The 922746-nt window shown below is 65.9% G+C and carries 640 protein-coding genes, 13 tRNA genes, 3 rRNA genes, 209 pseudogenes and 3 riboswitches (1 of these 868 running past the window's edge); of the genes and pseudogenes, 484 read left to right on the top strand and 381 right to left on the bottom strand.

From position 1 onward, the window contains the following. Positions 1-186: 186 nt before the first annotated feature. The 7 genes and pseudogenes from ACPEE0_RS12585 to ACPEE0_RS12555 all read left to right on the top strand — a co-directional run bounded on the left by ACPEE0_RS12585 (position 187) and on the right by ACPEE0_RS12555 (position 5843). Positions 187-1695 (top strand): annotated as a pseudogene (locus tag ACPEE0_RS12585) (molybdopterin-dependent oxidoreductase). 23 nt (positions 1696-1718) lie between these two features. After that, entirely contained in the window at positions 1719-2960 is a 1242-nt protein-coding gene (glp, locus tag ACPEE0_RS12580) for a gephyrin-like molybdotransferase Glp (protein ID WP_009359498.1), read from the top strand. Beyond that, positions 2948-3442 (top strand): cyclic pyranopterin monophosphate synthase MoaC, encoded by a 495-nt coding sequence (gene moaC / locus ACPEE0_RS12575; RefSeq protein ID WP_035753881.1) that lies wholly within the window; start codon positions 2948-2950, stop codon positions 3440-3442. The genes glp and moaC overlap by 13 nt, the downstream gene beginning before the upstream one ends. Next, positions 3439-3969 carry a MogA/MoaB family molybdenum cofactor biosynthesis protein gene (locus ACPEE0_RS12570; protein WP_009359496.1) on the top strand — a complete coding sequence of 177 codons (531 nt, stop codon included), beginning with the start codon at positions 3439-3441 and terminating at the stop codon, positions 3967-3969. The genes moaC and ACPEE0_RS12570 overlap by 4 nt, the downstream gene beginning before the upstream one ends. Further along, positions 3959-4446 (top strand): annotated as a pseudogene (locus ACPEE0_RS12565) (molybdenum cofactor biosynthesis protein MoaE). Before ACPEE0_RS12570 ends, ACPEE0_RS12565 begins: the two are co-directional and overlap by 11 nt. A 141-nt stretch (positions 4447-4587) precedes the next feature. Further along, positions 4588-5358 (top strand): 4-hydroxy-tetrahydrodipicolinate reductase, encoded by a 771-nt coding sequence (dapB, locus tag ACPEE0_RS12560; RefSeq protein ID WP_354175558.1) that lies wholly within the window; start codon positions 4588-4590, stop codon positions 5356-5358. Positions 5359-5360: 2 nt separating this feature from the next. Further along, positions 5361-5843, top strand: a complete 483-nt coding sequence (locus ACPEE0_RS12555; protein ID WP_424574577.1) for a hypothetical protein — start codon at positions 5361-5363, stop codon at positions 5841-5843. A gap of 40 nt (positions 5844-5883) precedes the next feature. Here the strand turns inward: ACPEE0_RS12555 and ACPEE0_RS12550 are convergent, their stop codons facing one another. Beyond that, positions 5884-7119, bottom strand: coding sequence for a heparan-alpha-glucosaminide N-acetyltransferase domain-containing protein (locus ACPEE0_RS12550; RefSeq protein ID WP_009359492.1), 1236 nt, complete (start codon positions 7117-7119; stop codon positions 5884-5886). Positions 7120-7267: 148 nt separating this feature from the next. On the opposite strand from ACPEE0_RS12550, the gene ACPEE0_RS12545 reads away from it, so the two are divergent. The 8 genes and pseudogenes from ACPEE0_RS12545 (at position 7268) to ACPEE0_RS12510 (ending at position 16025) form a co-directional block, all read left to right on the top strand. Then, on the top strand, positions 7268-7612 hold the full coding sequence (locus ACPEE0_RS12545; RefSeq protein WP_235047095.1) for a hypothetical protein: 345 nt from the start codon (positions 7268-7270) through the stop codon (positions 7610-7612). A gap of 39 nt (positions 7613-7651) precedes the next feature. Further along, complete coding sequence (locus tag ACPEE0_RS12540) at positions 7652-8464, top strand: carbon-nitrogen hydrolase family protein (protein WP_009359490.1); 813 nt, start codon at positions 7652-7654, stop codon at positions 8462-8464. A 58-nt stretch (positions 8465-8522) separates the two neighbouring features. Next, positions 8523-9430, top strand: a pseudogene (dapA, locus tag ACPEE0_RS12535) (4-hydroxy-tetrahydrodipicolinate synthase). A 41-nt stretch (positions 9431-9471) separates the two neighbouring features. Beyond that, complete coding sequence (locus ACPEE0_RS12530; protein ID WP_354175560.1) at positions 9472-11163, top strand: ribonuclease J; 1692 nt, start codon at positions 9472-9474, stop codon at positions 11161-11163. Positions 11164-11331: 168 nt separating this feature from the next. Next, positions 11332-14229 (top strand): annotated as a pseudogene (locus ACPEE0_RS12525) (DNA translocase FtsK). Positions 14230-14251: 22 nt separating this feature from the next. Continuing rightward, positions 14252-14895 (top strand): annotated as a pseudogene (gene pgsA / locus ACPEE0_RS12520) (CDP-diacylglycerol--glycerol-3-phosphate 3-phosphatidyltransferase). Next, entirely contained in the window at positions 14892-15371 is a 480-nt protein-coding gene (locus ACPEE0_RS12515; protein WP_407709352.1) for a CinA family protein, read from the top strand. Before pgsA (ACPEE0_RS12520) ends, ACPEE0_RS12515 begins: the two are co-directional and overlap by 4 nt. 201 nt (positions 15372-15572) lie before the next feature. Further along, positions 15573-16025: a helix-turn-helix domain-containing protein gene (locus ACPEE0_RS12510; RefSeq protein WP_035753213.1), complete on the top strand. Its 453-nt coding sequence runs from the start codon at positions 15573-15575 to the stop codon at positions 16023-16025. Positions 16026-16121: 96 nt separating this feature from the next. Here ACPEE0_RS12510 and ACPEE0_RS12505 read toward each other — a convergent pair whose 3' ends face one another. After that, positions 16122-16652, bottom strand: a complete 531-nt coding sequence (locus ACPEE0_RS12505; RefSeq protein WP_407709353.1) for a MarR family winged helix-turn-helix transcriptional regulator — start codon at positions 16650-16652, stop codon at positions 16122-16124. Positions 16653-16694: 42 nt separating this feature from the next. Between ACPEE0_RS12505 and ACPEE0_RS12500 the strand changes: the two genes are divergently transcribed. From ACPEE0_RS12500 to dapF, 6 genes are all read left to right on the top strand, one after another. Next, positions 16695-16919, top strand: coding sequence for a DUF3046 domain-containing protein (locus ACPEE0_RS12500; protein ID WP_407709354.1), 225 nt, complete (start codon positions 16695-16697; stop codon positions 16917-16919). A gap of 210 nt (positions 16920-17129) precedes the next feature. Next, positions 17130-18185, top strand: a complete 1056-nt coding sequence (gene recA, locus ACPEE0_RS12495; RefSeq protein WP_133349882.1) for a recombinase RecA — start codon at positions 17130-17132, stop codon at positions 18183-18185. A gap of 3 nt (positions 18186-18188) precedes the next feature. After that, positions 18189-18836: a regulatory protein RecX gene (locus ACPEE0_RS12490; protein WP_424574576.1), complete on the top strand. Its 648-nt coding sequence runs from the start codon at positions 18189-18191 to the stop codon at positions 18834-18836. 19 nt (positions 18837-18855) lie between these two features. Continuing rightward, entirely contained in the window at positions 18856-20415 is a 1560-nt protein-coding gene (gene miaB / locus ACPEE0_RS12485) for a tRNA (N6-isopentenyl adenosine(37)-C2)-methylthiotransferase MiaB (RefSeq protein ID WP_235046928.1), read from the top strand. A gap of 3 nt (positions 20416-20418) precedes the next feature. After that, positions 20419-21315 (top strand): tRNA (adenosine(37)-N6)-dimethylallyltransferase MiaA, encoded by an 897-nt coding sequence (gene miaA / locus ACPEE0_RS12480; protein ID WP_407709355.1) that lies wholly within the window; start codon positions 20419-20421, stop codon positions 21313-21315. 74 nt (positions 21316-21389) lie between these two features. After that, positions 21390-22334 carry a diaminopimelate epimerase gene (gene dapF, locus ACPEE0_RS12475; protein ID WP_009358649.1) on the top strand — a complete coding sequence of 315 codons (945 nt, stop codon included), beginning with the start codon at positions 21390-21392 and terminating at the stop codon, positions 22332-22334. Here dapF and ACPEE0_RS12470 read toward each other — a convergent pair. Then, positions 22315-22929, bottom strand: a complete 615-nt coding sequence (locus ACPEE0_RS12470) for a class I SAM-dependent methyltransferase (protein WP_407709356.1) — start codon at positions 22927-22929, stop codon at positions 22315-22317. The two genes, dapF and ACPEE0_RS12470, sit on opposite strands and share 20 nt — an antisense overlap. Before the next feature lie 449 nt (positions 22930-23378). Between ACPEE0_RS12470 and hflX the strand changes: the two genes are divergently transcribed. Continuing rightward, complete coding sequence (gene hflX / locus ACPEE0_RS12465) at positions 23379-24959, top strand: GTPase HflX (protein ID WP_424574575.1); 1581 nt, start codon at positions 23379-23381, stop codon at positions 24957-24959. After that, a pseudogene (locus tag ACPEE0_RS12460) lies at positions 24952-27008 on the top strand (ATP-dependent DNA helicase). Before hflX ends, ACPEE0_RS12460 begins: the two are co-directional and overlap by 8 nt. A 72-nt stretch (positions 27009-27080) precedes the next feature. Here ACPEE0_RS12460 and lexA read toward each other — a convergent pair. Then, positions 27081-27815: a transcriptional repressor LexA gene (gene lexA, locus ACPEE0_RS12455; protein WP_407709358.1), complete on the bottom strand. Its 735-nt coding sequence runs from the start codon at positions 27813-27815 to the stop codon at positions 27081-27083. A 441-nt stretch (positions 27816-28256) separates the two neighbouring features. On the opposite strand from lexA, the gene ACPEE0_RS12450 reads away from it, so the two are divergent. The 8 genes and pseudogenes from ACPEE0_RS12450 (at position 28257) to ACPEE0_RS12415 (ending at position 34558) form a co-directional block, all read left to right on the top strand. Then, positions 28257-28670: a LysM peptidoglycan-binding domain-containing protein gene (locus ACPEE0_RS12450; RefSeq protein ID WP_407709359.1), complete on the top strand. Its 414-nt coding sequence runs from the start codon at positions 28257-28259 to the stop codon at positions 28668-28670. Between the two features lie 113 nt (positions 28671-28783). After that, positions 28784-29902: a histidinol-phosphate transaminase gene (locus ACPEE0_RS12445; RefSeq protein ID WP_407709360.1), complete on the top strand. Its 1119-nt coding sequence runs from the start codon at positions 28784-28786 to the stop codon at positions 29900-29902. 63 nt (positions 29903-29965) lie between these two features. Next, complete coding sequence (gene hisB / locus ACPEE0_RS12440; RefSeq protein ID WP_407709361.1) at positions 29966-30592, top strand: imidazoleglycerol-phosphate dehydratase HisB; 627 nt, start codon at positions 29966-29968, stop codon at positions 30590-30592. Continuing rightward, a pseudogene (gene hisH, locus ACPEE0_RS12435) lies at positions 30589-31352 on the top strand (imidazole glycerol phosphate synthase subunit HisH). Before hisB ends, hisH begins: the two are co-directional and overlap by 4 nt. Continuing rightward, positions 31353-31511 carry a hypothetical protein gene (locus ACPEE0_RS12430; protein WP_407709363.1) on the top strand — a complete coding sequence of 53 codons (159 nt, stop codon included), beginning with the start codon at positions 31353-31355 and terminating at the stop codon, positions 31509-31511. A 41-nt stretch (positions 31512-31552) separates the two neighbouring features. Continuing rightward, positions 31553-32299: a bifunctional 1-(5-phosphoribosyl)-5-((5-phosphoribosylamino)methylideneamino)imidazole-4-carboxamide isomerase/phosphoribosylanthranilate isomerase PriA gene (priA, locus tag ACPEE0_RS12425; protein ID WP_133349862.1), complete on the top strand. Its 747-nt coding sequence runs from the start codon at positions 31553-31555 to the stop codon at positions 32297-32299. Between the two features lie 26 nt (positions 32300-32325). Next, positions 32326-33203, top strand: a pseudogene (locus tag ACPEE0_RS12420) (SseB family protein). A gap of 56 nt (positions 33204-33259) precedes the next feature. Further along, positions 33260-34558 (top strand): MFS transporter, encoded by a 1299-nt coding sequence (locus tag ACPEE0_RS12415; RefSeq protein ID WP_407709365.1) that lies wholly within the window; start codon positions 33260-33262, stop codon positions 34556-34558. Positions 34559-34735: 177 nt separating this feature from the next. Here ACPEE0_RS12415 and ACPEE0_RS12410 read toward each other — a convergent pair whose 3' ends face one another. Further along, positions 34736-35122 (bottom strand): DUF1844 domain-containing protein, encoded by a 387-nt coding sequence (locus ACPEE0_RS12410; RefSeq protein WP_009358637.1) that lies wholly within the window; start codon positions 35120-35122, stop codon positions 34736-34738. A 385-nt stretch (positions 35123-35507) separates the two neighbouring features. Here ACPEE0_RS12410 and infC point away from each other — a divergent pair, with 385 nt between their 5' ends. From infC to ACPEE0_RS12390, 4 genes are all read left to right on the top strand, one after another. After that, a complete protein-coding gene (gene infC, locus ACPEE0_RS12405; RefSeq protein WP_009358636.1) occupies positions 35508-36446 on the top strand; it encodes a translation initiation factor IF-3 in 939 nt (312 codons plus the stop codon). 120 nt (positions 36447-36566) lie between these two features. Then, on the top strand, positions 36567-36761 hold the full coding sequence (rpmI, locus tag ACPEE0_RS12400) for a 50S ribosomal protein L35 (RefSeq protein ID WP_009358635.1): 195 nt from the start codon (positions 36567-36569) through the stop codon (positions 36759-36761). Positions 36762-36877: 116 nt separating this feature from the next. Beyond that, entirely contained in the window at positions 36878-37270 is a 393-nt protein-coding gene (rplT, locus tag ACPEE0_RS12395) for a 50S ribosomal protein L20 (RefSeq protein WP_009358634.1), read from the top strand. 60 nt (positions 37271-37330) lie between these two features. Then, on the top strand, positions 37331-38239 hold the full coding sequence (locus tag ACPEE0_RS12390) for a TrmH family RNA methyltransferase (protein WP_407709366.1): 909 nt from the start codon (positions 37331-37333) through the stop codon (positions 38237-38239). 80 nt (positions 38240-38319) lie between these two features. On the opposite strand, the gene ACPEE0_RS12385 is transcribed toward ACPEE0_RS12390, so the two are convergent. Then, a complete protein-coding gene (locus tag ACPEE0_RS12385; RefSeq protein WP_407709367.1) occupies positions 38320-38595 on the bottom strand; it encodes a GlsB/YeaQ/YmgE family stress response membrane protein in 276 nt (91 codons plus the stop codon). Between the two features lie 226 nt (positions 38596-38821). Next, a pseudogene (locus tag ACPEE0_RS12380) lies at positions 38822-40028 on the bottom strand (MFS transporter). Positions 40029-40191: 163 nt separating this feature from the next. Here ACPEE0_RS12380 and ACPEE0_RS12375 point away from each other — a divergent pair. Then, complete coding sequence (locus tag ACPEE0_RS12375) at positions 40192-40641, top strand: (deoxy)nucleoside triphosphate pyrophosphohydrolase (RefSeq protein WP_424574574.1); 450 nt, start codon at positions 40192-40194, stop codon at positions 40639-40641. 10 nt (positions 40642-40651) lie between these two features. Here the strand turns inward: ACPEE0_RS12375 and ACPEE0_RS12370 are convergent. From ACPEE0_RS12370 to ACPEE0_RS12360, 3 genes and pseudogenes are all read right to left on the bottom strand, one after another. Then, positions 40652-41756, bottom strand: a pseudogene (locus tag ACPEE0_RS12370) (Rv2578c family radical SAM protein). 46 nt (positions 41757-41802) lie between these two features. Next, positions 41803-42483: an SIMPL domain-containing protein gene (locus ACPEE0_RS12365; RefSeq protein WP_424575276.1), complete on the bottom strand. Its 681-nt coding sequence runs from the start codon at positions 42481-42483 to the stop codon at positions 41803-41805. Positions 42484-42488: 5 nt separating this feature from the next. Beyond that, on the bottom strand, positions 42489-43067 hold the full coding sequence (locus ACPEE0_RS12360; RefSeq protein WP_424574573.1) for a hypothetical protein: 579 nt from the start codon (positions 43065-43067) through the stop codon (positions 42489-42491). 90 nt (positions 43068-43157) lie between these two features. Here ACPEE0_RS12360 and pheS point away from each other — a divergent pair, with 90 nt between their 5' ends. Genes pheS through ACPEE0_RS12345 form a run of 3 tightly spaced genes read left to right on the top strand, consistent with a single transcriptional unit; the run spans position 43158 to position 47483 of the window. Further along, the gene (pheS, locus tag ACPEE0_RS12355) at positions 43158-44219 is read left to right on the top strand and encodes a phenylalanine--tRNA ligase subunit alpha (RefSeq protein WP_009358627.1); all 1062 of its coding nucleotides are present in this window, start codon (positions 43158-43160) and stop codon (positions 44217-44219) included. A 2-nt stretch (positions 44220-44221) separates the two neighbouring features. Beyond that, the gene (pheT, locus tag ACPEE0_RS12350) at positions 44222-46765 is read left to right on the top strand and encodes a phenylalanine--tRNA ligase subunit beta (protein ID WP_407709372.1); all 2544 of its coding nucleotides are present in this window, start codon (positions 44222-44224) and stop codon (positions 46763-46765) included. A gap of 49 nt (positions 46766-46814) precedes the next feature. After that, on the top strand, positions 46815-47483 hold the full coding sequence (locus ACPEE0_RS12345) for a 4'-phosphopantetheinyl transferase family protein (RefSeq protein ID WP_009358626.1): 669 nt from the start codon (positions 46815-46817) through the stop codon (positions 47481-47483). On the opposite strand, the gene ACPEE0_RS12340 is transcribed toward ACPEE0_RS12345, so the two are convergent. From ACPEE0_RS12340 to ACPEE0_RS12330, 3 genes and pseudogenes are all read right to left on the bottom strand, one after another. Beyond that, positions 47480-48853, bottom strand: coding sequence for a M1 family metallopeptidase (locus ACPEE0_RS12340; RefSeq protein ID WP_354175582.1), 1374 nt, complete (start codon positions 48851-48853; stop codon positions 47480-47482). The two genes, ACPEE0_RS12345 and ACPEE0_RS12340, sit on opposite strands and share 4 nt — an antisense overlap. 16 nt (positions 48854-48869) lie before the next feature. After that, a pseudogene (locus ACPEE0_RS12335) lies at positions 48870-52780 on the bottom strand (Pls/PosA family non-ribosomal peptide synthetase). Between the two features lie 141 nt (positions 52781-52921). After that, positions 52922-53962 carry a quinone oxidoreductase family protein gene (locus tag ACPEE0_RS12330; RefSeq protein WP_424574572.1) on the bottom strand — a complete coding sequence of 347 codons (1041 nt, stop codon included), beginning with the start codon at positions 53960-53962 and terminating at the stop codon, positions 52922-52924. Between the two features lie 134 nt (positions 53963-54096). Here ACPEE0_RS12330 and argC point away from each other — a divergent pair. From argC to ACPEE0_RS12280, 10 genes and pseudogenes are all read left to right on the top strand, one after another. Further along, positions 54097-55127, top strand: a pseudogene (gene argC, locus ACPEE0_RS12325) (N-acetyl-gamma-glutamyl-phosphate reductase). Further along, complete coding sequence (gene argJ, locus ACPEE0_RS12320) at positions 55124-56290, top strand: bifunctional glutamate N-acetyltransferase/amino-acid acetyltransferase ArgJ (RefSeq protein ID WP_354177383.1); 1167 nt, start codon at positions 55124-55126, stop codon at positions 56288-56290. Before argC ends, argJ begins: the two are co-directional and overlap by 4 nt. Before the next feature lie 37 nt (positions 56291-56327). After that, entirely contained in the window at positions 56328-57287 is a 960-nt protein-coding gene (gene argB / locus ACPEE0_RS12315; RefSeq protein WP_009359385.1) for an acetylglutamate kinase, read from the top strand. Continuing rightward, entirely contained in the window at positions 57284-58537 is a 1254-nt protein-coding gene (locus ACPEE0_RS12310) for an acetylornithine transaminase (protein ID WP_009359386.1), read from the top strand. The genes argB and ACPEE0_RS12310 overlap by 4 nt, the downstream gene beginning before the upstream one ends. Continuing rightward, positions 58534-59534: pseudogene (argF, locus tag ACPEE0_RS12305) on the top strand (ornithine carbamoyltransferase). Before ACPEE0_RS12310 ends, argF begins: the two are co-directional and overlap by 4 nt. Then, complete coding sequence (locus ACPEE0_RS12300; protein WP_009359387.1) at positions 59534-60064, top strand: arginine repressor; 531 nt, start codon at positions 59534-59536, stop codon at positions 60062-60064. The pseudogene argF and the gene ACPEE0_RS12300 overlap by 1 nt, the downstream one beginning before the upstream one ends. Before the next feature lie 44 nt (positions 60065-60108). Then, the gene (locus ACPEE0_RS12295; RefSeq protein ID WP_009359388.1) at positions 60109-61314 is read left to right on the top strand and encodes an argininosuccinate synthase; all 1206 of its coding nucleotides are present in this window, start codon (positions 60109-60111) and stop codon (positions 61312-61314) included. A gap of 42 nt (positions 61315-61356) precedes the next feature. Next, a complete protein-coding gene (argH, locus tag ACPEE0_RS12290) occupies positions 61357-62811 on the top strand; it encodes an argininosuccinate lyase (protein ID WP_035753814.1) in 1455 nt (484 codons plus the stop codon). A gap of 77 nt (positions 62812-62888) precedes the next feature. Then, complete coding sequence (locus tag ACPEE0_RS12285; protein ID WP_424574571.1) at positions 62889-63425, top strand: pyridoxine/pyridoxamine 5'-phosphate oxidase; 537 nt, start codon at positions 62889-62891, stop codon at positions 63423-63425. A gap of 10 nt (positions 63426-63435) precedes the next feature. Continuing rightward, positions 63436-64197, top strand: coding sequence for a maleylpyruvate isomerase family mycothiol-dependent enzyme (locus tag ACPEE0_RS12280; RefSeq protein WP_424574570.1), 762 nt, complete (start codon positions 63436-63438; stop codon positions 64195-64197). A 90-nt stretch (positions 64198-64287) separates the two neighbouring features. Here the strand turns inward: ACPEE0_RS12280 and ACPEE0_RS12275 are convergent, their stop codons facing one another. Continuing rightward, positions 64288-64782 carry a methylated-DNA--[protein]-cysteine S-methyltransferase gene (locus ACPEE0_RS12275; protein WP_407709383.1) on the bottom strand — a complete coding sequence of 165 codons (495 nt, stop codon included), beginning with the start codon at positions 64780-64782 and terminating at the stop codon, positions 64288-64290. Beyond that, positions 64779-66263, bottom strand: a complete 1485-nt coding sequence (locus ACPEE0_RS12270; protein ID WP_424574569.1) for a DNA-3-methyladenine glycosylase 2 family protein — start codon at positions 66261-66263, stop codon at positions 64779-64781. The genes ACPEE0_RS12275 and ACPEE0_RS12270 overlap by 4 nt, the downstream gene beginning before the upstream one ends. 112 nt (positions 66264-66375) lie before the next feature. Here ACPEE0_RS12270 and ACPEE0_RS12265 point away from each other — a divergent pair, with 112 nt between their 5' ends. The 16 genes and pseudogenes from ACPEE0_RS12265 (at position 66376) to ACPEE0_RS12190 (ending at position 87876) form a co-directional block, all read left to right on the top strand. After that, on the top strand, positions 66376-67083 hold the full coding sequence (locus ACPEE0_RS12265) for a DNA-3-methyladenine glycosylase (RefSeq protein WP_424574568.1): 708 nt from the start codon (positions 66376-66378) through the stop codon (positions 67081-67083). 52 nt (positions 67084-67135) lie between these two features. Beyond that, positions 67136-69362 (top strand): annotated as a pseudogene (locus ACPEE0_RS12260) (HelD family protein). A 34-nt stretch (positions 69363-69396) separates the two neighbouring features. Continuing rightward, positions 69397-70710, top strand: coding sequence for a tyrosine--tRNA ligase (gene tyrS / locus ACPEE0_RS12255; protein WP_424574567.1), 1314 nt, complete (start codon positions 69397-69399; stop codon positions 70708-70710). Positions 70711-71207: 497 nt separating this feature from the next. Next, positions 71208-72733, top strand: a 16S ribosomal RNA gene (locus ACPEE0_RS12250). Between the two features lie 531 nt (positions 72734-73264). After that, positions 73265-76404 (top strand): 23S ribosomal RNA (locus ACPEE0_RS12245). A gap of 181 nt (positions 76405-76585) precedes the next feature. Beyond that, positions 76586-76702 (top strand): 5S ribosomal RNA (gene rrf, locus ACPEE0_RS12240). Together the 16S, 23S and 5S rRNA genes form the textbook arrangement of a ribosomal RNA operon. A gap of 1332 nt (positions 76703-78034) precedes the next feature. Further along, on the top strand, positions 78035-78928 hold the full coding sequence (locus tag ACPEE0_RS12235) for a hypothetical protein (RefSeq protein WP_424574566.1): 894 nt from the start codon (positions 78035-78037) through the stop codon (positions 78926-78928). 5 nt (positions 78929-78933) lie between these two features. Beyond that, the gene (locus ACPEE0_RS12230; protein WP_424574565.1) at positions 78934-79923 is read left to right on the top strand and encodes an HAD-IIA family hydrolase; all 990 of its coding nucleotides are present in this window, start codon (positions 78934-78936) and stop codon (positions 79921-79923) included. A 9-nt stretch (positions 79924-79932) separates the two neighbouring features. After that, positions 79933-80181 (top strand): hypothetical protein, encoded by a 249-nt coding sequence (locus ACPEE0_RS12225; protein ID WP_424574564.1) that lies wholly within the window; start codon positions 79933-79935, stop codon positions 80179-80181. Next, entirely contained in the window at positions 80181-80996 is an 816-nt protein-coding gene (locus tag ACPEE0_RS12220) for a TlyA family RNA methyltransferase (protein WP_424574563.1), read from the top strand. Before ACPEE0_RS12225 ends, ACPEE0_RS12220 begins: the two co-directional genes overlap by 1 nt. Before the next feature lie 13 nt (positions 80997-81009). Further along, entirely contained in the window at positions 81010-82035 is a 1026-nt protein-coding gene (locus ACPEE0_RS12215) for an NAD kinase (protein ID WP_009358971.1), read from the top strand. Positions 82036-82039: 4 nt separating this feature from the next. Continuing rightward, positions 82040-83778, top strand: a pseudogene (recN, locus tag ACPEE0_RS12210) (DNA repair protein RecN). 125 nt (positions 83779-83903) lie between these two features. Further along, the gene (locus tag ACPEE0_RS12205; protein ID WP_424574562.1) at positions 83904-85682 is read left to right on the top strand and encodes a CTP synthase; all 1779 of its coding nucleotides are present in this window, start codon (positions 83904-83906) and stop codon (positions 85680-85682) included. Positions 85683-85709: 27 nt separating this feature from the next. Next, positions 85710-86370 (top strand): annotated as a pseudogene (locus tag ACPEE0_RS12200) (NUDIX domain-containing protein). Continuing rightward, the gene (gene xerD, locus ACPEE0_RS12195) at positions 86370-87392 is read left to right on the top strand and encodes a site-specific tyrosine recombinase XerD (protein WP_424574561.1); all 1023 of its coding nucleotides are present in this window, start codon (positions 86370-86372) and stop codon (positions 87390-87392) included. Before ACPEE0_RS12200 ends, xerD begins: the two are co-directional and overlap by 1 nt. Then, positions 87389-87876, top strand: a pseudogene (locus ACPEE0_RS12190) (8-oxo-dGTP diphosphatase). Before xerD ends, ACPEE0_RS12190 begins: the two are co-directional and overlap by 4 nt. A gap of 85 nt (positions 87877-87961) precedes the next feature. Here ACPEE0_RS12190 and ACPEE0_RS12185 read toward each other — a convergent pair. From ACPEE0_RS12185 to ACPEE0_RS12160, 6 genes and pseudogenes are all read right to left on the bottom strand, one after another. Then, complete coding sequence (locus ACPEE0_RS12185; RefSeq protein ID WP_424574560.1) at positions 87962-89101, bottom strand: bifunctional 2-methylcitrate synthase/citrate synthase; 1140 nt, start codon at positions 89099-89101, stop codon at positions 87962-87964. Between the two features lie 62 nt (positions 89102-89163). Beyond that, the gene (gene prpB, locus ACPEE0_RS12180) at positions 89164-90069 is read right to left on the bottom strand and encodes a methylisocitrate lyase (RefSeq protein WP_009358977.1); all 906 of its coding nucleotides are present in this window, start codon (positions 90067-90069) and stop codon (positions 89164-89166) included. Further along, a pseudogene (locus ACPEE0_RS12175) lies at positions 90069-91586 on the bottom strand (MmgE/PrpD family protein). Before ACPEE0_RS12175 ends, prpB begins: the two are co-directional and overlap by 1 nt. 10 nt (positions 91587-91596) lie before the next feature. Beyond that, positions 91597-92235, bottom strand: coding sequence for a GntR family transcriptional regulator (locus tag ACPEE0_RS12170; RefSeq protein WP_424574559.1), 639 nt, complete (start codon positions 92233-92235; stop codon positions 91597-91599). 112 nt (positions 92236-92347) lie between these two features. Then, on the bottom strand, positions 92348-93061 hold the full coding sequence (locus tag ACPEE0_RS12165) for a response regulator (RefSeq protein WP_424574558.1): 714 nt from the start codon (positions 93059-93061) through the stop codon (positions 92348-92350). Continuing rightward, complete coding sequence (locus tag ACPEE0_RS12160) at positions 93058-94692, bottom strand: sensor histidine kinase (RefSeq protein WP_424574557.1); 1635 nt, start codon at positions 94690-94692, stop codon at positions 93058-93060. Before ACPEE0_RS12160 ends, ACPEE0_RS12165 begins: the two co-directional genes overlap by 4 nt. A gap of 156 nt (positions 94693-94848) precedes the next feature. Here ACPEE0_RS12160 and ACPEE0_RS12155 point away from each other — a divergent pair, with 156 nt between their 5' ends. The 10 genes and pseudogenes from ACPEE0_RS12155 (at position 94849) to ACPEE0_RS12110 (ending at position 104404) form a co-directional block, all read left to right on the top strand. Continuing rightward, entirely contained in the window at positions 94849-96198 is a 1350-nt protein-coding gene (locus ACPEE0_RS12155; protein ID WP_035753495.1) for a cation:dicarboxylate symporter family transporter, read from the top strand. Between the two features lie 229 nt (positions 96199-96427). After that, positions 96428-97326, top strand: a pseudogene (locus ACPEE0_RS12150) (ParA family protein). A gap of 8 nt (positions 97327-97334) precedes the next feature. Continuing rightward, positions 97335-98147 (top strand): segregation and condensation protein A, encoded by an 813-nt coding sequence (locus tag ACPEE0_RS12145; RefSeq protein WP_424574556.1) that lies wholly within the window; start codon positions 97335-97337, stop codon positions 98145-98147. Further along, the gene (scpB, locus tag ACPEE0_RS12140) at positions 98144-98803 is read left to right on the top strand and encodes an SMC-Scp complex subunit ScpB (protein WP_240685147.1); all 660 of its coding nucleotides are present in this window, start codon (positions 98144-98146) and stop codon (positions 98801-98803) included. Before ACPEE0_RS12145 ends, scpB begins: the two co-directional genes overlap by 4 nt. A 106-nt stretch (positions 98804-98909) precedes the next feature. Further along, positions 98910-100097, top strand: a complete 1188-nt coding sequence (locus ACPEE0_RS12135; protein ID WP_424574555.1) for a pseudouridine synthase — start codon at positions 98910-98912, stop codon at positions 100095-100097. A 3-nt stretch (positions 100098-100100) separates the two neighbouring features. Then, positions 100101-101213, top strand: coding sequence for a prephenate dehydrogenase (locus tag ACPEE0_RS12130; protein ID WP_009358986.1), 1113 nt, complete (start codon positions 100101-100103; stop codon positions 101211-101213). Beyond that, on the top strand, positions 101210-101923 hold the full coding sequence (gene cmk / locus ACPEE0_RS12125) for a (d)CMP kinase (protein WP_009358987.1): 714 nt from the start codon (positions 101210-101212) through the stop codon (positions 101921-101923). The genes ACPEE0_RS12130 and cmk overlap by 4 nt, the downstream gene beginning before the upstream one ends. Positions 101924-101954: 31 nt before the next feature. Then, positions 101955-102635 (top strand): lysophospholipid acyltransferase family protein, encoded by a 681-nt coding sequence (locus tag ACPEE0_RS12120; RefSeq protein WP_424575275.1) that lies wholly within the window; start codon positions 101955-101957, stop codon positions 102633-102635. A gap of 10 nt (positions 102636-102645) precedes the next feature. Continuing rightward, positions 102646-104195, top strand: a pseudogene (gene der / locus ACPEE0_RS12115) (ribosome biogenesis GTPase Der). Between the two features lie 132 nt (positions 104196-104327). After that, positions 104328-104404 (top strand) — tRNA-Pro (locus ACPEE0_RS12110). Between the two features lie 63 nt (positions 104405-104467). On the opposite strand, the gene ACPEE0_RS12105 is transcribed toward ACPEE0_RS12110, so the two are convergent. Next, complete coding sequence (locus ACPEE0_RS12105) at positions 104468-106573, bottom strand: polysaccharide deacetylase family protein (RefSeq protein ID WP_424574554.1); 2106 nt, start codon at positions 106571-106573, stop codon at positions 104468-104470. A 190-nt stretch (positions 106574-106763) separates the two neighbouring features. Next, positions 106764-107632: pseudogene (locus ACPEE0_RS12100) on the bottom strand (Fpg/Nei family DNA glycosylase). A 166-nt stretch (positions 107633-107798) separates the two neighbouring features. Here ACPEE0_RS12100 and gcvH point away from each other — a divergent pair. The 5 genes and pseudogenes from gcvH to ACPEE0_RS12075 all read left to right on the top strand — a co-directional run bounded on the left by gcvH (position 107799) and on the right by ACPEE0_RS12075 (position 110883). Next, positions 107799-108185 carry a glycine cleavage system protein GcvH gene (gene gcvH / locus ACPEE0_RS12095; RefSeq protein ID WP_009358597.1) on the top strand — a complete coding sequence of 129 codons (387 nt, stop codon included), beginning with the start codon at positions 107799-107801 and terminating at the stop codon, positions 108183-108185. A 156-nt stretch (positions 108186-108341) separates the two neighbouring features. Then, a complete protein-coding gene (locus tag ACPEE0_RS12090) occupies positions 108342-108818 on the top strand; it encodes an FHA domain-containing protein (RefSeq protein ID WP_009358598.1) in 477 nt (158 codons plus the stop codon). 23 nt (positions 108819-108841) lie between these two features. Beyond that, positions 108842-109557, top strand: a pseudogene (locus ACPEE0_RS12085) (MerR family transcriptional regulator). Continuing rightward, a pseudogene (locus ACPEE0_RS12080) lies at positions 109557-110059 on the top strand (bifunctional nuclease family protein). The pseudogenes ACPEE0_RS12085 and ACPEE0_RS12080 overlap by 1 nt, the downstream one beginning before the upstream one ends. A gap of 230 nt (positions 110060-110289) precedes the next feature. Beyond that, positions 110290-110883, top strand: a complete 594-nt coding sequence (locus tag ACPEE0_RS12075) for a MerR family transcriptional regulator (RefSeq protein WP_009358601.1) — start codon at positions 110290-110292, stop codon at positions 110881-110883. Positions 110884-110971: 88 nt separating this feature from the next. Here ACPEE0_RS12075 and ACPEE0_RS12070 read toward each other — a convergent pair. Continuing rightward, a pseudogene (locus ACPEE0_RS12070) lies at positions 110972-111789 on the bottom strand (ParA family protein). 301 nt (positions 111790-112090) lie between these two features. Between ACPEE0_RS12070 and ACPEE0_RS12065 the strand changes: the two are divergent. Then, positions 112091-115489 (top strand): pyruvate carboxylase, encoded by a 3399-nt coding sequence (locus ACPEE0_RS12065; RefSeq protein ID WP_424574553.1) that lies wholly within the window; start codon positions 112091-112093, stop codon positions 115487-115489. A gap of 60 nt (positions 115490-115549) precedes the next feature. Here ACPEE0_RS12065 and ACPEE0_RS12060 read toward each other — a convergent pair whose 3' ends face one another. Next, entirely contained in the window at positions 115550-117358 is a 1809-nt protein-coding gene (locus tag ACPEE0_RS12060) for an AMP-dependent synthetase/ligase (protein ID WP_424574552.1), read from the bottom strand. Between the two features lie 295 nt (positions 117359-117653). Here ACPEE0_RS12060 and ACPEE0_RS12055 point away from each other — a divergent pair. Further along, positions 117654-118627, top strand: a pseudogene (locus ACPEE0_RS12055) (ROK family glucokinase). A 19-nt stretch (positions 118628-118646) separates the two neighbouring features. Here ACPEE0_RS12055 and ACPEE0_RS12050 read toward each other — a convergent pair. Genes ACPEE0_RS12050 through ACPEE0_RS12040 form a run of 3 tightly spaced genes read right to left on the bottom strand, consistent with a single transcriptional unit; the run spans position 118647 to position 120782 of the window. After that, positions 118647-119207 (bottom strand): hypothetical protein, encoded by a 561-nt coding sequence (locus ACPEE0_RS12050; RefSeq protein ID WP_424574551.1) that lies wholly within the window; start codon positions 119205-119207, stop codon positions 118647-118649. After that, on the bottom strand, positions 119194-119997 hold the full coding sequence (locus ACPEE0_RS12045; protein ID WP_009358605.1) for an alpha/beta hydrolase: 804 nt from the start codon (positions 119995-119997) through the stop codon (positions 119194-119196). The genes ACPEE0_RS12050 and ACPEE0_RS12045 overlap by 14 nt, the downstream gene beginning before the upstream one ends. Next, positions 119994-120782, bottom strand: coding sequence for an alpha/beta hydrolase (locus ACPEE0_RS12040; RefSeq protein WP_424574550.1), 789 nt, complete (start codon positions 120780-120782; stop codon positions 119994-119996). The genes ACPEE0_RS12045 and ACPEE0_RS12040 overlap by 4 nt, the downstream gene beginning before the upstream one ends. Before the next feature lie 111 nt (positions 120783-120893). Here ACPEE0_RS12040 and ACPEE0_RS12035 point away from each other — a divergent pair, with 111 nt between their 5' ends. Both ACPEE0_RS12035 and ACPEE0_RS12030 read left to right on the top strand, forming a co-directional pair. Next, a complete protein-coding gene (locus tag ACPEE0_RS12035) occupies positions 120894-121709 on the top strand; it encodes a lysophospholipid acyltransferase family protein (protein ID WP_424574549.1) in 816 nt (271 codons plus the stop codon). A 91-nt stretch (positions 121710-121800) separates the two neighbouring features. Beyond that, positions 121801-123195 carry a class II 3-deoxy-7-phosphoheptulonate synthase gene (locus ACPEE0_RS12030; RefSeq protein ID WP_009358608.1) on the top strand — a complete coding sequence of 465 codons (1395 nt, stop codon included), beginning with the start codon at positions 121801-121803 and terminating at the stop codon, positions 123193-123195. Here ACPEE0_RS12030 and ACPEE0_RS12025 read toward each other — a convergent pair. Together ACPEE0_RS12025 and ACPEE0_RS12020 are read right to left on the bottom strand one after the other, a co-directional pair. Beyond that, the gene (locus ACPEE0_RS12025) at positions 123108-125348 is read right to left on the bottom strand and encodes a protein kinase domain-containing protein (protein ID WP_424574548.1); all 2241 of its coding nucleotides are present in this window, start codon (positions 125346-125348) and stop codon (positions 123108-123110) included. The two genes, ACPEE0_RS12030 and ACPEE0_RS12025, sit on opposite strands and share 88 nt — an antisense overlap. A 101-nt stretch (positions 125349-125449) precedes the next feature. Further along, the gene (locus tag ACPEE0_RS12020) at positions 125450-126823 is read right to left on the bottom strand and encodes a LysM peptidoglycan-binding domain-containing protein (RefSeq protein ID WP_424574547.1); all 1374 of its coding nucleotides are present in this window, start codon (positions 126821-126823) and stop codon (positions 125450-125452) included. 243 nt (positions 126824-127066) lie between these two features. Between ACPEE0_RS12020 and ACPEE0_RS12015 the strand changes: the two genes are divergently transcribed. Then, positions 127067-127420, top strand: coding sequence for an Rv2175c family DNA-binding protein (locus tag ACPEE0_RS12015; RefSeq protein WP_165976991.1), 354 nt, complete (start codon positions 127067-127069; stop codon positions 127418-127420). A gap of 9 nt (positions 127421-127429) precedes the next feature. Here the strand turns inward: ACPEE0_RS12015 and ACPEE0_RS12010 are convergent, their stop codons facing one another. Together ACPEE0_RS12010 and ACPEE0_RS12005 are read right to left on the bottom strand one after the other, a co-directional pair. Continuing rightward, on the bottom strand, positions 127430-128524 hold the full coding sequence (locus ACPEE0_RS12010) for a polyprenyl synthetase family protein (RefSeq protein WP_354176249.1): 1095 nt from the start codon (positions 128522-128524) through the stop codon (positions 127430-127432). Continuing rightward, a complete protein-coding gene (locus ACPEE0_RS12005) occupies positions 128521-129048 on the bottom strand; it encodes a hypothetical protein (protein WP_009358611.1) in 528 nt (175 codons plus the stop codon). Before ACPEE0_RS12005 ends, ACPEE0_RS12010 begins: the two co-directional genes overlap by 4 nt. 140 nt (positions 129049-129188) lie before the next feature. Between ACPEE0_RS12005 and dinB the strand changes: the two are divergent. The 23 genes and pseudogenes from dinB (at position 129189) to dnaE (ending at position 156097) form a co-directional block, all read left to right on the top strand. Further along, a pseudogene (gene dinB, locus ACPEE0_RS12000) lies at positions 129189-130344 on the top strand (DNA polymerase IV). 276 nt (positions 130345-130620) lie between these two features. After that, positions 130621-130994 (top strand): annotated as a pseudogene (locus ACPEE0_RS11995) (DUF3040 domain-containing protein). 377 nt (positions 130995-131371) lie between these two features. Further along, positions 131372-131799 (top strand): annotated as a pseudogene (gene mraZ / locus ACPEE0_RS11990) (division/cell wall cluster transcriptional repressor MraZ). Positions 131800-131965: 166 nt separating this feature from the next. Then, a pseudogene (gene rsmH, locus ACPEE0_RS11985) lies at positions 131966-132957 on the top strand (16S rRNA (cytosine(1402)-N(4))-methyltransferase RsmH). Further along, positions 132954-133656, top strand: a pseudogene (locus ACPEE0_RS11980) (hypothetical protein). Before rsmH ends, ACPEE0_RS11980 begins: the two co-directional pseudogenes overlap by 4 nt. 47 nt (positions 133657-133703) lie before the next feature. Beyond that, positions 133704-135495, top strand: a pseudogene (locus ACPEE0_RS11975) (peptidoglycan D,D-transpeptidase FtsI family protein). Positions 135496-135581: 86 nt separating this feature from the next. Next, positions 135582-137210, top strand: a complete 1629-nt coding sequence (locus tag ACPEE0_RS11970) for a UDP-N-acetylmuramoyl-L-alanyl-D-glutamate--2,6-diaminopimelate ligase (protein WP_424574546.1) — start codon at positions 135582-135584, stop codon at positions 137208-137210. A 6-nt stretch (positions 137211-137216) separates the two neighbouring features. Continuing rightward, positions 137217-138679, top strand: a pseudogene (locus tag ACPEE0_RS11965) (UDP-N-acetylmuramoyl-tripeptide--D-alanyl-D-alanine ligase). Further along, positions 138676-139785, top strand: a complete 1110-nt coding sequence (gene mraY, locus ACPEE0_RS11960) for a phospho-N-acetylmuramoyl-pentapeptide-transferase (protein ID WP_133352199.1) — start codon at positions 138676-138678, stop codon at positions 139783-139785. The pseudogene ACPEE0_RS11965 and the gene mraY overlap by 4 nt, the downstream one beginning before the upstream one ends. Next, positions 139767-141342 (top strand): annotated as a pseudogene (gene murD / locus ACPEE0_RS11955) (UDP-N-acetylmuramoyl-L-alanine--D-glutamate ligase). Before mraY ends, murD begins: the two are co-directional and overlap by 19 nt. 2 nt (positions 141343-141344) lie before the next feature. Next, a complete protein-coding gene (gene ftsW, locus ACPEE0_RS11950; RefSeq protein WP_009358618.1) occupies positions 141345-142682 on the top strand; it encodes a putative lipid II flippase FtsW in 1338 nt (445 codons plus the stop codon). A 6-nt stretch (positions 142683-142688) separates the two neighbouring features. Continuing rightward, a complete protein-coding gene (gene murG, locus ACPEE0_RS11945) occupies positions 142689-143789 on the top strand; it encodes an undecaprenyldiphospho-muramoylpentapeptide beta-N-acetylglucosaminyltransferase (RefSeq protein ID WP_424574545.1) in 1101 nt (366 codons plus the stop codon). Beyond that, positions 143786-145176, top strand: a pseudogene (gene murC / locus ACPEE0_RS11940) (UDP-N-acetylmuramate--L-alanine ligase). The gene murG and the pseudogene murC overlap by 4 nt, the downstream one beginning before the upstream one ends. After that, positions 145169-146161 carry a cell division protein FtsQ/DivIB gene (locus ACPEE0_RS11935; RefSeq protein ID WP_424574544.1) on the top strand — a complete coding sequence of 331 codons (993 nt, stop codon included), beginning with the start codon at positions 145169-145171 and terminating at the stop codon, positions 146159-146161. The pseudogene murC and the gene ACPEE0_RS11935 overlap by 8 nt, the downstream one beginning before the upstream one ends. 183 nt (positions 146162-146344) lie before the next feature. Continuing rightward, positions 146345-147583: a cell division protein FtsZ gene (gene ftsZ / locus ACPEE0_RS11930; RefSeq protein WP_424574543.1), complete on the top strand. Its 1239-nt coding sequence runs from the start codon at positions 146345-146347 to the stop codon at positions 147581-147583. Between the two features lie 8 nt (positions 147584-147591). Continuing rightward, positions 147592-148282, top strand: a pseudogene (locus ACPEE0_RS11925) (polyphenol oxidase family protein). After that, positions 148275-149012, top strand: a complete 738-nt coding sequence (locus ACPEE0_RS11920) for a YggS family pyridoxal phosphate-dependent enzyme (RefSeq protein ID WP_424574542.1) — start codon at positions 148275-148277, stop codon at positions 149010-149012. Before ACPEE0_RS11925 ends, ACPEE0_RS11920 begins: the two are co-directional and overlap by 8 nt. A 90-nt stretch (positions 149013-149102) precedes the next feature. Beyond that, complete coding sequence (locus ACPEE0_RS11915; RefSeq protein WP_009359118.1) at positions 149103-149633, top strand: cell division protein SepF; 531 nt, start codon at positions 149103-149105, stop codon at positions 149631-149633. Between the two features lie 121 nt (positions 149634-149754). Next, entirely contained in the window at positions 149755-150042 is a 288-nt protein-coding gene (locus ACPEE0_RS11910; RefSeq protein WP_009359117.1) for a YggT family protein, read from the top strand. A gap of 172 nt (positions 150043-150214) precedes the next feature. Continuing rightward, complete coding sequence (locus tag ACPEE0_RS11905) at positions 150215-150907, top strand: DivIVA domain-containing protein (protein WP_009359116.1); 693 nt, start codon at positions 150215-150217, stop codon at positions 150905-150907. Between the two features lie 91 nt (positions 150908-150998). Next, a complete protein-coding gene (gene lspA, locus ACPEE0_RS11900; RefSeq protein ID WP_009359115.1) occupies positions 150999-151571 on the top strand; it encodes a signal peptidase II in 573 nt (190 codons plus the stop codon). After that, positions 151564-152490, top strand: a complete 927-nt coding sequence (locus ACPEE0_RS11895; RefSeq protein WP_354176255.1) for an RluA family pseudouridine synthase — start codon at positions 151564-151566, stop codon at positions 152488-152490. Before lspA ends, ACPEE0_RS11895 begins: the two co-directional genes overlap by 8 nt. Positions 152491-152541: 51 nt before the next feature. Next, positions 152542-156097 (top strand): annotated as a pseudogene (gene dnaE / locus ACPEE0_RS11890) (DNA polymerase III subunit alpha). A gap of 63 nt (positions 156098-156160) precedes the next feature. On the opposite strand, the gene ACPEE0_RS11885 reads toward dnaE, so the two are convergent. Beyond that, positions 156161-156661, bottom strand: coding sequence for a flavin reductase family protein (locus ACPEE0_RS11885; protein WP_009359113.1), 501 nt, complete (start codon positions 156659-156661; stop codon positions 156161-156163). Between the two features lie 120 nt (positions 156662-156781). Between ACPEE0_RS11885 and ACPEE0_RS11880 the strand changes: the two genes are divergently transcribed. The 3 genes and pseudogenes from ACPEE0_RS11880 to nrdR all read left to right on the top strand — a co-directional run bounded on the left by ACPEE0_RS11880 (position 156782) and on the right by nrdR (position 159407). Then, on the top strand, positions 156782-157402 hold the full coding sequence (locus tag ACPEE0_RS11880; RefSeq protein ID WP_424574541.1) for a hypothetical protein: 621 nt from the start codon (positions 156782-156784) through the stop codon (positions 157400-157402). Beyond that, positions 157399-158768: pseudogene (gene hisD / locus ACPEE0_RS11875) on the top strand (histidinol dehydrogenase). The gene ACPEE0_RS11880 and the pseudogene hisD overlap by 4 nt, the downstream one beginning before the upstream one ends. Before the next feature lie 132 nt (positions 158769-158900). Continuing rightward, positions 158901-159407, top strand: a complete 507-nt coding sequence (nrdR, locus tag ACPEE0_RS11870) for a transcriptional regulator NrdR (RefSeq protein ID WP_009359110.1) — start codon at positions 158901-158903, stop codon at positions 159405-159407. A gap of 98 nt (positions 159408-159505) precedes the next feature. On the opposite strand, the gene ppgK is transcribed toward nrdR, so the two are convergent. Together ppgK and map are read right to left on the bottom strand one after the other, a co-directional pair. Next, complete coding sequence (gene ppgK, locus ACPEE0_RS11865; RefSeq protein WP_009359109.1) at positions 159506-160309, bottom strand: polyphosphate--glucose phosphotransferase; 804 nt, start codon at positions 160307-160309, stop codon at positions 159506-159508. 132 nt (positions 160310-160441) lie between these two features. Beyond that, positions 160442-161319 (bottom strand): annotated as a pseudogene (gene map, locus ACPEE0_RS11860) (type I methionyl aminopeptidase). A gap of 121 nt (positions 161320-161440) precedes the next feature. On the opposite strand from map, the gene ACPEE0_RS11855 reads away from it, so the two are divergent. Then, positions 161441-161605: a hypothetical protein gene (locus tag ACPEE0_RS11855; RefSeq protein WP_009359107.1), complete on the top strand. Its 165-nt coding sequence runs from the start codon at positions 161441-161443 to the stop codon at positions 161603-161605. 48 nt (positions 161606-161653) lie between these two features. Here ACPEE0_RS11855 and panB read toward each other — a convergent pair whose 3' ends face one another. After that, positions 161654-162538 (bottom strand): 3-methyl-2-oxobutanoate hydroxymethyltransferase, encoded by an 885-nt coding sequence (panB, locus tag ACPEE0_RS11850; protein ID WP_424574540.1) that lies wholly within the window; start codon positions 162536-162538, stop codon positions 161654-161656. Positions 162539-162818: 280 nt separating this feature from the next. Here panB and glnA (ACPEE0_RS11845) point away from each other — a divergent pair. The 5 genes and pseudogenes from glnA (ACPEE0_RS11845) to ACPEE0_RS11825 all read left to right on the top strand — a co-directional run bounded on the left by glnA (ACPEE0_RS11845) (position 162819) and on the right by ACPEE0_RS11825 (position 168707). Then, positions 162819-164158, top strand: a pseudogene (gene glnA, locus ACPEE0_RS11845) (type I glutamate--ammonia ligase). A gap of 9 nt (positions 164159-164167) precedes the next feature. Further along, positions 164168-167179, top strand: a complete 3012-nt coding sequence (locus tag ACPEE0_RS11840; protein ID WP_424574539.1) for a bifunctional [glutamine synthetase] adenylyltransferase/[glutamine synthetase]-adenylyl-L-tyrosine phosphorylase — start codon at positions 164168-164170, stop codon at positions 167177-167179. 51 nt (positions 167180-167230) lie between these two features. Continuing rightward, complete coding sequence (locus ACPEE0_RS11835; protein WP_424574538.1) at positions 167231-167671, top strand: VOC family protein; 441 nt, start codon at positions 167231-167233, stop codon at positions 167669-167671. Positions 167672-167703: 32 nt separating this feature from the next. Next, on the top strand, positions 167704-168240 hold the full coding sequence (locus ACPEE0_RS11830; RefSeq protein ID WP_152419614.1) for a GNAT family N-acetyltransferase: 537 nt from the start codon (positions 167704-167706) through the stop codon (positions 168238-168240). Between the two features lie 230 nt (positions 168241-168470). Then, positions 168471-168707 carry a hypothetical protein gene (locus tag ACPEE0_RS11825; RefSeq protein WP_009359102.1) on the top strand — a complete coding sequence of 79 codons (237 nt, stop codon included), beginning with the start codon at positions 168471-168473 and terminating at the stop codon, positions 168705-168707. 170 nt (positions 168708-168877) lie between these two features. Here the strand turns inward: ACPEE0_RS11825 and glnA (ACPEE0_RS11820) are convergent. Then, positions 168878-170300, bottom strand: a pseudogene (gene glnA, locus ACPEE0_RS11820) (type I glutamate--ammonia ligase). A gap of 283 nt (positions 170301-170583) precedes the next feature. Between glnA (ACPEE0_RS11820) and ACPEE0_RS11815 the strand changes: the two are divergent. Beyond that, positions 170584-171021, top strand: coding sequence for an RDD family protein (locus tag ACPEE0_RS11815; protein ID WP_009359101.1), 438 nt, complete (start codon positions 170584-170586; stop codon positions 171019-171021). A gap of 33 nt (positions 171022-171054) precedes the next feature. On the opposite strand, the gene ACPEE0_RS11810 is transcribed toward ACPEE0_RS11815, so the two are convergent. The 4 genes and pseudogenes from ACPEE0_RS11810 to lipB all read right to left on the bottom strand — a co-directional run bounded on the left by ACPEE0_RS11810 (position 171055) and on the right by lipB (position 174048). Further along, on the bottom strand, positions 171055-171411 hold the full coding sequence (locus tag ACPEE0_RS11810) for a DUF3817 domain-containing protein (RefSeq protein WP_035753608.1): 357 nt from the start codon (positions 171409-171411) through the stop codon (positions 171055-171057). Between the two features lie 100 nt (positions 171412-171511). Next, a complete protein-coding gene (locus ACPEE0_RS11805; protein ID WP_009359099.1) occupies positions 171512-172264 on the bottom strand; it encodes a DUF4191 domain-containing protein in 753 nt (250 codons plus the stop codon). Between the two features lie 99 nt (positions 172265-172363). Beyond that, positions 172364-173383 (bottom strand): annotated as a pseudogene (gene lipA, locus ACPEE0_RS11800) (lipoyl synthase). Further along, positions 173380-174048 carry a lipoyl(octanoyl) transferase LipB gene (lipB, locus tag ACPEE0_RS11795; RefSeq protein ID WP_354176265.1) on the bottom strand — a complete coding sequence of 223 codons (669 nt, stop codon included), beginning with the start codon at positions 174046-174048 and terminating at the stop codon, positions 173380-173382. Before lipB ends, lipA begins: the two are co-directional and overlap by 4 nt. 137 nt (positions 174049-174185) lie before the next feature. On the opposite strand from lipB, the gene ACPEE0_RS11790 reads away from it, so the two are divergent. Beyond that, the gene (locus ACPEE0_RS11790) at positions 174186-175913 is read left to right on the top strand and encodes a serine/threonine-protein kinase (RefSeq protein WP_009358965.1); all 1728 of its coding nucleotides are present in this window, start codon (positions 174186-174188) and stop codon (positions 175911-175913) included. Positions 175914-175935: 22 nt separating this feature from the next. Here the strand turns inward: ACPEE0_RS11790 and ACPEE0_RS11785 are convergent, their stop codons facing one another. After that, positions 175936-176847, bottom strand: coding sequence for a TIGR01777 family oxidoreductase (locus tag ACPEE0_RS11785; RefSeq protein ID WP_035753485.1), 912 nt, complete (start codon positions 176845-176847; stop codon positions 175936-175938). Positions 176848-176919: 72 nt separating this feature from the next. Between ACPEE0_RS11785 and ACPEE0_RS11780 the strand changes: the two are divergent. Next, positions 176920-180444 (top strand): annotated as a pseudogene (locus ACPEE0_RS11780) (S41 family peptidase). 74 nt (positions 180445-180518) lie between these two features. Here ACPEE0_RS11780 and ACPEE0_RS11775 read toward each other — a convergent pair. The 5 genes and pseudogenes from ACPEE0_RS11775 to ACPEE0_RS11755 form a co-directional block, all read right to left on the bottom strand. After that, positions 180519-180947 carry an OsmC family protein gene (locus tag ACPEE0_RS11775; RefSeq protein ID WP_009358962.1) on the bottom strand — a complete coding sequence of 143 codons (429 nt, stop codon included), beginning with the start codon at positions 180945-180947 and terminating at the stop codon, positions 180519-180521. Positions 180948-181089: 142 nt separating this feature from the next. Continuing rightward, on the bottom strand, positions 181090-181440 hold the full coding sequence (locus ACPEE0_RS11770) for a hypothetical protein (RefSeq protein ID WP_354176267.1): 351 nt from the start codon (positions 181438-181440) through the stop codon (positions 181090-181092). A gap of 150 nt (positions 181441-181590) precedes the next feature. Then, positions 181591-183357 (bottom strand): annotated as a pseudogene (sucB, locus tag ACPEE0_RS11765) (2-oxoglutarate dehydrogenase, E2 component, dihydrolipoamide succinyltransferase). A gap of 113 nt (positions 183358-183470) precedes the next feature. Beyond that, positions 183471-184853 (bottom strand): dihydrolipoyl dehydrogenase, encoded by a 1383-nt coding sequence (gene lpdA, locus ACPEE0_RS11760; protein ID WP_407709424.1) that lies wholly within the window; start codon positions 184851-184853, stop codon positions 183471-183473. A 252-nt stretch (positions 184854-185105) separates the two neighbouring features. Then, a pseudogene (locus tag ACPEE0_RS11755) lies at positions 185106-186631 on the bottom strand (leucyl aminopeptidase). 260 nt (positions 186632-186891) lie between these two features. On the opposite strand from ACPEE0_RS11755, the gene ACPEE0_RS11750 reads away from it, so the two are divergent. The 4 genes and pseudogenes from ACPEE0_RS11750 (at position 186892) to ACPEE0_RS11735 (ending at position 192306) form a co-directional block, all read left to right on the top strand. Next, positions 186892-187830, top strand: a complete 939-nt coding sequence (locus tag ACPEE0_RS11750) for a proteasome assembly chaperone family protein (protein WP_009358959.1) — start codon at positions 186892-186894, stop codon at positions 187828-187830. Positions 187831-187896: 66 nt separating this feature from the next. Beyond that, positions 187897-189248: pseudogene (locus tag ACPEE0_RS11745) on the top strand (MFS transporter). A 76-nt stretch (positions 189249-189324) separates the two neighbouring features. Further along, positions 189325-190761 carry a DUF4192 family protein gene (locus ACPEE0_RS11740; protein ID WP_424574537.1) on the top strand — a complete coding sequence of 479 codons (1437 nt, stop codon included), beginning with the start codon at positions 189325-189327 and terminating at the stop codon, positions 190759-190761. Positions 190762-191001: 240 nt separating this feature from the next. Then, complete coding sequence (locus ACPEE0_RS11735) at positions 191002-192306, top strand: RNA polymerase sigma factor (protein WP_407709428.1); 1305 nt, start codon at positions 191002-191004, stop codon at positions 192304-192306. A 218-nt stretch (positions 192307-192524) separates the two neighbouring features. On the opposite strand, the gene ACPEE0_RS11730 is transcribed toward ACPEE0_RS11735, so the two are convergent. Beyond that, positions 192525-192746, bottom strand: a complete 222-nt coding sequence (locus tag ACPEE0_RS11730; RefSeq protein ID WP_009358954.1) for a DUF7455 domain-containing protein — start codon at positions 192744-192746, stop codon at positions 192525-192527. A gap of 251 nt (positions 192747-192997) precedes the next feature. Between ACPEE0_RS11730 and ACPEE0_RS11725 the strand changes: the two are divergent. Beyond that, positions 192998-195105, top strand: a pseudogene (locus tag ACPEE0_RS11725) (DNA gyrase/topoisomerase IV subunit B). Between the two features lie 42 nt (positions 195106-195147). On the opposite strand, the gene ACPEE0_RS11720 reads toward ACPEE0_RS11725, so the two are convergent. Then, positions 195148-196137 (bottom strand): M56 family metallopeptidase, encoded by a 990-nt coding sequence (locus tag ACPEE0_RS11720; protein WP_407709429.1) that lies wholly within the window; start codon positions 196135-196137, stop codon positions 195148-195150. Positions 196138-196143: 6 nt separating this feature from the next. After that, positions 196144-196530, bottom strand: coding sequence for a BlaI/MecI/CopY family transcriptional regulator (locus tag ACPEE0_RS11715; protein ID WP_009358951.1), 387 nt, complete (start codon positions 196528-196530; stop codon positions 196144-196146). A gap of 260 nt (positions 196531-196790) precedes the next feature. Between ACPEE0_RS11715 and ACPEE0_RS11710 the strand changes: the two genes are divergently transcribed. The 3 genes and pseudogenes from ACPEE0_RS11710 (at position 196791) to cydD (ending at position 202929) form a co-directional block, all read left to right on the top strand. After that, on the top strand, positions 196791-198395 hold the full coding sequence (locus ACPEE0_RS11710; RefSeq protein WP_407709430.1) for a cytochrome ubiquinol oxidase subunit I: 1605 nt from the start codon (positions 196791-196793) through the stop codon (positions 198393-198395). Between the two features lie 33 nt (positions 198396-198428). Beyond that, positions 198429-199478, top strand: a complete 1050-nt coding sequence (gene cydB, locus ACPEE0_RS11705) for a cytochrome d ubiquinol oxidase subunit II (RefSeq protein WP_407709431.1) — start codon at positions 198429-198431, stop codon at positions 199476-199478. A gap of 1 nt (position 199479) precedes the next feature. Next, a pseudogene (gene cydD / locus ACPEE0_RS11700) lies at positions 199480-202929 on the top strand (thiol reductant ABC exporter subunit CydD). Here the strand turns inward: cydD and ACPEE0_RS11695 are convergent. Then, positions 202926-203443 (bottom strand): annotated as a pseudogene (locus tag ACPEE0_RS11695) (DinB family protein). The pseudogenes cydD and ACPEE0_RS11695 overlap by 4 nt on opposite strands. Before the next feature lie 9 nt (positions 203444-203452). Continuing rightward, positions 203453-205959: pseudogene (locus ACPEE0_RS11690) on the bottom strand (DNA gyrase/topoisomerase IV subunit A). A 91-nt stretch (positions 205960-206050) separates the two neighbouring features. Here ACPEE0_RS11690 and ACPEE0_RS11685 point away from each other — a divergent pair. The 5 genes and pseudogenes from ACPEE0_RS11685 to ACPEE0_RS11665 all read left to right on the top strand — a co-directional run bounded on the left by ACPEE0_RS11685 (position 206051) and on the right by ACPEE0_RS11665 (position 213271). Beyond that, a complete protein-coding gene (locus ACPEE0_RS11685) occupies positions 206051-208735 on the top strand; it encodes a GNAT family N-acetyltransferase (protein WP_009357955.1) in 2685 nt (894 codons plus the stop codon). Positions 208736-208797: 62 nt separating this feature from the next. Then, positions 208798-209540 (top strand): annotated as a pseudogene (locus tag ACPEE0_RS11680) (DUF5998 family protein). After that, a pseudogene (locus tag ACPEE0_RS11675) lies at positions 209540-210762 on the top strand (alkaline phosphatase family protein). Before ACPEE0_RS11680 ends, ACPEE0_RS11675 begins: the two co-directional pseudogenes overlap by 1 nt. Then, positions 210755-211500 (top strand): annotated as a pseudogene (locus tag ACPEE0_RS11670) (thymidine kinase). Before ACPEE0_RS11675 ends, ACPEE0_RS11670 begins: the two co-directional pseudogenes overlap by 8 nt. A gap of 117 nt (positions 211501-211617) precedes the next feature. Then, positions 211618-213271 (top strand): annotated as a pseudogene (locus ACPEE0_RS11665) (DUF222 domain-containing protein). Positions 213272-213297: 26 nt separating this feature from the next. On the opposite strand, the pseudogene sepH reads toward ACPEE0_RS11665, so the two are convergent. Further along, positions 213298-214673, bottom strand: a pseudogene (gene sepH, locus ACPEE0_RS11660) (septation protein SepH). Between the two features lie 177 nt (positions 214674-214850). Further along, complete coding sequence (locus ACPEE0_RS11655; RefSeq protein WP_035752751.1) at positions 214851-215339, bottom strand: DUF3093 domain-containing protein; 489 nt, start codon at positions 215337-215339, stop codon at positions 214851-214853. A gap of 165 nt (positions 215340-215504) precedes the next feature. Here ACPEE0_RS11655 and dut point away from each other — a divergent pair. The 4 genes and pseudogenes from dut to ACPEE0_RS11635 all read left to right on the top strand — a co-directional run bounded on the left by dut (position 215505) and on the right by ACPEE0_RS11635 (position 217984). Then, positions 215505-216028, top strand: a pseudogene (gene dut / locus ACPEE0_RS11650) (dUTP diphosphatase). Between the two features lie 100 nt (positions 216029-216128). Further along, on the top strand, positions 216129-216842 hold the full coding sequence (locus ACPEE0_RS11645; protein WP_009357963.1) for a DUF3710 domain-containing protein: 714 nt from the start codon (positions 216129-216131) through the stop codon (positions 216840-216842). Positions 216843-216846: 4 nt separating this feature from the next. After that, a complete protein-coding gene (locus ACPEE0_RS11640; protein WP_133350966.1) occupies positions 216847-217191 on the top strand; it encodes an OB-fold nucleic acid binding domain-containing protein in 345 nt (114 codons plus the stop codon). Next, positions 217188-217984, top strand: a pseudogene (locus ACPEE0_RS11635) (DUF3159 domain-containing protein). Before ACPEE0_RS11640 ends, ACPEE0_RS11635 begins: the two are co-directional and overlap by 4 nt. Before the next feature lie 15 nt (positions 217985-217999). On the opposite strand, the gene ACPEE0_RS11630 reads toward ACPEE0_RS11635, so the two are convergent. Beyond that, on the bottom strand, positions 218000-218761 hold the full coding sequence (locus tag ACPEE0_RS11630; protein WP_009357966.1) for a potassium channel family protein: 762 nt from the start codon (positions 218759-218761) through the stop codon (positions 218000-218002). After that, entirely contained in the window at positions 218758-219432 is a 675-nt protein-coding gene (locus ACPEE0_RS11625) for a potassium channel family protein (protein WP_009357967.1), read from the bottom strand. Before ACPEE0_RS11625 ends, ACPEE0_RS11630 begins: the two co-directional genes overlap by 4 nt. A 119-nt stretch (positions 219433-219551) precedes the next feature. On the opposite strand from ACPEE0_RS11625, the gene ACPEE0_RS11620 reads away from it, so the two are divergent. The 8 genes and pseudogenes from ACPEE0_RS11620 (at position 219552) to ACPEE0_RS11585 (ending at position 231228) form a co-directional block, all read left to right on the top strand. Beyond that, positions 219552-221528 carry an APC family permease gene (locus tag ACPEE0_RS11620; protein WP_354176282.1) on the top strand — a complete coding sequence of 659 codons (1977 nt, stop codon included), beginning with the start codon at positions 219552-219554 and terminating at the stop codon, positions 221526-221528. Next, positions 221525-222918: pseudogene (locus ACPEE0_RS11615) on the top strand (class I SAM-dependent RNA methyltransferase). Before ACPEE0_RS11620 ends, ACPEE0_RS11615 begins: the two are co-directional and overlap by 4 nt. 165 nt (positions 222919-223083) lie before the next feature. Continuing rightward, a pseudogene (locus ACPEE0_RS11610) lies at positions 223084-225910 on the top strand (aconitate hydratase). Positions 225911-226064: 154 nt separating this feature from the next. Further along, the gene (dxs, locus tag ACPEE0_RS11605) at positions 226065-228038 is read left to right on the top strand and encodes a 1-deoxy-D-xylulose-5-phosphate synthase (protein ID WP_009357969.1); all 1974 of its coding nucleotides are present in this window, start codon (positions 226065-226067) and stop codon (positions 228036-228038) included. Further along, positions 228035-228652, top strand: coding sequence for a DUF402 domain-containing protein (locus tag ACPEE0_RS11600; RefSeq protein ID WP_009357970.1), 618 nt, complete (start codon positions 228035-228037; stop codon positions 228650-228652). Before dxs ends, ACPEE0_RS11600 begins: the two co-directional genes overlap by 4 nt. After that, entirely contained in the window at positions 228649-229209 is a 561-nt protein-coding gene (locus ACPEE0_RS11595; RefSeq protein WP_009357971.1) for a hypothetical protein, read from the top strand. The genes ACPEE0_RS11600 and ACPEE0_RS11595 overlap by 4 nt, the downstream gene beginning before the upstream one ends. An 8-nt stretch (positions 229210-229217) precedes the next feature. Next, the gene (locus ACPEE0_RS11590) at positions 229218-230195 is read left to right on the top strand and encodes an aldo/keto reductase (protein WP_009357972.1); all 978 of its coding nucleotides are present in this window, start codon (positions 229218-229220) and stop codon (positions 230193-230195) included. A gap of 7 nt (positions 230196-230202) precedes the next feature. Beyond that, entirely contained in the window at positions 230203-231228 is a 1026-nt protein-coding gene (locus ACPEE0_RS11585) for a nucleoside hydrolase (protein ID WP_009357973.1), read from the top strand. A gap of 23 nt (positions 231229-231251) precedes the next feature. Here the strand turns inward: ACPEE0_RS11585 and ACPEE0_RS11580 are convergent, their stop codons facing one another. Further along, positions 231252-232676: a mycothione reductase gene (locus ACPEE0_RS11580; RefSeq protein WP_424574536.1), complete on the bottom strand. Its 1425-nt coding sequence runs from the start codon at positions 232674-232676 to the stop codon at positions 231252-231254. A 154-nt stretch (positions 232677-232830) separates the two neighbouring features. On the opposite strand from ACPEE0_RS11580, the pseudogene ACPEE0_RS11575 reads away from it, so the two are divergent. Further along, a pseudogene (locus ACPEE0_RS11575) lies at positions 232831-233701 on the top strand (ECF transporter S component). An 8-nt stretch (positions 233702-233709) separates the two neighbouring features. Beyond that, complete coding sequence (locus ACPEE0_RS11570; RefSeq protein WP_424574535.1) at positions 233710-236013, top strand: ATP-binding cassette domain-containing protein; 2304 nt, start codon at positions 233710-233712, stop codon at positions 236011-236013. An 8-nt stretch (positions 236014-236021) separates the two neighbouring features. Here ACPEE0_RS11570 and ACPEE0_RS11565 read toward each other — a convergent pair. From ACPEE0_RS11565 to ACPEE0_RS11530, 8 genes and pseudogenes are all read right to left on the bottom strand, one after another. Further along, positions 236022-238169: pseudogene (locus tag ACPEE0_RS11565) on the bottom strand (3-hydroxyacyl-CoA dehydrogenase NAD-binding domain-containing protein). A 78-nt stretch (positions 238170-238247) separates the two neighbouring features. Then, positions 238248-239581: pseudogene (locus ACPEE0_RS11560) on the bottom strand (HRDC domain-containing protein). 69 nt (positions 239582-239650) lie between these two features. Next, a pseudogene (locus tag ACPEE0_RS11555) lies at positions 239651-240300 on the bottom strand (DUF3000 domain-containing protein). A gap of 58 nt (positions 240301-240358) precedes the next feature. After that, positions 240359-241459: a threonine aldolase family protein gene (locus tag ACPEE0_RS11550; RefSeq protein ID WP_407710517.1), complete on the bottom strand. Its 1101-nt coding sequence runs from the start codon at positions 241457-241459 to the stop codon at positions 240359-240361. A gap of 31 nt (positions 241460-241490) precedes the next feature. Beyond that, positions 241491-242225: an SDR family NAD(P)-dependent oxidoreductase gene (locus tag ACPEE0_RS11545; RefSeq protein WP_407709438.1), complete on the bottom strand. Its 735-nt coding sequence runs from the start codon at positions 242223-242225 to the stop codon at positions 241491-241493. Next, positions 242222-243588: pseudogene (locus ACPEE0_RS11540) on the bottom strand (DUF6421 family protein). The gene ACPEE0_RS11545 and the pseudogene ACPEE0_RS11540 overlap by 4 nt, the downstream one beginning before the upstream one ends. 143 nt (positions 243589-243731) lie before the next feature. After that, complete coding sequence (msrB, locus tag ACPEE0_RS11535) at positions 243732-244280, bottom strand: peptide-methionine (R)-S-oxide reductase MsrB (RefSeq protein ID WP_009357982.1); 549 nt, start codon at positions 244278-244280, stop codon at positions 243732-243734. 14 nt (positions 244281-244294) lie between these two features. Beyond that, complete coding sequence (locus tag ACPEE0_RS11530) at positions 244295-244786, bottom strand: hypothetical protein (RefSeq protein WP_354176294.1); 492 nt, start codon at positions 244784-244786, stop codon at positions 244295-244297. Positions 244787-244888: 102 nt separating this feature from the next. Here ACPEE0_RS11530 and ACPEE0_RS11525 point away from each other — a divergent pair, with 102 nt between their 5' ends. The 7 genes and pseudogenes from ACPEE0_RS11525 (at position 244889) to ACPEE0_RS11495 (ending at position 250518) form a co-directional block, all read left to right on the top strand. Then, positions 244889-246190 carry an alpha/beta hydrolase family protein gene (locus ACPEE0_RS11525; RefSeq protein WP_009357984.1) on the top strand — a complete coding sequence of 434 codons (1302 nt, stop codon included), beginning with the start codon at positions 244889-244891 and terminating at the stop codon, positions 246188-246190. 69 nt (positions 246191-246259) lie between these two features. After that, positions 246260-247758: pseudogene (locus ACPEE0_RS11520) on the top strand (succinic semialdehyde dehydrogenase). A 38-nt stretch (positions 247759-247796) separates the two neighbouring features. Next, the gene (locus ACPEE0_RS11515; RefSeq protein WP_009357986.1) at positions 247797-248606 is read left to right on the top strand and encodes an SDR family oxidoreductase; all 810 of its coding nucleotides are present in this window, start codon (positions 247797-247799) and stop codon (positions 248604-248606) included. 133 nt (positions 248607-248739) lie between these two features. Then, entirely contained in the window at positions 248740-249027 is a 288-nt protein-coding gene (locus ACPEE0_RS11510; RefSeq protein ID WP_424574534.1) for a twin-arginine translocation signal domain-containing protein, read from the top strand. Next, positions 249024-249296 (top strand): annotated as a pseudogene (locus tag ACPEE0_RS11505) (multicopper oxidase domain-containing protein); the annotation flags it as partial. The gene ACPEE0_RS11510 and the pseudogene ACPEE0_RS11505, both read left to right, overlap by 4 nt. Before the next feature lie 149 nt (positions 249297-249445). Next, positions 249446-250003 (top strand): hypothetical protein, encoded by a 558-nt coding sequence (locus ACPEE0_RS11500; protein ID WP_424575336.1) that lies wholly within the window; start codon positions 249446-249448, stop codon positions 250001-250003. After that, on the top strand, positions 250000-250518 hold the full coding sequence (locus ACPEE0_RS11495) for a multicopper oxidase domain-containing protein (RefSeq protein WP_424574533.1): 519 nt from the start codon (positions 250000-250002) through the stop codon (positions 250516-250518). The genes ACPEE0_RS11500 and ACPEE0_RS11495 overlap by 4 nt, the downstream gene beginning before the upstream one ends. 14 nt (positions 250519-250532) lie before the next feature. On the opposite strand, the pseudogene ybaK reads toward ACPEE0_RS11495, so the two are convergent. The 3 genes and pseudogenes from ybaK to ACPEE0_RS11480 form a co-directional block, all read right to left on the bottom strand. Beyond that, a pseudogene (gene ybaK, locus ACPEE0_RS11490) lies at positions 250533-251026 on the bottom strand (Cys-tRNA(Pro) deacylase). A gap of 13 nt (positions 251027-251039) precedes the next feature. Beyond that, a pseudogene (locus tag ACPEE0_RS11485) lies at positions 251040-251502 on the bottom strand (SufE family protein). Positions 251503-251533: 31 nt separating this feature from the next. Then, positions 251534-252460 (bottom strand): sulfurtransferase, encoded by a 927-nt coding sequence (locus tag ACPEE0_RS11480; protein WP_424574532.1) that lies wholly within the window; start codon positions 252458-252460, stop codon positions 251534-251536. A gap of 229 nt (positions 252461-252689) precedes the next feature. On the opposite strand from ACPEE0_RS11480, the pseudogene zapE reads away from it, so the two are divergent. Continuing rightward, positions 252690-253728, top strand: a pseudogene (gene zapE, locus ACPEE0_RS11475) (cell division protein ZapE). 3 nt (positions 253729-253731) lie between these two features. Here zapE and ACPEE0_RS11470 read toward each other — a convergent pair. The 7 genes from ACPEE0_RS11470 to ACPEE0_RS11440 all read right to left on the bottom strand — a co-directional run bounded on the left by ACPEE0_RS11470 (position 253732) and on the right by ACPEE0_RS11440 (position 256094). Next, positions 253732-254955: a benzoate/H(+) symporter BenE family transporter gene (locus ACPEE0_RS11470; RefSeq protein ID WP_424574531.1), complete on the bottom strand. Its 1224-nt coding sequence runs from the start codon at positions 254953-254955 to the stop codon at positions 253732-253734. A gap of 161 nt (positions 254956-255116) precedes the next feature. Continuing rightward, positions 255117-255380: an antitoxin gene (locus tag ACPEE0_RS11465; RefSeq protein ID WP_424574530.1), complete on the bottom strand. Its 264-nt coding sequence runs from the start codon at positions 255378-255380 to the stop codon at positions 255117-255119. 173 nt (positions 255381-255553) lie between these two features. Further along, positions 255554-255625: transfer RNA gene (locus tag ACPEE0_RS11460), tRNA-Val, on the bottom strand. A 42-nt stretch (positions 255626-255667) separates the two neighbouring features. Next, positions 255668-255740 (bottom strand) — tRNA-Gly (locus tag ACPEE0_RS11455). 52 nt (positions 255741-255792) lie between these two features. Next, positions 255793-255864, bottom strand: a tRNA-Val gene (locus ACPEE0_RS11450). 39 nt (positions 255865-255903) lie between these two features. Beyond that, positions 255904-255974, bottom strand: a tRNA-Cys gene (locus tag ACPEE0_RS11445). Between the two features lie 47 nt (positions 255975-256021). Beyond that, positions 256022-256094, bottom strand: a tRNA-Gly gene (locus ACPEE0_RS11440). 306 nt (positions 256095-256400) lie between these two features. Between ACPEE0_RS11440 and ACPEE0_RS11435 the strand changes: the two genes are divergently transcribed. The 14 genes and pseudogenes from ACPEE0_RS11435 (at position 256401) to hisF (ending at position 267749) form a co-directional block, all read left to right on the top strand. Further along, positions 256401-256475, top strand: a tRNA-Val gene (locus ACPEE0_RS11435). Positions 256476-256577: 102 nt separating this feature from the next. Continuing rightward, positions 256578-257438, top strand: a complete 861-nt coding sequence (locus ACPEE0_RS11430; RefSeq protein WP_424574529.1) for a cytochrome — start codon at positions 256578-256580, stop codon at positions 257436-257438. A 63-nt stretch (positions 257439-257501) separates the two neighbouring features. Further along, positions 257502-258104, top strand: a complete 603-nt coding sequence (gene def, locus ACPEE0_RS11425) for a peptide deformylase (protein ID WP_009357997.1) — start codon at positions 257502-257504, stop codon at positions 258102-258104. Beyond that, positions 258101-259021 carry a methionyl-tRNA formyltransferase gene (gene fmt / locus ACPEE0_RS11420; protein ID WP_424574528.1) on the top strand — a complete coding sequence of 307 codons (921 nt, stop codon included), beginning with the start codon at positions 258101-258103 and terminating at the stop codon, positions 259019-259021. Before def ends, fmt begins: the two co-directional genes overlap by 4 nt. Next, positions 259018-260619, top strand: coding sequence for an RsmB/NOP family class I SAM-dependent RNA methyltransferase (locus ACPEE0_RS11415; RefSeq protein WP_424574527.1), 1602 nt, complete (start codon positions 259018-259020; stop codon positions 260617-260619). The genes fmt and ACPEE0_RS11415 overlap by 4 nt, the downstream gene beginning before the upstream one ends. Before the next feature lie 102 nt (positions 260620-260721). Then, positions 260722-261399, top strand: a complete 678-nt coding sequence (gene rpe / locus ACPEE0_RS11410) for a ribulose-phosphate 3-epimerase (protein ID WP_035752874.1) — start codon at positions 260722-260724, stop codon at positions 261397-261399. Positions 261400-261438: 39 nt separating this feature from the next. Next, positions 261439-261589: riboswitch (FMN riboswitch) on the top strand. Positions 261590-261828: 239 nt separating this feature from the next. Next, positions 261829-262967: pseudogene (gene ribD / locus ACPEE0_RS11405) on the top strand (bifunctional diaminohydroxyphosphoribosylaminopyrimidine deaminase/5-amino-6-(5-phosphoribosylamino)uracil reductase RibD). Beyond that, a complete protein-coding gene (locus ACPEE0_RS11400; protein WP_424574526.1) occupies positions 262967-263605 on the top strand; it encodes a riboflavin synthase in 639 nt (212 codons plus the stop codon). Before ribD ends, ACPEE0_RS11400 begins: the two are co-directional and overlap by 1 nt. Positions 263606-263649: 44 nt before the next feature. Beyond that, positions 263650-264359: pseudogene (gene ribB, locus ACPEE0_RS11395) on the top strand (3,4-dihydroxy-2-butanone-4-phosphate synthase). Continuing rightward, positions 264356-265098, top strand: a pseudogene (gene ribA / locus ACPEE0_RS11390) (GTP cyclohydrolase II). Before ribB ends, ribA begins: the two co-directional pseudogenes overlap by 4 nt. Positions 265099-265115: 17 nt before the next feature. Beyond that, positions 265116-265604, top strand: a complete 489-nt coding sequence (ribH, locus tag ACPEE0_RS11385; protein WP_009358175.1) for a 6,7-dimethyl-8-ribityllumazine synthase — start codon at positions 265116-265118, stop codon at positions 265602-265604. 103 nt (positions 265605-265707) lie between these two features. Next, the gene (locus ACPEE0_RS11380; protein WP_009358176.1) at positions 265708-265971 is read left to right on the top strand and encodes a phosphoribosyl-ATP diphosphatase; all 264 of its coding nucleotides are present in this window, start codon (positions 265708-265710) and stop codon (positions 265969-265971) included. Between the two features lie 91 nt (positions 265972-266062). After that, positions 266063-266923 (top strand): ATP phosphoribosyltransferase, encoded by an 861-nt coding sequence (gene hisG / locus ACPEE0_RS11375; protein WP_133350834.1) that lies wholly within the window; start codon positions 266063-266065, stop codon positions 266921-266923. A gap of 49 nt (positions 266924-266972) precedes the next feature. Beyond that, complete coding sequence (gene hisF / locus ACPEE0_RS11370) at positions 266973-267749, top strand: imidazole glycerol phosphate synthase subunit HisF (RefSeq protein ID WP_009358177.1); 777 nt, start codon at positions 266973-266975, stop codon at positions 267747-267749. 103 nt (positions 267750-267852) lie between these two features. Here hisF and ACPEE0_RS11365 read toward each other — a convergent pair whose 3' ends face one another. Then, a complete protein-coding gene (locus tag ACPEE0_RS11365) occupies positions 267853-268497 on the bottom strand; it encodes a TIGR03085 family metal-binding protein (RefSeq protein WP_354176310.1) in 645 nt (214 codons plus the stop codon). A 111-nt stretch (positions 268498-268608) separates the two neighbouring features. Between ACPEE0_RS11365 and hisI the strand changes: the two genes are divergently transcribed. The 11 genes and pseudogenes from hisI (at position 268609) to pyk (ending at position 283920) form a co-directional block, all read left to right on the top strand. Continuing rightward, positions 268609-269061 carry a phosphoribosyl-AMP cyclohydrolase gene (hisI, locus tag ACPEE0_RS11360; protein ID WP_424574525.1) on the top strand — a complete coding sequence of 151 codons (453 nt, stop codon included), beginning with the start codon at positions 268609-268611 and terminating at the stop codon, positions 269059-269061. 114 nt (positions 269062-269175) lie between these two features. Then, complete coding sequence (locus tag ACPEE0_RS11355; RefSeq protein ID WP_424574524.1) at positions 269176-270738, top strand: anthranilate synthase component I; 1563 nt, start codon at positions 269176-269178, stop codon at positions 270736-270738. Between the two features lie 43 nt (positions 270739-270781). Then, positions 270782-271374: pseudogene (locus tag ACPEE0_RS11350) on the top strand (Trp biosynthesis-associated membrane protein); the annotation flags it as partial. Positions 271375-271480: 106 nt separating this feature from the next. Beyond that, the gene (locus ACPEE0_RS11345) at positions 271481-271768 is read left to right on the top strand and encodes an HGxxPAAW family protein (RefSeq protein WP_009358182.1); all 288 of its coding nucleotides are present in this window, start codon (positions 271481-271483) and stop codon (positions 271766-271768) included. Next, positions 271768-272589: an indole-3-glycerol phosphate synthase TrpC gene (trpC, locus tag ACPEE0_RS11340; RefSeq protein ID WP_424574523.1), complete on the top strand. Its 822-nt coding sequence runs from the start codon at positions 271768-271770 to the stop codon at positions 272587-272589. The genes ACPEE0_RS11345 and trpC overlap by 1 nt, the downstream gene beginning before the upstream one ends. 122 nt (positions 272590-272711) lie before the next feature. Beyond that, positions 272712-274031 (top strand): tryptophan synthase subunit beta, encoded by a 1320-nt coding sequence (trpB, locus tag ACPEE0_RS11335; RefSeq protein ID WP_424574522.1) that lies wholly within the window; start codon positions 272712-272714, stop codon positions 274029-274031. A 47-nt stretch (positions 274032-274078) separates the two neighbouring features. Then, the gene (gene trpA / locus ACPEE0_RS11330) at positions 274079-274873 is read left to right on the top strand and encodes a tryptophan synthase subunit alpha (RefSeq protein ID WP_424575274.1); all 795 of its coding nucleotides are present in this window, start codon (positions 274079-274081) and stop codon (positions 274871-274873) included. 3 nt (positions 274874-274876) lie between these two features. Continuing rightward, a pseudogene (gene lgt / locus ACPEE0_RS11325) lies at positions 274877-276030 on the top strand (prolipoprotein diacylglyceryl transferase). A 263-nt stretch (positions 276031-276293) separates the two neighbouring features. Further along, the gene (gene gltB, locus ACPEE0_RS11320; protein WP_424574521.1) at positions 276294-280907 is read left to right on the top strand and encodes a glutamate synthase large subunit; all 4614 of its coding nucleotides are present in this window, start codon (positions 276294-276296) and stop codon (positions 280905-280907) included. Then, positions 280900-282356: pseudogene (locus ACPEE0_RS11315) on the top strand (glutamate synthase subunit beta). Before gltB ends, ACPEE0_RS11315 begins: the two are co-directional and overlap by 8 nt. Before the next feature lie 73 nt (positions 282357-282429). Next, positions 282430-283920 (top strand): pyruvate kinase, encoded by a 1491-nt coding sequence (gene pyk, locus ACPEE0_RS11310; RefSeq protein WP_424574520.1) that lies wholly within the window; start codon positions 282430-282432, stop codon positions 283918-283920. Positions 283921-284028: 108 nt separating this feature from the next. On the opposite strand, the gene ACPEE0_RS11305 is transcribed toward pyk, so the two are convergent. Beyond that, the gene (locus ACPEE0_RS11305) at positions 284029-284634 is read right to left on the bottom strand and encodes an ANTAR domain-containing response regulator (protein WP_009358190.1); all 606 of its coding nucleotides are present in this window, start codon (positions 284632-284634) and stop codon (positions 284029-284031) included. 202 nt (positions 284635-284836) lie between these two features. Here ACPEE0_RS11305 and ACPEE0_RS11300 point away from each other — a divergent pair. The 4 genes and pseudogenes from ACPEE0_RS11300 to ACPEE0_RS11285 all read left to right on the top strand — a co-directional run bounded on the left by ACPEE0_RS11300 (position 284837) and on the right by ACPEE0_RS11285 (position 288209). Continuing rightward, positions 284837-284918, top strand: a tRNA-Leu gene (locus tag ACPEE0_RS11300). Between the two features lie 1112 nt (positions 284919-286030). Continuing rightward, positions 286031-286471 carry an LLM class flavin-dependent oxidoreductase gene (locus ACPEE0_RS11295; RefSeq protein WP_424574519.1) on the top strand — a complete coding sequence of 147 codons (441 nt, stop codon included), beginning with the start codon at positions 286031-286033 and terminating at the stop codon, positions 286469-286471. Then, positions 286356-286988, top strand: coding sequence for an LLM class flavin-dependent oxidoreductase (locus ACPEE0_RS11290; RefSeq protein WP_424575273.1), 633 nt, complete (start codon positions 286356-286358; stop codon positions 286986-286988). Before ACPEE0_RS11295 ends, ACPEE0_RS11290 begins: the two co-directional genes overlap by 116 nt. 492 nt (positions 286989-287480) lie before the next feature. Then, positions 287481-288209: pseudogene (locus ACPEE0_RS11285) on the top strand (IS481 family transposase). Positions 288210-288219: 10 nt separating this feature from the next. Here the strand turns inward: ACPEE0_RS11285 and cofD are convergent. Further along, the gene (gene cofD, locus ACPEE0_RS11280) at positions 288220-289233 is read right to left on the bottom strand and encodes a 2-phospho-L-lactate transferase (protein WP_354176317.1); all 1014 of its coding nucleotides are present in this window, start codon (positions 289231-289233) and stop codon (positions 288220-288222) included. Positions 289234-289236: 3 nt separating this feature from the next. After that, on the bottom strand, positions 289237-290088 hold the full coding sequence (cofE, locus tag ACPEE0_RS11275; RefSeq protein ID WP_009358193.1) for a coenzyme F420-0:L-glutamate ligase: 852 nt from the start codon (positions 290086-290088) through the stop codon (positions 289237-289239). Positions 290089-291295: 1207 nt separating this feature from the next. Here cofE and fgd point away from each other — a divergent pair. The 4 genes and pseudogenes from fgd (at position 291296) to ACPEE0_RS11255 (ending at position 296793) form a co-directional block, all read left to right on the top strand. Continuing rightward, positions 291296-292316: pseudogene (fgd, locus tag ACPEE0_RS11270) on the top strand (glucose-6-phosphate dehydrogenase (coenzyme-F420)). Between the two features lie 168 nt (positions 292317-292484). Next, the gene (gene cofG / locus ACPEE0_RS11265) at positions 292485-294770 is read left to right on the top strand and encodes a 7,8-didemethyl-8-hydroxy-5-deazariboflavin synthase CofG (RefSeq protein WP_354176321.1); all 2286 of its coding nucleotides are present in this window, start codon (positions 292485-292487) and stop codon (positions 294768-294770) included. Next, the gene (locus ACPEE0_RS11260) at positions 294767-295252 is read left to right on the top strand and encodes a hypothetical protein (protein WP_009358195.1); all 486 of its coding nucleotides are present in this window, start codon (positions 294767-294769) and stop codon (positions 295250-295252) included. The genes cofG and ACPEE0_RS11260 overlap by 4 nt, the downstream gene beginning before the upstream one ends. Continuing rightward, entirely contained in the window at positions 295252-296793 is a 1542-nt protein-coding gene (locus ACPEE0_RS11255; protein WP_424575272.1) for a flavin-containing monooxygenase, read from the top strand. The genes ACPEE0_RS11260 and ACPEE0_RS11255 overlap by 1 nt, the downstream gene beginning before the upstream one ends. Here the strand turns inward: ACPEE0_RS11255 and ACPEE0_RS11250 are convergent. The 4 genes from ACPEE0_RS11250 to ACPEE0_RS11235 form a co-directional block, all read right to left on the bottom strand. Continuing rightward, the gene (locus ACPEE0_RS11250) at positions 296774-297370 is read right to left on the bottom strand and encodes a 2-phospho-L-lactate guanylyltransferase CofC (protein ID WP_009358197.1); all 597 of its coding nucleotides are present in this window, start codon (positions 297368-297370) and stop codon (positions 296774-296776) included. The two genes, ACPEE0_RS11255 and ACPEE0_RS11250, sit on opposite strands and share 20 nt — an antisense overlap. 912 nt (positions 297371-298282) lie before the next feature. Then, entirely contained in the window at positions 298283-298630 is a 348-nt protein-coding gene (locus ACPEE0_RS11245; RefSeq protein WP_424574518.1) for a hypothetical protein, read from the bottom strand. Beyond that, entirely contained in the window at positions 298627-299217 is a 591-nt protein-coding gene (locus ACPEE0_RS11240; RefSeq protein ID WP_424574517.1) for an NAD-dependent epimerase/dehydratase family protein, read from the bottom strand. The genes ACPEE0_RS11245 and ACPEE0_RS11240 overlap by 4 nt, the downstream gene beginning before the upstream one ends. 250 nt (positions 299218-299467) lie before the next feature. Next, on the bottom strand, positions 299468-299893 hold the full coding sequence (locus ACPEE0_RS11235) for an EthD domain-containing protein (RefSeq protein ID WP_009358199.1): 426 nt from the start codon (positions 299891-299893) through the stop codon (positions 299468-299470). Between the two features lie 814 nt (positions 299894-300707). Here ACPEE0_RS11235 and ACPEE0_RS11230 point away from each other — a divergent pair. The 5 genes from ACPEE0_RS11230 (at position 300708) to ACPEE0_RS11210 (ending at position 305634) form a co-directional block, all read left to right on the top strand. Further along, positions 300708-301400, top strand: a complete 693-nt coding sequence (locus ACPEE0_RS11230; protein WP_424574516.1) for an ABC transporter substrate-binding protein — start codon at positions 300708-300710, stop codon at positions 301398-301400. Positions 301401-301599: 199 nt separating this feature from the next. Further along, positions 301600-302007, top strand: coding sequence for a hypothetical protein (locus ACPEE0_RS11225; protein ID WP_424574515.1), 408 nt, complete (start codon positions 301600-301602; stop codon positions 302005-302007). Positions 302008-302141: 134 nt separating this feature from the next. Beyond that, positions 302142-303236, top strand: coding sequence for a branched-chain amino acid ABC transporter permease (locus tag ACPEE0_RS11220; RefSeq protein WP_424574514.1), 1095 nt, complete (start codon positions 302142-302144; stop codon positions 303234-303236). Beyond that, positions 303233-304933 (top strand): ATP-binding cassette domain-containing protein, encoded by a 1701-nt coding sequence (locus ACPEE0_RS11215; RefSeq protein ID WP_424574513.1) that lies wholly within the window; start codon positions 303233-303235, stop codon positions 304931-304933. The genes ACPEE0_RS11220 and ACPEE0_RS11215 overlap by 4 nt, the downstream gene beginning before the upstream one ends. Further along, positions 304930-305634: an ABC transporter ATP-binding protein gene (locus ACPEE0_RS11210; protein ID WP_009358201.1), complete on the top strand. Its 705-nt coding sequence runs from the start codon at positions 304930-304932 to the stop codon at positions 305632-305634. The genes ACPEE0_RS11215 and ACPEE0_RS11210 overlap by 4 nt, the downstream gene beginning before the upstream one ends. Positions 305635-305882: 248 nt before the next feature. Here ACPEE0_RS11210 and ACPEE0_RS11205 read toward each other — a convergent pair whose 3' ends face one another. The 6 genes from ACPEE0_RS11205 to ACPEE0_RS11180 form a co-directional block, all read right to left on the bottom strand. After that, complete coding sequence (locus ACPEE0_RS11205) at positions 305883-306242, bottom strand: hypothetical protein (RefSeq protein ID WP_424574512.1); 360 nt, start codon at positions 306240-306242, stop codon at positions 305883-305885. Positions 306243-306313: 71 nt separating this feature from the next. Continuing rightward, positions 306314-307216 carry an LLM class flavin-dependent oxidoreductase gene (locus tag ACPEE0_RS11200; protein WP_424574511.1) on the bottom strand — a complete coding sequence of 301 codons (903 nt, stop codon included), beginning with the start codon at positions 307214-307216 and terminating at the stop codon, positions 306314-306316. A gap of 157 nt (positions 307217-307373) precedes the next feature. Then, positions 307374-307622, bottom strand: coding sequence for a hypothetical protein (locus ACPEE0_RS11195; RefSeq protein WP_424574510.1), 249 nt, complete (start codon positions 307620-307622; stop codon positions 307374-307376). Then, positions 307616-308707, bottom strand: coding sequence for an LLM class flavin-dependent oxidoreductase (locus ACPEE0_RS11190; protein WP_424574509.1), 1092 nt, complete (start codon positions 308705-308707; stop codon positions 307616-307618). The genes ACPEE0_RS11195 and ACPEE0_RS11190 overlap by 7 nt, the downstream gene beginning before the upstream one ends. 28 nt (positions 308708-308735) lie before the next feature. After that, a complete protein-coding gene (locus ACPEE0_RS11185) occupies positions 308736-309002 on the bottom strand; it encodes a flavin reductase family protein (RefSeq protein ID WP_009358203.1) in 267 nt (88 codons plus the stop codon). Further along, positions 308999-309187 carry a flavin reductase family protein gene (locus ACPEE0_RS11180; RefSeq protein ID WP_083875062.1) on the bottom strand — a complete coding sequence of 63 codons (189 nt, stop codon included), beginning with the start codon at positions 309185-309187 and terminating at the stop codon, positions 308999-309001. The genes ACPEE0_RS11185 and ACPEE0_RS11180 overlap by 4 nt, the downstream gene beginning before the upstream one ends. 98 nt (positions 309188-309285) lie before the next feature. Between ACPEE0_RS11180 and ACPEE0_RS11175 the strand changes: the two genes are divergently transcribed. Next, positions 309286-309660, top strand: a complete 375-nt coding sequence (locus tag ACPEE0_RS11175) for a MerR family DNA-binding transcriptional regulator (RefSeq protein WP_009358204.1) — start codon at positions 309286-309288, stop codon at positions 309658-309660. 607 nt (positions 309661-310267) lie between these two features. Here the strand turns inward: ACPEE0_RS11175 and ACPEE0_RS11170 are convergent. Further along, complete coding sequence (locus ACPEE0_RS11170; RefSeq protein ID WP_424575271.1) at positions 310268-310996, bottom strand: SDR family NAD(P)-dependent oxidoreductase; 729 nt, start codon at positions 310994-310996, stop codon at positions 310268-310270. A gap of 647 nt (positions 310997-311643) precedes the next feature. Here ACPEE0_RS11170 and ACPEE0_RS11165 point away from each other — a divergent pair. The 4 genes from ACPEE0_RS11165 (at position 311644) to ACPEE0_RS11150 (ending at position 315723) form a co-directional block, all read left to right on the top strand. Then, positions 311644-312486, top strand: a complete 843-nt coding sequence (locus ACPEE0_RS11165) for an isocitrate lyase/PEP mutase family protein (RefSeq protein ID WP_009359672.1) — start codon at positions 311644-311646, stop codon at positions 312484-312486. 125 nt (positions 312487-312611) lie between these two features. Next, entirely contained in the window at positions 312612-313922 is a 1311-nt protein-coding gene (locus ACPEE0_RS11160; RefSeq protein ID WP_083875138.1) for an NtaA/DmoA family FMN-dependent monooxygenase, read from the top strand. Between the two features lie 355 nt (positions 313923-314277). After that, positions 314278-315078, top strand: a complete 801-nt coding sequence (locus tag ACPEE0_RS11155; RefSeq protein WP_424574508.1) for an NAD(P)-dependent oxidoreductase — start codon at positions 314278-314280, stop codon at positions 315076-315078. Positions 315079-315261: 183 nt separating this feature from the next. Then, complete coding sequence (locus ACPEE0_RS11150) at positions 315262-315723, top strand: hypothetical protein (protein WP_009359635.1); 462 nt, start codon at positions 315262-315264, stop codon at positions 315721-315723. Positions 315724-316293: 570 nt separating this feature from the next. Here the strand turns inward: ACPEE0_RS11150 and ACPEE0_RS11145 are convergent. Together ACPEE0_RS11145 and ACPEE0_RS11140 are read right to left on the bottom strand one after the other, a co-directional pair. Further along, positions 316294-316782, bottom strand: a complete 489-nt coding sequence (locus ACPEE0_RS11145; protein ID WP_009359634.1) for a nuclear transport factor 2 family protein — start codon at positions 316780-316782, stop codon at positions 316294-316296. Positions 316783-317602: 820 nt separating this feature from the next. After that, complete coding sequence (locus tag ACPEE0_RS11140; RefSeq protein ID WP_160166622.1) at positions 317603-318097, bottom strand: nuclear transport factor 2 family protein; 495 nt, start codon at positions 318095-318097, stop codon at positions 317603-317605. A gap of 245 nt (positions 318098-318342) precedes the next feature. Here ACPEE0_RS11140 and ACPEE0_RS11135 point away from each other — a divergent pair, with 245 nt between their 5' ends. After that, the gene (locus ACPEE0_RS11135; protein WP_083875134.1) at positions 318343-318846 is read left to right on the top strand and encodes a transposase; all 504 of its coding nucleotides are present in this window, start codon (positions 318343-318345) and stop codon (positions 318844-318846) included. Here the strand turns inward: ACPEE0_RS11135 and ACPEE0_RS11130 are convergent. From ACPEE0_RS11130 to ACPEE0_RS11115, 4 genes are all read right to left on the bottom strand, one after another. Beyond that, the gene (locus ACPEE0_RS11130) at positions 318742-319011 is read right to left on the bottom strand and encodes a hypothetical protein (RefSeq protein WP_009359631.1); all 270 of its coding nucleotides are present in this window, start codon (positions 319009-319011) and stop codon (positions 318742-318744) included. The two genes, ACPEE0_RS11135 and ACPEE0_RS11130, sit on opposite strands and share 105 nt — an antisense overlap. A 326-nt stretch (positions 319012-319337) precedes the next feature. Further along, the gene (locus tag ACPEE0_RS11125) at positions 319338-319877 is read right to left on the bottom strand and encodes a flavin reductase family protein (protein ID WP_009359630.1); all 540 of its coding nucleotides are present in this window, start codon (positions 319875-319877) and stop codon (positions 319338-319340) included. Between the two features lie 1049 nt (positions 319878-320926). Then, positions 320927-321490 (bottom strand): NUDIX domain-containing protein, encoded by a 564-nt coding sequence (locus ACPEE0_RS11120; protein ID WP_009359629.1) that lies wholly within the window; start codon positions 321488-321490, stop codon positions 320927-320929. A gap of 150 nt (positions 321491-321640) precedes the next feature. Then, the gene (locus tag ACPEE0_RS11115; protein ID WP_424574507.1) at positions 321641-322237 is read right to left on the bottom strand and encodes a hypothetical protein; all 597 of its coding nucleotides are present in this window, start codon (positions 322235-322237) and stop codon (positions 321641-321643) included. A gap of 535 nt (positions 322238-322772) precedes the next feature. On the opposite strand from ACPEE0_RS11115, the gene ACPEE0_RS11110 reads away from it, so the two are divergent. Then, positions 322773-323426 (top strand): TetR/AcrR family transcriptional regulator, encoded by a 654-nt coding sequence (locus ACPEE0_RS11110; protein WP_354177369.1) that lies wholly within the window; start codon positions 322773-322775, stop codon positions 323424-323426. Between the two features lie 178 nt (positions 323427-323604). Here ACPEE0_RS11110 and ACPEE0_RS11105 read toward each other — a convergent pair whose 3' ends face one another. From ACPEE0_RS11105 to ACPEE0_RS11095, 3 genes are read right to left on the bottom strand one after another with little or no spacing between them, the layout of a single operon-like run. Beyond that, positions 323605-324150: a TetR/AcrR family transcriptional regulator gene (locus ACPEE0_RS11105; protein ID WP_354177368.1), complete on the bottom strand. Its 546-nt coding sequence runs from the start codon at positions 324148-324150 to the stop codon at positions 323605-323607. Continuing rightward, positions 324147-325004, bottom strand: a complete 858-nt coding sequence (locus tag ACPEE0_RS11100; RefSeq protein WP_424574506.1) for an MFS transporter — start codon at positions 325002-325004, stop codon at positions 324147-324149. Before ACPEE0_RS11100 ends, ACPEE0_RS11105 begins: the two co-directional genes overlap by 4 nt. Positions 325005-325018: 14 nt before the next feature. Then, a complete protein-coding gene (locus ACPEE0_RS11095) occupies positions 325019-326119 on the bottom strand; it encodes an MFS transporter (protein WP_424574505.1) in 1101 nt (366 codons plus the stop codon). Positions 326120-326843: 724 nt separating this feature from the next. On the opposite strand from ACPEE0_RS11095, the gene ACPEE0_RS11090 reads away from it, so the two are divergent. After that, complete coding sequence (locus ACPEE0_RS11090; protein WP_009359598.1) at positions 326844-327476, top strand: TetR/AcrR family transcriptional regulator; 633 nt, start codon at positions 326844-326846, stop codon at positions 327474-327476. 474 nt (positions 327477-327950) lie between these two features. On the opposite strand, the gene ACPEE0_RS11085 is transcribed toward ACPEE0_RS11090, so the two are convergent. Beyond that, complete coding sequence (locus ACPEE0_RS11085) at positions 327951-328700, bottom strand: SDR family NAD(P)-dependent oxidoreductase (protein WP_424575270.1); 750 nt, start codon at positions 328698-328700, stop codon at positions 327951-327953. Between the two features lie 572 nt (positions 328701-329272). Between ACPEE0_RS11085 and ACPEE0_RS11080 the strand changes: the two genes are divergently transcribed. Beyond that, a complete protein-coding gene (locus ACPEE0_RS11080) occupies positions 329273-330019 on the top strand; it encodes an enoyl-CoA hydratase/isomerase family protein (RefSeq protein WP_009359601.1) in 747 nt (248 codons plus the stop codon). 74 nt (positions 330020-330093) lie between these two features. Next, positions 330094-330657 (top strand): nuclear transport factor 2 family protein, encoded by a 564-nt coding sequence (locus ACPEE0_RS11075; RefSeq protein ID WP_009359602.1) that lies wholly within the window; start codon positions 330094-330096, stop codon positions 330655-330657. Positions 330658-331296: 639 nt separating this feature from the next. Here the strand turns inward: ACPEE0_RS11075 and ACPEE0_RS11070 are convergent. Further along, positions 331297-332076 carry an SDR family NAD(P)-dependent oxidoreductase gene (locus tag ACPEE0_RS11070; protein WP_035753951.1) on the bottom strand — a complete coding sequence of 260 codons (780 nt, stop codon included), beginning with the start codon at positions 332074-332076 and terminating at the stop codon, positions 331297-331299. A 410-nt stretch (positions 332077-332486) separates the two neighbouring features. Here ACPEE0_RS11070 and ACPEE0_RS11065 point away from each other — a divergent pair, with 410 nt between their 5' ends. The 3 genes from ACPEE0_RS11065 (at position 332487) to ACPEE0_RS11055 (ending at position 335665) form a co-directional block, all read left to right on the top strand. Next, entirely contained in the window at positions 332487-333329 is an 843-nt protein-coding gene (locus ACPEE0_RS11065) for an isocitrate lyase/PEP mutase family protein (protein WP_009359672.1), read from the top strand. Positions 333330-333454: 125 nt separating this feature from the next. Continuing rightward, positions 333455-334765, top strand: a complete 1311-nt coding sequence (locus ACPEE0_RS11060; protein ID WP_083875138.1) for an NtaA/DmoA family FMN-dependent monooxygenase — start codon at positions 333455-333457, stop codon at positions 334763-334765. Between the two features lie 171 nt (positions 334766-334936). After that, positions 334937-335665, top strand: coding sequence for an alpha/beta fold hydrolase (locus tag ACPEE0_RS11055; RefSeq protein WP_424574504.1), 729 nt, complete (start codon positions 334937-334939; stop codon positions 335663-335665). Positions 335666-335936: 271 nt separating this feature from the next. On the opposite strand, the gene ACPEE0_RS11050 is transcribed toward ACPEE0_RS11055, so the two are convergent. Continuing rightward, on the bottom strand, positions 335937-336497 hold the full coding sequence (locus tag ACPEE0_RS11050) for a TetR/AcrR family transcriptional regulator (protein ID WP_268743688.1): 561 nt from the start codon (positions 336495-336497) through the stop codon (positions 335937-335939). A gap of 486 nt (positions 336498-336983) precedes the next feature. Between ACPEE0_RS11050 and ACPEE0_RS11045 the strand changes: the two genes are divergently transcribed. The 26 genes and pseudogenes from ACPEE0_RS11045 (at position 336984) to ACPEE0_RS10920 (ending at position 366359) form a co-directional block, all read left to right on the top strand. Further along, positions 336984-337337, top strand: coding sequence for a 2Fe-2S iron-sulfur cluster-binding protein (locus ACPEE0_RS11045; protein WP_009359522.1), 354 nt, complete (start codon positions 336984-336986; stop codon positions 337335-337337). Continuing rightward, entirely contained in the window at positions 337334-338734 is a 1401-nt protein-coding gene (locus tag ACPEE0_RS11040) for an aromatic ring-hydroxylating oxygenase subunit alpha (RefSeq protein WP_009359523.1), read from the top strand. The genes ACPEE0_RS11045 and ACPEE0_RS11040 overlap by 4 nt, the downstream gene beginning before the upstream one ends. Positions 338735-338825: 91 nt before the next feature. Further along, positions 338826-339770 carry a thiamine pyrophosphate-dependent dehydrogenase E1 component subunit alpha gene (locus tag ACPEE0_RS11035; protein WP_424574503.1) on the top strand — a complete coding sequence of 315 codons (945 nt, stop codon included), beginning with the start codon at positions 338826-338828 and terminating at the stop codon, positions 339768-339770. Beyond that, positions 339767-340834, top strand: coding sequence for an alpha-ketoacid dehydrogenase subunit beta (locus ACPEE0_RS11030; RefSeq protein WP_424574502.1), 1068 nt, complete (start codon positions 339767-339769; stop codon positions 340832-340834). The genes ACPEE0_RS11035 and ACPEE0_RS11030 overlap by 4 nt, the downstream gene beginning before the upstream one ends. 269 nt (positions 340835-341103) lie before the next feature. Next, the gene (locus ACPEE0_RS11025) at positions 341104-341712 is read left to right on the top strand and encodes a TetR/AcrR family transcriptional regulator (protein ID WP_354177404.1); all 609 of its coding nucleotides are present in this window, start codon (positions 341104-341106) and stop codon (positions 341710-341712) included. Between the two features lie 305 nt (positions 341713-342017). Further along, on the top strand, positions 342018-342713 hold the full coding sequence (locus ACPEE0_RS11020) for a TetR/AcrR family transcriptional regulator (RefSeq protein WP_152419643.1): 696 nt from the start codon (positions 342018-342020) through the stop codon (positions 342711-342713). Positions 342714-342746: 33 nt separating this feature from the next. Further along, positions 342747-343592, top strand: coding sequence for an alpha/beta fold hydrolase (locus ACPEE0_RS11015; protein WP_009359529.1), 846 nt, complete (start codon positions 342747-342749; stop codon positions 343590-343592). Positions 343593-343616: 24 nt separating this feature from the next. Then, positions 343617-345143, top strand: a complete 1527-nt coding sequence (locus tag ACPEE0_RS11010) for a flavin-containing monooxygenase (protein WP_009359530.1) — start codon at positions 343617-343619, stop codon at positions 345141-345143. An 80-nt stretch (positions 345144-345223) separates the two neighbouring features. Then, a complete protein-coding gene (locus ACPEE0_RS11005; RefSeq protein WP_152419644.1) occupies positions 345224-346156 on the top strand; it encodes an alpha/beta hydrolase in 933 nt (310 codons plus the stop codon). A gap of 60 nt (positions 346157-346216) precedes the next feature. Next, positions 346217-346969 carry an SDR family NAD(P)-dependent oxidoreductase gene (locus ACPEE0_RS11000; RefSeq protein WP_009359532.1) on the top strand — a complete coding sequence of 251 codons (753 nt, stop codon included), beginning with the start codon at positions 346217-346219 and terminating at the stop codon, positions 346967-346969. 73 nt (positions 346970-347042) lie between these two features. Further along, positions 347043-348171, top strand: a pseudogene (locus ACPEE0_RS10995) (zinc-binding dehydrogenase). A 3-nt stretch (positions 348172-348174) separates the two neighbouring features. Continuing rightward, complete coding sequence (locus ACPEE0_RS10990) at positions 348175-348420, top strand: NAD(P)-binding protein (protein WP_424574501.1); 246 nt, start codon at positions 348175-348177, stop codon at positions 348418-348420. Continuing rightward, positions 348404-348844: a flavin-containing monooxygenase gene (locus ACPEE0_RS10985; RefSeq protein ID WP_424574500.1), complete on the top strand. Its 441-nt coding sequence runs from the start codon at positions 348404-348406 to the stop codon at positions 348842-348844. The genes ACPEE0_RS10990 and ACPEE0_RS10985 overlap by 17 nt, the downstream gene beginning before the upstream one ends. Further along, a complete protein-coding gene (locus ACPEE0_RS10980; RefSeq protein WP_424574499.1) occupies positions 348819-349676 on the top strand; it encodes a flavin-containing monooxygenase in 858 nt (285 codons plus the stop codon). Before ACPEE0_RS10985 ends, ACPEE0_RS10980 begins: the two co-directional genes overlap by 26 nt. Continuing rightward, positions 349673-350683 (top strand): alpha/beta hydrolase fold domain-containing protein, encoded by a 1011-nt coding sequence (locus tag ACPEE0_RS10975; RefSeq protein WP_424574498.1) that lies wholly within the window; start codon positions 349673-349675, stop codon positions 350681-350683. Before ACPEE0_RS10980 ends, ACPEE0_RS10975 begins: the two co-directional genes overlap by 4 nt. 157 nt (positions 350684-350840) lie before the next feature. After that, positions 350841-352360: pseudogene (locus ACPEE0_RS10970) on the top strand (NAD-dependent succinate-semialdehyde dehydrogenase). A 43-nt stretch (positions 352361-352403) separates the two neighbouring features. Further along, a complete protein-coding gene (locus ACPEE0_RS10965; protein WP_354177317.1) occupies positions 352404-353963 on the top strand; it encodes a Re/Si-specific NAD(P)(+) transhydrogenase subunit alpha in 1560 nt (519 codons plus the stop codon). Next, positions 353960-355435 (top strand): Re/Si-specific NAD(P)(+) transhydrogenase subunit beta, encoded by a 1476-nt coding sequence (pntB, locus tag ACPEE0_RS10960; RefSeq protein WP_354177315.1) that lies wholly within the window; start codon positions 353960-353962, stop codon positions 355433-355435. The genes ACPEE0_RS10965 and pntB (ACPEE0_RS10960) overlap by 4 nt, the downstream gene beginning before the upstream one ends. A gap of 775 nt (positions 355436-356210) precedes the next feature. Then, complete coding sequence (locus tag ACPEE0_RS10955; RefSeq protein ID WP_424574497.1) at positions 356211-357455, top strand: ABC transporter substrate-binding protein; 1245 nt, start codon at positions 356211-356213, stop codon at positions 357453-357455. Next, positions 357434-358330 carry a branched-chain amino acid ABC transporter permease gene (locus ACPEE0_RS10950; protein WP_424574496.1) on the top strand — a complete coding sequence of 299 codons (897 nt, stop codon included), beginning with the start codon at positions 357434-357436 and terminating at the stop codon, positions 358328-358330. Before ACPEE0_RS10955 ends, ACPEE0_RS10950 begins: the two co-directional genes overlap by 22 nt. Then, positions 358327-359274, top strand: a complete 948-nt coding sequence (locus tag ACPEE0_RS10945; protein WP_424574495.1) for a branched-chain amino acid ABC transporter permease — start codon at positions 358327-358329, stop codon at positions 359272-359274. Before ACPEE0_RS10950 ends, ACPEE0_RS10945 begins: the two co-directional genes overlap by 4 nt. Further along, positions 359271-360017 (top strand): annotated as a pseudogene (locus ACPEE0_RS10940) (ABC transporter ATP-binding protein); the annotation flags it as partial. The gene ACPEE0_RS10945 and the pseudogene ACPEE0_RS10940, both read left to right, overlap by 4 nt. Before the next feature lie 23 nt (positions 360018-360040). Continuing rightward, on the top strand, positions 360041-360772 hold the full coding sequence (locus tag ACPEE0_RS10935; RefSeq protein WP_354177310.1) for an ABC transporter ATP-binding protein: 732 nt from the start codon (positions 360041-360043) through the stop codon (positions 360770-360772). A gap of 1080 nt (positions 360773-361852) precedes the next feature. Beyond that, on the top strand, positions 361853-362461 hold the full coding sequence (locus ACPEE0_RS10930; protein ID WP_052014196.1) for a TetR/AcrR family transcriptional regulator: 609 nt from the start codon (positions 361853-361855) through the stop codon (positions 362459-362461). Positions 362462-364610: 2149 nt separating this feature from the next. After that, entirely contained in the window at positions 364611-365135 is a 525-nt protein-coding gene (locus ACPEE0_RS10925; protein WP_052014195.1) for a nuclear transport factor 2 family protein, read from the top strand. 969 nt (positions 365136-366104) lie between these two features. Next, complete coding sequence (locus ACPEE0_RS10920; RefSeq protein WP_009359359.1) at positions 366105-366359, top strand: hypothetical protein; 255 nt, start codon at positions 366105-366107, stop codon at positions 366357-366359. A 131-nt stretch (positions 366360-366490) separates the two neighbouring features. Here ACPEE0_RS10920 and ACPEE0_RS10915 read toward each other — a convergent pair whose 3' ends face one another. After that, positions 366491-367570 (bottom strand): IS110 family transposase, encoded by a 1080-nt coding sequence (locus ACPEE0_RS10915; RefSeq protein WP_052014194.1) that lies wholly within the window; start codon positions 367568-367570, stop codon positions 366491-366493. A 527-nt stretch (positions 367571-368097) separates the two neighbouring features. Between ACPEE0_RS10915 and istA the strand changes: the two are divergent. Both istA and ACPEE0_RS10905 read left to right on the top strand, forming a co-directional pair. Beyond that, positions 368098-369659, top strand: a pseudogene (istA, locus tag ACPEE0_RS10910) (IS21 family transposase). Continuing rightward, the gene (locus ACPEE0_RS10905; RefSeq protein WP_141002472.1) at positions 369656-370402 is read left to right on the top strand and encodes an ATP-binding protein; all 747 of its coding nucleotides are present in this window, start codon (positions 369656-369658) and stop codon (positions 370400-370402) included. Before istA ends, ACPEE0_RS10905 begins: the two are co-directional and overlap by 4 nt. Positions 370403-371479: 1077 nt before the next feature. Here ACPEE0_RS10905 and ACPEE0_RS10900 read toward each other — a convergent pair. Then, positions 371480-372693 (bottom strand): annotated as a pseudogene (locus ACPEE0_RS10900) (IS3 family transposase). Between the two features lie 12 nt (positions 372694-372705). Beyond that, the gene (locus tag ACPEE0_RS10895; protein ID WP_424574494.1) at positions 372706-373320 is read right to left on the bottom strand and encodes a hypothetical protein; all 615 of its coding nucleotides are present in this window, start codon (positions 373318-373320) and stop codon (positions 372706-372708) included. A gap of 610 nt (positions 373321-373930) precedes the next feature. On the opposite strand from ACPEE0_RS10895, the gene ACPEE0_RS10890 reads away from it, so the two are divergent. The 5 genes from ACPEE0_RS10890 (at position 373931) to ACPEE0_RS10870 (ending at position 381587) form a co-directional block, all read left to right on the top strand. After that, positions 373931-374542: a TetR/AcrR family transcriptional regulator gene (locus tag ACPEE0_RS10890; protein ID WP_424574493.1), complete on the top strand. Its 612-nt coding sequence runs from the start codon at positions 373931-373933 to the stop codon at positions 374540-374542. A 685-nt stretch (positions 374543-375227) separates the two neighbouring features. Continuing rightward, a complete protein-coding gene (locus ACPEE0_RS10885) occupies positions 375228-376826 on the top strand; it encodes an MFS transporter (RefSeq protein ID WP_424574492.1) in 1599 nt (532 codons plus the stop codon). Positions 376827-377463: 637 nt separating this feature from the next. Next, entirely contained in the window at positions 377464-378270 is an 807-nt protein-coding gene (locus ACPEE0_RS10880; protein ID WP_424574491.1) for an SDR family NAD(P)-dependent oxidoreductase, read from the top strand. Positions 378271-378471: 201 nt separating this feature from the next. Then, the gene (locus ACPEE0_RS10875; RefSeq protein ID WP_354177301.1) at positions 378472-379986 is read left to right on the top strand and encodes an MFS transporter; all 1515 of its coding nucleotides are present in this window, start codon (positions 378472-378474) and stop codon (positions 379984-379986) included. Positions 379987-381047: 1061 nt separating this feature from the next. Beyond that, positions 381048-381587, top strand: coding sequence for a flavin reductase family protein (locus ACPEE0_RS10870; RefSeq protein ID WP_009359261.1), 540 nt, complete (start codon positions 381048-381050; stop codon positions 381585-381587). A 380-nt stretch (positions 381588-381967) separates the two neighbouring features. On the opposite strand, the gene ACPEE0_RS10865 is transcribed toward ACPEE0_RS10870, so the two are convergent. Then, complete coding sequence (locus tag ACPEE0_RS10865) at positions 381968-382999, bottom strand: helix-turn-helix domain-containing protein (RefSeq protein ID WP_354177299.1); 1032 nt, start codon at positions 382997-382999, stop codon at positions 381968-381970. 1022 nt (positions 383000-384021) lie between these two features. Between ACPEE0_RS10865 and ACPEE0_RS10860 the strand changes: the two genes are divergently transcribed. Beyond that, positions 384022-384237 (top strand): hypothetical protein, encoded by a 216-nt coding sequence (locus ACPEE0_RS10860; protein WP_009359264.1) that lies wholly within the window; start codon positions 384022-384024, stop codon positions 384235-384237. A 136-nt stretch (positions 384238-384373) separates the two neighbouring features. Here the strand turns inward: ACPEE0_RS10860 and ACPEE0_RS10855 are convergent, their stop codons facing one another. The 5 genes and pseudogenes from ACPEE0_RS10855 to ACPEE0_RS10835 form a co-directional block, all read right to left on the bottom strand. Beyond that, positions 384374-386188 (bottom strand): glycoside hydrolase family 15 protein, encoded by a 1815-nt coding sequence (locus ACPEE0_RS10855; RefSeq protein WP_424574490.1) that lies wholly within the window; start codon positions 386186-386188, stop codon positions 384374-384376. A 169-nt stretch (positions 386189-386357) separates the two neighbouring features. Then, entirely contained in the window at positions 386358-387329 is a 972-nt protein-coding gene (locus ACPEE0_RS10850) for an MFS transporter (protein ID WP_424574489.1), read from the bottom strand. 64 nt (positions 387330-387393) lie between these two features. Next, positions 387394-387591 (bottom strand): annotated as a pseudogene (locus ACPEE0_RS10845) (MFS transporter); the annotation flags it as partial. Between the two features lie 480 nt (positions 387592-388071). Beyond that, positions 388072-390222, bottom strand: coding sequence for an acetate--CoA ligase family protein (locus ACPEE0_RS10840; protein WP_424574488.1), 2151 nt, complete (start codon positions 390220-390222; stop codon positions 388072-388074). A gap of 269 nt (positions 390223-390491) precedes the next feature. Further along, entirely contained in the window at positions 390492-391127 is a 636-nt protein-coding gene (locus ACPEE0_RS10835; protein WP_009359268.1) for a TetR/AcrR family transcriptional regulator, read from the bottom strand. Positions 391128-391538: 411 nt separating this feature from the next. On the opposite strand from ACPEE0_RS10835, the gene ACPEE0_RS10830 reads away from it, so the two are divergent. The 9 genes and pseudogenes from ACPEE0_RS10830 to ACPEE0_RS10790 all read left to right on the top strand — a co-directional run. Further along, positions 391539-392480, top strand: a complete 942-nt coding sequence (locus ACPEE0_RS10830) for a VOC family protein (RefSeq protein ID WP_052014190.1) — start codon at positions 391539-391541, stop codon at positions 392478-392480. Positions 392481-392541: 61 nt separating this feature from the next. Then, positions 392542-395274: an SMP-30/gluconolactonase/LRE family protein gene (locus ACPEE0_RS10825; protein ID WP_424574487.1), complete on the top strand. Its 2733-nt coding sequence runs from the start codon at positions 392542-392544 to the stop codon at positions 395272-395274. A gap of 265 nt (positions 395275-395539) precedes the next feature. Then, positions 395540-396668, top strand: a pseudogene (locus ACPEE0_RS10820) (zinc-binding dehydrogenase). Positions 396669-396671: 3 nt separating this feature from the next. Next, entirely contained in the window at positions 396672-396983 is a 312-nt protein-coding gene (locus ACPEE0_RS10815) for an NAD(P)-binding protein (RefSeq protein ID WP_424574486.1), read from the top strand. Further along, positions 396943-398172, top strand: coding sequence for a flavin-containing monooxygenase (locus tag ACPEE0_RS10810; protein WP_424574485.1), 1230 nt, complete (start codon positions 396943-396945; stop codon positions 398170-398172). Before ACPEE0_RS10815 ends, ACPEE0_RS10810 begins: the two co-directional genes overlap by 41 nt. Beyond that, entirely contained in the window at positions 398169-398741 is a 573-nt protein-coding gene (locus ACPEE0_RS10805) for an alpha/beta hydrolase (protein ID WP_424574484.1), read from the top strand. The genes ACPEE0_RS10810 and ACPEE0_RS10805 overlap by 4 nt, the downstream gene beginning before the upstream one ends. Beyond that, positions 398738-399184 carry an alpha/beta hydrolase fold domain-containing protein gene (locus tag ACPEE0_RS10800; protein WP_424574483.1) on the top strand — a complete coding sequence of 149 codons (447 nt, stop codon included), beginning with the start codon at positions 398738-398740 and terminating at the stop codon, positions 399182-399184. The genes ACPEE0_RS10805 and ACPEE0_RS10800 overlap by 4 nt, the downstream gene beginning before the upstream one ends. 156 nt (positions 399185-399340) lie before the next feature. Beyond that, positions 399341-400857 (top strand): annotated as a pseudogene (locus tag ACPEE0_RS10795) (NAD-dependent succinate-semialdehyde dehydrogenase). Between the two features lie 103 nt (positions 400858-400960). Continuing rightward, positions 400961-401664, top strand: a pseudogene (locus ACPEE0_RS10790) (IS481 family transposase); the annotation flags it as partial. 274 nt (positions 401665-401938) lie between these two features. Here the strand turns inward: ACPEE0_RS10790 and ACPEE0_RS10785 are convergent. Together ACPEE0_RS10785 and ACPEE0_RS10780 are read right to left on the bottom strand one after the other, a co-directional pair. After that, complete coding sequence (locus ACPEE0_RS10785; protein WP_424574482.1) at positions 401939-403189, bottom strand: FAD-binding protein; 1251 nt, start codon at positions 403187-403189, stop codon at positions 401939-401941. Continuing rightward, positions 403161-403595 carry an FAD-dependent oxidoreductase gene (locus ACPEE0_RS10780; protein WP_424574481.1) on the bottom strand — a complete coding sequence of 145 codons (435 nt, stop codon included), beginning with the start codon at positions 403593-403595 and terminating at the stop codon, positions 403161-403163. Before ACPEE0_RS10780 ends, ACPEE0_RS10785 begins: the two co-directional genes overlap by 29 nt. 497 nt (positions 403596-404092) lie before the next feature. Here ACPEE0_RS10780 and ACPEE0_RS10775 point away from each other — a divergent pair, with 497 nt between their 5' ends. From ACPEE0_RS10775 to ACPEE0_RS10755, 5 genes are all read left to right on the top strand, one after another. Beyond that, complete coding sequence (locus ACPEE0_RS10775) at positions 404093-404872, top strand: SDR family NAD(P)-dependent oxidoreductase (protein WP_009359450.1); 780 nt, start codon at positions 404093-404095, stop codon at positions 404870-404872. An 849-nt stretch (positions 404873-405721) separates the two neighbouring features. Beyond that, on the top strand, positions 405722-406876 hold the full coding sequence (locus ACPEE0_RS10770) for a sugar ABC transporter substrate-binding protein (RefSeq protein WP_009359449.1): 1155 nt from the start codon (positions 405722-405724) through the stop codon (positions 406874-406876). A gap of 38 nt (positions 406877-406914) precedes the next feature. Then, positions 406915-408477 (top strand): sugar ABC transporter ATP-binding protein, encoded by a 1563-nt coding sequence (locus ACPEE0_RS10765; RefSeq protein WP_200859201.1) that lies wholly within the window; start codon positions 406915-406917, stop codon positions 408475-408477. 10 nt (positions 408478-408487) lie between these two features. Further along, entirely contained in the window at positions 408488-409558 is a 1071-nt protein-coding gene (locus ACPEE0_RS10760) for an ABC transporter permease (RefSeq protein WP_009359447.1), read from the top strand. A 112-nt stretch (positions 409559-409670) separates the two neighbouring features. Next, complete coding sequence (locus ACPEE0_RS10755; protein ID WP_354177411.1) at positions 409671-410849, top strand: flavin reductase; 1179 nt, start codon at positions 409671-409673, stop codon at positions 410847-410849. 227 nt (positions 410850-411076) lie between these two features. On the opposite strand, the gene ACPEE0_RS10750 is transcribed toward ACPEE0_RS10755, so the two are convergent. From ACPEE0_RS10750 to ACPEE0_RS10735, 4 genes and pseudogenes are all read right to left on the bottom strand, one after another. Continuing rightward, positions 411077-412120 (bottom strand): IS3 family transposase, encoded by a 1044-nt coding sequence (locus tag ACPEE0_RS10750; RefSeq protein WP_407709889.1) that lies wholly within the window; start codon positions 412118-412120, stop codon positions 411077-411079. Beyond that, positions 412084-412272, bottom strand: coding sequence for a hypothetical protein (locus ACPEE0_RS10745; RefSeq protein ID WP_424574480.1), 189 nt, complete (start codon positions 412270-412272; stop codon positions 412084-412086). Before ACPEE0_RS10745 ends, ACPEE0_RS10750 begins: the two co-directional genes overlap by 37 nt. Positions 412273-412344: 72 nt before the next feature. Continuing rightward, positions 412345-413196 carry a DUF4192 family protein gene (locus ACPEE0_RS10740; RefSeq protein WP_424575269.1) on the bottom strand — a complete coding sequence of 284 codons (852 nt, stop codon included), beginning with the start codon at positions 413194-413196 and terminating at the stop codon, positions 412345-412347. An 81-nt stretch (positions 413197-413277) separates the two neighbouring features. Continuing rightward, positions 413278-413633: pseudogene (locus tag ACPEE0_RS10735) on the bottom strand (DUF4192 family protein); the annotation flags it as partial. 613 nt (positions 413634-414246) lie between these two features. On the opposite strand from ACPEE0_RS10735, the gene ACPEE0_RS10730 reads away from it, so the two are divergent. Continuing rightward, on the top strand, positions 414247-414999 hold the full coding sequence (locus tag ACPEE0_RS10730) for a hypothetical protein (protein ID WP_424574479.1): 753 nt from the start codon (positions 414247-414249) through the stop codon (positions 414997-414999). Positions 415000-415798: 799 nt separating this feature from the next. Here ACPEE0_RS10730 and ACPEE0_RS10725 read toward each other — a convergent pair. Next, positions 415799-416095, bottom strand: coding sequence for a universal stress protein (locus ACPEE0_RS10725; RefSeq protein ID WP_338058426.1), 297 nt, complete (start codon positions 416093-416095; stop codon positions 415799-415801). Here ACPEE0_RS10725 and ACPEE0_RS10720 point away from each other — a divergent pair. Continuing rightward, complete coding sequence (locus ACPEE0_RS10720) at positions 415977-416423, top strand: three-helix bundle dimerization domain-containing protein (RefSeq protein ID WP_420874314.1); 447 nt, start codon at positions 415977-415979, stop codon at positions 416421-416423. The two genes, ACPEE0_RS10725 and ACPEE0_RS10720, sit on opposite strands and share 119 nt — an antisense overlap. A 79-nt stretch (positions 416424-416502) precedes the next feature. Here the strand turns inward: ACPEE0_RS10720 and ACPEE0_RS10715 are convergent, their stop codons facing one another. The 6 genes and pseudogenes from ACPEE0_RS10715 to ACPEE0_RS10690 all read right to left on the bottom strand — a co-directional run. After that, complete coding sequence (locus ACPEE0_RS10715) at positions 416503-417597, bottom strand: glycerophosphodiester phosphodiesterase (RefSeq protein ID WP_424575268.1); 1095 nt, start codon at positions 417595-417597, stop codon at positions 416503-416505. 240 nt (positions 417598-417837) lie between these two features. Next, positions 417838-418638, bottom strand: coding sequence for a DUF6454 family protein (locus ACPEE0_RS10710; protein WP_424574478.1), 801 nt, complete (start codon positions 418636-418638; stop codon positions 417838-417840). Positions 418639-418998: 360 nt separating this feature from the next. Beyond that, complete coding sequence (locus ACPEE0_RS10705; protein WP_009358917.1) at positions 418999-419373, bottom strand: response regulator transcription factor; 375 nt, start codon at positions 419371-419373, stop codon at positions 418999-419001. Positions 419374-419502: 129 nt separating this feature from the next. Next, on the bottom strand, positions 419503-420771 hold the full coding sequence (locus ACPEE0_RS10700; RefSeq protein ID WP_424574477.1) for an alkaline phosphatase family protein: 1269 nt from the start codon (positions 420769-420771) through the stop codon (positions 419503-419505). Next, positions 420768-422300, bottom strand: coding sequence for an alkaline phosphatase D family protein (locus ACPEE0_RS10695; RefSeq protein ID WP_424574476.1), 1533 nt, complete (start codon positions 422298-422300; stop codon positions 420768-420770). The genes ACPEE0_RS10700 and ACPEE0_RS10695 overlap by 4 nt, the downstream gene beginning before the upstream one ends. A gap of 281 nt (positions 422301-422581) precedes the next feature. Then, positions 422582-422897: pseudogene (locus tag ACPEE0_RS10690) on the bottom strand (dihydroxyacetone kinase subunit DhaK); the annotation flags it as partial. A 2-nt stretch (positions 422898-422899) separates the two neighbouring features. Here ACPEE0_RS10690 and ACPEE0_RS10685 point away from each other — a divergent pair. Then, positions 422900-423603, top strand: a pseudogene (locus ACPEE0_RS10685) (FadR/GntR family transcriptional regulator). A gap of 385 nt (positions 423604-423988) precedes the next feature. Here the strand turns inward: ACPEE0_RS10685 and ACPEE0_RS10680 are convergent. Both ACPEE0_RS10680 and ACPEE0_RS10675 read right to left on the bottom strand, forming a co-directional pair. Then, entirely contained in the window at positions 423989-424360 is a 372-nt protein-coding gene (locus ACPEE0_RS10680; RefSeq protein ID WP_009358912.1) for a hypothetical protein, read from the bottom strand. Next, positions 424360-425013, bottom strand: a complete 654-nt coding sequence (locus ACPEE0_RS10675) for a hypothetical protein (protein WP_354177342.1) — start codon at positions 425011-425013, stop codon at positions 424360-424362. Before ACPEE0_RS10675 ends, ACPEE0_RS10680 begins: the two co-directional genes overlap by 1 nt. A 792-nt stretch (positions 425014-425805) precedes the next feature. On the opposite strand from ACPEE0_RS10675, the gene ACPEE0_RS10670 reads away from it, so the two are divergent. Together ACPEE0_RS10670 and ACPEE0_RS10665 are read left to right on the top strand one after the other, a co-directional pair. After that, positions 425806-425937: a hypothetical protein gene (locus tag ACPEE0_RS10670; RefSeq protein WP_268743680.1), complete on the top strand. Its 132-nt coding sequence runs from the start codon at positions 425806-425808 to the stop codon at positions 425935-425937. Between the two features lie 9 nt (positions 425938-425946). Beyond that, a complete protein-coding gene (locus ACPEE0_RS10665) occupies positions 425947-427569 on the top strand; it encodes an MGDG synthase family glycosyltransferase (RefSeq protein WP_424574475.1) in 1623 nt (540 codons plus the stop codon). Positions 427570-427916: 347 nt separating this feature from the next. Here the strand turns inward: ACPEE0_RS10665 and ACPEE0_RS10660 are convergent, their stop codons facing one another. After that, positions 427917-428249 carry a CBU_0592 family membrane protein gene (locus ACPEE0_RS10660; protein WP_083875083.1) on the bottom strand — a complete coding sequence of 111 codons (333 nt, stop codon included), beginning with the start codon at positions 428247-428249 and terminating at the stop codon, positions 427917-427919. Between the two features lie 129 nt (positions 428250-428378). On the opposite strand from ACPEE0_RS10660, the gene ACPEE0_RS10655 reads away from it, so the two are divergent. The 6 genes and pseudogenes from ACPEE0_RS10655 (at position 428379) to ACPEE0_RS10630 (ending at position 432028) form a co-directional block, all read left to right on the top strand. Further along, positions 428379-429311, top strand: coding sequence for a LysR family transcriptional regulator (locus ACPEE0_RS10655; protein ID WP_009358911.1), 933 nt, complete (start codon positions 428379-428381; stop codon positions 429309-429311). A 270-nt stretch (positions 429312-429581) separates the two neighbouring features. Next, complete coding sequence (locus ACPEE0_RS10650) at positions 429582-429899, top strand: BatC protein (RefSeq protein ID WP_424574474.1); 318 nt, start codon at positions 429582-429584, stop codon at positions 429897-429899. A gap of 3 nt (positions 429900-429902) precedes the next feature. Continuing rightward, positions 429903-431108 (top strand): cupin domain-containing protein, encoded by a 1206-nt coding sequence (locus tag ACPEE0_RS10645; RefSeq protein ID WP_424574473.1) that lies wholly within the window; start codon positions 429903-429905, stop codon positions 431106-431108. Between the two features lie 64 nt (positions 431109-431172). After that, entirely contained in the window at positions 431173-431541 is a 369-nt protein-coding gene (locus tag ACPEE0_RS10640) for a hypothetical protein (RefSeq protein ID WP_424574472.1), read from the top strand. Further along, positions 431447-431701 (top strand): annotated as a pseudogene (locus ACPEE0_RS10635) (sucrase ferredoxin); the annotation flags it as partial. The gene ACPEE0_RS10640 and the pseudogene ACPEE0_RS10635, both read left to right, overlap by 95 nt. A gap of 3 nt (positions 431702-431704) precedes the next feature. Next, complete coding sequence (locus ACPEE0_RS10630) at positions 431705-432028, top strand: hypothetical protein (protein WP_424575335.1); 324 nt, start codon at positions 431705-431707, stop codon at positions 432026-432028. Positions 432029-432415: 387 nt separating this feature from the next. Here the strand turns inward: ACPEE0_RS10630 and pntB (ACPEE0_RS10625) are convergent. The 9 genes and pseudogenes from pntB (ACPEE0_RS10625) to ACPEE0_RS10585 all read right to left on the bottom strand — a co-directional run bounded on the left by pntB (ACPEE0_RS10625) (position 432416) and on the right by ACPEE0_RS10585 (position 445338). Then, positions 432416-433890, bottom strand: a pseudogene (gene pntB / locus ACPEE0_RS10625) (Re/Si-specific NAD(P)(+) transhydrogenase subunit beta). Further along, on the bottom strand, positions 433887-435452 hold the full coding sequence (locus tag ACPEE0_RS10620) for a Re/Si-specific NAD(P)(+) transhydrogenase subunit alpha (RefSeq protein WP_424574471.1): 1566 nt from the start codon (positions 435450-435452) through the stop codon (positions 433887-433889). Before ACPEE0_RS10620 ends, pntB (ACPEE0_RS10625) begins: the two are co-directional and overlap by 4 nt. 587 nt (positions 435453-436039) lie before the next feature. After that, positions 436040-436474: a hypothetical protein gene (locus ACPEE0_RS10615; RefSeq protein WP_009358907.1), complete on the bottom strand. Its 435-nt coding sequence runs from the start codon at positions 436472-436474 to the stop codon at positions 436040-436042. Positions 436475-436778: 304 nt separating this feature from the next. Next, positions 436779-436949, bottom strand: a complete 171-nt coding sequence (locus tag ACPEE0_RS10610) for a hypothetical protein (RefSeq protein ID WP_200859176.1) — start codon at positions 436947-436949, stop codon at positions 436779-436781. A gap of 129 nt (positions 436950-437078) precedes the next feature. Continuing rightward, complete coding sequence (gene fdhA, locus ACPEE0_RS10605; protein ID WP_133346830.1) at positions 437079-438296, bottom strand: formaldehyde dehydrogenase, glutathione-independent; 1218 nt, start codon at positions 438294-438296, stop codon at positions 437079-437081. A gap of 50 nt (positions 438297-438346) precedes the next feature. After that, positions 438347-440665 (bottom strand): annotated as a pseudogene (locus tag ACPEE0_RS10600) (FdhF/YdeP family oxidoreductase). Positions 440666-440811: 146 nt separating this feature from the next. Continuing rightward, on the bottom strand, positions 440812-443304 hold the full coding sequence (locus tag ACPEE0_RS10595; RefSeq protein WP_424574470.1) for a GcvT family protein: 2493 nt from the start codon (positions 443302-443304) through the stop codon (positions 440812-440814). A gap of 76 nt (positions 443305-443380) precedes the next feature. After that, the gene (purU, locus tag ACPEE0_RS10590; RefSeq protein ID WP_424574469.1) at positions 443381-444286 is read right to left on the bottom strand and encodes a formyltetrahydrofolate deformylase; all 906 of its coding nucleotides are present in this window, start codon (positions 444284-444286) and stop codon (positions 443381-443383) included. A 119-nt stretch (positions 444287-444405) separates the two neighbouring features. After that, a complete protein-coding gene (locus ACPEE0_RS10585) occupies positions 444406-445338 on the bottom strand; it encodes a LysR family transcriptional regulator (protein WP_424574468.1) in 933 nt (310 codons plus the stop codon). 156 nt (positions 445339-445494) lie between these two features. Here ACPEE0_RS10585 and ACPEE0_RS10580 point away from each other — a divergent pair. Both ACPEE0_RS10580 and ACPEE0_RS10575 read left to right on the top strand, forming a co-directional pair. After that, positions 445495-446798, top strand: a pseudogene (locus ACPEE0_RS10580) (aromatic ring-hydroxylating oxygenase subunit alpha). Further along, on the top strand, positions 446795-448201 hold the full coding sequence (locus ACPEE0_RS10575; protein WP_424574467.1) for a ferredoxin reductase: 1407 nt from the start codon (positions 446795-446797) through the stop codon (positions 448199-448201). The pseudogene ACPEE0_RS10580 and the gene ACPEE0_RS10575 overlap by 4 nt, the downstream one beginning before the upstream one ends. A 124-nt stretch (positions 448202-448325) precedes the next feature. Here ACPEE0_RS10575 and ACPEE0_RS10570 read toward each other — a convergent pair whose 3' ends face one another. From ACPEE0_RS10570 to ACPEE0_RS10560, 3 genes are all read right to left on the bottom strand, one after another. Further along, positions 448326-448928, bottom strand: a complete 603-nt coding sequence (locus tag ACPEE0_RS10570) for a TetR/AcrR family transcriptional regulator (protein WP_009359139.1) — start codon at positions 448926-448928, stop codon at positions 448326-448328. 72 nt (positions 448929-449000) lie between these two features. Further along, positions 449001-449858 carry an alpha/beta fold hydrolase gene (locus ACPEE0_RS10565; protein WP_424574466.1) on the bottom strand — a complete coding sequence of 286 codons (858 nt, stop codon included), beginning with the start codon at positions 449856-449858 and terminating at the stop codon, positions 449001-449003. Continuing rightward, positions 449855-450916, bottom strand: coding sequence for an NADP-dependent oxidoreductase (locus tag ACPEE0_RS10560; protein WP_009359138.1), 1062 nt, complete (start codon positions 450914-450916; stop codon positions 449855-449857). The genes ACPEE0_RS10565 and ACPEE0_RS10560 overlap by 4 nt, the downstream gene beginning before the upstream one ends. A gap of 153 nt (positions 450917-451069) precedes the next feature. Between ACPEE0_RS10560 and ACPEE0_RS10555 the strand changes: the two genes are divergently transcribed. From ACPEE0_RS10555 to ACPEE0_RS10540, 4 genes are all read left to right on the top strand, one after another. After that, on the top strand, positions 451070-451633 hold the full coding sequence (locus tag ACPEE0_RS10555) for a hypothetical protein (RefSeq protein ID WP_424575334.1): 564 nt from the start codon (positions 451070-451072) through the stop codon (positions 451631-451633). After that, positions 451540-451791 (top strand): lytic transglycosylase domain-containing protein, encoded by a 252-nt coding sequence (locus tag ACPEE0_RS10550; protein WP_424574465.1) that lies wholly within the window; start codon positions 451540-451542, stop codon positions 451789-451791. The genes ACPEE0_RS10555 and ACPEE0_RS10550 overlap by 94 nt, the downstream gene beginning before the upstream one ends. Positions 451792-451913: 122 nt before the next feature. Beyond that, a complete protein-coding gene (locus ACPEE0_RS10545) occupies positions 451914-452633 on the top strand; it encodes an HNH endonuclease family protein (protein ID WP_354176962.1) in 720 nt (239 codons plus the stop codon). 46 nt (positions 452634-452679) lie between these two features. Then, positions 452680-453039, top strand: a complete 360-nt coding sequence (locus tag ACPEE0_RS10540; RefSeq protein WP_354176960.1) for a hypothetical protein — start codon at positions 452680-452682, stop codon at positions 453037-453039. Positions 453040-453088: 49 nt separating this feature from the next. On the opposite strand, the gene ACPEE0_RS10535 is transcribed toward ACPEE0_RS10540, so the two are convergent. From ACPEE0_RS10535 to ACPEE0_RS10525, 3 genes are read right to left on the bottom strand one after another with little or no spacing between them, the layout of a single operon-like run. Further along, positions 453089-453976: a carbohydrate ABC transporter permease gene (locus ACPEE0_RS10535; protein WP_009359134.1), complete on the bottom strand. Its 888-nt coding sequence runs from the start codon at positions 453974-453976 to the stop codon at positions 453089-453091. Further along, positions 453973-454911 carry a carbohydrate ABC transporter permease gene (locus ACPEE0_RS10530; RefSeq protein ID WP_354176958.1) on the bottom strand — a complete coding sequence of 313 codons (939 nt, stop codon included), beginning with the start codon at positions 454909-454911 and terminating at the stop codon, positions 453973-453975. The genes ACPEE0_RS10535 and ACPEE0_RS10530 overlap by 4 nt, the downstream gene beginning before the upstream one ends. A 38-nt stretch (positions 454912-454949) precedes the next feature. After that, entirely contained in the window at positions 454950-456227 is a 1278-nt protein-coding gene (locus tag ACPEE0_RS10525) for an ABC transporter substrate-binding protein (protein ID WP_200859192.1), read from the bottom strand. An 88-nt stretch (positions 456228-456315) separates the two neighbouring features. On the opposite strand from ACPEE0_RS10525, the gene ACPEE0_RS10520 reads away from it, so the two are divergent. Further along, a complete protein-coding gene (locus ACPEE0_RS10520) occupies positions 456316-457524 on the top strand; it encodes an ROK family transcriptional regulator (protein ID WP_354176956.1) in 1209 nt (402 codons plus the stop codon). A 183-nt stretch (positions 457525-457707) separates the two neighbouring features. Then, entirely contained in the window at positions 457708-458496 is a 789-nt protein-coding gene (locus ACPEE0_RS10515) for an AfsR/SARP family transcriptional regulator (protein WP_009359130.1), read from the top strand. Between the two features lie 441 nt (positions 458497-458937). On the opposite strand, the gene ACPEE0_RS10510 is transcribed toward ACPEE0_RS10515, so the two are convergent. Next, the gene (locus ACPEE0_RS10510) at positions 458938-459966 is read right to left on the bottom strand and encodes a M12 family metallopeptidase (RefSeq protein WP_009359129.1); all 1029 of its coding nucleotides are present in this window, start codon (positions 459964-459966) and stop codon (positions 458938-458940) included. Between the two features lie 245 nt (positions 459967-460211). On the opposite strand from ACPEE0_RS10510, the gene ACPEE0_RS10505 reads away from it, so the two are divergent. Together ACPEE0_RS10505 and ACPEE0_RS10500 are read left to right on the top strand one after the other, a co-directional pair. Continuing rightward, entirely contained in the window at positions 460212-461462 is a 1251-nt protein-coding gene (locus ACPEE0_RS10505; protein WP_424574464.1) for an esterase/lipase family protein, read from the top strand. Next, positions 461435-461794 carry a hypothetical protein gene (locus ACPEE0_RS10500; protein ID WP_424574463.1) on the top strand — a complete coding sequence of 120 codons (360 nt, stop codon included), beginning with the start codon at positions 461435-461437 and terminating at the stop codon, positions 461792-461794. Before ACPEE0_RS10505 ends, ACPEE0_RS10500 begins: the two co-directional genes overlap by 28 nt. Positions 461795-461804: 10 nt before the next feature. Here ACPEE0_RS10500 and ACPEE0_RS10495 read toward each other — a convergent pair whose 3' ends face one another. The 3 genes from ACPEE0_RS10495 to ACPEE0_RS10485 all read right to left on the bottom strand — a co-directional run bounded on the left by ACPEE0_RS10495 (position 461805) and on the right by ACPEE0_RS10485 (position 464036). Next, positions 461805-462632 (bottom strand): DNA/RNA non-specific endonuclease, encoded by an 828-nt coding sequence (locus tag ACPEE0_RS10495; protein ID WP_009359127.1) that lies wholly within the window; start codon positions 462630-462632, stop codon positions 461805-461807. 161 nt (positions 462633-462793) lie between these two features. Continuing rightward, positions 462794-463591 (bottom strand): MBL fold metallo-hydrolase, encoded by a 798-nt coding sequence (locus ACPEE0_RS10490; RefSeq protein WP_052014171.1) that lies wholly within the window; start codon positions 463589-463591, stop codon positions 462794-462796. Positions 463592-463634: 43 nt separating this feature from the next. Then, on the bottom strand, positions 463635-464036 hold the full coding sequence (locus ACPEE0_RS10485; protein WP_009359125.1) for a RidA family protein: 402 nt from the start codon (positions 464034-464036) through the stop codon (positions 463635-463637). Positions 464037-464157: 121 nt separating this feature from the next. Here ACPEE0_RS10485 and ACPEE0_RS10480 point away from each other — a divergent pair. Next, positions 464158-465545 (top strand): annotated as a pseudogene (locus ACPEE0_RS10480) (sigma 54-interacting transcriptional regulator). A gap of 14 nt (positions 465546-465559) precedes the next feature. Continuing rightward, positions 465560-467550: pseudogene (locus ACPEE0_RS10475) on the top strand (vWA domain-containing protein); the annotation flags it as partial. 6 nt (positions 467551-467556) lie between these two features. Here ACPEE0_RS10475 and ACPEE0_RS10470 read toward each other — a convergent pair. Continuing rightward, positions 467557-469717 (bottom strand): annotated as a pseudogene (locus ACPEE0_RS10470) (glycogen debranching N-terminal domain-containing protein). A 116-nt stretch (positions 469718-469833) separates the two neighbouring features. On the opposite strand from ACPEE0_RS10470, the gene ACPEE0_RS10465 reads away from it, so the two are divergent. After that, on the top strand, positions 469834-470469 hold the full coding sequence (locus ACPEE0_RS10465; RefSeq protein ID WP_009357616.1) for a dihydrofolate reductase family protein: 636 nt from the start codon (positions 469834-469836) through the stop codon (positions 470467-470469). A gap of 275 nt (positions 470470-470744) precedes the next feature. After that, complete coding sequence (locus ACPEE0_RS10460; RefSeq protein ID WP_133346879.1) at positions 470745-471119, top strand: cupin domain-containing protein; 375 nt, start codon at positions 470745-470747, stop codon at positions 471117-471119. A 3-nt stretch (positions 471120-471122) separates the two neighbouring features. On the opposite strand, the gene ACPEE0_RS10455 is transcribed toward ACPEE0_RS10460, so the two are convergent. Next, positions 471123-472436, bottom strand: a complete 1314-nt coding sequence (locus tag ACPEE0_RS10455; RefSeq protein WP_009357617.1) for an aspartate aminotransferase family protein — start codon at positions 472434-472436, stop codon at positions 471123-471125. A 120-nt stretch (positions 472437-472556) separates the two neighbouring features. Between ACPEE0_RS10455 and ACPEE0_RS10450 the strand changes: the two are divergent. The 6 genes and pseudogenes from ACPEE0_RS10450 (at position 472557) to ACPEE0_RS10425 (ending at position 478219) form a co-directional block, all read left to right on the top strand. Beyond that, positions 472557-473494 (top strand): annotated as a pseudogene (locus ACPEE0_RS10450) (5'-3' exonuclease). A 169-nt stretch (positions 473495-473663) separates the two neighbouring features. After that, entirely contained in the window at positions 473664-474179 is a 516-nt protein-coding gene (locus ACPEE0_RS10445; protein WP_009357619.1) for a flavin reductase family protein, read from the top strand. 116 nt (positions 474180-474295) lie between these two features. Next, a complete protein-coding gene (locus ACPEE0_RS10440) occupies positions 474296-474643 on the top strand; it encodes a hypothetical protein (RefSeq protein ID WP_424574462.1) in 348 nt (115 codons plus the stop codon). Positions 474644-474749: 106 nt separating this feature from the next. After that, on the top strand, positions 474750-475268 hold the full coding sequence (locus tag ACPEE0_RS10435) for a hypothetical protein (RefSeq protein WP_424574461.1): 519 nt from the start codon (positions 474750-474752) through the stop codon (positions 475266-475268). After that, positions 475219-477912 (top strand): ATP-dependent helicase HrpB, encoded by a 2694-nt coding sequence (hrpB, locus tag ACPEE0_RS10430; RefSeq protein ID WP_424574460.1) that lies wholly within the window; start codon positions 475219-475221, stop codon positions 477910-477912. The genes ACPEE0_RS10435 and hrpB overlap by 50 nt, the downstream gene beginning before the upstream one ends. 154 nt (positions 477913-478066) lie before the next feature. Further along, a complete protein-coding gene (locus tag ACPEE0_RS10425) occupies positions 478067-478219 on the top strand; it encodes a hypothetical protein (RefSeq protein WP_009357623.1) in 153 nt (50 codons plus the stop codon). On the opposite strand, the gene ACPEE0_RS10420 is transcribed toward ACPEE0_RS10425, so the two are convergent. Continuing rightward, the gene (locus ACPEE0_RS10420; RefSeq protein WP_009357624.1) at positions 478216-478914 is read right to left on the bottom strand and encodes an alpha/beta family hydrolase; all 699 of its coding nucleotides are present in this window, start codon (positions 478912-478914) and stop codon (positions 478216-478218) included. The two genes, ACPEE0_RS10425 and ACPEE0_RS10420, sit on opposite strands and share 4 nt — an antisense overlap. A gap of 70 nt (positions 478915-478984) precedes the next feature. Between ACPEE0_RS10420 and ligD the strand changes: the two genes are divergently transcribed. Continuing rightward, positions 478985-480007: a non-homologous end-joining DNA ligase gene (gene ligD, locus ACPEE0_RS10415; protein ID WP_133346893.1), complete on the top strand. Its 1023-nt coding sequence runs from the start codon at positions 478985-478987 to the stop codon at positions 480005-480007. A gap of 50 nt (positions 480008-480057) precedes the next feature. Here ligD and ACPEE0_RS10410 read toward each other — a convergent pair. Both ACPEE0_RS10410 and ACPEE0_RS10405 read right to left on the bottom strand, forming a co-directional pair. Beyond that, positions 480058-481526: pseudogene (locus ACPEE0_RS10410) on the bottom strand (HNH endonuclease). A 546-nt stretch (positions 481527-482072) separates the two neighbouring features. Next, complete coding sequence (locus tag ACPEE0_RS10405) at positions 482073-482693, bottom strand: L-threonylcarbamoyladenylate synthase (RefSeq protein ID WP_424574459.1); 621 nt, start codon at positions 482691-482693, stop codon at positions 482073-482075. A gap of 127 nt (positions 482694-482820) precedes the next feature. Here ACPEE0_RS10405 and ACPEE0_RS10400 point away from each other — a divergent pair, with 127 nt between their 5' ends. The 6 genes and pseudogenes from ACPEE0_RS10400 to ACPEE0_RS10375 all read left to right on the top strand — a co-directional run bounded on the left by ACPEE0_RS10400 (position 482821) and on the right by ACPEE0_RS10375 (position 486805). Then, positions 482821-483255 (top strand): VOC family protein, encoded by a 435-nt coding sequence (locus ACPEE0_RS10400; protein WP_009357628.1) that lies wholly within the window; start codon positions 482821-482823, stop codon positions 483253-483255. Between the two features lie 99 nt (positions 483256-483354). Further along, positions 483355-484041: a hypothetical protein gene (locus ACPEE0_RS10395; RefSeq protein WP_424574458.1), complete on the top strand. Its 687-nt coding sequence runs from the start codon at positions 483355-483357 to the stop codon at positions 484039-484041. A gap of 13 nt (positions 484042-484054) precedes the next feature. Then, entirely contained in the window at positions 484055-484561 is a 507-nt protein-coding gene (locus ACPEE0_RS10390; protein ID WP_424574457.1) for an HAD domain-containing protein, read from the top strand. Between the two features lie 155 nt (positions 484562-484716). Beyond that, positions 484717-485978 (top strand): annotated as a pseudogene (locus ACPEE0_RS10385) (anion permease). After that, positions 485975-486196, top strand: coding sequence for a hypothetical protein (locus ACPEE0_RS10380; RefSeq protein ID WP_009357630.1), 222 nt, complete (start codon positions 485975-485977; stop codon positions 486194-486196). Before ACPEE0_RS10385 ends, ACPEE0_RS10380 begins: the two are co-directional and overlap by 4 nt. Positions 486197-486253: 57 nt before the next feature. Continuing rightward, positions 486254-486805 (top strand): dihydrofolate reductase family protein, encoded by a 552-nt coding sequence (locus ACPEE0_RS10375; RefSeq protein WP_424574456.1) that lies wholly within the window; start codon positions 486254-486256, stop codon positions 486803-486805. A gap of 34 nt (positions 486806-486839) precedes the next feature. On the opposite strand, the gene ACPEE0_RS10370 is transcribed toward ACPEE0_RS10375, so the two are convergent. Then, complete coding sequence (locus ACPEE0_RS10370) at positions 486840-487313, bottom strand: hotdog fold thioesterase (RefSeq protein WP_354176939.1); 474 nt, start codon at positions 487311-487313, stop codon at positions 486840-486842. Positions 487314-487533: 220 nt separating this feature from the next. On the opposite strand from ACPEE0_RS10370, the pseudogene polA reads away from it, so the two are divergent. The 4 genes and pseudogenes from polA (at position 487534) to rpsA (ending at position 493863) form a co-directional block, all read left to right on the top strand. Further along, a pseudogene (polA, locus tag ACPEE0_RS10365) lies at positions 487534-490177 on the top strand (DNA polymerase I). Between the two features lie 31 nt (positions 490178-490208). Then, positions 490209-490820, top strand: a complete 612-nt coding sequence (locus ACPEE0_RS10360; RefSeq protein ID WP_424574455.1) for a GyrI-like domain-containing protein — start codon at positions 490209-490211, stop codon at positions 490818-490820. A 61-nt stretch (positions 490821-490881) separates the two neighbouring features. Next, a complete protein-coding gene (locus ACPEE0_RS10355; protein WP_424574454.1) occupies positions 490882-492180 on the top strand; it encodes a GNAT family N-acetyltransferase in 1299 nt (432 codons plus the stop codon). A gap of 208 nt (positions 492181-492388) precedes the next feature. Further along, positions 492389-493863: pseudogene (gene rpsA, locus ACPEE0_RS10350) on the top strand (30S ribosomal protein S1). Between the two features lie 79 nt (positions 493864-493942). Here rpsA and ACPEE0_RS10345 read toward each other — a convergent pair. Further along, a complete protein-coding gene (locus ACPEE0_RS10345; protein ID WP_424574453.1) occupies positions 493943-494464 on the bottom strand; it encodes a GNAT family N-acetyltransferase in 522 nt (173 codons plus the stop codon). Then, positions 494448-495134, bottom strand: coding sequence for an IMPACT family protein (locus ACPEE0_RS10340; protein ID WP_424574452.1), 687 nt, complete (start codon positions 495132-495134; stop codon positions 494448-494450). Before ACPEE0_RS10340 ends, ACPEE0_RS10345 begins: the two co-directional genes overlap by 17 nt. A gap of 102 nt (positions 495135-495236) precedes the next feature. On the opposite strand from ACPEE0_RS10340, the gene coaE reads away from it, so the two are divergent. The 4 genes and pseudogenes from coaE to ACPEE0_RS10320 all read left to right on the top strand — a co-directional run bounded on the left by coaE (position 495237) and on the right by ACPEE0_RS10320 (position 501372). Beyond that, positions 495237-496466 (top strand): dephospho-CoA kinase, encoded by a 1230-nt coding sequence (gene coaE, locus ACPEE0_RS10335; RefSeq protein WP_424574451.1) that lies wholly within the window; start codon positions 495237-495239, stop codon positions 496464-496466. Positions 496467-496553: 87 nt separating this feature from the next. Continuing rightward, positions 496554-498652: pseudogene (uvrB, locus tag ACPEE0_RS10330) on the top strand (excinuclease ABC subunit UvrB). Positions 498653-498871: 219 nt separating this feature from the next. Further along, positions 498872-499900, top strand: coding sequence for a TerC family protein (locus ACPEE0_RS10325; protein ID WP_035752533.1), 1029 nt, complete (start codon positions 498872-498874; stop codon positions 499898-499900). A gap of 107 nt (positions 499901-500007) precedes the next feature. Then, positions 500008-501372: an MFS transporter gene (locus ACPEE0_RS10320; protein WP_424574450.1), complete on the top strand. Its 1365-nt coding sequence runs from the start codon at positions 500008-500010 to the stop codon at positions 501370-501372. Here ACPEE0_RS10320 and ACPEE0_RS10315 read toward each other — a convergent pair. The 3 genes and pseudogenes from ACPEE0_RS10315 to ACPEE0_RS10305 form a co-directional block, all read right to left on the bottom strand. Beyond that, positions 501358-502667 (bottom strand): annotated as a pseudogene (locus ACPEE0_RS10315) (alpha/beta fold hydrolase). The gene ACPEE0_RS10320 and the pseudogene ACPEE0_RS10315 overlap by 15 nt on opposite strands. After that, positions 502660-503175 carry an N-acetyltransferase family protein gene (locus tag ACPEE0_RS10310; protein ID WP_424574449.1) on the bottom strand — a complete coding sequence of 172 codons (516 nt, stop codon included), beginning with the start codon at positions 503173-503175 and terminating at the stop codon, positions 502660-502662. The pseudogene ACPEE0_RS10315 and the gene ACPEE0_RS10310 overlap by 8 nt, the downstream one beginning before the upstream one ends. Before the next feature lie 51 nt (positions 503176-503226). Then, positions 503227-505767 carry a DEAD/DEAH box helicase gene (locus ACPEE0_RS10305; RefSeq protein WP_424574448.1) on the bottom strand — a complete coding sequence of 847 codons (2541 nt, stop codon included), beginning with the start codon at positions 505765-505767 and terminating at the stop codon, positions 503227-503229. A gap of 97 nt (positions 505768-505864) precedes the next feature. On the opposite strand from ACPEE0_RS10305, the pseudogene ACPEE0_RS10300 reads away from it, so the two are divergent. The 18 genes and pseudogenes from ACPEE0_RS10300 to ACPEE0_RS10215 all read left to right on the top strand — a co-directional run. Then, a pseudogene (locus tag ACPEE0_RS10300) lies at positions 505865-506634 on the top strand (trans-aconitate 2-methyltransferase); the annotation flags it as partial. A gap of 147 nt (positions 506635-506781) precedes the next feature. Continuing rightward, complete coding sequence (locus ACPEE0_RS10295; protein ID WP_424575267.1) at positions 506782-507954, top strand: ABC transporter transmembrane domain-containing protein; 1173 nt, start codon at positions 506782-506784, stop codon at positions 507952-507954. Beyond that, complete coding sequence (locus ACPEE0_RS10290; RefSeq protein ID WP_424575266.1) at positions 507918-508553, top strand: ABC transporter ATP-binding protein; 636 nt, start codon at positions 507918-507920, stop codon at positions 508551-508553. The genes ACPEE0_RS10295 and ACPEE0_RS10290 overlap by 37 nt, the downstream gene beginning before the upstream one ends. A gap of 88 nt (positions 508554-508641) precedes the next feature. After that, positions 508642-510306, top strand: a complete 1665-nt coding sequence (locus tag ACPEE0_RS10285; protein ID WP_424574447.1) for an ABC transporter ATP-binding protein — start codon at positions 508642-508644, stop codon at positions 510304-510306. 54 nt (positions 510307-510360) lie between these two features. Then, positions 510361-510741: a GntR family transcriptional regulator gene (locus ACPEE0_RS10280; RefSeq protein ID WP_009357648.1), complete on the top strand. Its 381-nt coding sequence runs from the start codon at positions 510361-510363 to the stop codon at positions 510739-510741. Between the two features lie 49 nt (positions 510742-510790). After that, positions 510791-513715: an excinuclease ABC subunit UvrA gene (gene uvrA / locus ACPEE0_RS10275; RefSeq protein WP_424574446.1), complete on the top strand. Its 2925-nt coding sequence runs from the start codon at positions 510791-510793 to the stop codon at positions 513713-513715. 69 nt (positions 513716-513784) lie between these two features. Further along, positions 513785-514501 (top strand): HAD hydrolase-like protein, encoded by a 717-nt coding sequence (locus ACPEE0_RS10270; RefSeq protein WP_424574445.1) that lies wholly within the window; start codon positions 513785-513787, stop codon positions 514499-514501. Next, a complete protein-coding gene (locus ACPEE0_RS10265) occupies positions 514488-515156 on the top strand; it encodes a lysophospholipid acyltransferase family protein (RefSeq protein ID WP_009357651.1) in 669 nt (222 codons plus the stop codon). Before ACPEE0_RS10270 ends, ACPEE0_RS10265 begins: the two co-directional genes overlap by 14 nt. 69 nt (positions 515157-515225) lie before the next feature. After that, positions 515226-517285: pseudogene (gene uvrC, locus ACPEE0_RS10260) on the top strand (excinuclease ABC subunit UvrC). A gap of 69 nt (positions 517286-517354) precedes the next feature. Then, entirely contained in the window at positions 517355-518278 is a 924-nt protein-coding gene (gene rapZ / locus ACPEE0_RS10255; protein WP_133346942.1) for an RNase adapter RapZ, read from the top strand. Continuing rightward, positions 518278-519297, top strand: a complete 1020-nt coding sequence (locus ACPEE0_RS10250; protein WP_424574444.1) for a gluconeogenesis factor YvcK family protein — start codon at positions 518278-518280, stop codon at positions 519295-519297. The genes rapZ and ACPEE0_RS10250 overlap by 1 nt, the downstream gene beginning before the upstream one ends. A 9-nt stretch (positions 519298-519306) precedes the next feature. Beyond that, complete coding sequence (whiA, locus tag ACPEE0_RS10245; protein ID WP_009357654.1) at positions 519307-520287, top strand: DNA-binding protein WhiA; 981 nt, start codon at positions 519307-519309, stop codon at positions 520285-520287. Positions 520288-520386: 99 nt separating this feature from the next. Next, positions 520387-521013, top strand: a complete 627-nt coding sequence (locus ACPEE0_RS10240) for a superoxide dismutase (RefSeq protein ID WP_009357655.1) — start codon at positions 520387-520389, stop codon at positions 521011-521013. A 261-nt stretch (positions 521014-521274) separates the two neighbouring features. Beyond that, entirely contained in the window at positions 521275-522285 is a 1011-nt protein-coding gene (gap, locus tag ACPEE0_RS10235) for a type I glyceraldehyde-3-phosphate dehydrogenase (protein ID WP_009357656.1), read from the top strand. Positions 522286-522295: 10 nt separating this feature from the next. After that, complete coding sequence (locus ACPEE0_RS10230; RefSeq protein WP_424574443.1) at positions 522296-523522, top strand: phosphoglycerate kinase; 1227 nt, start codon at positions 522296-522298, stop codon at positions 523520-523522. A gap of 90 nt (positions 523523-523612) precedes the next feature. After that, positions 523613-524428: a triose-phosphate isomerase gene (tpiA, locus tag ACPEE0_RS10225; RefSeq protein ID WP_354176927.1), complete on the top strand. Its 816-nt coding sequence runs from the start codon at positions 523613-523615 to the stop codon at positions 524426-524428. 50 nt (positions 524429-524478) lie between these two features. Further along, positions 524479-524732 (top strand): annotated as a pseudogene (gene secG, locus ACPEE0_RS10220) (preprotein translocase subunit SecG). Positions 524733-524857: 125 nt separating this feature from the next. Beyond that, positions 524858-525271 (top strand): RNA polymerase-binding protein RbpA, encoded by a 414-nt coding sequence (locus tag ACPEE0_RS10215; protein WP_424574442.1) that lies wholly within the window; start codon positions 524858-524860, stop codon positions 525269-525271. Here the strand turns inward: ACPEE0_RS10215 and pgl are convergent. The 6 genes and pseudogenes from pgl to tkt all read right to left on the bottom strand — a co-directional run bounded on the left by pgl (position 525204) and on the right by tkt (position 533425). Next, complete coding sequence (gene pgl / locus ACPEE0_RS10210; RefSeq protein WP_424574441.1) at positions 525204-526022, bottom strand: 6-phosphogluconolactonase; 819 nt, start codon at positions 526020-526022, stop codon at positions 525204-525206. The genes ACPEE0_RS10215 and pgl overlap by 68 nt on opposite strands. Then, positions 526012-526953 carry a glucose-6-phosphate dehydrogenase assembly protein OpcA gene (locus tag ACPEE0_RS10205; protein WP_424574440.1) on the bottom strand — a complete coding sequence of 314 codons (942 nt, stop codon included), beginning with the start codon at positions 526951-526953 and terminating at the stop codon, positions 526012-526014. The genes pgl and ACPEE0_RS10205 overlap by 11 nt, the downstream gene beginning before the upstream one ends. Next, positions 526950-528508, bottom strand: a pseudogene (gene zwf / locus ACPEE0_RS10200) (glucose-6-phosphate dehydrogenase). The gene ACPEE0_RS10205 and the pseudogene zwf overlap by 4 nt, the downstream one beginning before the upstream one ends. A gap of 15 nt (positions 528509-528523) precedes the next feature. Next, positions 528524-530155, bottom strand: a complete 1632-nt coding sequence (locus ACPEE0_RS10195) for a glucose-6-phosphate isomerase (RefSeq protein ID WP_424574439.1) — start codon at positions 530153-530155, stop codon at positions 528524-528526. Between the two features lie 6 nt (positions 530156-530161). Beyond that, positions 530162-531278: pseudogene (gene tal, locus ACPEE0_RS10190) on the bottom strand (transaldolase). Positions 531279-531307: 29 nt separating this feature from the next. Next, positions 531308-533425 (bottom strand): transketolase, encoded by a 2118-nt coding sequence (gene tkt, locus ACPEE0_RS10185; RefSeq protein WP_424575265.1) that lies wholly within the window; start codon positions 533423-533425, stop codon positions 531308-531310. A 445-nt stretch (positions 533426-533870) separates the two neighbouring features. Between tkt and ACPEE0_RS10180 the strand changes: the two genes are divergently transcribed. Together ACPEE0_RS10180 and ACPEE0_RS10175 are read left to right on the top strand one after the other, a co-directional pair. Continuing rightward, positions 533871-534833 (top strand): heme o synthase, encoded by a 963-nt coding sequence (locus tag ACPEE0_RS10180; protein WP_424574438.1) that lies wholly within the window; start codon positions 533871-533873, stop codon positions 534831-534833. 308 nt (positions 534834-535141) lie between these two features. Then, positions 535142-537446 (top strand): annotated as a pseudogene (locus tag ACPEE0_RS10175) (SulP family inorganic anion transporter). Positions 537447-537528: 82 nt separating this feature from the next. Here ACPEE0_RS10175 and ACPEE0_RS10170 read toward each other — a convergent pair. The 3 genes and pseudogenes from ACPEE0_RS10170 to ACPEE0_RS10160 form a co-directional block, all read right to left on the bottom strand. Continuing rightward, a complete protein-coding gene (locus tag ACPEE0_RS10170) occupies positions 537529-538473 on the bottom strand; it encodes a COX15/CtaA family protein (protein WP_133346962.1) in 945 nt (314 codons plus the stop codon). Between the two features lie 7 nt (positions 538474-538480). Continuing rightward, entirely contained in the window at positions 538481-539206 is a 726-nt protein-coding gene (locus tag ACPEE0_RS10165; RefSeq protein ID WP_424575264.1) for an ABC transporter permease, read from the bottom strand. Positions 539207-539264: 58 nt separating this feature from the next. Beyond that, positions 539265-540232 (bottom strand): annotated as a pseudogene (locus ACPEE0_RS10160) (ABC transporter ATP-binding protein). A gap of 116 nt (positions 540233-540348) precedes the next feature. Here ACPEE0_RS10160 and ACPEE0_RS10155 point away from each other — a divergent pair. The 6 genes and pseudogenes from ACPEE0_RS10155 (at position 540349) to ACPEE0_RS10130 (ending at position 545444) form a co-directional block, all read left to right on the top strand. Next, a complete protein-coding gene (locus tag ACPEE0_RS10155; RefSeq protein WP_133346968.1) occupies positions 540349-541182 on the top strand; it encodes a helix-turn-helix transcriptional regulator in 834 nt (277 codons plus the stop codon). Continuing rightward, a complete protein-coding gene (gene sufB, locus ACPEE0_RS10150; protein ID WP_424574437.1) occupies positions 541182-542645 on the top strand; it encodes a Fe-S cluster assembly protein SufB in 1464 nt (487 codons plus the stop codon). Before ACPEE0_RS10155 ends, sufB begins: the two co-directional genes overlap by 1 nt. Continuing rightward, positions 542645-543885, top strand: a pseudogene (sufD, locus tag ACPEE0_RS10145) (Fe-S cluster assembly protein SufD). The gene sufB and the pseudogene sufD overlap by 1 nt, the downstream one beginning before the upstream one ends. Positions 543886-543905: 20 nt before the next feature. After that, positions 543906-544262, top strand: a complete 357-nt coding sequence (locus tag ACPEE0_RS10140) for a non-heme iron oxygenase ferredoxin subunit (RefSeq protein WP_009357672.1) — start codon at positions 543906-543908, stop codon at positions 544260-544262. Positions 544263-544306: 44 nt separating this feature from the next. Beyond that, on the top strand, positions 544307-545098 hold the full coding sequence (gene sufC, locus ACPEE0_RS10135) for a Fe-S cluster assembly ATPase SufC (RefSeq protein WP_407709460.1): 792 nt from the start codon (positions 544307-544309) through the stop codon (positions 545096-545098). 13 nt (positions 545099-545111) lie between these two features. Next, entirely contained in the window at positions 545112-545444 is a 333-nt protein-coding gene (locus ACPEE0_RS10130; RefSeq protein ID WP_009357674.1) for a metal-sulfur cluster assembly factor, read from the top strand. 125 nt (positions 545445-545569) lie between these two features. On the opposite strand, the gene ypfJ is transcribed toward ACPEE0_RS10130, so the two are convergent. Then, the gene (gene ypfJ, locus ACPEE0_RS10125) at positions 545570-546451 is read right to left on the bottom strand and encodes a KPN_02809 family neutral zinc metallopeptidase (protein ID WP_424574436.1); all 882 of its coding nucleotides are present in this window, start codon (positions 546449-546451) and stop codon (positions 545570-545572) included. 58 nt (positions 546452-546509) lie between these two features. Here ypfJ and ACPEE0_RS10120 point away from each other — a divergent pair. Continuing rightward, positions 546510-547916: pseudogene (locus ACPEE0_RS10120) on the top strand (class I adenylate-forming enzyme family protein). Next, positions 547885-549093, top strand: a complete 1209-nt coding sequence (locus tag ACPEE0_RS10115) for a thiolase family protein (protein WP_424574435.1) — start codon at positions 547885-547887, stop codon at positions 549091-549093. The pseudogene ACPEE0_RS10120 and the gene ACPEE0_RS10115 overlap by 32 nt, the downstream one beginning before the upstream one ends. A gap of 24 nt (positions 549094-549117) precedes the next feature. Here the strand turns inward: ACPEE0_RS10115 and ACPEE0_RS10110 are convergent, their stop codons facing one another. The 3 genes and pseudogenes from ACPEE0_RS10110 to ACPEE0_RS10100 form a co-directional block, all read right to left on the bottom strand. Continuing rightward, positions 549118-549753 carry an energy-coupling factor transporter transmembrane component T family protein gene (locus ACPEE0_RS10110; protein ID WP_424574434.1) on the bottom strand — a complete coding sequence of 212 codons (636 nt, stop codon included), beginning with the start codon at positions 549751-549753 and terminating at the stop codon, positions 549118-549120. Next, positions 549750-550478 (bottom strand): energy-coupling factor ABC transporter ATP-binding protein, encoded by a 729-nt coding sequence (locus ACPEE0_RS10105; RefSeq protein ID WP_424574433.1) that lies wholly within the window; start codon positions 550476-550478, stop codon positions 549750-549752. The genes ACPEE0_RS10110 and ACPEE0_RS10105 overlap by 4 nt, the downstream gene beginning before the upstream one ends. A gap of 10 nt (positions 550479-550488) precedes the next feature. After that, positions 550489-551132, bottom strand: a pseudogene (locus ACPEE0_RS10100) (biotin transporter BioY). Positions 551133-551477: 345 nt separating this feature from the next. On the opposite strand from ACPEE0_RS10100, the gene ACPEE0_RS10095 reads away from it, so the two are divergent. The 3 genes from ACPEE0_RS10095 to ACPEE0_RS10085 are packed head-to-tail and all read left to right on the top strand — an operon-like array spanning position 551478 to position 553952. Continuing rightward, positions 551478-551957: an LmeA family phospholipid-binding protein gene (locus ACPEE0_RS10095; protein WP_424574432.1), complete on the top strand. Its 480-nt coding sequence runs from the start codon at positions 551478-551480 to the stop codon at positions 551955-551957. 60 nt (positions 551958-552017) lie between these two features. Then, positions 552018-553082: a spore photoproduct lyase family protein gene (locus ACPEE0_RS10090; protein WP_424574431.1), complete on the top strand. Its 1065-nt coding sequence runs from the start codon at positions 552018-552020 to the stop codon at positions 553080-553082. Between the two features lie 39 nt (positions 553083-553121). Beyond that, entirely contained in the window at positions 553122-553952 is an 831-nt protein-coding gene (locus tag ACPEE0_RS10085) for a hypothetical protein (protein WP_424574430.1), read from the top strand. 104 nt (positions 553953-554056) lie between these two features. Here ACPEE0_RS10085 and ACPEE0_RS10080 read toward each other — a convergent pair. Beyond that, positions 554057-554622 (bottom strand): annotated as a pseudogene (locus ACPEE0_RS10080) (recombinase family protein); the annotation flags it as partial. A gap of 314 nt (positions 554623-554936) precedes the next feature. Between ACPEE0_RS10080 and ACPEE0_RS10075 the strand changes: the two are divergent. Continuing rightward, on the top strand, positions 554937-555302 hold the full coding sequence (locus tag ACPEE0_RS10075; RefSeq protein ID WP_424574429.1) for a hypothetical protein: 366 nt from the start codon (positions 554937-554939) through the stop codon (positions 555300-555302). Between the two features lie 283 nt (positions 555303-555585). Beyond that, positions 555586-556578 (top strand): hypothetical protein, encoded by a 993-nt coding sequence (locus tag ACPEE0_RS10070; RefSeq protein ID WP_424574428.1) that lies wholly within the window; start codon positions 555586-555588, stop codon positions 556576-556578. Positions 556579-556921: 343 nt separating this feature from the next. Here the strand turns inward: ACPEE0_RS10070 and ACPEE0_RS10065 are convergent, their stop codons facing one another. Beyond that, the gene (locus ACPEE0_RS10065) at positions 556922-557167 is read right to left on the bottom strand and encodes a hypothetical protein (RefSeq protein ID WP_424574427.1); all 246 of its coding nucleotides are present in this window, start codon (positions 557165-557167) and stop codon (positions 556922-556924) included. Positions 557168-557470: 303 nt separating this feature from the next. Between ACPEE0_RS10065 and ACPEE0_RS10060 the strand changes: the two genes are divergently transcribed. Both ACPEE0_RS10060 and ACPEE0_RS10055 read left to right on the top strand, forming a co-directional pair. Beyond that, a complete protein-coding gene (locus ACPEE0_RS10060; protein ID WP_424574426.1) occupies positions 557471-558211 on the top strand; it encodes a hypothetical protein in 741 nt (246 codons plus the stop codon). An 82-nt stretch (positions 558212-558293) separates the two neighbouring features. Beyond that, complete coding sequence (locus ACPEE0_RS10055) at positions 558294-558407, top strand: immunity protein Imm33 domain-containing protein (RefSeq protein ID WP_424574425.1); 114 nt, start codon at positions 558294-558296, stop codon at positions 558405-558407. Between the two features lie 61 nt (positions 558408-558468). Here ACPEE0_RS10055 and ACPEE0_RS10050 read toward each other — a convergent pair whose 3' ends face one another. After that, positions 558469-559122 carry a DUF4304 domain-containing protein gene (locus ACPEE0_RS10050; protein WP_424574424.1) on the bottom strand — a complete coding sequence of 218 codons (654 nt, stop codon included), beginning with the start codon at positions 559120-559122 and terminating at the stop codon, positions 558469-558471. A gap of 669 nt (positions 559123-559791) precedes the next feature. After that, positions 559792-560088: a hypothetical protein gene (locus ACPEE0_RS10045; protein WP_424574423.1), complete on the bottom strand. Its 297-nt coding sequence runs from the start codon at positions 560086-560088 to the stop codon at positions 559792-559794. Positions 560089-560245: 157 nt separating this feature from the next. Between ACPEE0_RS10045 and ACPEE0_RS10040 the strand changes: the two genes are divergently transcribed. Next, a complete protein-coding gene (locus ACPEE0_RS10040) occupies positions 560246-560893 on the top strand; it encodes an RNA polymerase sigma factor (protein ID WP_424574422.1) in 648 nt (215 codons plus the stop codon). A gap of 1002 nt (positions 560894-561895) precedes the next feature. Here ACPEE0_RS10040 and comJ read toward each other — a convergent pair. The 5 genes from comJ to ACPEE0_RS10015 all read right to left on the bottom strand — a co-directional run bounded on the left by comJ (position 561896) and on the right by ACPEE0_RS10015 (position 565898). Continuing rightward, positions 561896-562321, bottom strand: a complete 426-nt coding sequence (gene comJ, locus ACPEE0_RS10035) for a competence protein ComJ (RefSeq protein ID WP_424575263.1) — start codon at positions 562319-562321, stop codon at positions 561896-561898. A gap of 1504 nt (positions 562322-563825) precedes the next feature. Next, positions 563826-564026, bottom strand: coding sequence for a hypothetical protein (locus ACPEE0_RS10030; RefSeq protein WP_424574421.1), 201 nt, complete (start codon positions 564024-564026; stop codon positions 563826-563828). Positions 564027-564036: 10 nt separating this feature from the next. Beyond that, a complete protein-coding gene (locus tag ACPEE0_RS10025) occupies positions 564037-564729 on the bottom strand; it encodes a DUF4166 domain-containing protein (protein ID WP_424574420.1) in 693 nt (230 codons plus the stop codon). 2 nt (positions 564730-564731) lie between these two features. Continuing rightward, on the bottom strand, positions 564732-565262 hold the full coding sequence (locus ACPEE0_RS10020) for a hypothetical protein (RefSeq protein WP_424574419.1): 531 nt from the start codon (positions 565260-565262) through the stop codon (positions 564732-564734). A 324-nt stretch (positions 565263-565586) separates the two neighbouring features. Further along, positions 565587-565898, bottom strand: a complete 312-nt coding sequence (locus ACPEE0_RS10015; RefSeq protein ID WP_424574418.1) for a hypothetical protein — start codon at positions 565896-565898, stop codon at positions 565587-565589. 225 nt (positions 565899-566123) lie between these two features. On the opposite strand from ACPEE0_RS10015, the gene ACPEE0_RS10010 reads away from it, so the two are divergent. Both ACPEE0_RS10010 and ACPEE0_RS10005 read left to right on the top strand, forming a co-directional pair. Beyond that, positions 566124-567116, top strand: a complete 993-nt coding sequence (locus ACPEE0_RS10010; RefSeq protein ID WP_424574417.1) for an alpha/beta fold hydrolase — start codon at positions 566124-566126, stop codon at positions 567114-567116. 105 nt (positions 567117-567221) lie between these two features. Beyond that, a pseudogene (locus tag ACPEE0_RS10005) lies at positions 567222-568819 on the top strand (ABC-F family ATP-binding cassette domain-containing protein). 327 nt (positions 568820-569146) lie between these two features. Here ACPEE0_RS10005 and ACPEE0_RS10000 read toward each other — a convergent pair. The 3 genes and pseudogenes from ACPEE0_RS10000 to ACPEE0_RS09990 all read right to left on the bottom strand — a co-directional run bounded on the left by ACPEE0_RS10000 (position 569147) and on the right by ACPEE0_RS09990 (position 570713). Next, positions 569147-570016 (bottom strand): SURF1 family protein, encoded by an 870-nt coding sequence (locus tag ACPEE0_RS10000; RefSeq protein ID WP_009358274.1) that lies wholly within the window; start codon positions 570014-570016, stop codon positions 569147-569149. Then, complete coding sequence (locus ACPEE0_RS09995; RefSeq protein WP_009358275.1) at positions 570017-570286, bottom strand: hypothetical protein; 270 nt, start codon at positions 570284-570286, stop codon at positions 570017-570019. Next, positions 570283-570713 (bottom strand): annotated as a pseudogene (locus ACPEE0_RS09990) (DUF3099 domain-containing protein). Before ACPEE0_RS09990 ends, ACPEE0_RS09995 begins: the two are co-directional and overlap by 4 nt. A 151-nt stretch (positions 570714-570864) precedes the next feature. Here ACPEE0_RS09990 and fabG point away from each other — a divergent pair. Together fabG and ACPEE0_RS09980 are read left to right on the top strand one after the other, a co-directional pair. Then, positions 570865-571589, top strand: a pseudogene (gene fabG, locus ACPEE0_RS09985) (3-oxoacyl-ACP reductase FabG). Between the two features lie 127 nt (positions 571590-571716). Next, positions 571717-572472, top strand: a complete 756-nt coding sequence (locus ACPEE0_RS09980) for an SDR family oxidoreductase (RefSeq protein ID WP_133347006.1) — start codon at positions 571717-571719, stop codon at positions 572470-572472. A gap of 70 nt (positions 572473-572542) precedes the next feature. On the opposite strand, the gene serB is transcribed toward ACPEE0_RS09980, so the two are convergent. Continuing rightward, positions 572543-573436 carry a phosphoserine phosphatase SerB gene (gene serB, locus ACPEE0_RS09975; protein WP_354176897.1) on the bottom strand — a complete coding sequence of 298 codons (894 nt, stop codon included), beginning with the start codon at positions 573434-573436 and terminating at the stop codon, positions 572543-572545. A gap of 147 nt (positions 573437-573583) precedes the next feature. On the opposite strand from serB, the pseudogene ACPEE0_RS09970 reads away from it, so the two are divergent. The 5 genes and pseudogenes from ACPEE0_RS09970 (at position 573584) to ACPEE0_RS09950 (ending at position 577570) form a co-directional block, all read left to right on the top strand. Next, a pseudogene (locus tag ACPEE0_RS09970) lies at positions 573584-574369 on the top strand (ABC transporter ATP-binding protein). 15 nt (positions 574370-574384) lie between these two features. Then, on the top strand, positions 574385-575170 hold the full coding sequence (locus tag ACPEE0_RS09965) for a sulfite exporter TauE/SafE family protein (RefSeq protein ID WP_354176895.1): 786 nt from the start codon (positions 574385-574387) through the stop codon (positions 575168-575170). A 7-nt stretch (positions 575171-575177) separates the two neighbouring features. Continuing rightward, a complete protein-coding gene (locus tag ACPEE0_RS09960) occupies positions 575178-575987 on the top strand; it encodes a TrmH family RNA methyltransferase (protein ID WP_354176893.1) in 810 nt (269 codons plus the stop codon). A gap of 139 nt (positions 575988-576126) precedes the next feature. Next, positions 576127-576384, top strand: coding sequence for a type B 50S ribosomal protein L31 (locus ACPEE0_RS09955; protein WP_009358283.1), 258 nt, complete (start codon positions 576127-576129; stop codon positions 576382-576384). A 94-nt stretch (positions 576385-576478) separates the two neighbouring features. Then, complete coding sequence (locus ACPEE0_RS09950; RefSeq protein ID WP_009358284.1) at positions 576479-577570, top strand: lipoate--protein ligase family protein; 1092 nt, start codon at positions 576479-576481, stop codon at positions 577568-577570. A 90-nt stretch (positions 577571-577660) separates the two neighbouring features. Here the strand turns inward: ACPEE0_RS09950 and pepN are convergent. Further along, positions 577661-580293: pseudogene (pepN, locus tag ACPEE0_RS09945) on the bottom strand (aminopeptidase N). Positions 580294-580324: 31 nt separating this feature from the next. After that, on the bottom strand, positions 580325-581374 hold the full coding sequence (locus ACPEE0_RS09940) for a YeiH family protein (protein ID WP_424574416.1): 1050 nt from the start codon (positions 581372-581374) through the stop codon (positions 580325-580327). A 112-nt stretch (positions 581375-581486) separates the two neighbouring features. Between ACPEE0_RS09940 and ACPEE0_RS09935 the strand changes: the two genes are divergently transcribed. From ACPEE0_RS09935 to ACPEE0_RS09925, 3 genes and pseudogenes are all read left to right on the top strand, one after another. Next, on the top strand, positions 581487-583043 hold the full coding sequence (locus tag ACPEE0_RS09935; protein ID WP_424574415.1) for a circularly permuted type 2 ATP-grasp protein: 1557 nt from the start codon (positions 581487-581489) through the stop codon (positions 583041-583043). A 59-nt stretch (positions 583044-583102) separates the two neighbouring features. Next, positions 583103-584027 (top strand): annotated as a pseudogene (locus ACPEE0_RS09930) (alpha-E domain-containing protein). Continuing rightward, entirely contained in the window at positions 584024-584875 is an 852-nt protein-coding gene (locus ACPEE0_RS09925) for a transglutaminase family protein (RefSeq protein ID WP_133347023.1), read from the top strand. Before ACPEE0_RS09930 ends, ACPEE0_RS09925 begins: the two are co-directional and overlap by 4 nt. A gap of 49 nt (positions 584876-584924) precedes the next feature. Here the strand turns inward: ACPEE0_RS09925 and ACPEE0_RS09920 are convergent, their stop codons facing one another. The 3 genes from ACPEE0_RS09920 to glgC all read right to left on the bottom strand — a co-directional run bounded on the left by ACPEE0_RS09920 (position 584925) and on the right by glgC (position 588372). Beyond that, the gene (locus ACPEE0_RS09920; protein WP_424574414.1) at positions 584925-585410 is read right to left on the bottom strand and encodes a pyridoxamine 5'-phosphate oxidase family protein; all 486 of its coding nucleotides are present in this window, start codon (positions 585408-585410) and stop codon (positions 584925-584927) included. Positions 585411-585425: 15 nt separating this feature from the next. Continuing rightward, on the bottom strand, positions 585426-586877 hold the full coding sequence (locus tag ACPEE0_RS09915) for an SDR family NAD(P)-dependent oxidoreductase (RefSeq protein WP_009358290.1): 1452 nt from the start codon (positions 586875-586877) through the stop codon (positions 585426-585428). 85 nt (positions 586878-586962) lie between these two features. After that, positions 586963-588372 carry a glucose-1-phosphate adenylyltransferase gene (gene glgC, locus ACPEE0_RS09910; RefSeq protein WP_424574413.1) on the bottom strand — a complete coding sequence of 470 codons (1410 nt, stop codon included), beginning with the start codon at positions 588370-588372 and terminating at the stop codon, positions 586963-586965. Positions 588373-588473: 101 nt separating this feature from the next. Between glgC and glgA the strand changes: the two genes are divergently transcribed. Further along, on the top strand, positions 588474-589679 hold the full coding sequence (gene glgA / locus ACPEE0_RS09905) for a glycogen synthase (protein ID WP_133347029.1): 1206 nt from the start codon (positions 588474-588476) through the stop codon (positions 589677-589679). 89 nt (positions 589680-589768) lie between these two features. On the opposite strand, the pseudogene ACPEE0_RS09900 reads toward glgA, so the two are convergent. Next, positions 589769-591876, bottom strand: a pseudogene (locus ACPEE0_RS09900) (acyl-CoA dehydrogenase). Position 591877: 1 nt separating this feature from the next. Beyond that, positions 591878-592601: pseudogene (locus ACPEE0_RS09895) on the bottom strand (TetR/AcrR family transcriptional regulator). 61 nt (positions 592602-592662) lie between these two features. Here ACPEE0_RS09895 and ACPEE0_RS09890 point away from each other — a divergent pair. From ACPEE0_RS09890 to ACPEE0_RS09880, 3 genes and pseudogenes are all read left to right on the top strand, one after another. Next, positions 592663-594022: pseudogene (locus tag ACPEE0_RS09890) on the top strand (acetyl-CoA C-acetyltransferase). Between the two features lie 9 nt (positions 594023-594031). After that, positions 594032-595372 (top strand): 3-oxoacyl-ACP reductase, encoded by a 1341-nt coding sequence (locus ACPEE0_RS09885; RefSeq protein ID WP_009358560.1) that lies wholly within the window; start codon positions 594032-594034, stop codon positions 595370-595372. Continuing rightward, a pseudogene (locus tag ACPEE0_RS09880) lies at positions 595369-596281 on the top strand (MaoC family dehydratase). Before ACPEE0_RS09885 ends, ACPEE0_RS09880 begins: the two are co-directional and overlap by 4 nt. Here ACPEE0_RS09880 and ACPEE0_RS09875 read toward each other — a convergent pair. The 5 genes and pseudogenes from ACPEE0_RS09875 to ACPEE0_RS09855 form a co-directional block, all read right to left on the bottom strand. Then, positions 596278-597356, bottom strand: a pseudogene (locus tag ACPEE0_RS09875) (FUSC family protein). The pseudogenes ACPEE0_RS09880 and ACPEE0_RS09875 overlap by 4 nt on opposite strands. 125 nt (positions 597357-597481) lie before the next feature. Next, positions 597482-598594 (bottom strand): serine hydrolase domain-containing protein, encoded by a 1113-nt coding sequence (locus ACPEE0_RS09870; RefSeq protein WP_354176884.1) that lies wholly within the window; start codon positions 598592-598594, stop codon positions 597482-597484. 31 nt (positions 598595-598625) lie between these two features. After that, the gene (locus tag ACPEE0_RS09865; RefSeq protein WP_354176882.1) at positions 598626-599717 is read right to left on the bottom strand and encodes a glutathione S-transferase family protein; all 1092 of its coding nucleotides are present in this window, start codon (positions 599715-599717) and stop codon (positions 598626-598628) included. 9 nt (positions 599718-599726) lie between these two features. Next, positions 599727-600455, bottom strand: coding sequence for a M50 family metallopeptidase (locus ACPEE0_RS09860; protein ID WP_009358563.1), 729 nt, complete (start codon positions 600453-600455; stop codon positions 599727-599729). Between the two features lie 137 nt (positions 600456-600592). Beyond that, complete coding sequence (locus ACPEE0_RS09855) at positions 600593-600895, bottom strand: DUF4193 domain-containing protein (protein ID WP_009358564.1); 303 nt, start codon at positions 600893-600895, stop codon at positions 600593-600595. Positions 600896-601105: 210 nt separating this feature from the next. Here ACPEE0_RS09855 and ACPEE0_RS09850 point away from each other — a divergent pair. From ACPEE0_RS09850 to ACPEE0_RS09840, 3 genes and pseudogenes are all read left to right on the top strand, one after another. Then, positions 601106-602252, top strand: a pseudogene (locus ACPEE0_RS09850) (glycosyltransferase family 9 protein). Continuing rightward, positions 602249-603212: pseudogene (locus ACPEE0_RS09845) on the top strand (glycosyltransferase family 9 protein). The pseudogenes ACPEE0_RS09850 and ACPEE0_RS09845 overlap by 4 nt, the downstream one beginning before the upstream one ends. A 531-nt stretch (positions 603213-603743) precedes the next feature. Beyond that, positions 603744-604241 carry a DUF805 domain-containing protein gene (locus tag ACPEE0_RS09840; RefSeq protein ID WP_009358568.1) on the top strand — a complete coding sequence of 166 codons (498 nt, stop codon included), beginning with the start codon at positions 603744-603746 and terminating at the stop codon, positions 604239-604241. Positions 604242-605391: 1150 nt separating this feature from the next. Here ACPEE0_RS09840 and ACPEE0_RS09835 read toward each other — a convergent pair. After that, a complete protein-coding gene (locus ACPEE0_RS09835) occupies positions 605392-606030 on the bottom strand; it encodes a hypothetical protein (RefSeq protein ID WP_354176879.1) in 639 nt (212 codons plus the stop codon). Positions 606031-606176: 146 nt separating this feature from the next. Between ACPEE0_RS09835 and ACPEE0_RS09830 the strand changes: the two genes are divergently transcribed. Beyond that, a complete protein-coding gene (locus tag ACPEE0_RS09830) occupies positions 606177-607064 on the top strand; it encodes a phosphotransferase family protein (protein WP_009358571.1) in 888 nt (295 codons plus the stop codon). A gap of 10 nt (positions 607065-607074) precedes the next feature. On the opposite strand, the gene ACPEE0_RS09825 is transcribed toward ACPEE0_RS09830, so the two are convergent. The 3 genes from ACPEE0_RS09825 to ACPEE0_RS09815 form a co-directional block, all read right to left on the bottom strand. After that, on the bottom strand, positions 607075-607308 hold the full coding sequence (locus ACPEE0_RS09825; protein WP_009358572.1) for a hypothetical protein: 234 nt from the start codon (positions 607306-607308) through the stop codon (positions 607075-607077). Next, a complete protein-coding gene (locus ACPEE0_RS09820) occupies positions 607305-607790 on the bottom strand; it encodes a hypothetical protein (protein ID WP_354176876.1) in 486 nt (161 codons plus the stop codon). Before ACPEE0_RS09820 ends, ACPEE0_RS09825 begins: the two co-directional genes overlap by 4 nt. A gap of 216 nt (positions 607791-608006) precedes the next feature. Continuing rightward, positions 608007-608090, bottom strand: a tRNA-Leu gene (locus tag ACPEE0_RS09815). 169 nt (positions 608091-608259) lie between these two features. Between ACPEE0_RS09815 and ACPEE0_RS09810 the strand changes: the two are divergent. Together ACPEE0_RS09810 and ACPEE0_RS09805 are read left to right on the top strand one after the other, a co-directional pair. Next, positions 608260-609563 (top strand): annotated as a pseudogene (locus tag ACPEE0_RS09810) (M20/M25/M40 family metallo-hydrolase). 12 nt (positions 609564-609575) lie between these two features. Next, positions 609576-610735: pseudogene (locus tag ACPEE0_RS09805) on the top strand (acyl-CoA dehydrogenase family protein). On the opposite strand, the gene ACPEE0_RS09800 reads toward ACPEE0_RS09805, so the two are convergent. Then, complete coding sequence (locus ACPEE0_RS09800) at positions 610732-610965, bottom strand: DUF5703 family protein (protein WP_009358575.1); 234 nt, start codon at positions 610963-610965, stop codon at positions 610732-610734. The pseudogene ACPEE0_RS09805 and the gene ACPEE0_RS09800 overlap by 4 nt on opposite strands. 39 nt (positions 610966-611004) lie before the next feature. On the opposite strand from ACPEE0_RS09800, the gene ACPEE0_RS09795 reads away from it, so the two are divergent. Then, positions 611005-611268 (top strand): hypothetical protein, encoded by a 264-nt coding sequence (locus tag ACPEE0_RS09795; RefSeq protein WP_009358576.1) that lies wholly within the window; start codon positions 611005-611007, stop codon positions 611266-611268. 27 nt (positions 611269-611295) lie between these two features. Here ACPEE0_RS09795 and ACPEE0_RS09790 read toward each other — a convergent pair whose 3' ends face one another. Further along, complete coding sequence (locus ACPEE0_RS09790; protein WP_009358577.1) at positions 611296-612231, bottom strand: aldo/keto reductase; 936 nt, start codon at positions 612229-612231, stop codon at positions 611296-611298. Between the two features lie 52 nt (positions 612232-612283). Between ACPEE0_RS09790 and ACPEE0_RS09785 the strand changes: the two are divergent. Further along, positions 612284-613116: pseudogene (locus ACPEE0_RS09785) on the top strand (undecaprenyl-diphosphate phosphatase). A gap of 59 nt (positions 613117-613175) precedes the next feature. Next, positions 613176-614408: a cysteine--1-D-myo-inosityl 2-amino-2-deoxy-alpha-D-glucopyranoside ligase gene (gene mshC / locus ACPEE0_RS09780; protein WP_424575262.1), complete on the top strand. Its 1233-nt coding sequence runs from the start codon at positions 613176-613178 to the stop codon at positions 614406-614408. A gap of 87 nt (positions 614409-614495) precedes the next feature. Here the strand turns inward: mshC and ACPEE0_RS09775 are convergent, their stop codons facing one another. Next, positions 614496-615401 (bottom strand): PAC2 family protein, encoded by a 906-nt coding sequence (locus tag ACPEE0_RS09775; RefSeq protein WP_009358579.1) that lies wholly within the window; start codon positions 615399-615401, stop codon positions 614496-614498. Positions 615402-615599: 198 nt separating this feature from the next. On the opposite strand from ACPEE0_RS09775, the pseudogene ACPEE0_RS09770 reads away from it, so the two are divergent. The 18 genes and pseudogenes from ACPEE0_RS09770 to ACPEE0_RS09685 all read left to right on the top strand — a co-directional run bounded on the left by ACPEE0_RS09770 (position 615600) and on the right by ACPEE0_RS09685 (position 636018). Further along, positions 615600-616297: pseudogene (locus tag ACPEE0_RS09770) on the top strand (HAD family hydrolase). Further along, complete coding sequence (locus ACPEE0_RS09765) at positions 616284-617456, top strand: site-2 protease family protein (protein WP_407709465.1); 1173 nt, start codon at positions 616284-616286, stop codon at positions 617454-617456. Before ACPEE0_RS09770 ends, ACPEE0_RS09765 begins: the two are co-directional and overlap by 14 nt. Before the next feature lie 96 nt (positions 617457-617552). After that, entirely contained in the window at positions 617553-618617 is a 1065-nt protein-coding gene (locus tag ACPEE0_RS09760) for a tRNA (adenine-N1)-methyltransferase (RefSeq protein WP_009358582.1), read from the top strand. A 168-nt stretch (positions 618618-618785) separates the two neighbouring features. Beyond that, positions 618786-620449, top strand: a pseudogene (arc, locus tag ACPEE0_RS09755) (proteasome ATPase). Beyond that, positions 620446-622119, top strand: a pseudogene (gene dop / locus ACPEE0_RS09750) (depupylase/deamidase Dop). Before arc ends, dop begins: the two co-directional pseudogenes overlap by 4 nt. 85 nt (positions 622120-622204) lie before the next feature. Continuing rightward, on the top strand, positions 622205-622408 hold the full coding sequence (locus ACPEE0_RS09745; protein WP_009358585.1) for a ubiquitin-like protein Pup: 204 nt from the start codon (positions 622205-622207) through the stop codon (positions 622406-622408). Continuing rightward, a pseudogene (locus ACPEE0_RS09740) lies at positions 622344-623309 on the top strand (proteasome subunit beta). Before ACPEE0_RS09745 ends, ACPEE0_RS09740 begins: the two are co-directional and overlap by 65 nt. 1 nt (position 623310) lies before the next feature. Beyond that, positions 623311-624021 carry a proteasome subunit alpha gene (gene prcA, locus ACPEE0_RS09735; protein WP_009358587.1) on the top strand — a complete coding sequence of 237 codons (711 nt, stop codon included), beginning with the start codon at positions 623311-623313 and terminating at the stop codon, positions 624019-624021. A gap of 8 nt (positions 624022-624029) precedes the next feature. Further along, positions 624030-625394 carry a Pup--protein ligase gene (gene pafA, locus ACPEE0_RS09730; RefSeq protein ID WP_407709467.1) on the top strand — a complete coding sequence of 455 codons (1365 nt, stop codon included), beginning with the start codon at positions 624030-624032 and terminating at the stop codon, positions 625392-625394. A 113-nt stretch (positions 625395-625507) separates the two neighbouring features. Beyond that, positions 625508-626437 (top strand): FKBP-type peptidyl-prolyl cis-trans isomerase, encoded by a 930-nt coding sequence (locus ACPEE0_RS09725; RefSeq protein WP_407709468.1) that lies wholly within the window; start codon positions 625508-625510, stop codon positions 626435-626437. A gap of 70 nt (positions 626438-626507) precedes the next feature. Then, positions 626508-626902, top strand: a pseudogene (locus tag ACPEE0_RS09720) (FKBP-type peptidyl-prolyl cis-trans isomerase). Positions 626903-627017: 115 nt separating this feature from the next. Then, a pseudogene (locus ACPEE0_RS09715) lies at positions 627018-629004 on the top strand (helix-turn-helix transcriptional regulator). Positions 629005-629014: 10 nt separating this feature from the next. After that, positions 629015-629361 (top strand): annotated as a pseudogene (locus ACPEE0_RS09710) (hypothetical protein). Between the two features lie 32 nt (positions 629362-629393). After that, on the top strand, positions 629394-629666 hold the full coding sequence (tatA, locus tag ACPEE0_RS09705; RefSeq protein ID WP_009358592.1) for a Sec-independent protein translocase subunit TatA: 273 nt from the start codon (positions 629394-629396) through the stop codon (positions 629664-629666). A 48-nt stretch (positions 629667-629714) separates the two neighbouring features. Then, positions 629715-630508: pseudogene (tatC, locus tag ACPEE0_RS09700) on the top strand (twin-arginine translocase subunit TatC). A 20-nt stretch (positions 630509-630528) separates the two neighbouring features. After that, a pseudogene (locus tag ACPEE0_RS09695) lies at positions 630529-633471 on the top strand (DEAD/DEAH box helicase). 51 nt (positions 633472-633522) lie between these two features. Beyond that, positions 633523-635176 (top strand): annotated as a pseudogene (locus ACPEE0_RS09690) (amidohydrolase). 98 nt (positions 635177-635274) lie between these two features. Further along, positions 635275-636018, top strand: a complete 744-nt coding sequence (locus ACPEE0_RS09685; RefSeq protein WP_009359433.1) for a polyprenol monophosphomannose synthase — start codon at positions 635275-635277, stop codon at positions 636016-636018. A gap of 72 nt (positions 636019-636090) precedes the next feature. Here the strand turns inward: ACPEE0_RS09685 and ACPEE0_RS09680 are convergent, their stop codons facing one another. The 5 genes and pseudogenes from ACPEE0_RS09680 to ACPEE0_RS09660 all read right to left on the bottom strand — a co-directional run bounded on the left by ACPEE0_RS09680 (position 636091) and on the right by ACPEE0_RS09660 (position 639847). Further along, positions 636091-636438: an RNA polymerase-binding protein RbpA gene (locus ACPEE0_RS09680; protein WP_013600997.1), complete on the bottom strand. Its 348-nt coding sequence runs from the start codon at positions 636436-636438 to the stop codon at positions 636091-636093. A gap of 239 nt (positions 636439-636677) precedes the next feature. Beyond that, positions 636678-637625: an SPFH domain-containing protein gene (locus ACPEE0_RS09675; RefSeq protein WP_035753854.1), complete on the bottom strand. Its 948-nt coding sequence runs from the start codon at positions 637623-637625 to the stop codon at positions 636678-636680. A 34-nt stretch (positions 637626-637659) separates the two neighbouring features. Beyond that, positions 637660-638120: pseudogene (locus ACPEE0_RS09670) on the bottom strand (NfeD family protein). Positions 638121-638243: 123 nt separating this feature from the next. Beyond that, positions 638244-639128 carry a putative RNA methyltransferase gene (locus ACPEE0_RS09665; RefSeq protein WP_009359437.1) on the bottom strand — a complete coding sequence of 295 codons (885 nt, stop codon included), beginning with the start codon at positions 639126-639128 and terminating at the stop codon, positions 638244-638246. 38 nt (positions 639129-639166) lie between these two features. After that, a complete protein-coding gene (locus tag ACPEE0_RS09660; protein ID WP_424574412.1) occupies positions 639167-639847 on the bottom strand; it encodes a peptide deformylase in 681 nt (226 codons plus the stop codon). Positions 639848-639891: 44 nt separating this feature from the next. Between ACPEE0_RS09660 and ACPEE0_RS09655 the strand changes: the two genes are divergently transcribed. Next, positions 639892-640305, top strand: coding sequence for a nuclear transport factor 2 family protein (locus ACPEE0_RS09655; protein ID WP_009359438.1), 414 nt, complete (start codon positions 639892-639894; stop codon positions 640303-640305). A gap of 66 nt (positions 640306-640371) precedes the next feature. Here the strand turns inward: ACPEE0_RS09655 and ACPEE0_RS09650 are convergent, their stop codons facing one another. From ACPEE0_RS09650 to ACPEE0_RS09620, 7 genes are all read right to left on the bottom strand, one after another. Next, positions 640372-641490, bottom strand: a complete 1119-nt coding sequence (locus ACPEE0_RS09650; protein WP_424574411.1) for an FAD-dependent oxidoreductase — start codon at positions 641488-641490, stop codon at positions 640372-640374. A 2-nt stretch (positions 641491-641492) separates the two neighbouring features. Beyond that, positions 641493-642170, bottom strand: a complete 678-nt coding sequence (locus tag ACPEE0_RS09645) for a class I SAM-dependent methyltransferase (RefSeq protein ID WP_009359441.1) — start codon at positions 642168-642170, stop codon at positions 641493-641495. Positions 642171-642187: 17 nt separating this feature from the next. Then, on the bottom strand, positions 642188-643411 hold the full coding sequence (locus tag ACPEE0_RS09640; protein ID WP_009359442.1) for a type III polyketide synthase: 1224 nt from the start codon (positions 643409-643411) through the stop codon (positions 642188-642190). Between the two features lie 203 nt (positions 643412-643614). Beyond that, positions 643615-643875 carry a hypothetical protein gene (locus ACPEE0_RS09635; RefSeq protein ID WP_035753857.1) on the bottom strand — a complete coding sequence of 87 codons (261 nt, stop codon included), beginning with the start codon at positions 643873-643875 and terminating at the stop codon, positions 643615-643617. Beyond that, on the bottom strand, positions 643872-644876 hold the full coding sequence (locus tag ACPEE0_RS09630; RefSeq protein ID WP_354176861.1) for a hypothetical protein: 1005 nt from the start codon (positions 644874-644876) through the stop codon (positions 643872-643874). The genes ACPEE0_RS09635 and ACPEE0_RS09630 overlap by 4 nt, the downstream gene beginning before the upstream one ends. 460 nt (positions 644877-645336) lie before the next feature. Then, on the bottom strand, positions 645337-645690 hold the full coding sequence (locus tag ACPEE0_RS09625; RefSeq protein ID WP_009359444.1) for a helix-turn-helix domain-containing protein: 354 nt from the start codon (positions 645688-645690) through the stop codon (positions 645337-645339). Then, positions 645683-646816, bottom strand: a complete 1134-nt coding sequence (locus tag ACPEE0_RS09620; RefSeq protein ID WP_009359445.1) for a tyrosine-type recombinase/integrase — start codon at positions 646814-646816, stop codon at positions 645683-645685. Before ACPEE0_RS09620 ends, ACPEE0_RS09625 begins: the two co-directional genes overlap by 8 nt. 475 nt (positions 646817-647291) lie before the next feature. On the opposite strand from ACPEE0_RS09620, the gene ACPEE0_RS09615 reads away from it, so the two are divergent. The 3 genes from ACPEE0_RS09615 (at position 647292) to ACPEE0_RS09605 (ending at position 650237) form a co-directional block, all read left to right on the top strand. Then, a complete protein-coding gene (locus tag ACPEE0_RS09615; protein WP_009359043.1) occupies positions 647292-648398 on the top strand; it encodes a tyrosine-type recombinase/integrase in 1107 nt (368 codons plus the stop codon). Then, positions 648392-648730, top strand: a complete 339-nt coding sequence (locus ACPEE0_RS09610) for a helix-turn-helix domain-containing protein (RefSeq protein WP_235047031.1) — start codon at positions 648392-648394, stop codon at positions 648728-648730. The genes ACPEE0_RS09615 and ACPEE0_RS09610 overlap by 7 nt, the downstream gene beginning before the upstream one ends. 244 nt (positions 648731-648974) lie before the next feature. Continuing rightward, on the top strand, positions 648975-650237 hold the full coding sequence (locus ACPEE0_RS09605) for a recombinase XerD (protein ID WP_424574410.1): 1263 nt from the start codon (positions 648975-648977) through the stop codon (positions 650235-650237). Between the two features lie 33 nt (positions 650238-650270). Here ACPEE0_RS09605 and ACPEE0_RS09600 read toward each other — a convergent pair whose 3' ends face one another. The 3 genes from ACPEE0_RS09600 to ACPEE0_RS09590 all read right to left on the bottom strand — a co-directional run bounded on the left by ACPEE0_RS09600 (position 650271) and on the right by ACPEE0_RS09590 (position 651662). Further along, entirely contained in the window at positions 650271-650465 is a 195-nt protein-coding gene (locus ACPEE0_RS09600) for a hypothetical protein (protein ID WP_009359040.1), read from the bottom strand. A gap of 468 nt (positions 650466-650933) precedes the next feature. Further along, the gene (locus ACPEE0_RS09595; RefSeq protein WP_009359039.1) at positions 650934-651086 is read right to left on the bottom strand and encodes a hypothetical protein; all 153 of its coding nucleotides are present in this window, start codon (positions 651084-651086) and stop codon (positions 650934-650936) included. A gap of 102 nt (positions 651087-651188) precedes the next feature. Beyond that, positions 651189-651662, bottom strand: a complete 474-nt coding sequence (locus ACPEE0_RS09590; RefSeq protein WP_009359038.1) for a VOC family protein — start codon at positions 651660-651662, stop codon at positions 651189-651191. Positions 651663-651733: 71 nt separating this feature from the next. On the opposite strand from ACPEE0_RS09590, the gene ACPEE0_RS09585 reads away from it, so the two are divergent. Both ACPEE0_RS09585 and ACPEE0_RS09580 read left to right on the top strand, forming a co-directional pair. After that, a complete protein-coding gene (locus tag ACPEE0_RS09585) occupies positions 651734-652132 on the top strand; it encodes a DUF3054 domain-containing protein (protein ID WP_009359037.1) in 399 nt (132 codons plus the stop codon). A 109-nt stretch (positions 652133-652241) separates the two neighbouring features. Further along, positions 652242-652523 carry an Lrp/AsnC family transcriptional regulator gene (locus ACPEE0_RS09580; protein ID WP_009359036.1) on the top strand — a complete coding sequence of 94 codons (282 nt, stop codon included), beginning with the start codon at positions 652242-652244 and terminating at the stop codon, positions 652521-652523. A gap of 4 nt (positions 652524-652527) precedes the next feature. Here the strand turns inward: ACPEE0_RS09580 and trpD are convergent, their stop codons facing one another. Beyond that, positions 652528-653583 carry an anthranilate phosphoribosyltransferase gene (trpD, locus tag ACPEE0_RS09575; RefSeq protein WP_424574409.1) on the bottom strand — a complete coding sequence of 352 codons (1056 nt, stop codon included), beginning with the start codon at positions 653581-653583 and terminating at the stop codon, positions 652528-652530. A 112-nt stretch (positions 653584-653695) separates the two neighbouring features. Between trpD and ACPEE0_RS09570 the strand changes: the two genes are divergently transcribed. The 4 genes and pseudogenes from ACPEE0_RS09570 to ACPEE0_RS09555 all read left to right on the top strand — a co-directional run bounded on the left by ACPEE0_RS09570 (position 653696) and on the right by ACPEE0_RS09555 (position 658063). After that, positions 653696-654370 (top strand): cytochrome c oxidase subunit 3, encoded by a 675-nt coding sequence (locus ACPEE0_RS09570; RefSeq protein WP_268743683.1) that lies wholly within the window; start codon positions 653696-653698, stop codon positions 654368-654370. A gap of 87 nt (positions 654371-654457) precedes the next feature. Next, a pseudogene (locus ACPEE0_RS09565) lies at positions 654458-655245 on the top strand (c-type cytochrome). Between the two features lie 99 nt (positions 655246-655344). After that, a pseudogene (locus ACPEE0_RS09560) lies at positions 655345-656415 on the top strand (Rieske 2Fe-2S domain-containing protein). Beyond that, the gene (locus tag ACPEE0_RS09555) at positions 656393-658063 is read left to right on the top strand and encodes a cytochrome b (RefSeq protein WP_354175946.1); all 1671 of its coding nucleotides are present in this window, start codon (positions 656393-656395) and stop codon (positions 658061-658063) included. The pseudogene ACPEE0_RS09560 and the gene ACPEE0_RS09555 overlap by 23 nt, the downstream one beginning before the upstream one ends. Positions 658064-658163: 100 nt before the next feature. Here ACPEE0_RS09555 and ACPEE0_RS09550 read toward each other — a convergent pair. Further along, positions 658164-658933 (bottom strand): annotated as a pseudogene (locus ACPEE0_RS09550) (GntR family transcriptional regulator). 163 nt (positions 658934-659096) lie between these two features. On the opposite strand from ACPEE0_RS09550, the gene ACPEE0_RS09545 reads away from it, so the two are divergent. Further along, positions 659097-659390, top strand: coding sequence for an HPr family phosphocarrier protein (locus tag ACPEE0_RS09545; RefSeq protein WP_009359030.1), 294 nt, complete (start codon positions 659097-659099; stop codon positions 659388-659390). Between the two features lie 109 nt (positions 659391-659499). Here ACPEE0_RS09545 and ACPEE0_RS09540 read toward each other — a convergent pair whose 3' ends face one another. The 5 genes and pseudogenes from ACPEE0_RS09540 to ACPEE0_RS09520 all read right to left on the bottom strand — a co-directional run bounded on the left by ACPEE0_RS09540 (position 659500) and on the right by ACPEE0_RS09520 (position 664698). Next, positions 659500-659901: a cytochrome c oxidase subunit 4 gene (locus ACPEE0_RS09540; protein ID WP_009359029.1), complete on the bottom strand. Its 402-nt coding sequence runs from the start codon at positions 659899-659901 to the stop codon at positions 659500-659502. Next, a complete protein-coding gene (gene ctaD / locus ACPEE0_RS09535; RefSeq protein ID WP_035753543.1) occupies positions 659898-661625 on the bottom strand; it encodes a cytochrome c oxidase subunit I in 1728 nt (575 codons plus the stop codon). The genes ACPEE0_RS09540 and ctaD overlap by 4 nt, the downstream gene beginning before the upstream one ends. A gap of 10 nt (positions 661626-661635) precedes the next feature. Then, positions 661636-662507: pseudogene (gene coxB / locus ACPEE0_RS09530) on the bottom strand (cytochrome c oxidase subunit II). Positions 662508-662691: 184 nt separating this feature from the next. After that, complete coding sequence (locus ACPEE0_RS09525; RefSeq protein WP_009359026.1) at positions 662692-663078, bottom strand: HesB/IscA family protein; 387 nt, start codon at positions 663076-663078, stop codon at positions 662692-662694. Between the two features lie 180 nt (positions 663079-663258). Beyond that, positions 663259-664698, bottom strand: coding sequence for a dipeptidase (locus ACPEE0_RS09520; RefSeq protein ID WP_424574408.1), 1440 nt, complete (start codon positions 664696-664698; stop codon positions 663259-663261). Between the two features lie 90 nt (positions 664699-664788). Between ACPEE0_RS09520 and ACPEE0_RS09515 the strand changes: the two genes are divergently transcribed. Beyond that, entirely contained in the window at positions 664789-665391 is a 603-nt protein-coding gene (locus tag ACPEE0_RS09515) for a DUF3043 domain-containing protein (RefSeq protein ID WP_035753534.1), read from the top strand. A 75-nt stretch (positions 665392-665466) separates the two neighbouring features. Here ACPEE0_RS09515 and ACPEE0_RS09510 read toward each other — a convergent pair. Then, positions 665467-666538: pseudogene (locus ACPEE0_RS09510) on the bottom strand (quinone-dependent dihydroorotate dehydrogenase). A gap of 75 nt (positions 666539-666613) precedes the next feature. Between ACPEE0_RS09510 and ACPEE0_RS09505 the strand changes: the two are divergent. Together ACPEE0_RS09505 and ACPEE0_RS09500 are read left to right on the top strand one after the other, a co-directional pair. Then, positions 666614-667615: an alpha/beta hydrolase gene (locus ACPEE0_RS09505; protein WP_354175951.1), complete on the top strand. Its 1002-nt coding sequence runs from the start codon at positions 666614-666616 to the stop codon at positions 667613-667615. Next, a complete protein-coding gene (locus ACPEE0_RS09500; protein ID WP_009359022.1) occupies positions 667612-668658 on the top strand; it encodes an alpha/beta hydrolase in 1047 nt (348 codons plus the stop codon). Before ACPEE0_RS09505 ends, ACPEE0_RS09500 begins: the two co-directional genes overlap by 4 nt. 4 nt (positions 668659-668662) lie before the next feature. Here the strand turns inward: ACPEE0_RS09500 and ACPEE0_RS09495 are convergent. The 3 genes and pseudogenes from ACPEE0_RS09495 to leuA form a co-directional block, all read right to left on the bottom strand. Continuing rightward, a pseudogene (locus ACPEE0_RS09495) lies at positions 668663-669525 on the bottom strand (isoprenyl transferase). Continuing rightward, the gene (gene recO / locus ACPEE0_RS09490) at positions 669509-670261 is read right to left on the bottom strand and encodes a DNA repair protein RecO (protein WP_407709474.1); all 753 of its coding nucleotides are present in this window, start codon (positions 670259-670261) and stop codon (positions 669509-669511) included. Before recO ends, ACPEE0_RS09495 begins: the two are co-directional and overlap by 17 nt. Before the next feature lie 88 nt (positions 670262-670349). Then, positions 670350-672090: pseudogene (leuA, locus tag ACPEE0_RS09485) on the bottom strand (2-isopropylmalate synthase). 252 nt (positions 672091-672342) lie between these two features. Here leuA and ACPEE0_RS09480 point away from each other — a divergent pair. Beyond that, a complete protein-coding gene (locus tag ACPEE0_RS09480) occupies positions 672343-674295 on the top strand; it encodes a M13 family metallopeptidase (protein ID WP_407709476.1) in 1953 nt (650 codons plus the stop codon). Positions 674296-674374: 79 nt separating this feature from the next. Here the strand turns inward: ACPEE0_RS09480 and ACPEE0_RS09475 are convergent. From ACPEE0_RS09475 to ACPEE0_RS09455, 5 genes and pseudogenes are all read right to left on the bottom strand, one after another. Beyond that, positions 674375-675953: pseudogene (locus ACPEE0_RS09475) on the bottom strand (LCP family protein). Positions 675954-676050: 97 nt separating this feature from the next. Further along, on the bottom strand, positions 676051-677010 hold the full coding sequence (gene era, locus ACPEE0_RS09470) for a GTPase Era (protein WP_407709478.1): 960 nt from the start codon (positions 677008-677010) through the stop codon (positions 676051-676053). Next, a pseudogene (locus tag ACPEE0_RS09465) lies at positions 676994-678324 on the bottom strand (hemolysin family protein). Before ACPEE0_RS09465 ends, era begins: the two are co-directional and overlap by 17 nt. Continuing rightward, positions 678321-678794 (bottom strand): rRNA maturation RNase YbeY, encoded by a 474-nt coding sequence (gene ybeY, locus ACPEE0_RS09460; RefSeq protein ID WP_009358798.1) that lies wholly within the window; start codon positions 678792-678794, stop codon positions 678321-678323. The pseudogene ACPEE0_RS09465 and the gene ybeY overlap by 4 nt, the downstream one beginning before the upstream one ends. Continuing rightward, a pseudogene (locus ACPEE0_RS09455) lies at positions 678715-679874 on the bottom strand (PhoH family protein). The gene ybeY and the pseudogene ACPEE0_RS09455 overlap by 80 nt, the downstream one beginning before the upstream one ends. 338 nt (positions 679875-680212) lie before the next feature. Between ACPEE0_RS09455 and ACPEE0_RS09450 the strand changes: the two are divergent. Continuing rightward, positions 680213-681126, top strand: a pseudogene (locus tag ACPEE0_RS09450) (GerMN domain-containing protein). On the opposite strand, the gene ACPEE0_RS09445 reads toward ACPEE0_RS09450, so the two are convergent. The 3 genes and pseudogenes from ACPEE0_RS09445 to hrcA all read right to left on the bottom strand — a co-directional run bounded on the left by ACPEE0_RS09445 (position 681113) and on the right by hrcA (position 684120). After that, a complete protein-coding gene (locus tag ACPEE0_RS09445; protein WP_133347147.1) occupies positions 681113-681895 on the bottom strand; it encodes a 16S rRNA (uracil(1498)-N(3))-methyltransferase in 783 nt (260 codons plus the stop codon). The pseudogene ACPEE0_RS09450 and the gene ACPEE0_RS09445 overlap by 14 nt on opposite strands. Before the next feature lie 2 nt (positions 681896-681897). Next, positions 681898-683025 (bottom strand): annotated as a pseudogene (gene dnaJ / locus ACPEE0_RS09440) (molecular chaperone DnaJ). An 81-nt stretch (positions 683026-683106) separates the two neighbouring features. Beyond that, the gene (hrcA, locus tag ACPEE0_RS09435; RefSeq protein ID WP_133347149.1) at positions 683107-684120 is read right to left on the bottom strand and encodes a heat-inducible transcriptional repressor HrcA; all 1014 of its coding nucleotides are present in this window, start codon (positions 684118-684120) and stop codon (positions 683107-683109) included. Positions 684121-684308: 188 nt separating this feature from the next. On the opposite strand from hrcA, the gene ACPEE0_RS09430 reads away from it, so the two are divergent. Then, entirely contained in the window at positions 684309-685157 is an 849-nt protein-coding gene (locus ACPEE0_RS09430) for a DUF3097 domain-containing protein (protein ID WP_407709480.1), read from the top strand. Between the two features lie 122 nt (positions 685158-685279). Then, positions 685280-685699, top strand: a complete 420-nt coding sequence (locus tag ACPEE0_RS09425) for a DUF4870 domain-containing protein (protein ID WP_009358804.1) — start codon at positions 685280-685282, stop codon at positions 685697-685699. Positions 685700-685750: 51 nt separating this feature from the next. On the opposite strand, the pseudogene hemW reads toward ACPEE0_RS09425, so the two are convergent. Continuing rightward, positions 685751-686979: pseudogene (gene hemW, locus ACPEE0_RS09420) on the bottom strand (radical SAM family heme chaperone HemW). Positions 686980-687015: 36 nt separating this feature from the next. After that, positions 687016-688869, bottom strand: a complete 1854-nt coding sequence (lepA, locus tag ACPEE0_RS09415) for a translation elongation factor 4 (protein WP_009358806.1) — start codon at positions 688867-688869, stop codon at positions 687016-687018. 177 nt (positions 688870-689046) lie between these two features. Here lepA and ACPEE0_RS09410 point away from each other — a divergent pair. Further along, positions 689047-689585: pseudogene (locus ACPEE0_RS09410) on the top strand (type II toxin-antitoxin system PemK/MazF family toxin). A 168-nt stretch (positions 689586-689753) separates the two neighbouring features. Further along, positions 689754-690014: a 30S ribosomal protein S20 gene (gene rpsT / locus ACPEE0_RS09405; RefSeq protein ID WP_009358808.1), complete on the top strand. Its 261-nt coding sequence runs from the start codon at positions 689754-689756 to the stop codon at positions 690012-690014. 84 nt (positions 690015-690098) lie between these two features. Here the strand turns inward: rpsT and holA are convergent. The 5 genes and pseudogenes from holA to leuS all read right to left on the bottom strand — a co-directional run bounded on the left by holA (position 690099) and on the right by leuS (position 697542). After that, a pseudogene (gene holA, locus ACPEE0_RS09400) lies at positions 690099-691114 on the bottom strand (DNA polymerase III subunit delta). 60 nt (positions 691115-691174) lie between these two features. Then, complete coding sequence (locus tag ACPEE0_RS09395; RefSeq protein WP_424574407.1) at positions 691175-692866, bottom strand: ComEC/Rec2 family competence protein; 1692 nt, start codon at positions 692864-692866, stop codon at positions 691175-691177. Between the two features lie 170 nt (positions 692867-693036). Continuing rightward, the gene (locus ACPEE0_RS09390) at positions 693037-693921 is read right to left on the bottom strand and encodes a ComEA family DNA-binding protein (RefSeq protein WP_424574406.1); all 885 of its coding nucleotides are present in this window, start codon (positions 693919-693921) and stop codon (positions 693037-693039) included. 49 nt (positions 693922-693970) lie between these two features. Then, a pseudogene (locus ACPEE0_RS09385) lies at positions 693971-694961 on the bottom strand (DegV family protein). A 59-nt stretch (positions 694962-695020) separates the two neighbouring features. Then, a pseudogene (leuS, locus tag ACPEE0_RS09380) lies at positions 695021-697542 on the bottom strand (leucine--tRNA ligase). A gap of 291 nt (positions 697543-697833) precedes the next feature. On the opposite strand from leuS, the gene ACPEE0_RS09375 reads away from it, so the two are divergent. Then, a complete protein-coding gene (locus ACPEE0_RS09375) occupies positions 697834-699726 on the top strand; it encodes a PEP/pyruvate-binding domain-containing protein (protein ID WP_424574405.1) in 1893 nt (630 codons plus the stop codon). After that, positions 699627-700085 carry a PEP-utilizing enzyme gene (locus tag ACPEE0_RS09370; protein WP_424574404.1) on the top strand — a complete coding sequence of 153 codons (459 nt, stop codon included), beginning with the start codon at positions 699627-699629 and terminating at the stop codon, positions 700083-700085. The genes ACPEE0_RS09375 and ACPEE0_RS09370 overlap by 100 nt, the downstream gene beginning before the upstream one ends. A 28-nt stretch (positions 700086-700113) precedes the next feature. Here ACPEE0_RS09370 and glpK read toward each other — a convergent pair whose 3' ends face one another. Continuing rightward, a complete protein-coding gene (gene glpK, locus ACPEE0_RS09365; RefSeq protein WP_407709485.1) occupies positions 700114-701628 on the bottom strand; it encodes a glycerol kinase GlpK in 1515 nt (504 codons plus the stop codon). 49 nt (positions 701629-701677) lie between these two features. After that, positions 701678-703434: pseudogene (locus ACPEE0_RS09360) on the bottom strand (glycerol-3-phosphate dehydrogenase/oxidase). 190 nt (positions 703435-703624) lie between these two features. On the opposite strand from ACPEE0_RS09360, the gene ACPEE0_RS09355 reads away from it, so the two are divergent. The 4 genes and pseudogenes from ACPEE0_RS09355 to ACPEE0_RS09340 all read left to right on the top strand — a co-directional run bounded on the left by ACPEE0_RS09355 (position 703625) and on the right by ACPEE0_RS09340 (position 707501). Beyond that, positions 703625-704599 (top strand): sugar-binding transcriptional regulator, encoded by a 975-nt coding sequence (locus tag ACPEE0_RS09355; protein WP_407709487.1) that lies wholly within the window; start codon positions 703625-703627, stop codon positions 704597-704599. 10 nt (positions 704600-704609) lie between these two features. Beyond that, positions 704610-705479: an aldo/keto reductase gene (locus ACPEE0_RS09350; RefSeq protein ID WP_354175966.1), complete on the top strand. Its 870-nt coding sequence runs from the start codon at positions 704610-704612 to the stop codon at positions 705477-705479. Between the two features lie 12 nt (positions 705480-705491). Continuing rightward, entirely contained in the window at positions 705492-706421 is a 930-nt protein-coding gene (locus ACPEE0_RS09345; protein WP_009358818.1) for an alpha/beta fold hydrolase, read from the top strand. Beyond that, positions 706418-707501, top strand: a pseudogene (locus ACPEE0_RS09340) (glycosyltransferase family 4 protein). Before ACPEE0_RS09345 ends, ACPEE0_RS09340 begins: the two are co-directional and overlap by 4 nt. Here ACPEE0_RS09340 and ACPEE0_RS09335 read toward each other — a convergent pair. From ACPEE0_RS09335 to pyrR, 13 genes and pseudogenes are all read right to left on the bottom strand, one after another. Then, a complete protein-coding gene (locus ACPEE0_RS09335; protein ID WP_424574403.1) occupies positions 707498-709678 on the bottom strand; it encodes a primosomal protein N' in 2181 nt (726 codons plus the stop codon). The pseudogene ACPEE0_RS09340 and the gene ACPEE0_RS09335 sit on opposite strands and share 4 nt — an antisense overlap. Positions 709679-709743: 65 nt before the next feature. Then, positions 709744-710978, bottom strand: a pseudogene (gene metK, locus ACPEE0_RS09330) (methionine adenosyltransferase). Positions 710979-711054: 76 nt separating this feature from the next. Next, positions 711055-712295: pseudogene (gene coaBC, locus ACPEE0_RS09325) on the bottom strand (bifunctional phosphopantothenoylcysteine decarboxylase/phosphopantothenate--cysteine ligase CoaBC). Positions 712296-712332: 37 nt separating this feature from the next. Then, a complete protein-coding gene (gene rpoZ, locus ACPEE0_RS09320; protein WP_003800778.1) occupies positions 712333-712593 on the bottom strand; it encodes a DNA-directed RNA polymerase subunit omega in 261 nt (86 codons plus the stop codon). Between the two features lie 15 nt (positions 712594-712608). Beyond that, complete coding sequence (gene gmk / locus ACPEE0_RS09315) at positions 712609-713202, bottom strand: guanylate kinase (protein WP_009357413.1); 594 nt, start codon at positions 713200-713202, stop codon at positions 712609-712611. 44 nt (positions 713203-713246) lie between these two features. Beyond that, positions 713247-713564, bottom strand: a complete 318-nt coding sequence (mihF, locus tag ACPEE0_RS09310; RefSeq protein ID WP_200859145.1) for an integration host factor, actinobacterial type — start codon at positions 713562-713564, stop codon at positions 713247-713249. Positions 713565-713675: 111 nt separating this feature from the next. Next, positions 713676-714554 carry an orotidine-5'-phosphate decarboxylase gene (gene pyrF / locus ACPEE0_RS09305; RefSeq protein ID WP_424574402.1) on the bottom strand — a complete coding sequence of 293 codons (879 nt, stop codon included), beginning with the start codon at positions 714552-714554 and terminating at the stop codon, positions 713676-713678. Further along, a complete protein-coding gene (carB, locus tag ACPEE0_RS09300; protein WP_354175975.1) occupies positions 714547-717861 on the bottom strand; it encodes a carbamoyl-phosphate synthase large subunit in 3315 nt (1104 codons plus the stop codon). Before carB ends, pyrF begins: the two co-directional genes overlap by 8 nt. Next, entirely contained in the window at positions 717861-719174 is a 1314-nt protein-coding gene (gene carA, locus ACPEE0_RS09295; RefSeq protein ID WP_424575261.1) for a glutamine-hydrolyzing carbamoyl-phosphate synthase small subunit, read from the bottom strand. Before carA ends, carB begins: the two co-directional genes overlap by 1 nt. 13 nt (positions 719175-719187) lie before the next feature. Next, positions 719188-719706: a hypothetical protein gene (locus ACPEE0_RS09290; RefSeq protein ID WP_424574401.1), complete on the bottom strand. Its 519-nt coding sequence runs from the start codon at positions 719704-719706 to the stop codon at positions 719188-719190. Further along, complete coding sequence (locus ACPEE0_RS09285; RefSeq protein WP_133347194.1) at positions 719706-721043, bottom strand: dihydroorotase; 1338 nt, start codon at positions 721041-721043, stop codon at positions 719706-719708. The genes ACPEE0_RS09290 and ACPEE0_RS09285 overlap by 1 nt, the downstream gene beginning before the upstream one ends. Then, positions 721043-722065 carry an aspartate carbamoyltransferase catalytic subunit gene (locus ACPEE0_RS09280; protein WP_424574400.1) on the bottom strand — a complete coding sequence of 341 codons (1023 nt, stop codon included), beginning with the start codon at positions 722063-722065 and terminating at the stop codon, positions 721043-721045. The genes ACPEE0_RS09285 and ACPEE0_RS09280 overlap by 1 nt, the downstream gene beginning before the upstream one ends. Further along, a pseudogene (gene pyrR, locus ACPEE0_RS09275) lies at positions 722062-722650 on the bottom strand (bifunctional pyr operon transcriptional regulator/uracil phosphoribosyltransferase PyrR). Before pyrR ends, ACPEE0_RS09280 begins: the two are co-directional and overlap by 4 nt. A 181-nt stretch (positions 722651-722831) precedes the next feature. Here pyrR and ACPEE0_RS09270 point away from each other — a divergent pair. Further along, entirely contained in the window at positions 722832-724109 is a 1278-nt protein-coding gene (locus tag ACPEE0_RS09270; RefSeq protein WP_424574399.1) for a PrsW family intramembrane metalloprotease, read from the top strand. A 42-nt stretch (positions 724110-724151) separates the two neighbouring features. Here ACPEE0_RS09270 and ACPEE0_RS09265 read toward each other — a convergent pair. From ACPEE0_RS09265 to ACPEE0_RS09195, 15 genes and pseudogenes are all read right to left on the bottom strand, one after another. Beyond that, positions 724152-725185 (bottom strand): annotated as a pseudogene (locus ACPEE0_RS09265) (AAA family ATPase). 182 nt (positions 725186-725367) lie between these two features. Next, positions 725368-725784, bottom strand: a complete 417-nt coding sequence (gene nusB, locus ACPEE0_RS09260; protein ID WP_424575260.1) for a transcription antitermination factor NusB — start codon at positions 725782-725784, stop codon at positions 725368-725370. Next, positions 725777-726340 carry an elongation factor P gene (gene efp / locus ACPEE0_RS09255; RefSeq protein ID WP_009357422.1) on the bottom strand — a complete coding sequence of 188 codons (564 nt, stop codon included), beginning with the start codon at positions 726338-726340 and terminating at the stop codon, positions 725777-725779. The genes nusB and efp overlap by 8 nt, the downstream gene beginning before the upstream one ends. Before the next feature lie 174 nt (positions 726341-726514). Further along, positions 726515-727033, bottom strand: coding sequence for a tetratricopeptide repeat protein (locus tag ACPEE0_RS09250; RefSeq protein WP_009357423.1), 519 nt, complete (start codon positions 727031-727033; stop codon positions 726515-726517). Next, positions 727033-728124, bottom strand: a complete 1092-nt coding sequence (gene aroB / locus ACPEE0_RS09245) for a 3-dehydroquinate synthase (RefSeq protein ID WP_424574398.1) — start codon at positions 728122-728124, stop codon at positions 727033-727035. The genes ACPEE0_RS09250 and aroB overlap by 1 nt, the downstream gene beginning before the upstream one ends. Then, entirely contained in the window at positions 728121-728690 is a 570-nt protein-coding gene (locus ACPEE0_RS09240; RefSeq protein WP_009357425.1) for a shikimate kinase, read from the bottom strand. Before ACPEE0_RS09240 ends, aroB begins: the two co-directional genes overlap by 4 nt. Continuing rightward, entirely contained in the window at positions 728690-729889 is a 1200-nt protein-coding gene (gene aroC / locus ACPEE0_RS09235; protein WP_035752338.1) for a chorismate synthase, read from the bottom strand. The genes ACPEE0_RS09240 and aroC overlap by 1 nt, the downstream gene beginning before the upstream one ends. A 26-nt stretch (positions 729890-729915) precedes the next feature. Continuing rightward, positions 729916-730775: pseudogene (locus ACPEE0_RS09230) on the bottom strand (shikimate dehydrogenase). Next, positions 730772-732241: an endolytic transglycosylase MltG gene (gene mltG, locus ACPEE0_RS09225; protein WP_424574397.1), complete on the bottom strand. Its 1470-nt coding sequence runs from the start codon at positions 732239-732241 to the stop codon at positions 730772-730774. Before mltG ends, ACPEE0_RS09230 begins: the two are co-directional and overlap by 4 nt. 273 nt (positions 732242-732514) lie before the next feature. Continuing rightward, on the bottom strand, positions 732515-733114 hold the full coding sequence (gene ruvX / locus ACPEE0_RS09220; protein WP_035752341.1) for a Holliday junction resolvase RuvX: 600 nt from the start codon (positions 733112-733114) through the stop codon (positions 732515-732517). Positions 733115-733121: 7 nt separating this feature from the next. Then, positions 733122-735798: pseudogene (gene alaS, locus ACPEE0_RS09215) on the bottom strand (alanine--tRNA ligase). A 121-nt stretch (positions 735799-735919) separates the two neighbouring features. After that, positions 735920-736128: pseudogene (locus ACPEE0_RS09210) on the bottom strand (hypothetical protein). 36 nt (positions 736129-736164) lie between these two features. Beyond that, complete coding sequence (locus ACPEE0_RS09205) at positions 736165-736539, bottom strand: DUF948 domain-containing protein (protein ID WP_009357430.1); 375 nt, start codon at positions 736537-736539, stop codon at positions 736165-736167. 144 nt (positions 736540-736683) lie between these two features. After that, positions 736684-737310 carry a 30S ribosomal protein S4 gene (gene rpsD / locus ACPEE0_RS09200; RefSeq protein ID WP_009357431.1) on the bottom strand — a complete coding sequence of 209 codons (627 nt, stop codon included), beginning with the start codon at positions 737308-737310 and terminating at the stop codon, positions 736684-736686. Positions 737311-737425: 115 nt separating this feature from the next. Next, entirely contained in the window at positions 737426-738904 is a 1479-nt protein-coding gene (locus tag ACPEE0_RS09195) for a replication-associated recombination protein A (RefSeq protein ID WP_424574396.1), read from the bottom strand. Positions 738905-738968: 64 nt separating this feature from the next. Here ACPEE0_RS09195 and ACPEE0_RS09190 point away from each other — a divergent pair, with 64 nt between their 5' ends. Next, a complete protein-coding gene (locus ACPEE0_RS09190; protein ID WP_424574395.1) occupies positions 738969-739640 on the top strand; it encodes an acVLRF1 family peptidyl-tRNA hydrolase in 672 nt (223 codons plus the stop codon). Positions 739641-739727: 87 nt separating this feature from the next. Here the strand turns inward: ACPEE0_RS09190 and ACPEE0_RS09185 are convergent, their stop codons facing one another. The 3 genes and pseudogenes from ACPEE0_RS09185 to hisS all read right to left on the bottom strand — a co-directional run bounded on the left by ACPEE0_RS09185 (position 739728) and on the right by hisS (position 743945). Continuing rightward, positions 739728-740570 carry a GNAT family N-acetyltransferase gene (locus ACPEE0_RS09185; protein ID WP_424574394.1) on the bottom strand — a complete coding sequence of 281 codons (843 nt, stop codon included), beginning with the start codon at positions 740568-740570 and terminating at the stop codon, positions 739728-739730. Between the two features lie 74 nt (positions 740571-740644). Next, positions 740645-742446: pseudogene (gene aspS, locus ACPEE0_RS09180) on the bottom strand (aspartate--tRNA ligase). 134 nt (positions 742447-742580) lie between these two features. Beyond that, a complete protein-coding gene (gene hisS / locus ACPEE0_RS09175; protein WP_354175989.1) occupies positions 742581-743945 on the bottom strand; it encodes a histidine--tRNA ligase in 1365 nt (454 codons plus the stop codon). A gap of 224 nt (positions 743946-744169) precedes the next feature. Between hisS and ACPEE0_RS09170 the strand changes: the two are divergent. From ACPEE0_RS09170 to ACPEE0_RS09160, 3 genes and pseudogenes are all read left to right on the top strand, one after another. Beyond that, positions 744170-744975, top strand: a pseudogene (locus ACPEE0_RS09170) (peptidylprolyl isomerase). 63 nt (positions 744976-745038) lie between these two features. Then, on the top strand, positions 745039-746640 hold the full coding sequence (locus ACPEE0_RS09165) for a DUF349 domain-containing protein (protein ID WP_407709493.1): 1602 nt from the start codon (positions 745039-745041) through the stop codon (positions 746638-746640). Between the two features lie 91 nt (positions 746641-746731). Next, positions 746732-747466 carry a hypothetical protein gene (locus tag ACPEE0_RS09160; protein ID WP_424574393.1) on the top strand — a complete coding sequence of 245 codons (735 nt, stop codon included), beginning with the start codon at positions 746732-746734 and terminating at the stop codon, positions 747464-747466. Here ACPEE0_RS09160 and ACPEE0_RS09155 read toward each other — a convergent pair. From ACPEE0_RS09155 to pdxT, 9 genes and pseudogenes are all read right to left on the bottom strand, one after another. Beyond that, positions 747347-749737 carry a RelA/SpoT family protein gene (locus ACPEE0_RS09155; protein ID WP_133347226.1) on the bottom strand — a complete coding sequence of 797 codons (2391 nt, stop codon included), beginning with the start codon at positions 749735-749737 and terminating at the stop codon, positions 747347-747349. The two genes, ACPEE0_RS09160 and ACPEE0_RS09155, sit on opposite strands and share 120 nt — an antisense overlap. A gap of 156 nt (positions 749738-749893) precedes the next feature. Further along, positions 749894-750910 carry a protein translocase subunit SecF gene (gene secF / locus ACPEE0_RS09150; protein ID WP_009357438.1) on the bottom strand — a complete coding sequence of 339 codons (1017 nt, stop codon included), beginning with the start codon at positions 750908-750910 and terminating at the stop codon, positions 749894-749896. Beyond that, positions 750910-752666, bottom strand: a pseudogene (secD, locus tag ACPEE0_RS09145) (protein translocase subunit SecD). The gene secF and the pseudogene secD overlap by 1 nt, the downstream one beginning before the upstream one ends. A 98-nt stretch (positions 752667-752764) precedes the next feature. After that, the gene (yajC, locus tag ACPEE0_RS09140) at positions 752765-753181 is read right to left on the bottom strand and encodes a preprotein translocase subunit YajC (protein WP_009357441.1); all 417 of its coding nucleotides are present in this window, start codon (positions 753179-753181) and stop codon (positions 752765-752767) included. 207 nt (positions 753182-753388) lie between these two features. Then, positions 753389-754478 (bottom strand): annotated as a pseudogene (gene ruvB / locus ACPEE0_RS09135) (Holliday junction branch migration DNA helicase RuvB). Beyond that, a complete protein-coding gene (ruvA, locus tag ACPEE0_RS09130; RefSeq protein WP_009357443.1) occupies positions 754471-755115 on the bottom strand; it encodes a Holliday junction branch migration protein RuvA in 645 nt (214 codons plus the stop codon). The pseudogene ruvB and the gene ruvA overlap by 8 nt, the downstream one beginning before the upstream one ends. Before the next feature lie 88 nt (positions 755116-755203). After that, on the bottom strand, positions 755204-755782 hold the full coding sequence (gene ruvC / locus ACPEE0_RS09125; protein ID WP_009357444.1) for a crossover junction endodeoxyribonuclease RuvC: 579 nt from the start codon (positions 755780-755782) through the stop codon (positions 755204-755206). 50 nt (positions 755783-755832) lie between these two features. Then, a complete protein-coding gene (locus ACPEE0_RS09120; protein ID WP_133347236.1) occupies positions 755833-756588 on the bottom strand; it encodes a YebC/PmpR family DNA-binding transcriptional regulator in 756 nt (251 codons plus the stop codon). Positions 756589-756591: 3 nt separating this feature from the next. Beyond that, positions 756592-757302 (bottom strand): pyridoxal 5'-phosphate synthase glutaminase subunit PdxT, encoded by a 711-nt coding sequence (gene pdxT / locus ACPEE0_RS09115; protein WP_424574392.1) that lies wholly within the window; start codon positions 757300-757302, stop codon positions 756592-756594. A 90-nt stretch (positions 757303-757392) separates the two neighbouring features. On the opposite strand from pdxT, the pseudogene ACPEE0_RS09110 reads away from it, so the two are divergent. Both ACPEE0_RS09110 and ACPEE0_RS09105 read left to right on the top strand, forming a co-directional pair. Continuing rightward, a pseudogene (locus ACPEE0_RS09110) lies at positions 757393-758683 on the top strand (MurT ligase domain-containing protein). After that, positions 758680-759441, top strand: coding sequence for a type 1 glutamine amidotransferase (locus ACPEE0_RS09105; protein WP_424574391.1), 762 nt, complete (start codon positions 758680-758682; stop codon positions 759439-759441). The pseudogene ACPEE0_RS09110 and the gene ACPEE0_RS09105 overlap by 4 nt, the downstream one beginning before the upstream one ends. Before the next feature lie 6 nt (positions 759442-759447). Here the strand turns inward: ACPEE0_RS09105 and ACPEE0_RS09100 are convergent, their stop codons facing one another. Beyond that, the gene (locus tag ACPEE0_RS09100; RefSeq protein ID WP_424574390.1) at positions 759448-760740 is read right to left on the bottom strand and encodes a CapA family protein; all 1293 of its coding nucleotides are present in this window, start codon (positions 760738-760740) and stop codon (positions 759448-759450) included. Between the two features lie 84 nt (positions 760741-760824). On the opposite strand from ACPEE0_RS09100, the pseudogene ACPEE0_RS09095 reads away from it, so the two are divergent. Continuing rightward, positions 760825-762836: pseudogene (locus ACPEE0_RS09095) on the top strand (M3 family metallopeptidase). 220 nt (positions 762837-763056) lie between these two features. On the opposite strand, the pseudogene pdxS reads toward ACPEE0_RS09095, so the two are convergent. From pdxS to ACPEE0_RS09065, 6 genes and pseudogenes are all read right to left on the bottom strand, one after another. After that, positions 763057-763982: pseudogene (pdxS, locus tag ACPEE0_RS09090) on the bottom strand (pyridoxal 5'-phosphate synthase lyase subunit PdxS). A 142-nt stretch (positions 763983-764124) separates the two neighbouring features. Next, entirely contained in the window at positions 764125-764748 is a 624-nt protein-coding gene (gene pgsA / locus ACPEE0_RS09085; RefSeq protein ID WP_009357451.1) for a phosphatidylinositol phosphate synthase, read from the bottom strand. After that, positions 764738-765324: pseudogene (locus ACPEE0_RS09080) on the bottom strand (HIT family protein). The gene pgsA (ACPEE0_RS09085) and the pseudogene ACPEE0_RS09080 overlap by 11 nt, the downstream one beginning before the upstream one ends. Before the next feature lie 18 nt (positions 765325-765342). Continuing rightward, positions 765343-767352, bottom strand: a complete 2010-nt coding sequence (gene thrS, locus ACPEE0_RS09075) for a threonine--tRNA ligase (protein ID WP_424574389.1) — start codon at positions 767350-767352, stop codon at positions 765343-765345. Between the two features lie 116 nt (positions 767353-767468). Further along, a pseudogene (locus ACPEE0_RS09070) lies at positions 767469-770955 on the bottom strand (DNA polymerase III subunit alpha). After that, positions 770952-771289 (bottom strand): annotated as a pseudogene (locus tag ACPEE0_RS09065) (DUF6504 family protein). Before ACPEE0_RS09065 ends, ACPEE0_RS09070 begins: the two co-directional pseudogenes overlap by 4 nt. Positions 771290-771448: 159 nt before the next feature. On the opposite strand from ACPEE0_RS09065, the gene ACPEE0_RS09060 reads away from it, so the two are divergent. Next, positions 771449-771838, top strand: a complete 390-nt coding sequence (locus ACPEE0_RS09060; RefSeq protein WP_354176001.1) for a hypothetical protein — start codon at positions 771449-771451, stop codon at positions 771836-771838. A 63-nt stretch (positions 771839-771901) separates the two neighbouring features. Here the strand turns inward: ACPEE0_RS09060 and ACPEE0_RS09055 are convergent, their stop codons facing one another. Beyond that, positions 771902-772222: a chorismate mutase gene (locus tag ACPEE0_RS09055; RefSeq protein WP_133347260.1), complete on the bottom strand. Its 321-nt coding sequence runs from the start codon at positions 772220-772222 to the stop codon at positions 771902-771904. Positions 772223-772241: 19 nt separating this feature from the next. Between ACPEE0_RS09055 and ACPEE0_RS09050 the strand changes: the two genes are divergently transcribed. Further along, the gene (locus tag ACPEE0_RS09050; RefSeq protein ID WP_424574388.1) at positions 772242-772664 is read left to right on the top strand and encodes a VOC family protein; all 423 of its coding nucleotides are present in this window, start codon (positions 772242-772244) and stop codon (positions 772662-772664) included. A gap of 25 nt (positions 772665-772689) precedes the next feature. Here ACPEE0_RS09050 and ACPEE0_RS09045 read toward each other — a convergent pair. After that, positions 772690-773133: pseudogene (locus ACPEE0_RS09045) on the bottom strand (SOS response-associated peptidase); the annotation flags it as partial. Between the two features lie 180 nt (positions 773134-773313). On the opposite strand from ACPEE0_RS09045, the gene ACPEE0_RS09040 reads away from it, so the two are divergent. From ACPEE0_RS09040 to ACPEE0_RS09025, 4 genes are all read left to right on the top strand, one after another. Beyond that, complete coding sequence (locus ACPEE0_RS09040) at positions 773314-774492, top strand: tyrosine-type recombinase/integrase (protein ID WP_424574387.1); 1179 nt, start codon at positions 773314-773316, stop codon at positions 774490-774492. Next, positions 774479-776611, top strand: coding sequence for a tyrosine-type recombinase/integrase (locus tag ACPEE0_RS09035; RefSeq protein WP_424574386.1), 2133 nt, complete (start codon positions 774479-774481; stop codon positions 776609-776611). Before ACPEE0_RS09040 ends, ACPEE0_RS09035 begins: the two co-directional genes overlap by 14 nt. Beyond that, positions 776608-777024, top strand: a complete 417-nt coding sequence (locus ACPEE0_RS09030; protein ID WP_139029345.1) for a DUF6262 family protein — start codon at positions 776608-776610, stop codon at positions 777022-777024. Before ACPEE0_RS09035 ends, ACPEE0_RS09030 begins: the two co-directional genes overlap by 4 nt. An 88-nt stretch (positions 777025-777112) precedes the next feature. Then, entirely contained in the window at positions 777113-777832 is a 720-nt protein-coding gene (locus ACPEE0_RS09025) for an SOS response-associated peptidase (protein WP_424574385.1), read from the top strand. A gap of 181 nt (positions 777833-778013) precedes the next feature. On the opposite strand, the gene ACPEE0_RS09020 is transcribed toward ACPEE0_RS09025, so the two are convergent. The 3 genes and pseudogenes from ACPEE0_RS09020 to ACPEE0_RS09010 all read right to left on the bottom strand — a co-directional run. Next, a complete protein-coding gene (locus ACPEE0_RS09020; protein ID WP_139029343.1) occupies positions 778014-778433 on the bottom strand; it encodes a HEAT repeat domain-containing protein in 420 nt (139 codons plus the stop codon). 81 nt (positions 778434-778514) lie between these two features. Next, the gene (locus ACPEE0_RS09015; protein ID WP_424574384.1) at positions 778515-778850 is read right to left on the bottom strand and encodes a hypothetical protein; all 336 of its coding nucleotides are present in this window, start codon (positions 778848-778850) and stop codon (positions 778515-778517) included. Between the two features lie 774 nt (positions 778851-779624). Then, positions 779625-779929, bottom strand: a pseudogene (locus ACPEE0_RS09010) (SOS response-associated peptidase family protein); the annotation flags it as partial. A 148-nt stretch (positions 779930-780077) separates the two neighbouring features. Here ACPEE0_RS09010 and ACPEE0_RS09005 point away from each other — a divergent pair. After that, positions 780078-780335: a mycoredoxin gene (locus ACPEE0_RS09005; RefSeq protein WP_009357459.1), complete on the top strand. Its 258-nt coding sequence runs from the start codon at positions 780078-780080 to the stop codon at positions 780333-780335. Positions 780336-780369: 34 nt separating this feature from the next. On the opposite strand, the pseudogene ACPEE0_RS09000 reads toward ACPEE0_RS09005, so the two are convergent. The 4 genes and pseudogenes from ACPEE0_RS09000 to ACPEE0_RS08985 form a co-directional block, all read right to left on the bottom strand. Beyond that, positions 780370-781140, bottom strand: a pseudogene (locus ACPEE0_RS09000) (lipoate--protein ligase family protein). Positions 781141-781208: 68 nt separating this feature from the next. Continuing rightward, positions 781209-782921 carry an ABC1 kinase family protein gene (locus tag ACPEE0_RS08995; RefSeq protein WP_424574383.1) on the bottom strand — a complete coding sequence of 571 codons (1713 nt, stop codon included), beginning with the start codon at positions 782919-782921 and terminating at the stop codon, positions 781209-781211. A gap of 5 nt (positions 782922-782926) precedes the next feature. Further along, the gene (locus tag ACPEE0_RS08990; protein ID WP_009357461.1) at positions 782927-783472 is read right to left on the bottom strand and encodes a PadR family transcriptional regulator; all 546 of its coding nucleotides are present in this window, start codon (positions 783470-783472) and stop codon (positions 782927-782929) included. 85 nt (positions 783473-783557) lie between these two features. Next, positions 783558-784360, bottom strand: a pseudogene (locus tag ACPEE0_RS08985) (thioesterase family protein). 175 nt (positions 784361-784535) lie between these two features. Here ACPEE0_RS08985 and ACPEE0_RS08980 point away from each other — a divergent pair. Then, positions 784536-785212 (top strand): annotated as a pseudogene (locus tag ACPEE0_RS08980) (endonuclease/exonuclease/phosphatase family protein). Here the strand turns inward: ACPEE0_RS08980 and ACPEE0_RS08975 are convergent. After that, positions 785209-785739, bottom strand: a complete 531-nt coding sequence (locus ACPEE0_RS08975; RefSeq protein WP_424574382.1) for an NUDIX domain-containing protein — start codon at positions 785737-785739, stop codon at positions 785209-785211. The pseudogene ACPEE0_RS08980 and the gene ACPEE0_RS08975 overlap by 4 nt on opposite strands. A 49-nt stretch (positions 785740-785788) precedes the next feature. Next, positions 785789-785980 (bottom strand): DUF1918 domain-containing protein, encoded by a 192-nt coding sequence (locus ACPEE0_RS08970; protein WP_009357464.1) that lies wholly within the window; start codon positions 785978-785980, stop codon positions 785789-785791. A gap of 73 nt (positions 785981-786053) precedes the next feature. Here ACPEE0_RS08970 and ACPEE0_RS08965 point away from each other — a divergent pair. Both ACPEE0_RS08965 and ACPEE0_RS08960 read left to right on the top strand, forming a co-directional pair. Next, positions 786054-786559: pseudogene (locus ACPEE0_RS08965) on the top strand (metallophosphoesterase family protein). A 92-nt stretch (positions 786560-786651) separates the two neighbouring features. Continuing rightward, entirely contained in the window at positions 786652-787545 is an 894-nt protein-coding gene (locus ACPEE0_RS08960; RefSeq protein WP_009357466.1) for a glucose 1-dehydrogenase, read from the top strand. A 3-nt stretch (positions 787546-787548) separates the two neighbouring features. On the opposite strand, the gene ACPEE0_RS08955 is transcribed toward ACPEE0_RS08960, so the two are convergent. From ACPEE0_RS08955 to ACPEE0_RS08940, 4 genes are read right to left on the bottom strand one after another with little or no spacing between them, the layout of a single operon-like run. After that, positions 787549-787992 (bottom strand): DUF1810 domain-containing protein, encoded by a 444-nt coding sequence (locus tag ACPEE0_RS08955; protein WP_009357467.1) that lies wholly within the window; start codon positions 787990-787992, stop codon positions 787549-787551. Beyond that, positions 787976-788563 carry a DNA alkylation repair protein gene (locus ACPEE0_RS08950; protein ID WP_009357468.1) on the bottom strand — a complete coding sequence of 196 codons (588 nt, stop codon included), beginning with the start codon at positions 788561-788563 and terminating at the stop codon, positions 787976-787978. The genes ACPEE0_RS08955 and ACPEE0_RS08950 overlap by 17 nt, the downstream gene beginning before the upstream one ends. Then, complete coding sequence (locus ACPEE0_RS08945; RefSeq protein WP_035752362.1) at positions 788560-788916, bottom strand: TraR/DksA family transcriptional regulator; 357 nt, start codon at positions 788914-788916, stop codon at positions 788560-788562. The genes ACPEE0_RS08950 and ACPEE0_RS08945 overlap by 4 nt, the downstream gene beginning before the upstream one ends. A 21-nt stretch (positions 788917-788937) precedes the next feature. Beyond that, positions 788938-790281 (bottom strand): coiled-coil domain-containing protein, encoded by a 1344-nt coding sequence (locus tag ACPEE0_RS08940; RefSeq protein WP_424574381.1) that lies wholly within the window; start codon positions 790279-790281, stop codon positions 788938-788940. Between the two features lie 280 nt (positions 790282-790561). Beyond that, positions 790562-790736, top strand: a riboswitch (cyclic di-AMP (ydaO/yuaA leader). Positions 790737-790806: 70 nt separating this feature from the next. On the opposite strand from ACPEE0_RS08940, the gene ACPEE0_RS08935 reads away from it, so the two are divergent. Together ACPEE0_RS08935 and ACPEE0_RS08930 are read left to right on the top strand one after the other, a co-directional pair. Further along, positions 790807-791457, top strand: coding sequence for a LysM peptidoglycan-binding domain-containing protein (locus ACPEE0_RS08935; RefSeq protein ID WP_424574380.1), 651 nt, complete (start codon positions 790807-790809; stop codon positions 791455-791457). Beyond that, positions 791427-791675 (top strand): hypothetical protein, encoded by a 249-nt coding sequence (locus ACPEE0_RS08930; protein WP_424574379.1) that lies wholly within the window; start codon positions 791427-791429, stop codon positions 791673-791675. Before ACPEE0_RS08935 ends, ACPEE0_RS08930 begins: the two co-directional genes overlap by 31 nt. Before the next feature lie 30 nt (positions 791676-791705). Here ACPEE0_RS08930 and ACPEE0_RS08925 read toward each other — a convergent pair whose 3' ends face one another. From ACPEE0_RS08925 to ACPEE0_RS08915, 3 genes and pseudogenes are all read right to left on the bottom strand, one after another. Next, positions 791706-793181, bottom strand: coding sequence for a protein adenylyltransferase SelO (locus ACPEE0_RS08925; protein ID WP_424574378.1), 1476 nt, complete (start codon positions 793179-793181; stop codon positions 791706-791708). Beyond that, a pseudogene (locus ACPEE0_RS08920) lies at positions 793178-794615 on the bottom strand (APC family permease). Before ACPEE0_RS08920 ends, ACPEE0_RS08925 begins: the two are co-directional and overlap by 4 nt. Further along, positions 794612-795559 carry a ribonuclease Z gene (locus ACPEE0_RS08915; RefSeq protein WP_424574377.1) on the bottom strand — a complete coding sequence of 316 codons (948 nt, stop codon included), beginning with the start codon at positions 795557-795559 and terminating at the stop codon, positions 794612-794614. The pseudogene ACPEE0_RS08920 and the gene ACPEE0_RS08915 overlap by 4 nt, the downstream one beginning before the upstream one ends. An 85-nt stretch (positions 795560-795644) precedes the next feature. Here ACPEE0_RS08915 and ACPEE0_RS08910 point away from each other — a divergent pair, with 85 nt between their 5' ends. Further along, positions 795645-795800 (top strand): hypothetical protein, encoded by a 156-nt coding sequence (locus tag ACPEE0_RS08910; RefSeq protein ID WP_235046816.1) that lies wholly within the window; start codon positions 795645-795647, stop codon positions 795798-795800. Positions 795801-795901: 101 nt separating this feature from the next. On the opposite strand, the gene ACPEE0_RS08905 is transcribed toward ACPEE0_RS08910, so the two are convergent. The 3 genes from ACPEE0_RS08905 to ACPEE0_RS08895 form a co-directional block, all read right to left on the bottom strand. Then, positions 795902-796333, bottom strand: coding sequence for a hypothetical protein (locus ACPEE0_RS08905; RefSeq protein ID WP_009357472.1), 432 nt, complete (start codon positions 796331-796333; stop codon positions 795902-795904). An 88-nt stretch (positions 796334-796421) separates the two neighbouring features. Beyond that, the gene (locus ACPEE0_RS08900; protein ID WP_009357473.1) at positions 796422-796634 is read right to left on the bottom strand and encodes a hypothetical protein; all 213 of its coding nucleotides are present in this window, start codon (positions 796632-796634) and stop codon (positions 796422-796424) included. Between the two features lie 183 nt (positions 796635-796817). Beyond that, positions 796818-797624, bottom strand: coding sequence for a hypothetical protein (locus ACPEE0_RS08895; protein WP_424574376.1), 807 nt, complete (start codon positions 797622-797624; stop codon positions 796818-796820). Between the two features lie 250 nt (positions 797625-797874). Here ACPEE0_RS08895 and ACPEE0_RS08890 point away from each other — a divergent pair. The 6 genes and pseudogenes from ACPEE0_RS08890 to ACPEE0_RS08865 all read left to right on the top strand — a co-directional run bounded on the left by ACPEE0_RS08890 (position 797875) and on the right by ACPEE0_RS08865 (position 805059). Further along, a pseudogene (locus ACPEE0_RS08890) lies at positions 797875-798740 on the top strand (universal stress protein). A 15-nt stretch (positions 798741-798755) separates the two neighbouring features. Next, positions 798756-800244, top strand: a pseudogene (locus ACPEE0_RS08885) (DUF4389 domain-containing protein). Next, positions 800241-800699: a universal stress protein gene (locus ACPEE0_RS08880; protein ID WP_009357476.1), complete on the top strand. Its 459-nt coding sequence runs from the start codon at positions 800241-800243 to the stop codon at positions 800697-800699. Before ACPEE0_RS08885 ends, ACPEE0_RS08880 begins: the two are co-directional and overlap by 4 nt. Before the next feature lie 11 nt (positions 800700-800710). Then, positions 800711-801853, top strand: a complete 1143-nt coding sequence (locus ACPEE0_RS08875; protein ID WP_424574375.1) for a polysaccharide deacetylase family protein — start codon at positions 800711-800713, stop codon at positions 801851-801853. Continuing rightward, positions 801756-804514, top strand: a pseudogene (locus ACPEE0_RS08870) (HAD-IC family P-type ATPase). Before ACPEE0_RS08875 ends, ACPEE0_RS08870 begins: the two are co-directional and overlap by 98 nt. Before the next feature lie 75 nt (positions 804515-804589). Further along, positions 804590-805059: pseudogene (locus ACPEE0_RS08865) on the top strand (pyridoxamine 5'-phosphate oxidase family protein). 45 nt (positions 805060-805104) lie between these two features. Here the strand turns inward: ACPEE0_RS08865 and ACPEE0_RS08860 are convergent. Next, positions 805105-805719 carry a hypothetical protein gene (locus ACPEE0_RS08860; RefSeq protein ID WP_424574374.1) on the bottom strand — a complete coding sequence of 205 codons (615 nt, stop codon included), beginning with the start codon at positions 805717-805719 and terminating at the stop codon, positions 805105-805107. A 239-nt stretch (positions 805720-805958) separates the two neighbouring features. Between ACPEE0_RS08860 and ACPEE0_RS08855 the strand changes: the two genes are divergently transcribed. Further along, complete coding sequence (locus ACPEE0_RS08855) at positions 805959-806279, top strand: DUF3040 domain-containing protein (protein WP_009359253.1); 321 nt, start codon at positions 805959-805961, stop codon at positions 806277-806279. Continuing rightward, positions 806276-806809, top strand: a complete 534-nt coding sequence (locus ACPEE0_RS08850; protein ID WP_424574373.1) for a hemerythrin domain-containing protein — start codon at positions 806276-806278, stop codon at positions 806807-806809. The genes ACPEE0_RS08855 and ACPEE0_RS08850 overlap by 4 nt, the downstream gene beginning before the upstream one ends. On the opposite strand, the gene ACPEE0_RS08845 is transcribed toward ACPEE0_RS08850, so the two are convergent. After that, positions 806803-807279, bottom strand: a complete 477-nt coding sequence (locus tag ACPEE0_RS08845; protein WP_424574372.1) for a universal stress protein — start codon at positions 807277-807279, stop codon at positions 806803-806805. The genes ACPEE0_RS08850 and ACPEE0_RS08845 overlap by 7 nt on opposite strands. A gap of 715 nt (positions 807280-807994) precedes the next feature. Here ACPEE0_RS08845 and ACPEE0_RS08840 point away from each other — a divergent pair. Then, on the top strand, positions 807995-808726 hold the full coding sequence (locus ACPEE0_RS08840) for a hypothetical protein (RefSeq protein ID WP_424574371.1): 732 nt from the start codon (positions 807995-807997) through the stop codon (positions 808724-808726). A 179-nt stretch (positions 808727-808905) separates the two neighbouring features. Further along, positions 808906-809528 (top strand): annotated as a pseudogene (locus ACPEE0_RS08835) (response regulator). Positions 809529-809553: 25 nt separating this feature from the next. On the opposite strand, the pseudogene ACPEE0_RS08830 reads toward ACPEE0_RS08835, so the two are convergent. After that, positions 809554-811238 (bottom strand): annotated as a pseudogene (locus ACPEE0_RS08830) (GAF domain-containing protein). Between the two features lie 253 nt (positions 811239-811491). Here ACPEE0_RS08830 and ACPEE0_RS08825 point away from each other — a divergent pair. Then, a complete protein-coding gene (locus ACPEE0_RS08825) occupies positions 811492-811959 on the top strand; it encodes a pyridoxamine 5'-phosphate oxidase family protein (protein WP_009359248.1) in 468 nt (155 codons plus the stop codon). 21 nt (positions 811960-811980) lie between these two features. On the opposite strand, the gene ACPEE0_RS08820 is transcribed toward ACPEE0_RS08825, so the two are convergent. After that, the gene (locus ACPEE0_RS08820; protein WP_424574370.1) at positions 811981-812223 is read right to left on the bottom strand and encodes a hypothetical protein; all 243 of its coding nucleotides are present in this window, start codon (positions 812221-812223) and stop codon (positions 811981-811983) included. Positions 812224-812226: 3 nt separating this feature from the next. On the opposite strand from ACPEE0_RS08820, the gene ACPEE0_RS08815 reads away from it, so the two are divergent. The 7 genes from ACPEE0_RS08815 to ACPEE0_RS08785 all read left to right on the top strand — a co-directional run bounded on the left by ACPEE0_RS08815 (position 812227) and on the right by ACPEE0_RS08785 (position 816945). Next, positions 812227-812871 carry a universal stress protein gene (locus ACPEE0_RS08815; protein WP_424575259.1) on the top strand — a complete coding sequence of 215 codons (645 nt, stop codon included), beginning with the start codon at positions 812227-812229 and terminating at the stop codon, positions 812869-812871. A 139-nt stretch (positions 812872-813010) separates the two neighbouring features. Next, positions 813011-813349, top strand: coding sequence for a hypothetical protein (locus ACPEE0_RS08810; RefSeq protein WP_424574369.1), 339 nt, complete (start codon positions 813011-813013; stop codon positions 813347-813349). Between the two features lie 16 nt (positions 813350-813365). Then, positions 813366-814226: a hypothetical protein gene (locus tag ACPEE0_RS08805; RefSeq protein WP_424574368.1), complete on the top strand. Its 861-nt coding sequence runs from the start codon at positions 813366-813368 to the stop codon at positions 814224-814226. Positions 814227-814266: 40 nt separating this feature from the next. After that, positions 814267-815343 carry an HAD-IC family P-type ATPase gene (locus ACPEE0_RS08800; protein ID WP_424574367.1) on the top strand — a complete coding sequence of 359 codons (1077 nt, stop codon included), beginning with the start codon at positions 814267-814269 and terminating at the stop codon, positions 815341-815343. 66 nt (positions 815344-815409) lie between these two features. Next, on the top strand, positions 815410-816246 hold the full coding sequence (locus ACPEE0_RS08795) for an alcohol dehydrogenase catalytic domain-containing protein (protein ID WP_424574366.1): 837 nt from the start codon (positions 815410-815412) through the stop codon (positions 816244-816246). After that, entirely contained in the window at positions 816243-816413 is a 171-nt protein-coding gene (locus tag ACPEE0_RS08790) for a hypothetical protein (RefSeq protein WP_424574365.1), read from the top strand. The genes ACPEE0_RS08795 and ACPEE0_RS08790 overlap by 4 nt, the downstream gene beginning before the upstream one ends. Positions 816414-816630: 217 nt before the next feature. Beyond that, the gene (locus ACPEE0_RS08785) at positions 816631-816945 is read left to right on the top strand and encodes an Hsp20/alpha crystallin family protein (protein ID WP_424574364.1); all 315 of its coding nucleotides are present in this window, start codon (positions 816631-816633) and stop codon (positions 816943-816945) included. Between the two features lie 75 nt (positions 816946-817020). On the opposite strand, the gene ACPEE0_RS08780 is transcribed toward ACPEE0_RS08785, so the two are convergent. Further along, positions 817021-817338 (bottom strand): hypothetical protein, encoded by a 318-nt coding sequence (locus ACPEE0_RS08780; RefSeq protein WP_240684963.1) that lies wholly within the window; start codon positions 817336-817338, stop codon positions 817021-817023. A gap of 150 nt (positions 817339-817488) precedes the next feature. On the opposite strand from ACPEE0_RS08780, the gene ACPEE0_RS08775 reads away from it, so the two are divergent. The 10 genes and pseudogenes from ACPEE0_RS08775 (at position 817489) to ACPEE0_RS08730 (ending at position 824084) form a co-directional block, all read left to right on the top strand. Next, on the top strand, positions 817489-818235 hold the full coding sequence (locus ACPEE0_RS08775; protein ID WP_424574363.1) for a glucose 1-dehydrogenase: 747 nt from the start codon (positions 817489-817491) through the stop codon (positions 818233-818235). Positions 818236-818290: 55 nt separating this feature from the next. Beyond that, a complete protein-coding gene (locus ACPEE0_RS08770; RefSeq protein WP_009359241.1) occupies positions 818291-818482 on the top strand; it encodes a VOC family protein in 192 nt (63 codons plus the stop codon). Between the two features lie 294 nt (positions 818483-818776). Then, on the top strand, positions 818777-820165 hold the full coding sequence (locus tag ACPEE0_RS08765) for an AMP-binding protein (RefSeq protein WP_424574362.1): 1389 nt from the start codon (positions 818777-818779) through the stop codon (positions 820163-820165). Beyond that, positions 820119-820427 (top strand): AMP-binding enzyme, encoded by a 309-nt coding sequence (locus tag ACPEE0_RS08760; protein WP_424574361.1) that lies wholly within the window; start codon positions 820119-820121, stop codon positions 820425-820427. The genes ACPEE0_RS08765 and ACPEE0_RS08760 overlap by 47 nt, the downstream gene beginning before the upstream one ends. Next, positions 820424-821449 (top strand): pyruvate dehydrogenase (acetyl-transferring) E1 component subunit alpha, encoded by a 1026-nt coding sequence (gene pdhA, locus ACPEE0_RS08755; protein WP_424574360.1) that lies wholly within the window; start codon positions 820424-820426, stop codon positions 821447-821449. The genes ACPEE0_RS08760 and pdhA overlap by 4 nt, the downstream gene beginning before the upstream one ends. After that, positions 821446-822426 (top strand): alpha-ketoacid dehydrogenase subunit beta, encoded by a 981-nt coding sequence (locus ACPEE0_RS08750; protein ID WP_133347334.1) that lies wholly within the window; start codon positions 821446-821448, stop codon positions 822424-822426. The genes pdhA and ACPEE0_RS08750 overlap by 4 nt, the downstream gene beginning before the upstream one ends. After that, positions 822419-822997 carry a biotin/lipoyl-containing protein gene (locus ACPEE0_RS08745; protein WP_424574359.1) on the top strand — a complete coding sequence of 193 codons (579 nt, stop codon included), beginning with the start codon at positions 822419-822421 and terminating at the stop codon, positions 822995-822997. Before ACPEE0_RS08750 ends, ACPEE0_RS08745 begins: the two co-directional genes overlap by 8 nt. Continuing rightward, positions 822994-823392, top strand: a complete 399-nt coding sequence (locus ACPEE0_RS08740) for a hypothetical protein (protein WP_424574358.1) — start codon at positions 822994-822996, stop codon at positions 823390-823392. Before ACPEE0_RS08745 ends, ACPEE0_RS08740 begins: the two co-directional genes overlap by 4 nt. Further along, a pseudogene (locus ACPEE0_RS08735) lies at positions 823287-823580 on the top strand (2-oxo acid dehydrogenase subunit E2); the annotation flags it as partial. The gene ACPEE0_RS08740 and the pseudogene ACPEE0_RS08735, both read left to right, overlap by 106 nt. Before the next feature lie 261 nt (positions 823581-823841). Next, positions 823842-824084 (top strand): acyl carrier protein, encoded by a 243-nt coding sequence (locus ACPEE0_RS08730; RefSeq protein WP_009356302.1) that lies wholly within the window; start codon positions 823842-823844, stop codon positions 824082-824084. A gap of 38 nt (positions 824085-824122) precedes the next feature. On the opposite strand, the gene ACPEE0_RS08725 is transcribed toward ACPEE0_RS08730, so the two are convergent. The 7 genes and pseudogenes from ACPEE0_RS08725 to ACPEE0_RS08695 form a co-directional block, all read right to left on the bottom strand. Beyond that, a complete protein-coding gene (locus ACPEE0_RS08725) occupies positions 824123-825157 on the bottom strand; it encodes an ATP-dependent 6-phosphofructokinase (protein WP_424574357.1) in 1035 nt (344 codons plus the stop codon). Further along, on the bottom strand, positions 825154-825387 hold the full coding sequence (locus ACPEE0_RS08720) for a glycosyl hydrolase family 65 protein (RefSeq protein ID WP_424575258.1): 234 nt from the start codon (positions 825385-825387) through the stop codon (positions 825154-825156). Before ACPEE0_RS08720 ends, ACPEE0_RS08725 begins: the two co-directional genes overlap by 4 nt. A gap of 108 nt (positions 825388-825495) precedes the next feature. Further along, positions 825496-828245: pseudogene (locus ACPEE0_RS08715) on the bottom strand (HAD-IA family hydrolase); the annotation flags it as partial. Between the two features lie 133 nt (positions 828246-828378). Further along, positions 828379-830794 (bottom strand): annotated as a pseudogene (ppsA, locus tag ACPEE0_RS08710) (phosphoenolpyruvate synthase). A gap of 83 nt (positions 830795-830877) precedes the next feature. Continuing rightward, a pseudogene (locus ACPEE0_RS08705) lies at positions 830878-833448 on the bottom strand (cation-translocating P-type ATPase). Then, positions 833445-835377: pseudogene (locus ACPEE0_RS08700) on the bottom strand (heavy metal translocating P-type ATPase). The pseudogenes ACPEE0_RS08705 and ACPEE0_RS08700 overlap by 4 nt, the downstream one beginning before the upstream one ends. Before the next feature lie 53 nt (positions 835378-835430). Continuing rightward, positions 835431-835901, bottom strand: coding sequence for a pyridoxamine 5'-phosphate oxidase family protein (locus tag ACPEE0_RS08695; RefSeq protein ID WP_424574356.1), 471 nt, complete (start codon positions 835899-835901; stop codon positions 835431-835433). Positions 835902-836074: 173 nt separating this feature from the next. Here ACPEE0_RS08695 and ACPEE0_RS08690 point away from each other — a divergent pair, with 173 nt between their 5' ends. The 3 genes from ACPEE0_RS08690 (at position 836075) to ACPEE0_RS08680 (ending at position 837437) form a co-directional block, all read left to right on the top strand. Then, complete coding sequence (locus ACPEE0_RS08690; RefSeq protein ID WP_424574355.1) at positions 836075-836515, top strand: flavodoxin family protein; 441 nt, start codon at positions 836075-836077, stop codon at positions 836513-836515. A 126-nt stretch (positions 836516-836641) separates the two neighbouring features. Further along, positions 836642-836908, top strand: coding sequence for a DUF5655 domain-containing protein (locus ACPEE0_RS08685; RefSeq protein ID WP_424574354.1), 267 nt, complete (start codon positions 836642-836644; stop codon positions 836906-836908). Between the two features lie 64 nt (positions 836909-836972). Continuing rightward, positions 836973-837437 carry a GyrI-like domain-containing protein gene (locus ACPEE0_RS08680; RefSeq protein ID WP_424574353.1) on the top strand — a complete coding sequence of 155 codons (465 nt, stop codon included), beginning with the start codon at positions 836973-836975 and terminating at the stop codon, positions 837435-837437. Between the two features lie 33 nt (positions 837438-837470). On the opposite strand, the gene ACPEE0_RS08675 is transcribed toward ACPEE0_RS08680, so the two are convergent. Then, the gene (locus ACPEE0_RS08675; protein WP_424574352.1) at positions 837471-837890 is read right to left on the bottom strand and encodes a DUF1003 domain-containing protein; all 420 of its coding nucleotides are present in this window, start codon (positions 837888-837890) and stop codon (positions 837471-837473) included. Positions 837891-838157: 267 nt separating this feature from the next. On the opposite strand from ACPEE0_RS08675, the gene ACPEE0_RS08670 reads away from it, so the two are divergent. The 4 genes and pseudogenes from ACPEE0_RS08670 to ACPEE0_RS08655 all read left to right on the top strand — a co-directional run bounded on the left by ACPEE0_RS08670 (position 838158) and on the right by ACPEE0_RS08655 (position 841749). Beyond that, the gene (locus tag ACPEE0_RS08670; protein ID WP_424574351.1) at positions 838158-838427 is read left to right on the top strand and encodes a YegP family protein; all 270 of its coding nucleotides are present in this window, start codon (positions 838158-838160) and stop codon (positions 838425-838427) included. Between the two features lie 24 nt (positions 838428-838451). Further along, positions 838452-838891: pseudogene (locus tag ACPEE0_RS08665) on the top strand (ATP-binding cassette domain-containing protein); the annotation flags it as partial. Positions 838892-838962: 71 nt separating this feature from the next. After that, positions 838963-839412: a hypothetical protein gene (locus ACPEE0_RS08660; protein ID WP_424575333.1), complete on the top strand. Its 450-nt coding sequence runs from the start codon at positions 838963-838965 to the stop codon at positions 839410-839412. A gap of 96 nt (positions 839413-839508) precedes the next feature. Further along, on the top strand, positions 839509-841749 hold the full coding sequence (locus ACPEE0_RS08655; protein ID WP_424574350.1) for an ABC transporter permease: 2241 nt from the start codon (positions 839509-839511) through the stop codon (positions 841747-841749). A 26-nt stretch (positions 841750-841775) separates the two neighbouring features. Here the strand turns inward: ACPEE0_RS08655 and ACPEE0_RS08650 are convergent, their stop codons facing one another. The 3 genes and pseudogenes from ACPEE0_RS08650 to ACPEE0_RS08640 all read right to left on the bottom strand — a co-directional run bounded on the left by ACPEE0_RS08650 (position 841776) and on the right by ACPEE0_RS08640 (position 844042). Next, the gene (locus ACPEE0_RS08650) at positions 841776-842015 is read right to left on the bottom strand and encodes a hypothetical protein (RefSeq protein ID WP_235046727.1); all 240 of its coding nucleotides are present in this window, start codon (positions 842013-842015) and stop codon (positions 841776-841778) included. Then, positions 842015-843201: pseudogene (locus tag ACPEE0_RS08645) on the bottom strand (DUF5129 domain-containing protein). The gene ACPEE0_RS08650 and the pseudogene ACPEE0_RS08645 overlap by 1 nt, the downstream one beginning before the upstream one ends. 70 nt (positions 843202-843271) lie before the next feature. After that, the gene (locus ACPEE0_RS08640; protein WP_354176041.1) at positions 843272-844042 is read right to left on the bottom strand and encodes an SDR family NAD(P)-dependent oxidoreductase; all 771 of its coding nucleotides are present in this window, start codon (positions 844040-844042) and stop codon (positions 843272-843274) included. A gap of 153 nt (positions 844043-844195) precedes the next feature. Between ACPEE0_RS08640 and ACPEE0_RS08635 the strand changes: the two genes are divergently transcribed. The 4 genes and pseudogenes from ACPEE0_RS08635 to ACPEE0_RS08620 all read left to right on the top strand — a co-directional run bounded on the left by ACPEE0_RS08635 (position 844196) and on the right by ACPEE0_RS08620 (position 848059). Further along, positions 844196-845059: a universal stress protein gene (locus ACPEE0_RS08635; protein WP_424574349.1), complete on the top strand. Its 864-nt coding sequence runs from the start codon at positions 844196-844198 to the stop codon at positions 845057-845059. Between the two features lie 6 nt (positions 845060-845065). Beyond that, the gene (locus tag ACPEE0_RS08630; RefSeq protein ID WP_009356318.1) at positions 845066-845965 is read left to right on the top strand and encodes an HNH endonuclease; all 900 of its coding nucleotides are present in this window, start codon (positions 845066-845068) and stop codon (positions 845963-845965) included. Between the two features lie 166 nt (positions 845966-846131). Then, the gene (locus ACPEE0_RS08625) at positions 846132-847139 is read left to right on the top strand and encodes an alpha/beta hydrolase (RefSeq protein WP_424574348.1); all 1008 of its coding nucleotides are present in this window, start codon (positions 846132-846134) and stop codon (positions 847137-847139) included. After that, positions 847105-848059 (top strand): annotated as a pseudogene (locus ACPEE0_RS08620) (alpha/beta fold hydrolase). The gene ACPEE0_RS08625 and the pseudogene ACPEE0_RS08620 overlap by 35 nt, the downstream one beginning before the upstream one ends. On the opposite strand, the gene ACPEE0_RS08615 reads toward ACPEE0_RS08620, so the two are convergent. Continuing rightward, entirely contained in the window at positions 848022-848810 is a 789-nt protein-coding gene (locus tag ACPEE0_RS08615; RefSeq protein ID WP_424574347.1) for a glycosyltransferase family A protein, read from the bottom strand. The pseudogene ACPEE0_RS08620 and the gene ACPEE0_RS08615 overlap by 38 nt on opposite strands. Positions 848811-848919: 109 nt before the next feature. Here ACPEE0_RS08615 and ACPEE0_RS08610 point away from each other — a divergent pair, with 109 nt between their 5' ends. The 7 genes and pseudogenes from ACPEE0_RS08610 to ACPEE0_RS08580 all read left to right on the top strand — a co-directional run bounded on the left by ACPEE0_RS08610 (position 848920) and on the right by ACPEE0_RS08580 (position 856880). Then, positions 848920-849942 (top strand): LacI family DNA-binding transcriptional regulator, encoded by a 1023-nt coding sequence (locus ACPEE0_RS08610; RefSeq protein ID WP_354176046.1) that lies wholly within the window; start codon positions 848920-848922, stop codon positions 849940-849942. Positions 849943-850074: 132 nt separating this feature from the next. Beyond that, positions 850075-851367 carry an ABC transporter substrate-binding protein gene (locus tag ACPEE0_RS08605; protein WP_354176048.1) on the top strand — a complete coding sequence of 431 codons (1293 nt, stop codon included), beginning with the start codon at positions 850075-850077 and terminating at the stop codon, positions 851365-851367. 75 nt (positions 851368-851442) lie between these two features. Next, positions 851443-851580, top strand: a complete 138-nt coding sequence (locus ACPEE0_RS08600) for a hypothetical protein (RefSeq protein WP_424574346.1) — start codon at positions 851443-851445, stop codon at positions 851578-851580. Then, positions 851577-852416 carry a carbohydrate ABC transporter permease gene (locus ACPEE0_RS08595; protein ID WP_424574345.1) on the top strand — a complete coding sequence of 280 codons (840 nt, stop codon included), beginning with the start codon at positions 851577-851579 and terminating at the stop codon, positions 852414-852416. Before ACPEE0_RS08600 ends, ACPEE0_RS08595 begins: the two co-directional genes overlap by 4 nt. A gap of 1 nt (position 852417) precedes the next feature. After that, positions 852418-853071 (top strand): carbohydrate ABC transporter permease, encoded by a 654-nt coding sequence (locus ACPEE0_RS08590; RefSeq protein ID WP_424574344.1) that lies wholly within the window; start codon positions 852418-852420, stop codon positions 853069-853071. Between the two features lie 225 nt (positions 853072-853296). Further along, a pseudogene (locus ACPEE0_RS08585) lies at positions 853297-854816 on the top strand (glycoside hydrolase family 32 protein). A gap of 204 nt (positions 854817-855020) precedes the next feature. Continuing rightward, positions 855021-856880 (top strand): VWA domain-containing protein, encoded by a 1860-nt coding sequence (locus tag ACPEE0_RS08580; RefSeq protein WP_424574343.1) that lies wholly within the window; start codon positions 855021-855023, stop codon positions 856878-856880. A gap of 10 nt (positions 856881-856890) precedes the next feature. Here the strand turns inward: ACPEE0_RS08580 and ACPEE0_RS08575 are convergent, their stop codons facing one another. Beyond that, positions 856891-857760 carry a hypothetical protein gene (locus ACPEE0_RS08575; RefSeq protein ID WP_407709527.1) on the bottom strand — a complete coding sequence of 290 codons (870 nt, stop codon included), beginning with the start codon at positions 857758-857760 and terminating at the stop codon, positions 856891-856893. Continuing rightward, complete coding sequence (locus ACPEE0_RS08570) at positions 857741-859507, bottom strand: FAD-dependent oxidoreductase (RefSeq protein ID WP_424574342.1); 1767 nt, start codon at positions 859505-859507, stop codon at positions 857741-857743. The genes ACPEE0_RS08575 and ACPEE0_RS08570 overlap by 20 nt, the downstream gene beginning before the upstream one ends. A gap of 100 nt (positions 859508-859607) precedes the next feature. On the opposite strand from ACPEE0_RS08570, the gene ACPEE0_RS08565 reads away from it, so the two are divergent. The 4 genes from ACPEE0_RS08565 to ACPEE0_RS08550 all read left to right on the top strand — a co-directional run bounded on the left by ACPEE0_RS08565 (position 859608) and on the right by ACPEE0_RS08550 (position 862088). Next, positions 859608-859970, top strand: a complete 363-nt coding sequence (locus ACPEE0_RS08565; RefSeq protein WP_424574341.1) for a UBP-type zinc finger domain-containing protein — start codon at positions 859608-859610, stop codon at positions 859968-859970. A 76-nt stretch (positions 859971-860046) separates the two neighbouring features. Further along, positions 860047-860739, top strand: a complete 693-nt coding sequence (locus ACPEE0_RS08560) for an MSMEG_4193 family putative phosphomutase (protein ID WP_424574340.1) — start codon at positions 860047-860049, stop codon at positions 860737-860739. Between the two features lie 24 nt (positions 860740-860763). Next, positions 860764-861318: a DUF3090 domain-containing protein gene (locus tag ACPEE0_RS08555; protein ID WP_424574339.1), complete on the top strand. Its 555-nt coding sequence runs from the start codon at positions 860764-860766 to the stop codon at positions 861316-861318. Continuing rightward, positions 861318-862088: an SCO1664 family protein gene (locus tag ACPEE0_RS08550; protein ID WP_424574338.1), complete on the top strand. Its 771-nt coding sequence runs from the start codon at positions 861318-861320 to the stop codon at positions 862086-862088. The genes ACPEE0_RS08555 and ACPEE0_RS08550 overlap by 1 nt, the downstream gene beginning before the upstream one ends. A 657-nt stretch (positions 862089-862745) precedes the next feature. Here ACPEE0_RS08550 and nrdF read toward each other — a convergent pair. The 9 genes and pseudogenes from nrdF to ACPEE0_RS08505 all read right to left on the bottom strand — a co-directional run bounded on the left by nrdF (position 862746) and on the right by ACPEE0_RS08505 (position 871399). After that, positions 862746-863720 (bottom strand): class 1b ribonucleoside-diphosphate reductase subunit beta, encoded by a 975-nt coding sequence (gene nrdF / locus ACPEE0_RS08545; RefSeq protein WP_424574337.1) that lies wholly within the window; start codon positions 863718-863720, stop codon positions 862746-862748. Next, positions 863717-863971 carry an NUMOD3 domain-containing DNA-binding protein gene (locus ACPEE0_RS08540; protein WP_424574336.1) on the bottom strand — a complete coding sequence of 85 codons (255 nt, stop codon included), beginning with the start codon at positions 863969-863971 and terminating at the stop codon, positions 863717-863719. The genes nrdF and ACPEE0_RS08540 overlap by 4 nt, the downstream gene beginning before the upstream one ends. Next, a complete protein-coding gene (locus ACPEE0_RS08535; protein ID WP_424574335.1) occupies positions 863968-864507 on the bottom strand; it encodes a hypothetical protein in 540 nt (179 codons plus the stop codon). The genes ACPEE0_RS08540 and ACPEE0_RS08535 overlap by 4 nt, the downstream gene beginning before the upstream one ends. Positions 864508-864539: 32 nt before the next feature. Then, complete coding sequence (nrdE, locus tag ACPEE0_RS08530) at positions 864540-866660, bottom strand: class 1b ribonucleoside-diphosphate reductase subunit alpha (protein ID WP_424574334.1); 2121 nt, start codon at positions 866658-866660, stop codon at positions 864540-864542. A gap of 20 nt (positions 866661-866680) precedes the next feature. After that, positions 866681-867150, bottom strand: a pseudogene (gene nrdI / locus ACPEE0_RS08525) (class Ib ribonucleoside-diphosphate reductase assembly flavoprotein NrdI). Between the two features lie 109 nt (positions 867151-867259). Further along, positions 867260-867505 (bottom strand): glutaredoxin-like protein NrdH, encoded by a 246-nt coding sequence (gene nrdH, locus ACPEE0_RS08520; protein ID WP_009356333.1) that lies wholly within the window; start codon positions 867503-867505, stop codon positions 867260-867262. Positions 867506-867908: 403 nt separating this feature from the next. Beyond that, positions 867909-869275 (bottom strand): annotated as a pseudogene (locus ACPEE0_RS08515) (class I SAM-dependent methyltransferase). Continuing rightward, positions 869272-870002 (bottom strand): annotated as a pseudogene (locus tag ACPEE0_RS08510) (DUF1365 domain-containing protein). Before ACPEE0_RS08510 ends, ACPEE0_RS08515 begins: the two co-directional pseudogenes overlap by 4 nt. After that, the gene (locus tag ACPEE0_RS08505; RefSeq protein ID WP_424574333.1) at positions 869999-871399 is read right to left on the bottom strand and encodes an NAD(P)/FAD-dependent oxidoreductase; all 1401 of its coding nucleotides are present in this window, start codon (positions 871397-871399) and stop codon (positions 869999-870001) included. The pseudogene ACPEE0_RS08510 and the gene ACPEE0_RS08505 overlap by 4 nt, the downstream one beginning before the upstream one ends. Positions 871400-871533: 134 nt before the next feature. Here ACPEE0_RS08505 and ACPEE0_RS08500 point away from each other — a divergent pair, with 134 nt between their 5' ends. Then, positions 871534-872451, top strand: a complete 918-nt coding sequence (locus tag ACPEE0_RS08500; RefSeq protein ID WP_035751665.1) for a LysR family transcriptional regulator — start codon at positions 871534-871536, stop codon at positions 872449-872451. Positions 872452-872496: 45 nt separating this feature from the next. Further along, the gene (locus ACPEE0_RS08495; RefSeq protein ID WP_009356338.1) at positions 872497-873003 is read left to right on the top strand and encodes a DUF2004 domain-containing protein; all 507 of its coding nucleotides are present in this window, start codon (positions 872497-872499) and stop codon (positions 873001-873003) included. A 113-nt stretch (positions 873004-873116) separates the two neighbouring features. On the opposite strand, the pseudogene metE reads toward ACPEE0_RS08495, so the two are convergent. The 9 genes and pseudogenes from metE to ACPEE0_RS08450 all read right to left on the bottom strand — a co-directional run bounded on the left by metE (position 873117) and on the right by ACPEE0_RS08450 (position 882010). After that, positions 873117-875446: pseudogene (gene metE, locus ACPEE0_RS08490) on the bottom strand (5-methyltetrahydropteroyltriglutamate--homocysteine S-methyltransferase). A gap of 131 nt (positions 875447-875577) precedes the next feature. Beyond that, a complete protein-coding gene (locus ACPEE0_RS08485; RefSeq protein WP_354176062.1) occupies positions 875578-876540 on the bottom strand; it encodes a methylenetetrahydrofolate reductase in 963 nt (320 codons plus the stop codon). A gap of 348 nt (positions 876541-876888) precedes the next feature. Beyond that, positions 876889-877182 carry a hypothetical protein gene (locus ACPEE0_RS08480; RefSeq protein WP_424574332.1) on the bottom strand — a complete coding sequence of 98 codons (294 nt, stop codon included), beginning with the start codon at positions 877180-877182 and terminating at the stop codon, positions 876889-876891. Beyond that, a complete protein-coding gene (locus ACPEE0_RS08475; RefSeq protein WP_424574331.1) occupies positions 877122-877595 on the bottom strand; it encodes a hypothetical protein in 474 nt (157 codons plus the stop codon). The genes ACPEE0_RS08480 and ACPEE0_RS08475 overlap by 61 nt, the downstream gene beginning before the upstream one ends. A gap of 47 nt (positions 877596-877642) precedes the next feature. Continuing rightward, complete coding sequence (locus tag ACPEE0_RS08470) at positions 877643-878614, bottom strand: vWA domain-containing protein (protein ID WP_009356342.1); 972 nt, start codon at positions 878612-878614, stop codon at positions 877643-877645. 23 nt (positions 878615-878637) lie between these two features. Next, positions 878638-879648, bottom strand: a complete 1011-nt coding sequence (locus tag ACPEE0_RS08465) for a vWA domain-containing protein (protein ID WP_009356343.1) — start codon at positions 879646-879648, stop codon at positions 878638-878640. Further along, positions 879639-880109, bottom strand: coding sequence for a hypothetical protein (locus tag ACPEE0_RS08460; protein ID WP_009356344.1), 471 nt, complete (start codon positions 880107-880109; stop codon positions 879639-879641). Before ACPEE0_RS08460 ends, ACPEE0_RS08465 begins: the two co-directional genes overlap by 10 nt. After that, positions 880099-880995, bottom strand: a complete 897-nt coding sequence (locus tag ACPEE0_RS08455; RefSeq protein ID WP_424574330.1) for a DUF58 domain-containing protein — start codon at positions 880993-880995, stop codon at positions 880099-880101. Before ACPEE0_RS08455 ends, ACPEE0_RS08460 begins: the two co-directional genes overlap by 11 nt. Before the next feature lie 7 nt (positions 880996-881002). Beyond that, positions 881003-882010, bottom strand: a complete 1008-nt coding sequence (locus tag ACPEE0_RS08450) for an AAA family ATPase (RefSeq protein ID WP_009356346.1) — start codon at positions 882008-882010, stop codon at positions 881003-881005. A gap of 150 nt (positions 882011-882160) precedes the next feature. Here ACPEE0_RS08450 and ACPEE0_RS08445 point away from each other — a divergent pair, with 150 nt between their 5' ends. Then, entirely contained in the window at positions 882161-882364 is a 204-nt protein-coding gene (locus ACPEE0_RS08445; RefSeq protein WP_235046732.1) for a hypothetical protein, read from the top strand. 7 nt (positions 882365-882371) lie between these two features. On the opposite strand, the gene ACPEE0_RS08440 is transcribed toward ACPEE0_RS08445, so the two are convergent. The 6 genes and pseudogenes from ACPEE0_RS08440 to ACPEE0_RS08415 all read right to left on the bottom strand — a co-directional run bounded on the left by ACPEE0_RS08440 (position 882372) and on the right by ACPEE0_RS08415 (position 889296). Continuing rightward, positions 882372-883244, bottom strand: a complete 873-nt coding sequence (locus ACPEE0_RS08440; protein WP_424574329.1) for a carbohydrate ABC transporter permease — start codon at positions 883242-883244, stop codon at positions 882372-882374. Then, the gene (locus ACPEE0_RS08435; RefSeq protein ID WP_424574328.1) at positions 883241-884122 is read right to left on the bottom strand and encodes a carbohydrate ABC transporter permease; all 882 of its coding nucleotides are present in this window, start codon (positions 884120-884122) and stop codon (positions 883241-883243) included. The genes ACPEE0_RS08440 and ACPEE0_RS08435 overlap by 4 nt, the downstream gene beginning before the upstream one ends. Before the next feature lie 3 nt (positions 884123-884125). Beyond that, a complete protein-coding gene (locus ACPEE0_RS08430) occupies positions 884126-885478 on the bottom strand; it encodes an extracellular solute-binding protein (protein WP_424574327.1) in 1353 nt (450 codons plus the stop codon). Between the two features lie 116 nt (positions 885479-885594). Beyond that, positions 885595-886797 (bottom strand): ROK family transcriptional regulator, encoded by a 1203-nt coding sequence (locus ACPEE0_RS08425; RefSeq protein WP_133351880.1) that lies wholly within the window; start codon positions 886795-886797, stop codon positions 885595-885597. Between the two features lie 185 nt (positions 886798-886982). Continuing rightward, positions 886983-888150, bottom strand: a pseudogene (locus tag ACPEE0_RS08420) (class I SAM-dependent methyltransferase). A gap of 63 nt (positions 888151-888213) precedes the next feature. Further along, positions 888214-889296 carry an FAD-dependent oxidoreductase gene (locus ACPEE0_RS08415; protein WP_424574326.1) on the bottom strand — a complete coding sequence of 361 codons (1083 nt, stop codon included), beginning with the start codon at positions 889294-889296 and terminating at the stop codon, positions 888214-888216. A gap of 115 nt (positions 889297-889411) precedes the next feature. Here ACPEE0_RS08415 and ACPEE0_RS08410 point away from each other — a divergent pair. Then, positions 889412-890733: pseudogene (locus ACPEE0_RS08410) on the top strand (class I SAM-dependent methyltransferase). Between the two features lie 82 nt (positions 890734-890815). Here ACPEE0_RS08410 and ACPEE0_RS08405 read toward each other — a convergent pair. The 13 genes and pseudogenes from ACPEE0_RS08405 to ACPEE0_RS08345 form a co-directional block, all read right to left on the bottom strand. After that, positions 890816-890888, bottom strand: a tRNA-Ala gene (locus tag ACPEE0_RS08405). 208 nt (positions 890889-891096) lie between these two features. Further along, positions 891097-891169 (bottom strand) — tRNA-Ala (locus ACPEE0_RS08400). Positions 891170-891285: 116 nt separating this feature from the next. Further along, positions 891286-891687: a ribosome silencing factor gene (gene rsfS, locus ACPEE0_RS08395; RefSeq protein WP_009356354.1), complete on the bottom strand. Its 402-nt coding sequence runs from the start codon at positions 891685-891687 to the stop codon at positions 891286-891288. 39 nt (positions 891688-891726) lie between these two features. Beyond that, a complete protein-coding gene (locus ACPEE0_RS08390) occupies positions 891727-893040 on the bottom strand; it encodes a hypothetical protein (RefSeq protein WP_407709546.1) in 1314 nt (437 codons plus the stop codon). A 7-nt stretch (positions 893041-893047) separates the two neighbouring features. Beyond that, positions 893048-893662 carry a nicotinate-nucleotide adenylyltransferase gene (gene nadD, locus ACPEE0_RS08385; protein WP_009356356.1) on the bottom strand — a complete coding sequence of 205 codons (615 nt, stop codon included), beginning with the start codon at positions 893660-893662 and terminating at the stop codon, positions 893048-893050. A gap of 55 nt (positions 893663-893717) precedes the next feature. Next, positions 893718-893948 (bottom strand): hypothetical protein, encoded by a 231-nt coding sequence (locus ACPEE0_RS08380; RefSeq protein ID WP_009372865.1) that lies wholly within the window; start codon positions 893946-893948, stop codon positions 893718-893720. Positions 893949-894028: 80 nt separating this feature from the next. Continuing rightward, positions 894029-895405 (bottom strand): glutamate-5-semialdehyde dehydrogenase, encoded by a 1377-nt coding sequence (locus ACPEE0_RS08375; RefSeq protein ID WP_407709547.1) that lies wholly within the window; start codon positions 895403-895405, stop codon positions 894029-894031. Between the two features lie 26 nt (positions 895406-895431). After that, a complete protein-coding gene (proB, locus tag ACPEE0_RS08370; RefSeq protein WP_424574325.1) occupies positions 895432-896583 on the bottom strand; it encodes a glutamate 5-kinase in 1152 nt (383 codons plus the stop codon). Continuing rightward, entirely contained in the window at positions 896573-898159 is a 1587-nt protein-coding gene (gene obgE, locus ACPEE0_RS08365) for a GTPase ObgE (protein ID WP_133351821.1), read from the bottom strand. The genes proB and obgE overlap by 11 nt, the downstream gene beginning before the upstream one ends. 114 nt (positions 898160-898273) lie before the next feature. Next, positions 898274-898537 carry a 50S ribosomal protein L27 gene (gene rpmA / locus ACPEE0_RS08360; protein ID WP_009372867.1) on the bottom strand — a complete coding sequence of 88 codons (264 nt, stop codon included), beginning with the start codon at positions 898535-898537 and terminating at the stop codon, positions 898274-898276. A gap of 60 nt (positions 898538-898597) precedes the next feature. Next, a complete protein-coding gene (gene rplU / locus ACPEE0_RS08355) occupies positions 898598-898906 on the bottom strand; it encodes a 50S ribosomal protein L21 (RefSeq protein ID WP_035751639.1) in 309 nt (102 codons plus the stop codon). 262 nt (positions 898907-899168) lie between these two features. Continuing rightward, a pseudogene (thiD, locus tag ACPEE0_RS08350) lies at positions 899169-900635 on the bottom strand (bifunctional hydroxymethylpyrimidine kinase/phosphomethylpyrimidine kinase). Positions 900636-900726: 91 nt separating this feature from the next. After that, positions 900727-900824, bottom strand: a riboswitch (TPP riboswitch). Between the two features lie 144 nt (positions 900825-900968). Next, entirely contained in the window at positions 900969-904322 is a 3354-nt protein-coding gene (locus ACPEE0_RS08345; RefSeq protein WP_424574324.1) for an Rne/Rng family ribonuclease, read from the bottom strand. Between the two features lie 435 nt (positions 904323-904757). On the opposite strand from ACPEE0_RS08345, the gene ACPEE0_RS08340 reads away from it, so the two are divergent. Further along, the gene (locus tag ACPEE0_RS08340) at positions 904758-905426 is read left to right on the top strand and encodes a vitamin K epoxide reductase family protein (RefSeq protein ID WP_354176074.1); all 669 of its coding nucleotides are present in this window, start codon (positions 904758-904760) and stop codon (positions 905424-905426) included. A 72-nt stretch (positions 905427-905498) separates the two neighbouring features. Here the strand turns inward: ACPEE0_RS08340 and ndk are convergent, their stop codons facing one another. From ndk to ileS, 4 genes and pseudogenes are all read right to left on the bottom strand, one after another. Then, positions 905499-905912: a nucleoside-diphosphate kinase gene (gene ndk / locus ACPEE0_RS08335; RefSeq protein WP_009372870.1), complete on the bottom strand. Its 414-nt coding sequence runs from the start codon at positions 905910-905912 to the stop codon at positions 905499-905501. Between the two features lie 69 nt (positions 905913-905981). Continuing rightward, positions 905982-906446 (bottom strand): DUF4233 domain-containing protein, encoded by a 465-nt coding sequence (locus ACPEE0_RS08330; protein ID WP_009372871.1) that lies wholly within the window; start codon positions 906444-906446, stop codon positions 905982-905984. A gap of 2 nt (positions 906447-906448) precedes the next feature. Next, complete coding sequence (locus ACPEE0_RS08325) at positions 906449-907807, bottom strand: bifunctional folylpolyglutamate synthase/dihydrofolate synthase (protein WP_407709551.1); 1359 nt, start codon at positions 907805-907807, stop codon at positions 906449-906451. 3 nt (positions 907808-907810) lie between these two features. Then, positions 907811-911136 (bottom strand): annotated as a pseudogene (ileS, locus tag ACPEE0_RS08320) (isoleucine--tRNA ligase). A gap of 366 nt (positions 911137-911502) precedes the next feature. Here ileS and ACPEE0_RS08315 point away from each other — a divergent pair. Continuing rightward, entirely contained in the window at positions 911503-912402 is a 900-nt protein-coding gene (locus tag ACPEE0_RS08315; RefSeq protein WP_424574323.1) for an endonuclease/exonuclease/phosphatase family protein, read from the top strand. Positions 912403-912540: 138 nt separating this feature from the next. Here the strand turns inward: ACPEE0_RS08315 and ACPEE0_RS08310 are convergent, their stop codons facing one another. Next, a complete protein-coding gene (locus tag ACPEE0_RS08310) occupies positions 912541-913299 on the bottom strand; it encodes an SDR family oxidoreductase (protein WP_424574322.1) in 759 nt (252 codons plus the stop codon). 225 nt (positions 913300-913524) lie between these two features. Here ACPEE0_RS08310 and valS point away from each other — a divergent pair. Next, positions 913525-916145, top strand: a pseudogene (valS, locus tag ACPEE0_RS08305) (valine--tRNA ligase). Positions 916146-916490: 345 nt separating this feature from the next. Here valS and ACPEE0_RS08300 read toward each other — a convergent pair. The 6 genes and pseudogenes from ACPEE0_RS08300 to ACPEE0_RS08275 all read right to left on the bottom strand — a co-directional run bounded on the left by ACPEE0_RS08300 (position 916491) and on the right by ACPEE0_RS08275 (position 921736). Continuing rightward, positions 916491-917105 carry a DsbA family protein gene (locus tag ACPEE0_RS08300; RefSeq protein ID WP_424574321.1) on the bottom strand — a complete coding sequence of 205 codons (615 nt, stop codon included), beginning with the start codon at positions 917103-917105 and terminating at the stop codon, positions 916491-916493. 74 nt (positions 917106-917179) lie between these two features. Further along, entirely contained in the window at positions 917180-918460 is a 1281-nt protein-coding gene (gene clpX / locus ACPEE0_RS08295) for an ATP-dependent Clp protease ATP-binding subunit ClpX (protein WP_009372875.1), read from the bottom strand. Positions 918461-918637: 177 nt separating this feature from the next. Next, positions 918638-919296, bottom strand: a pseudogene (locus tag ACPEE0_RS08290) (ATP-dependent Clp protease proteolytic subunit). 38 nt (positions 919297-919334) lie between these two features. Then, positions 919335-919958, bottom strand: coding sequence for an ATP-dependent Clp protease proteolytic subunit (locus ACPEE0_RS08285; protein ID WP_009372877.1), 624 nt, complete (start codon positions 919956-919958; stop codon positions 919335-919337). 230 nt (positions 919959-920188) lie between these two features. Next, a pseudogene (tig, locus tag ACPEE0_RS08280) lies at positions 920189-921579 on the bottom strand (trigger factor). A gap of 82 nt (positions 921580-921661) precedes the next feature. Beyond that, positions 921662-921736: transfer RNA gene (locus ACPEE0_RS08275), tRNA-Pro, on the bottom strand. 141 nt (positions 921737-921877) lie between these two features. Between ACPEE0_RS08275 and ACPEE0_RS08270 the strand changes: the two genes are divergently transcribed. After that, a tRNA-Gly gene (locus tag ACPEE0_RS08270) sits at positions 921878-921951 on the top strand. A 153-nt stretch (positions 921952-922104) separates the two neighbouring features. Here ACPEE0_RS08270 and ACPEE0_RS08265 read toward each other — a convergent pair. Then, on the bottom strand, positions 922105-922746 hold the 3' portion of the coding sequence (locus ACPEE0_RS08265; protein ID WP_424574320.1) for an Fpg/Nei family DNA glycosylase. Its footprint extends 312 nt past the window's final position; 642 of the gene's 954 nt are visible here — the last part of the coding sequence; its start codon lies beyond the right edge, outside the window — the gene reads right to left on this strand; its stop codon occupies positions 922105-922107.

The raw sequence follows: 922746 nt of genomic DNA, 5'->3' as shown, positions 1-922746 counted from the left end.
GTGTCCACCCCCGGTGCCGAGCCGACCAATCCGGAACGCACCGGCGCTTCCAGCCACGCGCAAACCTATGCTGGACGTGTGGACAGTTCCCGGCAGCAGCAGGCAGCGCACGACGGCGGCACGGGCCGTGGCGGTCCCGCGGCTGCGGACGTGGAGCAGCCGTCCAACGAACGCCAGCGCCGCCGCTTGGCCGCCGCCGCCGGCGTGGTTGCTGTCGGGGCAGCTGTGGTGCTGGGGAACTCCTGGCGGGACTGCTGAGCCCCTCGCTCTCGCCGATGACTGCTGTTGGCGGCGCCGTCATCGATGCTGTCCCGCCCGGCGTCAAGGACTGGGCGGTCGCCTTGTTCGGCACAGCGGACAAGGCCGCACTCCTTGTTGGCATGGGCCTGGTGATCGCCGTCCTCGCCGGGATGGCAGGGGACCTCGAGGTCCGGCGGCGCTTTGCCGGCGTGGCAATTGTCGCGGTCTTCGGCCTGGTGGGAGTGGCCGCGGTTTTGACGAGGGCGCAGGTGACGCCCGCAGCATTTGCCTTGCCGGTGGTGACCGCTGTCCTCGCAGCCGTACTGCTGCGGTTCCTGATCCGCAGGCTTGAGGCGGCGGCCGAAACTGGAACAACGGATGGCAGCGCGCGCCGCAGGTTCCTGCGGACCCTTGCAGGCGGTGCGCTTGCCACGGCGGCGGGCGGAATCCTTGCCGGGGCCTGGCGCGGCGCTACGGCGGGAGTGAATGACGCCCGGGAGCGGCTGAGGCTGCCGGGAGCGGCATCGCATGCCCCGGCCATACCCGCCGGAGCCGAAGCCGGAGTGGAAGGGATGCAGCCCCTGGTGACTCCCAACCGGGACTTTTACCGCATCGATACGGCGTTGTCCGTGCCGGCGGTTAATCCGGACACATGGGTCCTGAGGGTCACCGGAATGGTCGAGCGCGAGGTGGAGCTGGACTTCGCGTCACTTCTGGCCAAGCCCCTCATCGAGCGGCACGTGACCATCGCCTGCGTCTCCAACCCGGTGGGCGGTGATCTGATCGGCAACGCGCGCTGGTTGGGCTGGCCCGTCCGCGAGCTGCTCGGCCAGGCCGGACCCCGCGCCGAAGCGGATATGGTGCTTTCCCGCAGCGCGGACGGCTGGACCGCCGGCACCCCGCTGGAAGTCCTGACGGACAACCGGGACGCGCTGCTGGCCGTCGGCATGAACGGCGAGCCCCTGCCACTGGAACACGGATTTCCTGTCCGGCTGGTGGTGCCGGGGCTCTACGGATACGTCTCGGCCACCAAATGGGTCACCGAACTCAAAGTCACCAGGTTTGCCGACGACGCCGCCTACTGGACCCCGCGCGGCTGGTCAGAGCGGGGACCCGATCAAGACCTCGTCCCGGATCGACGTGCCGCGCGGTGGTCGGTCTGTGCCGGCCGGGACCATCACGTTCGGTGGCGTCGCCTGGGCCCAGCACACCGGCATTGGGAAAGTGGAGCTCCGCGTCAACCGTGGCCCATGGCGGGAAGCCCGGCTCGCACCGGGCATCTCGGTGGACACCTGGTACCAGTGGACGCTGGACGTTGACCTGACTCCAGGGCAGTACGAGGTGCAGGTGCGTGCAACGGATCTGCGCGGCGCAAGCCAGGACGAGGAGCAGCGGCCTGTGGCGCCGGACGGGGCCACCGGTTTCCACACGGTTAGAGTGGACGTGAAATCCTGACGGCCACAACCGAAGGCACCTCCATGACCAGCACGAACCCGCACGGCCACCAGAAGGGCCGGGCCCGGTCCACCGCCAGCCACCTGGCAGCCGTCACGGAACTCCTTCGCCCCTTACGCGGCTCCGCCCGTACTGAACTCCTCCCTCTGTCCAGCGCCCTCGGGCGCGGCCTCGTGGAGGACGTCACGGCACCCGTCAGCCTCCCGCCGTTCGCCAACTCCCAGATGGACGGTTACGCCATCCGCTCCAGCGACGTGCCCGACGGCGGCACGGACCTGCGCGTCGCGGCTCCCGTTCCGGCGGGCGCCGGCGCGGCAACCCTGGAAGCCGGAACCGCGGCGCCCATCATGACAGGGGCGATGATCCCTGAAGGCGCCGACGCCGTCGTACCCATCGAACGGGCCAGCCCGGACCACTTCCTTCCGGCGGGCGATGCGGCGCGGGTGAAGCTGCCTGCCGCCGCCCCCGGCACCTACGTTCGCGTGGCAGGAAGCGATATCGCAGCGGGGGAGCAGGCACTGGCCGCCGGCACCTTCCTCGGCCCTGCCCAGCTGGGACTGCTGGCCGCCCTCGGCCTCCCCGAGGTCACCGTGTACCAGGCGCCCGCCGTCCTGCTGGTCACCACCGGGGACGAGGTTGTGGAGCCGGGCCGCGATCTTCCGGCCGGCAAGATCTACGACTCCAACGGCACCCTCCTGGAAGCCGCCATGACCCAGGCGGGGCTGCGGGTCCTGCGGGCAGGTATCTCAACGGACAACCCCGAAGAACTGCGCACCCTGCTGCGGAGCCAGGGTGCCGGGGCAGACCTGATCGTCACCACCGGCGGGGTGAGCCAGGGCGCTTATGAGGTGGTCCGGCAGGCAATGGCGGACCAGCCGGTGGAATTCCTGCACGTGGCGATGCAGCCCGGCGGCCCGCAGGGGATCGGCACCTTCGAAGGCACCCCGTTCCTCGGCTTTCCCGGCAACCCCGTGAGCTGCCTGGTCTCCTTCGAGATGTTCCTCCGCCCCGCCCTCTCGCAGCTGCTCGGCGCCCCGGCCGCCCGGCTGCCGGTCCGGGCCCGCCTGGGGCACCCGCTCACGTCCCCCGAACACAAACACCAGGTGCGGCGCGGCAGGCTCCGGCCGGATGGAACGGTGCAGCTCGAAGGCGGCGAAAGCTCGCACCTGATGCACGCCCTGGCCGGATCGAATGTGCTGGTGCATGTGCCCGAAGGCGTAGCCGCCCTCGGCACCGGGGATGAGGTGGAAGTATGGATGCTGTGAATGCAGAACAGACCCCCGGCGCCCTGACGCATCTGCGCCAGGACGGCAGCGCCCAGATGGTGGACGTCTCCACCAAAGCAGAGACCACCCGAGAGGCCACGGCCACCGCAACCGTCAACACCACGGCGGAGGTGATGGGCCTCCTCGGCTCCGGCGGACTTCCCAAGGGTGATGCCCTGGCCGTGGCGAGGGTTGCCGGGATCATGGCCGCCAAAAAGACGCCGGAACTGGTTCCGCTGTGCCATCCGCTGCCGTTGTCCAAGGTGACGGTGGACTTTGAACTGGCCGCCGAGTCCGTCATCATCGTGGCCACCGTGAAGACACGCGGGGTCACCGGCGTCGAGATGGAGGCGCTCACGGCAGCTTCCGTGGCCGCCCTGAGCGTGTACGACATGATCAAGGCCGTGGACAAGCACGCCGTCCTCACTGACATCAAGGTGCTCGCCAAGAGCGGCGGCAAGAGCGGAGACTGGGCCCTGTGACCATCCATGCCACGCACAGTGCCCCTGAACCGCACCGGCACGGCGAGGTCCAGGGCCGGAAAGCCGGTGTGGTCATCGCGTCCACGCGGGCTGCCGCCGGGATCTACGACGACGAAACCGGCCCCGTGATCACCGACTGGCTGACCGAACACGGCTTCGAGGTGTTCCCCGCCATGGTGGTCCCGGACGGCGAGCCCGTGGGCGCCGCCATCCGCGCCCTCCTGACCCAGCGCCCCGCCGTCGTCATCACCAGCGGCGGAACGGGCCTGAGCCCGGACGACCGGACCCCCGAAGTCACGCTTCCCCTGCTGGACCGCGAAATCCCCGGAATCATGGAAGCGATCAGGCGCGCCGGCGCCGCGAAGACTCCACTGGCGGCCCTGGGCCGCGGATATGCCGGCGCGGCCAAGAGTACGTTTATTGTTAATCTCCCCGGCTCACCAAAAGGGGTCATGGACGGACTCGCCGTCCTGGACCCGGTGATCGGACACCTCTGCGACCAGCTGGAAGGCGGACATGGGCACTGAAGCATTCGAGGTGGTTTCCGCTGTCCTGAGCGCGGAACCCATCTCCGTAGACCAGGCGATTGCTGCCGTGGAGAGCGATACCGCGGGCGCCGTGGTGAGCTTCAGCGGCGTCGTGCGCAACCACGACGGCGGGAAGCAGGTCAACCGCCTCAGCTACAGTGCGCACCCCACGGCACACCAGGTGATGTCCGACGTCGTTGCGCGCCTGTTGCCGAGCAGAACGCGGCGTCCGGCACAACCGGGAACGCCGCCACCGGAGACGCGGCGGCTCAGCCCGTCCGCATCTGGGCCGCCCACCGGATCGGCATGCTCGAAATCGGCGACCCCGCCTTGGTCTGTGCAGTCTCCGCCGCCCACCGCGGCCAGGCCTTCGCCGTGTGTTCGGAACTGGTGGACCGCATCAAGGAGCAGGTGCCCATCTGGAAGGAACAGTTCTTCTCCGACGGTACGGTGGAATGGGTCGGCGCCGGCGCCTGACGCCGGGAGGGTCCTGAAAAAAAAGCAATCGATTAAGTCACGGACACCGTGACTTGGCGTGACCGTTGGTGCCCGCTTCCTGCGAGGTAACGCACACCCTCCGGTTCCTTGCCCCGGCAGGCCCACCGGTAGGGTTAAGGCATGACCCAACAACACTCCGATCCCAAGCTGGTGGCCGTCCTCGGCGCCAACGGACGCATGGGCGCCGAAGCCGTGAAAGCCGTTGAAGCCGCACCCGACATGAAGCTCGTCGCAGCCTTGGGGCGGGGCGATTCCCTGGACCAGGTCACCGCCGCCGGAGCGCAGTACCTGGTGGACCTGACAGTGCCGGAAAGCACCGAGGCAAACGTCCGGTTCGCCGTCGAACACGGGATCCACGCCGTGGTGGGCACCACGGGCTGGGACGCCGGCCGCCTCTCCGCGCTGGAGGCGCTGCTGGCCGAGCACCCGGACACCGGTGTGCTCATCGCCCCCAACTTTGCCGTGGGCTCGGTACTCGCCTCGGCGTTCGCCGCGAAGGCCTCAAAGTACTTCGAATCCGTGGAGATCATCGAACTGCACCACCCGGACAAGGTGGATGCGCCCTCCGGTACTGCCGTCCGCACTGCGCAACTGATCGCCGCGGAACGCAGCGCCGCCGAGGTTCCGCCCAGCCCGGACGCCACTACCAGCGAATTGGCCGGCGCCAGGGGCTGCGAGGTGGATGGCGTGCGGGTGCACAGCGTGCGGCTGCGCGGGCTGGTGGCGCACCAGGAAGTCCTGCTGGGCGGTCCCGGTGAGCAGCTGACCTTCAGGCACGATTCCTACGACCGCGCCTCCTTCATGCCCGGCGTCCTCCTGGGCGTGCGGAACGTGGCATCCCACCCCGGCCTCACCGTGGGCCTGGACGGCTACCTGGATCTGGGAATCTAGCCATGGGCGGGTTCCTGGCGGCCTTCCGGAAGAACCGCACCAAGATCTGGGTGGGTGCGGTGACCCTGCTGCTGGTCTTTTATCTGGTGGTGTCCTTCCAGCGTTCCATCCTGCTCCTGACGGACAGCAACCTGGCGGCCCAGGCGATCGGCGCCGCGTACCTGGTGCTGCCCGTGATCGGCGCCTGGGCCCTGATCCGGGAACTGCTGTTTGGCGCCCGCACGGAGCAGATGGCAAAGGTGCTGGAGGCTGAGGGGGGCCTCCCCGTGGACGAACTGCCCCGCACGCCCGGCGGCCGGATCGTCCGGGCGGCAGCCGACGCCGAGTTTGAAAAGTACCGGGCCGAGGCTGAAGCCGCACCTGATGACTGGCGCTCCTGCTTCCGGCTGAGCTGCGCCTACGACGCCGCCGGTGACCGCAAGCGAGCCCGGGCATCCATGCGCGACGCCGTCCGGCTGTTCCGCGGCAAGGTCCCGGCTTCCTGAGCAGCCTGGGTAGCGGCGGGGGCGGCCGGGGAAGCCTGGGTCAGCGGAGGGCCTTGAGCTCGCCCCGGCCGGCCTGGCTCGCCGTGTGGCCCAGCCATTCCAGTGGACCGCGCCATTTCAACACCGCAAACACCACGCCGACAATGATGGCCACGGCCGCGTGCGCAAAGTACATGCCGTCCTCCGTCCAGCCGGCCGGCAGCGGCTTGAGGTAGAACCCGGACACCACCCAGACGTGCACCGTGTACAGCGTCAGTGTCATGGCGCCTGGCCCGCGCAGCGGAAGCAGCAGGTCCAGGTCAACCCATTCGGCCAGCCGCCCCAGCAGCAGGCAGGCGCCGATGACGGCCACCGCTACGGCTGACGTGTGCAGCAGGTCCAGCGTGGTTCCCGAGTGCGGCGCAGCGGACGCCAGCCACCACCACGATCCTTCCTGCGGAATGCCGGTCAGGTTCACCTGGAGGACGCTGTCCAGCGGGTAGCCGGGCGAGTTGAGGACCTGCTCAAGTGCGGCACGCCCGCCCCAGCTTTCCATCGCGGTCACGCCCAGGGCCTTGGCTGCCACGGCCACTGCCGACCCCAGCACCAGGAGCACTACCGGAACCAGGGCCTTGTGGAGCATGAGCCGGCCGACCACCAGTCCCACCAGCAGGTAGGAAAGCCACTGGAACACCGGGTAGTAGCCGGTGAAGAACAGGTCCGCCAGCAGCCGGCCTGGCGTGCCGAGGTCTTCCCATTTCGGGTTGTGGCCCAGGCTCAGCGGCGGTTCTGCGGCGAGCAGCCAGGGCCGCAGGAGGTAGGCCAACACGGGGGACGCCAGGATCCAGCCCGCGGCCCAGGCGCAAAGGTGTTTCAGCCGGAGGCCCAGGAACGGCAGGACACAAAGGAACAGCACGGCGTAGTGGACCAGGATGATCGCCAGGTTTACTTCCACTCCGCCGAGCGTGAGTCCGACGGCGGCAATCACCAGGGCGCGCAGGGCAATGCCGCGGCGGGCGGCAGAGAGCCCGCTGCCGTCCAGGGGCTGGTGCTTTCCGGTGGACAGGGCGAGCCCCACCCCGGCCAGCACCGCGAACAACGCGGCGGCCCGGCCCGAAAATGTCAGGCCGATCCACGTGGGCGTGAGGTCAGCGTTCGACTCGAAAGTGGGCAGCAGGTGCGTGGCCATCATTCCCAGCAGTGCCAGCCCGCGGGCCGCGTCAATGCCGTAGAGCCGTGCGGGAACGGAGGCGCCCCGGGTCTTCCGGGAGGCTTTGGCCGGGCTGCGGGACGTCATGAGCCGATCGTCTCACACCTGCCTTTGAACGGCCTGTCAAGTGTCAGCGCACATCGGTTGCCGCGGTACGCACTGGTCTGCCGGGGTTTCAAGGACCGGCTGGTACGGATCCTTGTATTCGAATATATGTTCGAATAAGATAGGCGGCATGCAAACCCCAGCACGCGGTATCCCAGGAGACGGGCGGAATGGCGTCGGGCCCGGTTCTGCCGGCGTCCTCAAGGCCATGAGCCCGGGAGTGGTGGATTTCCTCTTCCGGCAACTGGTCGCCGGCCGGCCGGCCGAAGATGTCCAGTGGGAACAGGAAGGCATCAGCCTTTCCAGCCAGCCGGAGGGGGCCGAACTGGCCCGCCGCCTCGCCGAGACTGACATCGACGCACTCACGCCCCTGGAATTGTTCCACTACGTCCGGGCAGCCCAGCGGCTTGCCTCCTGGGCGGAGGGCCTTCGGCAGGCTGCCGTGGGACGCTATTGCGGGTCCCCTGCGGATTAAGCCCGGGCGCAGGTCCCGGCCCGCGCCTAGGATGGAAAAGTGACCGGGCTGCCATCTGTCTCCAGTGAACCTGCCGGGACCCTGACTGTGGCCACCGTCCAGTACGAGGCCGTCGAGGGCGTGGCAGACAATGCGGTCCAGCATGTGCGGCTCATTGAGGATGCCGACGCGCACGGTGCCCGGTTGGTCCTGTTTCCGGAACTGTCGCTGACCGGCTACCGCCTGGACCTGCTCTCCCTGGACGAATCGTGGATTGATCCCGCCGACGCGCGGCTCCGCCCCCTCCGGGAAATCTGCAGGCGGACCGGAATCACGGCCGTGGTCGGTGCCCCGTGCCGGGATGCGGACGGTTCGCCCCGCCTTGCCTCGCTGGTACTGCATCCGGACGGCAGTACGGAGCGTGCCTTCAAGTCCCACCTGCATGGCCACGAAAAGGAGCTGTTCGAGCCCGGGGTCGGGCCGCACGTCATGGTCCTCGACGGCTGGCGGATTGCCCTCGCGCTGTGCTTTGACGCCGCGGTTCCGGAGCATGCAGGTGCTGCCGCCGCCGGGGGAGCGGACGCCTACTGCGTCTCCGGACTGTACACCCGCGGCGAGGAGCGCCGGCTCGACCTCCACCTCGGGGCGCGCGCGATGGATCACCGGATGTTCACGCTGCTGGCCAACCTCGGCGGCAGAACGCCAATCGGTGAGTCGTGCGGGCTGAGCGGAATCTGGAGCCCGGACGGGATGCCGCTGAAGCGTGCTGCAGGAAACCGGACGGAGGTGGTCGCCGGCCTCCTGCAGCGCAGCACCCTCCTGCGCTACCGGCACGGTGGACCGGTATCCGGCGGCGGGCGGCGCGACATTTGACGTGCATCACGCCCGTGGCATTGTCCTAACCAGCGGGGGACAGGGTAACGTTTTTTCCATGGCTGACTCTTCCGCGCACATCCCTGCCCTCGGTACCCTCCTGACCGCGATGGTCACGCCGTTCACCAAGGACGGCGCAGTGGACTACGAGCAGGCGGCTAAGCTGGCCACAAAACTGGTGGACGACGGCTGCGACGGCCTGGTGGTCACCGGAACCACCGGCGAGACGTCCACCCTCACGGACGAAGAGAACCTCGGCATGTTCCGCGCCGTCAAGGAAGCCGTGGGCGGACGTGCGGCCATCATTGCCGGCACCGGAACCAACGACACCGCGCACTCGGTGCACCTTTCCCAGCAGGCCGCAGCCCTCGGCGTCGACGGCCTCCTGCTGGTCACCCCGTACTACAACAAGCCCAGCCAGGCAGGCGTGCGCGCCCACTTCGAAACCATCGCCTCCGCCGTCGACGTGCCCGTGATGCTGTACGACATCCCGGGCCGCTCCTCCATCGCGATCGAGCCGGACACCATGATCCGCCTGGCGCAGCACCCCAACATCGTGGCCGTGAAGGACGCCAAGGCCGACCTCGTCGCCGCCACCCGCGTCATGGCCGAAACGGACCTCCTCTTCTACTCCGGCGACGACGGACTGACCCTGCCCTGGATGGCGCTGGGCGCCGTCGGCCTGGTGGGCGTCACCACGCACGTGGCAACCCGCCGGTTCCGCGAACTCATCGACGCCGTCAACGCCAACGACCTCGGCACCGCCCGGAAGATCAACTTCGAGCTCCAGCCGGTAGTCCGTGCCACCATGACCCGGGTCCAGGGTGCCGTGGCGGCCAAACAGATTCTTAATGGCAGGGAGTCCTGCCCAACTCGATTGTCCGTTTGCCCCTCGTGGAGCCGGACGAAGCCGAGATCGAAATCATCCGCGGGGATTTGGCGGAAGCCGGGCTGGTCTACTCCTGAAGGTGAAGACCGGCACCCTTCCACCTGGAAAGTAGTGCAATATGACCCAAACCGCCCTAACCGGCCTTGTCACCCCTCCCCGCCTGCCTGCGGGTACGCTGCGGATTGTTCCGCTCGGCGGCCTGGGGGAGATCGGCCGGAACATGGCCGTGTTCGAAATCGACGGCAAGCTGCTGGTCGTGGACTGCGGAGTCCTCTTCCCGGAGGAAACCCAGCCTGGCGTTGACCTCATCCTGCCCGACTTCTCGTATATCGAGGACCGGCTGGACGATATTGTGGCCGTTGTCCTCACCCACGGCCACGAGGACCACATCGGCGCTGTCCCGTACCTGCTGAAGCGGCGGAGCGACATTCCGCTGGTGGGTTCGCAGCTGACCCTCGCCCTGATCGAGGCGAAGCTCCAGGAGCACCGCATCCGGCCTTACACCCTCACGGTGGAGGAAGGCCAGGTGGAGAAATTCGGGCCGTTCGAGTGCGAATTCGTTGCCGTCAACCACTCCATCCCGGATGCCCTGGCCGTGTTCATCCGCACCGCCGGCGGCACCGTCCTGCACACCGGCGACTTCAAGATGGACCAGCTCCCGCTGGACGGCCGCATCACCGACCTCCGCCACTTCGCCAAGCTCGGCGAAGAGGGTGTGGACCTGTTCATGTCCGACTCCACCAATGCGGACATCCCCGGCTTCACCACCGCGGAAAAGGAAATCGGCCCCACGCTGGAACGGCTCTTCGCCCAGGCCAGCAAGCGGATCATCGTGGCATCCTTCTCCTCCCACGTCCACCGGGTCCAGCAGGTCCTGGACGCGGCGGCAAAGCACAACCGCAAGGTCGCCTTCGTGGGCAGGTCCATGGTGCGCAACATGGCCATCGCCGAGAAGCTCGGGTACCTGGATGTGCCGGCCGGCCTGATCGTGGACATCAAGAACATCGACAACCTCCCGGACAACCGCGTGGTGCTCATGTCCACCGGCTCCCAGGGCGAGCCCATGGCTGCCCTGTCCCGGATGGCCAACGGCGACCACCGCGTTGTGGTGGGGGACGGCGACACCGTCATCCTGGCCTCCAGCCTGATCCCGGGCAACGAGAACGCCGTGTTCCGGATCATCAACGGCCTCCTCAAGCTGGGCGCCGACGTGATCCACAAGGGCAATGCCAAAGTCCACGTCTCCGGGCATGCCGCGGCCGGTGAGCTGCTCTACTGCTACAACATCCTTGAGCCGCTCAACGCCATGCCCGTGCACGGCGAGACCCGGCACCTGCTGGCCAACGGCAAGATCGCGATCGAGTCCGGCGTCCCGGAAGCCAGCGTCATCCTCGCGGACAACGGCACCGTGGTGGACCTCAAGGACCACCGGGCGGATGTCGTGGGCCAGGTGGAAGTCGGCTTCGTCTACGTGGACGGTTCCAGCGTTGGCGAAATTACGGACGCCGACCTCAAGGACCGGCGGATTCTGGGCGACGAAGGCTTCATCTCGATCATCACCGTGATCCACCGGGCCACGGGCAAGGTGGTGTCCGGGCCGGAAATCCACGCCCGCGGCGTTGCCGAGGACGACTCCGTGTTCGACGACATCATCCCCAAGATCAACAGTGCCTTGGAGGAAGCGGTCCTCAACCACGCCGACCACACCACTCACCAGCTCCAGCAGGTGGTCCGCCGGGTCGTGGGCACGTGGGTCAACCGCAAGCTCCGCCGCCGTCCCATGATCATCCCGGTGGTGCTCGAGGCCTGATCGGCCCGGGCATGGCGGCAGCCCGCCGCGCCACCGGACATGTCCGTCCACGTCATTGCCCACAGGGCCCGGTTCAACGAACCGGGCCCTGTGGCGTCCCCGGCAGGCATGGCCTGCCGGGCCCTGATATCCCCGGAAAACCGGCCTTGTTCCGGTAGCGTGGCTACTATGGCCACACGTACTACTTCCGCGCGCAGTGGAACAGCCAGGGCAGCTCCAGCAGTAAATCCGGCAGTTCCACCGGCCGCGGTTCCGGCTCGGCCGCTTCCAAGTCCGGCCGGGGCGGAGGCTCCACCAGCACGGCCCGCACCCGGCAACTCCCCGCCGTCGAACACCACCAGCCATGGCTGCTGCGGGTGGTGGGGGGCGCCTGGCTGGCCTGGGCCACCTGGTAGGCGGGGGAGTGCGCCGGATCGGCCACGACGTCAGCGACCTCCCCGCCGAGGAGCGGCGTGACGGCGCAGCCCTGTTCAACCTCGCCCTCGGCATCTTCATCGCCACGTTTGCCTGGTGGGGCCTGACCGGCTGGTTCCCGGACGCCGTGTATGCCGTGGTCAACGGCACCTTCGGCTGGATGTCCCTGCTGCTCCCGCTGATGCTGTTCGTGTGTGCGTTCAGGCTCTTCCGCCAGCCCACCGACGGCCGCGGCAACAACAGGGTGGGCATCGGCTTCCTCATCATGACCTTCGCCGGCTGCGGGCTTGCGCACATCCTGGGCGGCCAGCCGACAGTGGCGCAGGGCTTCGACGGCCTGCGCCAGGCAGGCGGCATGCTGGGTTTCCTGGCGGCCACCCCGCTGGCAGCCATCCACCCCGCCGTGCCGCTGGTCCTTTACGGCCTCCTGGCATTCGTCTCTCTGCTGATCATCACCGCCACGCCTTTCACCGCCATCCCGCGGCGGCTGCGCGGTGCCTATGAGCACCTCATGGGCATCGACCTGATGGACCAGGACCAGCAGGACAAGCACGACCGCAGCTACCTGGAGCGCACGGCGCCGGCCGCGCCCAAGAAGAAGAAACGGCGGCTCTTCGGCAAGGACGAGGAGCCCGACGCCGGCCTGGACGGCTATGTGGGCGACGAAGCGTTCGAGCATGCCGTGATCGACGACGACGAGGGCGATTCCCCGGCTCCGCGTCCCGCCCCCGGCGTCCGCCGGCCCACCCAGGCCGAGATGGCCGTCGAGAAGATCAAGGCCGCCCAGGGACTGGGCGCCGCCGGTGCCGCGGCACCGGCAGACGCCACCGAAGCCATCCCGATGATCACCCCCGGCATGGCCGCCGGCGCCGGGCCGGCGCCGGCGAACCCGCCCAGGTTCCCTCCACCCCGGTGGCACCTGCGCCGCCACCCACCCCGATTCCGCAGCGCACGGAACAGCTGTCCCTGGCCGGCGACGTGACGTACACGCTGCCGGCGTCGGACTTCCTCACGCCCGGCTCCATTCCCAAGGAGCGCACGGAAGCCAATGACGCCGTCGTCGCAGCCCTCACCGACACCCTCCAGCAGTTCAACGTGGACGCCACCGTTACCGGCTTCAGCCGCGGCCCCACCGTCACCCGCTACGAGATCGAGCTGGCGCCCGGCACCAAGGTGGAGCGGGTCACCGCCCTGTCCAAGAACATCTCCTACGCAGTCGCCTCCAGCGACGTGCGGATCCTGAGCCCCATTCCAGGCAAGTCCGCCATCGGCATCGAGATTCCCAACACGGACCGTGAAACCGTGTCCCTCGGCGATGTCCTGCGCAGCCAGAACGCCCGGCGCACCGACCACCCCATGGTGATGGGCGTGGGCAAGGACGTGGAGGGCGGCTACGTGGTGGCCAACCTTGCGAAAATGCCCCACCTGCTGGTGGCAGGCGCCACCGGTGCCGGTAAGTCGTCCTTCGTGAACTCCATGATCACGTCCATCCTCATGCGGGCCACCCCGGACGAGGTCCGCATGGTGATGGTGGACCCCAAGCGCGTGGAACTGACCGCCTACGAAGGCGTACCCCACCTCATCACCCCCATCATCACCAACCCGAAGAAGGCCGCCGAGGCGCTCCAATGGGTGGTACGTGAAATGGACGCCCGCTACGACGACCTCGCCAACTACGGGTTCAAGCACATCGACGACTTCAACAAGGCCGTCCGGGCGGGCAAGGTCCAGCCGCCGCCCGACTCCAAGCGCGTCATCCGGCCCTACCCCTATCTGCTGGTGATCGTCGACGAACTCGCGGACCTCATGATGGTGGCACCGCGGGACGTGGAAGACTCGATCGTCCGCATCACCCAGCTGGCCCGCGCCGCCGGCATCCACCTGGTGCTGGCCACCCAGCGCCCGTCGGTGGACGTGGTGACCGGCCTGATCAAGGCCAACGTGCCCTCCCGCATGGCCTTCGCAACCTCGTCCGTCACGGACTCCCGCGTGGTCCTGGACCAGCCGGGCGCGGAGAAGCTCATCGGCCAGGGCGACGCGCTCTTCCTGCCCATGGGCGCCTCCAAGGCCATGCGCGTCCAGGGCGCCTGGGTCACCGAGTCCGAGATCCACAAGGTGGTGGAGCATGTCAAGACACAGCTCCAGGCCGTGTACCGCGACGACGTTGCCCCCGAAGCGGAAAAGAAGCAGATCGACGACGACATCGGGGACGACCTCGAGGTCCTGCTGCAGGCTACCGAACTCGTGGTCACCACGCAGTTCGGCTCCACGTCCATGCTGCAGCGCAAGCTGCGCGTCGGGTTCGCGAAGGCGGGCCGGCTCATGGACCTGCTGGAATCCAGGGGAGTGGTGGGCCCGTCCGAAGGCTCCAAGGCCCGAGACGTCCTGGTGAAGCCGGACGACCTCGCTGCCGTCCTCGCTGCCCTGAAGGGCCAGGAGACCCCCGCCGCGGCAGACTCCCAGACGGCTGCCCTCAGTGACAACGCCAACGCGAACATCGCGCAGGGCGGCTACGCCGAGGACCTCGTGGCCGCGGACCTGGACCAGCGGAAGCAGAACGTTGAATATTACGACGGCTCAGATACCGCGCCGGGCGGCTACGGCGATGACGAGGACGGGTCCGAAGACGCCTGGTCCCTCACCGGGCGCTAGCCGGGGACTGTAGCCTAGACAAGTGACTAGCACCGATGCAACCGCCGCCGGCCCAGGCCGTGCCGGGGTCTGGAACCTTCCCAACGTCCTGACCATGATCCGCATCGCGCTGGTGCCGTTCTTCGTCTGGTTCCTGTTGCCGACGCCCCGGGACTTCGCAGCGAGTCCGGGCTCTGGCGATGGGCCGCGGTGCTGGCCTTCGCCGTCGCGATCTACACAGACAAGCTCGACGGCGACATCGCCAGGAGCCGGAACCTCGTCACCGATTTCGGCAAGATTGCCGATCCCATCGCCGACAAACTCCTCACCGGCTCGGCGCTGGTCATGCTGTCCCTCCTCGGCGAGCTGCCCTGGTGGGCAACGATCGTAATCCTGGTCCGGGAGTGGGGAATCACGGGGCTTCGCTTCTTCGTGATCCGCTACGGCGTCATCCCGGCCTCGCGCGGCGGCAAGCTGAAGACCGTGGTGCAGACCGCCGCCATCTTCCTCTACCTCCTTCCGCTGGGAGCCTTCGCGCCCTGGCTGGCCTGGGTGGCGTTCGCCGTGATGATGGCAGCCGTGGCCATCACGGTCTGGACCGGCGTCGAGTATGTCGTTCAAGCCCTCCGCCTCCGGGCCCGGGGCAAGAAGCAGGCCCGCGCCAACCTTGGACAGGAGCAGCCATGACCAACCTCCACCACCTCGCCGCGCAGGCAGTCCGGCAGGCGCTCGAAGCGGGGCGGACGGTAGCCACCGCGGAGTCCCTGACGGCGGGTATGGTGACGGCAGTGCTTGCGGACACCCCGGGCGCCTCCGGGATGCTCCAAGGGGGAGTGGTCGCCTACCAGAACTCGGTCAAGGAGTCCGTCCTCAAGGTCCCGTCCGACCTGCTGGCCCGCGCCGGTTCAGTGGACGGGGACGTGGCCCGCGCCATGGCCGACGGTGCACGGACCGTACTGGACGCCCATGTGGGCCTTGCCACAACCGGGGTTGCCGGGCCGGAAGGACATGACGGCAAGCCGGTGGGCACCGTGTACGTGGGCGTTGCTACTGCCGCCGGAACATCCGCCTTTGAGTATTCGTTCGAGGGGAACCGGGCGGAAATCCGCGGACTGGCGTGCGGGGCGGCCCTCGAACGGCTCCTGGAAGCCCTGTCCGGCTGAGCCGGCAGGCCGACCTCCCGGCTCCTGCCCCTGGCCCCGGAACGGAGCAAGTTACCGGACGTAAAGTTACGGGGAACAAAAGCCGGTACCGATTAGTTATTACATTGTGTCGCTTCCGAAGAGCGGAGGCGCCTAGGATGAAATGACCACAACGGTTCGCTTCAGGGCGGACCGGACCAATGAGGGAGCAAGGCGATACAGATGGTAAAGCAGCCCGTATCCGTAAACGGCGTTGTCCGCTGGAAGGATGTGGGCCTCGCCGATCAGGCTAAGAGCGAACAGAAGGAGCGCAAGATGGTTGTACTTCGTCACGAAATCGGTGATGTCCTGCGCGATGTCCGCCAGCGTCAGGGGCGTACGCTCCGTGAAGTTTCGCACAGCGCCCGTGTCTCCCTTGGGTACCTCAGCGAAGTGGAGCGCGGCCAGAAGGAAGCGTCGTCGGAACTGTTGTCCTCGATCTGCTCGGCACTGGATGTTCCGTTGTCCAGCATGCTCCGGGAGGTCAGCGACCGCGTTGCAGTAGCCGAGGGCGTCACCGTTCCGGACACCGTTCCGCAGGAATTCTCGCAGCGTTACGGCCGCGACCTTGAGCGCGACCTCGACACTGAACTCAACGGCGAACTTTCCGACGGCCTGCTCTCCGGCGCCCGCTAAGGGCAGCCCCCACCCGTTGGCGGGTCCTGGAACGTTGCGAAGCCCCCGGCCACCGGCCGGGGGCTTCCGTCGTTCAACCCGGATTACTCACAGCGGTCAGTCTTCCCGGCCTGCTGCCGCCGCGCCGGGAGAGTCCTTGGGGAATCCGTCCCGCTCGTACGATGCGTTCAGCTTGGCCATGTACCGGGCCAGTTCCTCCAGGTCCCGGACCGGCCACTCGCCGAGCCGCTCGCGGAAGACCTGCCGCCGGGCATCCTGCACCTGGTGCATCTTTTCCTCGCCCTTCGGCGTCAGCCGGATTGACTGGGCGCGCCCGTCAAGCGGATCGGCCTCCTTGCACACCAGGCCGATGCTCTCCAGGAACGCGATCTGCCGGCTCACCGACGGCTTTCCCACTCCGATACTCATGGCCAGGTCAGTCAGGCGGATAGGCCCCTCCCGGCGGATCACGGCCAGCAGGCCGTAGGCGGCCGGCTCCATGTCCGGGTGCACCTGCCGGGACAACTGGTTGGTGATGGCCCGGCCCCGCCGCCAAAAGAGCGTGAGCTGGTGTTCAACCTTCTTCAGCGCGGCATCTGTGGTGGCGTCGGCGCCGTGGTCCGGCAGGGCGTCGGGGGAGTTGCTCATGGCAACAATTCTCAGGGTCCGCAGGCGTGAGAGAATTTTCTGATGCGACTCAGTGACTACTGGCGGCTCATGGACGACGAGTTCGGCGTGGGATACTCCCGCGTGCTGAGCAGCACCCTGGTCCTGGCGGGCGTCGGCGGCAGGACCGCGGACCAGGCACTCGCCGCCGGCATCGAACCGCGCAAGGTATGGCTGGCCGTCTGCGACGTCCAGGACGTTCCCGCCGAACGACGGTTGGGCCGCGACATCAAGCCGCTGCGGGACTGACTGTCCCGGCCCCGGTAACTGCCGGTATTTTCCCTGACACGCCGCCCAGCTGTTCGAATACCTGTTCGGATAAAGCTATGCTTTTTCGTAACGGGTTATCCACATAGCCGCCATTACCCGGCCGGAATGTCAGTGGGTCCCCTTAGCGTCAGAGATGACCAATAAACGGCCGCGAAGGCCACCATCGAGAAAGCATTAGAGGTGTCAACCATGGCGGCAGCCCCGGATCGTGCAAAAGCGCTGGAAGCAGCGCTTGCCCAGATTGACAAGCAGTTCGGCAAGGGCTCGGTCATGCGCCTGGGCGATGAAGTCCGTGCGCCCATTGAAGTGATCCCCACCGGCTCCATCGCCCTGGACGTAGCACTGGGAATCGGTGGCCTGCCGCGCGGCCGCGTGATCGAGATTTACGGGCCGGAATCCTCGGGTAAGACCACCGTGGCGCTGCACGCCGTGGCCAACGCCCAGCGCGCCGGCGGCATCGCAGCCTTCATCGACGCCGAGCACGCACTCGACCCCGACTACGCCGCCAAGCTCGGCGTGGACACCGATGCCCTCCTGGTCTCCCAGCCGGACACCGGTGAGCAGGCCCTGGAGATCATGGACATGCTGGTCGGATCCGGCTCGCTGGACGTCATCGTCATCGACTCCGTGGCCGCCCTGGTGCCGCGCGCTGAAATTGAAGGCGACATGGGCGACAGCCACGTCGGCCTGCAGGCCCGGCTCATGAGCCAGGCCCTGCGTAAGATCACCGGCCGGTTGAGCCAGACCAAGACCACCGCAATCTTCATCAACCAGCTGCGCGAAAAGATTGGTGTCTTCTTCGGTTCGCCGGAAACCACCACCGGTGGTAAGGCCCTGAAGTTCTATGCGTCCGTCCGCATCGACGTCCGCCGGATCCAGACCCTCAAGGAAGGCGCCGATTCGGTGGGCAACCGGACCAAGGCCAAGATCGTCAAGAACAAGATGGCCCCGCCCTTCAAGGTTGCCGAGTTCGACATCATCTACGGCCAGGGCATCTCCCGCGAGGGCGGCATCATCGACATGGGCGTGGAGCACGGCATCATCAAGAAGTCCGGCTCCTGGTTCACCTACGACGGCGACCAGCTCGGCCAGGGTATGGAGAACTCCCGCCGGTTCCTCCGGGACAACCCGGAGCTGGCAGCCGAGCTCGAGCGGCTCATCAAGGAAAAGCTCGGCGTTGGCGTGAAGCCGGCGGAGGAGGAGTCCAAGGACTCCCCGAAGCTGAAGGCAGTCGACGGGTTCTAGCAGTTGGCTGGATCTGACCAGGAGCGGCCCCGCAGCAGCGGTGGCCGCGCACGGCGGGCCCGCCAGGCACCCCCTTCAGCAGGGGAGCAGGGCGGGCCCGGCGACCCGAACGCCCCGAATTTTGGCGATCCCGAACCCGATCCCGTGTCCGTCGCACAGGCCATCGTCTACCGCCAGCTGACGGCCTCGGCCAAGAGCAGGCTCCAACTGGCGCGGAAACTGGCCGAACGGAACATCCCCGAAGACGTCGCAGAGGCAGTCCTGGACCGGTTCCAGGAAGTCCGGCTGATCGACGACGCCGAATTCGCCGACATGTGGGTCCGCAGCCGGTCCCAGTCCCGGAAGCTGGCCAAAGGCGCACTCCGCCGCGAGCTCGCCGAGAAGGGCATCGACCAGGACACGGCCACCGCCGCCCTGGAGCAGCTGTCGGACGCTGACGAGGAGGCCGCCGCACGCTCCCTGGTGGAGCGGAAGATCCGGCCGGGAACGGACCTTGCGGACCGCGCGGAACGCGACAAGGCGGTCCGGCGCCTGGCGTCCATGCTTGCCCGCAAGGGCTACCAGCCCTCCCAGGCATTCCGGATCGTCAACGAGGTCCTCGAAGCCCGCGGAGCCCCGGACCCGACTAGGCCCACAAATCCCTACTTGTAACAGCCGGTACCCTTAACAGGTGAGTTTGACCATTCCTTCCTCCTTTTCCGGTGCCCAGCCCTCCGAAGAGGCCGGGTCCCTGCCGCACGAGGCCGCGCCCAGGCCACGCACCTACCAGGTGCGCACTTTTGGCTGCCAGATGAACGTGCACGACTCCGAACGCATGGCCGGCATGCTCGAGGATGCGGGCTACGTTGCTGCTGACGGCGAGCAGGCGGACGTGGTGGTTTTCAATACCTGTGCGGTCCGGGAGAATGCCGACAACAAGCTCTACGGCAACCTCGGGATCCTCGCGCCGGTCAAGGCGGCGAATCCCGGCATGCAGATCGCCGTGGGGGGATGCCTGGCCCAGAAGGACCGGGAAACCATCCTGAAGAAGGCGCCCTGGGTGGACGCCGTCTTCGGCACCCACAACGTCGGCGCCCTGCCCGCGCTGCTGGACCGCGCCCGGCACAACAACGAGGCGCAGCTGGAGATCCTGGAATCCCTGGACGTCTTCCCGTCCACCCTGCCCACCAAGCGCGACTCGGTCTACTCCGGGTGGGTCTCCATCTCCGTGGGCTGCAACAACACGTGCACCTTCTGCATCGTCCCGGCCCTACGCGGCAAGGAAAAAGACCGGCGCCCGGGGGACATCCTCGCGGAGATCCAGGCCCTTGTGGACGACGGTGCCATCGAGGTGACACTGCTGGGCCAGAACGTCAATTCCTACGGCGTGGAGTTCGGCGACCGGCAGGCATTCTCCAAGCTCCTGCGCGCCTGCGGCGACATCGAGGGCCTGGAACGCGTCCGCTTCACCAGCCCGCACCCCGCAGCCTTCACCGACGACGTGATCGACGCGATGGCGGAAACACCGAACGTCATGCCGCAGCTGCACATGCCGCTGCAGTCCGGCTCGGACAGCATCCTCCGGGCCATGAAGCGCTCGTACCGGTCCACGAAGTTCCTGGGCATCCTGGACAAGGTCCGGGAGAAGATCCCGCATGCGGCCATCTCGACCGACATCATCGTCGGATTCCCCGGAGAGACTGAGGAGGACTTCCAGGCCACCCTGGACGTCGTAGAGCAATCAAGGTTCGCCACGGCCTTCACCTTCCAGTACTCCAAACGCCCGGGGACACCGGCCGCCGACCTGCCCGACCAGCTGCCGAAGGCCGTTGTGCAGGAGCGGTTCGAACGGCTCACCGCACTTCAGGACCGGATCGCCGCCGAGGAGAACCGCAAGCAGCTGGGCCGCCGGGTGGAAGTCATGGTCACCGCCCAGTCCGGCCGCAAGGCGGAGGAAACCCACCGGCTGTCCGGCCGGTCCCAGGACCAGCGCCTGGTGCATTTCTCAGTTCCGGAGGGTGCGCCCGCACCGCGCCCGGGAGACCTCGTCACGGTCACCATCACCGAGGCCGCCGCCTTCCACCTGGTGGCCGACCCCACACCGGGGGATTACAGCCTGCGGCGCTCACGGGCGGGTGACGCCTGGGACAGGTCGCAGGCAGACTCCTGCGGCGCCCCGGCACCCGGTGCAGGCGCCGGCCGCAAGGGCGTTTCCCTGGGCATGCCCTCACTGCCCCTGCGCACTCCCTGACAGGTGGGCACCCCGCCAGTCATCGCCGTCGTCGGTCCCACCGGTTCCGGCAAGTCTGACCTCGCCGTCAACCTTGCCCTGGAGCTGGACGGCGAGGTCATCAACGCTGACGCCATGCAGTTCTACCGCGGCATGGACATCGGAACGGCAAAAATCACCATGCCGGAGCGCCGGGGAGTACCGCACCATCTCCTGGACATCCTGGACGTCACGCAGGAAGCCAGCGTCTCCGACTTCCAGCAGCAGGCCCGGCAGCTCATCGACGAAATCCACGCCCGCGGGAAACGGGCCATCCTTGCCGGCGGCTCGGGGCTCTACGTGCGCGCCGCGCTGGACGTCCTCGACTTCCCGGGCACCGACCCCCAGCTGAGGCAGCAGCTCGAAGCGGACCTTGCCGCCTCGGGCACCGCGGCCATGCTGGCCAGGCTGCAGGCCGTGGACCCCGCCTCGGCAGCCCGGCTCTCCGATGACCGGCGCATCATCCGGGCACTGGAAGTCCACCAGCTCACCGGCCGCCCCTTCAGTTCCTTCATGCCCCGGCGCGAGTACGTACAGCCCGCCGTGCAGGTAGGCCTCGCCGTGGACCGGGACGTCCTCCGGGAACGGCTGGCCCAACGGGTGCACGCCATGGTGGACAAGGGGCTGCTGGCCGAAGTCGCGCGCCTTGATGGGCAGGGCCTGCGCCGCGGCAAGACAGCGTCCCGCGCCCTCGGCTACTCCCAGTTCCTGCAGGTTCTCGACGGTGAATCCACTGTTGCGGAGGCGGCGGAAAGCACCATCGTGGCCACCCGCCAGTTCGCCCGCCGCCAGCTCACCTGGTTCCGGGCGGACCCCCGGATCAGCTGGCTGGACTGGCAGGATCCGCAACTGGTGGACCGCGCCGTGGACCTCTGCCGATGACGGGTTCCGGCCCGTGCGTCAGTACGGAGCAGCCGGTTTCGGGCCTGCCGCACCCGGCCGGTAACCTTGGACGCATGGACGCAACCCTCGCAGAGACCACCGGCCCCGCCTTCCGCACGCTGGGCGGGCTGCGCTTTTCGAAGGGGCACGGCACGGGCAACGATTTTGTCCTGGTGGCCGATCCCGGGGGTGAGCACACCATCACCGCAGAGCAGGTGGCAGGCCTTTGCGACCGGCACCGCGGCATCGGGGGAGACGGCCTGATCCGTGCGGTTCCTTCCCGCCTGCTCCCCGAAGGCCGCGACCTGCTGGCCACGGTCCCCGAGGCTGAATGGTTCATGGACTACCGGAACGCGGATGGCTCCCTGTCCGAGATGTGCGGCAACGGTGTCCGCGTCTTCGTGCATTTCCTCCGGGCCGAAGGCCTGATCGATCTTCCCGACGGCGGTGCGCTGATCATCGGTACCCGCGGCGGGGCCAAGACCGTGGTCCGGACGGGCGATGAGTATGCGGTGGACATGGGTCCCTGGGAATTCATCTTCCCCGGCGAAGCCACGGCCAAAGCCATGGATTCGCTGGTCACCGCGGACGGTCTGGAGGTCCCGCGGCCCGCGCTGTCCGTCAGCATGGGCAACCCGCACACCGTCGTGGCCCTCGCTGAACTCTCCGAACTGGCCGGGACCCGGCTCTTCACGGCACCCACGGTGGAACCCGTTCCCGCCAACGGCACCAACGTGGAGTTCGTCGTCCCGGCTGAACCGCTCGTCCACGACGGCGTGGGTTCAGTCACCATGCGCGTCCACGAGCGGGGCGTCGGCGAGACCCAGTCCTGCGGGACGGGAGCCTGCGCGGCCGCCGTCGCCATCCGCCACTGGGCCGGTGCAGAAGCTCCGGACAGCTGGCGGGTCCACGTTCCCGGCGGAGTGGTGGGCGTGAAATTCTTCGCCGGACCGGCCGGCCACGAGCACGTGGAACTGAGCGGTCCGGCCGTCATCGTGGCTACCGGGACGCTTTCCTGACCTTCAGGATGCGGAAGGACTTGGACGTGGACTCGCGGGTCACGCTGAAGGAGTCGTCCAGCTCCCCGGCCAGCCAGCGCTGCAGGGAATCCGAGCCCAGGTTCTTCTGAACCACCAGCCACGCCGCTCCGCCGGGCGCGAGCCGGGGCAGCCACAGTTTCAGCAGCGAGTGAAGCTCGTCCTTGCCGATCCTGATGGGCGGATTCGACCAGATCGTGTCGAACCTCAGGCCCGGGTCCACCGCCTCGGGTGTGCTGGCCGCAACGTTGGCCAGCCCCAGGGCGGCAGCATTTTCATTGGTCAGCGTGATGCAGCGCTCGTTCACGTCCACGGCGTACACCTGGGCGTGCGGGGCGCGCAGCGCCATGGTGAGCGCGATGGGTCCCCAGCCGCAGCCGATGTCCAGCAGATTGCCGGTGGGCGCGGGCGCCGGAACCTCAGCCAGGAGGACCGCCGTCCCCTTGTCGATGCCGTCAGGGCTGAAGATGCCGCTGGAAGTCTGCAGCCTGCGTGTTTCGCCGGCAAGTTCTACTGTGAGGGGCTTTCTGGTGAAGGGGCCGGCGGGGGATGCGCTGAAATAGTGTGCTGACTCCATAACTGGCCAGAGTAGTTCCCCTTGCAGCGTAAAGGGAAACTGCGGACCCGCGGCCTCTGCTAGGGTGGAGGGCATGTTCCTGATCTTCGAGTAGCCGGCACGGGCAACGCCCGTCCCGCAGCCGTCTTCCAGTGGCGGCCAGTCCCACGGCGACGCAGGTATCCAACACCTTCCGCCTGTGCACCGGACCAGACCCATCCTGTCTGTTCCGGCAGCCGGACAATACTCGAAAGTCAGCATCCCGCTGGTCTTTTCGCCGATTCTCCGGCACGTTCCCGTTCCGCCGCTTCCCGTGACGCGGCATTTGCGCCCGCGCCCGCCTTCGGGCCCGCCCGCGCCCAACATCCCAGGAGAACTGCATGACCGCAGGCCGTCAGCCCAGCGCGAATACTTCCCCACAGACCAGCAATCGGCACTATTCTGGAACTGCCGAAACTTCAAAGGAGACCATGACCAGCCAGCCCAACACCGGATCCGAACCAGCCGCCCAGGACATGAGCCCTGCGGAAATCCAGGCTGTGATCGACCGGATTCTCTCCAAGGACGTACCGGCCAGGAATCTCAGCACGCCCCGCGGAGAAGAACGCGGCAACGGCAAGCCCGTGCTCGGCACGGCCCAGGCTATCTCCCGCCTTGACGAAGAGCACACCACGTACGACGGCGACCAGCAGGACCTCGAGGAACGCCGCGCCCTGCGGCGCACCGCGGGCCTTTCCACCGAACTGGAAGACGTCACCGAGGTCGAGTACCGCCAGCTGCGCCTGGAGCGCGTGGTCCTGGCCGGGCTGTGGTCCGAGGGAACCCTTGCCGACGCCGAAAACTCGCTCCGCGAGCTCGCGGCACTTGCCGAAACCGCCGGATCAGAGGTGCTCGACGGTCTGGTGCAGCGCCGGGACAAGCCGGACCCCGGCACCTTCCTGGGCTCCGGAAAGGCCCAGGAACTCAAGGACATCGTGATGTCCACCGGCGCGGATACCGTGATTGTCGACGCCGAACTTGCCCCGTCCCAGCGGCGCGGGCTTGAAGACATCGTCAAGGTCAAGGTCATCGACCGCACTGCCCTGATCCTGGACATCTTCGCCCAGCACGCCAAGAGCCGGGAAGGCAAGGCGCAGGTTGAGCTCGCGCAGCTCGAATACCTTCTTCCCCGCCTCCGCGGCTGGGCGAGTCGATGTCCCCGCCAGGCCGGTGGCCAGGTGGGCGGCGCGGCCGCCGGCATGGGCTCCCGCGGACCCGGTGAGACGAAGATCGAACTGGACCGCCGGCGCATCCGTACCCGCATGGCCAAGCTGCGGCGCGAAATCGCCGCGATGAAGCCGGCCCGCGAAACCAAGCGCGCCAACCGCCGTCGTAATGCCGTTCCCTCCGTGGCTATCGCCGGGTACACCAACGCCGGGAAGTCCTCCCTGCTGAACCGCCTGACGGATGCGGGCGTGCTGGTCGAAAACGCCCTGTTCGCCACGCTGGATCCCACGGTGCGCAAGGCCGAAACGGCGGACGGGCTGGGGTACACCCTGGCCGATACGGTCGGTTTTGTCCGGTCCCTGCCCACCCAGCTGGTGGAGGCCTTCCGCTCCACGCTGGAGGAAGTGGCTGATGCCGACCTGATCCTGCACGTGGTGGACGCCTCGCACCCGGATCCCGAAGGCCAGATCGCTGCCGTCCGCAAGGTCTTCAGCGAGGTGGACGCGCGCAAGATCCCGGAGATCATCGTGCTGAACAAGGCCGATGCCGCGGACCCCTTCGTGGTGGAACGGCTCAAGCAGCGCGAGCCGCGGCACGTGGTGGTCTCGGCGCGTACCGGTCAGGGGATTGCAGAGCTGCTCAGGGTGATCAGCGAATCCATTCCGCGGCCCAGCGTCAAGATGGAACTGCTTATCCCGTACAACCGCGGCGACCTGATCAGCAAGCTGCACGACTCCGACGCCGAAATCATCAGCCTTGACCACGTCGAGGCAGGGACCCGGGCCGTCGTGATGGTGCGGGAAGGCCTCGCGGCCGAACTGGAACCCTTCGCCGCGAATGACTGACCTCGTGGCCGGCGAAGCCACGGACGCGGCCGGCGGGCAGTTCGTCATCGAGCTGCTCGACCGGGCCGTCGCCGCGATGGGCGGGCAGAGCCGCACCGGGCAGCACGAAATGGCCAGGCAGGTGGCGCGCGCCATCGAAACGGGCAACCACCTGCTGGTCCAGGCCGGAACCGGAACCGGCAAGTCCCTCGCCTACCTGGTGCCGCTGATCGCCCACGCCCTCGAAAGCAACAAGCCTGCCCTGGTTTCCACCGCCACGCTGGCGCTGCAGACGCAGATCGTGGGCAGGGACCTGCCCCGCCTCCTCAAGGCCATCACTCCTGCCCTGGACCGGCCGGTGAAGGTGGCGCTGGTCAAGGGCCGTTCCAACTACGTCTGCCGGCACAAGCTCGAAGGCGGATTCCCGTCTGAGGAGCCCGCCGAGGGGCAGCTGTTTTCGCTGGGGGAGGACACCAGCGTTCCCCACTTCGCCGCCACGGTCGGCGGGCCATCGTCGCAGCTTGGCAAGGAGGTGGTGCGGCTGCGTGAGTGGGCAGAGAAGACCGCCACCGGCGACCGCGACGAACTCCTTCCCGGTGTGACCGACCGCGCCTGGCGGCAGGTCTCGGTGACCTCGATGGAATGCCTGGGTTCACAGAAGTGCCCCATGGCCACCGAATGCTTCAGTGAGCTGGCACGCCAGGACGCGGCGGAGGCCGACGTCGTGGTCACCAACCATGCCATGCTGGCCGTCAGCGCCTTCGAAGGGCTGGCCGTCCTGCCCGAGTATGACGTTGTGGTGGTGGACGAGGCCCACGAGCTGCAGGACCGGGTTACGGGAGCCGTCACCGGCCAGCTCTCCGTGGCCATGGTACATGCCGCTGCCTCCAGCGCGCGCAAGCACACGGCCATCACCGTGGACGCCCTCAACGCCGCCGCCGCCAACCTCGAACTGGCCTTGGCGGGCGCGCCGAACGGGTTGCTGCCCAACGGCCTGAACGACGAACAGCTGGACTGCATCGACCAGTTGCGTGAGGCGTGCCGCGCGGCGCTGTCCGATTCCAAGGGCGACAGCAACACAACGCCCGACGGCGGGAGGCAGCTTGCGCGGTCCCGCCTGATGCTGATCCTGGAATTGTGCGAACGGCTGATCGCGGCCCGGGACGATCGGGAGGTGGTGTGGTTTTCCCGCGCCAGCTCCTTCGATCCCGGCCAGGGGTACTCGCAGCCTGACGAGTCCGCGCCCGTACTGGTCAACATTGCGCCGCTGTCCGTGGCAGGCCGGCTGCGGGAGGGCCTCTTTGCCGATCACACCGTGATCCTGACATCCGCCACCCTGGCCATCGGATCGGCCTTCGAGCCCGCCGCAGGCGGCCTTGGGCTGGTAGGTGAGGGCGCCCCCTCCTGGACCGGCGTGGACGTGGGCTCGCCCTTCGACTACCCGAAGCAGGGCATCCTGTACGTTGCCGGCCACCTGCCCAAGCCGGGCCGGGGCGCATCGCCCGAGTCGCTGGCCGAGCTGGAGGCGCTCATCCGGGCATCCGGCGGCGGGGCGCTCTGCCTGTTCTCCTCGCGGCGTGCCGCCGAGGAAGCGGCTGAGGCGCTGCGTCCCAAGCTCGGCGTGACAGTCCTTTGCCAGGGCGATTCCACCATGACGGCCCTGGTCAAGCAGTTTGCCGACGAACCGGACACCTGCCTGTTCGGCACCATGTCCCTGTGGCAGGGAGTAGACGTCCCGGGCGGATCGTGCCGGCTGGTGGTCATCGACCGCATCCCGTTCCCGCGGCCTGATGATCCCCTGATGACGGCGCGGTCCCGGGCGGTGGCGCAGGCAGGCGGCAACGGGTTCATGTCGGTGTCCGCCACCCATGCCGCCATCCGGTTGGCCCAGGGGCAGGCCGGCTGATCCGGTCCACCGGCGACAGGGGAGTGGTGGCCGTGCTGGATTCGCGCCTGGCAACCGAACGCTACGCCGGGTTCCTGCGGGCGGCACTGCCCCCGTTCTGGGCCACGACGGACCGGAAGACAGCGATATCAGCCCTTGAACGACTGGCCTCGGAGGCCCACTGAAAGACGGCACCCTCCCGTGACCCGGGAAGGTGCCGTCTTTTTCGAACCCTGGAGTTGTTGGTTCCGCTCTCCCTAGAGGGAGCGCAGGACCGAGACCACTTTGCCCATGATGGTGGCATGGTCGCCCAGAATCGGTTCGTACTGGGTGTTCTGCGGGAGCAGCCAGGTGTGGCCGTCACGCTGGCGGAACGTCTTCACCGTGGCCTCGTCGTCCAGGAGGGCTGCGACAATATCGCCATTGGCGGCATCCGCCTGGCGCCGCACCACCACCCAGTCACCGTCGCAGATGGCGGCGTCCACCATGGAATCGCCCGCCACCCGCAGCATGAACAGCTCACCCTGTCCCACCAGTTGGCGGGGGAGCGGCATGACATCCTCCACCAGCTGGTCGGCCAGGATGGGCCCGCCGGCGGCAATCCGGCCCACCAGGGGAACCATGGCGGTGTCCACGGCGGTGGGAAGCTCCGTCACTCTGGCACCCGCGTCCGGGGGCAGTGAAGCCGAAGGACCGGCAGCCTTTGCCGGTCCGCCATCAAGCGTGAGGGGCGTGAGCACCTCCATGGCCCGGGGCCGCTTCGGATCCCGGCGGAGATAGCCCAGCTTCTCCAGCTGGGAGAGCTGGTGGGTGACGCTGGACAGGCTGGCCAGGCCCACGGTGTCGCCAATTTCGCGCATCGAGGGCGGGTAGCCGTTCTCGTTGACCGAGCGCTGGATGGTTTCCAGGATTTTCTTCTGCCGCGGCGTGAGCCCCTTTGCGGCCCTTTTCGGCTGCGAGGCTGCCCTGCCCCCGGTGGCTGCTGCTGCCATATTCGCCAATGCCTTTCGGTTGCCACCGGGCTTTCCAACGCTCCGGACTGGGTGACTTGCCCTTTTGTCAGACCCTGCTGATCAACTTCAAGGGTGGTTGTTTCCTGTTTCAAAGCTAGGCCAGCCACATGGCTTTTTCAAACATTTGTTCTAGCGAGTCTCGACATTATTCGTTAATAGGTGCTAAAACTGGAGAGGCAAAGTTCGAATATGTGTTCTAGTCAAGTTGCCAGTGTTCGAAAGCCGTTCGAATGCGGAAGCCGGAATGTCAGTGGTGCCGGGCAGGCTGTACCCGCATGGCAACGCAGTACAGGCAGTACAGGCAGTACCGGCACCACGGCACAGGCACTACAGGCAACACAGCACAGGCAGCACAGGCAGTACAGGCAACACAGCACGGTTGTTCCCAGGCAGCACAGTATGGTCCAGGAGGGCTCAGACATGTCAGCTATATCCGCTTCGCAGGCCAACGCTCCGCGGGTCCCTGCCCGGCAGGCTTTGCAGCACGCCCGGCCTGGAACCCCGGACGGCCCGGCGCCCCTGCCTCCCCTTCGGCTGACCCGGCGGGGAAAGATCGTCCTGATCGGTATCCCGCTCGTGCTGCTGGCGGCCCTGCTGCTGTCCCTGGCAGGGTTCTTCAACTCGCCGGCCAAGGCCTCCGATACTGCTGAAGACCTCACGGTGACCCCCACGGTGACCGTGACAGTCCAGTCCGGACAGTCGTTGTGGTCCATCGCCGGAACTGTCGCCCCTGGCCGTGACGCCCGCGATGTGGTTGCTGACATCGTCCAGCTGAACAACCTCCCAGCAGGGGCGGTCCTGCCCGGCCAGCAGTTGTACGTCCCCACCAGCTGAGGCAGCGGCCGCGCCAGTGTGCGCCCAGGCGTGGGTTGCCGCTGGCCGCACGCCCAGCGCGAACACGGGCTGTCACATTTTCCGGTCGCCGGGACGGCCACTAAACTGTTCAGGTGAATGACCAGCTAGAACGTCTGAACCGGCTTCCCCTCCGCAGCAACCTTCGCGGGCTGACCCCCTACGGGGCGCCCCAGCTGGATGTTCCCATCCTCTTGAACGTGAACGAAAACTCGCACGGCGTTCCGGCCGACGTGAGGACCGCCATCACCGAAGCCGTGGCAGAGGCCGCCACCAGCCTCAACCGCTATCCGGACCGGGAGTTCACCGACCTCCGCCGGGCGTTGGCGGAGTACCTGGGCCACGGACTGGACGAGTCCAACCTGTGGGCCGCCAACGGCTCCAATGAAGTGCTTCAGCAGATCCTCCAGGCGTTCGGTGGTCCCGGCCGTACAGCCCTTGGCTTCCCGCCCACGTATTCCATGTATCCGCTGCTGGCCAGCGGAACGGACACCGAATACATCAAGGGTGAACGCGCCGCTGATTATGGACTCAGCGCCGAATCCGCGGCCCGCCAGGTGAAGGAACTCCGGCCCAACATCGTCTTCCTCTGCTCACCCAACAACCCCACCGGCACCGGCTTGGGTCTGGATGTCGTGGAGGCCGTTTACGAGGCCGGAGCAGAAAGCCAGACCATCGTCATTGTTGACGAGGCCTACCACGAGTTCGCGCACGACGGCACCCCCAGCGCACTGACCCTCCTGCCCGGGCGGGAGCGGCTCATCGTTTCCCGCACCATGAGCAAGGCCTTTGCCCTCGCGGGGGCACGGCTTGGCTACATGGCGGCTGCCCCCGAAGTCACGGACGCCCTGCGCCTGGTCCGCCTGCCCTACCACCTGTCCGCCGTCACGCAGGCAACAGCCCTGGCGGCCCTGCAGCACCGCGAAGCCCTGATGGCCGACGTCGAGGACATCAAAAAGCAGCGCGACCGCATTGTCACCGAACTGACGCGGATGGGCCTCAAGCCCGCAGCCTCGGACTCCAACTTCGTCTTCTTCGGCGGCCTGGAGAACCCCCGCGAGGTCTGGAAGGAACTGCTGGATGCCGGCGTGCTGATCCGCGACGTCGGAATCCCCGGCCATCTCCGCGTCACGGCAGGAACTGAGACCGAAACCACAGCATTCCTCACCGCCCTGGAAAGCATCCTTGCCAGCCAGGCCGCGCTTCCCGCCTAGACTTGAAGTACCGGCGCTGGACGCCGTGCCACACTCCTTCTCCCGCAAAAAGGACACCTGACCATGAGTTCCACCGGATCGAACACGGCCGCGGCCCGGACCGCGCGCATGGAGCGCGCCACCAGTGAGTCGTCCGTGCTCGTGGAGATCAACCTCGACGGTACCGGCGTCTCGGACATCGACACGTCCGTGCCCTTCTATGACCACATGCTGACGGCGCTCTGCAAGCATTCGCTCATCGACATGACGGTCAAGGCCACCGGCGACATCCACATCGACGTCCACCACACCGTGGAGGACGTCGCCATCACGTTCGGTGAGGTGCTGCGCACCGCTCTGGGGAACAAGGCGGGCATCCGCCGGTTCGGCGAAGCCACCGTTCCCCTGGACGAGGCACTGGCCCACGCCGTCGTGGACGTGTCAGGCCGGCCCTACCTTGTGCACGGCGGCGAGCCTGCGGGTCAGGAGTACCACCTGATCGGCGGCCACTTCACCGGCTCGCTGACCCGCCACGTCTTCGAGGCCATCACCCTGCACGCCGGCATCTGCCTGCACATGAACGTCCTCGCCGGCCGCGACCCCCACCACATCGTGGAGGCCCAGTTCAAGGCGTTCGCGCGCGCCCTGCGCGCAGCCGTGGAGCCGGACCCCCGGGTGGAAGGCATCCCCTCCACCAAGGGTGCCCTGTGAGCGGCCAGGTCCTGAAGGACGGCGCAATCATCGATCCGTCCGCCAGCCGGAAACTGCCTTCCCCCGAAGGTAAGCCCACCGTCACGGTGCTGGACTACGGTTCGGGGAACGTCCGCTCGGCGGTGCGTGCTTTGGAACGGGCCGGCGCCGAGGTAGTGCTCAGCGCCAAGCCCGAGGACGTCCTGAACGCCGATGGCCTGGTGGTCCCGGGCGTCGGCGCCTTCGAAACCGTCATGCGGGAACTGAAGGCCGTCGACGGCATCCGCCTCATCGGACGGCGGGTTGCCGGGGCAGGCCAGTCCTCGGGATCTGCGTCGGCCTCCAGGTGCTCTTCGAAGCAGGCGTGGAACACGGCACGGAGGCAGAAGGCATCGGCGAATGGCCCGGCAAGGTGGAACTCCTGCCCGCCGATGTGGTGCCGCACATGGGCTGGAACACGGTCAAGGTCCCCGAAGGCTCGAAGCTTTTCGCCGGCGTCGAGAACGAACGCTTCTACTTCGTGCATTCCTACGGCGTGCAGGAATGGAACTTCGACGTCATCCAGCCCCGCATGGCCCCGCCCCTGGTCACCTGGTCCGAGCACGGCGCCCCCTTCATCGCCGCCGTCGAAAACGGCCCGCTCTGCGCCACGCAGTTCCACCCCGAAAAGTCCGGGGACGCAGGCGCGCGCCTGCTGCGGAACTGGGTCGAGGCCCTGCACCGGCCCGCAGCCCAGCCTGCCGGCGGCAGCCAGGCGGACGCAGCCGGCGGTCCCGCCTAGATGTGGTCCATTGTCCTGATGGGGCTGGCCGGCCTGCTGGTGGGCGGGGCCCTGTCCTTCCGGCAGCAGCACAAGCCGCTCTGGACACAGATTTCGTTCTACGTCCTGGCGGGAATGTCCCTGCTGGCCGCCTACCTGCTGACGCTCCCGGCCGACTGACCGCTGCCAGCCATCCCCTGCACCCAACCCTGAGGAAGAACATGACCACCGCAACTGATCTGCCGGTCCTTGAACTGCTGCCCGCCGTCGACGTCGTGAACGGGCAGGCCGTCCGGCTGGTCCAGGGGGAAGCGGGCAGCGAGACGAGTTACGGCACACCGCTGGAGGCCGCCACCAACTGGCAGCAGCAGGGTGCCGAATGGGTGCACCTGGTGGACCTGGACGCTGCCTTCGGCCGCGGGTCCAACGCCGAGCTGCTGCGGGAAGTGGTTGGCCGGCTGGACATCAAGGTGGAGCTCTCCGGCGGCCTGCGCGACGACGAAACCCTTGAGGCCGCCCTTGGCCTCGGCGTGGCCCGCGTCAACCTCGGCACCGCTGCGCTGGAAAATCCTGACTGGACCCGGCGGGTCATCGAGCGCTTCGGCGACAAGATCGCCGTCGGCCTTGACGTCCGCGGAACCACCCTCGCAGGGCGTGGCTGGACCAAGGAAGGCGGGGACCTCTGGGAGGTCCTGGACCGGCTCGAGGATGCCGGCTGCGCACGGTACGTCGTCACGGACGTCACCAAGGACGGAACGCTGCAGGGCCCGAACGTGGAATTGCTGCGCCAGATGGTGGAGAAGACGGGCAAACCGGTGGTGGCCTCCGGCGGCATCTCCAGCCTGGACGACCTGAAGGTACTGCGCTCCCTGGTTCCCCTCGGCGTCGAAGGCGCCATTGTGGGCAAGGCACTTTATGCGGGCGCGTTCACGCTGCCCGAAGCCCTCGACGTCGCCGGCCGCCGCTAGGCCGCGGACGGCACGGAAGCAGACGCATGGCCAGCGAAGCAGGCACACCCCCATCACGGCAACTGCCGGGGCACATTGCGGCCGCGCTGGCCGGCGCCGGGGGAGCAACGGATTCGGCCGGCAGGCCGTGGGCCGGCCGCAGCCTCGCCGGTGACGACGCCAAAATCCACAACTTCGACGACGACGACGGAACAGCCGACGCCGGCTACCTCGCCGCGGTGGCCGGCCTCCGGGCAGGCACAGGCAGCGAATCGTCCGTCGTCGCCTCCCTCGCCACGGCACGCGTCTTCATTCCCATCGTGGCCCAGCTGGCCGAAGAGGAAGAGTCGGCCCATGGCCTGCAGGCCGACAAACAGGCGGACATGGCCCTGGTCACGCTGAAAGCCGCGGACGGCAGGACCGCCATGCCGGCCTTTACGTCGGCCGCGGCGCTGTCCGCCTGGCATCCCGAGGCCCGCCCGGTTGCCGTCTACGCCGCCCGCGCGGCCCTGTCCGCAGTGGCCGAGGGCGCGGAACTCCTGGTCCTGGACCCGGCGCCGACGTGACGTTCGTGGTCCGCCGGCCCGCAGTTTGGGCCCTTGCGCAGCAGCAGGACTGGGTTCCCTCGTACCTGGACGCAGACCTTGCGGCGGAAATGGGGCGGGCGGCAGGCAGCTTCCCCGCGGTCCGCCGGATCGAACTGATGCCGGGCAGGGGAGTGGCGTCACGGGCCGCGGACGGGACAGCCATTCCGGGCGGCGGAGCCGGACCCGAACTGCAGGTGGTCCTCTACCTCGAAGACGGGCTGGACGCTGGCGGCGTCCAGCAGCTGGTGGCCGGACTCCAGGCGGAGTGGTCGCGGAATGTATTGTTTGGGGAGCGCGTCGACTCAATCGAGATCAAGCTGCGGCGCGCGGCAGAGTAGCCGGCAGCCCGTCGGGATGATCCCCGGTCCGCTGCGGCAGACGTAAGGACCACCTCGTGAATTTCGCCCTCTACCGGGAGCTGCTGTCCGTCCGGCCCATCCGGAGCCTGCTCCTCGTGGGCATGATCGCCCGGATACCCCACTCGGCCGCCGGCGTGCTGCTGACCCTCCATATCGTCCTCACGCTCGGGCAGGGCTATGCCGCCGCCGGTGCCGCGGCGGCCGTCATGACCATTGGTATCGCCCTGGGCGCCCCGTGGCGCGGTCGCCGGGTGGATACCGCCGGGCTGCGCAAGGCTTTGATCCCTTCTGTCATTTCCGAGGCGCTGATCTGGTCCATCGTCCCGCACGTGTCCTACCAGTGGCTCCTCCCGCTGGTCTTCGTCGGTGGCCTGTTGACCCTTCCCATCTTCAGCGTGGTGCGCCAGTCCCTCGGCGTGCTGGCCGACGGCGACCAGCGGCGGACCGCCTACGCCCTTGACGCGATCACCACCGAGATGGTGTTCATGATCGGACCGGCCGCCGGTGCGGTGGTAGCCACCAGCGGGTTTACGACGGCGGGCCTGACGGCCGTGGGCCTGGCCACGTCGCTGGCGGGGCTTTTCCTGATCTGGTTCAACCCGCCCACCCGAAGCCCGGAACAGGCGCCCGGGGAGGGGCAGAGCGAGGCTGACCAGCGCCATGCAGCGGAGGCCGCCATGGTGGCAGCCGCACCGGCCCACCTGCAGGAAGCGGCCGCCGAACTTGGTCCCGCCGCATCCCGAGCGCCGTCCGGCCTGCGCGGCAAGGTCACCCGCAACTTCGCCTGGTTCACGGCAACCGTGGCTGCCCTTTTCGCTGTTGCCGCAGGCGCGGGAATGGTCCTCAGCGGCACCGACGTCGGCATCGTGGCAGCCCTGGAAACAGGCGGCCGCCAGAGCGAAATCGGCATCGTCTTCCTGTTCTGGTGCGCGGCCTCGGTGGTGGGAGGGCTGCTCTACGGTGCCATGCACCGGCCGGTCCCTCCGATCCTCCTGCTGCTCGGCATGGCCGCCCTCACGATCCCCATGGGTTTCGCCTCGGACACCTGGACGCTGGCGCTGCTGTCCATCCTGCCCGGGCTGCTGTGCGCTCCGGTGCTGTCCGCGGCCTCGGAGAAGGTGGCGGACCTCGTCTCCGAGGAACGCCGCGGTGAGGCCATGGGCTGGTACGGCTCAGCCCTCACCGCGGGCGTCGCGCTCGGCTCGCCGCTCGCCGGGGTATTCATCGACGTCATGGGTTCCTCCGGCGGCTTCGTGTCCGTGGGAGTCGCCGGCGTGCTCCTCTGCCTGGTGGGCCTGGTTCTCCAGTTGCGCCGCCGGACAGTTTCGGCCTGACCCGCGTTCGTCGCATCCCGGAGTTTTGTCCAGGTACGGCGACTTCCAGGCCGTCCAAGCCGCCATATCTGGACAAAAACTCCTGCTGGAACGAAGACAACTCCGGTGGGAACGACGACGGCGGGCCGGCCCCGGGAGGGTCGGCCCGCCGTCGCGGTGTGCGGAGGGGATGCAGTCTTAGTTGACGGCTCCGGTGTACTTCTCGCCCGGGCCCTTGCCCGGGGCGTCCGGGATCAGGGACTCTTCGCGGAACGCAAGCTGGAGCGAGCGCAGCCCGTCGCGCAACGGTCCTGCGTGCTGTGAACCGATTTCAGGTGCAGCGGCAGTCACCAGGCCCGCCAGGGCAGTGATCAGCTTGCGCGCCTCGTCCAGGTCCTTCAGCTCCGCGGCGTTTTCCTCGGCGGCAAGGCCAAGCTTGACCGCGGCGGCGCTCATCAGGTGGACAGCGGCGGTAGTGATGACCTCGATGGCCGGCACCTCGGAAATATCCCGGATCTGTTGGGAGACATCGGCGCCGGAGCCGGCGGAGTCGAAAACGTATGAATTACTGTCTGGCGTGCTCATACTGGTAAGCTTGACACAGACCAACTGGATGTCGTTATTTCAGAGACCAGGTTCCCACCGGTGCTTTCGGCGCTGACGGGAATTTTTTCTGTAGGATGGCATGCAGTTTGCAAGCGGAGTTCTCTCCACCCGCGTCAGCCGCTGTTCCGAATGTTCGCTCGAGCATTGTCGGAACTCAAGGTTGCCGGGTACTGGTTGGGCATGGCCCCGGTGTACGCCGGAACCATGCATGTGGTCCCGTTACGGGCCCGCATGTACCAGCCGCCAAGAGGCCTTCGATTGCTCCGGCAATTGGGGGCCTTCTCTATTTGCCGGATTCCACAACAAAAACAGGAGCTTTAACATTAGCGAGCCAAGAATCAATGAGCGTATCCGCGTCCCCGAGGTGCGGCTGGTCGGCCCTGCAGGTGAACAGGTAGGCATCGTCCGTATCGAGGATGCCCTGCGTCTGGCTGCCGAGTCCGACCTTGATCTCGTTGAAGTTGCACCTCAGGCGAAGCCTCCGGTGTGCAAGCTGATGGACTTCGGCAAGTACAAGTACGAGGCCGCGGTCAAGGCACGTGAAGCCCGGAAGAACCAGACGAACACCGTTCTGAAGGAAATCCGTTTCCGCCTGAAGATCGACACCCACGACTACGAGACCAAGCGCGGACACGCACTGCGCTTCCTCGGCGCCGGGGACAAGGTCAAGGCCATGATCCAGTTCCGTGGCCGTGAGCAGCAGCGCCCTGAAATGGGCATCCGCCTGCTCCAGCGCTTCGCCGACGACGTCGCCGAGGTGGGCGTGGTCGAGTCCAGCCCCCGCATCGACGGCCGGAACATGGTCATGGTGGTCGGCCCGCTGAAGAACAAGGCTGAAGCCAAGGCCGAGGCCCGCCGCGCAACGCAGCGTGCTGAAGCAAAGGCGCAGAACGAAGCCAAGGCAGCCGGCCGGATTGACGTTTCCGGCAAGGACCAGGCACCCATGACGCAGTCACTGGCCGACCTGCTGCCTGAAGGTTTCACGACGTCGACTGAAGCGGAAGCACCCGCCGAAGCTCCGGAGCAGACGCCGGCTCCCGCCGTCGAGCCTGCAGCCGCAGCCGAAGCACCCGCGGAAGCACCCCAGGAGGAGGCTCCGAAGCAGGAAGCCCCCAAGGCTGCCGCGCCGGCTCCCAAGCCGGCAGCAACGGAAAAGCCCGAGGCCGCCCCGGCGGCTGCGGCTCCCAAGCCGGCAGCTGTTCCTGCGCCGCCGAAGCCGGTGGCCAGGCCTGCCGCGCCGAAGCCTGCTGCACGCCCTGCCCCCAAGGCAGTGCCGAAGCCGGCTGGCAAGAAGACCACTTAGTTCACAGCTGCCGTAGGTTCCGCCCGACGGCAGACGGCGACCAGCATGCCGCCCTTCGCGGGGCGGCTGCGTGATAGAGCTGCAGGCATAGCCTGCGGAAACGTAAGGAGATCGGTTCCCATGCCGAAGATGAAGACCCACAGTGGTGCTAAGAAGCGCTTCAAGCTGACCGGCAGCGGCAAGCTGCGCCGCCAGCAGGCCAACCGCCGCCACTACCTGGAGCACAAGTCCAGCCGTCTGACCCGCCGCCTTGCCGGCGACAAGATCGTCTTCAAGGGTGACGCCAAGGTCATCCGGAAGATGCTCGGCATCTAATTTCCAAGTTCTTTGGCTGGCACTGACTGGTGCCTGCCACCTGTAAAAAAAGCCTTCTCAGGCCGCCGGGACTCCGGCAGTAGATGCTTGGGATCAGATTTTGAAGGAGTACGCACGTGGCACGTGTGAAGAGGGCGGTCAACGCCCACAAGAAGCGCCGGGTTGTCCTTGAACGGGCGAAGGGCTACCGCGGACAGCGGTCGCGCCTCTACCGCAAGGCAAAAGAGCAGCTGCTGCACTCGTTTGTGTACAGCTACGGCGACCGCAAGAAGAAGAAGGGCGACTTCCGCCGCCTCTGGATCCAGCGCATCAACGCTGCTTCCCGCGCGAACGGCCTGACCTACAACCGCCTCATCCAGGGCCTGAAGGCTGCTGAAGTTGAGGTTGACCGCCGCATGCTTGCAGAGCTGGCCGTCTCCGACGCCAACGCTTTCGCTGCGCTGGTCCAGGTTGCCAAGGACTCGCTGCCGGCCGACACCTCCGCCAAGAAGGTTGTTGCTGCCAAGTAGCAACTGGCCCTTCCCAGGGGCAGTTCAGGAACCGGTGGCAGCAGCCACTAGAGTTCTTCTATGAACAAAACCGGGCGCCCGCAAGACTTTCCACTGTCCAACCCCCGAGCTGATCGGGTCAGGGACGTGGCAAAGCTTGCAGGGCGCCCGGCACGTTTAAAGCGCGGACACTTCCTGGCCGAGGGGCCGCAGGCCGTGCGCGAGGCATTGAAACTGCACCAGGCACGCCTGGCCGCAGGAGCCCCCGGCGTGGTCTCCGAGGTGTTCGCCAGCGAGGCATGCCTGGACCGCTTTCCGGAATTCGAGGAGCTGGCTACGGGAACCAACGCCCGGCTCGCCACGGACGAGGTCCTTGCCGCAATGGCGGACACCGTCAACCCGCAGGGCATCATCGCCGTGTGCCGCTTCCTGGACGTGGCGCTGGAAGAAGTGCTCGACGCCGGGCCCCGCCTGATCGCAGTGCTCTGCCAGGTCCGGGACCCGGGGAACGCCGGAACAGTACTGCGGGCGGCCGACTCGGCCGGTGCCGACGCGGTTGTCCTCACCGCGTCCAGCGTGGACATCTACAACCCCAAGGCCGTCCGCTCGACGGCCGGTTCCCTGTTCCACCTGCCGGTGGTGCTGGGGGCTGATGCTGCAGCAGTTGCTGCCGCCTGCAAGGCCAGGGGAATCGGGATCCTGGCTGCGGACGGCTACGGCACCCTGAACCTGGACGCGCTGCAGGACGAGAATGCCAGGCGGAGGCTGACGGGTGCCGGTCCGGAATCCGCGTACGACCTTGCCGCGCCCACAGCCTGGTTGTTCGGCAACGAAGCACAGGGGCTCTCCCCGGACGAGCTGGAACTCGCCGACCACCGCGTTGCCGTTCCCGTCTACGGTGCCGCCGAGAGCCTCAACCTTGGCACCGCCGCCACGGTCTGCCTCTATGCCAGTGCGCGTTCGCAGCAGCCGGCCTCAGTCGCTACCTGATCCGCTGTTGGGGGATAACGGGCACAGATGAAGGCCCCGGGTTGTCCGGGGCCTTGGTGAATGAATCCCAGCTGGGAGCATCAGGGTGCGCGGGTGGCCTTTCCGCGTCCGGTGATGGCTCCGTAGATGCCGGCAACAACAAGGCCGCCAACGATTGCGAGAATCCAGGTGCCGAGGTCAAAGAAGGCGAGCTCGCCCCGGTTGAACAGGAGGCTGCCGATCCAGCCGCCAACGATGGCTCCCACCACGCCCAGTACCAGGCTGGTGACCCAACCGCCGCCGACCCGTCCGGGCATGACCGCCTTGACGATGGCCCCTACGATGAGGCCGAGAATAATCCAAGCAAGAAAACCCATGTCTCCTCCTTATGTTTACCGGGATTTAATAGCCCCGATGAGCCTCAAGCTAACATAACGGCCCCTTGATGTCAGCAGGCTTTTGACCCGCTTCCGGGGAACGCCTTAGCCCGGGCGGCAGGCGTTGGAGGGCCCCGGAGCCCGTAGGGGGTGCCGGGGCGTAGGCTGTTCCGTGACCCTCGATGCGGGGCAGGCTGGTGGGGTTTCCTTCGGGTTACGGCACGGCTTAGGCAGCCAGCGGCTTCTGGCGTTCCAGCATGCCGCTGAGAAGGGCGACGCCGAGTCCCAGGATTGCGAGGACGGCGCCAAGCAGGGCAGGTGCCACGTAGCCCCAGCCCAGTGCGATGACCAGTCCGCCCAGGAAGGCGCCCAGGGCATTGGCGACGTTCAGGGCGGCGTGGTTCAGCGACGACGCCAGCGAGGGGGCATCCGGGGAGGCGTCCAGCAGGCGGGTCTGCAGGGCGGGGATCAGCATGGACCCGGAGGCGCCCACCACGAACACCATGGCAAAAGCCGACCATGGCCAGTGTGCGGCCACCGCGTAGACCACCAGGGCCACGGAGATGGCGGGCAGCACCTTGTAGAGGGTGCCCATGACCGACTTGTCAGCGATCCGCCCGCCCACGATGTTTCCGGCCACCATGCCCAGCCCGTAGAGCGCCACCACCAGGGGAATCAAGGAGGACGGGATCCGGCCACCTGGGTCATGGTGTGCGCGATGTAGGTGTAGGTGGCGAAGAAACCGCCGAATCCCACCACGCCGATCAGGATTGCCAGCCACACCTGGAGCCGCTTGAGCGCACCGAGTTCCCGGATGATGCTCGCGTCGGGATGGGCTGCCTGGAACGGGACGAACCGCCATACCAGGGCCAGGGTCAGCAGGCCGATGAGACCCACCAGGACAAAGAGCAGCCGCCAGCCGTAGGTCTGGCCCAGCCAGGTGGCGAACGGCACGCCAACCACGTTGGAGATGCTGAGCCCCGCCATCACCATTGAGATGGCCCAGCCCCGCCTGGTGGGCGGAACAGGGAAGCGGCGATCACCGCAGCGACGCCGAAAAAGGCGCCGTGGGGCAGGCCGGCAGCGAAGCGGGACACCAGCATGGTCCCGTAGTCCGGCGCCAGGAAGGACGTCAGGTTCGCCACGGTGAAGAACAGCATCAGGCCGAGGGCAAGATGCTTGCGCGGAAGCCTGGCGCCCACGGCGGCGAGCAGTGGCGCCCCCACCACCACGCCCAGGGCATAGGCGGAGATGAGGTGCCCGGCTTCGGGGGTGCTGATGCCCAGGCCTTGTTCCACTTCCTTCAGCAGGCCCATCATGGTGAATTCGGTGACGCCGATGCCCACGCCGCCCATGGCAAGGGCAATGATGGCCATGGCCAGGTTGTGGGAGGTGGCGGGGGCTGCCGTGGACGTGGAAAGGGCGCTGCTCATGTGCCTGCTTTTCAAAAAGGGTTGCTGACGGAACTGGTGCTGCCACGGCGATGGGGCGGGAAGGACGGGGTCCGGAGGCGGAAACCCCGGAGGGGATAGCTGTATTCCCCGGCCCGGCGGGAGGAACTCCGGGTGCTCCCATTGTCCCCCATAGAATGGGGCGGTGACTGAACTGATACGGGTGGTGGGCGGAGCCATCGTGGACAGCCTGGCTGAACCGGCCATGCTGCTGGTGGCCCGGCGCAGCGCGCCGGAAAGCCTTGCAGGCATGTGGGAATTCCCGGGCGGCAAGGTGGAGCCGGGCGAGGACGCCGAGACGGCACTCGTGCGGGAACTGCTCGAGGAGCTGGGCGTGGGGGTCCGGCTGGGTAACGAGTTGCCCGCCCCGGATGCCAACGGCTGGCCACTGAATGAGCGCTCCGCCATGCGGGTGTGGTTCGCCGAGGTTACCCGTGGAGAGCCGCGGCCCCTGGAAGACCACGATCAACTTCGGTGGCTGCCGCTTGCCGATCCCGCGGCGGTGCTTGGCCTGCCTTGGATCCCCGCGGACTTCCCGATTGTCCGCGCGCTGCTCGAGAAGGTGTCAGTGCCTGCCGGCGGCGCCCGAACCTAGAAACCCGGACCTAGAAAAGGGTTGGCTGCCCGGCCTGTCCGCCGGACCGGACCGGTCCCGGCGCCTGGCTTCCTGGCGCTTCCGGAATGATCCCTGCCGGATACTCGGCTTCTTCGCCGCGGGGATCGTCGAGGTCCCGGTGGCTGAATCCCGAGGAATGCGTGAACCCGTGCCTGGCCTTGAAGTAGCGGACCTTCCCGGCAAGCCAGCCCCGGTACTCCTTGGACGCATAGGATCCGGTGCCGTACAGCTGCCGGTAGCGGCCCACCAGCCCGGGGTGGTTTGCGGCCAGCCATGTCAGGAACCATTCGCGGGTGCCCGGCTTCAGGTACAGGGCTCCGGCGGTCACGCCCGTGGCGCCCGCTGCAGCCAGCGAGGCGAAGAGCGCGTCCAGCGCCTCATCGCTGTCCGAAAGCCAGGGAAGGATGGGCATGGCCATCACTCCGCAGGGGAGCCCGGCCTCACGAAGCCGGCTCACCAGCTTGAGCCGTGCCCGCGGGCCCGGCGTCCCCGGCTCGATTGCTTCGGACAACGCCTCGTTGGTCATGGCCAGCGATATTCCGAGGCCCACCGGAACCTGGGTGGCAGCGACTTTAAGCAGCGGGATATCCCGCGCCAGTAGCGTGCCCTTGGTAAGGATGGACAGGGGAGTGCCTGAATCGGCAAGTGCCGAAATGATGCCTGGCAGGAGCTTGTACCGTCCCTCGGCCCGCTGGTAGGGTCCGTGTTGGTGCCGAGCGCCACTTGTTGCCGTGTCCACGAGGGTTTGGCCAGTTCCTTGCGGAGGACTTCAGCCGCATTCACCTTGACTACCACCTGGCTGTCAAAGTCCAGGCCGGCGTCGAAATCCAGGTATGTGTGGCTCTTGCGGGCGAAGCAGTAGACGCACGCGTGGCTGCAGCCGCGGTAAGGGTTCACCGTCCATTCAAAGGGCATGCGCGAACCTGCCGGAACCTTGTTGAGCACCGATTTTGCGGTGACCTCATGGAAGGTGATGCCGGCGAATTCCGGAGTGGTCACCGAGCGGACCAGCCCCGCCAGCGGGAGGAGGGCGGACCGGGCCCCGCGGCCTCCGCGGCCGGAGCCGGAACCAGTGCTTGGGCGTCCCATCTCATGCCCCCATTCGAAAACATGTTCGAATGAATGTCAAGGCCGGCAGGCTCAGGCGGGCGCCAGGCTGGCCAGTTCCCACATCACTGTGACCGCCGTTTCCACCCGGCTTGTTCCGGGCTCCACCGCGATGGCCTCGGCCGCGCTGGCGCGCTGGAACCCAGCCAGGGGAACAGGCACTTGTCCGGGGGCGTGCTCGGTCACGGACAGTACACGTCCCAGCCCGGCCGAGGCCAGGGCGGCGAACTGTCGTGCGGCCTGCAGGGCGTCTTCCCAGGCGGCCGCCCGGGCGCGCTCCCTAACCGCCGAGTCATCGGCAAGGGTGAGTTGAAGACTGTTGAGGCGAACGGCGTTGCCGCCTGCCCGGACAGCTTCCCCGATCAGGCCGGACACGGCGGCGGCATCCCGCAGTCGGACGCCAAGCGAGCTGGAGGCAACATAGCCTGCCACCTGCTGTCCTTCGCCCTCGCGCCACACGTAGTCCGCCCGCACGTTCAGGCCCGTCGACTGGACATCGGCGGCGGCCACGCCCCCGGCGCGCAGGGCCTCCGTAACCGACGCCAGGGCTGCGCCGGCAGCGGAATAAGCGGCATCGACGGAAGCGGCCCGGGTCTCCACCCCCAGGGTAACGAGCGTCAGGTCAGGGGCCGTTTCCGCGCGCCCGGTTCCCGTCACCGTGACAGTTCCGGCAGGCCCGCTCGGTTGAGCGCTGCCCACCGTGATTGTGCCCATGGTGCTCACGCCCGTGCTTCCGGCAGCCGGCGGGACTGGCCGCGCGACGGGTAGCCGCCGGCGGCCAGCCCCGCGTGCCGCTCGAAAGGATTCGCGGTCCCCGGATTCCCGGTCCGCAGGACGGACCAGCCCGCGGCCAGGAGATACAGGGGAAGGAAAGGAATGCCACCGCACCAGGCGTACTGCGTGCAGTGCCGCTCCTCGTGGCCAAGCAGCCCGGGCACGGTCAGGAGGTCCTCTGCCGGTCCGCGGAACAGGACCACGTTTCCAAGGGTGAAGGCCCGGGCGAAGGGCAGGCGCCAGCGGTATCCGCCGGCCAGTACCAGTCCGCGGGGCCCGGGGGCAGGCTGTGTGCGCGCAGCCGCGGCCACCGCGAGTCCCAGCACCGTGCTGCCGTTGGCCAGGTTGACTGCCTTCCGCAGCCGCTGGGCAGCGGTCAGCGGCGGTAGGGATCCCGGGCGCCGCCGCAGTGTCATGAGGCCATGGTAGCCGGAGGGTTCAACTAGACTGGAGGGCAGTGCCCGCAGGTTTTGCCGGCGGGCCCTGACCTGGTCATTGAATGTACTGAATTTGAGGACATTCATCCATGACCTGCCAGTGACGGACGCGCCGCCGGGAAACCGTGCAGGACGCTCTGCTCACCGGCAGCCACGACTCGTAGCTAAGAACAGTAGATGACTGAAACTTTGCCGGGCGCCGCTGCACCGAACCCCACGGATGAAGCCGCCATCAATGCCGCTGTAGACCAGGCCATCACCGCCATTGCCGGTGCGGCCACCCTTGACGAGCTGAAGGCGGTGAGGCTCGCGCACACGGGGGAGAAGTCCCCGCTCAGCCTCGCAAACCGCGAAATTGGCAAGCTGCCGAAAGACCAGAAGGCGCTCGCCGGTAAATTGATGGGCGCGTCCCGCGGACGGGTCAACAAGGCGCTCGCCGACCGCACGGCCGTGCTGGAAGCGGAAAACGACGCGCGGATCCTCCTCGAGGAGACGGTGGACGTCACGGCGGCCCCGCGCCGCCGTCGCGCCGGTGCCCGGCACCCGCTGTCCACGCTCCAGGACCGCGTGGCGGACATCTTCGTGGGCATGGGCTGGGAAATCGCCGAGGGCCCGGAAGTCGAGTCCGAATGGTTCAACTTCGATGCCCTGAACTTCAAGCCGGACCACCCGGCGCGCGAAATGCAGGACACCTTCTTCGTGGAACCCCCCGAAGCGCACCTCCTCATGCGCACGCACACCTCCCCGGTACAGGTGCGCTCCATGCTGGAGCGCGAGGTGCCCATCTATGTGCTCTGCCCGGGCAAGGTGTTCCGGACCGACGAACTGGATGCCACCCACACCCCGGTGTTCCACCAGTTCGAGGGCCTGGCGATCGACAGGAACCTCAGCATGGCCGACCTCCGCGGCACGCTGGAGCACTTCGCCCGGCAGATGTTCGGTGACGAGGCCCAGATCCGGCTGCGTCCCAACTACTTCCCGTTCACCGAGCCGTCCGCCGAGCTGGACATCTTCCACCCCGGCGCCAAGGGCGGTCCGCGCTGGATCGAATGGGGCGGCTGCGGCATGGTCAACCCCAACGTGCTCCGCGCCGCGGGCATCGACCCGGACGTCTATTCAGGTTTTGCCTTCGGCATGGGCATCGAACGCACCCTCATGTTCCGCAACGAGGTGGGGGACATGCGCGACATGATCGAAGGCGATGTACGTTTTAGCGAGCACTTCGGGATGGAGATCTAACAGTGCGTATCCCACTTTCCTGGCTGCGTGAATTCGCAGAGGTACCGGCCGGAGCAACGGCCGAAGACGTCATGGCCGAACTGGTCAAGGTCGGGTTCGAAGAAGAGGACGTGCACCGTCCCACCGATGCCCTGCAGGGCCCCATCGTGGTGGGCCAGGTCCTCAGCCTGGTCAAGGAACCGCAGAGCAACGGCAAGACCATCAACTGGTGCCAGGTCCGGGTTGTCCCCGAAGGGCAGGAACAGAAGCTCACCGGCAAGGGCATCGACCCGTCCGGCGTGCAGGGCATCATCTGCGGCGCCCACAACTTCGTTGAAGGCGACAAGGTGGTGGTCACCCTTCCGGGTGCCGTGCTGCCCGGCAACTTCCAGATCTCCGCCCGGAAGACGTACGGCCACCTGTCCGCGGGCATGATCGCCTCGGTGCGGGAACTGGGCATCGGCGAGGACCACGACGGCATCCTGGTGCTGTCCCGCATCGGCCTGGATCCCGAGGTCGGCACAGACGCCATGGAGCTCTTGGGCCTCTATGACCAGGCCGCCGAAATCAACGTCACCCCGGACCGCGGCTACGCCTTCTCCATCCGGGGCGTCGCCCGCGAGTACGCACACGCCACCGGCACCACCTTCACCGATCCCGCGGCAAAGGTCCAGGTCCCGGCGGAGCTGTCCGGCGGCTACGGCGTCAAGCTGAACGACGACGCGCCCATTTACGGCAAGCCCGGCTGCGACCGCTTCGTGGCACGCACCGTCCGCGGCGTGGACGCTACCCGCCCCACCCCGCCGTGGATGGTGTCCCGGCTGCGGCTGGCCGGTATCCGCTCCATCTCGCTTCCGGTGGACATCTCCAACTACGTCATGCTCGAACTGGGCCAGCCCACGCACTGCTACGACCTGGACAAACTGTCCGGGGACATCGTGGTGCGGCGCGCCGCCGCCGGTGAGAAGATCACCACCCTCGATGACAAGGAACGCACCCTCGACGCCGAGGACCTGCTCATCACCGACGATTCCGGTGCCATTGGCATCGCCGGCGTGATGGGCGGGGCGGCAACCGAGGTGGGCGATTCGACGTCGAACATCCTGGTGGAGGCAGCGCACTTCGACGAGGTGTCCATTTCCCGGTCCCGGCGCCGGCACAAGCTGCCGTCCGAAGCGTCCAAGCGGTTCGAACGCGGCGTCGACTGGCAGGTGGCCGGCGTGGCCGCCCAGCGTGTGGTGGACCTGCTGGTGGAGCTGGCCGGCGGCACGGCGGACACGACCGGCACGGATGTGGGCACCGCCCCGGACACCGTGACCATCGAGCTGCCTGCAGGGTTTGCCGCGGCCCGGATCGGCATCGACTTCACCGAGGAACAGATCGTTACGTCCCTGGAGGACCTGGGCGCGGCCGTCGTGAAGAACGACGGCGGCTGGACGGTGACTGCCCCGAGCTGGCGCCACGACCTGGAGACCAAGGAAGACCTTTCCGAGGAGATCGCCCGGCTGGTGGGCTACGACAAGATCCCCGCCACCCTGCCCGTGGCACCTCCCGGCCGCGGCCTGACCCGCGTGCAGCAGCAGCGCCGCCGCCTGATCCAGGCGCTGGCGGACGCCGGGCTCACCGAGGTGCTGTCCTACCCGTTCGTCTCCAAGGCAGCCAACGACACCTTCGGTGTGGCCGAGGAGGGTGCTGCCCGCAGCGCCGTGAAGCTGGCCAACCCCATCAGCGAGGAGCAGGGCTACCTGCGCACCTCCATCCTGCCGGGACTGATCGAGGTGGCCAAGCGCAACCACTCGCGTGGCTTCCGGGACCTGGCGCTGTTCGAGTCCGGCCTGGTCTTCCTGCCGGACGGGACGGTGGGCACCGCCTCCATCCCGCCGCTGGGCGCCAAACCCGCCGACGATGTGCTGGACGCGCTGTACGACGGCGTTCCGGCCCAGCCGTTCCACGTCGCCGCCGTCCTCACCGGGCACGATTCGCCGGCGGCAGCGGCCCACACCCCCCGGGTCTGGGACTGGGCGGACGCACTGGACGTCGCACGCCTGGCCGGTGACGTGCTCGGCGTCGAGCTGGTGGTGACGCAGGACAGCCACCAGGCCTTCCACCCGGGCCGTGCTGCCCGGCTGTCGCTGCGCAGCGGTGAAGTGGTGGGCTACGCGGGCGAGCTGCACCCCAAGCTGCTTGCCGCCGCGGACATGCCCGCGCGGTCCGTGGCCCTGGAACTCAACGCCGACGCTCTGTTCGAGGCCGCGCCGGATGTCATCGTCGCCCGCCACATCTCCCCGTTCCCGGTAGCCACCCAGGACGTGGCGCTCGTGGTGCCCGCTGATGTCCCTGCGGACGATGTGCTGGCCGCGCTCCGCGAGGGCGCCGGCGAACTGCTGGAGGACGTTGCATTGTTCGACGTCTATGCCGGCAAGGGGATCGAGGACGGGAAGAAATCGCTGGCTTTCGGGCTGCGCTTCCGCGCCGCGGACCGGACGCTGACGGCTGACGAAGCATCGGCCGCACGCGAAAGTGCAGTGGCCCTCGCCGCAGAACGGTTCGGGGCAGTCCAGCGCTAGCCGCGGCCACGGAACATTTGCCCATGAGGCATCCAAGGGGCGGGGCGGCATGGCACCGGAGCTAGTGGTGCATGCCGTCCCGCCCTTTGCTGTGCCCGGGGAAGCCGAACGGGTCCGGCGGGACGCCGAAACGGTTCTTGACGGGCCTGAACTGGCCCGGGCCCGGGCCATGGAACCGGAAGCGCGGGACCGGTTCCTGGCCGGGCGGCTTGGGCAGCGGCTGTTCGTGGCTGGCCTCCTCGCGGTGCACCCCGGACGCCTGGCCGCCAGTTACAGCTGCCCTTCCTGCGGCAGCGGACCGGCTGTCAGCCACGGACGGCCGCGCTACCTGCTCGACGGCGTGCCGGCGCCGGTGGCGTTCAGCGCTTCCCGGGCAGCCGGCTGGACCCTGCTCGCCGCCATGGTCGGGGCGGCGCCTGGATTCCGGCTGGGGGTGGACCTTGAGGATCCCGCCCGGACGGGCTTTGCCGGGTTTACGGCGCTGGCACTCACACCCGCCGAGCAGCGGGCTGTGGGCCACCTTTCGGGGACTGCCCTGCTGGCGGAGCGGGCCCGGCTGTGGGCCCGGAAAGAAGCCTGGCTGAAAATGACCGGGGAGGGCCTGCGTACCGCGCCGTCCGCGGTGGATGTCCTGGCGCGCGCCGGGATCCGGGACCTGGTGCCCGCGGAAACGGGCCTGCCTCCCGGCCTGGCGGCCGCCGTCGCACTGTCCGGCTAGGAAACCCTGGCCAGCGGCAGCGGCGGCAGTGATTCCTCATAAAGCCACGGGTGCAGCAGGGCCTCGGCGTCGACGGCGGTGGCCCGGTTGATGGCGAGGATGAAGTCATGAGTGCCGACCGACCCGTGCCGGTGGGCAGCGGTCCATTCCTGCAGCAGGGCAAAGAATGCCAGGTCCCCGCATGCCATCCGGACGGCATGCAGCGCCAGCGCACCCCGCTTGTACACCCGGTCATCGAACATGTGCTCCGGGCCCGGATCGCCCACCAGGATGTCCTGCGCGTCCGCCTCCAGCCGGTGCCAGGCGGCCCCGGCGCGGCCGGCCACCGTCATGACGCCGGCTTCCTCGGACCAGATCCACTCGGCGTAGCAGGCAAAGCCTTCGTGCAGCCAGATGTCCTGCCAGGTTGCTGCCGTCAGCGAGTTTCCGAACCACTGGTGCGAGAGTTCGTGCGCGATGAGCCGCTGCGACTCCCAGTCCGGGTCCAGGTGGTTCGGTCCCAGGATGGACAGGCCCTGGGCCTCCAGCGGGATTTCCAGCTCGTCCTCCGTCACCACCACTGTGTACCCGGGGAACGGGTACGGGCCGAAGCAACTGGTGAACGTCCGCATCATGGCCGGTTGCAGGGCAAGGCCTGTCCGCGCGCGCCCCGCAAGGGCCGGGGTAACGGCAACATGCTGCGGGACTGCGGGGGCGTGCCGGCCCGCGTCCAGCTCCAGCAGCCCGTACCGGCCGATCTGCACGGTGGCAAGGTAGGTGGCCATGGGCTCCGCCTGCTCGTAGACCCAGGTCTCGCGGCTGGAGCGGGTGGTCCGCGACTGGAAGACCCCGTTGCAGACCGCCCGGTAATTCGCGTCCGTGGTGACCGTGAACCCGTAGCTGGCCTTGTTCCGGGGGTGGTCGTTGCAGGGGAACCAGGAGGGAGCGCCATTGGGCTGGCCCGCCACCAGGACGCCGTCGGACAGCTCTTCCCAGCCCACCTCGCCCCAGAGTCCGCGCCGGGGTGCCGGGTTGCCCTCGTACCGGATGTCCAGCGTGAACCGCTGCCCGGGCTGGAAGCCTGCCTGCCCGGCCACCACCAGCTGGCCGGCGCGCTGGCTGAAGCGCCCCGCCTTCCGCCCGTCCAGCTGCACCTTGGTGGCACGCAGGTTTCCGGCCAGGTCCAGGACAATGGCCGACGCCGGCACCTGGGCAACGCCGTACAGCACCGCCCTGCCGCTGAGCCGGTTGCTGCTGACTTTGTAGTCAAGCTCCAGTTCGTAGCGTTCAACCCGATATGCGTTGCTTCCCGCCCCGGGCAGGTAGGGGTCGGGAGCCGCGGGAAGGGTTGCTGCCGGGACGCTTCCGCCGGCCTCTGCTGGAAAACTCATCAATACCTTTGGTCGATCAAAGCTGTGCGGGACCACTCCAGGGACTGACCGGGTTGCCCATCCAGTACGTCGCCGCCGGCACAGTTTCGCCGCGCATCACCAGCGATGCCGGGCCCACCGTGCCGCCGGCCCCAATCGCGGCCTGCGGAAGGATCACCCCGTGCGGGCCCATGGTCGCCCCGTCCTCGAGCGTAACAGCGTCCATGCTCATCACGCGGTCGTGGAAGAGGTGGGTCTGCACCACGCAGCCGCGGTTGACGGTGGCGTTCCGGCCCAGGGACACCAGGTCGGCCTCCGGCAGCCAGTAGCTTTCGCACCAGGTGCCCGCGCCGATTTTGGCGCCAAGGGCACGCAGCCACCAGACCAGTGCGGGCGTGCCCGTGGCCGCGCGTGCAAACCACGGCGCACTGACCATCTCGATGAAGGTGTCCACCACCTCGTTGCGCCAGATAAAGGAACTCCACAGCGGGTGTTCGCCCGCCCGGATCCGGCCCACCAGCACCCACTTGGCGAGGACGGACGCCCCGGCCGCCACCGCGCCGGCCAGGAGCATGACCACCCCGCTGAGGAGGGCAGCCACCCCGTAGTTGAACGCCGTGGCCAGCTGGTCAAAAGCCAGCATGATGCCCGCGGCAATGGCCACCGAGAGCGCCACCGGGACAAACCTGCAGAGCTCCCACAGGGCGCGGGCCACCTTCAGCCGGAGCGGCGGTTGGTACGTGCGGGTGTCGTCCGAGGCGATGGCGGTGCGCCGCAGCCGGACCGGGGGGCTGCCCAGCCATGACGTGCCGGACTTTGCCTTGGCCGGGGTGGCGGAGAGGACCGCCACCAGCGAGTTCTTGGGCACGCTCCGCCCGGCCGCGGTCATGCCTGAGTTGCCGAGGAAGGAGCGCTTGCCGATCTTGGCCGGCGCCACCCGCAGCCAGCCGCCGTCGAGCTCGTACGAGGCCACCATCGTGTCATCCGCCAGGAAAGCCCCCTCGCCCACGGTGGTCATCGAGGGGATCAGCAGCACCGTGGACGCTTCCACGTTCCTGCCGATCTTCGCGCCCAGCAGCCGCAGCCATACAGGGGTGAAGAGGCTGGCGTAGAGGGGGAACAGCAGGTCCCGTGCCAGGTCCAGCACCCGTTCCGTGGCCCAGACCTGCCAGCCCACACGGCTGCGGACCCGGTGGTAGCCCTCGGTGAGCCCGATGCTCAGGAGCCGGGTGGTGGCCAGGACGAGCAGGGCGTTGGTGAGGAACCAGGCCAGGGCGGCCGGCGGCAGCGCCAGGGCCAGCTGGGGGAGCGCCGCCGAGAGTGACGTGCTGCCCTGGATGAACAGGTACGCCACACCCGCGGCGGCGGCCGCAGATAGATACGGAAGGACAGCCAGGCAGGCGGAGGCGCCGGCAAATCCGGCGAACCACAGCCTGGCCTGCAGCGGTGTCCGGGCAGGGGCGTCAGGCAGGGACCGTTTGGCCTTGCCGCGCCGCTGCGCGGGGGACCCGGCCACCAGATGGCCCGCCTTCACCTTGCCGAGCACGGCGGAACCGGCCTCCACCTGGGCGCCCGCTCCAATGGATGCGCCGGGCATCAGGGTGCTGCGGGCTCCCACCGTGGCGCCGGCACCGATCCGGATGGCGCCGATGTGCACTGTGTCGCCGTCGATCCACCAGCCGGACAGGTCAACCTCGGGTTCCACGTTGGCGCCGCTGCCCAGGGACAGCAGGCCCGTGACGGGCGGCAGCGAGTGGAGCTGGACGTCCTTGCCGATCCGGGCTCCGAGTGCCCGGGCGTAGGAGGGGACCCAGGGTGCGCTGGCCAGGCTGATGGCACCGGACAGGTCCTGGATCTGCTCTGCCAGCCAGAGGCGCAGGTGGACGCGGCCGGAGCGCGGATAGGTTCCCGGGGTGACACCCCGGAGCAGGAACCTGGCAGCCGCCACCGAGATCAGCATCCGGCCGGGAGGGCTGACGAAGACCAGCCAGGATGCTGCCACCCACCACCAGGAAACGGTGGGTGCCGCGGTGAACCCGGCCAGCGCGGCAAGGATGTTGTTCCCGGCCATGAGGTACGTCAGCCAGCGCATCCCCACCAGGACGTGCAGCGGCACACCCATCAGGGTCTGGAAAACCTGGGACTTCCGTGCGGTCGGCCGCACCTGGCGGTCGGGTGCGGGGCCGGTGGCGCCGTCGGGAAGGGAGAGCCGTGCGGCCTCCACCAGGGCGCCGACGCGGGGGGTGGCGTAAATGTCCGCCACAGTGATGGTGGGGTAGCGCACGCGCAGCGCGGATACCAGCTGGGCCGCGGAGAGCGAGCCGCCGCCGTAGGCGAAGAAGTCCGCGTCGAGGGAGCTTACTGGACTGCCCAGGACGGCGCTCCACTGGTCCACGATCCAGGCCCGCGTCTTCGGGAAGGTTCAGCGGCGCGGCGTCAGCCTCGGCGGCACCGGCACCGGCACCGGCACCGGCGCCGGCACCGGGAAGGGGCCAGGGCAGGGCATGGCGGTCCACTTTGCCGCTGGTTTTGGTGGGCAGCGAGTCCACCACCGTGAGCATCGGCACCAGTGCCGCGGGCAGGCTGGCGGCCAGCTGCTCCCGGGCAGCGGCCAGGTCAAGGTCCTGCCCGGAGGTTGGGCCAGGTAACCCACCAGGATCTGGTTGCCGGCTGCGGTGGTCTGCACGGCGGCAGCAGCGCCGGCAACGTCCGGGAGGGCCTGCAGCGCCGCATCCACCTCGCCCAGCTCAATCCGGCGGCCGCCCAGCTTCACCTGCTCGTCGGCCCGCCCCTGGAAGACCAGTCCGGCCTGTTCAAACCGGACCAGGTCCCCGGAACGGTAGGCCCGCTCCCAGCCCAGGGCCGGCATCGGCGCATATTTCTCCGCGTCCCTGGCCGGGTCCAGGTAGCGGGCGAGCCCCACGCCGCCAATGATCAGTTCGCCCACCTCACCCTCGGCCACCGGTACTGCATCCGCATCGACGACGGCCAGGTCCAGCCGTCGAGCGGCAGGCCGATCCGGACAGGTCCCGGACCGCCCAGCCGCGCGGCGCACGCTACCACCGTTGCTTCCGTGGGGCCGTACGTGTTCCAGACCTCCCGGCCCTCCACGGCAAGGCGGCCGGCAAGCTCCGGCGGGCAGGCCTCCCCGCCGAAAATCAGCAGGCGGACGTTCTCAAGGGATTCTGCGGGCCAGAGCGCCGCAAGGGTGGGCACGGTGGAGACGGCGGTGATCCCGTGGTTGATCAGCCACGGTCCGAGGTCCATGCCGGTGCGCACCAGGGCACGTGGAGCGGGGACCAGGCAGGCCCCGTGGCGCCAGGCAAGCCACATCTCCTCGCAGGATGCGTCGAAGGCCACCGAGAGTCCGGCCAGGACCCGGTCCTGGGGGCCCAGGGGTTCGTCCCGGAGGAAGATCCTTGCCTCGGCATCCACGAACGCTGCTGCCGAGCGGTGGCTGACGGCAACGCCCTTCGGCGTCCCCGTGGATCCGGAGGTGAAGATGACCCAGGCGTCGTCGCCGGGGACCGGCGGCCGGGCGCCGGTGAAGGGTGCCGTCCGGCCGGAAGCGGCAAGGTCCACGCCGCGGAGCACGCCACCGGCTTCCAGGACGCCGGCCACCCTGGCTTCCCCGAAGACCAGCCTGGCGCGCTCCTCCGGGTCGTCCGCATCCACGGGGACGTAGGCCGCGCCCACGAGGAGCACAGCGAGGATGGCAACGTACAGCTCGTTGGTGCCGGACGGGATCCGCACCCCTATCCTGTCGCCGGCGCCAAGGCCGGCCTGGTGCAGCCGCCGTGCCGCCGCCCGGACTTCGGCCATCAGCTGGGCGTAACTGAGCGGGCGGCGGCCGTCATCCAGGGCGGATGCCTCCGGGAAGCGGGCCGCGGTGTCCTGCAGGATGTCGATCAGCGTCCGGGCCGGGGGAGCCGCCAGGGATCCCGGCATCTGGGGCTGATGGGTGGAAGGGGCATCCTCGAGGGGGACCTGCTGCTGAGTCACTGGGGCATTCTGCCCGTGCCAGATGAACAGAAGATGTACCGGCCGGCCAAACTCCGGGTTTCCGCGGTCCGGGCATTCGCCTGTTGTTCATTTCCGGCCTGCCGCCGGCCGCTGCGGAGCCGCCCCCGTCCCGGCAGGAGTTTGGCCCGCGGTCCGTGGCGCTTTACGGAACAGGAGCACCTTGCCGGTGGTGCGCCGGCCCTCCAGGTCCCGGTGGGCCTGTGCCGCCTGCGACAGCGGATAGCGGGCGCCGATCCGGACCTTCAGGCTGCCGTCAGCGGCCGCTGTAAAGATCTCATTGGAGCGCCAGCGCCGCTCGGCGGCGTCCCGCAAATGATGGGCGATGGTGGGCCTGGTGAGGAACAGGGATCCGCCGGAATTGAGCCGCTGCGGGTCCACGGGCGGGACGGGGCCGGAGGCGGCCCCGAAGAGCACCAGCGTCCCGCGCACCCGCAGGGCGTCGAGGGAGCCGTCAAAGGTATCCTTCCCCACGCCGTCGTACACGACGTCCGCGCCGGTGCCGCCGGTGATTTCCCTGACGTGCTGCGCGAACCGGTCGTACCTCACCACGTGGTCAGCGCCTGCGGCATGCGCAAGCTGCTCCTTTTCATCGGTGGAGACAGTGGTGATGACCTCCGCCCCGCGCGACTTCAGCATCTGGATCAGGAGCAATCCCACGCCGCCGGCGCCGGCATGCAGCAGGACGGTGTGCCCGGGCTCCACCTTGAAGGTGGAGTTCATCAGGAAGTGTGCCGTCATTCCCTGCAGGGGAAGGGCTGCCGCCGTAAAGTCGTCAAGTCCGCGGGGAACAGGCAACGCGGCGTCCTCGGACACCAGCATGTAGTCCGCGTAGGAGTTAACGCCTTCGGCAGTGGCCACCCGGTCGCCAACGGAGAAGGCGGTGACCCCTTCTCCCACAGCCTCCACGGTGCCGGCCGCTTCCGACCCCGGGGTGAACGGGAACGGGACCTTGTAGGTGCCGCTGCGCTTGTACGTGTCGATGAAGTTGACGCCGGCCGCCCGCACCTTCACCAGCAGCTGCCGGGGACCCGGCGCCGGGGGTTCGGACTCCTCGTACACAAGGACTTCCGGTCCGCCTGCCTGCCGTGCGACGATTGCGTGCGTCATTGCTCCCCTTTCCAGGACCCGGCGCTTCCGGTTCCCGATGCTGTCACCCATCCTAGGGATACCCGGAAGCGGGGAGGCAAGGTCATGCATAAATATCGGACATGATGCATAACTATTGCTGTATAGTCGGAGGCATGACTATTTCTGTTGCAGTGTCGGGCGCCAGCGGTTACGCCGGGGGAGAGGTCCTCCGCCTCCTGGCCGGACACCCGGACGTCACCATCGGCGCCATCACGGCGCACAGCAACGCGGGCTCGCGCCTCGGCGAACTGCAGCCGCACCTGCACGGCCTCGCCAGCCGCATCCTGGAAGACACCACCGTGGAGAACCTGTCCGGCCACGACGTCGTCTTCCTCGCCCTGCCGCACGGCGCCTCCGCCGAAATCGCCGCCCAGCTGCCGGAAGGGACGGTGGTGATCGACGCCGGCGCCGACCACCGCCTCCAGGACCCGGCCGCATGGAGAAGTTCTACGGCTCCGCCCACGCCGGCACCTGGCCGTACGGCCTGCCCGAGCTCCCCGGCCAGCGCGAGGCGCTCAAGGGCGCCACCCGGATCGCCGTGCCCGGCTGCTACCCGACGTCGGCCCTGCTGGCGCTGACACCCGGGTTCGCCGCCGGGCTGCTGCAGCCCGACGACGTCGTCATCGTGTCCGCGTCCGGCACCTCCGGCGCGGGCAAGGCCGCGAAGGTCAACCTCATCGGCGCGGAAGTGATGGGCTCGATGAGCCCTTACGGTGTAGGTGGCGGGCACCGCCACACCCCCGAGATAGAGCAAGGACTGTCCAACGCGGCCCGTGAACAGGTCAGCGTGTCCTTCACGCCCACGCTGGCACCCATGAGCCGGGGCATCCTCACCACCGCAACGGCCAAGGTCAAGCCCGGTATAACGGCAGAGCAGCTCCGCCAGGCCTGGGCCGACGCCTACGACGATGAGCCCTTTGTGCACCTGCTGCCCGAGGGCCAGTGGCCCGGCACCAAGAGCGTGCAGGGATCGAACCACGCCGCCATGCAGCTGGCCTTCGACGCCCATGCCGGCCGCGTCATCGTCACCTGCGCCATCGACAACCTCACCAAGGGCACCGCCGGCGGCGCCGTCCAGTCCATGAACATCGCACTCGGCCTGCAGGAAACCGCCGGCCTCGACCTGCAGGGAGTAGCCCCGTGACCGTCACCACCCCCCAGGGATTCCGCGCCGCCGGCGTCACCGCCGGACTCAAGGCGTCCGGCAAGCCGGACCTCGCGCTGGTGGTCAATGACGGCCCGTCCAAGGCCGCGGCAGCCGTGTTCACCAGCAACCGGGTGGCCGCGGCTCCCGTCCACTGGTCCCGCCAGGTGGTCTCCGACGGCCGGGTGGATGCCGTGGTGCTGAACTCCGGCGGCGCCAACGCGTGCACCGGCCCCACCGGTTTCCAGAACACCCACAGCACCGCCGAGAAGGTAGCCGAGGTCCTGGGAATCTCGGCCACCGACGTCTTTGTCTGCTCCACGGGCCTGATCGGCGAACAGCTCCCGATGGACAAGATCCTGCCCGGTGTAGAGGCCGCTGCCGCTGCCCTCAGCACTGATGGCGGGCCGGAGGCCGGCACCGCCATCATGACAACGGATTCCGTCCCCAAGTCAGCGCTGTTCATCGGCACTGACGCGGACGGCCAGGAATTCAGCATCGGCGGCATCGCCAAGGGTGCCGGCATGCTGGCGCCCGGCCTGGCCACCATGCTGGTGGTCCTGACCACCGACGCCGCGGTGGAACCGGAGCTGCTCGACGTCGCCCTCCGGGACGCCACCCGCATCACCTTCGACCGCGCCGATTCCGACGGCTGCATGTCCACCAATGACACCGTGGTCCTGCTGTCCTCCGGAGCTTCCGGCGCGGTGCCCGCCACCGATGTCTTCACCGACGGACTGACCAAGGTCTGCGCCGAGCTGGCACGCAAACTCATCGCAGACGCCGAAGGCGCCAGCCACGACATCGCCATCCGGACCTTCAACGCCGCCAGTGAAGCCGACGCCGAAGCCGTCAGCCGCTCGGTGGCCCGGTCCAACCTCTTCAAGGCCGCCATCTTCGGCAAGGATCCCAACTGGGGGCGCGTGCTCTCAGCAGTGGGTACCACCGACGCAGCATTCGAGCCGGACCAGCTCAATGTGGCCATGAACGGCATCCAGATCTGCCGCAACGGCAGCATCGGCGACGACCGGAGCCTGGTCAACCTGGAACCGCGCGAGGTTTTGGTGGAGATCGACCTGCAGGCCGGTGACGCGGAAGCGACCATCTGGACCAACGACCTCACCCACGACTACGTGCACGAGAACAGCGCCTACTCCAGCTAGCACCGTTTCAGCCATTGCCGACCGCGGAAGAGACAGCATGAACACCCAGACGCGCGAGACCACCAGCATGTCCGACGCCCAGGCCAAAGCCGCCACCCTGATCGAGGCGCTGCCCTGGATTCAGCGCTTTGCCGGCACCACCATGGTGATCAAATACGGCGGCAACGCCATGGTCAACGACGAACTCCGCCGCGCCTTCGCCGAGGACATCGTGTTCCTTCACCATGTGGGCATCCATCCCGTGGTGGTGCACGGCGGCGGTCCCCAGATCAACTCGATGCTGGGCCGGCTGGGCATCGAATCCGAGTTCAAGGGCGGCCTGCGCGTCACCACGCCGGAGGCCATGGACGTGGTCCGGATGGTCCTCACCGGACAGGTGGGCCGCGAACTGGTGGGCCTCATCAACTCCCACGGCCCCTACGCCGTGGGCATGTCCGGTGAAGACGGCGGCCTGCTGCGCGCCGTCCGCACCGGGACAGTGGTTGACGGCGAAGAGGTGGACCTGGGCCTGGTGGGCGAGGTGGTGGGCGTCGACCCCGCCGGCGTCATGGACATCCTCGGTGCGGGCCGCATCCCCGTGATCTCCACCGTTGCCCCGGAAATCGTCGACGGCGGCGACGGCGTCGCGGGTGCGGCGAGGTTCCAGCCCACCGGCCAGGTGCTGAACGTCAACGCGGACACCGCCGCGGCGGCCGTTGCCTCCGCCCTGGGCGCGTCGAAGCTGGTCATCCTGACCGACGTCGAAGGCCTGTACGCCAACTGGCCGGACAAGTCGTCGCTGATCTCCTCCCTCACGGCGTCGGAGCTGCGGGACATGCTGCCGAAGCTCGAATCGGGCATGATCCCCAAGATGGCGGCCTGCCTTAAGGCCATCGACGAGGGCGTGGAGCGTGCGCACATCGTGGACGGGCGCCTGCCCCATTCCATGCTGCTGGAAACATTTACGACGGCGGGCATTGGCACCCAGGTGGTCCCGGACGAGGAGATCAACGCATGAACACGGTGGAAAAGTCCCCGGTAACCGAGTTGGTGGAAACCACCGGCCACGCCGGCTCCGAATGGCTCTCCCGCTATTCGTCGTCGCTGATGGGCGTGTTCGGCACCCCGCAGCGCGTCCTGGTCCGCGGCTCCGGCTGCCTGGTGTGGGACGCCGACGGCAAGGAGTACCTTGACCTGCTGGGCGGCATCGCCGTCAATGCGCTGGGCCATGCGCACCCGTTCGTGACGTCAGTCATCGCCAGCCAGCTGTCCACCCTGGGCCACGTCTCCAACTTCTTCACCAGCCCCACCCAGATCGCGCTGGCCGAGAAGCTCCTGGCACTGGCCGACGCGCCTGCCGGGTCCAAAGTGTTCTTCACCAACTCCGGCACCGAGGCGAACGAGGCGGCGTTCAAGCTCGCCCGCCGCAACACCGGTGGCAGCAACACGAAGCGGACCAAAATCATCGCCCTCGAGGGAGCCTTCCACGGCCGGACCATGGGGGCCCTTGCCCTGACATCCAAAGAGGCCTACCGGACGCCCTTCGAGCCGCTGCCCGGCGGCGTGGAGCACATTCCGTTCGGGGACATCGAGGCCCTCAAGGACGCCGTGGACGAAACTGTGGCGGCGGTCTTCCTGGAGCCTATCCAGGGTGAGGCGGGAGTGCGCCCCCTTTCGCCGGAGTACCTCCGGGCGGCGCGGGAGCTGACCGCCCGCGTCGGCGCGCTGCTGATCCTGGATGAGGTCCAGACCGGCATCGGCCGGACCGGCAAGTGGTTCGCCAGCGAAGAGGCAGGAATAGTCCCCGACGCCATCACCCTGGCCAAGGGCCTGGGCGGCGGGTTCCCCATTGGTGCCCTGGTGACGATGGGTGAGCAAACGTCGTCGCTGCTCTCCGCCGGCCAGCACGGCACCACCTTCGGCGGCAACCCGGTGGCAACGGCGGCCGCCCTCGCCACGCTGCACGCAATCGAAAGCCAGAACGTCCTGGCCAACGCCACCGCAGTGGGGGAGCACCTCCGTTCCGCGCTGGCAGCCCTGCCGGGCGTCACCGAAGTCCGGGGCGCCGGACTGCTGATCGGCTTCGACCTGGACGCCGACGTCGCGCCCGCCGTGGTGCAGGCGGCCCTGGACGCCGGCTTCATCATCAACAGCCCCGGCCCGCGCACCATCCGCCTGGCCCCGCCGCTGGTCCTCACCACGGCGCAGGCCGACTCGTTCCTCGCCGCTTTCCCGGCAATCCTCCAGACAGCTAAGGACGCCCAGTGACTCCCGCAACCCGGCACTTCCTCAAGGACACGGACCTGACCCCCGCCGAACAGGCGGAGGTCCTGAAGCTTGCCGCGCGCATGAAGGCCGCGCCCTACAGCGTCCAGCCCTTCGCGGCAGAGGGCAGCGGCCGAAAGACCGTTGCCGTCATCTTCGACAAGACCTCCACCCGCACCCGGGTCTCCTTCGCCACCGGCATTGCGGACATGGGCGGCAATGCCCTGGTCATCAATCCCGGCGAGGCCCAGATCGGCCACAAGGAATCCGTGGAGGACACCGCGAAGGTCCTGGAGCGCATGGTCTCCACCATCGTGTGGCGCACCGGCGCCCATGCCGGCCTGGTGGCCATGGCCGAGAACTCCAGCGTCCCCGTCATCAACGCGCTCTGCGACGACTACCACCCCTGCCAGCTCCTGGCCGACCTGCTGGCGGTCAAGGAGCACAAGGGCGAGCTCAGGGGCCTCACCATGAGCTACCTGGGCGACGCCGCCAACAACATGGCCAACTCCTACCTGCTCGCCGGGGTCACCGCCGGCATGCATGTCCGTATTGCAGGGCCCGAAGGGTACCTGCCCGCGGCGGACATTGTGGCTGCCGCCGAGGAACGGGCCGCGGAGACGGGCGGTTCGGTGCTGATTACCACTGACGCTGCCAAAGCGCTCCAGGGCGCAGACGTCGTGGCCACCGACACCTGGGTGTCCATGGGCCAGGAGGCGGAAAAGAGGCGCGGCTGCAGCTGTTCCGGGAGTACTCCGTGGATGAGGAGGCCATGAAGCTCGCCGCGGAGGACGCCGTCGTGCTTCACTGCCTGCCCGCCTACCGGGGCTACGAGATCTCCGCGGGTGTTATCGACGGCCCGCAGTCGATCGTCTGGGACGAGGCGGAAAACCGGCTGCACGCCCAGAAAGCCCTGATGGCGTGGCTGATGCACCGCTCCGGCCTTGCCTTCGTCGACGGCCTGTCGCCGGTCGAAGGCACCGGGGAGAGCACGTTCTAGTGTCCGCCCAGCCCGTATCCCCGGGCTCCAGCCCGGCCACCAAGACTGCGCGGCAGGCCCGGATCACCGCCATCCTGACCAACCAGTCAGTGCGTTCACAGGCGGAGCTCGCCGCCCTGCTCGCGGACGACGGCGTGCAGGTCACCCAGGCCACGCTGTCCCGGGACCTCGTGGAACTCGGGGCCGTGCGGGTCCGCGGCAAAGAGGGCGCCCTGGTCTACGCCGTCCCCGGCGAAGGGGGCGAGCGTGCCGCCAAGACCGGCGTGAGCCAGGAAATCCTGGACGCCCGGCTCGCCCGGCTGTGCAGCGAACTGCTGGTGACGGCGGAAGCGTCGGCCAACATCGTGGTGCTCCGGACCCCGCCGGGTGCCGCGAACTTCCTGGCACTGGCCATCGACCATTCGGTCATGCCCGCCATCCTGGGGACCATCGCCGGCGACGACACCGTGCTGCTGGTGTCCCGGGACCCGCTGGGCGGCCCCGACCTCGCAGCCCGCTTCCTGCAACTGGCCGAGGAAGCCGGGCAATAAGCTTGAAGACAACATCAAACACCCCCCACTAAGGAGCATCTGAAGTGACTGAACGCATTGTGCTCGCCTACTCAGGCGGCCTGGACACATCCGTAGCCATCGGCTGGATCGGCGAAGCCACCGGCGCCGAGGTCATCGCCGTGGCAGTCGACGTCGGACAGGGCGGCGAGTCGCTGGAAACCATCCGCCAGCGCGCCCTGGGCTGCGGCGCCGTCGAAGCCTACGTCGCCGACGCATCCGATGAGTTCGCCAACGAATACTGCGTCCCCACCCTGAAGGCCAACGCCCTGTACCAGGGCCACTACCCGCTGGTCTCCGCCATCTCCCGCCCGGTCATCGTCAAGCACCTGGTGAAGGCAGCCCGCGAATTCGGCGCCACCACCGTTGCCCACGGCTGCACCGGCAAGGGCAACGACCAGGTCCGCTTCGAAGTGGGCATCCAGACCCTCGGCCCGGACCTGAAGTGCATCGCACCGGTCCGCGACCTCGCCCTCACCCGCGACAAGGCCATCGCCTTCGCCGAGGAAAAGGGACTGCCGATCGAGACCACCAAGAAGAACCCCTACTCCATCGACCAGAACGTCTGGGGCCGCGCGGTGGAAACCGGCTACCTCGAGGACATCTGGAACGCCCCCACCAAGGACATCTACGACTACACCGCCACCCCGGAATTCCCGCCGGCACCCGATGAGGTCACCATCTCCTTCGAAGCCGGCGTGCCGGTGGCGATCGACGGCGTCAAGGTCACCCCGCTGCAGGCCATCAAGGAACTCAACCGCCGCGCCGGCGCCCAGGGCGTGGGCCGCATCGACGTCGTCGAGGACCGCCTGGTGGGCATCAAGTCCCGCGAAATCTACGAGGCCCCCGGTGCCATGGCGCTGATCACCGCGCACAAGCACCTCGAGGACATCACGATCGAGCGCGAGCAGGCCCGCTTCAAGGCCACCGTTGGCCAGCGCTGGGCCGAGCTGGTCTACGACGGCCAGTGGTTCTCCCCGCTGAAGCGCTCCCTGGACGCCTTCATCGAGGACACCCAGAAGTACGTCTCCGGCGACATCCGCATGACCCTGCACGGCGGCCAGGCCATCGTGAACGGCCGCCGCTCGGACACCTCCCTGTACGACTTCAACCTGGCCACCTACGACACCGGCGACACCTTCGACCAGTCCATGGCCCGCGGCTTCATCGAGCTGTGGGGCATGTCCGCCAAGGTGGCTTCCGGCCGCGACATCCGGGTCGCAGGGAAGTAATTCCCGGTGGCCGAGCAGAATTCGAATCCGGGAACAAGCCCGGTGGTTGAGCCTGTCGAAACCCGGGTTTCGACGGGCTCAACCACCGGCTCGACAAACACCGGCGCACTGTGGGGCGGCCGGTTCGCCGGCGGACCCGCGGACGCCCTCGCTGCCCTGAGCAAGTCCACGCACTTCGACTGGCGCCTGGCGCGCTACGACATCGCCGGTTCCAAGGCGCACGCCCGCGTGCTGCACAAGGCCGGCCTGCTGGACGACGGCGAGCTGGAGGGAATGCTCGCCGCCCTGACGCAGCTGGACGACGATGTGGCCTCCGGCGCCTACCTGCCGGCGGAGTCCGACGAGGACGTCCACGGTTCCCTCGAACGCGGCCTGATCGAGCGGGCGGGCCCGCAGCTGGGCGGCAAGCTCCGCGCCGGCCGGTCCCGCAACGACCAGGTGGCAACCCTGGGCCGCATGTTCCTGCGCGACCACGCCCGGATCATTGCCCGCGGCGTGCTGGACACCGTTGACGCGCTGGTAGACCAGGCCAAAGCGCACCAGGGCGTGGCCATGCCGGGCCGCACCCACCTGCAGCACGCCCAGCCCGTCCTGCTCAGCCACCACCTGCTGGCCCATGCCTGGGCCCTGCTGCGCGATGTGCAGCGGCTGCAGGACTGGGACAAGCGGGCCGGTGTTTCGCCGTACGGTTCAGGCGCCCTGGCAGGCTCCTCGCTGGGGCTGGACCCGGAAGCGGTGGCCGCGGACCTGGGCTTCTACTCCGCGGTCCACAACTCCATCGACGGCACGGCATCCCGCGACGTCTTCGCCGAGTTCGCCTGGGTGTGCTCCATGATCGGGGTGGACCTGTCCCGGATCTCGGAGGAAGTGATCTTCTGGGCCACCAAGGAGTTCTCGTTCGTCACGCTGCATGACTCCTACTCCACGGGGTCCTCGATCATGCCGCAGAAGAAGAACCCGGACGTGGCCGAGCTGGCCCGCGGCAAGGCGGGACGCCTGATCGGCAACCTGACCGGGCTGCTCGCCACCCTCAAGGGCCTGCCGCTCGCGTACAACCGCGACCTGCAGGAGGACAAGGAACCGGTGTTCGACGCCGCCGACACGCTGGAGCTCCTGCTTCCGGCCGTCTCCGGCATGATCGCCACCCTGACCTTCAACCGGGAGCGGATGGAGTCGCTGGCACCGCAGGGCTTCGCGCTGGCCACGGACATCGCCGAGTGGCTGGTCCGGCAGGGCGTCCCGTTCCGGGAGGCACACGAGCTGTCCGGCGCGGCCGTCAAGCAGGCCGAGTCCCGCGGCGTCGAGCTGTGGGACCTGACCGACGACGAGTACGCGGCCATCTCGGCGCACCTGACCCCCGAGGTCCGCACCGTCCTCTCCACGGAGGGCTCGCTGAACAGCCGCAACTCCCAGGGCGGAACGGCGCCGGCCGCCGTCGAACGCCAGCTGGCCGCCCTTGAAGGCGAGCTTGCGGGCGTCCGGGAATACGCAGGCTAGTTGGCTTCGGTTTCGGCAGGCTCAACCACCGCCGGTGGTTGAGCCTGCCGAAACCCGTCTGTGGCTAGGCTGGGTCCATGAGCGAAACCTTCCGGAAGTTCCTCCGCACCCTGCCCGACTTTCCGGCCGACCTTCCCCGCTTTGATCCGGCCACCGCCGCACGGAACCCCGTGGAGCTGTTCAAGCAGTGGCTGGACGAGGCGCTTGACGCGGGGGAGCAGCAGCCCCACGCCTTCAGCCTGGCCACGGTGAGCGCCGGGCAGCAGCCGTCGTCACGGATGCTGATCCTGAAGAACATCGACGGCGACGGCTGGCATTTCGCCACGTCCCGCACCTCCCGCAAGGGGCAGGAACTGGACGTCGTTCCGCAGGCCGCCATGAACTTCTACTGGGCCTCCCTGGGACGGCAGGTCCGCGTGGCCGGGCCGGTGGTCCAGCTGTCCGCCGAGGCCTCCGCCCGTGACTGGGCGGAACGTCCCCGCGCCGACGGCAGCACCAACCCCAACTGGCAGCTGTACGCAGTCCAGCCGACGGAGTTCGAGTTCTGGCAGGGGAGCGACGACGGCGGGCATGTCCGGCACCGCCTCGGTCCGGACGGAGCTCCTGAGGGCTAGGATGAGCGCCATGGCCCCTCCCACACCCGATGACCTGCTCGCAGACCTCCACAAGGCCGCGGAAGACGTTGCCGCAGACGCCGCAAAATTCAGCGACGCCGACGTACGCTCGCCGTCCGCACTGCCGGGCTGGACGCGGGGGCATGTCCTCGCCCATCTCACCGGGATCTCCAACGCCATGGCCCGGCAACTCGAGTATGCGGCCCGCGGCGAAACCATCGAGCTGTACGACGGCGGCATGGACGGCCGGAACAAAGCCATCGACATGGCGGCAGGGCACGACGCCGCCACCCACCGCGCAGACCTGAGCGCGGCACTGGAGCGGGTCCTCAAGGCTTTCGATGCGCTGCCGGGTGTCAAGGATTCATCGGCCAACCGCACCGGCTGGTGGGCTCCGATCGCCTACCGCGGGGGAGTGGTGCTGGACGGCGGCCTGGCACTCTGGCGCGAACTCGTCATCCACGCGTCCGACCTGCAAACGGGCAGGGGACCGGAAACCTGGAGCCGGCCGTTCTGCCAGCACCTGTTCGACTTCCTCGCGGCCCGGGTGCGGCCGGAGGACAAACTGGTGCTGCAGCCGCTGGGCCTGCCGCCCGTCAGCATCGGCAGCGGCAACCGGTCCACCGTCATCAGCGGGATGCTGACGGACATCGCCGCCTGGCTGGCAGGCCGCGAGCCTTCACTCGGCAGCCTGCGTGCGTCCGCCGCAGCGGACGGGACAGACCTGCCCGGGCTGCTGCCCTGGCCGGCGGGAACCCCGGCGCCGAAGTAGCCCTCCGGCATTTCGTTGCTCTATCATTTCTGGTTCCTGAAAACCCTGTTTAGGAGCCACGACTGATAGAGCAACGGGGAAACGGGCCGATCAGGCCGCTTCGCGGGCCAGCAGGCTCTCCTTCACCCGCAGGCCCCAGCGGAACCCGCCCAGGGAGCCGTCGGTCCGGATCACCCGGTGGCACGGCACAAACAGGGCGGCTGCATTGAAGGCGCACGCGCTGGCGGCCGCCCGGACCGCCCTGGCATTGCCTGCCAGCGCCGCGTACTCCGTGTACGTCACCGGGTGGCCGGGCTTGACCTCCCGAAGGACATCCCAGGCATGGGCACGGAACGGACCCGAGCGCTGCAGGACCGGCACGGCCATGGCCGGGGCGGGGTCGCCATCGTAAAAGGCCTCCACGGCCTCCGAGATGCCGCCGAGCCCGGCGACGGCCTGGACGGCGTCGGGCCGCAGTGCCGGATGGACCTGGCCGGTCAGGTCGCCGGGGTCGGCAGTCCAGCCGGACGCCAGGACCAGTCCGTCCCGCGCGATGATGGTGAAGGGGCCGTCCGGGGTGGACATTGTCAGCAGTTGGGCGGTCATGGCATCGCTTTCCTGGAAGTGCCGCTGGCGGCAGGGGCTTTGGGTGCGGCGGCGGCGCGCCACAGGTGCATGGTGGCGTAGGAACGCCAGGGGCTGGCTTCCCGGAAGTCCGGGGCCAGGCCGGCGCCGCCCGCCGAAAGGGCCCGGATTCCGTTCCGGACGGCGGCATCGTTGGCGAGGAAGACGTCGGGGGCGCCCAGGATCCGCATGGCCGCGTAGCCCACAGTCCAGGGCCCCACGCCGGGCAGCGGCAGCAGTTTGGCGGTGAGGCCGGCCAGGTCATCGCCGTAACCGGGATCGATGCGACCTTCCGCCATGGCTGCGGCTGCAAAAAGCAGCGATTCCGTCCGGCGCCGGGGCCCGCGCAGCAAATGACCGGACTCCGCGATCTGGGCGGACGTGGGGAAGAGCCGGTCAAGCCCGTCGCCCGGAACACTGCTGGGGCTGCCGGCCGCTGAGAGCTGCGTGAGCGCGGTGCGGGCTGCGGCCACGGTGATCTGCTGGCCCACCATGGCCCGCACCAGGAGCTCCTGGGGATCCAGGGCACCGGGCATCCGGATGCCCGGGGCTTCCGCCACGGAGGCGGCCAGCCGGCTGTCCGCTGCCAGGGCGCTGTCGATGGCTTCCGGGTCGGCGTCAAGGTCGAAGAGCCGCCGGACGCGGCTCAGCAGCGCCGGCAGGTCGCGCAGGTCCGCCGCACCGACGGTGAGGGTCAGCGGCCGCTCCCGTGTGCCGGCGTCGTAATCAACCCTGAAGCGGGCGTCACCGTGGGGCAGCCGCATGGTCCGGGCGTAGGAGGTTGCCGTGCCCGCCTCGATGCCCGGGATGGCGCGGACCGCCAGGAACGTGAAGATGCCGGGATCGAAGGGTTTGCGGTAGGGGAGGCTGAGGGTCAGCGCCGTGGCAGCTCCCGCCGCCTGTGCATGCCGGCCGGTCTGCCGAAGGGCAGTGGGGGTCATGGCGAACACGTCGAGGATGGTCTCGTTGAACTGCCGGACGCTGCTGAAGCCGGCGGCGAAGGCAACGTCGGCAAGCTTCATTGGTGTGGAGACCAGCAAAGTGCGGGCGGTCTGGGCCCGTCCGGCCCTGGCCAGGGACAGCGGCCCGGCGCCCAGTTCATGGGTGAGGATCCGGTTGAGCTGGCGCGACGAGTAGCCCAGCCGGGCAGCGAGGCCCTCCACGCCATCCCTGTTGATCACGCCGTCATTGATCAGCCGCATGGCCCGGCCGGCGACGTCCTGGCGGAGGTTCCAGGCCGGGGTGCCGGGCACGGCCTCGGGAAGGCACCGCTTGCAGGCCCGGTAGCCGGCGTCGTGTGCCGCAGCCGAGGTTTCGTAGAAGGTGACGTTGGCGGCCTTGGGGGTGCGCGCCGGGCAGGAGGGGCGGCAGTAGATCCCGGTGGTCCGGACCGCAGTGTAGAACTGCCCGTCGAAACGGGTGTCCCGGGCGTCGATCGCCCGGTAGCGCTGCCAGAAGTCCATGACTCCATCCTGCCAGCCGCCGGAAGCGTCTACTAGCGGAAATCGGACATGGCCGTGGCAGTTCCGCCGCCGTGCCTCGGGTGAAGCGGCCGGATGCGGGTAAGGTCTGGCCATGAGTGAAAACCCTGTGCCGGCCGGTCCGCCGCTGCGGGAGATCCTCGCGGGCGATGCCCGCGAGCTGGCCCCGCTGCTGCTGGGCGCCGTCCTCACGCACGAGTCGCGCGAAGGTCCGGTGTCCGTCCGCCTGACGGAGGTGGAGGCCTACCTGGGGCCGGAGGATTCGCTGCACCCGGACCCGGGCTCCCACACGTACCGCGGCCCAACGCCACGCAACGCGCCCATGTTCGGCCCCGCCGGCCACCTGTACGTCTACTTCACCTACGGAATGCACCACTGCACCAATATCGTCTGCGGGCCGGAGGGCGTTGCCTCCGCGCTGCTGCTGCGGGCGGGCGAAATCGTTGACGGCCTTGACCTTGCACGGCGGCGGCGGACCACGTCCAGGAGTCCCGCCGACCTCGCCAGCGGCCCGGCCCGGCTGGCCAAGGCACTGGGACTGACGACGGCGGACAGCGGCCGTGACGCGCTTGCCCCGCCTTTCGGGCTGGTCCTTCCGCCGGGGCCGCCCCCGCAGGTCAGTTCCGGTCCGCGAGTGGGTGTGGCCGGGGCGGGCGGCTCGGACGAGTACGCGTGGCGCTTCTGGATCACGGGGGACCCCACTGTCTCCAGGTACAAGGCCGCCAAAGCGCGGGTCCGGAAACCAGCGGAGGCCGCACCGCAGGCGGCGCAACCCGGCCGGTCCACGTTTCATCAGCGCTAAGGGAAATGGTTGTAGAATGGTAGGTCTGTCTTTTGCGATAGGGGAACGTTAAATGCTTGACGCCGATTTGGCCCACGAACGGGAGTATGTAGCCGGCCTGTATGCCCGGCTGGAAGAGCTCCGCGAGGAAAAGCGCCGGCAGCTGGCGCAGGTCCGGCGGGCCGGGGCAGTGGGCACCATGCAGAACGTTTCCGAACGCGACGCCTTCGCCGCACTGTATGAGGACCGACTGGCGCAGCTGGACGCCGTTGATGACCGGCTGGTCTTCGGACGCCTGGACCTGGACTCCGGCGAAGCGCAGTACATCGGCCGCATCGGCCTCACCACCGAGGACCTGCAGCGCCTGATGGTTGACTGGCGCGCGCCCGAGGCCGGTCACTTTTACCAGGCCACCGCTTTCGACCGGCAGGGCGTGCGCCGCCGCCGGCACCTGATCCTGCAGGGCCGCGAAGTGAAGGCCATCGAGGACGATGTCCTGGACGCCGGGATGCTTGCGGACAATGAGTCGCTGCAGGGTGAAGGCGCCCTGCTCGCCGCCCTGAATTCCAAGCGCACCGGCCGGATGTCGGACATCGTCAGCACCATCCAGTCCGAGCAGGACCGCATCATCCGGTCCTCCATCTCCGGCGCGCTGGTGGTCCAGGGCGGCCCCGGCACCGGCAAGACCGCCGTCGCGCTGCATCGTGCCGCCTACCTGCTGTACACCCACCGCGACCGGCTCAAGAGTGCAGGCGTGCTCCTGGTGGGCCCGTCGTCGTCGTTCATGAAGTACATCGAACGGGTGCTGCCCTCACTGGGTGAGACCGGCGTGGTCATGGCCAGCCTTGGCCGCCTCATGCCAGGCATCCATGCCGTGCCGGAGCAGGACGCTGCTGTTGCCGCGCTGAAGGGCCGCCTGGACATGGCCGAAATCGTGGCCAACGCCGTCTCCAACCGCCAGCGTGTTCCGGCCCATAACAGGACGCTGGAAGTGGACGGCCGCAAGCTGGTGCTGACGCCCCGGCAGGTCCGACGCGCCCGGGAGAAAGCGCGCGCCACCGCCAAGCCGTACAACGAGGCACGCGTGACGTTCGTCAAGATCCTGCTGCGTGAACTGACGGAGCAGATGACCGAGCTGGTCGAGGCCGGGAACATCGGCAACAACGCGGACCGCTCCTACCTTGCAGAGGATGTCCGAACGGCCCGGGACGTCCGCATCGCCCTGAACCTGTGCTGGATGCCCATGACGCCGGAAAAGCTGATCTCCGACCTGTTCAGCAAGCCGGCCATCCTGGAATCTGCACCCCCCACCTTTCGCCCGCGGAGCGCGCGCTGCTCCTGCGGCCGGCCGACGCCCCCTGGACCGAGTCCGATATCCCGCTGCTGGATGAGGCCGCCGAACTGCTGGGCGAACTCGACGCCGCCGCCGGCCGCGGACTGGCCCAGCAGGAGCACGACCGTGCCCGCGACCTCGCCAACGCCAAGCAGACGCTCGTCAACATGGAAACCGCCGGCGTTGACGCCCTGATGACCGCCGAAGACCTGATGGAGCAGAACCAGGAACGCGAGGCACGGCTCACCGCTGCCGAGCGTGCCACCAGCGACCGCACGTGGGCGTTCGGGCACATCGTGGTTGACGAGGCGCAGGAGCTTTCCCCATGCAGTGGCGGCTCCTGGTCCGCCGCTGCCCCCTGAAGTCCTTCACCATTGTGGGCGACATCGCGCAGACCAGTTCCGTCGCCGGCGCCAATTCATGGCAGGGCGCCCTGGCACCGATGTTCGGCGACCGGTGGCAGCTGGAGGAGTTGACGGTCAACTACCGGACGCCCTCCCAGATCGCCGAAGCCGCCGTCCGGATGGCGAACGCCGCGGGCCTGGTGGTGTCCGCCCCCAAGGCAGTGCGGGAGGGGCGCTGGTCGCCCATCATCGACGAGGTTGCCCCCGGCAGCCTGGTGGACCGGCTTGTGGAAGTCCTCCCGGAGGAGCTGGAAGCGCTCGACGGCGGCCTGCTCGCCGTGATTGCCGACGGACCGCTCCTGCCCCAGGCCACCGCAGCCCTGCGCGCCGCCTACGGGCGCCGCATCGGCACCGGCGCGGGCAGCTACGAGCAGGACATCGTGGTCATCAGCCCCCGCGAGGCCAAAGGCCTTGAGTTCGACGGCGTTGTGGTCCTGGAACCCGCGAAGATGCTCAACCATGAGCACGGCAAGGTGGGTGACCTCTACGTGGCCATGACCCGCGCCACGCAGCGGCTGCGGCTGATCGCCGCCGAACCCGTTCCGGCCGGTATCGTCCGCTGATCCGGCGTCCTCCGATACTGCTACCTTAGAAGGCGTGCCAGACATCAACAGCCTCGAATCGCAACACAACGACCCCTCTTTTGCCAACATCTGGCAGGAGCTGAAGTGGCGTGGCCTGGTCCACGTCTCCACCGACGAAGCCGAGCTTGAAAAGCTCCTCGCCGGCGCCCCGGTCACGTACTATTGCGGCTTCGATCCGACTGCACCGAGCCTGCACCTGGGCAACCTGGTCCAGCTGCTCCTCATGCGCCGGCTGCAGCTGGCGGGGCACAAGCCGTTGGGACTCGTTGGCGGCTCCACGGGCCTGATCGGTGATCCCCGCCCCACTGCCGAGCGCACCCTGAACACCAAGGAAACAGTGACGGAGTGGGTGGGCTACCTGCAGGCGCAGGTGCGCCGGTTCCTGAGTTTCGAGGGTGACAACGCAGCCCGGATGGTCAACAACCTCGACTGGACGGCTCCGCTGAGCGCCATTGATTTCCTGCGGGACGTAGGCAAGCACTTCCGGGTGGGCACCATGCTCCGCAAGGATGCCGTCGCTTCGCGGCTCAACTCCGATGAGGGCATCAGCTACACCGAGTTCAGCTACCAGATCCTGCAGGGAATGGACTACCTGGAGCTCTACCGCGCCTACGGCTGCGTCCTGCAGACGGGCGGCTCCGACCAGTGGGGAAACCTGACCAGCGGCACCGAACTGATCCGCAAGGTGGAGGGCAAGAGCGTCCACGCCCTGGGCACGCCGCTGATCACCAACTCCGACGGCAGCAAGTTCGGCAAGAGCGAAGGCAACGCCATCTGGCTCGACGCCGGCATGTGCAGCCCGTACGCGTTCTACCAGTTCTGGCTCAACACTGCCGATGCAGACGTTGTGGACCGGCTGAAGGTCTTCACCTTCCTGACCCGCTCCGAGATTGAAGAGATCGCTACTGCAGTGGCCGAGCGTCCGTTCGCCCGTGAGGGGCAGCGGAAACTCGCCCACGAAGTGACTTCGCTGGTGCATGGCGTGGAAGCCACCGAAAAGGTCATCGCCGCTTCGGCCGCACTGTTCGGCAACGGCGATCTCACTGCCCTGGACAAGTCCACGCTTCAGGCGGCCACGTCTGAGCTTCCCTCCGCCACCGTCCAGGTGGATGCACTCGGGATCGTGGACTTGCTGGTGGCCTCCGGGCTGTCGGAGAGCAAGTCGGCTGCCCGCCGTACGGTGGGTGAGGGTGGCGCCTACGTCAACAACGAAAAGGTCCTGGATCCCGAAGCTGTCATTTCCGAGGACGAACTTCTCCACGGCCAGTACCTGCTGCTCCGCCGGGGCAAGAAGAACCTGGCTACGGTTGAGGTCCTGGTCCCGTAACTGCGGCATCTGACCCCTTTTACACGCCCCTTCACAGCCGATTTGCACGGCCGCGGAGGGGCGTGTATTGTTTTCTGAGTCGCCGCCGCTGAGTGGTGACAAACCCCCAACTATTGAGAAGCAATTCCTCCCGGAGCAGCGCTCTGATCGCAGGAATGCTTCGCTTTTTGCTGGGTGGATTCACTTCGCCGAGTGAATTCCGGTAAAACAGCCGGATTTGCAAAAGCGAATATGTATGAAATAAGATTGAAACATCGCAGCGAAGAAATACGAAATAGAAGTTCTTATTGAATTTGTTTCGGAAATATTCGAATGTGTCTGTTGTTTGAGAACTCAATAGTGTGCCAAGTTTGTTGATACCGATTATGTAATGTGATTGGTTGAATTGCCGGATCGTGCCGCCCCTGTGGCATTGGTTTGGTTTTACAGCTGGTTTCAAATTTTGTGCAGCCTTTGCTGGTGTTATTTCCACTGGTTTTGGTTGTGTCTGTTTGTTTTCAACGGAGAGTTTGATCCTGGCTCAGGATGAACGCTGGCGGCGTGCTTAACACATGCAAGTCGAACGATGATCCGGTGCTTGCACCGGTGATTAGTGGCGAACGGGTGAGTAACACGTGAGTAACCTGCCCTTGACTCTGGGATAAGCCTGGGAAACTGGGTCTAATACCGGATATGACCTTCCATCGCATGGTGGTTGGTGGAAAGCTTTTGTGGTTTTGGATGGACTCGCGGCCTATCAGCTTGTTGGTGAGGTAATGGCTTACCAAGGCGACGACGGGTAGCCGGCCTGAGAGGGTGACCGGCCACACTGGGACTGAGACACGGCCCAGACTCCTACGGGAGGCAGCAGTGGGGAATATTGCACAATGGGCGCAAGCCTGATGCAGCGACGCCGCGTGAGGGATGACGGCCTTCGGGTTGTAAACCTCTTTCAGTAGGGAAGAAGCGAAAGTGACGGTACCTGCAGAAGAAGCGCCGGCTAACTACGTGCCAGCAGCCGCGGTAATACGTAGGGCGCAAGCGTTATCCGGAATTATTGGGCGTAAAGAGCTCGTAGGCGGTTTGTCGCGTCTGCCGTGAAAGTCCGGGGCTCAACTCCGGATCTGCGGTGGGTACGGGCAGACTAGAGTGATGTAGGGGAGACTGGAATTCGCCGGTGTAGCGGTGAAATGCGCAGATATCAGGAGGAACACCGATGGCGAAGGCAGGTCTCTGGGCATTAACTGACGCTGAGGAGCGAAAGCATGGGGAGCGAACAGGATTAGATACCCTGGTAGTCCATGCCGTAAACGTTGGGCACTAGGTGTGGGGGACATTCCACGTTTTCCGCGCCGTAGCTAACGCATTAAGTGCCCCGCCTGGGGAGTACGGCCGCAAGGCTAAAACTCAAAGGAATTGACGGGGGCCCGCACAAGCGGCGGAGCATGCGGATTAATTCGATGCAACGCGAAGAACCTTACCAAGGCTTGACATGGACCGGACCGCCGCAGAAATGTGGTTTCCCCTTTGGGGCTGGTTTACAGGTGGTGCATGGTTGTCGTCAGCTCGTGTCGTGAGATGTTGGGTTAAGTCCCGCAACGAGCGCAACCCTCGTTCTATGTTGCCAGCACGTGATGGTGGGGACTCATAGGAGACTGCCGGGGTCAACTCGGAGGAAGGTGGGGACGACGTCAAATCATCATGCCCCTTATGTCTTGGGCTTCACGCATGCTACAATGGCCGGTACAAAGGGTTGCGATACTGTGAGGTGGAGCTGATCCCAAAAAGCCGGTCTCAGTTCGGATTGGGGTCTGCAACTCGACCCCATGAAGTCGGAGTCGCTAGTAATCGCAGATCAGCAACGCTGCGGTGAATACGTTCCCGGGCCTTGTACACACCGCCCGTCAAGTCACGAAAGTTGGTAACACCCGAAGCCGGTGGCCTAACCCCTTGTGGGAGGGAGCCGTCGAAGGTGGGACTGGCGATTGGGACTAAGTCGTAACAAGGTAGCCGTACCGGAAGGTGCGGCTGGATCACCTCCTTTCTAAGGAGCGCCTCACAACATTCATTCTCTGCTGTATGGCGGGGTGTGGTGTTGTCAGGAGTACGCCCGTTGCGCAGACGCTAGTTCTGCGGCGGGTGCTCATGGGTGGAATATCAACAAATAGCGGCTGCCTGGTTCTGGTTCTTGTCTAGTACGGATGCGTCCCCCTTTTTGGGGTGTGTGTCCTGGAACGGCGGGGCCGGGGGTTGGGTGGTTTCGTGTTTGGCACACTGTTGGGTCCTGAGGCAACAGGGCCGGGGGGCTTTGGTTCCCTGGGTTTGTTTGTTTCTGGTTTCCCTGCCATGTCGTTTCATGCGCTGTTGGCCCCTTGTGGGGGCTGGTGTGTGGGGTGTGTGGTGTGGGGTTGTTGTTTGAGAACTACATAGTGGACGCGAGCATCTTCCATGAGGAGCCTTTTGGGGTTTTTCATGGAGTAGCAATTTCCAAGAATTGGAACCTGGATCTGGCCGCATCGTTTGGTGTGGTTGGTTTCTGTGGTTCTCTCGAGTGTTTTTGTTGTTGATCTTTTGTGGTCAAGTTTTTAAGAGCACACGGTGGATGCCTTGGCATTAGGAGCCGAAGAAGGACGTAGGAATCTGCGATAAGCCTGGGGGAGTCGATAACCGGACTGTGATCCCAGGGTGTCCGAATGGGGAAACCCCGCCAAGCGCGCGAGTGACTTGGTGACCCGTACCTGAACACATAGGGTGCGTGGAGGGAACGCGGGGAAGTGAAACATCTCAGTACCCGCAGGAAGAGAAAACAATAGTGATTCCGTTAGTAGTGGCGAGCGAACGCGGATCAGGCTAAACCGTTCCATGTGTGATAGCCGGCGGGCGTTGCATGGTCGGGGTTGTGGGACTTTCCATACCAGTTCTGCCGGGCTGGTGGGGTGTGATGTGCGCGCATAGGTGAACGGTTTTGAAAGGCCGGCCAGAGAGGGTGTTAGTCCCGTAACCGTAATGCGTTTGTGCCACCTGTGAGAGTATCCCAAGTAGTACGGGGCCCGAGAAATCCCGTGCGAATCTGTCAGGACCACCTGATAAGCCTAAATACTCCCTAATGACCGATAGCGGACCAGTACCGTGAGGGAAAGGTGAAAAGTACCCCGGGAGGGGAGTGAAACAGTACCTGAAACCGTGTGCTTACAATCCGTCGGAGCAGTCGCGAGTAATCGCATAGTAACTGTGACGGCGTGCCTTTTGAAGAATGAGCCTGCGAGTTAGTGTTACGTCGCGAGGTTAACCCGTGTGGGGCAGCCGTAGCGAAAGCGAGTCTGAATAGGGCGTGTGAGTGGCGTGATCTAGACCCGAAGCGAAGTGATCTACCCATGGCCAGGTTGAAGCGACGGTAAGACGTCGTGGAGGACCGAACCCACTTCAGTTGAAAATGGAGGGGATGAGCTGTGGGTAGGGGTGAAAGGCCAATCAAACTTCGTGATAGCTGGTTCTCCCCGAAATGCATTTAGGTGCAGCGTTGCGTGTTTCTTGCTGGAGGTAGAGCTACTGGATGGCTAATGGGCCCTACAAGGTTACTGACGTCAGCCAAACTCCGAATGCCGGTAAGTGAGAGCGCAGCAGTGAGACTGTGGGGGATAAGCTTCATAGTCGAGAGGGAAACAGCCCAGACCACCAACTAAGGCCCCTAAGCGTGTGCTAAGTGGGAAAGGATGTGGAGTTGCTCAGACAACCAGGAGGTTGGCTTAGAAGCAGCCATCCTTAAAGAGTGCGTAATAGCTCACTGGTCAAGTGATTCCGCGCCGACAATGTAGCGGGGCTCAAGTACACCGCCGAAGTTGTGGCATTCACACATGTTCTAAGCCTTTGTGGTTCAGGAGTGTGGATGGGTAGGGGAGCGTCGTGTGGGCAGTGAAGTCGCGGTGGAAACCAGCGGTGGAGCCTACACGAGTGAGAATGCAGGCATGAGTAGCGAAAGACGGGTGGGAAACCCGTCCGCCGGATGATCAAGGGTTCCAGGGTCAAGCTAATCTGCCCTGGGTAAGTCGGGACCTAAGGCGAGGCCGACAGGCGTAGTCGATGGACAACGGGTTGATATTCCCGTACCGGCGAAAAACCGCCCATGTTGAACAGGGGATACTAACTGCCCGAAACCTGCCCGACACCCCTTGTGGGTGAAGGGTTTTGGTGGAGCGCAGGACCTGATCCTGGGAGGCAAGCGTATTAACAGGTGTGACGCAGGAAGGTAGCCGAGCCGGGCGATGGTTGTCCCGGTCTAAGGATGTAGGGCGAGTGGTAGGCAAATCCGCCACTCATAATGCCTGAGATCTGATGGGACCCCCGTTTGGGGGGATTTGGTGATCCTATGCTGCCGAGAAAAGCATCGACGCGAGGTTTTAGCCGCCCGTACCCCAAACCGACACAGGTGATCAGGTAGAGAATACTAAGGCGATCGAGAGAATTATGGTTAAGGAACTCGGCAAAATGCCCCCGTAACTTCGGGAGAAGGGGGGCCCAACCTTGAACGGACCATGCGTCCGGGAGGGGGATCGGGGCCGCAGAGACCAGGGGGAAGCGACTGTTTACTAAAAACACAGGTCCGTGCGAAGTCGCAAGACGATGTATACGGACTGACTCCTGCCCGGTGCTGGAAGGTTAACAGGACCGGTTAGCCGCAAGGCGAAGCTGAGAATTTAAGCCCCAGTAAACGGCGGTGGTAACTATAACCATCCTAAGGTAGCGAAATTCCTTGTCGGGTAAGTTCCGACCTGCACGAATGGAGTAACGACTTCCCCGCTGTCTCAACCATAAACTCGGCGAAATTGCAGTACGAGTAAAGATGCTCGTTACGCGCAGCAGGACGGAAAGACCCCGAGACCTTTACTATAGTTTGGTATTGGTGTTCGGAGTGGCTTGTGTAGGATAGGTGGGAGACGTTGAAGCCCGGACGCCAGTTCGGGTGGAGTCATCGTTGAAATACCACTCTGGTCACTTTGGACATCTAACTTCGGCCCGTAATCCGGGTCAGGGACAGTGCCTGATGGGTAGTTTAACTGGGGCGGTTGCCTCCTAAAAAGTAACGGAGGCGCCCAAAGGTTCCCTCAGCCTGGTTGGCAATCAGGTGTCGAGTGTAAGTGCACAAGGGAGCTTGACTGTGAGAGAGACATCTCGAGCAGGGACGAAAGTCGGGACTAGTGATCCGGCGGTACATTGTGGAATGGCCGTCGCTCAACGGATAAAAGGTACCTCGGGGATAACAGGCTGATCTTGCCCAAGAGTCCATATCGACGGCATGGTTTGGCACCTCGATGTCGGCTCGTCGCATCCTGGGGCTGGAGTAGGTCCCAAGGGTTGGGCTGTTCGCCCATTAAAGCGGTACGCGAGCTGGGTTTAGAACGTCGTGAGACAGTTCGGTCCCTATCCGCTGCGCGCGCAGGAAATTTGAGAAGGGCTGTCCTTAGTACGAGAGGACCGGGACGGACGAACCTCTGGTGTGTCAGTTGTACTGCCAAGTGCACCGCTGATTAGCTACGTTCGGATGGGATAACCGCTGAAAGCATCTAAGCGGGAAGCTCGCTTCAAGATGAGATTTCCATACACCCTCGGGTGTGAGAGGCCCCCAGCCAGACCACTGGGTTGATAGGCCGGATGTGGAAGCGAGGACTAACGACTCGTGAAGCTGACCGGTACTAATAGGCCAACAACTTACACCACAAACAAAACACAACTGCTTGCGTCCACTATGTGGTTCCCAACCAACAACCCAACACAACGGGAAACGGTTGAAGGAACCAACCAATAATTGAATACAACACCACAGCTCCCTAACCGGAGCACGTTGTAACCACAAAAGATTTCCCACACCACCGTCACCGGTGGTGACGGGTCGAAGGGTTACGGCGGTCATAGCGTGGGGGAAACGCCCGGTCCCATTCCGAACCCGGAAGCTAAGACCCACAGCGCCGATGGTACTGCACCCGGGAGGGTGTGGGAGAGTAGGACACCGCCGGACATAACATTAGTAGGGCCCTGACAGCGAATGTCAGGGCCCTACGACTTAACCACCACACACCCTCCAAGCTCATCCCCGGGCGCCCCAGGGAACAACCACGCACGCGTCGGTTCCGGGAACCCCCGGAAGTAGGCGCCCCGGGGTGTGAAGATTGCCACGATGCGCTACTTCCGGGCCGGACTGTCCCGACGGTTTATGGGGCTCGCCTAGAATTGATGAAGATGTACGGACTTCGAAGCGCTTGATTTCGGGTTGCGTAGGAAACGAAACACGGATACGAGCGGCTGCAGTTGCGCCAGTGGTCGGCTCACAACAGGAGGAATCCATCATGGCCGAGCATAACGGCGGCAACCGCGGAAACGACCGCGGCGCCTTCAGGGGAAACAACAACTCCGGCGGCGATCCGCGCGGGTTCCGATCCCGCGGTAACCGCGACAGCAATGACCGGGGCGCGGCCGGCGGCGGAGAGCGGAAGCCTTTCGGAGAGCGGAAGCCTTTCGGGGAGCGGAAGCCCTTTGGCGATCGTGACCGGAAGCCCTTTGGCGATCGTGACCGGAAGCCTTTCGGTGACCGTCCGCGCCGTGAGGGCGATGACCGCCGCGGGTTCGGCGGGGGAGAGCGGAAGCCGTATGGGGACCGGGAGAACCGGCCTTATGGTGACCGTCCGCGCCGTGAGGGCGATGACCGCCGCGGGTTCGGGGGCGGGAGCGGAAGCCGTATGGGGACCGGGAGAACCGGCCTTATGGTGACCGTCCGCGCCGTGAGGGCGATGACCGCCGCGGATTTGGCGGCGGAGAGCGGAAGCCTTTTGGCGACCGTGACCGCAAGCCCTTCGGCGACCGGAAGCCTTTTGGCGACCGTGACCGGAAGCCCTTCGGTGACCGTCCGCGCCGCGACGACGGCGACCGCCGCGGGTTCGGCGGGGGAGAGCGCAAGCCCTACGGGGACCGGGAGAACCGGCCCTACGGTGACCGCCCGCGCCGTGACGACGCTGAGCCCCGCAGCTTCGGGGGCGGCGACAACCGCAGGCCTTTCGGCGACCGGCAGGAGCGGCAGGACCGCGACTCCCGCAGCTTCGACCGTGGTGACTCACCCCGCGGTGGTGCACCCCGCAGCGACTCCGGCCCCCGCGGATTTGGCCGCGACCGCCAGGAAGACCGTCCGGCACGCGTTCCCAACGCCAGGGACATCCGCAGCGCCAACCGCCCCGACCGCGAACGCTCTCCGGAAATCGATGAGGACGTTACGGGTAAAGAGCTGGACCGCGCCACCCAGCACCAGATCAAGACCCTCGAATCGCGAAGCGCGGAGTGGGTTGCCCGCCACCTGGTCATGGCTGGGCGCCTGATTGATGACGAGCCGGAACTCGCGTTCCAGCACGCTTTGGCGGCAAGCCGCCGCGGCGGCAGGCTTGCTGCGGTGCGTGAAGCCGTGGGCCTCACTGCCTACGCTGCCGGCCACTACGGCGAGGCCCTCCGGGAATTCCGCACCTACCGGCGCATCAGCGGCTCCAATGTCCACCTGCCGGTCATGGCCGACTGCGAACGTGGCCTGGGCCGGCCTGACCGGGCACTTGATGTAGCCCGCTCCGAGGAAGCCCAGGACCTGGACGCCCCCGGCAAGGTGGAACTGGCAATCGTGGCTGCAGGTGCCCGCAGGGACCTCGGCCAGCTGGACGCCGCCGTCGCCGAACTTGAAATCCCGCAGCTCGACATGAACCGGGCCTTCTCCTACAGCCCCCGGCTGTTCCGTGCCTACGCTGACGCCCTCACCGCCGTCGGCCGCGAAGCCGAGGCGGACAAATGGCAGAAGCAGGCCGTTGTGGCCGAGAATGCGCTGGGCCAGGGAGTCGACGAGGAGCCTGACATCATCGACCTCGGCTGGGACGAGGAAGAAGAAGCCCGCGAGGAAGCCGAGCGGCGCCGCAACCTGGAGCGCGCCTCCGTAGCCAGCCAGGCAGCCGCCGCCGGCCCCGAAGCAACGGCCGGCGCCGGCAGCGCGGCAGGAACCGATGAGGTCCAGGCAGCCGACGTCGACGACGCTGCCATCGATGACCAGGAAGCGGACTACTTCATGTCCGATGACGCCGAGTCCGACGAAGACTCCGTGGAGCACGACGAACTGGGCGATGCCTCAAACAACAGCGGTGCCTCGGACCACAGCGATGCCTCGGACTCCAGCGGCAGCCAGGACACCGAAGACAACCAGGACAGCCGGGAAGACTGACGCGAATGACAGACGTTCCCCTGATCTCCCTGTTCGATGCGCTCCTGGCCGACCTGGACGGAGTGGTCTACGCGGGTCCCCACGCCATCCCCGGCGCGGTGGAGTCGCTGCAGCGGTTGTCCGCCCACGGGGTGGGGCTGGGCTACGTGACCAACAACGCGTCCCGGTCACCGGCCCAGGTTGCGGCACACCTGCGTGAACTGGGTGCTCCCGCCGAGGACAACCAGGTGGTCAGCTCGTCGCAGGCCGCGGCCGAGCTCCTGGCGTCCAGGCTGGCACCGGGGTCCCGGATCCTGATCACCGGAAGCCCGGCGCTGGCCCGCGAGATCGAACTGGTGGGCCTGGTCCCGGTTTACAGCCAGGACGAAAATCCGGTGGCAGTGGTCCAGGGCTTCAACCCGGACATCGGTTGGAAGGACCTGGCGGAAGCCACGTACGTGGTCAACGCCGGCGCGCTCTGGGTGGCCACCAACACGGACATGTCCATACCCCAGGCACGGGGAATCGCCCCCGGCAACGGAACGCTGGTGGCTGCGGTGGCCGCGGCAACCAAACAGCAGCCGCTGGTCGCCGGAAAGCCGGAGGCGCCGCTTTTCCACTCGGCCGCCAAGAGGCTGGGCGCCGAGCGTCCGCTGGTGGTGGGCGACCGGCTGGACACCGACATCCTGGGCGGCAACAACGCCGGCTTCGCCACCGTGGCGGTGCTGACCGGCGTCGACACCCGGCAGACCATCCTGGCGGCCCGCGCCGCCGAGCGTCCGGACTACATCATCGGGACGCTGCCGGACCTGTACCGGCCCTACCCGGAGGTAACGCACGACGACGGCACCTACACGTGCGGGCAGGCCTCCGCGCGCGTGGCCAACGGCGCGGTGGGCATCATCGGCCGCCAGGACAGCCTCGATGCCTGGCGGGCGGCCTGCGCTGCATGGTGGGCCGCGACCCCGGATGCCGTGGCCCCCAAGGCGCCAAAACTTGCCTGGCTGGATCATTAGGCTGGTTGCATGACTGAGCTGACCGGACCCGACGCAGCAACAGCCGAGCCGTCCCCGGACTGGCCGGAGGCACCCGGCGCCGGCATCACGGATCCTGCTGTGGCGCGGGCCCTCGCCCGGCTGGCGGACCTGCCCCAAGCGCCCGTCGCAGAGCACGAAGCAGCCTACACCGCCCTGCATGACGAGCTCCTCGAAGCACTGAACGATGAGCACCCGGACGCAGATGCGGACGCCGGCGCTCCGGGCGGCGGAGCCTGATGCCCGTCCGACTCGACCAGGCCCTGGTGGCCCGCGGCCTGGCCCGGTCGCGCACGCACGCCGCCGCCCTGATCGCCGAAGGCAAAGTCACGTCCGCCGGCAAGGTCCTGGCAAAGGCCTCCCTGCAGGTGGACGACGACAGGGACCTCGCCGTCGAACACGACGAACAGGACACCTACGCCAGCCGCGCCGGGCACAAGCTCGCCGGGGCCCTGAACGCCTTCCCTGAAGTAACCGTGGAAGGCAAACGCTGCCTGGACGCCGGCGCCTCCACGGGTGGCTTCACTGACGTCCTGCTGCGGCGGGGCGCCGCTTCCGTGGTGGCTGTCGACGTCGGCCACGGCCAGCTGGTGCCGCACCTTCGCGACGATCCGCGCGTCACAGTCCACGAGGGCATGAACGTCCGGTACATGGAACCGGCGGACATCGGCGGACCCGCTGCCTTGACCGTCGCGGACCTGTCCTTCATCTCGCTCACCCTGGTGGTCCAGCCGCTGGCGCAGTGCACGGAGCCCGGCGGCGACCTGGTGCTGATGGTCAAGCCGCAGTTCGAGATCGGCAAGGACCGGCTGGGCCGCACAGGCGTGGTCACCTCAGGACGCGAACGCCGGCTGGCGGTGGAGAAAGTGGCGCTGGCAGCATTCGATGCCGGCCTGGACCTGTGCGGCCTGGCGGCCAGTCCACTGCCCGGCCAGGACGGAAACGTCGAGTACTTCCTGTGGATAAGACGCAGGATCGGCACAGACTTGCCTAAGATCGAAGAGCGCGGGGCAGCAGTTGCTGCCTTGCTCGGACGTATCTGGCCGAACCACTAGAGAGCGGAACCTGATGAGCAGGCGTGTACTGGTCCTTGCCCACACCGGCCGCGAGGAATCCTTGAAGGCCGCCTGGGAGGCCTGCGCCCTGCTGCACGCCTCCGGCATAGTGCCGGTGATGCAGGAGTCCGAGCTGGGGGACATGGAACGGTTCTTCGGGCACCTCGCCCAGCCCGTGGAGGTCCTCCACGACCACGTCCAGCTGCCGGACGTCGAGCTGGTGATGGTCCTGGGCGGCGACGGCACCATCCTGCGCGCCGCGGAACTGGTCCGCGAGGTGGACGTGCCGCTGCTGGGCGTCAACCTGGGCCATGTGGGCTTCCTGGCCGAAAGCGAACGGGCGGACCTCGCCCAGACCGTCGAATGGATCGCCAGCCGCGAGTACACGGTGGAAGAACGGATGACCATCGACGTGCAGGTGTGGGTCCGCGGCCAAAAGATCTGGCACACCTGGGCGCTGAACGAGGCCGCGATCGAAAAAGCCAACCGGGAACGCATGCTGGAGGTGGTCACCGAAGTGGACGAGCGTCCGCTGACCTCCTTCGGCTCCGACGGCATCGTGCTCGCCACCCCCACCGGCTCCACCGCCTACGCCTTTTCGGCCGGCGGCCCCGTGGTCTGGCCCGAGGTGGAGGCCCTGGTGATCGTCCCCATCAGCGCCCATGCCCTCTTCGCCAAGCCCCTCGTGGTCTCTCCCCGCTCGAAGCTGGCGGTGGAGGTCCTAAGCCGCACTGACGCACTCGGGGTCCTCTGGTGCGACGGCCGGCGCTCGGTGGACCTCCCGCCCGGCTCACGCGTGGAAGTCACCAAGTCGGCCACCCCCGTCCGGCTGGCACGGACCCACCAGACACCGTTCTCCGCCCGGCTGGTCCGGAAGTTCGAGCTGCCCATCCACGGCTGGCGCGGCCCGGTCCCCAAGGCCGAGGCCATCCACACCGGGCCCATCCCGATCGTCCGGACGCCGCGGCCCATGCCGCCGCTCCAGGTGCCGGAGCACGGCCGGCCCGATGCTGACCCCGATCCGTCGACCGCAAAGTGAAGCGATGCTTGAAGAACTGAGAATCCGCGATCTCGGCGTCATCACCGACGCAACCCTTCCGCTCGGCCCGGGCCTGAGCGTGGTGACCGGTGAAACCGGTGCCGGCAAGACCATGGTGGTGACCGCCGTCGGCCTGCTGCTCGGCGCACGTTCCGACGCCGGCGCCGTCCGGAGCGGGGCGAAGAGCGCCACGGCGGAAGCGGTGCTGAAACTCGACGCCGGCCACCCGGCTGTGGCCCGGGCCCTCGACGCGGGTGCGGACGCGGAAGAGTTCGACGGCGGCGCCGAGCTGATCCTGGCCCGGCGCCTGGGTGCGGACGGCCGCAGCCGCGCCTTCCTGGGCGGCCGCGCCGCCCCCGTGGGGGTCCTGGCCGAGATCGGCGAAACCCTTGTGGTGGTGCATGGCCAGTCGGACCAGATCCGGCTCAAAGGGGCAGCCGCGCAGCGCGGCGCCCTGGACAAGTTCGCCGGGGAAGCCCTGGCCGGTCCGCTGGCCGCCTACCAGGACCTCTACAACCACTGGAAAGCCAGCCAGTCCGAGCTGGACACGCTGCGCAGCGCCGCACGCGACCGGCTGCGCGAGGCCGAATCGCTGCAGACTGCCCTGGCCGAAATCGACGAGGTGGATCCGCAGCCGGGCGAGGACGAGCTGCTGAAGGCCGAGGCGGTCAAGCTCGCCAACGTGGAAGAGCTGCGCATCGCCGCCAGCACGGCCCATCAGGCACTGATCGCCGAGGACTTCGGTGAGGAAGGCGACGCCACCACCCTGGTGGACACGGCCAAGCGGACCCTGGAACACGTGGCCGAACACGACGCCGAACTGGGATCGGCCGCCGCCCGCCTGGCCGAGGTGGGCTTCCTGCTCAACGACATCGCCACTGAACTGGCCAGCTACCAGGCCGGGCTTGATTCCGAGGGCCCGGAACGGCTGGCGGAAATCGAGGACCGGCGGGCCTCGCTGGCCAAACTCGTCCGGAAATACGCGCCCACCATCGACGAGGTGCTGGAGTGGGCCGAAAAAGCCCGGGTCCGGTTCGACGAACTGCAGGACGATTCCTCAAGGATCGAGGCCCTGGACGCGGAGGTGGTACGGGCAGAGGCCGAGCTGAAGAAGCAGGCCGCCGCCATCAGCAAGATCAGGGCCAAGGCGGCCAAGGACCTTTCGGCCCGCGTCAGCGCCGAGCTGAAGGCGCTGGCCATGGCTGATGCAACCCTGGTGATCACCCTGGAGCCGGCCGCCCAGCTCGGCCCGCACGGGGCGGACGAGATCGGTTTCCTGCTGCAGCCGCATTCCGGTGCGCCGGCCCGCCCGCTCGGCAAGGGCGCGTCCGGCGGTGAACTTTCCCGCGTCATGCTCGCCATCGAGGTGGTGCTCGCCGCTGTCGACCCGTGCCGACCTTTGTCTTCGACGAGGTGGACGCCGGCGTGGGCGGGCGCGCCGCCGTCGAGATCGGCCGCCGGCTGGCCATGCTGGCCCGGCACGTGCAGGTCCTGGTGGTGACCCACCTGCCCCAGGTCGCCGCCTTCGCGGACCAGCACATCACCGTCACCAAAACCTCGGTCCGGGGCGCCGACGGCGGCACGGCCACCGGGTTCACGTCCAGTGATGTGCGCCTCCTTGACGGCCCCGAACGGGTCCGCGAACTGGCCCGGATGCTGGCCGGGCAGGAGGACTCGGAATCCGCCCAGGCCCACGCGCAGGAACTGCTGGATGACGCCAAACTCCTGCCACAGCGGGCCTGACGGCGCCGGGGCGCCGGAACCCGGCCACCAGCTGCCGGTCCGAAACCCTTGATCCGCGGGCGGCCGGACCTGCAGACTTGGAGGTTTGGGGGACAGTTCCACCCGACCCGTGGAAGGCTCAATTGATGATAGGCTCGAATTCCGTGGTGCAGCGATCAAATTCCCGTGTAAATTCCCGGTTCCCGGGCTCGTCCAAGACGACCAAACACATCTTCGTCACCGGTGGTGTGGCGTCCTCGCTCGGTAAGGGACTGACGGCTTCGAGCCTCGGCCACCTGCTGCGGGCACGCGGCCTGTCTGTAACTATGCAGAAGCTCGATCCCTACCTGAATGTGGATCCGGGCACGATGAACCCCTTCCAGCACGGTGAAGTCTTCGTCACGGACGACGGCGCCGAGACCGACCTGGATATCGGGCACTACGAGCGCTTCCTCGACGAAAACCTTGAAGGTTCGGCGAACGTGACCACCGGCCAGGTCTATTCCACGGTTATTGCCAAGGAACGCCGCGGCGAATACCTCGGCGACACCGTCCAGGTCATCCCGCACATCACGGACGAGATCAAGCGCCGCATGCGCCTGCCGGCCGAGGGTACAGACGCCCCGGACGTCATCATCACCGAAATCGGCGGCACCGTTGGTGACATCGAATCCCAGCCCTTCCTCGAATCCGCCCGCCAGGTGCGCCAGGACATCGGCCGCACCAACGTCTTCTTCCTCCACGTCTCGCTGGTGCCCTACATCGGGCCCTCGCAGGAGCTGAAGACGAAGCCCACCCAGCACTCCGTCGCCGCCCTGCGCTCCATCGGCATCCAGCCCGAGGCCATTGTGATCCGCTCGGACCGCGAAGTGCCCGAGGCGATGCGCGAGAAGATCGGCCGCATGTGCGACGTCGACATCGACGCCGTGGTCAACGCCGCCGATGCCCCCAGCATCTACGACATCCCCAAGACCCTGCACACCCAGGGCCTGGACTCCTACATCGTGCGTGCCCTGGACCTGCCGTTCAAGGACGTGGACTGGACCAGCTGGGACAAGCTGCTCGAGGCCGTGCACAACCCCAAGCACCACGTCGAGATCGCCCTCGTGGGCAAGTACATCGACCTGCCGGACGCCTACCTGTCCGTGACGGAGGCACTGCGTGCCGGCGGCTTCGCCAACGACACCAAGGTGAAGATCCGCTGGGTTCCGTCCGACGAATGCGAAACGCGCGAGGGTGCCATCAAGGCGCTCGACGGCGTCAACGCCATCTGCGTTCCCGGCGGCTTCGGCATCCGCGGGCTGGAAGGCAAGCTCGGGGCGCTGAAGTTCGCCCGCGAAACCAAGCTGCCCGTCCTTGGCCTCTGCCTCGGCCTGCAGTGCATGGTCATCGAATACGCCCGCAACGTGGTGGGGCTGGAAGGCGCGTCCTCCAGCGAATTCGAACCGGACTCCAAGTACCCGGTGATCGCCACCATGGAGGAGCAGCTCGAGTTCGTCGAGGGCCGCGGCGACCTGGGCGGCACCATGCGCCTGGGCCTCTACGAAGCGAAGCTTGACGAAGGCTCGGTCATCGCCGGAACATACGGCAAGACCACCGTCAGCGAGCGGCACCGCCACCGCTACGAGGTCAACAACAAGTACCGCGACCAGATCGCCGCCCAAGGCCTCGTCTTCTCCGGCACGTCGCCGGACGGGAAGCTCGTGGAGTTCGTGGAGCTGCCCGCCGACGTCCACCCGTACTACGTGGCCACGCAGGCGCACCCGGAGCTGAGCTCGCGCCCCACCCGTCCGCATCCGCTGTTCGCCGGACTGGTCAAGGCTGCCCTGGACCACCAGCGCGGCGGCACCGCGGCGGAGCCTGCCGACACGGCCGCCGCCGGGGCTGCCGAGGCCCAGCCGTCCGGTACGGTAGCCGCTAAGTAGTTCATACAACAGAAAAAGGACGGCGCGATGCCCGGTACACACGAAGCCACCCACGTAGTCCAGGTTTCGGATGCACCGAGCCCGCGCCGTCTTTTTGTCCACCGAGAAGGTCTATGAAGGCCGGATCTGGGACGTGGTCAGCGACACCTTCCAGCTGCAGGAGTCCGGCGACGCCCTGACCCGCGACTACATCGACCATCCCGGCGCCGTGGCTGTCCTGCCCATGAACGACGACGGCGAAATCCTGCTGCTCAAGCAGTACCGGCACCCCGTGGGGATGGACCTCTGGGAGATCCCGGCCGGCCTGCTGGACGTCGAGGGTGAGGACTTCCTGGCGGGCGCCGCCCGCGAGTTGGCTGAGGAGGCCGACCTCGCTGCAAGCACCTGGAACGTCCTGGCGGATGTCTTCAATTCCCCTGGATCGTCCAGCGAGGCCATCCGCATCTACCTGGCCCGCGGGCTGACGTTCGTTCCCCATCACGAGCGCCACGAGCGGACGGATGAGGAAGCCGAAATCGAATTCCACTGGATCAAACTGGACGATGCCGTGGCGTCCGTCCTGGCCGGCCGGCTCCACAACCCGTCCGCCGTCGTCGGGATCCTGGCGGCCGCGGCCGCCCGCGCCGACGGCTACGCGGGCCTGCGTCCCGCCGACGCCCCGTGGCCGGAACACCCCAGCCAGCGGTAATGGCTCCCAACCCCTCCGTCGACGCTGCCCCGCCGTCCGGTTCCGCCCCGGCGCAGGAGGTACCCCAGGCTCCGGCGCCCGCCGTACCCACGGCGATCAGCCGCGCCATCACCGACTACCTCCAGCACATGGGCGTGGAGCGCGGACTGGCAGCCAATACCCTGGCCGCCTACCGGCGCGACCTCGCCCGTTACGCCCGTTTCCTGGAAGCCGCCGGCTGCCGGGCCCCGGCGGACATCACCCGCCAGCACGTCACCGGCTACGTCCGTGCGCTCTCGGACGGCTCTGACGGCGGTTCGGCACTGGGGGTCAGGTCAGCGGCGCGGACCGTGGTGGCGGTCCGGGGGCTGCACAAGTTCTGGGCGCTGGAAGGCTACACACCGGCCGACCCCGCCAGCGACGTCCATCCGCCCATGGCAGGCAAGCGGCTGCCCAAGGCCATCAGCGTCGATGAGGTCACCCGGATCCTCGAATCGGCCGGGACAGACACGGCCACAGGACTGCGGGACCGCGCCCTGCTGGAGTTCCTGTATTCCACCGGCGCCCGGATCAGCGAGGCGGTGGGCCTGGACGTCGACGATATCTCCCTCGCCGGGGTCGAAGCAGGCCCGGCCGTCGTGCGGCTTTTCGGCAAGGGGTCCAAGGAACGGCTTGTGCCCTTGGGCTCGTATGGAGCCAGGGCGCTGGACGCCTACCTGGTGCGCGGCCGCCCGCTGCTCGCCGCGAAGGGGAAGGGCACGCCCGCACTGTTCCTGAACGCCCGCGGCGGCAGGATCAGCCGCCAGAGTGCCTGGACCATCCTGAAGGCCGCCGCCGACAAAGCCAACATCACCAAGGACGTGTCGCCCCACACCCTGCGGCACTCGTTCGCCACCCACCTGCTCGAGGGCGGGGCGGACGTGCGCGTGGTGCAGGAACTCCTGGGCCACGCCTCGGTGACCACCACCCAGGTCTACACGCTCGTCACCGCGGACACGCTGCGGGAAATCTACGCCGCCGCGCACCCCCGGGCACTCGGATGAGCCGGCGCGGTGCAGCCGTGACCCTGTGCTTCCTCCTCCGGGACACGCCCGCGGGCACGGAGGTGCTGCTCGGAATGAAGCGGACCGGATTCGGCAAGGGAAAAATCGTTGGGATCGGCGGGCACGTGGAGCCGGGGGAGACTGACCAGGAAGCGGTCATCCGGGAGGTGTTCGAGGAAACCGGTGTTTCGGTGCTGCCGGAGGATCTGGTTGATGCCGGGGCAGTCCGCTTCGTGTTCCCGGCGCGTCCGGAGTGGAACATGGAAACCAGCCTCTTCACCGCCTGGACCTGGCAGGGCGAACCTGCTGAAAGCGACGAGATTGTCCCCAGTGGTTCCCCGCGCGCAGGCTCCCGACGGACCGGATGTGGCAGGACGCCGACCATTGGCTCCCGGTGGTGCTGGAAGGCGGCCAAGTGAATGTCGTGGTCACCATGCATACAGACAATGAGTCGGTCGCCTCGTCGGAGAGCCTGCTTCCCTAGCTTTCCAGCCAACGGGTTTCCAGCCGACGACGGCGGCGCGGCAGGGACGTGCCGGACCGCCGTCGTCGGCCTCGCGGCGGTGCCGTTACGCCAGGTGCCGCTCCTCAGGACCGACGTATTCGCTGAGCGGCCGGATCAGTGAATTGGATGCTGCCTGTTCCATGATGTGGGCGGTCCAGCCGGTGATGCGGCTGGCGACGAACAGGGGCGTGAAGGCTGCCGTGTCGAAGCCCATCAGGTGGTAGGTGGGGCCCGCGGGATAGTCGAGGTTGGGCTTGATGCCTTTGGCCTCGTCCATGGCGTGTTCCAGGCCCTGGTACAGGCCCAGGATCTCGGGCCGGCCGTAGTGGGCAATCATCTTGTCCAGGGCCGCCTTCATGGTGGGAACGCGGGAATCGCCGTGTTTGTAGACCCGGTGCCCGAAGCCCATGACTTTCTTCTTCTGGGCCAGCGCATCCTCCATCCATGCCTTGGCCCGGGCAGCAGCCTCTTCAAGGGACTCCTGCGGGCGGATGCCGATCTCGTCGAAGGTGTGCATGACGGCCTCGTTGGCGCCGCCGTGCAACGGACCCTTGAGTGCGCCGATGGCCCCCGTGACGGCGGAGTGCAGGTCCGAGAGCGTGGACGTGATGACGCGCGCGGTGAAGGTGGAGGCGTTGAAGGAGTGCTCGGCGTAGAGGATCATCGAGACGTTGAAGGCCTCCACCACCTCGGGGACCTGTTCCTCGCCGAACGTCATCCAGAGGAAGTTGGCGGAGTACCCGAGGTCGTCGCGGGGCTCCACGGGATCCTGTCCACGCCGGCGGCGCTGGTCGTACGCCACCACGGCGGGCATCGCGGCCCACAGGTCGATCGCCTTCTTCATGTTCGCCTCGGGCGAGGAGTCCTCCGCGAGCGGATGCCGGCCGCCCATGACGGAGGCCGCGGTCCTGCAAACGTCCATGGGATGGGCGGTGTCCGGGAGCACGTCGACCACCTGTTTCACCACCGGGTCCAGGGCGCGTCCCGCGCGTTCCCTGGCAGTGAACTCCGCCAGTTGGTCCTGCGTGGGCAGTTCCCCGTTCCACAGCAGGTACGCCACTTCCTCAAAGCTGCAGCGCGCCGCGAGTTCCTGGACCGGGTAGCCCCGATAGAGCAGCGAGTTCGTGTCCGGGTTGACCTTGGAGACGGAGGTGTAGTCCACCACGACGCCGGCGAGACCTTTTTTGATGTCCTGTTCAGCCATGCTGAAAACTCCTTTGTTCCTGTCGCCTGTAGGATGCCGGCCGGAGCCGGCGGGTGGCCGGGTCAGTGTTCCCCGGGAATATGGAAGTTGAAGACCCCCGTGTCGAATTGGTTGTACCCCTCGTAGTCAACCAGTTCGTAGAGCCGGGCACGGGTCAACATGCTGCTGACCTGTGCTTCCTGCGTTCCGTCTGCCTTGATCGAGTCCAGCGTACGCTCAGCGGCGCCCATGGCACTACGGAGGAGGGTGACGGGGTAGATGACCATGTTGACGCCGACTGCCTGGAGCTCCCTTGTCGAGAAGAGGTCGCTTTTGCCGAATTCGGTCATGTTGGCCAGGATCGGCACGTCGACGGCGTCGCGGATGGCCTGGAATTCGGCGAGGTCGCGCATGGCTTCGGGGAAGATGGCGTCCGCGCCGGCGTCCACCAATGCCTTGGCCCGGTCTTTGGCGGCCTGGAGACCGTCCACGGCGCGGATGTCGGTGCGGGCCATGATGAGGAAGTTCGGGTCGCGGCGGGCGTCGGCGGCGGCACGGATACGTTTGGTGGCGGTATCCAGGTCCACGACGTTCTTGCCGTCCAGGTGGCCGCAGCGCTTGGGGTTGAACTGGTCCTCGATGTGCAGCCCGGCCAGGCCCGCGTTCTCGATCTCCTGCACGGTGCGGGCCACGTTCATGGGTTCACCGAAGCCGGTGTCCGCGTCCACGATGGCGGGCAGGTCCGTCATCCTCGCGATCTGCCCCGCCCGGGTCGCTACCTCCGTCAGCGTGGTCAGGCCGATGTCGGGCAGGCCGAGGTCGTTGGCCAGCACGGCGCCGGAGATGTAGACCCCTTCGAAGCCCTTCTCCTCGATCAGCCGGGCCGAGAGGGGATTGAACGCGCCGGGGAACTGCGCGATGGTCCCGGAGTTGAGGAGTTCGCGGAACCGGATGCGCTTCTGTTCCGGGGTGGTGGTGGAGTACAGCATCAGAACAGTCCCTTCGGCGCTGCACCGAGGTCGATGACACCGGGGGCGGCGGTGATGTTCAGCTGGTCCAGTTCCCCGGGACCCAGTTCGGGGAGGCGTTCGACGGCGGCGAGGAACCGTTCGATTTCGGTGTCCTCGACGAGGCCGGCGGCCAGGGTGCGGAACTTGGTGATGTACTGCTCCCGTGCGAACGGCCGGGCGCCGAGCGGGTGGGCGTCGGCGACGGCGATCTCATCGGTGATAATGGTGCCGTCGGTGAGGGTGATTTCCACGGAGCCGCCGAAGGCTTTTTCGTTGATGTCCAGGGAGTGGTAGCGCCGGGTCCATTCCGGGTCTTCCTCCGTGGTGACCTTTTGCCAGAGATCCACGGTGTCCGGCCGGGCCGCGCGGTCGGGGCGTAGGAGTCCACGTGGTGCCAGGCCCCGTCCTGCAACGCGACGGTGAAGATGTAGGGGATGGAGTGGTCCAGGGTTTCCCGGGACGCGGTGGGGAGTATTTCTGGGGGTCGTTGGCGCCGGAGCCGATGACGTAGTGGGTGTGGTGGCTGGTTTTGATCAGCACGGATTTCACGTTGGCCGGGTCGGTGGCTTCGGGGTGCTCTTTGTGGAGTTTCCGGGCGAGGTCGATCCAGGCCTGGCCTGGTATTCGGCGGAGTGTTCCTTGGTGTAGGTGTCCAGGATGGCCCGCTTGGCTTCACCCGGGGTGGGGAGGGGGACCATGTAGGAGGCGTCGGGTCCGTCGAGGAGCCAGGCGATGACGCCGTCCTCGCCTTCATAGATCGGTACGGGGGAGGTCTGCCCGCGCATGGCGCGGTCGGCGGCCTCGACCGCCATTTTCCCGGCGAAGGCGGGGGCGTGGGCCTTCCAGGTGGAGATTTCGCCCTTGCGGGACTGGCGGGTGGCGGTGGTGGTGTGCAGTGCCTGGCCGACAGACTGGAAGATGGTCTCGACGTCGAGGCCCAGGAGGGTGCCGATCCCGGCGGCGGCGGACGGGCCGAGGTGGGCGACGTGGTCGATCTTGTGCTTGTGCAGGCAGATCGCCTTCACCAGGTTCACCTGGATCTCGTACCCGGTGGTGATGCCACGGATGAGGTCCTTGCCGCTGGCGCCGGTGTGCTGGGCGACGGCCAGGATCGGGGGGATGTTGTCGCCGGGGTGGGAGTAGTCCGCGGCGAGGAAGGTGTCGTGGTAGTCCAGTTCACGGACGGCCACGCCATTGGCCCAGGCCGCCCACTCGGGGGAGACCCGTTCGCCGATGCCGAAGACCTTCCCGCCCTTGCCGCCGGTGCTCGGGGCGTGGGCCAGGGCCTGGGCACGGGCGGCGACGATCGGGGCCCGGTTCAGCGAGGCGATCGCCACCGAGGCGTTGTCGATGATCCGGTTGATGACCATCTCCGTCACCTCAGGCGTCACCTCGACGGGGTCGGCGGCGACCACGGCGATCTTGTGCGCCAGCTGCTCCTCGCGGGGCAGGTTCTCTTCACTCTTGTACACGCGGACGTGGTGTTCCTGGACCATGGGGCTCCTTTTACAGGGATGGGGAGGCGGTTTTGATGTGGGCAAGGCTTCGGTGCAGGTGCATGATGGTGGCGGCTTCGGCAAGCCGTGGGTTCCGGTCCGCGATGGCCCCGGCGATCGCAGCGTGCTCGGCGGCTGCAGCGGACAGGCGGTCGGCATTGTCGGCTGCCATCCTCCGGATACGCACCAGGTGTACACGCAGGCTCCGCATGGCCTGCACCAGGTAGGAATTGGCAATGGCCGCATCGATGGCTTCATCCAGCCTGCCCGCCAGCCCGTAGTAGTCATGGATGCCGGATGCGGAGCCGGTGAGGAGTGCCGGGGCTTCCAGCAGTTCATCCTGGAGCAGGCGGAAGGTGGCGGGATCGCCGCGCTCGGCGGCAAGTGCGGCGGCGCGGCTTTCAAGGGTTCCGCGGAGCTCGAAGAGTTCGTCGATATCGGCAAGCGAAATCCCGGTGACTACCACGCCCCGGCCGCCCGGTGCCGTCAGGCCTTCCGCCGTAAGGCGGCCCAGCGCTTCCCGAAGCGGAGTGCGGGAGACACCCAGGCGTTCAGCCTGCTCCACTTCGGCCAGCAGCGTACCGGGGGGCAGCCGCCACTCCACGATGTCCTCACGCAGGGCGGCATACGCACGTTCGCTGGCCCGCATCGCTGCTCCTTTCGCTGTTCCGATTCCCCAGTGTATACAGACGGAAGGGAATAGGAACTAATAATCTCGAAGTGAGCCAATAAAGGAAGTTTTTGTATACAGCCGTGCGGCGCTACCTGCCGCTCCAGCGGTACTCATTCTCGGGCCTCCCGGGCGTGCCGTACCGCGCAGTGCGGGAGACGGTGCCTGCATCGGCGAGGTACTCCAGGTAGCGGCGGGCAGTCACGCGGGACATCCCGAGCGCGTCCATCACCTCGGTGGCGGAGACCGCATCCTGGTGCTGCTTCAGGTACTCCTGGACGGACTCCAGCGTGGACACGGACAGGCCCTTCGGCAGCGGCAGTTCCGACGGCGCCCGCAGGCTGGCGAAGGCCTGGTCCACTTCGCTTTGGGATGCCGCGGATTTACCGGCCCCCGGGCCGGGGCCTGCCAACTGCTGCCGGAACTGCCGGTAGCTCTCCAGCTTGTCAGCGAAGGTGGCGAACGTGAACGGCTTGATCAGGTACTGCACCACGCCGATGGCCACCGCACTGCGGACGATGGCCAGTTCCCTGACGGCCGTGATCGCGATGATGTCGGCAAGAATGCCGGCAGCGCGCATCCTGCGGGCAATGTCCAGGCCGTGGAGGTCCGGCAGGTTCATGTCGAGCAGGACCAGTTCCACGGGCTTGCCAGCGGCCGAGAATTCGTTCAGCAGCCGGAGCGCGGACTGCCCGTCCGGAGCGGTTCCGGCGAGCTCGAATCCAGGCAGCCTCCCCACATACGCCGCATGGGCGGCGGAGGCAATGGCCTCGTCCTCGACCACAAGGACCCGGATGTCGCTCACGCGTCGCGCTCCTTCCCCGGGGATACTGCCGCGGGCAGGAACACTTCGAATTTGGCACCGCGCCGTCCGTTGATGGCCAGCGTACCTCCCAGCCGCTGCACAGCCTGGCGGACGAGGGCGAGGCCGATGCCCCGGCCGCCGGGGCCCGCCGGCTTGGTGCTGTAACCGTGCCGGAAGATGTTCCCTGCTGCGGCGGCCTCAAGGGGTGCTCCTGTGTCATGCACGGCGATGTCCAGTCCTTCCTCATCGGACTCCACCGTAAGTTCCACCCGTCGGGGCAGCGCCCCCTCTGCGGCAGCATCGATGGCATTGTCCAAAAGGTTTCCCAGAATGGTCACCAGGTCCTGCACGGCTATGCCTGCTGCTGTTCCGGACCCAAGCGTGGCCACATCCAACTGGACGCCCCGCTCATGGGCTTCGGCCACCTTGCCCATGACCAGGGCGCTGAGGACCGGCTCGCCCACGGAGCCCACCATCTCGTCCGTCAATTGCTGGCTGAGTTCCAGGTCCTTCGTGGCGAAGTCCAGGGCCTCCCGGGTGCGGCCCAGCTCCAGGAGCGAGACCATCGTGTGCAGCCGGTTCGCATGCTCGTGCGTCTGCGCCCGCAGCGCGTCCGACAGAGTCCGCATGGTTTCCAGTTCGTTGCCCAGTGACTCGATTTCCGTCCTGTCGCGGAGCGTGGCCACAGTGCCGTACACAGGGTTCCTTCCGTGCCGGTCAGGTGTCTCCGGGCCTATGGCCGGACCCTGGTTGACGACCAGCACGCGCGAGCCCGTGAGGACGATCTCGTCCTTGGTGGTGCGGCCCGATTCGAACAGGTCCCGAAGGCCCTCGTCGAGGGGAAGGTCGGCCATTGCCGGCGGGCGGGTAGGGTCCTTGCTGCCGGCCTCGTCCAGGCCCAGGAGCTCGGCGGCCTGGTCGTTGTACATCACCACCCTGCCCTTGGTGTCGATCAGGACGAGTCCTTCGCGGACCGAGTGAAGCACGGACTCGTAGTAGGCGAACAGCTGCGCCAGCTGTTCCGGCCCCCAGCCGCGGGTGACCCGGCGGAGGTACCGGCCAAGCAGCCAGGACGCCCAGGACCCGCCCAGCAGCAGTGCCAGCCCTATGGCCAGAAGGGCAGGCAGGCGGGCTGCGAAGGCCACATCCACAGTGCCCACCGTGACGCCGGCCGCAACCAGGGCCCTGACCTTGCCCGCATCATCCTTCACCGGGACGATCGTCCGCACCGACGGCCCCAGGGTTCCGGCCGTGACCTCGGTGAGTTCCCCGCCCTGCAATGCAGCATCGATGGAACCGATGTACGGCCGCCCCAGTTCCTCCGGCCGCGGGTGGGTCCACCGGGTGCGGTCGGTCGCCATGATGGTGATGAAGTCGACGTCGGCCGCCGCCATGACGTCCATGGCGTACGGCTGCAGCAGGGCTGAGGGATCCGGTGAGGCGGCGGCCTCGAGCACCAGCGGGCTTGCGGCTATTGAATTGGCAATGCCCGCCATCCGCAAGCCGGCCTCGTCATACGTCCGGTCGCGGGCGTCGACGTAGGCGGCGGTCCCCACGATGGCGATGAACACCACCACGATGAGGAGGTTCGCCACGAAAAGCCGCCGGGCGATGCTCCAGCGCTGGATCATGTCTACCTCCGGCCAAGTCGGTGTGCCGCGACCAATATGAACGCAACGGTGAGCTGGGTCACGGCGTGGCCAATGATGGATGTCACACCGCAAGGACGTGTAGAGCCCAGAGACTGTGCCGCAGCGTCTATCAGATTATCCATAAGGAGACACATCATGGCTTCTCAACGAGGAGAGTCGCTCGACACCGTGAAATCGCGGCGCAAGGGCATCGACAAATCGCACTACCTCTACATTGCCGTCATCGCCGCCGTGATCCTCGGCGCCGTCGTCGGCCTGATGTTCCCCGAGGTGGGCAAGTCGCTCAAGCCCCTGGGTGACGGTTTCATCAAGCTCATCAAGATGATGATCGCTCCGGTGATCTTCTGCACCATCGTCCTGGGCATCGGCTCCATCGCCAAGGCGGCCACGGTGGGTAAGGTGGGCGGCCTGGCGCTCGGCTACTTCGTCGCAATGTCGACGTTCGCGCTCGCCATCGGCCTCGTAGTGGGCAACCTGATCCACCCGGGCGAGGGTTTGAAGCTTGCCCCCTACGACCCCAACAAGAAGGCTGAAGTCGACAGCACCGTAGCCTTCCTGCTCAACATCATCCCGGGTGACATCCCGGTTCTGCCCACCCTCTTCGCTGCCATCCTCGTGGGCTTCGCGCTGCAGAAGATGGGCCCGCAGGGCGCCCCGATCCTCAAGGCCATCGGCCACGGCCAGGTCCTGGTGTTCCGCATCCTGATCATGATCATGTGGCTCGCCCCCGTCGGTGCCTTCGGTGCCATCGCCGCCGTTGTGGGAGCCACCGGCTTCCAGGCCATTGTCAGCATGTTCACGCTGATGGCCGCCTTCTACATCACCTGCGCACTGTTCATCGTCATCATCCTCGGCGGCCTGCTGAAGGTAGTTACCGGCGTCAACATTTTCAAGCTCATGAAGTACCTGGGCCGCGAATACCTCCTGATCTTTTCCACCTCGTCCTCCGAAGCCGCACTGCCCCGCCTCATCGCCAAGATGGAACACCTCGGTGTCTCCAAGCCGGTCGTCGGCGTGACCGTTCCCACCGGCTACTCCTTCAACCTGGACGGCACGGCCATCTACCTGACCATGGCATCGCTCTTCGTCGCCAACGCCATGGGAACGCCGCTGGACCTCGGCGCACAGATCTCCCTGCTGGTCTTCATGATCATCGCCTCCAAGGGCGCCGCCGGCGTCACCGGCGCGGGCCTGGCAACGCTTGCGGCCGGCCTGCAGGCCCACAAGCCCGAACTGCTCGGCGGCGTGGGGATGATCGTGGGCATCGACCGCTTCATGTCCGAAGCCCGGGCCCTGACCAACTTCACCGGCAACGCCGTGGCCACCATCCTGATCGGCACGTGGGTCAAGGAGATCGACGGCGTACAGGTCAACAGCGTCCTCTCCGGCGAGGAGCCTTTCGACGAAGCAACGATGCTGGCCCATCACCACGGTGATCCGGCCCCGGCGCAGACCGAAGCCCGGCCGGTTCCGGCCAACGCCTGACCTCCCGGCCCGCCACCCGGAAACCGCCCCCGCAGCAAATGCTGCGGGGGCGGTTTTCTTTACCCGGACGTTCAACCTTCGACCTCTACTAGAGGGTCAGGCTCACCATTCGCGAAAAGTCAAGTTCCGTCGAATACCATGTCGGCCCCTGTAGCCTTGGGGAGAAGAAGGAACGGCGCTGGCCATCCAGCGGCAGGACAACCCCGTCATCGAAAGTGTGGACAGATACGTGAGCAGCGAACAGGGTTCAGCAACTCTGGAAGGCACCGCATTCGACCTGGACAACGCGGTGATGGGCCCCACGGGGCGCCCATACCGCGAGTTCCCGGAACCCGCGCCGCTTTCCTCCCACGGTCCCGCCCGCGTCATCGCCATGGTGAACCAAAAGGGCGGCGTCGGAAAGACCACCTCGACCATCAACCTGGCCGCGGCCCTGGCCGATACGGCCGCCGCGTCCTCCTGGTCGACTTCGACCCCCAGGGCGCGCTGTCAGCCGGCCTCGGCGTCAATCCGCACGAGCTTGACCTCACTGTCTACAACGTCCTCATGGACCGCAAGGTGGACATCCGCCAGGCAATCCACCAGACGGCCGTGGACAACGTGGACCTGCTGCCTGCCAACATCGACCTCTCCGCAGCGGAAGTCCAGCTGGTCAACGAGGTTGCCCGCGAGCAGGTCCTGGACCGGGCGCTGAAGAAGGTCGAAGACGACTACGACGTCGTCCTCATCGACTGCCAGCCGTCCCTTGGGCTCCTGACCGTCAACGCCCTTACCGCGGCCCACGGGGTCATCATTCCGCTGATCTGCGAGTTCTTCGCCCTGCGCGCCGTGGCCCTGCTGGTGGAAACCATCGATAAAGTCCAGGACCGGCTCGACCCCCGCCTGCAGGTGGACGGGGTCCTCGCCACCATGTACGACGCCCGCACCCTGCACAGCCGTGAAGTCATCACCCGGCTGGTGGAGGCCTTCGGGGACAAGGTCTTTGAGACCGTGATCAAGCGGTCCATCAAGTTCGCCGACGCCACCGTTGCCGCGGAACCCATCACCAGCTACGCCGCCACCCACGTGGGCGCGGACGCGTACCGCCGGCTCGCCAAGGAACTGATCTCGCGCGGCGGAGCGCCGTAGCCATAACCGTGGCCGACTCCAAGCCCGGCTTCGAGGTGCGGCTCGCCAACTTCACGGGTCCTTTCGACCTCCTGCTGGGCCTCATCGCCAAGCATCAGCTGGACATCACCGAGGTGGCGCTCGCCACGGTGACCGACGAATTCATCAAGTACATCCGCAAACTGCAGGAACTCGGCGAGGAATGGGCCCTTGACGAGGCCAGCGAATTCCTCGTGATCGCGGCAACGCTGCTGGACCTCAAGGCCGCCCGGCTGCTGCCCGCCGGTGAGGTGGAGGATGACGAGGACATTGCCCTGCTCGAAGCCCGCGACCTGCTTTTCGCCAGGCTCCTGCAGTACAAGGCTTTCAAGCATGTGGCAGGCCTGCTGGGCGAGACCCTCCACCGGGAAGGGCAGCGCTTCCCCCGGCAGGTTGCCCTGGAAGAACACTTCGCGCGGATGCTGCCCGAACTGGTGTGGAAACACACCCCGGAACAGTTCGCCGCCCTGGCTGCGGCGGCCCTCCGGCCCAAAGCCCCCCAACCCACCGAGGTGGGGACCGCCCACCTCCACGGCAGCCAGGTCAGCGTGAAGGAGCAGGCGGAAATCCTGGGACTGCGGCTGCAGCAGGATTCGCCGCAGACTTTCCGGGCACTGATTTCCGACGCCGACTCCACCCTGGTGGTGGTGGCCCGCTTCCTGGCGCTCCTGGAGCTCTACCGGGACAAGGCCGTAGCCTTCGACCAGCTTTCGCCCCTGGCAGACCTGGCTGTCCACTGGACCGCCGGGCTGGGGGATTGGTCAGCAGAAAACCTGAGCGAGGAATACGAGGTGCAAGCGTGAACGAGCAGCTGCCGGACGGCTCCCTGCCCGGACAAACGGTCCATGACCTTCCCGGCGGGGCCAAGGCCGCCCTGGAGGCGGTACTCATGGTCCTCGACCAGCCGGCCACCGAGGAAGAACTCGCCGCCGGGCTCGACCTCACTGTCGACGACGTCAAAACCCTGCTGGCAGAACTCGCGGTCGACTATAACGGCTATACTGGTAAGGCCCCGGATACGGAAACGGCCAGCACGCCTGGTTTTGGTTCCAGCCCCCGGGGTTTTGAATTGCGGAACATCGCCGGTGGCTGGCGTATCTACTCGCGGGCGGAATTTGCTGACATCGTTGGCAAATACGTGCTCGAAGGGCAGACTGCCAGACTCACCCAGGCGGCATTGGAAACACTCGCGGTCATTGCCTACCGCCAGCCGGTTTCCCGGGCACGGGTGTCTGCGATTCGCGGCGTCAACGTTGACTCTGTTGTACGGACACTGGCCCAGCGCGGGCTGATTGAGGACGCGGGAACGGATCCCGAGTCCGGGGCAATCCTTTACCGGACCACCTCCTACTTCCTGGAGCGTCTGGGAATCAGCTCAGTGGCGGACCTGCCGCAGCTGTCCCCGCATCTGCCGGGGCTGGAAGGCATCGCGGAGTTCTACGACGCCGAAAGAATGTAGGCCGCGGCCTGCGCAGTAATTTTTTATCAGGGCAGAGCAAATCTGCAGGGCTGGCTAGGGTTGTTGTTGGACACCTTTGACAGCCAGGAACATTGAAGGACGGGTCATGACACAGGCGGGACGCCAGGGTTCACCACGCAGCGGTTCGGGACGCAACCTCCCACAACGCAACACCTCGGGAGGCAACGCCGGGGGCGGCTCCCGGGGAGGAGCGGCAAAGCGCTCCACAGGTTTCGGCGGCGATCGCCCGCACCGGGCACCCAAGCCGCGCGAGGAACGCTTCGTCGATCCCGACGAAGCCGGCGCCCGGCAGGGGCGCGGCGCCACTGACAAGCCCGCCGAGCCGTCGTCGCGGAAGCCCTCAGCGCGCAAGCCCGGCGCGAAGAAGGCGCCCGGAACCCCGGGTGCGCCCAAGGCCAAGCCCCGTACTGCCGTTCCAGGTGCAGCAGCTTCGCGCGCTTTCGGCAGCGAACGCTTTGGCCAGAACCTCGGCCCGCTCCGCAAGCCCTCGCGCAGGAAGGGTCCCGGCCGCGACGTGCCGCAGTCAAAACTCCACGACGCCGACGGCATCCGCCTGCAAAAGGTCATGGCGTCCGCCGGCGTGGCCTCGCGCCGCGTCTGCGAGGAAATGATCGCCGAAGGGCGCGTGGAGGTGGACGGCCAGGTGGTCACCGAACTCGGTGTCCGTGTGGATCCCAAGACCGCCGTCATCCACGTGGACGGCCTGCGGATCCAGCTGGACGAAAACCTGGTCTACATGGTGTTCAACAAGCCCAAGGGCGTTGTCTCCACCATGGAGGATCCCGAGGGCCGTCCGTGCATCAGCGATTTCCTCAAGAACACCAAGAACAAGGGCGAGCGGCTCTTCCACGTGGGCCGCCTGGACGTTGCCACCGAGGGTCTGCTGCTGCTGACCAACGACGGCGAACTTGCCAACCGGCTGACCCACCCCTCCTACGAAGTCCCCAAGACCTACCTGGTCCAGGTGCGCGGGCCCTTCCCGCACGGCATCGGCGCGCAGCTGAAGGCCGGTGTTGAACTGGAGGACGGCCTCGCCTCGGTGGACTCCTTCCGCCTGGTCGACTCCACGCCGGGCCACGTCCTGATCGAGGTTGTGCTGCACTCGGGCAAGAACCGCATTGTCCGCCGCATGTTCGACGCCGTCGGCTTCCCGGTCCAGCGGCTGGTCCGGGTCAAGGTCGGCCCCATCGGACTGGGCGACCAGCGCCAGGGCAGCATCCGGAACCTCGGCAAGCAGGAGATCGGCCACCTGCTGGCATCCGTAGGGCTCTGAGCCGTGTCCGCTTTCAAGAGCCAGGGCCGCGGGCACCTGGACGGTCCGGTTGTGGTGCTCGGCACCGGCCTGCTCGGAGCGAGCATCGGCCTGGGGCTGCGGGGCCGCGGAGTGCCGGTCTTCCTGTCCGACCCCTCGCCAACCAACCAGGCCGTGGCAGTGGATATCGGGGCCGGCCGTCCGCTGTCCGAACTGGGCAGCAGCCGGCCCCAGCTGGTGGTGGTTGCCGCGCCGCCTGACGTCACGGCGGACGTGGTGCGGCAGGCCCTCGCGGACTACCCGGATTCCGTGGTGGTGGACATCGCCAGCGTGAAGGCGGACATCCTCGCCCGGCTGCGGAGCAGTGGCGTGGACCTTTCCCGCTACGTGGGAACCCACCCCATGGCAGGACGGGAAAAGTCAGGGCCGGTTGCCGCGCGCGGCGAGCTGTTCACCTCCATGCCCTGGGTGGTGTGCCCTTCCGGGGAAACCTCCGGAGCCGCCCTGCAGACTGCCCGGTCACTCGCCACCGACCTTGGCGCGGTTGTTTCGCAGTTCACGGCCGACGAACACGACGAGGCCGTGGCACTGGTGTCCCACCTGCCGCAGGTCATGTCCTCACTGCTGGCCAGCAGGCTGCAGGGAACCCCGCTGCACGCCCTGTCCCTGGCCGGCAACGGCCTGCGGGACGTCACCCGGATCGCTGCCAGCGATCCCACGCTGTGGGTCCAGATCCTGGGCGGCAATGCGGCGAAGGTGGTGGAGATCCTGTACGGCGTGAGGGAGGACCTGAACCGCCTGATCAACACGCTGGAACAGCCCACGGCTCCTGGTGCGCGGCTGGACCTCGCGCAGCTGATGAGCGAAGGCAACGCAGGCCAGGCACGGATTCCCGGCAAGCACGGCGGGCCGCCGCAGGCCTATTCCTGGCTGACAGTCCTGGTGGACGACAAGCCCGGCCAGATCGCCCGGCTGCTGACCGAGATCGGTGAAATCGGCGTTAACGTTGAAGACCTGCGGCTGGACCATTCATCCGGACAGAACGTGGGCATGGTGGAATTGTCAGTGTTGCCGAACAAGCACGACCACCTGATCGAAGCATTAAACGACCGCGGATGGCGGGTACTTCAGTCATGACACAGGAACTTCTCGACACCATGCCCGCGCTGCGCATCGGCAGGCCGCTGGTCGTTGCCATCGATGGCCCCTCAGGGTCCGGCAAGTCCAGCGTCAGCAAGGAAGTGGCCCGCAGGCTCCGTCTTGCCTACCTCGATACCGGGGCAATGTACCGGGCGCTGACCTGGTACTGCGTCACCAACGGCATCGACCTGGACGATGCCGCCTCCGTGGAGCAGGCTTCACGCGACCTCGTGCTGGAGCTGAGCACCAGCCCGCAGCAGGAATTCGTGCGGGTGGGCGGGGTCGACGTCACCGACGCGATCCGGGAACCGGCCATCTCCTCGGCCGTCAGCGCCGTCGCCACAACCCTGGGTGCCAGGACCGAACTCATCCGCCGGCAGCGGGAACTGATCGAAAAGCATCACCGCCGCATGGTGGTGGAAGGCAGGGACATCACCACCGTCGTCGCGCCCGGAGCCGAAGTCCGCATGCTGCTGACGGCCAGCGAGGAAGCCCGGCTGCGCCGCCGCGGCATCCAGCTGGGCGGAACGCAAAACGCGGAGCAGCTGGCCGCGCAGGTGACCCACCGGGACGCCAAGGACTCCACCGTCGTGAACTTTACGCAGGCAGCCGACGGAGTAGTCACGCTGGACTCCTCGGACCTTGACTTCGAGCAGACCGTTGACGCTGCCCTGGTCATAGTCACCAAGGTCCTCAACCGTGACTGATGCCAGGCCGGCGGTCCCGTCCGGGTGGACCATGTCCTGGAGCAGGCCGGTGGGCTGGGCCCTGGACCACCTCGTCTACCGGACCACCGTCACCGGCAAGGCAAACGTCCCCACCGGGGGGCCGGTGATTTTCGCCGGAAACCACATCAGCTTCCTGGATGGACCGGTGATGTTCGGTGCCTCGCCGCGGCCCATGCACATCCTGGTCAAGCAGGAGATGTTCAAAGGATTCCTGGGCCGGGTGCTGACCGCCTCCGGGCAGTTGCCCGTTGACCGGCGCGGCGACAGGGCGGCGCTGCAACGCAGCAGGGAACTGCTCGACGCCGGCCGCTGCGTGGGGATCCTCCCCGAAGGAACGCGGGGGAGCGGCAAAGCCGCCGGCATCAACGGCGGGGTTGCATGGCTGGCCCTGCACACCGGCGCCCCGGTGGTGCCTGTGGCCATCCTTGGCACCCGGACGGGGAACGAGCACCTGGACTTTGTGCCGCCGCCCGGCCGGCGGTTCCACGTCAGCTTCGGCACGGCCCTCACCCTCGGCCGCCGGGCCGGCGAAAGCGGCCGTGCTTCAATGGACAGGGCAGCGCAGGAGATCCGCGCGGCACTGGCAGGGCACGTCCGGGACGCCGTCCAACTCAGCGGCCAGCCCCTGCCATTCGCCGAAACCTCCAAAGACTTAACAGCAGTAGCCGGGACGCCGGCAGATGACCACTAAGGACAGTGCAATGAGCGACACCACGCAGACCCCCGGCCTCTCGGGCCCCGGCGAAGACGAATACACGCCCACGGGCACCGACCAGGTGGCCGAACGGCTGGCAGCCATTGACGACGACGAGGCCGAGCTTCGCGCCGCCTCCCTCCGGGCCGGCCTGGAGGACTACGACCTGGATGAGGAAGACGCCGCCCTGCTCAGCGGGGAGTACGGCGACGAGGACTTCGAAGGCCCGGTCAAGCTTGACCCGGTCCTGGCCATCATCGGGCGCCCGAACGTGGGCAAGTCCACCCTGGTGAACCGCATCCTGGGCCGGCGCGAAGCCGTGGTGGAGGATACACCCGGCGTGACCCGCGACCGTGTCATGTATTCCGCGAACTGGAACGGCCGCAACTTCACGCTGGTGGACACCGGCGGCTGGGAACACGACGCCCGCGGCATCCACGCCCGCGTTGCGGAGCAGGCCGAGATGGCCGTGGAACTCGCCGACGCCGTCCTGTTCGTCGTCGACTCGGCCGTCGGGGCCACCGCCACCGACGAGGCCGTGATGAAGATGCTGCGCCGCAGCAAGAAGCCGGTCATCCTGGTGGCCAACAAGGTGGACGACTTTGCCCAGGAAGCCGATTCCGCCGTCCTGTGGGGCCTTGGTTTCGGCGAGCCGTACCCCGTCTCCGCCCTTCACGGCCGCGGAGTAGCCGACCTGCTCGACCACGTGATGGACGTGCTGCCGGAATTTTCCACCATCGAGGGCCTGGAGCGTTCCGGCGGGCCTCGCCGGATCGCCTTGATCGGCCGTCCCAACGTGGGCAAGTCGTCCCTGCTGAACAAGCTGGCCGGGTCCGAGCGCGTGGTGGTGGACAACACTGCCGGCACCACCCGCGACCCCGTGGATGAATTCATCGAGCTCGGCGGACGCACCTGGCGCTTCGTGGACACCGCCGGCATCCGCCGCCGCCAGCACATGGCGCAGGGCGCGGACTACTACGCCTCGCTCCGGACCCAGGCCGCGCTCGAAAAGGCGGAGGTCGCCGTCGTGCTCCTCGCCGTGGACGAAGTCCTCAGCGAGCAGGATGTGCGCATCCTGCAGCTGGCCATCGAGTCCGGCCGCGCCCTGGTCCTGGCCTTCAACAAGTGGGACCTGCTGGACGACGAGCGCCGCCGCTACCTGGAGCGCGAGATCGAGCAGGACCTGGCTCATGTGGACTGGGCGCCCCGGGTGAACATCTCCGCCAAGACCGGCTGGCACAAGGACCGCCTGGTGCCCGCCCTGGACCTGGCGCTGGAAAACTGGGACCGGCGCATCCCCACCGGGCGGCTGAATGCCTTCCTGGGCGAGCTGGTGGCAGCACATCCGCACCCGGTCCGCGGCGGCAAGCAGCCCCGCATCCTCTTTGGAACGCAGGCATCCAGCCGGCCGCCCAAGTTCGTGCTGTTCACCACCGGATTCCTGGATCCGGGATACCGCCGCTTCATCACCCGCCGGCTGCGGGAAACCTTCGGCTTCGAGGGCACCCCCATCGAGGTCAGCATGCGCGTGCGGGAAAGCGGGGCCGGAAGCGTTGATCCGGATGTTGTCTTCGACACGTTGGGGCTGAAATCCCGAAAGTGTCACAGGCACCCTTCCGGATCGTGTAAGCTCTTCTAGGTGGTTCGGCCGGACTGCTGATGGAAATCAGCGGAGAACGGCGGAACCAGCGGGCTGTAGCGCAGCTTGGTAGCGCACTTGACTGGGGGTCAAGGGGTCGCAGGTTCAAATCCTGTCAGCCCGACCACAAAGCCGCGGAAACCTCAAGGTTTCCGCGGCTTTTGCGTTGGTGGAACTTTAAAGACGCTGGCTAGCCGAGGGCGGCATCGAGGGTAACGAAGCCGTAGCCTGCCGCCCGGAGTTGGGACATCACCTCCGGGAGGGCCGCGGCGTCGAGCGTTGAACCGTCGTCCGGGTTGGAGCCGAGGTGCATGAGGACGATCTGCCCGGGCTGCGCGGAAGCCATGACGCGCTGGACGACGAAGCCCGGGCCGCGCGTTCCGTTCATCGTGCCTTGCCAGCCCAAGGTGTCAACGGTCCAGCGGACCGCGGTGTAGCCGGCGGCGTTGACGTCTGCGATCGTGCGGGAATCGCGGGCGCCGAACGGGAAGCGGAAGAACGGGCGCGGGTCTCCTCCAGCGGCCTCGATGGTCCTCTGGGCGCTGCCGATCTCGGCCGCGATCTGTGCACTGGTCAGGGTTGTGAAATCCGGATGGGTCATGGAGTGATTGCCGATCCGATGCCCCGCGTTGTAAATCAGCGCCGGGTCTGAGGGGAACTGGTTGACCCAGTCTCCGGTGAGGAAGAACGTGCCCGGGACGCCGTTGGCTGCGAGGGTGGCGAGGATCGATCGGAGGCCGGCGTCGTTGGCACCGGCGTCGAATGTGAGTGCGACAACCTTCTGCGTGGTCGGAATGCGCTCAAGATCGACGCCCAGGAGCGCCGGCGGGACGCTGGTGTAGGTGACCTCGATCCTGCCACTGGCCGTGTGCACCAGGATGGAACCGTGCTGGAAGTCGCTGCGGCGGCCGTCCTTGATGCCGTACTCGCCGCTGGTCGGGTAGCCGAGCCGGCTGCGCTCCCACCCGAGGGCCACCCACTGGGCCCGGATGGCTCCGTACACCTCGTGGGCTCCTGTCGCGGGTGAAAAGTAGATCGAAGAGGCCATGTTGGTGCCGCTGAAGTGGTTGTACCGGCCGATCCCGTCGGGGGTGCCTGTCTCGTCCGACACGGGGAATCCGAGCACGCCGGCCGGTCCGCCGAGTTCGAGGTAGCGTCCGCGGATTGCGCCGTGGACTTCGTGTGCCCCGGTGCCGGTGCTGAAGTAGATCGCCCCGCCGGTGAAGTTGTTGTATCGGCCGGCGGCGCCGGGTGTGGCGGTTTCGTCGGTGAGCGGGAAGCCCAGGAAGCCGGCCGGTCCGCCGAGTTCGAGGTAGCGTCCGCGGATTGCGCCGTGGACTTCGTGTGCCCCGGTGCCGGTGCTGAAGTAGATCGCCCCGCCGGTGAAGTTGTTGTATCGGCCGGCGGTGCCGGGTGTGGCGGTTTCGTCGGTGAGCGGGAAGCCCAGGAAGCCGGCCGGTCCGCCGAGTTCGAGGTAGCGTCCGCGGATTGCGCCGTGGACTTCGTGTGCCCCGGTGCCGGTGCTGAAGTAGATCGCCCCGCCGGTGAAGTTGTTGTATCGGCCGGCGGTGCCGGGTGTGGCGGTTTCGTCGGTGAGCGGGAAGCCCAGGAAGCCGGCCGGTCCGCCGAGTTCGAGGTAGCGTCCGCGGATTGCGCCGTGGACTTCGTGTGCCCCGGTGCCGGCGCTGAAGTAGATCGCCCCGCCGGTGAAGTTGTTGTATCGGCCGGCGGTGCCGGGTGTGGCGGTTTCGTCGGTGAGCGGGAAGCCCAGGAAGCCGGCCGGTCCGCCGAGTTCGAGGTAGCGTCCGCGGATTGCGCCGTGGACTTCGTGTGCCCCGGTGCCGGTGCTGAAGTAGATCGCCCCGCCGGTGAAGTTGTTGTATCGGCCGGCGGTGCCGGGTGTGGCGGTTTCGTCGGTGAGCGGGAAGCCCAGGAAGCCGGCCGGTCCGCCGAGTTCGAGGTAGCGTCCGCGGATTGCGCCGTGGACTTCGTGTGCCCCGGTGCCGGCGCTGAAGTAGATCGTGCCGCCGGTGTAGTCCTGGGCGCGTCCGCCAGCGATGTCGTACGCGCTGCCGACTGGCGTGCCGAGGAACGATGCGCTGCCGCCGAGCTGCTCGTAGTGCTGGACGATCGCGTCGTCGCCGGCCTGCACCGCCACCATCGACGCCGGATCGCTGTGTTGCGCAGCAATCGCTGATGCGGAAGACGCGGGCGGCCCCAGGGCCGTGCCCCCGAGGCCCCCGCTGAAGGCGAGGGCCAAGGCGATTCCAAGGACGGCGGATCGAGACCGGCGCATTGTGACCCCTTCGTGTTGACCGAGACATGCGGGCCTTGGTCCAGACGCTACGCCCCAGGGGGAAGCCCGGGCAGGGCCAGAGGTCCCGAATTGCAATGGGGATCCGCGCGGCACCGCCCGCGGCGCTGCCGCAGGACCAAGGCCTCAATTACGCAGCCAAGTCGTCAACAATGGTGGCTGCCGGAGGTTCCTACTTCAGGAACTTCGATGTCCTGCGGTCCGCGAGGATCTTGCCCTTCGTCTGGCAGGTGGGGCAGTACTGCAGGGCTGTATCTGCGAAAGACACCTCCCGGACGGTGTCCCCGCACACCGGGCATGGCAGGCCCGTCCTGGCGTGGACACGCATGTGGCTCCGCTTGACGTCCTTGAGTTCCTTGGGTGGCTTGCCGCCGGCCTCCGCCAGGGCTGCGCCCAGGACGTCGTGGATGGCGTCATAGAGGACCTGCACCGTCTCCCGGTCCAAGGACTTGGCCGTGGCGAACGGGGAGATCCGGGCCGCGTGCAGGATCTCGTCACTGTAGGCGTTGCCGATGCCCGCTATGACGCTCTGGCTCCGCAGCAGCCCCTTGATCTGCTGGGAACTGCCTGTAAGGATCTCAGCCAGCGTGCCGGCGTCGAACGCCTCCGCGAAGGGATCCGGACCCAGTGTGGCGATTCCGGGCACATCCTGGGGGTCCCGCACCACGTAGACGGCCAGGCTCTTCTTCGTCCCGGCCTCGGTGAGGTCGAACCCCCTCGGCCCGTCCGGGCCGGTGAAGGTACAGCGGACGGCGATGAGGCCCTTGCCCATCTTCAGCTGGCCGGCGGCGGGGGAGTCCGTGTAGCGCAGCCAGCCGGCGCGGGCCAGGTGGAACACCAAGGAGATCCCGTCCGTGTCAATGCTGATGAACTTCCCGAACCGCCGGACCCGGACACGGTCCGGCCCTCCAGCGCCGAGTAGGGCGGGTCGGCCGTCTTCAGCACGGCAAAGGAGACAATCTGCAGCTTGTCGAGGACGCAGCCCCGCAGCTGCTCGTCGAGGAACCGGGCCAGTCCGGCCACTTCGGGAAGTTCCGGCATGGCCTACCTGCCGGGTCCCGGACGTCCTGCACCATGGCGCACGCTCATGGTTCCCATCTTGTCAGAAACCCCGGTGGACGCTCCGGCAGATGTGCCTATACTTTCAGCGGCGGTCTGTTTCCCGGGCCCCGTGACCTTCGAGTTTTGACCCGATGAAAGGCCCCCCATGAGCAACATTCCCGAAGACCTGTCCTACACCGCCGAACACGAGTGGGTTTCCGCTCCCAATGCCGACGGCGTGGTCCGCGTGGGCATTACCGACTTCGCGCAGGACGCGCTTGGAGATGTTGTCTACGCCCAGATGCCCGAGATCGGCACCAAAATTACGGCCAACGAAGTTGTGGGCGAGGTGGAGTCCACGAAGAGCGTCAGCGACATCTACGCCCCGGTCAGCGGTGAAGTGGTAGCCCGCAACGAGTCCCTGGACACCGACTCGGCGCTGATCAACACGGATCCTTACGGTGACGGCTGGCTGATCGAGGTCAAACTGGCCGAGGCCGACGCCGTTGATTCATTGCTCAGTGCATCGGAGTACGAACAGCAGGTAGGCTAAAGCTAACCGGTATATCCGGTCCGGCCCCGCGTCGCAGGCAGGACGTCGTCGCACGTCAAGAGCCGGATGGGGAGCCGGTGCCGGACCTGCCGGGCAGGTCCGGAGGGCAAACGTTGGTTGCACGCCGGAGGGCTGCAGCGGGAAGAGGAGGAATCCATGGCTGGCCACACATCGAACCCTGCCGATGGGGAATACGGCACGGGTGCGGCTAAGGCGTCGGAGACCACCTCCATCAACCTGACCCCGGTCAGGGACGAGCCCACCATCGCCCCCAAGCTGTCCTCCGAAGAGCGGAGCTCCGTCGAGGCACTGCCCGCCGGTTCCGCGCTGCTGGTGGCACACAGCGGTCCCAACGCCGGCGCCCGCTTCCTGCTGGATTCGGACGTCACCACCGCCGGCCGGCACCCGGACGCTGACATCTTCCTTGATGACGTCACCGTCTCCCGCCGGCACGTGGAGTTCCGCCGCACCGCCCGCAGCTTTGAGGTGGTGGACAAGAACAGCCTCAACGGCACCTACGTCAACCATGACCGCGTGGACGCCGTGGAGCTTAAATCCGGCAGCGAAGTCCAAATCGGCAAGTTCCGCCTTACCTTCTACCTGAGCCCTGCCACCGCTGCAGGCCGCGGCTGATCCGGGGACCGCTGCCTGTGGCAATGGCACAACCGGAACGCCGGGGACCGCAGGTCCTGAACATTGGGGAAGTCCTCGCGCAGCTGAGCGCCGACTTCCCGGGCATGACAGCGTCCAAAATCCGGTTCCTTGAGGAAAAGGGACTTATCAACCCGCGGCGGACCCAGCGGGCTACCGCCAGTATTCCGACGGCGACGTGGAACGGCTGCGCTTCGTCCTGGCGCTGCAGCGGGACCAGTACCTCCCCCTGAAAGTCATCAAGGACTACCTTGACGCCATCGACAGGGGAGAGCGGCCGGAGAACCTTCCGCCCGGCGTCGTGGTTTCGCCGCGCATCGTCTCCGACGAGCTGGCCGCCGAGCTGCAGAACCGCGGCCGGAAGCTGACAGAGGAACAGCTGCGCACGGAATCAGGTGCCAGCGTCCCCCTGCTCCAGGCACTCCTGGATTTCGGGCTCATCAGCCACAGCAACGGCATGTTCGACGAACATGCCCTCCAGGTGGCGCGCGCCTGCGTACAGCTGGAAAGCCACGGGCTGGAACCCCGGCACCTGCGTCCCTTCCAGGCGGCGGCGGAACGCGAGTTCGGCCTGGTGGAACGGGCGGTGGCACCACTTGCCTCACGGAAGGACTCCGCGTCCCAGGCACGGGCTGCCGAGGCCGCCCGTGAGATCAGCGACCTTTGCCTCACCCTGCACCGCGCCCTGGTGCAGGACCACATCTCACGCATGGACATCTGATGATTGAAGTCGAGATTGTTGGCGTTCGGATTGAACTGCCTTCCAACCAGCCCCTGGTCCTGCTGCGGGAGATGCACGGGGAACGGCATGTTCCGATTTGGATCGGCACCCCCGAGGCCAGCGCCATTGCCCTTGCCCAGCAGGGTGTGGTCCCGCCGCGCCCCATGACACACGACCTGCTTGTGGATGTGGTGGAGGCACTCGGCCACAGCGTGGTCAGCGTCAACATCGTGGCCGTTGAGGACAACATCTTCTACGGACAACTGCAGTTTGAGAACGGCACCACGGTCAGCTCCCGGGCCTCGGACGCCCTCGCCGTCGCCCTCCGCGCGAAGTGCCGGATCTGGTGCGCCGATTCGGTGATGGACGAGGCCGGGTCCGCATCACCGAGCATGACGAGGGCGAGGATACCGAGCCCGGTCCGACAGTTGATGAGGAGCGCGAGCTCCGGCGGTTCCGTGAATTCCTCGATGACGTGGAGCCCGAAGACTTCGACGGCTGAGGTCACGTTAAGGTTAAAGTTGAGGCTGAAAGTTTCGACACGCCTGCCCAAAGCCTCCAAGGTCTTTGACCTTGGGCCCTGCCGGGCCTAACGTCGAAGTATCAAGTTCCCATTGCCTACGGCAGCCGCGCAAGTCACACTGGAAAGTGCGCCCCGCGAAAATTACATGCATGCTTTTCATGCCAGTTGCTGCAGGTGTTCCCCGGGAGCGCAGGACAAGGAGGATCCAGGTGAGTCCCAAAGGCGAAGCAGGCGGGCTGAAACAGCCCACGGCTGGTGTTGCTGTGCCCGCGAGCGGTGCCCAGGGCCTCCTGTTCACCGAGGACCTTCCCGTGCTGGACGAGGACGCCGGATACCGGGGACCCACTGCATGCAAAGCGGCAGGCATTACTTACCGGCAGCTGGACTACTGGGCCCGCACCGGGCTGGTGGAACCCGCTGTCCGCGGCGCTGCAGGCTCCGGATCCCAGCGGCTGTATGGCTTCCGCGACATCCTGGTCCTCAAAGTCGTTAAGCGGCTCCTGGACACCGGTGTATCCCTGCAGCAGATCCGCACCGCGGTGGAGCACCTGCGTGAACGCGGCGTCGAGGACCTGGCGCAGATTACCCTGATGAGCGACGGCGCGAGCGTGTACGAATGCACTTCGGCTGACGAGGTCATCGATCTCGTGCAGGGCGGGCAGGGCGTGTTCGGCATTGCCGTGGGCCGGGTCTGGCGCGAGGTGGAAGGCAGCCTTGCTTCGCTGCCCAGCGAACACGCGGCCGAGCAGTCCTTTCCCGACGACGAGCTGAGCAAGCGCCGCGCAGCACGCAAGATCAGCTGAGGTTTCCTTAAAGGAAGAGGGCCGCTCCCACGGGAGCGGCCCTCTTCCTGTCTCCCGGCGCGGCCGGGCATCGGCCCGGACGCCATGCCTACCTCGCGCGTGCGCGCAGCCCGCTGCCCACTTCCATCAGGTTGGCCAGCAGGTCGTCGAAGAGGGCGGCTGCAGACTTGGCCGACTCGCCCGGCCAGTGGTGTACCGGGTGGGCGGCGCCCTGGATCTGCTGCCAGTTCGCCTGCTCGGGGATGCGCGGGCTCAGCAGGAGATCGCCGAACATGGACTCCATTTCCGCGAGCCGGTAGCTGTGCTCGGAGGAGCCGGTCCGGACCCGGTTGGCCACAATGCCGGCAGGGGAGAGGTTTGGGCGAATTCCTGCCGGAACAGCTGGATGGCCCGCATGGTGCGTTCCGTACCGGCCACGGAGAACAGTCCAGGCTCGGCCACGAGGGCAACCTTGTCGCTGGCGGACCAGGCCATCCGGGTGAGGCCGTTGAGTGACGGCGGGCAGTCGACCAGGACCAGCTGGTAGTTGTCGGCTCCGGCCAGGACCGTTGAGAGCCGGCGGAGGTCGCGGCGCCCAAGGTCCGGCCGGTCGTAGATACCCGTGTAGGCGGAGCCGACGGCGACGTCAAGTACCGCGGGGCCGGAGCCGTTGGAGGCGGCCCGGGCTGTCCAGCTGCTGCCGACCACGTTCTCCGCCAGTTTCGCGCGGCGCGGGCTCTTGAGCATCCTGCCGATATCCAGCTGGTCCCCGGGCTGCACGCCCAGTGCCGTGGTTGCGTCGGCGTGCGGATCCAGGTCCACCACCAGCGTGCTGACGCCCGCGGCCAGCGCCGCAGACGCCAATCCTGTGGTGACGGAAGTCTTGCCGACTCCACCCTTAAGGCTGCTGATGCTGACTACTTGCACTTGAGAGACCAAAACCTAACGCCGGATGCCGTGTTGGGAGTAATGTTTGCTCCGGCAGCGCCGAAGCCGGACGGTCCTGCCGCCCTACTCATCATATGTGGATGCGTTGGCGAATCCCGCCTTATCGGGGGTCGGCATGGCATCCACTGTGCTGCCGGGGCCCTTTCCGCCGCGACAGGCGGAAGCGATCGGGACATGACGGGGAAATCTGTGATGGTCGACACAAAGATTTGTGTTTGTCCTTGTAGGTCCTAGACACTGTGACCACTCACCGATCCACCCGCAATGATGCAGGAGAAGTATGTTTTCCAAAGTTCTGGTGGCCAACCGCGGCGAAATCGCGATCAGGGCCTTCCGCGCCGGCTACGAGCTGGGCGCCAAGACCGTTGCCGTTTTTCCTCAAGAGGACAGGAACTCCATCCACCGCCAGAAAGCGGACGAGGCGTACCTGATCGGCGAGGAAGGACACCCCGTCCGGGCCTACCTTGACGTCAAAGAGGTCGTCCGGGTGGCCAAGGAGTCCGGTGCGGACGCCATCTACCCTGGCTACGGTTTCCTGTCCGAGAATCCGGACCTGGCCCGTGCAGCCAAGGAAGCCGGCATCACCTTCGTTGGGCCGCCGGCGGAAGTGCTGGAACTGGCAGGCAACAAGGTGGCGGCGCTCAAGGCCGCCCGCGAAGCCGGCGTTCCCGTCCTTAAGTCCAGTGAACCCTCCAAGGACCTGGACGAACTCCTTGCGGCTGCGGACGAGATCGGCTTCCCCATCTTTGCAAAGGCAGTCGCGGGCGGCGGTGGCCGCGGCATGCGCCGCGTGGACACCCGTGAGGCGCTGCCCGAAGCGCTGAAGTCCGCCATGCGTGAAGCCGATGCCGCTTTCGGCGATCCCACCATGTTCCTGGAGCAGGCCGTCCTGCGCCCCCGCCACATCGAGGTGCAGATCCTGGCAGACGCAGAGGGCAACGTCATGCACCTGTTCGAGCGCGACTGCTCCATCCAGCGCCGCCACCAGAAGGTCATCGAGATCGCCCCGGCGCCCAACCTGGACGAGGGCATCCGCCAGGCCCTCTACCGCGACGCCGTCAAGTTCGCCAAGGCACTCAACTACGTCAACGCCGGCACGGTGGAGTTCCTCGTGGACACCGCCGGTGAGCGCGCCGGCCAGCACGTGTTCATTGAAATGAACCCGCGCATCCAGGTGGAGCACACCGTCACCGAAGAGGTCACCGACGTCGACCTGGTGCAGGCACAGATGCGGATCGCCTCGGGTGAGACGCTGGCAGACCTCGGCCTTTCCCAGGAAACCGTCCACCTCAAGGGCGCGGCCCTGCAGAGCCGCATCACCACCGAGGACCCCGCCAACGGCTTCCGGCCCGACGTCGGAAAGATCACCGGCTACCGGTCCGCGGGCGGCGCAGGCGTCCGGCTCGACGGCGGCACCGTCTACTCGGGTGCCGAAATCAGCCCCCACTTCGACTCCATGCTGGTCAAGCTCACCTGCCGCGGCCGGGATTACCCCGCAGCCGTGGCACGCGCGCGCCGTGCCCTCGCCGAATTCCGCATCCGCGGCGTTTCAACCAACATCTCCTTCCTGCAGGCCGTGCTCGACGATCCGGACTTCATCGCCGGCGACGTCGCCACGAGCTTCATTGACGAACGCCCCCAGCTGCTCAAGGCCCGGGTGTCCGCCGACCGCGGCACCAAGCTCCTCACCTGGCTGGCCGACGTCACCGTGAACAAGCCCAACGGCGAGCTGAAGGTCCACTCCAACCCGGCTGACAAGCTTCCGTCCGTCAAGGACCGTCCGGCCGCCGCCGGCTCACGGCAGAAGCTCCTTGAACTGGGACCGGACGGGTTCGCCAAAGCGCTCCGGGAGCAGCAGGCAGTGGCGGTGACGGACACAACGTTCCGCGACGCGCACCAGTCCCTGCTCGCAACCCGTGTCCGCACCCGGGACCTTGTTGCCGCCGGTCCTGCCGTGACCGCGCTCATGCCGGAACTGCTGTCGGTCGAGTGCTGGGGCGGCGCCACCTACGACGTCGCACTCCGCTTCCTCGGCGAAGACCCCTGGGACCGGCTGGCGGCGCTGCGCAAGGCGCTGCCGAACGTCTGCCTGCAGATGCTGCTCCGCGGCCGTAACACGGTGGGCTACACGCCGTACCCGGAAGAAGTCACCGAAGCGTTCGTCAACGAGGCCGCAGCAACGGGCATCGACATCTTCCGCATCTTTGATGCACTGAACGACGTCAGCCAGATGGCACCCGCGATCCGCGCCGTCCGGGCTACGGGCACCGCCGTCGCGGAAGTGGCGCTGTGCTACACGGGCGACATGCTGGATCCGAAGGAAACGCTGTACACGCTGGACTACTACCTCGGTCTGGCCCAGAAAATCGTCGACGCCGGTGCGCACATCCTGGCCATCAAGGACATGGCAGGCCTGCTGCGTCCCGCGGCCGCCGCCAAGCTTGTCGCGGCCCTGCGCGAACGCTTCGACCTGCCGGTGCACCTGCACACCCACGACACCGCGGGCGGCCAGCTGGCCACCCTCCTGGCGGCCGTCGACGCAGGCGTGGACGCCGTCGACGTCGCCTCCGCATCCCTGGCCGGCACCACCAGCCAGGTGTCGGCGTCGGCCCTGGTCGCGGCCCTGGCGCACACGCCGCGCGATACCGGCCTTGACCTGGACGCCGTCAGTTCCCTGGAGCCCTACTGGGAAGCGGTCCGCCGGGTTTACGCCCCCTTCGAGTCGGGCCTTCCGGGCCCCGCCGGCCGGGTTTACAAGCACGAGATTCCGGGCGGGCAGCTGTCCAACCTGCGCCAGCAGGCAATGGCGCTGGGCCTGGGGGAGCGGTTTGAAGCCATCGAGGACATGTACACCGCCGCCGACCGCATCCTGGGCCACCTGGTCAAGGTAACGCCGTCCTCCAAGGTGGTGGGCGACCTCGCCCTGCACCTGGTGGGCCTCAACGCGGACCCTGCCGACTTCAACGAGAACCCGCAGAACTACGACATTCCGGATTCCGTCATCGGCTTCCTGTCCGGCGAGCTCGGTGATCCCCCCGGCGGCTGGCCGGAGCCCTTCCGCACCAAGGCCCTGCAGGGCCGGAGCGTGAAGGTCCGCGACGCCGAGCTCAGCGCCGAGGACAGTGCCGCCCTCAAGTCCGACTCCAAGACCCGCCAGCACACGCTGAACCGGCTGCTCTTCGACGGCCCCACCAAGGACTACCTCAAGAGCGTCGAAACCTACGGCAACATCTCGGTCCTGGATACGCGCGATTACCTGTACGGGCTCCAGCGCGGCCAGGAGCACGAGATCCAGCTGGAGAAGGGCGTGCGGCTGATCGCCTCCCTGGAGGCGGTCTCGGAGCCCGACGAAAAAGGCATGCGCACCGTGATGTGTACCCTCAACGGCCAGTCACGGCCCGTGGTGGTGCGCGACCGTTCGGTGGTGAGCAATGTTAAGTCCGCCGAGAAGGCAGACCCGGCGCAGCCGGGCCACGTTGCCGCCCCGTTCGCCGGTGCCGTCACCGTTACGGTCAAGGCCGGCGAGAGCGTCAACGCCGGAGACACCGTGGCCACCATCGAGGCGATGAAGATGGAGGCTTCCATCACGACGCCGGTGGGCGGCAAGGTTTCCCGCCTGGCCATCTCCTCCGTGGAGCAGGTGCAGGGCGGAGACCTGCTCCTGGTGGTCGAGCAGTAACACCAGCCACAACAACGAAGGGTCCTTCACGGTGTGAAGGACCCTTCGTTGTTGCCTGTGTCAGGAACGCGGCGCCGCGTACATTTCCTCGATGACCGTCTCGAAGTCCTTCATGACCTGCGCCCGCTTGACCTTCATCGAAGGGGTCAGGTGGCCGGAGGCTTCGGTGAAATCGGCGGGCACGATCCGGAACGACTTGATGGCCTCCGCCTGCGACACGGAGGCGTTGGCAGCCGTGATCAGGTCCTGGACCGCGGCCTTGACCACAGGGTTGGCGGCGGCCTGGTCCAGGGTGGTGTCCGCCGGCAGCCCATGGCGCTGCAGCCAGCCCGGCAGGGCTTCCTGGTCCAGGGTCACCAACGCGCCGATGAACGGCCGGTTGTCACCCACCACCAGCACCTGGGACACCAGGGCATCGGCACGGATCTGGTCCTCAAGCAGGGCGGGAATGACGTTCTTGCCGCCGGCCGTGACGATGATTTCCTTCTTGCGCCCGGTGATCCAGACGAAGCCGTCCTCATCGAGGCGGCCGATATCGCCCGTGCGGAACCAGCCGTCGGTGAACGTCTCCGCCGACAGGTCCTCGCGCTTGTAATAGCCGCGCATGACGCAGACGCCCTTGGCCAGGATCTCCCCATCCTCGGCGATCCGCACGGCGTTCCCGGGCAGCGGCTTGCCCACCGAACCGATCTTGATCCGGGACGGTGTGTTCACCGTGACGGGAGCCGTGGTCTCGGTCAGGCCGTAGCCCTCCAGGACCTGGAGGCCGATGCCCTGGAAGAAGTGGCCAAGCCGTTCGCCGAGGGGTCCGCCGCCGGACACCGCGTGGGCGACATGGCCACCCATGGCAGCCCGGAGCTTGCCGTAGACCAGCTTGTCGAACAAGGCGTGGCGCAGCCTCAGTCCCAGTCCCACCTTGCCGGCCTGCCGCGCCTTGGAGAAGGCGATGGCCGTATCTGCCGCCTTGTGGAAGATGGCGCCCTTGCCGCCGTCCTCCGCCTTGGTCATGGCCGAGTTGTAGACCTTCTCGAAAACCCGCGGGACCGCGAGGATGAACGTGGGCTCGTAGCTCTGCAGGTCCGACAGCAGGTTCTTGATGTCCGGTGTGTGGGCAACGGTGGTGCCGGCGGCCATGGCCAGCACCGAGATGAACCGTGCAAAGACGTGGGCCAGCGGCAGGAACATGATGGTCTTGGCGTTCTCGTGGACGATCTCGCCGATGATTGCCAAGGCATTGTCGGAGAGTTCGACGAAGTTGCCGTGGGTCAGTTCGCAGCCCTTGGGCCGTCCGGTGGTGCCCGAGGTGTAGATGATCGTGGCAAGGTCGGACAGCTTGGCGGCCGTCCGGCGGGACTCAAGCTCGTCGTCGCTGACCCCTGACCCGGCCGCACGGAGCGCATCCAGGCCTGCACCTTCCAGCTGCCAGACATGCTGAAGGGCGGTAAGGCCTTCAGCCGCGACGGCCTGCCGGATGACGTTCTCGTGGTGGGCGGCTTCGCCAAAAGCGGCCACGGCACCCGAGTCGCCGAGGTTCCAGGCAACCTGGGACGGCGAGGAGGTTTCGTAAATGGGGACGGAGACGCCGCCGGCGAACCAGATGGCAAAATCCACCAGGGCCGATTCGTACCGGGTACGGGACATGATGCCGACGCGGTCACCCGCACCGACGCCACTGGCAATCAACCCCTTGGCCAGCGCCTTGACGTCGGCGAGGAAATCGGTGGCGGAAACATCCTGCCAGGAACCCGCTGAATCCAGGCGCGAGAACAGTGCCGGGTTGCTGGCTTTGTTCGCCTGCCGCAGCACCAGATCGGTGATATTGGTTTCCGGTGGAACAACAACAAGAGGCGGAACACTGAATTCGCGCACTATAGCTCCTTTGATATCCGAACTCCCGCTTCAGGGGTATGCCTAAAGAGTAGTACGCCGGTGCGGGAGCAGTGCAGCACCTAAACCTACTGGTGAGTAACTTATCCGTCAACACATGCGGACGGCGGCGCGGCGGGCCAGTTCCGCTACCCGGAGATGCAAAACCTAGAATGGGAAACTATGTACGCACAATCTTCCGGCGAACAGGCCGGTCCCCTCGGCAGGCCCGTCCCTGGCGGCGCCGCTCCGCCCCTACCGGGCAGGCAGAAGAGGGGGCGGCGGCTTCCACGGACAGGTGCGGCTTGGCCGCAGGGGCCTGGCTATCGGCATCGATATTGGCGGCACCAAGGTGGCGGCCGGCGTGGTGGATGCCGAAGGCAGGATCCTGAGTGAGGCGCGCCGTTCCACGCCCGGCACTGATCCTCGCGCCGTTGAGCAGGTCATCGTGGAGCTCGTGGAAGAGCTGGGCAGGGGGCAGCGCATCCGCTCGGTTGGGATAGGCGCCGCCGGGTGGATGGACCTCGACGGCGGCACCGTCCTGTTCAGTCCGCACCTGGCGTGGCGCAATGAGCCCCTCCGGGCCAACCTGCAGCGGCTCCTGCGAAGGCCCGTGCTGCTCGCCAACGACGCCGACGCCGCGGCCTGGGCTGAATGGCGCTTCGGTGCCGGCCAGGGTGAAGACCGGCTGGTCTGCATCACCCTCGGCACCGGCATAGGCGGTGCCATGGTCATGGACGGCAGGGTGGAGCGCGGCCGGTTCGGAGTGGCCGGCGAGTTCGGACACCAGATCATCATGCCGGGCGGGCACCGGTGTGAGTGCGGCAACCGCGGGTGCTGGGAGCAGTATGCCTCCGGCAACGCCCTGGGCGGGAGGCCAGGATCCTGGCCCGCAGCAATTCCCCGATGGCGCAGGACCTGCTGGCAGCAGTCGGCGGCCGCGTGGAGACCATCACCGGCGCCGTGGTGACGGAGCTCGCGCTGGCCGGGGACACTGCCTCCCGTGAGCTGATCGAGGAGGTGGGCGAATGGCTCGGCCTGGGCCTCGCGAACCTGGCAGCAGCGCTCGATCCCGGCCTTTTCGTGATTGGCGGCGGACTCTGCTCGGCCGGAAACCTGCTGGTGGAACCTGCACGGAAGGCGTTCGCGCGGAACCTGACCGGGCGCGGCTTCCGTCCCGCCGCCGGGATCGAGCTTGCCGCCCTGGGGCCCGATGCAGGACTGATCGGTGCGGCGGATCTGTCACGCGTCAGCAGCAGGGCCCGCCACTGAACACCCGGGCCGGGGGCAGCTAGACCCGCGCGCCGTCGTCGTCCTCGTTTTTGTCCTGCGGCAGCTTCATGATCAGGTACACGGTGCCCAGCACGAACGCGGCCACAATGCCCACGATCGCCAGCAGCGGCGCGGAACGCCAGAACATCGCTGAGAGCAGCAGCGCAATCGGCCCGCCCACGGCCGCCAGCCAGGCCAGCATGGTCAGCGGGTCGGTGCCGGCCAGGCTCGGGGGTTCCTCGGGGATGAAGTCGCCACCGTCGTCGTCCACGGCGTAGTCACGGGGGCCGTCCGGCGCATCCGCGTTCCGGTCCTGGCCGGCCGAGGCCTGGCGTTGTGCCGCGGACGGTTCGGCCGGGGCCGCGCCCGCCAGGCCCAGGGGGTCGAAATCGCGGAAGGACGCGGTGCGGGCAGCCGGATCTTCCGGCTCGGCCGGTGACGCCGGTTCCGGCGTATGGGGATCCGTTGCCCCGGAAGGAGTGCCGGCTTCCAGCCGTGCTACCAGGTCCAGCCAGACGGCGTCGTCCTGGTTCGCTCCCTGGTCCGCGGAATCGGGGGAGCCGGAGTCATGCCTGTTCATGCTGCACCTCCTGGCTTCCGGCCGCAGGGGCTGCGCCGGCGGCCAGCACCCGGCGGATAAATTGGACGGACCCCTCGAAGATGCGTTCGGCGTCGTGGTCCATGGTGGCCACGTGGTAGCTGTTGTCGAGCCGGACCACGTCCACGGGCACCGAGGCCAGGCGGCGGCGCAGCACGGCGATGCTTGCGTCCGAGACCACATGGTCCACGGTGGACTTGTAGACCTGGACAGGGGCGGTGATCCGGGGGAGGAGCCGGATGGTGTCCCGGAACATCTTGTTCATCTCATGGGCCGCCGCAACCGGAGTACGGGCATAGGCGCCCTCGTCCATGCCTTCCTTCAGGATGTCGTTGGCAATGGCCGGGGTGCTTTTCAGCACGAGTTTGAGGATGCCTGCGAGCGGTGCCCGCGGATCGTCGATCACCAGCGCCGGGTTGACCAGCACCACTCCCGCCACGGGACGCGTGGCGGCAACCCGCAGGGCCAGGGCGCCGCCCATGCTGAGCCCCGCCGCGAACACATGGTCGCATTCCGCTTCGAGTTCGAGGTAGGCATCGTCCAGTGCACCGTGCCACTGCTGCCAGCGGGTCCGGGCGAGCTCCTGCCAGTTGGTGCCGTGCCCCGGCAGCAAGGGCATCCGCACAGCGAAACCGGCGGCGGCGAAGGCCTGTGCCCACGCCCGAAGCCCATGCGGGCTGCCGGTGAAGCCATGGGAGAGGACCACGCCGGTCCTGGGCCCGTCCCCGCTGGGCGCGCTCGTGAAGGGACTGTGGTCCGGGCTGGACGTCATGGGGTCTCCGAAGTGCTGGTCAATCGGGCATGGGCGCGGATGAAGGCGCTGGACCTGGCGAAGATTTCCGGCGCGTCCACGTCCAGCGTAGCCACATGCCCGCTGCTGGCAAGGTCCACCACCTCGCTGAGGCGGGGGCCGAGCCGTTGCCGGAGCAATGCGAGGGAGGTTGGCGGAACCACAATGTCCGTCCTCGACTTAAAGACCTGGACCGGTGCCGTGATGCGGGGCAGGCCCCGGATTGCGGCGCCAAAGAGCTTCTTGAGCTCGTGCACGGCTGCCAGCGGCGTGCGGGAGTAGTCGCCGTCTTCGGTGTGGGGCGCCGTCGGCTGGTCCTCCTGGATGGGGATCGTGGTCCGCTGGAAGTATTTGAGCACCCCGATGATGTGGATGCGGCGGTCGTAGAAACTCAACCCCGGATTCACCACCGACACCCCTGCCACCGGATGGCGGGAGGCAGCCAGCAGGGCCACCGCCCCGCCCATGGACAGCCCCGCCACAAAGCACGTTTCGGTCCGTGCCTGGAGGTCCAGGAAAGCGGCTTCGTAGCTGCGGTACCAGTCGCCCCACCCTGTCCTGGCCAGCTGCCGCCAGTCCGTACCGTGCCCGGGCAGCAGCGGGACGGAGACGGCGTACCCCTGCCCGGCCAGGTGCTCCGCCCACGGCAGCACGCTCAGCGGGCTGCCGGTGAATCCATGGCAGATTGCCACGCCCACCTGCGCGTTTGCTCCATGGCCGGGATAGCTGAAAGCGGCAGGACGGGGCGGGATGCTGCTTTCAGTCATGAGTCCATCGTGTCACTGTTCCGGTCAAATCTCACTAGAGTAGGGTTGCATTGAACTGCTGACCAGGCCCAATGCGGAGCCTGGGGGCCGCCTTCCGGAGAGGTTCACCACGTGTTCTATTGGGTCATGAAGAGGATCTTCCTCGGTCCGGTCCTGAAGCTGCTTTTCCGCCCCTGGGTCAAGGGCCTGGACAACATCCCCGCCGAGGGTGCGGCGATTCTCGCGTCCAACCACCTGTCGTTCTCCGATTCCATCTTCCTGCCGCTGATGGTCCGCCGCCCCGTGGTCTTCCTGGCCAAGATGGAATACTTCACCGGCACCGGCATTAAAGGCCGGCTGACAGCCCTGTTCTTCCGGTTGACCAACCAACTGCCCATGGACCGCTCCGGCGGTGCCGCATCCGCGGCGTCCCTCAGCGCGGGAATGGGCGTCCTCAACCATGGCGGGCTGCTCGGCATCTATCCCGAGGGCACCCGCAGCCCGGATGCCAGGCTCTACCGCGGCAAGGTGGGCGTCGCCCGGCTGGCCTTGCAGGCCGGCGTTCCCGTCATCCCGGTGGCCATGATCGGCACAGACAAGGTGCAGCCGATCGGCAAGCGGCTTCCGAACATCCGCAGGATAGGGATGATCTTCGGTGAGCCGCTGGACTTCACGGCCTACGGTGACCGGGCCGAGGACCGCGATGTCCAGCGGAAAGTCACGGACCAGATCATGTTCGAACTGCAGCGGCTTTCCGGGCAGGAATATGTTGACGAGTACGCGGCGGTGGTGAAGCTCCGGCTGGCGGGCAAACCGGTGGAACCGGAAGCGGGTTCCATAATCCCTGATCCCTCCGCGGGCGGGGCCGGCGCCGGGGACCCAAGGCCCGGCTCCGCCCCGGTGGAGCGGGCGGGGGATGACGACGGCGGTGCTGCCGCCACCGGCTGAGGGGCGGCTTTGGCAACCGGGGGTTGTGACGCGGACGCCGGCCAGCGTGACGGTGCGGTGTCCAGGTGTCCTGCGCTGCCGTTAGTCTTAGATGGTGACTGAGCTATCTGCAAAACCCGCCTTTTCGCTGTCCAGCACCGCCCAGAGCGGAGCCGCCAACTATCCCGGACTGGACGACTGGCGGGACCTTCCCATTTCCCAGCAACCCAGCTGGCAGGACAAGGAAGTCTTCGACGCCTCCGTCAAGGAACTTTCGGTGCTTCCCCCGCTGGTGTTTGCCGGTGAAGTGGACATCCTGCGTGAGCGGCTCGCCGCTGCTGCCCAGGGGAAGGCGTTCCTCCTGCAGGGCGGCGACTGCGCGGAGACCTTCGAGGCCGCCACGGCGGACAAGATCAGTGCCAGGGTCAAGACCATCCTGCAGATGGCTGTCGTGCTGACGTACGGCGCTGCGATGCCCGTCATCAAGATGGGCCGGATGGCCGGCCAGTTCGCCAAGCCCCGCTCCTCCAATGACGAGACCCGGAACGGTGTCACCCTGCCGGCGTACCGCGGCGACATCGTCAACGGCTACGAATTCACGCCTGAATCGCGCGGGCACGACGCCTCACGCATGCTCCGCGCCTACCACACCTCCGCTTCCACGCTGAACCTCATCCGGGCATTCACCCAGGGAGGCTTCGCCGACCTCCGCTCGGTGCACCAGTGGAACAAGGGCTTCACCGAAAACCCTGCCCACGCCCGCTACGAGTCGCTGGCCAGGGACATCGACCGGGCCATCAAGTTCATGGACTCCTGCGGTGCGGATTTTGAGGCGCTCAAGCGCGTCGAGTTCTTCGCCAGCCACGAGGCCCTGCTGCTGGACTATGAGCGGGCGCTGACCCGGATCGACTCCCGGACCGGCTTCCCGTACGACACCTCGGCCCACTTCCTCTGGATCGGGGAGCGGACCCGCGAACTGGACCACGCGCATGTGGACTTCCTGTCCCGCGTCCGGAACCCGATCGGCGTCAAGCTTGGCCCCTCCACCACCGGCGATGACGCCCTGCGCCTGATCGACAAGCTCGACCCGGAACGCGAACCGGGGCGCCTGACCTTCATCACGCGGATGGGGGCCGGAAACATCCGGGAAAAGCTGCCCGCCGTCGTCGAAAAGGTCACTGCCTCCGGCGCCCAGGTGCTCTGGGTCACCGACCCCATGCACGGCAACACCGTCACGTCACCCAACGGGTACAAGACGAGGAACTTCGACGACGTCATTGACGAGGTGCGCGGCTTCTTCGAGGTGCACCATGCCCTGGGAACGGTGCCCGGCGGCCTGCATGTGGAAATGACCGGTGACGACGTGGCTGAGTGCCTTGGCGGCGCCGATCCCATCGACCAGGACGCTTTCCTGGACCGCTACGAGTCGGTCTGCGACCCGCGGCTGAACCACATGCAGTCGCTGGAAATGGCGTTCCTGGTGGCCGGCGCACTCGCCAAGCACTGACACTGCCGGGTGGTGTGGGCGGTCCGGCCGCCTACACCACCGTCAGTGTGATAACGGCACCCCTCTGGGACCTCCGTGTCCACGGGGTCCTGGTCCCGGACGGTTCCAAAGAAGCCACCCAGCACATTGTTGACGCGGACCTGGAAGCCCAGCGCCTCGAGCGCACGCCTGGCTTCGTTGGCCTGCCGCCCGATAAAACTCGGAACCTCCACCATGCGCGGGCCCTTGGAGATGGTCAGGGTCACGGTGCCGCCGCGGGTGAGCGTCCCGCTGGCCGGCGACTGGCTGACAACCGCGCCCTCCGGCACGTTCCGGTCAAACACTTCTTCCCGGGCCACCTCAGCCTTCAGCCCGGCCGCCTCGATGGCGTCCATGGCATCGTCCTCGTCCTGGCCGACCACAGAGGGAACGGGGATGGGTTCGGGTCCCTTGGAAACCACCATTGCTACCGGCGTGCCATGCCTGGCGGGCGTCCCGGCAACCGGATCCTGGGACAGGACAATGCCCGCCGGCACGTCCTCGTTGAATTCCTCGGTCACTGGACCCAGCGCCATCCCGGCGCCATTCAGCGCGCCCTTGGCCTCATCCAGCGTTCCTCCGGAGAGCTGCGGCAGGGGGAACAGCTGCGGGCCCTTGGACACGTAAAGCGAAACAGGCTGGAATTTCCGGATTTCCGTCCCGGCCTCCGGCTCGCTTCCCACCACCAGCCCGCTGGGAACATCGTCGTCGAAAACGTCCCTCGTTGTGGACCTGAAGCCGGCTTCAGTGAGGAGCTGCTGGGCTTCCGCCACCGTCCTGTTTGCCACGGCCGGGATGGTGGCCGCAGCCCCCGGGCCCATGCCGAAAAACCAGCCGGCTCCCGTGGCGAGCAGGGCCGCGAGGACCAGGACCACCACCCACAGGACGCCCCGCCGTCGGGCACTGCCTTCGCGGAGTGAACGCACGGGGGTCGCGGCCGCGCGCGCCCTTGCCTTCTCGTCTTCCTTCCCGGCCTTGCGCTGTGCCCGCTTGCTCAGCTGCGGTGCCGGGGGCGCCCAGGGCTCCTCAACGTCCTCGCCGGGAGGGGTGAGGATATGGCTGCCCGGGGCGGCGCCGCGGTCCGGCTGCAGGAACTCCTGGCCCAGCGCCGGACCGTGGGCGGGCGGTGCCGGCCTGCCCGAGGGCATGACCGTGGTGGGGTTGCTGGTCCGCGTGATGAACTCCGTGTGGTTCCGGAAACCAGCTTCCTGGACCGGGGCGGTCTCCCGGGCATCGGGGGCGGCGGAGACTGCGGTCCCGGCGGCGGCCGGAGGATGCAGGTCCAGCTCGGAATCGGTCAGGTTTGTCCGGATGTGCCGCAGTTCCTGCAGAAGTGCATTCGCGTCCACCGGCCGGTTTTCGGGGTCGTTGGCCGTACACCATTGCACGAGTTCGTCCAGTTCGCCCGCCAGCCCGGGCACCAGCGCCGACGGCGGTCCCACTGTCCCGTTGACGTGCTGGTAGGCCACCTGGATGGGGACGTCGCCTTTGAACGGCTGTTGTCCGGTCAGCATTTCAAACAGCATGATGCCTACGGAGTAGACGTCGCTCCGCGCGTCTGCCGTCCGGCCCAGGACAATCTCCGGCGGGACATAGGCCACGGTTCCCATCAGCGTACCGGAGCTCGTGGACGTGGTCACCGCCCGGGCCAGGCCGAAGTCGCCGATCTTGATCCTGCCGTCGTCGGCGATCAGGACATTTTCCGGTTTCACGTCGCGGTGGATGAACCCGGCCGTGTGCGCAGCGGCCAGTCCTTCCACCACGGGATCAACCAGGGCAAGTGCCAGCCGCGGCGGCAGTGCGCCTTTGCTGTTGATGACGTCGCGAAGGGTGTGTCCCTTGATGTATTCCATGACCAGGTAGGCGGTGTGCCCGTCATGGCCCTGGTCCAGGACTCCCACAACATGGGGGTGGGAGAGCCGGGCCGCTGCCTTCGCCTCGCGCCCCAGCCTGCCGAGGAAGCTCTCATCCGCGGCCAGGTGCGGGTGCAGGACCTTCAGTGCGACATCGCGCTCCAGTCTCTGGTCCACGGCGAGGTAGACCGTGGACATTCCGCCGCGGGCAAGCCGGGACTGCACGGTGTAGCGGTTGTCCACCAGCGTTCCCACAAACGGGTCAGAGACGTGTTCCTGCACCCTTCGATCCTAGTCCCGCAATGAAAAGGGTCCGAACCCGTCATCGGTCCGGACCCTCCCCACAGCTGTCCCCGTATCCCCGCAGTAGGTGCCCAAAGGGGCTATGCGAAGTTCTTCCGGTGGGCCTTGATGGCAGCCACGTACGCCTTCGTGTCGTCGTACATGCCGTACTTGCTGACGGAGTACTGGCCCTGGTAGTACCCCGCAATGGCGTTGTCTTCGTCCTTGCTGGTTGCCAGGAGCTGCCGGATGATCGCGACGCCGGCAGTTGCGTTGTCGTACGGGTCCAGGAGGTTCAGCTTCCGCCCCACGAGGTCCGAGGCCCACTGGCCAGAGCTGGGGATCACCTGCATGGTGCCGATTGCGTTGGCGGGGGAGACGGCGCGCTGGTCGAAGCCAGACTCCTGGTGGGCGAACGCGAGGGCCAGTGCAGGATCGACGCCCATGCGCCGCGCAGTGTCGGCCACGATGTTGCGCATCTCGGCGCGGGACGGAACCGGAGCCGCGTTTAGGAGCGCTTTGTTCTCGTTGGCCGAGCTGACCACGGCGGGCGGATAGCTGAATCCCAGGAAGGAACTCGGTACCAGCGGTGTGACTGCCGCCGCAGGCTGGGGGGCGGGTGCCTGGCCGGGAGCGCCGGGAATGACCAGCTTGTTGCCCGGGTAGATGACGGTGCCCATGTTCATCTGGTTGGCGGACAGGAGCTCGGAGAGCTTGACGTTGTGCCGTGCCGCGATGGCATAGAGGCTGTCACCGGCCTTGACGGTGTAGGAGCCGGTAGCCGGAGCAGGGGTGGCTGCTGAATTTGCCAGCACCGCGGCGGGTGCCGGCGCTGCGGCGGGGGCAGCCGGTGCGGGCTGCCCGCCGCCCACCTTGATCTTCTGCCCGGGGTGGATGATCGAGCGCATGTTGAGGTTGTTCCAGCTGAAGACTTCGGAGAGGCGCACGTTGTGACGGGCGGCGATCGCCCCCAGCGTGTCCCCGGGCTTCACCGTGTAGGTGGCACCCTCACCGGTTGCAGGTGCTGCCGGTGCGGGCGCAGCGGCGGGCGCGGCCGGTGCTGCCGGTTCCCCGGAAAGCTTGATCTTCTGTCCCGGGTAGATCAGGGTGTTCGCCTGGAGGTTGTTGAGCCGCAGGACTTCCCCGGTGTTCAGGCCGTAGCGCCCGGCAATGCTGCTGATGGTGTCGCCCCGGGCAATGGTGTATTCAGCGGGTGCCGACGGCTGTGCCGGCTTGAAAGTGGGAATGGTAGTGGAGACAGCAGCGGCTGGAATGTGTGCCGCCTTCGCCTGTGCAGCCTGTGCTTCCATGGCCGCAGCCAGGGTTGCAGGAACGGCGCGGGCAGGCTTTTCCGCAGCAGCAGGCTCGGCCACAGCCAGGGAGGACAATACGACCGCGGGCAGTGCCGCTGTGGTGGCGGCAATCATTGGCAGGCTCGGCTTGGGTGGCCGCTTGGGCGAGCGGGACATTGTCATGGAAAAAATCCTCTTCTCAACTGCGGGCGCGGACGGGGATGCCGCTGACATTCTTGATACTAGTGTTACTCAAGTTATTACTGTTACTAGCGTTAACACTGTGAATCTCTCATGAATCCGGAAATAGCACAAGAATTCCGGGAATCCCGGCAAGGAAAGATTTTCGGGAGTGTCCGCAGGTCAGGAGGCGGGTCTCGGTCTATTGACTAGGCGCCCGGGGGCCCACCGTGGCAACCTTGATCCGTGAGTAATGTAGAAGACCTTGTGGGCGAATGGTTGCCCCTTCCCGACGTAGCCCGCCTTTTGGATGTTTCCATCACCAAGGTGCACAGCCTTATTGATGAGCGGGCACTGGCCGCATTAAGGGTGGGGGAACGCAATATCCGTTCCGTGCCCGCGGAATTCATCCAGGATGGGCAGGTAGTCGACAGCCTTAAAGGGACAATTGTGGTCCTCTCCGATGCCGGGTATTCGGACGAGGACCTGATCATCTGGCTGTTCACCCAAGACGAATCACTGCGTGGCCGTCCTATCGACGCGCTGCGGGAGGGCCGCAAGACCGAGATCAGGCGCCGGGCCCAGACCCTCGCCTGGTGACAAGCAGCCCTAGGAGGCGCGGCTGACGGTAGCCTCAGCCAGCCTCCGCAGGGCTGTCTTGGGCAGTTCCTCAAGCGGAAGGGCCTCCAGCGCCTCAAACGCCGCCGAGCCGAACTCGTTGATCAAAACCTCCGTGGCCTGCAGTGCACCGGATTCCTCGATGATCCTGCGGATCTCCGCCACGTCGTCATCCGAAAGATCCGGGCTGCCCAGCCTGGCGTCGATGAATGCGGACTCCGCAGGTGTTGCCTGGTCGAGTGCGAGGGCCACCAGGACGGTCCGCTTGCCTTCGCGCAGGTCGTCCCCGGCAGGCTTTCCGGTAGTGAGCGGGTCACCGAAGACACCCAGGACGTCGTCCCGCAACTGGAAGGCCTCGCCCAGGGGCAGCGCAAAAGCTGAATATCCACGCAGCAGGTCATTGGAGGCACCCGCCAGGGCACCGCCGAGGGCAAGGGGGTGCTCAGTGGAGTACTTGGCGCTTTTGAAGCGGATGATTGACTGGGCCCGGCTGACGGCGCCGGCCCGGTCCCGGACAGGGCCTGCCACTTCCTCCAGGATGTCCAGGTACTGGCCGGCCATGACTTCTGCGCGCATGAGGTTGAAGATCAGCCTCGCCCTGCTTCCCGAGGCTGCCCGCTCGCCGATGTCCGTGAAGGCTTCCTCGCTGAAGGACAGGCACAGGTCGCCGGCGAGGATGGCGGCCGCCTGGCCGAACCGTTCGCTGTCCAGCGCCCAGCCCTGGTCACCGTGCAGTTGGCTGAACCGGCGGTGCACGCTCGGTCCTCCCCGCCGGGTGTCCGACCGGTCGATGATGTCGTCATGGATGAGGGCGGCGGCCTGGAACAGCTCCAGGGCGGCACCTGCAGTCACTACTTCCACGGCATTGGCTTCGCCGCCTGCGCCGCGCCAGCCCCAGTAGCACATCAGGGCCCGCAGGCGCTTGCCGCCTGTGACCAGGTTGGATATGGAGCCCATGATCGGGTCGATATCCGGGGAGATGGCAGACATGACAGACTGCCGCGATGTCAGGAATCCGGTGAGTTCACCGGCCACCGCCGCGACGTAGTCTGCCTGTTCGTGCCGCAGTTGCTCCGCGGCCGTCACTTGGCTGACTCAGCTGCCACGTTGGCGCCGATGGTGAAGGTGGATACACCAGCGGCTTCCACCACCGCGACGTTCACAGTTTCGTTGTCGCCCCGGACAAAGTCCTTGGATGCCACTGCCCCCACCGCGTCGCCGGGGACCGCCTTGAAGCCCTGCCCCTCGAGGGTCTTGGTGTAAAAATCGAGTACGGCGGCTGGAGGTGCTCCCACCGTTGCCACCAGGGCGGCGGTGGCGGGGGTTGATGCCTTGTCGAAGCTGCTGGACACCACAGTGGCACCAGGCATGAGGGGCAGCAGTTGCTGGGGGAAGCCCTCCACCACGGCGCCGACGGTGGCGGAGGTATTGGGCGAAGCGGACGGGCTGGGCGAAGCCGTCAGGGTGGACTGCGTGGCGGCCGGCGCGGACGTGGCGGAAGTGGATCCCGGTGCCTCTGACGGAGTGGGGCTGCAGGCTGCCAGCGCCAGGGCTGCACCGGCAGCGAAGGCGGCCAAGCCCGCAGGCTTGAGGTTTCCAAAGACCGTCACAGGGATTTTCCTCCTGGAGTTGATGCCGGATGCAGCCTCCAGTTTAGTCAGTACCGGCAGCTAGGATTGCAGTCGTGGGGCCAGACCGTACCAATCAGCCAGCCGCTGCCCGCGTTCCGGGCCGCAGGCGCAAGTGCATCATGCACGTGGATATGGATGCCTTTTTCGTCTCGGTGGAACTGCGGACGCGTCCGGAACTGCGCGGTAAACCTGTGATCGTCGGTTTTCCGGGAGAGCGCTCGGTAGTCCTCTCCGCGTCCTACGAGGCCCGGGCCTTCGGTGTGAAATCCGCCATGCCCATGGCTGTTGCTGCCAGGATGTGTCCGCAGGCGGTGATCATCGAGCCGCGCCACAAGCTGTACTACGACGTCTCCGCACAGCTGATGGCCATCTTCGGGTCCATCACCGAACTCGTTGAGCCGTTGAGTGTCGACGAAGCCTTCCTCGATGTCAGCGGAGCCCTCCGCCGGCTCGGTCCGCCGAGGGGTATCGGAGAATTGGTCCGCCGGCAGGTTGCCTCGGAGCTGGGCATTACCGCTTCCGTGGGGATAGCCGAGACCAAGTTCGTGGCCAAGATTGCCTCCACCCGGTGCAAGCCTGACGGCCTGCTGCTCATCGGGCCCGATGAAACAGTGCCGTACCTGCACAGCCTGCCGGTCGGCGCGCTGTGGGGCGTGGGGGCGAAGACGGCCGAGGTCCTGGCCAAAATGGGGATCCGGACGGTTGCGGACGTGGCGGCAACGCCCGTGTCAGCACTCCGGAAGACACTGGGTGCCACCGGTGAACACGTCCATCAGCTCTCCTGGGGCATCGACCCCGCCCGGTGACCCCGGTGCGGCTGGAAAAAGTATCGGGGCAGAAGAGACGTTCGCCACGGACACCGCTGACCAGGCGGTCCTGCACCGAGAACTGCTCCGGCTGTCGCACCGTACCGCCGCGCGGTTGCGCGCTTCGGGAATGGTGGCGCGGACTGTTGCCTTGAAACTCCGCTTCGCGGATTTCTCCACTATCACCCGCAGCCGGACAGTACCCACGCCGGTGGACAGCGCCCAGCTCATCTACGCGGTGGTCCTCCAGCTGCTGGAGGCGGCGGGAAACAGGGGCATGGCTGTGCGCCTCGTGGGAGTAAGGGCGGAGCAGCTGGAGGATGCCTCCCGGACATCCCTCCAGCTCAGCATTGACCGCCGGGATGACAACTGGCGTGCGGCGGAACAGGCGCTCGATGAGGTAGCCAGAAGATTCGGCAACAAGTCGGTATTGCCGGCCCGTTTGATGGAGCCGGGAACGGGCGCCTGACCAGGGCCAGGTCCCTGTCCGCAGGCCGTCCACGAAGCCGATTGCCGTCTTTCAGAACAGCCCTCAACAAACTATCCTTAGAGATACATAGTTTTTGAGTGACTGGACTTACTGCCGGACCCTCTTGGACATGCTCCCGCTCCCGCGGCTGTATGCCTGGTTTCCGTTTTTGCCAATGCCGGCAAAGCGGGAACCACTAAGGAACAACAGTCGTTAATGGTGCAGAAGTAGTGGCTGGGAACCAGCCCGGACGTTGGCCTACAAAAGGAGGTCGTGATGCCGCTGTCGGAGCACGAACAGAAGCTGCTTGAGCAGCTTGAGAAGCAGCTTCACGAGGATGACCCGAAGTTCGCGAATTCCATGGGGTCCGACCCCGGACGGTCCTGGTCCACGCGGCATGTGGTGATCGGCGTCCTCTGCGCACTGGCTGGCGTCTTCCTGCTGTTGGTGGGTGTCACGCTGCAGAACATCTTCGTCGGCGTCCTGGGCTTCATCGTGATGGGCGGCGGCGTTTACTTTGCCACGATGCGAAGTTCGGCCGCGGCAAAACCTGTTCCAAATCCGGCAGCGGAAAGTCCGGCAAACAGAGGAGCTCCTTCATGAGCAGCCTTGAAGAGCGCTGGGATGAAAGGCGCAGGGGCGAGCAATAACCGCCCGGGCCCTGGCCCCTCCACTTTCCACCCCTGCTGGGGTGGGCAATTCAAAAAAAGATCCCCGAAAGGGGATCTTTTTTTGCTTTAAGCCTTCTTTCCAGCCCTCGGCTCCCACTGTCCCTTCGTGGCTCCTGCGGGCATGTCAACAGGCGCGCCGGGCCGTGCTTCGGAAGGTGGGGACTGGGTAAAAGCCCTCCACTTTCCACCACCAGCCCAAAATCCGCGCCGTTTCGGGGTCAAGTTCCCATTACTTCCCTCGGCCTGGGCGCGTTTTGCGTTGACTGTGGGGGAAAGTGGAGTAATGTGGAGGACATAAGAGGGTGGTTGCAACATTGGGGATGTGCAGTTCCTGACAGCGGACAGGCGGTGGGCCAGTGTTTCTGGGCACGCACTCGCCACGTCTGGATGAAAAGGGACGGATCATTCTCCCCGCTAAGTTCCGCGAGGAACTTGCCAGCGGGCTGGTGCTCACGAGGGGCCAGGAACGATGCATCTACGTCTTCAGTGAGAAGGAATTTGCACGGGTCCATGAGCAGATGCGGGAGGCACCAATCTCCTCCAAGCAGGCCCGTGACTACATCCGCGTTTTCTCTCTGGAGCCTCTGACGAGGTACCTGACAAGCAGGGGCGCGTGACTATTCCACCCGCGCTCCGGGAGTACGCAGGACTCGGCAGGGAGCTTGCCGTTATCGGGGCGGGTTCGCGGGCCGAGATCTGGGACGCCCAGGCTTGGAATGAATACCTCGCTGAGAAGGAAACTGCCTTCTCGGAAACTGATGATCCCATTCCGGGCATTCTCTGAAATCCCGGATAAGCAACAGGAGTTTCTTGGACGAGATCTCCAGCCGCCCATCGGCTGGCCAACCTGACTCACTTCCCCGGAGCCAGGCGGGCGGGTTGATAGGCGCGGATGGGGATCTCGCCCAAGAAGCGGGTACGGCGACCACCACGGCGAGAAAGGACGAGGCATGAACGAACAACCGAAGCCCACGTCCGAACGCCATGTGCCGGTCCTGCGGGACCGGTGCATCAATTTGCTGGCCCCGGGATTCGAGGCGGCCAGGCTGCGCGGCGAAACGCCCGTGGCAATAGATGCCACCCTTGGCATGGGCGGCCACTCCGAGGCGATGCTCCAGCGTTTCCCGGACCTCCACCTCATCGGCATCGACCGGGATGAGGAAGCCCTGGCCCTCGCCGGGGAGCGCCTGGCGCCGTTCGAAGCCCGCACGGACCTGGTCCACGCCGTCTACGACGAGATCCAGGACGTCCTCGAGGACCTGGGCGTGCCGGAAGTCCACGGGATCCTGATGGACCTGGGCGTTTCCTCACTGCAGCTCGACGAGCGGGAGCGCGGCTTCGCCTACTCCTTCGACGCCCCCCTTGACATGCGCATGGACACGAGCCGTGGCCAGACCGCGGCAGACGTGGTCAACAATTACAGCGAAGAAGAGCTGGTCAGGATCATCCGGAAGTGGGGCGAGGAGAAGTTCGCCGGCCGGATAGCCAACCGCATCGTCACCGCCCGGGCGGAGACACCCTTCACCACCACCGGGCAACTGGTGGACCAGATCCGTGCGGTTGTGCCGGCGGGGGCCGCGAAGTCCGGGGACACCCGGCCAAGAGGACGTTCCAGGCCCTGCGCATCGAGGTTAACGAAGAACTCGATGTGCTGGAGCGGGCCGTCCCGGCAGCAGTCGACTCCACCGCATTGGGCGGGCGCATCGTCGTGATGTCCTACCACTCGCTGGAGGACAAGATCGTGAAGAGCGTCTTCCAGTCCCGCTCCAAATCCTCGGCGCCCCTCGGCTTTCCCGTGGAGCTCGAGGAGCACAAACCGGAACTGAAAACCCTGACCAAAGGCACCGAGGTACCTACCGCCGCCGAAATCGCCGAAAATCCGCGGGCAGCCTCAGCAAGGCTGCGTGCGGCTGAACGAATCAGAGCCAGGAGAGCTGTATGAGCACCGCTGCCGTCAAGAACTTTCCCGTCGTCTCCGGCAGTTCGGCAGCCAGCAGCAGCCTGCCTGCAGGATCACCAGGTGCCGGCCGGAAGGGCCGCACGCCGCTCTCCGTGGTCCGCAGCATGCCCCGGAAGCGCCGCGCCCCCTTCGTGGTGCTGTGCTTTGCCTTGCTTGCCGTGGCGCTGATCGCTGTCCTGGTCCTGAACATCTCGGTCTCCACCGCGCAGTACCAGCTCGTGGAACTGCGCGCCAGGCAGAGCACCCTGACCAAGCAGAACCAGGACCTCACCCAGCAGGTGCAGAACTTCGAGGCTCCGCAGAACCTGGCCGCCAAGGCCAAGGACCTGGGCATGGTGGCGTCCACCGTCAAGGGCCAGATCGATCTGTCCACCCTTTCCGTGACGGGCAAGGCGACACCGGCAGTTAAGGGCGGCTCCGAGGGTGCAGTCATCCCTGCCCCGGCCGTCGCCGGCCAGCTCCTGGTGGTCCCGCCGGCAACAAAGGGGGAGCCGCTGGAGAGCCGCAAACCGGTGGAAGCGGCAGCGCCCGCAGCCCAAACCCCCGCCGCGGACGCTCCCGCCGGCCAGGCCAAGGAACAGACCCAGCCGCCGGCAGCTCCGCCCGCCCCGTCGGCACCCCCCGGTTGAGCTTCATGGCGGCACGGTACCCGTGCCGCAGCAGAAGGTCCCGGGGCAGTAGCCAGGACATCCGGCAGGTAACAGGGACTAACAGCAAGGAATTCCACGGTGGCGCAGAGGACCGGCAAACCGGCAGACAAGGTACCCAACGCCACCCGGCGGCTGCGCCTGGGGCTCGGCATCATGCTGACCCTCCTGCTGGTGGTGGGCGGCAAGCTCTTCCTGGTCCAGGGACTGGATGTTGGCGGCATGGCAGCGGCCGCCCTCGACAAGCGGATGACCGAGACAGTCCTGCCGGCCGAGCGGGGAAGCATCCTGGACTCGAACGGCACCGTCCTGGCCAACAGTGTCATCCGCTACAACGTGGTGGTGGACCAGCGGGTCAACACCAAGACCGAAACCTTCAAGCGGCTCGACGAAGCCAACGAAAAGCTGGTGGACGTGTCCCGGGACCAGGGGCTCACCGAATTAGCTGCCGCCCTGGGGATGGACAAGGACGCCATCCGTGAAGCCGTGACCGGTGAGCGGCCGTACTACATCGTGGCCAAGGACGTGAAGCCGGACGTTGAAGACCGCATCTCGAAACTGCAGATCCCGGGCATCGTCACGGAAGGCGTCAGCAAGCGCGTTTATCCCAACGGTTCCGTGGCCGGCGGCATTATCGGCTTCCTGAAGGACGGCAGCACCGGCCAGGCAGGCATCGAGCAGACCCAGGATGAACTTCTTCGGGGCAAGGACGGCAAGCGGCTCTTCGAGATCGGGGCGGACGGCCTGCGGATCCCGGTCGGCATGGACGAACTGACGCCGCCGCAGGACGGCAAGGACATCAAGCTCACCATCAACTCGGATCTTCAGTACTTCGCCCAGCAGGCCATCCAAAGCCAATCGGACAAGCTCGGCGCCGAGTGGGGCAGCATCATCGTGATGGATGCCAAGACGGGGGACCTGGTGGCCATGGCGGACACCAATGCCCCGGACCCCGAATGATCCCGGCAGGGTGGCCGCCAAGGACCGCGGAGTGCGGGCCGTCACGGCCGCCTACGAGCCCGGATCCGTACAGAAGATGATGACGGTTGCCGCCCTGATCGAGGAGGGAAAAGCCAGTCCGCTGGACACGTTCACCCTGGGTCCCTCCTACACCGTGGACGGCCAGACGTTCAGCGACTCCTTCGCCCACGGCACTGAGGAACGGACCCTGGCCGGCATCCTCGGCTATTCGATGAACACCGGCACGGTGATGGCCGGGCAGCGGCTCAGCAAGCAACAGCGTTACGAATGGCTGCAGAAGTTCGGTATCGGCGAGGCGCCGGACATCGGGCTTCCCGCCGAAGCGTCCGGCATCCTGACCCACTGGGAGCAATGGGACGGCCGGCAGGAATACACGGTCCTGTTCGGGCAGGGGGTGTCCCAGTCCACCCTGCAGACGGTGCGGGCGTTCCAGTCCATTGCCAACAACGGGGTCATGCTCCAGCCGCGCCTGATCGACTCCTATGTTTCGCCCGACGGCGCGGAGGAGAAGGTGCCCGCAGCGCCCTCGCGGCGGATCGTCTCGGAGGACACGGCCGAGCAGGTCCAGGACATCCTGGAGAGCGCCGTCACCGAAGGCCAGATCAAGGATGCCGGCATTGACGGCTACCGCGTGGGGGCGAAGACGGGCACCTCGGAGTCACCGTGCGATGACGGCGCCGGCTACTGCGGCTACACAGCTTCCCTGGTGGGCATGGCCCCCATGGATGATCCGCGGTTTATTGTTGAGGTGGTACTCCAGCGGCCCAAGGGCAGCATCTACGGGATTACCAACGGGCCGGTCTTCCGGTCGGTGATGAGCCAGGCACTGCGGACGTATAACGTCCAGCCGTCCACCGGCGAGCCGACCAGGCTGCCCCAGTTCGCCAAGTAGCATCCCGGCCTGGAGCCCGGACCAGCAGCCCGCTGATCCGGTCCCCTCTGCGCCGGCCACTTTCCACTAGCACCATCGGAGATCCCTTGTCTGAGTTCACCCCGCCCCAGGACAGCGCCGCTCCTGCCACCAATGCCCGGTTCCGGCCTTCGGCCGTGGAGGCGCTGCCGCTCGGCAGCATTGGTGACGCTGTGGGCGTCAGCGTTCCCGGACCCGATGCGGAAACATCAGTGACCGGCATCTCCCTTGACTCCCGGGCAGTGGAACCTGGCGATCTCTACGTTGCGCTTCCCGGTGCTGCCCGCCATGGCGCCGATTTCGCCGCCCAGGCGATTGAGGCGGGGGCGGTGGCGGTGCTGACGGACGAGGCCGGCGCGCGGATGCTGGCATTGTCCGCAGAAACGCCGGTGCCCGTGCTGGTCGTGGACGCCCCGCGCAATGTGGTGGGGCCGTTGTCGGCCCTGATCTACCGCAGCCAGTCAGGTGCCGACCGGTCCCTGCAGCTGTTCGGTGTCACCGGCACGAACGGCAAGACCACCACGACGTACTTCATCGCCTCCCTGCTGGCCGCCCTTGGCAAGCGGGCCGGGCTGATCGGCACCATCGAGATCCTTGCCGGCGGCGACCCCATTCCAAGCCTGCTCACCACGCCGGAGTCGACCGACGTGCACGGGCTGCTGGCGCTGATGCGCGAACGGGGACTGGCCGCCGCTGCCATGGAGGTTTCCTCCCACGCCATCTCCTACCAGCGGGTGGACGGGCTGATGTTCGACGTCGCCGGCTTCACCAACCTCACGCAGGACCACCTCGACCTGCACCACACCATGGACGACTACTTCGCCACCAAGGCTGAGCTGTTCACGCCCGGCAGGGCACGCAAGGCTGTTGTGACGGTCGACGACGAGTGGGGCCGGCGCCTTGCCGGCGCCACGGCGGTGCCGGTCACCACCCTCGGCACCGTGCCGGGGACTGCGGCGGACTGGACAGTCGCCTCGGCGTCCCCGCGCGGACTGGGCACGGAGTTCACGCTTCACGGTCCACAGGGCACCGAACTGCGCCTCCACACCGGCCTTCCCGGAAGCTTCAACGTGGCCAACGCCGCCCTCGCGGCACTCATGGTGCTCCAGTCCGGCGTTGAACCCGCGGACCTGCAGGCAGCCCTGGACGCCGCGGATCCCTTCACCGTGGCGGTCCCCGGCCGCATGCAGCTGATCTCCGAGGAACCGGCTGCGGTGGTGGACTTCGCGCACAACACCGATGCGCTGGCAAGGGCCCTGGACGCGGTCCGTTCGCCGCAGCCGGATTCCCGGCTCATCGTGGTCTTCGGCGCCACCGGGCAGCGGGACCAGGGCAAGCGGCCGGCCATGGGTGCCATCGCGGCGCGGCTTGCGGACACCGTCATCGTCACCGACGACGACCCCCACGACGAGGACGCGGCCGCCATCCGCCGGGACGTCCTGGCCGGGGCGCAGGAGGAGAAGGCCAGCGAGGGCCTGACGTGCGAACTGCTGGAGGTGTTTCCCCGTGACGAGGCGATCCGCCGGGCAGTGGAGCTTGCGCGGCCGCAGGACACCATTCTTGTTGCAGGACGCGGCCACGAGGTCTGGCAGGAAGTGAAGGGCGTCAACCTTGCCCTCGATGACCGGGTGGAACTGCGGAGCGCCTTGACAGCCAGGGGATTCAACGTTCTCCAAGACGACCGGATAGAGTCCTAGACCGAGATGATTGCATTTACTGCGGCGGAGATCGCCGAAATCACCAGCGGGCGCCTGGACGCCGATCCCGGAATCACGCCCCTTACGGTGGTTACGGATTCACGCGAAGCCACAACAGGTTCGCTTTACGTCGCAAAGCCGGGCGAGTTCGCGGACGGCCACGACTTCCTCCCGGCCGCTTTTGAAGCCGGGGCTGTCCTGGCCCTTGCCGAGCGGCCCGTGGCCGGGCCGGATGGGCTTCCATACCCCTCCATCCTGGTTCCCGACGCCGTCCTGGCCATGGGTGCGCTGGCGGCAGAGGCCGTCCGCAGGATCCGTGCGGCGAGGGCTGCAGCAGGCGGGGAACTGACAGTGGTGGGCATCACCGGCTCCGCCGGAAAGACCACCACCAAGGACCTGCTGGCCGGAATTTTCTCTGCCCACGGCAACACCGTGGCGCCGCAGGGGTCCTACAACGGCGAGGTCGGAGTGCCGCTCACCGTGTTCCGTGCGGACACCGACACCCGCTACCTGGTGATCGAGATGGGTGCCACCGGCATCGGGCACATCCGCTACCTGGCTGAGATGGTCAAGCCTGATATCGGGGTTGTCCTCGGCGTCGGGACTGCGCATGCCGGTGAGTTCGGGGAGTGGAGAACATTGCCCTGGCCAAGGGCGAGATGGTAGAGGGCCTTTCCGCCGCCGGAACGGCCATCATCAACCTCGACGACGACAGGGTGGCCGCGATGCGCAGCCGCACCACGGCTACGGTGCTCGGCTTCTCCGCGGAAGGTCGCGGCGACGCCGCCGTCCAGGCCCTCAAGGCCGACACCAACGCCGGCGGCAATCCGGAGTTCGACCTCCTGCTGCCGGACGGCGACGGGCCGCACCACGTCTCCAGCCGCCTCATCGGCGCCCACCACACGGCCAACCTCCTTGCAGCGGCGGCCGCGGCCTTTGCCGCAGGCATCCCCGGCGCGGACATCGCCTCCGGGCTGAGCAGCCAGACGGCTGCCAGCCGCTGGCGGATGGAACGGACCGACCGGGCCGACGGCGTCACCGTCATCAACGACGCCTACAACGCAAACCCGGAGTCCATGCGGGCCGCCCTCCGGACCCTCGCCGACCTGGGGCGCGGACGGCGCACCTGGGCCGTCCTCGGCGCCATGCTTGAACTCGGGGACGACTCCATCCGGGAACACACCGCCGTGGGCACCCAGGTGGTCCGGCTCAACATCTCCCGGCTGGTAGTGGTGGGCCGCGAAGCGCGTCCCCTCTACGTTTCTGCCGTGCAGGAAGGGTCCTGGGGGGACGAATGCATCTTCGCGGAGACTGCCGAGGAAGCCTTCGAACTCCTGAACGCGGAACTCCAGCCCGGGGACCTGGTGCTGTTCAAGTCCTCCAACAGCGTGGGACTGCGCCATTTAGGCGATCGGATAGCATTACCCCCAACCCGCCAACCCGCCGATGAAAGGAGCACTCTGCTGTGATTGCACTTTTGATCGGCGCCGGGCTCGCCCTGCTGTGCGCCCTGGTGGGAACACCGCTCTTCATCCGGCTCCTGGTCCGCCGCGGCTACGGCCAGTTCATCCGCGACGACGGTCCTACCTCGCACCACACCAAGCGCGGAACGCCCACCATGGGCGGAACAGTTGTGGTGGCCGCAGTCCTGCTGGCCTACGGACTCACCCACCTCATCATGTTCATGATGAATCCGGACTCACCCGGTCCGTCCGCGTCAGCCCTCATCCTGCTCTTCCTGATGGTGGGAATGGGGCTCGTCGGCTTCCTTGACGACTTCATCAAGATTTCGCGGCAACGCAGCCTGGGCCTCAACGCCAAGGCTAAGCTCATCCTGCAGGCCGCGGTGGGCATCATCTTTGCCGTGCTGGCCCTCAACTTTCCGAACGAGGACGGACTGGCGCCGGCGTCCACCAAGATCTCGCTGGTCCGGGACTTGCCCTGGCTGGACCTGGCTTTCGGCGGAACCGTCCTGGGCGCCATCCTTTTCGTGATCTGGTCCAACCTGATCGTCACGGCCGCCACCAATGGCGTCAACCTCACGGACGGCCTCGATGGGCTGGCGGCCGGTGCTTCCGTCATGGTCTTCGGCGCCTACACCCTGATGGGCATCTGGCAAAGCAACCAGGCCTGTGGTTCCCCGAGGGAAGCCGGCAGCGGCTGCTACTCCGTGCGGGATCCCCTTGACCTCGCGCTGCTGGCGGCCATCATGAGCGCGGCCCTGGTGGGCTTCCTCTGGTGGAACACCTCACCGGCCAAGATCTTCATGGGCGACACCGGATCGCTTGCCATCGGCGGCGCCATCGCCGGCTTCGCCATCCTGTCCCGGACCGAACTGCTGCTTGGAATCATCGGCGGCCTCTTCGTCCTGATCACCCTGTCCGTCATCATCCAGGTGGGCTACTTCAAGGCCACCGGAGGCAAACGCGTCTTCAAAATGGCACCGCTGCAGCACCATTTCGAACTCAAGGGCTGGGCGGAAGTGACGGTGGTGGTCCGTTTCTGGATCCTGGGCGGACTGTTCGTGGCCGTGGGCCTTGGCATCTTCTACGCTGAATGGGTTGTATTGCTGTGACCGTTTCCCCCCGCCTGCAGAACCTCGTTTCCTGGGACTCCGACTGGAGCGGCCTGCGCGTGGCCGTCACCGGCATCGGCGTTTCCGGTTTCGCCGCGGCCGACACCCTGATCGAACTGGGTGCCCGCGTGGTGGTGGTGGACGCCGCCACCACCGAGAAAGCCAAAGCCCATGCCGAGACCCTGAAGATCGTCGGCGCAGCCGACGTCCTGCTGGGGGAGGACGCAGTCTCCCGGATCCCCCGGATCGACGGCGAACTTCCGGAGCTTATTGTCACCTCGCCGGGCTGGCGGCCCGACCAGGCGCTCCTCGCTGCCGCGGCCCGTGCCCACATCCCCGTCTGGGGCGACGTGGAGCTTGCCTGGCGGGTACGGACCAGGGAAGGCCGGAAGACCGCCGACTGGCTCGCCATCACCGGCACCAACGGGAAGACCACCACGGTGGGCCTCACCGAGTCGATGCTCCGCGCGGCCGGACTCAAAGCCGTCGCCGTGGGAAACGTGGGCACGCCCATCCTCGATGCCATCCGGGACCCCGTAGAGTACGACGTCTTCGCTGTCGAACTGTCCAGCTTCCAGCTGCACTGGGCCGAATCGCTCTCCCCGGTGGCAAGCGTCTGCCTCAACGTCGCCGAAGACCATGTGGACTGGCACGGCTCGTACGACTCATACCTGGCGGACAAGGCAAAGGTCTACGAGCAGACCCAAAAAGCCTGCCTGTACAACGCTGAACAGTTTGAGACCGAGCGCATGGTGGAGAACGCCGACGTCGTGGAAGGATGCCGGGCCATCGGGTTCACCACGGTCACGCCCGCCATCAGCATGCTCGGCGTGGTTGAAGGGCTCTTGGTGGACCGGGCCTTCATCGAGGAACGCAAGGACAGCGCGGCCGAGCTCGCGTCGATGAAGGACCTCGGCGCCTTCGCGCCCCGCCACATGGTGGCCAACGCCCTCGCTGCCGCCGGACTGGTCCGTGCCTACGGGGTGGATGCAGCCGCCGTGCGGCAGGGCATCCGGGACTACATCCCCGGGGACCACCGCATCCAGCCCGTGGCCCGCCACAACGGCGTACTCTGGGTCAACGATTCCAAGGCCACCAACCCACACGCGGCCTCGGCCTCCCTTGCCGCCTTCACCAATGTGGTCTGGATAGCGGGGGGGCCTGTCGAAGGGCGTCTCCTATGACGACCTGGTGCGTGAGCACGCCTCCCGGCTGAAAGCCGTGGTGCTGATCGGCAAGGACACCTCGGTCCTCACCGCCGCCCTCCAGCGACACGCGCCGGATGTCCCGGTGATCGAGGCCGTACCGGGCGACACTGAAGAAGTGCAGACTGCCGCAGCGGGTGCCGACGAATCAGGTTCCCCCTTGTCCGGGGAACAGGTAATGTCGCTGGCCGTTGCGTCCGCCGCCCGGCAGGCCGCCTCCGGCGACACCGTGCTGATGGCTCCGGCAGCTGCTTCCATGGATCAGTTCTCTTCCTATGCTCACCGTGGTGACACATTCATCGCAGCTGTCCGCGGGCTGGTGGAAGGGCAGGGACAGACCGGCGAGGAGTAAGAATGGCCAGCACGCCCACCCGGCCGCCAGCCAAACGACAGGTCCGCACGCCCGGCCCCGGCTCCTCCGCAACGTCCGCAAGCCGGCAGGCAACCCTGCCCCGCAAACTGCGGAATGCGTACCGCAGGTTCTGGTCCGCCCTCGAGGGCAACGGAACCTCCCGGAACGGCTCCACGTACTACCTCATCCTGGGCTCCACCCTTGCCCTGACGGCAATCGGGATCATGATGGTCCTTTCCGCTTCCAGCGTCGAGTCCATCGCAGCGGGCAAGTCGCCTTACGGCGATGCCCTGAAGCAGGGCATGTTTGCTGCCATCGGCATCTTCACCATGTTCGTGCTTTCACGCATCAATGTGGTCTGGCTGAAGCGGCTCGCCTGGCCGGCGATCGGCATTGCCCTGGCGCTGCTGGTCCTGGTCCAGCTGGTGGGCGCCGAGGTCAACGGCAACAAGAACTGGATCGACCTGGGCGGCATCACCTTCCAGCCGTCCGAGGCGTCAAAGCTTGCTCTCGCCCTCTGGATGGCAACGGTACTGGCCATCAAGGGCCGGCTTCTGAGCCGCTGGCAGCACGTTGCCATTCCCGCCGTCCCCATGGCGGCCGCGGTTATTGTCCTGGTCCTGGTGGGCAACGACCTCGGCACCGCCATGATCATCATGATGATCACCGCTGCAGCGCTGTTCTTCGCCGGGGCGCCCCTCTACCTCTTCGGCATCGCCGGCCTGGCGGCGGCCGCCGGAACGGCCGTCATGGCCGTGACCAGCTCCAACCGGGTCTGCCGCATCACATCCTGGTGGACCGGTGAATCCTGTGCCGACGGCATCGACGCCAACTACCAGGCAACAAACGGCCTCTACGGACTGGCCTCCGGCGGCTGGTTCGGCGTGGGACTCGGCCAGAGCCGGCAAAAGTACAGCTGGATCCCGGAAGCCCACAACGACTTCATCTTCGCCATCATCGGCGAGGAACTCGGCCTGGTGGGCACCGTCGTCGTCCTGATCCTGTTTGCGATCCTCGGCGCGGCCATCTACCGCGTGGTGGTGGCCCAGGAGGACATGTTCCACCGGGTCCTTGCCGGAACCATCATGGTGTGGCTGCTGGGCCAGGCGACCGTCAACATGGCCGTCGTCACCGGGCTGATGCCCGTCATTGGCGTGCCCTTGCCTTTCATCTCCTATGGCGGTTCGGCCCTGCTGATGTCGCTCTGCGCCGTCGGCGTGGTGCTGTCGCTGGCCCGGGAGCAGATGGCGCCCGCCATCCGCCCCAAGAAGATGCTGAAGTTCAAGGGCAGGAGCCGCGGGGCTGCTGCGAAGAAGAAGACTGCAAGAAAGCGTGCCTGATCCGAGATGACTCCGAAAACCCCCTCGATCGTCCTGGCGGGCGGCGGAACAGCCGGCCACATCAGCCCACTCCTGGCCATCGCAGCAGCGGTGCGGAGTGCCTCCCCGCATGCTGCCCTGCTCGCCGTCGGAACACCCTCCGGGATGGAAACCCGGCTTGTCCCGGCCGCAGGGGTGGAACTCGCCACCATTGACCGCGTGCCGTTCCCCCGGAGACCCTCCGTGGACCTGGTCCGGCTGCCGGGACGCCTGGCCGGGGCCGTGCGCCAGGCGGGCGCCATCCTCGACAAGGCGCAGGCGGACGTCCTGGTGGGCGTCGGCGGATACGTCTGCACCCCGATGTACCTCGCTGCCCGGAAGCGGCGCATCCCCATCGTGATCCACGAGGCGAACGCACGGCCCGGCCTGGCAAACAGGGTTGGGGCGATGCTGACAAAGCGGGTCGCGGTCGCCTTCGACGGCACGCCGCTCCCGCATGCGGTGCACGTCGGTATGCCCATGCGCACCGGGATTTCCTCCCTCGACAGGTCTGCAGCACGGCCCGCCGCCAGGGCGGCACTGGGACTTGACCCGGACAAACCCACCCTGATCGTGACCGGAGGTTCCTCAGGCGCCCAGAGCATCAACCGGACCATCGGCGGCGCAGTCGGGCAACTGGCAGCCGCCGGCATCCAGACCCTGCACATCACCGGGCGCGGCAAGTCGGTCGTGGACGACGCCGGCAAGCCGATCACGACCGACGGCTACCGTCAGGTGGAATACGTCGACGGCATGGAGCTTGTCTACGCCGCCGCCGACGTGCTGCTGGCCCGGTCGGGAGCCGCAACTGTCTGCGAAGCAGCTGCGGTAGGAGTCCCTGCCGTCCTGGTGCCGCTGCCCATCGGCAACGGGGAACAGGCACTGAATGCCGCGGGCCTCGTGGCGGCCGGCGGCGCGCTGCTGGTTCCGGACCGGGACTTCAACGCCGGCTACGTCGCCCGGGAGCTGATACCGCTGGTCACCGACAAGGAACGGCTCGCCACCATGGCGGCCAATTCCTACCGGCTCGGCATTCGAAACGCCGACCAGCGCATGGCTGGTCTCATCCTGGAAGCGGTAACTGCATGAACCCCCACAACGCCGGCCTCGAATCCCCGGGCAGCCTGGAATCCCTCGGCAAGGTCCACTTCATTGGCGTCGGCGGCGTCGGAATGTCCGCCGTGGCGCGGATCATGGTGGCCCGCGGTGTCCCCGTCAGCGGCTCGGACGCCAAGGACCTTCCGGTCATGGCGGACCTGGCCGCGGCGGGTGCCCGCATCGCCGTCGGCTACGACGCTGCCAACCTGGGCGACGCGCAGACGGTGGTGGCCGGCTCGGCGATCCGCGCAGACAACCCGGAGCTTGCTGCCGCCAGGCAGGCAGGCCTGCCCGTGCTGCACCGCTCCGAGGCGCTTGCCGCCACCATGGGGGAGGACCTCGTGGTTACGGTGGCCGGAACCCATGGCAAGTCCACCACCACGTCCATGGTCACCGTCCTGCTGCAGGGTGCAGGGCTGGATCCCTCGTTCGCGATCGGTGCCAACGTGCCTGCCCTCGGTGTCAATGCCGCGCACGGGAACTCCGGAATCTTCGTCGCCGAGGCCGACGAGTCCGACGGTTCATTCCTGAACTACCGGCCCTGGATCGCGGTGGTCACCAACGTTGAGCCTGACCACCTGGACCACTACGGTACGGCGGAGGCGGTCTATGAATCCTTTGACCGTTTCACCGCACTGCTGCCCGCGGACGGCGTGCTGGTTGCCTGCGCCGACGACGCCGGGGCGCTGGCCCTTGCCGAAAGGACCAGGGAGCGCGGCAACACCCGCGTGGTCCTGTACGGCACCCGTGCCGGTTCGGACCTGGTACTGCACGACGACGGTCCCGGCAAGGTGTGGGTGTCCGGACCCGCGGGCCGCCTCGGACTTTCGCTGCAGGTGCCGGGGCGGCACAATGCGCTGAACGCCGCCGCCGCGTTCGCCGTGGCCCTCGAACTGGGCGTTGAACCCGCCGCCGCGGCCGCTGCACTGGCTGACTTCTCCGGGGCTGCCCGGCGCTTTGAACTGAAGGGATCCGCCAGGGGCGTCCGGGTCTTCGATGACTACGCGCACCACCCCACCGAAGTCCGCGCCGCCCTGACGGCAGCGCGGTCGGTGGCAGGGGAGCACAAAGTCCATGTGCTCTTCCAGCCGCACCTGTTTTCACGGACCCGGGAATTCGCCGGGAGTTCGCCGAGGCCCTCAACCTCGCCGATACCGCCCTGGTACTGGATATCTACCCCGCCCGCGAAGACCCGATTCCCGGCGTTTCCAGCCAGCTCATCGCCGATCATCTGGGCGCAGGCGGGAGGCTGGTTCCGGCGTCCGACGCTGTGGCAGCCCTCGCCGACGCGGCGAAGGAAGGCGACATCGTCCTGACGGCGGGCGCCGGTGACGTCACCGCGTACGGCCCGCTGATCGTCGAGGCCCTGCGTGCCTAGCTCGCGCCGGCCCACCTACCGGCCAGCCGGAAGGACGGGGAGCACAGCCACCGGCCCCGGCGGGAAAAACACGCCGGCTTCCGGGCGGCTGGACATGGGCGGCGATGACGTTATCTCCGCATCCCGCAGCCTTCCGGAAACAGCGCCGGACAAGCCTGCCGCAGCCAAAAAACCCGCGAGGGCCGCAAAACCGGCCGGTGAGGGCAAGCTCCGTTTCCCCGGGCTCCGGAAGGACAAGCCCGCAGAGCCGGCCGGCGGGGCCCCGAACGTCCTGGCATTTCCTGAACCAAAGGGAAAGCGGCGCAAGAGGAACCTGCTCATGGTGGCAGCTGCCGTGGTGGCGCTCGTTGCCGGGCTGCTGGCGGGAGCCGTCTACTCGCCTGTGCTGGCACTGGAATCCATCTCGGTCTCCGGCACGCGGCTGCTGACCCCTGAGCAGGTTCAGGGCGCGCTGGAGCCGCTGCGGGGCAAGCCCCTGCCGCAAATCACAGACGAGGAAGTGGGGCGGCTGCTTGAGCCGCTGGTCCAGGTGAAGTCCGTCTCGGCCGAAGCGCGGCCCCCGTCGGGACTGGCCGTTGCCGTGCGGGAGCGCGTGCCCGTGGCGCTGGTCAAGCAGGGGGAGCAGTACCAATTGGTGGACGTGGAAGGCGTGCAACTGGCCGCCACTGCGGATCCCGCCTCGGTCTCCCTGCCGGTGATTGACGGTGGTGCCGGGACGATCGGCCAGGACCTGTTCCGCGCCACGGCGGCCGTCCTGGGTGCGCTGCCGGCCGATGTCCTGGCCAAGCTCAGCAATGCCTCGGCACAGTCCGTGGACGCGGTTGAGCTCAAGCTCGTGGACGGCCAGACCATCATCTGGGGGAACGCATCGGAGAAGGAACTCAAGGCTAAAGTCCTGGAGGCGCTCCTCAAGGTTCCAGCCGACCCCAAAAACCCGGTCAAGGTGTACGACGTCAGCGTGCCCCGGCACCCGGTGACGCGGTGACCGGCATTCTTTCCGGTATTAATCCGACACGCGGACCCGGTTATTGAATGTGGGAACCAGAGGAAATACCGTCACAGACATGAGTTACTTGACATAACTATAACCTTCAAGTCGAAGGTTAAGGTTTCAGGCTTCAAGCTCTCCATCAGTTTTCGCAATAAACACGAACAAGGGACACGTAACGTGGCAGCTCCGCAGAATTACTTGGCCGTCATCAAAGTCGTCGGCATCGGCGGCGGTGGCGTGAACGCAGTCAACCGCATGATCGAGGTCGGCCTCCGGGGCGTTGAATTTATCGCCATCAATACGGACGCCCAGGCCCTGCTCATGAGCGATGCCGACGTCAAGCTGGACGTTGGCCGCGAGCTGACCCGTGGCCTGGGTGCGGGAGCCGATCCCGAGGTCGGCAAGCAGGCGGCCGAGGACCACGCTGACGAGATCGAGGAAGTGCTCCGCGGCGCGGACATGGTCTTCGTCACCGCCGGCGAAGGCGGCGGCACCGGCACGGGCGGCGCACCCGTCGTCGCCCGCATCGCACGTTCACTTGGCGCGCTGACCATCGGTGTTGTCACCCGTCCCTTCACCTTCGAGGGCCGCCGCCGGGCCGGATCCGCAGAAGCGGGCATCGACGCCCTCCGCGACGAAGTGGACACGCTGATCGTGATCCCGAACGACCGCCTGCTGTCCATCAGCGACCGCAACGTCTCGGTCCTGGACGCCTTCCGCTCGGCGGACCAGGTGCTGCTCTCCGGTGTCCAGGGCATTACGGACCTCATCACCACCCCCGGGCTGATCAACCTCGACTTCGCGGACGTCAAGTCCGTCATGCAGGGCGCCGGTTCCGCCCTCATGGGCATCGGTTCCGCCCGCGGCGAGGACCGTGCCGTCAAGGCCGCGGAACTCGCCATCGCCTCCCCGCTGCTCGAAGCTTCCATCGACGGCGCCCACGGCGTGCTGCTCTCCATCCAGGGCGGCTCGGACCTCGGCCTGTTCGAAATCAACGAAGCCGCCCGCCTGGTCCAGGAAGTTGCCCACCCCGAGGCAAACATCATCTTCGGCGCCGTCATCGACGACGCCCTGGGTGACGAGGCGCGCGTCACCGTTATCGCCGCCGGGTTCGACGACGTCAAGGCGACCTCGCCGTCGATGGACCAGTCCCAGCCGCAGGCGGCTCCGCAGCGCCCGGCCGCGCCTTCCGCAGCGCCGGCACCCGCGCAGGCGCCGTCGGCCGGGAACCACCAGCCCAGCGCCCAGCCCGTCCATGCCGGTGTTGGTGCCGCAGGCCTCAGCAGCTGGGGCCAGCAGCGTCCGTCCGCCGTCCCCGCAGACTCCGGGTTCGACGTCGACCTTCCTTCCGTGGTGGAGCCGGACCTCACCGGCAACCACCCGGATGACCTGGATGTCCCCGACTTCCTGAAGTAGGCCCCGGCTTGTTCCATTGGCGCGCCGACATCCTGCCCGGGGTGTCGGCCGCATTCACGAATACGGACGCGGGCAACCTGGCGCTGCATGTCGGGGACGATCCTGCCCTGGTGCAGCAGCGCCGTGCCGGGCTTGAACGGTCCATGGGCGTGGCGCCGACCGGACTCCGCTTCATGAACCAGGTCCACGGCACGGCCGTGGCCCTCATGGAGCCGGGTACGGCAACGCCTGAGGCGGACGCCATGGTCTCCCGCGGAGTCCCGCTGGCTGTGATGGTGGCGGACTGCATCCCCGTGCTGCTTGCGGCCGAATCCGCGGACGGTCCCGTCCTCGCGGCCGTCCACGCGGGCCGGCCGGGAATCGCCAACGGGGTCATCCCGGCAGCGGTGGAGAGCATGAAGTCCCTGGGCGCGGGCGCTGTCCGGGCCTGGCTGGGTCCCTCCATCTGCGGACGCTGCTACGAGGTTCCCGCCGCACTCCAGGATGAGGTGGCGGCAGAAGTGCCCGCCACCCGCAGCACCACGTCCTGGGGCACCCCCCGGACTGGACCTGCCGGCCGGGGCGCGCAGCCAGCTGGAGCAGGCAGGCGTGGAGGTGGCGTACACCGGAGCATGCACGTTGGAGACAGAGTCGCTCTTCTCCTACCGTCGCAACCGGAACACCGGCAGGTTCGCGGGACTGGTGTGGTGCCATGACTGACGCGCCGGAGGCTGGGGATTCCCGCACTGCCGAGCTGGCCGGGCGGCTGGTCGTGGTCCGGCGGCGCATCGAGGCAGCCGCAGCGGCCGCAGGCCGGGAGGACCGCCTGCCCACGCTGATCGTGGTCACCAAATTCCACCCGGCGGCGGACATCCGCCGGCTTGCAGCGCTGGGCGTAACCGATGTCGGCGAGAACAGGGACCAGGAGGCGGCCGCCAAGGCCGCGGAACTGGCAGACTGCGGGCTCACCTGGCACTTTGTGGGCCAGCTGCAGACCAAGAAAGCCAAATCGGTGGCACGCTATGCCGCCGCGGTCCACTCCGTGGACCGGCCCCAGTTGGCGGAGGCCCTCGCTAAAGCCGTTTCCGCGGCACGGGCAAGCACAGGCCGGGCTCCGCTGGATTGCTTCATCCAGGTCAGCCTCGAGGACGACGCCGGTGCGCACCGCGGCGGTGCCGTACCCGCCGACGTTCCCCGGCTGGCAGAACAGATCGCGGCGGCCGACAGCCTGCGCCTCGCGGGCGTGATGGCGGTGGCCCCGCTCGGCGCCGCGCCAGAGCCTGCCTTCGAGAAGCTCGCCGGCGTTTCGGCGCAGCTGGTGGCGGAGCACCCGGCGGCCACGGGCATCTCGGCAGGCATGAGCCAGGACCTGGAGGCAGCCATCAAGTTCGGGGCGACACACCTGCGGATCGGTTCCGATATTCTCGGATCACGTCCCGCGGTGGGGTAGCGTCGGTCCTGTTGGAAGTGATGGGCGGGGGACCCCAATGCTGTCGAGTCATTGGACGGCCCGCGTACGGGACACGAATAGGAGTCGACCATGGCCGGCGCTCTGCGCAAGACAATGATCTATCTTGGGCTCGCCGACGGCGATGAGCATTACGAGTCCGAGCAACAGACCGCACGTAAGGATGAGGACGAAACGATGGAAGTTGACCGCGAGGAGCGCCGTGCACCCGCACCCGTCCGCGAGGTCAGCCGCGAAGCGTCCTACACCCCTGAAGAGGAATACCGCGCCCCAGTGACTCCCATCAAGCGAGCGGCTTCGAGCCGCGAAGAGACCGGCGGCCTGCGCCAGATCACCACCATCCACCCGCGCTCCTACAATGACGCCAAACTCATCGGCGAGAGCTTCCGGGACGGCATTCCGGTGATCATGAACGTCACCGATATGGGTGAAGCGGATGCGAAGCGGCTGGTGGACTTCTCCGCAGGACTCGTGTTCGGGCTGCGGGGGAGCATCGAACGGGTGACCAACAAGGTATTCCTCCTGTCGCCGTCGTACGTCGAAGTCATCGGCGACGACAAGAAGGCCAGCGACAACACCGCCAGCTTTTTCAACCAGAGCTGACCATCAGGCAGGATCCGGATGCCAGGCAGGGACACCTGTCTGGCATCTGTGCTGAAATAGACGGGAAGCATCGGCAGCAAACTGCCGTACCCACAATGGACATGGAGATATGAATTAAGTCATGGGAATTGTTTTCGGACTTGTCTATCTCGCGCTCCTGCTGTTTTTTGTGGCCCTCATCATCCGCCTGGTCTACGACTGGGTCCAGATGTTCGCCCGGGAGTGGCGGCCGCGCGGGGCTGCCCTGGTGGCCGCGCACGCCGTGTACACCATCACCGATCCGCCCCTGAAAGTCCTGCGCCGGCTGATTCCGCCCCTCCGCCTGGGCGGCATCTCACTGGACCTGGGTTTCCTGATCCTCTTCATTGCCGTAAGCATCGCCATGGGAATCACGCGGGGACTCGCCTGATTTACCAAAAGAACCAGCAGCGCAGCCTGGACCCGCGGGAACAGTTACTGTGAAGCGTAGAAACTCGCGTTTGACACTGCAGTGTTGAATTAGAGTAAGCAGACCAAATTTAGGTACCGTAGTTTCGACGGCCGGAAGGCCTACTGACTAACCAGACCAGTGAGGTGACCAGATGGCTTTGACGCCAGAAGACGTTGTCAATAAGCGCTTTCAGCCGACCAAGTTCCGTGAGGGCTACGACCAGGATGAAGTTGACGACTTCCTGGACGAGATCGTCGTGGAGCTCCGCCGCCTGAACCAGGAGAACGACGAGCTCCGGAAGAAGCTCGCCGAAGCCGGGTCCAGCGTTCCTGCCAGCGCCGCAGCCGCCCCCGTGGTGGAGAAGGTCCCCGCGCCCGTCAAGTCCGACAAGGACGAGGCACGCGAAAAGGCCGAGGCTGAAGCCAAGGCCGCCGAAGCTGCCAAGAAGAAGGAAGCCCAGGCTCCCGCTCCGGTTGCTGCCGCCCCCGCTCCCGCCGGCCAGGCCGCCGTCGCCACGCCGTCCGCCGAATCTGCCGCAGGCCTGCTGGCCATGGCACAGCAGATGCACGACCGCCACGTTGCCGACGGCCAGGCGCAGAAGGACAAGATCATCGCCGAGGCGCAGATCGAAGCCAGCAGCCTCGTCAACGACGCCCAGGAAAAGTCCCGCAAGATCCTCGGCGCCCTCGAGCAGCAGCGGTCCGTCCTGGAGCGCAAGGTGGAGCAGCTCCGCGGCTTCGAGCGGGATTACCGCTCGCGCCTGAAGGCCTACATCGAAGGCCAGCTCCGCGACCTCGACGCCCGCGGTTCAGTGGCTACGCCGGAAGTAAGCGAAGCCAACTAGTCCGTCAAGCACGTATTCTGAAAGCCGGTGGCTGAGGATTCCTCGGCCGCCGGCTTTCGGCATTGACACCTGTTTTACGAATGAAAGCACCATGACTGACGAACTCGCTGCAGACGCTGCACGCCCTGTCCCGCCCTCACCGCGCCCCCGCCGGGCCGTGCTGCTGTCCCTCTTCGCCGGGTTCGCGGTCTTTGCCTACGTTTTGGACCAGCTGACCAAGCTGTGGGTCACCTCCACCATGGTGGAAGGGGAACGGATCCCGGTCTTCCCGCCGCTGCTCCACTGGTACTTCATCCGCAACTCCGGCGCGGCGTTCTCCATCGGCGAGAACGTCACCTGGGTGTTCTCCATCATCATGGCCGTGGTGGCCGTCGCCATCGTCTTCCAGATCCGGAAGCTGGGCTCAAAATGGTGGGCCCTGGCCCTGGGCCTGCTCCTGGGCGGGGCGCTGGGCAACCTTACCGACCGGCTGTTCCGGGAGCCGTCCTTCGGCATGGGGCACGTGGTCGACTTCATCCAGCTTCCCAACTTCGCCATCTTCAACATCGCCGACTCCGCCGTTGTATCCGCCGTCGCCATCATCTGCATCCTGACCCTGCGCGGGGTGGCACTGGACGGCACCCGCGTAGCCGCGGAGCGCAAGGAGAAGTCCGGCGATGCCTGAGCGGTACGTCGTTGCCGAGGAATACGCCGGCTCCCGGGCCGACGCCGGGCTGGCAGGAATCCTGGGCGTCTCCCGCTCCGTCGCGGCGACCCTGATAGCGGAAGGCCATGTGGTGAGCCGGGGCAAGGCCCTGGGCAAATCGGCAAAGCTGGCAGCGGGGGACGTCCTGGACGTCAGCATCCCGGAACGGCGGGACCCGCTTGAAGTCGTGGAGGAAGTTGTGGAAGGCCTGAAGATCCTGCTTGACGACGAGGATTTCGTCGTCGTGGACAAACCCGTGGGCGTTGCCGCCCACCCGTCCCCGGGCTGGGTGGGACCCACCGTGGTGGGCGGCCTCGCAGGCGCCGGATACCGCATCTCCACCTCCGGCTCGCCTGAACGCGCCGGCATCGTGCACCGCCTCGACGTCGGAACATCCGGGGTGATGGTGGTGGCCAAGACCGAACGGGCCTACACGGCCTTGAAGCGTGCCTTCAAGGAACGGACCGTGGACAAGGTGTACCACGCCGTGGTGCAGGGCCTGCCCGACCCCCTGACCGGCACCATCGACGCCCCCATCGGCCGGCACCCCGGCCACGACTGGCGGTTCGCCGTGATCGAGGACGGCCGGGAGTCCGTGACGCACTACGAGGTGATCGAGGCATTCGGCAAGGCCAGCCTGGTGGAAATCCACCTCGAAACGGGCCGGACCCACCAGATCCGCGTGCACTTTTCCGCGCTGCGGCACCCCTGTGCCGGGGACCTGACGTACGGCGCCGATCCCAGGCTCGCCGCCACCCTGGGCCTGACCAGGCAGTGGCTGCACGCCCGCGAACTTGCCTTCGACCACCCGGGCACGGGGGAGCGGATCAGGGTCACCAGCGACTATCCGCAGGACCTCGCATACGCCCTTGAGGTCCTGGGCTCCGGACGGGCCTGACACTGGCGGGCATGACACGGGCGGCCGGAGGCCAGCGCTTAGAATAGTGCGGTGACTTCCAGCAATGATTCGTTTGTCCACCTGCACACCCACACCGAATATTCAATGCTGGATGGAGCGGCCCGCCTGGGGGAGCTGTTCGATGAAACCGAACGCCTGGGCATGCCCGCGCTGGCCACCACCGACCACGGCTACCTGTTTGGCGCCTTCGACTTCTGGCAGAAGGCCCAGGCCAAGGGCATCAAGCCCATCATCGGCGTTGAAGCCTATGTGACTCCCGGTACGGCCCGCACGGACAAGGAGCGCGTCCGCTGGGGGGACGAGTCGCAGCGCAAGGACGACGTCTCCGGCGGTGGTTCCTACACCCACATGACCCTGCTCAGCTATAACAACGTGGGCATGCGGAACCTTTTCCGGGCCTCGTCCATCGCGTCGCTGGACTCGGTCTTCGGCAAGTGGCCGCGCCTGGACCGCGAGCTGCTCAACACCTACTCCGAGGGCCTCATCGCCACCACCGGCTGCCCGTCCGGGGAAGTGCAGACCAGGCTGCGGCTGGGCCAGTACCGCGAAGCGCTGGAGGCGGCCGCCGAGTTCCGGGACATCTTCGGCGCCGAAAACTACTTCTGCGAACTGATGGACCACGGCCTGGATATCGAACGCCGGGTCACCGGGGACCTGCTGCGGCTCGCCAAGGAACTCAACCTTCCCTGGTGGCCACCAACGACCTCCACTACACCCACGAGCACGACGCCAAAGCCCACGAGGCGCTGCTGGCCATCCAGTCCGGTTCCACCCTGCTGGAACCGACCTATGACAACGGCGGTTCGCGCTTCGCCTTCTCCGGCAGCGGCTACTACCTGAAGTCCCCGCAGGAGATGCGCGAACTCTTCCGCGACCACCCGGACGCCTGCGACAACACACTCCTGATCGCCGAACGCTGCGAGGTGTCCTTCAACACGGACGCCAACTACATGCCCCGGTTCCCCTGCCCGCCCGGCGAGGACGAGACCTCCTGGCTGGTCAAGGAAGTCGACAAGGGCCTGCAGTACCGCTACCCGAAAGGCGTGCCGGATGAGGTCCGCAAGCAGGCCGACTACGAGCTGGGCGTCATCACCTCCATGGGCTTCCCGGGCTACTTCCTGGTGGTGGCCGACTTCATCAACTGGGCCAAGAACAACGGCATCCGGGTAGGTCCGGGCCGTGGTTCCGGCGCCGGTTCCATGGTGGCCTACGCCATGCGCATCACCGACCTCGACCCCCTGCGTCACGGCCTGATCTTCGAACGCTTCCTCAACCCCGACCGTGTCTCCATGCCCGACTTCGACGTCGACTTCGATGACCGGCGGCGGCCCGAGGTCATCGACTACGTGACCAAGAAGTACGGCGACGAGCGCGTGGCGATGATCGTCACGTACGGCACCATCAAGACAAAGCAGGCGCTCAAGGACTCCTCCCGCGTCCTGGGTTACCCCTTCAGCATGGGCGAACAGCTCACCAAGGCGCTGCCGCCCGCCGTCATGGCCAAGGACATTCCGCTCGCCGACATCCAGAACCCGGAAGCGAAGCGCTACAGCGAGGCAGGCGACTTCCGCCAGCTGATCGCCACGGATCCCGAAGCCGCGAAGGTGTTTGAAACCGCGCTCGGCATCGAAGGGCTGAAGCGCCAGTGGGGCGTCCATGCCGCCGGCGTGATCATGTCCTCCGACCCGATCATCGACGTCATCCCGATCATGCGCCGGTTCCAGGACGGACAGGTGATCACCCAGTTCGACTACCCCACGTCCGAGGGACTGGGCCTGATCAAGATGGACTTCCTGGGCCTGCGGAACCTGACGATCATTTCCGACGCCCTCGAGAACATCAAGATGAACCGCGGCATCGACCTGGACCTCGAAAACCTCGAGCTGGACGACGCCGCCTCCTACGAGCTGCTGGCCCGCGGCGACACCCTGGGCGTGTTCCAGCTCGACGGCGGCCCCATGCGGTCCCTGCTCAAGCTCATGAAGCCTGACAACTTCGAGGACATCTCCGCCGTGCTGGCCCTGTACCGGCCCGGTCCCATGGGCGCCAACGCCCACACCGACTACGCGCTGCGCAAGAACGGCATCCAGGAAGTCATCCCGATCCACCCGGAACTCGAGGAACCGCTGGCCGAGATTCTGGGCGGAACCTACGGCCTGATCGTGTACCAGGAGCAGGTTATGGCGGTGGCGCAGAAGCTGGCCGGCTACACCCTGGGCCAGGCCGACATCCTGCGCCGTGCCATGGGCAAGAAGAAGAAGTCCGAACTGGACAAGCAGTTCGCCGGCTTCTCCCAGGGCATGCAGGACAACGGCTACTCGATGGAGGCCGTCAAGACCCTGTGGGACATCCTGCTGCCATTCTCCGACTACGCCTTCAACAAGGCCCACTCGGCCGCTTACGGCGTGATCTCGTACTGGACCGCGTACCTCAAGGCGCACTATGCGCCCGAGTACATGGCCGCGCTGCTCACCTCTGTGGGTGACGACAAGGACAAGTCCGCCATCTACCTCAACGAGTGCCGGCGCATGGGCATCACGGTGCTTCCGCCGGACGTCAACGAATCCGCCCTGAACTTCACCCCGGTGGGGAACGACATCCGCTTCGGCATGGGGGCCATCCGGAACGTCGGCGTCAACGCGGTGGAGGCTATGGTGGCGGCCCGCGAAAGCGAGGGCGCCTACACGTCCTTCAAGGACTACCTGATGAAGGTTCCGGCGGTGGTCTGCAACAAGCGCACCATCGAATCGCTGATCAAGTCAGGCGCCTTCGATTCACTGGGGCACACCCGACGCGCCCTGGCCATGGTCCACGAAGAGGCCATCGATTCGGTCATCACCCTGAAGCGGAACGAGGCGATCGGCCAGTTCGACCTCTTTGCCGGGATCGGGGAGGCCGAGTCGGAGTCGTCCCTCAGCATCGAAATCCCGGACCTGCCGGAGTGGGAGAAGAAGGACAAGCTGTCCTTCGAACGGGACATGCTGGGCCTGTACGTCTCGGACCACCCGCTGCAGGGCCTCGAAGGGCTCCTCAGCCAGCACGCGGAGATGAGCATCACCTCGGTGCTGGGGGAGGACGGGCCGCAGGACGGCGCCATCATCACCATCGCCGGGATGATCACGTCCCTGAGCCGCCGGATCGCCAAGGCCAGCGGCAACGCCTACGCCCGGGCCGAGGTTGAGGACCTGGGCGGTTCCATGGAAGTGATGTTCTTCGGCCAGGTCTACGGTCCCATCGCATCGGTGCTGGCCGAGGACCTGATCGTGGTGGTCAAGGGCCGGCTGCAGAAGCGCGACGACGGCGCCGTCACGCTGAACTGCATGGAGCTTTCGGTCCCTGACCTGAGCGAGGGCATGAACGGTCCCTGGTGATCACCATGCCCACGCACAAGGCCACGGAGGCAGTGGTCACCGAACTGGGCGACGTGCTGCGCACCCACCGGGGCAACTCCGAAGTCCGCCTGCACCTGCAGGGCGATACCCGCACGGAGGTCATGGCCCTGCCCGTGCACCTGCGGGTGAACCCCAGCCCGTCCCTGTTCGGCGACCTGAAAGTCCTGCTCGGCCCGGCCTGCCTGGACGCCTGACGAAACCGCGGACGACGGCGGGCCGCACGTCCCGCCGTCGTCCGCGGTCCGCGGCGGGAAGCGTCAGATCTCGTAGTCAAGGGGCATCGGCTGCCCGTAAGCGCCGCCGTGGTACAGCAAAGGCGACCCTTCGCCGCCCACCTGGCCATCAACCACCTGGACCACCACCACGGCGTTGTTCTCGAAGGAGAGCCGCATCTGTACCTCGCCGATCAGCCAGCCGGCAACGTCCTTCAGGATGGGCACGCCGTGCGGCCCGATCTCCCAGTGGTTGCCTTCGAAGCGGTTGCCAGGGCTGGCAAAGCGGGCGGCCAGCTCCTGGTTCTCCAGCCCCAGCATGTGGACACCCAGGTACTGCGTGTTGGCCACCGCCGGCCAGGACCTGGAGCTGCGGGCCATGTTGAATGTGAACCGGGGCGGCCTGGCTGACAGCGACGCCACCGACGTCGCAGTGAACCCGTAGGGCTCGTCCTGGTAGTTCACCGTGATGATGGCAACCCCGGCGGCATGGCGCCGGAACATTTCCCGGAACGTCTGCTCGAAGGGCGCGCTGTTGTCGGCCACCGAAAACTCCTGACATGGATGGGTGCTTCCCTCCAAGCGTATTGTCCGCAGGCTCCACGGGGGAATCGCCGGACCGGTTCTGCGCGCCGCGCCGCCGGAACGTTTGTTAAGGTTTGTTGCATGGTCAAACTTTCCCGCCGGACGTCGTCGCGGCTGCCCTTGACCCTGCTGGCGGTCCCGGCGGCGGCGGGCGTCCCCGCGGGCATCCTGTGGTGGCTGCTCGCTCCCGGCGGCCTGAACCTGATCACCAGGGATCCCGGCCTCGCGGCCGGGACCAACCCGGCGGTCTGGCTGCCACGCGACCTGACCCTTGCCGCCATCATGGTTGTTGCCGGCTGCGTGCTGGGCGTCTTCCTCGCAGACAAGAAGCGCGCCAACCCGCAGGCGGCACTGCTGCTGGGGCTCGGCGGCGCCCTTGCCGGCAGCCTCCTGCGCCTGGCAGGCCGGCATGTTGTCCGCCATGCTGTGGGGTCCGGCAGTGGACGCCTCCGCCAACGCCAGCATCGCCTTCTCGCTCCGGGCGCTGCCGGTGCTGCTGCTGTGGCCGGCGGCCGCGGCAATATCCGTCTTCGTGCTGGAACTGCAGGATCTGCTGGGAAAGAAACCTGGCAGTGGCGCCGACGCGGCCGCTCCCGCCCCGGGCCGTACAGCACCGTAACGGTCGCACGAAAGCGCCCGCCGGCAGCGGCGCCCGTCCGCCCGGCCCGTAAAATGAACGGGTCCCGTAAAATGGTCCGGTGACCATTTCTTCGGAGTTTCCCGCCCCCGCCACTGCCGCTGTGAACTTTCGCACCATTGACGTCCGCGGACAAAACCTGGCCCTGGCGGGCCTGCGCGCGGCCGTGCCCCGGGCCAAGGGCCAGACTGTTGCCGATGCCGAAGAAAAGGTCCTGCAGATCATTGCCGCTGTCCGGGAGCGCGGCTTCGACGCCCTCGGCGAGCTGGCGCTCCGCTTCGATGGCGTCCGCCAGGAGCACCCCCTGGTTCCGCAGGAAGCCCTCGCCGCAGCACTGGAACAGCTGGACCCGGCGGTGCGCGCAGCCCTCGAGGAATCCATCAGCCGAGCACGCAGGTTCGCGGACGGGCAGCACCCGCGCAACGTTGACGTGGAACTCGGTGACGGCGCCGTGGTCAGCCAGAACTGGGTACCCGTGGCGCGGGTTGGGCTGTACGTGCCCGGCGGCCTGGCCGTATACCCGTCCTCGGTGATCATGAACGTGGTTCCGGCGCTTGCCGCCGGGGTGGAGTCCATTGCCCTCGCGTCACCCCCGCAGAAGGAATTCGGCGGCCTGCCCCACCCCACGATCCTTGCTGCGGCAGCGCTGCTCGGCATCACCGAGGTTTACGCGATCGGCGGGGCCCAGGCCATCGCGGCCTTCGCCTACGGCATCGCGGAAACGCCCGCCGGTCCCGCACTGGAACCGGTGGATGTGGTGACGGGACCGGGCAATATTTTCGTCGCCACCGCCAAACGCCTGGTCAAAGGCGTGGTCGGAATCGACTCCGAGGCCGGCACCACGGAGATTGCCATCCTGGCTGATTCCTCCGCCCAGCCCGCCCTCGTTGCCGCGGACCTGATCAGCCAGGCCGAACACGACCCCCAGGCCGCCTCTGTGCTCATCACCGATTCGGAGGACCTCGCCTCCGCAGTGCGCGCCGAACTGGACCGGCAGGCGGCGGCCACCAAGCACTCGGACCGGGTGCGCGAGGCCCTCTCCGGCCCCCAGTCCGGCGTCGTCCTGGTGGACGGCCTCGACCAGGGCATTGCCGCCTGCGACGCCTACGCCGCCGAACACCTGGAGATCATGACCCGCGACGCGTCCGCTGTCGCCGCCCGGATCCGCAACGCCGGTGCCATCTTCGTGGGGACTACAGCCCGGTCAGCCTGGGAGACTACTGCGCCGGCTCCAACCACGTGCTTCCCACCAGCGGCACCGCTGCGTTCTCGTCCGGCCTCAACGTGACCACGTTCCTGCGCGCCATCCAGGTGGTCAACTACAGCCGGGATGCGCTCAAGGAAGTCAGCAGCCACATCGTGAATCTCTCCCGCGCGGAGGATCTTCCGGCTCACGGAGACGCCGTCACTGCCCGTTTCGCGGAGGACTGAGCACTACATCTAGTAATTACAGGCTTGTTATTACGCTACATGTGCCCGTAAACTGGAAGACGCTACAGCGCGGATCTTCCGCGCGCTCATTGGGAAAATCCCGGCAGCGGGACAATGCGAGGGAGGGACACCGTGTACTGTCCGTTCTGCCGCAATCCCGACTCCCGCGTGGTGGACAGCCGCATGGCGGACGACGGCTCGGCCATCCGGCGGCGCCGGCAGTGCCCCGAGTGCGGCCGCCGGTTCACCACCGTGGAAACCACCAGCCTCTCCGTCATCAAGCGTTCCGGCGTCGGCGAGCCCTTCAGCCGCAGCAAGGTGATCAACGGCGTGCGCAAGGCCTGCCAGGGCCGGCCAGTCAGCGAGGACGACCTCGCACTGCTTGCCCAGGAAGTCGAGGAGCAGATCCGCGCCTCCGGCGCAGCGGAGATCGACGCGCACGAGGTCGGCCTCGTCATCCTTGGCCCGCTGCAGAAGCTGGACAAGGTGGCATACCTGCGCTTTGCCAGCGTCTACCAGGCCTTCGAATCCCTCGAGGATTTCGAGACTGCCATCTCCCTGCTGCGCCACGAGGCCGAGCAGGATGCCAAGGGCACGCCGGCGAAGAACGCCAAGGGTACTGAGAAAAGCCCCCTCTAATCTCCGGTGGCCGCAGCGGAGGGGAAGCCGCAGCCGCCACCGGCACATAAGACAGGACGCCCCTTCCGGTACCGGAAGGGGCGTCCTGTCTTAACCGTCTACTTTGCCAGCTTGTGCTTCAGGGCGATCTCGATGGCGGCGCCCACGATGCCTGCCTCGTTCCGAAGGACTGCGGGAACAATCGGGGTGCGCAGCTTCAGCTTGGGCAGGTACTCGTCGGCGCGTTTCGAGATGCCGCCGCCCACGATGAACAGTTCGGGGGAGAAGAGGAACTCCACGTGGGAGAAGTAGCGCTGCAGGAGCACGCTGTACTCGTCCCAGGACAGGCCGTCCCGCTCACGTGCCACCGCGGAGGCCTTGGTCTCGGCGTCGAAGCCGTCGATTTCCAGGTGGCCCAGTTCGGCATTGGGGACGAGCTTGCCGTCGAAGATGAAGGCTGAGCCGATGCCCGTGCCGAGGGTGATCACCAGGACGGTGCCGCCGACGCCAGCGCCGGCCCCGTAGCGGGCCTCTGCCAGGCCGGCGGCGTCGGCGTCGTTAATGACCTCGACCGGCCGGTTCAGGCGTGCGGTGAGCATGGCGTCGATGTCGGTGTCCAGCCAGCTCTTGTCGACGTTGGCCGCGGAGTGCACCACGCCGTGCTGGATGATGCCCGGAAAGGTGACGCCAACCGGGGAACCGGCGGCGGGCGCCTCGGGGCGGGCCGACAGTTCGGCAACCACCAGGGCGACGGCCTCCGTCACGGCCTCGGGGGTGGCGGGCTGCGGCGTGGGCACCCGGAACCGTTCACCCACCAGCTTGCCCTTCTTGAGGTCGACAATGCCGCCCTTGATTCCCGTGCCTCCGATGTCGATGCCGATCAGCGGGGCGTTCTTGTGCGACTTCTCGTCCTTCTTGGCCAAAATGGGTTTCCGTTCGTGGCAGGTGCGGGCAGGAAAGGGGCGGCCGGTGGCCGGCCCCGGAATTGATGTCCGGCCAGGGGCCGGTGGTTCAGTTCATCAGGGGTGTGGGCGCGCCAGACATAAGCGCGGCACTCAGGGCAGGGTGAGGATCTCGGCGCCGGATTCGGTGACCAGCAGCGTGTGCTCGAACTGGGCCGTGCGCTTGCGGTCCTTGGTGACAACCGTCCAGTCGTCCGCCCACATGTCCCACTCCACGGTGCCCAGCGTGAGCATCGGCTCGATGGTGAACACCATGCCGGCCTCGATCACGGTGCTGTAGGCCGGGGCTGCGTCGTAGTGGGGAATGATCAGTCCGGTGTGGAACGCTTCGCCCACGCCGTGGCCGGTGAAATCGCGGACCACGCCGTAGCCGAACCGCTTGGCATAGGACTGGATGGCCCTGCCGATGACGTTGATCTCGCGGCCGGGGGCTACTGCCTTGATGGCCCGGTTCAGCGATTCCTGCGTGCGTTCCACCAGCAGGCGGGACTCCTCGTCCACATCGCCCACCAGGAAGGTGTGGTTGGTGTCGCCGTGGACGCCGTTGATGTAGGCAGTGATGTCGATGTTGAGGATATCGCCGTCCTGGACCACCGTGCTGTCCGGGATGCCATGGCAGATGACCTCATTCAGCGAGGAGCACAGCGACTTCGGAAATCCGCGGTAGCCAAGGGTGGAGGGGTAGGCCTGGTGGTCCAGGAGGAACTCGTGGCCCACCCTGTCCAGCTGGTCCGTGGTCACGCCGGGCTGGATGTGCTTGCCCACCTCAACGATGGCCTGCGCCGCGATTTTTCCGGCGATCCGGATCTTCTCGATTGTCTCGGCCGACTTCACCTCGGACCCGTGAATTTGGCGGGGGCGGGCCTGCCGACATACTCCGGACGGGGGATGGACGCCGGGACGGGACGCTGCGGGCCTACGGTACCGGGGGTGAGGGTGCCGATGGGTGCAGTGGAGGCAAGGGAAGGCATAGATTGATCATATAAGGCACCACAGAACGCCTAACAACCGGGAGCCGTGGCGGGCGCGCGTATGCATTTGTGTTACGCGGGTCACGCCGCAGCTTCCCTGCCTGCCGGAACGGGAGCAACGATGACTGAGTACTGGTACAACATCAAAACCCACGAGGTGGAAGAGGACCGGCTCTCTGACTGGAGCCAGCTGATCGGGCCCTACCGGACGCGGGAAGAGGCCGAACACGCCCTTGAGAAGGTCCGGGCCCGCAACGAGGCATGGGAAAAGGACGACGACGACTGACAGCAGGCCCGCCCTGCCCGCCTGTCGCGCGGGCTGGGTGGGTCCGGGTCAGAAAGTGTGCTCCGGGCCGGGGAACTGCCCGGACCGAACGTCCTCGCCATAGGCCGTCGCGGCGTCGAGGAGGGTGCTGCGAAGGTCGGCGTACTGCTTGACGAACTTGGCCATCCTGCCGCCCCGCAGGCCGGCCATGTCCTGCCAGACGAGGACCTGGCCCGTGGTTTCCTTGCCTGCTCCGATGCCCACGGTGGGGACGCTGACAGCTGCATCCACGGCAGCCGCCGTCTGGGCCGGCACCATTTCCATGAGCACGCAGAACGCACCGGCGTCGGCGAGTGCGACGGCGTCGTCGATCAGGCGCTGGGCGTCGTCGCCCCGGCCCTGCACCCGGTACCCGCCCAGGGCGTGCTCGCTCTGCGGGGTGAAGCCGATGTGGGCCATGACGGGAATGCCCGCCTGCACCATGGCCCGGACGCTGGGGGCGTAGTACTTGCCGCCCTCGATCTTGACTGCGTGGGCCAGGCCTTCCTTGAGGAACCGGACCCCGGCGGCCACGGCCTGCTCCGCGGAAACCTCGTAGCTGCCGAACGGCAGGTCTGCCACCACCAGTGCGCGCTTCGCGGACCTGGCCACGGCACGGCACAGCGGAAGCAGTTCGTCCACTGTGACAGGCAGGCTGGTCTCGTTGCCGAACACGTTATTGGACGCCGAATCGCCCACCAGGAGGACCTCGATGCCGGCTGCGTCGAAGATTTCGGCCGTGTATTGCTCATAGGCGGTCAGCATGGCGAATTTGGTACCGTCGCGCTTGGCCTGCTGCAGGTGGTGGATGCGTACCTTGCCCGGCTTGGATGCCGGCGACGGCGCAGGCCCGTTGCCGTAAGGTGCGGGGACTTCGGCGGACGCGCTGGAATTCGGGCTGTTGCTTGAGGCCATGGCATGAGCGTAGTGCGGTACCTGCCGTCCTAGCTACACTGCCGGTCCCCGCGCGGGGTGATAAGGGTCATATACGGCAGGCGCGCACGTGCCGTCCGGGGCGCGCAAAGCCCGACGGCGGCACTCTCCCGGGGGCCGCCGGGTGTTAACGCTGTGTTACGCGCGGCGCAGGCGCCAGCATTGGCGCCGAATGCTTAGTACAGTGTTTGTGAACCGCTGCCGGCTTCCCCCAATCACCGCGGACCCCGGAGCATGGACGTTGACCGGAGAAGAGGCCATCATGGACCGCCAGCAAGAGTTTGTCCTGCGCACAATCGAAGAGCGCGACGTACGTTTCGTGCGCCTGTGGTTCACCGACGTCGTGGGTTCGCTCAAGTCTGTTGCCCTGGCGCCGGCCGAGGTCGAAGGCGCCTTCGAGGAGGGGCTGGGCTTCGACGGCTCGGCCATTGAGGGCCTTGCCCGTGTCTTCGAATCGGACATGCTGGCACAGCCTGACCCGTCCACGTTCCAGATCCTGCCGTGGCGCGGCGAGACGGAGCAGACGTCCCGCATGTTCTGCGACATCCTCACCCCCGACGGCGAGCCCTCCGCCGCTGATCCGCGCAACGTCCTGAAGCGGACCCTCGCCAAGGCCGCCGACATGGGCTTCACCTGCTACACCCACCCGGAGATTGAGTTCTACCTGCTCAAGTCCCAGGAACTCGGCCCGGACGGAGCGCCGGTGCCGGTGGACGAGGGCGGCTACTTGACCACGTCCCGGGCGGCGTCGCCCAGGACTTCCGCCGCACCGCCGTCACCATGCTGGAATCGGTCGGCATCTCCGTGGAGTTCAGCCACCACGAGGGCGGGCCCGGCCAGAACGAGATCGACCTCCGCTACGCGGATGCGCTGCAGACAGCGGACAACATCATGACCTTCCGCACGGTCATCAAGGAAGTGGCCCTGCAGCAGGGCACCTATGCCACCTTCATGCCCAAGCCGTTCACCGCTCACCCGGGCTCCGGCATGCACACGCACTTCTCCTTGTTCGAAGGGGACACCAACGCATTCTACGAGGCCGGCGCGGAATTCCAGCTGTCCAAGACCGCCCGCCAGTTCATCGCCGGCATCCTCAAGCACGCCCCGGAATTCACCGCCGTCACCAACCAGTTCGTGAACTCCTACAAGCGCCTCTGGGGCGGCGGCGAGGCTCCCAGCTACCTGAGCTGGGGCCACAACAACCGCTCGGCCCTGGTCCGCGTGCCGCTGTACAAGCCGGGCAAGGGCCAGTCCGCCCGGATCGAATACCGCGGCATCGACTCGGCCGCGAACCCGTACCTGGCCTATGCGGTGCTGCTCGGTGCCGGCTTGAAGGGCATTGAGGAAGGCTACGACCTTCCGGCCGCCGCCGAGGACGATGTCTGGTCGCTGAGCTCGGCCGAACGCCGCGCCATGGGGCACGACCCCCTGCCGGCCAGCCTGCACGACGCCATCCGCTCGATGGAGGATTCCGAGCTGATGCCGCAGATCCTGGGCGAGCAGGTGTTCGAGCACTTCCTGCGCAACAAGCGCGCCGAGTGGCAGGACTACCGGCTGCAGGTCACGCCCTACGAGCTGCAGCGCAACCTCGGCATCCTCTAGGCGGCGGGCGTGAGCCTGGCACGCCGCCTGATCGCGGCCGGTTTCAGCGACCTGGACAAAGGCGAACGGTTCCTGGCTGCCCCGGAGTTGGAGGGCCTGGACCAGGACACGCTATTCGCCGGGCTGCAGATGGCGGCCAGCCCGGACACCGCCCTGCAGTCCCTGGTCCGGCTGATCGAGAAGCATCCGGACCTCCGGGAACTGGCCAGTGCAGAGCCTGACACCAGCGAGCCGCTGTACCGGGTGCTGGGAGCATCCGAGGCGCTGGGCGAGTTCCTCATCCGGCATCCCGAGCATCTCGACGCCTTCCACGTCAGGGCCAGTCCCGAACCGTTGCCGGGAGATCCGGCGAAACTGCGCGCCACGCTCCTGCAGTCCGTAGGCGCTGATCCGCGCGCCGCCCGACCGGTCGCGGCGGCCACCGGGCCGGATGCCTATGCGGCCCTGCGCACCGCGTACCGCAGGGGAGTAGTGGACCTTGCCGTCAAGGACCTGTGCGCGGCGGACCCGCTCGACTTCCTGCCCTCGGTGGGCGGGGAACTCGCAGACCTTGCCGGTGCCGCCATTGAGGCCGCACTGGCCGTATCGCGCGCAGAAGCCGCCGGACAGTACGGCGCACCGGACGTGGCGGAGGTCGGGCTGGCCGTCATCGGGATGGGCAAGTGCGGGGCACGCGAGCTGAACTACATCTCCGACGTCGACGTCATCTATGTGGTGGACGGCGGCGGCCTGGAGGACGCCCGCGCCAACACCATCGGCACGGCGCTGGCCAGCGGCATCTCCCGCGCCATCTCCTCGGTGGCGCGGGAACCCGGCCTGTGGGAGGTGGACGCCAACCTGCGCCCCGAAGGCAAGTCGGGGCCCCTGGTGCGCACCCTGGCCTCCCATGAGACCTACTACGCCCGCTGGGCGGAGAGCTGGGAGTTCCAGGCGCTCCTGAAGGCCCGGACCATCGCCGGGGATGCCGAACTGGGGCGGCGGTACGAGGACGCCGTGGCACCGCTGATCTGGAGTTCGGCGGGCAGAGACGGGTTCGTGGAATCTGTCCAGGCCATGCGGCGGCGGGTCACCGAGCATATTCCTGCCGCGGAGGAACAGCGGCAGATCAAACTGGGCCGCGGCGGACTGCGGGACGTCGAGTTCACCGTCCAGCTGCTGCAGCTCGTCCACGGCAAGGCGGACGAGACCCTCCGACGGCGGGACACCACCTCCGCGATCGCGGCCCTGTCCGCAGGCGGCTACATCGGCAGGTCAGACGCCGCCGCGTTCGACAACGCCTACCGGTACCTGAGGCTGCTGGAACACCGGATCCAGCTGTTCCAGCTGCGCAGGACCCATCTCATGCCCGTCGCCGAACCGGCGCTGCGGGCCCTGGCCAAGGCAGTCCTGGGGCCGTTCTCGAACGAGCGGCCGCATCCCGACGCGCTGCTGGCCGCCTGGCAGAAGACCAAGCGCTCCGTGCGGGAACTGCATGAGCGGATCTTCTACCGGCCCCTGCTGAATACCGCCGCCAGGCTCAGCAGCGAAGATGCAAGGCTCACTCCGGAAGCTGCCCAGGGCCGGCTGGCGGCCCTCGGCTACCGGGATCCGCAGGGCGCCATGCGCCACATCGAGGCCCTGACGGCTGGAGTCAGCCGGCGGGCGGCACTGCAGAAACAGCTGCTTCCGATCCTCCTCGACTGGCTCGCGGAAGGAGTGGACCCCGACGCCGGCCTGCTCGCCTTCCGGCGCGTCAGCGAGGCCCTGGGCACCACGCACTGGTACCTGGGCATGCTCCGGGACTCCAATGCCGCTGCCGAGCGTCTCTGCCACATGCTCTCGAACTCGCGGCTGATCGCCGACCTGCTGGAAGTTTCGCCTGAATCGGTCGCCTGGCTCGGCCACGACAAGGACCTGGTGCCGGTGCCGTTCGAGGCGCAGTGGCAGGAAATCACCTCCAAAATGTCACGGCACGCCGATCCCGAAAGTGCCATGCGCCTCATCAGGCTGATCCGGCGGCGGGAAATCCTGCGGATCGCCATCGCCGATTCCGCGGGGCTGCTGGACCAGGACCAGGTGGGAGCCGCGCTGGCCGACACTGACAGGGCGGCAGTCCTGGGCGCCCTGCGGGTGGCCGAGGGCATCGTCTCCGCCGGCGGGCCGCTGAAGACGGCCGTGCTGGTCGTGGCGATGGGCCGCCAGGGCGGCCGTGAAATCGGGTACGGTTCGGACGCCGACGTGATGTACGTGCACCGGGCGCTCCCGGGCTACACGGAGGCGGAGGCCCAGGAACAGGCTGCCCGGATCGTCACCAAGGTCTCAAGCCTGCTGACCCAGCCCGTGAAGCCGGCCATTATGGCAGAGCGGGTGCTCCAGATGGACGCCGACCTCCGGCCGGAGGGGAAGAACGGGGCCATGGTGCGGTCCCTGGACTCCTTCGCCGAGTACTACCGCCGCTGGTCGCTCATCTGGGAGGCCCAGGCGCTGCTGCGGGCACGCCCCATGGCGGGCGACGACGAACTGGCAGCGGACTTCCTGGCCCTGATCGACCCCATCCGCTATCCCGAAGCGGTGTCCGACCAGGACGTGCGGGAAATCCGCAGGATCAAGGCGCGGGTGGAATCCGAACGCCTGCCCCGCGGGGCTGATCCCGCCCGCCACCTCAAGCTTGGCCGCGGCGGCCTCAGCGACGTCGAATGGCTGGTCCAGCTGCTCCAGCTGCAGCACGCAGGCAAGCACCCGGAGCTGCGCACCACCTCCACGGTGCAGGTTATGGAGGCCGCTGCCCGGCTGGGACTCCTCGCACGGGAGGATGCGGACCTCCTGGCGCAGGCGTGGCGGCTGGCCAGCCGGATCAGGTCCGCCAACGTCATCTGGAGCGGCAAGGCATCGGACCTCCTGCCGTCGTCGCGCCGCGACCTGGAAGCCGTGGCACGGTGGTGCGGCTACGAACCCGGCCGCGCGGCCGCACTGGAGGAGGACTACCTGCGGGTCAGCCGCCGTGCCCGGGCCGTGTTTGAACGCGTGTTTTACGGGCAATAGCCGGCTTCCGGCTGCTGTCCCTTTGTCCGGGCCCGGTGCTACCTTTGGCCCATGGCTACCCAACTCTTCCTGAACCTGCCCGTCAAGGACCTCCAGCGCTCCGTCGAATTCTTCTCCTCCCTCGGCTTTTCCTTCAATCCGGACTACACGGATGAGAATGCCACGTGCATGATCGTCAATGACAACGCCTGCGTGATGCTCCTGGTGGAGGACTACTTCCGGACCTTTACCTCCAAGGACGTCGCCGGGACCGCGGGGGCGGCGGAAGCCATCATGTCCTACAGCGTGGACAGCAGGGAGGCCGTTGACGAGGCAGTCCGGTCCGCCCTTGCCGCCGGGGGCAGCTTGTCGGAGGATCCCCGCGACCTGGGCTTCATGTACAACCACAGCTTCCAGGATCCCGACGGTCACCTCTGGGAGGTCTTTTGGATGGATCCTGCCGGCATGGCCGACCCAGCTGCCGGCAGCACCTCCGGCACTGTGCCGTCCTGACCGCCCGTGCAGTCCTGAACGGCGGGTCAGTCCTGAACGGGGAACGGGTCTGGCTCATCCCGCTGCGGGACCTCGACGCCGACGCCCAAGCCATCCAGCTCAACGAGGTAGCACAGCTGCAGCTCAGCCCGGGCCAGGAACGCTTTGTGGGGGACCCCCTGCGGATGGCCCTGGCCGGCCTGGCCGAGGAATCGCGGCGCCCCTACGTCATTGAGTCGGACGGGCGTGCTGCCGGAGTGCTCACTTTGCAGCGCGGGGCGGCACGCCTTGCCGGCTGGCCGGACGATGACAGTGCCTGGCTCCTCAGGGGATTCCTTGTTGACCGGCGGCTGCAGGGACGTGGGATCGGCCGCCACGCAGCCGCCGCTGCCGTGCTGGCCGCCGCCCGTTTGACGGCGCGGCACCGCACTGGGGAGTCCGGCGTCGTGCTGTCTGTCAACGAAGCCAACCCTGCAGGGCTGGCCGCCTACCGCGTCGCCGGATTCACTGACCACGGCCGGTACGACGGCGGCCCCTCCGGGCCGCAACGGACCATGTTCCGGCGCTTTCCGGATGCCACGATGAGGTAACAGCGGCAGGCCGGCATTGCACTCCCTGGCGGATTGGCCGATTATGTGGATTGGCGGTGTTCTTCAACCTTGTTGGGGGAAGGCTTGATCAGTCTTCGTCTCGGGGGGCATTCGTCAGGGGGTCCGGCTCCCGGTCTCAGCACGTCAGGGGCCGGGCTCCCACCTTCAGCGAATACAGCGGCGCCAGCGCGCAGGCTCCCGTTCTCTTCGGCGCGGCTAATGCTTGGCCAATGGCTGCTGATGAAGAGAAAGACCCTCCCGTACCTGCTGACGTGGAGGGCAAGATCCCGCGAAAGGTCCATGAACCCGACCCGGACGATCATGGGGTGACGGCCGGCGAACAACACAGCGGCAGCCAGTCCTCCGGCGCAAGCCAGGAACTTTCCCTGAACAGCGAAAGGCCCCGCGGCTTGGGGGAATCGCGGGACCTCTCGGGCTACTTCACTGTTTGGGGGATTGCGAAGTAACCGACACAAAGTTACTGGGCAGTAGGGTGGCCCCGCAAATCGGGGCCAGCTGAAACGCGGGCGGATAGACGAAAGGCGGCTACAGGTTTAGGAAAACCCGTAGCCGCCTTTATTCGTACTGGAATCTGCGGACTGTCTGCGGACTATCGCAGCATCACCCGCAGGTCCGGCTAGACGCCGTAGTAGAGCTCGAACTCGTAGGGGTTCGGCGCAGGGACAGCGGGCGGATCTCGTTTTCGTACTTGTACTCGATCCAGGTGTCGATCAGGTCCTGGGTGAACACGCCACCGGCCTGCAGGAACTCGTTGTCCTCGCGGAGGGCCTCCAGGGCCTCCTCGAGGGTGCCCGGTGCCTTGGGGATGTCCTTGGCTTCTTCGGCGGGGAGCTCGTAGAGGTCCTTGTCGATCGGAGCCGGCGGTTCGATGCGGTTGCGGATGCCGTCAATGCCGGCCATCAGCTGGGCAGCGAAGGCCAGGTACGGGTTGGAGGAGGGGTCCGGTGCGCGGAATTCGATGCGCTTGGCCTTGGGGTTGCTGCCCGTGATGGGGATGCGGATACCGGCGGAGCGGTTGCCCTGCGAGTAGACCATGTTGACCGGGGCCTCGAAGCCCTTGACCAGGCGGCGGTCAGAGTTAACCGTCGGGTTGGTGAAGGCCAGGACGGCGGAGGCGTGCTTCAGCAGGCCGCCAATGTACCAGCGGGCGGTGTCGGACAGGCCTGCGTATCCCTTCTCGTCGTAGAACAGGGGCTGGCCACCGTTCCACAGCGACTGGTGGCAGTGCATGCCGGAGCCGTTGTCACCGAAAACGGGCTTCGGCATGAAGGTCACTGACTTGCCCAGGCGTCTGCGGTGTTCTTGATGACGTACTTGAACTTCTGCAGGTCATCGGCAGCGTGGGTCAGGGTGGTGAACTTGTAGTTGATTTCAGCCTGGCCGGCGGAGCCGACCTCGTGGTGGCTGCGCTCAACTTCGAGGCCTGCTTCGTCCAGGGCAACGCACATGGCGTCGCGCAGGTCAGCCTGCTTGTCCGTGGGGGAGACCGGGAAGTAACCGCCCTTGACGGGGGTCTTGTAGCCCAGGTTGCCGCCCTCTTCCTCGCGGCCCGTGTTCCAGTGGGCTTCCTCGGAGTCGATCTTGTAGAAGCTGCCCTGCGGGGAGGACTGGTACTGGACGTTGTCGAACACGAAGAACTCAGCTTCGGGAGCGAAGAACGCGGTGTCGGCGATGCCGGTGGATGCGAGGTAGGCTTCAGCCTTCTCTGCTACGCCGCGGGGGTCGCGGTGGTACGGGTCACCGGTGCGGGGGTTGACGATGGAGAAGTTCAGGGCGAGGGTCTTCTCCATGCGGAAGGTGTCCAGGAACGCGGTGGTCACGTCCGGGATCAGCTGCATGTCGGACTCTGCGATGCCTTGGAAGCCGCGGATGGAGGAACCGTCGAAGAGCTGGCCGTTGATGAAGAAGTCGGCGTCAACACTCTTGGCGGGGACGTTGAAGTGCTGCTGGACGCCCGGAAGATCGGTGAAGCGGATATCGACGAATTTAATATCTTCGTCCTTGATGAACTTGAGGACTTCGTCCGCAGTCTTGAACATCTATGCTCCTAACGCATATGTAATATCTGGCGTGCAAGCCATCTGATCCAGCGCAATCCGAAAGCAGGGATAACCGAGGGTTTCCCTGCTGTGAGTTCCCTGCCGGGGGATTGCTTGAAACTTCCAACAGCCTATGGACGAGGCATTTCCCGTCCGTGTCCGCATTGTTTCGGGCAGGTTACAGAATGCCCTGATATGGCAACGCTACAGCCCGTCCACACTGTGGTCTAACCCCATCCGCGATGTGGGCGCACGCAGGCCCGCCGGTCGGTAAGCTTGGACAGTGGTAGATCGCAAAGACATTGGTTCCTGGCTCAGCGGACCGGACACGTCAGGTATCTCCAGGTATCCCGGGGAACGGCTGGGACTTCCGGAATCAGGCCCGGGCTCGATTGCGCGGGCAGGGCGGCGCATCCTGGCGATCATGATCGACTGGGGCATCGCGCTGCTGATCAGCAACTTTGCCTTTGGTGGGAATTCCTGGGCCACTTTGGCGGTGTTCGCCGTCGAGCAAACGCTCCTGGTGGGCACCCTCGGCTACAGCATCGGGCACCGCGCCATGGGCCTTGCCGTGGTGAAGCCGGGCGGAGGAGTCCCGGGCCCGCTGGCTGCCCTGGTGCGGGCGGTGCTGCTCTGCCTGGTGATCCCCGCCGTCATCTTCGACCCTGACCAGCGCGGACTGCACGACAAGGCAATGAACACCCTGCTGATCCGCCGGTAAGGCCCACTATGCAGGGCCGCCCGCAGGCGTCTCCTAGACGCGTGCGGACTCCTTCGTAACATCGGGGCTGGCCTCCGCAGGAACACCGCCGAGGTATCCCCGCTTACCCGCCCACCGCTCGAACAGGATGGTGGCGAACGGGAAAACTGCGGAAATACCGGCGAAAAAGGCCACCATGAACGGCCAGCGCTGCAGCCTCCACAAGGCAAGCGCCGCAGCACCGTAGGCCACAAACAGCGCGCCGTGGATCGGCCCGGCCACCTGCACTCCAACCTCGGTGGTACCGGCAATCCACTTGAAATACATGCCGGCCAGCAGGGCGGCCCAACTGATGGCTTCGGCGACGGCGAGGATCCGGAAAGCGCGGATGACCGGGTTCTTCAATGGCATGGTGACGTCCTGTCCGTGGGGGGCAGTGGAAAAGGGATTTGCAGGTGCAAGAAAACGCCCCGGTGGCCGGCCGGAACCGGTAACCGGGGCGTTTCCAGACCTAGCGTCCGCGGTTGGGACGCGCCTTGTAGGGGTCGATGCCCTTGGGGATGGGGAGCCTGTTGCCCAGCGACGCGATGCGCTTGGCCACGGCGTTGACTTCGACCTTCGTCAGTTCCTTCTTCAGCTTGCCCATCTTCTTGGCAACCTGGCTGAGCGGCACCTGGCCCTCGCCGCGGCCGCTCTCGATCACGTGCACGGTGACGTTGGGCAGGATCCGCGCAAGGCGCTTCCGCTCTGCATCCAGCAGCGGCTTAACGCGGTGGCTGGGGCCTTCGCTGACCAGGACGACGCCGGGGCGGCCGATGGCGCGGAACACGGCGTCCTGGGTGCGCGGGTTAACGGCAACGGGCTGTTCTTCGGTGATCCAGCCGCGGCGCAGGGTTCCGAGCGCTGCGCCGGAGGCGCCGGGCTGGTTCTCGATCTGGGCGAAGGCGGCGCGCTCTGCACGGCGCGAGAGGATCAGGGTTGCGCCCAGCAAACCAAGCGGGATACCGATGATCAGGCCCGTAATCCAGTTGTCCAGCCAGAAACCCACCAGGAAGCTCACGGCCACGACACCAAGGAACACCAGCAGCATCAGCCACGGCACCATGGGATCGTGCCTGCGGGTCATGGTGAAGACTTCGCGGATCTGCTTGAGCCTGCTGGGCTTCTTGGCCTTGGCTTCTTTCGGCTTGCGCGAGAAGAGGCCGCGCTTCACCGCGCTGGAGCCCGCCGGAGTGGAGTTGCTGGAATCAGGGGATTTCGCCATAGTGCCTCAATTCTACGTGACTTAAGGCCAAGGGCCGGACGCCGAATCATCGGCGTCCGGCCCCTGGGGCACGCTCTGCGATATGAAGTTGCTGTTTCCTCAGGAGTGGGCGGCAAGGACGCTGGCGGCTTCCTGGCGGGTGGTGCCGGAGTCCTGGATGCCGTCGGCGATGTGGGCCAGTTCGGCGGGGATGTCGCGTCCTTTTTTTGCGCATGGCGGTGGCCCAGAGCCGGCCGGCGCGGTAGGAGGAACGGACCAGGGGGCCGGACATGACGCCGAGGAAGCCGATTTCCTCGGCTTCGTGCTGGAGGTCCAGGATCCTGGGGCTTGACCCAGCGGTCCACAGGCAGGTGCCGTTCGGAGGGGCGAAGGTACTGGGTGATGGTGATCAGGTCGCAGCCGGCCTGGTGGAGGTCGCGGAGGGCTTCGCTGATTTCTTCGCGGGTTTCGCCCATGCCCAGGATGAGGTTGGATTTGGTGACCATGCCCTGGTTCCGGCCCTGGGTGATGACGTCCAGGGAGCGTTCGTAGCGGAACGCGGGGCGGATGCGCTTGAAGATCCTGGGCACGGTTTCTACGTTGTGGGCGAAGACTTCGGGTTTGGAGTCGCAGATCGCGGTGATGTGCCCGGGGTTGCCGGAGAAGTCGGGGATGAGCAGTTCGACGCCGGTGCCGGGGTTCAGTTCGTGGATTTTGCGGACGGTTTCGGCGTAGAGCCAGACGCCTTCGTCTTCGAGGTCGTCGCGGGCGACGCCGGTGACGGTGGCGTAGCGGAGCTGCATGGACTGGACGGAGCGGGCCACCTTGGTGGGTTCGAACCGGTCCAGGGGTGAGGGTTTGCCGGTGTCGATCTGGCAGAAGTCGCAGCGGCGGGTGCATTCGGAGCCGCCGATGAGGAAGGTGGCTTCCTTGTCTTCCCAGCATTCGAAGATGTTGGGGCAGCCGGCTTCCTCGCAGACGGTGTGCAGGCCTTCTTTTTTTGACGAGGTTCTTCAGTCCGACGAACTCCGGGCCCATCTGGACCTTGGCCTTGATCCACTCGGGCTTGCGCTCCACCGGGACGGCCGCGTTGCGCTGCTCGATCCGCAGCATCTTCCGGCCTTCGGGTGCCAGTGTCACAGTAGAGCTCCTTCAGGGCTTGATACGAGTGCTTCTTCGTGCTTGCGGAATTCTTCCACAATGCGTTCAACGATGTGGGCCGGGCGGATGTCCTGCCCCGTCTCCAGGGACATGGTGGTCACTCCCGCGTCCGTGATGCCGCAGGCGATGATCTGCCCGTACGGCGCCAGGTCATTGCTGCAGTTGATGGCGATGCCGTGCATCGTCACACCGTTCAGGACCCGGATGCCAATGGCGGCGATTTTGCGGTCGGGACCCTTTTCGTCCGCCCTGATCCAGACGCCGGCCCGGCCTTTGATGCGTTCGGCCGGAATGCCGTAGTCGGCCATGACGGCAATCATGATCGCTTCCAGCCGCTCAACGTAGTCCCGGATCCCCGCGCGGTTCTTCAGCTTGAGGATGGGGTAGGCAATGAGCTGGCCGGGTCCGTGCCAGGTGAGCTTTCCACCGCGGTCCACGGCCACAACAGGCGTGCCGTCGAAGGGCCGCTCGTGGTCTTCCGTGAGCTTGCCCGCGGTGTAGACAGCAGCGTGTTCCAGCAGGAGCACAGTGCTTGGTGCCTGGCCGGCGACTACTTTGTCATGGAGTTCGCGCTGGATGTCCCACGCCTGCTGGTAATCCACGAGTTCGGGGGCCAGACCCAGCTGTGAAAACTCAAGAGTCATGGCATCCAGCTTAGACCCCGCAGCGCCGCGTACCCGGTTTAGTGGCCAACCTCACCACCTGCCCGCACCACCTCGCAGTATGGCACTGCCTGTGGATAACTTCTGCAGGGAGCGGCGGATTCGGCTAGACATGAGGGATGGACGAGACAACGGCTCCGCTGGTTCCCGGCTACACCACCGGTCGCCTGCTCGGCTGCGGCGGAAGCGCCACGGTCTGGCTCGGTACTGACCATCAGACGGGCCGGGAGTTCGCCCTGAAGTGCTTCCGCCCGGCGCGTGGAAGCCGGCGCGGCAGTGGTTGCCGGTCCGAAGAGGCTGGACAGGGAGACGCTGCACAGGAAGGCGCTGTACAGGAAGACAACGCCGCACAGGAAGCTGCTGTGCAGCGGGAGATCCGCATCCTCTCCGTCCTGGATCATCAGCACCTCACCACCGCGCACCACGCCGTCCGTTTCGATTCCAGCTCCGGCGGCGGCACGGCGCTGGTCCTGGACTACGCACCGGGTGGTTCCCTCGCCCAGCTCGTTGCCGCCCGGGGCAGGCTGGGCGTGGGGGAGACAGTCACCGTTGTGACGCCGATTGCCCAGGCGCTTTCGTACCTGCACGGCAAAGGGTTCACACATTCTGACGTTTCGCCCGGGAACGTGCTGTTCACCAGCCAGGGCAAGCCGCTGCTCTCCGACGTCGGGATCGCACGGATCCTGGGTGATCCCGGCCATGGGCAAGCCTTCGGCACGCCCGGTTTCCTCGATCCTGCACCGGTGGATGCGGTCCGTGCCGGTCTCCAGCCGGAACGGGATGTCTATTCGCTGGCCGCCGTCGGCTGGTACTGCCTCACCGGCGCCGCCCCGCCGGCGACGGCCGAGCGCCCACCGCTCTCCCTGCTCGTTCCGGACGTTCCGGAGGAACTTGCCGCCGTCCTGGAAGCCGGGCTCAACGAGGACAGGCGGCTCCGGCCGACGGCCGCGGCCCTGGCTGCTGCCGTCTATCGGAGCGCCCCGCCCCGCCCTGTCGACCTGGCGGCCTCAGTCCATCCCACCGTCCTTCCGGAACTGGTGACGCGCAGGCATGTCCCGCCGTCGTCCGGGTGGCACAGGATCATCCGGCCCTCCAGGCTTAAGGAGAAGCTGGATGGCTGGAATCGCCGGCATCTGGCGGCACGGTGGGTCAAGGGGCGGGCCGCCGGTCCGCGGCTGCCGTTCCCGGCCACTGCCACCGCACCCGCTGTGCACGATAAACACGCTGTGCACGGAAAGCACGCCGCTCCCAGGGGCATGCCGGGCCGGCGGCTGCGGCGGTTGGTCATGCCTGCCGCGGGTGCCGCGGCCCTGGCTGTTGCCTGGTGGATGGCGGCGGCGCCGGCAGGCCCGCTGACACCCGAACCCGGCAGTACAACCGGAGCGCCAGCCGAAACTGTGGCTGGTGCCGGGAAGGCAGCTGCAGGCGCCGACGCGGTCCGGGAGGCAAGGCAGCATGCCGCTGCACCAGACCCGGCCGTGGCCGTGGCCGGCCTTGCGGCACTCCGCGACCATGCGTTCGCCAGTGGCAGGCTGGAACTGCTGGATGAAGTCAACGCGAAAGGATCACCGGCGGCTGCCGCAGACGCCAGGACCGCCGGGAGGCTCCGCGGCCCAGGCCATGTGCTGGCCGGGTTCGCCAGCCTCCTGTCCGATGTCGTCACGGAAGGTGCCTCGGGCGGGCGGGCCGTGGTCGGGGCAACTTCGGCCACATCCGCGTACGAGGAGAAGGACCGTGCAGGAACGGTGCTTGCATCAGGTGCCGCGAGCGCCGGCCAGCGCCTGCGCCTGGTCCTGGTGTCTGTTGACGGCAGGTGGCGGATCAGTGAGATCCTGCCCGGGTCCTGAACTTCAGCCGGGGCCGGCGGAACTAGTCCAGGGCCTCGGCGCCTTCGGTTCCGGCCACCCACTGCGCTGCCTGCGCCAGCGCCGGATGCTGCCACCGGAATCCGGCGCCCGCGAGGACGGCAGGTTCCATCCGCTGGCTGGACAGCAGCAGTTCTTCGGCCAGGTTCCGCATGACGAGCCGCAGCACCGGCGCCGGAACCCGGAAGATGGCCGGCCGGTGCAGGGCACGTGCGAGTTCTTCAACGATGGTGTTGACATCGGCATCTTCGGGAGCACACAGGTTGACCGGTCCGCTGACCGGCGACTCCAGCAGGAAGAGGAAGGCGGCGGACACGTCCGGAAGGGTGATCCACGGCCAGAACTGCCTGCCGTCGCCGAAAGGCCCGCCAACGCCGAGCCGCAGGAGCGGCAGCAGCCTGCCCATGGCCCCGCCCGAGCGGCTGAGGACCACACCGGTGCGGGGCGTGACAACCCGGACTCCCGCGGGCGCAGTTGCAGCTGCCGCTTCCCATTCCACGCAAATCCGGGACAGGATGCCCGAGCCGGCCGGCGCGTCTTCCCGGAGGACTGTGTTCCCCGTGTCGCCGTAGTAGTTGGCACCTGACTGGCTGATGAACGTCGCGGGCGGGACATCCAGCTGCCGCATTGCCTGCGTCAGTGTGCGGGTTGGCTCAATGCGCGAACTCAACAGCTCATCAACCCGCTTCCGCGTCCATGGCCTGTCGCCGATGCCGGCACCTGACAGATTCACGACGGCGTCGGCCCCCGCCAGCACGGAGGGGTCGAGCAGGCCGTTCGCCGGATCCCAGCGGATTTCCCCGCTCGAGGCTGGTTCGCGCCTGACCAGGGCGGTCACCTCGTGGCCGGCGTCGCGGAAAGTTTCGGACATGTGGGTTCCGAGCAGCCCGGAGGCTCCTGCCATAACGATGCGCATGCTCCATCACACCACGGGTGCGGCCGGCGGCACCTCCGGCAGGGCCGCGGAAGGGTTGACTATGATCAAACGATGACTTCTTCGAGCTACTTCCGTTACCCGCATGTGCATGGTGACCTCGTCACTTTCGTGGCCGAGGACGACGTGTGGATCGCCCCGCTGGAGGGTGGCCGGGCCTGGCGGGTCTCCTCCCTGCAGCTGCCCGCGCGCAACCCCCGTTTCACCCCCGACGGGAAGCGCCTGGTGTGGACCGTGGTCCAGGGGACGGCACCGGAAGTCGTGTCCGCGGACGTTGACGGCGGGAACTACCGGCAGCTGACCTACTTCGGCCACAGCACCACCCGGGTCAAGGGCTTCACGGCCAGCGGGTCCGTGCTGGTGACCAGCGCCTTCCGCCAGGCCGAAAGCCGGCATACCTACGCCTACAGCGTCCCGGTGGACGGCGGCTGGGCGGAAGAGCTGCCCTTCGGCCCCGTGGAGTCCGTGGCGTTCGGACCCGAGGTGGGGGATGAGCGTCCTGTGGTGGTGGGCAGCGTCCTGTCCCGCGAACCGGCCTGGTGGAAGCGCTACCGTGGCGGCACAGCAGGAAAGCTGTGGATCGACGCGGACGGCAACGGGGAGTTCGAGCGCCTTCTGCCGGACCTTGACGGCAACCTCGCCGACCCCATGTGGGTGGATGGCCGAATCGCCTTCCTGTCCGACCACGAGGGCTACGGCAACCTTTATTCGGTCCTTCCCGGCGGGAAGGACCTGCGCCGCCACACGGACCACGAGGATTTCTACGTCCGGCATGCCGCCAGCGACGGGAAGCGGGTCGTCTTCGAATCGGCCGGCGAACTGTGGATCCTGGACAGCCTGGACTCCGAGGCCGTCCGGCTGGATATTGCGCTGGGCTCCGCATCCCAGTCCCGGCGCCCGGCACTGCTGAAGACCTCAAAGCACCTGGGCGCAGTGGTGCCCGACGCTACAGGAACAGCAAGCGCGGTTGAATCGCACGGCACCATCCACTGGCTCCGCCACAAGGACGGGCCCTCCCGGATCGTTGAGGCGACGCCGGGGGTGCGCGGGCGCCTGCCACGGCCGCTCGGCGACGGCCGGATCGCCTACGTTGCCGACCACGGCGGCGTGGAGGCGCTGCACATCAGGGACATTGTGGCAACGGTGCCGCACGCCGCCCTGCCCGTCGGCAAGGAACACGCCGGCAAGGGACACGGGACAGCGGCAGCCCCGGCAGGCGCCGTACAGCTTCCCGGTGAGGCCGGGGACGGGGCGACGGCGTTGCCGCAGCCCGTCCCCGCGGCCGGCGCCGCGGTGCTGGCCGGCGCAGGCACCTTCGTCCCCGCTGACGACCAGCAGGCGGATACCCAGCAGGCCGACGTCGCCCCGGAGGACACCGTCTCCGCAGCGGACGCCCAGTCCGGGCGGACGCCCCGGGGATCAGCATCCCCCTGCCGTCCCGGGCCAGTGCCCTGGAGTCCAGCCCCGACGGGCGCCGGGTAGCCGTTGGCACTTCCTTCGGCGAGGTGTACGTGGCAGACACCCGAACAGGTGACTTTGTCCTGGTGGCGAGCATCGGGGAAGGCACCATAGGGGAGCTGGCATGGTCACCGGATTCCCGGTGGCTGGTCTGGTCCGAGCCGGTCACGTCCTTTGGTTCGCGCAGCCGGCTCCGGCTGGCTGACATGGCAAACCCCGGCACGTCCCCCGTGGACGTGACGGACGGCCGTTTCGGCGACAAGTCACCAGCTTTCACCCCGGACGGCAAATACCTGGCGTTCCTGTCCAACCGCAGCTTTGACCCGGTGTATGACGGCCACTCTTTCGATCTCTCGTTCCCGAGCCCCATCAAGCCGTACCTGGTGGCACTTGCCGCCGGGACGCCGTCGCCCTTTGGCCCGGCGGTGGCACCCGACGGCGGCGAAGGCTCCGGGACGGATACCTCCGGCGGGCAGGAATCCGGCGAAACTCCGGAAGTCGCCGTCGACCCGGAGGGCCTTGCCCACCGCGTCATCACCGTCCCCGTGCCGCAAGGCAACTACACCTCCCTGGGAACCGCGGACGGCGCGCTTCTGTGGCTTGACTGGGCCCTGGCGGGCGTCACCGGCGACGGAAAAGCGAGCCAGGACGACAAGGAAGCCCGCCCCAGCCTTGTCCGGTTCGATATCGCCCGGCGCAAAAAGGCCACGCTCGTCGAGTCGCTGGACAGCTACCGGCTTTCCGGCGACCGCAGCACCATTGTGCTGATCTCCGACAAGCAGGTCACGGCGGTTCCGGCGGATGCGAAAGCGGACGAGGAATCGGGGAAGCTGGTCAAGGTGGACCTGGGCCGGATCCGCGTGATGATGGATCCCCTCAGTGTCTGGGGCCAGGCCTTCGACGAGGCCTGGCGGCTGCAGCGGGACTTCTTCTGGGCAGAGGACATGGCGGGGCAGGACTGGGAATCCATCCATAAGCGCTACCGGCCGCTGGTGGAGCGCCTGGGATCGCACGATGACCTGGTGGACCTCCTGTGGGAGATGCACGGCGAATTGGGCACCTCCCACGCCTATGTCCGTCCGGCGCCGGTCACCGAAAACGGCAGCCAGGGGCAGGGCCGGCTGGGCGCCGATATTGCCCACACCCCGGCGGGGTGGGAAATAACCCGGATCCTGGCCGGCGAGTCCTCGGACCCGTTGGCAACGTCTCCTTTGACGCGGCCCGGCGTGGACGCGAAGGCCGGAGACATCCTGCTGGCCATCGACGGTGTCCCGCTCTCGGCGTCCGTCACCCCGGCCATGCAGCTGGTGGGCGCGGCGGGCCGGGCCGTGGAGCTGACCCTCCTCAACGGTCCGGCACACGCAGGTGCGGCCGGCACCCAGCGGCGGGTCGCCGTCGTTCCGGTCAAGGACGAGGAGCGCCTGCGGTACCCAGGAATGGGTGGCCGGGAACCGCCGCACTGTGCGGGAAGCATCCGCCGGAACCTTCGGCTACCTGCATATCCCGGACATGATGGCCAACGGCTGGGCACAGCTGCACCGCGACCTGGACACCGAAACCGCACTGGACGGGCTCATCGTGGACGTCAGGAGGAACCGTGGCGGCCACACGTCCCAGCTGGTGGCGGAGCTGATCGGCCGGAAGGTCACCGGCTGGAGCATGCCGCGCGGCGAGAAGCCGCGGACCTATCCGCACCACGCACCGCGTGGACCAGTCATCGTGCTGGCGGACGAGTTCGCCGGTTCGGACGGGGACATCATCACCCAGGTTTCCAAGCTGCGTGGTATCGGTCCCGTCATCGGAACCCGTACCTGGGGCGGCGTGGTCGGCATCGATAACAGGTTCGCCCTGGCGGACGGCACCGGCGTCACCCAGCCGCGCTACGCCAACTGGTTCAGCGGGGGCGTGGGGTGGAGCGTCGAAAACTACGGCGTGGACCCCGACATCGAAGTGGCCTACCCGCCGCACGCGTACGCCGCCGGCCGGGATCCGCAGCTGGAGTTCGGAATCGGTGCGTTGAAGGAAATGATCCAGGAGCTTCCTACCGACCGCCCGCCGGCCCGCGAGGGGTACCGGCGGCTCCGTCCCGCCCCGCTGCCGGCCCGCAGCCAGGCCAGGTAAGTCCGGGAACAAGAAAAGGCCCTGCACCTCCGGAATCCTCCGGGCGTGCAGGGCCTTTGCCGTTTACCTGGGGATCAGGACTTCAGGGTGGCGTCCATCGTGATGTCGATGCTTGCCAGGGCGCCTGAAACCGGGCAGCCCACCTTGGCTTCGCCGGCAATCTTCTGGAACTCGTCCTCCGAGATTCCCGGGACCCTGGCTTCGACCGTCAGGTGGCTGCCGGTGATGCCGGTACCCGGAACGAAGGTCACGTCGGCCTTGGCACGGACTTCTTCGGGAGTGTGTCCGGCCTTTGCAAGTTCATTGCTGAAGGCCATGGAGAAGCAGGCCGCGTGGGCTGCGGCAATCAGTTCCTCAGGGCTGGTCTTGCCGTTCGCCGCCTCGGTGCGGGCTTTCCAGGTGACATCGAACGTGCCCAGGCCCGAGGTGGCCAGGCTGGTGGTGCCGGCACCTTCCGTCAGGTTGCCGTTCCATACTGCATTAGCTGAACGTGTTGCTGCCATGTTCACTCCTCAAGTCGATGTGTACCGGGGCAGGCCGCTGCCTGGACCCCGCCGTTTTCCATCCTAGGGACTTCACCCGGCGGGTGCATCCGTGTCCGCTCCCGGTGGATTGTGACTCCGGGGGACGGGAAACGGATGGGGGTCAGTTCCAGATGGTGGCGATGGCGATGTTCAGCAGGGCCAGGCCGCCCACGGCATGGGCCAGGCCGGGGCTGACGTCCTGGCCCGCCTTGTACTTCCGGCGGCCGATGAAGGCGAGGACGCCGACAACCACGGCGATGACGAGCTTGATGCCCAGCTTTGCGTAGTTGGCATCCATGTCGAGGGCCGGGATGAGGCCCATCAGGGCGACGCCGGTGAGGAGTTGCAGCATGGCGCCGTCGAACTGGCGGGGGTGGACGGTGGGCTTCTTCATCTGCCCGATCCAGATGCCCACGATCATGGCCGCGCCGACGATGTGCAGGAAAACCACAATGTTGTAGAGGATGTTCATGGGACCAGTGTAGCCAGTTGTTCTACGTCCGGTAGTAGACGCGCTGACCCGCCGGCGCAATGCCTGCAGCGCCTTAAACGACGACGGCGGCGCCGGCCGCAGGTGGTTGTCCCACCGTTGGCCCGCACCGCCGTCGTCCGTGGCTGGCTGCTACAGTCCCAGGTCCGCTTCGAAGGCGCCCTCTTCAAGGCGGGCCTTCAGGGTCTGGAGGAAGCGGCCGGCGTCTGCGCCGTCCACCAGGCGGTGGTCGTACGTCAGCGACAGGTACATCATGGAGCGGATGGCGATCGAGTCGTCACCGTTTTCGTCGGCAACCACCACGGCGCGCTTGACGATCGCGCCGGTGCCGAGGATGCCCACCTGCGGCTGGTTGATGATCGGGGTGTCGAACAGGGCGCCCACGGAGCCGATGTTGGTGATGCTGAACGTGCCGCCGGACAGCTCGTCCGGGCCGATCTTGCCGTCGCGGGTACGGGCTGCTACGTCGGCGATCTTGCCGGCCAGGCCGGCGAGGTTCAGGTTGCCGGCGTCGGAGATGACCGGTACCAGCAGGCCCTTGTCCGTGTCCACGGCGATCGCCAGGTGCTCGGCGTTGTGGTACGTGATCTCCTGCTTGTCCTCATCGTAGGCAGCGTTGAGCTTGGGGTGCTGCTTGAGGGCCTCGGCAACAGCCTTGGCGATGAAGGGCAGGAAGGTCAGCTTGGTGCCGTTCTGGGCCTGGAACGAGTTCTTGGCCCGGGCACGCAGCTTGGCGATCTTGGTCATGTCCACTTCGTGGACCTGCGTCAGCTGGGTGGAGATTTCCAGGGACTCGCGCATGCGGCGGGCGATGACCTGGCGGATGCGCGGAGCCTTCTGCGTGGTGCCACGCAGGGAGGAAACCGGAGCGGAAGAAGCGGCCGGGGCTGCTGCCGCCGGTGCTGCGGCCGGAGCGGCGGCAGGTGCTGCCTTGGCCTCGGCAGCGGCAATGACGTCCTGCTTGCGGATGCGGCCGCCGACGCCGGTGCCGGAGAGGGAGGCGATGTCGACGCCGTGCTGGTTGGCCAGCTTGCGGACCAGGGGAGTGACGTAGCCGGACTCGCCTCCTGCGGACGGGGCTTCGGCTGCTGCCGGTGCGGCCGCGGGGGCGGGTGCTGCCTGCTGCGGAGCCTCTTCCTTCGGGGCCTCCGGTGCAGGTGCGGGCTTGGGGGCCTCTTCCTTCGGGGCCTCCTGGGCGGGAGCCTCCTGGGCCGGGGCGGCCGGAGCAGCCTGCGGAGCCTCCGCGGGAGCAGCGGCGGCGCCGGATCCGATGACGGCCAGGACAGAACCAACCTCAGCGGTCTCATCCTCGTTGACGCGGATTTCCTGGAGGGTACCGGCCACCGGGGACGGAATTTCGGTGTCCACCTTGTCGGTGGAGACCTCCAGCAGTGGCTCGTCAACCTCGACGCTGTCGCCCACGGCCTTGAGCCAGCGGGTGACGGTGCCTTCGGTAACGCTCTCGCCCAGGGCGGGGAGGGTGACTTCGTGGCCTTCGCCGCCGCCGGCGGGTGCAGCTGCTGCCGGTGCTGCAGCAGGAGCTTCCTGTGCCGGAGCTTCCGGTGCAGCAGCTTCCTGTGCGGGGGCTTCCTGTGCCGGTGCCTCTTCGGCCGGGGCAGCGGCGGAGCTTCTTCTGCCGGGGCAGCCGAACCGCCGCCGGAGCCGTCGCCGATACGCACCAGGGGTGCACCTACCTCGGCGGTCTCGTCTTCGGCCACCAGGATTTCCTCAATCACGCCAGCTACAGGAGAGGGGATTTCAGTGTCTACTTTGTCGGTGGAAACCTCGAGCAGCGGCTCGTCCACCTCTACCCGGTCACCTACCTGCTTAAGCCAGCGGGTGACGGTTCCTTCGGTGACGCTCTCACCGAGGGCGGGCAAGTTTAACGGATTCAGACATGTCGTCCCCGTTCTCCTTATTGATCTTTAGTGCGATTGAATGCTGCCTGATTTTGAGCCTGGTGCCCGGGTTTTCCGTGCCGGGCGCACCAGGCTCGATGGTGCTGCGGAAAATCAGCCGTGGAGCGGCTTGCCCGCGAGTGCCAGGTGGGCTTCGCCCAGGGACTCGTTCTGGGTGGGGTGTGCGTGCAGCAGCTGGGCCACATCCTCCGGGTAGGCTTCCCAGTTCACGATCAGCTGGGCCTCGCCCACCTGCTCGCCCATGCGGGCACCGATCATGTGGACGCCCACCACGGGGCCGTCCTTCTGCCGGACCAGCTTGACCAGGCCGGACGTGCCCAGGATGGAGCTCTTGCCGTTGCCGGCCAGGTTGTATTCCTGGGTCTGCACCTGGTCCTCGCCGAACTTCTCCTTGGCGGCCTTTTCGGTGTAGCCCACGGTGGCGATTTCAGGCTCGGAGTAGGTGACCTTGGGGATGTTGATGTCCTCGACGATCACGGGCTTCAGGCCGGCGATCTCCTCGGCCACGAAGATGCCCTGCTGGTAGCCGCGGTGCGCGAGCTGGACGCCGGGAACGATGTCGCCGACGGCGTAGATGTTGCCCACGCCGGTGTGCAGGCGCTCGTTGGTGATGACGAAGCCGCGGTCGATGGTGATGCCGGCTTCCTCGTATCCGAGGTTGGCGGTGACGGGGCCGCGGCCGACGGCGACCAGGAGGAGGTCTGCTTCGAACGTCTTGCCGTCAACCAGAGTGACCTTGACGCCGTTTTCGTTCTGCTCGACGCCCTGGAAGAACACGCCGGTGGAGAACTTGATGCCGCGCTTCTTGAATGCACGCTCGAAGTTCTTGATGATCGTGGCGTCCTCGTTGGGGACCAGGGAGGGCAGGCCTTCAACGATCGTGACGTCAACGCCGAACGACTTCCACACCGAGGCGAATTCAACGCCAATGACGCCGCCGCCCAGGATGATGGCGCTCTTCGGGATGGAGTCCATGGTGAGGGCCTGGTCGGAGGTGATGACCTTGCCGCCGATTTCGAGGCCGGGCAGCGTGCGGGAGTACGAACCGGTGGCCAGGACGATGTTCTTGGCCTTGTAGGCCGTGCCGTTGACCACGACGGTGTCCGTGCCCTGGAGCTTGCCTTCACCCTCGATGACGGTGATGCCCTTGGACTTGATGAGGCCCTGGAGTCCCTTGTACTTGCCGGCGATGATGCCGTCCTTGTACGCGTTGACGGCGGTGATGTCGATGCCGTCGAGGGTGACGTTCACGCCGTACTTGGCGGAGTCACGCGCGTGGTCCGCCAGTTCGGCGGAGTGGAGCAGGGCCTTGGTGGGGATGCAGCCGTTGTGCAGGCAGGTGCCGCCCAGCTTTGCCTTTTCCACGAGGCCGACGGTGAGGCCAAGCTGTACTGCCCGCAGCGCCGCAGCGTATCCGCCGCTGCCGCCACCGAGTACCAGGATGTCGAATTCTTGCGCAGTTGCCTGATCGGCCACTTAAACGCTCCCTCGCGTGAACGATGACGCGTTTCTGCGCGCATCATCTGGTCTTGGAACTTGCACTGCCGTGATTATGTCAGCAGGGCAACTCTCTTGCATTTGTGACTACCGTGGTTCACCTTAGCGAACCACTTATCCATGCTCCACCTTGGCACAGTGTTTGGGGAGCGCTTTGTGTCGAGTGTCACGCGGCATTGTGGCAGAGGGATCACCCCGCGCCACAACGCAGCGCGGCACTGGCCGGGTGCGTCAGGCGGCCGCCAGGATGTCCTCAACGTAGGCCACCAGGGTCCGGACCGTGCAGCCGGTGCCCTGCTTGTGCGTGTAGCCGTACGGGCTGCCGTTGTTAAAGGACGGGCCGGCGATGTCGATGTGTGCCCAGGGAATCTGCACGCCGTCCTTGTCCTTGCCCACGAATTCCTGCAGGAAGACGGCTGCGGTCATCATGCCGCCGTGGCGTTCGCCGATGTTGGCCAGGTCCGCCACCTGGGAGTCGAGGCTGGGGCGCAGTTCCTCCGGCAGCGGCATCGGCCAGACAAGTTCCCCCGCGCGGTCGGCCGCCGCCTTGAGGGCCGTGGTGACGACCTCGGAGCCCATGATGCCGGCGGTGCGGTTGCCCAGGGCGATCAGCTGGGCGCCCGTCAGGGTGGCGACGTCGATAATGGCGTCCGGGTACTCGCGGCTCGCCGCTACGATACCGTCCGCCATGACCAGGCGGCCTTCGGCGTCGGTGTTCAGGACCTCCACGGTCTTCCCGCCGAACATGGTCAGCACGTCGGCGGGCCGGGACGCGGCACCCGAGGGCATGTTCTCGGCGATGCACAGCCAAGCGGTCGCCTTGACCGGCAGGCCCAGTCCGGCGAGGGCCAGGACAGTGTTACAGGACGACGGCGGCGCCCGCCATGTCGCTCTTCATGTCGCCCATGCCGAGGGCCGGCTTGATGGAGATCCCACCGGTGTCGAAGGTGATGCCCTTACCCACCAGGGCGATCTTCGCCGTCGCCCGGGCGGGGGAGTACTCCACCTTGACCAGGCGGGGCTGGCGGGAGGAACCCTTGCCGACGCCCATGATGCCGCCGAAGCCTTCCTTCTCCAGCCGCTTCTCGTCCCAGACCGTCACCTTAACGGGAAGGCCCTTGGCCAGGTCCTTGGCAGCCTCGGCGAATGTTTCGGGGTACAGGTGGCTGGGCGGTGTGTTGACCAGGGAGCGGGTGGCATTGACGGCCCGGCCGATCAGGGCGGCGCGCTTCAGGGCAGTATCGAGTTCCTTCTGGTCGGCCACATCGGTGAAGACGATTGCCTTCGAGACCGGATCCTTCAGGCCGTCCTTCGCGGACCGGAACTCCGTAAAGGAATAGGCGCCCAGCGCGGCGCCCTCGGCGACGGCCGCGACGTCGGCCACCGACGCCGTCGGGAAGGCCAGGGCAACCGTGCCCAGCCCGGCCAGCTGGCGGACAGCGGAACCGGCGGCGCGCCGGAGGGCCTCGCCGGTGGGTGCCGTGCCGGCCGGAACCTTGCCGACACCGGCGAGGACGAGGATGCCGGCGCCTGTCTCGGGGAGGCCGGGCAGGCGGACGATCTGGTCTGCGGCACCGGTCACCCCGAGCGACTTGAGGGAATCGGTGAGCGCTTCGGCGGACTTCGCGGCCAGCGGGTTGTCCAGGAGGACCGGCCCGTCCGTACCCTGCCCCACGCCGATGACCACTGCGTCGCTGGGGCTCTTTTTTCAGGTCCCGGGAGAGGGTACTAAGGTTGATTTCCGTATTCTTGACCACAGGGATGAGTCCTCAATTCTCGAAGATCGGTACGGGCAGGGGTGCATGTTCGGCGCTCTGCCATGGAAAGCCGGATGACGGCCCTTCCGGATGCCATCCGGGGAGGTGCAAGGCCGCCTGGCAGGCCAGTTCCGATCGTAGCCCTTGGGTGCGCCGGCCGAAGAATCTTCTGAGATGTGCGCCACAGCGCCGCCCGGAATGCCCGGCCGCCCGCCCGCGTTGTAATTGATGTCCACCCGCATCCATGAAAGGAACATGCCGTGCTTGAACGGATCTCCGGCTCCCTGCTGGACCCTGACGCGCTCTATGCGAGCAACATCGAGCTGTTCCACAGCCCGGAGCTCCGCGGGCTGAACCTGGTGATGGGCTTTACCGGATTCGCCGACGCCGGACACGTGGTGAAGCAGGTCAACGCCGAGCTGCTCGACTCCCTCGATGCCCAGCCCGTTGCCGTTTTCGACGCGGACCAGCTGATCGACTACCGGTCCCGCAGGCCGCACCTGACCTTCGTCGAAGACCACCTCCAGGACTACCAGGAGCCGCGGCTGGCGCTGTACCGGCTGGTTGACGGCCTGGGCAAGCCCTTCCTGCTCCTGGCCGGGTTCGAGCCGGACCTGCAGTGGGAGCGGTTTGCCCGTGCCGTCGTCGGGATCGTGGAGAAGCTGGACGTCAACCTGGTGACCTGGATCCACTCCATTCCAATGCCGGTCCCGCACACACGGCCCATCGGCGTCACCGTGCACGGCAACAGGCCCGAGCTGATCGAGGGCATCTCCGTCTGGAAGCCCACCGTGGAAGTTCCGGCCGCCGTGGGCCACATCCTGGAGCTCCGGCTGGTGGAAGCCGGGCGGAACGTCGCCGGCTACGTCATCCACGTCCCGCACTACCTCGCCGAAGCGGAGTACCCGGCCGCGGCGGTGGCCGGCCTCGAGTACCTCGGCGCCGCAACGTCCCTCATGCTGCCCACGGACCGGCTGCGCGAGGCGGGCCGCGAAGTGACACGCCAGATCGCCGAGCAGATCGACGCGTCGGACGAGGTCCAGCAGGTGGTGTCACGGCTGGAGACCCGCTACGACGAAAAGGCTGACGGCATCGTGCGCCGCTCGCTGCTCGCCGACGAAAATGACGAACTGCCCGACGCCGATGTGCTGGGCGCCGCCGTCGAGGCCTACCTTGCCCGGGAGAACCCGGGGCAGTAGGCGTCCCGGGCGGCAGCCGGCGCGCAGCTGCGGGGGTGCCGCCGGGCATGCGGGCATAATGAAGACGTGACTGCACCCCGCGCTTGGCTGATCTGGACCGTTGGAATCTTCGGGTACCTGGTGGCCGTGTCACAGCGCACCTCCTTTGGCGTCGTGGGGCTTGAGGCCACGGAACGGTTCAATGCCACGGCCTCCGCCATCTCCTTCTTTACCGTCCTGCAGCTCCTGGTCTACGCGGCGCTGCAGATTCCCGTGGGACTCCTGGTTGACAGGTTCGGCTCGCGGGCAATGATCGCCGGCGGCGCCGTCCTCATGGGGATGGGCCAGCTGCAGCTTGCCTTCGCCGACAGCATCCCGGCGGAATCCTGGGCAGGGTCCTGGTGGGGGCCGGCGATGCCATGACATTCATCTCGGTGATCCGCCTGATCCCGCTCTGGTTTGCCCCGGCGCGGGTACCCCTGGTCACCCAGCTGACGGGCATGACCGGCCAGCTGGGCCAGCTGGTGAGCGTCATCCCGTTCGCCTTCGTCCTGCATGCGGCCGGCTGGACCCCGGCCTTCCTGATGCTGGCGGGGCTGTCCGCCCTGGCAGTATTCCTGGTGGTGGTGCTCCTGAAGGACGTCCCGCCGGGGACGGAGCGGCCGCAGGCGCAGCAGGGGCTCAAGGCCACTGGCATCTCCCTGGCCAGGGCATGGCGCCAGCCCGGAACACGGCTGGGCATGTGGAGCCATTTCACCATCCAGTTCAGCGGCACGGTGTTCGCCATGACCTGGGGCTACCCGTTCCTGATTTCCGGCCAGGGCCTGGAAGCCGGCACGGTGGCCGGGCTGATGGGTCTTTACGTGGCTGCCGGAATGGCCGTGGGTCCGTTCATCGGCCGCTTCGTGTCGCGGCATCCCCTCCGCCGCTCCACCCTGGTCCTGCTGATCGCAGGCACCACCGCAACCGCGTGGGCCGCGGTCCTGCTGACTCCCGGGCGTGCCCCCCTGTGGCTGCTGGCCGGCCTGGTGGTGGCGCTCGCCATCGGCGGCCCGGGCTCCATGATCGGCTTCGACTTCGCCCGCACCTTCAACCCGGCCCACCGGATTGGAACCGCCACCGGCATCGTGAACGTGGGCGGATTCATCGCTGCGCTGGTTGCCATCTACCTGATCGGGCTTGTCCTGGACGTCCTGTACGCCAGCGGCTTCTCCAACGGCGTCCTGTACGGGCTTGACCCGTTCCGCATCGCCCTGAGCGTGCAGTTCCTGCTGCTGGGATTCGGGGCCACAGCCATGCTGGTGTGCCGGCGCAAGGTGCGCCGGCAGATGGCGGCCCAGGGCGTGGTGGTTCCACCGCTGCGGACGGCCCTGGCCCGGCAGCGCCGCGAGAACCTCGCCCGCCGCCGGCAGACGTCTCCTCCCGACAGCGGCGACTAGTCCTCCACCGGCGGGACTACCCACATAGGGAAAATTCCTGCTGAAGCGCCTGCGCCATCGGGCCAATGCTGGAGCCATGACAGCTCCTGAACAACTCAGAATCACCGGACCCGAGGATGTCCTCGGGTACATACCCCATTCGCTGGGTTACTGGCCCAAGGGCAGCCTGGTGGTCATCACCATGCAGGGTAAAAGGCTCGGCGCCACGCTCCGGCTGGACCTGCCTGCAGGCCCGGTCCTGGCCAACCCGGGCAGATACCTTTCGACGGTCCGCGGCTATTTGGAGGCTGACACGGAGGCGGACGGCACCCTGGTGGCAATCTTTACCGGCGGCGCCGCTGCATCGGCGTCCGCCACCTACGGCCGCTTTCTTGCAGAACTGGACTCCATACTGTCCGCGGCGATGCCCGTCAGGGAGGCATGGTACGTCGGCACCGACTACTGGCGGGAGGCGTATTGCATTGATGCCACGTGCTGTCCCTTCCCGGGCAGGCCGCTCCAGGAGATCCTGGACAGCCCGCTGAATGCGGAAATGGTGTACCGCGGCAGCAGCGTGGGCCCGGCCCCCGAACCGCAATCCGCCCCTGCACACTCCAAATCTGCACAATCCACCTCTGCAGAATCCACCTCTGCACAATCCCCTCCGCTGCACGGCGCCACCGCCCGCACCGTTCCGAGCCTGCATCGGGAGGCCGTCCTTGAAGCCGAGGCCGGGTGGGCTGGAGAACTCGACCTCCGCAGGGGGAGCAGGGCGCAGCTGCTCGCAGTCCTCGACCTCTGGGAGGCTGTGCTCGCCAGGCCGCAAGGGGAACCATGGCTTCCGGAGGTGGAACGCGACGCGTTCCTGCGGGCATCCCTGCTGATCCCGGGCTGGCGGGACGCGGTCCTGGTGATGGCAGCTGCAGGGAAGAACGCAGCCGAAGCGGGGGCCGCCGTGTTCGGCATCGTCAAGGACGGCACGGATCTCCGCCCGGTGACTCCGCCAGTCCCGTTTCCGGCTGCGGATCCTCCGTCAGTGCTGCAGCGGCCGTTCCCGGCTCCGGTGCATGCCGTGGCGGACCATGGAGTCGCGGGCGTGAAGGCGAACAGCCCTGCCGGCGCGAACCCGGGCTACGCCGACGTGCTGATGGGCGTGCAGCCTGATGTGCCGGACTGGGCTGCCCTCGATGCCCTGGACGCGGTCCTCGATCACCTTGCAGCGGTGGGCGGGCCTGCCGCCGCGGCGGCGCTGACGGTTCGCGGCTGGATCTCCTGGTGCCGCGGGCGGGGTCCTACGCCGCCGCGCATTTTGCCTCTGCCCTGGAAGTCCAGCCGGGGTACCGCTTTGCCGAGCTCCTGCTGGAACTGGTGGGCCGTGGAGCAATCTGCGGCTGGGCCGGACGGAAAGAAGCGGCCTGGCAAAAATTCTGAACGGATGCCCCACGCCTGGCCTGGAGCAGCTGGCAACGACTGTATACGCGGACAGAGGGCATCGGGCGGTGCACGGGATGCGGGGTGGGCCCCGCGGCGGTGATTCGGTCACGGAGAGGCCCGATCCGGGGAAAACATGAGACAATGGATGCCGAGACCCGGTTGGGTCCGTGTATCGAGTGCCTGTGGATGTGCCCTCCGGGGAACATTGCAGCGGCTTCGGCAGTTGTCTTAAGTGACTCTGCCGGCCGTGGTGGCGCTTGGTTTTCACCACGGACTTGACAGGGTCATAGTGGTGTTGCCCGTATGGCGATTCCACAGACCACCGCTAGAAAGGTTTTCTGTGACCCCGTCTTCCACGAAGAAGGACCCCGCCGCCCAGGACGATGTGTCCCCCGAGGACAAGCAGGCTGCGACCGGCGCCAAGCGGGCAGCCACCAAGGCATCTGCCGGCGCGGACGGCAAGCGCGAGCCGAAGAAGCGCGGGCCCAAGCCTGGCGCCAAGGCGGCGGCCGAGGCCGCGAACAAGGCATCCGCCGGTGACGTTGACCCCAACGAGGCAGAGGACGTCGAGGATCTCGACGACATCATCCTCGAGGGACCGGAAGCGGTTGAGGAGGCCGACGCCGACGCTGACGCCGATCCCGCCAAGGCCGTTGCCGGCAGCGGCAAGGGCTTCGTCTACTCCGATGCCGATGACGACGACGCCCCGGTGCAGCAGGTCATGTCGGCGGGTGCCACCGCTGACCCCGTCAAGGACTACCTCAAGCAGATCGGTAAGGTCGCACTGCTCAACGCCGAGCAGGAAGTGGACCTTGCGCTCCGCATCGAGGCCGGGCTGTTTGCCGAAGAGAAGATTGCCGCCGATGACGGCTCCATGGACCCGAAGTACAAGCGGGAACTGGAATTCATCATCCATGACGGCAAGCGCGCCAAGAACCACCTGCTGGAGGCCAACCTCCGCCTCGTGGTGTCGCTGGCAAAGCGCTACACCGGCCGCGGCATGCTCTTCCTGGACCTCATCCAGGAAGGCAACCTGGGCCTGATCCGTGCAGTCGAGAAGTTCGACTACACCAAGGGCTTCAAGTTCTCCACCTACGCCACCTGGTGGATCCGTCAGGCCATTACCCGCGCCATGGCGGACCAGGCCCGCACCATCCGCATCCCGGTCCACATGGTTGAGGTCATCAACAAGCTCGCCCGCGTGCAGCGCCAGATGCTCCAGGACCTCGGCCGCGAACCCACGCCCGAAGAGCTGGCACTCGAACTGGACATGACCCCCGAGAAGGTCGTGGAGGTCCAGAAGTACGGCCGCGAGCCCATCTCCCTCCACACCCCGCTGGGCGAGGACGGCGACTCCGAGTTCGGTGACTTGATCGAGGACTCGGAAGCCGTGGTGCCGGCCGACGCCGTGAGCTTCACGCTCCTGCAGGAGCAGCTGCACTCCGTGCTGGACACCCTGTCCGAGCGCGAAGCCGGCGTGGTGGCCATGCGCTTCGGCCTGACCGACGGACAGCCGAAGACTTTAGACGAAATCGGCAAGGTCTACGGCGTCACGCGTGAGCGCATCCGCCAGATCGAATCGAAGACTATGTCCAAGCTCCGCCACCCCTCGCGGTCGCAGGTGCTCCGGGACTACCTGGACTAGGACGCAGCACGGCAACGCGGGCCATTCCGCGCCAGGGAACGAAAGTTTCCTGGCGCGGAATGGCCCGCGTTCGCTGCTTAATGTGGAGCTGCCGGTGGGCCTGCAGGGCACCACGAGAATTCATCGCGGGTCCGGACGCAGGTGAAAGACGAGGTTTAAAGAGGAATGGGACCCCTCCGAAAGGAGGAATCCCATTCCCTGGATAAGTCTCGGTGCGCCTAGTCGACTTCTACGGCAGCCTTCTCATGAAGCTTGGCCGTCTCATCGTGCCAGTCGGAGCTCAATGGTTTGAGGGTAGCCTCGACCGCACGCGCGTGGTGGGCGCAGAACAGCAGCTCACCGCCGGAGGACTCGAGTACAACCCGCACATATGCCTGGGCTCCGCAACGATCGCACCGGTCGAGGGCGTTGAGTGTGCGGTCCGCCACTGCTGTTGTCATATCGGCCTCCTTAGTAGATCAGTACGTCTATATAACCAGTATTCGTAACAAAACCATCGCAAGGATGGGGCAAGTTCGCTGTGCGCGTATCCCCAAGGTTCGGTCAAGATTCACCCAGCAGCCCGGAAAAGTGCCCAAGTGGCGCGGTGCACAGGCCCTGCACAGTGTGGCAGCCAGCCGACCGGGCCGCGGCCGACTACCCTAGAGGGAGCGCTTTGAGCGCCCGCTTTACCTGAAGGAGTTCAACACCAGTGGCACCAAGTTCTGACTACACTGCCCGGCACCTGTCTGTGCTGGAGGGCCTGGAAGCCGTCCGCAAGCGCCCGGGCATGTACATCGGTTCCACCGACTCCCGCGGCCTCATGCACTGCCTCTGGGAAATCATCGACAACTCCGTGGATGAAGCACTGGCCGGGTTCGGCCACGACATCAGGATCATCCTGCACGCGGACAACTCAGTGGAAATCCACGACGACGGCCGCGGCATCCCCATCGACAAGGAACCGAAGACCGGACTCACCGGCGTCGAAGTGGTGTTCACCAAGCTCCACGCGGGCGGCAAGTTCGGCGGCGGCTCCTACACTGCCTCAGGCGGCCTGCACGGTGTGGGCGCATCGGTGGTCAACGCCCTCTCCTCACGGCTGGATGTTGAGGTGGACCGCGGAGGCAAGACCTACAAGATGTCCTTCCGCCGCGGCGAACCGGGCCGGTTCCAGGACACCGGCTCCCGGGTGGATCCGGCCGCGCCCTTCACCCCGTTCGTGGAGGACTCTGTCCTTGACGTTGTGGGGAAAGCCAAGCGCGGCGTCACCGGCACCAGGATCCGGTACTGGGCGGACCGGCAAATCTTCACCCCGGACGCAAAGTTTTCGTACGACGAGCTGGTGGCCCGCGCCCGGCAGACGTCCTTCCTGGTTCCCGGGCTCAAGCTCACTGTCCGCGACGAGCGCAGGATTTCCGGAACCCCGGGTGAAGGCGGACCCCACGAGGAAGTGTTCCACCACGACGGCGGCATTTCCGAGTTCGTCGACTTCCTGGCGGCCGACCCCGCCGTCACCGACGTGTGGCGGCTGCACGGCGCCGGCAAGTTCAAGGAAACCGTCCCGGTGCTGGACGAGCGCGGGCACAGCCAGCTGGCTGAGGTGGAGCGCGACTGTGAAGTGGACGTTGCCCTGCGCTGGGGCATCGGCTACGACAGCACCGTCCGCAGCTTCGTGAACATCATCTCCACTCCCAAGGGCGGCACGCACCAGTCCGGCTTTGAGCAGGCCCTGGTGAAGACCTTCCGCAAGGCAGTGGAAAGCAACGCCCGCAAGCTCAAGGCCGGCAACGACAAAATCGAAAAGGACGACATCTTCGCCGGCCTCACGGCAGTGCTCACGGTCCGGCTCGCGGAACCGCAGTTCGAGGGTCAGACCAAGGAAATCCTTGGCACCTCCGCAGTCCGTGCCATCGTTTCCAAGGTGGTGGAGCGCGAAATCAACGCCAAGCTCACCTCCTCGAACCGGAACGACAAGGCGCAGACGGCACTGCTGCTTGAGAAGATCGTCAACGAAATGAAGTCGCGCATCTCGGCGCGCGTGCACAAGGAGACCCAGCGGCGCAAGAACGCGCTGGAAACCTCCTCGATGCCCACCAAGCTTGCCGATTGCCGGACGGACGACGTCGAACGTTCCGAACTCTTCATCGTGGAAGGCGACTCGGCGCTGGGAACCGCCAAGCTCGCCCGGTCCTCCGACTTCCAGGCCCTGCTGCCCATCCGCGGCAAGATCCTGAACGTCCAGAAGGCTTCGGTGGGGACATGCTCTCCAACGCCGAGTGCGCCGCGCTGATCCAGGTGGTGGGCGCCGGTTCCGGCCGCAGCTTCGATATCAGCGCCGCACGCTACGGCAAGGTCATCCTGATGACGGACGCCGACGTCGATGGCGCGCACATCCGCACCCTCCTGCTGACCCTGTTCTTCCGCTACATGCGCCCCATGATCGACGAGGGCAGGGTGTTCGCCGCCGTGCCGCCGCTGCACCGGGTGGAGGTGATCAACGCCGGCCAGAAGGCCAACGAGATGATCTACACCTATTCCGAGGCTGAACTGCATGTGCTGCTGGCGCGGCTGGCCAAGGAAGGCAAGCGGTACAAGGAGCCCATCCAGCGGTACAAGGGCCTGGGCGAGATGGATGCCGAGCAGCTGGCCGAGACCACCATGGACCCGCGGCACCGGACCCTGCGCAAGGTGGGCATCGAGAACGCCAAGCAGGCGGAGGAAATTTTCGACCTCCTGATGGGCTCGGACGTCTCCCCGCGCAAGGACTTCATCATCGCGGGCGCCGCCAGCCTGGACCGGGAGCGCATCGACGCCTGACGGAACGGTTGAGCCTGTCGAAACCCAGGGGTTTCGGAAGGCTCAGCCGAGCAGGCCCGGAACCACCAGCAGGGCCGTGGGAAGGGCCAGCAGGAGAACGCAGCCGGTCAGGACCAGGCTGCGCACCGCTCCCGGCAGCTGGGGCTGGGGCGACAGCAGCCGGCTGACCCGCGAAGCGGTGGTCCGCGCTGAATCGGACGCCAGGACGCCGCTGCCCGGGTCCAGGCCGGCGAGGGCAGCGGTGGAGGCAGTGGGGGCGAGCTCCGAACCGGTACCCTGCGCCGAACCGCTCGCAACAATGGCGATGGCCTTGATCAGGGTGGCTTTGCTCTCGCTCTTGAGGGCGACGTCGTCCGCCAGCATCTCAATGAGTGAGTTAACGGACTCCTGCGCCAGCCGGGTGGTGGGGAGCCAGGGCAGGGCCTGCCGCCAGGCCGCAAAGGCCCACAGGAGCAGGTGGTGCCGCTGGCTGAGATGGGCGTTCTCGTGGATCAGGACCGCGCGCAGCTCCGCCGGCTCCAGGGCGGCCATCAGTCCGTCCGACAATACGGTCACCGAACGGGCGCCGCCGGGAAGGCAGTAGGCCACGGGGGAGTCGTGACTGATCACCAGGGTTGCGGCGTCCTGTCCGGAGGGGGAGGCAAGCAGGGCCAGCAGCTCCCGGTGGCGCCGCCGCTGCCGCTCGATCTTGTAGTACGTCAGCAGCAGGGTGAAGACCAGGTGGGCCGTGAGCAGCGCGGCCGCCGACAAAGCGAAAATGTGCCAGAACCCCAGGGCTGTGGTGGGTGCGTTGAACAGCACCATAGCGGCCAGCGCGCGGAGCCCGGCGATCAGGTTGTCGCCGATCGGTTCCAGCCCGTACACCAGCATGGCCCCGATCATGGAGAGCCCGCCGGCGAGGGCGATCGCCTGCCACAGGAGCATGGCCGTGAAGGGGGAGCGCGCGGGCCACTGTGCGCGCGACAGGAGGATGGGTACCGGCCAGGCCAGTACTATCGCCAGGACCGCCAGCAGGTATGAGGCCCAGAACATGGGTGGCTAGAGGTGGCCAAGCAGTTTGCGCAGTGTCTCGGCTTCACCTTCGGATACGGAGCCAATGAAGCGTGCCAGCACGGCTTCGCGGTCCGGAGCCGAGCCCAGGACTTCGTGCATGAGCTCCGCGGTGTGTTCTTCACGGCTGGAAACGGCCTGGTAGCGGTGCGGCCGGGTCCCGCGTTCACGCTCCACCAGCCCCTTCTTCTCCAGCCGGGACAGCACCGTAAGTACGGTGGTAACGGCAAGTTCCTTGCCTTCGTGCGCGGCCGCGCCACCCTGCCCTGACGAAGTCTGCGCAAGCCGGTCACGCAGGGTATTGGCCGTGGCTGCTTCCTGGCCCGCCCAGAGCAGATCCATCACTGCCCGTTCCAGTTCACCAAGACTTGCCATTGCACTTTTCCTTTGTTCCCCGCACCGTTCGCCCTGCTGGCGCCGGTGACTGCACGCGGTTACTTCAACTACACCTATAAATCTACCCCGAATCGACGTTACTTTCTACGTTGGGTAGAACACGTGGCGCGACGGCCGATCCCGCGTCATCCTTGTGGAGGGGGCCGGTTTCCACTCCGCGGACCCCTTGTTCTACACTTTGTAGAAGTTAGAGTTCTACGAAACGTAGAAAACTGCATCTGCTCACAGTAGGGACTGCCTTGGACGCCTTGGAAATCGCACGCTGGCAATTCGGTATCACCACGGTCTACCACTTCATGATGGTCCCGCTGACCATTGGCCTGGGCCTGGTGGTGGCCATCATCCAGACCGTCTGGCACCGCACCGGCAAGCCGGAGTACCTGCGCATGACCAAGTTCTGGGGAAAGCTGTTCCTCATCAACTTCATCATGGGCGTGGCCACCGGCATTGTGCAGGAATTCCAGTTCGGCATGGCCTGGAGCGAATACAGCCGCTTCGTGGGCGACGTCTTTGGCGCCCCGCTGGCCCTCGAAGCACTGCTTGCCTTCTTCGTCGAGTCCACCTTCCTGGGACTGTGGATCTTCGGCTGGAAGCAGCTCAAGCCCGCCATCCACCTGGCCTGCCTGTGGGTGGCCGTGATCGGCTCGATGTTCTCCGCCTACTTCATCATCGTGGCCAACAGCTGGATGCAGCACCCGGTGGGCGTGGAAATGGTGGACGGCCGGCCGGTCATGACCGACGCCTGGGCCGTTTTCACCAACAACACCGCGCTGGTGGCCGTGCCGCACACCCTCTTCGGTGCGCTGGCCGTGGCCGGCGGCTTCCTCCTCGGCATCGCCTGGTACCACCTCTGGCGGAGGCGGCGCGACGGCGTCGACACCGTGGGTGCCGACGGCAAGGTCATCCCGGGGGAGTCCGCTGCCATCCCCGGCCGCGACCGCGCGGACCACACGGTCTGGATCCGGTCCCTGCGGATCGGCGCCGTGGTGGCCATGATCTCCTTCGCAGGCACCGCCCTCACCGGCGACCTCCAGGGCAAGCTCATGTTCGAACAGCAGCCCATGAAGATGGCCGCAGCGGAGGCGGCCTGCCACGACGGCACCGGATTCTCCGTCCTCAGCATCGGCAACCTGGGCTCCCAGGACTGTGACGACATCGTGGCCCTGATCGAAGTTCCCGGTATCCTGTCCTACCTTGCCAAGGGCGACTTCACCACCGAGGTCAAGGGCGTCAACACCCTGCTCCCCGAGTACCAGGCCAATTACGGCACCCACCTTCCGGACAACCCCATCTACGGCGAACGTGCCGGCCAGGAAATCGACTACCTGCCGGTCATGGAAGTCACCTACTGGGGCTTCCGCATGATGATCGGCTTCGGCGGGCTCGCGGCCCTGGCAGCCCTCGTGGCACTGTGGCTCACCCGCAGCGGCACCGTTCCCTCCTCCCCGTGGCTCATGCGGCTGGCCGTCCTGGGCGTCATGGCCCCCTTCGGTGCCAACGCGGCCGGGTGGATCTTCACCGAGATGGGCCGCCAGCCGTTCGTGGTTGCCCCCAACCCCGATCCCAGCGGCATCGACCAGGTGTTCATGTTCACCGCGGCGGCCGTCTCCCCGGGCGTATCGGCAGGGGAACTGCTGGCCTCGCTCATCACCCTGACCGCCGTATACGCCGTCCTGCTGGTGGTGGAGGTGAAGCTGCTGGTCAAGTACGTCCGCGGCGGCGTGGTGTCCGCCATGCCGGAGCTCGCGCACACCCCGGCGGACGAAAACGAGGACGCCACGCCGGGCCCCGGCGGACCGGGCGGCGCCAAACCCGCCGACGACGTCCTGGCCTTCGCCTACTAGCCGCAGCCGAACAGAACGCAGAGGAAACGAACTATGGAACTGCTGCCGACCATCTGGTTCATCGCCATCGCGGTGCTGTGGACCGGGTACCTCTTCCTTGAGGGCTTCGACCTGGGCGTGGGAATGCTGATGAAGGCCTTCGCCCGGAACAACACCGAGCGCCGCGTGCTGCTCAACACCATCGGGCCGGTCTGGGACGGCAACGAGGTCTGGCTCCTCACGGCCGGCGGTGCCACGTTCGCCGCCTTCCCGCTCTGGTACGCCTCCCTGTTCTCCGCCCTCTACCTGCCGCTGCTGGTGGTCCTGGTGGCCCTGATCTTCCGTGCCGTGGCCTTCGAATACCGCGGCAAGGTGGACACCGACCGCTGGCGGGCCCGGTGGGACTGGGCCATCGCCATGGGATCCTTCTTCGCCGCCTTCGGCGTTGGCGCAGCCCTCGCCCTGACCACCACCGGACTGCCCCTGAACGCGAACGGCGACCGCGAGGGCGGCCCCTTCGCCTGGTTCAGCGGCTACGCGGTCCTGGGCGGGCTCGCCGTGGTGGGCTTCTCGCTGGTCCACGCCCTTGCGTTCCTGGCGCTGAAAACCGACGGCGAGGTCCGGCACCGCGCCCGGCAGTGGTTCGTCCGGCTGCTCCCGGTCCTGCTCCTGCCCATCGCGGCCTGGGCGCTCAGCATCCAGTTCCTGGACGGAAAACCGTGGACCTGGGCAGCGGTCCTGCTCGCCGTTGCAGCGGCCGCCGCAGCCTGGCTGCTGGCCCGCTCCGGGGCCGAAGGCAAGGCCTTCCTGGCGCTTGGCGTATTCCTGGTCCTCGGAACGGCATCCATCTTCGGCGCGGTGTTTCCCGTGGTCCTGCCGTCCACCCTGGACGGGGCCTTCGACCTCACCATTTCAAACGCCTCCTCATCGGACTACACTCTGGGCCTTATGAGCATCGTCGCCACGTTCGGCCTGCCCCTGGTGATTGCCTACCAGGCCTGGACTTACTGGGTGTTCCGCCGCCGGGTCAGCGCCGCGTCCATCCCGGAGGCCCACAGCTTCCTGCCGGCAGTGGCCGCCAGGGCGTTCACCACCAAGGGCTGACGTGCGGCCAACGTTCCCCGCCGGTCCCGCCACCCGCTCCGCCCTCTACTGGCTCGGGCTCCTGGCCGCGCTCAAGGCGCTTTCGCTGGTCCTCATGGGCCAGGCCGTGGCTTCCGCCCTGGCGGGGCTGGCCGCAGGGGAACCGGACTGGGCCGGCCAGATGATCCCGGGTCTGGCCGGGGTGGTCCTGCGCTCCCTCACCGTGTGGGACAGGCCGTTGCGGCCCGCCGGGCTGCCCTGGGCGTCAAGGAGGAACTGCGGTCCGGCCTGCTCGAACGTGCACTGCGGAACGGCACCCGGGGCACCGGACCGGCAGACGGCGGCCTGGCGGTGCTGGCCACCCGGGGACTGGACGCGCTGGACAGCTACTACACCCAGTTCCTGCCTGCCCTGGTGAACTGCGCCGCCATCCCGCTGCTGCTGGGCGCCCGGATCCTCTTTGCCGACTGGGTCAGCGCCGTGGTGGTCGTCCTCACCGTGCCGCTGGTGCCGCTCTTCATGGTGCTGATCGGCCGGTACACCGAGGACAAGGTGCGCGAGGCGCAGTCCGCCCTGGCCCGGCTCTCGGCCCACATGCTGGAACTGGCCAAGGGACTCCCGGTCCTGGTGGGACTGGGCCGCGCGTCCGCCCAGCGCAGGGCACTCGAAAAGATTTCCGAGGAGTACCGGTTCCGCACCATGGGCACCCTGCGGACCGCCTTCATGTCCGCCCTGGCCCTTGAGCTGATCGCTACCATCTCTGTTGCCGTCGTGGCCGTGTTCATCGGCGTGCGGCTGGTGCACGGCGACATGCCGCTGGAGGCCGGGCTGCTGGCGCTGATCCTCGCCCCCGACTGCTACCTTCCGCTGCGCGAACTTGGTACCGCCCACCACGCCAGCGACGACGGCCGCGTGGCGCTCGCAGAGGTCACATCAGTGACCGGGGCACCCGAGCCCCGGCCGCTGACTGCCGTGCGGGCGGGACGGCCGGGTGCCCCCATTACTGTCTCCGCGCTCACGGTCACCTACGGCGGACGGTCCCGGGCCGCCGTCGGACCCCTCGGCTTCGAGGCGCCGCAGAGCCGGATCACCGCGCTGGACGGGCCCAGCGGGGCGGGAAAGAGCACCATCCTGGGTGTCCTGGCCGGGACCATCGGGGACGGCGGCGGCACGTCCGTGACCGGTTCCGTCAAAGGCCTGGACCGTACCGCGGTGGCATGGGTCCCGCAGCATCCCGTGATGGTGGCCGACACCGTACTGGATGAGGTGCTGCTCTACTTGTCCGCGCACGCCCGGAATTCCCGTGACCGGGCGCTCACAGTGGACGTTGCCAGGTCCTGCCTGGCGCGGGCCGCGGCGGGGCACCTCGCTGCCAAACACCCCCGCTGAGCTGAGCCCCGGTGAACTGCGCAGGGTTGCCCTGGCCCGCGGGCTGGCCCGGATCGAGGCAGGCGCCACGGTCCTCCTGCTCGATGAACCCACCGCGCACCTCGACGACGAATCGGCCGTGGCGGTGGAGGATGCCATCCGCAGGCTGCGCGGCCAGGCTACCGTGATCCTGGTGGCGCACAATGACCGCACCCGCGCCCTCGCCGACCACCTGGTCCCGGTTGGCGGCCCAGCCCCGGACGTGCCGGCCGCAGCCGTGCCGGGCCGGCAACCGCTGCCCGCTGCCGCCGGATCTGCCGGCGGTGCCGCCCTGACTGCACCCGCCGGATCCGGCCGCGGACCGGCGGCAGCCGGCCCCGGTGCCCCGGAAGCCAATACGGGCGGGGCGCGGCGGACGCCCGTCCGGCTCCTGGCCGCGCTCCTGGCACCGGTGCAGGGCAAGTTCGCCGGCGCGGCCGCGGTGGGCACGCTGGCGGCGGTATTCGCCGTCGCCCTGTCCGGACTGTCCGGCTGGCTGATTATCCGGGCCAGCGAGCAGCCGCCCATCCTGTACCTGCTCTCCGCCATCGTGGGGGTCCGGTTCTTCGGCATCGGCCGGGCGGTTTTCCGCTACTGGGAGCGGCTGCTCCTGCACGACGCCGTGTTCGCGGCCCTCACCAGGCTCCGGGGCAGGCTCTGGGAATCGCTGAGCCGGCGGGCCCTGGCACTCCGCCGCCTGCTGCAGGGCGGCAACGTGCTGGGGACGGTGATTGACGACGTCGATACCGTCCGGGACCTGCTTCCCCGCGTGGTCCTGCCGCCGGCGACCGGCGTGGCGGTGTCAGTGCTTGCGCTGGCTGCCACCTGGCTGCTGTTGCCGTCCGCGCTGCCTGCCGTCATCGCTGCCGCCCTTGCCGGCCTGCTGCTCGCGCCGGCGGTTGCCCTGTGGGGCGACCGGAAGTCGGCAACGGCTGAGCAGCTCCTGCGCTCCGGCGTGCTGCGCCGGATTTCCGCGGCGCTGGACGCCCGTGCGGAACTGCATGCCAACGGCGTGGCACCCCTGGTCCTTGAGGACCTGCAGCGCCAGGACCGCAACGCCACTGCCGCGTCCAGGCGTTCCGCCTGGGCGGACGGGCTGGGCCACGCCATCACGACGGCCGCCTGCGGCGCCGCTGCCCTCGCGGCCGCCTGGCTCGCCGCCCCGGCAGTGCTGGACGGCCGGATCGAGCCGGCCACTGCGGCGGTGGTGGTCCTGCTCCTCCTCGCGCTGGTGGAACCCTACGCAGCCATGACGACGGCGGTACGCCAGTTCCCGGCGCTGCGGACAGTCCTGGAGCGGGTGGCGGAGTCCGGCGCGCTGGCGGGGCCGGACCCGGCAGCGGACGGGTCCGACGGGCTGCACCCGGTGCCGGCCCGCGCCGGAAACCGCCCCGGCGTCGAACTGGACAACCTTGCCGCCGCGTGGCCGGGCGGCCCGCCGGTGTTCACCGGGCTCACTGCTGTTGCCGAACCGGGGCGCTGGCTTGCCGTGACGGGTTCCTCGGGGTCGGGGAAATCGACCCTGCTCTCGGTCCTGCTGGGGTTCCTTCCCGCGGCGGAGGGCCAGGCGCGCGTGACGGGCCGGGCCGCCTGGTGCCCCCAGGAGGCACACCTCTTCGACTCGACCATCCGCGGCAACCTGCTGCTGGGACGCCCCGCTGACCGCGGCGGGGACGGCATGGAGGCGGAGATGGACGCCGTCATCGGGGCCGTGGGTTTGACCAGCCTCATGGAGCGCCTGCCCGACGGCCTGGACACCCGGATCGGCCCGGGCGGCGCGTTCCTCAGCGGGGGAGAGCGCCAGCGCCTTGCCGTGGCGCGGACCCTGATGACGGGGGCCGACGTGATCCTCCTGGACGAACCCACGGCACACCTCGACGCCGCATCGGCACGCCACATGCTGGCGGACCTGCGGGACGGGCTGCGCAGCCGCACGGTGGTGCTGGTGACGCACAACCCGGCGGACATCCAGCCGGAGGATGCCCGGCTCGTGCTTGCTGCCGCGGCCGGCGGCGAAGAAGCCCTGGTGGCCTCCCGGAGGGGAGCAAACGCAGGGAACGCTTAGCCGTCCACGTCGTGGAGGTGATGGATGACGTCGTGCAGGAAGTACCGCGCGAGCGTCAGGACGGTGAACTCGGAGCCGTTGCTGCGCAGCCCCTTCCTGCCCCACTCCGATTCCCGCACGCCGGCGAAGGACTCGGCCACCTGCTTGCCCTCGGCCGTGAGCTCGGCACTGACCACCGCCGGGTCCGCGTTGGCGTAGTCCTTCTCGATGGCGGTCCGGTCCTGGTCCCAGTTCTCGAACCGGGCGTCATCCGTTTCCAGCATCAGGTTCAGCCGCTGGTCGAACAGGCTGAAGACGTCCCGCACGTGGCAGGCGTACTCCAGAGCGGACCAGGTGTGGTCGTCCGGGCGCTCCGCCGCATCCGGCCGGCGGAGGACCGCCCGCCACCGCGGCAGCATGTTTCAATGGTCCCGGGGACCGTTGACGGCGTGGCGGTGGAGGCGTCGAAGGAGCATTCCGGGCAGGGGCGGGTCAGGACCCAGGTCCAGTCCTTTTCATCAGGAACGATAGGCATGGCAGCAGTCTAGGCGGGATCCGCCCACGCCATCGCCGGACCCACCGCTTCCACCGGCTGGGACAGCGGCACGCCCGAGCCGTCCCGCCGGCCGTGCTCCTGCGGCAGGGACCTGGCCACACCTGCGGCGGAGGATGCCTTTGCCGGGCCATGGCCGGCCCACGCGAGCAGCAGCGTGTCCTCGCCCTTCAGGAAGCGGTGCGCGCGGACGCCGGCGGTGGCACGGCCCTTGACCGGGTATTCCGAGAAGGCCGTCACCTTGGCGGTGCCTGGGGCGGTGCCGGGCAGGGCGCCGTTGCTGCCGGCGATGGTGACCACGACGGCGGCTTCGTCCTTGGGCTGCACGGCGCCGAAGAAGATCACGCGGTCGTCCGCGCCCAGCTTGATGCCGGCCATGCCGCCGGCCGTACGGCCCTGGGGCCGGACGTTGGCTGCCGGGAATTTCAGCAGCTGGGCCTGGCTGGTGAGGAACACCAGTTCGGCATCGTCTGCCCCGCGGGGGCCACGCCCACCACGTAGTCCTTGTCTTTCAGGGCGATGACTTCCCAGTCCTCGCGGTTCAGGGGGTAGTCGGGCTGGACGCGCTTCACCACGCCCTGGGCGGTGCCGATGGCGAGGACCTCGTCCAGGGGGACGAACGCCACCAGGGTTTCGCCCTTGACCAGGGTGAGGAAGTCCTTGGCCGGCACGCCGCCGGCGAGGTTGGGCAGTCCTGACATGGCCGGGAGGACGGGCATGTCCATCACCTGCAGGCGCAGCATCCGCCCCTGGGAGGTGAGGGCCGCGATCTCCCCGCGGGCCGACGTCTTCACGACGGAGGTGAAGACGTCATGCTTGTTCCGCGGCCCCGCCTCGGCCAGCGGCTCCTGGTTGGTGGTGCGGCCAATCTGGCCGGAGGCGGTGAGGATGGCCCAGCAGGGATCGTCGGCGATTTCCAGGGCCAGCGGTGCGGGCTTGCCCTTTTTGCCGTTGGCGCCGGCCAGTTCGGCGGCCACCGTGGGGGACACGGCCTCCGATTCCAGCAGCACCGTGCGGCGCGGGGTGCCGTGCTGTTCGGCAATTTGGCCCAGTTCGTCGGACACCACACCGCGCAGGAGTTCCTCGGAGCCCAGGATGGCCTCCAGTTCCTCGATCTCGCGGCGCAGTTCCTCCTGCTCCTTCTCCAGCTCGATCCGTGAGTACTTGGTGAGCTGGCGGAGCCGCAGCTCCAGGATGTAGTTCGCCTGGACCTCGGAGAGGTCGTAGATGGACATCAGGCGGGCGCGGGCGGCGGCTGCCTCGTCCGAGGACCGGATGATCTGGATGACCTCATCGATGTCCACGATGGCGATGAGGAGGCCCTCCACCAGGTGCAGGCGGTCCTTCTTCTTGCCCAGCCGGAACACGGTCCGGCGCCGGACCACGTCAATCCGGTGGTTCACGTACACCCGGAGCAGGTCCACCAGGCCGAGGGTCTGCGGCTGGCCGTCCACCAGGGTGACATTGTTGATGCCGAAGGAGTCCTCCATCGGCGAGTAGCGGTACAGCTGCTGCAGGACCGCGTTCGGGTTGAAGCCGTTCTTCAGCTCGATGACCAGGCGCAAACCGTGCTTGCGGTCGGTGAGGTCCACGATGTCGCTGATGCCGGTCAGCTTCTTGGCGTTGACGGCGTCCTTGATCTTCTCGATCACCTTCTCCGGGCCCACCATGTAGGGGAGCTCGGTGACCACCAGTCCGGTGCGGCGCGCGGAGAGCTGTTCCACCTCGACCTTGGCACGGGTCTTGAAGGAGCCGCGTCCGGTGGCGTAGGCGTCGCGGATGCCGTCGAGGCCGACAATCCGGCCGCCGCTGGGCAGGTCCGGCCCCGGCACGAAGCGCATGATGTCATCCAGTGTGGCGTCCGGGTGGGCGATCAGGTGCCGGGCGGCGGAGATGACCTCCACCAGGTTGTGCGGGGCCATGTTGGTGGCCATGCCGACGGCGATGCCGGTGGCGCCGTTGACCAGCAGGTTGGGGAACGCCGCCGGCAGCACATCCGGCTGGGTCAGCTGGTTGTCGTAGTTGGGGACGAAGTCCACCACGTCTTCGTCGAGGTGGTCGGTGAGCGTGAGGGCGGCGGCCGCAAGCCTGGCCTCCGTGTACCGCGGGGCTGCGGGGCCGTCGTCGAGCGAGCCGAAGTTGCCGTGCCCGTCGATCAGCGGCAGCCGGAGCGAGAAGTCCTGCGCCATGCGCACCATGGCGTCGTAGATGGCGGTGTCGCCGTGCGGGTGCAGCTTGCCCATCACCTCGCCCACCACGCGGGCGCTCTTGACGTGGCCGCGGTCCGGGCGCAGGCCCATGTCGCTCATCATGTAGAGGATGCGGCGCTGTACCGGCTTCAGCCCGTCGCGGGCGTCGGGGAGCGCGCGCGAGTAGATGACGGAATAGGCGTACTCCAGGAAGGAACCCTCCATTTCGGAGGTCACATCGATGTCAACGATGTTCTCCGTGTAGGGGGTGGTGTCCACGGGAGGGGCTGAACTTTGGCGGCGGGCCATGGGGTTGGTGAATCCTTCTGGGGGTTACTGAGCAATCGGTCTTTCGGGCGCGGGCGGCGGTGCTCCGGAAGTTTTTGGCTAGGCTAAGCCTATGGTGGATCAGCCCGGGGACGGCGAATATCCGGAACATTGGGAAGCCGATGTCGTCCTGCGTGACGGCGGAACAGCACACCTGCGCCCCATCCATCCCTCGGATGCCGATGCGGTCCAGGCGTTCCATATGCGCCAGTCCCAGGATTCAATTTACATGCGGTTCTTCGCTTTCAAGGCCCGGCTGTCCAGCAAGGAGCTCAAACGCTTCACGGAGGTGGACTACAAGGACCGGGTGGCGTTCGTCATCACCAGCCGCGGGGAAATCATCGGGATCGGCCGCTACGACCGGCTCGATGATCCAGCGGAGGCGGAGGTCGCGTTCAACATCGCCGACGCGCACCAGGGCAGGGGACTGGGCTCCATCCTGCTGGAACACCTCGCCGCCGCCGCGCACGAAAACGGGATCCGCCGGTTCACCGCCGAGGTGCTGCCGGAGAACCGCAAGATGCTGATGGTCTTCTCCGATGCCGGCTATGACGTCAAGCGGCATTTCGACGACGGGGTGGTCAGCCTCGAGTTCAACATCGACCCCACCGAGAAATCCCGGGCCGTCATGGAATCCCGCGAGCACCGCGCGGAGGCGAGGAGCGTGCGCGACCTGCTGACGCCGTCGTCCATTGCCGTCATCGGTGCCAGCCGCAAGTGGGGGACAGTGGGCTACCAGTTGCTCGAACACATCATCGAAGGCAAGTACCCGGGGCCGGTCTACGCCATCAACCCCGAGGCCTTCGAGCTGGCCGGCATGCTGTCCTACGGCAGCCTGTCCGAAGTGCCGGACCCGGTGCACCTGGCCGTCGTGGCAGTGCCCTACGAGGAAGTTCCGGGGGTAGTCGCCGACTGCGCTGCGGCCGGGGTGAAGGGCCTGGTGATTGCCTCGGCAGGCTTCGCGGACGACGGCGAACGCGGCCTCCAGCGGCAGCGGGACCTGGTGCGGCAGGCCCGGGCGAACGGGATGCGCGTCATCGGCCCGGCCTCGCTCGGCATCGTGAACACGCACCCGGACGTCTCCCTCAACGCGTCTATGGCGCCCACACTGGCCCTGCGCGGCAGCCTGGGCCTCTTCAGCCAGTCCGCCGCCATCGGGGTCTCGCTCTACGCCGCGTCCAGCCGGCGCCGGCTGGGCCTGTCCACGTTCCTCTCCGCGGGAAACAGGGCGGACGTCTCCGGCAACGACATGATGCAGTACTGGGAGGACGACGCCGACACCTCCGCCGTCGGCCTCTACCTGGAATCCATCGGCAACCCGCGCAAGTTCTCGCGGCTCGCCCGGCGGCTGGCCCGGACCAAACCGGTGATCGTGGCCAAATCGGACACCATGGGACTGCGGCTGCCCCCGGGGCACGCCGTACGCACCACTCAGGCGCCGGTGGGGGCGCTGGATGCCATGCTGCGCCAGTCCGGCGTCATCCGGGTGGAGACCATCGAGCAGCTGGTGGACGTGGCGCAGGTTGTGTCCGGCCAGCCGCTGCCGGCCGGTCCCGGCATCGCCATCTTCAGCAACTCGCAGGCCCTGGGCAAGGTGGTGGCGGACAGCGCCGCCGACCAGGGGCTCAGCGTCGCGCAGCTCGTGGCCGGGGTGGACCTGGACGCCGGTCGGTCCGTTGCCCTGCCTGCCCTGCGCTCGGAGCTGTTGAAGGCACTGGAATCTGAAGCCGTGCACGCGGCGGTGGCTGCACTCCTGCCCGCGCGGGGACTCACGGTGGACAGTATCGCCGAGGTGCTGGCCGAATGCTCGGCCACTGCCGGGAAACCCGTGGTCGCTGCGTTCACCGGCATACTGGACCCCTCCGTCTATGTCGAGGGCATGGTGGGGTCGCCTGACCACACCGTTCCGTGCTATTCGAACCCCGGCGCAGCGGTGGCCGCGCTCGCGGCCGTGGTGCGGTATGCAGAGTGGGTATCGCGGGACCACGGACATTTCGTCGAACCCGCAGGCTGCGACCCGCAGCAGGCACGCGCCGAGATCGAGGTCCTCCTGCGGGATGTCCGGGGCGAGCAGCTCAAGCAGCTGGACCCGGCGGCGGCGGCGTCCCTGCTGGGCCACTACGGCATCCGGCTGCTCCCGTCCGTGGGCTTCGATACCCCGGAGCAGGCCGTCGAAGCGGCTGACGCGCTGGGCTGGCCAGTCGCTTTGAAGACCACCGCCCCGGCGCTGCGGCACCGGCTCGACCTGGGCGGGGTACGGCTCGACATCCAGGACCCGGAGTCGCTTCGGCAGAACGTCCTCCAGATGCGGCGGGCGCTCGCCGCCTATGGCGACCCGGCGCTGGAGGTTCAATCCATGGCGCCCGTCGGCCAGGCGTGCACGTTCCGGGCCATCGAGGACCCGCTGCTGGGCCCGGTAATTTCGTTCGGCCTGGCCGGTGACGCCACCAGCCTGCTGGATGACTGGGCGCACCGGGTGCCGCCCCTGTCCGCCGCCGACGTGCACGACTTCATCCGCGCTCCACGGGCCGCCCGGAAGCTGTTCGCCTACCAGGGACTTCCGGCGGTGGACGTTGAAGCGCTGGAGGACCTGGCCGGCAGGCTTGCCTGGATGAAGGACAACCACCCGGAAATTGCCCTGGTGGAATTCAACCCGGTGCTGTGCGGCACGTCGGGCGCCACCATCCTCGCCGCGGACGTCCGGATCGGCAACGCCGCGCAGCGGACTGACAGCGCCCGGCGGGCCATGCTGGGCTGAACCGGCCCGTGCCGGACCGGCGCGGTTCGCAATGTGGATGGCCGATCTGTGAAAATGGGGTCATGAGCTCACAGCCTCCCGCGTCGGCGCCCGAAACGCCCGGCAATGACAACCAGGCCGTCCGCCACCACAGCTCACACAGCCACGGTGCCCAGGGCCAGAGCCTGGACGATGCCCTGCAGAAGGCCGGCTTCTACCCCGCCTGGTGGCCGACGTCGTGGACGATGCCCTGGACGGCCGCGACTGCGTGGCCCACCTGGTGCACCTGGAAACCCACTTCGACCGTGCCGAGGTGCGCCGCCACATTACCGTCCTGGTGCTGACCTCGGACATGCTGGTGATCACGCATGTTGATGACCAGCAGCTGGACGACGCCGGCGAGCAGATCGTCGCCCAGATCTCCACCGAATCGGTACCCGTGGCGCAGATCCGTTCCGTGGTCCTCAGCTACATGTACTCCCAGCCGCAGAACTACAAGCCCTCCGATCCCGTCCGCGAACTCACGCTCTCCATCGCCTGGTCCGGCGGCCAGCGGCTGGACATGGGCCCTGCCAGCTGCGGCGATCCGCAGTGCGAAGCGGACCACGGCTACACCGGCACCATCGCCCAGGAGGACATCGTCCTGCGGATCAGTGCCGAGGCGGACGGCCTGCAGGCGGTCCAGGACGCCAAGCTTTTCGCCCGTGCCCTTCGCGCGGTGAACACCGGCTCCAGCGCCCCGGTACCCCACGTGCAGTCGCTCCCGCCACGCCCGCGCGCCGGTGTCTTCGGCACCCGGCTCAGCCGCGGCCACCAGCAGCGCTGATGCCCGAAGACCGGCACCAGGCTGTCAGCACCCCCCTTGCCCCCGCAGGCCAGGCGCAGGACCTGCCTCCCGCCCCTGCGTACGGCCGGCGCTCCGTCGCGGAAGTCCTCACCAGCGCCGCGGCGAGCATCGGCGTCGGGGGCTTCACGAACACGCTTGGCCTGCCCGACGCCCGGCGCGTCTGCGTGGTCCTGGCGGACGGCCTGGGCGGAACCTGCTGAAACAGAAAACGGCGCACACCCCCTTCCTGCGGTCGGTGATCCAGGCCGGGCAGGGCGACGTTCCGGTGTGGCTCGATTCTGCCTTCCCCTCCACGACGGCAGCGGCATTGTCGAGCTTCGGGACGGGACTGCCGCCCGGCCAGCACGGCATGGTGGGATACGACGTGCTCGATCCGAAGCAGGACAAGGTGGTCAACCTGCTGGGGAACTGGGACCCGGGGGTGGACCCCGAGGCCTGGCAGCCGTTCCCCACGGTGTTGGAGCGCGCTGCCGCCGAGGTGGACGTCACCACCATCAGCCTGCCGCAGTTCGGTGACTCACCCATGACCCGCGCCGCCCTCCGTGGCGGCCAGTTCGTGTCCGGGACCACCTCCCACGCCCGCACTGCCGCGGCCGCCGAAGCCATGGCCGGCTCCGACCGGTCATTGATGTACTTCTACCTGAACGAACTGGACAAGGCAGGGCACCGCTACGGCTGCGGCTCCGAGCAGTGGGAGCACCAGATCGAGGAACTGGACGCGACCGTCAAGCGGCTGAGCGCCTCCCTGCCCGCCGGCACCACCATCCTCCTCACGGCCGACCACGGCATGCTGGACGTGCCCGAGCAGCACCGCATCGACTATTCCGCGGACCCCCAACTGGTGGACCGTGTCCGGCACACGGCGGGGGAACCGCGGATGGTGCACCTGTACCTCGAAGACGGCGCAGACCGGGACCGCCTGCTGGCAGCCTGGCGTGCCCGCTTCCGCGGCAGGATCTGGGCGTTCACCCGCGAGGACGCACTGTCCGCCGGCCTGTTCGGCCCGGTGCGTCCCGCCGTCGAAGGCAGGATCGGCGACGTCATGATCGCCGCCCGGGACAGCCTGGCCCTGTATGACACGCGGCGCAGCCGCCCCACGGCCATGGAGGTGGTGGGCCAGCACGGCTCGCTGACCAAGGCCGAACGCGAGGTGCCGCTGCTGTGCTTCACCGCCAGCGGCAAGGGCGCGCGCCGTGGCTGAACTCGTCTTTTTCTCCGGCACCATGGACTGCGGCAAGTCCACCCTGGCCCTGCAGATGGACCACAACCACCGCGCCCGCGGGCGGGGCGGGTCCGGTTCAGCCGCAACGACCGCGCCGGGAAATCCCGCATCTCCAGCCGCCTCGGCCTCCAGACGGATGCGGTGGAGGTCGGGGACGGAACCGACTTCTGGGAGGAAGTCATGCGCCGGCGCACCCAGGGCCAGCGGGTGGACTACCTGATTTGCGACGAAGCGCAGTTCTACTCACCGGAGCAGGTGGAACAGCTCGCCAAGGTGGTCGACGAGATCGACGTCGACGTCTTCGCCTTCGGCATCACGGCCGATTTCCGCACCCGCCTGTTTCCCGGTTCCCAGCGGCTCATCGAACTGGCCGACCGGGTGCAGGTGCTCCAGGTCGAGGCCTTGTGCTGGTGTGGCCGGCGCGCCACGCACAACGCCAGGACGGTCGACGGCGTCATGGTCACCGAGGGTGCCCAGGTGGTGGTGGGCGACGTTGATATGGCCATGGATCCGGCAGCCACTGTGGAGAGCGGGCATGTCCCGGTGGTGGGTTATGAGACCCTGTGCCGGCGGCACTTTATGCGGCGCGTGACAGCCCACGGGGCGAACCTGATGGCGGAACAGGACCAGTTGCTGCCCTTCGAAGTGGATGCCTGCCTCTGGCACGGAACCGGTGGAACGGGCGCTGCGGGGGCTCCGGGCGGGACCGCGATCTAGCCTTCCCGGTTGACGCCACCGCGGGCTGCATCACCCCGCCACTATTTTCCAGATTCATTTTCCCCCGCTCGCCCTGAAGGGGCCTGTTTTGTCAGACCCCCTTGGCATGCTGGATTCATGGACGGCACAGCGACGCAGGGCAATGGCAGGGACGCGATTCTCGCTGCCGTTGCGTCGGTGGCCGGGTTTGTCGATGAGCTCGCCGTTGTAGTTGCGGGCCGTTCTGCCGCCGATTCCGCTCATTCCACGGCCGCGGGCAGTTCTGCTGCCCGTTCAGATGACAGTGGTTCCGATGAGGGTGATCCGTTGCGGACGTTCGCGGATGCCTGCCTGGGCGGGTTGGCGTTGATTTCCAAAATAGAGGCATCTACCGCGGCCGCGAAAGCGCGGCTGGTCGCAGGGCATGTGGAGGCCGCCGCTGTGCTGGGGGACCCGGATCCGAGCCCGCTGTGGGCTAAGGGGCAGGAGATGGCCGTGGTGGCCGAGGTTGCCTGCGTCCTGACCATCGGTGAACGGGCCGCGAGTGCCTTGGTTGGTGCCTCGCACGCGCTGACCAGTTCGCTGCCCGCCGCGCTGGATGCCCTGCAGGCCGGGTCGGTGTCGTGGCAGAACGCCCAGGTCATCGTCGACGAGACCACAGGGCTCGACCCAGCTGCCACCGCCAGGCTGGAAGCGCATTTCCTTGGGCTGGACGACACTCCTGACGCCCCCGTTGCCGGCTCTGTGGTTGCCGGTGGTCTGGCGGGGGAGTTGCCGCCGGCGAGGCTGCGGCGGAAGGTCCGGTCCTGGCGGGAACGCCACCACCCCGAATCTATTGAAATCCGCCACGCCCGGGGTGTGGCCCAACGGCGGATGGAGTACACCCCGGACCGGGACGGCATGGGTGGATCTCGCTCTGCCTGCCCGCGCACCAGGCTAACGCCGCGTGGAACCGTACCCGGGCACTGGCCCGGGGGCTGCAGGGCCCGGACGAGCCCCGCACCCTGGCCCAGCTGATGGCCGATATCGGGGCCGCGGCGCTCCTGGGCGCAGGGAGCGGTGTGGCGCCGGGTGTGGCCCCAAGTGCCGGGGCCGCGGCGCTCCTGGGCGCAGGGAGCGGTGTGGCGCCGGGTGTGACCCCAGGTGCCGGGGCCGCGGGCGGTCTGGCGGAAGTCCCTGCCCCGGGGGCGCAGGTGCTCGTCACAGTACCGGTCTTCTCCCTGCTTGGCCTCACGGATGAACCTGCCGTGCTGGATGGCCATGGTCCGGTCCCGGCGTCGATGGCCCGGCAACTCGTCGCCGAAGGTGCGGCGTCGTTCTACCGGGTACTGGTGGACCCGCGGGACGGGGCGCCGCTGGAGATCGGCCGCAAGAACTACCGGATCCCGGCAGCAATGCGGCGGTGGCTCCGGTTGCGGGACGGGAAGTGCCCGTTCCCGGGGTGCAGCAACGCCGCGCTCGATAACGAGGCAGACCATCTGCTCGCCTGGCACCACGGCGGGACCACCGGGATCAGGAACCTGGGCAGCTCTGCCCGAAACATCACCGGATGAAACACGCCAGCGGCTGGGAACCCACCCCCGCCAGCAAGGACCGGCCTCCGGGTTGGATCTCTCCGTCGGGCCGCACCTATAGCAGCGAATCCCAGGACTGGGAACCACCACACCTGCCACGAGGACTTCCGGGCGGGCGGGTCCTGCCTGGGGAAGAGCGCTCAGAAGGTCAGTTGCCAGCAGGGATGCCTGTGGGATGGAGTTACCTCGAACACGTGCTGGTGGAGAGCCTGTCCTAGCATCAGAGCCAGTCCCAGTGTGGCCTTTAGTCGCCGCGGGTGCCGAAGACGATCTCGTCCCAGGAGGGCACACTGGACCGTTTCGGCCGGGACGGCTGGCGTTCAGGTGCCTCCGTCTCGGGCAGCTGGCCTGTTGCAGGCGTGCTGTCGTCGTGCCGGGAAACCCGCCGGCGGGGAGCTCCGCCCAGCAGTTCGTTCAGGCCAACGTTCGACGATGCAGCGGCTCCGCTCGTTGCTGAAGATTCCGCATCTTCGCCGGTTTGGTCAGAGCCGGAAGACGTGCCCGGCGTGCTGCCCGAGGGACGCGTGGGGGACGCGACGATGGTGATTTCGCGCGTGTCGGTGCTGACACCGTCGTGCAGGCGCAGGGCCTCCTCCACCGGATCGCGGTGCGGCGGGATGAGGCTGAGCCTGGACATCATCGAGGGGCGGGCGTCGCGCCGGCGGATAAAGGAATCCCCCTTGGCGGCGGGCGCGTCATCCTTGTCGTCCTGCGGTCCGTTCTCCTGCTCCTCCGGTTCCGGGATGACCTCCGACGGGCGGGGGTGGGCAGCCGGAACGCCATGGGTCAACAGGAGTGCAAGGGCGTCGTCGGAATCCTCGTCCACGCCCAGGCGCTGTCCGCGGCGGGAGCGGAGCATGTCCAGCAGCCCGTCAGGGTCCTTGCCAGACCCCTGGGCAGGGCCGGCCTGGTTGCCGGGGCCGGGACGGGAGGTGTCCGCGTCGGCCTCAAAGTCGAAGGGCCTGTCCGAGACGGCCGAGAGCCGCCGCGCTGGGACGGGACCGTCCAGCGGTTCCAGTTCGCTTAGCTGCTGCGCCCACCGGTTGGTGTTCTGCAGGGATTTGCGGACCGGGTTGAACGTCCACAACGCCGGAGGCTCCTCGCCGATGCCGGCTGCGCCGCCGGTTAGGGGTTCGAAGCTGGCGGAGACAGTCCAGGTGCCGTCCTGCCGGCGCCAGGAGTCCCACTCCACTGTTGAAGGATCGATGCCGTGCGCGGACAGCCGGTGGGCGACCATGTCGTCCAGGGTGGCCGGGTTGTCACCGAACGCCGCCCGGTAGACGTCGTGCCCGGGGGAGGGGGTGGCAACTTCCACCTTGCGGGCCTGCTGCGCCACGTACTCGCGCTCCGCCAGGACCGGCCCCTCATAGCGCTCCACTTTGGCAAGCGGCAGCCCGGACAGTTCCGCAACATCGGCGGCCGTGGCACCGGCACGGATCCGGCCTGGATATCCCGGGGAGACATGGGAATGGCGGGCCGGTCCGCGGGCCGCTTTGCCGCTGACCTGCTTGCCGTCCTCAGGGCTTCATCGATCGGCAGCTGGAACATCTCGCCGCCGGCTCCGCTCAACAGGAGGTGCGTCCCGTCGTCGTGCACGCCCACAAGCCGTAGATCCTGCATCCAAATCCTCCACCCTGGCATTACTATCAATCGAAACTCTGCCACCCGGTGTACGTGTTTTGCCTCAAGGGGCCGGGCGTGCCGCGATTTTCCGCTATATCAGGAGAACCAGGACCGCAACCGTGGACCAAGGGTCGGCGGCAAGGGACTCGGACGCGGTTGCCGCCGGAGCGGGGCCTACCTGCGGGTCAGGGCTGCCGTGAGCTCGGCGGGGTGCCGTGTGGAGGTAAGCCAGTAAGGCGTGTTGTCCGCGGGGTCGGTGATGCCGATCTTCACTACGGGATCGATCCAGCCCCGGATGCAAAGGTAGGCGAGGCCGTTGAGCCGCGTCCCGCGCTCCGCCGTGGCTTCTTCACCGCGGAATTCCTGGACGTCACCCACGAACTTGCGCTCGATTGTCGCACGGCCCACCGTCAGCGTGTCCCCGGTCACCAGGATGGTGGGAGTGGACACCACCAGCAGCACGGCGATGATGACGAAGAGAACCGCCGCCGCCGTAAAACCGGCAGCCGCGCTGATGGGGGCGAACACCAGGATTCCGGCGCCCGAAACACCCGCAGCAATGATCCAGATCCACAGGTTCGGCCAAAGCTTTTCCTTGTAGGTCACCGACGCTCCCATGGAAGAAGAATTGGGCATGGGCGCAGGGGAGCTTGATTCGGGCATACGCCAAGCTTTCCACCTTTGCCCTGCTATTTCATCTTGGCGCCCGGCATCCGGGGGTGCCGCTGGAACGGAGACCAAAGCTGCCCCTGCCCGTGCGTCGGTCGGGGCCGTGATGAGGTGCTGGCAGTAGGTCCGGTGCGGGCGTGCGGGTTAGAGTGAGTGACTGTGACTGATCATCCCGCCACACTCGACACTGCCCCCCACGAAGCACCCGCAGCCCTGGCCGCGGACAACCCGGCACCCACCCTCCAGGTCCAGCTGAAGATGCTGGACCCGGCCTGGAGGCACCGTCCTACGCGCACCCGGGCGACGCCGGTGCAGACCTTCGGGCGCGGGAAGATGTGGTCCTGCAGCCGGGTGAGCGCAAGCTCGTTCCCACCGGCGTGGCCATCTCGCTTCCCTATGGCTATGTGGCCCTGATCCATCCGCGCTCCGGCCTGGCCACCAAGCACGGCCTCACCATCGTCAACGCCCCCGGTACGGTGGACGCGGGCTACCGCGGCGAAATTTCCGTCACCCTGCTCAACACCGACGCAAGCCAGCCCATCGAACTGCGGCGCGGCGATAGAATTGCGCAGATGGTCATCCAGCGCGTAGAGCACGCGCAGTTCGTCCCCGTCGCAGAATTGAGCGAATCCGTGCGCGGCACCGGAGGGTTCGGGTCAACCGGCGGATTCACCCTTCCCTAACGCCGGTTTCGTGCCGGCGCAGACGCCGGCGGCCGGCACAAGCACGACGGCGGGGCCTCCCCAGGCCGGACCGGAACTTCACAACAAAGGAGACACCCTGATGGTCTTTGGGCTCGGCAGGAAAGCCAAGAAGGAACAGGCGGCCGAACCGGACGAACCGCTGACGCTCGCGGAGCCCGCGGACGTGGAAGCGGGCAGCACCGGACGCCGCGCCAACGGCCCCTTCGATGCATCCGAAATCAGCAGCCGCGACGGCTATGTTGACCTCGGTGCGCTCCTGATCACGCCCAGCGAGGGCCTCCAGCTGCGACTGGAAGTTGAAGAGGCCACACAGCGCGTGGTGGCTGTGACCATGGACCTCAACGGTTCGAGCCTTCAGCTGCAGGCGTTCGCTGCACCCAAGACTGAAGAGCTGTGGGATGAGATCCGCGGCCAGATCGGCCAGTCCGTTGGCGCCCAGGGCGGCCAGGTCGAGGAAGTGGAGGGCGAGTTCGGGACCGAACTCGTTGCCAAGCTTCCCGCCGGCCTGCCCGACGGCAGCCAGGGCTACCGTGTGGCCCGCTTTATCGGCGTCGACGGTCCCCGCTGGTTCCTCCGCGGCGTCCTGGGCGGCGCTGCAGCACTGGACCGCGACGCGGCCGGACCACTCGAAGCACTGTTCAAGAAGGTAGTGGTCATCCGGGGTGACAGCCCCATGCCGCCCCGTGACCTTCTCCAGCTGCGCCTGCCGAAGGACGCCACCGCCACGCCCCCGCCGGCTGCTCCCGGGCTGCAGGAACCGGAGCGTGGCCCCGAAATCACCCAGATTGGCTGATTCCTTGCCGGACGGAGCAGCGCGGGACGGTGGCCGCACCACCCCCCTCAGCCAGTTGCCCGTCAAAGGCCGGGTGCTCTGCCAGGGACGGATTGAGTCCATCACCTACGTCCCCGCGGACCGGACCGCCGCGTTCAGCGCGATTGTCTCCGAGTCCGAGCCCGGCCGGCGGGGACCCGCGGCGGTCCGGCATCCCCGGCTCCGGGTGGTGTGGCTCGGCCGCCGGCGGGTGCCCGGGATCGAAGCCGGCACCGAGCTCCGCCTCGAGGGAATGCTCTCCCAAAGCCAGGGCCTGCCCACCATGTTCAACCCCCGCTACGAGATATTGTCCCGTCAGGAGAACGAATGACTTCGCCCCAGCCCGAACCGTCCTCCGGAGGATCCCGTCCCGGGAGCAACAGCCCGGAGCAGGAGCCGGGGACAGCGCAGGAGCCGGGGACAGCGCAGGATTCTTCGCCCGTGGCCGGCCTCGCGGCCGAATACGCGGCCAAGGCGGGACTGCACAGGACGCATGACGGCAGGGTGGATGTCCTGCGCAGCGCCGGTGGTGTCCAGGGCATCGCCGAAAGCATCATGCCGGGCCTGGTGTTCCTGGTTGCCTTCACCATCACGCAGGACCTCCCGCCGTCGCTGGTTGCCGCACTGGGCACCGCTGCCGTGTTCACGGTGGTCCGCCTTATCCAGCGCCGGCCCCTGACCCAGGCACTCGCCGGCGTTGTCGGCGTCGGAATTTCCGCGTGGCTGGCCAACACCACCGGGAAGGCCGAGGACTTCTACCTTCCGGGGTTCTTCACCAACGCGGCCTACATCATCGCGATGGTGATCTCCATCCTGGTCAAATGGCCGGTGGCAGGGCTGCTGTTCGGGTTCATCCGCAATGAAGGCCTCGACTGGCGGAAGGACCCGGACCGGCTCAAGGCCTACCGGCTGGGACCTGGATCATCGTGGGAGTCCTGGCGCTCCGGCTTCTCGTCCAGGTGCCGCTGTACCTGATGGGCCCGGACGGCCTTGCCGCACTGGCAACCACCCGCCTGCTGATGGGCGCCCCGCTGTACATCCTGGGCGTCTGGGTGGCCTGGCTGGTAACCCGTCCTGCGCCGGCCAAGGACCTGACGGACGGGGAACCGGCGCCGAAAGCCTGACGGCGCCGGGGTCCGTCAGCCGTCGAAACCGTCGTCCTCAAGGGGCTGCTGTTCCGTGCGGCCTGCCGGCACTCCTTCTTCCTGCTGCTCTTCCTCGTCAGAATCGGCCGCCTCCGCCGCCTCCGGTGACAGCAGTGCCCGCAGTTCATCCTCGGCGGCAATGGTCGTCACGAAGAACAGCTCATCACCCCCGTCAATGACGTCGTCGCGGCTGGGCGTAATGGGGGCGTGGTCGCGCAGGATCGCCACCAGGGTGGAATCCTCCGGCCAGGAGATCTGCCCCACCGTCTGGCCAATCACATGCGAATCGTGCGGGACGGTGAACTCGACCAGGGACGACACGCCGGTTTGAAGGGTCAGGAGCCGGACCAGGTCGCCGATCTCCACGGCTTCTTCCACCAGCGCCGTCATGAGCTGCGGCGTGTTGACGGCCACGTCCACGCCCCAGGAATCATTGAACATCCAGTCGTTCTTCGGGTTGTTCACCCGTCCCACGGTGCGGCCGACGCCGAACTCGGTCTTGGCCAGCAGGGACACCACAAGGTTGACTTTGTCGTCACCGGTGGCGGAAACCACCACGTCCGCCTCTTCCACCTTGGCGCCCTGCAGCGTGCTCAGTTCGCAGGCATCACCCACCAGCCAGTGTGCGCCTCGCAGTCCGCTGCGGCCGATCACTTCCGGCTTCAGGTCGATCAGCAGGATCTCATGCTTGTGGGCCAGCAGTTCCCTGGCGATGGATGACCCGACGCTTCCCGCGCCGACAATAACGACTTTCACTGCATCTCCTTGGCGGGGGCTTTGGCCAGGACCTGGGCAACGTGCGCGCTGCGGTCCACCTGCATCATGGCGTGCACCGTGTCGCCGTCCTGGTAGGCGGTTCCGGCGTCGGGGAGCATGCCCTCGCCGAAGCGCGTGAGGTAGGCCACCCGGACGTCCGCCGCCTTTTCGATGCTGCTGATCCGGTGTCCGATCCAGCCGGCGTCGAGGTCCAGTTCAGCCAGGACCAGGCGTCCGGAAGGCTCACGGAAATCACCCGCCAGGTGCTGCTCCGGGAGGATGCGCCGCAGGACCTGGTCCGCGCTCCAGCGCACCGCGGCCACGGTGGGGATCCCCAGCCGCTGGTAGATTTCCGCCCGGCCGGGATCGTAGATCCGGGCCACCACGTGCGGGACATGGAACGTCTCGCGGGCCACGCGGGTCGCGAGGATATTCGAGTTGTCCCCGCTGGACACGGCGGCGAATGCGTAGGCCTCGGCCACGCCGGCCTGCTTAAGGGTGTCACGGTCAAAGCCGACGCCGGTGACCTTGCGGCCGGTGAACCCCTGGCGCAGCCGGCGGAAGGCGCGGTCGTCCTGGTCGATGATGGCCACGGAATGCCCGGCGTCCTCCAGCGTATGAGCCAGCGTCGCCCCCACCCGGCCACATCCCATGATCACGAAATGCGCCACCGTATCTCCTCTGTAATCCTGTGCAGGTTGTGCAGCTAGAACTCTACCGCCAGCATCCGGCGTTGCCGCTGTCAAGGGACCGTCATGACATCACCCGGGAATCAGACTAGCTTTGTGGGGTGCTGACAATACTGAACGCCGTCAAACGCGTGCTGGTGGGCAGGCCGTTCCGCAACGACCGGATGGCCCACACCCTGCTTCCCAAAAAGATTGCACTGCCGGTTTTCGCTTCGGACGCCCTGTCCTCCGTGGCCTATGCGCCGGACGAGATCCTGCTGACGCTCGCCCTGGCCGGCGTCAGCGCCGTGGCGTTCTCACCCTGGGTGGGGCTCGCCGTGATGGTGGTGCTCCTGACCGTGGTTGCTTCCTACCGGCAAAACGTCCACGCCTACCCCTCCGGCGGCGGGGACTACGAAATCGCCGGCGACAACCTTGGAAAGTACGCGGGCCTGACCGTCGCCTCCGCCCTGCTGGTGGACTACGTGCTGACCGTTGCCGTGTCCATCTCGTCAGCCGCCACGTACCTCACCACGGCCGTTCCGTCACTCCACGGGCAGCAGGCAGCCATCGCGGCGACCGGCGTCGTGATCCTCGCCCTGGTCAACCTCCGCGGCATCAAGGAGGCAGGCAGCGTCTTCGCCATTCCCACGTATATCTTCATGGCGTCAATCCTCGGCATGACGGCGGTGGGCATCTTCCAGGCGGCCACCGGGCAGCTGGGGGAGGCGCCGTCCGCTGATTTCACCATCGTTCCCGCCCCTGGCTTCGACGAGGGGCTGGTGGGGCTCGCCGGTGCCTTCCTGCTGCTTCGGGCCTTCTCCTCGGGTGCCGCCGCGCTCACGGGTGTGGAGGCCATCAGCAACGGCGTACCCAACTTCCGCCCGCCGAAGAGCAAGAACGCGGCCACCACGCTCCTGCTCCTGGGCGTCATCAGCGCCACCATGCTGGCAGGCATCATGTACCTCGCCCAGGCCACCAGGGTCCACATCGTCCTGGACCCTGCCACCGAGTTCCTGGTGAACGGCAATCCGCTGCCCGAGGGCTACATCCAGAACCCCGCCATCAGCCAGATCGCCCAGACCATCTTCGGCCCCGGGTCCATCCCGTTCTACATCGTGGTGGCCGCCACCGGCATCATCCTGGTCTTCGCAGCCAACACCGCCTTCAACGGCTTTCCGGTCCTGGGTTCCATCCTGGCCCAGGACGGCTACCTGCCCCGCCAGCTCCGGACCCGCGGCGACCGGCTCGCCTTCAGCAATGGCGTCCTGGCCCTCGCGGCCGGTGCGCTGGTGCTGATCCTGGCGTTCAACGCGGACGTCACCAAGCTCATCCAGCTCTACATCGTGGGCGTCTTCATCTCGTTCACGGCCAGCCAGCTGGGGATGATCCGGCACTGGGGCCGGGAGCTCAAGCTGGCGAAGGACAAGATGGTGCGGCGGCGCATGGTGAAGTCGCGCACCATCAACAGCATCGGTTTCGGCATGACGGCGCTGGTCTTGGTGATCGTGCTGGTCACCAAATTCGAGCAGGGCGCGTGGATCGCGCTGCTGGCCATGTTCGTCCTCTTCCTCGTGATGTGGAGCATCCGCGCGCACTACGACAACGTGGCCAAGGAACTGGCGGTGGACGAGGACGCGTCCCCGCGCGCCCTGCCCACCCGGGTGCACGCAGTCCTCCTGGTCTCGCACGTGCGCAAGCCCGTCCTGCGCGCCCTGGCCTACGCCCGGGCGTCACGGCCCTCACGCCTGGACGCGATCACCGTGGACATCGACGCGGAAGAAACCGCGCAGACCGTCGCGGACTGGGAAAAACTTGAGATCCCTGTGCCGCTGACCGTGCTGGCCAGTCCCTACCGCGAAACCGTCAACCCGATCATGGACTACGTCAAGCAGATGCGGCTGGACTCCCCGCGCGACCTTATCGTGGTGTATATCCCCGAATATGTCGTGGGCAAGTGGTGGGAGCAGCTGGTGCACAACCAGACCGCACTGCGCATCAAGACCCGGCTGCACTTCGAACCCGGGGTCATGGTGGCCAGTGTTCCCTGGCAGCTCAAATCATCCGAAGAAGCCAAGAACCTCCAGGACGTCCAATGACCGCCAGAACCTCCACCACCCCCGCCGCCACGCCGGAGGCGGGCGGACACAGCGGCGAGGAAGCCGTCCTCGACGTCGGACCGGTCGCCCATGGCGGGCACTGCGTGGCCCGCCACGAGGGACGGGTCATCTTCGTCCGGCACGCCATCCCCGGCGAAAAAGTCCGGGTGCGCCTGACGGACGCCGAGGACAACGCCAAGTTCTGGCGGGCCGACGTCATTGAAGTGCTGGAAGCCTCGCCTGACCGCGTGGAGCACTTCTGGCGCCCCGCAGATTCAGGCCGCGCCTGGCAGCAGGGCCGCCCACCCGTCGGCGGGGCCGAGTTCGGGCACATCGCGCTCCCGCGGCAGCGCAGCCTCAAGGCCGACGTGCTGGCCGAGCAGCTGCGGCGGCTGGCCGGCGTCGAACTCTCCCCGGCAGTTGAGCCAGTGGGAGCCGGCACAGGCGATGGGGGAGCAGCGCCCGACGGCGGCACGGGCCTCGGGTGGCGGACGCGCGCCAGCTTCTCGGTCACCCCCGGCGGCAAGCTCGGGATGCATGCGCACCGGTCCGGGCACATCGTCCCGGTACGCGAGATGCCGCTGGCCACCGACGCGATCAATGCCCTGCAGCTCTGGAACCTGGACCTGCAGGGGATCGAACGGGTGGAGGTGGCCGCGCCGGCCAACGGGTCACGGCCACTGGTGCTTCTCGCCCCCGCGCCCGGGACAAAGGCGAAGCGGCTGGCCGCCGTGGCAGCGCAGCTGCCCGGGGATGTGTCCGTCGCATCCTTCGATCCCGTCACGGAGGACGTCGCACAGCTCCGCGGCCGGACCTGGGTGCAGGAATCGGCTGCCGGCCACGACTACCGCGTCACGGGCGCAGGGTTCTGGCAGATCCACCGCGACGCGCCCGACACACTTGTGGGAGCTGTCACAGATTTCCTGCATGGCGGCGGGTTCCTGCACGCCGGTGCCGTGGTGGCTGACCTCTACGCCGGGGCCGGCCTGTTCACCGCCGTGCTGGCCGACGCCGTGGGGGAGACGGGTCCGTCCTCTCCGTGGAGGGTGCCCCCGGAACAAGCCGGGACGCCCGCAAGAACCTGCACGCCGCCCCGCAGGTGGAGATCATCCAGGGCCGCGTGGAGCGGGTATTGCGCCAGAAACCGCGGGACTTTGACGCCCTCATCCTGGACCCGCCCCGGGCCGGTGCGGGCAAGGCAGTGGTGGGACAGCTCGTTGCGGCGCACCCGCGCGCCATTGCCTATGTGTCCTGTGATCCGGCGTCGTTCGCCCGTGACGTGGGTTACTTCCGCCAGTCCGGCTGGGACCTGGCCGGCCTGCGGGCGTTCGACCTCTACCCCCACACCCACCACCTTGAAACAGTGGCGCTGCTTGCTCCCCGCCCGTGATGCCGCCGCGGTTATCGACTACGATGGCCGTAGTCAGTCCCACGTCGCGCCCGTATTCACGGCCGGCCGTGTGCAATTTTCGGGCCCGAAAGTAATTAGGGCGTCCTAACTAGCAGGCGGTCAACCGCGCGACAAAGATGAAACTGTTGCGAGAGGAGCCCTGCGATGAGCACTGTGGACAGCTTCGGTTCAAAGGGCAAACTTAATGTAGCCGGAACCGAGTATGAAATTTTCCGGTTGAACTCCGTTGAAGGTGCAGAAAACCTTCCGTTCAGCCTCAAGGTATTGCTTGAAAACCTGCTGAGGACCGAGGACGGCGCGAATATCACTGCCGATCACGTCCGCGCCTTGGCCGGCTGGGACCCGAATGCCCAGCCTGATACAGAAATCCAGTTCACGCCTGCACGCGTGATCATGCAGGACTTCACCGGCGTTCCCTGCGTGGTTGACCTGGCGACGATGCGCGAAGCGGTCAAGGAACTGGGCGGCGACCCCAAGCGGGTCAACCCGCTGGCACCGGCCGAAATGGTCATCGACCACTCGGTCCAGATCGACGCCTTCGGCAACTCCGGCGCGCTGGAGCGCAACATGGAGATCGAATACCAGCGCAACGGGGAGCGTTACCAGTTCCTGCGCTGGGGCCAGACCGCGTTCGACGACTTCAAGGTTGTCCCGCCGGGAACCGGCATCGTGCACCAGGTCAACATCGAATACCTGGCCCGCACCGTCATGACCCGCGAAGTCGATGGCGCCCTCCGCGCCTACCCCGACACCTGCGTCGGCACCGACTCGCACACCACCATGGTCAACGGCCTGGGCGTGCTCGGCTGGGGCGTCGGCGGCATTGAAGCCGAGGCAGCCATGCTCGGCCAGCCCGTCTCCATGCTGATCCCGCGCGTCGTCGGCTTCAAGCTGAGCGGCAGCATCCCCGCCGGTGCCACCGCCACCGACGTGGTGCTCACCATCACCGAAATGCTGCGCAAGCACGGCGTTGTGGGCAAGTTCGTCGAGTTCTATGGCGAGGGCGTCGCCGCTGTGCCGCTGGCCAACCGCGCCACCATCGGCAACATGAGCCCGGAATTCGGTTCCACCGCCGCCATGTTCCCGATCGACGACGTCACCCTCGACTACCTGCGCCTCACCGGCCGGTCCGAGCAGAACGTTGCCCTCGTCGAGGCCTACTCCAAGGAGCAGGGCCTCTGGCACGACCCGTCCCGCGACATCAAGTTCTCCGAGTACCTGGAACTGGACCTCTCCACCGTTGTTCCGTCCATCGCAGGCCCCAAGCGCCCGCAGGACCGCATCGAGCTCACCGAGGCCAAGGACGAGTTCCGCCACGACCTCAAGAACTACGTCTCCCACGACGCCGATGCCGGCACCCTGGACGAGTCCCTTGAGGAAAGCTTTCCGGCCTCGGACGCCCCGTCCTTCACCACCGGCGGAACCCACGTTTCGGACACCGACCGCGAACCGCCGAAGTACTCGGCAGCACACGGCGGCGCCGGACGCATCTCCAGCCCGGTGCCGGTCAAGATGGCCGACGGTCGCGAGTTCGAGCTGGACCACGGCGCTGTGACCATCGCCTCCATCACGTCCTGCACCAACACCTCCAACCCGTCGGTCATGCTCGCCGCCGCCGTGCTGGCACGCAACGCCGTCGAAAAGGGCCTGACCGCCAAGCCGTGGGTCAAGACTTCGGTCGCCCCGGGCTCGAAGGTTGTCACCGACTACTACGAGAAGTCCGGCCTGACCCCCTACCTGGAGAAGCTCGGCTTCTACATCGTGGGCTACGGCTGCGCCACCTGCATCGGCAACTCCGGTCCGCTGGAAGCCGAAATCTCCGAGGCCGTCCAGGCCAACGACCTCGCCGTCGCGGCAGTGCTCTCGGGCAACCGCAACTTCGAAGGCCGCATCAACCCGGACGTCAAGATGAACTACCTGGCCTCCCCGCCGCTGGTCATCGCCTACGCCCTGGCCGGTTCCATGGACTTCGACTTCGAAACCGATGCGCTGGGCAAGGACACCGACGGCAACGACGTCTTCCTGAAGGACATCTGGCCCAACCCGGTTGAGGTCCAGCAGGTCATCGACTCCTCGATCGACAAGGAAATGTTCGCCAAGGGCTACGAAGGCGTCTTCGACGGCGACGACCGCTGGAAGGCACTGGACACCCCGGCCGGCGACACCTTCGCCTGGGATCCGAACTCCACCTACGTCCGGAAGCCCCCGTACTTCGAGGGCATGCAGGCGCAGCCGGAGCCGGTCAAGGACATCACGGGCGCCCGCGTCCTGCTGAAGCTGGGCGACTCGGTCACCACCGACCACATCTCCCCGGCCGGTTCCTTCAAGTCCGACACCCCCGCCGGCCAGTACCTGCTGGCCAACGGCGTGGAGCGCAAGGACTTCAACTCCTACGGTTCCCGCCGCGGCAACCACGAGGTCATGATCCGCGGAACGTTCGCGAACATCCGCATCAAGAACCAGGATCCTGGACGGCGTCGAAGGTGGCTACACCCGCGACTTCACCCAGGAAGGCGGCCCGCAGGCGTTCGTCTACGACGCAGCGCAGAACTACCAGGCAGCCGGCACCCCGCTGGTGGTCCTGGCCGGCAAGGAGTACGGTTCCGGCTCCTCCCGTGACTGGGCAGCAAAGGGCACCGCCCTGCTGGGCGTCAAGGCCGTCATCGCCGAGAGCTACGAGCGCATCCACCGCTCCAACCTCATCGGCATGGGCGTCCTGCCCCTGCAGTTCCCGGCCGGCGAGTCCGCGGCGTCGCTGGGCCTGACGGGCACGGAGACGTTCTCCGTTGAGGGCGTCACCGCCCTGAACGAAGGCACCACCCCCAAGACCCTCAAGGTCACGGCAACCGCCGAAGACGGTTCCGCCACCTCGTTCGACGCCGTCCTGCGCATCGACACCCCGGGTGAAGCGGATTACTACCGCAACGGCGGCATCCTGCAGTACGTGCTGCGCCAGATTTCCGCGAACTAGCGGGAACTGCCCAGCAGGCAGCATCTCCGAAGCCCCGGCCGGCCACCGACCTGCCGGGGCTTCGGCTGTGCAGGCGCGTCTGGTACTGCGGTCCGGTCCTTCGGACCGAGGCGTTAGAGTTAAACGGCACGTCTACCACCTGAAGGAGGGGTCATTGGGAATCTTGGACACCATCCGGAATCCGCAGGACCTGAACGAGTTGACCGAAGAGCAGCTCAAGCAGCTGGCTTCGGAGATCAGGGAATTCCTGATCACAAACGTTTCCCAGACGGGCGGTCACCTCGGGCCAAACCTTGGCGTGGTGGAGCTGACCCTCGCCGTGCACCGCATCTTCGATTCGCCGCGCGACAGCATTGTCTTTGACACCGGCCACCAGTCCTATGTCCACAAGCTGCTCACCGGCCGGCAGGACTTCAGCACCCTCCGCCAGGAAGGCGGGCTGTCAGGCTACCCGTCCCGCGCCGAGTCCGAGCATGACATCGTGGAAAGCTCCCATGCGTCCTCCTCACTGTCCTGGGCGGACGGAATCTCCCGTGCGCGCCAGTTGACCGGGGAAGGCGACCGGTACGTCGTCGCCGTCGTCGGTGACGGGGCGCTGACTGGAGGAATGGCCTGGGAGGCCATCAACAACATCGCCGCGGACAAGAAGCGCCGCGTGGTCATCGTCGTCAACGACAACGGCCGGTCCTATGCCCCCACCGTGGGCGGTTTCGCCGATTACCTGGCCTCGCTGCGGCCCACCATCGACTCCTTCCGCACGGCGCCCGCGTATGAGGTGGCGCTGGACTGGTGGAAGAAAAAGCTCCAGAACGGCGGCCCCGTGGGCCAGTTCACTTACAAGAGCCTGCATGCCATGAAGAAGGGCATCAAGGACTGGTGGGCTCCGCAGGGCATGTTCGAGGACCTGGGCATGAAGTACATCGGTCCCGTGGACGGCCACAACCTCCAGGCGATGGAGCACGCCCTCGCCACCGCCAGGCACTACAACGGTCCCGTCATCGTGCATGCCATGACCGAGAAGGGGCACGGCTACGCCCCGGCCCGCGCACACGAAGCGGACCAGTTCCATGCCGTGGGCATCATTGATCCGGAAACCGGCGAACCCACCGGAAAAGCCGGTGCCAAGTCCTGGACCTCGGTGTTCGCCGACGAAATCGCTGCCATCGCTGACGAGCGGCAGGACGTGGTGGGCATCACCGGAGCCATGCTGATTCCGGTGGGGCTGCACAAGTTCGCCGCCAAGCACCCGGACCGCGTCATCGACGTCGGCATCGCCGAGCAGCATGCCCTGACCTCCGCGGCGGGCATGGCCTTCGGCGGCCTGCACCCCGTGGTGGCCGTCTATGCCACCTTCCTCAACCGCGCGTTCGACCAGCTGCTCATGGACGTGGCCCTGCATAAGGCCGGTGTCACCATCGTCCTGGACCGCGCCGGCGTCACCGGCCCGGACGGTGCCAGCCACCACGGCATGTGGGACATGGCCATGGTCCAGGTGGTCCCCGGCCTCCATCTCGCTGCTCCCCGCGACGCCACCCGCCTGCGGGAGGAACTCCGCGAGGCCATCGCCATCAGCGACGCGCCGAGTGTCGTCCGGTTCTCCAAGGGATCTGTCGGAGCCGAGGTTGAAACCCTGGAACGGCTGAGCGACGGCGTGGATATCCTGGCCCGCCGCCCGTCAGGGTCCACCGAGAACGACGTGCTGATTGTCAGCGTCGGCGCCATGGCGGAGCTGGCCCTCGACGTCGCCAACAGGCTCGGCGCGCAGGGCATCAGCACCACTGTGGTGGATCCGCGCTGGGCCCTGCCCGTCCGCCGCTCCATCATTGCCCTCGCCTCGCACCACCGGCTGGTGGTCTGCATCGAGGACGGCGTCCGCGCCGGCGGCGTGGGCTCGCGCATCCGCCAGGAAATGCGTGCAGCCGGGGTGGACACCGCGCTCAACGAGGTGGGTCTTCCGGTCGAGTTCCTGGACCACGGCAGCCGCAGCCAGGTCCTGGAACGCGTGGGGCTTACCGCCCAGCAGATTACGCACGACGTCGTCGCGCAGGTTTTGGGAACAAAGGTTCCGTTCGCCCGCCCGCTGCCGGGACAGCAGCACCCCACCACCGGCAGCCTTCCAATCCAGTGAGGGAAGAGGATGCGCTGAAGATTCCGGGCGCTGCGGGGGAGTCCGGACCCGTCCTTCACACCACCACCACGAGGGTGCCCAGGGGCCTCCAGCCGGGCCAGCTCGTGGTGTCCCGCAACCGGAAATGGAACGGCAAGGCCCACTGGGTGGTGCCGGGACGCTACCTTGGCGAGGACCGGCACGGGTGGTGGATCTTCCAGGGGACCAACGAGTTCTGCTCCCGCCCGGGAGCCGCGTTCTACACCCGGTCCGACGCCGTCCTGCTGGTCCCGCGCCAGGGCGACTGGGTTGCCACCTTCTACGACTCCGCCCATCCGAACGGGGTACGCGTCTATGTGGACCTGGCAGTAGGACATGAATGGACGGACATCCGGCCTGCCGTCACCGAGTTCCACGTCATCGACATGGACCTGGACGTCATCCGCACCGCGGACCGCGGCGTCTTCATCGACGACCAGGATGAGTTTGCCGACCACAGCGTGACCATGAACTACCCCGAACGGCTCATCGGAGACATCCAGGCCGCAGCGGACGAACTATACCGGGCCGTCAAGGCACAACAGGCACCCTTTGACGGCACCGACGTCGAATGGTTCACGGAGGGACGCAAATGAGCGGCATTGTCAGGGTCTACAAGCGCGACGACGAGGGAGTCCTCCACTTCCGCGAGGCCTGGTTCGACGAGGAGTACAGCCAGTTCGTGATGAACTTCGGCGTGGTGGGACACCAGAGCAAGACCGAAGAGACGGACGTCGCGGACGCCGCGGCCGCCGATGCGCTGCTGGACGCCTTCGCCGTGCAGTGCGCCGAAGACGGCTACGCCGAAATTCCGGACGAGGAGCAGTTCTGGGTGGTGGCGCAGTTTGCCCTGAAGACCAAGGAAGGCACCGAACGGGACCGGTACTTGGAGGAGAAGGCGAAGGATGCCCTGGTCAGCCACCTCGCGTGGCGCGGCCTCGGCACTGTGGACCGGTCCGAATTCACGGACTTCAAGCTGAACATCTTCTGCCTCTGCCCGGACGCCAACAAGGCCGCCAACGCCATCAAGGTCTGCGCCCGGGGCGAGGACCTGGACTTCACCAAACTCACCATCGCCGCGGCCCCGTTCAAGGAACCGGAGAACTTCAAGGTGAAGCACTCCGCCAAGTCCGCCACCACGTTCAGCCTCTAGGAGTTTCCGTGACCACCTCCCGCCGTGTTGGAAAATCAGGGCTGACGGTCTCCACGGTCGGCCTGGGCTGCAACAACCTCGGCCGCGCCAACACCGCCACCGAATCCCAGGACGCCACCAACGCCGTGGTCTCCGCTGCGCTCGACGCCGGGATCACCCTGTTCGACGTCGCCGACACCTACGGCCGGGAACCGGGGCTCAGCGAAACAATGCTGGGCAAGGCCCTGGGCAGCCGCCGCGCCGACGTGGTGGTGGCCACCAAGTTCGGCATGGACATGAAGGGCGCCAACGGCCCCGACTTCGGCGCGCGCGGCTCACGGCGCTACATCATCCAGGCTGTGGAGGCTTCGCTGCGACGGCTTGGCACGGACTGGATCGACCTCTACCAGTTCCACACCCCGGACCCGCTGACCCCCATCGACGAGACACTGTCCGCCCTCGATGCGCTGGTCACGGCCGGCAAGGTCCGGTACATCGGCCACTCCAACCGCGCCGGCTGGCAGATCGCGCAGGCCGAGTACGTGGCGCGGGAACTGGGCTGCGCCCGCTTTATCTCCACGCAGAACCACTACAACCTCCTGGACCGGCGGGCGGAGCTGGAAGTGACACCGGCTGCCGGGGAGTTCGGCCTGGGTGTCCTGCCGTATTTCCCGCTGGCGAACGGCCTGCTCACCGGCAAGTACTCGCCCGGGCACGCCCCCGAAGGTTCCCGGCTCAGCCACACCCGGACACACATGGTGCACGACGCCGACTGGGAGCAGCTGGGACGGTTCAGCCGCTTCGCCAAGGAACGCGGGCTCACCGAAATCGACGTCGCCTTCTCCTGGCTTGCCGCGCAGCCGTCCGTGGCCAGCGTCATCGCCGGAGCCACCAGGCCGGAGCAGGTCAGGCAGAACGCTGTGGCAGCCGACTGGATCCCCACTGAAGCCGACCTGCAGGAACTGGACTCGATCTTCCCCGCGGCGCCCAAAGTGGCCCTCTTCTAGAGCTGCGATGCCCGCCTACCTCCTGGACGTCGATACCGGCATCGACGACGCCCTGGCCGTCGCCTACCTCGCCGCCCTGCCGGACACGGAGTTCGTCTCGGTAACGGCAACACCCGGCAACGTCGATGCCGACCAGGTGGCGCGCAACACCCTTGCGCTCCTCGAATTGTGCGGCCGGCGCGGCGTGGAAGTAGCCGTCGGTGCGCGCCAGCCGCTGTCCATTCCGCTGCTGACCACGCCGGAAACCCACGGACCGCAGGGCATCGGCCACGCCGTCCTGCCGGAACCGGAAGGGCGGGTGTCGCCGCGCCACGCCGTCGACCTGTGGATCGAACATGCCAAGGCGCGGCCGGGGGAGCTGACGGCCCTGATTACAGCGCCGCTGACCAACTTCGCGCTGGCACTGCGCAAGGAGCCGGACCTGCCGGAGCTCCTGGCCGGCGTGGTGGTCATGGGCGGCTGCTTCTACTACCAGGGCAACACCACGCCCACCGCGGAATGGAATACCCATGTGGACCCGCACGCCGCGAAGGAGGTCTACGCCGCCTACCGCGGGCGGGCCATGGAGAAGCTTCCCGTGGTGTGCTCGCTGGACACGACAGAGCGCATCGAGATGCGGCCGGAGCATGTCCGGCAGCTGGCGGAAGCGGCCGGCGCCGCCGTCCCCGAGCTGGTGCTCCCGGACCAGCCGGAAGGGCAGCGGAGCACCTCGGACAACGGGATCATCAGGCACCTGTCCGATGCGCTGCGGTTCTATTTCGAGTTCCACCGGCGCTACGACCAGGGCTACCTTGCCCACGTCCATGACTTCTTTGCCGCCGGGGTGGCGGCAGGAACATTGGAGTACACCGCCCGGCCGGCTACGGTGGACGTTGAGGCGGAATCGCCGCTTTTCGCCGGAACAACGGTTGCCGACTTCCGCGGCCTGTGGGGCATCGGACCCAACGCCAGGATCGTCTCCGGCAACAACCCGGAGCAGGCCTTCCGTGAACTGGTCACAGCCGTCGGCGGCCTCGCAGCCCGGCTGGGCTGAAGGTCCGCGGATAAACCTGCCGGCTACAGCGGGGCGTCCTCCGGAACCTCGACATCCAGCGCGAGCAGGGCATTTTCCACCACTTCCATGAGGGCCGGGTGGATCCAGAAGGGGCCCCGGGCCAGCCGGTGCACCGGCACCGAGGTGGCCATGGCCTGGACCAGGGGCTGGATGAGCAGCGAGGCCTCATGCCCCAGGATGTGGGCCCCCAGCAGGCGGCCGGTGCCGCGCTCGGCAACAAGCTTGACCACGCCCTCCGCGTCCTCCATGGCCCAGCCATAGGCTGTGGTGCCATGTTCCTGGACGGCGGTTACCACCTCCGTTCCCGCGGCCGCCCCGGACCGTGCCTCATCCTCGGTCAGCCCCACTGACGCAATTTGCGGAGTGGAGAAGACGGCGGACGGCACGGCGGTGTAGTCCATGGGGCGGAGCCGGTCCGGGTGCTCGAGGTTATGGGCCACGACGCGCGCTTCCCGGTTGGCCACGTGCTTGAGCTGGTAGGGGTTCGCCACGTCGCCCAGGGCATAGACGCCCTCCAGCGGCTGCCCGCCGGAAAGGATCCGGAGGTGGGGATCAACGGCGAGTGTGCCGTCGTCGTCGAGGTCGAAGCCAGCGGCCGCGGCATCGAGCCCGTCAGTGTTGGGAACCCGGCCGGTGGCCATCAGGACAATGTCCGCTTCCACCCGCAACCGGCGCCCGCCGCCGTCGGAAAACACCGCTGTGGCCGTCCCGCCGCCGCTGTCCTCGACCGCTTCGAGCGCCCAGCCCAGCTCCAGCTTCCAACGGTCCGCCGCTGCGGCCGTGAAGCGCCGGGCGATCTCGTCGTCATGCCCCCGCAGCAGGCGCCCGGAACGGTTCACCTGGGTGACCTCGGAGCCGAACCCGGAGAACACGGCAGCAAACTCCGCGGCGATGTAGCCGCCGCCGACAACCACCACCCGGGCCGGCAGCCCGTCGATCCGCATCACGGTGTCCGAGGTGTGGACCTGCGGCAGCCCAACTCCCGGGACGTCGGGAAGCACAGCCCGCGAGCCGGCGGCCACCACCACCTGGTCGGCAGTGATCTCCACCCCCGTGGCGGTCTGCAACGACCGGGATCCGGTGAACCGGACGTGGTTCTGGTAGAGGTCCACGTTGTCCTGTTCCTCTGCCCGGTAGCGCCGGCCGGACTCGGAAATGGCGTCGATCCGCCCAAAAATCCTGTCCCGGATGCCGTTCCAGTGCACTTTGTCCAGGTTCAGGTCAACGCCCAGTCCTGCGGCTTCGACCGGAACGCCGGCCAGCCCCGACGGATAGACGAACATCTTGGTGGGGATGCAGCCCACGTTCAGGCAGGTCCCGCCGAAGACGCCGCCATCGATCAGCGCCACGCGCCTGCCGTCCCAGGACGGGGTGATCAGCGAATTTCCGGAGCCGGAGCCGATGATGGCCAGGTCATAGTGGGGCATACGGGGCAGTCTATGGCACGGCAGCACCGGTAGAATGGTCCGCGGCCCCGCCGGTCCATCCATCCGGCGCGGCTGCTGCCGAGGTGACATAGGCGGCGTCCCGCACGGCCCGGCGTTTTCCGGGCCCTGAAGTGCCGCACCCTGAAGGAACCACATGTCATCGCCCTCCCTGACGTTGCCGTCCCCGGCCCCCGCTGCCGCCCGCAGGCGCAGGCTGCTGGAAATCCTCGGCGCCCTGGCCATCGCCGCCACCTACATCTACCTGGTGCTCAACCAGCCTGCCGACATCACCGGCGGCCCCGGCAGCGCCGCGGCCCTGGTCGCCCTGTCCGGCTTCCTGGCCGGGGCTGTCCTGCTGATCGTCGCCGTCCTGCCTACCCTTCCGGCCTCGACGGTGGTGCTGATCCCGGTGGCCCTGGTCCTGAACATCGTGCTCGGCCAGTTCGTGGGCAGCACCCTTGGTCCCGTTCTACCTTGACGCGATCGGCACCGTCCTGATCGCGGTCCTGGCGGGACCGGCAGCCGGTGCTGCCACCGGCGCCCTCAGCAGCATCGTCTGGTCCTTCTTCAATCCCACCGTGCTTCCGTTCGCCGCCGGGGCCGCACTGATCGGCTGCCTGGCCGGGCTGGCCGCCCGTTACGGCCTGTTCCGCCGGTTCTACCTCGCGCCCGTGGCCGGCTTCGCCACCGGGATCATCGGCGGCGTGGTGTCCGCACCGGTTGCGGCCTTCGTGTTCGGCGGCACCTCCGGGGTGGCCACCGGGGCGATCGTCAGCGCCTTCCGTTCGATGGGTGACACGCTCCTGGCCGCCATCACCAAGCAGGCGCTCATCTCGGACCCCATGGACAAGGCCATCGTCTTCACCGTGGTGGCTGTCCTGGTCTACGCGCTGCCGCGGCGTGCCAGCCAGCAGTTCCCATTCGTCCGCCGGCACCGCGTCCTGGCCGGCAAGGCTGCCGCTCCGGAAGCAACGCGGCCCGACGCGACCGACGCGACCGTGCAGGGGCCGGGCCAGGCGTCCTAGGCAAACCCGTGCGGATTCATCCGCTGACCGGACTGGCAGCCGCCGGCAGCGCAGCAGTGATCACGACGGCGGCGGCGAGCCTTCCGCTGTCCGTCGCCGTGTCCGCCGCTGCCCTGGCGCTTTCGGTGGCGGCGGGCACCGCCCGCCGCATGCTGCCGGCTGCCGCCGCCGTGCTGCTGCCCCTTTGGCTGTCCCTGCTGATAGTCCACGGGCTGTCCTTTCCCGAGGGACTGACAGTCCTGGCCCAGTGGGGTCCGGTCCGCGTCACCGCGGAAGGCCTCTCCTTCGCGCTCGAGCGGGCAGCCCAGGTGTCCGCGGTGGTCCTCATCCTGCTGGCCTGTTCCTTCAGCCTCAGCGTCCCGGACCTGGTGGCGGCCCTGTCCGCGCGCGGCATCCGGGGCCGGTTCGGGTTTGTGCTGGCCTCCACCCTCACGCTGCTGCCGGCCATCGCCGCACGCGCCGAGCGGATCAGGCAGGCCCAGGAGTCCCGCGGACTGGTGATCCGGCGCGGCCTGCTGCACCGGGCAGCTGCCTTCCGCCTCCAGGCCGTCCCGCTGGTCCTGTCATTGGTGGAGGACGCCGGAACCCGGGCGGCTGCCCTGGAGGCACGCGGCTTCAGCAGCACCGGCCCCCGCACCAGCTACCGCATCGTGCCGGATTCCCCGGGACAACGCTTCCTCCGCCTTGTCCTGGTGCTCCCCGCCGTGGCTGCTGTTGCCGTGCGGCTGTGGCACTACGCAGGGGCAGCTGACGTGCACCACCTCCTCCGCCCGGTGCTGGCAGCAGGCATCCGCAGCTTCGCCTACCACGATGGCGACGCGCCCGTGCTGTCCGGCGTGGACCTCGCCCTCGCGCCGGGAACACTCACCGCAGTCCTCGGTACTTCCGGCAGCGGCAAGACGACGCTTGGCAGGCTTCTCGCCGGCTGGCTGTCCCCGGGCGCGGGCGGCGTGCTGGCAGGTTTCCTGGAACTGGCCGGGACGCGGCTCGAGTTTGACGGCAGCGCCGCGGACCCGCGGATCGATCCGGCACAGTGGGGCCGGCAGGTGGGTTTCGTTCCGCAGGACGCATCCGCCGTCCTGTCCACGGTCAAGGCAACGGTGGCCGAGGAACTCGCGTTCGGCCTGGAAAACGCCGGAATGGGCCGGGCGGAGATGCGCGCCGCGGTGGAACACGCCGCGGGCCTGCTGGGGCTCACCGCACTGCTGGAAAGGGATCCTGCCCGGCTCTCCGGCGGCCAGTTGCGGCGGCTGGCCATCGGCTGCGCCATCATCGCCCGTCCGCCGGTGCTGGTCATGGACGAGCCGTTTGCCTCGCTCGATGCCGCCGGCGTCCGCGAAGTGGAGGTGCTGGTGCGCCGCCTCACCGGGGACGGAACCGCCGTCGTCATCCTGAGCCAGGCGCTCGACGCCCCGCTGCTGGACGCCGCAACGTGGATTGTGCTGGCGGAAGGGACCGTCGGCGCCAGCGGACCGCCCGCGAATTTCCAGCAGGGCGGTGCCATGCCGGCGGGCATCCTCCGGCCGCACGGGCTCCGGCCGCACCAACTCCCGCCCCCGGAGGCCCCGGTGTCCCTCCGCAGCGGCAGCACAGCCCCCGCCCTGGAACTTCGGAACGTGACTTTCGGCTACCGGCAGGATGGACAGCGGCGCCGGCGGGGCGTCATGCGCCGGGCAGGAGTGGACTCCGCCGCGGGCGGCCTGCCGTTCCCGGTACTGCAGGGCGTCGACCTGGCTGTCCACCCGGGTGAGGTGGTTGCGGTTACTGGCCCCAACGGTGCGGGCAAGTCGACCCTCCTGCGGCACTTCAACGGCCTTCTGAGGCCGGGAAGCGGGTCGGTCCTGGTCCAGGGCACCGACATTGCACGGCGGCCCGTGGGCAGCACGGCGGCATCCGTGGGAATGCTCTTCCAGCATCCGCGGGACCAGCTGTTCGAGCGGACCGCCCTGCGCGAAGTCGGCTTCGGCCTGGACCGGCAGGTCGGCAGGGCGGCAGCCATGGACCGCGCGACGGCGGCGCTGGCCGCCGTCGGACTGGAGGGCGAGGCGCAGGCGCATCCCTCGGAACTGCCCGCATCCCGCCAGCGGCTGCTGGCCCTGGCCACGGTCCTCGCCCGCACGCCGGCCGTCCTGGCCCTTGACGAACCCACGGTGGCGCTCGACGGCGGGAGCCTGGCCGTCCTCGACGCCGCGGTCCGGTCCGCGGCCGAGGAGGGCGCCGCCGTCGTACTCGTCACCCATGACCTCGCCTACGCCCGGCAGGTGGCGCACCGCGTCCTCGTGCTCGAAGGCGGCCGGCTGGCGGAGGCCTGACGTACCGGCTAGGCCACGGAGGGACCCGAGGCCACTCCCGGCGGCAGGAAGCGCCGGCCGTTGACCCGCTCGGACGCTCCCACCCGGTCCAGGTAGGGGGTGATGCCGCCGAGGAACATCGGCCAGCCGGCACCCAGGATCATGCAGAGGTCGATGTCTTCGGGGCCCGCCACCACGCCCTCGTCGAGCATCAGGCCGATCTCCTCGGCAAGGGCGTCCTGGGTCCGCCGCAGCACCTCCTCGCTTGAGGACGGAGTGGTGCCGAAGGACATCAGTGCCATGGTGGATGCGGGAATAACGCGGGTTCCGTCCGGCGCCGTTTCCCAGAGGCCTTTGATGCCGTTGTCGATGAGTTTCTGCAGGTTGGCGGAAACCGGGAAGCGGCTGCCGAAAGCGGCGTTCAGGGACTCCTGGACGTGCTGTGCCACCGGCAGCCCCACCATCGCGAGCAGCGTGAAGGGGGTCATCGGCAGGCCCATCGGGCGCAGGGCGTTGTCAGCCACCTCCGCAGGCGTGCCTTCATCGAACGCTGCGGTCACTTCGCCCATCAGCCGGAGCAGGATCCGGTTGACCACGAAGGCGGCAGCATCCTTGACCAGCACACCCGTCTTCTTGAGGGTCCTGGCCAGCTCGAATGCGGTGGCGAGGACCTCGTCACCGGTACGCGGGGCGCGGACGATCTCCAGCAGCGGCATCACTGCCACCGGGTTGAAGAAGTGGAACCCCACCAGGCGTTCCGGGTGCTGCAGGTCCTCGGCCATGGCGGTGACCGACAGCGAGGACGTGTTGGTGGCCAGGATGCAGTCGGGCCGGACGATGCCCTCCAGCTCGGCGAACACCTGCTTCTTCACGCCGAGTTCCTCGAAGACGGCCTCGATCACGAAGTCGGCATCGGCGAAGGCTTCCTTGGCCACGGAACCGGTGACCAGCGCCTTGGTGCGTGCGGCGGCATCGGGGCTGATCCGCTCCTTGGCCAGCAGCTTGTCCACCTCGGCGTGGACATAACCCACGCCCTTGTCCACCCGGGTCTGGTCGATGTCCGTCATGACCACGGGAACCTTGAGCTGGCGGGCGAAGAGCAGTGCCAGCTGGCTGGCCATCAGCCCGGCACCCACCACACCCACCTTGGCGACCGGCCGGGCGAGGCTGCGGTCGGGGGCGCCCGCCGGCCGCTTGGAGCGCTTCTGGACGAGGTCCAGGAAGGCGTAGACCGTCGCGCGGAACTCGTCCGTCTGCATCAGCTCCGCCAGGGTTTCGCATTCCAGCGAAGCCGATTCCGCCTGGTCCAGGGTGCGGTTGGCTTCCATGAGGTCCAGGACTTTGCCCGGGGCCGGAGCCGCATCCGAAGTCTTCGCTGTGACGAACTGCCGGCCTGCCGCCACCGCGGCGGCCCACCGGGCCGCGGTGTCCGTCGCGGACGGGTCGACGGCGTTGGCACGTTCAGCAACAACGTCCCCCGTGATGACTCCGGCAGCCCAGGCGGGACTGCTCCAGGAAGTTGTCCGGGCCAAAGAGGGCGTCTGCCATGCCATGTTCGAAGGCCTGGGCTCCGGTCAGCGTCCGGTTGTTGCTGAGCGGGTTTTCGATCATGACCTGGACTGCACGTTCCGGGCCGATCAGGCGGGGGAGGAGGTAGACGCCGCCCCAGCCCGGCACCAGCCCGAGGAATGCTTCCGGCAGGGCCAGCGCCCCCGCGCCCGTCGAGACCGTCCGGTACGTGGACTGCAGGGCGACCTCGAGGCCGCCGCCCAGGGCCGGGCCGTTGACGAACGCGAAACTGGGAACCCCCAGGTTGGCAAGGGTTCGGAACACCTCGTGGCCAAGCTGTGCCATCCACAGTCCGTGTTCGCGCTTCGCCAGGGACTTGACCGCCGAAAGGTCCGCGCCGGCAACGAAGTAGGAGGGCTTGCCCGTGACGCCGACGCCGGCGATCTCACCGTTCGCCGCCCGTGTCCGCAGCTCTTCGAGCACGGTGCCGAGTTCCACCAGGGTGTTCGGCCCAGGGTTGTGGGCTTGGAGGAGTCCAGGCCGTTGTCCAGGGTGATGAGGGCGAATGTGCCGGCTCCGCCGGGCAGGTCGACGTCCCGGACAGTGGAGTGCGTGACGGTCTCGTCGGGGAACAGGCTGGCGAAATCGGTAAAGTCTGCGGCGCTCATGACGGGGCTCCTTAGGACGGGGATGTATCCCAGATGTTACTCACCGGTAACTTTGCCCGCAAGGCCACCGCCAGGCCCTCATTCCCCAGCTGCTGCCACGGCGGCCTTGGGTTCCTTGGGCGGCAGCGGCTGCGGATTGAGGAACGCGCCGGCAATCAGCGGTGCGGCGAGTTCCACCTGCCAGTCCCGCGCACCCAGGGCCCGCAGCTCGGCAGCGACCGATGCCTCGCTGATGTGGGCGGAGGCCGCCACGCCACGCGCCGCAGGAAATCAGGGGTGAGGAGGTTCTCCAGTGGCAGGTTCAGCTCTTCGGCCTTCTCCTGCAGCAAGGGCCGGGCCGTGGCCAGCCGCGCAGCGGCTTCCGGGTCGCGGTCCGCCCAGACGCGGGGCGGGGGCGGGGCGTTGGTCGCCAGGTGCAGCGGTGGCAGTTCCTCAAGGTCCCGGGCGGCGGCAATGCAGCGCAGCCAGCGCGGAGCCTCCCGCTGCGCCGCCCTGCCATGGAAGCCCTTGGTGCCCAGCAGCTGCGGGACGGTGGCGGGCATGGCCTTCGCGGCCGCCACCAGGGCGGAGTCCGGGATCAGGCGTCCCGGTGCCACGTCCCGTTTCTGTGCCAGCGAGTCGCGTTCCAGCCACAGCTCCCGGACGGCGGCGAGCTGGCGGCGGTCCCGGATCTGGTGCAGGCCGGAGGTCTTCCGCCAGGGATCGACCCGCGGCGGCGCCACGCCGGCGGCGAGGATGGCTGCAAACTCCTGCTCGGCGTAACCGAGCTTCCCGTCGGCTTCCAGGAGTTCCACCAGCTCCTCGCGCAGCTCGCTGAGGACCTCGACGTCCAGGGCGGCGTAGCGGAGCCAGGGCTCGGGCAGGGGCCTGGTGGACCAGTCCGCCGCCGAATGCTCCTTGGCGAGGCTGAATCCCAGGAGCTGCTCGATGACTGCGGCCAGGCCAACCCGGGGCAGGCCTGCCAGGCGCGCGGCGAGTTCGGTGTCGAAGAGCTTGTCCGGCCACATGCCCAGCTCCAGGAGGCACGGCAGGTCCTGGGTGGCGGCGTGCAGGATCCATTCGACGCCGCGGAGGGCGTCGTTGATGATGCTGAGGTCCTCGAAGGGTTCGGGATCGATCAGCCAGGTTCCGGCGCCTTCGCGGCGGATCTGGACCAGGAACGCCCGCTGCCCGTAACGGAAACCGGAAGCGCGTTCGGCGTCGACCCCCGCCGGACCGGTGCCGGCGGCAATGGCGGCGGCGCACCGCTCCAGCCCCGCCTGGGTTTCGATGACCAGCGGCACGCCCTCCCGGGGCGCTGCCAGTTCAATGATTTCGGGGATGGGGCTGTCGAAGCCTTCCACCGTGATGTGGGGTGCGGTATCAGCAGCCGGGACGCCGGCCGTGGTGTTTTCCGGAATGTTAGGGGTCATGATGCCCTTAGTTTACCGGGCAGTCCCGGAAAGGCGGCCTGCCTGTGCGCCGGCACCGGTGGCCGTGCACTAGTTCCGGCGCCGGTGCGGCAGGGGCGTCACGCCGTCGGGCAGCGGAGGCAGGCCGGCGAACGTGCAGACCATGTCCGACCACGCTTCCAGGTGGGCAGTGACGTCCGGGGACGCCGGGGTCCACGATGCCCGGAGTTCGATGTCGATGGACCCGGCCGTTCAGCCAGGGTGCCGAAGCTCTCGGAAAGGACCCGCGTGGCGGTGCCGCCCGCCGCCCGGTACGGCGCCTTGTGGTTCTCCAGCGCCTCCACCAGCCAGGTCCAGGCCACCGTGCCGAGCATTTCGTCGTTGCCCATCTCCGGCTCCAACTCTGCCCTGATGTAGGTCACGATCCGGAATTCGCCGTCCCAGACGTCCGAGCCCTCGGGGTCGTGCAGCAGGATGAACCGTCCGGTTGCCAGTTCCGTTTCGGAGTCGTCACCGGATCCCTGGGCGGCGGCCAGGGCCATGGCGGCGGGTCCGTGGAGGGGAGTGGAAGGAGTGGCGGCACCGGGCGCCATGACTTCCGCTCCCAGCGCGACGGCGAAGGGTGCCAGGCGCGCGGGCGCAGGGATTTCCGCGAGGCGGAGTTCCTTGCGGCACCGGGCTTTCCTGAGGGTTCCCAAGGCGTGGAGGAAATCCGGGGGAACCTGGTCAAGTGCGTTCACCTTGGCAGATTACGCAACAGGCCGCGGCAGGGCGGGAAGGCTCGCCGTCACCGGCGGCCTAGGTGCCCTGCCCGCTCCGGTAACCGCGGAGTTCGTGGCGGATTGCGGCGGCGAAGGCATCAACATCCTCCTCGGTGGTGTCGAAGGAGCACATCCAGCGGACTTCCCCGGCGGCCTCGTTCCAGTCGTAGAACCGGAAGGACGTGCGCAGCCTGTCCGCCACGCCTGGCGGGAGGATGGCAAAGACACCGTTGGATTCGGTTTTCTGCGTGGGCCGGACACCGTCGATGGTGTCGACGGCGGCGCGCAGGCGGGCCGCCATGGCGTTGGCGTGCGCGGCGGACCGCAGCCAGAGGCCACCGTCGAGGAGGGCGATGAACTGGGCGGACAGGAACCGCATCTTGGAGGCCAGCTGCATGTTCATCTTGCGGAGGTAGACCAGCCCGTGCGCGGCCTCCGGGTTGAGCGCCACCACCACCTCGCCGAACAGCAGGCCGTTCTTGGTGCCCCCGAAGGAGAGGATGTCCACCCCGGCGTCGCGGGTGAAGTCCCGCAGCGGGACCTGCAGGTGGGCGGCGGCGTTGGCCAGCCGGGCGCCGTCCATGTGCAGCTTCATGCCCCGGGCATGGACGTGGTCCGCAATGGCGCGGACTTCCTCCGGGGTATAGCAGGTGCCAAGCTCGGTGGTCTGGGTGATGGAGACGGCCAGGGGCTGGGCGCGGTGTTCGTCGCCCCAGCCCCAGGCCTCGCGGTCGATCAGTTCGGGCGTCAGCTTGCCGTCCGGGGTGGGAACCTGCAGCAGCTTGATGCCGCCGATCCGCTCGGGGGCGCCGTTCTCATCCATGTTGATGTGCGCGGTGGAGGCGCACACCACGGCACCCCAGCGGGGGAGCAGCGACTGCAGGGCCAGGACGTTGGCGCCGGTCCCGTTGAAGACGGGAAAGCATTCGATGCCGGGCCCGAAGTGCTCCGCCATCAATTCCTGCAGCCGTGCCGTGTAGTCATCCTCCCCGTAGGAGACCTGGTGTCCGCCGTTCGCGGCGGCAAGGGCCGCGAGGATCTCGGGATGGACGCCGGAGTAGTTGTCCGAGGCAAAGCCGCGCACGCCGGGATCGTGCAGCCGCGCCGCGTGCCCGGTTTCTGCCGTTGTTGTTGTCATGCTTTTGCTCACGCTTTCAGTCTAGGTACAGTCACTGCGGTGGCTGGCCGGCCAGCCGGAGTCGCGCGCCGTTCAGTTCGTCCGCGGGCGCCTTGAAGAGCCGGACGACGGCGGCTGCCAGCTCCTCCACGTCCGTGGCCCCGGGGAAGGAGCGTTCCGGGTTCCTGCGCCGCAGGCCCTCGTCCACCAGGGCCTTCACCACCAGCACGACGGCGGCAGCCTGCCCGCCGTCCGCCTTGCGGAAGCCGTCTGCCATCGCCATGGTCCAGGCTTCAGCGGCCGCCTTGGCGGCGACATAGCTGGCCACCCCTGCCGCAGGCTGGTCGAGGGCCGTGGAGGAGACCATGGCGAACCTGCCGTTGGCGGAGGCGGCGATGTCATCGAAGAACACACGGGAGACATTGCGCAGCGTGGTGACCGCGCCCTGATGCAGGAAGTCCCAGTCTTCGTCGGACTGGTCCGGGATGCCGGTGGCGCCGCGCCAGCCGCCCACCAGGTGGATCACCGCGTCCACCGGCCCGGCGGCTGCGGAAACATCCTCCCGCAGCCGCCGGACGTCGTCGAGCCTGGCAAGGTCGCACACCAGGGGCGTGACGCCGTCGCCCGCCTGCTGTGCCGCTGACTCGATCCGCTGCCGGTCCGAGCCGACCGTGAAGACCCGGCAACCTGCATGGTTAAGCGCACGGGCCACCGCCACGCCGGAGGCGCCGCTGCCGCCCGTGACCAGGACGTTCAGTGGGGATTCTTCGGCCCGGGGGCTGCTCACAGTGCGGAGCTGCCGGTGATACCGGCCGTGGACTCGATGACGGGGCGCATTTTCTTCTCCAATGCCTCGTAGAACATGGACAGCGGGAATTCGTCGTCCAGCACTTGGTCGGTGAGGCCGCGCGGCGGACCGGACAGCGGCAGTGCGTCCGGTCCCTTGGCCCAGACCGATGCCGGATTCGGGGTGACCGTTGCGGAGATCAGCTCGTAGGCCGCCAGCCAGTGGGCGGTCTTGGGCCGGTCGATGGAGCGCCAGTACAGCTCATCAATGGCGGTGCCGAGGGCGATGACGGCGTCGGCGACTTCATCCCAGTCGATGGTGAGTCGGGTGTCGGTCCAGTGGAGGACATGGTGCTGGTGCAGCCAGGCGAAGAGGAGCTGTCCGCCGAGGCCGTCGTAGTTGCGGACCCGGCTGCCGGTGATCGCGAACCGGAAGATGCGGTCGAAGATGATGGCGTACTGCACCAGCTTCGCGTGCCGGCGTGCCTCCGGATCCGCGTCCTCGTCCTGCTCGATCCGCACGGACTCGCGGAAGGCGGTCAGGTCGCAGCGGAGTTCTTCCAGGGAGTACAGGAAGAACGGCATGCGCTGCTTGATCATGAACGGGTCGAAGGGCAGGTCGCCGCGCATGTGGGTGCGGTCGTGGATCAGGTCCCACATCACGAAGGTGGCCTCCGTGAGGTCCTGGTCGGCGAGCATGTCCGCGGCACCTTCCGGCAGGTTCAGGCAGGTGATTCCGGCGGCGGCCTTCAGGACGCGGCGGAAGCGGGCTGCTTCCCGGTCGGCGAAGATCGCGCCCCAGGTGAAGGTGGGGGTTTCGCTGACCGCGACGGTTTCCGGGAAGAGGACGGCGGAATTGGTGTCGTAGCCGGCGGTGAAGTCGAGGAAGCGGATGGGGACGAACAGCTTGTTGGAGTAGTCGCCGCTTTCCAGGCCGGCGATGAATTCAGGCCAGATGACTTCGATCAGGACTGCTTCCACCAGGCGGCTGCTGCTGCCGTTCTGCGTGTACATGGGGAAGACGACCAGGTGCTGCAGGCCATCCCGGCGCTGTTCCTGCGGCTGGAAGGCAAGCAGGGAGGACAGGAAATCGGGAACGCCGAAACCTCCGGCCTGCCAGGCTGCGAAGTCGCTGCAGGCGGCGTCGAGGTAGGCGGCATCGTGCGGGAAGGCGGGGCCAGGGCCCGGATTGCGTCGATGATCGCGTCCACGGAAGCGGAAGCCGCGGCGTGGGCTGCCGGGTCCGGGATGGACCCGTCCTGGGCCTGCAGGGGCTGGAGTGCTGCGGCCGCGGCCTTGAGCCGGAGCCAGTCCGGGTTGGTGGCGGAGATCCCCGTCAGGGCGGTGGTCAGGACTTCGGTCATCGTCGGCTGCCTTTCTGGTTGCTTGCTGTCTATGGGGAGCGTAGCAAGCAACCAGAAGAACTAATCTGAAAAGCGGCCCAGCCAAAGAAACACTGTTGCTCGGGGCTGAACCGAAGGGCCTGAGGCCTCCCGGTGCTGGGGGATCAGGCCTCGGGGCTTCCGCCGCTGACCTGCGGTTCTTCCCGCGGAACCAGCTTCAGGGACACCGAGTTGATGCAGTAGCGCTGGTCTGTGGGGGTGCCATAGCCCTCACCCTCGAAGACGTGGCCAAGGTGGGAGTCGCAGGTTCCGCAGCGGACTTCCACGCGGTCCATGCCGAGGGTGCGGTCGTGGATGTAGCGGACCTTCCCCTCAGCCAGCGGAGCCCAGAAGGACGGCCATCCGCAGTGCGAGTCGAACTTCTCGTTGCTGGTGAACAGTTCCGCCCCGCAGGCGCGGCACTGGTAGACGCCCGCGGTGTGGGTGTCCCAGTACTCTCCCGTGAAGGGACGCTCGGTGCCGGCCTGCCGCAGGACGTAGAACTCCTCCGGAGTCAGTTCCTGCCGCCATTCGGCGTCGCTTTTCCGGACGGTACCGGCCCTGTCGCTGGCTTCCGTGGCGGACTCCTCCCGGGCGGTGTCCTGTCCTGCCGCAGGATCCGCGACGGCGTGGGTGGCCCGGTTGCGGAAGATGCTGTTCTCGAAGATGTTCATACGGTTGCCAACGCTCAGGAGTCGCCGATAAATCCCGAACCCGCATACAGGTGCAGCACGGGCACGCCCAGCCGGTCCTGCGCCTTGTTGGCCCAGTCCGTATGGAAGGTGTCTGCCACCGCATGGGGCCGGGTGATCACCACTGCCTGGGACGCGCCGGTCTCGCGGACCTTGGCCACCAGGCCGTCAACAGCTCCGCCCTCAACAACCTCACCCGAAACGCCACTGCCCAGTCCTTCCAGCGCAGCGACCGAAACCGCCAGCGTCTCCGCCGCATGGGCCCGCTCGGTACCCGGATCAGGTGCGCCCGCCGTCAGTTCCCGGAAGGCCTTGGCAATATCCAGCAGGGAAAGGTTCTCGAGGAAATCCACCAGCAGGTGCCGTTCGGTGTTGGCCGGTACCAGGACAAGGAGGCGTGTCTCTGCCCCGTCCACGAGCCGTTCGATGTTCACGCGGTCGTCCGCGCCCAGGGGTTCTTCGGTCAGGATGACGATGGGTTCGCTCATGGCCTTAGCCTAGCCCTGTGCCGGGGGAGCCGCACCCGGCCGGCGGGCGCGTCCGCGGTCCCGGAATGCGGGCTACCGTCCGCGGGCGGTAAGAATAGTGGCATGGCTCTTTTCCAGCGCACCGGCCCGGCCCCCGTACAGTCCGCCAGCGAAACCGGGGGCATGTCACTGCGGACCAAGTGGGCCATCGGCGGCGCGATCGGCGGCGGTGCCCTGGCCGGACTCCTTGCCACCGGCTCCTCGGCCCTGGCGGTCTACTTCGCCCGGCGGGTCATCACCCCCTCCCGGCAGCGGACCGCGGACCAGGAGGTGCTGGCTGTGATCAGGGACGGCCAGAAACAGCAGGTGATCCTTGCCGCCACCGACGACACCACCGTGGACGGTGTGTACGGGTTCTTCTTCGACGGCGGCCAGGGGCACGCGCGGATCGGCCGGATCGTGTCCTATTCCCCATCGGAACGGACGGTGCTGCGCGAGGTGGAAGCCGTGTACGCCGGCGACCTCTCCACCGCACGCTGGGGCTGGTGGAGCGGGGCCGTCCACCCGGACCCGGCCGCCGTCGGGCTTCCCGCGGAGGACGTGCTGATCCCGGTGGACCGCGGTGAGGCACCGGCGTGGCTGGTGCGTGCGGGCGGCAATGCCCGGACGTGGGCGGTGATGGTGCACGGCCGGGGCGCCAGCCGGCAGGAGGCGCTGCGTGCCGTGGGGCCGGCGCTGGAACTTGGCCTGACCAGCCTGCTGGTCTCGTACCGCAACGACGGGCTCGCACCCTCGGCCGGTGACGGGCGGTATGGCCTGGGCTCCACCGAATGGCGGGACATTGAGGCCGCAATCGAGTACGCACTGGCCAACGGCGCCGAGGAGATCGTGCTGTTCGGCTGGTCGATGGGAGGCGCCATCTGCCTGCAGACCGCCGACCTGTCCCGGTACCGGCACCTGGTCCGTGCCATGGTGCTCGATGCCCCGGTGATCGACTGGGTCAACGTCCTGGCGCACCACGCCCAGATCAACCGGATTCCGTCCCTGGTGGGCCGGTACGGGCAGCTGATGCTCGGGCATCCGCTCGGGCGCAGGCTGACCGGGCTCGCCGCGCCCGTGGACCTGAAGGAGATGGACTGGGTGGTCCGTGCCGTGGAACTGCGGACGCCCACGCTGATCATCCACAGCGTTGACGACGAATATGTGCCCTACAAGCCGTCCACGCTGCTGGCCGAACGGAACCCGGAGATGGTCACCTTCGAGCCGTTCCAGCAGGCCCGCCACACGAAGGAGTGGAACGTGGACCCGGAGCGCTGGGAGCGGCTCGTGAAAGCCTGGTTGCGGCAGCAGCTCGCGCCGCGGCTCAATCCCGGGTCCGCTGCCGCGCCGCGCTCGCCGGCCCGGCAAGCGCCGGCGGGGGAATGACGTGGTGGAACGACGGTCCGCCACTGTGATGGACCGCGGCCGCGGACTGGCAGCGGGACTTGGGGACTGGTGGTGGCAGCACCGGGCGGGCCAAAGCAGGCTTCCTACGCCCCTTTCGACGGCTCCCTGGTGGGCGAGGTTCCCGTCTGCAGCGCTTCCGACGTGCGTGCCGCCGTCGACACCGCGCGTGCGGCGCAACGGCACTGGACATCCATATCCGTGGCCGAACGGCGGGCGGTCATCCGGCGTTTCCGACGGCTGCTGCTGGATCGGGAACAGGACGTCCTGGACCTGGTGCAGGCCGAGAGCGGCAAGGCACGGCTGAGCGCGTTCGAAGAGTTCGCTGACGTGGTCCTGACAGCGGACTACTACGAGCGGACCGCTGAACGGCACCTGCGGCCGCGCCGCCGGAAGGGTGCGGCCCCGGTCCTGACGCGCACCACCGAGTACCGCGTTCCCAAAGGCGTGGTGGGGGTCATCAGTCCCTGGAACTACCCCCTGACCCTCGCTGTCTCCGACGCCCTTCCGGCCCTGCTGGCCGGGAACGGCATCGTCCTGAAGCCGGATGCGCAGACGCCTTTCACGGCCCTGCTGATGCTCAGGCTGCTCCGGGAGGCAGGCCTTCCCGCCGACCTGTTCCAGGTTGTCACGGGGCCTGGCCCGGACATCGGCCCCGTCCTGATCGACCAGGTGGACTTCCTGATGTTCACCGGATCCTCGAAGACCGGCAAGACCGTGGCACGGCAGTGCGGTGAGCGGCTGATCGGCTTTTCCGCCGAACTCGGCGGAAAGAACCCAATGCTGGTGCTCGCTGATGCCGATGTTGGCAAGGCCGCCGCCGGCGCCGTTCACGCCTGCTTTTCCAACTCCGGGCAACTCTGCGTCAGCATTGAGCGGATTTACGTGCACACCAACGTGTACCAGCCGTTCCTGGCAGCGTTCACCGCCGGGGTGAGGGGCATCCGCGTGGGCCCCGGACCGGACTGGGACATCGGCATGGGCTCGCTCATCAGTGCCGCCCAGGTGGAACGGGTGGACCGGCATGTCCAGGATGCCCTGGCAAAAGGCGCGCAGCTGCTCGCGGGCGGACGCCGCAGGCCGGACCTGGGAACGTTGTTCTACGAACCCACCGTCCTGGCCGGGTCACGCAGGACATGCTCCTGGCCCGGGAGGAGACGTTCGGTCCGGTGGTTGCCGTCTACCGGGCGGTGGACGATGACGAAGCCGTGGCCCTGGCGAACGACTCCGACTTCGGCCTGAACGCCAGCGTCTGGTCCGCCCGGCGGGGGGAGGTGGTGGGCCGGCGGCTCCTCACGGGCACAGTCAATGTCAATGAAGGCTATGCCGCCACCTGGGCGTCCCACGACGCCCCGATCGGCGGGATGAAGGACTCCGGCGCCGGACGCCGCCATGGCAGGGAGGGCATCCTGAAATACACCGAGCCGCAGACCGTCGCCGTGCAGCACCTGCTGAGGGTGGCGCCCACACCCGGCATGTCCAACAGGACCTACGCCCACATCATGAAAGGGGCCATCACCCTGATGGGCAGATTGCCCCGCACCCGGTAAGGACCATTGCCTGCCGCCCACCTACCAGGAGAACTGACATGGCCAGAGGAACCCGCCTTTCCGGTGCAACACTGCTCATCACGGGAGGGGGCAGCGGGCTGGGCCGCCGTGTGGCGCTTGGCGCCGCAGGGCGCGGAAGCCGGGTAGTCATCTGGGACGTGGACGCCGCCCGGGGTTCCGGGGTGCGCGACGAAATCCTGGCTGCCGGCGGGCAGGCCGAAGCGCACGCCGTCGACGTCACAGACCGGGAGTCGGTCCGGTCCGCGGCTGCTGCTGCAGGGCAGGTGGATATCCTGGTCAACAACGCCGGCGTGGTGAGTGGCCGGAAACTCCTTGAGGCCACGGACGAGGACATCGAACGCACCATGAAGGTCAACGTCATGGCCCTCTACTGGGTTACCCGGGCCTTCCTGGGCGGAATGGCACATCGCCGGCGGGGCACCGTAGTCACGGTAGCCAGCGCTGCGGGCCTGGTGGGCGTCGCCCGGCAGACGGATTACTCCGCCAGCAAGTTCGCCGCCTTCGGTTTCAACGAGTCACTGCGCGCCGAGCTCCGCACGGCGCATCCGGGCGTCAATACGCTGGTGGTCTGCCCCTACTACATCGATACCGGCATGTTCCACGGCGTCCGAACCAGGTGGCCGCTGCTCCTTCCCATCCTCCAGGAAGAGCAGGTGGCTGCCCGGATCCTCGACGCCATCGAGACCGGCCGCCGCAAGGTGGTCCTGCCGCCCATAGTGAACCTGCTTCCGGTCCTGCGGATCCTTCCCGTCAGCACCTTTGACCGGCTCATGGACGTGCTGGGAGTCAACCGGACCATGGACCACTTCACCGGCCGCCCGCGCTAGGTTCCGCTTACCAGCGCCGCGTGCTTCATTCGCCTTTATCCGAAGGGGACCCTTGGCCCTACCGTGGCGCCCGTGATCTTTCTACCGTTGCTGTTCAAGGGGGAACCGTCGGCGAAGAAATGGAGCCCCAAACATGCGCATCACAAGACGTCAATTGCTTCAGGCCGGTGCGGTGGCCGGCGCGGGCCTGCTGGTGTCGCCCCGCCACGTTGCCGTCGGGGCGCCCCCTGCGGCGCCGGTCACCCTGTTTACCGAGCAGCTGCCCGCGCTCGCCGAACTTGGCGTCCTCGATATGCAGGGCGGCGGCAGCACGTCCCTGTCCATGGTCAACGCCAGCCACCTTTTCCATCAACAAATGGGCAGGACGCCCACGCTTGCATACCAGCAGGCCGGCTCATCACAGACGTACCTGGGGCCGTGATCATCGCCCGGAAAGGTACCCCCTTCGACCTGACGGTCCACAACGGAATCGGGCGGCATCCCCTTGGCTTCGCCGTGGACAGCGAACTGGTGCCGGCCGGAAGCATCGATGCCAATGCCCCGCGGACGTCCCTCCACCTCCACGGCGGCAACACCAGTCCAGGGTCCGACGGCGGCCCGCTACAGGTATTCGGGCCCGGGACCTCCTACACCTACCACTACAGCAACAATCAGGATGCGGCCGGGCTGTGGTACCACGACCATGCGCTGGGCATTACCCGGCTGAACGTCTATGCGGGGCTGGCCGGCGGCTACCTGCTCCGGGACACGCCGGGCCCCGGGGAACAGGGATCGACACCGGGGACGGCACGCACCTGCCGCCGCCGCCCTACGAAGTCCCGCTCATCATCCAGGACCGCATGTTCAATCCTGATGGCTCGTTTGCCTACCCGCCGAATCCCGACCTCCTGGGGGGTGACGGGAACCCGCGGCCGTGGGCGCCCGAGTTCTTTGGCGACGTGGCCACGGTCAACGGCAGATGCTGGCCCAACCTGGAGGTGGCCCGCGGCAAATACCGCTTCCGGGTCTTCAACGGCTCCAACGCCCGGTTCTACGACCTCAAGTTCGTCGCCGGCGGGTCTGCGCTGGTCCTCCACCAGATCGGCTCCGACGGCGGGCTCCTCAACGCCCCCGTCCGGCTCAACAGGCTGGTCATCGGTCCCGGTGAACGGGCGGACATCGTGCTGGACTTCGCAGGCCTGCCGGCCGGGTCCCGGATTGTCCTGCGCAACAGTGCCCCCGTTCCGTATCCCGACGGGCCGGTATCGGTGCGGCGGGGCGGCGTCCCCCTTCCGGACATCATGCAGTTCACCGTCGCTTCACAGACCGGCTACACCGTGCCCCTGCCTGCCAGCCTGAGGCCGCAGCAGCCCATCACCAGCCTGCGCGACAAACCGACGGCCGCAACAGGAGTATGACCCTGGTGGAGGTGGTGGATGCCAACGGCATTCCCGTCATGGCGCTGCTGAACAACAGGATGTTCGGCAGCCCGGACATCACTGCGGTGAAAAGCGACACCCTGGAGCAGTGGGAGCTCATCAACACCACCGTGGACGCCCATCCCATCCACCTGCACTTCACGCAGTTCCAGGTCCTCAACCGGCAGCGGTTCGATGCCGGCGCCTACCTGGCGGCCACCGGCTATATGGATCCCGTGTCCGGCCTCGTGGTGCCGGGCCAGGGGAATGCGGTCCCGGTGGATCCCTTCCTCATTGGCCGTGCGAAGAACGCCCCCGCCAACGAGCAAGGATGGAAGGACACCGTGGTGGCGCTGCCGGGCGAAGTGACGCGGATCCGCGTCCCCTTCGGTGCTGCGGCTGCAGGCGGGGCACCACTGGCTATCGGCGAGTCCTTCAAGGGCGAATACGTCTGGCACTGCCATGTCCTGGAGCACGAGGACAACGACATGATGCAGCGCTACGTCATTGAGTAACAGCCGGAGAGCCGCTAGGCCAGGGAACTGATGGGTGCCGTGGCGGCGCTGGTCAGGCGGACCAGGTCCGCCGGGGCGAGCTCGATATCCAGGCCACGCTTCCCGCCGGAAACAAGCAGGGTTTCCAGCGTGAGGGCGCTGGAGTCCAGCACAGTGGGGGAGGGCAGGCGCTGGCCAAGCGGGGAGATGCCGCCCAGGACATACCCGGTGCGGCGCTGGGCCGCCGTCGGGTCTGCCATCGCCGCCTTCTTCGCCCCCATGGCGGCGGCGAAGGCCTTCAGGTCGAGGCTGCCGCTGACGGGCACGATCCCCACCGCCAGCTTTCCCTCCACCTCGACCATCAGCGTTTTGAACACGCGGGCCGGATCAACGCCCAGGACTTCCGCGGCTTCGGCCCCGTAGCTGGCCGCCGAGGGATCGTGCGCATAGGGGTGCAGCACAAAGGGAACCCGGCCGCGGTCAGTGCCGCTGTGGCCGGGGTTCCCGTTGAGGCGCTCTTGCGTGCCACCGGTGCCGGCGGATCAGGCGCGGACGCCGCTGGCAGCGGCGACCTTGCGCTTGATCCTTCCCAGCATTGCCGTCATGCCGCGCATGCGCAGCGGCGTGATGGCCCGGGTCAGGCCGAGAAGTTCGGGCATGTCATCCGGCACCGAGAAGGATTTCTTCGGGCGACAACCCGTCGAGTCCCTCATGCAGGACGCCGGCGAACCCGCGCGTGGTGGGGGCCTCGGCCGGGGCCTTGAAGTGCAGGCGCACGGCAGGCGCCTGCCCGCCGTCGTACTTCTCCGTCTCAATGGTGAGGAACAGCGGCGACTGGCACTCCACCACCTGCTCCAGGAGCTCGGGATGGTCGTTCAGCCGCTCAGGAAGCGCCGGCAGTCCCTCGGAGAACTCCAGCAGCAGCTGCAGCCGCTCGGGTTCGCTGAGGGCCTGGAAGTCGTCGACGATGGCCGCCAGGGCGGACGGCAAGGCTTGAGTAGTCATCAATCCAAGTTTACGCGGGGCGGTGCCCGCGTCAGACTCCTGCCGGGACGGAAACGGAACCGCGCTCGGCACCCTTGACGATCGGGACGCGGACAGCGTTGCCCCACTCGGTCCAGGAGCCGTCATAGTTGCGCACGGACTCGAAGCCCAGGAGGTACTTGAGGGCGAACCAGGTGTGGCTGGAACGCTCGCCGATGCGGCAGTAGGCCACGACGTCGTCGCCGGCGGTGAGGCCTGCTTCGCCCAGGTAGATGGCCTCGAGTTCCTCGCGGCTGCGGTAGGTGCCGTCAGCTGCCGCGGCGCGGGCCCAGGGGACGGATGCGGCGGTGGGGATGTGGCCGCCGCGCAGGGCGCCTTCCTCCGGGTAGGCGGGCATGTGCGTGCGCTGGCCGGTGTACTCCTCGGGGGAGCGGACGTCGATCAGCGGTCCGGTGCCGAGGTGCGCCAGGACATCTTCCTTGAACGCCCGGATGGGGGCGTCATCGCGTTCCACCACGGGGTAGTTGCCGGGGGCGGGTGCGGGCTTGTCCTTGGTCAGTTCCCGGCCTTCGGCAATCCACTTGTCCCGGCCGCCGTCGAGCAGCCGGACGTCCTCGTGGCCGAAGAGGGTGAAGACCCACAGGGCATACGCGGCCCACCAGTTGGACTTGTCGCCGTAGATGACAACGGTGGTGTCCCGGGAAATGCCCTTCGACGCCGCGAGCTTGGCGAAGGCGGCACCGTCCACGTAGTCCCGGGTCACTTCGTCGTTCAGGTCCGTGTGCCAGTCGATCTTCACGGCGCCGGGGATGTGGCCTGTTTCGTACAGGAGCACGTCCTCGTCGGACTCCACGACCACGAGGCCGCCGTTCGCCACGGCACCGTCCGCGAGGGCTGCGGCCAGCCATTCGGTGGAGACCAGGCGCTCGGGGTGGGCGTAGGCGGCGAACTTCTCGTTCTGCTCAACGGGGTAGGGCATTGGTGATGGCCTTTCATTAGAGACACGGGAGGACCGCTGGACCTGGAGTGGCACCGGCGTCGGGACCTGCTCCCACACTAGCCAGCGCCCCGCGCGTTGTCCGTATTCCGTTAACAGGACGAAATGTTGCCTTCGTCACTGCGGCGCCGGCAGCGGGCCCTGGCACAAGGCGCGGCACCGCATTGCCGGTATCCTTTCTGGGGACCTCCTACCAGCAGAACGGACCACCTTGGTACAGATCGAACAGCTTGCCGCCCGCACCCCGGCAGTTTCGGTGGATGAACTCCTCCAGGGCTTCTATCCCTCGCCGCGGTTCGGCCAGGTGTCATTCGCCAGCTACCGTCCGGATCCCAAGCAGCCGAGCCAGGCCGCCGCAGTCCGGGCACTCCAGGGTTTCGCCGACGGGGTGGGATCGGCCAACGGCGGCGGCCTGTTCAAGAAGCTGTTCGGCAAGAAGGACGAGTCCCGCGCCGGGATCTACCTGGACGGCGGCTTCGGCGTGGGCAAGACACACCTGCTGGCCTCGCTCTGGCACGCCTCCCCGGGCCCCAAGGCCTTCGGCACGTTCGTTGAGTACACCAACCTGGTGGGCGCCCTGTCCTTCCGGAAGACCGTGGATGCGCTCAGCAGCTACAAGCTGGTCTGCATTGACGAGTTCGAACTGGATGATCCGGGCGACACAGTCCTGATGTCCCGGCTGATGCGTGAATTGGCCGACGCCGGCGTCAAGCTTGCGGCCACGTCCAACACCCTGCCGGGTTCCCTGGGCGACGGTCGGTTCGCCGCGGTGGACTTCCAGCGCGAGATCCAGGTGCTGGCGGACCAGTTCGACGTCATCCGGATCGACGGCGAGGACTTCCGGCACCGCGGGCTGCCCGCAGCGCCGGCCCCGCTGAAGAACAGCGAGCTCTCCTCGCACATGAAGGCGGAGTTCGACGGCAAGACGGTGGCCCAGGATCGGATTCTCCACGCTGATCCACCACCTCGCGGGCGTCCACCCCAGCCGTTACCGGCAGCTGATCGACGGCATCGACGGCGTGGTGTGGCGCAACGTGGACACCATCACCGAGCAGGCCGTGGCACTGCGGTTCGTGGTGCTCGCCGACCGCCTCTACGACAAGGACGTCCCCATCCTTGCCAGCGGCGTCCCGTTCGACAAGCTCTTCACCGAGGAAATGATGACGGGCGGCTACATGAAGAAGTACTTCCGTGCCGTATCGCGCCTCACCGCCCTGGCCCGCGAGGGCCAGAACCACGAACCCTCCTAGCTTCTAGCCGGCAGCCCGGGGGAGGCGGGGCTTCAGGACGGCGCGGACCAGCAGGCCGGCAGCCAGTGCCCAGAAGGCCGAGCCGATGCCCAGGAACGCCAGGCCGGACGCCGCTGCCAGGAAGGTGACGGACGGGGCAATCCTGTCCTCGGGATCCGCCAGTGCAGCGGAAACTGCGGCGGCCAGGGTCCCCAGCAGCGCCAGTCCGGCCACGGCTTCCAGCATCCCCACGGGCGCGGCGTTGACCAGGGTCACGAGGGCCGCCGAGAAGGCAGCCAGGACCAGGTACGCCAGGCCGGAAGTGAAACCGGCGACCCACCGGCGGGTCCGGTCATGGCCTGCCTCTTCGCCCGCGGCAAGCGCGGCGCTCAGCGCGGCAAGGTTGATGGCATGGCCACCGAAGGACGCTCCAAGGGCAGTTCCCGCGCCGGTCACCAGCATGGCCGGCCGCCACGGCGTGTCGTATCCGAAGGAGCGCAGGACTGCCACACCGGGCACGTTCTGCGAGGCCATGGTCACCACGAACAGCGGCAGGGCTATGCCCACCATCGCCTGCAGGCTGAACGACGGGGTGGTCCAGGCCAGCGTGGGCAGCAAAGTTGTGTGCGGGAGGGCGGTCCCGTCGGCCGCCAGTGCAATGGCAATCACTCCGAGGGCCACCAGCAGGGCACCCGGAACGGCCCAGCGGGGAGCGAACCTCATCAGCAGCAGCCAGCAGATGATGACCGGACCCACGAACAGGGGGACGGTGCCCAGGGCCTTGAAGGGCGCAAGGCACAGCTGCAGGAGCACACCGGCGAGCATTGCCTGTGCCAGCGACGTCGGGATCCGCGCCATCAGCCGGCCCACCGCCGGTACCAGGCCGGTCAGGGCGATCAGTACCCCGGTGGCAAGGAACGCCCCGACCGCGGCCGGCCACCCGCCGTCGGCCGCTCCGGATGCGGCGAGCAGCGCCGCCCCGGGTGTGGACCACGCGAGGGTGACCGGGACCCTGGAATGCCAGGCCAGCAGCACAACACCGAGGCCCACGGCCAGCGTAAGTGCCAGCAGGCCGGAGGCTGCCTGGGCGGGATCGGCGCCCACGGCCTTCAGGCCGGCCAGGACAACGGCGAACGATGAGGTGAAGCCCACCAGGGCTGTGACGATGCCCGCGACAATGGGCCGCGAATCCAGCCTGGATGCTGCGCCGGCCGGATGCGGTTTGAGGGATGCGGGGGACTTCGCCATATCCGCAGGTTATCGGTGCCGGACGGCGTGGCAGGAATTCGGACAGCCCGGGCCCCATCAGGGCGCGGAGGGGGGCCGGTTAACGCCGAAGGCGCGGGTGCCGCCTCCCGGCGGGACCCGCGCCCCGTTGACGTACTAGGGCAAAGCCCTGGCCAAATCCTTTACGGAGTCCTGTCAGCCGGCGGAACCGGGTTGACGGGAGGCACCGGAGGAACCTGCCCGGCGGCAGGTGCCTGTCCCGGGGTTCCGTTCTTGTCAATGAGCTTGGAAGCGCCATTCTGGATCTTGTCGACGTGGCCCGAGTACTTGCCTCCGGTCTTGGTATCGACGAAATCACCGGCCTTGCTGATGCCGTTCTTGATAGCCTGCTCGTTGCCACGGATGAGACCCTGAGCCTTGCCCTTTAGATCGTCAAATAGTCCCACGAGCACCTCCCTTCAATCGCGGAGCCAGGTCGCTCCTCGCGCATTCGATCCTAGACCTGCCGGAATGGCCTGCCAAGGACATCGGAAGCTTTGGCCGTTCGCCGGCAGCGCAATCCCGGGGAATGAGGGTCACGGACAACAAAAAAGCAGCTCCGGAGAGCTGCTGCAATGTGTGGGCGATACTGGGATCGAACCAGTGACCTCTTCCGTGTCAGGGAAGCGCGCTACCGCTGCGCCAATCGCCCGGAACCGGAAGACCGGCATATGGGTTGTGTAAAAGGTAAGAGAGCGGACGACGAGATTCGAACTCGCGACATCCACCTTGGCAAGGTGGTGCTCTACCAGCTGAGCTACGTCCGCATGTGCGTTCCGGCCGAAACCGGACTGCGTTGTGGCAAGTGACCTTGCCGAGTGGGCGATACTGGGATCGAACCAGTGACCTCTTCCGTGTCAGGGAAGCGCGCTACCGCTGCGCCAATCGCCCATTGCACCGGATTGGATCCGGAAACCATGGTTTTCACCGAGGTGGGTACGGGATTCGAACCCGTGTATACGGCTTTGCAGGCCGCTGCCTCGCCTCTCGGCCAACCCACCGTGTAAGCGCTGATTCCGGGGAACCGTTGCTGTGACAGTGTCCTGCGAGCGGACGACGAGATTCGAACTCGCGACATCCACCTTGGCAAGGTGGTGCTCTACCAGCTGAGCTACGTCCGCATTTTGGAGGGTGATTCGCTGCCGTTCCCGGCATTTCCTCGCGTTCCAACGAGTAAAAACAATATAGGAGGTTCCGGGAATCTCCAAATCGGGGGTTCCGTGGGCGGCGGCAATGCGCCTGCTTCCCTGCAATGGCGCGGAAGTGGCCGAGTTACAGCTGTGTAATTCCCGACGGCGGCGGGCCGGGGTTCTCCTATAGGGGGCACCTTCCTGCGGGCTTCCCAGTGTCCATCCAGGGAAAGCCGATGCCCGCCGGCCGCCGATTTTTGAAATGGCGGAAACGTGGGCTAGCATTCAAATGCATCAGGGCGATTGGCGCAGTGGTAGCGCGCTTCGTTCACACCGAAGAGGTCACTGGTTCGAACCCAGTATCGCCCACCAAAGATTGGTCCGTTTCCGCTCATTGAGCAGGGGAAGCGGACCTTTTTGTGCCCGGACCATCGCCCGGAGACTTTGTCGGCCCCCTGTGAAAGAGTCTTTTCCATGACTGATCCGCTTCTTGCCCACGCCACGGAATACGGCCGGATGTACGCCCGGTCCACGTCGGAGGAGTTTTCCGTGCCGTCCATTACCACCGTCATCAGCCAGCAGCCGCATGGCATGGACGGGTGGTTCGGATACATGGGGGCCAGCAGCCTGGCGAAAGATCCCCTGCTGGCGGACTGCCTGGGAAGCCCGGCCAAAATCAAGCAGGCCATCAACCGGGCCGCCAAGGCTGCAGAAACCTACCGGGATGAGGCAGCCCGGCGCGGGGACCGGGTGCATTACTACTGTGAACAGGTTGCCCTCCGGGCACTCGGCCGCCCCCACGCCATGAAGGAAGCCCGGGAAGCCCTGGCGGCCAACGGTGAAGAGGCGTTCGCCGTCCGGTTCGACGAATGGTGGGAGCTCTTCCGGGTGGAACCCATCGCCCCGGAAATCACAGTGTGGAACAACTCCGTGGGGTACGCCGGAACGCTGGACCTTGTTGCCCGCATCAACGGCCGCGTCTGCCTGATCGACTACAAGACCAAGGGCACAACCCGTGACGGCACGGTGAAACCGCTGGACAACAAGGTGGTCATGCAGCTGGTGGCGGGGATGAAGGCAGAGGAAAGCCTGGTGGATCCGGCCGCGGGAACCTGGGAGCCCTGGAAGTACGGTGACAACCCCGTGCTGCTGGCAGTGGCCATCGGCGAAACAGAAGTCCGTCCCGTGCGGGCCAACCCCGAGGTCCTCAAGCACCACTGGTGGAAGTTCTGCGCCCTTCGCCGGGTATGGGAGCTGTCGGCGGACACGATCAGCGCCGGAACAGCGCTGCTGCCCATCGCCCCGCCGCCCCTGGTGCCTGCCCGGACGGCCTGACGGCGGTTACTGCACCTAAACTGTATTGGTCCCCTTTGCCGCAACCGTGAGGAAAAACAGCGCATGGCTATCCTGAATATCCGCATCATCGGCGATCCCGTGCTGCGCACAGTCGCCGAGCCCGTGACGGAATTCGGACCCGAGCTTGCCAAACTTGTCGCCGACATGACCGAAACCATGGAGGACGTGGACGGCGCAGGCCTTGCCGCGCCCCAGGTGGGCGTCAGCCAGCGCGTCTTCACGTACCGTATCGGCGGCGTTGAAGGGCATATCGTCAACCCGGTGCTGGAAAACAGCACCGACTACCAGGAGGACGAGGTGGAAGGCTGCCTCTCCATTCCAGGCCTCGGCTTCCCGGTGCGGCGGTTCCGGGCAACCCGCGTGACCGGCGTGGACATCCACGGCAACCCGGTGTCCGTCGACGCCGAAGGGATGCTGGCACGCTGCTTCCAGCATGAAAACGACCACCTGGACGGCATCCTCTATACCGACCGGCTGGAGGGGGAGGACCGGAAGGCCGCCCTGCGCTCCATCCGCAACGCCAATTACGACGCCGTGACGGAACGGACCACGGCCAAACGCGCCAAGACCGTCGGCTCAAGCTTCGGCGGCGCGAGCTTTGGCGGCTCCAGCTTCGGACCCGGCGCCGCCGGCAGCGCCGGGTGAGGGTCCTTTTCGCGGGCACTCCCGCCGTTGCCGTCCCCTCCCTGAACGCCCTGGTGGAGGCCGGCTTCGACGTCGTTGCCGTGCTGACCCGCCCGGACGCCCCCATCGGGCGTAAACGCGTGCTGACGCCGTCGCCGGTTGCCGCGCGGGCCGCGGAACTGGGTATCGACGTGATCCGGGCGTCCCGCGTCGACGCCGAAGCCACGGCCAGGATCGCGGAAGCCGCACCGGATGTCGCGGCCATCGTCGCCTATGGGGGCCTCGTTCCGCCTGCCGCCCTCGGCATACCCCGGCACGGCTGGGTCAACCTGCATTTCTCCCTGCTGCCCGCCTGGCGCGGCGCAGCGCCCGTGCAGCGCGCCGTGATGGCCGGGGACGATATCACCGGGGCTGTCACGTTCCAGCTCGAGGAAGGGCTGGATACCGGTCCCGTTTTCGGCACCCTCACCGAGACAGTGGGACAGGAGGACACCGCCGGGGAACTGCTGGAACGGCTCTCCCGCAGCGGCGCTGTCCTCCTGGCGCAAACCCTTTCGGCCATCCAGGCAGGAACGGCGTCCGCCGTCCCTCAGTCCGGCGACGTTTCCCTGGCGCCGAAACTCACGCTTGAGGACGGCCGCCTCAACTGGACCCACCCTGCCCTCGCCATCTCCCGGCAGGCCCGCGGTGTTACTCCGGAGCCGGGCGCCTGGACGATCCTGGGCGGCCAGCGCGTGAAACTGGAACCGGTCCGGCTTCGGTCCGACGTGGACGGGCTGGCGCCCGGCGCCGTATCCCTGCACGGCAAGAGCGTCCTGGTGGGCACGGGCTCGCATGCCGTTGAACTGACCCGGATCCAGCCCGCCGGGAAAAAGATGATGTCCGCTGCTGATTGGGCACGCGGCCTGGCTTCACTGGAAGGCGTGGTATTCGAATGAGCGGTTCCAGCGGAAATCAGGGCGGACCCGGCAATACCGGAGGCAGGGGCAACGCCGGCGGTCAAGGCGGCAATTCCGGCCACGGCGCCCACCGGGGTGGCCGCGGCAAGGGCGGCCCCCGGGACAACAGCCGGCGCAACGCACAGGGCCGCGAACGCAACCGCGGACCGCAGCGGAACTTCACCGAAAGCGCTCCGTCCCAGCGCACCCGGCGGGCCGATCCGGCGCGGCTGGTGGCTTTCGAGGTCCTGCGCGCGGTGGCGGCCGAGGACGCCTACGCAAACCTGGTCCTGCCGGCCCGGATCCGGCACCACGGGCTGGACAAGCGTGACGCCGGCTTCGCCACGGAACTCAGTTACGGCGCCCTCCGGGGCCAGGGGACCTACGACGCCATCCTGGCGCGGTGCGTGGACCGGCCGCTGGACCAGCTGGACCCCGCCGTCCTTGATGCCCTGCGCATCGGAACCCACCAGCTGCTCGCCATGCGGGTCCCTGCGCATGCCGCCCTTGACCAGACCGTAGGGCTCGCCAGGGCAGTGATCGGGGCCGGACCATCGGCCCTGATCAACGCCGTCCTCCGTAAAGTCGCCGCCCGCAGCCTGGACGAATGGCTGGACCTCCTGGTGGAGGGCGAAACCGACCAGACCCGGATCGCCGCGCTGCGGCACGCCCACCCTGAATGGATCGTCCGTGCCATGCGGCAGTCCCTCGTGGCGCACGGCCGTCCGGCGGCGGAAATCGACAAGCTCCTGGAGGCAGACAACGCCGCCCCGGTGGTCAACCTCGTGGCCCTGCCCGGGCTGGGAAACCTGGACGAGGCACTGGAAAGCGGCGCCACACCCGGTGAACTCGTGGAGGGATCCGCCCTGTCCAGCGGCGGAGACCTTGGCCGGCTCGCCTCGGTCCGCAACGGCACCACCCGCGTCCAGGACGTCGGCTCGCAGCTCGTGGCCCGGGCCATGGCCGCATTGGACCTCGGCCCGGGCGGCGCCGGTACCGGCGAAGCATGGCTGGACCTCTGCGCCGGCCCCGGCGGCAAGGCCGCCCTTCTGGGCGCCCTTGCCCGGGAACGCGGAGCCACCCTGCTGGCCAACGAGCCGGCCCCGCACCGCGCCAAGCTCGTCAGCCAGGCGCTGTCCGCAGTACCGGGGGACACGTGGCAGGTGCGCACCGGCGACGGCCGCGAGGTCGGTGCCGAGCAGCCGGAGTCCTACCATCGGGTCCTGGTGGACGTTCCCTGCAGCGGCCTCGGCGCGCTCCGGCGCCGGCCGGAGTCCCGCTGGCGCAGGTCACCGAAGGACCTGACGGACCTCGCACCCCTGCAGCGCGAACTCCTTGCCTCGGCACTGGCCGCCGTCCGGCCCGGGGGAGTGGTGGCATACGTGACGTGCTCGCCCCATCCTGCTGAGACCAAGGCCGTGGTGGCGGATGCCCTCCGCAAGCGTGACGACCTTGAGCTCCTGGACGCCGGAGCTGCCCTCGACGCCGTCAGCCTGACCGGAGACCTGGGCGCCGGCCACGAATCCACGGCGCAGCTCTGGCCGCACATCCACGGCACCGACGCCATGTTCCTGGCCCTCATCCGCAAGAAGGCCTGATCCGCAAGAAGGCCTGACCCGGCGCAACCGCGGCAGTGGCTGCCCCAAGCCGGGCACGCCCCCTGACCGACTCCTCCACCAGAATTAGTGAAAGGCATCCCCGTGACGCAATGCTGCATCAACCCGAGCATCCTCTCCGCCGACTTCGTCAACCTCGAGGCTGAACTGCAGCGCATCAGCAATGCCGACGCCGTGCACGTGGACGTGATGGACAACCATTTCGTGCCCAACCTGACCATCGGGCTCCCCGTGGTGCAGCGCATCCAGGCCGTCAGCCCGGTGCCGCTGGACGCGCACCTGATGATCGCCGATGCCGACCGCTGGGCCCCCGGATTCGCCGACGCCGGCCTGGCCTCGGTCACGTTCCACGCCGAGGCGTCGATCGCCCCGGTGAAGCTTGCCCGCGAACTCCGCAGCCGGGGCTCCAAGGCGGGGATGGCCCTGCGGCCCGCCACGCCGGTGGAGCCCTACCTGGATATGCTGCCCGAACTGGACATGCTGCTGATCATGACCGTGGAGCCCGGCTTTGGCGGCCAGGCGTTCCTGGACATCACCCTGCCCAAGATCCGCCGGGCCAGGGCGGCCATCGACGGTTCGGGAGTGGGCGTGGCCATCCAGGTGGATGGCGGGATCACCGAGGAGACCATCACGCGTGCAGCGGAAGCCGGGGCCAACGTCTTCGTGGCCGGTTCCGCTGTCTACGGTGCCGACGATCCCGCTGCCGCCATCGACAGGCTGCGGGAAAAGGGCGCGCGGACGTTACGCTCGGCGACGGAATAACAGGGCACCCCATTCTGTTGTGGCACAATAACAAAACACATACGTGCTCCGGGGTCGGTGTAAGTCCGAACCGGCGGTGACAGTCCGCGACCCGCGAGCCGGTGCTTCTCCCAGGAGAAGGCCCGGCGGACGGTTGAACCGGTGAAATTCCGGTACCGACAGTTAAAGTCTGGATGAGAGAAGCACGTACAGCTGTATCTGCAGGGCCGTGCGGTCCCGCAGCGTTCTGCTGTCGTATACCCCCGGAGCCATCGCGGTTCGAAAGGGAAGGAACGACGCAGGAATGAACCCCATGCGATGGCTCTTTGATGATGCCGAAACTGCCGCTGCCTCCGCAGCTGCCACCACGAGTCCAGCGGTCACCGCATGACGGTCAGCAACCCGCCGTCTGCGCTGCCCTTTACCTCCGGCCGGCCAGTGGCCGGCCACATGGCAGGACACCCGGACCTCCGGCCGGCCAGCGGGACCGTCACAGCCTTCACCCCCGCCGAAACCTCCGCCATGGAGGCTGCGCTCGAAGCAGCCCTGCAGGGGCCGCGGGGGGCAAACCCGCTGGTGGGCGCCGTCGTAATTGGTCCTGACGGGCTCCCGCTGGTCACCGGATACCACCGCGGCGCCGGAACGGCCCATGCCGAAGCCGACGCAATCGCGCAGGCGAAGGCCGCCGGGCTGGACCTGGCCGGCTGCACCATGGTGGTCACACTGGAGCCCTGCGACCACGTGGGCCGCACCGGACCCTGCACTGAGGCGATCATTGCCGCCGGCATCACGGACGTGGTGTATGCCGTGGATGATCCCCACGATCCCGCTGCCGGCGGGGCAGCCACCCTGCGTGACGCCGGCGTGCGCGTCCGCAGCGGCCTGGGGCCGAGGAAGCATTGGACCTGAACCGGCGATGGTTTGAGGCAGTGGCCGCAAAACGCCCTTTCGTGACGCTCCATATCGCGCAGACCCTCGACGGCCGCATCGCCGCCGAGGACGGCACCAGCCAGTGGATCTCCAGCCCGGAATCACTGGCTGACAACCACGCCATCCGCGGCCGCATCGATGCCATCCTGGTGGGCACCCAGACGGTGCTCGTGGACAACCCCCGGCTGACCGCCCGGGACCCGCAGGGGGTGCCGGCCGCGAAGCAGCCCGTCCGCGCCGTCATGGGGCTCCGGGAGATTCCGGCCGACGCCGCCATCCGCGGGGAAGACGGCCTCGCCGTCCATCTGCCCACCCGGGACGCCCACGATGCGCTGTCCCTGCTGTACGCCTCCGGCGCCCGGCACGTCATGGTGGAGGGGGGTTCCCGCATCCTCAGTGCCTTCCTCACGGCAGGTCTCGTCGACGAACTCGTCGTCTACCTGGCCCCCACGCTGCTGGGCTCGGGCACGCCCGCCCTCAACGGCCTGGGCATCACCAGCCTTCCCGATGCCCAGCAGTGGGAATGGGACCCGTCCGACGGCGGCGCCGTGCGCACGCTGGGCCGTGACCTTCGACTTCACTTACGACCGCAACGTTCTGTTGCCCTTGATCCACAACCGTCCCGCCACAGCGCGGAGCAAGCCCAGGGAGGCCACTGATGTTTACAGGAATTATTGCCGAACAAGGGCACGTGGTGTCCGTTGACCGGGACGGCGATACCAGCGCCACTATCCGGCTCCACGCACCCGGCACCACCGAGGGCCTTGCCCTGGGCGGCTCGATCGCAGTCAACGGCGTCTGCCTCACGGCCACCGAAATCAACGGCAAGGAGTTCAGCGTGGACGTCATGGGGGAAACCCTGGTCCGCAGCACCACCGGTGAGCTGGCCCCCGGCGACTCCGTCAACCTGGAACGCTGCGTTCCGGCCGGCGGACGGCTGGACGGCCACGTTGTCCAGGGACACGTGGACGGCGTAGGTGTGCTCCTGGAGCGCGAGCCGCTGGGCAACTGGGAGCGGCTGCGGTTCGGCGTGCCGGCAAACCTTGCCCGCTACATCGCGGAAAAGGGTTCCATTGCCATTGACGGCGTGTCCCTCACCGTGACGGCCGTGAGCGACGCAGCGGAAGCGGAGCCGTGGTTTGAAGTGGGGCTCATCCCCACCACCCTGGCCGAGACAGGCCTGGGCGCCAAGCAGACCGGCAGCCGCGTCAACCTGGAGGTGGATGTGCTGGCCAAATACACCGAGCGCCTCCTGGCCTTCCGCGGTTCCTCCGCACCCGCCGGCGGTGCACTGTGAACGCCGCCGTCCGGCTGAAGCCGGAAACAGGGGCGCCTGAAGCCGTGGCACCGGAAACCGTCCTCGGAGCCGTCGCAGGACACGGGCATGTCCTGGATTCCATCGAAACCGCGGTCCGTGCCATCGCGGCCGGCAAACCTGTCCTCGTGGTGGACAACGAGGACAGGGAAAACGAAGGCGACATCATCTTCGCGGCCCAGCACGCCACGCCGGCCCTGATGGGCTGGACCATCCGGTACAGCTCCGGGGTCATCTGCGTCCCGCTGTCCGGCGAACGGGCCGACGCCCTCGCGCTGCCTCCCATGGTGGCGGTCAACGAGGACGCCAAGGGCACTGCATACACAGTTTCCTGCGACGCCGCCGTTGGCGTCAGCACGGGAATCTCCGCCACTGACCGCGCCCTTACCGCGCGCGTCCTGGCCGACCCGCAGGCCGGGCCGGCCTCGGTCACCCGTCCGGGGCATATTTTCCGCTCCGGGCAGTTGACGGAGGTGTGCGGGAACGCCCCGGCCACACAGAGGCCGCGGTGGACCTGTGCCGCCTCGCAGGCCTGGAGCCCGTGGGCGTCATCGCGGAAGTGGTGTATGACGACGGCGAGATGATGCGCCTGGACGGCCTTCGGACGTTCGCGGCGGAGCATGGCTGCCCCCTGATTTCCATCGAAGATCTGGTGGGGTACCTTGCAACCGGGGCGGGGGATGCTCCGGAGCACGGAGTACGGCCTGCACCGGCCGGGGAGAAGGAGGAACGATGACGGCATCTGCGGCCAGCAACGGCCACCAGGATGGCCACCACCAGGACGCCCACCACAGCGGGCGGACCGGCAGCGGGGTTGTGCCCCATCCTGTCAGCGGCGGCCCGATCGTGCAGCTGCCCACAGCCTTCGGCGACTTCGTGGCACAGGCCTGGACGGACCTGGCCACCGGTGTTGAACACCTGGCCGTCAGTTCCCCAACCCGCCCGGCGACGGCAAGGCCCCGCTGGTCAGGCTGCACTCCGAATGCCTCACCGGCGACGTCTTCGGCTCCTACCGCTGCGATTGCGGCGAGCAGCTCGCCTACGCCCTGGAGCTGATCCATGAACAAGGCGGAACCCTGCTGTACCTCCGCGGCCAGGAGGGCCGCGGCATCGGCCTGGCCAACAAGATCAAGGCCTACGCACTGCAGGAGGCGGGGTTCGACACTGTCGAAGCCAACGAGCAGCTGGGACTGCCCATTGACGCACGGTCCTACAACGCCGCCGCCCAGGTCCTCGCCGAAATGGGCCTGCACGAGGTCCGCCTGCTGAGCAACAACCCGGACAAGCAGAACCGGCTGGCCAGGGCAGGCGTGAAGGTGGTGGAAATGGTTCCCACCGAGGTGCCTTCCCGCGACCAGAACATCCGCTACCTGCAGACCAAGAAGGACCGGATGGAGCACCGCCTCCTCCTGGACACGCACGTCGCACCCGTGCCCGTCACCACCCCGAACACCCTCATCCACGAACAAGACTGAACGGAAACAACGTACCTATGAGCGGACACGGCGCCCCCGACATCGACCTCAGCACCCTGAGCCCGGCCGAAACTTCCCAGCTGCGGCTGGCCATCGTGGCAGCCAGCTGGCACACCCAGATCATGGACGGACTCCTCGACGGGGCCCTCCGCGCCGCCAAGGACGCCGGCATCAGCGAGCCCACCGTCCTGCGCGTTCCCGGCAGCTTCGAGCTTCCCGTTGCCGCCGCCCGGCTCGCACCGCACTTCGACGCCGTGGTGGCGCTCGGCGTCGTCATCCGCGGCGGTACCCCGCACTTTGACTACGTCTGCCAGGCCGCGACGTCGGGACTCACCGACGTCAGCGTGAACACCGGCGTGCCGGTGGGCTTCGGTGTCCTTACCTGCGACACCGAACAGCAGGGCCTGGACCGCGCCGGCCTGCCGGGCTCCAAGGAAGACAAGGGCCACGAGGCGGTCACCGCGGCGCTGGCCACCGCCGTCGTCCTCAAGCAGTACAAAAACTAAACGGACCGCAGGATGGCGGGCGCGTGTGTGATCCCTCACATCGCGCCCGTCATGCTACGGCCCGGGAAGCGCCCTCCGGCCCGCAGCAAGTAGGCTGGAGGGTGTGAAGAATTTCGAGACGCTGTTCGCTGAGCTCAGCGAGAAGGCAGCCACCCGCCCGGAAGGCTCCCGCACCGTCGCTGAGTTGGAGTCCGGTGTTCACGGCATCGGCAAGAAAGTCGTTGAGGAAGCAGCCGAAGTATGGATGGCTGCCGAATATGAATCCGACGAAGCCGCGGCCGAGGAAATCTCCCAGTTGCTGTACCACCTGCAGGTCCTGATGCTCGCCAAAGGCCTGACCCTGGAAGACGTCTACAAGCATCTGTAGCCACCGGCCCGGCGCGCCTCCCGCCGCCGTGCTCCCTGTGGCCTGCACTGCCTGAACACCCAGACCTTCCAATCCAGAAAGAACATCCCCAATGCTGCGAGTAGCCGTCCCGAACAAGGGATCCCTGTCCGAAGCCGCCTCCGCCATGCTGTCCGAAGCCGGATACCGCCAGCGCCGCGATACCCGTGAGCTGGTCATGGTGGACCCGGACAACGACATCGAGTTCTTCTTCCTCCGTCCCCGCGACATCGCGGTGTACGTGGGGCAGGGAACGCTCGACGTCGGCATCACCGGGCGGGACCTGCTGCTGGACGCCGAGGTGGAGGCCGAAGAACTGCTTCCCTTGGGATTTGCCGCGTCCACCTTCCGCTTCGCCGGTCCGGTGGGCGACTTCTCCGCCGCCGAGGAACTCGAGGGCAAGCGCCTGGCCACCAGCTACGACGGACTCCTCCGCGGCTACCTGGCCGAGCGCGGCATCAACGCCAAGGTGGTCCGCCTGGACGGCGCGGTGGAATCCTCCGTCCGCCTGGGCGTGGCCGACGCCATCGCCGACGTCGTGGAGACCGGCAACACTCTCAAGGCCGCCGGAATGGAAATCTTCGGCGAACCCATCCTCAAGTCCGAGGCCGTCCTGATCCGCCGCACCGGGGAAGGTGGGGCCGCCAACGGCACCGCCCGGGAAATCGACGTCCTCATCCGCCGCCTGCAGGGCGTCCTGGTGGCGCGGCAGTACGTCCTCATGGATTACGACATCCGCAAGGAACTCGTGGAGAAGGCCGCCGCGCTGACCCCCGGCCTGGAGTCGCCCACCGTGTCGCCGCTGCGGGATTCGGACTGGGTGGCCGTCCGGTCCATGGTGCCCAAGAAGGAAACCAACCGGATCATGGATGAGCTGTACGACCTCGGCGCCCGTGCCATCCTGGTCAGCAGCATCCACGCCTGCCGCATCTGAGCCCTTCCACCCAGCGCAGCAGGACCACCAAGATTTCCAGGAGTTTCCCATGGCAGTAGCAGTACGCGTCATTCCCTGCCTTGACGTGGACGCCGGGCGCGTCGTCAAAGGTGTCAACTTCGAGGGCCTCCGCGACGCCGGCGACCCCGTGGAGCTGGCGCACCGCTACGACAACGCCGGTGCCGACGAACTGACGTTCCTTGACGTCACCGCCTCATCCGGCAACCGCGAAACCACCTTCGACGTGGTGCGCCGCACCGCAGAGGAAGTGTTCATTCCGCTGTGCGTGGGCGGCGGCGTCCGCGGCGTGGCCGAAGTGGACAAGCTGCTGCGCTACGGCGCGGACAAGGCTGCCATCAATACCGCCGCGGTGGCGCGTCCGGACGTGATCGATGAAATCACCCGGCACTTCGGCTCGCAGGTCCTTGTCCTGTCCGTCGACGCCCGGCGCACCCGCCCGGGGTCGCAGCCCACGCCGTCGGGCTTCGAAGTGACCACCCACGGCGGCCGCACCGGCACCGGGATCGACGCCATCGAATGGGCAAGGGAAGCGGCGGACCGGGGCGTGGGGGAGATCCTGCTGAACTCCATCGACGCCGACGGCACCAAGGACGGCTTCGACCTGGAGATGATCAGGGCCGTGCGCGCCGCTGTGAAGGTGCCGCTGATCGCCTCCGGCGGGGCCGGCGAGCCTGCACATTTCCCGCCGGCAGTGGCCGCGGGTGCCGATGCCGTACTGGCGGCCTCGATCTTCCACTGGGGCCCGAACGACATGATGCACCAGGTCAAGGACGCCATCAGGGCCGCAGGCTTCGAAGTCCGCTAAAACCGTTGGTTGAGCTTGTCGAAACCCCTTGGTTGAGCTTGTCGAAACCGGTTGGTTGAGCTTGTCGAAACCGGATTTCGACAGGCTCAATCACCGAATTCGGTTACAGCCCCACTTCGGCGGACTGGAGGAGCGCGACGGCGTCCGGCTGGCCCTCGAAGGTGACCAGGGCGTGGCGCGTGCGGCCGTGGGCGTGCATGAGCAGTTCTCCCGGCTCGCCGACGATGGCCACGGACACCGGCGCGCGCTTGGCGACGTGGCGGGGACCCGACGGGCGCACCAGGACGATGCCGAGGTCCACGCCGCGGTACAGGATGGCGGCACGCTTGACCAGTTCATCCCAGAGGGCGTCCGAATAGGCCTCGTCCAGGGCCCGGGGAGCCCAGCGGTCAACGGCCCGGCGGACATCCTCCGTGTGCACGAAGTATTCGATGAGGTTGGAGCTTTCGTCCAGGGCCTTGATTTTCATCGGCGAGAATGCCGGCGGGCCCGACCGGAATGTGTTGACCAGCCGGGCGTAGTCCTCGGCAGTGGTCAACTTGGCCGCGAGGGCTGCCGTGGCCTGGTCCGAGGCTTTGGCCAGCCGCTTGATGATCAGGCCCAGCCCCACGGCGGCTTTGCGCTCCCGCAGGTAAAGGTGCGCGGCGAGATCCCTGGTACGCCAGCCCTTGCACAGCGTGGGCGCATCAGGACCGGCCGCAAGCAGGGTCTCGGCCAGGACTTCTCGGGACGGTTCGACGAAATGCATCACTTGGAAAACTAGCACGACAGGCGCGAAGTTGGGCAGCTTCCCGGGCGCCGCTGGCGTGCCGTTGTTCACATCCGGAACGGCTCCGCCGAAGGCACTAGACTTGACCTGATGTCTGAGCAGCCCGCCCCCGCACAAACCACTGTCCAAACCACCGTCCAAGCCTCCGGTTCCGCCGTGCCCGGAAGCCCCGCCGCCGCTGACGCAGGCCCGCTCCCCGCGGAGCTGGCAGCCGCCCTGAAGCGGGACAGCGCAGGCCTGGTGGCCGCCGTGGTGCAGCAGTACGACACGAACGAGGTCCTGATGCTTGGCTGGATGGACGACGAAGCCCTCCACCGCACCATGACCACGGGCCGTGTCACCTTCTACTCGCGCTCCCGCCAGGAGTACTGGCGCAAGGGGGACACGTCCGGGCATGTCCAGTGGGTGAAGTCCGTCGCCGTGGATTGCGACGGCGACGCACTGCTGGTGCGCGTGGACCAGGTGGGTGCCGCCTGCCACACCGGCACCCGCACCTGCTTCGACGGCAGGGAACTGAACGTCACCACGGCCCAGGCGGTCTGAACCGCACCGGCGGCCCTGCCGGCGTCCGTACGATAGCGGCAGCCGCGGCCCGCTGCAGGAAAATTAAGGCGTCCGGCGCTGCCGGCCCTCACGAGAACAGGCGGAAACATAGCCATGCAGGACCTTGGAACCATCAGCCCGAGCCTGGAGGAGTTCCGGGAACTCGCCGGCCACAGCCGCGTCATCCCCGTCCGGCTCAAAGTGCTTGCCGACGCCGAGACCCCCATCGGCCTGTACCGCAAGCTGGCCCAGGGCCAGCCCGGGACGTTCCTCATGGAATCCGCGGCCGTGGGCGGAGCCTGGTCCCGCTATTCGTTCATCGGCGCGCGGTCGCGGGCCACGCTGACCACCAAGGACGGCAACGCGCACTGGCTGGGCGAGCCGCCCGCCGGAGTGCCGGTGGACGGCAGCCCGGTGGACGCCATCCGCGACACCATCGAAGCCCTGCGCACGGACCGGTTCGAGGGGCTCCCGCCGTTCACCTCCGGCCTGGTGGGGTTCCTGGGCTGGGAAACCGTCCGGCACTGGGAGCGGCTGGTCAGCCCTCCCGAAGATGACCTGCACCTGCCCGAAATGGCCTTGAACCTGGTCACCGACATGGCGGTCCATGACAATGTGGACGGCACCGTGCTGCTGATCGCCAACGCCATCAACTTTGACAACAGCTCCGAACGCGTTGACGAGGCCTGGCATGACGCCGTGGCCCGGGTCAAGGCCCTCCTGGCCAAGGTCAGCAGCCCCCTGGCCCAGCCCGTGTCGGTGCTCGCTCCGGCTGCCCTGGACTTTGCCTCCAGTGTCCAGGAACGCTGGGACGAAAACGAATACCTGGCCGCCCTGGACCGGGGCAAGGAAGCCATCGTCGACGGCGAAGTCTTCCAGGTGGTCATCTCGCGGCGGTTCGAGATGGAGTGCAAGGCCTCAGCGCTGGACGTGTACCGGGTGCTGCGCAACACCAACCCCAGCCCCTACATGTACATCTTCAGCCTGGCGGACGCCGACGGCCGGGAGTACTCCATCGTGGGCTCGTCACCCGAGGCCCTGGTCACCGTCACGGGCGGGGAAGTCATCACGCACCCCATCGCCGGATCACGGCCCCGCGGGAAGACCGTGGAGGCGGACAAGGCACTTGCCGAGGAACTGCTGGCCGACCAGAAGGAACGCGCCGAGCACCTGATGCTGGTCGACCTGTCCCGGAACGACCTGTCCAAGGTCTGCGTGGCCGGAACGGTGGACGTCACCCAGTTCATGGAGGTGGAGCGCTTCAGCCACATCATGCACCTGGTGTCCACGGTGGTGGGCCAGCTGGCGCCGCAGGCCAAGGCCTACGACGTCCTCAAGGCGACCTTCCCTGCCGGCACGCTGTCGGGCGCCCCTAAACCCCGGGCGCTGCGCCTGCTTGACGAACTGGAACCGCACCGCCGTGGCATCTACGGCGGCGTGGTGGGCTACCTCGATTTCGCCGGCGACATGGACATGGCCATCGCCATCCGCTCGGCGCTGCTCCGGGACGGCCGTGCCTACGTCCAGGCGGGCGGCGGCATCGTTGCGGACTCGGTGAATCCCACGGAGGCGCTCGAAACCGTCAACAAGGCCGCGGCACCCCTCCGCGCAGTCCACACGGCCGGCTCGCTGCAGAACATTTCCGCGGAGTCACTGCCCGGCGGGACCGACGCCTGATGCCCCAGCAGGAAACGGCGTCCGGGCAGGCCGGCAGCGGAAGAGGGCTGCGCCCGCCTGGGCGCGGAAGTCAACGCTGGTGCTGCTCATCGCGGTCCTGGCGCTGGCGGTTTTCGGCACCACCACCCAGACCTGGATGACCGTCACCCTGGATCCCAACAGGTGGGCCAGGCAGGTACCGGACAGGAACCGCTGAAGGTGCAGGGCAGCGATGCCGCCACCACGGTGACCGCGCTGGCCCTGGTGGCGCTGGCCGGGGGACTGGCCGCGGCAATCGCAGGCAGGATCGCCCGGTGGGTCATCACCGCCATCATCGTCCTCGCCTCGGCAGGCATCATAGCCGCCGCTGCCACCGTGCTCGCCGATCCCCTCGCCGCAGCACAGGGTTCCATTGCGGCCGCGACAGGCGTGAGCGGCAGCCAGGCGCAGGTGGACGTCACCGCCTTCCCCACCCTCGCCGTCGCCGCCGGCTGCCTGCTGGCACTGGCGGCCCTGCTCATCATTCCCGCGGGCCGGCACTGGAAGACGCGAACCAAATACGACGCGCCGGCGGCGGCGGGCAGTGCTCCCGCGGCGGGGCCGGTGGACGAGATCGACAGCTGGGACCGGCTCTCCCGGGGGGACGATCCCACCTGACCCTGGCATAGCCCCGCAGCCGGTGACGGCAGGGCGGCCGCCGATAACAGGTCACGGCCCAAAAAATGGCAGAATGTAAGCAGTATTCATCCTGAGGAGATTTTCCATGAGCAAAGCACCTGCGTCCGTTTCCAAGTCCGGCACCCGCACGGTAGCCCCCGGCGCCATCGACCACAGCCAGGAACTCGGCCACGGCAATAGCCCCGCCGCCTGGACCTGTGTCATCACCATGCTGGTGGGCGCGCTCATCGCATCGATCGCGTTCGTCATCGCCAGCACCCCCATCTTCATCGTCGGCGCCGGCGTGATGGTGCTCGGCCTCATCCTCGGTTACGTCATGCGCAAGGCAGGCTACGGAGTCGAAGGCAGCAAGCTCAAGAACTCCGGTCACTGATGGCAACAGTTCTCGACGACATCAACGCCGGTGTCCGGGAGGATATGGAGGCCAGGAAGCGGCTCGTTTCGCTGGCTGAACTGAAGGACCGGGCCCAGGCCGCTGCGCCTGCCCGCGACGCCTGGGCCGCGCTTGGCGGTCCGTCGCCGGCCCGCAGCGAGCTCAAGGTCATTGCGGAAATCAAGCGGCGCAGCCCCTCCAAGGGCGACCTCGCCAGCATCGGCGATCCCGCGTCGCTCGCCCGGCAGTATGCCGACGGCGGGGCTTCCGTCATCAGCGTCCTCACCGAGCAGCGCCGTTTCAACGGGTCCCTGGCGGACCTCGATGCCGTCCGTGCCGCCGTCGACGTCCCCCTGCTCCGCAAGGACTTCACGCTGGACGAGTACCAGATCTGGGAAGCCCGCGCCCACGGCGCGGACCTCATCCTGCTCATCGTTGCGGCGCTTTCCGACGCCCAGCTCAACGAATTCAGCGCCCTCAGCGCCGAGCTCGGCATGAACGTGCTGGTGGAAACGCATACCGCAGAGGAAATCGAACGCGCCGCCGCGGCCAAGGCCCGCATCATCGGCGTCAACGTGCGGAACCTGAAGACGCTCGACGTCGACCGTTCCCTGTTCGCATCCCTCGCCGGACGCATTCCGGCCGGTGCGCTGGTCGTGGCGGAATCGGGTGTCAGGGACACCGACGACGTCACGCACTACGCCGCCAGCGGCGCCAACGCGGTGCTGGTCGGGGAGGCGCTGGTAAGCCACTCCACCCCGCGTGAGCGGATCGCGGAGTTCACGGCCGCCGGCGCGGCCGCCATCGCCGCCCGCGGCTGACCGGCCGCGCTGCCCGCCAGGCGGCCGCAGGGCCGCGTCCGAGGGCAGCGATGCCGCACCTTCCTTCCGGCCCCGGCCGGACCATACTTTTTGACCGATCAACTTCGAACAGGACGGGACTGATGGCCGACGCACCCTCAGGAAACGCTGACAACAAGGCCGCGGACGCATTCCTGGCGGGCGGCTCCCTCCGGCACGCTCCGGGGCCGTACTTCGGCAACTACGGCGGACGCTGGATGCCCGAGTCCCTCATCGCAGCCCTGGACGAACTCGAGGAGACCTTCGAGAAGGCGAAGAACGATCCCGACTTCCGGGCCCAGATCGCGGACCTGAACAAGAACTACTCGGGCCGCCCCTCGCTGCTGACCGAAGCCAAGCGGTTCTCCGAACATGCCGGGGGAGTGCGGGTGTTCCTCAAGCGCGAGGACCTCAACCACACCGGATCGCACAAGATCAACAACGTGCTGGGCCAGGCCCTGCTCGCCAAGCGCATGGGCAAGACCCGCGTCATCGCCGAAACCGGCGCCGGCCAGCACGGCGTGGCCAGCGCCACGGCCGCAGCCCTGATGGGGCTGGAGTGCGTGGTCTACATGGGTGCCGAGGACTGCCGCCGGCAGGCCCTGAACGTTGCCCGGATGGAACTGCTGGGTGCCACCGTCATCCCCGTCACCAGCGGTTCGCAGACCCTTAAGGACGCCATCAACGACGCCCTGCGCGACTGGGTGGCCAACGTGCACAACACCCACTACCTGCTGGGCACCGCCGCCGGGGCGCACCCGTTCCCCGCCATGGTCCGCTACTTCCACGAGGTCATTGGCGAGGAAGCGCGTGCCCAGATCCTGGAGCAGGAAGGCCGCCTTCCGGACGCCGTGTGCGCCTGCATCGGCGGCGGATCCAACGCCATCGGCATCTTCCACGGCTTCCTCGATGATCCGTCCGTCAAGATCTACGGCTTCGAAGCAGGCGGCGACGGCGTGGACACCGGACGCCATGCTGCCACCATCACCCTGGGCAAGCCGGGCGTCCTCCACGGCGCCCGCTCCTACCTCATGCAGGACGACGACGGCCAGACCATCGAGTCGCACTCCATCTCCGCGGGCCTTGACTACCCGGGTGTGGGTCCGGAGCACTCCTACCTCGCCGACATCGGGCGGGTGAACTACGAGCCCATCACGGACAGCGAGGCCATGGAGGCCTTCCGCCTCCTCTGCCGCACCGAGGGCATCATTCCCGCCATCGAGTCCTCGCACGCCCTTGCCGGGGCCATCAAGGTGGGCCAGCGGCTCGCCGCGGAAGACGCCGCTGCCGCCCGGGACAAGATCGTGATCGTGAACCTGTCCGGCCGTGGCGATAAGGACGTGGCCACCGCCGCCGAGTGGTTCAACCTGTTGGACAAGGACTCCGCGGAATCGGAAATCGGCAAAGAGGGAGAGCAGCTGTGAGCAGTGCAGGAATTGACGGCAGCGCACAGACGGCCGGCAAGACGCAGATGACCAGCAAGTCGGCAGCGGCCATCGACAAGGCCCGGGCCGAGGGGCGTGCCGCGCTCGTCGGCTACCTGCCCGCCGGGTATCCGACCGTGGAGGAGAGCATCGCCGCAGGCATCGCCCTGGCGGAGAACGGTGCCGACCTGATCGAAATCGGCATCCCGTACTCCGATCCCGTGATGGACGGCCAGGTCATCCAGGCCGCCACCACGCAGGCGCTGGCCAACGGCTTCTCCGTCCGGCAGGTCTTCGACGTGGTCGCCGGCATCACCGCCAGGACTGACGCCGCCGTCCTGGTGATGACTTACTGGAACCCCGTGGTCCGGATGGGCGTGGACGAGTTCTCCCGCCGCCTGGCCGAAGCCGGGGGAGCCGGGCTCATCACGCCGGACCTCATCCCGGACGAGGCCGACGAATGGATGGCCGCCTCTGACAAATACGGGCTGGACCGCGTGTTCCTCGTAGCGCCGTCGTCCACTGCCGAGCGCATGCAGCGGACCGTCGACGCCAGCCGCGGCTTCGTGTACGCCGTCTCCATCATGGGCGTCACCGGCGCCCGTTCCTCGGTGAGCACCGCCGCGCGGAACGTCGTGGCCGCGGCGCACGACGCCGGCGCGGAACGCGTCTGCGTCGGCCTGGGCGTCTCCAACGCCGAGCAGGTCCGCGAAATTGCCGCCTACGCCGAGGGCGTCATTGTGGGCACCGCACTGGTGTCAGCACTGGGCAACGGCGGCGTGGACGCCGTCGGATCGCTGACCAGGGAGCTCAGCTCCGGACTTGCCAGGGAAGAAGCCTAACCAATGCAGAGCCTCCTCCAGGCAGCAGTCCTGGTGCCCGCCAGCATTCCCAGCCCGGACTGGTCCGGATTCGACATCCCGCTGCCGTGGGGGACGCTGCGCATCCACGCCTACGCCCTCTGCATCCTGGCCGGCATCGTTGCAGGCCTCTGGCTGACCTCGGTCCGCTGGGCCAAGCGCGGCGCGCCTGAAGGAAGCGTCTGGGACATCGTGGTGTGGGCCATCCCGTTCGGCATCATCGGTGGCCGCCTGTACCACGTGTTCTCATCTCCCGACGCCTACTTCGGCCCGGGCTTCGATGGCACCGGCGACCTCTCGCTCATCCCGCAGATCCAGCGCGGCGGCCTGGGAATCTGGGGTGCCGTGGTGCTCGGCATCGTCGGCGCCTGGATCGGCTGCCGCCGGGCAGGCGTCAGGCTTCCCGCCTTCATGGACGCTGCCGTGCCCGGCCTCCTGCTGGCCCAGGCCATCGGCCGCTGGGGCAACTGGTTCAACCAAGAACTCTTCGGCGGGCCCACCACGCTGCCGTGGGGCCTGCAGATCGACGCCGACAACGCGAACTTCCCCGCGGGCGTTCCCGCCGGCACCCTGTTCCACCCGACGTTCCTGTACGAATCACTCTGGAACCTTGCCGGCGTCGCGCTCCTGCTCGTCCTGGACCGCCGGTTCAACTTCCGCCGCGGCCGGCTGTTCTGGCTGTACGCCATGTACTACACCCTGGGACGGGTGTGGATCGAGGCCATGCGGATCGATGACGCGGAACAGATCTCGCTCTTCGGACTCACCACGCGCCTGAATGTCTGGACCAGTATTTTCGTCTTTGTGACTGCGCTGGCCGTCTTCATCCTGCTGGGCAGGAAGGGCCGCCCGGAGCCCGATACCGTCTATCTTCCGGGGCGGGAACCGGCAAAACCGGCCGTGACCGGGGACGCCGGGGCCACCGAAGACGGGTCCGTGATGCGGACCCGGTTGTCTCAGATAGTGAATCGCGTGATAATCTCCCTGATAACCAAAACGGTTCCAGGCCTGATTCCGCCCCCACGGAAAAGGCCACGGCGGCACCCTCCGGCTCCAAGCCGGGGACGGATGCCACGGCTGCCGGACACTCCGGCAGCACAGCCACAGGATCCGCATCGGAGGCCGGCACCAGCAAGTGAGCGCCGGCCTCACGCAGGGCAGCAGAGCCACCGCTCGGAGCTCCCGAAACCACAATGTCGTGGCATGGGGTTTCAGCCGGGCAGCATAGAGCTGCTGCCGGATGGAGCCCTGGGCAGGGGCCTCTGTAACCGTTAGTTCAGCAGGCCGGGCTGACCTACAATTTCCATGAAGTAACACTTTGTTGTGCCCATCATCTGGGGCCTGACGAGTGGGGCCAACGGTGTCCCTTCCATACGCACGATCAGGAGGAAGGACGTCTTCCATGACCCAAACTCTGCACACTCCCAGCTGGTCCGAACCGGACCAGCCCGAGGCTGCCTTGTCGCCGTTCAAGCGCTTCGCAGCCCTGCCGGAGGCCGCCGGGCTCTACAACCCCGAGCAGGAGAAAGACGCCTGCGGCCTTGCGATCATCGCAACCCTCCGCGGCGAGCCCGGGTACGACATTGTTGACGCCGCACTCACCGCCCTGCGCAACCTCGAGCACCGCGGTGCCGTGGGCGCAGACGAGGGCACCGGTGACGGCGCCGGCCTCCTGATGCAGATCCCGGACGAGTTTTTCCGGGCGGTCACCGAGTTCGAACTTCCCGCTCCCGGCCAGTACGTTGCCGGCACCGCGTTCCTGCCTGCGGAACAGCGCGAAGCCGATGCAGCGAAAGCAGGCATCGAGGGCCTCGCCGCGGACGAGGGCCTGAAGGTCCTTGGCTGGCGCGAAGTGCCCGTCGTCGCCGACCTGGTGGGCGCCATGGCCCGTGCCTGCATGCCCTACTTCTCCCAGCCCTTCCTGGCGTCCGCCACGGGTGAGGAACTGGACCGCAACGAGCTCGATGCCCGCGCCTGGCGGATCCGCAAGCGCGCCCAGAACAAGTTCGGCGTCTACTTCCCGTCGCTGTCCTCGCGCACCATCGTGTACAAGGGCATGCTCACCACCGCCCAGCTGGAGCCGTTCTACCCGGACCTCTCGGACAAGCGCTTCAAGACCAAGCTGGCGATTGTCCACTCGCGCTTCTCCACCAACACGTTCCCGTCCTGGCCGCTGGCGCAGCCCTTCCGCACCATCGCCCACAACGGCGAAATCAACACGGTCAAGGGCAACCGCAACTGGATGCGCGCACGGCAGTCCCAGCTGGCCAACCCGCTGCTCGGCGACTCGCCCGAAGAGCTGTACCCCATCTGCACGCCCGGCGCCTCTGACTCCGCCTCCTTCGACGAGGTGGCGGAACTCCTGTGGCTCTCCGGCCGCCCCATCACGCACGCGATCATGATGATGATCCCGGAGGCATGGGAGAACCACGCCACCATGGATCCGGCCCGCCGTGCGTTCTACGAGTACCACTCGCTGCTGATGGAGCCGTGGGACGGCCCCGCCGCCGTTTCCTTCACGGACGGCAACCTCGTGGGCGCCACCCTGGACCGCAACGGCCTGCGCCCGGGCCGTTTCTGGATCACCGAAGACGGCCTGATCGTCTTCGCCTCCGAGGTGGGCGTCATCGACGTCGAACCCTCCAAGGTGGTCAAGAAGGGCCGCGTCTCGCCCGGCAAGATGTTCCTGGTGGACACCGACGCCGGCCGCATCATCGACGACGAAGAGGTCAAGGCAGAGGTCGCCGCCGCCAACCCGTGGGCGGACTGGGTCAAGGACAACCTGATCGACCTCAACGACCTTCCCGAGCGCGAGCACGTGGTCCACACCGCCGCGTCCGTGAACATCCGCCAGCGCACCTTTGGCTATACCACCGAGGAACTGAAGATCCTGCTGGGCCCGATGGCCCGCACCGGTGCCGAACCCTTGGGCGCCATGGGCTCCGACACCCCCGTGGCCGTGCTGTCCAAGCGCCCCCGGCTGCTCTTCGACTACTTCGTGCAGTCCTTCGCGCAGGTCACCAACCCGCCCCTGGACGCCATCCGCGAAGAGCTGGTCACCTCGCTGACCTGCGCCATCGGCCCCAACGGCAACCTGCTGGACACCAAGCAGGTCCGCCAGCCCCAGGTCCAGCTGCCGTTCCCCGTGATCAACAACGACCAGCTCGCCAAGATCGCCAACATCGAGGACGCCGACGGCAACCGCGTGGCCATGAAGGTCCGCGGCCTGTACCGCCCCGAGGGCGGCGAGAACGCGCTGCGCGCCCGGCTCACCGAAATCTGCGAGCAGGTTTCCGGTGCGATCAACCGCGGCGTGCAGTACATCGTGCTCTCGGACCGTGACTCCAACGCGCAGTGGGCACCCATCCCGTCGCTGCTCCTGGTCAGCGCCGTGCACCACCACCTGCTCCGCAGCGCGAACCGCACCAAGACCGCCCTGGTGGTCGAGGCCGGCGACGTGCGCGAGACGCACCACGTGGCCGTGCTCATCGGCTACGGCGCCTCCGCCGTGAACCCGTACCTGGCCATGGAGTCGGTGGAGCAGCTGATCGCTGCCGGCGACGTCACCGGCGTCACCCCGCAGGACGGCGTGTACAACCTGATCAAGGGCCTTGGCAAGGGTGTCCTGAAGATCATGTCCAAGATGGGCATCTCCACTGTTGCCTCCTACACCGGCGCCCAGACGTTCGAAGCACTTGGCCTCGGCCAGGAGCTGGTGGACGAATTCTTCGCCGGCACCCACTCGCAGCTGGGCGGCGTCGGCCTGGACGTCATCGCCGCCGAGGTCTCGGCACGCCACCAGATGGCCTACCCCGAGGGCGGCATCGAGCAGCCCCACCGCCCGCTGCTGGGCGGCGGCGAGTACCAGTGGCGCCGCGACGGCGAACCGCACCTGTTCAACCCGGAGACGGTCTTCCGGCTGCAGCACGCCACCCGCGAACGCCGCTACGACATCTTCAAGGCGTACACCAAGGGCGTGGACGACCAGTCCACCAACCTGATGACGCTGCGCGGCCTGCTGAAGTTCAAGAACGACCGGCCCGCGGTTCCGCTCGAGGAAGTGGAGCCCGTCTCCAGCATCGTCAAGCGGTTCTCCACCGGCGCGATGAGCTACGGCTCCATCTCGCAGGAGGCACACGAGACGCTGGCCATCGCCATGAACCGGCTGGGCGGCAAGTCCAACACCGGTGAGGGCGGCGAAGACGTGGACCGCCTGATGGATCCGGAGCGCCGCTCCGCCGTCAAGCAGATCGCCTCCGGCCGTTTCGGCGTGACCAGCCTCTACCTGACCAACGCCGACGACATCCAGATCAAGATGGCCCAGGGTGCCAAGCCCGGCGAAGGCGGCCAGCTGATGGCGCAGAAGGTCTACCCGTGGGTGGCCAGGACCCGCCATTCGACCCCCGGCGTCGGACTCATTTCGCCGCCCCCGCACCACGACATCTACTCGATCGAGGACCTCGCGCAGCTCATCTACGATGCGAAGCGTGCCAACCCCTCGGCCCGGGTGCACGTGAAGCTGGTGTCGGAAGTCGGGATCGGCACCGTGGCGTCCGGCGTGACCAAGGCGAAGGCCGACGTCGTGCTTGTCTCCGGCCACGACGGCGGAACCGGCGCCTCGCCGCTGAACTCGCTCAAGCACGCCGGTGTTCCGTGGGAGCTCGGTCTCGCCGAGACGCAGCAGACCCTGATGCTCAACGGCCTGCGCGACCGCGTGGTGGTGCAGGTTGACGGCCAGCTGAAGACCGGCCGCGACGTTGTGATCGCAGCCCTGCTGGGCGGCGAGGAGTTTGGCTTCGCCACGGCCCCGCTGGTGGTGGAAGGCTGCATCATGATGCGCGTCTGCCACCTGGACACCTGCCCGGTGGGCGTTGCAACGCAGAACCCGGAGCTTCGTGCCCGGTTCAGCGGCAAGCCCGAGTTCGTGGTCAACTTCTTCGAGTTCCTTGCCGAGGAAGTCCGCGAGATCCTGGCAGAGCTCGGCTTCCGCAGCCTGGAAGAGGCCATCGGCCACGCCGAGGTCCTGGACACCCGTGAGGCGATCGACCACTGGAAGGCCGACGGCCTGGACCTGGACCCGATCCTGCACGGGCTCGAGTTCGACGACGACGCGCCGCTGCGCAACATGACCGGCCAGAACCACGAGCTGGACAAGCACTTCGACCAGCGGCTGATCACCATGTCCACCGAGGCCCTGACGGACCGCAGCCCGGTGAAGATCACCGTGGACGTCATCAACACGGACCGCTCCGTGGGCACAATGCTCGGCCACGTGGTCACCAAGACCTTCGGTACCGACGTGCTCGCCACGGACACCATCGACGTCACGCTGAACGGCACCGCCGGCCAGTCCCTGGGCGCCTTCCTGCCCGCAGGCATCACCCTGCGGCTGTACGGCGACTCGAACGACTACGTGGGCAAGGGCCTCTCCGGCGGCCGGATCATCGTCCGCCCGGACCGCACCAATGTGTTCAAGGCGGAGACCAACGTCATCGCCGGCAACGTCATCGGTTACGGCGCCACCAGCGGCGAGATGTTCCTGCGCGGCCAGGTGGGCGAACGGTTCCTGGTCCGCAACTCCGGTGCCACCGCCGTCGTCGAAGGCATCGGCGACCACGGCTGCGAGTACATGACCGGCGGCCAGACGCTGATCATCGGCCGCACCGGCCGCAACTTCGGCGCCGGCATGTCCGGCGGCACCGCCTACGTCCTGGACCTGGATACTGCCAAGGTCAACAAGGACGCCCTGCAGTCCGGCGAACTACAGCTCCGCGAGCTGGACGCCGAGGACCGCGACATCGTGCACGGCCTGCTGGTCAAGCACGTTGAAGAAACTGACTCCCAGCTGGCGGCGCGCCTCCTCGCAAACTTCGATGACACCGCCGCCCGCATTACCAAGGTGCTGCCGCGCGACTACGCGGCAGTGCTGCAAACCCGTCTCGACGCCATCGAAGAGGGCCTTGACCCGGACGGCGAAGAAGTATGGTCTCGAATCCTGGAGGTGACCGGTGGCTGATCCACGCGGATTTCTGAAAGTACGCCAGCGTGAAACCCAGCCGCGCCGTCCCGTTCCAGTCCGCATCATGGACTGGAAGGAAGTGTACGAAGCGCAGGAAAAGGGCACCCTTAAGGCCCAGGCCGGCCGCTGCATGGACTGTGGCGTTCCGTTCTGCCACCAGGGCTGCCCGCTGGGCAACCTGATTCCCGAGTGGAACGACCTCACGTGGCGGGACAAGGGCGAGGAAGCGATCGAGCGCCTGCACGCCACGAACAACTTCCCGGAGTTCACCGGCCGGCTGTGCCCCGCCCCCTGCGAGGCGTCTTGTGTGCTGGGCATCAACCAGCCCGCGGTGACCATCAAGCAGGTTGAGGTCGCCATCATTGACGAAGCGTGGGACAACAACTGGGTCCACCCGCTGCCGCCGGCGCGCCTCACCGGCAAGACGGTCGCCGTCGTCGGCTCCGGCCCTGCCGGCCTGGCCGTGGCCCAGCAGCTCACCCGCGTGGGCCACACCGTTGCCGTGTACGAACGCGATGACAAGATCGGCGGCCTGCTGCGGTACGGCATCCCCGACTTCAAGATGGAAAAGGAGCAGGTGGACCGCCGCGTCGAGCAGATGAAGGCGGAAGGCACCCGCTTCCGGACCGGCGTCGCCGTCGGCACCGACGTGACGTGGGAGCAGCTGCGGCGCCGCTACGACGCCGTCGTGGTGTGCACCGGCGCAACTGTTCCGCGCGACCTGCCCATCCCGGGCCGCGACCTGGACGGCATCCACTTCGCAATGGACTACCTGGTACCGGCCAACCGCGCGGTGGCGGGGGAGACCATCGAAAACCAGATCCACGCGCAGGGCAAGCACGTGGTGATCCTCGGCGGCGGCGACACCGGCGCCGACTGCCTCGGCACTGCGCACCGGCATGGTGCGGCGTCCGTGACCACGCTCGCCATCGGCAAGCAGCCGCCGGCCGAGCGCGCCAGCCACCAGCCCTGGCCGACGTTCCCACCCTGTTCGAGGTGGCCAGCGCCCACGAGGAAGGCGGTGAGCGCACGTACCTCGCCTCCACCGTTGAATTCGTGGGCGAGGACGGCAAGCTGACCGGCGTCAAGGTCGCTGAAACTGAATTCGTTGACGGCAAGCGCCTGCCGAAGGCCGGCACGGAACGCATCATCCCCGCGGACCTGGTGTTCCTGTCGCTGGGCTTCACCGGCGCGGAGCCGGCGGGCATCACCGAACAGGTGAACGCCGAGTTCGACGGCCGCGGCAACGTGGCACGCGACGGCTACTACATGACCAACACCGAAGGCGTGTTCGTGGCCGGCGACGCCGGCCGCGGACAGTCGTTGATTGTGTGGGCCATCGCCGAGGGTCGTGCGGCGGCTGCCGCCGTGGACAAGTACCTGATGGGAAGCACCATCCTTCCCGCTCCCGTCGCGCCGACGGACCGCGCCATCGCCGTCCTCTAGCGCTGCACCCCGCGGGCAGAAGTTCACCCCCCGCGACAACTTAACCAATGCAAGTGACCAATAGGGTAGGTATATGAGACGCGCAAAAATTGTGGCTACTTTCGGCCCCGCAATTGCCAGCTATGAAAACACCCTCGCGGTGCTGGAAGCAGGTGTTGACGTCGCCCGGATGAACATGAGCCACGGCGACTACACCGTGCATGACAACACCTACGAAAACGTCCGCAAGGCTGCAGCGGACCTGGGCAAGGCCGTGGCCATCATGGCCGACCTCCAGGGTCCCGAGATCCGCCTGGGCCGTTTCGTCGACGGCCCGCACGCCCTCGCCGTTGGTGACACGTTCACCATCACCACCGAGGATGTTCCCGGTACCAAGGACATCTGCTCCACCACGCTGAAGAGCCTCACCGAGGACGTCAACGTGGGCGACGCCCTGCTGATCGATGACGGCAAGGTTGCCCTGCGCGCCGTGGCCGTCGACGATGTCAAGGTGGTCGCCGAGGTGACCGTGGGCGGCATGGTGTCCAACAACAAGGGCATCAACCTGCCCGGCGTGGCCGTCAACGTTCCGGCGCTGTCCGAAAAGGATGAAGAGGACCTGCGCTGGGCGATGCGCCGCGGCGTGGACCTGGTGGCACTGTCCTTCGTCCGTGACGCCTCGGACATCACCCGGGTGCACGAGATCATGGACGAGGAAGGCCGACGCGTGCCGGTCATCGCCAAGATCGAGAAGCCGCAGGCTGTTGAGCAGCTGCCGGAGATCATCGACGCGTTCGACGCGATCATGGTGGCCCGTGGCGACCTCGGCGTGGAGCTTCCGCTGGAGGAGGTGCCGATCGTGCAGAAGCGCGCCATCGAGCTGGCACGCCGCTGGGCCAAGCCGGTCATCGTGGCCACCCAGGTCCTGGAGTCCATGATCGACAACCCGCGCCCCACCCGTGCGGAGGCCTCCGACTGCGCCAACGCCGTGCTGGATGGTGCCGACGCCGTCATGCTGTCCGGTGAGACCAGCGTGGGCAAGTACCCGATCGATACGGTCAAGACCATGGCCCGGATCATCGAGTCCACCGAGGTCCACGGCCTGGAGCGCGTTCCCCCGCTGGGGACCAAGCCCAAAACCCGTGGCGGCGCCATCACCCGTGCCGCCGTCGAAATCGCCGACCAGCTGGACGCCAAGTACATCTGTGCGTTCACGCAGTCCGGTGACTCGGCCCGCCGCCTGTCCCGCCTCCGCCCGATCAAGCCGGTGTTCGCGTTCACCCCGGTGGAGCAGGTCTGGAACCAGCTGGCGCTGACCTGGGGCATCCAGCCAGTGCTGGTGCAGATGGTGGACCACACCGATGCCATGACCGCGCAGGTTGACCGCAGCCTCGAGGAAATGGGCCTGGTGCAGGACGGTGACCTGGTGGTTATCGCCGCCGGTTCCCCTCCCGGAAAGGCCGGTTCCACCAACTCCCTGAAGGTGCACAAGGTGGGCGACCTTGCCGACTCCACCCGTGCGGGGGACGTCCTCAGCAACAAGGAAAAGCTCGGCCCCTGGCCGGAAAAGAAGAAGAAGGCTTAGCCCTTCTGACCACGAAAAGGACCCCTGCCGGCTGGCAGGGGTCCTTTTTGGTGCCTGGGCTGGAACCCGGCAGGACGCCGTCGTGCGTTACCTGCCGGGACTCCGGGGTCAGTTGACCTGGTTGATAATCGTTTCGGCGACCTCGCGCATGCTCAGGCGGCGGTCCATGGAGGTCTTCTGGATCCAGCGGAACGCTTCGGGCTCGGTGAGGCCCATCTTGGTGGTGAGGAGGCTCTTGGCGCGCTCCACGAGCTTGCGGGTGGCGAACTGCTCCTGCAGGTCCGAAACTTCGCTTTCGAGGGCCTTGATTTCCTCATGCCGGGAGAGGGCGATCTCCAGTGCCGGGATGAGGTCAGCCGGAGTGAAGGGCTTCACCACGTAGGCCATGGCGCCGGCGTCGCGCGCGCGCTCCACGAGTTCCTTCTGGGAGAACGCGGTCAGCAGCACCACGGGGGCGATGCGGGCCTTCACGATCTTCTCTGCCGCCGAGATACCGTCCATGACGGGCATCTTGACGTCCATGAGGACCAGGTCCGGCTTGAGTTCCTCAGCGAGCTGGACGGCCTTCTCGCCGTTGTCCGCCTCACCCACGACGTCGTAGCCTTCGCCGCGCAGGATCTCGATGATGTCGAGGCGGATGAGGGTCTCATCCTCGGCAACAATGACGCGGCGCGCCGGCTGGGACGTGGGCTTGGACTCCGTCTGTTCAGTCACGGGATCTCCTTGAAAAGGTACGGCGGGACATCACTATCTTAGGTGCCACCGCGGCTGTACTTGGCTTGCATGGTCATCCGCGGCGTCGGCGGCGCGATTCTGGAATTCAGCCTATCTGCATGTAGAGTAATTCCGCGTACGTGAAGCGATCGCGTTGCTCACAGTCAGCTGTGGGCGTACTTTGTTGCTCAACGTATTCCGCGCCCGAGTGGCGGAATTGGCAGACGCGCCGCACTCAAAATGCGGTATCGAAAGGTGTGTGGGTTCGAGTCCCACCTCGGGCACGGCATATCCCCTCGTCAGAGGGGTTTTTGCTTTGACGTGTGTGCAAAGCTTGGTCGCGTCGTCTGACGGGTTGTGTCGCGGGCTTTGGCCAGGCCGTGGCCTATTCAGGTGTGTGGGTGGCGGGTCCAGGACTCTGGCTGGTGGGGCCTCCGCCTGCTATGACTGCTTTCTTGCGCTTCCTCGTTCCGGTTCTTTGATTGGTCAGGTTCGGCCAACACCTGTCCATGGTCCAGGGGAGCGGGAGCGACATGATTGCGGCCGTTTCGATCTAGGGCGTCCTGCAAAGCAGTTTCAAGGCGGCTAGGCGCAGACATTCGCCGGCATTCGTCCTGCCAAAGGTTGTGTGGACAGTGTCCACACTTACGGCCGGTTTATGCAGGGGTCGGCAGCGTCGCGTCCAGTATCAGGTTTGGCCCCGATTCCTTGCGTCCATGTCGGAAAAGGCGAAACCGACTGAGAGGCTGACGCCCCGGCAACCACAGCCGGACGTCAGGTTGTGGTGTACTGGATGGCACAGTCGGCGAAGCCGCGCGCCACCAAGACGGGTTGGCGCAGCGGGTGCGCAGGTGTTGCTTGTCCGCGTTCGGACGGCGGGCCTCAACGGTTGAGATGCTTCCTTGGGGGTGCCCCTCCCATGCAGTTCGAGGCAGAGCATTTGTCGGCGCAATCGTGGCTTGTTACAAGGTCGAGCTGCGCGCTGCCGTGTTGTCCTCGCCAGTCCATATGGCCCGCTCCACCACGGGCCTGGTGACTCGCCACGCAGGGAGAATGGATCGCGACGCACCCAGCGTTGATCAGCAGGTCGTTTGGCTGCCCACGCGGGACTCGGAGCTGCAATCATCGAATTCATTCGGATCGTCCGGCACAGGGTCGCCGCGATCATCTAGCGGCTCTGGGCCCGACACTGCCGAGGGATCGACGCGTTCCCGGCCTGAGGAGGGTCGGAATCCAGGAGCTCTTTCGCTGCCTGGAACTGCTTAATACTAGGCATGTTCTACAGAAACTCTTGATAGTAGAGAGGTCCTCCAATAACATCGGTCGCGTTGAGACGCACGTCACCAGGCGAAGGAACGCCTCGTCCTAAGTTCGTGCACCAAGAAAAAGGAAGCTGATGAAAACTCCCATGCTCTCTATCGCCCTTCCCATTTGGGGTGAGGGCGATCGAACACCGACTGTCTCATCGCTCCTGGCGGCGATCGACGCCGCAGAGACTGCAGGCTTCGATCGGGTCGTTGTCTCAGAGCACGTGGTCTACGGTGACGACACCAGCGAGTACGGCAATCCCGCAACTGGTGGTACGGAAGGTGGGCGCCAACCAACGAGTCCTGACGGGCTCTGGCTGGAGCCGATGACGGTTCTTGCGATGGCCGCTGCCAGAACGACTCGGGTGCGGCTCGGCACGACTATCCTGCTGGCCCCCCCTCCGTCGGCCTGCGATCCTGGCCAAGACCGCCGCGACCCTAGACTACCTGTCGCTCGGGCGATTGGATTTAGGTGTCGGTGTGGGCTGGCAGCGAGCGGAGTACGAGGCCTGTGGGCTCGACTTCGGTAAGCGCGGTCGTGCGCTTGACCAATCTCTGGAAATCTGCCGCCGGTTTTGGGACGAGAACGTGACGAGTTTCGAGAGCGAAGGCCTCGCCTTCGAGAACCTGCACATGATGCCCAAGCCGATTCAGAAGCCCTTGCCGATCTGGATCAGCGGCACCCTCAATCCCGCAGTAGTGAGGCGCCTGTCGCGCTATGGGCAGGCGTGGTTGCCGTGGGGAGACGAAGCAGTGAATTTAGGCGCGTCAATTCCCGCGATGCGCAGTCATGTGGAAGAAGCCGGGAGGGATGCTTCCTCCATCGGTGTTGTCGTCCGGACCCAGGTGGTGCGATCGACCGACGGAGGAGTCGACGCGCTCGCCACGGCACAGGAGGCTGCGCGCCTGGTAGACCTCGGCGTGACCGATGTCGTGTTGGCGCCGCCAGGTCTGGATGTCCCCACGGGTCGCGTGATCGGCGACGAGGAGATGGCGGTGGCGATGAAGGAGCTCGTCGATACCTTCTGGCGAACTTACTCTGGTTGAGCCGATCGGGATAAAGTGCAACTCACCAAGCGGTTTCGCCGCGGGCGGCCGCTGTGCAGATGGCGCGCCGGGACATGAGTTGGCCCACGTTTCATCTCTCCGTACTGCTCCTTGACCACCTGCCGACGGTGGTCAAGGAGTGCAGGACATCGCAGACTTGGAACGGCGTCCGAGTACGGCCCAGGAGACTGAGCTCCCCTCCACGGTGCGGTGTCCGGTGATATCGGTCAGCAACCGTTCAGGCGGTGGTGGTGAGTTCACGCTGCCCCGGATCGTTAGTGCCGATGTCCGGGGGCTGCGGTTCAGGTACAACGTCTGACCGCAGGTGACGAAGGAACTGGGCCTGGGCCGGCATACTCGTGCAGTCCTGCTGCCGGCCGCCCATGTGTATTGTCCACAGACGTCAGGGACACTCGCCGTGGCTAAGTGACACAAGAAGCCCTCGAATGGAGTGGAGCTCGTCTCAGACTTCGATTCATAAGGAGGTCTTCAGTGTCCCGTGATAAGGCGCTCCAGATGCCGAAGGGTATGCTCCGGGCTTGCCTGGTGCATAGTCGAGGACGGTTGGCCGCTGTGCAGTGCCGCGATCAAGGTCAACCGCCGGTGGGGTATGGCACGGATCGCCTTTCTGCTGGGCATCCACCCCTTCGACGGTGCACCGGGTGCTGTCCTGGTTCGTGTGGTCCGTCTTTCCTGGCTGGACCGGGCCAGGGGCAGGGTTATACGCCGGGCGACGAACACGCCCCACTCGCGGATTTGGTCCACGTGGACTCCAAGAAGTTCGGCCCGATCTGATACGGCGGCCACCGGGTCACCGGCCGGGCCGCGGCTGAGATGGAACAAGGCCGGCGCGGACCCGAACCGGACCAAGATCAGCACTCCCAGCTCGCCTAAGCGAAATCCTGATTGATGAGAAGACGGACACCGTGGCCGGATTCTGAGAGCGCGCCAACGCCTACTTTGAATCCTGCGGAATCGTGTTTAGACGGGTGCTGACCGATAACGGCTCCTGCTACCGCTCCCGCCCCTACTGGCCCCACACCAACGGCAAAGTCGAAGCACAAGAGCTCCATGCTCGATGAATGTGCCTACACCAAACCCTATGAATCAGAAACCGAGCGTGTTGCCGCTTTCGCCGACTCGCTCCATCACGACAATCACCACCGAGACCGCACTTCACTTAGAGATCAGCTTCCGATTAGCCGCGTTACCGACCTCTAAGTCAACACACCTAGGACTTTGCAGCTGACAATGTGGAAGCAGCATCTAAGACGGCTGCTGCAAGATTGGCGCTGGTCTGGACATCGTTCATCCACAGCGGCACGACAACCGGATGGACTCCGGCACGGGCGATAGGATCAGAAAGCCTCGCGTCGGCGCTGTCAATGAGCCAAGCATCCAAAACGCCGCCCTCGGAACGCGCACCATAGTGCAAGGCCACGGCATCCGCGCCGGTCCTAACGCCGACGGCGGCCAAGCAGGCCTCCGCCATGCCCCTCACGGCAGCTCCGGAGATAATGGGCGAGATTCCCACGACCGGGGCCGGTGTTGTTTGGATCCCTTCCCGGATACCCGGAACGTTCATGATCGTGCCGACGGACACAACGGGATTTGACGGGGCCAAGACGACCACGTCGGCAGCGGAAATCGCTGTCAGAACGCCCGGCGCCGGGGCCGCTTCCGTGAGCCCGGCCTGTATGAACTCGCGGGCCGGGCGCTGGGCGCGGTATCGGACCCACCATTCCTCGAAGTGCACAACCTCCGGCACGTCGGCAGTAGGGCCATCCAAAACGACTTGGGTTTCAACTTCCTCATCGCTCATGGGCAGCAGCTCTATACCGATATCCCACCTGGAGGCCAGCTGCCGCGTAACGTGGCTCAACGCCAATCCCGTGCGCAGCAGATGAGAGCGGGTTATGTGGGTGCCGATATCCAGATCACCGAGGGTAAACCACGGCCAGCCAACGCCATAAGCGGTGAGCTCGGCACTGACGCGCTCCGTTTCACCGCTCCGACCCCAGCCCCGCGATTCGTCATTGACGCCGGCGAGGGCATACATCACGGAGTCCAGGTCGGGACAGACCCTCAGGCCCGTCAACCACATGTCATCGCCGGTGTTGACTACTGCGGTGATTTTTGCCGTCGTTCCGCCGGCGCCGTCCGGCATCGCCTGACGCAGATGGTGGCGCAGCCCTTTTAGGAAGCGTGCCCCGCCCACACCACCTGCGAGCACTGTGACTTTCATGCGCTAGCTCTGCCTTCTGTTAGTCGAGGATTCAACAGTTGACCTTCGTCCTGCCTCGAAGCCCTCTTGGAATCCTTCTGAATGTGCTTCTGCCGATCCGAGGCGGAACAAGTCGTCTTCCGCAGGACGAATTAGGGTCTGAGCTCCGGGCTCCTGCATCGGCCGAATGAGGTGGCCCATGCCGTGGACGACTGCGACCGGTCGGCGCGAGGTCTTGCCCAGAACAAGATTAGCTGCCCCTGCTATTTCATCCGCTACCGCTGTAACTGTGACATCCATGGTCCTATCGAAATCGTCTCGTGTACCGCGCAAATCATGAGTGACAGCCATTCCCGCAGCGCCGATAGCAAGGTCGGTTTGCCCCAAGCGCCAGGGGCGGCCCAAAGTGTCAGTGATGATCACCCCCAAGTCGAAACCGAATAACTGGCGCAGCCCGATGCAGAGTTTTCGGGCTGACGCGTCCGGGTCCTCCGGAAGAAGTAGTACCGTGCCGTCAGGCGTATTGCTCGCGTCGACGCCCGCGGCGGCGAGCACCAAACCCCACTTATTCTGGACGATTCGGGTCACGCCGCCGGGGTGTGGTTTGCTGGCGACCAATCGTACTGTTTCGGCCGTGATGGCATCCTCACGGCTGTCTGCCTGCAAAGAACGTCCTTCTGCCTTTGAGACTATTTTGCTGGTCACAACGACGATATCCCCGGCGGAAATTTCCGCTTCCACGGCGTTCCCAATCAGGGTCACCAGGTCATCGCCAGCCACGATCTCGCCAATGCCACCGATCCCAATGACCGCGACATGCTGTGGCGGCTCCTCAGCTTTACGCACTTCTAAGCCATCGAAGTTATTCTGGTTCATTCCGTGTCCCTTCAGACGCAGCCGTCTATTTTTCGAGTGTCCTGACCATTACCCGACCGCACGTGACTCCGCTGACCAGCGGTCATAGTCGATCGTCCGGACGACCACGACGCAGCCTCCCTATAGTGCGGTAGCCACTGCATCGGGGGCGACCGCCCTCGCACGCCGGGACTTCGCGGCTGCCGTGCCCTTGACTGGCACGACAATCGTCCAGGTGTCACTCATGAGCATCCATCCATCAGGAACCGGAACTAGGAACCTCTCCGCTAAACTTGACAAACCTGTGGGTTTTCCATGCTGGGACGGCCGGTAGGGGTGGCGTTCCTCGCCTCCCCGCCGTTGTGGCTCTTGACGAAACCGGCCGAAGGTCCGTTGCCTATGAACCATCCAAGCGTGGTGAGCGGCCGGTACCGCCAGCACTCCAGTGGGTCCACACATATCACACCCCTCAAGGAGGCTGGACCGACCGCGAAGTCGGCCAATGTCTCACGCGCTGCTTTACCTGTCACCTATACCCCCACCTCAACAGCACAGTCACGACAAAAGGTGTTCCCGGATTCCAGATCCTCCACAGAGCTACCCTCCGCTGAAAAGCGTTACGTAGGACTTCACCGATCATGATTCGGGGTTTGTTGACCAAGAACAGCCAGAACCACGCTTTAGCCGACGATGCGCACTCGGCACGGGCATCCTCGCATGTCGTTTGCGGCGGAGCAAGTGTTCCGTTGGGCTGAAAACCCCTGCCACAGCGTATTTATAGAGATCGACCAGTAACTGGCCGAAACATTTTGACTTTGTGATACGTCTCACCCATAGTTACTTGCATTTGCACCAAGTAACTCGGACGGAGCTGGTGCGCCTCGCCGGGGTTCTTGCCGGACCATGGCGGTCCGGTGACTCGACGGTGAGAAGAGGCGATCCGCGGCAACGATGTTGCGTTGCGGTCTGGGTTACGAACTGAGGAGAACTTGTATGAACCGCAAGGTCGGTAGTCTGCGAAAACGGCTCTGCCTTTGCCGGGGTGAGGATTCGGCGGAATTCGTCGGGTTCGCGGTGGTAGGGCCTCTGACTGCCCTGCGACATGGTTCCGGAGTGTGGCTAGGTTCGCTAGCCAGCCCGTTCACCACGACGCGAGGTGGGAGACCCTCCCCGACGCAGAGGTCTTTCCTGCATTTGACCGTTTCAAGGCATGCGACGAGGAGTCAAAATGAGCATCAGGATCGGCTATAAAGCCTCCGCGGAACAATTCGACCCGAGGACCTTGGTCGAGTATTCGGTTCTTGCCGAGGACATCGGTCTCGATTCCGTGATGGTTTCGGACCATTTCCAGCCGTGGCGCCACGAGGGCGGTCATGCCCCCTTCGCGATGGCCTGGATGGCCGCCGTGGGGGAACGTACCAGCCGGATTGTGATGGGTACCAGCGTGCTCACACCCACATTCCGCTACAATCCGGCCGTCGTCGCGCAGGCCTTCGCTACTTTGGGCTGCCTGTATCCGGGTCGGGTCATCCTGGGCATGGGCACCGGTGAGGCGCTGAACGAGGTTGCCGTCACCGGGGCCGACTGGCCGGCATTCAAGGAACGCTTCGGCCGGGCCCGGGAAGCGCTGGAACTGATGCGCCGGCTGTGGACCGAGGACAGGGTCAGTTACAACGGCGAGTACTATCGCACGGTCAATGCGACCGTCTATGACCGTCCCGCAACTCCCGTTCCGGTCTATATTGCCGCCGGCGGCCCAGTGGTGGCCCGGTACGCCGGCGCAGCCGGCGATGGCTTCATCTGCACCAGCGGCAAGGGCATGGACCTTTATACGGAGAAGTTGCTGCCGGCCGTATACGAGGGTGCTGCGGCCGCCGGACGGGATGAGGCCGGCGTGGAGAAGATGATTGAGATCAAGCTCTCGTTCGACACGGATTACGCCCTGGCACTGGAAAACACGCGGTTCTGGGCGCCGCTGTCCTTGAGCCCGGAGCAGAAAGCCGGCCTCGAAGATCCGGCGGCCATGGGCGCCGCGGCTGACGCGCTGCCCATCGAACAGGTCGCCAAACGCTGGATCGTCGCTTCGGATCCGGAGCAGGTCAGGGACCAGGTCCTGCCCTATGTGGAGGCAGGGTTCAATCACCTGGTCTTCACGCCCCGGGCCATGACCAGCGACGGTTCCTGTCCAGTTCGCTGAACACCTTATGCCGCGCCTGCGGGCACTGGGCGCAGGCGGCTCCGGTGTTTGAAAAGGGAGACCCGTGCCGTCCTTGTTATGAAGGTCCGTTATGTCTAAACAGTCCGTTCTGAATCCTGCCCCCCTCACTGATGCTCTCGCTCGTCTCGAAGATACAGGTGAGACGGACCTCGCTGGAGCGACGGCGCTCTTCGGAGCTCGAGGCGACAACCTCGACCGGTTGCTGAACGTTGCATCGCGTCTCCGCGACGACGGCCTCGCGCGCGCCTCCCGCGAGGGCATCATCACGTATTCGAAGAAGGTGTTCCTCCCCGTCACGCAGCTGTGCCAGGACCGCTGTCACTACTGCGTCTTCGTCGAGACGCCGGGCGGCCTGCTGAAGAAAGGGATCCCCACCTACCTACCGCCGGAAGAGATCCTTCGCATCGCTCGCGAGGGGGCAGCGCTCGGCTGCAAGGAGGCGCTCTTCACCCTCGGCGACCGTCCTGAGAACCGCTGGCCGGTCGCGCGGCAGTGGCTCGAGGACCACGGCTACACCTCGACCCTCGACTACATCGGCGCGATGGCCGAACTCGTGCTCACCGAGACCGGCCTCCTGCCGCATCTCAACCCCGGCGTCATGTCGTTCGCCGAGCTGCAGCGGCTCCGCCCGGTCGCCGCGTCCATGGGCTTGATGCTCGAGACCACGGCCACGCGGCTCTGGAGCGAGCGCGGGGGAGTGCACTTTGGTTCCCCGGACAAGGATCCTGCTCTGCGGATGCGGGTGATCGACGACGCCGGCCGCTCCCGGATCCCGTTCACCACCGGGGTCCTCCTCGGCATCGGCGAGAACGACGCCGAGCGCGCCGACGCCCTCTTCGCCATCCGGGCGTCGCACCAGCGGTACGGCCAGGTGCAGGAGACCATCGTCCAAAACTTCCGCGCCAAACCGCACACCGCGATGCAGAACGAGACCGACCTCGGCCTCGAGGAGTACGCCGCCGCGGTTGCGGTCGCCCGGATTGTCATGGGCCCCGACCACACCATCCAGGCCCCGCCGAACCTCAGCGGACTTTCTGAACTTCTGCTGCTGGTGCGCGCAGGCATCAACGACTGGGGCGGCGTCAGCCCGCTCACGCCCGACCATGTCAATCCCGAACGACCCTGGCCCGAACTCCAGACGCTTGCCGAGCTGACGGCGCAGGCCGGATTCACCCTGCGCGAGCGGCTCACCGCACACCCGGCCTACCTGCAGGATGCAGAAACCTGGCTGGATCCGCGCATCGTCCCCGCCGTTACCGCTCTCGCCGATCCGGTGTCCCTACTCGCTGACGAGGGCGCACGCCTGAGGCCCGCGCCCCCCGCGGCGCGCGGCCCGCGACCCCGCTCGGCGGATCCAGTTACAGTTCTTGTCGCCGCCACCGCTCCTCCTGTCGATCGCGGCGTGGCCGCCGGACTGCCACGCCGCGCCGACCCCACTGTTGTCTCCGCGCTCGCCAGAGCCTCGATCGCCCCGGAATCGCTGACGGACGCTGAGTATTGCTCCCTGCTTACCGCCCGTGGAGACGACCTCAATGCGGTAACGGCGCTGGCCGACGAGGTCCGCTCCGCAGCGGTCGGTAACACATTGACCTACGTCGTCAACCGCAACCTGGACTCGTCGCTCTACAGCAAGGGGCTCACTGACGACATGGTCCGGCGGCTGGTCGAGGAGTCCGTTACGCTCGGTGCGACCGAGATCTGTGTCCAAGGTCCGATCGACCAGGCGCTGCCGGGCACGGCCTACCTCGACCTGGCTGCGGGCATCCGCGCAGCCGGGCCCGACCTCTCACTCCACGCCTACCGCCCCACGGAGGTGCTCGACGGGGCGCGCCGGACGGGTGTTAGTGTCGATGCTTTCCTCGAAGGACTGCGTGAGGCGGGCGTAACGAGCGTTCCTGGTACCGGGGCGCGAATTTTGGACGACGGCGTGCGCGCGCTGCTGAGCGAACGCACCGATCCGCCGGTCGACGAGTGGATCCGGCCGCTCGTGGCCGCCCACCGGGCGGGTCTCCGGTCGACGGCGACGATCGTCTACGGTCACGTCGAGACGCCGCCTCAGATCGTTGCTCACCTGCGTCGGCTGACCCAGATCCAGGATGAGACTGGCGGTTTCTCGGAGTTCATCGCCATGCCGTACGTGCCGTTCGACGTGCCCTCCGGGGTGCGGGCGGTGGCTGGTGAAGGGCCTGGCCTCGAAGCCTCGCGGGCGCTCCACGCGGTCGCGCGCCTTATGCTGCACGGCCGGATAGACCACATACAGGCCGCATGGACCAAGCTCGGCTTCCACGGCGCCAGGGCCGTGCTCGCCGGGGGAGCGGACGACTTCGGCGGTCTGCTGCTCGACGGAGCGATCTGGCCGGAGGCTGGCGCCGAGGCGTACCGCGAGGCGACGCCGGAAGACGTCCAGCGGATCGCGACCCCTCTCGGCCGCGAGGCTCGGGAACGTACGACGAGCTACACACTTGTCCCACGGGGCTCCACATGATGCTTGTTGACGCCGGGACGGGCACGGGCCTGCGAGAGATCGTAACCGGAGTCGCGCAGCTGCCCGGTAAGTCCCTCGAGCCAGTCGTGATTGCAGTCGACCCGGCTGGCCTGGATCCCGAACTCGACGCTGCGCTGCCGCAATTATCACGGCGGCGTCAGGTCTTCGTAGCCGGCGCGCGAGTCTCCTCGGGCGAGCTGCCCGACCGCTTCGCGCTCCTTGTCGCGCCGGGCTGCGAGACTCCCCTCGCTGCTGACGCGCGGGTCTCCGCCCTGATCGTGCTGGGCTCCTCGGCCCCGGACGTCCGTTGCCCTGTCCTCATCATCGTCCCGGAAGGGTTGCCCGCGGCCGATTCGGCAGCCATGGAAGTGCGTTTCGCCGAGGCGGGGCATCCCGCCGAGCAGGCGCATCTCATCGACTCATTCCTGCGCGAGCCGCGGCGATACCCGGCCCACAGCACCATCCCGCGAGCCCGGCCGTGATGGAGGCTAAGGACAACCAGACCTTCGTCGCTGAAGCGGTCGACGCTGACGCCGTCGGCGAGAAGCCCGCCGCTCCCGAGCCCGTTGACACCGTCATCATCGGTGCGGGCTTTGCTGGCCTCGGCGCCGCGATCCAGCTCGCGCGTTCGGGTGAGCGGTCGTTCGTCGTCGTAGAGCGCGGGGCCGACGTCGGTGGGACCTGGCGCGACAACGTCTACCCGGGCGTCGCCTGCGACATCCCGTCACATCTCTACTCCTACTCGTTTCGGCCACGCACTGGCTGGAACTCCTTCTATGCTCCCGGGGCCGAGATCCTCGACTACCTGCAGGAGGCCGCCCGTGAGGAGGGCATCCTTCCGCACCTCCGCTTCTCGTCAGACGTGCTCGAGCTTGCCTGGGACAGCACCACCATGTCTTGGACGGTCGTTACTACGCGCCAAACATACCGCTGCCGCTGGGTTATCGTGGCGACGGGCCGGCTCTCCGAGAAGCGGATGCCTGACGTGCCGGGGCTCGACTCGTTCGCGGGCCCCGTGTTCCACTCGTCCGAGTGGCCGCGTGACCTCGACCTGGCAGGCAAACGTGTTGGGCTCGTCGGAAGCGGTGCCTCTGCCGTGCAGATCCTGCCTCGCATGGCCGAGGTGGCCGACGAGATAATTCTCTTCCAGCGGAGCGCCGCGTACGTCGTTCCCCGTGACGACCGCGCCTACACTGAAGGCGAGAAGGCCGCCTGGCGAGACGAGCCCGAATCCCTGGTCAAGCTCCGAGCGCAGATGTTCTGGGACGCCGAAACAGGTTTTGCAGCGAGGCTGGGCGCCGCGGGCCCCCTCACCGCGCTCCGCGACCGGGCGCGACGGCACCTTGAGGCGCAAATCCCCGACCCATCGCTCCGCCAGGCGCTGACACCCCATTACGAGGTCGGTTGCAAGCGCGTCCTGCTATCAAACGATTACTACCCGGCCCTAGCTCGCGAGTCGGTGCGCCTCGAGCAGTCGGCACTCACTGCCGTCGAGGGCAGCCGGGTCGCTGCCGCCTCGGGAGCGACCTATGAACTCGACGCGCTCATCTTGGCGACCGGCTTCCACTCGACCCGGCCACCAATCGCGCACAGGATCCGTGGCTGCGACGGCCGCACCCTCGACTCCGCCTGGTCCCACGGTATGGTGGCGCACAACTCCACCACCGTGGCTGGCTTCCCGAACCTCTTCGTCATTGACGGCCCCAACGCCAGCCTAGGCCACAACTCGGCCGTGCACATGATCGAGTCGCAGATCGCGTACGTTCTCGAGGCCGTCCGGTACCTGCGCAGCCACGACGTGGCGGCTTTCGACGTCCGGCCGGAGCGACAGGCAACCTACGTCGCCGAAATCGACCGTATGGCCGAGACCACCGTCTGGCTCACTGGTGGCTGTCGCAGCTGGTACGTCGACGAGCGGAGCCGCCGTCTGACCCTTCTATCGCCGGACACCGCCTCGGCGTTCCGGGAGCGGCTCGCCCGGTTCGACCCGGCCGACTACCTGCTCAACGTGCAGACTGCCTGAGCGTTTCCAGGGCCGCCGCTGTCCGTAGGCCGAGCCGCCCCTCGAGCCGTTCGACGTCCGCCCAGGTGTCGACGTCCGAACGCAGCCCCGACATATCGTCAAAATCGAGCTCGACGTAACTCACGGCGCGGTGGGCAGCACGAGAACCCTCGCCGAACGCAGGACGATGTCGCTCCGGGTTGAGCGCGGTAATCAGCGTCGTACCGGTTCCGGCGGCATCTCCGACGAACGCTAGTTCAATGGCTGAGGCGAGCCGCAGTGCGAACTCGAGCTCAGTCGAAGTGATTGCTGGCAGGTCTCCCTGGAGCACGGCAACGGGGCCAGGGCCTGCCACTTTGATCCCGTAGAGCACAGCTGCGTGCAACCCCTGTCCTGGATCCTGCACGGTTTCGGCGCCAAGGGCACGGAAACCGGCGGCAGCGGCGTCGGAGGTGACGACAACGACGCGGGCCACCAGTAATGCAACAGCCACCGTATCGAGTGCGATCGCCCGCGCAAGACCAAGATCACCACCGAGCCGGGACTTCGCGGCTGCCGTGCCCTTGACTGGCACGACGATAGTCCAGGTGTTAGTCATGGCGAGACACCTCAAGTTGTGGCCGAGCTATGCATGCCCGCTCTGCAGAGCGGGCGGGACGGGCAGCGTTCGTTTCCATATCGGAGCATTCGCGGGGGTATTGCAATGAGTCTGCCTTCGCTGGTTAATTTTGCTGGGTCGACGAAGTGCTGGATGGTACGCTCGCGGCATTAGGCAAGGACCAGTTTCGGACTGAGGCGATTGGGTCCCAGCCGGGTCCAGAGATACTTAGCGCGGAGCGGGGAGTTATAACGAGAAGTGCGAGGACTCTGGGGGAGACAGACAAACCGCACCCAGGATTGCGGGCCTGCAGTAGGAGATGCAGCCCGATACACCCAGTAACATCGGGGAAGATAGAGGGAAGCACGATCGCCGAGATACTTACGGGGGTTGGGGATCGTCCATATGCCAAAAGACGACAAAGATGCTCGAGTGGGTTGCTGCTGCCTAATCCAGATCCCGTCTCCATCCGACGCAAGGCCCAAATGCCGGCTACGGTGAAGAACAGAGGATCCTCGACAACTCTTGCCACGACCCTTTCTGGGCGAGACAACCCTGGTTAGGTGCTCTACATCTATTTTCCCGATGACGTATGCTGCGTGCCTCATGCCAGGTAACGCACCGAAAGCCGATCTGGTCGGGTCGCGACCATCCACGCCGGCTGCGGCCAGCAACGGGGGCTTCCCACCGCCCAAGGCGGCCGGAGAACGTTGCGGCGTGCTCGGGCCGCTTCGTCGAGGACGAACTGCTCCCGGACCACGGCAAGGAAGAATAGGCGCAGCGCGTGCTAGGCGAAGTCTGACGCCAAGGCCAGGCGTTCCGTGTCGCGACATTGCCGGGGAACACTAGGGCGTAGGTGCCGTTTGGGACTATAACGTTGTGCGCCTCACGGAACGCCCAGCCTTACCCGGATCATCCATTCGTGAGTAGGCTGCCTTTGACGTGGGTCGTTTTGAAGGCCGCAAGGGCCTCCGCGACGCCGTTTGCAACGTCGTTTCGGTCGTAGCCGAGCAGGGCTGCTTCTTCGGCGTCGGGCTCGTAGCGGATCCAGTTGCCGCGTCCCTGGACCATCGTGTGGCTGGGGAACACGGGGTGCTCCTCGTCGCGTGCTTCCAGTCGGACTGGGTTGCCGACCGCCTCGAAGAACAGGTTCAAATAGTCGGCAACGCTGAGGGTTTCATCGCCCACCAGATAGGCCTTGCCAGGTTCGCCGCGGAGCAGGGCGCCTTCGATCGCTTGGCTCAGCGAACGGTAGCTCATGAAGTTGGTGCCGCCGGTGGGGCGTACAACGGCGCTTCGACCAGACCCAGTGCCCACTCAAAATAGGGGTCAAGGAAGTAACTGGGCAGGCCGGGAACGCCTCCGACCATGAACGAGGGATTGACGCTGATCACGTCGAAGCCTGCTTGCCCCTCGGCCCGGGCGCCTTCGCAGGCGAGGTGACGTGAGCGCAAGTAGGGACTGTCTTTCACCAACTCCGGCGTGGCTTGTGGGTACGCGGAGCCGATCTGGACCATACGCTTCACGCCCGCCTCGCGCGCGGCACGTGCGAAGCGGGGAATACCCTCAACGTTGGCGCGAATCAAAAGCTCCTCAGCGTTTTCCGACGTCGGCAAGTGGCGCATATCGTTGCCCGCGGCGAAGACGACCGCATCGAAGCCGCGCAGCCGGTCGGGCGTGAAGTCCCTTCGGACATAATCCCCCTGCAGAAACGGCAATGTTGCCATGAGTGTATTCTTAGGCGGGGCTTTGCGGGAGGCAATTGTAATGTCATGCCCTTTGCCTTTGAGGTAACAGGCTGCATGTGCACCTAAAGCGCCTGTGCCCCCTACGACAACAATCTTCATCTTTAGTCCTATCGTCCTTGCAGTGATCGAAGTCGGCAATTTCAACAACGAATGCCGATCTTGCTTTATTGAATGTGAATCCTGTCGCGGACACCGGCGGATCCCTACTTACGTGAAGGGTGTCTCCGCTACGAGTTGGAGCGTTACCTGAAGCGCTTTCCAGTCACTAGCACTGCCCCTAACGACTTCTGGGTCACCAGTCACAATCGCTAAAGACTTTGACGCATCAGTTCCCGTTCGCGGACGCGGGCTATCGCGTGGCTAGGGCGTCCTCGGGGAGTCGACGAAAGCCCCCGACCCCGCCCTTGGTGCCATACTCTTCGAACAGCATCAGCTGCGTTGCGGAACGGTCCATGAACTCTTCCTCGTCCGCGACGATGGGGCCAGCGATCTCTGGCCGGGCGGCAATAACTGCCATCTCCTCGAGGTCTTCGCGGCGATACCAACTCTCGGTGATGACGTCGTAATCGGGTTCGCCATCCGCATGCTGGTCAAACGGGTCGAACTTTGCGTCGTCGATCCGATAATTCCGCCGGTAGTCGATTGGATGAGGGAGTAGCTCAAGAACGAGCTTGACGTGGTGGTTCTCGTAGTAGTCCCTGAACTGTTCGAGCGTCAGGCCGGGCTTGCGCTTGAAGTGGCAGATTAACTTAATCAAGGTTTGTTCTGTCTGCACGGATTCTCCACTGTAGAAGTTTGGCAAATGAAAGGTCTGAGCGCAGATACCCCGCGTGGGGCACATGGGAGCGGACTCGACGGTGAGCCTCGCAGTTGCGCCCCTACTGTGTGATTCGAAACGTTACTTTAGGCATTGTCCACTTACAAGCCCTGCCCCGTGGACTTCGTGCTGTGGGTCGTGCAATCTTACTGGAATCATCCTTAAGTAAGTCGGAAGGGCTGTCTCCGTGTCAAGCCGGCTGCTCGTCGAACCAGCAGGGAATTTGCTCCCGATCCGACCTAGCTGTGGCGATCGTCATGCAGGGCCAGCCCCCGGCTCCTGGGGGGCGTGCGTGCATCTGTCTACCAGCCGAGTTCTACCCCGCGTTGCCGCGTCCAGCTACTGCGGCGGGGGGGGGGCTTTGGATTGGCCCCGGACATTTCCGACGAACGGTAAGGCGCAGCGTGTGGCGTTGAATAACCGATTTCGAACCAGTGCCTTAGACACTTCGCTTTGGCGTATCTAGAGGTACTGACTAGTAAGTGGCGCAAACCTGTTGACTTTGTGGCACGGCTCACTCATAGTTACTTGCATCAGCGCCGAGTAACTCGACCGGGCCCGTAAGGGTCGCTGTGGTGCTTACCGGACCATGGCGGTTCGGTTACTCAGTTGCCACGCCGGTCGGGAGGCTTGTTGGCCTTGCAGTGTCCACGTCAGGAATTAGCTAGTCGGGCGGTCTTGGGCGATGGACGTCCACCGTCAGAAGCGCCGGTTTGTACTCGCGGCAATGATGCCCGAATGCGGCCCAGGTACTCACTAAGGAGAATTTTGTATGAACCGAAACTTCGGCTATCTACGAAAAGCGGCTTTGGCCGTTGCCGCTATGACGGCCTCGGCGCTCGTCTTGTCGGGATGTTCAGGGCAGGCGGCCCAGGAAGGGTCGGGAAATACCATCAAGGTTTTTCTCAGCTACGCCGGGGAGAACGCCATAAACTCTCACCCGCAGACGCTGCTTGGCGCCGAAGCGGCAGTGAAAGCGATTAACGCGAACGGCGGAGTCAAGGGCCGCCAGATCGAACTGGTCGCGTGCGACAACCGGTTCGAGGCGCAGCAGGCCTTGGTTTGCGCGCGGCAAGGATCGGCAAAGGACATCGTCGCGTGGGTGGGGCAGGATGATATTCAGTCGGATCAATCCTTACCTCTTCTGGCTGCCGCGGGAATCCCCTCAGTCGGACTCTTCAGCTATTCCAATCCGGCGGACTTCACCAGTCCCGCAAGCTTCCCCATCACGGCCGGTGCGACTGCTTCAAACCTTGGGATTCCCCAAGTGCTTGAGCAGTTGGGGGTGAAGCGGGTCATGTCCCAAGCGTGTGAATATCCGGCCTGCGGCATCCTCGCAGAGCAGATTTCGACCTTCGGTCCGGAATTTGGACTGGACGTTGCTCCGGAATCCTTGGAGGTGCCTAACGCGGGTTTACCGGACTACTCGCCGGCGGTTCAAAAAAACGAAGGGTATTGGCCCTGAAGCCGTCGTTCAGATCCTCTCAGGGGGAACGTCCATTGCGCTTATCAAGGCTGCCCGGGACATCGGCTTCGAGCCACTGTATGCAGGGAATCCTCAGGCAATTACGGAAAAGGAGGCCGCGCAGAATGGCGAGCTTCTTGAGGGATACCTCACTCCCGCGGCATTCCCGTCCCCTCGGGCACATGCGGATTGGCCGATTATGCAGAAGTACATCCAGGATCGGGGCGCCCACGCTGGTGTGACGGGTGAGGAATGGATCGCCGACGCGGTCCTGGATACGTCGTGGAACAACGACATTAATGCGTGGCTGTCCGTTTACGCGCTGGCTAAGGCCGTTGAGCTCATCCCCGGTGACGACGTGACTGCCAAGACTTTGACCGACACGTTGAATGCGTCAGATACGAGTATTGACCTTTTTGGTTTCCAAACGTGGACCCCTGGTGTGGCGGGCCCTGCCGGTTATGAGCGGATGCCACAAATGGTTTCGTACTTCAACGAAATTAAGGGTGGGAAGATCGCTGCCATGGACCTCGCTCCCTTTGATCTGGTTCCGATGCTGAATAAAACAGCAAGTAACTGGCCCGGTCCGGGCTGTTTTCGAGTCTGATCGTTCGGATTCAGCAGCCCGGGCCGGGTCCGGCCGCAACATTGTCTCTTGATACCAGGCGCGAGGATGGCGCCGAGTCCTGCTCGCACTGTGCGTTTAGACGTTGGCTTTCTCGTCGCTGATTGGAAAACACTTTGATTGAAGTTCTTCAGTACATGGTTCTTGGCCTTGGCGCCGCCGCTGCATACACCTTGTTGGGTTGCGGCGTGATTCTCATCAATCGCGGTTCGGGTGTGGTGAACTTCGCACATGGTGCAATGGCGCTTGTTGCGGCGATGTTGTTTCTCACTCTCAGGGGCCAGTTGGGTCTGCCGTGGGGCGTTGCGATCATTCTGGCTGTCGCAGCCACAGCGGCCCTTGGTGCTCTGGTGTACCTGGTGATCATGCGTCCTTTGGCGCAAAGTTCGGCTACCGCGCGGACGATCGCGACGCTGGGTTTGCTTATCCTCATCCAAGGCGTTGTCGTGATCGTGTGGGGCACGGGTCCATTCAATGTTGAACGGTTCCTACCGTCGGGCACTATAGATGTGCTGGGCGTGGTCGGGAGCTGGGATCGACTGATTCTCTTCGGGATCGCGATTGTTGTAACAGTGGTCTTGTGGCTTACCGCGAAGCACACCGCCGTGGGCTTGGCACTGAGGGCGATAGCGGAAAACGCGCGGGCGACATCTGCACTCGGTTGGTCGCCCGTGAAGTTGGGACTGTTGACCTGGTCTGTTGGTGCAGGTCTTGCGGGGCTCGCAGGAACGCTGATCGCCCCTATCACCACGATTAGCGTGGACACGATGCCGTTGATGATCATCCCTGTGCTCGCTGCGGTTCTTCTCGCATCATTCAAGTCGTTCCCGTTGCTGCTCGGGGCGTCGGTAGTGGTTGGTGTAGGTCAATCCTTGATCTTCAGCTTCATTCCCATCCCCGGGATGTCTCAGAGTCTTCCGTTCATTCTGATTCTGATTTTGTTGGTTGTCCGGGGCAAGGAACGGGTCGGCCGCTCGCATGTTATTGAACGGTTGCCGATGGTTGGGACAGGGCAAATCAGATGGGGAACCCTTACGGTTATTGTCGCCGTGATTGCGGCGGGGATAGGGTTTTGGTTCAATGACCCCTTCCTCGCGGCCGCGATAGCAACGTTCGGGTGGTCGCTCATCGTGTTGTCTGTGGTGATGCTGATCGGGTACTCCGGTCAGCTGTCATTGGCGCAGGCAGCTTTGGCCGGGTCGCCGGGTTGATTGCTTCCCATTCAGTGGCATCTTTTGGTGTTTCACTGCCGCTGGCTATGGTGGTTGCGGTCATAGCGACGGTGTTGATTGGGCTGGCCTTTGCATTGCCGGCGTTGCGGACGAACGGTATCAACCTCGCGATTGTGACGCTCGGGATTGCGAGCATCACGGCCGAGTTCATTTTCAAGAATGAGCTGTTTGTGGGCCCCTTCGGGAGTGTGTTCATCCCGAAGGTTGAATTGTTCGGCATGGACCTGGACCCGTTCCTGAACCCTCAGGGCTACGCAATTTTCGCGTTTGTGGTCTTCCTCGCTTGTTGCCTAATCGCAGCGTCGATTCGTCGTGGAACAGCGGGCGGGCGACTGCTAGCCGTTCGGACAAACGATCGTGCCGCCGCCGCGCTGGGAGTAAACGTCATCGGTGCGAAGTTCTACGTTTTTGGGGTGTCGGCGGCGATCGCAGGCCTGGGTGGCATCATTCTGGCATTCTCGTCGCCCGCCTTCAGCCCCGCCACGTTCTCTCCAATGCAATCAATCTCAGTCATCGCCTACGCGTTCTTGGGCGGCGTCGGATTTATCATCGGTGCACCAGCCGGCGGTCAATTCGCTCCGGGTTCTTTCGGGAGCTGGCTGATCGACGTAATTTGGCCGGGTGCCACGGGCACTTGGCTGCAGGTCATAAGTGGACTCATGGTCATCTTGTTTGTTCTCCTGCAGCCAGACGGGTTCGCTCGCGACTGGGTACGGACCGCCGCGGCAATACGTGGCCGCCTTCGCGGTAAGCAAACCAAAGGGAACGACGCAGCAGCCCGCCCATCGGCCCAGGGTGCTCCTGAGACCAAACGGAAGGATGGCCGAAGCGCCCTTCTGGATGTTATCGGCCCCGAGGTTGCCGCAATCTCAGTCCCTCCGGTGCGGTTGGTGGTCGACTCGTTGGGTGTGCGTTTCGGGCAGAAGGTCGTAGCGGTGGATGGCGTATCGTTCCATGTCGATCCAGGCGAAGTCGTAGCCCTGATCGGGCCCAACGGTGCCGGTAAGAGTACGTGTATTGACGCGATCAGTGGATTCGTGCCGAGTACGGGACGCGTCCTGCTCAACGGGGAGGACGTCTCCCGCGCTCCCGTCCACATCCGATCCCGGAAAGGCATGGCGCGGTCCTTCCAGTCGCTGGAGCTTTTCGAGAGCCTGTCCGTGCGCGATAACCTTCTCATCGCCGCTGATGACGGACGCGTACGCCACTACGTCCGCGACCTTTTCTGGTCCAAACGCCCGACCCTGAACCCCATCGCACTCGCGGTGGTCAAGGAGTTCGGACTTATTGACGTACTTGACAAGCGTGTGGATGACTTGCCCTACGGGCAGCGACGACTCATTGCCGTAGCCAGAGCGATGGCTGGTTCACCTTCGGTGCTGTTACTTGACGAACCCGCCGCCGGGTTGGGCGACGATGAAACCCGCGAGTTCGAAGCCGTGATAAGGCAGATAGCGAGCTGGGGAGTAGCCATCCTGCTGGTTGAACATGATATGGGACTAGTGATGGGAGTCAGCAACCGAGTCGTGGTCATGGAGACAGGAAAACGAATCGCCATGGGCCTGCCAAGGGAAATTCAAGAAGATCCGGCTGTCATCGAGGCCTACCTGGGCCAACGAACCGACGAAACGGAACACAACCTATCTGACGCTGCAGGGCGCGGAGTGGAGGTATGACTATGTCCGCAGTGCTTGAAACACACCAACTTTCCTCCGGCTACCATGGACACGCCTTCGTAACAGACCTCGACATCTCTGTAGAGCCTGGAGAAGTGATAGCTTTGCTCGGTCCTAACGGGGCGGGGAAAACGACAACGCTACTTGCGATCGCGGGAGAACTCCCTGCTCTCAGCGGCACCGTGGAGATGTTCGGACGGAAACGAACTGACGCACTCTATAAACGGGCTGCAGATGGGCTCGCGTTCGTCACCGAAGAACGTTCTGTCTTCATGCAACTTACGACTGCGGAAAATTTCCGGGTCGGTGGAGCGGACGCAGTAGAGTGCCTACAAATGTTCCCCGAACTCGAACCCCTCATGAACCGCACTGCTGGACTCCTCTCCGGCGGCGAACAACAGATGGTAACCATCGCGCGCGCGCTGAGCAGAAAGCCTAAACTCCTACTCATCGACGAACTTTCCCTCGGACTAGCCCCGCTCGTGGTTCACCGACTCCTTGACGTGGTAAGGGACGCTGCCTCTACGCATGGCATCGGCGTTATCCTCGTCGAACAGAAGGTTGAACTCGCCCTCGCTGTCTCCAACCGAGCCTATGTCCTCCGCGACGGAAAGGTCATTCTCCAGGGCCCCTCGGACCATATCGGTGCCCAAGTCAAAGAGCTGGAAGAGTCCTACCTGTCCGGCATCGCGGATAGCTAGGCTAGGTGTGCTGGTTTTGACGGGATTGTGGGAATGACGGTCTGACACGCCGTCTTTAGGCCTGGTGCGGAAAAACCTGCTCAATACTGGGGAATGTACTTCCAACTGGACAAGCACGCTGGGCATCAGGGCGAGCATGCCGTGGTCCCCAGCGTCGGCCAGGTACCTGATTTTCTTGTCTCCAGAGCGTTCTTCCTGTTTGAAGTTCTAGGTCATGTCTGAAAAGCGGTTTCCTGGGACAAGACACCTCATTGGGGGCCGGTCGTGATGCGGGGGTTGACTCCGTACTGCGGTGGCACTCCCACGTGGTCGCGGAGGGTTTTACCCTCGTAAGTGTTGTGGAAGATGCCACGTTCGCGTAAGACCGGGATGACCTGTTCGACGAAGTTGCCGATTTCGGTGCTGAAGTCGTCGAAGTTGAGCATGAAGCCGTCCGCAGCGCCGGCTTTGAACCATTCCTGGAGGTGGTCGGCGACTTGTCCGGCGGTTCCGACGACGGAAGGGTAAGGGTCGAACACGGCGTGGGCGAGGATGTCACGGGGTGACCATCCCGCGTGGGCGAGCTCGACTGCGCGAATTGACCGCGCGTCCTGGGGGTGAGCTTGCACGGCGGTGAGCTGCGCTGTGGTGAGGGGTTCGTCGGGACGGGTGAGTTGCTGCTGCAGGCCAAGGTAAGCGCTCAGGCGTGCCAGGGGCCGCGGATGTCGGTGTGGGCGTCCAGCGCGAGGCGGGTGTCGAGGGCGTCACGTTCGGTGTCGCCGGTGGTGAAGCCGGCGAAGGCGAGATACTTGATGTCCTCGGGATTCCGGCCGGCCTGTGCTGCGGCTTGTCGGATGGCCTGGCGTTGCGCCCGGCCTTCTTCGATGCTGGACGGCATGGCGATGATGATGTCCGCGTACATGACCGCCGCTTGCAGGCCGTAGCCGCTGCTAGCGGGCATGATGATGACCGGCTGTCCCTGCTCGGACGGAGGAACCGGTAGCGGGCCGCGCGTCCCGACCTGGGTGCCATACAGGTTCACCGGTTTCACATGTGCCGGATCGGCGTACCTTCCCTGCTGGTCGGGCTTGCCTGCCTCGTACCCCCAGCTGCCCCACAGCGCCTGGACGACCTGCATTACTTCGTGAAGTCGTTCGTACTTCTTCTCCCGTGCAGGGGGTTCCTTGCCGAAGTTCGCGAATGCATCGGGTTCGAAACTTGGTACCGCGTTCCAGCCGACCCGGCCGTTGCTGATCACGTCGAGGGTTTTGAGCTGACGGGCCAACAGGTATGGCTCAAAGAAGGATGTGGAGGCCGTGCCGGCGAGCCCGATCCGTTCGGTCGCCTGAGCGACCGCCGACAGCGTAACGATCGGGTCCATGTTGAACAGCGGATTCGATACGGCCAGGTCTCCGTGCAGGAACAGCCGGTCAGCGATGAAAACGAACTGTAGACCACCCCGCTCTGCCGTCCGGGCATGCTCAACCGTTACATCTATGTCGGTGTAGGCCTCTGGGTTCACGTGGGGCAACCGCCAGGCAGCAGGGTGCGCACCAAAACTGTTCGTCAGGGCTACGCCCAGGATCATGTGTTCGCTATTCATCTACGTTCTTCCATGGTCGTACTGATTGGTGGCCTATTCGGGGCACACCTGTATGTGATCGGTGGGATCGCCGGACCGCCGCCGGAGTGCCCTTGACAGGACTCATCTCCCTGGCTGCCACCAACGGGTGATAAGGCGATGCTGGTGGTTGCGGGGGCTAGTCTTCTGTGCCGACGACCCGGGGGTCGAGGCCGTACTGTTCGGCGACGCCGAGGTTCTCGCGAAGGGTGGTGCCGATGTAGTCGCTTGGGTAGATGCCGCGTTGTTGGAGCACGGGTACTACCTCGTCGACGAAGGCATCGACGCCGTCCTCGAAGATGTCAGGTGAGAGCCAGAAACCATCCGCGGCTTCCGCTTCGAACCACTCCTGAATGTGGTCGGCGTGCAGTGCTGCCGGGCCTACCACGGTGGGGTGGTAGTCGATGACGCCGTGGGCGAGGATGTCGCGGACAGTCCAGCCCTGGCGGGCGACGTCCAGGGCGATACCGGAGCGTGGATCCCGTGACGGGTAAGCTCCGGAGAGCTGCTCGGTGGTGAGAGGCTCATCGAGTCGTCTGCGGTCGATCTGTACTCCCAACATGTTAGCCAGCTGGGGTACCTGTGCTTTGAGAGTGTCTCCAAGGATCGAGATTCGACGGTCGAGGCCCTCGCGAACACTCGGGCAACGGTGGGCATGATCCCGGCGAAGAACTTAATGTCATCGGGATCACGGCCGGCCTCTTCCGCGGCGCGCCTTACCATCGCACGCTGCGCCCTTCCGTCCTCGATGGTCCAAACCTCACCGATGAAACCACTGGCGTAACGGCCCGCGAGAGCCAGCAAGTGAGGACTCGGACCCCCGGAGGAGAAGATCACGGGTTGGCCTTGCTCCGAGGGCGGAATTGCCAGGGGTCCGCGTGAGGCTACGTACTTACCCTGCAAGTTGACCGGTTGAAGCTTCGAGCTGTCGATGTACTGGCCGGAGGCCTGATTCTTGATCCAAGCCTCTTTCTGCCAGCTGCCCCACAGCGCCTGGACGATCTGAATGGACTCGTGGGCCCGCTGGTAGCGTTCCGAGCGTTCGGCGACAGGCTTACCGTAGTTCGCGGCCACCGCGGGGTCGCTCGTGGTGACGGCGTTCCAGCCCGCACGGCCGTGGCTGAGCACATCCAGCGCCTTGAACTGACGTGCGTGGTTGAACGGCTCCTGGAAAGAGGTGGAACCGGTGGCCACGAACCCGATGCGTGAGGTGGCCTGCGAGATGGCAGTCAGTGCGATCATCGGGTCGATGATGTTGCGCACGCCCCCGTGTTCGATGTCTCCGCGCACCGCGGGGAAATCCGGGATGAAGAGGAAGGCGAACTTGCCGCGTTCGGCCGCTTGCGCATAACGGATGTTCGCTTCAAAGTTCGCATAGTTTTCCGGGTTGACCTGAGGGGCCCGCCAGGCGTTGTTTAACGCCCCGGATCCGTCGTGGAGCGCCAAGCCTAGGATGAGTTTCTTCTCTGTCATGTGGGTGGTCCTTAGTCGTAGGGGCTTGTTAGCGGGCGAGGCGGTGCGCGCCGCTGCCGAAAAAGATGAGGGGAAGCTGCTCGGTGTCGCGCTGAAGCTCAAGAACCCGCAGCAGCGTCAAGGCGTGATCGCCGGCCTCGATTTCTGTGTCGAGCTGCACCGTGAGCCTTGCAAGGGCGCCGGCCACGAAAGCAGCACCGGACTCGACCTGCATATTGAGACGGGCGAACCGTTCAGCGGAAGGCAGGCGCAACTCCTGCAGAACATGCGCCAGCTGCTCACCCAGGACGCTCACCCCCAGCGAGGGGCCTTCCGCAGGGCAGGCCAGCTCGTTGATGTGTGCGCGAACGATATGGACACAAGGGGCGGGTCAAGAGAGACCGAAGCGAAGGAGTTCCCCGAGAGTCCAACGACTTTGCCCTCAACCTCGGCGGCGACGAGGACAAGACCCGTGGGGAATCCAGCAAGGACGTGACGCATCTCGAGTGCGGTGACAGGCCCGGATGACAAAGAATTTTGGTGCATAACTCCATCTTGGAACCTTCACACCCTGTCAATGTCAAGTTAGGCTGAGGGTCATGAAGATCAGTGAACTCTCCGCGAGGACCGGCGTGGCGACCCGCATGCTGCGCTACTACGAGGAACAGGGACTCATTACACCCCAGCGCTTAGCGAACGGATACAGGGACTACGACGGCTACCTCGTCGACCGGGTCACCAAAATCAGGGGCCTGGTTGATTCCGGTGTGCCCACCCGCATCATCGGTGACATTCTTCCCTGCCTCAACCAATCCCAGGAAATCATCGTTCGGGATCCAGACCCCGAACTGCGGCGCATGCTGGTCAATCAGCGCGACGCTATGATCGAGCGCATCGCATCTCTCAAGCAAAACCGTGACGCCCTCAGCCGATATATCGCCGCCATGGACCAGGCGATGCAACCCACAAAATAACCCTCAGTTCGTCCACAGTTCCACTGCCGGGCAACGCAGCGAGTAGTAAATTCATCGGCCTAGTAGCCGGCCGCCCCACGTACCAGCGCCGCCAAAGTCAAGCTCATGTAGGGGAAAGATGATGCAACGCGGAAGATAAGGCGCTGAGTTGACTTAGAGGTGCAGAGAAGCAGGCGCGCGAAAACAGGCCTCCCGGTGCATGATCCCGGAGGAGGATTGGGCGCTATCCCGGTGGGCCGGTGTCAGACTGGTTCCACGGCCGGCGGCAGGTTAGGCCCTAAGGGACACGTCAGTTGGACGGAAGGTGGTCTTTGCGGCGAGGGCCAGCGAGAGCGCTGACACGCAGCGGAGCCGCACGTGACGTCCTCGTCTGGATCGTTCGAGGCTCTCGTGCGCACCTTGGTGCGGCATTTGATTCTTCGACGGGAGCCGAATTGATCGGGGAGTTAAGACCCGGACGGCCGAGCCCATATTCGGGAGCTCGGCCGTCCTGGATGCGTTAGGGCATCACGTAGGTAGCGGGCCGGACTGAACCTGCGGCCCTTGGAAGGACGCGTGAACGCCGGTCCGCGGGTGACGGGACGCTGCCGCGGTGCCCGTCAAGGCCCTACTGGGGTCGGATCGAGTGGCCAGGGTTGAGGGCCATTTGACCGCCATCAACAGGAATCGTGTGGCCTGTAATAAAGGACGCGTCCTCGGAGGCCAGGAACAGAATGGCAGCAGCCTGCTCCTCACCCCGGCCCATTCGCTTCCACGGAACCCGTGCGATGCGCGCCTCAAAGGCCTCGGGTTCGCGCTTCTGCCATTCAAAGGAAGCTGGCGTTTCGGTCATTCCCGGGGCGACGGCGTTGACGCGGATACCGTACTTTGCCCACTCCACGCCCAAGGCCTTCGTGAGCCCTACGACCGCGTGCTTGGCAGCGGTGTAGCCGGCGTCGTTGGGCAGGGCAGCAAGGCCCGCGAGGGCTGCCAGATTGACGATGGCTCCCCGGTTGCGCGGAATCATGGAGGCGTTAGCGACTGCCTGGGACATGAAGAAGGTTGCCGTGAGGTTGACGCCAATCACTCGGTCCCAGGAGGCATACGCTTCTGCAGGCTGCATGTTCTCGCCGCCTGCATTGTTGACCAGAACGTCGATGGACCCGTGGTCCTCAACGATCTGCTGAACAGCCTTTGCGGCTCCTTCCCGGTCGGTGATATCAAACCCTGCGGCGGCAGCATTGCCGCCCAGCGAGTTGATTTCTGCAACGACCGCGTCCGCAGATTCCTGGTGAAGGTCGTTGATGAGTACCAGGGCACCTTCCTCCGCGAACTTGAGTGCGGTGGCTCGTCCGATGCCGCGGCCTGAACCGGTGATGAGTGCGACCTGCTCTTAAAACGTGACATTTAAGCTGGCCCTATCTTCTGCGTGGTGCGTATCCCTCATTGGATGCGCTGGAATGAGCAAATGCTCCAAACGCGACACCAGGGGCGAATATGTTGGTGTCGGCCTCGATCACTTCAGCACACGCATCGTACGTAAGTCAATAGGGTGCCGGCCGCCATCGTGATGGCCATGATCCCGGTCCGCCAGCGCCGTGAAGCTCGCAGCCTCGAGCGCCTGTTCTTGACCCGGAAGCATCCAAGGTCATGTTGTAAGGGTTTGCGGTTTGTGGGGCGTGCGTACATATTTTTTTTGATTGTGCCGAGAGTGGCGGGTGTTGCCGGGTTGCGGGTTGTGGGGCGGGGACCGTTGACTTACGTACGGATTCTGTGCTTAACTCGGGTTTAGTGAGGAGTTGATGCGGGGGTGCGGTGTTGCATTCCTTGCTGAAGGCCGTTCGTCCGGGGTGCCGCGGGCGGGCGGGGCGGCCCACCGACTTTGCGGTGCTGGCTGTTTTCCCGGTGTTCGTTTCCCGTGTGTGGGTTGCGGTGGTGTGGCCTTGTTTGTGTATTTACGGCATTCGTCCGGTATGTATTCCCTAGTGAAAGAGCTTTGACCCAATGGTGCGTACGCTCAAAGAAGTGATCAGTGAAAATTCTCCGCTGGTTGCCCCGCTTGCTTATGACGGGATTTCGGCCCGTCTTGTTCGGGATCTGAAGTTCCAGGCCGCGTATATCGGTAGTTACGCGGCTTCTGCTTCGAAGTATGGTGTGGCGGATATTGGTTTTGTCGGGCTTGAGGACATTGCCGATATGGTGCGCCGGATTGCCCCGATCGTGGATGTTCCGCTCATTGTTGATGGTGAGGGCGGGTTTGGGAACCCGATTCATGTCGCCCGCAGTGTTCAGGTGTTGGAGCGGGCGGGTGCGAGTGCGACCCATATTGAGGATCATGTGTTTGGTAAGCACCTGGGAACCCCGCAGGTGATCCCGCTCGGGCAGGCCGTTGACAAGATTAAGGCGGCGGTGGATGCCCGGAAGTCTGAGGACTTCTTGATTATCGGCCGTTCGGATGCGCTCCTGAGCGAAGGGGAAGAAGCCACCATCGACCGGTTGCTTGCGTTCCAGGAGGCTGGTGCGGATGTGTTGTTCCTTGCCAGGGCCCCGAAGCCGGGCGATGTTCTGAATAAGCGGCTCCGCGAGGAAGCCCGGGTGCCTATCCTGATGACCAATGGTCTGGGTTACAGCGCCAAGGAGATGGGTGAGCAGGGCGCGGATATTGTTCTTTACCCCACGCTGACGAATTTTGTTGCGGAGTCGGCCATGCGTCAGGCGCTCGAACTTCTCGCACGTGAGGGCTCCACGGTGGATATCGTCGAAGACTACGATGCCTTCGACGCCTTCCTGGGAGCAGAAGAGTACAAGGCCACGGCGCACAGGCTGGGCCTGCTCCCGCAGAGCTAGGCTGTGGCCTGCCGATTTTCGGCCGGCAGCCGCGCCCGGGGATGCCGCAGTACGGCCGGTGTCCCTGGCGCGGCGCGAGAAAGAACAAGCCAGATATTGACTGACGGATTAAGGATCGTTGCACCATGACTGAGACACAACGAGGTGACTTGAGGTTTTGCCTTTACACGTGCTTCGCCCCGGGCGGACCACTGGGCACGCCGTGGAACCACCCCGGGAATAAGGGATTTGATTACCTGAATCTCGATCATCAGACAAAGCTTGCGCAGGCCTTGGAGGCGGCGCGTTTTGACGCGATTTTCTGGGCGGACTTCAGCGGCGTGCATGACACGTACAAGTCCTCGCCCGCTACAGCGATCCGCGACGCGGTGGCGTTTCCGCTCGGTGACCCGCTTGTTCTGACCGCTGCCCTGGCAGGTGCCACAGAGAACCTCGGGTTCGCGTTCAGCGCGAACATGACCCAGCAGCATCCCTACTCGTTCGCTCGACGGGTCGCGACACTTGATCACCTGACGCGGGGGAGGGTGGCGTGGAACATCGTTACCTCATACCAGCCCTCCGCCTGGCGCAACTCCGGCTTTGATGACATGGAAGGGCACGCAAAACGATATGTGCGTGCGCAGGAGTACGTCGATGTGCTCAGGAAACTCCTCGTTGATTCCTGGGAAGACGGGGCGGTTGTCCGCGATATCGACCGGGGAATCTACGCGGACCCGGCGCGCGTGCATCCCATCGCACATGACGGGGAGTTCTATCGTGTGCCAGGAATCGGACTGACAGAGCCTTCCCCGCAGCGCATGCCGGTCACGTTCCAGGCAGGCAGTTCCAACGACGGCCGTGAGTTCTCGGCGCGTAACGCTGAGGCGATGTTCATCGGTACCAACTCCCCACAGGATGCTCAAACACTGATAAGCGACATGACCGGGAGGCTCTCGGCGAACGGCCGCAGCAGAGAAGACATCGTGTTCCTGCAATACATGGCCGTTCATGTGGTGAGCACCGAAGAAGAAGCCAAGCGTAAGCATGAGGAGCTCGACGAACAAGCAGGTTCCGAAGCCGCTATCGCATTCGCCAGCTCTACCATGGGCACCGACCTGTCACAGATCGACCTCGACAAGCCGCTGGCGGAACATAATACCGACTCCATGCAGGGAATACTCAAAGGATTCGCTGAGTCCGCGGAAGACAAGTCATGGACATTCCGCGACATGGTCCGCAAAATCGGCTCGGACCGGATCGTCGGCACCCCGGAGCATATCGCCGACGAACTGCAGAAATGGAGCGACGCCGGCGTGGACGGCATCAACATCAACACCCAGGACGTTGAGAACACCTACACCTTCCTCGAACACGCAGTACCCGTCCTGCAGCAGCGCGGCCTCATGCAGCGCGAGTACCGCAACGGAACCCTCCGCGACAAACTGTTCAGGCGCTAACCCGCCGAACAACCACGAAAAACGCCCGGCCCCTCCACCCACCCCTGGAGGGGCCACAGGCACGCACCCCGGACGACCAGGCTAGTAGCTCAGGTCGGACGCCTAACGCAATTTCGACGCCGCATGCCTCGGTCGGCGAAGGCTGGAAAACCGCGACCGAACACCCTTGGCAGCCTGGGCTTTACTAAGACTGCCTTCACATTATCTGCCCCGCCAACATTCAGGAAAGAATCAACATGGCGTCCCCATTTCTGCTCAGTGTTCCCGACGAAGCGTTCCGGCAATCTCTTGGTCCGCTCCCTGCCGGCGTGGATGTTGCCGTTTGGGAGATGCAGGGGGCCTGGGCCGGGATGACGTGCCGGACATCGTAGTGTTGCCGTACCAGAGGGAACTGGAGGCTCTGCCTCACCTGCGCGATCTTCGCCCACGGCTGATCCAAACGCAGACAATTGGCTATGACGGTTTTGGCGCGGCGATGGCACCGGGACAGGTAGTTGCCAACGCAAGTTCCGTTCATGAAACGTCTACCGCCGAGCTCACCATGGCATTAGTCCTTGCATCACAGCGGGGACTTCCGGAAATCATTCGCGTGGGACCGAACCGGGCACGTCGGTGGCATCCCTCCCTTGCCGACCGGTCAGTGCTGCTGATCGGCTACGGCGGGGTAGGACGTGCCATCGAAAGCAGGCTTGCGCCTTTTGAAGTGGAGCTCACAAGGGTTGCGGGCCGTCGGCGCGAGGATGGCAGGGGTGTGGTGCATGGGGTTGCGGAACTGCCCCGGCTGCTTCCGGACGCAGAGATAGTCATCGTCTGCGTGCCGCTGAACGACACTACCGTGGGACTGATTGATGATGCCTTCCTCAGGGCAATGCCTGACGATGCTCTCCTGGTTAACGTCGCCCGCGGCAAAGTGGCTGACACCGCTGCGTTGACCCGGCATGCGCAGCTCGGTCGCCTGCGGTTGGCCTTGGACGTCACCGAGCCTGAACCGCTCCCGGATGACCATGCCCTGCTCAGTCTGCCAAACGTGCTCATCACCCCGCATGTCGGTGGAGCGTCTTCGTCCATGGGGCCACGCATGGCCCGCTTGCTCCACACCCAAATCAACTACCTGCGTGCAGGCCAGGAACCAACCAACATCGTCCTGCACACCTAGCCCTATCCGCCGTCCCCATGGAGGCTCCCCTCATGACCCCTGCCTAGCCGTTGCCCGTCCAGGATCTCGCCGCTAAGGCCGACGAGATCCGGGTTTCGATCCGCTTTTAGTAACCACTGGGGCAACATTTAGTGGAGGCATTCACTTAGAGGGATGTGCTCCACACGATCGAAAGGATTACCCATGACCCCCTCGTCCACCGCCTCAGCCCTGCGCGGTGTCGGCGGTTTCGCCGTCGCTGCCGGGACACTGTTAGTTGCCGCCGGAGCCGGCGCCTGGGTCACGGTTACAAAGCAACTTCAAGCGGAGAAGATTGACGTGCCAAGCGATGCCCCGGTACTCGCTGGGAAGCGCGTGCAGGGTCCGGCGACGGCCTACGTCCAGGCGCTCGTCATTAAACGCCATGCCGAGCGCGGGGCGGGCGGCCGCACTTTCGCCGACATCAGCAACGCTATCCGTAGAGTAGACGGCGGCAGTGACGAGGCCGCCGAACTGCGCAAGCAGAGCGTCGCCCTCTCGACGGCGGCCTCGCTGCGCACCTCCCTCATGACCTCCGTGCTCGCCTACGGTGTCAGCGCATTCGCCGCCGGCCTCGGCGCCTTCTTCCTCCTCGCCGGCTCCTTCCTGCGTCGCGCCGGTAGGTGATTGGCACCACACGCTGAGATGTTCAGCGATACGACATGCTCCGCCGCCCGTGCGGTTTAGCGGGGGAACTTTGTCCGCGCGGCCTTCGGCTTTGACTCCCTCCGTGCTCGCCTGAAGGAGTGTGTAATCATCGGCCTTGTTTTGGGCGACGAACACGAGTTAGTCCCCGACATGGCGGCTGCACGCCAGGCGGGTTGATCGTTCGGGTTTTTGCGGGAAGAATCCGGCATCGGCCGGCATCGGTCACGACGTAGTGATGATGTGCCTCGCCTACCCATGGCGAGAGCACGAAGTTGGCCATGGGGAAGCCCTCTCCGGCGAAAACCGGAGCTGTCTTTCACGACTTCCACACCCACGCCTTACGGGGTCAGCCCTTGCCTAGAGCACGCAGGCCATCAAGGTTGCGGGCTGGTGATCCCTGCGATGCACCACCACGATGTCCCCGTCGCCAACCCAGGAACATCACCCCAAGTCAGCGCAACGGGTGTCGATGCATCTGCGAGGTGCAAGCCTAGTCAGATCCAACCGCGTGCCCGGGTCACTAGAGTAGTTCGTCGATTCATAGGGTGGCTACTCCTGTCTGTCAGCGAACCGGGAGCTGATGCGCCAACGCCCGTCCGGGCATTTCCTAAAAGAATCGGTATAGGTGCCCATAGCCAGGACAAAGGGGTTTGGACCAATGGGCGTTCGGGCCCGCAGGGTGGCTTCCACGTCGTAGGATTCCGGAAAAGCATCGACACGGATCCAGTAACTTAGGGCGGATGCGGAGTCACCCGACACCGTCAGACGGGAGTTGGTGACAATGTGCTTGTGGTAGGACTCGGGAGCTCTCGTATGGACCTCAGCGAAGCGCCTGAGCTCGGCGCTGCCCGACACGAACTTTTTGACGCCGTTTCGACGAATCGATTCCCAGGTGCCGTCAGGGGTGAAGCAATCTACGAAAGAGTCTTCATCACCTGTGTCGATAGCAAGCGCGTACTGGAAAATGACGCGCAGGATGTCTCGTTCGGCAAGCAGCAATTGCAACTGCTCCTCTAGGGCATCAGATTCGGCGCTCACAATGAATTCCTCTCGTGTGGGTTTCTGACCTCGGCTGGGTCTTTCATGACGTTGGCTTCACCCAGCGCTGTTTAGGTTGGATCGGTCGGCGACTTCTCGAGGGCCAATATCGCCCGGCGGACTGGACCGGTCGCCACACGGGTGGTGGGCAGGGTGGGCGACGGGGCCGGCTCGCGGATCGACGCTGACATCTTCTGCGCTCTGGACCATCGTGGTCACATGAAGAACCCCGACGACGAGTCAATCAGTCGGTGCCCGCCTTGGGGGAATCGTTGTTCCCTGGTCCCGACACTCCGTCAGGAAGGACTCGCGTGGTATCGACGACAACGACGCGGTGGACGATGAGCCACGTCCCGCCGCGGCGCTCGAATCGATCCAGATACGTGCCAGAAGCCCTGGATACTGGCTGTATGGCCGCCCAATCTAGGCGGCCCCACCGATTACTGGATTTCGGACCTCCCGCCGACACGCCGCTTAAACCCGCCGGTCCGGCTAGTCAAAATGCGGTGGCGCATTGAACACCACTACAGGGAACTCTAAAGCGCGCTCGACCTCTCCCGCTTCGAAAGACGAACCTTCACCCGCGGGCACCGGCCCGTCACCCTCGTCACCGCAGCCCACCTTCTCATCACCCTGCCGCGCGTCACAACCCCAAAGCAACTGGGGCAGCCTGAGCCTGCACGCCTTCCTCAAAGTACGCCGAAAAGTGATCGCCGCCTGGCTCCGTCACTGCCCCCACTGCCGCCAAAGAGCAAAGCCCCAGCTCATCGTCTTCCAGCTTCCGCTAGCGGCCACCATGCAGCAGTTTCCTAAGCGTTTGCTACCACGGAATGAAGTCCAGTCTGGTGCGTTCCTGGCGGACCGTCTTAATTTTCCACTGCCCATCGATGCGCTCATAGGTGTCGTGGTAGAAGCCGTAACCGACGATTTCCTTGAACGGGGACCCCTCTTTGAAAAGAAGCAGATCGACCATCGGCCAGATTCCGCTACCACTCGTCGGACCGGTGATCTCGATCTCGGGGACACTGGCGTGGTGGACCGATACTATGTCTACAAGAGCGGCACGGTTACTGCTGATGACATTGTCAACCCCGCGGATTACCTCGTCCGTCCCCGGCGCCAAATTGAAGCCGCTGACGGGGTCCGTTACAACACCACGGGCATCAAACACGACATCATCCGCAAAGACACTGCGAAGCAGGTCGTAGTCCTTGGTATCGGTTGCCCTGAAGTATCGAGCCTTTACGAGCTTGATGCCTTCGATTGCTTCCAGTCTGGTAATGGGATCCACCCCGCCTCTTTCCATGTTGTCCATAGTTGCGCCGTCGAGATCAGGGACCGGACCGGGCCGTGAGCGCCGGACCGTCGGGTTGGACGGTCTTCGTGAGTCGACGGTCTCAAGGGACTGCATCTTTGCGTCTTAGCCCCGTGGCCTTTGAGATCTCAATTACACACACTAACCGTACGTAAGTCAATCCCTTTCAGGGTGTTAGTGCCGACTGGCTCCTATTATCGTGCAGGCCTCGGCTCGATGGACGAGCATCGCGCAGGTCTATATTGATGCGCGTCACCGGGAGAGGACGGGATCGATCAGATCGTGCTCGGCTGTCCGCTCGGGAACTGACCACGGGCGAAATGCCCGCACATTGCGAGGAGGTTTATGGCGCCAAGGTCACCAAAGTCACCATCAGCCGCATCAAGGAGAAGGTCGCGGGGGAGCAGGCCGGATGGTCGTCCCGGCCGACGGATCGTTATATCCGGTGCTGTTCGTTGACGCGGTCGTCGATTTTGGTCCGTGACGGGCAGGTGCGCAATACCCCGTTCTGCGTGGTCATGGGCGTTACAACCAGCGGGGAGCGGGAGATTTTGGGGTCTGGGCCGGCGACGAGGTGCATCAGATCACGGAGCTGCGGCGTCCCCTTCCTCGCAGGCCGTGAGGGCTATTGCCAGTTCCTCGATCTAATTTTCAAGGGTGCCCTGCATCAGCTCGGCCAGGAACACATCCAATTGCCGGCTGATGCTGTTGTCCGCGTCCACGGGCGTGACCGGGTGTGTCTGTTCTAGGTAGAGACCTTCCCAGGGTGAGCACTGGAACTCGTCTACCGCCGGGGCCGCTGCTGGCTGCTGCGGTTTATCCGTAATGCAAGCGGGGCTGTCCGTGCGCAGGGCAAAGTTGCTGCGGTGGCGGAATGCCCTAAAGATGGCGCGGTGCCCGATGGAGATCGGCATTGGTTTCCTTCTTCTGATGGCCCTGCAAAGACTGTCTTCCGGCCCTCGGTAGTTGTGTTTGGTGGTGGAAAAAGCGCTGGACAAGGCGGTGGGGCGACGGATCTCATGTGTACGGAGCGTAGACCTCATTGCCGTTGGCTCGTTCCACCATTTGTCGCGGCTCCACACCGCTGGCGGCAATCCAGAGAACATTGTTGTCGGCAGTGACTGCCTCTACTGTTCCTGCCCTGATGGTTATCCTGCCTCGCCTTATCTCGACGTGTTGTCCCAGTGTGCGCTGCCAGTCGGGTTGCCAGTGAAGTTCCACGTCCTGTAATCCTTCGTGGTTAATTGATGTCGATCGATTGGGCGTCGACGAGTTCGCGGAATTTAGAGCCGTGCCAGATAAGCGGCTCGTTGTCGCCCACACCAAGCTTGTGTACTTCGAGCAGGACCATCCAGTGGTCACCCGCCCCGGTAACTTCGTGGATCGAGCACTCGAGCCACAGCGCCGCGTCTTCGATGAAGACCGAACCGGATTCATTGACCTCGATCGCGACCTGCTCGAATCGGGCAGCGCGGTCCTTGCTTGCGAGCTTGCGCGTTAGCCCTCCCTGGCCCTTGCCGAAGATTGAAACGCCGAGAGAGGGGGCACTTTTGATATGCTCCCAGGTTTCGGATGTCTTTTGCACCGCGACCGAAACGAGGCACGGTTCGAGTGAGACGCCAACCATGAACGACGATGCGACGAGCGCGTGTTTCTCGTCGTCGATGTCCACCGCGAGCACCGCTACACCGGATGGGAAATGAGAAAAAGCCTTTCGCACCAGCATCGGGTCCTCGCTGAAGGCACTCACCCTGGGTTCGGTTGCCAGTTCCTGTGTCATGAAATCTAGTCCTTTCAGAAGAGGCATGCCCTCTGCTTGGCGGCCACCACGGTGACCGAGAGTGAATTCGTGCATAGCCCCTGCCGCCGGCGGCGCGGCAGAGCGAGGTTGCCAAAGTTGTTGTCTACAGGTCAGCCATTCCTACCTGCATGGAGCCGGGCTTATGAAGCGACCGGCAAGGAGGTCCTGATTCGTACACCGACGAAAGCGGTGTGGGGGTCTTCACTGCCGAAGTGCCGGACAGAGCATCGTCGACTCAGCCAGCGCCGCCGGTAACCAGGATCTACTTTCCGGCGATTAGGAATGACATATTCGTGCTTCTTCCTTAGACGACTGTGTCTATTTGTCTTTAAAGCGTTTACACCCGCAACCCAAAACGAGCAGCGGATCTGCAACCGACCGCGACATCGAATCCCCTGCAGTGATCCGGGTCTCATGAATTATTTCAGCACGAAGATCGTACGTAAGTCAAGAGTTCGGTCTTCTTTGTGCGGCAATTATGCAAACACTTGTGCGGTATCCAGGCACTATGCGTACGCAATCCAGTGGATGGAGGTGGCTCCGGTTGGTACTCCTGTTTTCGATCGTTAGTACCGCATCGTCCTAGCATCGGCACTGCCCCCCGATCTACCTGCAGGCCTCTGTCGCTCGTGTCGGCATTAGCCGAAGAAGATAGCCCTGTTGTTTCCCGAGAGCCGGAAGGTGGACAGGGTGACACAGGGACACCCGGGCTTCGATCGGATGTCGGCTCGGTGCGGGAAAACCGTCACTTCACCCTACAGCGGGCCTGGAGCAGGTATTTGGCTTCGACTACGGCCAACGGAGGGAAGTAACGGGTATTCGCACTGCTCAGGTAGGCGAAGTGGTGGGAATGCTCCACCACGAGCCGGGCCGGGCGATGGTTGTGGACTGGGCCGGGGCCACCCCGGGTCGTAGTGCAATCACCGGGGAGGGTGACGGAGGTCTATCGGTTCACGGCGGTGCTGCCGTAGGCCGGGCCAGTGTCTGCCATGGGCTGACCGCGGATATTCTCCGCGCCCAGTGGCTCTTCACGTCCGCTGTTCTACCGCAGTCTTGTATTCCAACAACTCGGAGCTCGTATACCCTGGGTCTTCTTCGGCTACACAATCCTTGTTTCGCGATGTCGAGAGGTGGCCTGTTGCCTGCAGCACATCGTCCAGCCAACTCACGCGGTTGATGAAACGCCTCCCCTTTCGCGCGGTTGTCCACCGATAAGAATCGTGTTCCCAGTTGAGGCGAAGCCGTCGGCGGTTTGTCGCAGCTGTGAACGTGTGCACAAGCCACGGCGCTCCGACGCCGTCGACGAGCACCAGTGTTGGCCCTTGCCGGAGTTCCAAGACGTCCTTGACATCCAAGCCGGCTTCTTCGGAGAGCTCATCAAAAGCCTGTTGGGCCGGTGTTACTCCCGGCTCGACGAAACCACTGATGCAATGCCACATCCCGCTGTCATGACCGAGCCGCCGGCTTCTCCTGAACAGCGCAATCCTGCCTCGCCATTCGATAACGGCCGCGACTACGACGCGCTCAGGAGGGATGTCAGTCCTGAGGTCATGTTCACTCGTCAGAACCGGGGGCACGTCGATGATGCTCATATTGTTTCCCTATGACCATGCTTAGCCGGTAGCTTTGCTCCTTCGCGCTTTCGCGTGCCAGCTCTCCAGTGCGCGACTGCACTGGATGAGCGCCACGTCAGGAGTGAGCGCTGTGTTCGGGGGTGTGGCATGGAGGGGCGCCCGGCTTTCTTATTCGGATGCAATGAACGAGTTATGCGACGCGCGGCACGAGCCGCGCGCAAGCCGAGTACCGCCCCGCCCCCTGGGGGAGGTGGTGGTTAGGAGTTGTAGCCGACGGTTACGGCGAGGAAGGTGCAGTCTTCGTCGTAGGGGTTTTTCCAGGCGTGCGGAACGCCTGCCAGGACGAGGAGGTCGCCCGGGACAAGTGTGTGCTTTTTTGCCGCCGGGTAGTTCGAGGTCGATTTTGCCGGAGAGGACGACTTCGTAGTCGATGGTGTCGGTTGCGTGCATCGCGGCGTCGCCTTGGTGTCCGGTCTCTTTGTGCGCGCCGGTGGATGCGGCGTCCAATTTACCGGCTGAGTTGGCCGGGAACCGCACGATACCGAAGGTGGATCCGTTGCGGGTGGCGTTATTCATGGTCGTTGCGATTGAACCCGGGGTTTCTGCGGAGTGGCCGTCGTCTACGCGCCAGTACCAGGCGCCTTCGACAATGCCGGGCTGGTCGACGACGGCTTCAGGCTTGTCGCCGATGAAGAAGTCCGGCTCGCCGGCTTCGTTGGGTTTGGCTACGACGAGGTTCCAGTTACGGACTTCAGGGAAGGTCATTGGTGCTCCATTGCTCGAAGGTGTGGTGAAGATCTGCGCTGGCCGCGTCGATGCGCCCGGCGCTGCGCCTCACGGCGCATCAGACAGGTGCTTCAATGTGGTGGTTCGTCGAGGTCACGGACCGGACGGGACCGGGCCGCGGGCTCCGGGCCATCGGGCTGGACGGTCTTCGTGAGTCGACGGTCTGCAGGGACTGCATCTTTGCGTCCTAGCCCCATGGCCTGTGAGATCTCAATTACACACACTCACCGTACGTAAGTCAATCCTTTTTCTGGTTCGGTCACGTTGGGCGGTTTCGCTCATGACCACAGCGCTTTGCGGTTCATGCCCCTATTTGCCCGGCGATCACGGCGGCGCTGTCGGGCGGGGGCGTGGAAACGGCCTAAAGTGTATGGGTAAGGGAGTTCAGTGGGAATGCGCATCTGAGTCCGGGGACCTCAGGGTGTTGTATCCAGGCAGGCCTCCGCACATGGAGTTTGGCCTGGAATTGAACGTCGAGCGTACGGGCTGGTGGGATTGAGGAGCAGTCTGGTCTATGACCAAAACAAGAAGCGAGAAGGTTGAGCAGAAGGCGCGGATGGGCAGGCCCCGTGACGGCTCGATCCGCAGGAAGGTCATCGACGCAGCCATTGAGTGCTATGAGGAGTTGGGCTGGAGCGGTTTCAATTTCGAGGCGGTCAGTGTCAGGGCCAAGGTTGGTAGGCCTGCCCTGTACCGTCGTTGGTCCAATCGTGAAGAGTTGCTCATTGATGCCTTTCGCGAGTTGACTCCGGCGCTGCCGGCCGCTCCGGACCATGGCAATGTCCGTGAGGACTTGACCGAGGTAGCCATGGAGTACCGGCGGGTCATGCTGGGAGCCCGCGGGCGCGCAGGTGTGCGGTTGTTCATAGAACAGGAAGCCACCGCCGATGTGTTTCACGCGGTTGCTGCCGAGATTTCGGCTTATCGGAACTCACTGATCGTGGAGACGCTCAAGCGGGGACAGTCCCGGGGCGAGGTCCGCAGCGATGCGGACCTTCAAGTAGCCACTGAACTGCTGATCGGGGCTTTGATGCTTGACGCGCTCTACGCCCCGGGCCCGTATCAGGTCCGCGGCATCGTTGCGAAAACGGTCGACATGCTCCTGAGGGGACTGGGCAACAATCCCGTGGACCGGGACACTACAGAAGCCACCGGCGATCCCGTCTAGGTCTTCCGCGGTAACAAGGAACAAGGGCGATCGAGGGAACCGCCCCCCGTTGACCCCGTCCACCGCGCCACCGCGAAAGTACCTGGCCACCCCGCGTCAGGCCACCAGACCAACGCGAAAACCCCCTGCATCCGCACATATCGGCCAGTCGCCTCCAATTCGGGGGCGGCGTTCCAGTCTACGTGGCAGCCTTGGCTGCGTCGATGTGGGTCTGGACGATTGCTCCGTAGTACTCCACGAGTTCGTCAAGGTCCCGGCCGTCGAAGAGGCCTAGAGTGCGGATGGCCTCTCCGAACCCGGTCATGAGGCAAATCACGGTGGAGGCAAAGCGGCGGTCCTGGGTAGGGTCCCCGATGAGTCGGGTGATGGCATCGAGGTAACGTTCGCGGATTTCGGCCCGTGCAGCGTGGGGGTCGGGGGAGTCCAGCACGGCCAGGGCGATGTTAGCCCATGGCTCCTGCATTCCGCGTTCTCGTCTCATCAGCACCCGGAAGACGAGGGCTCTGCCCAGTTCCGCTATCGGGACGTCCGGTTCGGCTAGCAATGACTCTTCCGGTTGCACAGCCGCATAAAGATTTTCCTTGGAAAGGAACAGCTTCATGACCAGGGAGGCTGACACGCCGGCGTCGGCAGCGATCTCGCGCACGGTGACGGCGCGGTAGCCGCGTTCCCCGAAAAGCCGGCTGGCGGAATGGATGATCGCGTCATGGCTGGGGCCGCTCACGTTCCCACCCGCTCACCGGCGGTGTCCTCCACGGGTGGGGCCTCGAAATCCACGGTGATGGATCGGATGTCCACGGTGACCTTTTGTGCCATAGCCTCCTGCGTCACCGGGTGAAGCATGGTCAGGACATATCGGCCGGCTACGGGAAGCGGAAAGGCATACCCGCCGTCGCCATCCGTGCGGGTGGCGCCTACATGCCCGCCACCGGCTTCAAGGAGTGTCACCACCGCCCTGGATACAGACGTGCCACCGGCGCTGACCGTCCCCTGTAGCTGCAGCCGCTCCCGGAGCATGAAGTTTTGTTGAAGGGTGCGGCCGTCGAAGTCAAAGACTTCTGCCATGGGCGCCCAACCGCCGGCATTAGCCACCATGAGATACTTTCCCGCACCGGGGAGCGCCACAGAGTAGTTGCCCTCCGTGTCTACGCGGCTCCAGTCCACCGGATCGCCGTCGGTCTTCAAAACTGTCACGACGGCGGGGATGAGGGGGCGGTGATCGGGTGCCAGGACGCGTCCCTGGACCACCAGTTCGACGGCACCGATGTCGGAGGCTGGCGGGCGGTGGACCCCGGCGGCGCGGGGTATGAAGACTGCGGCCAGCATCGAGGCTGCTGAGGCCCCGGCCGCCAGCCAGAAAATGTCCTTGAATGCGTCGAATGACGGAAGGCGGGTGTCGCCGACTGTCATGGTGACGGAGGTTAGGACTGCGGCGATGGCGGCACTGGATGTCGAGGTGCCAATGGCGCGGACCAGGTTGTTCAGGCCGTTCGCGGAGGCCGTTTCGGTGATGGGAACGGCACTCATGATCAGGGTGGGCGTGGCTGCATAGGCAATGGCCGTGCCTACTCCCACCACAGTGGAACCTACAATTACCCAGGCGATGGAGTCATCAAAAAAACGCGGCCCACATAGCCCGCAATCATCACTAGCGCCCCTGTCATGAGTGCCGTCTTGCCGCCGAAGATCCTGATGATGCGTCCGGACAGCGGTGCGAAAACCACCATGGCCAAGCCGGAGGGCACCATACACAAGCCGGCAGTAATCACATTAAGTTCAAAGCCGTAGCCCGTAACGACGGGAAGCTGGAGCTGCTGCGTGGTGACGAGCATATTGGCGAACATTGAAAAGCCGATGAGCAGCGAGGCGAGGTTGGTCATGAGTACGGGGCGGCGGGCGGATGTCCGCAGGTCCACCATCGGCTGACGGACTTTGAGTTCATACGGGATCCAGGCGGCCAGCAGTATGACCGTTGCGAGGAACAGGAGTAAGACTGGTTCGGACCCCCAGCCCCAGGTGCCCCCTTTGGTGATCGCCAGCAGGAGTGCAATCAGCGCGCCAGAGAGCAATGCCGCCCCTGCGTAGTCGAAAGTTCCGTGGGTGCGGACCTTTGACTCCGGGACCACCAGCACCACCGCAAGGAGCAACGGGACGCCTGCAGCAGCGGAGACCCAGAAGATCGAGGCCCACCCCAGGCTTTCGTAAAGGACTCCTGCCAGAGGCAGGCCCAAGGCGCTGCCAATCCCCAGCGTGGCGCTCATCAAAGCAACCGCGGAGCCCATCTTCTCCTTGGGCAGTTCATCGCGCATGATGCTGATGGCCACCGGAATCAGGGCTGACGCAAACCCCTGAAGGGCCCGGCCGATGACCAGCCACAGAAAGGAACCGCCGACGGCTGCCACGACCGACCCCGCCACCATGACGGCCAGGCACAGAACCATCATCTTGCGCTTGCCGTACATGTCTGCGCTGCGGGAAACGATGGGTGTTGCCACGGCACTGGAAAGCAGTGTGGCGGTGACCAGCCAGGAGGCGTCATCGGCAGTCACACCCAGGATCACGGGGAAGTCGGGAAGAAGCGGAATCACTAGTGTCTGCATCAACGCCACCAGGGTGCCGCTAAGAGCCAGGACCGCAGTGATGGCGGACGGCGACGGACGCCGTCGCGATTGGAAAGTGAGGGAACGCGGCATCGGCTGCTTCCATATAAGTTGATGGTGAACGCTTGTTCACCCCTAAGTAAAAGCGATGTACAGCCGTAGCCGCAACGGCGGGGTCTACGTGTTGCACCAGATGTACATCCTGCTCGCCATCTCCAGCACACATGACCGGCTAAACGCCGTCTTTCTGAGCAATCAAGATTGGCGCCTATGACGGAGCAGAACGCGGGTGCTCGTCTGCGGCGACATCGCCCATGCCCTGGCCGATTCCTCAGGTCCTGACCAGGTTGGACACTTCGAATGGTCGGCTTAAGGAGATGGCTCTGAGCTCCCTTTGACCTGCCTTCCTATACAATCGCACCGCGAATCGGGCGCGCGGTGAACGCCCCGAGCGGTCGCCGAAACAGTCCCTCTGAGGGGCTCCCGCCTGTTCCAAAATGCGTGTGCGGAGTGGCGTGGCTAGTGTGGGATTGGCTGGCAGAGTTGGTGCAGGCAGCCCACGTCGATGACTTGATCAGAAGATGGTCCGCGGCCAGCGGCTGATTCGAGTTGATGCAGGCGCCTTCGCTGCGGGTTCGCGGCGGGGAAAGCCGCCCGCTACGATGGCACTGCGATTGATGCCCTAGTAGACTCCAAATTCCGTTGGGGTGCCCCCTAAAGCTGCGCCATGCAGAGTTCTGTGGCTCCGATGACATCAAGCATTCCGTCAAGTTCCACGGACGGTAGCTGGAACCGAGAGCGTGCAGGAGTAAGGAACGTGACCACAACGCACAGAGCGAAGGGCGAAGAGGGAGTGCGCCTCGGCAGACCACGCGACGGGGCACTGGATAAGAAGGTCATCGATGCCGCCATTCATTGCTATGCGGAGCGGGGCTGGAGCGGCTTCAATTTCGAGGCTGTAAGCGTAAAAGCCTCGGTCGGTCGGCGCGCTTTGTACCTGCGATGGTCTAGTCGCGAGGAACTGCTCATTGACGCCTTCCGGGAATCAACGCGTCCGCTGCGTGTCGGCACTCACGGACATGTACGGGACGACCTAATCGAAATCGCGTTGGCGCACCGGCAGCTTCTGGCAAGCCCGCGCGGGCGCGCAGGATGGCGCTTGGCCATGGAGAAGGAGGCTGTTGGTGAGGTATACCGGACGGTATCCGCCGAAACAACAAAGCAGCGAGACTTGTTAATTCTGGAATCCTTGAGGCGGGGCCAGTTGCGCGGCCAGGTCCGTTCCGATGCGGACATCCACGTATCCCATCGACTGCTCGTTGGCGGCGTGACCCTTGATTCCATCAGCTACGACAAGACGCCTCAGCAGATTCGTAGCACCGTTAAGACCTTGGTCGACATTGTATTGAGTGGCATAAGTCCCCAACCATGCCTCAATGGGACGTCCTGACGCGGTGACGAATCTTCAGTAGCTCTAGCAACTATGAGAGGTGTGCACTGTTCAACAACGCAGCGCACGCTCACGTGGGCTGCGGTCGGGGCTAAGTGGCCGTGATCAAACGCATCACTGATTTCTGACCTCGCTGTCGGCTTTCTCAGTGCCGCTTTCGAATGTCCGCGTAAATAATCATATTGACTGCGCGGTGGGCGCTGTTACGGCTTCCGGATGATAACCCGATCTGCGTCGGTAAACGCTTGGGAGATCGTCTCCGGAGGATATCTGGGGCGGGCGCGAACAGCCGGAGGCCGAATCATTCGGGCCTTAAAGAACAGGACGGCCGAGCCCATATCTGGGAGCTCGGCCGTCCTGGATGCGTTAGGGCATCACGTAGGTAGCGGGCCGGACTGAACCTGCGGCCCTTGGAAGGACGCGTGAACGCCGGTCCGCGGGTGACGGGACGCTGCCGCGGTGCCCGTCAAGGCCCTACTGGGGTCGGATCGAGTGGCCAGGGTTGAGGGCCATTTGGCCGCCATCGACAGGAATCGTGTGGCCCGTGATGAAGGACGCGTCCTCGGAGGCCAGGAACAGAATGGCAGCAGCCTGTTCTTCATCCCGGCCCATGCGCTTCCACGGAACCCTCGCGATGCGTGCCTCAAAGGCCTCGGGTTCGCGCTTCTGCCATTCCAGGGAAGCCGGCGTTTCGGTCATTCCCGGGGAAACGGCGTTGACGCGGATACCGTACTTCGCCCATTCCACGCCCAAGGCCTTCGTGAGCCCCACAACCCCGTGCTTGGCGGCGGTGTAGCCGGCGTCGTTGGGCAGGGCAGCAAGGCCCGCGAGGGACGACAGGTTGACGATGGCTCCCCGGTTGCGCGGGATCATGGAAGCGTTAGCGACTGCCTGGGACATGAAGAATGTTGCCGTGAGGTTCACGCCAATCACTCGGTCCCATGAGGCATACGCTTCTGCAGGCTGCATGTTCTCGCCGCCTGCATTGTTGACCAGAACGTCGATGGACCCGTGGTCCTCAACGATCTGCTGAACAGCCTTTGCGGCTACTTCCCGGTCGGTGATATCAAACCCTGCGGCGGCAGCATTGCCGCCCAGCGAGTTGATTTCTGCAACGACCGAGTTCACGAATTCCTCATGCAGATCATTGATGAGTACGAAGGCACCTTCCTCCGCGAACTTCAGTGCAGTGGCTCGTCCGATGCCGCGGCCTGAACCGGTGATGAGTGCGACTTGGTCTTAAAACGTGACATTTATGCTGGCCTTACCCTTCTCTGTGGCGCGCATCCCTCATTGGATGCGCTGTATCTGAGCAGATGCTCCAAACGCGACACCAGGGCGATTGTATTGGTGTCGGCCTCGATCACTTCAGCACACGGATCGTACGTAAGTCAATAGCCTAGACAGATCAGGCGCAACGGGCTGTGCTCCCGGGGGACGCTGTGGATGTGTGGCAATTCTGCTGGTCCGGGCAGCGGCTCACCGCACGCACCACGGCGAAAGCTTCACGCGTTGGCGACTGCTGCTCAGTACGCGGTCGTGGGCGCGCGACTCGGATTCAGCGGCAGGGCACGTCCTCTATCGCTACACGCGAGTTCCGCATGGACTGGACGAACGCCCTCCTCAGCGTATCTAGAGTGCCTGTTCAGTAAGTGTCAGCTTGCAGTTGACTTTGTGTCACCGCTCACTATAGTTACTTGCACGAGCACCAAGTAACTAGACCGAAGCTATCGAGCTTCGCCGTCGTGCTTACCGGACCATGAAGGTGCGGTTACTCAATGAGGAGAAGAGGAAACATGTCAGAGTACGGTGACCAGATCAATGTCACTCTTGACGATGATGTTCTGACTATCGAGATCGACAAGATGGACGCCAGCTCGCACATCGGATTGCCGATGGCGCTCCGTGACGCTCACCAGTCGGAAGCGAAGTTTGTGGTCATCACCGGCAAGGACCGTAAGTTCCTGAGCCCGGAGTCTTACGACCACGAGTGGATCAAGACGATCAACTCCTACGGATACGTCGAGCAGATCCTGCGTGAGAGCGAAGACACGCTTCGTCACTCCATCTCGCTCGATAAGCCCACGATCGCGAAGGTCTGGGCACCCGGTGCGCATCAGCTCGGGGCATCCATCGCCTTGGCGTGCGACTTCATCATCGCGGCCGACGACGCCACATTCAGCGACCCGCACCTTTCGGGATTCGGTCTTCCGCCGGGGGACGGTGGTTTTGTGCTGTGGCCGAACCGCGTCGGGATGACCCGTGCCAAGGAGTTCCTGATGCTGGATCGCGTGGCGACCGCACAGGAGGCGGTGGAGATAGGGCTCATCAACAAGGCTGTCCCGGCCGACGAGCTGGACGCCGAGGTCGACAAGCTCCTCGCGAAGCTGCGGTCCTTCGACTACAGCTCGCTCCGCCTCACCAAGCACGTTCTCAATAATTACGCAAAGCAGGACATGCTCACGGTCGGACACCCGGGCATTGCTTGGGAAACCATGCGCTTCGTTGGCAAGATCTCCGAGGGCAAATCGGGTGGCGAGTGAAGGGTCTGCGCGGCGGCCGGTCCGGCCACGGCGCTGCCCGAGCTCGATCCGCGACGTGAAGATCGGTAGAACACATGGATGACCACGACCTCCTGGTCCAACTGAAAGCGGAACGCGACATTGCGAGAGTCGTTACTCTCGCAGCGCGTGCGTCCGACCGTAAAGATTTCGAGATGCGGCGCGCGTGTTTTCACCCTGACGCCGTCGAGGACCACGGTCATTTCAGCGGAACTATCGACGACTCGATCGCGTTCCTCGAGCCGCACCACGAGAACTACGACATGTTCCTGCACTTCATCGCCACTCCGTCGATTGAGGTCGAGGGGAAGCGTGCATACGCAGAGACGTATGCCATCGTGGTCACTCAACTGAAGCAGCACCAGGTGTACACGTTGAGCGCTTCGCCTTCTGCCATGATCGGGTGCCGATTCCTCGATGAGTTCGAGGAGCGCGATGGTGTGTGGAAGATCGCCAAGCGCACGGTCGCATTCGAATGGTCCAAGACCGACTGGACCACACCGCCGAAGGCTCCCGGCGCGCCTGGGAGCACGGGGGCGCAGCCGTCGCGATCGAGCGAGGATTTCGTCTACGGACTCGGCGACGGAATCCTTGTCAAGGCGCCGGGGAATCGCGCCTGACCCCAGGTTCGCATACGGGTACCGCCTTGCCATGCAGGTTGGAGGCCAGCGTTCGCCGGCCTCCAACCTGTGGTTTAACACTTGGGGCACGCTAGAAGTTGCAGGTTTCCACGGTCACGTGCGCCGTGATGGCGCTGAGCCGGAAAACGGTTCGGTTCGCCCGCGGCTAGCTAACGGACGACCACCCGGCCACTCCGTGCGTCCTGAGTACGGCCGCAACGAGTGCGTCACGCGTTGGACCAGCCGCTCACGCGGGGCAGTGCGTGGTCTCCAACGCCTAACCGCGAGTCTTGCGCGTGCAGCCCAGGCACGAGCGGTTCAAAGCGTGAGCCGGCGACAGTCTCTGGCTGATGCCCGCTGACGAGGCGAAGACTCCTTCGTCGAGGACTTCGTCCGCTTGCTGCAGGAGTGCGGCAACTGTATTCGGAGTGCGCGGGCGATCACTCTCCGCCAGAATCTCGGCATTGCCTAATAGTACGGCCCTGGATTCTGCGGTTGCCGGTAGCGGGTGGGCGCAGGTCGTCAAGCGCAAAGGACTTCTGGGCCACATGCCCGAGGGGCACCATACTTGGCTTACGACGGCGGGACATCCCGCCGTCGTAAGCCTTTTACTAGTGCCTCACAGCAGAGGCGTCCGGACTACAGAGCTGACCAGCCGCCGTCAGATGAGAGGATGCTGCCGTTGATGTTGGTGCCGTCATCGCTGAGCAGGAAGGTGATGGAGGCAGCGAGCTGCGCGGCACTGGCAGGAGCGGGGACCATTGCCTGCAATAGCGGACCAAGCCGTTCAGCGGCGAACTGGGAACCCCAGCTGGCAACAATGTTCGTCGTCGTGGAACCCGGAGCCACGGCATTGAACCGCAGCCCCTTGGGCCCGTAGATCACCGCCGAGTTTTTGGTCAGGCCCATCACAGCGTGCTTGGAAGCGGTGTATGCGGCGCCGGCTGCGGACCCGCGAAGGCCGGCTCCGGATGCCACGTTGACTACCGAGCCCGTTCCCGATTCCAGCATCAGCGGGACGACAGCGCGGGTCAGGCGCATCAATGCCGTGACATTGATACGGAAAACTCGCTCCCACAGTTCGTCGTCAACCTCATGGACGGGGAGGAAGTTATCAAAAATCCCTGCGACGTTTGCCAGCGCGTCCACCCTCCCACCGGCTGCCGCCACGATGGCGGCGACAGTTTCCTCCATCGAGATGTCCCCGGCGATGGGAATGAGCTCCAGCCCGCCGTTTTCCGCGACCATATCGTCCAACCGCTCCTTGCTGATGTCTGCGGCGATGACTCGCCCACCCTCTTTAGCGATTCGCAGGGCGGTGGCCTGACCGATACCCGAGCCGGCGCCAGTCACGATGACGGTCTTACCCCCGAAGCGTCCAGGGGTGATGGTCTCTTGCCATGAAGCTTCGTTGCTCATGGTGTCCTTTCGAAGTCGAGATGGATAATCGCTGAGATCCTACGGCATTGACGTTGACTTTGTAAGGGGTTTGCGGTTCCGAGGGTCTGAGGTTTTGCGTACGTCATGTGTTTGATTGTGCCGAGTGGCGGGTGTTGCCGGGTGCGGGTTGTGGGGCGGGACCGTTGACTTACGTACGGATTCTGTGCTTAACTCGGGTTTAGTGAGGAGTTGATGCGGGGGTGCGGTGTTGCATTCCTTGCTGAAGGCCGTTCGTCCGGGGTGCCGGGGCGGGCGGCCCACCGACTTTGCGGTGCTGGCTGTTTTCCCGGTGTTCGTTTCCCGTGTGTGGGTTGCGGTTGGTGTGGCCTTGTTTGTGTATTTACGGCATTCGTCCGGTATGTATTCCCTAGTGAAAGAGCTTTGACCCAATGGTGCGTACGCTCAAAGAAGTGATCAGTGAAAATTCTCCGCTGGTTGCCCCGCTTGCTTATGACGGGATTTCGGCCCGTCTTGTTCGGGATCTGAAGTTCCAGGCCGCGTATATCGGTAGTTACGCGGCTTCTGCTTCGAAGTATGGTGTGGCGGATATTGGTTTTGTCGGGCTTGAGGACATTGCCGATATGGTGCGCCGGATTGCCCCGATCGTGGATGTTCCGCTCATTGTTGATGGTGAGGGCGGGTTTGGGAACCCGATTCATGTCGCCCGCAGTGTTCAGGTGTTGGAGCGGGCGGGTGCGAGTGCGACCCATATTGAGGATCATGTGTTTGGTAAGCACCTGGGAACCCCGCAGGTGATCCCGCTCGGGCAGGCCGTTGACAAGATTAAGGCGGCGGTGGATGCCCGGAAGTCTGAGGACTTCTTGATTATCGGCCGTTCGGATGCGCTCCTGAGCGAAGGGGAAGAAGCCACCATCGACCGGTTGCTTGCGTTCCAGGAGGCTGGTGCGGATGTGTTGTTCCTTGCCAGGGCCCCGAAGCCGGGCGATGTTCTGAATAAGCGGCTCCGCGAGGAAGCCCGGGTGCCTATCCTGATGACCAATGGTCTGGGTTACAGCGCCAAGGAGATGGGTGAGCAGGGCGCGGATATTGTTCTTTACCCCACGCTGACGAATTTTGTTGCGGAGTCGGCCATGCGTCAGGCGCTCGAACTTCTCGCACGTGAGGGCTCCACGGTGGATATCGTCGAAGACTACGATGCCTTCGACGCCTTCCTGGGAGCAGAAGAGTACAAGGCCACGGCGCACAGGCTGGGCCTGCTCCCGCAGAGCTAGGCTGTGGCCTGCCGATTTTCGGCCGGCAGCCGCGCCCGGGGATGCCGCAGTACGGCCGGTGTCCCTGGCGCGGCGCGAGAAAGAACAAGCCAGATATTGACTGACGGATTAAGGATCGTTGCACCATGACTGAGACACAACGAGGTGACTTGAGGTTTTGCCTTTACACGTGCTTCGCCCCGGGCGGACCACTGGGCACGCCGTGGAACCACCCCGGGAATAAGGGATTTGATTACCTGAATCTCGATCATCAGACAAAGCTTGCGCAGGCCTTGGAGGCGGCGCGTTTTGACGCGATTTTCTGGGCGGACTTCAGCGGCGTGCATGACACGTACAAGTCCTCGCCCGCTACAGCGATCCGCGACGCGGTGGCGTTTCCGCTCGGTGACCCGCTTGTTCTGACCGCTGCCCTGGCAGGTGCCACAGAGAACCTCGGGTTCGCGTTCAGCGCGAACATGACCCAGCAGCATCCCTACTCGTTCGCTCGACGGGTCGCGACACTTGATCACCTGACGCGGGGGAGGGTGGCGTGGAACATCGTTACCTCATACCAGCCCTCCGCCTGGCGCAACTCCGGCTTTGATGACATGGAAGGGCACGCAAAACGATATGTGCGTGCGCAGGAGTACGTCGATGTGCTCAGGAAACTCCTCGTTGATTCCTGGGAAGACGGGGCGGTTGTCCGCGATATCGACCGGGGAATCTACGCGGACCCGGCGCGCGTGCATCCCATCGCACATGACGGGGAGTTCTATCGTGTGCCAGGAATCGGACTGACAGAGCCTTCCCCGCAGCGCATGCCGGTCACGTTCCAGGCAGGCAGTTCCAACGACGGCCGTGAGTTCTCGGCGCGTAACGCTGAGGCGATGTTCATCGGTACCAACTCCCCACAGGATGCTCAAACACTGATAAGCGACATGACCGGGAGGCTCTCGGCGAACGGCCGCAGCAGAGAAGACATCGTGTTCCTGCAATACATGGCCGTTCATGTGGTGAGCACCGAAGAAGAAGCCAAGCGTAAGCATGAGGAGCTCGACGAACAAGCAGGTTCCGAAGCCGCTATCGCATTCGCCAGCTCTACCATGGGCACCGACCTGTCACAGATCGACCTCGACAAGCCGCTGGCGGAACATAATACCGACTCCATGCAGGGAATACTCAAAGGATTCGCTGAGTCCGCGGAAGACAAGTCATGGACATTCCGCGACATGGTCCGCAAAATCGGCTCGGACCGGATCGTCGGCACCCCGGAGCATATCGCCGACGAACTGCAGAAATGGAGCGACGCCGGCGTGGACGGCATCAACATCAACACCCAGGACGTTGAGAACACCTACACCTTCCTCGAACACGCAGTACCCGTCCTGCAGCAGCGCGGCCTCATGCAGCGCGAGTACCGCAACGGAACCCTCCGCGACAAACTGTTCAGGCGCTAACCCGCCGAACAACCACGAAAAACGCCCGGCCCCTCCACCCACCCCTGGAGGGGCCACAGGCATGCAGAAAACCAGTAGCTACCAGGCCCGCTATGACCCGCCGCTCCCAACGGCAAACACTGGCGCCCGTCTAATGCCGTGAGCCTGCCCCACAATCTCTGGAGGAAATCGATGCCAGTTCAAAATGTACAAACACCCGATGGAGTCACCTTGAAAGTGACCGATGTGGGGGAGGGGCCTGCGATCCTGCTTATCCATGGCCTCGCCTGCAATACCAGCGATTGGTTTACGCAGATCGCATATTTTCGACGGACTCACCGGGTCATTGCCTTGGACCTCCGCGGCCACGGCCGTTCCTCCGTTCCCACGGAAGGATATGGAACGGCGTCCTTTGTGGCGGATTTCATCTCGGTACTGGACGCCCTCGGCGTCTCGTCCGTAGTCGCCGTCGGACATTCATTGGGAGGTTTGCTGGCCAAGGCTCTAGCAATCACGCACCCCGAACGCGTCTCAGCCGTAGTGGCAATCGACCCGTCAGGGGGGCTGCCGGACGCGCAGAACGTGTACAAGTCGTTAGCGCCACTGGTCGCCCAACCGGGTGGATTGGCATCGATCTTCGAGCGCTCAGAGAGCCAGTTGACGCCACCTCACTCCCGTGAGGCCCACCAGTATGGAGCCCTGGTCACCGACATTTCGGTTTTGACGAAGGTCTGGCATGAGTGCTTAGTGGCTCCGGGAGTACTCATGTCGGATACGGAGGCGCTCCGGCAGAGGCGAGCCCCGCTCCTGGTCCTGCACGGTAAAGCCCAAGTCGGCGCCGTCGAGCGAGACGCAGGAGATCTTCGTTCACCCTGCGGACCATTCGCTCGAACTTCCGGTCGGCCACTGGATTCACCATGATCTGCCGGAGCTGACACACGAGATCATCACTCAATGGCTGAGTAAGCTCGACGACTGATTCAGTGCCGGTGACAGACTTGCGGCCCTGTGATGCGGACGGGAGCCCGTGGCTTACCAAGCGGACGCGCGCTTATTGCTCGCGTCCGCTTGGTGCATGAGGCCATTAACTGACGAGGCGGCAAAGTCGCTGCCTCCCGTGATTCGGATGCGATGTGGTCTTGCTTATTTCTGGTGTCGCATCCAGGCACACCATAACGGGTACGGAAACCCGCTATTCGCGCGGGTTACCGCCCAAGATACGCAAGGTGATAATGGAAGCCGCCTCATGGTAAGTCCGGAAATTCCGCGGTACAGCATCCCTGCCTGTCAACGTGGTCCTGGCGGTTTCGGATACGAGCGTCAACAGGCCGCGGGCCATAATGGCCGCCTCCAATGGGTCAATCGAGTTGTCGAGTAACAAAATTGAGTCCGATATGGACTCAACCAGCTTTTCGCTATCACGGCGGAACTGAACCAAGGTCTCAGCCCCGTCCCGGGTTGTCGCCAAGCGAACAAAATAGAACTTGGCCTCCAGCGGATCCGTGCGCATCCACTCCAAGGCATGGCGCATTGATTGGACGCCCCATCCATGGAGGTCTGTAATGCCAGAGGTCAACTCGAAGAAGCTTGCCAGTTTGTCCGTAACTCCTGCCATGAGGGTTTCGATAATCTTCGTTTTTGACGAGAAGTGGTAATAGACCGCAGATGGCGTCATTTTGGCATGAGTTGCTACGACAGCCATGGAAACATCCGACGGATCGTCGGTAGCGAAAAGTTCCAAGGCGGCTGCCAAGAGTGATGATCGTCGAGACGGCCGATGCGCGGACCTGGCTGGCTGCTGCTTCAAAATGTACTTTCAGTCGTGGCGTGATGTTTCCAGAAGTATAGGGCGAGCCGCTGTCGACAAATTCGCGGCTCACCGAAGGTCACCCGACGCCGGATGGCCAGGCTCGACGAAGTCCTCTTTTCCTGCCGTGATTCCCGCGGGATGCGCTCAGGAGAGGTCACCGAGCCATGTTGTAGGGGCTCGAAGAAATTTTCATCCATGTGGTGTTCGTCAGGCCTTCCTCAACATCGGGAATCGGGACCCTGCTGGTCCCAGTGCAGCCGGCAGTGAATCCTTCCCAGCGCCGTCCAACTTATTCGAAACGGATTGTAGTTAGTAGATGCGTTCCGCTGCTCCAAAGTCAATGCCTCGAAGGCTTGTAATTGGAAGGTGCCTCTAGTAACGTTTTCAGGTAGTTAGTAGAGACACTCTTGAGTAAGTAGGGATCTGCCGATGACGGAAGACTCGGAAGTACCAAGCGTTCGTGTCCTTCCAAGCGATATATCTTTCAACGTCCAGCCTGGGATGACGGTGTTCCAGGCGGCAGAGACGAACGGGATTTGGTGGCCAACACTCTGTAACGGGTCAGTTGAATGCACGCGTTGCTACATGGAAGTTCTAGAGGGGGAAGAATTCGTCTCGCCGATGGACGAGACGGAACGGAAGGCTTTGGACCGGGTCCGGTGGCAGGGCGGTCCGCCAGGGCAGGAGCGATTGGCCTGCTGCGCAAAAATCAACGGAGATATTCTCGTGAGGCGGCGGAGCGTCCGCGTTCGCGAGGATGCGGACAAAAGGAAAGAACCATGACAATCAGCGATGACATCAAGGCATATCACTCGAATGTGGAGGTATATGGACTGAAGTACCCGGCGGACGCCGAGTACCCCGAGTCCATTGTCCTGACTCCTCAGGAATCACATATCCCCGTTGAGGTCTATACGTCAGAAGCTCAGCTTGACCTGGAGTTCAAGCAGATCTGGTACAGCATGTGGCAGGTGGCTTGCAGGACGGAAGAGGTGGACAAGCCCGGCGACTACCTTGAGTACGTTATCGGCGATCAGTCCTTCCTCATTGTTCGGGGCGAAGACGGTCAGCTTCGGGCCTTCCAGAACGCTTGCCGGCACCGTGGCACGCTGCTCAAGCACGGCATCGGAAACGCCAAGGACATCAAATGCTCCTTCCACGCCTGGTGCTGGTCCTTGAAGGGCGAGCTTCAGGACATCCCCGACCGTCAACTGTTCCCTGGGGTTACCGACGAGGAGTATGCACTGCCGGAGGTTGGCTGCGACACGTGGGGCGGTTGGGTCTTCATTCACCCCAAGCCTGAGGGAGCGCCGACGCTGCGGGAGTTCCTTGCCAGGACGGCGACTGACCTTGAGCCCTACCACATGGATCGCTACCGGGCGACCATGCACGCCAGAATTCCGCTGGAATGCAACTGGAAGGTGGCGCTGGAGGCCTTCCTGGAGGCCTACCATGTCTCCTCCACACACCCGCAGATCACGCCGTACCTTGACGATGTCAACACCCTGCATACGACTTTCGGGGACCACAGCAGGATGATCGTGCCCTACGGCGTGCCCAGCATGCGTTTGGAGCACGTCGACGAGGCCGAGATCTATGAGGCATATTTCAGCCGCTCAGCGACGGCATTCAGGCATTCAGAGGCTGCGAAGGCGACCGGGCAATCGGTTTCGGACCTCCCTCCGGAACTGTTCGATAAGGACGGAGAGTGGATCGGCGAGGGCACAATGCGCGACTACCTCATCCGGCGGGCGCAGGAGACTGGCGCAAAACTTGGCCATGACTATTCCGGCTTGACCAGGGAACAAATGATCGACGACTACGACTACCATGTCTTCCCCAGTCTCAAGTTCAATTCCCACGCCGGCGGTGCCCTCGGATTCGTATCGCGCCCCCACCCCACCGATCCGAACAAATGCTTCTTCGACGTCTACACCCTCGTCTGGCCGGACGAGAACGCCGCGCCTCCCGAGCCGGCGCCTCTTCTCGAGATCGATATCACACAGCAGAGCATGGGCACAGTCCTCGACCAGGACTTTGACAATCTCTGGAAAGTCCAAAAGGGCCTGCACAACAGCAGCCTGAAGCATGTCACATTCGGTTCCTCGGAGGTCAGGGTTGCCCACTTCCACACCGTGCTCAACCGGTATCTGCAGGAACCAGTCCAAAGCTCTAAGTAGGAGAACGAACGATGACCCAAATTCACGATCACGAGTCACCGCAGACGGCGGAGAACCTGCCCCGGAAGAGGATCTTGAGCGTCTTTACACGGTGGCAAAGACGATTCAGGTCTGCGACCAAAAAATTCAGAAAGATGTCAAAGCCGGCACCCTGAAAGCCGCGACCTATCCGGTGGCAGGATTGGAAGCGGTGTGCGCGGGGCTCGCTCTGGCCCTGAACCCTGACGACTACCTGGTCTCGACCTACAGAAACCTCGGTGATGTTATCGCCAAGGGTGTGCCGCTGAGTCCCGTTATCGCTGAGATTGCCGGGCGCGCCACAGGTGTCGCTAAGGGCAAAGGCGGGGCGATGCATATTGCTGATTCCGCATACGGGCTTATGACAACGACGGGGATTGTCGGCTCTGGGTTGCCCATTGCAGCCGGCTTGGCATTGTCGTCGCTGCTAGCGGGGGACGGCAAGATTACCGCTGTGACCTTCGGCGACGGCGCCACTTCCATCGGTGCGTTCCATGAGGCGATGAATTTGGCGGCTGTCTGGAAGCTGCCCATTCTGTTTGTTTGCCAGAACAACCAGTGGGCCGAGCACACTCCCACGGGCGATCACATGGTCATCACCGAAATTGCCTCCAAGGCCAAGGGCTACGGCATGGAGTCGGCGACAACCGATGGTTTCGACCCGGTGGCGACCCTCGAAGTCCTGCGGCGGGCGACGGAGTCGATCCGGAACGGCGGCGGTCCCTTCTTTGTCGAAGCCGTGACCTATCGGCTCAGCGGACATACGTCGACGGCAGACTACTCCTATATGCCCAAGGAAAACCTGGATGCCGCCCGGGGTGCCGAGCCAGTGGGCAAACTGCGTGAGCTACTGGAAAGCTCGGCGGTACTCAGCAAAGAACGACTGGAAGAGATTGACGGCCAGGCACTCGCCGACGTCGAGGATGCCTTTGCCTTTGCCTACGCCAGTGATTACCCGGATCCCCGGGAGGCATTTACCGACGTGTTTTCAACCAAGACGATGGAGATTTCAGCATGACCACCGGTGCAGCCACCAACGAATCCTCCCGGATCGTAAACATGTCCAAAGCCCTCAACGAGGGCATGGACGTAGCGTTTGGACTCGATGAACGAGTCGTGCTGCTGGGCGAGGATGTAGCCGACCCGGCAGGCGGCGTCTTCAAGGTCACGAAAGGCTTGTCTGAAAAGTACGGCACGGACCGGGTGAGGGCCACTCCCATTGCCGAGGCCGCAATCGTCGGCTCTGCCATCGGTCTTTCTCTGGGAGGCTACCGGCCCATCGCCGAAATCATGTTCTTCGACTTCATCACTGTTGGACTCGACCAGATTGTCAACCACGCCGCCAAACTCCGCTACATGAGCGGGGGCCATACTCCGGTTCCGCTTACGATCCGCACCACGGTCGGCAGTTCGCGGTTCGGCGCGCAGCATGCCCAGTCGCTTGAGAGCTGGTTCATGCACACGCCTGGCATCAACGTCGTCGTCCCGTCCACTCCTGCAGATGCGCGGGGGCTGATGCTGACCAGTATCTTCGGCGACGACCCGACACTGTTCATTGAACACAGCGAAATGCTCTTCAGTGTGAAGGGTCCCGTTCCGGACGGTGATGTGCGCATTCCGTTCGGAGTGGCCGACATCAAGCGACACGGAAGTGACGTTACGGTGGTCACATACGGACCCCAGGTGGCGATTGCTCTTGCTGCAGCTGAAGAACTGAGCGCGGAGGGCATCGAGCTTGAGGTAATTGACCTGCGTACGCTGGTTCCGCTCGATATGCAGACCGTGCTGGAATCGGTCTCGCGTACGCGGCGGGCCATCGTGACCCATCAGGCCACTACGTCCGTAGGACCGGGTGCCGAGATCGCCTCGCGTATCACAGAGGAGCTGTTCAGCGACCTGGAAGCTCCCGTTGTTCGTATCGGGGCGCCCTCCGTTCCGGTGCCATTCTCGACTTCACTGAACATTTTCCCACCCCGGAAACGATCAAGGACGCCGCCCGGCAGCTTTGCCGCGTCCCGCTTTCGACGAAGTAGCAGACCGCGCCCACAGCCGTTGGCCGCGGGAGGCCTGGATGAAGCATGACGGCGGAAGTGGTTTGTATTCTCCGCATGGTCTTTCTTTAGGCATTGCAAGTTAACACGAGGAACTCCTGTGACCCGGCCTTCTGTCGCGGGGTCACAGGAGTTCCTCCCGTTAAGCATGCATGCGGATGGTGGGGCCGCCGCAGGGTTGGGGTCACGTGCTGAGGTGACGGCGGTTCTGGTTGTGGTTCGTTGTGGTGTGGGTCTCGGGCAGAAGGTGGGCGGCATTGTGTTGGTGGAGATGTGGGTTTTGTTGGTTGTGGTTGGTTTATGACAGTGGAGGCGCGTCCGCGTCGTGCTGCGCATCGGCCGTCGCGGCGGCAGGAGATTATCGAGGCTGCGATTGTTGTTTTTGCCCGGAAGGGGATATCGGCTTCTATTGCTGAGGTGGCGCATGAGACGTCGATGAGTCTGGCGTCGATTTATTATCACTTCCAGGGCAAGCCCGAGTTGTTCACTGCGTGTGTGTTTGAGGTCAGTCACAGGATTATGAATGCGACGAGTTCGCAGGAGCCCTCGGAGAAGCTTTTGCAGACCCGGGAGGCGGTGAATCTGGTGTGGACCTGGGCTGAGCATCACCGTGAGGAGGCCAGGCTTTTGTATGTGTGGGCTGTTGCCGGTCCTCCTGAAGCGAAGGCGGTTCGTCACCGGTTTGAGGAGTATTACGTGCGCCGGGCGCGGCGGCGCATGCGTCGTGTTGGGGGCTCCACGCCGCTGGATTTTGCGGTGGAACGGTTGGCGTCCAGGACGTACATGTCGTTGGCGATGGGTGTCGCTGAGGCATGGGTGGAGGAACATCCTCTGGGAGGAACGTTGGACCAGCACAGGATCGCGGCGGCACTTGCAGAGGTCAGTGTGCGGCTTACCGGAGTTCCCTGAGAACCACGCGCAGGTTCTGCTGAACAACGGGCACGGCAATTCACGTGCACGACGCGTATTGCCCATTCGGTGCGGCGGCTCCTCGATGTTGTGCAGCCGGTCCTAATGACTGTTTGAAGCTGGGCACCGCACTATAGCGGGCATAGTCAGGCTGTTGGCCACGAAGTGCCGCAGCCTTGATTCCATAAATTTCGGGTAATGACTGTTCACCCTCATTGAGATAGTGTACTCTCTTCATTAGAGGGCACTCTCGCAAATGCCTCAGCGTCGAGGGCGTCGCACATCGAATCCCACAAGGAGAAGCATTGACTAGAGAACAGCCGGCTCTGCATGCCGCACCAATGGGGCTACGAGAGCAAGCGAAGCTGGAGGTCATGCGGCGCATTCGCGCAGCGGCCGTCGATCTTTTGGCGACCAAGCCCTACGCCTCGATCACAACTAAAGAGGTCGCAACTCGCGCAGGAATTGGCGACGCAACCTTTTTCCGCTACGTCTCGTCAAAGGACGAATTGCTCACACTGGCTTATGGCGACCGGATGGACTCTGTGCTGGACGAACTCGAGCATGAGGACGACCTCATTGAAGCGGCGGGCAACGATACAGGCGGCCGATGGTACTGCGACCGCATTCGCAACCTCTACAAGGCTCGCGCTGAGTTTTATCTGCAAGACCCTACTAACGCGGCACTCTATCTGCGGCAAGGATTCGACATGACGAGCCCTGGCCGCGAACGCGCCATCCAGCAGGGCGACAGGCTCATTGCACGGGCACGGCGGATTCTTGCCGACGGTCAGGCTACCGGCCAAATCTATGCCGACGTGGATCCGCTGGCCGTGGCACAAAACTGCCAGGGAATTTTTATCCATGAAGTTGATCGCACGCCCGTGCGCGGCTTTGAGCCCACGACAATTTGGCAGAGGGTCAATGCCCGGCTGAGCGCCCAACTCGATCCGCTGGTTCTCAACGAGCGGTCAACCGACCCGAAAAAGTCAGCCCCCTAGAACGAACAAGCAGCGTCAAACCGAAGGAGTACGGTGTCTCTTTACCCGGATCTTAAAGAAGGGACGGTCGTTGTTGATGGTATCGACGTCCGCTTCTACGACAGTCAGCGCGGCAATGGTGAGCCGCCTGTAGTGCTCCTCCATGGCATGGAGGGGTCCGCCGAGAAGGATTTCTGGGCACTGTTTCCGATGCTGGCCTTCACACGTCGAGTGATCACTTTTGACTTCGGCCTACCCAAAGATGGGCAGGACCTTACACTTGAACACTGCGTGGCCCAGGCCCAGGCCGTTATTGAAAAGCTCGCACCAGGTAGCCCCGTTGCACTGGTGGGATATTCGTTCGGCGCTGTCGTAGCGGAAGCCACAGCAGCACGGAAACCTGACCTCGTCGCATCCCTGGTGCTCATTGCCGGCTGGATGAAGACTGACCGGCATCAGCTGGTGCGAAACGGCATCTGGCGCGAACTCGCCCAATCCGGGTCATCTGCGCTCTCTGACTTCAACCTCTACTCGAGCTACAGCGCGCATTATCTATGCGCCCGGACCGAGCGTGACTTTCAGGAAATCGTCGAGAAATCAAGGCGTTCCTCGATTTCGCCAGTTGTCATAAAACTCAGCGACAACATCGACATTGGAGCGGAAGTGCAGACAATCAGCGCTCCCACGCTCGTCGTTGGCTGCATACACGACCAAATTGTGGACGTAAGCCACAGCCGTGAACTGTTCGGAGCGATTCGGGATTCACGCTACGTCGAGATAGAGGCGGGGCATGCGGTAGTGCAGGAACGTCCTGCTGAACTCTTCATGCTTATCGACAACTTTGTTGCGGCACCTCACGCCACATCTCCAGGCGATGTTTACGCCACCTCCACCCCCTAATGCATCTGACTACGAAGAAAGCACATGATGAACAGTCAAAATGTCCTGGCTGACAACGAACAGTTACAGAAGGAAGCCGAGCGGGTCAACGTCGCGATTATCGGCTCCGGCTTCTCGGGGACCGGGCTGGCAATCCAGCTCAAGCGCTCCGGCGAAGAGTCCTTCGTCGTACTAGAGCGAGAGCATTCACTCGGGGGAACGTGGCGCGACAACCACTACCCCGGGGCCGCCTGCGACGTTCAGTCGCACCTCTACTCATACTCGTTCAAGCCCAAGCCTGAATGGTCGCGCGTCTACGCCCGGCAGCCTGAAATCCTCGAGTATCTGCGCGATTGCGCAACGAGTGAGGGTGTTGACCGGCACATGCGGTTCGACAGCGAAGTGCTGGGTGCGGCGTGGATCGAAGAATCAAACGAGTGGCTCATTAGCACCGCAAACGGTAGCTATTTGGCACGCGTACTGGTTACTGCCTCGGGCCACCTCTCAGACCCCAAATATCCCAACATTCCAGGAATCGACGACTTCAAAGGTGCAAAATTCCATTCGGCACGTTGGGATCACGACACCAGTCTTGAGGGCAAGCGCGTCGGCGTGATCGGCACCGGCGCCTCGGCGATTCAGATCATTCCCGAGGTGGCCAAGGTCGCCGGGAAGCTCACTGTCTTTCAGCGTTCAGCACCCTACGTTGTCCCGCGCATGGACCGTGAATACAGCACAGCTGAGAAGAACATGTTTGCCCGCTTGCCCCATACGGCCGAGAAACTTCGCCGCGATCTTTTCTGGGCAGGTGAGGCGCGATTCCCGCAACGCCGTGGTATCGAGAGCTTCATTAGCAGGGTCGAAGGACTTGCGCTTGATCACCTGGCTGATCAGATTAAGGACCCGGACCTCAGGGCCAAGCTAACGCCGGACTATGCAATCGGGTGTAAACGGGTTCTTATCTCGAATGAGTACTACCCAACCTACCTGCGTGAGAACGTTGAGCTCGAGACGCAGGGCATCGAACGGATCACTGAGAATGCTGTTGTCATGAAAGATGGCAGCAAACATGACTTGGACGCGCTGATCGTCAGCACCGGTTTCGAGACCAGTGACCTCCCCATTTCGCACCGCATTCATGGGACGGATGGGCTACTGCTGGCTGACCACTGGGCACGGGGCGAGCAAGCATACGCCTGCAGCACGGTCAACGGATTCCCCAACCTCTTCATTATGAACGGTCCCAACTCAGGTCTCGGCGCTGGGTCCATCATCTTCGTGATTGAGTCCCAGATTGACTACATCCTCGGCGCCCTCGATTACCTTCACCAGAACGGTTACACGCGGATGGAGGTAACGCAGGATGCCGAGATGGATTTCGCGGCGATGATTGACCGCAACGCACAAGGAACGGTCTGGCTTGAGGGCGGCTGCAAGAGCTGGTACGTGGATGAGCGAAACGGACGACTTTCGACGATTTGGCCCGACTTCATGAGCCGCTTCCGTGATTCGAATGGCGTGTTCCGCCCCGAAGCTTATGAAGTACGGTCCTTGGCCGAACAGAAGGTCTAACAAGCGAAGAATCTCTAGCTTGCTTGGCGTGCGAAATAGAGCCGCGCCGCAGCAAACCATTCAGGGAAAGTGAAACAACCATGAACACCAGTACTCAGCTGCAGGAATTTCCTGTGACTGATCGCATCGATGTGGAAATTCCTGTCGAAGGGGGAATTAGTCTCCACGCGTGGCTCTACATCCCCGTCAGCGGTCAGGGGCCCTTCCCGGCGATTACCATGGCGCACGGGTTTGCCGGTCTGAAGTACCGCGCATTGTCGGACTACGCCGAATACTTCTGTTCCCTGGGTTTTGTTGTTCTTGTGCATGATCACCGGAACTTCGGGCTCAGCGGCGGCGAAATCCGGGGAGATATCGATCCCTGGCAGCAGATTGCCGATTGGCGTCGCGTGATTTCCTACGTGGAGTCCCGTCCCGAAGTCGACCCCAACCGTATCGGGCTTTGGGGGACCAGTTATGCGGGCGGCCATGGCCTGGTGCTGGGCGCCACCGACCGCCGGCTCAAGGCCGTTACCGTCCAGGTACCGACAATCAGCGGATACGAACAGAGCCTTCGGCGCATTAAGCCGGAAGATCGGGCTTCTGTGGAAGCCGTTTACGACGCCGACGAGCGTGCCCAACTGGCTGGGGAGCCGCCGGCCCGGCGTGCGGTAGTCAGTCTGGACCCGGAAGTTCCTGCAGCTTACCGATCTGCAAAGCTGATCGCGTACCACGAGCTTTTTCCGCTCCCCGAAGGCGTCGAGGCAGCGGAAACTATCACCGTTCGGTCCTCTCGGCGGGCGGCCATGTACGATCCGGGCCAGTTTGTAAGCCGGGTATCGCCGACGCCGCTGCTGATGGTTGTCGCTTCCCACGACGAGACAACCCCCGCCGATCTGGCGCTGGAAGCCTATGAGCGTGCCCTTGACCCGAAGCGTCTTGTAGTCGTTGCCGACGGTCACTTTGAGTCGTACACGAAGCACCTGCGAGAAACGCGGGCTGCTGCCGGCACGTGGTTCCTGGAGCACCTATGAACAGCCTGGGCAATCAGGTGATCCACGGCGTCCAAACCCGTATTCAAAGGAAGACCGACCATGAGTATTAGCGAACAGCTTCAGGTGAGCACCCCCGTGATGGGATTGGACAGCCCGATTGCGGTGGTGACCGGAGGGCGCGGATCGATCGGCCGTGCCGTTGGCGATCTCTTCCTGGGTAGAGGGCTGCGCGTTGCCTCGGCCGATCGCCAGCCCGCGGTCCAGGAGTCCGCATCGTCGGACAACGACCTACAGGTGCATTACGAAGCCGGCGACAAAAATGGCGCGCAAAAGCTGCTGGAGTCACTCCCAGCGGGCGCGACGATTCAGCACCTTGTCCTGGCTGCCGGCATCTATCCGGAAAGTGACTTCGCCGGCATCAGCGAGGATGCCTGGCAGGAGTGCCTCGACATCAACCTCACCGCCGTTTACCGGATGATCCGTGCGGCGTTGCCGCGGCTGACGGCGGATGCCTCCATTGTTTTGGTCAGCTCCATTGCCGGGCTGCGGGGAAGCAAGGGCCATGCCCATTATGCGACGAGCAAAGCAGGACTGCTTGGTCTCATGCGATCCGTCATGTGGGAGCTGGGCGACCAGCGGCGCATCAACACAGTATCTCCAGGCATTATCGAGAACCCCATGACGCAATCACTGCGCGAAGGCGCGGGTGGCACGATCCTCAGCAGCACGCCGCTGGGCCGGTATGGAACTCCGGAAGAAGTGGCCGCGGTCATCGATTTCCTGTGCAGCCCCTCCGCCTCCTTCATCCACGGGGAGAACGTCAGCGTTAATGGTGGCTTCTATGTCAATTGAAAATGTGGAGGGCGTTATGTGCGCCGTAGCCGCGGAGCGCCACTGCGACGACGTTGTGGGCTCGCTGCCGACGTTGACGATTCGTGGTGCGGTGTTGAATTCGTTGGGGGTTGAGGGTCCGTATGCGGGGAGCCGGCCTATAACGGTGGATGAGCTTACGTTGAGTGGTCCGGCGGCGGGTGAGGTGTTGGTGCGGATTGAGGCGGCGGGACTGTGCCATTCGGATTTGTCGGTGGTTAATGGTTCGCGTCCGCGGCCGGTTCCGATGTTGTTGGGTCATGAGGCGGCGGGGATTGTCGAGGGTGTGGGCCTTGGGGTTGATGCTGGGCTTGTTGGCCGTCGGGTGGTGATGACTTTTTTTGCCGCGCTGCGGGCAGTGCGAGGCGTGCCTGACGGAGGGGAAGTTGCCGTGTTCGGCTGGGAGCAGGAGTAATGAGCAGGGGATTTTGCTGGGTGGTTCGTCTCATTTGACCCGTGGCGGTGAGAGGGTGGCGCACCATTTGGGTGTTTCGGGGTTTGCCACGTACGCGGTGGTGGATCATCGGTCGGTGGTGCCGGTGGGTGCGGATGTGCCGCCGACGATTGCGGCCCTGCTGGGTTGTGCGGTTTTGACCGGGGGCGGGGCGCTTCTGAACGCTGGGCGTATCACTTCCGAGTCGAGCGTGGCGATTGTCGGTTTGGGGGGAGTGGGTATGGCTGGTTTGTTGGCTGCTTTGGCTACTGGTTGCCGGAGTGTGATTGCGGTGGATGCGCAGGAGTCCAAGTTGGATCTTGCGCGGCAGTGGGGGGCTACCGCGGCGTACACGCCGGAAGAGGCGTTGGAGCGGTCGGTGGCTGTGGATGTGGTGCTTGAGGCTGCGGGGCATCCCCGCGCTTTTGAGACCGCGTTCCGGCTTTTGGGCCTGGGTGGCACGTTGGTTACCGTGGGTCTGCCGGCTCCGGGGGCTGTGTCTTCGATTGAGCCGTTGCGGCTGACTGCGAAGGCGCAGTCGATCGTGGGAAGTTATCTGGGCTCGGCTGTGCCGCAGCGGGATATTCCTGTTTTTGAACAACTTTGGCGTGAGGGGAAGCTTCCGCTGGAACGGCTGGTCTCGCGGCAGATCAGCCTTGACGAGATCAACGAGGGCATGGACGCTTTGGCGTCGGGCAGCGGGATCCGGCAAGTCATTACTTTTGAATCAACAGAGTCAGAACGGAAATAACTGATGGGCATCCAGAGAACTGATCACGATGTTGTGGTCCTGGGCGCGGGTTTTGGTGGCCTGGGCATGGGCGCGCAGCTCAAGCGGGCGGGCATTGAGAACTTCGCCATTTTTGATAAGGGTCCGGGCCTGGGTGGGGTGTGGCGTGATAACAGTTACCCGGGGGCTGCCTGCGACACTGAGGCGCACCTGTACTGTTACAGCTTTTTTTCCGCACCGGCGGGTCAGCCGGATGTACGCGGACCGTGATGAGCTGATGGGCTATATGGAGCGTTTGGCTGCCCGGTTCGCGCTCGGCCCGCACCTGAACTTTAACGCCGAGGTCACGTCGGCGGTGTGGGATGTGGAGAAGGTGCTGTGGCGTTTGCAGGTCGCTGGTTCGGGCGAACACACGGCACGTGTTTTCATCCCGGCGTGGGGCCAGTTGAACACGCCGCTTGTGCCGGATTTTCCGGGCATTGAGGAGTTCCGGGGGATCGCTTTTCATTCCGCCCGCTGGGACCACGGCGTGGATTTGGCGGGGAAGAAGGTCATCAGCATCGGTTCGGCGGCCAGCGCTGTCCAGTATGTTCCGGAAGTGGCCAAGGTCGCCGGGCGCCTGGAGGTCTTTCAGCGCAGTGCGAACTGGATCATGCCCCCGCAACCAGGTGGTCTTCAGCGCGGAGCAGCTTGATACTTTCGAGGAGCGTCCGGAAACGTTTGAGCAAAGCCGCCGGACCCTGCATGATTTCCGGGAGAGCGGCTTTGAACGCACGCGTCACGATACCGACGCGCAGCGGGCCGGTGTTGATCAGGCGTTGGCCCATCTTGAGGCGCAGGTTCCGGACCCGGAGCTGCGGCGCAAGCTGACCCCTGATTACGAGTTCGGATGCAAGCGTATTCTGCGCAGTGACGATTACTACCCGGCGTTGACTCGTGGGAACGTTGAGCTGGTCACTGAGGGCATCGAGGCTATCGTCCCGGAGGGTGTGCGCACCCGTGACGGGAGGGTCCATGAAGCGGATGTGATTATTTACGGGACGGGGTTCAGCAGCCAGGCGTTCCAGGGTGATTTGCAGGTCATCGGGGCCGCGGGTGGGAACCTGCAGGACCGGTGGGCTGAGGGCGCGGAGGCTTACCTTGGGATGAGCGTGGACGGGTTCCCGAACATGTTCATGATTTACGGTCCGAACACGAACCTGAACCACAACTCGATCATCACCATGTTGGAAATCCAGCAGGCTTACATTCTTGAAGTTCTCGAGCACCTGCTGCCGGTCCCGCAGGCCGCGGTGGAGGTCCGGGGCCAGGTCTTGGCCTCGTACAACACTGCTTTGCAGGACGCGATGGAAGGGTCGGCTTTTTCTTCTGACTGCTCGAGCTGGTACAAGAACGCCGCTGGCAAGGTCATTAACAACTGGTCCGGGACGGTTGAGGAGTACCGCAGCCTGGCCGGGCAGTGGAGGCCGGCCGACTACCTGGTTTCCGGCGCCGCGCTGCCGGTGAGGGAAACGACGGAAGTATGACAGCTGAGCTCTCGACGGCGGCTGTCCCGCTTGATGAAGTCGCGCCAGATGCGGTGGCCCTGATCCGGGCGTTCCGTGACGGGGGAGGGGTCAGTTTCCAGGACGTTCCTCTGGAGCAGGCCCGGGCCGCGTACGAGGCCGGCTGCGCCGCGAACGGGATCCCGGTAGTGTCACTGGAGCGCGTTGAGACCCTGCAGTGCCCGGTCAAGGGCGGTGCTATCGGCCTGCGCCGCTACCATCCCGGGACCGGCAGTGGCGGGGCGCCGCGTCCCGTTGTTGTGTTCCTGCACGGCGGGGGCTGGGTGATCGGTTCACTGGACACGCACGACCGTCTCTGCCGGCGTCTGGCCGCGGTCAGCGGCCTGGATGTGGTGTCCGTTGAGTACCGGCTGGCCCCGGAGCATCCGTTCCCCACCCCGCTCGAGGACAGCCGCGCCGCCCTCGAATTCGTCAGGGACAAAGCGCCGGAGTACGGCTGGGACCGGAACCGTATCGTCGTGGCCGGGGACAGCGCCGGAGGCAACCTCGCCACGGTCCTTGCCACGGACCCCGGTTCTGTCGTGAACGGAACCACCATCATCGGCCAGGTGTTGCTCTACCCGGTGGCAAACCTGCTGGACGAATCGGAGTCGTACGCCCGGATCGCTGAGGGTTTCCCGCTGACTGCGGACTCGATGCGGTGGTTCCGGAGCCTTTACCTGCCCGATGGCCAGACGGCCAGTGACCTGCGCGTCTCGCCCGGGTTGCGCAGCCGCGCCGATTTCGCCCGCAACGGTGTGCCCGCGGCCTTCGTGGTCACGGTCGGGCTGGACCCGTTGGCCGATGAAGGCATCGCCTACGCAGGCCTGCTCGCACACGCCGGAGCCATGGTGGAGCACCATCACCTTCCGCGCCACTCCCACGGCCTGTTCACCTCAGCCGGGCTGATCCCGACCGGGGCAAAACTGTTCGACCGGGCCGCGAACTGGCTGATCGAACTCACCAACCCAACCAAAACCATCAGCTAACCCGGCCCCCCCGCCCGTGCCCGGCGGCCCCTGCCTGCCCTGGCGCCTTACATCACGCCTGGATGTGTCTCGCAACCCAGCACGCCGGATCTGTAAACCCTGCGGCCGGTGCTATCCGGCCCGCAGCTCCTGACCACTTCCCGAGGACATTTTTTCCATGACAGTTACTTCCGTGCTGCCCACTGTTCCCGCAGCCGAACCCATTTCCCCCGAGCGCGAGGCCGCGCTCCTCGCATCGGTGCCTACCGGACTATTGATCGGCGGGAAGTGGGTGGACGCGTCCGACGGCGGCACCTTCGACGTTCACGACCCCGCTACCGGGAAAGTGCTCGCCACCCTCGCCTCGGCCACCAGCGACGACGCCATCAAGGCGTTGGACGCGGCCGACGCCGTCCAGGCGTCCTGGGCGCGCACCGCACCCCGGGTGCGGGCTGAGATCCTGCGCCGCGCCTTCGACCTCGTCACCGAACGGGCCGAGGACTTCGCGCTGCTGATGACCCTGGAAATGGGCAAACCCCTGGCCGAGGCCCGCGGCGAAGTGACCTACGGGGCGGAGTTCCTGCGCTGGTTCTCCGAGGAAACAGTCCGCGACTACGGCCGTTACCTCACCACCCCCGAGGGGAAGAACAAGATCCTGGTCCAGCACAAACCCGTCGGACCGTGCCTGCTGATCACTCCCTGGAACTTCCCCCTGGCGATGGCGACCCGGAAGGTAGCCCCGGCCGTCGCGGCCGGCTGCACCATGGTCCTCAAACCCGCGAAGCTGACACCGTTGACGGCGCAGTACTTTGCGCAGACCATGCTCGACGCCGGCCTCCCGCCGGAGTCCTCAATGTCGTCGCCTCCTCCTCCGCGTCCGGGATCTCCGGGCCCTTGCTGAAGGACTCCCGGCTGCGGAAAGTCTCCTTCACCGGCTCCACTCCCGTCGGGAAGCGGCTCATGGCCGACGCCGCGCAGAACGTCCTGCGGACCTCGATGGAACTGGGCGGGAACGCCCCCTTCATCGTCTTCGAAGACGCCGACCTCGACGCCGCCGTCGAAGGAGCCCTGGCAGCGAAGATGCGGAACATGGGCGAAGCCTGCACCGCCGCCAACCGCTTCCTCGTCCACGAAACCGTAGCCCACGAATTCACCACCAAATTCGCCAAAGCGATGGGCAAACTGTCAACTGGCCGCGGCACCGACCCGTCCACCCAGGTCGGCCCGCTCATCGACGCCGGCGCCCGCGACGACGTCCACGCCCTCGTCACCGCCGCCGTCGACGCCGGAGCCACCGCCGTGACCGGCGGCGCCCTCGTGGACGGCCCCGGGTACTTCTACCAGCCCACCGTCCTGGCCAACGTCCCCAACGACGCAGCGATCCTCGGCCAGGAAATCTTCGGTCCCGTCGCCCCCGTCACGACCTTCACCACCGAACAAGAAGCCATCACACTCGCCAACAGCACCGAGTACGGGCTCGCCTCCTACCTCTACAGCCGCGACTTCAACAAGCTGTTGCGGGTGGCAGAGCAGATCGAATTCGGCATGATCGGATTCAACGCCGGCATCATCTCCAACGCCGCAGCACCCTTCGGCGGCGTCAAACAATCCGGACTCGGCCGCGAAGGCGGAACCGAAGGCATCACCGAATACACCACCACCCAATACATCGGCATCACCGACCCCCACACGAGCTAGGCCGGCCGAAATTTATAACTGGAGAACACTTTAAAGGAGAAACGTGACACGAATTGGAATTGTGGCCGAGTTGGGCCAGGAGACACGGGTGGCTGCGACACCAACCACCGTCAAGCAGTTGCTGGGGTTAGGTTACGACGTTGTGGTTGAGAAAGGAGCGGGAGAGTCCTCGTCGTTCCGCGACGAAGCATATGCCGAGGCCGGGGCGCTGATTGTTGGTGCTGATGAGGCATGGGGCTCCGACGTGGTACTGCGCATCAATCCGCCTACTGAAGAGGAAATCGGCCGCCTGGCTCCTGGTTCCACGCTGATCGGCTCGTTGAGCCCGGGCCTGCGCCCGGAACTGGTGGAGGCTTTGGCTTCGCGTCCGATCACGGCGCTGGCGTTGGATGCGGTTCCGCGGATCTCGCGGGCGCAGTCCATGGACGTGCTGAGTTCGATGGCGAACATCGCCGGGTACCGTGCTGTGGTTGAAGCGGCGCATGAGTTCGGCAGGTTCTTCACTGGGCAGGTGACAGCGGCGGGCAAGGTTCCGCCGGCGAAGGTCCTGGTGGCTGGTGCCGGCGTCGCCGGGTTGGCGGCGATCGGTGCCGCGTCGAGCCTGGGCGCGATTGTCCGGGCTACGGATCCGCGTCCCGAGGTGGCGGATCAGGTGAAGTCGATCGGCGGGACCTACCTCAAGGTTGAGGTGGGGGAGGAGATGAAATCCACTGACGGGTACGCGAAGGCAACGTCCGAGGCGTACAACGCCCGCGCTGCGGAAATGTACACCGAGCAGGCAGCGGATGTGGACATTATCATCACCACAGCCCTGATCCCGGGCCGGCCCGCGCCGAAGCTGCTCACCGCCGATGATGTGGCAAGCATGAAGGCCGGCAGTGTCATTGTGGACATGGCCGCAGGGCAGGGCGGGAACGTCGAAGGCTCCGTTGCCGGGAAACGCGTCGTCACTGATAACGGAGTGGTGATCCTGGGCTACACGGATCTTCCGGCCCGTTTGCCGGCCCAAGCTTCCCAGCTGTACGGGACGAACATGGTGAACCTGCTCAAGCTCCTGACCCCGGGCAAGGACGGCCAGCTCCGGATCGATTTTGATGACGTGGTGCAGCGCTCGGTGACTGTGGTCCGGGAGGGGGAGCTGACGTGGCCGCCGCCCCCGGTCCAGGTCTCTGCCGCGCCGGTGGTGAAGCCGGACGCGTCGGCGGCTGCCGGAAGCTCTGAACGGAAGGAAAAGCAGGGCCTTGGCACCGCTGGCAAGGCCGGGCTCTTTGCCGCGGGTATCGCCGCGCTGTTCCTGGTCAGCGCGGTTGCCCCGGCGCCGCTGCCGCAGCACTTCACGGTATTGATGCTCTCCGTCGTGGTCGGCTTCTACGTGATCGGGAAGGTACACCACGCCCTGCATACCCCGCTGATGTCCGTCACGAACGCGATCTCCGGGATCATCGTTGTCGGCGCCCTGCTGCAGGTCACCTCGGAAAACCCGGTGATGCAGGTTCTCGCCGCCGTCGCGGTGCTGCTGGCCAGCATCAATATCTTTGGCGGTTTCGCCGTCACCCGCCGCATGCTCGCAATGTTTTCCCGCGGAGACGGGGCCCGTAAATGAGCGCCGTCACCGAAGCAGCAGCAACACTTACGAGGAGCCTTACCGTGTCCGACACTGTCTCCGGTCCGCTGACCGCCGACACCATTGCCGGAGCTGCGTACATCGTCGCGGCCCTGCTGTTCATCCTGAGCCTTGCCGGGCTGAGCAAACACGAAAATGCCCGGGCCGGGGTGGTCTACGGCATCACAGGCATGGTTATCGCCCTCGCTGCGACCGTCTGGCTGACCGTCCAGGGTGCCTGGGGTTCCGGGCATGGCATCACCGGTCTGGTCCTTCTCCTGGCCGCCGTTGTCGTCGGCGGTGCGATCGGTCTCTGGCGGGCCCGGGTGGTGGAAATGACCGGCATGCCCGAACTTATCGCGCTGCTGCACAGCTTCGTCGGCCTTGCTGCGGTCCTCGTGGGCTGGAACGGGCACCTTGAAGCCCCGGCCCTGTCCGCTGACCTCATGGCCGTCCACCACGCCGAGGTGTTCATTGGCGTGTTCATCGGCGCCGTGACGTTTACCGGCTCCATCGTGGCCTTCCTGAAGCTCTCGGCCCGGATGAAGTCCTCACCGCTGATGCTGCCGGGAAAGAACGCGATCAACCTTGGCGCCCTCGTCGTGTTTGTCGCTTTGACTGTGTGGTACGTCAACGACTCCCAGCTGTGGCTCCTGATCGTCGTGACTGTACTCGCCCTGGGGTTGGGCTGGCACCTGGTGGCCTCCATCGGCGGGGGTGACATGCCCGTCGTCGTCTCCATGCTCAACAGCTACTCCGGCTGGGCAGCAGCCGCCGCGGGCTTCCTGCTGAACAACGACCTGCTCATCATCACCGGCGCCCTGGTCGGGTCCTCGGGTGCGTACCTGTCCTACATCATGTGCAAGGCCATGAACCGCTCGTTCATCTCCGTGATCGCCGGCGGCTTCGGCATCGCAGCACCCGCCAGCAAGGGGGACACGGACCAGGGGGAGCACCGTGAAATCACGGCCGAAGCGACAGCGGAAATGCTGGCCAACGCCTCGTCCGTCGTCATCACACCCGGTTACGGCATGGCAGTGGCGCAGGCCCAGTACCCCGTCGCCGAACTCGCGCACCAGCTCCGCGAGAAGGGCGTGAACGTCCGGTTCGGCATCCATCCCGTCGCCGGGCGCCTCCCGGGTCACATGAACGTACTGCTCGCCGAAGCCAAGGTCCCGTACGACATCGTCATGGAAATGGACGAAATCAACGACGACCTGGGCGACACCTCCGTGGTCCTCGTCATCGGCGCGAACGACACCGTCAACCCCGCGGCGGCCGAAGACCCGGGTAGCCCCATCGCCGGCATGCCTGTCCTCCGCGTCTGGGAAGCCGAAAACGTCGTCGTGTTCAAACGCTCCATGGCCGCCGGCTACGCCGGCGTCCAGAACCCCCTGTTCTACCGCGACAACTCCCAAATGCTCTTCGGTGACGCCAAACAACGCGTCGAAGACATCCTCAAGGCCTTCTAGAGGCGGCTGAGGGGCGGGCGCTGAGAAGTTGCTGCGAACGCACCGCACAAGTGTGGGCGCGGAAGGACGACACGCAATCCTGCAGTAGCGTCAGCGGCCTTGCAGGCTCACCAATAAGCAAGCCCTCTGCGGGATACCGCAGAGGGCTTCGCTGGTGGGCAGGTGGCACTACCTTCATGCCGTAGGCCCCGGCTCGAAACAAGGGTGCCTTGCGACGCCCTGCCGAGGCCCGCGCTCTATAACGGACGATGGTCTGAAGCGACATGCCCCAACTCACATGACCCTGCGGCCGTGGATTATCAGCGCGTGCGGCGTTTTGATCGACGACCCGTAACATGCTCCGGCGAACCACTACTTACTCCAGGTTATATCTACTAACTTCGTCTTGGCGTTACTAAACCCTCTTTCCAATAACTGCCATTTCCCCGTTGACTTTGTGCGCCGGCTCACTGATACTAACTTGTGAGAGCATCAAGAAAGTCTGGAGCACGGGCGGACACAATCCCATGCTGGCTGCCTGAACCAGCGAGGTATGGAAACTCAATGGTGAGGAAGGCCCGACAAGCGCTCAGGTATAAGAATCTCTTTCACCCTGCGCAAGATGGGCTGAAGTTACCGGCAGACCACCCCGTCACTCGTTTTCGCCTGATGGCAAGGACCGGAAAACACGCCTGGTCGGGTTGATTGCCCCCGGAGCCGCTCGTCCCGGGCAGCTCATCCTCGCAAGTGGGGCGGGGACGCACCAACAATTTCATGGCAAAGATTAGGAAAAAACATGAAGAACAATCAACGGCGATTGCTGGCCGTTACCACCTTCGCGGCGGTTGCAGCCTTGGCGCTTACATCGTGCGCGGACCAGGGAGCGGCAGGCGGGGGATCCTCCGCAGATGGCTCGCTTCCCGGGGTGATCAAGCTGGTCGGCGTCCGGGACCAGACCGGCCCGGTTGCCTACTCTGGGATCGGCGCTGCTGAAGGAGCAGCGCTGGCAGCAGAGCAGATTAACCAACAGAAGTTCCTCGGCGAGGGAGTGACGCTTGAAATCACTGAACGCGACGCCGCATTCAATCCCCAGCTGGCTGCAAGTGAAGTGACGGCGGCTCTTGCCGACCCGGCGACAGCCGCCATCCTGGGGCCAATGATTTCCAGTGAAGCGCTGGCGGTCGCCCCGATCGCACAGAACGCGGGCATTCCGATCGTCTTCACCCAGTCCGGTGTCTCGGGGCTCCTGACCGGGAATATGCACTTCCGTGCCTCAGCTCCGACATCCTCTTACTTCCATCTGCTGACCGATCACATCGCTGCCTCGGGCGCCAAAACTGTTAATGTGCTGAATTCCTCTTCAAACCCTACGTTCAATGAGCTCGGCAAAAAGGTACTTCCCGATCTTCTCAAACCAGCTGGCGTGGAAGTCACCCAGTCTTTCGAGTTCGAGGCCAATGTCAGTGATTTCCAAGCGTCCGTAAGCAAGGTGGTTCAGGAAAACCCCGATGCTGTGGTCCTGACGCTGATCGGACCGCAGGTGGCAACTGCGACGGTGCAGCTGCGGAAGTCCGGCTATAAGGGAGCGATTTACACCCTGTCCGCAGTGGTGCCGAACGCCCTCGTTCCTGCCGGTAAAGACGGTGAAGGCGTGATCTATGCCACTACCTTCAGCGTCGCCCAGCCGACCGAAAATGTGAAGGCATTCGTTGAGGCGTTCAAGCAGAAATTCGGTCACGAGCCCAACCTTTTCGCGGCTGAGGCCTACGACCAGGTGTGGTGGATCGGCAGGGCGATCAAGGAATCTGGCTCAGCAACCAGGCAGGGCATCGCTGAGGGACTCACCAAGGTTGGCAACAGGGCTTCCTGGGCGCCCAGGGACAGCTCACCTTTGAGGCGGGGCACGATGTTCGGGTCGAAGGAGTCCTTGTGGAGTGGAACGGCGCCGGGGAATCTCTGGTCGTCGATTAGCTTCGGCGCCGGGTTATCGGCCGTCTACAACTTTGAAGGATGTACGCCATGTTGCTACAGGACCTGTTGAATGCCACGGTTCTAGGTTCGATCTATTTGCTGTTCTCGATGGGAATGGCGTTGACCTGGGGAACCATTGGGATCTTGAATTTTGCCCACGGCGCAGTGTTTATGTTTTCGGCGTTCGTTGCGCACCTGATGCTGAAGTTATTGCCGCTTCCCGGAGCGGTGCTCATCGGGCTCGCGGCGGTGACCGGCGCCTTATTGTCAGTTCTCATTCAAAAACTCGTCTTCGCTCCGATCTCCAAGCGAGCGAAGAACCATCGGGCTGCAGAGATCCAGATCCTGATCGGTGGAATCGGAGTTGCGGCGATTTTGGTCAGTATCGTCGAGATCGCTACCCGGAACAGCGCCTTCAGCTTTGGTGAGGCCGCGTCCTTGGGCCCGGGCACCGTGGAGGTGGCCGGGCTGAGGATCGGGAGCACCGTGGCCACCGTCCTGGCCTTGGCTTTGATCCTGGGCGCTGGGCTCATCTGGTGGATGAAGAAGTCCCGACGCGGCCTGGCCCTGCGGGCGATCGGAGTGAATCCGGAAACCGCCTCGCTCATGGGCGTCAATCAGTCCCGGCTTGCCGTGGGCACCATGGCGGTCGGGGGAGCCCTCGCGGGCCTCGCCGGGGCGATGTTGACCCTGCATCTGGTGGCACTTTCACCCCAATCCGGCGACGGGTTTCTCATCAAGGCTTTTGCCATCATCGTCCTGGGAGGGCTGGGAAGCATGACCGGCGTTGTCTTGGGCAGCTTTGTCCTCGCCTTTTCGGAAACCTTCGTCATCCTCTATGGGTCTGGATCGTGGGCCAGCGCGGTGTCCTTTGGATTGATTTTCTTGTTCCTGCTTGTTCGCCCGCAGGGCATTCTTGGAAAGCTCGAGGTGCGCCGCACATGAGTCAGTGGTTTGCGTCCAATTTCGTTCTGATCCAGGGCACGTTCATCACGTTGCTTACGGTACTCAGCATCCAATTCCCGATGCGGATGGGCGTTTTGTCCTTCGCCGGCGTCGGCAGCTTTGGAATCGGGGGCTACGTCTGCGGCATCGCCATCGCCCGGTTCGGCTGGACCACCTGGCCCGGACTGCTGCTGGGCATTGCGGTCTCGGCCGTCGTCGGATACCTGCTCGGACTGATGGTTCAGCGGCTGACCGGCCTGTATCTTGCCATGGCCACAGTCGCTTTCGTGTTGATTATCGGTGTGCTTGCCGGCAACGGCGGTGAGTTCACCGGCGGGCACACGGGCTTGTATGGGGTCGTGGGCACCCTGAATCTGCTGCATATCGTCCTCATAACGGTTCTCGTTGTGGCCCTCATAGCCTGGTCCGAGTCCGGCGCGATGGGACGCCGGGTCGAGGCGGTAGCTAACGATCCTGAACTTGCTTCTTCAATGGGCATCCACGTGGCACGGTATCGCCGTATGGCGTTCCTGGTCAGCGGCGCCCTGGGCGGCTGCGCCGGCGGCATGCAGGTGCTGGTGGCGACCACTATCCAGCCTGAGGCAGTCGGGTTCCACCTTGTAGTGACAGCGCTGACCATCATCATTATCGGCGGATCGGGTTCGTGGATCGGGGCCCTGATAGGGACAGTAATCTTCGTGTGGCTGCCGCTGCTGCTGGCAGCCGTCGGGGAATGGCGCAACGTGGTCTATGGAGTCATCGTTGTCGTCGCTGCGATTTACCTGCCTGGTGGAATCTACAGCGTGCTCAAGGATCTTTTCCGGAGATATCGGGAAAAACCACAGACGCGTCCGCGGCAGGACGAGGTGAATAAGGTACCCGCGCTGCTGCAGGCGTCGGAACCGGCCGGAACATCGGCTACTACAGGGAGCAAACCCCAATGACGACTTCGAACAGCGGATCACTGGGCGGGCAAACGGTTCTTGAGGCCCGGGACGTGGCCGTCCATTATGGCGGCATCAAGGCAGTAGACGGGCTGAACATCAGTTTGCCCGCGGGAAAAATTGCCGGCATTGTCGGACCGAACGGGTCGGGGAAGAGCACCCTACTCGCAGCGCTGACCCGGTTGGTTCCCTTGACGCGCGGGGAATTGATCCTCGGGGGCCGGCCCTACCACCATAAAGCACCGCATGTGGTTGCCCGTCACGGCGTTAGCCGCACGTTCCAGACAGTCCGGCTGCTCGCGGACCGGACTATCCGCGAAAATATCGCCCTTGCAACTGACGTGCGGCGCGTGGACAAACCGCCCACCAGAAAGCAGCTAGAGGAACAGATCGATGTCGCCATCGAGCGGACGGGGCTGGGCAGCCTCCAAAAGCGCAGGCCGGATGAGGTCTCCTACGGGGTGCAACGCAAAGTTGAAATTGCCCGGGCCATCGCCAACAACCCCACAGTCCTGCTCCTTGACGAGCCCACCGCAGGAATGAACAGGCAAGAGCGCAACCAGATTTCCGAACTAATGGTGAAGCTGCGCCAGGACGGTCTTACCCAACTCCTCATTGAGCACGATGTGCAGATGATGGTCGATACCTGTGACTACCTCTACGCCATGAACTTCGGTGTTCTGATTGCCGAAGGCGAACCGGAGTCGGTCATTAAGGACGCCGCCGTCCAGGAAGCGTATCTCGGAACCCGGGGGAGCAAAAAAGCATGCTTGAAATACAAGGTCTGCACGTCAGCTACGGACACGTCGAAGCTGTCCGAGGCGTCACCCTTACCGCAACCCCGGGCCGAATCACCTTGGTCCTTGGTCCGAACGGGGCAGGCAAAACAACCATCCTGCGGGCCGTCTGCGGCCTGGTACAGCCGAAATCAGGAACCATCAGCCTGGACGGACGCCCGATCACTGGTCTCCGGGCGCATCAAGTCGTCAAGAGAGGCCTCGTCATGGTGCCGGAAGGAAGGCGTATCTTCGCTCCACTCACGGTCGAGGAAAACTTGAAAATCGGTGGCTATACTGCATCAAAGGCAGACGCGGCGGAAACGATGAACTCCGTTTTGACTATGTTTCCGATCCTGGCTAAGCGCAGGAAAGGAGCCGCCGGGCTGCTCTCGGGCGGCGAGCAGCAGATGCTCGCCTTCGGACGTGCCCTGATGTCACAGCCCAAAGTCATGCTAATGGACGAGCCCTCCATGGGCCTCGCGCCAGCAGTAGTGGATCAAATCCTCGAAAGCGCCCGCCACATCGCCGATACGGGCATATCCATCCTCATGGTCGAACAGAACGCCGACGCCGGACTCCAAGTGGCCGACGAGGTCGTAGTGATAGAGCGTGGTGAGACTGCGTTCCAGGGAACAGCGGACCTGGCAACATCCCATGCTTCCGTAGTACGCGCGTTCCTGGGCGAATCAGCCCTCATCAACGACGAAGCCGATATTTGAGTGTTTTGAGAAACCCGCCGGCAGGCGCTTTCTGGGAGTTCTGATCGCGAACAGTGAATCTGGGCTTCGTTGTGCAGCATGGAAAGCGGCCCAGCGCGCACAGGTGAACCGGATCCTAGGTCGGATTGGCCACCTAGCGTAAGCGGCACGGCCTGAGGGCGGTATGTTCACGGGCTCCCGCCCTCGCGTTCTGCCGAGTTCCGTGCGGTGTCAGAACCGAACATAAGCCCTATAAATATGCTTCTTCCCATGTAGTTCCCGAGGAGGCAGGCAGCGGTGAAACGCCGAAGAACATCGCGAACGCGAATTCCGCCGTGTCCGGATGGCGTGTCCTAGGGCGCTACCAGAAATTGTCCGGCGACGTCGATGTCAATACGGAGACATTCGAGGAGTTGGGGTGTGAGCACTCTTCGACGATGCGGTTACTGGGCTCATCCGTCATCTCGTCATCGATCCCAAATAGCGGCGGCCCACGACTTTAGCGGGACCTGGTAGGCAATAATGGGGCCGGGCCGTTCGACCTCCAGCAGCCTGACGCCGGCTTTGGCGAGGAGCTGAGCAGGCCAGCGCCGCCGGACCCGGCGCCCTGGATGCGCCGATCCACCCAGGTCACCAGACTTTCCGATCCAGGTGAGCACCGCCCGGTATCCGGTGCGGGTGTCGCTAAGCTCTTGGTGCCCAACATTGTTATCCGGCGTCAAAAGTAGTCCGAGTCGCTGGATGTTGGAGTTCTGGTCATGTCGTTTTCCTCCGGTCCCCGCGGGCTGCAAGGGCGAGGCCCCGCATGAGATGCCGACCAACCTATGAAGAGACTCTGGCGCAGGTACTTCATATGCAACAGCGGCGGCGTGGCGTAGCGCTCCACCGGTAGTCCTCCGGGACTGATACATCGTGAAAAGATAACAGCTATCGCTCGGAGTGGGAGTCAAGAACCCCTGGCCACAGTCGGCACCAGCATTATGTCGTATCCTCACCGCATCGAAGTTCAAGTTAGATGTTGGTGTTGGTGTGTGCTCTCGGGCAGAAGGTGGGTAGCGTTGTGTTGGTGGAGATGATTAGTTTGTTGGTTGTGGTTGGTTTATGACGGTGGAGGCGCGTCCGCGTCGTGCTGCTCATCGGCCGTCGCGGCGGCAGGAGATTATCGAAGCTGCGATTGTTGTTTTTGCCCGGAAGGGGATATCGGCTTCTATTGCCGAGGTGGCGCAGGAGACGTCGATGAGTCTGGCGTCGATTTATTATCACTTCAAGGGCAAGCCTGAGTTGTTCACTGCGTGTGTGTCTGAGGTCAGTCGCAGGATCATGAATGCGACGAGTTCGCAGGAGCCTCCGGAGAAGCTTTTGCAGACCCGGGAGGCGGTGAATCTGGTGTGGACCTGGGCTGAGCATCACCGTGAGGAGGCCAGGCTTTTGTATGTGTGGGCTGTTGCCGGTCCTCCTGAGGCCAAGGCGGTTCGTCACCGGTTTGAGGAGTTTTACGTGCGGCGGGCGCGGCGGCGTATGCGTCGTGTTGGGGGATCCACGCCGCTGGATTTTGCGGTGGAACGGTTGGCGTCCAGGACGTACATGTCGTTGGCGATGGGTGTCGCTGAGGCCTGGGTGGAGGGACATCCTCTGGGAGGAACGTTGGACCAGCACCGGATCGCGGCGGCACTTGCTGAGGTGAGTGTGCGGGTTACTGGAGTTCCCTGAGAACCAGGCGCAGGGTCAGATCAACGAGGGGCACGGCTTCGATCAAGAACGTCGTCCCAACACCGACGGTCCAGAACTGGGTGCGCTGATCCGGCGGCGATGGCCGCCCCTGCTGGCAGACTGCTGGTGCGATGAGGTGGTGGAAGGAGCTCTAGGCTTGTTCTGGGAGTGACCTCAGTGGTGGCACTCGAAAATTGCCGCTGCATGACCGTTCGCAAGGAACCGCAACGGCCATTTTATGGTGCCGCAGTCCCTGATAGTCCAACAATTCGTTCGGTCTGGGAGAATAAGCCCCGGCGACGTTCAGGACATCCTGATGCGAGTCTGGGGGCAATTTGTGCACATTCGTTCCCGCGGTGCCTGCACTTCGGGCCTTGCAATACAAGCTAGGTCTCCTGACGACGACTTCCCCTGCCGCTGGTCCAAAGGCCACCGAACGCGGTCGGCGCGCTAGGCTGGACTGTCACCTCAATGGTTGCAGCAAGCCCGTCATGCTGACGCAACTGGCGCAAGCGGCCAGCGCCTCACTGAATGACAGCAGTGGTACCGCGGTTACGGAGGGCGGTATCCGATGGCTGCAGACGAGTTAGCCTCGTAATTGCGGACACGGTCGGGGCGGGTGGGTGCCGGCCCAGACCACAAGTAACAGTTTGAGTTGGTCCGGAAGGTTGTGCATCCGCGCTCATTCCGCCGTGGGAGCAGTTGACCGCGTAATCGTCCGGGTCAGCAGTCTGTTGTATGTGGCATCGGGATGCGTTGCCCGCCGCCTTACGTATAGTAAGCATTCGATACCTGCCTCAGCATCCTTCGCGCGTGTGCCAGCCCGCCTAACATTACCGTTGACTTACGAACGGTGGCCGTGCTGAAATAGTAATGCAACTCACTAAAGCAAGGATGCGCAGTTGCGGCCTTTATACCAGGCCCGCTCGACCTCCCGCGCGCGGATAAAGGATTCGGGATCGCCAAATAACCGCCCGCAGCGTGGGGTTACTACACATCGATTCCACATTAATGACTGAGACACAGTCGTCTTAGAAGGAGGCTCTGCGTATGTCCTTTTCCACTGCCGGAACGAAGATAGCGGTAGCCAACGGTGGGGCAGGCCTGGCGGGGATCTGCCCGGTACGTATCGGGATATGACGTCCTTAGCGGGATACGTCTGGAAGGAAGTGCCGTATGACGACTGGGTCGAATTGAACCAAGGCGACAGGGTCCGGGTGAGGCGCCCAGGCGGACAGGTGCACTCTGCGCGTGTGGACGACGTCGCCGAGGACGCATCCTATTTTTGGGTGTGGCTTGATCAGGCTAGAGGACGAGTGCTGATTTCAAAGGGCGATGGGTCAACCGTTTGGCGATAGGAGTCGCTATGGGGTTAGAGGCGGGGAATTATGCAGACATATGGTTCTTGAATTGGGCGGCAAGGAAGTCGTGCTGCATTGCCCGCAACGTTTTCCTGAATCCCGGTCGGGGAGTGCTTCATCTGACGATTGACTCGCATCCTGATGAACTGATGGAGGATCGCTTTGAAGCGGAGCATCCAGCACTGATGGCGGTACCGACACGCATATCGCGAGGGGCAGGCCACCATTGAGGGTGTGGATCGCAGTCGGGAGATCAACTCCACTATTACGGAGTCCTAAACTGCTGCTAGCCCCCTTCACTGTTCCTGTTGTGCAACACAACCCGCTACGTGCACGAAGGGCGAAAGAAAAGAGCTCCGTGAGCTGCGGTCTGACGGGTTCTCCCAGAGGTATCTGATCCCCGAAGATCCGCCTGACAACCTGGTCTCCGAGCAGGCGAAGCTCCGACAGCGGCCGTATCAGATGCGCGCGCACGTCGATTCTTCGATCGTACGAGAATTCACCAGTCTGTGAGATGCGCGGCCATCCCGTCACGTGCCTGCTATCCGGCTGTTCACCTTTACTCAACGTTCCTCTCTGCAGAGGAATTTATGGACTACTTCGCCAAGAACTACCTTCGAACTGACTCATTTACATACATTTATCGTTCGATTTGATTCGAAAATTGGCGTAATGGTCTGAATAATTTTCGCGAAACCATTGCTTTACGTACGATCTCCGTGCTCAACTCGCAGTATTCATCATGAAGGGACGTAATTTTGGAAAATGTAAAAATTGAGGCTGCTCCGTTGACGACAGAGGAGCTCACTCAGCTACGTGGCATCCTCGAGCGCGACGCGATCAGGCGGGTTGTTGAGGGCTATGTACGAGGCATGGATCGTTGTGATGAGGCCAGTGCACGCGCAGCGTACTGGGATGACGGGCGTGACAACCACGGCTTGTTTGATGGCAACGCTCAAGAGTTTTTGACCTGGGGGCTGGGACTCGCCAAGGAGTACTCTGGCCACCAACATGTCCTCGGTCAGTCCGTCATCGCAGTCGACGGCGACCGGGCATCTGCCGAGACTTACTTTGTGCACTACGCAGAGCGGGGGCGGTCGCCGCTCCCGAACGTCGTCACTGCACTCGCGGGCCGCTATGTCGACCTACTCGAACGACGTGACGGCGAGTGGAAAATCCTCGATCGGGTCGTCGCCATTGACTGGAGCACGGTCTGGCGCTCGGACGAGCGGTTCCCGGGGGTGGAATCCTTCGTCCCCGGTCGCTGGCACCCAGACGATGCGATCTACAAGAAGCCGCATTCCTTGGCTTGAGCTTCGATCGGCAGTGACGATGCTGCCCCACACATGTCCTTTGCGTAGGGAGAAGAGGGCGGCCTCGTAGGCAGCTCCCCGAAAGGCAGACAATTGAAACAGTCCGTCTTTCGGGGAGCCGTTCAGTCGAAGCCCGGGCGTATGCCCGCGGCAGCCGGGATGCTTCTATATACGTCAAGCCGATCTTGTTCGATCGGCGAACGCCTAACGGCCGCTTCTCTTGAGGCGCGCGCTTTATCCTGGTTTGGTCGAGGACGCCTGAACATCGTCATGCCGATTCGGTATTGCTCCGGCCGCTAAATCGGAACGACGCGTTCACCGCGAGAAAAGTAAGGACGAAACAGCCGGCCGTTACTAGCCCTGAATGGGGCGTCGTCACGTCAAAGGGAATGCCGTCGACTGTGCCAACTTGGCGCTCCGATATGTTGAAGCCCGAAATCAAGAGCCCTGCTCCCGCTGCCGCAATGCAAATGTACAGTCGCCAGTTTCCCAGCCACCACCGGCTCAACCGGCGGTTCAGGCGAACAGGAAGGCCAAGCGCAACCCCTACCCCCATGACGAAAATAGGACCGACCACGAGCAAGATGACGGCGCCCAAGAACTCATATATAGGGCTGACCAACATTATGCAGACAAACCACAGAACGGTAAGGAATGGATACGCGATCGCCAGTTGGCTGATCGGGGCCATGTCAAGCGCGTGTTGTGGTCGCACCCAGACGCCCCGCGCCGCCGCCTGTGTTTCGGTGCGCACTCGTGGCCGCGCATGTGAGTCTGACTGTTCCCCCATCCCGTCATTTATGCAGGAGTTATTCGATCCGGCGCGCGCGTACATGATCTTTTACCAGGCGCAGATTAGCTTCTTGAGTGACGGTTTTGACCGCGGTGGGATCAGGCACCTGTTAAATTTCCTCGACTGTCCGTGGTTGAATCAACGCGTGATCCTGACACTGAAAACCATGCCTGATCATGGCTGAGAAGTTGCGACCACCCCTTGACGAGTTTCTGACCGGGGAGCTCGACGAATTCGTCCGGGTTCAGCTCCTCACAGCGATCGATCAGTTGCGGACTGGGCGTCGATACTTCACGTACAACGCCTTCAATGTGTTGCTCGATGCGGAACTAAACACAGCGACAGTTGAAGATGAGTTCGACGTTGATCGCCAGAGCACCGTCGCGCTTGAGGAATTCCGTAGGCTTCTGGGAGTCGTCGAGGGTTCTTAATCGCATGGTCTTACGGGTATCCCTCACTTGAGGTTAGTTCTCTCTGGCGGGAAGCATGCACTGCTGTGATAGCGCCCGGTGGCGGTAACCACGTAGACCCGGACGGGCTGCCCCACTCGAACCCTAAAGGTCTAGTAAGAGGGCGCGTGACCGCTGAGAACCTCGCCAGCTGTACTGAGGGTTCGAAAGATCTGTCGCGTGATGTAGCGCTTCAAGCTCCGGATGATTTCCTTCTTGTTCCGCCCTTCACGCGTTCGGCGGACCACATATTCCCTAGTCTCCTGGTGCCAGCGCATTCTGACGACAGCAATCGTGTGGATGGCCTTGTTCAGTTGACGATCCCCGCCTCGATTTAGCCTGTACCTGGTCGTTCCCCCTGATGAGGCTGGGATTGGGCAGGTGCCAGCAAGGGCTGCCAAGGCGGCCTCGGAGCGGACGCGGCCTGGATGTGACCAAGCGGTAAGAATCGCTGCGGCGCTAATCGGGCCCACACCTGGCATGTCCAGGAGTGCGTGGCTGGTTTGCTGGACCAACAGAGCCATATCAGCGCGATTCTGTTCGAGCTGGTCGTCAAGCGCGAGGATTTGTTTAGCCAAGCGAGTGGCTTCCGAGCGACTCACCCGCGTGCCGACACCTTCATCCCGCGTCCTCCATGCTGCGATGGTTTCGATTGTTTTGGGAGTCAACGACTTACGTAAATCAATTCCTAGGTCGACGACTCGCAGCAGCGCGATCAACGAATTGATAGCCGCGGTTCGTTCGCGGACCATTGAAGTTCTGGCTACGGTGAGAACCCGTAATGCCGTGTGGTGTTGGCCAGCACGTGGTTCCCGAAGCTCATCCGTCTCGATTTCTAGGACAGCCCTCGCGGCCCGAGCTGCGTCGATACTGTCTGACTTGCCCCTTTTTCGACCAACTCGACGTTCCGGAAACGGCGCCTCGATAACTCGGAAGTCCGACTCCGTTGCCAGCTGCCGAAGTTTGGCACCGTATGATCCAGTTCCTTCCATGGAGACCAGTACTCGCGACTTATCGCAGGTGCTGCGACGAGATATCCAGCGCAGTGCCCGATTCATCCCAGCGTTCGTTGACGGGAACGTTTCGTTGGCAACCTCAGCTCCAGTTACCGCGGAAATGATGGCCAAAGTATGCGTTCTTGAATGCGTATCGATGCCAACAACAAAGTCATAAGACTGCGCCACTACTGCCATTTGTACCTCCTGCAGTTCCTTCGGATCATTACGGGTATCAGCGGAATACAGCGAGGCAAGTCTGGGATGAGCCACAACCTCTGAGGCTGGGCAGGCTTCTAATCAAGCCATCGCAGTAGACAGAACCGATGCTGGACTCCAGATGAACGGGCAGATCCCTGCTAACGCACCTTTCGATCAAACCAAAGGGCAAAACGACACAAGGGCCACGTCCGTCCGAAGTCACAGCACCAGCCTGCCAGCCAGTCTCGGACCGGCTGTCAATAACACTCCCAGACGACACATCGGGAGCGATCTGGTTGGTGATTAGTGCAGAGAACAGGAAGGCGGAATGGGAGCTCACCTGGGAAGGTAGTGCGACAGTGAATATTCGCGCTTTTGGGGTCCATCCGTCGTGTGTTCGGGGGCCAACGGCCAGAGCGCGCAGTAGCGGTCCTGGGTGCCGGTAGTGGCGTGCTTGGGGGCCAGCCCGATTTAGGCTCCTTCCGTCGTGTGTATAGGGCGCACGGCGGAAGGAGTAATCATCAATGGTACGGAAGATCAGAGCGAAGCTCGTGTTGCAGCTGCGCGCCGAGGGCCTGTCAGGCCGGGCGATCGCTGCGTCGCAGGGCATGTCCCGTAAGAGCATCACGGCGGTGCTGGAGGCTGCCGACGCGGCCGGCGTGGCGTGGGACGATATCGCCGACAGTTCGGAGGGCGAGGTCTATACCCGGCTGTTTCCTGGGCGCGGTGAGCATCAGAGTGTGTTCGCGCAGCCGGACTGGGACCAGGTGCATAGGGAGATGGCCCGGGTCGGGGTGACGCTGAAGCTGCTGCATGGCGAGTACGCGGATTCACGCGCCGCTGGCGGTGAGCCGGTGATGGGTTATGACCGGTTCTGCAGGACCTATCAGCGGCATGTGCTGGTCACTGGGGTGGCGTCCCGGGTCGGGCACAAGGCGGCGCAGACGGTGGAGGTCGACTGGTCGGGCCCGACGATGCAGCTGACAGATCCGGTGACGGGCAAGCCGAGGACGGTGTATTTGTTTGTGGCTTGCCTGCCTTTCAGCCGGTACGCGTTCGTTGAACCCGCCCTGGACATGAAGCAGGACACCTGTTGCGGGCCCACGTGGCGATGTTCGAGGCCTTTGGCGGTTCGGTGCCGCGGATCGTTCCGGACAACCTGAAGACCGGTGTCATTAAGCATCCCCGCGAGGGCGAGGTCGTGCTCAATGACGCTTACCGGGAGATGGCGGCGCACTATTCGGCGGCGGTGCTGCCCGGCCGTATCAGGGCACCAAAGGACAAGGCGAGCGTGGAGAACACGGTCGCCCACGTGGCTACTTGGGTCATTGCCGGGCTGCGCCAGCAGCAATTCACCGCGTTGCCGGAGCTCAGGGCCGCCATCACCGATCGGGTAGCTGCGTATAACGCGGAGCCGTTCCAGAAGCGGCCGGGGTCCAGAGCCAGCGTGTTCGCGGCCGAGGAGCAGCCCCTGCTGACGGGGTTGCCGGCGGCGGCCTATGAGATCAGCCGGTGGGTCTACGGGCGCCGGGTGGGCCGGAACGGGCACGTGGTCTGGGAGAGGAACTATTACTCGGTACCCTTCGCCCATATCGGCACCACGGTGGACCTGCGGATCACCGACCGGGTGCTTCAGGCGTACCGGGGCCACGAACGGTTGACCAGCCACCTGCTGCTGCCCGAGAGCGCGGCGAACGAGTACCGCACCAATGATGCCGACCTGCCGGCCGGCGAGCAGTACCGGCAGTGGGATCCGGAGCGGGTGCGGGAATGGGCCGGACGGATCGGCCCGGCGGCGGTGACGGTGGTCAATCGGATCTTCGAGTCCGTCCCGGTCGACGAGCAGGGCCTGGACGCGGCCCTTGCCGTGTTGCGGCTTTCCCGGCGCTATTCGGCCGAACGGGTGGAGGCGGCCTGCCGGCTTGCGTTGGCAGGCCGCGTGAGATCCCCGAGGTATGCGCATCTGCAACCGATCCTTGCCACGGAGCAGGACAAAGCCGCCGGGCTCAGGCCTCCACGGGATGAAGGAGTCGAACACGGCGGATACGTGCGCGGCGCCGAGTACTACGCAGGTGGCGCCAAATGAGCGGGATCGATACTGAAACCAAACGCAAGCTCCGCGAGATGGGTGCCGTCCCGATGCTGGAAGCGCTCGAGGCCCAGGACGAGGCACTCGTGCTCGGCATGGCCTTCGAGGAACGGCTCCGCCTGGTCGTGGACGAGGCCCACTCCGGGTTCAATCACGCCAAGGTCGAGGGGCTGATCCGACGGGCCGGGCTCCGCTACCCGGGCGCGGACCTACGCCGGCTCGACCTCGTGGACGAGCGCGGCCTCGACCGGAGCCTGATCGCCCAGCTCGGCACGTGCTCCTTCATTGAACGGCAACAGAACGTCGTGTTTCAGGGATTCACCGGGTCCGGGAAGTCCTACCTCGGGTGCGCTCTGGCCAAGCAGGCCTGTCTGCACCGGATCCGGGCCCACTACGTCCGCATGCCCGACCTCGAGGAAGCCTGGGCGCTGGCGAAGGACAAGCCCTTGGGGGCCACGAAGTTCCTGAAGAAGTACGCGGCCTTCACTTTGCTGGTGATCGACGAGTGGCTTCTCGACCACCCCGACGAGGGCATGCGCAGCATGCTGCTGGAACTGCTCGAACGGCGATACGACACAGCTTCCACCGTGTTCTGCACCCAATACGCCAAGAAGGACTGGCACCAGCGGCTCGGCTCCGGGGTCCACGCCGATGCGATCATGGACCGCATCGTGCACAACACCATCTGGGTCGATACCGGCAACCACAACATGCGTGAACACGCCACCATGACGCAATAAGAAAACGCCGGTGGGGGCCGGTGGCCTCCATGCATGCGGCCGCTGGCCCCCACCGGCAATATCACTGGCCCCCTACGGCAAGATCGACTGGCCTCCAAGCCTTCAAATACTCAACAGCTTGACCTACGGGAAGGTCATTGATGTCACCACCGCTTCTTGGCTTTCTCCGGGTGCGCGCCGAAATCGGGTCGCCATCTTTGGCTCAAGAATTTTTACCGAGGGGTCAAGGACGGCACGCTGACGAGGCGCGCGACCACGTTCGCAACCACCCTGAATCCCTTTCGCGATCTCGACTGGGTCGCCCCAATCGGATTTCACCATTGTGCGCGTACACCAGCATGACGTGGCCCTTTCCCATTAGGCCGGAGAAGCTAAGGCACAATCGAATTTGACCGGGCGGCCGGGGCATCAAGGCCGCTCTCCCGGAGAAGTCCGACTAGGCAGCCATCGGAAGGGCTCCGCTGGCGGGCGTCCGTCAGCGCTCGAGAAGCGAGGTCCATAACGGCCGCAACGTCGCACAGGTATCCAGTTGGTTGAAAGACTGTTTGTCGTGGACTTCCCGACCGGGTCGACATGCGCTTCACGGATGCCGTTCGGAGTTCACTTTGTCCGACCCGCATGGCGGAACTCAGGACTGCTCCTTTGAAGGTGTATATGAGGAGCAGTGGACCGGTCTTTTCTTACCCAACCCCAGACACGCCTTCCTCCCACTCATTCATAAAAGGGACGAGTCAGGGCATTATCGTGGCTGGCGTCCACAGGGAGTTTCTCTCTTGGTCGGTAATCGTCGTCCTGGGAACAGAGACCGCCCTGTTGCGCGGTACCGGTGTCCGGCTGCGGCTCCTCAATATCCGGCTTCACCCGTCCGGGCACCGGTACTGCATTCTGATAAGTCAAAGCAGCCAAGTGCGTCGAGTGGCAGGGTGTCCACGAGTAGGGGGGAGATTGCGTTGTGGCCTGGCTGGCTTTGGACCTCGTCGTGCGATGGACTTCTGCCTGAGTGGTTCAGGTTTGTTTGTTGCTGGTAGGCCGGGACTATTCGGTGCCTGGGGTTGCCCGCAAGTCGTGGACAGTTGATCAGGCGGCTTTTGTCGTCTGATGGTTTCTCGTGGTGAGGAATTGTTTGTGTTCCACTGGTGTGGTGTAAGCCCAGGGCTGAGTGCAGCCGGGCTCGGTTGTAAAACTCCTCGATCCAGCGGCCGGTCGCCCTGATCGCTTCGTGCCTGGTGGCCCAGTGCCGGCGGTCGTAGAACTCGGTCTTCAGGGTTGACCAGAAGGATTCCTGCATCGCGTTATCCCGGCAGACGCCTGTCCGGCCGACGGACTGCTGAACGCCCACTCTGGTGCAGACGTCGTTGAGTTGGGCGGAGGTGTACTGGGTGCCGCAGTCGGCATGGAAGACGACTCCGGCGGGTCCGCCGCCGCGCAGGATGTAGGCCAAGCGCAAGGCCCGTTCGACTAGGCTGCTGGTCTGGGACGAGTTCAGGGCCCAGCCGATCACGGGCCTCGAGCAGGCGTCCCGGACGGCACACAAGTACACCCAGCCCTCGCCGGTGCGCAGGTAGGTGATGTCCGAGATCCAGACCGCGTCCAGAACACCCGTGTCCCATCTCCTTGCGACCAAATCCGGGGTGGAACGCATCCGGGTGTCACCGATCGGGGTCACCGGCCGGAAGAGGCGCGGGGAGACCCCTTCCAAAACCTGCCGGCGCATGGACGCGGCCACTGTCTTCCGGTCAACACAGGTCCCGTTCCTGGCCAGCTCGCATGGACCCGCGGTGAACCATAGGTCCAGTACGACTTGGTGTGGGCCTTTCCCACTTTCTCGTCCAGGGCCACCCGCTCCACCGCACGTACCGAAACCTCGGACTGGATGCGCGTGCGCCAGGCGTAAAACCCGGATACTCCCAGAAGCCTGGCCATGCGCTGGATCGGGTAGTTGGCCTTCTCGGCCTCCATTAGTTCGAAGCATTCCGATTCTGCTTCTTGGAGGCGAAGAAGCCCGCAGCTTTTCCCAGGAACTCGTTATCTATCTTCAACTGAATGTTCTCGCGCCGCAGACGCTCCAGCTCAGACTTCTCCGACTCCGCCGCAGCGAACTCCTCCGGAGCGGCCGAGCGCGGGCGCTCCTGCCCAACCCAGCGGCCCAGCAACTGCTCTCCGAGCCCGAGTTCCCTGGCCACCTGCGCGATCGGCCTGCCGGTATCGATACCCAGTCGCGCGGCCTCCCGCCGGTACTCCGGAGTGAATGTACGTCGTGTCGTGCTCACACGAACACCTTCCCGCAGGATCCCAGGATCCCGCTACTTCAGGTGTCCACCAACAGATGTTAACCCCAGTGCCGTGGCGAGGGCGACGGCGAGGGGAGGGGGGCGGCGGACATTGCGCCGCCCCCTGGGGGAGGTGGTGGTTAGGAGTTGTAGCCGACGGTTACGGCGAGGAAGGTGCAGTCTTCGTCGTAGGGGTTTTTCCAGGCGTGCGGAACGCCTGCCAGGACGAGGAGGTCGCCCGGGACAAGTGTGTGCTTTTTTGCCGCCGGGTAGTTCGAGGTCGATTTTGCCGGAGAGGACGACTTCGTAGTCGATGGTGTCGGTTGCGTGCATCGCGGCGTCGCCTTGGTGTCCGGTCTCTTTGTGCGCGCCGGTGGATGCGGCGTCCAATTTACCGGCTGAGTTGGCCGGGAACCGCACGATACCGAAGGTGGATCCGTTGCGGGTGGCGTTATTCATGGTCGTTGCGATTGAACCCGGGGTTTGTGCGGAGTGGCCGTTGTCTACGCGCCAGTACCAGGCGCCTTCGACAATGCCGGGCTGGTCGACGACGGCTTCGGGCTTGTCGCCGATGAAGAAGTCCGGCTCGCCGGCTTCGTTGGGTTTGGCTACGACGAGGTTCCAGTTACGGACTTCAGGGAAGGTCATTGGTGCTCCATTGCTCGAAGGTGTGGTGAAGATCTGCGCTGGCCGCGTCGATGCGCCCGGCGCTGCGCCTCGCGGCGCATCAGAAAGGTTGTTCAATGTGGGGGGTCGTCGAGGTCATGGACCGGACGGGACCGGGCCGTGGGCGGCGGGCCATCGGGCTGGACGGTCTTCGTGAGTCGACGGTCTGCAGGGACTGCATCTTTGCGTCCTTGCCCTACGGCCTGTGAGATCTCAATTACACACACTCGCCGTACGTAAGTCAATCCTTTTTCTGGTTCGGTCACGTTGGGTGGTTTCGCTCATGACCACCGCGTTTTACTTGCGCGGGTGGCGGCAGGTGGGGCGGTTGTGGCGGGCGCTGACGGGAGAGGCCCTGCTGGCTTGGTGGATTTCCTTGTTTGCACGGGCGTCACGACGGGGTTTAGAGGGCGGGGGGTGGCCGGGACGGCTTAAAGTGTAGGGGTAAGGGAGTTAGGTGGGAGTGCGCAGGGTGCGCCCTGCGAATTCAGCGCGGTCTATTTCGAGCGTCGAGCGTACGGGTCGATGGGATTGAGGAGCAGTCTGGTCTATGACCAAAACAAGAAGCGAGAAGGTTGAGCAGAAGGCGCGGATGGGCAGGCCCCGCGATGGCTCGATCCGCAGGAAGGTCATCGACGCAGCCATTGAGTGCTATGAGGAGTTGGGCTGGAGCGGTTTCAATTTCGAAGCGGTCAGTGTCAGGGCCAAGGTTGGCAGGCCTGCCCTGTACCGTCGTTGGTCCAATCGTGAAGAGTTGCTCATTGATGCCTTTCGCGAGTTGACTCCGGCGCTGCCGGCCGCTCCGGACCATGGCAATGTCCGTGAGGACTTGACCGAGGTAGCCATGGAGTACCGGCGGGTCATGCTGGGAGCCCGCGGGCGCGCAGGTGTGCGGTTGTTCATAGAACAGGAAGCCACCGCTGATGTGTTTCACGCGGTTGCTGCCGAGATTTCGGCTTATCGGAACTCGCTGATCGTGGAGACGCTCAAGCGGGGACAGTCCCGGGGCGAGGTCCGCAGTGATGCGGACCTTCAGGTAGCCACTGAACTGCTGGTCGGGGCTTTGATGCTTGACGCGCTCTACGCCCCGGGCCCGTATCAGGTCCGCGGCATCGTTGCGAAAACGGTCGACATGCTCCTGAGAGGTCTGGGCAACAATCCCGTGGACCGGGGCACTGCAGAAGCCACCGGCGATCCTGTCTAGGTCTTCGCGAATAACAAAGAACAAGGGCGATCGAGGGAACCGACCTCGTTGAACATGCGGCCTGCGCTACCGGGAAAATACCTGGCCCCGCGTAGGCCATTTTGCCAACGTGCATACCCCCTGCATCTATACTTGAAACTCCCGTGATAACGGCTCGCCAGCGACTGGGGCACCCTGGGCTGCCCCAGTAGAGACATAAGCCGCATCAGGACGCACGCGCGCATCGATGGGATGCATCCGGTTCCTCAAGCCCCGCTTGCCGGCCGAGGCTCAGCCGAAAACAATCACAAGCGGCCAGAAGCTTCCGCTTCTATCCTTCGACTGGTTCCCGCAAGCCTTGCTTGCGGCCCCTGGGCTGTAGTCATCACTGTCTACCCCTTATTTCCACATTCTGATCGCGCCAAGGTGGGCATTGCCTGGAGACCGGACGTGCTCGGCCGCACTGAGGTCCGCTTGGTGCCGTTGACTTACGTACGAATTATGTGCTGAAGTAGGTCTTCAGGGCCGACATATAGGGGAGCAATGTTGCGTTCTCTTTCCGATGGTCGGCTCGTCCGCGCGTCGTGGGTGGCTGCGGCACGGATCTGGGGAATCGACGAAAGCCTTTGCCCCAGCTGCTAACCCCCGCCCAGCAACATCCCATAAGGGACACCAGCCGGGCGCAGGCGACAACGGCTTCAGCCGTGTGGCTGGCGACCCGGTCCACCCGCTTAATGCTGCTGAAAAGGCTTTGCAAGCAGCAAAGCATGCCTTTCACTATCCCTCCCGAAAGCAGCCTATGCCGCGTTCCCTCCCTTCCCGTTCGCGACGGCGCCCGTCGCCGATGGCCATCACAGCTGTGCTTGCGCTCAGCGGTACCCTAACGGCGTTGATGCATACACTCGTGATCCCCCTTCTTCCCGACTTCCCCGTGATCCTGGGTGTGACTGCCGATGACGCCTCCTGGTTGGTGACGGCCACACTGCTTTCCAGTGCCGTGGCAACACCCATCGTTTCCCGCAGCGCAGACATGTACGGCAAGCGCAAGATGATGGTTCTGTGCCTGGCCGTCATGGTGGCGGGGTCGGTCGTGGCAGCCGTCGGCGGTTCCTTTCTGTGGCTGGTCATCGGCCGGGCCCTTCAGGGGTTGGCGTCAGCCCTGATCCCAGTGGGCATCAGCATCCTGCGCGACGAACTCCCCAAGGAGAAGCTCGGCTCAGCGGTCGCCTTCATGAGTGGGACTGTTGGCATTGGCAGCGCCTTGGGCCTGCCCCTGGCAGGAGTGCTGTACGAAAGCCTGGGGTGGGCCTCGATCTTCTGGGTCTCCGCTGGTGCCGGGACTCTGTTGCTACTTGCCGTGGCGCTGGTAGTTCCCCGATCCATGGTCCGCACGCCCGGACTCTTCGATTTCGTGGGAGCCGCGGTGCTGTCCGGGGCGTTGGCGGCCCTCCTGCTGGCGATCACCAAGGGTGGCGCCTGGGGCTGGGGATCCGGTCCGGTCTTGCTGCTGTTGCTTACCACGGCCGTTCTGCTGGCCGTCTGGGTTCCCTATGAATTGAAAGTCAGGCAACCTATGGTTGACCTGCGAACATCTGCCCGACGCCCCGTACTCATGACCAATATAGCTTCGTTGCTCATTGGCTTTTCCATGTTCATCAACATGCTCGTCACGGCGCAGCAGCTTCAGCTTCCCACCCTCACTGGTTACGGTCTTGGGCTGAGTGTGATCACCGCTGGGCTATGCATGGTTCCCTCCGGGCTGGTGATGCTGGTGTTCGCCCCGGCGTCCGGATGCATCATTCGAAGGTTCGGGGGTACAGCGGCGTTCATGGCCGGGGCCTTGGTGATGCTGGGGGGCTATGTGGGTCGTGCGTTCTTCTACGACTCCATCGCTTGGGTGATCATCGGTTCAACCGTGGTCGGATTGGGGACGACGATAGCCTACACGGCTGTCCCCACCGTAATCATGGGTGCAGTCCCGATCACGGAAACGGCATCTGCCAACGGCCTGAACATTCTGGTCCGCGCGATCGGCCAGTCAACCTCAAGTGCTGTAGTCGCTGGAGTCTTCGCCTCGCTCACCATGAGGCTGGGCGACATTTCATTTCCTACATTTGATGCATTCAGGATCATCTTCTGGTTGGCGGCCGCGGCCTCGGCAGCGTCGATGCTTGCCGCGGCATTCATACCCGGGGCCAGGGGGGTCCGGAGTCCACCCCCTACAGCAGGCGGCGCCGACGAACATGTCGTGCCGCCAGTACGCGTGCTGGCATCCGGGCACCGTACTGTCATTCCACCGTTGTGACCGTCCCGGAGGCCACGCGGCCCGCCGCAGTCGGCCTCTAAACCCTGCAGTCCGTCAGTTGCGGTGTAGCTGGACCACATTTGTTGTTGGTCACCCCACCGCTGGGATTGCTGGGCAAGGTAGAGCCGGTCGAGTCTATGAGAGCTGGCAGGCAAGAGCCCCAGAGAACACTCGATGACATGCCTAGGTGAATGGAAGATCCCGAGGACATCTTGTGCGTCCAAAGGCCGGCGGCGGTGTGAGTGTCTGTTCCGGAGGCTAAGGTGCACCAGGCGAAGGGCGGGTGCTGCTCTACCGCGGCAGCAAGCAGCACACCCTTGCATAGTTCATTCTATGGACCCAAGGCCGCTTACATGCACAGAGCGTACGTATATGAAGCACGGCAGAAGCGCCCGCTTGGTGCAGTTATGTCGCAAATCAGGACACATAACCGCGGACTCGTTGACTTACGTACGGTAAGTGTGTGTAATTAAGATCTCAGATGCCACGGGGCATGGCTGCAGGGTTCCAGTTCCTGCAGATGGCCGGAGTGGTCACGGGTGTACCGAAGGGCAAGTGAACTCTTCGTTGCCCGCGCGCCGTGTGGATCACCACTTTCACTGACAGAGACATAGTCGTCTCAGAGGGAGCAGTATCGATGTCCTTTTCAATTGCGGGTAAGAGAATTCTGGTAACCGGCGGTGTTGGCGGTGTCGGTGGCGGCTCCGTTCGGCACTTTGCCCGGGAAGGCGCAAATATCGTTGCCCTCGATATCCGGGATGAGGAAGGAATGCTTCTGGCGAAGGAAGCGACGGAGGCCGGGCCGGGCCAGGTAACTTACCGGCGTATGGATGCCTCGAGCACAATCGATATCCGCGAGAGCATCGAATGGGCCGTTGACCACCTCGGCGGCCTGGACGGTATCCTGACCGCCCATGGTGGACCGATCTTGTCCTGGGCTGCTGAAACCCCCGAATCTGACTGGGACTGGCAGCTGATGGTTAACGCCAAGGCCGTCGGCACGATCTGCCAGGCAGTCTTTCCCCACCTGAAGGATAACGGTGGCGGCTCGATCGTGAACATCGCCGCCGGCGGTGCCCTGAAGGACGGGCCGATCAAGACCTCCTCGTACTCGGCCTCTAAGGGAGCAGTCCTGAGCTACACCCGGTCCATCGCATTGGAGTGGGCCCCGTACAAGATCCGCGCCAACTGCGTGAACCCAGTCGTGGCCACCCCTAAAGATGATCAGATCCAGGCGCTCATGACCCCGGAGGAGCGGGAGAGGTTCCGGCGCCAGATCCACGAGAGCATCCCGCTCGGACACATGGGCGACGTCGAAACCGAACTGGCACCGGCCCTGCAGTTCCTGCTCTCGGACGCCGCGAAATTCGTCACCTCCCAGATCTGGGGAATCGACGGAGGCCTCTGCCCAGCCGCTAACCCCCCACGCAGCAGCACACTCTGACGCGGCAGAACAACAGGCATAGGACGCGCGGACCGCACTTCTTCCACGCTAATTGCGGCTACAGCCCACCCTGACTGTTTCCTGCGCCGGGGTGGGGCAGCAGGGGCCGAACCGCACAACCAAATGCTAACTCCGGGACCGACCGCTTCCTAGCTAGCCCGTAATGCGGCTTTCGAGTCCACCCATCAGACAGGTAAACCCATGGCTACACCAATAGATTCCATCGCAAGTACGAGCTCACGGCCCAAGAGAGGAGGTCTTTGGGCAGGCGTAGGTGCACTCCTCACCGCCGGGTTGATCACGGACACCATCTATGGGTCGATGTACGGGCCCTTGGTCACGTCTATCATGGCTGAAACGAATTTCACGGCCGCAGAGGTCGGATGGTTCTTCAACGCGACAACCCTTGGTACCGCTGTTTCGGTCGCGCTCAGTTCCCGCATGGGAGATATATACGGTTCGCGGAAGGTCCTTATCGCCGTTTCCATCGTGGCTTTGCTGGGGTCCCTGGTCGTAGGCCTGATGTCCGACTTCTGGCCACTAGTCATCGGACGATTCCTCATCGGCTTCTCGGCCGGTCTTCCACTGAGCTGGGGAATAGTGCGCCCCAGGGCGGACGCAACTCAGACGCAACGCATTTCCGTTTGGCTCGGCACCGTATGCTCGCTCTTCACTCCGATTGCACTAGTGTTGGCCGGCCTATCCGCAACAGTAGGGCTCTCATGGCGCTCAGTGACGTGGTTCATTTTCGGACTGTTTGCTGTGCAACTTTTCTTCGCCTTGGCATCCCGACCTGCGCCTATCCAACCCCGCAGTACGACGAAGACTACCAATAACTTGGACTGGGCCGGAGCCATTGGCCTTGGCCTCTGGGTTACCGCGATCCTACTAGGCGTCAATGCCGGAGCCGAGAACGGGTGGACTTCCCCGATAGTTCTCGCCTACTTTGCGGCCGCTGCTGTGCTATTTGTGGCATGGCTTTTCCAACAGCGGCGAGCCACGTCGCCTGTTATGTCGTTTGAGAATATGGATCTGCGCCAGACTGCGTCGGGCTACCTGGCGATGATGGTCATCGCGTTCCTTGGGCTTTCGTTTTTCGTCGCACTTCCGAACATGATGCAGAACCCGAGCTGGGGCTTGGGCCTTGATCCGCTTACCTCCTCCTATCCTCTCCTGATGGTGTTCCCGGGGACACTGGTCGCAGGCCAGCTGGTCAAGTCCCTTATGCCGCGGATTGGCCCGAAGGCTTTTCTGCCGTTGGCCGCGGTATCCTCGCTTGTTGTCACCTTGGGCATCGCTTTCGCGCACGACAGCTACTGGTTGTTCTTCCTCTGGAGCTTCCTGTATGGGGCACTGGTCATGACCATTTACGTGTCGGGCTACATGCTCGTGGCGGCGTCAACTCGTCAGGACAACACGTCATCTGTGTTCGGCGTCCTTGCCGTCATCCAGTACCTCTCAGTTGCGGTTGCCACCGCGATCGTGTTCATCGTTATTGCACCCGGACCGGACGGTTTCACCCCAGAGTCGTCCTGGACCGGGCTCTGGGTCGGACTTTCCGTCCTCCTGGTGGCCGTGGCAGTTGTAATGCGGCTGCTTGCCCCGCGTGAACTGACGGACCGTCACGCTGTCAGCGCACTTGGCGACCTGACTGACGGCTTGGAAACCGGCGTAGTACCACCCGCTGGCAGCGTCCCTTCGGGCGCTGTCAAATAGATCCCACAGATTGTCGCTCACCTCGCATTCATCCCGAAGATGTGAGTGTCCGTACAGCGTCGGCCATTCCCCACTTGGACGTTTGGGGAATGGCCGGCGCTGACGTCGGGGCAGTCGATCGTCGCCGATAATTGCCCTCAGCTACTCCTAATCCCGTTAATGGACGCCAATAACTGTGATTCTGTATAGCTAATGGGTTCCGCTCAGGCAGGTGGTGATGAGGGTCCGGGGGAGGACCTTCACGCGACCTTGGCATGGAGCTGGTGTGAGTTTTTTTCTTCCCGCCTTGTAATCTCCGCGCCGCATGGCAGGGGCAATTCCTTCCCGCTTACATTCTGGATGAGCGGGCGTGCGAATTCGGCAAAGGCACCCATGGCGGAGAGCATAACGATGCCCACGGGGGAGTCCACGCCAGTGAATAAGAAGCTTTCTCAACGAACACGACGCGCGCTACTTTGGGTCAAGCTTTGGACGAGCACACGGAGATCGTCAAGGTTCGGGGCGAGCCGGCCCGTGCTATGCGCCACCAGATGGCCCCACTGCCGTCCGTACGCGGCAGTTCGGCCAGTGGGCGCTTCGCGTTCTAGTCCAGAGGCCTAATCCGCACATACCTGAGCCGCTGTCCGATCACCGTAACGTCCAACCTGGCCTGCGAGGTACGTGTTCTTGGACTGTCCTACAGGAAGTCAAGATCGCTCCGCCAGTTGTCAGGTCGGGGTGTGATTCAGTTTGACGCCGCCAGCGTCTCTGACCGCCCTGCCATTTGGTCGATTCGACGGGTACCAGCCACTTCGCGGCATCTACGTCCAGCATCAACTACAGCCTTAGTCGTGTTTCTCCAAAGAAGAATGGCGTGAAATACGAACTGCTTGGCGCGAGTATGTCTTTAGACGCAGATGGATCGATCCTATGGTGTCTGTAGACCCGGTCCGTATGACCCGCAACACGCAAAAGAGCAGCAGCGCCTTTCAAAGTCGATGGGCGCGACTTCGACTTCCACTCAATAATTCAGTGGCGATGGCAAGCGACAGTGCACATCGCTTCAAGGAAGGATGACACTCATGATTCAGACGCTGATGAGCCGACCCAAAGTGAATTCATTCGGTGACGATCTGGTCGTCCGGAGCGCCTTCGCGCAGTTCCCCTCGGGTGTGTCGGTGCTTGCGGTCGATATCGAGGGTGACAAGCACGCGCTCGTCGCGTCGTCGTTCATGGTCGGCGTATCTCTGGAACCATGCCTCGTTGCCGTCGCTGTGCAGAAGTCCTCCGAGACGTGGGAGATGATCAAGGATGCCGGCTCGCTTGGCGTATCAATCTTCGGCAAAGGACAGGGTCACCTGGCCCGCAAACTCGCTAGTAAGGACCGCGCTGCGCGCTTCGACCAGAGCGCGATCGAAATCAGCGAGACCGGTGCCATCTTTATTGAAGACGCAGCCCTGTGGCTCGAGTGCTCGATCTACGATGTTTCCGAGGCGGGTGACCATTGGATGGCCCTTCTTGAGGTGCAAAAACTAGGCATTGGCGAGAATGAGCCACTGATTTGGCATGATGCGAAGTTCCGTGAACTCAGCGACTCGCAGCAGTATCTCGACCTCCGATAACCAATACGCTTTGCATGTTCTGTCGCGACAGATTTGGATGGCGTTGGTCCGATGAGCGCGGTGCCGCGAGGTTGCTCTGCAGTTTTGGACACACATCGATTCTCAGGACAGAAATTAAACCTAAAGGTCAACAGGCTAGGCCGATACAGCATCAGGCTGGAACCAGCTGTTGAAATCAGCGCTGCGGCGTGGGTGAGGAAAGAGCACAGGTAAGTCTTCTGGACAGGCATAAAGTCTGAGCTTTCACCCAGGCCGGTGACGGTTTTTAGTATCCGGCAATGAGCTGTCTAGTACGTCAATTTGAATGACTTCGAATACCTGCGTCCCCGGGTCGCGAATGCAGCGCCCGGAATGGCGGGTTCACTCGTCTGGCACAGCAACTAGTTTCGCGCAGGCGGCGAAGAGCGGTACTGCGAGGGAGTGCGTCCGGACCAGCGTTTGAAGGCCAGGGTGAAGCTGGAAGCCTCCTCATAGCCGAGCCGACGCGAAATCTCGGAGACGGAGGCATTCGTCGTTGCCAACATATCCGTTGCCAACTCAAAACGGGCTTGATCCCGCAGTTGGCGAAAAGTCGTACCGTTCTCCTCCAAACGCCGCTGCAACGTGCGGGCAGAAGTGTTCAACGCAGCTGCGACATCCGTCGCGAGTACCCCCTTGTCCACCGTGGTCTTCATTGCATCAACCACACTACGAGCCCAGTCCTGCTCCAGCCGAAATTGCCGGAGCTTCTCCTTTGCCTCACGGAGGTAAGTCTCGTGCTGGAACGAGTCCCCGAAGGGCAGCGGCTCGGTCGAGAGGCCCTCGTCCCATTCCAAACCGACCGCCGACGCCCCCAAGACGACGGGCGCAGCGAGTATCTTTGCCAGTTCCGGAGACACCTCGTTCAGCGGAAGCTGTGCCACTGTCAGAGGGAATGGATCCTTCATGCTAATCATCATGAGACTTCGCAAAGTGCCAATGACATCACGATAAACGCTGAAGGCGACCAGCTCCGGCGGTGCACCGGTGTGCTCTAGCCGAAGGCCTGTAATCACTCCCTGGCTGTTGATGATAGGTGTGGACTCGATCATCGCGTATGCCAAATCGGTCGCGGTTGAGGCCCTTACAAAATGCTCCAGGGTAGGGGACGTTGTAAGCGCCAGGCCCTGTGTACCAAAGGAAGCAAGGAAATAGCCGTACCCTGCCTTCACCCACAGATCAGTCCGCCCCGCCGTCAACTCCACGAACTTCAACTCGAACGCCAGCTCCTGCTCGCCCGTGACGAAGGAGCCAGGAGTCTCGGCTACATCTGGATGCAGTCCGGCCGCTTGGAAAGCTGCCAGATGATCCAGCCCAGCTCCTATGAGCACATCTCGCAGGATCCTGATGCTGAAACTTGGAACTCGCACATGGCGATACGAGGAACGACGCACGGATTACTCCTTTGGTCGGTTAACTCCTCGGCGGGGTCCGCCTGCTGGCACCGCACGCGGTAAATGCGCTTCGATTTTATACCGTCCGCTGGATTCGACGAAGGCGGCCGCGGTGCTCAAGCGGGATCGGAAAGAATTGCAGCGTCCGGTTAACCTCGTGAACTCCGACTGCTGGCCACGGCCACGGTAATCGACGCATCCCGAATCTTCCCGGTGCGGTTGACTGCGATCGAGCAGATGCACTGGACCGCCCCGGTCTTCGCCGTCGAGTCTCAGGCGCGCGCCTAATGGCCAAGCGGGCAAGAGCACAACGGCGGCGTGCCCCAGTGGTCCCATCTGTTCTCGAAAGGAACACATCCTCATTCATCAAGAGGCAGTCCAAGGGGACCGCGGGACGGCGCGTGCCATACCAAATCACTCAATCTGACCCACTCAGTGTTCAATCTGATCTCAGCGGTGAGGAACAGTTTTGACGAGGCCGATGCATAACGGTCTATGCGAAAAACTTCCGAGAACGCGGTAGCAGGTTGCGCATCCAGCAGCGGTTACCAGACGTGGCGCGAAATCACAATTGATTGGCGGGACTCCGGCTCTTAGGTAAAGCCGCATATCTGTAGCGTGGTGTGTGGCTTCCCTATTGATACAACTCATGAAGGAGGGAGGCGATTTTCATAGTCAAGCAGGAGATTGGAGCCTCGAGATGTCACGTGAAGAAGCGTATTCCCGTTGCCCGTCAGACTCTTACGTAGAGCGCTACGGCAACGAATGGCTGGTTGTGCCGTTTGCCCCGGTGGAGCAACCGTATTTCTTCGACTGCCACCTTGGTGGAACGCCCCTGTTTGGATAGAACTTCCCACCGCGCTCGACGATTCAAGTCCGGAACGGTCTGGCCGGCGAATGATTTGGGCCCTGTCGTGGAAGATTTAACGGCTTACAAAGCACTATTTGGCGAACTGTCCACGGCTGTGCATAAAGAGTCCTGAAAACGACATAAACCGATATATGAAAGAGCAACACCCTAGATGCAAACCATTGAAGACCTTCCAATCGTGGTCACCGCAACCAACCGCGCGAGCATGGAGTCCCAGCTGGAGGAAGCAGTGGCGGCTGCCCAGGCAAAGGCACTGCGTGAAGGGCGCCGAGGGATACTAGTGACTCAACACGACGGCAGCTCCTTTACCGTCGACCTCAGCCATGATGTTCCATTTGGTCTGACCCGCGAACACCAGGCATGGTGAATGTACCCAGGAACGTGGCGGGGCTGGACAGTCCCGACCGTCTTTACCGGCGGGGGCGGGCGTCAGCCTCGTCCTTAACGAGCTGACACAGCTACGCGAACACGCGGCCGCACCGCAACCGCCCCTTTTCCGGTCCTTACGGAGCAGGTGTGACGGCCAGGCTCAGCCGGTCGACGCCGTGCATCGCATCAGCGGCGCGCACTAGCGCTAGATGGGAGAAGGCCTGGGGGTAGTTGCCTGCCATCCGTTGTTGTTCCGGGGCGTACTCTTCGCTGAGCAGGCCTAACTCGTTAGCAAACCCGACGAGCGTGTCCATGAGCGCCGTTGCTTCTGCTTTGCGGTTGGTGCGGGCGTACTGTTCCACGAGCCAAAAGGAGCATGCGAGAAACGGGTGCTCGCCCGGTTCAAGCCCGTCGATGCCCGTCTCGGTCCGATAGCGCATCAGAAGACCTTGCTCTGTGGTGAGTTCCCTTTCCAGTTGCGCGACGGTGCCAAGCATATGTTCGTCGTCGTATGCCAGGAAGCCGACCTGCGGCAGGGTCAACAGGGCTGCGTCTGTTTGTCGGCCGCCATACGTTTGGGTGAAGGAGTTCAGCTCCCGGTTGAAACCCTTCTCCATGATTTCTGTCCGTAGACGCAGCCGCAGTTCGTCCCATCGGTCGGCCGGGCCCGGGAGGCCGTGGTCCCGAACGGCCCTTACGCCGCAGTCGAAGGCCGCCCACATCATGACCCTCGAATGCGTGAAGTACTCGGCTGGTCCTCGAATTTCCCACAGGCCGCAGTCTTTGTCTTCGAAGTGTTTCTCTACATAGCCCAGCAGTGCCCGCTGAAGCGCCCAAGAGAAGGTGTCTTCTTTGCCGCCGGCGAGGCGCAGTCGCTCAAGGGAAACCATGACTTCGCCGATAACATCCGCCTGGTATTGGCCGACGGCAGCGTTTCCGATCCTTACCGGTCTTGCGTCCTGGTATCCGGGGAGGTGATCCAGTTCGCTCTCCGGAAGATCTCGTTCACCGGCTACCCCGTACATGACCTGAATGTCCTCGGGGTCGCCGGCAAGGGCGCGAAGCAGCCAATTGCGCCACTTCAGCGCCTCCGATTCATATCCATGCGTCAACATCGCTTCAAGGGTTAGTGCGGCATCGCGAAGCCAGCAATAGCGGTAGTCCCAGTTACGCGAGCCACCGAAATCCTCAGGCAGGGAGGTCGTGGGTGCGGCGACGATCCCGCCGGTCTCATAGTGGGTTAGTGCGCGCAGAACGAGCAGGGATCGCTTGACGTGAGCGGCGTAGGCACCGTCCTGTCTGCAGTGGCCGCCCCAGCGCGTCCAATAGTCGATCGTGTCCTTGAGAGCTGCATCGAAATCCAGCGTCGGCGGGGTCTCCCGATACGACGGAAACCATGTCAACTCGAAGTCCACCTTTTCGCCGGCAGCGACTGCGAATTCACCGATATGTCCTTGATCATGGGCTTCAGGTAGGTGCTTTCCGTGGAGGGCCCAGGCATCAGGCCCAGCCATGGCCAGGAGGGTTTCCCCACCGGGACTACGGCGCGCCCGGCTCGTCCACGGCGTGATCGCCCCATAACGGGGCCGGAGAAGAAATTCATGACGGAGGGAAACTGTTCCCCGGAGCCCGGTAATCCGTCGCAGGAGCGAGGAGCGGCCTCGTCTGGCTGGCATGAAGTCTGTGACCACGATCTGTCCCGTTGTAGTCTGCCACGTCGTCTCAAGGACAAAAGTTGATTCCAAATAATGACGATCCAGGACCACAGCAGGCGTCTCCGCAGGGGCAATTAACCACCTCCCGTGCTGTTCAGTGCCCAAAAGGGCACTGAACACCGAAGGGGAATCAAAACGAGGGAAGCAGAGCCAGTCCGCGCTCCCGGTACGGGAAACGAGCAGCCCGGTTGCGAGGTTTGAAAGTAGCGCATAGTCCTCTATCGGTGCCGCCATGGATATACCTAAGCACGACGGGGGGCGGAACGGTAGGGCTTGAACTACTTGGCCGAAGTCGGACGTTTACGAAGAACCATTCCTTCGGCCAGCTCTATATCAATCCGGTAGCACCAAGCGGCGGGGAATGCGATCGCTAGGGCTTTCGAACGGCAGGCGGATTGCGAGGTCACCGAGTTGGTCGCGTAGCTGCGGGCAGGATCGAACCCTCCGAATTCGACTCCGTGACTGCTTGGGCGGCATCCACCCACCGTTTACGTGTCAACACCAGGATCAAGGCTGCTGTCAGAATTCCGATGCCTAAGTAGGTGATACCCGCATTGGTAGAGCCGGTGTACTTCGTGAGGAGTCCGAAGACGTACGGGGCGACGAGTCCGCCGGTCATGCCCAGCGAGTTTACTGCAGCTATGCTTAGGGCGGCTCGATAGCCAGAAAACTGCTGTTGAATAATTGCCCAGAATCCACCAGTGGAACCGTACAGTCCGGCGGCAGCAACGCACAACAGCAGCATCGAGACGACGAGTGATCCAGACACCAGAGGCACGACCACGAAGATGGCTCCACCGAGGGTCAAAGGTATTACTGTGTGCCAGATTCGTTCCTTCTTCCGGTCCGACAGTCTTCCCACGACGATCAATGATGTGCCACCGATAACATAGGGCACCGCGCTAAGGAAGCCGACAATAGTATTGGATGAGCCTTCGGCCAGGCCTCGGATAATTTGCGGCAGCCAAAATGCAATTCCGAAAAATCCGCAGGCCAGGAAAAATTGGATGAGCGACAGCATCAGAACCTTAGGGTCGGTCAGGGTTTGGCGAAATCCGCCCGTGTGACCAACGGAGCCGCTGACCGCGTCCCGTTCCATGGTGAGCCTGTTCACGAGCCAGGCCTTCTCTCCTTCGCTCAGCCACTTGGCTTGACTCGGCGAGTCCGATATGGCGATGTAAAGGAGGAGTCCCAAGAGGAACGCCGGAATTCCGAAGAGGATGAAGATCCAGCGCCACGAAGACAGTCCGAACCAGTCCGACGAGTCGAGGATCAATCCGGAGAGAGTGCCGCCAATTATGCCGGCGAGCGATGAGCCTAGCAGGAAAATCGCGGCTGAACGGGCTTTGTACGCAGCAGGAAAAAAAACTCGCAAAATAAAAGATGACGCCCGGCGCCAGACCCGCCTCAGCAACGCCCAGGAGTATGCGAGAGACGATCAATTGCGTTTCATTTTGGACGAAACCACTCGCAATTGTTACCAAGCCCCAGGTAATAGCTATGCGCGCGAGCCATATCCGAGCGCCGATCCGGTACATTATCGCGTTACTCGGCATTTCGAGGAGAATATAGCCGGCAAAGAAGATACCGGCAGCGAACCCGAAGGCTGCGGGATCAATACCGAGCTCGGTACCCATATCAAGCTGGGCATATCCAAGGCTGATCCGATCCAGAGACGACACGACATAAAGAGTCAGTGCCAGCGGAAGGATCCTCCATGAAACCTTGCGCATCGTTACCTTCTCAACTGCGCTGATTTTCGTGTTAATTAAGTTGGGCATTTTTCCTCCATAAACAGGGAATGGGCGGAATCAAACACAAACAGGGGACGGCACAGCGAAAAAGACTGTGGAACAGGGGCCGCTGCGTCAGCGTGGTAATAACGTGCTAAATGAGCGCGACTTCGGAAATCGCACCGGTACTTCCCGTACGCTTCATCGCAATCTGCTCGAGGGATTTGCGCGTGCTTGTCATTGCGAGTGCCGAAACGGGGTGCACTACGTGGACACGGACACCATGTGGTTAGCCGCTGAATTATTGGCGGAGTAGCCAGCGTTTTTCAGCCAAGCATTCAGTCCTGATGGGCTGCACTCACCGGCTGGATGAAGATAATGGGTCTACGCGACCATCGGTGGCGGTTGCGCGAAAATCACCAACACGTCGAGCGCTTCAACATCAGCTCCGCGAACAACGACTGGATTTGACTCCATCGCCTCGAGGCCAGCCTCGCGCAGGGCCCATGCCGCCCCGGCGAAGGAGAGCACCGCGTCAGCGATCGCCTCGCGGTCGGCCGGTTCGGTTCCTCGCGCTCCGTCAAGGAGCGGTGCGGCCCGCAGCTCACTCAACATCTCGGAGACGTCGTGGCGCGACACCGGCAACGGACGAAGGGCGACGTCCTCGAGTACCTCCACCCAGACGCCTCCCAACCCGAGGGCAAGGACGAGCCCCCACTCCGAATCACGTGTCACACCCATGATCAGCTCGACGCCGGGAGGCCTCATTGGTCCGAGCAGCACGCCCTCGATCCGTGCATCAGGATGATGTTCGCGAGCTCGTTCGGTGAGTGTCTTAAAAGCGGCTCGTGCCTCTTCCTCATCGCGGATGTTGAGGATGACTCCGCCGATGTCGGACTTGTGCACGATCTCGGGCGAGCAGATTTTTGCGACCAGCGGGAAGCCGTAGGCGGCGGACACCTTGCCGATGTCGTCCACCGAGGTCACGAGGGTCGAGGGCGCGATGGGAACGCCGAACTGAGACAGCACCTGACGCGCGGTTGCTTCCGACCAACGCCGGTCGTCGGGGATCGTGATCTCTGGAGTGTCTGTTGAAAGCTCACCTTCGTTGAGAAGCTGACGCCGTCGTTGTGACCATCGGTCGAGTGCGTGAAGCGCTTCGAGGCCACGATCTATCGACTCGATGACCGGTGGGGTGCCCAGCTCCAGGCGCAGTTCCATGTCGGCTGGATCCGCATTCATCGCCATGTCAGCGAATGCAAGAACCGGCTTCGACGTGCTAGCGGCCAGCCGAAGATGCGCCTCGGCGAGCCCGCGCCGATCCGGGTTCAAGTAGGTGGGCGTGGCCAGCCCGATGCCTTGCGTGATGAGGATATCAACCGATGGATCATCGGCGAGGATGCGCGCGAGCTCCGGCAGAATTTCCTTGGCATCGATGGTCACCGCGGCCGTGACATCGAGAGGGTTCTGCGCGGTCGCGAATATCGGGAGCCCTGCCGCCCTCAGCGCGTCAGCCGTTTCCTCGTTGATCGTCGGCAGATCGAGGCCGAGTCGGTCTGCCCGGTCTGTGAACACTTCGCACGCAGATCCCGCGCCAGTCACGACGGCTGCCCTGACCCCCGGAAGTTCACCATAGCCCTCGAAGAGGGCCGCGGTCGTCACGAGGTCTTCGAGCGATGTGCAGCGGACTGCGCCAACCTGCTGCAGTACCGCCTCAATGATGCGGTCGTCGCCCACCAGTCCGCCCGTATGGGCGACGGCGGCCCGGGCCGACTGCTCACCGAAGCCGGCCTTAAACACGATCACCGGCTTGCCGGCGAGTGCCGCACGACGACAGGCGGTGGCGAATTCGAGAGGTGATCTGATGGCATGAACGTAGAGGCAGATGACCTTCGTGCTGTCCTGGTCAATCAAATAGTCGATGCAGGCAGCCACGTCGAGCACCGCCTCGTTGCCAACGGTGATCACATGATCGAGCCCAACCAACCTCGTGGGCATGTGGGCGATCATCTGATACGCGAGGGCGCCGCTCTGAGAAACGAGACTGATCCCGCCTACGGGGGTTTCAGGAACTGACAGCCCGAAGCCGAACACGCGGCCGCTGAAGTTGACGAACCCCATGTTGTTGGGGCCAAGGAGGACGAGACCTCGCTCGCGGCAGTACTCCGAAATCTCGTGTTCGAGCGTCTTGCCCTCAGTTCCTGCTTCACCGAATCCCGCCGCTAGTACCACGAACCGCGTGACTCCGAAATCTGCAGCCTCCTTCAGCGCGCCGAGCACGAACTCGGCCCGAACGAGGATGAACGCGACGTCAGGAACGATGTCCAGGTCTGCCATCGCCGCGACCGTGGGCAGGCCGAAGACCGTCTCAACCCGTCGACCCACGAGCCTAACCTCGCCACCGTATCCGCCCGCACGAAGGTTACCAAGGACCGTCTTCGCCCAGGCGGAGCGACTGCTTGCGCCCATGATGGCGATCGAGGTCGGTTTGAACAAACCGTCCAGGGCAGGCCGCTTCGCGTGCGGGAAGGACATCGTTGTGCTCCTCTGAAAGAACGTGAATCGAGCGTGAGGCGAATCAACGGGCGCCTGCTGACCTGCAATCCATAATACTCTGATTTTGACACAAACTAGAATGCAAATCTAGTGGAGCAACGCGAGCGCCCTGCGCCGTCCCTGCTCTGTTAAGCGCACATCCCTGAATTGACATGGAATCAACTAGAACACGGAACTAGTCTCCGGGTTGACCCCGGGCGAGGCCGGTGTAGGTCCGCCCGCAGAGCGCTAGTTGCCGGGTCGAGGATTCACTGTCCGCCTGTTTCACTCCTGCGGGCCTGGTCAGCCTGCATGCCGGCGACTGCCCACCGGATTTGCGATTCGGCAAGGGCGAGACCGTCGGTCATGCTGCGCCGACCTGCGTACCAGTGAGTCAGGAGGTCTTGCCAAATCGCCATGACGAGGTCTGTCAGCTTGTTGGCGTCATCCGTCGGAACTCCCTTGAGACTTATCGAAAACGTTTCGCGAATGGACCGACGGAACTCGGTGATCACTTCGCTCACGTACGGGTCGGATGAAGCGCTCGACTGCACATTGATGGCCAGGAGATTCTTCTCGCGCTGATATGCACGCGTGCCGCGTCGGACAGTGGCGATGAGGTGTTCGCTCATGTCTTCGACCACAGGAGAAACGCGCCCAGCGAGGGGCTCGGACCATCGGACAAGCGCCGCTGCGAACATGTGCTCCTTCGAAGCGAAGAACCGATAGATCGTCCCGAGTGCTACGCCCGAATCTGCCGCGACGTCTTTCACGCTCACGCTGGCGACACCGCGTTCGCTGACGAGGTGAATGACGGATCGGAAGATCAGTTCACGCTTTGCGCGCTGTGTCTCAGTCAGGTCGTGAAGGGGGGCTTCGGCGTTGATCGGGCTATCCGGTTGCATGATAAACCATCATAAGTCCGGCCGACCTTAGAATGCTATTCTATTGGCATCTTTCGTTTGAGCACTTGATTAATCGGGACTACTTGACAGAAAATAGATCCCGAATCTACTGTTGTCAGCGGACGCGCCAATCGCCGCGCGTCCCGCAAACACAAAAGCGCTGTCCGATGAGCACTTGCCGCCACAGCGGGGTCATCATCAGCGGTGCCCGCACCCCGTTTGCAAAGAACAACGGGTCACTCGCTTAGGATCGCTGCTTTTCCACTGGGCGCGCACGCCGTGAAGGATGCCTAGGGCGGCGAAGCGCCCGCGTCGGAGATGGACGCAGTGAACATGGGGCAAGTCAGCCAAGGTGGCAGGCGGACAGGGCGACAACAAAAACAACTCTTAGACACGTGAGGAAACCTCCATATGACGGTCCGACTTGGACGCATCTATCACCCGAGCCACCGGACCCCGGATCTTGAACCTGTCGAACGGTTCTTCCGGGAGGTCTTCGGTCGGCACAGTCTTTCACGAAGCAGCCTCGTCATGGCTGGGTTAGTCAAGCAGGCGCCGGAGTACCCGGAGGACTACTGCCTCTTCACGCCCGTTGCTGATCTGTTTTTCGACTCGATAGTGCCGGAAAAATATGTCTGGGATGGGAAGCAGCCGTACGCCAGCGTCGCGCAACCTTACCTGGACGGATATGGCTGGGCGGTAGACGAAGGAATGCAGCAGATCTGGGACGCCTGCCAGGCAAACGGGATCCGGCTCACCGACCAGTGGAACAATGTCGTCGAGGGGCCGGTGATGGCGACCGCGTCGTTCAAGTCAACCCCCCTGTTTTGGACGCTCGAAGACGACACGGGCCTGCGCTACGAGTTCTACCCCACGACGAGCATCTCGAACTACGACCACCGCAGCGTCCCGGGGTGGACACTGCCGTCAGTCCGTGACTTCGACCCGGTCTCCATCATCCGCACGTCCCACCACACGGTGCTCACCCACGATATGCCGCGGGCCAAGAAGTTCTTCGTGGATATTCTTGGGGGCGAGATCTTGGACGAACGTGTGAATCCGGTTTGGAACACTCGGAGCACGTTCATTCGACTTGCCGATGACGTCCACGAGTTGGCCGTTCCGATTGAGGCAGGTTCGCCAGCCGGGGAAGCGCTCGCTAAACGGAGCCCGCTTGACGCATATTACTCGATCGGTTTCCACGTGGCCGACATCGACAAGGTCGTGCGGACTCTTGAACGCAATGAGGTTGGGACGATCTACCGATCCGACACGGCAGTGGTGGCAGACCCTTCGACAGCGATCGGTATCCCCTGGGGATTCTACGCAGAACTTCCTTTCGCCACGACCTAAAAACGCACTCGAATGCATCAACACGTGTAAAGCCCGATCCATCAAGAGGAAAGGAATTTCAATGACAGTGACGCAGCTTACATCTGTCGCCACGACCTACCAGGAGCGGGCCGCCGCTTGGTTGCAAGACTTCGAAAACGCCCTGACGAAACCGGATCCGGGGGCGCTGCATGAACTCTTCGCGGATGACTCGCACTGGCGCGACATCGCCGCGTTCACGTGGGATGTCGTCCAGTTCTCCGGCCTTGATCGGGTCGCGACTGAGTTGCAGCGATCGGCCGCGGCAGTCGTCCCGGTGAACTTCGCGCTTGATGCTGATCGTCCCGCCCCTGGCGTGAGCCGTTTCAACGATCACGAGGTCGTCGAGGCCTTTTTCACCTTTGAGACGCAGTTCGGCCGATGCGCTGGGCTGGCCTACTTTGTGGAGGAGGACGCCCGTGCCAGCCACGGGCTACGGGCGTACGTTCTGTCGACGGTGCTCCGTTCTCTGCACAATGTAGTAGAGAAGCACACGGGCGAACCCGATCCCGGCTACGGTTTTACTCCGGAATGGCCCGGCCAGACGTGGACCCAGTACCGCGCGCGGCAGGTCGCGTACGAAGACCGCGAGCCGGAGGTCCTCGTGGTCGGCGGCGGCCAGGCGGGCATATGCACCGCCGCATTGCTGGACAACCTCGGCGTGGACACACTCGTCATCGACAAGTTCGAGCGCGCGGGGGACAGTTGGCGAACGCGCTACGAGGCGCTGAACCTGCATTCGCCGACGACATTGTCCGATTTCCCGTTCATCCCCTACCCTAAGACATTCCCCAAGTACCTGCCGCGAGACAAGCACGCCGACTGGGTCGAGGCGTACGTGAAGTTGCTTGATCTCAACTATTGGACGAGCAGCACGTTCGTCGACGCCGTTTACGACGACTCCACACAACGCTGGACTGCCCGGATAGAGCGCGGCGACGGCAGCATGCGTGTTCTCAGGCCCGCACATATCGTTATGTCAGTGGGCGGCTCAGGCGGGCGTCCCCTCATGCCAGCCATGAAGGGAATCGACACGTTTCGCGGTACCGTCGTCCACTCCTCGCAGTTCACCAGCGGACGCGACTACCGCTCCAGTAAAGCGCTCGTCGTGGGAGTGGGAACGAGCGCACACGACATCGCGCTCGACCTCTACCGGCACGGTGCCGACGTGGCGATGCTGCAGCGCGGGCCGATCACAGTCGTGAGCCTCGAAGAGGCCAACACCGTCTACGGCAGCTACATGACGGATATGGACCAGAGCGAGGCGGACCACCGTTACTACGCAGGTTACGTGTACCCGTTGATGGTCGAGGCGAGCAAGAGGAACGCTCAACGGAACCTAGAAGTCGATGCCGAGCTTCTCGAGGGACTCGCAAACGCCGGCATGAAACTCGACATCGGCGAAGACGAGACCGGCTGGCAGATGAAGTTCGCGCGCTACGCTGGTGGCTATTACCTCAACGTCGGCGCGTCCGACGTCGTGGTCGAGGGCGGGATCTCGGTCATGCAGTACGAGCACGTGGACGGCTTCGTGCCCGAGGGCGTCGCTCTCGATGACGGGACGGTGCGCGAATTTGACCTCGTCGTCATGGCAACGGGGTATGAAGGACTTGAGGTAGAAGTAGAACGCTACTTCGGCACCGACGTGGCCGAGCGTGTCGGCCCGGTGGGGCGGCTGGGCCCGGACGGAGAGCGGCGCAACTTCTGCAAGCCAACCCCCCAGGAGCATCTCTGGTTCACGTTCGGCGGGATTGTCGAAGGACGGCGCTCGGCCTCGTGGATGGCGCTGATGATCAAAGCTCAACTCGACGGGCTCGTGCCCGCGCTTCATCGTAGTGAGGATGGAAACTCATCGGGCGTGAGGAAACCTCGACGAACACGTTCATGCGGATTGGCGATGCCTGAGTCACGCGTTCGCGAGCACACGTGGCAGCCGTTCTCGACAGGGCACGGGTTCCTCGAAGCACCGCGATGGTATGAGGGCTCCCTCTGGGCCAGTGACTTCATCTCACGTGAGGTGATCCGCTTCTCACCGGACGGCGAGCACGACACCATCATGAAGATCGCCGGCATGCCCGCGGGCCTGGGCTTCCTGCCCGACGGCAGCATCCTCGTGGTATCCAGCGAAGATCGGCGCGTGCTCCGTCGCCGGCCCCATGGAGAACTGGAGTTTTACGCAGACTTTGCCCACATCGCTGGTGGCCGTGGGAACGACATGATCGTCACCTCGGCTGGACACTGCTATGTCGGCAACTTCGGATTTGAGCGAGGCAAGGACGAGCCTAGGTCCGCCCGACTGACCCATATCGATCCCGAACGCCGGGTGAATCCGGTCGAGGGAGAGTTGATGTTTCCTAACGGCATGGTCGTGGACGGCGAGACCTTGATCGTCGCCGAGACTTATGGGCATCGACTTACCGCTTTTAGGATCGACAACGACGGCAGGCTGATCAGGTCACATGTGTGGGCGCAGTTGGGTGATGATCAGCGTCCGGATGGAATCGCCCTAGATTCTGACGGGGGCGTCTGGTACGCCAACGCTCAGGCCGCTGGGGACACGAGTGGCTTCTATCGCGTCGAGGAAGGCGGACGGATCACGGACCGGATCGTGATGGACGGTGCGTGGGCGGTTGCATGCACGTTCGGCGGGGAGGATCTGAGCGAACTGTACGTTATCGGCGCGCGCACTTCGCTAGAGGAATTTTATGCCGGGCGCAGTGACGGTTTTGTCGGACGGGCTAACGTCGGCCGCCGGGGTGTGTCCGGGTCGCAATAGGCGGCTCGCACCGAAAATACCCTCCTGGCTATACGGCAGGGAGGGAAAAGCAGGCTCAAGCGCGTACTCGGCAGCAGAGGCAGCTGGATCGGCCTAGCGAAATCATTGGTTAAGGAACGTACAACTTATGGATGCTAAAAGAGGACACCATGAATCAACAGCAACCGCATTGCGCTCAAAGTGGGGCGACCGGTCGACGGAGAATGACATGTGCGCCGTAGCCGCGGAGCGCCACTGCGACGACGTTGTGGGCTCGCTGCCGACGTTGACGATTCGTGGTGCGGTGTTGAATTCGTTGGGGGTTGAGGGTCCGTATGCGGGGAGCCGGCCTATAACGGTGGATGAGCTTATTTTGAGTGGTCCGGCGGCGGGTGAGGTGTTGGTGCGGATTGAGGCGGCGGGGCTGTGCCATTCGGATTTGTCGGTGGTTAATGGTCCGCGTCCGCGGCCGGTTCCGATGTTGTTGGGTCATGAGGCGGCGGGGATTGTCGAGGGTGTGGGCCTTGGGGTTGATGTTGGGCTTGTTGGCCGTCGGGTGGTGATGACTTTTTTTGCCGCGTTGCGGGCAGTGCGAGGCGTGCCTGACGGAGGGGAAGTTGCCGTGTTCGGCTGGGAGCAGGAGTAATGAGCAGGGGATTTTGCTGGGTGGTTCGTCTCATTTGACCCGTGGCGGTGAGAGGGTGGCGCACCATTTGGGTGTTTCGGGGTTTGCCACGTACGCGGTGGTGGATCATCGGTCGGTGGTGCCGGTGGGTGCGGATGTGCCGCCGACGATTGCGGCCCTGCTGGGTTGTGCGGTTTTGACCGGGGGCGGGGCGCTTCTGAACGCTGGGCGTATCACTTCCGAGTCGAGCGTGGCGATTGTCGGTTTGGGGGGAGTGGGTATGGCTGGTTTGTTGGCTGCTTTGGCTACTGGTTGCCGGAGTGTGATTGCGGTGGATGCGCAGGAGTCCAAGTTGGATCTTGCGCGGCAGTGGGGGGCTACCGCGGCGTACACGCCGGAAGAGGCGTTGGAGCGGTCGGTGGCTGTGGATGTGGTGCTTGAGGCTGCGGGGCATCCCCGCGCTTTTGAGACCGCGTTCCGGCTTTTGGGCCTGGGTGGCACGTTGGTTACCGTGGGTCTGCCGGCTCCGGGGGCTGTGTCTTCGATTGAGCCGTTGCGGCTGACTGCGAAGGCGCAGTCGATCGTGGGAAGTTATCTGGGCTCGGCTGTGCCGCAGCGGGATATTCCTGTTTTTGAACAACTTTGGCGTGAGGGGAAGCTTCCGCTGGAACGGCTGGTCTCGCGGCAGATCAGCCTTGACGAGATCAACGAGGGCATGGACGCTTTGGCGTCGGGCAGCGGGATCCGGCAAGTCATTACTTTTGAATCAACAGAGTCAGAACGGAAATAACTGATGGGCATCCAGAGAACTGATCACGATGTTGTGGTCCTGGGCGCGGGTTTTGGTGGCCTGGGCATGGGCGCGCAGCTCAAGCGGGCGGGCATTGAGAACTTCGCCATTTTTGATAAGGGTCCGGGCCTGGGTGGGGTGTGGCGTGATAACAGTTACCCGGGGGCTGCCTGCGACACTGAGGCGCACCTGTACTGTTACAGCTTTTTTCCGCACCGGCGGGTCAGCCGGATGTACGCGGACCGTGATGAGCTGATGGGCTATATCGGAGCGTTTGGCTGCCCGGTTCGCGCTCGGCCCGCACCTGAACTTTAACGCCGAGGTCACGTCGGCGGTGTGGGATGTGGAGAAGGTGCTGTGGCGTTTGCAGGTCGCTGGTTCGGGCGAACACACGGCACGTGTTTTCATCCCGGCGTGGGGCCAGTTGAACACGCCGCTTGTGCCGGATTTTCCGGGCATTGAGGAGTTCCGGGGGATCGCTTTTCATTCCGCCCGCTGGGACCACGGCGTGGATTTGGCGGGGAAGAAGGTCATCAGCATCGGTTCGGCGGCCAGCGCTGTCCAGTATGTTCCGGAAGTGGCCAAGGTCGCCGGGCGCCTGGAGGTCTTTCAGCGCAGTGCGAACTGGATCATGCCCCGCAACCAGGTGGTCTTCAGCGCGGAGCAGCTTGATACTTTCGAGGAGCGTCCGGAAACGTTTGAGCAAAGCCGCCGGACCCTGCATGATTTCCGGGAGAGCGGCTTTGAACGCACGCGTCACGATACCGACGCGCAGCGGGCCGGTGTTGATCAGGCGTTGGCCCATCTTGAGGCGCAGGTTCCGGACCCGGAGCTGCGGCGCAAGCTGACCCCTGATTACGAGTTCGGATGCAAGCGTATTCTGCGCAGTGACGATTACTACCCGGCGTTGACTCGTGGGAACGTTGAGCTGGTCACTGAGGGCATCGAGGCTATCGTCCCGGAGGGTGTGCGCACCCGTGACGGGAGGGTCCATGAAGCGGATGTGATTATTTACGGGACGGGGTTCAGCAGCCAGGCGTTCCTGGGTGATTTGCAGGTCATCGGGGCCGCGGGTGGGAACCTGCAGGACCGGTGGGCTGAGGGCGCGGAGGCTTACCTTGGGATGAGCGTGGACGGGTTCCCGAACATGTTCATGATTTACGGTCCGAACACGAACCTGAACCACAACTCGATCATCACCATGTTGGAAATCCAGCAGGCTTACATTCTTGAAGTTCTCGAGCACCTGCTGCCGGTCCCGCAGGCCGCGGTGGAGGTCCGGGGCCAGGTGTTGGCCTCGTACAACACTGCTTTGCAGGACGCGATGGAAGGGTCGGCTTTTTCTTCTGACTGCTCGAGCTGGTACAAGAACGCCGCTGGCAAGGTCATTAACAACTGGTCCGGGACGGTTGAGGAGTACCGCAGCCTGGCCGGGCAGTGGAGGCCGGCCGACTACCTGGTTTCCGGCGCCGCGCTGCCGGTGAGGGAAACGACGGAAGTATGACAGCTGAGCTCTCGACGGCGGCTGTCCCGCTTGATGAAGTCGCGCCAGATGCGGTGGCCCTGATCCGGGCGTTCCGTGACGGGGGAGGGGTCAGTTTCCAGGACGTGCCCCTGGAGCAGGCCCGGGCCGCGTACGAGGCCGGCTGCGCCGCGAACGGGATCCCGGTAGTGTCACTGGAGCGCGTTGAGACCCTGCAGTGCCCGGTCAAGGGCGGTGCTATCGGCCTGCGCCGCTACCATCCCGGGACCGGGACCGGCAGTGGCGGGGCGCCGCGTCCCGTTGTTGTGTTCCTGCACGGCGGGGGCTGGGTGATCGGTTCACTGGACACGCACGACCGTCTCTGCCGGCGTCTGGCCGCGGTCAGCGGCCTGGATGTGGTGTCCGTTGAGTACCGGCTGGCCCCGGAGCATCCGTTCCCCACCCCGCTCGAGGACAGCCGCGCCGCTCTCGAATTCGTCAGGGACAAAGCGCCGGAGTACGGCTGGGACCGGAACCGTATCGTCGTGGCCGGGGACAGCGCCGGAGGCAACCTCGCCACGGTCCTTGCCACGGACCCGGTTCTGTCGTGAACGGAACCACCATCATCGGCCAGGTGTTGCTCTACCCGGTGGCAAACCTGCTGGACGAATCGGAGTCGTACGCCCGGATCGCTGAGGGTTTCCCGCTGACTGCGGACTCGATGCGGTGGTTCCGGAGCCTTTACCTGCCCGATGGCCAGACGGCCAGTGACCTGCGCGTCTCGCCCGGGTTGCGCAGCCGCGCCGATTTCGCCCGCAACGGTGTGCCCGCGGCCTTCGTGGTCACGGTCGGGCTGGACCCTTTGGCCGATGAAGGCATCGCCTACGCAGGCCTGCTCGCACACGCCGGAGCCATGGTGGAGCACCATCACCTTCCGCGCCACTCCCACGGCCTGTTCACCTCAGCCGGGTTGATCCCGACCGGGGCAAAACTGTTCGACCGGGCCGCGAACTGGCTGATCGAACTCACCAACCCAACCAAAACCATCAGCTAACCCGGCCCCCCGCCCGTGCCCGGCGGCCCCTGCCTGCCCTGGCGCCTTACATCACGCCTGGATGTGTCTCGCAACCCAGCACGCCGGATCTGTAAACCCTGCGGCCGGTGCTATCCGGCCCGCAGCTCCTGACCACTTCCCGAGGACATTTTTTCCATGACAGTTACTTCCGTGCTGCCCACTGTTCCCGCAGCCGAACCCATTTCGCCCGAGCGCGAGGCCGCGCTCCTCGCATCGGTGCCTACCGGACTATTGATCGGCGGGAAGTGGGTGGACGCGTCCGACGGCGGCACCTTCGACGTTCACGACCCCGCTACCGGGAAAGTGCTCGCCACCCTCGCCTCGGCCACCAGCGATGACGCCATCAAGGCGTTGGACGCGGCCGACGCCGTCCAGGCGTCCTGGGCGCGCACCGCACCCCGGGTGCGGGCTGAGATCCTGCGCCGCGCCTTCGACCTCGTCACCGAACGCGCCGAGGACTTCGCCCTGCTGATGACCCTGGAAATGGGCAAACCCCTGGCCGAGGCCCGCGGCGAAGTGACCTACGGGGCGGAGTTCCTGCGCTGGTTCTCCGAGGAAACAGTCCGCGACTACGGCCGTTACCTCACCACCCCCGAGGGGAAGAACAAGATCCTGGTCCAGCACAAACCCGTCGGACCGTGCCTGCTGATCACTCCCTGGAACTTCCCCCTGGCGATGGCGACCCGGAAGGTAGCCCCCGCCGTCGCGGCCGGCTGCACCATGGTCCTCAAACCCGCGAAGCTGACACCGTTGACGGCGCAGTACTTTGCGCAGACCATGCTCGACGCCGGCCTCCCGCCGGAGTCCTCAATGTCGTCGCCTCCTCCTCCGCGTCCGGGATCTCCGGGCCCTTGCTGAAGGACTCCCGGCTGCGGAAAGTCTCCTTCACCGGCTCCACTCCCGTCGGGAAGCGGCTCATGGCCGACGCCGCGCAGAACGTCCTGCGGACCTCGATGGAACTGGGCGGAACGCCCCTTCATCGTCTTCGAAGACGCCGACCTGGACGCCGCCGTCGAAGGAGCCATGGCGGCGAAGATGCGGAACATGGGCGAAGCCTGCACCGCCGCCAACCGCTTCCTCGTCCACGAAACCGTCGCCCACGAATTCACCACCAAATTCGCCAAAGCGATGGGCAAACTGTCAACTGGCCGCGGCACCGACCCGTCCACCCAGGTCGGCCCGCTCATCGACGCCGGCGCCCGCGACGACGTCCACGCCCTCGTCACCGCCGCCGTCGACGCCGGCGCCACAGCCGTGACCGGCGGGGCACCCCTTGACGGGCCCGGCTACTCTACCAGCCCACCGTCCTCGCTAACGTCCCGAACAACGCAGCCATCCTCGGCCAGGAAATCTTCGGCCCCGTCGCCCCCATCACCACTTTCACCACCGAGCAAGAAGCCATTCGCCTGGCCAACAACACCGAGTACGGGCTCGCGTCCTACCTCTACAGCCGCGACTTCAACCGCCTCCTGCGGGTGGCCGAACAGATCGAATTCGGCATGATCGGATTCAACGCCGGCATCATCTCCAACGCCGCAGCCCCCTTCGGCGGCGTCAAACAATCCGGACTCGGCCGCGAAGGCGGAACAGAAGGCATCACCGAATACACCACCACCCAATACATCGGCATCACCGACCCCTACACGAACTAGCTATACTTCCCGCGGACGTCGTGATGAGCGTGGTGTCATGTGGAACGCGAAGGCCTCCGCTATCGATTCGGGCTACCACTCTTCCTGCCGCTAGGAGGCCCTCGTGTCCTACGCTGCCCATGCCAACGCCGGTCTGACTCCTAAGGCCAGGAAACAGCTTTCCTGCCTGGTCATTGAACAAGGCTGGACGCCGCGCCGGGCGCGGAAAGCGACCAATGCTCCACGGTTCGCCAATACATGGTGCACCGATACTGACTAGGCGAGGAGGGCATGGCTGCTCTGTTTTCCCGTCCGCGTCGCACTCCAAACCGCATATCCGTGCGCGCCGAGCGGCGGATTATGGCCTTGCGGTTTAGCCGCCGGTGCGGGACCGCACCGCATCGAGGCCCAGCGCTAAATGATCCACTTGACCGTGGCTAAGGTTCTGGCCCAGGCAACGAATGCCACCGGTGACCTGTCTGGAGCAGGGCACCGGACTATCCACGAAAGCCGGCACCCCAATACTATGAACACGACCATCCCGGGGAGCTGATCCGCGTCGACATCAAGAAGCTCGGACACATCCTGTATGGCGGCGGGCACCTCGCCCTGAGGCCGGGCGCAAGGCAGGAAGAACCGTAGCCAGGACCGGTACGCGTAAGCACCACGCCGTCGACGACCACTCTGGGCTTCGCGTACGCAGGAATGCTCGGCGACGAGAAGCAGGAGATCGCTGCCGCTTTCTGCATCTGCGCGGCCGCGTTCTTCGCCACCCACGGAGTGTTCGTCAAGGTCGCGTTCACCGATAACGGAGTCTGCAACCGCTCTGAGCCTTGGTAGCTCCGGTTCCATAGATCCAGTCCTGCCGGACCCGCCCCTAGCGGCCACTGACCAAACAGCAAAAGTAGTGACGACTTGTGGTGGTGCTGCATTTGTAGTCCAGTCTGACGTCGGCCAGAAGTCTGACTAACTGTGGTGTCTTTCGTTCGATTTGTCGACTGAACCGCGGAGCAGCAAAGAGTGCGCCCGGCGAAACGGATCTGACCCTATAGGAGATTGGACCAGAAGCGCCGTCACACACTTTGCGCCCGCCCGGCCGACCCTAGCGGTGTTCCTGTTCTGTTGTTGCCGCGGTCGATGCGCGGGTGGATGCAGCATGGCGTCCTGCACGGTAGCCAAACACCAGAGCTGGACCCAGTGATCCCCCGGCGCCCCCATAGATCATACGTGTCGGCGATGCCATGGCGTTGCCGGCCGCCCATAGCCCCGGGATAACGTCGCCGTGTACATCAATGACCTCACAGTTTGCTGTCGTCTGGGGCCCACCTGTGGTGCCCAACGTACTAATGTGAACCTGGACGGCATAGTAGGGACCTTGATCGATCGGTCCCAGGGTTGCCTGGCGGGTTGGGTAGTGCGTTCTATCACCGAACCATACGTCATGGGCACTATCTCCGCGGCCAAACTCTTCGTCGCGGCCGCCTTGGACGGCAGCATTCCATTTCGCGACTGTCTCTTGGAAAGCTGCGGCAGGAATGTCGAGTTCGGAAGCCAAAGCCTCAATCGAGTCCGCGCGGGTCACCCAACCTGGCATCTCTCGACCGGCCGGGATGCCAAAACCGCCGTACTGAGTTACGTATTCTTGGTCAAATATGAGCCAACAGGGGTTATTTACCCAATTAAAGTGGGTATCAAGGTGATGAAAGGGACCACCCAAGTCGTTGTCGCTTGCTGCTTCATTCGTGAACCGAACGCCATAGCGGTTGACCATGATCGACCTTGGCATGGTGCGCTCGAATTCTACGAGATGCCCGCGCTTCCCCTCGGGGTGCGTCTCATCTGGGATCGCCACGACTGGGACCCACCACGCTTCACGCATCGCGCCGAGCATGGCACCGATGCGCATTGACATGCGTAGCCCGTCGCCGGTGTTGGTCGGAACGCCCGTTAGGTGTTCGACGGGCCCGCGCAAGAATGCCTTCACCAGATCGGTGTCTCGCTCGAACCCGCCGGTAGCTATGATGACTCCGCCGCGGGCGTTGATGGTCTCGGTCCCAGCAACAGTTTCGCAGATGACACCGCGCACCTTGCCATCTTCAAGTACAAGATCGGTCGCACGCGTATGTGTTCGTACCCCGACGCCTTTATCCAAGCATCCCTTCAGGAGGGCGCCTACCATTGCGCGACCAAGTCCTTCTATCTTTTCGGTTCGACGTTTTTGATCAACATCGTCCTCCAGGAAGCCGGTACCGCCACCAATCGCAGTTTCAGTGATCAACATGTGGCGAGGATGACCGACAACACGATCTGCCCATTCTCCTAGTTCACCAAAGGAAAAGAGTTCTGGTTCCACCGACCGGCCCCCCCTCGGGCTTTCCGCCGGGATGTTCCGGGTGATAGTCGGGGAAACCCGGTACGAGCTTCAGACGGAGCGGGGTTCGGTCCTCAAGCCAGTCGATCATTTCGGGGCCCGAATGGACGAACGCTTCCGCCATTTCCGGGCGTACCAGGTCGTGCGAGAGGGACGCCAGGTAATCCAGGGCCATTTCTTGGGAGTCCGGAAAACCAGCGGCTGCAGCGTATTTATTGGCAGGAATCCAGGCGACACCACTCGACAGCGCAGTTGACCCGCCAATCTTGTCGCCCTTTTCCAAAACCAGTACAGAAGCTCCATGGTCTGCTGCTGACAGGGCAGCGATGAGCCCCGCTGCACCGGTTCCTAGGACGACAAAATCGTAAGTACTAGGTGCGAAATTCATGGCGCTTTTTCTTTCTAACGAGGAAGTTGTCATTAGCGACCCATCTACAACTTGATGATCGGGACCAGCGGGCAACCTGCAGTGGTCGCCTCACGGTCATTTCGGCAGGTTCGTCACCTGACAGACCAACATTGGTCTCTTGGATCCGAGTTGCGTATTGCCGTCGGCCACCGTGGAGCCCGGGACCGCGCATCGTTTCGAAGTACGTGAACGAGAGCGGTGAAAGCGCCAGTTCAATAGGAGAATAGTTCCGTGTTCTAGTTCAAGTCAATGCCAAGCTGATCTGACTCCTAGCAGGGCCTCGACGACAAGCCCCGCTTGCTAGATTCATGTTCTAGGAAACCGCCAAAAGTGTTGACTTCCGTACGGTTCGTGTGCTGAACTGGCGTTCCCCGGCGCCAACAAATCCGCGCTGGTGCCGCGTTCGGATATTCGTCCAGTTAACAGCGCATCCAATGAGGGATGACGCGCAACGCAGAAGATAGGACCCAGCTTAAATGTCACGTTTCAAAGACCAAGTCGCACTCATCACCGGTTCAGGCCGCGGCATCGGAAAAGCCACAGCACTGAAGTTCGCGGAGGAAGGTGCCTTTGTGCTCATCAATGACCTGCACAAGGAGTCCGTGGACGCGGTCGTTGCGGAGATCAATTCGCTGGGCGGCAATGCGGCCGCCGCAGGGTTTGATATCACGGACAGGGAAGTAGCCGCAAAGGCTGTTCAGCAGATCGTTGAGGACCATGGGTCCATCGATGTTCTGGTTAATAACGCGGGAGGCGAGAATATGCAGCCCGCAGAATCGTATGCCTCATGGGACCGCGTGATCGGGGTGAACCTCACGGCAACCTTCTTCATGTCCCAGGCAGTCGCCAATGCTTCCATGATCCCGCGCAACCGGGGAGCCATCGTCAATCTGTCGTCCCTTGCCGGCCTTGCGGCATTGCCCAACGATGTTGGATACACCGCTGCCAAGCACGCGGTTGTGGGGCTCACGAAGGCTTTGGGCGTGGAGTGGGCAAAGTACGGTATCCGCGTGAATGCAGTCTCCCCGGGAATGAGCGAGACGCCAGCTTCTTTGGAATGGCAGAAGCGCGAACCTGAGGCCTTCGAGGCACGCATCGCGAGGGTTCCGTGGAAGAGGATGGGCCGAGCTGAAGAGCAGGCTGCTGCCATTCTGTTCCTGGCTTCCGAGGATGCGTCCTTTATAACGGGTCATACGATTCCTGTCGATGGCGGTCAAATGGCCCTCAACCCTGGCCACTCAATGCGGCCCCAGTAATGTCTCGACGGGCATTACGGGTGGCGTCCTGTCACCCGCAGCCCGACAACTTCGCATCCTTTAAAGGGGGGGGGCAGGTTCTGTCCTGACCTCTTTGTGATGCCCTAGCAGCCTTGGGCGGCCGAGCTCCTGGAAAGGGGCCCGGCCGTCCGATAGGTCAACGTCCTATCGAGTCGGCTTCTGGCTGCAGGCATTACGGGTCTCAATCAGTAGTTCCGTAGCTATTTGAGCCCTGCATCGCGTTGAACCGCGCCGCGTCTTAACCCCGCTTTACGGAAAAGGCCCGAGATGCCCAGGCCTCAGGCTGCCCTCTTCCACCATAAATCGATCGATTTACGTACGGTGTGTGTGCTCCGAACTAATCCTCTCGCCCGGCAGGGAATCGAGTAGCGGTTCCTGCGGGTGGCCGGATTATTCGCCGGGGCCCAACGGAACCCCGCCCGGCGCGGCTGGAAACGAGGAGCCCAGTCCGCTCTGCTGCAGCTCAAGCAGCCCGTTAGGGTCCAGTCGGGCTGCAAGCCGTGACTAGATGCACTTGCTATTCTCAACTGGATCCCTACTCTCGCCACCTGACCGTAAATAGTTTTCGTGCCATGGCCGATTCCATTGACTTACGTACGATTACTATGCTTTAGTGATCCAGCACACAAATTTTGGGGAGCTGTAACGCGGTCAAAATCGGACTGTTCTCCCCACCTTCACAGTGCCCCTCCATCACCGGGACAGATCTCCCTGGTCGATGACGGACGGCTGCCGTGCTCCACATCGGTGAACGACACCGCCGCGGAGACGGCCAAGATCGTCCGTCCACTTTCATCCCATCTCTGCCCTACCCCTGGAGGCCAGGCTATGTTCAACTCAACTCACCGCGGAAATTCCCCGCACCGCGCCAAACAAGGAGCCGGGGGCGCGCTGTCCGCTCTGCTGCTGGTCGCCCTGGCGGCGTGTGGCACCGACGCAAGCTCGTCCAGCAAGTCTGGTGAAGTGGATGTCGCAGCTGCCGAAGCGGATGTCGCAGCAGCTAAGGAGCGAATTGCCCCGTACCTGGTCCCGGTCGAGAAGATCGACGTCGACACTCCGCTGACCAAAAAGCCCGAGGCCGGCAAGGTCGTGAAGTACATCCGCTACAACAACCCGACCGCCGCGGAGTACGACGCGGCTACCGAGGCAGCCGCGGCAGCCCTGCAGTGGAAGGTCGCGATCAGCGCCGTCGACGGAGCGGACCCGCAGTCCGTGAGCAACGCGATGATTCGCGCCGTCAGTGAGGGTGCAGACTACATTGCCGTTCAGGCCGGCAGCCCCACCGTGATGGGGCAGGGCCTCGAAGCGGCGAAGTCGGCGGGCATCCCGGTCTTCCAGACAGCGGGAGTAGGCGAAGCGGAAGGCATCTTCGGCAACGCCCAGGCCGACGCCGCCATAGACGGCAACGTCGGCGTCACTGACCAGGCCATCATCGACAGCGAGGGCAGAGGCACGATCCTTTACCTGAACGCCCCTGACTTCCCCAATCTGGCAGATCTCGACGACATCGTGCCCAAGCACGTCGAGAAGAACTGCGGTGGGTGCACCCTGAACAAGCTGGGCATCTCGGCCGAAGGTCTCAGCGGGGACATCGCGTCCCAGGTGGTCAACGCCATCCGTCAGAACCCCGACACGAAGTACGTCGTCGCAAGCTTCGACACGCTGACGAACGGCCTGCCCGAGGCTTTGGCAGCCGCTGGCCTGGATGACGTCAAGATCTACATCAACTCGCCCGGTAACCTCGCGGTCAAGAAGATCGAGAGCGGGGACTTCCATGCAGGGCTCCTCACGTCGAACGTGAACATGCCATGGCTGGCGTTCGACCAGATGGCGCGCATGAGCGTCGGCATGGACACGCTGCAGGCGGAGCACGCGAAGGTTAGCCTCCAGATGTGGACGACCGAGAACATGCCCAAGGGCGAGACCAGTTGGGCCCAGCCGGGTTACCAGGACCAGTACAAGAAGCTCTGGCAGATCTCCTAGGCGCCGGAGTTCTGGGAAGGATGATGATGAGTACTACCGTGAGCTCGGCGGCCGAGCCGGTCCTTTCGCTCCGCGGGGTCAGCAAGACCTTTGGCGCCCAGCGCGCTCTCGACTCACTGGATCTGGACATCCATCAGGGCGAGATCCACGCCGTGGTGGGCCAAAACGGCTGCGGCAAATCGACCTTGGTCAAGTTGCTCGGCGGATATCACACACCGGACCCCGGCAGCGAGACCGCTGTAAAGGGCGAGCTGTTCGACCTGGGTTCAGCGTCGGCGGCAAACGCGGCCGGCCTGCGCTTCGTCCACCAGGACCTCGGGCTCATTGACGAACTGAGCGTCGCGGAGAACTTCTTCATGATGGCCGACCAGGCATGGGTCTCTCGCATCTCCAAGGCCGATGAGTGGTCCCGCGCGGGCCGAGCGCTGGAGGAGTTCGGCTACGAGATCGATCCAAGGGCGCTCGTGGGATCGCTGACGGCGGCGCAGCGCACCGCGGTAGCCATCGTCCGGGCGCTGTCAGGCGAGGACCGGCCGGCGCTGCTGGTCCTCGATGAACCCACGGCATCACTCGCGGGCCCCGACGCCCAGTTGCTGTTCGACGCTCTTCGGCGTCTGACGGCAGCTGGGGGTTCAGTCCTGTTCATCAGTCATCACCTGGACGAAGTGATGGGTCTGGCAGACACGATCACCGTAGTGCGCGACGGACGCAAAGTGACGACGGTGATGTCTCGAGACCTGTCGCACGACCGTCTTGTTGAGCTCATGCTGGGGCGCGCCCTGACCCCTCGCAGCGAGTCCGACTCGTCTGCGATGCCGGGCACTTCGGACGTCGTGCCGCGGCTCAGCGTGCGGGGAGTGAGTATCGGTGGACTGCGCGCGTTAGATCTCGACGTACGTCCAGGTGAGGTCTTGGGCGTGGCCGGGCTGACCGGCTCTGGTCGCGAGGACCTCGCCGGAGCGGTCGCGGGGCAGACGCGTCACTCGGGGGAGGTGACGATCGACGGGAAGGCCATTCGACCTGGCGACCCCGCCGCTTCGTTGGCCTCCGGGCTCGGGTACGCACCCGCCGAGAGGCGCCGCGATGCACTGCTCAGCACCGCGACACTCAGAGAGAACCTCACGATCGCGGATCTGCGATCCGTCTCGAGAGCGCGCCGACTCAGCCGGCGTCTCGAGCGCAAGGAAACCCAGAAGTGGATGGAGGCGCTGGACGTGAGGCCTCCGATGCAGGAGCGGGCCATCGATCAATTCTCTGGTGGCAACCAGCAGAAGGTCGTCTTGGGCCGACTCCTGAGGACCCGGCCCAGGGTGCTCGTCCTTGATGAGCCCACTCAGGGCGTCGACGTCGGTGCTAAGGCCACCATCCACGACCTCGTGGTTGGTGCTGCTGCCGCAGGAGCAGCCGTCCTCGTCTGCTCCTCCGACGTCGAGGAGTTGGTCCAGGTGTCAACTCGTGTCCTGGTCCTGCGTCGTAAAAGTCCCAGCACCGAGCTTATCGGCACCGATGTGACAGTAGAGCGCATCGAAGAGGAACAGCTCCGCCCCACCGAAGTACGACCCACCAATGACGCGGGACGCGACAGCGACCCGCAAGGATGAGAGATATCGCATGACTGACCTGAAGAGTGCTGCGAGTGTGCTGAGCCCCAGACGGGCAAGCGTGCTCTACTTGCTGGCGCTGATCACCCTGGTGTTCGCCATCACGATCCCGGACCTGTTCTTGTCTGAGATCACGTTCCAAAGCATCGCCCGGAGCCAAGCGGTCGTCGGTATCCTCGCCTTGGCTGCGCTCCTGCCGTTCGTTGCCGGTGAGTTCGACATAAGCCTCGGCACCAATCTCGCGCTGTCGGTGATTCTTGTCGCTTGGCTGAGCAACGCCTACCCCGGGCTCGGCATCATGGTGATCTGTCTGATCGCCGTCCTGGTGTGCACATTGGTGGGGTTCTTCAACGGCATCCTCGTCGGAAAGCTCGGGATCAACTCCTTTATCGCGACCTTGGGCACCAGCCAGATCCTGGCTGCCATCGCTTTGAAGATTTCGAACAACGAGCAGGTGCTCGCCACGCTGCCACAGGCCTTTACTGAGGTGGGGCGGGGACGGTTCCTCGGTGTGCCGAACAGTCTCTTCGTGACGCTGGCTCTGGGTCTGTTGCTGTGGTACGTCCTGCAATGGACGAAGGTTGGACGACACCTCTATGCGTCCGGGTTCAACCGGGAAGCGGCACGCCTCTCGGGCGTGCGAACCGAGCGGGTGGTGATCGGCACGTTCGTCGCCGCGGGCGCGATAGCGGGACTCGCCGGCGTCGTCTTCATCGCGCAGGTGGGAACCTTCTCGAACTCGATCGGGATGCCATTTCTCTTTCCGGCCTACGCGGCCATCTTCCTGGGAGCCACCCAGTTCAACATGCGGCCAAATGTGTGGGGCACCCTTCTGGCGATCTTCACGTTGGCCCTGGGCGTCCAGGGCCTCCAGCTGTCATCGTCGGGCTCAGGATTCTGGATCACCCCCCTCTTCAACGGTGCTGCCCTCGTCGCAGCGGTGATGTTCACTCGTCAGCAGAGCAAGCGGAGAGCGAAAGTGGTGGACGAAGTTCCCAGTGCACCGGCCGTCTCGCCCCAGCCTGACCCGAGTGATGATCATGAAGCGGCAGGAGTCCGGGCGGACACTGTCGGACGGTGACCTCGGCGGTCGCGTGATCCCTTACCGCACGATCACGCGACCGCCGTCGGAACCAGCGAGGGTTGCCCGAAAGCCCCTCGCGTTAGTCATAAATCTCTTGGTAGGAGCGCAGATGCAAACCGGCACAACGTTCGACGACAACCGCTTCCGCGAGGTTCTCGGCCACCTGCCCACGGGCGTGGTGGTGATCACTGCGCTGGCCTCGGACGGAAGGCCCGTTGGGATGGTGGTGGGATCGTTCACATCGGTCTCATTGGACCCGCCGCTGGTGGCATTCCTGCCGGCCCGGACGTCTTCCTCGTTCGCCGATCTTCGTGGCGCCAGCACCTTCTGTGTTAACGTCCTGTCGGCGAAGCAGGAGGACGTCTGCCGCCAGTTCGCGGTGAGCGGCAGCGACAAGTTCGCCGGTATCAACTGGGCTCCAGCGCCCTCGGGAGCTCCGGTGCTTGACGGTGTCGTCGCTTGGATCGACTGTGAGTTCGAACGAGTCGACGAAGCCGGGGACCATTACATCGTCCTGGGGCGTGTAAAGAACCTCGGTACCGGGGTCCCGACCGTTCCGTTGCTCTTCTTCCAGGGCGGCTACGGCGGCTTTGCGACTAAATCTCTCTCCATGGGCGCGAGCGCAAGCATGCTCGAGAGCCTTGCCGTCGCTGACCGCGCCCGCGACGATGTCGAGGCGCTGGCCGCTGACGTGGGCTTCGAGTGCTATGCCCAGGTCTTGAAGGGGCAAGATATCGTCGTCGTCGCTTCCGTGCACCCCCCATCGCGGCCGGTGCAGCCGTCGCGTGTCGGTATGGTGCTGCCTCTCGTCCCTCCGTGGGGCGAAGCCTTCATGGCATGGCTTCCTGAGCGCGAGCAGGACGAGTGGCTTGACCGGTTGAGGACGCCGAACGAAGATCGTGAGCGCATCCTCGACGAGATGGCGACCGTTCGTAGCACCGGTTGGGCGATGACGGTGTGGCGATCCTTGGCTGATATCGATCGAATTAGTGACGTCATCGCTGAGCACGGTCATACGCCGGCATCGGCACGTGAGCTCGCGCGGCTGTTCAGGACGCAGGCGGGCCTCGTCGCCTCGATCCGATCCCAGGAGGACATCGATGGCTTGGACGGCTACCCGCCCGAAGCCGTCGCGTCCGTCAGCGCGCCCGTCTTCGACGCCGGCGGCGGTCTGGCCCTGATGGTTAATGTCCACAACATCCCGCTTGCCATGCCCAAGGGCGACCTGCAGCAGTGCATCGAGCGCCTTCTGGGGACGACGGCGCATATCACGAGCAGGCTGGCCTGACCGGGGCGTCACGCCGGAATCGTTGGGCCTGAAGTGCATCGCGTTCAGAACTGAGGTGTTCACCGTCCAGGTTTTGATCCTCAGAGCAGTCGTACCGGATGGGGTACTTGAGAGCTGCGCCCCGTTGTCGTGTGCAAGGACCCACGGCGCCTGAGGGTGCGATGCGTGGCGGGCAGTGGAAGCGAGGTCGACTTTGCGTTCCCCGTTCTATGGCATTTCGGTACATATCAAGCTGTTTGTGACAGCTGGGTGGGTTTTTTGTGGTTGATTCCTGCGACGGGAGGGATTCCCGGTGCGGTGGGCTTACGACGGTATCGGTGTGGGTTGCGGGCGTAGCAGGCATCGAGAGTTTGTTGTCGTTGCCTGCGCGCCTGCTCGATCAGTCCGTGATGGACGGTATCGGGCGTGTAGTAGTTCAGGCCACTGTGACGATGATGGCTGTTATAGCCTGCGAAAAACTCGCCCATGTATTCCCGGGCGTGCTGCAGGTCTTGGAACCGTCGCGGGAAATCCAGGTCATATTTCACGGTCTTGAACAGTGACTCTGAGTACGGATTGTCATCAGAAACCCTCGGGCGCGAGTAGGACAGTGTGATGCCCAGGGCCCGGGCGAGGTCCAGCGTTGTGCCGGCCCGCATTGGTGCGCCGTTATCGGCATGCAGCACCGCTGGGCACTGTTTGTTCCTGGCCACGGCCTCGCGGATCAGGGCCGAGGCGAAGGCCGCGGCTTCGGTGGTTTCGACGCGATGCCCGACGACCTTGCGGGAGAAGACATCCAGGATGGTGTAGAGCCGGTAGGTGTGTTTGCCAGGCCCGTGGAGCATCGTGATGTCCCAGCTCCAGAGCTGGTTGGGAGCCGTGGCTTCCAGGACGGGCTTGATCCTTTTAGGGCCGGTGCTGCTGCGTTGCGCGCGGCGGTCACCGTTCTGCCCGTAGCTGGCCACGATACGGTGGGCGGCGGCGATCGAGAACGAGCAGAGACCCGCGTCCAGCATCCGGTAATAGGCCTGGGTAACGGAGAGATTCCCGTATTCTTCGGAGTTCAGTGTCGCCATGAACTCCTCGGCTTCGGTCTGGGTGATCCGGTTCGGGTAGGCCCGTTGGGCATGGGGCACCGTGATCCCTGCCGCGACGGACGGGCTCAGATGCCGATACCAGGCAGTGCGGTGAAGGCCCACCAATGCGCAGGCCTTCACCGCTGACCAGCCGGCCGTCACCAGCTTCCCGACGAAGGTCAGGGCGATGTCTTTCCAGACTTTGGGATCAACCACTCCGGCCGCTGCGGCTCCGCTTCCTTCAGCACGGGGTCCGTCGCCGCCGCGCTCTTGGCCATGGCGTCCAAGAGCGCGGAAGCTTTTCCCAGGATGTCCACCGCAGCCTCGGACCTGGCCAGCTTGGCCTTGAGGATCTCGTTCTCCTTCAAGACCTGTTTAAGTCAGCCTCTTATCGCCTTGCCTCAACCGCTGGTCCTCACTCCCTGTCTTGAATCTGGATCTCAGCTCGCCCGATTCACGCTGCCGGACCCAAAGCCGGATAGTGCCATCGGTGATGCCCACCGCACGGCTGAACGCGATCTTGGACCCACGCTCAAGGCACTTGTCGTACTCATCAAGAATCTCGTGCTTCTGCGCGAGAGTGAAGTGCTTCCGGTTCGAGGCACGAGGAGGGATAACAAAATCCATGACGGACCTTTCCTCGCCCTGTGTGTCAGGCAGCGTCGGCAGCAAACCTGTCGCACAACAGCCTGACACACAGGGATTTCGAAGGGCAGGGCTTTGTAGGCGGTGTTTTTGTTCATGTTCCAGCCTGCGACGAGGCCGGAGGCGATCATTTGGTCGCTGAGGCGTGCGAGGCGGTAGGTGGGGTCGGTGTCGAGGGCGAGTTGGAGGAATTGGTGTGCTTTGCTGCCTCTGCCTTCCCACCAGTTGATGTAGCCGATGGTGGTGAGGACCGGTGCTTGGTGTTGGGGGCTGGTGCGGGTGTAGGCATGCAGAAGTAGTTGTTGTGCCCACTCGATTCGTGACCATTTCGGGGCACCCTGGGTTTGAGCGAACAGGATGCGCTTCATAGGTTCGTCCAGTCCGGGGATGTCCGCGATGAGCCGGTCACGGATGGCTGGGAATTGAAGGTTTGCGACCAGTGCGTGACAGTCGTCGTCGCTGGGGAAGGACACGGAGTCGAGCATGCCGGCCCACAGTTCCCTGGCCGAGATGTCGCGGTCGTAGTCGGGAGGGCTTGGATAGTGTCCATATGGCGTTCGACGGCGGCCGCCTTGATGGCGCTTTCGTTGGTGGTGGGGAGTGTGATGCGGTTGGTGGGTTGGACGGTGCTGCCGCGGTAGATGAATTCGGCGTTGATCGCGCTGGTCTGGGTGGAGCTGACGGGTAGGGCGAGTTCGTGTCCGGGCTCGCCGTCGTAGGGGGAGAAGGTGTCGTCGCCGACGAAGAGTCCGTCGCGGATGGTGATGCCTTGTTCTGAGAGGACTCCGGTGAGTGCGGCGATAGTGGCGGCGTGGGGTTTGGGTTGTCCGGGCTGGCAGGGTTCGCTGGTGTAGACGGCGAAGAGCAGGGACGTGGCTGTGGTGTCGCTGGTGAGGTAGTGGGCGACGGTGCGTGCGTAGGGGAGTTCCTGCCCGGGTAGGCGGGGGAGGTCGATCCGCAGTGTCGCGCCGATGCTGTTCTCGTTCAGGGTGATGCAGACCAGGCTTTCCTTCGGCCAGAAGCCGAGGGTGTGCCCGATGAAGCTGAGGACGTCCGGGGGTGTCTTGATGGTGAGCTTTTCCATGATCCCTGTTCCTTTACCCTTGGTGTTTCCGTGACTTTTCTGCGGTTGTTGGTGGTGGGCGTCGTTCTGGTAGGGACCATCCGCTGGGGTGGGGCCGGAGTGCAACTTGGGGGACCGGCAACGGGACCGAAAACTTCATCCCCAGGCAACGCTCCACAGCGTCGAAAGCAGAAGTTTTCGGTTCCGGGGCCGGCGCAGTAGCGCCCTGGTTGCGCGGAGGACCTGCCCAGCGATCATGGGGCATATCAGAATGACAAGCAGCGATGGAGCTTCTGCTTGTCCATCAGCGGCACGCGGCTCAACGGCATGACGGTTAGAAATCAAACTATGGTTGGTCGGGCGTCCGCCGTATTCAAAATTGAGGTTCGGGTTATTGGAGCCCTAGTTCACGAGGATTAGACTCGCGGCACTGGTTCGGCCGGTGCGGCGGATTTTTGGGGGCAACGTGGGTTCTGACTTACGCGTTTTGCGGCAGTATGGCATCTTGCCCGAAGACTGGCGCTGGTTTCGCGCCCATGGGCCGGCGAAAGTGACAGCTACTCCGCGTTATCGGGCTGTGGTAGGGCGGGTCCTACATGGATCTCTGCTGCGGATAGTCCTGGTTATTGTGTCCATGGTGGTGGCGATGCCCGCGATCACGTTGCTGTCTATCGTGACTCGTCTAAGCCTTTATCAACTGGCTCCGGTCACTCTTGCAGTTCTGGTGACCGGGACGGTCCTAATCGTCGTCATTCTGACCAGATTGATCAAGAGTGTGCGGCACGCCGGGGCGGAAGCTCTCCGCGAGGAGTTATCTGGCCGAGTATTCGGTTCACCGGGGATGGTACTGGCTGCCGTTGAAAAGTACGGCCAGGGCAGAGCCGAGGCCGGTGCACGGGGAGAAATCAGCACAGCTCTGCTTCTGGAGCTGCTGCTGCGCATCCCGGGCGTCACCGTTTACCACGGCCTGCAGTTCCCCGGGAACGATGACGCAGACGTGGACCACGCTGTTGCCTTCCGAAACATCGTCTACCTGCTGGATTCCAAGCTCTACCGGTGGGGGCAATACGAATGGAGCACCACCGGAGAGAAAGATCTCATCGTCCGCTCGGACGGTTATGGGCGAGGCACGGCAAACTGGATGCACGTCGCTGCCCACGGCTACCAAAGACTGCTGGGTCCACACGTCGAAATCGTTCCCATGGTGCTCATTCACGGCCGCAAAGTCTCAGTTGGGCACAGAAGCGTTTCCTCCCGAGGTGTGCATATGCTGACCGCTGGCGAGGCTATGGAACGGATAGGCAACACCATTCACGGCGCACTCGAGATCGGGCAGGACAATCCCTCCGTCCGGGAGGCCCTGGCACGTAAATTGAAAACGGCCTGAGCTGAATGCCCGTTCGTTTTTACCGGCGCGCAAGTTTCGCATTGTCTACGACGGCGGGTTGGGTCGGCGTAAATTGGCGTGTGTACATTGTCCACACTTTTCGTCTCGGATCGGGTCCTACATCCCTTGGAATGCTCCGGATTCCGCATGTTTTCGCGGGTTCCCAGTGTTTGCAAGGGCGGGAATGCGGTTCGAGTCCCACCTCGGGCACGCAAACCCCCTCGTCAGAGGGGGTTTTTCTTTGTGGGCGTGTGTACAAAGCTTTGGCCCGTTGACTCTGACGCTTGGTTCGCGGTCTTTGGCCTGGCCGCCGCGGTGGCCTATTTGGGTGTGTGGGTGGCGGGTTCAGGTCCTTGGCGGGTGGGTCCTCCGCCTGCTGCGGGCTAGGATCAGGTGGTTCCTCGTTCCGGTACTGTCGGGTTGGTCTCCGGTGGGCCAACACCTGTTCATGGCTTTGGGCTGCGAGTACGACATGATGAACTCAAGGATGGTGTCTACACCTCGTCTGCTTATTCAGAGTGGGCTGGGGATATGTCCACTGTCACGTGCGGGCACATGATTTCCTAGTCCAGGCGCCAGAAAATGGAAAGACCGAGACCAGCCGGACACACCACCGGCTGACCTCAGGTTGTGGTGGCGTTCCGGCTGACGGCAGACATCGCATGGGGTGTTGAGAGGTATGCAATGCCCGTCTGCCACGTTCACGTGTGTGACGGGTCGCGCATTCTTAAACGCCGAAACACGTACCGCGCCCGATCTGCAGGTTGAGTTGCGGTACGTGATCGGCGTTCACGTTTCCTTACGCTCGGATTGTCAGGACCGGGCAGTCGGCGTTCAGGAGGATGCTTTGGGCGGTGCTTTCGAGGAGGAGTTTTCCCACCGCGGAGGGCCGTCGCAAACCGAGGACGATCATGGCAGCTTCTCCGCTGGTGGCGATGTCGAGAATGTCCGTGGCCGGGTCGCGGCCGATGTGCTGGATGATCTCGTGTTCCAGGCTGGATGCCTGCAGGGTGTTGTCGAGCGCTGTGAGTTGGCTGTCTTCGGCCAGGTTGGTGTCGACGTGCGGTTCTTCCACGAATCGAAGTGTCGGGGACATCCGCCGTGGTGCCCACGCATCAAGGACGACCGTCGAAGGTCGCTGGTGTCCGCAAAATGATGGGCAGGTGGCCGACCCGGCCGGACGAAAAAAATCCAGACTTGAATTTAGGGGTGGCTGCCCCGAAACTCTCCGAATGGGAGTCATCGAAGAAATGCGGGCACTTGGCCATGTCGTGGACCGGCTCGCTGAAAAGTACCCGGACGTGCCGCGGCATCACATCGAAGGCATCGTTGAGCAAGAGCACAGGTTGCTCGACGCCGGCAGGGTGCGGGATTACGTTCCGATCCTTGTCGAGCACGCTGTCAGGGACAGGCTAAGACAGTAGCTGCATGGCGGGACTCTGGTCCGGAGATGCCAGGAAACCCCTTCCCGGTGATGGGACAGGGGGCTTCCTGGCTTCGTACTTACCGGTCAGCTTCTTCCGGCGCAGATGCGCCGGGAACGAGGGTGTACTGCTTGGGCAGCTTCAGTGATCGTTCGGCCATGACCTCGTGCAGCCGGTCCGGGTAGTCGGTGATCAGTCCGTCGACGCCGGCGTCCATGAGGGCGCGCATGGTGGGCTTATCGTTGACGGTCCAAGGAATGACCTGCATGCCCGTGGCATGGGCACGGTCCACCATGTCAACGGTCACGTAGGGGGAGTAGCCGGCGTCGGTGACCTTGCCGTCCTGGGGTGTGCCGTGGACGGGGGAGATGGCGTCGAAGCCGAGGAAGGATGCGGCCTGGACGAGGTCCCCGCCGAAGTCGTCGGAGTCGATGCCGCCCAGCCAGGGTGAGGCGCCGGGCTGGCCAGCCTGCAGGAAGTCCTTGTTGGTCAGCGCGACCGTGCGCAGGCCGGGCTCACGCTCCTGCACCAGGCGCAGCGCGCCCCAGTCGAAGCTCTGGATGGAGACCCGCTGGAGCATATCCGCTTCCTTGATCTCGCGGAGTGCGACGTCGACGAACTGTTCCCGCGGTGCGGTCTGCTCGGGTGCGCCGGCTTCGACCTTGGTTTCGATGTTGAACTTCACCTGGCTGGCCCGGTAGCTGCGGGCCAGTTCGAATACTTCGGCCAGGGTCGGCATCTTCGCGCCGGGGGATGCCTGCTGGCCGGGGTACTTGGGCAGGGTTTGGGAGCCGCAGTCAAGGCTGCGGACCTGCTCGAAGGTCAGGTCCTTGATGTATTTGCCGGCGTAGGGGAACAGGGGGTCGCCGGCCGTGACTGGTGCCGTGTCCCGGCATTTTTGGGCGCTGATCTTCCGGTCGTGGGTGACGACTTCACGGCCGTCCTTGGTGATCTGCAGGTCCAGTTCGATGGTGCTCACGCCGGTTTCGAGGGCCTTGGCGAAGGATGCGAGCGTGGATTCAACGGTGAGGCCGAGCCCGCCGCGGTGGGCCTGGAGGTCGAAGTGGTTGGCCGTGCCGTTGGGGTTGGTGTCCGCTGCGTGGGCCGGGAGGGATGTTCCCAGGGCCATGCCGGCGGTCAGGGCAGCCGCGGTCAGCAGCTTGGTGTACTTCACGATGATTCTCCGAATCGTGTCATGGGGATTAAGCACGCCCAAGCATTCCTGCAACCGCCATACCGCAGGGGACGCTGAGGCAGCGCACACATGACATAGAGGTGAACGCGAAGTGTGTCACGGCGTGTACACCGGTGCCGTCTGGCAGCGGCGCAGGAGGGGGAGCAGCCCGCAACCGTGTATGGCGGGGCGCCTGGACAGAGGGAATGCCCTATGTACGGTTGCGGACTGCCCAGTTAATCAGGGGCGGGCTTCGAAGATGATCAGTTCGGTGCCCGCGTTTTCCTCGCCGTCGTCGGGGGCGGCGAACAGGCGCAGGACATCGCCGTCAGATTCCAGCGCAACCGGGTTGCGTGTCACGGAGTGGCCGGCGGTGGAGAATTTCTGGAAGGGAACCTCATGGGCGATCCTTCCGTCTGAGAGGTCGGTCAGGGCCAGGCCGCCGAGCTCGAAGGGGTTCCCGTCAGCGGTCTTGAGGCCGGTCACGCCGGAGCAGAGCTGGTGTCCGGCGCCGGCGTACTCGCAGTCCTGGTAGTCAATGAAGTGGCTGGGGTTTGCCTGCGAGCCCAGCAGCGCCCCTTGGCGGTTCCAGGTGAACAGCTTGCGGGAACCCCAGCTGACGCCGCTGACTCGGTTGGTTTTGCGGTCGGCGACGACCCCGCCGACATGGTCTGCCTGGCGGAACTGTTCCGTGACCTCGTAGGTGTCCGGGTCGATGGTGTAGACGATTGAGCTGCTGTTGGGCCGGTACTCGGCTACGGGAACCCAGATCTTTTCGCCATCGAAGTCCGTGCCGCCGGGGTGATAGATGGTGTCCTCGCCCAGGACGATGTCTTTCAGGAGGTTTCCTTGCCGGTCGAGGACGAAGACGTGTCCGCGGCCTTTGCCGGTGGTGCGGTCGTAGCCGTCGACAGGCGAGGGGTAGCGGACCGTTGGTTCAATGATTTCGACGCTGCTGAGGAAGATTTTGTCGCCGACCAGCGACATGCCCTGGGGATGGTAGGTCGGGAAGTCGAGTTTGAGCTTTTGGACCTGTTCCACTGGGTGTTGCGGTCGACTTTGGCAAAGGCTTCCGCTTCTGCCGTGAGGCCCTTCGGGGTTTGGCCGTTGGTCGCCACAGCGGAGGTGCCCGCTGTCAGGGCGGCTGCGGCGATCGCTGTGATGGCCAGGACGCGCTTCATCTTCATGTCTGCTCCAGGTGAGTGATGGGGATGCCCGGTAGGGCGCGAACCAACTTAGGCGCCGGGGATGGCAGGAGAAACAACAACAGGTGTCCAAAGGATGAAACGGCAGGATGCAGGCCTGTCACCGCGGGTAGGAGCTTGCCCCTGTTTGTGGCTTTACAGGCACCCACCGATGCCCGCCGCCGGGTGCCAGGTTCAACAGGGTACGCGGCTGTGGCTACGCACCGCCTTCATGAGGTGCGAGCATGTCCTGTGCATGCTCCATCAGCGACCGGGGCCGGAATGGCTTGGTCATGACGGCATTTGCGCCGGCTGCCATGAATTCGTCTGCGAGGTGCGGGTAACCGGTAAGCATGAGGACGGGCATATTGCTGAAGCTGCGGATCCGCCGAAGTACGTCTAGTCCGTTCAAGCCGGGCAGACCGTGGTCGAGGACGACGATGTCAGGTACTTGCTGTCTGGCCGAGATGACACCGACTTCGCCGCTGGCCGTCGTGTGCGCCTCAATGCCGCAGAGTCCCAAAACCCCTTTTATCAAGCCAGCAATATCCTGGTCATCTTCAATGACTACGGCTGTTTTTTCGGCGGACACACCTTGTTCTCTCTTTTGGACCATTCATAGCGGCTCATGGCAACGAATTCGTCCTCTTGATGCCCGGCCATGGATGTGGTTTTGGTTCCACAAGCAGCCCGTCGCCCAAGTCGGGCCGGGCTTTTTGCCCTATGCCGTGAACCCGGTCATCCTTGCCGTGCCGTCGTAGCCGCCGGAAGGTGCCTTGAGCCCGTAGAGGCCACCGACAGTCGGGGCCACGTCCACCGTCCGTGCCGGGTCTGAAGAAGTGCGGCCGCGGGCCACCTTGGGGCTGCCTCCGGAGATAAAGAACGGGATGGGCTCGGTGGCGGGATGCCCGTGGTTGCCGGGAATCGGATTGGAGACGATGTACGGGTCAGAGAACCGCCAGCCCGCGCGGCAAAAGGCCGCCAGGTCTCCGGCCTCCGGCCCCAGTCGCAGCTCGGCAGGTGCGTGTACTGACAGCACACCGGGGTGGGCCTGGACCAGGGATCGCGCAGCCTGGAGGCCGCTTGCCTTCTGATCCGCAGGGCCGGTCCAGTACAGCAGGTCCGCGCCGCCGTTCTGGGCAATGGTGAGTGAGGACCTGAGGTCCGGGCGTGCCTGGAGGATCAGGTCCACCGAGATGACGTTGGTGGGCAGCGACCAGTCCATGGAATGATCTGCAAGCACGACAAGGACGCTGGACTCCCACTTTCCGGTATCAACCAGGTGATCCACCAGCCGGCCCACCTGCAGATCGGTGGCGGCGAGGGCGGCTGTGCGCGCTGCCTGGAGCGTGGTCCCGGTCAGGTCCGAGTGGCCCATGCGGTCGACGTCGCCGAGGTTGGTGAACGCGAAGTCCGGATCCGGGCCGCTGACGATGGCCAGCAGCGCATCCATGGTGGCGGCGTCCGGGGCGTGTCCGGTGACCGGCAGCAGCGGATAGGGCTCCCAGCGGTAGCTCGCCCGCGTGCCGAAGATGCCGTACAGGTACTCCTTGCTCAGGACGGAGGCAGTGGTGAGGCCGGACTCGCGCAGGCGTTCAAGCAGCGTTGGAAAACGGAGGTCGGTTTCGCGGTCCATGTCCCTCGCTGCCCCTTCGGCGGGATCGAAGACCGAGTTCGCGGGGACTCCGGACCTGTCGGGCCGCACGCCGGTCATCATCATGACGTGATTCGGGATCGTCTCCATCACCGGCAGCGACCTCGCGGCAGGGAAGTTGGTGCCCTCCGCCCGCAGGGCGGCGAGCCGCGGGGTCAGTCCCGGCGTGATCTCGTCCGGCCGGCAGCCGTCCACCACAAGGACGTAGGTGCGCGTCCGGGCGGTGCCGGGATTCGTCGTCGGGCTGGCCCACGCGGTTCCGGCCGCCGCGGAAAGGACGACGGCGGCACTTCCGGCCCCGGCAAGGCGCAGGAACTGGCGGCGGTCCGGGTTCACAGGGCGCCTCCGGTTGCCGGAACGGCTTTGCCTGTGCCGGCACCGACCCTGAACGAGGTGGACAGTGTGGCTGCCGAGGCCCGGGCCGTCCGGTCGGCAAGGACGTACCAGTCCATCCGAACCCCTGCGGGCGTGACGTCCAGGACGGAGTAGCCGTGGGAGTCGAAATCCAGGTACTTCACGTGGGGGTTGGCAGTCCTGATGGCTGCCTCCACGGCCAGGGAGGAGGTCCGTGGCGGAGTGTTCATTATGTCGTCGAGGTTGTCGCTGGTCACCGACGTGCAGACGAGTTCAGCCGCGACCGAGTCGCCGGTGGTGGGGTAAGTGAGGGGATCCGCGGGAATGTCGCAGGCCCAGCCGGAGTGGATGTCACCGGTGAGGAAGACGGTGTCCTTGACGCCCTGGTCCCGCAGGTGCCGGATCACCCGGCTTCGGTCTGCCTCGTAGCCGTCCCATTGGTCCACGTTGTAGGGGACACCGTCGATGGTGGTGCCACCCATGAGCTTCTGGACGCCCGCCACTTCGGCCAGGCTGAGCGTCGATGGAACCCTGACAGGGGCAATCATCACGGGGTTGCCCACCAGCTTCCACTGAGGACCGCCGGAGGTGAGGTTGCCCAGCAACCAGTCCATCTGTGCATCGCCTGTGATGGTCCGGTCCGGGCTATCCACCGCGGGATCGAGCCCGTTGGCAGCCTGCTCACTCCGGTAGGAGCGGAGATCCAGCATGGACAAGCTGGCCAGGGAGCCGAAATCAAGCCGGCGGTACAGCGGACCGCCGGGCTGGTAGCGCACGGGCATCCATTCCGCATAGGCCTGGTTGGCCGCAGCGCGGCGTGCGGCCCACAGGCCTTCCGCGCCCTCGGTGTGGTTCTCTGCCCCTCCGCTCCAGGCGTCATTGGCCGCCTCATGGTCGTCCCACGTGACGATGAAGGGTGCAGCGGAGTGGAGCGCCTGCATATTGGGATCGGTCTTGTACTGGGCATGCCTGCGCCGGTAGTGGGACAGGGTGGTCATCTCGACGGCGGGATCGTGCGGGCGTACCACGACGTCCCTCGCCTGGTATTCCCCTGGTGCGTACTCGTAGAGGTAATCGCCGAGATGCAGCACGGCGTCGAGGTCCCCGCGCTGGGCAAGATGGCGGTAGGAGCTGAAGTAGCCAGCCTGGTAGTTGGCGCAGGAGACGACGCCGAAGCGGAGGCGCTCCACCTGCGCTCCGGCCGCCGGGGCAGTCTTGGTCCGGCCGACCGCGGACACCGCGCGGCCAAAGGTGAAGCGGTACCAGTAAGGCGTGCCCGGCTGCAGTCGGCCAGCGACCACCTTCACCGTGTGGTCACGCTCCGGCCCGGTCTTCACAGAGCCCTTGGAAACAATCCTGCTGAAGTCGGGGTCCGAGGCCACCTCCCAGTTCACGGTCGCGGCCGGGCCGAGTCCTGAACCAGGTGCGGCTTCCGGACTTGGGTTAACCCGCGTCCAGAGCACCACGCTGTCCGCATATGGGTCACCGGAGGCCACCCCATGCGCGAACATTGGGTCAGCCGCCTGAGCCGGCTGGAAGGCAAGAGTTGCAGCTCCGGTCGCAACAGCGGCAAGGCCGGCCGAACGGAGTACCTGGCGTCGGGTGGGTGAAGGAACGTACTGGCGGGTAACAAAAGGCATGTACTCCAGTATCCCCACCTCCCACTGACCGCAAGCACGAGTTCGCCGAATATTCACCATCGGGGCACCGAATGTTTTGAAGCGAAAACCGGTGAGTACTCTAACGCGGCCCCCTACGACGCTCCATAGCCCGGCGACCCCTCCTTCGCCAAGCGACACACTCCCTCGCGGCGGAGGCGATCCTGGGCCTGCGTAAAGTGCAGGACGTCGCCGGCGTAGTTGCCGTAGCCCAGGAGCACGCCGCCGCCGTTGTGGGCAGTCTTGGCCACGTTGTAGATCTGCTGCGCGGACGGGGAAGCGAAGAGGTTGCCCATTGCAGCGCCGTGCGCCAGGCCCTGGCCCCACCAACCCAGCGAAGGCCGGGTAGTGGCCTGAACCGCCGCCGATCACCAGGGCCACCGTGTCCGGTGTGCTTCTAGTATTGCGGACAACGCCGCCGGAGACGCGCTTGACCCAGCGGTCGTGAGCGCCTGCTGGCCTTCTTCACCAGCGGCGACATTGCCCCGGGGACCAAGCTGCCGGCGGAGCGTCAGCTGGCCGCCTCACTTGGCGTGGGCCGGTCAGCCGTGCGCGAGGCGCTCGCCGCCCTGGAAATCCTGGGCATCGTGGTGGTCCGGCCCGGTTCGGGCACCTATCTGCGGGACGGCGTTTCCGAACTTTTGCCGCGGACGCTGAGCTGGGGGTTGATGCTGGGTGCGCCGAGGACCCGCGAACTCGTCGAGCTGCGCAGCGGCTTGGAAGTCCAGGCTGCCCAGCTGGCGGCGGAGCGCGTAACCGACGAGGCCCTTGAGCGGATGCGCGCCAACCTGGACACGATGGCGGCCACGCTGGACGACCTGGCTGCGTTTGTGGAGGCAGATGCTGCCTTCCACCGCGAAATCGCGGCAGCCTCCGGTAACAGGTACTGCAGGAGCTCCTGCAAAGCATCCGTTCGCTTCTCCGCATTTGGGTGGACCGGGCATTGACGGATGAGGGACATGCGGCTGCTGCCCTGAAGGAACACACAGAAATTCACAGGGCACTGGAGGCCCGTGATCCTGCCGCCGTCACAGCCTCAATGCAATCCCACATGGATACAGCATCGCGTCGGCTCCTTCTTGGCTTGGACGCTTCCCATTGGCGCGAATGCATCCCTAAGGCGGTCCTCGGCTTATCTCTCCCGGGATCCGGCTGATGGTGAGTGGCGGCTCCCTACCGCTCATCAGATCGAGCAGCACTTGGGCTGCCTGTGCATGCAGTGTCGGGGCGACCGCGGTGATTCCGGGTCTCCGGATTTCAAACCAGTCCGGATCACCGTATCCCGCGGGGTCGTTTACACGTGGGATGGGCCTGAACCAGATGCGGGGCAAGCTCGGGAGCTGACCGCCAAGCGCAACGAGCTCGTCAATCGCTCCCGCGTCGCCGCGACCCAGGTCCAGGTCAAATGCAATCCTCGGGATTAACTGATTCGATCTTGAGCTGCTGTCCTGCGTACCCTCTCACGAGTAGTGTCGCTAAACGTAGTTGGGCCCTCGATAATCCAGTGCACAACTATTTCAGCTCATAGCCGCCTGACCAGGTCAGGTAGCCGTTTCGTTCGTTTGGCTGTAGAACCGTGCAAAGCGGTGAAGGTAGAGGTACATTCCGAGGAAGACCACGGCACCTAGGAGCGGCCCTGCCCAGAAAGCGATGGGAGTGCCGTGGATGAGGACCGCCGCCGCGCCGAATACCGCTCCAACCACCCCCACACCAGGGCTGGCGGTAGCGAGCTTGCCCTGAATCTTTCTGCCAACTTGACGGTATCGGATGCTATGGAGGACGGCGAAGAGGATAAAAGCGCTGCCCATTATCAGGGGCCAAGGCATTTCAGCCACTGCTACAACGCTCAGAGTCAGCCCGTACATGGCCGCGAGGGCAAGCCAATAGTTCCTTGCGATTATTTTCTTGTTCATCAGCATCCTCGGTTGATGTCGATTACAGTTCCTGCGATGGCCATAGCGGCTGAGCAGCCCAACGCCGCCATCGGTCCGAAGAATCCGAGAGCACCGCAGAACGCCGCATTTGTGCTCCACCACGCCCAGAATGCTGCCCAGGCAGCAGGGCATTGCGGAAAAGCGGTCTGCATGCCCATGCTGCCTTTTCCTCCGCCAACCATGATTGGCTTTGCCTTGACGATCTGGGCAATTCTCAAGCTGTTCGGCCCGTCACTGACTTCCAGCGAAAGGTATCCGAGGTCAGTTAATTCGACTAACGCCGTCAGGACGTCAGTTGGCATTAAAGCGGCTAAGAATTCTTGCTGAAGCCGGCTGTCGAAGCGGCTGTCAGAGGAAAGAAAAGCGGTAAGCGGTTTTGATTCTTCGATAATCTGAAGCCGCACCGCAAAACCAAGCGGATCAGCTGACTTAGCCTGCCTTAGACGGTTCAAAGCTTCCTGCGTTTGAGCCGGATTGGGTTGAAGCAGGGCGACGCCCGAGCTGGCCGCGGCTATGGTTTTGGCGCCAGCAGCTCCCGCGGGTCCAATCGATGCCGCCATGAGCGCTACGACGGCAGTAAAGGTGGCTGCCAACCGGCAAAAGTGTTTCCAAGCTTTTTTGTTGTAAAACATGTATCCCCCAATACGGATTTCACAAATCAGTTGCGACTGCGATCCCGCCGGCCCAGATTTTTGGAGGCGGCAGTGGGGCCAAGGCTACGTATGGCCATGATGCATCGCAAGTCAAACACTGTCCCGACGCTGCCTGACAGAAGAAGCGGCATGGGCGGCAATTATTTATCCTAAGTTCTTGCGCCACCACGCCGTTCACAGTGTGGTCTGGGCGATGAATGGCGGTGCTTCAGCCCACCTAAACGTCGCCTTGGATGTCAGAGGCGGGTGTGAGAAGCAGTCAGGTCGGCTTGCGACTGCTGCTCGCCTGGCTCGTATCCCTGGGAAAATGAGATGTCTCATCGTGCGGAGAGACGTGTGACCTGCACAATCGCTTACTTCTAGGGAATGGTGGACGCGCGAGCGTAAGGCGATTCTCGTAACTTATGTCTCATAACTTCGTAGCTAAAATCTGGTACTCATCCTTGGTTATGAGACAGGTGAGCGGGCGTCGGTTCGAGGGGATTAGAGCGAGGCCGGAACTAAGCACGCTTCTGGGTTCAGCAGGCTAGTTTCTTGAAAAAACGGAGCTTTCCAGGCCCGCGGCCCTGCTCCGACGGGCGGTTGATCGCCGACCGCCCAGCCGTCGGCATCACTGCCCGCGATTTGGCGCAGGCCCTCGCCCCCGGAATTTCCAAGCCTGAACTGAACAACGTCGCAGACCTGACGTCAGGTTGGACTGTTTAGTTCAGCCTGGCAATAACTGGAGTGCTCTTTCGCCAGCCGCTGGTTGCACAAGAGGGTTGGCGGGACATGACCCGGATGCTGGGACGGTCGCTGCTGGTGCGCCGGGAGATGGGAGCGGCATCAACCCGTGACGGTTCAACCGGTCCCGTGCTGATCGAGTACAAGTTAGGCTCAGGCGGCGGCCATGCGGCCCGCTAGACTCCCTTTATGCGCAGAGCGTCGGCACGAGGCCCCGACGCCGCCGGAAGGGAACGCGTACTTATCCTGTCAGCAGGGGTAGGAGCGGGGCACAATAGCGCCGCGGCGGCGTTGGAGCAGGCCTGTGCCGTGCGCGCCGACATCGATGAGGTGCAGGTGCTGGACGTGCTGCAGGTGAGCAGCTTGCTCTACCGCACACTGCTGGGCAAGGGTTACTTCGTCCTGGTCGAGGACTTGCCCTGGCTGGTCGAGTGGGGCTACAACATCAACGACCGTCCGTTCCGGCGCAGGGGCCCAGTAGACCCTTGGACACGGGTGAACGCTCTTCCGGTAACTGACGCCATCAAGCGATTCCGGCCGACAGCGATCGTATGCACGCACTTCCTGCCAGCCCAACTGCTGGCGTCGCTGCTCCTTCGTGGTGTGATTGACGCGAGGACCGCCGTCGTCACGACGGACTACGACTTCCAGGGCCTATGGCTTACGGGCGCGTTCCACGCGCTCTTCCTCGCCAGGGAGGAGGGGAGGGTTGAACTGATGGCGCTTGGCTTGCCGCCCGACCGCGTCGCGGTCACGGGCATCCCGATTGCCGCCCCGCCCGCCCCAGCGCCCGCGCGCGATGCAACCAAGCGACCGATGCTGCTGATTTCAGCGGGCGCGACTGGCGGCGACTATGCCCTCTCGGTCGTACGGCAGACGCTGCACATGCGCTCGTCTTTTACGGCCACGGTCCTGTGCGGCCGCAACAATGAGCTGCGGCAGCGCATCGAGCAGCTGGTGGCGCCCGCTGGCGACCGCTACCGCGTGCTCGGCTTTACGGCGGAGATGCCGCAGCTGCTGCAACGCGCCGACCTGTTTGTGGGCAAGCCGGGCGGGCTGTCGTCGTCGGAGTGCATGGCTGCAGGGCTGCCCATGGCGCTTGTGAACACCATTCCGGGGCAGGAGGTCCGCAACGGCGATTACCTGATGGAACAGGGGGCGGCGGTCCGCTGCAATACTCCCGCGACGATCGGCTGGAAGATCGACGAGGTGCTGCGGGAACCGGGCCGCCTGCAGCGGATGCAGGCGGCCGCACGCAGAACGGGCCGCCCTGAAGCTGCGGCGGACGTATTGACCGGACTGCTCGACGGGCCATCCCGTCCCCTGGTCGTGACACGCGCAGCGCAGAAGACAATCCTCGCCGAGAGCGAGCAGCGCCTCGTTGCGAGTGATCTGCCCGGACCCTCCTCGCTGGTCCGCCTGGTCGACCTGGCTGCGGGGAGCACAGTCGCGCTGCTTCGGGCCGAGGAGCTGGGTGATCTTGAGAAGCGGTACGCCACCCCGAACGGGGGTCTGGTGCTGCGGGACGGCCAAGCGTTCACGTCGCTCAGGGGGGAGGAGCGGCGGCTGCTCCGCGCCATTCTGCGGAGGGACGACGAGCTGCCCGTCCGCGTCGAGGGGCCCTCGCCGGCCCCTCCCATCCTTCCCGAGAGGCCGGAGGAACACGGCCCCAGCGAGCTCAGGGCTGGCCGGCCGTCCGGGACGGCATCCTCGTCGGGCGGTCCTGGGCGGCTCGGCAAGCTGTCCGCGCCCGCCCCAGCTGACCGGCTGTGCTGGGCGGCGGGCAGAGCACAGCCGCCCGCGTGGGGGTGACGAAGCAGGTTAACGCAGACAGAGGCAGCATCGTTAGCTTCCCGCGCTTTGGTCTCCACACCAATCGCGAGCTCGACCCGTTCCTCCAGCGACAAGTTTCGAGTCGCGGCCCGTGGAGCTGTCGCAGGGACAAAGTGGAGGCGCCTATCACGGTGAACTGAACGACTGGGACGCCGACCGGCGAAACCGCTCCGGTCACGAACGGTCCCCGGCCGAGCCTCAACGGGATTAGCGGGGACAGCAATCAGGGGAGTCGCTATCGAGCAGTCCGAGGATCTCCGCGTCCGTCATCCGGTCGATCAGTTGCTCCGCGGCGTCATGCGCGTCGCCCTCCCGAGGGCTGTTCCTTAGACCGCTCGACTCACTCCAACAATCGGCAGTGGGCCTGTAGCGTCAGGGACGCCGGGAAGCTGCGTAGGTTGAACTTCGCCAACGGCCGGCTCATGAACTGCCCGCATACGAAAGAGCGCTACGCCAGAGATGAGGAACCAGGCAACGTTCGTCACAACCGACGGCCATGCCCCATGGAAGACGCCATTGACAATGAAGGCACAGGCTCCGATGAGATTCGCTGATTGGAAGCGCTTGCCGGCCTTCAACCAGCCCATGGAGACAGCCAAGTAGGCACTCAGAATTGCAACTGCGCCGCCCCAGCCGGCAGCTTCCCACAGCAGTTCCATGATGTCCTTTCCCCAGCGCTATCCCGCATCTGCCAGGCGGCAAAGTGTGCCCCCTACGCCAAATATTGAGTGATGAAGACCTTCACTTCAATTGCATTCTGCTGAAGGTGTGGTTTAGAACTGCTTAACATGGATATCGACCCGCGCCGGTTGCGCGTTCTCCTTGCTGTTGCACGTACCGGCGGCATCCTTGCAGCTGCAGACGAGCTCCGAATCACACCCTCTGCAGTATCCCAACAGCTCAATAAATTGGAGGCGGAAACGGGCCATGCCCTGGTGGTACGTACACCCAAGGGATCATCGCTGACACCTGCGGGCCTCGCGATAGCTGAAGCCGGCGAAGAGATCGAACGGGCACTGAGCGTTGCCCTCGGAAGGATGCAGGGTGGAGCTACCGTCGAAGGTGTCGTTAAGGTAGGCGCATTCACGAGCTTTGTGCGAACGCTGGTGATCCCACGGCTTCCCGAATGGCGCTCCCAGTACCCGCAACTGAAGATCCAGATTGTGGAAGACGACTTCCCGGTCCTGATGCGGCTCCTGCGTCAACAACAGCTGGACGCCGTCGTGGTCGAACTGGACTCGACCACGGCAGGGCAACAAGCATTGGGCGCCGGAATGATTGAGCAACCGCTGCTGGACGAGCCATGGAAACTCGTCGTTCCTTCCGGAACACTGATCGCTACCGAGAACGTTAATCTCGGCCGGCTGCCCCTTCCCTGGCTGGGAGTCGAGCCTTCCGCGGCCAATGCTTCCGTACTCGATCGACTCCGCCGAACGGGCGGCGCGGCGGAGACCGTTCATCAGTACCAGGAAACCCTGACCGCCCTCGCGCTGGTTGCCGCCGGGGAAGGTGTCGCGATCGTACCCACACTGGCTCTGGCCGGCGTCGTTCAGGACGGCGTGGACGTCCTGGACGTTCCTGGATTGGGGACCAGGCGTATCGTCCTGCGACGGTTCGACCGACGCAGGACGGCAAACCTGCCTGTCGACACAGTAGCGCGCCTCCTGCGGGAATCAGCCGCCGCATTTGATACTCGTGGGCACCGTGAAATTGCCACCTAGCCGAGGCGGGTAACGCCGTCGCGGGAGCCATCGTGATGCCCGCGAGCGATAACGGCCGATTCATTACCGGCACAAAGGCTCGCAAGCCCCGCACAGAGATTCCATCCTTGTATCAAGACGCCGGGACAGGAGTTGTAGAAAAGGGTTGTTCCCACGGCTGGCCTGTGAGGTTAGGGTGATCACGGGCGGTGCCTATAGAGGATCGCCCGGTTGGATGATCAGGTGCCGGCAACGGAGCTGATCCTGGCGATTCGATTCTCGGGAGGAAGCATGACCAGTCCAGAGCAGGATCCAAACCAGCAGGAAGGCCCCGCGGACGGTGGCGCGGCCGGCGTCCCCGGAATGCACGACGGCGGTGCTGACGGCGGTGCCGACGGTGGTGCCGAAGGCCCCGCGGACGGCGGCGCGTCCGGCGTCCCCGGAATGCACGACGGCGGTGCCGATGGTGGTGCCGACGGTGGTGCCGAAGGCCCCGCGGACGGCGGCGCGTCCGGCGTCCCCGGAATGCACGACGGCGGTGCCGATGGTGGTGCCGACGGTGGTGCCGATGGCGGCGCCGACGGGGGAGCCGCAGAACGGGGCATCTAAATTTTGAGCACAACCCGCACTGACTTTCAGGACCCCGGCGCAATTGAAGGCGGCGGGGTCCTGGAAACACGCCTGATTGACATTGGCCGTGAGAGGTTCGCCCGCGACATCTGGGGGCGCGCGGCGCTGCTCACGCGTGGTGCCGGCGACTTCTCCGATCTGTTCTCTGCCGGGGCCGTCGACGAACTGGTCTCGCGCCGAGGACTGCGCACACCTTTTCTCCGCGTCGCCAAGGGCGGCTCCACGTTTCCCGACTCGTCGTTTACCTCGTCCGCCGGCGTCGGCGCCACCATCTCTGACCAGCTCGACGACACGGCACTGTGGCGCAAGTTCGCGGACGGTGCCACGCTGGTGCTGCAGGCACTGCACCGCACGTGGGCGCCTGTCTCGGACTTCAGCAGCAGCCTGAGCACTGAGCTGGGACATCCGGTGCAGGCGAATGCCTACATCACGCCGCCCCAGAACCGAGGGTTCGACGATCACTACGACGTCCACGACGTCTTCGTCCTGCAGATTGAGGGGACCAAGCGCTGGATCATCCATGAGCCGGTCCACACGGATCCGCTGCGTGACCAGCCCTGGACCGACCGCCGTTCCGCCGTGGCCGACGCCGCGAAGGGCGAGGCCTATATCGACACGGTGCTCGGGCCAGGGGACGTCCTTTACCTGCCGCGGGGCTGGTTGCATGCCGCCCAGGCGCAAGGCGAGGTTTCCATCCACCTCACCCTTGGAATCCACAGTTGGACCCGTTATGCGCTGGCCGAGCAGCTCGCGCAGGCCGCCCTTGCAGCGCTGTGCGATGATCCCGAGATGCGCCGCACGTTGCCGTTAGGCGTGGAAGGGCCTGGTGCAGAGCTCGACCTCGTCCGTGAGCGCCTCGCCGGTGCTGTCGTTGAGGCTGACAGCAGTTCTTTGTTCCACCGCACCCGGCGGGGCCAGGGCCGCCCGGCGCCGCTGGGGCCGCTGGCCCAGCTCGCGGCTGTCCGCAGCCTGGGCCCCGAGTCTGTGGTCCGGCTTCGCGGTGCGCTGGAAGCACGGCTGGAGGGATTGCGCCTCACCACGCGCGTGGGTTGGCTCGATTTCCCGGCCGCCGATCTGCCTTCGATAACGCGCCTGCTCGACGGGGAGATTCACGCCGCGGGCGATCTCGGCGTCGAGCTTGTTGAAAGGCTGTTGCGCGCGGGGGTTCTCGTTCCCGTTGAACAGTGATCCAGACCGTGACTTCGCCACAATAGCGGCCACAAAGCGCTTCTTCTGCTCTGAAGGGGCCCGGTTGCGCGGCGACCCGGTTGCAGGCACAGCGCCGCATGGCGTCGTCTGGGTCCTCATCGAGTACCGGGGCGGGTGGCCCCTCAATGGCTTTGAAGGGCTTGACCTTGATCCTGGGACCAAGGCGCTCGTGCTCTCCGCCGCGAAGGCGGCGCGGGCGCGGGTGCTGCTGGTGAGACGGCCCGGTCCCCGCCGCCGTGAAGGCCAGAGCCATTGGGCAGTCCTGCAGCATGAGGATTCTGGCGCTTATCGCCAGCACTGGGGCACGTGGGGCAAGGATGAGGATCTGGCGGAGATTGCCAGGGCCCTCAGCCTCCCCGGAATACTCGGCTATCCGCCCGTCGTCCTGCGTCTGCACCCACAGTCAACATGACCAATGCTGTGCTGTGTGGGGACGGCCGGTGGGACGTGCGCTGAGCGAGCGGTGGCCGGAGCTCGTATGGGAATGCTCGCATTTAGGCGGTGACAGGTTCGCAGCCAACGTTGTGGTTGCACCCGACGGTGTCTACTACGGAAGTCTGGATGTGGACTCGTCCGTGGCCACGTTTGAAGAACACCTCGCCGGCCGTATCAGCGCGGAGCATTTGCGCGGATACACCGATCTCTTCCCGGCACAGCAGACCGCCGTCGCCGCCGCGCTCAGGCGTTTCGGCCCGGCCGGCCGTCATGACTTGCGCGTGGTCGAGACCTCCCGCAACGGTGAACATTGGCGGATCCGCATCATCGGATCCCCTCCTCACCCGGCGCGTATCGACGTCGAACTGCGTACTGGCCGCGGCCCGCGATGCCGGCTAACTTGCCGCGCACCGGCAATGAGCTCGGCCGTGGTCTACGAGGTCCTTTCGATCCGCACGGTCTAAGAGTTTGAACGTCTTGTTCGTCCTGCGCAAAGGAGGTGTGGACCGTGTCCACACCTCCTTTGCGCAGGTTGAAGCGCGCCTCACTTGCCTGCTCCCAGCCCACTGGAACCGGAGCCTAGGGAATGGCCGAGGCCTCGGGCCTAGTCCTTCCGATGCTGATACTCCAACATTTCGTGGTTGCAGTGCAGTAGGAGTTCGTGTCGGTAGTGAAGGCCTAACCAAGGCGATGCGGCGTAGTCGTCGATGCCAAAGGCCTGGGCAAACGGTGCTTCTTCAGCGCCCATCATCTGGCTCGGCCTACGTGGAGGAAGTGTTGTCTGAACCACGCTAGGGAGTGCTGTTCGATGCCGTGGCATGGTCTCTCCTCATCTTGGAAGGTGCGGTCGGTCAGAAAGCGCGAAGGATGTCTTCGACGCGTTGTTTGGCGTCGCCGAAGAGCATTTGCGAGTTGTCCCGAAAGAACAGGGGGTTTTGGACGCCTGCGTAGCCGGCGGCCATGGAGCGTTTGAATACGACGACGTTCTCCGCTTCCCAGACTTTGAGGACGGGCATGCCGGCGATGGGGCTGCCCGGGTCCTCGGCCGCTGCGGGGTTGACGGTGTCGTTGGCGCCGATGACGAGGACGACGGAGGTTTCGCCCAGGTCGTCGTTGATTTCGTCCATTTCCATGACGATGTCATAAGGAACCTTGGCCTCGGCGAGGAGGACGTTCATGTGCCCGGGCAGGCGCCCGGCGACCGGGTGAATCCCGAACCTGACATTCACGCCCTTCTCACGCAGCTGGTGGGCCAGTTCGGCGACGGGGTACTGCGCCTGGGCGACTGCCATGCCATAGCCGGGGGTGATGACAACGCTGGATGCGTTGGCCAGCATTTCCGCTGTCGCTTCGGCCGAGATTTCCCGGTGCTCGCCCTGGTCCGTGTCCCCCTTGCTGGCGGGTGCTGCGATGCCGAAGCCGCCGGCGATCACGGAGATGAAGGACCGGTTCATGGCCTTGCACATGATGTAGGACAAGTACGCGCCGGAGGAGCCGACGAGCGCGCCGGTGATGATGAGCAGGTCGTTGTTGAGCAGGAAGCCGGCGGCTGCGGCTGCCCAGCCGGAGTAGCTGTTGAGCATGGAGACGACGACGGGCATGTCGCCGCCACCGATGGAGGCTACAAGGTGCCATCCAGGCCCAGGGCCAGGATGGTGACGACGATCAGGAGCCACAGCTGGGAGTCGTTGACGTACCAGACGGTCAGGACGACGAACGCGGCGAGGGCACCGAGGTTGATTGCGTTCTTTCCCGGCAGCATCAGCGGTGAGGACTTCATCCGGGCCGAAAGTTTCAGGTACGCGACGATGGAGCCGGTGAAGGTGACGGCGCCGATGAAGACGCCGATGAACACTTCTGCGTGATGGATCGCTTTGAGTGCGTCGGGCAGTTCGGGGCTTTCAAGGTGCCCGTTCCAGCCGACCAGCACCGCGGCGAGGCCCACGAAGCTGTGCAGCAGCGCGATAAGTTCCGGCATTCCGGTCATCTGCACCACGCGGGCCCGCCACAAGCCGATCGCGGCGCCGACCAGCACCGCGGCCACCAGCAGGATGAGGCCGGTGAGTACCTGGGAGGAGCCCCAGGCGTTTTGGAGGGTCAACCAGATGGTCGCTGCCAGGGCAACCACCATTCCTGAGATGCCGTAGGCGACCCCGGCGCGTGCCTTCTCGTGCCTGCTCAGTCCGGCCAGACTGAGGATGAACAGCAGGGCCGCGACGATGTATGCCGCCCCGGCTACGGACTCTGCGGTCAAGGGACCGGAAACGGTATCAGTCACTGTGATGCTCCTCGTAAGAATTCCTGTTGCTTCGCGAACGGCGCTCATCCTTGTGCCTTATTTCCCTTGGAGAACATCGCGAGCATGCGCCGGGTCACGGCGAACCCGCCAAAAATGTTGATGCTGGCAAGCAGTACAGCGACAGCGGAGAGGGCCTGCACGATCAGGTTGCTGGAGGTGATCTGCAGCAGCGCTCCGACGACGATGATTCCGGAAATCGCGTTGGTCACGGACATCAGGGGAGTGTGCAGCGCGTGGTGCACTTTGCCGATGACATAGAAGCCGACGACGACGGAGAGCATCAGGACCGTGAAGTGCTGCGGCAGCGGATCCGGGGCTACCGCGTTGATCCCGAACAGGGCGGCGATACCCGCACCAATCAGACCGGCTTTACCGGCGGGGCCCAGCCCCGTCTTCTTGTCGGCCTTGCCTGCAGATTGCTCAGCGGCGGGTGTGGCCGTCGCCTGGGCAGGGGGTGCGGCGGAGACCTGGACGGGGGGCGGCGGCCAGGTTTTCTCGCCCTCGCGTACGACCGTCACGGAGCGCTGGACCACGTCCTCGAAGTCAAGGGCCAGCTGGCCATCCTTGTTCTTGGTGAGGAGCTTAAGGAGGTTGACCAGGTTGGTCCCGTACAGCTGGGAAGTCTGGGCCGGAAGCCGGGCCGGGAGATCAGTGTAGCCGAGAATGATGACACCGTTTTCGGTGACAATGCGTTCCCCTGCCACGGAACCTTCAACGTTGCCGCCCTGCCCGGCAGCCATGTCCACGATCACGCTGCCAGCCTTCATCCCGGCCACATCATCGGCCGTGAGGAGCTTCGGCGCAGGCCGGCCCGGGATCAGGGCCGTGGTAATGATGATGTCAACGTCACGGGCCTGCTCGGTATAGATCTCGGCTGCACGCCGGTTGTACGCCTCCGACGTCGCCTTGGCGTACCCATCAGAGGACTTCATCTCTTCCTCGACCTCAACCTTGAGGTAAGTACCACCAATGGACTTCACCTGATCCGCCACCTCGGGCCGGGGATCGGTAGCGCGAACGATCGCGCCCAGGCTGCTCGCCGCACCGATCGCGGCCAGGCCAGCCACGCCCGCGCCGGCGACCAGGACCTTCGCCGGCGGGACCTTGCCCGCCGCGGTGACCTGACCGGTGAAAAACCGGCCGAACTCATGGGCGGCCTCGACCACGGCACGATACCCCGCGATGTTCGCCATCGAACTGAGGACATCCATCGACTGCGCACGGGAGATGCGCGGCACAGCGTCCAGCGCCAGCGCCGTGATTGGACGCGCCGCCAGCGCCTCTACCAATTCCGGCCGCAGCCCGGGGCTCAGCATACCGATCAGGGTGGCGCCGTCAGCGAGGCGGTCGATCTCTTCCTCGGTGGGCGGATTGACCCGCAGCACCACGTCACTGCCCCACGCATCATCAGCACCAACAATCAAGGCACCCGCCGCTGCATACGCCTCGTCCCTGAACGACGCGGACTCACCAGCCCCCTTCTCGACCACAACGTCGTAGCCCAAACCCAACAACTGCTTCACGGTGGCAGGCGTTGCCGCCACCCTTGTCTCGCGACCCAACTCGGCCACGATGCCAATACGTGTCATTATTCTCTTTCTCTAGGATGTGGTGCCTGGAAAATTCGGATGCAGGGAGACAGCATCTGCCGCTTGATGCGCGGCCGATCCGGTGCTTCTGGGTGCGGGGAACAGGATCTGCTCGATGGGTCCGCTTCGGCCGCAGGTCGAGGAGGGCTGCCGCACCTGGCTGCTGAACGTCGTTCTTCACACAGTTCGATGGCGCGGACATGCTCCGTTGTCCTGCCCACGCTCGCGTGTCAATCCGCGACAATCAGCGGGGCCGTCGGGACATTAATGTCGCCAGATGGAAGGTCAGCACGCGGTTCCCCTGGATCTTTCCGCTTGGCCGCGTCCTGCGCGCCGCTGAAGGCAGTTGCAATGCCCAGCCTTCTGCGACGGTGCGCGAGTTGCTGCATTTGTTCTACTCCTCATCGAGCCAACAATCGATCCTCCAGCGGACCCCGATCTAGTATAAGTCTCATATATCAAGTATGGGAATAAGATATATCAATGTTTCCTATCGGCTGTCCGGGGACCCGAAACCACTCCCAAAACTTGGCGGGTCAGCGAAATCAGTTGCCAGCGGCAGCGGTAGGAGCCCCATGGTCGGAGAATTAGGGGGTGGCGATCACGATGTTCTTGTGGATGGGTTTCCACCCATCGCCAATGAGTTTGTCCAGGTCGTAACCGTCAGATACCAGGACAACTTCAACAACACCTGTGCCGCTCACATTGAAAATTTCCCTGTCGTCCCTCACGTCCGAGCAGCCCGCGACCCAGCGGGCTTGGCTGTCTTTGGGAAAGGCAGCAACGCCGGCCCGCCGGCTATCGCCGCTTTTCGCTCCGAAATATCTGATGTCATTGTGCTCGACCAGGAACCTCACACTGTTCGCTGGGATTTCATTTTGCGGCCAGATGGTGACGTCGCCAGGAAGCCGGTCTTCCGCTTCGGCTGGAGAGTCCAGCGCGTTGATCGTCGGCTTCGAAGTGCAGCCGGTCAGCAGAAGTGCCGCGGCCAGTATCGCAGCAAGGATCTGCGGATGTTTCATAGCGCTGCCCCCTCAGGCCTATGGTCCAGTCAGCCTACATGCCAGCTCCGTTATCGATGGGTTGGCGTAGGCTCAGGGACATGTCAGGTCCGGGGGATTGCGGCACCAAAATTCTAAGGGCGCTTTACTGGCGGTCTCCGTCGGCCTCATGCTGGCAGGTTGTAAATACCACGAGGGTTCCAGCGAACCGTCAAGCGAATCGACTGTCGTTGCTCAGCCACTGCCAGCACCCGCAACGAAGCCTGCTGAAGTGTTGAGGCTTGAGCAGCGTAACCGAGCGAAACTGGACGAAGTGCTGGGCGTCTCATCTACGCAGACGGTCGTCCCTGGGCGGCGCCGTCCGCTTCAGTTCTGCGATGCGCAGCCGAAGGAACACGATGACCAGGACCAGGGCATAGACCGCCAGGACGGCGACGGTGATCGTGAACACCGCGTACAGCACTCCCAGAACACCAAAAGCCGGACTTATATTCATTGGCCCCCCAATAGTCGTTGGCCCCAGCTTACGCGCGGCCGTCACCCGTTTCCGGCTGGAGAAACCGAAGGCCGCAGGACATCCGCCAAATGGCGTTTGCCCTGCGGCCCCGGCTCTGTTGGTCGCGTACTAGTTCTTGACGTAGCCGTTGGGGTTCAGCACGAACTTCGTTGCCGCTCCGGCGTCGAATTCGGCGTAGCCGCGCGGGGCGTCCTCGAGCGGGATGGCCTGGGCGTTGACTGCCTTTGCGATCTGGACCTTGTCGTGGAGGATGGCCATCATCAGCTGACGGTTGTACTTCATGACAGGGCACTGGCCCGTAGTGAAGGACAGGGACTTGGCCCAGCCGGTGCCCAGGGAGAGCGAGAGCGAGCCGTGCTTGGCAGCCTCATCAACGGCACCCGGATCTCCGGTCACGTAGAGGCCCGGAATACCCAGGGAACCGCCGGCCGCCGTGATGTCCATGAGGGAATTCAGGACGGTGGCAGGTGCCTCGTGGGAGGCGTCCTTTCCGTGGCCGCGGGCTTCGAAGCCGACGGCGTCCACGCCGCAGTCCACTTCCGGGACGCCGAGGATCTGTTCAATCTGGTCCTTCGGGTCGCCCTTGGAAACGTTAACGGTTTCACAGCCAAACGAGCGTGCCTGCGCCAGGCGGTCTTCGTTCATGTCGCCCACAATGACGACGGCGGCACCCAGCAGTTGGGCGCCGACGGCGGCCGCGATGCCAACAGGGCCGGCACCGGCGACATAGACTGTGGAGCCGACGCCGACGCCAGCGGTCACGGCGCCGTGGAAGCCGGTGGGGAAGATGTCCGAGAGCATGGTCAGGTCCATGATCTTTTCCAGGGCCTGATCGCGGTCCGGGAAGCGCAGCAGGTTCCAGTCGGCGTAGGGGACCAGGACGTACTCTGCCTGTCCGCCGACCCAGCCCCCCATGTCGACGTAGCCGTAGGCGCTGCCCGGCCGGTCAGGGTTGACGTTGAGGCAGATCCCGGTCTTTTGCTCCTTGCAGTTGCGGCAGCGGCCGCAGGAGATGTTGAAGGGTACGGAGACGATGTCGCCGACCTTGATGAACTCGACGTCGGGCCCCACCTCCACCACTTCACCGGTGATTTCGTGGCCGAGGACAAGGTTCTGCGGAGCCGTGGTGCGGCCGCGGACCATGTGCTGGTCCGATCCGCAGATGTTGGTGGTTACGGTGCGGAGGATCGCGCCATGGGGCACCTTGCGGCCGACGTTGGCCGGGTTGACGCCGGGGCCGTCCTTGAGTTCAAACGTCGGGTAGTCAGTGTCGATGATTTCGACGACACCGGGTTCCTTGTAGGCGACAGCTCTGTTTCCTGACATGGTCACTTCCTAATCGTTGGTGTTACTGAAATGGGGAACTTGAGGGGGATCTAGGCCTTTTCCAGCCGGATAATCACGGACTTTGAGGTAGGCGTTCCGCTGGTATCCGCCACGGAGTCCAGCGGCACCAGGACGTCGGTCTCCGGGTAGTAGGCGGCGGCACAACCCTTCGGCGTCGAATACGACACAATGCGGAAGTTTTCGGCCCGCCGCTCCGTCCCCTGGAACTCGGAGATCAGGTGGACCATGTCCCCGTCGGCAAAGCCCAGCTCACTGACATCCTCGGCGTTGATGAGCACCACGCGCCGGCCGCCGTGGATGCCGCGGTAACGGTCGTCCTTGCCGTAGATGGTGGTGTTGTACTGGTCGTGTGAGCGGAGGGTTTGCAGGACCAGCCGGCCGGGAGGGATCTTGATGAATTCCAGCTCGTTGCCGGTGAAGTGGGCTTTCCCGGATGCCGTATCGAACTTCCTGGCATCCCGTGGCGGGTGTGGCAGCACAAAACCGCCCGGATGCTGGATCCGCTGTTCAAAGTCTTCAAAGCCGTCAACCACCGCTTCGATGTGCTTCCGGATCAGCGAGTAGTCATCCCGCATGGCGAGCCAGCTGGCCTGGGGTGTGTTGGGCACGCGGCCGTGGCCGTCTGCAAACAGCCTGTGGGCGAGGTTGCACACGATGGCTACCTCGGAGTGGAGGTGTTCGCTTGCGGGCTTGAGCCGTCCCCGTGATGCGTGCACGGCGCTCATGGAATCTTCCACTGTGACCCGCTGGTCGCCTGTCTGCTGGGTATCCTTCTCGGTGCGTCCAAGGGTAGGCAGGATCAACGCCCGGCGGCCTGTGGACAGATGCGAGTGATTCAGTTTCGTGGAGATCTGAACACTCAGGCTGGTGTTGGCCAGGGCCTGCTCGGTGACCTCCGAGTCCGGGGCTGCACGGACGAAGTTGCCGCCCATCCCCATGAAGAAACGGACCCTGCCGTCCCGCATGGCGCGGATGGCTGCCACGGTGTCAAAGCCGTGCTCCCGGGGAGACCGGAAGTTGAATTCCTGGTCCAGCCGGTCATGGAACGTCTCCGGCATTTTTTCGAAGATGCCCATGGTGCGGTCGCCCTGGACGTTGGAGTGGCCGCGCACCGGGCAGACGCCGGCGCCGGGCTTGCCGATGTTGCCCTGGAGGAGCAGGACGTTGACCACGTCGCGAAGGGTAGGCACGGAATGCTTGTGCTGGGTCAGCCCCATGGCCCAGCACACGATGGTTGCATTCGACGCAAGCAGCCGTTCTCCCGTTGCCCTGATTTGCTCCAGGGTGAGGCCTGTTGCCTCCACGATGTCATCCCACTCCACCTTTTCGAGGTAGCGCAGGTAGTCATCAATGCCCACTGTGTGGTTTTCGATGAAGTGGTGGTCCAGGACGGTTTCCAGGCCGGGGTGTTCCGGCCGGCAGCTTCGGCTTCAAGCAGGTATTTGCCAAGGCCCTGGAACAGGGCCCTGGTCGCCGCCGGCGCGGATCTGCAGGAAGTCGTCGGTCAACCGGGTTCCCGACACCATGCCGGCTACATGCTGCGGGTTTTCAAAGTGCAGGAGTCCGGCCTCGGGAAGCGGGTTGACGGACACGATAATCGCGCCGTTCTTTTTCGCCTTCTCCAGGGCGCTCAGCATGCGCGGGTGGTTGGTGCCGGGATTCTGGCCCGCTACGAAGATCAGCGACGCGGTTTCCAGGTCCGTCAGGCTGACAGAACCCTTGCCGATTCCAATGGTTTCCACCAGCGCCGAACCCGAGGATTCGTGGCACATGTTGGAGCAGTCAGGAAGGTTGTTGGTGCCGATTCCCCGCACCAGCAGCTGGTACACGAATGCTGCTTCATTGGAGGTCCGGCCGGAGGTGTAGAAGACCGCCTGATCGGGGTGGTCCATGCCCCGCAGCTCCTCGGCCATGAGGTCGTAAGCCGTATCCCACTCAATGGGCTTGTAATGGGTTGCGCCTTCATCGAGGAACATCGGGTGGGTGAGCCGGCCTTGCTGGCCCAGCCAGTAGTCGTCGCGGGTCTTCAGGTCAGCAACCGAGTGCTTGGCAAAGAATTCCGGTGTGACACGGCGACGGGTGGCTTCTTCGGCCACTGCCTTGGCGCCGTTTTCGCAGAACTCCGCGGCGTTGCGCTTTTCGTGTTCGGGCCAGGCGCAGCCCATGCAGTCGAACCCGTCCAGCTGGTTCACTGCCAGGAGCGTGTGGACACTGCGCAGTGGCCCCATCTGTTCCAGCGAAATTTTCAACGCATTGGCAACGGCCGGGATGCCTACGGCCTTGGTCTTGGGTTTGGTGACGGTCAGCTTTGACTCGTCGATGTTTTCGCGGGGGGCTTTGGATGCCACGGGGGATATCCCTTTCAGATCCTGGAAGTGAAGCAGTCGGCAGGTGCTTGCGCGGCTTGCGGAAGAGGGCGGGTACAGCGGCCCGGACCCGGTCGTTGCGAGGGAAAGGGTCCGGGCCGCTTGCCTTGTTGGCCGCAGGGCGCGGCTTAGCCCCGGAGCCTGGTCATGGTGGGGTCGTAGAGGGGGTCTTGGGTGATGGTGGCGGGGATGCGGCGGCCGAAGTATTCGATTTCGACGGCGTCGCCGATGTTGACGGTGGATGGGAGGTAGGCGTAGGCGATGGGTTTTTGGATGGTGTAGCCGTAGGCGGCGCTGGTGATGTAGCCGAGGGGCTGGTTTTTGTAGAACACGGGTTCTTTGCCGAGGACGATGGAGCGGCCGTCGTTGATGGTGAGGCAGCGCAGGCGGCGTGTGGAGTTCTCTTCGGTGCGGCCTTCGAGGGCTTTTTTGCCGACGAAGTTGTCTTTGGTCATTTTGACGGCGAAGCCGAGGCCGGCCTCGTAGGGGTCGTGTTCGGTGGTCATGTCGGTGCCCCAGGAGCGGTAGCCCTTTTCCAGGCGGAGGGAGCTGAACGCTGCGCGGCCGGCGGCGATGATCCCGTGGGGTTGTCCTGCCTTCCACAGGGTGTCCCAGAGGCGTTGGCCGTTGTCGGCGCTGGTGTAGAGTTCCCAGCCGAGTTCACCGACGTAGGACAGGCGCATCGCGGTGACGGGCACGCCGCCGATGACGACTTGCTTGGACCGGAAGTATTTCAGGCCGTCGTTGGTGAAGTCGTCGTTGCTGACCGCGGCGACGACGTCGCGGGCGAGGGGGCCCCAGAGGCCGATGCAGCAGGTCCCGCCGGTGGTGTCGCGGACCTGGACCCAGTCGGCCGGGCCGCCGTTAGCGGTTTGGTGGCGGGCGGCGCGGTCGAAGTAGGCGGTGTCGATGTTGCCGTTGGCGCCGAGCTGGAAGGTGTCTTCGGTGAGGCGGGCGACGGTGATGTCGCTGCGGATCCCGCCGGCGTGGTCCAGCAGCAGGGTGTAGGTGACGGCGCCGGGTTTTTTGGTCATGTCCGCGGTGGTCAGTTCCTGGAGGAGTTTCTGGGCTCCGGGGCCGGAAACTTCGAGGCGTTTGAGCGGGGTCATGTCATACATGGCGACGGCGGTGCGGGTTTTCCAGGCTTCGGTCGCGGCGATCGGGGAGCTGAACATCCCGGACCAGGCATCCCGGGCCGGGGGCTGCCAGTTGGCGGGCATGTCTTTGAGGAGGTCTGCATTGGCTTCGAACCAGTAGGGCCGTTCCCAGCCGCCGCCTTCGAGGAAGACCCCGCCGAGCTGTTTGTGCCGGGCATGGAAGGGGGAGACGCGCAGGTTGCGGGGGGAGAGTTTGGGCTGCAGCGGGTGCAGGACGTCGTAGATTTCGACGAAGTTCTGCTGCGAGGTCTCACTGACGTATTCGTTGGTGAGCTGGACGTCTTCGAAGCGGTGGATGTCGCAGTCGCCCAGGTCGATGGAGGACTTGCCCTCGACAAGGAGTTCGGCGACGGCGCGGGCGATCCCTGCGGAGTGGGTGACCCAGACGGCTTCGGCGACGTAGAAGCCGTCGACTTCCTTGGATTCGCCCACGAGGGAGCCGCCGTCGGGGGTGAAGGAGAAGATGCCGTTGAAGCCGTCCTCGATCTCACTTTCGTGCAGGGCGGGCAGCAGCTGTTTGGTTGCTTCCCAGGCGGGCAGGAAGTCCTCGAGGGTGAAGTCCAGCCGGGAGGGCATGTTGTGTTCGCTGATCTCGTTCGGCTTGAAGCTGCCGAGTTCGTCGAGGTCCACGGGCATGGGTTTGTGGGCGTAGGAGCCGATGCCGTACCGGTCGCCGTGTTCGCGGTAGTAGAGGTCCTGGTCCTGGTGGCGCAGGATCGGCAGGCGGGCCCCGTTCGGGAGCTCGTTTTTGCCCTGCTGGGCCGGGACCGGGGTGGTTTTGACGTACTGGTGTGCCAGCGGCAGCAGCGGCACTTTCATGCCGATCAGCTCGCCGACCTTGGCGCCCCAGAACCCGGCGCAGGAAACCACGATGTCCGCGTCGATCACACCGTCGGGGGTCCGGACGCCGGTGACGCGGCGGTTTTCCTGTTCGATGCCGGTCACTTCGGTGTTGCCGATGTACCTCACGCCGGCGGCTTCGGTGCGTTTGATCAGCAGCTGCACCGCCCGCGCGGCACTGGCGAGCCCGTCGGAGGGCACGTGCAGCCCGCCGAGGATGTCCTCTTCGTTCAGGAGCGGGTAGAGCTCCTTGCACTCGTCGCGGGAGAGGATCCTGCCCTCGATGCCCCACGATTGGGCGTAGCCGAGCTTGCGCTTCAAATCCGCGAGGCGGGTTTCGGTGGTCGCTACCTCCAGGCCGCCGACCTGGTTGAAGCAGGAGACGCCGTCCTCGGTGAGGGAGAGGAGTTTCTCGACCGTGTATTTGGCGAACAGGGCCATGGACTTGGACGGGTTGGTCTGGAACACCAGGCCGGGGGCGTGCGAGGTGGACCCGCCCGGCATGTTCAGCGGCCCCTGGTCCAGGACCGTGATGTTGTTCCAGCCCCGGGTGACGAGTTCATCGGCGAGGTTGGTGCCCACGATCCCGGCTCCGATGATGACAATACGTGGCGACGATTCCATAAAAGGGTTCTCCTGCAAATTCTTCTAAGACTGTGTGCCCGGTGGCGGTGCGGTTGCCCTGGTGGCGGGGTGGGGGTTAGCGGAAGACGACGGTGCTGGTGTCGTCGAGCAGGACGCGGTGCTGGCAGTGCCAGCGGACGGCGCGGGAGAGGGCGAGGGCTTCGGCGTCCTGGCCGACGGTGGAGAGCTGGGCGGGGCCGTAGGTGTGGTCCACGCGGATGACTTCCTGTTCGATGATCGGGCCTTCGTCCAGGTCGGCGGTGACGTAGTGCGCGGTCGCGCCGACGAGTTTGACGCCCCGGTCGTAGGCCTGGTGGTAGGGGCGGGCGCCCTTGAAGCCGGGCAGGAAGGAGTGGTGGATGTTGATCGCCCGGCCCTCGAGCTTGCGGCAGAGGTCGTCGGAGAGGACCTGCATGTAGCGGGCCAGGACCACCAGGTCCGCCTGGTACTCGTCCACGAGGTCCAGGAGCTTCGCCTCGGCGTCGGCTTTGGTGTCCGGGGTGACGGGGAGGTAGATGAAGGGCAGGCCGGCAGCTTCTGCCATTGCCCGGTGGGTTTCGTGGTTGGAGACCACTGCCACGAGTTCCCCGCCCAGGGTCCCGCCGCGCCAGCGGAAGATCAGGTCGTTCAGGCAGTGCCCGAACTTGGAGACCATCACCAGGACCCGCTGCTGGGTCTGGTCGTGGAAGCTGAACTTCATGTCGAACCGGTTCGCGATCGGGCCGAATTCGGCCGCGAGGGTTTCCGGGGTCAGGTCCGGGGAGCCGGAGAACGCGGTGCGCAGGTGCAGGGTCTGGCGCAGGCTGTCATCGAACTGCTGGTGCTCGTCAATGTTGAAGCCGCGCTCGAACAGGAAGGTGGTCACGGCCTGCACGATCCCGGCCTGCTCGGCGCACGAGAGCGTGAGCACGAACTTCTGCGCCTGCTCCGTTGCCGGCGCTGCCAGGGCTGCTGCTGTTGCCTCTGTCTGCATGAGGGTCATGGCCCCTCCTCCTTTAGATATATTCAAAAGTACCGAACTGATATATTAGATTGGACCCCAGCGTATACTCGACTGTGACGCAGGTCAACATCTTTATGTCGGTCTCGGACAAACGATTTTCAGAGTTCGTCCTCCGGCCGGGCGGCGACGATCCGCTCAGCGTTCTTCTGCAGGATGTCGAGCGACTCCTGAACCAGGGGAGAGGCAATACTGCCCCTGCGTACGGCCGCGACAATGCGCCGCGAGGGCCTGCCCTTGCCCGTTAGGCGCAGGCGAACCACATTCTCTGCATTGCGCAGGGGCGCCAGTCGCGGCAGCAAGCCCACGCCGAGCCCTGCACCCACGAAGGCGATCTGGGTTTCCCACTCGACGGCCTCGTGGGCAATCCGTGGTGTCACACCAACTGCCGTGAACGCCGCAGTGAAGAGGGAGTGGTAGGTGGAGCCCGCAGCTTCCGTGATCCAGGGTTCCGAGGCCAATTCTTCAAGCGTCACCCGTTCCCGGGATGCCAGTGGATGGTCAGACGGAATGATCACGTCCAGGGGATCGTCGAGCAGAACGGTCTGTTCGAAACGCAGGTCATCCTCGCCGTAGGTGTTCGACTGCATGGCGACAATGACCGCAAGGTCAATCCTCTCGGCTACCAACAAATCGAAGCAGCGGGCCGGGTCGGCCTCAAGTACTTGTACCTCCAACTGCGGACGCGTTGAGCGGAGAGTAGCCGCAAGCGGCGCGAGCAACTGGGCGGCCGCCGTCGAAAATCCACCGAGGCCGAAATGTGACTGCACCTGGTCGCCGGCCTCCATGGCGGCGGCGCGCAGGCTCTCCCATTCCGCAATGAGGGAGTCCGAACCGGCCACAAGAAACCGGCCTGTAGCGGTCAGCCGCACACCGCGGCCGTCCTTTGCCAGGAGCTGTAAACCGAGCACGCGCTGGAGCTCGCGTAATTGCGCGGAGACGGCTGAAGGGGAGTACCCCGTGAGCTCCGCGGTCGCGCCCACGGTGCCGCAGCGGGCGAATACTCGGAGCGTAATAAGTTTGGGATCAATCATGCACCTATTGTGCACGGTTATCTTCGGATTCTTGCGCTTTTATTGGGCGCTCGTGCGCCCTAATCTCTTGAAACAACGCTTTTTGACAACGGCTGCAGCGACGCACCCGTAGTCGCCCAGATATCACACGTAACCACGCCTCCCGGGAGGAAACCCATGACTGCTCCAGTGCACCAGCCCCTCAACTCACGCGGAAAACTCGCGTCCTCATTGCCTGCCGAGCAGCTGGCTGAGATCAACGAGTTGTTTGCGTTCCGCCGCACGGGCTACTCCCTCGACGCCCCCTTCTACACCGACCCGGCAATCTTCAAGGTCGACATGGAGGCTATCTTCGGCCAGCACTGGATCTTTGCCGGAAGTGTCGCCGAGCTGCCGGAGCCCGGCGACTACATTACGGTCGATTACGGTCCCTACTCCCTGATCGTCCTCCGCACCGACGAAGGGGACGTCAACGTCCTCCACAACGTCTGCCGCCACCGCGGGGCCCGCGTCCTGACCGAAGCTGCCGGCTCCACCGGAAACCTCGTCTGCGGCTACCACTCCTGGACTTACTCCCCCGAAGGCAACCTGATCCACGCCTCCGCCCCCGGAGAAGCGAAGTTCGACAAGAACTGCTTCGCGCTCAAGCGTGCCCACAGCCGCGAGGTTGCCGGACTCATCTTCGTCTGCATCGCTGACGAACCGCCCACCGACTTCGACGAGACCTCAAAGATCTTCGAGCCCTACCTGGCCCCGCACGACCTGTCCAAGACGAAGATTGCCTACCAGCAGAACATCATCGAAGAGGGCAACTGGAAGCTCGTCATGGAGAACAACCGTGAGTGCTACCACTGCGATGGACACCCGGAACTCGCATGCTCGCTCTTCCCCACCTGGGGCCTGACAGAGGGCCTGATTCCTCCGCATCTTGAGGAAGTATGGACCGCAACAAGGAAGCGCAGTCCTCCCTTGAAGAGCGTTGCCGCCGCTACGGACTGCCTTACGAGGTGGTCGAGGAGCTTGACACCCGTATCGCCGGAATCCGCATCTCCCGCGAATCCCTGGACGGCGAAGGCGAGTCCTTCTCCGCCGACGGGCGCCGGCTCTCCAAGAAGCTGCTTGGCGACCTGCCGGACTTCCGCCTTGGCCGCTGCTCCATGCACCTGCAGCCCAACAGCTGGTTCCACTTCCTCGGCGACCACGTCATCACGTTCGGCGTCTTCCCCATCAACGAACACCAGTCGCTGGTCCGCACCACCTGGCTGGTCGCTGACGACGCCGAAGAAGGCGTCGATTACGACCTGGAGAAGCTCACCTACACCTGGAAACAGACCAACCTGCAGGACAAGGCGTTCGTGGAACTGTGCCAGCAGGGCGCTGCCAGCCCTGCCTACGAGCCCGGTCCGTACATGAAGAGCGAATACCAGGTCGAAGCATTCATCAACTGGTACGTGCAGCGCGTTCAGGAGCACTTGGCATGACAGAACTCCTCACTGAAACGGTGATCCAGGAACCACAGCGCATTCGCGGTCTGGAGATGCCGTGGAACAGGGTCATGGGCAGCACCGAGGCGCCAGCCCGCGCTGCCCGTGCATTGGGCCCCTGGCACCGCCAGGAGTTTATGGCCGAATGCGTGGAGACCGTTGTCGAGGCCGGCGGCCTGATGACCTTCGTGTTCCGGCGCACCGACGGTGCGCCCCTGGCCTTCCGTGCGGGCCAGTATGTCAACGTCGCCTTTCCGGTAAACGGTGAGGACCAGGATCCGGTGGACCGCAGCTACTCGCTATCCAGTTCCCCCACGGAGCCATGGACGTTCAGCATCAGCGTCAAGCGCGACCCCACGGGCCTGGTTTCTCCGTGGGTGCATGAGAACGTCAAACCCGGCACCGTTCTGGACATGCTCGGACCGGTCGGCGCGTTCCACCTGCCCGACGCCGACCGGCGGGCGCGTTACCTTCTCCTGGCCGCCGGCGCAGGCATCACTCCCATCATGTCCATGGTGCGGACCATCCACTCCCTGCCCGGACACGCCGACGTTGTGGTCCTGTACCACGGGGCGGAAGCCGGAGGTTTTGCCTTCCACCAGGAGCTGGCCTACATCGCCTCCGTGGACTCGCGCATCAAGGTCTTCTACTCCCTGGGCGACCGCAGCAAGCCCGAGGGGTGGGAAGGGCTCACCGGAAGGCTGACGGCGGCCATGCTCGACCAGGTGGCCCCCGACGCCAACGGCCGCCAGGTCTACGCCTGCGGCCCCGAGGGTTACCTGAACAGCGCCACCGAGCTCCTCAAGAAGGTCGGCGTCGACGACACGTCCATCTACATGGAGTTCTTCTCGGGAGACCGCCAGACACTCCTTGAGTACCAGGCAGAGATCGCGCTGGCAACGGACATCGCGGAGGAAATCGCCGAGGAGATCGCCGAGTCAGCCGAGGATTACTACGAAGGCCAGCCAAGCGCGTTCGGACTCTATGAGCCCGGCTACGACGCCGATGGGCCCCTCCAGGCCACGGGGCTGCCGCTGGAAACCGTCGACACGGATGCGCCCGCGGCCGGGGGCAGTGCGGACGCGCAACCCGAGGCCGTCACCCCCGATGCCTCGAGCTTTGAGACGGTGGGAACGGGAAGCCTCACCCTGTCCTTCCTGCGCACCGGCGTCAACGTGCGGATTGATCCCGACCAGCACATCCTTGAGGTGGCGCAGCGCGCGGGTGTCCGGATCGGCGCCAACTGCAAGGAAGGCATGTGCGGCTCCTGCAAGGTCGTCAAGCTTTCCGGGGACATCGAGATGAACCACCAGGGCGGTATCCGCAAGCGGGAAATCGACGCAGGCAAGTTCCTGCCCTGCTGCTCCACGGCACAGACCGACATGGTGATCGACGCTTAGCAGGTTACAACGGCAAGAGCAGTCCCGGGCGTCATTCCGCAGTACTTGCGGGATGGCGCCCGGGCTTTTTCGTGCGGTGGAGGGTGCTTCTGTTTATTGAAGAGCAGCTGGCGGGTGCTGCGGTTCAGGCAGGAAGGATTGCTGCGACCTGGTTCCGGATCTCCAGAAGCAGTTCCTCTTCCGTGCGGGAGACGTTGGTTGAAGCAGCCATGCTCAGGAACATGATGGCCGAGATGACGTGCGCGAGCCTGGCTGCGGAATCAGCGGTGGTGCGGGCTTCCCGTTCCAGGACGGCGGCGATGGCGGCCTCGGTCCCCGCCGCGAGGGTGAGCGCGGCATGGTGATGGGGTTCGTCCGGGTCGCCGAAGACCATCTCGCGCAGGTAGGTGCGGCCGTTGTCGATCTGGGTCCGGTTGCATTCCACCACCGGGCGGACAACGGCCATGACGGCATCGAGGGGCACCGTAATTCCTGCCGCCTCCGCGGTTCCCCTGGCGAGGGCATCCGCGTAGGCCGAGTTCTGGACGAGCAGCAGCAGCTCACCTTTGCTCTTGGCATACAAAAACAGTGTGCCGGTGCCGATGTCCGCCCTGTCAGCGATTTGCTGGGTGGTGACGTCGTCGATACCGTGCTCGGCGAAGAGTTCGCGGGCTGCCGCCGTGATCCGGTCAAGTTTGGCCTGCTTGTTCCGTTCCCGCCGGCCGACGGGCTGGGAGGCAAGGTGCATGGCGGGGATTCCTCCGGGGCGGTCAAGGTCTTCAGCTGGTTTCGAGTGTAGTCAATGGGGACCCGCCGGGCGTCAGCGTCTGAGGAATTCGACGGCTTCGGGAATGAACTGTTGGTGGAACTGGAAGATCCCGCCGTGGCCGGAGTCCGGGTAGATGACCAGCTCTGATCCTGCGATGCGCCGGTGCAGGTCCTTGGAGAGGATGGAAGGAACCATGCGGTCATGGTCGCCGTTGGCGATCAGTGTCGGGTGGTTGATGGCCGACAGGTCTGCCGGCTCGGCGCGGCCCCAGTTCCTGATGGCTTTCAGCTGGGTCCGGAAGGCCTGGATCCGGACCGGCCGGTCACGTCCTGTGGTGCGCTCCCGGATGCGGGTGATGAATTCCTTCGCCGCCTGCTTGCCGGCGGCGCTGCGGTCGAAGAAGAGGAACTCCTTCGGATCTGCCCGGAACAGGGCGGCCCGCAGTACGTCGAAGTACGTGACCCCTTGCAACCTTGTCCATGCCTTTACCGCCCCGGGTCCGGTGCCGGCGAGGACGAGTTTCCGGACCAGGTCGGGGTGCTTTCCGATGAGGGCCTGGGCCACCATGCCACCGAGGGAGAATCCGAAGATGTCCACCTTCTCAAAGCCCAGGGCGCGGATGAAGTCGGCGGCGTCCTCGGCCATGGCCTCAACGCTGCCCGGCACCACGCCGGTGCTGGCCCCGATGCCGCGGTTGTTGAAGGTGACGACGTGGTGCTCCTTGGCCACGGCGTCGATGATCTGCGGGTCCCAGTTGTCAAGGTTGCCGGCGAGGTGGACGAAGAAGACCACGGGAACCCCGCCCTTCGGCCCCAGTTCGCGGTAGGCATAGCTGACGCCGCGGGTTGTGATGCTGCGGGTGGGTGCAGTCGCATAGGTGGATGCACCAGGGATGCTGGCGGCGCTCATGCCGTTTCTCCGGACCTGTGAAGGCCGACGGCTTCAGGCCGGGCGGTGGCGGAGGCATTACGCGGGGGATTGACCACAACGGCCTTGCCGCGCAAACCGCCGCTTCCCAGTGCCTGCAAGGCTTCCGGAGTCTGGGCGAAGGGAGTGGCGCGTCCGACGACGGGACGCAGCACGCCGTCGTCGACAAGCCTTGCGATGTGGCCCAGTTGCGCGCCGCTGGAGTGCATGAACAGGAATTCGTAGTGCACGCCGAGCCGGCGGGCCTGGCTGCGGATGCTCCGGCTCATGCCGGTGATGGCGAAGCGGAGTACCGGGTTGAGGCCCAGTTCCCGGGCGAACGCGGGGTCCGGCGGTCCTGCGATTCCGATTGCCTGGCCGCCGGGCTTGAGGATCCGGAGGGACTTTTGCAGGTTTGGCCCGCCGAGGCTGTCGAGGACCAGGTCGTAGCCGCTGAGGACCTGTTCGAAGTCCTCGTTGCGGTAGTCGATGACGACGTCGGCGCCCAGTCCGCGGAGGAAGTCCACGTTGGCGGCGCTGGCGGTGGTGGCCACCGCCGCTCCGAGGTGCTTCGCCAGCTGGATTGCCAGCGAGCCGACTCCTCCCGCGCCGGCGTGGATCAGGACCTTCTGCCCCCGCTGTACCTTGCCGCGTTCCACCAGGGCCTGCCACGCCGTCAAGGCCACCAGCGGAAGGGACCCTGCCTCGGCCATGCTGATCGTCGCGGGCTTCAGCGCCAGATCCGCTTCCGCCACGGCGATGCGCTCGGCAAAAGTGCCGATGCGGGCTTTGTCCGGCCTGGCAAAAACCTCATCGCCGGGCTTGAAGCCACGCACCTTCGTCCCGACCTGGAGGACTGTTCCTGCCAGGTCATGTCCGAGGACCAGCGGCAAAGCGTAGGGGAGGATCTGTTTGAACTCTCCGAGCCGGATCTTTTCGTCCAGCTGGTTAAGCCCGGCCGCCTCCACCCGGACCAGGACATCCTGCTCACCGACCACCGGCTCCGCGACCTCGGCCGGCTGCAAGCCGGACTTGTACTTATTGATGACAAACGCTTTCATTTCGAAGCGCCTTTCTTGTTGACTACACTCAATTATGAGTGTAGTCAGAAAACGCAAGGGTGATGATGCGCACTAGGGGAGCCGACAGGGAAGATCAGCAGCAGATGGTTTGATTGGTCGGTGCTTGGTCTTAGGCGTCTTGTGGTTCTTATCGTGTTTGCGGTCTCTGTCTCCACCGCATCCTTGTTCTGGTTGCGCGCGCACGCCGGTGTCGACGCGCGGCAGGCCTTTGCTCCGCCGCCCCGGGCGGGCGCCGAGTTCGAGGCGCTGTCTTCTGGGATGGCCACCGCCGTGAACGTCACCAGGAGCCCGGATGCCGAATGGCTCGTCCGGGCAGCCGGGCAGACCGGCATCCCCGAGCGTGCACTGCGCGCGTACGTTGCCGCGGCTGTAACCGTCAAGGATACCGTTCCGGCGTGCGGGCTCGGGTGGAACACTCTCGCGGCCGTCGGTTTCATCGAGACAGGACACGGAACGTACGGGGGCGGCGTCCTCACAGCCGACGGGGAAGTGAGCCGCCCGATCGTGGGCCCCGTGCTTGACGGCGCCGGATTCGCCGCGATCGCCGACACAGACGCTGGGACCCTGGACGGGGACGCCCGCTGGGACCGGGCCGTGGACCGATGCAATTCATCCCGTCCACCTGGCGCCTGGTGGCGCGCGACGGGAACGGAGACGGAGTGGCGGACCCGTCCAATATCGATGACGCCGCCCTGAGCGCGGCGCACTATTTGTGCGCCGACGGCCGGGACCTCACCACCTCGGAAGGATGGACCGGCGCCATCTACGCCTACAACCAGTCCGACACCTACATCCGCCAAGTGCGTGACCAGGCCACCACATATGCAGCGAAGGCAGGCAGCCGGGAGAAATGATGTACCTGCACGCCTGCCGGGACCGGGGGAGCGGCGCGGTGTGACAGGCGCCATAGTTCACCCTTCCGCCCGGAAGCAGCAGCGGACGCTAGCGTTGAAAGCCCCGCTGACCCAAAAGGACCATGAAGATCTCCCGCTTTGCCGCCAAATCCCTTGCCGCTGCCACTGCCGTTCTGCTGGCTTGCTCCCTTGCCGGATGTGATGTTGCGGCGAACGCGCTGGAGGCCATCGAATCCGCTCCCCGCGGCGCAGCCAGTTATCCCGCTCCGGCAGATCCGGCTGCTGCCGGCAACGCCCTCAACCAGCTGCAGACCATTCCGGTGAAGGGGCGCGCTCCGAAGACCGGCTATTCCCGTGAGGAGTTCGGTCCCGCCTGGGCTGACGTTGACCGGAACGGCTGCGACACCCGCAACGACATCCTGGCCCGGGACCTCACCGGCGAAACCTTCAAACCCGGCACCAACAACTGCGTCGTCGTCACCGGCACCCTGGCCGACAGGTACACCGGCACAATCATAGATTTCGTGCGCGGGCAGGACACCAGCTCCGCCGTCCAGATCGACCACCTCGTAGCACTCAGCGACGCCTGGCAGAAGGGCGCCCAGCAACTCACTGCTGAAGAGCGCAAGGACCTCGCCAACGACCCGCTGAACCTGATGGCCGCCGATGGACCCACCAATGGCGCCAAGGGTGACAAGGATGCTGCCACCTGGCTCCCGCCGAACAGGGCATTCCGGTGCGAGTACGTCGTCCGCCAGACGGCCGTGAAGGCCAAGTACAAACTGTGGGTGACGCAGGCTGAGCATGATGCGATCACCGGTGTCCTCAACGGCTGCCGGTAGGGGCACGAACACTGCAAAACACTTCGACCCTCATTATGCTCGGATCATGGCGGTTCAAGATTCTGCGGAAAATCCCACCAGGTCCATTAACCGGGAACTGAGTCAACGGCGCGGCTGGATACTGGTCATCGCCGTGGGGCTGGCCGTCCATATCCTGAGCATCGTGGTCGGTTTAAGGCCGGCGGGACCGCTCTGCGGCAGCCCGCTGCTGCCGGAAAGCCAGGCAGCTGAAATGGCCGATGCCCAGCTGCACATCACGGCGCTCGCGCCGGAGTGCTACCGGAACATCGACGCCGCGGCCGCGCCCGTCTGGATCCTCATGGCGTTCGGTGTTGGCCTGGTCCTGCTGGGAGTCGCCGTCAGGATCATCGGCATCCGCCGGTCCCTGGCCATGCCCGCAGCCTGAGGGGGCGCCCCCGCACGCGCGTCGCGTCGGAAGGCACCCCCTTGCAGAATTACTTGACGGCGCCCTGGGTCAGGCCGGACATGACCCACCGCTGCGTGAACAGGTAGACGACGATCGCGGGTGCCATCGCCATCAGGTACGAGGCGAACGCGACGTTGTAGCTGTTGCTGAACTGCGTCTGGAACATCTTCTGCAGTACGGGAATCGTCTGCAGTTCAGGGTCGGAAATAATCAGCGAGGGCATCATGAAGTCGTTCCACGATGCGATGAAGGCGAAGATTCCCACGGTCGCGCTCATGGGTCCGAGCAGCGGGAAGATCAGCCGCCAGAACACCTGCCACGTCCCGGCGCCGTCCATCCGCATGCTTTCCTCCAGCTCAAGCGGGATCGAGCGCAGGAACGCGGTGAACAGCATCGTGTTGAAGGCCAGGGCGAACACGATGTGCAGGATCGCGACGCCGAGCGGGTTGTCGAGTCCGGCCATGCCGGTGAGCTGGATCTGGGGGAGTGCCACCACCGGGAACGGAATGAACATCGCCGCCAGCAGGTAGAAGAACGACCAGCGGAACAGCCGGCGGTCCCAGTTGCGGACAATCGCATAGGCTGCGAGCGCCGATACCACGATCTCGCCGACGACAGCGGTGACGGAGATGAAGACAGAGATCATGAAGCCACGGGGAAAGTTCGTGAGCGTCCATGCCTGGATGAAACTGTCCAAAGTCAGGGGGCTCGGCAGGGAGAAGGCGTTGCCGTCCACCGCCTGGCCGGTGGTCTTGAGGGCCATGCTGACCGTGACGTACAGCGGCACAAGCACGGCGAGGGTGCACACGATCAGGACGGCGGTGGCGGGCCAGTTGGTGCGCTCGTGGCCGGTGCGGATGCGGCGCCTGGCGGAAGCCGCTGGTTGTGCGGGGATGGTGCGGGTCGCGTTGCTCATGCTGCGATCCCTCCTTTGCCACGGGTGAAGCGGAGTTGGATGAGTGCGATGGCGACGCTGATCAGGAAGAAGATCACGGCATTGGCCATCTGGTAGGCGTAGTCGCCGCCTTCGAAGCCGCGGAAGATCGCCATCGCTACGCTCCGGGTGGCGACCCCGGGGCCGCCGTCGGTAAGGCCGACGATGATGTCGTACGCGTTGAGGTAGTTCTTGAAGCCCAGGACCGTATTGATCACGGCGTACCCGGCCACGAGCGGCAAGGTGATGTGCCGCAGGTTGTGCCAGGGCGTTGCACCGTCGATGGAGCTCGCCTCGTACACCTCGGTGGGCACGGTCAGAAGGCCGGCGATGTAGATCAGCATCGCACTCGGAACCGATTGCCATGCCGTGACGAAGACGATCGCCAGCCACGCGAGGTCCGGGTTGGCGAGGATGCTGGTGGTGAGCGGTTCGATTCCCAGGCTCTGGCCTGCCAGCGGCAGTGAGTTTGAGAAGAGGTACTGGAAAACAAAGGCAATCACGATGCCGGAGATCACCATCGGGATGACGAAGACCGTCCGCAGCGCGGTGCGGAAGCGGACGCGGGACGTCAGGCCCAGGGCCAGCAGGAAGGCCAGGACGTTCACGACGACGACGGTCACGAGCGAAAAGGCGAGCGTGAATCCATAGGCCCCGAGGATCCCTTCATCGCGGAAGACAGCGATGAAGTTCCGGAAGCCGATGAAGTCGAAGTCGCCGAAGCCAACAGAGTTCGTGAAACTGTAGACGAAGCCGAGTACGGCAGGGAGTGTGACGGCGAGCGTAAAGATCGCCAGCGACGGCAACAGGAAAAGATAGTAGAGCGGGTCGACCCGGCTTTTGCGCACACGTGCCGGCTTGGCCGCTGGTTCAGCCGTCACCACCGGCCTGGTGGAAGGTCTCGTCATTGATGACATGGGGTGGTCCTCGTTTCGTGCATGGGTTCGGGATGCGCTCACGCGCGGAAGGCCAGGCGTGCCCAGTCGGCGTCCATGCGGCGGAGGGTGCCCTCAGCGTCCGCTCCGGAGACGATCGACTGGATGTAGTTCGCGGCGGGAATTGTGTTGGGGATGAACTGTGAGGCACCCATGTAGAAGCGGCCCTCGTCGTAGAACTTCTGCATGTCCACGATGCGGGGGTCGGTGACCGCCGGCGCGTCCTTGACCGTGCCGAACCCCAGGAACTGGGCGTTGTAAGGATTCTGGATCTCCGGCTGCATGAGGTACCGCAGGAAGGCGCGGGCTCCCTGCTGCCCGTTGGCCACCTCGGGGACCCAGAGCGAGAGGTCGATGTTGACCCGGACCTTGAGGTCCGCCGGGTCATCGGTCATCGGCAGCGGGAAGGTCCCGAGGTCGACGTCGGTGCCGGCCTTCTCAATTTCCCCGAAGGCCCACGGCCCCTGGAAGTACATCGCTGCCTGCCCCTGCGCCATGGCAGTATTGCCGTCACCGTACCCGCGGCTGGAGGCATCCTGATTGACGTACTTGGTCAGCTGGACCATGCGCTGCACCGGTTCCAGCATTGTCTTCTGGAACGAGACTTCGGAATCGGGTCCCACCTTCTCGCCTATCCCGTGCATCGACTTGTAGAACGCGCGCACGTCCACCATGCCGCCCACCGTGTAGTCGAACAGGCCCTGGGCGATGGTCCAGGGATCGCGGAAGGTCCCGTAAATGGGTGTGATCCCGGCAGCCTTGAGCCGCTCACACACCTCGATCAGTTCGTCCCACGTTGTGGGGACGGCGAGGCCGTTGTCCTGGAAAATGCGGCGGTTGTAGATGACGGACGCCGCCATCACCGAGTAGGGGATCACGCTGGTACGGCCTGCGTACGTGGGGTACCAGTTCGTCAGGTCGAGCACGTCCTCACGGATGGCTGCTGCCTCGGGCAGGTCGGAGAGGTCCGACAGTGCACCGCGCTCCATGAACCGGGCCATTTCAAGGTTGTAGTTGAGGCAGCCGAGGTCAGGCGGGCTGCTCCGGACGAATCCGGCGGAGAGGTTCGTTGCCATGTCATGCAGAACCCGGAACTGGTCCTGGGATGCGGTGAACTTTGCAGCCAGGTCACGGAAATAGGGCACCGCTTCCGGCTTTGACTGGTGGAAGGTGATGGTGGGCGGGGTGCCCGCCGCGCTGCATCCCGCCAGGCCGTAAGCGGCCAGCGCGCTTCCGGCTGCGGCAAGGAAAGTTCGTCGGGAGACGCGCGTCCCGGCGGACGTCAAGGGTGGCAACATTGGCTCCTGGTGGGTCTCGGAAGATTTATTTGGATCTTATATTTAGGACCTATACGAGGATGGGGGACGGAAGGGATATCGTCAAGGGATGAACGCGACCACGGCGAACTCCACGCAACTGTTACGCCAGATCAACTCGGAGGCGCTGTTGCGCTTTGCCCTGCAGGAGCAGGTGTTCACTGCGGGTGAGGCGATGGCTGAAACAGGCCTGACGCGTGCCACAGTGCTGGGAGTTTGTGACGGGCTGGTTGACGCGGGGTGGCTGGAGGAGGTCGACGACGGCGGCGACGCCGGCCGCGTCCTCAAGGGAAGGCCGGCGCGGCGGTACCGGCTGCGTGAAGCCGTGGGCGTGGTTGTGGGACTGGATGCCGGCGAAACCTCCTTCACAACCGTCGTCGCGGATCTGCGCGGACGGGAACTGGGCAGCCGCCGCGAGGGCCTTGATTCACATGCGCTGGGAGGTGCCGGCCGCTGCGCAAAGGCCCGGGAGCTGATCGGACTGACGCTCGCCGATGCCGGGCTCACCGCTGATGATGTGCTGCTCACGGTGATCGGCGTCCCCGCGCCCGTGGATGCCGGCGGAGCGTCTCCTGCCGAAGGGGAATTCTGGCAGCTGATGAACTGCGGATTCGCCCGGCACCTTCAGGGCAGGGTCGTCGTCGACAATGACGCCAATCTCGCCGCCATCGCCGAGCTGGCGCTGGAGCCCTCAGCCAACGTGGCAACCCTGTTGACGGGCGAACGGTTTGGTGCCGGCCTGATCGTCGATGGCCGCCTGCTGCGCGGGCCGCGGGGCGGCGCGGGCGAGATGCGGTTCCTGGACGCGTTCACCGATGACAAGTCCCTGCCCGAGGAAGGCAGCACCGACGGGTTCGGTGCACTCGCGCGGAAATGGGCCCGCTCGGGCATCAACTCATTCGAGGGCCGGACAACGCTGCGGGACATTCCGGAGGAGCAGATCAAGGCGGAGGACGTGTTCCAGGCAGCCCGCGAGGGCGATCCGCTGGGAAAGGACATCATCGCCCGGCTCGGCGCCCGGCTGGCGAAGATTGCGGTGGTCCTCTCCAGCCTCCTCGACATCGAGCGTGTGGTCATCGCCGGCGGGATCTCACGGGCCGTTGACCCCGTCCTGGAACATGCACGCAGCCTGCTCCCTTCCGATACCGGCGCCCCGCTCCCGGAGCTTGTGGCAAGCACGCTGGGAGCCGAAGCCGTCGTCCAGGGTGCCGTGGAGTCCGCACTGGCACGCATCAGGCAAGAACCCAGCGCCTTCCTTCCGCGGGCGGCCGCAGGCTGACACAGGCCGGCCCGGACAGCCACTGATTCGCCGGCTGACCCGTCCGAATGGCGCCCCGGAACCCGCTGAGAGCCTCCTCTCGCTACGCAATTAGGGGGAATTGTTGATTGACTTTCACTGTCAACATGAGGATGCTCAATCTTACAAATTGACTGCAGCATCACCTGTTCTGATCGGGTAGCCATGGGCAATGACGACTATGGAATTTTTGAGCTGGACCTCATGCGCTCCTGGCAGCTCCGCCAGGACGGGGAAGTCGTTCACGTTGCTGCACGCCAGCAGCGGCTGATCGCCGCACTCGCGGTCCGCGGTGCCAGCCTCCGGAACCTCCTCGCCGGCATGCTGTGGCCCGAATATCCGGATGACAAGGCCCTGGAAAGCCTTCGGGTGACAGTACACCTGGTCACACGGCAACTGCCCGGCCTGCTCGTCAAAGACGGAGCCTTATTGTCCCTGCATTCCGGGGTTGTGGTGGACCTTCACAAGATCCGGGCCGTCCTGAAGGCAGCAGGCCTTCCCGGCGGGGACATGGTGGCAGCCAACCTCCAGGAGCTGCGCGACCTGGAATTCCTGCCCGGCTGGTATGAGGACTGGGTACTGTTCGAGCAGGGGCGCCTGCGGCACGACCAGCTCCGAGCCCTGACACTCCTTGCCGGTGGCTTTTCCGGCCGGGGTGACCACGGGGCGGCTGCGGAAGCGGCGGCCGCCGCACTCCATATCGAACCGCTGTACGAGAGCGCGGTCCGGTTCCTGGTGGCGGCGGAACTCGCCCAGGGCAACCTCGCATCCGCGCTGGTGGCGTACGAGAAGTACCACGACCAGCTGCTGCAGGACATGGGCGTTGAACCCTCCGGGGCGCTGAAGCACCTGATCAGCGAGGCAGTAAAACCCCAGGCCCACGGAGCCAAGGACCATCTAGTTCCCGCCTGGGGCAGCGGCCTGGGACAACAGCCACTGCTGCACAATGTGTAGGACCCGGTCCGGGTCGGCGGCGGACACTGTGGTTTGATCACGGCTGTGGGCAGGACCGTAGGTGATCCTTGCCCGGAATGCGGGGGACTGCCCGCCGTGTTCGTGCCAGGTACGGATCACCAGGGTGCCGGCGTCCGAAACGTCGTGCATTGCTTCCTGCCCGCCGGCAGGTTCTTCCCCCGCATCGTCCGATCGCATCGTCTCCCCCAACTCTCCGCCGGGACCAGGCCCGTTCAAGGTGACGGTTTGACTGCCGGCAACCCGTCCCGCCGGCTGCGGTGCTGCCTGGATTGGCAGGGCACTGAGCCGGTCAGCTCTCATCCTGCCCCCAGAACAACCCGTAGTCCGCTTCCTTTAGCAAAGATTCGGACAAACTTGAGCAACACGCCGCGGCAATTGCCGGCGGCGTGCAAGGGCCGGTCCGGCGGTGGGGAGTGGGCTTCACCAATACATCAGGGCCGTCTGCCCGGACTCACCTGCCCAGTAGAGCCTAACCCGAACCACGTAATGCCGTCCCTGGAACAGCTTGGCCGAAACACGGGAGTTGCGGTCCTCGCCGCTGTCGTCGTCCCCGGCGACAAAGCGGAGCTCGCCGTCGACATTCTCGAACAGCACCAGCACGGTATCGGCGGTCCCAAAGGTGGCAATCTCGTAGGTCCGTGAGGCCGAGGGCTCCAGGGCGAAGTCGGCCTGCTCCGCGGGGCTCAGGGACAGCGGGACGGACTTGAACGGGTCGAGGACGGGGAGTTCGGGTTTGATGGCAGGAAAGAACTTGAGCACCCATTCCTTGTCCGCTTCGGACAGGCCGCCCGGGGGATTCAGGCCCGCCTGGAACCTGGCCGGTTCCTTGATGAGCCCGGCGGGGAACCAGTATTCCATCACCGAGTCGGGGTCCCATGAGGAACCTTCAACCTCGGTGGCGTCGATCTTCCGCAGCACATTGTGCAGCGTCTGCTCCGGCGGCCAGTGGTTCGGTGCTCCGCCAAAATATTCGTAGACCCGGGGCTCGTCCCAGACAATGCCCGCGAACGGGTTCTGGTGCTCGTGGGGCATTCCCAGCGTGTGGCCGATTTCGTGCAGCGCCGTCGTCCGGCCGTACTCGTCAGTGAGGTCCCAGCCGAAGTTCATGGTTGGTTCCGTGGCGTTGATTTCCAGGACGTCGCGCCCCACATAGGACCAGGACCCGTCGCTTTGGTCAAAGGCGATCCGGACCTCGGCCTCGCTCCTGTCCGCCACCTCCGTAAACTCCAGGCCGATGCCCAGTGCCTTCCATTCCTGGAAGGCCTTCCGCACTGCCTCCTTTTGCGGGGCCGGTCCCTGCAAGAACCAGTAGTGGAGCACCGTCCCGTTCACCCATTTCCCCCGCAACCGGCGGATGAGGCGTTCCCTGCCGGGTGCGAGGTCGGGACGAAGCAGGGGACGGCTTTGCGGCTTGGTGTCGCAGTGCGGCCGGACAGTCTCTGCGGTCATGATGTGCGCTCCTTTGCTGGGGCCGGGACACGCCCGGGGAACCGCCGCCCCCGGCAACGGACACCGGGACGGTCTCCATCCAGTAGAGCGCGGCACCGTTACTGCCGCATTACTGCACCCGGGATACCGCCTGGGCGCACCGGTGCCGGTAACGCCGTCGTAACGGCCCGCGTGCTCCAATGCCCGCAGCCGTGCGGATCGTGGACATGATGCGGCGGATGTGAACCTCGGAAAGGGGACAGGACGTGGATACACCAGGTGGGGACGGCAGGCTGCCCATCATCTATGTCCGCGGCTTCGCCGGGAACGGGGGCGCCATCAACAGCGCGGTGGACGACCCGTTCTACGGCTTCAGCCAGGGATCAGTCCATGTCCGGTCGGACAGCAGCGGCAGGGCGCAGTTCCACCAGTTCGAATCGCCCATGCTGCGGCTCATTTCGGACCACAAATACGAGGTTCCGGTCCACGGGGACCAGTGGGCGTTCCTGCAGGGCGTGGACACCAGGTCCGTCAATCCCGCCTCGGTGTGGATCCACCGGTTCTACGACGACTCCGCAGACACCTTTGACCAGGACCCGGAGAGCTTCTCCTTTGAAACGGCCGCCCGGGACCTGTTCAAGCTCATCAAGCTGGTGCTCGACAGGACCGGAGCCCCCAAGGTCTTCCTGGTGGCGCACTCCATGGGCGGGCTGGTGTGCAGGTCCCTCCTGCAGCGTGTGATTCCGGAGGAACTGGCGGCCACCGACGGAACGATTGATCCTGCCGCCGGCGCGAAGTATGTCGCCAGGGTCTTCACCTACGCCACACCCCATGGCGGCATCAACTTCGCGGTCGGGTTCGGACTGCTGGAGCGGATCAGGGATGCCACCGGCATCCACGGCGCTGACATCTTCGGGCCTGACCGCATGTATGACTACCTCACCCCAGCAGCCCGCCGGCGGACACTGCGGCGCGAGAGCTTCAAAGGCACCGAAATGCCCGACGACGGGTTCCCGGTTTCGGAGCTCTTCTGCCTGGTCGGTTCGAACCCCGAGGACTACGACGTGGCGCTTGGACTGTCCTCCCGGGCTGTGGGCCCCCGCAGCGACGGGCTGGTCCAGATCGACAATGCCGCCGTCCGGGGTGCCCCCCTGGCCATTGTCCACCGCAGCCACAGCGGCCGGTACGGCATCGTCAACTCGGAAGAGGGCTACCAGAACCTCCAGCGGTTCCTCTTCGGGGACCTGAAAATCCAGATTGAGCTGGTGGGCTTCACCGTCGGCAGGGACGCGCCGGACGAGGTGGAGTTCCAGCTGGATGTCGGGGTGGCCATCCGCGGGCTGCCCGTCCTGGTCCATGAGCAGAGCGCCGCGCATTTCTGTCCCGTGCAGATCGAGCGCTGGCGGGAAGGCGACCCCATAGATTCGCCCAAGCCGCTGCTCACCACGTTTCTCTCGTCCCAGGCGCCCGTCCCCTGGTGGGCGGACGGGTGGTCCCCAGGCTCCGGCATGCGCTGAAGCTGCGGCTGCTGTCCATCGCCGAGAAGCAGGGCCGCCTGTTCTTCGACGACCACATGGAGCAGACGGAAGACTGGCAGGACACGCTGGTGGTGGACATCGAACCACCGTCTGCCGGCCAACCCCTGCCGAAGGCCTGGGCGGCGTGGAACAGCACCATCCCCACTGCCCTGCGCGACTGGAACCCCGAGGAGAAGGACCGGCTGCGTGACCGCGACGGTGCACCCAACAGGTGGAGCGGCCGCATTGAAGTTCCGGACGTGATGAAGCCGCTGCTCGGCGAAAACGCCGGCCTGCAGATCAGCGTGACCCCGCGGGTGCTGCCCCTCTAGCGGGCTGCAGTCACCACCGGATGTCGGCGAGGCTTTCCAGTGGCGCCCGGTCACCGGCTGCCCGCAGCGACGTCCGGCCGTCATCGTCGCGCAGCGGATCCGCAAAGCGCAGGGAGGTGCGTTCCTCCAACTCCGAAATCCCCACCTGGAAGGCGCGGAACTCGTTGAGGTCCAGGGCTTCCAGGGGATTCAGGTTCTGCGTGAGGAGGAACGCGGCGCTGCGGAGCGCGCCCCGCTCCAGGTAGGCGAGGACTTTCCAGTACTCGCGCGGCAGCGGCACCCCCCGGTACTCCCGGTCGTTGTCCCGGAAGATGGGTCCGCCGAATGCCGTGACCTTAAGGTCCTGGACGTCGACGTCGGAAAAGACGGCCTCCTCCAGCCGTCCCCAGATGCCGTTCTTGCCGCTTTGGTTGAAGTCGTCCATCTGCGGCGCGATGTTGGTGAAGAAGAACGAATCGTCGTTTGCCCTTTTCGCCTCGGGCAGCGGACCCCAGAGCAGGTCGGCCCGGCGGGCGATGTGCCCGCGGTCCAGGCGGTTGCCGTTGTACAGCTCGTCGCCGTTCTGGAACTCCTCCGGTATCCGGGAGTCCTTGATGAACGCGCTGCCCTGGCGGCTCAACCTCTTGATGCTGCCGCCGTCGATATTCCAGGCAACCCAGCGGGCAAACCGGCGGGACTTACTGACAGCCAGGGAGAAGTGGGTATAGGGGATGACGGCGGAACCGTTGAGCTCGACAGTGTCGTCCAGCAGGCCGGCATCGATGGAAGGCGGCTCCAGTTCGGTGCCCAGAAACGCTGGATCGTACCCGCGGCTCTGGACATCCTGCTGCTCACCCATGCCGCGGACTCTAGTTCCAGGGACGTTATCCGGGCGTTACAGCGCTCGCCGGGAGACGCGCCGCTGACACTGGGTGCGGGCACCAGGCTGTTCGACGGCGTCCCGCCCCTGAACCTGGAACAGCTGACGTCCCGCGGGGCGAGCCAGGTCACCCACGTGACCTACCGGGTGCTGCCGGCACAACCCGTCTGACTCCGCAGCGCCGCCAGCGCGTCGGCCAGGGTCATGCGCAGTGCCGGGCCGTGCCCGGGCAGGATGACCGAGGCGTCGATGCCGTCCAGGCCGCGGACGGCAGCCTCTGCTTCCCCTGGGTCACTGTGGTACATCCTGTGCAGCATCTGCGGGCCTGTCCAGGTGCTCAGCGGGTGGCCGCTGACAAATGAATCACCCACCGCCACGGCTCCTGCGGACCGAAGAAGGATGGCCGCATTGCCCGGCGTGTGCCCAGGCAGCAGGACCGGCTCGGGGGAGCCGGGAAGTGCCCGGAGCGTTGCGGCGTCCCATGCCCGTGCCTGCGCTGCCGGAGTGGCCGCCAGGGCCCCGGATTGCAGGACGTGGACCATCCAGCGGAAGGCGCGCGGACGCCAGGCCCGGCGGAGGACCTGGCCGACCGTGACCTGGTGCTTTTCCTTCCCCTGGACATGGGCCAGTTCCTCCGGCGCGCTCAGGACGGGGGTGCCGTAGGCCTCGGAAAAGTGGGCGGCGGAGCCCGTATGGTCCACATGGCCGTGCGTGACCAGGAGGGCGCGGGCGTCCGCCGGGTCCAGGCCCAGGTGGCGGACTGATGCCAGGACCAGTGGAAGGTCGGACGGGTAGCCGCTGTCGATAAGGATGAAGCCGGCATGGTCGCGGACCACTATCCAGTTGGAGGCCGGTCCTTCCACGAAATGGACGCCGGGTGCCTGCTCAGACACCCGTGAACGCGGATCCCACTCCGTAGACTGCTGCACGCGTTTCATCCTAGCGGCGGGGCCGCAGACCGCCTGGCCTCCGGAACGCCTGCTACTGCATAACGGCAGCGACGGCGCTGATCTCCACCAGCGCGCCGGGCACACCAAGGCCGCTGACGAACGCCGCCGTCACCAGGGCAGGTTCCGCCGAGGCGAGCTTCGCCGCGATGGCCCCGTACCCGGCGGCGATATCCGCACCTTCCACGAAGAGCACCGTCCACTGCACGACGTCCGCCAGCGTGGCCCCGGCAGCGGCGAGCGCGGTTTGGGCGTTCTCGAGGGCCTGCTCCGACTGGGCGGCCACGTCACCCTCGCCAATTAGTGCGCCGGCGGCATCGACGGCGTTCTGGCCGCCAACATAGATGGTGGTCGCACCGGGCGGCACGACGGCGACGTGGCTGAACGCTGGACTTGAGACGAGGCCCTCGGGCCGGAGACGCTGGATGGATGCCATGGCTGTATGATCCCACCGCGCACCGCCGCTGGCGAGGCTGCTCCGCCAGCGGCGGTGCGGGGCGGAAGGAATTATGGGAGTTTGCTCGATCTCCCGGCACGGCCGGGCTTACCGTAGAGGGGTGAGTGACCGTCCCGATATTTTTACCGTCGGTGAGCTGCGCGCCGCCGGCCATGTCCACAAGGACCTGCGGCATGAAATCCGCGACAACCTGCTCGCGGCGCTCGCCGCCGGCCGGGACCCGTGGCCCGGGCTGTTCGGATTCAGCCGGACCGTCCTGCCCAGCTGGAGCGGGCCCTGATCGCCGGTCACGATGTTGTCCTGCTCGGCGAACGGGGACAGGGCAAGACCCGCCTGCTCCGCACCCTGGCCGGGCTGCTGGATGAGTGGTCGCCGGTCATCGAGGAGTCCGAGCTCAACGAACACCCGTACCATCCCATCACGGAGCAGTCCCGTGCCCGGGCACTCACCGAGGGGGACCGGCTGCGCGTGGCATGGCGCCACCGCTCTGAACGCTACGTGGAAAAGCTGGCGACGCCGGACACCTCCGTCGCGGACCTCATCGGCGACGTCGACCCCATGCGCGTTGCCGAGGGGCGCCGGCTCGGGGACCCGGAGACCATTCACTACGGCCTGGTCCCGCGCTCCAACCGGGGCATCATCGCCATCAATGAGCTGCCCGACCTTGCCGAGCGGATCCAGGTGGCGATGCTCAACGTCATGGAGGAGCGCGATATCCAGATCCGCGGTTACTTGCTGCGCCTGCCCCTGGATGTGCTGGTGGTCGCCTCGGCCAACCCGGAGGACTACACCAACCGCGGCCGGATCATCACCCCGTTGAAGGACCGCTTCGGCGCCGAGATCCGCACCCATTACCCGATCGAGCTGGAGGACGAGGTGGCCGTCATCCGGCAGGAGGGCCGGCTGGTGGCGGACGTCCCGCCCGTCATCCTGGAGATCCTGGCCCGCTATACCCGGGCACTGCGGCAGTCCCCGGCCATCAACCAGACGTCCGGGGTGTCCGCCCGGTTCGCGATCGCCGGTGCCGAGACCGTGGCTGCGGCCGCCCTGCGCCGGGCCAGCGTGCGCGGCGAGGAGCAGGCGGTGGCCAGGATCATCGACCTGGAACCCGCAGCGGAGGTCCTCACCGGAAAGATCGAATTCGAGTCGGGTGAGGAAGGCCGGGAACAGGGCGTCCTCGACCACCTGCTGCGAACGGCTACAGCCGAAGCCGTGCGCGCCCATTTCCAGGGCATCGACATGGGTCCACTGGTGGCGGCCCTGGACGGCCACACCACCGTGACCACGGGCGACCAGGTCACCGCCCGGGAATTCCTCCAGAACCTGCCCTCACTCAACGGGTCGGGCCTCTACGACGAAATCACCCGGCGCCTGGGTGCGGAGAACGACGGCCAGCGGGCGGCCGCCGTCGAACTCGCCCTGGAGGGGCTCTACCTTGCCCGCCGGATCTCCAAGGAGTCCGACGACGAGGCAACGGTCTACGGCTAGCCACAGGAGGCATCATGGTGCTGCACCACCGGTCCCGGTACGGCAGGTACGCCGGAGGGCCGGACCCGCTCGCCCCGCCGGTGGACCTGTCGGAGGCCCTGGAGGCGGTGGCCGAGGACGTCATGGCCGGGTACTCGCCGCGGCACGCCCTCGAGGAGTTCCTGCGCCGCGGCGGCCGGAACCGGGACGGCCTGGACCAGCTCGCTGCCCGCGTCCAGCAGCGCCGGAAGGACCTGCTGGGGCGGCACCGGCTGGACGGCACGCTCGACGAGGTGCGCAAGCTGCTGGACACCGCCGTGCTGGAGGAGCGCAAGCAGCTCGCCCGCGACGCGCTGATGGACAACACGGACCGCGCCTTCCGCGAAATGCAGCTGCAGAACCTGCCGGCCTCCACGGCCGCCGCCGTCAATGAACTGGCGTCCTACGACTGGCAGTCCGGTTCCGCCAGGGAAGCCTACGAACGGATCAAGGACCTGCTGGGCCGGGAAGTCCTTGACCAGCGCTTCGCAGGGATGAAGCAGGCGCTTGAGAACGCCACCGACGAGGACCGCGAGGCAGTGAACGGGATGCTGCGCGACCTCAACGGCCTGCTGGACAAGCACCGCCGCGGCGAGGATACCGACGCGGACTTCAGGGAGTTCATGGCCCGGCACGGATCCTTCTTCCCGGAGAATCCGCAGTCCGTCGAGGAACTGATCGACGCCCTGGCCACAAGGGCGGCAGCGGCCCAGCGGCTCCTGCAGTCCATGTCACCCGAACAGCGCGAAGAGCTGATGCGGCTGTCCGCCCAGGCGTTCGGGTCACCAGAACTGATGGCACAGCTGGACCAGCTGGACTCCAGCCTGCGGGCCCTCCGGCCGGGCGAGGACTGGAGCGGGTCTGAGCGCTTCGAGGGCCAGGAAGGGCTCGGGCTGGGCGACGGCACCGGTGTGCTGCAGGACGTTGCCGAACTCGACAGCCTGGCCGAACAGCTCTCCCAGTCCTACAACGGCTCCGCGCTGGATGACCTGGACCTGGACGCCCTGGCCCGCCAGCTGGGCAGGACGCCGCCGTCACCGCGCGGACCCTTGCGGAGATCGAGCGGGCAATGCGCGACGGCGGCTACCTGCGCCGGGGTGCCGACGGGGACCTCCGGCTGTCGCCGCAGGCAATGCGCAGGCTGGGAAAGTCGCTGCTGCGGGACACCGCGAAGCAGCTCTCCGGCCGGCAGGGCCGGCGCGAAACGCGTGCCGCGGGCGCGGCCGGCGACCAGACCGGCTCCAGCCGGCAGTGGGAGTTCGGGGACGCCGGGCCGTGGGACGTCACCCGCACCATGACCAACGCCATCCGGCGCACGGTCGCCGAGGGCCGGGATCCGGGCCGCGGCTTCCGCCTGGGGGTGGGGGACATCGAGGTCACGGAGACTGAAGCACGGACGCAGGCCGCCGTCGTCCTGCTGGTGGACGTGTCCTTCTCGATGGCGGCCGAGGGCCGCTGGGTGCCGATGAAGCGCACCGCACTCGCGCTGCACCACCTCGTCTCCACGCGGTTCCGCGGTGACCGGCTGCAGCTGGTGACCTTCGGCCGGTACGCGCAGTCCATGGACATTGCCCAGCTCACCGCCCTGCCGGCGCTGCGTGAGCAGGGAACGAACCTCCACCACGGCCTGTTGCTGGCCGGCCGCTTCTTCCGGCAGCACCCGTCCATGCAGCATGTCCTCCTGGTGGTCACGGACGGTGAGCCCACCGCGCACCTGCTGGCCGACGGCGATTCCTGGTTCAACTGGCCGCCGGACCGGGAGACCATCCGCGCCACGGTCACCGAACTGGACCGCCTGGGACGCGCCGGCGTGCAGGCGACGTTCTTCCGCCTCGGCGACGATCCGGGGCTCGAACGGTTCATCCAGCGCCTGGCACGCCGGATCGACGGCCGGGTGGTGGCACCCGACGTCGGCGGGCTGGGGGCCGCCGTGGTGGGAGAGTACCTCCGCGCCCACGTGCGCAGCTCCTACGGCGGCTCCGACTGGGATCTTTCAGATCTGTCCTTCGGCGCCCAGGCCCGCCCCGGCCAGGAGCTCGGTCAGCCAGGGCCGGTGCCCGCGGCGGAACGTAACCCCCTCCGGTAGGCCCTGCACGGTGGGCTCGGACCCGACGATGTCGATGGTCATCCTCCCGCCGGCTATGGGCGCATTGGTGATGTGCAGATTACCGTAGGACTCCGGCAGGACCGGGTCCATCCAGAAGCCGCCCCGGGACACGTGCGCGTCATACCGCATGAGGCTGGTGATCAGCATGATTGGTGTGGTCGCCGCCCAGGCCTGGGTGAGCAGGCCGTGGGGTACGGCACTGGCTCGGCAACCTGGTCGCGGCTGAATCCGCAGAAGAGTTCCGGCAGCCGGCCGTTCGAAAACTCCGCCGCTTCCAGCAGCGCCGTGGATATCCGCTGGGCCTCCGCCACGAGGCCGTAGCGCATCAGGCCGGCTGCGATGATGGCGTTGTCGTGCGGCCAGACCGACCCGTTGTGGTAGCTGGCAGGGTTGTAGGCGCCCATGTCCGTGGCCAGGGTCCGGACGCCCCAGCCGCTGAACATCTCCGGGGACATCAGCCGTTCGGCCACCAGCGGAGCTTTGTCGTCGTCGATAATGCCGTGCCACAGGCATTGCCCCATGTTCGATGCGCAGGCGTCCACGGGCCGCTTCCGCCCATCCAGGGCGACGGCGTAGTAGCCCCGCTCCGGAAGCCAGAACTCCTCGTTGAACTTCTTCTTCAGCCGCGCCGCTTCCGCGGTGAGCTCCGCCGCCAGGGGCGCGTCCCCGGCGTCGTACGCCATCCAGGCCCTGGAGAGCAGTGCCGTGTAAACCAGCGCCTGGACTTCGCAGAGGGCGATGGGAGGCTCGGCCATGGTGCCGTCCGCAAAGTTGATCCCGTCCAGGAGTCCTTCCAGCCCTGGTTGATCAACCCCTGGTCATTGAGCCGGGAGTACTCGACGAAGCCGTCGCCGTCCTTGTCCCCGTAGTTCCTGATCCAGTCCAGCGCCCGGTCCGCGTTGGGCAGGAGTGAGGCGATGGTGTCCTTGGCGAAGCCCCAGCGGCTGACGGAGCCGAGCGCCATCAGGAACTGGGGCGTGGCATCGACGCTGCCGTAGTAGACCGACTTGCCGCCCAGTGCCAATCCGCTGGAAACGCCCAGCCTGACCTCATGCAGGATCTTCCCGGGTTCCTCCTCGCTCATCGGATCCACCACCTTGCCCTGGCGGTCCGCCAGGGTCTGCAGCGTGCCAAGCGCCAGGGACGGGTCAACCGCCAGGGCCATTTCCGAGGCCCACAGGGAGTCCCGTCCGAACAGTGTCATGAACCAGGGGGCGCCTGCTGCCACGACGATCCGTTCCGGATGCGCCGGGTCCTCGATCCGCAGGGCTCCGAGATCGTCGTAGCTGCGCCGCAAGGTCCGTTCGATGGAGCGGTTCGTCATGTGGAGGCGGGGGATCTTGGCTACCCATTCCTGGCGCCGGCGGTCGCTCGGCGACATCCCGTGCGCGGCGGGGCGGACGGGCGGGGCCGAGGGCGCGCCGTCGGCACCGGCCGGGGTGACGCTGAGCAGCGTGTTCCACTGGCCGCGCGCCGGGACCACCGCCGTGAAGGTGAGGGCCCGTGCAGTGGCGGCGGCACCGTGCCCGCTGATGAGGACAGTTTTCCGGACGTCGTTCCACGAGGAGCTGACCGTCAGGCATTCTCCCTCCGGGGCGCGGGATTCCTCCCACCGGCGCTGGACCCGTGCCTCCTTGACCTCGAACAGGTCCGCGAAGTCCGATTCCACCTCCACGGACACGCTGCACTCCGACGGGTCCGATGAGTAGTTCCTGATAGTGATTTCCTCGACGATGCCGGCGGCCACCTCCCGGAGCCGCTCGACGATGAGGGGGCTGTCCGCATAGCCGTCGGACCGGGGGACACGGCCGATGAAGAGGGCGCGGTACGGTTCCTTCGTCTCGGCCGTCAGCGGCTCGAGCGGCTGCCCGTTCACCGTCAGGTTCCAGCGGGACAGGATGCGGGTGTCCTCGTGGAAGGCGCCGTGGGGATGCTCCGGGTGGATATCCCCGTTGGCGGAAGAGATACAAAATGATGAACCCTCAACCAGGGTGACGGTTCCTGCCCCCACAGGCCCGGCAGCTGTGTCCGCATTCCATCCGGCCATGGGATGACGCTACGCCTCGCGCGGCCCGGATAAAAGGGGTTTGGCCTTGAACCTCAACCCGCCCGGGCATAGCCTGTCCCCGCACGGCAGATGCCGATCGGATCGGGGAGGCGGCCATGGGCGGAACACCGGCGGAGACGCCGCAGGCAAGCGTGATGGTGGACCTGATTATCTCGCTGGACGGTTATGCCTCGGCAGAGGGGTGGCCCGGGTGGTGGGGGCTGGAGGGCCCGGAGTACCTCGCGTGGCTGGACCAGGAAGCGGAGCGGAACTACACCTTCCTCCTCGGGGCCAACACGTACCGGCTGATGTCCGGCATGTCGGACGAGGCAGCGGCCGGCGGCTCCGGATTCTCGGAAGAGGAGGGTGCCTCGCTGACAGGGCTTGCCGCGGTTCCCAAGGTGGTCTTTTCCTCCACGCTCCAGGAGCCGCTGACCTGGCCGAACTCCGAACTGGTCCGCGGTGACGCGGTTGAGGCGGTCCGGACGATGAAGCTGTCAGGTGATCGGCCGATGAGCACGCTGGGCAGCCTCAGCCTCTGCCGGTCGCTACTGGCGGCGGGCCTGGTGGACCGCTTCCGGCTGGTGGTGTTCCCGGTGATCACCGGGCGTACAGGGCGGGAACGCATCTACGACGGCTATCCCGACGTCGCACTCCAGCTGGTGCACAGCAGGACCTTCGACGGCCGGCTCCAGCTTCTCGAATACATTCCCACCGTTCTGGACGGCCCGCCGGGCGCCAGCCGGACGTGACGGGAGCGGCGGTCAATCCGGTTGGCTGGCGGGGGTGTCGTGGGAGCCTGCCCACTCGCTGGCATCATCGGCGTTCGATCGCGGCGGGATGCGTCTGTTTCCGCAGGTCAGAAGCATTGACAGGGCATGCTGCCAGGCGCACGCTGGAAGCGCAGTCGATGGGGTGCGGCGGGCGGCGGCGTCCATGCCGCACCGTCCTGCCGCGTCCCGCAACCCGGACCCCGCCCCGGTTTCCGGACGAACAGCAGCACACTCTCCGCCAGGAGGAACAGAAAATGACCGCAGTAACCGTCAAAGCCCTTGAATCAAAGTCCTTCGACGAGCCCGACGAAAAGCGCCGGCCGCCCAAGACCCAGGTTGATGTGGTCACCCTTGGAGACACCACTCTGGCGAGGATGACCTTCGAACCCGGCTGGCGCTGGTCGGAAACGGTAAAGACGGTGGTCCACACCGACAGCTGCCAGGTCAACCATCTGGGCTTTTGCACGGCGGGGACCCTGACAGTGGAAATGGAGGACGGCACCCGGGCCACTGTCACGGCCGGGGGCGCCTATTCGATCCCTGCCGGCCATGATGCCTGGGTGGAGGGCGACGAGACGTTCGTGGGCTACGAGCTCATGAGCGCAGCCACCTACGCCAAGCCTGCCTGAACATCAGGCTGCGTGCGCATCCGCGGCGGACAGGACCTCATCCAGGATGGCCAGGCCCGCCGCGGCGTCGCCGTCGTCGATATTCAGCGGGGGAGCGACGTGCAGCCTGTTGCCCAGGACCAGCGGCAGCAGGCCCCGCTCCAGGCACGCCTTCACCACGGCGGCCATCGGCGCAGTCGCCGCGCCGGTGGCGCCCGGCGGCACCAGCGGTTCCCGGGTCACCCGGTCACGCACCAGCTCCAGGCTCCAGAGCCCGCCGATGCCGCGCACGTCCCCGACAACCCGGTGCCTGTCGGCGAGCTCCCCTAGGCCGGGCCCCAGCACCTCGGAACCGAGGCGGGCAGCGGCCGCGATGGTGTCCTCGTCCCGCATCGCGGAGATGGCGCCCACGGCAGCCGCGCAGGCCAGCGGGTGTCCGCTGTATGTCAGTCCTGCCGGGTAGGGGCGGGTGGTGAACAGCTCGTAAACGGCATCGGAGACCAGGACGCCGCCCAAGGGCACGTATCCGGAGTTGACTCCCTTCGCGAACGCCATCAGGTCCGGCGCCACGCCGGCATGATCCACGCCGAACCAGGCTCCCGTGCGGCCGAAACCGGCCATCACCTCGTCCGCAATGTAGATAATGCCGTGCCGGTCACAGAGCTCGCGGAGCCCGCGCAGGTATCCGGGCGGGGGCACGATGACGCCAGAGCTGCCCGTCACCGATTCCAGGACCAGTGCGGCGATGGTGCCCGGGCCCTCGAGGAGGATCACCTGTTCCAGATGGGCCAGGGCGCGCTCACATTCTTCCTCCTGCGTCGCCGATCCAAAGGCCGACCGGTACAGGAATGGTCCAAAGAAGTGCACAGCGCCGGCCGCCCCGGTATCCGAGGCCCAGCGGCGGGGGTCGCCCGTAAGGTGGATCGAGGTTGTCGTCGAGCCGTGGTACGAGCGGTAGGCGGCGAGCACTTTGGGCCGCCCGGTGAAGAGCCGCGCCATCCGCACCGCGTGCTCGATGGCCTCCGTGCCGCTGCTGGTGAAAAGGACATGGCCCAGGCCCTCCGGGGCCACCTCCACGATCAGGCGCGCCGCTTCGCCCCGGACATCGGACGCCCAGCCGGGTGCCAGCGTGCAGAGCCGGTCCGCCTGCTCCCTGATCGCCGCTACGATGCGCGGATGCTGGTGGCCGAGGTTGGTGAACACCAGCTGCGAGCCGAAGTCCAGGTACCGCCGTCCGCCGTCGTCGACGACGTGGCTTCCGGAACCCCCGACCAGCGTCGGCACGTCACGCGGCCCCTGCATTGCCCAGGGATGGAACACCAGGTCGTCGAGATTCATGCCACCCTCCGTTGCGCTCGCATCAGGTCCCGTACCCACCTTGCTTGCATCCTATGCCTGCCAACAGCAGACCGGCGCAGGCAACTGCAATCCCCGGCAGATCCGTGGCAGGATGCAGGTATGCCGGACCGTCTCATGCTGCTGGACACTGCCTCCCTGTATTTCCGTGCCTTCTTCGGCATGCCGGACACGGTCCGCCGGCCCGACGGAACACCTGTCAACGCTGTCCGCGGGTTGCTCGACATGATCTCCAGGCTGGCCACCGACTACCGGCCCACCCACCTTGTGGCCTGCTGGGATGACGACTGGCGTCCCCAGTGGCGCGTGGACCTCATCCCGACCTACAAGTCGCACCGGGTGGCCGAGGTCATGGCTGACGCCCCGGACATCGAAGTGGTCCCGGACGCGCTCGAGGCCCAGCTGCCCTTGATCCGCGACGTGCTCGGCCTTGCCGGCCTCGCGATCGTGGGTGCCGCCGGGCATGAGGCCGATGACGTGGTGGGGACGTACGCGAGCCATGCAGCCTTCCCGGTGGACGTCGTCACCGGCGACCGCGACCTCTTCCAGGTGTGCGACGACGGGCGGCAGGTCCGCGTCATCTACACCGCCCGCGGGATGCGGAACCTCGAGGTGGTCACCGAGGAAACGGTGGTGGCCAAATACCGGGTGCTGCCGCAGCAGTACGCCGACTACGCCACCCTGCGCGGTGACGCTTCCGACGGGTTGCCTGGCGTCGCCGGAATCGGGGAGAAGACGGCGGCGTCCCTGCTCCTGAAGTACGGCACCCTCGAGGGGCTGCTGGAGGCGGCGGAGGACGATGCCAGCGGACTGGCCGGCCCGGTCCGGGCCAAGCTCGCCGCTGCCGCCGACTACCTCAAAGTAGCCCCGCCGTCGTAAGGCTGGTTCGGAACCTGGAACTGCCAGGCCTTGAGGAGACCGGCGCGCGCCTGCGGCCGGTGACCGGGAACCAGCGTGCGGAACTCGAGCGGCTGGCGACGGACTGGAACCTGGGCGGTTCGGTGCGGCGCCTCCTCGATGCGCTGGACCGGAGGGCGTAAAAGCGCCACATTCGGGGTGTAACACTGGCCGGCGTGTGACGGCCGGTGTCGTGCAATGACCCGCCGTGACGGCGCGTTGCGGGAGGCGTCGGAGCATTGCGGGGGCGCTTGATCAGGGCGCCGGGCCTTTGGTTTGGTGAGGTGACGATCCAAGTGAGAGGGCACGCCCATGACATTCACCTCCGACCTGGCACCCCGCCGGCTGCGCGACATTTTTGGCACCTTTGCCACAGGACTGACGGTCATCACAGGCTCCACGGGGAATGGGCCTGCCGGGTTCACCTGCCAGTCCTTCGCCTCCCTGTCCCTGGAACCTGCTTTGGTGACGTTCAGCCCCGCGAGGACATCGAGCACCTGGCCGGTGCTGCGGGAGGCCGGCTCCTTCACCGTCAATATCCTTCCCGCGGAGCACCAGCACCTGGCCGGGCAGTTCGCCCGGTCCGGCTCAGACAAATTCGCCGGAGTCAGCCACACCACCTCGCCGCTGGGCAACCCTGTCCTCGATGACGCCCTGGCGTGGATCGACTGCGAGCTGCACGCCGAATACGACGGCGGCGACCACACCATCGTCGTGGCCGCCGTGCGGCACCTCAGCGCCCGCCAGGATGCCGAGCCGCTGCTGTTCTTCAAGGGGCGGTATGCGGGACTGGTGCCGGCAGGGCAGCTCCTCGAGGCTGCCGGCTGAAGTTCCCGGAGGGAAAGAAGCTGCCTGGCCCTTCTTGCACCTCCCGCATCAGGTAGTAAGCTTGCTGAGCATTACTAGTAAGCTTGCTGATGAATCGGATGACGGAAGCAGGAGTAATGGGCACAGTGTTTGCGGTTGCCTTGTCAATCACGCTGACGGCCGGGGGAGCCGCGGTGGCAGCGGGCGCCCCTTTCGGCGGCGCAGCAGGCCTGGGCGGCCAGTACCTGGCCGGGCACGTCCTGCTGGGCGTGGGGCTCGGCCACCTGGCGGCGATGCTGGTGCGCTCCGGCCTCCGCAGGCTTGTCCGCCGGGTCCGCGCCCGCGCCGCTTCGGTCCCGGCCGAGACGATTCCCGCTTCCACAGTCCAGGCACCCGAGGCCGCCGGCGTTCGGCTCGCCACTGTCTCAGTCCTGCCGGCCAGGCCCGCAGCCGTTTCACCCCTCCGGGGCCGGCATGCCGCCTGACCTCCAGCCGGCCGGGCAGCATGTTCTGCAGGCAACGGCGCGGCCAGTCAAAGCCAGGCCAGCAAAGAGCCGGTCAGTAACAGTACAGCCGGTTCCTGCGCGGCGGATGCGGACAGCAGCGGCGGCGCTGGCGGCCGCGCTGGCCCTGGCCGCCATTGTCTTCGCTGCCACCACCGGGATCCGGACCTCGGATTCGGACACGGCAACGCTACGGGGCTTCCAAATCAGGGTCCTGAGCATCAGCCAGGCCGCGGCCGAGAACAGGATGGACGGAGCCCTGGCAGCCCTCCAGGCACTCGAAAGCGACCTGGACGCAGCGGCCCGGGACGGACGCATTTCCGCGCCGCGGCTCCGGAGCATTGAAACGGCATTGGAGACCGTCCGCGCGGACATCGCCGGGCATCTGGCTTCCCAATCTTCCCTGGCGGGCGCAGCGGCAGTACCGGGTACCGCGGAAACCGTCCCGTCCGAGACACCGAACACGCAGCCCCAACCGCTCCAGCAGATGCCGGAAGAGCCTGTCACCGCCCCGCTGCCGCCGCCCGGCCAGGGCGAGCCGCCCGCAGCGGTCCCGGATGCGGCCAAGGAGGGCAAGGGGAAGGGCAAAGCGCCGGGCAAGCAATAGACGGCCCGGCGGCGGGGCACAATGGACGGATGACTTTCCCAGCCGGCAGGAGCGGCCCCTTGATCCGGGGGCGTTCGACCTCGACGCGATCGGTACCGGGCTGGCATTCGCAGCGTCACTTGACGCGCTGAATGCCGCGCTTGGCAACGGCGCGGCGGTCGTGCAGGCGCCGCCGGGCACCGGCAAGACCACACTTGTTCCGCCCCTGCTTGCCAACCATGTGCACCCCGCCGGACGGGTGGTGGTGACCCAGCCGCGGCGGGTGGCCGCGCGTGCCGCGGCACGGCGGCTCGCCTCCCTGGACGGAACCCGGCTTGGCAGCCGGGTGGGCTACACCGTCCGCGGGGAACGGCACGCGGGAGCAGAAACGCTCGTTGAATTCGTAACCCCCGGCATCCTCTTGCGCCGCCTGCTGGCCGACCCCGGCCTTGAGGACACCGCCGCCGTCGTCCTGGACGAAGTGCATGAGCGCGGCCTGGAGACGGACCTGCTGGTCGGCATGCTGGCCGAAGTCCGGCAGCTCCGCGGTGACCTTACCGTCGTCGCCATGTCCGCGACCCTGGATGCGCCGCGTTTCGCTTCCCTGCTCGGAGATCCCGACGGCGGATCCGCGGCTCCCCTGGTCGACTGCCCCTCCGTGCTCCATCCCCTGGCGGTGGAGTGGGTTACGGGCGGCGGCCCGCGGCTGGACGGCAGGGGAGTGACACAGGGTTTCCTGGACCACCTGGCGGTAACGGCGGCGCGGGCGCACTTGGAAGCACTGGCCGGGGACAGCACCGTGGACGCGCTGGTCTTCGTTCCCGGCGCCAGGGAAGTCTCGGAGGTGGCGGCAGGGCTGCGGCGGAGGCTGGGGCCGGCCGTGGACGTGCTGGAGCTGCACGGCCAGGTGGGCGCCGCCGAGCAGGACCGTGCAGTGTCCGGACGCGGGCCGGGCGAGAGCCCGCGGATCATTGTTTCGACCGACCTGGCCGAGTCTTCCCTGACCGTGCCGGGAGTGCGGCTGGTGGTCGATTCCGGCCTGGCGCGTGAGCCGCGCAGGGACTCCGGCCGCGGGATGAGTGGCCTGGTGACGGTCTCCTGCTCCCGCGCATCCGCAGACCAGCGCGCCGGCCGGGCCGCCCGCCAGGGCCCGGGAAGAGTGGTGCGCTGCTACAGCCAGCAGGCGTACGGGGCGTCGCCGGCACATGTGACGCCTGAGATCAAGGTTGCGGACTTAACGGGCGCCGCATTGATGCTTGCCTGCTGGGGATCCCCCGGCGGCGAGGGACTGGCCCTGCCCGACAGTCCGCCGCGGCAGGCCCTGGACGATGCCGTGGAGGTGCTGCGGGAACTCAGCGCCGTCTCCGCCGACGGCCACGCCACATCCGCGGGCAGGATCCTGGCGGGGATTCCGGCTGACCCGCGGCTCGCCCGTGCCCTCCTTGACGGCGCTGCGGCCCTCGGAGCTCGGGAAGCCGCCGAGGTGGTGGCGGCTGTGGCAGGCGACCAGCGGGCCCCGGGCGCCGACCTGCCCGGCCTTATGTCCAGGCTCCGCGGTGACTCCGGCCCCGCCGGGCGGCGCTGGGCCGAGGAAGCCCGCTGGCTGGAACGTCTGACCCGGAATGCGTCCTCCGCCCCGCAACCGGCCCTTTCCATCGACGGCGCGGGCGGCACCGCGGTGGGGGCCGTCGTCGCACTCGCCTTTCCCGACCGGGTGGCCCGCCTGGTACCCGGCGACGGGCCAGCCCGCTACCTGCTTTCGTCCGGGACGCGGGCGGGACTGCCCGCCGGGAGCGCCCTGTCCGGGCAGGAGTGGCTGGCCGTGGCCGAGGTGGCCCGGGCCGACGGACGGGACTCAGCCGGCACCGGCGCCGTCATCCGGGCGGCGGCACCGCTGACGGTCGAACTCGCCCAGGCAGCCGCGTCCGGCCTTATCACCGAGACTGTCGAGGCACAGTTCAGCCAGGGCCGGGTAACGGCACGGAAGGTCCGCCGCCTCGGCGCGATCGTGCTTGCCGACACTCCCATCCGCCCCGGACCGGAGGAGGGCAGGGCCGCGGTGACCGGAGCGCTGCGCACGGAGGGGCTGGCTGTCCTGGAATGGTCGACGGCGGCCGCGGCCCTGCGCCGCCGTCTTGCCTTCCTGAGGCGGGAACTGGGGGAACCGTGGCCGGACGTCTCGGACCCGGCCCTCCTGCTGCGCCTCGACGAGTGGCTGGGACCTGAACTCGAACGGCTTGCCGCAGGCGCCGCCGTCGGGTCCGTGGACCTCACCCAGCCGCTGCGCCGGCTGCTGCCTTGGCCCGAGGCCGCCAGGCTCGACGAGCTTGCCCAGGAATGGCTGGAGGTTCCCAGCGGTTCACGGATCAGCATCGACTATCCGGGCCACGATGACGAGAGCGCCCGGCCGGTGGTGGCCGTGAAGCTGCAGGAATGCTTCGGCCTCGCCGAGTCACCGCGGCTGCTCGACGGTACCGTGCCTGTGCTTTTCCACCTGCTGTCCCCGGCCCGCCGTCCGCTGGCAGTGACTGACGACCTCACTTCCTTCTGGTCCGGCCCCTACGCCCAGGTCCGGGCGGAGATGAGGGGCCGCTACCCCAAGCATCCATGGCCGGAGGACCCCTGGAGCGCCCCTGCCACGGCCCGGACCAAGCAGCGCAGGTAAGCCGCTTCCGGGTGCTTCCTGTCGGCGCTGGTGAGGCCGGGTGATAACTCCGATACAAGATCGAAACGTTGCGTCGACGTGCTGAAACATGCTGTGGCTAGGCTCTCAGGTACATGGACAGCGTGGTCCATTCAACTTATGGAAGGACGTAAAGATGTTTCTCTTGAACAGCCTTAACCTTTTGCTCGACGGCCGGCGCGGCGACGATGCCTGGTCTTCCAGCGGGAGCAACGGAAAGACGGAGTTTCCCGAGGGCCGGCTCACCTCCACCGCCTGGGAGGGCTGGTGGCACGAGGAAGCCGCCTAGCGGATGCCGGGCGCCTGGTTGCTGCTGGCGCGGATGAATTCGGCCACGGGGGCTGCCAGCGAGGCCCCTACCTCGTCGGCCTGGCGTTTCTGGCCGGCGACGGCGAAGGAATGGTCGCCGCCCTCCATCCACTGAAGGACAGCTGAGGGCCCAATGCGGGAGATGACGCCCTCAAGAATTTCGGGTGTGGCGAAGGTGTCGCGGGTGCCCTGCAGGAACAGCATGGGGGTGGTGAGCCCGTAGAGGTGCTCGTCGCGAAGCTTCTCCGGTTTTCCCGGCGGGTGCAGGGGATACCCCAGGTAGATGAGCCCGTCGGCCGGCATTCCGTCCGCTACGGCCATTGAGGCCATCCGGCCGCCAAAAGACTTCCCGGCAGCCCAGACCGGACCCGATCCACCATGCTCGGCAGCCTGTCCGGCGGCCTCCGCCATGGCGGCCCGCCAGGTGGCGATGGCCGCAGGAGGCCGGTCAGGGAACCGTCGGCCGGCTTCACGGTACGGGAAGTTGAAACGCAGGGTAGCCAGTCCGAGGGCGTTGAGGGCCTGGGTGAAGCCCCGCAGGAAGGGATGCTCCATGCCGGCTCCGGCACCGTGGGCGACAACCACCGTAGCCCAGGGCGCTTCGGGGCGGGCATAGGCTGCGGAGACTTTGGTCCCGTCCACGTCAAGGGAGAGCTGTGTTTCGGCATCGGGCATGACTCCATCATGCCTGACCGCGGTGGGTGAAATGTGCCGGCTTCAGGACGGCGGGGTGTACGTTGTCCCCATGGCGAGCGAACAGACCACCATTACGGTCCAGGGTCCCCACGGCGAACGCGAGATGCGCATTTCCAGCCCCAGCCGGGTGCTGTGGCCGGACCTGGGACTGACCAAACTGGACCTGGCCCGCTATATCTGCGACGTGGGGGAGGCCTTCATTGCCGCGAACGGCGACCGGCCTGTGTCCCTGCAGAGATACTCGGACAACATCAACGGGGAAATGTTCTTCTCCAAAAACCCGCCGAAAGGGACCCCGGACTTCGTCCGCTCGGTCAAGGTGGTTTACCCCAGCGCACGCTCCCATCCGCAACTGGTGCTGGATGAGCCTGCGGCGGCTGTCTGGGCAGTCCAGATGAACACGGTGGTGTTCCATCCCTGGCCGTCGCGGACGGAAAACACCGACAACCCGGACCAGTTGCGGATCGACCTCGACCCGCAACCGGGAACGGACTTCGACGATGCCGTCCCGGCCGCGCTGGTCCTCAAGGAAGTGCTGGCGGAAGCGGGCCTGGACTGCTTTATCAAGACGTCGGGAAACCGGGGCCTCCACGTCTACGCGCCCATCGCGCCCGTCCGCGAGTTCCTGGATGTCAGGCACGCCGTGATCGCCGCGGCCCGGGAAGTGGAGCGCCGGATGCCGGACAAGGTCACGACGGCCTGGTGGAAGGAGGAGCGGGGCCAGCGTATTTTCCTCGATTTCAACCAGGCCAACCGGGACCGCACCATTGCCGGCGCCTACAGCCCGCGTGCTTTGCCGCATGCCCCGGTCTCCTGCCCCATCACGTGGGATGAGTTGGGGAACGCGGATCCGAAGAACTTCACCATCCTTACCGTTCCGGAGCGCCTGCGGACCACCGGCGACCCCTGGGCCGATTTCCACCGGAATCCCGGCAGCATTGACACCTTGTTGGAGTGGTGGGAGCGCGACGTCAAAGACGGCCTCGGTGAGCTGCCCTTCCCGCCGGACTACCCAAAGATGCCTGGCGAGCCGCCCCGGGTACAGCCCAGCCGGGCCAAGAAGCAGGACTAATCCGGAAGCCGTTCCTCTCCCGTTCAGGGCTTGCGGCAGCCCAATCCGCACTACCCCGCGGGACCTGCCCTGCCCAACACCCGGACCTGATTTGTCACAGCAGCATGTTCCAGGAGCGGTGCTCCTGACCGGGCAGTAGTGCCACGTTTGGCAGCGATGTCACGCAATCGGCCGCTCACGGGAGCGGCGGCTGCTGCCAGCCAGTTGCCCGGAAGTGGGGGTGCGGTGGAGTGGTAGGTGTGGCCTGTGGGGATGCGGGTCTGGACGGTGTGCCGGAGGCCGGGAAGCATGAGTGGTTTTGCCGACCAGCCGGGGGTTTCTTTCGTGTGGTTGCAGGCTTCGCAAAGTCCTTGGCCGTTGCCTGCGGTGGTAGTTCCGCCATTGTGCCAGGCGGTGATGTGGTCGTGGTGGCGGATCGGCGCGTCGCAGTAGGGCGTGCGGCAGGTGTCGTCCCGGACCTGGAGGAACCGTTTGAGCCCGGCCGGGAAGAGCCGCGCCCGGGAGTCCATCGCGACAAGCTCGCCTGTGGCGGGTGTGGTGTAGAGCCGGCGGATCCAGAGGGCCAGGTCCTGCCTGTCATGGGCTTCGGCGCTGGCACGTTTGGTGTTGAGGAGGAGGGTGCGGGCGGTTTCGGCGGGGATGATGCCGTAGCCGGGGATCCTGGCCGGCTCGCTGTCGCCCTGGAACAGGGCCCGGTCCGTCATCACGACCTGGAGGTCGATACCCGTGATCCCGGCCCGGGTGCCGGTGACGCGTTCGACCAGGGTGTCGGCCATGACCTGCCCCTGGTCCGCTCATCCCCTCCCGCCCGGGCGCCATCGGCCTCCCGGACCAGCACGGCGTAGGCGGCCACACCCTGGGCGACGGGCATCAGCGCGGTCAGGTACGTCATCGCATCCGGCGCCGGCCGCAACGACACCGTCCGCTCCGTCACCGCATGCGCCGCCCTGCGTGCGACAGACCGCGGGTCGCGCCGGTACGCGGCGGTGCGGACGGCGCTAACGATGGCGCGGTCCCCGGCCCCGTCCAGGGCGCCGGTGTCCGCGGCGAGTTCCTCGTCCACCGCCATGCGGTCCTCCACAGTCAGGCAGGCTGTCTCCTTCACGACCAAAGTGGTGCGCCACTCGTTCAGCTGCCCGGACCGGAACGCGGCCAGCGTCCGCGGCATCCCCGTCAGCGCTTTCGCCAAACCCAGGAGCCGTCCGCCCTTGGCGGGGGATTCCCGGCGTGCCAGCGCAATCTGGGCAGCCACACCGGCGCCCTGCTCCTCGGCCGGGACACCGGCCGCGGCCTGAACCCGCCGCTGGAACCCATCAAAGGCGACAGTGATGTCGGCCTGCCGGGCACCGGCCAGGGACTTCACATCCTCCAGCTGCCGCAACTGGTCAATCATCCCCGCACCATCAGAAGCGACGGGCACGCGGGCGAGCAGGGCAAGCACGTCCGAAACAGTCGGGACACCATAAAGCCCCGCAACCGTCCCGTACCCTGGGTCTGCCGCCGTCCCAACTGCTTCCATGAACAGAGTCTTCCAGCACGGTCTGACAATTCCCGCCATGACCAGCGCCTATGTGGAAAACCAGCCGTGACCGCCACGTTGCTTGTTATGGCAGCACGCTGAAGGCCCGCTCCGAGCGGACCGGGCCTTCAGGAAACCGGGACTAGCTGGTGGTGCAAGTCCCGCTGCTGTGGTTGTGGCCGTTTGTGCCGTTGGCTTCGACGTAATTTGTGTCCAGTACACACGTCAGGCCATCCGAGTAAGACAGAACGTCCCAACCATCGATCCTGGTCACCTTCGGGTCGAAGTAAATGGTTCCGTCCGGAACGACTATCGACGATCCGAAAACCGCAACGTATCTGCGTGCACCCTCACTTGACCACGAGCCCCCAGGGTAAGTCGTGGCATCCGAGTACTCACGGTACCCCTGAAGATCGCTGTCCCTGACGGCGTCACCACTTCGATCCGGCGCTGCTCCATCGAGAGGCACGTGGTCACACCCGCAGGCGTGCCGCCCGGCACAGCTGCCGGGCCGCCGTCGTACGCCACCCGAACCCGGACCGGAACCTACTCGAACCGTGACGCGTCTCCTGCGCCGTGCCGGACGACCTCCGCGACGCCGCTGGAGAAGTCAATGACAGTGGTGGGCTCGGCCCCGCAGTCGCCGGCATCGATCACCGCATCCACCTGATGGTCCAGCCGCTCCTTGATGTCCCAGCCCTGGGTCAGCGGCTCTTCCTCATCCGGCAGCAGGAGGGTGCTGGACAGCAGGGGCTCACCCAGCTCGGCCAGAAGCGCCTGGACCACCCGGTTGTCCGGGATCCTGACGCCTACAGTCTTCTTTTTGGGATGCAGCAGCCGCTTGGGAACCTCCCGGGTGGCAGGCAGGATGAAGGTGTAGCTTCCCGGCGTGACGGACTTGATGCTCCGGAACACGTCGTTGCCGATGTTCACGAACTGCCCCAGCTGCGCGAAGTCGCGGCAGACGAGGGTGAAATGGTGCTTGTCATCCAGCTGCCGGATGCTGCGGATCCGGTCCAGGGCCTCCCTGTTGCCCATCTGCGCGCCCAGCGCATAGCAGGAGTCGGTGGGGTAGGCGATCAGCCCGCCGTCGAGGATGATGCGGACAGCCTGGGTGATGGCCCGGGGCTGGGGATCCTGTGGATGAACATCGAAGTATCTGGCCATGTCCCGAGCCTAGTGGCACCCGGCCCCGCCTGCACGAACGTTCCCAAACCCCCTACCAGCGCTCCCTTCTTTGGGGCAGGATGTTGTCTGGTTTCACCGTGTCAGTCCCCACTAAGGAGATTCAGCCATGCCGACCATCCTCAACCCCTACCTCAACTTCCGTGACAACGCCCGCGAGGCCCTGAACTTCTACCAGTCCGTGTTCGGCGGCGACCTCCGCGTCAGTACGTTCGGTGATTACCAGGCCAGCGAAGATCCCGCGGAGGCGGACAAGATCATGCATGGCATGCTGACCACCCCCCAGGGCCTGGTCCTCATGGGCGCCGACACCCCGAACAGCATGGAATACCGTGAGGGGTCAGCCATCTCCATCTCGCTCAGCGGCGAGGACGAGGCAGAGCTTCGGGGCTACTACGACAAGCTCAGCGGCGACGGCGGTTCAGTCACCGTGCCGATGGAGAAGTCCCCGTGGGGAGATGTCTTCGGCATGTGCAAAGACCGTTACGGCATCGGCTGGCTGGTTAACGTCAACGCCGCCCAAGGCACCACGGGCGCACCCTGATCCTGGCCTGACTGCCTCCCCGGGGGAACATCCCCCGGGGAAGCACATCCGCCCGAAATCCTCCTTGAGGCGCGCCTCACCGCCTGCGACGATGGACGGGTGGAATCCCTTTTCGAGTTCCTGTCCGACAAATGGTGGCTGGTCTTCCCGCTTGCCGCCTTTACCGGACACTGGGCCAACAGCTGGCGCAAGGCCAGCGAGCGCCGGCACCAGCGCAGGGTGGAACTGTACAAACTGCGTAACCAGCACCTGGCAGCGGAGCAGGCGTCAACGGCGGAAGTGGAAGCCCTGATGGCGACCCATGACGCCACCAACCGGCGCTGGCTGGACTATGAACTGGACGTCGGCAAACTCATCGAATTTCCGCTGATGACGGACGTCCGGGAACCCTTGACCGTGGCATTCCTCCGCGCGAAGCGGGAGGCCGATGGCCAGCGGCCCAACACTGCTGCGGACATCACGTCTCCAGCCCGGCTGGAGGCCTACCGGCAGGCCGTCAACAGTTTCGCCGTCGCGCTGGATGTGGCGGAGCGGGAAGCCCGGCGCATCAGGGACAGCAAGTTCACCGGACCCGAGCGTGAACGGCTGGCCACTGCCAGGAAGCTGCTGATGATCGCCGAAAACCATGCCGCCACCCCCGCCGAGCGCCAGGCAGCATACAAACGGGCTCGGCGGGAACTGGACGGCCTTATCGTCCTGCCGGACGTGACTGTCGCCGCACTGGAGGAGCGCATTGCTCCCGGGCTGGAATCGGGACGGGAGCCTTCGGAGTTCCGCCGGAACTGAAAGGCAGGGCAGCGTGGGCCGCACGCTTTATATCGACGTCGACGGCGTCATCTGCCCTTTTGGCCCGGAGGGAACCACCGGTTGGGGTTCAGCGTGGTGCCACGTGGATGCCGGCCTCCTGCCCGTTGCCTATGCAAGGGAACTGGTGGACGGGCTGAATTCGCTGGCACGGGCCGACGGGCTCCGCTGTGTCTGGCTCACCAGCTGGGAGGAACTTGCCCCGCAGTACTTGTGCCCGGCCATCGGCCTCGACGGCGGCACCTGGCCTTATCTCTCCTCGACGGGGCCGCCCGGCGGCACCGGATGGTGGAAACTCCGCGCCATCCAGGACGATGTGGAAACGACGGGCCCGGACGCCGTGGCCTGGATCGACGACCAGCTGGATTTCGAGGCGGAGGCACAAGCGTGGGCGCGGCTGCTGGGCCGCCGGATCCGCCTTGTTTCGCCCCATCCGCGCCGGGGGATTTCCCCGGCTGAACTGGCGGCGGTCCGCACGTTCCTGACCCAACCGATGTTTTGACCTGATGGCCCGGACGCGTACGATCGATAAGGTTTCCCGCCGGTTTTGCAAACGCCGCAAGTCATTCCACACGAACAGTCGGTGAATTATGCTGTCCACGGCAGCAGCCGGGGGATAGAAACTGCCGAACGTCGTCTCTGCAGATTGGGCAACAGGTGGATATCACCTTCATGGTGGCGCTGGTCATTGCGCTGGCACTATTTTTCGACTTCACGAACGGCTTCCACGACACCGCAAACGCCATGGCCACCCCCATTGCGACCGGTGCCATCAAGCCGAAGACCGCGGTAACCCTGGCTGCCATCCTGAACCTGGTGGGCGCCTTCCTGTCCACCGAGGTGGCCAAGACGGTTTCCGGCGGCATCATCCGTGAGGGTTCGGACGGCATCCAGATCACGCCGGACATTATTTTTGCCGGCCTGATGGGCGCCATCCTCTGGAACATGATCACGTGGCTCAAAGGCCTGCCGTCCAGTTCATCCCACGCACTGTTCGGCGGCCTGATCGGCGCTGCGATAGCCGGCATCGGGATCCACTCCATCAACCTTGAGGGCCTCCTGCAGAAGGTCATCCTCCCCGCGATTTTCGCACCCCTCATCGCCGGCATCGTGGCGTATGTGTGCACCCGCCTCGCCTATGCCCTCACGTCCCGCCACGATCCGGAAACGGGCAGCAAGCTCACCCAGAAGCGCGGCGGCTTCCGGACGGGACAGATCTTCACCTCCAGCCTGGTGGCCCTGGCCCACGGCACCAACGACGCCCAGAAGACCATGGGCATCATCACGCTTGTCCTGATTGCGGCCGGCACCCAGGAGCCCGGTTCCGGCCCCGCTTTCTGGGTCATCGCTGCCTGCGCGTTCGCCATCGCCATCGGCACCTATGCCGGCGGCTGGCGCATCATCCGGACCATGGGCGCCGGGCTGACCGAGGTCAAACCCGCCCAGGGCTTCGCCGCCGAAACCAGCACCGCGTCCGCCATCCTGGCGTCCTCCACCTGGGCTTCGCCCTGTCCACCACCCAGGTGGCCTCCGGTTCCGTGATCGGCTCCGGAATGGGCCGCAAGGGAACCAGCGTCCGCTGGAGCATGGTGGGGAAGATCGCCCTCGGCTGGCTCTTCACTCTGCCCGCCGCGGGCATCGTGGGTGCCCTCACTGCCCTGCTGGTCAAGACCGGCGTGGTGGGCGTCCTGATCGCGGCCGTCGCCGGCACAGCCGCCGTACTCTTCATGTTCTTCTACTCCCGCAAATCGGCTGTTGGCCACCACAACGCCATTGAAGTGGAGGAGGCCGGCCAGGCTGTCCGCTTCAGGAAGAAGAAGGCCATGGCCCGCGCCAGGGCGCAGGCACATAAAGCACAGCAAGAGGCCCAGGCACAGACCGACGCCGACGCGACCAACCCGAAGGAGCCCCGGCGATGAAGTGGCTGGAACTCGTGACCGTGGCCGGTGCCACCCTGATTGCGGCCGTTACCGTGGTCACCCTGTACTCGCTGGGTGTCCGGCTCACCGCCATCGCTGCAGATTCCCAGCAGGCCTCGCCGGGCATCAAGAAGTCGTTCGCCTACGTGTGCTTCGGCCTGTGCGGCCTGGCCGTGCTCTTCGGGCTGTACCTGATCATCCCGTACTTCTCCGGCTAGCCAGGACTGCGGTTCGGACCACTGTCCACGCCCGGCGGCTTTGGCTAGGCTGGGCGCATGCCACGCTTCCAGTACTTCGTCGCTGCCTCGCTGGACGGCTTCATCGCCACCTCCACCGACGACCTCGGCTGGCTCCTGCAGTTTGACGGCTTCGAGGGCGGATCCGAAAGCTACGACGCGTTCATGGCCGAGGTGGGCTGCATCGTCATGGGCGGAGAAACCTACGCCTGGCTGATGGCGCACGAGCCGGACAAGTGGCCCTGTTCCGGGACGCCGAGCTACGTGTTCACCAGGCACGAGTATTCCGCGCCCGCAGGGGCGGACATCACTTTCGTGCGGGGCGACGTGGGCGAGTTCGTGGAGGATTTCCGGCGCGCGGCTGCCGGCAGGAACGTCTGGGTGGTGGGCGGCGGAAACCTGGCCGCCCAGTTCGCCGACGCCGGGCTGCTGGACGAAATCATCCTTTCGGTCATCCCGGTGGTCCTTGGCGAGGGCAAGCGCCTGTTGCCGCTGGCTGGCCCGACGCCGCCCCTTGAGTTGACTGCCTCGCGCACCCTGGGCAGGGGCGTGGTTGAGTTGCGCTACCTTTTCAGCCGCAATAGTACCTAGCGGCGCCCGGGTGCCGGAACCGGCTTGGCGCCGGCTATTGCCCTCCCGGCGCGTTCTTCCTGATCAGGTTCGTGATCCGGGCGGTCGAAAGGCGCCGGCCCTGATCGTCCGTCATGACGATTTCGTGCGTTGCCAGGGTTCCGCCCAGGTGGATGGCGGTGCATGTCCCGGTCACCATGCCCGCTGCGATGGAACGGTGATGGGCGGCACTGACTTCAATGCCCACAGCATGCCGGCTCTCCCCGGCATGCATGGACGCTGCAAACGAGCCCAGCGTCTCGGCCAGCACAACATGAGCGCCACCGTGCAGGATGCCGGCCACCTGGGTATTGCCCGCCACCGGCATGGTGGCCACGGTTCTCTCGGGACTCATCTCAAGGAACCGAATGCCCATCTTCACCACCAGGGCGCCGATCCCGTACCGGCCCAGCCAGGCGTGCAAGTGGTCCGGAACGCCGGCGGCCGCCAGCTCCTCCGCGAAGGGACCGGGCGTGAAATTGTCCATCATGCCAACTAGGCTGGCACCTGTGAGTGAAACAACCAAACCGGCCCCTTTCCCGTCTGAAGTTCTTCCGCAGGACCCTGCCCTCGAAGGCGGAAGTGCCCTGGGCGGCACCGCCGTCAAGGACAAGGTTCCTGCTCCCGCCGGTGAGTCGGTTTCAGCTGCCGCAGCCCCCGTGGTGCCCATGACAGGCCAGCCGCGGCTCCTGGTCCTGGACGGCCACTCCATGGCTTTCCGTGCCTTCTTCGCCCTGCCCGCGGACAAGTTCTCCACCATGAACGGGCAGCACACCAACGCCATCCACGGCTTTACCTCCATGCTGATCAACCTGATCAAGGAGCAGCAGCCCACGCACATCGCCGTGGCCTTCGACGTCTCCGACGAGACCACCCACCGCAAGGCCCAGTACAGCGAATACAAGGGCGGCCGGAACGAGACCCCCCCGCGAAATGAGCGGCCAGATCGACCTGATCGCGCAGGTGGTGGAGGCGTGGGGGATCAAGACCATCAAACTGCCCGGCTACGAGGCGGACGACATCCTGGCCACCCTCGCCGCCATGGGGGAGAAGGCAGGCTTCGAGGTGCTGCTGGTCTCCGGCGACCGGGACGCGTTCCAGCTCATCACAGACAACGTGTTCGTCCTCTACCCCAAGAAGGGCGTCAGCGACATCCCCCGGATGGACGCCGCTGCCATCGAGGCCAAATACTTCGTCAGCCCGTCCCGCTATTCCGACCTTGCAGCGCTGGTGGGGGAGACGGCGGACAACCTTCCCGGCGTGCCCGGCGTCGGCCCGAAGACCGCAGCCAAGTGGATCAACCTCTACGGCGGACTGGAAGGTGTCCTGGAACACCTGGACTCCATCGGCGGGAAGGTGGGCGACGCCCTTCGCGAGAACGTCGAAAACGTGAAGCGCAACCGCATGCTCAACCAGCTCCACACGGACCTGGAGCTGCCCGTCACGCTTGACGACCTGTACCAGCCCCGCCCGGACCAGGCAGCCCTGGAAGACCTGTTCGACCAGCTCGAGTTCAAGACCATCCGCAGCCGGCTCTTCGCCCTCTACAGCGAAGAGGACACGCCCGCCGCGGAGCGCGAAAGCATCGACGCCCCGGAATACACCACCCCCGCAACCGCCACCGAGCTGGAGGCGTTCCTGGCCGCCGGGGCAGGGCAGCGTTCCGCCCTCGCCGTGGACCTGGTCCCGGGACGGATCGGCGAAGACGCCGCAGCCGTGGCGATCGTCCGCGACGGCGCGGCCGCCTACATTGACCTCTCAGGCCAGGACGCCGAGACGGAGAACGTGCTGGCCGGCTGGCTGCGCGACCCCGAAGCGCCCAAGGTGATGCACGGCTTCAAGGCCGCCCTGAAGGCCCTGACGGCCCGCGGGCTGGAGCTGGAGGGCGTGGTGGACGACACCTCGATTTCCGGTTACCTCATCCAGCCGGACCGCCGCTCCTACGAGCTGGACGAACTCGCCCAGCACCACCTGAACGTCGGAATTCCCGCGGCGACTGCCAAAGCCGGCCAGCTGGAACTGTCGTTTGACGGGGACGATACCGCCGCCGCCGACGCACTCGTCCAGGCAGCCGCCGTCGTACTTTCCCTGAGCCGGTACTTCGAAACCGAACTCAAGGAGCGCAAGGCGGAGGAGCTGCTGTCCACCCTGGAGCTGCCCGTCAGCCGTGTCCTGGCGGACATGGAGCTTGCCGGAATCCGGATCGACATGGACCGCATGGACGAACAGCTCGCGGACCTCGCCCGGGTCATCGACCAGGCCCAGGAGCAGGCGTTCGCGGCGATCGGACACGAGGTCAACCTCGGTTCGCCCAAACAGCTGCAGACGGTCCTGTTCGACGAACTGCAGCTGCCCAAGACGAAGAAGATCAAGTCCGGGTACACCACCGACGCCGCGTCGCTGAAGAACCTGCTGGAGAAGACCGGGCACGAATTCCTGGTCCAGCTCATGGCGCACCGGGAGGCGGCCAAGCTCCGGCAGATGCTCGAGTCGCTGAAGAAGTCGGTGGCCGAGGACGGGCGCATCCACACCACCTACGCCCAGAACGTGGCCGCCACCGGCCGCATCTCTTCGAACAACCCCAACCTGCAGAACATCCCCATCCGCAGCGAGGAGGGCCGCCGGGTCCGCGGGATCTTCGTGGTGAGCGAGGGCTATGAATGCCTGCTGTCCGCAGACTACTCGCAGATCGAGATGCGGATCATGGCGCACCTGTCCGGCGACGAGGGCCTGATCCAGGCGTACCGCGACGGCGAGGACCTGCACCGGTTCGTGGGTTCGAATATCTTCCATGTGCCCACCAGCGAGGTCACCAGCGCTATGCGCTCGAAGGTCAAGGCCATGTCCTACGGGCTCGCGTACGGGCTGACCTCCTTCGGCCTGTCCAAGCAGCTGGAGATCTCCGTGGACGAGGCCCGCACCCTGATGAAGGACTACTTCGACCGGTTCGGCGCGGTCCGCGACTACCTCCGCGGCGTGGTGGACCAGGCACGCGTGGACGGGTACACCGCCACGATCGAAGGCCGCCGCCGCTACCTGCCGGACCTCACCAGCACCGACCGGCAGCTGCGGGAAAACGCTGAACGCATCGCCCTCAACAGCCCCATCCAGGGCTCGGCCGCGGACATCATCAAGCGCGCCATGCTGGGAGTCCACGCCGGGCTGCAGTCCCAGGGACTGAAATCCCGCATGCTGCTGCAGGTCCACGACGAACTGGTCCTGGAAGTCGCCACCGGGGAACGCGAGGCCGTGGAGCAGCTGGTCACGGAGCAGATGGCCGCCGCCGCGGACCTCAGCGTGCCCCTGGAAGTCCAGATCGGCGTCGGTCCCAGCTGGTACGACGCCGGGCACTGACCGGCAGCGCGAATCGAACGGGGGCGGGGCGATGGACAAATACGACGTCCGGAAGCAGTTCAAGGAGCTGTACGCGCCCCGCACCCGTGACTTCGAGGTGGTCACCGTCCCGCCGTTCCAGTACCTGATGGTGGACGGGCAGGGAAACCCGGGCACCGCCCCCGCCTACGCCGCCGCGCTCGAAGCGCTGTACTCGGTGTCCTACGCCGTCAAGTTCGCCAGCAAGAACGCCGGCAGGGACTACGCGGTGGGCCCGCTGGAAGGCCTGTGGACCGCTGACGATCCCCGGGCCTTCACCGCCCGCGACAAGGACAGCTGGAAGTGGACCATGATGGTTCCGCAGCCCGGCTGGATCGGCTCCAACGAAATGCAGGCCGGCGTGGCCAAGGCGGCTGCCAAGGGGATTCCCGGGCTGGATGCGCTGCGGCTGGAGACCCTGGACGAGGGGCTGTCGGTCCAAATCCTGCACCTCGGCAGCTATGACGACGAAGGGCCGGTGCTGCACCGGCTGCACAGTGAATTCATGCCCGCCCACGGGTACGGATTCGCCGGGCCGCACCATGAGATCTACCTCAGCGACCCCCGGAAGGTGGCGCCGGAGAAACTCCGGACCATCCTGCGCCAGCCCGTACGCCTCCTCTGACCCTGGCTGCCCTTTGTTTGCGCTGGTCAGACGCCGGATGGATTGGCTGAGGCTCGGACGAATGGGCGATCTGAGCGGCAACTATGAAATCCGGCGCTTCGGCGCGGTCCCGAAAGGTAACGACGGCTACGAGGAAGCCGCCACGTGGTCCCGGGCGGTGTCCTTCGGATTCCACGAATCCACCCGCACGCCCGAGCACGTGGAAAAGGCCCTTGCCACCTACGCGGTGGATGGCCGGGTCCTGACGGGCGCCTACCAGACCGGAAGCGTGGCTCCCGGATCGCTGCCCGCCGAGGTTCCCGTGGCCACGTTCGCGACTCTCCGGAAGACCCTGAACATCGGCTTCGGAAGGACACTGGAGACGCAGCTGGTCACGTCGGTGACGGTGCGCACCTCGCACCGCAGGCGGGGCCTGCTGCGGCGGATGATGAGCGAGGACCTCAGGCTCGCGAAGGAGGACGGCGTGGCGATGGCGGCGCTTACGGCCTCCGAGGGGTCCATCTACGGACGGTTCGGCTACGGGGTGGCGAGCTTCGAGCGCTCCGTGAAGGTTGACACCACCACCCGGTTCACCCTGCAGCACCAGCCCACCGGCTCCGTGGAGGTTGCCGACCCCAAGGCCCTGCTGGAGCTGGCCCCGGTGGTGTTCGACCGTGTGCACCGGCTTACCCCGGGATCCATCGGACGGCAGGAGTGGTACCGGCAGCTGGCATCCGGGTCACTCGGACACGAAGGCAAAGAGGACCCCGCCGTCAAGGTGGCGCTCCACTACGGCCCCGGCGGCGACGTGGACGGCTACGTCTCGTACAAGTTCCTCGGCTGGGACACCAAGCCCTACACGGTGGAAGTGGTGGACCTGCTTGCCGCCACGAATGACGCCTACCTCGAACTCTGGCAGTTCCTGGCGGCCATCGACCTGGTGGAACGCATCACCTGGGGCGAAGCTCCACTGGACGACCCCCTGCCCTGGGCCCTCACCGACCCGCGCTGCATCGGCTCCTCGGACAGCAGGGACATGCTCTGGCTCCGGATCCTGGACGCCGCCGCGGCCCTTGAGGCCCGGCACTACCCGGCGGACGGCAGGCTGGTACTGGACCTCCGCGACCCGCTCGGGCTCACGGCGGGAACCTGGGCCCTGGCAGTGGAGGGCGGCCGGGCCGCCGTCGAACAACTCCCGGAAGGCACCCCTGCGGACCTGGCACTGGATGTCTCAGCGCTTTCCTCCATCTACCTCGGCGGTGTCTGCCCGGTGACTTTGGCGGCGGCAGGGAAAATCCGCGAAAGCACTGCCGGCGCGGCGCTGCAGGCCCGCCAGATGTTCGCGGTGGAGCGGGCCACGCACTGCCTTACCCACTTCTGAGGGGGAGGGGCACCTGCCCGCTTTTGCCCTTGTTGGCGGCTGCGACTAGAATAAACGGGCGTGTACCACGTGCACGTTCTGTAAAATCCACAAAATCAGGATGACCCGGAGGATCCGTCGGATTCACCGCGAATCGCGCCTGCGTTCCATAACGCGGGCGCGCCGGTTTGCCTGACCGACTAACTATCCACAACGGAGCCCCTACTACATGACCATCACCTCCACCGAGAAGCCCGGTACCCCCGTAGTCGCGATTAACGACATCGGTACCGCTGAGGACTTCCTCGCAGCAGTCGACGCCACCATCAAGTACTTCAACGACGGAGACCTCGTCGAAGGTACCGTCGTCAAGGTCGACCGCGATGAAGTCCTGCTCGACATCGGTTACAAGACCGAAGGTGTCATCCCCTCCCGCGAGCTGTCCATCAAGCACGACGTTGATCCCGGAGAAGTTGTCTCCGTCGGCGATCAGGTCGAAGCCCTGGTGCTCACCAAGGAAGACAAAGAAGGCCGTCTGATCCTCTCCAAGAAGCGTGCTCAGTACGAGCGTGCCTGGGGCGACATCGAGAAGGTCAAGGAAGAAGACGGTGTTGTCACCGGTACCGTCATCGAGGTTGTCAAGGGTGGTCTTATCCTCGACATCGGCCTGCGCGGCTTCCTGCCCGCATCCCTCGTCGAGATGCGCCGCGTGCGCGACCTGGCTCGTACATCGGCCAGCAGATCGAAGCCAAGATCATCGAGCTGGACAAGAACCGCAACAACGTTGTGCTGTCCCGCCGCGCCTGGCTCGAGCAGACCCAGTCCGAGGTCCGCTCCACCTTCCTCAACAAACTGGAAAAGGGCCAGGTCCGTCCCGGCGTCGTTTCCTCCATCGTCAACTTCGGTGCCTTCGTGGACCTGGGCGGCGTAGACGGCCTGGTTCACGTTTCCGAGCTGTCCTGGAAGCACATCGACCACCCGTCCGAGGTTGTCGAGGTTGGCCAGGAAGTCACCGTCGAGGTTCTCGAGGTCGACCTGGACCGCGAGCGCGTCTCCCTGTCGCTCAAGGCTACGCAGGAAGACCCGTGGCAGACCTTCGCCCGCACCCACGCCCTGGGCCAGGTTGTTCCGGGTAAGGTCACCAAGCTCGTTCCGTTCGGTGCGTTCGTCCGCGTCGAAGACGGCATCGAAGGCCTGGTCCACATCTCCGAGCTGGCCGTCCGCCACGTGGAGCTGGCCGAGCAGGTTGTCTCCGTTGGCGACGAGCTGTTCGTCAAGGTCATCGACATCGACCTCGAGCGCCGCCGCATCTCGCTGTCCCTCAAGCAGGCCAACGAGGGCGTCGACGCCGACAGCACCGAATTCGATCCCGCTCTGTACGGCATGGCCGCAGAGTACGACGAAGAGGGCAACTACAAGTACCCCGAGGGCTTCGACCCCGAGTCGAACGAATGGCTCGAGGGCTACGAGAACCAGCGCGCCGCCTGGGAGCAGCAGTACGCTGACGCCCAGACCCGCTGGGAAGCACACAAGAAGCAGGTTGCCCAGCACGCTGCCGACGACGCTGCAGCTGCAACGTCCGGTGACAGCGACTCCGGCGCCACCAGCTACTCCTCCGAGCCTGCTGCCGCCGACACCGGCGCCGGCACCCTGGCTTCGGATGAGGCTCTTGCCGCCCTGCGCGAGAAGCTGACCGGCAACTAATCGCCGCCAACCCGGATTTCCGGGCTGACACAATGGGCCCCTGCGGAAGCAGGGGCCCATCGTGCGTTTAACTGCCGGACTAAAGTTCGACGACGGCGAGGACAGTTCCGTCGGCCTGGGGCTGCAGGTGCCCGCCCGCCGACGCAAGCAGATGCTGCGCCGCTCCGTTGCCTGCCAGGGTGCGGGCGACCACCCGCGCCAGTCCCGCCCTGCGGGCCTCGGCCAGGACCAGGAGCAGCGCGGCACTCCCGATGCCCCGGGACCGGAAGCTCCTGCCCAGCCAGATCCCCGTCTCAGCCACGGCACCGTCTTGAGGGCCCGCCACGCCGTAGCCCGGCTCAACACGGCGAAGCCGGATGGATCCGGCAAGGTCAGCACCGCTGAGGATGGCCCAGGATTTTTCGCCGGCCTTCCCGTCCAGGCCCTCAGCCGCGGCCCGGTGGTAGCTGCGGAACCATGCGGTGCGTTCCGGCTTCCAGCCGGGCCCGCCCAGCGGGGGAGCCACCTCGTCCGGTGACGCGTCCCGCTTCGCGAGGGCCAGGAGCGACTCCATGACGGCGTCGTCCACGTCCACCAGGGACACGTCAGGCAAGTGCCGCATCCACCCACTCCGTTCCCTCCGGGGCCAGCTCAACGCTGCCGGCGGTCAGCACCTGCAGCCGTTCCGCTGCAGCGGCGATCGCGTCGGCGTTATCGGCAACAGCCAGGCGCAGGACCGTGTCCCGGGCGCCGTAGCTGGTCCCGGCCATTACGAAACCGGCGGCCCGGAGGTCGTTTTCCAGCCTGCCTGCTGCGGCGTGGGATACCGCCGCGGAACAAATGCGCAGCCGGCTGCGCCGCACCAGGGGCACCAGCGACAGCGCTGAGGAGACCGATTCCGAGTAGGCGCGGACCAGGCCTCCCGCTCCCAGCAGCACGCCGCCGAAATAGCGCACGACAACGGCGCTGACGTCGCTGAGATCCGCCACCCCGGGCGCGGTTTCCCTCTTGGCCAGGGCTTCCAGCATCGGTATTCCGGCCGTCCCGGAAGGCTCGCCGTCGTCATTTGACCGCTGGATGTCCCGGTCCGGTCCGATGATGAACGCGGAGCAATGGTGCCGGGCGTCGTGGAACTCCCGGCGGAGGCCTGACACCAGGTCCCGGGCATCCTCTTCGTTGCCGGCCCGCCGGAGGACGGTGATGAACCGCGAACGCTTGATCTCCAGCTCGTGGCGGAAGTCCGGACCCGCGGCCAGGGTGGTGTCAGGACGCCGCCCTGCTCTCTTGCTCATGCACCCGGCCCAGTCTAGCCATGGTGGGTGGGCCCACGCCGCCCGGAATCCATGGCCGAGCGCAGCGAGGGTAGGGCTGCGGTGGGGGATAGGGTGGGAGCCGTGCTGAAGATCGGGTTGACCGGCGGAATCGCCTCAGGGAAATCAATGGTGGCCGCGCGGCTGGAGGAGCTGGGCGCCGTCCTGGTGGACGCGGACGCGCTGGCCCGTGAAGTCGTGGAGCCCGGTACCGAGGGGCTGGCCAGGATCGTGGCCGAGTTCGGCGCGGAGATGCTCGACGACGGCGGACGGCTGGACCGTGCCCGTCTCGGCGCGCTGGTCTTCGGGCAGCCGGAACGGCTTGCGGCCCTCAACGGGATTGTCCACCCGCTTGTCCGGTCCCGCGCCGCGGCCATCGTGGCAGCCGCCGCGGACGACGCCGTGGTGGTGCAGGACATCCCGTTGCTGGTGGAGACCGGGCAGGGGAGCGACTTCCATCTGGTCGTGGTGGTGGACGCCCCGGAAGACGTGCGGGTGCAGCGCATGCTTGAGCACCGGGGGATGACCGCGGAGGCCGCCCGCTCCCGCATCCAGGCCCAGGCGTCCCGGGATGACAGGCTGGCCGCCGCGGACGTGGTCCTGGACAATTCGGGCAGCGTCGCGGAACTGCTGGAGCAGGTGGACCGGCTCTGGAAGGGACGCCTGCAGCCCTTTGCGCTGAACATCGCCCAAGGGGTCCGCGCCGCCCGGCAAGGCGGACCCGTCCTGCTCCCGTCCCGCCCGGAATGGCAGCGGGAGGCACACCGCATCATGGCCCGGATCCGTGCCGCCCTTGCCCGCCAGGAGGCGGTGGACGTCAACGGCCTCAGCCTGGAGCACATCGGTTCCACGTCCGTCCCGGGCCTCGAGGCCAAGGACGTCATCGACCTCCAGCTCGCCGTCCCTGACCTTGCCGCAGCAGACACCCTGGCCCCGATCGTGTCCGCCGCCGGGTTCCCCTTCGTTCCGGGCAGTTCCGCAGATGCCCCCAAGCCGGGCCATCCGCGGCCGGAGGACTGGTACAAGCGGTTCCATGCAAGCGCCGACCCCGGCCGCGACGTCAACCTGCATGTGCGGGCTGCGGGGTCGCCCGGATGGCGGTTCGCCCTGTGCTTCCGGGACTGGCTGCGCACCGATCCGGACGCCGCCGCCGGTTACCTGGCACTCAAGCGGCGGCTGGCCGACGAGCATGCAGGCGACCCAACCACCGAAGGCTACGCGGAGGCCGAGGAGGAGTGGTTCCGGAATGCCGAAGAACCCATGGAACGGTGGGCCGAACGCGCAGGGTGGCAGCCGCCGTCGTACGCGTCCTGAAACCTGCGGTGACCCGGTGACCCGCTGCCCTGTTCGCCCGTAACGGACTCGGCCCGTTCTGTCGGTGCCCGGTTGTAGATTAGATCCATGAGCCTTGCGCAGGATATTAACCGTGTTGTAGCGCCGTTTGAGGTCATCAGCGAGTTCAAGCCTGCGGGTGACCAGCCGGCCGCCATCGCGGAGCTGACGGAGCGCATCAACAACGGCGAGAAGGACGTGGTGCTGCTCGGCGCCACCGGCACCGGCAAGAGCGCCACCACCGCCTGGCTCATCGAGCAGGTCCAGCGCCCCACCCTGGTGATGGTCCAGAACAAGACCCTCGCCGCGCAGCTGGCCAACGAGTTCCGGGAGCTGCTGCCCAACAATGCGGTGGAGTACTTCGTCTCCTACTACGACTACTACCAGCCTGAGGCGTACGTTCCCCAGACGGACACCTTCATCGAGAAGGACTCGTCCATCAATGAGGAAGTGGAGCGCCTCCGGCACTCCGCCACCAATGCGCTGCTGACCCGCCGGGACGTTGTGGTGGTGGCCACGGTCTCCTGCATCTACGGCCTGGGCACGCCGGAAGAGTACATCGCCGGCATGGTCACGCTCCGCAAGGGACAGGAGATGAACCGGGATGTGCTGCTGCGCAAGTTCGTCTCCATGCAGTATGCGCGCAATGACATGGACTTCCACCGCGGCACGTTCCGGGTGCGCGGCGACACGGTCGAAATCATCCCGATGTACGAGGAACTCGCGCTCCGGATCGAGTTCTTCGGGGACGAAGTGGAGAACATCTACACCCTGCACCCCGTCACCGGCGAAGTCATCCGCGAGGAAACGGAAATGTACGTCTTTCCGGCGTCGCACTATGTGGCCGGTCCGGAACGCATGAGCCGCGCCATCAAGTCCATCGAGGACGAGCTGGCCGAACGGCTGGCCGTCCTGGAGGGGCAGAACAAGCTGGTGGAAGCGCAGCGCCTGCGGATGCGCACAGCCTACGACCTCGAAATGATGCAGCAGATGGGCTTCTGCAACGGCATCGAGAACTACTCCGCCACATCGACGGCCGCGCCGGAGGATCCGCCCCGCACTGCCTCCTGGACTACTTCCCGGACGACTTCCTGCTGGTGGTGGACGAATCCCACGTGACCATCCCGCAGATCGGTGCTATGTACGAAGGCGACATGTCCCGCAAGCGGACCCTGGTGGACCACGGATTCCGGTTGCCTTCCGCCATGGACAACCGGCCGCTGAAATGGGACGAGTTCCTGGAGCGGATCGGCCAGACCGTCTACCTGTCCGCCACGCCCGGTAAATACGAGCTCGGCAAGGCGGACGGCTTCGTCCAGCAGATCATCCGGCCCACCGGCTTGGTGGATCCGGAGGTCATCGTCAAGCCCACCAAGGGCCAGATCGACGACCTCCTGGGCGAGATCAGGACACGCGTGGAGAAGGACGAGCGCGTCCTGGTCACCACGCTGACCAAGCGCATGGCGGAAGACCTCACGGATTACCTCCTGAGCCACGGTGTGAAGGTGGAGTACCTGCACTCCGACGTCGATACGCTCCGGCGCGTCGAGCTGCTGCGCGAGCTCCGGCTGGGCAGCTTCGATGTCCTGGTGGGCATCAACCTGCTCCGGGAAGGCCTGGACCTTCCGGAGGTGTCCCTGGTGAGCATCCTGGACGCGGACAAGGAAGGCTTCCTGCGGTCCTCCACGTCCCTGATCCAGACCATCGGCCGCGCAGCGCGTAACGTGTCCGGCCAGGTCCACATGTACGCGGACCGGATTACCGATTCCATGGCCAGCGCCATCGATGAAACCAACCGGCGCCGCGCCATCCAGGTGGCCTACAACACCGAGCACGGCGTGGACCCCCAGCCGCTGCGGAAGAAGATCGCGGACATCACCGACCAACTGGCCCGGGAAGACGCCGACACCCAGGAACTCCTGAACAATAACAGGCTGGCCAAGGGTGCCAAGCGCAGCAAGTCCGGAGCCAAGGCATCAGCGCAGGTCCGCGCCGACGGACTGGCTGCTGCGCCTGCTGAGGACCTGGTGGGGCTCATCGAGCAGCTCACCGAGCAGATGCACGGGGCCGCTGCGGAACTGCAGTTCGAGGTGGCCGCCCGGATCCGCGACGAGGTCAGCGAACTGAAGAAGGAACTGCGCCAGATGCAGGCGGCGGGGCACGCCTGACCCGTCGCCCGGGCGACACCCAACGTAAGCCGGGAGCGGCAACGCTCCCGGCTCATGTACAGTTAAGGTCACGTAGGGGAGTATCCCGAGCGCTACGATCGTCAACACGCAGGGCATGGTTGCCCCGCCGGGCGTAGCGGGCCGCCGCATCAGCACCAAGTGCACTGGCAGGCCGGAGAGACTTACACTGCATCTCTGTACCCTGCGAAAGGCTACCCTGTGCTCGAATTGCCCGTGTGGTTCGAGGTCGGCTCCTTTGTCGTCCTCGGCCTGATCCTCCTCATCGACCTCCTGCTGGTGGTCCGCCGTCCCCACGAGCCCTCCATGAAGGAAGCCGGATTGTGGGTGGCCTTCTACGTCACCCTCGCCCTGGTCTTCGCCGGGGCCATGTTCGCCTTCACCGGCCCTGAATACGGCGGCCAGTTCGTTGCCGGCTGGGTGACGGAGTACAGCCTCAGCATCGACAACCTGTTCGTGTTCATCATCATCATGGCCAGGTTCTCGGTGCCCCGGAAGTACCAGCAGGAAGTGCTGATGGTGGGCATCATCATCGCGCTCATCCTGCGTGGCATCTTCATCCTGCTCGGCGCCATCGTCATCGAGCAGTTCAGCTGGGTGTTCTACATCTTCGGCGCGTTCCTGCTGTGGACCGCATGGAAGCAGGCCCAGGACGAGGGCGAAGACGAGGAAGACCGGGAAAACCCGCTCATTGCCAAGATCCGCAAGGTCATCCCGATGTCGGAGAAGTTCGACGGCGGCAAGCTCCGCACCACGGTGAACGGCAAGAAGGTCTTCACCCCCATGCTGATCGTGTTCATCACCATCGGCCTCACGGACCTGCTGTTCGCGGTGGACTCCATCCCGGCCATCTTCGGCCTGACGCAGAGCCCGTTCATCGTGTTCACCGCCAACCTGTTCGCCCTCATGGGCCTTCGCCAGCTGTACTTCCTGCTGGGCGGCCTGATGAACCGCCTGATCTACCTGAAGCACGCGCTGTCCTTCATCCTGGCGTTCATCGGCGTCAAGCTCGTGCTGCACGCCATGCACGTCAACGAGCTGCCGTTCATCAACGGCGGCCAGCACATCGAATGGGCTCCCGAGATCCCCACGTTCGTGTCCCTGGCCGTCATTGTCGGCACCATCATCATCGCGGTGATCGCCAGCCTGGTCAGCTCCAAGGCCAAGGTGGCGCACCTGGATCCGCGCCTGGAAGAAGACGCCCGCAAGAGCCACAGCGACGTCGACTAACGTCTCCCAGCCCGATATCAGCAGCAGTCCCGGCCACGCGAGCGGCCGGGACTGCTGCTCTTTAATTACCCCTTTGGGAGGCCGCCGCCGGGGACTATGCTCTGTCCATGGCCCCCACGGTGATGACCGACGACGATGTGCGGCGGGTGCAGCGGCGCACCGTCGCCCTGCTGGCAGCCGCCCAGGTCTTTGGCGGAATCGGCACGGGGGCAACAGTGTCCATTGGTTCGATCCTCGCTGTTGAACTGTCCGGCTCCAGCGCGTGGGCGGGCGCCGTGGCGACGGTCATGACCCTCGGGGCGGCGCTGGCCGCCCTGCCGCTCGCCTCGCTGGCGGACCGCAGGGGCCGGCGGATGGGCCAGGTGGCCGGCCTCTCCGCCGCCCTGGCCGGCACTGTACTGATGGTCCTGGCCGTGGTCACCGGGATCTTTGTCCTGCTCGTGCTGGGCGCCGCGGGCATTGGAGTGGGGACCGCCGCGAACCTGCAGGCCAGGTTCGCCGCCGTAGACCTCGCAGATGCCGAACATCGGGGCAGGGCCCTGTCCACCGTCGTCTGGGCAGTGACCGTAGGAGCCGTTGCCGGGCCTAACCTCATCCAGCCCGGCACCGTTGTGGGCCAGGCCGTAGGCCTGCCGCCGATAGCCGGGCCGTTCGTGATTTCAGGGGCCGGGCTCCTGATCGCCTGCGCACTGGTGCTTGCCGGGCTCCGGCCGGACCCGCTCCTGCTTGCCCGTGACCTCGCCTCCGCCGCTGAGACGGCACCGGGACCCGGGACGTCCCGGCAGCCAGGGCAGCAGCCTGCGCACCCTGGCACCTCGAGGCCGCCGGGATCGCTCAAGCGCGGACTGCAGGCAATCCGCGGCTCCCGCATGGCCCTCCTGGCTGTCGCCGCCGTCGTCGGGGCCCACGCCGTCATGGTGGGCGTTATGTCCATGACTCCGCTGCACCTGCAGCACCTCGTGGAAGGACCCGCGGCATCCCACGCCGGCCATACGGCGTCCGGCGATGTGCTGGTCATCATCGGCTTCACTATTTCCCTGCACATCGCCGGCATGTTCGCACTGTCTGCGGTCATGGGCTGGCTGACGGACAAGGCGGGCCGGACCGAGACCGTGATGATCGGCTGCATGCTGCTGATCACCGCTGTCCTTGTGGCGGGATTCGGGCAGGGATCCACCGCAGCCGTCGCGGTCGGCCTGGTGCTGCTGGGCATGGGCTGGTCCGCCGCGACCGTCTCCGGGTCCACCCTGCTGGCCGAGAGCGTCGGACAGGAATCCCGTGTGGTGGTGCAGGGCGTCTCGGACATGCTGATGGGCGCGGCGGGGGCAGTAGGGGGCGCGGTCTCCGGCCTGGTGCTCGGCTGGACCGGCTACCTGGGGCTGAACATGCTGGGCGGCGTGGTGGGCGCCCTCGTCCTGGCCGCAGCCTTCGTGACCCGCTTGGCGGGGCGCCGGGCCTCAGCGGCGGCCTGATCTCGCCATTCCCAGCAGGCGGCTGAAAATCCCTTCACCGTCATCGGCGATGCCGTCGTGGTGGAAATCACCGGTCTCCCAGACCTCGAGCCCGCGGACCGCGGCGGCCGTTTCCAGGGACAGCTTCCGGTCCACGTAGATGTCCTCGGAATAGACGGCCGCCGCCACCGGCACCCGGTTGGCGGCAAGCTGCCGGACATCGTAGAGCGGGCGCCAGTCCTGTTTCGCGGCGAGCAGCCCGGCCACCTCGTGGAGGGGCTGGAGGGCAGGATCCTGCTCGAAGTACCAGGGGTAGACCATCTCGCCGGTGAGCAGCAGCGGCTCCGCGTCGGGCGGAATTCCGGGTACTCCGCCAGTACGCGCCATGCCGACCAGTCGGTTGCCTGGCCCTGCGCGTAAATGGATTCATGCATCAGGGCATAGAGCGGGTTGGACCGGCGCGACGATGCCCTGCATCTGGTCAAGGAACGGGTCGGAGAGCCTCGGCCCCGCGGGGGTTTCGGTGAAGGCGTCCTCCAGCAGGTAGTGCAGGCTGTCCACCCTGGTGTTGCCGCCCAGGAAGGCGCCCAGCATCTGGAGGCGCTCCACGGTGAGGGGGCCGCCGTCGGGCAGGAACTCCGGCGTGGTCCGCAGGTGGCCTGCGATCCGCTCCAGCATGGTGCGGTCTTCCGGGTACCAGCTGAAGTACTCGGCGTTGCGCGCCGCCACCCGCTGGAAGGTGGCCCGGTAGACGTCGTCGGCGGGGCCGGTCAGGGGCGCCAGTCCGCCGGTGATGAGGACCTCCTTCAGTCCGCCGGGGGCAAGGGACAGGTAGGTCAGCGCACAGAAACCGCCGTAACTCTGGCCGAACACTGTCCAGGGTCCCGAACCGAGTGCCTTCCTGATCAGTTCAGCGTCGGCAATGATGGCATCCGCCCGGAAGTGCTCCAGGTAGGCAGCCTGCTCCGCCGCCGTGCCGCGCAGCGGCAGGGTGTTGCGGTCCACCGGGGTGGAGAGCCCGGTGCCGCGCTGGTCCAGCATCAGGATCCGGAACTCCTTCGCGGCAGCCTTGCCCAGCCGCCGAGGGAGCCGAACCTGTTGCCGCGGCCGCCCGGGCCGCCCTGCAGGAACAGCAGCCAGGGCAGGTTCTGCGCCGCATCCGCGCTGTGGGATGCCGAGACATACTCCCGGGCGAAGACCGTGATGGCCTCGCCGTCCGGTGCGGAGTGGTCAAGCGGCACGGTGAAGCAGTGCTCCACCGTGCGCATGCCCCGGAATTCGTGCCGGGCACGGACTTCGTGGCCTGCTTCAGCCATGGGCCGCTGCAGGGACGGCGGTGGCGGATGTGGCGCTGCCGAACTTTTCGAGGGCGTCACCGGTGAGCCTGAAAGTGGACCACCCGTCCATCGGGCGGGCCCCCAGGCGGCGGTAGAAGTTGATGGACGGCTCGTTCCAGTCCAGGACGCTCCACTCCACCCGGGCGTAGCCGTTCTCCACCGCCATGGCGGCAAGGTGCTGCAGGAGGGCCTTGCCGTGGCCCTCGCCGCGCGCCTCCGGGCTCACGTACAGGTCTTCCAGGTAGATGCCGTGCACGCCTTCCCAGGTGGAGTAGTTGAGGAACCAGAGCGCGAAGCCCTGGACGTCTCCGGCCTCGTTCTCGGCCATGGCGGCAAAGACGCGCGGGTTCTCACCGAAGAGGACCTGCCGCAGCATCTCCGGAGTGTTGCGGACGGCGTCCGGTTCCTTCTCGTAGTGGGCCAGTTCGTGGATCATGCGAAGGATCGCGGGCACGTCGTGTTCGGTTGCGGGGCGGATAACACTCATTGTTCGAGCTTACCGCCGGGCCCGTTCTGCCTGCTGCAGGCAAGGCCTGCGTCAGAGCCGGTTGACGTCCATGACCCGCACCACGGCGGTTCCGGTTTCGTCCGACGCCGCCAGGTCCACCTCGGCGGAGATGCCCCAGTCATGGTTCCGGGAAGGATCGTCGAAGATTTGCCGCACCTTCCACAGGCCGGCTTCCTCCGTGATGATGAGCAGCCCCGGGCCACGGGCATCGGGACCGGTCCCGATGTCGTCATGCTCGTCGAAGTAGTCGTCCAGGGCGTCTTCCCACCGGTCCCGGTCCCAGCCCGAACCAGCATCCAGTTCTCCCAGGGCCGCCGCGTCCTCGTCAGCGAACAGTTCAACGCGGCGGAACATCTCGTTGCGGACCATCACGCGGAAGGCCCGGATGTTCGAGGTGAGCGACGGCGGGGGAGGCGGCGGTGCGTCGTGCGGGGTGGGCATGGCCCCGGACGCCAGTTCCTCCCATTCATCCAGGAGGCTCGAGTCCACCTGGCGCACCATTTCGCCGAGCCAGGCGGTGAGGTCTTCGAGGTCCTCCCGCAGCATGTCCTGCGGCACGGTCTGCCGGAGTGCCTTGAAGGCGTCCGCAAGGTACCGCAGCACGATGCCTTCCGAGCGGGCCAGCCCGTAGAACTGCACGAACTCACCAAAGTTCATGGCGCGTTCGTACATGTCCCGCACCACGGACTTGGGCGCCAGTTCAAAGTCGCCCACCCAGGGGGCCGCCTTCCGGTAGACCTCGAAGGCTTCCCCGAGGATGTCCGCGAGCGGCTGCGGATAGGTGACCTCCTCCAGCATCGCCATCCGCTGGTCGTAGTCGATGCCGTCCGCCTTCATGGCAGCCACGGCTTCGCCCCGCGCCTTCTTCTGCTGCGCGGAAAGGATCTGGCGTGGCTTTTCCAGCGTCGCCTCGATCACGGACACAACGTCCAGGGCGTACGACGGCGACTCCGGGTCAAGGAGCTCCAGCGCAGCAAGTGCGAAGGGGGAGAGCGGCTGGTTGAGCGCGAAGTTCGGCTGCAGGTGGACGGTGAGGCGGACGCTGCGGCCGTCCGCTTCCTGCTGGTCCGCCGGGATCCGTTCCACCACCTCCGCAGCCAGCAGCTCGCGGTAGATGCCGAGGGCCTTCTTCATCAGCTGCAGCTGCGAGGAGCGGGGCTCGTGGTTCTCGGTCAGGAGCCGCCGCGCCGCCGCGAAGGGATCGCCGGGCCGCTCCATGAGGTTCATGAGCATGGCGTGGGTGACGGTGAAACTGGACGTGAGCGGATCCGGCACGGATTCGACCAGGCGCTTGTAGGTGGGTTCGCCCCAGGACACGAAGCCTTCGGGGGGCTTCTTCTTCACCACCTGGCGCAGCTTCTTCTGGTCGTCGCCGAACTTTGCCACGGCCTTCGCCATCGCCTTGACGTTTTCCGTCACGTGCTCGGGGGCCTGGACCACCACGGTCCCGGCGGTGTCGTAGCCCGCGCGGCCGGCACGTCCCGCGATCTGGTGGAACTCGCGTGAGTTGAGCAGCCGGGTGCGGACGCCGTCGTACTTGCTCAAAGCGGTGAGCAGCACGGTGCGGATGGGAACGTTGATCCCCACGCCCAGGGTGTCGGTGCCGCAGATGACCTTGAGCAGGCCGGCCTGGGCGAGCTGTTCCACCAGGCGCCGGTACTTGGGCAGCATGCCCGCGTGGTGCACGCCAATGCCGTGCCGGACCAGCCGGTTAAGTGTCTTGCCAAAGCCGGCGGCGAACCGGAAGTTCGCGATCAGCTCCGCGATCCTGTCCTTTTCCTCACGGGTGCAGACGTTGATGCTCATCAGCGTCTGGGCCCGGTCTATCGCCTCGATCTGGCTGAAATGGACCACATAGACGGGGACCTGTTTGGTGGTGAGAAGCTCTTCGAGCGTCTCGTGCACGGGGGTCTCGTGGTAGTAGAAGTGCAGCGGGATGGGCCGCTCGGCCGAACTCACCGTGGTGGTGGGGCGGCCGGTGAGGTCGGTCAGGCCTTTCTCGAACCGGGTAACGTCGCCCAGGGTGGCGGACATGAGCAGGAACTGGGCCTGCGGCAGTTCCAGCAGCGGCACCTGCCAGGCCCAGCCGCGCTGGGGATCAGAGTAGAAATGGAACTCGTCCATGATGACGGCGCCCAGCTCGGCTGCCGCGCCCTCACGCAGGGCCGTGTTTGCCAGGATCTCGGCGGTGCAGCAGATGATGGGTGCGTCCTGCTTGACTCCGGAGTCGCCGGTGATCATGCCGACGTTCTCGGCACCGAAGATGTCGCACAGGGCAAAGAACTTCTCTGACACCAGCGCCTTGATGGGTGCCGTGTAGTAGCTGCGCCGGCCCTGGGCCATGGCCTGGAAATGCGCGGCGATGGCAACCAGCGATTTCCCGGACCCGGTGGGGGTGGCCAGGATGACGTTGGCGCCCGTGGCCAGTTCCATGATGGCCTCGTCCTGCGCCGGGTACAGCGCCAGGCCGCGGCTTTCCGTCCATTCGACAAATCGGGTGTACAGGTCATCGGGATCGACGGCGGCGGAGGAGTTCCGGGGCAGATCGGTCATCTGGTCAACGAGTTTCATTGATTTCCAGCTTAGTGCCAGGGTGCTCCCGGAAATCCGCCGCATGCCCGGCTAGGCTTCGCGGTATCTGTGACACAACCAGGCAGCGGGGAAGCTTATGAAATGGGATCCGGCGATCTACGTCCAGTTTGGTGACTACCGGAACCGGCCGTTTTTCGACCTCACCGGCAGGATCATCGCGGACCGGCCGGAAAAGGTGGTGGACCTGGGCTGCGGCCCGGGAAACCTGACAGCCACGCTGGCCGGGCGGTGGCCGGAAGCCGAGGTGGTGGGCGTGGACTCGTCGGCGGAAATGCTGGACAAGGCAGGCACTGTGGCCGCCCGGCATCCGCGCCTGAGGTTCGAGCGGATCGACATCGCGGGCTGGATGCCGTCGGCGGAAACCGATGTGGTGGTCAGTAACGCCGCCCTCCAATGGGTGCCCGGCACCAGGACCTGATGCGGGAGTGGCTGGCCGCCCTGCGTCCCGGCGCCTGGTTCGGCATGCAGGTGCCGGGGAACTTCGGGGCGCCCTCCCACACATTGCTGCGGGACCTTGCAGCCTCGGCCCGCTGGGCACCGGAACTCGACGGCGTGCTGCGGGGCGGGGAATCGGTGGGGGAGCCGGCGGACTGACCTTAACATCCTGCTCGACGCGGGCTGCACCGCAGATGCCTGGGAAACCACGTACCAGCAGGTCCTGCCGGGCGATGACCCCGTCCTTGAGTGGGTCCGCGGCACGGCCCTGCGCCCCGTGCTTGCCGTCTTGTCACCGGACGGGGCAGGGAATTCGAAGCAGAGTATGCCGCGGCGCTCCGCACCGCCTACCCGCCGGGACGGCACGGCACGGTCTTCCCCTTCCGCCGGATCTTCGCGGTGGGGCGCAGAACCAGCACGTCCACTCGCAGGACAAGCTCTACTGAAGCGGTCACGCGTTTGACAAGAATAGTAAGTGATCTGCCTTACAATGAGCGTTGTGGCTGGTGGGGGACGGTTGCCGCCACCCCGCAGGTTTCCCGACCTTCTGGAGGTGCGTTGCTGATCCGACTCATGGGGCGGCTGCTCATGGCGCACAAAGGTTCCGTTGCCGCCGTCGTCCTCCTGCAACTGGTGCAGGCCGCCGCCAACCTCCTGCTCCCCACCATTAATGCGGCGATCATCGACGATGGCATCGTGCCAGGCAACACCCCGGTCATCCACCGCCTTGGCCTTGTCATGGCGGGAATTGCCGCGGTGCAGGCGGCCGCGGCCATCGGAGCAGGCTACTTCGGTGCAGCCACTGCCATGAAGCTTGGCCAGCAACTGCGGGCGGAGATCTTCCTGAAGATACAATCCCTGTCCTCGCGCGAGGTGGCCCGCTTTGGTACCCAGAGCCTCACCACCCGGGCAACGAATGACAGCCAGCAAATCCAGGCGTTCGCGCTCCTGGTGCTCACCATGCTGGTCGCCGGGCCTGCCATGGGCCTGGGCGGGGTCATCCTTGCCCTCCAGCAGGACGTGGGACTGTCCGGCGTCATCATCGTCATCGTGCCGCTGCTCGTGCTGATCATGTCCGCCATCGTGCGGCGCCTCATCCCGCTGTACCGCGAGGGGCAGGACCTGCTGGACCATGCCGGCGGCATCCTGCGGGAGCAGATCATGGGAGTAACCACCATCCGGGCCTTCGTGCGCCAGCAGCATGAGAAGGACCGCTTCGCCCGCGTCAACGGCGGCCTCACTGCCAACAACCTCCAGTCGGCCCTGCTCGTGGCCGCCATGCTGCCGATGATCATGCTGGTGGTGAACCTGTCCTCGGTGGCAATCGTGTGGTTCGGCGGGCAGCGCATCCAGGCCGGCCAGATGAACATCGGTGCGCTCACCGCGTTCATCGCCTACATCATGCAGATCCTGCTGGCCATCATGATGTCGATGTACGTCCTGATGACGGCGCCGCGGGCAGCTGTGTGCGCCGAACGGATCGGCGCGGTGCTGGACACCGAGCCTTCGGTGACGGATCCCGGGGAACGTGCCGGCCGCGTCCTTCCGGCGCTGCCCAGGACGGGCCCGGCAGGTCCGTCCCGCCGGGCGGCACCGTGGAGTTCACCGGCGTCGGCTTTTCCTATCCCGGGGCCGAGGCACCTGTCCTCGCCGGTGTCACCTTCACAGCGCTGCCCGGCACCACCACGGCCATCGTGGGATCCACGGGCAGCGGAAAGACCACCCTGCTGAACCTGGTCCCGCGCTTCCTCGACACCACCGAAGGCGCCATTACACTCGACGGCGTCAACATCAAGGACCTGCCCCTGGAAGTGCTGCGCGGCGCCATGTCCATAGTGCCGCAGCACTCACACCTGTTTTCCGGCAGCATCGCAGCGAACCTCCGGATGGCAGCACCCGGCGCCTCGGACGAGGAACTGTGGGAGGTCCTTGAAAAGGCGCAGACCATGCGTTTCATGAGCGAATTGCCCCTTGGCCTCGAAACGCCCGTGGGGCAGGGCGGAACCAAGCTGTCCGGGGGCCAGCGCCAACGGCTCTGCATAGCCCGTGCACTGCTCCGCAAATCATCCCTGTACCTTTTCGACGACAGCTTCTCGGCCCTCGACTACGACACGGACACGCGGCTGCGGCAGGTGCTGGACGCCGAACTGGCGGCCGCCAGCATCCTTGTCGTGGCCGAACGCGTCTCCACCGTCGAGTGTGCGGAGTTGATCCTGGTGCTCGACGGCGGCCAGGTGGTTGCGCAGGGCACGCACCGGGAGCTGCTGGAGACGTCGTCCACGTACCGGGAAATCGCGGAATCGCAGCTGGCCCTGGACGGCCCGCGGTGACAGTCCCTGCCGGCGCCGGGGCGGCAGACGCAGGTTTCCGGCCCACAGCCCGGCGGCTCCTGGGCTGCTGCGGCCGTTCCGGCGGCTGATGTTCGGCGCCGTGGCTGCCACCTGCGCGTTCGCCGGCCTGAACGTGGCCGCGCCCAAGTACCTGGGCGACGCCACGGATGTGGTGGTTGATGGTGTCTCCGGCGGCGGCATGGACCAGGACCGCCTGGTCCTGCTGCTCGCGGCAGTGGCGGTGATGTACGTCTTCGCGTCGCTGTTCAACTGGATCCAGGGCGCATTGACAGCACGTTCCGTCCAGGGGCTGATGTACAACATGAGGGCTGCCGTGGAGGACAAACTGCACCGGCTGCCCGCCGCCTACTACCGCGACAGCTCCCGCGGGGACCTCCTGAGCAGGGCCACCAACGACATCGACAACATCGCCCAGGCGCTGAACCAGCTCCTGACACAGCTGATCATGTCCGTCCTGATGCTGTCCGGTTCGCTCGCCATGATGCTCTGGATCTCTCCGCTGCTGGCTGCCATCGCCCTCGCCACCGTGCCGCTGTCCACCTGCATCACCGTTCTCATGGCCCGCAGGTCCCAGATGCATTACGCGCGGCAATGGACGGAAACCGGTGAGCTCAATGCGCACGCCGAGGAATTCATCACGGGCCATGAAGTCATCAAAGCTTTCGGATACCAGTCCCGGGCAGCCGGCGTTTTTGCGGGCAGCAACTCGCGGCTGGCCCGGGCGTCCACCAAAGCCCAGTTTTCAGCCGGCATCGTCCAGCCGCTCATGGTGCTGATGTCCAACCTGAACTACATCGCGGTGGCCGTCATCGGGGCCCTCCAGGTCATAGCGGGTGCCATGACCATCGGCGGAATCCAGGCATTCATCCAGTTCAGCCGGCTCTTCACCCAGCCGGTGGGACAGATCGGCGGCCTGCTTAATGTCATGCAGTCCTGCGCCGCGTCCGCCGCCCGCGTTTTTGACCTGCTGGACGCAGCGGAGGAGGCTGCCGCCCCTGACGCCGCCGCAGGACTGCCGGCGCCCGGCGGACCGATCGAGTTCGACGACGTGACGTTCGGCTACCCGGGCTCGTCCCCGGCCGTCCGCAACCTTTCGTTCAGGGTGGAGCCCGGGCAGACGGTGGCCGTCGTGGGCCACACCGGAGCAGGGAAAACCACGGTGGTGAACCTCCTGATGCGTTTCTATGACCCAACCTCGGGCCGGATCACCATCGGCGGAACCGATACCGCCTTGATGGACCGGGACCGGCTGCGTGCACAGTTCGGCGTGGTGCTCCAGGACGCCTGGCTGTTCGGGGGCACCATCCGCGAGAACATCGCCTACGGCCTGCCGGGCGCCACCGAGGCCGGCATCCTCGCCGCGGCAGAGGCCAGCCATGTTGACCGTTTTGTCCGGGCACTGCCGGACGGATACGACACCGTGCTCGAGGACGGGGGTGAACCCCTCAGCCGGGGCCAGCGCCAGCTCGTCACCATTGCCCGGGCGCAGCTGGCAGGCCGCGCCGTCCTGGTCCTGGACGAGGCAACGAGCTCCGTGGACTCCAGGACCGAACTGATGATCCGGCAGGCCACACAGCAGCTGAGGCAGGGCCGGACCAGTTTCGTGATTGCCCACCGTTTGGCCACCGTACGGAACGCTGATCTAATTTTGGTCATGGACCACGGACGCATCGTCGAGCACGGCACGCACCAGAACCTCCTGGCGGCCAACAGCTACTACGCCCGGCTCTGACTACGCCCAGTTTGCTGCCCGTCCAGGCCGCGCCGGGGTCCTCGAGGCGGGCCGGTGAGGTCTGTCCCCGACTTCCCCGGGACCTGGAAGCCCAACACCGCCAGCACGGTAGCGCTGTACGAGCAACTAAGGCTCCGCATCATCCACCTGGCCGACAGCGGTGCGCTGCCCCCGGGCACGAGGCTCCCTGCCGTCCGGGTCCTGGCCGAAAGCCTCGACGTGGCCCCGCACACGGTGGCGCGGGCGTACAAGGAGCTGGAGGCGGCCGGCGTCGTGGCAACCCGCGGCCGGAACGGGACCGTGGTCAGCGCACGTGATGAACGTCTCAGCGGGCTCTCCGCGGCCGCCGCGGCCTACGCCGAAGCCGCCAAGTCGCAGGGGGCAACGTTTGCCGAAGCCGTGAAGCTGCTGGCGGCAGCCTACGACGCCGGCTAGGGCCCTGGCGGGTGGCGGTTTCGAAGAAGTTTTCGATTAGCATTATTGGGTGCCTAAAGCCTTAGCTGAAGAAACCGCCATCGAACCCACCTCCGTCACCGAGCCCTCCACCGGCATTGTGCAGCGCCACGACCTGTCACGGCTGGTGGTGAAGGGCGCCCGCGAACACAACCTGCGGAACGTGGACCTGGACCTGCCGCGCGATGCGATGATCGTCTTCACCGGCCTGTCAGGCTCGGGCAAGTCCTCGCTGGCGTTCGACACGATCTTCGCCGAAGGCCAGCGCCGCTACGTCGAATCGCTCTCCGCGTACGCCCGCCAGTTCCTCGGCCAGGTGGACAAGCCGGACGTCGACTTCATCGAAGGCCTGTCACCGGCCGTTTCCATCGACCAGAAGTCCACCAGCAAGAACCCGCGCTCCACCGTTGGCACCATCACCGAGATCTACGACTACATGCGCCTTCTTTGGGCACGCGTGGGCCGGCCGCACTGCCCCGTCTGCGGCGAGCCCGTTGCCAAGCAGACACCGCAGCAGATCGTCGACCAGCTGCTCGAGCTGGACGAAGGCACCCGCTTCCAGGTCCTTGCCCCGGTGGTGCGCGGGCGCAAGGGCGAGTTCGTGGACCTCTTCAAGGAACTCAGCGCCAAGGGCTACTCCCGGGCGCGGGTGGACGGCGACCTCGTCCAGCTGAGCGATCCGCCCAAGCTGGGCAAGCAGTTCAAGCACACCATCGAGGTGGTGGTGGACCGGCTGGTGGTCAAGGAAGGCATCAGCCAGCGGCTCACGGACTCCATCGAAACCGCGCTGGGGCTGGCTGAGGGCCGCGTCCTGGCGGAGTTCGTGGACCTTGAAGCGGATGATCCCGGACGCATCCGCGCGTTCTCCGAGAACCTCGCCTGCCCAAATGAGCATCCGCTGGCCATCGACGAGATCGAGCCCCGGTCCTTCTCCTTCAACAACCCCTTCGGCGCGTGCGCGGCCTGCAGCGGCATCGGCACCAAGCTCGAAGTGGACGAGGAACTGATCGTTCCGAACCCGGAGCTCTCGCTGTCCGAGGGCGCCATCGCCCCCTGGTCGATGGGAACTGCCACCACCGAATACTGGAACCGGCTCCTCGAGGGCCTGGCGAAGGAACTCGGATTCTCGATGGACACCCCGTGGGAGAAACTGGGCAAGGACGTCCGCCAGACCGTCCTGCACGGCAAGGACCACAAAGTGGTGGTGCAGTACCGCAACCGCTTCGGCCGGGAACGCAAGTACAGCACCGGATTCGAAGGTGCCATCCAGTACGTTCACCGCAAGCACGGCGAAACCGACTCCGACTGGGCACGCGACCGGTATGAGGAGTACATGCGGCAGATTCCCTGCCCTGCCTGCAACGGTGCGCGCCTGAATCCTGCGTCCCTGTCGGTGCTCATCAACGGCAAGTCCATTGCCGAAGTTGCTGCCCTTCCCATGCGTGATTGCGCCGCGTTCCTGGACAACCTCGTCCTGACCGGCCGCGAAGCCCAGATCGCGCACCAGGTCCTCAAGGAAATCCAGGCGCGCCTGACGTTCCTCCTGGACGTTGGGCTGGAGTACCTGAACCTTGAGCGCCCGTCTGCCACGCTGTCGGGCGGCGAGGCGCAGCGCATCCGGCTGGCCACCCAGATCGGTTCCGGCCTGGTGGGCGTGCTCTATGTCCTGGACGAGCCGTCCATCGGCCTGCACCAGCGCGACAACCGGCGGCTCATCGACACCCTCACCCGGCTCCGCGACATGGGCAACACCCTGATCGTGGTGGAGCACGACGAGGACACCATCCACGTCGCCGACTGGATCGTCGACATCGGACCCGGCGCCGGTGAGCACGGCGGCCAGGTGGTGCACTCCGGTTCCTACAAGGAGCTCCTGGAGAACACCGCGTCCCTGACCGGCGACTACCTGTCCGGGCGCAAGAGCATCGATGTTCCCAAGAAGCGGCGCAAGTACGACAAGAAGCGCGAGCTCAAGGTGGTGGGTGCCCGCGAGAACAACCTCAACAACGTTGACGCTGCTTTCCCGCTCGGGCTCTTTACGGCGGTGACCGGGGTGAGCGGCTCCGGCAAATCCACCCTGGTGAACGAGATCCTGTACAAGGTGCTGGCCAACAAGCTCAACGGCGCCAAGCAGGTGGCAGGGCGCCACAAGACCGTCCAGGGCCTTGAGCACCTGGACAAGGTGGTCCACGTGGACCAGAGCCCCATCGGGCGCACGCCGCGCTCCAACCCCGCCACCTACACGGGCGTTTTCGACAACATCCGCAAGCTCTTCGCCGAGACCTCTGAAGCCAAGGTCCGCGGCGACCTTCCCGGTCGGTTCTCCTTCAACGTCAAGGGCGGGCGCTGCGAGGCCTGCTCCGGCGACGGCACGCTCAAGATCGAGATGAACTTCCTGCCGGACGTCTACGTCCCCTGCGAGGTCTGCCACGGGGCCCGGTACAACCGGGAAACCCTGGAGGTGCACTACAAGGGCAAGACCATCGCCGAGGTCCTCAATATGCCCATCGAGGAGGCCGCGGAATTCTTCGCTGCGTTCTCGCCCATCGCGCGGCACCTGAACACCCTGGTGGACGTGGGCCTGGGCTACGTCAGGCTCGGCCAGCCGGCCACCACCCTCTCCGGTGGTGAGGCGCAGCGCGTCAAGCTGGCGGCAGAGCTGCAGAAGCGGTCCAACGGCCGGAGCGTATACGTGCTGGATGAACCCACCACCGGCCTGCACTTCGAGGACATCCGCAAGCTGCTGCTGGTCCTGCAGGGCCTGGTGGACAAGGGCAACACCGTCATCACCATCGAGCACAACCTGGACGTCATCAAGAGCGCGGACTGGATCGTGGACCTTGGCCCGGACGGCGGCTCCGGCGGCGGGCAGATTGTCGCCACAGGCACGCCAGAGCAGGTGGCGACGTCCACCACCAGCCATACGGCCACGTTCCTGGCCGAAATCCTGGGCTAGGGCAGGAGAAATATTCCACTGCGGGCATGCGAGTTTCAGGCACTGCTGCTGACGTGAGAAACTAACCCGGTGACTTCAACAACAGTGCCCGTGATCTTTGACCTGGACGGCACTCTTGTCGATCCGGCCGGTGGAATAACAGACGGAATTGCGGCGGCCCTCACCGCGGTAGGGCTTCCCGTTCCCGGCCAGGACCTGCTCGAAGCCATGATCGGCCCCAAGCTCAGCGATTCGCTGCTCAACGTGGCACAGGTGCCCGCCCGCCATCTGGACGAGGTTATCCGCCGGTACCGCGAGCACTACGTGGCCACCGGCATCGCCCAAAGCCGGCTGTACCCGGGCGTCCGCGAAGTTTTGGAATCCTTCGCGGCCGCCGGGAAGCCGGTGGCCGTGGCCACGCAGAAACCGCAGAACCTTGCCCGAAAGGTCCTGGCGCACCACGGCATTGACGGGCTGTTCCTCAGCATCCGCGGCTCGGCCGACGACGAGACGGCCATCGAAGGCGTGCCGATGGGAAAGACGGAAATCATCGCCGCCGCCCTCGAGGACCTGGACACCCGGCACGCCCTGATGGTGGGGGACCGCGCCCAGGACGTCTCCGGAGCCATTGCCAACGGACTCGACTGCATCGGCGTTGCCTGGGGATTCGCTCCCGACGGCGAACTGGAGAATGCCGGTTCCGTGGCGGTCGTGCACACGGCCGAAGAACTGGTGAACGTCATCGACCGGCTGCAGGCCATCCACAGTGCAGCCATGAGCGAGGTGACAAACGATGGAAATGTTTGAAGCGGTCCGCTGGACCACGCGGAGCCTGATCGCCGGCACCTGCCGGCCCACCGTCGTCGGCATTGAAAACGTCCCCACCGACGGCCCCTTCATCGTGGCACCCAACCACCTGTCCTTCTTCGACAGCGTCATCGTCCAGGCCCTGATGCCGCGGCCGGTGGCTTTCTTCGCCAAGGCCGAGTACTTCACCACCGGCGGGATCAAAGGCAAGGTCATGAAGGCCTTCTTCGAGTCCGTGGGCTCCATTCCCGTGGAGCGCGGCGAGCAGGCAGCGAGTGTCCAGGCACTCAAGACCCTCCTGGATATCCTCGAGTCCGGCCGCGGCATCGGCATCTACCCCGAGGGCACGCGCTCCCGGGACGGCATCCTTTACCGCGGACGCACCGGGGTGGGTTGGCTTGCGCTGACCACCGGGGCGCCGGTAATCCCCGTGGGCCTGGTTGGCACGGAGAACCTGCAGCGCGCCGGCGAGAAAGGCGTGCGGCCCCAGCACTTCACCATGAAGGTGGGGGAGCCGCTGTACTTCGACAAGACCGGCCCGGACCACTCGCTGCCGGCCCGGCGCGAGGTGACAGACCGGATCATGGATGCCATCGCGGAACTCAGCGGCCAGGAGCGGTCCACCAGCTACAACCAAAGCAAAGCGGTCGACTAGTCCGGCGGTACGGCAGTGGGTTCTGCCCGGCTGGCAAAGCCAGCGGGTACGGCTCAGTAGAATGGATAAGTGGCAAATCCAGCAAGTTACCGGCCCAGGACGGGTGAAATCCCCACCAACCCGGGGGTCTACCGGTTCCGCGACCCCCACGGCCGGGTCATCTACGTCGGCAAGGCCAAAAGCCTCCGTTCCCGGCTGAACTCCTACTTCGCCAACCCGGCAGGGCTGCTGCCCAAGACTTACGCCATGGTCCATGCGGCCAGCAGCGTGGAGTGGACGGTGGTGGGCAGCGAGCTGGAGTCGCTGCAGCTGGAATACACCTGGATCAAGGAATTCAAGCCCCGGTTCAACGTGGTGTTCCGGGATGACAAGACGTACCCGTACCTTGCCGTGACCATGGGGGAGAAGTACCCGCGGGTCCAGGTCATGCGGGGCGACAAGAAGAAGGGCACCCGCTACTTCGGTCCGTACACCGCGGGGGCCATCAGGGAAACCATGGACACCCTGCTCCGGGTGTTCCCGGTCCGCAGCTGCAGCGCAGGGGTGTTCAAGCGCGCCGAAGCCACCGGCCGGCCCTGCCTTTTGGGCTACATCGACAAATGCTCGGCCCCGTGCGTAAGCCGCATTTCGCCCGAGGACCACCGCTCCCTGGCCGAGGACTTTTGCGCCTTCATGGGCGGCGAGGCCAAGCGCTTTATCGCCAAGCTGGAAAAGCAGATGGCGGACGCCGTGGCCGAGCTTGACTACGAGCACGCCGCCAGGATCCGGGACGACATTGCCGCGCTCCGTAAAGTCTTCGAACGCAATGCCGTGGTGCTCTCGGAGGACACGGACGCGGACATCTTCGCGCTCCACGAAGACGAGCTCGAGGCCGCGGTGCAGGTGTTCCACGTCCGCGGCGGCAGGATCCGTGGCCAGCGCGGCTGGGTGGTCGAGAAAGTGGAGGACTTCACCACACCTGACCTCGTGGAGCACCTCCTGCAGCAGGTCTACGGCAACGACGGCGACAGCCACGGCAGGCTGCCCCGCGAGGTGCTGGTACCCGTGGAGCCCAGCAACGCGGGGGAACTGGCCGATGGCTCGGCGGAATCCGGGGCGCCAAAGTGGACATCCGGGTACCGCAGCGTGGCGACAAGGCCGCCCTCATGACCACCGTCCGTGAAAACGCCGAACATGCACTGAAGCTGCACAAGACGCGCAGGGCGGGGGACCTCACGGTCCGCTCGCAGGCCCTCCAGGAACTCCAGGAAGCGCTGGACCTGCCGGTGCCGCTGCTGCGGATCGAGTGCTTCGACGTCTCCCACGTCCAGGGAACCAATGTGGTGGCCTCCATGGTGGTGGTGGAGGACGGCCTGCCAAAGAAATCCGACTACCGGAAGTTTTCCGTCACCGGGCCCGCGGCCGCCGATGACACGGCCGCCATGCACGACGTCCTCACCCGGCGGTTCCGCCACTACCTGCAGGACAAGTCGGCCCAGGTGGACGAATCATTGCTGGCCCCCGATCCGGGAGAGGCGGAACAGCCGGTGCCCGGGCAGCAGGCGGCGCCCCTGGACAGCACCGTGCAGGACAGCACGCTCCAGGACAGTGCCTTGCAGGACACCACCACGCCCGCCCCGCGGGCGAAGTTCGCCTATCCGCCCAACCTGGTGGTGGTCGACGGCGGCAAGCCGCAGGTCAACGCCGCCGCCCGGGCCCTCGCGGACCTCGGCATCGACGATGTGTACGTGGTGGGCCTTGCCAAGCGCCTCGAAGAGGTCTGGCTGCCGGACAGCGACTTCCCCGTGATCCTTCCCCGGACGTCACAGGGGCTGTACCTGCTGCAGCGCATCCGCGACGAAGCCCACCGCTTCGCCATCACGTTCCACCGGCAGAAGCGCGGCAAGGCGATGACGGTATCGGCGCTGGACGGAGTTCCCGGGCTGGGCGCGTCCAAGCGCAAGGCGCTGCTGGCCCACTTCGGGTCCGTCAAGGGGGTCAAGGCCGCCTCCGCCGAAGAGCTCTCGCAGGCCAAGGGCATTGGCCCTGCGCTGGCCAGCGCCATTGTGAACCACTTCGCCACGGGCGACCGGGCTGCGGCAACGGTGCCCGCCATCAACATGTCCACCGGCGAAATCATCGAAACTTAGCTAGGGTAAGGGGCGGGGTTTGCGCCGGGTGCGCCCCTGGATGGCAACAACAGAAACGGGGCGGACTTAATGGCAGACACGACGGCGGAATCCGGAGCCGGGCAGGACGGGATGCAGCCCGTCAAGCCGCTCGAAGCGGAGCTGCTGGTGGTCACCGGAATGTCCGGAGCCGGCCGGAGCACCGCCGCCGACGCGCTGGAGGACCACGGCTGGTACGTAGTGGAGAACCTGCCGCCGCAGATGCTGGGCACCCTGGCCGAGCTCGTCTCCCACGCCCCGCAGTCCATCCCGCGGCTCGCCGTCGTGATCGACGTCCGCAGCAAGGGGCTCTTCGCTGATATCCGCGCCGCCCTCGGTGCCCTCGCCGCCAGCGGCGTCACCTTCCGGGTCCTGTTCCTGGACGCCAGCGACAACGTCCTGGTCCGTCGCTTCGAACAGGGACGCCGGCCGCATCCGCTGCAGGGCGGCGGCCGCATCCTGGACGGCATCGCCGCCGAACGCGAGCTGCTGCAGGAACTGCGCGACAGCTCCGACGTCGTCCTGGACACGTCCGGGTACAACGTCCACGGGCTGGCCACAGCCATCACGGAACTCTTCAGCGAAACCGGCCCGGTGGCGCTCCGGCTGAATATCATGAGCTTCGGCTTCAAGTACGGCCTGCCCGTCGACGCCAACTACGTGGCAGACGTCCGGTTCATCCCCAACCCGCACTGGGTTCCGCAGCTGCGCCCGCACACCGGGCTGGACAAGGACGTCAGCGACTATGTGCTGGAGGCGGAAGGCGTCAAGAACTTCGTCGACCGGTACGTCATGGCCCTGGAGCCCGTCCTGGACGGATACCGGCGCGAAAACAAGCACTACGCCACCATTGCCGTGGGCTGCACCGGCGGAAAACACCGCTCGGTTGCGGTCGCCGTCGAACTGTCCAAGAAACTCGCCCAATACCCCCGGGTCACCGTGACCACCACGCACCGGGATCTGGGCCGCGAATAATGGCGCTGTTCACCGGCGCGCTGCCGCTGGTTCCGCCTGCGTCCGGAACCGGAGCCAGCCAGCACGACAAAGGTCCCAACGTTGTCGCGCTCGGCGGCGGCCACGGCCTCTCCGCCTCCCTTTCGGCGCTGCGCCTCCTCACGTCCGAACTGACCGCCGTCGTGACGGTGGCGGACGACGGCGGATCGTCAGGGCGCCTGCGCGAAGAGTACGGCGTCCTCCCGCCCGGGGACCTGCGGATGGCCCTGTCCGCGCTCTGCGACGACACGGACTGGGGCCGGACCTGGCGCGACGTGATGCAGCACCGCTTCCGTCCCGGCAAGGGCCCGGGCGGTTCGCTGGACGAGCACGCCATGGGGAACCTGCTGATCGTCACCCTGTGGGAACTGCTGGGGGACACGGTGGCCGGGCTGAAGTGGGCCGGTGCGCTGCTGGGCGCACGCGGCCAGGTCCTTCCCATGTCCACCGAGCCACTGACCATCGAAGGGGACGTCCGGGTCACCGCGCCGGACGGCGCCTCCGCCCTGCAGACCATCCGCGGGCAGGCGCGCTGCGCCGTGGCGGGCTCGCTGGAACACGTCCGGCTCCTGCCTGAGGCTGCCCCTGCCTGCACCGAAGCGCTCACGGCGATCGAACTGGCCGACTGGGTCATCCTGGGCCCGGGCTCCTGGTACACCTCAGTGCTGCCGCACCTGCTGCTGCCGGAAATGCGCCAGGCGCTCTGCAGCACCCCGGCCAAACGCTGCCTCACCATGAACCTCGCCACGGACACCAAGGAGACGTCGGGCATGACGGCCGCAGACCATCTCGACGTGCTGCGGCGCTACGCCCCGGAGTTCACGGTGGACGTTGTCCTGGCCGATCCCGCGTCGGTGCCGGACCGGCAGGAGTTCGAGTGGGCCGCCGCAATGATCGGGGCCGAGGTTGTCTTGGGTAAAGTAGGGGCGTCGGGACGCCGGCCCGTCCACGATCCCCTGCGTCTGGCGACGGCGTACCAGGACATTTTTGGGAACAGTTAGGAAGGTGCCATGGCACTGACAGCATCGGTCAAGGAAGAACTGTCCCGTCTGGACATCAAAAAGTCATCGGTGCGCAAGGCCGAAGTCTCAGCAATGCTTCGTTTCGCCGGCGGGCTGCACATCATCTCCGGCCGGATCGTCATCGAAGCCGAAGTGGACCTGGCATCCACGGCCCGGCGCCTGCGCGCCGCTATCGCCGAGGTCTACGGGCACCAGAGCGAAATCATCGTCGTATCCGCCGGGGGACTGCGCCGCGCCAGCCGCTACGTGGTCCGCGTGGTGCGCGACGGCGAAGCGCTGGCCCGGCAGACCGGCCTCCTGGACGGCCGCGGCCGGCCTGTGCGCGGGCTGCCCTCCGCCGTCGTCAACGGGTCCGCCGCGGATGCCGAAGCGGTGTGGCGGGGCGCGTTCCTTGCCCACGGCTCGCTCACCGAGCCCGGCCGGTCCTCCTCGCTGGAGGTCACCTGCCCCGGCCCGGAATCCGCCCTGGCACTGGTGGGGGCCGCGCGCCGGCTGGACATCCAGGCCAAGGCGCGGGAAGTCCGCGGCGTGGACCGCGTGGTCATCCGCGACGGCGATACCATCGCCGCCCTCCTCACCCGCATGGGCGCCCACGATGCGCTGATGGTCTGGGAGGAGCGGCGCATGCGCAAGGAAGTCCGCGCCACCGCCAACCGCCTTGCCAACTTCGACGACGCCAACCTGCGCCGCTCGGCCCAGGCTGCGGTGGCCGCCGGTGCCCGTGTGGAGCGTGCCCTCGAGATCCTGGGCGACGACGTCCCCGAGCACCTGAAGTACGCCGGTGAGCTGCGCGTGGCCCACAAACAGGCCAGCCTGGACGAACTGGGCCGCCTGGCCGACCCGGTCATGACCAAGGACGCGATCGCCGGACGCATCCGCCGCCTCCTGGCCATGGCGGACAAGCGCGCCGCTGACCTCGGCATTCCCGGTACGGACGCCAATGTGACGCCCGAAATGCTGGACGAGTGACCGACCCATAGAATCAAAAAGATTCCGGGCGCCAGCCGCCCGGATGCATAATCCGAGAGTTACCAACCGGACCGAGCGTCCACGATATTGGAGGATTTTGTGACCGAGTACGTATTGCCTGAACTCAGCTACGACTACGCCGCCCTTGAACCGCACATCTCCGCGCGGATCATGGAGCTGCACCACAGCAAGCACCACGCCGCCTACGTTGCTGGCGCCAACAACGCCCTGGCCCAGCTGGCCGAAGCCCGCGAGAAGGGCGACTTCGCCAACATCAACAGGCTCTCCAAGGACCTCGCGTTCCACACCGGCGGGCACATCAACCACTCCGTCTTCTGGAACAACCTGTCCCCGGACGGCGGCGACAAGCCCGAGGGTGAGCTGGCTGCCGCCATCGACGACGCCTTCGGCTCCTTCGACGCCTTCCGCGCCCAGTTCTCCGCCGCCGCACTCGGCCTGCAGGGATCGGGCTGGGGCTTCCTGGCCTACGAGCCCATCGGCGGCAACCTGGTCATCGAGCAGCTCTACGACCAGCAGGGCAACACGGCACTGGGCACCACCCCGCTGCTGATGCTCGACATGTGGGAGCACGCCTTCTACCTGGACTACGTCAACGTCAAGGCCGACTACGTCAAGGCGTTCTGGAACATCGTGAACTGGGCCGACGTCGCCAAGCGCTTCGAGGCAGCACGCACCAACGCCACCGGACTCATCACCCTCCCGTAGTGACCCGCGCTACACGCGCTTGTTACAAACTTCACATTCGGACTTAAATGGGCTGCGATGTGGACCGTCCGCCCCCGCACTTGCGGGGGCGGACCCAGTTAAACGTAAGATAGGTCACGGAAGGCGGTTAGCCTTCAGCAATGAGGCTGGTCGCCCTCCGTATGTAAATCATCTCTGCCCAATGGCGTGCGGGATCTGTTAGTTGGCTTGAACGCCCGCTCAACTAGTAGTGCTTCTAAAAGCACCAAGGAGACTGAAAAAGTGACGACCCGTATTGGTATTAACGGCTTTGGCCGCATCGGCCGCAACTACTTCCGCGCAGCACTGGCACAGGGCGCGGACCTCGAGATCGTAGCCGTCAACGACCTCACCAGCCCCGAGGCCCTGGCGCACCTGTTCAAGTACGATTCCGTGGGCGGCCGCCTGAAGGAAACCATCGAGGTCAAGGACGGCAACATCGTCGTCAACGGCAACGTCGTCAAGGTCCTGGCAGAGCGCGATCCCGCCAAGCTTCCCTGGGGCGAGCTGGGCGTGGACATCGTCATCGAATCCACCGGCTTCTTCACCAAGGCCGCCGACGCGCAGAAGCACATCGACGCCGGCGCCAAGAAGGTCCTGATCTCCGCTCCGGCTTCGGACGAGGACATCACCATTGTTATGGGTGTCAACCACAACCTGTACGACAACGCCACCCACAACATCATTTCCAACGCGTCCTGCACCACCAACTGCCTGGGCCCGCTGGCCAAGGTGGTCAACGATGAATTCGGCATCGAGCGGGGCCTCATGACCACGGTCCACGCCTACACCGCCGACCAGAACCTGCAGGACGGCCCGCACAAGGACCTGCGCCGTGCCCGCGCCGCCGCCATCAACATGGTGCCCACCTCCACCGGTGCCGCCAAGGCCATCGGCCTGGTCCTGCCGGAGCTGAAGGGCAAGCTGGACGGCTACGCCATCCGCGTTCCCGTGCCCACCGGTTCCGCCACCGACCTCACCGTCACCGTCTCCCGCGAGACCACCGTGGAAGAAGTCAACGCCGCCCTCAAGCGCGCTGCGGAGTCCGAGGAACTGCAGGGCTTCCTGACCTACACGGAGGAGCCCATCGTGTCTTCCGACATCGTCGGAGACCCCGCATCGTCCATCTTCGACGCCGGACTGACCAAGGTCATCGGCAACCAGGTCAAGGTTGTTTCCTGGTATGACAACGAATGGGGCTACTCGAACCGCCTCGTCGACCTTACGGAGCTTGTCGCGTCCAAGCTGGGCTAGGGTTAGACACATGACATCACACACCCTCAACGAACTTCTCGCTGAAGGTGTCCGCGGGCGGTACATTCTGGTTCGTAGTGACCTGAATGTGCCGCTCGACGGCTCTACAGTCACTGACGACGGCCGCATCAAGGCCTCACTTCCAGTGCTGTCAAAGCTCACGGACGCCGGTGCCCGCGTGCTGGTAACAGCCCACCTTGGCCGCCCCAAGGGCGCCCCCCGAGGAGAAGCACTCCCTCCGCCCCGCAGTGGACCGGCTGGCCGAACTTGCCGGCTTCAAGGTCACCCTGGCGGGGACACCGTTGGCAGTTCCGCCAAGGAAGCCGCGGCGTCGCTGCAGGACGGCGAAGCCCTGGTTCTGGAGAACGTCCGGTTCGACGCCCGCGAAACCAGCAAGGACGACGCCGAGCGCGGCGCCTTCGCTGACGAGCTGGTGGCGCTGACCGGTGACAACGGCGCCTACGTGGACGACGCTTTTGGAGCCGTGCACCGCAAGCACGCCAGCGTGTACGACGTCGCCACCCGGCTTCCGTCGTACCTGGGCGACCTGGTGCACACCGAGGTGGAGGTCCTGCGCAAGCTCACGGCCGATACCCAGCGTCCCTACGTTGTAGTGCTCGGCGGATCCAAGGTTTCGGACAAGCTGGCGGTCATCGACAACCTGATCGGCAAGGCTGACACCATCCTGGTGGGTGGCGGCATGCTGTTCACCTTCCTCGCAGCGGCAGGCCACAAGGTGGCTTCCAGCCTGCTCGAGGAGGACCAGATTCCCGTGGTCCAGGACTACCTGAAGCGCGCCTCGGACGCCGGCACCCAATTCGTGGTGCCCACCGACGTCGTGGTGGCGGAGAAGTTCGCGGCTGACGCTGCGCACGAGACCGTGGCCGCGGACGCCATCGAGGACAGCAGCTTCGGCGCCCAGGGCATCGGCCTGGACATTGGCCCGGACTCGGCCGCTGCCTTCGCCAGCCGGATCAAGGGAGCCAAGACGGTCTTCTGGAACGGCCCGATGGGGGTCTTCGAATTCGAAGCGTTCTCCGCCGGAACCCGCGCCATTGCCCAGGCCCTCACCGAAACCGAAGCGTTCACGGTGGTGGGCGGCGGCGACTCCGCGGCTGCCGTCCGCACCCTTGGGTTCGCAGATGACCAGTTCGGCCACATCTCAACCGGTGGCGGCGCCAGCCTGGAATACCTCGAAGGCAAGGAACTCCCCGGCCTCAGCGTCCTGGACCGCTAGGCAGTACCCCACCTTCCAGTCCTCAGGCCGGCAGGTTGCCCGCGCGGCAGCCTGCCGGCCGATCACTTATCAAGACTTTTTGGAGATTACGTGACTTCGTCTACGAATGGCGCTTTCGACCGCAAGCCCTTCATCGCGGGCAACTGGAAAATGAACATGGACCACGTGCAGGGCATTACCCTCCTGCAGAAGCTGGCCTGGACCCTTTCAGATGCCAAGCACGACTACAGCCGCGTCGAGGTAGCTGTTTTCCCGCCGTTCACCGACCTCCGCGGTGTCCAGACGCTGGTCCAGGGCGACGACCTGGACATCGCCTACGGCGGCCAGGACCTGTCGCAGTTCGATTCCGGCGCCTACACCGGGGACATCTCCGGCCAGTTCCTCAACAAGCTCGGGTGCAAGTACGTGCTGGTGGGCCACAGCGAACGGCGCACCATCCACAACGAATCCGACGACGTCCTCAACGCCAAGGTCAAGGCCGCCTTCAAGCATGGCGTCACGCCCGTCCTGTGCGTCGGAGAGGGCCTGGAGGTCCGCCAGGCCGGCACGCACGTGAACCACACCCTGGAGCAGCTGCGCGCCGGCGTCGCGGGCCTGACCAGCGAGCAGGCAGCAGAGCTCGTCGTTGCCTACGAGCCCGTCTGGGCCATTGGCACCGGTGAAGTTGCCGGACCGGAGGACGCACAGGAGATGTGCGCCGCCATCCGCGCCGAGCTCGCCTCGCTGTTCGATGCCGATGTCGCTGCCAAGACCCGCCTGCTCTACGGCGGATCGGTCAAGGCCAACAACGCCGCCGCCATCCTGAAGGAGCGCGACGTCGACGGCCTGCTGGTGGGTGGCGCAAGCCTCGATCCTGCCGAGTTTGCTAATATTGTCAGGTTCGAGAGTCACCTGGTGGCGGACTAGTCCGTCCCGCAGCGCACGCTCCCGCAATCCCAACTTCCTGAAAGGCCGTCGTGGACGTTCTTCATGTCATCCTGCAGATCCTCCTGGGCATCACCAGCCTCCTGCTGACGCTGCTCATCCTCCTCCACAAGGGACGGGGCGGCGGTCTGTCGGACATGTTCGGCGGCGGAATGAGTTCGGGCCTGAGCTCCTCCGGCGTGGCCGAGCGGAACCTGAACAGGTTCACCGTGATCCTGGGTGTCACCTGGGCATCGTCATCATCGCCCTGGGCCTGATCATGCGGTTCAGCGGCGGCGACTCCTGATTCTCTTCGGCTGAGGCGCACCGGCGGGCACTCCCGTCCGGCGGATCTGCCTACTAAACTGTGGCTGTCGGTTCCCGACAGCCACAGTTTTTGTTTAAGCCAGGCATTTCGAGGCAGGAGTTCCGGTGGTCCATCCAGCATCAGGCTTCCGCGGTACCCGTGCAGGCGTCACCGCAGGATCCGGTTCCAGCCTCCAGTCCGGCGAGGACCATGGCGCCCCCCTGCCGCGGATCAAAGTGTCCTACTGGTGCGCTAAGGGCCACGAAACGCAGCCCGTCTTCCTTAAGCTGCCGGAAGACCAGATCCCGGTGGTGTGGGACTGCCGGAGGTGCGGGGCGCCCGCCACCCGGGACGGCCATGCGGAGGCAGCGGCCGATGCGCTGGACGATGGCTACAAGAGCCATCTTGAGTACGTTAAAGAAGACGCTCCGGCCAGGACGCCGAAGACGTCCTGGCCGGAGCGCTGGAAAGCTACGCGCCCGCGGCATCCTTTCGGACGAGCTGCTGCGGGACACGTGACGCGGCGTTCTCGTCGATAAGCCAGAGGGTCCGGGACCTTCCCCGCGGCCCTGCGGCGGGAACCTGCACGGGGTTGGCCCCGGCGAGGGCCAGGCCAACCGCACCCGCCTTGTCCTCGCCTGCGACCACCATCCACACCTCCGCTGCCGTGTTAATGGCCGGCAGTGTCAGTGACACGCGCAGGGGCGGCGGTTTGGGGGAGTTGCGGACTCCGACAACCGTCCGTTGCTTTTCCCGGATCCCTGCCTGCTCGGGGAAGAGCGAAGCTACATGGGCGTCAGGCCCCACGCCGAGCAGAACCACGTCGAGCCGGGGCAGCGCCGCCGGGTGTTCGGGCCGGTCATCGGACATGTCAGCCGCATGTTCGGCTGCCGCAGCCTCCCGCAGCCGCCGTGCGTAGTCCTCTGCGGCCTCCTCGGGTGTCTCGAAGTCGTCGGAGGAACCGGGCTGGTGGACGCGCTGCGGGTCGACCGGGATACGCGAGAGCAGGGCGTCAAACGCCTGCTTCGTGTTCCGGTCGGGATCCGCTGAACCGACGAAACGTTCGTCGCCCCACCAGAAGTTCACCCTGGACCAGTCGACGGCGGGCGCCGCCGGAGAGTCAGCTACAGCCTTCAGCGTGCCGATGCCCACCGTGCCTCCGGTGAGCACCACGGTGGCCTCACCGTATTTGTCCTGCACATCCACGAGCTTGGTGATGAGCCGGGCCGCAATGGCCGCCATCAGGACGGATGAATCAGGATGGACGCTTACTCTGGGCTCAACGCTCACTGGGACGGACGCTCCTTAGATTGGTACGTGGCAGTCCAATAGTAATCACTTCGCCAAACACTTCGTCGGGGTCGAGCCGGCGGAGTTCTTCGGCGAGGCAGTCGCGGAGGCTGCGGCGTGGCAGGGAGATCCGTTGGGCGGGCTGGCCTGGCTGGGTGAGCTCGGCGACCGAAAGCCCGGGGCGGAACAGCTGCACGTCGCCGCCGGGGCGGCTGAGGCGCACCCGGCGGATCCCGGTTCCCGCGGGGTCGGCCACGATGGTGACCGGGGCATCCAGTGTGAGGGTGAGCCAGGCGGCCAGCAGGATGGTGCTGGGTGAATCCGAGGCACCTTCGACGGCGACCGCGGTTACCGGGGAGGTGTCCACCTCGTCCAGGGCTGCAGCGAGCTGGATCCGCCAGTTGGTCAGGCGGGTCCAGGCGAGGTCGGTGTCGCCTGCCTTGTAGGTGGAACGGATGTTCTCCAGCGCGGCCTGGGGGTCGGGTTCGTTTGCCGAGTCGGTGATCCGGCGGTGCGCGATCCGGCCGATGGAGGTTTCGCACGCGTTCTCCGGCGCACCGTGCGGCCACCAGGCCACGATCGGGGCGTCAGGGAGCAGCAGTGCGGCCACCAGCGACTCGGACTCGTGTGCGAGCTGGCCGTAGCCGCGCAGCACGATCACCTCTGAGGCGCCGGCGTCTCCGCCGACGCGGATTTGCGCGTCCAGCCGGTCCGCGTGTTCCTTTCCGGCGTCGGCGAGCACGATGATCCGGCAGGGGTGTTCCCGGCTGGCCTCGTTCGCGGCCTCGATCGCTTCCTCTTCGAGTCCGGACTTCGTGACCACGACAAGGGTCAGGACCCGGCCCAGGGCGATCACGCCACCCTGCTCGCGCAGGGCCATAATCTTCTTGGAGACCTTCGAGGTGGTGGTATCGGGCAGGTCAACGATCATGGCCTTCTCCAGGTTCGTCCGTCACGGGCCAGCAATTCATCCGCGGACGCGGGGCCCCAGCTGCCGGGGGCATAGGGTTCGGGCTGCTCTTTGAGGGATGCCCAATAGTCCTCGAACGGGTCGAGGATCTTCCAGGAGAGCTCCACTTCCTCGTGCCGCGGGAACAGCGGCGGCTCGCCGAGCAGCACATCCAGGATGAGCCGTTCGTAGGCTTCGGGGGAGGACTCGGTGAAGGAGTGCCCGTACCCGAAGTCCATGGTCACGTCCCGGACTTCCATCTGGGTGCCGGGGACCTTGGACCCGAGCCGGATGGTGGCGCCTTCGTCGGGCTGGACCCGGATCACGACGGCGTTCTGCCCGAAGTCATCGTCCGTGTGGTCCCGGAACAGCAGGTTGGGTGCGCGTTTGAATACGACTGCGATCTCCGTGACCCTCCGCCCAGGCGCTTTCCGGCGCGCAGGTAGAAGGGAACCCCGGCCCAGCGCCTGGTGTGGATGTCCACTCGGATCGCCGCGTAGGTTTCCGTGGTCGAATCCGCGGGGATGCCTTCTTCCTCCAGGTAGCCCTGGACCTGTTCCCCGCCCTGCCAGCCGCCGGTGGACTGGCCCCGCGCCGAGTGCGTGGACAAGTCCTCGGGGAGTTTGACCGCGGCGAGGACTTTTTCCTTCTCCGCGCGCAGGTCATCGGCGTTGAAGGAGATGGGCTCCTCCATCGCCGTCAGCGCCAACAGCTGCAGCAGGTGGTTCTGGATGACGTCCCGGGCAGCGCCCACGCCGTCGTAATACCCTGCCCGGCCGCCGGTGCCGATGTCCTCGGCCATCGTGATCTGGACATGGTCCACGAAGTTGGCGTTCCACAATGGCTCGAACAGCTGGTTGGCGAAGCGCAGCGCGAGGATGTTCTGGACCGTCTCCTTGCCAAGGTAGTGGTCGATCCGGAACACAGCATCTGCTGGGAACACGGACTCCACGATGTCGTTGAGCTTCCGGGCCGATTCCAGGTCGTGCCCGAACGGCTTCTCGATCACCACGCGGCGCCACTTGTCCCCGTCGGCCTGCGCCAGCCCGTGCTTGGACAGCTGCCGGCAGACCTGCTCGAACGCCTTCGGCGGGATCGAGAGGTAGAACGCGTGGTTCCCCCGTGTGCCGCGGACATCATCGAGTTCCTTGACCGTGTCGCCGAGCCGCTGGAACGCGGCGTCGTCGTCGAACTCGCCCTGCACGAACCGGATGCCCTCGGCAAGCTGGTTCCACACCGCCTCGTCGAACGGCGTGCGTGCGTACGACTGCACCGAGGACTTCACCTGGGCGGCGAAATCCTCATCGCTCCATTCACGGCGCCCGAAGCCCACCAGCGCGAAGCTCGGCGGCAGCAACCCGCGGTTGGCGAGGTCATACACCGCCGGCATCAACTTCTTCCGCGCCAAGTCACCGGTGACCCCGAAGAGCACCAACGACGACGGACCGGCAATCCGGTTCAAACGGCGGTCACGCGGATCGCGAAGCGGATTCCGCCCCCGGCCCGCGGCCTTCCTGCCGTATTCAGTTTCTGGCATAGTGCTTGTGCGCCTTTAGCTTTCGGTTGCGGATGCGCGGGCGGAGAGCGCTGCGATGATGTCTTGCAGCTGCGCCACGCCGGCGGCACGGTTGGTCAGGTGCAGGCGGAGGACGGGGCGGCCGTGTCCTTCCAGGACCTGCGCATCGCCCGCAGCCTGCGCGGAGATCAGCTCGCCGAACGTGAAGGGCCGGTCCGGGATGGACAGGTCTTCAGCCGGGGACGCCGTCACCTGGAGGAACACACCGATGGCGGGACCGCCCTTGTGGAACTGCCCGGTGGAGTGCAGGAAGCGCGGTCCCCAGCCGAAGGTCACGGGCCGGCCGGTGGCTGCCGCGAGCTCGTCGCGGATGCCTTCCAGTTCCGCGAAGGCCAGGCGGTCGAAGTAGGCCTGGACGCTGAGGTAGCTGTCCGGGGACAGCGTGCCCAGCAAAGCCTTCACGGCACCTTCGGCGGTGGCCGCGTCACCGAGCCAGTCGCCGCCGCGGACCTCGATGGCGCCGTCGACAAACGCCGCGGGCGTGGGTTCGGGCTGTGCGTCCAGCAGGCCGCGGGCAGCGACCTTGGCTGCCTCCACGTCCGGCTGGTCGAACGGGTTGATGCCGAGAAGACGGCCGGCGACGGCCGTGGCGAACTCCCACACCATCATCTGCGTGGCCAGGCCGCCTGCGATGGCCACCTGGTTTTCGCCGAGTTCGACGTCGGCGTCCGCGTTCACCAGGCGCACCACCAGGACGTCCGGCGCGCCGTGGCTGACCTCGGGGGAGGCGGGGCCCGCAACAACCGGCAGGACACCCGTGCCCAGCTTGCCCGTCGATTCCGCGATGAGCTGCTCGGCCCAGTCGGCGAATCCGACGATGCCGGATCCGTCCTCGGCAATCACGATCTTGTTGCGCAGCGGGGTGGTGCCGCCCAGCGCGGCGCCGAGCGCCAGTCCGATGTTCTCCGGTGCGTCCTCGTTGAGGATTTCCGCAGCCTCCTCGGCTTCATCAAGGAAGGCCTGGATGTCCACGCCGGCCAGGCCCGAAGGCACCAGGCCGAAGGCGGTCAGCGCCGAGAAACGGCCGCCCACGTTGGGGTCGGCGTTGAACACGGCGCGGTAGCCGGCCTCACGGGAAGCCTTGTCCAGCGGGGAACCCGGATCGGTGACGATGATGATCCGGCTCGCGGCGTCGATGCCGGCGTCGTTGAACGCCTTCTCGAACACGCGGCGCTGGGAATCCGTTTCCACGGTGGAGCCCGACTTGGACGAGACCACAATCGCGGTCTCGGCCAGCCGGTCTGCCAGGGCAGCACGGACCTGGTCCGGGTCCGTGCTGTCCAGCACTGTCAGCTCGACGCCGGCGGTACCGGCAATGACCTCGGGTGCCAGCGAGGATCCGCCCATACCGCACAGTACGATGCGGGTTACACCCTCGGACCGAAGGGCGTCGCGGAGTTCCAGGATGTCCTTCACCAAGGGCTGGGAGACGGTGGCCGCCTCCACCCAGCCAAGCCGGATCGCCGACTCCGACTCGGCGTCCGCACCCCACAGGGTGTGGTCCTTGGCGAAGATCCGGGTGGCAATCCGGTCCGCCACCAGGGCGGGAATGTGCTGCTCGAGTGCCTGCTGTGCTGCGCCGGTGGCGTCGTAGCTGAGAGTGCTCATGTGGGACTAGGAAGCCTTCCGTGCTGAGGCGAGGGCACCTTCGACGTCGGCCAGGAGTTCCTTCCAGCTGGCCACGAACTTGTCCAGGCCTTCGGATTCCAGGATTGCGACGACGTCGTTGTAGGACACGCCGAGGTTCTCCAGGGCATCGAGGGTGGCGTTGGCTTCGGCGTAGGTGCCGCTGATGGTGTTCCCGGTGACCACGCCGTGGTCGAAGGTGGCGTCCAGGGTCTTCTCGGGCATGGTGTTGACCACGCCGGGGGCGACGAGTTCGGTGACGTAGAGGGTGTCCGGGTAGGCCGGGTCCTTCACGCCGGTGGAGGCCCACAGCGGCCGCTGCGGGCGGGCGCCGGACTCTGCCAGCAGGGCCCAGCGTTCGGTGGCGAAGAGCTCTTCGTAGACCTGGTAGGCGAGTCGGGCGTTGGCGACCCCGGCCTTGCCCTTGAGGGCGAGGGCTTCCTCGGTGCCGATGGCGGTCAGGCGCTTGTCGATCTCGGTGTCCACGCGGGAGACGAAGAAGGAGGCCACGGAGTGGATCTTGGAGAGGTCGTGGCCGTTCTCCTTGGCCTGTTCCAGGCCTGACTGGAAGGCGTTGATGACGGCGCGGTAGCGCTCCAGGGAGAAGATCAGGGTCACGTTAACGCTGATGCCCTCGGCCAGGGTGGCGGTGATCGCCTCGAGGCCTTCCAGGGTGGCGGGGATCTTGATCAGGACGTTGTCCTTGTTGACCTTCTTGAACAGGTGCTTCGCCTCAGCGATGGTGCCCGCGGTGTCCCAGGCCAGGCGGGGGTCCACCTCGATGGAGACGCGGCCGTCCACGCCGTTGGTGGCTGCTGCCACGGGGGCGAAGAGGTCGCAGGCGTCGGCGACGTCGGTGGTGGTGATTTCGAAGATGGTGTCTTCGATGCTGGCGCCGGCGGCGGCCTGCTCGGCGATGGTCGCGTCGTAGTCGGTGCCGGAGGTGATGGCGGCGTGGAAGATGGACGGGTTGGTGGTCACGCCAACCACGTTCTTCTCTTCGATGAGCTTGGCCAGGGCTGCCCGTTTCCAGGCGTCCGCGGGACAGGTCGTCAAGCCAGATGGAAACTCCGGCGTCGGAGAGCTGCTGGGTGGGAGTAGTCATGATGGTTTATCTCCTCAAGTGTTCTGGGTTTAGGCCTGGAGGCCGGCGAGGGAGTCCTTGGCAGCGGCGGCGACTGCCTCCGCGGTGATGCCGAACTCCTGGAAGAGGCGCTTGTAGTCGGCGGAAGCGCCGTAGTGTTCGAGGCTGATGGAGCGGCCGGCGTCGCCGACGAATTCCTTCCAGCCCAGGGCAAGTCCTGCTTCAACGGACACGCGGGCCTTGACGGCGGCGGGCAGGACGGATTCGCGGTAGGCGGCGTCCTGCTTGTTGAACCATTCAACGCACGGCATGGAGACAACGCGGGCGGCGATGCCTTCTGCCTGCAGGGTCTCGCGGGCCTTGACGGCAAGCTGCACCTCGGAGCCGGTGGCGATCAGGATCACGTCGGCCGGGACGGTGGCGCCGTCCTTGGACGCTTCGGCCAGGACGTAGCCGCCCTTCGCAACACCGGCGGTGGAGCCGAAGGTGTCACCGTCAGCTACGCCCTCGCCGCGTTCCCAGGTGGGGATGTTCTGGCGGGTCAGGACGATGCCGGCCGGGTTGTCGTGGTTTTCCAGCATGGTCTTCCACGCCGCTGCCACTTCGTTGGCGTCACCGGGGCGGACGACGTCCAGGCCCACGATGGCGCGAAGGGAGGCGAGCTGTTCCACCGGCTGGTGTGTGGGTCCGTCCTCGCCCAGGCCGATGGAGTCGTGCGTCCACACGTACAGGGACGGGACCCCCATCAGGGCGCCGAGGCGGATGGCCGGCCGCTGGTAGTCGCTGAAGATCAGGAAGGTGCCGGAGAAGGCGCGGGTTCGGCCGTGCAGGCTGATGCCGTTCACGATCGACGCGGCGGCGTGCTCGCGGATGCCGAAGTGCAGGACCCGGCCGTACGGGTTGCCGGACCAGGCGTCCGTCTGCTTGGACGCCGGGACGAACGACGGCGACCCTTCAATGGTGGTGTTGTTGGACTCGGCGAGGTCGGCGGAGCCACCCCAGAGTTCAGGCAGGACCGGGCCGAGCGCGTTCAGGACCTTGCCTGACGCGGCGCGGGTGGAGACGTCCTTGCCTGCAGGGAAGACCGGCAGGGCCTCGTCCACTCCGGCCGGAAGTTCCTTGGCCTCGATGCGCTGCAGCAGCGCGGCGGCCTCGGTGTTGGCGGCCTGCCAGGCGTTGAAGGACTCTTCCCATTCCTTGCGGGCTGCGGCGCCGCGGTCCACCACGGAACGGGCGTGGGCCAGGACTTCCTGGTCAACCTCGAAGGACTTGGCGGGGTCGAAGCCCAGCACCGACTTGAGTGCTGCGACTTCCTCGGCACCCAGGGCGGAACCGTGGATCTTGCCGGTGTTCTGCTTCTTCGGCGCGGGGTAGCCGATGATGGTGCGCAGCGAGACGATGGACGGCTTGGAGGTCTCGGCCTTCGCAGCAAGCAGTGCGGAGTAGAGCTCCTGGACGTCTTCCTTGTACTCGCCGGTCTTGGTCCAGTCGACGCGCTGGACGTGCCAGCCGTAGGCCTCGTAGCGCTTCAGGACGTCCTCGGTAAACGCGATGTCGGTGTCGTCCTCGATGGAAATGTGGTTCTCGTCGTAGATGACAACGAGGTTGCCCAGTTCCTGGTGGCCGGCCAGCGAGGAAGCCTCGGCCGTGACGCCTTCCTGGAGGTCGCCGTCGGACGCGATGACCCAGATGGTGTGGTCGAACGGGCTGGTGCCCGGGGCGGCGTCGGCGTCGAACAGGCCGCGCTGGCGGCGCTGTGAGTAGGCGAAGCCCACCGAGGAGGCCAGGCCCTGGCCCAGCGGGCCGGTGGTGATTTCCACGCCGGCGGTGTGCTTGTACTCCGGGTGGCCCGGGGTCAGCGAGCCCCAGGTCCGTAGGGCCTTCAGGTCATCGAGCTCCAGCCCGTACCCGTTCAGGAACAGCTGGATGTACAGCGTCAGCGACGTGTGGCCGGGGGAGAGGATGAACCGGTCACGGCCGATCCAGTCCGGATCCCGGGGGTCGTGGCGCATCAGCTTCTGGAACAGCAGGTAAGCGGCCGGAGCCAGGCTCATCGCAGTGCCAGGGTGGCCGTTGCCAACCTTCTCCACGGCATCGGCGGCCAGCACGCGGACAGTGTCCACCGCGCGCTGGTCCAGGTCGGTCCAAGTCAGTTCTTGCTCTTCCAAATGTGGCACGAAACCGGGCCCCTCTCTGTGCTGATGGCAGGCGGCACACCGGGTCCGAATAAAGGCACGCTGTGTGGCGCCCGCTGCGGTGTGTACCAGCCGTTCACCATCGAAACGTTGATCTCTCACTCAGCCACTGGCCAGCTATGGGAATGCGTTTTCCACCGCTTTCCTGCTGCGTGCTGATCTGGTGACAGCTTAGCTCTATTCCATACTCCGGGCGGCGCAAATCTCAGGATTTGGACGCAATTTCCCCTTTTATGAATCAGCCTTAAGTGAGCTTGAGTTAATCTGCTCGAATTGGCACCCGAGCGATCAAGTGCGCATATCAGGGGGCAGGTGGGAGGGTGGCGGCACGGTATGATATTTGGAGGCCAATGCCGGGCAGCGGACCTTTCCAGCCGTCCGTAGCTGCACCGCCAGACACAACTGCCACACAGAACGGGTGACTGCCACCGTGAGCACAACAGATACGCCGCTGAACGCATCCCGGGCATCAGGTGCCGGGTTTGCCCGTAAAGCCAAGGCGTATCTCGCCCTCACCAAACCCCGGGTTATCGAACTGCTGCTGGTCAGCACGCTGCCCACCATGATCTATGCGGAGCGCGGCTTCCCCTCCATCGGGCTGATCCTGGCCACTTTGGTGGGCGGCGCGTTCGCGGCAGGCAGCGCCGGCGCGTTCAACTGCTACATCGACCGGGACATCGACAAACTGATGCACCGCACCGAAAAACGTCCGCTCGTGACCGGCGAGGTCACGCCGCGCGAGGCACTCGTGTTTTCGTGGATCCTGGGAGCGGCGGCCATCGCCATCCTCTGGTTCGGTGCCAACCCGCTGTCCGCCTGGCTGGGCCTGGGCGCTATCTTCTTCTACGTGGTGATCTACACCATCATCCTCAAGCGCCGCACCGCCCAGAACATTGTCTGGGGCGGGGCCGCAGGCTGCTTCCCCGTGCTGATTGCTTGGGCGGCAGTGACCAACACGGTGGAATGGCCCGCCATCATCCTCTTCATGGTGATCTTCCTGTGGACGCCGCCGCACTACTGGCCGCTGTCCATGAAGTACGGCGAGGACTACCGTAACGCCAACGTGCCCATGCTGGGTGCCATCGCAGGTGCCAAGGTGGTCTCCGTCCAGGTGGTCCTCTACGCATGGGCCATGGTGGCCTGCTCGCTCCTCCTGGTCCCGGCCGGCGGCGCCGGGTGGGTCTACACCGCAACAGCCACCCTGGCCGGCGCGTGGTTCCTGTACGAATCGCACTCCCTGTACAGCCAGGCCCAGCGCGAAGAGATCTCCGGCAAGCGTGCCATGAAGGTCTTCCACGGTTCCATCAGCTACCTCACCCTGCTGTTCATCGCCCTGGCCGTGGATCCGTTCGTAGGCCCCGCCGTCATGGCAGCCGGCTAAGCACCTCCCGCTTCCAACGCCCGCGCACTTATGGCGGCCCCAACGCCAACGCCCGCTCACTCGTCATGCCGAATAGGCAAATAGATGAGCGGGCGTTCCGTTTAAAGCAGCATCATCCGAGCTGGCGTTTCGGGTTTGGGCACCAAAAGTGAGCGAGCGTCCCGGGACATCCAGGCAATCCGTTACCGCTTGCGCTTGGCGCTGCCCGGGTTGTTGACAGATCTGTCATGTTGATCACTTTTCGAGTCAGCAAGCGTGACAGTCTGCTTACGCTGGGATCGATCCTGCCCGCGAGCAAAGGAAGATCCATGGCACAGGCATCCGATCCATCAACCGTTCCGAGCCACAGTCCGCCCGGACCAGGCGCGTCCCGAAGATTTCGAAAACCGGCTTTCCTGGCACACCTGCGCGCCGACGTACCGGCGTCGCTGGTGGTGTTCCTCGTGGCCCTTCCGCTTAGCCTCGGCATTGCTGCCGCGTCCGGCGCCCCAATCATGGCTGGCCTCATCGCAGCCGCCGTGGGCGGCATCGTGGCCGGCAGCCTGGGCGGCTCGCCCCTCCAGGTGAGTCGGGCCCGCCGCCGGACTGACCGTCATCGTGGCGGGGCTGGTCCAGGAATTCGGCTGGCAGGTAACCTGCGCCATCACGGCCGCGGCAGGCGTCCTCCAACTCCTGCTGGGCATCAGCCGCGTCGGCAGGGCCGCCCTTGCCGTCTCGCCGGTGGTGGTGAAGGCGATGCTCGCCGGAATCGGCATCACCATCATCCTGCAGCAGATCCACGTCCTGCTCGGCTCCCGGGCGGCCGGTTCGGCCCTGGAGAACCTGACTGCCCTTCCGGCGGCCATCACCAATCTTGAACTCCATGCCGCATTGCTGGGCCTCGCCGTCGTGGCCATCCTGCTGGTCTGGAAGCACCTGCCGCCGGCAGTGCGGCGGATTCCTGGACCGCTGGCCGCCGTCGCCGCCGGAACCGCCCTGTCCGTTGCGTTTGCGCCCGCCGTTGAGCGCATCTCCTTGTCCGGTTCGATTATCGACGCCGTTGCGCTGCCGCAGCTGCCGGACGGCAACTGGCGTGCCGTCGCGTTTGCCGTGCTCTCGATGGCCCTGATCGCCAGCATCGAATCGCTGCTGTCCGCCGTCGCCGTCGACAAGATGCAGACAGGACCGCGCACCAACCTGAACCGGGAACTGATGGGACAGGGCGCCGCCAACATTGTCTCCGGTTCCCTGGGCGGACTTCCCGTCACGGGCGTCATCGTCCGCAGCGCCACCAACGTGGAGGCCGGTGCCGCCACACGGACCTCGGCGGTCCTGCACGGTGTTTGGGTCCTGACCTTCTCGGCCCTCTTCGCTGGCCTTATCCAGCTCATACCGATGGCTGTCCTCGCCGGACTGCTTGTGGTGATCGGAGCCCGGCTGATCAAGGTGGCGGATATCCGCACCAGCCTCCGCACCGGGGATTTCCTGATCTACTCCGTCACGCTGCTCTGCGTCGTCTTCCTCAACCTGCTGGAGGGCGTCCTCATTGGACTGGCGCTGGCCGCGGCCAGCGTGCTGTGGCGGGTGCTGCGCGCGTCCGTCCAGGCGCACCAGCCCGTGCCGCCGTCGGTCCTGTGGCGGATCACCATCAACGGGTCGTGCAGCTTCTTCGCCCTGCCGCGGCTGAACCGGGTGCTGCATTCGGTTCCGGAGCGCAAGGACGTCATGGTGGAACTGAACGCCGACTACCTGGACCATGCCTTCCGTGAGGCAGTTCTAGCCTGGCGCCGCCAGTACGAGGCAGCCGGGGGCACCGTCCAGGTGGAGGAACACGGCAACAGCCTCTTCCGCGACGCGGCAGACCAGGCCCCCAAGCGCCAGGAAGCCAGCGAACTCCCGCTGCCGCCCAGGAACTCCTGGCAGGCGGGCGGGCCGGCACAGGACGCCGGACGGGACCCGCGGCGTTCGCTGCTGATGGGGATCAACAAGTACCACCGCCGCTTTGCGGACAAGGTCCGGCCCATGGTGCAGGACCTTGCGGACGGCCAAAACCCGGACGCGCTGTTCATCGCCTGCGTTGATTCGCGCGTGAACCCCAACCTGATTACCAGCAGCGGCCCGGGCGACCTGCTGACGCTGCGGAACATTGGCAACGTGGTGTGCCACGAAGGCCAGGATGCCTCGATCGATTCCGCCCTGGCCTTCGCCGTCAAAGGCCTGGGCGTGGAGTCAATCGTGGTCTGCGGGCATTCGAACTGCGGGGCCATGAAGGCCGTCATCGCAGACGCCGGCGGCAACGCGGCCACGTCCCTCGGAGCCGGGTTTGACGCCTGGCTGGAACATGCGCGGCCAAGCTACCAGGAGCTGCGGGCAGTCCACCCGGTGGCGGCGGCTGCGGCCGAGGCCGGCTACGGCGAGGTGGACCAGCTGGGGATGGTCAACGTGGCGGTGCAGCTTGCCAAGCTGGAAACCCACCCGGTGATCGGTCCCGCCCTTGCACGGGGCGCCGTGCAGGCAACAGGCCTATTCTACGACATTGCGACAGCACGGGTCCTGCTGGTCACCACAGCCGGGATCGAATACCTGGATGCTGCCCGTGCAGCGGAGCTGGCAAACGCCGGGCCGATGCGTTGACCCAGGTGAATTAGCCGGTCCATGACGCGAAGCGCCCCGGTTCCTCGGAACCGGGGCGCTTCGCTGACTTTGGCCTGAAGTCCTACTCCACCGGGCTGGACCGGGCGATATCCCAGGCGTTCGTGGCTGCGGCCATGAGCAATGCGGCCCCGAGCATGTGTGCAGCCACCAGCAGCACCGGAATGCCGTTGTAGTACTGGGTGAAGCCGATGACCGCCTGCAGGACCGTCACGCCCAGGAGTCCCAGCACGGCAGTCCGGAACGGACCGGTGATGCCGCGCATGAACACCAGCGCCAGGGCCACAACGGTGCCGGCGGTAATGAGGTACGCGGGAACGGCGTGGATATGGGAGAACAAGTCCCAGTCAAGGCCGTTCCGCGGGGCGTCGGCGTCGCCGGCATGCGGACCGGCGCCGGTCACCACCACGCCGAGCATCACGGCGAGGGCGGAAAAAAGCGCGACGGCGGACGTCACCGGGCGCATGATGCCCGGCAGGGCGCGGTGCCGGTAGGCCATGAACCTGCCGGTCCTGCCAAACGCCCGGTTCACCAGCAGGGTGGCAAACACCACCAGGGCCATCGACACCAGGAAGTGCAGGCCCACCACCCAGGGGTTGAGGTTGGTCAGGACGGTGATCCCGCCGATCACTGCCTGGGCCGGGATGCTGGCCAGGAGGCCGAGGGCGAGGAGGAAGAGGTCCCTGCGTTCCTTGCGAAGGTTCCACAGATACACGAGCATGAGGGCGGCGACGGCGGCCAGCGCAAAGGTGAGGAGGCGGTTGCCGAACTCGATGAAGCCGTGGATGCCCATTTCCGGGGTGTTGACCAGCGACGTCTCCGTGCAGCGCGGCCACGTCGGGCATCCCAGGCCGGAAGCTGTCAGCCGGACGGCACCGCCTGTGACCACCAGCAGTGTCTGCCCGATCAGGGAGGCGACGGCGAGGCGGCGCACCCGGGCGTCCACGGTGCGGGGCAGCCTCGATGCCAGGCGGCCGGCCAGTTGGGGTAGGCGTGAAGCCGTGCTCACGATTCTCTCAATTCCACTTGAACCAACGGATGGCTGCTGCTCCGGCGACAAGCGTCCATAGCAACAGTATGAGGGCGGCGCCGGCGTTCAGCCCGCCGCCAAGGAATGCCTGGCGCAGGGATTCGCCCAGAGCGCCCGACGGAAGGAACCCGACCAGCGATTGGCCGCCTGCCGGGAGCTTTTCTGCCGGCAGGACGATGCCGCCCAGCGCGCCGAGGAGGATCCACAGCAGGTTGGTGATGGCAAGCGTGGCCTCCGGCCGGACGGTTCCCGCCACCAGCAGGCCCAGGGCAGTGAAGGCGGCCGCGCCCAGTGCCAGCAGCGCCAGCCCGGGAAGCCAGCCCGCGGCCGGCGGCTGCCAGCCAAGCGCCAGCGCCACGGCACTGACCACTGCAACCTGCAGGCACAGTACCGCCAGAACGGAAAGTGCCTTCCCGGCAATGAGTCCACCGCGGCCCAGGGGAGTGGTGGACAGGAAGCGGAGGACGCCATAGCGGCGGTCGAAGCCGGTGGCGATGCCCTGCCCGGTGAAGGCCGTGGACATGGCGCACAGGGCCAGGATGCCTGGAACAGCCACGTTGATCCGGCTGAAGCCCATGCCGTCCAGAAACGGCGTCACGGTCAGGCCGACGAGGGCCAGCAGCGGCAGCACTACGGCAAGGATCAGCTGTTCCCCGTTCCGGAGCATGGCCAGCGACTCGTACTTGCCCTGCAGCAGGACGCGCCGCAGCAGGCTGGCCGGCTCCTGCCGGCCGGCGGGTCCGTCAGGACTGCCTCGGCGGGGTTCCGGGTCATCGGATGTCCTTTCCCGAAATATCCAGAAAGACGTCTTCAAGGCTACGCGCCTGCAGGCTCATCGAACCCGGCATGATGTCATGCGCTTCCCACCACGCGGCGAGGGCGGCGAGATGCTGAGGTGCCAATGCGCCCGTGACGCAGTAGCTTCCGGCCCGGGCCTCCGTCACGTCGATGCCGGCCGGCAGGACAGCGGAAAGGTCAAGCCCGGGAGGTGCTTCAAAACCAGGGTCCGGATGTGCTCGGTGCCTGCCTCCACCCCCGGGGCGCGCTGCAGCAGTTCCTGCACGGTCCCCTCGGCGACGTTCCTGCCGCCGTCGATGATGTAGACGTAGTCGGCAAGGCGCTGGGCGTCATCCATCAGGTGTGTGGTGAGGATGATTCCCATGCCCGCGTCGCGAAGCTCAGAGATGAGGTCGAACACCAGCTGCCTGGACTGCGGGTCCAGGCCCGCGCTGGGCTCGTCGAGGAAGAGGACTTCGGGCCTGCCGATGAGGGCGGCCGCGAGGGCCAGGCGCTGCTTTTGCCCACCGGACAGCCTGCGGACCGTCGTGCGGCTGAACGTATCGATGCCAAGGCGCTGCACCAGCTCATCCACGGGCCAGGGCCGGGCGTACAGTCCGGCGATGTGGCGCAGCAGGGGGATCGGGCGTGCCGATGGCGGGAGCCCGCCATCCTGGAGCATCACACCAACGCGGGACCGCAGTGCCGCGCCGGCCGTGGCGGGATCGTGCCCGAGCAGAGAGATGCTGCCGCCGCTGCGCTTCTGCAGGCCCTGGGCGCATTCAAGGGTGGTGGTTTTTCCTGCCCCGTTGGCGCCGAGCAGTGCGGTGACCTGTCCCCGTTCGGCGAGCAGTGAAACGCCGCTGACCACCCGGAGCATTTTTCCGTCCAGGCTGGGCAGCGGACCAACATCCTTAACGAGCCCGCTGATGGACAGAACCGGGGATTGGGGGGAACGCACCCCAGTATTCTACGGGAAGTAGTACTGACTGCCGCCCTGCCGGGGCCCGGGCTGAGGTCAGCCTGTCCTTACTGGAGCGGGGGACTAAATTACGCCATGATTGTGTTGTGTATTCCATGAGCAATGCTACTGCTGTGCCTTTTGCCGGGCACGGAGCCTCCCAGGCTCCCGCAGACCGGAGCCGGATGGCTACCGGTCCGGTGGCTGATGCGGATGAGCGTACCCGCGACCGCGTGCTTGCGGCGGTCCTCGAACACGGACCTGTCAGCGCCGCCGAACTCGGCGACCTGCTCGGATTCACCCCGGCGGCAGTGCGCCGCCACCTGGACCATTTATCCCGCGAGGGCGTCATTGAAGTCAAGAGGGTTGCCAAGTCCGGCGCCGGCGCAGGCCGGCCCGCCAGGCGGTACGTCCTCAGCTCCCAGGGCCAGTCGAGCCTCGGCAATGACTACCTGGATATCGCCGCCCTCGCCCTCCAGCAGCTGCAGAAGGTTGCCGGACCCGACGCCGTCCGGGCGTTCGCCGTCGAGCGTTTCTCGGATATGGAACGGCGGTACGCGCCGGAGATCGAAAAGGCCGGTCCGGACATCAGCGCCCGCGCCAAGGCCCTCTCGGACGCCCTGACCCGTGACAACTTCGTCTCCTCCACCGCAACCATCGAGGCCAAGGCGCCCCTCCCGGCTGCGCTGTCCAGCGTGCAGCTGTGCCAGGGCCACTGCCCCATCCAGCAGCTCGCCGCCCGGTTCCCCGTGTTCTGCGACGTGGAAACGGAAGTGTTTTCGCGGCTGGTGGGCGTCGACGTGCGCAGGCTCTCCACGCTCTCCCGCGGGGGGCACGTCTGCACCACCCACATTCCTACAGGCAGGCCGTCTGTCCAGGAGCCCACAAGGCCTCCGGCAGCCCCCGCCCGCCTGAACGAAGAAATCAACCATCAGCAAGAAAGGCCGTGATGACGGACCAACTATCAGAGAAAGCGGTAGCCGAAAACACTGTGATCTCGGAAATTCTGGAAAAGAATCCCGAGCTCCACGGTATCGGCAACTACGAGTACGGCTGGGCTGACAAGAACGACGTCGGCGCCAACGCACGCCGTGGGCTTGACGAAGAAGTAGTCCGGGACATTTCGGCCAAGAAGAGCGAACCGGACTGGATGCTCGACCTGCGCCTCAAGGGCCTGAAGTACTTCGACCGCAAGCCCATGCCCACCTGGGGTGCGGACCTCTCCGGCATCGACTTCGACAACATCAAGTACTTCGTCCGGTCCACGGAGAAGCAGGCAGCCACCTGGGAAGACCTGCCCGAGGACATCCGGAACACGTACGAGAAGCTGGGTATCCCGGAAGCGGAGCGCAGCCGCCTCGTGTCCGGTGTTGCCGCACAGTACGAGTCCGAGGTTGTCTACCACCAGATCCGCGAGGACCTCGAGGCCCAGGGCGTCATCTTCCTGGACACCGACACCGCCCTGAAGGAACACCCGGAGATCTTCCAGGAATACTTCGGCACCGTGATCCCGGTGGGTGACAACAAGTTCGCGTCACTGAACACCGCCGTATGGTCGGGCGGGTCCTTCGTCTACGTCCCCAAGGGCGTCCACGTGGACATCCCGCTGCAGGCGTACTTCCGCATCAACACCGAGAACATGGGCCAGTTCGAGCGGACCCTGATCATCGCCGACGAGGACTCCTACGTCCACTACATCGAAGGCTGCACCGCGCCGATCTACACCTCGGACTCGCTGCACTCCGCCGTGGTGGAAATCATCGTCAAGAAGGGCGCCCGCGTCCGGTACACCACCATCCAGAACTGGTCCAACAACGTGTACAACCTGGTGACCAAGCGCGCCGTCTGCGAAGAGGGCGCCACCATGGAATGGGTCGACGGCAACATCGGCTCCAAGGTCACCATGAAGTACCCGGCTGTCTACCTGGTGGGCGAGCACGCCAAGGGCGAGACCCTCTCCATCGCGTTTGCCGGTGAAGGCCAGCACCAGGACACCGGCTCCAAGATGGTCCACATCGCGCCGAACACCAAGAGCTCCATCATCTCCAAGTCGGTGGCCCGCGGCGGCGGCCGTGCAGCCTACCGCGGCCTGGTGCAGGTCCGCGAAGGCGCCGAGCACTCGGCCAACACCGTGCGCTGTGATGCCCTGCTCGTGGACACCATTTCACGCTCTGACACCTACCCGTACATCGACATCCGCGAGGACGATGTGCAGCTGGGACACGAGGCAACCGTCTCCCGCGTCAGCGAGGAGCAGCTGTTCTACCTCATGTCCCGCGGCATGCCCGAGGACGAGGCCATGGCCATGATCGTGCGCGGCTTCATTGAGCCGATCGCCCGTGAGCTCCCCATGGAATACGCCCTCGAGCTGAACCGCCTCATCGAACTCCAGATGGAAGGATCCGTCGGTTAATGACTGCCGAAGCTACAACCGAAAAGGCGCGCATCGGCGCACCGTCGATCGAAGGTTTCACCGAGGAAGGCGAACAGCTCGTTCCCGCCAAGGTTGACCGCCACCACAGCCACGGCGTGCAGGTCATGGCCTCCCGCGCGGAGCGCCTGACCAGCCACGACGTCGCCGACTTCGCCCTGCCCAACGGCCGGGAAGAGGAATGGCGCTTCACCCCCGTGCGTGAACTGGCCAACCTCCTCTCCGACGCACCCAGCGACGCCGGCGTCCTGAACGTCGCCATCGAGGCGCCTGCCGCCGTCGTCCAGCGCACGCTGCACGCCGGCGAGGCCCCCCGCGGCGCCACCCTGGTCCCCGCCGACCGTGCCGCCGTCGTGGCTTCCGCCAACACGGACGACGCACTGCAGATCCAGATCCCGGCCAACGCCGAACTGGACGAGCCTGTCCGCGTGGTCCTGTCCGGCAACGGTGCAGGCCGCCGCTCCAACTCACACCACGTGATCGAGGCCGGCGAGAACAGCCGCGCCGTGGTCATCTTGGAGCACGACGGCTCAGCCGACCACAACGGCAACGTTGAGGTCTTCGTCCGCGGCGGTGCCCAGCTGACCGTGGTGTCCGTCCAGCTGTGGAAGACGACGCGAAGCACCTGGCCCAGCACGACGCCGAGGTGGCCAAGGACGCCGTCTACAAGCACATCGCCGTGACCCTCGGCGGCAAGATCGTCCGGCTGAACTCCAACGTCCGGTTCTCCGGCGAAGGGGCCGAAGCTGAGCTCCTCGGCCTGTACTTTGCCGACGCAGGGCAGCACCTGGAGCACCGCTCGTTCGTGGACCACAACATGCCCAACTGCAAGTCCAACGTCCTGTACAAGGGCGCGCTGCAGGGCAAGGGTGCGCACACCGTCTGGGTTGGCGACGTCCTCATCCAGAAGCAGGCCGAAGGCACCGACTCCTACGAAAAGAACCAGAACCTGGTCCTGACCGACGGCTGCCGCGCGGACTCCGTGCCGAACCTCGAGATCGAGACCGGCCTGATCGAAGGCGCAGGCCACGCCAGCGCCACCGGCCGCTTCGACGACGAGCACCTGTTCTATCTGATGGCACGCGGCATTCCGGAAGACGTTGCCCGCCGCCTGGTGGTCCGCGGGTTCCTGAACGAGATCATCCAGAAGATCAACGTTCCGGCGCTTGAAGACCGACTGACCGAGGCCGTGGAACGCGAACTCGCGGCAACTGACAACTGACGAGGGACAGGCAGGGACGCATGAGTGGGAAGCCCAAGGGCGAGCTGGTTTGCAACGCCAATGACATCCAGGTCAAGCAGGCGCTGCGCATCCTGATCGACGACTACCCGGTAGCCGTGGTGCGGGATTCGATGGGTGATATCCACGCCATCGGGGACACCTGCTCGCACGCCGACATCTCGCTCTCCGAAGGGGACGTGGAAGGCTGCGCGATTGAGTGCTGGGGGCACGGCTCACAGTTCGACCTGCGCAGCGGCCAGCCCCTCCAACTCCCCGCCTACGATCCCGTTCCCGTGTTCGCCGTCGAACTCGACGGCGACGACGTCTACGTGGATGTCACCAACGTTTTGAACGGCGCGGCAGTAGACAACTACTGAGCGCCCTGCAGCACAAGACTTACGAACGAACAAGAAAGAAGAGCATGTCAACTCTTGAGATCAAGGACCTGCACGTCAGCATTGAGACGGAGCAGGGCACCAAGGAGATCCTGAAGGGCGTCAGCCTGACCATCCGCACCGGTGAGACCCACGCCATCATGGGCCCCAACGGCTCCGGCAAGTCCACGCTGGCCTCCACCATCGCAGGCCACCCGCGCTACACCGTCACCAGCGGCTCCATCACCCTCGACGGCGAAGACGTCCTGGAGATGAGCGTTGACGAGCGTGCCCGCGCCGGCGTCTTCCTGGCCATGCAGTACCCGGTGGAGGTTCCCGGCGTGACCATGACCAACTTCCTGCGCACCGCCAAGACCGCAATTGACGGCGAAGCTCCCAAGCTGCGCACCTGGACCAAGGACGTCAAGGATGCCATGGAGAAGCTGCGCATCGACGCCGACTTCGCCCAGCGCAACGTCAATGAGGGCTTCTCCGGCGGTGAGAAGAAGCGCGTGGAGATCCTGCAGCTGGAACTCTTCAAGCCGAAGTTCGCCGTGCTGGACGAGACCGATTCCGGCCTGGACGTTGACGCGCTGAAGGTTGTGTCCGAGGGCGTCAACCGCGCCCACGCAGAGGGCAACATGGGCACCCTGCTCATCACGCACTACACCCGTATCCTGCGCTACATCAAGCCGGACTTCGTGCATGTGTTCGTCGACGGCCAGGTTGTCGAGGAGGGCGGCCCCGAGCTGGCCGACCGCCTGGAAGAAGAAGGCTACGACCGCTACGCCAAGGGCGCCGGCCCCGCCGTCGCCGCCCCCGCAGCGGTACAGGCCTAGTTAGGACTCTGCCATGACCGAAATCACGCCGGGCCGCACGGCCCTGGAGGATGTCGAAGAGGCGCTGAAGGACGTCATTGACCCCGAGCTCGGGGTCAACGTGGTGGACCTTGGCCTGCTTTACGGGCTGAAGTACTCCGATGACGACGGCGCGCTGCTGATCGACATGACCCTCACCACCGCCGCCTGTCCCCTCACCGACGTGCTCGAGGAGCAGGTAGGCAAGGCCCTGGACGGTGTTGTTGACGACTGGCGCCTGAACTGGGTGTGGATGCCGCCATGGGGTCCGGAACGGATCACCGACGACGGCAAGGACCAGATGAGGGCCCTCGGCTTCAACATCTGAACAAAGTACGACGACGGAGGGTCACCTTCCCGGGGAAGGTGACCCTCCGTCGTCGTCCCCTTATCGATTGCTCCGTAACCGCCCTTATGAAGGCCGAAAACGGCGGTTACGGAGCAATCGATGGGTTACAGGCTCGGGGCGGAGAACGTGTCGCACTGGTTGATGTCGCCGGTTTCGAAGCCGCGGTAGAACCAGCGCTGCCGCTGCTCGCTGGAACCATGCGTCCAGGCTTCCGGTGTCACCCGTCCGGTGGCCGCTTCCTGGATCCGGTCATCGCCCACCGCCGAAGCCGCGGACAGTGCGTCATTCAGGTCCTGCTGGGTGAGGGGCTCAAGGAACGGCTGGCCGTCCGGACCCGGCTGGGTGGAGGCATGCTTGGCCCAGAGCCCGGCGTAGCAGTCGGCCTGCAGTTCAACCCGGACGGCGCCGGACTCAGGGCCCTGCGGATCCTGCTGCGCGCGGTCCAGGTAGCCCAGGACGTTCTGGATGTGGTGGCCGAACTCGTGCGCCACCACGTACTCCTGGGCCAGCGGCCCGCCGGAGGAACCGAAGCGGTTCACCAGTTCCGTGAAGAACCCGGGATCGAAGTAGGCAGTGGTGTCCGTGGGGCAGTAGAACGGTCCCACGGCACTGGAGGCCGTTCCGCAGCCGGTGCTCACCGCCTCGTCGAAGATCACGGTCTCGGGCTGCGGATACTGGACGCTGTACTGCTCCAGGTAGGCGGGCCAGAACGCGTTGAGGCTGTTGACGGTGCCGGTGATGCGGCAGTCCACGCGCGCGTCGGCGTCGGCCCCGGTTTCGCAGGCTGGCGCCGTACCCTCGCTTTGCGGGGCAGGGGCCGCGCCGCCGGCCAGGCCTTCGAGGAGCTGGGGATTGATGCCGAAGAGCGCCGCGATCAGCAGGATGAGCCCGCCGCCGATGCCGCCGCCCACCTTGACGCCCCGCCCCATGCCGCGGCGGTCCTGGACCTGCGAGGGGTCCAGCTGCACATTGTCATTGAAACTCATAAAGTCACATTACCCCTGGGCCGGAAGTCAATCCGGGCAGGCCGGTAAAGTTGATCCGATGCCTTTCCTCAACAGAATCCAGCGATGGGCCGCCGAACGGCCCAACGACACCGCCGTCGTGATCGCGGGCCGCAGCCTGTCCTGGGCAGAGCTCCGGGACGCCGCGGCCGGCCAGGTTGCGGAGACGAAGGCGGTTACCGCACTGTGTGAGGCCAATTCCGTCGATTTCGCCGTCAACTACGCGGCCGCCGTGGCAGGCGGGCGCCAGTGCGCCGTCCTGGATCCCGCCTGGCACAAGCACCTGCAGGACGACATCATCCGTCGCATCGATTCATCCGCTCTGCCCGCGGCGGTCTCGCCGGACGACGAACTTCACGACGGGCCGGGGGATAGCACCTTCCTGATTGGGCTGACCTCCGGCACCACGTCCGTACCCAAGGCGTTCACCAGGTCCCGGCGTTCCTGGCAGCAGTCCTTCGACGCCTCCATCGAGTTTTTCGGCCTGCGGCAGGATGACGTCACGCTGGCGCCCGGACCGCTGGCGGCCAGCCTGAACCTGTACGCGCTGAGCGAGTGCCTCTACGCCGGCTCGGAATTCCAGACGCTCGAGCATTTCGACGTCGGGGACGTCCACTCCGCGATCACCCACGACCGCGTCACCCGGCTGGTCCTGGTGCCCACCATGCTGCGGATGCTCAGCGAACGCGGCCTCACCGGCTGCGTGGACGCCTCCGGGGTGCGCACCATCATCTGCGCCGGTTCGAAACTGGACGCCCGGACCCTGGAGGCTGCCCGGCGCTGGGCGCCGCACGCCACCATCTATGAGTACTACGGCGCCTCGGAACTGAGCTTCGTCTCCGGAGCCGGGCTGCCTGCCGGCCAGCCCGCGGCCGTCGGCGGAACCGGCATCGGACATCCCTTCCCCGGAGTAGACGTTGCCATCCTCGACGATGACGGGAGGCCGGTGCCCGGCGGCGCGTCCGGCAACATCTGCGTGCGGAGCGGGATGGTCAGCAACGGCTACCTGTGGGGGACGACGGGCAGGCCCTGCGGTCCTTCGGCGAATGGTTCACGGTGGGGGACCAGGGCTACCCTGGAGGCAGGGGAACTCCACATCCTGGGCCGCCGCGCGGACATGATCCTCACCTCCGGCAAGAATGTGTATCCGCACGAGGTGGAGCTTGCCCTCGCCGCGGTGCCCGGGGTTGCCGCCGCGGTGGCTGCCGGAATACCGGACGATCTCCGCGGCCAGCGCGTGGTGGCGGGCATCGTTCCGTCTGCCGGCGGGATCACTGCGGCGCAGCTGCGGGCGGGCCTGGAGGGGATCCTGCCCCGGGACAAGCGGCCGCTGCAGTACTTCGTCCTCTCGGAACTTCCTGTGACCGGCGCCGGCAAGATCAGCCGCACCATGCTTCTCGATTGGATTCACCATCATGACCGGCGGGTGCGGAACCTTGGCGCCTGAAGTGTTGCCGGCGGACCGGCAGCCGGTGATCGTCGCCGCCAGGCGGACCCCGGTATGCCGCACCAACGGGGCCCTTGGCAGGCTGCGGGCCCACCAGCTGCTGGCACCCGTGCTCCGGGAACTGCTGGCCGACACCGGAACGGAACCGGCAGCCGTCGATGATGTGGTGATCGGCAACGCCGTGGGCGGCGGCGGGAACGTGGCCCGCCTGGCACTGCTGGAGGCTGGCCTGCCGGTCAGTGTTCCGGGCATCACCGTTGACCGCCAGTGCGGTTCGGGCCTGGACGCCATCGTCCTCGCTGCCCGTTTGGTGGCAGCCGGCGGCAGCCCCCTTTTCCTCGCCGGGGGAGTGGAAAGCACCAGCACGGCACCCCTGCGCGCCCACCGGACGGACGACGGCGGCGCTGACTTTTACCGGCGGGCCCAGTTTGTGCCGGCGGACTTCGGTGATCCGGACATGGGCCCGGCTGCCGAAACAGTGGCCCAACGTTTCGGGATCAACCGGGAGCGCCAGGATTCCTTCGCGCTGGCAAGCCACCGGCGGGCCCTTTCCGCCGCCGATGCAGGGCACTTCGACGGCGAACTGGTCGCCGTGCCCACCACTTCCGGAACTGTGGCGGCGGATGACGGTCCGCGCCGCGGCCTCACTCCCGCGGTGATGGCGCGGTTCCCGGCCGTGTTTGTGGAAGGCGGAACCGTCACCGCCGGAAACTCCTGCTTCGACGCCGACGCCGCGTCCGCCGTCGTCATGACGTCCCTTGAACGGGCACGGGCAATGGGTGCCGCCGACGGCCTGGTAGTCCTAGGCACCGGAACCGCTGGTGTGCATCCCGAGATCCTGGGCGTGGGGGCCGCCACGGCCGCCCGCGATGCCCTTGCCGGGGCCGGCCGGACCGCCGATGAGCTGGACTTCGTGGAATTCAACGAGGCATTTGCATCGCAGACCCTGGCCTGCCTGGACCAGCTGGGCATCGCGCCGGAACGGGCGAACATCGACGGCGGTGCGCTGGCGCTGGGCCATGCCTACGGGGCGTCGGGCGCCGTCCTGGTGACACGCCTCCTGGCGCAGGCCCGCCGGGCGGGCGCTCCGGGCAGCCTGGCCATGGCCATGATCAGCAGCGCCGGCGGGATGGGCACGGCCGCCCTGCTGGAGTACCGGCAGGTCCAGGACGGCTAGGCCCCGGGCACCTGGGAGGGAGCTTCAGTCTTCGGCCTCGTCGTCGGCTTCGCCCAGTCCGCGGGCCGCCAGAGCCTCGCCCGTCTGGCGCGCGAACGCCACCGAGGTAATGAACACCGGCAGGACCAGGGCCCGCGGATTGCGTTCCAGGCCCCGGGCCCGGGCGGAGTCCCGGACGTCGGCGAAGGTCCCGGCAATGTAGGGGATGCTCCGCAGCATGATCCCGATGGTCAGGGCGAAGCGTTCCGGATCGGCCCCGAGCCTTTTGAAGGGACCCGCCGCCCTGACCACGCCGTCCAGGAGTTTGTGGACCGGGGTGGTGGCGGTGAGCAGGGATGCGGCCACCACGCAGACCAGGATGTTCAGGACAATCCTGCCCGCTGTCGGGGCGCCCAGCTGCCACCACTGGAAGAGTCCGATGACCAGCAGGACGGCAGCGAGCGGGCGGACGGCACCCCACAGCCGCTTCGGGCCCGCACCGGTCAGCAGGAAAAGGCCGCAGAGTGCGCCGAGCATCGCCAGCGACATCCGCCAGTCCACGGTCACGAACGATGCCAGGCCGCAGGCGAACACCAGGAGGAACTTCAATGCCAGCGGCGCCCGGTGGACCAGCGAGTCCCCCGGGACGTAGTTGGCGAGCAGGAAGCCGTGGCCCCTCACGGCTGCGCTTCCTGTGCGTCCAGGCTTGCCAGGCACAGCGCCCGGTAGGCGGCCACGGCGGGGGCGGCGGCGCCGTCGAACACCACCTTGCCCTGGTCGATGACCAGGACGCGGTCCATGTCCTGGGCCATATCCAGGTCATGGGTGGACATGATGATCTGCTGGTCCAGGCCAGCCAGGGTCCGGCGCAGCAGTTCGCGGTTGCGCAGGTCCAGCAGGGTGGACGGTTCGTCCAGGACCAGCACGGCGGGTTCGACGGCGAGGACGGCGGCGAGGGCCATCAGCTGCCGCTCGCCGCCGGACAGTTCGTAGATGCTCTGGTCCGCCAGGTGCAGCAGGCCCAGCCGCTCCAGGGCGTTTTCCGCCTGCCTGCGCCGCTCGGCACCGTTCTTCACGGACCGGCGCAGGGACAGCTCCACGTCCTCCCTGCCGGTGGGCATGACCAGCTGGGAGAGGGGATCGGTGAAGACGAACCCAACGGTGCGGCGCACGGCCCGGACGGAGCGGACCGTGTCCGCGCCGTCCACCAGCACGCGGCCGGAACTGGGCTGGACCAGCCCGTTGACCAGGCGCAGGAAGGTGGATTTTCCGGAACCATTGGCACCGATGACGCCCACCCGCCGCTCCGTCAGCTGCAGGTTCACGCCGTCCAGGAGGACCTTGGGTTCCGGGAGATGGTCCACCGGAACGGTTACGGCTGCCTGGTCAAAGGTCACGTTGGGCATGGGCAGAGTCCTAGGCTTGCGCGGGCTGCGGGGCGGTCCGCTTGATCCGGCGGACCAGGATGTCCGGGAAGGCACGGTGCAGGGCGACGGCGATAAGCGCAGCCAGGACGTTCTTGATGATGTCGCCGGGGTAGAACACAACATCGCTCAGGAAGGCCTGGCCCAGGTGGCCTTGGTGTTCAGCACGATGCCGGCGATGCCCAGCGAGTGCACAACCACCACGCTGGTGACCGTGGCGGAGAGGAACAGCCACAGTGCGCGGGCCTTGATGGTCCGGCGGATGACCACCGTGGCCAGCCATCCCACGATGCCAGCGGCGATGGGGAAAGCGATGATGTAGCCGGCGGACGGCCCGGCGAGGATGCCCAGGCCACTGCGTCCCTGGCTGAAGATGGGCAGGCCCGCGAGGCCCAGCAGGACATAGAGTCCGACGGCGGCGAAGCCCCGTCCGGGGCCGAGCACCAGGCCCGTCAGCATGACGGCGAGCGTCTGGAAGGTGATGGGGACGCCGAAGCCGTTGACGGCAAGGCCGGGGACCAGCGCCGAGGCGGCCACCAGGGCGGCGAAGACGGCGATCAGGCCGAGGTCCGTGGCGTTCCAGCGGAGGCGGCCAGCCTGGGGGGTCTTTGTGGCGGCGGTTTCGGTGTTGCTCATGGGGTTCCTGTCGGGGTTGTACAAGCGGAATCTAATGTACTGCCGACGCTACCGGGATGGAACCGGGGCCATTTTGTAGGGGCCCGACGAAACGGGCGGGCGGAGGCTGAGGAACTTATCCAACTGCCACAATGGCTTCATGGGGTGGACGCGGATAAGGGAGTGGCTGATTGGTGCTGCCGGCATGCTGGTTGTCCTGGGCATCGCTGCCGCGGTTCTCTGGTGGGCGGCCAGCGACCCCGCCGGAAGAAACGGGGACGGACCTTTACCGGTCCCGGGCGCGGAAAGTCCGGTGGGGACAGTGCCTCCCGAGGATCTGCCTGACGGTGGGCCTGGTTCTCCGAAGTGTCGTTTGATGCGGGCTCGGTGGCTGCGGGAAGCTTACTGCTCCGCGACGTCCGGGCCACCGGGCAGGACGTGGTGTCGGGCCCGGACGGGCTGGCCGCCGCACGGCTTGCCGTTGAGGCCACCGTGCCGTTCGACGTCGTCGCCGGGGAACTTGGTGACGGGGCAGTGGTCGGGGCAGCAGCTGGCGGCGAGGCCAGGGTAGTCCGCACCGTTGAGGCTTTCGGCCGGGAACTGTGCGTCACAGCCACCGGCACTGTCGAGGTGGAGGCCGGACGGCTTGTGGTCGAGCCGCGCTCGATCGACTTCGGCGGGCCTGGCTTTTTCTCGGACGCCACTGCCGCCGTCGTCCGCAGCCTCGTGACCATTGAGCACGATGTTGAGGGGCTGCCGGAGGGACTCGTGCTCCGGGACGTCGCGGTGCACGACGATGGCTTTCGTGTCAGCCTCCGCGGAGAGGACGTCCGGCTCGGCCCGTAAGGGGTGATGCCCTGGGCTTAACGGCCCGGCTGGCAGGGGATGCCTTGGGAGAATGGAGTCATGGACTTCAACCGGCTGCTGCAGATCCGGCGAATCTTTGCCCAGCCGGCGGCGCTGGAGCTGCCACGCGGCAAGGAGATCGTCGCGCGATGGCCGGGAGCCGACGTCGTGCCGGTGGAAAACCACTGGAACATTCCCGAACTGCACGGCGACGAAACAAACGTCCCGCGCTGGTCCCGGATCAAAACCGAGGCGCTGGTGCTGGGGGTCAAGAAGGCGCTGACCGTGAAGCCCAACGGTCGGTCCGCCGATTTCATCGCACCCTCCACCGCGAACGGCTGCGCCATGGCGTGTGCCTACTGCGACGTGCCCCGGCATAAGGGGTACAGCAACCCGGTCACCGTGTTTGCCAACATCGACCAGATCGCCGGCGCGCTGGAGCGGCATGTCCTCCGTCAGGGCATCAAGCTGGAGCCCAACCAGTGCGATCCCGAGCTCTGGGTCTATGACATCGGGGAGAACAGCGACTGCTCCGTGGACGCGCTCATCAGCGACAACGTGGAGGACCTCGTCTCGCTGTTCCGGGACCTGCCCACCGCCAAACTATCCTTTGCCACCAAGTACGTGAACCCGGCGATGCTTGGCTGGGACCATGGCGGGCACACCCGGGTCCGCTTTTCCCTGATGCCGGCGGACCTGGCCAGGTCAGTGGACGTACGGACCTCGCCGGTGGCCGAGCGCATGGCGGCCATCAACGACTTTGTGGCCGCCGGCTACGAGGTGCACGTGAATTTCTCGCCCGTTATCGTCACGGACACCTGGGTCAGCGACTGGGAGGAGCTGCTGCTCCAACTCGACGCCACACTGACGGATGCCGCGAAGGAGCAGCTCGCTGCGGAGGTCATTTTCCTCACGCACAACGAGCGGCTCCATGAGGTCAATCTGGGGTGGCATCCGCAGGCTGAGAGGGTGCTGTGGCGCCCGAACCTGCAGGAATCGAAGGTGTCCTCCAACGGCTTCAGCAACGTGCGCTACCGTACAGGAGCCAAGGCCGGGTACGTCCGGCAGCTGACCGCGCTGATCCAGAAGATCGCGCCCTACTGCCGGGTCCGCTATGCGTTCTGAGGTCTGAAGCCGGCCCGGCCGCGCTAGACTTGTTCGACCATGACTGGTGCCCGATACCGTCTGTTTGCCTGGCTGGTTGCCCTGGTGACCGTCCTCGCTGGCTGTGCGCCCGCCGTCGGCCTTAACGAAAATTCTCCGCCGCAAACGGCGCAAGCTACTTCTGCCCCTCCCGCCACGCCGGAACCCGCCGCCGCGCCGGCAGCTGCCCCGACTCCTGCGCCAGCGCAGGTTCCTACGCCCACGCAGGCTCCCGCACCGGCCCCGGTGCCGCAGCCGTTCGCCCTCAACCTGTACCAGGAGGGGGACTTCGTGCCGCAGTACACCTTTGACTGGTGCGTTGCGGCGAGCATCCAGATGGCGCACAACCTCATCGACGATACGGGCGGCGGCACGTGGAGCGATTCGGCCCACCAGGGGGAGCTGTGGGAGATGGCGCGGGCACGTTCGTCCAACTCGTACAACGGGGCGAACCCGCGGGGATGGGCGCAGGTGCTGACCGAGGTAGGCATGGGGTCATATTCAGTGGTCAGCGTGCCTGGCTATCAGGACGCGCTGCGGACAGCTGCGCGGGCCATCGCGGAAACCGGCCGCCCGGTGGGGCTTGTGATGTGGAGCGGCCGGCACGCGTGGGTGATGAGCGGGTTTGAAGCGGTGGGCGACCCGGCGGTGTTCCCGGAGTTCACGGTCACCGGTGTCCGGGTCCTGGATCCGCTGTACCCGCACGGCAGCGAGCGGTGGGGTCCGTCGCCGGTCCCCAACAGTCTGCTCACGCCAGAACAGCTGGCCACGCAGTTCGTGATCCGCGAGCCGCGGCGCTGGAGCACCGACCTGCCGGCGGGCTACATGCTGGTGCTGCCAACGCAGAGTTAACCCATTCCAGGTGCAGTCGTGCCCTTTCTCTTGGTTCCCGTCTCCTGGCCGGGAGCCGGGAACCGCCTGATACGCCTGGTTTCCGGCGGTTCAGGTTCTACTGGCGTGCGCTGGATAGTGCGGTACACGGTGGACCGGGCAACATTGAACAGCGCCGCGATTTCAGCCGTCGTGTGCTGGCCGCGCCGGTAAGTGTCGACAAGGAGCTTTTCCTGGGCGGGGAGAGCTTGGGCTTCCTGCCCCGCAGGCGCCCTTTGGCTTTGGCGATCTGCATTCCTTCCCTGGTCCGAGCCCTGATCAGGTCCGATTCGAATTCGGCCACCATGGCCAGCATGTTGAAGAGCAGCCGGCCAACAGGGTCATTGGGATCGTGGATGCTGCCGCCGATGCTCAGCTTTACCTGGCGCCGAGTGAGTTCCTCCACGATGTCGCGCGCATCAGGAAGCGAGCGCGCGAGCCGGTCAAGCTTGGTAATGACGAAGGTGTCTCCTTTCCTGCATGCCGCCAGGGCTTCCCGCAGTCCGGGGCGGGCCCTGTTGGTGCCGGTGTATCCGTGACCGACGAAGATCTGCTCGTCCTCGACGCCAAGGGCGCGGAGAGCGTTGATTTGCGCGGTGAGTTCCTGTTCGGCCGTTGATACGCGGGCGTAGCCGATATGTAGTGCTGTCATGGCGCGAACTGTAGCGCTTGGGCGACCTTCAGCGGGCAGTTTTTTGGGCGGGGTATTTGCAGGGCTTTTGCTCAAACGCTGCGGAAAACTTGTCAGTTTCAGAAGTCGTCTGCACCAATGTCCAAAGCCGTCTGCACCGGCCAACCCGTTGAGCCAGAGGTTGTCTTATATCACCAGTGATCCGAGGCAGGACCGGCAAACGGGACAAGGGCCAGCTTGTCAGGGGGAGCGGCAAGAACTGCTCGGCCTGTGTTTCCTCGACCATGTCAGAAATCCCCCAGACCTTCGTTGTCCAGCACCGACAAGGAGTGATCTTGGACGCGGGCATCATCAATGATGGGGCATGCACTTCAGGCGCCAACCATGGAGAGCAAGCTGAATTGGGGGAGCTATGCCTTCTCGTCTCGATTGGGGTTGCGAGGTTTTCTCTTCAAGAGCAATTCCTGCATGTTCTTCTCATTTTCCTGGGCACGATTACTACCCCAGCGGACGGCAAAATGAGCAGCAATTGCGGTTCCAACCACCACGATGATGCCAGTCAAGAGATCGCCCGAGCCGGACAATATCCAAACCGCCACCGCAAGGCACGCCAGGAAGATCGCGATTGCAACAACTACTTTCAGCTTCATTTCGCGACTCCCATGAATACCTGCGCGGATATCACGTCTAAATTGCTCTGATCCTAGCCTTCCTACTCAGCACGCGGGGCACAGCAGAGGGATGTCCCAAGGGACTGCCGCATACCTGCTTTGTCCCGGTCAGCGGAGGAACGCCCCTGCTGGCGGACAGGCAGTGTCCCGCGGAACGTTCCTGGCGGATCCGTGACGCGGACGGAAGGCGTTTGAGTATCTACGTGTGGTCCGTAGGATTGCCGTCGTGTCACCAATAACTTCGGATAGTCCGCCGCGCCCCCTGAGCGTCGGGGACATTGTCATCGGCCCAAACGACCTTCTTGGTGAGTGGGTGGCTGCCCAGATCACGAACGTGGACCCTTCGTGGAAGAAGGTCGGGGTGCTCGAACTCGATTGGTCCGGTCGCGAGCCGTCTACAACGGATGAGTTGGGCCACGTTGAGCCGCTCCGGCTGACCCACCACTCCTGGAACGGGGACTTGGCCCACGCCAACTTCGACTGGGTCCTTCCTCGTAGTTACAGAGTCCTCGGCCGGTTACCTCTGCTGCACGATCAGAGATCGAATAGGTACACCAGCTGCTGGCGACTGGGAGACCAGCTTGCCCGACAACGTGCGTGGGTTCGGGGCGAACATGACTGGCAGGCACCGGGTGCGCTCGAACTGACCCCGGAGGAACTTGGACAGGTCCTCGACGACGCTGCACCATCCCAGAAAACAGTACGCAGCCTCAAAGCCACCGGCCTGGCCGAAGTGGACGGCGACCGGCTCACCGCTGTCTTTCCCAACCTGCGAAGCCTGACGCTCGATGGAAACCTCGGGGAGTTCCTGAACTCAGGCAAACTAAACCGGCTCAGCCAGCTCAAGAGCCTTTTCATCTCTGACTTATTCGGCATGACAAAGGCCGACTGCCTGCTGCCAGCCGAAGTTCCCCATCTTGAATACCTCGACCTACACAGCGTGCCGGCCGAGTACGCCCATGCGATGCGGGCCCGGTGGCGCTCCGAGGTGCGTCACGGCACGAGCGTCGACATCTCAAAGGCACGCAAACCCGAGTGGGTACAGGAGAACCTTGAAAATCCGCTTCAAGATTGGGACGGGCGCGAGCACATCACCGCAGCCCGCTATAAGAAAGCTGTCGGACAGTTCACGAAGACGAAGCGGGACATTCGCTCTACTCTCGACTCTCAGCCGGATGAGTCCACCTTGGCCCGTTTATCTGACCTCGGACGGGAATACGCGCTTGCGTTCAATCGTCTCGACGGGCGGTCCCGTTCATCGAGACTGAGGAGCGAGAGGAGTTGTTTGCCGCCCTCAACACTGTGATGGCTGGGCTGGAAGCAGAGCTGGGCCGCTCTCTCGCAGCAGAGCGTTCGGCACTTCTCTCCGGAGTTGAAGACGACCGGAACTGGTGAACGGGCTAGCGGTGGCCGGCAGGATCCATCGCTCGACGCCTGATGCCTCCCGGGCGATCGCTTTAGATTTCGCTGGGTTCGGTGCGGAGAGAGATCTGATAGCAGGGCCGATGCTTGCTGAGCCCACCTACTGTCGTGTTTACTTCCGTGGACACCGTTCTCACTCCAGGACGGGGCGAGGAGCGCTTGGCTCGCTAGAAGGTAAGGCTGGTCAATAAGGGTCAGGTGCACTGCGGAAGGCCGGGTCCCGGTTTCTAGGCCCAGACGATCTGACTTGGGGCACGCTCCTCAGCACTTCGGATCGCGGCATCGATCGTGTCGTGGCCTTCGGAGTCTGGCCATGTCGGATCCTCGGTGTCGCCGGCATGGCGAAATCGCACGTAGTAGAGCAACCCGTCGTCGCCAAGCGGCTTAGGTGTCTCACCAGGCTCCAACTGCTCATCAACCCGAGACAGCTCAAACCAAAAGTCATACGGCAGACCCACTATGTCTACCGGCATTGTTGCTTCTCCCGCGTAGATCCAACTCCCGCTTCTGCATATCACCACAGACCCAGCATGCCAGTTGCACTGGCATGACGCACCAGCACTATCCCAGCGCGGAAGGATCGGAAACTATCTCCGCCTCCCTTTCGGCAGCCCCCAAATTGGCTTCCCGGGTAGTGCTGATCCAGCCGGAAGTCTCACGTCAGGACGCCGAGAACCTTTCGAGTGTCTCCGATTCAATACTGGCATCCCTTGTCCCGATGGAGGTTCCTCACAAGCTCAACGCCACATTAGATGTGCTGGGGCAGAATGAGAGCTATGGGGAACAAGAATTCAGAACTGCTGCTGGCCCAGCTCGGACCATGGGAGGTTGAGCGTTCCGCCCTCCATCAAGTTGGAATTCCCTGGGGTGAGATTGTCTCGCACTGGTTCTCGGATCAGAACATGCTCCCACCCCGAGCAGCGGACGATTTCCCTCTGAAAGGTTGGAGACACCTGCACACTTCCCACCCTTCTTGGGCACAGGAAGTGCTTGTACTGGGCGCACCCGATCAAACAAACCCGGGTCGATGGGTTCTCGTGCAAATGCATGGCGACAGGAACGGATGGCAATTTGCAAGCCCCGCGAGCTATCTACCAATCCCCGTCCAGGAAGTGCGGCGACAGGAACTACGCCTGGAATGGTCAAGACCAAACTTCACCATGACAAAGAGTTCACCACCTGAAATTGCCGTCGTCCTAATCAACGACTCCTCCAGCCCGTGGAATCCGAGCGAAGAAGACCACGGCCACGTCCAGGGAATCGTCCTCGACGCTAATGGAAGCAGAATCGGAAACGGCTGGTACGCGCACGGCAAAGTAGCCCAACTGCCTCCCCTAGAACCGGGCCAGCAAACCGTCCTTCCAACCTTTCTAAACAACCCCGAACTTGATGGACTCACGCCCGCCACTTACCAAATCCGTGCCTCGCTGACTGCCCTAGGACTTACCACGGCCAAGCTCGCCCGCCTTACAGTCGTGGGTCAGCAGCACGTCGCGCCACAGAACGCTTCCTCCTGACTCGGTGTACGAAACCTCTATGTCTCAAAAGCTAGGTTGTGAGACATGCTGCGGATCGCGAAGTAGGAGCTAACCAGCCGAATTGGACTTGGCACAGCCCGTCCCACAGAAGGTTCCCTACGTAGCTTTGCCTGCAGGGTGGCGTTTCGTCCTAGCGCCCGGCCACGAAGATGTCTGGTTTGACGAGTCCTGTTGAACATCTGAGGGGAATCTGATGATGCCGCAATATGCTCCACTCGGGTTCGCTAGGAGGCGGTTTACTTGGCCTGATTCGCCTGTTGCCGCACCCAGGCATTGAATTCGAGGGCATTCTCCCTCTGCTGCGGCATGCAGTTTTCGAGCGCAAACTGCAAGCACTCGTCCAACTCGGGGCTCGGGCCGCCATCCATCAGCAGTAGGGCCTCAGCTCGGGCGAAGAAAACCTCCGAACTCGACCGCTTCCAATTTCCAAGACTCCCGGTTCGAAGCTGCTTGAGCATGCTCTCCGGTCTGAGCAACCGGTCGAGAACTGGCCAGCCCGCGACGTCTAGCTGGACGATCATGTCGGCGACTGCAGATGTGGCGGAAGCAGCATCAGTTATCTCCCACCAGACATCCTGGCCCGACACGGTCCCTTCCGGATGAAGCCGCTCGCGATAGAGCCCCAAGGATTCTGTAACCGCCTTCGGCATGCCGGGGCCTAACTTCACCCGGTTCCAGCGAAGCCAAGGCTCAGGGGCGACTGCCAGATTGATTACGCACTTCAGGTGCTCTGCCGAACTAAAAGATGACGACTGCACGTTTACTACGGCCCAATCGTCAGACACCGTCGACTTCCGCCAGGTCGGAGCGGTGCCCTTGAAGCCGTGGATCCGAGCGGAGGGACCTAGCATCTCTCGCAGCGCAACCTTGAGCGCTTCCTGAACTGTCACTTGGGAACAATCTCATGTCCGGCTCTAAATACCCAAGATCTCTATGTAGGAGCACCAGCAGTTGTCATGGTCCTGTTATCTGAGATCGAATGACGCGCTGCAGTCCGATGGTTCCTCGCGGGTGGACCGGCTTACAAGACGAAGGGTGATGAGCCGCTTCCGGGATGCTTCATCGCCGGCCGTCCGGTCCATCGCAGTCCTCCGCAGCGCGTACCTAGTCCTGTCCGTCCTGATGGTCACGCGCGTCCAGGACTTGCTGACGCCACATCCAGGCGCAAACAGCACTGGTGAAGAATCCTGTGATCGCCGCCAAGAGAGCCCAAACGTTGAAGTCACCGTCTCTGGCGGACGCAATGGCAAGTACAAGTTCGATCACACCAACGAGAGCCATGAGAGTGGTTAGTCCTGGATAATGCCACCTTTGGACGGGAGGAACTCGATGCATCGGCTTCCTCACGGCATCTTCTTCGCTGGGCATGCTGGCCTACTTGCCTGAGGAGAAACAGAACATTTTGCACAGGCAAGATGCGCTTTCATTGATGCCGTTTAGGGTTCGCAGGGTGGAAAGCTCGGTCGCGATGGTTGCGGGCGTGGAGCTACGCGTAGACGAAATTACCAGGTGGTTTTGGTCGAGGGTCGTCGACTTTGTGGCCTTTATGGCGGCGCGGTCTACAGTTGCCGACCTCGGCGCTCCCAATCCTCGCGGAGTGCCTCCTCTTCGTCCCAGAACGGCTTGTCATTGTGGCTCACCCGAATCAGATGAACGAAGTAACCGACGTTGATTAGGAACCAAACCGCGTAAAGGCAGAAGGACACGACGTCCAAAGTGTTGTTCATCCCCAACTTGCCAAGGGCAAGGATGGCGGCAATTAGGGTCAGCAACCCGTAAAGCAACATCTGTGCGCGCCAGGAACCTCGCCCCATTCGCGGCTGCATCCGTTGGCGCTGGCCCTGGGGCTCCGACATGTGGGGAGCCTATAACCGTATGCCTCATCTGTCACCGGGCACGAGCAAGCCGGGATGCCCGCACCTGCCTGTCCCGGTCAGGGTTCACTCAACTAGACGTTTGAACGGGATGGCTCAGCAACGGTTTAGCCCATCTTGAGAATGTTTTTGCTTCTGCATGGAACCGGCGAGGGGTTGCCGGACACTTATGGGTATGGGGAACCAAGGCGCAGCAAACAGGGATTGCGAACTGTGGTCGCGGGTGTTGGATGGCGACGGTTCCGCTTTTGCTGAGCTCTTCGTTCGTCACCGTGACCGGGTTTTTGGTCACAGCCTTCGCCTCGTTAGGACCTCTCATCAGGCAGAAGACATTACGGCGATGGTTTTCCTTGAGGCCTGGCGTTGCAGATCGAGTGTTCGGTTGGTCAACGATTCGCTAATAGGGTGGTTGCTCGTCACCACCACCAATGTGGCCAGGAACCGTATCAGATCCAACCTGCGGTACGAGCGACTCATTCGCAAACTACCGTGCGCCGAAGTGGCCCCTGATCATGGCGACTTCGTCGCGGAATCTGTTGACCAGGACCGGCGTTCGCAGCTCCTGCACAAGGCCTACCGTTCGCTTGGCCGGCGAGATCAGGAGATCATCGCCCTTTGCGTTCTCGAAGACATGAGCACAGCTGAAGTGAGTCAGCTGTTAGACATACCGGTCGGCACCGTGAAGTCACGGCTCTCCCGAGCGAAACAGAAACTGTCACAGCTGCTAAATCCACAAACCGGACTACGGCCGGCTTCCCCACTCGCCTCTGAAGAGGGAACACCATGAACGACAAACGGCCCCGATTCAACGAGGAACGCAGCAAAGCGATCGAGCAACTCCTCGGCAAGGTAGCCCAAGACGGAACCCCTGAAAACCGACATTTTCAGAACACGAGGGGCACACGGATTCTCCTCTCCGGGCTCGTGGCCGCAGTCGCAGTCAGCGGGGCCGCCATAGCGCTGCAACAACCGGTTACAGACAAAAGCTCGGTGGCCTGTCTCGCCCGGGCCGAGCTCAACGGCAGCCAGTTTCCGGGTACCACAGCTACGTTGGGGGAAGGCACCAGGGTTGGAGAACCATCAACCCGACGCAACCCAATACCTATCGAGGACGCGTTGGCTCTCTGCAAGGACCTCTGGGCTCAAAACGTGCTCAACTCGAAGAGTCCAGGCGGCACGGCCCACCCTAGCCTCTATGACCGAAGCTTCTCGCATCCGGTTCCTAGCCCTTTGACTGTATGCGTACTCCAAGACGGCCGCGCCGCAGTCATCCCCGGGGATCAAGAAGTGTGCGCATCTCTCGGCCTCGAGTTGAAAGCGGACGAACCCGTTAGGCCCTAACCGTGCACTATTAGTGCCGAAAAGCTGCTCGCGCCGCTTCATTCCTTGCTCCAGCAGTGTCCCGCGGAAGGTTCCCAAACTGGACAGCTCTCCTCACAGGCCGGCCGCAAAGACCGCCTCCGAAGGAAATAGGACAGGGGCCAAACTGAACCGTCAGTTGTACGCTCTCAACATGAGGGCGGGGGAGGGGCGCACGGTTGGAGCCTCGGATGACTCGCGGCCCTTTCCCGTTTACGTTGTGCATCTAAGCAAGCCAAACCGTCGTTGTCCTGTTCGCTCTGAATGCGGAGCCCTTGGGACCTTCCATCCTTCTTCCTGGCTTTGGGACTTTTGATGGTCACAGCGATCTATCTCGCCTACCTGCTGTTTGTTCGCAAGAAACGATGCGCCTTCTCTGGGGAAGACGAGGAGCAGGGCGGCAACCGCCTGTGGCCGGCGGTGGAAGTGGTCAATCCTCCACCCTGGTCAGAGTGACCATGTATCGGTCGTCTCCTTCGATGCCCTCGTCACCGATCAATTCCAAGTTGAAGTACTGCACCTCGACCCGGTAGGTCCCCGGTGGCACCTTCACCTTCCCGCCGCTCATGCCGTTGTCCGTGGGTCCCGATACCTTCACCACTCCGCTGGGGACCTCGAGGGTTCCCGTCATAACCCTGTCCACGCTGCCGGTGAACGATCGCTCGGAGTCCATGCGGATAAGAACGGGCGCGTTGAAATCGCGCGCTGTGCCCACGGCGATATAGCGGTCGCCCTGGACGAACATGGATTCGATCGTTTCGTCCGTCCATTTCGCCCAAAGATCCGAGAAGTCCGCGGTCGAGTCCGATACGGTGAATTGGTGGTAGTCGGTGGAGAGGTTGAATTCGGCGTCTATCTCATTTCCCTATCTGATATTGGTTTGAAACGTGTGGCTGGGGACAAGCCCCTAAGATTTGCGCAAAGTAGCCTCCCAGCGAACGATTCGGGTTCACCTCAAGGTAGCAACCGTCCCTGCAGTCGTTCCTGAACACGAACGCGTGGAGTCAAGCGTGCACCCAGCATCGGCTATGTGATCAGTGCTGTGACTCTAAGCCGCCTTATTGCTCCCGCACGTAGGATCTTTTCATGCATGTTGCAACGTCGGACGAACGCGACAGCCAATGGGAACGACACCGGAACACTTTCCGCGTGTACTTTTTTTGCGGGGCCAGGTCAAGGCTACTCCGTCAGTACATTCGATATAGCGGATGCAACCTTTGCAGAAACTAAGGCTTGGGCGTATGACGAGGCAGGCGACAGCAGCTACTCAATTGCACTTGTTGCTTCCGATAAACATGGACGGCGTGGACTCATTTGGCTGATCGGTCACGACCTCAATAACGCCCCGTAAGGGGTTATAGACAGGGGCTCCCGGGATGTTTCAAAAGAGGTTTTCACCCTGAAGTACTCTGGCCAGATCTGCGCTGTTAGGACCCGTATCTCCAGTAGCCAGTTCGTCCCGTAGCCTGCTTCGCTTGCTGCACGAATGACTTTGCTGAGTTCATCCACCGCTCTACGACACGCTTCAGTGGCACGTCGCAGTTCCTTCGCGGATTCCCTAGAGGGAGTCGACACGGTGACGTTGGGTTATTTTGGCGAGGGTCAGCTCACGGGGTGGAGGCAAAAGACCAGCGAACAATGGAAGCAAAACGACCAGATGCGTTGGCGGCAGACAGGAACTGTCCCCCAGACCAGCCGCGTTCGAAGAGATCGAGCCGAAGTCGAGCTATAAGGCGGGCACAATGGAAGGTCCTAGCCGGCTTTTGAAAGAGTCCAAGAGCGAGACTGTGACTGATCGACGGCGTAGGCTCCCACTATGAAGCATCGGGCAGTACTTCTGCTTGCAGTAACCGCAGGTGCCGCCGTGCTGGGATGTGCCCTCGTGGTCGGCAGCATTGCAGGCGCAGACCGAGCATGTCCAGCAATGGGCTGGGCGTTTGTGGGTGACGTAGAACTATCCTTCTCCACCCCGCCGGAATCGGTGTCAGCTTGTTTTGGTGAGGGCTGCACTCCTGAGCAGGTTACGAAAAGCGCGGACGGTAAATGGCTAGTGCCGCAATCCCCGCCCTACCTGACTCCGCCGGTCAGCGTTACCTCGATATATGTGGACGCCAGCACTACCTCTGGAAATCGCCTAACGAGGACCCTGCCAATAGAAACAGAATCCACCGGCGAATACCCCTTCGGACGCGAGTGTGGTGGGCCTTTCAAATTCAAGCCAGTACAAGTGGTCCTCAGCTAACACTCATTGTCTAAAGACGGTTCCACTCGCGACACTAACGAGATCGCGAGCTGTACGGCTGAAGTAGGCTGGCAAAGTCCAAGCTGGACGGCTAAACCATTGGGGGTAACGATGGACATCATTCTGACGGTCGTATTTGCGGCCATATTTTTTTTACGTTCTCTATGGAGTTATCCGGGCGGCGACCCGAGATGGCATTATTGCCGCCAGGCAAGCCGAAAGCGGTCACACCGCTTGTGAGGCCGATTCGCTGGAACACCGCTAAAGCTTTCAGTGTCGCGGTAACGGTACCGTCGTACTTGCGCACCGCGGCTTTCATGGACTAGCTGCTAGCCGGCTCTATTGGCGGCTTCTTCCCTGAGCGGCTTCAAATGCCGTGGGATCTCTGCATGCGCCAAGCTGGGGAACCTGCAGGTGAACTCGCCCCGGTACCCGAACAGGAAACCTGCTACGGGGTTCCGCACCTGCATTTGAATGGTGTAGACGCCACGCTCATCATCAAAGCCTTCATAGAGGTCTGCGGTACCCGTGAGGACCGCAGGAAACGTGAAGCCCACCCAGCCTTCGTAGAACCGCTGGGCCGTGGACTGCAGATGCAAAGAGCCGTCAGCCATAACCTCCAGGTTGAGGTCGGTGGCGAGATGCTGGTGCGTTCCGAGGTAATCCACAATGGAGGAGCGCTGGGGGCTGTAAATCATGGTGGCATCGAAGCGGCGTCTCTTGGACAGGGACAGTTCGAGGGTCCTCACGAACGTAACGGTCGGCCTGCCGAAACCGTCAATAAAGGGATAGTTCTCGATTGTGAAGGGGATGTCGCGGCCTTGGTCGGGAAAGAGGATGTTGCGATAGGCGCCCAGTCTGAGGAAGGGAATTGTCCACCATGCGCCACGGCGGACTTCAGAGAAAACCCCACGCCCTACGCAGGCATATCCGCTGTCGACGTCCACGCCGAAGCGCTTTTGCAACATGGGATGCAATTTTTGAAAGTCCTGGCCCAGTGCCAGCTGAAAAATCGAGGTCACAGCTATTCCTCCCTCCTTTCTGATCCGCCGGAGATGTCCTGTGACGAGGGTGCCGGCAGCCCGCTCAGGGCCGCTGGGGCGCGTCCAGAGCGGGTATCCGGAGCCTCCCGGCGGCAACGCCGCGCCCGAGGTACTGTTCGGTGCGCCGGGAGAACGGAGAGGTTCAACAGCACTGCAGCACCCATAAAGGCCCAGTCTGCATTCCTGCCGAGAAGGGCTTTTCGGAGCAGCACTCCGGCGCCCAAGACACTTGCGGCTCTCGCCGCGGCGTCCATGATCCAGCGGTTCCGGGCATCGCCGGGGTCAAGCTCCGATTCCGCCCAGAGCCGCAGGCGGTCAAAGCTGACGGCAGTGGCCCATCCCAAAGCGGGTCTGATCAGCCCGGCATCGAGGGCCTTGCCGAGGATTCCCATCCCCGGCCGGTAGTTGTAGCCGGTGATAAACCGCACCCCAGCATCTGTGGGGATGTAGCGCCAGTACCCCGATCCTGCCCCGATGGGCGACAAGGCGTCCGACGTATCAAACTTGAGCACCGACGTTGCCTGTCCATCCTTGCGATAGCGGTGTCCCAAAGATGTTCCGGTCCCGCGGATGGTGTGCAACGGCAACCGGAACTCGTAGCGAAAATGAACAGGCCCGTCTTTGTCGCTGGCCATCGGAACAATCCGGGAAAAACGCAGGTCCCACCGGGGATGGAGTGCCGGATCTTGGCTTAACTCCACACCCGTTCCATTGAGGATCGAATGCCAATTTCAACATAGATTGGCCTGTGCTTCCCCGAGCCTTCCCGCATTATGCTTTTCCCCATTTGAGAAGCATAAAAGGCAGTCGAGTGGGAAACGCGGAATATTGCCGAGTTAGGGCGTGATCGTCAGAGTTTCCACGGGCATGACGCAGGAGGCGCGTATGACATCTGCAGCCCCGCCCACCCTGTTGTTCTTTCCTGTGTCGTCGCACCAGTCGATCGCGTAGGGCATGGCGGTCACCGTCGCCTCGCCAACGGGCATGTCCGCAGGAACCGTGAAAGCATAAGAGAACTCTCCGGCGTCGCCCATCGGAGCCGTTGTATTGACGACTTCCACCCCCTTGGCGTCGGTGACGATTACCTGGATCCGGGCATCAGTTCCATACCGCGGATTACACTTTGCTGCGGGTGCGGAGACGGTCACGGCGGCTCCCGGCTGCGCGCTGTCGGGAGAAACCGTGTAGGTCGGCGGAAAACACGGAGGCTCGCCGGTGGTGAAGGGCCCGCACGCGCCCGCGTACCCCATCACGGCGCCGCCCAGTACCGTGGCAACCAAGACGGAACGCAGTCCCGCCGGAAGGGCTGGGCGGAATGACGGCTTCATCTCCCCAGTGTGGGGCAGAGGGAACGACAGGAACAGGGCAGAACGATGCAGACAGAAAGCGGCTGGGTGGACGTGCCCCACGCCCGGATCTACTGGGAAGCCACGGGAAATCCTGATGGCCTTCCTGTTCTGTACCTGCATGGCGGGCCGGGTTCTTCACTCGGCCAGGGCGGCTACCGGAAACGCCACGACCCGCGCCGATTCCGCACGGTAGGACTGGACCAGCGGGGGTGCGGCCGCAGCACTCCGGCAGCCTATGAAGACCTTGACCATCTGCACAACAACACCACCCAGTCCGTGATCGAGGACATCGAGGCGGTCCGGAAACACCTGGGCATCGAACAGTGGATTGTCACCGGCGCATCCTGGGGCAGCACGCTGGCCCTTGCCTACGCGCTGGAGCACCCCGGACGCGTCCTCGGCATCGCCCTGGTGGCGGTGACGACAACCAGCCGGGAAGAGATCACCTGGATCACGGAAGACGTGGGGCGGATCTTTCCCGAAGCGTGGGCGGATTTCGCCGCGGCCGCGCACGCGGCGCCGGGTGAACGCCTCGTCGAGGCCTACGCCCGCCGGCTGGCGGGCCGGGACCGCGACGACGCGCGGCTGGCCGCCGCCTCCTGGGACCGCTGGGAATCGACCCACATTTCGCTCGACCCGAACTGGCTCCCCGGCCAGCGGTTCGACGACGAGGGGGAGCGGATGACGTTCGCGCTCCTGGTCACCCATTACTGGGCCAACGACGGCTTCCTCGCGGACGGCCAGGAGATCCTGGCCCGCGCGCACCGGCTCAACGGCATCCCCGGCCATCTGATCCACGGCCGGCGGGACATCAGCGGCCCCGCCGTCACCGCCTGGCGGCTGCACCGCCAATGGGCAACAAGCCGGCTCATCATCGTCGAAGACAAAGGGCACGGCGGGCCGACGTCGATGGCCGCCCTTACGCAGGCAGTCGAGGACATTGCGGCAACACTTGAGCCAGTGCCCGGCAAGACACGGAAAGGACAACCAACCAAGGCAAGGTCCCGAACGGGTTGAACCGGGCGGTAGACTTGTACGGGCCGTTCTCCGGCCATTCTGCCCCGCGTCCTCCTGATCCTCCTGAGGCTGGGGCGTTCCCTGTTGTGAAAGGCCTTACCTGCTGTGATTACCGTCCAGGACCTCGAACTGCGTGCCGGCGCCCGGCTCCTCATGGATCAGGTGAGCTTCCGCATCGACAAGGGCGACAAAATCGGCCTGGTGGGCCGTAACGGCGCCGGGAAAACCACCCTGACCCGCGTCCTGGCGGGGGAGGGCCTGCCGGCGGCCGGCAAGGTCACCCGCAGCGGCGAGATCGGGTACCTGCCGCAGGACCCGCGGACCCCTGACATGGAGCAGCTCGCGCGGGACCGCATCCTGTCCGCACGAGGCCTGGACGTCGTCGTCGGGAAGCTCAAGAAGGCGCAGACCGACATGGCGAGCGAGGACGCGGAGGTCCAGCGCAAAGCCATGGCACGCTATGACCGGCTGGAGGCCGAGTTCCTTTCCGGCGGCGGCTACGCCGCGGAAGCGGAAGCGGCGGCCATTTCCTCCAACCTCGCGCTGCCCGAGCGGATTCTGAACCAGCCGCTGAAGACCCTCTCCGGCGGCCAGCGGCGCCGCGTGGAACTGGCCCGGATCCTGTACTCCGGTGCCGAAACCATGCTCCTCGACGAGCCCACGAACCACCTGGATGCGGACTCCATCTCCTGGCTCCGCGACTTCCTCAAGAACCACCAGGGCGGCCTGATCGTGATCAGCCACGACGTCGAACTGCTTGAGGCCACGGTCAACAAGGTGTACCACCTGGACGCCAACCGCGCCCAGATCGATTTCTACAACATGGGCTGGAAGCGCTACCTGCAGCAGCGCGAAACGGACGAGCGCGCCCGCAAGCGCGAACGCGCCAACGCCGAAAAGAAGGCCCAGGTCCTGATGGACCAGGCCAACAAGATGCGTGCCAAGGCCACCAAGGCCGTGGCCGCGCAGAACATGGCCAAGCGTGCCGAGCGGCTCCTCAGCGGCCTGGAGGCGGTCCGCGAGCATGACCGCGTGGCAGCGCTCCGGTTCCCGGATCCCTCGCCGTGCGGCAAGACCCCGCTCACGGCCGAAGGGCTCAGCAAGTCCTACGGATCGCTGGAAATCTTCACCGACGTTGACCTCGCCATTGACCGCGGGTCCAAGGTGGTCATCCTGGGCCTCAACGGCGCCGGCAAGACCACGCTGCTGCGGATGCTCGCCGGCGTGGACCAGCCCGACACCGGGGACATCGTTCCCGGCCACGGCCTCAAGGTGGGCTACTACGCCCAGGAACACGAGACCCTGGACCACGACCGCACGGTCCTGGAGAACATGCGCTCGGCCGCACCGGACATGAAGGACGCCGAGGTCCGCGGCATCCTGGGCTCGTTCCTGTTCTCCGGGGACGACGTGGACAAGCCCGCCGGCGTGCTCTCCGGCGGTGAGAAGACGCGCCTGGCCCTGGCCACCATCGTGGCCTCCAGCGCCAACGTACTCCTCCTCGACGAGCCCACCAACAACCTGGACCCGCCAGCCGCGCCGAAATCCTCGGCGCACTGCGGAACTACACGGGCGCCGTCGTCCTGGTCAGCCACGACGAAGGTGCTGTGGAAGCCCTCAACCCGGAGCGTGTGGTGCTGCTGCCGGACGGCGTCGAGGACCTGTGGAACGAGGACTACCTGGACCTGATCACGCTGGCCTGACTCTTCCGACAACGGCTGGTTGCGTCCGCGTCCCCGACCGGACGGTTCTCCGGATTGCGCCGTTTAGAGCCGCCTGCGTACTCGAGAATCTCCACCGTGCAAGTGAGCCGATCGGCGGGGAGGCGTGCGCTGCTGCCGTAGCCGCGTATAGCCGACTTAAAGTTGCTGTTGGCACAAGCGAGGCGGCGTGGGTGATTTCTGTAGCGTGCGTCAAAGCGAGGAACGAGCAGCACGCGGGAAATTACGCACGCTGCAGCGCGGACGCAACCACGACGGAGACGGAAACTGAGCAAGCGGCCAACCGGGCCGTCGTCGTGCTCCGCCGGGTCAGTACCCCTGCGCGTCCAGGAGCGCGTCTTCCTCTTCCTCGGACGTCGCCTTCTTCCGCTTCCGCGGCGGGGACGGCCGACGGCGGGCTGACGCGGCGGAATGGACGGTTCCGTCATCCAGGGCGTCATCCTCGGCGTCGATGGCCGCGTTGCGCGCCTGCTGCCGGGCGGCGTAGCCGAAGCCCACGAACATCAGGATGCCGAAGGCGAACCACTGCAGCGAGTAGGACAGGTGCGTGCCCTCCTCGGTGGACGGCTTCGGGAAGGCGGCCGGCATGTCCGCTGCCGGCGGCGTCTCGGACGCGAGCTGTCCGTACGCGCCGGTCAGCAGGGGATAGCCGAGTTCCTTGGAATAGGCGGCAAGGTCGATGGATGCCAGCTGGCCTTCCGGTGCCCCGCGCTGCAGTTCGGGTTCCGGATGCTTCAAACGCACGACGGCGGTGACGTCACCGGCGGGCGGCGCCGGCACCGAGTCCGGGCTGCCCGGGTTCTTGTTGCCGATGGGGAGCCAGCCGCGGTCCACCACCACTGTTTCGCCGGACTCCAGCCGGAACGGGACCACAACCTCGTAGCCGGGCTGCCCGTTCAGCGGACGGTTCCGCACAATGCGCTGGCCTGCCACGTCATAGGTGCCCTTCAGCTCCACCTGGGTCCACTCCTTGGCCGGATCCAGGCGGCTGAACTGGTCGCGTGCCTGGTCAAAGGGAATGGGCGCTGCGGAGTAGTTGGTCACCACGCGGTTGATCTCGGCGAGCGTCTCCGCCCGGCGGTCCATCTGCCAGCGGCCGAGGAACACACAGGCGGTGGCAAAGATCGCGGCCAGCAGGAGATAGCCCAGCCACTTGCTGGAGAACAGGAAACGGTACATTCAGCTGTCCTGCTCCGGGGCGCTGTCCGGGGAGCCGGCGTCGAGCGGGAGCGTTTCCTTCCACAGCCCGCGCGTCTGCAGGTAGTCCTCCAGCCAGTCCCGGTGCTCACCGCAGGCCAGCCAGATCTTGCGCCGCTCGGGGGCATGGATCTTGGGGTTGTTCCAGAGGAGCTGCCAGGAGGCGCCGGACCGGCAGGCCTTGCGGGAGCAGACTGCCCCTGGTTCGGCCAGTGCAGGATCGGTCCCTGCAGCAAAGTCGAAGATGCTCATGATGCCTGCCGCTCCTCCCCGGGATCGGTCCCGTCGTCGTCGATCAACTCACCCTGCAGCACCTCACTGCCGGGACCGTCGTCGCGGGCGGGCTGCAGCGGGCTTTCGATTCGGCCAGGGGAGCGGAGTCCAGCAGCGAATCGCTGTGCGCCTCGGCTTTGTCGTTCCCGTTCGCGATGACCACCGCGATCCACGGCAGGAACACGGCGCCGGCAACCATGACGATCTTGAACCAGCCGTCCACCACAAAGATCAGGATCAGGCACACCATGCGGATGCCCATCGCCAGGGCGTACTGGATCATGCGTTTGCGCATGTCCTCGGAGTGCGCACCCGCGGCATCCGTAATGCTGTGGACCTCCGAGTCACCGGAGAACCGCCCGGGTTCTCCGGCCGCGGTCTGTCCCGCATGGTTTTCAAGGGTCACGGTGGTTTATCACGCTCCAAAGGCTTGCATCAATTCTCTCACCATCGGCAGTGCCACCCAAACCCGTGCCGGAGCTGGCGATAAGATCGTCAGGCAGCCCATCCCACCCTTGCTACCGCGGCAGCGTGCCGCAGAATTCCGGAGCGTCTTAATGACTGAAGCAGTTTCCGCCCCCCGCAGCGTCCTCATCACCGGCGGCAACCGCGGCATCGGCCTGGCCATCGCCGAGGCATTCCTGGCCAACGGGGACAAGGTGGCCGTGACCTACCGCAGCGAATCACAGCTGCCGGACGGAATCCTCGGCGTCAAGGCGGACGTCACCGACGAGGCATCCGTGGACGCAGCCTTCAAGGAGGTCGAAGCCGCCCACGGCCCCGTTGAGGTCCTGTTGCCAACGCCGGGATCACCAAGGACACGCTGCTGCTGCGCATGAGCGAGGACGACTTCACGTCCGTCATCGACACCAACCTCACCGGTGCTTTCCGCGTTATCAAGCGGGCCTCCAAGGGCATGATCCGCCTCCGCAAGGGCCGTGTTGTCCTCATCTCGTCCGTCTCCGGCCTCTACGGCGCCCCCGGCCAGATCAACTACTCCGCCTCCAAGGCCGGCCTGGTGGGCATCGCCCGCTCCCTGACCCGCGAGCTCGGGTCCCGCGGCATCACCGCCAACGTGGTGGCCCCCGGCTTCATCAACACGGACATGACCGCCGAGCTCCCCGAAGCCACCCAGAAGGACTACCTGGCCAGCATCCCGGCGGGCCGGTTCGCCGAGGCGTCCGAGGTGGCCAACGTGGTCCGCTGGATCTCCAGCGACGAGGCCGCCTACATCTCCGGCGCGGTCATCCCTGTAGACGGTGGCCTGGGCATGGGCCACTGACCCCTTCCGCCAAACTAGCCCCGCGGGGCTTCTTTGTGGGACCCGGACAACGGAATCGGCACCGGCCGCTGGCATGATGGACAGCAGGCCTTCATGGATTTAGACGTATCGAACAAAAGGAGCCCCTATGGGACTGCTGGACAACAAGACCGCCATCGTCACCGGATCATCGCGCGGCATCGGCGCTGACGTAGCCAAGATCCTTGCCGGCGAGGGCGCCGCCGTCGTCGTGAACTACCGCCAGAAGGCGCCCCGCGCCAACAAGGTGGTCCAGGGGATCGAGGCCGACGGCGGCCGTGCCGTGGCCGTGGGTGCGGACCTCACCACCCAGGAAGGCGTCCAGGCCCTGGCCTCCGCGGCGATGGAGAACTTCGGTTCCCTGGACATCCTGGTCCTCAACGCCTCCGGCGGCATGGAAACCGGCATGGGCGAGGACTACGCGCTTAAGCTGAACCGCGACGCCCAGCTGAACATGCTCAACGCCGCGGTGCCGCTGATGAAGGAAGGCTCCCGCGTGGTCTTTGTGACTAGCCACCAGGCGCACTTCATCAACACCGTCCCCACCATGCCCGCCTACGAGCCCGTGGCCCGCAGCAAGCGTGCCGGCGAGGACGCCCTGCGCGAGCTCATCCCCAGCCTGGCCGAGAAGGGGATCTCCCTGGTGGTAGTGTCCGGCGACATGATTGAGGGCACCGTCACCGCCACGCTGCTGGACCGCTCCACGCCCGGCGCCATTGAGGCCCGCCGCGCAGAGGCCGGCAAGCTGTACTCCGTGGAGGAGTTTGCACAGGTGGTGGCAGGAATGGCGACCGCCGACGTCGAATCCGGCCACACCGAATACGCCGGCGGCGCAGACTACTTCGGCAAGGGCGCGCAGCAGTAGCCCAACCTGCCAAGAAGAAGGAGTCCGGTGCGTGCACCGGACTCCTTCTTCTTGGCTTATTCGAAGACGTTCAGACGCCGGCGACGTATCGGACGGCGTCCAGGTAGGGCATGTTGACAGCGGCGTCCGCCACTGCCCGGACGGCGGGCTTGGCGTTGAAAGCGACGCCGATTCCGGCCGCCCCCAGCATGTCCAGGTCGTTGGCGCCGTCGCCCACGGCCACCGTGTGTTCCAGCGCGATGCCCTCGGCGGCCGCCCATTCGCGCAGGTACTTCTCCTTGGCAGCCCGGTCCACCACTGCGCCCAGGACCTTGCCGGTCAGCACGCCGTCGACGATTTCCAGCTCGTTCGCCTGCCAGTAGTCCAGGCCCAGTTCCTCGGCGATCGGCTGCAGGATCTGGTTGAAGCCGCCTGACACCACGGCCACCACATGGCCTGCCGCCTTGAACGCGGCCACGAGCTCGGCGGCCCCTTCGCTGAGCTTCACTTCCTGCCGGACGGAATGGACGACGTCGGCCGGCAGCCCCGCCAGGACCGCCACCCGGGCGTGCAGGCTTTGGGTGAAGTCCAGCTCGCCCCGCATGGCGGCTTCGGTGACGGCGGCCACCTCTTCGAACTTGCCCGCATAGGCCGCGAGGAGTTCGATGACCTCCTGCTGGATCAGGGTGGAATCCACATCCATGATCAGGAGCTTGCGCGGGGCCGACCGGAGGCTGCCGGGAACAAGGGCGGTGTCCTGGCCGTCGATGCCGGCTTCGGCCACGGCCCGGCGGAGGGCGGCGAGGCCGGCGGCGGTGGCGTCCGGAAGGGCGAGTTCCGCCACCTGAACGCGGTAACGTTCGTCACCCAGGGAGTCTTCCCGCAGCACCTGGGCGCCGGCGGCGGCCAGGACGGAACGCAGCTGCTCCAGCCCGTTTGGAGTCATATTTTGGCCATAGCTGACCGCAGTCACGTTCGAAGTCATGCCTGCAATCTTATCGAGCCGCCGCCGGGTCCTTTGAATTCATTGCGCATGGCCCCGCATCTGCGCAATCCCGCCGGTGGAGGCCGTGTTTCGGTGCCCGGCCACCGGTTATCAGTCGGCCTCTTTTATGTCCTAGTGTCTACTCCTATGAGTGATGTTCTGGAATTGTCTTCCGTCAGTGTTGTCCGAGGTAAGAAAACCCTGCTGGACAAGATTGACTGGGAAGTCAATGAAGGAGAACGTTGGGTCATCGCTGGGCCCCAACGGTGCAGGCAAGACCACCCTCCTGCAGATCGCAGCCGCTCGGCTCCACCCCAGCAGCGGCACCGCCGGCATCCTGGACGAGACCCTGGGCCGCACCGACGTGTTCGAGCTCCGCCCCCGCATCGGCCTCTCCTCGGCAGCCCTCGCCACCCAGATCCCCGAACACGAGAATGTCCTCAACGTTGTGGTGACGGCAGCTTACGGAGTCACCGGGCGCTGGCGGGAAGGCTACGAGCGCAACGACGAACGCCGCGCCTTCCGCCTGCTGAACGAGTGGGGATGGGCCCGCTGCTGAACCGGACCTTCGCCACCCTGTCCGAAGGCGAACGCAAGCGCGTCCAGATTGCCCGCGCCCTCATGACGGACCCGGAACTGCTGCTGCTCGACGAGCCTGCCGCAGGCCTGGACCTCGGCGGCCGCGAGGAGCTGGTGCACAAGCTCGGCGAACTCGCCAGCGACGAGGCGGCTCCGGCGATGGTCCTGGTGACCCACCACCTGGAGGAAGTCCCGCCCGGATTCACGCATGCCATGCTCCTGCGCGACGGCGGCGTGGTCGCCGCAGGCCCGATCACCGAAGTCCTCACCGACGAGCACCTCAGCACCACGTTCGGCCTTGACCTCGATGTCACGGAGAGCGCCGGCCGTTACACCGCCACCGCGCGCCGCTAAGCGGCAAGCAACACGATGGACCTGCTCAGCAGCATCCTTGTGTCCATCGCCGGCCTCTGGGCCGGCACCATCAACGCGGTGGTGGGCTCCGGCACGCTGGTGACGTTCCCGGTGCTCATTGCCCTGGGCATCACACCGGTGGTCGCCTCCATGAGCAACGCCATGGGGCTGGTGGCCGGCGGTGCCGCGGGGGCCTTCGGATACCGGCGGGAACTCAAGGGCCGCGGCCGCCAGCTGCTGCGCCTGCTCCCGGCGTCGCTCCTGGGCGGCATCTCCGGTGCCTGGCTCCTCCTGCACCTGCCGGAGGAAGTCTTCCACTATGTGGCACCTGTGCTGCTGGTGGTGGCGCTGCTCATGGTGGTCTTCCAGCCCAGGCTCCAGGCGTGGGTCCGGAACCGCGAGGAAAACCCCGAACACGCGGTGCGCGACAAGCGGCACGGCGTGCTCCTGGTGGTGCTGGTCTACCTCGCCGGCGTCTACGGGGGCTACTTCGTGGCAGCACAGGGGATCCTGCTGGTCGGGATCCTGGGAGTCTTCCTGACCGGCACCATGCAGAACGCCAACGCCATGAAGAACATCCTGGTGCTTGGCGTGAACCTGGTGGCTGCCGTATCCTACCTGCTGTTCGCCTTCGACCGGATCAACTGGCTGGTGGTACTGCTCATCGCGGTCAGTTCGAGCATCGGCGGCCTGCTGGGCGCCAAGGTGGGCCGCCGGCTCTCGCCGACGGTGCTGCGTGCCGTGATCTTCGTGCTGGGGCTGGTGGCCCTGGGATTCATGACCGCCAATCTGCTGAAATAATCGCCCGGTGACAATCCACTATCTTGAGTCCGCGGACGATCCGCGCGTGTCCGACTACACCCGGCTCACCGACGTCCACCTGCGCAAGCTCCGCGAGCCGGCGGAGGGCATGTACATCGCCGAATCCTCCCGAGTGCTCCGCCGTGCCCTCGCAGCCGGCCACCAGCCCCGGTCGTTCTTCCTGGCCGAGAAATGGCTCGAAGACCTGCGGGACGTCCTTGACGAGCATCCCGACGTCCCGGCCTTCATCGGCAAGGCGGCGCTGCTCGAGGAAATCACCGGGTTCCACCTGCACCGGGGCGCCATGGCAGCCATGCACCGTCCGGCCCCCGTCCCGCTGCCTGAACTCCTGGCCGGCGCCCGGCGGGTGGCCGTGCTGGAGGATATCGTGGACCACACCAACGTGGGCGCCATCTTCCGGTCCGCCGCCGCCCTGGACATCGACGCCGTCCTGGTCTCGCCGCGGTGCGGAGACCCGCTCTACCGCCGGAGTGTCCGGGTCAGCATGGGAACGGTGTTCCAGGTTCCCTGGGCCCGGCTGGATAGCTGGCCGCAGGATCTCCAGGTCCTCAAGGACCACGGCTTCGAGGTGGCAGCCCTGGAGCTCACGGCGGACGCGCAGGATGTGGACGTCGTCGCGGCACGGAACCCCGACAAACTCGCCCTGGTGCTCGGCACCGAAGGCGCCGGCATGAGCGCGGAGACGCTTGCCGCCGTCGACCTCGCCGTGAAGATCCCCATGCGGAACGGCGTGGACTCGCTCAATGTGGCGGCGGCGTCGGCCGTGGCGTTCTGGGAGCTGCGGGCACGGGCCTAGCCGGTTCGTCAGCACCACCGGTGTCCGCTATGATTGATAGCTGGTTGTCCTGCTGATTCCGCTTCGGCGCAGCAGAACATTCCATCCCATTCATACCTGGCAGCTGGCAAAATCCAGCTGCGTGAACAAAGGTCCCATTATGAAGTCTGATATCCACCCGAAGTACGAAGCTGTTGTTTTCAACGACCTGGCTTCCGGCGTCAAGTTCCTGACCAAGTCCACCGTGTCTTCCTCGAAGACCATCGAGTGGGAAGACGGCAACACCTACCCGGTCATCGACGTCGAAATCTCCTCCGAGTCCCACCCGTTCTACACGGGCAAGCAGCGCATCATGGACTCTGCAGGCCGCGTCGAGCGCTTCAACGCTCGCTTCAAGGGCTTCGGCGGCAAGAAGTAATTCTTCCTCCAAGCTTCATCGGAAGGCCCGCACCGGCAACGGTGCGGGCCTTCCTGCTTAACACCGTGGACCCATTTGCGGCAGGATGGACGACATGAGCCACCACCTCCTGCCGCACAATGAGTCCAGCAACCGCCTGCACGGCGAGTACAAGGTCCCGGGCGGGAAACTGGTGGTGGCGGACCTGTCCGTGACCGACGGGCACCTGGCGGACGTCTCCATCAGCGGCGACTTCTTCCTCGAACCGGACGAGGCCCTCCTGGACATCAACCGGGCACTGACCGGCCTGCCCGAATCCACGCCCGCCGCCGACCTAGCGGCGGCTATCACGGCAGCGCTTCCGGCGCACGCCGGCCTGTTCGGCTTCTCCGCCGACGCCGTGGCCGTCACGGTGCGCCGGGCACTGGCCAAGGCAACCTCGTGGACCGACCACCACTGGAACGTCATCCCGCCCGCGGTCCTGCCCACCGAAATCAACGTGGCACTGGACGAGGTCCTGACCGAAGAAGTCGGTGCCGGCCGGCGCAACCCCACCCTGCGGTTCTGGGACTGGCAGGAACCGTCCGTGGTCATCGGCAGCTTCCAGTCCGTCCGGAATGAGGTGGACCCCGCCGGCGTGGCAAAGCACGGCATCAGCGTGGTCCGCCGGATCAGCGGCGGGGGAGCGATGTTCATGGAGGCCGGCAACTGCATCACCTACTCGCTGTACCTGCCGCAGACCCTCGTTGACGGGCTCAGCTTCGCCGATTCCTACCCCTTCCTGGACGCCTGGGTGATGGCAGCCCTGGAGAAGCTTGGCATCACGGCCTTCTACGTGCCGCTCAACGACATCGCCACGGACCAGGGGAAGATCGGCGGCGCTGCACAGAAACGGCTCGCCAACGGCGGCATGCTGCACCACGTCACCATGAGCTACGACATCGACGCGGACAAGATGGTGGAGGTCCTCCGGATCGGCAAGGAGAAGCTCTCGGACAAGGGGACCCGCAGCGCCAAGAAGCGCGTGGACCCGCTCCGCCGGCAGACCGGCCTGGCCCGGACGGCGATCATCGAGGCCATGGCGGAGGTTTTTACCGGGCGGTACGGGGCCACAACCTCAGCCCTCACCGAGAGTGAACTGTCCCTGGCCCGTGAACGCGTGGCCATGAAGTTCGGTACTGAGGAATGGCTCCACCGGGTTCCCTAGCACCGCACCCCGCGCTGACCGCCGGGATGGGCGCGCAGGGACTGCCCGTGCGCAGCGGGCCGGATGGTCGCTGCGCACGGAGGCACAAGGCTACGGCGCTGATGAAACCACGACGGCGTCCTGGGCCGTGAGTGCCCGCAGCAGGTGGCTGCGCTGCTCCACGATGATGCGGCGCAGCGCGCGGGGGGCGTCGGCGGATGCTGCCAGCCAGTCATCGGTCCTGCGGAGTACAGGGTGGTCCGCAGGTGCCGTGCCTTCCGCGAGGTCCTGGTTTAGGGGAACAGCCCGCGGACAATCCTGCTGGCGATTTCGATGCTCCGCCCGTCCCACACGTCCCGTAGGCACTCAAAGTCAGGGTTCCACGTACGGATCCAGGAGGCCGGCCGGGGCAGTGGTGAAGCCGCTGATGGTGGCGCTGAGCTGCTGGTTGGAGAGTGCAGTGCCGTGGACCGCTTCCTGCCACGCGGCGGCCTTGACCGCGGGGTCCGGCCGCGCCGCAACGGCTGTGGCGTGGCCGGCGCGCCCGGATGCGGTGGTGTCGCGCGCCAGTTCGGCATCGAGTTCGGCAAGGGTTGCCTGGCCGTTCGCGGCAAGTGCGTGCCAGATGTGCCAGCGGAGTTCCGCATCCACGGCCAGGCCCTCGACGGGTGCCGAACCGTCCAGCAGTCCGCGCAGGCGCGGGAGCAGGGCGGCGTCATGCCTGCTGAGTGTGCCCACCGTCCTGGCCCACGCCAGCTGGTGGTCGGACCCGGGGGCGGCACGGTCCAGCTCGGCAGCGACGGCCGCCAGGAACGAGGACCGCACCCGTCCCGTCCCGCAGCCGGGGTGTAGCGTTCGACGGCGGTGCAGGCGTTCTCGAGGATGTTCAGCAGGACCCCGATCCCGGTTTCCGCCGGACTGAACGCTGCCACCGCGTCCACGTAGCGTGCCGCCGGGCTTTCCCCGTCCCGGGCCGAGTTCCACAGCGCCGTCCAGCACAGGGCCCGCGCCATGGGGTCGGTGATCCTGTCCAGTGACTCCAGGACGGTGTCCAGGGAGACCGGATCAAGCCGGACCTTGGCGTAGGTCAGGTCGTCGTCGTTGAGGAGCAGCAGCGCTGGCCGCGGCTTGCCCGCCAGGTCCGGAACGGGCGTGGCGGAGCCGTCGACGTCGGTTTCCACGCTTCCGGTGCGGACCAGGGCGCCGGAGGCGTCGAATTCGTACAGCCCCACCCGGAGCCGGTGCGGCCGGGGCTCCTCCCGTCCCGTGACCGGATCCGCGGCCTCCTGGACGATCGCCACACTCCCGATGGCGCCGTCGTCCGTTGCGTCCGGCGTGATCTCCAGGGCGAGGGTGGAGATGCCCGCGGTCTGGAGCCACTGCCGTGCCCAGCCGGACAGGTCCCGGCCGGAGGCGGCACTCAGTGCCGCCAGGAGGTCCCCCAGGGTGGTGTTGGAGTAGGCGTGCTTGCGGAAGTACTCCCGCGAGCCCGCAATGAACGCGACAAAGCCCACATACGCCACCAGCTGTTTGAGCACCGAGGCGCCCTTGGCGTAGGTGATGCCGTCGAAATTCTGCTTGGCCGCTTCAAGGTCGGGGATGTCCGCCACGATGGGGTGCGTGGTGGGCAGCTGGTCCTGGACGTAGGCCCACGCCTTCCGCTTGTTGGCAAAGCTCACCCACGCGGAGTCCCAGCCGGTGGCCCGGTCAACGCCCAGGGTGCCCATGTAATCGGCGAAGGATTCCTTGAGCCAGAGGTCGTCCCACCACTGCATGGTCACCAGGTCGCCGAACCACATGTGCGCCATCTCGTGCAGAAGGGTGTTGGCCCTTCCCTGGTACTGCGCGTCGGTGGCGCGGGACGTGAACACGTAGCTGTCGGTGAACGTGACCAGGCCGGGGTTTTCCATGGCGCCCAGGTTGTACTCCGGCACGAACGCCTGGTCGTACTTGCCCCACGGGTAGGGGTAGGCGAAGAGCCGGTTGAAGAAGTCCAGCCCGTTCCGGGTCAGCCGGAACAGTTCCTCCGTATCAAAGGAGTCCGCCATGGACGCCCGGCAGTACAGGGCCAGCGGGATGTCCAGGGAGGTCCCGTCGTCGAGCGTTGCCTGCCAGCGGTCCTCGGCCTTGAAGTAAGGGCCGGCCAGCACGGTGGTGATGTATGTGGACATGGGCTCCGTGGTGGCGAAGTCCCAGCGGGCGGTGGCGGGGTCGCTGGTGAGCAGCGTGCGTGCCGTTTCCACCCCGTTGGATGCCACCTGCCAGTCCGCCGGCGCCATGACGTGGAAGGTGAAGGTGGCCTTGAGGTCGGGTTGCTCGAAGTTGGCGAAGACCCGCCGGGCGTCGGCTGGTTCGTACTGCGTGTACAGGTAGCACTGGCCGTCAGCGGGATCCACGAAGCGGTGCATCCCCTCGCCGGAGCGGCTGTACAGGGCGGTGCCCGTGACGGTGACCTGGTTCTCGAGCTGCAGGTTGTCCAGCCGGATCCGTGCCCCGTCCACCACGTCCTCCACGCGCAGGCCCTTGCCGTTGAGGAACACGCTGTGCACCCCGCCGCCGATGAAGTCCAGGAAGGTTGATGTGCCGGCCTCGGCGGCGGAGAAGGTGATGACGCTCCGACTGGTGTAGCCGGGGACGTCCGGATCCGCTGCCTGCCGCACGTCCAGCGAGACGTCGTAGCTGGTGGTGGTGATGAGGGCTGACCGTCCGGCAGCCTCGTCGCGCTGCAGATTCTGATTCGACACCCAGCTATCTAATCACGGTGCCGGAGGGGGATCAGCGGGCGATCAGCAGGGCGGCGGCGAGTCCCAGGGCGGCAATCAGGAGCCAGGACGCAAGGGCCGCCAGGAGGGCACGCCCGCCGGTCAGGAGCAGGGTGCGGATCCGCACGGCCGAGCCCAGTCCGAACAGCGCCGCGCCCAGCAGGACGTCCTGCAGCACCGCCCCCGCTTCCAGCCACTCTCCGGAGACCCAGCCGGTGGACCGGAGTCCCACCATCGCCACGAAGCCGAGCACGAACAGCGGCACCACCGGCGGCAGCTTGGCGTCCGTCCCGTCGCTGTCCGGGCGGACCGCGAGGCGCTGGTGTGTGCCGGCCATGGCGGCCACCGGTGCCAGCAGCAGGACCCGGGTGAGCTTGACGACGACGGCGATGCCCAGCGCCGCCGTGCCTGCGGTTTGCGCCGTGGCCACCACCTGGCCGACGTCGTGCACGGACGCGCCAATCCACGCGCCGAAGACGGGTGCGGTGAGCTGGAGCGGATGCACGAGCAGGGGCAGGACGCCGATGGCGAGCGTCCCGCACAGCGTCACCAGGGCCACCGGAAGGACCGTGTCCACGTGCCGGATGCGCCGCACGGCGGCGATGGCGCCGATGGCTGAGGCGCCGCAGATCGAGAACCCGGTGGCCACCAGGAGCGCCGTCACCGGGGGCAGCCGGAAGAGCCGGGAGATCAGGTACGTGCCGCCGAAACTCGCCGCCACCACCCCGGTGATCAGGACCAGCGAAAGCCAGCCCAGCCCCAGGACATCCATGACGCTGACCTTCAGCCCCAGCAGGACGATCCCGCCGCGCATCAGGTGTTTCCCGGCGAAGTCGAGGCCGGGCCTGGCCCGCCCGGCAGTCCACACGCCCGCCAGTGGCAGGTTCGCCGCCAGGACCCCCAGCACCACGGCCATGGTCATCGCCGGCAGGACCGGAACCACGGCGTGGACCAGGAATGCGGCCACCAGGGCCACCGCGGCGGTGGCCAGTCCGGGAAGCAGCCGGTCAGCGCGGCGGGGCTGTCCCTCACCGGACGCTGGATGGCTTCTGCTGACTGGCACCTCCCTACTGTGCCGGATGCGGCGTGGAATCAGCGAACCGGCGGCCCCGGCCAACACGCCAATTGAGGGCCGGTTTATGAGTTCGAAACAAAAAGATGGTTGGCTATTGGGCATGCCAGACCTATTCCAGGACTACTCCGAGGCCGCAGCCCGGACCGGAGCCTACGATGAGATGTTCGCCCCAGGCCAGCAGGCACGGGACTCGTACGGGCAGGTGGCAGACGCACTCCGCAAGCTCTCCCTGGCTGACGTCAGTGCCCGCGCCGACTCGATGGCCCGCACCTTCCTGGACCGTGGCGTCACCTTCGACTTCGCGGGGGAGGAGCGCCCCTTCCCGCTGGACATCGTGCCGCGGGTCATCCCCGCCGCCGAGTGGGATGTCCTGGAGCGCGGCGTCGCGCAGCGCGTGCGCGCGCTGGAAGCGTTCCTCAACGACGTGTACGACAAAATGACCGTGGTGTCCGACGGCGTGATCCCCCGCCAGCTGGTAACCACCAGCGCGCACTTCCACCGGCAGGTCCACGGCTTCGAACCGGCGGGCGGCGTCCGCGTGCACATCTCGGGCATCGACGTGGTGCGTGACGCTGCCGGGACGTTCCGGGTCCTGGAGGACAACGTGCGCGTCCCCTCGGGCGTCAGCTACGTCCTGGAGAACCGCCGCGCCATGGCCAAGGGCCTGCCCGAAGCGTTCGGCCAGCAGCTCATCCGCCCGGTGGAGGAGTACCCCCGCCGGCTCCTGTCGGCCCTGCGCAAGACCGCGCCGGCCGGCGTCGACGACCCCACCGTGGTGGTCCTGACCCCCGGTGTGTTCAACAGCGCCTACTTTGAGCACACGCTGCTCGCGGGCCTGATGGGCGTGGAGCTGGTGGAGGGCCGTGACCTGATCTGCCGCGGAAACCGCGTGTACATGCGCACCACCGCCGGTGAGCAGCGCGTGGACGTCATCTACAAGCGGATCGATGACGACTTCCTGGACCCCCTGCAGTTCCGCGCCGATTCCATGCTCGGCTGCCCGGGCCTGGTCAACGCCGCCCGCGCCGGCGGGGTCACCATCGCCAACGCCGTGGGCAACGGCGTCGCGGACGACAAACTGGTCTACAGTTACGTTCCTGACCTGATCCGCTACTACCTCGGCGAGGAGCCCATCATCGCGAACGTGGACACGTTCCGCCTCGAGGAGAAGGAAGCCCGGGAGTACACCCTGGACAACCTGGCCGAGCTGGTGGTCAAGCCGGTGGACGGCTCCGGCGGCAAGGGCCTCGTGATCGGCCCGGACGCCTCCAACGACGAGCTGGACGCGCTCCGCCAGCGGATCATCAGTGACCCCCGCGGCTGGATCGCCCAGCCGGTGCTCCAGCTGTCCACCGTGCCCACCCTCAGCGGCGACAAGTTCGGTCCCCGCCACGTGGACCTGCGCCCCTTTGCGGTGAACGACGGCGACAACGTCTGGGTGCTGCCCGGCGGCCTGACCCGCGTGGCGCTGAAGGAAGGGTCGCTGATCGTGAATTCCAGCCAGGGCGGCGGCTCCAAGGACACCTGGGTCCTTGCCGATTCGCCGCAGATGCCCGTGGAAACCGTTCCCCGGCCCTCCATCTCGGTGCGCGAGCGGGTCTCCGTCTGGCCGGTGGAGAGCAACTGGCGCGACCGCCAGTCGGAGCAGCAGCAGTGAGCCGGGATGCAACCCGGCAGACGTCTTTTCCCTTTCGGGCCCGCAGGAGGTAGCCGCGAATGCTTAGCCGAATTGCCGAATCCCTGTTCTGGATCGGCCGCTACGTGGAGCGGGCGGACGGCACCGCACGCATCCTGGACGTCCACCTGGAGCGGTTGAACCACCTGCCCATGGAAGAACGCAAGAGCGTGGCCCAGGAACTCCTGGCCGTCATGGGCGCCCGGCCGCAGAACGAGGACTTCGGGCTCCCGGAACTGCTGCACGCCCTGGCGTACGACAAGACCAGTGCCACGTCCATCGCCGGCTCCCTCGGAGCTGCCCGCGAGAACGCACGGCGTGCCCGCGAAACAGTGTCCTCCGGTCTCTGGGAGAGCCTCAACACCACGTACTACGGGCTGAGCCAGCACCGCAAGGACGTGGTGGGCACCTACCGGTTCTGCAACTGGACGTTGGAACGTACCGCCATGGTCAGCGGCCTGGCGGACACCACGGTGAGCCATGACGAGAGCTGGCTGTTCCTGGTGCTGGGCCGCTCCCTGGAACGCGCGGACATGACCGCCCGCATGCTGTCCACCCGGGACGTGCTGTCCGCGGGCATGTCCTGGGTGAACATGCTCCGCTGCGCCGGCGCCTACGAGTCCTTCCTCCGGACCCGCCGGGCGGCCTTCGGCGACCAGCATGCGGCCGAGTTCCTCCTGCTGGACCGGCTGTTCCCCGCTCCATCGTCTACGCCCTGCGCGACGCCGACGAATGCCTGGCCAACTCGACCCCTCCGCGCAGCGGGTGGGCTTCATCAACGACGCCCGCCGGATCGTGGGCCAGGCCCGCACGTTCCTTGAGTTCCACCGCACCGACGACCTCATGTCCGAGCTGCCGGAACACATGGAGCGCGTGCAGAAGGCAGTGTCGCAGGCATCGGACGCCATTTCCCGTAAGTACTTCAATCAGGCGGATGAACTGGCCTGGGTGGGAGAAGTTTCATGACCCGGCTGAGCATCGCCCACAAGACGGCGTACAAGTACAACAAGCGCGTCACCCTGTCCTACAACGAGGCCAGGATGACGCCGCTGACGGACTCCCAGCAGGTGGTGCTGGAGTCGGTGGTGAAGGTCTCGCCGTCGCAGGCTGCCGTCAGCACCTACCGCGACTACTGGGGCACCCGGGTCACGGCCTTCGACATGCAGATGCCGCATGAGCACCTGGAGGTGGTCTCCAACATCACCGTCGAGGTCCACCGGGCCGAGAAGATCCCGTCCGAGGCGGACATCGTGGACTGGGACGTCCTGGCGTCGCCGGACACGCTGAACACGTTCAGCGACTGGCTGCCGCAGTCCCGGCTCAGCGGCCCCGGCGAGGAGGTCCTGGGAATCATCCCGCAGGTGGTTGCCGGGAAGAACCCGCACGAGGCCGCCATGGCCATCTTCGCGTGGATGCGCGGCGAGATGACGTACATGTCCGGTTCCACCGGCGTCACCACCAACGCCGAAGAGGCGTGGGGCCAGCGCCAGGGCGTCTGCCAGGACCTGGCCCACCTTGCGATCGGTGCGCTGCGCAGCTGCGGCATACCGGCCCGCTACGTCTCCGGCTACCTGCACCCGCGCTCCAGCGCCGGCATCGGGGAGACTGTCGCCGGACAGTCCCACGCCTGGCTGGAGTGGTGGGACGGCGAATGGCGGAGCTGGGACCCCACCAACCACAAGCCCGCCGGCGACTTCCACGTCACCGTGGCACGGGGGCGTGACTACCGCGACGTCTCCCCGCTCAAGGGCATCCTGTCCGGCGGCGGCGGGTCGGCCCTGAGCGTGAGCGTGGAGATCACCCAGCTCGCCTGACCGGGCCCGGCTCCGGGCTCCTGTTCCGCGCTCGGGATTCCTGGCGGGCTTATTCCGGCCAGGACTTCGCGGCGCTGCTGTGCTGGGTCCACCAGGTCAGGGGATCTGTCACCTTGAACCGGCGTCCGGTCACGCTGTCCGGGGTGATCCGGACGAAGGCATCCTTGTGCCCGGCCTGCCAGGGGAAGAGGTACAGCCGGGCGGTGTCCAGGACTTCCTCGGTGCCCCTGACCACGGCGGAGGTGCCCTTGAGCACCACGCTCCACGCCATCCCGGTCGAGGGATCCACGCCGTCGGCTTCAAGCGCCACGGCAGAGTCGCCCGACGCGCCGGACAGCTTGGTGCCTTCGCCGGTACGGAACACCACTGTGCCGCCGTCCACGGTGTAGTTGATGGGGAAGATGTCCGGGCGCCCGTCGACCACGATGGCGAGCCTGCCGACGGATACCGTCCGGAGCATGGCCCAGCATTCATGGTGTTCAAGGTTCTGCACGGCGGACGATGGCTCTTCAGTGGAAGCTGGCTCGGCGTTCATGCCGCGAGCTTACCTCTACCAGGGGCTGGGTTTGTAGTCCTTCAGGAACACGCCGTACTGGTCCTCGCCGTTCTCGCCCATGACAATGGGATCGTAGACGCGGGCAGCGCCGTCCACCAGGTCCAGGGGGGCATGGAAACCCTCCTCCATGAGCCGGACCTTGGTGAAATGCGGGCGTTCGTCGGTGATCCATCCGGTATCGACGGCGGTCATCAGGATCCCGTCCGTCTCCAGCATTTCCTGCGCACTGGTGCGTGTCATCATGTTCAGCGCAGCCTTGGCCATGTTGGTGTGCGGGTGCCCCGGGCCTTTGTAGGCGCGGGAGAACTGGCCTTCCATGGCGGAGACGTTGACAATGTACTTGCGCCGGGCGGTGGACCGTTTCATGGCTTCCCGCAGCCGGCTGACCAGCAGGAACGGCGCGGTGACGTTGCAGAGCTGCACTTCCAGCATTTCCAGCGGGTCCACCTCGTCCACCACCTGGGTCCAGCTGTTGATCGTGGCGAGGTCCGGCACCAGCCCGCCGGCGTCGATCGCCGTCCCGGACGCGATGCGTTCCAGTGAAGCGGAGCCGGTGGACAGTGCAAGGGATGTGATGGCGTCACCGGCCAGCACGGGATGCTCCGTGACGCTGCCGGCCAGGGCAAGCGGGTGCTTGTCGTGTGCGTGGCCGAAGGTCAGCAGCTCCGGACCGCCGTTGGACCGCTCCAGGGCAGCGGGCAGCGGCTCGTCCTCGGCATCCACCAGCGGCTTGTAGGCGTTGCCTGAGCGGCGGACGGTCTGGGCGGCGTTGTTAATGATGATGTCCAGCGGCCCTGCCTCATTGAGGGAGTCGGTGAGCGCCATGACCTGCGCGGGGTCCCGGAGGTCGATGCCCACAATGCGGAGCCGGTGCAGCCATTCCCCGCTGTCCTCCATGGCGGCGAAGCGTCGCGCGGCGTCCTTGGGGAAGCGCGTGGTGATGGTGGTGTGGGCGCCGTCGCGCAGCAGCCGCAGCGCAATGTACATCCCGATCTTCGCCCGGCCTCCGGTGAGCAGCGCCCGGCGCCCGGTCAGGTCGGTCCGGGCATCGCGCTTGCTGTGGCTGAAGGCAGCGCACTCCGGGCACAGCTGGTGGTAGAAGGCGTCCACCTGCGTGTAGTGCTGTTTGCAGATGTAGCAGGGCCGGGACCGGATGAGATGTCCGGCCACTTTCCCCGTGGCGGAAGGGGCAAGCTTGTTGCCGCGCGTTTCGTCGTCGATCCTGTCCGGCGCGGCGGTTGCCGTCTGGGCAAGGACGGCCCGGTCGGCTTCGGCGATGAGGTCCCGCTTGGTGACCCGGCGGTGCCGCTTGACGGCCTTGAACATCTTCCCGGTGGCGCGGCGCACCGAGATGTAGTCCGGGTGCTCCTCGTCATAGGCGTGGATGGTGTTCAGGACCTTGAGGCAGGCCTGGATTTCCTCAGGGGTCAGGTCGGGGGAGCTCATTAGGCTAATTTTACAGCCCGGAGCGGCACCTTAAACGCCGCCGGCGGCGCCCCCTTGGGGTGCCGCCGGCCGCGGAACAGCCAGTCTAGGAGAGCCGGGCGCGGGGACCGGCGTCGGCTGCCGCAGCTGCATGGGTCTGGGCCACCTTATCCACGGACTCCTGGACATCCGGGTACTGTGCCGCGGCGGCCTTGACCGCGTTGGGGACGAGGTGCAGGTTCCTGGCTGCCAGCTGCCTCTCCTCTTCGCCGGGCTCGGGAACTTTCTGGCCCTTGGCCAGGACGGTGATGCCGGACTCGGTGACCTTGAAGCCGCGCGCCCGGTCCAGGTCGGCGTCGAGTCCGATGGCTGCACCGGCGGGAACCTTGACGTTCTTGTCGATGATGGCCCTGTTGATGACCGCGCCCTCACCCACCTGCACCTTGTCCATCAGGACCGAGTCGATCACGCGGCTGCTCGTTGCCACGTAGACGTCGTTGGACAGGACGGATCCCTCCACCACGCCGCCGGAGATGACCACGCCGCTGGAGACGATGGAGTCGAGCGCCGTGCCCACGGTGTTGTTCTGGCCGCGGACAAACTTGGCGGGCGGGGAGATGCTCTGCCGGGTGTAGATGGGCCATTCGGAGTTGTAGAGGTTGAAGACCGGCAGCGGGGAGATCAGGTCCATGTGCGCGTCGTAGAAGGAGTCGATGGTTCCCACGTCGCGCCAGTAGGTGCGGTCCCGCTCGGTGGATCCCGGAATCTCGTTGAGCGTGAAGTCGTAGACGCCCGCCTCGCCCTGGTTGACGAAGTAGGGGATGATGTCCCCGCCCATGTCGTGCTTGGTGTCCAGCCGTTCGGCGTCCACGTGCAGGGCGTCCACCAGTGCGTCGGCGTCGAAGACGTAGTTGCCCATGGAGGCCAGGAACTGGGAGGGGTCGGCTGCAAGGCCGGGCGTGGAGGCGGGCTTCTCGACGAATGCGGCGATCTTCTGGGGGTCGTTCTGGTCCACCTCGATGACGCCGAACTGGTTGGCCATGTTGAGGGGCTGCCGGACGGCGGCCACGGTCGCCTTGGCGCCGCTGTTGACGTGCTGGGCAACCATCTGGGCGAAGTCCATGCGGTATACGTGGTCGGCGCCGACCACCACCACAATGTCCGGGTTGGCGTCGTGGATGAGGTTCAGGGACTGGTAGATGGCGTTGGCGCTGCCCAGGAACCAGCTCTTGCCGACGCGCTGCTGCGCCGGCACCGAGGCAACGTAGTTGCCCAGCTGGGTGGACATCCGCCAGGTCTCGGAGATATGCCGGTCGAGGCTGTGCGACTTGTACTGGGTCAGGACGACGATCTGGAGGTAGCGGGAATTCACCAGGTTGGACAGGGCGAAGTCGATAAGGCGGTAGCTGCCCGCAAAGGGCACCGCCGGTTTCGCGCGGTCTGCCGTCAGTGGCATCAGTCTGTTTCCCTCACCGCCTGCGAGGACAATGGCCAGGACTTTTTTGTTCAACGGCATAGTGGTCGCTCCTGTACGCCTTCGTATCTCCCCAAACAGTCCGGCATGCCCGGACTCCTTCACACTAGAACAGTTATGCGTGAAGGACTACCTTGGGTCTTGTGCGAATAGACATTGTGACTAAAGAGTTCCCGCCGGAGATCTACGGCGGCGCCGGGGTGCATGTGGCCGAATTGAGCAGGGTGCTTAGTAAGCACGTTGACCTGCAGGTTCGTGCTTTTGGGGCTCCCCGCGACGCCGATTACCATGGCGCCCATGTGACGTCCTACTCCGTGCCGGAGGATCTTGGCTCGGCCAACGCCGCCGTCCAGACACTCGGCGTTGACCTGCGGATCGTTCCGGACGTCGAGGGCGCGGACCTGGTCCATTCGCACACCTGGTACGCCAACATGGCAGGGCACCTGGCCTCACTGCTGCACGGCATCCCGCACGTCCTGAGCGCCCACAGCCTGGAGCCGCTCCGTCCGTGGAAGGCCGAACAGCTCGGCGGCGGCTACGCCCTCTCATCCTGGGTCGAGAAGACCGCCTACGAGGCAGCGGCGGCAATCATCGCCGTGTCCGAGGGCATGCGCCAGGACATCCTGCGCAGCTACCCCAGCGTGGACCCGGAGAAGGTCCGCGTGGTCCACAACGGCATCGACGTTGAACTGTGGAACCGGGACGAGAACGACGACGCCATCCGCGCCCTGGGCATCGACCCCGCCAAGCCGAGCGTCGTGTTTGTGGGCAGGAACACCCGCCAGAAGGGTGTGCCCTACCTCCTCCGGGCCGCAGCAAAGCTGCCTGACGACGTACAGCTGGTCCTGTGCCTCGGCGCGGCAGACACCCCGGAGCTGGCCGCCGAGACCGCGCGGCTGATCGAGGACCTGCAAAGCCAGCGGACCGGCGTCGTGCTCATTGAACGCATGCTGCCCCGGCACGAACTGATCCAGGTGCTCAGCCACGCCACCGCCTTCGCCTGCCCCTCCATCTACGAGCCGCTCGGCATCGTGAACCTCGAGGCGATGGCCTGCGGCGCTGCCGTGGTGGCCAGCGCCACGGGCGGCATCCCCGAAGTGGTTGAGCACGGCCAGACCGGCCTGCTGGTGGACCTGGAGCAGGTGACGGACGGCACCGGCACGCCGCTGGACCCGGACAAGTTCGTCAGCGAGTTCGCCGCGGCCCTCACCGAAGTCGTGTCGGACCCTGAACGCGCCCGCGCCATGGGCCAGGCTGGCCGGCTCCGTGCCGAGAAGCACTTCTCCTGGGAATCCATCACCGAAACCACCCTTGAGGTGTACCGCTCGGTGCTGCCCGCCGCGCACTGACCCTTCCTTCGACAGCACGACGGCGGCGCCGCTTCCCCGCTGGGGAGCGGCGCCGCCGTCGTTTCTCCGGTCAGCAGCCGTGGCCTGCGTCAGCTGTGGCGCCCGGCCGCGGTCCTGGCCAGCAGCACTTTTTCGTCCACGGCCGCCTTGCCGCTCGCCCGCTGGGCCCTGAAATGCGCCCGGGCTTCGTCCTGGCGGAGCTTCTCGGCGCCGGTTGCGACTGCTGCCCGGACATGCTCATCGCCGTAGCCGAAGGCATCCACCAGGTCCAGCGCGTGCGGGCGGATCTTCACCAGCAGCCGGTTGATGTACTCGCCCACCGTGCGGGCGCGCTGCATGGAGAGGCGGCCGTTCATGAGGTACCAGGACAGGTTCTTCTCGATCAGGCTGAGGCCGAAGAGGTCCCGCAGCCAGGTCAGCACCGTTTTGGTGCCGGGATCCGTGACGTCGCGGAGCGCCTCGGTGAAGGCCTCCCACTGGAGCAGTTCGGCATGGGCCTGGGCTGCGTCGATCAGTTCGTTCTGGTGCCGGTTGAACAGGGCGGCCCCCTTTTCCTGGGAGAGCCTGTTGCTGCCTTTCAGCGCGGATGCCGCCTCGGCCACCATGGTCTGTACCCGGTCGGTGAGGAGGGCACGCTGGCCTTCCTCGTCACGCAGGGCGATCGCCGCTTTCTGCACCGACCCGGTATCCGCCATGAACTGGGCCACCTGGCGCAGCCCCGTGCGGTGGATGGCAGTGCCGGTCGCCTGGCCCACCACGTACCGGGCCAGGACACCGAAGTCCACGCTGCGGAATTCCTTCGCGTAGTCGGCCAGGAGCCGTTTCGCCACCAGCTGCAGCAGGACGGTGTTGTCCCCTCGAAGGTGGCGTAGACGTCCAGGTCCGCCCGCAGCGAGGCGAACCGGTTCTCGATCAGGAAACCGGCACCGCCGCAGGCTTCGCGGCATTCCTGCAGGGTGTCGAGGGCATGCCAGGTACTGAGCGGTTTCAGTGCCGCGGCGAGGGTCTCCAGGTCCTGGCGGTCTGCGTCGGTGTCGGTGGCGCCGGAGAAGACGTCGTCGAACTTCTGCAGGAGCTGTTCGTGGGCGAAACCGGCGGCGTACGTGGTGGCGAGCCGGGTGAACAGCCGCCGCTGGTGGCGCTGGTAGTCAAGCAGGACTTCCTCGTCCGTGTGGCTGGACGCGTTGAACTGGCGGCGCTCGGCGGCGTAGTGGACGGCTGCCTTGAGGGCGACCTTGGAGGCCGCCACTGCCGCCCCGTCCAGGGAGACCCGCCCCTGGACCAGGGTGCCGAGCATGGTGAAGAACCGGCGGCCCGGGCTCGCAATGGGGGACGAGTAGGTGCCGTCGGGGGCCACGTCACCGTAGCGGTTCAGCAGGTTGGTGCGGGGGATGCGGACGTTCGTGAAGTGCAGCCGGCCGTTGTCGATGCCGTTAAGCCCGCCCTTGACGCCGTCATCCTCACCGCCGATGCCTGGAAGGAATTCCTTCGTCCGGGGGTCGCGAAGGTCAACGTAGAAGGCATGGACGCCATGGTTGACGCCCCGGGTAATGAGCTGGGCAAACACCACTGCTCCCAGCCCGTCGATGGCAGCGTTTCCGATGTAGTCCTTCCAGGCGGCGCGGAAGGGGGTGTGCACCACAAACTCTTCGGTTTCCGGGTGGTACGTGGCGGTGGTGGCAATGCTGGCCACATCGGAGCCGTGCCCCGTTTCGGTCATGGCGAAGCAGCCCGGGATTTCCAGGCTCATGATGCCGGGAAGCCATGTGGCGTGGTGCTCCTCGGTGCCCAGGTGCATGACGGCCGAACCGAAGAGGCCCCACTGCACGCCTGCCTTGATCTGCAGGGACGGGTCGGCGACCACGAGTTCCTCAAAGCCGGCGATGTTTCCGCCATGGTCGTCCGAGCCGCCCAGGGCGGACGGGAAGGCACGGTGGACGGCGCTGTTGTCCACCAGGTACTTCAGCTGCCCGGACACCCGGGCGCGGTGCTCGGTGTGCGGCATCCCCTCGATCTTGTGCAGTTCGGGGCGTCCTGCCAGGTCCCTTGACTGCAGCCGGACAGCCGCCCACTTGCCGAGGAGCTGCCGGCCCAGTGCGTCTACGTTGACCGCAGGCTGGGCGTGGTCGGTTACGGGGTGGGCCGTGGTGGCAGGCTTGTGGCCCTTGCCGGCGGGGCGGTCCACTACTTCGGTCATGTCAATATCCTTTGCTGGTGCTGACAGGCGGTTTGGTGGTGCTTGAAGGGGTCAGTTCGGGGGCTATGCCGACGCACAGCCAGGCGGTGATCTGCCGTGCAATGGCTTCCTGGCCCGGCTTTGCGGGGGGAGTCGGGCGTGCTCAGCCATTGTTCGCCCGCATTGCGGACCAGGCCGATTGCCGCCTTGGGCCAGTAACCGATGACGGATTCCTTGCCATCGCCCAGATGCGAGCGCATGGGCGTGGCGATCATCTCCGCCACGGCGTCGAAGAAGTGTCCCAGGGCGCCGGAGACAGGGCCTCCCGCGGCATTGTCCGCAGACTCCGCAGCCGCGGAACGGGTGACGAAGGTGTAGACGTTCTGGCTCGTGTCGGCCATCTGCAGGTAGGCCGACACCATGGCCAGCAGCCCTTCCCGGGGCGTCAGGGCGCTTTGGGCGGCCTCCCGGATACGGCGCTGCATCTGGTCGAGCACTACTTCGCCCACGGCCTGCTGCAGACCGGCCTTGTCTCCGAAGTACCGGTAGAAGACCGACTTGGATGTGCCCGCGGCCGCGGCGATGTCTTCCATGGAGGCGTCGCTGCCCAGCGCGTGCACCGCACGACGCGCCTGCTTGATCAGCTGGCGCCGCCGCTCCTCCCGGTGGGTCTGCCAGCGTGCCGATCTGCCGTCAGCACTTGCCCCGGCAGGTGACGCGTCAAGGGAGGAGTCCGAAATATTCACGATACCCAGCGTATCAGGTACGCTGGGTATCGGTAATCGCTTGTGACCAGAGGAGACAGCCATGTCCATTGACGGACAGTCCATCAACGGCCCCGCAACACCAGGCGCCGCAGCCAGTTCCAACCCTGCCCTCCGCAGGGCTGTCGTTGTGGGAGGCAACAGGATTCCGTTTGCCCGCTCCGGTGCCGCCTACGCCAAGTCCTCCAACAGGACATGCTGACGGCAGCCCTGGACGGCCTGATCGCACGCTTCGGGCTCCAGGATGAGCGCCTCGGTGAAGTGGCCGCCGGCGCGGTCCTGAAGCACTCCAGGGACTTCAACCTCACCCGCGAGGCAGTCCTGGGTTCGGCCCTGTCCCCGGAGACGCCCGCCTACGACCTGCAGCAGGCATGCGCCACTGGACTGGAAACCGTGGTGGGGCTTTCGAACAAGATCAAGCTGGGCCAGATCGACTCGGCAATTGCCGGCGGCGTCGACTCCGCTTCTGACGCGCCCGTGGTGGTGAGCGAGGGGCTTCGGGAAGTGATCCTGGACCTCAACCGCGCGAAGACCCTTCCGCAGCGGCTCCAGATCCTCAGCCGCCTTCGGCCCAAGGACCTGGCCCCGCTGGCGCCGGGAACCGCTGAACCGCGGACGGGGCTTTCAATGGGGGAACACCAGGCGCTTACCACGGCGCAGTGGAAGATCTCCCGTGAGGCGCAGGACGAGGTGGCCCTGAACAGCCACCGGAACCTTGCCGCGGCCTACGATTCCGGATTCTTCGACGACCTCGTCACGCCCTACCGCGGGCTGACGCGGGATGGCAACCTTCGGGCTGACACCTCCATGGAAAAGCTGGCGTCCCTGAAGCCGGTCTTCGGCAGGAGCCTGGGCGCCGACGCGACCATGACCGCCGGCAACTCCACCCCGTTGACGGACGGCGCCTCCACGGTCCTGCTGGCCTCGGACGAGTGGGCCGACGCCCGCGACCTTCCCAAGCTCGCAGCTGTGGTGGACGCCGAGGCCGCCGCGGTGGACTTTGTGCATGGCAAGGACGGGCTGCTGATGGCGCCGGTCTTCGCCGTGCCCCGGCTGCTGGGCCGGCACAACCTCACCCTGGCGGACATCGACTACTTCGAGATCCATGAAGCCTTTGCAGCGACGGTTCTGAGCACGCTTGCCGCGTGGAGGACGAGGAATTCGGCCGGACACGGCTCGGCCTGGACGGCGCATACGGCAAAATCGACCGGGCACGCCTCAACGTCAACGGATCGTCGCTGGCGGCCGGCCACCCGTTCGCCGCTACCGGCGGCCGGATTGTGGCCTCGCTCGCCAAACTGCTCCACGAAAAGGGCAGCGTTGACGGACGTCCGGCCCGGGGCCTGGTCTCTGTCTGCGCGGCCGGCGGTCAGGGCGTCGTCGCTCTCCTCGAATCGCTGTAGGGGGACCGGATGACGGACAAGTACGCCCAGCTGGTGAACCAGGGGCTCGGTAAGAATGTGGCCAAAAAGCTGGGTCTGCCGCAGCCGGCAGTCCTGCGCAGGTACGAACCCGGGCAGCCGCTGGTTACCGGACCTGTTGTGGTCCTGGGTGAAACGGCAGCAGCAGACAAACTGGCCGCAGAGCTCTTGTCATGGGACCTCGATGTCCGGAGGCATGCGGTGCCGCGGGAAAAGCTCGGCGCCATCATTCTGGTTCTGGACGAGGTGGCGCACCCCCGGGATCTTGAGAAACCGGTTCTTGCCGCAGCGGGCTCCCTCCGGGACCTCGGACCCTGCGCCCGCGTGGTGACCGTTTCACGGCCGTCCGGGGAAACAGACACACCGGCGGCGGCCGCTGCCCGGCAGGGCGTGGACGGGTTCCTCCGCTCCCTGGCGAAGGAACTCCGTGCAGGTGCAACCGGGAACGGTATCCTCCTGGACGGGGGAGTGGAGGCAGCAAGTCCTTCGGTCCTGGCTGCGCTGCGGTTCTTCCTCTCTGGCCGTTCGGCCTACGTGGATGGACAGTTCCTGACCGTTTCCAGCGCGGCCGGAAGCCTGCCCGACGACGTCGAGCGGCCCCTGGCAGGCAAGGTGGCCGTGGTGACGGGGGCAGCCCGGGGAATCGGCGCCCAGATCGCGCGTACCCTGCACCGCGACGGCGCCACGCTGGTGCTTGTGGACCTGCCCGCGGCAGGAGACCATTTGGCTGCTGTGGCCAACGCGGTGAAGGGGACTGCCCTTCAGCTCGACATCACCCGGGAAGACGCCGGCCAACGGATCCTGGAACATGCCGTGCAACGGCACGGGCGGCTGGACATCATGGTCCATAACGCAGGCATCACGCGGGACAAGCTGCTGGCCAACATGGACCACGGACGCTGGAGCTCGGTGATCAACATCAACATCTCCGCCCAGCTGCGGATCAACGAGGCCCTGCTCGCTTCCGAACACTTCGGGCCGGCGCCACGAATTGTCTCTGTTGCCTCCACCAGCGGCATAGCCGGCAACCGGGGGCAAACCAACTACGCCGCGTCAAAGGGTGGAGTGATGGGGATGGTCCGCGCAACGTCATCCTTGGTGGCGGCTGCCGGAGGCACCATCAACGCCGTCGCGCCGGGGTTCATCGAAACCGAAATGACCGAGCGGATTCCGTTCGCCCTGCGGGAAGTCGCCCGCCGGGCCAACTCCCTGCAGCAGGGCGGCAAGCCGGCCGACGTCGCCGAAACCATAGCGTTCCTTGCCAGCGATGCCGCCGGGGGCATCAACGGCGAGGTACTGCGGGTCTGCGGGCAGAACATGGTGGGGGCATGACGCCCGCCCAGCCGGTCATCCTCGGCGACATGCCCTCGCTGTCCAAGCTCTACGTCAACGCGGCCGCCCAGGCGGCCAGGCGCCGGCTGCTGGGGACCCACGACCAGGCAGACCTGCCGTCCGAGACCCACGAGGTTCGCGGTGTGACCGTGGACGTGGCCAACCTGACCGCCTACCAGCACCTGCTGGGCGAGACAGCCAGCGACGTCCTGCCCGCCGGGTTCATCCACGCCCTGTCCTTCCCCGTGGCCATGAGCGTGATGAACCGGGATGACTTCCCGCTGCCCCTGCTCGGCATGATCCACCTGCGCAACCGGGTGGAACAGCGCTCGCCCGTCCTGTTCACCGACGCCCTGGACATCACGGCCCGGGTGGAGAACCTCCGGGGCCACCGCGCAGGTACGCAGGTGGACGTCATCGCGGAGGTGCGCCTCGCAGGGAAAGATGACATCTCCTGGCATGGAACCTCCACTTACCTGGCCAAAGGGGTGTTCCTGCCCGGCATCGATAAGCCCTCGGCGGCACCGCCAAAGGGCGACTTCAAGGCCCCGGATCCGACGGCGCTGTGGCAACTGGGCGTGGACGCGGGACGGGCCTACGCCGCCGTGTCCGGCGACTTCAACCCGATCCACCTCAGCGTGCTGTCAGCGAAAGCCCTGGGCATGCGGCGTTCCATCGCCCATGGCATGTACCTCGCGTCGCGGGCGCTCGCCGACGTCGGTTCAGTGCGCGGTGATGCCTTCATCTGGGACGTCGATTTCGACGCTCCGGTTTTCCTTCCCAGCCGGGTGGCGCTGGAGATCGGAAGCGAGCAGGACGAATCGGGGGGCCTGGCGGCGGTCGGGCTTTGTCGCCTGGAACCCCCGGTCCGGCCGGCGCCACTTCAGCGGTTCCGTCACCGCGCTTTAATCGGCCGGGCGGACCGCCCGCAGGATGCGGTGGAGGCTCAGCAGGATCGATTCCGACGCGGGTACGGCATCGCCCGTTGGTTCCCGGGAGGCGGTGGCAGCCATGCAGGCTTCCACCGCTTCCCGGGCCGCCCGGAACCGCTCTCGCTGCGTCGGTTCGTCGCTGTCGCTGAAGGAGCGCAGCAGCTCACCGGTCGCCGTCATGGCATCAGCCAGCGGTTCGCTGTCCTGCACCGGGACGGCGTAGGGCGCGTCGCTGACCCAGATCACGTCCGACAGCACATCGGTCATGTCCTGGATATGGAACGTCACGCGTTCGAGCTCGCGCAGGTTCCGGTAGTCGAGGTCAACGTCCCTCGGGTGGAGCTTCCGGCGGGGGTTCGCGCGGCGGCTTGCGTCCGCTTCCTTCACCAGGTGCCGAACGGAACGCGCAGCCTCAGCGAGTTCGTCGGACCGTTTGGACCAGGCTTCGTGCTCCGGAGGCGATTCCTCCTTCAACGCCTTCCCCATGTCGGTCAGTTGCTGGCCGAGGGCGCGCCGGAGGTCGTCCAGGCTGGCCGCTGCTGCCTTCAGGTGCAGCGGTGGCCACAGCAGGAAGTTCACGGCGATGCCTACCGCAACGCCCACGCCCATTTGCAGGAGGTAGCCGAACGAAAAGTCGTCCGGATTGCTGCCGCCCACCAGCAGGACAAGCAGGGCCGCCGTCGGAATCCAGTCGCTTCCGGAGCCGATGCGCGGCAGTCCGCCGAGCAGGACGCCGATGCCCATGAACACCGCCACGGTCAGCGGGGAAGGATCGGTGACGCTGACCAGGACAACGGCAAGCCCGATGCCCAGGGCGAGGCCGGTGAGGGCCTGAAGCCCCTGCTTCACGGAGCCGGCAACGTTGTGGTACATCGCCACCAAGGCACCCAGGGTGCGTAGTACGGATAGTTGGCCGCGGCACCGGGCATGTGGGGTGCGATGAGGAATGCCACTCCTGCGGCTACGGCCGCTTTCGCTGCCAGCTGGAGCCGCTGGGCGGCGAATGCCTCCGACAGTTCTGCCAGGGCATTCTTCAGGAGGCGGGTTCCCATGGCCCACCGGGCTTGCTGCCGTACTTGAGTGTTAGCCATCCGGTCCACAGTATGGCGCTTTGCGTGGGCGTCCAAAGCTGCTGGTCAGGGCCCCGGAGCAGCGGCCGAAACGGCTGCAGGAGCGGCTACCGGGAGAGGGCCGCCGCCGAACGGCGCACCTCGGAGGCAAGCCGATGGGCTCTGCCTGGCGTACGTCCGTCCTCTTGACGGCGGGGGATGTAGCCGAAGGCCAGGGAGTAGGCGGGGTCGGCGAAACCTAGTGCCGCGTTGGCCCCTTCATGGCCGAACGCGCGGTGGCTGCCGAAGTTCCTCGAGGGATGCGGCTTCATAAAGACGACGGCGAACGCGTTGTCCAGCCCTGAGGACCGATCAAGCCCCCACACCTGTTCCGCGGCCATCAGGTCAATTGTTCCGGGTGTGAGGAACGGCGGTTCGCCCTCGGCGCCGGTGGTGGCGGCAGCGTACAGCCTGGCGAGGCCTTCGGCCGATCCGACGCCGCCGGCTGCTGACATTCCTGCCGCGCGGACACTGCGGATGTTGGGAAGCTCCATAATGGTGCTGACCGGAGCGTTGCTGTTCAGGCCGTCCAGGCTGAGTGGATCGAGCCAGGGTTGCCCGGCCGGGTCCTGGTAGAGGACGTCACGGTAGCGCGGTTCCAGGTCTGCCGGCAGGCCCAGGAAGAAGTCGACGTTCTCCGGCTTGCGGATCCGGCGCTCATAGAGGCTTTGCAGCGATTCGCCCGCCGCGCGCCGGCAGAGCTCCTCCATGAGGATCCCGATGGTCAGGGCGTGGTAGCCGAACTGGCGTCCCGGCTGCCACGTGGGTTTGGCCGCGGCCAGCCGCTCGGCGGCAGCAGGGGTGGTGAATTCATCAAGGCCGAAGCCGCCCTCAAGGCCCAGCAGCCCCGCCTGGTGGGACAGGGCCTCGCGGACCAGCAGCCGGTCCTTTCCATGGGCGCCGAACTCCGGCCAGTAGCTGGCCACGGTGCCGTCCAGATTAAGGAGCCCGTCCTGGACCAGCAGGGCCACCACCATCGCTGCCACGCCTTTGGAACAGGAGTATGCGCCGGTGAGGGTGTCCGGGCTCATGTCCGGGCCACCGGTAAGGTCCACAACGCGCGTCCCGTGATGATAGGCCGCTACCTGGGCGCTGTAGCCGGAATCCTCGACGAGGAAGGACTCAAACAGTTCCAGGACATTGTCAAAACCGGGCGCTGCGAAACCGTGGGATGTCTGCACCCGGACAGTTTATCCAGAAAACGCTTTCCTTCTAGTGACCGGCTCCGTGTCCTGCTGCTACTTCCTCGCCCTTCCTGACCGGGCCCGGGGGAGTCCCGTCCCCGAAAGGCCGGCCGCCCAGTGCCTCGCGGCCGTGCTCTTCGAGCCATCCGCCAAGGTCGGGGCCGGCGGGGACGATCCCGGTGGGGTTGATGTCTTCATGGACGATGTAATAGTGCTGCTTGATCTGCACGAAGTCGGTGGTGTCCCCGAAACCGGGCGTCTGGAAAAGATCCCTTGCGTAGGCCCAGAGGGCGGGCATTTCGGTGAGCTTCTGGCGGTTGCATTTGAAGTGGCCGTGATAGACGGCGTCGAAGCGCGCCAGCGTGGTGAAAAGCCGGACGTCTGCTTCCGTGATGGTGTCTCCCACCAGGTAGCGCTGGCGGGATAACCGGTCCTCCAGCCAGTCCAGGGCCGCCCACAAACGCTCGTAGGCTGAGTCGTACGCCTCCTGGGACCCGGCAAAGCCACACCGGTACACCCCGTTGTTAACCTCGGTAAACACCCTCCTGTTGACCTGGTCGATCTCTTCGCGCAAATGTTCCGGGTACAGCTTTGGCGCGCCGGGCCGGTGGAATTGGGTCCATTCCGTCGATAAGTCAAGGGTGATCTGCGGGAAATTGTTGGTGACGACTTCTCCGGTCGCGACGTCGACGATGGCGGGGACGGTAATGCCGCGGGGATATCCCGGGAACCGCTTGAAATATGCCTCCTGCAGCCGTTCGATCCCCAGGACCGGATCCACGCCGCCCGGGTCGAGGTCGAACGTCCAGGAGCGCGCGTCGTGGGTGGGCCCGGGCTGCCCCAGGGAAATGGCGTCCTCCAGGCCCAGGAGCCTCCGGACGATGACCGTCCTGTTGGCCCAGGGACAGGCCCGGGCTGCGATGAGGCGGTACCGCCCTGCTTCCACCGGCCAGCCCGGCTCGCCGTTGTCGCCCGGCCTGGCATCGCGGGTGATGCGGTCCTCGATGTAGTTGGTGTCCCTGGTGAATTCGGCACCGCCGGTTACGTAAGCGCCGCGGGTGCTGTGGTCCGCCGTCGCGCCGCTGGCGGCCTGCTGGATGCTGTCCGTTTCCTGGCTCATGGCATTAGCCTAAGCGCCCCGGCCAAGGATCAGGGAGATCGGCTGCCAGGCAGCCACCCAGGAACCTGCAACGAGAACGGCAAACAGGAAGATCCATACACCGGACGGCACGGCCGTGGCGCGGTACAGGAGGTAGGCGTCGGACGTCGCCAGCCGGTCCCTGCGGCGGAGGTGGACGTTTGCCAGCTTGAAAAGGTCCCTGACGGCTGCCACCAGCATCGCCAGGCCCAGGACAACGGCGACATGGCCCACGAAAGCATGGGGCACGAGCAGGATGAGGGCGAGGGCACAAGCAATGGCAACGGCGGTGACAAGGAATCCTGCCAGGTTCCGGAGGAAGAGCATGGATGCGACCAGCACAAGGATGCTGGCCGCGATCGCTGCAGGTCCCCAGCCGCTGAAACCGGCAGTCACGAATCCCGCGCCGACGACTGCGGGGACGGGGTAACCCCAGAAACACGACCAGGCCGCGGCGGCCCTGCTCCGGCTGTACGTGGTGGTGGTTCCCGAATGGTCGAGCCGCAGCCTGATGCCGGACAGCCGCTGCCCGCTGGTGACCGCGGCAAGGGCGTGCCCCAGCTCATGGACCGCGGTTGCCAGCAGTCCGAAGTACCGCCAGGAGCGGCGGGGAATGGAGAGCGCCGTTGCCACGAGGAGCACCAGCAGGAGCTCCTGGAAGGTAATGGCCGGAACCTCCGTACGGCGGAGCGATTCGACCAGGGTTTGCCACAGATCCATAGCCGCCCACAGTACTAGCGGCTGCTGGACGCTGCCTTGGAACCGCCTTAACGCGGAAAGGCACGCTGCCGGGCAGCGTGCCATTCAAGCTGGCGGAGCCGCGGACTTATCCGCAGCGCCGCGTCAGGCCTGTTTTCCTAGCCCTCGCACTCGGTGCAGTAGCTGTGCCCGTCCTTCTGGCGGGCAATCTGCGACCGGTGGCGGACAAGGAAGCAGGAGTAGCAGGTGAACTCGTCGTCAGCCTGCGGAATGACCTGTACCACGAGCTCCTCGGCGACGAATTCGCCACCGGGGACGCCGGCGCCGTCGAGCCCGTCAGCTTCATCCAGCTCAAGGACAACGCTGCGCGCGTCGGGAGCATTTGCTGACTGGAGCTGCTCGAGGGAGTTGTCCTGCGATTCCTTGACGTCGGAACGCAGTTCATCGTAATCGGTTGCCACTTTGGGTGCTTCTCTTTTCTTTGGTTCGCCTGTCGCGTATGAAACGTACAGCATCGGACGGCTATTCCCCAATAGGCGGAGTATATTTGCGCCCGCCTGGGTACGGGTTCAGGGGAGGCGGCCATCACACCTGGCGGGTGGCATGGCCGCGCAGGCAGCGGAGGGGCCGCGGCAAGCGGCGCGATCTCCGCCCGGATCGAAGGGGCGTATGTGGAGCAGCTCACTGCAGAGTTCGGTGGTGCCGGGCAGGTTGGCACAGGAGTCGGCCCGGTGCTGGAAAAGTTCGATTCTGTGTCCAGGATCGCCGTGTTGCGGGGCGGCGGCCTGGGCGACCTGATCTTCGCCATTCCTGCCATGGCCGCCCTGAAGGCGGCCTATCCGGACGCCACCTTGACCCTTTTGGGGTCGCCAATCCACAAGTCGCTGCTCGCGGCTGTGAAGGGCCCGGTGGACGAGGTCTGCATACTTCCGTTTGCAGAGGGGGTCCGTCCCGGTGATGAAGACCCGGAAGCACTGGAAGCTTTTTTTTGCGGACATGCGGTCCCGGAACTTCGACCTCGCCGTCCAGGTGCACGGCGGCGGCAGATATTCGAACCCTTTCCTGCTCCGGCTCGGTGCGCGCCACACGGTGGGCACCCGGACGCCTGACGCCGCCAGCCTGGAACGGACCGTTCCATACCTTTATTACCAGCACGAACCCCTGCGGGCGGTGGAGGTCGCGGGATTCGCCGGGGCGTTCCCGCTTGACCTTGAGGCCCGCCTCGAGCCGCTTACAAAGTTCCGCGGTGCATGTGACGGAACAGATGACGACGGCGGCCAGCCCCTCGTGGTGATCCATCCCGGCGCAACAGATCCCCGCCGTCGTTGGCCGGTTGGGCAATTTGCTGAACTTGCCGCTGCCTGCGGGGCCGACGGCTGCCGGGTGGTGCTCGTCGGGGACAAGAGCGAGCAGGAGCTGGCAGAGCGGATTGCGGAACAGGCTGCATCGGCAGCCGTCACCTCGGTGGCCGGGGCACTGGACATGGCCGAATTGGTATCCCTGCTGGCGGAGGCCGCTGTGGTGGTCGGAAATGACAGCGGCCCGCGCCATCTTGCCCAGGCCCTCGGCGTGCCCACGGTGGGGATCTTCTGGGCGGGGAACATCATTAATGCAGGAGCGCTGGGCAGAAGCCTTCACCGGATTCACGCGTCCTGGGTGACTACGTGCCCCAGCTGTGGCATCGATGTCACGCAGGTGGGCTGGACCGCACCGCGCTGCGTGCACAACGACTCCATCGTTGCAGGCGTCCCGGTGCGCGATGTGTACGAGGATGTGCGGAGCCTGATGGCAACCGCAGCAGTGAGGCAGGGCGCATGAGCGGCGTGCGGCACCTTGAACGCGGCAGTGACGTCATCGATGGAAAACCGGAGCTCCTGGTCCTGCGTGCCCTTAAGCTGGGCGACCTCCTGGTTGCAGTCCCTGCGCTGAAGGCGCTCCGGCGGGCGTTCCCGGAGCACAGGCTCCGGTATGCCGCCCAGGGGTGGCTTTCGGAAGCCTTGGGATTGGTGGGCGGTTATGAACTCCTGCCCACCCACGGTCTTGACGAGCCGCTGGCCATGGAAGCGGGAGTGGTGGATGTAGCCGTCAACCTGCACGGAAGCGGCCCGGAGAGCCAGGGGCGGATCGATGCTTTGAAGGCCCGGCGGACCATAGGACATCGAGGCCCGGACCGGGATGGACCGCCGTGGCGCGCGGAACTGCACGAACGGGAACGCTGGGTCCGGCTCCTGGAGTGGCATGGCATTGACGCGGACCCGCTGGATGTAGGACTGCACCTGCCGCACGTCCCCAGCCCGGTTCCCGGTGCCACAGTCCTGCACGTCGGGGCAGCCTACGGCAGCCGGCTGTGGCCGGCCGACAGGTTCGCTGCAGTTGCCGCCAACCTTGTGGAAGCGGGACACAATGTCGTTTTTACGGGGGCAGCGGGGAGAAGGACAGGGCGGTGGACGTGTGCCGCCGGGCCGGCCTTCCGCCCGGGGCCGTCCTGGCTGGCGGGCTGTCGCTGGGGAATTCGCGGCCACGATCGCCGCGGCACGCCTGGTGATCTCCGCGGATACCGGGGCCGCGCACCTGGCTTCGGCGTACGGGACGCCGTCGGTGGTGTTGTTCGGGCCTGCGCCTCCTGAACTCTGGGGCCCTCCGCCGGGGCCGCACATCGTCCTGACAAAGGCCGATCTTCGGCGGGGTGACACGTTCTCGGCAGAGCCGGACCCTGCTTTGCTGGCGGTTAAAGTCCCGGACGTTCTGGCTGCCGTGCGGCAATTGGGCTTGTTCTAGGGCGTGACGGCTCGAGCGGCAGGAAGGCTCATAAATTCTGGGACTGCCCCGCCGGCGGGAGCCCGGCAGCCTGAAAATTAAGCATGGGCACTGAGATGGAAATTGCCTTGGTGTTTTTGGCAGCGTTGCTGTGGGTCACGGTGACGCTCAGCATCCTTTCGGCCATTGACCGTCCGGAACGCAAGGCGCGCCGGCAGCAGAAGCGCGCGGAGCGCTCAGGGCACCGCCGCGTTCAGTACCGTCCGGCAGTATCCGGTCCGGAGCCGGGGAAACAGGGCAGGCAGCCGCGGAGGTTGAGGCCGCATTAGTGCAGCGGGTACCGGTGGTGCGGCTGCCCCAGCATCAGCGAGCACCGCAGGGCGAGCAGTTCCTGCCCCACCCGGGTAACAACGTCGGGGCCGAAGGCACGGGTACATCCAGCGGCGGAGCCCGGCAAATTTTCGGTTAAGTTTGTCCATCGAAAGGACTTTTGCTGCGGAGTGGTCCTAGGATGGGCTGGTCTCGTCACTCGAAAAGTTCCGGGGGGAATCCATGAGCTATCCGCAATATCCGAGCCAGCAGCAACAGTCCTACCAGCCGGCCACGGCCGGCGAACCGCCGCTGTGGGCGCCCTACTACGGGGCCACCCTGCCAGTCGCCGTCCAACGCTTCTTCAAGAAGTACGCCACCTTCTCCGGCCGGGCCAGCCGGAGCGAATACTGGTGGTGGGCGCTTGTTGCCTTTGCGGTAGGCGTCGTCCTCAACATCATCACTTCCGTGGCCGGCACTGCTGGGTCAACGGTCACCGCTGACGGCACACCGGTCCCCGGCCCCGGAGCGCTGGTCGGCAGCATCCTTTTGATCATATGGGGGCTGGCCGTCATTGTTCCGTCCTTCGCCCTGCTGGTCCGTCGCCTGCATGACGCGAACCTCAGCGGCTGGCTTGCCCTGCTGATCCTGGTACCTTTTCTCGGCGCACTGGCCCTGATCGTTATGGCAATCCTGCCATCCAACCCTGCCGGGCAGCGCTTCGACCGGCCACTTGGCTAGCAGCCGCTCGCCTGAGCAGCAAGAAGCCCGCTTCCTTGGAGGCGGGCTTTTTTGCTGCCGGCAAGCAGCTGGAACCGCAACACGTAGGCGGAGCCGATTGCCTGGGTGCGCCTAAGGCGTTCGGAGGAGTTATCCCCGGACTCTTTTCAGGCGCAGCCTGTGCTGGCGACGCGGGGGAATCCGCGTCGCCGGTGGACGGTCGCGCCGCCAGGGCCGGTAGTGCAAACTCCCGCTGTCAGCAGGCGGGGGAGCGGTGGCCACGACCGTCGACCCTTTCCGGCGGCGCCGCAGCCTCAGTATCACGAAAACCGTCATGCCCATCCAAGCCACGGCGGCTCCGATAATCAGGGCCACGCCGGTGATCGTATCCATGGCTCAGTGTAGGAGCAGGGGTGCCGCTGAAAGCTGTTCCGAATCCAAGGGCTACGGACACGTGATGACAGCTTGGCGGGCGTTATCCGATCATGATTTTCGCGCTCCCACGGGTCCCCGATACCGGTCCGAGTCCAAGCGCCTCAACCGGCCGCGATCACACGGACGCCGCCCACGGCCCCTGTCCATGGCGTATCTCCCGGGCCCGGCAGTACCAGATAAGCAAACACGTACCCCTGCTCAAGAGCCACAACTTCCGAGGTGGTCCCGGTGCAATCCAGAGCGAGTTCCATAGGCCGGAAAGGGGCTCCGGGATGCTCCTGGCCAACCGAGACCTTCGCCCCGATGGCTCCAACGCAGGCTGCCGTGACGGTGTACAGCCCGGAGGCAGGCACACCAGCCGTCCCGCCGAAGCCCCTGACGGGTCCGTCCAGTGGGCCTACTTCAAAGAGGATGGACGGACCGGGCGACGCCCTTAAGAGCCGGTACAGTTCAGCATAATTCTTTGCTTCCTGCTCCCGGATCTGCGGATCGCTGTAGGGCTGGAGGGTCCCTGTGTGAGACGGGCGGCCGACTGTCGGCGTGGGCGGCGCGGGAGCAGTCGTTGACTGCAGGGGTTCGGAGTAGTCATAAACGCAGCCCGAGGCGCCGCAAAGCAAGCCCAGCAGGCACACCGCAAGCGCAGTTCCATGCCGACTGTTCTTCCTTCCCACGCTTCCAATGGTGGGCACGTCCGTTGTTCAAAACAACGGATGCCCTTCCCAACCTCCCATGCAAGTCAGGCAAGCCCGGCCTCGGGCCAGAACTGCCGGGCGCCTGCGGCGGCATCCCGCAGCCGGCCGCCGTCGAGCACCAGTGAGGTCTCCTCCAGTCCAAAGTCGAGCCACTGGACCAGCAGGCGAAGCCCTTCGGCTGGCGGAAGCGGCCAGAGCCAAAGCAGGCCTGATCCGGCGAACTCATCATCGGCGCCGCTGCCTCCGCTGTTGTTGAGAACGAGGGTCGGCGGCTCAGGCTGCTGGCCGCCGGTTTCCATCAGGCCGTGCGGACCCTGGTTGCCGGTACTTGCCTTTGCCCCGTCCGGAAACTGCACACCGAACAGCAGGCCCGTCGCCAGTCTCTTGCCCCGGCGGATGCCCATGCCTAGCTGAAAGAACAGATGCGGCAGGTCGGCCCAGTCCTCGTCGGTCTGTACACCCCGGCGGATGAGCCAGGACAGGTTGAAGGAGCAGCCGGTGGAATACACGTCCGCACTTTTGACAGCCACCACCATGGTGGGACTCCGATGCAGGAACTGGCCGATGTGGACTACGGAAGGCAGCTCGTATGCCGGTGCGGCTGCCCAGGGCGGCGGGACGTATCTTGTCGCCTTTGGCTGGGGCGGCAACGGAGGCACGGGGAAATCTTTGAAGAGGGTCAAGGCTATCCTTCGGTGCGCTGGCTGCGACCGACCAGCGGAACGACGGCACCGCTGCCATGGATCCCCCAATCCGTCCTTACCCGGACCCGTCTAGCCCTGCTTCTGCCACAGGCCCCGTGCCGTTTGCTGCTGGTAGGCTCCGGCACATGGCGCGTTGGGATGCTGGGCGGTTGTCGCAGCAGCAGGCAGAATTGGTCAGCTCCCTGTTCGGCGCGCCCGAGCTCATCGCTGATCTGTCGTGGGGCCAGATGGACACCAAAGTCCTGCACGTTCGTGACGGCGGCACGCATGTCATCGTCAAAGCTGCCGGACCGGAGAATCATCACATTGGCCGGGAAATCACTGCCCACTCCTCTTGGACTCGACCCCTGGTGAGCCAGGGCCGGGCGGCGCGGCTGATGTACTCCAGGCGGGAGTTGAACCTTCTGGTTTTCGATTACCTGGACGGGACTCTGGTTGAGGACACCCGCCTTGAACTGGACGAGGATACGCACGCACAGGCCGGCAAAATCCTGAAGACACTCCATAGCCAGGAACTGCGGGTTGACGACGAATATGAGGCGGCGGCTACGGCGAAGGCGTTGAGTTGGCTGGACCGGGAACACCGTATTGATCAGGAGGTCGAGGGCGAAGTCCGGCGGCGCCTGGCGGAATATCGGCCACGCCCCAGGGAAGTGGTGCCGACGCATGGGGACTGGCAGCCCCGGAACTGGCTCAGCGATGGAACGGCGGTCAGGGCAATAGACTTCGGCCGCTTCGGTTTCCGTCCTGCAGCCACGGACTTTTGCAGGTTGGCGGTTCAGCAGTGGCAACAACGGCCGGGCCTCGAAGCAGCTTTCCTGGCCGGATACGGTGACGACACCCGGAACAAGGATGTCTGGCGGATCGACCTGCTCCGTGAAGCTGTAGGTACAGCTGTTTGGGCATACCTCATCGGCGACGAACGCTTTGAGTCCCAAGGACACCGGATGTTGCATCAGGCACTACAAGAAGAGCCAGCCCCCGTTCGCGGTGGAGCTGGCTCTTCCGTGTGAAAAGTTCGTGTCAGGACGCCTGCGGTTCTTCCCGCGCGAGTTCCTTGATCCACTCCGGGGTGGTCCGCCCGAGCCGGCGGTCAGTCACCAGCCTCAACTGGGCAGCTGCAATCTGCACACCGCGGTCATAGGAGGCGGGCCGGTGGGAGAGTTTCGGAGAGCCAGCGGCATGCTTCGGTTCCTTCGCCGCAGCGCCACTTGAGTCGTGGTCGCGGTCTGATTCCGGGGCGGTCATCATGCTCATCGCCTCCTCACCTCATCCTTGGTTGTTGATTCATTGTCGCCCGGTTCCGGCCCCTCGTCCACTCTGCCCGGACGTGCCTGCTGACCCAATTCTGTCCGGGTTTGCTCGGCTACTTCCAGCGGGTCCACCCACGCGGACGTGATGATCTGCAGTTCCTCCGGCCCGGCCAGGGTGCTCTCGGCGAGAACCGACATCACCCGAAGCCCCAGCTTTGCCCGGTCGGGCTCGTCGGACATCGAACTGTCGATCGCCCACTGGGTGCGCTTCCACCATTCGGCCCGGTTGTCAGCCTCCCGTTTCTGCGCGAGGGACTTCTCATCGGCGGTGGTCCGCTGCCGGAGGGTGTTCCACCCGATGAAAGCGGCAAGCAGGGCACCAAGGAGCACGGCCAACGGACCCAGGGCGGCAAGAATCTGCCACCACTCGGCCGGGCCGGTGTCCACAATGACTTGGACGGGGCTGGGGGAGGGCGTCGGATCCACTGGACCAGCTTAGGTGTGGCATGGGCGGATCCCGGTGTTCCAGCGCCCGCGCCGCGGTCAGTCGCCCGTCGCTTCCCGACCCGGGCGGCCAGTGCCCTCCGCGGACCGGCGATTCGCATTGTCAGATTCAACACACCCGATAGAACGAAGAGCCACGAGTGGATGCGGGCATGAAAAAAGCCCCGGAAAATCAACGATTTTCCGGGGCTTCCCTTTGTGCGCGGAGGGGACTTGAACCCCCACCCCCTTTCGAGGACTAGCACCTCAAGCTAGCGCGTCTGCCATTCCGCCACCCGCGCAGGTGGTATTTCGGGAGCCGTTCACACCTTTCAGTGTTTCGCGCCTCTCCGAAGCAGCGAGAAAAACTCTAACACGACTTTTCAGGAACAACGAATCGGGCGACATGGGTAGGCTGAGGGCAGCGGTTTCCGCCCGTGCCAGCCAGTCATTCCCTAACGAGGAGCTCTCAATGCCTGACGTCCTGCCCGAGGATGAAGTTGTCCGGATCTGCCAGGAACTCATCCGGATCGATACCTCGAACTATGGCGATGGGTCCGGGCCGGGGGAGCGGGCGGCCGCTGAATACGCCGCCGGGCTGATCGAGGAGGTTGGGCTGGAGGCAGAGATCTTCGAGTCCGCCCGGGCCGGGCGAATGTGGTCACCCGGATGGCCGGCGAGGATCCGTCCGCCAGCGCGCTGGTGGTGCACGGCCACCTGGACGTTGTCCCCGCCCTCCGTGACCAGTGGTCCGTGGACCCGTTCGGCGCAGAACTGAAGGACGGGCTGATCTGGGGACGCGGCGCCGTGGACATGAAGGACATGGACGCCATGATCCTTTCCGTGCTGCGCGGCTTCGCGCGGACCGGAAAGAAGCCCAAGCGGGACATCATCTTCGCCTTCTTCGCCGATGAGGAAGCCGGCGGGGCCATGGGGGCCCGCTACGCCGTGGACAAGCGCCCCGAACTCTTCGAGGGGGCCACAGAAGCCATCTCCGAAGTGGGCGGGTTCTCTGCCACTATCGGCGGCCAGCGCACCTACCTCCTGCAGACTGCGGAGAAGGGCATCTCATGGCTCCGCCTCGTGGCGCACGGCAGGGCGGGACACGGCTCGCAGATCAGCACGGACAACGCCGTGACGCGCCTGGCCGGAGCCGTGACGCGCATCGGCGAGTACAAGTGGCCCATTGAGCTGACCCCCACCACCCGCCAGTTCCTGGACGGCGTGACGGAACTCACGGGTGTGGAGTTCGACGCCGACAACCCGGACGTGCTGCTCAGCCAGCTGGGGACCGTGGCCCGGTTCGTGGGCGCAACACTCCAGAACACCACCAACCCCACGCTGCTCAAAGGCGGCTACAAGCACAACGTCATCCCGGAGTCCGCGGAGGCGCTGATCGACTGCCGCACCCTGCCCGGCCAGCAGGAGCACGTCCTGGAGATCGTCCGCGAACTGGCCGGAACCGGCGTCGATGTCAGCTACGTCCACAAGGATGTCTCCCTGGAGGTGCCCTTCGCAGGCAACCTGGTGGACTCCATGATCGACGCCCTGCACTCCGAAGACCCCGGCGCCAAGGTCCTGCCCTACACCCTCTCCGGCGGCACGGACAACAAATCGCTGAGCAGGCTCGGCATCACGGGCTACGGCTTCGCGCCCCTGATGCTGCCGGACGAGCTGGACTTCACCGGCATGTTCCACGGGGTTGACGAGCGCGTTCCCGCGGACTCGCTCAAGTTCGGCGCCAGGGTCCTCAACACCCTGCTCACCAACTACTGACCAATGAATGCCATGACGCCTGAAGACGTGCTCCCGGACTCCCTCCTGGAGCGGATCCGCGGCAGGGCAGCCGGCTACGACCGGAACAACACCTTCTTCCACGAGGACCTGGCAGAGCTTGCTGCCGCCGGCTACCTGAAGTTGTTTGTCCCCGCGTCCGACGGCGGCATGGGCTTTGGCCTCGAAACGGCGGCGCAGTGCCAGCGCAGGCTCGCAACGGCTGCCCCGGCCACCGCCCTTGCGGTGAATATGCACCTGGTGTGGACCGGCGTCGCCCATGTCCTGAAGAGCCGCGGGACAGCTCGCTGGAGTTCGTCCTCAGGGAAGCGGCAGAGGGCGAGATCTTTGCCTTCGGCAATTCCGAGGCAGGCAATGACGCCGTCCTCGTTGACTCCCGTACTGAAGCTGTCCCGCTGCCGGACGGCGGGTACGCCTTCACGGGCACGAAGATCTTCACCAGCCTGTCACCGGCCTGGACGCGGCTGGGGATTTTCGGGAAGGACGCGGAGGCCGGGGACGGCGACGGCGAACTCGTCCACGGGTTCATCACCCGCGAGACGGCCGGCTACCGCATCCTCGACGACTGGGACACCCTGGGCATGCGTGCCAGCCAGTCCGCCACCACTGTCCTGGAGGGCGTGCGGGTCCCGGCGGAGCGGATCTTCCGCAAACTCCCCGTGGGGCCCAACCCCGATCCGCTGATCTTCGCCATCTTCGCCTGCTTCGAAACACTGCTGGCCGCCGTCTACACAGGACTGGGGGAGCGGGCGCTGGCTGTGGGCGTCGAAACCGCCAAACGCCGCACGTCATTCAAGAACGGCGGCAGGAGCTACGCCCAGGATCCGGACATCCGCTGGAAGGTCGCCGAGGCAGCCATGGCCATGGACAGCCTGTACCCGCACCTAACAACGGTGGCGGCCGACGTTGACGCCCAGGCGGACCATGGCGCCCAATGGTTCCCCAAGCTGGTGGGGCTCAAAGTCAATGCGACCGAGACTGCCCGCCGGGTAGTGGACCTGGCAATCCGGGTCAGCGGCGGATCAAGCTATTTCCGCGGTTCCGAACTTGAGCGACTCTACCGGGATGTCCTCGCCGGCATGTTCCACCCGTCCGACGACGAATCGGCCCACAACACGGTGGCGAACGCCTGGCTGGGACCACTCGAGAACTAGACGGTCCGCTGGACCTGCAACACCCTGCGGCGGAGCCAGAACCGCCGGCCGCCGCCCACATACAGCTTGCTGCGTTCCAGTTCCCACTTGCCGTACTCGGAGTGTTCCACGAGCCGGCGCCGTGCCTCATGAAGCGAATCGTCGGGGCTCACCGTCAGTACGAGGTACTCGTACTGCCTCAAATAGTCCCGTTCCCGCTGGACCGAGCTGGTGAGAAATTGTTCCTTCATTGCTCTCCATTTTCGTCCTTTTCCGGCTAACGTGAAGTCATGAGCATCGATCCGCGTGTCGCGCTTTCGTCCCTGACCACCGCTTTGGAAGAACACCTTATAGCAGCATCCAACCGCCGCGGAGATGGTGACCCCTCCGTGGAGGCAGCATTTTTTGCAGTGGCAGATGCCTTCGAAGTTTATGAAGACGCACTGTACGAGGCCTACAACGAAGTAACCCCGCTGCAGGTCTTTGATGACGAGGACGAAGAGGACGAGGACAGCGACGTGGACGACGAGGATCTGGAGATCGTCGAGGAGTAAGGCCCAGGGCAGCGCATAGAACGGAAGCTACCGCGCCGCGGACACGTCCTCCAGGGCCAGGGCGATTTCGGGCGGCAGCGGCGCCAGCTGCGACTCAAGTATTTCCTTCAGCTGCACGGGTGTCCGCGCACCCACGATCGCGGTGGACACCCCGTGCTGCGACAGCAGCCAGCTGAGCGCCACATCCTGGGGTGACCTGCCCAGGCCTTTTGCCGCCATGCAGACCGCTTCAACCGTCCTGGACGGCTTCTCCGCAAGGTAGGGCTCCACATACGCCGCCCCGGAGGCGGTAGCCCCCCGGGACCCTGACGGAATGCTGCCGCGGTACTTTCCGGTCAGGACGCCGCGGCCCAGCGGAGCCCAGGCCATCAGGCCCAGGCCGGCGTCCTCGACGGCGGGAATGAGCTCGGCTTCCGGTTTCCGCTGGACGAACGAGTACTCTGCCTGCACCGCCACCAGCGGGAACCCTGCAACAGCCGCTGCCTTGGCCGCCTGCCAGCCGGTGAAATTGGACACACCGACGTACCGGGCCCTGCCTGTGCGGACCGCAAACTCCAGGGCGGACAGGGTTTCCTCGAGCGGGACGTTTCCGTCCCAGGCCTGGGCGAACCAGATGTCCACATAATCGGTGCCGAGCCTGGCCAGGCTGGCCTCCAGGCCGGTGAGCATCGCGTTACGGGACGTGTCGACGGCGCGCCGGCCATCCGGCGTCGTCATTCCCGCCTTGGTGGAGATGGTGACCTCGGTGCGGGCCACCACGTCGCCTAGCAGCGAACCCAGCATGGCTTCGGCGCGCCCCTCGGAGTAGGAAGCTGCCGTATCCACGTGCCGCCCGCCGGCGTTAAGGAACGTGCGCAGCAGCTCGGTGGCGTCCTGTTCGTCGGTTTCGCCGGCCCAGTCCATGGTGCCGAGCGAGAGGGCTGAAACACGCAATCCACTGTTGCCGACGTAACGCTGCTGCATAGCAGCAAGCTTACGGGCAGAACCACCCGTACCCATGCCGTAGGGTCTTAGCGTGAACTGGTTTGAGGTGGCCCTGCTGGGCCTAGTGCAGGGACTGACCGAATTTCTACCAATTTCTTCTAGTGCGCATCTGCGGATCGTGGGGCAATTCCTTCCCAACGCCGCTGACCCCGGGCAGCTTTTACCGCCATCACCCAGCTGGGCACCGAAACGGCCGTGCTGGTGTATTTCTGGCGGGACATCGTCCGGATCGTCAAGGCCTGGGCCGGTTCCCTCAGCGGAAAAGTGTCGCGGCAGGACCCCGACGCCCGGATGGGCTGGCTGGTCATCCTGGGCAGCCTTCCGATCATCGTGCTCGGCCTGCTGTTCCAGGACCAGATCGAGTCGGTGCTGCGCAGCATGTGGATCGTAGCCACGATGCTTATCGTCTTCGGCCTCTTCCTGGCCGTCGCCGACGCGGTTGGCAAGCAGAAGCGCGACCTCAACCACCTCACGTACAAGCACGGCATCCTTTACGGGTTCGCGCAGGCCATGGCACTGATTCCCGGCGTCTCCCGCTCCGGCGGAACGATCACGGCCGGCCTGCTCATGGGGTACACGCGTGAGGCCGCGGCACGCTACTCCTTCCTGCTCGCCATCCCCGCGGTCTTCGGGAGCGGGCTCTACCAGCTGTACAAGGTGGTCTCCAAGGACGGCATCACCGGACCCTACGGCCTGCCTGAAACGGCCCTGGCAACGGTTATCGCCTTCGTGGTGGGCTACATCATCATCGGCTGGTTCCTGAAATTCGTCTCCACCCGCAGCTACCGCCTGTTCGTCTGGTACCGCATATTGCTGGGTCTGGGCCTCTACCTGCTGCTCGGTTTCGGAGTCATCAGCGCCTAGCACTAGGCTTGGTGTGTGAAATCCTGGTCCTCCGCCCCGTTCCTGCCCTGCCCGGAAGCATGCCTGCCATCCGGTTGTTCGATACCGCGGCAGGCCGCGAGGTGGAGCTTGAGCCTGAGGCCAGGCCGTCCATGTACGTCTGCGGCATCACCCCTTACGACGCCACGCACATGGGCCATGCCGCCAGCTACGTGGCCTTCGACCTGCTCAACAGGGCATGGCGCGACGCCGGCAAAAACGTCTCGTACGTCCAGAACGTGACCGACGTCGATGATCCGCTGCTGGAGCGGGCCACGGCCACCGGAGTGGACTGGCAGGACCTGGCAGCCAGCCAGATCGAGCTGTTCCAGACGGACATGGAGGCCCTCAACGTCCTCTCCCCGGACCATTACGTCGGTGCGGTCGAATCCATCGGGCTGATCGTGCCTGAGGTGGAGCGGCTTGTGAGCCTCGGCCTGGCCTACACGGTTGAGGGCACCAACGGGGAGCCGGACGGCGACGTCTATTACGACGTCGAAGCGGCGGGCAAGCAGTCCGTGGCACCGGGAGCATGGAGCCTGGGCAGCATCTCCGGGCGGCCGGAAAGCGAAATGCTGGAGCTCTTCGCGGAGCGCGGCGGTGATCCCGGCCGCGCAGGCAAGCGCCAGGCGCTTGACCCGCTGCTGTGGCGCGTGGCGCGCGACGGTGAGCCGAGCTGGCCCGGTGGAAGCCTCGGCGCCGGCCGGCCCGGCTGGCACATTGAATGCACCGTCATCGCGCAGAAGTACCTGCCGTCCCCGTTCACCGTCCAGGGCGGCGGTTCCGACCTTATCTTCCCGCACCATGAAATGGGTGCCGGGCACGCGTTCTCGCTCGCAGGCGTGCCGCTGGCCCGGCATTTCGCGCACGCAGGCATGGTGGGGCTCGACGGCGAAAAAATGAGCAAGTCCAAGGGCAACCTGGTGCTGGTTTCCAGGCTGCGGGCCGCCGGGGAGGACCCCGCCGCCATCCGGCTCGCCATCCTTGCCCACCACTACCGCTCCGACTGGTCCTGGACTGACGAAGGCTTCGCCGCTGCGAAAGCCGACCTCGCCGCCTGGCGCCGCGCCCTTGGACACGCCCCGGCAGGTTCCGCCGAACCCCTCATCGCCGACATGCGGGCTGCGCTGGCGTCTGACCTTGACGCGCCGGCGGCCGTTGCCGCGGTCTCCCGGTGGGCCCGCGAGGCGAACGACGGCGGTGCTGCCGCCAGCCCCGCCGACCGGGACCTGGTGAAGGATGCGGTGGACGCCCTCCTGGGGATCCGCCTCTAGACTGCGCGCGCTGTCCTGCGCTCACAGCAAAGGGACCTGAGGGGAAGATTTCCCGTCAGGCCCTTTGCTGTATCGGTTTTTAGGGGGTCAGGGCCGGTCCTGGCCCCGCCTCTTTAAGTAGCGCTCGAACTCGCGGGCAATGGATTCCCCGGTTGCTTCCGGCAGGTCCGCCGTGTCCTTCGCTTCCTCCAGCTGACGGACATATGCTGCGATCTCGGGGTCTTCGGTGGCAAGTTCGTCCACGCCCCGCTCCCAGGCATCCGCTTCCTCTGCCAGCTCGTGCGTGTCCAGCGGCACCTGAAGCAGCTCCTCGATCCGGTGCAGGAGGGCCAGCTGTGCCTTGGGTGACGGCGCCTGGGCCACGTAGTGCGGTACGGCGGCCCACAGCGAAACGGTAGGAATGCCTGCCAGGAGAGCCACCTCGGCCAGGACGCCCACAATGCCCACCGGGCCTTCGTACTGCGAGGCTTCAAGGTTCATGCGTTCCCGCAGCGGCGCATCGTCCGAGGACGTGCTGACCGGGATGGGCCGGCTGTGCGGGACGTCCGCCAGCAGTGCCCCCACCAGAACCACATAGTCCACATTCAGCGCTTCCGCATGCACCAGCAACTCGGCCGTGTAGGCGCGCCACTTATAGGACGGCTCCGTACCCTGGACGAAGATAACGTCCACATTGGAGTTGGGTGCGCTGGCCTTGTAGATGCGGGTGGAGGGCCACTTAATCTTGCGTTCGCCGGCGGCATTCCTGCGGACCGTGGGGCGGGTGAACTGGAAGTCGTAGTACTCATCGGCGTCTATGGACGCCACCTTCTTGCCGCCCCACAGTTTGTTCAGGTAGCGCAGCGAATCGCTTGCCGCTTCCCCGGCGTCGTTCCAGCCTTCAAAGGCGGCAAGCATCACGGTTACGCGTTTCCCGTCAGCCACGGGCTGCAGGAACCGTTCCCGCTCGGGTCCGGCACCCGGTGCGTCGGTGTCTCCCTCGAAGCTATTCATTTCTTCACCCTACGTCCAAGGTGCTTCCCCGCGCATGACTGAAGCGCCGCAAATCACCGGATACGCGTCCGGCGGCCGGGAACCATCCCGGATTCGGCCAAGGGCGTAAGCCCACAGGGTCCGCCCAGCAAGTCCCCGTAGACTGGGCACATGCGATCGCCTGCCTCCAGTTCCCCGCTCAAAGCTGTCCTCTGGGATATGGACGGGACCATCGTGGATACCGAGCCCTACTGGATCGCAGCGGAGCACGCCCTCGTGGAAGCCCATGGCGGCACATGGTCCCATGAGCAGGCCATGCAGCTGGTGGGCCAGTCCCTCACGTTTTCGGCGGGGCTCCTTCAGGAAGCGGGCGTGCGGATGGAGATCCGCGAGATCATCGACAGCCTTACCGCGACGGTCATCAGCAGCGTGCAGCGGCAGGTCCCATGGCGGCCGGGTGCGCGGGAACTCCTTGAGGACCTGCACCAGGCCGGGTCCGGTGCGCCCTGGTCACCATGTCCGAAGGCCCGCTCGCGCGGCAGGTGGTGGACAGCCTGCCCCGCCCGTACTTCGAAATCCTCGTGACCGGGGATACCGTCACGCAGGGCAAGCCGCACCCGGAGGCCTACCTCACCGCCGTGGAGCTGCTGCAGGAACGCGACCCGGACCTGGGCATCCACCATTGCGTGGCGCTCGAAGACTCGGCGCCGGGCGTGGCAGCGGCCGTTGCCTCCGGGGTGCCCACGGTGGCAATACCCCACATTGTTCCCCTGCCGGAGGACAGCCGCTACACGCTGTGGAACTCCCTCTCCGGCCGGTCCCTGCCTGACCTGGAGGACCTCCTGGCAGCAAGCCCGGCCCTTGCCGCGGGCAGTGCAGGGGAGCCGGCCTCCGCCGTCGGACATGGCCGTGGCTGAGACCCCCACGCCAGTTCGCCGCGAAGGCATCCCGCTCGGCCGGATCGCCGGCGTCCCCGTGGTGCTCGCCTACTCGTGGTTCATCATCGCCGCCTTCACGGTGATCGTTTACGGTCCGGTCCTTGGCCGCAGCAATCCCGCGCTCGGCACCACCGCCTACATCATCGCGTTCGCCTACGCCGTCCTGCTCCTGATTTCCGTGCTGGTCCACGAACTGGCCCACGCCCTGACGGCCAGGATCTACGGCTGGCCAACACAAAAGATCGTCCTTAATCTCTGGGGCGGCCACACCCAGTTCGAAAGCTTCACCGCCTCGCCGGGGAGGTCAGTCCTGGTGGCACTGGCCGGGCCCGCAGCCAACTTTGTCCTGGCCGGCGGCGCGTGGCTGCTGCTCACCTCGGTACCGCTGGGCAGTGTGGCGGATATCCTCATCAACATTTTCATGTGGGCAAACTTCCTGATCGCCGTCTTCAACGTGCTGCCGGGACTGCCGCTCGACGGCGGCCGGCTGGTGGAGTCCGCCGTCTGGAAGGCGACCGGAAGCCAGGCCAAGGGAACCATTGCCGCGGGCTGGGGCGGCCGCATCATCGTGATCGCCCTTGCCTACTGGTTCCTTCTCCGCCCCCTGCTCGCCGGCGAAGAGCCCGAGTTCAGCCTGGTAATGATCACCGTCCTCGTCGGAGGGTTCCTGTGGATGGGCGCCTCCGCTTCGATCCGGCAGGGCACGCTCCGCAGCAGGCTCCCGCTTGTCAGCGCGCAGGCACTGGCGAGCCCCGCCGTCGGGCTTCCCGCCACCGCGACGGTCCAGGACGCGGTGCGTTACGGGGCCGCGGGACAGAATTCCGTGGTGGTTTACGGGCCTGACGGCCGGCCGCAGGCCGTGGTGGACGCCACGGCACTCGCAGCCGTGCCGCCCGCCGCCGCCCCGTCCACCGCCATCACAGCCGTCTCCTTTGCCCTGGCCCCGGGCGCCTACGTCCCTGAATGGGCGAAAGGACAGGAGCTCATCACCTTCCTTTCGCAGGTGGCGGGACGCCACTACGCCGTGATCGACCATAACGGCAGGGTCACCGGCCTGCTCTCGCAGGAGGCGGTGCTGGCGGCCATCACCGGGAAGCGGCAGCGGCCCGATAGGCGCCCGCAGGGCCAGAACCGGTAGAGTTACCTGCCGGTGTGCATTGCCGCCGCAGAAGCCACCACGTCTCCCACGGACATCTCTGCGCGGCCCCAAAGGTTTACAGGAGCGAGGAACATCATGAGCAGCGAGACCGCCGTCAACGACGCCACAGCAGCAGCCGGGTCCGGCGCCGCCGCCGGCAGCTCGCAGCCGGTGGGAGCCGCCAGGCGCCGGGGACCGTTCCGGGAAGGTGAACGCGTCCAGCTCACCGACGAGCGCGGACGCATGAACACCATCACCCTCGAGCGCGGCGGCGCGTTCCACACCCACCGTGGCTTCCTCAACCATGACGACATCATCGGCAAGGTGGACGGCTCCGTGGTGGTCAACAATGTGGGCCAGCAGTACCAGACCCTGCGCCCGCTGCTCTCCGACTTCGTGCTCTCCATGCCCCGCGGCGCGGCAGTCGTCTATCCCAAGGACGCCGGGCAGATCGTTACCATGGCGGACATCTTTCCCGGCGCCCGCGTGGTGGAGGCGGGTGTCGGCTCAGGCGCCCTCTCCATTTCCCTGCTCCGCGCCGTAGGCGACCAGGGCTACCTGCACTCCTTCGAGCGGCGCGAGGAATTCGCGGACATCGCCCGCGGCAACGTCGAAACCATTTTCGGCGGACCGCACCCCGCGTGGCAGATCTCCCTGGGTGATTTCCAGGAGGAAGTGGTGCGCAGCGAGGCGCCCGGCTCCGTGGACCGCGTGGTCCTGGACATGCTGGCACCCTGGGAGTGCCTCGACGCCGTCGCCACCGTCCTGGCCCCCGGCGGCGTCTGGATCAACTACGTCGCCACGGTCACGCAGCTGTCCCGTACGGCCGAGGCCATCCGTGCAGACGGCCGCTTTACTGAACCGGACGCCTGGGAGTCCCTGGTCCGCGGCTGGCACCTGGAGGGACTTGCTGTCCGCCCGGACCACCGGATGGTGGCCCACACAGGCTTCCTGCTGGTGACCCGCAGGCTGGCCGACGGCGTCACCGGCATCTCGGTCAAGCGCCGTCCGTCAAAGACCGAGTTCAACGAAGAGGACGTCAACGCTTGGACGCCCGGTGCGGTGGGGGAGCGCCTGGTCTCCGACAAGAAGCTGCGCCGCGCCGCCCGGGACGCGATTGCCGGGACCAACGTCAAGGACGGTCCCGAGGTCACGAACTAGTCCACATTTCGGGAGTCTCCATCCCTACCTGCCATCTTGGGGCTGAATGTCTTAATAGAAGCGCAGGAAGGGGCTGATACATATGGAGACTCCAAACAGGACTCCGGACGTACACCGGCAGAGCAGTCTGCCGCCAATGACCTCTCGGTTGCCGACCGCCAGGTCAACATCCTCCGGGACAAGCTCAGGCACATCGACCGCCAGTTGGCTGCGGCAACGCAGAACAACACCAAGCTGGTCAGCATGCTTGAGACCGCGAAAGCCGAGATCCTCCGGCTGAAGAACGCGTTGGACCAGGAAGGACAGCCGCCCTACAGCTTCGGCACCATCCTCCAGCTGAACCCGAAGCGCCCGCCGGCGCCCGGCAGCAGCGGGCAGGCTGCCACGGAGGAATCCGTGGACATCTTCAACGCCGGCCGGAAAATGCGTGTCGGCATCAGCCCGCTGGTCAACATCAACCAGCTCGCCGTGGGCCAGGAAGTCCTGCTGAATGAAGCACTCCTCATCGTGGCCGGGCTCGGCTACGAGCGGGCCGGCGAACTGGCCACGCTCAAGGAAATGCTCGGCGCCGACCGCGCCCTGGTGGTCGGCCGCGCCGACGAGGAACGCGTGGTCCGCCTCTCCGGCGCCCTTCTTTCGGAAAAACTGCGTGTGGGCGATGCGCTCTCCATAGATTCCCGCACCGGGTATGCGCTGGAAAAGGTGCCCCGGTCCGAAGTGGAAAACCTCGTCCTGGAAGAAGTCCCGGACATCACCTACGAGGACATCGGCGGCCTCGGCCCGCAGATCGAACAGATCCGCGACGCTGTCGAACTGCCGTTCCTGCACCCGGACCTGTACCGGGAACACGGGCTGAAGGCTCCCAAGGGCATCCTGCTCTATGGCCCTCCGGGCTGCGGCAAGACCCTCATCGCCAAGGCCGTTGCCAACTCCCTCGCTGCCCGCGCCGCTGAGCGCTCCGGCAACGTGGACCTCAAGAGCTACTTCCTGAACATCAAAGGTCCGGAGCTCCTGGACAAGTATGTCGGCGAAACCGAACGGCACATCCGCCTCATCTTCTCCAGGGCGCGGGAAAGGCTTCGGACGGCAGCCCGGTAGTGGTGTTCTTCGACGAAATGGATTCGCTGTTCCGCACGCGCGGCACCGGCATTTCCTCCGACGTCGAAACAACCATCGTGCCGCAGCTGCTCAGCGAAATCGACGGCGTGGAGCGGCTGGACAATGTCATCGTCATCGGCGCCTCCAACCGCGAGGACATGATCGATCCGGCCATCCTCCGGCCCGGCCGTCTGGACGTCAAAGTCAAGATCCACCGCCCGGACGCCGAGGCGGCGGCGGACATCTTCAACAAGTACATCACCACCGACCTGCCCTTCCACGAATCCGACCTCGCCGAGCACAACGGCGATGTCCAGGCAACCGTGGACGCCATGGTCCAGCGGACGGTGGAGGCCATGTACTCCACGGACAAGTCGAACGAGTTCCTGGAGGTCACCTACGCCAACGGTGACACCGAGATGCTGTACTTCAAGGACTTCAACTCCGGCGCCGTGGTCCAGAACGTTGTGGACCGCGCCAAAAAGTACGCCATCAAGGACCTCCTGACCACCCAACAGAAGGGGCTCCGGATCGAGCACCTGCTGCGGGCGGTGGTGGACGAGTTCCGTGAGCACGAGGACATGCCCAACACCACCAATCCCGATGACTGGGCCCGGATCTCCGGCAAGAAGGGCGAGCGGATCACCTACATCCGCACCATTGTCCAGGGCAAGGCCGGCCAGGAGCCTGGTAAGTCGATCGAAACCATGCCCACTACGGGACAGTATCTATGACGGCTGCACCGGAGCCCGCCGCCGGGGGAGCACTCCCGGCCGGCGGGGTCATGCGGGTGATGGGCGCGGAAACCGAATACGGCATCCATGCCCCGTCCGCGCCCTCCGCAAATGCCACTATGATGAGTGCCCGGGTGGTCCAGGCCTACGCGCAGGTCACCCGGCAGCGCGCCGCGGGCGGCGCCGAAACCCGCTGGGACTACACGGACGAGGAGCCGCTGCACGACGCCCGCGGCTGGACCGTGGACCGCGGCGCCGCGCATCCCAGCCAGCTGACCGACCAGCCGCCCGTCCTGGACGCCGAAGCGGTGGCCCTGGCGTACGGCCGTGAGGAACTCGAACTCGACGGGCAGGACGAGTCGGGCACGCTCCTCATGAACATGGTCCTGGGCAACGGTGCGCGCCTGTACGTGGACCACGCCCACCCCGAGTATTCGAGCCCCGAGGTCACCAACCCGCGCGATGCGGTCACCTGGGACGCGGCAGGAGACCTGGTGGCGCTGGCAGCGGTGCGCCGTTTGGCCGCGGACCCTGACCTTCCGCCGGTGAACCTCTACAAGAACAACACGGACAACAAGTCCGTGTCCTGACGGCTCCCACGAGAACTACCTCATGCCGCGTTCGGTGCCCTTCGGGGACATCGTGCGCGGACTGACACCGTTTTTCGTGACCCGCCAGATCTTCTGCGGGGCGGGCCGGCTGGGAATCGGCCAGGACGCGTCCGCGTCCGGCTACCAGATCAGCCAGCGGGCTGATTTCTTCGAGGCCGAGGTGGGCCTGGAAACAACCATCCGCCGGCCCATCATCAACACGCGGGACGAGCCGCACGCCACCGCGGACAAGTACCGGCGCCTGCACGTGATCATTGGCGATGCCAATCTCAGCCAGGTATCCAACTACCTCAAGTTCGGGACCACTGCCATGGTCCTCAGCCTCATCGAGGCAGGCCTGGCGCCCAAGGTCGAGGTGTACGAACCCGTCCAGGCCTTGCAGACGGTCAGCCATGACACGTCTCTGACGGCCACTTTGCGGCTGCTGGACGGACGGCGGGTCACCGCGCTGGACCTTCAGTGGATGTACCACGAGGCCGCAGCTAAGCTGGCACAGGATACGGGCGTCGGCGATGCCGTGGACGGGGATGGACACACGCATGATGTCCTGGAGCGGTGGGCTACAGTGCTCACCCAGCTGGACAGCAACCGGGCGGCGGCAGCCAGTTCCGTTGAATGGCTCGCTAAGCTTTCGCTCCTGGACGGGTACCGCCAGCGGGACAACCTGGACTGGGATGACGCCCGGCTGGGACTCGTGGACCTTCAATGGTCCGATATCCGGCCCGAAAGGGGCTGTACTACCGCTTGCTTGCCAGGGACCGGATGCAAAGGATCGTCGACGACGCCGCTATCGTTTCCGCCGTCGGGGAGCCCCCGGCGGACACCCGTGCGTTCTTCCGCGGCAAGTGCATCAGCAGCTTCGGCAAGGATGTGGTGGGCGCGAGCTGGGACTCGGTGATCTTTGACGTACCCGGGTACGGCCGCCTGCAGCGGGTGCCCACCAGGGAGCCGCTGAGGGGAACCAAAACCCTCACCGGAGCGTTGTTCGAACGCTATCGGGAAGCGGGTCCGTTCCTCGCAGAGTTGCTGGGACACAATACCGCTCCGCCTGCGGCGTAAACCGCGCCGGACGGCCGCCAGCGTGGCAGGATTGGCATATCGGAGGATCCGCCGGATCCAATGACCGACTAAGGGAGGGATAACGATGGCAGGCCAGGAGCAAACGCAGCCGCAATCACGCGACAGCCAGGTCGACGAGGACATTCCTGAGGCGCCACCCGCACCGCCGGAAGCCCAGGCTTCGGCATCCACGGAAGGCGTGGACGACCTTCTGGACGAGATTGATGGCGTTCTGGAATCCAACGCCGAAGAATTCGTCCGGGCCTTCGTCCAAAAAGGCGGCCAGTAACCCGGACCGGAAAGGTGGCGGAAGCCCCGGACGGACGGAATCTGTACCGACTTTTAGTACTACGTTCAAGGAGTTCATGAGTGCAGGAATCAACCGCCAACAGGTAGCCGCCAACGCCACCTCGTCCTTTACGGAACATCTGCAGCGGGACCGGCCGGAGCTTTTGCCCTTTAGCCGGTCCCCTCAGGGTGCTGCGTCCGCAGCTGCCCCGCTGCAGGTTCCGCACGCCACCACGATCGTCGCCATGAGCTACGACGGCGGCGTGCTGATGGCGGGGGACCGGCGGGCCACCATGGGCAATATCATCGCCAGCAGGCACATCGAAAAGGTGTTCCCCGCGGACCGGTTCTCGGTCCTGGGTATCGCGGGGACTGCCGGCATTGCCATAGACCTGACGCGGTTGTTCCAGGTTGAACTTGAGCATTACGAAAAAAATCGAAGGCACGCTCCTCAGCCTTGAGGGCAAGGCCAACCGGCTGGGCGCCATGATCCGCGGCAACCTGCCGCTCGCCCTGCAGGGCCTGGCCGTCGTCCCCCTGTTCGCCGGCTTCGACACCAGTGCCGGCGTGGGAAGCTTTTCTCCTACGACGTGACCGGCGGCCGGTATGAGGAGCACGAACACCACAGCGTGGGGTCCGGTTCGGTCTTCGCACGGGGAGCCCTGAAGAAACTGTGGCGGCCCAACCTTACGGCGGCGGAAGCGCTTGCCGTCGCGGTGGAGTCCCTGTACGACGCCGCCGACGACGATTCGGCCACCGGTGGTCCCGACACCGTGCGCCAGTTGTGGCCCGTGGTCTACACGGTGGACAGTTCCGGCGCCCGCCGGATTCCCGAGGCCGAACTTGCGGCCGCGGCGCGCAACGTCATCGAAGCCCGCACTATCGCCGGACGGGAGGCCTGAGATGACGCAGCAGTTTTATGTATCGCCTGAACAGCTGATGAAGGACCGTGCGGATTTCGCACGGAAAGGCATCGCCCGCGGCAGGTCTGTGGTGGTGATCAGTTGCGCTGACGGGATAGCTCTCGTAGCGGAAAACCCGTCGCCGTCCCTGCACAAAATCGGCGAGATCTACGACAAAATCGCCTTCGCCGCCGTCGGGAAATACAACGAATTTGAAAGCCTCCGGCAGGCCGGTGTCCGGTACGCCGACGTCCGCGGATACTCCTACGACCGCGAGGACGTCACGGCGCGCGGCCTGGCCAGCGTCTACGCACAGAGCCTGGGCGCCGTGTTCACCGCGGAGCAGAAACCTTTCGAAGTGGAACTCGCCGTGGCCGAGGTGGGCCCCACCCAGGAGGAGGACCATCTCTACCGGCTGACCTTCGACGGTTCCATCGCCGACGAACACAGCTTCGTGGTCATGGGTGGCCAGGCGGAGAAGGTTTCCTCAGCCATTGAAGGTGGCTGGCGGAGCACGCTCAGCTTCTCCGAGGCCGTCCGGCTGGCGCTGTCCGGCCTGGCGCCGGCAGCCGATTCGGGTGAATCAGCCAAGCCGATGCCGGCCAGGGCGCTGGAAGTAGCAGTCCTGGACAGGCTGTCCGAGAGCACACGCGGCTCACGGCGCGCTTTCCGCCGGCTGAACGACGCGGACATCACTGCATTGCTGGCCTAGGAGGAAACATGGACAAGAGAATCTTCGGTATTGAAACCGAGTTCGGGATCTCCTATTCGAGCCCCGATTCAAGGCCTCTTGCCCCGGAGGAGGTGGCCCGGTACCTCTTCCGCAAGGTGGTCAGCTGGGGCCGCTCGTCCAATGTGTTCCTCACCAACGGTTCCCGGCTGTACCTGGACGTGGGTTCGCACCCCGAATATGCCACCGCCGAATGCGACGACCTTGCCCAACTGATCGCCCACGACCGGGCGGGCGAACTGATCCTGGACGACCTCGTGGATGAGGCACAGGCGCGGCTGGCCGCGGAGGGTTTCAACGGCACCGTCTACCTGTTCAAGAACAACACGGACTCAGCCGGCAACTCGTACGGCAGCCACGAAAACTACCTCATCCCGCGCCGCGGCGAATTTTCCCGGCTCGCGGAAATCCTGATTCCGTTCCTGGTCACCCGCCAGCTCATCGCCGGCGCGGGCAAGATTCTGAAGACGCCGCACGGTGCGACGTACGCGTTTTCCCAGCGCGCGGACCACATCTGGGAAGGTGTATCCTCAGCCACCACCCGTTCCCGGCCCATCATCAACACCCGCGACGAACCGCACGCCGACGCCGAGTTCTACCGCCGGTTGCACGTCATTGTCGGCGATTCGAACATGTCCGAGGCCACCGCCCTCATGAAAGTGGGCACGGTGGACCTTGTCCTGCGGATGATCGAAGCCGGTGTGATCATGCGGGACATGCGGATGGAGAACCCGATCCGCAGCATCCGCGAGATCTCGCACGACCTCAGCGGCAGGGCCCTGGTCCGGCTGGCCAACGGCCGCCAGCTCACCGCCCTCGAAATCCAGCAGGAATACCTGACCAAGGTCACCGCCTTCGTGAAGGAAAACGGCGCTCACAACCCGCATGTTCCCCTGATCCTTGATCTTTGGGAGCGCACGCTCAAGGCCATCGAAAGCGGGGATTCCCGCGGTATCGAGACCGAAATCGACTGGGCAATCAAGAAAAAGTTGATGGACAACTACCGCGAACGCCACGGGCTTGGCCTCGATGCGCCCAGGATTGCGCAGCTCGACCTGACCTACCACGACATTTCCCGTGGCCGCGGCCTGTACTACCTGCTGCAGTCCCGCGGCGCGGTCCGGCGGATCGTGGACGATACTGTCATCAAGGACGCCGTCGATGCGCCACCCCAGACCACCCGGGCCAAGCTGCGCGGCGACTTCGTCCGGCGCGCCCAGGAACTGGGCCGCGACTACACCGTGGACTGGGTACACCTGAAACTCAACGACCGCGCCCACCAGACCATCCTCTGCAAGGACCCGTTCAGGAGCGTCGACGAGCGCGTGGATGCACTTCTCGACTCTATGGGCTGACACCCAGCTTCAGGGTCTATTCTGGATAAGGCCCTTTATCAGGGCCTGCCGCGATCACAGCCGCTGCAACGCGGAGCATCGCATCCATCCTGCCCCGACGAAAGTTCTCTTACGTGCGCCGACTACTAGCAATCCTTCTTCCCGGCCTGCTGCTGCTCACCGCCTGCGGCGGCTCAACCCCCGCAGAGTCGGAACCCACCAGCCAGTCCGCTGGCGAGACTGCAAAGTTCGACACCCTCAAACTGACCGACAACGGTGACAAGAAGGCCCCCGGCGTGGAGTTCAGCAAGCCGCTCGAGGTAGCCGAACCCACCATCAAAGTGGTCAGCGAAGGCAGCGGGGAAACGGTAAAGGCAGACCAGGTCGCCAACATCTCCATCCTTGCCCTTAACGGCACCGACGGCGCCACCCTCGAAGATACGTTCCCCAATGATCCGGAACCCCTGGAACTCAATGAGGAACTGAAAACCGGCAGCCCCGTCATCTACAACGCCTTTGTGGGCGCCAAGGTCGGCTCAAGCCTCGCACTGGCAGTTCCGGGACAGGCTGCCACCGCCGGTGCGGAGGCCCAGCCCACCCAACTGCTCGTGATCAAGGTCCTCTCGGCCAGCGACGTGACGCCGGCGCTTGAGAAGCCCGAAGGCGAAACCGTCACCCCTCCCGCGGGCCTGCCCACCGTGACCGAGAAGGACGGCGTACCTGAGATCAACGTCGAAGGCGTAGCCGCGCCCACCGCACTGGTATCGCAGGACCTCATCAAGGGCAACGGCGCTGTGGTCAAGGAAACCGACACCCTGACCGTTAACTACGTCGGCGTGACCCTGGCGGGCGGCACCAAGTTTGATTCCAGCTTTGACCGCGGCGAACCGGCAAGCTTCCCGTTGACCGGCGTCATCAAGGGCTGGACCCAGGGCCTGGCCGGCAAGACCGTCGGCTCCCGCGTGCTGCTGGTCATCCCGAAGGACCTGGCCTACGGCGACGCCGGCCAGGGCGAAGCAAAGGGCGATCTTGTCTTCGTAGTGGACATCCTCGGCGCCAAGTAGCAAGACTTACAAGGAGGCCGCGGCCGTTTGGCTCGCGGTACCAACCATCAGCACCCACGAAGGAGCAACCATGTCATTCGGACAGCGGGAATTCGACCGCCAAAAGCCCGAGATCGATTTCCCGGAAGGCGACGTTCCCACCGAACTCGTCATCAAGGACCTTATCGAAGGTGACGGCCGCGAAGCCAAGGCAGGGGACACCGTCTCCACCCACTATGTTGGTGTGGCCTGGTCCACCGGCGAAGAATTCGACGCCTCCTGGGCCGCGGCGCGCCGCTGGACTTCCGTGTGGGCGTTGGCCAGGTCATCCAGGGCTGGGACCAGGGCCTGCTGGGCATGAAGGTGGGCGGCCGCCGCCGTCTGGAGATCCCCTCCGAGCTGGCCTACGGCTCCCGTGGAGCGGGCGGGGCCATCAAGCCGAACGAGGCTCTCATCTTCGTTGTGGACCTCGTCGGCGTCCGCTGACACTTCAGCTGACGGGCGGATCCGCCCTCGGGAGCGCGGCAACTGCCGGGACGTTCAGGTCCCGGCAGTTGCCGCGCTTTCTGCGTTCCGCCCGGAGTTTAGTAACGTAGCCAGAGTGTCCGCATCCCGCACTGAACGACTCCTCAATCTGCTGATCGCACTCCTGAATACCCGGTACGGCCTGCGCCGCAGTGAACTGCGGGAAAAGGTCTACCACGACACCTCGGGCAATGATGTTGCCTTCGGCAGGATGTTCGAGCGGGACAAAAACGACCTGCGCCAGTTCGGCTTCGAAGTGGAAACACTGACGGACCTCGGCTGGAGTGGGGACGACCCCGCCACTACCCGCTACCGCATCGGCAAGGAATCCAACCGCCTGCCCGACGTCCAGCTGGACCCGGAAGAATGGACCGTGCTCCTCCTGCTTCACAGCTGTGGGAGCGCGCCGCACTGGGCACGGCCGCGCAAAGCGCCCTCCGCAAGCTGCAGGCGTCCGGCCGGATGGCCGACGTCGAACTTCCCGCCGGCCTGCAGCCGCGTATCAAGCCCGCCGGCCAGGCCTTCGACGACCTCGTGGCAGCCATGCATGCACGGCACCCGGTCACTTTCCGGTACCTCGCCGGCAGCACCGGTAAGGAGGAAGAGCGGACCGTGGAGTCGTGGGGCCTCGGCAGCCGGTTCGGCCAGTGGTACCTGGTGGGCCATGACCGGGCACGCCAGGCCACCCGGCACTTCCGCCTGTCCCGCTTCACCAGTGCCGTGGCCACGCTGGACAACGAGCGGTACTCGCCCCCGGCGGACTTCAATATCCGGAAAGAACTGGACCGCCTCCCCGAACTGCCGCTCCGCACCGCCGTCGTTGAAGTCCGGGAAGGCCGGCTGCTCGCCCTGCGGCGCCGCGCACTGCCGGCTTCCCCTCCCAGTGACGGCGCTGACCCGGCCGACGCCGGCTATGACCGGATCAGCCTGCACTACCGAGACCCGGAAACCCTCGCCGAGGAACTCGCCTCCTACGGCCCGGACGCCGTCGCCGCCGCGCCGGAAGACCTGGTGGAAGCGGTCCGCAGGAGGCTGCGCGCTGCCGCCGCCTTCAGCGACTCGCCGGCGCCGGCGTACGCTTTCCCGCCTGCCCGTGCACGGCAGGCGCGTCCCCGGACCTCGGAGGACCAGCTCAAGCGGATGCTCCAACTGGTCCCGTTCCTGGTGCACAACCAGGGCCTGCACATCCAGGACGTGGCACGCCATTTCGGAGTGAGCCGGAAAGAGCTCGAGGACGACCTGCGGATCCTCATCTGCTCGGGGCTTCCGGAAGGGTATCCGGATGACCTGCTGGACATCCAGTGGGAAAACGACCATGTCTTCATCACCCAGGACCTGGACCTGAAGCGGCCCGTACGGTTCACCGTGGAAGAGGCCTGTGCCCTCCTCACCGGCCTCGAAACCCTCAACGGACTCCCGGGCATCGCCGAGGGCGGCGCACTTGAATCCGTGACCCTCAAGCTGCTCGCTGCTGCGGGCGAGGAGGGCCTGCGGGCGGCGTCCCTCGCCGGACCGCAGATGGAGCCTGCCGATGCTGCCACCCACGGCACCGTCCGGGATGCCATCGAATCAGGAGCCCAGCTGCACCTGACGTACCTTTCCCCGCAGCGCGACAAGGTCAGCGAACGGGACGTGGATCCGCTAAGGCTCTACTCCCTCGATAACACGTGGTATTTCGAGGCCTACTGCCACTTGGTGGACGGTTTGCGGAACTTCCGGCTTGACCGCGTCCAGGAGGTGCGTCTCAACGGACGGCCCGTGGCGGACGGCATCACGCCCGCAGCGGGAGTCCCCGCCAAACTCTTCACGCCGAACGACGACGACACCACCGTCACCGTCCAGCTCACCCGGCAGGGGAGGGGGCTGGCAGACGACTATTACGCCGAGCGGACGGCAGAGCTTCCCGACGGCGGCCTGTTGCCGAGATCAGGTTCGGCAACACGGCGTGGCTTCCCATGTTCGTGGCCCAGCACGGCGGAACGGTGCGGATCCTGGCCCCTGAGGACCTGGCAGCGGCGGCGCGGGAGTGGCTGGCGGCGTCGCTGGCCAGGTACGGCGGATAGACTTCTCAGCATGCCTTGGTGGTCCTGGATCCTTCTGTGGGTGGCGCTGGTCGCCCTCTCCCTGCTGTTCTATGTCCTTCTGGGCATCCGCCTCTTCCGCCAGTTCATGGCGACGGTCAGGGATTTGGGGGCAGCGGGGGAGAAGCTGGGCAACTGGGCCCCTTCCAGGAGCAGGAGGAGGCTGCAGCAGCGCCAGCCACCCTGCCCGGCTCCGCAGTTTTTGCCTCGCCTGCCGTCATGCGACATGATTACGAGGCATCCACGTCAGCGCGGCGGGAAGAACGCCGCCGCCGGAGGGTCCAGCGCAAAGCGGACCGGGGCCAGCCGCAGGCACTCGGGGATCTCGACTTCACATAGAAGTAGGATGTATTTAGAGGAAAGGATTTCCCATGGGAAGACTCTTTGATGGCCCTTGGCCAATCGTCATTATCATCGTCGTCGCGCTGCTTCTCTTTGCCGCGCCCAAGCTTCCGGCCATGGCACGCAGCCTCGGCCAGTCCATGCGGATCATCAAGTCCGAGGTCAAGGAAATGAAGAACGACGGCAAGACCGACACCACCGACGCCTCAGGCCCGGTGGAAGGCACCATCGTGAACCACCCCAAGGCGAAGCCCGGTGAGCCGACAGACGGCACGGACGTCCCGCCGTCGAACCGCGCCTGACCCCCAGTGGCACTGTCGCGGGCCCGTAAAGCCAACCCTGAGGGGCGCATGTCCCTCTGGGACCACCTCAAGGAACTCAAGAACCGGCTGATCAAGTCTGCAATCGGCGTGGTCCTTGGCGGCATTGGGGGCTGGATACTTTACGATCCGCTGCTGAAGGCGCTGGCTGACCCGGTCAACCGCATCTCACAGCAGACCGGGGACTCTCGGCAATCAACTTCGGAACCATTGCCTCCCCGTTCGACTTCAAGCTGCAGATGTCGCTCCTCATCGGGGCGGTTATCTCCAGCCCCATCTGGATCTACCAGCTGTGGGCCTTCATCACCCCGGGGCTTACCTCCAAGGAACGCCGGTACACACTGGGGTACATGGCGGCCGCGGTTCCGCTGTTCCTTGCCGGCATCTGGGCCGGCTGGCTGGTGGTGCCGCAGGTGGTCCGGGCACTGACCCAGTTCACCCCGGACGGTTCGTCGAGCGTCATCGACGCCAGGACGTACATCGAGTTCGTCACGCGGATGGTCCTGGTTCTGGGGGTTGCGTTCCTCGTTCCGGTGGTGCTGGTTGGCATCAACATGGCCGGTGTCATCACCGGCCGCACCATCCTGAAGGCGTGGCGGATAACCGTCTTCCTGGTCTTTGTGCTGGCCGCAATAGCGGCGCCCGGTGCTGACGCCATCTCCATGTTCATGCTGGCGGGCCCGCTGCTGGTTCTTTTCTTTGCCGCCATCGGCATCTGCCTCATGAACGACAAGCGGCGTGCCCGCCGCGAGGCCAAGAGGGCCGCGGAGACAGAGGCCACAGCGGACGTCGCCACCCCGAGCAGTGAGCTCAAGAACCTCTGAGCTCCCATTAGGCTTGGTGTATGTCCACCAACACCGGGCCGTTTCCTTCCGGCCCATCTTCCAGCGGACCATCCTCCACGGCTCCCGGCGATGACGAGCTCTCGCCAGCGGAACGGTACCGGGCCAGCGCCGAGCGCAGGGCCGAGGCCTCCTCGGACCTCGGGGCGTTCATCCGCACGCTGGACTTTGAGCTGGACGACTTCCAGAAGCAGGCCTGCCGGTCCCTCCAGGACGGCAGGGGCGTGCTGGTGGCCGCACCCACGGGGGCAGGCAAGACCATCGTGGGCGAGTTCGCCATCTACCTGGCCCTGCAGCGGGGCCTCAAGGCTTTCTACACCACCCCCATCAAGGCGCTAAGCAACCAGAAGTTCACGGAACTGGCCGGGAAATACGGTGCCGACAAGGTGGGCCTGCTCACCGGAGACACCAGCATCAACGGCGACGCCCCGGTGGTGGTGATGACCACCGAGGTCCTGCGGAACATGCTCTACGCGGATTCCGCCACCCTGGACGACCTGGGCTACGTGGTGATGGACGAGGTGCACTACCTTGCCGACCGCTTCCGGGGTGCAGTGTGGGAGGAAGTGATCATCCACCTTCCCAGCGAGGTCCAGGTGGTCTCCCTCAGCGCAACGGTCTCCAACGCGGAAGAGTTCGGCGCCTGGCTGGACACCGTCCGCGGCGATACGGACATCATTGTGTCCGAGCACCGGCCCGTTCCCCTCTGGCAGCACGTCATGGTGGGCCGCCAGATCATGGACCTGTTCGCCGGCGAAACCACCTTCGACGAGATCGCCCCACCGGTGGATGCTGACGACCCCGGGCAGGCACTGGTGCAAAGCAACACCGGCACAGGGCGGGGGTTCGATGTTAATCCGGACCTCCTGCAGTGGCCCGCAGCGAGGGCCAGCAAGGCTTCCGGAGCCGGCCAGGCCCCGGCGGCCGGGGCCAGCGCGGCCGCCGCGGCAACGACCGCCCTGTCCGGGGCGCCGAACCGAACGGGGTGCGCAGGGCCAGCCGGCCCAGGTGATCGCCAGCCTGGACAAAATGGACCTGCTGCCGGCCATCACCTTCATCTTCTCCCGTGCCGGCTGTGACGCTGCGGTGGCCCAGTGCGTCGGCTCGGGGCTGTGGCTGACCACCGAAAAGGAACAGCGCATCATCGCCCAACGGGTGGACGAGGCAGGCTACGACATTCCGCCGGACGACCTGGACGTCCTCGGTTTCTGGACCTGGCGCGACGGGCTGCTGCGCGGCTTCGCCGCGCACCACGCCGGCATGCTGCCCACTTTCAAGGAAGTGGTGGAGAAACTTTTCGCCGATGGCCTGGTCAAAGCCGTCTTCGCGACCGAGACCCTCGCCCTGGGCGTCAACATGCCGGCCCGTTCAGTGGTGCTGGAGAAGCTGGACAAGTTCAACGGCGAAGCCCACGTGGATATCACGGCAGGCGAGTACACGCAGCTGACCGGCCGCGCGGGAAGGCGCGGCATCGACGTCGAAGGCCATGCGGTGGTGCTGTGGCAGCCCGGCACGGACCCCACGGCTGTGGCCGGCCTGGCCTCCCGGCGTACCTACCCGCTGAACTCGAGTTTCCGGCCCACCTACAACATGAGCATCAACCTCCTGGCGCAGTTTGGGCGTGCGCGGGCCCGAGAGATCCTGGAATCCTCGTTCGCCCAGTTCCAGGCTGACCGGTCCGTCGTCGGCCTGGCCAGGCAGGTGCGCAGCCGCGAGGAATCCCTCGCCGGCTACGCCAAATCCATGACGTGCCACCTGGGCGACTTTACCGAGTACGCACGGCTGCGCCGGGAACTTTCGGACGCTGAAAACGCCACCTCACGGGCAAAATCCCGGGCCAGGAAGTCGCTCAGCGACGACTCGCTGGCCCGGCTCCTGCCCGGCGACGTGGTCAACGTCCCCGGCGGCAGGGCACCCGGTCCGGCCATCGTCCTGAGTTCCGACCACAGCAGCCGTGAGCCCAGGCCCGCCGTCCTCACCCTGGACAACCAGCTGCGCCGGATCAGCACCGACGATCTGGAAGGCCCCATCTCGCCTGTTACCAGGATCCGGATTCCGAAGTCGTTCAACGCCAAGGTGCCAAGTCGCGCCGCGACCTCGCATCCTCCGCCCGGAATGCGCTGCGGGAAAACCGCCCGCCGGCCCCGGGACACAACCGCAACAACGATTTCGGCCGTGCCAGCGCCATGCCCAACCAGGAGAAGCGCATCGCGGACCTCCGGCGGGCCCTGCGCGCCCACCCCTGCCACGGGTGCAGCGAGCGTGAGGACCACGCACGGTGGTCGGAGCGCTGGTGGAAACTCCGGCGGGAAACGGACGGACTGGTCAGGCAGATCCAGGGCCGCACCAACACCATCGCCAAGACCTTCGACCGCGTCTGCGATGTCCTCTCCGCCTACGGCTACCTTGAGGACGCGGGGGAGGGCCGGCTGCTCATCAGCCCGGACGGCCAGCGCCTGCGCCGGATCTACGGCGAGAAGGACCTGCTGATTTCCCAGTCGCTGCGGTTGGGCGCCTTTGACGATCTCGACGCGGTGGAAGTCGCAGCGCTGGCCAGTGCCCTGGTGTACCAGGCCAAGCGGGAAGACCGCGGCCTCCGGCCCCGGATGCCCAGCGTCTCCCTGGAAACCGCGGTGGACATTGTGGTGCGCGAATGGTCCGCGCTGGAGGACGTAGAAGAGGAGAACAAGCTTCCGCTGACCGGCGAACCGGAGCTGGGACTGGTGTGGCCCATCTACAAGTGGGCACGCGGCCGGCATCTCCAGGATGTCCTGAGCGGGACGGACCTGGCGGCGGGCGACTTTGTCCGCTGGGTGAAGCAGGTGGTGGACCTGCTGGACCAGCTGGCCAAGATCCCCGGCCTTGAGCCCCGCCTCGCCCGGCTGTGCGCCGAGGCCATCACCCTGATCCGCCGCGGCGTCGTGGCATATTCCTCTGTCCTCTGAACTTCCCCCGGCCCAGCCGCCGGCACGCAACCTCCAGGAGCCCTGCCCCGTATGACCCAGTCCGGTCCCGCAAACCCGTCCCGTCCGCAAGCTGTCCTCTACCGCAACGGTTCCGTCTACAGCGCTGCCGATCCCTTCGCCACCGCCATGCTCGTGGACGGCGACACCGTGGCGTGGGTGGGGTCCGAACAGGCGGCCACGTCCATAGCCGACAGTTCCATGGAAGTCATCGACCTGCGGGGCGCCCTCGTCGCTCCCGGATTCGTCGATTCGCACATGCACCTGACCGAGACAGGGATCGCGCTGGATTCCCTCCAGCTGGGCGGAATCTCCTCCGCGCGGGAGCTGCTGGATGCGGTGGCCGCGGCTCCCGGTGACGGACCGGTCCTGGGCCACGGCTGGGATGAGACCACCTGGGCGGACGCCGCCCTGCCCACCGCGGAGGAACTGGAACGGGCGTCAGCCGGCAGGCCCGTCTACCTGTCACGGGTGGACGTGCACTCGGCCCTGGTATCGGCGTCGCTGGCCCGGTCCGCCGGCCTGCAGGACCAGGACGGGTTCGACGGCGGTCCCCGGGTCAGGCGTGCCGCGCACACTGCGGCGCGGCAAGCGGCCCGCCGGCTGCCGGAAGCCGACCTCCGCCGCCACCAGGGACGTGCCCTGTCCGAGGCGGCCGCGAACGGCTATGTTGCGGTGGCAGAGATGGGCGCCCCGCACATCGGCGGGGCCGACGACCTGCGCCTGGCAGCAGCGTGGAACAGCACCGGGCCCGAGACCCCTTCCGTCCCTGAAGTCCTCGCGTACTGGGGCGAACTCGTCTCCTCGGAAGACCATGCCCGCAGCGTGCTGGACGGACTCGGCTTCGGGATCCGGGGCCTGGCCGGCGACCTGAACATCGATGGTTCGGTGGGGTCGCGGACTGCCGCCTTGCGGTCCGGCTACAGTGATGCACCGGAAGAGAAGGGCTCGCTTTACCTGGGGGTCGACGAGGCCGCGGCCCACCTCGCCGCCTGCTCCCTGCTGGGCATCCCGGGCGGCTTCCACGTCATCGGGGACGCAGGCCTGGACGCTGCCCTGTCCGCGCTGGACCTTGCCGCCGCCCAGGTGGGGAGCAGCGCGTGCGGGCGGCCGGCCACCGCTTCGAGCACGTGGAGATGGTTGACGCTGCGGCCGTCGAAAAATTGTCCCGATATTCTGTGACAGTCAGCGCCCAGCCAGCGTTCGATGCCGCCTGGGGCGGTGCCGGGGGGCTTTACCAGCAGCGCCTGGGGGAGCGCAGCGCTGGAATGAATCCGTTCGCCACCCTGTATGCCGCCGGCGTCCCTGTCTGCTTCGGCAGCGACAGTCCGGTGACCCCGCTGCGGCCGTGGTCAAGTGTCCGGGCGTGCCTGGAGCACCACAACCCCGGGGAGCGGATTTCTGCCCGCGCCGCGTTCCTGGACACACCCGTGCAGGCTGGCGGGCGGTCAGGTACCACAACCCCATGGCGGGCCAGCTCGTGCCCGGCGCCCCCGCCAGTTTCGCCGTCTGGGAGGTGGAGGAACTGATGGTGCAGGTGGCCGACGGGCGCGTGCAGTCGTGGAGTACCGATCCCCGCGCCCGGACTCCTCTGCTCCCCGCCCTGGATACCGGCAATGACCCGGTATGCCTGCAGACGGTGCGGGACGGCGTCGAATTGTTCTCCAGCCCGGCACTGCGTTCCTGACCCGGCATCCCTCCGCCCTATAATGGGTAGTTGCGCCTGCCGGCGGCTAGCCAGGCTGTCAGGTGCACACCGACCGCTCCTCCCAGGAAAGGCCCTTTGTGCGCGTCCTTACGATCATTCCCACCTACAACGAACTGGAATCGCTGCCCAAGACCCTTCAGCGGCTCCGCTCGGCTGTTCCGGCGTCGGACGTCCTGGTGGTGGATGACAACAGCCCCGACGGCACCGGCCAGCTTGCGGACACCATCGCCGCCGAGGACGCGCAGGTCCATGTCCTGCACCGTAAGGGCAAGGAGGGCCTTGGCGCCGCATACATCGCGGGATTCAAATGGGGCCTGGATGCCGGCTATGACGTGCTGGTGGAAATGGACGCGGACGGCTCGCACCAGCCGGAACAGCTGCCGCAGCTCCTGGAAGCCATCGACCACGGTGCGGACCTGGCCATGGGTTCGCGCTGGGTTCCCGGCGGACGCGTGGTGAACTGGCCGCTCTACCGCCAGGCTATTTCGCGCGTGGGCAGCACGTACGCCCGCCTCATGCTGGGCCTGAAGATCAAGGATGTGACCGGCGGCTACCGTGCGTTCCGCCGGACAACCCTGGAAAAGCTCAACCTGGACCAGGTGGACTCCGTGGGTTACGGCTTCCAGGTGGACCTGGCCTGGCGGGTGTCCCGCATGGGCCTGCGCATCGAGGAACGTCCCATCACCTTCGTGGAGCGTGAACTCGGCGCATCGAAGATGAGCGGCAACATCGTGCTCGAGGCAATGGTCAATGTGACCAAGTGGGGGCTCGCTGCCCGCTGGAACGCGCTCACCCGGAAAAAAGGTTCAACCCAGGCATAGGACCGCTGGCCCCACGACAGAAAAGGCCCGTTCCCGCACTACTGTGCGGGAACGGGCTCCTTTTGCGTGGTCCTAAGCGGAGCGGCGTTCTCCGCGGCGTTCCCGGAGGATGGTCAGGCGGTCCTCGAGGATCTGCTCAAGCTCGGGCAGGGAACGGCGTTCCAGCAGCATGTCCCAGTGGGTACGGACAGCTTTGTCGTTGCTGGTGTCCGGGCGTTCGCCGTCAACCAGAAGGGCTTCCTTGCCGGTCTTGGAAACCCATACCGGCGGAATCTCGGCTTCGGAGGAGAAGGTAACGAAAACCTGTTCGCCGTCCTCGCAACGGTACTCGACGCGCTGGCGCGGAGCCGGCTCAACCCCGGACTCGGTCTCCATGCTCTGCGCACCAAGGCGCATACCCCGCAGGCTGCGATCGCTCATGATTTCTCCCTCTTCTCGGTTCGCGGAGCAGGACCCCGCGCCAGCCGGTGGCGATGAAGCACCACCGGGCTACTGTTTGCTCTGCGCTGCATCATAGGATTCAACGCATTGCGAAGCTTTGTTGTTCCAGCGGATTGCTCCTGCCGGACAAATACCCAATTATACGTGGGTCATGCCGCCGGAACCAAAACAGGGAAGGGACCCGCGGAACGCGGATCCCTTCCCGTCAGCAATGCTGCTTATGGTTCGGTGGACTTCGCTCCCACCTCATCAAAGAGGCCGCCCGCTGCCGCCGGATCCGGGTTGGTTCCGCCCAGCGCGTTCCCGATTCCCTTCAGTGCTTCGCCGACTTCGCTGGGGATGATCCACAGCTTGTTGGATGAGCCTTCAGCAAGCTTCGGCAGGGTCTGCAGGTACTGGTAGGCCAGCAGTTTCTGGTCCGGGTTGCCGCGGTGGATGGCGTCGAACACCTTCTGGATGGCCTGGGCCTCACCGTCGGCGCGGAGGATAGCGGCCTTGGCATCGCCCTCCGCAGCAAGGATGGAAGCCTGCCGCTGGCCCTCCGCCGTCAGGATGGCCGACTGCTTGGTACCTTCTGCCGTCAGGATGGCCGCCCGCCGGTCACGCTCGGCGCGCATCTGCTTTTCCATCGAGTCCTGGATGGAGTGCGGCGGATCGATCGCCTTCAGCTCAACACGGGAAACGCGGATTCCCCAGCGGCCGGTGGCCTCATCCAGGACGCCGCGGAGCTGGCCGTTGATCTGGTCACGCGAGGTGAGCGCTTCTTCGAGGTTCAGTCCGCCCACCACGTTACGGAGCGTGGTGGTGGTGAGCTGCTCCACCGCCTGGATATAGTTGGCGATCTCGTAGGTGGCTGCGCGGGGGTCGGTGACCTGGAAGTAGACCACGGTGTCGATCGAGACCACCAGGTTGTCCTCGGTGATCACCGGCTGCGGCGGGAAGGAGACCACCTGCTCGCGGAGGTCCAGCAGCGGAAGGAGCCGGTCCACGAAGGGAATGAGGATGGTCAGCCCCGGATTCAGGGTGCGCTGGTATTTGCCGAGCCGCTCCACCACGCCGGCCCTGGCCTGCGGAATGATCCGGACCGAGCGCACCAGAACGATGATCACAAACACGATCAGGACTACCAGCACGACGGCCAAAGCCGCTCCTCCTGCGTTTTCCATGCGTCTCCCTTGTTCCCCAATTGATACTGCTGTGTCAGGACGTGCCGCTGGCGGGTGGCGCCGAAACTACTGCCGTGGCGCCGTCGATCGCCGCCACCACCACTTTTTGTCCGGCGGGAAGCACCCCGGCCTCGGAACGGGCGCTCCAGATGTCGCCGCCGATCTTTACCAGGCCGCCGTCCGAGGTGACGGCCTCCATCACCACTGCCTGCTCGCCGATCAGCCGGTCAACGTTGGTGCGCTGCTCGGCGGGGCCCTTCTTCAGGTGGGACAGCGCCACCGGACGGACGAAAGCGATCATCAGCAGGGACACCACGCAGAAAACGACGATCTGCAGCCAGCCGTCAGCGCCGGCAAAGTCTGCTACCAGGGCAGCCAGGGCACCGCCGCCGAGCATGATGAAAAACAGGTCAAGCGTGATCATCTCGATCACCGCAAATGCCAGGAAAGCCGTGAGCCACAGGGCCCACCAGTTTTCCCCAACCATTCGAACACTGCCGCCCCCTTGGTCACCCGGGCACCGTCGCGGGCCCTTTGGTACCTGTTTTCTTATCCTAGTCCGGGGCCGGGGCTGTGGGCCGGGTCACGCAACCGGCAGTGGCGATAGTGGCCAAGTCGTTACGTGCCGTCCGGCAGCCGGGGCCGGAACACCGTCAGCCGGAACTTCGCCTCGACCCGCAGCGGCTCCGGAATGCCGCTAAGCCGGGCGACGATGGCGTCGCGGTCCGTGTGGTGGCCTGCCGGCCCCATGAATGCCAGGGCTGCCGCATCCTCGCGGTTGAGCGCCAGTGGAATGTCGACGTCGGAGCTTTCCTCCACCTCGAAGTGCCGGGCCATCGCGGCGGCCAGCCGGGCGTCCTTGCCTTCCTCAATGGCGAGCATGCCCGCCAGGGCTGCGATGCCGGCAAGATGGCCCTCGCGCGGGGTGACCACCACCAGGCGCCCGCCGGGCCGGAGAACACGGGCGAACTCGGCAGCGTTGCGGGGCGCAAAAATCACCGTGACCACATCAACAGAGTTAGCTGCCAGCGGCAGCGGCTGCCAGATATCCCACACCAGGTTCATGGCTTCGGGGTTGAGCCGGGCGGCACGGCGCAGCGCGAATTTGGAAATGTCAAGCCCTGCGGCGGACACTGTCCGGCCGTGTGCGGCGGCTGTGTCCAGCAGTTCGCGCAGGTAGTGCCCGGTTCCGGTGCCCGAGTCCAGCACGGCCGGCCGGTCGCCGGACAGGACGGGTACGACGGCGGCTGCCACGGCTTGTGCCAGCGGCCGGTAGTGGCCCCGGCTAAGGAAGTTGAAGCGGGCATCCACCATCGCGGCGGAATCGGCCTTGAAGGCGGTGCCCTTACCGACCAGCAGGTTGAAGTAGCCCTGCCGTGCGGCGTCGAAACTGTGCCGTGCGGCGCAGGCAAGCCTTCCCGGTTTCGGCGGCTCGGCGGCGGTGTAGGTCAACGGCGCCGAGCAGACCGGGCACAGCAGGGGAAGGTCCGTTGTTGGGGGCATTGCACCATCTTAGGCGGCCGGCCCCTCCGGCCCGGACGTCAGCTGACGCTGATGCCCGCCGGCTGGTCGTCAAAGCCGAGGCCCTCCCGGGCCCTGCCGATTCCGGGCGCAGCCCAATGCGCCGCGTACTCGCTGTTGCTGCTCAAGGACCGCAGCTGGGCCCTGTCGATGTAGAGGATCCCGTTGAGGTGGTCGGTTTCGTGCTGCACGATCCGGGCCTGCCAGCCGGAAAACTGGCGCTGCACCGCCGCGCCGTCGGGCGTTTCATACTCAAGGAGCACGTTCTCCGGGCGGGCCACCACGGCCTGGAGCCCGTTCAGGGAGAGGCATCCTTCGTAAAAAGCGGCGGTTCCGCTGCCCTGCGGCGTGTACCGGGGATCGAGGATGGCCAGGAACTCCAGCGGGATCCGGTTGCGCAAGGCGGCTGCCTCCGGATCGACGTCGTACTGGTCCTCAAGGACCGCAATTTGAAGCGGTATGCCAAGCTGCGGCGCCGCCAGCCCCACCCCGGGTGCCTCGTGCATGACCTGGCGCATCAGCTCAATCAGCCGGGCCAACTGGTCCGCGGGCAGTTGTCCGTTGTAGGCCGCCGCGCGCTGGCGCAGCGCCGGGTGGCCGGCCTGGACGATCGGCGGCAACATCCCGGCAGAGAGGATCTGCTCCACCAGTTCGCGGATCTGGTCGTCGGTCATGGCCGTTCCGGGCGTGCTTGGCGTCATGACGAAAGCCTACTGGGCAGCGGGGCTGGGCTACTGTCGATGTCATGGCCATTTCGTCTCTGCCCGGCGCGTCGCCGCTCGATTGCGTCCTGGGTTTCCTCAAGGTGCTGGAAGCGGGCGGGGGAGCGGCGGGCATCAAGCCATTCCTTGCCGAGTCATTCATTCTGGTGGAGGCTCCGCACTTGCTCGCTCCCGAGGGCGCCACCCGGACCCTGGCAGATGTCCTCGCCGGCGCCGACCAGAGTTCCACGGTGGTGCGGGACCAGAAGTTCACCATCCGCCGCACCACGTGCGAGGAGGGCAGGGTGGCCGTGGAAGCGGACTGGTCCGCCACTGTCCTGATGGACCTCCGGTACTGGGATGCTGGGGAAACCATTCGGGCGAGGACGTCCTCGGTGTTCGAAGTCAGCGACGGCCTGATCGTCAGCCAGGACAGTTACGACTGCTACTTCCGGTAAGCCTGCACGAGTTGCCGGAGTGGAGCCGCTCCTCCTGCATGGTGAACCGCCGCGCCACCCAGGCGTTCACGGCCGGCGTTGCGGCGGCGGCGCCGATGGCCGCATTCCGCAAGCGCACCAGGGGCGACGGCAGCGGGCGTCCCAGCAGCATGTTGATTTCCGACTGCCGGCGGGCCAGCTGCGCAGCCCGGCGCCGGTCCGCCTCGAACCGCGTGAATTCGGTGTCCGTGCGCCTTCCTGCCAGGGATTCCAGGAGGAGCGAACCAGGGCCCGGGCGTCCAGCCAGCCGAGATTCATGCCCTGGCCCCCGATGGGACTGATTTCATGGGCGGCATCGCCCAGCAGCACCACCCTTCCCACCGCCGTTCTCAGCGCGAGGGTGGAGCGCACGCTGAACGCGCTGAGCATGCTGTTGGTCCCGGCGTCGGGCAGGATACCGGTGCGCTGCGCGACGATCCCGGCGAGGTCCACGGCCCGTGCATCTTCTGCCGGTCGGCCGAGACGGACCACCCAGCGCCGGATTCCGCCCGGCAGGGGAAAGGACTCGACAATTCCGTCGCGCTCCAGGAAGAGGACCGCCATGTCCCCGTGGCGGCCGGAATCGGCGAAATCCCCCATCAGGTAGTGGTCCGGATACGTCTTCCTGTGTACTGGAACGCCCAGGAGGCCGCGCCACCTGGACCGGGCGCCGTCTGCGGCCACCACCATCGAGGCGCTGAAGGACGTGGCTCCTGCCGGCGTGCCCGGCGGCCGCTGCACCTCGATGGTGACGTGGTCGCCGTCGTCGTTCACTCCGGTGGCTTCCACGCCCCGTACCAGCGCCCCGCTGTCCAATGCGCGAAGGCGGGTCTCCAGAAGTTGCTCGGTCCGGAACTGGGGCAGTGCCAGCACGAACGGGAAGGTGTCCGAAACGCCGTCGAACGCCATGACGCCCAGTGTTTTTCCGCGGCTGACCGCCATTCCGGTCCGGATCGGAACGCCTTCGCGCACCAGGGCGGAAGCAACACCGATGCCGTCCAGGGCATCGAGCGCCGGGGGATGGATGCCGATGGCGCGCGAGTGGAGGTCACGGGACTGCCGGCGCTCAAGCACCCGGACGCTGATGCCCTGCTGGAGAAGCGCCGCCGCGAGGTACAGGCCTACCGGACCGCCGCCCACCACCACCACATCTACATCCACTTTCATGGTTACCCCTGGCGGTAGGTGAGGACCTGGTGGAAAGCGGCGCTGCGTTCCACTGTCCAGCCCGGGGGAGCGAGCGCGGAAAGTTCGGCAGGAGTGTAGCTCCGGCGGATGGAGGTCAGCCCGTCCACGCGGATGTAGGAGCCGCGAAAGGGGAGGGCTGCCATCCCGAACAGGGTGAAGGCTGCGGGGCTTCGGCGGAGGTCGTTGTGCAGGACCTTCGTCCCGGCGAGGACCTCCGAATGCGCCAGCAGGGTTCGCAGTTCCTCCGCGGGGAGGTGATGGAGGACGTGGTTGGAGATCACCACGTCATATGTCCGGCCGGCTACCACCTCGTCCGCACTGTGTGCCTGCCGGAACTCGACGCCCTGTACGGGAGGCCGCTTCTGCGCGAAGGATGCTGCACGGGGGTCGGGATCAATTCCCGTGATGGAGAGGCTGAGGCCGTCGCGCCGGGCCCAGCGGGCCAGCATGACGGCAAGGTCGCCGCCGCCGGAGCCAATATCCAGGACCCGGACCGGCTGTACCGCCAGCAAGGGACGGAGCTCCCGCCGGTAGAGCCGCCGCCAGCCGCCGAGGACCCGGTTCACGACGCCGAACTGGCGGTAGGTGTTGTCCAGCCGGCGGGCGTCGCAGTCAGGCAGGTCCATCAGCTCCACAGCCGTGGCGTCACGTTTCCGCATCGGCAGATCCACGCCGGTCAGGCCACCGGGGCTTCCGCCGCCAGCGGCTGCCGGATCTCCGCTGCCCGGCCGCCGGAGACTGCCGCAGTGTCCGCCGGCGCCTGCCGCAGTTTCGTGAACAGGGCCGTCTCCACGGTGAGGCCGGGCCCGAATGCCATGGAGCAGATCCGCCCGCCGCCGGCACCGTCCTGGGGCTGAACGTCCTGTTCCAAGATGTGTTTGAGGACGAAGAGCACGGTGGCGCTGCTCATGTTGCCGTAGTTCCGCAGGACTTCGCGGGCCGGCACCAGTTGCGGGTCGGTCAGGCCGAGCCGGGACTGGACCTTGTCCAGGATGCTGCGCCCGCCCGGATGGATGCCCCAGTGCTGGATGGACGTGTAGGGGAGTGCTGCCAGTTCAGGCTCCTGCGCCAGGAGGGGCTGCAGTGCCCCCACAATGTGGTCGTCGATGATGTGCGGGACGTAGTTGCCGAGCACCATTTCAAAGCCATTGTCGCCGATGTTCCAGGCCATGGAGTCCTCGCCAACCGGCGTGAGCACAGTTTCGAAGTGGTCCAGTCGCAGGAGTGCCTTTTCCGCCGCATCCGGCCGGGCCGTGACCACGGCGGCGGCCGCACCGTCAGCAAACAATGCGGAGCCCATGATGGTGTCGGGGTCGTTCGAGGTCCGCACGTGCAGCGAGCACAGTTCGGCGCACACCACCAGGACCACGGCGTTCGGGTCAGCCTCACAGAAGAGCTTCGCGGCGCGGAGTGCGGGAAAGGCGGCATAACAACCCATGAAACCGAGGTGGTAACGCTGGACCGCCGGATCCAGGCCAAGCTCACGGACGATCTTGTAGTCCGGTCCGGGGTTGAAGAAACCCGTACAGGAGACGGTCACGAGGTGAGTTATGTCAACTAAATCGAATTCCGAGGCGGCGTCCAGTGCTGCACGGGCGGCTGCCACGAACAGTTTGGTGGCCTCACGGGCGAAGATTTCGTTGCGGACCTTGGTGCTCGGATTCAGGAGAAGGCCAGAGGACGGGTCGTAGAACTGCGGGTCGTCCGAGCGGAAGTCGTTGGTCAGTTCCTCAACAGCTGTGAACCGGGTATCGATGGCAGCCGAGTCGAAGCAGGTATTGACCAGCCGCGAACCCAGCCTCGTGAGGCCTGGCTGGGCGGCGAAGACGTCACGGGCTTCAGACTGGACCAGCATGGTTTTGGGAACCGCAGTTTCAAGTGATCGCACATAGACCGTCATTGACCCATTCTTAACCAGGGCCCACATTAAGACAATGGCATGCGCCGCTGACCTGCGGAATTGCTTGTGGCTACACGGCTCCAGCGCACTAAGGATCGAGAGGCCCAGACCCATCCCGGGACAATTCGCGGACTGGCAGCGGGACGTGTTGATGTGGGACGAGTTGGCCCGTTCATGCGGACGTTTTCTCGGCACGTTGTCTGTTAAGGCTGCTCTTTGGGTCTGGGGAAGTGGACGTTGCTGAGTGTTTCCTGAAGGGTCCTACGAAGTTGAGGGCCGTCAAAATACTCAGGGCCGTCGCCCGGGGCGTAAAGGGAAAGAGCGAAGAGTAGATTTTCCATGTCTTCTTCGCCTAGATATTCATCGAGCAGGACGCCTTCTAACGCCGCAGCAGCGATCTTGGATTCGTCACCGTCCAGGATTCTCTGCGCAGCTTCCTGGAATCGCTTGGAGATTCGGATCATCTCGGTGCCTTCCTGGTCGCCGCTGCCGAGGCGATGTATTGGGCGTAGTTGGCTGATGAGTCGATGGCGTGGCGATCGATCGTGGCCGGGGAGTAGCCGAGGGCTTCGGCGATGATTGCAACGGGGGCGAGTTTGGTGAGTTCGTGGAGGGTTCCGAGCCTGGCCGCTCGGGTGCTGAAGTCAGTGCTCAGCCGTTGAGTGAGGGTTGAGGCTTGGATGTGCTGGCCGGGTGAGCCGCCGCGAAATACCCAGTTGCTGTTGGGGTGCGCTGCTGTCTGGTGGTGGGTTGGCGTGGCTGCGAGTTCGCGCCATGGCTCATCGAGCGGTGATGTGAGTGCGATTTCGACGGTTCCGAAGGTGATGCTGACGAGGTCCTCTGTCACGGTGACGTTGTCCCAGGTCAGTCGGACGATGTTGGTGACCTGCTGGCCGAAGACCAGGATGAGGATGGCTGCGGCGCGGTCCCTCGGGTTCATGTCGATCGTGTGGCTGACGGTGGCAACGAGCTCGGTCTGAGCGGTGGCGTCGAGTCGTGGGCTGGTGCCGCGCCGGTGGGGCTGCAGCTTCACTGAGGGATCGATAAGGCTGGTTCTGGTTGCCCAGTCGAGGAAGCATGAGGCAATGCCTCGTGTCGTCGGGCCTTCTGCTTGCCATCGGTCCAGGTGCGCCTGGGTCACTTCTGCGAGTTCAGTGTCGCGTTCGGTGAGCCAGTTCAGCAGTTCGATAGCCACGGTGACTGACTGTTTGGCCCTCAGGAAGGTGCCTTGGGTGACCTCGTCCATCTGGTTCATCCGGCGTTGGTGGTGCCAGCGGATGTAGCGCCGGATGATGTCCCGATGGTTCTGGCTGGTGATCCGCTCGAGTGCCTGGTCGGACCATTCACCGAACCTTGCGCTGAGCTCATCGCGGCGCGGCAGCGCGTTGTGTTCAACGAGTAGGCCGCGGACGTATTCGCGGGTGCGGGAGGCCGGCAGTTCGTCGAGACGTGCGTGTGTGATCACAGGCGCGGCCGACAGTTGTTGGAGGAAGGCAGTGACGTGTGGTTGCTGGATCCAGGTCAGGCCACTGTTGGCCCGTTTCATGGACTTGAAGGCTGTGGCGATTGCTTGAAGCGCGGGGGAGGGCGTCTGATTGTCCAGTGGGCTGAGGAGCCTGTCGACGGTAGCGGCGAGGATGCATGACCAGCATCGGTTCCCTGAGTGGAGTTCATCCTCGCTCCCGCATCCGATGCAGTCGATGTTGAGCTGGACTCCGGAGCAGCTCCGGCATGCCGGCAGCGTGTCGACGCGGCCGGGCAGGACGCCCTCGTGACCGCAGGCGCAGGTGCCTCGGGTTCTTTTGGCCTGCTGGTAGCAGTAGCCGCAGATTCCGCCGTCCGGCCAGCGGACCGCGATTTGATGGTGTTCGCCGCAGCGCCCGCATGCTTCGGGCCATTTGATGGGGTCGCCGGCTTTTCGCGGCCTAGGCATCTTCATCCGGTGGCAGCACGCGGATCCGTCGCGCGCTCGGCGCGCCGGGGGTGATCCCAAGATCCTCTGGCCTCTTCGGGGCGTTGGCGGTCTTCGCGGCGCGCATCTGCACGTAGGGTTCGAACAGGTCGTTGGGCGTGCATTCCAGGATGTCGCAGAGCGCCGCGAAGGTCTGGGCTGGAATGCGTTCCGGCGTTCCGGTGACGAGCCGGTGGACCTGGGCGTTGGAGAGATTGATACCCCGGGATTTCAGCAGGGGGAGAAGCTCGGTGGTCTTCCAGAGGTTGCGTTGGGCCATCAGCTGCCGGAGGTTCCAGCGGTAGCCAATCCGTCGCTGTTCAGCCATGGCCGTTCCCCTCATCAGTGACGCCGCTGCGCAGCCGCTGGGCGATCATTTTCTGGATGGTCTTCTGTTTGAAGTCCGCCGACACGGAAGTATAGAGGGCTGTGGTGGAGGAGTAACTGTGCCCGACCTGCTGCTGGATAAACAAGGGGTCGTAACCGGCCTCGATCAGATGCGTCACGTAGGAGTGCCTCAGCGTGTGCAGGGTCAGTTCTTCCGGGAGCCCGGCGATTTTCCTCACCCGCTGGAAAGAGCGGTCGAAGTTGCGGTAAACAGTGGAGCCGGAGCGCTCTGATGGCCAGAGGCTGGCTGACCGGTCAGCGGTGGGGAATCGTTTACGGCCGTCAGGGGAGAGCCAGTACTCAAGGAGCCCCACCACCCAGTCGAATTCCGGGACGGTGAGCACGGTCCGGCGACGTGGCCCTGAACCCTTGGTGCCCTTTGCCCAGCGCACTTGGAGCGCCCCGAAGCGTCCAAACTGTTCAACGTGCGGGTTAGGGCCGAAATCAACGTACTCAAGCATCACCAGTTCACGCCGGCGAAGCCCGTAGGCGTAAGCGACCTTGAACGCCGTCGAGTCCCTCAGCGCCGGAAGCCATCGCTTTGAACCCTTGGCGAACTCAGTGTCGACCAGATCGTCGGCGGCATCGAAGAAGGTCTGCAGTTCGGTCCGCGTGAAGGCCCGGCGTCGTGCCGGCACGGCATCATCGGTCGTGTGTCGGGGTGAGTTCCACTCGAAGACCACCTGTACCGGAATGTCGGCAAAGATCCGTTCGCAGAATGACGCCCAGCCGTAGCGTCCGTCCGTCAGGTACGAGCAGAACGCCCTGATCGCCCCGGAATTAGCCCTCAGGGTTGATAACGCCAGACCTTTCTCAGAGCTGCGCCTGTCAGCCAGGAACTCATCTACGTGATGCGCCGACCACGTCCACGGATACTCATTGGCGTGCTCCTGAAACTTTTGGACCGTTCCACACGAGCTCTTGATGTACGACGTCGACAGGCCACGCGCCAACATCTGCGCACGCCAGCCATCCAACATCGCCTCGAAAACTCGATCCTCGGCCCGCAGCAGCCCGACATTGACGTTGGTCAGAAAGGCCGGAATGCGCCCAGGTTCGATGCTCACTGATCCAACTGTACGCAAAAATCTCTCACTTAGTGAGAGATTAGGCCGCTATCCCACGCCATTGCGCGTAGCGACTCGTTCAGGCCCGTCGCCGCTGAGGCATCAATGGAGCCGTTTGACCTGCGTAAACACCAAAAAACTATGCGGGACCAGTTCTCTCATCTACTTCTACTCGTCCCACTCTAACGCCGATAATCTACATTATGTCAAGTAGTACTCTGCGTATTGCATCAGATGAATCAATCGTCCCGATCCCCCGGATGCGCGAGCAGATCTCTAACTTCCTTGAGATTCCGCGGAACATTCGACGCGAAAGCTTTGATGTGCAGCTGGTCAGGTGCTGTCCGGCAGCTGCACGGCTGAACCTTTAAGCAGTCATGACAAGCCTCTGACCTGCAGTTTTGTGCTGATGATGCATTTAATGAATCATTGATTCAGGATTTGAGCACAACTTCGAGGGAAAAGCGGGGTGAGAATGGCGGTCGACGCGTCCGGGCGTGTGCTGCAGCTGAGCGCGGTGCAGCTGCTGCATCCCGAGGAACAGACGCTCGAGGACATGCTGACCGGGTGGCGCAACCAGCAGCTCTCCAGGAACCTCCAGTTCGACACGATCGACAAGGGAATCGCAAGTGTCCGCAGGTTCGTCAACCATGTGAACGAGTTCCCTTGGAACTGGGCACCGGAGCACGTCGAGGAGTATTTCGGTGACCTCCGCTCAATCCACCAGCTGACGCACTCCACTATCCGGGGTTACCAGTCCACGCTCCGCCGGTTCACGTCCTACGTGTCGAACCCCGACTACGGCTGGGACCAGGTCTGCGAACAGCGCTTCGGCACACACCCGTCCCAGGTCTTCTTTGACTGGAACACCGCCTCCCACACACAGGAGTACGAAGGACGCGCCTCCAAGCGGCCCTTCACCAAGACGGAACTGCAGATGCTGTTCGATCACGCCGACGACCAGGTCGAACTCATCGCCGCCTCGGGCAAGAAAGGCTGGCAGGCAGCCTACCGGGACGCCGTCATGCTGAAAGTCGCCTACTCGTACGGCTTGCGGTTCAACGAACTCCGGCACCTGCAAACCATCGACTTTGCGGCCAACCCCCAAGCACGAAGGTTCGGCAAGGCAGGCGTCTGCAAGGTCCGGTTCGGCAAATCCCGCAAGGGGTCCCCGCACAAACCCCGCAGCGTCTTGACGGTCTTCGACTGGACCGCAGGCGTCCTCGAGGACTGGCTCGCCAACGGACGAGGCACGCTCGACACCCTGGACCTGTTCCCCAGCGAACGCGGTGGCCTAATTTGTGAATCCACCCTGCTGCGCCGGCTCCGGCGCTACCTCGACGAGCTGGGCCTGCCAATGGATGGCCTGGACCTGCATTCGCTCCGGCGCTCCTATGCAACGCACCTGCTGGAGGACGGATGGGATCCTAGATTCGTGCAACATCAGATGGGCCACGAACACGCCTCCACCACCGGGATCTACCAGTTCGTCAGCGACGACTTCCGCAACACGACCCTCCGGGCTGCGCTGGACCGCACCCTGGATGAAGTCCTGGGCGTGCAGATGCGAGGTCAATGGTGAGACGCGAAGTTGAATACAAGTGGCGGCTCTCCGAGCTCATGGCGGCACGGGGACTTCACAACACCACCGACCTCATCCCACTGCTGGCCGAGCGCGGGATCACCTTGTCCCGACCACAGGTCTACCGGCTCGTCAACCAGAAACCTGAACGCGTCGCACTGCAGGTCATCGCCGCGATCTGCGACATCTTCTCCTGCGGACCCGAGGACCTCATCACCGTCACGGCCGCCGACGTCCGCGGACGCAAAACCGGCACCAGCGCCCCCAACGTCGTCGACCTAAACCGCACCGTCAGACCACGGCGCGCACGCATCATCGACAATGATCACTGACAAACCCGAAGGTCTCAGCCCCCGCAACACCAGCCGCGGCCGGCCCCGCACCACCGGGACTGCTACCTGCGCACGCTGCGGCCGGGCCGCCGGTAAAACCCGCGCCACCTGGCCCGAAGGGAAAATCTGCGGCCCATGCTTGAGCAGTAGTTCGTTGAGGTCCTCCCGGAGGGCGCAGCGGGCGCATATGCCGCGCCGGTAGAACTCGCCCTCCGTATTGCAACGGGTGCAGTGGAAGTCGTGGATGATGCCGGCGCAGGGCGCGCAGCGGGGCCCTCCGGCAGCCGCGGGAGGGCCTGGCAACAGTCGATGCTGGCCGCAGTCCGGGCAGGTCCCGTGGGTGCGGGTGGCGGTGGTAAAGCACCCCGTCGACCCGGACACCGCCGGCAAAATCGTCGAGGCCCTTTGCAAAGCGGACCGGCCCGAGAGCATCATCACGTGGAAGCGCTCCCTCATAGTCCAAGCACTCCTCGGCTCTCTATCGAGCGGGGAAACCCCCTTGACGCACGAAGGACTCGATGCCGCGGCTAAGTCAGCCAGCCGCGAAGCCAATCACCTGCGCGCCCTGTTCATTCATCATGGACTCCTCCCCTACCAAGACCCGTATCTGGCCCGGTTCGAAACTTGGATTGACGACAAGGTCCGCCACCTGCCCGAGGAGGTCGCCAAACCCGTCGCACAGTTCGCCACCTGGCATCACCTCCGGCGCATCCGGTCCATCACAACACCGGAGAAGAGCGCCCAAGCCCCGGTCCACTCGGCCAAGCAAGAGATCACCGAAACCGTAAAGTTTCTGGACTGGCTCTGGGAAACCCACCAGCGGACGGCTGCGAGCTGCACCCAGCAAGACATCGAAACCTGGCTCGCAACCGGTCCCACGACAAGAAAAGCCATCCGCACCTTCATCGTCTTCATCAAGAACACCGGCAAAAACCACCGAGTGGACATGGGCCACTACGCAGCCAAAACCCGCCCCGCGATCACCCAGGACCAGCGCGTGGCCTGGCTCCGGGAACTGCTTACCGGCACCAGCGAGTCCCTGCCCTACCGAGTCGCCGGCATCCTGCTGCTTCTCTATGCCCAGCCGCTCGTTCGGGTCGCAAAACTCCGGACCGACGCTATCGAAACCAATGAAAGCACCGGGAACATGCGGATCACCTTCGGCCCGCACCCAGTGCCCATTCCCGAACCCTTCGCCGACTTGCTTCGAGAGCACCTTGCAGGCCGTCCCAATCTCAGAACAGGATCAGACGCACAAAGCCCCTGGCTCTTCCCGGGGACCCGGGCCGGACAACCACTTCACCCAAACGGCATCATGGATAGGCTCCGAAGCTTGGGCATCGACCTTCGGGGCGCACGAAACACGGCCCTCGACGAACACCTCTTAGTCTCACCACCGCCACTGGTCGCGGACGCACTCGGATACAGCCACCAAGTAGCCTTTCTCCACGCAGACGCGGCAGGCGACGCCTGGTCCCGCTACGTCAACCTCAGAACCAGACCCTGAGGCAACCGCTTGGGAACCACCTGCCTCATCCGTTCAAGGCTGTTGGGAGAAATAAACGATCAGCATGCCGACCAGACCAAGCGCACCCGACCCGAACGCCACAGGGAGTAGAAGTTTCTTCCGCCGAAACAGGACCCCAGTTTTCAGCTTATCGATGAGCGCATAAACGACGCTGGCCAACAAACCAACAGCGCCAATCGCGAACAGGCTCAAACCGAGACCGGTCATCCTCGAGCACCAGTAGTCGGAGCCTTTCGGACCCAAACGACCATGGTTACTCCAGCTACAACACACAATCCATAAAACGGCCATTCGCCGCTACCTGTGACTAGGTGCACGACAAACGTAATAAACGCAAGCGCGGTCAAGCTAGACGTCCCGATCGTCATTATCAGCTTTTGCCGTTGCGAAAAGGGCCCTACTCCACGCATGTCGATCGCTTCCACTAGTAGCCGTCCTTGCTACTCCGAGACGATACCGGCTGACCGCTTATCGCACACGTGGTCTTTTATCCCAGCTCTGTTCCTCATCCGACTCTCGAGAGAATACGACCGGCTTAGATCCGCAGGGATGCCAGTAACGTGGATTCACCGCTCTCCCGGAACGCCTCCTGGCTGCCCCGCAGTGGCCTGCCGCCACTTGAACACAGGCAGCCCGGCTGCGGGCAGCAGGCCACATGGTCAATCCGAATCACCGTTACGGCTGTCTGGTGCCGATTCCTGCACCCACGATGGCTCCAAGTCCCAGGCCGACGGCGAAACCGACAACCGGGCTGTCGAAGACGGCGAGGCCGAGGGTGATGCCAATGGCGGCACCCACCAGGCAGCAGATCCAGAGCGGCTTGTTCACGCAACCTCCAAAGTAGCCTGGACTTCCATGCCCCTCCCCCTCCCCTGCCGGCGCAATCAGCAGACGTATACACGGCATGCGGCGGGCGGGAACCCTGATCTATCAGCCTTCGTAGGCCTTTTGCAGTTCGGCGATATCCAGTTTCCGCATCCCGAGCATGGCCTGCATTGCCCGCTGGGAGCCCTCCGGGTCCGGTCCGGCAATCAGCGATGGAAGCACGGAAGGCACCACCTGCCAGGACACCCCGTACCGATCCTTCAGCCAGCCGCACATGCTTTCCGAACCGCCGTCGGTCAACGCTGTCCAGTACCGGTCCACCACGGCCTGGTCCTCGCAGTCCACCACGAAGGACACGGCTTCGGTGAAGCTGGACCCGCGGGCCCCGTTCAATGCCGTAAACGGGCGCCCTTCCAGTTCAAAGTCGACGGCGATTGCCTCACCCGCGGCTCCCGGGCCGCCCTCGCCAAACCGCGAGACATCAATGATCTTCGATTCGTCGAAGACGCTGACGTAGAACTTTGCGGCCTCCTCCGCCTGGTTCTCGAACCAGAGGCAGGTCCCGATACGACGCGGCATAGTTTGCTCCCTTCCGGCTTGAGCCTAATCCGGATCGCCCCTTGCGGGAACGGGACGCTAAGGTCGAATCCATGAGTTCCCGGAATCTGAAGCCAGCCAAGCCTTCGTTGACCGCTGTGGCGGCGGCAGCCGCTGTAGCCGATCTCGTGCTGATCCTGGTCTTCGCCGCCGTCGGACGTGACGCCCACCAGCGCGGGGATGTGGTCTCCGGCGTGCTCCTCACGGCATGGCCGTTCCTGGCAGGGGCGGCAGCTGGATGGCTGGCGGCGCGGGCATGGCGCGATCCCCTGTCGGTACGCAGGAGCGGCCTGGCGGTCTGGCTGGGCAGCCTCGTGGGAGGCATGCTGCTGCGGGCCGTCACCGGCCAGACGGTGGTACTCCCCTTCGTTATTGTGGCGTTGCTGAGCCTTGGCGTTCTCCTGGTGGGCTACCGCCTGGTCATCGCCGGTGTCCGCCGCCGGAGAACGTAACCTTGGACTTGGCTGGCCGGGCAGGCGCAGCGCGCGGATGTAATAGGCTGGCAGCACTGACAAGCCTGCCGGGCATTGCCGCGGCGCAACTGATCCGGAGGGGTTCAACGTGATCACCGCATTCGTTCTGATCAAGACCGACGCTTCGCGTATTCCCGAGACGGCGGAGGAGATCTCAGCGATCGACGGGATCAGCGAGGTCTATTCGGTCACGGGCGAATGGGATCTGATCGCCGTTGCGCGGGTCCGCAGGCATGAGGACCTGGCAGATGTCATCGCCGACAAGCTCTCAAAGGTTCCCGCCGTGGTTCATACCACCACGCACATCGCGTTCCGCGCCTACTCGCAGCACGACCTGGACGCGGCGTTCTCGCTCGGCTTCGAGCAATAGGGGCCTAGGCCCTGGTCAGGGCCACCCATTTGTCGAGCACTGCAGCTGCGGCACCGGAATCGATGGATTCTGCGGCTCTGGCATACGCCATTTGCATCCGGTCCAGGAACGGTCCCTCCGCGGCAAGGTCGAAGGCAACGAGCCCGGCCGCGGCGTTGAGCAGCACCGCGTCCCGTGCGGGGCCTTCCTTGCCTGCCAGGACTTCCCGCACCACGGCCGCATTCGCCTGCGCGTCCCCGCCGCGCAGCTGTTCCACAGTGGCCAGGCTGATTCCGAGGTCCTGGGGTGCAAACGTCAGTTCGTTCACGGCACCGCCGCGGATTTCCCACACCGTGGACGGGCCGGTGGTGGTGAGCTCGTCGAGTCCGTCATTTCCGCGGAAAACAAGCCCCCGGCTCCCCCGGCGGGCGAGCACCCCCGCGACCAGCGGCGCCATCCGGGCATGGGCAACCCCGACGGCGGAGGCCTGCACCTGCGCGGGGTTGGTGAGAGGGCCCAGGAAGTTGAATGCCGTGGGAATCGCCAGCTCCCGCCTCGGCACCGCGGTATGGCGGAACGACGGGTGGAAGACCTGGGCGAAGCAGAATGTGATTCCCGCCTCTTCGGCATTGCGTGCCACCTGCTCGATGGACAGGTCGAGGCGGACCCCGAGCGCCTCCAGAACGTCCGCTGATCCCGACGACGACGACGCAGCCCGGTTGCCGTGCTTGACCACCTTCGCACCGGCACCGGCAGCGACGAGGGCCGCCATAGTGGAAATATTAACGGTGTTAAGTTGGTCACCACCGGTGCCGACGATGTCCAGCTTTTCGCCGGTAATCGTCACCGGGTTGGCGTGCGCCAGCATGGCGTCCACGAGGCCCGAAAGCTCCTCAACGGTTTCACCCTTGGCACTGAGGGCAACCAGGAAACCGGCTATCTGCGCCGGAGTGGCCTCCCCGGACATGATGGTGTCCATCGCCCAGGAGGTGTTGTCCGCCGGAAGGTCCCTGCCGCTGATCAAGGACGAGATGAGCCGGGGCCACGAGTTGGCGGACGCTGCAGAAGCCTGTGAAGTCACCTCCTGATGCTATCGAGGGAAGCCGCGGGCTGACCAATATGAACGGCCCGGGGAACTTTTCGCAGCGATTTCGCGTCTTTGTAGAAAAAGTCCCCCGAAAAGGCGGTTTGCGTTGGGCAGCACGGACTTTTACAGACATAATGTCTATGTGACATCTGCGACCCATGCCCCCAGTACCCCGGCGCACCCCACGCTGAACCGCCCCAATATGGTTTCCGTTGGAACCGTAGTGTGGCTGTCCAGCGAGTTGATGTTCTTCGCCGGTCTCTTCGCCATGTACTTCACCCTGCGCTCCACCAGCGCGCAAATGTGGGCGGACGAGACAGCCAAGCTCAACTTCCCCTTCGCGCTCGCCAACACGATCGTCCTCGTGGCCAGTTCCTTCACTTGCCAGATGGGCGTCTTCGCCGCTGAGCGGCTCCAGCCGCGCCGGACCGGGGGTGCGTTCCAGTTCTCCCGCTGGGGAATGAACGAATGGTTCCTCCTGACGTTCCTTATGGGTGCGTTCTTCGTCGCCGGCCAGGCCACCGAGTACGCCATGCTCGTTTCCGAGCACGTATCGCTCTCCTCCAACGCCTACGGCTCCGCGTTCTACATGACCACCGGCTTCCACGGCCTGCACGTGATCGGCGGGCTCATCGCCTTCCTGCTCATCATGGGCCGTGCTTTTGCCGCGAAGAAGTTCGGGCACTTCGAAGCAACGTCTGCGATCGTCACCTCTTACTACTGGCACTTCGTGGACGTCGTGTGGATCGGCCTCTTCCTGGTCATCTACGTACTCAAGTAGCCAGCTTTGATTCTTTTTTCTACAAGAGGCAGAATTTCAGGTAGCGGCTCCCGGAGCCGGCGCAGGAACGACTAAAGGAACCACCACGTGAAGGCACTCTCACAAAAGCGGCGTCACCCACTTGCAGCAATAGCGCTGCTCCTGATGGGGCTCCTCCTCACGGGTGGGCTGTACGCCGTTGCCACCACCGTCAACGAGGCCAAGGCTTCCACCACCACCTACAGTGCGAACGACGTTGAAGAGGGCGGCAAGCTGTTTGACGCCAACTGCGCCACGTGCCACGGCTTCGGTGCAAGTGGAACCCAGGATGGACCCTCCCTGGTGGGCGTAGGTGCCGCTGCAGTTGACTTCCAGGTTGGCACCGGCCGCATGCCGATGCAGATGAACAGCCCCAGGCACTCAAGAAGCCTGTCCAGTTCAACGATGAGCAGACCCAGCAGTTGTCAGCGTATGTTGCTTCCCTGGGAGCCGGCCCGGCAGTTCCTGAAGAAGAGCTGCTGGACGAAGGCGGCGACGCCGCCGAGGGTGGCGAGCTGTTCCGCACCAACTGCGCCATGTGCCACAACGCAGCTGCCGCCGGCGGTGCCCTGACAAGGGGCAAGTTCGCTCCGGCCCTGGCCGACGTTTCCGGAAAGCACATCTACGAGGCCATGGTCACCGGCCCGCAGAACATGCCGGTGTTCAGTGACTCAAACATCACCCCCGAGGGCAAGCGCGACATCATCACCTTCCTGAAGCAGATCGAAACCACCGGTTCCCCCGGTGGCGCCGACCTCGGTTCACTGGGTCCGGTCGCAGAAGGCCTGTTTGTCTGGGTCGCCGGCCTCGGTGTCATCATCGCGTTCACCATCTGGCTGACCTCCCGTACGTCCTGACGTCCGGCCCAAGCCCAAGAATTACTGCTGCACCGTCAGCAGATTGATATTAGAAACTAACCCGGCACCCGCCGGGACGAGAGAAGGATGAGGCGAATTATGGGCAACCATAGTGACGGCAGTCCGAACCACTCGGGCACCGTAGCTACGGCTGGTCAGAATGAGGTGGAGAAGTTCCAGGATCCTGGAATTCCCCCGCACCGTTTGCGCCTGGCTGACACGGACCCGAAGGCCGCAAAGCGGGCAGAACGGCAGGTCGCCTTACTATTTGGCATCTCTGTTGTTGGAACCCTGATCTTCCTGGTGGCGTACTTTGCCATCGATCTGGGTGGCGACGAGTCCACCATCGGCACCATCCGGCTCCAGAACATGCTGCTGGGCCTTGGTACCGCGTTCGCGATGCTCGGCATCGGTACCGGCATCGTGCACTGGGCCAAGGCCCTGATGCCCGATCACGAGGTCTCCGAGGAACGCCACGCGATCCGCTACGAAGAGGACCGGAAGGCAGCTGTCCGCATCGTCGACGACATCGTCGAGGAGACCGGCATCAAGCGCCGCCCGCTGATCCGCAACACGCTTCTCGGCGCCGTTGCCCTGGCTCGCTCCCCGCCGTCGCCATTTTCGGCGACCTGGGCCGCGCCCGGACAACAAGCTGGCGCACACCATGTGGGCGCCGCAGGACGGCAAGCTCAAGCGCCTCGCCCGCGACCCCGATGGCACCCCCATCAAGGCTGCGGACGTCACCATCGGTTCGGCCTTCCACGTGATTCCCGAAGGGCTGAACGAACTCCACGAGGGCAAGCTCAACGAAAAGGCCAAGGCCGTTGTGCTGCTCATGCGTCTGGATCCTGCCTCGCTGAACCCTTCCGAGGGACGCGAGGACTGGGGTTACAACGGCATCGTTGCCTACTCCAAGATCTGCACCCACGTCGGCTGCCCTGTTGCTCTGTACGAGCAGCAGACGCACCACCTGCTGTGCCCGTGCCACCAGTCCACCTTTGACCTCACGCAGGAGTGCAAGGTGATCTTCGGCCCCGCCAGCCGGCCTCTCCCCAGCTGCCCATCGCAGTTGACGACGAGGGCTACCTGGTCGCTACCAGCGACTTCAAAGAACCCGTAGGACCAAGTTACTGGGAGCGTGATATGCATGAGCGCAGCATCAACAGCTGAGCCCGCTTTCGTCGCCAAAACCAAGACCGGCCGGTTTACCGACTTCGTCGACTCGCGCGTTGGCGGCTCTGGAATCCTTCGGGAATTCGGCCGCAAGGTTTTCCCGGACCACTGGTCCTTCATGTTCGGCGAAGTTGCCCTCTACTCCTTCGTCATCCTACTGCTCTCGGGCACTTTCCTGACGTTCTTCTTTGATCCGTCCATGGCGGAGACCCACTACGACGGCTCCTACGTCCCCCTCAAGGGCGTGGAGATGTCGGTGGCCTACAACTCTTCCCTGGATATCTCCTTTGATGTCCGCGGCGGGCTCTTCATGCGCCAGGTACACCACTGGGCGGCACTGCTGTTCGTGGCCTCCATCGCCGTGCACATGCTCCGCGTTTTCTTCACCGGCGCATTCCGCCGGCCGCGCGAAATGAACTGGGTTGTCGGCGGGGTGCTGCTCATCCTGGCCATGGCTGCCGGCTTCACCGGATACTCGCTGCCTGATGACCTGCTGTCCGGCAACGGCCTGCGCATCATCGACGGCGTCATCAAGTCCATCCCGGTCATCGGCACCTACATCTCGTTCTTCCTGTTCGGTGGCGAGTTCCCGGGCACCGCCATCATCGGCCGCCTGTACATGCTGCACATCCTGCTGGTGCCGGCGCTTATCCTGCTCATGATCGTCCTGCACCTGTTCATGGTGGTCGTCCACAAGCACACCCAGTACCCCGGCCCGGGCCGCAACGACAACAACGTTGTGGGCTACCCCCTGGGTCCGGTGTACGCCGCCAAGGCCGGTGGGTTCTTCTTCATCGTCTTCGGTGTCCTGGCCCTGATGGCCGGCTTCTTCACCATCAACCCGATCTGGAACTACGGTCCCTACGATCCCTCCCCCGTTTCCGCCGGTACCCAGCCTGACTGGTACATCGGCTTCGTGGACGGCGCCCTGCGCCTGATGCCGGGTACCTTCGGTGACTGGCAGGTGGAGCAGAACTGGTTCGGCTTCGTCTTCACGTTCAACGTGCTGCTGCCGGCCCTTGTCCCGGCGGGCATCCTGTTCACCGTGATGTTCATGTACCCGTGGATCGAACGCTGGGTTACCAAGGACGACCGCGAGCACCACGTGCTTGACCGTCCCCGCAACGCCCCCACCCGCACCGCGATCGGCATGGCCGGTTTCGTCTGGTACTGCGTGATGTGGGCCGCGGCAGGATCCGACCTCATCGCGACGCACTTCGGTGTCTCGCTGAACGACGTCACGTACTGGCTGCGTGCACTGTTCTTCATCGGCCCGATCATTGCGTTCATCGTCACCAAGCGCGTTGCCCTGGCGCTCCAGCGCAAGGACCGCGAAATCGCACTGCACGGACGTGAGACCGGCCGCATCGTCCGTCTCCCCCACGGTGAGTTCATCGAGGTCCACGCACCGCTGGATGAGTACAAGCGCTACAAGCTGGTGGGCTTCGAGTCACCGGAAGTTATTCCGGCGATTCCGAACGAACACGGCGTGGTGACGCGCAAGGAGAAGCGCCGCGCACTGCTCTCCAAGTGGTTCTTTGAGGACCGCGTTGCTCCGGCAACCCCTGCCGAGCTTGAGGCTGCACACGGCCACGGCCACGCAGCGGTCGAAGCTCCCGAGGAAGCCAAGAGCCTGTCCCACTAGGTTCCACAACAGAAGAGGCCCGGTCCGCATGGACCGGGCCTCTTCTGTTAACCCCTGGCAGCACGTTCCGGGGGCTGCTGCGGGCTGGGAAGCGGCGGCTCTAATGGTTGCGGGCCCGCCGCGCTCCCGGACGTTGCAGGGGCACCCAGAGCTTGTACCGGTCCGCCCGGTAGTAGGACACGGAGTAGTCCACCATCGCCCGCGCCACGAACGCGTGCCGCTGGATTTTCAGCAGCGGCGACCCCACCTCAACATTGAGGAGCCGGGCCGTGGAGGGCGATGCGGCCGTCGCCTCGATCATGTCCTCGCCCCACTCCATCACCAGCCCGAACTGCTCGCTGAGGACGTTGTACAGGGACGTGGGAGGTTCGCCGTCCAGGAGTCCGGGGACACGGTGGGCGGGATGAAGTTTTCATCCACGCTCATGGGCTCCCCGTCCGCCAGGAGCAGCCGGCGGAAGCGGACCAGCGGGGTTCCCTCATCGAGCTGGAGTTCGCGGGCAAGGAATGCACTGGCACCGATCTGCTCGAAACTGAGCACCTTGGCCGCCGGAACCATGCCACGGCGCTGCATCTCCTCGCTGTAGGACGTCAGCTTGACCTGCAGGTCAACTTTGGGCCGGCGGACGAATGTGCCCAGCCCTACCACCCGTTCGATAACCTCCTCGCCGACCAGCGCGTCAATGGCCTGCCGGACGGTCATTCTCGCGAGCCCAAAGCGCTCGGCGAGGTCGCGCTCGGACGGAAGCGCACTGCCGGGAGGGCATGACTCAGCAATGTAGGCCCGCAGGATTTCCCGGAGCTGGATGTAGATGGACGTTCCGCTGGTGCGGTCAATTTCGCCTTTGATGCCCTGAGCGCCCGGCGCCATGGTCTCTCCCTGCCGTCGAATTTCCCCTTCTATGGTAGGTCAGGTCTAGACCAGCCCGGTCCGGCCTAGGTTCTGTTTGGGCGGTGAATGTGTGCGGCCGATATATTTGGTCAGGAAAAATCAGCACCGACGGGTGGGGGCCGTCGCGACGAAGGAGTCCCCTTTGCCAACACACAAGGCCGTGGTTACGGCCTCTGTCGGGCTGCACGCCCGTCCTGCCGCGGTTTTCGTCCGGGCCGTCACCGACACTGGTTTGCCTGTGACCATCGCCAAGGCCGGTATCAGCGGTGTGGACGCCCGGTCGCTGCTCCAGGTGATGGCGGCCGATTTCCACCACGGCTGCGAAGTGGAACTGGGCGTCAATGAAACGGCCCTGAACGGGCCTGCAAGCCATCAGGAAGCCCGCGAGGCCCTGAAGGACCTTGCCGGCCTCCTGGAGTCCCAGGGGGCGCCCTAGCAGCCGCGGGGCCAGGCCCCCTGCACTGCCGCGGCGCGCGCCGGTAACACAAACGACGTCAGGCCCCACCTAAGGTGGGGCCCGACGTCGTACTTATGAAGCTGCTTGCCTAGTGGGCGTGGTCTCCGCGGCTGTACTCGTATACCCAGCCGATGAGTGCCACGACGGCGAGGCCGGCGGCGATGAAGAGGATCCACCATCCGACTGCCAGGCCGAGGAATCCGCCTGCGCAAGCGAGGCCGAGGACCAGCGGCCACCAGCTCCAAGGGCTGAAGTGGCCCTGCTCGCCGGCGCCCTCGTGGATCTCAGCATCGCTGCGGTCCTCGGGGCGGAGTCCGACGCGCTTGCCGGTGAAGCCGAGGTATCCGCCGATCATGCCGGCGAGGCCGCCGACCAGCAGGATACCCAGGATGCCGACCCATTCACCCCAGTTGGTCAGGAAGCCGTATACCAGGGCTACGGGGACGAAGAAGAAGACTCCGGCGCCAAAGATCCAGGATTCGATTTTCACTGTGCGGTGTCCTTCTGGTCGGCGTTGCCCAGGACCTGGGCTGCAGGAGCGGGGGACTCAACGGTGTGCACCTGGCGGAGTTCCGGGTGGTGCAGGTCCAGGGCAGGACGCTCGGAGCGGATGCGAGGCAGCGACGTGAAGTTGTGCCGCGGCGGCGGGCAGGACGTGGCCCACTCGAGCGAGGCCCCGAAGCCCCAGGGATCATCCACCTGGACCTTTTCGGCGTTGCGCCAGGTGATGTACACGTTCCAGAAGAACGGGATGAGCGAGGCACCGAGGACGAAGGACGCAACCGTGGAGAACTGGTTCATCCAAGTGAAGTTGTCCTCCACCAGGTAGTCGGCGTAGCGGCGGGGCATGCCCTCAACGCCCAGCCAGTGCTGGATGAGGAAGGTGCCGTGGAAGCCGAGGAAGAGGAGCCAGAAGTGGATCTTGCCCAGGCGCTCGTTCAGCATCTTGCCGGTCCACTTGGGCCACCAGAAGTAGAACCCGGCGAACATCGCGAACACCACGGTGCCGAACACCACGTAGTGGAAGTGCGCCACCACGAAGTAGGAGTCGGAGACGTGGAAGTCCAGCGGCGGGGAGGCCAGGATGATGCCGGTCAGGCCGCCGAAGAGGAAGGTGATGAGGAAGCCGACGCTCCACAGCATGGGCGTTTCGAACGTCAGCGAGCCGCGCCACATGGTACCGATCCAGTTGAAGAACTTCACGCCGGTGGGCACCGCGATCAGCATGGTCATGAACGCGAAGAACGGCAGCAGCACCGAACCGGTGACGTACATGTGGTGCGCCCACACGGTGACAGACAGGGCGGCGATGGCGATGGTGGCGTAGACGAGGCCCTTGTAGCCGAAGATCGGCTTGCGGCTGAAGACCGGGAAGATCTCCGAAACGATGCCGAAGAACGGCAGCGCGATGATGTACACCTCGGGGTGGCCGAAGAACCAGAACAGGTGCTGCCACAGGACGGCGCCGCCGTTCTCCGGGTCGAAGATGTGGGCACCGAAGCGGCGGTCCGCACCGAGCGCGAACAGCGCTGCAGCCAGCGGCGGGAAGGCCATGAGGACCAGGATGGCCGTGACCAGCGTGTTCCAGGTGAAGATCGGCATCCGCCACATGGTCATGCCGGGGGCGCGCATGCAGATGATGGTAGTGATGAAGTTGACGGCGCCCAGGATGGTGCCGAAACCGGACAGCGCCAGGCCGAAGACCCACAGGTCACCGCCGATGCCGGGGCTGAATGTGGTGTTGGACAGCGGCGCGTAGGCGAACCAGCCAAAGGAGGCGGCGCCCTGCGGGGTGATGAAGCCCGAGACGGCAATGGTGGAGCCGAACAGGAAGAACCAGAACGCCAGGGCGTTAAGGCGCGGGAACGCGACGTCGGGTGCACCGATCTGCAGCGGCATGATGACGTTTGCGAACCCGGCGAACAGCGGGGTGGCGAACATCAGGAGCATCACGGTGCCGTGCATGGTGAACAGCTGGTTGTACTGCTCCTTGGTCTGCAGGATCTGCATGCCGGGCTCGAAGAGTTCGGCACGGATGAGCAGCGCCATCACGCCGCCCAGGCAGAAGAACACGAAGGACGCGATCAGGTACATGTACCCGATGGTCTTGTGGTCGGTGGAGGTGATCCAGTTGACGACAATGCGCCCCTTGGACTTGGGAACCACGGGAGCCGGCAGGACTCCGGTGGGTGCGGATTGAGTGTACGTAGCCACGTCGCTCCCCTTACTTAATTTCGTTCAGGTTCGGGTTGCGGTCGTACTCCACACCGAGGAGGCCCGTGTTGCCCGCAGCCTTCAGGTTGTCCATGTGGGCCTGGAATTCAGCCTCGGACACCACCTTCACGCGGAACAGCATTTCGGAGTGGTACTCGCCGCAGAGTTCGGCGCACTTGCCGTCGTAGGTGCCCTCTTTAGTGGGGGTAAACCGGATGTAGTTGGTCTTGCCGGGGATCATGTCGCGCTTCTGCAGGAAGGCGGGAACCCAGAAGGAGTGGATGACGTCGCGTGCGTTCAGTTCCAGGTCAACGGACTTGTTCACCGGCAGGTATAGGGTGGGGAGCTGTTCCTTGTCGATCGTGTTGCCGGTCAGGTGCGCCTGGACCCGGCCTCGTGGACGTCTTCTTCGATGACGTCGCCGGCCTTGTAGTTGAAGTCCCACGCCCACTGCTTGCCGCGGACGTCAACGACGACGTCGGCGGGCTGGGAGCGGTCATCGATGGCCTGCTGGTCGCGGTCGGTGAAGTAGAAGAACACCAGGACCATGAACAGCGGGATGGTGAGGTAGAAGACTTCCAGGGGAAGGTTGAAGCTGGTCTGCCGCGGGAACCCGACAGTGCCCTTGCGGCGGCGGTAGGCCACGATGCACCAAACGATCAGTCCCCAGGTAATGATGCCCACAACCAGGGCGGCAATCCATGAGTTGACCCAGAGGTCCATGATGCGGTCGGTGTTGCTGGTGGTGCCACGTTCAGTGGGCAGCCACCCCTTCTCTACCTCTGGCGAACATCCGGTCAAAACCAACGCGCCGGCAATAGCCAAGCCAGTGATCGTAGTGATCGTTTTGCGTCGGCTGCCGGTTCGGTTCTGCGAACTCACAGACGGCCCTTCCTACTTGTTGCTGTTGTCCGGGCGCACATCGGCGCCCCGGGCACACTAAAAGTTTTACTACTCGGTGTAGAGCTTACCGCTCCCCCGGGCATTTCGCCACATGTCGGCGCCGTGCCTCCAACCAATGTTCATGGCAGGGGGCACGGCGCCGGCATCAGGCGAAACAACCGGCTTAGTGGAAGGAATCTCCACAGGCGCAGGAGCCACCGGCATTGGGGTTATCGATGGTGAAGCCCTGCTTTGAAATGGTGTCCTCGAAGTCGATGCTTGCACCGCTGAGGTACGGGACGCTCATCTTGTCCACGACGACCTCGACGCCGTCGAAGTCGCGGACGGCGTCTCCGTCGAGGAGGCGCTCGTCAAAGTAGAGCTGGTAGATCAGTCCTGAGCAGCCGCCGGGCTGCACGGCAACCCGAAGGCGCAGATCCGTACGGCCTTCCTGCTCGAGAAGACTGCGGACCTTGCCTGCTGCGACGTCGGTCAGGTTGACCTCATGAACCGGCAGCTCGCCGGCAGCGCTGGTGGTTTCGGTGCTGTTCTCATTGGTTGCGGTGCTCATTGGCCTACCTTCTTAGGACGGGTCCTGGCGGCTCCGCCTTGGCGGTGCCAGCCCCTACGGATTGGGGTATGGGCTATAGCTACATGCTACGCGGGACAGCCCTGTAGCTCTAACTCCTGACGTAACCATGCAAGGCCGCCGCTTGTTCCCTGTGCGCCGTTTTCACTCCCGTTGGCCCCGTCATCCCTGGCTGTTCAGCCGCACGAGCATCAGCGCCTCGGCCAGGATGGCCTTCCGGAAGTCGCCGAGGTGGAGGGATTCGTTGGCGCTGTGGGCGCGGGAGTCCGGATCCTCCACGCCCGTCACCAGGATCTGGGCGTCCGGATAAAGCTCCAGCAGGTCCGCGATGAAGGGGATGGAACCGCCGATGCCGGTTTTGACGGCCGGGACACCCCATGCCTCGCCGAGGGCCCACATGGCCACCTTGGCGGCCGGTGAGGAGGTGTCGGTCTGGAAGGGGTTGCCGCTCTCCCCCGGGGTGAAGATGATCCTGGCACCGAAAGGTGCGTGGGCCTCGACGTGCCGGCGCACCGCGTCCATGGCGGCCGCGGGATCCTGGCCGGGGGCGAGCCGAAGGCTGAACTTGGCACGGGCCCGTGGCAGCAGCGTGTTGGATGCGACCGCTACCGCAGGGGCATCGATACCGATGATCGACAGGGCCGGTTTCGTCCACAGGCGCGAGGCGATGCTGCCCGAACCGGCGAGCCGGACGCCGTCGAGCACGGAGGCATCGGCGCGGTAGTCGGCTTCGGGCAGGTCCACCGTTGCCTGGTCCGTGGCAACGAGGCCGTCGATGGCGACGTTGCCCTCGGCGTCGTGGAATGTCGCGATCAGGCGGGCCAGCAGCGTGGGCGCGTCCAGCACGGGGCCGCCGTACATGCCGGAGTGCACCGCGTGTTCGAGCACCTGGACCTCAACGGTGCCGTCCACGAGCCCCCGGAGGCTGGTGGTGAGGGCGGGAACGCCCACTTTCCAGTTGCTCGAATCGGCGACGACGATGACGTCGGCCCGCAGCAACTCCCGGTGGGCTTCGAGGAAGGGACGGAAGGTGGGTGATCCGGCCTCCTCCTCCCCTTCAAAGAAGAAGGTCACACCGAGGCCCAGCGCGTCACCGAGGACCTCGGACACCGCGGCGTAAGCGGCGATGTGGGCCATGATGCCGGCCTTGTCATCCGCCGCGCCCCGCCCGTAGAGGCGCCCGTCCTTCTCCACTGCGGTGAAGGGCTGCGTCTCCCAGAGCGCTTCGTCTCCGGCCGGCTGGACGTCGTGGTGGGCATAGAGCAGGATGGTGGGCTTGCCCTCGGCGGCCGGACGGCGGGCGACGACGGCCGGACCGCCGGGAGTCCCGTCCTCCTTCGGGCAAGCGAGGACCTGTACCGGGTCCAGGCCTGCAGCGCGGAGCAGTTCAGCGACTGCTTCGGCGCTGCGTTCCAGCGGCGCACGCTCGAAGCTTGGCCAGGCGATGCCCGGGATGGCGACGAGTTCCTTGAGCCGGGCCAGGGTCCGGTCAAAGGTGCTGTCGATTGACGCGCGGAGTTCTTCCGTAACATTCTGGCCTGCCTGCGCCGGGGTGGCGGGACGGGCAGGGTTGGTAGGAGCAGCCTGGGGTGATGAAGTCATGGCGAAAACATTACCCGCGTCACATCTGGCCCTGCGGCAGCCCGGACCCGGAGGGCGGCCTGCACCGGCCTGCAAGGGTATTCTGTTCTGGTGTTCGGACGTAAAAAGGAAGCGCCCTCGGCGCAGGAATCAGTAGACCGGCAGGCGGCAGACGCTGCGGCGCAGCCTAACAGTGTTGTTGGCAAGGGAGCTCCAACCCCAACCCGCAAGGCCCAGGAAGCAGCGCGCAAGCGCCCGCTGGTGCCGGAGGACCGCAAGGCGTCCAAGGCCGCAGAGCGGCAGGCGATCCAGGACCAGCGGCAGAAAATGCGCCAGGCGCTGGACACCGGTGACGAGAGGTTCCTCCCCCTGCGGGACAAGGGACCGCAGAAGCGGTTCGCCCGCGATTACGTGGATGCCCGCTTCAGCCTCGGCGAATACCTCATGTTCGGTGCGCTGGTCTTTGTCCTGGTGTCCCTGGTGGTGCCTGCTTCCAGCGACCTGATGATCTACGTCCTGGGTGGGTTCTGGGTCATGTTCCTGGCCGTGTTCCTGGACGTCTTCATCCTGTCCCGCAAACTCCGCAAGCGGCTCACGGAGAAGTTCGGGGACGTGGAGCGCGGCACCGTCTGGTACGGGTCCATGCGCTCCCTGCAGTTCCGCAAACTGCGCCTTCCCAAGCCCCAGGTCAAGCGCGGCCAGTACCCGGCCTGAGTTAGCGGCACCAACTGCAGCAACAGCAAACCCCGGCGGGATGACCCGCCGGGGTTTGCCGGTTTAAGGAGGTCGCTACGGGCGGCGTTTCTTGGCCAAAGCGCGGTTGATCCGGGCCGCCCAGAACGGGCCTTCGTAGAGGAATGCGGTGTAGCCCTGGACGAGTGTTGCCCCGGCATCGAGCCTGTCCTGGACATCCTGTGCTGTTTCGACGCCGCCCACAGCCACGAGCGTCAGGGCATCCCCGGTTGCCAGCTTCAGGCGCCGCAGCACCTCGAGCGACCGCTGCTTCAGGGGTGCACCCGAGAGACCGCCGGCTCCGCATTTTTCGACCTCGGCGGCCGGGGAGGTGAGACCGGTCCGGGCGATGGTGGTATTGGTGGCGATGATGCCGTCCAGCTTGAGGTCCAGCGCCAGCCGGGCGACGTCGTCGATATCCTCGTCGCTGAGGTCGGGGGCGATCTTCACCAGCAGGGGCACGTGCCGCCCGGCGGCCCGGTCCGCCTCCTCCCCTACCGCGGTGAGCAACGGGCGGAGGGTCTCCACGTCCTGGAGCAGCCGCAGTCCGGGCGTGTTCGGGGAACTGACGTTGACCACCAGGTAGTCGGCGGCAGGGGCCAGGCTGCGGGCACTGACCAGGTAGTCGTCCACGGCGTCGGCGAGTTCCACGACCTTGGTCTTGCCGATGTTGACGCCAATGACGGGACGGACGCCTGTGTGCGTCCGCTGCAGGGCGGCACGGGCGGCCTTCAGGCGGGGGGCGACGGCGGCGGCGCCGTCATTGTTGAATCCCATCCGGTTGATCACGGCGCGGTCCTGCACCAGCCGGAACAGCCGCGGCTTCTCGTTGCCGGGCTGGGCCTGCCCCGTGATGGTGCCAACTTCCACGTGGCCGAACCCCAGCTCGGAGAGGGCCTCGATGCCAAGTCCTTCCTTGTCGAAACCCGCGGCGAGCCCGAACGGCGACGGGAAGGTCACGCCAAAAGCCGTGGTCTGCAGCGACGGCGCCGGAGCCGTCAGTTTCTGCAGGATTTTTCCGGCGCCGGAAGCATGCGCGAGCCGGATGCCCTTGAAACCGATTTTGTGGGCGCGCTCGGCGTCCATCCATGAAAAGGCCAGCCTGAAAAAAAGTGGGGTAAACGCGCATGCCTCCAGTCTTCCGTCTCGGACTGCCTGTTCCAAAATCACGCGGAGCGGATGCGGTGCGCATTAGCATGAATCCATGGGCTGGCAGCAGGACATCCTGGGTGAGGAGTTCGAATCCCTTGCCTTCACTGCGGCAGGCCCCGACGGCGTCGAACGGACCGCCACCCTGGTCCGATTCCGCCCTGCAGGGGACGGTTCCGCCCCGTCCCGGGCGCCGCGCCGGGCCGTCCTCTTCCTCCACGGCTGGAGCGACTACTTCTTCAACGTGGACCTGGCACGGTTCTGGCAGGAGGCGGGCTACGACTTCTACGCGCTGGACATGCACAACCATGGCCGAAGCCTGCGGCCCGAGTATCCGGGCGGATATGTATCGGACCTGGCCGACTATGACGCCGAAATCGAAGAGGCCCTCCGGCTGATCAGCCGGGAGGGCGGGGCCGGGCCTGTGACCCTGATGGGTCATTCCACCGGCGGCCTGGTGGCCGTGCTGTGGGCCAGCAGGCGGCCCGGGACAGTGTCCCACCTGGTCCTGAACAGCCCCTGGCTGGAAATGCACGGCAGCAGCCTGGTGCGCCGGGCAGCCTCCGGCATGGTGGGCCCGGTGGCACGGCTCCGCCCCGAAGCGGTGTTGCGGCTGCCCGAGCGCGGCTTCTACTGGCGCACGATCAGCAGCGCGGCTGAAGGAGAGTGGCCGCTCGATGAGCGGTACCGGCCGCCCATGGCCTTTCCGGTCCGCGCCGGCTGGCTCAGCGCAGTGCTGGCGGGGCACGCCAAGGTGGCGCGCGGGTTGAACATCGAGGTGCCCATCCTGGTCCTGCTCTCCCGCGGCAGCGCGAACGGGCTGTTCTGGTCTGAGGAGATGCGGCGCACGGATGCGGTCCTTGATGTCAACACCATCAGCGCCCGGGCCCTCACCCTCGGCCGGACGGTGACGATCGAACGGATCGACGGCGCGCTGCACGACGTCTTCCTCTCGCCTGCCGCGGTGCGTGCGGACGCCTACGCCCGGCTGGCCCGCTGGCTGTCCGCCTATGGCGGCGATCCCCTTCCGCCCGCCCCGGCCGGGCCGCATCCATGACGGCCGAGTATTCCGCTGTCGGGGAACGCAGCGGCGAATGGACCGCGGACATCCTTGGTCCCCCGTACCAGCAGCGAACGTTGCCGCTTGCACCGGATGAGGAGGGCGACGTCGTCGCAACCCTCGTGCGGTGCGCGGTCCCGGCGGTGAGGCCGTCCCCCGCGGGCGGGGCTGCCCGGATGGACGCGGTCCTTTACGTGCACGGCTGGGCGGACTACTTCCTGCAGACGGAAGCGGCCGAATACCTTACCCGTGCAGGGTTCCCCTTCTACGCCGTGGACCTGCGTAAATTTGGGCGCAGCCTCCGTTCCTGGCAGACCCCCGGGTACACCAGCGACCTTGCCGTGTACGACGAGGACCTGGCGGCGGCAATCCAGGCGGTCAGGGACGACGTGGCAGAGAAGGCAGGCCCCGGCGTCACGCCGACCGTCCACCTGCTGGGCCATTCGCTGGGTGGCCTCATCGCGGCCTTGTGGGCTGACCGGAACCCGAAGGCTTTGGGCACCCTGATCCTGAATGCCCCGTGGCTCGAACTGCAGGGCAGCAGCTTCCTCCGCAGCCTGGCCACCTATCTGGTGGACCCGCTCTCCAAGAGCAACCCGCTCTACCCGTTCCGGCTTCCGGACATGCCGGGCTACTGGCAAAGCGTGAGCAAGGAAGCACACGGGGAATGGAACCTTGACCCGGTGTGGCGGCCCATGGCCTCATTTCCGATCAGGGCAGGGTGGGCACGTGCGGTGCTTGCCGGCCACGCCGCAGTGGAGCGCCGCCTGGATATCCAGGCGCCCGCGCTTGTGCTGCTGTCCGACCGTACCCACATCCAGCTCGAATGGTCTGCGGAGATGATGACGGCGGATGCGGTCATCGACGTCGAGGAGACAGCCCGGCGTGCCCTGGGCCTGGGCCGGCGGGTGGCTGTCTTCCGCTACCCGGGTGCCATCCACGACATCCTGCTGTCCCGCCGGGCAGTGCGGGAGGAGGCCTACCGGGACCTCGCCGCGTGGCTCAGCGGCTATCCTGCCGAGGGCAGCCCCGGACTTTGAGCGTTCAGGCCTGGTCCTGGCGGATGGCGTCCGCCGGCCGCGCCGCGTCCACGGCTCCGCCGTAGCGGCGGTCCCGCTGCGCGTACTCTTCCACGGCTGCCCACAGCGTGCGCCGGTCCACGTCGGGCCACAGCGTGTCCATGAAGACAAACTCGGCGTACGCGGACTGCCACAGCATGAAGTTGGACAGCCGCTGCTCCCCGGAGCTGCGGAGGAAGAGGTCCACGTCCGGTAGGTCCGGCTCGTCCAGGTACTTCTGGATCGTCCGTTCGCTGATGGCGCCTGGCTTCAACCTGCCAGCGGCGACGTCGGCCGCGATGGCGGACACGGCATCGGTGATTTCGGCGCGGCCGCCGTAATTAACACACATGGTCAACGTGCACGTGCTGTTGGCGGCGGTGAATTCCTCGGCCTCCTCGAGCTCCCGGATGACGGAGCCCCAGAGTTTGGGCCGCCGCCCGGACCAGCGGACCCGCACCCCCCACTCGTCCAGCTGGTTCCGCTGGCGCCGCAGCACATCCTTGTTAATCCCATCAGGAAGCGGACTTCCTCCGGTGACCGCCGCCAGTTCTCGGTGGAGAAGGCGTAGACGCTGACGTATTCGATGCCCAGCTCGATGGCGCCGGCCATGACGTCCAGCAGCGCCGGTTCGCCGGCCTTGTGGCCCTCGATGCGCGGCAGTCCGCGCTGGTTCGCCCAGCGGCCGTTGCCGTCCATGACGATGGCGACGTGGCGGGGGATGAATTCCGCCGGAATGGACGGCGCCACGGCCCCGGAAGGGTGCGGGTACGGCGCCACCACCGGGCGGGTCCGCTTGCGGGCTGCGTTGTTCTTTCTTCCAGGGCCACTATCAGCTTCGCTCCACATGTTTGAGGGATTTGAGGACTCGTTCGAGGTGCCACTGCAGGTAGGCCGCGACCAGGCCCGCAGCCTCCTTGCGGTGCACCGGCAGGGATACATCCGCCGTGCTCCAGTCGCCCGTCAGCAGCGCTGCGAGCAGGACGACAGTTTCGGGGGCCGGTGCCGGCGAGCCGGGAGGCCGGCACCCGTTGCAGACCATCCCGCCCAGGGGGGCCGCGAAAGCGCTGTGGGGTCCCGGCAGTCCGCAGCGGGCACACTCGGTAAAGCTTGGCGCCCAGCCGCCGGTGGCCAGAGCCCGCAGCAGGTAGGAATCGAGGATCAGGCCGGGCGCGTGTTCATCCCGGCTGAGGGCGGCCAGGGCGCCGACCAGCAGGTTGTACTGGGCTGTGCCGGATTCACCGTCCACGTCGGTCAGCTTTTCGGCGGTTTCGGTCATGGCCGCGGCAACCGTGTAGCGGCCGTAATCGGCCGCGATGCTCCCGCCATAGGCGCCCTTGGCCACGGCCTGGGTGACGATGTCCAGGGTGCGTCCCGAGACCAGCTGGAGATCTGCCACCATGAACGGTTCCAGCCTCGCCCCGAACCGGCTGCTGGTGCGCCGCACACCCTTGGCCACCGCGCGCACCTGGCCGTGGTGCTTGGTCAGGAGGGTGATGATGCGGTCCGCCTCGCCCAGCTTGTGCGTGCGGAGCACGACGGCGTCATCCCGGTATGCGCGGGAGGCGAAAGAGTGTTGGGCCACGCTTTATCTTCCCATCCTCTTGGCTTCCCATCCCACCGGACACAGCTGTGCCGCCGGGTGGATGTCCCGGCGGCACGGCTCGCAGTTTTCAGGCCTGGGCGTCCCTGATGGCGCGGTTCACGGCGGAGATGACGGCCTTCAGGGCGGACATGCTGGTGTTGGCGTCGATCCCCACGCCCCACAGGACCCGCTCCCCCACTGCCGCCTCGACGTACGCGGCGGCCAGGGCGTTGCCGCCCTCGGAGAGTGCGTGCTCGCTGTAGTCCAGGACGCGGACGTCCACGCCGTCCTCATGCAGGATGCCCAGCAGCGCGGCGATGGGCCCGTTGCCGGTGCCGGTGCGGCTGACCTGCACACCGTCGATGGTGAGGGCGGCGTGCAGGGTCATGCCGCCGTCGTCGTCCGTTTCGGTCTTGACGGCGCCGAGCGCGTAGCGGCCCCACTGCGCATCAGCCTTGCCGGAGGGCAGGTACTCGTCCTGGAAGATCTGCCACAGCTGTGCGCCGCTGACCTCGCCGCCCACGGTGTCGGTGCGGCGCTGGATGACGCCGGAGAACTCGATCTGCGCGCGGCGCGGCAGGTCCAGGCTGTGCTCGTTCTTGAGCAGGTAGGCCACGCCTCCCTTGCCGGACTGGGAGTTCACGCGGATGACGGCCTCGTAGCTGCGGCCCAGGTCCTTGGGGTCGATGGGCAGGTACGGAACCTGCCAGGTGAAGTCCGCAACGTCCTTTCCGGCGGCGGCAGCGTCGCGTTCCAGGGCCTCAAAGCCCTTCTTGATGGCGTCCTGGTGCGAGCCGGAGAAGGCGGTGAAGACAAGGTCGCCGCCATACGGGGACCGTTCCGGGACGGGCAGCTGGTTGCAGTACTCGAACGGTCCGGCGGATGTCGTCGATGTTGGAGAAGTCGATCATGGGATCGATGCCCTGGACGAGCAGGTTCAGGCCCAGCGTGACCAGGTCCACGTTGCCGGTCCGCTCGCCGTTGCCGAAGAGGCAGCCCTCGATCCGGTCCGCGCCCGCCATGTATCCCAGTTCGGCGGCGGCGACGCCGGTGCCGCGGTCGTTGTGCGGGTGCAGGGACAGGATGATGCCTTCTCGGGGGTGCAGGTGGCGGCTCATCCACTCGATGGAGTCCGCGTACACGTTGGGCGTGGCCATTTCCACGGTGGCGGGCAGGTTGATGATGACCTGCCCGTCGGCGGACGCCTCGAAGACGTCGGCGACGGCGTTGCACACCCGGACGGCGTACTCGAGCTCTGTCCCGGTGAAGGATTCCGGCGAGTATTCGTAGGTGACGTGGGTATCGCCGAGGGTTTCCTCGTACTTCTTGCACAGCCGTGCACCCTGCAGCGCGATGTCCAGGATGCCGTCTTCGTCCTGGTTGAAGACCACGCGGCGCTGCAGGACCGAGGTGGAGTTGTACAGGTGGACGATCGCCTGCTTGGCGCCGACCAGGGATTCGTACGTGCGCTCGATCAGGTGCTCACGGGCCTGGGTCAGCACCTGGATCGTGACATCGTCCGGGATGTGGTTGCCCTCGATCAGCTGGCGGACAAAGTCGAAGTCGGTCTGGGATGCGGACGGGAAGCCGACCTCGATTTCCTTGTAGCCCATACGGACCAGCAGGTCGAACATCTTCATCTTGCGGGCCGGGCTCATGGGGTCGATCAGGGCCTGGTTCCCGTCGCGCAGGTCGACAGCGCACCAGCGGGGAGCCTTGGTGATGACCTTGTCCGGCCAGGTGCGGTCCGGCAGTTCGACCTTGATCAGGTCCTGGAACGGCGTGTACCGGTGGGCGGGCATTCCGGAGGGCTTTTGTGCGTTTCGCATTACGTGGGGCCTTTTCTGGAGATCTTCATTGAAAGGGTGGCCGGGCAACACAAACTCCGCAGCGAGGGGTGGCCTTGCGCTAGATCGCGTCTGGGGCCTCGCCGCGGCAGCTAAGGAGAAGGAGCTCTGCACGCACATTCTGAGCCTAGCACGCGTGCGTAAGATGAAAGGGCACTACCGTCCGCAAAGTCCACCATGCAGACCTCTCCGGCGCTGGAGCCCGGATGCAGGGCCTGCAGCAAAGGAGTTTCAGTGCCCATTTCGGGGATCGACCTGTCCACCATAGATCACACGGTCCGGCCGCAGGATGACCTGTACCAGCACGTCAACGGCGCCTGGCTGAAGGCCACGGAAATTCCCGACGACCGCCCGCTCGAGGGCACATTCACCGCCTTGCGGGACGGTTCCGAAATTGCCGTCCGGGACATCATCGAGGAAGCGGCGGCCAAGGCCGGTTCGGCCAGCGGGATCGAGCGCAAGATTGGCGGCCTCTACAGCAGCTTCATGGATGAGGAGACCGTGGAGGCCAAGGGGATGGAACCCATCCGCCAGCGGCTTGCGGACGTCTTCGCCACGTCCTCCGCCGCCGACCTCATAGCACTGGCGGGGCGGCTGTTCCGCGCCGACGTGGGCGGCCTCTTCTACATCTATCCGGCCCCGGACGCCGGGAATCCGGACCGGGTCCTGCTCTACACCGGCCAGGGCGGCCTGGGGCTTCCGGACGAGTCCTACTACCGGGAGGACAAGTTCGCTCCCATGGTGTCCGCGTACCGGTCGCATGTGCAGGCCATGTTCGGCCTTGCCGGCGTGGCGGACGCGGAAGCCGCGGCCGGGCGGGTAGTGGAGCTCGAAACGAAGCTCGCGTCGCACCACTGGGACAACGTCACCCTGCGGAACCCGCAGAAGACCTACAACCTGAAGACCGCGGACGAAGCGTCGGCCCTGTTCCCGCACCTTGCCACCTGGTTTGAGGCGGCGGGCATCGACGGCGACAAGCGGCAGGAGATCGTGGTGAGCACGCCGCCGTTCTTCGAAGGCGCAGCCGGGCTACTGGAATCAGAACCGTTGTCCGTGTGGCAGGAATGGCTTGCCATGCGCGTGATCAGTGCCGCGGCACCGTACCTGTCAGCAGCCTTCGTTGACGCGAACTTCGCGTTCTACGGCACCACCATCAGCGGCACGCCCCGTAACAAGGACCGGTGGAAGCGCGGCGTGGGCGTGGTGGAGGCCGCCCTGGGCGAAGCCGTGGGCCAGATCTACGTGGCCCGGCACTTCCCGGAAACCCACAAGGCCCGGATGCAGACGCTCGTTGCGAATCTCATCGAGGCCTACCGCCGCAGCATCACCGGGGTGGGCTGGATGGGTGAGGCCACCAAGGCCGAAGCGCTGCGGAAGCTCGAAGGCTTCCGGGCAAAGATCGGCTTCCCTGATGAATGGATCGACTATTCCGCCGTGGAGATCGATCCTGCCGACCTGCTGGGCAACGTGGAGCGGGCGCACAACGCCGACGTCGACCGCCACCTTGATGAGGTGGGCAAGCCGGTGGACCGCAACAAGTGGCTGATGACCCCGCAGACGGTCAATGCCTATTACCACCCGATGATGAACGAGATCGTGTTCCCGGCCGCGATCCTGCAGCCGCCATTCTTCACCGCCGAGGCCGACGACGCCGTCAATTACGGGGGCATTGGTGCCGTGATCGGCCACGAGATCGGGCACGGCTTCGATGACCAGGGTTCGCAGTTCGACGGCGGCGGCGCCCTCCGGAACTGGTGGACGGACGAGGACCGGCAGGCGTTCGAACAGCTCACGGCCAAGCTGGTGGCCCAGTACGATGCGCTGTCGCCGTCGGCTGCTCCCGGGCATTTCGTCAACGGACGGCTCACCCTGGGCGAGAACATCGGCGACCTGGCGGGCCTTGCCATCGCGTACAAGGCGTACCTGATCAGCCTGGACGGCAAGGAACCGGAAGTCCTGGACGGGCTCACCGGCGCGCAGCGCTTCTTCGCCTCGTGGGCAGCCGGATGGCGCCAGGTGATCCGGCAGGAAGAGGCCGTCCGCCGGCTCGCCACCGACCCCCACTCCCCCAACGAGTTCAGGACGAACGCGATCGCGAAAAACCTGGACGCCTTCCACGAGGCCTTCGACGTCACCGAAGAGGACGGCATGTGGATGCCGCCGGCGGAGCGGGTCAGCATCTGGTAGCTGTCCCGGGACATTGCCCTTAACTGGAAGCGGGGCGCCACCCTTTGGGGTGGCGCCCCGCTTTCGGTTCGCGGACGCTCTACTCCTGGACGATCAGGTACGGGTTGGCCTGCTGGCATGTGGCGTCGCCGGCCGTCTGGTTCACGATATCCTCGGGCAGGGCGGCCCCTGCCCCGGTCCCGTAGGTGGTGCCCGAGGCGAAGTCCGTGCCGAGGTAGACCTGCACTCCTGAGACGCCGGGGGCGGGAACCAGCTGGCCCGCGGGGATGCCCAGCAGTGCCGCGACGTCGGCGGCAACATCGGCGAAGTCGGAACCGTAGTAGACCACGGATTGCTCCACGGCTGTGCTTTCGAACTGGGCGGCCTGGGTAAATCCGCCGGAGACCAGGGCCTGCACGATTTCCTGCGCACGGCCGGGCACGCCGCTGCCGTTGGCCACCGTCACCGGCTGCAGGGCCTTGTCGTAGGCGGGCGGCGCCGGAACCGTTTCGGTGGGCGGGCGACGGCGGGGCAGTTTCCCCGGGCGCGGGGGTGGCGGGCGCGGTGGGATCGGTCAGGTCAACGTCCTGCCGGAGGGCCGCGAAGAGCTGGGAGCCGGCAGGCTCGGCGATCTGGAGCCTGTTCGGGTCAACGTCCGCCGGGGTGGTGGGGACGGCGACGAACGCCACCTTGCTGATGTCGATGTCCTTGAGCCGGTTGCCGATGGTCAGCAGGGTGGGAACGGAGGCCAGCCCTTCATCCACCGTCAGGTTCTGGGTGACGACGTCGGCGATCTTCAGCATCTTGCCTGGATCGGACAGGGTGCCGTCGTCCTTGATCTTGCGGGTCAGCGACGATAGGAATCCCTGTTGCGCCTTGATCCGGCCCAGGTCCCCGCCATCGGCGAAGGCATGCCGGGTCCGCAGGAAGGCGAGTGCCTGCTCGCCCTGGACCATCGAGGTGCCGGCAGGCAGCCGCAGCCGTGAATCGGGGTCGTACACGGCGTCGCTGATGCAGACTTCCACGCCGCCCACAGCGTTGGACAGTTCCTTCACGGCGTTGAAGTCGGCCATCATGAAGTGGTCCACTTCCAGGCCGGTGATCCTGTTGACCGTGTCCACGGCACAGCCGATGCCGGCTTCCGCCATGGCCTCGTTGATCATGATGCCGCTGCGGGCAGGGTACTCCTGGCCGGTCTTCTCGTCCTTGCACTGGGGAATGTCCACCAGCAGGTCGCGGGGGAAACTGATGACGCTCACGCGTTTGTTGTCCTCGGAGATGTCCATAAGCATCATGACGTCCGACTTGCCATAGCCCTTGGAGTCGTCGGCCGTGCCGTACTCGGCGTTCTTGCCGTCGCGCGTGTCCGAGCCCAGGATGAGGATCTGCATCCTGCCCGTCGCGTCGCTGACCGTCTCGCTGTTGCCTCCGCCGGCATTCAATGGAGCCTTGGAAATATTGTTCTGCAGGCGCAGGTACCAGAACCCGGCGAAAGCCAGGCCGCCAATAATGGCCAGGGACAGGACGCCCGTGACGATCTTGAGCCAGACGGGCATGCCGCGGAAGGGGCCCAGATGCCGCGCCGTCCCCAGGGCGCTGTCGTGCGCGTGCCGGGATACCGGCCCTGTTCCGGCTGGCACATCAGCTTCGTTGTCGCGTATATCGCGGCCTCGAACCACGTGGTGAACCTTCCTCTAAAATCAAAATCCGGTCCATTTTAGTGGTCCAGTCTGGGAGAATGCCGGGCGCCCGCCCGGCAACGGCCGCACAGGCGGATCAGAATCCGAGTTTGACCAGCTGCTTCGGGTCGCGCTGCCAGTCCTTGGCCACCTTGACGTGCAGGTCAAGGTAGATTCGCGTGCCGAGCAGGGCCTCGATGCCCTTGCGCGCATTGGTGCCCACCTCGCGAAGCCTGCTGCCGCCCTTGCCGATGATGATGGCCTTCTGGGAAGGGCGCTCCACATACAGGTTGACCCGCACATCCAGGAGCGGGTTGTCGTCAGGCCGGTCCTCCCGCGGGACGATCTCTTCGACCACCACGGCCAGGGAGTGCGGCAACTCGTCCCGCACGCCCTCGAGCGCGGCCTCCCGTATGAGTTCGGCCACCATCACCGCTTCCGGTTCGTCCGTGAGCTCGCCATCGGGATACAGCGGGGGCGACGGCGGCATGTGGTTGATCAGGACATCGGCAACCGTATCCACCTGGAAACCGTCCGTGGCGGAGACCGGCACGATGTCCTTCCAGCCCTCCTCCCCCAGGACTTCCCGGCCCAGCTCCGCCACCGCGAGGAGCTGCTCGGTCAGTGCCTGGCGGTCCACCAGGTCCGCCTTGGTGACGATGGCGATGACGGGCTTGCGGCCCACCGCCGCGAGCTGGGCGGCGATGAATTTGTCGCCTGGCCCGATCTTTTCGTTGGCCGGCAGGCAGAATCCGATGGCGTCAACCTCTGCGAGGGTGTCCGCCACGAGGTCGTTCAGGCGCTTTCCGAGGAGGGTTCGCGGGCGGTGCAGGCCCGGGGTGTCCACCAGGATCAGCTGGGCGTCGTCCCGGTGGACGATGCCGCGGATGGTGTGCCGGGTGGTTTGCGGCTTCGCGGAGGTGATGGCCACTTTCTTCCCCACCAGGGCGTTCGTCAGGGTGGACTTGCCGGCATTGGGCCGGCCCACCAGGACCGAGAATCCTGCGTGGAAGCCGCCGAAGTCTTCCGCCGGTGCCGCCTTATTTTTCTTGCTCACGTGGAACTCCCTGCTGGGTTGTGTCCGCCTCTTCGAGGAGGTCTTCAAAGTCAGTGTCTACTCTTGGCACCGGAGCCGCAATGATGTGGCTGACGCGGTTGCGCCGGCCTTCCAGGCGGTCGGCCCGGAGCGAAACGCCGTGGACTTCAACGTGGCTTCCCACGATGGGAACCCGGCCAAGCGCCTTGGCAAGGAGGCCGCCCACAGTGTCCACTTCGTCGTCGTCAAGCTCGATGTCGAAGAGCTCGCCCAGGTCATCGATGCTCATCCGTGCGCTGACGCGGTAGGAACCGTCACCAAGCTCAACGGCTTCCGCGCTTTCGGTGTCGTACTCGTCCACGATTTCGCCCACGATTTCCTCGATCAGGTCCTCGAGGGTGACCAGGCCGGCGGTGCCGCCGTATTCGTCGATGACGATGGCGACATGGGTGGATTCCTTCTGCAGTTCACGCAGGAGGTCGCTCACGGGCTTGGATTCGGGGACGTACCGGACCTCGCGGGCCAGCGAATCCACCAGGGGCGGTTCCGCGTCCGGCGCAAGTTCATGGACGGCGGCGGCAACGTCCTTCAGGTAGATGATGCCGAGGATGTGGTCCGTGTCCTCGCCGATGACCGGGATCCTTGAATATCCGGAGCGGAGGAACAGGGACATGGCCTGGTGCAGGCTGGACCCGGATTCGATGCTGACGATGTCCGTCCTGGGGACCATGACGGCACGCACCAGGGTGTCGCCGAAATCGAACACCGATTGGATCATCTCGGCTTCGGTGTCCTCGATCATGTCCGATTCGCTGGCCCGCTCCACCAGTTCACGGAACTCCTGCTCGCTGAAGAAGGCCTCATCGCCGCCGGGCGCGCCGGGAGCAGCCGAGCTGCCCAGGGCCACGAGCCAGCCGGGGATCGGCCCAGGACCCAGGTCAGGAACCGGATGGTAGGGGCCGTGAACCGGACCACGGCAGCGGAATGCAGCCGTCCCAGCTGGCGGGGCGACACGCCCACGATGACGAATCCGAGCAGCGCCATGATGCCTGTTGCCGCCAGTCCGGCGAGCCAGATGTTGTCCAGCAGGCTGTAGAGCAGGACGGCAACAGCCACCGCGGAGGCCATCTCGAACCAGATCCGCCAGAACCGCAGCGCGCGGATGTGCGCAACCGGCTCCGCAAGGATTCGGCGCATCGCATTGCCCCGGCTCCGAAGGAGCGCTTCTTCCGCATCATGGCGCGGAAGGAAATTGAAGGCGGCCTCGGCCGCCGTCAGCACCGCCGCGACGCCCAGGAAGAGCAGGGCCATCGCGACCAGGAGCAAAGGCGTCACTGGGTGGTCTCGGCGGGTGCTTCTTTGCCGGTGAAGCCGGACAGGAGTTCCCGCTGGAGCCCGAACATTTCGGCTTTCTCCTCGGGTTCCGCATGGTCGTAGCCCAGCAGGTGCAGGATGCCGTGGGTGGTCAGCAGCAGCATCTCATCCTGCAGCTGGTGGCCTGCGTTCCGGGCCTGCACTTTTGCCACCTGCGGGCAAATGGCGATGTCACCCAGCATGCCCTGCGGCGTGGGCCGGTCAGGTGTTCCGGGGGTGAGTTCATCCATGGGCACGGACAGGACGTCGGTGGAACCGGGCTCGTCCATCAGCTCGAGATGCAGTTTTTCCATCGCGGGCTCATCCACCAGCAGGATGGACAGTTCCGCCTGCGGGTGGATGTAGAGCTGTTCAAAGATGTACCGGGACAGTGCAACGAGTTCGGCTTCGTCCACCTGGACCCCGGACTCGTTGTTCACCTCGATGCTCAAGCGTGTTCCCCCGTTTTTCTCTTGCGGCTGTGTGTTTGGCCCTCGCCCGCTGGGAGTCGTCCCAGAGGCTGTAGGCATTGACGATATCGCCCACGAGGCGGTGGCGGACGACGTCGGCGGCGTCCAGGACGGAGAAATTGACGCCTTCGATGCCCTGCAGGATCTCCTCCACGATGCGCAGCCCGGACCGGGTGCCGAACGGAAGGTCAACCTGGGTGATGTCACCGGTGACCACCATCTTGGATCCGAAGCCCAGCCGGGTCAGGAACATCTTCATCTGTTCCGGCGTGGTGTTCTGCGCCTCGTCGAGGATGATGAAGGCGTCGTTGAGGGTGCGCCCGCGCATGTAGGCGAGGGGCGCCACTTCGATGGTTCCGGCCGCCATGAGCCGCGGGATGGATTCGGGTCCATCATGTCGTGCAGGGCGTCATAGAGCGGCCGCAGGTACGGATCGATCTTGTCGCTGAGGGTTCCGGGCAGGAAGCCGAGGCGCTCCCCGGCTTCCACTGCCGGACGCGTCAGGATGATGCGGTTGACCTCTTTTTGCTGCAGCGCCTGGACCGCCTTGGCCATGGCCAGGTAGGTCTTGCCCGTGCCGGCGGGCCCGATACCGAAGATCACAGTGTTGTCGTCGATGGCGTCGACGTAGTTCTTCTGGTTCAGGGTTTTCGGGCGTATTGTCCGGCCCCGGCTGGAGAGGATGTCGTGGGTCAGCACGTCCACGGGGTTCTGCAGTGACTGGGTGCGCAGCAGGGCCACCAGCTGCTGCAGAACCGTGGGGCTGATGACCGTGCCGCGTGCCACGAGTCCGCGGACCTCGTGGAGCAACCGCATGATCCGTGGCACGTCGTGGGTGGGTCCGCTGATGGAGAGCTCGTTGCCGCGGACGTGGAAGTTAACGTCCGGGAACTGCTCCTCGATGTACCGCAGCGCCTCATCGTGGCTGCCAAGCGACTGGACCATCTGATCGGAGTTGTCGAAAAGGACCACCTCGGTCCGGATGCCTGGCAGCGAATGGGGGAACTCCCCGTTGCTGCCCTCTCCGGCGGACCGGCGCTTTCCGTTCGCTGATTCAGTCATAGTGATGGCCCGCTGGCCTGTGGTCCCCTCGAGGTCGGTTCAGAATGTCTTTCCATATTACGCCAGCAGCCGCCGGCGCCGGATACGGGAAGCCGCTGCCCGAAGGGAACGATGACCGCATTCCGTCATTAGGTATCAACTTCATATCGGCCTCATATCGTTCCCGTTGCAGTTCGGCCGGCGGGCGGGCCGGCGGAGGCAACGCCCGGAGGTGTGTGCCATGCTGGAAATCCAGCTTCAGCTGGAAGCCCAGGCCGCCCGGGGATCGGCCCTCCATGCCAGGAAAGGACAGGACGAACGTGCCGGAAACCGCTGCGCCCCTGAGGGCCGGCCGTGCCATGGGCCGCGTGCGCGGTCTCTTGCTGGCCAGCGTCCTGGCAGCTGTCCCGGCCCTGACAGGCTGCATCGCCGAGGCCGGGCCCGCGCCGACCGGCACGTTGGCCACCAATCCCATCGCCACCGGCACAGCGCAGGCACCGCCCACGAGTGCGCCGCTGGAAACCACCCAGTCCTCCAACAAGGCGCCGGTCTACTGGATTGGGCGCAGCGGCAGCGACGTTTTCCTGTACCGGGAATTCCGTGATGTCCCGGACCAGGAAAATCCGGTCACGCGCGCCCTGCGCTCCATGATGTCGGACAAGCCGTTCGACCCCGACTTTTTCACGCCCTGGCAGAACCCGGACAAGCTCGCCACCTCCATTTCGGGCAAGGACGTCATCACCGTGGACGTCTCCGAGGACGCCTTCAACAGCAACCTCGATGCGGACATGGCGGCCCGGGCCATCCAGCAGCTGGTGTACACGGCAACCGCCGCCGCAGCCAGCTCAGGCCTGATCGATTCCGGGCAGCAGATCCGGGTGCGGATCCTGGTGGACGGGCACACGGACTACATGGCGTTCGACCACATCCAGCTCGGCGCACTCATGACCCGGAGCACGGGCCTGGTGGCGCCCGTCTGGATCATAGATCCGCAGGAAAATGTGGAGGTGCCCGGGGGCAGCGTCAAGATCACCGGACGAAGCACAACCGCCGGCGGAAAGCTCCGCTGGCAGATCCTGCGGTCCGGAGCCGACGGCAGCACCGAGCCCTTCCTCACCGGGGAGACCACGGCCTCGCCGGAACAGGGCCAGGCGGGGGTTTCACCCTGGCCCTGACCATGCCCGCGGGTGACTACGAGCTGCGGGCGGCGCAGGCCGGAACCGGCGGCGGTCCGGACCAGTTTGAGGACACCAGGGCCTTCAAGGTGCGGTAGCCGCCCAGCGGCCCAGGATGTCGCTGGCCAGCACGACGGCGGCGGGCCCGGCCGTGGACGACCGCAGGACATGGTGCCCCAGCAGCGCCGTCACGGCGCCCTTGTCGCAGAGCCTGGTGACTTCGCGGGGGCTGATGCCGCCCTCGGGTCCGACGATCAGGAGCACCTCGCGGGGTTCCGCACCCCCGCCACCGGCCTGCCAGCCCTCAAGGACGCTGCGCAACGGGCGGACGGCGTCCTCGTGCAGGATTACTGCCAGGTCCGCGGCCTCGACGGCTGCGGACAGCCCCGCAGTGTCGACGGCAGGGCGGACCTCAGGCACCCAGGACCGGCGTGCCTGCTTGGCGGCGGCGGTGACCACCGACTGCCATTTGGCGTGGGCTTTCGCTGCGCGGTCACCCTTCCACCGCACGATGGAACGTTCGGACTGCCACGGGACCACGGCGTCGATCCCCAGCTCGGTGGCCGTTTCGATGGCCAGTTCGTCCCGGTCGCCCTTGGCCAGGGCCTGGACGAGCACCAGCCGGACGTCCGGCAGCGGTTCGACGGCTACGGACGTGCACTCCACTTCCAGTGCCGCCGGGGCAGCACCGGCGACCCGCCCGGTCATCCTGGTGCCGGCGCCGTCGACGATATCGACCGGCTCACCCGCTTCAAGGCGCTTGACGGCAACGGCGTGCCTGGCCTCGGCCCCTTCCAGTACGAAGAGGCCACCGGGGGCCATTCCGTCGAGGGACCCGGCGGCGGTGAAGAAGACTGGGTTGCTCACCGCTACAGGTTACCGAGGCGGTCCCGAAGCTTGGCGAACATGCCGCCGCTGGCAGCCAGCTTTCCCTCGGTGATCTGCTCGCCCCGGAGCTTGGCCAACTGCCGCAGCAGGTCTTCCTGGGCGGCATCGAGCTTGGCGGGAGTCTCCACCTGCAGGTGCACTTTGAGGTCCCCGCGGCCGTACCCGCGCAGGTGGGTGACGCCCAAGCCGCGCAGGGTGATGATCTCACCGGACTGTGTACCGGGCTTGACGTCGATCTCCTGGGTCCCGTCGAAGGTCTCCAGGTTCACCTCGGTGCCAAGGGCGGCCGCCGTCATGGGAATGTTCAGTGTGGCGTGGAGGTCGTCCCCGTCCCGGACGTAGGTGGGGTCGTTGTTGACCCGGATCTCCACGTAGAGGTCGCCGGAAGGTCCGCCGGCGGGTCCCGCCTCGCCCTGCCCGGACAGCTGGATACGGGTTCCGGTGGCGACGCCGGCAGGAACCTTGATGGTCAGTGAACGGCGGCTGCGGATGCGGCCCTGGCCGCTGCACTCGTTGCAGGGATCCTTTAATGACGGTGCCGAATCCTTCGCAGCTGCCGCAGGGGGCAGCCGTCATGACCTGGCCGAGGATGGAGCGGACCGCCCGCTGGACCTGGCCGCTGCCGCCGCAGATGTCGCAGCGCTCCGGATGCGAGCCGGGCTGGCAGCAGGAGCCTTCGCAGGTGGGGCAGGTGACGGCCGTGTCCACCTCGAGTTTCTTGTTGACGCCGAAGACGGCGTCGCGGAGGTCGATCCGGACGCTGATAAGGGCGTCCTGCCCACGGCGCACCCGGGAGGCCGGGCCGGCGGAGCCGCCGGCACCGAAAAGGTGTCGAAGATGTCCTGGAAAGCGAAGCCCTGGCCGGCGTAGCTGCCGCCGCCGAACCCATTGTCCGTGCCATTCTCGTTGCCGGTGGTGTCGTAGACGCGCCGCTTCTGGGGGTCCGAGAGGACTTCGTACGCGTGGGTTACTGCCTTGAAGCGGTCAGCAGCCTCCTCGCCCGGGTTGACGTCCGGGTGCAGGGTGCGGGCCAGCTTGCGGTAGGCCTTCTTGATTTCTTCTCCGGTGGCCTCCGGCGAGACTCCAAGGACGTCGTAGTGGCTGCTCAAAGTTCGTATCTCTTCCTTGTTGTACTGCATGCAGTGGGGTGTCCTTCCGCGGACCGGCTGCCACGGCAGCCGGCACCCCGCTCAGGGCCCCAGGATCCGGGACAGGTAGCGGGCAACAGCCCTGACGGCGGCCATGGTGGTGGGATAGTCCATGCGGGTGGGACCCAGCACGCCTATTTTTGCCGCGCTGTCCGGACCGTAGCCGGTAGCCACCACGGAGGCTTCGGCAAGGCCGTCATAGGGGTTCTCCCGCCCGATGCTGACTGCCACGCCACGGTGGTCCTGCGCCATTTCGCTCAGCAGGCGCAGCATCACCACCTGTTCCTCCAGGGCTTCCAGCACAGGTCCGATGCTGAGCGGGAAATCCACGTTGGACCGGGCAAGGTTGGCGGTGCCCGCCATGACCATGCGCTCCTCGCGGCTGCTGTGTGCCAGGAGTTCCAGCCCGTGGGCCAGCGCCTGGGCGGCCGGCCGCTGTGCCGGGCTGACAGCGGAGACGACGCCGGGCAGGGACTGCCCCAGCTGGCCCAGCGGGGTCCCGGCAAGGGAACCGAGGAACTGGGTCCGGAGCGCGGCGAGGGCGTCGTCGCCGAGGTCCTGGCCGACGTCGATGACCCGCTGTTCCACCTTGCCGCTGTTGGCGATCAGGACCACCAGCACTTTCCGCGGTGCCAGCAGGACGAATTCGATGTGCCGGATCAGGGCGCGGCTCAGGTGGGGATACTGGACCACCGCCACCTGGTTGGTCAGCTGGGACAGCAGGCGGACGGTGCGGTCCAGGACATCATCGAGGTCGTCGGCACCTTCCAGCAGCGACTGGATGGCGCGCCGTTCAGCCTGGGAAAGGGGCTTCACGGCCGAGATCTGGTCAACGAACAGGCGGTAACCCTTGTCCGTGGGTATCCTGCCTGCACTGGTGTGCGGAGCGGTGATGAGCCCTTCGTCTTCAAGCGCTGCCATGTCGTTGCGGATTGTTGCACTGGATACGCCGAGATGATGCCTCTCCACCAACGCCTTCGAACCAACGGGCTCGCGGGAGTGGACGTAGTCCTCCACGATTGCCCGCAGCACTTCCAGTCTGCGTGGCTCGCTCACACTCCACCTCCATCCAGGGTCGGGCGGCAGCGCCGCCCCGTGCAACAACATCAGGGCAAACCATCAGGGGTTAGCACTCGACATGCCCAAGTGCTAACAGTCTATTATGCCTTGGCCCGTTGTTAGCATTGGTACCGCTCCGGGCGAAATTCCGGCGGCACTGATCTAGCGCTAGGCGGAGTCGATCCATGGATTACCAGAACTGGGGGCCCCGGGAGATGTCCGGCCCCGTCCGCACCCAACTGCCCGAAATCCCCGTTGAACGCGGCATGGTCCTTGAGGACGTCCAGTCCGGGTGGGTCGGCGCCGTGACCCGGGTGGAAAAGTCCGGCGGCATGCACGTGGTGGCGCTGGAGGACCGGCGGGGAAAGTCGCGGACGTTCCGGCTCGGATTCGGTTTCCTCCTGGAGGGCCGGGCCATCCGGCTGATGCCGCCGGCACCACGCGCCGCCGCCGGCAGCGGTGCCGGCAGGACGGCGTCGGGCTCGGTCAAGGTCACCGGCCAGCGGGCCCAGGTGGCCAAAGCCAGCCGGATCTGGGTGGAGGGCAAGCACGACGCCGAACTGGTGGAAAAGGTCTGGGGCGACGACCTACGGGTGGAGGGCATCGTCGTCGAGCCGCTGCACGGCATTGACGACCTCGCCGGGGCGGTGGCGGATTTCCGGCCCGGCCCGGGACGGCGGCTCGGCGTGCTCGTGGACCACCTGGTGCCGGACTCGAAGGAGTCCCGCATCGCCGACGCCGTGATGGCGTCGCCCGGGGCTGCAGGGAATGTGCTGATCGTGGGCCACCCGTACGTGGATGTGTGGCAGGCCATCAGGCCCGCTGTGCTGGGAATCGAGCAGTGGCCGGTAGTGCCCCGCGGCCAGGACTGGAAGACCGGCGTGCTGGCGGCCTTCGGATGGCCGCACGCCACAAAGGAGGACATCGGGCTGGGGTGGCAGAAGCTGCTGGGCGCCGTCCGCAGCTACGCTGACCTTGAGGCGTCGCTGCTGGGCCGGGTTGAGGAAGTGATCGACTTCCTCACGGTGCCCTGATTGGGGAGCCACGTCCCGGATAGCCAGTATTCTTGGTACTGCGGGTCCTGCGGCGCTGTTCGCGGCCGCAGCAAGGCAATACCGGCATTTGGCACTATTTGCACTCTCGAAGGAAACAGACTGTGGCAGAAAACACCCGTGATCACAGGGACAGCCAGGGCGGCGCAGGCCGCTCCGAATATCATGGCGTCCCGGCGAACGCGCTGCCCCTGACGGCAGGCGAGGACCGGCAGTGGGCCACGCTGGCGCACTTCGGCGGGATCCTCGGCTGTGTCCCTGCGCTCCTGATCTTCCTGATCTTCCGCGACCGCGGTCCGTTTACGGCGCAGGAATCCAAGGAAGCGCTGAACTTCAGCCTGCCGCCCACCATCGCGGCCGTGGTGGCGAACATCCTGGTGTTCATCCCCGTGATCGGCAACATCTTCGCCGTCATCGCCACGCTGATCTGGATCGCCCTGACGTGCTTCTCGGTGGCGGCCGGCATCCATGTGAACAAGGGCCAGCCGCACCGGTACCAGTACAACCTGCGCTGGATCAAGTAGTCCCCACCGGCTCCCAGCACTCGCAAGCTCGCGCCGGGGCCCCGCCAGCTGTCAGTCCGGGAGGATCCGGCGGACCACCGCGTCGGCGAGCAGGCGCCCCTTCAGGGTGAGGACCAGCCTCCCGCGGAATGCCGCGGCCGGGTCCACCAGGCCGTCGGCGATCAGCCCCGCCACCTCATGGCGTCCAACAGCGCTCAGGGTGGCCACTTCGAGGCCTGCCTGGAGGCGCGCCTCCAGCATGATGCGTTCAACAGTCCGGGTTTCCCCGTCCAGGGTTTCCCGCCCGGCAGCCGGTGAGGCTCCCTGGGCAAGGCGGCCGGCGTAGGCGGTGGGATGCTTGACGTTCCACCACCGGACGCCGCCCACGTGGGAGTGCGCACCCGGTCCGATCCCCCACCAGTCGTCCCCCGCCAGTAGGCGAGGTTGTGGCGGCACGCCTGTTCCGGGGTGCGGGCCCAGTTGCTGACCTCGTACCAGCCCAGCCCGGCCGCAGAGATCAGCTGGTCGGCGAGCTCGTACTTGTCGGCGTGGTCGTCGTCGTCGATACCCGGAACCTCCCCGCGGCGCATCTGCGCGGCGAGCTTGGTGCCGTCCTCCACGATCAGCGCGTAGGCGCTGATGTGGTCGGGCTCGTAAGACAGGGCAGTCTCCAGGGAGTACCGCCAGTCGTCCAGGGATTCGCCCGGCGTGCCGTAGATCAGGTCCAGGCTGACGGCCAGTCCGGCCTCCCGGGCCCACTGCACCACCTGCGGAACCCTGCTCGGGGTATGCGTCCGGTCCAGGACCTTCAGGACGTGCGGAACCGCGGACTGCATGCCAAAGGAAACCCGGGTGAAACCCGCTGCCTTGAGCACAGCGAGGGACTCGGGAGTGACGGAGTCCGGATTGGCTTCGGTGGTGACCTCCGCCCCGTCCTCGATGCCCCACTCGTCGACTGCCGCCCGAAGGATCAGGGCGAGATCGTCTGCGGGAAGAAGGGTGGGCGTCCCGCCGCCGAAGAAAACGGTGCTGAGCTTCCGCGCCGGAACCCCGGATCCGGCGAGCACCCGGGCGGCAAACGCCACCTCGGAAGCGGCCGTGCCGGCATAGGCGTCCTGCGACGCACCGCCGCCGAGCTCGGTGGCGGTGTAGGTGTTGAAGTCGCAGTACCCGCAGCGCACGGCGCAGAAGGGAATGTGGACATACAGCCCGAAGGCACGGTTGCCCGCGCCCTGGGCCGACTGTGCGGGCAGCAGGCCGTCCGGCGGCGCGGGGTCGCCCAAAGGAAGAACGCTAGGCATCGCTGCGGCGCTGGATGGATGCGGCCACTGTCATCACTACTTCTTGGCCTTGTCCTTGGACTCGTCGGTGGTCAGCGCGGCGATGAAGGCCTCCTGCGGAACCTCCACGCGGCCCACCATCTTCATGCGCTTCTTGCCTTCCTTCTGCTTTTCCAGCAGCTTGCGCTTACGCGAGATGTCACCGCCGTAGCACTTGGCGAGGACGTCCTTGCGGATCGCGCGGATGCTTTCGCGGGCGATGATCCGGGATCCGATGGCCGCCTGGATGGGCACCTCGAACTGCTGCCTCGGAATGAGCTCACGCAGCTTGCCGGTCATCATCACGCCGTACGCATAAGCCTTGTCCTTGTGCGTGATGGCACTGAAGGCGTCCACCTGTTCGCCCTGGAGCAGGATGTCCACCTTGACCAGGTCGGCCACCTGCTCGCCGTCGGCCTTCCAGTCCAGCGACGCGTAGCCGCGGGTCTTGGACTTGAGGATGTCGAAGAAGTCGAAGACGATCTCGGCCAGCGGGATCCAGTACCGCAGTTCCACGCGGTCCTCGGAGAGGTAGTCCATGCCCTTCATCTGACCGCGGCGGCCCTGGCAGAGCTCCATGATTGCCCCGACGAACTCGTTCGGGGCAAGGATGGTGGCAGACACCATGGGCTCCCGGACTTCCCGGATCTTGCCCGCCGGGAACTCGCTGGGGTTGGTGACGGTCAGGACGGACTTGTCCTCAAGGGTCACCTCGTACACCACGTTCGGTGCCGTGGAAATGAGGTCCAGGTTGAATTCACGCTCCAGGCGTTCCCGGACGATCTCGAGGTGCAGCAGGCCAAGGAAGCCCACGCGGAAGCCGAAGCCCAGGGCGGCGGAGGTTTCCGGCTCGTAGACCAGTGCGGCGTCGTTGAGCTTGAGCTTGTCCAGGGCATCGCGGAGCACCGGATAATCGGTTCCGTCCAGCGGGTAGAGGCCGGAGAACACCATGGGCTTGGGATCCGCGTAGCCGCTGAGGGATTCCGACGCCGGTTTGGCCAGGTTGGTGACAGTGTCACCGACCTTGGACTGGCGGACGTCCTTCACACCGGTGATGAGGTAGCCCACCTCACCGACGCCGAGGCCCTTGGAAGGCGTGGGTTCGGGTGAGCTGACGCCGATCTCCAGGAGTTCGTGCGAGGCCTTGGTGGACATCATCTGGATGCGTTCGCGCGGATGCAGCATGCCGTCCACCACCCGCACGTAGGTGACCACGCCGCGGTACGTGTCGTAGACGGAGTCGAAGATCATGGCGCGGGCTGGGGCGTTGGCGTCACCCACGGGCGCCGGGAGGTCGGTGACGATCTTGTCCAGCAGGGCCTCCACGCCCACGCCGGTCTTGCCCGAAACCAGCAGGACGTCCTCCGGATCGCCGCCGATGAGGTTCGCCAGTTCCGCCGCGTACTTCTCCGGCTGCGCCGCCGGAAGGTCGATCTTGTTGAGCACCGGAATGATGGTGAGGTCGTTTTCCATCGCCAGGTACAGGTTGGCGAGGGTCTGCGCCTCGATGCCCTGCGCGGCGTCCACCAGCAGGACGGCGCCTTCGCACGCTGCCAGCGACCGGGACACTTCATAGGTGAAGTCCACGTGGCCGGGGGTGTCGATCATGTTCAGTGCGTAACTGACGCCGTCGACTTCCCAGGGCATGCGGACGGCCTGGGACTTGATGGTGATGCCGCGTTCACGCTCGATGTCCATGCGGTCCAGGTACTGGGCCTTCATGTCGCGTGCCTGCACCACTCCGGTGGACTGCAGCATGCGGTCAGCCAGGGTGGACTTGCCGTGGTCAATGTGCGCGATGATGCAGAAATTCCGAATGATGGCCGGATCTGTCGCGGCGGGCACCGGGGCGGTGCGGGCCATGGGAGACACGCAGGGGTCCTTACTGTTGGCATTTCCGCGGCTGCCGCCGGGTGCACCCTTGATAAGGTTCCCGCGGTCCAGCCGCACATCGTCAACTTCAAGTGTCCCACGTCCGGGCGCGTGGCACCGCATCCCGCCGGGGTTTGCAGTCATGTCCGCAGCAGGGCCCGGCGGTAAGGTGGCGGAATGCCTTTCAGTCTCCGTTCCCTGGGGAACGCCGTCCGGAGCGGTCTTCGCCTGCTGCGGGCGAACGGCCCCGCTTCGTCCCGGAATCGGGCGCCGTCCCGTTCCCACGCCCGGGGGCCTGCTGCCCCTGCCGGCACAAGCCGCTACCCGGGGGATTTCCGGGGGCGTTCCACCGTCAGCTATGCGCCCAGACCCGACGGCGATCCGGACCCGGCGAGGTGGTGTGGGCCTGGGTGCCGTACCAGGAGGACCACTCCCGCGGGAAGGACCGCCCGGTCCTGCTGGTGGGACGCGGCGGACAGTACCTGCTGGGACTGATGCTCACCAGCAGGGACCGGGTGCCCGCAGCATCCGCCTCCTCCGACTATGTTGACCTGGGCATTGGGGGCTGGGACCGCCAGGGAAGACCCAGCGAGGCCCGGCTGGATCGGGTCCTGCAGATCAGGCCGGCGGACATCCGCCGGGAGGGCGCCGTGCTGGACCGCAAGCGCTTTGACGCCGTGGCCGCAGGGCTCCGCGCGCGACACGGCTGGACGTAGGCCGTGAATGGCCAGCCGGGCGGCTGACCTGCTATTCTTTATAGCTGTGTGTCCGTGCAGGTCGACGGCCACTGATGGTTGGCCGCCATAGGTATCCCCACGCCGCTCAGTCAATGGCCAGCCTGAAAGCCCTCTAGACCATTTCCGCATTAAAGAAAGAGTTCACACGTGGCGAATATCAAGTCCCAGAAGAAGCGCATCCTCACCAACGAGAAGGCACGCCTGCGCAACAACGCAGTCAAGTCCGAGCTGAAGACGGCCATCCGCGCCGTCAACACCGCCGTTGAGTCCACGGACAAGGATGCAGCTACTGCTGCCCTGGTTGTTGCCAGCCGCAAGCTGGACAAGGCTGTCAGCAAGGGTGTTCTGCACAAGAACAACGCAGCAAACCGCAAGTCGGCGATCTCCAAGAAGGTCAACGCACTGTAAGGTTTCCAGTTCCCCGAACTGATGATCGTGGCCGGTACCCTCGGGTACCGGCCACGCGCCTTTAAGTGGAAGTGCGGGTTGGGCTCAGCGGCCCTGGACAGACATTGCGATGATCCGGACCGCATTCTCGACGGCGAACACCGGGTCACGCGAGAGCCCCTTGACCTGCGCGTCCGCCTCCGCCGTGGCCTGGATGGACCGGACCAGCCCCTCCGGAGTCCACCGCCGGACGTCACGCTGCGCCTGCTCCACCAGCCACGGCTGCATGCCCAGTTCGGCGGCGATCTGTGCAGCAGAGCCCGAGGCGCCGGCCACCCGGGCCACCGTGCGCAGTTTGGCTGCCAGGGCCGCAACAGGGGAACCGGATCGGCCCCCGTGGCAAGGGCATGCCGGAGCGTCGACAGCGCCAGGGGCCCGTTTCCGGCCATTGCAGCGTCGGCCACCTTGAACGCCGTCGCCTCGATCCTGCCGCCGTAGTACCGGTCGACCAGCTCCGACGTCACGGTGGTTCCCGCATCGGAAATCAGCTGGCTGCAGGCAGCGGCCAGTTCGGAAAGGTTGGCGCCAACCGCGTTGACCAGGGCAAGGACCGCGTCCTGCTCGATCCGCCGGCCGGCCGCCTTGAACTCCGCGGACACGAAGGCCATCTTGTCGGCGTCCTTCTTGAGCGGCTGGCAGTCCACCACGGGCCAGCCGCCTTTTTTGATGGCGTCAAGGAGCTTCTTGCCGCGCGGTCCCCCGCCATGCCGCAGGACCAGGACGGCGTCCGGTTCCAGATGGCCCAGGTAGGCCAGGGCGTCGGCCAGGAAAGCCTCATTCATGGATTCGAGGCCTTCGACCTCAATCAGTTTGCTCTCCCCGAACAGCGACGGGCTGACCAGCATCAAAAGGCTTCCGGCCTCGTAGGCGGCGGCGTCGACCCGGCTGACCTCCACATCGGGAGAGGTGGCGCGGACCTGCGATCGGATGTTGTCCATGGCCCGGATGCCCAGGTACTCCTCGGGGCCCGTGATGAGGACAACTGGCGCCGGGGCTGCCTCGCGCCAGGCGGCAGCGTTCGACGCCGCCGGACGGGTTGCTCGTTTTTGCGCAGCGGCCATCGGGGATCCCTTCCGGAATATTTTGTGGAGTATCCCAGCCTGCCATGTCCTGCACCGTGGTCAAAGCCATGCCGGCGATCCCAGGCTGCGCGCCTGCGCTCCGGCAGCGCAAGAAGCGAGACCGTGATCCGGTGTGCCGCGCGGACAAGGCACACAACTGCCCGCGGACGTGCCGCAGCCCATGTTAGAGAGAAGGTGAGGGCCGAGAGCAGGAGCATGGACAGCAGCCCGGGCAGGCCTTCCGGCCAGGGAAGCGAAGCCCCCGGAAGCTGAGAGCTGAACCGGGCGATGCCTGCGACGCCGGCACTGAACGTTCCAGACACGGCGATGAGGAACGTGGCTGGCCAGGGCCAGGACGATGAGGGGAACCGCTGCGGTTCCCAGCAGGGTCACCGGCGCCACCAGGGGTGACGCGGCCACGTTCGCCAGGAGTGAGTAGGTCGAAAACTGGGGCTGCAGCAGGACAATGACGGGCCCGCACAGCAGCTGCGCCGACAGCGGAACCGCCACGGCTGCGGCCGCCCACCGGGGAATGGGAGCGGGAGTCCAGTCAATGATCCGTCTGCCCAGAACGATGATTCCCAGCGTCGCCAGGACCGAAAGCAGGAACCCGAAGCTCCCGCCCAGCCCCGGGTCGACGAGCAGGAGCCCCATCACCGCCAGGCAGAGGAAACTCAGTCCGCGTCCCCGACGGCCACCGGCGAGGGCAGCCACCGCCACTGCTCCCATCACGGCCGCCCGCAGGACGCTGGCATCCGGGCCGACGAGCACCACGAACAGTCCCAGCCCGGCCAGGGCCGCCGCGGCCGCGGGTGCACGTGGCATCCGCATCCGCCGGCAGGCAAGCAGCAGCGCGCCCAGGACGAGGCTGCAGTTGGCCCCGGAAACAGCGGTGAGGTGGGTCATGCCAACAGCCTTCATGGCATTCTCCAGCCCTTCGTCCAGGGCGCTGGTGTCCCCGGTGACCATGCCCGGGAGGAGGCCTGCGGCATCAGGGGCCAGGAAAGCGGCGGCACTGACAAAGCGGCTCCGCAGGTCCTTCGCCGCGTTCTCCAGTCCGGAGCCGCCGTCGGCCGGGCCCGGCGCGGAAGAGGCGGCCAGCGTTCCGGCCTCATACCGTCCGGGATCGGCCGGACGCAGTTTCCCGGTGGCCCGCACCGCCTGTCCCGGGACCAGGTTTGCCCAAGCGCCACCACCCATGACCACCAGCAGCGCCCGGGTGCGCAGCACCACGCCTCCGGTGGCGACTTCCCGGGTCAGGACAGGCACGGACCAGCGTTCAGGAGGACCTGCCAGTCCGGGCCTGCCGAGCGGGCGCGGCGCACCGGCCACCTCCACCAGGGCAACCGCAGTCTTGCCGCCCGCGATGGCCTCGGCCAGCGGGCCGTCAAAACGCTGGCTGGCGGCAACGGAAGAATGGGCTGCAGCGGCGGCGGCGAGCAGGAGGGCAATGGCAGAGGTGGCCCGAAAGCTGCGCCGGCCCTGCGGGCGGACGGCGGGTGTCCGGCCGCGCAGGCGCGCCAGCAGCAGCACGCCGAGGGCAGCCAGGCCCAGGCAGAGCACGGCCAGCACCTCGGGCGTCAGCCACAACCCGGCAAGGGAGGCGCCCCAGACCATGGCCGCCGGAAGGGCAAGGCGAAGGTCGGTACGACGGCGCGGCGGCCCGGTCCCGCCGTCGCTGCCGGCACTATCGCGTGGTGCAGCGCCACCCCTTGGCCTGGGCAGGGCAAGCCTGACGCGGATTGCGTCCATGCGCCCGGAGTATTTGCCGGAAACGGGCGGCTTCCGCCTGTCCTCCCCGTCCGGCCCGCTGGCGCCAGTACCGGGGCCACCACTGACGGCAGCTTCAACGAACCGGCTCCACCGGCTGCCGCGTCTTCCGTCGCTAGGCACCGGGATGCCCGTTCACCAGCCGCGGCACGTCACACCGTCACCAGTGGCAGCAAGGCTTCCAGCATCTTGGGGCCCACACCGTCCACCGCGTCCAGCTCCTCCACGCTCTTGAAGGGACCGTGGGCCGCGCGCCAGTCCACGATCCGCTGGGCCAGCACCGGCCCCACCTTCGGCAGGGTGTCAAGCTCCGCCGCCCCGGCGGTGTTGAGGTTGACCTTCGCACCGCCGGATTCCGGCCCGCCACCTGCGCCGCCCGCGGCATCGGGCGCCCCTGCGGACTCCGGTACCGGGGGCATGGCTTCGCCCTGCCGGGGAACATGGATTTTTTGTCCGTCCTCGATAACCATCGCCAGGTTGAGGCGGTTGAGATCGGCGTCGGCCGTGCCGCCGCCCGCGGCGCCGATGGCGTCATGGACGCGGCTCCCGGCAGGCAGGGTCACCACGCCGGGCGCGGCCACCGCCCCGGCGATATGGACCACCACTGGGCAGGCGGAACATCCCGGAGGTTCAGTTGCCGCGGGCAGGCCGTCACCGTCCTCCCCGGCGCCGCCGCCGTCTCCGTCCCGGGGCCCGCTTTCCGTCGCCGGGCCCGCACTGATCCCGGCAAGCGGCAGGATCTGCGGGCGGCCGGACGCGGTCTGCCACCAGAACACCGCGCCGGCGGCAATGGCAAGGACGCCGAGCAGGACTGCAGCCCGAAGCCCCAGCCGCCAGCGCAGGACGGGTGCGAGCCCGGCAGGCCCGCCTTCAACGCCCGCCGTGTCCGGAAGGGGTTCTTCACTCCCCCGGTATTCGAAGTCCTGCTCCCCGCCGCTGTCGGCCAGAAGGCCCTTCCGCCCGCCCAGGCTTGCCTGCAGCCGGGACCTGGCATGGCGCGCCGAAGGACCCGCTGCTCCAGCATCCCGGCGTGACATGGCTTCACGCTAGGGACATCCGGGCACCTGGCAACAGGCCCGCGAGGTGCTATGTGGACAGGCTCGGCGCCTTGGGCCCGGGTGCGCCGCCCGCAGCGTCGTGGCCCACGATGACGGCCAGGACACCCAGCCCGGCATGCGCCGCAAGCACCGCCGGAAGTGAACTGATCTGCGCCGGCGGGCACTGCGGAAGGGCCGCTGCCAGCCTGGCCGCGAGGCCCTCGGCTTCGTCCTGTTTCCGAAATGGTGCACCGCCAGCCGGACGGCCTGCCCGGGCTGGGCCTGCGCCTCGGCGGCGACGAGCTCCTCCAGCCGGGCCACCGCCTTGGCGGCCGACCGCACCTTCTCCAGCGGAACGATCTTGCCGTTCTCCACTGCGAGGATTGGTTTGATGGCCAGCATGGTGCCCAGCAGTGATGCCGCCGGGCCGATCCGGCCGCCGCGCCGGAGCTGCTCGAGGCTCGGGACGTAAAAATAGACCCTGGTCTGCCCGGCCTGGGCCGCCGCGGCGGAGGCAGTACGGACCGCGTCGGCGCCGCCGGCCGCAGCCGCCACAGCGGCCTGGACCGCCATGCCCAGCGCCATTCCCACCGTGCGCGAATCAACCACTTCCACCGGGATCCCCACCCGGGCGGCAGCCAGGCGGGCGGCATCCGCCGTGCCGGAGAGCTCACCGGAGATGTGAATGGAGACGACCTCCGGGTACCCCGGCGCAGCGCGGCACGGAAGGCCTGCTCGAATTGCCCGGGCGAGGGGCGGGACGTCTTGACCGGCGTCCCCGCGGCCAGGGCCAGCGCGATGGTTTCCAGGATGTCGTCTTCACCCTCGCCGTAAATGTCCGCTCCCACCATGACGGGCATGGGGATCACGGTGAGCAGCCCGTCTGCCTTGAGCCCGTCCGCCCACGGCTGCGGCAGGGCCGCAGCCGAGTCCGTCACCACCGCGGTGCGGACGACGCCGGCTCCGGGCTTGGGCGCGGGGCGGAAACCTGCCAGGCGGGCCCGGAACCAGGGCCAGCCGGTGGCGGAACTGTCGGGCAAGGGGCCTCCTGGTGTCACTGGCCGGCCACCGGAGTTGTCCGGTGGCCGGGTCCGGCCTGCTAGGCCGGGACGATGTTGACCAGTTTAGGTGCCCGGACGATGACCGTGCGGATGCCGCGGCCGTCCATCGCGCGCTGGACGTTCTCGGAGGCCAGGGCCAGCTCGCGGAGTTCGTCCTCGGAAACATCCGGGGAGACTTCCAGCCGGTCCCGCACCTTCCCCTGGACCTGGACGACGGCGGTGACCGTCGCCTGGACCAGGAGCGCGGGGTCGTGGACCGGCCAGCCGGCGTTGGCGACGGATGCGGGGTGGCCCAGCACGTTCCACATGTCTTCGGCAGTGTAGGGCGCAAACAGGCTGAGGATGACGGCAACTGCTTCGGCTGCTTCGCGGACGGCCGGATCGGCGCCGCCTGCACCGGAGTCGATGGCCTTGCGGGTGGCGTTGACCAGTTCCATCAGCTTGGCCACCACGACGTTGAACTTGTTGGCGTCCAGCAGCTCGGCGGCGTCCGCGATGGTGCGGTGCGTGACCGAACGCAGCGCCCGGTCCCCGGTACTGAAGTCGGTGCCGGGAGCGCTGGCGACATCCTGTGCCAGGCGCCAGGCACGGGCCAGGAACTGGCGGAGCCGGACGGGGACACATCGGCCCAGTCCACGTCGTCCTCGGGCGGGGAGGCGAAGATCATGGTGAGGCGGACGGCGTCCACGCCGTACTTGTCCAGCTGCTCACCCAGGTCCACACCGTTGCCCAGCGACTTGCTCATGGCCTTGCCGCCGTTAAGCACCTGGCCCTGGTTGAGGAGGGCGCTGAACGGTTCGTTGGCCTCTATCATTCCGAGGTCGTTGATGACCTTGGTGAAGAATCGGGCGTACAGCAGGTGCAGGATAGCGTGCTCCACGCCGCCGACGTACTGCCCCACCGGCATCCAGTCGTTGATCTTCTGCGGATCGAACGGGCCCTCGGTGTAGTGCGGCGACACGAACCGCAGGAAGTACCAGGACGAGTCCACGAAGGTGTCCATGGTGTCGGTGTCGCGCTTGGCAGGACCGTGGCAGGACGGGCACTCGACATTGACCCACGCTTCGGCGGCGGCCAGTGGCGAGGTGCCCTTCGGGGCCAGGTCCTCACCACGCAGGTCCGCGGGCAGCGTGACGGGCAGCTGCTCGTCGGGCACGGGCACCTCGCCGCAGGACGGGCAGTGGATGATCGGAATGGGGGTACCCCAGAACCGCTGCCGGCTCAGCAGCCAGTCGCGGAGGCGGAAGTTCACGAACTTCTCGCCCGTGCCCTGACGCTCCAGGATGGCGATGGCGGCGGGGATGGCCTCAGACTTGGGCAGCCCGTCCAGCTCGCCGGAGTTGATCAGGGTGCCCTCGCCGGCGGTGGCGGTGCCGGACACGGCCGGGTCCTCCTCGCCGGTGTCCAGAACCGCGCGTACCGGCAGGTCGAAGGTACGGGCGAAGTCGAGGTCGCGCTGGTCGTGGGCAGGAACGGCCATGATGGCGCCGGTGCCGTAGTCGGCCAGGACGTAGTCGGCGGCCCAGACGGGCAGCTTTTCCCCGTTCAGCGGGTTGATGGCGTACCGGCCGGTGAAGACGCCTGTCTTTTCGCGTTCCGTGGACTGGCGTTCGATCTCCGACAGTGCCTTGACCTGTTCACGGTACTCGTCCAGCGCGGCGGCGTGTTCCTCCGTCACGAGTTCGACGGCGAGCGGTGCATCAGCGGCCACCACGAAGAACGTGGCGCCGTACAGGGTGTCCGGGCGCGTGGTGAAGACAGTGACCTCCTTGGCGGGCTTGCCGCCGTCGGCCTCGATCACGAAGTTGACGTGGGCACCCTCGGACCGGCCGATCCAGTTCTTCTGCATGGCCAGCACCCGTTCGGGCCAGTGGCCGCGGAGCTGTTCCATGTCGTCGAGCAGCCGGTCGGCGTAGTCGGTGATCTTGAAGTACCACTGGTTCAGGGACTTCTTGGTGACAGTGGTGCCGCAGCGCTCGCAGGCTCCGTTGACAACCTGCTCGTTGGCCAGGACGGTCTGGTCCTTGGGGCACCAGTTGACCGGCGAATTCTTCCGGTACGCCAGGCCGCGCTCGTAGAAGCGCTTGAAGAGCCACTGGGTCCAGCGGTAGTACTCGGGATCCGAGGTGTGCAGCCGGCGGGACCAGTCCGCGGAGATGGCATAACGCTTGAAGGACGCGGCCTGGGTGTCGATGTTCGCGTACGTCCACTCGCTGGGGTGGGCGTTCCGCTTGATCGCGGCGTTCTCCGCCGGCAGGCCAAAGGAGTCCCAGCCGATCGGATGCAGCACGTCATAGCCCTGCTGGCGGAGGTAGCGGGCCACGACGTCGCCCATCGCGAACGCTTCGGCGTGGCCCATGTGCAGGTCCCCGGACGGGTACGGGAACATGTCCAGCACGTACCGCCGCTCCCGTGATCCGTCGTCGACAGGGGTGAAGACCTTCAGGTCCTCCCACACCTGCGGCCACTTGGCCTCCATGGCCGGAAAGCTGTACGTGCCCTCCTCGGGTGCTTCCGCTGCCACTGCTGCTCCGGTCTCTGTCTCCGGCTGAACGCCCACTGCTGCCCTCTTCTGTTCTGTTACGGCACTTGTGCTGCCATAACGGCCTGATCCTCCCGCAGCGGCCCGGGAAATCCTCCCGGACACACAAAAGCCCCTCGCCATGGAGGGGCTGCCGCTCAGCTGTCCGTTGTCTCGGACACCCGGCGGCTAGCTAAGCAGAAGAATCGCACGCATGGAACTACTTTAGCGCACCTGCGGGAGGCGGGGACGAACGGGGCTGTACCCGGCAGGTTGCCCGTCACTAGACTGGAACCGGGCCGTCCGGGCCCCGATCCGGCAGGTGACGCCATGCATGATGCGGAGAACGCCGCGGGCGCGGAAGGCCGCTTTCCCCGGCTTGGCGGAGCCGCCGCACTGCAGCGGGACGCTGTTGGCGGCAAGGCCGCCGCCCTGTCCCGGCTGCGGATGGCAGGGTTCCGGGTTCCGCCCGGATACGTGGTCACCCGTGCCGCCTACGACGACGCCTCGGGACGCGGCGACTGGTTGCGCCTGTTGCAGGACGCTGCCCTCGCTGCGGGCCCCGGCCCCTATGCCGTCCGCTCCTCCGCCGCCGCTGAAGACCTGCCGGGTGCGTCCTACGCCGGCATGTACGAAAGCTACCTCAACGTCGAGCCGGCAGGCCTGGCCGCTGCGGTTGCCCGCTGCTTCCAGTCGGCGGAGGCCGGCAGGGTGCGCGCCTATCAGGAGTCCCTCGGCCAGGCCGGCAGCGGAGCCATGGCCGTGCTGGTCCAGCAGATGGTGGAGCCCACGGCGGCGGGTGTCGCATTCTCCGCCAACCCGCTGACCGGGGCCCGGGACGAAACTGTTATTTCCGCTGTGCCGGGGCTCGCTGAAGGGCTCGTCTCCGGCTCCGAGGGCGGAGAAGAATGGACAGTCCGGAACGGCAGCGCCACGTGCACCCGCGGCGGGGACCTCCTGACGGCGGAAGTCGCGACGGCGGTGGCGGCCGCGGCCCAGCGGGTCGCCGGGCATTTCGGTGCTCCCCAGGATGTCGAATGGGCGCTGGACAGGTCCGGCCAGGTCCAGCTTGTGCAGGCGCGGCCAATGACCGCCGTCCCTGAACCGGTGGCCTGGCAGCGGCCGGGGAAGGGCGTGTGGATCCGCAACTTCCGGCTGGGCGAATGGCTGCCCGAACCGGTCACCCCGCTCTTCATGGACTGGCTGGTGCCAACCCTGGACTCCGCCTACAACCGGGCTGTGGCGCACTCCACCGGCGTCCAGGTGCCGATGGAACACGCCGCGGTCAACGGCTGGTACTACGTGGCTCCGCCGACGCCGAGGGCGCTCCCCCACCTGCTGTTTGGCGGGTCGCTGCGCTACATCTTCAACTGCGTGGTCCGTCCCATGCTGGACCCGCGCGGTGCCGACCGCGCTGTCCTGCGGAGCCTGGAGGACGAATGGCGGACGGAGTGCCTCCCGGCCTACCGCCGCCTGGCGGAGGGACAGCCGGCGGGCGGCGATGCGGCCGGCCTTCCGGACATCATCGGCCAGGTGGAGGACGTGGTGGGCGCGGCAGGAGCCTACCTTTGGTACTTCTCGGTCACCGGCGGTGCCGCCTGGAAGATGGAGATGGCCCTTGCCCGCTTCTGGCGGCGGCACCTGGCGGCCGCTGTGGCATCCGGGGTCCCGGCGGCATCCGGGGCTGAGGGCTACCAGGTACTGCTCGGCGGGCTGCTCCCGTCCGCCCCGCCCAGGTGCCCCATGCCGTGTACAGCCTTGACTGGTACCACAGGACAGCGGGCGAGGAGCCGGCAGTGTCACCGGCACCGGCCGACGCCAGGCGCCATGCTCCCTCCAATGCCGCGGACCGGCGCCGGGCGGCCGAGGCTGCCTGCCGTCGGACCCTGCGCGGAACCCGCCGGCTGCGCCGCTTCGACACCCTCCTGGCCGTTGCCCAGCACTACGCGCTGTTGCGGGAGGAACAGGCCCGCGACTTCACGCTGGGCTGGCCGCTGCTGCGCCGGTGCGCTGCGCGAATTGGAACGATCCTGCAGCAGGCCGGAACCATCAGCGATCCGGAGGACATCTACTTCCTTACCCGGCGGGAGCTCCGAACCAACGGACCACCCCGGCACGCTGAGGTGTCCCGGCGCCGGGATGATTGGCTGCGGCAGCGGAAACTCGACGCGCCGCTCACCCTGGGCACTCTGCCCCTGCTGGGCAACTCCTTTGACCGGATAGCCAACAAGGCCCGTTCAGAACGCGCCCTTCCCGCAGGGGCACTCAGCGGGCACCCGGCAAGCCCCGGCCGCGCCCGCGGGCAGGTCCGGCTGGTCGGCGGTCCGGCCGACTTCGCGGGCTTCCGGCCGGGCGAAGTCCTCGTGGCCAGGGCGACGGCACCTGCCTGGACCCCGCTCTTCGCCAGCGCCGCCGCCGTCGTCACGGATACGGGTAACCTCGCCGCGCATGCCTCCCTGGTGGCGCGGGAATACGGGATTCCGGCCGTGGTGGGCACCGGCAACGCCACGAGGGTCCTGCACACCGGCCAATGGGTCACAGTGGATGGCAGTAAAGGGATCGTGGAAACCGGCACAGTCTGAGTCCGGGGCCGGCCCTGGCTCCGAAGGGCTACTTCACATCCCCGTCCACCCAGTCCATGGACTTGGTGACGGCTTTCCGCCAGAGGCGCATCTGCCGGTCCCGCTCGGCCGCGTCGAGCTGCGGCTCCCACCGTTTGTCCTCCGACCAGTTGGCTGACAGCTCGCCCAGGTCCTTCCAGAACCCGACCGCCAGCCCGGCCGCGTAGGCCGCCCCAAGCGCTGTGGTCTCGATGACCCTGGGACGGATGACGGGGACACCCAGGATGTCCGCCTGGAACTGCATCAGTGCGTCGTTGGCCACCATCCCGCCGTCGACCTTAAGCTCGCTGAGGGGCACGCCGGAGTCGGCGTTGACGGCGTCCAGCACCTCGCGGGTCTGGAAGGCGGTGGCTTCCAGCGCGGCACGGGCTATGTGGTTCTTGTTGACAAAACGGGTGAGGCCGACGATGGCGCCGCGGGCATCCGGGCGCCAGTGCGGGGCGAACAGGCCCGAGAACGCCGGAACGATGTAGACGCCGCCGTTGTCCTTGACGGACGCCGCCAGGGTTTCCACCTCTGGCGCGCTGCTGATCATGCCCAGGTTGTCCCGCAGCCACTGGATGAGTGAGCCCGCGACGGCGATGGATCCTTCGAGGGCGTAGTGCGGGGCGGCGTCCCCCAGTTTGTAGCCGACCGTGGTGAGGAGTCCGTTCCTGGAGTGGACAATCTCCCCGCCGGTATTGAAGATCAGGAAGCAGCCCGTCCCGTACGTGTTCTTGGCCCCGCCGGTTTCGAAGGCCGCCTGCCCGAACGTGGCCGCCTGCTGGTCGCCGAGGATTCCGGCCACCGGCGTTTCCCGGAGCAGCTGGGAGGTGTGGACGTGGCCGTACACCTCCGAGGACGACCTGATGGCCGGCATCATGCTGCGCGGCACGCCGAAGACCTTCAGGATGTCCTCGTCCCACTGCAGGGTCTCCAGGTCCATGAACAGCGTACGGGACGCGTTGGTGACGTCCGTGGCGTGGACGCCACCGTCCACGCCGCCCGTCAGGTTCCACAGCACCCACGCGTCAGTGTTGCCGAACAGCAGGTCGCCCGCTTCGGCACGTTCCCGGGCCCCCGCGACGTTGTCCAGGATCCACTTGATCTTGGTGCCCGAGAAGTAGGTGGCCAGCGGCAGTCCGACCTTCTGCTTGAAGCGGTCACTTCCGCCGTCCCGCGACAGTTCGTCCACGATGTCCTGCGTCCGGGTGTCCTGCCACACGATCGCGTTGTACACCGCCTCACCGGTGGTTTTGTCCCACACGACGGCGGTTTCGCGCTGGTTGGTGATTCCGACGGCGGCAATGTCGTGCCGCGTCAGGTTCGCCTTGGACAGGGCGGAGGCAATGACTTCGCGGGTGTTGTTCCAGATTTCCGCTGGGTCATGTTCCACCCAGCCTGCCTGCGGGAAGATCTGCGCGTGCTCCATCTGCCCCGAGGAGACAATGCCGCCGGAGTGGTCGAAGATGATGGCGCGGGTGCTGGTGGTGCCCTGGTCGATGGCGAGAATGTACTGGTTCATGGATGACGTCCTTGTCGGTTTGGTGGCGGTGGATGGCGGCGGGGTACCGCTACGCCACCAGGCTGGGCGTTTCCACCCGGTGGAAGCGCTTCAGCACGTCCTGGGCGTGGAGGATCTCCGCTTTCCGGGCTGCTGCATCCCATCCAAGCGGAACAGCCAGCACTTCTGCCACCTCATTGAGCAGTTCCCCCGTGACGAGCCCGCGGAAGGCCAGGGAGGTCCGCCGGATGAGGACGTCCACCAGGTGGCCCACCTGCTCGTTGGCTGCCATGAACTCGAGTTCACGCACGCTCAGCTCGCGGGTGGAGTGCAGCGGCCGGTCCTCGCCGGCGTCGAGGTATTCCATGACCGCCTCCGCACGGGTGCCGTAGCGCGTCAGGAGCCCGGCGGTGCGGTCCGCGTCCCGGCCGGGGGCCATATGCGCCTTGATCCACTGCTGGACGCCTGCCTCGTCGGCGGGGAAACCGGCGCCGCCGCCGATGGGCAGCTGTGCGGTGCTCACCTGGCGCTCCTTGCCCAGCACGGCCAGGACGTCGTCGGCCAGGTGCTCGGCGAGGGCACGGAAGGTGGTCCATTTGCCGCCAACCAGGCTCAGGACGATGGCGCCCGTCCCGCCAGCTGCCGGACCGCGGCGCTCGATGCGGTAGTCGCGGGAGACGAAGCCCGGCTGGGTGGCGTCATGCCGGGGCAGGGGACGTACGCCCGAAAAGGTGTAGACGATCTGTTCGCGGGTCACCGGGACCGCGGGGAACACATGCCCGATGAGGTCGAAGAAGTACGAGATTTCCTCGTCGGTGCAGACGGCGTCCTGGGCCATGTCGGCATCCACGTCGGTGGTGCCCACCAGCACGCGGTCACCCATCGGGTAGATCAGGACGATCCGGCCATCCGTGTGCTCGAAGAAGATCTCCCGGCCCCGGCAGGCCTCAAGCAGGGCGGGATTGTCCAGCACGATGTGCGAGCCCTTGGTGCCGCCCATGAAGGACGAGGAGGAGCCCATCGCCTGGTTGGTGAGGTCAACCCAGGCGCCGGTGGTATTGACGATGACGTCGGCGGTGAAGTCGAATTCCTCCCCCGTCAGTTCGTCCCGGAGCCGGACAGTGCTTCCCCGCCCGGTTCCAGGGTTGGGCCGGGACGTCATGGACTGCAGTGACACGTAATTGCTGGCACGGGCAGTGTCTCCCTGCCCCGGGGCGGCGCCCGTCCGGCCGGCCAGTTCGCCGTCCTGCAGCACGTCGAGGGTAAGCCGCTCGGGGTTGTGCACGGAGGCATCGAAGTAGGTGGCCGTGTATTTGACGTCGGGCCGCAGCGCAGGCAGCTCCGCCAATGCCCGCTTGTGGTCAAGGAACCGGTGCCGGGGCACTGTTCCGCCGGCCCGGGAAAGGAGTCGTACAGGCTCAGGCCGAGCTTGATCAGGAACGCGCCGCGCTCCTTCGGTTTGCCCTGCTGCTTGTGCGTGAGGAAGCGCAGGGGCGCGGCCAGTACGCCGGAGAAGGTGCTGAAGATTGGAATGGTGGTCTGCAGCGGCTTGACGTAGTGCGGCGCGATCCGGAGCAGCCTGTTGCGCTCCACCACCGACTCCCGGACCAGCCGGAACTCGCCGTTTTCCAGGTAGCGGATGCCGCCGTGGATCATGTGCGATGACGCACCGCTTGCACCCTGGCAGTAGTCGCCGCGTTCCACGAGTGCGACGTCGACACCCTGCAGGGCAAGGTCGCGGAACGTGCCCACACCGTTGATGCCGCCGCCCACCACCAGCACTTTGGCATGCGGACGCCGCTTCAGGTTGCCCACCGGGCTTCGCACCGACCCCGGCTTCGGCGCTTCGGCGGACTGCCGGGGCGCGGATGGATGGACGGTTGGCTCTGTGGCTCCCACAACTACTCCTGGTGATTTCTCCCGATGCGCGGCGCTTTCGCCGCCGTTCCCAAACCATGGTTGAACTGATGGAAAATGGAGTCAAGCTCAATGCACAAACGTGCAGAACGGAATGCCGATGAACCCCTCCCGGCACGCGGATGCCCTCCGCGCTGCACAGATGTACTATCTGCAGGATCTCACCATGGATGCCATCGCACGGGAACTCCGGACCTCCCGGTCCACCGTTTCCCGGCTTCTTTCCGCTGCCCGCGAATCCGGCCTGGTCCAGGTCCAGATCCGCAACCCCCTGGACACCGGGCCCGAACTGGAGGGCATGATCCGGCAGCGCTACAGCGTGGACGTGCACGTGGTCCCCGTCCTCGAGACGCTCAACGAGGCCGAAACCCTGGACCGGGTGGCCATCCAGGCAGCCCGGACCATCGGGCCGCTGGTGGACTCGAACACCATCATCGGGGTGGCCTGGGGATCGACCATCAGTGCCGTCAGCCGGCACCTGACAAGGAAGATCACCCATGACAGCGTCATCGTCCAGCTGAACGGTGCGGGCAACATGCACACCACCGGCATTACCTACGCCAGCGACATCATGCGCCGCTTCGGCAGTGCGTACGGAGCCCGCGTGGAGCAGTTCCCGGTGCCCGCTTTTTTCGACCATGCCGCCACCAAGACCGCCATGTGGAATGAACGCAGCGTGCAGCGCATCCTGGCACTGCAGGCGAAGATGAGCATCGCCATCTTCGGCGTCGGCTCGGTGGATGCCGATTACCCGAGCCACGTCTACTCCGGCGGCTACCTGGACGAGGACGACCTCCACGCGCTGGCCACCTCGGATGTGGTGGGTGACGTTGCCACGGTCTTCTTCCGCGGCGACGGGTCCTCCGACGGCATTGTCCTGAACGAACGCTCCACCGGCCCGGCCCTTTCACAGCTCCGGCAGGTGCGGCGGAGGATCTGCGTGGTCTCCGGCGCCTCCAAGATCGACAGCCTGCGGGGAGCCCTGGCAGCAATCCTTGCCACCGACCTGATCCTGGATGAAGCAACCGCGCGGCGGCTGGTGGATTTCGAAGGCCTCGCCACCGCGAGTGGGTAGAGTCGATGCCATGAGAACCTCACCCCGGCTCAGCCTGAACAACGGCGTGCTGATCAACCAGCTCGGCTTCGGGCTGTACAAGGTGCCCGCTGCCGAAGCCGAAGGGCTCGTTGCCATGGCCCTCGCGGCGGGTTACCGCCACTTCGACACGGCAGCGATGTACGGCAACGAGCTGGGCGTGGCGCGCGGCATCAGCCCCCAGCTCAGCGCGCAGGCGGGCAGCGGAGGGTCAGGTGAGCTCTTTCCGGCCCTCTCCAGGGAGGATATCTTCATCACCACCAAGGTCTGGAACGACCATCACGGCTACGACGCCACGCTCCGGGCTTTCGATGACTCGATGGTCAACCTGGGGCTGGACTACGTGGACATGTACCTCATCCACTGGCCCTGCCCGCGGCAGGGGCTGTACCCGGAGACCTACCGGGCACTGGAAACGCTGTACCGGGAAGGCAGGGTCCGCGCCATCGGCGTCAGCAACTTCCAGCCCGCACACCTTGACCGGCTGCTGCAGACGGCCGAGGTGGTTCCCGCCGTCAACCAGATTGAGCTCCATCCCTGGCTGCAGCAGGAGGAACTGCGCAGCAAGCACAAGGAGCTGGGCATCATGACCGAAGCCTGGAGTCCCCTCGGCAGGGGCCAGGTGCTCGCCGATCCCGTGATCGGGGCCTGCGCGGCGGAACACCGCAGGACCCCTGCCCAGGTGATCCTGCGCTGGCACATGCAGCTTGGCCATGTGGCCATTCCCAAGGCGAGCTCCGAAGCACGCATCCGCGAAAACATGGATGTCTTTGGCTTCGATCTTTCCGAGCGGGACATGGCAGCGATCGCTGGGCTGGAGCGGGGACACCGCACCGGCTCCCATCCCGACAACGTCAACTAGGAGCCGGTGACAATGAAAACAACCAGCCCGGGACAGTCCACCGCGCCCGCCTACATCAGCCCGGACCTCGCCGCCCGCACCACCGCCGCCACCGTGGAGGTGGACGGTGCCACGGTTGCCTACTGGACCTGTGCACCCCTGCACGCCACCCCGGACACCCGCACCATCCTGGTCATCCACGGTTTCCGCGGCGACCACCACGGCCTGCTGCGGGTGGCCGACCAGCTTCCGGACATGCGCCTGGTCATGCCCGACCTTCCCGGATTCGGCAGTTCCGGGGCCTTCCGGTCCGGCGCCCACTCGGTGGAACGCTACGGCCGGTTCATTGCGGACTTCATGGCGGCACTTGGCCTGGGCCCTGACACTGTCCTGCTGGGCCATTCGTTCGGGTCCATCATCGCCGCGCACTTCGTGGCAGCCAATCCGGACGCCGTCAGCCCGCTCATCCTCATCAACCCCATCGCCGCCCCCGCTCTTGAGGGGCCGAAAGGGATCATGACCCGGCTGGCAGTGCTCTACTACCGCCTGGGTGCCCGCCTCCCCCGGCCCCTGGGGCTCGCGCTGCTGCGCAGCCCGCTGATCGTCCGCGTGATGAGCGAAGCCATGGCCAAGACGAAGGACAGCAGCCTCCGCAACTTCATCCACGGCCAGCACCACGCCTACTTCAGTGCGTTCGCGAACCGGGACAGCCTGCTCGAAGCCTTCACCGCGTCCGTCAGCAGCCACGTGGCTGAGGTGGCCGGAAGCCTGAACCTTCCCGTGCTGCTGGTTGCCGGCGAGAAAGACGAGATCGCCATGCTTCCGGACCAGCACCGCCTGGCGGCACTCCTTCCGGACGGGCAGCTCACGGTGATTCCCGGCGTCGGGCACCTGATCCACTACGAGACGCCCGAACCCGCCGCCCGCTCCATCCGCAGCTTCCTGGAGGACCACCCCGCGTGAAGATCATCATCGATGCCCGTTTCACCAGGACCGACCACCACGACGGCATCAGCCGCTACGGCGCGAGCCTGATTGCCGCGACGGCGAAAATCGCCGATGTGTCCATGCTCATTTCCGATGTCCGGCAGCTCGCCCTGCTTCCGGATGTCCCCTACACCCTGATCAGCAGCCCGCTGTCCCCCCGGGAGCTGTTCGTGGCGCGCACGGTCAACGCGCTGGGCGCCGACGTGGTGGTGTGCCCCATGCAGACCATGGGAACCTGGGCCGGAATCCGGCCTGGTCCTGACCCTGCACGACCTCATCTACTACGAGCACCCGGATCCCCCCGGCTTCCTGCCCGCACCCGTGCGCCTGCTGTGGCGGCTCTACCACAAGGCATTCTGGCCGCAGCGGGTGCTCCTCGACCGCGCCGATACGGTGGCCACGGTCAGCCGGACCACGGAAGCACTCATCGCCAAGTACCGCCTGACCCGCCGCCCGGTGCGGATCATCAGCAACGCCCCGCAGCCCGAACTGGACCCCAGGCCCGCCGAGGCCGGGGCGGAGAAGTCGATTGTCTACATGGGCTCCTTCATGCCCTACAAGAATGTAGAGACCATGGTGGCCGGCATGGCGCAGCTTCCCGGCTACACCCTCCACCTGCTCAGCAGGATCACCCCGCAGCGGCGGGCGGAGCTGGAAGCCCTGGTGGCACCGGATGCCTCCGTGGTCTTCCACAACGGGGTGACCGACGAGGAATACGCCACGCTGCTGCGGACCGCCACGGCCCTGGTCAGCCTCTCCCGCGCCGAAGGCTACGGGCTCCCCCTGGTCGAGGCCATGTCGCTCGGCACTCCAGTCATCGCCAGCGACATTCCCATCTTCCGGGAAGTGGGCGGCGACGCGGCAACGTACGTGGACCCCGCCTCCCCGGGGCAGTTTGCCGAGGCCGTGGCCAGGCTCCAGGACCCGGCCACCTGGCAGGCGGTGTCCCGCAGGTCCCTGGCCCGTGCCCGCGAGTTCAGCTGGGATGAATCGGCACGGCAGCTGGTGGAGGTGGCCGCCGAGATCGTCAAGCGGCGCCGCGGCAGGACGCGCTAGAGCACGTCCACGCCGTCCAGCCGGAGCTGGACGGGATCCATGGTGCGCTTGGCGGCTGCAGCGGCCCGCGTCACCCGGAGCACCCGAACCACGGCGGCCGCCTGGCTGTAGGGAAAGAACAGGAGCGTCCGGACGTCCTCGGCAGCGCGGCGCGGCGAGGGCGGACCGTTCAGCAGCAGGGGCGCCGGCCCGGCCGTGCGGAGCGTGATCCCGGCCGTCTCAAGCTCGGCTTCCACCGCCCCGGTGTAATGCTCGACGGCGGCCCTGGGTCCCGTGACGGACGCGATCCGTACGGCGGGAGGCAGCTGGAGTTCGGCCCGGAGGGAGAGTTCCCGTTGGGCATAGCCGGCCGGGTCCCAGCGGAGGAGCGCACCCGTGGCGGCGGTATCCGACGCCGTCACCACCACCAGCCCCCCGGCTGCCGCCGGACGGACCAGCGCGGCGGCATTGAACCAGCGCCGGACAGTGTCCTCACCGGCGCGCAACGTTTCCCGGCGCAGCAGGGAGTCGCCGTCCAGCAGCAGCGCTGCCGCATAACCGCCGTCCGCCACGGGTTCCGCCCCGACCGTCGCCACGACGAGGGCCTTGCCGTCACCGACGGACGCCTTCACCTGGTCGCCGGAGGAGGTCACCACGGTGGTGCCGGGGAACGCACGGCCAAGTTCCTCCGCGGTGCGCAGCACGCCGGTGGCACCTTTGCGCAGCCGCCGCCCGCCGCAGTGGCCGCACCTCCAGTCCGGAGCGGGCGTGGAGCACCAGCGGCATTGGGGCAGGGCGGCGGTGCCGGCCAGCGCCAGCGGCCCCCGGCAGGTCCCGCAGCGGGCGGGTTCACGGCAGGTTTCACAGGCAAGGGACGGGGCATAGCCTGCGCGCGCAACCTGGACCAGGACCGGGCCGCGTTCCAGGCCCTCCTTGGCAGCGCGCCAGGCGGCGCCGGGCAGCCGGGCCACCGTGGCCAACGGATCACGTTCCTGCTCGAAGCTGTCTGCGGTGTTGACCACCCGGGGCACGGTGCGGCGGACATCCGGCCGGTCCGCCTCCACGGGAAGCACCCAGCCGGCTTCCACCAGGCGCTGCACCTCGGTGCTGCGGGCGTGCCCGGCAAGGAGGCAGGCCGCGCCTTCCTGTTCAGCGCGCAGCAGCAGGACCTCCCTGGCATGGGCGTACGGTGCACGTTGCTCTATGTGGAGGTCGTCGCCGTCGTCCCAGCAAACCACCAGGCCAAGGTTCCGGACGGGGGCGAACGCCGCAGACCTGGTGCCGATGGCCACGCGGGCCTGCCCGGCCAGGAGGCGCAGGAAGTTGCGGTAGCGGGGCGTCGGCCCGTCCTCCGCGGTAAGCCGGGCGACGGCGGCCTCCGGCAGCACGGCATGCAGGGCGTTTTCCAGCCGGTCCAGGTCGCGGTTGTCGGGAACCACCAGGACTGCGCCCCGGCCGGCGGCGTGGGCAGCGGCGGCCGCCTCGGCCAGCAGCCGGGGCCAGCCTCCCGGGCCGTACCCCTGCAGCGGATTGATGACGGCGCGCGGGGATCCGCCGCTGCCAAGGTGGCGCAGGAATGCCGGTCCGTTGCGGTAGGCCGACCAGGCGGAGGTGCCCGGCACGCCGGTCACAGCCGGCGCGGCCTCCCCGCCCGAGACTGTGCCCGGATCGGCCGGTGCCGGTTCCCCGCCATCCTGCACAGCGGCGGCGGGAAACTCCTTATCCAGGCGGGCCACCCTGGGCGGCACGGCAAGGCGGAGCACATCGCTGAGCGTGCCCGCGTACCGGGCGGCCACCGCGGCGGCAAGGTCCCGGACAGCGGGGGTCAGCACCGGAACTGGTGAAACCACCTTGGCCAGCGGCAACAGGGTGGTGCCGGCGTCGGATTCGGCGAGCCGTTCCAGCAGGAAACCGGCCAGGTCCTGGCCGTTGAAGCTGACCTTCACCCGGACACCCGGCCGTGCTTCATCGTCCATGCTGGCCGGAACCGCGTAATCGAACGGCCGGTCCACGTGCGGCAGCGAGGATTCCACCAGCACACGGGCCACGGGAAGCGCGGCAGCCATAGCTGCGCCGCCGGGCAGCTTCCGCGATGGAAAGCCCTGGAGCAGGGAGGGCTGGACGGCCTCTCCCCCCGCACTGGAAAAGCCGGGTCCCGGCTGGGAGGATCTGTCACCAACCACTGCGGCCCCCTCCATTCAGCCTTCGTCCGGACATGGCAAGCCAAGCACCGGCCACTGACATTCGGGCTGCCGGAAGTGGCCTAGGCGTTGAAGAACGCTTTCAGCTCGTCCACGCGGTCCAGCCGTTCCCAGGTGAAATCGGGCTCGTCACGGCCAAAGTGCCCGTGGGCCGCGGTCTTGGCGTAGATGGGCCGCTTCAGGTCAAGGGCGTCGATGATGGCGCGGGGGCGCAGGTCGAAGATTTCGGCGATCGCGGCGCTGATCCGGGCGGGGTCAACTGTTTCGGTGCCGAAGGTCTCCACGTACGTGCCCACCGGGCGGGCCTGGCCGATGGCGTACGCGATCTGTATTTCCGCGCGCTTGGCAAGTCCGGCGGCCACCACGTTCTTGGCGACCCAGCGCATGGCATAGGCGGCGGAGCGGTCCACCTTGGACGGGTCCTTGCCCGAGAAGGCGCCGCCGCCGTGCCGGGCCATGCCGCCATAGGTGTCCACGATAATCTTGCGGCCGGTCAGGCCGGCATCGCCCACCGGGCCGCCGATAACGAATTCCCCGGCCGGGTTCAGGATGTTCCTGGCGCGGGAGATGTCCAGGTTGGCCCCGGCAAGAACGGGCTCGATGACCACGGCCGCGAGGTCGGCGCGGAGCTGGTCCAGGCTTGCGCCTTCAGCATGCTGGCTGGAGATGACCACGGTTTCCACCGAGACGGGAAGGTCGCGGTCGTATCCCACGGTGACCTGGGTTTTCCGTCCGGCCGAAGGTACGGCAGTTCGCCGGACTTCCGGACCTCGGTGAGCCGCTCGGACAGGCGGTGCGCAAGCCAGATCGGCGTGGGCATGTAGGAGGGCGTTTCGTCGCTGGCGTAGCCGAACATCAGGCCCTGGTCGCCTGCGCCCTGCAGGTCGTAATCGTCCTCCTGGCGCCCCTCGCGGGCTTCCAGGGAATTGAAGACGCCGCCGGCGATGTCGTTGGACTGCTGGCCGATGGACACCGAGACGCCGCAGCGGGCGCCGTCGAAGCCGTTGGCGGACGAGTCGTAGCCGATGCCGAGGATGGTCTCCCGGACGATCTGCGGGATCTCCACGTAGGCGTCGGTGGTGACTTCGCCTGCCACATGCACCAGGCCCGTGGTGGCCATGGTTTCCACGGCTACCCTGGATTCCGGGTCTGCCGCCAGCAGGGCGTCAAGGATGGCGTCACTGATCTGGTCGCAGATCTTGTCCGGGTGGCCTTCGGTGACCGACTCGGACGTGAAGAGCCGGAGCGCCGTGGGCGTGGCCGCGGAGGTCTGGGGAAGGTGCAGGGGTAAAGTCACTCAACTACCTTACTGGTTGGAGCACGTTGGCCCCGCGGGAGATGTCTTCCCGCGAAGCAAACGTGGCGCGGAACACTCAGGCCCGGGGTGAAACAGAGTTCAGTTCAAAGCCGATGCGGTTGATGATGGCCTCGGAAACCTCTGCCTTGGTCCCCGACGCCTCCTGTGGTTCGGAGCCGGAACGGGCCAGGATGACCACGGAGTTGGTGTCCTGGCCGAACACCTTGTCCGAGCCGACGTGGTTGACCACCAGGAGGTCGCAGCCCTTGCGCTGCAGCTTTGCCTCGGCGTAGGCCAGGACGTCTCCATGGCTGTCGCCGGTCTCGGCGGCAAATCCGACGATCAGGCGCTGGCGCGCTTCATCCCCCGCGGCGTTCCGGACTTCAACCAGTTCATGCAGGATGTCCGGGTTGCGGACGAGGGTGATGACGGGATCGGCGCTGTCATCACGTTTCTTGATTTTCGTGTCGGAGACCACGGCCGGCCGGAAGTCGGCGACGGCGGCAGACATGATGACGACGTCGGAGTCCGCGGCCGCCGCCAGGGCGGCTTCGCGCAGCTGGAGTGCCGTCTCGACCGTCACTACTTCAACGCCGGCGGGCGGCGGGACTTCCATGTGGGCTGCCAGCAGGCGCACGGTCGCCCCGGCATTGCGGGCGGCCACGGCCAGGGCCACGCCCTGCTTGCCGGAGGACCGGTTGCCGAGGAAGCGCACGGGTCCAGGGGTTCGCGGGTGCCGCCGGCGCTGATGGTGACGGTCCGGCCCGCCAGCGGCAGCTGGAAGTCGGTTTGGCCCTGCACGAGTGCCATGGCGGCGTCGAAGATCACCTGCGGCTCCGGCAGCCGCCCGGGGCCCGAGTCGGCACCGGTCAACCGCCCGGTGGCAGGCTCCAGGACGGCCGCGCCGCGGCCGCGGAGGGTTTCCACGTTTGCGCGGGTGGCGGCATGCTGCCACATCTCGGTGTGCATGGCCGGGGCGAACAGGACCGGGCCGCGGGCCATAAGGAGCGTGTTGGTGAGGAGGTCGCCGGCCTGTCCTGTCGCGGCCTTGGCCAGGAGGTCGGCCGTGGCCGGAGCAACCACCACAAGGTCGGCCTCGTGGCCAAGGCGGACGTGGTTGACCTGGTGGACGTCGTCGAAAACGCTGTTGCTGACCGGGTTCCCGGACAGCGCCTCCCAGGTGGCTGTTCCCACGAAGCGGGTGGACGCCTCCGTGGGAATGACGGTCACATGGTGGCCGGCTTCAGTAAAAAGCCGGAGGAGCGATGCCACCTTGTAGGCGGCAATCCCTCCCCCGACTCCGAGGACTATGCGCACGTGACCTCCGTCAACAGCAAGTCAGTTCAGCGGCAAATTACTCTGCGGCTTCGATCGGCGTGGACACCAGCTTGCCTTCGTTGATCTCACGCAGGGCGATCGAGAGCGACTTCTCGTTCAGCTTGGTGTCGACCAGGGGGCCGACGTACTCGAAGAGGCCCTCGTGCAGCTGGGCGTAGTAAGCGTTGATCTGACGAGCACGCTTGGCACCGAAGATCACCAGGCCGTACTTGGAATCGGCTGCCTCAAGCAGCGAGTCGATCGGCGGGTTGATGATGCCTTCAAGGTTCGTGGACACGAATTCTCCAAATTCCTAGCGGGCTGACGGTTCCGGCAGGTGCGGATGCGGGGTCAGCCCCATGAGTGAAACTAGCTCGTCCGCTGCCCGGCGGACGTCATCATTGATGACGGTGTGGTCGAACTCCGGTTCAGCAGCAAGTTCCAGTTTAGCGGTTTCCAGGCGTCGCTGCTGTTCCTCCGGCGTTTCGGTGCCGCGGCCCACCAGCCGGCGGACCATTTCGTCCCAGGTGGGCGGGGCCAGGAAGACAAACTGGGCGTCCGGGACGGCCGCCTTGACCTGCCGCGCACCCTGCAGGTCGATTTCCAGGAGCACGGAACGGCCCTCGGCGATGGCCTTGTCCACCGTGCTCTTGAGCGTGCCGTAGGTGTTCTGGCCGTGGACCACTGCCCATTCCAGCAGCTCGCCGTCCGCGATGAGCTGCTCGAACTCCTCCTTGGACTTGAAGAAGTAGTGGACGCCATCCACTTCGCCGGGCCGTGGAGCCCTGGTGGTGGCCGAGACGGACAGCCAGACCTCGGGGTAGTTGTCGCGGATGTAGGTGGACACGGTGCCTTTGCCAACAGCCGTCGGACCAGCGAGGACTGTCAGTCCAGGTTTCTTGCTCACGTATTCCTTTGCCGAAGTTCGGGGATGGGCGGGTGCGTGCCGCCCTAATGCTCGTCTATAAAATCTACCAGCGCCCGGCGCTGGTGGACGCCCAGCCCACGGACCCTGCGGGAGGTGGCGATGCCCAGCTGCTCCATGATGGCCGCGGCCCGGACCTTGCCGATCCCGGGCAGCGCCTCGAGAAGCTCGGAGACCCGCATCCGCGCCAGGGCGTCGTCTTCCATGGCGGAGTTGATGATGTCCGCCGCGGACCTCTTCCCGTTCTTCAGGCTTTCCTTGGCCGCCGCACGGGTGGCCCGGGCGGCAGCCGCCTTGTTCAGGGCGTCAGCCCGTTCCGATGCGGTCAAAGGTCGCAGCACCATGGCGGACACCCCCGGATTCGGCGGATTCGTTCAAGGGCGGCCGCCCTTGAACCTGTCCCTGAAACTACCCTTTGGTGCGGCCTGAATCAATGCATCCGGGCAAACGGAACGTTATTCGCCGCGCAGCCCGTCCAGCGTCCGCAGGGCCGCCTCCCGGAGGCCGCCGAGCCCCGGGCCCGCAGCCAGGATGTCCCGGCTTGAGGTCCCCAGCACCTGGGGGTAGGCCGTTCCGAACGTTGCCCGGAGATCTGCCGGGGTGGCCCCCTGGGCCCCCAGCCCGGGGGCGAGGATGGGACCCCGCACTGCCGCAAGATCCATCCCGAGGTCGGCCAGGGCGCTGCCCACTGTCGCGCCGACCACCAGTCCGACGGATCCGAGCGCACCGGGGTAGCGGGTGTTCTCGGCAGCAGCGGCCGAGGCAATCCGGCGGGCCACGGACTCCGCTCCCCCTACATGCTGGACGGACGGGCCCTCCGGGTTGGAGGTGAGGGCGAGGACGAAAACGCCGCGTCCGGTTTCCGCCGCAAGGTCCAGCGCCGGGCGGAGCGATTCAAAACCCAGGTAGGGGCTGAGCGTCACCGAGTCGGCCGCCAGGGGTGAGCCGTCGCGCAGCCAGGCGTCCGCGTAGGCGGCCATGGTGGATCCGATGTCCCCGCGCTTGGCGTCGGCAATCGTCAGTACCGACTCGTCGCGGGCGGCGGCCAGGAGCTCTTCCAGCACAGCCATGCCCGCCGAGCCGTGCCGCTCGAAGAGCGCCACCTGAGGCTTGACCGCGGCAGCGAGGGAAGCCACCGCCTCCAAAACGGTGAGCGAAAAACTCCTCAGCCCGGCGGCGTCGTCGTCCAGTCCCCAGCTCTTCAGCAGTGCGGGGTGCGGATCAATTCCGACGCAGAGGGGGCCACGGGCGGCCATGGCGGCACCCAGCCGGGAGCCGAATGACTCCCGGCCGGTGCCGGATACCTGCCCGGCGGCGGATACCTGCTCAGGCATTCTGCAGGGCCGCCTTCTGCGATTCAGCCAGGGCGGCGGCGTGCTCCTGCAGGCTGGTGACCGACCATTCGTAGGTGCGCATGGCCTCGATGGCCTGGACCGCGGCGTTGAACTCGGCCACCGTGGTGATGCAGGGAATGCCGATGGACGTGGCCGCGGCGCGCAGCTCGTAGCCGTCGCTGCGGGCCTCGCCGCCGGACGGCGTGTTGAAGACCATGTCGATCTCGCCGGCAACCACCAGGTCGGCGATGGTGCCCTCGCCTTCGGCGCTGCTGCCTTCGGCGACCTTGCGGACCGGCGTGGCCTGGATGCCGTTGCGGCGCAGGACATCGGCGGTGCCGCCGGTCGAGACGATTTCGAAACCGAGGTCCGAGAGCCGCTTGACGCCCATTATGACGGAGCGCTTGTCGCGGTTGGCCACGGAGACGAAGACCTTGCCCTCGGTGGGCAGCGCGTTGTTGGCGCCGGCCTGGCTCTTGGCGAAGGCGGTGTCGAAGTGCTTGTCGATGCCCATGACCTCGCCGGTGGAACGCATTTCCGGGCCGAGGAGGGAATCCACGACCTTGCCTTCGAGGGTCCGGAAGCGGCTGAAGGGCAGGACTGCTTCCTTGACGGCCACCGGCGCGTCCAGCGGCAGCGTGGATCCGTCGCCGGACTCGGGCAGCATCTTGTAGGCGCTGCGGAGCTGGTTGATGGTCACGCCGGTGCCGATCAGGGCCGCGGCCTTGGCCATCTGGACGCCCGTTGCCTTGGACACGAACGGAACCGTGCGGGATGCGCGGGGGTTGGCTTCGAGGACGTACAGGACGTCCGAGGCCAGCGCGAACTGGATGTTGATCAGCCCCCGCACGCCCACGCCTTCCGCGATGGCGCGGGTGGCGGTGCGCACGCGCTCGATGACGTTGCTGCCCAGCGTGATGGGCGGCAGGACGCAGGCGGAGTCGCCGGAGTGGATGCCGGCTTCCTCGATGTGCTCCATTATGCCGCCGAGGTACATGTCGGTGCCGTCGAAGAGGGCGTCGACGTCGATCTCGACGGCGTCCTCGAGGAAGCGGTCGATCAGGACCGGGTGGTCCGGGGTGATCTCGGTGGCGTTGGCGATGTAGCGGGAGAGGTTGGCTTCGTCGTAGACGATTTCCATGCCGCGGCCGCCCAGGACGTAGGACGGGCGGACCAGCACGGGGTAGCCGATTTCGTCGGCGATCTTCTTGGCGTCCTCGAAGGACACGGCGGTGCCGTTCTTCGGGGAGACGAGGCCTGCCTTGTCCAGGACCCGCGCGAACGCTCCGCGGTGCTCTGCCAGGTCGATGGCTTCCGGGGAGGTGCCGAGGATCGGAACCCCGGCGTCGGCGAGCTGCTGTGCGAGCTTCAGCGGGGTCTGGCCGCCGAGCTGGACAAACACGCCCATGACGCCGCCGGTCCGCTCCTCAGCCGCGATGACCTCCAGCACGTCCTCGAGCGTCAGCGGCTCGAAGTACAGGCGGGTGGAGATGTCGTAGTCGGTGGAGACGGTTTCCGGGTTGCAGTTGACCATGACGGTCTCGTAGCCGGCCTTGCGCAGTGCCATGGAGGCGTGCACGCAGGAATAGTCGAACTCGATGCCCTGGCCGATCCGGTTGGGCCCGGAGCCCAGGATGAGGATGGACGGCTTGGAGTGCAGGGCCACCTCGTCCTCTTCGTCGTACGCCGAGTAGTGGTACGGGGTGTAGGCGGCGAATTCGGCGGCGCAGGTGTCCACCGTCTTGTAGACCGGGCGGATGCCGAGGGCCTGGCGGACGCCGCGGACCACGGCCTCGGAGTTGTGCGTGAGCGATCCGATCTGCTCGTCCGAGAAGCCGTGGCGCTTGGCACGCTGCAGCATCTCCTTGGTGAGGGCGCCGGCCTGGCGGATCTCGCGGGAGATCTCGTTCAGCAGCTGGAGCTGGTCGAGGAACCACGGGTCGATCTTGGTGGCTTCGAACAGCTGCTCCACGGTGGCACCGCCCAGGAGGGCGCGCTGGACCTGGTGCAGGCGCTCCGTGGTGGGGCGCTTGGCCTTTTCGATGAGCTCGGCGACTTCCCATTCGGGGACGCTGCTGAAGTCCAGCTGCGAGCCCTTCTGCTCCAGGGAACGCAGGGCCTTCTGCAGGGCCTCGGTGAAGTTGCGGCCCATGGCCATCGCTTCGCCCACCGACTTCATGGTGGTGGTCAGCGTGTTGTCCGCTGCCGGGAACTTCTCGAACGCGAACCGGGGCACCTTGACCACGACGTAGTCGAGGGTGGGCTCGAAGGACGCGGGCGTCTTCTGGGTGATGTCGTTCGGGATCTCGTCCAGGGTGTAGCCGAGCGAGAGCTTGGTGGCGATCTTGGCGATGGCGAAGCCGGTGGCCTTGGACGCCAGGGCGGAGGACCGGGAAACCCGGGGGTTCATTTCGATGACCACCACGCGGCCCGTGGCGGGGTCGATGGCGAACTGGATGTTGCAGCCGCCGGTGTCCACGCCCACTTCGCGGATGACGGCGATGGCGACGTCGCGCAGCTTCTGGTACTCGCGGTCGGTCAGGGTCAGCGCGGGGGCCACGGTGATGGAGTCGCCGGTGTGGACGCCGACGGGATCGAAGTTCTCGATGGAGCAGACGACAACCACGTTGTCGTTCTTGTCCCGCATCATCTCGAGCTCGTATTCCTTCCAGCCGAGGATGCTCTCTTCGAGCAGGACCTCGCTGGTGGGGCTGTACTGCAGACCCTGGCCGACAATGCGGCGCAGGTCGTCCTCGTTGTAGGCCAGGCCGGAGCCCAGGCCGCCCATCGTGAAGGAGGGGCGGACAACCATCGGGTAGCCGAGGTCGCCGGCGGCCTCGAGCGCCTCGTCCATGGTGTGGATGATGTGGCTGCGGGCGGACTCAGCGCCGCAGCGCTCCACCACGCCCTTGAACTTTTCGCGGTCCTCGCCGAGCTCGATGGCGGCGATGTTGGCGCCGATGAGTTCCACGTTGTACTTCTCGAGCACGCCGTTCTTGTCCAGCGCGATAGCGGTGTTCAGCGCAGTCTGGCCGCCCAGGGTGGGCAGGACGGCGTCCGGACGCTCCTTGGCGATGATCTTCTCCACCACCTCGGGGGTGATGGGCTCGATGTAGGTGGCGTCCGCGAACTCGGGGTCGGTCATGATGGTGGCCGGGTTGGAGTTCACCAGGATGACCCGCAGGCCCTCCTCCTTGAGGACGCGCAGCGCCTGCGTGCCGGAGTAATCGAATTCGGCGGCCTGGCCGATGACGATGGGTCCGGATCCGATGACCAGGACGCTCTTCAGGTCTGTTCTCTTGGGCATTACTTCTTGTCCTCAGTCTTGTCGGTGCCCTGCTGGGCGGCGTCGCGGTCGATCGGGTTATGCACGGAGTCCACGGGTTCCTTGGACAGGTTGGCGGTGCGGCCGTCACGGGTGCCCGCCATCAGTTCGATGAAGCGGTCGAAGAGGTAGGCGGCGTCGTGCGGGCCGGCTGCGGCTTCGGGGTGGTACTGCACGGAGAACGCGGGGATGTCCAGGCAGGCGAGGCCTTCGACGACGTCGTCGTTGAGGCTGACGTGGCTGACCTCGACGCGCCCGTAGCGCTCCTCCGGAGCCTGGGTGGCGCCGTCGAGCGGTGCGTCCACGGCAAAGCCGTGGTTCTGGGAGGTGATCTCCACCTTGCCGGTGCGGCGGTCCATGACAGGCTGGTTGATGCCGCGGTGGCCGTAGCGGAGCTTGTAGGTGCCGAAGCCGAGCGCCCGGCCCAGGATCTGGTTGCCGAAGCAGATACCGAAGTAGGGCAGCTTTTCGTCCAGTACTGAGCGGAGCAGCTTGACCTGGGTTTCGGCGGTGGCGGGATCTCCGGGGCCGTTGGACATGAAGAAGCCGTCCGGGTTTACGGCCTTGACGTCCTCAAGGGTGGCGGTGGCGGGCAGGACGTGGACGCGGACGCCGCGTTCGGCGAAGCGGACCGGGGTCATGGCCTTGATGCCGAGGTCGATCGCGGCGATGGTGAAACGGGGGTCGCCGTCCCAGCCGTGGTCCTTGGGTTCCACGACGTACGCCTCATCCACGCTGACCTCCTCGGCCAGGCGGGCGCCTTCCATGGGCGCGCTGGCCAGGACGGCGTCAAGGAGTTCCTTGTCGGTTGCCTGGGCTGCCTCGCCGGAGAAGACGCCGGCCCGCATGGTTTTGTGCTCCCGCAGGTGGCGGGTGATGGCGCGGGTGTCCACGCCCTGGATGCCCACGATCCCCTGCTCCACCAGTTCCTCGTCGAGGGAGCGTTCGGACCGCCAGTTGGACGGCCGGCGTGCGGCGTCCCTGACGATGTAGCCCGCCACCCAGATGCGGCGGGACTCGGCGTCCTCGCTGTTGACGCCGGTGTTGCCGATGTGCGGGGCGGTCTGGACAACCAGCTGCCGGGCGTAGGAGGGGTCCGTGATGGTTTCCTGGTACCCGGTCATGCCGGTGGCGAAGACTGCTTCGCCCAGCGCCGTTCCGGTGGCGCCGTAGCTGGTTCCGCGGAAGATGCGGCCGTCTTCGAGGACGAGGGCTGCCGGAGCGGAGGTAGTTGCTGTCACTGTATTCGCTTTCACTGCTGGGTCTGTGGCTGCTGGTGTGTTTGCTGCGGGCATATCCGTCACTGTCTTACTTTCCACTGTTGGCGCCTGCGGCCGGGGCTGAGGAGATCAATTCCTGGAGTGCCGCGTAGAGCGTGTCCTTGTCCGCGGCGCGGCGGGTGCGGAACCCGGTGTCCAGCTCGTGGGAGCCGTGCAGCCAGGTCAGCACCAGCAGGCCGTCCTTCTCGACGAACTTTCCGGCCATCCCGTTGTCCTGCCGGACGCCGCCAAGCGCGGCGGCGGGAATGTACAGCGCCGGGGCGCCGGAACGGTCGAAGAGGACGCCGTGGGTGTACACCGAGAGGGTTGCGTTGGTGCGGATGCCAAGGCCGTGCACGGCGATCCGGTCCAGCCAGTCGCCGCCGGTGGTGGTAGCAACGTACTGGCCCTCGGCCGCGGTGATCGGCTCGCCGGGTGCCGGGGGCACGGGAGGCAGCTGTTCGACGTCGGACTGGCGCTTCAGGCGGTTCCGCCAGCCGATGGCGAGCAGGACGAAGACGACGGCGATGACCGCCAGCATCGCCAGTCCGGGGAGGATTTTGTCCATCAGGCGGCGCCTGCCGGAGCGGCTGCGTACGGGTAGGGGGTGTTCAGTTCGCCGTCCAGGACGGTGGGGTGCCCCTTGAAGAACGTGGCCACCACCTTGCCGGGCAGTTCGCGCCCCTTGAACGGCGAGTTCCGTCCCATGGTGGCCATCCGGTACGGGTCCACAGTCCAGCGTGCCGCGGGGTCCACCAGGATGACGTTGGCGGGCTCCCCTGCCTCCAGCGGACGGCCCTGGTCACCGAGGCGGCCGATCCTGGCAGGTGTGGTGGAGGTGACCCGGGCGAAGTCGGCCCAGCCCATTAGGCCGGTTTCGATCATGGTGTGCTGCACCACGGACAGGGCTGTTTCCAGTCCGGTCATGCCCATGGCTGCCTGCGCCCACTCGCATTCCTTGTGCTCGCTGGGGTGCGGCGCGTGGTCGGTACCCACGACGTCGATGGTCCCGTCGGCCAGCCCGGCACGCAAGGCCTGAACGTCCGCGTCGGTGCGCAGCGGCGGGTTGACCTTGAACACGGGATCGTAGCTGCGGACCAGGTCGTCCGTAAGCAGCAGGTGGTGCGGCGTGACCTCGGCGGTGACGTCGATCCCGCGTTCCTTGGCCCAGCGGATGATTTCCACCGATCCGGCGGTGGACACGTGGCAGACGTGCAGGCGCGAGCCGACGTGCTGGGCCAGCAGGACGTCGCGGGCGATGATGCTTTCCTCGGCGACCGCGGGCCATCCGGTCAGGCCCAGGACGGCTGAGACTTCGCCTTCGTTCATCTGGGCGCCGGCGGTGAGGCGGGGCTCCTGCGCGTGCTGGGCCACCACGCCGTCGAACGCCTTGACGTATTCCAGTGCGCGGCGCATCAGCACGGGGTCGTGGACGCAGATGCCGTCGTCGGAAAACATCCGGACCCGGGCACGGGAGTCTGCCATGGCACCGAGTTCGGCGAGCTGCTCGCCGGCGAGGCCCACGGTGACGGCACCGACGGGTCGCACATCCACCCAGCCGGCGGTCCGGCCGAGGGTGTAGACCTGCTCCACCACGCCGGCGGTGTCCGCAACGGGAGTGCTGTTCGCCATTGCGTGCACGGCGGTGTAGCCGCCCAGTGCCGCGGCGCGGGTTCCCGTTTCCACGGTCTCCGCGTCCTCCCGGCCCGGCTCACGGAGGTGCGTGTGCACATCAACCATGCCGGGCAGGGCCACCAGGCCGTTGGCGTCAATCACGGTGGCCCCGTCAGCGGACAGCCCCTTTCCGGTTTCGGCAATGATGCCGTCCCGGATCAGCAGATCTGCCGGTTCGCCGCCCAGGATCGAGGCTCCGCGGATCAGATAGGTTCCGGTGTTGCCTGCCATCAGTTGCTCTCCTTGGTCTGGGCGGTGCCGGCCGTGGCCAGGACCGGTTGGGCTGGTTCACGGGTGTCCCCGGAGAGCAGCAGGTACAGGGCGGCCATCCGCACGGACACGCCGTTGCGGACCTGGGCCAGGACAGTGGACCGGGGCGAATCGGCGGCAGCCGCGGAAATCTCCAGCCCGCGGTTCATGGGGCCCGGGTGCATGATGATGGTGTCCTTCATGCCGAGCCGGTCCAGCGCGCGCAGGCGGTTGTCGTCGAAGCCCCAGCGCCTCGAGTATTCCCGGGTGCTGGGGAAGAACGAGGCGTTCATCCGTTCACCCTGGACCCGGAGCATCATGACGGCGTCCACGCCCTGCGCCAGCGTGTCGTCCAGGTTGTAGCTGACCTTGCAGGGCCATTTTTCGACGCCGATGGGCAGCAGTGTGGGCGGCGCCACCAGCGTGACGTCGGCGCCGAGCGTGCGCAGGAGCCAGACGTTGGAGCGGGCCACCCGGGAATGCAGGACGTCGCCGGCGATGGCCACGCGCATCCCTTTCAAGTCGGCGCCCTCGGAGCCGGTGCCGGACAGCCGCGCCCAGTGCCGGCGCATGGTGAACGCGTCAAGCAGCGCCTGGGTGGGGTGCTCGTGGGTGCCGTCGCCGGCGTTGATGACGGCGGCGTCGATCCAGTCCGTCGCGGCCAGGCGATGGGGGGCGCCGGAGGCCCAGTGGCGGATGACGACGGCGTCCGCGCCCATCGCGGACAGGGTCTGGGCCGTGTCCTTCAGGGACTCGCCCTTGGACACTGATGATCCCTTGGCCGCGAAGTTGATGACATCCGCGGAGAGGCGCTTGGCGGCGGCTTCGAACGAGATGCGGGTGCGGGTGGAGTCTTCGAAGAAGAGGTTCACCACGGTGCGGCCGCGCAGCGCGGGCAGCTTCTTGACTTCGCGGTCGCCCACGGCCGCCATCTCTTCGGCGGTGTCCAGGATGCTGATGGCGTTGGAACGGCTAAGGTCCTGGGTGGAGAGCAGGTGCTTCACGAGCCGCCTTCGATCACTACTTCGTTGGTGGGGGCGCCGCCGGGGGGCGTGTCCGTTTCTTCGAGCCGGACCCGGACCTTCTCGGAGGAGGATGTGGGAAGGTTCTTGCCCACGTGGTCGGCGCGGATGGGCAGTTCACGGTGGCCGCGGTCGATCAGCACGGCCAGCCGGACGATGCGGGGACGGCCCAGGTCGATGAGTGCGTCCAGGGCGGCGCGGATGGTGCGGCCCGAATCGAGGACGTCGTCGATCAGGACCACGACTTTGTTGTCGATGCCGGTGCGTGGCAGTTTGGTGGGATAGGGCGGCCGGGTTCCCTGGTGGGAGAGGTCGTCACGGAACATGGTGACGTCGAGCTGGCCGACGATTGCCGCGGCATCAACAGAGCTGTCCGCGGCCGCGATTTTTTTCGGCGAGCCGGACTGCCAGCGGGTAGCCCCGGCGCGGGATGCCCAGCAGGACCAGGTCCTTGGACCCCTTGTTGGCCTCAAGGATCTCATGGGCGATACGAGTGAGCGCACGGTCAATGTCAGCCGAATTCAGGACTGTCCTGGCTGGAACCGGTGCGCTGGTGACAGAAGTCAACGCTCGTCTCCCCTTTCCCCGCCTCACAGGACGGAATTAAAAAAGGATCATGTGCGGTTCCAAAATTACCACACAGCGTTCCGCGGACCGGTGCCGGCGGAACGCGGCGATGGTCACATCCGGGGCCGCCGCGGGGTAAGGATCCTTGGACGGGCGGCACGGCACACCTAGGCTTTCGGGTATGTCGACGCATCCCCGCCAGCCATCGCCCGGGCGCCCTGAAGATCCCTACTCCGGCCCTGCCTCCCCGCTCCCCCGCCAGGCAAATCCGAGCTGGATGGGACACGTGCAGCCGGAGAACTACCGGCCGGCGCCGGGACACTACGGCGGGCCGGTGGAGGCGGTACTGCCGCCGCAGGTGCAGGGAACCGCGCTGCGGGCGGCACGGACCAGCGGCGGACTGCTTGGGCTGACGGTAGCCGGCGGCGCCCTCGCGTTCCTCAGCCTGTTCCTGGTGGTGCCCTTCCTGCTGTCCAATACGGGCACAGCCGGCTTCCTGATCGGGTTCCTGGCCTCGCTGCTGCCGCTCTCGGTGGTGCTGCTGGCCGTCTATGTCATCGACAAGTGGGAGCCCGAGCCGAAGCGGCTGCTCTTCTTCGCCTTCACGTGGGGCGCCGCGGTGTCCATCGCCGCCACCCTCCTGATCCAGCCCTTCTTCGTCCTGGCCTTCCAGTTTTCCGACATCCCGGACCTGCAGACCTACATGGCCACCGTCCAGGCGCCCATCGTGGAGGAATTCGCCAAGTCCCTGGGCCTGCTCCTGCTGCTCCTCCTTGCCCGGCGGCATTTCGACGGGCCGGTGGACGGGGTGGTGTTCGCGTTCACGATCGCCGGCGGGTTCGCATTCACCGAGAACATCCTCGATTTCGGCCGGGCCATCGCCGAATCGGCCAGCCCGGCCAGCGAGTTCGCCGAGGTGTTCTTCCTGCGGGGCGTGATGTCGCCCTTTGCCCATGCCATCTTCACTGGCACGACAGGGCTGATCATGGGTTTCGCTGCCCGGCGCTGGCATGCGGGGGCTTCCGTGGCGGCGTTCATTGTGGGGCTGCTGCCTGCCATGTTCCTGCATAACCGCTGGAACAGCATGGGCCAGGGTTTCCTGCTGGACTATGTCTTTGTCCAGGTGCCCATCTTCTTCCTGGCTGTGGCGGGGATCGTCCTGCTGCGCGTTGCCGAGAAGAGGCTGACGCGGCAGCGGCTGCTGGAATACTCCGCTGCCGGCTGGTTCACCCCGGCCGAGGTGGAACTCCTGGCCACGCTCGGGGGCCGCCGCACCGTGCTGAACTGGGCCGGCAGCTATGGCCGGAAACGGCAGATGAAGGAATTCCTGAAGGCGGCCACCCGGCTGGCCAACACCCGCCAGCGGATCCTCAGCGGCCGTGACGTCCCGCTGCACCAGGCTGAAGAGCGGCAGCAGCTGCAGCACATCCTGGCCCTCCGCGCAGCGGTGGCGTCGTAAAGGCCGGTACGAACACGGCGCCCAGGGCCAGCGGGCAGGCTGTCAGGCCAGCCAGCGCCACCAGCGTGACGGCCCGGGTCCGGCACCGGTTCCGGTTCCGGCGCTTCGCCCAGGGCCAGTGCGGCCTCGACGATGTCATCCGCAGTGAGCGTCATGACGGCCTCACGATCGAGCTCGTCGAGACTTAGTTCCTTGTCGCGCGAGAGCCTCAGCGCTTGGCGGTTGAGCGCCTGCTCGAACAGTGTGCGGGCGAACCGTGCGTTGCCGGAGTCCTCGCTCGCGTGCAGGCCGGTGAAGATGCGGCGCAGCATCTCGTCCGCCCCCGGCTCCAGCGTGTACTCATGCTGGGCCAGCATCTGGTGGAAGATCGTCTGGAGTGCCTCGACAGAGTAATCGGGAAACGTGATCTCGCGGGCGAACCGGGAGCGCAGGCCGGGGTTCGAGAGCAGGAAGGACTCCATCAGCCGCGGATACCCCGCCACGATCACCACCAGGCGGTGGCGGTGGTCCTCCATCCGCTTGAGCAGGACCTCGATCGCCTCGGGCCCGAAATCCATCCGGCCGTCCTCCGGGGCCAGCGCGTAGGCCTCATCGATGAACAAAACGCCGTCCAGCGCACGCCGGATCACCCGGTCTGTCTTGATGGCGGTCGCGCCGACATACTGCCCCACCAGGCCCGAACGGTCCACCTCGACCAGGTGGCCCTTCTGCAGCAGTCCGACCGCGCGGTACATCTCGGCCAGGAGCCGCGCCACGGTGGTCTTGCCCGTGCCCGGGTTTCCCAGGAACACCAGGTGCTGTGATGTGGCCACCTCCGGCAGGCCGTGCGCCTTACGGCGGGCCTGGACCTGGAGCAGTGCGACGAGGGCCCGGACCTGTTCCTTCACGGTCTCCAGTCCGACCAGCGCGTCGAGCTCGGCCTGCACCTCGGACAACGGACGGGCGGGCCCGGGCTTCGGGCCGATGAGATCACCGACGAGGTCGTCGACGCGCTCCGAACCGGGCAGCTTGAGCTGATCGGCCAGATGGCCGATGGTTTCGCGCAGGTCGTCGAGCGGATGGCGGCTGGGAGCCATGCATCCACTGTAGTACGCGATTCCCGGCCGCGGTTCAGCGCTGCCTCCGAGGCAACGAATTGCCCTTAAACAGGAAACTGCTCCCCGTCAGCCGGAACTGAATTTTCAGTCCAACTTTCGGGGAGCAGTTCACGCTGTTCGTGGGGGCCGGCCCGTAAGGCATGTTGAGCCTGGCGCGGCTGCTAGGCGAGCAGCGACGGCTTCAGCTGCTGCAGGCGGCCCAGGAGCCCGTTGATGAACTGGGGCGACTCATCGGTGGACAGCGTCTTGGCCAGCGCCACGGCCTCGCTGACCGCCACACCGTCCGGGACGTCGTCGTTGTAGAGCAGTTCCCAGGTGCCGATGCGCAGGATGGCCCGGTCCACGGAAGGCATCCGCTCCAGGCTCCAGCCCTGGGAATAGGTCTCCAGGAACTCGTCGATCGCGGCCTGCTGCGACACCACGCCCTCGACAATTTCCACGGTGTACGGATTGACGATCTGGTCAGTCTTTTCCCGGCGCGCCCGCAGGACGTCGAAGGGTGAGACCGAGCGCTGCTCGGCCTCGAAAAGAACATCCAGTGCCCTGCTGCGGGCTTTCCGCGTGCGCTCACTACTCAGAGACCCGGCCGAGGTAGCTGCCGTCGCGGGTGTCCACCTTGACCTTGGTGTTGTTCTCGATGAAGAGCGGGACCTGGATCTCGTAGCCGGTTTCCAGGGTGGCCGGCTTGGTGCCTGCCGAGGAGCGGTCGCCCTGCAGGCCCGGCTCGGTGTAGGTGATTTCCAGCACGACGCTCGGCGGCAGTTCGATGTACAGCGGGGTGCCGTCGTGGATGGCGATGTTGACCATCTGGTTCTCGAGCATGAAGTTGGTGGCGTCGCCAACGGTGGCTCCGGAGACCGTGATCTGGTCGTAGTCGGAGGTGTCCATGAACACGAAGTCGGCACCATCCTGGTAGAGGTACTGGTAGTCGCGGCGGTCCACGGTGGCGGTCTCGATCTTGAGGCCGGCGTTGAACGTCTTGTCCACAACCTTGCCGGACATCACGTTCCGCATCTTGGTCCGCACGAAGGCGCCACCCTTACCCGGCTTGACGTGCTGGAATTCGATGACGTTCCAGAGCTGGCCCTCGAGCTTAAGGACCGTTCCGTTCTTGATGTCGTTAGTGGTTGCCACTGGTTTCCTCTGGTTTCTCTGTCTGGCAGGTTGGTCAGACGTTCTATGCCGGCCGGGCAGGCCAGACGGCCCGCCGGCGCGTGTTTGTCAAAAATCGCGCGGTTCGGAAAAAATCCAAGAACCATTCTACCGGTAATCCGCCGGCAGGTTTCCCCGGAGCGGGGCGGGGGCAGTTCAGCAGGCCAGTTCCAGGACGTCCCGCGCCCGCTGGAGGGCCACCGTGGACGAGTAGATCAGGGCCGCGTCAGCCGATTCCGCCACCCGCAGGTCGAGTGCGCGGGTGAAGGATTCCACCGCCGCGGACGTCTGGCCTGCGCTGTACTGGGTCTTGCCCAGGAACTGCAGCACGAGTGCTTCGCGGGGTGTTCCCTGCACCTCGCTGAGGAGCTGGCGGAAGAGCTCAACCGCGCGGTCCGGGCGGTTGGAGACCCGGAGCACTTCGGCTTCGAAGGCGCGCAGCCGGAAGGACTCCGGATCCCGGAACCGTGCTTCAGCGAGAAGCTCGGCGGCTTCGGAGGCGTGGCCTTCCACCAGCAGGACAAAGATATGGTCCGCGGGGTCGGTGGACGCGGCCAGTGCTTCGCGGCAGGCATCCTCGTTCACGATTGCCGGCAGCAGTGTTTCCGGATTGATCCTGATCCCGGGGAAGCCGGCCTCCGGCCAGTCTGCTGTTCCCGTCATGCCGCCCGCCATCAGGAGGCAATCTCCTGGTAGGCGGCGAACAGGAGCGAGGTATCCGGAACGTCCAGGATTCCCGGCTTCGCCACTCCGTCGAGCACGACGAACCGCAGCAGGTCACCGCGCGATTTCTTGTCCCGGCGCATACCGTCCAGCAGGCCCTGCCACCGGTCGCGGCGGTACGTGACGGGCAGGCCCAGCCCTTCCAGGATGGTGCGGTGCCGGTCTGCGTCGGCGTCACTGAGCCGTCCCACGCTGCGCGCCAGTTCGGCGGCGAACATCATGCCCACGGACACGGCCGCGCCGTGCCGCCAGGAGTAGCGTTCCACCAGTTCGATGGCGTGGCCAAGGGTGTGCCCGTAGTTGAGGATCTCCCGCAGACCGGACTCCTTCAGGTCCTCGGAGACTACCTTTGCCTTGACGGCGATGGCCCGCTCGATCAGTTCCCGGATGGCCTCGGAGTGCGGGTCAACAACAGCCGCGGTGTCCCGCTCCACCAGGTCCAGGATGGCGCGATCGGCGATGAAGCCGCACTTGATGACCTCAGCCATGCCGGAAATGATTTCGTTCCTGGGCAGCGTGTCCAGGGTGTCCAGGTCGGCCAGGACCGCCGCCGGCGGGTGGAAGGCGCCCACCAGGTTCTTGCCCTCGGCGGTATTGATGCCGGTCTTCCCACCCACGGAGGCGTCCACCATGCCGAGCAGGCTGGTGGGCATGTGGATGACCTTTACCCCGCGCAGCCAGGTGGCAGCCACAAAGCCAGCCAGGTCAGTCACGGCACCGCCACCGACGGCCACAATGGCGTCGGAACGGGTGAAATCGTTCTGGCCAAGGACCTGCCAGCAGAAGGCGGCAACCTGGATGTGCTTGCCCTCTTCCGCGTCCGGGATTTCGGCTGTCAGGGCGGTGAAACCGGCCTCGGCCAGTTCGTCGCGGACCGTGTCCCCGGTGAGGCGCAGGGCGCGCGGGTGGATGACGAGCACGCGCCGGACACGCTCACCCAGCCGCCCGGGAAGTTCACCGAGCAGGCCCCGCCCTACGACGACGTCGTAATTGTCGGCGGCGGATTCACCGGTGACTTTGATCACTGTTGATGAAGTGTTCACTGTTCAACTTCCTGTTTGGCAGCTGCGTAGGTCCGCAGTGCTGCTTCGAGCCGTTCGCCCAGTTCGGCAACCGAACCGTGGCGAACGTCCAGGGTGATATCTGCAAGCCGTTCGTAGACGGGCTTGCGGGTGGCGAACATGGCCGTCCAGCGGCCCATGGCGTCCCCGGCCAGCAGCGGACGCCCGGAGTTGCGGGCGATGCGGCTGGCGACAGTTTCGGCATCGCATTCCAGGTACACCACGGTGCAGCGGCTGATCAGCTGCTGGGTTCCGGAGTCGAGGACTGCACCGCCGCCGAGTGAGATGACCGTCGCGGTTCCCTGCGCAGCTTCGACGGCGGCGGCGACTGTCCGGGCTTCGATTTCCCGGAAGGCATGCTCGCCGCGGCCGGCGAAGATCTCGGCGATGGAGCCGTGCCCGGCGACAATGACGGCGTCGGTGTCAACGAAGGGGGCATGGAGCTGCTGGGCCAGCTGCTGCCCGATGGCCGATTTGCCCACGGCCATGGGACCGATCAGGACAATCGGCCGGTCGCCGACTGGACCTGTATTGCTGCGGTGCGGCACTACTGGCCGATCGAGTCCAGGGACGCCGGAATGCTGTCCAGGTAACCCTTGATGTTGCGGGCGGTCTCGGCCACGGAGTCGCCGCCGAACTTCTCGGCGACGGCTTCGGCCAGGACCAGGGCCACCATGGCTTCGGCCACGACCCCTGCGGCGGGGACGGCACAGACGTCCGAGCGCTGGTGGTGCGCCTTCGCGGGCTCGCCGGTGCTGACGTCGATGGTCTTCAGGGCGCGGGGCACGGTGGCGATCGGCTTCATGGCAGCACGGACGCGCAGGACGTCGCCGATGCTCATGCCGCCTTCGATGCCGCCGGCGCGGTTGCTGGCGCGGACGATGCGGCCGGCGTCGTCGCGGACAATTTCGTCGTGGGCGGCTGAACCGCGGCGCGCGGCGGTGCGGAAGCCGTCACCGACCTCCACTCCCTTGATGGCCTGGATGCCCATGAGGGCCGCGGCGAGCCGGGAGTCGAGGCGGCGGTCCCAGTGCACGTAGCTGCCCAGTCCCGGGGGAAGGCCGTAGGCAAGGACTTCCACCACGCCACCAAGGGTTTCGCCTTCCTTGTGGGCGGCATCCACTTCGGCCACCATGGCGTCGGAGGTTTCGCGGTCGAAGCAGCGCAGCGGATCGGCGTCGAGAGCGATGACGTCGGCGGGTACAGGCAGCGGACGGCCTTCCGGAACCGTCACGCTGGCGATGGACACAGTGTGGCTGACCAGTTCGATCCCGAGGTGCTTGAGGAACCGCGCCGCGACGGTGCCCATGGCCACGCGCGTGGCGGTTTCGCGGGCGCTTGCTCGTTCCAGCACGGGACGTGCCTCGTCGAAGCCGTACTTCTGCATGCCGGTGAAGTCGGCGTGCCCCGGGCGGGGGCGGGTGAGCGGGGCGTTGCGGGCCTGGTCGGCGAGCAGTGCGGGGTCCACGGGGTCCGCGGACATGATCTGCTCCCACTTGGGCCATTCGGTATTGCCCACCTGGATGGCCACGGGGCCGCCCTGGGTGATGCCGTGGCGGACGCCACCGAGGATGGTGACAACGTCCTGCTCGAACTTCATGCGCGCGCCACGGCCGTAGCCCAGCCGGCGGCGTGCCAAGGAGTCTGCGATGTGCCCGCTGGTGATTTCCACACCGGCGGGGACGCCTTCAATAATTCCCATCAGAGCCGGACCATGGGATTCACCGGCAGTCAACCAACGCAACATATCTTCCATCCTGCCACGAGGGGCGGTTACAAAGCCCGTCGGGGAAGGCCGACTGAGGCGCACATCACATCTATGACGGCCGCATTGACGTCATCGCCGCGGCGGGTAAATAGGCGTACCTGTTCCACTGCCTGGTACAGCAGCATCTCGAGGCCGGGACCACGGTGCCGCCGCCCGTCTGCCACACCGAGGCAACCAGGCTGGGCCAGGGATCGTAGGCAACATCCAGCAGTACACCGGGGGTTGCGGTCTTCAGCTCCGCGATTTCGGACGCGAGGCCATCCGCGGCCCGCGGCGGCAGGGTGGAGATGACGACGTCGGCGGCTGCCGTGGGGTGCGCGGCGTCCGCCAGGCGGCGGATGTCCAGGTCCATCCCCAGGCTTGCGGCGGCGGAGCGTACCTCGCCCGTCCTGGAGGTGTCCCGGACGAAGACCTGGACGTGGTCCGTCCCAAGTTCCTTCAGCGCGGCGATGGCAGAGGCGGCTGTTCCGCCGCCGCCAAGGATGACGGCGGCAGGAGCTGTTCCCGTCCCTGCATGCCGGAGGGCGTTAACGATCCCGGCAACATCGGTGTTGGATCCCACGATCTTCCGGCCGCCGTCGTGGTCTTCGAAGGACACCGTGTTGACCACGCCCAGCGTCCGGGCCACGCCGCGCACCTCGTCCACCTCGTTAAGCATGGCCGTTTTCAGCGGCATGGTGACCGACAGTCCGCGCCAGCCGGGCTGGTCGCGGATCTGCCGCATCAGCGATGGCAGCAGCTCTTCTGTGACGTCGATGGCCGTGTAGCTGATCCCGATCCCCAGCCGCGTGTAGGCCGCGTGGTGCAGTGCCGGTGACTTCGAGTGGCTGATCGGGTGGCCGAGGACGGCAGCCCGCAGGCTCATGCGCAGCGGCCCGCGTTGGCCATGCACCACGCGTTGTACTGCTCAACGTAGACGTTGTGCTCCGCCAGGGTGCGGGAGAACTTGGTCTCCTTGGTGTCCAGGTTGATGGTCACCCAGTACAGGTAGTCATTGGTCTTGGGCCTCGCGGCGGCGTCGATGGCTGTCTTGCCGGGCGATCCAATGGGACCTGGCGGCAGTCCCGGATTGGCGTAGGTGTTGTACGGGTTGGACTTGTCCTGGCGCTGTTCGTCGGTGAAGTTGTAGCTCTTGGTGCCCAGGCCGTAGGTCACGGCGGAGTCCACTTGGAGGAAGCCGTTGGTCTGATCGTTGGGCTTCAGCCGGTTGTAGATGGCACCGGCCACATCGCCGTACTCGGCCTGGCCGCCCTCGGCCTGCACGATGCTGGCCACGATCACGGCCTCGTACTGCTTGGCCGGATCGGTGATTCCCTGCGACACAAGTTCGTCAGTTGTGATCTTGACGAGCGACTGGAGGATCTCCTTTGCCGGGGTCCCGAGGGGGAAGCGGTGCTCCCCCGGCGCCAGGTAGCCTTCCAGGTTCTTCGCGTTGGCGGGCAGCCCGAACTGTGCGGGCTGGTTGCTGAGTGCCTGCAGGTCCTGGATCGAGATCCCGGACCCCTCGGCGATCGCCTCCAGGGATTCGTTGACGCGCAGGCCGGCGCTCAGGGCGAAGTAGATGACCTTTGCCTTGTCCTGGCCAAGGAGGACATCCACGGCGTCGCTATTCTTCATTTCGGACCGGAAGGTGTAGTCGCCGGGCGACAGGGTCCCCCCCGAAGCCGCGAACGCCTGCAGGAAAGTGTCCGCGTTGGCCACCACGCCCTTGCTCTCAAGGTCGACAGCGACGGAGCGGGTGCCTTCGCCGTTGTCCACGGTTACCTGGACTTCCCCCGTTCCCGGGCCCGGGAAGTCGCTGGGCTTGTCGCTGCCGAGGAGGGGCTTGAGGAACTGTGCGCCGACGGCCACGGCAGTGACGAAAACGGCAAGGGTCAGGAAGAGTGCCAGCAGCCGGCGCCGGCGCCGGACCTTCTTGGAGGGCCTGGGCACTACCTGCGCCGCCGTGGAGCCGGCCAGCAGGCCGTGGTGGCCGCCGTCGTCATGGTGCTCGTCATCGTGGTGCCCGGCGTCATGGTGCCCGGCGTCATGGTGGATGCCGTGGTGGGCGTCGTCGGGGTGGACGTCATGGTGGTAAGCCTCGTCGTGGTAGGCCTGCCCGTGGTCCAGGTCGTCCCGGTAGCCCTGGTCTTCCCGGTAGCCGTGCGCGGGAACATGGACCTGGTTCAGGTGTTGGGTGGCGGGTGCATGCTGCCGGCCCACCAGCGCAGGCTCGTCATGGACGGCGTGCACGTCGTCCTCATGCACATCGTCCTCATGCACGGCGTCGCCGTGGTGTTCTGCGGGAGAGGCGTCCTGGATGGACGGAGGCATCGCGGGAGGAGCCGGCACCGGCTCTTCAACCTGGGCAGGTCCCGCCGCCTGCACCGGAGCGGCCGGCGCAGGAACAGCCGGCGGCGCAGGAACAGCGGGCGGGGCCGAAACAGCGGGAGGTTCGGCGGGCGGCGGCGGCACGTCATGCCCGGTCTCATACGCCTGCTCGGGAACAGTGCCCTGGCCGCCGGTGTTGAGGCTTTTTTTCCCGTGCCCGGATTTCCTTGCGGGTCAGCGGCCTCGCCGTCCCGCCGTCAAGCGGGCCGGAAGCGTCGTCAATGTTGGCAGGGCTCACTGTTGCCTTCCATTATCTGAAAATCGGGTCGTGTCCCCCGAAGTGCCGGGGACGGACGCGTCCACCCCGCCGGCACCCTGGTCCACGGACGGGGATGGCGCTGTCACGCGTGAGCCGACATCCGCTCCCCTGGCTTTCTGCATGTCGATGGCGTGCTGGAGAATCCCTGCCGCCGCGACCTGATCCACTACTTTACGGTGATTCCTGCTGCTCATGCCAGCTTCGTGGAGGTTGCGGTGGGCCGTGACGCTGCTGAGCCGCTCGTCCACGAGGTTGACCGGCACGTCCTGATTGCGGCCAGCCAGCTCGGCAACCAGCAGTTCCGCGTAGTCGCCGGCCATCCGCGCAGACGAGTGTTCCTCGCCTTTCATCGTCCTGGGGAGCCCGACAAAAACCTGGACGGCACCGAGCTCCTCCACCAGCCTCGCAATGAGCTTGACGTCGGAGTTCTTTTTCGCGTTCCGGTCCAGCGTCTTGTAGGGCGTGGCGAGGATCGAGTCCCGGTCGCAGATGGCCACCCCGACCCGGACGGTGCCGACGTCCACCCCCAGTTTCACGCCCTGGGGGTAGCCGCCGGCAGCTGCAGGATTGGTCATGGCAGTGTTAGCGCCGTTCGACGGCGTCGACGACGGCTGCCAGGGCGGCGCCCACCTTGCCGGCGTCGGTTCCGCCGCCCTGGGCGACGTCGTCCTTGCCGCCACCGCCACCGCCGAGGATCCCGGCAGCCACGCGCACCAGGGCACCTGCCTTCACGCCGGCGCCGCGCGCTGCCTCGTTGGTGGCCACCAGGATAACGGGACGGTCGTTGGCCACACCGGCCACGGCCACGGTGGCCGGGGCGGAGCCGAGCCTGTTCCGCAGGTCCAGGGCCAGGCCGCGCAGGTCGTCGGCGCCGCTGACCATGCCGGCGTCGTGGGCGATCACGCTGACACCGGCGGCGTCCCGGACGGTGTTGACCAGCTGGGCGGCCGCTGCCGCCAGCTGCTCCTTGCGCAGGCGCTCGAGTTCCTTCTCGGTCGCCTTGAGCTTGGCAAGGGTGGTGGCGATCCGGTCAGCCAGCTGCCCTGACGGAACCTTCAGCATCTCGGTGAGTTCCGTCACCAGGGCCCGCTCCGCGGCCAGGTGCCGGAAGGCGTCCATGCCAACGAAGGCCTCAACACGGCGGTTTCCCGAGCCGACGGACTGTTCGCCAAGCAGGGAAAGGCTGCCGATAAGGGACGTGTTGGCGACGTGGGTGCCGCCGCAGAGCTCGCGGGACCAGGCGCCGTCGATCTCCACAACGCGGACTTCGCTGCCGTAGTTCTCGCCGAAGAGCGCCATGGCGCCCATGGCCTTGGCTTCAGCCAGCGCCATCACCTTGGTTTCCACCGCGTAGTTGTTGCGGATGGCGAGGTTGGAGACTTCCTCGATTTCGGAGCGGGTGGCAGTGCTCAGGCCCTCGCCCAGGCGAAGTCGAAGCGCAGGTAGCCGGCCTTGTTGAAGGAACCGCGCTGGGTGGCTTCGGCCCCAGGATCTGGTGCAGGGCGGCGTGCACGATGTGCGTGGCCGTGTGCGCCTGCTCAGCGGCGTGGCGGCGTTCACGGTCGACGGCGGCGCGCACCAAGGCGTCGGCCGGGATTTCGCCCTCGCGGACGATCGCCTTGTGCACGCTCAGTCCCTTGACGGGGCGCTGGACGTCCAGGACCTCAACGACGAAGCCGTCACCGGTGATCAGGCCGGTGTCTGCCGCCTGGCCGCCTGCCTCGGCGTAGAACGGCGTCTCGCTGAGCACGAGCTCGATCTCATCGCCGGTGGCCGCGTGAGCCACCCGCTGCCCGCCGTGGATGATGCCACGGACCCGTGACTCGCCGTCGAGCTCGGTGTAGCCGGTGAAGACCGTTTCGCCTTCGCCGAGCAGTTCCTGGAACGCGGAGATGTCCGCGTGCCCGCCCTTCTTGGCCTTGGCGTCCGCCTGGGCACGCTTGCGCTGTTCCTGCATGAGGCTGCGGAATTCGGCCTCGTCAACCTTCAGCCCGGCCTCCTCGGCCATTTCCAGCGTCAGGTCGATCGGGAAGCCGTAGGTGTCGTGCAGGGTGAAGGCGTCCTCGCCGGAGAGCGGCTTGCCGGCGGCCTTGGACGCAACGACGGCTTCTTCCAGCCGTGCGGTGCCGGAGGCGATGGTGCGCAGGAAGGCCTTTTCTTCGGCGTAGGCGATCCGGCTGATCCGGTCGAAGTCGGTCTCCACCACCGGGTACACGCCCTTCATGGCGTCGCGGGACGCGGGCAGGAGTTCGGGCAGGCAGGCCTGCTCGACGCCGAGGAGCCGCATGGCGCGGACGGCGCGGCGGATGAGCCGGCGCAGGACGTAGCCGCGTCCCTCGTTGGACGGGACCACGCCGTCGGCGATCAGCATGAGGGCGGACCGGATGTGGTCGGCCACCACGCGCATGCGGACGTCGTCCGTGTGGTGCGGATCGTCATCGGACTCGGCGGAGGTGTACTCCTTGCCGGACAGTTCGGCTGCCTTGTCGATGACGGGACGGACCTGGTCGGTCTCGTACATGTTCTCGACGCCCTGCAGGATCATTGCCAGGCGTTCCATGCCCAGGCCGGTGTCGATGTTCTTCTTGGGCAGGTCGGCGACGATGTCGAAGTCCACCTTCGAGCGGACGTTGTCGATCTGGTACTGCATGAACACAAGGTTCCAGATCTCGACGTAGCGGTTGTCGTCCGCTTCGGGGCCGCCCTCCACGCCGTAGGCGGGGCCGCGGTCGTAGTAGATCTCCGAGCAGGGACCTGCCGGGCCGGGCTGGCCGGTGTGCCAGTAGTTGTCCGACTTGCCCATCTTCTGGATGCGCTCTGCGGGGACGCCCGTGTTCTTCAGCCACAGGTCCTTCGCCTCGTCGTCCTCCTCGTAGACCGTGACCCAAAGGCGCTCGGGCTCAAGGCCGTACCCGCCGTCGTCAACGCTGCTGGTAAGCAGCTCCCAGGCGTACTTGATGGCGTCTTCCTTGAAGTAGTCGCCAAAGGAGAAGTTGCCGCACATCTGGAAGAACGTGCCGTGCCGGGCGGTCTTGCCCACTTCCTCGATATCGCCGGTGCGGATGCACTTCTGCACGCTGGTGGCGCGGGAGTAGGGGGCTTCTTCCCGGGCGGTGAGGTAAGGAATGAACGGCACCATGCCGGCAACCGTGAACAGCAGCGAGGGGTCGCTGGAGACCAGCGACGCGGAGGGAACCGCCGTGTGGCCCTTGCTGACAAAAAAGTCCACCCAGCGCTTTGTGATCTCCTGCGACTTCATGAGCTGTTTACTTACCCTTCTTGGTCCGCGCACCGGCGCGGATAGTTCGTTCAGTTGGCAGGAGTCCGGGGACGGACCCTGCCGGTGTTGTTCCGGCCGGCGACGGCCGGTTGCCTGCCGGTCAGTGGCGGGCGGCTTCGGCCTCGACGCCCAGGGCGGCGCGAAGGTCCGTTTCCCGTTCGCGCATGCCGTCGCGGACGGCGTCGGCGAATTCGTACACGCCGTCAGCCAGCCGGCCGACCGCGCGGTCGAGGCCTTCCGGCCCAGGCTGGACTGCGCTTCACTTACTTTGCGGAAGGCGATGATCCCGATCGCGACGCCGATTCCCATCCAGACAAGTCGTTTCATTTCCGGTTCTTTCTGGATCTAGCGGCTGCGGCGGCCGGCAGCGGGCTTCTTGCGGTTGGACAGCGCGGTGCGCACACCGTAGCTGAACGCCGCCACCTTGATGAGCGGCGACCCTACCGTGGCGGCAACCAGGGAGGACAGCGCGGAGAGGTTCGCGGACGCGTCGGAGACGTTGGACGAGATGCCGTCCACCTTCTTGAGCTGCTGGTTGGTGGTGGAGACCGTGGCGGTGACCTCATCCATCAGGGGCGTGGCGCCGTCGCTGATGGACCTGATGGCCGTCCGCACCTCGTCAAACACCTTCCCAAGTTTCAGGATGGGCACGGCAAGCAGCAGCACCAGGAGCGCAAATACCCCGGCAGCGATCAGGCCGGCGATATCGCCACCAGACATAGACGTTCATCTCCTCGAATTCTGTGGTTTGGTCCATCTTGCGCGCGCCCAGGAAGCGCGTTCTTGCAGATGTCCCCCAAGTACCTTACATACAAAGAAGCCCGCGGCGCTTGCCACGGGCTTCTTTGGATACGCTGCTTGGGATTAGCGTGCGTAGAATTCGACGACGAGCTGCTCTTCGCAGGTCACCGGGATTTCGGAGCGCTTGGGGCGGCGGACCAGGCGGGCCTGCAGTGCCTCGAGCTTGACGTCCAGGTAAGCGGGGACGGCAGGCAGGACGTCGCGGTGGGCGCCGGCTGCTGCGACCTGGAGCGGAACCATGGTTTCGCTGCGGCTGTGGACGTGGACCAGCTGGCCCTCGCCGACGCGGAACGACGGACGGTCAACGCGGACGCCGTCAACCATGATGTGGCGGTGCACAACCAGCTGGCGGGCCTGGGCGATGGTGCGGGCGAAGCCGGCACGCAGGACCAGGGCGTCAAGGCGCATTTCGAGCAGTTCGATGAGGTTCTCACCGGTCAGGCCCTTGGTGCGGCGGGCCTCTTCGAAGGCACGGGTCATCTGTGCTTCGCGGATGCCGTACTGGGCGCGCAGGCGCTGCTTTTCGCGCAGACGTACGGCGTAGTCGGAGTCCTGCTTCTTGCGGGCACGGCCATGCTCACCGGGGCCGTACGGGCGGCGCTCCATGTACTTGGCGGCCTTGGGGGTCAGAGCGATGCCGAGGGACCGCGAGAGGCGGGCCTGACGGCGAGCACGAGTGTTGTTAGCCACTTGTGTCCTTCCAATATCTGCGGTGTGTCAGTGTTACTGGCCTCCACGATGGAGAGCATCGGCCAACCGCTGCCTTTTGCTACTGGGCACAGGGCATAACCTACTCGAAGGAAATTCAAGGGGATTGTGCGTCCGTGCCTTGCCAGACAAACATCCATCCTACCATGGGCGACTTCCCCCGGACAATCCGCCGCAGGCGCTCCAGCCGCACCGCGATGTCCCGCTCGGCACCGTTGCCCGTCGGCCGGTAGTAGTCCTTCCCCACCAGGTCATCCGGCGGGTATTGCTGGGTGGCCACCGCGTGCGGTGCGTCATGGGCGTACTTGTAGCCCAGGCCGTGGCCCAGCTGCTTGGAACCGGGGTAGTGCGAGTCGCGCAAATGCGCCGGGATGCCGTTGCCCATGCCTGCACGGACGTCGGCGATGGCCTGGTTGATGCCCATGTAGGCGGCATTGGACTTCGGCGCCGTGGCAAGGTGGACCACCGCCTCCGCAAGGATAATCCTGCCTTCGGGCATGCCGATGAGCTGGACCGCCTGCGCCGCGGCAACGGCTGTCTGCAGCGCGGTGGGATCGGCCATGCCCACGTCCTCCGCGGCGGAGATCACGATCCGCCGGGCGACGAAGCGCGGGTCCTCCCCCGCCTCGAGCATCCGGGCCAGGTAGTGCAGCGCGGCGTCGACGTCGGATCCCCTGATGGATTTGATGAAGGCGCTGGCGACGTCGTAGTGCTGGTCGCCGGCACGGTCGTAGCGGACGGCTGCCACGTCCAGCGCCCGCTCGGTGTGCTTGAGTTCCACCTTCACCGGGCCGTCGCCGGCGGCGTCATCGGCATCGCCGAAGGCCACGCCCGCAGCCGCCTCCAGGGCGGTCAGTGCGCGCCGGGCGTCGCCGCCGGACAGCCGGACCAGGTGGGCCAGCGCCTCTTCATCGAGCTCGGCCTTGCCGTCCAGGCCGCGAGGATCCTGCACCGCCCGGACCAGGAGCCCTTCGATGTCGGCGTCGGTGAGCGGCTTGAGGGTCAGCAGCAGCGAGCGTGACAGCAGCGGGGAGACCACCGAGAACGACGGGTTTTCCGTGGTGGCGGCCACCAGGACCACCCAGCGGTTCTCGACGCCGGGAAGCAGCGCGTCCTGCTGGGCCTTGTTGAAGCGGTGGATCTCGTCCAGGAACAGGACGGTGGTGGTCTTGTAGAGGTCGCGGGCGGTGAGGGCCTCGTCCATCACCCGGCGGACGTCCTTGACCCCGGCGGTGATGGCTGAGAGCTCCACGAACTTCCGGCCCGGACCGCGGGCGATGACATGCGCCAGGGTGGTTTTTCCGGTGCCCGGCGGCCCCCAGAGGATCAGTGAACTGGGTCCTGCAGGGCCGGACGTGTCCGCTCCGGCCCCGGCAGCGAGCTGGCGCAGGGGCGAGCCCTGGCCCAGGAGGTGCTGCTGGCCGACTACTTCATCGAGGGTGCGGGGACGCATCCGGACGGCGAGCGGACCGCGCGGGGAGGCACTGCCCGCTCCCCCGGCACTCCGGCGTGCGGCAGGCGCACCGTCGTCGCCGTCGTCGTCGTTGCCCGGCCCGTGCCCGAAGAGATCTTCCACATAGATAGGCTACTTGGACCCGCCCGGCTTTCCCGCCGCCAGCCATCTCCCGAAGGATGCCGCCATGACAGCACAGAACTCCCCCGGCGTCAGGCCCCTGTCCGTCCGGACCGCCTTCGTGCCGGGGAACCGCGTTGCCGGCTGGGCTGAGCGGTTCGGTGCGTCCCATGGCGGGTACCGTCTCTCGGACGACGACGACGGGCTGCGGCTGGTGGCGGGCGACGGCGCCTCCGCACTGCTCCAGGCACCCTGGCCGGCGGACGGGCGGCCGGGCCGCGGCGCCGACGCTTTGGAACGGCTGGCCAGCCTCGCGGCGCAGCCGCGGCGGCTTGGCCTGCTCCTGGTCAGGCGCGGCGGGTACGGCATCGGCGTCGCGGCGGAAGGGGATTTGCTGGCTTCCAAGGCCGGAACCCGGTACGTCCAGGGCAGGACAGCCGCAGGGGGCCAGTCGCAGCAGAGGTTTGCCCGGCGCAGGTCCAACGAGGCGGATGCGCTGGTGGAAGCGGTGGCGCAGCAGGCCGCGGAGGTGTTCGGCCCGGAAGCCTTCGAGTATGTGGTCCCCGGCGGCGACCGGGCCCTGGCTGACCTGGTCCTCGGGCACCCTGCCTTGAGGGACTACGCGCGCCTGCCCCGGCTGCCCTACCTCGACGTCTCCGACCCGCGGCTGGCCGTGCTGAGGAAGGCGGCCGCGGACGCCTGCTCCGTAAAGGTGCAGGTGACGGACGCCCCGCCGTAGGCCAGTTCCGCCGCCGATTCGACGGTTCCTTGCCGTTTCGATGGTTCGGAGCATCGAGTGCGCAGGGAACCGTCGAAACGGTGAGCGCTAGCAGCCGGTCAGTGCGTGCCGCGGCCGTTCCTGCCGGTACAGGTAGCGGCCGGTTTCCCGGAACCCGGCCCGGGCATACAGCTCCTGGGCGGACCGGTTCGCGACGGTTACCAGCAGCCAATAGCCGTCCAGCCCCTGCACGGAACCGGCGTGGAGCAGCGCGCGCAGGACAGCAGTGCCATAGCCGCGGCCGCGTGCGTCAGGCAGCGTGGCCATGCAGTAGATGCCGCCGCGCTGGGCCGTGTCCCCACCCCGCGGGGCTGTGTCCCCAGCGGGAATGGCGAGGCGTCCGACGGCGGCCGGCCGGCCGGCGTCGTCCCTCACCAGCGCGTACAGGGACGGGCAGCCCTTGAGGATGTCCGTGGCGGTGGCGAGGGCGTCCGCGCCGCCCCGTCCGTCCACTGTCCACCACACGTTGAGCCAGTCGGCCGACGGGTCGGTGCGGATCTCCACCGAAGCTTCCGGCGTGTGAGCATCGGGCAGGGGGCCTCGGGTCATGATCAGCGTCTCGGACTGCCGGGTGAACCCTTCGGCGTCGAGGAACTCGTCGAGCGCGGCTGTCCGGGCGCCGGCGGGCACCTGGAAGATCACCGGCAGCCGGCGCGCCCTGTACCAGGCGCGCGCGTCCCGCAGCAGCGCCGGCGGCACTTCAGTACCGCCGGGATGCCGTGGCCAGATCGAGTTGGCCCGCTGGGTGACCCCGCCGGCGGCACGGAACACCCAGCCGCCGGCCGAGTGCCGTTCCATAGCTGGCCAGGCGGCGTCCATTGCTGCCTCAACATCCCAGGCAGCAGCGCCGCCGGCCGGGCCCGCATGTATGCCGGTCACACCTGTGGCCACAGGACCTCCTTCATTAATGGCAGGAGGCTCCCCGGCGCGGCCGGGAAGCCTCCTGTCATGCAGCTGGTGCGTGCTTACTTCGCGATTGCTTCAGCCTTCTTGGCCTCGGCCGGCTTGACTGCCTCAGGCTTGAAATCGACGCCGGCTTCCTTGCGCTGCTGCGGCGTGATCGGGGCCGGCGCGTCGGTCAGCGGATCATGGCCGCCGCCGGACTTCGGGAAGGCGATGACGTCGCGGATCGAATCCACGCCGGCCAGCAGGGAGACAACGCGGTCCCAGCCGAAGGCAATGCCGCCATGCGGAGGGGCGCCGTACTTGAAGCCCTCAAGCAGGAAGCCGAACTTGGTCTGCGCGTCCTCCTTGTCCAGGCCCATCAGTTCAAAGACGCGTTCCTGCACGTCGCGCTGGTGGATACGGATGGAGCCGCCGCCGATCTCGTTGCCGTTGCAGACGATGTCGTACGCGTAGGACAGTGCAGACTCGGGATCCTTGTCGAAGGTGTCCAGGAACTCGGGCTTGGGCGAGGTGAACGCGTGGTGCACGGCGGTCCACTGCCCGGCGCCGACCGCGACGTCGCCGGAAGCAACCGCGGCGGCTGCCGGTTCGAACATCGGGGCGTCGACAACCCAGCAGAAAGCCCAGTCGCTGGGGTTGATCAGGCCGGTGCGGTGGCCGATCTCCACCCGTGCCGCACCGAGGAGGGCGCGGGACGGAGTCTTCTCGCCGGCGGCGAAGAAGATGCAGTCGCCCGGCTTGGCACCGACGGCGTCGGCCAGGCCAGCGCGCTCGGCGTCCGTCAGGTTCTTGGCAACGGGACCTGCCAGCTCGCCGTCTTCCTTGTACAGGACGTAGGCCAGGCCCTTGGCGCCGCGCTGCTTGGCCCATTCCTGCCAGGCGTCCAGGGCGCGGCGGGCCTGCGAGGCGCCGCCGGGCATGACGACGGCACCGACGTACGGTGCCTTGAACACGCCAAAGTTGGTGTCCTTGAAGAACTCCGTCAGCTCGGTCAGTTCCTGGCCGAAACGCAGGTCCGGCTTGTCCGAGCCATAGCGGGCCATGGCGTCCGCGTAGGTAATCCGCTGGATGGGCGTGGGGATCTCGACGTCGATGAGGCGCCACACGGCCTGGACGATGTTCTCGCCGAGGGTGATGATGTCGTCCTGGTCAACGAAGCTCGCCTCGATGTCCAGCTGGGTGAACTCCGGCTGGCGGTCGGCGCGGAAGTCCTCGTCCCGGTAGCAGCGGGCAATCTGGTAGTACTTCTCGAAGCCGCCCACCTGCAGCAGCTGCTTGAACAGCTGCGGGGACTGCGGCAGCGCGTACCAGGAACCGGGCGCCAGGCGGGCCGGAACAGGAAGTCGCGCGCGCCTTCGGGGGTGGAGCGGGTCAGCGTGGGCGTCTCGATCTCCACGAAGCCGTCCTTGTGGAGGAGTTCGCGTGCCACCCGGTTTGCCTCGGAGCGCAGCCGGAGGTTGCGGCTGGGGCCGGGGCGGCGGAGGTCCAGGTAGCGGTGCTTCAGCCGGGCTTCCTCGCCAACCTCCACGTGCTCGTCGATCTGGAACGGCAGGGGGTCGGAGGTGTTCAGGATGACCACCTTGTCCGCCATGACCTCGATGTCGCCGGTGGCCAGGGCCGGGTTTTCGTTGCCCTCGGGGCGCTTGGACACAGTGCCGGTGACCTGCAGGACGTACTCGTTGCGCAACCCGTGGAAGACCTCTTCCTCGCGGACCACCACCTGGGCCACGCCGGAAGCGTCGCGCAGGTCCACGAATGCCACACCACCGTGATCACGGCGGCGGCCCACCCAGCCGGCCAGGGTTACGGTTTGTCCAATGTGCTCGGAACGAAGGGATCCGAGGTCATGTGTGCGCAGCACAGCACGCCTTTCTAGAGAGATCAGGGGGAAACTGTGGGAGATATAAAAGGACCGTTGCAGGAACAGTCCTGTCCGAGTTTACCCGCTGGACAGGGACCGCCGCCCCATGGCGGCCCCTGCTGCGGGCAATCCGGCTAAACGGCGGCGGGCTCCGCGCTGGCCACCTGCACCGAAAGGTCCTCCGACGGCGGCATCCAGGTTTCGGGGGCTGCCACCACCTGCTCGCCGGTTCGGATGTCCTTCACCTGGTGGGTGCCGTCGTCGTCCGTGAACCACACGAACGGGATGCCGCGCCGGTCGGCGAACTTGATCTGCTTGCCGAACTTCTCCGCCTTGGCCGCCACCTCGGTGGGGATGCCGCGGCTGCGCAGCTGGGCCGCAACATCCTGCGCGGCACCCCAGCTGTCGTCATGGGTGAGGGCCACCAGGACAGCGGTGGGGACCGAGCGTGAAGCCCTGGCCAGGTCCTGGCTGAGGATGCGGGACACCAGCCGGGTGACACCGATGGACAGGCCGACGCCGGGGAACTTCCGGTTGCCCTTCGAGGCGAGGGCGTCGTACCGGCCGCCGGAGCAGATGGAACCCAGCTGCTCGTGGCCCACCAGGACGGTCTCCACCACGGTGCCGGTGTAGTAGTCCAGGCCGCGGGCGATGCTCAGGTCTGCCAGTACCTTGCCCGGGGCACGCTGGACGGCGGCGTCGATGACCTGCTCCAGCTCATCCAGCCCCTCATCAAGCAGCTCGTTGGACACGCCGAGCGCACGCACCTGGGCCACGAAGGAAGTGTCCTCCGTCCGGATGGCGGCCAGCTGCAGTGCCTTCCGCGCCTGCTCATCCGTGGCACCCAGCTCGGACTTGAGCAGCTCGGCCACCTTCTCAGGCCCGATCTTCTCGAGCTTGTCGATGCTGCGGAGCACACCGGCGGTGTCATCCAGGCCGATGCCGCGGTAGAAGCCTTCGGCCAGCTTCCGGTTGTTGATCCGCAGCCGGAAGTCAGGGATGGGCAGCGCGCTCAACGCTTCGGCGATCACCAGGGCGATCTCGACGTCGTACCGGAACGGCAGTTCGCCGTCGCCCACCACGTCGATGTCAGCCTGGGTGAACTCGCGGGCACGCCCCTCCTGCGGACGCTCGCCGCGCCACACCTTCTGGATCTGGTACCGCCGGAACGGGAAGGCCAGGTAGCCGGCGTTTTCCACCACGTAGCGGGCAAACGGGACGGTGAGGTCGAAGTGCAGGGCCAGCGCGTGCGGGTCGGCCTTGCCCCCTTTGACCGGGTTGTCGCTGTCATCCTCCTGGAGGCGGCTGAGGCCGTACACTTCCTTGTCGATCTCGCCCTTGCGCAGCAGCTGCCCCACGGTCTCCACGGCACGGGTCTCGATCGAGGCGAAGCCGTGAAGCTCGAAAACCCGCCGCAGCGTGTCCAGGACATGAAGTTCCACCAGCCGCTCCTCGGGAAGCCACTCGGGGAATCCGGACAGGGAGGCGGTGCGTGCCATGGAAGTTCTCCTCTTAAAGCGCCGGATGCTGGCCGCTTTCCGCCCGTTGCGGGCGCCGATCGGCGGCAGTCCAGCCAGTCATGCATAAACTATGTGCGGCAGTCAGTTTATGCGTCATCGGTGTGCATCTCTAATGCGCACGGGCGGCAGGGCCCGGCCGCCAAAAAACCTGTGCTGCCGGCCCTGTTGGCCGCAGTGCAGCAGCCCGACTATGAGGAGGACCCTTGCCGGCCAGTTCACGCAGTGCCCGCGAAGCCAAACGGCGCATCCAGCAGATGGAGGCCAAGCGCGAGCTGCGGCGGGACCAGGAGAAGCGGCGCAAGCGCGACAACCTCGTGGCCGCCGGCGCCGGAACCGCCGCCGTTGTCCTCGCCGTCGTGCTCCAGCTCACTGCCTTTGCCGGCAACCCCACAGAGGATGAATTCGCTGCGGCCGAGGCCGGCCTCACCAGCCCGTCGGCTTCCGCCACTCCGTCTGCGCAGGCCACCAACGGCCCCAACATTCCGGCGGCCGATACCGCCGCCGGAAAGACGTTTACCGGCGAGCTGGTGCTGAACGGGAGCCCCCTGGGCGTAGAGCTGGACGGCACCAGCGCACCGCAGGCCGCCGCCGTCTTCAAGTCCCTCAGCGACGAGGGCTACTACAGCGGAAAAACCTGCCACCGCCTGACCACCGGCGACGCTTTCGGCGTTATGCAGTGCGGCTCCCCCACCGGCGACGGCAAGGGCGATCCCAACTACACCTGGGGTCCCTGGAAAACACCCCCGCGGACAACACCTACCCTGCCGGGACCATCGCTGTGGCCCGGACAGGCAACAACGCCTACGGCAACGGGACCCAGTTCTTCATCGTCTACAAGGACACCACCATCCCCGCGGACAGCGCCGGCGGCTACACGGTGGTGGGCAAGGTGACCTCCGGACTGGACGTGGTATCCACCATTGCCGCCGCCGGGATTACTCCCGTCACCAGTGACACGGACGGCGCACCTGTGCAACCAGTCACGATAGACTCGTTTTCTCTGAAGTAGGAGCCCGGCCCGCGGCCGCGGTGCAGTACGGAAGTATTCCCTCCAAGCGAAAGACTTTTAGCGGTGACAGACAGTCAGAAATCCGACGAAACAGCAGCAGAACTGACCGGGACGGCCCAGGCCACCACGGACGGCGCAGCCCCGGCAGTGGGCACTCCGGAAACGGAAGCCCCCGCGGCAGAGAACGGCCAGGAACCGGCCGGCGCGCCCGCAGCGGTGGCTGAGGACGAAGCAACCGGCACCGCTCCCGCGGTGGATGCGCCGCCCGCTCCCGCTGCCTCAGCTGCTCCAGCCCCTGCACCCGCCCCGGGGCCCCGCCCCTCTGCTCCGTCGCCCGCGGCTTTCGCATCCCGCCCCAAGCCGGCGGCTGCCGCTCCCGCAGCGGCGCCCGTCCAGGCTCCGCCCGCCACATCCCTGGCCGAGGCTTCGAAGTGGGGCCGGGTGGAAGGCGACGGACATGTCTTCCTCACCATCGACGGCGCCGAGCACCCCGTGGGCCAGTACCCGGGCGTCAGCGATGACGAGGCGCTGGCGTACTTCGCACGGAAATACGACGACGTCGTGGCCCAGATCGTCCTGCTGGAACAGCGCGTCAGCTCGAAGGCCCCCAGCACCGACATGCAAAAGACCGTGACCCACCTGCGGGAGCAGCTCGCCGAGCGCAACATGGTGGGAGACCTCCGTGCGGCCGAGGCACGGCTGGACACACTCACCACGCAGATCACCGAACTCGAAAAGGCGGAGAAGGCCGAGCACGAGGCCGTCCGTGCGTCCGAACTGGCCGCCCGTGAGGCCATCGTTGCCGAAGCGGAACAGATTTCCGGCCAGGACCCGGCCCAGACGCAGTGGAAGACGTCCAGCGCACGGATGAACGAACTGTTCGAGAGCTGGAAAGCCGCGCAGAAGAGCGGTGTCCGGCTGGGCCGCAGCAACGAGGACGCCCTGTGGAAGAGGTTCCGGGCAGCCCGCACCGTCTTCGACCGGCACCGCCGCGCCTACTTCTCGCAGCTGGACAGCAACAACTCCGCAGCCAAGGCTGCGAAGGAAAAGCTGATTGCCGAAGCCGAGGCACTGTCAACGTCCACCGACTGGGGCTTCGCCGCCGGTGAATACCGGCGCCTCATGGACCAGTGGAAGGCGTCCCCGCGGGCCAGCCGCAAGGACGACGACGCCCTGTGGGCGCGGTTCCGTGCTGCCCAGGATGTCTTCTTCACCAACCGGCAGGCCGCGAACGACGAGATCGACCAGGAATACGCCGCCAATCTCACCGTCAAGGAAGCCCTTCTGGAGGAAGCCAACGGCATCCTCCCGGTGAAGGACCTCGGAGCCGCCAAGAAGGCCCTGCAGTCCATCCGCGACCGCTGGGAGGAAGCCGGCAAGGTTCCGCGTGCGGACATGGGCCGTATCGAAGCCGGGCTTCGCAAGGTGGAGGACGCTGTCCGCCAGGCCGAGGAAGAGCAGTGGCAGCGGTCCAACCCGGAGCGGAAGGCACGCACCAACAGCGCGCTGTCCCAGCTTGAATCGGCCATCGCCGGTCTGCAGGAGGACCTGGCGGCAGCCGAGAAGAGCGGCGACCAGCGCAAGATCAAGGCTGCCCGGGAAGCCCTCGAGGCGCGCCAGGCCTGGCTCGACCAGATCCAGCGGTCGGCCAGCGAGCTTTCCTGACCCCGCGCCACCCGCAACGCGCAGGCCCGGTCCCGGTTATCCACATAACCGGAACCGGGCCTGCGGCCGTTAACGCCAAGGGGCAGGATGGATGGATGGCGACATCACCGGCTTCCCCTGCTGCCCAGGCCTTGACCACCCAGCGGGGAGCCAGGCGCCCCGCTTCCCCGAACTGTATGCGCCGGGGATGCCCTTCGCCGGTCCGGAACTGCAGTCCCTCGCCGCGGACGGCCTGCTCGCCCGGCTCCACCACAACGGCTACACCCTGCCGGAAGTGCAGGGCTCGCCCCAGCTGCGGGCGCGGGCCGCCGCGGGCGGTGTTCCCCAGGCGGTCAGGCAGCGCGTCGTGGCAGGCCGGATGACGGCGGCCTGGATCTACGGGTGCGCGGCGGAGCCGGACCGGCTTGCGTTGTTGGTGGATGCCAAACGGCGTGTCTCAAGCCTGCGCAACACGCGCGGCTGCACGCTGCATGAGGTCAGGCTGGGCCCCTTCGACGTCGTCAGCCTGGGCGGGCTGATGGTCTCCAGCCCGCTCCGCACGGCGTTGGACGTGGCACTGCACGTGGAGGCGGAGCGCGCCATTCCTGCGCTTGCGGCGCTGCTGGCACGCCCCCAGCAGGACGTGCGGCTGCGGCTGCTGGTCCTTGCGATAGAGGCCTCGCCGCGGGTTCCGCACAAGAGGGCTGCGCTGGAGAAGCTCGCTTCCCTAGCTCCTGCGCTTGTTTCCGGTGGTGCGGTAGACGTCGAAGACGCCGTCGATCCGGCGGACGGCACTCAGGACGTGGCTCAGGTACTTGGGGTCGCCCATCTCGAAGGCGAACTTTGAGATGGCCACCCGGTCCGTGGACGTGTGGACGCTGGCGGCCAGGATGTTCACGTGGTTCTCCGACAACACCCGGGTCACGTCGGACAGCAGCGACTTGCGGTCCAGGGCCTCCACCTGGATCTCCACGAGGAACACGCTGGACTGGGTGGGCGCCCAGTCCACGTCCACGATCCTGTCCGGCTGGTCCTTGAGGTCGGAGATGTTGGTGCAGTCCGTGCGGTGCACGGATACCCCGGATCCGCGCGTGACGAAGCCCAGGATGGGGTCGGGCGGAACGGGGGTGCAGCAGCGCGCCAGCTTCACCCAGACGTCGCCGACGCCGCGGACCACGACGCCCGAGTCCGAGAAACGTGCCTTGGTGACCTGGGTGGGGATGCTGACTTCGGTGATGTCGTCGTCGGCGCTTTCCTTCCCCCCGAGGCTTTCGACGAGTTTCTCCATGACCGCCTGCGCGGAGGTGTGGCCGTCGCCGACACCGGCGTAGAGCCCGGAGATGTCCACGTACTTGAACTCTTCGGCCACGGCCGCCAATGCCTCGTGGGTCATCAGGCGCTGCAGCGGAAGGTTCTGCTTGCGCATTGCCCGGGTCAGCAGTTCCTTGCCGCGGTCGATCGCTTCCTCGCGGCGCTCCTTGCTGAACCACTGCCGGATCTTGTTCCGGGCCCGGGCACTCTTGACGAAGTGCTGCCAGTCCTGGCTGGGACCGGCGCCCTCGGCCTTGGAGGTGAAGATCTCCACCCAGTCGCCGTGGTTCAGCTCGCTGTTGAGCGGCACCAGCTTGCCGTTGACGCGGGCGCCAATTGTCCGGTGCCCCACCTCGGTGTGCACGGCGTACGCGAAATCGACGGGAGTGGAGCCTGCCGGCAGTGCCATGACCTCACCCTTGGGGGTGAAGACGAACACTTCGCGGGCGTTGATCTCGAACCGGAGCGAATCGAGGAACTCACCGGGATCTGACGTCTCCTGCTGCCAGTCCACCAGGGACCGCAGCCACCCCATGTCGCCGTCGCGGGGGCTGCCGGGGCCGACGGCGGTGCGGTTGGGCTGGTCCTTGTACTTCCAGTGCGCCGCCACACCGTATTCCGCGCGGCGGTGCATCTCGTGGGTCCTGATCTGGATTTCCACGGGCTTGCCGCCCGGGCCGATCACTGTGGTGTGCAGCGACTGGTACATGTTGAACTTGGGCATCGCGATGTAGTCCTTGAACCGGCCCGGCAGCGGGTTCCAGCGCGAATGCATGGTGCCAAGGGCTGCATAGCAGTCCCGGACGGAGTCCACCAGGACCCGGACCCCCATGAGGTCGTTGATGTCGTCGAAGTCCTTGTCCCGGACAATCATCTTCTGGTAGATCGAGTAGTAGTGCTTGGGCCGGCCCGTGATGGTGGCCTTGATCCGTGCGGTGCGCAGGTCCTCGGTGATCTGGTCGCGGATGACGCTGAGGCTCTTCTCGCGCTCAGGGGTGCGGTCCCCCACCATCCTCACGATTTCCTCGTACACCTTGGGATAGAGTGCCGCGAAGGAAAGGTCCTCGAGCTCCCATTTGATGGTGTTCATGCCCAGGCGGTGGGCCAGCGGGGCGAAGATCTCCAGCGTTTCGCGTGCCTTGCGGGCGGAGGACTCTGCGGATACGAACCGCCAGGTGCGGGCGTTGTGGAGCCGGTCGGCCAGTTTGATCATCAGCACGCGGATGTCCTTGGCCATGGCCACGACCATCTTGCGGACGGTTTCGGACTGCGCAGCCTCGCCGAAGCTCACCTTGTCCAGTTTGGTGACGCCGTCGACCAGCATCGCCACTTCCGGGCCGAAATCCCGCTTCAGGTCATCGAGGGTGTACGGCGTGTCCTCCACGGTATCGTGCAGGAGGGCTGCCGCCAACGTGGTGCCGCTCAGGCCGAGCTCGGCCAGGATGGTGGCCACAGCCACCGGGTGGGTGATGTACGGGTCGCCGCTCTTGCGCTTCTGGCCCCGGTGGCTCCGCTCCGCCACGTCGAACGCGCGCTGGATGAGGTCAAAATCCTCTTTCGGATTGTTGGCCCGGACTGTCCTCAGCAGCGGCTCGAGGATGGGCGAGTACGTGGCTGTGCTGCGCCCGGTCAGGCGGGCAAGCCGGGAGCGGGTACGTTCGCGGCGCCCCGGAAACGTGGCACGGGACCCGGAGTTGTCGACGGGCACCAAGGAACCAGGGCGCGCCGATGCCGCCAGCCCTGTTTGCACACCGGCAGGATTCTTGTCTCCCTGTGCCGTTGGCGCCGACGCCGAACGTTCTTCCAATGAAGCACTCCTCACCACCGCTTTAATTACTTCAGTCTATTCCCCACGCCCTGCAGTTTTATAACCGGCCCTTGAATGTGCCGGGCCGGACAGCGCGATGGTTGCGCTGTCCGGCCCGGGGCCGTCTTCAGGCCCTCGACTGGGATGATGCGGCGGTCAGGCCTGGGCCGGTTCGGTGGAGGCCGTCCGGCCGGCCGCGCCGGCACGGCGGTGCTCCACGCGCTTGGCCTGCCTGACCAGGTCCGGCTCGTTCTGCCGCAGCCAGGCGTACATGGGTGCCCCCACGAAAATGGTGGCGGCCGTGCCGATGAGGATGCCCACGAACAAGGCCAGTGACAGGTCACGGAGCGTACCTGCGCCCAGCAGTCCGGCACCGATGAACAGGATGGCGCCCACGGGAAGGATGGCCACCATCATGGTGTTGATGGAACGGACCAGGGTCTGGTTCACGGCGAGGTTGACCTCCTCGGCAAAGGTGCGCCGCGTGGAGGCGTCGATCTCCGCGGTGTTCTCACGGATCTTGTCGAACACCACCACGGTGTCGTACAGCGAGTAGCTCAGGACGGTCAGGAAGCCGATGATGGCTGACGGGGTGACCTCGAAATCGCTCAGCGCATAGACGCCTGCGGTGATGAACATGGTCACCGCCATGCCCGCGATGGCCGAGAGCGACATCTTCCACGTGCGGAAGTACAGCGCCATTAGGACCGCCGCCAGCAGGACAAAGATCACCAGGCCGATCAGCGCCTGCTTGGTGACGTCCGCGCCCCACGTGGGACCTACGAAGGTTGACGTCACCTCGTTTTCCGTGACGCCGTAGGCCGCGGTCAGGCCCTCCTTGATGCGGAGGGTCTCATCGTCCGTGAGCTTGTCGGTCTGGATCCGCATGGTGGTCCCGGCCACGTTGGCGACGCGCGGAACACTGCCCGCGACGACGTCCGTGACGGCTTTCTCGCCCAGGGCAGCGTCCGTCGTTTGAACGTTGGAGACCGTGAACTCGGAGCCGCCGCGGAATTCGATGCCCAGGTTGAAGCCGCCCTTGACCGCCGGGATGACGATGGACAGGGCCACCGCCACGGCGGCGATGAGGAACCAGATTTTCTTGGAGCCCACGAAATCGTAGGAGCGCTTTCCGGTGTAGAGCTCGTTGCCGAAGTTGGCGAAGCCTGACATTACTTGTTCTCCTTCGCTGCCGTCTTGGAGGAACCGGCAAGCTGCTCCTGCTTCTCCGCCAGGCGGCGTTCGGCAATGGTCATCCTGCGTTCGGCTTCGGCAGCCGCGCCCGCGTTCTTGGCGCGGACCGCCGCCGGCCTGTCCTCCGGGGTGCGGACGCGTCCGGCACCGCGGTACAGCGGCACGGCGCCCAGCCGCTTGGGATCGAGCCCGGACAGCGGGTGGCCCTCGCCGAAGAACCTGGTGCGGGCCAGCAGCTGCAGCGTGGGATGCGTGAACATGAACACCACGATGAGGTCCGCGATGGCGGTGAGGCCCAGGGTGAAGGCGAAGCCGCGGACGTTGCCGACGGCCACGAAGTACAGGACCAGGGCGGCCAGGAGGTTCACGGCCTTGGAGGCCAGGACCGTGCGCTTGGCGCGCTTCCAGCCGTTTTCGACGGCGGACACCAGGCCGCGGCCCTCGCGGAGTTCATCGCGGATGCGCTCGAAGTAGACGATGAACGAGTCGGCCGTCTGGCCGATCGCCACGATGATGCCCGCGACGCCGGCGAGGGAGAGCCGGTAGTTTTCCGTCCAGCCGAGGATGGCGATGGCCAGGTAGGTGAGGATACCCGCGACCACCAGCGAGGCGATGGTGACGAAGCCCAGGGCCCGGTACTGGAAGAGCGAATAGACCACCACCAGCAGCAGGCCGATCAGGCCGGCGAGGAGGCCCATTCGCAGCTGCTCGCCGCCGAGGGTGGCGGAAATCTGCTGCTCGCTCTGGATTTCGAAGCTGATGGGCAGGGCGCCGAAACGGAGCTGGTCGGACAGCGTCTTGGCCGTCTGCTCCGTAAAGCCGCCGGTGATCTGCGGGCGTCCGTCGGTGATGACGGCCAGCGACCGGGGCGCCGAGATCACCTGGTCGTCCAGGACGATGGCGAACTGGGCTTTGGGGTCGGTGCCTGATTCGCCGCCGGCGGCCACATAGAACTGGTTGAGGCGCTCGGTGACCTCTTTGAACTTGGCGGTGCCCTCGTCGTCGAACTGGATGTTCACGGCCCAGTCGTTGGTGACGGCGCCCTGGGCGCCCTGCTGCAGCTGGAAGGACGAGGTGACGATGTTGCTGCCCTTGACCTCCACCGGACCCAGGATGTACTTGATGGCCGGGGTGGTGTCCGTGGCAGGCTCGCAGGTGACCAGCGGCTTGGCCGGATCCGAGCGTTCCTGTTCATCCTGGGCCGGGTTGTCACAGTCCAGGGACTCGAACTGCCGGTAGATTTCCGGGGTGATCCAGTTGATGTCGCTGCTGTTGGCCGGCTCCGCGGTGGGCTTGGGCAGCTGGTCCTCGGGCGCCCGTGATTCCTCGGGAACAGGTGCGCCGGCACCGTTGAGAAGGACCGGACGGAAGTTCATGTCCGCGGAGGCCTGGATGAGGTCGCGTGTCTGGCTGGAGGGGTTCCCGGAAGGCTGACCACCACATTCCGGCCGGACTGGGTACTGATTTCGGCTTCGGCAACACCGGAGCCGTCAACGCGCTGGCGGATGATCGCCACGGCCTGGTTGAGCTGTTCCTCGTTGATGTCCGAGCCGCCCTCGACCTTCGGCGCCAGGATCATCTGGGTTCCGCCTTCAAGGTCCAGAGCGAGCTTGGGCGCCCAGCTTGCCTGCCCGCTGAGGGTGCCGCCGGCCAGGACAGCGGTCAGCGCGGCGATGATTACGCCGAGCCAGACCAGGACCCTGAGGCCTGGTTTCTTGGGGCCAGTTCGTGCCATTGTCGATCTTTCTCTTGATCACGGAAGAACCGCCGGTGCCTGCTGTGGCCAGCACCGGCGGCATTCCGCAGCGGTAGAGGGTTATGCGTTCAGCGGGACTAACTGTCCTTCTTGCCCTCGTCGTTGAGGCGCTTGAGGGTTTCGTCGGGCGTCTCCACCGGCGTGGTGGCGGTGCTGCCGCCCTCACGGCCGGTCAGGGAGGAGGCATCGTCCGGTACGGCCGGCGCAGCGGGCTCCGGCTCAACGGTCATGGGCTCAACGGCCACGGGTTCGACGATCTTGGTGACAGCCTGCCGGTGGACCGTGGCGAGGTTGCCCGGGGAAAGTTCAAGGGTGACTTTGTTCTCGGCTTCGTCAACGGCGACGATCCGGCCGAAAAGGCCGAAGCTGGTCATCACGTCGACGCCCGGGCCGAACTTCGACTGGAGCTCCGCCTGCTGCTGCTGCGTCTTCTTATTGCGCCGGAACATCATGAAGATGAAAACTCCGAGCATGACGAACAGGAGAATTGACATTGGATCCAAGGGGAATTCCGTTCCTTAAGTGCCGAACCGATTTTTCCGGCAACGTCCGCCCCGTTCCGCCGGTGGCCGGACTGCCAGGCAAATGCCTGACGGAATCCCTTTCCCACCGAGGCGGCCAGTTGAATGGCGCCGGCGAAACACGGGCCCGGACGTGCCGAGCGTCATACCAGTCTAAGGGGAAAAACTGAAGGGAGCCTGTTATTGGCTTTCCGGGGCCCAGCCGTCGGATGCTGCGGCGGCGTCGGAGTCGGGATCGAAGAGCTCCAGCTGCTCCTGGGCAAACACGCCGGACGGGATGGCGTAGCCCAGGTGCGTCCACGCCGGTGCCATGGCAATCCTGCCCCGGGGCGTGCGGCCCAGCAGGCCCTCCCTGACCAGGAAAGGCTCTGCCACCGTTTCGACAGTTTCAGTTTCCTCGCCGACGGCGATGGCCAGGGTGGACAGCCCTACCGGCCCGCCGCCGAACTTGGTGATGAGGGCCTCGAGGACTGACCGGTCCAGGCGATCCAGCCCCTTCTTGTCCACCTCGTACATGTCCAGCGCGGCGGAGGCTGCACGGGCGTCAATCTGCTCGATTTCGTGGACCAGGGCCCAGTCCCGGACCCGCCGCAGCAGGCGGTTGGCGATCCGGGGGGGTGCCGCGCGAACGCCCGGCAATCTCCGTGAAGCCGGCGGAGTTCACCTTGAGGTCCAGCAGTCCGGCTGAACGGCGGAGGACCAGTTCCAGCTCCTGGACGGAGTAGAACTCCAGGTGCCCGGTGAAGCCGAACCGGTCGCGCAGTGGTCCGGGAAGCAGGCCGGCCCGGGTGGTGGCACCCACCAGGGTGAAGGGCGGCAGTTCCAGCGGAATGGCCGTGGCCCCGGCCCCCTTGCCCACCACGATGTCCACCCGGAAGTCCTCCATGGCCATGTACAGCATTTCTTCGGCCGGACGGGACATGCGGTGGATTTCGTCGAGGAAGAGCACCTCGCCTTCGGACAGCGAGGACAGGATGGCTGCGAGGTCGCCTGCGTGCTGGATGGCCGGGCCGCTGCTGATGCGCAGCGGGGCGTTCATCTCGGACGCGACAATCATGGCGAGGGTGGTTTTGCCAAGGCCGGGCGGGCCGGAAAAGAGCACATGGTCCGCGCTGCGGCCGCGCATCCGGGAGGCTTTCAGCACCAGGGACAGCTGCTTGCGCACCCGGTGCTGGCCCACGAAGTCGTCCAGGTTCTTGGGCCGGAGGGCGGCTTCGATGGCACGCTCTTCCGGCTCCTCCCCTGCCGCCACCAGTGACGGTTCAGCCACGGCTGCCTACGCGGTTGCCCGCCCGGGCGCCGTCCTGGCCCAGCCAGCGCAGCGTGGTCCGAAGGATTTCGGGGACGTTGCCGCGGAAGGATACTTCCGGCTCATCCGCCAGGGCTTTGTCGATGCTGGATGAGGCGTCCTTTTCAGACCAGCCGAGGCTGGTCATCGCCGCCACCACCTGGGGCTTCCATGCTGCCTCGGCGGCAGTGGGGGCGGCTGCGGAACCGGCGGTGCCGTGCGGAACGAGTTTCCCGGCCAGCTCCAGGACGATCCGGCCCGCCACCTTGGGTCCGATGCCGGGGACCTTGGTGAAGGTCTTGCTGTCGCCGGTGTGCGCGGCAACCCGGATGGCCTCGGGATCGTGGACCGCCAGGACGGCAAGGGCCAGCCGTGGCCCGACGCCGCTGACGCTGAGGAGCACGTCGAACACTTCCCGTTCGTCATCGGTGGCGAATCCGAAGAGGGTCAGGGAGTCTTCCCGGACAATCAGGGACGTGAACAGCTTCCCTTCCTCCCCGGTGCGCAGTCCGCTGAGGGTCTGCGGGGTGGCGAATACGCTCATGCCGGCGCCGTTGAGGTCGATGACGGCCGTGGACAGGCCTACGTGCGCTACGGTTCCGCGGAGGAAACTGATCAAGGCCGGGGCTCCTGGTGTAGGCCGGCTCCCCTGCAGGGACCGGCTATCCGAACATATCTACGAATACCCTAGCAAGGGGCCAGGACATTCAGCGGGCACGCCGCGCCTTTGCCTCGGCCGCTGCCCAGGCCTGCTGGGCCGGTGTCAGCGAGGAGCTGCCGGGACCGGTGGTGGCGGACGCCGCGCCGCTTCCGGCCCGCCAGGCGTGGGTGATGGCGAGGGCCAGGGCGTCGGCAGCGTCGGCGGGTCGTGGCGGCGCGTCCAGGCGAAGGATCTTGGTGACCAGCTTGGTCACGGCGTCCTTGTTGGACGAGCCGCTGCCCGTCACCGCGGCTTTGACTTCCGACGGCGTGTGCAGGGCCACGGGGATGCCCCGGCGGGCTGCCGCCGCGATCACCACACCGGACGCCTGCGCCACGCCCATCACGGTACTGACATTCAGTTGCGAGAAGACACGTTCGACGGCGAGGACCTGGGGCTCGTAGCGGTCAAGCCATTCGTCGATGGCCGTGGCGATCACCAGCAGCCGCTGGTCCAGGGTCTCCTCCGGGGAGGTCCCGACCACGCCGACGGCCACCATGGTGGCCCGCCGGTTCCGCTCGACGTCAACGACGCCGATCCCGCAGCGGGTGAGGCCGGGGTCCACCCCCAGCACGCGCAGGGTCACGCGTGCCGGACGCGGGCGGCAGGGCCCTGTTCAGCAGGCAAGGCCGGACGTCACTCTGATTCCAGGGCGGCCTGGACTTCGTCGCTGAGGTCGGCGTTGGTGTAGACGTTCTGGACGTCGTCGAGGTCCTCGAGCGCGTCGGAGAGCTTCAGGAACTTGCGGGCACCGTCGAGGTCCAGGTCCACCTGCATGGAGGGCACGAACTCGACTTCGTCGGTGTCGTATTCGATGCCGGCTTCCTTCAGGGCCTCGCGGATGGCGGGCAGGTCGCCGGGCTCCGAGTGGATTTCGAAGCTGTCGCCGTTGTCCTTGACTTCCTCGGCGCCGGCATCGAGCACCGCCATCAGGACGTCGTCCTCGGAGAGGCCGTTCTTGGGCAGCGTCACCACGCCCTTCCGGGTGAAGAGGTAGCTGACGGAGCCGGGATCGGCGATGGTGCCGCCGTTGCGGGAGATGGCCAGGCGCACCTCGGAGGCGGCACGGTTCTTGTTGTCCGTGAGGCACTCGATCAGCAGCGCCGAGCCCTGGGGTCCGCGGGCCTCGTACATGATCTCGGTGTAGTCCACCACTTCACCGGTGAGGCCTGCACCGCGCTTGATGGCGCGGTCGATGTTGTCGTTGGGGACCGAGGTCTTCTTCGCCTTGGTGACTGCCAGTTCCAGGCCGGGGTTGCCGGCGAGGTCCGGCCCGCCCATGCGGGCTGCGACTTCGATGTTCTTGATCAGCTTGGCGAACGACTTTGCGCGGCGGCTGTCAATGATCGCCTTCTTGTGCTTGGTCGTCGCCCATTTGGAGTGGCCTGACATGCTTTACGCTTCTCCTCTGATCATCCGGATAAAGAGTTCGTGTACGCGTTTTTCCCCAGTCACTTCCGGGTGGAAGGAGGTGGCCAGCAGCTGGCCCGAACGCACTGCAACAATTCTAGCCGTCCCGGGCAGGGGGACAGCGTGGGACGCATGCTCCGGCTCCGCGGGTTCCACCTGCGCCAGCACTTCAACGTCCGGGCCCACCCGCTCCACCCAGGGGCCCCGGATGAACACGGCGTGGACGGGCGGAACGCCCGCATCCGTGGCGCTGAAGTCCAGGCCCTTGAAATCCAGGTCCGTTTCGAACGAGTCCCGCTGCCGGCCGAAGGCGTTGCGGCGGACCGTCATGTCCAGGCCACCGAAGGTCTGTTGCGGGGCGCCGGAGAGGTCGGTGGCGGGGTCGGCGATGTCCGAGGCCAGCAGGATCATGCCGGCGCAGGAGCCGTAGACCGGCAGTCCTTCGGCAATGCGCTCCCGCAGCGGTTCGGCCAGGTCGAAGGCCCGCGCGAGCTTGTCGATTGCGGTTGACTCGCCGCCGGGAATGATGAGCCCGTCCAGGCCGTCCAGCTCCTTGGGCCGGCGGATGCCTACGGCTTCGGCGCCGGTGGCCTCGGCGGCGCGAAGGTGCTCGCGGAAGTCACCCTGGAGCGCCAGGACGCCGATCCGCAGGCCTGCACCAACGCGCGCGGAATCGGCGGAAGGGGAATTTGTCATCCATCCAGCATACGGGCCCGGGCCCTGCCGCCCGCTCCGCGGGGAACACCCCGCGGCGGTTGCATGCCGTTGCTGGGATATATTCGAAACATGTTTTCCCTTAGTGTTCCGCTCGGCAAGCTGGTCCGCCGGGCCACCCGGCTCCGGGGCGGCGGCTCCGCCCTGCCGGCCTGGTGGTCGAAAAAATCGATCCCGGCTTCATGCGGCGGACGCTCAGCACCCTCCCCCATGGCGTTGCGGTGGTAAGCGGCACCAACGGAAAGACCACCACCACCAAGATGGTGGTGGAACTGCTGGAGAGCCAGGGGCTCAAGGTTTTCACCAACCGCACCGGCAGCAATTTCACCCGCGGCGTCGCAGCCGCCCTGCTGGGTGAGGTGGACTGGCGCGGCAGGCTCGATGCCGATATCGCTGTCCTGGAACTCGATGAAGCCCATGCCGTCCACTTCGTCAACAGCGTCCCGCCCCGCTACTGCCTGCTCCTGAATGTCCTGCGGGACCAGCTGGACCGGTTCGGTGAGATCGACAAGACAGCCCAGCTGCTCCAGCAGATCGCAGCCAAGACCACCGGCACGGTGGTCCTGAACCGCGAGGACCCAAGGGTCGCAAGGATCGCCGACACCCTTACCGGGCAGGACGTGAAGTACTTCGGGCTGGACGAGTCGCTGCTGGGTACGTTCCCCAACGACGACGACATGCGCGCCGCTCCCGGAAGTCCCGCCCCGGCCGGCCTTCCGGAGAAGCCGGCGGCCGACGTCGTACTCCGCAAGGTGGGTGCCGACACCGCCGAATTCGAGTACGACGGCGGCACTGTCACCACGGCGATGAAGCTCCGCGGCGTGTACAACATCTTAATGCAGCGGCCGCCCTGACCCTGGCCAGGAGCATTTGCGGCGGAGGCGCCGCTACCGCGGACCACGAAACGCTGCTGGCGGCCCTGTCCCAGGTGGCACCGGCGTTCGGCCGCGGCGAAAGCCTGACCGTGGACGGCCAGCCCCTGGACCTGGTGCTGGTCAAGAACCCCAGCGGTTTCCGGCTCGGCCTGAAGTCGTTCCCGGCGGGCGGCTACGCCACGATGATAGCCATCAATGACAACTACGCCGACGGCCGGGACATGTCCTGGCTGTGGGACGTGGAGTTCGATTCCCTGCGGGCGGAAGGCGTGGACCAGCTCACCGGATCCCGTGCCTACGACATGGCATTGCGGCTGCAGTATGACGAGGTCCCCTTCGGATCAGTCCAGCCCGAGATCGCGCCGGCGCTGGCCGCCTTCATCCGGGAAGCTTCGGGCAAGCCCAAGCGGATCTTCTGCACGTACACCGCCATGCTGGCCATCCGCCGCGAACTGTCCAAGATCACCACCGTGGAGGTTGTCTCGTGAGTCTGGTAACACCCTCCGCAGAAGCGGCTGGAGACCGAAGCAAGGGTGCGCTCCGCGTTGTCCAGCTCTACCCGCGGGACATGAACATCTACGGCGACTGGGGCAACGCCCTTGTCCTGCAGCGCAGGATCAGCTGGCACGGCTACACGCCCGAGCTGCTTGAGTACAACGTGGGCGACCCGTTCCCGGCCAACGTGGACATCATTGTGGGCGGCGGCGGCCAGGACAGCGGGCAGCTCGTCATCCAGGACGACCTCCAGGCACGGGCCGCGGAGCTGAAGGGCCTGGCGGAGGACGGCGCGCCCATGCTGCTGATCTGCGGCCTGTACCAGCTCTTCGGGCGGTTCTTCAAGACCCGCACCGGCGCCGTCATCCCCGGCATCGGCGTCCTGGACGTTGAGACCCACGGCACCGATGAGCGGCTGATCGGTAACGTCAAAGTCTCCACGCCCGAGTTCGGCGAAGTCCTCGGGTACGAAAACCATAGCGGCCAGACCACCCTGGGAGAGGGTGTCCGCCCCCTGGGCACCACCGCCAAGGGGACGGGCAACAACAGCAGCGACGGACATGAAGGGGCCCGCTACCGGAACATTGTTGCCAGCTACCTGCATGGTTCGCTGCTGCCGAAAAACCCGGCCATCGCGGATTTCCTGATCCGTACGGCGGCGGAGCGCAGGTATGGAACCTTCGAGCCGGGCCACCCGGACGACAGGTATGCCGTGCTGGCGAGGGAACACGCAGCCCGGCGTCCCCGCTGACAAGGCTTACGGCTCGCGGCTGATGAGGAGTTCATGGGCTCCGGCAGCCGCAGCCCCCATCGACTCCACCACTGACTGCGTCCGCTGCCGGGTGGCGGCGTCAGCTTCCTGCCCGGCGCAGGGACCCTGCGGCGCGTCCGAAGCCACCGAACACCAGCGGTAGGGATCACGGACAATGACCGACGGCGCCCAGGCGAGGTCCGTGACGCTCCACTTACCGGAACCGTCCTGCCCAAACTGTGCCCGGACCAGCAGGCCCTCGTTGTTCACGACATACCAGGGCGAGAGTTCCGTGACCCCGTTGCCCAGCCCGTAGACGATCCAGGTTCCGTTGTAGTTTTCGATCGGCAGGACCGAGTGCGTGTGGTGCCCGTACACCAGGTTGAACTGGCCGCTGTCAGCCAGGGCGTGGGCAATCTCCTGCTGCTGGGCATTCGGTGCGCTGGCGTATTCGTCGCCTGCGTGCATGGCGCCCAGGACGATGTCCGCGCCCAGTGCCCTGGCCTTCTCCGCCTTGGCAATCATGGCCGGTGCGTCCAGCATGTCCACCTGCCAGGGGTACTCGGGGATCAGTCCGTTGAGTCCGTACGTAGCCTGGATGACAGCCACTTTGGCGGCCGGAGTCTGCACGATGAGGATCCTGTGGGACTCGTTTTCCGTGCGGTATGAGCCGGTGTGCTTGAGCCCCGCCGCATCCAGGGCGTCGAGGGTGCGCAGCAGCCCGTCGGTGCCACGGTCGATGGTATGGTTGCTCGCCGTCGTACATGCCTGGTAGCCCACCGCCTTTGACGCCGAAATGATCTGCGGCGGGACATTGAAGGAGGGATAGGCGGAGAAGGGCCCCTCCGGCCCGGCCACCGGCGTCTCCTGGTGGCAGATGGCAAGATCGCTCCTGCTGATGTAGCGGCGCTGGCCCTCCAGCAGCGGCACAAAATCGAGGCCGGGACTTCCGGCGGCGGCGGCATCCTGCTGCGCCTGCTGCCACAGCTGGGTGTGGACCAGCATGTCGCCGGTGACCAGGACAGAGGTGCACCGGAGCACCGGGCACGCCGGCCCCTTCCCGGGAGTGGGAACAGGCGTGGGTGTGGCGCCAGGGGACGGTGTCCCGGCCCCGGTTGGTTGGGCCGTACCAGGCCGGGCAGTGGCGGGCTGCGAGGCTGTCTGTGGCGGCGTCCCGTTCTGTTCGGCAAGCAGGCCGCAGCCCGCCAACGCACCCGTCAAGCCCAGCGCTCCGGCCAACGACAATGCCACGGCATGGGCGCGCCAACGCCCGGCCGCCCTGGCGGCTATGGTCCCCATACCCGTCATTGTAGGGATGGCTGCCACCGGCATCGGTCATTGTTGCCACATTGAGAAGCGTGCCCTGCTGTGAAAGGTTTGCCCATGACGAACCCCCTCCTGACCCCCAGCCCCCTCCCCTACGGACTCCCTCCGTTCACATCGATCGAGGATTCGCACTACGCCGAAGCCATCGACGCCGGACTGGCCGAGCACCTGGCCGAGATCCAGGCAATCGTGGATAACCCTGAGCCTGCCGATTTCGAGAACACCGTGGTGGCGATGGAACGGTCCGGGCGGTTGCTGGAGCGCGCCGCGGCGCCGTTCTTCACCCTGGTGTCAGCCGACGCATCAGAGCGGATCCGGCAGTTGGAAACCGAATTTTCGCCCCGGTTTTCCGCGCACCAGGACGAGGTGTTCCTGAACCGCGCGCTGTTCGACAGATTTGCGGCCGTTGACGCGTCGGGCCGCGATCCCGAGTCTGTGCGCCTCCTCGAGGAGTACCTGAAGGAGTTCCGCCAGTCAGGCATCCAGCTGGACGGGCCCGGGCAGGAGCGGCTCCGGGCCATCAACGCCGAGTTGGCCCGGCTCGGCACGGAGTTCGGCCAGCGGGTCAAGGAAGGCATGAAGTCAGCTGCCCTCCTGCTGGACAGTCCGGATGAGCTTGCGGGCCTGCCGGCCGATGATGTGGCCAGTGCTGCGGAGGCGGCCCGCGAAGCGGGGCACGATGGCAAGTACCTGCTGACCCTCGTCCAGCCGGGAAACCAGCCCGCCCTTGCCTCGCTGGCTGACCGGAACGTTCGGCGCCGGCTGTTCGAGGCGTCGGTGGCACGCGGCAGCGGCGGCGGCGAACTGGATGTCCTGGATCTGGCACGCCGGATGGCCGGCCTGCGGGCCGAGAAGGCGTCCCTCCTGGATACGCCAACTACGCAGAACTGGTGGTGGACCGGCAGACCGCTCCGGACTTCGGGGCCGTCCAGTCCATGCTTGGCCGGCTGGCACCGGCCGCCGTCCGGAACGCTGACGCGGAGGCCAAGGCACTGGCCGGCGTCGCGGGCCATCCGCTGGAAGCCTGGGACTGGGCCTACTATTCCGCGAAGGTCCGGAAGGAAAGGTACGACGTCGACGAACAGGCGCTCCGGCCGTATTTCGAGCTTGACACCGTGCTGGCCGATGGCGTGTTCCATGCCGCCACCGCCTTGTACGGCATCACCTTCCACGAACGGACGGACCTTGCCGGCTACCACCCCGACGTCCGGATCTGGGAGGTCCGCAACGAGGACGGCAGCGGCCTGGGACTGTTCCTGGGCGACTACTACAGCCGGGAGTCCAAGCGCGGCGGGGCGTGGATGAATTCCCTCGTGGACCAGTCAGCGCTGCTGGGAACCCGCCCCGTGGTGATCAACAACCTGAACATCTCCAAGCCGCCGGCGGGCGAACCCACGCTGCTGACCCTGGACGAGCTCCGCACGGCGTTCCACGAATTCGGCCACGCCCTGCACGGGCTCCTGTCCAGCGTCACGTATCCCCGGTTCTCGGGGACGTCCGTGCCCCGTGACTTCGTGGAGTATCCCTCGCAGGCCAACGAGATGTGGATTATGTGGCCGGAAGTACTGTCCAACTACGCCCGGCACCATGTCACGGGGGAGCCGCTGCCGCAGGACATCGTGGACCGCCTCGAAGAATCCCGGCTCTGGGGCGAAGGCTTTGCCACCACCGAGTACCTTGCCGCGGCCCTGCTGGACCTCGCCTGGCACACACTGGAGCCGGGCGACGTCCCGGACGACGCGCTCGAGATCGAGGCGAAGGCCCTCGCAGCGGCGGGGATCGCCCACCCGCTGATTCCGCCGCGGTACCGGACGGGCTACTTCCAGCACATCTTCGCCGGGGCAGGGTACGCCGCCGGCTACTACTCCTACATCTGGAGTGAAGTGCTGGACGCTGAAACCGTGGATTGGTTCACCGGAAACGGCGGCCTCACCCGGGCCAACGGTGAACGGTTCCGCCAGGAGCTGCTCTCGCGCGGAAACAGCCGCGACCCCCTGGACTCCTTCCGGACACTGCGCGGCCGCGAGGCAAGGCTCGAGCCCCTGCTGAAGCGCCGCGGCCTCGAATAGCCAAGCACCCCACCCCACCCCGCCCCACCCCAGTTAAAGAAGTACGACGCCGGTCCCCCACCGCAAAGGGTGAGGAACCGGCGTCGTTACTACTGGGAGGCAGGGACTGGTCCGGCAGCACGCGTAAAAGGGGCCCCGCGTCCCCGCTCGCCGCGAAGCGGCCTTAGCGGGACGTGGGGAATAGCGTGCAGAGGATCAGGGCCTGCCGTAAGGCAGAGGACTACCAGCCGCGCTCGGCGAGGCGGTGCGGCTGGGGATCTCGTCGACGTTGATGCCCACCATGGCTTCGCCCAGGCCGCGGGAGGCCTTGGCGATGACGTCCGGGTCGTCGAAGAAGGTGGTGGCCTTCACGACGGCGGCGGCGCGCTGGGCGGGGTTGCCGGACTTGAAGATGCCGGATCCGACGAAAACGCCGTCGGCGCCGAGCTGCATCATCATCGCGGCGTCGGCCGGGGTGGCGATGCCGCCGGCGGTGAACAGCACCACGGGAAGCTTGCCGGTGGAGGCGACTTCCTTGACCAGTTCGTACGGTGCCTGCAGTTCCTTGGCCGCGACGTAGAGCTCGTCCTCGGGCAGGGCGGCGAGCTTGAGCAGCTCGGCGCGGATCTGGCGCATGTGGGTGGTGGCGTTGGAGACGTCGCCGGTGCCGGCTTCGCCCTTGGAGCGGATCATCGCCGCGCCCTCGTTGATGCGGCGCAGCGCCTCACCGAGGTTGGTGGCACCGCAGACGAAGGGAACGGTGAAGTTCCACTTGTCGATGTGGTTGGTGTAGTCGGCCGGGGTGAGGACCTCGGACTCGTCGATGTAGTCGACGCCGAGGGACTGCAGGACCTGGGCTTCGACGAAGTGGCCGATCCGGGCCTTGGCCATGACCGGGATGGACACGGCGTCGATGATCTGGTCGATCATGTCGGGATCGGACATGCGGGACACGCCGCCCTGGGCGCGGATGTCGGCCGGGACGCGTTCAAGCGCCATGACAGCAACGGCACCGGCGTCTTCGGCGATGCGGGCCTGTTCGACGTTGACGACGTCCATGATGACGCCGCCCTTGAGCATCTCGGCCATGCCGCGCTTCACGCGGCTGCTGCCCGTGACGCTGTTCGCGGAGGAACTGGCCTCGCTGCTTACATCAGGTGTAGACACAAAAACCCCTATGGGTAGATAGATGACCTTCGCCGGGCGTGCAGGCGGCAAGAGCCGGACTGTGCACACACGGATAGTGCCGGATCCATTGACCGGGCAGTCCTAATACTAGTCCCACCGGGGCCGGGCGGCTTAATTGCGCTTAATCAGCAGGCGACGGCTCCGCCTGTGCCTGCCGGCGGACGGACAGCACGCGCTGCACAACGGTGATGAAGCTGGCCAGGGCGAGCAGCACGAGGGTGGCCAGGAGCACCACCGGGGGCAGGCCCAGGCCGGTCAGGCCGGTGACCACCAGCACGGAAACCAGGCGTTCGGCACGCTCGGCGATTCCCACGTTCGCGGTGAACCCCAGGGACTCCGCTTTGGCCCTGGCATAGGACACCACCATGCCCAGCACCAGGCAAAGCATCGCAGCAACTGCTATGGGGGTATCCGCCCCGCCGGTGAAGAACCAGATGGCCAGGCCGGCAAAAAGCGCGCCGTCGGCGATGCGGTCCAGGGTGGAGTCGAGGAAGTTTCCCCACCGGCTTTTCACATCCTGCATCCTGGCCATGATGCCGTCCAGGACGTCGGAGAAGATGAAGGCCGTGATGAAGAGCGTTCCCCAGAACAGCTGCCCCAGCGGAAAGAACACCAAGGCGCCAACCACGACGCCGGCGGTTCCGATGACAGTGACGGCGTCAGGCGAGACGCCCATCCGGAGGAGCCAGCGGGCCAGGGGGGTGAAGAGCGCGGTAAAGAATCCGCGCGCGTGCCTATTCAGCATCCGTCTCCCCGGGCCAGGCGTCGGCCACCTGTTGGCGGACCTCGTCGAGGGTCTGCGTGATGGCCTTGGTCTGGGCGATGATCGGGAAGAAGTTCCCGTCCCCGCCCCAGCGTGGAACCACGTGCTGGTGCAGGTGGGCGGCGATGCCTGCGCCGCCCACCACGCCCTGGTTCATGCCCAGGTTGAACCCGCCGGGGTTCGCCACCTTCCGCAGCACCCGCATGGCGGTCTGCGTCAGGTCGGCAAACTCAGCGGTTTCCTCCAGCGTCAGGTCCGTGTAATCCGGAATATGGCGGTAGGGGCACACCAGCAGGTGCCCGGGATTGTAGGGGAAGAGGTTCAAGACCACGTAGCAGGTCCTGCCGCGGTGGACGATGAGGGCGTCCTCGTCGGTGCGTCCCGGCCCAGGCAGAACGGGCAGTCGTTTTCGTTCTTGAACTGGTGCTGGCCGCCCTTGATGTAGGCCATGCGGTGCGGAGTCCACAGGCGCTGGAAGGCGTCCGGGACACCGGCGAGGTCAAAGTCGTCGGTAACGCCGGCATCCCCTGGATACCCTGCGCCTGTGTTCTCCTGCACGCTGCTGGTTCCGTTCCGCTAGCTGGTCCGGTTACGGACGGCTTCCGTGATCCGCTTGACCGCCTCGGCCACCGGAACGCCGTTGTCCTGGCTTCCGTCGCGGAAGCGGAAGGACACGGCACCTGCCTCGGCATCGTCCCCGCCGGCAATCAGCACGAACGGGATCTTGTCCTTGCTGGCCGTGCGGATCTTCTTCGGGAAGCGGTCCGACGACGTGTCCACCTCGGCGCGGATGCCCGCCGCCTTAAGCTGGTCGACGACGTCGAACATGTACTCGTTGAAGGCTTCCGCAACCGGAATGCCCACCACCTGGACGGGCGCCAGCCAAGCCGGGAACGCGCCGGCGTAGTGTTCGGTGAGCACGCCCATGAACCGCTCCACGGAGCCGAAGAGGGCGCGGTGGATCATCACGGGCCGCTGCCGGCTGCCGTCCGCTGCCTGGAACTCCAGTTCGAAGCGTTCGGGCAGGTTGAAGTCCAGCTGGATGGTGGACATCTGCCAGGTGCGCCCCAGGGCATCCTTCGCCTGCACGGAAATCTTGGGACCGTAGAAGGCTGCTCCGCCCGGATCCGGAACGAGTTCCAGCCCCGACTCCTGCGCAACCTCGGCGAGGGTCCTGGTGGCTTCCTCCCAGGCGGCGTCTTCACCGACGTACTTTTCCGGGTCCTTGGTGGAGAGCTCCAGGTAAAAGTCGTTCAGGCCGTAGTCCTTGAGCAGGTCCAGGACGAACGTCAGGGTCTTGGTGAGCTCGTCCTTCATCTGCTCGCGGGTGCAGTAGATGTGGGCGTCGTCCTGTGTCATGCCACGGACGCGGGTGAGGCCGTGCACCACACCGGACTTCTCGTAGCGGTAGACCGAACCGAATTCGAACAGGCGCAGGGGCAGTTCCCGGTAGGAGCGGCCGCGGGACCTGAAGATCAGGTTGTGCATGGGGCAGTTCATCGGCTTCAGGTAGTAGTCCTGGGCCGGCTTGCGCACGGTGCCGTCCTCGTTCAGTTCGGCGTCCACCTGTATGGCCGGGAACATGCCGTCCTTGTACCAGTCGAGGTGGCCGGAAACCTCATAGAGGTGGCCCTTGGTGATGTGCGGCGTGTAGACGAACTCGTAGCCTGCCTCGACGTGGCGCTGGCGTGAGTAGTCCTCCATTTCCTTGCGGATGATGCCGCCCTTGGGGTGGAAGACAGGCAGGCCGGAGCCCAGTTCGTCCGGGAAGGAGAAGAGGTCCAGTTCCGAGCCGAGCTTGCGGTGGTCGCGGCGTTCCGCCTCGGCGAGCCGCTCCTGGTACGCCTTGAGCGCGTCCTTGGTGGGCCATGCAGTGCCGTAGATGCGCTGCAGCTGCTGGTTCTTCTGGTTGCCCAGCCAGTAGGCGGAAGAGGACCGGGTCAGGGCAAAGGCGTTGGAGATGAGCTTGGTGTTGGGCAGGTGCGGCCCGCGGCAGAGGTCGCACCAGACGGTGGTGCCGTCCTTGCGCTCCACGTTGTCGTAGATGGTGATGTCACCGGCGCCCACCTCGACGTTGACGCCTTCACCGGCCTCGGCGGCGTCGTTCTTCTTGCCCAGCAGCTCAAGTTTGTAGGGCTCGTTCTTCATGGCCTCGCGGGCCTCGTCCTCGCTGACCACGCGGCGGACGAACTTCTGGTTCTGGTTGATGATTTTCTGCATCATCTTCTCGAGGGTCTTGAGGTCCTCGGGGGTGAACGGCTCTGCGACATCGAAATCGAAGTAGAAGCCGTCGGTGATGTAGGGACCGATTCCCAGCTTGGCGTCCGGCCGCAGCTGCTGCACTGCCTGCGCCATGACGTGGGCGGTGGAGTGGCGGAGCACGTTCAGGCCGTCGGGGGAATCAATGGTGACGCCTTCGACGTCGGCGCCCTCGGGAAGTTCCTGGTCCAGGTCCTTCAGTTCGCCGTTGACGCGGGCCACAACTACATCGCGGCGCTCAAAGAAGAGTTCCGCACCGGTTGTCCCGGTAGTCACCTTGGTCTCTTCGCCATCGACGACGAGGGTGATCTGCTGGGCATCTGACACGGGTGTCTCCTATTCAAAGTTCAGGCTTCATAGCTTGTGGCGTACGGGGACCACAGCCAGCCATCGTCAATGCTATCTGTTCGGTGATAGGCCGACCAACGCGGCGCACGGCAGGGTCAGCCGTTGAATCCGGTAATGGCAAGGCTTCTGCTGATCCCGTCCAGCGGATGAGGCACGTCCTGCTCCCGGGCTGCCGGATCCGGGAACGGCAGGGTTTCGGTCCGGCTGAGGTCCCAGGCCATGCTGGCACTCAGGCTGATTCCCCGGGGACCGGTCCGCCGGGTGGTGCCCCTAATGAGGAGCAGCCTGGTGCCGAACAGGAGCATCCCGGCTTTTTCCTGGGCCTCGTGGAAGAAACAGAGTCGACACAGCCCGTGCCGTCGTCGATGCTGATGAACACCACCCGCTTGCCGCCCCGCATGGGTGGGGTCTGGGTGGCCACCCGCACCCCGGCCACCAGGACCTCGGTGCCGTTCCGCAGTCCCAGCAGTTTGTCTGCGGTGGTGACGCCCAGCCTGTCCAGCAGGGGCCGGTGGCTGTCCATCAGGTGGGTGCTGACGTCCACTGCCATCAGGTCAAGCTCTGCCCGGACGTTTTCCACCAGGGTTGGGGCCGGCAGTTCCGGGGTTATATTCCGCAGTTCAACATCCCCAGGGGAAGTGATAACTGTCCCTCCAGGACTTCGACGCCTTTCCTGCTGCCGCCGGACGCCTGGAGCTTCTGCAGATGGTGCACCAGGTCGGCCCGGTTGGCTGTACCTCCCGCCTCCCGGTGCAGCGAATCGAAGGCCCCCAGCTGAGCGAGCCGTTTGATGTTTGGTTTGCTGATTTTCGACCTTGCGCGGAGGTCGGCCAGCGATTCGTAGGGCTGTCCGGCAATGATTCTCTTCAACTCTGTTGTGGAGAGCCCGTAGATACCGTTAAGGCTCAGACGAATGCCGAGTTTTCCGGCGTCAGGGCCGGACTGGATCCGTTCCACCCGATACTCGGCTTTGCTGAGGTTGATATCCAGCGGAAGGATCGGGATACCCAGCCTTCTGGCCTCGGCAACCAGCAGCCGTTTGGGGTACATGCCGGGATCGTGCTCCCACAGCCCGGCGAGGAATGCCTCGGGGTGGTGGGTTTTGAGCCAGGCTGACTGGTAAGTGGGCACAGCGAAGGCAGCACCGTGGGCTTTGCAGAAACCGAAACTGGCAAAGGACTTCAGGGTGTCCCAAACCTTGTCCACGACGTCGGCCGAATACCCCTTCGCTTTTGCCTTCCTCCGGAAATACTCTTCAACGCCGGCTTCGCCCTCTTCGCTGCTCAGGGCCCTGCGGAACTCGTCCGCTTTGGCTAGGCCGCAACCGGTCATGACGTCGAACGTCCTCAGGATCTGCTCGTGGAACACGGTCACACCGTGGGTTTCCGCCAGCACCGGTTTCAGGTCGGGGTGGGGGTAGACCTCCGGGGCGAACCCGTGCCGGTGTTCAAGGAAGGGCCGCACCATATCCGATTTCATGGGCCCTGGGCGGAACAGCGAAATATCGATGATGAGGTCGTTGAACTCCCGCGGGGCCATCTTTCCGATCAGCTCGCGCTGGCCCGGTGATTCGATCTGGAAGCAACCCAGGGTGTGGGTGCTGCGGATCAGTTCATAGGTGGGCTCGTCATCGAGCGGCACCGCATTGAGGTCGATATGGCCGTTGTCCGCAATATAGTCCGGCCCCGAACCATCCGACCCGGCCGGATGCCGGCCGGCAGCAACAACCTCATCCTTTGACGGATGGATCCGGATGATTTCCCGGACCGCAAAGGCCATGGCGCTTTGCATCCGGACCCCCAGGACATCGAGCTTAAGCATGCCCATGGGGTCCATGTCGTGCTTGTCGAACTGGCTCATGGGCAGCCCCAGCCCGCTCGGCTGGACCGGGGTGCGGTCCAGGAGGGTTGCGTCGCCGAGGATCACGCCACAGGGATGCATGGAGATATGGCGGGGCAGCCGGTCAAGGCGTTCGGTCAGGTCCACCAGCAGATCCAGCTGTTGGTTGCCGTCGGCGTCGCGCTGCTCAACCCTTCCGGCAAACTCCCGGAGTTCGGGTTTTTCCTGCAGCGCTTCACGGAACTTGCGGGCTGAGAAGCGCCACAGCTGCTTGGCGATCTCCCCCACTTCGCCGTCATCCATGCCCAGGGCCATGCCGGCGTCGCGTACCGCTCCCCTGGCCCGGTAGCCGTTCTGCATGCTCATCAGCGTGACGCGCTCGGAACCGAACCGCTCGAAAATCCGCCGGTAGACGTTGTGGCGCTCGGCACTTTCGACGTCGATGTCGATGTCCGGAAGGGTGGCCCGGTCCCGGGAGAGGAAGCGCTCGAAGATCAGGTCATGCTGGAGGGGGTTCACGTGGCTGACGTCGATGAGGTAATTCACAAGGCTGGAAGCGCCGGATCCGCGGGCCGCAGCCCGGACGCCCATGTCCTGGATCATCCTGGACACTTCGGCCACTGTCAGGAAGTAGGAGGAAAATCCGAGGTTCCGGATGATGCCCAGTTCATGCTCCAGCCGGGACACCATGGATTTTTCTGCAGTCCCGCTAATTCCTGGAAAGCGCCTGCCTATCCCTGCGTTGCATCGCTCCACCAGTTCCTGGTGCGGGTCCTGGCTGATCCCCAGCACGGCGGCCTCCGGCACCACGGGCTGTTTCCACCCCATGTCTGAGGCGGGATCAATCCGGCACAGGTCCGCGAGCGCCTCGGTCTGCGTCATCAGCTGTTTCAGGTCAGCGGCACCGTATCCTGCCGCAGCGATGATTTCCTTGCCGAGCAGGAGCATCTGGTCAGCCGACTTCAGCCAGCCCTGACCGGTGGGTTGGAGCAGCGGTTCGCTGGCGAGCTCCGGCAGCGATTTCAGGGTCCTTGCCGAATCCAGAACGTCAGCCGTGGGGGCGCCGTCCGCAGCGCAGTACCGGACAGCGTTGGTCAGGATCGCCGGCACGTGGTGCTCCTCGGCGAGCCGGAGCATGCGGACTGCGTGGGCAGTGCTCAATGGTGAGCCCGGGGCGCTGAGCTGGGAGACGATCTCAGCCACCACAGTCCCGCCCGGCATGGCATCCAGCCATTGTTTGAAGAGGGTGCGCGGGCGGAGATAGCGCCGGCCTCCCATCGCCCGGCCGACATCCGAATCCGGGCCGATCAGGACAGTCAGTACCGGCTTGAGGGTGTGCGGATCAAGTGTCCGGGAGGCAAGCTCAGCACGTGTCACGGCCACGGGCACCGCTCCCCCGGCCTTTCCCGTTGTCCGGGCATGGGCGTCTGAGATCAGCCGGCACAAGGCCCGGTAGCCCGCGCCGTTGTTGTGCCCGCGGGCAAGGACAACCACCCTGCCTGCCACCCGGGTGCGGTGGTCGCCGTCGTCGTCAAGGACCGCAAGGTCTACTCCAACGATGGGATCAAGACCCGCAGCCATACAGGCCTTGAGGTGCTTGATGGTTCCGTACAGGCCGTCGCGGTCAGTGCAGGCAAGGGCAGTGGCACCGTCCGCTGCGGCGGCCTGCGCCAGTTCTTCCGGCCAGGAAACTCCATAGTGGGCGCTGAAGGCGGTGGAGACGTGAAGGTGCGTGAAGCTCATGCTGTTCTGGGCCGGAGGGCATCATGGATCCGCAGGAGCCGCCAGCGGCCACTGCGGATATGGCGGGAAAGGTCAAGGGTCAGCGGTTCTCCGGTGGCATTGCTGCCGGCGGCGCCGTCCGGGGCAGGCAATACCTGCACCCGCCAGATTTCATGGTCCACTATCCCGGGGCCGCTCCCCAGGGTGCCCTGCTGTCCTCTGCCCACCACTGCCGCCGCTCATACCAGCGCATTGGTTCGGCGCAGACATCGTAGGACCGGCCGCCCCAGGTAAGGCTTACAGGCTGGCCTTCCGGCGAGCACAGGACATCAACGGATTCGCTGAACATGCCCATGCCGCCTCCCGGAATAACCCGACCCGATTCGAATATGTGTTCGAGCAGTTCAAGTCTACGCCGGGTTCAGCCTGATGCATAGAAATGGGCAGCAGGGCTTCCCCGCCGTTACCGGACAAGGGGGTGGACTGAGCGTAAAGCAGGGAGCAGGATGGAGCCATGGATACCCAAGACGCACTCCTCAAGCAGGCAAGCCTCAAAGCACAGGACTCCACCCTCGTGGCCACCTTCGATATCGACGGCACTATTCCCGGATCCGGCGCATATGTGGTGGGACTGGTCGGTGCCACCCCGGATTATTCGTCGCAGCGGCGGCTGTGCATCGAGTTCATGAACGGGGAGGCCATTGCCTTCTACTCGTTCAACCGCGAACAGGGGGTCGAGGAGAACTACGACCTGTCCGGCGTAACCCACTCCGACAGCACCATCACCGGGCATTTCCCCAAGGCCGCCATCAATGGACTCGGCCAGGGGCATGTCATCTCCGCCTTCAGCGAGGCGGACGGCCGGGAGTTCCAGCACGGCGTCCCGGTAGAGGAAGCCCTGTAGGCTTCCTCTTTTTGTTGCCCGGGGTTTTTCTTGCCCGGACTTTTCTTGCCCTGGCGCGGGCGGTCAGCTGGATTCTTTGTGGACCCGCATCTCAAGCTCAATGAAGCCGGAGATCATGGCCCGGTACGTGGATTCCACGATGTCCGGGTCAATGTCCTTCTTCTCAGCCGCCGAGCGGACGTGTTCGATGATCCGTTCCACGCGGTCGGGCGCACGGACCTCCGCGTCGTCGCCCTTCAGGGTGCCGGCGATGCGGATCAGCCGTTCGCGGCGGGCGATGAGGGTGACAATCTGGTCATCCACCTCATCCACAGCAACCCGGACGGCAGCGAGCTGTTCCTTATCGGCCAAAGCGTCCCGATCGTTTCCTTGAATAGTTGCCATCGTCTGACAGTATCGAAGCATGCAGCCAAGAGTCGACTTCATTTCATTGGGCGTCCGCAGCGTTCCAGCGTCCAGGGCGTTCTACGTGGATGGCCTGGGCTGGCCGGTCCACAAGGAGGTTCCCGGGGACGTGGTGTTCATCCAGGTCAACCATGGCCTGGTGCTCTCACTCTGGGACGCGGGCCAGATGCAGGCGGAAGCCGGCGTCAGCGCCCCCGGCCCGGTCCCCTGCATCACCCTGAGCCATAACCTTGGCAGCACGGAGGAAGTGGACCAGGTGATGGCCGAGGCGGCAGCAGCGGGCGCCGCCGTCGTCGCCGAACCGGTGACCCAGCCGTGGGGCGGCTACAGCGGCTATTTTGCCGACCCGGACGGATTCCGCTGGGAAGTGGCGTACAACCCCACCTGGGCAGTGGACGACGCCGGCACAGTCACCGTTTGACCGGTCCCCCGGCAGGGCGGGCCTGCTAGAACAGTGCCTCCACGGGCCGGATCAGATCCGGGCCGTTGTTGCGCACGTTGCCCACTTCCTTGCCCACGGACTCCACGCGCCAGTCCGCAGCAACATCCTTGACGCCGGACCGCACCAGATCCACCAGCCCGGCCGCATCATCAGCTTCCGGGTCCAGCCAGGCCTGCATGGTGGCCTTGTCCATGGGCAGCGGAACCCGGTCGTGCAGCGCAGTCAGCTTCCCGAACACTGTCGACTCTGATCCCGGCGGCGGTGTGTCAGTTGTCAGGATGGAAGTGGAAAGCATCCACTGCCCCGGCTCGCCGGCCGGCACGGCGGGATCCCGCCACCATTCGTAGAGGCCTGCGAAGACCAGCCCCCGGTTTTCCCCGGGATGCACGTAGTAGGGCTGCTTCGCCTTCCCCGGGCCCTGCTTCCATTCGTAGTAGCCGTCCGCCGGGTTATCCGGTACTCCCAGGTCCCCGTCTTTTACGTCTTCAACAGTCAGAATTTGCCCTCTGGAAAGTGTTGAAGTCGGCATTACCCGGTACCCGTCTTTGACGCTGCGGCCATCTTTCGTGTCGTTGCGTGGCGGGCGAGCCGGCCGGGTGGACTATGGGCATGGCAAAGGAGCCGAGCGATGAGGGTGCAAAGCATACGGTTGGAGGGCGAGGAGCCCACTTGGACTGTCCTGGGCGCTGACCTGCTGCCAGCCAGGGAGATCGAGTCGTATCTTGAGTTCTTGCGTCAGACGGGCGCGTCTCCGAACACAGTGAAGGCTTACGCGCGGGGGTTGGCGTTGTGGTGGGAGTTCCTCGAGCTTCGCGGCCGGAGCTGGGACGTTTTCGGTGTTGAGGATTTTACTGGGTTCCTCGGCTGGATGCGGTCGGGGCTTCCGCCGGGAGTTGAATCCCTGGCCTCTGTGCCGGCGCGGATCGCGGAGGCAACGGCGGCCCAAAGGCTGCAGGCGGTTCGCTCGTTCTATGTGTTTCAGCAGTGGCACGGCATCGAGGGAATTCCGCCGCTGTTCCTGGGTCGGAAATCTAGTTCGTCGTACCTGCCGTTCCTGACTCACATCCGACGCGGTTCTCGTGCGGCGTCGGTGTCTGTGAAGGTCCACCGGCGACGGCGTGCGGCACCGACCTTGACGCCCGCCCAGATCGATTCCATCAAACAAGCCTGCGCGCACTGGGACCCCCGCACGCGCTCGTGGTCGGGGTCGATCAGGGACCGCCTGTTCTTCGCCTTGCTTGAGGAGACAGGCCTGCGGCTTGGCGAGGCGCTGTCGTTGCAGCACCGCGACTGGCATTCTGGCGGCGGCGAGAATCCGTACATCGAGGTCGTCCCACGGCCCCATCCCCACGGGGCGCGGGTGAAGGGCGGAAATTACCGCAAACTCTACATTTCTGACGAGCTGGACCGCCTCTACGCCGAGTACGTCTGGCACCTCTGCGAGGCGGGCCTGGACCTGGTGGTGGAGGACATCGACGCGTCATACGTCTTCGTGAACGTCGCCGGCGGAGAGCGCTTCGCCCCGATCCGCCCAGAGACGATTTACAAGCTGATCACCCGGATAAAGCGCGTACTTGGCGACAATGTGCCGGCGCGTTGGTCCCCGCACTGGTTCCGTCACACGCATGCCACGGCCCTGCTTCTCTCTGGCCGACCGATTCATGTGGTCAGTCGGCGACTCGGTCACGCCGATGTCCAGACGACCCTGAACACCTACGCCTGGGTGACTGAGGACGAAGAGCTACGGGCACTGGCCGATTGGGCCGCCGTGACAAAACAGTGGAGGGACGGGCATGCGGACATCTGACGCAGAAATGGTCGGGATCCTGAGTGCCAGCGGAGCGCCAGGCTTCACTGCGGCACGGAACGAGGAACTGCTCAGCGCAGTCCCCGAGGACCTTCGGCTGCTGCACTACACGCGCGACTCGATCCCTGCCGAGCATCTGAGCTCATTCGGTTTTTACCATGACAAGATCGGCAACATTCACCTCGACGGCCTGACCACGACCATGCAGAACGAACTGATGTTCGCGATCTGGCGCATCGTCGAGCTCGGCGGCCGAGTGCCCTGCGCGCCGCTGGGATTACTCCTTCGGGAGCTCGCCGCGACATCGAAACGGCTGCAGCGCGCCGGCCAGCCGTTCGAGAGCCTGATGGACTACACGCCGGCCGGATGGCGCACTGAACTGGCTACGACCTGGGTCAGACGCACCAAGCAGCTGCCCAATCCGAACACCCTGCGCACATTCCTCTCACCGCTGGACCGCGTCAGCAAGCTTCTCTGGTTCGCCTACGACACAAGGCCATGGTGGCAACGAGAGATCTGGGACCTGACCATGGACCAGCGGATCCCCCGGCGCCCCCAAGAGATGCTCTCGCAGGTCGCGGTCCACTGGCACAGACTTCAACCCACATGGCTCCGTCAGGGCGCGATGTTCTACGTCAAGACGCAACTCGAGGCGGGCCAGCTGACCTGGGCAAGCGTGCACGGCCGGCATAACGCGCTCCTTCCCTTCGGAGAATTTGCTGCAGCCCGAAATCTCCCCGGTCCGCGACTCACGCCGGACCCCGCCCGGCTGCGCCCGTTGATGCTGGAGTTCCTGAGCGAAACCCGTCAGACGAAAACACGCCACGGGAAGAACACCGGCAAACCGCGCTCGATCGGGAGCGTTGCGCAGATTACCGCGGCAGTCCGGGGCCTCTACGCATTCATGAACGATTTCGGACCCGAGGCTGCGGCCGCGGTCGGTGATGAGCGGTGGACCGGTATTGGTCCTGAGTATCTGAGGTTCTGGCGGCCAGGAGACATTCCGCGGGTTCACAAGAACCGCTACGACGAACGGCACCTGTTTACCGACACAGTCATGTCGGCGCTGGCGTCACACGCTCACCTGCTTGGCGTCCCTCGCCCGCTCGGTGGATTAGGGGACGAGCAGGGGATGCGGATTCTGCTGCTGATGATGGCTACCGGACGTCGGATCAATGAGATATGCATGCTGGACCTGGATCCGATCATCCCGGTCGAGGGCCCCACCCCTGAAGGCGGGAAGATCGCGAAGCTGCGCTACCAGCAGACGAAAATCGTGGACGCGCCGGACACGATCTTCGTCGACCAGGAAGTCACCGCCATCATTGCAGAGCAGCGCCGCTGGCTCACCGAAAACTTCGAAGCCGGGGTGACACCGAAGTACTTGTTTGTGAAGGCTCAGGGCAACCTTCGCGGCCAGCACCCCTACAAGGACGGACGTTTCCGACAACAACTGCATCACCTCGTTGCCCTCGCAGGGTTGACTGAAGCCGATGGGACACCGCTGGACCTGGGCAAAACGCACCGGTTCCGGCACACGAAAGCGACAAGCCTGATCAACGCAGGCGTACCCCTGCACGTCGTCCAGCGCTACATGGGCCACCTGAGCCCCGAAATGACGATGCACTACGCGCAGACCCTCGACGCGACAGCGAAGGCCGAGTTCCTCCGCTACCGCAAGATCACAACCTCGGGCTCCGCATCAGCGATCGAAGGCGAGGACCTCTATGAGCTGACGGCGCTGGACTCACGCACCGACCGCGTGCTGCCAAACGGCTGGTGCACACTGCCCCCGGCCAAGAGCTGCGACAAAGGCAACGCCTGCCTCACCTGCAACCTGTTCGTCACCGACGAACGATTCCTTGGCGTCCACGAAGGCGAGGCAGTCGCTCTCGACCAGCTCATCGACAACCGGCAGGCTGCGCACCAGCAACGCACAGGACAACCGATGAGCGAAAACCACGTATGGCTCACCCTCCGCCGCCGCGAGCAGCGCGCACTCAAGACCATCGTTGAAACGCTCACTACACAAACGGATAATGCTCACGAGCCAATCCGCGGTGCAGGAGAGCAAACCCGAATCAACGCCGACCGACACGATCCGCAGGAGTCGCAATGACCCGCGGCAACCCGGAACTACTCGCCCAAGCCGCGTCACGAAAGCGCCAAGCAGCACGGGACCGCGCTGACGCCGGCATACGCGCGCTACTGAAAGCCGGTACACCCATCACCTTTGAGGCGGTCGCGACGGCGGGCCACGTTTCCAAGGACTTTCTCTACCGCACGCCTGATCTGCGTAACCGCATCCAAGACCTTCGCAGCCGCACTGCCGGCATGCGGGCGGCAGTGCCGCCCAGCGAGCCCGCCGCGGCAACCTCCACAAGCAACATCGTCCGCACACTCACCATCGCCCTCCGAGACGAACGGGCCCGGCATCGGGCGGAGATCTCCGGACTCAAGGCGGCTCTGGAAGCCGCCCATGGCGAACTTCTCCGGCTGCGGCGCCACCCCGGTTTGCCCAAGGCCGATTAGCCAACGGATCCCCGTTCCATCAATGAACGGACGACGTCTGCTGCGAGGGGACAGGATCGGCCGACTGGCAGCGGGGCATAATGGCCCTATGTGCGGCAGATACGTCATGAGCAGAGCTGTCGGTGATCTCCTCGCGGCTTTCGACGTCGAGGAATCCTACGTCGATGAGCTCCAGCCTTCCTACAACGTCGCCCCCACCGACACGGTCCCCCTGATTTTGGACCGGAGTTCGGGAGACGGGGCACCAGTGACACGAAAGTTAGTCACCGCCCGCTGGGGCCTTGTTCCGTCCTGGGCCAAGGACCCTAAGGGCGGCGCGAGACTCATCAACGCCAGAATGGAAACCGTCACCGAAAAACCCTCCTTCAGGAAAGCTGCATCCGCAAGACGGGGATTACTCGTAGGCGACGGATACTTCGAGTGGGAGAAAACCCCTGAGGGCGGGAAGATCCCGACATACCTCTACGGGCAGGACAATCAGATTCTTGCCTTCGCCGCCCTCTTTGAAAACTGGCCCGATCCTTCCCTGCCCAACGACCACCCGGACAAATGGCTGCGGACAGCCACGATCATCACCACTAATGCCTCCGATGCCCTCGGCCACATCCACGACCGCACCCCGCTGATCGTGCCTCCGGAGATGTATTCGGACTGGCTCGACCCGGACACGACCTCCGAGGCAGACGTCCGGGCCTTGCTGGATTCCATGCCCGAACCGCACCTGGTCCCACGTGTGGTCAGCGACCGTGTCAACAACGTCCGGAATGACGGGCCAGATCTCATAGAACCGGCCGTCGCCGAAAGCTGACACCCCATTTTGCGGGCCCCGCAGCAGCTTGTTACGGCGGTTCCTATTCCGATTGGGGAACGGTCAGGGGGACACAGCTGGGCATTTCGCGCCCATCGTGCAAGGCTGCAGTATCGGGACTCAATATGAGGTTAGATGCGATAGAGCGAAGTGCCACCGATGCGCCTTTGCACCAGTCAACTCAGGCCTCGCCTTGGGTGTCCGGCCTCGACGCGAGAGCCTCTTCAGCCGCCTCCCTCACGACCCACGACTCATCCTCCAGCATCGCTTTGAGCATCTCCGGGCTTGCGCGGTGGTGGCGGGCAACCCTGGCCCGCACGCCGTCATCAACGTCCGAAGCAAGCCTCTGCAGGAGCCCGGTGCCGATCTTCCGTTTGATGGCCACTCCCCGGCGAACTCTCGGCTCCGGGTCTGAGGCGAGCACTTCAAGAACCTCAAGCGGAACACTCTTGTTGTAAGCCACCCACTCCCGCATCTCTGGGTACATTTCGATGACATCGAGCCACACCGCGACGTCCGCCGCCTCATAGCTGGCCCGCTTCTGCTCCGCGGGATCATCACTCGTCCGCAAAGTCAAAAACTCCTCTGCCGAGATAATCAATGCAAATCCTTCCGCGGGGTGAGGAGTCTCGTGGAAACCGTGCGTACTTTGCGCGGCAGTGGTCCCCGTCAAGAAATTCTCTCATTCGCCCCAATTGATCGCTGTCAGATGGGTCCGGCCGGCATCTGTGGCTGCAACGTAGACGAAGGGACCATGTGCACCCGGCTCGGGGTCAGCCCACTGCGGCCCAGGCGCAAGGAGGACATCCACAAGGTCTGGTGCCACTGGATCGGGGTTTGAACTGAACAGCGGTCCGCCGATATAGATCTCGACGAGCCCGTCGATCACGAGTTGGGTAAGGGCTTCGCTCGCTAGTTCTCTCCCGTTTCGGTCGTTACCCGAGAACTCCAGCGCCATATCCCAGAGGCCAGTGAAGTCCTCAGCCGCGAGCACGAGGAGCCTCGTCGCGTTGTCCATCAGTGGCCTCCAAGTGCAGGTTGCCGAGAAGCGAAATCCGCTACCCCGTGGAAGGCAAGATAACGCTCAATGATGTCACCCACCAACCCTGAGTGGGCAGTTCGTAGAGTGTGTATGCTGTGCGAGGGGTTTTTTGTGACCGGGGGACTTTTTCGTCGGCCTTGGCCGCCAGGGCCATCGAATTAGCTGCGGTCTCCGTTCGCTCCATTGCATTTTTTCGGCCGCAGCGCCGCTCGGTGGATTATGCCTTCAACGAGGTCAGAGGGACGATCCGATATTCCAAGGCGACAGCATTCGTGGCACGTTTGGCACAGTGAATACGCCGTTTCCTGGGATCCAAACCGCAAAGCCTCGTTTTCTCGATAGCTCCACCACTCTGGCCCTTGGTGTCCGGTGGGCAAGCAGTAGTAAAGAATCTCGCCATCGTTCTTGCGAACGACGATGCCCCACTGTTGCTGTTTCAGCTTTTTCCGCTTGCCCATCTTGCCCCTTCGTCTGGTCCCAATTATCGATCACCAAGCGCCCGTCGCTGGCCGCAAGGGGTCTCCCATATAGACGTCCACAAGCGTCCCCGCAAGGCGGTCGTCTGCCGGACGGACGCCGGTTTTGCCTGCGACGTTGTAGCCCCGGTCCGAAGAGCGTCCCGTAGTGTCAGTCCAGTGATCTGTCCGGTGAGGGGGTCCATATCGTCAGCGGAGGTCGGTGGATTAAAGACGCGTCTTCAACAGTTCCAACGCTTACCCGCCGGGGACGACACACAGACAACTACAGATAAGCCGGGACTGCACAGCGGCGCGACTGGACGGCCTTCCGGAACGCGGGCTTCTCCAGCACGGATTCGCTCCTGGCATTGATCATCCGCGAGCCGATTCCCGGGTCTTTCGCCACGAAGGGACAAGGCCCCAGCGGGCCACATGCAGCTGCCGGACCTGCCTGCGCTCCGGCCCGTCATCCACCAGCCGTTCCAGGACAATGGGGACGTCGTCGGTGGGCGCCACATTCCACGACGGCGGAATGCTCACCTCATCCTCCAGCTCGGCGTCGAATTCCGCCAGGAGGTCCCCCACGGCGCGTGCCATCACATAGCGTCCACACATGGCTCCAGCATGCCATCGGCGACATCTGCTGTCATCCGGGCCGTCCGGCAGCTGCGGACGCACGGGAATAGGCGCAGGCACGCTACCGTTGACAGGAACGGAACCCTACATCGACACAGAGGAGACCCCTGTGGATTTCACTCCCGAATCCGGCACCATCACCATGTTCTCCACCACCTGGTGCGGCTACTGCAACCGGCTGAAGAAGCAGCTGGATGCGCAGGGCATCGGCTACACGGAGATCAACATCGAGGAAGTGGATGGCACCGCCGAACTCGTGGAGCAGCTGAACGGCGGCAACCGCACCGTTCCCACGGTCCTGTTCCCGGACGGTTCGGCGGCAACCAACCCGTCGGCAGCCGAGGTCAAGGCGCGCCTGGCGGCATAGGCACGGCCGGCCGCACACACATTTTCGATGCGGGTCATGCCCCCAGGCTGCTGAAGGAAGCAGACTCCAGGGCGGCATGGCCCGCATACGTTTGCAGCAGCGCGTCCTCAACGGCCTGGACGGTGGTACCGGGCACCAGATCTTCGACGGCGCCCGCTGTGGCCGGATCCCGCTCAAGCCCCAGGGCCGCGTAACTGTCCGTCAGGACTTTCCGGATCGGGCGGAGTTTTCCACCACGATTACCGAGCTGAACAGCCAGCCGCCCGCCACGACCCGCTGGGCGGTGCCCACGAGCTTGATCCGGTGGGAGGAATCGGCCGGGTATGACCCGTGGACGCTGAACTCGCCCGGGCAGTATTTCCCCGGAATTCCCCCACGGCGGCGTGGACACCGACGGACTGCAGGGCCTGGGCGAACAATTCCCGAAGTACCCGAAGCGGGTTTTGGAGCCGGCAATCGCATCGGCATCCGGCTCGATGTGGTCCACCACCAGGGTGCCCTGATGGTAGGCGGCTGCGCGTCCGCCGGCCCGGCGGACCAGCGGTTCAAAGCCGTTGTCACGGCAGGCACGGGCCGCTGCTTCGAACCCCGGCAGGCGGGTGTCCCGCTGGCCGAACGCCACGGTGGGGGCGGGACGGTAGAGCCGAAGGGTGGGGCCGATCTGTCCCGACCTGGCCTTTGCCAGGAGCTCCAGCCCGAATTCCAGGTCCCGCCCCGCTCCTAGCGAAACTTCCTGCCGCACCACAGTCAGTGTGCGCGTTTCCTGAACGGGGTGGTGCATGGTGCCGGGCTCCCTTATGGTCATTCCGCAGTTCCTGTTGGACTGCCGGCGGACAGGCCAACCCTAGGTTACGCCGTCGCCTGCCACATTGTTCACAGCCCGCGGCGGCCGGCCCACAGGCCGGCCAGCAGCGGGACCGCCGAGGCAAGCATCAGGGCATTCCCCAGCCAGGCATCGTCAGTACGGACCACGGCGCCCGCAACCAGCAGGGCGGCAAACACGAGGACCGAGGCCGTCCGCCGGGCCGTACGCTCCAGCCGGGCAACCTGGCGTTCAAGGCGGGGGTTGGCAACGGAGAGGCTCCCCTCTTCGGCCCGGGTCAGGAAACCGTCCAGCCGCCCGGGCAGCCGAAGTACCAGGCCGGCGGCGTCCAGCGCCTGCCGGGCAGCGTCCTGCACCAGGTTGCCGCGCTCGTCCCGCAGCAAGCGTGCGGCATAGGGTTCCACCGAGTCCCACAGATTGAACTTCGGATCCAGGGAACTGCACACCCCCGAGGTCAGTGACATGGCGCGGATGATCAGCAGGAAGTTCTCGGGCAGCTGGAACGGCAGCGACCGGACGAGGTCGCCGAACTCCACTGCAAAGTCACGGAATTCACGGGGATCCACTTCCCGGAGCTCGGCGAATCCCATGCCCCCGAACCTGGCGAAGAGTTGCGTCATGGCCCTCTCCAGCTCCACCGTGTCGGCCGCCGGTATCAGGACGCCCACGTCCCTGATGGCCGCCACCAGTCCCTTGCCGTCACGCGCTGCGGCGGCGATCAGGAGCTTGCGCAGGCCGCTGCGGGTGGAAGCCGTGACCTCGCCCATCATGCCGAAATCGATGAACGTCAGTTTCCACGGTTTTTCACCGCTGCCGCCATGCACGGGGGTGACGAATATGTTTCCCGGATGCGGGTCGGCGTGGAAGAAGCCGTTGGTGAACAGCTGGTCGAACATGACCGCGGCGAAGACCGGAGCCACTTCCGCCGGATCGATCCCGGCCGCCCGGAGCGCAGCGACGTCGGTGACCTTGATGGCCGTGACGTCCTCCAGGGTGAGGACACGGCGGGTGCTGTGTTCCCAGACGGGCTGGGGCACCTGGACGCGGGCGTCGCCGTCGAAATCAGACGCGAACCGCTCCGAATTGGCGGCCTCGTGAAGATAGTCGATCTCCTCGTGGCTGGTCTGCGCGAATTCCTCCACCAGGGCCGGGACGTCCGCCCGGTCCGAAATGAGGCGGAAGCGGCTGAGCCACCCGCCCACCCTGCGCAGCGCGGCAAGGTCGACGGCGACAATCACGTCGATGCCCGGACGCTGCACCTTCACCACCACGTCCTTCAGCCCGGCCTCCTCGGCGAACTCCGGAAGGAGCCGTGCGCGGTGCGCCTGGCCCAGTGATGCTGCCGCAATCGGAGTCTCCTCGAACACGGCGAATACCCGCTCCAGCGGGCAGCCGAGTTCGGATTCAGCAAGCGTGCGCAGGGCGGGGAACGGAACCGGCGGGACCTCGTCCTGCAGGCCCTCGAGCTCGTCGGTGATTTCCGGGGGCAGCACGTCCAGCCGGGACGACAGGAACTGGCCCACCTTGATCATCAGGCCGCCGAGGTCCACCGCGAGCAGGTGGAAGCGGCGGGCAAAACGCTGCATCCGCCGGGAGCGGGTCCGCTCCGCGGCCCGCGCCATCCCGATCCGGGGCAGGAAGAGCTCGAACCACCAGATCGACGCCAGGTTCCACGCGGCGAACCGGAGGATCCGCCGGTACCGGGCACGGGTGCTTCCCGCGCCGGGTACAGGGTTGAGCAGGTCGCGGCGGAGCGGGGGCACCTGCGTCAGTCCTGGGCGAGGATGGAGTACATCCGGCGCCGTGCCTCGTCCAGTACGGCCACGGCCTGTTTCACCTGTTCCGGTGATCCTGTCCGCCCCACCTGCGCGGCCGCCTGGGCGAGCTCAACGCCTGCCCGGGGCAGGGAGGCGAAACCCGCCCCGGCGGCAGGCCCGCCGGCGCTCCACGGCTCCGACAGGTGGTCGCGGGCCACCTCTTCCCGGCCGGCTTCCGTGAGGGTGTAGATTTTCCGGCCGTTCGATTCCTCGGCCCTGATCACGCCCTCGTCGGCCAGCAGCTGGAGTGTGGGGTACACGGAGCCTGCGCTCGGCTTCCAGTTGCCGCCGCTGCGCTCCTCGATTTCGCGGATGATCTGGTAGCCGTGCATGGGACGCTCTGCGAGCAGGGCCAGCACCGCCGCGCGTACCTCGCCCTTGCCGGCACGGGTGCCGGCGCGTTTTTCGAACCGTGAGCGCAGTTCCTCCACGGCCTGCCACAGCCCGTCGATATTGCTGCTGCCGCCGAATCCGTAAGCCGGGAACGATCCATTCATGCTGGTCTCCTCTGGAGCATGCGAACGATATACAACGATACTTAACGATACGTCCGGGGCCTCCTAAAGGACCATCATCAGCAGGTCACGTCCGGCGCAGCGTCAGGATCTGTTCGGCGCGCCCGAACGGGCCCTGCCGGTCATGCAGGACCGTGGACGTCAAACCGATCCCGTCCCGGCCGAAGGACACCGCGTTGTCCAGCCCCAGCCACTCGCCTTCGGGCCGCCGGTACATGTGGATCTGCAGGTCCAGGTTGGGAAAGGCGAAGCTGTCCTTGCCCGGCGGAACCCGGGCAGCGATGCCGTTGGCGGTGTCCACCAGGCCCATCAGGCGGGCCAGGTCGCTGCTGTCCTCCCGGTCCGTGAGCGGGTGGTCGGTGCGGAGCCACACTTTGCCGGCGCCCGGCCGGTGCCCTTCGGCAACACGCATTTCCAGGGACCTGATGTAGCCGCCTGGCCAGACGGCCGAACCGTCGTAGGGCTTGCAGTCGTCCGGACCCGGGATGGCGGAATCCTCGACGGCGGCGACTTCAGCAGTGTCGCTGGTGATCATCCGCCAGGCTGTTGCCCGGATTGCTGTCCGCCCCGCAGCCACCAACTCCGCCTGCAGCAGTTCGATGGTCTTCCCCGGCCTCAGCGTGGAGGTCTCGATCTGGAATTCCCGCCCGGGATCAGGCCCAGGATCTCGTAGCTGAGCCGGGCCATCCGCATGTCCGCCCGCGGCTGGTGGCGTTCAAGGGCTTCGGCCAGGAGCCCGGAGGCGGGCGCCATGTGCTGTTCGTGGGCGTTCCATGCCCCCTGCGCATGGATGGTGGATCGGAAGTGGCCGCCGCCCAGGACCTGGTAATAGGCGTTGCCTTCGGCAAGCCCGGGGAACTCGTCAGTCAACGCTGGCCTTTCGCAAAGAACTTCAGTGAATTGCCACTAACTCTAACGGCTGGCGCAACACCGCAGCAGCGGTCCGGCGCGAAATGCTGTGCCGGCGAAATGATTGAGTCTGGATGAAGCCAGCGGACTAGACTCAGGAACTGGTCCTGTCAGCGACCTCGAAACGAGGTATTCCATGCGCGTCATCAGCTACAACCTCCGCAAACACAAGGCCAGCGGCGAGCTTCTCGCCCTGGCCAGGAACCATGACGTCGATGCCCTCTGCCTCCAGGAGGTGGATGCCAGCGACCTCCCTGAAACCCTGGGCCCGCTCCACCTGGCGCACGTCACCAAGGGAAACCGGCTGGGCCTTGCCGTCTACTACCGCACCAGCCGCTTCACCGCACTGGACACCCAATCCTTTGCCCTGAAGAAGTCGATGCATGACAGGGTCCTGGCCCCGGCGCACGAACGGCTGATCGGCGTGCGGGTGATGGACAACGACACCCAGCACGAACTGGTCATCGGCTCGTTCCACGCCGCGCCGCTCACCGCCTCCAACTCGCTCCGGCGCAAGCAGATCCACGCCGCCCATGCCGAACTCCTCAGCATGGGCAGGGGCCTGATGACGCTGATGGTGGGTGACTTCAACTACCCGTTCTTCACGAAGAACCTGGACATCCACATGAAGAACTCCGGGTATGCCCTCTCCCTCAGCAACCGGCGCACCTACACCCGGTACAAGGTCTTCAAGGGCCACTTCGACTTTGCCACATCCCTGGCCTGGACATCCAGAGCGTGGAGACGCTGCCGCGCGGCAACTCGGACCACCTGCCCATCCTGGTCACGGCGGAATACGGTCCGGACTACTAGGAAGCGCCGCCGCGATCGGGGCCGGCGGCAGCGAGCCGCCGCCTCAGGCCGGGCCAGGCGGCCGCGAAACCGGGATGCAGTTCCTTCTGCTCCACCGCATCGAGCGGGATCCACAGCAATTCGATGCTCTCGGGATCGCTGATGACCGGGTCGAAGGGCTCGCGCACCAGCACCACCACCGTGGTGTAGGACCAGTAGCCCAGGTCCAGGACGGAGGTGAACAGCACGTCCACACCCTCCGGCGGGACCGCCGCCTCTTCCCAGGCCTCCCGGAGCGCGCCGGCCACGGGCTCCTCGCCCTGGTGGAGGGCACCGCCCGGGAGCCCCCACGTTCCGCCGTTATGGCTCCAGACCGCCCGGTGCTGCAGCAGCACACCCTTCGCCGGATCGTAGGCCAACACGCCGGCAGCGCCGAACCGGCCCCAGAAGCGCCCGCGGTCCCCTTCCACCCAGGCGTCGCCCGGATCCCGGGGACCGGTGCGGACGGGCGGGGTGGCGGACGCTGCGGAAGCCAGAGAATGATCCATCAGCCCAGTCTGACAGGTGCATCAAGCCCGGGCCCAGTATCCGCGGACGTCAGTTGCCGTGCGCGCGTTCGACGGCGAAATCACCGCCGGGATACATGATGGTCTCGTGCCCGTCATCAAAGCGGACCAGGTAAGGCGGGGTTCCGTCCTGTCCCCGCACTTCCAGGATCACCCCGTGTCGGTCCGTGGATCCAACATGCCGGCCGTGGACGATAATGCGGTCGCCCTGCGCTGCCTCCATGGCAATCACCTCCAGCCCCCAGATTACGACTCTCCCGGGAACCGGAACAGGCCCCGCGTGGCAGGATTTCCCTATGCCGCTGAACATCGTCCTGTTGCTGATACGCACATTCCCAAGCGGGCCAAGGACCTGCCCGCCAAGGTATGGGCCGCCGTCGAAAGCGCGGATGTGGTCTTCCACGCCGGGGACTGGGTGCAGGCGGAGGTCCTGGACGAATTCCAGCAACGCAGCCGTTCGCTGGTGGGCGTCTACGGGAACAATGACGGGCCGGACCTGCGCGCCCGGCTCCCTGAAACCGCGCGCATCACCCTGGATGGCGTCCGGTTTGCCATGGTCCACGAGACCGGGCAGGCAAAGGGGCGCGAGCTGCGGTGCGAGGCGCTCTATCCGGACGCGGACGTCCTAATCTTCGGGCACAGCCATATCCCCTGGGACACCACCTCCCCTGCTGGCCTGCGGCTGCTCAACCCCGGCTCGCCCACGGACCGCCGGCGCCAGCCCGCCTGCACGTACATGACGGCAAATATCGACGCCGGCCGGCTGGCGGAGGTGCGCCTGGTCGAGGTCACGCGGGAGTAGTTCCGGGTTGGCAGCCGGCCTCCGGTTGCCTAGGCTGGAACGGTAAGCATGCTTAGCTTTCCTGGAATCGTTCCACCAGCAGGAGGACCACCATGACAGACCAGTACACCTTCCGGAACCCGGTCACCGCCTACGAGCACATTTCCCCGCCGAAGCAGCACCAGCCCGAACCGGGGCTGGACGCGGAGCTGATGCCCAAGGCGGACCTCGGCGAGGAAACCTACCGCGGCACGGGGCGGCTCGAAGGCCGGAAGGCAATCGTCACCGGCGCGGACTCGGGCATCGGTGCCGCCGCGGCCATCGCGTTCGCCCGGGAGGGGGCCGACGTCGTCATGTCCTACCTGCCGCAGGAGGAGGAGGACGCTGCCAGGATCGCAGGCATTATCGAAGCCGCAGGCAGGAAGGCCGTGAAGGTGCCCGGGGACCTCAAGGACCCGTCAGCCTGCCGTGACGTGGTGGACACCGCCGTGGCAGTCCTGGGCGGTGTGGACATCCTGGTCAACAACGCCGGAAAGCAGGTGGCCCAGGAGGACCTCGCGGACATCACCGACGAGCAGTTTGACCACACGCTGAAGACCAATGTCTACGCCATGTTCTGGCTGACCAAGGCAGCCCTTCCGCACATGCCTGCAGGGTCCACCATCATCAACACCACGTCGGTGCAGGCCTACAACCCCTCACCGACGCTGGTGGACTACGCCACCACCAAGGCCAGCATCAACAACTTCACCAAGGGCCTGGCCCAGCAGCTCGCTCCCAAGGGGATCCGTGTCAACGCCGTTGCGCCGGGCCCCATCTGGACACCGCTGCAGGTCAGCAGTGGCCAGCCCAAGGAGGACCTGCCGGAATTCGGGCAGTCCACTCCCCTGGGCCGCGCCGGCCAGCCCGCAGAACTCGCGCCGGCCTACGTGTTCCTGGCCTCGCCCGAGTCCAGCTTCGTGCTGGGCGAGACGCTGAACGTCAACGGCGGCAGCCCCACCCCATAGGTCCTAGGCCTGGTCCTGCCCGGCGAGCAATTCATCGGTGGCCTGGTCGGGCTGGCCGTCGAAAAACTGTGCAAGAACGGTTTTGAACACTGTTTCGCCGGGTGCGGCGCGGAGGAACAGCGTCATGGACGACTGCAGCTTGCGGGCGTCAATGCCGCCCAGGATGTCCTCTGCGGCGCGCCCGGCATGGTTGGTGAGGGCCTGTGCGCACTCCAGCAGGCGCGGGCCCAGTACGTCGTGCTCAAGGTATCCCCGGGCTTCGTCCAGTGACCTGATCGCATACTTCCGGGAGGTGGCACTCTGTCCCAGCCCTGCGATCTGCGGAAAGATGAACCACATCCAGTGGCCCCGCTTGCCACCGAGTTGAAGTTCGGCCAGGGCCCGCTCATACGTCCCGCCACTGTCCTGTGCAGCGACGAAGCGTCCAAGGTCATAGGGATCGTTCATGGATGTCTCCTTCTTGTGGGGTCTTGCGCCCGGGCGGGAAGCCGGCGCTTGGCGGCTGCCCAAGCACTGCCGCCGCCTGCCGCAGGCTGCCGTGCGGATCCTCGGCCCAGCGGGCCAGCACCACGCCGGCGCGCTGCCGGTCCCGCTCCGGCAGCCCGGCAAGCAGCGGCGCCACGACATCGGCCACCAGGGGTCCCTCGAGTTCCGCCGTGGAGGCGGAGCGGAGGAACCCCTCGATCCGGGTCAGGTCCGAGTGGCGCAGCCAGGCGGCCTTGGCCTGGAGCAGCACCACGGCTGCCAGCCGCCGCTCGAAGACCGGCCTGGCGCCTGGCCTGGGCCGGCCCCAGAGGGCGGAGGCCAGCTGGACGACGTCATCATGGTCCAAAACCTTGAATTTCCGGAGCGCATCACGGACGGTTCCCCGGACAGCGCCCACGGAGGAACCGTAGGAGGCGAGGATCCCGCCCAGCCGGGCGGCGGCGTCGTCCGCGCGATACCAGGAGCCCTCATTCTGCAGGGTACGGTCGATGAACTCCGCTGCCGCGTCAACGACGTCCGGCCCTGCGCTCATCGCCGGCCCGCCCCGGCGTGGGTGATGCAGAACGGGGTCCACGGCCGGGCTTCCAGCCTGCCCTCGGCGATGGCTTCGCCGCATACGGCGCACGTGCCGTAGGTTCCGGCGTCCAGCCGGGCGAGGGCGGCCTCCACCTGGTCCAGGCCGGCGGCGCTCTGCTTCAGGAGTGCGGACGCCTGGGACAGTTCGAAGGCGATTGTGGCACCCTCGGGATCGTGCTCGTCGTCGACATTTGAATCGAGCCGGGCCGAACTGGCCGAGGCGATGTCCGCGCGGAGGTCCGGAAGCAGCGCAGCCTTCCGCTTCCGCTCCTCCTCAAGCAGCACCCGGAACCGCTCAAAATCTGGCATGGAGAAAGCCTAGCGCGCCCCTCAGTACCAGTTCCTGGCCACGGAGTGGTCCCACGCCGCGCAGGGTGTCCGGTAGCGGTCCCGGATATACCCCAGCCCCCACTCGATCTGGGTGCGGTAGCTGGTGAGCCAGTCGCTGCCGGCGCTTCCCAGCTTGCCCGGCGGCAGGGCCTGCGGAATCCCATAGGCTCCGGAGTAGGGGTTGGTGGCGGTGGTCAGCCAGTTGGATTCCTTCGTCCAGAGCTGGGCGAGGCAGAGGAACTGGTCCTGCCCCCATCCATAGGCCGCGAGGCGGCCGGAGGCATAGCTCTTGGCCGCGGCGGGATCGTTGACGGCGCCGCCCGGCACGGAGGGTACGACGACGGCAGGCGGGGCGGGGCTTGCCGGCGCAGGGGCAACGGGGACGGGGTTCGCCGGGGCCGGGTTGGGGTTGAACGGTGCCGGATTTACCGGCGGGGGGTTTACTGGCACCGGTGCCGCCGGGGCCGGGTTTGGCGGAGCGGGAGGTTTTTGCGCAGCGGCAAGGGCGGCATCTGCAGCTGCCTGCCGGCGGGCCTGCTCCTCGGCAGCGGCGCGTTTGGCTGCCTGCGCCGCCTCATAGGCCGCAAGCGCCACCCGGCCTTGCCGGTATTCGCCCTCAAGCGCCGCCGTCGTGCCCTTGAGGGATGCCAACTGGGCGGTCAACTCTCCACTGCGCCGCTGCTCTTCGGCGACCTGGCGGGCCACCGCGTCCTGGGCGGAACGGGCAGCGTCCAGTTTGGCCTTCGCCTCTCCGGACAGGCGTTCACGCTCCGCCCGGGCGGCCTTTTCCTGCTCCGCCAGGGCAGCGGTGGCCTTTCCGGCGGCCTCCGCCCGGCTGACCAGGTCCGCGGTCTTGGCTTCCACGACTTCAACCACGTTGAGACCGTGGATGCTGTTGTTCTCAAGGGCTTCCAGTGCCACAAAGAGTCCCATGGTGGTTCCGCCGGTTTTGTACGACCTGGCGGCCAGCGCACCAATCGCCTGCTGATGCCGCTGCAACTCCGCATTTGCCTCGGCAGCCTGGCCGGCAAGGGCATCCACCCTGGCTGTTGCGGACTGCAGGGCGGCGTCGGCCAGTGCATAATCGGCCGCAGATACGACGGCGGCTGCCCCGAGCGTTTCGGATTCGGATTGCAGGCCTTGCAGCAGGCCTGTGATCTTCTCGATTTCGGCCGCCTTGCCGGCTTCCGACTGCTGCGCTTTCTGCACGTCCTCCCACGAGGGATACCCGCCCGGCGGGGCGTCGTCCGCGGACGCCGGAAGCAGGGCGGACGGGCCGGCCAGGGCGAGGGCCAGCACCCCTCCCAGCAGCGGGGGCATCAGCATGCTTCCGATCAGGCGCATAGTTCCGAAGCCTATCGGGTTTCAATGCGAGGTTGAGGGTTAAGACCGCTAGCCTGCTTTGTCTTTATGACTTTGTGACACAAATAACAGGCCGCGCCGGACGCTCGATATCACCCGAGGTCAACCGGATGTGGTATGAAACTCCAGACATTTGCTTAATATGATAGAAGCGCCTCGGATGTTACCCAAACGTGACAATTGCTCCGGGGCCGGGTTATGGTCTTCAGGTGTCCCTCCCAAAACGGGACATTCCCATCAGTATGCCGAGCCCTGCCACTGATACGGGATTCAACCGCTTTCCAGCTGGCAGGGACGGGGAACCAAGTTTCCACGGCCATTTGTGGCCTTGGGGTTAAGTCGACAGCGCCTTCGTCCATTACGGGCGGTCGCCCTTCGGCCGGGTATCTCCAACCCGAACCCGACAGCTCACCCCGCAGGCATGGGAGAGGCGATCACACGTGTCAAAAAAATTTTCCTACCGCCCGTCACCGCGCGACTCCGGCCCGCTCAATCGCGCTCCAGGGCTTGGCTGCTTCCGCAAAGTCCCAGGCCCGGACGCTCAGCCGTCCGGTGCTCGCAGTTGCCGCTGCGTCCGGCATTGCGTTCGGTGTTGGAGCTCCCGCCCACGCTGGCGTGACCGGCCCGGACACCACCGAAACCGCTAGCGTCCAGGCGTACAGCGCTCCGGCCGCTGCCGTGGCTGCTCCTGCTGCCGCAGCCCCCGCCGCCGGCAACGTCTACACCGTGGTCTCCGGCGATACCCTGGGTGCCATCTCGGCTGCACATGGCGTCAGCCTGAACGACGTGCTGGCCGCCAACGGCCTGGATATTTCCACCATCATCTACCCCGGTGACCAGATCACCATTCCGGGCGCCGGCTACGTGGCACCTGCTGCTGCGCCTGCTCCGGCCGCACCGGCCCTGGCGAGCACCGGAACCACCGTGAACTACGCCTCCGCCGCCGTTGCCCCGGCCCCCGCCCCGGCCGCTACCGGCACCGGCACCGGCGCAGCCATCCTGGCTTCCGCCTACAGCCAGCTGGGCGTGCAGCAGGACTGCACCGCCATGGTGGAGAAGGCACTGCGCTCCGTTGGCCTGTCCGTCGGTGACCTGGCTCCGGCCAGTTCTACCAGTACGGCACCACCGTGGGCACCCCCGCCCCCGGCGACCTGGTGATCACTGCCGGCCACGTGGGCGTCTACGCCGGCGACGGCCAGGTTGTCAGCGGCGGCGTGGACGGCTACAAGACCGAAGTCCACTCCATCAGCTGGCTCAGTGGAGCTTCCTTCGTCCGGGTAGCCTCGTCACCCGGCGCAGCTGAGGCAGCCGCAACAACGCAGTACAGAGACAAGGGCGGCGGCCGGGAATTCCCGGCCGCCGCCCTTGCCCGTTAATGTGCTTCCGGCAGAGTCCGGCTCTTTCTGTCACGTACCGCAGAACGTCATGTACTTGCCGAAGTCTTCCGGGGCCCCTTCGGCGTAGCGTTCCAGGCCGGGGCGCTCTTCATAGGGGGCACGCACTGCTTCCAGGAGCCTGTTCAGTGGCTCCAGGTCGCCCCCGGTGGCTGCAGCCAGGGCCTCTTCCACCAGGTGGTTCCGCGGAATGTACACGGGGTTTACCCGGTCCATCCGGTCCGCGTCCGGCTTCATGGACCGCCAGCGGCCGGCCCAGGAATCGAATGCCGCGAGGTCCATGACCATGCCGCGGACCGGCCGTTCATTTCCGCGCGCCGCTTCGCCCAGGTTGCGGAAGAACCGGGTGTAGTCCACGGGGCCGTCCTTCAGGATCGCTACCACGCCGTCCACCAGTTCGGACGCCGCTTCGGCTTCAGGGCTTCCCGCGGGGACGGCCGGCAGGCCCAGCTTGGCCTGCATTCCGTTGAACCACGCATCGCTGTACTGCCTGCGGAATTCGCCCAGCGCCTCCACGGCGGGAGCGACAGCCTGCTCCTGGTCCTCGTCGATCAGCGGGAGGATCGACTCGGCGAGGCGGGCCAGGTTCCATTCGGCGATGACCGGCTGGTTGGCATAGGCGTACCGCCCGCCCACATCAATGGAACTGTAAACGGCGGCCGGGTTGAAGTCGTCCATGAATGCGCAGGGGCCGTAGTCGATGGTCTCCCCGGAAATGGTCATGTTGTCCGTGTTCATCACGCCGTGGACGAAGCCCACCAGCATCCACTGCGCCACGAGCGCGGCCTGGGCCGACACCACCGCCCGGAACAGCGCAAGATAGGGATTGTCTGCCTCGGCGGCGGCAGGGTAATGCCGGCTGATGGCGTGGTCCGCAAGGCGGCGCAGCAGCTCGAGGTTGTCCGTGGCCCGCGCGTACTGGAAACTTCCCACCCGCAGGTGGCTGCCGGCCACCCTGGCCAGGACCGCCCCGGGCAGCATGTCGTCCCGGCGCACCATGCGTCCGGTGCCGACGACGGCGAGCGACCTGGTGGTGGGAATGCCCAGCGCGTGCATTGCCTCACTGACGAGGTATTCACGGAGCATGGGCCCGACGACGGCACGGCCGTCCCCTGCCCGCGCGAACGGTGTGCGGCCCGAGCCTTTGAGGTGGATATCGCGCAGGCGGCCGTTGGCGTCCACGATTTCGCCGAGCAGGAGGGCGCGTCCGTCCCCGAGGAGGGGTGAGTAGCCGCCGAACTGGTGGCCGGCGTAGGCCTGGGCCACCGGAGCGGCCCCTTCCGGCACGTGGTTGCCCAGCAGCAACCGCACGCCTTCCGGGCTGCGCAGGTAGCGGGCATCCAGCCCGAGTTCTTCCGCGAGGGCGTCGTTGAAGACCAGGAGCCGGGGCTCCGGGGCTTCCTCCGCCTGCCAGGGAACTGCCATATCTGCCAGTTCGCTGGCGAAGCGGCTGTCGAAAGTGACGGTTGATTCTGCAGCGGCAGTCATGGGTTAACCCTATCCCCGCGGTTGGTCCGGCGGTTGATCAGCCAGGTGGCGAGCCAGAGGACCACGCCGATGGCCATCAGTCCGCCGGCTATCTCGTACTGGATCACGTTCCGTCCCACCCACGGCCCGGCCAGGAAGGCGCAAAGGATGGCAGCGACCAGGGCAGGGGGCCGGGCGAGGTGAAGAAGACTTTCCGGTTCGGATCCCGTTTCCTCCGCAGCACCAGGCACGCCACGTTGACGACGGTGAAGACGCACAGCAGCAGGAACGCCGTTGTGCCGGAAAGGTTGGCGACAATGTTGCTTTCCGGATCGCTGGTCACGTAGAGGATGAGCCCCAGGGCAAGGACGGTGGAGAAGGCAATGCCCGCCCACGGGGTGCGGCGGACCGGCAGGACCTTGCCCAGGGGATGCGGCAGGACCTGCTGGCGGGCCAGGCCGTAGATCAGCCGGCTGGCCATGAGCATGTTGATCAGTGCCGTGTTGGCCACGGCGAAGACGGCCAGGAACGGGAAGATCCGGTCGATGGGAAAGTCCGGTGAGCCCTTGTGCACCACCTCGAGCAGTGCGGCGCCTTCGGCTTCGCGGATGCCCTCCAGTTCGGTGGGCGAGAGGACACTGACCACGGACACGGCAACCAGCATGTACAGCAGCACGGCGATGCCGAGGCCGGTCAGCATGGTCCGGGGAAGATCTTTTCGGGATGGCGGGTTTCCTCCACCATGTTCACCGAGTCCTCAAAACCCACCATGGCGAAGAATGCGATGGAGGTGGCGGCGGTGACGGCGAGGAACAGGCCTTTGTCCTGGTAGTCGTTGAAGACGAAGATCTCGCCGGGGTTGCCCGTGCCCTGGGCCATGACGAAGAACCCGACGCCGATCACGATGCTTAGCGCCACCATTTCCACCAGGGTGAGCACCACGTTGAACTTGACGCTCTCCCCCACGCCCCGCAGGTTGATGGCGGCCAGCAGGAGCATGAATGCCAGGGCGACGGCCGTAATGACGCCCTGGCCGGGATCACCCATGACTCCGTTGATTTCCAGCCCGCCGAAGAAATTCTGTGCCAGGACGTTGGCTGAGGTGGAGGCGCTGGTGATGCCGGAGCAGACCACTGCGAAGGCCACCAGGAACGTGACGAAGTGAATGCCGAAGGCTTTGTGCGTGTACAGGGCAGCGCCCGCCGCCTGGGGATACTGCGTGACCAGTTCAAGGTAGGAAAACGCCGTCAGCGTCGCCACCACGAAAGCCAGGAGGAACGGCAGCCAGACGATGCCGCCCACCGTTCCGGCCATGGTGCCGGTGACGGCGTAGACACCGGCGCCAGAATGTCCCCCACGATGAAGAGCAGGAGGAGTTTCGGCCCAGGACCCGTTTCAGCTCGGGCTCCCGCCCGCAGGTGTGACGCCGTGGACTTCCTCGGACGTGGCGCTCACTGTCGGCCTCCTTGCCGGGTCAGGTGGTGGATTGCCTGGTGTGCCAGGTCGGCGCGGGGGCCGCGCCGCTGCGGAAAGGGAATGCGCTGCAGGTCTGAAGCGGCCATGACGGCGGCGGTGCCGGCGCGTGCGGATGCCTGGGCAGCAAGCATGGTGGCGTCGTCGCCATAGCGGGCTGAAAAATGCGTCAGTACCAAAGTACGGGCACCGGCGCGCGAAGCCAGCTCCCCCGCCTGCCCGGCGGTGAGGTGGCGGTATTGCTGCGCCAGGCCGGCGTCGTCATCGCTGAAGGTTGATTCGGCAACCAGGAGGTCGGCGCCGTCGGCCAGTTCCTCAGCACCGGCGCACGGCGCGGTGTCCATGACGAATGCGAAACGCTGGCCGGGCCGGTGGATGCTCACGGCCTCAAGGCTGCCGCCGTTGAGCGTGCCCTCCCGCTGCAGGCGGCCGACGTCGGGTCCTGCGATGCCCGCCTCCGCCAGCCGGTCGGGCAGCAGGGTCCGGCCGTCCGGTTCCACAAGCCGGTAGCCAAAGGTATCGATGCGGTGCTTCAGCGGCCGGACCTCAAGGCCGTCGGCGATGATTCCCGCTTCGCCGTGGGGGTGCAGGCGCAGATCGATGCCGGGCGAACTGATTGAGACCAGGGCACGGACCACATCCTCGCCTGCGGCCGGATAGTGCAGGTGGACGGGATGCCGCACGCCGTCGAGGGCCATCCTGGACAGCACGCCGGGAAGGCCGTAACAGTGGTCGCCGTGGACGTGGGTGAGGCAGATACGCGTGATGTGGGTTGCCGGAACACCCGCGTGGATCATTTGCCGCTGCGTTCCTTCGCCCGGATCGAACAGCAGGCCCTCGCCATCCCAGCGCAGCAGGTACCCATTGTGGTTCCTGGCGCGGGTGGGCACCTGGGACGCGGTGCCGAGGATGACGAGTTCACGCATGCTCTGAAGGACCAAAAAGCAGGTTCCGGACGTATCCGGGACCTGCTTCCTGGTTTCGTGGTTTTAGTGCCGCCGGAGCATTCCCATGATTTTGTGGGCCATGCCGCCGGTCCTGCCGCCCGTTGCGTGCGGCGTCCGCCTGGCGGCGTTCATCCCGGTACCGCGGACTGTTCCGCTGGTGCCGGTCCTGCCCGTGAATCGTCCAGCGGCATTCCTGATCATGCTTCCCAAGTTCATGTGAAACTCCCTAAGTCCTGATCTACCAACTGATATTCATCAGCCTGCTTATTAGTCTAGCCGTGATCCCGTTTTCGGCCAGGGCGTGCTGGCCCCCGCCTGCTGTCAGCGCTCCAGGTCCTCGGGGTCGAACTCGCTGAGCGGTGACCCGCCGAAGTTCTCCGTGTCGTCACTCGCCTCGGCCTCGGGCCCGGCCGGGTTTTCGCCGAAGTCGACGTCCGCCACGGCTTCACCGAGGGTGGGCGCATCCGGCGGCACTTGCTCATCGCCTGCGTTGTACCGGGCGTCCGCCGTCTCGTCGCGGAGCGTCTGGTCACTCAGGAAATCCTCTTCTTCACCCGAAACAGTCTCTCCTTGGAGAAGCGGATCCTCCTGCCAGCGGTCCGGATTGTTCTCCGCGGCGCCCGGGTAGCTGTCCGGCTCCCCCTTGACGGGATCCAGCTCAAAGGACGCAGCGGCGCCGGGGGTTTCATCCAGGAGCACATCATTTTCCTCGACCACCTCGAGGTTGTCATCGGGGAGGTTCTGTTCAGTCATGGTGATGCCTTTCTCTTGAACTCCGGGCGAACAATAGTAAGCATACTGATGAAAAGGGCGGGATGTGAACCGGGTCTTTCCCCATGGATCAGTGCAGCAACCAGGATCCGTCCGAAGGGGGTTCCGGCTTCCTGCGCAGTTTGCGGAACAGGATGATAAAGGGCCACGCCAGCAGCTGCAGCAGCCCTGCGAGGAGGAGCAGCCAGACCACCAGGACAAGGACCGGCGAGTACAGCAGGAAAACGCCGATGGCGGCAGTGATATAGCCTCCAACCAGCGCCAGAAGCGCCCCAGGGTCCATGGGAACTCCTCATCTTAAGTTGTCGAAAGTCAGGGAGGCGTGAGCCGTTTAAATGGGAAAACGCCAGACGGGAAGGGCCGCGCGTGATTCGTGGATCCGAGAGGTGGTGCGGGTTCGAGCGGCTGCCAGGCATTCCTCCGAGGGGCTGGGAAAATCACCCAATGCATCCGGGCCGCTTACTTCCTAACGGTCATCCCAGAGTACGCGCCTGCCTCCCGGGGTGGAAGCATCCCCCGGTGCGGCCGAGCCCGGCCTGAGCTTGGCCAGATGCAGGATCCCGAGCACCAGGAACAGCAGCGACAGAGCCAGCGGGGGCCACAGCGCCGGCGGGCTGAGCGGGACACCGAAAAGCGGCTTGGCCAGTTCTCCGATTGCGAGGGAAAAGATCAGGGTGAAACCCAGCACGTGGAGTGCGGGTAAAAGCAGAAGCCCCACGGCGCGGTTCCTGAAGGTCAGGACGGACAGGATCAGGAAGCCGGGCATGATGAAGCACAGATCCAGGATGAAGATCGAGTAGAGGGAATCGATCTGCTCTCCGCTGTTCATCAGGGGCAGGAGCATCGCGATCCACAGTGGGTAGAAGATCAGCGGCTGGAGGATCGCGCCCGAGGCCGAGAGCAAGCGGATACCCTTCGGGAGGGCCGGTGGGGTCAGATCGCGCCTGAAGTGCGCGCCCGCCAGGACCATGCACCAGAAGGCCAAGGCGAAGATGCCCATGTAGGCCAGGTAGAGGCCGTTGTAGGCCCGTTCAATCACATAAATCCCGTACGCGTAGAAAAGGTAGCCCAGGATCCCCAGTGCTGCGATGTGGTGCCTGGTCTTCCCGGGTCCGGCCGCGACGGCAAGATAGCCGAGGCCAAGCCCGGCTGCCACTGAGAGCAAGTCCTGGGAAAATGCCCCGGGCAGGATGTTACTGCTGACAATCCCGGCATAGATTTCCGGACGCGCGGCGCCTGCCGCCGCAACCGGCAGGGTGAGAACGGCAGTCACTGCCCAGAGCGTCCTGTGGAGCCTGATGTGGTGGAGCATCTGTGCCTTCCCCGGGAACGCGTGGGCGCCTCTTTGTCCGCGGCTTATTCCACAGGCTCGCACTGGAACCTGGGGTCCCCCAAGGGCCTTAGGTCCCCTCCATATCCCCGGCCGGCCGCCTCCGCGCCTGTGACCTTTGGCCCTACAATCCGCTGCCCCCGGGCGGGAGCGTTAGCGTGTCCAGCACCGCAGAAGACGAGGAAGCACGGCCATGACAATCCATAAACCAATCGCCGTCGGCACCAACGACTCGGCCCAAAGCCAGGCGGCCGTCCTGTGGGCAGCCCGCCGCGCCCAGCGGGCGAATGTCCCGCTGGTGATCCTCCACGTCGTTGATGACCGCTGGGTGGCAGATCCCTACCCCTGTTTGGGGTGCTGGAAGAGGCCGGCGACAAGCTCCTGCAGACGGCCGCCGGACGGATCCGGGGAACCTTCCAGGTTCCGGTCACCACCCGGCTCCTCAACGGAAGCGTTGGCGGAGCGCTCGCCAAGTACTCCGGCAAGGCATCAATGCTGGTCGTGGGCTCGGGCACCGGGCACCTTGGCGGCGTCCTGGCTGACCGGGCACTCCAGGTTGCTGCCACCGCCAAAGTCCCGGTTGCCGTGGTGGGGACACAGGATCTCAACGGCCGCTCCGGCGTGGTGGTGGGCGTTGACGGTTCCAAGGAAGCGACCCTGGCCGTGAGCTTTGCGGCCGCAGAGGCCGATCGGGAGGGTGAGGAGCTCACGGTGGTCTACGCGGTGCGAACGCCCGATCCAATCGTGGATGCCGGACTGTCATCCACCACCCTGGCGGAACTGATCGTGCAGGAAGAACGGGTAGTCCTTTCCGAAACAGTAGCCGGGCTGGAGGAAAACTACCCCGACCTGAAGGTCCATCAGATCCTCGAGACGGAAAAGACCCCCGTGGACGCCCTGGTGGATGCCGCCGCCGGAGCCAGGATGCTGGTGGTGGGCAGCCGCGGCAGGGGCGGGATCAAGCGCCTTCTTCTCGGATCCACAGCCCACGGCGTCCTGAAGCACCTGCCGTGCCCCACGGTCATCACCAGGATCCAGGCCGCCAGGAACAAGGCCTAGGCCTGGACCGGCACCATGAAGAAGACCCCCGCAGTCATTCTGCTCATTCTCGGCATCCTTGCCTCGATCGTCGGGGCCACCGTCCTGGCTGCGGGGGTGGTGGCCTCAGTGGTGGGGTCCGTCCAGGGCGACGGATACCTCACCTCCGGCACCGCCCGGCTCTCGGTGGGCTCCCACGCCCTGACCTCGCCAAGAATCGATGCCGTGGGCGAGGGCGTCCCACCCCGGCTGCCTTTCGACGTCGGCACACTCAGGTTGCGCGCATCCTCCGTTGACCCGGCAGGGAAATCTTCCTGGGGATTGCTCCCCAGGAAGATGTTGAGCGATATCTTTCCGGCGTGCACCACTCCGAGCTCCTCGAGGTGGACAGCCGGCCCTTCCGGCGGAGTACCGTGACGTTCCCGGCACCGGCTCGCCGGCACCTCCCCGGGAGCAACAGTTCTGGAGCGCATCCGTTGCGGGTGCCGGCGAACAGGAGCTGACTTGGGACTTGGCTGCGGGAAGCTGGGCGATAGTCATCATGAATGCCGACGGCAGCACCGGCGTCGACGCGCAGGTGCAGGCCGGCTTCCGTTCAGATCTGATCCGGCCTGCGGCCACCGGCCTGCTGGTGGGAGGCGCAGTCGCACTCGCCATCGGCATCCCCCTGCTGATCCTGGGGGCGGTGGGACTCGGGCGGCACGCCGGTCCTCCGGGCGCAGCGGTACTTCCACCACAAGCGCCTATGAATCCGGAGGCACGGGACAGCGCCCCGTATCCCGCTCGGCTCATTGGGGAGCTGGATCCCGCCTTGTCACGGGCTATGTGGCTGGTGAAGTGGTTCCTGGCCATCCCGCACTTCATCGTCCTGGTCTTCCTGTGGTTCGCGTTCCTCGTGACCACCGTCGTGGCCGGGTTCGCCATCCTGTTCACCGGCCGCTATCCGCGGGCCCTGTTCGACTTCAACGTCGGGGTCATGCGCTGGAACTGGAGGGTGGCCTTCTACGCCTACGCCGCAGCAGGCACCGACCTCTACCCGCCCTTCACCCTGGCACGCACGGCCTATCCGGCGGACTTCGAGGTGGACTACCCTGAACGCCTTTCCCGCGGCCTCGTCCTCGTCAAGTGGTGGCTCCTGTCCATTCCGCACCTGCTGATCGTTGCCGCCCTGGCCGGCACCACCTGGACCTGGCCGGCAGACACCGAAGACCTCGGAACCACGTATGAACGGGGTACCGGCCTGTCCCTGCTGGGAATCCTGGTCCTGGTGGCAGTGGTGGCGCTGCTCTTTACCGGCCGCTACCAGCGCCCGCTGTTCGACCTGATACTCGGGATCAACCGCTGGATCTACCGCGTCATGGCCTACACGGCCTTGATGCGTGATGAATACCCGCCCTTCCGGCTCGACCAGGGACCCCTTGACCAGGAACCAGGGAACGCCAGGCGGACCTTCGGCCCTACCCCTCCGGCAACGGCCGCGACAAGATACGAGGGACCACCGCCGCCACATGAGGAGCTGAAATGAGCACAGCGGAAACACCATTTGCCCGGATTCTCGTGGGCGTGGACGGGTCAGAGCCCTCCGTGGAGGCGCTCCGGCAGGCCCAGCGCCTGGCGCTGCCCCTTGGCGCCAAGGTCCTCGCCACCGCCTACTGGGACTACCCCCAGGTGTACGCCGGCTACGTCATGGTGGGCATCGAAGGCTTCGAGGAACGCGCCGGGCAGATCCTTGACGAGGCGGTGACAAAAGCCTTCGGCCCGGAGACGCCGTCGAACGTCGTGGTGGGCCTCGTCCGGGGGCACCCGCGCGAGTCACTGATCGAAGCCAGCAGGGACGCGGACATGGTGGTGGTCGGACGGCGGGGCCACGGAGGTTTCGGGGGCATGCTGCTCGGATCCGTCAGTTCGGCCCTCGTGTCCCATGCCCACTGCCCGGTCCTGGTGGTCCACACGCCTGAAACAGACCACAACAAGTCCTGAAGGGGAATGCCGTGAGCAGGCCGGATGCGACCGGCAGCGGGCCGACGGATCCGCTGCCGGGAAATGGACGACGCCGGACGGCAGCCATTGCACTCGTAGCCGCCCTGGTGCTCGTCGCCGTCGTCCTGGCCGTCCTGCTGCAGCGCCCCGCGGAGAGCCCCGAGCCCGCGGCCGGGCCGTCCCCGGGCACGAGCGCGGCCACCAGCAGCGCCGCCTCCCCCACGCCGTCCAGCCCTTCTGCCACGCCGCCGCCCCCTGCGCCAGCCGGGACCGAGACCCCGGAGGCAGGACAGACTCCGGTGCAACCGCCGGTGACCGTGCCTCCCGTACCTGCTACTACACCACCTGCCCCGGGCACCGTTCCGCCGCAGGACCCGTTCCCTGCAGGGCTGCGCAACCAGGACCTGACAGCTGTTCCCGGCGCCGGGAACACCGTGGCGCTGACGTTTGACGCCGGGGCCAACGCGGCAGGCCTGCCGAAGATCCTGTCGGCGCTGTCAGCCAAAGGAGTGGCCGGAACATTCTTCCTCACTGGGAACTGGGCCGCGAACAATCCGGACGGCGTCCGGCAGATCGTCTCCGCAGGGCACCGCGTGGGCAACCACTCCATGACCCATCCCGGTTTCACCGGACTCAGTGACGCACAGATCGTGCAGCAGGTGCGCGGGGCCGAGGAAGCAATCCTGGCCGCCGGCGCCGACCCGAGGCCGTTGTTCCGCTTTCCTTTCGGTGAACGGGATGCCCGGACCATCGAGGCGGTCAACGATCTGGGCTATGCAGCCGTCCGATGGTCGGTGGACACGCTTGGCTGGAAGGGCACCAGCGGGGGCATCAGCGCCCAGATCGTCTCCGACCGGGTCATGGCTGCCCTGCAGCCGGGCGAAATTGTCCTCATGCAGATCTGGCTCCAACCCCGACGACCGCAGCACCCTCGATGCCGACGCCTTGCCGCAGGTGATCGACCGCATCAGCGCGGCCGGTTACGGCTTTGCCACCCTCGACGCGTTGCTTGCGCAGTAAGTCCAAAGACCCGGCGGGACCCCGGAGAAGGGAACCATGGAAAGAGCCAGGCAGGCCAACTCTGCGGGCAGGAAGGCCGCTCCGGTTTCGGACCACCACACCCTGCCCGTGCACGAAGTGGTGCTCCTCCTTGAAACGGATATCACCAAGGGCCTCGGCCCCGGCCAGGTGTCGCGGCGGCGCTCGCAGTTTGGCGCCAACATGCTTCCCCGGTCCAAACGGGGAGGGATGTGGCGCAAGCTGCTGCGCCAGTTCAACAATCCCCTGGTCTACGTGCTGCTGGCCGCAGCCGCCGTCACGGGTGTCCTGGGCGAGTACCTGGATTCCGGCGTGATCCTCGCCGTGGTGCTCGTCAATACGCTCATCGGCTTTGTCCAGGAAACCCGCGCGGAAGCGGCGCTTGATGCCCTTCATTCGCTGGTACGGACCGCCGCGGTGGTGTTGCGGGACGGGCAGAGGCAGGAGATACCGTCCGAGGACCTCGTCCCGGGGGACCTGGTACTCCTCGAAGCGGGGGACAAAGTGCCGGCGGACCTGCGCCTTGTCCGCCTCTCCGGCCTGCGGGTTGATGAGTCCGCCCTCACCGGGGAATCCGAAGCGGTGTCCAAGGACGAGGTGGTGCTGCCGGTAGGCACCCCCGTGGCCGACCGGCGGAACATGGTCTACAGCGGGACCCTGGTGACCGCAGGCACCGGCGCGGGCATCGTCGTCGCCATCGGCGGTGAAACTGAGCTCGGCGAAATCCACCGGCTCATGGGGGCGGTACAGACCGTGGCCACCCCGCTGACCAGGAAGCTTGCCCGGTTCAGTTCGACGCTCACGGTTGCCATTCTGGCCCTCGCCGCGCTGGCGTTCGCGGCAGGGGTGGTGCGCGGCCAGCAGCCGGCGGAAACCTTCACGGCCGCCGTCGCGCTCGCAGTGGGGGCCATCCCCGAAGGCTTGCCGGCCGCCGTTACGGTAACGCTTGCCATTGGTGTCCGCCGGATGGCCAGGCGGCGGGCGGTAGTGCGCCGCCTGCCCGTGGTGGAAACCCTCGGCAGCACCACGGTGATCTGCTCCGACAAGACCGGTACATTCACGGAGAACCAGATGACGGTACGGGCGCTGTGGACCCCCTCCGCCAGCTACGACGTCTCCGGTTCCGGCTACGGTCCTGCAGGCCGGATCTCCGCAGCGGAGAAAGGCGCGTCCGAAGGGGCCGCCGTGGAGCCGGAGTCACCGCAGGACGCAGCACTCTACTGGTCCCTCCTGGCTGGAGGCGCCTGCAACGACGCCAAAATCGTCCTTGAGGGGCAACTGTGGCAGGCCCAGGGCGACCCCACCGAGGCGGCGATGCTGGTGGTGGCCGGCAAGGGCGGCATCGACGTCGCGGAATTCCTCGCGGCAAACCCCCGCCGCGGAACCCTGCCGTTCACCTCCGAACGGCAATACATGGCGACCCTCCACTCCCCCGCCCTTCCGGGCCAGGGCGGGACAGTATTGGTCAAGGGGGCCGTGGAGCGGGTGCTGGAGCTTTGCGGCACCCAGCTGGACCGCAGCGGCAGGCCGGCTCCAATCCGCCGGCAGGAAGTCCTGGAGGCGGTGCATGGCCTGACCCGTACCGGCCTGCGCGTGCTTGCCACCGCAGTGATGCACCTCCCGGCTGACGCCGGTCCGCTCGCGGAAGAAGTCCTGGAGGGCCGCCTTACCCTCACCGGGCTCCAGGCAATGCTTGATCCGCCGAGGAACGCGGCGGCGGCGTCCGTGCGGGCCTGCCATGACGCAGGGGTGGGGGTGAAGATGATCACCGGCGATCATGTGGGCACGGCGCTCTCCATTGCCAGCGCCGTCGGCCTGCGGACCAGCGGGGAAGGCAGCCGGGCCCTGACCGGTTCCTTGCTGGACGCCATTCCGGAACACCAGCTGCCGGACGCGGTGGAGCAGACGAACGTCTTCGCACGCGTGTCTCCTGAGCAGAAACTGCGCCTGATTGGGGCGCTCCAGTCCAGGGGCCATGTGGTGGCGATGACCGGCGACGGCGTCAATGACGCGCCCGCCTTGCGCCAGGCCGACGTCGGCGTCTCCATGGGCCGTTCGGGAACGGAGGTTGCCAAGGAAGCCGCGGACATCGTCCTCACGGACGACGACTTCGCCACGATCGAAGCCGCTGTCGAAGAAGGCCGGAACGTCTTTGACAACCTGACCAAGTTCATCGTCTGGACATTGCCCACGAACATGGGCGAGGGCCTGGTGATCCTGGTAGCCATCCTGATCGGCGGAACGCTTCCCATCCTGCCCACGCAGATCCTCTGGATCAACATGACCACCGCCGTGGCACTGGGCCTGATGCTCGCGTTCGAGCCGAAAGAACCCGGCATCATGTCCCGCCCGCCCAGGAAGCCCGACCGGCCGCTTCTCACCTGGGCGCTGACCGTGCGCATCATCCTGTTTCGGTCCTCCTGGTTGCCGGTACGTGGTGGATTTTCGAGCTCGAGCTCTCCGGCGGCGCGTCCCTGGCAGAAGCCAGGACGGCGGCGGTCAACCTCTTCGTTGCGGTGGAGCTGTTCTACCTGTTCAGCTGCCGTTCCCTGACAAGGCCGGCGTGGCGGGTGGGGGTTTTTGCCAATCCGTGGATCGTGCTGGGCGTGGTTCTCCAGATGGCGGGCCAGCTTGCCATCACCTACTCTCCGCTGATGAACGGGCTCTTCCATACCGCCCCCATCAACCCTGAAACCTGGCTGCGGATCCTCGGCATCGCGCTGCTTGCCTCCCTGGTTGTTGCCGTGGACAAGCGCTTCCGGCGAACAGGCTTCTAGACGAAGCCGTGGCGACGCAGCCTCCGGGCCTTTGGGCCCTGTCTGCGGCCGGGAAAGCGGCCTACGCTGGGCCACATGAGCGACAAGAACAACGTGCCCGAGGCAGAGATACTCGATCCCGAAGAGTGCTGGACACTCCTGGCGGAGACGACGGTGGGCAGGCTGGCCGTCATCGTGGACGGCCACCCTGATGTCTTCCCCGTCAACTTCAAAGTGGAGGATCAGACATTGATCTTCAGGACTGGCGGTGGAACCAAGCAACAGGCTATCCAGTCCGATTCCACCGTTGCCCTGGAGGCGGATGCGGTGAGCGCGCAGTTCGGCCTGGCCTGGAGCGTGGTGGTCAAGGGGAAAGCGGTTGAAACCCAGCCGACCGGGGCGGCGCTGGACGAGATCCGGCGCGGGCTGTTTCCTTGGCAGGGCGTAGGGCAGGAACACCTCGTCCGGATAGTGCCCAGTCCGTGACCGGCCGGCGTTTTTCCTTGACAGCGCCCATGATGTGGCACACCACGCTGGACGACGTCACGCGGGCCGGATTCGAGTAAACGCCGCAGCTTCCGGCCGCCGGACAATCTTTATCCGGGATGCCATCACGGCCGGTCCGGAAGGATCCGCACCAGGACCACCCCGCTGATCACGGCCATGGTGAACGCCATCAGGACTGCCGCCACAACACCGATCGCCGCCACAAGCCACTGTTCCTGCCCCGGCTGCCAGAGCGGGGTGGACACGGCAAAGAAAACTGCCAGGCCCGCAGCCCAGGCTGCAGCACTTCCGGCTATCCACCGCCAGGCTCCCGCCACGTGCCTGCGCAACTCAATCCACTGGGCAAACCCGATTGACCCCAGCAGGAGGACTCCTGCCACGGACGCGCCGCCGATCTGTGCGGCCGCGGGCCATTCCTGCCAGGCATCGGTGGCGGCCGGGAACAGCCCCAGTGTCCAGGCAATCGCAGCTGCCAGCGCAGTGAGGCCCACCCACCGGCGGACGGAAACGGCCGGAAGCCGGCCGCGGAGCACGTGCGCCTGGAACCAGCCCAGGACGGCACCTTCCACAACCCCGCCAAGCACCAGCAGCAGCATTCCGTCCGGCAGGAACGCGGCCGCGGTGAGCTGGGCACCTACCGGGCCAAGAAAACCCAGGCTCTCACCCAACGTCACCCATCCCACCCAGCGGACCAGGAACGCGTTCACGCGGGACTTCACGGAACCTCCTCCTCGGAAGGCGTACGTCGCCAGCCGGAGCTCGTGCTTCCGGTTCTCCAAGGGTTGCCCCATCCGCCCGGCCCAACAAGTGCCAAAAGCCCCGGCCGGCGCCGGATACCTTACGGCCAAGTTGGGACCAATGGCTCTGCCGCCCCTTGCCCTCCGGCCGGATGATGGAAGGGAACCGGCCTGCACGCCAGGCCGTGTTCGGATGACAACGCACAAGCTTGGAGACCGCCGTGGCACTCTCGGAATTCGAGAAACGGGAACTCGACAGGATCAGCAGCCGGCTGGAGCTGGACGATCCGAAACTTGCCCTGCTGCTGGGCAGCGATGCGTTTACCGCTCCCGGCAGGAGGCACCTTCGCAGCGGAGCGGCAGCGATCCTGGCCGGGCTGCTCATCCTGGTGACCGGCCAGCTGTTGCAGGTTCCGCTCCTGGGCATCATCGGATTCGGCATCATGTGTGCCGCCGGCTACTGGACCAGCCGGAACATCCGTTGGGTCAGCAGACGTCCAGGCCACCGTAAAGATCACGAGGAACGGAACGCCGAGCAATGAATACAGCCAAGGATGCCGCCGTCGAAGCCAGGGCACTCCAGGATGTCGAAACCCACCACGCTGACATGCTGAAACAGCTCAACGGGCTGGTTGGCCTCCTGGTGGAGGCCCTCGAGGCGGGTGACTCCCCCGCCGGGGAAAGGGCACAGGCCGCGCTGCTCGACTGGTGCGACAGCGACCTGGTGCCCCACGCCCTTGCGGAGGAGGGCCTGCTGTATGAGGGGCCGCGAGCGCGGCCGGAGGGAAAGCTCCTGGTGGAAGGGATGCTCGCGGAGCACCGCGTCATCGTGGAACTGGTGGACGAACTGCGGACAGCCACCGGCGTTCAGGCCGCCATTGCCGGAAGCCTCATCCAGCGGATCTTCGCCCTCCACCTGGACAAGGAGAACCGCCTTCTGCTGCCGTTCATCGCTGAATCACCGGGGCTGTCGCTTGCCGGGTCGGTGGAGGGACTCCACGAGCTGACGGGAGAGTCCGCCGTCCGCCACGGACACGGGCACGCGCACGGGCACGACGCCGGCCATCACTGAGGGGCATCGGCTGCAGCTTGCTTTTCCGCCCCCTGGGCAGTCGTCGTCTCCGGTGTGTGCACCACCAGGACGGGACAGTGTGCATGGCTCACGCACGCGGAGCTCACCGACCCGGGTACGAAGCCTCCGTGCCCGCAACGTCCGACAACGAGGAGCAGAGCGCTCCGGCTCCCGTCAATCAGCAGGTGGCCGGGTTTGCCACGCACCAGCCGCGGGCGGACCCGGGAGGGCCGCTCGTCACCAAAAGCATCAGTGAGCGCCTGCTGCAACACCTGTTCGGCGGCATATTTGAAACCTTCAATACTTACCGCCAAGTACACCCCGTAGCCGGCCGGGACATCCCAGCAGGCCCACGCTTCCACTGTGGCTCCGAGTGGTTCCGCCAGTGTGGCCGCAACGCGCAGCGCCTCAACGGACGCCTCGGATCCATCCACCCCGGCAATGATCCTGGGTCCCTCGGTTGCAGTCATCAGCTTCCCATCCTTTATGACGCTTCTCCCCCAGACTGGCGCAAGCCAGGCTTGCCCGGGTAGGGCCGAAGGTCACCGCCCCGACCTGGCCCGCATACCCGTACAGGATGACTTTCGCCCCTACAGCCGCGCTGCTCCCGGCCGCAGGCTGAGGAGATCAACGTTCTCTTCGAGGAGTAAGCATGGATGCTCAACGGGTTGGCCCGGCATCCCGCCGGTCTGCCACCTTGACCACGGCCCTGGCGCTGGTGGCCGCCGTCGTCCTGTCTTTGCCGGTACTGCTCCTGCCGCTGACCACGGCGGTGCCGCTCCCGCTGTGGCTTGCGCTGCTCCTGGCCTGCCTGGCCGCCGTCGCCTGGATCCTCCTCCGCCGGCAGAAGGCGAAGGACAAGCTCTATGGCCTCGCAGCCACGGCGCTGCTCGCGGCAGCGGCCGTGGCCGCGTCGCAGGCCTTCGCTGCGACGCCTCCCATCCTGGACCGGGACGGACGGCCACTGCCCGGCAGCATAGCCAGCATGGAGGAAGTTGAGCTGAACGGCACGCGGCAGTGGGTCACCATCCGCGGACACGACACGGCCAACCCCGTGCTCCTCAACCTGGGGATGGGAGGCCCGGGCGGCGGCGGGTTCTTCAACGCGATGGAGTTCCGGCCTCTGGAGGAGCACTTCACCGTGGTCAGCTGGGACGAGCCGGGACGGGCAAGTCCTACGGCGCCGTGCCGTTTGAGGAGCTGGACAGGGAGCGGTTCGTGGCGGACGCCGCTGCCCTCACGGAACTGCTGCGCAACCGGTTCAACCAGGAAAGGATCTACCTCTACGGGGTCTCGTGGTCCAGCATCGTCGGCATCTGGCTGGTCCAGGAGCATCCAGGGCTCTATCACGCGTTTATCAGCAGCGGCCAGATGGTGAACACCGTCGAAAACGATCGCCTGGGTTACGAACGCGCCCTGCAGCACCTTGAGGAGCAGGGCGATACCGGAAGCGCGGAGAAGCTGCGCCGCAACGGTCCGCCCCCTTATGGCGGGGACAACATAGTGGCCCCTTACGTCGACTACCTCGACGTGCTCAACGACATCATGGGGACGCCCCGCTACTCCCTCATCGTGCCGGTCATCCCGTTCTTTGTCCCGGAGTACGGCTACATCGACAAGATCAACCACACCCGCGGACTGGTCAACTCCTTCAACGCCGTATATCCCCAACTGGAGCAGCTGGACTTCGTCAAAGACGCTCCGGTCCTGGACATACCGGTGTTCTTCTTCGTCGGCCGGTATGACGTCAACGCGATGGCACCCCTGGTCGAGGAGTATTACACCATGCTGGCAGCGCCACACAAGGAGCTGGTCTGGCTCGACGGCGGACACGGCCTGGGCAGCGCCGACAACCAGGACGTCTTCATGGACGTCATGCTGACCAGGGTGCGGCCATTGTCAGGCGCCGCGGGATAGGACTGGACTTTGGTCCCTTCCAGAGGTGGCCGGTACAGGAAAGAATGGGATCAGCCCCCTTCCGGGAGGGCTGCCCCGCACAGAAGGTGCAGGCTGGGGGCCGGAACAATTGGGAGTGCAGCGTGCAAAGGGAAGAGACGGGGCCGGGAAACAGTCCGGAACCCCAAGGACCTGTCCGGGTGTTCATCCTCGATGACCACGAACTCGTCAGGCAGGGACTCAAGGATCTGCTCGAAGGGGAGGGCTTCCTTGTGGTGGGCGAAAGCGGGTCGGCGGCCGAGGCCACGCGCCGGATACCCGCCCTGCACCCGGACATCGCCATCCTGGACGGGCGCCTTCCGGACGGCACCGGCATTGAGGTATGCCGCGACGTGCGTTCCCTTGATCCCCGCCTGCGCTGCCTGATCCTGACAAGCTACGACGACGAGCAGGCACTTCGCGGCGCGGTCCTCGCCGGGGCATCGGGCTACATCCTCAAGCAGATCAGGAGCGATGACCTCCTCAGCGGAATCCGCAGGGCTGCAGCCGGTGAGTCACTCTTTGAACCGGGGGTGGAGCAGCGGGTCATGGCAGGCCTGTCCAATGCGCCGACAGACCCCCGCCTGGAGGCCCTCAGCGCGCAGGAGAAGAAGTCCTGGCCCTGATCGGGCAGGGCCTGACGAACCGGCAAATAGGGGATGACCTGTTCCTGGCGGAAAAGACCGTGAAGAACTACGTCTCCTCAATCCTCGCGAAGCTGGGGTTTGAACGGCGAACCCAGGCCGCGGTCTATGTCACCCGGAACATTTCGGACGCGTCCTGAGCGCTAGTACTGTGGCAATCTGCGGTCAGGTGCGGGAGACACACCACGTCACCCGTGTGCCCTCGCCGGGGGCGCTCTCAATGGAACAGGTGCCGCCCAGCAGCCCGGCCCGGCGCCGCATGTTCGCCAGTCCGCTCGTCTTGTCCGGCTCCTCGAAACCCTGGCCGTTGTCGCTGATGACCAGCTGGACCTGGTCCGGCGTGACGGTCACCGCAACATCAATCGTGCCGGCCCCGGAATGCCTCAACGCGTTGCTCAGGCCTTCGGTAAGGACGGGCAGCAGGTGCGCGGCAAGATCCTCCCGCACCGAATCCACCGGCCCGATGAGGGACACTGCGGGGTCCACAGGGTAGCTGAGCGAATTGTCCCGGATGATCCGCAGGATCCGGCCGGTGAGGGGCTCCCGCTCCTCCTCGCCCGTCCGGAGGGAGTAGATGGTGTCCCGCAATTTCCGGATGGTGTCATCCAGTTCCGAGGTGACAGCTGCAATGCGGTCGTTGGCGACGGGATCGAGGGTGTAGCGCCGCAGACTCTGGATGCTCAGGCCGGCTGCGAAGAGGCGCTGGATCACGAGGTCATGCAGGTCCCGGGCGATGCGTTCCCGGTCAGTGAACAGCAGGTTCTGTTCGCGGAGTGCGTTGACCCGCGCCAGGTCAAGTGCCAGGCCGATTCTGCTCCCGAAGAGCGCGCTGGAGTCGATGTCCGATTGGGCGTAGACCGTTGATCCCCTGGGACGGGCAAGCAGCAGGGCGCCGTTGGCACTGCCTGGATGGCCGAGGGCACAGACCAGGACCGGTCCCAGTTTTTCCGTGACCTCTTCGTCGAAGACCTCGTGCGGGTCCCGGGCCACCAGGGACTCACCCGTTTCGAGGACTTTGGCAACCACTTCGGACGCCTTGAGCTCCTGGCCCGCCTGGAGGCTCTGGGCCCCAAGCGACGCCCTGCACCTCAGGACCCCCTCACCGGCCGGGCCCGCCACCACCACCGCAAGGGAGGAATCGGAAACTTCCAAAGCGGTTTCCAGGACGAGGTCCAAGGCAGCTTCATCGGCCGCATGGGAGGCCATGATGAGGCGGGTGCTGAGCTCCATCCCTGCCTCCAGCCACTTCTGGCGGCGCTTGCTGTCTTCGAAGAGGCGTGCGTTCTGGATCGCCACCCCGGCGGCTGCGGCCAACGCGACCGCAAGGTCTTCATCCTCGGGCGTGAAATCCTGGCCGCCGTTCTTCTCCGTGAGGTAGAGGTTGCCAAAGACCTCGTCCCTGACCCGCACCGGGACCCCAGGAAAGTCTTCATGGGAGGGTGGTTCGAGGGAAAGCCTGATGCTATCGGATGCTGGCCGAGGTCATGCAGCCGCAGCGGCGTTGGCTCGCGGATCAGCAGCCCCAGGACGCCGTGGCCCGTGGGCAGGTCCCCGATGGACCTGATGCCCTCCTCATCGATCCCCACCGTGATGAAGTGGCTCAGCTTGCGGTCTTCCCCGATGACTCCCAGGGCGCCGTACCTTGCCCGAACCAGAACGCAGGCGGACTGCACCACGCGGTCCAGCACAGCTTCCAGGCTGAGGTCCTCCGCAAGCGCCACCACCGCCCCGAGCAGGCCGTTGATCCGTTCCTGGGTATCCAGCAGCTCGTCAGCGCGGGCAACGAACTCGCGGAGAAGGTCCTCCGCTCTTTCCTTGATCGGGGACTGCCAGGGCCGGTCATTGCTCATGTCCCTTACCTCCTGCGGCGAACGGCTGCCTCGTCGCAGCCCTTGCCCATCGAAAAGACCGGTAGAGCGCGCAGCGCCGCCGGGAAGAACAGTCCCTCCTGTGTCAAGAATGGATATATGGGACCAGTGTAGAAGATCAGGTGGCGGCCCGATACAGCCCGCCGGGCCGCCGCCGGAAGGTGCTGACAGGCCGGTTGATTCGGCAGGACCTTTTTCCCTATCCCGGACCGGTTCCGCGACCTAGGCTACGGCCATGGATACAGCTGCAGCCAAACCTGAAATCGAGAACCTGGGAGTCCACGACTGCTGGAGGTACCTCCGCTCCACTTCCCTCTGCCGGGTCGCATTCACCAGCGGCCAAACGGTGGAAATCTTCCCGGCCAACTACGTCCCCACCAACGGAACCCTCCTGATCCGTACCGGCGAAGGATCCAAACTCGGTTCGCTTCCCGGCCGGACAGTGGTGGCCGTGGAAACTGACGGCATGAACCAGTACGGCACCATCGCCTGGAGCGTTGTGGTGAAGGGACAGGCTGCCATTGTCACGGACACCGAAGAAGTCCTGGACGCCATGGACGCCGGCCTGTCCCCATGGCAGCCGGGTCAGAAGAACATCCTCATCCGCATAACTCCCGCGGACATCAGCGGCCGGCGGTTTGTGATCGCACCACCCACGCACTGGTGGCCGCCCCTCGACGCAGCAACTGGCGAAACTGCCTGATTCCCCCATCCGCCGCCACAATCAACGCCAGAAAGTGTGATCCATCATGGAAACAGGCAAGCCGATCGCCGTCGGCATCACCGAATCTTCGGCCTCCAACGCTGCCGTGGCCTGGGCGGCTGCCCGGGCAAAGAAGCACAAAGTTCCCTGGTTGTACTGCATGTCCTGGATGACCGGTGGATGGTAGGGGAAGCCCTCCCCTACGTTGACGTCCTGCGACAGTCGGGCCTTGACATGCTCAAGGAAGTCGGGGAACGCGTGCACGAAATGCAGCCGGGGCTGCAGGTTTCGCTCGAACTGCTTGAGGGGGCGATTGGAGCTTCACTGGGCGATTATTCGAAGAACGCGGCCATGCTGGTCCTGGGATCCAGCGGCCACGCACGCGGCGCACTGACGGACAGGGCACTGCAGGCCGCTGCCGTGGCGGAGTCGCCGGTCGCGGTGATCGGGCCGGGGCAGGAAGGCGGGCGCGGCGTCGTGGTCGGCGTCGACGGATCCCAGGAGTCCACCCAGGCGGTGGCATTCGCCGCGGCCGAGGCGGATGCGTTGGGCGAGGAACTGACAGTCCTCTACGCATTTACCGGCCCCAACCGCTGGATCAAGGCTGGGCTTCCGTCCAGCAGGTTTGCCGCCCATGTGCTGGAGGAGGAACAGGTTGTCCTGTCCGAAACTGTGGCAGGGCTCAGGCAGGAGTACCCGGACATCGTGGTGCACGGGGTTTTGGAGACCCTCCTGGAACCGGCGGATGCGCTGATCCAGGCCGGCTCGAACGCCAGGCTCCTGGTGCTGGGCAGCCGGGGCAGGGGCAGCGTTGGACGGCTCCTTCTGGGATCCACCGCCCATGCCGTGCTGACCCGGCCGCCCTGCGCCACCATCATCACGCACCTGCGGAAATCCGAACACAAGCAGTAGATCCAGTAGGAGGCCATGTCCGACGCTGGAGGCAAGCGCCCGCTGGCTGCCGGCCCTGCCCGGGGTTCCCACCCCGGACCCGGGGGGGCTTTCCTCTGCCGAGGTCCTGGAGCGGACCAGGGCGGGCCGTGTCAACAGCGTGCCGTTTGCCGCCAGCCGCACAGTCTGGCAGATTATCCGGGCCAATGTCCTGACGCTGTTCAACGGCATCGTGGCGTGCAGTTTCCTGCTCCTGTTCGTCCTGGATCAATGGCGCGATGCGTTGTTTGGCTTGTCGGCAGTGGGCAATTCCGTCATCGGTATCGTGCAGGAGTACCGTGCGAAGCGCTCGCTGGACCAGCTGGCTGTCCTGCATGCCGCGAGGAGCCGGGTCCTGCGGGACGGGGTCAGGCAGGAGATTCCGGCGGCAGGCCTGTTCCCGACGATCTTGTTGTGCTGGGCGCCGGGACCAGGTCACCGCAGACCTGCAGCTCGTTGACGATGACTACCTTGAGGTGGACGAGTCCTTCCTGACCGGAGAATCCGAGCCCGTGGGGAAACATCCCGGCGACAGGCTGCTGGCCGGGACCCTGATACTGGCCGGCGGTGGCGTGGCCCGTGTCGTCAAAGTGGGAGAGGAAACGTTCGCCTACCGGCTTACTTCCGAAGCAAGGCGCTTCTCCCTGGTGACGTCGGAGATCCGGAGGGGGCTCGAGCGGGTCTTCACCGTCGTCTCGTGGCTGTTGCTCCCCACGGCGCTGCTCGTCATCAATGCGCAGGTGCAGACCCACGGGGGCTGGGCGGGGATGCAGGACCCGGGACGGTGGACCGTGACGGCCGTGGCGGCTGTTGCCGGCGTCCTGGCCATGATCCCCCTGGGCCTGCTGCTGCTCACCAGCGTGGCCTTTGCCGTTGGCGGGCTGCGGCTTGCGCGCCAGAAGGTGCTGGTCCAGGAACTCGCCGCGGTGGAGGTGCTGGCAAGGGTGGACGTCCTGTGCGTTGATAAAACCGGGACGCTGTCGTCCGGTTCCGTTGCCTTCGACGCCGTCCATGACGCGGGTGCCGGACCGGCGGAGGGATGGAGGGCGGCCCTGGAATGGTTCGGCGCCAACGCCGGCACCAGCAGCACGGCCGCCGCCATCGGTGAAGCCTTTCCGGCGTCGAATGCCCTGCCGGAGGTGTCCGCTGTCCCTTTTTACTGCCGCACAAAAGTGGAGTTCGGTGACCTTCGGACCGGCGTCCGGCGCCGCCGGGACGTGGATCCTGGGGGCACCCGATGCACTCCTGGGTGGTCCATCAGCCGGTTGCAGGGAAGCGCACCGCCGGGCAGCCGCGCTGGCATCTTCCGGTTTGCGGACCCTGGCACTTGTCCATAATCCCTGGTGCCTTCCAGCTGCCGGCACCGGGACGGCCGGGGTGCCCGGCCACACGACGCCGGCACTGCTGCTGACCTTTCATGAAAACCTGCGGGAGGACGCACCCAGGACACTGGACTTCTTCCGGCAGCAGGGGGTCACCGTGAAGATCATCTCCGGTGACGATCCCCGGACCGTGGGCGTCCTCGCGGGCAAGGTGGGATTCGGAACGGGCGCGGCCTACGACGCACGGAAACTGCCCGCGGATCCGGACCTGCTCGAGCAGGTTGTGGAGGCCCACCACGTCTTCGGCAGCGTCACCCCGGCCCAGAAGCAGGACATGATCCGGGCCCTGAAGCGACGGGCACATACGGTGGCCATGACGGGCGACGGGGTCAACGACGTCCTGGCACTGAAGGAAGCCGACCTGGGTATCGCCATGGACTCGGCCTCCCCCGCCACCAAGGCGGTGGCCAGGCTGGTGCTGCTCGATGGCCGTTTCGACAGGCTGCCCGCCATTGTTGCCGAGGGCCGCAGGGCCATCAGCAACATCGAACGGGTGTCCATGGTCTTCCTGAGCAAGACCATATATTCAACACTCATTGCGCTGACGACCGGGATCATGCTGTTGCCGTTCCCGTTCCTGCCACGCCAGCTCTCCGCCATCGACGGGCTGACCATAGGCCTGCCCGCGTTCTTCCTCGCCCTGCAGCCGTCCGGCCAGCGTTATGAGCCTGGATTCCTCAAGCGTTCCCTGGCCTTTGCTGTCCCCGCCGGAGTCGGCGTCGCCGCCAGTGTGATGGGCGTCAGTATCTACGCTTCCGCAACCGGCGGACACAGTACGGCGGCCGTCCAAACCGCCTCCACTCTCACCCTCAGCCTCATTGCAGCCTGGATCCTGGTCTCCGTTTCCCGCCCGCTCAACCGGCCGAAGTTCCTCATTCTGGCCGGCATGTACGGCGGCCTTGCCCTGTTGTTCACCGTGCCGCTTGCGGTGGAGTTCTTCAGGCTTGACTGGCCCGCCCCGGACCTCCTGGCGGCCAGCCTCCTGGCGGCAGCCGCGGGAAGCCTTGCCGTCGAAGGGGTGAAACACCACCAGCGGGGGCGCATACCGTCCGTGCGGACGCATCGGGAGTGACCTTCGGCTCTGGTTGCGCGCCGCCGGTGGTGCGAGGGTGGAGTGGGCATCCGGAAGGAGGAGAACATGCGCGCATGGTGGGTGGACCGGCCAGGTCCGGTGACCAACCATCCCCTGGTGCTGGGCGATCGGAGCAGCCCGGCTCCCGGAGCTGATGAAATCGCTGTCCAGGTCAACGTCTGCGGTATCTGCCGGACCGACCTGCACCTCGCCGAAGGAGACCTCGCACCCCGCCACCCCCACGTTGTGCCCGGGCACGAGGCCGTGGGCTTCGTCGTCGAGGCGGCGGCCAATTCGGCATACCGGACCGGCGACAGGGTGGGGGTTGCGTGGCTTGGCGGGGTCTGCGGCGAATGCGCCTACTGCCTCCGCGGCGACGAGAACCTGTGCTCCACCCCCGTCTTTACTGGCTGGGACAAGGATGGCGGCTACGCCGAGCAGCTTGCAGTATCCCAAAGTTTTGCCTACCCGATTCCGCCCGTCTTTACCGATGAACAGGCGGCCCCGCTGCTCTGTTCAGGCATTATCGGCTATCGCGCGCTGAAGCGGGCCAGCGTTCCGCCTGGGGGCCGGCTGGGCATTTACGGCTTTGGCAGTTCGGCCCACCTGACCGCACAGCTGGCAATGTTCCAGGGCACGCGCGTATACGTCATGACCCGCTCACAGGAGGCCCGTTCGCTTGCCCGGGACCTTGGGCGGTCTTCGTGGGCGATGCCTATGATGTCCCGCCAGAGCCTCTTGACGCCGCGATCCTGTTTGCCCCTGTGGGTGACCTGGTGCCGGTGGCACTCCGCGCCCTGGACCGTGGAGGAACCCTCGCTATCGCGGGCATCCACCTCAGCGCCATACCCGCTCTGGATTACGCGTCCGAACTCTTTTATGAACGGCAAATCCGCAGCGTGACCGCCAATACCCGCGCAGACGGCCGGGAATTCCTCGCGCTGGCGGCCCGGATCCCGCTGGCACCCACCGTGACGGTCTACCCGTTCGACGCAGCGGACAGGGCGCTGGCGGATCTTGCCGCGGACAGGGTGACAGGCTCCGCGGTCCTGAAAATCGGCCCGTCCTGACGCCGTTGCCGGAGTCAGGACTTTTGGCTCTGGAACCCGGCGCGCACCCGGCGGATGGTGGAGGTGCCGGCCATTCCACGGTCCGGCTCAACCCAACAGGAGGCAGACATGACTGACCTGATGAAGTCGGTTCGATACCCGCCGCTCCCCCCTCGACATGTTCGAGCGGCTCTTTGACAGCGAGATGGGTGCCTCGGCGATTCGCGTGGAGGAGATAGTGGAGGGCAACACAGTGGTGGTCAGGGCTGAGTTGCCAGGCATCGACCCGGACAAGGACGTCGACGTGACGGTGTCCCAGGGTGCCCTGGTGATCAAGGCCAAGCGGGAGGAAAAGAAGGAACAGAAGGAAAAGGACACGTATCGTTCGGAGTTCCGTTACGGGTCCTTTGTCCGGCGGATCCCGCTGCCCGACGGTGTCCAGGAAAGTGACGTGACTGCGTCCTACAAGGACGGCGTTCTCGAGGTCCGCGCCCCCATGCCCGACCAGGCCAAACAGTCCACCTCGTCGAAGATCCCCATCAGCCGGGCCTAGCTGAAGGGCCTTTATGGCCTGGCCGGGTCCAGGCCATAAGCCCTTGCAGGACCTGTCGCCCCGGAAAACAACCATCTAATACGGCGGTGGCGGAGGAGGGGCTTTCCGGCGCACCACGAACCTGAGCACTACGGCAACAACAATTCCGAACAAGGTCACGAGCTGGACCTCGTCGAAGGACAGGCCGTCAATGTTGGGCTGCAGTTCCACTTCCGTGGCCCACCCAAACCACACTTCGCTGACCAGCACGCCGCCAAGGAAGTAGCCGGCTGCGCCGAGCAGCCACGTCCAGCGCCACGCCCTCTTCCCGACGATGAGATGGGCCACACCGCCGAATGCCAAAGACATGGCCGCAAGGAGCGCAATCCCCGTCAACCCCAGATCCCAACGCAAGGCGTCTCCTTCCCTGGCGGCAGCTTGGTTCCCCCATCCACGCTAAGCAGCTTTCTAGCTTTCCGCGAGAGGACAAGGTCCTGTCCACACCGGGCTCGCCAAGCGGCCCACACCAGGTCTGAAGCTGCAATCACAAGGAGGAACCACTCAATGGAACGAGTCATCGACAAAGTAGCCCTCGTCACCGGGGGCGCCCGCGGTATTGGGGCCGCCGTGGCCGCCAGGCTGCACGGCGAAGGAGCCCGGGTGGTCATAGCCGACGTCCTGGACGGTGAAGGAAAGGAAACCGCTGTACGCCTGGGCTCCGGCGCCCTCTACGTCCATCTGGACGTGACAAGCCCGCAGGAGTGGGAGGCCGCGGTGAAAGCCGCCGTCGAGGCTTTTGGCGGCCTGAACATCCTTGTGAACAATGCAGGGATCGTAAATTTCGCGTCCATCGAGGACTACACCCTGGATCAATGGAACGCGGTCATCGCCGTCAACCTCACCGGAACCTTCAATGGGATCAAGGCATCGATACCGGCCCTTAAGCAATCAAAGGGAGGATCAATCATCAACATCTCCTCGATTGCCGGCCTGCGGGGGTATGAGCAGATTCCTGGTTACACCGCGTCGAAGTTCGGAGTGCGGGGATTGACAAAGAGTGTCGCCCTCGATCTTGGTCGCTACGGGATCAGGGCCAATTCCGTTCATCCCGGGGTCATTTCCACACCAATGACGGCCGGGGTGGAGACGGATATGAGCCGCGTTGCGATCGGCAGGATGGGGCATCCGGGTGAAGTCGCCAGCCTGGTTCTCTACCTCGCGTCCAACGAGTCTTCGTTTGTCACCGGAGCCGAGTTCGTCGTCGACGGTGGCGACACTGCGGGTACGGTCACCCCTCCCGAGGCAGGCTAAGCCGCGGAAGACCATTCGGCCCTGGTCCAGAGTACTAATCTTCCGGCGCGGGGACGTGCTCAAGTTTCCGCTGATCACCATCGCGGTGGACAACATTGACGCGGCGCTGGAGCACATAGTGCAGTCGGGCGGCAAGACGGTGCGCGGCAAGCTTGAGGTGCCTGGTCTTGGCTGGAACGCCTATTTCCAGGACACGGAGGGGAATATCATCGGCCTCTGGCAGGACTCGTCGCCCGCGGTATCGTGATCCCGGTGGCCACAAACGGCGCCCCTCGCCGGGCCACTATTATCCGGCCTGTCCCCCGGGACGGGCAGGGAAGCGCAGGGACCTATGACCCTATCCTCCGCGCTCACACAAGGAGTCTGATGGGACGATGAGGACTGGAACCGCAGGTCCCACCCGCTGGCCCACGATCACCAAGGACACCGGATCCTTCGCAGTGCGGCCAAACCTCGCCGACTACGAGGCAACCCGACGAACCTTTTCATCGGACCAGGCCGGAATGAGCTGTCCGGGCTGCCCGGGGGCCGGGGGCTGAACATGGCGTATGAAGCCGTTGACCGCCATGTGGTCCGTGGACAGGGCGGACGGGAAGCGCTCCGCTTCATCCGGGCCGACGGCGGCGTGCAGTCGCTGACCTACCTGGAACTCGCCGGCCAGTCAGGTAAATTTGCCACCGTCCTCCGGGAGCTTGGCATCCGGCGCGGCGAGCGCGTCTTCTCCCTGCTGGGCAGGTGCCCCGACCTCTATGCGGCAGTGCTGGGGACCTTCAAGAACGGCAGCGTCTTCTGCCCGCTGTTCTCCGCCTTCGGCCCCGAGCCGGTGCGGCAGCGGCTCCACCTTGGAGCAGCACGCGTCCTGGTGACCACCAGGGCGCTTTACCGCAAAAAGGTGGCACCACTCAGGGACAGCCTCCCCGACCTCCACGTGGTCCTCCTGGTTGACGCGGACGGGACGCCGGAACCGGAAACCCTGGACCTTGCAGAACTCATGGCGGCTGCCGTCCCTCTGCGGGACATCGAAGTGACCCGGCCGGACGACATGGCCCTCCTGCATTTCACGAGCGGCACGACCGGCACGCCCAAAGGCGCCGTCCACGTCCATGACGCCGTCACTGCCCACTACGCCACCGGCCGCTTTGCCCTTGACCTCCATCCGGATGACATCTACTGGTGCACTGCGGATCCGGGCTGGGTGACCGGCATGTCCTACGGCATCATCGCCCCGCTGGTGCACGGTGTCACCGTCGTCGTGGATGAGGAAGAACTGGACGCGGAACGCTGGTACCGGATCCTTGCCGAACAACGGGTGACCGTCTGGTACACGGCCCCCACCGCCCTGCGCATGCTGATGAAGGCGGGTCCGGACAAGGCGGCCGGGCATGACCTTTCTGCACTTCGGTTCGTGGCAAGCGTGGGCGAGCCGCTGAATCCGGAGGTTGTCATGTGGGGCCAGGACGTCCTGGGCCTGCCGGTCCACGACAACTGGTGGCAAACCGAGACAGGCGGAATCATGATCGCCAACTACCCGGCGATGCCGATCCGCCCCGGCTCCATGGGCCGGCCCCTGCCCGGAATCGAGGCAGGACTCGTGGCGCGGGACGCCGACGGAAAACCGCTGCTCCGTGACGGTGAGGCCTTGCTGGTCAACGACCCGGACTCCATCGGTGAACTGGCGCTGCGCCCCGGCTGGCCGTCGATGTTCAGGGGGTACCTGAATGAGGAAGAACGCTACCGTCGCTGTTTCGCCGGGGGCTGGTACCTGACCGGAGACCTCGCCCGGCGTGACGCCGACGGCTACTACCTGGTTCGTGGGCCGCGGGGACGACGTCATCAAGTCTTCAGGCCACCTGATCGGGCCCTTCGAGGTGGAAAGCTGCCTGATGGAGCACCCCGCCGTGGCGGAGGCAGGGGTCATTGGCGTTCCTGACCCGGTGGCCGGCCAACTGGTCAAGGCATTCGTGGAGCTCCGGCAGGGGTATGGACAGTCAGAGGAACTTCGCCTGGACATTATTGGGTTTGCCCGCAAGAGGCTGGGCGCCGCCGTCGCTCCCCGGCTGCTCGATTTCACCCCGTCCCTGCCCAGGACACGCAGCGGAAAAATCCTCCGCCGGCTCCTCAAATCCCGCGAGCTCGGGCTGCCCGAGGGCGATCTCTCCACCCTGGAGCAGGCCCCGGAGCAACGGCCATGACCGCAGTGCGCGGCAGCCAGGGCCCCGCCGACGCCGACCACGCCCGCCACCTCCTGCGCCAGATGCTGCGTATCCGCCGGCTCGAGGAAAAGTGCGTGGAACTGTACAGTGCCGCGAGGATCCGCGGGTTCCTGCATGTGTACATCGGAGAGGAGGCCGTGGCCGCCGGCGTCCTTGAACCGCTGGCAGCGGAGGACTGCGTGGTGGCCACCTACCGGGAACACGGCCACGCGCTCCTCCGGGGGGTCTCCGCCGGGGCCATCCTTGCCGAGATGTACGGCCGGCTTGAAGGATGCTGCCGCGGCCGGGGCGGCTCGATGCACCTCTTTGATGCCGCTACCCGGTTCTACGGCGGAAATGCGATCGTCGCCGGCGGGCTGCCCCTCGCCGTCGGACTGGCGCTGGCTGACAAAATGAGTGGCCGGCACCGGGTGACAGCCTGCTTCTTCGGCGAAGGTGCGGTGGCCGAGGGCGAATTCCACGAAAGCCTGAACCTGGCAGCCCTGTGGCAGCTGCCCGTCCTGTTCTGCTGCGAGAACAACCTCTATGCCATGGGTACAGCGTTGGCCCGCTCGGAGTCGCAAACGGACATCGCGCTCAAAGCCGCCGGCTACGAGATCCCCGCCTGGGCCGTGGACGGGATGGACGTCCTCGCCGTCGAGGAGGCTGCCCGGCGCGCCGTTGACGCCGTCCGGTCCGGCGGCGGGCCGCATTTCCTCGAGCTCCGCACCTACCGGTTCCGCGCGCACTCAATGTTCGATCCGGAGCTCTACCGGGAGAAAGCCGAGGTGGCCCGCTGGATGGAACGCGATCCCATCCGTTTGCTCCGGGATTCCATGGACGCTGCGGGCCAACTGCCGGCGGAAACCTGGGAAACGCTGCAGGCGGACGTTGACGCGGAAATGGCAGCCGGCGTCGAGTTCGCCGAGGCAGGAACCCTGGAACCGGTGGAGGAGCTGACCCGGTTCGTGTACAGCGAAAGGACGCCCGGCGCGGACCAGGCAGGCAGGGCAGCAGGATGAAGACCACGTATCGGGAGGCCCTGCGCGCGGCCCTCCGCGACGCCCTGGAACGCGACGGGCGGGTCTTCCTGATGGGCGAGGATGTGGGCCGCTACGGCGGGGGCTTCGCCGTCAGCCTTGGCCTGCTGGAGGAATTCGGGCCGGAACGCATCCGCGATACGCCGCTGTCCGAGTCGGGTTTCGTGGGCGCCGGCATCGGGGCCGCGCTGGGCGGGATGCGGCCCGTCGTCGAAATCATGACGGTCAATTTCAGCCTCCTGGCGCTGGACCAGATCGTCAACAACGCAGCGACGCTCCTGCACATGTCCGGCGGACAGTTCAACGTGCCGCTCGTCATCCGGATGACCACCGGAGCCGGACGCCAGCTCGGCGCGCAGCACTCACACAGCCTGGAAGGCTGGTATGCGCATATCCCCGGCCTGCGGATCCTCACCCCCGCCACGCTGGCCGACGCCCGCGGCATGCTCTGGACCGCGCTGGAAGACCCGGACCCGGTCCTGATTTTTGAGCACGGATCCCTGTACAACGTGGCCGGGGAGCTGGCGGACGACGCCGGTCCGGTGGACATCGGCACGGCCGCCATCCGGCGCCCGGGCACCGGCGTCACGCTCATCACGTACGGCGGCACCCTTCCGGCCGTGCTTGAAGCCGCTGACCAGCTGGCAGGGGAAGGCATCGACGCGGAGGTCATCGACCTGCGGACCCTGCGGCCGCTCGACGACGCAACCATCCTTGGCAGCGTCGGCAGGACGCACCGGGCAGTGGTGGTGGACGAGGGCTGGCGCAGCGGCAGCATCTCGGCTGAGATAGCAGCCCGGATCAGCGAACACGCGTTCTTCGACCTGGACGCCCCGGTACAGCGGGTCTGCAGCGAGGAGGTGCCCGTACCGTATGCCAAGCACATGGAGCTCGCCGCGCTGCCGTCGGTGGAACGGGTGGTGGCTGCAGCAAGGGCAGCTGCGGGTACCCGTGGCTGAGTTCCGGATGCCGTCCCTGGGCGCTGACATGGAGCACGGCAAGGTGGTGGAGTGGCTGGTCAGGCCCGGCGACTATGTCCGCAAAGGCGATCTCATTGCCGCGGTGGACACGGACAAGACCGTGATGGACATTGAGTCCTTTGAGGAAGGCGTCGTTGCCGAGTTCCTCGTGGAGATCGGCGACACGGTGGATGTGGGGACGCCCATCGCCCGGATCACCGCCACGCCCGCGCAGCTGCCCTCCGGACGACCCGCCAGTGACCGGACTTCCGCTGACGAGGCTCCCAGTGGCCGGGCTCCCGCTGACCGGGATGCAAAGCTTCCGCCCCCCGTACGGCACCTGGCGCACTCGCTGGGGGTCGACGTCGGCTCGCTCCACGGGAGCGGCAGGAATGGTGCGGTGACGCGTGCCGACGTGGAACGCGCCGCCGCAGCGTCCCCCACCAGGAAGCCCGTTCCTCCAGCACCGGCCCCGGACCGGGTGCCGGACGCGGCTTCCTCCGGCGCGGGCCGGGCGGCCGGGTGCGCTCCTCGCCGCTGGCGCGCCGGCTGGCGGAACAGTTTGGCGTGAACCTGCAGGGCCTGTCCGGAACCGGGCCGGAGGGAGCGGTGACCGAGGCGGATGTGCGCCGCGAAGCAGCCGCCGGATCCCGGGTTGAGCCGCCGGGCCCGACGCCGGAACCTCCAGTGGCGGCGGCACCTGCCGGCGCCGGGACGGGCGCACGGAGGGGCCGGAAGGAGGCCGCGGGCGGGAAGGCGGAAAGCCTCCGGCAGGCGGTGGGCGCGCTGATGTCCCGTTCCAAGAAGGAAATCCCGCACTACTACCTCGCCACGACCCTGGACCTGGAAGCTGCGATGGCATGGATGGCGTCGGCCAACGGCGGGCGGCCTGTCGCCTCGCGCCTGGTTCGTCAGCATTGCTGCTCAAGGCCACCGCGCTGGCGGCGAAGGAGGTGCCGGAAATGAATGGCTTCTTCACGGACGGCTCATTCCACCCCGGCACTGCCGTGCACCTGGGAGTTGCGGTGGCCCTGCGCCATGGCGGGCTCGTGGCGCCTGCCCTGCATGATGCGGACGCCCTGACGCTCGACGAACTCATGGAGCAGCTGCGGGACCTCGTTGACCGGGCCCGGGCCGGCCGGCTGCAGCGGGCCGAGATGGCAGATCCGACCATCACCGTCACAAACCTGGGGGACCTCGGCGTGGAGAGCGTCTACGGGGTCGATCTATCCGCCGCAGGTGGCCATGGTTGGCTTCGGCAGGGTCATGGAGCAGCCCTGGGCCCATCACGGCATGCTCGGCATCCGCCACGCCGCCACTGCAACCCTGTCCGCGGACCACAGGGTCAGCAACGGGCTGCGCGGCGGCCGTTTCCTGTCCCGAATCGACGAACTGTTGCAAACCCCGGAGGAGCTATGAACCAGCAGGACGCCCGAACGGCAGTGCAGGCGGCCATCGGCCAGGTGGCGCCCGACGTCGAACCCGGGGACCTGGCCGACGGCGCAAGGCTGCGCCAGGACCTGGAGCTGGATTCCCTCGATTTCCTCCGCCTGGTGGAAACCATCGCCGGATCCACGGGAGTGGACATCCCCGAGCGGGACTATCCCGCCGTGGCCACCGTTGGGGGCCTGGTGGAATACGTCGCCGCCCACGGTTAGCTGGGCACACCCGGCCGAAGCAAGCAAGGCGGAGCCAGTCAGCCGAACAGCACGGCCGCCTCCTGGTAGCGCGCCTCGGGAACCACCTTCAACGCTCCCAGGGCCTGCTCCAGCCCCACGTTGACGATCTCCGTGCCGCGCAGGGACACCATCGTCCCCCAGCGACCCGCAGCTGCTGCCCCCACCGCGGCCATTCCAAGCCGGGTTGCCAGGACGCGGTCGAAGGCTGTCGGTTCGCCGCCGCGCTGGATGTGGCCGAGGACGGTGGCGCGGGTTTCAATCCCCGTCAGCTGTTGCAGCTCCCGTTCAAGGGCAAGCCCGATCCCGCCGAGCCGCGGCCGTCCAAATGTATCCAGGCCGCGGGGCGCGTACGGCGCATCCTGCCCCTCCGGCGTAAATGCCTCGGCCACCACCACCAGCGGAGCCCGCCCGCGGTCACGGGCGGAGGTGACCCAGGCGGCCACCTGCTTCAATGCCACCCGGTGTTCAGGGATCAGGATGGCATGGGCGCCGGACGCCATCCCGGCGTGCAGTGCAATCCAGCCGGCGTTCCGGCCCATGACCTCGGCGATCATGCAGCGGTGGTGTGATTCACCGGTGGTCCGCAGCCTGTCGATTGCCTCGGTGGCCGTCTGCACGGCCGAATCGAACCCGAACGTGTAGTCCGTGGCGCCCAGATCATTGTCAATCGTCTTCGGCACGCCGACGACGTTGACGCCCTGGTCGGAGAGGGCCTTGCCGGCCGCCAGCGTACCCTCGCCACCGATGGCGATCAGCCCCTCCAGCCGGTGGCGGCGCATGCTGCTACGGACCGCTTCCACCCCGCCCTCCGACAGCGGGTTGGTGCGTGATGTTCCCAGGATGGTTCCGCCCAGCCCCGAGATGCCGCGCACCGCCCGCCGGGGCAGCGGCAGCAGGTCGTCTTCCAGGACTCCCCGCCAGCCGTCCCGGAAGCCCACGAATTCGTAACCGTGCGCAACGGTGCCGCCCAGCACAGCGCCCCGGATCACCGCGTTCACCCCCGGGCAGTCACCTCCGCTGGTCAGGACACCCAGCCGTTGTGGAAGGTTCATGGGCCGGCCGGTCCCTTGATTTGCCGGGGTGCGGCGAAGTCCCTCGCCTGGCCGGCGGCAAGCGTCATGTCCCTTCCGGCAACCCGCACTTTGATGGGCATGGCGTTCCCGGGCGCGGAGGCGACGCTGATGCGGCCGTCCCCGAGGCGCACGGTCAGGAGATGTCCCCGGTACCGGACCTGGAAGGCAACCGCGTTGAGCCCTGCGGGCAGGTTGGGGGCGAACACCATGGTGTCGCCGCTCATGCGCAAACCGGCAAAGCTGCGCTGGATGACGTCGATGGTGCCGGCCATGGCTCCCAGATGGATGCCGGCCCGGGTGGTGCCGTGCTGCGTGTCGTCAAGGTCGGCGTCCAGCGCCTCACGGTAGCTGTCCCAGGCGCGGTCGGCGTCCAGGCCGGCAAGGACGGATGCGTGGGCAACGCGGCTCAGTGTTGAACCGTGCGCAGTCCTGGCCAGGTAGTACTCGATGGTCCGGTGCAGCTGTTCCATCGAGTACGCGTAGCCGAGCTCGTTGAGGAACGTGACAAGGCCCTCATGCCCCAGCAGGTACGGCAGCATCAGGACGTCGGCCTGCTTTGCGAGCTTGTACCGGTTGGTTTCGTCGCCTTCTGCCTCGAGTATGAGGTCGAGCCGCTCTATGCTGTCGTACGCCTCCCGGTAGTGTTCCCAGTCGAGTTCCTGCAGCTGTTCGTAGCCTTCGAACTGGCTGATCACGCCGTCGGGGCCTAACGGAACGTACATGGCCCTGCCCACACGGGCCCAGACGTCAGGTTCCCCGTCCGCCACATCGAGCCGCTCCAGGAGCTCGGCAAGGTCGTTTCCGTGCGCCGAGGCCACAAGCTCGGAAGCCTGCACGCAGACCCAGGCCGCCATGACATTGGTGTAGGCGTTGTCGTCCAGGCCGGGCCCGGGGTTTCCCGGGTAGCCGGTGTGGTACTCGTCCGGCCCCACTACGCCCCGCAGGTGGTACCGGCCGTGTCCTGGTCGTCTTGCGCCAGGGACACGAAAAACCGGGCCACTTCGATCAGCAACTCGGCGCCCCGTTCGAAGAGCCATGCGGTGTCACCGGTTGCCTGGTAGTACTGCCAGGCGTTGAAGGCGACGGCGAGGCCCGCATGCAGCTGCATGTGGGAGTGGTCCTTCACCCACCGCCCGGACTTTTCGTTGTACAGCCACTTTGGCGTTTCCTCCTTCCCGTCGCTGCCGCTCTGCCAGGGGAACTTGGCGCCCCGGAGCCCCAGGGCGCGGGCGGCCTGGCGGGCTGCTGGAAGCCTGCGCCACCGGTAATCGATCAGGGCACGGGCCACGTGGGGCGTCCGCGACGTCAGCAGGGGCAGCACGAACAGCTCGTCCCAGAAGACATGCCCGCGGTATCCCTCGCCATGAAGCCCGCGGGCGGTGACTCCGGCGTCCAGCTCGGCGGTGTGGTGGGTCAGTGTCTGCAGGACGTGGAAGATATGGAGGTTGAGGACCAGCCGGACCTGTACGGGGGCGTCGATCTCCACCAGGAAGGGACGCAGTTCCCGCCGCCACGCCTCCCGGTGGGCGGACAGCAGGGCATCGAAATCACTGCCGGCCCGCTCCAGCACCGCCCTTGCCTCCGACTCGGGACTGGAAATCGCGTGGTCGCGCGACGTCACCACCGCCACCGTCTTGGCGACCTCCGCCGTCGTTCCCTCCTTGAGGGCAAGCGTGAAGGACTGGAAGTGCAGGCCTCCCTTCCGGCCGCGTCCGCCTGCCCCGGCCTCGCCGGAGGCAACGACGCGGAAGGCAGCCGCGACCCGGACCAGGCTTTGTGTGGTCTCCACCTGCACCACAGCCGTGCTGTCCGCCGGATCCCTGCGCTCCGGTCCGGGGCAGGTCCTGTCCCTGAGGTGGATCCCCTGTCCGGACGAGGGGTCCCTGATGTTCGCATTCCTCACTGCGGTGTTGATGCCGGTACGCACATCAAGGGTTCCGCTCCAGCCCAGCGGGGTGATGCTCGTGGCGAGGCCCAGCAGGTGCGGGTCGGCCATGGACACGAACCGGGTTTGGACCACCTCCAGGCGGCGCCGGTCCGCCGCTTCGAGCAGGAGCCGCCGCTCCAGGACGGCAGCGCGGAGGTCCAGTGTCCTGCGCTCCCGGAGGACAACCAGCCCTCCTTCGGACCACCAGGTTCCGCCGGCCGGGCGCAGGTCCAGGGGAAGGCAGTTGGGCCCGTTCACCATGTGCTCTTCCAGCAGCTCTTCGCCTGCCACCATGGCCGAGACCCGGTTATAGACCCCTGCCAGGTACATGCCCGGGTAGCTAAAGGGCCCGCCCTCGGGGGCCGCGCCCCGGACTGCCAGATAGCCGTTCCCCAAGGTCGTGAGCGCCTCCCGGTGCCCTTCGTGTCCCGGATCGGACCCCTCATAGACAAGCTGCCAGGGATCACCGGCAACCAGTCCCAGGTCCAGTTCAGCGACGTCGTTGAGCACGACGGCGGCGCCCGCCGCCTCGAGTTCGCGCCGGGTTCCGTTGCGGTCAATTCCCACCACCAGCCCGAACCCGCCGCGGCGGGCAGCCTGCACGCCCGCGCCGGCATCCTCGACAACGACGGAGCGGGACGGGAGGACTCCGAGCCGGGACGCTGCCGCGAGGAAGGTGTCCGGGGCGGGCTTTCCCTGCAGCTCCAGGCTTGCGGCCAGGTTGCCGTCCACCACCACGCTGAAATAGCGGGTAAGTCCTGCTGACTCCAGGATCGCTGAGGCGTTGCGGCTGGACGTGACAAGGGCGGCCGGCACCCCGGCGCCGGAGAGCCGCTGCAGGAGCTGCAGCGTTCCCGGGTAGGCCTGGATCCCGCCGCGTTTCAGGCGTTCCAGGAACAGGCGGTTCTTCAGGGCACCAAGGCCAACCGCTGTCCATGCCCCCGGCTCGTCGGCCTGCGTCCCGCGGTCTATCTCCACCCCCCTGGCGGCGAGGAACTTCAGGACGCCATCCTCGCGGGGAAGGCCGTCGATGAAGTTCAGGTAGTCGGCCTTGGTCATCGGGGCCCGGTTTGCAGTCGGCGGGATCCGGGGGTCCTGCAGGATCTGGTCGAATGCGTCCTTCCAGGCGGCGCGGTGCATGGATGCGGTGTTCGTGACCACGCCGTCCAGGTCGAAGATCACGGCGTCGAAGGGCGGCTTCGCAGCAGCAGCGGTCGGCGACGTGGTCATGGCTTCATCAGTACCAGTGAAGGCGCCGCCGCTTCCAGTGCCTTTAGGCCTGTTTGCCCGGCCGCTGTTCGGCAGCCGCGATGATGGGGATGGTGCGCAGGTACGTGTCGGGGTTCAGCGAGATGGAGTCGATGCCCTGGTCCACCAGGAATTCGGCGAGGTCGGGGTGGTTGCTGGGGCCTTGGCCGCAGATGCCGATTTTGATCCCGGCGGCGTGGGCCTTGCCGATGGCCTCGGCAATCATGGTGGTGACCGCCGGATCCCGCTCGTCGAAGAGCGCGGCCAGCTGCTCGGAATCACGGTCCACTCCAGGACCAGCTGCGTAAGGTCGTTCGAACCAATGGAGAAGCCGTCGAAACGCCGCGCGAAGTCGCTGGCCAGCACCACGTTGGCCGGTATTTCACACATCATGTACAGCTCGAGCCCCGCTTCGCCGCGGACCAGCCCATGGTCCGCCATGGCCTTGATCACGAGGTCACCTTCCCCACCGTCCGGCAGAACGGGACCATGACGATCACGTTGGAAAAGCCGATGTGTTCCCGGACCCGCTTGAGGGCTTCGCATTCCAGCGCGAACCCCTCCCGGTAGTGTTCGCTGTAGTAGCGAGAGGCTCCGCGGAAGCCGAGCATCGGGTTCTCTTCGGGTTGTTCGAAGGCCCCGCCTCCGATGAGGTGGCTGTATTCGTTGGTTTTGAAGTCGCTGAGGCGGACGATAACGGGCTTGGGGTAGAAGGGCGCCGCGATTTTCGCGATCCCGGTGGCCAGGACATCGATGAAATACTCCCGGCGGTCCGGGTAGCCCCGGGTCAGGTCTTCGATCAGCGCGGCGGCCTCCGGATCGGCGACACGCTCGGGATGGACCAGTGCCATGGGGTGGATGCGGATCAGGTTGTTGATGATGAATTCCATCCGCGCGAGGCCGACGCCCGCGGCCGGCAGCCGCCACCACTTGAATGCGGCGGCAGGGCTGCCAATATTGACCATCACAGCCGTCCGGGTGGCGGGAAGGGTGGCCATGTCCACTTCCTCCACGGCGAAGTCCAGCAGCCCTTCATAGACGTGCCCTTCTTCGCCTTCGGCACAGGACAAGGTCACCGCTGCGCCGTTGGCAAGGACGTCCGTTGCGTTCCGTGTGCCGACGACGGCCGGCACCCCCAGTTCGCGGCTGACGATCGCGGCGTGGCTGGTGGGTCCTCCATGGTCGGTGACGATTCCTGCCGCCTGCTTCATCACCGGCACCCAGTCCGGATCGGTCATCCGGGTCACCAGGACCGAACCGTCCACGAAGTCTTCAATGTCCTTCGCATCACGGATGACGCAGGCAGGACCCCGGGCAATGGAGTCCCCGATTGCGGCCCCGGCGGTCAGGAGCCTGCCCTGCTGCCGAAGACGGTACGTCCGGAAGGTTGAGCCCGTCTTTTGGGCCTGCACGGTTTCCGGCCGCGCCTGCACCATGAACAGTTCGCCGGTGATGCCGTCCTTTGCCCACTCCATGTCCATCGGGCGCCCGTAGTGGTCCTCAACGGCCGCGGCCCACCGTGCAAGGAGGACAACTTCAGGGTCCGACAACACCAGGGACCTGCGTTCATGCGGGGTGGTTTCCACCATTTTCGTGCGGGCGTCGCCGCCATGGCTGTAAACCATTTTCCGTTCTTTTGCCCCCACGTGCCGTTCAATGACGGGGTTCAGCGAAGCATTGGCGAGCAGGGGCTTGAACACCTGGTACTTGTCCGGGTTGACGGTTCCCTGCACCACGGTTTCCCCGAGTCCCCACGCGGCACTGATGAGGACGGCGCCGGGAAACCCCGACTCGGTGTCGATCGAGAACATCACTCCTGAAGCACCGACGTCGGACCGCACCATCCGCTGGACGCCCACGGACAGGGCAACATCGAGGTGGTCAAACCCCTTGATCTCGCGGTAGGTGATGGCCCTGTCGGTGAACAGCGAGGCGTAGCAGCGGCGGCAGGCGTCCAGGACCGCCCGCTCCCCCGCCACGTTCAGGAACGTCTCCTGCTGGCCGGCGAAACTGGCATCGGGCAAGTCTTCAGCCGTGGCGCTGCTGCGGACGGCCACCGGCACCTGCTGCTCCCCCGCCCGGCGGCAGAGCGCCCGGTAGTGTTCGCGGATATCGGCCGCCGTGTCCTCGGGGAAGGTCGCTGCCAGGAAAAGCTCCCGAATGGCGGCGCCTGCCTGCCGGAGCGTTGACTGTCCGCTGCGGTAGTCCGCAACGAGTTCCTTGATCCGCGGCACCAGGGCGTTGGCTTCCAGGAACGCCCGGTACGCCGAAGCAGTGGTCGCAAACCCTTCCGGAACGCTGACGCCGGCCGACCGCAGGGACCGGCTGAGCTCCCCGAGCGAGGCATTCTTCCCCCCAACGGAGGCGATATCCCCGATGCCCGTCTCCCCGATCCACATCACACGGGCATTGTTGACGGATGGTGCCGCGGCAGCTTTCATTCCTCGATTTTGTGCCTGGCTGAAGAGTGCGGGCAGAGGCTTTGGTCCTGCGGGCACGGGCGGGCGGTCACAGGCGGCCACGGCTATGCCGCCCGCATCCGGCCCCGGATGGCCTTGTAGGCCCAGTCGGCGGCAAGGACCGCAGGAATTGCCACGGCAGCAAGAAGGAGGCCGGCAGGCGGCGGCGGGGCGTGCCCCAGCAGCGCAGCGGCCTGGGGAATGTACAGGCACGCGGCGAGGACGGCCAGTTCGGCCAGGACGGCCCAGGCCAGGAGCCTATTGGTACCCAGCCCAGGCGCCACGGCGCCGCCGTCGCGCTCCGGCACGCATAGGCGTTGGCGAGCTGGCCAAGGACGACGGCGGTGAAGGCTGCCCCGGAGGCTGCCATCAGGAGCCCCGCCTCCGGGGCTTCGCCGCGGATCCAGCCGCCGCCAAACAGCACGGCGGAGAACGCCGCCATTTCCACCGCCGCTTCCACGGGCCCCAGCACGCAGAAAACCCGGATCATGAGCTGCCTGTCCATCAGGTGCCGCCGCTCCGGCGGCCGGGCCAGGACATGCTTGCCCGGAGGCTCGGCCCCCAGTGCCAGCGCGGGAAGCAGGTCGGTGCCGATGTCCAGGGCCAGGATCTGGAGCACGCCGAGGGCAAGCGGAAACTGTCCGCCGGAGAGCGCCCAGATGACGAAAGGGGTCAGCTCGGCCACGTTGTCCGTGAGGTGGTACGTGAGGAAGCGGTGGATGTTGGAATAGGTGGCGCGGCCTTGCTCGATGGCCGCCACGATGGTGCCGAAATGGTCGTCTAGGAGGACCAGGTCTGCGGCTTCGCGGGCCACATCGGTGCCGGTCAGGCCCATGGCGACGCCGATATCGGCTTCGCGGAGCGCCGGCCCGTCGTTGACGCCGTCTCCCGTCATGGCCACCACGTGGCCCCTGGACTGCAGGGCCCGGGCCACACGGAGTTTCTGCTCCGGGGACACCCTGCTCACCACCACCCCGTCCCGGTCCAGCAGTGCACCGAGCATCTGTTCGTCATCCGGGAGGCCGGCGCCCTCCACCACAACCTCCGGAGTCCCGATCAGGCCGATTTCGCGGGCGATGGCGGCGGCAGTCTCAGGATGGTCGCCAGTGATCATGGCCAGTTTGAGTCCTGCCCGGCGCGCCGTCCGGATCACTTCGGCCACGTCGGGCCTGGGCGGATCATGGAGGCCGATCAGTCCCAGCAGCTCCATGCGCCGCTCGATGAGCTCCGCGGGGCACGACTGCCACCTGCCGGCCGCGGCAGCAGGATCATCGGCGTCCAGCCGGCGTCGTGCCACCGCGATCACCCGCAGGCCCCTTGATGCCATGTCCTGCACCTCGTCCAGCAGGAGCGCCGGCACGTCGCGGCACAAGGGAAACACGGCTTCCGGGGCGCCCTTGCAGTACGCGTCCGTTCCGACAACCGCCGTTTCCCGGCGGCGCGCGGGGTCAAAGGCAATGCGGCGCAGGGGTGTTTGCCGCTCCGCCGTCCTACCGGTCAGCCTGCGGGCAAGTGCATCGATGGCTGCTTCCATCGGATCCCCCTGTGCCCGCCATTGCCCGTCGCGGAACTCTGCGCCGCCCTGCGATGCGGCGAGCGCCGCGAGCGCTGCCTCAGCCGCCCGGCCGATCCCTTCCCCCTGCACCGCCGCTTCAGGCTGATACCCCTCTCCCGCCACCTGCACGCGGCCCGCCGTCGTGAGGACTTCCACGGCGTTCATCCTGTTTTGCGTCAGCGTGCCGGTTTTGTCGGTGCAGATGAAGGTGGTGGATCCCAGGGTCTCCACGGCCTCCAGGTTGCGCACCAGCGCCTTGCGGGATGCCATGCGCTGCGCACCCATGGCCAGGGAAAGGGTGACAGTGGGCAGCAGCCCTTCGGGGACGAGGGCCACGGCCACGCCGATGGCGAAGAGGAAGGCGTCCCGCCACTGGAAGCCCACCAGCAGCGAGGTGATGAAGAAGAGTGCGGCAATCGCCAGGGCCACACGGGCGATGACCCGGACTATCCGGCGCAGCTCGAGGGACAGCGGGGTGGGGGGAGGCGCGGCCTGGCTTGTGAGCGCAGCGATCCCGGCCAGGCGGGTCCGGGCACCGGTTGCCGTCACAACCGCTTCGCCCTCCCCGTTGACCAGGAAGGTTCCGCCCATGCGGCATCGCCCGCCTTCTTGGGCACCAGCTCGCTCTCGCCGGTCAGCATGGACTCGTCCACCGCGCAGGCTGATGCCGTGGCCAGGACGGCGTCGGCCGGAACGCGGTCGCCTGCGGCCAGGAGCACCACGTCGCCGGCCACGAGTTCGCTCGCGTGGACCGTGCGGACCCGTCCGTCCCGCCGCACCACCACGTCCGCGGGCAGCAGCCCGCGGAGCCTGGCGGCTGCATGCTGGGCACGTTCCTGCTGGATGTGGGCGAAGACGCCGTTGACGATGACGACGACGACAATCGCCACTGCCAGCTGCGGCATGTCGGCGACGTAGGCAAGGACAGCGGCGCACCACAGCATCAGGGCAAAGAAATGGGTCATCTCGCCCAGAGTTTCCGCCATTGGGGAACGGGCTTTTCCGCCGGAAGGAGGTTGGGTCCTGTCCGCTGGAGAAGCTCCGCCGCCTGCCTGGAGGTCAGGCCCTCCGCCGTCCTCACATGTACTCCGCCTCCCGGCTGGTGGCCCCGGCAGGGCTGGAGGTCATGCCCGGAAGGCGGTCTGCCCCGTGAAGCGCCCGCAAGCCGTTCACGATCGTGGCCAGGTCGACGAGTTCCTGGAGAAGGGCCCCGGTGACCGCGGGGATGTAACCCGTCATGGCCACCGCCATCAACGCGATGCTGGCACCTATTCCGGTCCAGATGCTGGTCAGCGCCACAGCGAGGGTGCGCTTGCCGATGGCTACTGCCAGGGCCACCTTGGAGAGGTCGTCCAGCATGACCACGACGTCGGCGGACTCGCTCGCCGCCGTCGCACCTTTTGCTCCCATGGCGACGCCGACATCGGCAGCGGCCAGGACGGGGGCGTCGTTGACGCCGTCGCCCACCATGAGCACCGGGCGCTCGGCGATCGCAGCCACCTCGCTCACCTTGTCAGCAGGCAGGCATTCAGCTTTGACGTCCCGGATGCCTGCTTCCCTGGCGATATGGGCCGCAGTCGCGTGGGCGTCGCCGGTAAGCAGCATGGTGTGCCGGATGCCCAGCCGGTGGAGCGTGGCGAGCGTGTCCATTGCGTCGGCGCGCAGCGGGTCCTTCATGATGAGGGCGCCTGCATAGGTTCCATTGACGGCGACATAGACGGCCAGTTGGCCGCTTTGCAGGGCGGCCGCCCTGAACCCGCCTGCCGAAGCGCCGACGAGGCCTGCCTTGCCTACCACTACCCTTTCGCCCCCGCACACTGCTTCCACACCCTGCGTGGCATGTTCCGTTGCCTGCGTCACCGGGAGGAGCCGAAGGTTCCGCGCGGCAGCGGCTTCGATGACGGATGAGGCCAGGACGTGGGACGAGAACTGTTCGGCAGATGCAGCCAGTTGGAGCAGCCGCCCGGCGGCGGAACCTTCGCCGTTGCCCTGCCCAGGTCCGGAAGCCAGCGCCACTCTGTCCAGCACCGGCCGGCCGGACGTGAGGGTTCCGGTCTTGTCAAAGACGGCGGTCCGCGCCCTGGCCAGCTGTTCCAGGGTGCTGGTGTTCTTGATGATGATGCCCTTGCGGGCAGCTTGGCTGGTGCCCGCGAGGAATGCCACCGGTGCGGCTATGAGGAGCGGGCAGGGTGTCGCCACCACCAGGACCTGGGCGAACCGGACGGGTCCCGGACAGCAGCCAGGCGGTTCCGGCCATGGCGAGGGCGAGGACGGTGAAGGGCACCGCATAACGGTCCGCCAGCCGGACCACCGGTGCCCTGCTGGCGGATGCTTCCTCCACCAGGGCGATGATCCGGCTGTACTGGGAATCGGCAGCAGTGGCGGTCGCGCGCATCCTGATGGCCGCCTCGCCATTGACTGACCCGCTGAGCAGCAGTTCCCCTCGGTGCCGCTCCACCGGCAGGCTCTCCCCCGTCAGCGACGATTCGTCCATGCTGGCCGAGTCCGAAAGGAGCCCGCCGTCCACCGGGACCAGCTCGGAGGGACGCACCACCAGCACATCCCCCGGCACCACCGCGTCGACAGGTACGTCGTCCAGGACTGGTCCGGCAATCTCACGGTGCGCAAACCGGGGCGCGCGGTCCAGCAGCGACCTCAGCTCCCGTACTGCCCTGCCGTGGGCGAAGTCTTCAAGCCCTTCACCGCTGGCAAGCATGAGGATCACCACCAGCGCGGCGAGGTACTCGCCCACGGCGACAGTACTGGCCACGGCCATCAGTGCCAGTACGTCAATGCCCCAGCGGCCTTTCCGCAGCGTCCGGATCATGGACACGGACCTGACGAGCACAACGGCGGCGGCATAGACCGAAGCGAGCAGCCGGGCCGGGCCTTCGAGGCCGAACTGGGGCAGGAGCAGGGTGACCAGGATGATGCTTGAGGTCAGCGCCACCAGGGGATATTGCCGGAGAAGTCTGCCGGCACGGCTTCCCCGGTCAGTGCCGGCATCCATGTGCCCGGTCAGCCGGGTAGCGGCCGAGGCGTCAACCGGACCTGCCGGCCGCTTCATCCACCGGCCGCCCGCGGGGCAACATCGAGCTGGTTCCACCAGGTCAGTGGCGACGTTACGCCAAACCGGCGTCCCGTGACGGATGCCGGAACGACGCGGACGAAATGGTCTTTCTGCCCGGCCTGCCACGGGAAAAGCGTCAGCCCGACGCCGGTCAGCAGCTCCGGGGATGGCTCCAGGACAACGGCGTCGCCTTTGACCAGGACGCTCCAGGCCGTCCGGGTGGAGGCGTCGAATCCATCGGCTTCCAGTGCGACGGCGGAATGGCCACCGGCGCTTCGGAGCTTAGTCCCCTCGCCGGTCCGGAACACGAGCGATTCGTCGTCCACCTTATAGTTCACCGGAAAGATTTCCGGATGGTCGTCCACCGTCACTGCCAGGTGGCCCACCGAAACACCGCGCAGGAGGTCCCAGCAGTCGCCCGGGCGGAGGACTTCGGTGGCAGGCTGCGGAGGGTCGTTATGCATACGCCGAAAGTACCCGGCCCCCCGCAGGCGAACTAGGGCATTTAGGCCTGAGCTCCGGGCTGAATTTCCCGATGCCCCTTGTGACTTTCGGCCCTGCCCCACCGCCTGCGTCCTTTGTACGTTTCTTGGGAGACAATCCCGATCTTCGGCACCAGCGCAAAGGACACGATGATATGAAGGCTGTCATCCTGTACGACTCCGGCTACGGAAACACCAAGGCGATTGCCGAGGCCGTTGCTTCCGGACTCGGCACCGGTGCCCGGGCTGTTCCCGTCGACGGGTTCGAGCCCGGGAGCATCCAGGCTGGCGATCTGCTCGTCGTGGGTAGTCCGATCAACGGCTGGCGGCCCACGCCGGCGATCGTCCGGGCACTCGGAGACCTGGCCGCCCGCGGACTGGCCGGGGTGAAGGCGGCTGCATTCGATACCCGGCTCAAGCTGTTCATCCACGGGGACGCGGGCAGGAAGATTACCCGCGCCCTCGAGGAGGCCGGCGCCAGCATTATCGGCGGCCCCATGGCGTTCTATGTCAAGGGCACGGAAGGGCCACTACTTACGGGAGAGGAAAGCCGGGCGGCCAAATGGGCGGATGACCTTGCCGACGCCGCGAAATAGGGGCAAAGGCTCCGGGCACACGGACCCGGACGGCAATGCCTGGACCGTTGCCCGCTTCCTGGAAGGGTCACCCGCAGCCCAGGCAATCTACGAGGCGGCGGAACGGATGGCCGCCAGCCTGGGCCGATGGATATCCGTGTCAGCAAGAGCCAGATCGCGTTCCGCCGGCGCCGCAGCTTCGCGTACCTGTGGCGCCCGGGCATGTATGTCACCTCGAATATTCCGCTGGTCCTTTCGCTTCCCCTGCCGCGGGAGGACGGATCGCCACGCTTCAAGAAGGTGGCCCATCCCTCCCCCGCTGTCTGGATGCACCACCTGGAGCTTCCGGACACCAGCGTCCTCGACGGCGAGGTGCAGGAGTGGATGCGCGAGGCCTACGCCTCGGCCGCATAAGGCCGGTTGCGGTTTAGGGCTTTATGCCCTGTCCCGCCAGGCTCCGGAAGCGGACGCTGGTGCCATGAACGATCCACAGCCCAGGAAAATCCATGCCACGGAACAGCCGGTCGCTGTCATCCGTGAACGGGTCCCCATGACCTCGCTGACCGAGTTTTTCGGCCGTGCCTTCGGCGCCATCATGGCAGCGACGCAGAAACAGGGTGTCTTCCCCGCCGGCCCTCCTTTCGCCAGGTACCACGGCATGCCCAGCGACACTGTCGATGTCGAAGCGGGTTTCCCCATCGCCGGCCACTTCACCGGAACAGATGGAGTGCAGACGTCGGTGCTGCCCGGGGGCGACGCCTTCGAAGCCATCCACACCGGACCCTACGACACCCTCGGCGAAACCTACGGCGCCATCCAGCAACAGATGCAGGCCGAGGGCCTCACGCCGTCCGACAGCATGTGGGAGTACTACCTGAGTGATCCGGAGCAGGAACCGGATCCTGCCAAATGGCAGACGAAGGTGGTCTGGCCGACAGCGTAGCCGCCAGCCACGTCCAGCGGCAGCAGCCGTGTTCTATGTTCCGGCGCCCGTGGCGCGGCCGGGGCCGCCGTCGTCCCTGCCCGCGAGGGCTTCGGCGCGCAGCAGCATGGACCGCAGCTCGTTCAGCAACTCCAGTTGCTCATTGTTGATGGCCGTCAGCCGTTCGATTTCAGACTCGGACTGCACGTCCGTTTCGTAATCGTGGCGGGCCATTGCCGCGGCGATCGCATCCTGCCGTTTGGCAGCGATCAGCAGGATGGCGCCCTGGAGCCCGGCCAGCATGGAGAGGAAGAGGTTGAGGAGGATGTAGGGATAAGGGTCCCAGGCGTCCGCCGCAAGGGCATAGGAGTTGATGACGGCCCACGCGACCATGAACGCGACGAAGAATCCCACAAACGTCCAGCTGCCCATCCCGTTGCGAAGGATGTCCGCCGCCCGCTCACCCCGGCTCAAGCTCTCCTTGTGCCGCACATGCCAAGTGCTCTTACGCTCGCTCATGAACCCAGAGTATGTGGCGTCCGGCAGCAGGCGCTCCCGGTTACCCCAGTGAATGGTCAATACGGGACTTTGGTCCCTAATGCACAGTCCCGCCCTCTGGCACGGTAGGGGGAGGCCCAAAGACGCACCATGGCTGGGGTGCTGTGTCCGGGCTGCACCGGGATGCCGGTTGCCCACGTGCTCCGCAGCGGCTGGAGACAGGACTACTGAGGGAGAAAGCTTATGGCGGGAACGTTCGAACTGTTTGCCGATGAGGATTCGCGCATCAGGTTCAGGCTGGTGGCGCCGGACGGCAGCGTCCTGGCGGTATCTGGACAGTACCCGGACAAGTACCACGCCGCTGCTGCCATCAAGGATGTCCGTGAATGCGCCGGCACCGGTTTGATCACCGACCTCGCTCCTGCCGGCCTTGCCCTGGCCAGGCCGCCGCGGCGGGGCCCCCACGTCCGTCCGCTCGGTACCGGCAAGGCAGGTTCCCTCGGTGCCGCCTAGGAGTCCGGGAGAGGCAGTGACGCCATGACGGCTGACGTTCAAACACAAAAGGCCCAGGTCCTGGGTGTCAAGGGCCTGGTCAAGCGTTATGGCGGCCGCACAGTTGTGGATGACGTCTCCTTCCACATCCAGGCCGGCGAAACCTACGGACTCCTCGGCCCCAACGGTGCCGGCAAGACCACCATCATTTCCATGGTGGCCGGGCTCATCCCTGCAGAGTCCGGAGCCATCGAACTGGCCGGGTCGGCCATGACCCCCGCGAACACCCGCGCCAAGGGAAACATCGGCCTGGTGCCCAGGAACTTGCGATCTATCCGGACCTGACGGCTACGGAAAACCTGCTGTTCTTTGGACGGCTTCAGGGCCTGCGCGGGCAGGGGCTGAAGGATCGGATCGCGGAGGTCCTGAACCTCATCGGGCTTGCCGACCGGGCCGGCGAGCAGACCAAGAAGTTCTCCGGCGGAATGAAGCGCCGGCTGAATATCGGGATCGGCCTGCTGCACCGGCCCACCCTGTTGATCCTGATGAGCCCACCGTGGGGGTGGACCCGCAGTCACGGAATTCCATCCTGGAATCGGTGGAGGGGCTTGCCACGGAGGGGATGGCCGTCCTCTACACCACGCACTACATGGAAGAGGCGGAGCGCCTCTGCGACAGGATCGCGATCATTGACGAAGGCAGGATCCAGGCCGAAGGCACCAGGGGCCAGCTGGTGGAACTGACGGGCGGCGCCGACCGCATCGACCTGCATGGCAGCGGCAACACCAGTGCCGCTGCAGCCGCCCTTCGCCTGCTGCCGGGGGTGCAGCAGGTCGACGGCGGAGCATCCGGTCTGATCCTGACCGTCCACAATGGCCCCGGCCTCCTGGCCCCCATCGTGGCGGCAGCGGGCCGGGCGGGAATGACGCTGACCTCTGTGGAGATCGTCCGCCCCGACCTGGAATCCGTGTTCCTCCACCTCACGGGCAGAGCCCTCCGGGACTGACGTGCGCGGATTGTGGACAATGGTCGGCAACGACCTCCGGCAGCGGGTCCGGGACAAATCCGTTTTCATATTCTCCCTCCTGGTACCCTGGCCCTGATGGCTGTACTGAACCTGTCCTTCGGCGGCTTCGACACCGAAAGCGTGGAACTGAAGCCGGCCGTCGTCGTCGCAAGCTCCGAGGACAGCGGCCAGCTTGGAGGCGCGCTGCTGGACGCCGTCGGCTCACTGCCCGTCATGGACGTCACCGTCCGCAGGGTCGCCGCCGCCGATGTCAGCCGCGAGACCAAGGACACGGGAGCGGACCTCGGCGTCATCCTCCCGGCCAATTTCACTGCCGCAGTGACGTCCGGGCAGGCCGTCACCGTCCAGGTCATTGAAGGGGACTCGGCCGGGCTCGAAACCAACGTCCTGATCTCTGTCGTGGACGGACTCCTGGAACAGTTCACGGCGGGAACCGTGACCGCTGAAGCAGGGGGCATCGCCGGGCTCCCCCACGAAGCCCTCGGCGGACTCGCGCAGCAGGCCGCCGCCGGCATTCCGGCCCTGACGCTGTCCGAAGGCAAGGCATCCGCCGAACAGCTCTCCCTCAAGGGAACGCTGGTGGCGGGGCAGACCGGGCTGTTCCTGCTGTTCACCGTTGGCTTCGGTGTCCTGGGACTGCTTGCCGAGCGGGAGGAAGGCACGCTGGCCAGGCTGCAGTCCACCCCTGTTGCCCCGGGGACCATCATCACCGCCAAGGCCCTGGTGGGCTTCATTCTCGGTGTCGTGGCCACCACCATCCTGCTGACTGCGGGCAGCGCGCTCTTCGGCGTCTCCTTCGGCTCGCCGGCGGCGGTGGCACTCCTCGTCCTGGCGGTGGGGGCAGCCGCGACGAGCCTCACCTTCATTGTTGCCCGCCTGGTGCGGACCGCGGAGCAGGCGAACATCGTCCAGTCCATCCTCGCCATGCTGCTGGGGATAGCCGGCGGGGCCTTCTTCCCCATCGAGGCCTCCGGCTTCCTTGCCACCCTGATGGACCTGAACCCCATTGCCGCCTTCATCCGCGGGCTGGGCATCACGGCCGGCGGCGGCGGGGTGGCGGAAGTTGCCGTCCCCGTCACCATCATGCTGGGGTTCGCCGCCGCGGCAACCCTGGCCTCCCGGCTGGTACCGGACCGGGGGGGTGCGGGCATGAGGAGCATCCTTGGGATTGCTGCCGTGGAGGTGCGACTCTTCCTGCGGGACAGGTCCAATATTTTCTTTGTCTTCATCTTTCCCCTCCTCCTGATCCTGCTGCTCGGCTCGCAGTTTGGCGCCAACAGCGGCCAGTCGCGGGTGGCGCTGTCCGGCGGGGCGGACACGGAACTGGCGAAGGCCCTGTCGGAGCAACTGGCGGAGGACGGCGTCCAGGTGTCCGCTGCAGGAGCCGCGACGGTGCGGGACCAGCTGAGCCGCGGCAGGACCGACGTCGGGATCTTCATCAGCGACGGCGATGCCGCCGACTTCGCGGCCGGCCGCCCGGCGGACCTCGAAGTGGTGACCGCCTCGCAGTCGGCCGCCCAGGCCGTCCTCCAGGAGGTCCGGGCTTCCATCCAGGCCGTCAGCACGGAGCGGCGGCAGCAATCCCTCCTGGAGTCCGCGGGGGTTGGAACCGCAGAAGCTGCAGCGGCGCTCGCCCAGGCGCGGGAAACGGTGGAACAGCCGCGGGTTGAACTGGTTGACACCGGCGACGTCTCGCGGGAGTTCCAGGGCCTGGGCCGGTTCGACCTTGGAGCCGCACAGCAGCTCCTGCTGTTTGTCTTCCTGAGTTCCCTCACGGGTGCCGCCACCCTCATCAAATCCAGGCGCCTGGGAGTCGTTGCGCGCGTCATGGCAGCGCCCGTCGCAAGCTGGCAGGCGCTCGCCGGCCAGGCCCTGGGACGCTTCGGAATCGCTGCGGTCCAGGGCGGCTACATCATGGCCGGGACGGCGTTGCTGTTCGGCGTCGACTGGGGCAACCCGCTGCCCGCCGGACTGGTCCTGGTTGTCTTCTGCGCCGTATCGGCAGCGGCGGCAATGGTGATCGGTTCCGTGATGGATAACGACGCCGCCGCGGCAGGCGTAGGGGTAGGGGCAGGTTTGGTGCTGGCAGGCCTGGGCGGTTCCATGGTGCCGCCGGAGTTCTTTTCGGAGACTCTGCAGGCAGTGTCCCGGCTGACGCCGCACCGCTGGGCCTATGACGCTTTCGCGGACATCCAGCGGCATAACGGCTCCCTGGCGGACATCCTTCCGCAGCTGGGCGTTCTCGCGGCCATGGCGCTGGGGCTGTTGGCCCTCGGGTCCTACCTTCTGCAGCGGAGCCTGGGCCGGGCCCTGTAGCCGCAGTCCCATGCGCCGCGCGGCCCTCAGAAGCTGGACGAGCTGCCGGACCCGGAGAAGCTCCCGCCGCTGCCCCCGTACCCGGTGGTGCTGCCGTCCCCGCCGCGGGCCGAGCTGACGCTGCTGACTCCCGTGTTGAACCCAGAGTTGAAGGTGGCAACGGAGAAGAACTGGTATGACGGGTAGACAGTGCCCAGGATGCTCGGCTCATAGCTCCGCCGTTTGTGGTCGAGGCCCTCCTGTGCCGCCGCCATCTCCTTGCGCATCAGCTCGGCTTCGCGTCCGTTTTTCGCATAGCCGTCGATGACGGTCGCAGCGTGGTTCTCCAGCAGGCCGGCGAGCCTGGTCCGGGCCTCATAGAGGCGGTCCAGCGCTTTTCCGGGCTGATCCTTTCCTCTGCCAGGTCCGCGGTCCACCGTTCAATGTCCCGCAGGCTCTGGTCGCGGAAGGACCGGAGCGCGGCTGCCGTTGCCGACTCCCCCTGCGCGTGCCGCCTGGTGAGGAGTTGCTCCAGCCCCGCCAGGTCGCTGCGGAAGGGTGCCAGCTGCCGGTCCCAGGCCGTCTGCCACGTGCTGCCGCGGTTCAGGAGCGCATTGCTGTCCGCAATGACGTCGTCCAGGGCATCCAGTTCCGAGGCCGCGTCCGCGTATTCACGGGCGAGCTTGAGATTCCTGCGTATGCCCAGCGCCCCGTTGGACAAGGCATGCACCCTGTTGGCGAGTCCGCTGGCCAGGTTGTAGCGGTTGAGGAAGGTGCGGTGCTTCTCCAGCACCTGGCTTCCGTACCGGGACGACGCCGGGATGGTGGCCGCGTTCAGTTCCGTCACCTCAAGGTCCATGCTGACGTTGGCGTAGCTTTGGTCCCCGCGTTCTATTTCCTTCCGGCTGGCGGACCTGGTGACTGCACGCACAATGAGCCAGGCACCCGCCCCCAGCGCCGCCGTTCCCGCCGTCACCCACGCGGTAACCAGGAAGGCCATGGACTGGTACCACGGCTGGTTGATGAGTTCTGCCGCGCGCCGGACCCCGGCAATGGTTCGTCCGTCCACTGGGCGTCACGCAGGAGATCCCTGGCCGCGTCCTGGATGTCGCTGCGCTGCTCGAGGGACACTTTGCGGTCTTCACCCATGTAGGTGCCAACATGGCGGCCCACCGGATCCAGGGCGAAGATAAACAGTCCGTCGGCCCACTTCTGCCCGTCAGCGCTGATCCACTCCGGGTGTTCGGTCCGGGCGAACCTCAGGACTTCCTCGTTCAGGTTGTCCTCTGCCCTGCCGTTGTAGGTGTAAACCACCACGCGGGTGGGCTCATGGAACTCAATACCCTCCAAGGCCGGAAGCAGCGTGCTCCGGTCCAGGACCCCTGCCCTGTCCTCAACCTGGACGGACACCGGCGGACCAGCCGCAGCAGCGGCAGTGAAGCCCAGCAGCAGTGCGACCAGGGCGAAAGCCATGCCTATGATCCTTCGCACCGGACCTCCTGCCTTCCGGCTCCCGTAAAGAGCGGTTTCCACGGGAGGCGGCCTAAATGGCGTTCCACCCGTTGTCCGAGGCGAGCACTACGCCGTTGATGTTTGAACCGTCCCGGCTGAGCAGGAATGTGATCCCGGCAGCCAGTTCCCCGGCCTCAGCGATAGGCGGGACGTTCACCTGCATGAAGGGTCCCAGGACTTCGGCGGCAAGCTGGGACTTGAATTCGGCGTGGATGTCCGTCCTGGTGCCGCCGGGCGCCACCGCGTTTACCCGGATTCCACGGCGCCCGTACATGACGGCGGAACTCCGGGTGAGCCCGATGACGGCATGCTTGCTCACGGTGTACGCGGCACCTGCCGCGGATCCCCGTAAACCGGCTTCGGACGAGACGTTGACGATGGACCCGGAGCCCGCATCAAGCATCAACGGCACCACTGCCCGCATCAGGCGCATCATGGAGGTCAGGTTGACGTCCAGGACCCGGTGCCATGTTTCGTCGTCGAGCTCATGCACCGGCTGGAAGCTGTCCATGATGCCTGCCACGTTGGCGAGTGCGTCCACCCGTCCGCCGGCGGCCGCCACCACACGCTGGACCACGTCCTCCAAGCTGATGTCTCCCGGTACCGGCACAAGGGCAAGGTCGCCATGACCGGCTGTGAGCTTGTCCAGGCCTTCGCTGCTGAGGTCACTGGCGATGACCCGGCCGCCTTCCCGTGCAACCCGCAGCGCAGTCGCCAGTCCGATGCCGGAGGCAGCCCCGGTCACGATGACGGTCTGGCCCTCGAACCTGCCAGGGGTGATGTTTTCCTGCCACACGGACATGAGATGCTCCTCGGATCGTCAGCGTTGTTGCTTCCCCCGGCTTGTGGTGCTTGCTTAGATAGGCGGGTAGGCAGTGCCCCACCACATCAGGATGGAACTTCCCTGGAGGCCCTTCCAGTGCCGAAGGTCCCCCGGACCAGGAATGAGGGAGCGATGCAGGAGAACGGGTCCATCGTTGCCGGTTACGACGGCTCGCCTGAAGCTGTCGCAGCGGTCCACTGGGCAGCGCACCAGGCGGACCTGCGCGGCTGTCCCCTGCACGTGGTGCACTGCTCCATCTGGCCCCTGCTGACCAGGAACCTTGGCCCGGTCCCCGGTGTTGCTGACAGCGGGCTGGAGCGCTCGTCAGAGGCAATCCTTGAGGAAGGTGTAGCCGAAGCGGGGGCGGCCGTACCCGGACTGGACGTTAAGGGAACGCTGCTGCACGGGCTGCCGGCATCGTACTTGGCCCAAATCTCTGAAGGCCAGGCAATGGTTGCCGTCGGCAGCCGGGGCCTGGGCGGTTTCCTCGGCCTGCTGGTGGGATCGGTGAGCCTGGAACTCGCCGCCACAGCCAGCTGCCCCGTTGCCGTCATCAGGTCCGATATCCACCCTGCGGGGCCGGTGGTGGTGGCAGTCGACGGTTCAGGGTCCCCCGCGGCCCTTGAAGATGCCTGTGCCATGGCGTCGGTGTCACGCGCGGGGCTCATGGTGGTCCATGTCCGGCACATGCCGGCGGGGTACCGGCAGCCGGATCCGTCCGAGGCTGTTGTCGCGGAGGCGGCGGCCGACAAAGTCCTTCAAAGCGCCCTGGCCCGCGCACGGGCGCTGGCACCCGGTGTCCCGGTGGACGGCGCGGTCCTGGCTGACACGTCAATACCGCATGCCATCCTGATGGCCTCTGCGCAGGCCAGGATGCTGGTGGTGGGAACGGAGGGGCGCGGTTTCTTTCGGGAGACGATCGGCTCAACTGCACACGCGGTGCTGCACCACGCACGGGGCCCGGTCCTCATTTCCCGCCGCGGACGGGCGGAGTGAGCGCGCATGGCGGGACGTGAGCGCGGCATGGGCCCGGCTGCGGTCGTCCTGGTGTGGAGCGCCAGCCACTGGAACCGCTGGAACTACCGTGCCGCCGTCGAACAGGTCCTCACATCAGGACGCATCCTTGACCGCTGGGATGTCGGCCCGGGCCGGATACTCCGGCCCGGTACCGAGGCGTGGCTGCTTTTCCACGGAAGCAGCGGCGCGGGCAGCGGCCTGATCGGGCACGGCGTTGTGGTCTGCGGAACCGCTGAGGCAGGAGGTGGCACGGAAGGCGCCGCCCCTGGCGGGGCGGTGGGCGTGGCCTTCGACGTCCTGCTGCCCCTGGGGGAGCAGATTCCTTCGGACACCTTGGCCGCGGAAGTCCCGGACATCCCTTGGGGGGACGCCGCAGATTCCACGCTCCTGTCCGTCCCACCGCCGGCGGAGTCCGGTCTTCGGCGGCTCTGGCGGCAGCAGGGGCCGGCGGCAGTGGACCCTTTCGACGTCGTTCCGGGCGCCTATCCGCCTGAGGCAGCCGCCACTGTTGGCGCGAACCGCTACGAGCGCGACGCCGATGCCCGCCGCGTCTGCCTGGCGTTCCATGGAACGGCCTGCGCAGCGTGCGGCTTCTCCTTTGAAGCGTCCTACGGCGAGATTGGAAACGGCTTCATCCACGTGCACCATACGGTGCCGGCAGCCCAACTCGAGGCCAGCTACGAACTGGATCCCATAACGGACCTTGTTCCGCTATGCGCCAACTGCCACGCCATGGCGCACCGGGGCGTCAGCACACCGCGCACCGTCCAGGAACTTCGGACCATCCTCTCCGCAGCCGGGCATCTGCGGGGCGAAGTGGTGACCGAGCAGGCCCTGGAGGCCCAGGAGAACGCCCGGCGCCTCCTCGAAGGGCGCCAGGACTGACAACACACGGACTCCGCGCGTGCCGGTAAAATGGGAGGATGACCGCGGTGGCCGCCCAGTCCGGCAGCGCATTTTCCTTCGCCAGAAGCGCGCGGGGAGTCTTGCGCCGCGTGCCTGTGTGGACATGGCGGCTTCTGATGCGGGCCGTGAGTGAACGCGAGCGGGCATGGTTCAACACCGACCCCATCACCGAAGTCGCGTACGCCCACGACATCGACTATGCCGGCGACGGCCTGCCCAGCCACCGACTCGATGTCCTGACCCCCCTGGGGGGACTCCCCCGGCCCTTCAGCGGCCGGCCGCCAATGGGGAACTGCTTCCCGTCTACGTCTATTTCCATGGTGGAGGATGGACGTCCGGGGACAAGGCAGCGGTTACCAAATACTGCGCCAGCCAGGTGCTGGGCGGGATGGTGGTGGTTAACGTCAACTACCGCCAGGCACCCCGCTTCCATATGGGGCACGTGCTTGAGGACGCGAATGCGGCGCTGGCATGGGTGGCCGCACATATCCGGGACTACGGCGGGGACCCGGAGCGCCTCATCCTGGGCGGCGACTCCGCCGGCGGGCACATCTCAGCCCTGCTCACGGCAGTAAGCCTTCGGCCCGAGCTGGCTGCCCACTACGCCCTGGAGCCGGCTTTTTCCGGCACGCAGCTCAAGGGCCTGGTGCAGCACTGCAGCGCGGTGGACTTCTCCGTGTTCTTCGAGCGCAGTTTTGTCCTCAGCCTCAACTTTGTCCGGATGCTCCTGCCCGCGGCGGGTCCTCCCGCCGGCCGGTCCCGACGATTCCCCGGATCCCGCCGGGCCATTGAACACCTCCAGGACGCGGCCGCCGTTGTGTCGCCGATCGAGTGGCTCGGCCCGGGCCACCCGCCCGTGTTTGTCACAACTTCGGAGCGTGACTTCTTCTACCGCGCAAACCTCAATTTCATCGAACGGCTTCAGCACCACGCCGTGCCGGTGGAAACGCTCATTTACGCCTGGTCCAGCGCAAATACAGAGCACACCTGGCAGCAGGATTACCGCTATCCGGAATCCCAGGAGGTCTACCGGCGCCTCCATGCATTTGTCCGGCGGGTTGCCTGGTCGCCGCAGCCGGGCACTGACCAAGCGGAGCAGCCGGGGCTATCGTGGGAACATGGCGGATCCGGGCAAGGGACAGGACGGGGTTGATCCCGGGGAGTTCGGCTCAGCCCGGGTGGATGCTGCAGCCCTCAGGGATGCGGAACTGGGTGACGTTGATTGGTCGATACCCCCCAAAGGCTCCGTGAGCCGCACCATCAAAGTCCCCAGCGGCAGCCTGGCGGCATTGACCATGGGGAATCCGGACAATCCGGCCATTGTGATGGTTCCGGGCGCGACGGGTTCCAAAGAAGATTTCCTGCTCATGATGCCCGACCTCGCCGACGCCGGCTACTTCGTGTTGAGCTACGACCTGGCCGGGCAGTATGAGTCGGCGGCCGCCGGCCCGGAAAATCTTCATGCCGCCCAGGAAGCACTACGACTACCAGCTGTTCGTTGATGACCTGGTGGCCGTCCTGGAAACCGCAGCAGCCAGCCCGGCCCACGTTGTGGCGTATTCCTTCGCTGCCATCATTGCCCAGTTGGCCTACGCACAGCGGCCGGAGCTGTTCAGGTCCCTCACGCTGCAGAGTTGCCCGCCTGAACCCGGCCAGAGCTTCCGGGGCGTCAGCCGCATCGGCCGTTTCAGCAGCTGGGTGAATGGCAGGATCGGCGCCGCGCTGCTGATCTGGAGTATCCGCAGCGGCAGGTTTGTCCATGTACCGAAGGGGCGGCGAAGGTTCGTCAACTTCCGGTTCCGTTTCACCCGCCGGCAGTCGGTGCGGGATATCTACACACTGATGCAGGATGCGCCGGACCTCCGCGAGACGCTGGCGGAGGCGTCCCTGCCCAAGTTCGTCGCCGTCGGCGAACATGACCTCTGGCCGCTCCGGCTGCACCGCCTGTTTGCCCAGGCAATCAGAGCCCGGATCGGCGTCTACCGCGGAGGGCACAGCCCGTGCGAAACGTCCCCGCACCAGTTCAGCCGCGACCTTATCGCCCTCTATGCCAAGGCGGACGAGCCGGCGTAGCAGGACTACGGTGCCCGCGGCGCCTCCGGAACCTGTCGAGGCGGCGGCGCAGTGGCGGCTCATGCCGGAATTCAACGCGGAAGGTCACCACAGACATGACGATGCGGCGCCGGAATGATGCCCAGCTGGCAAAAGGGCGTGCTGACACGCCAACTTTCAGGGTGGGGTCGTACAGGACGCCCATGGCCGGCCGCAGCCGGTAGGAGATGTCCAGGTCGTCGTGGACCAGGGCATTGTCCCGGACAACCGAGGAGCTGATTCCTTCCCAAAGCTCCCGGCGCAGGGCGAAATTTGACCCGTATACCGGCGGATGTCCCAGGAGGAAGCCGATCACCGTGAAGTATGCGCCGAGGAATACGTGCCGGCCGGCCCAGCGGACCAGTGCATTCCCGCCGTAGAAATCGCCGGGTCCCGTGACGGCGGTGAGCGGTGCGGCCGCCCGGAGGATCCGCTCCGCGTGTTCCAGCCAGTCCCGCGGCGGACGGGAGTCGGTGTCCAGCCGGGCAATGATTGATCCTGTGGCCGCATCAAAACCGGCGGCAGCCGTAGCCGGAATGCCCGGAAGGTCCACGGTTATCCGCTTCACCCCCGCTGCCGCGCAGATCGCAGCAGTGTCGTCGCTGCTCGCATTGTCCACCACGATGATCTCGTCAGCAGGCCTGGTCTGCCTGGCGAGCAGGGCAAGGCAGGTCCTCAGCTGTGCACCATCGTTGCGGGTAGGGATGACTACCGAGACCGTGTGTACCTCCATAGCGGGAGCGTACCCGCGGATCATCTGAAACTTGCCCCTTGACGGATGCAAAACGTTTTGCATATAGTGATGCAGGCAACATACAAAACGTTTTGCAAAGGAATAGTCGATGGCGACGAAGGTGAACATCCGGGACGTGGCGAAGGCAGCCGGCGTCTCTGTGACCACGGTGTCCCATGCCCTGAGCGAAACGCACAGCTCCCGGGTCAACGCCCGCACAGTGGAGCACATCAAGGCCGTAGCCGGCGACCTCGGCTACGCCCCCAACCGCCTGGCCAGCGGGCTGCGGAACCAGCGCTCCCAGATCCTCGGCCTGGTCAGCGACGAGATCACCACCACTCCTTTCGCAGGCGCCATGATCCAGGGCGCCCAGGATGCCGCCTCGGAGCACGGGCACCTGCTGATGGTGGTGAACTCCGGACTCGACAATGAACTTGAAAAGCACGAGATACGGGCCCTGAAACAGCACCAGGTGGACGGGATCATCTACGCCCGCATGTACAACCAGCTGGTGTCCGTCCCCGAAGAGCTCCAGGGCATGCCCACCATCGTCCTGGATGCCACCACGGACAATCCGGAGCTTTCCTCGGTGGTGCCGGACGAGTTCGGTGCCGGTGAATCGGCCGCCGGACTCCTGGTGGAGGCAGGCCACCGCAGGATCGGCATGATCAACAACGAGGACGATATTCCCGCCGCCCATGGACGGCTGGCCGGCTTCCGGGCCGGGCTGGAACGCCATGGACTCGGGCTGGGGCCCGGCCAACTGGTGTCCGCCCATCCCAGTACAGCAGGAGGCCGGGAGGCTGCGTTCCGCCTGCTGTCCCGAGCGGACCGGCCCACAGCGCTGTTCTGCTTCAACGACCAGATGGCGATGGGCGCCTACCAGGCCGCCGGCCACCTGGGCCTGACAATCCCTGCCGACCTGTCGGTGGTCGGCGTCGACAACCTTGAACTCATCGCCGACGGCCTGTGGCCGGGGCTGTCCACCGTGGCGCTCCCCCACTACGAGATGGGCCGGTGGGCTGTCCTCCAGCTGCTTGCCGAACTTGAGAATCCCCGAACTCCCCGCGCCCACGAGTCCAGCAGCTGCCCGCTCGTGGTGCGGGATTCTGTCGCCCCTCCCCGGGGCTGACCCTCCCCGGGCCGCCAAAGCGGCGGCCGCACCAAAACAATCCCCAACAAAACGGGAACGCAGCCGTTGCAGCGGCCGCGTTCCCTGCAGGACCCTCATCAATCCCCGCTGTCCAAGCAGAAAGACTGACCCATGAACACGAAGTTCACCAAGATCCTGGCGACCAGCATAGCTGCCGCAGCCCTCACCGCCACCCTCGCCGGCTGCGGCAAGGGCAGTGCCTCCTCCTCGTCCGAGGGTTCCGGCGAGATTGCCCTGTGGACCCACAACGCCGGCAATCCGGACGAACTGGCCGCGGTCCAGAAGATCGTCGACTCCTACAACAGCAGCCAGGACAAGGTAAAGATCAAGGTCCAGGCGTTCCCGCAGGACTCCTACAACGATTCCGTGGTTTCCGCGGCAGCAGCGGGCAACCTGCCCTGCATCGTGGACATCGACGGCCCCAACGTGCCCAACTGGGCCTGGGCCGGCTACCTGGCACCCCTGGAACTGGACGCGGACCTTTCGAGCCAGCTTCCCAGCACCGTGGCCGAGTGGGACGGAAAGCCCTACGCCGTGGGCTACTACGACGTCGCCCTCGCCATGATGGCCCGGGCCTCGGACCTGAAGGCTGCCGGCGTCCGCGTGGCCACCATGGAGCAGCCCTGGACCAAGGAAGAGTTCCAGGAAGCCCTGACCAAGCTCAAGGCGCTGGGCAAGTGGGAACACCCGCTGGACCTGGGCACCGCCGGCACCGGTGAATGGCTCCCCTACGCCTACTCCCCCTTCCTGCAGTCCTTCGGTGGCGACCTCGTCAACAGGGACGGCTTCCAGAGCGCCGAGGGCGAGCTCAACGGCGACAAGGCCGTGCAGTGGGCCGAGTGGTTCCGTGGGCTGGCCGACCAGGGCTTCATGGCCAAGAAGAGCGGCAAGGATTCCACCCAGGACTTCCTGAACAACAAGAGTGCCATCGTGTACACGGGTTCGTGGGCCGCTGACAAAGCCAAGGCCGCACTCGGCGACGACCTGGTGGTCATGCCGCCGGTGGACCTGGGCGAGGGCCCCAAGATCGGCGGCGCCTCCTGGCAGTGGGGCGTGACCAGCGGCTGCAGCAACGCCGAGGCCGCCATGGACTACCTCTCCTACTCGCTGAAGCCGGAGAACATCGCCGCGGTGGCGAAGGCCACCGGCGCCATCCCGGCCAGCGAAGAGGCGGCCGCACAGATCCCCAGCTTTGCCGAGGGCGGCGCAAACCGGATCTTCATGGACTTCTCCCGCGAGTACGCCGTGATGCGTCCGGAGACGCCCGCCTACCCCTTCATTGCCACCGAATACGGCAAGGCCGTCCAGGACATCCTGAACGGGGCCGACGCCAAGTCCACGCTGGACAACGCCGTGAAGGCGATCGACGCCAACATCAAGTCCAACGGCGGCTACAAGAACTAGCCGGAGCATGTCCGGCGGGCTGTGGCGCCATATCTGCGCCCCAGCCCGCCGGCAGCCGGACCTACGGAGACCCCCATGGCAACTGACCTTCCCACCCGCCCGCGTCCTGCCGCCCCTGAAGCCGCACTGCCGCCGTCGAACACTGACGGAAAGGCCCGCAAGGCCCACCGCCGGCCAGGCTTCCGCCGCGAGCAGCTCAGCGGCTGGGCATGATCGCCCCGGCGGCGCTGCTGCTCCTGGCCTTCATCTTCATCCCGGCCATCCTCGGATTCGGGCTGGCCTTCACGAACGCCCGGCTCATCTCGCCGCGTCCGGTCGAATTCGTGGGCCTGGACAACTTCGCCAGGCTCTTTTCGGACCCCACGTTCTACCGTGCCCTGCTCAACGTCGCTTACTTCACCGTGGTCATCGTTCCGGTGCAGTCCGGCCTGGCCCTGGTGATGGCGCTGCTGATCAACAAGAAGTTCCGCGGCGTGAACTTTTTCCGCACCGTGTACTTCCTGCCCGTGGTCACCTCCATGGTGGTGGTCTCGCTGCTGTGGCTGTTCATGTACCGCAAGGACGGCCTGATCAACGAGATCCTCTCCGCCGTCAGCTTCGGCCTGATCAACGGGCCGGACTGGCTCGGGGATCCGAACACCGCGATGCCCGCCATCATCATCCTGTCCATCTGGCAGGCCGCCGGCTTCCACATGATCATCTGGCTGGCCGGGCTGCAGGGTATCTCCGGGGAGCTGTACGAGGCATCACAGCTGGACGGCACCAGCCGGTGGCAGCAGTTCCGCTACGTCACCTGGCCGGGCCTGTTCCACACCCGCAGCCTGGTCCTGGTCACCATCACCATCCAGGCCCTCGGCCTCTTCGACCAGATCAGCGTGATGACCCAGGGCGGGCCCATGGATTCAACCACCACCATCATTTATGAGGCCGTCCAGTCCGGTTACCGGCAGCAGGAGACCTCCTACGCCTCCGCCATCTCGCTGGTGTTCTTCGTCCTCGTGCTGATCGTCTCCGCGGTGCAGCGCCACCTCACCCGGGAGAAAGACTGACATGAAAAACCAACTGCTCCTCAAAAGCGCCGGCACCATGCTGGTGCGGATCCTCTTCGCCGTCGTGGCCGCGTTCCCCATCGTCTTCATGCTGGTGTCCTCGCTCAAGCCGGACCAGCAGATCTTCGGTGACATGTCCTCGCTGGCAGCGTTCCTTCCGGTGGGCAACATCTCCTTCGACAACTACGCCGCGGTCTTCGACCGTGTCCCCGCGGCGCGCTTCCTGCTCAACTCGGTGGGCGTCTCCGCCGTCACCGTGATCCTGGGCATCTTCGTCAACAGCCTCTGCGCCTTCGCCCTGTCCCGCATGCAGGTCCGCGGGAAGAAGATCGTGTTCACCGCGATCCTGGCCACCCTGATTGTCCCGTTCCAGACCCTGGCGCTGCCGCTGGTGTGGTGGGTCAACCAGCTCCCCTACTTCGATCTGAACGGCTTCGGCCTCGAGTTCTCCAAGGGCTGGCTGGACACCTACCAGGTCCAGATCATCCCGTTCATCGCCAACGCCTTCTCCATCTACCTGTTCCACCAGTACTTCGAGTCCATCCCCAAGGAACTGGACGAAGCCGCACGGATCGACGGGGCCGGTGGTTCAAGATCTACCGCCAGGTGGTCATGCCGTTGTCCGGACCGGCAACGGCCACGGTGGCGATCCTGACCTTCCTGCCGGCGTGGAATCCTACCTCTGGCCGCTGATGGTGGTCCAGTCCGAGGAGCTGCGGCCCGTGATGATCGGCATCCAGTACTTTTTCCAGCTGAACGTCTCCTGGGCGAGGTGATGGCGTACGCCTCACTGATCACCGTTCCGGTGGTGGTGCTCTTCATCGCCTTCCAGCGTTCATTCGTCAACAGCATCGCCTCCAGCGGCGTGAAGGGCTGAACCATGGCAACACTTTCGACGGCGGCCGGCGCACCGGCAGCGTCCCTCACCGACCCGTTCCGGCCCCAGTGGCACTACTCCGCCGCGCGCAACTGGCTCAACGATCCCAACGGGCTCGTGTACCTCAACGGCACCTACCACCTCTTCTACCAGCACAACCCCTTCGGCCCGGACTGGGCAACATGTCCTGGGGCGATGCCACGTCCCGGGACCTGCTCCACTGGGACGAGCAGCCGGTCGCCATCCCGTGCGATGACCAGGAAGCTATCTTTTCCGGCTCGGCCGTGTTCGACGAGCGCAACACCAGCGGCTTCGGCACGGCGGACACACCTCCGCTGGTTGCCATCTATACCAGCGCGTACGGCGGGGACTCCCCGCTGGCCGGCCGGCAGGCGCAGTCCCTGGCCTACAGCCTGGACGAGGGCCGGACCTGGACCAAGCACCGGGGCAATCCCGTCCTGGACCGCGCGTCGCCGGACTTCCGCGACCCCAAGGTCTTTTGGTACGACGGCGGCGGCGAAAGCTACTGGGTGATGGTCGCCGTCGAAGCGGTGCAGCGGCAGGTGGTTCTCTATAAGTCCGCGGACCTGAAGTCCTGGGAGTACCTGAGCACCTTCGGCCCGGCCAACGCCACCGGCGGAGTGTGGGAATGCCCGGACCTGTTCGAGCTGCCGGTGGACGGGAATCTCCGGGACACCCGGTGGGTCCTCGTGGTGAACATCAACCCGGGAGGCATCGCCGGCGGTTCGGCGGGACAGTACTTCGTGGGAGAGTTCGACGGCGTGGCGTTCCGGTCCCGATCGACCGTCACCGAAGGGCTCCAGGAGGATGGCTCGCGCATGCGCGAGTACGGCTGGCTGGACTGGGGACGGGACTACTACGCAGCGGTCTCGTTCAGCAACATGCCGGACGGCCGCCGGATCATGATCGGCTGGATGAACAACTGGGACTACGCCGGCTCCACGCCCACCGGAGACTGGCGCAGTGCCATGTCGCTGCCGCGGGAGGTCACGCTCACCCGGGTGGACGGCAGGGTGGTGCTCCGGCAGGAAGCCATAGGTTACTCCGACGGGCCGGACGCCCAGGGCTTCCGGCTGGGTCCGCGGGCTTTGCCGCCGGGGACGGTGGAGCTTCCCGTCTCCGCGGCGGCAGCGCGCATCGACGCCGAATTCCGTCCGGGCAGTGCCACGGCAGTGGGCCTGGTCCTCCACGCGGGCGGCGCCGGGCGGACTGTCCTCACCTACGACACCACGCAGGGCGTGCTGCGCCTGGACCGGCGGGAGTCAGGGAACACCGGGTTCCATGAAGCCTTCCCGTCGGTGGAGGCCGTGGCCGTGCCGCTGCAGGACGGCCGGGTGCGCCTGCGCGTGTACCTGGACCGGTGCTCCGTGGAAGTCTTCGCCCAGGACGGGCTTGCCACCATCACGGACCTTGTGTTCCCCGCCGAGGCGAGCACCGGGATGGCGATCTTCGCGGAAGGTGAGGGCGCCGAGCTCGTGGCGCTCGACGTCGTCGGGCACTGACGTTTGGGCCCTGGATGAGTGCGCAACCCGCAAGATTGATTCAAAAATGTGGATCCGGACACTCAGTTAGCGCCGGCGGGGGTTATCCTCAAAGGGCGTATCCAGGTGCAGGGGGCTAGGCGCGCCGCGGTGGAAGTGCCGCGGGCAAGTTTCATAATTTGCATTCACGCCGGGGAAACCCGGTGGATTTCAAAGGAAACGAGCATGGGCCGTCGACGCGCAGCAACTGACCCGAGCTATCCCCGCTGGGTGTGGATCGCCGCGGCGGCCACCGTGGCGCTTCTCATTGTTGGCGGCGCGTTCGTGCTGCGGGCGCTGATCTTCCCGGATTCAGCGGACGGCCCCTCCGCGGGGAATGGCAGCCCGCCCTCAACCAACGAGCCGCTCGCGCAGGACAGTCCTCCCGCCGTCGCCGGGTCCTCACCCTGCATCGCGCTGAACATCCTGACGTCGCTTGAGAACGCCGACATGGCGCGTGCCTTGGCGGCCGAGTACACGGCAAATCCGCGCAATGTGGACGGCAAGTGCGTGACGCCGGAAGTGACCCAGGAAAAATCGGGGGCCGCTGCCGGCAAGGTGGCTGCACAGTTCCCCGGTGTTCCGGCCGGCGACAGGCCCGCCGTCTGGCTGCCGGACTCCTCCGCCTGGCTGCGGATCGCCAGGCAAGGCGGCGGTAATACTGTCCCTGACGAGGGAACCAGCATTGCCCGCAGCGCCATCGTCGTGGCCATGCCGGAGGCGATGGCCTCCGCCCTCGGCTGGGACGACCAGCCGCCGTCGTGGTCCGACGTCTTCAAGATGGCCGGGGAGCAGGACATCTGGGAGCGCCTGGGCCACGGCGACTGGGGGAAGTTCAAGTTCGGCAAGGCCAGTCCGCTGGTCTCGACGGCGGGCCTGATGGCCCTTGCTGCTTCCTACGGCGCGGCCGGCGGCAGCGTGGGTGGCCTTGACGCCATGGACCTCAAGGCATCCTCCCTGGTGGACAAGGTGCGTGCCGTGGAACTGGGCACCAGCCATTACATGGCTACCCCGGAACATTTCCTGTGGCACGCCAGGGAGGCGGACGACGCCGGGAACGTCGCGGAATTCCTCTCCGCGGTGATTGTCGATGAAAAATCCGTCTGGGACTACAACCGCGGCGTGGTCAGCGAGGACGGGACAACGAAGCACGCGGGACCCGCCCCCAAGGAGCCGCTCCGCGCCATCTACCCCAGCGACGGAGTGCACGTGGCGGACAATCCGGCTGTGGTCCTCGGTGGAGACTGGGTGGACAGCCTGCAACGGTCCGCGGCCCAGGACTTCCTCGCCTTTGCAGTGACGGAACAGGGCCAGAACGTTGTCAAGGCGTCCGGTTACCGGTCCATCCAGGGCGAGCTTGATCCGGAGGTGGCAGGCACCGGTCGCTACGCCCAGACGCTCCAGCCGCTGCCGCTGCCAAAGGCGGAGACCCTGGCGGCCATGCAAGGCAGCTTCCCCGACGTCCGCAAGCGGGCCAGGGCATTGTTCCTGGTGGACGTCTCGGAGTCCATGGTGCAGGATCCGGGGGCGAACAAGCTGCAGCGGGCCAAGGATGCGGTGGTCAAAGCGCTGGACCACTTCACGGGCGAGGATGAGATTGGACTGGCCGCTTTCTCCCATGAGGGCGACGGACCGCTGCAGCCGGGCATCGTGACCCCCGTGGCCCCGTTAAAGTCCAACAAAGCGGACCTCATCGCCAAGCTCAATGAGCTGAAGGCCGTGGATGCCACGCCACTTTTCGAGGCTGTGAGCCGCTTCGCTGGAGAGCAGGCCAAGGGATACAAGGATGATTTCATCAACACCATCGTGCTCCTGAGCGACGGCAAGAATGACACCAGGCATCCGGGCGACCTGGGCGGGGTGAGCGAGCAGCTAAGCCACCAGAACCATTCGACGCCGGTGCTCGTCTTCACCCTTGCCTACGGGCCCGACGCCGATGTCCCCACCCTCCTCCAGATCGCGAAGGCAAGCGGCGCCCACTACTACGACGCGACGGATCCGAACCGGCTCGAGGAGGTGCTCGGCGAACTGGTGACCAGTTTCTAGGCTCCGGTCCTCATGCGCTTCCGGCCCGGGCTGCCGGCCACAGGGATAAGGCAAGCGCCCATGCACCGGCTACTCCGATGGCGACCAGGACGGTGACGAAGCCGACGGCCGGCGCGCCGGTCCATGTGAGGGCGTCGCCATGCCGCAGCAGGGCGAGCGCCTGCAGGATGACGAAAACGACGGAGGTGAGGGCCACGGGGCGGACGGTGCGGACATCGCTGCTGAACTGGCCCTGCGCGGCGGACCAGCCCAGGCCCACCAGCCACGCTCCGACGGCCCTCGCGGTGAGCTCGGATAATGTCCACGGCCACCACGTCGAAGCGGCAGCGGGTACTGCCAGGAGCGCCACGCCATAGAGCACCAGCACTCCGGCGATGACCACCAGGAGCAGCCGCAGCGCAGGGGGCAGCACCGGCCGTGCCGCCGCCACCGATGCCGGGGCCGGGCGCCGGGACCTGATCTGCACCCAGCTGATCACCAGCATCGCCACGGGCACGATGGCGTAGATGGCCAGCCACGCCCAGGTGGCGACCTGGGCGAGAGGGCCAGCGCCGGGCGAGAGGTGGAAGCGGTCGAGATGGATCAGCGTGACTCCCAGGGTCAGCGTGGTGAAGACGAATACGGGCCAGACTGCCAGCCTCGCCGACTCCCAGCTTGCTGCGCGGGCGCCCGCCACCTCCAGGCCGGCGGCCGACCAGTATGCCGCACCGAGGAATACAGCGGTCATGGGCGGATTGACTGTCCATGCGAACCATTCCGCAGTCCGGAGCGGAAACACGAACAGCACCAGGCCGGCAAGAAACACGAGGAATGCGGCGATGTAGAGCAGCCACCGCATCGGCGCAATCACCGGTGCGGCGTCAGTTGTAGCGGACGTCACCGGAGTGCTCCTCGGGTGCGGCTGCCACACTTGGGGCGGCGGGCGGGGCGGGCAGGGGGTGCCCGGCCAGGTAGGCATGGAGCATCGAGACCACGGTGGCCCCATCCCCCACTGCAGTAGCCACCCTTTTGATAGAACCGGCCCTGACGTCACCGATCGCGAAAACGCCGGGCATGCTCGTTTCCAGGGCCAAGGGCTGCCGGTCCGGCGTGGTGGCCCCAGCCTTGCTGTTATCCAGGCTGGTGCCCGTCCGGAGAAAGCCGGCCTGGTCCCGCTCCACGGTGTCGGGCAACCAGGAGGTACGTGGCATCGATCCGATCAGCACGAACAAGCCGGCCGCTTCAGTCTCCTCGGTTGACGTTGCGCCGCCGGCACCGGTCGCGGCCACTTTGAGGCTGGCAAGGAATCCGTCCTGGTCGCGGGCCCCCACGATCGACGTACCGTACCGGATTGCCACGTTCCGGGTGGCCTCAAGCTGGGAAATGAGGTACTCGGACATGCTGGCCGACAAGGTGGGCCCGCGCACCAGCAGCGTCACCTTCTTCGCGTACTTCGCAAGGTGCAGGACGGCCTGGCCGGCCGAGTTGCCGCCGCCCACAACGCAGACGTGTTTGCCGGTCATCGACGGCGCCTCGGAGACGGTTGCCCCGTAGAAGACTCCCCTCCCCACCAGGTTTTCAAGCTGGGGTATGCCGAGGCGGCGGTAGTCCACGCCGGTGGCCACCACCACTGTGCGGCACCGTACGACGGTGCCGTCGGAAATCGACACCCGGTACAGGGCTCCATCAACACTGAGCTTCTCCACTTTCCGCAGGAAGAGGAAGTCCGTGCCCAGGGTCCAGGCCTGGTGGAATGAGCGGAAGGCCAGGTGGGCTCCGCTGACGCCGCGGGAGAAGCCGGGGTAGTTGCGGATCAACGAACTGGTGCCGGCCTGGCCGCCCACGGCCTCCCCCTCCACCACCATGGTGGAGAGGCCCTCCGAGGAGGCGTAGACGGCGGTGGCGAGACCGGACGGACCGGCGCCCACCACCACAACATCAAAGATCTTGTCCGCCGGTGGTGGCCGCGTCACCCCAAAGGCTTCGGCGATCTCAAGGTCGCTGGGGTTCTCCAGGACAATGGGGGCAGCGGTGAACTGCAGCACCATGACCGGCAGCACCGGGTCGCGCAGGCCCAGGTTCTCCAGCGTCCGTTGCGCCGTCTCTGATCCGACCGGGTGGAAGCCCACGGGGATGTGGTTCCGGCTCAGGGAGTCGCGCAGCACGTGGGTCCTTTCGTCGCCTACCTGGCCGATCAGCCGGACCGCCTCGAACCCGACACCCTGGGCCAGGTGCCAGTCATCGAGAGCGTCGGTGATGGCCCCGTGGAACTCTTCGTCGCGCGGCCGTTCGGGACGAATGATCAGTAGTTCGGCGTATCCCTGCGCGATCGCCTGGAAGACAGTGGGGGCGCTTTCGAAGTCACCCCATGTCACCACCACACCTCGTTTGGCGGCCGGATGGAAGCCGTAGGCACGGCGCAGGAAATCGAGTCCGCCACGGTCAGCCGGGCCATAGCATCCGAGGATGAGGGCCACCTGGCGGTTCCAGTGCCGGAGCCCTTCAAGCACTGCCCGCCCGTGGGCGTGGCCGGCGCAGGCCACCACTTCATAGTCGGCGCCGTACCGTCGGCGTAGCTCATCTTCGAGGATGCGCCGGGAGGCCGGGTCCGGGGTGGCAATCAGCATGATCGGAACCGAGTCGTCCATGGCCGCCGTCTTTCCGGATCAAGGGGGTTCGGTGGCGATCACGATACTCCCGCCGGGACAGCGGGGACAAGGTGCGGAGATTCTGCCAGAATGAGGCGCCATGGAAGACCGCCAAATTCCCGGGATCAGCCTCGCCGCCGCGCCCAGTGGGACAGGGTGTGCGGAGTGCCTCAGCGGTGACGGCCCGGGCTGGTGGTTGCATCTGCGCCGGTGCGCCCAATGCGGCCACATCGGATGCTGCGACTCATCCCCCTCCCAGCATGCCAGTGCCCACGCACGCGCCGCCGGGCACCCCGTCATAAGGTCCTTTGAACCCGGGGAGGACTGGTTCTACGAACTTCCCACGAAGAAGTTCTTCCGCGGCCCGCGGCTTCCGGACCCCCAGTCCAGACCGCAGGAGCAGCCGTCCCCCGGGCCGGCAGGCAAGGTGCCGGCAGACTGGCGGGAGCGCATCCACCGGTAACCGCCGGGCCGAAACAACCGCGCCGAATCAACCGCGCAGGCAGCATCCGGCGAACGAGGCTGGTTAGGCTGGAGGGATGGCGACAGTTATCCTCGTGCGGCACGGCCGCACCACAGCCAATGCCGCGGGACTGCTGGCGGGCCGGGCGGCTGGCGTCAGTTTGGACCAGACCGGGTGCGAGCAGGCAGCTTCGGCCGGAGACCGGCTCGCGGTGCTGCCCTTGGCCGGCGTGGTCTCGAGCCCGCTCGAACGCTGCCAGCAAACCGCACAGTTCATCCTGGAGCGCCAGGCTGGTGATCCTGCCGCGCTGGCCGAGCCCGATCTCACCGAATGCGATTACGGCCAGTGGCAGGGCCGGATGCTCAGTGATCTCGCAACCGAAGAGCTGTGGGCGGCTGTGCAGTCGCAACCGTCCGCCGTCGTTTTTCCCGGCGGTGAATCCATGGCGGCGATGCAGGCCCGGTCGGTAGCGGCGATCCGACGCCACAATGCAGCCTTCGAAGCCGAGCATGGGCCGGGAGCGGTGTGGGCGGCAGTGAGTCACGGCGACGTCATCAAATCGATCCTGGCGGACGCGCTCGGAATGCACCTCGATCTGTTCCAGCGCATTAACGTGGGTCCCGCTTCCGTATCGATCGTGCACTATGGTGCCCTTCGGCCCAGCGTCCTTGCGACGAACACCGACGCCGGAGATCTTTCGTGGCTGTCGAAGGGCGTCAAAACCGGCGATGCGCCGGTGGGCGGCGGTGCAGGGCACACGGCGCAGTAGACCTCATGTGCCTAAGATACTGACATGCCCACACTTGTTCACGAGTTTGCCTGGCCTGACCGGGTCGTCATTGGCACCATCGGCCTTCCGGGGGCACGCACGTTCTACCTGCAGGTGCGCACGGGGAAGCAAATTGTGAGTATCGCCCTGGAGAAGCAGCAGTCGGCCCAGCTCGCCGAGAAGATCGACGAAATCCTCGATCAGCTCATCACGCTTGAGGGCAACCCCTTCAGCGTTCCCACGGGCACGCCCATCGAACTCGTGGACAATGACCAGCTCGAAGCGGTCGAGGAGCAGTTCCGTGCCGGGGCCATGACCCTGGGCTGGGACCCGACGACGGCTCAGGTGGTCATAGAGGCCTACCCCATCATGGATGGCGATCCTGATGACGACGACGAACCGGCTGATGGGAACGGCGGCGAGGTACCCGAGATGCTGCTCGTCCGGATGCCCGTTGGCACCGCCCGCGCTTTTGCCAAGCGGACCCGGGAAGTGGTGGGTGCCGGGCGTCCCGCATGCCCGCTCTGCGGTTACCCCGTGGACCCCGACGGGCACGTCTGCACACTGCCCGAGGCCTGATGCCGGCGCCCGACCTGCTGACTGCCGAGTTGACCCTCACCGGTCGCATCGCGACGGCGTCGAACGCCACCTTTCTGGGCAGCATCGGCGGCACCTCGGTCGTCTACAAGCCGATAGCCGGGGAGAAACCGCTGTGGGATTTTCCCGACGGCTTCCTGGCCCACCGGGAGGTCGCAGCGTACCTGGTTTCCGAGGTCCTTGGCTGGAACGTGGTGCCGTTCACCTGGCTCCGCGACGGTCCATTGGGCGAAGGAATGGTGCAGCTGTGGCAGGAGCCAGACCCCGGCCAGACTGCGGTGGATCTTGTCGCGGCGGACGACGGTGCACCCGGCAACGGGTGGAAACAGGTCCTTGAGGGCCAGGATGGGAGCGGACGGAGAGTCGCCCTCGTCCACGAGGACACGCCGGCGCTTCGACGCATGGCGGTGTTCGACGTCGTCGTGAACAACGCCGACCGCAAAGGCGACCATATCCTTGCCATGGCGGACGGCCACCGGCACGGCGTGGACCACGGGCTCACCTTCCACCAGGACTACAAGCTGCGCACGGTGCTGTGGGGGTGGCTGGGAGAAAGGTTGACCGCCGAGGAACGCGACGGCATCGATCGCATCATCGAAGGAGTGCGCGGTGAGCTGGGCCGAAGCCTGGAGAACCTGCTCAGCGCCCAAGAAGTCGCCTCACTCGCAGCGCGCTGTGCCCGGTTGCGGTCCGCGGGACGTTTCCCGGCGCCGAGAGTTGAGATGCCTGCGGTCCCCTGGCCGTTGTTCTGAGGACAAACGGGGTTGCGGGCTTCGGAGACTGTGCCGCGATGAAGGCCTGAACGAGTGTCGTGTGGGGCTGGCGGGGCGCCGCAAGAGCCAAAGTCCAGTACATTCACGCATTGCCGACAGGAACCGGAACATCATCCCGGCACAGGAAGTTCCGCCTGGAGAGGCCGCCCAAATCCCTTAAACGCAGAACCTGCAGGTACCTTCGCGATCTCGCTAAGAGAAGGCTCGGACATTCGCATGTCCCGAACAACCCGGCGTCATCTGATGGTTACCTGCAGGCGCTCCAAGTCTACGCCAGCACCCGCGCACCCAACAGAGGCAGAAAAAAATCCAAACTGCCAAACCCGGCGACATACGGCTCATCAGGCACCATGCCACCAGCAAGCACCAGGCACCATCCCACCGGTAAGGAAGAAAAAGCAGTCTCCGGCTACCGGCGAACTCTACAAGTCCATCACGATGTCAAAGCCTTTGAGCTGCTGCCCCGTCAAAGCAGCAGCGGCTGGGCGAGCCGCACCCTTAACCGGGACGGCCGCCCAAGGCAATTGCCTTGGGCGGCCGCGGGTCCTGGCCAAGGAGTGCTCTCGCCCCAGTATGCGTTAACGGTTCTCGGGATGAACCGTCTTGAGCGCTCGGATGGCCGCCGATCTTCTTCGGCTAGAAGTCCCAGTCCTCGTCTTCGGTGTTGACGGCCTTGCCGATCACGTAGGAGGAACCGGACCCGGAGAAGAAGTCGTGGTTCTCGTCAGCGTTCGGGGACAGGGCCGAAAGGATGGCCGGGTTCACGTCCGTGACGGAGGCCGGGAACATCGCCTCGTAGCCCAGGTTCATCAGCGCCTTGTTGGCGTTGTAGTGCAGGAACTTCTTGACGTCCTCGGCCAGGCCCACGCCGTCGTAGAGATCGTGCGTGTACTGGACCTCGTTCTCGTACAGTTCGAAGAGCAGCTCGAACGTGTAGTCCTTGATCTCCTGGCGGCGCTCCTCGGAGACGGTCTCCAGCCCGCGCTGGAACTTGTAGCCGATGTAGTAGCCGTGCACGGCCTCGTCGCGGATGATCAGGCGGATCAGGTCAGCCGTGTTCGTCAGCTTGGCGCGCGAGGACCAGTACATGGGCAGGTAGAAGCCCGAGTAGAACAGGAAGCTCTCCAGCAGCGTGGAGGCCACCTTGCGCTTCAGGGGATCGTCGCCCTGGTAGTAGTCCATGACGATCTGGGCCTTCTTCTGAAGGTTCTCGTTCTCGGTGGACCAGCGGAACGCCTCGTCAATCTCCTTGGTGGAGGCCAGCGTGGAGAAGATGGAGGAGTAGCTCTTGGCGTGCACAGACTCCATGAACGCGATGTTCGTGTAGACGGCTTCCTCATGCGGGGTCAGTGCATCCGGGATGAGGGAGACGGCGCCGACGGTGCCCTGGATGGTGTCCAGCAGGGTGAGGCCGGTGAAGACGCGCATGGTGAGCTGCTGCTCGGCCGGTGTCAGCGTGTTCCAGGACTGGACGTCGTTGGAAAGCGGCACCTTCTCCGGCAACCAGAAGTTGTTGACCAGCCGGTTCCAGACGTCCACGTCTTTGTCGTCCTGGATGCGGTTCCAGTTAATGGCCTCGACGTGGCTAAGGAGCTTTACTTTCTCGGTCATGACTCCGACTCGCTTTCTGAAGAGAGACTTGGTTTGGCTGAGTCCTCGACGCAGTACTTGCAGTCGGCTTTCTCGATGCCTTTGTTGGTGTGATGTCTGGTGTGGGCACTGCGCTGGCTGGCGGGCTTGGGCTTGCCCTTTTGAGCGGCCGACAACTTCGCGCGAGTCTCCTCGCTTGGGCTCTTGCCGAAGTTCGGATTTCCAGCGCCCTTCCTGGCAGCCGATAGAGCTTTACGGGATTCTTCGCTCATTGTATGGCCGATCCTGGGTGGTCTGCCCCGAACTTTCCAAAGTTCGGGTTGTCCGCTCCCGCGTTCGTCCCCTTGCGGTTGGTTTCCCACTTCTTGCGCTGCTCTTGACTGTGATTTCTGCCGTAGAACGGATTTGCAGCACCTGGACGGCTCAGCCCCTTCCGGCCGGTGCCACGGATGCTTGCAGCTTGCCGCATCTCCTCCGTCCACACGACACCCGTAGGCCCAAGGCCTCCGTCGGACAGGTTCAGCAGCCGATCCCCTTCGCGCCGCAGGTAGCTGATCCATTCCATTTCGGCCTCGCCGAGTGACTGCAGGCCGTCAATCCAGTCCAGCTCATCCGCTATGAGATCTTCGGGGTTCTGCTTGCGGACCCAGTCATAGAATGGCGTCTTGCGTCCCTCTGCGGCTACCCGCAGGTGCTGATGGAAACGACGACTGGCCGTTTTAGTGGTAATGCCGACGTAGCGGTACTCAACTTCCCGCCGAAGCCGGATCCCATAGACCAAGCCGCCCGTCGCCGTCGTCGTTTCCATCGCTCCCCTAAGCAGAAATCAATCGGATTGGGTCACAACATGCAGCTGACGCAGTTGTCCACCTCGGTCCCTTCCAGCGCGAGCTGGCGGAGCCGGATGTAGTAGAGCGTCTTGATGCCCTTGCGCCATGCGTAGATCTGCGCCTTGTTGATGTCGCGGGTGGTGGCGGTGTCCTTGAAGAACAGCGTCAGGGACAGGCCCTGGTCCACGTGCTGCGTGGCAGCGGCATAGGTGTCGATGATCTTCTCGTAGCCGATCTCGTACGCGTCCTGGTAGTAGTCCAGGTTGTCGTTCGTCAGGTACGGCGCCGGGTAGTAGACGCGGCCGATCTTGCCTTCCTTGCGGATCTCGATCTTGGCGGCCACCGGGTGGATGGAGGACGTCGAGTTGTTGATGTAGGAGATCGAGCCCGTGGGCGGGACAGCCTGCAGGTTCTGGTTGTAGATGCCGTGCTCCATGACGGAGGCCTTCAGCTCGCGCCAGTCATCCTGGGTGGGGATGTGGTGGCCCGCGAACAGTTCGCGGACGCGCTCGGTCTCCGGGAGCCATTCCTGCTCGGTGTACTTGTCGAAGAACTCGCCGGACGCGTACTTGGAGTTCTCGAAGCCGCCGAACTTCTGGCCGGTCTCGATGGCGAGCCTGTTGGACGCACGCAGGGCGTGGAACAGCACCGTGTAGAAGTAGATGTTGGTGAAGTCCAGGCCCTCTTCCGAGCCGTAGTGGATCCGCTCGCGCGCCAGGTAGCCATGCAGGTTCATCTGGCCCAGGCCGATGGCGTGGGACTTCGCATTGCCCTCGGCCACGGACGGCACCGAGTTGATGTAGGACATGTCCGACACAGCGCTCAGCGCGCGGATGGCCGTGTCAATGGAGGCACCGAAGTCCGGCGAATCCATGGTCTTGGCGATGTTCATCGAACCGAGGTTGCAGGAGATGTCCTTGCCGACGGTCTGGTACGTCAGGTCCTCGTTGTACAGGGACGGCGTGGAGACCTGCAGGATCTCCGAGCAGAGGTTGCTCATGGTGATCTTGCCGGCGATCGGGTTGGCCCGGTTCACGGTGTCCTCGAACATGATGTACGGGTAGCCGGACTCGAACTGGATCTCGGCGAGGGTCTGGAAGAACTCGCGGGCGCTGATCTTGGTCTTCTTGATCCGGGAATCGTCCACCATCTCGTAGTACTTCTCGGTGACCGAGACGTCGGAGAAGGGCATGCCGTAGACGCGTTCGACGTCGTACGGCGAGAACAGGTACATGTCCTCGTTCTTTTTGGCCAGCTCGAACGTGATGTCCGGGATGACGACGCCCAGCGAGAGGGTCTTGATGCGGATCTTCTCGTCCGCGTTCTCGCGCTTGGTGTCCAGGAACCGGTAGATGTCCGGGTGGTGGGCGTGCAGGTACACGGCGCCGGCGCCCTGGCGCGCACCGAGCTGGTTGGCGTAGGAGAAGCTGTCTTCGAGGAGCTTCATCACGGGGATGACACCGGAGGACTGGTTTTCGATCTGCTTGATCGGCGCGCCGTGCTCGCGGATGTTGGTCAGGGACAGGGCAACGCCGCCGCCGCGCTTGGACAGCTGCAGCGCGGAGTTGATGCCGCGGGCGATCGACTCCATGTTGTCCTCGATGCGCAGCAGGAAGCAGGAGACGAGTTCGCCACGCTGCGCCTTGCCGGCGTTGAGGAAGGTGGGTGTTGCCGGCTGGAATCGGCCGTCAATGATTTCATCCACCAGGCGGGTGGCAAGTTCCTCGTTGCCGCGGGCAAGGTGCATGGCCACCATGCAGACGCGGTCCTCGTAGCGCTCCAGGTAGCGCTTGCCGTCGAACGTCTTCAACGTGTAGGAGGTGTAGAACTTGAACGCGCCCAGGAAGGTCTCGAAGCGGAACTTCTTCTTGTAGGCCCGGTTGAACAGGTCACGGATGAAGTTCATCGTGTACTGGTCCAGCGTCTCGCGCTCGTAGTACTGGTTCTTCACCAGGTAGTCGAGCTTTTCCTCCAGGTCATGGAAGAACACGGTGTTGTTGTTAACGTGCTGCAGGAAGTACTGGTGGGCGGCCTCGCGGTCCGCCTCGAACTGGATCTCGCCGCTGGGACCGTACAGGTTCAGCATGGCGTTCAACTCGTGGTAGCCCAGGCCCTTGTAGGCGGCCGGCATCTCGGGCTTCTGGGCCCTGGTTACTTCTGTGTCTGCGACAGTCGTGTCCAAAACGTGTCCAATCCATGGTTGACGCGGGACACGTCGTCTGGCGTGCCCATTAATTCGAAGCGGTAGAGGTGCGGTACCCCGCACTTGGCGGCGATGATGTCGCCGGCCAGGCAGTAATTGTCACCGAAATTCGTGTTGCCGGCCCCGATCACCCCGCGGAGAAGCTGCCTGTTCTGCGGGTTGTTCAAAAACCGGATGACCTGCTTCGGAACGGACCCCTCTCCCCGGTGCCGCCATACGTGGGCACCACCAGCACGAACGGCCGGGTGGCAAGAAGGGGTGCGTCCCTGGAGTAGAGCGGGATCCGGGCCACCTCGCGGCCGAGCTTCGTGACGAAGCGGCTGGTGTTCTCGGATGCCGAGGAAAAATAGATGAGCTGGCTGTCTGTCCGGACCGGTTCCGGATTATCCGGAAGCCGGGCCGGCGGGGACACCTCCACGCGCTGAGCCACGTGGATCTGCGAAGCCGGATGGCCTTGCTGTGCTGTTGGTGCTGCCGTGGGAGTCACCTCGGCTGGTTGGTTGTTGCCGGCAGGAAAAGCAGGGCTCCTAGGCCACGGAGGAAACGGCCGAGAGGGCCAGTTCTTCGATCTTGTCCGGGCGGAAGCCTGACCAGTGGTCCTGGTCCGTGACCACAACGGGTGCCTGCATGTAGCCCAGGGCCTTCAGGCGCTCGAGGGCGTCGGCGTCCTGGGAGATGTCAACGCTCTGGTAGGTGATGCCCTTCTTGTCGAGCGCACGGTAGGTGGCGTTGCACTGAACACAAGCAGGCTTGGTGTAAACCGTTACGGTCATGGTCGCTGTCCCCTTTTGTCGAAATCGTCGCTGGCCCGGTGTCCCCGTCCAAGCTGTATGTCGATACTACATGTAGTGCAGACGCCTCTTTGGAACCCCAAGATGATGTATTACAAGTATGTCATTTAATGCACCGTTAATCCACAGGCAGGGCCCTTCAAAATGTCCGGAATCACGGCTTTTTCGCGGACGGAATCCACACCCTGTGGAGTAGTTAGGCACATTTTAACGCCCAGCGTGTCGCGCGAAAGACGGCGTGTCGCGGCCTCCGGGGAGCAAGGCGAAAACACCAAAAGGGGTTCCGAAGTGACCTTCGGAACCCCTCGTGGTGATTAATGGCACGACGCCGGGACCCGCCCGGGTGCCCGGGCCGCCGTCGTGGTGCGGTGGCAGGGTGCGGTGGCTAGAGCTGCGCCTCCCGGCGGTCCAGCACGATCTGCTGCACATCGAGATATCCGGACTGGAAACCGGCCCTTGAGTAGCAAAGGTAGAACAGCCACATCCGCTGGAAGACCGCATCGAAGCCCAGTTCGCCAACCTCGCGTGAACGCTCCAGGAACCGCTCTTCCCAGAGGCGGAGGGTGGCCGCGTAATGGTCCCCATGCCCATCCGCTCCCGCACCCGCAGGGTGGTGTGCTGCTGCGTCACACCCTCAATGGCACGCACGGAAGGCAGGAAGCCGCCGGGGAAGATGTACTTGTGCACCCAGGTGTAGGCGTTGCGGGTGGCCAGCATCCGGCCGTGCGGCATGGTGATGGCCTGGATGGCTACCTTGCCGCCGGGAGCCAGGACCCGGTCGATGGTCTGGAAGTAGATGGGCCAGTACTCATAGCCCACCGCCTCGATCATCTCCACCGACACCACGGCGTCGTACTCGCCCTCCACTGCCCGGTAGTCCTGCAGCGCCACGGTCACCCGCTCCGCGTAGCCGGCCGCGGCAATGCGTTCCTGGGCAAGGGCCTGCTGTTCGCTGGAGAGGGTGACGCTGTAGACGGTGGCGCCGCGGGCTGCTGCTCGCAGTGCCAGTTCGCCCCAGCCGGTCCCGATTTCCAGGAGCCTGGTGCCTTTCCCTACGCCGGCCTTGTCCAGCAGCCTGTCGATCTTGGCCTGCTGGGCTCCTGCCAGTTCCTCCCAGCCCACAGATTCCAGCCGCCCTGCCCCGAGCGGAAACAGTGCTGACGAGTAGCTCATGGTGGCGTCGAGGAAGTTCGAGAACAGGTCGTTGGAGAGGTCGTAGTGCCGTGAGATGTTGCTGCGCGTGTTCTGTTCGGCGTTCCGTTCCTGCCGCGGGGTGCGCGGAAGGTAGAGGGCGCGGAGTTTCTGCAGCGGCATCGGAATAAGCGTGTCCACGGAGGCGGCGAAAACCTCAAGCACGGCCGCGAGGTCGCTGGCTTCCCAGTCCCCTGCCATGAAGGATTCGCCAAGACCGATCAGGCCGTTGTCGCCGATCCGCGCCTCGAAGGCTTCCGGCCGCACCATCATCATCACCGGCGCGTCCGGCCCGCCTGTTCCCAGCACAGTGCCGTCCGGGTACTCCACCCGGAGCGGCAGGCGCTTGACCGCTCCCTTGAAAAGGAGTCCGGCGGCCTTTCCGGCCACCGCGGCCTTGGCGCCCGACGGCGGCCGGGCGACTTCCGGCCACACGTCCGCGTCGATGGTGGCCGGCGCCGCCGGAACGCCGGTACTGGTCCAGGCCGCCGGAACATCCCGGCCGGCGTTGCCGGCATTGCCACCGGCGAAGGCGGTTCCATTATCGTCCGTCATTGTCATTGAACTGCCTCCTGGGAAGTATGTTGTGGCCGGGCGACGACGGGCAGGCGTCTTGCCCAGAGTGTAATGCCCTGCACCCGAATGAGTGCGGATACGAGCAGCGGCGCGGCCGGCACGGCGAGCGCGGCGGCCAGGATATTGCGCAGGGTGGCCGGATGCCGCCGGCCGTCCATGGTCGCAACGAACGGCCGGTGGCCTTCCCGTTCCAGGACAATCGACACCGCCAAGCGTTCCCCCGGGGCGGGCAGTTTCATCCGGTACTGGCCGTCAAGGTCATTGAACGGCGAGACATAGAAGGCCTTCGGGACGGAGGCCCGGCCGGCCGGGTCCGTCCGGAGCAGGTAGCAGTGCCGCTCCCCGTACGTGTTGTGGACCTCGGCCACCACGCATTCGAGCTCCCCGCTGGACCGGTAGCACCAGAACAGGGTGAGCGGGTTGAAGACGTAACCGAACACCCTGGCGCTTGTCAGCATGTGGATGGCGCCGCCGTCGGGCTCATCCCCTGGGTCCGCAGGTAGCGCTCAACGTTGGCACGGATGGTCGCATCCGGATCGCCAAGGTGGTCGCCGGCGCGGAACACGGCCAACGGCCGGAGCAGCCGCGGCAGGCGGGGAAGCCTGTCGACGTCGACAAACCAGCTGTAGCTGCGGTACGTGAAGGCGTTCTTCAGCGGGCTGCGCCGCACGTGCGAAATGGACGTGCGGTAGATGGCTGCCTCGGCACTCATGCAGGTTCCGCTGCCGCGGCAAGCTCCCGCTCGCCGTCGCCCGAGGACGTCTCATCATCCGCCGGCCGGGCGACAGGCCAGGAGCGGCCCAGCTTTTCGGCGGCACGGACACCGGACAGCGCGCCGTCCTCATGGAAGCCCCAGCCCAGGTAGGCCCCGGCGTAGGCGATCCGGCTGTCGCCCAGGGCGGCTATGGCCGCCTGTGCACGCAGCGATTCCGGGGTGTACTGAGGATGTTCGTAGACCATACGTTCGAGTATGGCGTCGCCGGCGATCAGTTCGGACTCGCCCAGGCTCACCAGGTAGGGCTGTCCGTCTGCCGGTGCCAGCCGCTGCAGGCGGGTGAGGTCGTAGCTGACCAGGACCTTGTCCGGCCGGGCCTCGCAGGACGGGAGCCGGTAGTTCCAGGACGCCTTCGCGTTGTCCGCAGATGGCAGCACCGCCGGGTCCCGGTGAAAAACGGTGTGGTTGACCGAGTACGGCATACCGCCCAGTGCTTCTTTCTCCTCGGGCGTGGCATCGGCCAGGAACCCGAGCGCCTGGGCCGGGTGGGTGGCAATCACGACGGCGTCAAAGTCTTCCAGCCCGTCTTCCGTTGCGATTTCCACACCGTCGGGTCGGCGCCGGATGGCACTGACGGGAGTGTTGAGCCGTACGTCCGGAAGAGTGGCGGCGAGTTTCTCGACGTACCGGGCGGATCCGCCGGTGACGGTCCGCCACTGCGGCGAGCCTTTGACGCCCAGCATGCCGTGGTGCCCGAGGAAGGTGAACAGGTAGCGGGCCGGGTACGCCAGCGCGGTGGTGGGATCGCAGGACCAGACAGCGCTGACCACAGGGGTCATGAAGTGGGAAATGAAGTAGGGGCTGAAGTTCTCGCGGGCAAGGAATTCACCGAGGGTCAGTTCGGGAACGCTGTCCCCGCCGCTGACGGCAGCCACCGGCGCGGTTTTCAGCAGGGCCCTTGCCTTCCGGTAGAAGCGGGTGACCTCCAGCAGCATCAGGAGGTAGCGGCCGCGGAGCAGGCTGGAGGGGCGGGCGATGATGCCGCGGCCGCCATCGCGGGCACCGGCATATTCCAGGCCGCAGCCGTCGCAGCGGATGGACATGCTCATCTCGGAATCCTGGGTTTCCACACCCAGCTCGGCAAACAGCCGCAGCAGGGTGGGGTAGGTCCGTTCGTTGTGGACGATGAACCCGGTGTCGACGCCAAGGAACGTGCCGTCGGGCTGCGGCATCTCGTGCGTGTGCGCGTGCCCGCCCAGCCGCGAATCGGCCTCGAAGAGTGTCACGTCGTCCTGCCTGTTCAGGACGTAGGCGGCCGTCAGTCCGGCGACGCCGCTGCCGATGACGGCCACTCGCCGTCGTCCGCCTGCACTCGCTGCTGGGTTGGGTGACATTCATGCTCCTCTGCTGAACACTTGCCAAGGGTGGGTATACAGAGGGCAATTCGGTGCCGCCGCCGCCGCGGATGGGTGCGTACGCCGGAATGGTCCCGCGCGCGGAAAGGTGCTGCGCGCAGTACTGTGGGCTGGTGGTAAATCCGGTACACCTGAAGACCCTGATGGAGGTCACGCGGCTGGGCTCGTTTGCGGCCGCCGCGTCAACCCTTGGCTACACGGCCTCCGCCGTATCGCAGCAGATGTCCGCCCTCGAGCGGGACACCGGGGTGGTCCTGTTCCAGCGGTCGGCGCGGAGCGTCGTGCCCACGGAGGCCGCCGTCGTCATGACCCGGCACGCCGCCAAGGTGCTGACGGACATCGAAGCGCTGATGGCCGCCGCCGCCAAGACCCAGGACAGCGCCAGCCAGGAACTCCGGCTCGGCATCTTCCCCAGCCTTGCCACGTACGTCCTGCCGCGGATCCTGAAGAATCCGGCATGGAAGAACCTGGGCATTGACCTGAGGGTGTCCGTGGCCGAGCCCGGCCAGACCATCCAGGGGCTGCGCGCCGGCGGCGACCTGGATCTGGCCGTGGTGTTCCAGGTGGGCCAGACCGGCGTGGCCTGGCCGGCAACCATCAACCGGCAATGGATCGGCGACGACGATTTCCGGGTTGTCCTGCCCGCCGGCTGGGGTTTCCGGCCGGACGCGAAGGTGGCGGCAGACCATCTGTCCGAAATGCCATGGATCATGCACCATCCCGGGACCAGCGACGCCATGGTGATCGAGCGGCTCTTTGCCGGCTGCAACCTCCATCCCCGGGTGGTGGCACACAGCGACGACTTCCACGCCAGCCTGGAGATGGCCGCCGCCGGGCTGGGCGCGGCACTGGTGCCCGAGCTCGCGCTGCGGAACAAGCCTGCAGGTGTGGTGGTCCTGGATGTTCCCGAGATCCGGCTGGCCCGCAACGTCTTCGCACTGCTGATCAACGACAGGAAAACCGCCCGGGTGCAGCTCTTCGTCGATCTGCTGGCCGAGACCCTCGCCGGAATGCGGACGTCGGTGAATTAGGCGTGAACGCTGGAATGCACTGCTGTTCGGGTCTATGTTGAGACTATGAGCAAGGTAGCGAGCCAGCACTTTGGAGAGATAGAGCTCAACCACGGCAGGGACCACTCCATCGCCGCCAAGCATGAGCTGCGCGGCCACCCGCTGGAACTCGACCTGAACATCACCGCCCACGACCACTTCGACGAAGCCGCACTGCGCAAGGTGGACTACCGCCTGCGGTTCCTGCCGGAACTGGTGGACGAAGTCCGGGACATGATCGCCGAGGAGCTGGAGCAGGAAGGCACCAGCCCGCGGGAGTACCTGCATTTCCACTGCAACGCCCTCAAGGACGAGCACCTGCAGAAGGTCTTCGGCGTGGAGGAACGCAGCCAGCTCACCAATGACGTGTTCCTCAAGGCGTTGAAACTCGGCCATGTGGGTATCTACCCCGGCCAGCCTGAACGCTACTTCGTTCTGGATTTCACCCTCGGCGAGCATTTCACGGACGAAGTCCTGGTGGCCTCCGCTGATGAGGACGGCGTTGTTGACGACGAGATCCTCTGGGAGTCCTGAAGCACCGACGGTGGTTGAGCCTGTCGAAACCTGACGGGGTTTCGACAGGCTCAACCACCGGACACAAAAACGACGACAAGCTCAACGGGTGAGCTTGTCGAAACCTTATTCAGCTACTTCGCGGCTTCCAGCAGTTCCGCGCGGACCGTCCGGGTTGCCTTGACCAGGTTGCGCAGGGACTCTTCGGTCTCGGCGTAGCCGCGGGTCTTCAGGCCGCAGTCCGGGTTGACCCAGAGCTGGCGGGACGGGACGTGCTTGACGGCGGTGCTGAGGAGTTCAGTGACTTCCTGCTCTCCCGGCACGCGGGGCGAGTGGATGTCGTAAACGCCAGGGCCGACGCCGCGGCCGAAGCCGTGGGACTCGAGGTCGTGGACAACCTCCATGCGGGAGCGGGCTGCTTCGATGGAGGTCACGTCGGCGTCGAGGCCGTCGATCGCGTCGATGATTACACCGAACTCCGAGTAGCAGAGGTGGGTGTGGATCTGGGTGGCGTCTTTGGCGCCCGCGGTGGCGAGGCGGAAGGAGTCCACGGACCACTTCAGGTAGTCGGCGTGGTCGGCCTTGCGCAGAGGCAGGAGTTCGCGCAGCGCGGGCTCGTCCACCTGGATGACCTTGATGCCGGCGGCTTCAAGATCGGCGATCTCGTCCCGCAGGGCCAGGCCGACCTGGTTTGCGGTCTCGGCCAGCGGCTGGTCGTCGCGGACGAAGGACCAGGCCAGGACGGTGACCGGGCCGGTGAGCATGCCCTTCATCGGCTTGCTGGTCAGGGACTGTGCGTACTTCGCCCATTCCACCGTGATCGGGGCCGAGCGGGTGACGTCACCCCAGAGGATGGACGGGCGGGTGCAGCGTGAGCCGTAGGACTGGACCCAGCCGTGCACCGTCACGTCGAAGCCTTCGAGGTTTTCCGCGAAGTACTGCACCATGTCGTTGCGCTCGGGCTCGCCGTGCACCAGGACGTCGTAACCGAGTTCTTCCTGCAGGTCCACGACGCGCTTGATTTCGTCCTTCATGAGCTGCTGGTACTGCTCGTCGCTCAGCTCGCCCTTGGTGTTGCGGGCACGGGCGGAGCGGATCTCGGACGTCTGCGGGAAGGACCCGATGGTGGTGGTGGGGAGCGGCGGCAGGTGCAGCGCTTCCTCCTGGGCCGCGGCCCGGACCCCGTACTCGGCGCGGGTGAAGTCGGCGGCGGTCAGGGCTTCGGTGCGGGCCCGGACGTCGGCACGGCGCACGCCTTCGGCGGTGGCGCGCGAAGCGATCACGGCGGTTGCCTCGTCGATCGCGGCCTTGGCGGAGGCGGGATCCGCCAGGTAGGACGCGAGGGTCTTGACCTCGACGGCCTTCTGGTCGGAGAACGCGAGCCAGCTGCGGAGCTGTTCGGGGAGCTGGGTTTCCTCGACGACGTCGTGCGGGACGTGCTGGGTCGAGGTCGAGGTGGACACGGCGATCCTGCCGGCAGCGCCCTTCAGTGCGTCCAGTTTCGCGGCCGACGCGGCGAGGTCGTTGCGCCAGATGTTGTGTCCGTCAACCACGCCGGCAACCAGGGTCTTGTTGCCCAGGCCCGCCAGGGCTGCCTCGGACGGAACGCCGCCCTTGAAGACGTCGATGTGCAGGGCGTCGATGTTGGTGGCCGCGAGGGTACCGAGCTGGTTGTCCAGGGAGCCGTACGGGGTGGACACGAGGATCTGCGGGCGGGTGGCGGCAGCGGTGAGGACCTCGTAGGCCCGTGCCACGGCTGCTTCAATTTCAGCGGCGGGGGTGTGCTGGTCGACCACCAGTGCGGGCTCGTCGAGCTGGACCCAGCCGGCACCGGCGGCAGCGAGCTTCTCAAGCAGCCGGACATAGACGGGCAGGATGTCCTCGAGGCGGGACAGCGGCGCGAACCCGGCCGGGGCGTCGTCGGAGGCCTTGGACAGCAGCAGGTAGGTGACCGGGCCGACGATGTAGGGGCGGGTCTCAATGCCGTTGGCCAGCGCGTAGGCAAACTCGTCCACCTTGGCGGTGGAAGCCAGGGTGAACTCGGTCTCCGGACCGAGTTCGGGAACCAGGTAGTGGTAGTTGGTGTCGAACCACTTGGTCATTTCCAGCGGCTGCTGCTCCTTGTTGCCGCGGGCCAGGGTGAAGTAGCCGTCGAGGTCCAGCTGGCCCTCGGCGTTGAGGAGCTTGCCGAAGCGGGCGGGCACGGCTCCGAGGTGTGCGGTGGTGTCCAGGACCTGGTCGTAGTAGGAGAAGGTGCCGGGACGGCTGCGGCCTCGGTCAGGCCGAGTTCCTGCAGCCGCTTTGCGATGGTCAGCTGGATGTCCTTGGCGGCGGCGTCGAGGGCGGCGGCGTCAATCGTGCCGGCCCAGTAGGCTTCCACGGCCTTCTTCAGCTCGCGGCGGCGGCCGATACGGGGGTAGCCAAGGAGTGAGGCGGACGGGAAGGGAGTGTTCTTTTCAGTCATGGCAAAGTCCTTAAAATTCGTTGTGCTCTGCATGAAAGGCACTGGTTATCGAAGGCACAGGGGAAAAGAGGGCAGCGCGGAGCTGCCGGACCAGGGCGGCGTCAAACTGCGTGGCCGGCGGGTGTGCTGCGTCAGCCGGCGAGCTGGGGGCGGACCGTGGAGGCCGGGCGGACGCCGGCACGGCCGCGCCGCGGCAGGGCGAGCTTGTCCAGCACTTCCAGCGCGCTCTGGTGCTCGTTGAAGGTGTAGATGTGGATGCCGGGCGCCCCGGCATCCAGGGCTGCGTTGGAAAGGTCGACGGTGGCGTCGACGCCGATGTGGAGTCGTTCCAGGTCGGTGTCGGCCGCGGCCAGCTTGGCCGTCAGTTCCGGAGCCGGTTCCACGCCGGTCAGTTCGCCCAGGCGGTTGAGGCGCCGGAGGCTGGTGAGCGGCATGACGCCAGGGATGATCGGGATGGTGACCCCGGCCCGGCGTGCCCTGGTGAGGAGGTCGGCGTACTGGTCCGCGTGGAAGAACACCTGGGTGATGGCGAAGTCGGCACCGGAACGCTGCTTGGCCAGCAGCACCTCGACGTCGTGCTCCTCGCTCGGCGATTCGGGGTGGCGCGCAGGGTAGGCCGCGACGCCGACGGCGATCTTCCCGGCACACAGCAGTGCCGAACGGCGCTGCTCGACCCGGCGGATGAGCTCGATCAGGTCCTGGGCATAGCGGAGCGAACCGTCGGTAACCTGGCCGTCGGCCGGCAGGTCGCCGCGCAAGGCAAGGATGCCGCGCACGCCGGTGTCCAGCAGCTGGCCGATGATGCCCGCCAGTTCCTGCGGGGTGTTCCCGACACAGGTCAGGTGGGCCAGTGGCCGAAGCGTGGTTTCGAGCAGGAGCCGGTTGATGAGCTCGACGGCGGTGTCCCGGTTGGATCCGCTGGCACCATACGTGACGGAGACATAGTCCGGCTCGGTGGTTTCGAGTTCACGGATGGTAGTCCAGAGCGTCTCTGCGGCCGCCGGCGAACGGGGCGGGAACAGCTCATAGGACAGCGCTACGGGAGCGGCGTCAGATAGATTCGGATGTGTCTCAATAAGGCTTGGTGGTGACATTTGCGTCCTTGGCTTTGGGCCATTGAGGCCTGCTGCCATAAACGTGGCGGCAGTCGGCAATGAATTGAGTTTGGGAACACACGGGAACTCCACAGGACGCAGCCGCGACTGTTACGCCTGAGATGAAGTTGTCCGTGAGCAAATGTCAGGCCCACATGGGGGCACCCACACCCTCCCGCACGGAGGATCGCTGACACGTTACCGCGGTAACTTGTATAAGACTCTATGAGCGGGGGCCCGAGCATTCAAGTTGGCCTCCGAATTAAGACGCAGTCTTACGCCTTGTTTCATTGCTGAAATGGAATTTTGTTCGCCTGGTTGCTGCTTTTCCCGCCGGCCACTGCACCGCTACCAGGGACGGTCGGGCCCCGCATCCCCGGTATCCCTCAGGTAGTCGTCCCGCTCGCGGGCAGCATTGCGTTCGCGTTCCGCCTGCCGGGCGCTCTCCCCAAGCTGTTCCAGTTGGCTTTTCTGCGGAGAGGGCTGTTCCTCGGCGCTGTCCTCCGGCTCCGATTCCCCCGGCGCCTCTGTGGACTCCGCGGCGGCGGCCAGTTTTTCGGTCAGGCGCCGCTCCGCTTCGGTCAGCTGTTTCCCTGCGTCCTGGGCACTGGCCCCGGAAAAGCATCCCGGCGGCGCAGCCACCACCACATCCAGGGCTTCTGCGTAAAGGGCAGCAGCCGACGCCGGGTCCTCCGCCGCAGCTTGGCGTCACCGATGTGTTCGATTGCGAGGCTGAGGTTCACCCGTATGACGCAGTCGTCAGGAGATACGGCGGGCACGCCGTCCAGCGCTTCCTCGAAGAGGATCCTGGCGGCAGGGTAATCTCCCGCCAGGACTTTGGCGTCGCCTGCCGCGAACGGTGCCTTGTGCCGTTCGACGACGTTGGCGGGGTTCAGCCCTTCAGCTGCAGCCTCGACAGCTGCGGTGTCTTTGGCCGCATATGCTTCCGCGGCCTGGCCTGCAAGGAGCCCAAGGCTGAGGAATTTTGCGGCGACACCGAGCAGAACCAGCACGGGTACGGCGGACCATAACAGCAGAAGCTGGCGGCGGCGCATCCGGCTTCGCCTGTCCCCGGATGCGGAAGGCGCCGGAACGGAAGGAATCATCGGGCGTCCTCCCTGGCTTTGGCGGAGCGCCCGCCCCTGCGGCTCTGCGCCGATGTTTCCGGTTCGGGCGCCTTGGCGGGCTGCAGGGCGCGGACCCTCCGAATGACCACACCGAATTCCACCAGCGCCAGGGCAAAGGCGCCGGCGGCCAGGACCCAGTACAGCTCTGTCCTTCCCGGCAGCGAGGCGTCATTCGCGGCGGACTCCATTGTGCCTGGGCGGGCCTGCTGCAGCATCGGTGCAGCAGGATCGCCGGCGGCCCGGTGCACATACGGCACCTGCAGCTGCGAGGCAATCTCCCGGAGCCTGCCCTCGTCAATGACCGAGACTGCGTCCCTGCCCTCCATGTCCTGGACATACCGCGACTCCCGGTCGCCGCCGTCGGACGCCACGCCTGTATTCTCCTTCATCCGCCCGCCGGCCGGGGTGCCGTAACCGAGCACCGCTCCCCCGGATACCAGGCCGTTCCCCATACCCAGCGGTTCGGGCGCAGCGGAGCTGGTCTGCTCGCCGTCGCCCAGGTAGAAGACGAGCCGTGGCCGTTGAGGGTGGCTGTCCCGGGCTGCCGCGAGGCGTTCAGCGAGCACCTGCCGGGCCGCGCTGATGCTGCTCCCCTTGGCGTACGCGGTGACCTGGGGCTCGAGGACGGACGTGATCGTTTCCAGGGCAAGGGTGTCGGTGGTCAGCGGCATCCGGACGTGTCCCTTGGTGTCAAAGGTCAGCACGGAAAAACGTGCCCCCGGCAGCTCTGCCGCGATGGCCATGATGTCCCGCCGCACGCCGTCCATCCGGGGAGTCCCGCTTCCGTGGTCTTCGGCCACCATGCTGGTGGTGGTATCCACCACGAAGAACACGTTAAGGTCCGACGTCGCAGCCTGGGCTGTACCGCCGGACACGCCCGGCCGTACCAGCGCCAGGAGCAGGAGCGCCACCAGCAGGCCCCGGCGCAGCCAGGCACGTGTTGGCATCCTTCGGGGAATCCGCACCCTGGTCATATCCGCAACCGCCACAACGCGGTGCACAGGACCAGCCCGGACACGAGGGCAGCCGCCAGGGGCACCGCCGGCTCATCCGAGACCACCGCGCGCGGAGCACCCTTGATTGCCGCTGTCTCCGTTTCCTCCACCGCCGACACGATGCCCGCGATGGCGTCCGGATTGTCCAGCGCGTAATAGGCCCCGCTGGTGGATTCAGCAGCCGACCGGAGCTGGGCCCCCGGCTGGCCGGCACCGGCGCCGTAATCGAGGTCCGCCGGGTTCAGCGCGTATACCCGCACGGAGCGGCCTGCCGCCAGCTGCGCAGCTTCAGCCAGCGTCATGATGGGCTCGCCGGACAGCAGGTTGTCCGTGGCGAGCACCACCGACCGCGAACGCTGGGGAGCGCTTGGTGCCCCGCCGTCGGCGGTGTCCGGCGAGGGGAAACTGTTCAGGCACGATGCCAGCCCGTCACCGATCAGGGACGAGCCGCGGCCGCTCCAGGTCCCGTCCAGGAACCCGGAGCTCCCCGGCTTTCCATCGAACGCGTCCCTGGCCTGCTGCAGCTGTTCCTGGACGTAGTCATAGTCATCAGTCAGGGGAAACACCTGGATGGCCGTGCTGTCGAAGATGGCCAGTCCGATCCGTTCACCGTCGAACTTCCGTGCCAGCTCTGCATAGGCCTCCACCACCGCCGCGTCGGCGCTGCTCATGGAGCCTGATGCGTCCAGGCACAGCATGATGTCCCGGTTGTGCTGCTCGGGCCGAATCGTTGTGACGTCAACTGGACGGGCCGCCGCCACCGCTGACGACACCAGCAGTGACGCGCAGGCGAGCCCAGCAATAGCCAGCCACCGCCGGTAGCGCCTGACCGCAGCCTGGTACTCCGGCAGCAGGGTGAGGCGGTCGGCGTGCGCTGCAGGCCGGCGTCGGGCACTGCCCCTGGTGCCGGCGCGGAAGGCAGCAACGCCGACGGCAGCGGCGGCAACCACCGCCAGCGGCAGCAGCCACCAGAACATCAGCCCCATGTGCTCACCGTCTCCCGTGCCTTGGCGGCGGCGGTGGAAACCGGAGGCAGCGGTTCCTGCCCGAATTCGCCCGGATACAACGCGCCGACGGCGGACGCGGCGGCGGGCAGCGGGTGTCGTTCGAGGTCCTGGCGGGTCATCCGGAGTGCGTCCACGCCTGAGGCGTCCCGGACGAAGCTGCGCAGCAGGCGGCTGAGGTCCTGGTGGCTGGCACGCACGCCGCGTTGGCCGGCCGCGGCGGCCCGTTCCACGTCGTCGATGCGTTGCAGGTAGGCGGCCTTCAGCGCGGGAAGGTCGGTGAGGGATGCCGCGCGCGGGCGGTGTGCCGTTGTCCGCGGATGCCGGGTGACGGCAAAGACGAAGACATACCAGCCTGCCACCACTGCCAGGAGTGCCACGCCTGCCCACATCCATACCGGGCTGTACTGGAGCGGACCGTAGAAGCCGGGTTCAGCCTGCACGGCGGTGCCTTTCCAGGAGCGCGAACAGCGCGGTGACAACGCCCTGGCTGCCTGCCACGTCGCCTTCCGTGATGCCTGCCTGCCGCAGCATGGCCTTGCGGGCGGCGTCCCGCTCGGCAATGCCCTTCGTGTACGCGGCCACCACGGTGTCGGATCGGGCCAGGTGCGCGGGAAGAAAGACGTAGTCGGCAACACTGTAGAAGTCCGCGACGGCGCCGCCCGGGCCGGGCTGGCTGGGCGCCAGATCCGCGTCGCGCACCGTGAGCCAAAGGATTTCATGCTGCGCGCGAAGGCGGCGGAGCAGCCCTGCCATGGCAGGGGTGGCGGCGATTTCGTCCGCGACGACGAACAGCAGGTTCCGCCCCTTCACGGTCCGGGCCACGTGGTCCAGCTGGTCTTCGAGCCTGCTGGGTGCCACCCCGGCACCGGCGTCGCCATGCACCTGCCGGAGGAGCCGCTCCAGGTGGGCCTCGCCCCCCTTGGCCGGAATGAAGCGGGTGCGGACGGAGTCGCCGCTGACCAGCCCCACCACGTCGCCATGACGGTGGGCCAGGTAGCCCATCACGCCGAGCGCCATGACGGCGATGTCCTTCTTCGGCTCCCCCGTCCGGGAGATGGCGGCCATGTTCCGTCCGGTATCGGTGAGCAGCAGGAGCGTCTGGCGGCGGACCGCCACGTAGCGTTTGATCAGCGGCGACCCGTGCCGCGCCGACGCTTTCCAGTCAATGTCCCGCACTTCGTCTCCGGGCACGTAGGCGCGGAGATCGTCAAAGTCCAGGCTGCGGCCGCGGAACACTGAACCGTACTCGCCGTCGAGCAGGCCGCGTGCTTTGCGGTGGGCGAAGATTGCCATCTTCGACTTCACCCGCAGGAGGAGGCTGGCCATGCCGGCCTCAGGGGGTCTGGACGGCGGCGACGACGGCGTCGATCACCGATTCCACCGGCACCTGCTCGGCCACCGCATCGAAGTTCAGGATCAGCCGGTGGCGCAGCACCCGGTGGGCCAGCGCCTTGACGTCCTCGGGTATGACATGGTCCCTGCCGTTCAGCAGCGCGACGGCCCGGGCCGCCTGGCTGAAGGCGATGCTGGCACGCGGGCTGGCACCGAACTCGATGAAGCCGGCCAGCCGCTGGTCGATGTACTGGTGGGCGTTGCGGGTGACGAAGACCAGCCCCACGATGTAGTTGACGATGGCGGGATCGATGTAGATCCGCCGGACGATCTCCTGCACTTCAGCCACGGAATCCAGTGACGCTGCTGCCGCCGGAGCCTGCTCCAGCGTGTAGACGCCGGCGTCGATCCGCCGGATGATTTCCGCTTCCTCGGCCGGAGACGGATAGTCCAGCACATCCTTGAGCATGAACCGGTCCATCTGCGCTTCCGGGAGCTGGTAGGTGCCTTCCTGTTCGATGGGGTTCTGGGTGGCGAGCACCAGGAACGGTGACGGCAGCCGGTAGTCCTGGCCGCCGATCGAGGTCTGGCGCTCCTGCATTGCCTCCAGCATGGCGCTCTGGGTCTTGGCGCTGGAGCGGTTGATTTCGTCGAGCAGGACGATGTTGGCGTGGACGGGGCCGAGCTGAGTGATGAAGGTTCCTTTGGCGGCGTCGTAAATCTGCGTTCCCACGATGTCGCTGGGCAGCAGGTCCGGGGTGCACTGGATCCTGCGGAATTCGGCGCTGACCGCTTCAGCCACCGTCTGCGCCGCGGTGGTCTTGGCAAGGCCCGGGACGCTTTCCAGCAGGATGTGGCCGCCCGTCAGCAGCCCCACCAGCAGTGACTCCCGCAGCCGGGACTGGCCCACCACCTTGGCTTCAAAGCTCCGGGAAATACTGGCGGCCACCTGCTGTGCCCGTGCCAGCTCCGCCGGTTCGATCCTCGCGGACGCACTGGTTTGAAGCACTGTCTATCCCCCTGGTGGCTGTTCGTGGCCGTGCCCTGCGCCCTTGGCTGGAACAGATGCACTTCGCCGCCATCCTATCCAAGACCCGCACCGCGGATCCGGCAATGGGGACCCCTCCCCATCAGGGCCCGGCAGGTCTATCCTTTTGCCATGATTGAGCTTCCAGCCAGTTATAAGGAATTTCTCGCCGACAAGAACGAGATGTTCGTCAGCACTGTAAGGCCTGTCCTGATGCAGTCCGCAGCAGACAAGCTCCACGGGGTCCGGGTTACGTACAACCCCGGAGCCACCGGCCACCAGGCCCACCTCGACGACAGCATTCCCTTCGGGGTTGTGGTCGAGGACATCGACTAAGCAGGCCCTAGCCCCGCACCGCTCCGGAGAGGGCGAAGGAACTGCCGGACCACCTTGCCACAATGATGTACAGGGCCAGGACCGGCAGTGAATAGAGGATCGAGAATGCGGCCAGCTGGCCGTACGCGACTGCCCCGTGCTGTCCGAAGAAGCTGTAGATGGACACCGCGGCGGGCTGCCGCGCTTCGGACAGGAGCAGCACGAACGGGACGAAGAAGTTCCCCGCGCCTGGATGAACACGAAGATAAAGACGACGCCGAGGCCCTGGCGCATAAGTCGGCAGGACGATGGTGCGCAGCGCCGCCATCCTTGAGGCACCATCCACCCAGGCGGCCTCCTCCAGGGACACCGGCACGCCGTCCATGAAGTTCCTGGTCATCCAGATGGCCATGGGCAGCGTGGTGGTGGCCATGAAGAAGATGGTGGCCGGCATGGAGTCCAGCAGTTCCAGCTGGACGAACAGGCCGTACACCGGAACCATGATGGCCGTGATGGGCAGGCAGGTGCCGAACAGGACCGCGTATAGGAACGGCGTGTTAAACCGGGACCGGTAACGGGACAGCGGATAGGCCGCCAGTACGGCGGCCACCAGCGTGACGGCCCCTGTCCCGGCGGACAGCACCACGCTGTTCCACAGCGGCCGCAGCAGCAGTTCCGGGGTCAGGACGGCGGCGAAGTTCTCCAACCCGGGCTGGTGCGGCACCCTGGTTTCGTGTCCGGCCTGCGGGTCCAGGGAGCCCAGGACCAGCCACAGGAGCGGCAACAGGAAACACGCGCCCACCAGCAGCAGGGCCAGGTCCGCCGGGGTGGTGCCGCGTCTGCGCTGGGGTGCCAGCGCCTGCACCCCACGGGGCGGCAGCGTCCTCGCCGCGGCGGTCATGCCCGCGGCTCCTTCAGCAGCCGGATGTACACGACGCCGAACGCCGCGCCGATCAGGATGAGCACGGAAGCCACCGCCGTCCCGTACCCGATGTCGCCGAACTTGAAAGCCTCCTGGTAGGCCAGGATGGGCAGCGTGGTGCTGGCGTTGGCCGGCCCGCCCGCCGTCATCACCCAGACCAGGGTGAAGACGGCCAGGGTCTGCAGGGTGATGAGCATCAGGTTGGTGGCGATGCTGCCCCGGATCATGGGCAGTGTGATGAAGAGCAGCCGCTGCCAGCCCCGGGCGCCGTCCATTTGGGCAGCCTCCGTGACCTCGGTGGGAACGTCGTTGAGGGCGGCCTTGTACACGAGCATGGAGAAGGCCGTTCCGCGCCACACGTTGGCCAGCATCACGGCCACCATGGGGAACGCGTACAGCCACTCCGGCCTGCCGAAGCCCAGGGCCCCGAGCAGCTGGTTAAGCGTCCCGTCCTTGCTGAAGTACGCGTAGGCGGCGAAGGCGGCCACGATCTCGGGCAGCACCCATGCGGCCACCACGGCCGTCCCGACGAGGGATGCGACCGCCGGCCGTGCCCGGCGCATCAGTACGGCGATGGCCAGGCCAAGCAGGTTCTGGCCCAGCACCGCCGATCCTCCCACGAACACGACCGTGAGCCAGAGGGAGAGCGGGAAGACGGGGTCGGTGAGCAGCCGCTGGTAATTTTCCAGGCCCACCCATTCGGGATTCCTGGCGCTGCGGCCGGTCAGCCCGGCGTTGGTCAGCGACGCCTGGAAGGCCCAGAGAACGGGGCCGGCGAGGAAGACCAGCAGGAGCAGGACGGCAGGAAGGACCGGCAGGTAGCGGACCAGCTGCCGGGCCCGGTGGCTCAGCAGCACAGGTTACTTCCGGACGGTCTTGTCGCCGCCCACAATATCCGTGACTGCTGCGTCGTAGTCGGCGGCGGCCTGCTCCGGCGTCCGGCTGCCGGTGATGACCGCCTCGGTTGCCTCCTGGACAGCGGCGGAGATCCGGGGGTAGTCGGACGTGGCCGGCCGGTACCGGGTGACCTTCACCAGGTCTGAGACATCCTTCACGAAGGGGTTGGCGTCCTGGTAGCCGGGGTCGGCAGCCACGTCTGTCCGGACGGCGATCTGCGAGCTCTCCACGGTGAACGCCAGGGAGTTCTTCTGGTTCAGCGCCGTCGACAGGAACTTGAACGCCAGGTCCGGCTCCTTGGTTTCGGCGCCCACTGCCAGGGTCCAGCCGCCTGACATGCTGACTGCGCCGGGAGCGTCACCGTTCTGGGTGGGGAACGGGGCCACGCCCATGTCCTGCTCGTAGCCGGGCCACTCGTAGCTGCCGCCCTTTTGCCAGAACGACGGCGCGTAGGAACCTTCCACGGTGGCGCCCAGCTTTCCGTTCGGGAACCATTCGCCGAACACCTTCTTCCAGACGTTCGCGTCAAGTGCCTCCGCGGGGGTGACGGCCAGCTGTTCGTCATAGAGCGTCTTGAGGAAGCCCAGCGAGTCCTTGAATCCGGCGGACCCGACGACCCATTTCTTGGATTCCTCGTCGTAGAGGCTGGATCCGGTGCCGTAGAGCAGTTCGTAGAACCCCTGCATGACGGTGCCCTCGCCGGTTCCCTTGCCTGCGTACATGTTGAACGGGATGGTGGAGGGATCGTTGGCTTTGATCTTCCGGGCGGCGTCGAGGATGTCCTGCCAGCTGCGCGGCTGCCAGGGTTCGCTGATGCCGGCGGCCGCGAGGACTTTCTTGTTGTACCAGATGGCCCGGGTATCGGTGCCCAGCGGCACCGCGTACGTGCCGCCGTCGTCCGCGCGGCCGGCTGCCTTGGCGGCGTCGTCGTATTTGTCCCAGTCCTCCCACCCCTCAAGGTGGGAGTCAAGCTTCAGGAGGTAGCCCGCGTCCACGTCCGAGCGAACCTTGAACGTGTCCTCGTAGAACACGTCGGGCGCGGTGGACGGCGAGCGCAGGGCGAGGGCCAGCTTTGTGCCGTAGTCATCGTCGTTGCCCTGAATGGGCTGCAGCTCAACGGTGACGCCCTGGTTCGCTGCCTCGAACTCCTCCTTGGCCGACTGGAACATCGTGTCCAGCGCGGTGAAGGAATCCGTCTTCTGGTACGCCACTTTCAGGGTCTTGGACCCCTCGTCCGGAGTACCGGGACTGCAGGCCGCCAGCGCAACCAGTGCCGCGGCGAACAATGACATGTTTTTCAGGGCCCGGTGACGCATGGTGCTCCATTCAGTTAAAGCTGCGGACCCCGTTGTCAGCGGGCCCCAGCCGCGGCAATATGCACATGCTAGATGGGCGGGATGCCGCAATCAAGGCACCGGTCCAATGCGTCGGGTCAGCTCTCCAGCAGCAGCCGCTGGGCGCGGGGGGCAAGAGTGTGTTCCAGCACCAGCGAGGCTGCACCGATGGCACCCACGTCCTCCCCCACGCCAGTCCCCACCACCTCGATGGGGTGGATCAGCCGGGCCGCACTGTTGGCATCCAGCACCGGCGGAACCTTCGCCAGGAAACGTTCTGCCATGCCGCTCCAGAAGGGGCCGCCGAAGACCACGCGTTCGACGTCCAGGGTGTTGGTGACCACCGATACCGCCCGGGCAACCAGCACGGCGGACTTGTCGATGATGGCGGCAGCGCGCTGGTCGCCGGCGTCGGCCAGTTCGCAGAGCCGGGCGAAGCTTTGCTGGATCTCCGCGCCGCTGTTTCCGGCACGGGAGCCGTCCAGGATGCCGGCAGCCTCGGCTTCCGCAACGAGGACCTGGGGGATGCAGGAAGATTTCACGCAGCCGCGCAGCCCGCAGTCGCACTGGGGCCCGTCAGGGTCCACCACAATGTGGCCGATCTCGCCGGCATTGCCGGACGTTCCCCGCACCACTTCATCATTGAGCACGATGCCGCAGCCGATGCCGGTACCCATGTACATGAACACGAAGCTGCCCGCGCCGCTGGGTCCGCCGGCCCATGTTTCGGCGACAGCGGCACTGGTCACGTCCTTGTCCATGAGGACCGAGTAGCCGGTGGCGTCCGAGAGCGCGTTGCGCAGCTCCACCCGGTCCCAGCCCGGCAGCAGCGGCGGGTCCACCACAGTTCCGTTGTCCAGGTCGATGGGACCCGGTGCCGCGACCCCGAGGCCGGCGATCCGGTCCCGGTCTACCCCTGAGTCCTCCACAAGCTGGGCGATTTCGGCCGCGATGGTGCTGATCACGGCGGACGGATCGTTGCCGCCCGGCGTCTTGATCCGCGAGTGCCGCACCACGGCGCCCACGAGGTCAAGGACCACGAAGGTTGTGACGGCGGGATCGAGGTGGACGCCCAGGGCGTACATGCCGCGGGGGTTGAGGCGGAGGATGGTGCGGGGCTTTCCAGGCCCGCTGCCTTCCTTGCCGGCTTCGACAATGAGGTTCTGGTCCAGGAGGCGGCGGGAGATGTTGGAGATGGTCTGCGGCGACAAGCCCACGATCTGTGCGAGCTCAACGCGGCTCAGCCCGCCGGAGGACCTGCGGATGGCATCCAGGATCACCGTGAGGTTGAAGTCGCCCATCCGGGGCAGGTTGGTTCCGCGCCTCGGAGAGGATTGGCGGATCTCGGTCACGGTGTCCCCTAAACTTCTTCGGCCACGTGGTTGTGGTGCTGCTTGAATCGTACGTTACGCGTAGGCGCTGACCCATAGGGCGCGACGGCGGCGAGGCCTACTTTGCGCATACATTTACCGGACCTTGCGTACCTTTATGGGAACTTGCGCTTGATGCTCCGGGTCACCAGGAACTTGGGGTTCTGCCCCATGACGGCAGTTGGTCCCACCTGGCGCTCCAGCGCAGGGAGGTAGGGCAGATGCCGGTTGTACACGGTCCACAGTTCACCGTCCGGGGCCAGCACGCGCCCCGCGGCCTCGATCATTTTCAGCCCAGCGCCAGCATGCACTCCGGCCCCGACGTGGAACGGCGGATTCGAGCAGCACCAGGTCGGCGCTGCCGGTCTCCATGGTGCTGAGCGCATCATCCTGCAGGACGCGGATGCGGTCCTGAAGCCCGTTCGCACGGGCAGTGGCCAGGGCGGAGGCCGCGGCAGCGGCCGACTGGTCGGTGGCGGTGACGGTGGATTCGGGTGAGTGCCTGGCATACATGGCAGCGAGGATGCCGGTGCCGCAGCCGAGGTCAACAGCGTGGCGGGCGGGTTTCATGGCCGGCAGGAAGGTCAGCAGGAACCGGGTGCCGATGTCCAGCTTCGGGCCGGCAAAGACGGCCCCGTGCGCGGCGACCTCCAGGTCCAGTTCGGCAAGATGGCCGACGACGGGGAAGCGGTCCGGCTCCCGGGTTGCCTTGATGCCGGTGGCAAGGATGACACGGGACTTTTGCCGGGCGAGCTGCGGCTGGACCGAGTCGAAGAATCTTTCCAGGACAGCATTCATGCCCAGGGACATGTGCTTGACCCGGCCACCGGCCAGCAGGGTCACACCGGCGGGCGCGTGCCGGGCCACCGCGGCCACAATTTCCTCCAGCTCAGCCAGGGTCTTCGGCAACTGCAGGAGCACGGCGTCCGCGTCAGCCAGGAGCGCGGGGCCAAGCGGCACCTGTTCAAAGGCCGGCTCGGTGGCTGTGCCGGCGTCGTGCCCTGCAGCCAGCCAGTCCGCGGCGTTGAGGCGCAGCGCCCGCTCCCCCGTGATCAGGTCCTGGTGCACGCGGACCGCTGCCGGTTCCAGCACCGCCAGCGCGCCGAGGGTCAGTGCGCCGTACCGGTCGCCGATGACCGCCAGCCGGCTGCCCGGGGCGACGTGGTCCCGGGCCGTCTCCAGCAGCAGCCGGTCGGTGGCATCCCACGCCTGGAGGTTGGGGGCCTCCACGTCGGGCCGCCGCCGGAGCACTTGGAAGACGTCCTCAAGACGGTTGGTTGCCACTGATGCCTGCTGCTTTCTGCTGTTCCCGATGCCCGGACCGCGCTTTCACGTCGGAAAACGGGGTCAGCCCCACGTTACCGTTTCCGCGGCGGGAGCGACTCCTGGCAGCTTCAGGATGGCGGCCACGGCCGCGCGGCCTGCCCGGTTGGCTCCGATGGTGGACGACGACGGCCCGTAGCCCACCAGGTGGACGCGCGGTTCGGCCGCCACCTGTGTTCCGTCCATGACGATTCCACCGCCGGGCCCGCGCAGGTGAAGCGGCGCCAGATGCTCGAGCTCGGCACGGAATCCGGTGGCCCAGAGGATGACGTCGGCCCTCAGGAGACTCCCGCCTGCCAGGCGCACCCCGTCCGGCTCGATGGCCGTGAACATGGGTTGCCGGTGCAGCGCGCCCCGTGCCGAAGCAGCCCGGAGTGCGGGCGTCCAGATCAGCCCCGTCACCGACACCACGCTCTGCGGCGGCAGACCCTTGCGGACCCGCTCCTCCACGAGCGCCACCGCGTCGTGTCCCGCCCGGGCGTCAAACTCCGCATCCCGCCACACCGGTTCCCGCCTGGTGAACCAGCTGGTGGAGGTCACCTGCGAGATTTCGTCCAGAAGTCCGACGGCGGAAATTCCGCCGCCCACCACGATGACATGCAGGCCGGCGAACTCTTCGGCGGAAACGTAGTCGGCCACGTGCAGCTGCCTGCCCCGGAAGGTGGACTGCCCCGGGTAGATGGGCCAGAACGGCCGGGTCCAGGTGCCCGTGGCGTTGATGACCGCTTTTGCCGCCCACTCGCCGTCGGAGGTGGAAATAGCCAGCCTGCCCGCCGGGTCGGTATCTTCGCGGCTGACCGAGCGGACCTTCACGGGGCGCCGGACAGCGAGGCCCAGTTCTTCCTCATAATCACGGAAGTAGCGGGTCAGGAATTCTGAACTGGGTTCGGAGGGGTCGACGGCGGGTTTCGCGATGCCCGGAAGGTCGCTGATTCCGTTGACGGTGGCCATCCGAAGGCTCCGCCACCGGTGCCGCCACGCACCGCCCGGCCCTTCTTCGGCGTCGAGCACCACGTAGTGGAGCCCGCGGCGCTGCAGATGGTAGGCGGCGGACAGCCCCGCCTGGCCCGCTCCGATCACGGCGACGTCGACGCGGGCAGAATTCACTCCCCCATGATAGTCGGGCGGGGGGTTCCGGCTTTAGGGTTGGCCCAGGAACCGGCCCGGGAGGGCACGGCAAGGTTACCCGGGGCGGCCCGGGCTGTACGGGAAGGCAGCCACCATGAGGAGAGACCACGGTGCGGCAGCAAAACTGGCCAAGGCATTGGGCATCGTGCTGGGAACCGAACAGATACCACTGCGCCTGAAGGCCTGGGACGGTTCCGAAGCCGGCCCGGAGGGGGCACCCGTCCTGAATCCGTTCCCGGCGGGCCCTGCGCCGGATGCTGTGGTCGCCCGGGCAGTTGGGGATGAGCAGGGCTTACGTCGCCGGCGAGATCGATGCGCCCGGGGACGTCTTCGAAGCCTTCTCGGCGTTGAGTTCGGTGGGAAAATTCACCGAGCCCGGTCCGTTCCGGCCGCCCACGCCCGCCGAACTCTGGTCCCTGGTCCGCACCGCCATCCGGCTGGGAGCCCTGGGCCCCGATCCGGCGCCGCCACCCGAGGAGGCCCGGATCCAGCGCAAAGGCAGGCTGCATTCGCGCCGCCGGGACTCGGCCGCCGTATCACACCACTACGACGTCGGCAACGACTTCTACGCCCTGGTGCTGGGACCGTCAATGGTGTACTCGTGCGCCGTCTGGCCCGGGGATGCTGAGGGTATGCGGGGCCCGACGGCAGGCGCGCGCCTCGTGGAGGGGCTGGACGCGGCACAGGAAGCAAAGCTGGACCTTGTCTGCCGGAAGCTGGACCTGAAACCCGGCATGCGCGTGCTGGACGTGGGCTGCGGCTGGGGCAGTTTCGCCCTGCACGCGGCGGGAAAGTACGGGGCCACCGTGGTGGGCGTAACGCTTTCGGCGGAACAGGCGCTCCTCGCCCGGAAACGCGCAGCAGATGCCGGGCTGACGGACAAAGTGGACATCCGGGTCCAGCGACTACCGGGACATACCGGACGGGCCGTTTGATGCGGTCAGTTCCATCGGCATGTCTGAGCATGTGGGGCGTGAACATACCCCCGGCTACGCGGCGGCACTGTTTGCGCTGCTGCGGCCCGGCGGCCGGCTGCTCAACCACGCCATTTCCTGGAACGCCGGACCCACAAAGCCGGATCCGGATTCGTTTATCCCCCGGTATGTCTTTCCCGACGGCGAGATGATCAGCCTCGGCGAGATGGTTGCGGCCCTGGAGTCCGCCGGTTTCGAGGTCCTGGACGTGGAGGCGCTGCGCCGCCACTACGCCTTGACGCTGCGCGCGTGGGTCAGGCGGCTGGAGGAGAACTGGGACCAGGCGGCCGGGCTGGCCGGCCTGGGCCGGGCCCGGGTCTGGCGGCTGTACATGGCTTCCAGCGCGCTGGGCTTTGAGAACAACCTGACCGGAGTGAACCAGGTCCTGGTGCAGCGGCCAGGCGGAGAGGAACCTCCGCTGCGCCTGACAGCCTGGCTCTGACGCGCGGGGTCCGGATTTAAAGCAGAAGAGGAACCATCCTTGGTGGATGGTTCCTCTTTCCTTCTCCTGGTGGAGAATCGGGTGGAGCTGAGGGGACTCGAACCCCTGACCCCCTGCATGCCATGCAGGTGCGCTACCAGCTGCGCCACAGCCCCGTACTTTTGCCGTTCCGGTCGAATTCCCCGGAGCAACCTGACCAGCTTAATGCACTTTTGCGGATGCACCAAATCGGGAAAATCTGCGGCGTGCAGCCCATAAGGAGGGCGACTGGAGCAGCCCGCGGATAGGGTCCGGAGGCCGTCGACTTCCTGGCGGGAAACAAAAAATCCGCCGGAATCAGATGATTCCGGCGGATTTGTCCGGTGGAGCTGAGGGGACTCGAACCCCTGACCCCCTGCATGCCATGCAGGTGCGCTACCAGCTGCGCCACAGCCCCGGATTGTTGCTGCTCTTCCAAGCTTTCTCCGGGTCTCCCCCGAAGCAACTCAAATATCTTAGAACAGCAATTCCGAAAATTCCAAATCGGGAATATTCGCCGCGCCGGTGCGCCAGCTACTCGCCTTCGGAAGCTGCCGCTGCCTTCGCGGAGGCGTCGTCACCGAGCTGGAGGTCCACCACGGGGCAGTCCTTCCAGAGACGCTCGAGGGCGTAGAACACCCGGTCCTCTTCATGCTGCACATGGATGACGATGTCGGAGTAGTCCAGCAGGACCCAGCGGCCACCCGAGCGGCCTTCACGGCGCACCGGCCGCAGGTCCTGCTTGGCCAGCTCTTCCTCGATACCGTCCACAATGGCGTTGACCTGGCGTTCGCTGGGCGCGGAGGCGATGAGGAACACGTCCGCCAGCGCCAGCCGCTCACTGACGTCAAGTGCCACGATGTCCTGGGCGATCTTGTCCGCGGCCGCCTTTGCGGCGGTGCGGGCTATGGTGATGGATGAATCTGATGCAGTCACGGGACTCCTTGTTGGTGAAAAAATGTGGGGGCTCGCCGGTCAGCTGGAGATGCCGCTGATAATCAGGAAGATGCCTGAGATGAGCGCCACGATGCCGAAAAGCAGGATGCACAGCTGCAGTACCCGGTTCCGCTTTGCCCGGGCCAGTCCGGCAGTGGCCGCGTCCAGGGGGTCGAGCCCGTAGGCTGAACTGGCCGGGACCCTGGGCAGTTCATCAGCGAGTCCCTCGGACTGGTCTTCCGGGAAGACAACAGCCTTGGGACGGGTGGCCGCGCGGGCGGCAGCCTCGGCGCGGGCGATGACCTGGGAACGGCCGGATGCGCTGTCCGCCGCTGCCTGGTTGGGCCGGCTGGCGGGACGCCGCTGCTTGCTTGTGCCGGCAGGCGGGACCTTTGTACCGGGGCGGGTGGCAACGGGTACGTGGGAGGTGGCCGGCGGCTTCATCACCGGGCGGTCGATGCCGGGAACCTGCACAAACTCAAGCGGTGTGACCATGGCCAGGTTGCTGGCTGTTGACGGGCCGGGGCGCTCCTGGGAGGCTGCGTCTTTGGTGGCCGGGTCCTTAGCGGGGACCGGTGGCGTGCCGGCCTGCTCGGCAAGTTTTTGCTTGGCGAGGGCGCGGCGGTTCATGACGGCGGCTCGTTCGGCGAGGGCAATCTGCTCCGCCAGAATGTCGGGGTCCACCGCTTCCGGATCCATGGAGGCAATGTGCTCCATTTTGGCGATCTGGTTCCTGGCCTGCTCGGCGATAAGTGCCCTGGCAGCAAGGGCCTGCTCAACCGTCATACCCTCCGGTCCCCCGGAGCGGGCAGCGGCGGCCGGTCCTCCCTTGGCGGGCGGGTTCTTCGCTGCAGGCGGCGTCATGGCCGCAGGCGAGGCGCCATCCTGTGCCGGCTGCGGCTTGTGGCCCGCCCCGGCGGCAGGTTCGGCGGGAGCAGCCGAAGGACCCGCGGCAGGCGGAACGATGGGGTTGGCGGCGGTCAGCGCCTGTTCCTTGAGCTGCTGCAGGCGGAGCTGGCGGCGGGTGGGCGGACCACCGGCGGCAAGCTGGCCTTCTTTTTCTTCCAGCTCTTTGATGGTGCGCAATGCTGCGCGGTCCCGGGCCCGGATCTGGGACGACCGCTGGGTGGAAACCGGGTCGGCAGTCTTGGCGGCGGCCGCCTGCGCGCCGGCGGCAGGAGGGGTCACATCAGCGCCCGGGCCTGCCGGGCGCTTGGCGTCCGGCAGCGCCGCAGGCTGCCGGTCAGTGGCAGGGGCAAGCTGCTCCGGGCCTGTGGACACGGACGCCTGCTGGGCATCCCTGGCCTTCCGGAGTTCCCGGCGGCTGCGGATGGGGGGCTGTTCCTGGCTCATTGAGAACTCATTCAGTACTGGCTGGTTCACGTGCTTCGGAGGATGGCTGGTTCCCGTCCGCCGGCACCTGGGCATAGAGACCGTACTTGGCGATGTACTGCACCACACCGTCCGGCACCAGGTACCAGACGGGGTCGTGCGCCGCGACCCGGGCCCGGCAGTCCGTGGAGGAGATGGCCATGGCGGGCACTTCGAGCAGGCTGACGTCGTCCCGTCCCATGCCGTCAAGCACATGGCCCGGGCGGGTGACGCCGACGAAATGGGCCAGCGACCACAGTTCGTCGATGTCCTTCCAGGACAGGATCTGGGCCAGGGCGTCCGCCCCGGTGATGAAGAAGAGATCCGCATCCGGACGCTGCGCGCGCAGGTCACGAAGGGTGTCAATGGTGTAGGTGGGGCCCGGACGTTCGATGTCCACCCGGCTCACGGTGAAGCGCGGATTCGAGGCCGTGGCAATCACCGTCATGAGGTACCGGTGCTCGGGCTCGCTGACCTGTTTGTGGGACTTCTGCCACGGCTGGCCGGTGGGGACGAAAACCACCTCGTCCAGGTCGAACTCGGCGGCAACTTCGCTGGCAGCAACCAGGTGGCCGTGATGGATGGGATCGAACGTCCCACCCATCACGCCCAGGCGCAGCCTGCGGCCGGGGCCGCTGTGGCGCAAAACGCGGGAAATGTTAGTGGCCCTGCCCGTGATCGTGCTTGTTCGGGTGCTGGCGGTGGGGATCCGCGTGCTCCTCGGTCGCAGCGTGGCGGTTGCCCAGGTTCTTGTAGGAGAGGGTGATGAACATCAGCACCAGGAAGATGGCGAAGATGACCACGCCGAAGACCCACGGCTCAGCCCACAACGGCGCGAGTTCGTGTTCTTCGCCTTCGGCGACGGTCATGGCGATCTGCTGGAGCAGCATTTTCTCCCCTAGGGTTTCAAAGGTTGGTGGCAGCGGAAAGGTCCGCTGCTTTCTGGCGTCTGGTCTATGTTACCGCGTTGCTACCCGCGGACTTGGCCCTCGCCCTGCACGATCCACTTGGTGGTGGTGAGCTCGGTCAGGCCCATCGGACCGCGGGCATGCAGTTTCTGCGTGGAAATGCCCACCTCGGCACCCAGCCCCAGTTCACCGCCGTCGGTGAACCGCGTGGACGCGTTCACGATGACCGCTGCCGAATCGACTTCGGCAATGAACCGTTCGGCGTTGGCGAGGTTGTTGGTGAGGATGGCTTCGGTGTGGCCGGTGGACCAGGTGCGGATGTGGCTGACGGCCTCATCGAGGCTGTCCACCATGGCAACGGCCAGGTCCAGGTCCATGTACTCGGTGCCCCAGTCCTCATCCGTGGCCGGTTCCGCCTCGATGTTGGCAGGCAGGGCGGCACGGATGCGGTCATCCGCGTGCAGCCGCACGCCGGCCTTGCCCAGGGCGGCAGCGACGGCGGGAAGTACAGTGGACCCGGAGTGGACCAGGAGCGTTTCAACGGTGTTGCAGACGCTTGGCCGCTGGGTCTTGGCGTTGAGCAGGATCTCCACGGCCATCTCTTCGCCGGCGGATTCGTCGATGAAGATATGCACGTTGCCCTCCCCCGTCTCGATGACGGGGACGGCGGAGTTGTTGACCACCGTCTGGATGAGGTCACGGCCGCCGCGGGGAATCAGGACGTCCACCTTGCCGCGGGCCCGCATGAGCACGTTGGCGCCGGCGCGTCCGTACTGGTCCACGGTCTGCACGGCGTCGGCGGGCAGGCCGACGGATTCGAGTGCCTCACGCAGCACCCGCACCAGGACCTCGTTGGTGGCCTCGGCAGCGCTGCCGCCGCGGAGGATCACGGCGTTGCCGCTCTTGAGGGCCAGGCCCGCGATGTCCACGGTGACGTTGGGGCGGGCTTCGTAAATGGCTGCCACCACGCCCATGGGGACGTTGACCTGGCGCAGGCGCAGGCCGTTGGGCAGGGTCTGGCCGCGGACCACGTTGCCGACGGGGTCGGGCAGGTTGGCCAGGTTTTCGAGCGCTGCCACCAGCCCGGCGATGCGGGCCTCGGTCAGCGTCAGGCGGTCAAGCATGGCAACGGAGGTGCCGTTGGCCTTGCCGGCGGCAACGTCCGTGGCGTTCGCGGCCAGGATCGCCCGGGTGTTTTCCTCCAGGGCGGCGCCCACTGCCCGCAGTGCCCGGTCCTTCCAGGCACGGTTGGCCATGGCCATCCGGCGGGCGGCGGTGCGTGAACGGTCGGCGATGGCGTGGACTGCAGCCTGGACCTCGGCCTCGGAGAGGGGAACCGAGGCGGATTCCGGCGCTGCTGCAGGCGTGCCCGGCTGCGCACCGGCAGCGGCAGCGTCTACGGAATTGTCAGCAGTGTTGGAAATCAGGGCCTCAGTCATGTTCCAAGTTTAGGCGAGCCGGGGACTCAGACCAGAACCAGGTCGTCAACATGAACAACTTCGCGGTCGTAGCCAGTGCCCAGTTCCTCCCCGAGGTCCCGGGTGGACCGTCCGAGCATGCGCGGCAGTTCCTCGGACGAGTAGTTCACCAGCCCGCGCGCCACCACGGTGCCGTCGGCACCCGCGATCTCGACGGCGTCGCCGGCTTCAAAATCCCCGTGCACCGCCCAGATGCCCGCGGGCAGCAGGGAGGTGCGGTGGTGCCGCACGGCCCGCACCGCGCCGTCGTCCAGGACCAGGCGGCCCTGCACGGAGGCGACGTGTGCCAGCCAGAGGAGACGGACGGGTTTGCGTGAGCCGTTGACAGTGAACCAGGTGCCCACGTCTTCGCCGTTCAGGGCGGCGGCCGCGTTGGGCGTGGAGGTGACCAGGGCGTGGATGCCGGAGCCGGCGGCCATGGTGGCTGCCTCCACCTTGGTCATCATCCCGCCGGTGCCGACGCCGGCCTTGCCGGCTTTGCCGATGGTGACGCCTTCGAGGTCGTGGGGTCCTTCGACCAGGGGAATCCGCTTGGCCCCATGCGACGGCGGGCCGTCGTAAAGGGAGTCGACGTCGGACAGCAGCACCAGAGCGTCGGCCCGGACCAGGTGCGCCACCAGGGCGGCGAGCCGGTCGTTGTCGCCGAACCGGATCTCGTGCGTGGCGACGGTGTCATTCTCGTTGACGACAGGGACCACGCCCAGGTTCAGGAGCCGGTCAAGGGCCCGGAAGGCGTTGGTGTGCTGGCTCCGGCGCATCAGGTCTTCGGCGGTAAGCAGCACCTGGCTGACCGTCACGCCGTGCGCCCCGAAGGCCTGGGTGTAACGGGCCATCAGCAGCCCCTGCCCCACGCTGGCCGCGGCCTGCTGGGTTGCGAGGTCCCGCGGCCGCTTGGCAAGGCCCAGCGGGGCGAGCCCGGCGGCAATGGCGCCGGAGGACACCAGGATCAGTTCCGTGCCCGCGTTGCGCTTGGCGGCCAGGGCATCGGCGAGGGCGATGAGCGATTCCTCGGCGATGCCGCCCTTGATGCTGGTCAGCGACGACGAACCGACTTTGACCACCACGCGCCGGGCATTGGCGAGCACACTCCTGTCCACGGCCCGGGTTTCCGGTTCCGCGGCGGCCGTCCTAGAAGTCATCGGCGTCGAGTCCGCTTTCCTTGAGGGGCTTGGCCACGCGGCGGCTGCTCACGGACTCGGTCCAGATGCCGGCCTTGCGCTCAGCCTCCAGCTCGGCCCGGGCCGCAGCCTTGGCATCCTTGCGCTCCTGCTGCTCTTCGCGCTTCTGGCTGCGGGTGGGGCGGTCACCAATGTCCGCGAACCGGACGTCCGTTCCGCGCGGGGACGCCAGGAGCTCGGCACCCGCCATCATGGTGGGCTCCCAGTCGAAGACGACGCCGTCGTCCTCGCCGATCACCACGGTATCGCCGGGCTTGGCGCCCTGCTTGAACAGTTCCGTTTCGACGCCGAGCTTCGCCAGGCGGTCGGCGAGGTAGCCGATGGCTTCCTCGTTGGTGAAATCGGTCTGCTTGACCCAGCGCACGGGCTTCTCGCCCAGGACCCGGAACAGCGGCTCCAGGTTCTTTTCCTCGCGGCGGATCCGGAAGCCGGTTTCGTTGACGGCGCGCGGCCGCAGCACGGCCGGCTGCACCTTGGGCGGCGCGGCAGCCACCGCGTCGCGGGCCGCCTGGACGATCTCCGCCATGGCGAAGCCGAGCTGGCGCAGTCCTTCATGGCTGGTGGCGGACACCTCGAACACCCGGTACCCGCGGGACTCCAGCTCGGGGCGGACGAAGTCGGCCATGTCCTTGCCGTCCGGCAGGTCCACCTTGTTCAGCGCCACCAGGCGCGGACGGTGGTTCAACGGGACGACTTCGCCGTCCTGTCCGGCGTAGCTCATGTCCACGGCGTACTTTTCGAGCTCGGCCTCGATGATGGCGAGGTCGGAGAGCGGATCGCGGTCCGATTCCAGGGTGCCGCAGTCAAGGACATGGACCAGCGCGGCGCAGCGCTCCACGTGGCGCAGGAAGTGGTGGCCGAGGCCCTTGCCCTCGCTGGCCCCTTCGATCAGTCCGGGCACGTCGGCGATGGTGAAACGGACATCGCCTGCCTGCACCACGCCAAGGTTTGGAATGAGGGTGGTGAAGGGATAATCGGCAATCTTGGGCCGGGCGGCGGACATGGCGGCGATCAGGCTGGACTTGCCCGCAGACGGGAAGCCGACCAGTGCGATGTCCGCGATGGACTTCAGCTCCAGGACAATGTCCCGGGATTCGCCCTCGATGCCGAGGAGCGCGAAGCCCGGAGCCCGGCGCTTCTGGGAGGACAGGGCCGCGTTGCCCAGGCCGCCGATGCCGCCGGCCGCCGCCACAAATTCGGCACCTTCGCCCACGAGGTCCGCCAGGACGGTGCCGTCCTTGGACTTCACCACGGTGCCGTCGGGAACAGGCAGGACCAGGGTCTCGCCATTCTTGCCGCCGCGCCAGTCGCCCATGCCGGGACCGCCGTTGGTGGCGTGGCGGTGCGGTGCGTGGTGGTAGTCAAGGAGGGTGGTGGTCTGGTGGTCCACGCGCAGGATGACGTCCCCGCCGTTGCCGCCGTTACCGCCGTCGGGCCCGCCGAGGGGCTTGAACTTCTCGCGGTGGACGGAGACACACCCGTGGCCGCCGCTACCGCCGGATACGTGCAGTACTACCCGGTCTACAAAGCTGGCCACGTAAATCTCCTCAGTGCTGTTTTCGCGGCGCCAAAAGCGCCATCACGATTGTAATGCGGTTAAAGAACAGTGGAGCGGGCCATCAGGCCCGCTCCACCGCTTTAATGCTGGTTGTTACTCTGCAGCTGCAGCAGCAACGATGTTGACGACGCGGCGACCGCGGCGGGTACCGAATTCAACGGCTCCCGGGGTCAGTGCGAACAGGGTGTCGTCGCCGCCACGTCCCACGCCGGCGCCCGGGTGGAAGTGGGTGCCACGCTGGCGGACGATGATCTCGCCGGCGGAAACTACCTGGCCGCCGAAGCGCTTGACGCCGAGGTACTGAGCGTTGGAGTCGCGGCCGTTGCGAGTGGAGCTCGCGCCCTTTTTATGTGCCATCTGAAATGCCTGCCTCTAAATTCTGGGAATTTGCTGAAAAACCTGAACAGTAACCGGTGGTTACTTGATGCCGGTGATCTTGACCTTGGTCAGTTCCTGGCGGTGACCCTGGCGCTTCTTGTAACCGGTCTTGTTCTTGAACTTCTGGATGACAACCTTGGGACCGCGGAGGTCCTGGAGGATCTCAGCCGTAACAGTCACCTTGGCCAGGTCAGCAGCGGCGGAGGTGACCTTGTCACCGTCTACCAGGAGCAGCGCGGGCAGCTGAATGGTGCTGCCAGCCCCACCGGCGACGCGGTTCAGGGTAACGAAGTCTCCGACGGAAACCTTCTCTTGGCGGCCGCCTGCGCGGACAATCGCGTACACCACTTGGGAACTCACTTCTCTCGACGTTTCTAACTAAATTTGCGTGCGGAACCGGCTCTAACAGGCTGGCTTCTCGCTGTGCCTCAACGCCGTGGGGTCATAACCCAAGTGTTGGCGTAAGCACCGAAGAACTAGACTACGCTAATTTCGTCTTCGGCCGCAAATGAGGCTGGCTCCGGCGCGCCGGCTGTGATAGCAACCACAGGCCGGCCGGGCGGCGGGACCGCGCACCAACAATGGTACCGGCGGGACGGGGCCCGGAGGCTCAGGCGTGCAGCCGCGGCGCGTCGAAAAAGTCCACTTCCAGGCGGCAGGACTGTTTAAAGGCCGTGACCATGGCCGCCCGTTCGCCGTCCGAGCCGGCCCGTCCGGTCGCGTCCACGATGGCGATAGCCTTGCGGGTCGCTGCGGCAAAGTCCTCGTCAGCGTAGGTCCGGAGCCACTCCGCGTAGGGGTGGCCGGCCGGTTCCCCCGCGGCGAGGAACTGTGCGTGGAGGGTCTTGCCCACCTCCGCATACAGCCAGAAGCACGGCAGGACAGCCGCGGCAAGCACCGCGTAGCTGCCCGACGCCGAGGCCGCGGTGAGGTGGTCGACGTAGGACTTTGTCACGGGGCCGAGTTCGGCCCGGACGGGACGCGTGCTCAGCCAGGACCGGTGCAGCTCGGACTCAACCTCCAGGCACTGCTGCGCGGATCCGGCCCAGAACAGCTGCTCCGCCTCCGTGGGGGCCAGGGCGCTTGCCCGTGCCAGCACGCGGGAGTAGCCGTTCAGGTAAATGGCGTCCTGGGCCAGGTAGTAGGCAAATTCCCGTTCCGGCAGGCTGCCCGAGACCAGGCCGCGGATGAAGTCCAGGCGGTAGATGGCATCCAGGTCCGCTTCGGCTTCCGCCCGGAGCAGGGCCTCAAACGCCCCCCGGCTGCGGAACGGGCCGCAGGTGGTGGAAGTGGTGCACCGGCCCGTTCCCGGTCCCTACCTCAAGCCGGGCAGAGTCCCCCAGCGCTCCTGCCAGCCAGGGCTTCACTTCCCGCAGCGCCGATTCCCAGTCCCCAGCCGCGCCTGCACCGTGGCCATTGCAGAGGACAGCGAGCAGCCCGTTCCGTGGCTGTTCCTGGTGGCCACCCGCTCCCCCGGCACCTCGATGACTTCGGTCCGCAGCAGGCCGGCGGTGTTGACCAGGGCGTCCGGGCACTGCGCACCTGACAGGTGGCCGCCCTTCACCAGCACGGTTGCTCCGGTGGCGTCGGCCAGCTTCCGGCCTTGTTCCAGGGCCCCGGCCCAGGAATCCTGGGGCTCTTCGCCCACGAGCATCGCAAGTTCGGCCAGGTTCGGCGTGATGAGGTGGGCCAGCGGCAGCAGGTCGCGAAGCGCCGCCTCGGCGGATTCCTGGAGCAGCCGGTCGCCGCTGGTGGCCACCATCACCGGATCGAGGACCACGACGGCGGGACGCACCTTCTCCAGCCAGGTCCGGACTGTGGCGATCACCCCGGCGTCGCCCAGCATGCCGATTTTGACGGCGTCGATGGTGATGTCGTCGCTGATGGCGTCCAGCTGGCTGGCGAGGAATGACGCGGGCGGCAGGTGGACTGCCGCCACGCCGCGGGTGTTCTGCGCTGTGAGCGCGGTGATGGCGGCCATGCCGTAGCCGCCGTGAGCTGCAATGCTTTTCAGGTCCGCCTGGATGCCGGCGCCACCCGACGGGTCCGAACCGGCAATGGACAGGACGCGCGGCACGTCCCGGCCTGCCGCCGGCCGGGCGGACGCGGCCTGGACGGTTGCATCCGGGACAGCGCCTGGCTGGGAAGTTTCCGCGGGTATTAAGAGCGTCGAAGACAAAAGACATCCCTTCGCCGGTACTAGCCGGACAGGTTCAACGGGTCTGGATCTCAGCCGGCCCTTCGCGCGGCACCCCGTGTCGGTTTCCCAGCCTAGCCGCTGACATGGGAGCCCGGGAAAAGTGACAGCCCCCGCATGCAGGAAGTCCCCGCTTCATGGACCGTTCCCCCCGGAATGCGGAGGGGAATCGTCCATGAAACGGGGACTTCCCGGTGGCTGGCCCTGCCCGGGCTAGAGCTCCGAGGCAGGAACGCCGACGCCCAGGATAATGGGCGCCTCGGCGGGCTTTGGCGCGCCTTCCTTGCCTTCCGGTGAGGACGCCGCGGGTTCCGGGGCCTTTGCAGCATGGGTATGTCCGGCACTGGCCGCCGGAACGTTCTCGTGCTGCTGCACGGTGGTTTCGTTGGCGGCACCCTGGGCGCGGCTGGCGCTGCGGTTGCGCCGCGGCCGGCGCTGGCGGGACTGTTCCACCGTGTGGTCAGACCAGTCCTTCCCAGCTTCCGCGGGGGCAACCGGCTGCTCCACCTGCGCCGGAACGGCCTCGGGCCGCTTGGCTTCCGGCTCTTCCGCCGGTGTTTCGGCGGCAGGTGCCGATTCGCCCAGGTGGGCGAACGCTTCGGCAAGCCTGTCCAGGGTGAGGGCCGGGCGGGGCTGCTGCTCTTCCGCATGCTCCACGAACGGAAGGACAACCTTCTCGCCGCCGAAGGTCAAGACAGCCGCAGGACGTGGCGGGGTGCCGGCGTCGTGCTTCTCTTCCACGGCCGGCGCTACCGGCTGGGCGGCCGACTGCGCCTGCCGGGCCGCCGCAACCTCGTCGTCATGCAGGTGCGCCGCGTGCGCGGCCGCCGCGATGTTGGCCAGGGCCAGCCGGGTGGCTTCAGCCTTGGCGTGGCGCTCGGCGTCGGCCGGGTCCGGATGGACGGTGTGGACATGCACCGCGGCTGCCGGGGCAGCCTCGGGCTGCTGGCCGCCGCGTCCGCGCCGGCGCTTGCGGTCAGGGCGTCCCCCGGGCTGGCTGCTGTCGGTCCGCTGGCCCTCGTTCCGGTGGCCTTCGGCCCGGGCGTCAGGCCGGTTGTCGGTGCGCTGGACATGGTGTTCGGCGGCAACGATGTTGGCGCGGCGGTGCTCCACGGGGTCGTCGTGGGTGACGACACCGCGTCCGGCGCAGGCCTCGCACTGCTCCCCGAAGACCTCCAGGAGCCCGGTGCCCATGCGCTTGCGGGTCATCTGGACCAGGCCCAGGGACGTGACCTCGGCGACCTGGTGCTTGGTACGGTCGCGGCCCAGGCACTCCACCAGCCGGCGCAGCACCAGGTCGCGGTTGGATTCCAGGACCATGTCGATGAAGTCGATGACGATGATGCCGCCGATGTCGCGGAGCCGGAGCTGGCGCACCACTTCCTCGGCTGCTTCGAGGTTGTTCTTGGTGACGGTTTCCTCCAGGTTGCCGCCGCTGCCCGTGAACTTGCCCGTGTTGACGTCCACCACGGTCATGGCTTCGGTGCGGTCGATTACCAGGGAACCGCCGGACGGGAGGAAGACCTTCCGTTCCAGGGCCTTGTGGATCTGCTCGTCGATCCGCCAGGCGGCGAAGATGTCCTGGTCCTTGGTCCACTTCTCGAGGCGGCCCACCAGGTCCGGGGCAACGTAGGTGACATAGGCCTCGATGGTGTCCCAGGCCTCTTCGCCGGAGACGATCAGCTTGGAGAAGTCCTCGTTGAAGACGTCGCGCACCACCTTGATGGTGAGGTCCGGTTCGCCGTACAGCAGTTCGGGAGCCAGGACCTTGGTGGAGGTGGACTGGCTTTCGATGCCTTCCCACTGGGCGCGCAGCCGGTTGATGTCGTGCGTGAGCTCTTCCTCGGACGCCCCTTCCGCCGCGGTGCGCACGATGACGCCGGCCTGCTCCGGGAGGCGGTCCTTGAGGATACGCTTGAGCCGGTTGCGTTCGACGTCGGGCAGTTTGCGTGAGATGCCCGTCATGGACCCGCCGGGGACGTACACGAGGTAGCGGCCGGGCAGCGAGATCTGGCTGGTCAGGCGTGCGCCCTTGTGGCCCACCGGGTCCTTGGTCACCTGGACCAGGACGGTGTCGCCCGACTTGAGGGCGTTCTCGATCCGGCGCTGCTTGCCTTCGAGGTTGACGGCTTCCCAGTTGACTTCACCGGCGTACAGGACGGCGTTGCGGCCGCGCCCGATGTCAACGAATGCCGCCTCCATGGAGGGCAGCACGTTCTGGACCTTGCCCAGGTAGACGTTGCCGATCAGCGAGTCCTGCTGGGTCTTGGAGACGAAGTGCTCGGCGAGGACGCCGTCCTCGAGGACTGCGATCTGGATTCTGTCGTCGCGCTGGCGGACGATCATCTGGCGGTCCACGGATTCCCGGCGCGCCAGGAACTCTGCCTCGGTGATCACCGTGCGGCGGCGCCCGGTATCGCGGGACTCACGCCGGCGCTGCTTCTTCGCTTCAAGGCGGGTGGAGCCCTTCACGCTGGTCACGCGGTTGCTCACGGGCGCTTCGCTCACCGCGCGGGGCGCACGGACGCGGGTCACCGTGTTGGGCGGATCGTCGTCCCCGCCGCCGGTCAGTTCGAGGTCCTGGTCGCCGCGGCGCCGCCGGCGCCGCCGGCGGGAGGTGACGCCCTCTTCCAGGAGTGCGGACCCTTCGTCGCCCTCCGCTTCGGCGTCTTCGCCGGCGTCGCCGTCAGTGGCAGCCTCCGCGGCGCGGTCTTCGCTACGGCCGCGGCTGCGGCGGCCACGGCTGCGGCGCCTGCGGCGGCCGGCTGAATCGTCGGTGTCGTCGTCCTCGGCGTCGTCCTCTTCCACTTCCTCGGGGACGGCCGGGGCCGGGCGCACGACAGTGCTCAGGTCGGGGGCCTGGAACAGTACGGAAGTAGGGGAAGCCGGTTCCAGGAACAACGAGGCGAAGGGGCTGGCAGCCTCCTTTGCAGGCTCCTCCGTCTCGGTTGCTTGCCCGGCCACTTGCTGTTGCGGCGCGTCGCTTGCGGCGGCAGTGTCCGACGGCGCCTGGGCAGCGTCCGACGGCGCCTGGGCGGTGTCCGCAGCTGCGGGCGCCTCTTCGGGCGCTGCCTCAGGTGTTTGCTCCGCGGCAGGTGCTGCGACGGTGTCTTCCGCTCCGCCGGCAGCCGCCTCCGGCTGCGCGGAAACAGTTTCCGCCGGCGCAGCTTCCGCAGCCGGCTCTGCTGCTGCAGCCCCGGCTGCCGGGGCAGCGGCCTTCCTGGTGGCAACCCGACGGCGGCGGACGGTCTTCTCTTCCGCTTCCGGCGCGGCAGGCGCGCCCTCGGCGGCATCAGCCGAAGCGGCTGCGGTCTCTGCGGCGTCGCCGGCGAACACGGGGAGGGGCTCCGCGGCGTCTACCTTCTTGCGTGCACGGGTCCGGCGGGCCGGTGCCTTGGTTTCCTCCGCCGCAGCCTCGACATTCTCCGCGGTGGCGGCGTCGGCCGGGACAGTGGCGCCGCCGTCGTCGGTTTTCGGTGCCGCCTTGCGGCGGGTCCTCTTGGGTGCAACGGCGGGCTCTGTGGCCGTCGTTTCGCCGTTAACAGCCAAGTCTTGCTCGTTTTCCATATGCAGCTACACTCCTGCCCCTGACGTACCGCCACATCCGGCACCCATTGGGGCACATATTGTCAAAACCCGCAGGCGTTGACAGAAGTCAAGTGGATACTCCCAGGTTCGCACCGGCATTGGGGTGCGGCAGCCCGTGGGAGCCGGGGGACGTCCTGAAACCCGTTGTTCTACGCGCCACAACCAGGTGCCGTCCAATGGAGTCGCGGGAGTGCTGTCAGCCTTCGAAGCCTGCCCTGCTCATCATTGGCGGTCTTGAGAACAGTCCACCGGACCGGAGTCCGAATGTGGATCGGCTTCCAGCCAGGTTCATTCTCTCACATCCGGACGAAATCACGGCGGAGGCGGAGGCTGCGGACCTTTTTCCTGGGAGTGGCATCCAGCCCGCGGCGTTACAATCGGGCAAGGAGCACCGGACGAAAAGGACCCATACCAATGCCCAGCATCTCCCCCGCCAGCGGCACCGAAGCCCCGGACCGGACCACCGGCCCGGACACCAGTTCCGCAGCCGTGCCCTTCATGGCCCGCAACCGGCCTTTCGGCTGGCTGCTGGTGATCACGGGGGCCGTCGGCTGGCTGGCCTCCGGGACCCTGGTCCTGGAAAAGCTTGCCGTGCTCCAGGACCCGAACCACACCACCGTGTGCGACGTCAATCCCTGGATTTCCTGTGGGGATGTGATGAAGACCTGGCAGAGCTCCCTGTTCGGCTTCCCCAACATGTTTATCGGGATCGTGGCGTTCGCCGTCATCATCACCGTTGGCATGGCACTGCTGTCCGGCGCCACCTTTGCCCGGTGGTTCTGGGTGGGCCTACAGACGGGCGTCACCCTGGGCTTCGCCTTCGTGGTGTGGCTGTGGTCGCAGGCGCTCTACGACATCCACATCCTGTGCCCCTTCTGCATGATCGTCTGGGCCGCCATGATCCCCCTCTTCATCTGGGTCACCATCCGGAATATCAGCGCAGGCATCATCCCGCTCCGCTCCGGCGCAGCACGTGTTGTGGCTGATTCCGGCTGGATCATCGTGGCCCTGCTCTACGTGGCCGTCGCCGCCAGCATCTTCTTCGCGTTCATCCAGGTGTTCGCGGGAACGTCAGGATTCTAGGCGCATTAACGGCAAAGGGAAGGCCGGTGTTCGTCAGAACACCGGCCTTCCCTTTTGCTTCGTTCAGGTCGCCTAGAACCAGATCTTGATCTCGCGCTCGGCTGAATCTGTGGAGTCGGAGCCGTGCACCAGGTTCTGCTGGACCTTCAGGCCCCAGTCGCGGCCGAAGTCGCCGCGGATGGTGCCCGGGGCCGCCGTCGTAGGATCGGTGGTGCCGGCCAGCGAGCGGAAGCCCTCGATGACGCGGTGGCCCTCGAAGATGGCCGCCACCACGGGTCCGCTGAGCATGAACTCCACCAGCGGCTCGTAGAACGGCTTGCCAATGTGCTCCTCGTAGTGCTGCTCGAGCAGTTCGCGGGTGGCTTCCACCTTCTTCAGTTCAGCAAGGGTGTATCCCTTGGCTTCGACGCGGGCCAGGATGGCACCGGTGAGGTTACGGGCGACGCCGTCGGGCTTGATCAGGACGAGGGTGCGCTCAGTGGTCACAACTGCTCCAATGCGTTGGTGGGGTTTCGGGACAAGTCTACGGGGACCCGCCGGCAGGATCCGGCCGGTTTAGGGGGTTTGCGGCTGGCCGGGACCGGCGGCCTGGTCCGGGTGGGCTGCTTCCCACTCGGCCTGCTCACGCTCGCGCTGGGCAGCTTCGCGGTCCAGCCGGATGCCGGTCCTGATTCCGTACCACCAAGCCAGTGCGAAGAGGGCCCCCACCAGGAACATGGCGGGTTCGAAGATGCCGGTCAGGACCAGCACGATCTGCAGGATCCAGCCGAGGCCGACGCCCCAGGGCTTTGTCAGGACAGCGCAGGCCAGGACCATGACCACGCTCAGGCCGATGCCGACGCCCAGGATCAGCGCCGGCGGAAACTCGCCGCGTCGCAGGCCAAAGACCGCCAGGGTGGCGAAGAACATCACGAATGCTTCCAGGAGCAGCACCGTGGAGGCGAACATGACCTTGGTGGAGCGGCGCTTCCGGGGCATGCCCGGCCGCCACTCCCGCTGGGCCTTGGTGAGCCTGGCCATTCCTATGCCTCCGTCTTTCCGAGCAGGATCCGGGCTTCCGCAACCAGCGTGATGGAACCGGTCACCAAGACGCCGCCGGAGAGGTCGTCATTGGCTTCGGCCCGCTCCACGGCCCATTCAAGGGCGTCGTCAAGCTTCTCGGCGATGTGCACGTTGTCCTCGCCGAAGCCGAGGTCAACGGCAAGTTCGGCGAGTTCGGCGGCCGGAACGGCGCGCGGCGAGTTCGACTGCGTGAAGCAGTATTCCTCGGCAATGCCACCCAGGGATTCCTTGAGCTCGCGCAGGATCTCCTCGGCGTCCTTTTCCTTGAGCACGCCCACCACTGGAACAAGGCGGGTGAACGTGAAGGCCTCCTGCAGTGCGGCGGCTGACGCCTTGATGCCGTCCGGGTTGTGGGCGGCGTCGACGATGATGGTGGGCGCGGTACGCACCACTTCCAGCCGACCGGGGGACGTCACCCCGGCGAAGCCCTCCTGCAGCACTTCGAAGTTGAGTTCCTTTTCGCCGCCGAAGAACGCCTCCAGCGCGGCCACCGCCACGGCGGCGTTCTGGGCCTGGTGGGCACCGTGCAGGGGCACCAGGAGGTCCGGGTACCGGCCGGCGATGCCTTGGATGGTGACCATCTGGCCGCCGACCGCCACGGTCCGGGACTCGACGCCGAACTCCACGCCCTCGAAGCGGAACGGCACGCCCACTTCCTTGGCTTTCTCGAGGAGCACCTGCGCGGCGTCCAGCGGCTGCGCTGCGCTCACCAGGTAACCGCCCGGCTTGATGATGCCGGCCTTTTCCAGGGCGATGTCCCCGGGGGTGTCCCCCAGCAGGTCGGTGTGGTCCAGCGAAATCGGGGTGATGACCGAGACCTGGCCGTCGCCCACGTTCGTGGCGTCGGTGATGCCGCCAAGGCCCACCTCGATAATGGCCACGTTGACCGGCTGGTCCGCGAAGACGGCGAAGCCCAGGATGGTGAGGCACTCGAAGTACGTGAGGCGCGGCTGCCCCTCCGCTTCCAGTTCCGCGTCCACGATCTGCAGGTAGGGACGGATCTCATCCCAGATCCGGACGAACGTCTCGTCAGGGACCGGATGGCCGTCGATGCTGATCCGCTCGGTGACTTTGGACAGGTGCGGGCTGGTGTAGCGGCCGGTGCTCAGCCCGTGGGCGCGGAGGACGGCTTCGATCATGCGGGAGGTGGAGGTCTTGCCGTTGGTGCCCGTCACGTGAATGATCGGGTACGCCTTGTTGGGCTCACCCAGCACCTCCATGGCCCGGAAGAGCGGAGCCAGCCGGGGTTCCATCTTGTTTTCCGGTGCCCGGCCGAGCAGTTCGGCGTAGACACTTTCCACTGAGAAGTGATCGGTCATGTCCTAGGCCTCCACTTTTTCGACGGCGACGGCGGGCTCGGCCAGGTCGGCAGGCTCCGCGGCGAGGTCCACGGTCAGTGTTTCACCTTTGACCAGCTCCGCGTTCGCCAGCAGGGCGTCCACCACGTTTTGGGCTGCCGTCACCGTTGTGCGGATCCGGTCGCTGACGTTGAGTCCGGCGTCCTTACGGGCCTGCTGGATGGCGCGGACCATGTCGCGTGCCAGGCCTTCGGCTTCGAGCTCCGGGGTGACCTCAGTGTTGAGGACCACGAAGCCGCCGCCCGGAAGCACCGCCACGGAGGCCGATCCGCCGTCGGATTCCGCCACGACGGTTTCCAGCGTGTACTCCTGGGGTTCCAGCTGGAGCCCGCCCGCGGTCACCACGCCGGCGTCATCCACGGACCAGTCACCGGACTTGGAGCCCTTGATGGCCACCTGGACGTTCTTGCCCAGGCGGGGGCCGGCAGCGCGGGCGTTGACCACCAGCTTCTGCTGGATGCCGAACTCCTCGGGGGAGGCAGTGGCGGCGTCCAGCAGCCGGACCGAGCGGAGGTTGAGTTCGTCCGCGACGACGGCGGCGAAGCCTTCCAGCGCATCGGCCCCGGGTGCCACCACGGTGAGTTCCTGGAGTGGCAGGCGGACACGCAGGTTCGCTGCCTTCCGCAGGGAGGAACCGGTGGAGCAGATCTGCTGCACCCGGTCCATGGCCTCGACCAGGTCCGGGTTGGCCGGGAACTGTGCGGCGTCGGGCCAGTCAGCCAGGTGCACGGAGCGGCCGCCGGTGAGACCCCGCCAGATTTCTTCCGTCACCAGCGGCAGCAGCGACGCCGCCGCACGTGAGACAGCCTCCAGGGCGGTGTACAGGGCGTCGAAGGCGTCCCGGTCCTCGTCGAAGAAGCGCTGGCGGCTGCGGCGGACGTACCAGTTGGTCAGCATGTCCAGGTAGCCGCGGAGCTCGTCGCACGCGCCGGAGATGTCGTAGGTGTCCAGCTGCCCGGTCATGTTCCGCACCAGTTCGCCGGTGTTGGCGAGCAGGTACTGGTCCAGGGTGTCCGTGTACCCGTCGTAGCGCAGCTGCGCGTCATAGCCGGCGCCGCCGTTGGCGGCATTGGTGTAGAGCGTGAAGAAGCTGTACACGTTCCAGAGCGGCAGGATGACCTGCCGGACGCCGTCGCGGATGCCCTGCTCGGTGACGATCAGGTTGCCGCCGCGCAGGATGGGGCTGGACATCAGGAACCAGCGCATGGCGTCGGATCCGTCGCGGTCCAGCACTTCGGACACGTCCGGGTAGTTGCGCAGACTCTTGGACATCTTCTGCCCGTCGGAGCCGAGCACGATGCCGTGGCTGATGACGTTGCGGAACGCCGGCCGGTCGAACAGGGCCGTCGAAAGGATGTGCAGCATGTAGAACCAGCCGCGGGTTTGCCCGATGTACTCCACGATGAAGTCTGCCGGGTTGTGGGTGTCGAACCAGGCTTCGTTCTGGAACGGGTAATGCACCTGGCCGTAGGGCATGGAGCCGGAGTCGAACCAGACGTCCAGGACGTCCTCCACCCGGCGCATCACGGACCGGCCTTCTTCGGGCGTGCGCGGGTCGTCCGGGTTGGGCCGGGTCAGTTCGTCGATGAACGGACGGTGCAGGTCCACCTGGCCGTCCTGGTTCAGCGGCAGCCGGCCGAAGTCGGCCTCGATTTCCGCCAGCGAGCCGTAGACGTCGGTGCGGGGGTATTCGGGGTCGCTGGACTGCCACACCGGGATGGGGCTGCCCCAGTATCGGTTCCGGCTGATGGACCAGTCGCGGGCGTTTTCCAGCCACTTGCCGAACTGGCCGTCCTTGACGTTGCCGGGGATCCAGTTGATCTCCTGGTTCAGTTCGGACATCCGGTCCTTGAACTTGGTGACCTCCACGTACCAGGAGGAGACGGCGCGGTAGATCAGCGGGTTGCGACACCGCCAGCAGTGCGGGTAGCTGTGCTCGTAGCTTGCCTGCTTGACGAGCCGGCCCTGGGCGCGCAGGACCTGGGTGATGGGTTTGTTGGCCTCGAACACCTGCAGGCCCACAATGTCGTGGAGGTCGCCGTGCTTGAACAGAGGCAGGAATTTGGCGCCTTCATCCACGGAGAGGATGACCGGGATCCCGGCTTCCTCGCAGACCTTCTGGTCGTCCTCGCCGTAGGCGGGGCCTGGTGCACGATGCCCGTGCCGTCGGTGGTGGTGACGTAATCGGCCACCAGGAAACGCCAGGCGTTCTCCATGCCGTACTTTTCGTTGTCGGCAAAGTCATGCCACAGCGGCTCGTAGGCCAGGCCCTCCAGTTCGGCACCGGTGTGCGTGGACACGACGGCGGCCTGGGCCGCTTCGAAGTCGTCGTAGCCCAGGTCCTTGGCATAGCTGCCCACCAGGTCGGCGGCCAGCAGGAAGCTGCCGGTGACGGGCGCGTCGGCGGATGCGGCCTTGATGCCGTTGGGACCGGCCGGCAGCACGGCGTAGGTGATGGCAGGCCCGACGGCGAGCGCGGCGTTGGTCGGCAGGGTCCAGGGCGTGGTGGTCCAGGCGAGCGCCTGGACGCCGGCAAGCTTCTGCGACAGCTCCGACTGTCCGGCGGTGATGGGGAACGTGACCGTGACGGTCTGGTCCTGCCGGTTCTTGTAGACGTCGTCGTCCATCCGGAGCTCGTGGTTGGACAGCGGCGTCTCGTCCTTCCAGCAGTAGGGAAGCACGCGGTAGCCGTTGTAGGTCAGGCCTTTCTCGTGCAGCTGCTTGAAAGCCCAGAGGACGGACTCCATGTACTCGACGTTGAGCGTTTTGTAGTCGTTGTCGAAGTCAACCCAGCGTGCCTGGCGGGTGACGTAGCTGCGCCATTCGTCGGCGTATTTCATGACGGATGCCCGGCAGGCGTCATTGAACTTGTCGATGCCCATGGCTTCGATCTGGGTCTTGTCCGTCATGCCCAGCTGCTTCATGGCTTCCAGTTCGGCGGGCAGCCCGTGGGTGTCCCAGCCGAAGCGGCGCTCAACGCGCTTGCCGCGCTGGGTCTGGTACCGGCCCACCAGGTCCTTGGCGTAGCCGGTGAGGAGGTGGCCGTAGTGCGGCAGGCCGTTGGCGAAGGGCGGGCCGTCGTAGAACACGAACTCGTTGCTGCCGGGTTCACCGCCGGGGGCGTCGGCGCTGCGCTGGTCGATGCTGGCCTGGAAGGTGCCGTCCTGGTCCCAGTACTTCAGGATGCGCTCTTCGATCTCCGGGAACTTCACGGAGGCGGACACAGCGGCACCGCCGCCGGACGACGCGCTGGTGGAAGTACTGGCCGAGGCCTTGGGGTAATACGTCATGTCGACATCCTGGGTTGAGCTTGGCGAACTGCCGGCTTGCGCCTTCTGTTCCGTTCAGGATGCGAGGACGGTTTCCGTGTTGTCCGCCGGACTCCACGCTCACCGCGGTACCACCTCACTTACCGCGTTGCGTGCTCCGGAAGGAACGTACGCGACGACGGCCACTCATTACTGCTGTGACGGGCTTACCCGTCCGGTTCTACTGGCGCGTGCCGGGATGCCAGGTTCGACAAGCCAGTCCGCGTGTTCTTCCGGAAGCTCACCGGTGATTGCCGGGTCATAGCCGGTTTCGATTCTACTATCCATCAGGCGCAGGTTTCCATTCAGCCCGCCCGCTTCCCGCCGGCAGTCCCTACAATCGGAGGCATGACTGACGCGGCCCCGGTCCCGCCCACCCGGCGTCGTCGCGCCCGGGCCTTCCGCTGGGCCTCGGCAGCCTCCGTCGCTCCCGTGGCGCTGATTGGCCTGCTGCGCGCCATTCCCGCTGACTGGCCCGTGATGGCCGTCCAACTGCTGGCCTTTGTTCCCTGGTTCACGGTGCCGGCCGCCGTCGCGCTTCTGCTGTCCATTGCCGCGCGCAGCAGGCCGCTGCAGCTGGTGGCCGCGGCGCTTCTCGGTGTCCAGGTATTGTGGCTCTTTCCCCCGGCGGCCGCTTCGCCTGAAACAGCGCACGCGGGCCAGCCGGTGGTGGAGGTGAAAGCCATGGCCATCAATGCCGGGCTGGGCCAGGCGGACGCCGCCGGCATCGTGGACCTGGTGCAGGAACACCAGGTGGACCTGCTGGTGGTGGCGGAATACACCCAGGAACTGGCGGACAGGTTGTCTGCGGCCGGCTTGCCTCGCCTGCTCCCCCACCAGGTGGCGCATCCCAGGGCCAGGGCCGCCGGCGCTGCCGTCTTCTCCTCGTTGTCGCTCCGGGAGGTGGGGATGGTGCCCGACAGCCCGTTCAGGATGCCCGTGGTCAGCGTCGACCTGTCGGCTGCCGGGCAGGAAGCGGCCCTGCGGGTAGTCGCCGTCCATACACTCGCGCCCGTCAATGACGGCCTCGCTCAATGGCGCAGTGACCTCGCAGCATTGGACCGGATTGACGCCGGAGCCGGGCCGCTCCTGCTGGCGGGCGATTTCAACGCCACCCTCGACCACCGGGAGTTCCGGGACCTGCTGGCGGGGACAGCCGGACGAGGCCGCTGGTGGATGTTTCCGCAGCCGCCGGAAGCCGGCTGGTCCCCACCTGGCCGATGCGCGGCTACTACCTTCCCGGGGTGACGCTGGACCATCTGGTCACGAGCCCGGACATCACGGGGTCTGGCTACTCGGTCCGCCGGGTTGCGGGCACGGACCACGCTGCCGTCCTGGCGGTGCTGGAGATCCGGCTGTCGTAGGCCTGGTCCTGCGGCCCCCGGGCTAGCCCTTGCGGATGAGCTTGTAGTTGGAGGCCTGGGCCACCGGCCGGATGACGATCTGGTCCAGGTTGACGTGGTGCGGGGCGCTGACGGCGTACCGGACGACGTCCGCAACGTCCCCGGCCGTCAGGGGCTTCTCCACTCCCTGGTAGACCTTGTCGGCCGCCTGCCGGTTCCCGAGCCTGTTGAGGGCGAACTCCTCGGTGTGGACCAGTCCAGGCGCAACATCGATGACGCGGATGTTGTGTTCGGCTTCTTCCAGCCGCAGCGCCTCGGTCATGGCACGCTGGGCGTATTTGGCGGCGTTGTAGCCTCCGCCGCCTTCGTACGCGGCAAGGCCGGCGGTGGAGGTGAGGTTCAGCACCGTTCCTTCCCCGTGGGCGCGCAGCATGGGCAGGAAGGAGCGCGTCAGTTTCATGGTGCCCAGGACGTTCACCCGGTACATCCAGTCCCAGTCCTCCGTGCTGGCGTCCGCGATCCGGTCGGCGCCCCTGGCGCCACCGGCAATGTTGACCAGGGTGTCGATGCCGCCCGCTTCGGTGACCCGGCTCAGCAGGCGGGACACGTCGTCGTCCGCGGAAATATCGGCGGGAATGGCGGTTGCCCCGGTTTCGGCCGCCAGCGCCTCGAGCCGGTCCGCCCGGCGGGCCACGGCGAAGACTGTCCATCCGCCGGATGCCAGGGCGCGCACCGTGGCTTCCCCGATCCCGCTGCTCGCGCCGGTCACCAAAGCTGCTTTCTTGTGCACATCGTCAGTCATGGCACCACCCTAGCCGCCTGCCGCCACGAACCTGGCCCGGGGCAACACCGCTTCAGGTCAGTCCGGGTCAGAGGCGAGATAGCCACCAGGACCCGGTATCCGTCGTCGTCCGCCGGCGGATCGTAGATCCGTTTTACGGCGAAGCCGGCTCCTTTGGCACCCATGGGCGGCATGCTACTCCCCCGCGGTTCTGTGCGAAGCAACGGAGCATGAAAGAATTGCCCAATGGCTGAAGACACGCAGGGTACAGACACGCCCATCACCGCCCCCATCAACGTTCCGGACAAGCCGGCCCTCGAGGGCCTCGAAGCTGCCCTGACGCAGCGCTGGCTGGCCGAGGGAACCTACAAGTTCGACCCCGACACCACCCGGGAACAGGTCTACTCGATCGACACTCCCCCGCCCACCGCTTCGGGGTCGCTGCATGTGGGGCACATGTTCTCCTACACCCAGACCGACGTGCTGGCACGCTACCAGCGCATGACCGGCAAGAACGTCTTCTACCCCATGGGCTGGGACGACAACGGCCTGCCCACCGAACGCCGGGTGCAGAACTACTACGGCGTCCGTTGCGACCCCGCCATCCCCTACAACCCGGACTACCGCCCGCCGGCCCAGCCGGCCAAGAACCAGCGGGACTTCGACGTTGTCTCCCGCCGGAACTTCATCGAACTGTGTGAAGAGCTGGCAGTCGAGGACGAGAAGGTCTTTGAGAACCTGTTCCAGACACTCGGCCTGTCGGTTGACTGGAAACTGACGTACCGGACCATCGACGACAATTCGCGCGCCGCCTCCCAGCGCGCCTTCCTGGCCAACCTCGCTGCCGGCGACGCCTACATGGCCGAGGCGCCCACACTGTGGGACATCACCTTCCGGACCGCAGTGGCGCAGGCCGAACTCGAAGACCGCGAAGTGCCCGGCGCCTACTACCGCTACCCCTTCTTCACCGAGGACGGGAGAAGATCTACATCGAGACCACCCGTCCGGAGCTGCTGGCTGCCTGCGCGGCGCTGGTGGCCAACCCCGACGACGAACGGTACCAGCCGCTGTTCGGCAAGAAGGTGACCTCCCCCGTATTCGGCGTCGAGGTCGAGGTCAAGGCGCACCCGCTCGCGAAGGCGGACAAGGGCTCCGGCATCGCCATGGTGTGCACCTTCGGCGACCTGACGGACGTTACCTGGTGGCGCGAACTGCAGCTGCCCACCCGCGCGATCGTGGGCCGCGACGGCCGGATCGTCGGGGAAACCCCGGAGTGGATCACCACCGACGCCGGCCGTGAGGCCTTTGCGAAGATCGCCGGCAAGACGGTCTTCAGCGCCAAGGAAGGCGTGGTGGAGCTCCTGGCCGCCGCTGACCTCCTGGAGGGTGAGCCGAAGAAGATCATGCACCCGGTGAACTTCTACGAGAAGGGCGACAAGCCGCTCGAGGTTGTCACCTCCCGGCAGTGGTACATCCGCAACGGCGGCCGCGACGAGGACCGCCGCGAGCGGCTGATTGCGCGCGGCCACGAGATCGACTTCCACCCCTCCTTCATGCGCTCACGCTACGAGAACTGGATCTCGGGGCTCAACGGCGACTGGCTGGTCTCCCGGCAGCGCTTCTTCGGCGTGCCCATCCCCGTCTGGTACCCGCTGGACAGTGACGGCAACCCGAACTATGACGCACCCATCGTTCCCTCGGATGAGCAGCTCCCGGTGGACCCGATGGCAGACGCCGCCCCGGGCTACGAGGAATCCCAGCGCGACGTGCCGGGCGGCTTCACCGGTGACGCCGACATCTTCGACACCTGGGCCACGTCCTCGCTGACTCCGCAGATTGTGGGCGGCTGGAGCCGCGACGAGGAGCTCTTTGCCAAGGTCTACCCGTTCGACCTGCGCCCGCAGGGCCACGACATCATCCGGACCTGGCTCTTCTCCTCGGTGGTGCGTGCCGATGCACTGCAGAAGAACGCGCCGTGGAAGCACGCGGCGATCTCCGGCTGGATCCTGGACCCGGACCGCAAGAAGATGTCCAAGTCCAAGGGCAACGTGGTGGTTCCCACCGACGTCCTGGACGAGTACGGTTCCGATGCCGTCCGTTACTGGGCGGCCTCCGCCCGCTTGGGTGCGGACACCGCGTACGAGATTGCGCAGATGAAGATCGGCCGCCGCCTGGCCATCAAGCTGCTCAACGCTTCCAAGTTCGTCCTCAACCTCGGGGCCACGGAAAACTCGGTGCTTCGCACGGACCTGTCCGTGCTCACCAACCCTCTGGACCGTGCATTGCTGGCCCAGCTCGGCGAGGTAGTGCGGGAGTCCACCAAGGCGTTCAACAACTACGACTACGCCCGGGCGCTGCAGATCACCGAGAGCTTCTTCTGGCAGTTCACGGACGACTACGTCGAACTCATCAAGGACCGCGCTTACGGCGCGGCCGGCGAAGCAGAGCAGGCTTCGGTGCTGGCGGCCCTGGCCACCACCCTGGACACCCTGCTGCGGCTGTTCGCCCCGTTCCTGCCCTTCGCCACCGAAGAGGTGTGGAGCTGGTGGCGCAGCGGCTCGGTCCACCGCGCCGAATGGCCCGCGGGACTGGAAGTTCCCGGCGGGGACACCACCATGCTGGCCACGGTGGGACTCGCACTCAGCGGTGTCCGCAAGGCCAAGTCCGAGGCGAAGGTCAAGCAGCGCACCGAGGTGCTGTCCGCGACCATCACGGCGCCTGAAGCACTGACCGCTCAGTTGCAGGCCGGCCTGTCCGACCTGAAGGCGGCGTCCAACGCCCGGGACATCACCCTGGTGGCGGCCGACGGTGAGCTTACGGTCAGCGGCGTGGACCTTGCCGTTACGGACGAGCCCGCCAAGGCCTAAGGCCGGGTTTTAAGGCCTGGGTCCGGATTCCGGACAAAGGGGAAGCCCCATCAGCGTTTTGCCGTTGGTGGGGCTTCGACTTTTCGGCCATCTGGTGACGACTTGATGGTCTGGCAGGATCCTGGGAAATTTCAGGTCTTCCTACCACGTCACTGGTAGCTTGTATCTGGCTTTGCCGATGGCTGCGTCAGATACATATCACTGAATCTTCGGTTCCTGCGTCCCGCTTCTTTCGAAGTGGGTAAGAACCATTGTTGTCCCGGCCGGGGGCATGCGCAAGGGCCCCGGGAGAACTACAAACGAGTAGTTTTCCCGAGGCCCTTTTCGCTGCCGGAGACCAACGGTTCAGTCGAATTCCGGACGCTCCGTGCGGCTGCGCTTGAGCTCGAAGAAGTGCGGGTAGCCGGCCAGGACGGTGGTGGCGTCCCAGAGCCTGCCGGCCTCCTCGCCCCGTGGAATGCGGGTCAGGACAGGGCCAAAGAATGCGGTGCCGTTGAAGGCCACCACGGGGGTTCCCACGTCCTGGCCCACCAGCGAAATGCCTTCCTCGTGGCTGGCGCGGAGCTGCGCGTCGTAGGCGTCGGTGGAGGCCGCTTCGGCCAAAGACGCGGGCAGCCCGCATTCCGCCAGCGCCTTGGTGATGACGAGGCCGCGGTCCTTTTCGCCGCCGTCGTGGATCAGGGTGCCCATGGCGTCGTACAGGCCCTTAACGGTCTCCTGCCCGTGCTCCTGCTGGGCGGCGATGATGACGCGGACCAAGCCCCAGGCGTTGTCCATGGATTCCCGGTAGGACGGCTCCAGGTCGCGGCCCTCATTGAGCACGGCGAGGCTCATGACGTGCCACACCGTTTCGATGTCACGGACGCCCTCGACTTCCCCGATCCACCGGGAGGTGATCCAGGCGAAGGGGCACAGCGGATCGAACCAGAAGTCGGCCTTGTTCTTGACGGTTTCAGGCATAGCAGGTCCTTCGGGTGGTGGCGGCTGCCCGCGCGGCAGCCACGGCTGGCAGGTGTTGCGGATCGGGCGGGGCGTCAGGCAGACTTACGCCGCTTGGCCGCGTGCGGAATCATGGTGGGTTCGGCACCCTTCAGCACAACGTCCGCGGTGATGACCACGCTGGCCACGTCCTCGCGGCTCGGAAGGTCGAACATGACCGGCAGCAGGACTTCCTCCAGGATCGCCCGCAGGCCCCGGGCACCGGTGCCGCGTTCGAGCGCCTGGTCGGCGATGGCGTCCAGCGCGGCGTCGTCAAAGACGAGTTCCACACCATCAATCTGGAACATCTTCTGGTACTGCTTGACCAGGGCGTTCTTCGGCGTGGAGAGGATCTGGATCAATGCCTCGCGGTCCAGGTTGGACACCGTGGTGATCACGGGGAGGCGGCCGATGAATTCAGGAATCAGGCCGAACTTGAGCAGGTCCTCGGGCATGACCTCGCCGTAGGAGTCCACCTTTTTGCTGGCTTCGTTGAGCGGTGCACCGAACCCGATCCCCTTGCGCCCGGACCGGGAGCCGATGATCTCTTCCAGGCCTGCGAACGCGCCGGCCACGATGAACAGCACGTTGGTGGTGTCGATCTGGATGAATTCCTGGTGCGGGTGCTTCCGGCCTCCCTGCGGCGGTACCGAGGCGACCGTGCCCTCGAGGATCTTCAGGAGTGCCTGCTGCACGCCTTCACCGGAAACGTCGCGGGTGATGGAAGGGTTTTCGCTCTTGCGGGAGATTTTGTCGATCTCGTCGATGTAGATAATGCCCTGTTCGGCCTTCTTGACATCGTAGTCCGCCGCTTGGATGAGCTTGAGGAGTATGTTCTCCACGTCCTCGCCCACGTAGCCGGCCTCGGTCAGGGCGGTGGCGTCGGCCACGGCGAACGGCACGTTCAGACGCCGGGCGAGGGTCTGGGCCAGGTAGGTCTTGCCGCAGCCGGTGGGGCCGATGAGCAGGATGTTGGACTTGGCGATCTCGACGTCGTCATGGTGTCCGCCGTCGGCCAGACTTCCGGACTTGGGTGCGTGCCCGGCCTGGATGCGCTTGTAATGGTTGTAGACGGCGACGGCGAGGGAACGCTTGGCAGGCTCCTGGCCGATCACGTATTCCTGCAGGAAGTCGAAGATTTCGCGGGGCTTGGGCAGTTCGAAGCTGCCCAGGTCGGCGACTTCCGCGAGTTCCTCTTCGATGATTTCGTTGCACAGTTCAATGCACTCATCGCAGATGTACACCCCGGGCCCGGCAATGAGCTTGCGCACCTGCTTCTGGCTCTTTCCGCAGAAAGAGCACTTCAGCAGATCCGTGCTCTCGCCAATCCGAGCCATATGTGAACCCCTTAGTATCTTGCTGCCGAGCAGCCTTGCACGGTCGCTGGAATCATCACCAGCCTGCGAGGACCGGTTTGTGACAACATCCACTCTAGGTCACATTGGCTCCCAAGGGTGGAAGGAAAAGGCCGGTGGGGCCAAATGAACTGGCCCGCACCGGCGCTTTACGTACTGCTACCTCGTAATTGCCTGAGGCTTGATCTTGCGTGAGTCCAGGACCTGGTCGATCAGGCCGTAAGCCTGGGCCTCGTCCGCGGTGAGGATCTTGTCACGCTCGATATCGTTGTTGACCTGCTCGGACGTCCGGCCGGAGTGGCGGGCCAGGGTGTCCTCGAGCCAGGACCGCATGCGCATGACTTCAGCGGCCTGGATCTCGAGGTCCGAGGCCTGTCCGCCCTGGCCGCCGGAAAGGGCGGGCTGGTGGATCAGGACGCGGGCGTTGGGGAGGGCCAGGCGCTTACCCGGGGTTCCGGCCGCGAGGAGGACTGCTGCGGCGCTGGCAGCCTGCCCAGGCAGACGGTCTGGATTTCCGGGCGGATGTACTGCATGGTGTCGTAGATCGCCGTCATGGCGGTGAAGGAGCCGCCGGGCGAGTTGATGTACAGGGTGATGTCGCGGTCCGGGTCGGTAGACTCAAGGACCAGTAGCTGGGCCATGATGTCGTCCGCCGAGGCGTCGTCCACCTGCACGCCCAGGAAGATGATGCGGTCCTCGAACAGCTTGGTGTAGGGGTCCTGGCGCTTGAAGCCGTAAGGGGTGCGCTCCTCGAACTGGGGCAGGACGTAGCGGCTGGACGGAAGATTACCGGCGGACCACCCGAAGTTGTAGTTCATTTTCTGTTGCTCCTGATCTGAGTGTTCGTGGTGCCGGTTTAGTTCTCGGATGCCGGCTGGCTGCCGGAGCCGTTCGACGTTCCGCCGCCGCCGGAGACGGAGCCGGCGTGGGCGGCGATCTTATCGAAGAAGCCGTACTCGAGCGCTTCGGTGGCGGTGAACCACTTGTCGCGGTCGTTGTCCTTGAGGATGGTTTCCACGGTCTGGCCGGTCTGCTCGGCGGTCAGTTCCGCCATGACCTTCTTCATGTGGAGGATCAGTTCCGCCTGGATCTTGATGTCCGACGCGGTGCCGCCGATGCCGCCGGACGGCTGGTGCATCAGGACGCGGGCGTTGGGGGTGGCGTAGCGCTTGCCCTTGGTGCCCGAGGACAGCAGGAACTGTCCCATGGAGGCAGCCAGGCCGGTGGCGACGGTGACGACGTCGTTGGGGATGAACTGCATGGTGTCGTAGATGGCCATGCCGGCCGTCACGGAGCCGCCCGGGGAGTTGATGTACAGGTAGATGTCCTTGTCCGGGTTTTCGGCGGACAGCAGGAGCAGCTGGGAGCAGATTGCGTTGGCGTTGTCATCGCGCACCTCCGAGCCAAGCCAGATGATCCGCTCCTTCAGCAGGCGGTTGTAAATGTAGTTGTCCTGGGCCGCGGGATCGACGGTCGCCATCCGGGGGGGCCTCTGGGTGCTGTGACATGTTTACTTACCTCTCGCTGGTCACGGTGACATCACTGAAAATCACTACTTGGACACTAACCGGTTTCACCGACATTTTGTTCGCGCCCCGACGGCTGTTCGCTGACGGCGCACGCTGGGCGAACCTGATGCGCCGGGACCCGGGCGGAACGCGAACGGCCCCCGGATCCGGTGATCCAGGGCCGTTCATGCGTCGGGAAGAGCTAGGCCTTTGCCTCGGCCTTGTCGTCCTCGGAAGCGGTCTCGGCGGTTTCCGCCTCCACAGCCTCGGCGTCTGCAGCCTCGGCCGCGGGAGCCTCTTCGCCGCCCGGGCGGACGAAGTCGCTGAGGTCAACGGCCTTGCCGTCGGTGTCGGTCACCTCGGCCTGGCCCAGGACAACGGCCAGCGCCTTGCGGCGGCGGACCTCGGAAACCATCATGGGGACCTGGCCGCTCTGATCGATGATCTGGGCGAACTGGTTGGGTCCATGCCGTACTGGCTGGCGGTGGAGACGATGTAGTCGATCAGCTCGTTCTGGCTGACGTTGACTTCTTCCTTCTCGGCGATGGCGTCGAGGATGATCTCGTTCTGGAAGGCACGGGCGGTGTTGGCGCGGACCTCTTCGCGGTGCTCCTCGGTGTCGTGCTCGCCTTCGCCGTGGCCGTTGCCCTCCTTGAAGTGGGCTTCGAGCTGCTCTTCGACGACGGAGTCCGGAACCGGCACCTCGACGAGTTCGACGAGCTTGTCCAGGACCTTGTCGCGGGCCTCGACGCCCTGCTCAACGATCTTGGAGTCGGCGGCCTGCTTGGCCAGGTCCTCGCGGAGTTCGGCCAGGGTGTCGAACTCGGACGCCAGCTGGGCGAAGTCGTCGTTGGCCTCAGGCAGCTCGCGCTCCTTGACGGCCTTGACCACAACCTTGACCTGGGACTCCTGGCCGGCGTGGTCGCCGCCCACCAGGGTGGTGTTGAAGATGGCGTCCTCGTCGGCGCTGAGGCCGGTGACTGCCTCATCGAGGCCTTCGAGCATGGTGCCGGAGCCAACCTGGTAGGACAGGCCGGATGCGGAGTCAACCTCTTCGCCGTCGATGGTGGCGGTGATGTCGATGGTGAGGAAGTCACCGTCGGCAGCCGGGCGGTCAACGGACTTCAGCGTGCCGAAGCGGCCGCGCAGTTCATCCAGGGCCTTGTCCACGTCTTCTTCGGAGGACTCGGCAGCAGCGACCTCAACCTTGATGCCGGCGTAGTCCGGGAGTTCGATCTCGGGACGGACGTCGACCTCGGCAGCGAACTTCAGGCCGCCGTCGGTGGCGGAGGGGTCCGGGACCTCGGTGATTTCAACCTCGGGACGGCTCAGCGGGCGGATGCCGGATTCCTGCACGGCAGCCTGGTACCAGCCGTTGAGGCCTTCGTTGATGGCGGTCTCGAGGACGTAGCCGCGGCCGACGTGCTGGTCGATGAGCTTGGCGGGAACCTTGCCCTTACGGAAGCCAGGGACCTGGATCTGCGAAGCAACAGTCTTGTAAGCCGAGTCGATGCTGGGCTTCAGTTCCTCAAAGGGAACCTCAACGTTGAGCTTGACCCGCGTGGGGGTGAGGTTCTCGACAGCGCTCTTCACGGTCTAAGTACTCCTGGGTTTGTGGGATGGGTTTCTGCAAACGCAATGTTTTTGTCCAGGCCGTGTGGTCCGGGCCGCAGAGTCGGGGTGACAGGATTTGAACCTGCGACTTCCTGCTCCCAAAGCAGGCGCTCTAGCCAAGCTGAGCTACACCCCGTTAGTGCACAGGCAAGTCTACGGTGATACGCGCCGTGTTTGCACATTTGACACGTAGCCCATGGATTAGGTTTAGTTATATCCGGCTTGGACAGCCAGCCCGGAGTTTCCAACTGCTAATGTTGCAGATGGATCTTCCTTCGGGGACGTAGCTTAATGGTAAAGCCTCAGTCTTCCAAACTGATTACGCGGGTTCGATTCCCGTCGTCCCCTCCAAACCAAAAGGATCCCCGACCGGGGGTCCTTTTGCGTTAAGCCGAAAATTGCAGGGCCGTCCTGGGGCACTTTGGCGGCGCGGCTGCCTAAATTCCCGCCGGCGGCCGGCGTGTCCGTGTCAAAGTGCCCCGGGAAGGGCGCCGGCAGGCCCCGCTACTCCTGCTGGCACGTGGGGCACCAGTAGAGATTGCGTCCCGCCAGGTCGGCCATCAACACGACGGTGCGGCAAACCCGGCAGGGCAGGCCGTGCCGCTTGTACACGAAATGGGCGTCCTCCCGGGAGGGGAAGCTGCTGCTTTTGGCCGGGACCGGCAGGCCGGCCGCGGCGGCTTTGGCGGCCGTCGTGCCGTCGAGGGTCCAGTATTTTGGCGGCGTGGTGATGATGCGGCCGTCAGCCACGCCGTCGTTCATGAGGGCGACGACGTCGCGCCACAGCTTGCGCGCGGCAGTGTCCGGCACGGCGGAGCCTGGCAGCCACGGGTGCAGGCGCAGGCGGAACAGCACCTCGGCCCGGTACACATTGCCGATGCCGGCAATGATTTTCTGGTCCATCAGCAGCGCGGCCACGGGTGTCTTGCGGCGCTGCAGGTTCGCGGCAAAGCGTCCGGCGTCGCCACGCCGGTTGCGGAGGGGATCCGGGCCCAGCCTGGCCAGCACTGCATCCGCTTCCGCCGCTGTGATGGTTTCACAGGTTGTAGCGCCGCGAAGGTCCGCCCAGCCGTGGCTGCTGGCGAGCCGGACCCGGACCGCGCCCACCGGGGCGGGCGGCCCGGCATAGGCGGCATCGGCGTCGTC

The organism is Arthrobacter sp. SD76, from assembly GCF_049726125.1.
GTDB lineage: Bacteria > Actinomycetota > Actinomycetes > Actinomycetales > Micrococcaceae > Arthrobacter > Arthrobacter nitrophenolicus.
This window is presented reverse-complemented; position numbering and strand designations above follow the sequence as displayed.

What these genes read in the sequence shown, in the direction of transcription:
- glp (WP_009359498.1), top strand. Translation starts at nt 1,719, where the DNA reads ATGACCAGCACGAACCCGCACGGCCACCAGAAGGGCCGGGCCCGGTCC.
- moaC (WP_035753881.1), top strand. Translation starts at nt 2,948, where the DNA reads ATGGATGCTGTGAATGCAGAACAGACCCCCGGCGCCCTGACGCATCTG.
- dapB (WP_354175558.1), top strand. Translation starts at nt 4,588, where the DNA reads ATGACCCAACAACACTCCGATCCCAAGCTGGTGGCCGTCCTCGGCGCC.
- ACPEE0_RS12555 (WP_424574577.1), top strand. Translation starts at nt 5,361, where the DNA reads ATGGGCGGGTTCCTGGCGGCCTTCCGGAAGAACCGCACCAAGATCTGG.
- ACPEE0_RS12550 (WP_009359492.1), bottom strand. Translation starts at nt 7,119, where the DNA reads ATGACGTCCCGCAGCCCGGCCAAAGCCTCCCGGAAGACCCGGGGCGCC.
- ACPEE0_RS12545 (WP_235047095.1), top strand. Translation starts at nt 7,268, where the DNA reads ATGCAAACCCCAGCACGCGGTATCCCAGGAGACGGGCGGAATGGCGTC.
- ACPEE0_RS12530 (WP_354175560.1), top strand. Translation starts at nt 9,472, where the DNA reads ATGACCCAAACCGCCCTAACCGGCCTTGTCACCCCTCCCCGCCTGCCT.
- ACPEE0_RS12515 (WP_407709352.1), top strand. Translation starts at nt 14,892, where the DNA reads ATGACCAACCTCCACCACCTCGCCGCGCAGGCAGTCCGGCAGGCGCTC.
- ACPEE0_RS12510 (WP_035753213.1), top strand. Translation starts at nt 15,573, where the DNA reads ATGGTAAAGCAGCCCGTATCCGTAAACGGCGTTGTCCGCTGGAAGGAT.
- ACPEE0_RS12505 (WP_407709353.1), bottom strand. Translation starts at nt 16,652, where the DNA reads ATGAGCAACTCCCCCGACGCCCTGCCGGACCACGGCGCCGACGCCACC.
- ACPEE0_RS12500 (WP_407709354.1), top strand. Translation starts at nt 16,695, where the DNA reads ATGCGACTCAGTGACTACTGGCGGCTCATGGACGACGAGTTCGGCGTG.
- recA (WP_133349882.1), top strand. Translation starts at nt 17,130, where the DNA reads ATGGCGGCAGCCCCGGATCGTGCAAAAGCGCTGGAAGCAGCGCTTGCC.
- dapF (WP_009358649.1), top strand. Translation starts at nt 21,390, where the DNA reads ATGGACGCAACCCTCGCAGAGACCACCGGCCCCGCCTTCCGCACGCTG.
- ACPEE0_RS12470 (WP_407709356.1), bottom strand. Translation starts at nt 22,929, where the DNA reads ATGGAGTCAGCACACTATTTCAGCGCATCCCCCGCCGGCCCCTTCACC.
- hflX (WP_424574575.1), top strand. Translation starts at nt 23,379, where the DNA reads ATGACCAGCCAGCCCAACACCGGATCCGAACCAGCCGCCCAGGACATG.
- lexA (WP_407709358.1), bottom strand. Translation starts at nt 27,815, where the DNA reads ATGGCAGCAGCAGCCACCGGGGGCAGGGCAGCCTCGCAGCCGAAAAGG.
- ACPEE0_RS12450 (WP_407709359.1), top strand. Translation starts at nt 28,257, where the DNA reads ATGTCAGCTATATCCGCTTCGCAGGCCAACGCTCCGCGGGTCCCTGCC.
- hisB (WP_407709361.1), top strand. Translation starts at nt 29,966, where the DNA reads ATGAGTTCCACCGGATCGAACACGGCCGCGGCCCGGACCGCGCGCATG.
- ACPEE0_RS12430 (WP_407709363.1), top strand. Translation starts at nt 31,353, where the DNA reads ATGTGGTCCATTGTCCTGATGGGGCTGGCCGGCCTGCTGGTGGGCGGG.
- priA (WP_133349862.1), top strand. Translation starts at nt 31,553, where the DNA reads ATGACCACCGCAACTGATCTGCCGGTCCTTGAACTGCTGCCCGCCGTC.
- ACPEE0_RS12410 (WP_009358637.1), bottom strand. Translation starts at nt 35,122, where the DNA reads ATGAGCACGCCAGACAGTAATTCATACGTTTTCGACTCCGCCGGCTCC.
- rpmI (WP_009358635.1), top strand. Translation starts at nt 36,567, where the DNA reads ATGCCGAAGATGAAGACCCACAGTGGTGCTAAGAAGCGCTTCAAGCTG.
- ACPEE0_RS12390 (WP_407709366.1), top strand. Translation starts at nt 37,331, where the DNA reads ATGAACAAAACCGGGCGCCCGCAAGACTTTCCACTGTCCAACCCCCGA.
- ACPEE0_RS12385 (WP_407709367.1), bottom strand. Translation starts at nt 38,595, where the DNA reads ATGGGTTTTCTTGCTTGGATTATTCTCGGCCTCATCGTAGGGGCCATC.
- ACPEE0_RS12365 (WP_424575276.1), bottom strand. Translation starts at nt 42,483, where the DNA reads ATGGGCACAATCACGGTGGGCAGCGCTCAACCGAGCGGGCCTGCCGGA.
- ACPEE0_RS12360 (WP_424574573.1), bottom strand. Translation starts at nt 43,067, where the DNA reads ATGAATGTCCTCAAATTCAGTACATTCAATGACCAGGTCAGGGCCCGC.
- pheS (WP_009358627.1), top strand. Translation starts at nt 43,158, where the DNA reads ATGACTGAAACTTTGCCGGGCGCCGCTGCACCGAACCCCACGGATGAA.
- ACPEE0_RS12345 (WP_009358626.1), top strand. Translation starts at nt 46,815, where the DNA reads ATGGCACCGGAGCTAGTGGTGCATGCCGTCCCGCCCTTTGCTGTGCCC.
- ACPEE0_RS12340 (WP_354175582.1), bottom strand. Translation starts at nt 48,853, where the DNA reads ATGAGTTTTCCAGCAGAGGCCGGCGGAAGCGTCCCGGCAGCAACCCTT.
- ACPEE0_RS12330 (WP_424574572.1), bottom strand. Translation starts at nt 53,962, where the DNA reads ATGACGCACGCAATCGTCGCACGGCAGGCAGGCGGACCGGAAGTCCTT.
- argB (WP_009359385.1), top strand. Translation starts at nt 56,328, where the DNA reads ATGAACACCCAGACGCGCGAGACCACCAGCATGTCCGACGCCCAGGCC.
- ACPEE0_RS12310 (WP_009359386.1), top strand. Translation starts at nt 57,284, where the DNA reads ATGAACACGGTGGAAAAGTCCCCGGTAACCGAGTTGGTGGAAACCACC.
- ACPEE0_RS12285 (WP_424574571.1), top strand. Translation starts at nt 62,889, where the DNA reads ATGAGCGAAACCTTCCGGAAGTTCCTCCGCACCCTGCCCGACTTTCCG.
- ACPEE0_RS12280 (WP_424574570.1), top strand. Translation starts at nt 63,436, where the DNA reads ATGGCCCCTCCCACACCCGATGACCTGCTCGCAGACCTCCACAAGGCC.
- ACPEE0_RS12275 (WP_407709383.1), bottom strand. Translation starts at nt 64,782, where the DNA reads ATGACCGCCCAACTGCTGACAATGTCCACCCCGGACGGCCCCTTCACC.
- ACPEE0_RS12270 (WP_424574569.1), bottom strand. Translation starts at nt 66,263, where the DNA reads ATGGACTTCTGGCAGCGCTACCGGGCGATCGACGCCCGGGACACCCGT.
- ACPEE0_RS12265 (WP_424574568.1), top strand. Translation starts at nt 66,376, where the DNA reads ATGAGTGAAAACCCTGTGCCGGCCGGTCCGCCGCTGCGGGAGATCCTC.
- ACPEE0_RS12235 (WP_424574566.1), top strand. Translation starts at nt 78,035, where the DNA reads ATGGCTGGGCGCCTGATTGATGACGAGCCGGAACTCGCGTTCCAGCAC.
- ACPEE0_RS12230 (WP_424574565.1), top strand. Translation starts at nt 78,934, where the DNA reads ATGACAGACGTTCCCCTGATCTCCCTGTTCGATGCGCTCCTGGCCGAC.
- ACPEE0_RS12225 (WP_424574564.1), top strand. Translation starts at nt 79,933, where the DNA reads ATGACTGAGCTGACCGGACCCGACGCAGCAACAGCCGAGCCGTCCCCG.
- ACPEE0_RS12220 (WP_424574563.1), top strand. Translation starts at nt 80,181, where the DNA reads ATGCCCGTCCGACTCGACCAGGCCCTGGTGGCCCGCGGCCTGGCCCGG.
- ACPEE0_RS12215 (WP_009358971.1), top strand. Translation starts at nt 81,010, where the DNA reads ATGAGCAGGCGTGTACTGGTCCTTGCCCACACCGGCCGCGAGGAATCC.
- ACPEE0_RS12205 (WP_424574562.1), top strand. Translation starts at nt 83,904, where the DNA reads ATGATAGGCTCGAATTCCGTGGTGCAGCGATCAAATTCCCGTGTAAAT.
- xerD (WP_424574561.1), top strand. Translation starts at nt 86,370, where the DNA reads ATGGCTCCCAACCCCTCCGTCGACGCTGCCCCGCCGTCCGGTTCCGCC.
- ACPEE0_RS12185 (WP_424574560.1), bottom strand. Translation starts at nt 89,101, where the DNA reads ATGGCTGAACAGGACATCAAAAAAGGTCTCGCCGGCGTCGTGGTGGAC.
- prpB (WP_009358977.1), bottom strand. Translation starts at nt 90,069, where the DNA reads ATGCTGTACTCCACCACCACCCCGGAACAGAAGCGCATCCGGTTCCGC.
- ACPEE0_RS12170 (WP_424574559.1), bottom strand. Translation starts at nt 92,235, where the DNA reads ATGCGGGCCAGCGAACGTGCGTATGCCGCCCTGCGTGAGGACATCGTG.
- ACPEE0_RS12160 (WP_424574557.1), bottom strand. Translation starts at nt 94,692, where the DNA reads ATGATCCAGCGCTGGAGCATCGCCCGGCGGCTTTTCGTGGCGAACCTC.
- ACPEE0_RS12155 (WP_035753495.1), top strand. Translation starts at nt 94,849, where the DNA reads ATGGCTTCTCAACGAGGAGAGTCGCTCGACACCGTGAAATCGCGGCGC.
- ACPEE0_RS12135 (WP_424574555.1), top strand. Translation starts at nt 98,910, where the DNA reads ATGACACAGGCGGGACGCCAGGGTTCACCACGCAGCGGTTCGGGACGC.
- cmk (WP_009358987.1), top strand. Translation starts at nt 101,210, where the DNA reads ATGACACAGGAACTTCTCGACACCATGCCCGCGCTGCGCATCGGCAGG.
- ACPEE0_RS12120 (WP_424575275.1), top strand. Translation starts at nt 101,955, where the DNA reads ATGTCCTGGAGCAGGCCGGTGGGCTGGGCCCTGGACCACCTCGTCTAC.
- ACPEE0_RS12105 (WP_424574554.1), bottom strand. Translation starts at nt 106,573, where the DNA reads ATGCGCCGGTCTCGATCCGCCGTCCTTGGAATCGCCTTGGCCCTCGCC.
- gcvH (WP_009358597.1), top strand. Translation starts at nt 107,799, where the DNA reads ATGAGCAACATTCCCGAAGACCTGTCCTACACCGCCGAACACGAGTGG.
- ACPEE0_RS12090 (WP_009358598.1), top strand. Translation starts at nt 108,342, where the DNA reads ATGGCTGGCCACACATCGAACCCTGCCGATGGGGAATACGGCACGGGT.
- ACPEE0_RS12065 (WP_424574553.1), top strand. Translation starts at nt 112,091, where the DNA reads ATGTTTTCCAAAGTTCTGGTGGCCAACCGCGGCGAAATCGCGATCAGG.
- ACPEE0_RS12050 (WP_424574551.1), bottom strand. Translation starts at nt 119,207, where the DNA reads ATGAACAGGCATGACTCCGGCTCCCCCGATTCCGCGGACCAGGGAGCG.
- ACPEE0_RS12045 (WP_009358605.1), bottom strand. Translation starts at nt 119,997, where the DNA reads ATGACGTCCAGCCCGGACCACAGTCCCTTCACGAGCGCGCCCAGCGGG.
- ACPEE0_RS12040 (WP_424574550.1), bottom strand. Translation starts at nt 120,782, where the DNA reads ATGACTGAAAGCAGCATCCCGCCCCGTCCTGCCGCTTTCAGCTATCCC.
- ACPEE0_RS12030 (WP_009358608.1), top strand. Translation starts at nt 121,801, where the DNA reads ATGGTGACTGAGCTATCTGCAAAACCCGCCTTTTCGCTGTCCAGCACC.
- ACPEE0_RS12020 (WP_424574547.1), bottom strand. Translation starts at nt 126,823, where the DNA reads ATGACAATGTCCCGCTCGCCCAAGCGGCCACCCAAGCCGAGCCTGCCA.
- ftsW (WP_009358618.1), top strand. Translation starts at nt 141,345, where the DNA reads ATGGCCAGCACGCCCACCCGGCCGCCAGCCAAACGACAGGTCCGCACG.
- murG (WP_424574545.1), top strand. Translation starts at nt 142,689, where the DNA reads ATGACTCCGAAAACCCCCTCGATCGTCCTGGCGGGCGGCGGAACAGCC.
- ACPEE0_RS11920 (WP_424574542.1), top strand. Translation starts at nt 148,275, where the DNA reads ATGACTGACGCGCCGGAGGCTGGGGATTCCCGCACTGCCGAGCTGGCC.
- ACPEE0_RS11915 (WP_009359118.1), top strand. Translation starts at nt 149,103, where the DNA reads ATGGCCGGCGCTCTGCGCAAGACAATGATCTATCTTGGGCTCGCCGAC.
- ACPEE0_RS11910 (WP_009359117.1), top strand. Translation starts at nt 149,755, where the DNA reads ATGGGAATTGTTTTCGGACTTGTCTATCTCGCGCTCCTGCTGTTTTTT.
- ACPEE0_RS11905 (WP_009359116.1), top strand. Translation starts at nt 150,215, where the DNA reads ATGGCTTTGACGCCAGAAGACGTTGTCAATAAGCGCTTTCAGCCGACC.
- lspA (WP_009359115.1), top strand. Translation starts at nt 150,999, where the DNA reads ATGACTGACGAACTCGCTGCAGACGCTGCACGCCCTGTCCCGCCCTCA.
- ACPEE0_RS11895 (WP_354176255.1), top strand. Translation starts at nt 151,564, where the DNA reads ATGCCTGAGCGGTACGTCGTTGCCGAGGAATACGCCGGCTCCCGGGCC.
- ACPEE0_RS11880 (WP_424574541.1), top strand. Translation starts at nt 156,782, where the DNA reads ATGGTCAAACTTTCCCGCCGGACGTCGTCGCGGCTGCCCTTGACCCTG.
- ACPEE0_RS11855 (WP_009359107.1), top strand. Translation starts at nt 161,441, where the DNA reads ATGACTGAGTACTGGTACAACATCAAAACCCACGAGGTGGAAGAGGAC.
- panB (WP_424574540.1), bottom strand. Translation starts at nt 162,538, where the DNA reads ATGGCCTCAAGCAACAGCCCGAATTCCAGCGCGTCCGCCGAAGTCCCC.
- ACPEE0_RS11835 (WP_424574538.1), top strand. Translation starts at nt 167,231, where the DNA reads ATGGCTACCCAACTCTTCCTGAACCTGCCCGTCAAGGACCTCCAGCGC.
- ACPEE0_RS11825 (WP_009359102.1), top strand. Translation starts at nt 168,471, where the DNA reads ATGGCTGCTGATGAAGAGAAAGACCCTCCCGTACCTGCTGACGTGGAG.
- ACPEE0_RS11810 (WP_035753608.1), bottom strand. Translation starts at nt 171,411, where the DNA reads ATGCCATTGAAGAACCCGGTCATCCGCGCTTTCCGGATCCTCGCCGTC.
- ACPEE0_RS11805 (WP_009359099.1), bottom strand. Translation starts at nt 172,264, where the DNA reads ATGGCGAAATCCCCTGATTCCAGCAACTCCACTCCGGCGGGCTCCAGC.
- lipB (WP_354176265.1), bottom strand. Translation starts at nt 174,048, where the DNA reads ATGACTCTTGAGTTTTCACAGCTGGGTCTGGCCCCCGAACTCGTGGAT.
- ACPEE0_RS11790 (WP_009358965.1), top strand. Translation starts at nt 174,186, where the DNA reads ATGGACGAGACAACGGCTCCGCTGGTTCCCGGCTACACCACCGGTCGC.
- ACPEE0_RS11785 (WP_035753485.1), bottom strand. Translation starts at nt 176,847, where the DNA reads ATGCGCATCGTTATGGCAGGAGCCTCCGGGCTGCTCGGAACCCACATG.
- ACPEE0_RS11775 (WP_009358962.1), bottom strand. Translation starts at nt 180,947, where the DNA reads ATGGCAGCAACACGTTCAGCTAATGCAGTATGGAACGGCAACCTGACG.
- ACPEE0_RS11770 (WP_354176267.1), bottom strand. Translation starts at nt 181,440, where the DNA reads ATGAACATCCTCTACAACATTGTGGTTTTCCTGCACATCGTCGGCGCG.
- ACPEE0_RS11740 (WP_424574537.1), top strand. Translation starts at nt 189,325, where the DNA reads ATGACAGCTCCTGAACAACTCAGAATCACCGGACCCGAGGATGTCCTC.
- ACPEE0_RS11730 (WP_009358954.1), bottom strand. Translation starts at nt 192,746, where the DNA reads ATGACAACAGCAGTGGCGGACCGCACACTCAACGCCCTCGACCGGTGC.
- ACPEE0_RS11720 (WP_407709429.1), bottom strand. Translation starts at nt 196,137, where the DNA reads ATGTTCTGGGCCTCATACCTGCTGGCGGTCCTGGCGATAGTACTGGCC.
- ACPEE0_RS11715 (WP_009358951.1), bottom strand. Translation starts at nt 196,530, where the DNA reads ATGGCAAGTCTTGGTGAACTGGAACGGGCAGTGATGGATCTGCTCTGG.
- cydB (WP_407709431.1), top strand. Translation starts at nt 198,429, where the DNA reads ATGGAACTGCTGCCGACCATCTGGTTCATCGCCATCGCGGTGCTGTGG.
- ACPEE0_RS11685 (WP_009357955.1), top strand. Translation starts at nt 206,051, where the DNA reads ATGGTGGATCAGCCCGGGGACGGCGAATATCCGGAACATTGGGAAGCC.
- ACPEE0_RS11655 (WP_035752751.1), bottom strand. Translation starts at nt 215,339, where the DNA reads ATGCCCGAATCAAGCTCCCCTGCGCCCATGCCCAATTCTTCTTCCATG.
- ACPEE0_RS11645 (WP_009357963.1), top strand. Translation starts at nt 216,129, where the DNA reads ATGGTCTTTGGGCTCGGCAGGAAAGCCAAGAAGGAACAGGCGGCCGAA.
- ACPEE0_RS11595 (WP_009357971.1), top strand. Translation starts at nt 228,649, where the DNA reads ATGAGCGGCATTGTCAGGGTCTACAAGCGCGACGACGAGGGAGTCCTC.
- ACPEE0_RS11585 (WP_009357973.1), top strand. Translation starts at nt 230,203, where the DNA reads ATGCCCGCCTACCTCCTGGACGTCGATACCGGCATCGACGACGCCCTG.
- ACPEE0_RS11580 (WP_424574536.1), bottom strand. Translation starts at nt 232,676, where the DNA reads ATGCCCCACTATGACCTGGCCATCATCGGCTCCGGCTCCGGAAATTCG.
- ACPEE0_RS11550 (WP_407710517.1), bottom strand. Translation starts at nt 241,459, where the DNA reads ATGACAACAACAACGGCAGAAACCGGGCACGCGGCGCGGCTGCACGAT.
- msrB (WP_009357982.1), bottom strand. Translation starts at nt 244,280, where the DNA reads ATGAACATCTTCGAGAACAGCATCTTCCGCAACCGGGCCACCCACGCC.
- ACPEE0_RS11530 (WP_354176294.1), bottom strand. Translation starts at nt 244,786, where the DNA reads ATGAGCGAACCCATCGTCATCCTGACCGAAGAACCCCTGGGCGCGGAC.
- ACPEE0_RS11525 (WP_009357984.1), top strand. Translation starts at nt 244,889, where the DNA reads ATGGCTCTTTTCCAGCGCACCGGCCCGGCCCCCGTACAGTCCGCCAGC.
- ACPEE0_RS11515 (WP_009357986.1), top strand. Translation starts at nt 247,797, where the DNA reads ATGGCCAGAGGAACCCGCCTTTCCGGTGCAACACTGCTCATCACGGGA.
- ACPEE0_RS11510 (WP_424574534.1), top strand. Translation starts at nt 248,740, where the DNA reads ATGCGCATCACAAGACGTCAATTGCTTCAGGCCGGTGCGGTGGCCGGC.
- ACPEE0_RS11500 (WP_424575336.1), top strand. Translation starts at nt 249,446, where the DNA reads ATGTTCAATCCTGATGGCTCGTTTGCCTACCCGCCGAATCCCGACCTC.
- ACPEE0_RS11495 (WP_424574533.1), top strand. Translation starts at nt 250,000, where the DNA reads ATGACCCTGGTGGAGGTGGTGGATGCCAACGGCATTCCCGTCATGGCG.
- ACPEE0_RS11480 (WP_424574532.1), bottom strand. Translation starts at nt 252,460, where the DNA reads ATGCCCTACCCCGTTGAGCAGAACGAGAAGTTCGCCGCCTACGCCCAC.
- ACPEE0_RS11470 (WP_424574531.1), bottom strand. Translation starts at nt 254,955, where the DNA reads ATGGCGAAGTCCCCCGCATCCCTCAAACCGCATCCGGCCGGCGCAGCA.
- ACPEE0_RS11430 (WP_424574529.1), top strand. Translation starts at nt 256,578, where the DNA reads ATGACTGATCCGCTTCTTGCCCACGCCACGGAATACGGCCGGATGTAC.
- def (WP_009357997.1), top strand. Translation starts at nt 257,502, where the DNA reads ATGGCTATCCTGAATATCCGCATCATCGGCGATCCCGTGCTGCGCACA.
- ACPEE0_RS11415 (WP_424574527.1), top strand. Translation starts at nt 259,018, where the DNA reads ATGAGCGGTTCCAGCGGAAATCAGGGCGGACCCGGCAATACCGGAGGC.
- ACPEE0_RS11400 (WP_424574526.1), top strand. Translation starts at nt 262,967, where the DNA reads ATGTTTACAGGAATTATTGCCGAACAAGGGCACGTGGTGTCCGTTGAC.
- ribH (WP_009358175.1), top strand. Translation starts at nt 265,116, where the DNA reads ATGAGCGGACACGGCGCCCCCGACATCGACCTCAGCACCCTGAGCCCG.
- hisG (WP_133350834.1), top strand. Translation starts at nt 266,063, where the DNA reads ATGCTGCGAGTAGCCGTCCCGAACAAGGGATCCCTGTCCGAAGCCGCC.
- hisF (WP_009358177.1), top strand. Translation starts at nt 266,973, where the DNA reads ATGGCAGTAGCAGTACGCGTCATTCCCTGCCTTGACGTGGACGCCGGG.
- ACPEE0_RS11365 (WP_354176310.1), bottom strand. Translation starts at nt 268,497, where the DNA reads ATGCATTTCGTCGAACCGTCCCGAGAAGTCCTGGCCGAGACCCTGCTT.
- hisI (WP_424574525.1), top strand. Translation starts at nt 268,609, where the DNA reads ATGTCTGAGCAGCCCGCCCCCGCACAAACCACTGTCCAAACCACCGTC.
- ACPEE0_RS11355 (WP_424574524.1), top strand. Translation starts at nt 269,176, where the DNA reads ATGCAGGACCTTGGAACCATCAGCCCGAGCCTGGAGGAGTTCCGGGAA.
- ACPEE0_RS11345 (WP_009358182.1), top strand. Translation starts at nt 271,481, where the DNA reads ATGAGCAAAGCACCTGCGTCCGTTTCCAAGTCCGGCACCCGCACGGTA.
- trpC (WP_424574523.1), top strand. Translation starts at nt 271,768, where the DNA reads ATGGCAACAGTTCTCGACGACATCAACGCCGGTGTCCGGGAGGATATG.
- trpB (WP_424574522.1), top strand. Translation starts at nt 272,712, where the DNA reads ATGGCCGACGCACCCTCAGGAAACGCTGACAACAAGGCCGCGGACGCA.
- trpA (WP_424575274.1), top strand. Translation starts at nt 274,079, where the DNA reads ATGACCAGCAAGTCGGCAGCGGCCATCGACAAGGCCCGGGCCGAGGGG.
- gltB (WP_424574521.1), top strand. Translation starts at nt 276,294, where the DNA reads ATGACCCAAACTCTGCACACTCCCAGCTGGTCCGAACCGGACCAGCCC.
- pyk (WP_424574520.1), top strand. Translation starts at nt 282,430, where the DNA reads ATGAGACGCGCAAAAATTGTGGCTACTTTCGGCCCCGCAATTGCCAGC.
- ACPEE0_RS11295 (WP_424574519.1), top strand. Translation starts at nt 286,031, where the DNA reads ATGAAAACTCCCATGCTCTCTATCGCCCTTCCCATTTGGGGTGAGGGC.
- cofD (WP_354176317.1), bottom strand. Translation starts at nt 289,233, where the DNA reads ATGAAAGTCACAGTGCTCGCAGGTGGTGTGGGCGGGGCACGCTTCCTA.
- cofE (WP_009358193.1), bottom strand. Translation starts at nt 290,088, where the DNA reads ATGAACCAGAATAACTTCGATGGCTTAGAAGTGCGTAAAGCTGAGGAG.
- ACPEE0_RS11260 (WP_009358195.1), top strand. Translation starts at nt 294,767, where the DNA reads ATGATGCTTGTTGACGCCGGGACGGGCACGGGCCTGCGAGAGATCGTA.
- ACPEE0_RS11255 (WP_424575272.1), top strand. Translation starts at nt 295,252, where the DNA reads ATGGAGGCTAAGGACAACCAGACCTTCGTCGCTGAAGCGGTCGACGCT.
- ACPEE0_RS11250 (WP_009358197.1), bottom strand. Translation starts at nt 297,370, where the DNA reads ATGACTAACACCTGGACTATCGTCGTGCCAGTCAAGGGCACGGCAGCC.
- ACPEE0_RS11245 (WP_424574518.1), bottom strand. Translation starts at nt 298,630, where the DNA reads ATGAGCTACCGTTCGCTGAGCCAAGCGATCGAAGGCGCCCTGCTCCGC.
- ACPEE0_RS11240 (WP_424574517.1), bottom strand. Translation starts at nt 299,217, where the DNA reads ATGAAGATTGTTGTCGTAGGGGGCACAGGCGCTTTAGGTGCACATGCA.
- ACPEE0_RS11230 (WP_424574516.1), top strand. Translation starts at nt 300,708, where the DNA reads ATGAACCGAAACTTCGGCTATCTACGAAAAGCGGCTTTGGCCGTTGCC.
- ACPEE0_RS11225 (WP_424574515.1), top strand. Translation starts at nt 301,600, where the DNA reads ATGCAGAAGTACATCCAGGATCGGGGCGCCCACGCTGGTGTGACGGGT.
- ACPEE0_RS11210 (WP_009358201.1), top strand. Translation starts at nt 304,930, where the DNA reads ATGACTATGTCCGCAGTGCTTGAAACACACCAACTTTCCTCCGGCTAC.
- ACPEE0_RS11200 (WP_424574511.1), bottom strand. Translation starts at nt 307,216, where the DNA reads ATGAATAGCGAACACATGATCCTGGGCGTAGCCCTGACGAACAGTTTT.
- ACPEE0_RS11190 (WP_424574509.1), bottom strand. Translation starts at nt 308,707, where the DNA reads ATGACAGAGAAGAAACTCATCCTAGGCTTGGCGCTCCACGACGGATCC.
- ACPEE0_RS11180 (WP_083875062.1), bottom strand. Translation starts at nt 309,187, where the DNA reads ATGCGTCACGTCCTTGCTGGATTCCCCACGGGTCTTGTCCTCGTCGCC.
- ACPEE0_RS11175 (WP_009358204.1), top strand. Translation starts at nt 309,286, where the DNA reads ATGAAGATCAGTGAACTCTCCGCGAGGACCGGCGTGGCGACCCGCATG.
- ACPEE0_RS11165 (WP_009359672.1), top strand. Translation starts at nt 311,644, where the DNA reads ATGGTGCGTACGCTCAAAGAAGTGATCAGTGAAAATTCTCCGCTGGTT.
- ACPEE0_RS11160 (WP_083875138.1), top strand. Translation starts at nt 312,612, where the DNA reads ATGACTGAGACACAACGAGGTGACTTGAGGTTTTGCCTTTACACGTGC.
- ACPEE0_RS11150 (WP_009359635.1), top strand. Translation starts at nt 315,262, where the DNA reads ATGACCCCCTCGTCCACCGCCTCAGCCCTGCGCGGTGTCGGCGGTTTC.
- ACPEE0_RS11140 (WP_160166622.1), bottom strand. Translation starts at nt 318,097, where the DNA reads ATGGACAACATGGAAAGAGGCGGGGTGGATCCCATTACCAGACTGGAA.
- ACPEE0_RS11135 (WP_083875134.1), top strand. Translation starts at nt 318,343, where the DNA reads ATGCGCGTCACCGGGAGAGGACGGGATCGATCAGATCGTGCTCGGCTG.
- ACPEE0_RS11130 (WP_009359631.1), bottom strand. Translation starts at nt 319,011, where the DNA reads ATGCCGATCTCCATCGGGCACCGCGCCATCTTTAGGGCATTCCGCCAC.
- ACPEE0_RS11125 (WP_009359630.1), bottom strand. Translation starts at nt 319,877, where the DNA reads ATGACACAGGAACTGGCAACCGAACCCAGGGTGAGTGCCTTCAGCGAG.
- ACPEE0_RS11120 (WP_009359629.1), bottom strand. Translation starts at nt 321,490, where the DNA reads ATGAGCATCATCGACGTGCCCCCGGTTCTGACGAGTGAACATGACCTC.
- ACPEE0_RS11115 (WP_424574507.1), bottom strand. Translation starts at nt 322,237, where the DNA reads ATGACCTTCCCTGAAGTCCGTAACTGGAACCTCGTCGTAGCCAAACCC.
- ACPEE0_RS11110 (WP_354177369.1), top strand. Translation starts at nt 322,773, where the DNA reads ATGACCAAAACAAGAAGCGAGAAGGTTGAGCAGAAGGCGCGGATGGGC.
- ACPEE0_RS11095 (WP_424574505.1), bottom strand. Translation starts at nt 326,119, where the DNA reads ATGCCGCGTTCCCTCACTTTCCAATCGCGACGGCGTCCGTCGCCGTCC.
- ACPEE0_RS11080 (WP_009359601.1), top strand. Translation starts at nt 329,273, where the DNA reads ATGTCAGAGTACGGTGACCAGATCAATGTCACTCTTGACGATGATGTT.
- ACPEE0_RS11075 (WP_009359602.1), top strand. Translation starts at nt 330,094, where the DNA reads ATGGATGACCACGACCTCCTGGTCCAACTGAAAGCGGAACGCGACATT.
- ACPEE0_RS11070 (WP_035753951.1), bottom strand. Translation starts at nt 332,076, where the DNA reads ATGAGCAACGAAGCTTCATGGCAAGAGACCATCACCCCTGGACGCTTC.
- ACPEE0_RS11065 (WP_009359672.1), top strand. Translation starts at nt 332,487, where the DNA reads ATGGTGCGTACGCTCAAAGAAGTGATCAGTGAAAATTCTCCGCTGGTT.
- ACPEE0_RS11060 (WP_083875138.1), top strand. Translation starts at nt 333,455, where the DNA reads ATGACTGAGACACAACGAGGTGACTTGAGGTTTTGCCTTTACACGTGC.
- ACPEE0_RS11055 (WP_424574504.1), top strand. Translation starts at nt 334,937, where the DNA reads ATGCCAGTTCAAAATGTACAAACACCCGATGGAGTCACCTTGAAAGTG.
- ACPEE0_RS11045 (WP_009359522.1), top strand. Translation starts at nt 336,984, where the DNA reads ATGACGGAAGACTCGGAAGTACCAAGCGTTCGTGTCCTTCCAAGCGAT.
- ACPEE0_RS11040 (WP_009359523.1), top strand. Translation starts at nt 337,334, where the DNA reads ATGACAATCAGCGATGACATCAAGGCATATCACTCGAATGTGGAGGTA.
- ACPEE0_RS11030 (WP_424574502.1), top strand. Translation starts at nt 339,767, where the DNA reads ATGACCACCGGTGCAGCCACCAACGAATCCTCCCGGATCGTAAACATG.
- ACPEE0_RS11025 (WP_354177404.1), top strand. Translation starts at nt 341,104, where the DNA reads ATGACAGTGGAGGCGCGTCCGCGTCGTGCTGCGCATCGGCCGTCGCGG.
- ACPEE0_RS11010 (WP_009359530.1), top strand. Translation starts at nt 343,617, where the DNA reads ATGATGAACAGTCAAAATGTCCTGGCTGACAACGAACAGTTACAGAAG.
- ACPEE0_RS11005 (WP_152419644.1), top strand. Translation starts at nt 345,224, where the DNA reads ATGAACACCAGTACTCAGCTGCAGGAATTTCCTGTGACTGATCGCATC.
- ACPEE0_RS11000 (WP_009359532.1), top strand. Translation starts at nt 346,217, where the DNA reads ATGAGTATTAGCGAACAGCTTCAGGTGAGCACCCCCGTGATGGGATTG.
- ACPEE0_RS10990 (WP_424574501.1), top strand. Translation starts at nt 348,175, where the DNA reads ATGGGCATCCAGAGAACTGATCACGATGTTGTGGTCCTGGGCGCGGGT.
- ACPEE0_RS10985 (WP_424574500.1), top strand. Translation starts at nt 348,404, where the DNA reads ATGTACGCGGACCGTGATGAGCTGATGGGCTATATGGAGCGTTTGGCT.
- ACPEE0_RS10975 (WP_424574498.1), top strand. Translation starts at nt 349,673, where the DNA reads ATGACAGCTGAGCTCTCGACGGCGGCTGTCCCGCTTGATGAAGTCGCG.
- pntB (WP_354177315.1), top strand. Translation starts at nt 353,960, where the DNA reads ATGAGCGCCGTCACCGAAGCAGCAGCAACACTTACGAGGAGCCTTACC.
- ACPEE0_RS10955 (WP_424574497.1), top strand. Translation starts at nt 356,211, where the DNA reads ATGAAGAACAATCAACGGCGATTGCTGGCCGTTACCACCTTCGCGGCG.
- ACPEE0_RS10950 (WP_424574496.1), top strand. Translation starts at nt 357,434, where the DNA reads ATGTTGCTACAGGACCTGTTGAATGCCACGGTTCTAGGTTCGATCTAT.
- ACPEE0_RS10945 (WP_424574495.1), top strand. Translation starts at nt 358,327, where the DNA reads ATGAGTCAGTGGTTTGCGTCCAATTTCGTTCTGATCCAGGGCACGTTC.
- ACPEE0_RS10935 (WP_354177310.1), top strand. Translation starts at nt 360,041, where the DNA reads ATGCTTGAAATACAAGGTCTGCACGTCAGCTACGGACACGTCGAAGCT.
- ACPEE0_RS10930 (WP_052014196.1), top strand. Translation starts at nt 361,853, where the DNA reads ATGACGGTGGAGGCGCGTCCGCGTCGTGCTGCTCATCGGCCGTCGCGG.
- ACPEE0_RS10920 (WP_009359359.1), top strand. Translation starts at nt 366,105, where the DNA reads ATGGCTGAGAAGTTGCGACCACCCCTTGACGAGTTTCTGACCGGGGAG.
- ACPEE0_RS10915 (WP_052014194.1), bottom strand. Translation starts at nt 367,570, where the DNA reads ATGGCAGTAGTGGCGCAGTCTTATGACTTTGTTGTTGGCATCGATACG.
- ACPEE0_RS10905 (WP_141002472.1), top strand. Translation starts at nt 369,656, where the DNA reads ATGAGCGGGATCGATACTGAAACCAAACGCAAGCTCCGCGAGATGGGT.
- ACPEE0_RS10895 (WP_424574494.1), bottom strand. Translation starts at nt 373,320, where the DNA reads ATGACCTTCCCTGAAGTCCGTAACTGGAACCTCGTCGTAGCCAAACCC.
- ACPEE0_RS10890 (WP_424574493.1), top strand. Translation starts at nt 373,931, where the DNA reads ATGGGCAGGCCCCGCGATGGCTCGATCCGCAGGAAGGTCATCGACGCA.
- ACPEE0_RS10880 (WP_424574491.1), top strand. Translation starts at nt 377,464, where the DNA reads ATGTCCTTTTCAATTGCGGGTAAGAGAATTCTGGTAACCGGCGGTGTT.
- ACPEE0_RS10875 (WP_354177301.1), top strand. Translation starts at nt 378,472, where the DNA reads ATGGCTACACCAATAGATTCCATCGCAAGTACGAGCTCACGGCCCAAG.
- ACPEE0_RS10870 (WP_009359261.1), top strand. Translation starts at nt 381,048, where the DNA reads ATGATTCAGACGCTGATGAGCCGACCCAAAGTGAATTCATTCGGTGAC.
- ACPEE0_RS10860 (WP_009359264.1), top strand. Translation starts at nt 384,022, where the DNA reads ATGCAAACCATTGAAGACCTTCCAATCGTGGTCACCGCAACCAACCGC.
- ACPEE0_RS10855 (WP_424574490.1), bottom strand. Translation starts at nt 386,188, where the DNA reads ATGGCGGCACCGATAGAGGACTATGCGCTACTTTCAAACCTCGCAACC.
- ACPEE0_RS10840 (WP_424574488.1), bottom strand. Translation starts at nt 390,222, where the DNA reads ATGTCCTTCCCGCACGCGAAGCGGCCTGCCCTGGACGGTTTGTTCAAA.
- ACPEE0_RS10835 (WP_009359268.1), bottom strand. Translation starts at nt 391,127, where the DNA reads ATGCAACCGGATAGCCCGATCAACGCCGAAGCCCCCCTTCACGACCTG.
- ACPEE0_RS10830 (WP_052014190.1), top strand. Translation starts at nt 391,539, where the DNA reads ATGACGGTCCGACTTGGACGCATCTATCACCCGAGCCACCGGACCCCG.
- ACPEE0_RS10825 (WP_424574487.1), top strand. Translation starts at nt 392,542, where the DNA reads ATGACAGTGACGCAGCTTACATCTGTCGCCACGACCTACCAGGAGCGG.
- ACPEE0_RS10815 (WP_424574486.1), top strand. Translation starts at nt 396,672, where the DNA reads ATGGGCATCCAGAGAACTGATCACGATGTTGTGGTCCTGGGCGCGGGT.
- ACPEE0_RS10805 (WP_424574484.1), top strand. Translation starts at nt 398,169, where the DNA reads ATGACAGCTGAGCTCTCGACGGCGGCTGTCCCGCTTGATGAAGTCGCG.
- ACPEE0_RS10780 (WP_424574481.1), bottom strand. Translation starts at nt 403,595, where the DNA reads ATGAATTTCGCACCTAGTACTTACGATTTTGTCGTCCTAGGAACCGGT.
- ACPEE0_RS10775 (WP_009359450.1), top strand. Translation starts at nt 404,093, where the DNA reads ATGTCACGTTTCAAAGACCAAGTCGCACTCATCACCGGTTCAGGCCGC.
- ACPEE0_RS10770 (WP_009359449.1), top strand. Translation starts at nt 405,722, where the DNA reads ATGTTCAACTCAACTCACCGCGGAAATTCCCCGCACCGCGCCAAACAA.
- ACPEE0_RS10760 (WP_009359447.1), top strand. Translation starts at nt 408,488, where the DNA reads ATGACTGACCTGAAGAGTGCTGCGAGTGTGCTGAGCCCCAGACGGGCA.
- ACPEE0_RS10755 (WP_354177411.1), top strand. Translation starts at nt 409,671, where the DNA reads ATGCAAACCGGCACAACGTTCGACGACAACCGCTTCCGCGAGGTTCTC.
- ACPEE0_RS10730 (WP_424574479.1), top strand. Translation starts at nt 414,247, where the DNA reads ATGGTGGTGGCGATGCCCGCGATCACGTTGCTGTCTATCGTGACTCGT.
- ACPEE0_RS10720 (WP_420874314.1), top strand. Translation starts at nt 415,977, where the DNA reads ATGATCTCGTGTTCCAGGCTGGATGCCTGCAGGGTGTTGTCGAGCGCT.
- ACPEE0_RS10725 (WP_338058426.1), bottom strand. Translation starts at nt 416,095, where the DNA reads ATGTCCCCGACACTTCGATTCGTGGAAGAACCGCACGTCGACACCAAC.
- ACPEE0_RS10695 (WP_424574476.1), bottom strand. Translation starts at nt 422,300, where the DNA reads ATGTTCGCGCATGGGGTGGCCTCCGGTGACCCATATGCGGACAGCGTG.
- ACPEE0_RS10680 (WP_009358912.1), bottom strand. Translation starts at nt 424,360, where the DNA reads ATGAACAAGAAAATAATCGCAAGGAACTATTGGCTTGCCCTCGCGGCC.
- ACPEE0_RS10675 (WP_354177342.1), bottom strand. Translation starts at nt 425,013, where the DNA reads ATGTTTTACAACAAAAAAGCTTGGAAACACTTTTGCCGGTTGGCAGCC.
- ACPEE0_RS10670 (WP_268743680.1), top strand. Translation starts at nt 425,806, where the DNA reads ATGACCCGGATGCTGGGACGGTCGCTGCTGGTGCGCCGGGAGATGGGA.
- ACPEE0_RS10665 (WP_424574475.1), top strand. Translation starts at nt 425,947, where the DNA reads ATGCGCAGAGCGTCGGCACGAGGCCCCGACGCCGCCGGAAGGGAACGC.
- ACPEE0_RS10660 (WP_083875083.1), bottom strand. Translation starts at nt 428,249, where the DNA reads ATGGAACTGCTGTGGGAAGCTGCCGGCTGGGGCGGCGCAGTTGCAATT.
- ACPEE0_RS10655 (WP_009358911.1), top strand. Translation starts at nt 428,379, where the DNA reads ATGGATATCGACCCGCGCCGGTTGCGCGTTCTCCTTGCTGTTGCACGT.
- ACPEE0_RS10650 (WP_424574474.1), top strand. Translation starts at nt 429,582, where the DNA reads ATGACCAGTCCAGAGCAGGATCCAAACCAGCAGGAAGGCCCCGCGGAC.
- ACPEE0_RS10620 (WP_424574471.1), bottom strand. Translation starts at nt 435,452, where the DNA reads ATGACACGTATTGGCATCGTGGCCGAGTTGGGTCGCGAGACAAGGGTG.
- ACPEE0_RS10615 (WP_009358907.1), bottom strand. Translation starts at nt 436,474, where the DNA reads ATGAAACATCCGCAGATCCTTGCTGCGATACTGGCCGCGGCACTTCTG.
- ACPEE0_RS10610 (WP_200859176.1), bottom strand. Translation starts at nt 436,949, where the DNA reads ATGAATATAAGTCCGGCTTTTGGTGTTCTGGGAGTGCTGTACGCGGTG.
- fdhA (WP_133346830.1), bottom strand. Translation starts at nt 438,296, where the DNA reads ATGTCAGGAAACAGAGCTGTCGCCTACAAGGAACCCGGTGTCGTCGAA.
- ACPEE0_RS10595 (WP_424574470.1), bottom strand. Translation starts at nt 443,304, where the DNA reads ATGGAATCGTCGCCACGTATTGTCATCATCGGAGCCGGGATCGTGGGC.
- purU (WP_424574469.1), bottom strand. Translation starts at nt 444,286, where the DNA reads ATGACCCTCATGCAGACAGAGGCAACAGCAGCAGCCCTGGCAGCGCCG.
- ACPEE0_RS10585 (WP_424574468.1), bottom strand. Translation starts at nt 445,338, where the DNA reads ATGATTGATCCCAAACTTATTACGCTCCGAGTATTCGCCCGCTGCGGC.
- ACPEE0_RS10575 (WP_424574467.1), top strand. Translation starts at nt 446,795, where the DNA reads ATGACAGAACTCCTCACTGAAACGGTGATCCAGGAACCACAGCGCATT.
- ACPEE0_RS10570 (WP_009359139.1), bottom strand. Translation starts at nt 448,928, where the DNA reads ATGCACCTTGCCTCCCAGCCCGTCGGCCGGCGGGAACGGAACAAGCAG.
- ACPEE0_RS10565 (WP_424574466.1), bottom strand. Translation starts at nt 449,858, where the DNA reads ATGAGCGCCGCCAGCATCCCTGGTGCATCCACCTATGCGACTGCACCC.
- ACPEE0_RS10560 (WP_009359138.1), bottom strand. Translation starts at nt 450,916, where the DNA reads ATGAAAGCGTTTGTCATCAATAAGTACAAGTCCGGCTTGCAGCCGGCC.
- ACPEE0_RS10550 (WP_424574465.1), top strand. Translation starts at nt 451,540, where the DNA reads ATGCAATTCATCCCGTCCACCTGGCGCCTGGTGGCGCGCGACGGGAAC.
- ACPEE0_RS10545 (WP_354176962.1), top strand. Translation starts at nt 451,914, where the DNA reads ATGAAGATCTCCCGCTTTGCCGCCAAATCCCTTGCCGCTGCCACTGCC.
- ACPEE0_RS10540 (WP_354176960.1), top strand. Translation starts at nt 452,680, where the DNA reads ATGGCGGTTCAAGATTCTGCGGAAAATCCCACCAGGTCCATTAACCGG.
- ACPEE0_RS10535 (WP_009359134.1), bottom strand. Translation starts at nt 453,976, where the DNA reads ATGAGCAACGCGACCCGCACCATCCCCGCACAACCAGCGGCTTCCGCC.
- ACPEE0_RS10530 (WP_354176958.1), bottom strand. Translation starts at nt 454,911, where the DNA reads ATGTCATCAATGACGAGACCTTCCACCAGGCCGGTGGTGACGGCTGAA.
- ACPEE0_RS10525 (WP_200859192.1), bottom strand. Translation starts at nt 456,227, where the DNA reads ATGTTGCCACCCTTGACGTCCGCCGGGACGCGCGTCTCCCGACGAACT.
- ACPEE0_RS10520 (WP_354176956.1), top strand. Translation starts at nt 456,316, where the DNA reads ATGAACGCGACCACGGCGAACTCCACGCAACTGTTACGCCAGATCAAC.
- ACPEE0_RS10515 (WP_009359130.1), top strand. Translation starts at nt 457,708, where the DNA reads ATGGGCAATGACGACTATGGAATTTTTGAGCTGGACCTCATGCGCTCC.
- ACPEE0_RS10510 (WP_009359129.1), bottom strand. Translation starts at nt 459,966, where the DNA reads ATGACCGCAGAGACTGTCCGGCCGCACTGCGACACCAAGCCGCAAAGC.
- ACPEE0_RS10495 (WP_009359127.1), bottom strand. Translation starts at nt 462,632, where the DNA reads ATGGGTGAGCAGCAGGATGTCCAGAGCCGCGGGTACGATCCAGCGTTT.
- ACPEE0_RS10490 (WP_052014171.1), bottom strand. Translation starts at nt 463,591, where the DNA reads ATGAAACGCGTGCAGCAGTCTACGGAGTGGGATCCGCGTTCACGGGTG.
- ACPEE0_RS10485 (WP_009359125.1), bottom strand. Translation starts at nt 464,036, where the DNA reads ATGGCATCCATCCAGCGTCTCCGGCCCGAGGGCCTCGTCTCAAGTCCA.
- ACPEE0_RS10465 (WP_009357616.1), top strand. Translation starts at nt 469,834, where the DNA reads ATGGGCGGAACACCGGCGGAGACGCCGCAGGCAAGCGTGATGGTGGAC.
- ACPEE0_RS10460 (WP_133346879.1), top strand. Translation starts at nt 470,745, where the DNA reads ATGACCGCAGTAACCGTCAAAGCCCTTGAATCAAAGTCCTTCGACGAG.
- ACPEE0_RS10455 (WP_009357617.1), bottom strand. Translation starts at nt 472,436, where the DNA reads ATGAATCTCGACGACCTGGTGTTCCATCCCTGGGCAATGCAGGGGCCG.
- ACPEE0_RS10445 (WP_009357619.1), top strand. Translation starts at nt 473,664, where the DNA reads ATGACATTCACCTCCGACCTGGCACCCCGCCGGCTGCGCGACATTTTT.
- ACPEE0_RS10440 (WP_424574462.1), top strand. Translation starts at nt 474,296, where the DNA reads ATGGGCACAGTGTTTGCGGTTGCCTTGTCAATCACGCTGACGGCCGGG.
- ACPEE0_RS10435 (WP_424574461.1), top strand. Translation starts at nt 474,750, where the DNA reads ATGCGGACAGCAGCGGCGGCGCTGGCGGCCGCGCTGGCCCTGGCCGCC.
- hrpB (WP_424574460.1), top strand. Translation starts at nt 475,219, where the DNA reads ATGCGGCCAAGGAGGGCAAGGGGAAGGGCAAAGCGCCGGGCAAGCAAT.
- ACPEE0_RS10425 (WP_009357623.1), top strand. Translation starts at nt 478,067, where the DNA reads ATGTTTCTCTTGAACAGCCTTAACCTTTTGCTCGACGGCCGGCGCGGC.
- ACPEE0_RS10420 (WP_009357624.1), bottom strand. Translation starts at nt 478,914, where the DNA reads ATGCCCGATGCCGAAACACAGCTCTCCCTTGACGTGGACGGGACCAAA.
- ligD (WP_133346893.1), top strand. Translation starts at nt 478,985, where the DNA reads ATGGCGAGCGAACAGACCACCATTACGGTCCAGGGTCCCCACGGCGAA.
- ACPEE0_RS10405 (WP_424574459.1), bottom strand. Translation starts at nt 482,693, where the DNA reads ATGGCCAGATACTTCGATGTTCATCCACAGGATCCCCAGCCCCGGGCC.
- ACPEE0_RS10400 (WP_009357628.1), top strand. Translation starts at nt 482,821, where the DNA reads ATGCCGACCATCCTCAACCCCTACCTCAACTTCCGTGACAACGCCCGC.
- ACPEE0_RS10380 (WP_009357630.1), top strand. Translation starts at nt 485,975, where the DNA reads ATGAAGTGGCTGGAACTCGTGACCGTGGCCGGTGCCACCCTGATTGCG.
- ACPEE0_RS10375 (WP_424574456.1), top strand. Translation starts at nt 486,254, where the DNA reads ATGCCACGCTTCCAGTACTTCGTCGCTGCCTCGCTGGACGGCTTCATC.
- ACPEE0_RS10370 (WP_354176939.1), bottom strand. Translation starts at nt 487,313, where the DNA reads ATGATGGACAATTTCACGCCCGGTCCCTTCGCGGAGGAGCTGGCGGCC.
- ACPEE0_RS10360 (WP_424574455.1), top strand. Translation starts at nt 490,209, where the DNA reads ATGGACAAATACGACGTCCGGAAGCAGTTCAAGGAGCTGTACGCGCCC.
- ACPEE0_RS10355 (WP_424574454.1), top strand. Translation starts at nt 490,882, where the DNA reads ATGGGCGATCTGAGCGGCAACTATGAAATCCGGCGCTTCGGCGCGGTC.
- ACPEE0_RS10345 (WP_424574453.1), bottom strand. Translation starts at nt 494,464, where the DNA reads ATGCGGCACTTGCCTGACGTGTCCCTGGTGGACGTGGACGACGCCGTC.
- ACPEE0_RS10340 (WP_424574452.1), bottom strand. Translation starts at nt 495,134, where the DNA reads ATGAGCAAGAGAGCAGGGCGGCGTCCTGACACCACCCTGGCCGCGGGT.
- ACPEE0_RS10320 (WP_424574450.1), top strand. Translation starts at nt 500,008, where the DNA reads ATGGCCCCCACGGTGATGACCGACGACGATGTGCGGCGGGTGCAGCGG.
- ACPEE0_RS10310 (WP_424574449.1), bottom strand. Translation starts at nt 503,175, where the DNA reads ATGAGTGTTATCCGCCCCGCAACCGAACACGACGTGCCCGCGATCCTT.
- ACPEE0_RS10305 (WP_424574448.1), bottom strand. Translation starts at nt 505,767, where the DNA reads ATGAAACTCGTTGACCAGATGACCGATCTGCCCCGGAACTCCTCCGCC.
- ACPEE0_RS10285 (WP_424574447.1), top strand. Translation starts at nt 508,642, where the DNA reads ATGTTCGGCGCCGTGGCTGCCACCTGCGCGTTCGCCGGCCTGAACGTG.
- ACPEE0_RS10265 (WP_009357651.1), top strand. Translation starts at nt 514,488, where the DNA reads ATGGAAATGTTTGAAGCGGTCCGCTGGACCACGCGGAGCCTGATCGCC.
- rapZ (WP_133346942.1), top strand. Translation starts at nt 517,355, where the DNA reads ATGGCAGACACGACGGCGGAATCCGGAGCCGGGCAGGACGGGATGCAG.
- ACPEE0_RS10250 (WP_424574444.1), top strand. Translation starts at nt 518,278, where the DNA reads ATGGCGCTGTTCACCGGCGCGCTGCCGCTGGTTCCGCCTGCGTCCGGA.
- whiA (WP_009357654.1), top strand. Translation starts at nt 519,307, where the DNA reads ATGGCACTGACAGCATCGGTCAAGGAAGAACTGTCCCGTCTGGACATC.
- ACPEE0_RS10230 (WP_424574443.1), top strand. Translation starts at nt 522,296, where the DNA reads ATGACATCACACACCCTCAACGAACTTCTCGCTGAAGGTGTCCGCGGG.
- ACPEE0_RS10205 (WP_424574440.1), bottom strand. Translation starts at nt 526,953, where the DNA reads ATGATCGTTGACCTGCCCGATACCACCACCTCGAAGGTCTCCAAGAAG.
- ACPEE0_RS10195 (WP_424574439.1), bottom strand. Translation starts at nt 530,155, where the DNA reads ATGAGCACTCTCAGCTACGACGCCACCGGCGCAGCACAGCAGGCACTC.
- ACPEE0_RS10155 (WP_133346968.1), top strand. Translation starts at nt 540,349, where the DNA reads ATGAGCAATGCTACTGCTGTGCCTTTTGCCGGGCACGGAGCCTCCCAG.
- sufB (WP_424574437.1), top strand. Translation starts at nt 541,182, where the DNA reads ATGACGGACCAACTATCAGAGAAAGCGGTAGCCGAAAACACTGTGATC.
- ACPEE0_RS10140 (WP_009357672.1), top strand. Translation starts at nt 543,906, where the DNA reads ATGAGTGGGAAGCCCAAGGGCGAGCTGGTTTGCAACGCCAATGACATC.
- sufC (WP_407709460.1), top strand. Translation starts at nt 544,307, where the DNA reads ATGTCAACTCTTGAGATCAAGGACCTGCACGTCAGCATTGAGACGGAG.
- ACPEE0_RS10130 (WP_009357674.1), top strand. Translation starts at nt 545,112, where the DNA reads ATGACCGAAATCACGCCGGGCCGCACGGCCCTGGAGGATGTCGAAGAG.
- ypfJ (WP_424574436.1), bottom strand. Translation starts at nt 546,451, where the DNA reads ATGAGTTTCAATGACAATGTGCAGCTGGACCCCTCGCAGGTCCAGGAC.
- ACPEE0_RS10115 (WP_424574435.1), top strand. Translation starts at nt 547,885, where the DNA reads ATGACCGGCGGGTGCGGAACCTTGGCGCCTGAAGTGTTGCCGGCGGAC.
- ACPEE0_RS10105 (WP_424574433.1), bottom strand. Translation starts at nt 550,478, where the DNA reads ATGCCCAACGTGACCTTTGACCAGGCAGCCGTAACCGTTCCGGTGGAC.
- ACPEE0_RS10090 (WP_424574431.1), top strand. Translation starts at nt 552,018, where the DNA reads ATGGACTTCAACCGGCTGCTGCAGATCCGGCGAATCTTTGCCCAGCCG.
- ACPEE0_RS10085 (WP_424574430.1), top strand. Translation starts at nt 553,122, where the DNA reads ATGACTGGTGCCCGATACCGTCTGTTTGCCTGGCTGGTTGCCCTGGTG.
- ACPEE0_RS10065 (WP_424574427.1), bottom strand. Translation starts at nt 557,167, where the DNA reads ATGCCGGTAGACATAGTGGGTCTGCCGTATGACTTTTGGTTTGAGCTG.
- ACPEE0_RS10060 (WP_424574426.1), top strand. Translation starts at nt 557,471, where the DNA reads ATGGGGAACAAGAATTCAGAACTGCTGCTGGCCCAGCTCGGACCATGG.
- ACPEE0_RS10045 (WP_424574423.1), bottom strand. Translation starts at nt 560,088, where the DNA reads ATGTCGGAGCCCCAGGGCCAGCGCCAACGGATGCAGCCGCGAATGGGG.
- ACPEE0_RS10040 (WP_424574422.1), top strand. Translation starts at nt 560,246, where the DNA reads ATGGAACCGGCGAGGGGTTGCCGGACACTTATGGGTATGGGGAACCAA.
- ACPEE0_RS10030 (WP_424574421.1), bottom strand. Translation starts at nt 564,026, where the DNA reads ATGAAAGCCGCGGTGCGCAAGTACGACGGTACCGTTACCGCGACACTG.
- ACPEE0_RS10010 (WP_424574417.1), top strand. Translation starts at nt 566,124, where the DNA reads ATGCAGACAGAAAGCGGCTGGGTGGACGTGCCCCACGCCCGGATCTAC.
- ACPEE0_RS10000 (WP_009358274.1), bottom strand. Translation starts at nt 570,016, where the DNA reads ATGTACCGTTTCCTGTTCTCCAGCAAGTGGCTGGGCTATCTCCTGCTG.
- ACPEE0_RS09995 (WP_009358275.1), bottom strand. Translation starts at nt 570,286, where the DNA reads ATGAGCATCTTCGACTTTGCTGCAGGGACCGATCCTGCACTGGCCGAA.
- ACPEE0_RS09980 (WP_133347006.1), top strand. Translation starts at nt 571,717, where the DNA reads ATGGGACTGCTGGACAACAAGACCGCCATCGTCACCGGATCATCGCGC.
- serB (WP_354176897.1), bottom strand. Translation starts at nt 573,436, where the DNA reads ATGACTTCGAACGTGACTGCGGTCAGCTATGGCCAAAATATGACTCCA.
- ACPEE0_RS09965 (WP_354176895.1), top strand. Translation starts at nt 574,385, where the DNA reads ATGGACCTGCTCAGCAGCATCCTTGTGTCCATCGCCGGCCTCTGGGCC.
- ACPEE0_RS09955 (WP_009358283.1), top strand. Translation starts at nt 576,127, where the DNA reads ATGAAGTCTGATATCCACCCGAAGTACGAAGCTGTTGTTTTCAACGAC.
- ACPEE0_RS09950 (WP_009358284.1), top strand. Translation starts at nt 576,479, where the DNA reads ATGAGCCACCACCTCCTGCCGCACAATGAGTCCAGCAACCGCCTGCAC.
- ACPEE0_RS09935 (WP_424574415.1), top strand. Translation starts at nt 581,487, where the DNA reads ATGCCAGACCTATTCCAGGACTACTCCGAGGCCGCAGCCCGGACCGGA.
- ACPEE0_RS09925 (WP_133347023.1), top strand. Translation starts at nt 584,024, where the DNA reads ATGACCCGGCTGAGCATCGCCCACAAGACGGCGTACAAGTACAACAAG.
- ACPEE0_RS09920 (WP_424574414.1), bottom strand. Translation starts at nt 585,410, where the DNA reads ATGAACGCCGAGCCAGCTTCCACTGAAGAGCCATCGTCCGCCGTGCAG.
- ACPEE0_RS09915 (WP_009358290.1), bottom strand. Translation starts at nt 586,877, where the DNA reads ATGAGCTCCCCCGACCTGACCCCTGAGGAAATCCAGGCCTGCCTCAAG.
- glgC (WP_424574413.1), bottom strand. Translation starts at nt 588,372, where the DNA reads ATGCCGTTGAACAAAAAAGTCCTGGCCATTGTCCTCGCAGGCGGTGAG.
- ACPEE0_RS09885 (WP_009358560.1), top strand. Translation starts at nt 594,032, where the DNA reads ATGACGGACAAGTACGCCCAGCTGGTGAACCAGGGGCTCGGTAAGAAT.
- ACPEE0_RS09865 (WP_354176882.1), bottom strand. Translation starts at nt 599,717, where the DNA reads ATGAGCCAGGAAACGGACAGCATCCAGCAGGCCGCCAGCGGCGCGACG.
- ACPEE0_RS09860 (WP_009358563.1), bottom strand. Translation starts at nt 600,455, where the DNA reads ATGGATCTGTGGCAAACCCTGGTCGAATCGCTCCGCCGTACGGAGGTT.
- ACPEE0_RS09840 (WP_009358568.1), top strand. Translation starts at nt 603,744, where the DNA reads ATGAGCTATCCGCAATATCCGAGCCAGCAGCAACAGTCCTACCAGCCG.
- ACPEE0_RS09830 (WP_009358571.1), top strand. Translation starts at nt 606,177, where the DNA reads ATGGCGCGTTGGGATGCTGGGCGGTTGTCGCAGCAGCAGGCAGAATTG.
- ACPEE0_RS09825 (WP_009358572.1), bottom strand. Translation starts at nt 607,308, where the DNA reads ATGAGCATGATGACCGCCCCGGAATCAGACCGCGACCACGACTCAAGT.
- ACPEE0_RS09800 (WP_009358575.1), bottom strand. Translation starts at nt 610,965, where the DNA reads ATGAAGGAACAATTTCTCACCAGCTCGGTCCAGCGGGAACGGGACTAT.
- ACPEE0_RS09795 (WP_009358576.1), top strand. Translation starts at nt 611,005, where the DNA reads ATGAGCATCGATCCGCGTGTCGCGCTTTCGTCCCTGACCACCGCTTTG.
- ACPEE0_RS09790 (WP_009358577.1), bottom strand. Translation starts at nt 612,231, where the DNA reads ATGCAGCAGCGTTACGTCGGCAACAGTGGATTGCGTGTTTCAGCCCTC.
- mshC (WP_424575262.1), top strand. Translation starts at nt 613,176, where the DNA reads ATGCCTGCCATCCGGTTGTTCGATACCGCGGCAGGCCGCGAGGTGGAG.
- ACPEE0_RS09775 (WP_009358579.1), bottom strand. Translation starts at nt 615,401, where the DNA reads ATGAATAGCTTCGAGGGAGACACCGACGCACCGGGTGCCGGACCCGAG.
- ACPEE0_RS09765 (WP_407709465.1), top strand. Translation starts at nt 616,284, where the DNA reads ATGGCCGTGGCTGAGACCCCCACGCCAGTTCGCCGCGAAGGCATCCCG.
- ACPEE0_RS09760 (WP_009358582.1), top strand. Translation starts at nt 617,553, where the DNA reads ATGAGCAGCGAGACCGCCGTCAACGACGCCACAGCAGCAGCCGGGTCC.
- ACPEE0_RS09745 (WP_009358585.1), top strand. Translation starts at nt 622,205, where the DNA reads ATGGCAGGCCAGGAGCAAACGCAGCCGCAATCACGCGACAGCCAGGTC.
- prcA (WP_009358587.1), top strand. Translation starts at nt 623,311, where the DNA reads ATGACGCAGCAGTTTTATGTATCGCCTGAACAGCTGATGAAGGACCGT.
- pafA (WP_407709467.1), top strand. Translation starts at nt 624,030, where the DNA reads ATGGACAAGAGAATCTTCGGTATTGAAACCGAGTTCGGGATCTCCTAT.
- tatA (WP_009358592.1), top strand. Translation starts at nt 629,394, where the DNA reads ATGGGAAGACTCTTTGATGGCCCTTGGCCAATCGTCATTATCATCGTC.
- ACPEE0_RS09680 (WP_013600997.1), bottom strand. Translation starts at nt 636,438, where the DNA reads ATGAGCGATCGCAGCCTGCGGGGTATGCGCCTTGGTGCGCAGAGCATG.
- ACPEE0_RS09675 (WP_035753854.1), bottom strand. Translation starts at nt 637,625, where the DNA reads ATGGAAAACGCAGGAGGAGCGGCTTTGGCCGTCGTGCTGGTAGTCCTG.
- ACPEE0_RS09665 (WP_009359437.1), bottom strand. Translation starts at nt 639,128, where the DNA reads ATGCCCCCAACAACGGACCTTCCCCTGCTGTGCCCGGTCTGCTCGGCG.
- ACPEE0_RS09660 (WP_424574412.1), bottom strand. Translation starts at nt 639,847, where the DNA reads ATGACGCCAAGCACGCCCGGAACGGCCATGACCGACGACCAGATCCGC.
- ACPEE0_RS09655 (WP_009359438.1), top strand. Translation starts at nt 639,892, where the DNA reads ATGGCCATTTCGTCTCTGCCCGGCGCGTCGCCGCTCGATTGCGTCCTG.
- ACPEE0_RS09650 (WP_424574411.1), bottom strand. Translation starts at nt 641,490, where the DNA reads ATGAAAGTGGATGTAGATGTGGTGGTGGTGGGCGGCGGTCCGGTAGGC.
- ACPEE0_RS09645 (WP_009359441.1), bottom strand. Translation starts at nt 642,170, where the DNA reads ATGCGGAAACGTGACGCCACGGCTGTGGAGCTGATGGACCTGCCTGAC.
- ACPEE0_RS09640 (WP_009359442.1), bottom strand. Translation starts at nt 643,411, where the DNA reads ATGACGGTCTATGTGCGATCACTTGAAACTGCGGTTCCCAAAACCATG.
- ACPEE0_RS09635 (WP_035753857.1), bottom strand. Translation starts at nt 643,875, where the DNA reads ATGATCCGAATCTCCAAGCGATTCCAGGAAGCTGCGCAGAGAATCCTG.
- ACPEE0_RS09625 (WP_009359444.1), bottom strand. Translation starts at nt 645,690, where the DNA reads ATGGCTGAACAGCGACGGATTGGCTACCGCTGGAACCTCCGGCAGCTG.
- ACPEE0_RS09615 (WP_009359043.1), top strand. Translation starts at nt 647,292, where the DNA reads ATGGCGGTCGACGCGTCCGGGCGTGTGCTGCAGCTGAGCGCGGTGCAG.
- ACPEE0_RS09610 (WP_235047031.1), top strand. Translation starts at nt 648,392, where the DNA reads ATGGTGAGACGCGAAGTTGAATACAAGTGGCGGCTCTCCGAGCTCATG.
- ACPEE0_RS09605 (WP_424574410.1), top strand. Translation starts at nt 648,975, where the DNA reads ATGATGCCGGCGCAGGGCGCGCAGCGGGGCCCTCCGGCAGCCGCGGGA.
- ACPEE0_RS09600 (WP_009359040.1), bottom strand. Translation starts at nt 650,465, where the DNA reads ATGACCGGTCTCGGTTTGAGCCTGTTCGCGATTGGCGCTGTTGGTTTG.
- ACPEE0_RS09590 (WP_009359038.1), bottom strand. Translation starts at nt 651,662, where the DNA reads ATGCCGCGTCGTATCGGGACCTGCCTCTGGTTCGAGAACCAGGCGGAG.
- ACPEE0_RS09585 (WP_009359037.1), top strand. Translation starts at nt 651,734, where the DNA reads ATGAGTTCCCGGAATCTGAAGCCAGCCAAGCCTTCGTTGACCGCTGTG.
- ACPEE0_RS09555 (WP_354175946.1), top strand. Translation starts at nt 656,393, where the DNA reads ATGAGCGCAGCATCAACAGCTGAGCCCGCTTTCGTCGCCAAAACCAAG.
- ACPEE0_RS09525 (WP_009359026.1), bottom strand. Translation starts at nt 663,078, where the DNA reads ATGAGCACCGCAACCAATGAGAACAGCACCGAAACCACCAGCGCTGCC.
- ACPEE0_RS09520 (WP_424574408.1), bottom strand. Translation starts at nt 664,698, where the DNA reads ATGACTTCATCACCCCAGGCTGCTCCTACCAACCCTGCCCGTCCCGCC.
- ACPEE0_RS09505 (WP_354175951.1), top strand. Translation starts at nt 666,614, where the DNA reads ATGGGCTGGCAGCAGGACATCCTGGGTGAGGAGTTCGAATCCCTTGCC.
- ACPEE0_RS09500 (WP_009359022.1), top strand. Translation starts at nt 667,612, where the DNA reads ATGACGGCCGAGTATTCCGCTGTCGGGGAACGCAGCGGCGAATGGACC.
- ACPEE0_RS09430 (WP_407709480.1), top strand. Translation starts at nt 684,309, where the DNA reads ATGGATTACCAGAACTGGGGGCCCCGGGAGATGTCCGGCCCCGTCCGC.
- ACPEE0_RS09395 (WP_424574407.1), bottom strand. Translation starts at nt 692,866, where the DNA reads ATGGACGCAATCCGCGTCAGGCTTGCCCTGCCCAGGCCAAGGGGTGGC.
- ACPEE0_RS09390 (WP_424574406.1), bottom strand. Translation starts at nt 693,921, where the DNA reads ATGTCACGCCGGGATGCTGGAGCAGCGGGTCCTTCGGCGCGCCATGCC.
- ACPEE0_RS09375 (WP_424574405.1), top strand. Translation starts at nt 697,834, where the DNA reads ATGCATGATGCGGAGAACGCCGCGGGCGCGGAAGGCCGCTTTCCCCGG.
- glpK (WP_407709485.1), bottom strand. Translation starts at nt 701,628, where the DNA reads ATGAACCAGTACATTCTCGCCATCGACCAGGGCACCACCAGCACCCGC.
- ACPEE0_RS09355 (WP_407709487.1), top strand. Translation starts at nt 703,625, where the DNA reads ATGAACCCCTCCCGGCACGCGGATGCCCTCCGCGCTGCACAGATGTAC.
- ACPEE0_RS09350 (WP_354175966.1), top strand. Translation starts at nt 704,610, where the DNA reads ATGAGAACCTCACCCCGGCTCAGCCTGAACAACGGCGTGCTGATCAAC.
- ACPEE0_RS09345 (WP_009358818.1), top strand. Translation starts at nt 705,492, where the DNA reads ATGAAAACAACCAGCCCGGGACAGTCCACCGCGCCCGCCTACATCAGC.
- ACPEE0_RS09335 (WP_424574403.1), bottom strand. Translation starts at nt 709,678, where the DNA reads ATGGAGGGGGCCGCAGTGGTTGGTGACAGATCCTCCCAGCCGGGACCC.
- mihF (WP_200859145.1), bottom strand. Translation starts at nt 713,564, where the DNA reads ATGGTGCTGCGACCTTTGACCGCATCGGAACGGGCTGACGCCCTGAAC.
- pyrF (WP_424574402.1), bottom strand. Translation starts at nt 714,554, where the DNA reads ATGCCTGAGCAGGTATCCGCCGCCGGGCAGGTATCCGGCACCGGCCGG.
- carB (WP_354175975.1), bottom strand. Translation starts at nt 717,861, where the DNA reads ATGCCCAAGAGAACAGACCTGAAGAGCGTCCTGGTCATCGGATCCGGA.
- carA (WP_424575261.1), bottom strand. Translation starts at nt 719,174, where the DNA reads ATGCCCGCAGCAAACACACCAGCAGCCACAGACCCAGCAGTGAAAGCG.
- ACPEE0_RS09290 (WP_424574401.1), bottom strand. Translation starts at nt 719,706, where the DNA reads ATGGACAAAATCCTCCCCGGACTGGCGATGCTGGCGGTCATCGCCGTC.
- ACPEE0_RS09285 (WP_133347194.1), bottom strand. Translation starts at nt 721,043, where the DNA reads ATGGCAGGCAACACCGGAACCTATCTGATCCGCGGAGCCTCGATCCTG.
- ACPEE0_RS09270 (WP_424574399.1), top strand. Translation starts at nt 722,832, where the DNA reads ATGTCGACGCATCCCCGCCAGCCATCGCCCGGGCGCCCTGAAGATCCC.
- ACPEE0_RS09250 (WP_009357423.1), bottom strand. Translation starts at nt 727,033, where the DNA reads ATGGCGGGCGGCATGACGGGAACAGCAGACTGGCCGGAGGCCGGCTTC.
- aroC (WP_035752338.1), bottom strand. Translation starts at nt 729,889, where the DNA reads ATGTTGCGTTGGTTGACTGCCGGTGAATCCCATGGTCCGGCTCTGATG.
- ruvX (WP_035752341.1), bottom strand. Translation starts at nt 733,114, where the DNA reads ATGACCAATCCTGCAGCTGCCGGCGGCTACCCCCAGGGCGTGAAACTG.
- ACPEE0_RS09205 (WP_009357430.1), bottom strand. Translation starts at nt 736,539, where the DNA reads ATGTCTGGTGGCGATATCGCCGGCCTGATCGCTGCCGGGGTATTTGCG.
- ACPEE0_RS09190 (WP_424574395.1), top strand. Translation starts at nt 738,969, where the DNA reads ATGACAGCACAGAACTCCCCCGGCGTCAGGCCCCTGTCCGTCCGGACC.
- hisS (WP_354175989.1), bottom strand. Translation starts at nt 743,945, where the DNA reads ATGGCACGCACCGCCTCCCTGTCCGGATTCCCCGAGTGGCTTCCCGAG.
- ACPEE0_RS09160 (WP_424574393.1), top strand. Translation starts at nt 746,732, where the DNA reads ATGGATGGCGACATCACCGGCTTCCCCTGCTGCCCAGGCCTTGACCAC.
- secF (WP_009357438.1), bottom strand. Translation starts at nt 750,910, where the DNA reads ATGTCAGGCTTCGCCAACTTCGGCAACGAGCTCTACACCGGAAAGCGC.
- yajC (WP_009357441.1), bottom strand. Translation starts at nt 753,181, where the DNA reads ATGTCAATTCTCCTGTTCGTCATGCTCGGAGTTTTCATCTTCATGATG.
- ACPEE0_RS09120 (WP_133347236.1), bottom strand. Translation starts at nt 756,588, where the DNA reads ATGTCAGGCCACTCCAAATGGGCGACGACCAAGCACAAGAAGGCGATC.
- pdxT (WP_424574392.1), bottom strand. Translation starts at nt 757,302, where the DNA reads ATGACAAATTCCCCTTCCGCCGATTCCGCGCGCGTTGGTGCAGGCCTG.
- ACPEE0_RS09100 (WP_424574390.1), bottom strand. Translation starts at nt 760,740, where the DNA reads ATGGGGACCATAGCCGCCAGGGCGGCCGGGCGTTGGCGCGCCCATGCC.
- pgsA (WP_009357451.1), bottom strand. Translation starts at nt 764,748, where the DNA reads ATGCTGAATAGGCACGCGCGCGGATTCTTTACCGCGCTCTTCACCCCC.
- ACPEE0_RS09060 (WP_354176001.1), top strand. Translation starts at nt 771,449, where the DNA reads ATGGATACCCAAGACGCACTCCTCAAGCAGGCAAGCCTCAAAGCACAG.
- ACPEE0_RS09055 (WP_133347260.1), bottom strand. Translation starts at nt 772,222, where the DNA reads ATGGCAACTATTCAAGGAAACGATCGGGACGCTTTGGCCGATAAGGAA.
- ACPEE0_RS09050 (WP_424574388.1), top strand. Translation starts at nt 772,242, where the DNA reads ATGCAGCCAAGAGTCGACTTCATTTCATTGGGCGTCCGCAGCGTTCCA.
- ACPEE0_RS09040 (WP_424574387.1), top strand. Translation starts at nt 773,314, where the DNA reads ATGAGGGTGCAAAGCATACGGTTGGAGGGCGAGGAGCCCACTTGGACT.
- ACPEE0_RS09035 (WP_424574386.1), top strand. Translation starts at nt 774,479, where the DNA reads ATGCGGACATCTGACGCAGAAATGGTCGGGATCCTGAGTGCCAGCGGA.
- ACPEE0_RS09030 (WP_139029345.1), top strand. Translation starts at nt 776,608, where the DNA reads ATGACCCGCGGCAACCCGGAACTACTCGCCCAAGCCGCGTCACGAAAG.
- ACPEE0_RS09025 (WP_424574385.1), top strand. Translation starts at nt 777,113, where the DNA reads ATGTGCGGCAGATACGTCATGAGCAGAGCTGTCGGTGATCTCCTCGCG.
- ACPEE0_RS09015 (WP_424574384.1), bottom strand. Translation starts at nt 778,850, where the DNA reads ATGGACAACGCGACGAGGCTCCTCGTGCTCGCGGCTGAGGACTTCACT.
- ACPEE0_RS08990 (WP_009357461.1), bottom strand. Translation starts at nt 783,472, where the DNA reads ATGAATGGATCGTTCCCGGCTTACGGATTCGGCGGCAGCAGCAATATC.
- ACPEE0_RS08975 (WP_424574382.1), bottom strand. Translation starts at nt 785,739, where the DNA reads ATGGATCATTCTCTGGCTTCCGCAGCGTCCGCCACCCCGCCCGTCCGC.
- ACPEE0_RS08970 (WP_009357464.1), bottom strand. Translation starts at nt 785,980, where the DNA reads ATGGAGGCAGCGCAGGGCGACCGCATTATCGTCCACGGCCGGCATGTT.
- ACPEE0_RS08960 (WP_009357466.1), top strand. Translation starts at nt 786,652, where the DNA reads ATGACAGACCAGTACACCTTCCGGAACCCGGTCACCGCCTACGAGCAC.
- ACPEE0_RS08955 (WP_009357467.1), bottom strand. Translation starts at nt 787,992, where the DNA reads ATGAACGATCCCTATGACCTTGGACGCTTCGTCGCTGCACAGGACAGT.
- ACPEE0_RS08950 (WP_009357468.1), bottom strand. Translation starts at nt 788,563, where the DNA reads ATGAGCGCAGGGCCGGACGTCGTTGACGCGGCAGCGGAGTTCATCGAC.
- ACPEE0_RS08945 (WP_035752362.1), bottom strand. Translation starts at nt 788,916, where the DNA reads ATGCCAGATTTTGAGCGGTTCCGGGTGCTGCTTGAGGAGGAGCGGAAG.
- ACPEE0_RS08940 (WP_424574381.1), bottom strand. Translation starts at nt 790,281, where the DNA reads ATGCGCCTGATCGGAAGCATGCTGATGCCCCCGCTGCTGGGAGGGGTG.
- ACPEE0_RS08925 (WP_424574378.1), bottom strand. Translation starts at nt 793,181, where the DNA reads ATGACTGCCGCTGCAGAATCAACCGTCACTTTCGACAGCCGCTTCGCC.
- ACPEE0_RS08915 (WP_424574377.1), bottom strand. Translation starts at nt 795,559, where the DNA reads ATGCGTGAACTCGTCATCCTCGGCACCGCGTCCCAGGTGCCCACCCGC.
- ACPEE0_RS08910 (WP_235046816.1), top strand. Translation starts at nt 795,645, where the DNA reads ATGATTTTGTGGGCCATGCCGCCGGTCCTGCCGCCCGTTGCGTGCGGC.
- ACPEE0_RS08905 (WP_009357472.1), bottom strand. Translation starts at nt 796,333, where the DNA reads ATGACTGAACAGAACCTCCCCGATGACAACCTCGAGGTGGTCGAGGAA.
- ACPEE0_RS08900 (WP_009357473.1), bottom strand. Translation starts at nt 796,634, where the DNA reads ATGGACCCTGGGGCGCTTCTGGCGCTGGTTGGAGGCTATATCACTGCC.
- ACPEE0_RS08880 (WP_009357476.1), top strand. Translation starts at nt 800,241, where the DNA reads ATGAGCACAGCGGAAACACCATTTGCCCGGATTCTCGTGGGCGTGGAC.
- ACPEE0_RS08850 (WP_424574373.1), top strand. Translation starts at nt 806,276, where the DNA reads ATGAATACAGCCAAGGATGCCGCCGTCGAAGCCAGGGCACTCCAGGAT.
- ACPEE0_RS08845 (WP_424574372.1), bottom strand. Translation starts at nt 807,279, where the DNA reads ATGACTGCAACCGAGGGACCCAGGATCATTGCCGGGGTGGATGGATCC.
- ACPEE0_RS08825 (WP_009359248.1), top strand. Translation starts at nt 811,492, where the DNA reads ATGGATACAGCTGCAGCCAAACCTGAAATCGAGAACCTGGGAGTCCAC.
- ACPEE0_RS08815 (WP_424575259.1), top strand. Translation starts at nt 812,227, where the DNA reads ATGCAGCCGGGGCTGCAGGTTTCGCTCGAACTGCTTGAGGGGGCGATT.
- ACPEE0_RS08795 (WP_424574366.1), top strand. Translation starts at nt 815,410, where the DNA reads ATGCGCGCATGGTGGGTGGACCGGCCAGGTCCGGTGACCAACCATCCC.
- ACPEE0_RS08775 (WP_424574363.1), top strand. Translation starts at nt 817,489, where the DNA reads ATGGAACGAGTCATCGACAAAGTAGCCCTCGTCACCGGGGGCGCCCGC.
- ACPEE0_RS08765 (WP_424574362.1), top strand. Translation starts at nt 818,777, where the DNA reads ATGGCGTATGAAGCCGTTGACCGCCATGTGGTCCGTGGACAGGGCGGA.
- ACPEE0_RS08760 (WP_424574361.1), top strand. Translation starts at nt 820,119, where the DNA reads ATGGAGCACCCCGCCGTGGCGGAGGCAGGGGTCATTGGCGTTCCTGAC.
- pdhA (WP_424574360.1), top strand. Translation starts at nt 820,424, where the DNA reads ATGACCGCAGTGCGCGGCAGCCAGGGCCCCGCCGACGCCGACCACGCC.
- ACPEE0_RS08750 (WP_133347334.1), top strand. Translation starts at nt 821,446, where the DNA reads ATGAAGACCACGTATCGGGAGGCCCTGCGCGCGGCCCTCCGCGACGCC.
- ACPEE0_RS08730 (WP_009356302.1), top strand. Translation starts at nt 823,842, where the DNA reads ATGAACCAGCAGGACGCCCGAACGGCAGTGCAGGCGGCCATCGGCCAG.
- ACPEE0_RS08725 (WP_424574357.1), bottom strand. Translation starts at nt 825,157, where the DNA reads ATGAACCTTCCACAACGGCTGGGTGTCCTGACCAGCGGAGGTGACTGC.
- ACPEE0_RS08720 (WP_424575258.1), bottom strand. Translation starts at nt 825,387, where the DNA reads ATGGTGTTCGCCCCCAACCTGCCCGCAGGGCTCAACGCGGTTGCCTTC.
- ACPEE0_RS08695 (WP_424574356.1), bottom strand. Translation starts at nt 835,901, where the DNA reads ATGCATAACGACCCTCCGCAGCCTGCCACCGAAGTCCTCCGCCCGGGC.
- ACPEE0_RS08690 (WP_424574355.1), top strand. Translation starts at nt 836,075, where the DNA reads ATGAAGGCTGTCATCCTGTACGACTCCGGCTACGGAAACACCAAGGCG.
- ACPEE0_RS08685 (WP_424574354.1), top strand. Translation starts at nt 836,642, where the DNA reads ATGGATATCCGTGTCAGCAAGAGCCAGATCGCGTTCCGCCGGCGCCGC.
- ACPEE0_RS08680 (WP_424574353.1), top strand. Translation starts at nt 836,973, where the DNA reads ATGAACGATCCACAGCCCAGGAAAATCCATGCCACGGAACAGCCGGTC.
- ACPEE0_RS08670 (WP_424574351.1), top strand. Translation starts at nt 838,158, where the DNA reads ATGGCGGGAACGTTCGAACTGTTTGCCGATGAGGATTCGCGCATCAGG.
- ACPEE0_RS08655 (WP_424574350.1), top strand. Translation starts at nt 839,509, where the DNA reads ATGGCTGTACTGAACCTGTCCTTCGGCGGCTTCGACACCGAAAGCGTG.
- ACPEE0_RS08650 (WP_235046727.1), bottom strand. Translation starts at nt 842,015, where the DNA reads ATGCGCAAGGAGATGGCGGCGGCACAGGAGGGCCTCGACCACAAACGG.
- ACPEE0_RS08640 (WP_354176041.1), bottom strand. Translation starts at nt 844,042, where the DNA reads ATGTCCGTGTGGCAGGAAAACATCACCCCTGGCAGGTTCGAGGGCCAG.
- ACPEE0_RS08635 (WP_424574349.1), top strand. Translation starts at nt 844,196, where the DNA reads ATGCAGGAGAACGGGTCCATCGTTGCCGGTTACGACGGCTCGCCTGAA.
- ACPEE0_RS08630 (WP_009356318.1), top strand. Translation starts at nt 845,066, where the DNA reads ATGGCGGGACGTGAGCGCGGCATGGGCCCGGCTGCGGTCGTCCTGGTG.
- ACPEE0_RS08625 (WP_424574348.1), top strand. Translation starts at nt 846,132, where the DNA reads ATGGTTCAACACCGACCCCATCACCGAAGTCGCGTACGCCCACGACAT.
- ACPEE0_RS08615 (WP_424574347.1), bottom strand. Translation starts at nt 848,810, where the DNA reads ATGGAGGTACACACGGTCTCGGTAGTCATCCCTACCCGCAACGATGGT.
- ACPEE0_RS08610 (WP_354176046.1), top strand. Translation starts at nt 848,920, where the DNA reads ATGGCGACGAAGGTGAACATCCGGGACGTGGCGAAGGCAGCCGGCGTC.
- ACPEE0_RS08605 (WP_354176048.1), top strand. Translation starts at nt 850,075, where the DNA reads ATGAACACGAAGTTCACCAAGATCCTGGCGACCAGCATAGCTGCCGCA.
- ACPEE0_RS08600 (WP_424574346.1), top strand. Translation starts at nt 851,443, where the DNA reads ATGGCAACTGACCTTCCCACCCGCCCGCGTCCTGCCGCCCCTGAAGCC.
- ACPEE0_RS08595 (WP_424574345.1), top strand. Translation starts at nt 851,577, where the DNA reads ATGATCGCCCCGGCGGCGCTGCTGCTCCTGGCCTTCATCTTCATCCCG.
- ACPEE0_RS08590 (WP_424574344.1), top strand. Translation starts at nt 852,418, where the DNA reads ATGAAAAACCAACTGCTCCTCAAAAGCGCCGGCACCATGCTGGTGCGG.
- ACPEE0_RS08580 (WP_424574343.1), top strand. Translation starts at nt 855,021, where the DNA reads ATGGGCCGTCGACGCGCAGCAACTGACCCGAGCTATCCCCGCTGGGTG.
- ACPEE0_RS08570 (WP_424574342.1), bottom strand. Translation starts at nt 859,507, where the DNA reads ATGGACGACTCGGTTCCGATCATGCTGATTGCCACCCCGGACCCGGCC.
- ACPEE0_RS08565 (WP_424574341.1), top strand. Translation starts at nt 859,608, where the DNA reads ATGGAAGACCGCCAAATTCCCGGGATCAGCCTCGCCGCCGCGCCCAGT.
- ACPEE0_RS08560 (WP_424574340.1), top strand. Translation starts at nt 860,047, where the DNA reads ATGGCGACAGTTATCCTCGTGCGGCACGGCCGCACCACAGCCAATGCC.
- ACPEE0_RS08555 (WP_424574339.1), top strand. Translation starts at nt 860,764, where the DNA reads ATGCCCACACTTGTTCACGAGTTTGCCTGGCCTGACCGGGTCGTCATT.
- ACPEE0_RS08550 (WP_424574338.1), top strand. Translation starts at nt 861,318, where the DNA reads ATGCCGGCGCCCGACCTGCTGACTGCCGAGTTGACCCTCACCGGTCGC.
- nrdF (WP_424574337.1), bottom strand. Translation starts at nt 863,720, where the DNA reads ATGACCGAGAAAGTAAAGCTCCTTAGCCACGTCGAGGCCATTAACTGG.
- ACPEE0_RS08540 (WP_424574336.1), bottom strand. Translation starts at nt 863,971, where the DNA reads ATGAGCGAAGAATCCCGTAAAGCTCTATCGGCTGCCAGGAAGGGCGCT.
- ACPEE0_RS08535 (WP_424574335.1), bottom strand. Translation starts at nt 864,507, where the DNA reads ATGGAAACGACGACGGCGACGGGCGGCTTGGTCTATGGGATCCGGCTT.
- nrdE (WP_424574334.1), bottom strand. Translation starts at nt 866,660, where the DNA reads ATGCCGGCCGCCTACAAGGGCCTGGGCTACCACGAGTTGAACGCCATG.
- nrdH (WP_009356333.1), bottom strand. Translation starts at nt 867,505, where the DNA reads ATGACCGTAACGGTTTACACCAAGCCTGCTTGTGTTCAGTGCAACGCC.
- ACPEE0_RS08505 (WP_424574333.1), bottom strand. Translation starts at nt 871,399, where the DNA reads ATGTCACCCAACCCAGCAGCGAGTGCAGGCGGACGACGGCGAGTGGCC.
- ACPEE0_RS08495 (WP_009356338.1), top strand. Translation starts at nt 872,497, where the DNA reads ATGAGCAAGGTAGCGAGCCAGCACTTTGGAGAGATAGAGCTCAACCAC.
- ACPEE0_RS08485 (WP_354176062.1), bottom strand. Translation starts at nt 876,540, where the DNA reads ATGTCACCACCAAGCCTTATTGAGACACATCCGAATCTATCTGACGCC.
- ACPEE0_RS08475 (WP_424574331.1), bottom strand. Translation starts at nt 877,595, where the DNA reads ATGCGCCGCCGCCAGCTTCTGCTGTTATGGTCCGCCGTACCCGTGCTG.
- ACPEE0_RS08470 (WP_009356342.1), bottom strand. Translation starts at nt 878,614, where the DNA reads ATGCCAACACGTGCCTGGCTGCGCCGGGGCCTGCTGGTGGCGCTCCTG.
- ACPEE0_RS08465 (WP_009356343.1), bottom strand. Translation starts at nt 879,648, where the DNA reads ATGGGGCTGATGTTCTGGTGGCTGCTGCCGCTGGCGGTGGTTGCCGCC.
- ACPEE0_RS08455 (WP_424574330.1), bottom strand. Translation starts at nt 880,995, where the DNA reads ATGGCCAGCCTCCTCCTGCGGGTGAAGTCGAAGATGGCAATCTTCGCC.
- ACPEE0_RS08445 (WP_235046732.1), top strand. Translation starts at nt 882,161, where the DNA reads ATGATTGAGCTTCCAGCCAGTTATAAGGAATTTCTCGCCGACAAGAAC.
- ACPEE0_RS08440 (WP_424574329.1), bottom strand. Translation starts at nt 883,244, where the DNA reads ATGACCGCCGCGGCGAGGACGCTGCCGCCCCGTGGGGTGCAGGCGCTG.
- ACPEE0_RS08430 (WP_424574327.1), bottom strand. Translation starts at nt 885,478, where the DNA reads ATGCGTCACCGGGCCCTGAAAAACATGTCATTGTTCGCCGCGGCACTG.
- ACPEE0_RS08425 (WP_133351880.1), bottom strand. Translation starts at nt 886,797, where the DNA reads ATGGGCGACTTCAACCTCACGGTGATCCTGGATGCCATCCGCAGGTCC.
- ACPEE0_RS08390 (WP_407709546.1), bottom strand. Translation starts at nt 893,040, where the DNA reads ATGAGCCAGGAACAGCCCCCCATCCGCAGCCGCCGGGAACTCCGGAAG.
- nadD (WP_009356356.1), bottom strand. Translation starts at nt 893,662, where the DNA reads ATGGGTGGGACGTTCGATCCCATCCATCACGGCCACCTGGTTGCTGCC.
- ACPEE0_RS08380 (WP_009372865.1), bottom strand. Translation starts at nt 893,948, where the DNA reads ATGCTGCTCCAGCAGATCGCCATGACCGTCGCCGAAGGCGAAGAACAC.
- ACPEE0_RS08375 (WP_407709547.1), bottom strand. Translation starts at nt 895,405, where the DNA reads ATGACTGAGGCCCTGATTTCCAACACTGCTGACAATTCCGTAGACGCT.
- proB (WP_424574325.1), bottom strand. Translation starts at nt 896,583, where the DNA reads ATGACTTCTAGGACGGCCGCCGCGGAACCGGAAACCCGGGCCGTGGAC.
- rpmA (WP_009372867.1), bottom strand. Translation starts at nt 898,537, where the DNA reads ATGGCACATAAAAAGGGCGCGAGCTCCACTCGCAACGGCCGCGACTCC.
- ACPEE0_RS08345 (WP_424574324.1), bottom strand. Translation starts at nt 904,322, where the DNA reads ATGGAAAACGAGCAAGACTTGGCTGTTAACGGCGAAACGACGGCCACA.
- ACPEE0_RS08340 (WP_354176074.1), top strand. Translation starts at nt 904,758, where the DNA reads ATGCCCAGCATCTCCCCCGCCAGCGGCACCGAAGCCCCGGACCGGACC.
- ACPEE0_RS08330 (WP_009372871.1), bottom strand. Translation starts at nt 906,446, where the DNA reads ATGGCCAGGCTCACCAAGGCCCAGCGGGAGTGGCGGCCGGGCATGCCC.
- ACPEE0_RS08325 (WP_407709551.1), bottom strand. Translation starts at nt 907,807, where the DNA reads ATGACCGATCACTTCTCAGTGGAAAGTGTCTACGCCGAACTGCTCGGC.
- ACPEE0_RS08315 (WP_424574323.1), top strand. Translation starts at nt 911,503, where the DNA reads ATGACTGACGCGGCCCCGGTCCCGCCCACCCGGCGTCGTCGCGCCCGG.
- ACPEE0_RS08310 (WP_424574322.1), bottom strand. Translation starts at nt 913,299, where the DNA reads ATGACTGACGATGTGCACAAGAAAGCAGCTTTGGTGACCGGCGCGAGC.
- ACPEE0_RS08300 (WP_424574321.1), bottom strand. Translation starts at nt 917,105, where the DNA reads ATGCCTGAAACCGTCAAGAACAAGGCCGACTTCTGGTTCGATCCGCTG.
- clpX (WP_009372875.1), bottom strand. Translation starts at nt 918,460, where the DNA reads ATGGCTCGGATTGGCGAGAGCACGGATCTGCTGAAGTGCTCTTTCTGC.
- ACPEE0_RS08285 (WP_009372877.1), bottom strand. Translation starts at nt 919,958, where the DNA reads ATGGCGACCGTCGATCCCGCGGCCCAGGACAACTACATTTACAACCGC.